At 75.2% G+C, this 922,746-nt stretch carries 856 protein-coding genes, 6 tRNA genes, 3 rRNA genes, 7 pseudogenes and 2 riboswitches (2 of these 874 running past the window's edge); of the genes and pseudogenes, 512 read left to right on the forward strand and 360 right to left on the reverse strand.

Features of this window, described 5'->3' with window-relative positions:
* A protein-coding gene (locus JD79_RS10140) for a purine-nucleoside phosphorylase (protein ID WP_110005408.1) crosses the window boundary here: on the reverse strand, nt 1-551 show its 5' portion. 250 nt of this gene lie to the left of the window's left edge; 551 of the gene's 801 nt are visible here — the first part of the coding sequence; it begins with the start codon at nt 549-551; its stop codon lies off the left edge, out of view.
* 115 nt (nt 552-666) lie between these two features.
* Here JD79_RS10140 and JD79_RS10145 point away from each other — a divergent pair, with 115 nt between their 5' ends.
* Nucleotides 667-2,145: a peptidase M16 family protein gene (locus JD79_RS10145; protein ID WP_110005409.1), complete on the forward strand. Its 1,479-nt coding sequence runs from the start codon at nt 667-669 to the stop codon at nt 2,143-2,145.
* 111 nt (nt 2,146-2,256) lie between these two features.
* Nucleotides 2,257-6,699 carry an nSTAND1 domain-containing NTPase gene (locus JD79_RS10150; protein WP_110005410.1) on the forward strand — a complete coding sequence of 1,481 codons (4,443 nt, stop codon included), beginning with the start codon at nt 2,257-2,259 and terminating at the stop codon, nt 6,697-6,699.
* A gap of 152 nt (nt 6,700-6,851) precedes the next feature.
* Here the strand turns inward: JD79_RS10150 and JD79_RS10155 are convergent, their stop codons facing one another.
* Nucleotides 6,852-7,088: a hypothetical protein gene (locus JD79_RS10155; RefSeq protein ID WP_110005411.1), complete on the reverse strand. Its 237-nt coding sequence runs from the start codon at nt 7,086-7,088 to the stop codon at nt 6,852-6,854.
* A 158-nt stretch (nt 7,089-7,246) separates the two neighbouring features.
* Between JD79_RS10155 and JD79_RS10160 the strand changes: the two genes are divergently transcribed.
* From JD79_RS10160 to JD79_RS10190, 7 genes are all read left to right on the forward strand, one after another.
* The gene (locus JD79_RS10160; RefSeq protein WP_110005412.1) at nt 7,247-8,452 is read left to right on the forward strand and encodes a glutamate--cysteine ligase; all 1,206 of its coding nucleotides are present in this window, start codon (nt 7,247-7,249) and stop codon (nt 8,450-8,452) included.
* Entirely contained in the window at nt 8,449-9,708 is a 1,260-nt protein-coding gene (locus tag JD79_RS10165; RefSeq protein ID WP_110007601.1) for an amidohydrolase, read from the forward strand. The genes JD79_RS10160 and JD79_RS10165 overlap by 4 nt, the downstream gene beginning before the upstream one ends.
* Before the next feature lie 40 nt (nt 9,709-9,748).
* Entirely contained in the window at nt 9,749-11,647 is a 1,899-nt protein-coding gene (locus JD79_RS10170) for a methylmalonyl-CoA mutase subunit beta (RefSeq protein WP_110005413.1), read from the forward strand.
* A complete protein-coding gene (gene scpA / locus JD79_RS10175; RefSeq protein ID WP_110005414.1) occupies nt 11,644-13,851 on the forward strand; it encodes a methylmalonyl-CoA mutase in 2,208 nt (735 codons plus the stop codon). The genes JD79_RS10170 and scpA overlap by 4 nt, the downstream gene beginning before the upstream one ends.
* Nucleotides 13,851-14,846 (forward strand): methylmalonyl Co-A mutase-associated GTPase MeaB, encoded by a 996-nt coding sequence (meaB, locus tag JD79_RS10180; RefSeq protein WP_110005415.1) that lies wholly within the window; start codon nt 13,851-13,853, stop codon nt 14,844-14,846. The genes scpA and meaB (JD79_RS10180) overlap by 1 nt, the downstream gene beginning before the upstream one ends.
* A 9-nt stretch (nt 14,847-14,855) precedes the next feature.
* A complete protein-coding gene (locus tag JD79_RS10185; RefSeq protein WP_110005416.1) occupies nt 14,856-15,332 on the forward strand; it encodes a hypothetical protein in 477 nt (158 codons plus the stop codon).
* Between the two features lie 168 nt (nt 15,333-15,500).
* Nucleotides 15,501-16,400 (forward strand): hypothetical protein, encoded by a 900-nt coding sequence (locus JD79_RS10190; RefSeq protein WP_110005417.1) that lies wholly within the window; start codon nt 15,501-15,503, stop codon nt 16,398-16,400.
* A 96-nt stretch (nt 16,401-16,496) separates the two neighbouring features.
* On the opposite strand, the gene JD79_RS10195 is transcribed toward JD79_RS10190, so the two are convergent.
* Nucleotides 16,497-16,955 (reverse strand): gamma-glutamylcyclotransferase family protein, encoded by a 459-nt coding sequence (locus tag JD79_RS10195; protein WP_110005418.1) that lies wholly within the window; start codon nt 16,953-16,955, stop codon nt 16,497-16,499.
* A 112-nt stretch (nt 16,956-17,067) separates the two neighbouring features.
* On the opposite strand from JD79_RS10195, the gene JD79_RS10200 reads away from it, so the two are divergent.
* The gene (locus tag JD79_RS10200) at nt 17,068-18,474 is read left to right on the forward strand and encodes an NAD(P)H-quinone dehydrogenase (RefSeq protein WP_110005419.1); all 1,407 of its coding nucleotides are present in this window, start codon (nt 17,068-17,070) and stop codon (nt 18,472-18,474) included.
* Nucleotides 18,475-18,746: 272 nt separating this feature from the next.
* Here JD79_RS10200 and JD79_RS24250 read toward each other — a convergent pair whose 3' ends face one another.
* The 3 genes from JD79_RS24250 to JD79_RS22595 all read right to left on the reverse strand — a co-directional run bounded on the left by JD79_RS24250 (nt 18,747) and on the right by JD79_RS22595 (nt 19,643).
* Nucleotides 18,747-18,869: a hypothetical protein gene (locus JD79_RS24250; RefSeq protein ID WP_281270295.1), complete on the reverse strand. Its 123-nt coding sequence runs from the start codon at nt 18,867-18,869 to the stop codon at nt 18,747-18,749.
* Nucleotides 18,870-18,908: 39 nt separating this feature from the next.
* Nucleotides 18,909-19,184, reverse strand: coding sequence for a hypothetical protein (locus JD79_RS23700; protein WP_245899989.1), 276 nt, complete (start codon nt 19,182-19,184; stop codon nt 18,909-18,911).
* A gap of 288 nt (nt 19,185-19,472) precedes the next feature.
* Complete coding sequence (locus JD79_RS22595) at nt 19,473-19,643, reverse strand: hypothetical protein (RefSeq protein ID WP_211307922.1); 171 nt, start codon at nt 19,641-19,643, stop codon at nt 19,473-19,475.
* Nucleotides 19,644-20,392: 749 nt separating this feature from the next.
* Between JD79_RS22595 and JD79_RS10225 the strand changes: the two genes are divergently transcribed.
* A complete protein-coding gene (locus JD79_RS10225) occupies nt 20,393-23,860 on the forward strand; it encodes a S8 family serine peptidase (protein ID WP_110005422.1) in 3,468 nt (1,155 codons plus the stop codon).
* 60 nt (nt 23,861-23,920) lie between these two features.
* On the opposite strand, the gene JD79_RS10230 is transcribed toward JD79_RS10225, so the two are convergent.
* The 5 genes from JD79_RS10230 to JD79_RS10250 all read right to left on the reverse strand — a co-directional run bounded on the left by JD79_RS10230 (nt 23,921) and on the right by JD79_RS10250 (nt 29,563).
* Complete coding sequence (locus JD79_RS10230) at nt 23,921-25,696, reverse strand: acetyl/propionyl/methylcrotonyl-CoA carboxylase subunit alpha (RefSeq protein ID WP_211307923.1); 1,776 nt, start codon at nt 25,694-25,696, stop codon at nt 23,921-23,923.
* A 95-nt stretch (nt 25,697-25,791) separates the two neighbouring features.
* Nucleotides 25,792-27,015 (reverse strand): hypothetical protein, encoded by a 1,224-nt coding sequence (locus tag JD79_RS10235; protein WP_110005423.1) that lies wholly within the window; start codon nt 27,013-27,015, stop codon nt 25,792-25,794.
* A 105-nt stretch (nt 27,016-27,120) separates the two neighbouring features.
* Nucleotides 27,121-27,723, reverse strand: coding sequence for a Maf family protein (locus JD79_RS10240; RefSeq protein ID WP_211307924.1), 603 nt, complete (start codon nt 27,721-27,723; stop codon nt 27,121-27,123).
* A complete protein-coding gene (locus JD79_RS10245) occupies nt 27,720-27,941 on the reverse strand; it encodes an acyl-CoA carboxylase epsilon subunit (RefSeq protein ID WP_110005424.1) in 222 nt (73 codons plus the stop codon). The genes JD79_RS10240 and JD79_RS10245 overlap by 4 nt, the downstream gene beginning before the upstream one ends.
* Entirely contained in the window at nt 27,938-29,563 is a 1,626-nt protein-coding gene (locus JD79_RS10250) for an acyl-CoA carboxylase subunit beta (RefSeq protein WP_110005425.1), read from the reverse strand. The genes JD79_RS10245 and JD79_RS10250 overlap by 4 nt, the downstream gene beginning before the upstream one ends.
* 19 nt (nt 29,564-29,582) lie before the next feature.
* Here JD79_RS10250 and JD79_RS10255 point away from each other — a divergent pair, with 19 nt between their 5' ends.
* The 6 genes from JD79_RS10255 to JD79_RS10280 all read left to right on the forward strand — a co-directional run bounded on the left by JD79_RS10255 (nt 29,583) and on the right by JD79_RS10280 (nt 38,169).
* Nucleotides 29,583-30,410 carry a biotin--[acetyl-CoA-carboxylase] ligase gene (locus JD79_RS10255; protein ID WP_110005426.1) on the forward strand — a complete coding sequence of 276 codons (828 nt, stop codon included), beginning with the start codon at nt 29,583-29,585 and terminating at the stop codon, nt 30,408-30,410.
* A gap of 142 nt (nt 30,411-30,552) precedes the next feature.
* Entirely contained in the window at nt 30,553-31,758 is a 1,206-nt protein-coding gene (locus JD79_RS10260; protein WP_170149170.1) for an acyltransferase family protein, read from the forward strand.
* Nucleotides 31,759-31,788: 30 nt separating this feature from the next.
* A complete protein-coding gene (locus JD79_RS10265; RefSeq protein WP_110005428.1) occupies nt 31,789-32,403 on the forward strand; it encodes a PH domain-containing protein in 615 nt (204 codons plus the stop codon).
* 143 nt (nt 32,404-32,546) lie between these two features.
* Nucleotides 32,547-33,791 carry an acyltransferase family protein gene (locus tag JD79_RS10270; protein ID WP_281270296.1) on the forward strand — a complete coding sequence of 415 codons (1,245 nt, stop codon included), beginning with the start codon at nt 32,547-32,549 and terminating at the stop codon, nt 33,789-33,791.
* A 269-nt stretch (nt 33,792-34,060) separates the two neighbouring features.
* On the forward strand, nt 34,061-35,212 hold the full coding sequence (locus tag JD79_RS10275; RefSeq protein WP_110005430.1) for an exonuclease SbcCD subunit D: 1,152 nt from the start codon (nt 34,061-34,063) through the stop codon (nt 35,210-35,212).
* Nucleotides 35,209-38,169, forward strand: a complete 2,961-nt coding sequence (locus tag JD79_RS10280; protein WP_110005431.1) for an AAA family ATPase — start codon at nt 35,209-35,211, stop codon at nt 38,167-38,169. Before JD79_RS10275 ends, JD79_RS10280 begins: the two co-directional genes overlap by 4 nt.
* Nucleotides 38,170-38,194: 25 nt before the next feature.
* On the opposite strand, the gene JD79_RS10285 is transcribed toward JD79_RS10280, so the two are convergent.
* The gene (locus tag JD79_RS10285; RefSeq protein WP_110005432.1) at nt 38,195-38,734 is read right to left on the reverse strand and encodes a GtrA family protein; all 540 of its coding nucleotides are present in this window, start codon (nt 38,732-38,734) and stop codon (nt 38,195-38,197) included.
* Between the two features lie 743 nt (nt 38,735-39,477).
* Here JD79_RS10285 and JD79_RS10290 point away from each other — a divergent pair.
* The 4 genes from JD79_RS10290 to JD79_RS10305 all read left to right on the forward strand — a co-directional run bounded on the left by JD79_RS10290 (nt 39,478) and on the right by JD79_RS10305 (nt 45,666).
* On the forward strand, nt 39,478-40,680 hold the full coding sequence (locus JD79_RS10290; protein WP_110005433.1) for a 5-(carboxyamino)imidazole ribonucleotide synthase: 1,203 nt from the start codon (nt 39,478-39,480) through the stop codon (nt 40,678-40,680).
* Nucleotide 40,681: 1 nt separating this feature from the next.
* Entirely contained in the window at nt 40,682-41,230 is a 549-nt protein-coding gene (purE, locus tag JD79_RS10295; RefSeq protein ID WP_245899990.1) for a 5-(carboxyamino)imidazole ribonucleotide mutase, read from the forward strand.
* A gap of 9 nt (nt 41,231-41,239) precedes the next feature.
* The gene (locus tag JD79_RS10300; RefSeq protein ID WP_110005434.1) at nt 41,240-42,409 is read left to right on the forward strand and encodes an acyl-CoA dehydrogenase family protein; all 1,170 of its coding nucleotides are present in this window, start codon (nt 41,240-41,242) and stop codon (nt 42,407-42,409) included.
* Nucleotides 42,410-42,579: 170 nt separating this feature from the next.
* The gene (locus JD79_RS10305; RefSeq protein WP_170149172.1) at nt 42,580-45,666 is read left to right on the forward strand and encodes an arabinosyltransferase domain-containing protein; all 3,087 of its coding nucleotides are present in this window, start codon (nt 42,580-42,582) and stop codon (nt 45,664-45,666) included.
* A gap of 105 nt (nt 45,667-45,771) precedes the next feature.
* Here JD79_RS10305 and JD79_RS10310 read toward each other — a convergent pair whose 3' ends face one another.
* From JD79_RS10310 to JD79_RS10325, 4 genes are read right to left on the reverse strand one after another with little or no spacing between them, the layout of a single operon-like run.
* Entirely contained in the window at nt 45,772-46,593 is an 822-nt protein-coding gene (locus JD79_RS10310; RefSeq protein WP_110005436.1) for a DUF1028 domain-containing protein, read from the reverse strand.
* A gap of 19 nt (nt 46,594-46,612) precedes the next feature.
* Entirely contained in the window at nt 46,613-47,281 is a 669-nt protein-coding gene (locus tag JD79_RS10315) for a CoA transferase subunit B (RefSeq protein ID WP_110005437.1), read from the reverse strand.
* Entirely contained in the window at nt 47,278-48,099 is an 822-nt protein-coding gene (locus JD79_RS10320) for a CoA transferase subunit A (protein ID WP_110005438.1), read from the reverse strand. The genes JD79_RS10315 and JD79_RS10320 overlap by 4 nt, the downstream gene beginning before the upstream one ends.
* A 40-nt stretch (nt 48,100-48,139) precedes the next feature.
* A complete protein-coding gene (locus JD79_RS10325; RefSeq protein WP_110005439.1) occupies nt 48,140-48,943 on the reverse strand; it encodes a TIGR03089 family protein in 804 nt (267 codons plus the stop codon).
* Nucleotides 48,944-49,113: 170 nt separating this feature from the next.
* Between JD79_RS10325 and JD79_RS10330 the strand changes: the two genes are divergently transcribed.
* Both JD79_RS10330 and JD79_RS10335 read left to right on the forward strand, forming a co-directional pair.
* Nucleotides 49,114-49,563 carry a phosphatase PAP2 family protein gene (locus JD79_RS10330; RefSeq protein WP_245899991.1) on the forward strand — a complete coding sequence of 150 codons (450 nt, stop codon included), beginning with the start codon at nt 49,114-49,116 and terminating at the stop codon, nt 49,561-49,563.
* Nucleotides 49,560-50,576, forward strand: a complete 1,017-nt coding sequence (locus tag JD79_RS10335; protein WP_110005441.1) for a decaprenyl-phosphate phosphoribosyltransferase — start codon at nt 49,560-49,562, stop codon at nt 50,574-50,576. Before JD79_RS10330 ends, JD79_RS10335 begins: the two co-directional genes overlap by 4 nt.
* A gap of 655 nt (nt 50,577-51,231) precedes the next feature.
* Here the strand turns inward: JD79_RS10335 and JD79_RS10340 are convergent.
* Nucleotides 51,232-52,794, reverse strand: a complete 1,563-nt coding sequence (locus JD79_RS10340) for an LCP family protein (RefSeq protein WP_110005442.1) — start codon at nt 52,792-52,794, stop codon at nt 51,232-51,234.
* Nucleotides 52,795-53,183: 389 nt separating this feature from the next.
* On the opposite strand from JD79_RS10340, the gene JD79_RS10345 reads away from it, so the two are divergent.
* From JD79_RS10345 to glfT1, 5 genes are all read left to right on the forward strand, one after another.
* Entirely contained in the window at nt 53,184-53,801 is a 618-nt protein-coding gene (locus JD79_RS10345) for a hypothetical protein (protein WP_146220420.1), read from the forward strand.
* Nucleotides 53,801-56,839 carry a hypothetical protein gene (locus tag JD79_RS10350; protein ID WP_245900329.1) on the forward strand — a complete coding sequence of 1,013 codons (3,039 nt, stop codon included), beginning with the start codon at nt 53,801-53,803 and terminating at the stop codon, nt 56,837-56,839. Before JD79_RS10345 ends, JD79_RS10350 begins: the two co-directional genes overlap by 1 nt.
* 86 nt (nt 56,840-56,925) lie before the next feature.
* Nucleotides 56,926-57,759, forward strand: a complete 834-nt coding sequence (gene wzm / locus JD79_RS10355) for a galactan export ABC transporter permease subunit Wzm/RfbD (RefSeq protein ID WP_110005445.1) — start codon at nt 56,926-56,928, stop codon at nt 57,757-57,759.
* A 2-nt stretch (nt 57,760-57,761) separates the two neighbouring features.
* Nucleotides 57,762-58,526: a galactan export ABC transporter ATP-binding subunit Wzt/RfbE gene (gene wzt, locus JD79_RS10360; RefSeq protein WP_110007605.1), complete on the forward strand. Its 765-nt coding sequence runs from the start codon at nt 57,762-57,764 to the stop codon at nt 58,524-58,526.
* Nucleotides 58,523-59,455 carry a galactofuranosyltransferase GlfT1 gene (gene glfT1, locus JD79_RS10365; protein ID WP_110005446.1) on the forward strand — a complete coding sequence of 311 codons (933 nt, stop codon included), beginning with the start codon at nt 58,523-58,525 and terminating at the stop codon, nt 59,453-59,455. Before wzt ends, glfT1 begins: the two co-directional genes overlap by 4 nt.
* A 105-nt stretch (nt 59,456-59,560) precedes the next feature.
* On the opposite strand, the gene JD79_RS10370 is transcribed toward glfT1, so the two are convergent.
* Together JD79_RS10370 and glf are read right to left on the reverse strand one after the other, a co-directional pair.
* Nucleotides 59,561-61,510: a glycosyltransferase gene (locus JD79_RS10370; protein ID WP_110005447.1), complete on the reverse strand. Its 1,950-nt coding sequence runs from the start codon at nt 61,508-61,510 to the stop codon at nt 59,561-59,563.
* Nucleotides 61,511-61,517: 7 nt separating this feature from the next.
* Complete coding sequence (gene glf, locus JD79_RS10375) at nt 61,518-62,705, reverse strand: UDP-galactopyranose mutase (protein ID WP_110005448.1); 1,188 nt, start codon at nt 62,703-62,705, stop codon at nt 61,518-61,520.
* Between the two features lie 162 nt (nt 62,706-62,867).
* Here glf and JD79_RS10380 point away from each other — a divergent pair, with 162 nt between their 5' ends.
* Genes JD79_RS10380 through JD79_RS10395 form a run of 4 tightly spaced genes read left to right on the forward strand, consistent with a single transcriptional unit; the run spans nt 62,868 to nt 66,748 of the window.
* A complete protein-coding gene (locus JD79_RS10380; protein WP_110005449.1) occupies nt 62,868-63,797 on the forward strand; it encodes a glycosyltransferase family 2 protein in 930 nt (309 codons plus the stop codon).
* Nucleotides 63,794-64,906: a mannose-1-phosphate guanylyltransferase gene (locus tag JD79_RS10385; protein ID WP_110005450.1), complete on the forward strand. Its 1,113-nt coding sequence runs from the start codon at nt 63,794-63,796 to the stop codon at nt 64,904-64,906. The genes JD79_RS10380 and JD79_RS10385 overlap by 4 nt, the downstream gene beginning before the upstream one ends.
* Before the next feature lie 42 nt (nt 64,907-64,948).
* The gene (locus JD79_RS10390; protein ID WP_110007606.1) at nt 64,949-65,719 is read left to right on the forward strand and encodes an SDR family NAD(P)-dependent oxidoreductase; all 771 of its coding nucleotides are present in this window, start codon (nt 64,949-64,951) and stop codon (nt 65,717-65,719) included.
* Between the two features lie 48 nt (nt 65,720-65,767).
* The gene (locus JD79_RS10395) at nt 65,768-66,748 is read left to right on the forward strand and encodes a DNA-3-methyladenine glycosylase family protein (RefSeq protein ID WP_170149055.1); all 981 of its coding nucleotides are present in this window, start codon (nt 65,768-65,770) and stop codon (nt 66,746-66,748) included.
* Here JD79_RS10395 and rfbA read toward each other — a convergent pair.
* The 3 genes from rfbA to cofD form a co-directional block, all read right to left on the reverse strand.
* The gene (gene rfbA / locus JD79_RS10400; protein WP_110005451.1) at nt 66,745-67,623 is read right to left on the reverse strand and encodes a glucose-1-phosphate thymidylyltransferase RfbA; all 879 of its coding nucleotides are present in this window, start codon (nt 67,621-67,623) and stop codon (nt 66,745-66,747) included. The genes JD79_RS10395 and rfbA overlap by 4 nt on opposite strands.
* 28 nt (nt 67,624-67,651) lie before the next feature.
* Nucleotides 67,652-68,686 (reverse strand): coenzyme F420-0:L-glutamate ligase, encoded by a 1,035-nt coding sequence (locus tag JD79_RS10405; protein ID WP_245899992.1) that lies wholly within the window; start codon nt 68,684-68,686, stop codon nt 67,652-67,654.
* A gap of 70 nt (nt 68,687-68,756) precedes the next feature.
* Nucleotides 68,757-69,707 carry a 2-phospho-L-lactate transferase gene (gene cofD, locus JD79_RS10410; protein WP_110005453.1) on the reverse strand — a complete coding sequence of 317 codons (951 nt, stop codon included), beginning with the start codon at nt 69,705-69,707 and terminating at the stop codon, nt 68,757-68,759.
* A 304-nt stretch (nt 69,708-70,011) separates the two neighbouring features.
* Here cofD and JD79_RS10415 point away from each other — a divergent pair, with 304 nt between their 5' ends.
* Entirely contained in the window at nt 70,012-70,263 is a 252-nt protein-coding gene (locus JD79_RS10415) for a WhiB family transcriptional regulator (protein WP_170149355.1), read from the forward strand.
* 141 nt (nt 70,264-70,404) lie between these two features.
* Complete coding sequence (locus JD79_RS10420; protein ID WP_110005455.1) at nt 70,405-71,301, forward strand: hypothetical protein; 897 nt, start codon at nt 70,405-70,407, stop codon at nt 71,299-71,301.
* Here the strand turns inward: JD79_RS10420 and JD79_RS10425 are convergent.
* On the reverse strand, nt 71,276-72,277 hold the full coding sequence (locus JD79_RS10425) for a hypothetical protein (RefSeq protein WP_110005456.1): 1,002 nt from the start codon (nt 72,275-72,277) through the stop codon (nt 71,276-71,278). The two genes, JD79_RS10420 and JD79_RS10425, sit on opposite strands and share 26 nt — an antisense overlap.
* Before the next feature lie 459 nt (nt 72,278-72,736).
* Here JD79_RS10425 and JD79_RS10430 point away from each other — a divergent pair, with 459 nt between their 5' ends.
* Together JD79_RS10430 and JD79_RS23705 are read left to right on the forward strand one after the other, a co-directional pair.
* On the forward strand, nt 72,737-73,249 hold the full coding sequence (locus tag JD79_RS10430; protein ID WP_110005457.1) for a phosphotransferase: 513 nt from the start codon (nt 72,737-72,739) through the stop codon (nt 73,247-73,249).
* Nucleotides 73,250-73,518: 269 nt separating this feature from the next.
* Nucleotides 73,519-74,166: pseudogene (locus tag JD79_RS23705) on the forward strand (DUF222 domain-containing protein); the annotation flags it as partial.
* A 538-nt stretch (nt 74,167-74,704) separates the two neighbouring features.
* On the opposite strand, the gene JD79_RS10440 reads toward JD79_RS23705, so the two are convergent.
* The gene (locus tag JD79_RS10440; RefSeq protein ID WP_110007608.1) at nt 74,705-75,184 is read right to left on the reverse strand and encodes a metallopeptidase family protein; all 480 of its coding nucleotides are present in this window, start codon (nt 75,182-75,184) and stop codon (nt 74,705-74,707) included.
* A gap of 187 nt (nt 75,185-75,371) precedes the next feature.
* Here JD79_RS10440 and JD79_RS10445 point away from each other — a divergent pair, with 187 nt between their 5' ends.
* The 14 genes and pseudogenes from JD79_RS10445 (at nt 75,372) to hpf (ending at nt 89,352) form a co-directional block, all read left to right on the forward strand.
* Nucleotides 75,372-75,722 carry a DUF3499 domain-containing protein gene (locus tag JD79_RS10445; RefSeq protein WP_110005458.1) on the forward strand — a complete coding sequence of 117 codons (351 nt, stop codon included), beginning with the start codon at nt 75,372-75,374 and terminating at the stop codon, nt 75,720-75,722.
* A gap of 88 nt (nt 75,723-75,810) precedes the next feature.
* Entirely contained in the window at nt 75,811-77,172 is a 1,362-nt protein-coding gene (locus JD79_RS10450; protein WP_110005459.1) for a phosphomannomutase/phosphoglucomutase, read from the forward strand.
* Nucleotides 77,169-77,390, forward strand: coding sequence for a Trm112 family protein (locus JD79_RS10455; protein ID WP_245899993.1), 222 nt, complete (start codon nt 77,169-77,171; stop codon nt 77,388-77,390). Before JD79_RS10450 ends, JD79_RS10455 begins: the two co-directional genes overlap by 4 nt.
* Entirely contained in the window at nt 77,387-78,529 is a 1,143-nt protein-coding gene (locus JD79_RS10460) for an SIS domain-containing protein (protein WP_110005461.1), read from the forward strand. Before JD79_RS10455 ends, JD79_RS10460 begins: the two co-directional genes overlap by 4 nt.
* A gap of 104 nt (nt 78,530-78,633) precedes the next feature.
* Nucleotides 78,634-79,578, forward strand: coding sequence for a DUF808 domain-containing protein (locus JD79_RS10465; protein ID WP_110005462.1), 945 nt, complete (start codon nt 78,634-78,636; stop codon nt 79,576-79,578).
* A 95-nt stretch (nt 79,579-79,673) separates the two neighbouring features.
* Entirely contained in the window at nt 79,674-80,915 is a 1,242-nt protein-coding gene (manA, locus tag JD79_RS10470; RefSeq protein WP_245899994.1) for a mannose-6-phosphate isomerase, class I, read from the forward strand.
* Between the two features lie 8 nt (nt 80,916-80,923).
* Complete coding sequence (locus JD79_RS10475; RefSeq protein WP_110005463.1) at nt 80,924-81,778, forward strand: GmrSD restriction endonuclease domain-containing protein; 855 nt, start codon at nt 80,924-80,926, stop codon at nt 81,776-81,778.
* Between the two features lie 141 nt (nt 81,779-81,919).
* Nucleotides 81,920-82,174, forward strand: a pseudogene (locus JD79_RS24510) (adenosylhomocysteinase); the annotation flags it as partial.
* A gap of 95 nt (nt 82,175-82,269) precedes the next feature.
* A complete protein-coding gene (locus tag JD79_RS10480) occupies nt 82,270-83,418 on the forward strand; it encodes an adenosylhomocysteinase (RefSeq protein ID WP_281270297.1) in 1,149 nt (382 codons plus the stop codon).
* Between the two features lie 168 nt (nt 83,419-83,586).
* The gene (gene mtrA / locus JD79_RS10485; RefSeq protein WP_110005464.1) at nt 83,587-84,294 is read left to right on the forward strand and encodes an MtrAB system response regulator MtrA; all 708 of its coding nucleotides are present in this window, start codon (nt 83,587-83,589) and stop codon (nt 84,292-84,294) included.
* Nucleotides 84,295-84,313: 19 nt separating this feature from the next.
* On the forward strand, nt 84,314-86,035 hold the full coding sequence (gene mtrB / locus JD79_RS10490; protein WP_110005465.1) for an MtrAB system histidine kinase MtrB: 1,722 nt from the start codon (nt 84,314-84,316) through the stop codon (nt 86,033-86,035).
* Entirely contained in the window at nt 86,032-87,744 is a 1,713-nt protein-coding gene (locus JD79_RS10495; RefSeq protein ID WP_110005466.1) for an LpqB family beta-propeller domain-containing protein, read from the forward strand. The genes mtrB and JD79_RS10495 overlap by 4 nt, the downstream gene beginning before the upstream one ends.
* Nucleotides 87,745-87,852: 108 nt before the next feature.
* Nucleotides 87,853-88,629, forward strand: coding sequence for a ComF family protein (locus tag JD79_RS10500; RefSeq protein ID WP_245899995.1), 777 nt, complete (start codon nt 87,853-87,855; stop codon nt 88,627-88,629).
* A 36-nt stretch (nt 88,630-88,665) separates the two neighbouring features.
* Nucleotides 88,666-89,352, forward strand: coding sequence for a ribosome hibernation-promoting factor, HPF/YfiA family (gene hpf, locus JD79_RS10505; RefSeq protein WP_110005467.1), 687 nt, complete (start codon nt 88,666-88,668; stop codon nt 89,350-89,352).
* Between the two features lie 63 nt (nt 89,353-89,415).
* On the opposite strand, the gene JD79_RS10510 is transcribed toward hpf, so the two are convergent.
* Together JD79_RS10510 and JD79_RS10515 are read right to left on the reverse strand one after the other, a co-directional pair.
* Entirely contained in the window at nt 89,416-89,964 is a 549-nt protein-coding gene (locus JD79_RS10510) for a GNAT family N-acetyltransferase (protein WP_110005468.1), read from the reverse strand.
* Nucleotides 89,965-89,974: 10 nt separating this feature from the next.
* Nucleotides 89,975-90,367 carry a pyridoxamine 5'-phosphate oxidase family protein gene (locus JD79_RS10515; RefSeq protein WP_110005469.1) on the reverse strand — a complete coding sequence of 131 codons (393 nt, stop codon included), beginning with the start codon at nt 90,365-90,367 and terminating at the stop codon, nt 89,975-89,977.
* Between the two features lie 43 nt (nt 90,368-90,410).
* On the opposite strand from JD79_RS10515, the gene JD79_RS10520 reads away from it, so the two are divergent.
* Nucleotides 90,411-90,986, forward strand: coding sequence for an SDR family NAD(P)-dependent oxidoreductase (locus JD79_RS10520; protein WP_245899996.1), 576 nt, complete (start codon nt 90,411-90,413; stop codon nt 90,984-90,986).
* 70 nt (nt 90,987-91,056) lie between these two features.
* Nucleotides 91,057-94,167 (forward strand): preprotein translocase subunit SecA, encoded by a 3,111-nt coding sequence (gene secA, locus JD79_RS10525; protein ID WP_110005471.1) that lies wholly within the window; start codon nt 91,057-91,059, stop codon nt 94,165-94,167.
* A gap of 58 nt (nt 94,168-94,225) precedes the next feature.
* Here secA and JD79_RS10530 read toward each other — a convergent pair whose 3' ends face one another.
* Nucleotides 94,226-94,795, reverse strand: a complete 570-nt coding sequence (locus JD79_RS10530; protein ID WP_245899997.1) for an Rv3235 family protein — start codon at nt 94,793-94,795, stop codon at nt 94,226-94,228.
* 80 nt (nt 94,796-94,875) lie between these two features.
* Nucleotides 94,876-95,568: a LysM peptidoglycan-binding domain-containing protein gene (locus JD79_RS10535; RefSeq protein ID WP_110005472.1), complete on the reverse strand. Its 693-nt coding sequence runs from the start codon at nt 95,566-95,568 to the stop codon at nt 94,876-94,878.
* A gap of 85 nt (nt 95,569-95,653) precedes the next feature.
* Here JD79_RS10535 and JD79_RS10540 point away from each other — a divergent pair, with 85 nt between their 5' ends.
* Nucleotides 95,654-96,223, forward strand: coding sequence for a hypothetical protein (locus JD79_RS10540; protein ID WP_110005473.1), 570 nt, complete (start codon nt 95,654-95,656; stop codon nt 96,221-96,223).
* A 2-nt stretch (nt 96,224-96,225) separates the two neighbouring features.
* Here JD79_RS10540 and JD79_RS23715 read toward each other — a convergent pair whose 3' ends face one another.
* On the reverse strand, nt 96,226-96,525 hold the full coding sequence (locus JD79_RS23715) for a helix-turn-helix domain-containing protein (RefSeq protein WP_245899998.1): 300 nt from the start codon (nt 96,523-96,525) through the stop codon (nt 96,226-96,228).
* A 213-nt stretch (nt 96,526-96,738) separates the two neighbouring features.
* Between JD79_RS23715 and JD79_RS10550 the strand changes: the two genes are divergently transcribed.
* The 4 genes from JD79_RS10550 to JD79_RS10565 all read left to right on the forward strand — a co-directional run bounded on the left by JD79_RS10550 (nt 96,739) and on the right by JD79_RS10565 (nt 101,055).
* Nucleotides 96,739-97,701, forward strand: coding sequence for an SAF domain-containing protein (locus tag JD79_RS10550; RefSeq protein WP_110005474.1), 963 nt, complete (start codon nt 96,739-96,741; stop codon nt 97,699-97,701).
* Entirely contained in the window at nt 97,701-98,999 is a 1,299-nt protein-coding gene (locus JD79_RS10555) for a CpaE/TadZ family protein (RefSeq protein ID WP_110005475.1), read from the forward strand. The genes JD79_RS10550 and JD79_RS10555 overlap by 1 nt, the downstream gene beginning before the upstream one ends.
* A 91-nt stretch (nt 99,000-99,090) precedes the next feature.
* On the forward strand, nt 99,091-100,473 hold the full coding sequence (locus JD79_RS10560; protein ID WP_110005476.1) for a WS/DGAT/MGAT family O-acyltransferase: 1,383 nt from the start codon (nt 99,091-99,093) through the stop codon (nt 100,471-100,473).
* Between the two features lie 69 nt (nt 100,474-100,542).
* Nucleotides 100,543-101,055 (forward strand): DUF6912 family protein, encoded by a 513-nt coding sequence (locus tag JD79_RS10565; protein WP_110005477.1) that lies wholly within the window; start codon nt 100,543-100,545, stop codon nt 101,053-101,055.
* A gap of 8 nt (nt 101,056-101,063) precedes the next feature.
* Here JD79_RS10565 and JD79_RS10570 read toward each other — a convergent pair whose 3' ends face one another.
* A complete protein-coding gene (locus tag JD79_RS10570) occupies nt 101,064-105,188 on the reverse strand; it encodes a type VII secretion EssC family protein (protein WP_146220421.1) in 4,125 nt (1,374 codons plus the stop codon).
* A gap of 155 nt (nt 105,189-105,343) precedes the next feature.
* Here JD79_RS10570 and JD79_RS10575 point away from each other — a divergent pair, with 155 nt between their 5' ends.
* Nucleotides 105,344-105,637 (forward strand): WXG100 family type VII secretion target, encoded by a 294-nt coding sequence (locus tag JD79_RS10575; RefSeq protein ID WP_110005479.1) that lies wholly within the window; start codon nt 105,344-105,346, stop codon nt 105,635-105,637.
* Nucleotides 105,638-105,645: 8 nt separating this feature from the next.
* On the opposite strand, the gene JD79_RS10580 is transcribed toward JD79_RS10575, so the two are convergent.
* Together JD79_RS10580 and JD79_RS10585 are read right to left on the reverse strand one after the other, a co-directional pair.
* On the reverse strand, nt 105,646-106,545 hold the full coding sequence (locus tag JD79_RS10580) for an HTTM domain-containing protein (RefSeq protein ID WP_110005480.1): 900 nt from the start codon (nt 106,543-106,545) through the stop codon (nt 105,646-105,648).
* On the reverse strand, nt 106,542-107,030 hold the full coding sequence (locus JD79_RS10585) for a hypothetical protein (RefSeq protein WP_170149173.1): 489 nt from the start codon (nt 107,028-107,030) through the stop codon (nt 106,542-106,544). The genes JD79_RS10580 and JD79_RS10585 overlap by 4 nt, the downstream gene beginning before the upstream one ends.
* Nucleotides 107,031-108,730: 1,700 nt before the next feature.
* Here JD79_RS10585 and JD79_RS10595 point away from each other — a divergent pair.
* Nucleotides 108,731-109,240 carry a MaoC family dehydratase gene (locus JD79_RS10595; protein ID WP_110005483.1) on the forward strand — a complete coding sequence of 170 codons (510 nt, stop codon included), beginning with the start codon at nt 108,731-108,733 and terminating at the stop codon, nt 109,238-109,240.
* A gap of 23 nt (nt 109,241-109,263) precedes the next feature.
* On the opposite strand, the gene JD79_RS10600 is transcribed toward JD79_RS10595, so the two are convergent.
* Nucleotides 109,264-109,692, reverse strand: a complete 429-nt coding sequence (locus JD79_RS10600) for an NUDIX domain-containing protein (protein ID WP_245899999.1) — start codon at nt 109,690-109,692, stop codon at nt 109,264-109,266.
* Between the two features lie 81 nt (nt 109,693-109,773).
* Between JD79_RS10600 and JD79_RS10605 the strand changes: the two genes are divergently transcribed.
* The 5 genes from JD79_RS10605 (at nt 109,774) to JD79_RS10625 (ending at nt 113,108) form a co-directional block, all read left to right on the forward strand.
* The gene (locus JD79_RS10605; RefSeq protein ID WP_110005485.1) at nt 109,774-110,397 is read left to right on the forward strand and encodes a DUF6758 family protein; all 624 of its coding nucleotides are present in this window, start codon (nt 109,774-109,776) and stop codon (nt 110,395-110,397) included.
* 129 nt (nt 110,398-110,526) lie between these two features.
* Nucleotides 110,527-110,685 (forward strand): hypothetical protein, encoded by a 159-nt coding sequence (locus JD79_RS22600; RefSeq protein WP_170149174.1) that lies wholly within the window; start codon nt 110,527-110,529, stop codon nt 110,683-110,685.
* A 6-nt stretch (nt 110,686-110,691) separates the two neighbouring features.
* Nucleotides 110,692-111,318: a PH domain-containing protein gene (locus JD79_RS10615; RefSeq protein WP_110005487.1), complete on the forward strand. Its 627-nt coding sequence runs from the start codon at nt 110,692-110,694 to the stop codon at nt 111,316-111,318.
* Nucleotides 111,319-111,353: 35 nt separating this feature from the next.
* Nucleotides 111,354-112,211: a PHP domain-containing protein gene (locus tag JD79_RS10620; protein WP_110005488.1), complete on the forward strand. Its 858-nt coding sequence runs from the start codon at nt 111,354-111,356 to the stop codon at nt 112,209-112,211.
* A gap of 27 nt (nt 112,212-112,238) precedes the next feature.
* Nucleotides 112,239-113,108, forward strand: coding sequence for a RecB family exonuclease (locus JD79_RS10625; RefSeq protein ID WP_245900000.1), 870 nt, complete (start codon nt 112,239-112,241; stop codon nt 113,106-113,108).
* Here JD79_RS10625 and JD79_RS10630 read toward each other — a convergent pair.
* The 4 genes from JD79_RS10630 to JD79_RS10645 are packed head-to-tail and all read right to left on the reverse strand — an operon-like array spanning nt 113,105 to nt 117,788.
* Nucleotides 113,105-113,974, reverse strand: a complete 870-nt coding sequence (locus JD79_RS10630) for an oxygenase MpaB family protein (RefSeq protein ID WP_110005489.1) — start codon at nt 113,972-113,974, stop codon at nt 113,105-113,107. The two genes, JD79_RS10625 and JD79_RS10630, sit on opposite strands and share 4 nt — an antisense overlap.
* Entirely contained in the window at nt 113,971-114,900 is a 930-nt protein-coding gene (locus tag JD79_RS10635; protein WP_110005490.1) for an alpha/beta fold hydrolase, read from the reverse strand. Before JD79_RS10635 ends, JD79_RS10630 begins: the two co-directional genes overlap by 4 nt.
* Nucleotides 114,901-114,950: 50 nt before the next feature.
* A complete protein-coding gene (locus JD79_RS10640; RefSeq protein ID WP_110005491.1) occupies nt 114,951-116,120 on the reverse strand; it encodes an outer membrane protein assembly factor BamB family protein in 1,170 nt (389 codons plus the stop codon).
* Between the two features lie 54 nt (nt 116,121-116,174).
* Nucleotides 116,175-117,788: a DEAD/DEAH box helicase gene (locus tag JD79_RS10645; RefSeq protein ID WP_211308159.1), complete on the reverse strand. Its 1,614-nt coding sequence runs from the start codon at nt 117,786-117,788 to the stop codon at nt 116,175-116,177.
* A gap of 438 nt (nt 117,789-118,226) precedes the next feature.
* Here JD79_RS10645 and JD79_RS10650 point away from each other — a divergent pair, with 438 nt between their 5' ends.
* The gene (locus JD79_RS10650; RefSeq protein ID WP_110005493.1) at nt 118,227-118,877 is read left to right on the forward strand and encodes a ferritin-like fold-containing protein; all 651 of its coding nucleotides are present in this window, start codon (nt 118,227-118,229) and stop codon (nt 118,875-118,877) included.
* A gap of 59 nt (nt 118,878-118,936) precedes the next feature.
* Here the strand turns inward: JD79_RS10650 and JD79_RS10655 are convergent, their stop codons facing one another.
* Both JD79_RS10655 and JD79_RS10660 read right to left on the reverse strand, forming a co-directional pair.
* On the reverse strand, nt 118,937-119,173 hold the full coding sequence (locus JD79_RS10655; RefSeq protein WP_110005494.1) for a DUF3107 domain-containing protein: 237 nt from the start codon (nt 119,171-119,173) through the stop codon (nt 118,937-118,939).
* Nucleotides 119,174-119,255: 82 nt separating this feature from the next.
* Complete coding sequence (locus tag JD79_RS10660) at nt 119,256-119,906, reverse strand: TetR/AcrR family transcriptional regulator (protein WP_110005495.1); 651 nt, start codon at nt 119,904-119,906, stop codon at nt 119,256-119,258.
* 68 nt (nt 119,907-119,974) lie between these two features.
* Between JD79_RS10660 and JD79_RS10665 the strand changes: the two genes are divergently transcribed.
* From JD79_RS10665 to JD79_RS10705, 9 genes and pseudogenes are all read left to right on the forward strand, one after another.
* Nucleotides 119,975-121,057 carry an alpha/beta fold hydrolase gene (locus JD79_RS10665; protein ID WP_245900001.1) on the forward strand — a complete coding sequence of 361 codons (1,083 nt, stop codon included), beginning with the start codon at nt 119,975-119,977 and terminating at the stop codon, nt 121,055-121,057.
* Nucleotides 121,058-121,418: 361 nt separating this feature from the next.
* Nucleotides 121,419-122,228 (forward strand): DUF3152 domain-containing protein, encoded by an 810-nt coding sequence (locus JD79_RS10670; RefSeq protein WP_245900002.1) that lies wholly within the window; start codon nt 121,419-121,421, stop codon nt 122,226-122,228.
* The gene (locus tag JD79_RS10675; RefSeq protein ID WP_110005496.1) at nt 122,225-123,727 is read left to right on the forward strand and encodes a hypothetical protein; all 1,503 of its coding nucleotides are present in this window, start codon (nt 122,225-122,227) and stop codon (nt 123,725-123,727) included. Before JD79_RS10670 ends, JD79_RS10675 begins: the two co-directional genes overlap by 4 nt.
* 90 nt (nt 123,728-123,817) lie before the next feature.
* On the forward strand, nt 123,818-124,978 hold the full coding sequence (gene moeZ / locus JD79_RS10680) for an adenylyltransferase/sulfurtransferase MoeZ (RefSeq protein ID WP_110005497.1): 1,161 nt from the start codon (nt 123,818-123,820) through the stop codon (nt 124,976-124,978).
* A gap of 128 nt (nt 124,979-125,106) precedes the next feature.
* Nucleotides 125,107-125,697, forward strand: a complete 591-nt coding sequence (locus JD79_RS10685) for a TIGR03086 family metal-binding protein (protein WP_110005498.1) — start codon at nt 125,107-125,109, stop codon at nt 125,695-125,697.
* Between the two features lie 86 nt (nt 125,698-125,783).
* Nucleotides 125,784-126,689, forward strand: a complete 906-nt coding sequence (locus JD79_RS23035; RefSeq protein ID WP_211307925.1) for a hypothetical protein — start codon at nt 125,784-125,786, stop codon at nt 126,687-126,689.
* 50 nt (nt 126,690-126,739) lie between these two features.
* Nucleotides 126,740-127,027 carry an MGMT family protein gene (locus JD79_RS10695; protein WP_110005499.1) on the forward strand — a complete coding sequence of 96 codons (288 nt, stop codon included), beginning with the start codon at nt 126,740-126,742 and terminating at the stop codon, nt 127,025-127,027.
* Nucleotides 127,028-127,277: 250 nt separating this feature from the next.
* Nucleotides 127,278-130,466, forward strand: coding sequence for an ATP-dependent helicase (locus JD79_RS10700; protein ID WP_110005500.1), 3,189 nt, complete (start codon nt 127,278-127,280; stop codon nt 130,464-130,466).
* Between the two features lie 158 nt (nt 130,467-130,624).
* A pseudogene (locus JD79_RS10705) lies at nt 130,625-133,819 on the forward strand (ATP-dependent helicase); the annotation flags it as partial.
* Between the two features lie 189 nt (nt 133,820-134,008).
* Here the strand turns inward: JD79_RS10705 and JD79_RS24515 are convergent.
* Both JD79_RS24515 and JD79_RS10715 read right to left on the reverse strand, forming a co-directional pair.
* Entirely contained in the window at nt 134,009-134,530 is a 522-nt protein-coding gene (locus JD79_RS24515; protein ID WP_425454187.1) for a GNAT family N-acetyltransferase, read from the reverse strand.
* Entirely contained in the window at nt 134,527-135,363 is an 837-nt protein-coding gene (locus JD79_RS10715; protein ID WP_211307926.1) for an alpha/beta fold hydrolase, read from the reverse strand. Before JD79_RS10715 ends, JD79_RS24515 begins: the two co-directional genes overlap by 4 nt.
* 60 nt (nt 135,364-135,423) lie before the next feature.
* Between JD79_RS10715 and JD79_RS10720 the strand changes: the two genes are divergently transcribed.
* The 6 genes from JD79_RS10720 (at nt 135,424) to nudC (ending at nt 143,241) form a co-directional block, all read left to right on the forward strand.
* The gene (locus tag JD79_RS10720; RefSeq protein WP_110005501.1) at nt 135,424-136,827 is read left to right on the forward strand and encodes a M20/M25/M40 family metallo-hydrolase; all 1,404 of its coding nucleotides are present in this window, start codon (nt 135,424-135,426) and stop codon (nt 136,825-136,827) included.
* Entirely contained in the window at nt 136,824-138,449 is a 1,626-nt protein-coding gene (locus JD79_RS10725; RefSeq protein ID WP_211307927.1) for a serine/threonine-protein kinase, read from the forward strand. The genes JD79_RS10720 and JD79_RS10725 overlap by 4 nt, the downstream gene beginning before the upstream one ends.
* 55 nt (nt 138,450-138,504) lie before the next feature.
* Nucleotides 138,505-139,416: a DUF2510 domain-containing protein gene (locus JD79_RS10730; protein ID WP_110005502.1), complete on the forward strand. Its 912-nt coding sequence runs from the start codon at nt 138,505-138,507 to the stop codon at nt 139,414-139,416.
* A gap of 176 nt (nt 139,417-139,592) precedes the next feature.
* The gene (locus tag JD79_RS10735; protein WP_110005503.1) at nt 139,593-140,906 is read left to right on the forward strand and encodes a M16 family metallopeptidase; all 1,314 of its coding nucleotides are present in this window, start codon (nt 139,593-139,595) and stop codon (nt 140,904-140,906) included.
* A complete protein-coding gene (locus JD79_RS10740) occupies nt 140,903-142,282 on the forward strand; it encodes a M16 family metallopeptidase (protein ID WP_110005504.1) in 1,380 nt (459 codons plus the stop codon). Before JD79_RS10735 ends, JD79_RS10740 begins: the two co-directional genes overlap by 4 nt.
* Nucleotides 142,279-143,241, forward strand: a complete 963-nt coding sequence (nudC, locus tag JD79_RS10745) for an NAD(+) diphosphatase (RefSeq protein ID WP_110005505.1) — start codon at nt 142,279-142,281, stop codon at nt 143,239-143,241. Before JD79_RS10740 ends, nudC begins: the two co-directional genes overlap by 4 nt.
* On the opposite strand, the gene JD79_RS10750 is transcribed toward nudC, so the two are convergent.
* The 3 genes from JD79_RS10750 to JD79_RS10760 all read right to left on the reverse strand — a co-directional run bounded on the left by JD79_RS10750 (nt 143,238) and on the right by JD79_RS10760 (nt 144,851).
* On the reverse strand, nt 143,238-143,813 hold the full coding sequence (locus JD79_RS10750; RefSeq protein WP_245900004.1) for a nucleoside/nucleotide kinase family protein: 576 nt from the start codon (nt 143,811-143,813) through the stop codon (nt 143,238-143,240). The genes nudC and JD79_RS10750 overlap by 4 nt on opposite strands.
* Before the next feature lie 71 nt (nt 143,814-143,884).
* Nucleotides 143,885-144,466 (reverse strand): ANTAR domain-containing protein, encoded by a 582-nt coding sequence (locus tag JD79_RS10755; protein WP_245900005.1) that lies wholly within the window; start codon nt 144,464-144,466, stop codon nt 143,885-143,887.
* 121 nt (nt 144,467-144,587) lie between these two features.
* Nucleotides 144,588-144,851, reverse strand: a complete 264-nt coding sequence (locus JD79_RS10760) for a mycoredoxin (protein ID WP_211307928.1) — start codon at nt 144,849-144,851, stop codon at nt 144,588-144,590.
* A gap of 208 nt (nt 144,852-145,059) precedes the next feature.
* Here JD79_RS10760 and JD79_RS10765 point away from each other — a divergent pair, with 208 nt between their 5' ends.
* From JD79_RS10765 to JD79_RS22605, 4 genes are all read left to right on the forward strand, one after another.
* The gene (locus tag JD79_RS10765; protein WP_110005506.1) at nt 145,060-147,090 is read left to right on the forward strand and encodes an ATP-dependent helicase; all 2,031 of its coding nucleotides are present in this window, start codon (nt 145,060-145,062) and stop codon (nt 147,088-147,090) included.
* A 193-nt stretch (nt 147,091-147,283) separates the two neighbouring features.
* Nucleotides 147,284-147,598, forward strand: a complete 315-nt coding sequence (locus tag JD79_RS10770; protein ID WP_110005507.1) for a hypothetical protein — start codon at nt 147,284-147,286, stop codon at nt 147,596-147,598.
* 250 nt (nt 147,599-147,848) lie between these two features.
* Complete coding sequence (locus JD79_RS10775) at nt 147,849-148,091, forward strand: WhiB family transcriptional regulator (protein ID WP_281270298.1); 243 nt, start codon at nt 147,849-147,851, stop codon at nt 148,089-148,091.
* A 113-nt stretch (nt 148,092-148,204) separates the two neighbouring features.
* Complete coding sequence (locus JD79_RS22605) at nt 148,205-148,369, forward strand: hypothetical protein (RefSeq protein WP_170149175.1); 165 nt, start codon at nt 148,205-148,207, stop codon at nt 148,367-148,369.
* Nucleotides 148,370-148,535: 166 nt separating this feature from the next.
* Here the strand turns inward: JD79_RS22605 and JD79_RS10780 are convergent, their stop codons facing one another.
* The 4 genes from JD79_RS10780 to JD79_RS22610 all read right to left on the reverse strand — a co-directional run bounded on the left by JD79_RS10780 (nt 148,536) and on the right by JD79_RS22610 (nt 151,233).
* Nucleotides 148,536-149,858 carry an ABC1 kinase family protein gene (locus JD79_RS10780; RefSeq protein WP_110005508.1) on the reverse strand — a complete coding sequence of 441 codons (1,323 nt, stop codon included), beginning with the start codon at nt 149,856-149,858 and terminating at the stop codon, nt 148,536-148,538.
* 53 nt (nt 149,859-149,911) lie between these two features.
* Nucleotides 149,912-150,334 (reverse strand): hypothetical protein, encoded by a 423-nt coding sequence (locus tag JD79_RS23720; protein ID WP_245900006.1) that lies wholly within the window; start codon nt 150,332-150,334, stop codon nt 149,912-149,914.
* Between the two features lie 110 nt (nt 150,335-150,444).
* Entirely contained in the window at nt 150,445-150,963 is a 519-nt protein-coding gene (locus JD79_RS23725) for a hypothetical protein (protein ID WP_245900007.1), read from the reverse strand.
* A gap of 117 nt (nt 150,964-151,080) precedes the next feature.
* Nucleotides 151,081-151,233 (reverse strand): DUF5679 domain-containing protein, encoded by a 153-nt coding sequence (locus tag JD79_RS22610; RefSeq protein WP_012950213.1) that lies wholly within the window; start codon nt 151,231-151,233, stop codon nt 151,081-151,083.
* 368 nt (nt 151,234-151,601) lie between these two features.
* Here JD79_RS22610 and JD79_RS10790 point away from each other — a divergent pair, with 368 nt between their 5' ends.
* Nucleotides 151,602-152,183 (forward strand): M48 metallopeptidase family protein, encoded by a 582-nt coding sequence (locus tag JD79_RS10790; protein WP_245900008.1) that lies wholly within the window; start codon nt 151,602-151,604, stop codon nt 152,181-152,183.
* Nucleotides 152,184-152,341: 158 nt separating this feature from the next.
* Here JD79_RS10790 and JD79_RS10795 read toward each other — a convergent pair whose 3' ends face one another.
* Nucleotides 152,342-153,724 (reverse strand): zinc-dependent metalloprotease, encoded by a 1,383-nt coding sequence (locus JD79_RS10795; protein ID WP_110005509.1) that lies wholly within the window; start codon nt 153,722-153,724, stop codon nt 152,342-152,344.
* Between the two features lie 106 nt (nt 153,725-153,830).
* Here JD79_RS10795 and JD79_RS10800 point away from each other — a divergent pair, with 106 nt between their 5' ends.
* The 4 genes from JD79_RS10800 (at nt 153,831) to JD79_RS10815 (ending at nt 160,023) form a co-directional block, all read left to right on the forward strand.
* Nucleotides 153,831-154,856, forward strand: a complete 1,026-nt coding sequence (locus tag JD79_RS10800) for a YlbL family protein (RefSeq protein ID WP_110005510.1) — start codon at nt 153,831-153,833, stop codon at nt 154,854-154,856.
* Between the two features lie 226 nt (nt 154,857-155,082).
* Complete coding sequence (locus JD79_RS10805; RefSeq protein ID WP_245900009.1) at nt 155,083-158,082, forward strand: UPF0182 family membrane protein; 3,000 nt, start codon at nt 155,083-155,085, stop codon at nt 158,080-158,082.
* A gap of 149 nt (nt 158,083-158,231) precedes the next feature.
* Entirely contained in the window at nt 158,232-159,863 is a 1,632-nt protein-coding gene (pgi, locus tag JD79_RS10810; RefSeq protein ID WP_110005512.1) for a glucose-6-phosphate isomerase, read from the forward strand.
* Nucleotides 159,864-159,946: 83 nt separating this feature from the next.
* Nucleotides 159,947-160,023 (forward strand) — tRNA-Met (locus tag JD79_RS10815).
* A 46-nt stretch (nt 160,024-160,069) separates the two neighbouring features.
* Here the strand turns inward: JD79_RS10815 and JD79_RS10820 are convergent.
* Nucleotides 160,070-160,840, reverse strand: coding sequence for an aspartate/glutamate racemase family protein (locus JD79_RS10820; RefSeq protein WP_245900010.1), 771 nt, complete (start codon nt 160,838-160,840; stop codon nt 160,070-160,072).
* 85 nt (nt 160,841-160,925) lie between these two features.
* Complete coding sequence (locus JD79_RS10825) at nt 160,926-161,492, reverse strand: hemerythrin domain-containing protein (protein ID WP_110005513.1); 567 nt, start codon at nt 161,490-161,492, stop codon at nt 160,926-160,928.
* A 124-nt stretch (nt 161,493-161,616) separates the two neighbouring features.
* On the opposite strand from JD79_RS10825, the gene JD79_RS10830 reads away from it, so the two are divergent.
* The 4 genes from JD79_RS10830 (at nt 161,617) to JD79_RS10845 (ending at nt 163,635) form a co-directional block, all read left to right on the forward strand.
* Nucleotides 161,617-161,690: transfer RNA gene (locus tag JD79_RS10830), tRNA-Met, on the forward strand.
* Between the two features lie 74 nt (nt 161,691-161,764).
* Complete coding sequence (locus JD79_RS10835; protein WP_146220422.1) at nt 161,765-162,067, forward strand: GNAT family N-acetyltransferase; 303 nt, start codon at nt 161,765-161,767, stop codon at nt 162,065-162,067.
* 93 nt (nt 162,068-162,160) lie between these two features.
* The gene (locus JD79_RS10840) at nt 162,161-163,450 is read left to right on the forward strand and encodes a cytochrome P450 (RefSeq protein ID WP_211307929.1); all 1,290 of its coding nucleotides are present in this window, start codon (nt 162,161-162,163) and stop codon (nt 163,448-163,450) included.
* Nucleotides 163,450-163,635 (forward strand): ferredoxin, encoded by a 186-nt coding sequence (locus JD79_RS10845; protein ID WP_110005515.1) that lies wholly within the window; start codon nt 163,450-163,452, stop codon nt 163,633-163,635. Before JD79_RS10840 ends, JD79_RS10845 begins: the two co-directional genes overlap by 1 nt.
* A 98-nt stretch (nt 163,636-163,733) precedes the next feature.
* On the opposite strand, the gene JD79_RS10850 is transcribed toward JD79_RS10845, so the two are convergent.
* From JD79_RS10850 to JD79_RS22615, 3 genes are all read right to left on the reverse strand, one after another.
* Entirely contained in the window at nt 163,734-164,879 is a 1,146-nt protein-coding gene (locus JD79_RS10850) for a cystathionine gamma-synthase (RefSeq protein WP_110005516.1), read from the reverse strand.
* Nucleotides 164,876-166,258 carry a cystathionine beta-synthase gene (locus JD79_RS10855; RefSeq protein WP_110005517.1) on the reverse strand — a complete coding sequence of 461 codons (1,383 nt, stop codon included), beginning with the start codon at nt 166,256-166,258 and terminating at the stop codon, nt 164,876-164,878. Before JD79_RS10855 ends, JD79_RS10850 begins: the two co-directional genes overlap by 4 nt.
* A gap of 98 nt (nt 166,259-166,356) precedes the next feature.
* Complete coding sequence (locus tag JD79_RS22615) at nt 166,357-166,800, reverse strand: hypothetical protein (RefSeq protein WP_170149177.1); 444 nt, start codon at nt 166,798-166,800, stop codon at nt 166,357-166,359.
* Nucleotides 166,801-167,143: 343 nt separating this feature from the next.
* Between JD79_RS22615 and JD79_RS10865 the strand changes: the two genes are divergently transcribed.
* The 5 genes from JD79_RS10865 to JD79_RS10885 all read left to right on the forward strand — a co-directional run bounded on the left by JD79_RS10865 (nt 167,144) and on the right by JD79_RS10885 (nt 171,091).
* Entirely contained in the window at nt 167,144-168,154 is a 1,011-nt protein-coding gene (locus tag JD79_RS10865) for an aldo/keto reductase (protein ID WP_110005519.1), read from the forward strand.
* Entirely contained in the window at nt 168,151-168,948 is a 798-nt protein-coding gene (locus JD79_RS10870; RefSeq protein WP_245900011.1) for an alpha/beta fold hydrolase, read from the forward strand. The genes JD79_RS10865 and JD79_RS10870 overlap by 4 nt, the downstream gene beginning before the upstream one ends.
* Nucleotides 168,945-169,457 carry an XdhC family protein gene (locus JD79_RS10875; RefSeq protein ID WP_110005520.1) on the forward strand — a complete coding sequence of 171 codons (513 nt, stop codon included), beginning with the start codon at nt 168,945-168,947 and terminating at the stop codon, nt 169,455-169,457. Before JD79_RS10870 ends, JD79_RS10875 begins: the two co-directional genes overlap by 4 nt.
* 2 nt (nt 169,458-169,459) lie before the next feature.
* Nucleotides 169,460-170,803 carry an FGGY family carbohydrate kinase gene (locus JD79_RS10880; RefSeq protein WP_110005521.1) on the forward strand — a complete coding sequence of 448 codons (1,344 nt, stop codon included), beginning with the start codon at nt 169,460-169,462 and terminating at the stop codon, nt 170,801-170,803.
* Nucleotides 170,804-170,896: 93 nt separating this feature from the next.
* Nucleotides 170,897-171,091 (forward strand): hypothetical protein, encoded by a 195-nt coding sequence (locus JD79_RS10885; RefSeq protein ID WP_110005522.1) that lies wholly within the window; start codon nt 170,897-170,899, stop codon nt 171,089-171,091.
* 58 nt (nt 171,092-171,149) lie between these two features.
* Here JD79_RS10885 and JD79_RS10890 read toward each other — a convergent pair whose 3' ends face one another.
* Together JD79_RS10890 and JD79_RS10895 are read right to left on the reverse strand one after the other, a co-directional pair.
* Nucleotides 171,150-171,956: an inositol monophosphatase family protein gene (locus JD79_RS10890; protein WP_110005523.1), complete on the reverse strand. Its 807-nt coding sequence runs from the start codon at nt 171,954-171,956 to the stop codon at nt 171,150-171,152.
* 22 nt (nt 171,957-171,978) lie between these two features.
* On the reverse strand, nt 171,979-172,155 hold the full coding sequence (locus JD79_RS10895) for a DUF2795 domain-containing protein (RefSeq protein ID WP_110005524.1): 177 nt from the start codon (nt 172,153-172,155) through the stop codon (nt 171,979-171,981).
* Between the two features lie 53 nt (nt 172,156-172,208).
* Here JD79_RS10895 and JD79_RS10900 point away from each other — a divergent pair, with 53 nt between their 5' ends.
* Nucleotides 172,209-172,751 carry a DUF2087 domain-containing protein gene (locus tag JD79_RS10900; protein ID WP_110005525.1) on the forward strand — a complete coding sequence of 181 codons (543 nt, stop codon included), beginning with the start codon at nt 172,209-172,211 and terminating at the stop codon, nt 172,749-172,751.
* Between the two features lie 92 nt (nt 172,752-172,843).
* Nucleotides 172,844-173,470, forward strand: a complete 627-nt coding sequence (locus JD79_RS10905) for a hypothetical protein (protein WP_110005526.1) — start codon at nt 172,844-172,846, stop codon at nt 173,468-173,470.
* On the opposite strand, the gene JD79_RS10910 is transcribed toward JD79_RS10905, so the two are convergent.
* The 4 genes from JD79_RS10910 to JD79_RS10925 form a co-directional block, all read right to left on the reverse strand.
* Entirely contained in the window at nt 173,467-173,898 is a 432-nt protein-coding gene (locus JD79_RS10910; RefSeq protein ID WP_110005527.1) for a VOC family protein, read from the reverse strand. The genes JD79_RS10905 and JD79_RS10910 overlap by 4 nt on opposite strands.
* Before the next feature lie 10 nt (nt 173,899-173,908).
* Nucleotides 173,909-174,781, reverse strand: coding sequence for a ribosome small subunit-dependent GTPase A (gene rsgA / locus JD79_RS10915; protein WP_245900012.1), 873 nt, complete (start codon nt 174,779-174,781; stop codon nt 173,909-173,911).
* A gap of 140 nt (nt 174,782-174,921) precedes the next feature.
* Entirely contained in the window at nt 174,922-176,214 is a 1,293-nt protein-coding gene (gene aroA / locus JD79_RS10920; RefSeq protein ID WP_110005528.1) for a 3-phosphoshikimate 1-carboxyvinyltransferase, read from the reverse strand.
* A 54-nt stretch (nt 176,215-176,268) separates the two neighbouring features.
* Nucleotides 176,269-177,732: an NAD-dependent succinate-semialdehyde dehydrogenase gene (locus JD79_RS10925; RefSeq protein WP_110005529.1), complete on the reverse strand. Its 1,464-nt coding sequence runs from the start codon at nt 177,730-177,732 to the stop codon at nt 176,269-176,271.
* A gap of 148 nt (nt 177,733-177,880) precedes the next feature.
* On the opposite strand from JD79_RS10925, the gene JD79_RS10930 reads away from it, so the two are divergent.
* Both JD79_RS10930 and JD79_RS10935 read left to right on the forward strand, forming a co-directional pair.
* Entirely contained in the window at nt 177,881-178,627 is a 747-nt protein-coding gene (locus JD79_RS10930; protein WP_110005530.1) for an SOS response-associated peptidase, read from the forward strand.
* Nucleotides 178,628-178,704: 77 nt separating this feature from the next.
* Nucleotides 178,705-180,186 (forward strand): fused MFS/spermidine synthase, encoded by a 1,482-nt coding sequence (locus JD79_RS10935; RefSeq protein WP_245900013.1) that lies wholly within the window; start codon nt 178,705-178,707, stop codon nt 180,184-180,186.
* Here JD79_RS10935 and ybaK read toward each other — a convergent pair.
* Entirely contained in the window at nt 180,165-180,713 is a 549-nt protein-coding gene (ybaK, locus tag JD79_RS10940; RefSeq protein WP_110005531.1) for a Cys-tRNA(Pro) deacylase, read from the reverse strand. The two genes, JD79_RS10935 and ybaK, sit on opposite strands and share 22 nt — an antisense overlap.
* 220 nt (nt 180,714-180,933) lie before the next feature.
* Between ybaK and JD79_RS10945 the strand changes: the two genes are divergently transcribed.
* Nucleotides 180,934-181,647, forward strand: coding sequence for a sigma-70 family RNA polymerase sigma factor (locus JD79_RS10945; protein ID WP_281270300.1), 714 nt, complete (start codon nt 180,934-180,936; stop codon nt 181,645-181,647).
* A complete protein-coding gene (gene rsrA, locus JD79_RS10950) occupies nt 181,644-181,973 on the forward strand; it encodes a mycothiol system anti-sigma-R factor (protein WP_110005533.1) in 330 nt (109 codons plus the stop codon). The genes JD79_RS10945 and rsrA overlap by 4 nt, the downstream gene beginning before the upstream one ends.
* Nucleotides 181,974-182,160: 187 nt before the next feature.
* On the opposite strand, the gene JD79_RS24520 is transcribed toward rsrA, so the two are convergent.
* Nucleotides 182,161-182,235 carry a 50S ribosomal protein bL37 gene (locus JD79_RS24520; RefSeq protein ID WP_099459150.1) on the reverse strand — a complete coding sequence of 25 codons (75 nt, stop codon included), beginning with the start codon at nt 182,233-182,235 and terminating at the stop codon, nt 182,161-182,163.
* A 262-nt stretch (nt 182,236-182,497) separates the two neighbouring features.
* Here JD79_RS24520 and JD79_RS10960 point away from each other — a divergent pair, with 262 nt between their 5' ends.
* Together JD79_RS10960 and JD79_RS10965 are read left to right on the forward strand one after the other, a co-directional pair.
* Nucleotides 182,498-183,451, forward strand: coding sequence for a biotin carboxylase N-terminal domain-containing protein (locus JD79_RS10960; protein ID WP_245900014.1), 954 nt, complete (start codon nt 182,498-182,500; stop codon nt 183,449-183,451).
* A gap of 63 nt (nt 183,452-183,514) precedes the next feature.
* Complete coding sequence (locus JD79_RS10965; protein ID WP_110005534.1) at nt 183,515-183,739, forward strand: biotin/lipoyl-binding carrier protein; 225 nt, start codon at nt 183,515-183,517, stop codon at nt 183,737-183,739.
* 3 nt (nt 183,740-183,742) lie between these two features.
* Here the strand turns inward: JD79_RS10965 and JD79_RS10970 are convergent, their stop codons facing one another.
* Nucleotides 183,743-184,534: an esterase/lipase family protein gene (locus tag JD79_RS10970; RefSeq protein WP_110005535.1), complete on the reverse strand. Its 792-nt coding sequence runs from the start codon at nt 184,532-184,534 to the stop codon at nt 183,743-183,745.
* 136 nt (nt 184,535-184,670) lie between these two features.
* On the opposite strand from JD79_RS10970, the gene JD79_RS10975 reads away from it, so the two are divergent.
* A complete protein-coding gene (locus tag JD79_RS10975) occupies nt 184,671-186,233 on the forward strand; it encodes a WS/DGAT/MGAT family O-acyltransferase (RefSeq protein ID WP_110005536.1) in 1,563 nt (520 codons plus the stop codon).
* Nucleotides 186,234-186,242: 9 nt separating this feature from the next.
* On the opposite strand, the gene JD79_RS10980 is transcribed toward JD79_RS10975, so the two are convergent.
* Nucleotides 186,243-186,749, reverse strand: coding sequence for a GNAT family N-acetyltransferase (locus tag JD79_RS10980; protein WP_245900015.1), 507 nt, complete (start codon nt 186,747-186,749; stop codon nt 186,243-186,245).
* Nucleotides 186,750-186,792: 43 nt separating this feature from the next.
* Here JD79_RS10980 and JD79_RS10985 point away from each other — a divergent pair, with 43 nt between their 5' ends.
* Nucleotides 186,793-188,292, forward strand: coding sequence for a sensor histidine kinase (locus JD79_RS10985; RefSeq protein WP_110005537.1), 1,500 nt, complete (start codon nt 186,793-186,795; stop codon nt 188,290-188,292).
* Between the two features lie 113 nt (nt 188,293-188,405).
* Here the strand turns inward: JD79_RS10985 and JD79_RS10990 are convergent, their stop codons facing one another.
* The gene (locus tag JD79_RS10990; protein WP_425454175.1) at nt 188,406-188,705 is read right to left on the reverse strand and encodes a WhiB family transcriptional regulator; all 300 of its coding nucleotides are present in this window, start codon (nt 188,703-188,705) and stop codon (nt 188,406-188,408) included.
* A gap of 272 nt (nt 188,706-188,977) precedes the next feature.
* Nucleotides 188,978-190,000 carry a diacylglycerol/lipid kinase family protein gene (locus tag JD79_RS10995; RefSeq protein WP_110005538.1) on the reverse strand — a complete coding sequence of 341 codons (1,023 nt, stop codon included), beginning with the start codon at nt 189,998-190,000 and terminating at the stop codon, nt 188,978-188,980.
* 212 nt (nt 190,001-190,212) lie between these two features.
* Between JD79_RS10995 and JD79_RS11000 the strand changes: the two genes are divergently transcribed.
* The gene (locus tag JD79_RS11000) at nt 190,213-190,554 is read left to right on the forward strand and encodes a hypothetical protein (protein WP_146220423.1); all 342 of its coding nucleotides are present in this window, start codon (nt 190,213-190,215) and stop codon (nt 190,552-190,554) included.
* Here the strand turns inward: JD79_RS11000 and JD79_RS11005 are convergent, their stop codons facing one another.
* The 6 genes from JD79_RS11005 to sodN all read right to left on the reverse strand — a co-directional run bounded on the left by JD79_RS11005 (nt 190,555) and on the right by sodN (nt 194,419).
* Nucleotides 190,555-191,337, reverse strand: coding sequence for an HAD-IIA family hydrolase (locus JD79_RS11005; RefSeq protein ID WP_211307931.1), 783 nt, complete (start codon nt 191,335-191,337; stop codon nt 190,555-190,557).
* A 5-nt stretch (nt 191,338-191,342) separates the two neighbouring features.
* Nucleotides 191,343-191,837, reverse strand: a complete 495-nt coding sequence (locus JD79_RS11010; RefSeq protein ID WP_110005539.1) for a GNAT family N-acetyltransferase — start codon at nt 191,835-191,837, stop codon at nt 191,343-191,345.
* Nucleotides 191,834-192,664, reverse strand: coding sequence for a CDP-diacylglycerol--serine O-phosphatidyltransferase (gene pssA, locus JD79_RS11015; RefSeq protein ID WP_110005540.1), 831 nt, complete (start codon nt 192,662-192,664; stop codon nt 191,834-191,836). The genes JD79_RS11010 and pssA overlap by 4 nt, the downstream gene beginning before the upstream one ends.
* A 10-nt stretch (nt 192,665-192,674) precedes the next feature.
* Nucleotides 192,675-193,352: a phosphatidylserine decarboxylase gene (locus JD79_RS11020; protein ID WP_110007628.1), complete on the reverse strand. Its 678-nt coding sequence runs from the start codon at nt 193,350-193,352 to the stop codon at nt 192,675-192,677.
* A 68-nt stretch (nt 193,353-193,420) separates the two neighbouring features.
* Nucleotides 193,421-193,837 carry a VOC family protein gene (locus JD79_RS11025; protein WP_110005541.1) on the reverse strand — a complete coding sequence of 139 codons (417 nt, stop codon included), beginning with the start codon at nt 193,835-193,837 and terminating at the stop codon, nt 193,421-193,423.
* 177 nt (nt 193,838-194,014) lie between these two features.
* The gene (gene sodN / locus JD79_RS11030) at nt 194,015-194,419 is read right to left on the reverse strand and encodes a superoxide dismutase, Ni (protein ID WP_110005542.1); all 405 of its coding nucleotides are present in this window, start codon (nt 194,417-194,419) and stop codon (nt 194,015-194,017) included.
* A gap of 51 nt (nt 194,420-194,470) precedes the next feature.
* Between sodN and JD79_RS11035 the strand changes: the two genes are divergently transcribed.
* Entirely contained in the window at nt 194,471-194,857 is a 387-nt protein-coding gene (locus JD79_RS11035; protein ID WP_245900016.1) for a S26 family signal peptidase, read from the forward strand.
* On the opposite strand, the gene JD79_RS11040 is transcribed toward JD79_RS11035, so the two are convergent.
* Entirely contained in the window at nt 194,836-195,435 is a 600-nt protein-coding gene (locus JD79_RS11040; RefSeq protein ID WP_110005543.1) for a dTDP-4-dehydrorhamnose 3,5-epimerase family protein, read from the reverse strand. The genes JD79_RS11035 and JD79_RS11040 overlap by 22 nt on opposite strands.
* Nucleotides 195,436-195,528: 93 nt before the next feature.
* Here JD79_RS11040 and JD79_RS11045 point away from each other — a divergent pair, with 93 nt between their 5' ends.
* Nucleotides 195,529-196,722, forward strand: coding sequence for an NAD(P)-dependent malic enzyme (locus JD79_RS11045; RefSeq protein WP_110005544.1), 1,194 nt, complete (start codon nt 195,529-195,531; stop codon nt 196,720-196,722).
* On the opposite strand, the gene JD79_RS23730 is transcribed toward JD79_RS11045, so the two are convergent.
* The 11 genes from JD79_RS23730 to JD79_RS11095 form a co-directional block, all read right to left on the reverse strand.
* Nucleotides 196,712-196,945 carry a hypothetical protein gene (locus tag JD79_RS23730; RefSeq protein WP_245900017.1) on the reverse strand — a complete coding sequence of 78 codons (234 nt, stop codon included), beginning with the start codon at nt 196,943-196,945 and terminating at the stop codon, nt 196,712-196,714. The genes JD79_RS11045 and JD79_RS23730 overlap by 11 nt on opposite strands.
* Entirely contained in the window at nt 196,891-198,159 is a 1,269-nt protein-coding gene (locus JD79_RS11050; RefSeq protein ID WP_245900332.1) for a pyridoxal phosphate-dependent decarboxylase family protein, read from the reverse strand. The genes JD79_RS23730 and JD79_RS11050 overlap by 55 nt, the downstream gene beginning before the upstream one ends.
* Entirely contained in the window at nt 198,159-199,499 is a 1,341-nt protein-coding gene (locus tag JD79_RS11055) for an MFS transporter (RefSeq protein WP_110005545.1), read from the reverse strand. Before JD79_RS11055 ends, JD79_RS11050 begins: the two co-directional genes overlap by 1 nt.
* 33 nt (nt 199,500-199,532) lie before the next feature.
* Entirely contained in the window at nt 199,533-199,934 is a 402-nt protein-coding gene (locus JD79_RS11060; protein WP_110005546.1) for a DUF4362 domain-containing protein, read from the reverse strand.
* A gap of 9 nt (nt 199,935-199,943) precedes the next feature.
* Nucleotides 199,944-200,969, reverse strand: a complete 1,026-nt coding sequence (locus tag JD79_RS11065) for an acyltransferase family protein (RefSeq protein WP_110005547.1) — start codon at nt 200,967-200,969, stop codon at nt 199,944-199,946.
* Nucleotides 200,966-201,772: an alpha/beta hydrolase gene (locus JD79_RS11070; protein WP_110005548.1), complete on the reverse strand. Its 807-nt coding sequence runs from the start codon at nt 201,770-201,772 to the stop codon at nt 200,966-200,968. The genes JD79_RS11065 and JD79_RS11070 overlap by 4 nt, the downstream gene beginning before the upstream one ends.
* Before the next feature lie 75 nt (nt 201,773-201,847).
* Nucleotides 201,848-202,528 (reverse strand): response regulator, encoded by a 681-nt coding sequence (locus tag JD79_RS11075; RefSeq protein ID WP_110005549.1) that lies wholly within the window; start codon nt 202,526-202,528, stop codon nt 201,848-201,850.
* Entirely contained in the window at nt 202,525-203,709 is a 1,185-nt protein-coding gene (locus JD79_RS11080; protein ID WP_146220424.1) for a sensor histidine kinase, read from the reverse strand. Before JD79_RS11080 ends, JD79_RS11075 begins: the two co-directional genes overlap by 4 nt.
* A gap of 105 nt (nt 203,710-203,814) precedes the next feature.
* The gene (locus tag JD79_RS11085) at nt 203,815-204,528 is read right to left on the reverse strand and encodes a metal-dependent hydrolase (protein ID WP_110007630.1); all 714 of its coding nucleotides are present in this window, start codon (nt 204,526-204,528) and stop codon (nt 203,815-203,817) included.
* Nucleotides 204,529-204,679: 151 nt separating this feature from the next.
* Complete coding sequence (locus tag JD79_RS11090; RefSeq protein WP_073421659.1) at nt 204,680-204,865, reverse strand: DUF6104 family protein; 186 nt, start codon at nt 204,863-204,865, stop codon at nt 204,680-204,682.
* A gap of 36 nt (nt 204,866-204,901) precedes the next feature.
* Nucleotides 204,902-208,387, reverse strand: coding sequence for a multifunctional oxoglutarate decarboxylase/oxoglutarate dehydrogenase thiamine pyrophosphate-binding subunit/dihydrolipoyllysine-residue succinyltransferase subunit (locus JD79_RS11095; protein WP_110005551.1), 3,486 nt, complete (start codon nt 208,385-208,387; stop codon nt 204,902-204,904).
* Between the two features lie 60 nt (nt 208,388-208,447).
* Here JD79_RS11095 and JD79_RS23735 point away from each other — a divergent pair, with 60 nt between their 5' ends.
* Nucleotides 208,448-208,639, forward strand: coding sequence for a hypothetical protein (locus JD79_RS23735; protein WP_245900367.1), 192 nt, complete (start codon nt 208,448-208,450; stop codon nt 208,637-208,639).
* A 272-nt stretch (nt 208,640-208,911) separates the two neighbouring features.
* Here JD79_RS23735 and JD79_RS11105 read toward each other — a convergent pair whose 3' ends face one another.
* The 3 genes from JD79_RS11105 to JD79_RS11115 are packed head-to-tail and all read right to left on the reverse strand — an operon-like array spanning nt 208,912 to nt 211,513.
* On the reverse strand, nt 208,912-209,718 hold the full coding sequence (locus JD79_RS11105) for an ankyrin repeat domain-containing protein (RefSeq protein ID WP_110005553.1): 807 nt from the start codon (nt 209,716-209,718) through the stop codon (nt 208,912-208,914).
* A 44-nt stretch (nt 209,719-209,762) separates the two neighbouring features.
* Entirely contained in the window at nt 209,763-210,530 is a 768-nt protein-coding gene (locus tag JD79_RS11110; protein ID WP_110005554.1) for an ABC transporter permease subunit, read from the reverse strand.
* Nucleotides 210,527-211,513: an ABC transporter ATP-binding protein gene (locus JD79_RS11115; RefSeq protein WP_110005555.1), complete on the reverse strand. Its 987-nt coding sequence runs from the start codon at nt 211,511-211,513 to the stop codon at nt 210,527-210,529. The genes JD79_RS11110 and JD79_RS11115 overlap by 4 nt, the downstream gene beginning before the upstream one ends.
* Nucleotides 211,514-211,713: 200 nt before the next feature.
* Here JD79_RS11115 and JD79_RS11120 point away from each other — a divergent pair, with 200 nt between their 5' ends.
* The 3 genes from JD79_RS11120 to JD79_RS11130 all read left to right on the forward strand — a co-directional run bounded on the left by JD79_RS11120 (nt 211,714) and on the right by JD79_RS11130 (nt 215,030).
* Nucleotides 211,714-212,172 carry a universal stress protein gene (locus tag JD79_RS11120; protein WP_110007631.1) on the forward strand — a complete coding sequence of 153 codons (459 nt, stop codon included), beginning with the start codon at nt 211,714-211,716 and terminating at the stop codon, nt 212,170-212,172.
* A gap of 13 nt (nt 212,173-212,185) precedes the next feature.
* Nucleotides 212,186-213,301 (forward strand): adenylate/guanylate cyclase domain-containing protein, encoded by a 1,116-nt coding sequence (locus tag JD79_RS11125; protein WP_245900018.1) that lies wholly within the window; start codon nt 212,186-212,188, stop codon nt 213,299-213,301.
* 85 nt (nt 213,302-213,386) lie between these two features.
* On the forward strand, nt 213,387-215,030 hold the full coding sequence (locus JD79_RS11130; protein ID WP_110005556.1) for an ABC-F family ATP-binding cassette domain-containing protein: 1,644 nt from the start codon (nt 213,387-213,389) through the stop codon (nt 215,028-215,030).
* On the opposite strand, the gene JD79_RS11135 is transcribed toward JD79_RS11130, so the two are convergent.
* The 3 genes from JD79_RS11135 to JD79_RS11145 are packed head-to-tail and all read right to left on the reverse strand — an operon-like array spanning nt 215,023 to nt 217,014.
* Nucleotides 215,023-215,565, reverse strand: coding sequence for a GNAT family N-acetyltransferase (locus JD79_RS11135; protein ID WP_110007633.1), 543 nt, complete (start codon nt 215,563-215,565; stop codon nt 215,023-215,025). The two genes, JD79_RS11130 and JD79_RS11135, sit on opposite strands and share 8 nt — an antisense overlap.
* A 2-nt stretch (nt 215,566-215,567) precedes the next feature.
* Nucleotides 215,568-216,680: a PHA/PHB synthase family protein gene (locus JD79_RS11140; RefSeq protein ID WP_110005557.1), complete on the reverse strand. Its 1,113-nt coding sequence runs from the start codon at nt 216,678-216,680 to the stop codon at nt 215,568-215,570.
* Nucleotides 216,601-217,014: a hypothetical protein gene (locus tag JD79_RS11145; protein ID WP_110005558.1), complete on the reverse strand. Its 414-nt coding sequence runs from the start codon at nt 217,012-217,014 to the stop codon at nt 216,601-216,603. The genes JD79_RS11140 and JD79_RS11145 overlap by 80 nt, the downstream gene beginning before the upstream one ends.
* Nucleotides 217,015-217,137: 123 nt before the next feature.
* Here JD79_RS11145 and JD79_RS11150 point away from each other — a divergent pair, with 123 nt between their 5' ends.
* Nucleotides 217,138-217,908 (forward strand): SDR family NAD(P)-dependent oxidoreductase, encoded by a 771-nt coding sequence (locus JD79_RS11150; protein WP_211307932.1) that lies wholly within the window; start codon nt 217,138-217,140, stop codon nt 217,906-217,908.
* 45 nt (nt 217,909-217,953) lie between these two features.
* On the opposite strand, the gene JD79_RS11155 is transcribed toward JD79_RS11150, so the two are convergent.
* From JD79_RS11155 to JD79_RS11170, 5 genes are all read right to left on the reverse strand, one after another.
* Nucleotides 217,954-218,847, reverse strand: coding sequence for an alpha/beta fold hydrolase (locus JD79_RS11155; RefSeq protein ID WP_110007635.1), 894 nt, complete (start codon nt 218,845-218,847; stop codon nt 217,954-217,956).
* Nucleotides 218,848-219,078: 231 nt separating this feature from the next.
* Nucleotides 219,079-219,252, reverse strand: coding sequence for a hypothetical protein (locus JD79_RS22625; RefSeq protein WP_170149178.1), 174 nt, complete (start codon nt 219,250-219,252; stop codon nt 219,079-219,081).
* A gap of 548 nt (nt 219,253-219,800) precedes the next feature.
* Nucleotides 219,801-219,875, reverse strand: a tRNA-Arg gene (locus JD79_RS11160).
* A 62-nt stretch (nt 219,876-219,937) separates the two neighbouring features.
* Nucleotides 219,938-220,633, reverse strand: a complete 696-nt coding sequence (locus JD79_RS11165) for a DUF305 domain-containing protein (protein WP_110005559.1) — start codon at nt 220,631-220,633, stop codon at nt 219,938-219,940.
* Nucleotides 220,634-220,640: 7 nt separating this feature from the next.
* Entirely contained in the window at nt 220,641-221,528 is an 888-nt protein-coding gene (locus JD79_RS11170; protein WP_110005560.1) for a thioredoxin-like domain-containing protein, read from the reverse strand.
* Between the two features lie 181 nt (nt 221,529-221,709).
* Between JD79_RS11170 and argS the strand changes: the two genes are divergently transcribed.
* The 24 genes from argS to JD79_RS11285 all read left to right on the forward strand — a co-directional run bounded on the left by argS (nt 221,710) and on the right by JD79_RS11285 (nt 244,213).
* Nucleotides 221,710-223,371, forward strand: a complete 1,662-nt coding sequence (argS, locus tag JD79_RS11175) for an arginine--tRNA ligase (RefSeq protein WP_110005561.1) — start codon at nt 221,710-221,712, stop codon at nt 223,369-223,371.
* Nucleotides 223,368-224,858: a diaminopimelate decarboxylase gene (gene lysA, locus JD79_RS11180; protein WP_110005562.1), complete on the forward strand. Its 1,491-nt coding sequence runs from the start codon at nt 223,368-223,370 to the stop codon at nt 224,856-224,858. The genes argS and lysA overlap by 4 nt, the downstream gene beginning before the upstream one ends.
* Entirely contained in the window at nt 224,855-226,147 is a 1,293-nt protein-coding gene (locus JD79_RS11185) for a homoserine dehydrogenase (protein WP_110005563.1), read from the forward strand. Before lysA ends, JD79_RS11185 begins: the two co-directional genes overlap by 4 nt.
* Entirely contained in the window at nt 226,144-227,223 is a 1,080-nt protein-coding gene (gene thrC, locus JD79_RS11190; RefSeq protein ID WP_110005564.1) for a threonine synthase, read from the forward strand. Before JD79_RS11185 ends, thrC begins: the two co-directional genes overlap by 4 nt.
* A gap of 18 nt (nt 227,224-227,241) precedes the next feature.
* Nucleotides 227,242-228,156 carry a homoserine kinase gene (thrB, locus tag JD79_RS11195; RefSeq protein ID WP_245900019.1) on the forward strand — a complete coding sequence of 305 codons (915 nt, stop codon included), beginning with the start codon at nt 227,242-227,244 and terminating at the stop codon, nt 228,154-228,156.
* A 244-nt stretch (nt 228,157-228,400) separates the two neighbouring features.
* A complete protein-coding gene (locus JD79_RS23745; protein WP_245900020.1) occupies nt 228,401-229,069 on the forward strand; it encodes a Rho termination factor N-terminal domain-containing protein in 669 nt (222 codons plus the stop codon).
* Nucleotides 229,070-229,481: 412 nt separating this feature from the next.
* On the forward strand, nt 229,482-230,609 hold the full coding sequence (rho, locus tag JD79_RS23750) for a transcription termination factor Rho (protein ID WP_245900021.1): 1,128 nt from the start codon (nt 229,482-229,484) through the stop codon (nt 230,607-230,609).
* A gap of 135 nt (nt 230,610-230,744) precedes the next feature.
* Nucleotides 230,745-230,969, forward strand: a complete 225-nt coding sequence (rpmE, locus tag JD79_RS11205; RefSeq protein ID WP_110005566.1) for a 50S ribosomal protein L31 — start codon at nt 230,745-230,747, stop codon at nt 230,967-230,969.
* Between the two features lie 109 nt (nt 230,970-231,078).
* A complete protein-coding gene (gene prfA / locus JD79_RS11210; protein WP_110005567.1) occupies nt 231,079-232,155 on the forward strand; it encodes a peptide chain release factor 1 in 1,077 nt (358 codons plus the stop codon).
* 11 nt (nt 232,156-232,166) lie between these two features.
* Nucleotides 232,167-233,015, forward strand: coding sequence for a peptide chain release factor N(5)-glutamine methyltransferase (gene prmC, locus JD79_RS11215; RefSeq protein ID WP_281270348.1), 849 nt, complete (start codon nt 232,167-232,169; stop codon nt 233,013-233,015).
* 6 nt (nt 233,016-233,021) lie between these two features.
* On the forward strand, nt 233,022-233,663 hold the full coding sequence (locus JD79_RS11220; RefSeq protein ID WP_110005569.1) for an L-threonylcarbamoyladenylate synthase: 642 nt from the start codon (nt 233,022-233,024) through the stop codon (nt 233,661-233,663).
* A 161-nt stretch (nt 233,664-233,824) separates the two neighbouring features.
* Complete coding sequence (locus JD79_RS11225) at nt 233,825-235,207, forward strand: glycosyltransferase family 4 protein (protein WP_245900022.1); 1,383 nt, start codon at nt 233,825-233,827, stop codon at nt 235,205-235,207.
* The gene (locus JD79_RS11230) at nt 235,204-235,680 is read left to right on the forward strand and encodes a Cg1360 family ATP-synthase-associated protein (protein ID WP_110005570.1); all 477 of its coding nucleotides are present in this window, start codon (nt 235,204-235,206) and stop codon (nt 235,678-235,680) included. The genes JD79_RS11225 and JD79_RS11230 overlap by 4 nt, the downstream gene beginning before the upstream one ends.
* 13 nt (nt 235,681-235,693) lie before the next feature.
* The gene (locus JD79_RS11235) at nt 235,694-236,020 is read left to right on the forward strand and encodes an AtpZ/AtpI family protein (protein WP_110005571.1); all 327 of its coding nucleotides are present in this window, start codon (nt 235,694-235,696) and stop codon (nt 236,018-236,020) included.
* Nucleotides 236,017-236,847, forward strand: a complete 831-nt coding sequence (atpB, locus tag JD79_RS11240; RefSeq protein WP_110005572.1) for a F0F1 ATP synthase subunit A — start codon at nt 236,017-236,019, stop codon at nt 236,845-236,847. Before JD79_RS11235 ends, atpB begins: the two co-directional genes overlap by 4 nt.
* 94 nt (nt 236,848-236,941) lie before the next feature.
* Nucleotides 236,942-237,169 carry an ATP synthase F0 subunit C gene (gene atpE / locus JD79_RS11245; protein WP_110005573.1) on the forward strand — a complete coding sequence of 76 codons (228 nt, stop codon included), beginning with the start codon at nt 236,942-236,944 and terminating at the stop codon, nt 237,167-237,169.
* Nucleotides 237,170-237,218: 49 nt separating this feature from the next.
* Entirely contained in the window at nt 237,219-237,803 is a 585-nt protein-coding gene (locus tag JD79_RS11250) for a F0F1 ATP synthase subunit B (RefSeq protein ID WP_211307933.1), read from the forward strand.
* Nucleotides 237,803-238,621, forward strand: a complete 819-nt coding sequence (locus tag JD79_RS11255) for a F0F1 ATP synthase subunit delta (RefSeq protein ID WP_110005574.1) — start codon at nt 237,803-237,805, stop codon at nt 238,619-238,621. Before JD79_RS11250 ends, JD79_RS11255 begins: the two co-directional genes overlap by 1 nt.
* A gap of 55 nt (nt 238,622-238,676) precedes the next feature.
* Nucleotides 238,677-240,293 (forward strand): F0F1 ATP synthase subunit alpha, encoded by a 1,617-nt coding sequence (atpA, locus tag JD79_RS11260; RefSeq protein WP_110005575.1) that lies wholly within the window; start codon nt 238,677-238,679, stop codon nt 240,291-240,293.
* Between the two features lies 1 nt (nt 240,294).
* Nucleotides 240,295-241,236 carry a F0F1 ATP synthase subunit gamma gene (locus JD79_RS11265; RefSeq protein WP_110005576.1) on the forward strand — a complete coding sequence of 314 codons (942 nt, stop codon included), beginning with the start codon at nt 240,295-240,297 and terminating at the stop codon, nt 241,234-241,236.
* 61 nt (nt 241,237-241,297) lie between these two features.
* Nucleotides 241,298-242,734 carry a F0F1 ATP synthase subunit beta gene (gene atpD / locus JD79_RS11270; protein ID WP_110005577.1) on the forward strand — a complete coding sequence of 479 codons (1,437 nt, stop codon included), beginning with the start codon at nt 241,298-241,300 and terminating at the stop codon, nt 242,732-242,734.
* Nucleotides 242,735-242,984: 250 nt separating this feature from the next.
* Entirely contained in the window at nt 242,985-243,197 is a 213-nt protein-coding gene (locus JD79_RS11275; RefSeq protein ID WP_110005578.1) for a hypothetical protein, read from the forward strand.
* A gap of 193 nt (nt 243,198-243,390) precedes the next feature.
* Nucleotides 243,391-243,780 (forward strand): F0F1 ATP synthase subunit epsilon, encoded by a 390-nt coding sequence (locus JD79_RS11280; protein WP_110005579.1) that lies wholly within the window; start codon nt 243,391-243,393, stop codon nt 243,778-243,780.
* Nucleotides 243,781-243,811: 31 nt separating this feature from the next.
* Nucleotides 243,812-244,213 carry a DUF2550 domain-containing protein gene (locus tag JD79_RS11285; protein ID WP_110005580.1) on the forward strand — a complete coding sequence of 134 codons (402 nt, stop codon included), beginning with the start codon at nt 243,812-243,814 and terminating at the stop codon, nt 244,211-244,213.
* 3 nt (nt 244,214-244,216) lie between these two features.
* Here the strand turns inward: JD79_RS11285 and JD79_RS11290 are convergent, their stop codons facing one another.
* Entirely contained in the window at nt 244,217-244,819 is a 603-nt protein-coding gene (locus tag JD79_RS11290; protein WP_110005581.1) for a cob(I)yrinic acid a,c-diamide adenosyltransferase, read from the reverse strand.
* A gap of 57 nt (nt 244,820-244,876) precedes the next feature.
* Here JD79_RS11290 and murA point away from each other — a divergent pair, with 57 nt between their 5' ends.
* Entirely contained in the window at nt 244,877-246,157 is a 1,281-nt protein-coding gene (gene murA, locus JD79_RS11295) for a UDP-N-acetylglucosamine 1-carboxyvinyltransferase (protein ID WP_110005582.1), read from the forward strand.
* A gap of 12 nt (nt 246,158-246,169) precedes the next feature.
* Here the strand turns inward: murA and JD79_RS11300 are convergent, their stop codons facing one another.
* Entirely contained in the window at nt 246,170-246,550 is a 381-nt protein-coding gene (locus JD79_RS11300) for a hypothetical protein (RefSeq protein ID WP_245900023.1), read from the reverse strand.
* Nucleotides 246,551-246,626: 76 nt separating this feature from the next.
* On the opposite strand from JD79_RS11300, the gene JD79_RS11305 reads away from it, so the two are divergent.
* A complete protein-coding gene (locus tag JD79_RS11305; RefSeq protein ID WP_110005583.1) occupies nt 246,627-248,666 on the forward strand; it encodes a protein meaA in 2,040 nt (679 codons plus the stop codon).
* Between the two features lie 76 nt (nt 248,667-248,742).
* On the opposite strand, the gene JD79_RS11310 is transcribed toward JD79_RS11305, so the two are convergent.
* Nucleotides 248,743-249,939 carry a sensor domain-containing phosphodiesterase gene (locus tag JD79_RS11310; RefSeq protein ID WP_110005584.1) on the reverse strand — a complete coding sequence of 399 codons (1,197 nt, stop codon included), beginning with the start codon at nt 249,937-249,939 and terminating at the stop codon, nt 248,743-248,745.
* Nucleotides 249,940-249,998: 59 nt separating this feature from the next.
* Nucleotides 249,999-250,724 (reverse strand): YqjF family protein, encoded by a 726-nt coding sequence (locus JD79_RS11315; protein WP_211307934.1) that lies wholly within the window; start codon nt 250,722-250,724, stop codon nt 249,999-250,001.
* Nucleotides 250,725-250,782: 58 nt separating this feature from the next.
* On the opposite strand from JD79_RS11315, the gene JD79_RS11320 reads away from it, so the two are divergent.
* Complete coding sequence (locus JD79_RS11320; protein WP_110005586.1) at nt 250,783-251,556, forward strand: enoyl-CoA hydratase-related protein; 774 nt, start codon at nt 250,783-250,785, stop codon at nt 251,554-251,556.
* 79 nt (nt 251,557-251,635) lie between these two features.
* Here JD79_RS11320 and JD79_RS11325 read toward each other — a convergent pair whose 3' ends face one another.
* Nucleotides 251,636-252,466: a hypothetical protein gene (locus JD79_RS11325; protein ID WP_110005587.1), complete on the reverse strand. Its 831-nt coding sequence runs from the start codon at nt 252,464-252,466 to the stop codon at nt 251,636-251,638.
* A gap of 65 nt (nt 252,467-252,531) precedes the next feature.
* On the opposite strand from JD79_RS11325, the gene nucS reads away from it, so the two are divergent.
* The 3 genes from nucS (at nt 252,532) to JD79_RS11340 (ending at nt 255,456) form a co-directional block, all read left to right on the forward strand.
* On the forward strand, nt 252,532-253,203 hold the full coding sequence (nucS, locus tag JD79_RS11330; protein ID WP_110005588.1) for an endonuclease NucS: 672 nt from the start codon (nt 252,532-252,534) through the stop codon (nt 253,201-253,203).
* A gap of 158 nt (nt 253,204-253,361) precedes the next feature.
* The gene (locus JD79_RS11335) at nt 253,362-255,143 is read left to right on the forward strand and encodes a 3-hydroxyacyl-CoA dehydrogenase family protein (protein WP_110005589.1); all 1,782 of its coding nucleotides are present in this window, start codon (nt 253,362-253,364) and stop codon (nt 255,141-255,143) included.
* A gap of 115 nt (nt 255,144-255,258) precedes the next feature.
* Nucleotides 255,259-255,456, forward strand: coding sequence for a hypothetical protein (locus JD79_RS11340; protein ID WP_245900024.1), 198 nt, complete (start codon nt 255,259-255,261; stop codon nt 255,454-255,456).
* On the opposite strand, the gene JD79_RS11345 is transcribed toward JD79_RS11340, so the two are convergent.
* The 6 genes from JD79_RS11345 to mce form a co-directional block, all read right to left on the reverse strand.
* Complete coding sequence (locus tag JD79_RS11345) at nt 255,453-255,923, reverse strand: class F sortase (RefSeq protein WP_245900025.1); 471 nt, start codon at nt 255,921-255,923, stop codon at nt 255,453-255,455. The genes JD79_RS11340 and JD79_RS11345 overlap by 4 nt on opposite strands.
* A 197-nt stretch (nt 255,924-256,120) precedes the next feature.
* Nucleotides 256,121-256,981 (reverse strand): DUF4397 domain-containing protein, encoded by an 861-nt coding sequence (locus tag JD79_RS11350; protein WP_245900026.1) that lies wholly within the window; start codon nt 256,979-256,981, stop codon nt 256,121-256,123.
* 117 nt (nt 256,982-257,098) lie between these two features.
* Complete coding sequence (locus JD79_RS11355) at nt 257,099-257,914, reverse strand: hypothetical protein (protein WP_146220425.1); 816 nt, start codon at nt 257,912-257,914, stop codon at nt 257,099-257,101.
* A gap of 165 nt (nt 257,915-258,079) precedes the next feature.
* Nucleotides 258,080-259,483 (reverse strand): hypothetical protein, encoded by a 1,404-nt coding sequence (locus JD79_RS11360; RefSeq protein ID WP_110005593.1) that lies wholly within the window; start codon nt 259,481-259,483, stop codon nt 258,080-258,082.
* A gap of 156 nt (nt 259,484-259,639) precedes the next feature.
* Nucleotides 259,640-260,971, reverse strand: a complete 1,332-nt coding sequence (gene ccrA, locus JD79_RS11365) for a crotonyl-CoA carboxylase/reductase (protein WP_110005594.1) — start codon at nt 260,969-260,971, stop codon at nt 259,640-259,642.
* Nucleotides 260,972-261,081: 110 nt separating this feature from the next.
* Complete coding sequence (gene mce / locus JD79_RS11370) at nt 261,082-261,537, reverse strand: methylmalonyl-CoA epimerase (protein ID WP_245900027.1); 456 nt, start codon at nt 261,535-261,537, stop codon at nt 261,082-261,084.
* 220 nt (nt 261,538-261,757) lie between these two features.
* Here mce and JD79_RS11375 point away from each other — a divergent pair, with 220 nt between their 5' ends.
* The 5 genes from JD79_RS11375 (at nt 261,758) to JD79_RS11395 (ending at nt 267,167) form a co-directional block, all read left to right on the forward strand.
* Nucleotides 261,758-262,948, forward strand: a complete 1,191-nt coding sequence (locus JD79_RS11375) for an acetyl-CoA C-acetyltransferase (protein WP_110005596.1) — start codon at nt 261,758-261,760, stop codon at nt 262,946-262,948.
* Nucleotides 262,945-263,970 carry a methylmalonyl Co-A mutase-associated GTPase MeaB gene (gene meaB / locus JD79_RS11380; protein WP_110005597.1) on the forward strand — a complete coding sequence of 342 codons (1,026 nt, stop codon included), beginning with the start codon at nt 262,945-262,947 and terminating at the stop codon, nt 263,968-263,970. Before JD79_RS11375 ends, meaB (JD79_RS11380) begins: the two co-directional genes overlap by 4 nt.
* Nucleotides 263,971-264,024: 54 nt before the next feature.
* Complete coding sequence (locus tag JD79_RS11385; RefSeq protein ID WP_110005598.1) at nt 264,025-265,491, forward strand: phytoene desaturase family protein; 1,467 nt, start codon at nt 264,025-264,027, stop codon at nt 265,489-265,491.
* 127 nt (nt 265,492-265,618) lie between these two features.
* Nucleotides 265,619-266,164, forward strand: a complete 546-nt coding sequence (locus tag JD79_RS11390) for a MarR family winged helix-turn-helix transcriptional regulator (RefSeq protein ID WP_110005599.1) — start codon at nt 265,619-265,621, stop codon at nt 266,162-266,164.
* Nucleotides 266,165-266,198: 34 nt separating this feature from the next.
* Nucleotides 266,199-267,167: a tetratricopeptide repeat protein gene (locus JD79_RS11395; protein ID WP_110005600.1), complete on the forward strand. Its 969-nt coding sequence runs from the start codon at nt 266,199-266,201 to the stop codon at nt 267,165-267,167.
* Here JD79_RS11395 and JD79_RS11400 read toward each other — a convergent pair.
* The 6 genes from JD79_RS11400 to JD79_RS11425 form a co-directional block, all read right to left on the reverse strand.
* On the reverse strand, nt 267,164-268,561 hold the full coding sequence (locus JD79_RS11400; RefSeq protein WP_110005601.1) for a neutral zinc metallopeptidase: 1,398 nt from the start codon (nt 268,559-268,561) through the stop codon (nt 267,164-267,166). The genes JD79_RS11395 and JD79_RS11400 overlap by 4 nt on opposite strands.
* A 76-nt stretch (nt 268,562-268,637) precedes the next feature.
* Nucleotides 268,638-270,005 carry a neutral zinc metallopeptidase gene (locus tag JD79_RS11405; RefSeq protein ID WP_146220426.1) on the reverse strand — a complete coding sequence of 456 codons (1,368 nt, stop codon included), beginning with the start codon at nt 270,003-270,005 and terminating at the stop codon, nt 268,638-268,640.
* Between the two features lie 199 nt (nt 270,006-270,204).
* Entirely contained in the window at nt 270,205-273,114 is a 2,910-nt protein-coding gene (glgB, locus tag JD79_RS11410; RefSeq protein ID WP_110005603.1) for a 1,4-alpha-glucan branching protein GlgB, read from the reverse strand.
* Nucleotides 273,115-273,186: 72 nt separating this feature from the next.
* Nucleotides 273,187-274,575 (reverse strand): maltokinase N-terminal cap-like domain-containing protein, encoded by a 1,389-nt coding sequence (locus JD79_RS11415; RefSeq protein WP_110005604.1) that lies wholly within the window; start codon nt 274,573-274,575, stop codon nt 273,187-273,189.
* Nucleotides 274,572-276,410, reverse strand: coding sequence for a maltose alpha-D-glucosyltransferase (treS, locus tag JD79_RS11420; protein ID WP_245900028.1), 1,839 nt, complete (start codon nt 276,408-276,410; stop codon nt 274,572-274,574). Before treS ends, JD79_RS11415 begins: the two co-directional genes overlap by 4 nt.
* A 58-nt stretch (nt 276,411-276,468) precedes the next feature.
* The gene (locus tag JD79_RS11425) at nt 276,469-278,496 is read right to left on the reverse strand and encodes an alpha-1,4-glucan--maltose-1-phosphate maltosyltransferase (protein ID WP_110005606.1); all 2,028 of its coding nucleotides are present in this window, start codon (nt 278,494-278,496) and stop codon (nt 276,469-276,471) included.
* Between the two features lie 135 nt (nt 278,497-278,631).
* Between JD79_RS11425 and glgP the strand changes: the two genes are divergently transcribed.
* Both glgP and JD79_RS11435 read left to right on the forward strand, forming a co-directional pair.
* Nucleotides 278,632-281,181, forward strand: coding sequence for an alpha-glucan family phosphorylase (glgP, locus tag JD79_RS11430; RefSeq protein ID WP_110005607.1), 2,550 nt, complete (start codon nt 278,632-278,634; stop codon nt 281,179-281,181).
* A 115-nt stretch (nt 281,182-281,296) separates the two neighbouring features.
* Entirely contained in the window at nt 281,297-282,295 is a 999-nt protein-coding gene (locus tag JD79_RS11435; protein ID WP_110005608.1) for an FHA domain-containing protein, read from the forward strand.
* Between the two features lie 168 nt (nt 282,296-282,463).
* On the opposite strand, the gene glgX (JD79_RS11440) is transcribed toward JD79_RS11435, so the two are convergent.
* Nucleotides 282,464-284,605 carry a glycogen debranching protein GlgX gene (gene glgX / locus JD79_RS11440; protein ID WP_110005609.1) on the reverse strand — a complete coding sequence of 714 codons (2,142 nt, stop codon included), beginning with the start codon at nt 284,603-284,605 and terminating at the stop codon, nt 282,464-282,466.
* Between the two features lie 64 nt (nt 284,606-284,669).
* On the opposite strand from glgX (JD79_RS11440), the gene JD79_RS11445 reads away from it, so the two are divergent.
* The 6 genes from JD79_RS11445 to JD79_RS11470 all read left to right on the forward strand — a co-directional run bounded on the left by JD79_RS11445 (nt 284,670) and on the right by JD79_RS11470 (nt 290,523).
* Complete coding sequence (locus JD79_RS11445; protein ID WP_245900029.1) at nt 284,670-285,482, forward strand: ABC transporter ATP-binding protein; 813 nt, start codon at nt 284,670-284,672, stop codon at nt 285,480-285,482.
* A gap of 28 nt (nt 285,483-285,510) precedes the next feature.
* Nucleotides 285,511-286,296 (forward strand): enoyl-CoA hydratase/isomerase family protein, encoded by a 786-nt coding sequence (locus tag JD79_RS11450; RefSeq protein ID WP_110005611.1) that lies wholly within the window; start codon nt 285,511-285,513, stop codon nt 286,294-286,296.
* A gap of 130 nt (nt 286,297-286,426) precedes the next feature.
* Nucleotides 286,427-287,578 (forward strand): ABC transporter substrate-binding protein, encoded by a 1,152-nt coding sequence (locus JD79_RS11455; protein WP_110005612.1) that lies wholly within the window; start codon nt 286,427-286,429, stop codon nt 287,576-287,578.
* An 88-nt stretch (nt 287,579-287,666) separates the two neighbouring features.
* Entirely contained in the window at nt 287,667-288,488 is an 822-nt protein-coding gene (locus JD79_RS11460) for an ABC transporter permease (protein ID WP_245900030.1), read from the forward strand.
* Nucleotides 288,485-289,378: an ABC transporter permease gene (locus tag JD79_RS11465; protein ID WP_245900031.1), complete on the forward strand. Its 894-nt coding sequence runs from the start codon at nt 288,485-288,487 to the stop codon at nt 289,376-289,378. Before JD79_RS11460 ends, JD79_RS11465 begins: the two co-directional genes overlap by 4 nt.
* Complete coding sequence (locus tag JD79_RS11470) at nt 289,375-290,523, forward strand: ABC transporter ATP-binding protein (RefSeq protein WP_110005614.1); 1,149 nt, start codon at nt 289,375-289,377, stop codon at nt 290,521-290,523. The genes JD79_RS11465 and JD79_RS11470 overlap by 4 nt, the downstream gene beginning before the upstream one ends.
* Here JD79_RS11470 and JD79_RS23040 read toward each other — a convergent pair.
* Together JD79_RS23040 and JD79_RS23045 are read right to left on the reverse strand one after the other, a co-directional pair.
* Nucleotides 290,513-291,421, reverse strand: coding sequence for a beta-propeller fold lactonase family protein (locus JD79_RS23040; RefSeq protein WP_211307935.1), 909 nt, complete (start codon nt 291,419-291,421; stop codon nt 290,513-290,515). The two genes, JD79_RS11470 and JD79_RS23040, sit on opposite strands and share 11 nt — an antisense overlap.
* Before the next feature lie 466 nt (nt 291,422-291,887).
* Nucleotides 291,888-292,616 carry a serine/threonine-protein kinase gene (locus JD79_RS23045; RefSeq protein ID WP_211307936.1) on the reverse strand — a complete coding sequence of 243 codons (729 nt, stop codon included), beginning with the start codon at nt 292,614-292,616 and terminating at the stop codon, nt 291,888-291,890.
* Between the two features lie 211 nt (nt 292,617-292,827).
* Here JD79_RS23045 and cds1 point away from each other — a divergent pair, with 211 nt between their 5' ends.
* The 9 genes from cds1 (at nt 292,828) to JD79_RS11525 (ending at nt 303,930) form a co-directional block, all read left to right on the forward strand.
* On the forward strand, nt 292,828-293,946 hold the full coding sequence (gene cds1, locus JD79_RS11485) for an L-cysteine desulfhydrase Cds1 (RefSeq protein WP_110005617.1): 1,119 nt from the start codon (nt 292,828-292,830) through the stop codon (nt 293,944-293,946).
* Between the two features lie 117 nt (nt 293,947-294,063).
* Nucleotides 294,064-294,843, forward strand: coding sequence for an electron transfer flavoprotein subunit beta/FixA family protein (locus tag JD79_RS11490; protein WP_110005618.1), 780 nt, complete (start codon nt 294,064-294,066; stop codon nt 294,841-294,843).
* A 38-nt stretch (nt 294,844-294,881) separates the two neighbouring features.
* Nucleotides 294,882-295,844 carry an electron transfer flavoprotein subunit alpha/FixB family protein gene (locus JD79_RS11495; RefSeq protein WP_110005619.1) on the forward strand — a complete coding sequence of 321 codons (963 nt, stop codon included), beginning with the start codon at nt 294,882-294,884 and terminating at the stop codon, nt 295,842-295,844.
* Nucleotides 295,845-295,960: 116 nt separating this feature from the next.
* Nucleotides 295,961-297,148, forward strand: a complete 1,188-nt coding sequence (locus JD79_RS11500; RefSeq protein ID WP_110005620.1) for a cysteine desulfurase family protein — start codon at nt 295,961-295,963, stop codon at nt 297,146-297,148.
* Nucleotides 297,148-298,215, forward strand: coding sequence for a tRNA 2-thiouridine(34) synthase MnmA (gene mnmA, locus JD79_RS11505; RefSeq protein ID WP_211307937.1), 1,068 nt, complete (start codon nt 297,148-297,150; stop codon nt 298,213-298,215). The genes JD79_RS11500 and mnmA overlap by 1 nt, the downstream gene beginning before the upstream one ends.
* A gap of 162 nt (nt 298,216-298,377) precedes the next feature.
* Nucleotides 298,378-300,189 carry a bifunctional metallophosphatase/5'-nucleotidase gene (locus tag JD79_RS11510; RefSeq protein WP_110005621.1) on the forward strand — a complete coding sequence of 604 codons (1,812 nt, stop codon included), beginning with the start codon at nt 298,378-298,380 and terminating at the stop codon, nt 300,187-300,189.
* Nucleotides 300,190-300,248: 59 nt separating this feature from the next.
* Nucleotides 300,249-301,274, forward strand: coding sequence for a uroporphyrinogen decarboxylase/cobalamine-independent methonine synthase family protein (locus JD79_RS11515; protein WP_110005622.1), 1,026 nt, complete (start codon nt 300,249-300,251; stop codon nt 301,272-301,274).
* Nucleotides 301,275-301,331: 57 nt separating this feature from the next.
* On the forward strand, nt 301,332-303,482 hold the full coding sequence (gene ligA, locus JD79_RS11520) for an NAD-dependent DNA ligase LigA (protein ID WP_110005623.1): 2,151 nt from the start codon (nt 301,332-301,334) through the stop codon (nt 303,480-303,482).
* A 52-nt stretch (nt 303,483-303,534) separates the two neighbouring features.
* Entirely contained in the window at nt 303,535-303,930 is a 396-nt protein-coding gene (locus JD79_RS11525; RefSeq protein WP_110005624.1) for a PPOX class F420-dependent oxidoreductase, read from the forward strand.
* A gap of 131 nt (nt 303,931-304,061) precedes the next feature.
* Here the strand turns inward: JD79_RS11525 and JD79_RS24260 are convergent, their stop codons facing one another.
* Nucleotides 304,062-306,050: an HNH endonuclease signature motif containing protein gene (locus JD79_RS24260; RefSeq protein ID WP_146220427.1), complete on the reverse strand. Its 1,989-nt coding sequence runs from the start codon at nt 306,048-306,050 to the stop codon at nt 304,062-304,064.
* Between the two features lie 61 nt (nt 306,051-306,111).
* A complete protein-coding gene (locus JD79_RS11535; RefSeq protein ID WP_110005626.1) occupies nt 306,112-306,777 on the reverse strand; it encodes an ACT domain-containing protein in 666 nt (221 codons plus the stop codon).
* 186 nt (nt 306,778-306,963) lie between these two features.
* Here JD79_RS11535 and gatC point away from each other — a divergent pair, with 186 nt between their 5' ends.
* Genes gatC through gatB form a run of 4 tightly spaced genes read left to right on the forward strand, consistent with a single transcriptional unit; the run spans nt 306,964 to nt 310,476 of the window.
* Nucleotides 306,964-307,311: an Asp-tRNA(Asn)/Glu-tRNA(Gln) amidotransferase subunit GatC gene (gene gatC, locus JD79_RS11540; protein WP_110005627.1), complete on the forward strand. Its 348-nt coding sequence runs from the start codon at nt 306,964-306,966 to the stop codon at nt 307,309-307,311.
* On the forward strand, nt 307,308-308,801 hold the full coding sequence (gene gatA, locus JD79_RS11545; RefSeq protein WP_110005628.1) for an Asp-tRNA(Asn)/Glu-tRNA(Gln) amidotransferase subunit GatA: 1,494 nt from the start codon (nt 307,308-307,310) through the stop codon (nt 308,799-308,801). Before gatC ends, gatA begins: the two co-directional genes overlap by 4 nt.
* Nucleotides 308,798-308,980: a hypothetical protein gene (locus JD79_RS11550; RefSeq protein ID WP_110005629.1), complete on the forward strand. Its 183-nt coding sequence runs from the start codon at nt 308,798-308,800 to the stop codon at nt 308,978-308,980. The genes gatA and JD79_RS11550 overlap by 4 nt, the downstream gene beginning before the upstream one ends.
* Nucleotides 308,977-310,476, forward strand: coding sequence for an Asp-tRNA(Asn)/Glu-tRNA(Gln) amidotransferase subunit GatB (gatB, locus tag JD79_RS11555; RefSeq protein ID WP_110005630.1), 1,500 nt, complete (start codon nt 308,977-308,979; stop codon nt 310,474-310,476). The genes JD79_RS11550 and gatB overlap by 4 nt, the downstream gene beginning before the upstream one ends.
* A 43-nt stretch (nt 310,477-310,519) precedes the next feature.
* On the opposite strand, the gene JD79_RS11560 is transcribed toward gatB, so the two are convergent.
* Nucleotides 310,520-311,692, reverse strand: a complete 1,173-nt coding sequence (locus JD79_RS11560; protein ID WP_110007641.1) for a PQQ-dependent sugar dehydrogenase — start codon at nt 311,690-311,692, stop codon at nt 310,520-310,522.
* 33 nt (nt 311,693-311,725) lie between these two features.
* Here JD79_RS11560 and JD79_RS11565 point away from each other — a divergent pair, with 33 nt between their 5' ends.
* Complete coding sequence (locus JD79_RS11565; protein WP_245900032.1) at nt 311,726-312,685, forward strand: 2-hydroxyacid dehydrogenase; 960 nt, start codon at nt 311,726-311,728, stop codon at nt 312,683-312,685.
* Between the two features lie 14 nt (nt 312,686-312,699).
* Nucleotides 312,700-313,080: a PH domain-containing protein gene (locus JD79_RS11570; RefSeq protein WP_245900033.1), complete on the forward strand. Its 381-nt coding sequence runs from the start codon at nt 312,700-312,702 to the stop codon at nt 313,078-313,080.
* On the opposite strand, the gene JD79_RS11575 is transcribed toward JD79_RS11570, so the two are convergent.
* Nucleotides 313,062-313,898: a helix-turn-helix transcriptional regulator gene (locus tag JD79_RS11575; RefSeq protein ID WP_110005632.1), complete on the reverse strand. Its 837-nt coding sequence runs from the start codon at nt 313,896-313,898 to the stop codon at nt 313,062-313,064. The two genes, JD79_RS11570 and JD79_RS11575, sit on opposite strands and share 19 nt — an antisense overlap.
* An 83-nt stretch (nt 313,899-313,981) precedes the next feature.
* Here JD79_RS11575 and ilvD point away from each other — a divergent pair, with 83 nt between their 5' ends.
* From ilvD to ilvC, 6 genes are all read left to right on the forward strand, one after another.
* The gene (gene ilvD / locus JD79_RS11580) at nt 313,982-315,685 is read left to right on the forward strand and encodes a dihydroxy-acid dehydratase (protein WP_110005633.1); all 1,704 of its coding nucleotides are present in this window, start codon (nt 313,982-313,984) and stop codon (nt 315,683-315,685) included.
* A 141-nt stretch (nt 315,686-315,826) separates the two neighbouring features.
* Nucleotides 315,827-318,523 carry a putative bifunctional diguanylate cyclase/phosphodiesterase gene (locus tag JD79_RS11585; RefSeq protein ID WP_110005634.1) on the forward strand — a complete coding sequence of 899 codons (2,697 nt, stop codon included), beginning with the start codon at nt 315,827-315,829 and terminating at the stop codon, nt 318,521-318,523.
* Nucleotides 318,516-321,203: a putative bifunctional diguanylate cyclase/phosphodiesterase gene (locus JD79_RS11590; protein WP_110005635.1), complete on the forward strand. Its 2,688-nt coding sequence runs from the start codon at nt 318,516-318,518 to the stop codon at nt 321,201-321,203. Before JD79_RS11585 ends, JD79_RS11590 begins: the two co-directional genes overlap by 8 nt.
* Before the next feature lie 284 nt (nt 321,204-321,487).
* Complete coding sequence (locus JD79_RS11595) at nt 321,488-323,356, forward strand: acetolactate synthase large subunit (RefSeq protein ID WP_110005636.1); 1,869 nt, start codon at nt 321,488-321,490, stop codon at nt 323,354-323,356.
* 10 nt (nt 323,357-323,366) lie between these two features.
* Nucleotides 323,367-323,894, forward strand: a complete 528-nt coding sequence (gene ilvN / locus JD79_RS11600; protein WP_110005637.1) for an acetolactate synthase small subunit — start codon at nt 323,367-323,369, stop codon at nt 323,892-323,894.
* A gap of 63 nt (nt 323,895-323,957) precedes the next feature.
* Nucleotides 323,958-324,986 carry a ketol-acid reductoisomerase gene (ilvC, locus tag JD79_RS11605; RefSeq protein ID WP_110005638.1) on the forward strand — a complete coding sequence of 343 codons (1,029 nt, stop codon included), beginning with the start codon at nt 323,958-323,960 and terminating at the stop codon, nt 324,984-324,986.
* Nucleotides 324,987-325,052: 66 nt separating this feature from the next.
* Here ilvC and JD79_RS11610 read toward each other — a convergent pair whose 3' ends face one another.
* The gene (locus JD79_RS11610) at nt 325,053-325,625 is read right to left on the reverse strand and encodes a hypothetical protein (protein ID WP_110005639.1); all 573 of its coding nucleotides are present in this window, start codon (nt 325,623-325,625) and stop codon (nt 325,053-325,055) included.
* 119 nt (nt 325,626-325,744) lie between these two features.
* Complete coding sequence (locus JD79_RS23050) at nt 325,745-326,569, reverse strand: hypothetical protein (RefSeq protein WP_211307939.1); 825 nt, start codon at nt 326,567-326,569, stop codon at nt 325,745-325,747.
* A gap of 195 nt (nt 326,570-326,764) precedes the next feature.
* Here JD79_RS23050 and serA point away from each other — a divergent pair, with 195 nt between their 5' ends.
* The gene (serA, locus tag JD79_RS11620; RefSeq protein ID WP_110007643.1) at nt 326,765-328,366 is read left to right on the forward strand and encodes a phosphoglycerate dehydrogenase; all 1,602 of its coding nucleotides are present in this window, start codon (nt 326,765-326,767) and stop codon (nt 328,364-328,366) included.
* A gap of 15 nt (nt 328,367-328,381) precedes the next feature.
* Nucleotides 328,382-329,404, forward strand: a complete 1,023-nt coding sequence (locus JD79_RS11625) for a 3-isopropylmalate dehydrogenase (RefSeq protein ID WP_110005640.1) — start codon at nt 328,382-328,384, stop codon at nt 329,402-329,404.
* 46 nt (nt 329,405-329,450) lie between these two features.
* On the opposite strand, the gene JD79_RS11630 is transcribed toward JD79_RS11625, so the two are convergent.
* Complete coding sequence (locus JD79_RS11630; RefSeq protein ID WP_110007644.1) at nt 329,451-330,911, reverse strand: FAD-binding oxidoreductase; 1,461 nt, start codon at nt 330,909-330,911, stop codon at nt 329,451-329,453.
* Nucleotides 330,912-331,236: 325 nt separating this feature from the next.
* Between JD79_RS11630 and cimA the strand changes: the two genes are divergently transcribed.
* Entirely contained in the window at nt 331,237-332,808 is a 1,572-nt protein-coding gene (gene cimA, locus JD79_RS11635; protein WP_110005641.1) for a citramalate synthase, read from the forward strand.
* Nucleotides 332,809-332,856: 48 nt separating this feature from the next.
* On the opposite strand, the gene JD79_RS11640 is transcribed toward cimA, so the two are convergent.
* From JD79_RS11640 to JD79_RS11660, 5 genes are all read right to left on the reverse strand, one after another.
* Nucleotides 332,857-333,252: a hypothetical protein gene (locus JD79_RS11640; RefSeq protein WP_110005642.1), complete on the reverse strand. Its 396-nt coding sequence runs from the start codon at nt 333,250-333,252 to the stop codon at nt 332,857-332,859.
* Nucleotides 333,253-333,336: 84 nt separating this feature from the next.
* Complete coding sequence (locus tag JD79_RS11645; RefSeq protein WP_110005643.1) at nt 333,337-333,990, reverse strand: response regulator; 654 nt, start codon at nt 333,988-333,990, stop codon at nt 333,337-333,339.
* A complete protein-coding gene (locus tag JD79_RS11650; RefSeq protein ID WP_110005644.1) occupies nt 333,987-335,102 on the reverse strand; it encodes a sensor histidine kinase in 1,116 nt (371 codons plus the stop codon). The genes JD79_RS11645 and JD79_RS11650 overlap by 4 nt, the downstream gene beginning before the upstream one ends.
* Before the next feature lie 49 nt (nt 335,103-335,151).
* Nucleotides 335,152-335,481, reverse strand: a complete 330-nt coding sequence (locus JD79_RS11655; RefSeq protein ID WP_110005645.1) for a putative quinol monooxygenase — start codon at nt 335,479-335,481, stop codon at nt 335,152-335,154.
* A gap of 16 nt (nt 335,482-335,497) precedes the next feature.
* Entirely contained in the window at nt 335,498-335,878 is a 381-nt protein-coding gene (locus tag JD79_RS11660) for a VOC family protein (RefSeq protein WP_110005646.1), read from the reverse strand.
* Nucleotides 335,879-335,932: 54 nt separating this feature from the next.
* Between JD79_RS11660 and JD79_RS11665 the strand changes: the two genes are divergently transcribed.
* From JD79_RS11665 to JD79_RS11710, 10 genes are all read left to right on the forward strand, one after another.
* Nucleotides 335,933-336,745: a fumarylacetoacetate hydrolase family protein gene (locus JD79_RS11665; protein WP_110005647.1), complete on the forward strand. Its 813-nt coding sequence runs from the start codon at nt 335,933-335,935 to the stop codon at nt 336,743-336,745.
* Nucleotides 336,742-338,211: a glutamate--tRNA ligase gene (gene gltX / locus JD79_RS11670; RefSeq protein WP_245900034.1), complete on the forward strand. Its 1,470-nt coding sequence runs from the start codon at nt 336,742-336,744 to the stop codon at nt 338,209-338,211. Before JD79_RS11665 ends, gltX begins: the two co-directional genes overlap by 4 nt.
* A 173-nt stretch (nt 338,212-338,384) precedes the next feature.
* Nucleotides 338,385-339,422, forward strand: coding sequence for a CPBP family intramembrane glutamic endopeptidase (locus JD79_RS11675; RefSeq protein ID WP_146220429.1), 1,038 nt, complete (start codon nt 338,385-338,387; stop codon nt 339,420-339,422).
* A 61-nt stretch (nt 339,423-339,483) separates the two neighbouring features.
* Nucleotides 339,484-339,555 (forward strand) — tRNA-Gln (locus JD79_RS11680).
* 72 nt (nt 339,556-339,627) lie between these two features.
* Nucleotides 339,628-339,700 (forward strand) — tRNA-Glu (locus JD79_RS11685).
* A gap of 110 nt (nt 339,701-339,810) precedes the next feature.
* Nucleotides 339,811-339,883: transfer RNA gene (locus JD79_RS11690), tRNA-Glu, on the forward strand.
* Nucleotides 339,884-340,021: 138 nt separating this feature from the next.
* Entirely contained in the window at nt 340,022-341,110 is a 1,089-nt protein-coding gene (gene galT / locus JD79_RS11695) for a galactose-1-phosphate uridylyltransferase (protein WP_110005650.1), read from the forward strand.
* Nucleotides 341,107-342,270: a galactokinase gene (galK, locus tag JD79_RS11700; protein ID WP_211307940.1), complete on the forward strand. Its 1,164-nt coding sequence runs from the start codon at nt 341,107-341,109 to the stop codon at nt 342,268-342,270. Before galT ends, galK begins: the two co-directional genes overlap by 4 nt.
* Nucleotides 342,271-342,292: 22 nt before the next feature.
* Nucleotides 342,293-343,975 (forward strand): sodium:solute symporter family protein, encoded by a 1,683-nt coding sequence (locus JD79_RS11705; protein WP_110005651.1) that lies wholly within the window; start codon nt 342,293-342,295, stop codon nt 343,973-343,975.
* 16 nt (nt 343,976-343,991) lie between these two features.
* Nucleotides 343,992-344,315: a hypothetical protein gene (locus JD79_RS11710; protein WP_110005652.1), complete on the forward strand. Its 324-nt coding sequence runs from the start codon at nt 343,992-343,994 to the stop codon at nt 344,313-344,315.
* A 22-nt stretch (nt 344,316-344,337) separates the two neighbouring features.
* Here JD79_RS11710 and JD79_RS11715 read toward each other — a convergent pair whose 3' ends face one another.
* On the reverse strand, nt 344,338-344,562 hold the full coding sequence (locus tag JD79_RS11715; protein ID WP_110005653.1) for a hypothetical protein: 225 nt from the start codon (nt 344,560-344,562) through the stop codon (nt 344,338-344,340).
* Between the two features lie 177 nt (nt 344,563-344,739).
* Here JD79_RS11715 and JD79_RS11720 point away from each other — a divergent pair, with 177 nt between their 5' ends.
* Both JD79_RS11720 and JD79_RS11725 read left to right on the forward strand, forming a co-directional pair.
* Nucleotides 344,740-345,534: a helix-turn-helix transcriptional regulator gene (locus JD79_RS11720; protein ID WP_110005654.1), complete on the forward strand. Its 795-nt coding sequence runs from the start codon at nt 344,740-344,742 to the stop codon at nt 345,532-345,534.
* 5 nt (nt 345,535-345,539) lie between these two features.
* On the forward strand, nt 345,540-346,316 hold the full coding sequence (locus JD79_RS11725; protein WP_110007646.1) for a helix-turn-helix transcriptional regulator: 777 nt from the start codon (nt 345,540-345,542) through the stop codon (nt 346,314-346,316).
* 10 nt (nt 346,317-346,326) lie between these two features.
* Here the strand turns inward: JD79_RS11725 and JD79_RS11730 are convergent, their stop codons facing one another.
* Complete coding sequence (locus JD79_RS11730; RefSeq protein WP_245900035.1) at nt 346,327-347,004, reverse strand: IclR family transcriptional regulator; 678 nt, start codon at nt 347,002-347,004, stop codon at nt 346,327-346,329.
* Nucleotides 347,005-347,094: 90 nt separating this feature from the next.
* Between JD79_RS11730 and leuC the strand changes: the two genes are divergently transcribed.
* Entirely contained in the window at nt 347,095-348,507 is a 1,413-nt protein-coding gene (leuC, locus tag JD79_RS11735; RefSeq protein ID WP_110005656.1) for a 3-isopropylmalate dehydratase large subunit, read from the forward strand.
* Between the two features lie 5 nt (nt 348,508-348,512).
* Nucleotides 348,513-349,118 (forward strand): 3-isopropylmalate dehydratase small subunit, encoded by a 606-nt coding sequence (leuD, locus tag JD79_RS11740; protein WP_110005657.1) that lies wholly within the window; start codon nt 348,513-348,515, stop codon nt 349,116-349,118.
* A 22-nt stretch (nt 349,119-349,140) separates the two neighbouring features.
* Here leuD and JD79_RS11745 read toward each other — a convergent pair whose 3' ends face one another.
* Genes JD79_RS11745 through cofC form a run of 3 tightly spaced genes read right to left on the reverse strand, consistent with a single transcriptional unit; the run spans nt 349,141 to nt 352,847 of the window.
* A complete protein-coding gene (locus tag JD79_RS11745; protein WP_110005658.1) occupies nt 349,141-350,076 on the reverse strand; it encodes an NUDIX hydrolase in 936 nt (311 codons plus the stop codon).
* A complete protein-coding gene (locus tag JD79_RS11750) occupies nt 350,066-352,165 on the reverse strand; it encodes an RNA degradosome polyphosphate kinase (RefSeq protein WP_245900036.1) in 2,100 nt (699 codons plus the stop codon). The genes JD79_RS11745 and JD79_RS11750 overlap by 11 nt, the downstream gene beginning before the upstream one ends.
* Nucleotides 352,166-352,214: 49 nt before the next feature.
* Complete coding sequence (gene cofC / locus JD79_RS11755) at nt 352,215-352,847, reverse strand: 2-phospho-L-lactate guanylyltransferase (protein ID WP_110005660.1); 633 nt, start codon at nt 352,845-352,847, stop codon at nt 352,215-352,217.
* 112 nt (nt 352,848-352,959) lie between these two features.
* On the opposite strand from cofC, the gene JD79_RS11760 reads away from it, so the two are divergent.
* From JD79_RS11760 to JD79_RS11775, 4 genes are read left to right on the forward strand one after another with little or no spacing between them, the layout of a single operon-like run.
* Nucleotides 352,960-353,748, forward strand: coding sequence for a lysophospholipid acyltransferase family protein (locus JD79_RS11760; protein WP_245900037.1), 789 nt, complete (start codon nt 352,960-352,962; stop codon nt 353,746-353,748).
* Nucleotides 353,745-354,743: an NAD(P)H-dependent glycerol-3-phosphate dehydrogenase gene (locus JD79_RS11765; RefSeq protein WP_110005662.1), complete on the forward strand. Its 999-nt coding sequence runs from the start codon at nt 353,745-353,747 to the stop codon at nt 354,741-354,743. The genes JD79_RS11760 and JD79_RS11765 overlap by 4 nt, the downstream gene beginning before the upstream one ends.
* Nucleotides 354,740-355,909 carry a cystathionine gamma-lyase gene (locus tag JD79_RS11770; protein WP_245900038.1) on the forward strand — a complete coding sequence of 390 codons (1,170 nt, stop codon included), beginning with the start codon at nt 354,740-354,742 and terminating at the stop codon, nt 355,907-355,909. Before JD79_RS11765 ends, JD79_RS11770 begins: the two co-directional genes overlap by 4 nt.
* A 4-nt stretch (nt 355,910-355,913) precedes the next feature.
* The gene (locus JD79_RS11775) at nt 355,914-357,554 is read left to right on the forward strand and encodes a TIGR03767 family metallophosphoesterase (RefSeq protein WP_110005663.1); all 1,641 of its coding nucleotides are present in this window, start codon (nt 355,914-355,916) and stop codon (nt 357,552-357,554) included.
* Nucleotides 357,555-357,616: 62 nt separating this feature from the next.
* On the opposite strand, the gene JD79_RS11780 is transcribed toward JD79_RS11775, so the two are convergent.
* A complete protein-coding gene (locus tag JD79_RS11780) occupies nt 357,617-358,414 on the reverse strand; it encodes a CDP-alcohol phosphatidyltransferase family protein (RefSeq protein ID WP_245900039.1) in 798 nt (265 codons plus the stop codon).
* Nucleotides 358,415-358,523: 109 nt separating this feature from the next.
* On the opposite strand from JD79_RS11780, the gene JD79_RS24265 reads away from it, so the two are divergent.
* The gene (locus tag JD79_RS24265; RefSeq protein ID WP_281270305.1) at nt 358,524-360,314 is read left to right on the forward strand and encodes a D-alanine--D-alanine ligase family protein; all 1,791 of its coding nucleotides are present in this window, start codon (nt 358,524-358,526) and stop codon (nt 360,312-360,314) included.
* 7 nt (nt 360,315-360,321) lie between these two features.
* Here the strand turns inward: JD79_RS24265 and JD79_RS11790 are convergent, their stop codons facing one another.
* Together JD79_RS11790 and JD79_RS11795 are read right to left on the reverse strand one after the other, a co-directional pair.
* The gene (locus JD79_RS11790) at nt 360,322-360,819 is read right to left on the reverse strand and encodes a DUF3515 domain-containing protein (RefSeq protein ID WP_245900040.1); all 498 of its coding nucleotides are present in this window, start codon (nt 360,817-360,819) and stop codon (nt 360,322-360,324) included.
* A 136-nt stretch (nt 360,820-360,955) separates the two neighbouring features.
* Complete coding sequence (locus tag JD79_RS11795) at nt 360,956-361,189, reverse strand: Lrp/AsnC ligand binding domain-containing protein (RefSeq protein WP_110005665.1); 234 nt, start codon at nt 361,187-361,189, stop codon at nt 360,956-360,958.
* A 92-nt stretch (nt 361,190-361,281) separates the two neighbouring features.
* Between JD79_RS11795 and JD79_RS11800 the strand changes: the two genes are divergently transcribed.
* From JD79_RS11800 to JD79_RS11810, 3 genes are read left to right on the forward strand one after another with little or no spacing between them, the layout of a single operon-like run.
* The gene (locus JD79_RS11800) at nt 361,282-362,316 is read left to right on the forward strand and encodes a thiamine-phosphate kinase (RefSeq protein ID WP_245900041.1); all 1,035 of its coding nucleotides are present in this window, start codon (nt 361,282-361,284) and stop codon (nt 362,314-362,316) included.
* Complete coding sequence (locus tag JD79_RS11805; protein WP_110005666.1) at nt 362,300-362,842, forward strand: GNAT family N-acetyltransferase; 543 nt, start codon at nt 362,300-362,302, stop codon at nt 362,840-362,842. Before JD79_RS11800 ends, JD79_RS11805 begins: the two co-directional genes overlap by 17 nt.
* On the forward strand, nt 362,830-363,459 hold the full coding sequence (locus tag JD79_RS11810; protein ID WP_110005667.1) for a cytidylate kinase-like family protein: 630 nt from the start codon (nt 362,830-362,832) through the stop codon (nt 363,457-363,459). The genes JD79_RS11805 and JD79_RS11810 overlap by 13 nt, the downstream gene beginning before the upstream one ends.
* Nucleotides 363,460-363,571: 112 nt before the next feature.
* Here JD79_RS11810 and rpmB read toward each other — a convergent pair whose 3' ends face one another.
* On the reverse strand, nt 363,572-363,763 hold the full coding sequence (gene rpmB, locus JD79_RS11815) for a 50S ribosomal protein L28 (RefSeq protein ID WP_110005668.1): 192 nt from the start codon (nt 363,761-363,763) through the stop codon (nt 363,572-363,574).
* Between the two features lie 162 nt (nt 363,764-363,925).
* On the opposite strand from rpmB, the gene JD79_RS11820 reads away from it, so the two are divergent.
* The 12 genes from JD79_RS11820 (at nt 363,926) to smc (ending at nt 376,385) form a co-directional block, all read left to right on the forward strand.
* Nucleotides 363,926-365,518 (forward strand): DAK2 domain-containing protein, encoded by a 1,593-nt coding sequence (locus JD79_RS11820; protein WP_110005669.1) that lies wholly within the window; start codon nt 363,926-363,928, stop codon nt 365,516-365,518.
* A gap of 2 nt (nt 365,519-365,520) precedes the next feature.
* Nucleotides 365,521-367,716 carry an ATP-dependent DNA helicase RecG gene (gene recG, locus JD79_RS11825; protein WP_110005670.1) on the forward strand — a complete coding sequence of 732 codons (2,196 nt, stop codon included), beginning with the start codon at nt 365,521-365,523 and terminating at the stop codon, nt 367,714-367,716.
* Nucleotides 367,713-368,267, forward strand: a complete 555-nt coding sequence (gene rsmD / locus JD79_RS11830) for a 16S rRNA (guanine(966)-N(2))-methyltransferase RsmD (RefSeq protein ID WP_110005671.1) — start codon at nt 367,713-367,715, stop codon at nt 368,265-368,267. The genes recG and rsmD overlap by 4 nt, the downstream gene beginning before the upstream one ends.
* Nucleotides 368,264-368,743, forward strand: coding sequence for a pantetheine-phosphate adenylyltransferase (gene coaD, locus JD79_RS11835; protein WP_110005672.1), 480 nt, complete (start codon nt 368,264-368,266; stop codon nt 368,741-368,743). Before rsmD ends, coaD begins: the two co-directional genes overlap by 4 nt.
* On the forward strand, nt 368,740-369,429 hold the full coding sequence (locus JD79_RS11840; protein WP_110005673.1) for an ATP synthase subunit B family protein: 690 nt from the start codon (nt 368,740-368,742) through the stop codon (nt 369,427-369,429). The genes coaD and JD79_RS11840 overlap by 4 nt, the downstream gene beginning before the upstream one ends.
* Nucleotides 369,430-369,680: 251 nt before the next feature.
* Nucleotides 369,681-370,229, forward strand: coding sequence for a YceD family protein (locus JD79_RS11845; RefSeq protein WP_245900042.1), 549 nt, complete (start codon nt 369,681-369,683; stop codon nt 370,227-370,229).
* A 2-nt stretch (nt 370,230-370,231) separates the two neighbouring features.
* Nucleotides 370,232-370,411, forward strand: a complete 180-nt coding sequence (gene rpmF / locus JD79_RS11850) for a 50S ribosomal protein L32 (protein WP_073421798.1) — start codon at nt 370,232-370,234, stop codon at nt 370,409-370,411.
* Between the two features lie 25 nt (nt 370,412-370,436).
* Nucleotides 370,437-371,225 carry a ribonuclease III gene (rnc, locus tag JD79_RS11855; RefSeq protein WP_245900043.1) on the forward strand — a complete coding sequence of 263 codons (789 nt, stop codon included), beginning with the start codon at nt 370,437-370,439 and terminating at the stop codon, nt 371,223-371,225.
* Between the two features lie 3 nt (nt 371,226-371,228).
* Nucleotides 371,229-372,131: a bifunctional DNA-formamidopyrimidine glycosylase/DNA-(apurinic or apyrimidinic site) lyase gene (mutM, locus tag JD79_RS11860; protein WP_110005675.1), complete on the forward strand. Its 903-nt coding sequence runs from the start codon at nt 371,229-371,231 to the stop codon at nt 372,129-372,131.
* Entirely contained in the window at nt 372,128-372,400 is a 273-nt protein-coding gene (locus JD79_RS11865) for an acylphosphatase (RefSeq protein ID WP_110005676.1), read from the forward strand. Before mutM ends, JD79_RS11865 begins: the two co-directional genes overlap by 4 nt.
* 198 nt (nt 372,401-372,598) lie before the next feature.
* Nucleotides 372,599-372,742: a hypothetical protein gene (locus JD79_RS11870; protein WP_245900044.1), complete on the forward strand. Its 144-nt coding sequence runs from the start codon at nt 372,599-372,601 to the stop codon at nt 372,740-372,742.
* A gap of 70 nt (nt 372,743-372,812) precedes the next feature.
* Nucleotides 372,813-376,385 (forward strand): chromosome segregation protein SMC, encoded by a 3,573-nt coding sequence (smc, locus tag JD79_RS11875; RefSeq protein WP_110005677.1) that lies wholly within the window; start codon nt 372,813-372,815, stop codon nt 376,383-376,385.
* Nucleotides 376,386-376,440: 55 nt separating this feature from the next.
* Here smc and JD79_RS11880 read toward each other — a convergent pair whose 3' ends face one another.
* Both JD79_RS11880 and JD79_RS11885 read right to left on the reverse strand, forming a co-directional pair.
* The gene (locus JD79_RS11880; protein ID WP_110005678.1) at nt 376,441-377,256 is read right to left on the reverse strand and encodes an endonuclease/exonuclease/phosphatase family protein; all 816 of its coding nucleotides are present in this window, start codon (nt 377,254-377,256) and stop codon (nt 376,441-376,443) included.
* A 21-nt stretch (nt 377,257-377,277) separates the two neighbouring features.
* Nucleotides 377,278-378,963 (reverse strand): alkaline phosphatase D family protein, encoded by a 1,686-nt coding sequence (locus tag JD79_RS11885; RefSeq protein ID WP_110007651.1) that lies wholly within the window; start codon nt 378,961-378,963, stop codon nt 377,278-377,280.
* A gap of 71 nt (nt 378,964-379,034) precedes the next feature.
* Here JD79_RS11885 and ftsY point away from each other — a divergent pair, with 71 nt between their 5' ends.
* On the forward strand, nt 379,035-380,255 hold the full coding sequence (gene ftsY / locus JD79_RS11890; protein WP_110005679.1) for a signal recognition particle-docking protein FtsY: 1,221 nt from the start codon (nt 379,035-379,037) through the stop codon (nt 380,253-380,255).
* 74 nt (nt 380,256-380,329) lie between these two features.
* Here ftsY and JD79_RS11895 read toward each other — a convergent pair whose 3' ends face one another.
* The 4 genes from JD79_RS11895 to JD79_RS11905 are packed head-to-tail and all read right to left on the reverse strand — an operon-like array spanning nt 380,330 to nt 382,896.
* Nucleotides 380,330-381,076, reverse strand: a complete 747-nt coding sequence (locus tag JD79_RS11895) for an energy-coupling factor ABC transporter ATP-binding protein (protein ID WP_110005680.1) — start codon at nt 381,074-381,076, stop codon at nt 380,330-380,332.
* The gene (gene cbiQ, locus JD79_RS11900) at nt 381,073-381,855 is read right to left on the reverse strand and encodes a cobalt ECF transporter T component CbiQ (protein WP_110005681.1); all 783 of its coding nucleotides are present in this window, start codon (nt 381,853-381,855) and stop codon (nt 381,073-381,075) included. The genes JD79_RS11895 and cbiQ overlap by 4 nt, the downstream gene beginning before the upstream one ends.
* Nucleotide 381,856: 1 nt before the next feature.
* Nucleotides 381,857-382,195: a PDGLE domain-containing protein gene (locus JD79_RS23055; RefSeq protein WP_211307942.1), complete on the reverse strand. Its 339-nt coding sequence runs from the start codon at nt 382,193-382,195 to the stop codon at nt 381,857-381,859.
* Nucleotides 382,192-382,896 carry an energy-coupling factor ABC transporter permease gene (locus JD79_RS11905; RefSeq protein WP_211307943.1) on the reverse strand — a complete coding sequence of 235 codons (705 nt, stop codon included), beginning with the start codon at nt 382,894-382,896 and terminating at the stop codon, nt 382,192-382,194. Before JD79_RS11905 ends, JD79_RS23055 begins: the two co-directional genes overlap by 4 nt.
* A gap of 343 nt (nt 382,897-383,239) precedes the next feature.
* Between JD79_RS11905 and JD79_RS11910 the strand changes: the two genes are divergently transcribed.
* The 6 genes from JD79_RS11910 to JD79_RS11935 all read left to right on the forward strand — a co-directional run bounded on the left by JD79_RS11910 (nt 383,240) and on the right by JD79_RS11935 (nt 390,427).
* A complete protein-coding gene (locus tag JD79_RS11910; RefSeq protein WP_110005682.1) occupies nt 383,240-384,574 on the forward strand; it encodes an ammonium transporter in 1,335 nt (444 codons plus the stop codon).
* Entirely contained in the window at nt 384,571-384,909 is a 339-nt protein-coding gene (locus tag JD79_RS11915; protein WP_110005683.1) for a P-II family nitrogen regulator, read from the forward strand. Before JD79_RS11910 ends, JD79_RS11915 begins: the two co-directional genes overlap by 4 nt.
* Before the next feature lie 99 nt (nt 384,910-385,008).
* On the forward strand, nt 385,009-387,393 hold the full coding sequence (locus JD79_RS11920; protein WP_110005684.1) for a [protein-PII] uridylyltransferase: 2,385 nt from the start codon (nt 385,009-385,011) through the stop codon (nt 387,391-387,393).
* Nucleotides 387,394-387,483: 90 nt separating this feature from the next.
* Nucleotides 387,484-387,672 (forward strand): hypothetical protein, encoded by a 189-nt coding sequence (locus JD79_RS11925; RefSeq protein ID WP_110005685.1) that lies wholly within the window; start codon nt 387,484-387,486, stop codon nt 387,670-387,672.
* Between the two features lie 104 nt (nt 387,673-387,776).
* Nucleotides 387,777-389,348: a signal recognition particle protein gene (gene ffh / locus JD79_RS11930; RefSeq protein WP_110005686.1), complete on the forward strand. Its 1,572-nt coding sequence runs from the start codon at nt 387,777-387,779 to the stop codon at nt 389,346-389,348.
* Nucleotides 389,345-390,427, forward strand: coding sequence for an amidohydrolase family protein (locus JD79_RS11935; protein WP_110005687.1), 1,083 nt, complete (start codon nt 389,345-389,347; stop codon nt 390,425-390,427). Before ffh ends, JD79_RS11935 begins: the two co-directional genes overlap by 4 nt.
* Nucleotides 390,428-390,433: 6 nt before the next feature.
* On the opposite strand, the gene JD79_RS11940 is transcribed toward JD79_RS11935, so the two are convergent.
* The gene (locus tag JD79_RS11940; RefSeq protein ID WP_110005688.1) at nt 390,434-391,027 is read right to left on the reverse strand and encodes a hypothetical protein; all 594 of its coding nucleotides are present in this window, start codon (nt 391,025-391,027) and stop codon (nt 390,434-390,436) included.
* A gap of 159 nt (nt 391,028-391,186) precedes the next feature.
* On the opposite strand from JD79_RS11940, the gene JD79_RS11945 reads away from it, so the two are divergent.
* Nucleotides 391,187-392,947, forward strand: a complete 1,761-nt coding sequence (locus JD79_RS11945) for a proline--tRNA ligase (RefSeq protein WP_245900045.1) — start codon at nt 391,187-391,189, stop codon at nt 392,945-392,947.
* On the opposite strand, the gene JD79_RS11950 is transcribed toward JD79_RS11945, so the two are convergent.
* Nucleotides 392,920-393,315 carry a VOC family protein gene (locus JD79_RS11950; RefSeq protein WP_211307944.1) on the reverse strand — a complete coding sequence of 132 codons (396 nt, stop codon included), beginning with the start codon at nt 393,313-393,315 and terminating at the stop codon, nt 392,920-392,922. The two genes, JD79_RS11945 and JD79_RS11950, sit on opposite strands and share 28 nt — an antisense overlap.
* A gap of 158 nt (nt 393,316-393,473) precedes the next feature.
* Between JD79_RS11950 and rpsP the strand changes: the two genes are divergently transcribed.
* The 15 genes from rpsP (at nt 393,474) to whiG (ending at nt 404,863) form a co-directional block, all read left to right on the forward strand.
* On the forward strand, nt 393,474-393,917 hold the full coding sequence (gene rpsP / locus JD79_RS11955; protein ID WP_110005690.1) for a 30S ribosomal protein S16: 444 nt from the start codon (nt 393,474-393,476) through the stop codon (nt 393,915-393,917).
* 3 nt (nt 393,918-393,920) lie between these two features.
* On the forward strand, nt 393,921-394,157 hold the full coding sequence (locus tag JD79_RS11960; RefSeq protein WP_093579987.1) for an RNA-binding protein: 237 nt from the start codon (nt 393,921-393,923) through the stop codon (nt 394,155-394,157).
* A 17-nt stretch (nt 394,158-394,174) separates the two neighbouring features.
* Nucleotides 394,175-394,699, forward strand: coding sequence for a ribosome maturation factor RimM (rimM, locus tag JD79_RS11965; RefSeq protein ID WP_110005691.1), 525 nt, complete (start codon nt 394,175-394,177; stop codon nt 394,697-394,699).
* Nucleotides 394,696-395,433, forward strand: a complete 738-nt coding sequence (trmD, locus tag JD79_RS11970; RefSeq protein WP_110005692.1) for a tRNA (guanosine(37)-N1)-methyltransferase TrmD — start codon at nt 394,696-394,698, stop codon at nt 395,431-395,433. The genes rimM and trmD overlap by 4 nt, the downstream gene beginning before the upstream one ends.
* Before the next feature lie 19 nt (nt 395,434-395,452).
* Nucleotides 395,453-395,938 carry an NUDIX hydrolase gene (locus JD79_RS11975; protein ID WP_245900046.1) on the forward strand — a complete coding sequence of 162 codons (486 nt, stop codon included), beginning with the start codon at nt 395,453-395,455 and terminating at the stop codon, nt 395,936-395,938.
* A gap of 179 nt (nt 395,939-396,117) precedes the next feature.
* Entirely contained in the window at nt 396,118-396,474 is a 357-nt protein-coding gene (gene rplS, locus JD79_RS11980) for a 50S ribosomal protein L19 (RefSeq protein WP_110005693.1), read from the forward strand.
* Between the two features lie 87 nt (nt 396,475-396,561).
* Nucleotides 396,562-397,464 (forward strand): signal peptidase I, encoded by a 903-nt coding sequence (gene lepB, locus JD79_RS11985; protein WP_110005694.1) that lies wholly within the window; start codon nt 396,562-396,564, stop codon nt 397,462-397,464.
* 245 nt (nt 397,465-397,709) lie between these two features.
* The gene (locus JD79_RS11990; RefSeq protein WP_110005695.1) at nt 397,710-398,423 is read left to right on the forward strand and encodes a response regulator transcription factor; all 714 of its coding nucleotides are present in this window, start codon (nt 397,710-397,712) and stop codon (nt 398,421-398,423) included.
* A gap of 237 nt (nt 398,424-398,660) precedes the next feature.
* On the forward strand, nt 398,661-399,401 hold the full coding sequence (locus JD79_RS11995) for a ribonuclease HII (RefSeq protein ID WP_245900047.1): 741 nt from the start codon (nt 398,661-398,663) through the stop codon (nt 399,399-399,401).
* Nucleotides 399,398-399,718 carry a DUF2469 domain-containing protein gene (locus JD79_RS12000; protein WP_110005697.1) on the forward strand — a complete coding sequence of 107 codons (321 nt, stop codon included), beginning with the start codon at nt 399,398-399,400 and terminating at the stop codon, nt 399,716-399,718. The genes JD79_RS11995 and JD79_RS12000 overlap by 4 nt, the downstream gene beginning before the upstream one ends.
* Before the next feature lie 131 nt (nt 399,719-399,849).
* Nucleotides 399,850-400,209: a YraN family protein gene (locus JD79_RS12005; protein WP_110005698.1), complete on the forward strand. Its 360-nt coding sequence runs from the start codon at nt 399,850-399,852 to the stop codon at nt 400,207-400,209.
* Nucleotides 400,206-401,726, forward strand: coding sequence for a YifB family Mg chelatase-like AAA ATPase (locus tag JD79_RS12010; protein WP_110005699.1), 1,521 nt, complete (start codon nt 400,206-400,208; stop codon nt 401,724-401,726). Before JD79_RS12005 ends, JD79_RS12010 begins: the two co-directional genes overlap by 4 nt.
* Nucleotides 401,723-402,967, forward strand: coding sequence for a DNA-processing protein DprA (gene dprA / locus JD79_RS12015; RefSeq protein WP_110005700.1), 1,245 nt, complete (start codon nt 401,723-401,725; stop codon nt 402,965-402,967). Before JD79_RS12010 ends, dprA begins: the two co-directional genes overlap by 4 nt.
* Nucleotides 402,968-403,048: 81 nt before the next feature.
* On the forward strand, nt 403,049-403,984 hold the full coding sequence (locus tag JD79_RS12020; RefSeq protein ID WP_110005701.1) for a tyrosine recombinase XerC: 936 nt from the start codon (nt 403,049-403,051) through the stop codon (nt 403,982-403,984).
* A 75-nt stretch (nt 403,985-404,059) separates the two neighbouring features.
* Nucleotides 404,060-404,863, forward strand: a complete 804-nt coding sequence (gene whiG / locus JD79_RS12025) for an RNA polymerase sigma factor WhiG (RefSeq protein WP_110005702.1) — start codon at nt 404,060-404,062, stop codon at nt 404,861-404,863.
* A 70-nt stretch (nt 404,864-404,933) separates the two neighbouring features.
* Here whiG and JD79_RS12030 read toward each other — a convergent pair whose 3' ends face one another.
* Nucleotides 404,934-405,437: a M23 family metallopeptidase gene (locus tag JD79_RS12030; protein ID WP_110005703.1), complete on the reverse strand. Its 504-nt coding sequence runs from the start codon at nt 405,435-405,437 to the stop codon at nt 404,934-404,936.
* Between the two features lie 302 nt (nt 405,438-405,739).
* Between JD79_RS12030 and rpsB the strand changes: the two genes are divergently transcribed.
* The 5 genes from rpsB (at nt 405,740) to JD79_RS12055 (ending at nt 410,253) form a co-directional block, all read left to right on the forward strand.
* Nucleotides 405,740-406,672 (forward strand): 30S ribosomal protein S2, encoded by a 933-nt coding sequence (gene rpsB / locus JD79_RS12035; RefSeq protein WP_110005704.1) that lies wholly within the window; start codon nt 405,740-405,742, stop codon nt 406,670-406,672.
* Nucleotides 406,673-406,764: 92 nt separating this feature from the next.
* The gene (tsf, locus tag JD79_RS12040; RefSeq protein WP_110005705.1) at nt 406,765-407,580 is read left to right on the forward strand and encodes a translation elongation factor Ts; all 816 of its coding nucleotides are present in this window, start codon (nt 406,765-406,767) and stop codon (nt 407,578-407,580) included.
* Nucleotides 407,581-407,709: 129 nt separating this feature from the next.
* Complete coding sequence (gene pyrH / locus JD79_RS12045; protein WP_110005706.1) at nt 407,710-408,498, forward strand: UMP kinase; 789 nt, start codon at nt 407,710-407,712, stop codon at nt 408,496-408,498.
* Between the two features lie 72 nt (nt 408,499-408,570).
* The gene (gene frr, locus JD79_RS12050; protein WP_110005707.1) at nt 408,571-409,128 is read left to right on the forward strand and encodes a ribosome recycling factor; all 558 of its coding nucleotides are present in this window, start codon (nt 408,571-408,573) and stop codon (nt 409,126-409,128) included.
* Between the two features lie 21 nt (nt 409,129-409,149).
* Nucleotides 409,150-410,253 carry a phosphatidate cytidylyltransferase gene (locus JD79_RS12055; protein WP_110005708.1) on the forward strand — a complete coding sequence of 368 codons (1,104 nt, stop codon included), beginning with the start codon at nt 409,150-409,152 and terminating at the stop codon, nt 410,251-410,253.
* On the opposite strand, the gene JD79_RS12060 is transcribed toward JD79_RS12055, so the two are convergent.
* From JD79_RS12060 to JD79_RS12070, 3 genes are read right to left on the reverse strand one after another with little or no spacing between them, the layout of a single operon-like run.
* The gene (locus JD79_RS12060) at nt 410,217-411,329 is read right to left on the reverse strand and encodes a GNAT family N-acetyltransferase (RefSeq protein WP_211307945.1); all 1,113 of its coding nucleotides are present in this window, start codon (nt 411,327-411,329) and stop codon (nt 410,217-410,219) included. The two genes, JD79_RS12055 and JD79_RS12060, sit on opposite strands and share 37 nt — an antisense overlap.
* Nucleotides 411,326-412,090, reverse strand: a complete 765-nt coding sequence (locus JD79_RS12065; protein WP_211307946.1) for a polyphosphate kinase 2 family protein — start codon at nt 412,088-412,090, stop codon at nt 411,326-411,328. Before JD79_RS12065 ends, JD79_RS12060 begins: the two co-directional genes overlap by 4 nt.
* 32 nt (nt 412,091-412,122) lie before the next feature.
* A complete protein-coding gene (locus JD79_RS12070) occupies nt 412,123-412,767 on the reverse strand; it encodes a TrmH family RNA methyltransferase (protein WP_245900048.1) in 645 nt (214 codons plus the stop codon).
* 343 nt (nt 412,768-413,110) lie between these two features.
* Between JD79_RS12070 and JD79_RS24525 the strand changes: the two genes are divergently transcribed.
* Complete coding sequence (locus JD79_RS24525; RefSeq protein WP_425454188.1) at nt 413,111-413,797, forward strand: pentapeptide repeat-containing protein; 687 nt, start codon at nt 413,111-413,113, stop codon at nt 413,795-413,797.
* A 436-nt stretch (nt 413,798-414,233) separates the two neighbouring features.
* Nucleotides 414,234-415,409, forward strand: coding sequence for a dual-specificity RNA methyltransferase RlmN (gene rlmN, locus JD79_RS12080; RefSeq protein WP_110005711.1), 1,176 nt, complete (start codon nt 414,234-414,236; stop codon nt 415,407-415,409).
* Nucleotides 415,410-415,711: 302 nt separating this feature from the next.
* On the opposite strand, the gene JD79_RS12085 is transcribed toward rlmN, so the two are convergent.
* The 3 genes from JD79_RS12085 to JD79_RS12095 all read right to left on the reverse strand — a co-directional run bounded on the left by JD79_RS12085 (nt 415,712) and on the right by JD79_RS12095 (nt 418,036).
* Nucleotides 415,712-416,032, reverse strand: a complete 321-nt coding sequence (locus tag JD79_RS12085; protein WP_110005712.1) for a DUF2631 domain-containing protein — start codon at nt 416,030-416,032, stop codon at nt 415,712-415,714.
* A gap of 52 nt (nt 416,033-416,084) precedes the next feature.
* Entirely contained in the window at nt 416,085-416,960 is an 876-nt protein-coding gene (locus JD79_RS12090; RefSeq protein WP_245900049.1) for an LCP family protein, read from the reverse strand.
* A gap of 104 nt (nt 416,961-417,064) precedes the next feature.
* Nucleotides 417,065-418,036 carry a hypothetical protein gene (locus tag JD79_RS12095; RefSeq protein WP_110005714.1) on the reverse strand — a complete coding sequence of 324 codons (972 nt, stop codon included), beginning with the start codon at nt 418,034-418,036 and terminating at the stop codon, nt 417,065-417,067.
* Nucleotides 418,037-418,196: 160 nt separating this feature from the next.
* On the opposite strand from JD79_RS12095, the gene dxr reads away from it, so the two are divergent.
* Nucleotides 418,197-419,399, forward strand: coding sequence for a 1-deoxy-D-xylulose-5-phosphate reductoisomerase (gene dxr, locus JD79_RS12100; protein ID WP_110005715.1), 1,203 nt, complete (start codon nt 418,197-418,199; stop codon nt 419,397-419,399).
* Nucleotides 419,400-419,437: 38 nt separating this feature from the next.
* Complete coding sequence (locus JD79_RS12105; RefSeq protein WP_281270351.1) at nt 419,438-420,784, forward strand: M50 family metallopeptidase; 1,347 nt, start codon at nt 419,438-419,440, stop codon at nt 420,782-420,784.
* On the opposite strand, the gene JD79_RS12110 is transcribed toward JD79_RS12105, so the two are convergent.
* The gene (locus JD79_RS12110; RefSeq protein ID WP_110005717.1) at nt 420,771-422,141 is read right to left on the reverse strand and encodes a hypothetical protein; all 1,371 of its coding nucleotides are present in this window, start codon (nt 422,139-422,141) and stop codon (nt 420,771-420,773) included. The genes JD79_RS12105 and JD79_RS12110 overlap by 14 nt on opposite strands.
* Nucleotides 422,142-422,259: 118 nt before the next feature.
* On the opposite strand from JD79_RS12110, the gene ispG reads away from it, so the two are divergent.
* From ispG to JD79_RS12125, 3 genes are read left to right on the forward strand one after another with little or no spacing between them, the layout of a single operon-like run.
* Entirely contained in the window at nt 422,260-423,432 is a 1,173-nt protein-coding gene (gene ispG, locus JD79_RS12115) for a flavodoxin-dependent (E)-4-hydroxy-3-methylbut-2-enyl-diphosphate synthase (protein ID WP_110007655.1), read from the forward strand.
* A 27-nt stretch (nt 423,433-423,459) separates the two neighbouring features.
* Entirely contained in the window at nt 423,460-424,311 is an 852-nt protein-coding gene (locus JD79_RS12120) for a GNAT family N-acetyltransferase (protein WP_110005718.1), read from the forward strand.
* 46 nt (nt 424,312-424,357) lie between these two features.
* Nucleotides 424,358-426,253, forward strand: a complete 1,896-nt coding sequence (locus tag JD79_RS12125) for a penicillin-binding transpeptidase domain-containing protein (RefSeq protein ID WP_110005719.1) — start codon at nt 424,358-424,360, stop codon at nt 426,251-426,253.
* 7 nt (nt 426,254-426,260) lie between these two features.
* On the opposite strand, the gene JD79_RS12130 is transcribed toward JD79_RS12125, so the two are convergent.
* Genes JD79_RS12130 through JD79_RS12140 form a run of 3 tightly spaced genes read right to left on the reverse strand, consistent with a single transcriptional unit; the run spans nt 426,261 to nt 427,927 of the window.
* Nucleotides 426,261-426,848: a carboxymuconolactone decarboxylase family protein gene (locus JD79_RS12130; RefSeq protein ID WP_110005720.1), complete on the reverse strand. Its 588-nt coding sequence runs from the start codon at nt 426,846-426,848 to the stop codon at nt 426,261-426,263.
* Between the two features lie 50 nt (nt 426,849-426,898).
* On the reverse strand, nt 426,899-427,357 hold the full coding sequence (locus tag JD79_RS12135) for a ferritin-like domain-containing protein (RefSeq protein WP_110005721.1): 459 nt from the start codon (nt 427,355-427,357) through the stop codon (nt 426,899-426,901).
* A 60-nt stretch (nt 427,358-427,417) separates the two neighbouring features.
* A complete protein-coding gene (locus tag JD79_RS12140; protein WP_110007656.1) occupies nt 427,418-427,927 on the reverse strand; it encodes a hypothetical protein in 510 nt (169 codons plus the stop codon).
* Between the two features lie 231 nt (nt 427,928-428,158).
* Here JD79_RS12140 and rimP point away from each other — a divergent pair, with 231 nt between their 5' ends.
* From rimP to truB, 11 genes are all read left to right on the forward strand, one after another.
* Nucleotides 428,159-428,830 carry a ribosome maturation factor RimP gene (gene rimP, locus JD79_RS12145; RefSeq protein ID WP_110005722.1) on the forward strand — a complete coding sequence of 224 codons (672 nt, stop codon included), beginning with the start codon at nt 428,159-428,161 and terminating at the stop codon, nt 428,828-428,830.
* Complete coding sequence (gene nusA, locus JD79_RS12150) at nt 428,827-429,960, forward strand: transcription termination factor NusA (protein ID WP_110005723.1); 1,134 nt, start codon at nt 428,827-428,829, stop codon at nt 429,958-429,960. Before rimP ends, nusA begins: the two co-directional genes overlap by 4 nt.
* A 41-nt stretch (nt 429,961-430,001) precedes the next feature.
* Nucleotides 430,002-430,349, forward strand: coding sequence for a YlxR family protein (locus tag JD79_RS12155; protein WP_245900340.1), 348 nt, complete (start codon nt 430,002-430,004; stop codon nt 430,347-430,349).
* A gap of 154 nt (nt 430,350-430,503) precedes the next feature.
* On the forward strand, nt 430,504-431,358 hold the full coding sequence (locus tag JD79_RS23765) for a hypothetical protein (RefSeq protein WP_245900341.1): 855 nt from the start codon (nt 430,504-430,506) through the stop codon (nt 431,356-431,358).
* A 331-nt stretch (nt 431,359-431,689) separates the two neighbouring features.
* Entirely contained in the window at nt 431,690-433,522 is a 1,833-nt protein-coding gene (infB, locus tag JD79_RS12165; protein ID WP_110005725.1) for a translation initiation factor IF-2, read from the forward strand.
* Nucleotides 433,523-433,566: 44 nt separating this feature from the next.
* Entirely contained in the window at nt 433,567-433,860 is a 294-nt protein-coding gene (locus tag JD79_RS12170) for a DUF503 domain-containing protein (protein WP_110005726.1), read from the forward strand.
* A gap of 83 nt (nt 433,861-433,943) precedes the next feature.
* A complete protein-coding gene (rbfA, locus tag JD79_RS12175; RefSeq protein ID WP_110005727.1) occupies nt 433,944-434,426 on the forward strand; it encodes a 30S ribosome-binding factor RbfA in 483 nt (160 codons plus the stop codon).
* Entirely contained in the window at nt 434,423-434,668 is a 246-nt protein-coding gene (locus JD79_RS12180; protein ID WP_110005728.1) for a hypothetical protein, read from the forward strand. Before rbfA ends, JD79_RS12180 begins: the two co-directional genes overlap by 4 nt.
* Before the next feature lie 4 nt (nt 434,669-434,672).
* A complete protein-coding gene (locus JD79_RS12185; RefSeq protein WP_110005729.1) occupies nt 434,673-435,668 on the forward strand; it encodes a DHH family phosphoesterase in 996 nt (331 codons plus the stop codon).
* On the forward strand, nt 435,665-436,969 hold the full coding sequence (locus JD79_RS12190; RefSeq protein ID WP_110005730.1) for an MATE family efflux transporter: 1,305 nt from the start codon (nt 435,665-435,667) through the stop codon (nt 436,967-436,969). The genes JD79_RS12185 and JD79_RS12190 overlap by 4 nt, the downstream gene beginning before the upstream one ends.
* A 54-nt stretch (nt 436,970-437,023) precedes the next feature.
* Entirely contained in the window at nt 437,024-437,944 is a 921-nt protein-coding gene (truB, locus tag JD79_RS12195; protein ID WP_110005731.1) for a tRNA pseudouridine(55) synthase TruB, read from the forward strand.
* A 2-nt stretch (nt 437,945-437,946) separates the two neighbouring features.
* On the opposite strand, the gene JD79_RS12200 is transcribed toward truB, so the two are convergent.
* Nucleotides 437,947-438,627, reverse strand: coding sequence for an HAD family hydrolase (locus tag JD79_RS12200; protein WP_110005732.1), 681 nt, complete (start codon nt 438,625-438,627; stop codon nt 437,947-437,949).
* Between the two features lie 71 nt (nt 438,628-438,698).
* Here JD79_RS12200 and JD79_RS12205 point away from each other — a divergent pair, with 71 nt between their 5' ends.
* The 11 genes from JD79_RS12205 (at nt 438,699) to rrf (ending at nt 452,563) form a co-directional block, all read left to right on the forward strand.
* Nucleotides 438,699-439,022 (forward strand): antibiotic biosynthesis monooxygenase family protein, encoded by a 324-nt coding sequence (locus JD79_RS12205; protein WP_110005733.1) that lies wholly within the window; start codon nt 438,699-438,701, stop codon nt 439,020-439,022.
* Between the two features lie 115 nt (nt 439,023-439,137).
* Nucleotides 439,138-440,277, forward strand: coding sequence for a branched-chain amino acid aminotransferase (locus JD79_RS12210; RefSeq protein WP_211307947.1), 1,140 nt, complete (start codon nt 439,138-439,140; stop codon nt 440,275-440,277).
* Between the two features lie 32 nt (nt 440,278-440,309).
* Nucleotides 440,310-441,278 carry a bifunctional riboflavin kinase/FAD synthetase gene (locus JD79_RS12215; RefSeq protein WP_110005734.1) on the forward strand — a complete coding sequence of 323 codons (969 nt, stop codon included), beginning with the start codon at nt 440,310-440,312 and terminating at the stop codon, nt 441,276-441,278.
* A 127-nt stretch (nt 441,279-441,405) separates the two neighbouring features.
* Nucleotides 441,406-441,675: a 30S ribosomal protein S15 gene (gene rpsO / locus JD79_RS12220; protein WP_075015773.1), complete on the forward strand. Its 270-nt coding sequence runs from the start codon at nt 441,406-441,408 to the stop codon at nt 441,673-441,675.
* 245 nt (nt 441,676-441,920) lie between these two features.
* Nucleotides 441,921-444,209 carry a polyribonucleotide nucleotidyltransferase gene (locus JD79_RS12225; RefSeq protein WP_110005735.1) on the forward strand — a complete coding sequence of 763 codons (2,289 nt, stop codon included), beginning with the start codon at nt 441,921-441,923 and terminating at the stop codon, nt 444,207-444,209.
* Between the two features lie 40 nt (nt 444,210-444,249).
* Nucleotides 444,250-445,590, forward strand: a complete 1,341-nt coding sequence (locus JD79_RS12230; protein WP_110007658.1) for a M16 family metallopeptidase — start codon at nt 444,250-444,252, stop codon at nt 445,588-445,590.
* Between the two features lie 32 nt (nt 445,591-445,622).
* Nucleotides 445,623-446,039: a VanZ family protein gene (locus JD79_RS12235; protein WP_245900050.1), complete on the forward strand. Its 417-nt coding sequence runs from the start codon at nt 445,623-445,625 to the stop codon at nt 446,037-446,039.
* A complete protein-coding gene (dapB, locus tag JD79_RS12240) occupies nt 446,036-446,833 on the forward strand; it encodes a 4-hydroxy-tetrahydrodipicolinate reductase (protein ID WP_211307948.1) in 798 nt (265 codons plus the stop codon). Before JD79_RS12235 ends, dapB begins: the two co-directional genes overlap by 4 nt.
* Before the next feature lie 331 nt (nt 446,834-447,164).
* Nucleotides 447,165-448,684: ribosomal RNA gene (locus JD79_RS12245) — 16S ribosomal RNA — on the forward strand.
* A 475-nt stretch (nt 448,685-449,159) separates the two neighbouring features.
* Nucleotides 449,160-452,305 (forward strand): 23S ribosomal RNA (locus JD79_RS12250).
* A gap of 141 nt (nt 452,306-452,446) precedes the next feature.
* Nucleotides 452,447-452,563: ribosomal RNA gene (gene rrf, locus JD79_RS12255) — 5S ribosomal RNA — on the forward strand.
* Together the 16S, 23S and 5S rRNA genes form the textbook arrangement of a ribosomal RNA operon.
* Nucleotides 452,564-452,638: 75 nt before the next feature.
* Here the strand turns inward: rrf and JD79_RS12260 are convergent.
* Nucleotides 452,639-453,301, reverse strand: coding sequence for a DUF2461 domain-containing protein (locus tag JD79_RS12260; protein WP_110005736.1), 663 nt, complete (start codon nt 453,299-453,301; stop codon nt 452,639-452,641).
* The gene (locus tag JD79_RS12265; RefSeq protein WP_110005737.1) at nt 453,298-453,882 is read right to left on the reverse strand and encodes a GNAT family N-acetyltransferase; all 585 of its coding nucleotides are present in this window, start codon (nt 453,880-453,882) and stop codon (nt 453,298-453,300) included. Before JD79_RS12265 ends, JD79_RS12260 begins: the two co-directional genes overlap by 4 nt.
* A 66-nt stretch (nt 453,883-453,948) precedes the next feature.
* Here JD79_RS12265 and JD79_RS12270 point away from each other — a divergent pair, with 66 nt between their 5' ends.
* From JD79_RS12270 to JD79_RS12295, 6 genes are all read left to right on the forward strand, one after another.
* Nucleotides 453,949-455,181, forward strand: coding sequence for a winged helix-turn-helix domain-containing protein (locus tag JD79_RS12270; RefSeq protein ID WP_110007660.1), 1,233 nt, complete (start codon nt 453,949-453,951; stop codon nt 455,179-455,181).
* A gap of 11 nt (nt 455,182-455,192) precedes the next feature.
* Entirely contained in the window at nt 455,193-456,005 is an 813-nt protein-coding gene (locus JD79_RS12275) for a thymidylate synthase (protein ID WP_110005738.1), read from the forward strand.
* A 50-nt stretch (nt 456,006-456,055) separates the two neighbouring features.
* Nucleotides 456,056-456,580, forward strand: a complete 525-nt coding sequence (locus JD79_RS12280; RefSeq protein WP_110005739.1) for a dihydrofolate reductase — start codon at nt 456,056-456,058, stop codon at nt 456,578-456,580.
* A gap of 10 nt (nt 456,581-456,590) precedes the next feature.
* Nucleotides 456,591-457,487, forward strand: a complete 897-nt coding sequence (gene dapA, locus JD79_RS12285) for a 4-hydroxy-tetrahydrodipicolinate synthase (protein WP_110005740.1) — start codon at nt 456,591-456,593, stop codon at nt 457,485-457,487.
* A 28-nt stretch (nt 457,488-457,515) separates the two neighbouring features.
* Nucleotides 457,516-459,228 carry a ribonuclease J gene (locus JD79_RS12290; protein ID WP_110005741.1) on the forward strand — a complete coding sequence of 571 codons (1,713 nt, stop codon included), beginning with the start codon at nt 457,516-457,518 and terminating at the stop codon, nt 459,226-459,228.
* 76 nt (nt 459,229-459,304) lie between these two features.
* Nucleotides 459,305-460,582 (forward strand): right-handed parallel beta-helix repeat-containing protein, encoded by a 1,278-nt coding sequence (locus JD79_RS12295; RefSeq protein WP_110005742.1) that lies wholly within the window; start codon nt 459,305-459,307, stop codon nt 460,580-460,582.
* A gap of 102 nt (nt 460,583-460,684) precedes the next feature.
* On the opposite strand, the gene JD79_RS23770 is transcribed toward JD79_RS12295, so the two are convergent.
* The 4 genes and pseudogenes from JD79_RS23770 to JD79_RS12310 form a co-directional block, all read right to left on the reverse strand.
* Nucleotides 460,685-461,038 carry a hypothetical protein gene (locus JD79_RS23770; protein WP_245900051.1) on the reverse strand — a complete coding sequence of 118 codons (354 nt, stop codon included), beginning with the start codon at nt 461,036-461,038 and terminating at the stop codon, nt 460,685-460,687.
* 262 nt (nt 461,039-461,300) lie between these two features.
* Nucleotides 461,301-461,378 (reverse strand): annotated as a pseudogene (locus tag JD79_RS24530) (hypothetical protein); the annotation flags it as partial.
* Nucleotides 461,375-461,899 carry a sigma-70 family RNA polymerase sigma factor gene (locus JD79_RS12305; RefSeq protein WP_110005744.1) on the reverse strand — a complete coding sequence of 175 codons (525 nt, stop codon included), beginning with the start codon at nt 461,897-461,899 and terminating at the stop codon, nt 461,375-461,377. The pseudogene JD79_RS24530 and the gene JD79_RS12305, both read right to left, overlap by 4 nt.
* 68 nt (nt 461,900-461,967) lie before the next feature.
* Nucleotides 461,968-463,926, reverse strand: a complete 1,959-nt coding sequence (locus tag JD79_RS12310) for a S9 family peptidase (protein ID WP_110005745.1) — start codon at nt 463,924-463,926, stop codon at nt 461,968-461,970.
* Nucleotides 463,927-464,361: 435 nt separating this feature from the next.
* Between JD79_RS12310 and JD79_RS12320 the strand changes: the two genes are divergently transcribed.
* The 10 genes from JD79_RS12320 to JD79_RS12365 all read left to right on the forward strand — a co-directional run bounded on the left by JD79_RS12320 (nt 464,362) and on the right by JD79_RS12365 (nt 476,972).
* On the forward strand, nt 464,362-466,572 hold the full coding sequence (locus JD79_RS12320) for a DNA translocase FtsK (protein WP_245900052.1): 2,211 nt from the start codon (nt 464,362-464,364) through the stop codon (nt 466,570-466,572).
* Nucleotides 466,573-466,608: 36 nt separating this feature from the next.
* Nucleotides 466,609-468,045 (forward strand): MiaB/RimO family radical SAM methylthiotransferase, encoded by a 1,437-nt coding sequence (locus JD79_RS12325; protein WP_110005748.1) that lies wholly within the window; start codon nt 466,609-466,611, stop codon nt 468,043-468,045.
* A gap of 7 nt (nt 468,046-468,052) precedes the next feature.
* A complete protein-coding gene (pgsA, locus tag JD79_RS12330; protein WP_110005749.1) occupies nt 468,053-468,715 on the forward strand; it encodes a CDP-diacylglycerol--glycerol-3-phosphate 3-phosphatidyltransferase in 663 nt (220 codons plus the stop codon).
* A 167-nt stretch (nt 468,716-468,882) separates the two neighbouring features.
* Nucleotides 468,883-469,314, forward strand: a complete 432-nt coding sequence (locus JD79_RS12335) for a helix-turn-helix domain-containing protein (protein ID WP_110005750.1) — start codon at nt 468,883-468,885, stop codon at nt 469,312-469,314.
* Between the two features lie 146 nt (nt 469,315-469,460).
* Nucleotides 469,461-470,690 (forward strand): DUF4032 domain-containing protein, encoded by a 1,230-nt coding sequence (locus JD79_RS12340; RefSeq protein ID WP_110005751.1) that lies wholly within the window; start codon nt 469,461-469,463, stop codon nt 470,688-470,690.
* A gap of 234 nt (nt 470,691-470,924) precedes the next feature.
* Nucleotides 470,925-472,175: an extracellular solute-binding protein gene (locus JD79_RS12345; RefSeq protein ID WP_245900053.1), complete on the forward strand. Its 1,251-nt coding sequence runs from the start codon at nt 470,925-470,927 to the stop codon at nt 472,173-472,175.
* Nucleotides 472,172-473,134: a carbohydrate ABC transporter permease gene (locus JD79_RS12350; RefSeq protein WP_110005752.1), complete on the forward strand. Its 963-nt coding sequence runs from the start codon at nt 472,172-472,174 to the stop codon at nt 473,132-473,134. Before JD79_RS12345 ends, JD79_RS12350 begins: the two co-directional genes overlap by 4 nt.
* A complete protein-coding gene (locus JD79_RS12355) occupies nt 473,134-473,967 on the forward strand; it encodes a carbohydrate ABC transporter permease (protein WP_110005753.1) in 834 nt (277 codons plus the stop codon). Before JD79_RS12350 ends, JD79_RS12355 begins: the two co-directional genes overlap by 1 nt.
* A gap of 48 nt (nt 473,968-474,015) precedes the next feature.
* On the forward strand, nt 474,016-475,332 hold the full coding sequence (locus JD79_RS12360; protein WP_245900054.1) for an ABC transporter ATP-binding protein: 1,317 nt from the start codon (nt 474,016-474,018) through the stop codon (nt 475,330-475,332).
* A gap of 11 nt (nt 475,333-475,343) precedes the next feature.
* Entirely contained in the window at nt 475,344-476,972 is a 1,629-nt protein-coding gene (locus tag JD79_RS12365; protein ID WP_110005754.1) for a glycoside hydrolase family 13 protein, read from the forward strand.
* Here the strand turns inward: JD79_RS12365 and JD79_RS12370 are convergent.
* Entirely contained in the window at nt 476,969-477,985 is a 1,017-nt protein-coding gene (locus JD79_RS12370; protein ID WP_110005755.1) for a carbohydrate kinase family protein, read from the reverse strand. The two genes, JD79_RS12365 and JD79_RS12370, sit on opposite strands and share 4 nt — an antisense overlap.
* Before the next feature lie 194 nt (nt 477,986-478,179).
* On the opposite strand from JD79_RS12370, the gene JD79_RS12375 reads away from it, so the two are divergent.
* Nucleotides 478,180-479,010, forward strand: coding sequence for a PspA/IM30 family protein (locus tag JD79_RS12375; RefSeq protein WP_110005756.1), 831 nt, complete (start codon nt 478,180-478,182; stop codon nt 479,008-479,010).
* Between the two features lie 75 nt (nt 479,011-479,085).
* Here the strand turns inward: JD79_RS12375 and JD79_RS12380 are convergent, their stop codons facing one another.
* Nucleotides 479,086-479,940, reverse strand: a complete 855-nt coding sequence (locus JD79_RS12380) for a DNA-formamidopyrimidine glycosylase family protein (RefSeq protein WP_110005757.1) — start codon at nt 479,938-479,940, stop codon at nt 479,086-479,088.
* 158 nt (nt 479,941-480,098) lie between these two features.
* Between JD79_RS12380 and JD79_RS12385 the strand changes: the two genes are divergently transcribed.
* The gene (locus JD79_RS12385; protein WP_110005758.1) at nt 480,099-480,683 is read left to right on the forward strand and encodes an antibiotic biosynthesis monooxygenase; all 585 of its coding nucleotides are present in this window, start codon (nt 480,099-480,101) and stop codon (nt 480,681-480,683) included.
* A 75-nt stretch (nt 480,684-480,758) separates the two neighbouring features.
* On the opposite strand, the gene JD79_RS24535 is transcribed toward JD79_RS12385, so the two are convergent.
* Together JD79_RS24535 and JD79_RS12395 are read right to left on the reverse strand one after the other, a co-directional pair.
* Nucleotides 480,759-481,601, reverse strand: a complete 843-nt coding sequence (locus JD79_RS24535; RefSeq protein WP_110005759.1) for a cold shock domain-containing protein — start codon at nt 481,599-481,601, stop codon at nt 480,759-480,761.
* 82 nt (nt 481,602-481,683) lie between these two features.
* The gene (locus tag JD79_RS12395) at nt 481,684-486,297 is read right to left on the reverse strand and encodes an ATP-dependent helicase (RefSeq protein WP_110005760.1); all 4,614 of its coding nucleotides are present in this window, start codon (nt 486,295-486,297) and stop codon (nt 481,684-481,686) included.
* Between the two features lie 102 nt (nt 486,298-486,399).
* Here JD79_RS12395 and JD79_RS12400 point away from each other — a divergent pair, with 102 nt between their 5' ends.
* The 7 genes from JD79_RS12400 (at nt 486,400) to JD79_RS12430 (ending at nt 492,280) form a co-directional block, all read left to right on the forward strand.
* Nucleotides 486,400-487,545 carry an acyl-CoA dehydrogenase family protein gene (locus JD79_RS12400; RefSeq protein ID WP_110007662.1) on the forward strand — a complete coding sequence of 382 codons (1,146 nt, stop codon included), beginning with the start codon at nt 486,400-486,402 and terminating at the stop codon, nt 487,543-487,545.
* A gap of 7 nt (nt 487,546-487,552) precedes the next feature.
* On the forward strand, nt 487,553-488,809 hold the full coding sequence (locus JD79_RS12405) for an MFS transporter (protein WP_110005761.1): 1,257 nt from the start codon (nt 487,553-487,555) through the stop codon (nt 488,807-488,809).
* 173 nt (nt 488,810-488,982) lie between these two features.
* Entirely contained in the window at nt 488,983-489,432 is a 450-nt protein-coding gene (locus JD79_RS12410; protein WP_110005762.1) for a MarR family winged helix-turn-helix transcriptional regulator, read from the forward strand.
* On the forward strand, nt 489,429-490,115 hold the full coding sequence (locus JD79_RS12415; protein ID WP_110005763.1) for a hypothetical protein: 687 nt from the start codon (nt 489,429-489,431) through the stop codon (nt 490,113-490,115). The genes JD79_RS12410 and JD79_RS12415 overlap by 4 nt, the downstream gene beginning before the upstream one ends.
* A gap of 10 nt (nt 490,116-490,125) precedes the next feature.
* Nucleotides 490,126-490,320 carry a DUF3046 domain-containing protein gene (locus JD79_RS12420; RefSeq protein WP_110005764.1) on the forward strand — a complete coding sequence of 65 codons (195 nt, stop codon included), beginning with the start codon at nt 490,126-490,128 and terminating at the stop codon, nt 490,318-490,320.
* Nucleotides 490,321-490,514: 194 nt separating this feature from the next.
* The gene (recA, locus tag JD79_RS12425) at nt 490,515-491,552 is read left to right on the forward strand and encodes a recombinase RecA (RefSeq protein ID WP_110007663.1); all 1,038 of its coding nucleotides are present in this window, start codon (nt 490,515-490,517) and stop codon (nt 491,550-491,552) included.
* A gap of 167 nt (nt 491,553-491,719) precedes the next feature.
* Complete coding sequence (locus tag JD79_RS12430) at nt 491,720-492,280, forward strand: regulatory protein RecX (protein WP_245900055.1); 561 nt, start codon at nt 491,720-491,722, stop codon at nt 492,278-492,280.
* A 78-nt stretch (nt 492,281-492,358) separates the two neighbouring features.
* On the opposite strand, the gene JD79_RS12435 is transcribed toward JD79_RS12430, so the two are convergent.
* The 5 genes from JD79_RS12435 to JD79_RS12455 form a co-directional block, all read right to left on the reverse strand.
* Nucleotides 492,359-492,928, reverse strand: coding sequence for a hypothetical protein (locus JD79_RS12435; RefSeq protein ID WP_211307950.1), 570 nt, complete (start codon nt 492,926-492,928; stop codon nt 492,359-492,361).
* Between the two features lie 134 nt (nt 492,929-493,062).
* On the reverse strand, nt 493,063-493,965 hold the full coding sequence (locus tag JD79_RS12440; protein WP_110005765.1) for an amino acid ABC transporter permease: 903 nt from the start codon (nt 493,963-493,965) through the stop codon (nt 493,063-493,065).
* Nucleotides 493,962-494,612 (reverse strand): amino acid ABC transporter permease, encoded by a 651-nt coding sequence (locus JD79_RS12445; RefSeq protein ID WP_110005766.1) that lies wholly within the window; start codon nt 494,610-494,612, stop codon nt 493,962-493,964. Before JD79_RS12445 ends, JD79_RS12440 begins: the two co-directional genes overlap by 4 nt.
* A gap of 77 nt (nt 494,613-494,689) precedes the next feature.
* The gene (locus tag JD79_RS12450; RefSeq protein WP_110005767.1) at nt 494,690-495,583 is read right to left on the reverse strand and encodes a glutamate ABC transporter substrate-binding protein; all 894 of its coding nucleotides are present in this window, start codon (nt 495,581-495,583) and stop codon (nt 494,690-494,692) included.
* Nucleotides 495,584-495,606: 23 nt separating this feature from the next.
* On the reverse strand, nt 495,607-496,362 hold the full coding sequence (locus JD79_RS12455) for an amino acid ABC transporter ATP-binding protein (protein ID WP_110005768.1): 756 nt from the start codon (nt 496,360-496,362) through the stop codon (nt 495,607-495,609).
* 156 nt (nt 496,363-496,518) lie between these two features.
* Between JD79_RS12455 and miaB the strand changes: the two genes are divergently transcribed.
* Nucleotides 496,519-497,970 (forward strand): tRNA (N6-isopentenyl adenosine(37)-C2)-methylthiotransferase MiaB, encoded by a 1,452-nt coding sequence (gene miaB / locus JD79_RS12460; RefSeq protein ID WP_110005769.1) that lies wholly within the window; start codon nt 496,519-496,521, stop codon nt 497,968-497,970.
* A 58-nt stretch (nt 497,971-498,028) separates the two neighbouring features.
* On the opposite strand, the gene JD79_RS12465 is transcribed toward miaB, so the two are convergent.
* On the reverse strand, nt 498,029-499,570 hold the full coding sequence (locus JD79_RS12465; protein WP_245900056.1) for a DUF349 domain-containing protein: 1,542 nt from the start codon (nt 499,568-499,570) through the stop codon (nt 498,029-498,031).
* Between the two features lie 40 nt (nt 499,571-499,610).
* Between JD79_RS12465 and JD79_RS12470 the strand changes: the two genes are divergently transcribed.
* Genes JD79_RS12470 through dapF form a run of 3 tightly spaced genes read left to right on the forward strand, consistent with a single transcriptional unit; the run spans nt 499,611 to nt 502,107 of the window.
* Nucleotides 499,611-500,306 (forward strand): class III extradiol ring-cleavage dioxygenase family protein, encoded by a 696-nt coding sequence (locus JD79_RS12470; protein WP_110005770.1) that lies wholly within the window; start codon nt 499,611-499,613, stop codon nt 500,304-500,306.
* Complete coding sequence (miaA, locus tag JD79_RS12475; RefSeq protein WP_110005771.1) at nt 500,303-501,223, forward strand: tRNA (adenosine(37)-N6)-dimethylallyltransferase MiaA; 921 nt, start codon at nt 500,303-500,305, stop codon at nt 501,221-501,223. Before JD79_RS12470 ends, miaA begins: the two co-directional genes overlap by 4 nt.
* A complete protein-coding gene (dapF, locus tag JD79_RS12480; RefSeq protein WP_110005772.1) occupies nt 501,220-502,107 on the forward strand; it encodes a diaminopimelate epimerase in 888 nt (295 codons plus the stop codon). The genes miaA and dapF overlap by 4 nt, the downstream gene beginning before the upstream one ends.
* Nucleotides 502,108-502,149: 42 nt before the next feature.
* Here the strand turns inward: dapF and JD79_RS12485 are convergent, their stop codons facing one another.
* The 3 genes from JD79_RS12485 to JD79_RS12495 are packed head-to-tail and all read right to left on the reverse strand — an operon-like array spanning nt 502,150 to nt 503,209.
* On the reverse strand, nt 502,150-502,524 hold the full coding sequence (locus JD79_RS12485) for a nuclear transport factor 2 family protein (protein WP_110005773.1): 375 nt from the start codon (nt 502,522-502,524) through the stop codon (nt 502,150-502,152).
* A complete protein-coding gene (locus JD79_RS12490; protein WP_170149179.1) occupies nt 502,521-502,880 on the reverse strand; it encodes an antibiotic biosynthesis monooxygenase in 360 nt (119 codons plus the stop codon). The genes JD79_RS12485 and JD79_RS12490 overlap by 4 nt, the downstream gene beginning before the upstream one ends.
* Nucleotides 502,877-503,209, reverse strand: a complete 333-nt coding sequence (locus JD79_RS12495) for a hypothetical protein (protein WP_110005775.1) — start codon at nt 503,207-503,209, stop codon at nt 502,877-502,879. The genes JD79_RS12490 and JD79_RS12495 overlap by 4 nt, the downstream gene beginning before the upstream one ends.
* A 78-nt stretch (nt 503,210-503,287) precedes the next feature.
* On the opposite strand from JD79_RS12495, the gene JD79_RS12500 reads away from it, so the two are divergent.
* Complete coding sequence (locus tag JD79_RS12500) at nt 503,288-503,884, forward strand: TetR/AcrR family transcriptional regulator (RefSeq protein WP_110005776.1); 597 nt, start codon at nt 503,288-503,290, stop codon at nt 503,882-503,884.
* A gap of 42 nt (nt 503,885-503,926) precedes the next feature.
* Here the strand turns inward: JD79_RS12500 and JD79_RS12505 are convergent, their stop codons facing one another.
* Entirely contained in the window at nt 503,927-504,130 is a 204-nt protein-coding gene (locus JD79_RS12505) for a hypothetical protein (RefSeq protein WP_110005777.1), read from the reverse strand.
* Between the two features lie 161 nt (nt 504,131-504,291).
* Here JD79_RS12505 and hflX point away from each other — a divergent pair, with 161 nt between their 5' ends.
* The 3 genes from hflX to JD79_RS12520 all read left to right on the forward strand — a co-directional run bounded on the left by hflX (nt 504,292) and on the right by JD79_RS12520 (nt 507,736).
* Nucleotides 504,292-505,794, forward strand: coding sequence for a GTPase HflX (gene hflX, locus JD79_RS12510; protein WP_110007666.1), 1,503 nt, complete (start codon nt 504,292-504,294; stop codon nt 505,792-505,794).
* Nucleotides 505,795-505,905: 111 nt separating this feature from the next.
* Nucleotides 505,906-506,670, forward strand: coding sequence for a phosphatase PAP2 family protein (locus tag JD79_RS12515; RefSeq protein ID WP_245900057.1), 765 nt, complete (start codon nt 505,906-505,908; stop codon nt 506,668-506,670).
* Nucleotides 506,642-507,736, forward strand: a complete 1,095-nt coding sequence (locus tag JD79_RS12520) for a flagellar basal-body rod protein FlgG (RefSeq protein WP_245900058.1) — start codon at nt 506,642-506,644, stop codon at nt 507,734-507,736. The genes JD79_RS12515 and JD79_RS12520 overlap by 29 nt, the downstream gene beginning before the upstream one ends.
* A gap of 38 nt (nt 507,737-507,774) precedes the next feature.
* On the opposite strand, the gene lexA is transcribed toward JD79_RS12520, so the two are convergent.
* Entirely contained in the window at nt 507,775-508,584 is an 810-nt protein-coding gene (gene lexA, locus JD79_RS23060; protein WP_245900059.1) for a transcriptional repressor LexA, read from the reverse strand.
* A gap of 236 nt (nt 508,585-508,820) precedes the next feature.
* Between lexA and JD79_RS12530 the strand changes: the two genes are divergently transcribed.
* From JD79_RS12530 to JD79_RS12545, 4 genes are all read left to right on the forward strand, one after another.
* Nucleotides 508,821-509,441 carry a LysM peptidoglycan-binding domain-containing protein gene (locus tag JD79_RS12530; RefSeq protein ID WP_146220431.1) on the forward strand — a complete coding sequence of 207 codons (621 nt, stop codon included), beginning with the start codon at nt 508,821-508,823 and terminating at the stop codon, nt 509,439-509,441.
* Between the two features lie 118 nt (nt 509,442-509,559).
* Entirely contained in the window at nt 509,560-510,165 is a 606-nt protein-coding gene (locus JD79_RS12535; RefSeq protein WP_146220432.1) for a hypothetical protein, read from the forward strand.
* Nucleotides 510,166-510,661: 496 nt separating this feature from the next.
* A complete protein-coding gene (gene nrdR / locus JD79_RS12540) occupies nt 510,662-511,207 on the forward strand; it encodes a transcriptional regulator NrdR (RefSeq protein WP_110005781.1) in 546 nt (181 codons plus the stop codon).
* Nucleotides 511,208-511,346: 139 nt separating this feature from the next.
* Nucleotides 511,347-514,235, forward strand: coding sequence for a vitamin B12-dependent ribonucleotide reductase (locus JD79_RS12545; RefSeq protein WP_110005782.1), 2,889 nt, complete (start codon nt 511,347-511,349; stop codon nt 514,233-514,235).
* Nucleotides 514,236-514,355: 120 nt separating this feature from the next.
* On the opposite strand, the gene JD79_RS12550 is transcribed toward JD79_RS12545, so the two are convergent.
* Complete coding sequence (locus JD79_RS12550; protein WP_110007668.1) at nt 514,356-514,661, reverse strand: hypothetical protein; 306 nt, start codon at nt 514,659-514,661, stop codon at nt 514,356-514,358.
* A 284-nt stretch (nt 514,662-514,945) separates the two neighbouring features.
* On the opposite strand from JD79_RS12550, the gene JD79_RS12555 reads away from it, so the two are divergent.
* The 4 genes from JD79_RS12555 to JD79_RS12570 all read left to right on the forward strand — a co-directional run bounded on the left by JD79_RS12555 (nt 514,946) and on the right by JD79_RS12570 (nt 519,497).
* Entirely contained in the window at nt 514,946-515,140 is a 195-nt protein-coding gene (locus tag JD79_RS12555; RefSeq protein ID WP_110005783.1) for a hypothetical protein, read from the forward strand.
* Nucleotides 515,141-515,206: 66 nt separating this feature from the next.
* A complete protein-coding gene (locus tag JD79_RS12560; protein ID WP_110005784.1) occupies nt 515,207-516,052 on the forward strand; it encodes an SDR family oxidoreductase in 846 nt (281 codons plus the stop codon).
* 242 nt (nt 516,053-516,294) lie between these two features.
* The gene (locus JD79_RS24270; protein WP_281270308.1) at nt 516,295-518,295 is read left to right on the forward strand and encodes an HNH endonuclease signature motif containing protein; all 2,001 of its coding nucleotides are present in this window, start codon (nt 516,295-516,297) and stop codon (nt 518,293-518,295) included.
* A 224-nt stretch (nt 518,296-518,519) separates the two neighbouring features.
* Nucleotides 518,520-519,497 carry an NAD-dependent epimerase/dehydratase family protein gene (locus JD79_RS12570; protein WP_211307951.1) on the forward strand — a complete coding sequence of 326 codons (978 nt, stop codon included), beginning with the start codon at nt 518,520-518,522 and terminating at the stop codon, nt 519,495-519,497.
* A 6-nt stretch (nt 519,498-519,503) separates the two neighbouring features.
* On the opposite strand, the gene JD79_RS23065 is transcribed toward JD79_RS12570, so the two are convergent.
* Nucleotides 519,504-521,624 carry a phosphotransferase gene (locus JD79_RS23065; RefSeq protein WP_245900060.1) on the reverse strand — a complete coding sequence of 707 codons (2,121 nt, stop codon included), beginning with the start codon at nt 521,622-521,624 and terminating at the stop codon, nt 519,504-519,506.
* A complete protein-coding gene (locus tag JD79_RS23780; RefSeq protein ID WP_245900061.1) occupies nt 521,621-522,046 on the reverse strand; it encodes an SDR family oxidoreductase in 426 nt (141 codons plus the stop codon). The genes JD79_RS23065 and JD79_RS23780 overlap by 4 nt, the downstream gene beginning before the upstream one ends.
* Nucleotides 522,047-522,198: 152 nt before the next feature.
* Here JD79_RS23780 and mgrA point away from each other — a divergent pair, with 152 nt between their 5' ends.
* Nucleotides 522,199-523,230, forward strand: a complete 1,032-nt coding sequence (gene mgrA, locus JD79_RS12585; RefSeq protein ID WP_110005787.1) for an L-glyceraldehyde 3-phosphate reductase — start codon at nt 522,199-522,201, stop codon at nt 523,228-523,230.
* A gap of 3 nt (nt 523,231-523,233) precedes the next feature.
* Here the strand turns inward: mgrA and JD79_RS12590 are convergent, their stop codons facing one another.
* On the reverse strand, nt 523,234-524,157 hold the full coding sequence (locus tag JD79_RS12590; RefSeq protein ID WP_211307953.1) for an alpha/beta hydrolase: 924 nt from the start codon (nt 524,155-524,157) through the stop codon (nt 523,234-523,236).
* 248 nt (nt 524,158-524,405) lie between these two features.
* On the opposite strand from JD79_RS12590, the gene JD79_RS12595 reads away from it, so the two are divergent.
* A complete protein-coding gene (locus JD79_RS12595; protein ID WP_110005788.1) occupies nt 524,406-525,197 on the forward strand; it encodes an SDR family oxidoreductase in 792 nt (263 codons plus the stop codon).
* On the opposite strand, the gene JD79_RS12600 is transcribed toward JD79_RS12595, so the two are convergent.
* On the reverse strand, nt 525,194-525,694 hold the full coding sequence (locus JD79_RS12600) for a MarR family winged helix-turn-helix transcriptional regulator (RefSeq protein WP_245900062.1): 501 nt from the start codon (nt 525,692-525,694) through the stop codon (nt 525,194-525,196). The genes JD79_RS12595 and JD79_RS12600 overlap by 4 nt on opposite strands.
* Nucleotides 525,695-525,782: 88 nt before the next feature.
* On the opposite strand from JD79_RS12600, the gene JD79_RS12605 reads away from it, so the two are divergent.
* Both JD79_RS12605 and JD79_RS12610 read left to right on the forward strand, forming a co-directional pair.
* Nucleotides 525,783-526,460 (forward strand): GTP cyclohydrolase II, encoded by a 678-nt coding sequence (locus JD79_RS12605; RefSeq protein ID WP_110005789.1) that lies wholly within the window; start codon nt 525,783-525,785, stop codon nt 526,458-526,460.
* A gap of 3 nt (nt 526,461-526,463) precedes the next feature.
* A complete protein-coding gene (locus tag JD79_RS12610; protein WP_110005790.1) occupies nt 526,464-527,348 on the forward strand; it encodes a dioxygenase family protein in 885 nt (294 codons plus the stop codon).
* Between the two features lie 4 nt (nt 527,349-527,352).
* Here JD79_RS12610 and JD79_RS12615 read toward each other — a convergent pair whose 3' ends face one another.
* The 7 genes from JD79_RS12615 to JD79_RS12645 form a co-directional block, all read right to left on the reverse strand.
* Nucleotides 527,353-527,748, reverse strand: a complete 396-nt coding sequence (locus JD79_RS12615) for a VOC family protein (protein WP_245900342.1) — start codon at nt 527,746-527,748, stop codon at nt 527,353-527,355.
* Between the two features lie 2 nt (nt 527,749-527,750).
* Complete coding sequence (locus JD79_RS12620) at nt 527,751-528,935, reverse strand: alpha/beta hydrolase family protein (RefSeq protein ID WP_110005792.1); 1,185 nt, start codon at nt 528,933-528,935, stop codon at nt 527,751-527,753.
* A gap of 12 nt (nt 528,936-528,947) precedes the next feature.
* On the reverse strand, nt 528,948-529,712 hold the full coding sequence (locus tag JD79_RS12625) for an SDR family NAD(P)-dependent oxidoreductase (protein ID WP_110005793.1): 765 nt from the start codon (nt 529,710-529,712) through the stop codon (nt 528,948-528,950).
* Nucleotides 529,709-530,704, reverse strand: coding sequence for a fumarylacetoacetate hydrolase family protein (locus tag JD79_RS12630; protein WP_110005794.1), 996 nt, complete (start codon nt 530,702-530,704; stop codon nt 529,709-529,711). Before JD79_RS12630 ends, JD79_RS12625 begins: the two co-directional genes overlap by 4 nt.
* Complete coding sequence (locus JD79_RS12635) at nt 530,704-531,642, reverse strand: VOC family protein (protein WP_110005795.1); 939 nt, start codon at nt 531,640-531,642, stop codon at nt 530,704-530,706. Before JD79_RS12635 ends, JD79_RS12630 begins: the two co-directional genes overlap by 1 nt.
* An 88-nt stretch (nt 531,643-531,730) precedes the next feature.
* Nucleotides 531,731-532,861 carry an FAD-dependent oxidoreductase gene (locus tag JD79_RS12640; protein WP_110005796.1) on the reverse strand — a complete coding sequence of 377 codons (1,131 nt, stop codon included), beginning with the start codon at nt 532,859-532,861 and terminating at the stop codon, nt 531,731-531,733.
* 9 nt (nt 532,862-532,870) lie between these two features.
* The gene (locus tag JD79_RS12645) at nt 532,871-533,926 is read right to left on the reverse strand and encodes a cyclase family protein (RefSeq protein WP_245900063.1); all 1,056 of its coding nucleotides are present in this window, start codon (nt 533,924-533,926) and stop codon (nt 532,871-532,873) included.
* Nucleotides 533,927-534,035: 109 nt separating this feature from the next.
* Between JD79_RS12645 and JD79_RS12650 the strand changes: the two genes are divergently transcribed.
* Together JD79_RS12650 and JD79_RS12655 are read left to right on the forward strand one after the other, a co-directional pair.
* Nucleotides 534,036-534,998, forward strand: coding sequence for a LysR family transcriptional regulator (locus JD79_RS12650; RefSeq protein ID WP_110007672.1), 963 nt, complete (start codon nt 534,036-534,038; stop codon nt 534,996-534,998).
* Nucleotides 534,999-535,091: 93 nt separating this feature from the next.
* A pseudogene (locus tag JD79_RS12655) lies at nt 535,092-535,325 on the forward strand (VOC family protein); the annotation flags it as partial.
* A gap of 3 nt (nt 535,326-535,328) precedes the next feature.
* Here the strand turns inward: JD79_RS12655 and JD79_RS22635 are convergent.
* The 3 genes from JD79_RS22635 to JD79_RS12665 all read right to left on the reverse strand — a co-directional run bounded on the left by JD79_RS22635 (nt 535,329) and on the right by JD79_RS12665 (nt 537,414).
* A complete protein-coding gene (locus tag JD79_RS22635; RefSeq protein WP_170149180.1) occupies nt 535,329-535,484 on the reverse strand; it encodes a hypothetical protein in 156 nt (51 codons plus the stop codon).
* 101 nt (nt 535,485-535,585) lie between these two features.
* Nucleotides 535,586-537,157 (reverse strand): Na+/H+ antiporter, encoded by a 1,572-nt coding sequence (locus JD79_RS12660; RefSeq protein WP_170149181.1) that lies wholly within the window; start codon nt 537,155-537,157, stop codon nt 535,586-535,588.
* Nucleotides 537,157-537,414, reverse strand: coding sequence for a ubiquitin carboxyl-terminal hydrolase 14 (locus JD79_RS12665; RefSeq protein ID WP_110005799.1), 258 nt, complete (start codon nt 537,412-537,414; stop codon nt 537,157-537,159). The genes JD79_RS12660 and JD79_RS12665 overlap by 1 nt, the downstream gene beginning before the upstream one ends.
* A gap of 131 nt (nt 537,415-537,545) precedes the next feature.
* Between JD79_RS12665 and JD79_RS12670 the strand changes: the two genes are divergently transcribed.
* The gene (locus JD79_RS12670) at nt 537,546-538,442 is read left to right on the forward strand and encodes a hypothetical protein (protein WP_110005800.1); all 897 of its coding nucleotides are present in this window, start codon (nt 537,546-537,548) and stop codon (nt 538,440-538,442) included.
* Nucleotides 538,443-538,482: 40 nt separating this feature from the next.
* Here JD79_RS12670 and JD79_RS12675 read toward each other — a convergent pair whose 3' ends face one another.
* The gene (locus tag JD79_RS12675) at nt 538,483-538,983 is read right to left on the reverse strand and encodes a DinB family protein (RefSeq protein ID WP_110005801.1); all 501 of its coding nucleotides are present in this window, start codon (nt 538,981-538,983) and stop codon (nt 538,483-538,485) included.
* A 91-nt stretch (nt 538,984-539,074) separates the two neighbouring features.
* On the opposite strand from JD79_RS12675, the gene JD79_RS12680 reads away from it, so the two are divergent.
* Entirely contained in the window at nt 539,075-540,034 is a 960-nt protein-coding gene (locus JD79_RS12680; RefSeq protein ID WP_110007674.1) for a helix-turn-helix transcriptional regulator, read from the forward strand.
* A 28-nt stretch (nt 540,035-540,062) separates the two neighbouring features.
* Here JD79_RS12680 and JD79_RS24275 read toward each other — a convergent pair whose 3' ends face one another.
* Nucleotides 540,063-542,759 carry a DUF6777 domain-containing protein gene (locus JD79_RS24275; RefSeq protein ID WP_170149182.1) on the reverse strand — a complete coding sequence of 899 codons (2,697 nt, stop codon included), beginning with the start codon at nt 542,757-542,759 and terminating at the stop codon, nt 540,063-540,065.
* 49 nt (nt 542,760-542,808) lie between these two features.
* On the opposite strand from JD79_RS24275, the gene JD79_RS12690 reads away from it, so the two are divergent.
* The gene (locus JD79_RS12690; RefSeq protein ID WP_110005803.1) at nt 542,809-543,615 is read left to right on the forward strand and encodes an SDR family oxidoreductase; all 807 of its coding nucleotides are present in this window, start codon (nt 542,809-542,811) and stop codon (nt 543,613-543,615) included.
* Here the strand turns inward: JD79_RS12690 and JD79_RS22640 are convergent.
* The 4 genes from JD79_RS22640 to JD79_RS12705 form a co-directional block, all read right to left on the reverse strand.
* A complete protein-coding gene (locus JD79_RS22640) occupies nt 543,612-543,785 on the reverse strand; it encodes a hypothetical protein (RefSeq protein WP_170149183.1) in 174 nt (57 codons plus the stop codon). The two genes, JD79_RS12690 and JD79_RS22640, sit on opposite strands and share 4 nt — an antisense overlap.
* A 282-nt stretch (nt 543,786-544,067) precedes the next feature.
* Nucleotides 544,068-544,928, reverse strand: a complete 861-nt coding sequence (locus JD79_RS12695) for an FAD-dependent oxidoreductase (protein WP_110005804.1) — start codon at nt 544,926-544,928, stop codon at nt 544,068-544,070.
* Nucleotides 544,929-545,076: 148 nt separating this feature from the next.
* Entirely contained in the window at nt 545,077-546,024 is a 948-nt protein-coding gene (locus tag JD79_RS12700; protein ID WP_110005805.1) for a GGDEF domain-containing protein, read from the reverse strand.
* An 86-nt stretch (nt 546,025-546,110) separates the two neighbouring features.
* Nucleotides 546,111-547,052 (reverse strand): S1C family serine protease, encoded by a 942-nt coding sequence (locus tag JD79_RS12705; RefSeq protein ID WP_110005806.1) that lies wholly within the window; start codon nt 547,050-547,052, stop codon nt 546,111-546,113.
* Between the two features lie 227 nt (nt 547,053-547,279).
* Here JD79_RS12705 and JD79_RS12710 point away from each other — a divergent pair, with 227 nt between their 5' ends.
* From JD79_RS12710 to JD79_RS12720, 3 genes are read left to right on the forward strand one after another with little or no spacing between them, the layout of a single operon-like run.
* On the forward strand, nt 547,280-548,416 hold the full coding sequence (locus tag JD79_RS12710; protein ID WP_170149184.1) for a carboxylate-amine ligase: 1,137 nt from the start codon (nt 547,280-547,282) through the stop codon (nt 548,414-548,416).
* Nucleotides 548,416-549,687 (forward strand): erythromycin esterase family protein, encoded by a 1,272-nt coding sequence (locus JD79_RS12715; RefSeq protein WP_110005808.1) that lies wholly within the window; start codon nt 548,416-548,418, stop codon nt 549,685-549,687. The genes JD79_RS12710 and JD79_RS12715 overlap by 1 nt, the downstream gene beginning before the upstream one ends.
* Nucleotides 549,687-550,364: an alpha/beta hydrolase gene (locus tag JD79_RS12720; RefSeq protein ID WP_110005809.1), complete on the forward strand. Its 678-nt coding sequence runs from the start codon at nt 549,687-549,689 to the stop codon at nt 550,362-550,364. The genes JD79_RS12715 and JD79_RS12720 overlap by 1 nt, the downstream gene beginning before the upstream one ends.
* A gap of 36 nt (nt 550,365-550,400) precedes the next feature.
* Here JD79_RS12720 and JD79_RS12725 read toward each other — a convergent pair whose 3' ends face one another.
* On the reverse strand, nt 550,401-551,846 hold the full coding sequence (locus JD79_RS12725) for an NAD(P)/FAD-dependent oxidoreductase (RefSeq protein ID WP_110005810.1): 1,446 nt from the start codon (nt 551,844-551,846) through the stop codon (nt 550,401-550,403).
* Nucleotides 551,847-551,975: 129 nt separating this feature from the next.
* On the opposite strand from JD79_RS12725, the gene JD79_RS12730 reads away from it, so the two are divergent.
* The 7 genes from JD79_RS12730 (at nt 551,976) to JD79_RS12760 (ending at nt 560,258) form a co-directional block, all read left to right on the forward strand.
* Nucleotides 551,976-552,665 carry an alpha/beta fold hydrolase gene (locus tag JD79_RS12730; RefSeq protein ID WP_170149185.1) on the forward strand — a complete coding sequence of 230 codons (690 nt, stop codon included), beginning with the start codon at nt 551,976-551,978 and terminating at the stop codon, nt 552,663-552,665.
* 4 nt (nt 552,666-552,669) lie between these two features.
* Nucleotides 552,670-553,836: an ROK family protein gene (locus JD79_RS12735; protein ID WP_110005812.1), complete on the forward strand. Its 1,167-nt coding sequence runs from the start codon at nt 552,670-552,672 to the stop codon at nt 553,834-553,836.
* A 204-nt stretch (nt 553,837-554,040) separates the two neighbouring features.
* Nucleotides 554,041-555,627 (forward strand): sugar ABC transporter ATP-binding protein, encoded by a 1,587-nt coding sequence (locus JD79_RS12740; RefSeq protein ID WP_110005813.1) that lies wholly within the window; start codon nt 554,041-554,043, stop codon nt 555,625-555,627.
* On the forward strand, nt 555,624-556,802 hold the full coding sequence (locus JD79_RS12745; protein WP_110005814.1) for an ABC transporter permease: 1,179 nt from the start codon (nt 555,624-555,626) through the stop codon (nt 556,800-556,802). The genes JD79_RS12740 and JD79_RS12745 overlap by 4 nt, the downstream gene beginning before the upstream one ends.
* Nucleotides 556,803-556,920: 118 nt before the next feature.
* Nucleotides 556,921-557,976 (forward strand): substrate-binding domain-containing protein, encoded by a 1,056-nt coding sequence (locus JD79_RS12750; RefSeq protein WP_110005815.1) that lies wholly within the window; start codon nt 556,921-556,923, stop codon nt 557,974-557,976.
* A gap of 62 nt (nt 557,977-558,038) precedes the next feature.
* Nucleotides 558,039-559,220 carry a Gfo/Idh/MocA family protein gene (locus JD79_RS12755; RefSeq protein WP_110005816.1) on the forward strand — a complete coding sequence of 394 codons (1,182 nt, stop codon included), beginning with the start codon at nt 558,039-558,041 and terminating at the stop codon, nt 559,218-559,220.
* Between the two features lie 30 nt (nt 559,221-559,250).
* Nucleotides 559,251-560,258: a sugar phosphate isomerase/epimerase family protein gene (locus tag JD79_RS12760; protein WP_110005817.1), complete on the forward strand. Its 1,008-nt coding sequence runs from the start codon at nt 559,251-559,253 to the stop codon at nt 560,256-560,258.
* Nucleotides 560,259-560,385: 127 nt separating this feature from the next.
* Here the strand turns inward: JD79_RS12760 and JD79_RS12765 are convergent, their stop codons facing one another.
* Entirely contained in the window at nt 560,386-561,321 is a 936-nt protein-coding gene (locus tag JD79_RS12765; protein ID WP_110005818.1) for an alpha/beta hydrolase family protein, read from the reverse strand.
* Nucleotides 561,318-561,662 carry a hypothetical protein gene (locus tag JD79_RS12770; RefSeq protein ID WP_110005819.1) on the reverse strand — a complete coding sequence of 115 codons (345 nt, stop codon included), beginning with the start codon at nt 561,660-561,662 and terminating at the stop codon, nt 561,318-561,320. Before JD79_RS12770 ends, JD79_RS12765 begins: the two co-directional genes overlap by 4 nt.
* Before the next feature lie 55 nt (nt 561,663-561,717).
* On the opposite strand from JD79_RS12770, the gene JD79_RS12775 reads away from it, so the two are divergent.
* Nucleotides 561,718-562,254 carry a helix-turn-helix domain-containing protein gene (locus JD79_RS12775; RefSeq protein ID WP_211307954.1) on the forward strand — a complete coding sequence of 179 codons (537 nt, stop codon included), beginning with the start codon at nt 561,718-561,720 and terminating at the stop codon, nt 562,252-562,254.
* Nucleotides 562,255-562,339: 85 nt separating this feature from the next.
* Here the strand turns inward: JD79_RS12775 and JD79_RS12780 are convergent, their stop codons facing one another.
* The 3 genes from JD79_RS12780 to JD79_RS12790 all read right to left on the reverse strand — a co-directional run bounded on the left by JD79_RS12780 (nt 562,340) and on the right by JD79_RS12790 (nt 565,831).
* Nucleotides 562,340-562,864, reverse strand: a complete 525-nt coding sequence (locus JD79_RS12780; protein WP_110005820.1) for a hypothetical protein — start codon at nt 562,862-562,864, stop codon at nt 562,340-562,342.
* 73 nt (nt 562,865-562,937) lie between these two features.
* Complete coding sequence (locus JD79_RS12785) at nt 562,938-564,578, reverse strand: DEAD/DEAH box helicase (RefSeq protein WP_245900064.1); 1,641 nt, start codon at nt 564,576-564,578, stop codon at nt 562,938-562,940.
* Between the two features lie 278 nt (nt 564,579-564,856).
* Complete coding sequence (locus JD79_RS12790; protein WP_110005821.1) at nt 564,857-565,831, reverse strand: GlxA family transcriptional regulator; 975 nt, start codon at nt 565,829-565,831, stop codon at nt 564,857-564,859.
* Between the two features lie 189 nt (nt 565,832-566,020).
* Between JD79_RS12790 and JD79_RS12795 the strand changes: the two genes are divergently transcribed.
* Nucleotides 566,021-567,334, forward strand: coding sequence for an MFS transporter (locus JD79_RS12795; RefSeq protein ID WP_245900065.1), 1,314 nt, complete (start codon nt 566,021-566,023; stop codon nt 567,332-567,334).
* Nucleotides 567,335-567,391: 57 nt separating this feature from the next.
* Here JD79_RS12795 and JD79_RS12800 read toward each other — a convergent pair whose 3' ends face one another.
* The 3 genes from JD79_RS12800 to JD79_RS12815 all read right to left on the reverse strand — a co-directional run bounded on the left by JD79_RS12800 (nt 567,392) and on the right by JD79_RS12815 (nt 571,249).
* Nucleotides 567,392-567,754: a nuclear transport factor 2 family protein gene (locus JD79_RS12800; protein WP_110005823.1), complete on the reverse strand. Its 363-nt coding sequence runs from the start codon at nt 567,752-567,754 to the stop codon at nt 567,392-567,394.
* Between the two features lie 346 nt (nt 567,755-568,100).
* Nucleotides 568,101-569,714, reverse strand: coding sequence for a GMC family oxidoreductase (locus JD79_RS12810; protein ID WP_110005825.1), 1,614 nt, complete (start codon nt 569,712-569,714; stop codon nt 568,101-568,103).
* A complete protein-coding gene (locus JD79_RS12815; protein ID WP_110005826.1) occupies nt 569,711-571,249 on the reverse strand; it encodes an aldehyde dehydrogenase family protein in 1,539 nt (512 codons plus the stop codon). The genes JD79_RS12810 and JD79_RS12815 overlap by 4 nt, the downstream gene beginning before the upstream one ends.
* 87 nt (nt 571,250-571,336) lie before the next feature.
* Here JD79_RS12815 and JD79_RS12820 point away from each other — a divergent pair, with 87 nt between their 5' ends.
* The gene (locus tag JD79_RS12820) at nt 571,337-574,339 is read left to right on the forward strand and encodes a sacsin N-terminal ATP-binding-like domain-containing protein (protein ID WP_245900066.1); all 3,003 of its coding nucleotides are present in this window, start codon (nt 571,337-571,339) and stop codon (nt 574,337-574,339) included.
* A 68-nt stretch (nt 574,340-574,407) separates the two neighbouring features.
* On the opposite strand, the gene JD79_RS12825 is transcribed toward JD79_RS12820, so the two are convergent.
* Nucleotides 574,408-574,776, reverse strand: coding sequence for a hypothetical protein (locus JD79_RS12825; protein ID WP_110005828.1), 369 nt, complete (start codon nt 574,774-574,776; stop codon nt 574,408-574,410).
* A 198-nt stretch (nt 574,777-574,974) separates the two neighbouring features.
* Nucleotides 574,975-575,277, reverse strand: a complete 303-nt coding sequence (locus JD79_RS12830) for a hypothetical protein (RefSeq protein WP_110005829.1) — start codon at nt 575,275-575,277, stop codon at nt 574,975-574,977.
* Nucleotides 575,278-575,613: 336 nt separating this feature from the next.
* On the opposite strand from JD79_RS12830, the gene JD79_RS12835 reads away from it, so the two are divergent.
* The 3 genes from JD79_RS12835 (at nt 575,614) to fabG (ending at nt 578,269) form a co-directional block, all read left to right on the forward strand.
* Complete coding sequence (locus tag JD79_RS12835; RefSeq protein ID WP_170149186.1) at nt 575,614-576,003, forward strand: STAS domain-containing protein; 390 nt, start codon at nt 575,614-575,616, stop codon at nt 576,001-576,003.
* A gap of 218 nt (nt 576,004-576,221) precedes the next feature.
* Complete coding sequence (locus JD79_RS12840) at nt 576,222-577,433, forward strand: acetyl-CoA C-acetyltransferase (RefSeq protein ID WP_110005831.1); 1,212 nt, start codon at nt 576,222-576,224, stop codon at nt 577,431-577,433.
* Between the two features lie 74 nt (nt 577,434-577,507).
* Nucleotides 577,508-578,269 (forward strand): 3-oxoacyl-ACP reductase FabG, encoded by a 762-nt coding sequence (gene fabG / locus JD79_RS12845; RefSeq protein ID WP_110005832.1) that lies wholly within the window; start codon nt 577,508-577,510, stop codon nt 578,267-578,269.
* 61 nt (nt 578,270-578,330) lie between these two features.
* Here fabG and JD79_RS12850 read toward each other — a convergent pair whose 3' ends face one another.
* The 3 genes from JD79_RS12850 to JD79_RS12860 form a co-directional block, all read right to left on the reverse strand.
* Nucleotides 578,331-579,167, reverse strand: coding sequence for a DUF1206 domain-containing protein (locus tag JD79_RS12850; protein WP_245900067.1), 837 nt, complete (start codon nt 579,165-579,167; stop codon nt 578,331-578,333).
* A gap of 78 nt (nt 579,168-579,245) precedes the next feature.
* The gene (locus JD79_RS12855; protein WP_110005834.1) at nt 579,246-580,085 is read right to left on the reverse strand and encodes a DUF1206 domain-containing protein; all 840 of its coding nucleotides are present in this window, start codon (nt 580,083-580,085) and stop codon (nt 579,246-579,248) included.
* A gap of 76 nt (nt 580,086-580,161) precedes the next feature.
* A complete protein-coding gene (locus tag JD79_RS12860) occupies nt 580,162-581,004 on the reverse strand; it encodes a DUF1206 domain-containing protein (protein ID WP_110005835.1) in 843 nt (280 codons plus the stop codon).
* Nucleotides 581,005-581,110: 106 nt separating this feature from the next.
* On the opposite strand from JD79_RS12860, the gene JD79_RS12865 reads away from it, so the two are divergent.
* Genes JD79_RS12865 through JD79_RS12880 form a run of 4 tightly spaced genes read left to right on the forward strand, consistent with a single transcriptional unit; the run spans nt 581,111 to nt 584,688 of the window.
* Nucleotides 581,111-581,428 carry a hypothetical protein gene (locus JD79_RS12865; protein WP_146220433.1) on the forward strand — a complete coding sequence of 106 codons (318 nt, stop codon included), beginning with the start codon at nt 581,111-581,113 and terminating at the stop codon, nt 581,426-581,428.
* Entirely contained in the window at nt 581,371-581,736 is a 366-nt protein-coding gene (locus JD79_RS12870) for a hypothetical protein (protein WP_110005837.1), read from the forward strand. Before JD79_RS12865 ends, JD79_RS12870 begins: the two co-directional genes overlap by 58 nt.
* Before the next feature lie 58 nt (nt 581,737-581,794).
* Nucleotides 581,795-583,429 (forward strand): SIR2 family NAD-dependent protein deacylase, encoded by a 1,635-nt coding sequence (locus JD79_RS12875; protein WP_110005838.1) that lies wholly within the window; start codon nt 581,795-581,797, stop codon nt 583,427-583,429.
* 38 nt (nt 583,430-583,467) lie between these two features.
* A complete protein-coding gene (locus JD79_RS12880) occupies nt 583,468-584,688 on the forward strand; it encodes a cytochrome P450 (RefSeq protein ID WP_110005839.1) in 1,221 nt (406 codons plus the stop codon).
* Between the two features lie 78 nt (nt 584,689-584,766).
* Here the strand turns inward: JD79_RS12880 and JD79_RS22215 are convergent, their stop codons facing one another.
* From JD79_RS22215 to JD79_RS12910, 5 genes are all read right to left on the reverse strand, one after another.
* Nucleotides 584,767-585,972: a hypothetical protein gene (locus JD79_RS22215; protein ID WP_146220434.1), complete on the reverse strand. Its 1,206-nt coding sequence runs from the start codon at nt 585,970-585,972 to the stop codon at nt 584,767-584,769.
* Nucleotides 585,969-587,099: a hypothetical protein gene (locus tag JD79_RS22220; RefSeq protein WP_146220435.1), complete on the reverse strand. Its 1,131-nt coding sequence runs from the start codon at nt 587,097-587,099 to the stop codon at nt 585,969-585,971. Before JD79_RS22220 ends, JD79_RS22215 begins: the two co-directional genes overlap by 4 nt.
* 58 nt (nt 587,100-587,157) lie before the next feature.
* Complete coding sequence (locus JD79_RS12900; RefSeq protein ID WP_110005842.1) at nt 587,158-589,470, reverse strand: HelD family protein; 2,313 nt, start codon at nt 589,468-589,470, stop codon at nt 587,158-587,160.
* Between the two features lie 252 nt (nt 589,471-589,722).
* A complete protein-coding gene (locus JD79_RS12905) occupies nt 589,723-590,400 on the reverse strand; it encodes a hypothetical protein (protein WP_110005843.1) in 678 nt (225 codons plus the stop codon).
* 209 nt (nt 590,401-590,609) lie between these two features.
* Nucleotides 590,610-591,542, reverse strand: coding sequence for a hemerythrin domain-containing protein (locus tag JD79_RS12910; protein WP_110005844.1), 933 nt, complete (start codon nt 591,540-591,542; stop codon nt 590,610-590,612).
* A gap of 157 nt (nt 591,543-591,699) precedes the next feature.
* Here JD79_RS12910 and JD79_RS12915 point away from each other — a divergent pair, with 157 nt between their 5' ends.
* The 4 genes from JD79_RS12915 to JD79_RS12930 all read left to right on the forward strand — a co-directional run bounded on the left by JD79_RS12915 (nt 591,700) and on the right by JD79_RS12930 (nt 597,609).
* Nucleotides 591,700-592,497, forward strand: a complete 798-nt coding sequence (locus JD79_RS12915; protein ID WP_245900068.1) for an alpha/beta fold hydrolase — start codon at nt 591,700-591,702, stop codon at nt 592,495-592,497.
* Between the two features lie 7 nt (nt 592,498-592,504).
* Nucleotides 592,505-595,153, forward strand: coding sequence for a SpoIIE family protein phosphatase (locus JD79_RS12920; RefSeq protein ID WP_110005845.1), 2,649 nt, complete (start codon nt 592,505-592,507; stop codon nt 595,151-595,153).
* Between the two features lie 127 nt (nt 595,154-595,280).
* A complete protein-coding gene (locus tag JD79_RS12925) occupies nt 595,281-596,450 on the forward strand; it encodes an acyl-CoA dehydrogenase family protein (protein ID WP_110007678.1) in 1,170 nt (389 codons plus the stop codon).
* A gap of 82 nt (nt 596,451-596,532) precedes the next feature.
* Entirely contained in the window at nt 596,533-597,609 is a 1,077-nt protein-coding gene (locus JD79_RS12930; protein ID WP_110005846.1) for an acyl-CoA dehydrogenase family protein, read from the forward strand.
* A gap of 48 nt (nt 597,610-597,657) precedes the next feature.
* On the opposite strand, the gene JD79_RS12935 is transcribed toward JD79_RS12930, so the two are convergent.
* Nucleotides 597,658-598,278 (reverse strand): hypothetical protein, encoded by a 621-nt coding sequence (locus JD79_RS12935; RefSeq protein ID WP_110005847.1) that lies wholly within the window; start codon nt 598,276-598,278, stop codon nt 597,658-597,660.
* Nucleotides 598,279-598,414: 136 nt separating this feature from the next.
* Here JD79_RS12935 and JD79_RS12940 point away from each other — a divergent pair, with 136 nt between their 5' ends.
* The 7 genes from JD79_RS12940 (at nt 598,415) to JD79_RS23070 (ending at nt 603,793) form a co-directional block, all read left to right on the forward strand.
* Entirely contained in the window at nt 598,415-599,149 is a 735-nt protein-coding gene (locus JD79_RS12940; RefSeq protein WP_110005848.1) for a type 1 glutamine amidotransferase, read from the forward strand.
* Nucleotides 599,150-599,178: 29 nt separating this feature from the next.
* Nucleotides 599,179-599,913: an alanyl-tRNA editing protein gene (locus JD79_RS12945; protein ID WP_110005849.1), complete on the forward strand. Its 735-nt coding sequence runs from the start codon at nt 599,179-599,181 to the stop codon at nt 599,911-599,913.
* Nucleotides 599,914-600,001: 88 nt separating this feature from the next.
* Entirely contained in the window at nt 600,002-602,434 is a 2,433-nt protein-coding gene (locus JD79_RS12950) for a hypothetical protein (protein WP_110005850.1), read from the forward strand.
* Between the two features lie 323 nt (nt 602,435-602,757).
* Nucleotides 602,758-602,922 (forward strand): hypothetical protein, encoded by a 165-nt coding sequence (locus JD79_RS22645; protein WP_170149188.1) that lies wholly within the window; start codon nt 602,758-602,760, stop codon nt 602,920-602,922.
* 49 nt (nt 602,923-602,971) lie between these two features.
* Nucleotides 602,972-603,217: a hypothetical protein gene (locus JD79_RS12955; protein WP_211307956.1), complete on the forward strand. Its 246-nt coding sequence runs from the start codon at nt 602,972-602,974 to the stop codon at nt 603,215-603,217.
* Nucleotides 603,218-603,271: 54 nt separating this feature from the next.
* Nucleotides 603,272-603,499, forward strand: coding sequence for a hypothetical protein (locus tag JD79_RS12960; RefSeq protein WP_110005851.1), 228 nt, complete (start codon nt 603,272-603,274; stop codon nt 603,497-603,499).
* Between the two features lie 51 nt (nt 603,500-603,550).
* Nucleotides 603,551-603,793, forward strand: a complete 243-nt coding sequence (locus JD79_RS23070; protein WP_110005852.1) for a hypothetical protein — start codon at nt 603,551-603,553, stop codon at nt 603,791-603,793.
* 3 nt (nt 603,794-603,796) lie between these two features.
* On the opposite strand, the gene JD79_RS12970 is transcribed toward JD79_RS23070, so the two are convergent.
* The 8 genes from JD79_RS12970 to JD79_RS13005 form a co-directional block, all read right to left on the reverse strand.
* Nucleotides 603,797-604,429 (reverse strand): TMEM175 family protein, encoded by a 633-nt coding sequence (locus JD79_RS12970; RefSeq protein ID WP_110005853.1) that lies wholly within the window; start codon nt 604,427-604,429, stop codon nt 603,797-603,799.
* A gap of 9 nt (nt 604,430-604,438) precedes the next feature.
* Nucleotides 604,439-605,494 (reverse strand): glutathione S-transferase family protein, encoded by a 1,056-nt coding sequence (locus JD79_RS12975; RefSeq protein WP_245900069.1) that lies wholly within the window; start codon nt 605,492-605,494, stop codon nt 604,439-604,441.
* 178 nt (nt 605,495-605,672) lie between these two features.
* A complete protein-coding gene (locus tag JD79_RS12980) occupies nt 605,673-606,092 on the reverse strand; it encodes a DUF1810 domain-containing protein (RefSeq protein WP_110005855.1) in 420 nt (139 codons plus the stop codon).
* Nucleotides 606,093-606,333: 241 nt separating this feature from the next.
* A complete protein-coding gene (locus JD79_RS12985; protein WP_110005856.1) occupies nt 606,334-606,546 on the reverse strand; it encodes a hypothetical protein in 213 nt (70 codons plus the stop codon).
* A gap of 87 nt (nt 606,547-606,633) precedes the next feature.
* Nucleotides 606,634-607,107 carry a class F sortase gene (locus JD79_RS12990; RefSeq protein WP_245900070.1) on the reverse strand — a complete coding sequence of 158 codons (474 nt, stop codon included), beginning with the start codon at nt 607,105-607,107 and terminating at the stop codon, nt 606,634-606,636.
* Nucleotides 607,108-607,346: 239 nt separating this feature from the next.
* Entirely contained in the window at nt 607,347-607,769 is a 423-nt protein-coding gene (locus JD79_RS12995; protein ID WP_170149189.1) for an excalibur calcium-binding domain-containing protein, read from the reverse strand.
* A gap of 336 nt (nt 607,770-608,105) precedes the next feature.
* Entirely contained in the window at nt 608,106-608,774 is a 669-nt protein-coding gene (locus JD79_RS13000; protein WP_110005858.1) for a DUF6308 family protein, read from the reverse strand.
* 28 nt (nt 608,775-608,802) lie between these two features.
* Nucleotides 608,803-609,576, reverse strand: a complete 774-nt coding sequence (locus JD79_RS13005) for a hypothetical protein (protein WP_110005859.1) — start codon at nt 609,574-609,576, stop codon at nt 608,803-608,805.
* A gap of 60 nt (nt 609,577-609,636) precedes the next feature.
* On the opposite strand from JD79_RS13005, the gene JD79_RS13010 reads away from it, so the two are divergent.
* The 3 genes from JD79_RS13010 (at nt 609,637) to JD79_RS13020 (ending at nt 611,970) form a co-directional block, all read left to right on the forward strand.
* Nucleotides 609,637-610,206 carry a TIGR03086 family metal-binding protein gene (locus JD79_RS13010; RefSeq protein WP_110005860.1) on the forward strand — a complete coding sequence of 190 codons (570 nt, stop codon included), beginning with the start codon at nt 609,637-609,639 and terminating at the stop codon, nt 610,204-610,206.
* Between the two features lie 88 nt (nt 610,207-610,294).
* Nucleotides 610,295-611,134, forward strand: a complete 840-nt coding sequence (locus JD79_RS13015) for an SGNH/GDSL hydrolase family protein (RefSeq protein ID WP_110005861.1) — start codon at nt 610,295-610,297, stop codon at nt 611,132-611,134.
* A 38-nt stretch (nt 611,135-611,172) separates the two neighbouring features.
* Nucleotides 611,173-611,970: an SDR family NAD(P)-dependent oxidoreductase gene (locus JD79_RS13020; RefSeq protein WP_110005862.1), complete on the forward strand. Its 798-nt coding sequence runs from the start codon at nt 611,173-611,175 to the stop codon at nt 611,968-611,970.
* Here the strand turns inward: JD79_RS13020 and JD79_RS13025 are convergent.
* Nucleotides 611,967-613,022, reverse strand: coding sequence for an NHL repeat-containing protein (locus JD79_RS13025; protein WP_110005863.1), 1,056 nt, complete (start codon nt 613,020-613,022; stop codon nt 611,967-611,969). The genes JD79_RS13020 and JD79_RS13025 overlap by 4 nt on opposite strands.
* 123 nt (nt 613,023-613,145) lie before the next feature.
* Here JD79_RS13025 and JD79_RS13030 point away from each other — a divergent pair, with 123 nt between their 5' ends.
* A complete protein-coding gene (locus JD79_RS13030) occupies nt 613,146-613,892 on the forward strand; it encodes an enoyl-CoA hydratase-related protein (protein ID WP_245900071.1) in 747 nt (248 codons plus the stop codon).
* 111 nt (nt 613,893-614,003) lie between these two features.
* On the opposite strand, the gene JD79_RS13035 is transcribed toward JD79_RS13030, so the two are convergent.
* Genes JD79_RS13035 through JD79_RS13055 form a run of 5 tightly spaced genes read right to left on the reverse strand, consistent with a single transcriptional unit; the run spans nt 614,004 to nt 619,201 of the window.
* The gene (locus JD79_RS13035; RefSeq protein WP_146220436.1) at nt 614,004-614,288 is read right to left on the reverse strand and encodes a hypothetical protein; all 285 of its coding nucleotides are present in this window, start codon (nt 614,286-614,288) and stop codon (nt 614,004-614,006) included.
* 54 nt (nt 614,289-614,342) lie between these two features.
* Nucleotides 614,343-615,338: a YncE family protein gene (locus JD79_RS13040; protein WP_110005866.1), complete on the reverse strand. Its 996-nt coding sequence runs from the start codon at nt 615,336-615,338 to the stop codon at nt 614,343-614,345.
* Nucleotides 615,339-615,354: 16 nt separating this feature from the next.
* Nucleotides 615,355-616,299 (reverse strand): NAD(P)H-dependent flavin oxidoreductase, encoded by a 945-nt coding sequence (locus tag JD79_RS13045; protein WP_110005867.1) that lies wholly within the window; start codon nt 616,297-616,299, stop codon nt 615,355-615,357.
* Between the two features lie 24 nt (nt 616,300-616,323).
* Complete coding sequence (locus tag JD79_RS13050; RefSeq protein ID WP_110005868.1) at nt 616,324-617,670, reverse strand: ABC1 kinase family protein; 1,347 nt, start codon at nt 617,668-617,670, stop codon at nt 616,324-616,326.
* Complete coding sequence (locus JD79_RS13055; protein WP_110005869.1) at nt 617,657-619,201, reverse strand: acyl-CoA synthetase; 1,545 nt, start codon at nt 619,199-619,201, stop codon at nt 617,657-617,659. Before JD79_RS13055 ends, JD79_RS13050 begins: the two co-directional genes overlap by 14 nt.
* Before the next feature lie 254 nt (nt 619,202-619,455).
* On the opposite strand from JD79_RS13055, the gene JD79_RS13060 reads away from it, so the two are divergent.
* From JD79_RS13060 to JD79_RS13080, 7 genes are all read left to right on the forward strand, one after another.
* On the forward strand, nt 619,456-619,734 hold the full coding sequence (locus JD79_RS13060; RefSeq protein WP_110005870.1) for a zinc ribbon domain-containing protein: 279 nt from the start codon (nt 619,456-619,458) through the stop codon (nt 619,732-619,734).
* A gap of 24 nt (nt 619,735-619,758) precedes the next feature.
* Nucleotides 619,759-621,012, forward strand: a complete 1,254-nt coding sequence (gene fmdA, locus JD79_RS13065; RefSeq protein ID WP_110005871.1) for a formamidase — start codon at nt 619,759-619,761, stop codon at nt 621,010-621,012.
* Nucleotides 621,013-621,081: 69 nt separating this feature from the next.
* On the forward strand, nt 621,082-622,386 hold the full coding sequence (locus JD79_RS13070) for a sensor domain-containing diguanylate cyclase (RefSeq protein WP_110005872.1): 1,305 nt from the start codon (nt 621,082-621,084) through the stop codon (nt 622,384-622,386).
* Between the two features lie 372 nt (nt 622,387-622,758).
* A complete protein-coding gene (locus tag JD79_RS13075) occupies nt 622,759-623,589 on the forward strand; it encodes a ParB/RepB/Spo0J family partition protein (RefSeq protein WP_170149190.1) in 831 nt (276 codons plus the stop codon).
* Nucleotides 623,586-624,254 carry a hypothetical protein gene (locus JD79_RS22230; RefSeq protein WP_146220437.1) on the forward strand — a complete coding sequence of 223 codons (669 nt, stop codon included), beginning with the start codon at nt 623,586-623,588 and terminating at the stop codon, nt 624,252-624,254. Before JD79_RS13075 ends, JD79_RS22230 begins: the two co-directional genes overlap by 4 nt.
* A gap of 285 nt (nt 624,255-624,539) precedes the next feature.
* Nucleotides 624,540-625,259: a hypothetical protein gene (locus tag JD79_RS22235; protein ID WP_146220438.1), complete on the forward strand. Its 720-nt coding sequence runs from the start codon at nt 624,540-624,542 to the stop codon at nt 625,257-625,259.
* 271 nt (nt 625,260-625,530) lie between these two features.
* Nucleotides 625,531-626,967 carry a DNA phosphorothioation-associated putative methyltransferase gene (locus JD79_RS13080; protein ID WP_110005874.1) on the forward strand — a complete coding sequence of 479 codons (1,437 nt, stop codon included), beginning with the start codon at nt 625,531-625,533 and terminating at the stop codon, nt 626,965-626,967.
* Here JD79_RS13080 and dndA read toward each other — a convergent pair.
* Entirely contained in the window at nt 626,964-628,100 is a 1,137-nt protein-coding gene (gene dndA / locus JD79_RS13085) for a cysteine desulfurase DndA (protein WP_110005875.1), read from the reverse strand. The genes JD79_RS13080 and dndA overlap by 4 nt on opposite strands.
* Nucleotides 628,101-628,263: 163 nt before the next feature.
* Here dndA and dndB point away from each other — a divergent pair, with 163 nt between their 5' ends.
* The 5 genes from dndB (at nt 628,264) to JD79_RS13110 (ending at nt 634,935) form a co-directional block, all read left to right on the forward strand.
* Nucleotides 628,264-629,490: a DNA sulfur modification protein DndB gene (gene dndB / locus JD79_RS13090; RefSeq protein ID WP_211307957.1), complete on the forward strand. Its 1,227-nt coding sequence runs from the start codon at nt 628,264-628,266 to the stop codon at nt 629,488-629,490.
* Nucleotides 629,487-631,094, forward strand: a complete 1,608-nt coding sequence (dndC, locus tag JD79_RS13095; RefSeq protein WP_211307958.1) for a DNA phosphorothioation system sulfurtransferase DndC — start codon at nt 629,487-629,489, stop codon at nt 631,092-631,094. Before dndB ends, dndC begins: the two co-directional genes overlap by 4 nt.
* Nucleotides 631,091-633,100, forward strand: coding sequence for a DNA sulfur modification protein DndD (gene dndD, locus JD79_RS13100; RefSeq protein ID WP_110005876.1), 2,010 nt, complete (start codon nt 631,091-631,093; stop codon nt 633,098-633,100). The genes dndC and dndD overlap by 4 nt, the downstream gene beginning before the upstream one ends.
* On the forward strand, nt 633,097-633,546 hold the full coding sequence (gene dndE, locus JD79_RS13105) for a DNA sulfur modification protein DndE (RefSeq protein WP_110005877.1): 450 nt from the start codon (nt 633,097-633,099) through the stop codon (nt 633,544-633,546). Before dndD ends, dndE begins: the two co-directional genes overlap by 4 nt.
* A 102-nt stretch (nt 633,547-633,648) precedes the next feature.
* Nucleotides 633,649-634,935: a DGQHR domain-containing protein gene (locus tag JD79_RS13110; protein ID WP_170149191.1), complete on the forward strand. Its 1,287-nt coding sequence runs from the start codon at nt 633,649-633,651 to the stop codon at nt 634,933-634,935.
* Nucleotides 634,936-634,937: 2 nt separating this feature from the next.
* Here JD79_RS13110 and JD79_RS13115 read toward each other — a convergent pair whose 3' ends face one another.
* Both JD79_RS13115 and JD79_RS13120 read right to left on the reverse strand, forming a co-directional pair.
* Nucleotides 634,938-636,224: a hypothetical protein gene (locus JD79_RS13115; protein ID WP_146220439.1), complete on the reverse strand. Its 1,287-nt coding sequence runs from the start codon at nt 636,222-636,224 to the stop codon at nt 634,938-634,940.
* A 183-nt stretch (nt 636,225-636,407) separates the two neighbouring features.
* Complete coding sequence (locus tag JD79_RS13120) at nt 636,408-637,724, reverse strand: DGQHR domain-containing protein (protein ID WP_146220440.1); 1,317 nt, start codon at nt 637,722-637,724, stop codon at nt 636,408-636,410.
* Between the two features lie 74 nt (nt 637,725-637,798).
* Here JD79_RS13120 and JD79_RS13125 point away from each other — a divergent pair, with 74 nt between their 5' ends.
* On the forward strand, nt 637,799-639,037 hold the full coding sequence (locus JD79_RS13125; protein ID WP_110005881.1) for a DEAD/DEAH box helicase: 1,239 nt from the start codon (nt 637,799-637,801) through the stop codon (nt 639,035-639,037).
* Between the two features lie 137 nt (nt 639,038-639,174).
* Here the strand turns inward: JD79_RS13125 and JD79_RS13130 are convergent, their stop codons facing one another.
* Entirely contained in the window at nt 639,175-640,449 is a 1,275-nt protein-coding gene (locus JD79_RS13130; RefSeq protein WP_110005882.1) for a sigma-70 family RNA polymerase sigma factor, read from the reverse strand.
* 178 nt (nt 640,450-640,627) lie between these two features.
* On the opposite strand from JD79_RS13130, the gene JD79_RS13135 reads away from it, so the two are divergent.
* The 3 genes from JD79_RS13135 (at nt 640,628) to JD79_RS13145 (ending at nt 645,508) form a co-directional block, all read left to right on the forward strand.
* Complete coding sequence (locus JD79_RS13135; RefSeq protein WP_110005883.1) at nt 640,628-642,757, forward strand: DEAD/DEAH box helicase family protein; 2,130 nt, start codon at nt 640,628-640,630, stop codon at nt 642,755-642,757.
* Between the two features lie 182 nt (nt 642,758-642,939).
* Nucleotides 642,940-645,039, forward strand: coding sequence for an AAA family ATPase (locus JD79_RS13140; RefSeq protein WP_110005884.1), 2,100 nt, complete (start codon nt 642,940-642,942; stop codon nt 645,037-645,039).
* Nucleotides 645,032-645,508: a DNA phosphorothioation-associated protein 4 gene (locus tag JD79_RS13145; protein ID WP_170149193.1), complete on the forward strand. Its 477-nt coding sequence runs from the start codon at nt 645,032-645,034 to the stop codon at nt 645,506-645,508. Before JD79_RS13140 ends, JD79_RS13145 begins: the two co-directional genes overlap by 8 nt.
* 135 nt (nt 645,509-645,643) lie before the next feature.
* Here JD79_RS13145 and JD79_RS13150 read toward each other — a convergent pair whose 3' ends face one another.
* From JD79_RS13150 to JD79_RS13160, 4 genes are all read right to left on the reverse strand, one after another.
* Nucleotides 645,644-647,986, reverse strand: coding sequence for a DUF3427 domain-containing protein (locus tag JD79_RS13150; RefSeq protein ID WP_211307959.1), 2,343 nt, complete (start codon nt 647,984-647,986; stop codon nt 645,644-645,646).
* A 2-nt stretch (nt 647,987-647,988) separates the two neighbouring features.
* Nucleotides 647,989-648,747 (reverse strand): phospholipase D-like domain-containing protein, encoded by a 759-nt coding sequence (locus tag JD79_RS23075; protein ID WP_211307960.1) that lies wholly within the window; start codon nt 648,745-648,747, stop codon nt 647,989-647,991.
* A 112-nt stretch (nt 648,748-648,859) separates the two neighbouring features.
* On the reverse strand, nt 648,860-652,099 hold the full coding sequence (locus JD79_RS13155) for a UvrD-helicase domain-containing protein (protein WP_110005886.1): 3,240 nt from the start codon (nt 652,097-652,099) through the stop codon (nt 648,860-648,862).
* Nucleotides 652,096-655,176, reverse strand: coding sequence for a PD-(D/E)XK nuclease family protein (locus JD79_RS13160; RefSeq protein WP_110005887.1), 3,081 nt, complete (start codon nt 655,174-655,176; stop codon nt 652,096-652,098). The genes JD79_RS13155 and JD79_RS13160 overlap by 4 nt, the downstream gene beginning before the upstream one ends.
* A gap of 169 nt (nt 655,177-655,345) precedes the next feature.
* Between JD79_RS13160 and JD79_RS13165 the strand changes: the two genes are divergently transcribed.
* Nucleotides 655,346-656,122: an LEM-3-like GIY-YIG domain-containing protein gene (locus JD79_RS13165; RefSeq protein WP_146220441.1), complete on the forward strand. Its 777-nt coding sequence runs from the start codon at nt 655,346-655,348 to the stop codon at nt 656,120-656,122.
* A gap of 22 nt (nt 656,123-656,144) precedes the next feature.
* Here JD79_RS13165 and JD79_RS13170 read toward each other — a convergent pair whose 3' ends face one another.
* The 5 genes from JD79_RS13170 to JD79_RS13190 all read right to left on the reverse strand — a co-directional run bounded on the left by JD79_RS13170 (nt 656,145) and on the right by JD79_RS13190 (nt 661,170).
* The gene (locus JD79_RS13170; RefSeq protein ID WP_146220442.1) at nt 656,145-656,954 is read right to left on the reverse strand and encodes a hypothetical protein; all 810 of its coding nucleotides are present in this window, start codon (nt 656,952-656,954) and stop codon (nt 656,145-656,147) included.
* Between the two features lie 32 nt (nt 656,955-656,986).
* On the reverse strand, nt 656,987-658,012 hold the full coding sequence (locus JD79_RS23080) for an HD domain-containing protein (protein ID WP_211307961.1): 1,026 nt from the start codon (nt 658,010-658,012) through the stop codon (nt 656,987-656,989).
* A gap of 422 nt (nt 658,013-658,434) precedes the next feature.
* On the reverse strand, nt 658,435-658,899 hold the full coding sequence (locus tag JD79_RS13180; RefSeq protein ID WP_110005890.1) for a hypothetical protein: 465 nt from the start codon (nt 658,897-658,899) through the stop codon (nt 658,435-658,437).
* Complete coding sequence (locus JD79_RS13185) at nt 658,896-660,314, reverse strand: ADP-ribosylglycohydrolase family protein (protein ID WP_110005891.1); 1,419 nt, start codon at nt 660,312-660,314, stop codon at nt 658,896-658,898. The genes JD79_RS13180 and JD79_RS13185 overlap by 4 nt, the downstream gene beginning before the upstream one ends.
* A 1-nt stretch (nt 660,315) precedes the next feature.
* Complete coding sequence (locus JD79_RS13190) at nt 660,316-661,170, reverse strand: ARPP-1 family domain-containing protein (RefSeq protein ID WP_110005892.1); 855 nt, start codon at nt 661,168-661,170, stop codon at nt 660,316-660,318.
* A 183-nt stretch (nt 661,171-661,353) separates the two neighbouring features.
* Between JD79_RS13190 and JD79_RS22655 the strand changes: the two genes are divergently transcribed.
* The 7 genes from JD79_RS22655 to JD79_RS13225 all read left to right on the forward strand — a co-directional run bounded on the left by JD79_RS22655 (nt 661,354) and on the right by JD79_RS13225 (nt 669,959).
* A complete protein-coding gene (locus JD79_RS22655; protein ID WP_170149194.1) occupies nt 661,354-662,571 on the forward strand; it encodes an NUDIX domain-containing protein in 1,218 nt (405 codons plus the stop codon).
* Between the two features lie 88 nt (nt 662,572-662,659).
* Nucleotides 662,660-664,300, forward strand: coding sequence for a nuclease-related domain-containing DEAD/DEAH box helicase (locus tag JD79_RS13200; RefSeq protein WP_110005893.1), 1,641 nt, complete (start codon nt 662,660-662,662; stop codon nt 664,298-664,300).
* Nucleotides 664,301-664,462: 162 nt separating this feature from the next.
* A complete protein-coding gene (locus JD79_RS13205) occupies nt 664,463-665,155 on the forward strand; it encodes a hypothetical protein (RefSeq protein ID WP_211307962.1) in 693 nt (230 codons plus the stop codon).
* 139 nt (nt 665,156-665,294) lie between these two features.
* On the forward strand, nt 665,295-666,572 hold the full coding sequence (locus JD79_RS13210) for a hypothetical protein (RefSeq protein ID WP_110005894.1): 1,278 nt from the start codon (nt 665,295-665,297) through the stop codon (nt 666,570-666,572).
* Nucleotides 666,573-666,899: 327 nt separating this feature from the next.
* Nucleotides 666,900-667,775, forward strand: coding sequence for a hypothetical protein (locus JD79_RS13215; RefSeq protein WP_110005895.1), 876 nt, complete (start codon nt 666,900-666,902; stop codon nt 667,773-667,775).
* Nucleotides 667,772-669,112, forward strand: coding sequence for a DUF4407 domain-containing protein (locus JD79_RS13220; protein WP_110005896.1), 1,341 nt, complete (start codon nt 667,772-667,774; stop codon nt 669,110-669,112). The genes JD79_RS13215 and JD79_RS13220 overlap by 4 nt, the downstream gene beginning before the upstream one ends.
* Before the next feature lie 130 nt (nt 669,113-669,242).
* Nucleotides 669,243-669,959, forward strand: coding sequence for an EcsC family protein (locus JD79_RS13225; protein WP_110005897.1), 717 nt, complete (start codon nt 669,243-669,245; stop codon nt 669,957-669,959).
* Between the two features lie 45 nt (nt 669,960-670,004).
* Here the strand turns inward: JD79_RS13225 and bla are convergent, their stop codons facing one another.
* Together bla and JD79_RS13235 are read right to left on the reverse strand one after the other, a co-directional pair.
* A complete protein-coding gene (gene bla, locus JD79_RS13230; protein WP_110005898.1) occupies nt 670,005-670,922 on the reverse strand; it encodes a class A beta-lactamase in 918 nt (305 codons plus the stop codon).
* Between the two features lie 9 nt (nt 670,923-670,931).
* Nucleotides 670,932-671,453, reverse strand: coding sequence for an HAD domain-containing protein (locus JD79_RS13235; protein WP_110005899.1), 522 nt, complete (start codon nt 671,451-671,453; stop codon nt 670,932-670,934).
* 103 nt (nt 671,454-671,556) lie between these two features.
* Here JD79_RS13235 and JD79_RS13240 point away from each other — a divergent pair, with 103 nt between their 5' ends.
* Complete coding sequence (locus JD79_RS13240) at nt 671,557-672,138, forward strand: TerD family protein (protein WP_110005900.1); 582 nt, start codon at nt 671,557-671,559, stop codon at nt 672,136-672,138.
* 45 nt (nt 672,139-672,183) lie between these two features.
* Here JD79_RS13240 and JD79_RS13245 read toward each other — a convergent pair whose 3' ends face one another.
* The 4 genes from JD79_RS13245 to JD79_RS13260 form a co-directional block, all read right to left on the reverse strand.
* Entirely contained in the window at nt 672,184-673,386 is a 1,203-nt protein-coding gene (locus tag JD79_RS13245; RefSeq protein WP_110005901.1) for a hypothetical protein, read from the reverse strand.
* A gap of 25 nt (nt 673,387-673,411) precedes the next feature.
* Nucleotides 673,412-674,617, reverse strand: a complete 1,206-nt coding sequence (locus JD79_RS13250) for a hypothetical protein (RefSeq protein ID WP_110005902.1) — start codon at nt 674,615-674,617, stop codon at nt 673,412-673,414.
* 134 nt (nt 674,618-674,751) lie between these two features.
* Nucleotides 674,752-675,069 carry a type II toxin-antitoxin system PemK/MazF family toxin gene (locus JD79_RS13255; RefSeq protein ID WP_110005903.1) on the reverse strand — a complete coding sequence of 106 codons (318 nt, stop codon included), beginning with the start codon at nt 675,067-675,069 and terminating at the stop codon, nt 674,752-674,754.
* Entirely contained in the window at nt 675,069-675,305 is a 237-nt protein-coding gene (locus tag JD79_RS13260) for a ribbon-helix-helix domain-containing protein (RefSeq protein ID WP_110007685.1), read from the reverse strand. The genes JD79_RS13255 and JD79_RS13260 overlap by 1 nt, the downstream gene beginning before the upstream one ends.
* Nucleotides 675,306-675,440: 135 nt before the next feature.
* Between JD79_RS13260 and JD79_RS13265 the strand changes: the two genes are divergently transcribed.
* From JD79_RS13265 to JD79_RS24540, 4 genes and pseudogenes are all read left to right on the forward strand, one after another.
* Nucleotides 675,441-676,253 (forward strand): hypothetical protein, encoded by an 813-nt coding sequence (locus JD79_RS13265; protein ID WP_110005904.1) that lies wholly within the window; start codon nt 675,441-675,443, stop codon nt 676,251-676,253.
* Between the two features lie 91 nt (nt 676,254-676,344).
* Nucleotides 676,345-677,904 (forward strand): DUF4407 domain-containing protein, encoded by a 1,560-nt coding sequence (locus JD79_RS13270; protein ID WP_110005905.1) that lies wholly within the window; start codon nt 676,345-676,347, stop codon nt 677,902-677,904.
* 145 nt (nt 677,905-678,049) lie between these two features.
* The gene (locus tag JD79_RS13275) at nt 678,050-678,322 is read left to right on the forward strand and encodes a type II toxin-antitoxin system Phd/YefM family antitoxin (protein ID WP_110005906.1); all 273 of its coding nucleotides are present in this window, start codon (nt 678,050-678,052) and stop codon (nt 678,320-678,322) included.
* A pseudogene (locus tag JD79_RS24540) lies at nt 678,319-678,567 on the forward strand (type II toxin-antitoxin system RelE family toxin); the annotation flags it as partial. The gene JD79_RS13275 and the pseudogene JD79_RS24540, both read left to right, overlap by 4 nt.
* A gap of 99 nt (nt 678,568-678,666) precedes the next feature.
* Here JD79_RS24540 and JD79_RS13285 read toward each other — a convergent pair.
* The 4 genes from JD79_RS13285 to JD79_RS13300 form a co-directional block, all read right to left on the reverse strand.
* A complete protein-coding gene (locus tag JD79_RS13285) occupies nt 678,667-679,152 on the reverse strand; it encodes a DUF732 domain-containing protein (protein WP_110005907.1) in 486 nt (161 codons plus the stop codon).
* A 35-nt stretch (nt 679,153-679,187) separates the two neighbouring features.
* Nucleotides 679,188-679,838, reverse strand: coding sequence for a DUF732 domain-containing protein (locus tag JD79_RS13290; protein WP_110005908.1), 651 nt, complete (start codon nt 679,836-679,838; stop codon nt 679,188-679,190).
* Nucleotides 679,839-679,941: 103 nt separating this feature from the next.
* Nucleotides 679,942-680,682, reverse strand: coding sequence for a DUF732 domain-containing protein (locus JD79_RS13295; RefSeq protein WP_110005909.1), 741 nt, complete (start codon nt 680,680-680,682; stop codon nt 679,942-679,944).
* Between the two features lie 272 nt (nt 680,683-680,954).
* Nucleotides 680,955-682,352 carry an ADP-ribosylglycohydrolase family protein gene (locus JD79_RS13300; RefSeq protein WP_110005910.1) on the reverse strand — a complete coding sequence of 466 codons (1,398 nt, stop codon included), beginning with the start codon at nt 682,350-682,352 and terminating at the stop codon, nt 680,955-680,957.
* 111 nt (nt 682,353-682,463) lie between these two features.
* Here JD79_RS13300 and JD79_RS13305 point away from each other — a divergent pair, with 111 nt between their 5' ends.
* Entirely contained in the window at nt 682,464-685,739 is a 3,276-nt protein-coding gene (locus tag JD79_RS13305; RefSeq protein ID WP_110005911.1) for a TM0106 family RecB-like putative nuclease, read from the forward strand.
* Nucleotides 685,732-686,157 carry a hypothetical protein gene (locus JD79_RS13310; RefSeq protein ID WP_110005912.1) on the forward strand — a complete coding sequence of 142 codons (426 nt, stop codon included), beginning with the start codon at nt 685,732-685,734 and terminating at the stop codon, nt 686,155-686,157. Before JD79_RS13305 ends, JD79_RS13310 begins: the two co-directional genes overlap by 8 nt.
* Nucleotides 686,158-686,330: 173 nt before the next feature.
* On the opposite strand, the gene JD79_RS13315 is transcribed toward JD79_RS13310, so the two are convergent.
* Nucleotides 686,331-686,729, reverse strand: a complete 399-nt coding sequence (locus tag JD79_RS13315; RefSeq protein ID WP_146220443.1) for a hypothetical protein — start codon at nt 686,727-686,729, stop codon at nt 686,331-686,333.
* A 224-nt stretch (nt 686,730-686,953) separates the two neighbouring features.
* Here JD79_RS13315 and JD79_RS22240 point away from each other — a divergent pair, with 224 nt between their 5' ends.
* On the forward strand, nt 686,954-687,337 hold the full coding sequence (locus tag JD79_RS22240; RefSeq protein ID WP_146220444.1) for a hypothetical protein: 384 nt from the start codon (nt 686,954-686,956) through the stop codon (nt 687,335-687,337).
* A gap of 48 nt (nt 687,338-687,385) precedes the next feature.
* Here JD79_RS22240 and JD79_RS13325 read toward each other — a convergent pair whose 3' ends face one another.
* Nucleotides 687,386-688,561 (reverse strand): HNH endonuclease signature motif containing protein, encoded by a 1,176-nt coding sequence (locus tag JD79_RS13325; RefSeq protein WP_110005915.1) that lies wholly within the window; start codon nt 688,559-688,561, stop codon nt 687,386-687,388.
* 110 nt (nt 688,562-688,671) lie between these two features.
* Between JD79_RS13325 and JD79_RS13330 the strand changes: the two genes are divergently transcribed.
* Nucleotides 688,672-689,424 (forward strand): GIY-YIG nuclease family protein, encoded by a 753-nt coding sequence (locus JD79_RS13330; RefSeq protein ID WP_110005916.1) that lies wholly within the window; start codon nt 688,672-688,674, stop codon nt 689,422-689,424.
* 49 nt (nt 689,425-689,473) lie between these two features.
* Here the strand turns inward: JD79_RS13330 and JD79_RS13335 are convergent, their stop codons facing one another.
* Nucleotides 689,474-689,989: a C40 family peptidase gene (locus JD79_RS13335; RefSeq protein ID WP_110005917.1), complete on the reverse strand. Its 516-nt coding sequence runs from the start codon at nt 689,987-689,989 to the stop codon at nt 689,474-689,476.
* A 12-nt stretch (nt 689,990-690,001) separates the two neighbouring features.
* Nucleotides 690,002-690,135: riboswitch (cyclic di-AMP (ydaO/yuaA leader) on the reverse strand.
* 369 nt (nt 690,136-690,504) lie between these two features.
* Between JD79_RS13335 and JD79_RS22660 the strand changes: the two genes are divergently transcribed.
* The 7 genes from JD79_RS22660 (at nt 690,505) to JD79_RS13365 (ending at nt 695,121) form a co-directional block, all read left to right on the forward strand.
* Nucleotides 690,505-690,663 carry a hypothetical protein gene (locus tag JD79_RS22660; RefSeq protein WP_170149195.1) on the forward strand — a complete coding sequence of 53 codons (159 nt, stop codon included), beginning with the start codon at nt 690,505-690,507 and terminating at the stop codon, nt 690,661-690,663.
* A gap of 244 nt (nt 690,664-690,907) precedes the next feature.
* Entirely contained in the window at nt 690,908-691,522 is a 615-nt protein-coding gene (locus JD79_RS13340) for a DUF4352 domain-containing protein (protein WP_211307964.1), read from the forward strand.
* A gap of 527 nt (nt 691,523-692,049) precedes the next feature.
* Entirely contained in the window at nt 692,050-692,373 is a 324-nt protein-coding gene (locus tag JD79_RS13345) for a hypothetical protein (RefSeq protein ID WP_146220445.1), read from the forward strand.
* A gap of 72 nt (nt 692,374-692,445) precedes the next feature.
* Nucleotides 692,446-693,525: a sigma-70 family RNA polymerase sigma factor gene (locus JD79_RS13350; protein WP_110005920.1), complete on the forward strand. Its 1,080-nt coding sequence runs from the start codon at nt 692,446-692,448 to the stop codon at nt 693,523-693,525.
* Nucleotides 693,522-694,436: an STAS domain-containing protein gene (locus JD79_RS13355; RefSeq protein WP_211307965.1), complete on the forward strand. Its 915-nt coding sequence runs from the start codon at nt 693,522-693,524 to the stop codon at nt 694,434-694,436. Before JD79_RS13350 ends, JD79_RS13355 begins: the two co-directional genes overlap by 4 nt.
* A complete protein-coding gene (locus JD79_RS13360) occupies nt 694,433-694,822 on the forward strand; it encodes an STAS domain-containing protein (protein WP_110005921.1) in 390 nt (129 codons plus the stop codon). Before JD79_RS13355 ends, JD79_RS13360 begins: the two co-directional genes overlap by 4 nt.
* Nucleotides 694,819-695,121, forward strand: a complete 303-nt coding sequence (locus JD79_RS13365; protein ID WP_110005922.1) for a phosphatase RsbU N-terminal domain-containing protein — start codon at nt 694,819-694,821, stop codon at nt 695,119-695,121. Before JD79_RS13360 ends, JD79_RS13365 begins: the two co-directional genes overlap by 4 nt.
* Before the next feature lie 23 nt (nt 695,122-695,144).
* Here JD79_RS13365 and JD79_RS13370 read toward each other — a convergent pair whose 3' ends face one another.
* From JD79_RS13370 to JD79_RS13380, 3 genes are all read right to left on the reverse strand, one after another.
* Nucleotides 695,145-696,068 carry a fumarylacetoacetate hydrolase family protein gene (locus tag JD79_RS13370; RefSeq protein ID WP_110005923.1) on the reverse strand — a complete coding sequence of 308 codons (924 nt, stop codon included), beginning with the start codon at nt 696,066-696,068 and terminating at the stop codon, nt 695,145-695,147.
* A 13-nt stretch (nt 696,069-696,081) separates the two neighbouring features.
* Complete coding sequence (locus JD79_RS13375) at nt 696,082-697,011, reverse strand: MBL fold metallo-hydrolase (RefSeq protein WP_211307966.1); 930 nt, start codon at nt 697,009-697,011, stop codon at nt 696,082-696,084.
* A gap of 145 nt (nt 697,012-697,156) precedes the next feature.
* On the reverse strand, nt 697,157-698,320 hold the full coding sequence (locus tag JD79_RS13380) for an RtcB family protein (protein WP_110005924.1): 1,164 nt from the start codon (nt 698,318-698,320) through the stop codon (nt 697,157-697,159).
* A gap of 191 nt (nt 698,321-698,511) precedes the next feature.
* Here JD79_RS13380 and JD79_RS13385 point away from each other — a divergent pair, with 191 nt between their 5' ends.
* Together JD79_RS13385 and JD79_RS13390 are read left to right on the forward strand one after the other, a co-directional pair.
* Nucleotides 698,512-699,483 (forward strand): TIGR03557 family F420-dependent LLM class oxidoreductase, encoded by a 972-nt coding sequence (locus tag JD79_RS13385; protein WP_110005925.1) that lies wholly within the window; start codon nt 698,512-698,514, stop codon nt 699,481-699,483.
* A gap of 92 nt (nt 699,484-699,575) precedes the next feature.
* Complete coding sequence (locus JD79_RS13390; RefSeq protein ID WP_245900072.1) at nt 699,576-700,172, forward strand: HD domain-containing protein; 597 nt, start codon at nt 699,576-699,578, stop codon at nt 700,170-700,172.
* 4 nt (nt 700,173-700,176) lie between these two features.
* On the opposite strand, the gene JD79_RS13395 is transcribed toward JD79_RS13390, so the two are convergent.
* Nucleotides 700,177-700,605: an ATP-binding protein gene (locus JD79_RS13395; RefSeq protein ID WP_110005926.1), complete on the reverse strand. Its 429-nt coding sequence runs from the start codon at nt 700,603-700,605 to the stop codon at nt 700,177-700,179.
* A 69-nt stretch (nt 700,606-700,674) separates the two neighbouring features.
* Here JD79_RS13395 and JD79_RS13400 point away from each other — a divergent pair, with 69 nt between their 5' ends.
* Together JD79_RS13400 and JD79_RS13405 are read left to right on the forward strand one after the other, a co-directional pair.
* Nucleotides 700,675-701,025 (forward strand): STAS domain-containing protein, encoded by a 351-nt coding sequence (locus JD79_RS13400; protein WP_170149197.1) that lies wholly within the window; start codon nt 700,675-700,677, stop codon nt 701,023-701,025.
* An 11-nt stretch (nt 701,026-701,036) separates the two neighbouring features.
* Nucleotides 701,037-703,361, forward strand: coding sequence for a SpoIIE family protein phosphatase (locus JD79_RS13405; RefSeq protein WP_110005927.1), 2,325 nt, complete (start codon nt 701,037-701,039; stop codon nt 703,359-703,361).
* On the opposite strand, the gene ilvA is transcribed toward JD79_RS13405, so the two are convergent.
* From ilvA to JD79_RS23790, 3 genes are all read right to left on the reverse strand, one after another.
* The gene (ilvA, locus tag JD79_RS13410) at nt 703,317-704,609 is read right to left on the reverse strand and encodes a threonine ammonia-lyase IlvA (protein ID WP_245900073.1); all 1,293 of its coding nucleotides are present in this window, start codon (nt 704,607-704,609) and stop codon (nt 703,317-703,319) included. The genes JD79_RS13405 and ilvA overlap by 45 nt on opposite strands.
* Nucleotides 704,610-704,707: 98 nt before the next feature.
* A complete protein-coding gene (locus tag JD79_RS13415; RefSeq protein WP_245900074.1) occupies nt 704,708-709,561 on the reverse strand; it encodes a DUF3320 domain-containing protein in 4,854 nt (1,617 codons plus the stop codon).
* Nucleotides 709,528-710,733, reverse strand: a complete 1,206-nt coding sequence (locus JD79_RS23790; protein ID WP_245900075.1) for a hypothetical protein — start codon at nt 710,731-710,733, stop codon at nt 709,528-709,530. The genes JD79_RS13415 and JD79_RS23790 overlap by 34 nt, the downstream gene beginning before the upstream one ends.
* A 274-nt stretch (nt 710,734-711,007) precedes the next feature.
* On the opposite strand from JD79_RS23790, the gene JD79_RS13420 reads away from it, so the two are divergent.
* The 5 genes from JD79_RS13420 (at nt 711,008) to JD79_RS13435 (ending at nt 714,095) form a co-directional block, all read left to right on the forward strand.
* Nucleotides 711,008-711,376, forward strand: coding sequence for a hypothetical protein (locus JD79_RS13420; protein WP_110005928.1), 369 nt, complete (start codon nt 711,008-711,010; stop codon nt 711,374-711,376).
* A gap of 12 nt (nt 711,377-711,388) precedes the next feature.
* Nucleotides 711,389-711,853, forward strand: a complete 465-nt coding sequence (locus JD79_RS13425) for an NUDIX hydrolase (RefSeq protein ID WP_110005929.1) — start codon at nt 711,389-711,391, stop codon at nt 711,851-711,853.
* A 421-nt stretch (nt 711,854-712,274) separates the two neighbouring features.
* Complete coding sequence (locus JD79_RS22665; protein WP_170149198.1) at nt 712,275-712,418, forward strand: hypothetical protein; 144 nt, start codon at nt 712,275-712,277, stop codon at nt 712,416-712,418.
* A 160-nt stretch (nt 712,419-712,578) separates the two neighbouring features.
* Nucleotides 712,579-713,556: a hypothetical protein gene (locus JD79_RS13430; RefSeq protein ID WP_110005930.1), complete on the forward strand. Its 978-nt coding sequence runs from the start codon at nt 712,579-712,581 to the stop codon at nt 713,554-713,556.
* A gap of 113 nt (nt 713,557-713,669) precedes the next feature.
* Nucleotides 713,670-714,095 carry a hypothetical protein gene (locus JD79_RS13435; RefSeq protein ID WP_110005931.1) on the forward strand — a complete coding sequence of 142 codons (426 nt, stop codon included), beginning with the start codon at nt 713,670-713,672 and terminating at the stop codon, nt 714,093-714,095.
* Between the two features lie 65 nt (nt 714,096-714,160).
* Here the strand turns inward: JD79_RS13435 and JD79_RS13440 are convergent, their stop codons facing one another.
* The gene (locus JD79_RS13440; protein WP_110007691.1) at nt 714,161-714,442 is read right to left on the reverse strand and encodes a DUF427 domain-containing protein; all 282 of its coding nucleotides are present in this window, start codon (nt 714,440-714,442) and stop codon (nt 714,161-714,163) included.
* Between the two features lie 149 nt (nt 714,443-714,591).
* Between JD79_RS13440 and JD79_RS13445 the strand changes: the two genes are divergently transcribed.
* Both JD79_RS13445 and JD79_RS13450 read left to right on the forward strand, forming a co-directional pair.
* Complete coding sequence (locus JD79_RS13445; RefSeq protein ID WP_110005932.1) at nt 714,592-714,831, forward strand: hypothetical protein; 240 nt, start codon at nt 714,592-714,594, stop codon at nt 714,829-714,831.
* Nucleotides 714,832-715,054: 223 nt separating this feature from the next.
* Entirely contained in the window at nt 715,055-715,528 is a 474-nt protein-coding gene (locus JD79_RS13450) for an LppU/SCO3897 family protein (protein WP_110005933.1), read from the forward strand.
* A gap of 65 nt (nt 715,529-715,593) precedes the next feature.
* Here JD79_RS13450 and JD79_RS13455 read toward each other — a convergent pair whose 3' ends face one another.
* Entirely contained in the window at nt 715,594-715,977 is a 384-nt protein-coding gene (locus JD79_RS13455) for a PaaI family thioesterase (protein WP_110005934.1), read from the reverse strand.
* 80 nt (nt 715,978-716,057) lie between these two features.
* Here JD79_RS13455 and JD79_RS13460 point away from each other — a divergent pair, with 80 nt between their 5' ends.
* The gene (locus tag JD79_RS13460; RefSeq protein ID WP_211307967.1) at nt 716,058-716,609 is read left to right on the forward strand and encodes a DM13 domain-containing protein; all 552 of its coding nucleotides are present in this window, start codon (nt 716,058-716,060) and stop codon (nt 716,607-716,609) included.
* Nucleotides 716,610-716,613: 4 nt separating this feature from the next.
* Here the strand turns inward: JD79_RS13460 and JD79_RS13465 are convergent, their stop codons facing one another.
* The 3 genes from JD79_RS13465 to JD79_RS13475 are packed head-to-tail and all read right to left on the reverse strand — an operon-like array spanning nt 716,614 to nt 718,963.
* Nucleotides 716,614-717,060 carry a GNAT family N-acetyltransferase gene (locus tag JD79_RS13465; RefSeq protein ID WP_211307968.1) on the reverse strand — a complete coding sequence of 149 codons (447 nt, stop codon included), beginning with the start codon at nt 717,058-717,060 and terminating at the stop codon, nt 716,614-716,616.
* A 20-nt stretch (nt 717,061-717,080) separates the two neighbouring features.
* Complete coding sequence (locus tag JD79_RS13470) at nt 717,081-717,935, reverse strand: ABC transporter permease (protein ID WP_110005935.1); 855 nt, start codon at nt 717,933-717,935, stop codon at nt 717,081-717,083.
* On the reverse strand, nt 717,932-718,963 hold the full coding sequence (locus JD79_RS13475; protein ID WP_245900076.1) for an ATP-binding cassette domain-containing protein: 1,032 nt from the start codon (nt 718,961-718,963) through the stop codon (nt 717,932-717,934). Before JD79_RS13475 ends, JD79_RS13470 begins: the two co-directional genes overlap by 4 nt.
* A 170-nt stretch (nt 718,964-719,133) precedes the next feature.
* Between JD79_RS13475 and JD79_RS13480 the strand changes: the two genes are divergently transcribed.
* The 6 genes from JD79_RS13480 to JD79_RS13505 all read left to right on the forward strand — a co-directional run bounded on the left by JD79_RS13480 (nt 719,134) and on the right by JD79_RS13505 (nt 725,281).
* The gene (locus JD79_RS13480) at nt 719,134-720,156 is read left to right on the forward strand and encodes an iron ABC transporter substrate-binding protein (protein WP_110005937.1); all 1,023 of its coding nucleotides are present in this window, start codon (nt 719,134-719,136) and stop codon (nt 720,154-720,156) included.
* A 29-nt stretch (nt 720,157-720,185) separates the two neighbouring features.
* Nucleotides 720,186-721,730, forward strand: coding sequence for an ABC transporter permease (locus tag JD79_RS13485; RefSeq protein ID WP_245900077.1), 1,545 nt, complete (start codon nt 720,186-720,188; stop codon nt 721,728-721,730).
* A 4-nt stretch (nt 721,731-721,734) separates the two neighbouring features.
* The gene (locus JD79_RS13490; RefSeq protein ID WP_110005938.1) at nt 721,735-722,799 is read left to right on the forward strand and encodes an ABC transporter ATP-binding protein; all 1,065 of its coding nucleotides are present in this window, start codon (nt 721,735-721,737) and stop codon (nt 722,797-722,799) included.
* A 63-nt stretch (nt 722,800-722,862) separates the two neighbouring features.
* A complete protein-coding gene (locus JD79_RS13495; protein WP_110005939.1) occupies nt 722,863-723,666 on the forward strand; it encodes an aldolase/citrate lyase family protein in 804 nt (267 codons plus the stop codon).
* A complete protein-coding gene (locus JD79_RS13500; RefSeq protein ID WP_110005940.1) occupies nt 723,663-724,520 on the forward strand; it encodes an NAD-dependent epimerase/dehydratase family protein in 858 nt (285 codons plus the stop codon). Before JD79_RS13495 ends, JD79_RS13500 begins: the two co-directional genes overlap by 4 nt.
* Nucleotides 724,517-725,281: a glycosyltransferase gene (locus JD79_RS13505; RefSeq protein ID WP_110007694.1), complete on the forward strand. Its 765-nt coding sequence runs from the start codon at nt 724,517-724,519 to the stop codon at nt 725,279-725,281. The genes JD79_RS13500 and JD79_RS13505 overlap by 4 nt, the downstream gene beginning before the upstream one ends.
* Here JD79_RS13505 and JD79_RS13510 read toward each other — a convergent pair.
* The gene (locus tag JD79_RS13510; protein ID WP_110005941.1) at nt 725,196-726,626 is read right to left on the reverse strand and encodes a glycosyltransferase family 39 protein; all 1,431 of its coding nucleotides are present in this window, start codon (nt 726,624-726,626) and stop codon (nt 725,196-725,198) included. The genes JD79_RS13505 and JD79_RS13510 overlap by 86 nt on opposite strands.
* 328 nt (nt 726,627-726,954) lie before the next feature.
* On the opposite strand from JD79_RS13510, the gene JD79_RS13515 reads away from it, so the two are divergent.
* Complete coding sequence (locus JD79_RS13515) at nt 726,955-728,421, forward strand: HNH endonuclease signature motif containing protein (RefSeq protein WP_146220446.1); 1,467 nt, start codon at nt 726,955-726,957, stop codon at nt 728,419-728,421.
* A 10-nt stretch (nt 728,422-728,431) separates the two neighbouring features.
* On the opposite strand, the gene JD79_RS13520 is transcribed toward JD79_RS13515, so the two are convergent.
* Complete coding sequence (locus JD79_RS13520) at nt 728,432-729,130, reverse strand: DUF6328 family protein (RefSeq protein WP_342767662.1); 699 nt, start codon at nt 729,128-729,130, stop codon at nt 728,432-728,434.
* Here JD79_RS13520 and JD79_RS13525 point away from each other — a divergent pair.
* On the forward strand, nt 729,129-729,356 hold the full coding sequence (locus JD79_RS13525; protein WP_110005943.1) for a hypothetical protein: 228 nt from the start codon (nt 729,129-729,131) through the stop codon (nt 729,354-729,356). The two genes, JD79_RS13520 and JD79_RS13525, sit on opposite strands and share 2 nt — an antisense overlap.
* Nucleotides 729,357-729,363: 7 nt before the next feature.
* On the opposite strand, the gene JD79_RS13530 is transcribed toward JD79_RS13525, so the two are convergent.
* Nucleotides 729,364-729,621 (reverse strand): hypothetical protein, encoded by a 258-nt coding sequence (locus tag JD79_RS13530; RefSeq protein WP_146220447.1) that lies wholly within the window; start codon nt 729,619-729,621, stop codon nt 729,364-729,366.
* Between the two features lie 82 nt (nt 729,622-729,703).
* On the opposite strand from JD79_RS13530, the gene map (JD79_RS13535) reads away from it, so the two are divergent.
* Nucleotides 729,704-730,486 carry a type I methionyl aminopeptidase gene (gene map / locus JD79_RS13535; RefSeq protein WP_245900078.1) on the forward strand — a complete coding sequence of 261 codons (783 nt, stop codon included), beginning with the start codon at nt 729,704-729,706 and terminating at the stop codon, nt 730,484-730,486.
* 7 nt (nt 730,487-730,493) lie between these two features.
* Here the strand turns inward: map (JD79_RS13535) and JD79_RS13540 are convergent, their stop codons facing one another.
* The 4 genes from JD79_RS13540 to JD79_RS13555 all read right to left on the reverse strand — a co-directional run bounded on the left by JD79_RS13540 (nt 730,494) and on the right by JD79_RS13555 (nt 733,439).
* Nucleotides 730,494-731,669: an FUSC family protein gene (locus JD79_RS13540; protein ID WP_170149199.1), complete on the reverse strand. Its 1,176-nt coding sequence runs from the start codon at nt 731,667-731,669 to the stop codon at nt 730,494-730,496.
* 172 nt (nt 731,670-731,841) lie between these two features.
* Nucleotides 731,842-732,387, reverse strand: a complete 546-nt coding sequence (locus JD79_RS13545; protein ID WP_110005947.1) for a hypothetical protein — start codon at nt 732,385-732,387, stop codon at nt 731,842-731,844.
* A 101-nt stretch (nt 732,388-732,488) separates the two neighbouring features.
* Nucleotides 732,489-732,758: a DUF2277 domain-containing protein gene (locus JD79_RS13550; protein ID WP_110005948.1), complete on the reverse strand. Its 270-nt coding sequence runs from the start codon at nt 732,756-732,758 to the stop codon at nt 732,489-732,491.
* Between the two features lie 60 nt (nt 732,759-732,818).
* Entirely contained in the window at nt 732,819-733,439 is a 621-nt protein-coding gene (locus tag JD79_RS13555; protein WP_110005949.1) for a hypothetical protein, read from the reverse strand.
* A gap of 84 nt (nt 733,440-733,523) precedes the next feature.
* Here JD79_RS13555 and JD79_RS13560 point away from each other — a divergent pair, with 84 nt between their 5' ends.
* The 5 genes from JD79_RS13560 (at nt 733,524) to eutC (ending at nt 739,508) form a co-directional block, all read left to right on the forward strand.
* Nucleotides 733,524-733,919, forward strand: coding sequence for a hypothetical protein (locus JD79_RS13560; protein ID WP_110005950.1), 396 nt, complete (start codon nt 733,524-733,526; stop codon nt 733,917-733,919).
* A 37-nt stretch (nt 733,920-733,956) separates the two neighbouring features.
* Complete coding sequence (locus JD79_RS13565; RefSeq protein ID WP_110005951.1) at nt 733,957-734,838, forward strand: SDR family NAD(P)-dependent oxidoreductase; 882 nt, start codon at nt 733,957-733,959, stop codon at nt 734,836-734,838.
* Nucleotides 734,839-734,976: 138 nt separating this feature from the next.
* Nucleotides 734,977-737,304 (forward strand): penicillin acylase family protein, encoded by a 2,328-nt coding sequence (locus JD79_RS13570; RefSeq protein WP_110005952.1) that lies wholly within the window; start codon nt 734,977-734,979, stop codon nt 737,302-737,304.
* A gap of 39 nt (nt 737,305-737,343) precedes the next feature.
* Nucleotides 737,344-738,759 carry an ethanolamine ammonia-lyase subunit EutB gene (locus tag JD79_RS13575; protein ID WP_110005953.1) on the forward strand — a complete coding sequence of 472 codons (1,416 nt, stop codon included), beginning with the start codon at nt 737,344-737,346 and terminating at the stop codon, nt 738,757-738,759.
* On the forward strand, nt 738,756-739,508 hold the full coding sequence (gene eutC / locus JD79_RS13580; protein WP_110005954.1) for an ethanolamine ammonia-lyase subunit EutC: 753 nt from the start codon (nt 738,756-738,758) through the stop codon (nt 739,506-739,508). Before JD79_RS13575 ends, eutC begins: the two co-directional genes overlap by 4 nt.
* Nucleotides 739,509-739,530: 22 nt before the next feature.
* On the opposite strand, the gene JD79_RS13585 is transcribed toward eutC, so the two are convergent.
* Together JD79_RS13585 and JD79_RS13590 are read right to left on the reverse strand one after the other, a co-directional pair.
* Nucleotides 739,531-739,926, reverse strand: a complete 396-nt coding sequence (locus tag JD79_RS13585) for a nuclear transport factor 2 family protein (RefSeq protein WP_110005955.1) — start codon at nt 739,924-739,926, stop codon at nt 739,531-739,533.
* Nucleotides 739,927-740,059: 133 nt separating this feature from the next.
* Nucleotides 740,060-740,296 carry a hypothetical protein gene (locus JD79_RS13590; protein WP_110005956.1) on the reverse strand — a complete coding sequence of 79 codons (237 nt, stop codon included), beginning with the start codon at nt 740,294-740,296 and terminating at the stop codon, nt 740,060-740,062.
* A gap of 19 nt (nt 740,297-740,315) precedes the next feature.
* Between JD79_RS13590 and JD79_RS13595 the strand changes: the two genes are divergently transcribed.
* Nucleotides 740,316-740,960: a hypothetical protein gene (locus tag JD79_RS13595; protein ID WP_245900079.1), complete on the forward strand. Its 645-nt coding sequence runs from the start codon at nt 740,316-740,318 to the stop codon at nt 740,958-740,960.
* A gap of 128 nt (nt 740,961-741,088) precedes the next feature.
* Nucleotides 741,089-741,427: a hypothetical protein gene (locus tag JD79_RS13600; protein ID WP_110005957.1), complete on the forward strand. Its 339-nt coding sequence runs from the start codon at nt 741,089-741,091 to the stop codon at nt 741,425-741,427.
* 202 nt (nt 741,428-741,629) lie between these two features.
* Here JD79_RS13600 and cydC read toward each other — a convergent pair whose 3' ends face one another.
* The 3 genes from cydC to JD79_RS13615 form a co-directional block, all read right to left on the reverse strand.
* Nucleotides 741,630-744,638, reverse strand: coding sequence for a thiol reductant ABC exporter subunit CydC (gene cydC, locus JD79_RS13605; protein ID WP_245900080.1), 3,009 nt, complete (start codon nt 744,636-744,638; stop codon nt 741,630-741,632).
* Nucleotides 744,639-745,014: 376 nt separating this feature from the next.
* Nucleotides 745,015-746,031, reverse strand: a complete 1,017-nt coding sequence (gene cydB, locus JD79_RS13610; RefSeq protein ID WP_110005958.1) for a cytochrome d ubiquinol oxidase subunit II — start codon at nt 746,029-746,031, stop codon at nt 745,015-745,017.
* A gap of 9 nt (nt 746,032-746,040) precedes the next feature.
* Complete coding sequence (locus JD79_RS13615) at nt 746,041-747,606, reverse strand: cytochrome ubiquinol oxidase subunit I (RefSeq protein WP_110005959.1); 1,566 nt, start codon at nt 747,604-747,606, stop codon at nt 746,041-746,043.
* Nucleotides 747,607-747,784: 178 nt separating this feature from the next.
* Between JD79_RS13615 and JD79_RS13620 the strand changes: the two genes are divergently transcribed.
* Complete coding sequence (locus JD79_RS13620) at nt 747,785-748,150, forward strand: BlaI/MecI/CopY family transcriptional regulator (RefSeq protein WP_110005960.1); 366 nt, start codon at nt 747,785-747,787, stop codon at nt 748,148-748,150.
* A gap of 1 nt (nt 748,151) precedes the next feature.
* Nucleotides 748,152-749,081: a M56 family metallopeptidase gene (locus JD79_RS13625; RefSeq protein WP_110007697.1), complete on the forward strand. Its 930-nt coding sequence runs from the start codon at nt 748,152-748,154 to the stop codon at nt 749,079-749,081.
* Between the two features lie 6 nt (nt 749,082-749,087).
* Here the strand turns inward: JD79_RS13625 and JD79_RS13630 are convergent, their stop codons facing one another.
* The 6 genes from JD79_RS13630 to JD79_RS13655 all read right to left on the reverse strand — a co-directional run bounded on the left by JD79_RS13630 (nt 749,088) and on the right by JD79_RS13655 (nt 753,778).
* Nucleotides 749,088-751,310 (reverse strand): heavy metal translocating P-type ATPase, encoded by a 2,223-nt coding sequence (locus JD79_RS13630; protein ID WP_245900081.1) that lies wholly within the window; start codon nt 751,308-751,310, stop codon nt 749,088-749,090.
* A complete protein-coding gene (locus JD79_RS13635; RefSeq protein ID WP_110005961.1) occupies nt 751,307-752,200 on the reverse strand; it encodes a hypothetical protein in 894 nt (297 codons plus the stop codon). Before JD79_RS13635 ends, JD79_RS13630 begins: the two co-directional genes overlap by 4 nt.
* Before the next feature lie 28 nt (nt 752,201-752,228).
* Nucleotides 752,229-752,438 (reverse strand): heavy-metal-associated domain-containing protein, encoded by a 210-nt coding sequence (locus JD79_RS13640; protein WP_110005962.1) that lies wholly within the window; start codon nt 752,436-752,438, stop codon nt 752,229-752,231.
* A 29-nt stretch (nt 752,439-752,467) separates the two neighbouring features.
* Nucleotides 752,468-752,779, reverse strand: coding sequence for a metal-sensitive transcriptional regulator (locus tag JD79_RS13645; protein WP_110005963.1), 312 nt, complete (start codon nt 752,777-752,779; stop codon nt 752,468-752,470).
* 31 nt (nt 752,780-752,810) lie between these two features.
* Nucleotides 752,811-753,182, reverse strand: a complete 372-nt coding sequence (locus JD79_RS13650) for a helix-turn-helix domain-containing protein (RefSeq protein WP_245900082.1) — start codon at nt 753,180-753,182, stop codon at nt 752,811-752,813.
* Between the two features lie 95 nt (nt 753,183-753,277).
* A complete protein-coding gene (locus JD79_RS13655; RefSeq protein ID WP_110005964.1) occupies nt 753,278-753,778 on the reverse strand; it encodes an Hsp20/alpha crystallin family protein in 501 nt (166 codons plus the stop codon).
* 165 nt (nt 753,779-753,943) lie between these two features.
* On the opposite strand from JD79_RS13655, the gene JD79_RS13660 reads away from it, so the two are divergent.
* The 4 genes from JD79_RS13660 to JD79_RS13675 all read left to right on the forward strand — a co-directional run bounded on the left by JD79_RS13660 (nt 753,944) and on the right by JD79_RS13675 (nt 756,738).
* Nucleotides 753,944-754,405 carry an STAS domain-containing protein gene (locus tag JD79_RS13660; protein ID WP_110005965.1) on the forward strand — a complete coding sequence of 154 codons (462 nt, stop codon included), beginning with the start codon at nt 753,944-753,946 and terminating at the stop codon, nt 754,403-754,405.
* Nucleotides 754,406-754,467: 62 nt separating this feature from the next.
* The gene (locus JD79_RS13665) at nt 754,468-755,736 is read left to right on the forward strand and encodes a YibE/F family protein (protein WP_110005966.1); all 1,269 of its coding nucleotides are present in this window, start codon (nt 754,468-754,470) and stop codon (nt 755,734-755,736) included.
* A 107-nt stretch (nt 755,737-755,843) separates the two neighbouring features.
* Nucleotides 755,844-756,419: a class I SAM-dependent methyltransferase gene (locus JD79_RS13670; RefSeq protein ID WP_211307970.1), complete on the forward strand. Its 576-nt coding sequence runs from the start codon at nt 755,844-755,846 to the stop codon at nt 756,417-756,419.
* The gene (locus tag JD79_RS13675) at nt 756,409-756,738 is read left to right on the forward strand and encodes a TraR/DksA family transcriptional regulator (RefSeq protein ID WP_110005967.1); all 330 of its coding nucleotides are present in this window, start codon (nt 756,409-756,411) and stop codon (nt 756,736-756,738) included. The genes JD79_RS13670 and JD79_RS13675 overlap by 11 nt, the downstream gene beginning before the upstream one ends.
* Before the next feature lie 70 nt (nt 756,739-756,808).
* On the opposite strand, the gene JD79_RS13680 is transcribed toward JD79_RS13675, so the two are convergent.
* Genes JD79_RS13680 through JD79_RS13700 form a run of 5 tightly spaced genes read right to left on the reverse strand, consistent with a single transcriptional unit; the run spans nt 756,809 to nt 761,728 of the window.
* On the reverse strand, nt 756,809-757,768 hold the full coding sequence (locus JD79_RS13680; protein ID WP_245900083.1) for a glycosyltransferase family 2 protein: 960 nt from the start codon (nt 757,766-757,768) through the stop codon (nt 756,809-756,811).
* On the reverse strand, nt 757,761-758,651 hold the full coding sequence (locus JD79_RS13685) for a glycosyltransferase family 2 protein (RefSeq protein WP_245900084.1): 891 nt from the start codon (nt 758,649-758,651) through the stop codon (nt 757,761-757,763). The genes JD79_RS13680 and JD79_RS13685 overlap by 8 nt, the downstream gene beginning before the upstream one ends.
* On the reverse strand, nt 758,648-759,682 hold the full coding sequence (locus tag JD79_RS13690) for a prenyltransferase (RefSeq protein ID WP_245900085.1): 1,035 nt from the start codon (nt 759,680-759,682) through the stop codon (nt 758,648-758,650). The genes JD79_RS13685 and JD79_RS13690 overlap by 4 nt, the downstream gene beginning before the upstream one ends.
* Nucleotides 759,683-759,719: 37 nt before the next feature.
* A complete protein-coding gene (locus tag JD79_RS13695; protein ID WP_110005968.1) occupies nt 759,720-760,481 on the reverse strand; it encodes a class I SAM-dependent methyltransferase in 762 nt (253 codons plus the stop codon).
* Nucleotides 760,475-761,728, reverse strand: a complete 1,254-nt coding sequence (locus JD79_RS13700) for a glycosyltransferase family 4 protein (protein WP_110005969.1) — start codon at nt 761,726-761,728, stop codon at nt 760,475-760,477. Before JD79_RS13700 ends, JD79_RS13695 begins: the two co-directional genes overlap by 7 nt.
* Nucleotides 761,729-761,781: 53 nt before the next feature.
* Between JD79_RS13700 and JD79_RS13705 the strand changes: the two genes are divergently transcribed.
* The 3 genes from JD79_RS13705 to JD79_RS13715 all read left to right on the forward strand — a co-directional run bounded on the left by JD79_RS13705 (nt 761,782) and on the right by JD79_RS13715 (nt 764,120).
* Nucleotides 761,782-762,075: a Dabb family protein gene (locus tag JD79_RS13705; protein ID WP_110007703.1), complete on the forward strand. Its 294-nt coding sequence runs from the start codon at nt 761,782-761,784 to the stop codon at nt 762,073-762,075.
* A 53-nt stretch (nt 762,076-762,128) separates the two neighbouring features.
* Entirely contained in the window at nt 762,129-762,887 is a 759-nt protein-coding gene (locus JD79_RS13710) for a hypothetical protein (protein ID WP_170149200.1), read from the forward strand.
* Nucleotides 762,888-763,028: 141 nt separating this feature from the next.
* Nucleotides 763,029-764,120, forward strand: coding sequence for a DUF4192 domain-containing protein (locus JD79_RS13715; protein WP_110005971.1), 1,092 nt, complete (start codon nt 763,029-763,031; stop codon nt 764,118-764,120).
* 3 nt (nt 764,121-764,123) lie between these two features.
* Here the strand turns inward: JD79_RS13715 and JD79_RS13720 are convergent, their stop codons facing one another.
* Nucleotides 764,124-766,217 carry an alpha/beta hydrolase family protein gene (locus JD79_RS13720; RefSeq protein WP_245900086.1) on the reverse strand — a complete coding sequence of 698 codons (2,094 nt, stop codon included), beginning with the start codon at nt 766,215-766,217 and terminating at the stop codon, nt 764,124-764,126.
* Nucleotides 766,218-766,353: 136 nt separating this feature from the next.
* On the reverse strand, nt 766,354-767,061 hold the full coding sequence (locus JD79_RS13725) for an iron-dependent transcriptional repressor DtxR (protein ID WP_110005972.1): 708 nt from the start codon (nt 767,059-767,061) through the stop codon (nt 766,354-766,356).
* A 173-nt stretch (nt 767,062-767,234) separates the two neighbouring features.
* Here JD79_RS13725 and JD79_RS13730 point away from each other — a divergent pair, with 173 nt between their 5' ends.
* Complete coding sequence (locus tag JD79_RS13730) at nt 767,235-768,416, forward strand: acetoin utilization protein AcuC (protein WP_110005973.1); 1,182 nt, start codon at nt 767,235-767,237, stop codon at nt 768,414-768,416.
* A 58-nt stretch (nt 768,417-768,474) separates the two neighbouring features.
* Nucleotides 768,475-771,183 (forward strand): bifunctional acetate--CoA ligase family protein/GNAT family N-acetyltransferase, encoded by a 2,709-nt coding sequence (locus tag JD79_RS13735; protein WP_110005974.1) that lies wholly within the window; start codon nt 768,475-768,477, stop codon nt 771,181-771,183.
* A gap of 13 nt (nt 771,184-771,196) precedes the next feature.
* On the opposite strand, the gene JD79_RS13740 is transcribed toward JD79_RS13735, so the two are convergent.
* The 4 genes from JD79_RS13740 to dtd all read right to left on the reverse strand — a co-directional run bounded on the left by JD79_RS13740 (nt 771,197) and on the right by dtd (nt 774,333).
* Nucleotides 771,197-771,841: a dihydrofolate reductase family protein gene (locus tag JD79_RS13740; protein ID WP_110005975.1), complete on the reverse strand. Its 645-nt coding sequence runs from the start codon at nt 771,839-771,841 to the stop codon at nt 771,197-771,199.
* A gap of 79 nt (nt 771,842-771,920) precedes the next feature.
* Nucleotides 771,921-772,529 carry a TIGR03086 family metal-binding protein gene (locus JD79_RS13745; protein ID WP_110005976.1) on the reverse strand — a complete coding sequence of 203 codons (609 nt, stop codon included), beginning with the start codon at nt 772,527-772,529 and terminating at the stop codon, nt 771,921-771,923.
* 144 nt (nt 772,530-772,673) lie between these two features.
* On the reverse strand, nt 772,674-773,657 hold the full coding sequence (gene sigB / locus JD79_RS13750) for an RNA polymerase sigma factor SigB (RefSeq protein ID WP_110005977.1): 984 nt from the start codon (nt 773,655-773,657) through the stop codon (nt 772,674-772,676).
* 244 nt (nt 773,658-773,901) lie between these two features.
* Nucleotides 773,902-774,333, reverse strand: coding sequence for a D-aminoacyl-tRNA deacylase (gene dtd, locus JD79_RS13755; protein ID WP_110005978.1), 432 nt, complete (start codon nt 774,331-774,333; stop codon nt 773,902-773,904).
* A 166-nt stretch (nt 774,334-774,499) separates the two neighbouring features.
* On the opposite strand from dtd, the gene JD79_RS13760 reads away from it, so the two are divergent.
* Nucleotides 774,500-775,456: a sensor histidine kinase gene (locus tag JD79_RS13760; RefSeq protein ID WP_110005979.1), complete on the forward strand. Its 957-nt coding sequence runs from the start codon at nt 774,500-774,502 to the stop codon at nt 775,454-775,456.
* A 154-nt stretch (nt 775,457-775,610) separates the two neighbouring features.
* Here JD79_RS13760 and JD79_RS13765 read toward each other — a convergent pair whose 3' ends face one another.
* Entirely contained in the window at nt 775,611-776,195 is a 585-nt protein-coding gene (locus JD79_RS13765; RefSeq protein ID WP_110005980.1) for a DUF1349 domain-containing protein, read from the reverse strand.
* Between the two features lie 138 nt (nt 776,196-776,333).
* On the opposite strand from JD79_RS13765, the gene JD79_RS13770 reads away from it, so the two are divergent.
* Together JD79_RS13770 and JD79_RS13775 are read left to right on the forward strand one after the other, a co-directional pair.
* Nucleotides 776,334-776,936, forward strand: coding sequence for an HhH-GPD-type base excision DNA repair protein (locus tag JD79_RS13770; protein ID WP_110005981.1), 603 nt, complete (start codon nt 776,334-776,336; stop codon nt 776,934-776,936).
* Nucleotides 776,937-777,100: 164 nt separating this feature from the next.
* A complete protein-coding gene (locus JD79_RS13775; protein WP_110007705.1) occupies nt 777,101-777,463 on the forward strand; it encodes a DUF3099 domain-containing protein in 363 nt (120 codons plus the stop codon).
* A gap of 17 nt (nt 777,464-777,480) precedes the next feature.
* Here the strand turns inward: JD79_RS13775 and JD79_RS13780 are convergent, their stop codons facing one another.
* Together JD79_RS13780 and JD79_RS13785 are read right to left on the reverse strand one after the other, a co-directional pair.
* Nucleotides 777,481-778,362, reverse strand: a complete 882-nt coding sequence (locus tag JD79_RS13780) for a carbohydrate kinase family protein (RefSeq protein WP_110007707.1) — start codon at nt 778,360-778,362, stop codon at nt 777,481-777,483.
* Nucleotides 778,359-779,312 (reverse strand): pseudouridine-5'-phosphate glycosidase, encoded by a 954-nt coding sequence (locus JD79_RS13785; RefSeq protein WP_211307971.1) that lies wholly within the window; start codon nt 779,310-779,312, stop codon nt 778,359-778,361. The genes JD79_RS13780 and JD79_RS13785 overlap by 4 nt, the downstream gene beginning before the upstream one ends.
* A gap of 101 nt (nt 779,313-779,413) precedes the next feature.
* On the opposite strand from JD79_RS13785, the gene JD79_RS13790 reads away from it, so the two are divergent.
* Nucleotides 779,414-779,644 carry a DUF3039 domain-containing protein gene (locus JD79_RS13790; protein WP_110007708.1) on the forward strand — a complete coding sequence of 77 codons (231 nt, stop codon included), beginning with the start codon at nt 779,414-779,416 and terminating at the stop codon, nt 779,642-779,644.
* 71 nt (nt 779,645-779,715) lie between these two features.
* Here the strand turns inward: JD79_RS13790 and JD79_RS13795 are convergent, their stop codons facing one another.
* From JD79_RS13795 to ppgK, 5 genes are all read right to left on the reverse strand, one after another.
* Nucleotides 779,716-780,789, reverse strand: a complete 1,074-nt coding sequence (locus tag JD79_RS13795) for a YihY/virulence factor BrkB family protein (protein ID WP_245900087.1) — start codon at nt 780,787-780,789, stop codon at nt 779,716-779,718.
* A gap of 82 nt (nt 780,790-780,871) precedes the next feature.
* Nucleotides 780,872-782,590 carry a VanW family protein gene (locus tag JD79_RS13800; RefSeq protein WP_245900088.1) on the reverse strand — a complete coding sequence of 573 codons (1,719 nt, stop codon included), beginning with the start codon at nt 782,588-782,590 and terminating at the stop codon, nt 780,872-780,874.
* Nucleotides 782,591-783,317: 727 nt separating this feature from the next.
* Nucleotides 783,318-783,527, reverse strand: a complete 210-nt coding sequence (locus tag JD79_RS13805) for a DUF7455 domain-containing protein (protein ID WP_199505451.1) — start codon at nt 783,525-783,527, stop codon at nt 783,318-783,320.
* Between the two features lie 470 nt (nt 783,528-783,997).
* A complete protein-coding gene (locus JD79_RS13810) occupies nt 783,998-785,365 on the reverse strand; it encodes an RNA polymerase sigma factor (protein ID WP_110005983.1) in 1,368 nt (455 codons plus the stop codon).
* A gap of 247 nt (nt 785,366-785,612) precedes the next feature.
* Nucleotides 785,613-786,356 carry a polyphosphate--glucose phosphotransferase gene (gene ppgK, locus JD79_RS13815; protein WP_110005984.1) on the reverse strand — a complete coding sequence of 248 codons (744 nt, stop codon included), beginning with the start codon at nt 786,354-786,356 and terminating at the stop codon, nt 785,613-785,615.
* A gap of 59 nt (nt 786,357-786,415) precedes the next feature.
* On the opposite strand from ppgK, the gene JD79_RS13820 reads away from it, so the two are divergent.
* Nucleotides 786,416-787,225 carry an inositol monophosphatase family protein gene (locus tag JD79_RS13820; RefSeq protein ID WP_110005985.1) on the forward strand — a complete coding sequence of 270 codons (810 nt, stop codon included), beginning with the start codon at nt 786,416-786,418 and terminating at the stop codon, nt 787,223-787,225.
* Nucleotides 787,226-787,303: 78 nt separating this feature from the next.
* Here JD79_RS13820 and JD79_RS13825 read toward each other — a convergent pair whose 3' ends face one another.
* Nucleotides 787,304-787,840, reverse strand: a complete 537-nt coding sequence (locus JD79_RS13825; RefSeq protein WP_110005986.1) for a LytR C-terminal domain-containing protein — start codon at nt 787,838-787,840, stop codon at nt 787,304-787,306.
* A 70-nt stretch (nt 787,841-787,910) separates the two neighbouring features.
* Nucleotides 787,911-788,954, reverse strand: a complete 1,044-nt coding sequence (locus JD79_RS13830; protein WP_110005987.1) for a phosphotransferase family protein — start codon at nt 788,952-788,954, stop codon at nt 787,911-787,913.
* Nucleotides 788,955-789,253: 299 nt separating this feature from the next.
* Here JD79_RS13830 and JD79_RS13835 point away from each other — a divergent pair, with 299 nt between their 5' ends.
* The 7 genes from JD79_RS13835 to JD79_RS13865 are packed head-to-tail and all read left to right on the forward strand — an operon-like array spanning nt 789,254 to nt 793,802.
* Nucleotides 789,254-789,556, forward strand: coding sequence for a DUF4193 domain-containing protein (locus JD79_RS13835; RefSeq protein WP_110005988.1), 303 nt, complete (start codon nt 789,254-789,256; stop codon nt 789,554-789,556).
* A 39-nt stretch (nt 789,557-789,595) separates the two neighbouring features.
* Nucleotides 789,596-790,519, forward strand: a complete 924-nt coding sequence (locus JD79_RS13840) for a hypothetical protein (protein WP_110005989.1) — start codon at nt 789,596-789,598, stop codon at nt 790,517-790,519.
* A 51-nt stretch (nt 790,520-790,570) separates the two neighbouring features.
* Nucleotides 790,571-791,026 carry a dUTP diphosphatase gene (gene dut, locus JD79_RS13845; protein ID WP_110005990.1) on the forward strand — a complete coding sequence of 152 codons (456 nt, stop codon included), beginning with the start codon at nt 790,571-790,573 and terminating at the stop codon, nt 791,024-791,026.
* Between the two features lies 1 nt (nt 791,027).
* Nucleotides 791,028-791,747 carry a DUF3710 domain-containing protein gene (locus tag JD79_RS13850; protein WP_110005991.1) on the forward strand — a complete coding sequence of 240 codons (720 nt, stop codon included), beginning with the start codon at nt 791,028-791,030 and terminating at the stop codon, nt 791,745-791,747.
* Nucleotides 791,744-792,553, forward strand: a complete 810-nt coding sequence (locus JD79_RS13855) for an alpha/beta hydrolase family protein (RefSeq protein WP_110005992.1) — start codon at nt 791,744-791,746, stop codon at nt 792,551-792,553. The genes JD79_RS13850 and JD79_RS13855 overlap by 4 nt, the downstream gene beginning before the upstream one ends.
* On the forward strand, nt 792,550-792,927 hold the full coding sequence (locus tag JD79_RS13860; protein ID WP_110005993.1) for an OB-fold nucleic acid binding domain-containing protein: 378 nt from the start codon (nt 792,550-792,552) through the stop codon (nt 792,925-792,927). The genes JD79_RS13855 and JD79_RS13860 overlap by 4 nt, the downstream gene beginning before the upstream one ends.
* Nucleotides 792,924-793,802: a DUF3159 domain-containing protein gene (locus JD79_RS13865; RefSeq protein ID WP_245900089.1), complete on the forward strand. Its 879-nt coding sequence runs from the start codon at nt 792,924-792,926 to the stop codon at nt 793,800-793,802. Before JD79_RS13860 ends, JD79_RS13865 begins: the two co-directional genes overlap by 4 nt.
* 19 nt (nt 793,803-793,821) lie before the next feature.
* Here the strand turns inward: JD79_RS13865 and JD79_RS13870 are convergent, their stop codons facing one another.
* Nucleotides 793,822-794,490: a potassium channel family protein gene (locus tag JD79_RS13870; RefSeq protein ID WP_110005994.1), complete on the reverse strand. Its 669-nt coding sequence runs from the start codon at nt 794,488-794,490 to the stop codon at nt 793,822-793,824.
* Complete coding sequence (locus JD79_RS13875) at nt 794,490-795,158, reverse strand: potassium channel family protein (protein WP_110005995.1); 669 nt, start codon at nt 795,156-795,158, stop codon at nt 794,490-794,492. The genes JD79_RS13870 and JD79_RS13875 overlap by 1 nt, the downstream gene beginning before the upstream one ends.
* Nucleotides 795,159-795,327: 169 nt before the next feature.
* Here JD79_RS13875 and JD79_RS13880 point away from each other — a divergent pair, with 169 nt between their 5' ends.
* From JD79_RS13880 to JD79_RS13895, 4 genes are all read left to right on the forward strand, one after another.
* Nucleotides 795,328-797,370 carry an APC family permease gene (locus JD79_RS13880; protein WP_110005996.1) on the forward strand — a complete coding sequence of 681 codons (2,043 nt, stop codon included), beginning with the start codon at nt 795,328-795,330 and terminating at the stop codon, nt 797,368-797,370.
* Complete coding sequence (locus JD79_RS13885) at nt 797,363-798,700, forward strand: class I SAM-dependent RNA methyltransferase (RefSeq protein ID WP_110005997.1); 1,338 nt, start codon at nt 797,363-797,365, stop codon at nt 798,698-798,700. The genes JD79_RS13880 and JD79_RS13885 overlap by 8 nt, the downstream gene beginning before the upstream one ends.
* A gap of 269 nt (nt 798,701-798,969) precedes the next feature.
* On the forward strand, nt 798,970-799,197 hold the full coding sequence (locus JD79_RS13890) for a DUF4177 domain-containing protein (RefSeq protein WP_110005998.1): 228 nt from the start codon (nt 798,970-798,972) through the stop codon (nt 799,195-799,197).
* Nucleotides 799,198-799,273: 76 nt separating this feature from the next.
* Nucleotides 799,274-799,651, forward strand: a complete 378-nt coding sequence (locus JD79_RS13895; protein WP_110007711.1) for a hypothetical protein — start codon at nt 799,274-799,276, stop codon at nt 799,649-799,651.
* A 44-nt stretch (nt 799,652-799,695) separates the two neighbouring features.
* Here JD79_RS13895 and JD79_RS13900 read toward each other — a convergent pair whose 3' ends face one another.
* On the reverse strand, nt 799,696-800,883 hold the full coding sequence (locus tag JD79_RS13900; protein WP_170149201.1) for an ROK family transcriptional regulator: 1,188 nt from the start codon (nt 800,881-800,883) through the stop codon (nt 799,696-799,698).
* A gap of 216 nt (nt 800,884-801,099) precedes the next feature.
* Between JD79_RS13900 and dxs the strand changes: the two genes are divergently transcribed.
* Nucleotides 801,100-803,019 carry a 1-deoxy-D-xylulose-5-phosphate synthase gene (dxs, locus tag JD79_RS13905; RefSeq protein WP_110006000.1) on the forward strand — a complete coding sequence of 640 codons (1,920 nt, stop codon included), beginning with the start codon at nt 801,100-801,102 and terminating at the stop codon, nt 803,017-803,019.
* Nucleotides 803,016-803,303 carry a thiamine-binding protein gene (locus JD79_RS13910; RefSeq protein ID WP_245900091.1) on the forward strand — a complete coding sequence of 96 codons (288 nt, stop codon included), beginning with the start codon at nt 803,016-803,018 and terminating at the stop codon, nt 803,301-803,303. Before dxs ends, JD79_RS13910 begins: the two co-directional genes overlap by 4 nt.
* A 192-nt stretch (nt 803,304-803,495) precedes the next feature.
* On the opposite strand, the gene JD79_RS13915 is transcribed toward JD79_RS13910, so the two are convergent.
* Together JD79_RS13915 and JD79_RS13920 are read right to left on the reverse strand one after the other, a co-directional pair.
* Nucleotides 803,496-805,580 (reverse strand): 3-hydroxyacyl-CoA dehydrogenase NAD-binding domain-containing protein, encoded by a 2,085-nt coding sequence (locus JD79_RS13915; RefSeq protein WP_110006001.1) that lies wholly within the window; start codon nt 805,578-805,580, stop codon nt 803,496-803,498.
* The gene (locus tag JD79_RS13920) at nt 805,577-806,797 is read right to left on the reverse strand and encodes a thiolase family protein (RefSeq protein ID WP_110006002.1); all 1,221 of its coding nucleotides are present in this window, start codon (nt 806,795-806,797) and stop codon (nt 805,577-805,579) included. Before JD79_RS13920 ends, JD79_RS13915 begins: the two co-directional genes overlap by 4 nt.
* Before the next feature lie 241 nt (nt 806,798-807,038).
* On the opposite strand from JD79_RS13920, the gene JD79_RS13925 reads away from it, so the two are divergent.
* The 3 genes from JD79_RS13925 to JD79_RS13935 all read left to right on the forward strand — a co-directional run bounded on the left by JD79_RS13925 (nt 807,039) and on the right by JD79_RS13935 (nt 810,331).
* Nucleotides 807,039-808,151: a sugar ABC transporter substrate-binding protein gene (locus JD79_RS13925; protein ID WP_110006003.1), complete on the forward strand. Its 1,113-nt coding sequence runs from the start codon at nt 807,039-807,041 to the stop codon at nt 808,149-808,151.
* Nucleotides 808,152-808,234: 83 nt separating this feature from the next.
* Complete coding sequence (locus tag JD79_RS13930) at nt 808,235-809,041, forward strand: ATP-binding cassette domain-containing protein (RefSeq protein ID WP_211307973.1); 807 nt, start codon at nt 808,235-808,237, stop codon at nt 809,039-809,041.
* Between the two features lie 3 nt (nt 809,042-809,044).
* On the forward strand, nt 809,045-810,331 hold the full coding sequence (locus tag JD79_RS13935; protein ID WP_110006004.1) for a sugar ABC transporter permease: 1,287 nt from the start codon (nt 809,045-809,047) through the stop codon (nt 810,329-810,331).
* Between the two features lie 76 nt (nt 810,332-810,407).
* On the opposite strand, the gene JD79_RS13940 is transcribed toward JD79_RS13935, so the two are convergent.
* Entirely contained in the window at nt 810,408-811,814 is a 1,407-nt protein-coding gene (locus JD79_RS13940; RefSeq protein WP_245900092.1) for a ribonuclease D, read from the reverse strand.
* Complete coding sequence (locus JD79_RS13945; RefSeq protein ID WP_245900093.1) at nt 811,768-812,412, reverse strand: DUF3000 domain-containing protein; 645 nt, start codon at nt 812,410-812,412, stop codon at nt 811,768-811,770. Before JD79_RS13945 ends, JD79_RS13940 begins: the two co-directional genes overlap by 47 nt.
* Before the next feature lie 76 nt (nt 812,413-812,488).
* On the opposite strand from JD79_RS13945, the gene hemE reads away from it, so the two are divergent.
* Genes hemE through hemQ form a run of 4 tightly spaced genes read left to right on the forward strand, consistent with a single transcriptional unit; the run spans nt 812,489 to nt 816,120 of the window.
* Nucleotides 812,489-813,544, forward strand: a complete 1,056-nt coding sequence (hemE, locus tag JD79_RS13950) for a uroporphyrinogen decarboxylase (protein ID WP_211307975.1) — start codon at nt 812,489-812,491, stop codon at nt 813,542-813,544.
* Nucleotides 813,541-814,926: a protoporphyrinogen oxidase gene (gene hemG / locus JD79_RS13955; protein ID WP_110006005.1), complete on the forward strand. Its 1,386-nt coding sequence runs from the start codon at nt 813,541-813,543 to the stop codon at nt 814,924-814,926. Before hemE ends, hemG begins: the two co-directional genes overlap by 4 nt.
* 22 nt (nt 814,927-814,948) lie before the next feature.
* A complete protein-coding gene (locus JD79_RS13960; protein WP_110006006.1) occupies nt 814,949-815,407 on the forward strand; it encodes a hypothetical protein in 459 nt (152 codons plus the stop codon).
* Nucleotides 815,404-816,120: a hydrogen peroxide-dependent heme synthase gene (hemQ, locus tag JD79_RS13965; protein WP_110006007.1), complete on the forward strand. Its 717-nt coding sequence runs from the start codon at nt 815,404-815,406 to the stop codon at nt 816,118-816,120. The genes JD79_RS13960 and hemQ overlap by 4 nt, the downstream gene beginning before the upstream one ends.
* Before the next feature lie 62 nt (nt 816,121-816,182).
* On the opposite strand, the gene msrB is transcribed toward hemQ, so the two are convergent.
* The 3 genes from msrB to JD79_RS13980 form a co-directional block, all read right to left on the reverse strand.
* Entirely contained in the window at nt 816,183-816,575 is a 393-nt protein-coding gene (msrB, locus tag JD79_RS13970; protein WP_245900094.1) for a peptide-methionine (R)-S-oxide reductase MsrB, read from the reverse strand.
* A 67-nt stretch (nt 816,576-816,642) separates the two neighbouring features.
* Complete coding sequence (locus tag JD79_RS13975) at nt 816,643-817,296, reverse strand: response regulator transcription factor (protein ID WP_245900095.1); 654 nt, start codon at nt 817,294-817,296, stop codon at nt 816,643-816,645.
* Nucleotides 817,289-819,427, reverse strand: coding sequence for a sensor histidine kinase (locus JD79_RS13980; protein WP_110006009.1), 2,139 nt, complete (start codon nt 819,425-819,427; stop codon nt 817,289-817,291). The genes JD79_RS13975 and JD79_RS13980 overlap by 8 nt, the downstream gene beginning before the upstream one ends.
* Nucleotides 819,428-819,602: 175 nt before the next feature.
* Here JD79_RS13980 and JD79_RS13985 point away from each other — a divergent pair, with 175 nt between their 5' ends.
* Complete coding sequence (locus JD79_RS13985) at nt 819,603-820,253, forward strand: hypothetical protein (RefSeq protein ID WP_110006010.1); 651 nt, start codon at nt 819,603-819,605, stop codon at nt 820,251-820,253.
* A gap of 88 nt (nt 820,254-820,341) precedes the next feature.
* The gene (locus tag JD79_RS13990) at nt 820,342-820,806 is read left to right on the forward strand and encodes a hypothetical protein (RefSeq protein ID WP_110006011.1); all 465 of its coding nucleotides are present in this window, start codon (nt 820,342-820,344) and stop codon (nt 820,804-820,806) included.
* Nucleotides 820,807-820,870: 64 nt separating this feature from the next.
* Here JD79_RS13990 and JD79_RS13995 read toward each other — a convergent pair whose 3' ends face one another.
* From JD79_RS13995 to JD79_RS14025, 6 genes are all read right to left on the reverse strand, one after another.
* The gene (locus JD79_RS13995) at nt 820,871-821,074 is read right to left on the reverse strand and encodes a cold-shock protein (protein ID WP_073420333.1); all 204 of its coding nucleotides are present in this window, start codon (nt 821,072-821,074) and stop codon (nt 820,871-820,873) included.
* Between the two features lie 265 nt (nt 821,075-821,339).
* On the reverse strand, nt 821,340-823,061 hold the full coding sequence (locus tag JD79_RS24545) for an HNH endonuclease family protein (protein WP_425454177.1): 1,722 nt from the start codon (nt 823,059-823,061) through the stop codon (nt 821,340-821,342).
* Nucleotides 823,062-824,271: 1,210 nt separating this feature from the next.
* Entirely contained in the window at nt 824,272-825,474 is a 1,203-nt protein-coding gene (locus tag JD79_RS14015; protein WP_110006014.1) for an alpha/beta hydrolase family protein, read from the reverse strand.
* Nucleotides 825,475-826,020: 546 nt separating this feature from the next.
* A complete protein-coding gene (locus tag JD79_RS22685; RefSeq protein ID WP_170149204.1) occupies nt 826,021-827,085 on the reverse strand; it encodes a hypothetical protein in 1,065 nt (354 codons plus the stop codon).
* Nucleotides 827,004-828,071: an ATP-binding protein gene (locus JD79_RS14020; RefSeq protein ID WP_110006015.1), complete on the reverse strand. Its 1,068-nt coding sequence runs from the start codon at nt 828,069-828,071 to the stop codon at nt 827,004-827,006. The genes JD79_RS22685 and JD79_RS14020 overlap by 82 nt, the downstream gene beginning before the upstream one ends.
* A complete protein-coding gene (locus JD79_RS14025; RefSeq protein ID WP_110006016.1) occupies nt 828,068-828,940 on the reverse strand; it encodes an AfsR/SARP family transcriptional regulator in 873 nt (290 codons plus the stop codon). The genes JD79_RS14020 and JD79_RS14025 overlap by 4 nt, the downstream gene beginning before the upstream one ends.
* Nucleotides 828,941-829,182: 242 nt before the next feature.
* Between JD79_RS14025 and JD79_RS14030 the strand changes: the two genes are divergently transcribed.
* Nucleotides 829,183-830,784: an FAD-binding oxidoreductase gene (locus JD79_RS14030; protein WP_211307977.1), complete on the forward strand. Its 1,602-nt coding sequence runs from the start codon at nt 829,183-829,185 to the stop codon at nt 830,782-830,784.
* A gap of 12 nt (nt 830,785-830,796) precedes the next feature.
* Here the strand turns inward: JD79_RS14030 and JD79_RS14035 are convergent, their stop codons facing one another.
* Complete coding sequence (locus JD79_RS14035; protein WP_245900096.1) at nt 830,797-831,549, reverse strand: hypothetical protein; 753 nt, start codon at nt 831,547-831,549, stop codon at nt 830,797-830,799.
* A gap of 132 nt (nt 831,550-831,681) precedes the next feature.
* On the opposite strand from JD79_RS14035, the gene JD79_RS14040 reads away from it, so the two are divergent.
* Nucleotides 831,682-832,881 carry a cation:proton antiporter gene (locus tag JD79_RS14040; RefSeq protein WP_110006018.1) on the forward strand — a complete coding sequence of 400 codons (1,200 nt, stop codon included), beginning with the start codon at nt 831,682-831,684 and terminating at the stop codon, nt 832,879-832,881.
* 19 nt (nt 832,882-832,900) lie between these two features.
* Nucleotides 832,901-833,758, forward strand: coding sequence for a DMT family transporter (locus JD79_RS14045; protein ID WP_110006019.1), 858 nt, complete (start codon nt 832,901-832,903; stop codon nt 833,756-833,758).
* 3 nt (nt 833,759-833,761) lie between these two features.
* Here the strand turns inward: JD79_RS14045 and JD79_RS14050 are convergent, their stop codons facing one another.
* Genes JD79_RS14050 through JD79_RS22690 form a run of 4 tightly spaced genes read right to left on the reverse strand, consistent with a single transcriptional unit; the run spans nt 833,762 to nt 840,175 of the window.
* Nucleotides 833,762-835,165, reverse strand: coding sequence for an amino acid permease (locus JD79_RS14050; protein ID WP_110006020.1), 1,404 nt, complete (start codon nt 835,163-835,165; stop codon nt 833,762-833,764).
* A complete protein-coding gene (locus JD79_RS14055; protein ID WP_110006021.1) occupies nt 835,162-835,572 on the reverse strand; it encodes a hypothetical protein in 411 nt (136 codons plus the stop codon). The genes JD79_RS14050 and JD79_RS14055 overlap by 4 nt, the downstream gene beginning before the upstream one ends.
* Before the next feature lie 32 nt (nt 835,573-835,604).
* Nucleotides 835,605-838,979 carry a lysine--tRNA ligase gene (lysS, locus tag JD79_RS14060; RefSeq protein ID WP_170149205.1) on the reverse strand — a complete coding sequence of 1,125 codons (3,375 nt, stop codon included), beginning with the start codon at nt 838,977-838,979 and terminating at the stop codon, nt 835,605-835,607.
* Nucleotides 838,976-840,175: an alpha/beta hydrolase family protein gene (locus JD79_RS22690; RefSeq protein WP_170149206.1), complete on the reverse strand. Its 1,200-nt coding sequence runs from the start codon at nt 840,173-840,175 to the stop codon at nt 838,976-838,978. The genes lysS and JD79_RS22690 overlap by 4 nt, the downstream gene beginning before the upstream one ends.
* 1,141 nt (nt 840,176-841,316) lie before the next feature.
* On the opposite strand from JD79_RS22690, the gene JD79_RS22245 reads away from it, so the two are divergent.
* Nucleotides 841,317-841,910 carry a polysaccharide deacetylase family protein gene (locus JD79_RS22245; protein ID WP_146220451.1) on the forward strand — a complete coding sequence of 198 codons (594 nt, stop codon included), beginning with the start codon at nt 841,317-841,319 and terminating at the stop codon, nt 841,908-841,910.
* A 62-nt stretch (nt 841,911-841,972) separates the two neighbouring features.
* Here the strand turns inward: JD79_RS22245 and JD79_RS14070 are convergent, their stop codons facing one another.
* The 7 genes from JD79_RS14070 to JD79_RS14105 all read right to left on the reverse strand — a co-directional run bounded on the left by JD79_RS14070 (nt 841,973) and on the right by JD79_RS14105 (nt 848,231).
* Nucleotides 841,973-843,541, reverse strand: coding sequence for an FAD-dependent oxidoreductase (locus JD79_RS14070; RefSeq protein ID WP_170149207.1), 1,569 nt, complete (start codon nt 843,539-843,541; stop codon nt 841,973-841,975).
* 99 nt (nt 843,542-843,640) lie between these two features.
* Nucleotides 843,641-844,486 carry a carbohydrate ABC transporter permease gene (locus JD79_RS14075; RefSeq protein WP_110006024.1) on the reverse strand — a complete coding sequence of 282 codons (846 nt, stop codon included), beginning with the start codon at nt 844,484-844,486 and terminating at the stop codon, nt 843,641-843,643.
* Nucleotides 844,483-845,472, reverse strand: a complete 990-nt coding sequence (locus tag JD79_RS14080) for a carbohydrate ABC transporter permease (RefSeq protein WP_110006025.1) — start codon at nt 845,470-845,472, stop codon at nt 844,483-844,485. The genes JD79_RS14075 and JD79_RS14080 overlap by 4 nt, the downstream gene beginning before the upstream one ends.
* A 31-nt stretch (nt 845,473-845,503) precedes the next feature.
* On the reverse strand, nt 845,504-846,772 hold the full coding sequence (locus tag JD79_RS14085; RefSeq protein WP_110006026.1) for an ABC transporter substrate-binding protein: 1,269 nt from the start codon (nt 846,770-846,772) through the stop codon (nt 845,504-845,506).
* A gap of 340 nt (nt 846,773-847,112) precedes the next feature.
* Nucleotides 847,113-847,340 (reverse strand): hypothetical protein, encoded by a 228-nt coding sequence (locus JD79_RS14095; protein WP_110006028.1) that lies wholly within the window; start codon nt 847,338-847,340, stop codon nt 847,113-847,115.
* Nucleotides 847,337-847,891, reverse strand: a complete 555-nt coding sequence (locus JD79_RS14100; protein WP_245900097.1) for a DUF6653 family protein — start codon at nt 847,889-847,891, stop codon at nt 847,337-847,339. The genes JD79_RS14095 and JD79_RS14100 overlap by 4 nt, the downstream gene beginning before the upstream one ends.
* 19 nt (nt 847,892-847,910) lie before the next feature.
* Nucleotides 847,911-848,231, reverse strand: a complete 321-nt coding sequence (locus tag JD79_RS14105; protein ID WP_110006029.1) for a YbjQ family protein — start codon at nt 848,229-848,231, stop codon at nt 847,911-847,913.
* A gap of 272 nt (nt 848,232-848,503) precedes the next feature.
* Here JD79_RS14105 and gdhA point away from each other — a divergent pair, with 272 nt between their 5' ends.
* Nucleotides 848,504-849,853 (forward strand): NADP-specific glutamate dehydrogenase, encoded by a 1,350-nt coding sequence (gene gdhA, locus JD79_RS14110; protein WP_110006030.1) that lies wholly within the window; start codon nt 848,504-848,506, stop codon nt 849,851-849,853.
* Between the two features lie 51 nt (nt 849,854-849,904).
* Here gdhA and JD79_RS22695 read toward each other — a convergent pair whose 3' ends face one another.
* From JD79_RS22695 to JD79_RS14135, 5 genes are all read right to left on the reverse strand, one after another.
* Nucleotides 849,905-850,078: a hypothetical protein gene (locus JD79_RS22695; RefSeq protein ID WP_170149208.1), complete on the reverse strand. Its 174-nt coding sequence runs from the start codon at nt 850,076-850,078 to the stop codon at nt 849,905-849,907.
* A complete protein-coding gene (locus JD79_RS14115; protein ID WP_146220452.1) occupies nt 850,075-851,388 on the reverse strand; it encodes a glycerophosphodiester phosphodiesterase in 1,314 nt (437 codons plus the stop codon). Before JD79_RS14115 ends, JD79_RS22695 begins: the two co-directional genes overlap by 4 nt.
* A gap of 185 nt (nt 851,389-851,573) precedes the next feature.
* On the reverse strand, nt 851,574-851,930 hold the full coding sequence (locus JD79_RS14120) for a LamG domain-containing protein (RefSeq protein ID WP_110006032.1): 357 nt from the start codon (nt 851,928-851,930) through the stop codon (nt 851,574-851,576).
* Between the two features lie 265 nt (nt 851,931-852,195).
* The gene (locus JD79_RS14130; RefSeq protein ID WP_110006033.1) at nt 852,196-852,477 is read right to left on the reverse strand and encodes a hypothetical protein; all 282 of its coding nucleotides are present in this window, start codon (nt 852,475-852,477) and stop codon (nt 852,196-852,198) included.
* A 318-nt stretch (nt 852,478-852,795) separates the two neighbouring features.
* Nucleotides 852,796-854,319 carry a WS/DGAT/MGAT family O-acyltransferase gene (locus tag JD79_RS14135; protein WP_342767677.1) on the reverse strand — a complete coding sequence of 508 codons (1,524 nt, stop codon included), beginning with the start codon at nt 854,317-854,319 and terminating at the stop codon, nt 852,796-852,798.
* A 59-nt stretch (nt 854,320-854,378) separates the two neighbouring features.
* Between JD79_RS14135 and JD79_RS14140 the strand changes: the two genes are divergently transcribed.
* On the forward strand, nt 854,379-855,167 hold the full coding sequence (locus JD79_RS14140) for a crotonase/enoyl-CoA hydratase family protein (protein WP_110006035.1): 789 nt from the start codon (nt 854,379-854,381) through the stop codon (nt 855,165-855,167).
* 778 nt (nt 855,168-855,945) lie between these two features.
* Here JD79_RS14140 and JD79_RS14145 read toward each other — a convergent pair.
* From JD79_RS14145 to glgX (JD79_RS14195), 12 genes are all read right to left on the reverse strand, one after another.
* Nucleotides 855,946-856,686 (reverse strand): DUF2510 domain-containing protein, encoded by a 741-nt coding sequence (locus tag JD79_RS14145; RefSeq protein WP_110006036.1) that lies wholly within the window; start codon nt 856,684-856,686, stop codon nt 855,946-855,948.
* A gap of 788 nt (nt 856,687-857,474) precedes the next feature.
* Nucleotides 857,475-857,750, reverse strand: a complete 276-nt coding sequence (locus JD79_RS14150; RefSeq protein ID WP_110006037.1) for a type II toxin-antitoxin system RelE family toxin — start codon at nt 857,748-857,750, stop codon at nt 857,475-857,477.
* Nucleotides 857,747-858,022, reverse strand: coding sequence for a type II toxin-antitoxin system Phd/YefM family antitoxin (locus JD79_RS14155; RefSeq protein ID WP_110007721.1), 276 nt, complete (start codon nt 858,020-858,022; stop codon nt 857,747-857,749). The genes JD79_RS14150 and JD79_RS14155 overlap by 4 nt, the downstream gene beginning before the upstream one ends.
* A gap of 457 nt (nt 858,023-858,479) precedes the next feature.
* Complete coding sequence (locus JD79_RS14160; protein ID WP_110006038.1) at nt 858,480-859,547, reverse strand: DNA polymerase domain-containing protein; 1,068 nt, start codon at nt 859,545-859,547, stop codon at nt 858,480-858,482.
* A gap of 27 nt (nt 859,548-859,574) precedes the next feature.
* Nucleotides 859,575-861,140, reverse strand: coding sequence for an alpha/beta hydrolase (locus JD79_RS14165; RefSeq protein ID WP_110007722.1), 1,566 nt, complete (start codon nt 861,138-861,140; stop codon nt 859,575-859,577).
* Between the two features lie 43 nt (nt 861,141-861,183).
* The gene (locus JD79_RS14170; RefSeq protein WP_110006039.1) at nt 861,184-862,254 is read right to left on the reverse strand and encodes an ATP-dependent DNA ligase; all 1,071 of its coding nucleotides are present in this window, start codon (nt 862,252-862,254) and stop codon (nt 861,184-861,186) included.
* A gap of 193 nt (nt 862,255-862,447) precedes the next feature.
* On the reverse strand, nt 862,448-862,834 hold the full coding sequence (locus tag JD79_RS23815) for a RibD family protein (protein WP_245900098.1): 387 nt from the start codon (nt 862,832-862,834) through the stop codon (nt 862,448-862,450).
* On the reverse strand, nt 862,789-863,202 hold the full coding sequence (locus tag JD79_RS23820; RefSeq protein WP_245900099.1) for a dihydrofolate reductase family protein: 414 nt from the start codon (nt 863,200-863,202) through the stop codon (nt 862,789-862,791). The genes JD79_RS23815 and JD79_RS23820 overlap by 46 nt, the downstream gene beginning before the upstream one ends.
* Nucleotides 863,202-864,956, reverse strand: a complete 1,755-nt coding sequence (gene treZ / locus JD79_RS14180) for a malto-oligosyltrehalose trehalohydrolase (protein WP_110006040.1) — start codon at nt 864,954-864,956, stop codon at nt 863,202-863,204. Before treZ ends, JD79_RS23820 begins: the two co-directional genes overlap by 1 nt.
* A 133-nt stretch (nt 864,957-865,089) precedes the next feature.
* Nucleotides 865,090-865,731 (reverse strand): LysM peptidoglycan-binding domain-containing protein, encoded by a 642-nt coding sequence (locus JD79_RS24280; protein WP_281270314.1) that lies wholly within the window; start codon nt 865,729-865,731, stop codon nt 865,090-865,092.
* Between the two features lie 24 nt (nt 865,732-865,755).
* A riboswitch (cyclic di-AMP (ydaO/yuaA leader) is annotated at nt 865,756-865,884 on the reverse strand.
* 250 nt (nt 865,885-866,134) lie between these two features.
* Nucleotides 866,135-868,474, reverse strand: a complete 2,340-nt coding sequence (gene treY, locus JD79_RS14190; protein WP_245900100.1) for a malto-oligosyltrehalose synthase — start codon at nt 868,472-868,474, stop codon at nt 866,135-866,137.
* On the reverse strand, nt 868,471-870,576 hold the full coding sequence (gene glgX / locus JD79_RS14195) for a glycogen debranching protein GlgX (RefSeq protein ID WP_110006043.1): 2,106 nt from the start codon (nt 870,574-870,576) through the stop codon (nt 868,471-868,473). The genes treY and glgX (JD79_RS14195) overlap by 4 nt, the downstream gene beginning before the upstream one ends.
* A 476-nt stretch (nt 870,577-871,052) precedes the next feature.
* Between glgX (JD79_RS14195) and uvrB the strand changes: the two genes are divergently transcribed.
* Nucleotides 871,053-873,179 (forward strand): excinuclease ABC subunit UvrB, encoded by a 2,127-nt coding sequence (uvrB, locus tag JD79_RS14200; protein ID WP_110006044.1) that lies wholly within the window; start codon nt 871,053-871,055, stop codon nt 873,177-873,179.
* A 10-nt stretch (nt 873,180-873,189) separates the two neighbouring features.
* On the opposite strand, the gene JD79_RS14205 is transcribed toward uvrB, so the two are convergent.
* Nucleotides 873,190-873,492, reverse strand: a complete 303-nt coding sequence (locus JD79_RS14205) for a helix-turn-helix domain-containing protein (RefSeq protein WP_110006045.1) — start codon at nt 873,490-873,492, stop codon at nt 873,190-873,192.
* Nucleotides 873,493-873,555: 63 nt separating this feature from the next.
* On the opposite strand from JD79_RS14205, the gene map (JD79_RS14210) reads away from it, so the two are divergent.
* The 10 genes from map (JD79_RS14210) (at nt 873,556) to JD79_RS14250 (ending at nt 884,754) form a co-directional block, all read left to right on the forward strand.
* Nucleotides 873,556-874,338 (forward strand): type I methionyl aminopeptidase, encoded by a 783-nt coding sequence (gene map, locus JD79_RS14210; RefSeq protein ID WP_110006046.1) that lies wholly within the window; start codon nt 873,556-873,558, stop codon nt 874,336-874,338.
* A 61-nt stretch (nt 874,339-874,399) separates the two neighbouring features.
* Complete coding sequence (locus tag JD79_RS14215; protein ID WP_110006047.1) at nt 874,400-875,965, forward strand: alpha/beta hydrolase domain-containing protein; 1,566 nt, start codon at nt 874,400-874,402, stop codon at nt 875,963-875,965.
* Nucleotides 875,966-876,210: 245 nt separating this feature from the next.
* On the forward strand, nt 876,211-877,317 hold the full coding sequence (locus JD79_RS14220; protein WP_110006048.1) for a TerC family protein: 1,107 nt from the start codon (nt 876,211-876,213) through the stop codon (nt 877,315-877,317).
* A 251-nt stretch (nt 877,318-877,568) separates the two neighbouring features.
* Complete coding sequence (locus JD79_RS14225) at nt 877,569-878,150, forward strand: TerD family protein (RefSeq protein WP_110006049.1); 582 nt, start codon at nt 877,569-877,571, stop codon at nt 878,148-878,150.
* A 118-nt stretch (nt 878,151-878,268) separates the two neighbouring features.
* Nucleotides 878,269-878,913 (forward strand): TerD family protein, encoded by a 645-nt coding sequence (locus JD79_RS14230; RefSeq protein WP_110006050.1) that lies wholly within the window; start codon nt 878,269-878,271, stop codon nt 878,911-878,913.
* A gap of 34 nt (nt 878,914-878,947) precedes the next feature.
* Complete coding sequence (locus JD79_RS14235) at nt 878,948-880,312, forward strand: VWA domain-containing protein (RefSeq protein ID WP_110006051.1); 1,365 nt, start codon at nt 878,948-878,950, stop codon at nt 880,310-880,312.
* Nucleotides 880,313-880,335: 23 nt separating this feature from the next.
* On the forward strand, nt 880,336-881,538 hold the full coding sequence (locus JD79_RS14240) for an HpcH/HpaI aldolase/citrate lyase family protein (RefSeq protein WP_110006052.1): 1,203 nt from the start codon (nt 880,336-880,338) through the stop codon (nt 881,536-881,538).
* Nucleotides 881,535-882,821 (forward strand): phosphoribosyltransferase domain-containing protein, encoded by a 1,287-nt coding sequence (locus tag JD79_RS23085; protein WP_211307978.1) that lies wholly within the window; start codon nt 881,535-881,537, stop codon nt 882,819-882,821. The genes JD79_RS14240 and JD79_RS23085 overlap by 4 nt, the downstream gene beginning before the upstream one ends.
* Nucleotides 882,818-883,945 carry a cysteine protease StiP family protein gene (locus tag JD79_RS23090; protein ID WP_211307979.1) on the forward strand — a complete coding sequence of 376 codons (1,128 nt, stop codon included), beginning with the start codon at nt 882,818-882,820 and terminating at the stop codon, nt 883,943-883,945. The genes JD79_RS23085 and JD79_RS23090 overlap by 4 nt, the downstream gene beginning before the upstream one ends.
* On the forward strand, nt 883,942-884,754 hold the full coding sequence (locus JD79_RS14250; RefSeq protein ID WP_211307980.1) for an HAD family hydrolase: 813 nt from the start codon (nt 883,942-883,944) through the stop codon (nt 884,752-884,754). Before JD79_RS23090 ends, JD79_RS14250 begins: the two co-directional genes overlap by 4 nt.
* Here JD79_RS14250 and JD79_RS14255 read toward each other — a convergent pair.
* Nucleotides 884,751-886,043, reverse strand: a complete 1,293-nt coding sequence (locus JD79_RS14255; protein WP_110006053.1) for a hypothetical protein — start codon at nt 886,041-886,043, stop codon at nt 884,751-884,753. The two genes, JD79_RS14250 and JD79_RS14255, sit on opposite strands and share 4 nt — an antisense overlap.
* A 283-nt stretch (nt 886,044-886,326) precedes the next feature.
* On the opposite strand from JD79_RS14255, the gene JD79_RS14260 reads away from it, so the two are divergent.
* The 6 genes from JD79_RS14260 to JD79_RS14285 all read left to right on the forward strand — a co-directional run bounded on the left by JD79_RS14260 (nt 886,327) and on the right by JD79_RS14285 (nt 891,984).
* Nucleotides 886,327-887,445 (forward strand): DUF475 domain-containing protein, encoded by a 1,119-nt coding sequence (locus JD79_RS14260; protein WP_211307981.1) that lies wholly within the window; start codon nt 886,327-886,329, stop codon nt 887,443-887,445.
* Between the two features lie 150 nt (nt 887,446-887,595).
* Nucleotides 887,596-888,213, forward strand: coding sequence for an AIM24 family protein (locus JD79_RS14265; protein ID WP_110006054.1), 618 nt, complete (start codon nt 887,596-887,598; stop codon nt 888,211-888,213).
* 3 nt (nt 888,214-888,216) lie between these two features.
* Nucleotides 888,217-888,861, forward strand: a complete 645-nt coding sequence (locus tag JD79_RS14270) for an AIM24 family protein (RefSeq protein ID WP_110006055.1) — start codon at nt 888,217-888,219, stop codon at nt 888,859-888,861.
* Between the two features lie 11 nt (nt 888,862-888,872).
* Nucleotides 888,873-889,139 (forward strand): hypothetical protein, encoded by a 267-nt coding sequence (locus tag JD79_RS14275; protein WP_211307982.1) that lies wholly within the window; start codon nt 888,873-888,875, stop codon nt 889,137-889,139.
* Entirely contained in the window at nt 889,124-889,867 is a 744-nt protein-coding gene (locus JD79_RS14280) for an AIM24 family protein (protein ID WP_211307983.1), read from the forward strand. Before JD79_RS14275 ends, JD79_RS14280 begins: the two co-directional genes overlap by 16 nt.
* A 65-nt stretch (nt 889,868-889,932) precedes the next feature.
* Nucleotides 889,933-891,984: a S9 family peptidase gene (locus JD79_RS14285; RefSeq protein WP_146220453.1), complete on the forward strand. Its 2,052-nt coding sequence runs from the start codon at nt 889,933-889,935 to the stop codon at nt 891,982-891,984.
* Between the two features lie 1,875 nt (nt 891,985-893,859).
* On the opposite strand, the gene JD79_RS14295 is transcribed toward JD79_RS14285, so the two are convergent.
* Nucleotides 893,860-895,566, reverse strand: coding sequence for an Hsp70 family protein (locus tag JD79_RS14295; protein WP_110006056.1), 1,707 nt, complete (start codon nt 895,564-895,566; stop codon nt 893,860-893,862).
* A gap of 97 nt (nt 895,567-895,663) precedes the next feature.
* Here JD79_RS14295 and JD79_RS14305 point away from each other — a divergent pair, with 97 nt between their 5' ends.
* Entirely contained in the window at nt 895,664-896,659 is a 996-nt protein-coding gene (locus JD79_RS14305) for a TerD family protein (RefSeq protein ID WP_211307984.1), read from the forward strand.
* A gap of 25 nt (nt 896,660-896,684) precedes the next feature.
* On the opposite strand, the gene JD79_RS14310 is transcribed toward JD79_RS14305, so the two are convergent.
* Nucleotides 896,685-897,344 carry an MBL fold metallo-hydrolase gene (locus JD79_RS14310; RefSeq protein WP_110006057.1) on the reverse strand — a complete coding sequence of 220 codons (660 nt, stop codon included), beginning with the start codon at nt 897,342-897,344 and terminating at the stop codon, nt 896,685-896,687.
* Between the two features lie 47 nt (nt 897,345-897,391).
* On the opposite strand from JD79_RS14310, the pseudogene JD79_RS14315 reads away from it, so the two are divergent.
* The 3 genes and pseudogenes from JD79_RS14315 (at nt 897,392) to JD79_RS14330 (ending at nt 902,783) form a co-directional block, all read left to right on the forward strand.
* A pseudogene (locus JD79_RS14315) lies at nt 897,392-898,821 on the forward strand (amidase).
* 139 nt (nt 898,822-898,960) lie between these two features.
* Nucleotides 898,961-901,858: an excinuclease ABC subunit UvrA gene (uvrA, locus tag JD79_RS14320; protein WP_110006058.1), complete on the forward strand. Its 2,898-nt coding sequence runs from the start codon at nt 898,961-898,963 to the stop codon at nt 901,856-901,858.
* A 667-nt stretch (nt 901,859-902,525) separates the two neighbouring features.
* On the forward strand, nt 902,526-902,783 hold the full coding sequence (locus JD79_RS14330; protein ID WP_146220454.1) for a hypothetical protein: 258 nt from the start codon (nt 902,526-902,528) through the stop codon (nt 902,781-902,783).
* A 275-nt stretch (nt 902,784-903,058) separates the two neighbouring features.
* Here JD79_RS14330 and JD79_RS22700 read toward each other — a convergent pair whose 3' ends face one another.
* A complete protein-coding gene (locus tag JD79_RS22700) occupies nt 903,059-903,214 on the reverse strand; it encodes a hypothetical protein (RefSeq protein WP_170149209.1) in 156 nt (51 codons plus the stop codon).
* 73 nt (nt 903,215-903,287) lie between these two features.
* Between JD79_RS22700 and JD79_RS14335 the strand changes: the two genes are divergently transcribed.
* The 20 genes from JD79_RS14335 to JD79_RS14430 all read left to right on the forward strand — a co-directional run bounded on the left by JD79_RS14335 (nt 903,288) and on the right by JD79_RS14430 (nt 922,188).
* A complete protein-coding gene (locus tag JD79_RS14335; RefSeq protein ID WP_211307985.1) occupies nt 903,288-903,722 on the forward strand; it encodes a helix-turn-helix domain-containing protein in 435 nt (144 codons plus the stop codon).
* Between the two features lie 10 nt (nt 903,723-903,732).
* Complete coding sequence (locus JD79_RS14340) at nt 903,733-904,152, forward strand: VOC family protein (RefSeq protein ID WP_110006060.1); 420 nt, start codon at nt 903,733-903,735, stop codon at nt 904,150-904,152.
* 126 nt (nt 904,153-904,278) lie between these two features.
* Nucleotides 904,279-904,485, forward strand: a complete 207-nt coding sequence (locus JD79_RS14345) for a potassium-transporting ATPase subunit C (protein WP_245900101.1) — start codon at nt 904,279-904,281, stop codon at nt 904,483-904,485.
* A gap of 42 nt (nt 904,486-904,527) precedes the next feature.
* Nucleotides 904,528-905,523 carry a Bug family tripartite tricarboxylate transporter substrate binding protein gene (locus JD79_RS14350; protein ID WP_110006062.1) on the forward strand — a complete coding sequence of 332 codons (996 nt, stop codon included), beginning with the start codon at nt 904,528-904,530 and terminating at the stop codon, nt 905,521-905,523.
* A complete protein-coding gene (locus JD79_RS14355; RefSeq protein ID WP_211307986.1) occupies nt 905,520-906,107 on the forward strand; it encodes a tripartite tricarboxylate transporter TctB family protein in 588 nt (195 codons plus the stop codon). Before JD79_RS14350 ends, JD79_RS14355 begins: the two co-directional genes overlap by 4 nt.
* Nucleotides 906,107-907,690 (forward strand): tripartite tricarboxylate transporter permease, encoded by a 1,584-nt coding sequence (locus JD79_RS14360; protein ID WP_110006063.1) that lies wholly within the window; start codon nt 906,107-906,109, stop codon nt 907,688-907,690. The genes JD79_RS14355 and JD79_RS14360 overlap by 1 nt, the downstream gene beginning before the upstream one ends.
* Nucleotides 907,687-908,100 (forward strand): universal stress protein, encoded by a 414-nt coding sequence (locus JD79_RS14365; protein WP_245900102.1) that lies wholly within the window; start codon nt 907,687-907,689, stop codon nt 908,098-908,100. The genes JD79_RS14360 and JD79_RS14365 overlap by 4 nt, the downstream gene beginning before the upstream one ends.
* 101 nt (nt 908,101-908,201) lie before the next feature.
* Nucleotides 908,202-908,483, forward strand: a complete 282-nt coding sequence (locus JD79_RS14370) for a hypothetical protein (protein ID WP_110006064.1) — start codon at nt 908,202-908,204, stop codon at nt 908,481-908,483.
* An 85-nt stretch (nt 908,484-908,568) separates the two neighbouring features.
* Nucleotides 908,569-909,477 (forward strand): alpha/beta fold hydrolase, encoded by a 909-nt coding sequence (locus JD79_RS14375; RefSeq protein WP_110006065.1) that lies wholly within the window; start codon nt 908,569-908,571, stop codon nt 909,475-909,477.
* Between the two features lie 56 nt (nt 909,478-909,533).
* Complete coding sequence (gene uvrC / locus JD79_RS14380; protein WP_110006066.1) at nt 909,534-911,615, forward strand: excinuclease ABC subunit UvrC; 2,082 nt, start codon at nt 909,534-909,536, stop codon at nt 911,613-911,615.
* On the forward strand, nt 911,612-912,595 hold the full coding sequence (rapZ, locus tag JD79_RS14385; RefSeq protein WP_170149210.1) for an RNase adapter RapZ: 984 nt from the start codon (nt 911,612-911,614) through the stop codon (nt 912,593-912,595). The genes uvrC and rapZ overlap by 4 nt, the downstream gene beginning before the upstream one ends.
* A gap of 41 nt (nt 912,596-912,636) precedes the next feature.
* Nucleotides 912,637-913,569 carry a gluconeogenesis factor YvcK family protein gene (locus JD79_RS14390; RefSeq protein ID WP_245900103.1) on the forward strand — a complete coding sequence of 311 codons (933 nt, stop codon included), beginning with the start codon at nt 912,637-912,639 and terminating at the stop codon, nt 913,567-913,569.
* A gap of 112 nt (nt 913,570-913,681) precedes the next feature.
* A complete protein-coding gene (whiA, locus tag JD79_RS14395; RefSeq protein ID WP_425454189.1) occupies nt 913,682-914,656 on the forward strand; it encodes a DNA-binding protein WhiA in 975 nt (324 codons plus the stop codon).
* Between the two features lie 161 nt (nt 914,657-914,817).
* Entirely contained in the window at nt 914,818-916,491 is a 1,674-nt protein-coding gene (locus JD79_RS14400; protein WP_110006068.1) for a histidine kinase N-terminal 7TM domain-containing diguanylate cyclase, read from the forward strand.
* 112 nt (nt 916,492-916,603) lie between these two features.
* A complete protein-coding gene (gap, locus tag JD79_RS14405) occupies nt 916,604-917,611 on the forward strand; it encodes a type I glyceraldehyde-3-phosphate dehydrogenase (protein WP_110006069.1) in 1,008 nt (335 codons plus the stop codon).
* Complete coding sequence (locus tag JD79_RS14410) at nt 917,611-918,804, forward strand: phosphoglycerate kinase (protein ID WP_110006070.1); 1,194 nt, start codon at nt 917,611-917,613, stop codon at nt 918,802-918,804. The genes gap and JD79_RS14410 overlap by 1 nt, the downstream gene beginning before the upstream one ends.
* A gap of 11 nt (nt 918,805-918,815) precedes the next feature.
* The gene (gene tpiA / locus JD79_RS14415) at nt 918,816-919,625 is read left to right on the forward strand and encodes a triose-phosphate isomerase (protein WP_110006071.1); all 810 of its coding nucleotides are present in this window, start codon (nt 918,816-918,818) and stop codon (nt 919,623-919,625) included.
* An 86-nt stretch (nt 919,626-919,711) separates the two neighbouring features.
* Nucleotides 919,712-921,463, forward strand: coding sequence for an ABC transporter substrate-binding protein (locus JD79_RS14420; RefSeq protein WP_110007733.1), 1,752 nt, complete (start codon nt 919,712-919,714; stop codon nt 921,461-921,463).
* A gap of 35 nt (nt 921,464-921,498) precedes the next feature.
* Nucleotides 921,499-921,732 (forward strand): preprotein translocase subunit SecG, encoded by a 234-nt coding sequence (secG, locus tag JD79_RS14425; protein ID WP_110006072.1) that lies wholly within the window; start codon nt 921,499-921,501, stop codon nt 921,730-921,732.
* Between the two features lie 114 nt (nt 921,733-921,846).
* On the forward strand, nt 921,847-922,188 hold the full coding sequence (locus JD79_RS14430; RefSeq protein ID WP_110006073.1) for an RNA polymerase-binding protein RbpA: 342 nt from the start codon (nt 921,847-921,849) through the stop codon (nt 922,186-922,188).
* Nucleotides 922,189-922,249: 61 nt separating this feature from the next.
* Here JD79_RS14430 and JD79_RS14435 read toward each other — a convergent pair whose 3' ends face one another.
* Nucleotides 922,250-922,746, reverse strand: partial view of a class I SAM-dependent methyltransferase gene (locus JD79_RS14435; protein ID WP_170149211.1) — the 3' portion only. 166 nt of this gene lie beyond the right edge of the window; only the last 497 of its 663 coding nucleotides appear in the window; the start codon falls outside the window, past its right edge; its stop codon occupies nt 922,250-922,252.

A 922,746-nucleotide genomic window follows, 5' to 3' on the forward strand; every position in this document is an offset into this window, starting at 1 on the left:
TGCGGGCCCGGCAGCGCGGCGTAGACGCCCTCGGCCAGGTCGGGCTCGATCGAGCGCGCCAGCTCGCGCAGCCGGGCGGAGTAGAGGTCGGTGAGGTCGACGAACGTCGCCCCGACCAGCGGCGAGCGGGCGGTGAGGTTGAGGTGGTCGCTGATCAGCACCGCCTGGCCGACCCGGTGCTCGGGCGCCAGCCCGCCGGCGGCGTTGGTGAGGACGACGGTGCGCACGCCGGCCGCCGCCGCGGTGCGGATCCCGTGCACGACCGGCTCGACGCCGCGGCCCTCGTAGAGGTGGGTGCGGCCGAGGAAGAGCAGCACCCTGCGGTCGCCGACGCGCACCGAGCGCACCTGCCCGCCGTGGCCGACCGCCGTCGGGGCGGCGAAGCCGGGCAGGTCGCCGATGCCGACGGAGGCCGCGGGCTCGCCGAAGGCGTCGGCGGCGGGCGCCCACCCCGAGCCCATGACGACGGCGACGTCGTGGCCGTTCCCGAGGGCTGCGGTCAGGTCGGCGGCTGCTGCTGCGGCGGTGGCCGCGGGATCGGGTGCGTTCACCCGGCGACGCTAACGCAGCGCGCCGGCGTTCCCCGCCGCTGACCCATCCGTCCCAGCCGTCCCCGGCCGCGTGTCGGCCGGGGACGGCGGCGGTGCGCTCCCCGACCATGGCGCGGTGCAGCGAACGCGGATCGACGGCGTCCCGGTCTTCAGCGCCGGCGGGCGGGAGCGGACGACGGCCGCGCTGGTCTTCGGCGTGGGCCTGCGCGACGAGACGTTCGCGACCATCGAGGTCACGCACCTCGTCGAGCACCTGGCGATGGCCGCGCTGCCGCGCACGCACCTGCGCTGCAACGCCGTCACCGACGTCGACAGCACCGCCTTCTTCGCCACCGGCCGCCCGGCCGCCGTCGGCGCCTTCCTCGAGGGGGTCTGCCGGGCGCTGGCCGACCTGCCCACCGAGCGGATGGCCGCCGAGGTCGGCGTCCTGCAGGCCGAGGGCTGCAGCAGCGGCTCCTCCACGGTCAGCGCGCTGTGGGCGGCCCGCTACGGCCTGGCCGGGCCGGGGCTGACCGTCTCGGCGGGGCCGGGCGCCGAGTACCTGGACGAGGAGACCGTCCGGGCGCACGCGGCCCGCTGGTTCGTGCGCTCCAACGCCGCGCTGTGGTGTCACGGCCCGCTGCCGGAGGGGCTGCGGCTGCCCCTGCCCGACGGGCCGCGCCCGGTGCGCCGGCTGCCGGTGCCGCGCCCGCAGGACGGGCCGGTCTGGACGCACACCGACGCGCCCGGCGTCGGCCTGCTGCTGGCCGGCGACGTCCCCGCCGACGCCGCGCTGGCCCTCGGGGTCGACGTCGTGCAGGAGCGGCTGCGCGAGCGCGCCCGGCACGACCGCGGGCTGTCCTACGCGGTCGACTCCCTGACCCTCGACCTCGCCCCCGCCCGCCGCGAGGTGGCCGTCGTCGTCGACGCCCGGACCGGGCACGACGCCGAGGTGGCCGGGCTGCTCTGGGACGTCTTCGCCGAGCTGTGCTCCACCGGTCCGACGCCGGCGGAGGTCGCGCACGCCGTCGAGGGCCTCGAGGCCGAGCTCGACGACGAGGACGCCGTCGGCGCGGAGCTGGCCGACGCCGCGTACTGCGCGGCCACCGGGCTGCCGTTCCGCCCGGCCGCCGACACCCTCGCCGCCTGGCGCGCGGTCACGCCCGCGCAGGTCACCGCGGCGCTGCGCCGGGCCGAGCCGACCGCCGTCCTCGCCGTCCCCGACACCGCGCCGTGGGACGGGCCGGCCGGGGTCGCCCGCCGTCCGCTGTGCGGCACCCGCCCGGAGCTGCCGGAGGGCACGCTGTTCCGCCCGCCTCTGGTGCGCCGGCTGCTGGACCCGTCGGCGCGGGTGGCGCTGCTCGTCTCCGCCGAGGGCCTCGCGCACGCCGACGCCGACGGCGACGTGCACGGCATCCCCTGGTCGCGGGTCGAGGCCGTGGTCCCCTCCGACGACGGCCGCGGGTTCTCGGTGGTCGGGCGCGACCTGTGCTGCGTGCGCGTGCACCCCGACCTGTACGGCCCCCGGGCGGTCGCGGCCGTGCTGGAGCGGGCACCGGCCGCCGCCCTCCTCCGCCGGCCCGCGAGCGGGGCGCCGGAGTACGCCGCCGTCTGACGTCCTCACGGACGGGTACCGGACCGGTACGGCAGGACGGCGCCGCGCGAGGCGTCCGCGCCCCGCGCCGCTGCCCCGGATCCCGGCCGGGACCCGCCCTACCGTGACCCGGTGCGGATCGCGGTCATCGGACCGTTGGAGGTCCGGGGGGACGACGACGTGCCGGTGCCGGTGCCCGGCGCCAAGGAGCGGCTGCTGCTCGCCGTCCTGGCCGCCGGGGCGCCGGGGACCGTGTCCACCGACCGCATCGCCGACGTGCTCTGGGACGGCACCCCGCCGCCGACCGCCCGCAAGTCGCTGCAGGCGCACGTCGTCCGGCTGCGCAGCGCCCTGGAGCCGGGCCGCCCGCGGGGCTCCCCGGGGCGGTACGTCGCCCGCCGGGGGCCCGGCTACGCGCTGACCGTCGACCGGGCCGACCTCGACGCCCTGCACGCCGGTGACCTGGCCGCCCGCGGCCGGGCGCACCTCCTCGCGGGCGCACCCGCCGAGGCGGTCACCGAGCTCTCGGCCGCCCTGGCGCTGTGGCGCGGGGACCCCTACGCCGACTGGCCCGACGCGGGGTTCGCCGAGGGGGAGCGGCGCCGGCTGGCCGAGGTCCGCACCGGGGCCCTGACCGGGCTGCACGAGGCGCGGCTGGCGCTCGGGCAGCACGCCCTGGTGCTGCCCGAGGTCGAGCGGCTGGTCACCGAGGAGCCGCTGCGCGAGGACTGGTGGCGACTGCTCGTGCTCGCCCTCTACCGGGCCGGACGGCAGGCCGACGCGCTCGCCGCCACCCGCCGGGTCCGGGCGCTGCTGGCCGAGGAGCTGGGCGCCGCGCCCGGACCCGCGCTGCGCGGCATCGAGGCGGCGGTCCTCGCCCAGGACCCGGTCCTCGACCTCCCGGCGCCGCCACCGGCGGCACCGGACGGTCCGCCTCCCGGTGCCGCCCGCTGCCCCTACAAGGGCCTGGCCGCCTACCAGGCCGAGGACGCCCCGCTGTTCCGCGGCCGGGCGCGCCTGGTCGCCGGGCTGGTGGCCCGCCTCGTCGACGCGCCGCTGACCGTCGTGTCCGGTCCCAGCGGTGCCGGGAAGTCCTCGGCCGTCCGGGCCGGCCTCGTCCCCGCGCTCGGCGCCGGGGCACTGCCCGGCAGCTCGGCCTGGCGGCCCGTCGTCGTCACGCCCGGCCGCTGCCCCGTCGACGTCCTCGCCCCGCTCGCGGACGACGACGGGCCGGTGCTGCTGGTCGTCGACCAGGCGGAGGAGCTGTGGGCACCGGGCAGCGACCCGGCCGAGCGCACCGCGTTCCTCGACGCGGTGCTGGGACTGCTCGACGACGGGGTGGCCGCCCGCTGCGTGCTCGTCCTGCGCGGGGACGCGGTCGGCCGGCTGACCGAGCACGCGGGGCTCACGGCCCGGCTCGACGGGCGGGTCGTGCTCGTCCCGGCGTTCACCGACGCGGAGCTGCGGGAGGTCGTGCGGGAACCGGCGACGGCCGTGGGACTGACCGTCGAGCCCTACCTGGTGGAGGCCGTCGTGGCCGACGTCCTGGGCCGGCCCTCGGCCCTCCCGCTGCTGTCCACCGCGCTCGTGGGCACCTGGGAGCGGCGCCGCGACGGGACGCTCACCCTGGCCGGGTACCTGGCCGCCGGGGGCGTCGCCGGAGCCCTCACCCGCACGGCCGAGGCGGCCTGGGCGCAGCTCGACGCCCGCGGGCAGGCGCTGGCCCGCCGCCTGCTGGTGCGCCTGGCCGACGTGGGCGACGGCGGGGCGCTGGTCCGGCGTCCCGTGCCGCGTGCCGAGTTCGACGACGGGGACCCCGCCCGGCGGGAGGTGGTCGAGGTCTTCGTCGCCCGGCGGCTGCTCTCCCTCGACGGCGACCGGCTCGAGGTGGCCCACGAGGCGCTGCTCACCGCCTGGCCGCGGCTGGCGACCTGGCTGGAGGAGGACGCGGCCGGGCGCGCGGTGCGCCGGCGTCTCGGTCCCACCGCGCACGACTGGGACGCCGCCGGGCGCCCGGGCGACGAGCTGTACCGCGGTGCCCGGCTCACCGCCGCGCTGGACTGGGCCGACCGGCCCGACGCCGACCCGACGCCGGTCGAGCGGGCCTTCCTCGAGGCCTCCCGCGCCGCCGCCGACGCGGAGCTCGCGACGGCACACCGCCGCGCCGACCGCGAGGCGGCGGCCCGGCGGCGGACCCGCGGGCTGGCCGTCGGTCTCGCCGCGGTGCTGCTCGTGGCGCTGGTGACGGCGGGGGTGGCGGTCCGGGCACAGCGCGGCGCCGAGGTGCGGGCGGAGGAGGCCCGTCGAGCAGCCCTGGTGGCCGACGCCAACCGGCTGGCGACGCTCTCGACCCAGGCCGGACGGCTGGACCTCTCGCTGCTCCTGGCCGCCCAGGCCGTCCGGCTGGCCGGGACCCCGGACACCGAGGACCGCTTGTTGACCTCACTCGTCGAGCGCCGCCGTGTCGAGCGCGTGCTGCACACCCAGGGCGGACCCGTCGACGGGGTGACGGGCGGGGCGGCGCTGCTGCTGCAGGGGTCCGAGTGGTCGTGGTGGTCGCCGGGTGACCCGGCGCCCCGGGTGGTCCGGCACGGCGGTGACGTCCGGGGCGCGGGTGTCGTAGCCGGCTCGCCGACGGAGGAGCTGGCCGCCGTCGCCGGAGTCGACGAGCTGGGCGCCTGGCTGCGCCTGGTGACCGCGGAGACGGACGAGCGGCTCCTCCCCGACGACGCCCTCGACGGTCTCCCGGTCGGGATGGCCTTCACCCCCGACGGCCGGCGCATCCGCGTCGTCGTGGTGCGGCCGGGACCGGACCCCGCCGGCGGGAGCCGCTGGGGCGTCGTGGAGGTCGACCGGGACGGTGGGTCGGCCAGCGACCTGGCGGTCGGGGGCCCCGTGCCGTCGGGGGCCGACCCCTTCGCCGCGCGCGTCAGCTCCGACGGTGCCGCGGTGGTCACCTGGGCCCCGGGGTCCGGCCCGGCCGGCGAGGTCACGTTCACCGACCTGGCCTCGGCGCGCCAGGTGCCGCTGCAGGTGCCGCGGCGGACGGCGGCGACCGCGGACTTCCGGGCGTTCCCCTCAGGAGCTGCGCAGCTGTGGGCCGACGGGGCGGTCACGCTCTACGACCGGGACGGCGCGGTCCGGCAGCAGGTCGACGCCCACCAGGGCGGGGTGTCCGACGTGCAGCTGTCCCCGGACGGCTCGTGGGCGGTGACCGTGGGTGGTGCGCCCGGCGCGCTCCTGTGGGGCGTGGACCCGGTCACCGGGCTGTGGACGCAGCGCGAGGCGCTGAGCGGGCACCCGGGGGCCGTGACGTGGGCACGGATCGCCCCGGACGGGGACCGGCTGTTCACCGCGGCGCCGGACGACACCGTGGTCGTCTGGGACGTCCGGCCCGACGGGGGGTTCGGGAGCGTGTTCCCCGCGATGGCGGGGTGGTGGGTGGCCGGCCGTCCGGAGGTGGTGGACCCCGGCCGGCTCGCCGTCGTCCCGGTGCGCCGGCAGTCGGTCACGGGCGGCGGCACGGTCCTCGAACCCCCGGTCGACACCCGCGAGGTCGCGGTGGCGTTCCTCGACCCGGCCACGGGAGAGGTGCTCGAGGTCGTGCCCGTGGGGGAGCTGCCGGCCATGCCCGCCTACTCCTCCGTGGCCGGCCGGCCTCCCGTCCCCGTCTTCCCTCCCGTCTCCGTCGCCGTGAGCCCCGACCGGGGCCGTGTCGCCGTGACCAGCGGCCTGGCCGCCACCGTGGTCGACACGCGCACCCGGAGGCCGGGGAGCCCGATCCGGCTCCCGTGGAGGGGAGAGGTGGACGACGACGGGCGACCGCTGCCCGCCGCGGTGGTGTCCTGCGCCGAGTGGGCCCCCGACGGGTCGCACCTCTTCCTCTGCTCAGGAGCAGGCTGGGCCATCGAGGGCGGACCGGGACTCGCGGTCGTGGACGCCGCGACCGGCCGGGTCGAGAGCCGTCCGACGGGGATGAGCGACGCACGCGTGTCGGCCGTCAGCGCCGACGGCCGCCTCCTCGCCGTGGGCAGCGGGAGCCGGGCCGTGGTCCGGATCCTGGACGCAGACACGTTCGAGCTCGTGGACATCACACGGCTCGACGGTCCCGGCCGGATCGAGGACCTGGCGTTCAGCCCGGACGGGGAGCGCCTCGTCGTGGTCGACAGCACCGGCGTCGTCCAGGTCCTGGACACCGGACGTGGCGAGCCCGCGGGGGATCCGGTGCGCGTCGGGGTTCCCGTGCTCCAGGCCGACTGGCTCCCCGACGGGCGGACGGTGGCGGTCTCGGCCCTGGACGGGTCGGTCACCCTGGTCGGTGCCGAGCGCGGGCTGCTGCGCGGACCACCCCTGCCCGTCTCGAGCGGGACGGCGGAGAGCTCCCTGCACCTCCTGACGGCCGGTGACGAGCTCCTCGCCCTCAGCGGGCAGGACCCGGGTCGGCGTTATCCCCTCCGGCCGGAGGACTGGCTCGCCGCCGTCTGCGGGATGGTCGGGCGTGACCTGACCCCGGCCGAGTGGGAGCAGTACCTGCCCGGCCGGGAGTGGCGGCCCACGTGCACCGACCTCCCCTGAGCGGCGGACCGCCACGGGACATCGGGCTGCGCGCCGCCCGGCCTGCGGGGACCGGGGCGGCGAGGTGCGGCAGCACCGCCCACGACGACGACCGGGCGAGGACGCCGGGGGCGAGGGCTCGGCGGCGCGCGGTCGTGGACACGGGTCTCCTCTCACCTGTCGGGATCGGTGCACGCGGGCTGCGACAGGAGGGACAGCTCGTAGGCGTCGGAGAACACGCGCTGGCCGCCGTGACCGAGACCCGGCCACTCGAGGACCCGGCGGTGGAGCTGGCTGCAGGACGGGGTGCGGTCGTCGCCGGCGGGCGGATCGGCGACGGCCGCGGACGGGGCGAGGACGACGAGTCCCGCCGTCAGGGCGCAGAGGGCGGAACGGGTGCGGACGTTCATCGTGGGACCTCCCGGTGCGGTGCCGGGCTGCTCCCGGCGGGGCACCAGCGCACCCGGGGGCGGTTGCGGTGGGGGCCGCGACCGGTTGTGGCCCGGTTGCGGGAGGACGGCGCCGCTCTGAGGGGTGCGGAGCGCGCGATCTCCCTATCCTCGACAGCGTGCAGATCCCGTTCGCCTCCTCGGAGCGCTCCAGCCTGGGTGTGGAGTGGGAGCTGCAACTCGTCGACCGGCAGACACGGGAGCTGACCGCCGGCGCGATCGAGATCCTCGAGGAGATCCGCCCCGACGGCGCCGAGGAGCACCCGAAGGCCAAGCACGAGCTCCTGCAGTCCACCGTCGAGGTCATCACCGGCGTGTGCACCACCGTCGAGGAGGCCACCGCCGACCTCGCGGGCACCGTCGCCGAGGTCGCCGCCGCCGCCGACCGTCACGGCCTCGGGCTGCTGTGCGCGGGCACCCACCCGTTCACCGACTGGCAGACCCAGCTGATCTCGCCCAAGGAGCGCTACCTGCAGCTGGTCGAGCGGATGCAGTGGCTGGCCCGGCGGCTGCAGATCTTCGGCGTCCACGTGCACGTCGGCGTCCGCTCGCCGGACAAGGCGATGCCGATCGTCAACGCGCTCACCCAGTACGTGCCGCACTTCCTGGCGCTGTCGGCGTCCTCGCCGTTCTGGGTCGGCTGCGACACCGGGCTGGCCTCCTCGCGCAGCAAGGTCTTCGAGGCCATGCCGACGGCGGGGCTGCCGACCCAGCTGCCCGACTGGGGCGGCTTCGAGACCTACATGGAGACGCTGATCTCCACGGGTTCCATCGAGAGCGTGCGCGAGGTGTGGTGGGACATCCGCCCGCACCCGGGCTTCGGCACCGTGGAGCTCCGGATCTGCGACGGCCTGCCCACCCTCGAGGAGATCGGCGTCGTGGCCGCCTTCTCGCAGTGCCTGGTCGAGCAGTTCGACACCCAGCTCGACCGCGGGTACACGCTGCCCACACCGCCGAGCTGGATCCTGCGGGAGAACAAGTGGCGGGCGGCCCGCTACGGCCTCGACGCCGACGTCGTCGTGGACGAGAAGGGCACCGTGCGGCCGGTGCGGCAGGCGCTGCTCGACCTCGCCGAGGACCTCACGCCGACGGCCAGGCGGCTGGGCTGCGAGGCGGAGCTCGCCGGGGTGGAGCGGGTGCTCGCCGTCGGCGCCTCCTACCAGCGGCAGCGGGCCGCGGCGCTGGAGTCCGGCGGGGACCTGCGCGCCGTCGTCGACTGCCTGCTGGCCGAGCTGCAGAACGGCCTGCCCACCTCCGGCCCGGCCGCCGGCCCTGACGGTCCCGTCCCCGGCCCGGCGGCGTGTGCCGGCGGGCACGCCGCATGACACGGACTCCCGAGGAGCTGGCCGCCGGGCTCGACGCCTGGGTCGACGAGCACCTCCCCGAGCTCGTCGGTGTCCGCCGCCACCTGCACATGCACCCGGAGCTGGCCTACGCCGAGGTGGAGACGACGGCCTACCTCGAGCAGCGGCTCACCGAGGCCGGGCTCGCGCCGCACCGGCTGCCCAGCGGCACCGGACTGGTGGTGGAGGTCGGGTCCGGGTCGCCGACCGTGGTGCTGCGCGCCGACATCGACGCGCTGCCGCTGGCCGACCTCAAGGACGTCCCGTACGCCTCCACCCGCGAGGGCATGTGCCACGCCTGCGGGCACGACGTGCACACCACCGTCGCGCTCGGCGCGGTGCTGGCGCTGGCCGGCACGGACGACCTGCCCGGCACCGTGCGCTGCGTCTTCCAGCCGGCCGAGGAGACCGTCCCCGGCGGCGCCACGCACGTCCTGGCGGCCGGTGTCCTCGACGGCGCCTCGCGGGCGTTCGCGCTGCACTGCGACCCGGCGATCCCCGTCGGCACGGTCGGGCTGCGCACCGGCTCGATCACCGCGGCCTGCGACCGCATCGACGTCACGCTGACCGGTCCCGGCGGGCACACCGCGCGCCCGCAGCTGACCGTCGACCTGGTCGACGCGCTCGGCCGCCTGGTCACCGGCCTGCCCGGCCTGCTGTCGCGGCAGGTCGACCCCCGCGCGGGGTTCTCCCTGGTGTGGGGCGCGGTCAACGCCGGTGTCGCGGCCAACGCGATCCCGCAGCGGGGCACCCTGCGCGGCACCGTGCGGGTGCTCGACCGCGACGAGTGGAAGCGCGCCGAGGAGCTGCTGCGCCGGCTGGTCGAGCAGGTGGTCGCCCCCACCGGGGCCGACGTCGAGGTCGAGTACGTGCCGGGCGTCCCGCCGGTGGTCAACGACCCGCGGGCGGTGGCGCTGTTCCGCACGGCGGCGATGCAGACGGTGGGCGCCGAGAACGTCCGCCAGTCGCCGCAGAGCATGGGCGGGGAGGACTTCGGCTGGTTCGCCGACGTCCTGCCGATCGCGCTGGCCCGGCTGGGCACGCACGGCGGCGGCCCGCCGCTGGACCTGCACCGCGGCACCTTCGACGTCGACGAGCGGGCCATCGGCGTCGGCGTCCGGCTCATGGTGCGCACCGCGCTGCAGGCGCTGGCCGCCGACGCCGGCGGCTCCGCGCCCGCCGCCGGTGCGCCCGCTGCGGGCCACCCCGCGCGTCCGCGGTCCGGGGAGCGCCGGTAGAACGGTCCTCGACCGAGGATCCGATGCCGGGAGTTCGACGATGAGCGCCACCGACACCGCGACGCCCGGCGAGGACGAGGTCCCCGCCGAGCACGCCGTCCCCGACCAGCTGTCGCTGGCCGGCGGCTTCGCGCCCGCCGACCGCGACCGGTGGCGCGAGCTGGTGGCCGGCGTCCTGCGGAAGGCCGGCCGCGAGGAGCTGCCCGACCCGGTCGAGGACGCCCTGCGCCGCACGGTGGCCACCGGGGTGGACGTCTCGCCGCTCCACACCGCCGACGACGCCGGCGACCTCCCCGCGGCCGTCGGCGTACCCGGCCTGCCGCCCTTCGTGCGCGGCGCCCGCGCGGGTGCCGCCCCCGACAGCGGCGTGCCGGCCGGCTGGGACGTCCGCCAGCGGCACGCGCACCCCGACGTCGCCGGGACCCGGGAGGCGATCGCGGCCGACCTGGAGAACGGCGTCACCTCGCTGTGGCTGCACCTCGGCGAGGGCGCGGTGCCGGTGGGGTCCCTGCCCGACGTGCTCGCCGACGTCTACCTCGACCTCGCGCCGGTCGCGGTCTCCGGCGGGCTGCCGGCCGCCGAGGCGCTGCTCTCCCTCGTCGAGGGCCGCACCGACCTCGCGCCGGGCGGCTCCCTGGGCCTGGACCCGCTGGGCGTGCACGCGGCCTCGGGGGAGGAGCAGGACCTCACCGGGCTGGCCGGCGTCGCACGGCGCGCCCCCGCGGGCTGGCGCACCGTCGTCGTCGACGCGACCGTGTACGCCGACGCGGGCGGCACCGCGGTCGAGGAGCTGGGCTGCTCCCTCGCCGCCGGGGTGGCCTACCTGCGCGCCCTGACCGACGGCGGCCTGTCGGTGGACGAGGCGTTCGCCGCGCTGGAGTTCCGCTACTCCGCGAGCGCCGACCAGTTCACGACCATCGCCGCGCTGCGCGCCGCGCGCCGGCTGTGGGACCGGGTCGGCGAGGTCAGCGGCGCCTCGCCCGACGTGCGCGCGCAGCGCCAGCACGCGGTGACGTCGTCGGTGATGACCACGAGGCGCGACCCGTGGGTGAACATGCTGCGCACCACGGTGGCCTGCTTCGCCGCGGGCGTGGGCGGCGCCGACGTGGTCACGGTGCAGCCCTTCGACGCCGCGCTCGGCCTGCCCGACGCGTTCTCGCGGCGGATCGCGCGCAACACGCAGAGCCTGCTGGTCGAGGAGGGGCACCTCGCCCGCGTCCTCGACCCGGCCGGCGGCTCCTGGTACGTCGAGTCGCTGACCGAGGACCTCGCGCAGGCCGCGTGGGCGTGGTTCACCGAGGTCGAGCGGGCCGGCGGGCTGGCCGCGGCGCTGTCGTCGGGCCTGGTCCGCGACCGGCTGGCCGCCGCCTGGGACGCCCGGGCGGCACGGCTGGCGACGCGCGCCGACGCGATCACCGGGGTCAGCGAGTTCCCGAACCTGGCCGAGAGACTGCCCCAGCGGCAGCCGGCTGCCGAGCTGCACCCCACCGGCGGGCTGCCGCGCGTGCGGGCCGCGCAGGAGTACGAGGCGCTGCGCGACCGCGCCGACGCGGCGGGGGAACGGCCGCAGGTGTACCTGGCGACCCTCGGCTCCGTCGCCCGGCACACCGCGCGGGCGTCCTTCGCCGGCAACCTGTTCCAGGCCGGCGGCGTGGCCACCCCCGCCGGTGACCGCGCCACCGGGTTCGCCGACGCGGGGACGACGGTGGCCTGCATCTGCGGCACCGACGGCGACTACGCGGAGTCGGCGGCCGCGCTGGCCGCGGAGCTGCGGGCGGCCGGCGCGCGGCACGTCTGGCTGGCCGGCAAGCCGTCGCTGGGAGTGGACGGCGTCGACGGGTACGTGTACGCCGGGTGCGACGCGCTCGACGTGCTCCGCACGGTGCACGACCAGTTGGGCCTTCGTGGCGCTATCGGCTCCCGGGAGGAGCGGGCATGAGCGGGATCCCCGACTTCGGCGGCGTCGAGCTGGGCCGCCCGGCCGCACGGACGACGGCCGACGACTGGGCCAAGGCGTTCAAGGAGACGACCGGGCGCGGCGTGGAGGAGGCGACCTGGGAGACCCCCGAGGGCATCGCCGTCCCGCCGCTGGCCACCCCGGCCGACCTGGCGGGGCTGGACTTCCTGCGGACCTACCCCGGCCTGCCGCCCTACCTGCGCGGCCCCTACCCGACGATGTACACCACGCAGCCGTGGACGGTCCGCCAGTACGCGGGCTTCTCCACCGCGGCGGAGTCCAACGCGTTCTACCGGCGCAACCTCGCCGCCGGGCAGAAGGGCCTGTCGGTCGCGTTCGACCTGCCCACCCACCGCGGCTACGACTCCGACCACCCGCGCGTGGTGGGCGACGTCGGCATGGCCGGGGTGGCGATCGACTCGATCCTGGACATGCGGCAGCTCTTCGACGGCATCCCGCTGGACCGGATGAGCGTCTCGATGACCATGAACGGCGCGGTGCTGCCGGTGCTGGCGCTCTACGTCCTCGCGGCCGAGGAGCAGGGGGTGGCGCCGGACCGGCTCACGGGGACCATCCAGAACGACATCCTCAAGGAGTTCATGGTCCGCAACACCTACATCTACCCGCCGAAGCCGTCGATGCAGATCATCAGCGACATCTTCGCCTTCACCTCGGCGCGGATGCCCCGCTTCAACTCGATCTCCATCTCCGGCTACCACATCCAGGAGGCCGGGGCGACGGCCGACCTGGAGCTGGCCTACACGCTCGCCGACGGCGTCGAGTACCTGGCCGCGGGCAGGGCCGCGGGCCTGGACATCGACGCCTTCGCGCCGCGGCTGTCCTTCTTCTGGGCCATCGGCATGAACTTCTTCATGGAGGTCGCCAAGCTCCGCGCCGGCCGGCTGCTGTGGGCCCGGCTGGTGCGGGAGGCCGGCGCGACCGAGGACAAGTCGCTGTCGCTGCGCACCCACTCGCAGACCTCCGGCTGGTCGCTGACCGCGCAGGACGTCTACAACAACGTCGTCCGCACCTGCCTGGAGGCGATGGCCGCCACCCAGGGGCACACCCAGTCGCTGCACACCAACGCCCTCGACGAGGCCCTGGCGCTGCCCACCGACTTCTCCGCCCGGATCGCCCGCAACACCCAGCTGCTGCTGCAGCAGGAGTCGGGCACCACGCGGGTCATCGACCCGTGGGGCGGCTCGGCCTACGTCGAGAAGCTGACCTACGACCTGGCCCGCCGCGCCTGGGCGCACATCCAGGAGGTCGCCGAGCACGGCGGCATGGCGCAGGCCATCGACGACGGCATCCCGAAGCTGCGCATCGAGGAGGCCGCCGCCCGCACCCAGGCGCGCATCGACTCCGGCCGCCAGCCGGTGATCGGCGTCAACAAGTACCGGGTCGAGGCCGACGAGGCGATCGAGGTGCTGCGCGTCGACAACGCCGACGTGCTCGCCCAGCAGAAGGCGCGGCTGGCGGAGCTGCGGGCGTCCCGCGACGCCGGGGCGGTGACCGAGGCCCTGCGCCGGCTCACCGACGCCGCGCGCGCCGCGGCCGAGGGCCGCCGCGGACGCGACCTCGACTCGAACCTGCTCAAGCTCGCCGTCGACGCCGCGCGGGCCAAGGCGACGGTCGGGGAGATCTCCGACGCGCTCGAGGAGGTCTACGGGCGCCACGCCGGGCAGGTGCGCACCATCTCCGGTGTGTACCGCGACGAGGCAGGCAGCTCCGGGCCGGTGGAGGAGACCCGCCGGATGACCGAGGCGTTCGCCGAGGCGGAGGGCCGGCGTCCCCGGATCCTGGTCGCCAAGATGGGGCAGGACGGCCACGACCGCGGGCAGAAGGTCATCGCCACCGCGTTCGCCGACCTCGGCTTCGACGTCGACGTCGGCCCGCTGTTCCAGACGCCCGAGGAGGTCGCCCGGCAGGCGGTCGAGGCCGACGTGCACGTCGTCGGCGTCTCCTCGCTGGCCGCGGGCCACCTCACGCTCGTGCCCGCGCTGCGCGACGCGCTGGCCGAGCTCGGTGCCGACGACGTCCTGGTCGTGGTCGGCGGGGTCATCCCGCCCGACGACGTCCCGGCGCTCAGGGAGATGGGCGCGGCCGCGGTGTTCCCACCCGGCACGGTCATCGCCGAGGCGGCGCAGGAGCTGCTGCGGACGCTGTCACAGCGCCTCGGTCACTGATGCCCGCTCCGGACGTCCCCGCGCTCGTCGAGGGGGTGCTCGCCGGCGACCGCCGGTCGCTCGCCCGGGCGATCACGCTGGTCGAGTCGCGCCGGGCCGACCACCGCGAGCGCGCGCAGGAGCTGCTGGTCGAGCTGCTGCCGCACGCGGGCTCGGCCCGGCGGGTGGGCATCAGCGGCGTGCCGGGCGTGGGCAAGTCGACGTTCATCGACTCACTCGGCGTCGACCTCACCGCGCGGGGTCACCGGGTCGCGGTGCTCGCCGTCGACCCGTCGTCGGCGCGGTCGGGCGGGTCGATCCTCGGCGACAAGACCCGGATGGCGCGCCTGTCGGTGGACCCGAACGCCTTCATCCGTCCCTCGCCCACGTCGGGCACGCTCGGCGGGGTGGCGCAGGCGACGCGCGAGTCGATGGTCGTCGTCGAGGCGGCCGGCCACGACGTCGTGCTGGTGGAGACCGTCGGCGTCGGGCAGTCCGAGGTCACCGTCGCCGAGATGGTCGACTCGTTCCTGTTCCTCACGCTGGCCCGCACCGGGGACCAGCTGCAGGGGATCAAGCGCGGCATCCTCGAGCTCGCCGACGTCATCGCCGTCAACAAGGCCGACGGGCCCGCCGCCGGCGACGCGCGCAAGGCCGCCCGCGAGCTGGCCGGGGCCATCCGGATGCTGCGCGGGCACTCCGAGTGGGACGTGCCGGTGCTCACCTGCGCCGGGCTGACCGGCGAGGGGCTGGCCGAGGTGTGGGCCAGGCTGGTCGAGCACCAGGACCGGGCGCGGGCGTCGGGCGCGTTCGACGAGCGCCGCCGTGCCCAGCAGGTGCGCTGGACCTGGCAGCTGGTGCGCGACGGGCTCGAGCACCGGCTGCGCGCGCACCCGGCGGTCCGGGCGTCGGCGCCGGAGCTGGAGAAGGCGGTGCTGGCCGGCGAGCTGACCCCGGCGCTGGCCGCCGGGCAGCTGCTCGAGACCTTCCTCGGGGACGCCGCGGCGGCTGACTAGCCTCCTCCGGTGCGCATCTCCACCCTCCGTCCCCTGCTGGTCACCGCCGCGACCGCGCTCGTGCTCGCCGGGTGCGGGTCCGACGACGCGACCTCGTCGGCGGCCCCGTCGCCGGGCTCCTCGTCGTCGGGCTCGTCGTCCGCTGCCGAGGAGGCCGAGCCGGTGGTCGAGGGCGACACCTGCGAGCAGCTGCGCGCGGCGGGGGCGACCGGAGCGAGCTTCGGGCCGGTGCAGGCGGCGCTGCCGAAGGACGACCTGGTCGAGACCATCCAGGAGAAGCTGACGCCCCTGCAGCGGTCCGATCCTGCGGCCGACGTCGCCGACGCGTGGGCCACCGCGCAGGCCCACCTCGAGCAGTACCTCGCCGCGGCGCAGGCCGCGCCGGCCGGTGGCACGGTCACCGACGCGGCGCTGTTCAACCCGGGCCAGGAGGTGACCGACGCGCAGGACGCGCTGACCGACTGGTGGTTCGACACCTGCGCCTGAGCCCGGCCGCTCCCTCCCGCGATCACGGCGTGACGGTGGCGACACGCCGTCCATGGTGGGCGTGTCGCCACCCCGGCTCCATGATCGCGGCGGGTCCACAGCCGGCCCGCACTCCACGGACGCCGTCCGGGAGCCTCGTGCGTCGGGCGCGCGACCGAACCTCCTGGCGTGGACTTCGCGCTGTACCGGACCATCGCGCGCCAGGGGGGCGTCTTCACCACCGAGCAGGCCCGTGAGCGCCTGAGCGCCTGGGAGATCCGGCGCCTGGTCGCCTCCGGCAGATGGCGGCGGACCCGCTGGCGCGGCGTCCTGGCCGACGCGGAGCTCCCGGACTCCCTCGGGGTGCAGGTGCTCGCGGCCGCGCTGGTGGTGGGCGCCGACCTGGTCGCCTGCCACTCCACCGCCGCGGCGCTGTGGGGCTTCGACGTCCTCGGCGACGACGTGCTGCACTTCCTCGGCCCGCCGTCCGTGGCGAACCGGAGCCGACCGGGCATCCGGGTGCACCCGTCGGTCCTCGGCACGCAGGACGCCGTCCTCCTCAACGGCGTCTGGTGCACCCCGCCGGCGCGGACGGCCTGCGACGTCGTCCGCGCGACGGCGCCGATCGACGGCCTGGCCACGCTCGACGCCGCCCTGGCCACCAGGGAGTGCACCCGGGCGGAGCTGGCCGCGGAGGTCGAGCGGCAGCGCGGGCTCCGGCAGGTCATCCGGCTGCGGCGCCTCGTCCCGCACGCGAACGGGCTGGCCGAGTCGCCGATGGAGTCGCGGATGCGCTGGCGGTTCATCGACGGCGGACTGCCGGCACCCGACGTCCAGGTGCGCGTCCTCGGCGACGGTCGCAGCTGGTACCTCGACACCGGCTGGCGTGAGCAGCGGGTCGCGGCGGAGTTCGACGGCCACGTCGCACACATGACGCCGGAGCAGTTGCGCGACGACCGGCGGCGGCACGACTGGCTCACGGAGCACCGGTGGACGCTGGTCCACGTCACGGCCGCTGACGTCTACCGCGAGCACCGGCGGATGGTCGCGGAGGTGGCGCGAGCACTGCGGATGCCCGCCCGGCGGTGATCATGGAGTCCGGGTGGCGACACGCCGGACTCGCGGCAGCGTGTCGCCACCGCAGCTCCATGATCGCGGGGGAGGGCAGGGGAGCGAGGCGCCGGGTCAGAAGGCGGAGCGGCAGTCGCGGGCGCGGAGCTCGGCGAGGTAGTCGTCGGGGGCGCCGGCGGCCTCGGCGGCGTCGGCGATCGCGCCCAGGTGCCGCGCCGACGGCAGCCCGCCCTCGAAGGCGTCCAGCGCGTAGACGTAGGCGACGACGTCGCCGCCGAGCGTGTGCACCCGCAGGTTGAGCTTCCGGTAGAGCCCGCGGTCGGCGCCCTCCCAGGCGTCGAGCTCGCCCGCGTCGGCGGGAGTGAGGTCGTAGAGCGCGACGAACACGCCGGGCGCCTCGCGGTCCTCGGCCGGCACGAGGGTGGCCAGCGCACCCTCCCAGCCGAACTCCTCGCCGCCGAAGGCCAGCCGCCAGCCGCGGATCCAGCCGGTGCCGACGTGCGGCGATGCCGGGCAGCGGCGCAGCATCTGCGCGGGGTCCATGTTGGACCCGTAGGCGGCGTAGAGGACCATGGCCGCCCGAGCCTACGGGTGGTGTGGCCGGTACGACCCCGTGAGTCTGCCGACACAGGGCGCCCGGGCTGGGAGGATGGGTCGGCACCCGCACCACGACGCAGGAGACCCCATGACCCGCATCGTCATCATCGGCGGCGGCCCGGCCGGCTACGAGGCCGCGCTCGTGGCCGCCTCGCTCGGCGCGCAGGTCACCGTCGTCGAACGCGACGGCCTCGGCGGGGCCAGCGTCCTCACCGACTGCGTGCCCTCGAAGACCCTCATCGCCGCCGCCGGCACGATGACCTCGGTCCGCGACTCCAGCGTCCTCGGCCTGCGCGGCACCGACCTCGCCACCGTCGGTCTCGACCTCGCAGCGGTGAACGCCCGGGTCAAGGGGCTGGCCGTGGCGCAGTCGGCCGACATCCACGCCCGCCTGGAGGCCGAGGGCGTGCGCCTCGTCCCCGGCCAGGGCCGGCTCGCCGACGACGTCCGTGGACTGGTCGAGCACCGCGTCGAGGTCGTCGACCGTGACGGTGGCGTGCAGGAGACGCTCGAGTGCGACGTCGTCCTCATCGCCACCGGCGCCGACCCCCGCGTGCTGCCGGGCAGCGAGCCCGACGGCGAGCGGATCCTCGACTGGCGCCAGCTCTACGACCTCGGCGAGCTGCCCGAGCACCTCGTCGTCGTCGGGTCGGGCGTGACCGGCGCCGAGTTCGCCTCCGGCTACCTGGAGGCCGGCGTGCCGGTGACGCTGGTGTCCTCGCGCGACCAGGTGCTGCCCGGCGAGGACGCCGACGCCGCCGAGGTCCTCGAGGAGGTCTTCCAGGCCCGCGGCGGCCGGATCGCCGAGCGGGGCCGGGCCGCGAGCGTCACCCGCACCGAGAAGGGCGTGCTGGTCGAGCTCACCGACGGGCGCACCGTCGAGGGCTCGCACGCGCTCATGACGGTGGGCACCGTGCCGAACACCGCCGGGCTCAACCTCGAGGCGTGCGGCGTGGAGCTGCGGGACTCCGGCCACGTCGTCGTCGACCGGGTGTCGCGCACCAACGTGCCCGGCATCTACGCCGCCGGCGACGTCACCGGCGTCTTCCAGCTCGCCAGCGTCGCGGCGATGCAGGGCCGGATCGCGATGTGGCACGCGCTCGGCGAGGCCGTCCAGCCGATCCGGCTCAAGACCGTGGCGGCCAACGTCTTCACCCACCCGGAGATCGCCACGGTCGGCGTCCAGGAGAAGACGCTGCCGGAGAACCACGACCTCGACGTCGTCCGGCTGCCGCTGGCCACCAACGCGCGGGCCAAGATGAGCGACCTGCACGCCGGCTTCGTCAAGCTCTTCGCGCGCCGGGCCACCGGCGTCGTCGTCGGGGGAGTGGTCGTGGCGCCGGGCGCCAGCGAGCTGATCCTGCCGATCGCGCTGGCGGTCACCAAGGGCCTGACGGTCAGCGACCTCGCGCAGACCTTCGCCATCTACCCGTCCATGTCCGGCTCGATCACCGAGGCCGGCCGGAGGCTGATGAGGGCGGACGCGCTCGCCTGACGGGTGTGACGCGCGGGTCCCGCGGGACGGGACCCGCGGGACCCGTGTGACAGGACGGGTCCGGGCTGGTGCACCTGGGACACCGGGCCGCCGATGCCGGGAGGGATGCACGCCTCCCGAGTCCTGTCGCGGTCCCTGTCCCGGGCGCTCGCCCTCACCGGTGCCGTCGTCGCGCTGTGCGCCGGCCCCGCGGCCGTGGCGCACGCCGAGGACGGCACCACCACGGTGGTCGGGGAGCTCGTGCAGGCCTGGCCGGAGACCTCGCTGGAGGGTCAGCACGCGGGGGAGTCGCACGAGGAGCCGCTGACCTTCGTCGAGGGCGCCGACGGCACCTCGGTGCGGGTCCCGACCGGCGCCGTCGCGGGCGTCGACGTCGGCAGCACGGTCGAGGTCACCGTCGGCGGCACCACCGAGGACGCCGCCGCCGCGGACGGCTACGCGCCGGCCCTCGAGGTGCTCGACACGCAGGTCGTGCGCGCCGCGCGGCCGGCCGCCACCGTCCCGGCCGGCTCGGTCACCAACCAGGTCACCGTCGCCATGGTCGCGCCGCAGGGCGGGGTCCCGGACGGGACCGCGCTGGCAGACGTCGTCGACACGGTCAACGACGACGTCGCCGGCTTCTGGTCCGAGCAGACCGGCGGCGCGGTGACCGTCGGCGTGACCGCCGCCGCCGACTGGATGACCACCGCCGCCGGCTGCGCCGACCCCACCGCGCTGTGGGACGAGGTCGCCGCGCGCGTGGGCTTCGAGCCCGGCCCGGGCCGCCACCTGCTGCTCTACGTGAGCAGCCAGCCGCGCGACCTGCCCGGCTGCTCCTACGCGCTCGGCCAGGTCGGCACGGGGACCGCCTCGGGCGGGCGCCTCTACGTCCGCGACGACCTGGCCTCGGTCATCGCCCACGAGCTCGGGCACAACTTCGGCCTGGGCCACTCCAGCGGGCTGCAGTGCGACGGTTCCGTGGAGGGCGGGACCTGCCGCACCGCCGCCTACCGCGACTTCTACGACGTCATGGGCGTCTCCTGGGACCGCATCGGCACGCTGACCGCCGCGCAGGCGCAGCGGCTCGGCGTGCTGCCCGCCGCCGCCACGCAGACCGCCGGGACCGGGACGACGACGGCCACGCTCGCGCCCGTCGGCAGCGCGGCCGGCACCCGCGCGCTGCGGCTCACCGACGCGGCCGGCACCGACTACTGGCTGGAGTACCGCACCGCCGTCGGCCGGGACGCCTGGCTGGCCTCGGACAACCGCTACCGGCTCGACAGCGGCGTGCTGCTGCACCGCGCCGGCGACCTGCCCGACACCTCGCTGCTGCTCGACGGCAGCCCGTCGGCGGCGGGCGGCTGGGAGGACGACCTGCAGACCGCGCTGCGGCCGGGCGTGCCGGTGACCGTCGCCGGCGGCGAGCTCACCGTCACCGTCGACGCCGTCACCCCGGCCGGCGCCGCGGTCACCGTCGTCCGCACGCCCCGGCGGCCGCCGCCCCCGCCCAGGCCCCGGCCGCACCGGCGCCCGCGGTCCTGCCGGCCACCGGCCGCGCCGCGGCCGCGCCGTCGGTCCCCGCCGAGGCGGCCCCGGTCGCCGCGGACGCCGCCCCGGTCGACACCCCCTCGGTCGACGCCGCCCCGGTCGACGCCACCCCGGTCGACGCCACCCCGGTCGACACCACCCCGGTCGACGCCGCCCCGCTCGGGGGCGCCCCGGTCGAGGCCGCCGCCACCGAGCCGGCCGGCAGCGGCTGGACCACCCCGGTGCTGGCCGCGGGCGGCGTCCTGGGTCTGGGCGGGACGGCGCTGGCCACGCGGCGCGTCCTCCCGCGGCTGCGCCGCCGCTGAGCACCCGCTCGCGCGGCCGGCCCCCCGCCGGGTCGGCGCCCGCACCGCGGCTCAACTCCGCACCGGTGGGTGCCGATGTGCGTGCCATGTCGCGCTCCCGTCCCCACCGGTTCGGCGCCGTCCTGACCGGGGCGGCCGTCAGCACGTTGCTCGTCCTCGCCGCCGCACCCGCGCACGCGGCCGACGAGCAGGTGGTGCTCGACGTGCTCAAGGTCGTGGACGGCGAGTACGTCGTCGAGACCGTGTCGGTCGCCGCGAGCACCGCGTCGGCGACCGAGGAGCGCCTGGAGGCGCGGGCCGAGGTCGTCAGCGTCAGCCCGGCCGTCACGTACGAGGTGCAGGGGAGCCCCGACCCGCACTGGGAGGCGGACGACCCGCAGGCGGTGAGTTCCGTCCGGGAGGTCTGGCCGCGGACCAGGGGCGCGGGTCAGGTCGTGGCCGTCCTCGACACCGCGGTCGACACCTCGCACCCCGACCTCGCCGGCGCCTCCGTGCCGGGGACGGACACCACGGGTCTGCCCGCGGACACCCGGGAGTGGCACGGCACCGCGGTGGCCGGGGTCGTCGCCGCGCGGGCCGACGACGGGGAGGGCAGCGCCGGGATGGCGCCGGAGGCCCGGGTCATGCCGGTCCGTGTGTGCGCCGAGAGCAGTGGTTGCGCCTCGGCCGCGGTCGCCCGCGGCATCCTGTGGGCCGCCGACCACGGCGCCGACGTCATCAACATGTCGCTGGGCGGCGCCGGGTACTCCGACGTGACCGCGGTGGCCGTCCGGTACGCGCTGGACAGGGACGTCTCGGTCGTGGCCTCCAGCGGGAACGACGGCCTCGAGGGCAACCCCGTGATGTACCCGGCCGCCAACAGCGGGGTCGTGGCGGTCTCGTCGACGACGCCCGATGGCGCCCCCTCGGACTGGGCGGTGCACGGCTGGCAGGTCGACGTCTCGACCGTCGGCGAGGACGTCCTGGTCCCCGTGCCGGGGGGTGGTCACGTCCGTGCGGACGGTACGTCCTTCTCCGGCCCGGCGGTGGCCGGCGCGGTCGCCCTGCTGCGGGCCGGTCACCCGGGCACCACTCCCGTGCAGGTGCAGGCGGCACTGCAGGCCGGTGCCGACAGCTCCGGGACGTGGGACCGCGGCTACGGTGCCGGCCGCCTCGACGTGCCGGCCGCGTTCGCCGCGGCCGGCCGTGCGGGCGACCCGCCGGCCGCGACGCCGTCCTCGCAGTCGGTCGCCGTGAGCTGGGCACCGGTGCCCGGCGCCACCGGGTACACGCTCCGGGTCGACGGCATCCAGCGGGCCGCGACCGCCGGGACGAGCACGACGGTCAGCGGGCTGGTCGACGGCAACCAGGTCGCCGTCGACGTGCAGCCGAGCAACGGGCAGCGCAGCAGGCCGGTCGTCGTGGACGTCGGCCCCCCGGTGCCTCCGACCCCGGTACTGCACTCGGGGACGTTGAGGTCCTCGCCCGGCGGGGCCGTCCTCGACCTGTCGGCGTCGCTCCCCGGCGCGACCGGGCCCACCTCGGGCAGCTACTGGCTCATCCGGGACGGGGTGACCCTCGGGACGGTCGGCTTCACCCTGTCGGGAACGCCGGCCACCGTCGGCATCACCGTCGGCACGGTGCCGGCGAGCGAGACGCGCTGGCAGGTGCGGCCGGTGACCGGCTACGGCCGCCTCGGTGCCGTGTCCAACGCCGTGGTCGCCGGCAGCGGCCGTCCGGCGCCGCCCGGTGCGGTCAGCGGTCTCACCGGCCGCGTCGACGGGTCGAAGACGCTGCTGACCTGGGACGACCTCGGACCGGCGACCACCTACGAGGTGCGCGCCGGGGGCGCCGTCGTCGCCTCACCGCAGACGGCGGGCGCATCGCTGGCGGCACCGCCCGCCGGCACGTCGCGCGACTACTCCGTCGCCGCGGTCGACGCCTGGGGACAGCCCGGTCCCGCGTCGAGCGTGACGGTCACCTCTCCCGACACCGCGCCCACCACCGTCCCGGGCGCACCCGGCGCGGTGACGGCCGTGGCGGGTGACGGTCGTGCCACGGTGTCGTGGTCGGCGCCGGCGACCGACGGGAGCCCGGTGACCGGCTACACCGTCACGGCCGCCCCGGGCGGCGCGACGGCGCGCACCACCGGCGCGACGTCGGCCACGGTCACCGGCCTGGCCAACGGGACGCCGTACACGTTCACGGTGACGGCGACGAACGCGGCGGGGACCGGGCCGGCCAGCGCCCCCAGCGGGGCAGTGACCCCCTGGGGTGTCGGCGCCGGGCCGATCGGCGCCGCGTGGTCCGCCTCCGGCGGGCGCAACGGCCCGCTCGGTGCCCCGGTGTCCGGAGAGCAGTGCGGACTGGCCGGCGGGGGCTGCTCCCAGCGGTTCGAGCACGGTGCCCTCTACTGGTCCGCGGCCACCGGCGTCCACCGGCTCCGCGGGGCCATCCTCGACCGGTACGAGACCTGGGGCGGCCCCGCCGCGCTCGGCTACCCGACCAGCGACGACACCCCGGACCGGGTGCCGGGGGTCTGGTACTCCAACTTCCAGTACGGCGACGTCGTCTGGTCGGCGGGCACCGGTGCGCAGGTGGTGCGCGGGGCGATCCTGCACCGGTGGTGGGCGGTGGGTGCCTCCGCGGGTGTGCTGGGGCTGCCGGTGAGCAGTGACGCCCCCGTGCCGGGGACCGGCGGGTGGGTGGTGCACTTCCAGGGAGGGTCGATCTGGTGGTCGCCTGCCACCGGTGCCTTCGACGTGCGCGGGGCGATCAACGGCAAGTACCGGGCGGCCGGAGGCCCGGCCTACCTCGGGTTCCCGGTGGCCGGTGAGGGGGTCGACCGGGTGCCGGGGGTCTGGTACTCCAACTTCCAGTACGGGGACGTCGTCTGGTCGGCGGGCACCGGTGCGCAGGTGGTGCGCGGGGCGATCCTGCACCGGTGGTGGGCGGTGGGTGCCTCCGCGGGTGTGCTGGGGCTGCCGGTGAGCAGTGACGCCCCCGTGCCGGGGACCGGCGGGTGGGTGGTGCACTTCCAGGGAGGGTCGATCTGGTGGTCGCCTGCCACCGGTGCCTTCGACGTGCGCGGGGCGATCAACGGCAAGTACCGGGCGGCCGGAGGCCCGGCCTACCTCGGGTTCCCGGTGGCCGGTGAGGGGGTCGACCGGGTGCCGGGGGTCTGGTACTCCAACTTCCAGTACGGCGACGTCGTCTGGTCGGCGGGCACCGGTGCGCAGGTGGTGCGCGGGGCGATCCTCTGGAGCTGGCAGTCCGTGGGGGCCGCAGGCGGTGCACTCGGCCTGCCGGTCACCAGCGACGCCGTCGCGCCCGGTGGCGCGGGGTACCTGGTGACCTTCCAGCGCGGGACGATCTACTGGTCACCGGCCACCGGCGCCCGCCGGGTGAGCGGCGCCCACGACGCCGCCTACCGCGCCCAGGGTGGGACCACCTCCAGCCTCGGCTACCCGGTCCGCGACACGACCGCCGTGCCGGGCGGTGAGCGGACGGACTTCCAGTACGGGGCCGTCCAGACCGACGGCAGCGGGCGGGTCACGATCTCCCGTACCGCGTGACGCGGGAGGGGCCGGCCGGGGCACACCCGCGACGGCCCCTCCCGGGTCCCGCGACGCCGCTCAGGCGGCCGGTGCCTCCGCGGAGTCGGCGATGGTGCAGAGGACCGCGCCGCTGGTCACCGTGGCGCCGACCTCGGCCGACAGGCCGGTCACCGTGCCCGCCTTGTGCGCGGTGATGGGCTGCTCCATCTTCATCGCCTCGAGGACCACGACGAGGTCGCCCGCCTGGACCGAGGCGCCGTCGGTGACGGCGACCTTGACGATCGTGCCCTGCATCGGCGAGGTGAGGGAGTCGCCGGACGCTCCCGAGCCACCGTGCCCGGAGCCCCGCTTGCGCGGCTTGGCCCCGCCACCGGCCGGTGCCGCCCCGCCTCCGGCGGCCAGGCCCGCGGGCAGCGAGACCTCCAGCCGCCGCCCGCCGACCTCGACGACGACGGTCTGCCGCGGCGCCTCCTCCTCGGCGTCGGCCGGGGCGGCGCTGTAGGGCGGGACCTGGTTGTCCCACTCGGTCTCGATCCAGCGGGTGTGCACGGTGAACGGCTCGCTGGTGAAGGCCTCGTCGCGGACGACGGCGCGGTGGAACGGGACGACCGTGGGCATGCCCTCGACCACCAGTTCGTCCAGCGCGCGACGGGCACGCTGCAGCGCCTCCTCGCGGCTGGCGCCGGTGACGATCAGCTTGGCCAGCATCGAGTCGAACGCGCCGGCCACCTCACCGCCGGTCTCGACGCCGGAGTCCCAGCGCACACCGGGGCCCTGGGGGATCTCCAGCCGGGTGACCGGGCCGGGCGCCGGCATGAAGTTGCGGCCGGCGTCCTCGGCGTTGATCCGGAACTCGATGCTGTGCCCGCGCGGCGCCGGGTCCTCGGTGATCTCCAGCGGCAGGCCGTCGGCGATGCGGAACTGCTGGCGGACCAGGTCGATGCCGCTGGTCTCCTCGCTGACCGGGTGCTCCACCTGCAGCCGGGTGTTGACCTCCAGGAAGGAGATCGACCCGTCGACGCCCACGAGGTACTCGACGGTGCCGGCGCCGTGGTAGCCGGCCTCCCTGCAGATGGCCTTGGCCGAGGAGTGGATGCGCGCCCGCTGCTCGTCGGTGAGGAACGGCGCGGGGGCCTCCTCGACGAGCTTCTGGTTGCGCCGCTGCAGCGAGCAGTCGCGGGTGCCGACGACGATCACGTTGCCGTGCGTGTCGGCCAGGACCTGTGCCTCGACGTGCCGCGGCTTGTCGAGGAACCGCTCGACGAAGCACTCGCCGCGGCCGAAGGCGGCGACCGCCTCGCGGACGGCGGACTCGAACAGCTCCGGGATCTCCTCCTCGGTGCGGGCGACCTTCAGGCCGCGCCCGCCACCGCCGAAGGCGGCCTTGATGGCCACCGGCAGGCCGTGCTCGCGGGCGAAGGCGAGCACCTCGTCGGCGCCGCCGACCGGGTCCTTGGTGCCGGGCACCAGCGGCGCGCCGGCCCTGGTGGCGATGTGCCGGGCGGCGACCTTGTCCCCGAGGTCGATGATCGCCTGGGGGGAGGGCCCGATCCAGGTCAGCCCGGCGTCGAGCACCGCCTGTGCGAAGCCGGCGTTCTCCGACAGGAAGCCGTAGCCGGGGTGGACGGCGTCGGCGCCGGAGCGCTTGGCGGCGTCGAGGATCTTGTCGATGACCAGGTAGGAGTCGCCGGGCGTCGTCCCGCCGAGGGCGAAGGCCTCGTCGGCGGCGCGGACGTGCAGCGCATCCCGGTCGGGCTCGGCGTACACGGCCACGCTGGTGAGCCCGGCGTCCCTGCACGCACGGGCCACCCGGACGGCGATCTCGCCGCGGTTGGCGATCAGGACCTTCTGCACCGGCGCACTCCCTCGGATGACGACCCGCCCCGGAGAGTAGCCAGCGCCACCGGTCGGCCCCGCCGCAGGTCGTCCGCGACGGGGCCGCCGACGGGTCAGACGCCGGCCAACTCCGGCTCGGCCACCGTCGTCGCGCGCGCGGGCCGACCACGACCCGCCCGCACCCAGGTGCGCCACGACGGCCACCCGGCCGGCGCCGGCGGCGCCTGGACCTCGGGGACGGCCGGCTCGAACGGGACCTCGGGCTCGACCCGCACGGCCTCGCGCACCGGCGCCACCCCGGGCAGGAGCGCGACGATCGCGTCCATGGCCGCCTCCAGCAGCTCCGCAGGCCCCGGCTCGGGCTCGGGGGCCGGGCCGTCGGTCGTGACCAGCAGGTCGTCGAGGTCGCCGACGACGGAGACGCCCAGCGACCGCACCTCCGCGATCATCCGCTCCGCGTGCGCGGGGACCCACTCGGCGCCGGCCGGCAGCCGGAGCGGGACCGCTGCGGCGCGGTCGGCCAGTACCGGGGCGAGGAGATGGGTGACCCGCGGGCCGTAGACCGGCCAGTCGACGCCGTAGGCGAGCCGCTCGTTGACCCGGCGCAGCAACTCGGCCTCCACGTGCCCCAGGGACCTGTTGCGTGGCCGCGCGCCGCCGGGCAGGACCGCCGGGTCGATGCCGATGACGGAGGCGAAGCGCTGCCAGAGCAGGTCCGGCGCCGAGCCGGGCTGCGGCACCGTCACCACGTGCACCCGGTCGGCCGGCAGGTCCTGCGCTCCCCAGCGGCGCAGCACCGCACCGAGGTCCTGGCGCTGCCAGAACGTCTCGGCGTGGCCCTCGGGGGTCATGCCTCCCGGTCGCATCACGTCGGGACGGTCCGTGCCCGGGCGGACCACCTCCACCAGGTCGCGCAGCGACAGGTGGTGGCGGTGCTTGAGGTCCTCCTGCCAGACCGCAGGCAGCTGCCGGGCCAGGTCCCGTGCGGTCACGACGAGGTGGACCTCGGCGAAGTCGAGGTCGGCGAGAGCGCGTGCCGCCCACTCCTCGGTGAGGTCGCCGAAGAGCTCGTGGGAGATGACCGTCGTCCCCCGGTGCTCGCGCGCCGCCTGCACGAGCCGCGCCCAGGCGCCGTCGACCTCGGGGTCCTGCCAGCCCTGGTACTCCCCGAACTGCAGGTCCTGCGAGGCGAGGAAGTGGGCGTCGGGCCGGTCGCCGGGGTAGAGGACACCGGCGTCGGCCAGCGTCCCGCGGTGGTCCCACATCAGATCCTGGAGGTAGGTCGTCCCGGACTTGGGCGTGCCGATGTGGAGGAGGACCCGAGCGGTGGTGTTCATCCCCGTATGGATAGCGAGTCAGGACCAGCCGTGACGGGACCGTCACAACGTGTCGGCGACGGGGGGCCTCAAGAGTGCTGTCCCGCCTCCGCTGTCACAGGCGCCTCAGCGCCGCCAGAGGTCGGTGATGGCCAGGTCGCGCCGGCCCAGCTGCTCGCGCAGCGCCGTCAGGGACAGCCCGACGACCGCCGCCGGGTCGCCCTCGACCCGCCGGACGAAGGGCGCACCCAGGCCGTCGAGGGTGAAGGCGCCGGCGACGGCCAGTGGCTCGCCGGTGGCGAGGTAGGCCTCGAGCTCGTGGGCCGTCGGGGTGGCGAAGTGCACGACCGTCGAGGTGACGACGACGTCGCGGGCCTCGATCGCCCCGCCGCGCACGTCGAACAGCGCCTGGCCGGTGTGCAGCACGCCCGAGCGGCCGGCCATCCGCCGCCAGCGCTCGCGCGCGTCCTGGGCGTCGGCGGGCTTGCCCATCGCCTGGCCGCGGAACTCCAGCAGCGAGTCGGCGCCGACCACCAGGGCGTCATCCTGCCGCCGCGCGACCGCGGAGGCCTTGGCCGCGGCCAGCAGGGCGACCAGTTCGGCCACCCGCGGCGCCGTCACGGTGGACTCGTCGACGTCGCTGACGACGACCTCGGGCGCCAGGCCGGCCTGGCGCAGCAGCGCCAGCCGGGCCGGCGACGCGGACGCGAGGACCAGCCTCCTGCTCACGCGAAGCGCCCCGAGGCGCGCCAGCCGCCGGGGCCGGGCTGCAGCGGCCGCCGGTGGGTGTCGGCGTTCGCGGCCCACGCGCCCACCGGGACCGGGCGCTTCCGCGGCCGGCGCCGGGAGACCGCGGCGACGACGACGGTCAGCGCGGCGAGCTCCTCGGCGGTGGGCTCGCCGCGGACAACCCGCAGCAGCGGGCGCTGCTCGGTCGGCCCGGTCACAGCGGGATGTTCCCGTGCTTCTTCGGCGGCAGGGTCTGGCGCTTGTTGGCCAGCAGCCGCAGGGCCTTGGTGATCTCGATGCGGGTCTCCGACGGCCGGATGACCTGGTCGACGTAGCCGCGGTCGGCCGCGACGTAGGGGGAGAGCAACGCGTCCTCGTACTCGGTGATGAGCTCCGCGCGACGGGCGTCGGGGTCCGTCGCGTCGGCGAGTTCCCGCCGGTAGAGGATGTTGACCGCGCCCTGGGCGCCCATGACGGCGACCTGGGCGGTCGGCCAGGCCAGGTTCAGGTCGGCCCCGAGGTGCTTGGACCCCATCACGTCGTAGGCGCCGCCGTACGCCTTGCGGGTGATGACGGTGATCTTCGGGACCGTCGCCTCGCCGTAGGCGTAGATCAGCTTGGCGCCGCGGCGGATGATCCCCTCCCACTCCTGCGAGGTGCCGGGGAGGAAGCCGGGCACGTCGACGAAGGTGAGCACCGGGACGTTGAAGGCGTCGCAGGTGCGCACGAAGCGGGCGGCCTTCTCGCTGGCGTCGATGTCCAGCGTGCCGGCGAACTGGGTGGGCTGGTTGGCCACCACGCCCACCGGCCGGCCCTCGACCCGGCCGAAGCCGACGAGGATGTTGGGCGCGAACAGGGCCTGCACCTCGAGGAACTCGCCGTCGTCGAGCACGCTCCCGATGACGGTGTGCATGTCGTAGGGCGTGTTGGCCGAGTCCGGGATCACCGTGTCGAGGGCGTGGTCGTCGTCGGTGACCCCCGTCGGCGTCGCGTCGACCGGGGCGACCTCGACGGCCGGCAGCGGGTCGAGGTTGTTGCTCGGCAGGTAGGACAGCAGCGCCTTGACGTAGTCCAGCGCGTCGGTCTCGTCCTCGGCGAGGTAGTGCGCGACGCCGGACTTGGTGTTGTGCGTGCGCGCGCCGCCGAGTTCCTCGAGGGTGACGTCCTCGCCGGTCACCGTCTTCACGACGTCCGGGCCGGTGATGAACATCTGGCTGGTCTTGTCGACCATGACGACGAAGTCGGTGAGCGCGGGGGAGTAGACGTGCCCGCCGGCCGCGGCGCCCATCACCAGCGAGATCTGCGGGATGACGCCGGAGGCGTGCACGTTGCGCCGGAAGATCTCGCCGTAGAGGCCGAGGGAGACCACGCCCTCCTGGATCCGCGCGCCGCCGCCCTCGTTGATCCCGATGACCGGGCAGCCGTTGCGGATCGCCAGGTCGAGGACCTTGACGATCTTCTCGCCGTAGACCTCGCCGAGGCTGCCGCCGAAGACGGTGACGTCCTGGGAGAAGACGCACACCGGGCGGCCGTCGACCGTCCCGTACCCGGTGACGACGCCGTCGCCGAAGGGGCGCCTGGCGTCCATGCCGAAGTTGCTCGAGCGGTGGCGGGCGAACTCGTCGAGCTCGGTGAACGAGCCGGGGTCCAGCAGCGCCTCGATCCGCTCGCGGGCGGTCATCTTGCCCGCGGCGTGCTGCTTGTCGACGGCACGCTGGGAGCCCGCGTGCACGGCCTCCTCGACCCGCCGCTCGAAGTCCGCCAGCTTGCCGGCGGTCGTGTGGATGTCGATGTCACCGGGGACGTGCTCGCCGGCGCTCTCCAGTTCAGCCGCACTCACGGAGCCGTAGCGTAGGCGAGTGCCCCACACGCCCTCCGGCCGCTGGTCCGACCTCGACCGCCCGCCGCTCGACGCCGCGGCGCTGCAGGCGGCCCTGGTCCGCGACAGCCGGCTCTGGCGCTCGCTGGACGTGGTCCCCGAGGTCGGCTCCACCAACGCCGTCCTGGCGGCCCGGGCCGCCGACGACGTCCCGGAGGGGGCGGTCCTCGTCGCCGAGCACCAGGCCGCCGGCCGCGGCCGGCTCGACCGCACCTGGACCTCCCCGCCGCGCGCCGGGCTCACGGTGTCGGTGCTGCTGCGCCCCGACGTCCCCGCTGCCCGGCGCGGGTGGCTGCCGCTGCTCACCGGCATCGCGCTGGCCGAGGCCGTCGGGGAGGTCGCCGGGGTGCGCAGCTCGCTCAAGTGGCCCAACGACCTGCTCGCCGTCGACGGCGCGAAGCTGGCCGGGATCCTCGCCGAGGCCGCCGGCACCGCGGTCGTCGTCGGGACCGGCCTCAACGTCACCACCCGCGCCGACGAGCTGCCGCCCACCGGGTCGTCACTGACGCTGGTCACCGGTGCTCCGGTCGACCGCGGGCCGGTGCTCCTGGCCTTCCTCCGCGCGCTGGAGCGGCGCTACCTCGCCTGGACCGCCGCGCTCGGTGACCCGGTGTCCACGGGACTGGCCGCCGACTACCTCGCGTGGTGCTCCACGGTGGGCACGGAGGTGACCGTCACGCTGCCCGACGGCTCGACACTCGCCGGCACCGCCACCGGTGTCGACTGGGACGGCCGCCTGGTCCTGCGCACGGAGGGCGGGACCGTGGAACTGGCCAGCGGGGACGTGCAGCACGTCCGTCCCGCCTGACCGCGCGCCGGAGGCGCGCACGGGACCCGTGTGACCGGTGGGGTCCGCCACCCCGTCGCGTCGGCCGAACTCCGGCTCCACCACCGCCCCGGCATCTAGCGTGAACGACCAGTCACGCATGGTGACCAGTCGGGGGCGGGGCATGAGCCAGGAGCAGCGGCGGGCCCGCGGCGAGATCCGCGGGCTCACGGGCCTCCGGGCCGTCGCCGCGCTCTGGGTCGTCGCACACCACTTCTGGCTCTTCGCGCCGGCCGAGCCGTGGCTCCGCCACCTGGAACCGGTGGGACCCCTGCTGCGGAACGGCTGGCTCGGCGTCGACCTCTTCTTCGTGCTCAGCGGCTTCGTCCTCGCCCACAACCACGTCGCGGTGCTCGGCGACCGGCCGGGGATCCGCGCGACCGCCGGCTTCTACTGGGCCCGGCTGAGCCGCATCTGGCCGACGTGGATGGTGGTCCTGACCGCGGTCACCGCCGGGCTGCTCGTCGAGCGACAGGTGCTCGGCGAGCAGCCCGGGTCCCCGCTCGACGCGCCGACCGTGCTGCGTCAGGTGCTCCTGGTCCAGGTGTGGGACCGGCCGGACCACTCCGCCACCGGTCCCGTGGGGCCGGGCTGGTCGCTGAGCGCCGAGTGGCTGGCCTACCTGGCGTTCCCCGTGCTGGCACTCGTGCTGCACCGGCTCCGTCGGTTCCGGCCCACCACGCTGGCGGTCCTGGCCCTGGCGGCGGTCACCCCCTTCGCCTACCGGTGCCTGACGCTCGGCACGCACGACTGGGCGTGGAGTTGGCTGCTGCGGCTGGCCGGTGGCTTCCTCGCCGGTGCGCTGGTGGCGCTGTGCGTCGACCGGCTGCGCGGGCGTGCCACGGTGGCACGGGCGGCCGCTCGTGCCACCTCCGCGGCCTCGGTGCTCACCCTGGTGGCCGTCTGGGAGGCCGATGCGTCCGGCGCCGACCGTGGCGGTGTGGCCGTGCTGCTCTTCCCCGTCCTCGTCGGCGGGCTGGCGCTCAGCGACCGGGGGCCGGCCCGATGGCTGTCGAGGCCGGTGGTGGTCCTCGGCGGACGCATCTCCTTCGCGCTCTACCTCGTGCACATGGGCGTCTTCGAGACCTGCTGGACGCTCCTGGACGTCGTCCCCGTGAGCGGGCCCTCACCGGTGGCCACCCTGCTCTCCCTGGCGGTGGCGGGCCTGCCCCTCCCGGCGGCGTGGGTGCTCTGGCGCCTGGTGGAGGAGCCCGCTCGCCGGCGTCTGCTCCTCCTCGATCCCACCCGCCGGGCCGACCGCCTCGGCACGACGGGACCGCGAGGTGGGGAGCGGTTCGGGGCCGACGCGCCGGTACCGGTGCGCGGCTGAATCCGGGTCGTCCTCGGTCATCCTGGCGGCGTGCCGTACCCAGACAAGCTGCTCGCCGACGACGAGGAGGTCGTCGAGCACCTGCACCCGCACTGGACGACGCTCTTCTGGCCGGTGGTCCGGCTCCTGGTCGTCGTGGGCGCCGGGTCCTACCTCGCCGCCCTCGTCCCCGACGGGCGACAGCAGGGCGTGCTCCGGATGGCGTTGCTCGCCGTCGTGCTGGGGGTGCTCGCCGTCGCCGTCGTCCGGCCGGTGCTGCGCTGGTGGACGACCCACGTCGTCCTCACGACGCACCGGGTGCTCGTCCGCGAGGGCGTGCTGTCCCGCCGCGGCCGCGACGTCGGGCTCTCCCGGATCACCGACGTCTCCTGCCGGCAGACGCTCCCGGAGCGGTTCGTGCGCTCGGGGACGATCGCCGTGGAGTCGGTGGGCGACGGTGGCCCGCTGGTGCTGCGGCGCGTCCCCCGCAGCGACGCCGTGCAGGCGCTCCTCGCCCAGCTGGTCCAGGACGACGCCGAGAGGTGGGCGTACGCGGGCCCCGGCCCCTTCCCCGGCCCCTTCCCCGGCGACCGCCCGGGGCGCACGGACGAGGACACGCCGAGGGGCGGCCGGGCCACTGGCTGGGCCGACCGGCCGCGGCCCTGATCTGCCCGTTCGGCGAGATCTGACGGCAGGCGGCCTGCATCTCGTCGTGTCTTCGGCTCGAGATCACGTTGTGTGGTCCTAGCGTCGACACGTCGTCACCGAACCGGTCCTTCAGGGGACCCGGCGAAGGGGTCCTCGTGCCAGTGCAGTCCCATTCCGCCCCGCGCGGGGAGATCCGTGCACTGACCGGTCTGCGCCTGGTGGCGGCTCTGTGGGTCCTCGTGTACCACCTGCAGGCCGGGATCGGGGCGGCTGCGGGCCGGTACCTCGACCCGGTCATGCCGGTACTGCGGGCCGGCTGGCTCGGCGTGGACCTCTTCTTCGTGCTGAGCGGCTTCGTCATGGCCCTCACCTACCTGGACGACATGGGGCCGCGTTTCGGCCGGCGTGCAACCGGCCGCTTCCTGTGGGCCCGGCTGTGCCGCGTGTGGCCGCTGTGGGTGCTGCTGACGTGCCTGTTCGCCGGCTGGCTGCTGCTCAGCGGCCGCGGTGTGGCCGGCCCTGTCGAGGAACAGCGGGTGGTCACCCCGCTGGCGCTGCTCGAGCAGGTGCTCATGGTGCAGATGTGGCACCGGGACAGCCTGTGGGGCTCGACGTTCGTCCTCGCGGGCTGGTCGTTGTCGGTCGAGTTCCTGGCCTACGTCTGCTTCCCCGTGCTGGTGCTCGTCGTGTGGCGCCTGCGCCGGCTGCCCGTGGTCCTGCTCGCCTCGGGGGCCGTGGGGGTGATGGTGCCGCTGGCGTACCTGTCCTTCAGCACGGGCATGGACAACGACGTCCTCCCCTGGCAGGTGCGCATCGGCGGCGCGTTCGTCAGCGGCATGCTGACCTGCCTCGTGGTGCGCCGCATCGGAGGATCGGCCACCGCCTCGCGCTGGAGCCCCCTGGCGGCCTCCCTGTGCCTGGTCTACGTCGTGTTCGTGTGCTGGTGGTCGGCCACACGGTCCGACCAGCAGCTCGGTGACTACTCGGGTGTGGCCGCACTCTTCTTCCCGGTGCTGGTCGGCGCACTGGCACTGGCGCCGCGCGGCCTGGCGACGCTGCTGTCCAGCGACACCGCCGTGGTCGGCGGACGGATCTCCTTCGCGCTGTACCTGGTGCACGGGTGCGTCTTCGAGATCACCGACGACCTGTTCCAGCGGGTGCCTGCGCTGCAGCCCGGCTCGCCGCTGTGGACGCTCGTCCAGCCCGGCCTGGTCCTGGTGTGCCTGGCGCTGTCCTACGGCCTGTGGCGCGGCGTCGAGGAGCCGGCCCGGCGCTGGTTGCGCCGCGTCGGACCCGGCGGGAGGCGGGCCCCGGCGCGGCCCCCGTCCGACCGGTTCCCGCCGTCGCCGGACCGGCCACCGTCGCGCTGCCCGTCCGGCGGCCGGGGCCGGGTGCGGCCCGCCTGACGGTGTCCGCACCGCGGACCGGAGCGGCCGTCGACCGCCGGGTGGGCGAGCGGCCGCTCGGTCCCGTCCCCCTCCGCCCGCGGGTGCCCGTGGGCGGGGTGCCTGTGCCGGACGGTGCGGTCGCCGTCAGGACCGCCCGGCGGGCGGTCGGGGACCGCTGACCGGTCGTCCCCCGGAGTCCCCGGTGCCCCGTGGTCGCCCGGTGTGACCCGATCGGTCAGGGCGAGCCTGGCCGGTTCTGTCGGACCTCCGACCTACCCTCCGCGCCCATGCGGCTCCTGCACACCTCCGACTGGCACATCGGCCGGTCCCTGCACGGGGCGGACCTGGTCGCCGAGCAGGAGGCGGTGCTGTCCGGCCTGGCCGGCGTCGTGGCCGCCGAGGGGGTCGACGCCGTCGTGGTGGCCGGCGACGTGTACGACCGGGCGGTGCCCTCGGCCGACGCCCAGGCCGTCCTCGACCGGGTGGTCGGCCGCCTGGTCGGCGCCGGCGCCACGGTCGTCCTGACCCCCGGCAACCACGACTCGGCCCGGAGGCTGGGCACCTTCTCCTCGCTGTTGACCAAGGCCGGGCTGCACGTCCGGGCCGAGACCGCGCGGCTGGACGAGCCGGTGCTGCTGGCCGACGCGCACGGGGAGGTGGCCGTCTACGGGCTGCCCTACCTGGAGCCGGAGATCGCCCGCCACGAGCTGGGGGTGACCGACGCGCGCAGCCACGAGGGCGTGCTGCGCGCGGCGATGGACCGGGTGCGTGCCGACCTGTTCCTCCGGCCGGGCGTCCGCTCGGTGGTGATGGCGCACGCCTTCGTCGGCGGCGGCGTGGCGAGCGACAGCGAGCGGGACATCTGCGTCGGCGGGGTCGACGTCGTGCCGGCCTCGGTGTTCGACGGCGTCGACTACGTGGCGCTGGGCCACCTGCACCGCCCGCAGACGCTCAGCGACCGGATGCGCTACAGCGGCTCGCCGCTGGGGTACTCCTTCGGCGAGGCGGGGCAGGCCAAGCAGGTGTGGCTGGTCGACCTCGACGCCGGCGGGCTGGCCGGGGTCCGGTCCGTGCCGCTGCCCGCCCCCCGCCCGCTGACCGTCCTCACCGGCACGCTGGACGACCTGCTCGCCGACCCCGCCCACACCGCAGCCGAGGAGGCCTGGGTGTCCGCCCGGCTCACCGACCCGGTCCGCCCCGCGGACCCGATGCGCGCGCTGCGCGCCCGGTTCGCGCACTGCGTGCACCTGGAGTGGATCGGCGGCAGCGGCGGGGGGGACGGCCGCAGCTACCAGGAGCGGCTGCACGGCCGCGACGACCTCGACGTGGCCGGTGAGTTCGTCGCCCACGTCCGCGGGGGCGTCGGCGTCACCGCCGCCGAGCGCGACCTGCTGGCCCGGGCGCTCGGCGCGGCGGGACGGGAGGAGCTCGCCCGGTGAGGCTGCACACCCTCACGCTGACCGCCTTCGGCCCCTTCGCCGGCACCGAGACCGTCCGGGTCGACGACGTCGCCCGCGACGGGCTGTTCCTCCTCTGGGGCCCCACCGGCGCGGGCAAGACGACGCTGCTGGACGCGGTGGTCTTCGCGCTCTACGGCACCGTCCCGGGCGCCCGGGGTGAGGCCCGACGGCTGCGCAGCGACCACGCCGACGCCGCGACCCGCACCGAGGTCTCCTGCGAGCTCACCCTGGCCGGCGAGCGGCTGCTGGTCGTCCGCCGTCCCGAGCAGACCCGGCCGAAGAAGCGCGGCGCCGGCGAGACCACCGAGCAGGCGAAGCTCACCGTGCAGCGCCGGACCGCCGGGGGCTGGGCGCCGGTGAGCACCCGCATCGACGAGGGCTCGGAGTACCTGCGGGTGCGCCTGGGCCTGACGGCCGAGCAGTTCTGCCAGGTGGTGCTGCTGCCGCAGGGCGACTTCGCGCGCTTCCTGCGCGCCGAGCCCGAGGAGCGCGGCCGGCTGCTGCGCACGCTCTTCGACGTCGACCGCTTCGCCCGCGCCGAGGAGTGGCTGGCCGGCGAGCGGCGGGCCGCGGAGGAGGGTCTGCGCGGCGACCGGCACCGGGTGAGCACGCTGCTGCACCGCGTCGCCCAGATCGCCGACGTCGAGGTGCCCGAGGAGCTCGCGCCCGAGCTGGTCGGCGCCCGCCCCGGGGCCTCGGTCGGTGCCTGGGTGCGTGAGGTCCGGTCCCGGGCGGCCGAGCGGCTGGCCCTCGCCCGCGCCGAGGCGGAGGCCGCCGCCGCCGACAGCGCCCGGGTCGACGCGCAGCTCACCGCCGCACGGGCGCTGGCCGACCGGCACACCCGCCGCGACCGCGCCCGTGCCGGGCTCGAGCGGCTCACCGCCCGCGAGCCGGAGCTGGCCCCGCTGCGGGCGCGTGCCGACGCCGGCCGACGCGCCGAGGTCCTCCGCGACGTCCTGCGGGCCGCCGGGCGCGCCGCGCGGGCCGCCGAGGAGGCCGCCGCCGCCCGGCGGACCGCCGAGGCCGCGTGGGCCGCCGTGGGCGACGGACGCCCGGCCGGTCCCGGTCCGGCCCGGGAGCTGCGCGACGCCGTCGCCGCGGCCCGGACCCTGCTGCCGGAGGCCGACCGCGCCGCGGATCTCGCCGCCGAGGTCACCCGCCTGACCCGGGAGGCCGAGCGGCTGACCGAGCGCGTCGCGCGGGGTGCTCGCGCCGTCGAGGAGGAGCCGGCCCGCGTCACCGCGGCGCAGGAGCGGCTGGACGCCGCCCTGGCGGCGCAGGCCCGGCTGCCCGGCCTCACCGCCGCCGAGCAGACCGCCCGCGCCGCGCTGGAGGCGGCCACCGCCGCGGCCGCGGGGACCGGCCGGCTCGACCGCGCCCGGGCCGCCGCCGACGCCACCCGGCTGGCCTGGATCGGGGCACGCGAGCGGCTGGTCGACGTGCGCGCGGCCCGGCTCGAGGGGATGGCCGCCGAGCTCGCCGCCGGGCTCACCGACGGCGCCGACTGCCCGGTGTGCGGGTCCGCCGAGCACCCGCGCCCGGCGGTGCCGTCCGGCGCCGCGGTCACCGCCGACGACGAGGAGCGCGCCCGCGCCGCCGTCGACGCCGCCGACGAGCGGCGCACCGCTGCCGCCCGGGCGGTGGAGGAGCTCGAGCGGGAGCTCGCCGTGCTCCGCGCACGGGCCGGGAACCTGCCGGGCGCCGAGCTGGCCGACCGGGCGGCGGCCGCCGCCGCGGAGCTCGCCGGCGCGGCGGCCGCGGCCCGCGGGGTGGAGCCCGCCCGCCGTGACCTGGCCGCCGCCGTGCAGCGGCGCGACGCCGCCGGGACCGCCCTGGCCGCCGACCGGGAGGCGCTGCAGCGCGTCACCGCCGAGCGCGCTGCCCGTGCGGAGGCGCACGCGGACCTCGCCGCCCGCCTCGACGCCGCCCGGGGCGCCGACCGCGACCTGCCGGCCCGCATCGCCCGTCTCACCGCCGCGGCGGGCCGCTGCGAGGCCGCCGTGGCCGCCGCCGACGAGGAGCGCCGCGCGCTCGCGGCCGCCGACGAGGCCCGCGAGGCCGCGGGGAAGCGGGCTGCCGAGGCGGGCTTCGCCGACGTCCTCGACGCGGCAGGTGCCCTGCTCGAGGACGGTGAGCTGGCCGCGCTGGACCGGCGGCTGCGCCGGCACGACGAGGACCGCACGGTCCTGGCCGCCACCCTCGCCGCTCCGGAGCTCGCCGACCTCGGGGAGTGCCCTGACGTCGAGGCGGAGCAGCGGCGGTGCGCCGAGCTGACGGAGCGCCGGGAGGAGGCGGTGACCGCCCTCGACCAGGCGCGCCGCTGCGCCGCGGCGCTCGACACGCTCGCCGGCGACGTCGTCTCCGCCGAGGTGGAGCTGGCCGAGCGCCGGGCCCGCGCCGAGCAGGTCTCCGGCCTCGCCGACCTGGTCGGTGGCCGAGGGGCCAACACCCTGCGGATGCGGCTGCAGTCGTTCGTGCTCGCCGCGCGGCTCGAGCAGGTGGCCGAGGTGGCCAGCCGGCGGCTGCGGGAGATGTCCCGCGGGCGCTACACCTTCCTGCACAGCGACGCGATGGGCCGCCACGGCGCCCGTGGCGGCCTGGGTCTCGACGTCCTCGACGAGTACACCGGCGTGCGGCGGCCGACCAAGACCCTCTCCGGTGGCGAGAGCTTCATGGCCTCCCTGGCCCTGGCCCTCGGACTCGCCGACGTGGTCACCGCCGAGGCCGGCGGGGTGCAGATGGACACCCTCTTCGTCGACGAGGGCTTCGGCACCCTGGACGCGCAGGCGCTCGACGCGGTCATGGGCGTGCTCGACGAGCTGCGCCGCGGCGGGCGGACCGTCGGGGTGATCAGCCACCTCGAGGAGCTGCGCACCCGCATCCCGACCCGCCTCGAGGTCGTCGCCGGACGGTCGGGGTCACGCTTGGCCGGTTGAGGCGAACGGCGTGCGGCCACGACCGTCAGGTCTCGGTGGCGGCCGGGTCGGCGCGGGACAGCCGGCGAGCCGCACGGACCCGCGGGCGGACGGGTGCCGGGACCGGCCCGGCGGCCGGGTGCTCCGTCGCAGGCGGGAAGACCCAGCGGCGGTAGGCGAACCAGCGCACCACCGTGCCCAGCCCGATGGAGGCGACGTTGGCCGTCTGCAGCACGAGCGCGTGCTCCTGACCCAGCGGGTGGCGCACCAGCGCGACGACCGCCAGCCCCAGGAGCAGCGTGAGCCCGTTGACCAGTACGAAGGCGAGATACTCCCGCCGGTAGCCGGTGCGCCCGCGGTGGGCGAACGACCAGAACCTGTGCCCGGCGTAGGCCGCGGTGGTGGACACCACCGTGGACACCAGCTTCGCCGTCACAGCGCCGGTGCCCGAGGCGTAGAGGAGCTGGAACAGGCCGACGTCGAGGACGAAGCAGCCCGCGCCGACGGCCCCGAAGGCGCCGAGCTCCTTGAGGAGCAGGTGCCACGTGCTCCCGACACGGCGGCGCAGGGCCGGGAGGAATGGCACGGGGTTCAACTGTACGGACGATCAGGGTGCCGCCGTGCGACGCACGGTCCCGGGGACCGGGGATGTCACGCGCGACGATCGCGCCATGCCTCACCGCTCCTGTTCCTTCCGATGGGACCTGGCGCGGCGGCTCGGCCCGGCCGTGGTGCTCGTGGCGCTGTTCCTGACCGCGTGCACGGCGACACCGGGGGCAGCCGGAGGTGTAGCCGGACGAATAGCAGGACGACGCGATGCCCGGTGGCGCCCTCGTCGTCGTGGGGGACTCCCTCACCGCCGGCTCCGGGGCACCGGACGAGGGCCTGGCGGCGGCAGACGGCTCGTGGGTGCCCGCGGCGCTCGGGGACCCGCTGGTCCTCGGTGGCGGGTGGGCGGTCCCCCGGGGCCACCACTGCGGACATGCGCAGCGGCGTGCGGCAGGCCGACGGCGACGTCCTGGTGGTGATGGCCGGGACCAACGACGTCCTGCAGGGTGCCGACCGGGAGTCCAGCCGGGACGACGTCCTCGCCCTCGCCCGCACACTGCGGATCGACTCCGGCGCATGGCGGCCGAGCAGGGGTGGGCCTTCGTCGATCCGTGGCAGACGGCCCGGCAGGGTGAGGAGTGGGTGCCCGGTGACAGCGCCGACGGCACCCATCCCACCCCGGAGGTGGCCGCCCGGTGGGGGCCGCCCTCCGGTCGGCCGTCCTCGCCCGGGCGGCCGGTGACTGGAGCCCGGCGCGCGGCCACTAGCCTCGGCCGCGCGATGACCTCACTCGACCCGCGTACCGGCCTCCCCGTCGTGGCCATGGTCGGCGGCGGGCAGCTGGCCCGCATGACCCACCAGGCCGCGATCGCGCTCGGCCAGTCGCTGCGGGTGCTGGCCACCGACCCCGGCGAGTCGGCCGCCCTCGTCGCCGCCGACGTGCGGATCGGGGACCACCGCGACCTCGACGCGCTGCGGGCCGTGGCCGAGGGCGCCACCGTGCTGACCTTCGACCACGAGCACGTGCCGAACGAGCACCTGCGCACCCTGGCCGCCGAGGGCGTGCGCGTCGCCCCCGGCCCCCACGCGCTCGTGCACGCCCAGGACAAGCTCGTCCTGCGCCGGGCGCTGGCCGCCGCCGGTGAGCCGCAACCGGCCTGGGCCGAGGTGGCGACCCTGCAGGGCATCACCGACCTCGCGGACTCGGTGGGCTGGCCGGTGGTCGTGAAGACCCCGCGTGGCGGCTACGACGGCCGCGGCGTCTTCGTCGTCGAGGCGGCGGAGGAGGCGGCCTCCCTGCTCGAGGCGCACGGCAGCCTGCTCGTGGAGGAGCGCGTGCCGCTGGTCCGCGAGCTCGCCGTGCTGGTGGCCCGCTCGCCGTTCGGGCAGGTCGCCGTCTGGCCGGTCGTGGAGACGGTGCAGCGCGACGGCATCAACACCGAGGTCCTCGCCCCCGCCCCCGACCTCGACGAGCAGACCGCCGGCGCCGCCCAGGAGCTCGCCGTGCGGATCGCCGACCGGGTCGGCGTCGTCGGCGTCATGGCCGTCGAGCTGTTCCAGACCCCCGGCGGCGTGCTGGTCAACGAGCTCGCCATGCGCCCGCACAACTCCGGGCACTGGACGATCGAGGGTGCCCGCACCAGCCAGTTCGAGCAGCACCTGCGCGCCGTGCTCGACTACCCGCTCGGGTCGACGGCGATGGCCGCGCCGGTCGTCGTCATGGCCAACGTCCTCGGCGGCCGCGCCGCCGAGGCGGGGTGGACCGGCCCGGGGATCGACGAGCGGGTGCACCACCTCATGGCGCACTGGCCCGACGTCAAGCTGCACTGGTACGGCAAGGGCCAGCGCCCCGGCCGCAAGCTCGGGCACGTGACGGCGCTGGGGGAGGACCTCGCCGAGGTGCGCGCCCGGGCCCTCGCCGCCGCCCGCTACCTCGCCGACGGCGACGTCGACCCCGCGTTCGCCTTCCCCGAGGAGCACTGACGTGGACCCACTGGTCGGCACGCCCCTCGTCGGCATCGTCATGGGCAGCGACTCCGACTGGCCCACGATGGAGCCGGCCGCGCGGGCCCTCGCGGAGTTCGGCGTCCCGTACGAGGTGCACGTGCTGTCGGCGCACCGGACGCCGCAGCGGATGCTCGACTACGCCACGGCGGCGGCCGGGCGCGGACTGCGGGTGCTCGTCGCCGGGGCCGGGGGAGCGGCGCACCTGCCGGGCATGCTCGCCGCGGCCACGCCGCTGCCGGTGATCGGCGTCCCCCGCCCGCTGGACCGGCTCGACGGCCTCGACAGCCTGCTGTCGATCGTGCAGATGCCCGCCGGCGTGCCGGTGGCCACGGTGTCGATCGGCGGCGGCCGCAACGCGGGGCTGCTCGCCGTCCGCGTCCTGGCCGCCGGCGACCCGGTGCTGCGGGCCGCGGTCGAGCGCTTCCAGGCCGACCTGGCCGACTCCGTCGTCGCCCGCGACGCGGCGCTGCGCGCCCGACTGGCCGGTGACGGGAGCGACACCTCCGGAACTGCTGGGACGTCCTAGCATCTACCCGTGAGTACGAGCGGGCTGTACCAGCTGACCGAGGAGCACGACGCGATCCGGGCCGCGGTCCGCGACATCGCCGAGCGGGAGATCGCGCCGTACGCGGCCGAGGTCGACGCCGACTCGCGGTTCCCGGTCGAGGCGCAGAAGGCGCTGACGGCGGCCGGGTTCCACGCCACGCACATCCCCGAGAGCTACGGCGGCGAGGGTGCCGACGCGATCGCCACGTGCATCGTCATCGAGGAGGTCGCCCGGGTCGACGTCTCGGCGTCGCTCATCCCGGCGGTCAACAAGCTGGGCTCGATGCCGATCATCCTGTCGGCGTCCGAGGACCTGAAGCAGAGGGTGCTCCCGTCGATCGCCGAGGGCCGGGCGATGATCAGCTACGGGCTCTCCGAGCGGGAGGCCGGCTCCGACGCCGCCGCCATGAAGACCCGCGCCCGCCGCGAGGGCGACAGCTGGGTGCTCGACGGCACCAAGGCCTGGATCACCAACTCCGGCGTCTCGGAGTGGTACACGGTCATGGCCGTCACCGACCCCGAGAAGCGGGCCAACGGCATCTCCGCCTTCGTCGTCCACCGCGACGACCCGGGCTTCGCGGTGGGCCCGAAGGAGCGGAAGATGGGCATCAAGGGCTCGCCCACCTGCGAGCTCTACCTCACCGACTGCACCATCCCGGCCGACCGGGTCATCGGCGAGCCCGGCACCGGCTTCAAGACCGCGCTGCGGACGCTGGACTTCACCCGCCCGACCATCGGCGCGCAGGCCGTGGGCGTCGCCCAGGGCGCGCTCGACGCCGCGGTCGAGTACACCCGCGAGCGCCGGCAGTTCGGCACGGCGGTCAGCGACTTCCAGGGCGTGCAGTTCATGCTCGCCGACATGGCCATGCAGATCGAGGCCGCCCGGCACCTGGTCTACGTGGCCGCCGCCCGCGGCGAGGCCGCCCACGACGGCGGCAAGGCCGACCCCGACCTCGGCCGGCTGTGCGCCGCCGCCAAGGCCTTCGCCTCCGACGTCGCGATGAAGGTCACCACCGACGCCGTCCAGCTCTTCGGTGGGGCCGGCTACACGCAGGACTTCCCGGTCGAGCGGATGATGCGCGACGCCAAGATCACCCAGATCTACGAGGGGACCAACCAGATCCAGCGGATGGTCATCGCCCGCTCGCTGCTCCGCTGACGCCCGGACGGAGCGGCCTCCCACCTCCGGCGTCGCCGTGGTGGGAGGCTGGCCGGGGCCGACCGTGCCCGCACGTGACCGTGTGACACGTGGGGCGGGACTAGTGAGATGTGACGGACCGGCTCGTCGCTCCGACCGATCATGCGCCGGAACGTGTTCACTGGCGTCCCGTGGGAGCACCTTCGGTCATCGAACGGCAGAGACTCGACCCCGGCGACGAGCGCCCTGAGCGGGCAGGCGGCCGGCGCGGGCGGATCGGTACCGAGCTGGCGATCCTCGTCACCGCACTGATCGCGCTCTTCTGCGCTGCGGCCCTGCCGCTGGCGCCGGTGTCGATGAGCATGCCCACGGTGTCCTGGCCGCAGGACCCCACGCAGCCGGTGTCGACCTCGCTGCAGCTGACGGCCGAGCAGCCGCTGGCCGTCGACGTCCGCTTCAGCTGCGCCGCGCTGGACAGCGTGGCCGGCGGCGACGGGCGGCTGCTGTCGACCGTGCTCCCCAACCGCCCCACCGAGGACAACGGTCTCCAGGTCCGCGTCGAGGACGGCTCGGTCCTGGTGCGCAGCAACGGCACCGAGATCTACCGCGGCCCGCTGTCCTCCGGGGCCTGTGAGTACGCGCTGACCATGGACGGGGACTCCACCCGGCTGTCGCTGGACGGCCAGGAGGTCGCGCAGCTCGGCCGCGCGCTGCCCGACGTGGACGTGCTCGCCACCTCCTTCACCGGGCTGCCGGGCGGGTCGGCCGACGACCTGTCGGTGAGCATCCGCGTCGACGACCAGTTCTCGACCAGCCCGACCGCGGTCAAGTGGGTCCTCACCGCGATCCTGCTGGTCTCGGCGATCGCCTGCCTCGTGCTGCTGACGCGCTGGGACCGGCGGCGCCGGGCACTGCGACCGGGCGCGGTACGACCCGACACCGGCCGGCTGCCGTGGTACCGCCACCTGTCGATCGTCGACGCCGGCGTCGTCGCGCTGCTGCTGGTGTGGCTGTTCATCGCCCCGATGACCGACGACGACGGCTACTACGCCGCCATGGCCCGGGCCTCCATGGACAACGGGTACGTCGGCAACTACTACCAGCTCTACAACCAGGGCTACACGCCGTTCACCTGGTTCTACCAACTGCTCGGCTACTGGGACCAGCTCGGGCACGCCCCGGTGCTGCTGCGCATCCCGTCACTCGTCGCCGGGCTGCTGACCTGGGCCGTCGCCCGCGCGCTGCTCAACTCGATCGGCCTGCCCCGGCTCCGGTCCCGGATGCAGCGCTTCACGGCGACCGCCGTGGCCGCGCTGGTCTTCGCCATGGCATGGCTGCCCTACTGCCTCGGTGTGCGGCCGGAGTCGATCGTCGCGCTGCTGGCCGTGCTGGTGTTCGGCGCGGTCGTCGTCGCCCGCCGCCGGGACAGCCTGGCCTGGTTCGCCGTCGCGTTGCTCATCGCCGGCATCGCGGTCACCTGTCACCCCACCGGCCTGGTGGCGCTGACACCCTGGCTGCTGAGCATCCCGCAGATCTGGCGGCTGGTGCGCTCCTCGAGCCTCTGGCGGACCCTCGCCCGCGCCGCCGGCGTCATCGCCCCGGCGGCCCTGGCCGCCATCCCCGGGTTCCTCGACGGCTCGCTCAACGACTTCAAGCGCAGCGGTGAGATCTTCGACGTCAACCCCAACGCCGAGTGGTACGACGAGTGGCTGCGGTACCAGTTCCTGCTCAGCGACGGCCCGATGGGGGCCTACGCGAAGCGCATCACGGTGCTGCTCAGCATCGTCTGCCTCCTCTGGTTCGTGGTGCTCCAGCTCAGCTCCGGCGGCCGCGTGAAGCGGGCGTGGCCCCCGCTCGTCGCGCTCGCCGGCTGGTCCTACGGCCTGTCGCTGCTCATGTTCTGGATCGCGCCCAGCAAGTGGACCCACCACTTCGGCGCGGTGTCCGGCCTGAGCACCGTGTTCGTGACCGCCGTCCTGGTCCACGGGGTGCGGGTGGCGGTGGCCGCCCAGCGTGGCCGCCGGACCATCGCGCCCGGCGTGGTGCTCGCCGCCGTGTCGCTGGTGCTGGCCTTCGCCCTGGCGATGCACGGACCGAACACCTGGGCCTACTCCTGGCTGATGGGGCTGCCGCACACCGTCGTCTCGCCGTTCATCGGCGGGGTGTCGCTGGACAGCCCGGTTGTCTGGCTCGTCGTGCTGCTGCTGACTGCCGCGGTGGTCACCCTGACCACCCGCCGGGACCGGCGCAGCTGGGGCCGGATCGCCGGACGCACCTTCCCGGCCGTGACGGTCGTCTTCCTCGTCGCCGGCTTCGCCTACCTGGTGGGCGGGTTCGGTCTGGCGACGGTGCGCACCTGGGACGGCTACTCGCCGTGGGCCGACACGGTGCAGGACCCGCTGGCCCGCAACTGCGGTGCCCAGCACGCCTTCAGCGCACCGGCCATGGACACCGCCACGGAGCTGCCGGTGGCCTCCAGCGAGGGCGCCACGGCGACCGGTTTCGGCGCGGACGGCTACCACCCGACCTCCCCGCCGCCGGACGCGGCGACGGGTGCACCCACCGTGTGGGGCAGCTACCCGGAGCTGGGTGGCGAGGCCAACCAGGGCGAGATGACCAGCGACTGGTTCACGGTGCCGCCGGCCGAGGACGGTGAGGAGATGCTGGTCCTCGTCTCCGGACGCCTCGGCTTCGACAACGAGCTCGCCGTCGAGTGGGGCACCCGGTCCGGCTCGACCATCAGCCCGGTCGCCGAGCAGTCGGTCGACGACGGCATCGACAGCACCTACTGGCGGCAGATCCGGCTGGTCCCGCCCGCCGGCGAGCGTCCCGACGTCGTCCGCCTGCTGGCCGCCGACGGTGGCTCGGCCCCCGGCGGCTGGCTGGCCGTCAGCGCGCCGCTGCAGGCCCGCGTCGAGTCCCTGGAGCGGACCATCCCGGCCGATGCCACGCTGGCGGTCGCCTGGCAGTTCTCGTTCCTGTTCCCCTGCGCCGACCTCCCGGAGACCGTGTTCGGGATCACCGAGCAGAGCGACTATGTGTTCGCCTCGGGCACGCCGGGCCTCTCGGGTCTGGGGGACAACATCTTCACCCGCGGACGCGGTGGGCTGATGTACCCGACGATCCGGTCCTCGTCGCTGACCAAGCTGGACGCGGTGGCGCCGACGCACCCCGAGCCGACGTCGTTCCAGGCCTACTCGGTGCAGAACCCGTACGTGGACGTCGCGTACACGCTCGACCCCGAGCGGGTCACCCGCTGGGGCTGGGAGAAGCCCTGACCTGCCGGTGATCGACGACCGCGCCCCCCATCGCCCCGTGGCGGTGGGGGGCGCGGTCGTGCGGTCCGGCCCGCCGCGCGAGGCGGAGGAGGGGGAGCTGTCCCGTCAGCCCAGCAGGCGGGAGACCGCCGACAGGCGCGAGTCGCCGGCCATCGAGGCCAGCCAGGCCGACCAGCCGGGCCGCGCGCGCACCGCCTCGAGCGCCTCCCGCGCGGCCGCCCGGTCGCCCCGCCGGGAGGCGGCCAGCGCGGCGTAGAGGTCGCGGGCGCCCTCGGGGGCGAAGAGGGCGAGGGTCTCGTAGTCGCGCTCGTCGTAGGCGCGCTGCAGGTTGCGCAGCATCCGCAACTGGGCGACGGGATCGCCGGAGTCGTCGACCCGCAGGTCCGTCCGCACGCCGTCGTCCTCCTCGGTGGCCGGCTCGCCGCTGACCACGAGCAGCGCCGCGGACTGCCGGCCGCGCAGGTCGCCGCCGGCGTCCTGGCCCGCGCTCAGGGCGGCCAGCAGCCGGTCGGCCAGGCCGCCGCGGGCTGCCTCGTAGGCCTGCGCCATCGCCGGCAGCACCTCCGGCGAGGTGAGCATGTTGCCCTGCACGCTCCAGCCCGCGCCGAGCAGGTGACCGCTGACCGGGAACGAGCCCGGACCGGTGTCCGCGGCGACCGCACCGCCGGCGTCGACCACCGCGATCTGCCGGTCCTGGTCCTCGGCGGCGTGCGCGGCCCGGCGCACCAGCACCGCCGGCGCCGTGCCCTCGGCCAGCCCGGACAGCAGCACGTGCCCCGTGCCCCGTGGGCTGCGGGCCTGCACCGCGACGACGCCGACGCCCGGCCGGGCGCTGGGCACCGCCCGGCCGACGGCGAGGATGCAGGAGGAGACGGCGATGCCCATCTCCCCGGTGTCCGGGTCGTGGGCGACGACCGAGAACGTCACCGGGGGAGCGGTGCCGCGGTCAGACCGTGGCGGGCAGCGCCATGGTCGGGACGTCGGCGGGCACGCTCAGCGGGGCGCCGGTCTTCTCGGCCACCTCGTCGGCGGTCACGCCGGGCGCGACCTCACGCAGCACGAAGCCCTCGGGCGTCACGTCGACGACGGCGAGGTCGGTGACGACCCGGTCGACGCAGGCCTTGCCGGTCAGCGGCAGCGAGCACTCCTCGACCAGCTTCGGCGACCCGTCGCGGGCCACGTGCTCCATCATGATCACCACGCGGCGGGCGCCGTGGACGAGGTCCATCGCCCCGCCCATGCCGTTGACCATCTTCCCGGGGATGAGCCAGTTGGCGAGGTCCCCGCGGGGGTTGACCTGCATCGCGCCGAGGATGGCGAGGTCCAGGTGCTTGCCGCGGATCATCCCGAAGCTCATCGCGGAGTCGAAGAAGCTGGCGCCGGGCAGGATCGTGACGGTCTCCTTGCCGGCGTTGATGAGGTCGGGGTCCTCGTCGCCCTCGTAGGGGTAGGGCCCGACGCCGAGGACGCCGTTCTCCGAGTGCAGGACCACGTGCACGCCGTCGGGCACGTGGTTGGGCACCAGCGTGGGCATGCCGATGCCGAGGTTGACGTAGGCGCCGTCCTCGAGCTCCTGGGCGACGCGGGCGGCGAGCTGGTCGCGGGTGAGGGTCATCGGGCCTGCTCCTCCGTGGCTTCCTCGCCGGCTGCGGCCAGCGGTGCGGCGGACTGCTCGGCAGTGGTCGGCCGTGGGCGCGTGGTGCGCCGCTCGATCTTCTTGCCCTCGGGGCCGACGAGGACCACCCGGTCGACGAAGACCCCGGGCAGGTGCACGTGCTCGGGACGGATCTCGCCGGGCTCGACGAGCTCCTCGACCTCGGCGATCGTGACCCGCCCGGCCATCCCGGCCAGCGGGTTGAAGTTCATGGCCGACTCGTGGAAGACCAGGTTGCCGTGCCGGTCGCCGACCGCGGCGCGGACCAGGCCGAAGTCGGCGGTCAGCGCGGTCTCGAGCACGTACTCGGTGCCGTCGAAGACGCGGGTCTCCTTCGGTGCGCTGGTCTCGACGACGGTGCCGTCGGCGTCGTAGCGCACCGGGATGCCGCCGTCGGCGACCATCGTGCCCACGCCGGTGGGCGTGTAGAAGGCGGGGATGCCGGCCCCGCCGGCGCGCAGCCGCTCGGCCAGCGTGCCCTGCGGCGTGAGCTCGACCTCCAGCTCGCCGGAGAGGTACAGCCGCGCGAGCTCCTTGTTGCCGCCCACGAACGAGCTGATCGTGCGGCGGATCCGGCCGGCGTAGAGCAGCACGCCCAGCGCCTGGTCGTCGACCCCGCAGTTGTTCGAGATCGTCGTCAGCCCGCTGGTGCCCTGCTCGAGCAGCGCGTCGATCAGCGCGATCGGCACGCCGCACAGCCCGAACCCGCCGACGGCGAGCACCGCGCCGTCGCCGACGTCGGACACCGCCTCCCGGGCGCTCGCCACGACCTTGTCCATCCGTCGACCACCGTTTCCCCGGCGCGGCGGTGCACGTCCCTCAGGCGGGACGGCCCAGCTCGCGGAAGCCCTCGATCCGGACGCCGAGCGTAGCGGTGACCCGCTCGGCCGCCGCCCGGCCGCCCAGGGCCGCGGGGTCGGCGTGCCGGCACAGCACGATGGAGGCGCCGGCCGCCAGCGGCGCGAGCAGCCAGGCGACCGGCCCGGCCTCGGCGGCGGCTGTGTCGTCGACGAGCACCCGGTCGCCCTCGGCGATGCCGAGCCGCCCGGCCAGCTCGGTGGCCGCGGCGACCAGCCCGCCGAGGGTGAGCTCGAGGCCGCCGGCGAGCAGGCCGGGCGTGGCCGGGTCCGGCGGTGCGTAGGGGGAGAAGACGTCGCCGTGCCCGCGGACCTCGAGGGCGAAGTCGCGGGCGGGGCCGCGGTAGCCGGTCATGCCGAGGCCCAGCGGGTGCAGCGAGAGTCCCAGCAGGTCGGGCAGGTCCTGCTCCTCCAGCGGGGCCAGCCGGTCCTGGGCGGCCAGGACGACGTCGGCGGCGTCGAGACGGCCGTCGTCCTCGGCGGCGGTGTCGAGCACGGTGGCGCCGCAGCTCCACACCCCGAGCAGCACCGCGGCCGTCTGCCAGTGCACCGGCAGCGCGAGCGCCACGGTGCTGCCCGGGCCGACGTCGAACTCGTCCTGCAGCAGGTTCGCCGTCTTGGCCACCCAGTTGGCCAGGGTGGTGGCCGACAGCTCCACCCGCTCACCGGTCGCGTCGTCGTAGGCGGTGACCAGAGGCGCAGCGGCGTCGCGGCGCAGGGCGGCGGCGAGCAGGTCGGACGGGCTGGTGGGTCGTGTGGGAGGCACGCGACGAGAGTGACACCGTGACGGGACAGTCCGGCTCGCGCCTCCCCCGCGGGCGGTCGGCAGCCCCCTACAGTCGATCCCCGATGACCGCGATCCCCGTGGACAGTCTGGCCCGTCTGGACGCCCACCTCCTCCGTGCCACCCGTCGGCGTCTGGGCGGGACACCTGCCGTGCCCGTCGCCCAGGCCCTGTCCCACTTCGGCGAGCACGCACTGGGCTGGCTGGCCGTGGGCGCTGCCGGCTGGCTCACCGGCCGGCGCCGGGACGAGTGGGCCGCCGGTGCCGCCGGCGTGCTGGCCGCGCACGCCGCCGGTGTCGTCGTGAAGCGCGTCGTGCGCCGCGAGCGCCCCGCCTTCGCCGACATCCCGGCGCTCGTGGGGACGCCGAGCCGGTTGTCCTTCCCCAGCGCGCACAGTTGCTCGACCGCTGCGGCGGCCGTCGGCTTCGGCCCGATGGTCGGCCGTCCCGCCATGAGCGCGGTCACGGGACTCATGCTCGTCTCGCGGGTCCTGCTGGGTGTCCACTATCCGTCCGACGTCGTCACCGGAGCCCTGCTCGGCGCCGGGGTCGGCTCCGTGGTCCGGCGTCGCCTGACCCGTACCGAAGGCTGGAAGGCATGACCGTGACCCTGTCCCCGCACCCGCGCCCGGCCGACGCGTCGCCGGAGCCCTCCGTGCCCGCGGCCGGTGCAGCGGAGTCCCGTCCCGGGCGGCGTCTCGACGACCCGCCGCTGCCGCCGCGGCTGCCCGGCTGGCGCGGCACCTTCGCCTGGGCGCTGGTGCGGTCGGTGCGGCCGCGCCAGTGGGTGAAGAACGTCCTGGTGCTGGCCGCGCCGATGGCAGCCGGTGTGGTGCACCGGCCCGAGGTGCTCGGCCCGACGGCGGTCGCCTTCGTGCTGTTCTGTCTCGCGTCGTCGGCGGTGTACCTCGTCAACGACACGATCGACGTCCTGGAGGACCGGCGGCACCCCCGCAAGCGGTTCCGCCCGATCGCCGCGGGGATCATCCCGCGGTGGCTGGCGGTCGCCCTGGCCGTGGTGCTGTTCGCCGTGGCACTCACTGCCGCCGTCCTGCTGACCCGCCCGGCGCTGGCGGGGGTGCTGGGCGCCTACGTGGTGATCCAGCTCGCGTACTGCCTGTTCCTCAAGAACCAGCCCGTCATCGACCTCGCGGTCGTGGCCTCGGGCTTCCTGCTGCGGGGCATCGCCGGTGGTGTCGCCGCCGGCCTGGCGCTCTCCCAGTGGTTCCTGCTCGTGGCTGCCTTCGGGTCGCTGTTCATGGTCGCCGGCAAGCGGTACTCGGAGCTGGTCGTCCTCGGTGACGCCGCGGCCACCCGCAAGACCCTGCAGGAGTACTCGGCGAGCTACCTGCGCTTCGTCTGGAGCCTCTCGGCCGGCGTCGCCTGCACCGCCTACTGCCTGTGGGCCTTCGAGATGGGGCGGACCCAGGACGGCGACGTCCCGTGGTCGACGATCTCCATCGCGCCGTTCGTGATGGCGTTCCTGCGGTACGCCCGCGACGTCGACAAGGGTGCCGCCGGCGCTCCCGAGGAGATCGTCCTCGGCGACCGCGTCCTGCTCGTGCTCGGTCTGCTCTGGGCCGCGCTCGTCGGGATCGGCATCTACACCCGCTGATCCCCCCGCGGTCCCAGCGCCCCGTCCGGCACCTGCCGGGCGGGGCGCTGTCGTGTCCCCGGGTGCCCGGACCCGCCCCGGCGTCGAGCCGAGCCGGCCTGCCCGGGACGTGACGCCCGGCCACGGCGCCCGTGCGCTCGGCTCGGCTCGCTCGTCGACGAGGACGCCGCCGGCGTCCGAGGAGTGCCCACCGGCGACCGGGTCGCCTGCGTCCGCCGATCCGCGGCGTGTCCTCCGGCACCCCGCCGTGCACCGGTCGGGCCTCGTGGCGGTCGGGCCCGTCCTGGGACCCCGACGGTGGCGTCCCGAGCGTCACGCGTCCGCACGCGGCCGTGCCGACGTCCAACCGGTCGGGCAGGGGCGGCTCGACCGACCGCGGGCAGGACGGCTCCCCGGCGTCCTCGGCCGCCACGTGCGGGCTCGGGACCCACCCGACGGGCCGGCTGGAGGCGTTCCTGCGGGCGCAAGGGCGGGCCCCGGGTGCGGGGCCGCCTGCTCGGGAGGCCGGCCCGGCCGGGTCCCGGCCGGGCCGGCCGCAGGACCCACCGCGGCCCCGGTCCGCACGCCCCGACGGCCGCGCCGGGACGGCTGTGCAGACCCCCGGAGACGACTCGGGCCCCCTCCCGGAGGGGAGGGGGCCCGAGCGCAGGCCAGGTCAGTTGATGCAGCTGGTGTCGGCCGCGGTCCGCGGTGGCTCCGCCGCGGTGTCCGTGGACGGCGCCGGCGGTGTGGTCGCCTGGCCGATGCCGTTGAAGTCCGAGCCCAGGACCAGCTGGACCGTGCCCGTGGCGGGGTCCTCGCTGACCTCGGTGACGGCGCCGGGGATCTGCGTCGCCAGCGTGGCGGCCAGCGCCTCGTCGCCCGCGGCGTGGCGGATCGTCGTCTGCTCGAAGTCGTTGCTCGACGCGTTCCCGGTGCTGGTGACGGTGAAGCCGGCGGCCTCGAGCTGGTCCCTCGCCTCGGCGGCGAGACCGGAGATGCCCGACCCGTTGTAGACCTCCACCGAGACCTCGGACGGCGCGACCGTGGCCGGCGCGGCCGGGGCCTCGGAGGCGGGTGCCTCGGGCTCGGCGGACAGCTCGGCGAAGAAGTCGTGCAGCGTGTCCTCGTCGGCCAGCTCCACGATCGACCGGTCGTTCTCGTCGCGGCCGTCGGGGTCGACGATCGGCACGGTCTGGAACTGGATGCTGTCCGGGGTCACCGACTGCATCTGCTGGGCGAGGTCGAGCAGGTCGAGGTCCCGGTCGATGGTGAGCGACTCGGACGCCGCCTGGATGAGCTCGCGCTGCTTGCCCAGGTCGAGCAGGACGTCCTGCGAGAGCAGCTTGCGCAGGACCCCGCCGATGAAGACCTGCTGGCGGACGATCCGGTCCAGGTCGACGCGGGGGAGACCGTGCCGCTGGCGGACGAACTTCAGCGCGTCGGCCCCGGCGATGGTCTGCGGCCCCGCGGGGAACACCGCGCCCGAGTACCGGGAGTCGTCGACCGCCGCGCAGAGGTTGACCTCGATGCCGCCCACGACGTTGGTGAGGTTGAAGAAGCCGAGCAGGTCGACCTCGGCGTAGTGGTCGATCTGCAGGCCGCTCAGCTGGCTGATCGTCTGCACGAGCAGCTGGGCGCCGCCGGCCTGCTTGTCGGCCTCGGGTGCGGCGTCGTCGACCTCGCTGTAGCCGTAGGCGTAGGCGGCGTTGAGCTTGTCCATGCCGTACCCCGGGATCTCGACGTAGGAGTCGCGGGGGAAGGAGACGAACGAGGCGCGCGACCCGTCGGCCGGGACGTGCACCAGGATCATCGTGTCGGTGTTGACCCCGGAGTCGGTGCCGGCGTTGAGCTCGGCGAGCTGCTCGGGGGTCAGGTCGGCGCGGCTGTCGTTCCCGACCAGCAGCAGGTTCATCGCCTCGGCCGCGTCGCCGGACTCCGAGTTGCCCGCGGTCGGGATCGCGTCGGTCCGGTTGACCGTCGCCTCGGCCACCCGCCCGAGGTACCAGCCCCAGCCGCTCGCACCCAGCAGGAGCACCGACAGGACGGCGGCCACGCTGCGGGCGACGACGGCGGCGCGGCCGGTGCGGCGGCGCGACTCGCGAGGGGCGCGGTGCCCGGCCTCGTCGGCCGGGGCGCCGCGGTTCCGCGAGCGGGCAGGGGCGCCGGCGCGCGGATCCAGTCGTGCCGGGAGCGGCCGGCCCGCGGCGGCGCCGTGCTCGTTGCGGTCTCGACTCACACGGACGAGGTTAGGGGCGGGGTCGACCTCTGCCAGGCCCGCGACACGGCGGAACGCTCCGTCTCGACGCGCCTGCTGCCCGCCTGACACCTCCCGCCCGTCCCCTCCCGTCCGCCACACGGGCCGCACCTGCCACGTCCCGGCGGGGCCCGCTGCGGGCCCCGCGGGCCGACTCCCGGAGACGGGGGGAGGCGCGCGGCGCCCGAGCGGCTCCTCGGGAGGACCACCCGTCTCATTCGTCACGGCAGGTGAGTCGCTGCCCGTCACGGGCGATGGACCCTCAGTAACCTCGCGCGGGAACGACCGCCGGTCGCGCACCAGCGCGAGCGGTGCTGTCCCGGTCTGACGCCGTTCGGCCGGCTCTTCGTCGGTCTCCTGGGAGTACTCCGATGTCTCGATCCTCCGGCCGCTCGTGGCGGCCGTTCGTGCTGACCCTCGGGTTGGTCCTGCTGGCCGGTGCGTGCCTGCTCGTGTACGCGCTGCGCGCGCCCGACGGCACCGACGCCGCAGGGGCGCCGGCAGCGGGGTCGGGAGCCGCCGGCGCCACGGCGACCGACCCTCCCTACGACGGCTCGGCCGACAGCGGAGGCGTGGCCGCTCCCGTCACGGCGACCTCCACGGCGGCGACCTCCACGCCGGCGGCCGGCGCCCCGGACGACGGCGGCGCCGGTGCACCGGGTGGTGGGGACGCCGGCGCGTCCGGGCCCCGCAGCGTCACCGTCTCGACGACCTACAGCGGGTGGGACGAGTCGAGTTCCTCAGTCGTCACCGGCGGCTTCATCGACGGCCTGATCGAACCCGGCGGCACCTGCACCCTCACGCTGAGCCGGGGCGGCGTCGTCGTCGCGGGGACGTCCGAGTCCGTCGCCGACGTCCGGACCACCAGCTGCGGCCAGGTGAGCATCCCGGGTGGGGACCTGGCGGCGGGGAACTGGTCGGCGGTCCTCAGCTACCGCTCGGGCACCGCCGAGGGCGCGTCCCCGGAGTTCACGGTGGTGGTCCCGTGATGCGGCGCCTGCGGCTGGTCCTCGTCGGGCTCTTCGTGTGCGCGGTGGCGGTCGGCATCGGTGCCAGCGCGCCGACCGAGTCCTCCACCGACCTCGAGACGGTGGCCGACCTGAGCCGTTTCAACCCGGGCAACATCATCTCCGACGGGGCCTTCTACGACTCCTCGACGATGTCGGTGCAGTCGATCCAGTCCTTCCTCGAGCGGAACGGCTCGGGGCTGCGGTCCTACCGGATGGACACCTGGAGCCGATCGGGGGACAGCCGGTGCGGCGCCTACGCCGGCGCCGCGCAGGAGACGGCCGCGACGATCGTCTACAAGGTGGGCCAGGCGTGCGGGATCAACCCGCAGGTCCTGCTGGTCATGCTCCAGAAGGAGCAGGGGCTCATCAGCGCGGCCACGCCGACGTACGACCAGCTGCGCAAGGCGATGGGGTACGGGTGCCCTGACACGCCGGCCGGCTGCGACGCCACCTACAACGGCTTCTACAACCAGGTCTACATGGCCGCCCGCCAGTTCAAGAACTACCGGGCCAACCCGACCCGCTACGGCTACGTCGCGGGGCGGACGAACTCGATCGGCTACCAGGTGGCTCCCGCGGACCCCACGCGGTTCAACCACATGGACCGTGACTGCGGCCGCGCCTCGGTCTACATCGAGAACCAGGCCACGGCGGGGCTCTACAACTACACGCCGTACGTGCCGAACAGCGCTGCGCTGGCCGCCGGCTACGGCAAGGGCGATGCCTGCTCCGCCTACGGGAACCGGAACTTCTACAACTACTTCGTCGACTGGTTCGGTTCACCCCAGTCCGCCGGCGCCGCCGCCATCTGGGAGCGGAACGTCGCCCTGAAGGCGGCGGGGGTCGACCTCGGGCCGGCCCTGAACGACGTCTGGTGCGACCAGCCGAACGGCGGGTGCCGTCAGCGGTACACGTACGGCGACATCTACTGGTCGCAGGCGACCGGGGCGCACGCGGTGCGCGGGGCGATCCTGGCCAAGTACTACGCGATGGGCGGACCCGCGTACATGGGCTACCCGGTGGCCGAGGAGGGGCAGGACCGCAACGCGTCGGGGGTGTACTACTCCAACTTCCAGGACGGCGACGTCGTGTGGTCGCAGGCCACCGGTGCGCACGTGGTGCGTGGGGCGATCCTGCGGGCCTGGCAGGCGGTGGGCGCCGCGGGCGGCTACCTGGGTCTGCCCACCGGTGACCACGTCGGCGCGGCCGGCGGCGGCGCGGTGACCGACTTCCAGCGGGGATCGATCTACTGGTCGCAGGCGACCGGGGCGCGCGCGGTGCGCGGGGCGATCCTGGCCAAGTACCGCGAGGCCGGCGGCCCGGCCGCGCTGGGGTACCCGGTCGCGGAGGAGGGGCAGGACCGCAACGCGCCGGGGGTGTACTACTCCAACTTCCAGGACGGCGACGTCGTGTGGTCGCAGGCCACCGGTGCGCACGTGGTGCGTGGGGCGATCCTGCGGGCCTGGCAGGCGGTGGGCGCCGCGGGCGGCTACCTGGGTCTGCCCACCGGTGACCACGTCGGCGCGGCCGGCGGCGGCGCGGTGACCGACTTCCAGCGGGGATCGATCTACTGGTCGCAGGCGACCGGGGCGCGCGCGGTGCGCGGGGCGATCCTGGCCAAGTACCGCGAGGCCGGCGGCCCGGCCGCGCTGGGGTACCCGGTCGCGGAGGAGGGGCAGGACCGCAACGCGCCGGGGGTGTACTACTCCAACTTCCAGGACGGCGACGTCGTGTGGTCGCAGGCCACCGGTGCGCACGTGGTGCGTGGGGCGATCCTGCGGGCCTGGCAGGCGGTGGGCGCCGCGGGCGGCTACCTGGGTCTGCCCACCGGTGACCACGTCGGCGCGGCCGGCGGCGGCGCGGTGACCGACTTCCAGCGGGGATCGATCTACTGGTCGCAGGCGACCGGGGCGCGCGCGGTGCGCGGGGCGATCCTGGCCAAGTACCGCGAGGCCGGCGGCCCGGCCTTCCTCGGCTACCCCGTGGGGGAGGAGGGCCGGGACCGGTTCGCGTCCGGGGTGTACTACTCCAACTTCCAGGGCGGCGACGTGGTCTGGTCGCAGGCCACCGGCGCGCACTTCGTGCGCGGCGGGATCCTCTGGTACTGGCAGAACGTCGGGGCGTCGGGCGGGTTCCTCGGTGCTCCCACGGCGGACGAGCAGGCGCTGCCCGACGGCGGCTACGTCAGCGACTTCCAGGGCGGGTCCATCTACTGGTCGCAGGCGACGTCCATGCGCATCGTGCGCGGACCGGCCCTGGAGCGGTACCGGGAGCTGGGTGGGCCGGCGTCGCTGCTGGGCTACCCCACCCGCGACACCGCCGCTGCCGGTCCCGGGGGCTCGGTCACCGGCTTCCAGGGCGGCGACCTCGCCTGGTCGCAGGCCACCGGCGCGCACTTCGTGCGCGGCGGGATCCTCTGGTCGTGGCAGCAGGCCGGCGGTGCGACCGGGGTGCTGGGCTACCCGACGGCGGACGAGCAGGCGCTGCCCGACGGCGGCTACGTCAGCGACTTCCAGGGCGGGTCCATCTACTGGTCGCAGGCGACGTCCATGCGCACGGTGCGCGGACCGGCCCTGGAGCGGTACCGGGAGCTGGGTGGGCCGGCGTCGCCGCTGGGCTACCCCACCCGCGACACCGCCGCCGTCCCCGGGACGGGTGGCACGGTCACCGGGTTCCGGAACGGCGACATCGCCTGGTCGCAGGCCACGGGAGCCCACGTCCTGCGGGGCGACGTCCTCACGGCGTGGCAGCGCGCCGGGGGCGCGACCGGCGTCCTGGGCCTCCCGACCACCGACGAGACGGTGGCGCCGGGGGGTGCCGGCTCCGTCGTGGACTTCCAGGGCGGGTCGGTCTACTCGTCGGCGGCGACCGGTGCCCACTGGGTGCGGACCGCCGTCAACAGCGCCTACCTGGACGCCGGGGGCACGACGTCGTCCTACGGCTACCCCGTGTCGGACACCTACGCCCACAACGGTCTGCAGCGGGTCGACTTCCAGGGCGGATCGCTGTCCCGGTGACCCCTCCCGTCCCACCCATCCGCCGGAGCGCGGCAGTCTCTCGCGCTCCGGCGGAGCGTGGGGCGCGGCAGGTAGCGTGGCTCGCCGTGGCACTTGCACAACCAGCGGGACGCACGCTCCACGCGGCTGTCGCGGATCTCCGGCGAGGCTGGGAGCAGCGGGCGCTGTGGGGGCACCTGGGCTGGCAGGACATCCGCCAGCGGTACCGGCGCTCGGTCCTCGGCCCCGTCTGGATCACCATCAGCATGGCGGTCACCGCCATCGCGCTCGGGATCCTCTACTCGGGGCTGTTCGACATCCCGCTGGAGCGGCTGCTGCCCCACGTCCTCGTCGGGTTCATCGTCTGGGCCTTCATCAGCGGCTGCATCACCGAGGGCTCGGAGGTGTTCATCGCGAACGAGGGGCTGATCAAGCACCTGCCCGCGCCGCTGTCGGTGCACGTCTACCGCCTGGTGTGGCGGCAGACGCTCTTCTTCGCCCACAACATGGTCGTCTACCTCGTCATGCTGCTGGTCTTCCCGCAGCCGCTGAAGTGGACGGTGGTCTACGCGATCCCGGCCTTCCTGGTCCTCGCCATCAACGGCGCCTGGGTGGCCCTCGCCGTCGGCGTCATCACCGCGCGCTTCCGCGACATCCTGCCGATCACGCAGAGCGTCGTGCAGCTGGCGTTCTTCCTCACGCCGATCGTGTGGATCTACGACGAGCTCGTCAACAGCCCGAACCCCGCGATCGCCGAGCGGGCCCGGCTGGCCGAGTTCAACCCCTTCCTGCACTTCCTGGAGATCATCCGCCGACCCCTGCTGGGCCAGGACCAGCAGATGCGGTACTGGGTGGTCGTCCTCGCCATCACGGTGGTCGGGTGGGCGTTCACGATGCTCGTGCTGCGCCGCTACCGGTCCCGCGTCTCCTACTGGGTGTGAACGTGTCCGAGAGCAGCAACGGTCCGGTCAGCATCGCGACCAAGGACGCATGCGTCGACTTCCCGATCTTCGACGCCAAGAGCCGGTCGCTGAAGAAGACCGTCATGGGTCTCGTGGGCGGCAACATCGACAGCGGCGCCAAGGTGCCGGTCATCGAGGCGCTGCGCGACATCACCGTCAGCCTCGAGCACGGGGCCCGCGTCGGGCTGGTCGGCCACAACGGCGCCGGCAAGTCCACCCTGCTGCGGCTGCTGTCGGGCATCTACGAGCCGACCCGGGGCGTCGCCGAGGTGCGCGGCCGGGTCGCGCCGGTGTTCGACCTCGGCGTCGGCATGGACCCCGAGATCTCCGGCCTCGAGAACATCATGATCCGCGGTCTGTTCCTCGGGATGACCCGCAAGCAGATGGAGCAGCGGGTCGACGACATCGCCGACTTCACCGAGCTGGGGGACTTCCTCCGCATGCCCCTGCGCACCTACTCCACCGGCATGCGGGTGCGTCTCGCGCTCGGCGTGGTGACCAGCATCGACCCGGAGATCCTGCTGCTCGACGAGGGGATCGGCGCGGTGGACGCGGCGTTCCTCGAGAAGTCCAAGCAGCGGCTGGTCTCACTAGTCGAGCGCTCGGGCTTGCTGGTCTTCGCGTCACACTCCGACGAGTTCCTCCGCGAGCTGTGTGACACCGCGATCTGGATGGAGCACGGGCAGATCAAGCAGCAGGGCGAGCTCAACGAGGTGCTGCGCGCCTACAAGGGCCAGACCGCGTGACGGCGACGGCCGCATCGACGGGTGCCGCCGCGACGCCGGGGACGGGGGAGTGCGTCGTCGCCGTCGTCGTCACCCGGCACCGGCGGGAGCTGCTCGCCGAGAGCCTGGCCGCGATCGCCGCGCAGGATCGCCGCGTCGACCACGTCGTCGTCGTGGACAACGGACCCGACCAGTCGGCTGCCGACGTCGTCGCGGCCAGCGGCCTGCCGGCCACCCACCTGCCCAGCTGGCGCAACCTCGGCGGCGCCGGCGGCTTCGCCTACGGCATGCTGCACGCCCTCGCCATGGGCGCGGACTGGGTGTGGTGCGCCGACGACGACGGCCGGCCCGCCGACGAGACGGTGCTCGCCACCCTCCTCGACGCCGCCGAGCGGCACGGGCTGGCCGAGGTCAGCCCCCTGGTCACCGACCTCGCCGACCCCGACCGGCTGGCCTTCCCGCTGCGCCGCGGCCTGACCTGGCGCCGCCGCCGGAGCGACTTCGACGGTCTGGACCTGCTGCCGAACTACGCCTCGCTGTTCAACGGAGCCCTCTTCCGGGCCGAGGCGCTCGACGTCGTCGGCGTCCCGGACTACCGGCTCTTCTTCCGCGGCGACGAGACGGAGATCCACCGCCGCATGCTGCGGGCGGACCTGCGGTTCGGCACCTGCCCGCGGGCGGCCTACCTGCACCCGGAGGGGACGACGGAGTTCGCGCCCATCCTCGGCGGGCGCCTGTCCGCGCAGTACCCGGCCGACGAGGTGAAGCGGTACTTCACCTACCGCAACCGCGGCTACCTCATGGCCCAGCCGGGCATGCGCTGGCTGCGGCCGCTGGAGACGATCCGCTTCGGCTGGTTCTTCCTGGTCTCCCGTCGCGACCGCGCCGGCTGGCGCGAGTGGCTGCGGCTGACCCGCGCCGGCCGGCGTGAGCGCCTCACCCGGCCCTGACCGACCGGTGCCGGGGCCGTCTCGTCCCCTCACCGACACCCAGCACGCCCGCACGCAGAGGGCCCCGCACCGAACGGTGCGGGGCCCTCTGCGTGCGTGCGGACGTCAGCGGGTGGCGTCCCCGGCGAACGTCTTGCCCCAGCTCTCCGCGGAGGTGAGCTCCTCGAGGTGGGCACGGTACTGCTCGGCCAGGGCGGGGAACTCCCGGTAGAGCTTCGCGTGCACCCGGATCGAGTGCCGCAGCATCCTCCAGAAGGTCTGCGGCTCACGGCGGCGGAAGGTGACGCCGCGGCCGTCCGCCGTGCCCACGGTCGCGCTGTCGAGCCGCGACAGCAGGAACCACCGCGCGTCCTGCGCGCTGATGTTCAGGTCCGGCCGGTCGGTCGACTCCGGCTTCGGGGGACGCAGGTTGTGCACCAGCGCCGCCAGCAGCGTGCGGCCGATGGTCCACGGCTTCGTCGGCGGCTTCATGAACTTCTCCGCCTTGACCGCTCCCATCGAGGGCAGGGGCAGGTCCGAGGAGGAGGACACGACCCGGCCGTCGGGGTAGTCGCCCTGGTGCTCCAGCGCGGTGGGCAGCGCCGTCGGGAGGAGCGGGAAGAGACGTTCCGGCCCGGCCAGGAAGTCGTCGTACGCCCGGTGGTGGAGGGCGGCTGTCGCGTACTGCAGCATGATCAGGAACTTCAGGTCGAACTTGAACGTGTCCCTGAGCAGCGTGCCGCCGTGCTTGTACTGGGTGTGCAGGGCCGCCGCGACCAGCCGGTTGCGCGTGTGGAAGTACGCCTGCCACCCGGCCGTGTCGTCCTTGTCGCTCCAGGACAGGTGCCAGACCGCGACGCCGGGCAGTGTCGCCGTCGGGAAGCCGTTCTCGCCGGCGCGGATGCCGTACTCCGCGTCGTCCCACTTGATGAACACCGGCAGCGCGAAGCCGAGCGACTCCAGGGCCTCACGCGGGATGAGGCACATCCACCAACCGGTGTAGTCGACGTCGATCCGGCGGTGCAGCTGCGGCGAGTTGCGCAGGCTGCTCCTGGCGAAGTCGTGCGCGTACTGGGTGTTGGGCGCGGCCCGCCAGAAGAACTTGTCCGGGGCCACGACCTCACCCATGGTGTGCAGCACCGAGCGGTCCTGCAGCGCGAGCATCTGCCCGCCGACGATCATCGGCTTCTTCGTGAAGCGGGCGAAGGCGAAGACCCGGGCGATGCTGTCCGGCTCGATGAGCACGTCGTCGTCGAGCAGCAGGTGGTGGGTGGCGTCGGTCGCCGTCACCATCTCGTACATCGTCCGGGAGAAGCCACCGCTGCCTCCCAGGTTGCCCTGCTCGACCAGCCGGAGCCGACCCTCCAGCCCGGACTCGGCCGCGGCGAACCCCGCGGCGTCGCGGACCTTCTTGTTGCCCTGGTCGGCCACGATGACCGTGGAGATCTGCTCGCGGACCACGTCGTCACCGGCCAGCGCCTGGAGCGCGGCCACGCAGTCGTCCGGACGGTTGAAGGTGCAGATGCCGATGGACAGCCGCGTCTCGCGGGCCGGCGCCTGCGCGGCCGACCACGACGCGTCGCGCACGGTGAGGGGCGCGTCGTCGGCCGTGAGGTCGAACCAGTACCAGCCGCCGTCCTCGAACGGCGTCAGGTCCAGCTCGAACTCCAGCCGGCGGTCCTCGCCGGTCGTGGTCGCGCCGGTGACGTGGATGATGCTGCCGTCGGCCTTGGAGCGGTAGACGTCGATCCGGCCGGGGCCGGAGAGGGTCATCCCGAGGACGACGCTCTTGAGGACCGTCCAGCGGCGCCAGTAGCTCGCCGGGAAGGCGTTGAAGTAGGTCGCGAACGAGACCTCGTTGCCTGCGGCGACCGTGGCGTCGGCTCGCGTGGCGGACTTGGCCCGCTTGGTCGACCTCTCGTCGAGGTAGAGCGACCGGACCTTCAGCGGGTCGCCGGGCCGGGGGAGGATCACCCGCTGCAACAGCGTGATGGCCTTGTCCGGCACGAGGTCCGTGGCGGCCGGCTCGCTCACGCGCTCCGGGGACACGGAGGCGGGCTGCTGTGTCGTCGTCATGGGGGAGTCAGTCCTCCAGGCGGCCGTCGAGCGAGCCGCCCTCGTCGAAGAAGGGGCGGATGCGGTTGTCGAACATGCTCAGCGCCGACCCGATCGCCATGTGCATGTCCAGGTACTTGTAGGTGCCCAGCCGGCCGCCGAAGAGCACGCGCTTCTCCGCGGCCTCGTTCTTGGCCAGCTCGCGGTAGCGCTCGAGCTTCGCGCGGTCCTCGGGGGTGTTGATCGGGTAGTACGGCTCGTCGCCGGTCTCGGCGAAGCGCGAGTACTCCCGCACCACCACGGTCTTGTCGGCCGGGTAGTCGCGCTCGGGGTGGAAGTGCCGGAACTCGTGGATCCGGGTGAAGGGCACGTCCTCGTCGGCGTAGTTCATGACCGAGGTGCCCTGGAAGTCACCGATCGGCAGGACCTCGGTCTCGAAGTCCAGCGTGCGCCAGCCGAGCTCACCGGCCTCGTAGTCGAAGTACTTGTCGATCGGGCCGGTGAAGACCGTCGGCACGTCGGCCGGCAGCTCGTCGCGGACGTCGAAGTAGTCCGTCGACAGCCGCACCTCGATGTTCGGGTGGTCGGCCATCTTCTGCAGCCACGCGGTGTAGCCGTCCTTCGGCAGACCCTCGTGGGTGTCGTTGAAGTACCGGTTGTCGAACGTGTAGCGCACCGGGAGGCGGGCGATGACCGCGGCGGGCAGCTCGGTGGGGTCGGTCTGCCACTGCTTCTTGGTGTAGCCGCGGATGAAGGCCTCGTAGAGAGGCCGGCCGATCAGGGAGATCGCCTTCTCCTCGAGGTTCTGCGCGTCGGCGGTCTCGATCTCGCCGGCCTGCTCGGCCACGAGCGCACGCGCCTCGGAGGGGGAGTAGCTCCTGTCGAAGTACTGGCAGATGGTGGCCAGGTTGATCGGCAGGGAGTACGTCTTGCCGGAGTAGATCGAGTACACCTTGTGCTGGTAGCCGGTGAACTCGGTGAACTGGTTGACGTACCGCCACACCCGCTCGTTGGACGTGTGGAACAGGTGGGCGCCGTACCGGTGGATCTCGATGCCGGTCTCCGGCTCGGGCTCGGAGTAGGCGTTGCCACCGATGTGGTCGCGTCGGTCGAGGACGAGCACGCGCTTGTCCAGCTGGCTGGCCACCCGCTCGGCCACGGTCAGTCCGAAGAAGCCGGAGCCGACGACGACGAGGTCAGGTCTCGCTGAGGTCACGCCTGGCGACTGTACCGGCGGGGACCCTCGGGCTCAGGCCCTCGACGGGTGCGCCCCGGCTTTTCGTGACGGGACCGTCCCCCACGTCCCACGGGTCACACGCGGCCCGCCGCGCCCCCGCCGCCGCGCACCGGCCCCGGGCGGGCCTCCTACAGTCGCACCGTGCCCGGCTCCCCTGACGTCCTCCCGCTGCGCGTGGTGGCGGTGACGTACTCGCCGGGGGAGGCACTCGAGGGCTTCGTCACCTCGCTGGCGGAGGCGACCACCCGGGCGGTCGACGTCGTCCTCGCCGACAACGGCTCGACCGACGGCGTCCCCGAGCAGGTCGCCGCGCGCCATCCGCAGGTGCGTCTGCTGCGCACCGGGGGCAACGTCGGCTACGGCGCCGCCGTCAACGCCGGCCTGGCCGGGGCCCCGGGCCGGTACGCCCTGGTGGCCAACCCCGACGTCCGCTTCGAGCCCGGCGCCGTCGACGAGCTGCTCACCGTCGCCGCCCGGTGGCCCCGGGCCGCCACCGTCGGTCCGGCCATCCGCACCCCGGAGGGCGAGCTCTACCCCTCGGCGCGCGACCTGCCGCGGCTGTCCACCGGCGCGGGGCACGCGCTGCTCGGCTGGGCCTGGCCGGGCAACCCGTGGACGGCGCGCTACCGCCGGGAGCGCGAGGCGCCGCGCGAGCGCACCGCCGGCTGGCTGTCGGGCTCCTGCTTCCTCGTCGACCTCGAGGCGTTCGCCGCGGTCGGCGGCTTCGACCCGGGCTACTTCATGTACTTCGAGGACGTCGACCTCGCCGAGCGGCTCGGCCGCGCCGGCTACCTGCACGTGTACGCGCCGACCGCCGTCGTCGTGCACGAGGGCGGCCACGCCACCCGCCGCGAGCCGCACCGGATGCAGCGGGTGCACCACACCAGCGCGCTGCGCTACCTCTCCGGCCAGTACCCCGGCCGGCGGCACGCGCCGCTGCGCACGGCGCTGCGGGCGGGTCTGGGCGCGCGGATGCTCCTCTCCCACGTCAGCGGGCGGGTGGCCGCCGGAGCCCGCTTCCAGCGCCGCGCCGAGGGCGTCGGGCGGACCGACCGGGAGGCACGGGCATGAGGCACGCGGTGGTCATGGCCGGCGGGTCGGGCACGCGGCTGTGGCCGCTGTCGCGCGCCGCCCGGCCCAAGCAGCTGCTCGACGTCATCCGGGACGACGAGGACGGGGCGGGGGGCGCCGGCGCGCACAGCCTGCTGGCCGAGGCGTTCGCCCGGCTGGAGGCGGTGCTCCCCGCCGAGCGGATCTGGGTGTGCACCGCCGCCCGCTACGGCGCGCAGGTGCAGGCCGCCCTGCCGCGGCTGCGCCCGGACCGGCTGGTGCTCGAGCCGGTCGCCCGCGACACCGCCAACGCCGTCGGGCTGGCCGCGGCGCTGGTGGCCGAGGCCGACCCCGACGCCGAGCTCGCCGTCGTCAGCGCCGACCACGTCATCCGGCCGGTCGAGCGGTTCGCCGCGGCGCTGACCACCGCCTTCGACGCCCTGGCCGCGCGGCCGCGGGCGCTGGTCACCCTCGGCATCCGGCCCACCGCCCCGGCCACCGGCTTCGGCTACGTGCGCCGCGGCGCGGCCACCGGGGTGCCCGGGGTGGCCGAGGCCGCCGCGTTCAAGGAGAAGCCCGACCGCGCCACCGCCGAGGGCTACCTGGCCTCGGGCGAGTACCTGTGGAACTCGGGGATGTTCGTCTGGCGGGCGCGCACCGTGCTCGACGCGCTCGCCGACCACCTGCCCGCCACGGCCGAGGGCCTCGACCGCGTCGTCGCCGCCCCTCCCGGGCCGCAGCGCGACGCCGTCCTCGCCGAGGTGTTCCCCGCGCTGCCGAAGACGAGCGTCGACTACGCCGTCCTCGAGCCCGCGGCCACCGAGCCGGGCCGGGTGCTCGTCGCCGACCTCGACGTCGACTGGCTCGACGTCGGGTCCTGGCCGGCCCTGGCGCAGACCCTGGCCGCGGCCGACGGCAACGCGGTGGGCGGGCTGGCGGTGACCCTCGACAGCGCGGGCAACATCGTCTTCAGCGACGACCCGGAGCACCTGGTGGCCCTGGTCGGCGTCCGGGACAGCGTCGTCGTGGCCACCGCCGACGTCACGATGGTGTGCCCGGTGTCCGACGCCGAGCGGGTCAAGCAGCTGCTGGCCGCCGTCGAGGGCCGGTTCGGCCTGCGCTTCAGCTGACCCGCGGCGATGACGGCCGCCGGGCGTGGTGTGATGCCGCTCATGCAGAACTTCGACGTCGCAGCTGTCGTGTCCGGTGGGGCCTCGGGCCTCGGGGAGGCCACCACCCGCGCGCTCGCCGCGCGCGGTGCCGCGGTGACCGTCCTAGACCTCAACGAGGAGCGCGGCGAGGCGCTGGCCGCCGAGCTGGGCGGGCACACGACGTTCGTCCGCACCGACGTCACCGACGAGGGCCAGGTGGCCGCCGCGGTCGCCGACGCCACGGGCAAGGACCGCCCCCTGCGGATCGCGGTCAACTGCGCCGGCATCGGCTGGGCGCAGCGCACCGTGGGCAGGGGCAACGCCCCGCACGACCTCGACCCCTTCCTGCGCACCGTGATGGTCAACCTGGTCGGCACCTTCAACGTGCTGCGCCTGTCCGCCGCGGCGATGGCCGCCACCGAGCCGGAGGAGGACGGCGAGCGCGGCGTGGTGGTCAACACCGCCTCGATCGCCGCGTACGACGGCCAGATCGGCCAGGTCGCCTACGCCGCCTCCAAGGGCGGCATCGTGGGCATGACGCTGCCGGCGGCCCGCGACCTGTCCGCCGTCGGCGTCCGCGTGTGCACCATCGCGCCGGGGCTCGTCGACACCCCGCTGCTGGGCGGCCTGCCCGAGGAGGCCCGCACGGCCCTGGCCGACGGCATCCCGTTCCCCAAGCGCCTCGGCCGACCCGACGACTTCGCGCAGCTGGCGCTCGGCATCATCGAGCACGGCTACCTCAACGGCGAGGTCATCCGCATGGACGGCGCCCTGCGCATGGCGCCGCGCTGACCCGACCGCCGGCCGACCCGACGGCTCCCTCTTCCCCGGAGACCCCGCGTGACCACTGCACTGCCGGCCCCGACCCCGCCGGCCCCGGCCCCGCCTGCACCGGCCCCGCCCGCTCTCGACGGTGCCGACTTCACCGACTGCTGGCGGCCCGACTGGGTCGTCGACCTCCGGGCGGTGCTGCGGCCGCACCAGCGCAGCGCGGGGGACCCGGCGATGCAGTGGGACGGCGACGCCGTCTGGCGGACGACGACCACCCCCTGCGGCCCGGCCACCGTGCGCATCACCTCCCGCTGCGGCGAGGTGCGGGTGCAGGCGTGGGGGCCGGGTGCGCAGTGGGCGGGGACGGCGGTGCCCGGCTGGCTCGGCGCCGACGACGACCCGGAGGGCTTCGAGCCGGGACACCACCGCCTGGTCGGTGAGATCGCGCGGCGGACGCCGGACCTCCGGCTGAGCCGCACCGGGCGCACGTGGGACGCGCTCGTCCCCGCGGTGCTCGAGCAGAAGGTCACCGTGGTCGAGGCGCACCGCGTCTGGCGGGCGCTGCTGCGGCTGGCCGGTGACCCCGCGCCCGGGCCTGCGCCCGAGGGCATGCGGGTGCTGCCCTCCCCGCGGCGCCTGCGCGAGATCACCGACTGGGAGTGGCACCGCTGCGGCCTCGACGGCGCCCGCCGCCGGGCGCTGCTGCACGTCGCCTCGGTCGCCCACGCCCTCGAGCCCGACGGCGGCTGCGACTCACCGACCCTGCAGCGCCGGCTGCGCACCGTGCCCGGCATCGGCGTGTGGACGGCCGCGGAGGTCGTCCAGCGCACGCTGGGCTGCCCGGACACCGTCAGCTACGGCGACTACCACCTGAAGAACCTGGTGGGCTGGTCACTCGCCGGCCGCAGGACCGACGACGACGGGATGATGGAGCTGCTCGAGCCGTGGCGCGGGCACCGCCAGCGGGTCGTGCGCCTGCTGCACCTCGGCGGGAGCATGCCGCCCCGCCGCGGCCCCCGGACCGCGCCGACCAACTACCGCCGCCTCTAGCGCGCGATCCGGCCGTCCTCCAGCAGGCCGAGCAGGTAGTCGCCGTAGCCGCTCTTGGCCAGCGGCTCGGCCGCGCGGCGCAGGCCGTCGTCGTCGAGCCAGCCCTGCCGCCAGGCGACCTCCTCGATGCAGCCGATCTTGAGGCCCTGCCGCTCCTCGACCACGGACACGAACTCCGTCGCCTGACGCAACGAGGCGAAGGTCCCGGTGTCCAGCCACGCCGTCCCGCGGTCGAGGACGGTGACGGTCAGCCGGCCCTCGCGCAGGTAGTGCTCGTTGACCGCGGTGATCTCGAGCTCCCCCCGGGCGCTGGGCCGGATGCCGCGGGCCACCTCGACCACCGACGACTCGTAGAAGTACAGCCCCGGCACGGCGTAGGAGCTCTTCGGCGCGGCCGGCTTCTCCTCGATGGAGAGGACCTTCCCGGAGCCGTCGAACTCCACGACGCCGTAGTCCTGGGGGTTGGCGACGTGGTAGGCGAACACGTGCCCGCCCTCGGGGTCGGGCAGCCGTCCGAGCGCCGTCCCGAGGCCCGCGCCGTAGAAGATGTTGTCGCCCAGGACCAGGGCCACCGACTCATCACCGACGAAACCGGCGCCGATGAGGAAGGCCTGCGCCAGCCCCTCGGGCCGCTCCTGCACGGCGTACTCGATCCGCATCCCGAGCCGGCCGCCGTCGCCGAGCAGGGCGCGGAAGGCGGCCTGGTCGCCGGGCGTGGTGATGACCAGCACCTCGCGGACGCCGGCCATCATCAGCGTCGAGAGCGGGTAGTACACCATCGGCTTGTCGTAGACCGGCATGAGCTGCTTGCTGACCGCCTGCGTGATGGGGAACAGGCGGCTGCCCGTGCCCCCGGCCAGGATGATCCCCCGCATGGGGCGGACGCTACCGAGACCCGGCTGCTCAGTCCCGCGGCGAGCCGAGCCACAACCTCCCGACGAGTGACGACCCGCCCGGCGTGCCCACCGGCTCCCAGCGGGTCGTCCAGCCCTCCGCGTGCAGCTGGACCACGACGGCGCCGAGCAGCGCCCCCAGGTTGAGCGCCGCCGTCGTGGTGGCCCGCTCGGGCAGGTGCACGTCGACGACGCCGTCGCCCTCGCCGCCGTGCCGCAGCACCACCGGGAACTCCGGCAGCGCGGCGCTCGCCACCCGGAACGCCTCGGCGACGGCCTCGCGGTCGCCGTCGCGGGGGACCAGGTCCGCGGCGGGCCGCCGGCCGGGCACCAGGTCGCGGCTGCCGTAGGGGAACAGGTCGCCGGGGCCCAGCCGCACCAGCGGCCGGGTGCCGGTGTCGTCGTCCGGGACCTCGAGGGCCAGCCCGCGGACGACGGCGACCGGGACGCCGTCGAGCTTGCCCTTGACCAGGTCGGCGGCGGAGGCGACCTCGTCGACGACGGCGACCTGCGTGGTCTCCAGCCGGTTGCCGTGCGCGTCCACGGCTCCGCGGTGGTCGGTGAGCGCCGCGATGCCCGCCGACCCCACCGCGACGTCGGTCAGGCCCTCGCGCCAGGTGCGGCCGAAGGTGTCGCTGACGACCACCGCCACCTCGACGCCCAGCAGCGCCCGCAGCCGCTCGCGCAGCGCCCGGGCCGAGGCGTCGGCGTCGGCGGGGAGCAGCACCAGCGAGTCGCCGGGCACGTTGGAGGCGTCGATGCCGGCCGCGGCGACCACCCAGCCGTGCCGCGTCTCGACGATCTTCAGCGGCCCCCGGCGGGCCACCACGCGGACCGTCTCCTCGTCGATGGCCCGCTGCCGCACGGCCTCGCGGTCGGCGCCCGGCGGCACCGGCACGACCCGGCCCTCGACCTTGGAGACGACCTTGGAGGTCACGACGACGACGTCGCCGTCGGCCAGCCACGGCGCGGCACCCGCGATCGCCGCCGCCAGGTCGTCGCCGGCCGTGAACTCCGGCAGCCCGCGGACGGGGTGGACGTGCACGCCGCTGCTCGGCCCTCCTGCAGGGTCCCGCCGCGAGCTCGCGAGCGGCGGGGGGCGGGAGGGTCCTCTCTCAGACACCGGCGGCGTCCAGGGCGGCCCGGGCCATCGCCGCCGTGGCCTCCGGGGAGCTCATCAGCAGCGGCACCGCGTGCACCTCGACGCCGGGCACCTGCGCGGGGTCGCCGGTGTGCACCAGCCACGCGTCGAGCAGGCCGCCGTCGGACCGCGCGCCGTAGTGCCGGCCGACGCCCTCGGCGCTGACCTCGACGCCGAGCACCGGCAGGCAGCGGTCGGCCATCCCGCGCACGACGGCGCCCTCGACGACGGGGGAGACCCCGACGACGCGGCCGGGGGTGGCCCGCAGCGCGTCGCGCAGGCCGGGCACGCCGAGGATCGTGCCGATCGACACGACCGGGTTGGACGGGGCCAGCACGACGGCGTCGGCGCGGGCCAGCGCCTCGACGACGCCGGGCGCCGGCTGGGCCTGCTCGGCGCCGACCTGCACGAAGGCGTGGGCCTGCGGCTCGGCGCGGTGGCGGACCCACCACTCCTGGAAGTGGACGGCGCTGCGCCGGCCGGTGGCGGGGTCGTCGACGACGACGTGCGTCTCGACCCGCTGGTCGCTCATCGGCAGCACCGTGACCCCCGGCTGCCACCGGTCGGCCAGCGCCGCGGTGACGTCGGAGAGCGGATAGCCGGCGTCGAGCATCCGCGTGCGGACCAGGTGCGTGGCCAGGTCGCGGTCGCCGAGGCCGAACCAGGTGGGCTCGGCGCCGTAGGCGGCCAGCTCCTCCTTGACCGTCCAGGACTCACCCGCCCGGCCCCAGCCGCGCTCGGGGTCGATGCCGCCGCCGAGGGTGTAGACGACGGTGTCCAGGTCGGGGCAGATCCGCAGCCCGTGCATCGTCACGTCGTCGCCGGTGTTGACCACCGCGGTGACCGACGACGGGGGTGCGATCTCCCGCACTCCGGTCAGGAAACGGGCCCCGCCGACACCACCGGCGAGCACGACGATCTCCACGAAAGTCATCGTGCCCCATGGGCACTTGTCCACTGTTCGACGGGCGTGTCGGGGGAGTGCACGAGAAGTGACGAACGAGGTGTGACGGGTGGGGCCCGTGTGGTCAACCGCTTACACCGGGCGAAGTTGACGCTCGGGCAACGACACGCGTGTAATTCCCGCGGTGTGCGGCGCGGAGAACCTCGCGCCGAGGGACGAGAGCGAGAGGGGACGCATCGTCATGGCAGAGGTCTCGTGGCTGAGCGACTACGTCGGCGGGTCGGAGCGGGTCTCCCGTGAGAGCGGGCCGGCCGACCAGGGCCTGATGGGCATGCTCGGCATGGGCCTGACCGACGACGTGCAGTCCTGGCAGGAGCGCGCACTGTGCGCCGAGACCGACCCGGAGGCGTTCTTCCCCGAGAAGGGCGGCTCCACGCGCGAGGCGAAGAAGATCTGCACCGGCTGCGAGGTGAAGGCCGAGTGCCTCGAGTACGCCCTCGCCAACGACGAGCGCTTCGGCATCTGGGGCGGCCTGTCCGAGCGGGAGCGCCGCCGCCTGCGCCGCCGCGCCATCTGAGACGACGGCCCCGCGAGGGGCCGACCGGGACGTCCCGCACACCGGCGTGCGACCCCCCAGTCCACCACCGCAGCCCCCGACGGCACCGCCGTCGGGGGCTGCCGTGTCAGGAGCGCGGCGTCCGTGTGGTCGGATGGCCGGGTGACCGACGGGGACCGGGGCACGCGCACGGCGCTGGGCCGGGCGCGGGTCGCCGCGGAGGTCCGCGCGGCCGTCCCGCTCGCCCGCGACCTCGCCGCCCCCGTGACCGCCGCGGCGCCCTGGCTCACCGCCGTCCTCTCGGTGCAGGCGGCCCGTCCCCGCCCCCGGCGTCTGCCCGCCGCGGTCGTCGTCGGGCCGCCCGGGTCCGGCCGGCTCGACGGGCTGGCCGTCCTGGCGCTGGCCGGCGCCGGACCGGTCGTCACCGCGACCCTGCTCGGCGACGGCCTGCCGGTGCCCGGCGGCCGGCCGCACGCCCGCCTGCTCGCCCGCGACGACGACGCCGCCGACCGGCTGGCCGCGGGCGTGCTCGACCTGCTCACCGGGCTGCGCCGGCCGTGGCGGCTGCGCCTGGCGGGGCTGCCGCTGGGCGACCCGGTGGTGCGCGCGCTGGCGCGGCGGCGTCCCGACGCCCGGGTGGCCACCGCCCGCAGCCTGCTGCTGGTCGACCGCCTCGACGACGCCGGGCCGGTCGAGCGCACCCGTGACCCGCGGGCGCTCGAGCGGGTGCTGCCGGACCTGCTCGCCGCCGAGCCCGGTGCCCGCGCCCGCGACCTGGTCCGCGCCGCGGCCCGGCTGCACGCCGTCCTCGGGCAGGTCGAGGTCGCCACGGTCCGCGCGGGCGGGCGGCTCCGCGCCGGGCTGCTGACGCTCGTCGACGGCGCCGACCGGCTGCCGTGGCGAGGCCGCTCGGACGTCGGCGGGCTGGGGACCGTGCGCGGCGCCCCGCTGGTGGGCGTCACCGTCTCCGGCCGGGGCCGGGCGCTGCGGCCGGTGCTCGACGGGGCGGCGCGGCTCGTCCCGGCCGTGCCGGTCAGCCGGCGACGCGGATCCGGCTGAGCAGCGGGTCGGGCAGCGCCTCGGCCCGCGCGGTGCCGAGGAACAGCGCGCCGCCCGCGGGTGCCTCGCCGTCCTCGGCCGGGCCGGTCGGGGCGACGGTCACGGTCAGGTCGTAGACCCGGCCGGTGTAGGCCGGCGGCGTCCCCGAGGGGCGGGCGTACGTGGGGAAGCGGCCGGTGAGCCGGAGCCCGTCCCCGTCCCGCGTCACCCGGAGCGCGGGGGAGGGCAGGTCGGCGTACTCGGTGCCGGTGGGGGCGCACCCGGCCGCGCGCGGGTCGGCCGGCGCGGTGGTCCCGAGGCAGTTCCAGGTCGGCAGCCGCAGGTGGGCCAGCGCCGTCCCGTCGGTCCCCACGCTGACGCTCACCGACGGGTAGCCGACGGTGACCCCGACCGCGCGCTGCTCGAGCACCAGGCCGCCGAGGGCCAGCCGCGCCGTGACCCCGTCGCGGCCGAGCGGCACCGACCGCGTGGCGAGCAGGCCGGCGCCGCGCTCTCCGGGCAGCGGGTCGTCGGGGACGGGTGGCAGCTCCGGGCGGGCCGTCGTCGGGGCGGCCGGGGGTGCCGACGACGTCGGCGCGCTCGCCGGCGGGGGAGCACCGACCGCCCGCTCCGGCGCGTCGGTGCCCAGCGCGACGCCGGCGAGGACGGCGACCAGGGCCAGCCCCGCGGCGACCAGGACGGCGAGGGTGCGCGGCGCCGGGTCCGGCCCGGCGGAGGCGAGGGCCGCCGGCGGCGGGGCGGCTGCCCGCGGCGGCGGGCCGGGGGTGCCCGGGGGCGCCTCGAGGAAGCCCGGGAGGTCGTCGACGGCCCAGCGCGGGCCGGAGCGAGGCGGCGCAGGTGCCGCCGGGGGCGGCGGAGGTCCGCCGCGCCCGCGGGTGAGCAGCAGCCCCGCGACGACCGCCGCGAGCGCCGGCAGGGCCGCGCCGAGCACGACCCAGGCGGCGAGCGGCGCGGGGGAGTCCATCCGGAGCAGCATCCCAGGGGTCCCCGCGGCCGGGCTCCGTGCGGCACGCCGGGGCTCCTGCCAGGATCCCGGGGTGGTGCAGAGCGGAGCAGGGTCGACCTCGTCGGGGACATCGCCGGCCGCTCGCGAGCGGGTGGTCTCGCTGCTCGCCGAACTCGGGGTGGGCGAGCCGGTCGTCGCCGTGGCCGACCTGTCCGCCCGGCTCGGGGTGGTGCAGGGCGTGCTCGCCGACCGCGTCCTCGACCTCGCGGTGACCGAGAGCGGCCGCGGGCGGCTGCTGGCGGAGCTGCGCGGGCGGCGCTGGGCCGAGGAGCGGCAGGTCGGCGTCCCGGAGGTGGTGGCCGCCGCCGACGACGGCCGCTGGCTGCTCTCCCGCCGCGTCCACCCCGCCCCTCCGGCGGGCCCGCTGGACCGCCGCGGCGGTCGAGGCCGCGGTGCGCATCGCGCCGCTGCCGGCCCGGCCGGCCGGCCGTGGGAGCCGCCGTCGGGCGGGTCGCTGCGCCGGGCCGCGGCGCGCTGCAGGACGGCTCCCGGCTCGTGCGCGCCGGGGTGCGGATCGGTGAGCTGCGGGCGGTGCGGGCGGCCGCGGCGCAGCTGCCGCTGTCCGAGGTCGCGCACGGCGACCTGCGGGCGGCCAACGTCGTCGTCGACACCGGCGACGGGGACGGCGAGGAGCGGCTGGTCGTCCTCGAGTGGTCCGGCGTGCGCGCCGCGCCCCGGCACCGCGACCTGCTGACGCTGTGGGCCACCACCCCGGACCCGCAGGACCGCGCGCAGATCGGCGAGGTGGTGCTCTCCCGGACCGCCGGCTGGGAGGAGCCCGACGTCGGGCTGCTGTGGCACGCCGTCGCCCTCGAGCAGCTGGTCGCCCGGCTGACGCGGGCGGACCGCGGCGACGGCCTGGACACGGCCTTCGCCCGCGCCCGCCTCGACGAGGCGCGTGCGATGGCGCGCGAGCTCGGCAGCCCTGTCGACCGCGACTGACCCTGCGGACCGGCGGATGGACGGCGCCCGCGCACGGTGCGGCCTCCGACGTCCGGGGTCCCGGGGCATCCCCGGGCGTCTGCCCTGGGGAACTGTCGTACCCGGTGCGTGGGTTCGGGGTCGTGCGGGAGGTCGCCGGGTCGCTCGTCGAGCGTGCGCTGGCGGGCTGGCTGGTGGAGCAGCCCGTCCGTGCTCAGCGGCTGCCGGTCGCCCTGCTGACCCGGCAGCAGAAGGCGGCCGAGGTGCAGCGCCTGCAGGCCCGCAGAGCGATGGACGCCGCCTACGAGGCCGAGCTGGTCCTCGGCCTGGCCGACGACTCTCCCGATGACGACGACCCGCCGCCGGGGACGCCTGGGGCGCGGTCGTGGGAGCCTGATCCCGAGCTGCCGGGGGTGTCGGAGTTCTTCCCCGCGGAGCTGGCGGTGGTCCTCAACTGCGGGCGGCTGTCGGCCGGTCAGCTCGCCCACCGCGCGTGGACCTACCGCAGCCACCTGCCGGCGACCTGGGCGGCGATGGCCGCCGGGGAGCTGGACGAGTACCGGGCCATGACCCTGGTCGAGGTGCTGGAGCACACCGACCCGGTCATCGCCCGCCGCGTCGAGAGCCGGCTGCTGCCCGAGGCCGCGCAGCTGACCGTGGGCCGCCTCAAGAAGAAGGCACTGGCGCTCCTCCTGGAGCTGGATGCCGAGGCCGCCGACCGCCGTCATGAGCAGGCCAGGCGCCGCGCGGACGTGCGCGTCTATCCCTCGCCGCAGGAGGGGATGACCACGCTCGCCGCGGACCTGCCCGCGGACGTCGCCGCGGCCTGCCACGCGCTGGTCGACCAACTGGCGCGGCTGCTCGAGGCCGACGGCGACCCCCGCCCGATCGGCGAGCTGCGCACGCTGGTGTTGGCCGATCTGCTGCAGCGCCCGTGGGACGACGGTCGCCCGCCGGTGACCGCGCACCTGCAGGTCGTTGCCACGCTGGCGTCCCTGGCCGGCCGCTCGGAGGAGGCCGGTGAGGTCGACGGCCTGCCGATTCACCGCCGCCCAGTTGCGGGAGCTGCTGCAGCAGCTGGAGGCGCTGGGTGTGCGCCCCCCGGAGGGCGGATCGGTCACCCTCGCGCTGACCGAGGAGGACGGCACGCTGGGGGCGACCAGCACGCTGGAGCAGCTCCGCCGGTTGGCCCGCCGCGGCTGCCGCGACCATCCGGCCGTCGACTGCGCCGACCCGTGCTGCCTGTGCCGCAGCCACCACCGGCTGAAGACCCTCGCCCGCGGCTGGCGCTTCCAGATGAGCCCCATCGGGGTCCTCACCGTGACGACCCCCTCGGGCATCACCCGGACCACCCGGCCACCGGGCACGCGACCACCACCGGCCGAGGACACCGGGCCACCACCCCCGGGCGATCCGGACCACGACCCGCCACCGTTCCGACCGACGTCGGGAGTGCGGGTCGGAGGGCTGAGCCGCTCAGCCCGTGGGGTCGATCTCCTCCGGGTCGCGGCCGAGCAGCACCGCCACCTGGTCGACGACGACGTCACGCACCAGGTCGGCGAGGTCGTCGCGGTCGTGCGCCCGGATCTCCAGCGGCCGCCGGTACACGACGATCCGGGCCGGCACCTCCCGGCCGTCCTCGCGGTGCGGCGGCAGCACGCGCGCCAGCGGCACCGTGCCGTCGTCGAGCACGTCGGGGTCGAGGACGACCTCGTCGGGGTCGGTGTGGTCGACCCAGGGCACGTCCTCGACGGCGAACTCCACCCCGGCGAGCTCCCGCTCCCAGCGGCGCTCGAGGTCCTCGACGACGTCGAGCACGAGGTCGTCGAACTGCTCCGCGCGGCTGCGCGCGAGGGGGACCTCGTCGGGGACGAGACGCCCGCGCAGGCCCCGGCCGTGCCGGTCGCGGCGGGACCGGGCGGGCCGGGAACGGTCGGGGCGGACGGGTCGGCTCATGGCGGGGCGAGCGTACGGCGCCCCCCGGGAGGCGGTCAGCGGAACTCCCGGGGCACGCGGCTCGTCACCCCGGTGACGGGGCACGCGGGGACGTCGGGTTGGATGGGGACCGAGGGACTCCCGCTCGGTGAGTCTGTCGCCGACTCCCGGGGTACGCGGCTACTGTGCCCAGCGTGAGGAACCGGTGGTGAGGCAGTCACGTCGCTGCAGTCGCAGCGGCTGCGCGCAACCGGCGGCGGCGACACTGACCTACGTCTACGCCGAGTCGACCGCTGTCGTCGGTCCGTTGGCCACGTTCTCCGAGCCGCACAGCTACGACCTCTGCGAGTTCCACGCCGAGCGGCTCACCGTGCCCCGTGGCTGGGAGGTCGTCCGGCACGAGATCGACGTCGAGGACTCCGGCCCGACCGGGGACGACCTGCTCGCGCTCGCCGACGCCGTCCGCGAGGCGGCCCGTCCCGAGCCGCCGCGGCCTCCCGCCGACGACGGCCGCGGCACCCGCCGCGGGCACCTCCGCGTCCTGCCCGACCTCGAGTAACGCCCTCCCGGGAGCCGGGTCCCGCGCCCGCCGATAGGGTCGTCCGGACCGGGGGACCGCCCCCGGCCAGTCCAGGCGAGGGTGGGCAGTGACGGACCTGTCGGCGATCATCAAGGCCTACGACGTCCGGGGCGTGGTCCCCGACCAGTGGGACGAGGACGTCGCGCGGCGCATCGGCGCCGCCTTCGCCGAGTTCGTGCACGCCGAGAGCGGCGCCACCGCGGTCGTCACCGCCCACGACATGCGCCCCTCCTCGGTGCCCCTGTCCCGCGCCTTCGCCGAGGGCGTCCTCTCCCGCGGCGTCGACGTCGTCGAGGCGGGGCTGGGCTCCACCGACCTCCTCTACTTCGCCGCCGGCTCGCTCGACGTGCCCGGCGCGATGTTCACCGCGAGCCACAACCCGGCGCAGTACAACGGCATCAAGCTCTGCCGCGCCGGCGCCGCCCCCGTGGGCCAGGAGTCCGGGCTGGTCACCATCCGCGAGTGGGCCGAGCGCGACAGCTACGACCGCGCGCCGGCGCGGGTCGCCGAGGTCGGCCAGCGCGACCTGCTGTCCGCCTACGCCGCCCACCTGCGCTCGCTGGTCGACCTGTCGGGGATCCGCCCGCTGCGGGTCGTCGTCGACGCCGGCAACGGCATGGGCGGGCACACCGTCCCGGTGGTGCTCGACGGCCTCCCGCTCGACGTCGTCCCGCTGTACTTCGAGCTCGACGGCACGTTCCCCAACCACGAGGCCAACCCGCTGGACCCGGCGAACCTGGTCGACCTGCAGGAGGCGGTCCGCCGCGAGGGCGCCGACATCGGCCTGGCCTTCGACGGCGACGCCGACCGCGTGTTCGTCGTCGACGAGCGCGGGGAGCCGGTGAGCCCCTCGGCGATCACCGCCCTGGTCGCCGTCCGCGAGCTGGCCAAGGGCCGGGGGACGACGGTCATCCACAACCTGATCACCTCGCGGGCGGTGCCCGAGATCGTGCGCGAGCACGGCGGGCAGCCGGTGCGCACCCGGGTCGGGCACTCGTTCATCAAGGCCGAGATGGCCCGCACCGACGCCGTCTTCGGCGGTGAGCACTCGGCGCACTACTACTTCCGCGACTTCTGGCGGGCCGACACCGGCATGCTCGCCGCGATGCACGTGCTGGCCGCACTCGGCGAGCAGAGCCGGACGCTGTCGGAGCTGACCGCCGCCTACAGCCGCTACGCCGCCTCCGGGGAGGTCAACTCCACGGTGGCCGACGCCGCCGCGAGCACCGCCGCGGTCCGCGAGGCCTTCGACGCCGAGGGCGCGACGTTCGACGAGCTCGACGGGCTGACCGTCGACCTGCCCGACGGGTCGTGGTTCAACCTGCGGGCCAGCAACACCGAGCCGCTGCTGCGGCTCAACGTCGAGGCGCCCGACCGGGCGCGGATGGAACGGCTCAGGGACCGGGTGCTGGGGATGGTGCGCGCATGACGCAGGGGACGACGTCGGGACCGTTGGGGTTGGACCCGCTGCTGCTGGAGGTCCTCGCCTGCCCCGACACCCACCACAGCCCGCTCACCGTCGACGAGGCCGCCGGCGAGCTGCTGTGCGCGACCTGCGACCGGGCGTTCCCCGTCCGCGACGGCATCCCGGTGCTGCTGCTGGACGAGGCGCGACGGCGCGGCGGGACGGGAACGGCCACGCCGTGACCTCACCCGAGCTGGCCGAGGAGGTCCTCGACGACCTCGACGTGCTGCGCGCCCGTGATCCGCGCGGCCTGCTGCCCGCCGTCGCCGGTGCCGGTGCGCAGGTGCGCGAGACCGCCCGGCTGACCGAGGAGGCGGGGCTGGACCGCGTCACCGGTGGCGGCCGCCCGCGCGGCCTGGTCATCGTCGCCCGGCGGGAGGGTGCGGTGGCGGCGTCGGTGCTGCGCGCGCTCCTCGGCCCGTCGAGCCCGGTCACCGTCGACGTCGTCCCGGGCCCGGACCTGCCGGTGTGGACCGGACCGACCGACATCGCCGTCGTCGCCACCCGGACCGGCGCGGGCCGCTACGCGGTCACCCCGGCCTACGAGGCGGCCCGCCGCGGCGTGACCCTGCTGGGCATCGGTGCCGAGGACGCACCGCTGCGGGCGGCCTGCTCCACCGCGCGGATGCCCTACGTCCCGCTGCCGCGCTCCCGGGTGCGGCACACCACGCTGTGGTCGCTGCTCACCCCGCTGCTGCGGCTGGCCACCGACCTCGGCCTGGTGCGCCCCGAGGCCGCCGACCTCGAGGCGGTCGCCGCGGCCCTCGACGAGGTCGCCGCGGAGTGCGGCCCGGCCCGGGAGTCGTTCACCAACCCGGCCAAGACGCTGGCCCTCGAGCTGCTCGACGCCTTCCCCGTCATCGCCGCCGAGGGCCCGCTGGCCGACACCGCGGCCGCCCGCTTCGCCGACCAGCTCGCCACCCTCGCCGGCCTGCCCACCAGCGGCTTCCGGCTGCCCGACCAGCGGGTGGCCGCCTGTGCCGTCCTGGGCGGCCCGCTGGCGCCGCGCGACGCCGACGACTTCTTCCGCGACCGCGCCGAGGACGAGGGGCGCCGGCTGCGGCTGCTCACCATCCGCGACACCGACGCCGCCCACCACGACGGCGCCGGCGAGCGCGAGCCCCGCTCGGCCAACGAGGCGATGAGCGAGGTGCTGCGCACCGCGGTGGCGGGCAACGTGCCGGTCAGCGGGCTGGCCGAGCACGGCGACCCCGACCGCTACGGCCGGCTGCCCCGCCTCGCCCGCCAGCTGGCGGTCGCCGACTTCAGCGCCGTCTACCTGGCGCTGGCCCTCGACCAGGAGCGGGCCCTGCGACGCTGACCCGGCGGCCGGTGTCCGACCCGCCGGCCCGGGGTACCGCTCCCGGACGCGCCCGACCCGACCGCGCGCACCCACGACTGCTGACCGACCGGAAGGACCTCCCCGTGGCCGGTGGACTCGTAGCCCTCTTCGACGACGTGGCGCTGATCGCCCGCGCCGCAGCCGCCTCCATCGACGACGTCGGGGCCGCCGCCGGGAAGGCGAGCATCAAGGCCGCGGGCGTGGTCGTCGACGACACCGCCGTCACGCCGCAGTACGTGCAGGGCATCAGCGCCGAGCGCGAGATCCCGATCATCCGGCGGATCGCCAAGGGGTCGCTGCGCAACAAGCTGCTGGTCATCCTCCCGGTGATCCTGCTGCTCAGCGAGTTCCTCCCGTGGCTGCTGACGCCGATCCTCATGGTCGGCGGCGCCTACCTCTGTTACGAGGGCGCGGAGAAGGTGTGGCACCGCCTCAAGGGCCACTCCGCCGCCCACGGCTCCGCCGAGGAGCACCCGCCGGACGAGGACTCCCTCGTGCGCGGGGCCGTGCGCACCGACCTCATCCTGTCCGCGGAGATCATGGTCATCTCGCTCAACGAGGTGGCGGAGGAGAGCTTCTGGTCCCGGCTGGCGATCCTCGTCGTCGTCGGCGTGCTGATCACCGTCCTCGTCTACGGCGTCGTCGCCCTCATCGTGAAGATGGACGACGCCGGTCTGCGGCTGTCGCGGTCGGACAAGAAGGGCGTCGCCGGGCTGGGCCGCGGCCTGGTCAAGGGCATGCCGAAGCTGCTCACCGCCCTGACCGTCATCGGTACGGCCGCGATGCTGTGGGTCGGCGGCCACATCCTGCTGGTGGGCAGCGACGAGCTCGGGCTGCACGCCGTGTACGGCCTCGTGCACCACCTGGAGGAGGCGGCCCACGAGGCCACCGGTGCCCTGGGCGGGGTGGTGGGCTGGCTGGTCAACACGGTGGCCAGCGCCATCGTGGGGCTCGTCGTCGGCGCGCTGGTCGTGCTCGTGCTGAGCCTCACGCTGCACCGCCGGAAGGCCGGCGCGCAGGCGCACTGACCCGGCGGCGGTCGCCCCTCCCGCGCGTCCCTGCCACCCCGGCAGGGTGACGACGCGCTCCGCCCCGCCCGTGCCCGCCGGTAGCCTCCGGGGCGATGTGGCAGATGAGCAACGCCGTCCGGCACTACCCCTGGGGCTCCCGGACGGTCATCCCCGACCTCCTCGGTGAACCGGTCCCCGCCGACCGGCCCTACGCCGAGCTGTGGCTGGGCGGCCACCCCGACCAGCCCAGCGTCCTGTCCACCGGCGACCCGCTGGACAAGGCGATCGCGGAGCGCCCCGCCGACCTGCTCGGACCGGACGTGGCCGAGGCCTTCGGCGCGCGGCTGCCCTTCCTCATGAAGGTGCTGGCCGCCGACACGCCGCTGTCGCTGCAGGCGCACCCCACGATGGCGCAGGCCCGGGCCGGCTTCGCCGCCGAGGAGGCCGCCGGCGTCCCCAAGGACGACCCCACGCGGACGTTCAAGGACCCGTGGCACAAGCCGGAGCTGCTGCTGGCGCTGACCACCTTCGAGGCGCTGTGCGGCTTCCGCCCGGTGGAGGAGTCGCTGCACTGCCTGGCCAAGCTGCAGCTGCCCGAGCTCAAGCCCACCATCGCCGCGCTCGCCCGCGGCGGGCTGCAGGCGGCCATCCCCCAGCTGCTGGCGCTGTCGGGCAAGCGGCGCACCCACCTGGTCGAGGTCGTCGCGCAGAGGGCGGCGTCCTTCGTCGCCGCCCACGACCCGGAGTTCATCAACACCTACCGCTGGGCCACGACGCTGGCCGAGGCGTACCCGGGCGACCCCGGCGTCGTCATCTCGCTCATGTGCAACCACCTCAAGCTGGCGCCCGGCGAGGCGGTGTTCCTGCCGGCCGGCAACCTGCACGCCTACCTGTCCGGCGCCGGCGTCGAGGTGATGGCCAGCTCGGACAACGTCCTGCGCGGTGGGCTGACCAGCAAGCACGTCGACCTCGCCGCGCTCATCGAGGTGCTCGACTTCTCCGACGGCAAGGTCCCGGTGCTGCACCCGGTGCTCGGCCCCGGCGGCCTGCGCTACCCGGTGCCCGTCGACGACTTCGACCTCACCCGCTGCCAGCTCGACGAGCTGGCCGGGTCGCTGGGCACCCGCGGCCCGCAGGTCCTGCTGTGCACCGAGGGCGAGGCGGTGCTGGAGTCCGCGGAGGGGGAGGTCCGGCTGCGGAAGGGCCAGTCGGCCTTCGTGCCGGCCGGTGCCCCGGTCAGCGCCCGGGCCCCGCCGTCCTCTACCGGGCCACCACGAACCTGCGCTGACCGAGACCGACCTGCGCTGACCCGGGGCCGCGTGTCGCGGCCGGGGACGGCGCGAGCGCGGACGTAGCGTCGGTCGTGCTCCTCCGCCCGGCTCCGCTGCGTGCCGCGCTGGCCCTGGGCCTCGCGGCCGCGCTGACCGCGGGCTGCGCCGAGCTCCTCGGGGACGCACCCGCCGTCCCGTCCGCCGGCAGCGCGCTGGAGGCGCTGGGCTCCGTGCCGGTCCGCGGCCGCGCGCCGCAGACCGGCTACTCGCGCGAGGAGTTCGGCGACGGGTGGGTCGACACCGACCACAACGGCTGCGACACCCGCAACGACGTCCTCGCGCGGGACCTCACCGGCGAGGTGTTCGAGCCGGGCACCCGCGACTGCGTCGTCGTCAGCGGCACCCTCGCCGACCCCTACTCCGGGCGCACCATCGAGTTCCGCCGCGGCGAGGGGACCAGCGAGGCGGTGCAGATCGACCACGTCGTCGCCCTGTCCGACGCCTGGCAGAAGGGCGCCCGGCAGTGGGACGACGCCCGCCGCACCGAGTTCGCCAACGACCCGCTCAACCTGCTCGCCGTCGACGGTCCGCTCAACCAGTCCAAGGGCGACTCCGACGCCGCCACCTGGCTGCCCCCGGCCCGGTCCTACCGGTGCGCCTACGTCGCCCGCCAGGTCGCGGTCAAGGTGACCTACGGGCTGTGGATGACCCGCGCCGAGCGGGACGCCGTCGCCGCTGTCCTCGGCACCTGCCCGGACCAGCCGCTGCCCTCGCGCGACCCGCTGCGGGCCCCTCAGCTGCCCGTGTCCGTGCCGCCCGCCCCGGCGACGCCCTATCCGGACTGCGCGGCGGCGCGAGCCGCGGGCGCCGCTCCCGTCCGCGAGGGCGACCCGGGCTGGAACCCCGCACTGGACGGCGACGGCGACGGCGTCGGCTGCGAGGGCTGAGCCCCGGGCCGGCCGCCCGGGGTGGACCGTCCGGTTATCCTGGACGACGGCACGAGCCCCGCCGAAGCCTCGGCATGCTCGCTCATCTCAGTGACCCCGAGCCCCCGCCGCCCGCGGCAGGGGCATCGACCCTGGAGCGACATGACCGCCTCTACCGGCACCCGTCCCCTGACCACCCCGCACGGCGAGGCCGACTTCAAGGTCGCCGACCTCTCCCTGGCGCCGTTCGGCCGCAAGGAGATCCAGCTCGCCGAGCACGAGATGCCCGGCCTGATGGCACTGCGCGAGGAGTACGGCGACGAGCAGCCGCTGGCCGGCGCCCGCATCGCCGGCTCGCTGCACATGACCGTGCAGACCGCCGTCCTCATCGAGACCCTCGTCGCGCTCGGCGCCGACGTCCGCTGGGTCTCCTGCAACATCTTCTCCACCCAGGACCACGCCGCCGCGGCGATCGTCGTCGGCCCGAGGGCACCGCCGAGGAGCCCGCCGGCGTGCCGGTCTTCGCCTGGAAGGGCGAGTCCCTCGAGGAGTACTGGTGGTGCACCCAGCGGCTCTTCGAGTTCCGCGACGGGAGCGGCGACGTCGTCGGCCCGAACATGCTGCTCGACGACGGCGGTGACGCCACCCTGCTCGTGCACCTGGGCACCCGGTTCGAGGCCGACGGCGCCGTCCCGGACACCACCGAGGCCGACTCCGAGGAGTACGGCGTCATCCTCGACGTGCTGCGCGGCTCGCTGGCCTCCGACGCCGGCTACTGGACCCGCATCGGCCAGGGCATCCGGGGCGTCACCGAGGAGACGACCACCGGCGTCATGCGCCTCTACGAGCTGGCCCGCGACGGCCGGCTGCTGTTCCCGGCGATCAACGTCAACGACTCGGTGACCAAGAGCAAGTTCGACAACCTCTACGGCTGCCGGCACTCGCTCATCGACGGCATCAACCGCGCCACCGACGTGATGATCGGCGGCAAGGTCGCCGTCGTCTGCGGCTACGGCGACGTCGGCAAGGGGTGCGCGGAGTCGCTGCGCGGCCAGGGCGCCCGGGTCATCGTCACCGAGATCGACCCGATCAACGCCCTGCAGGCGGCGATGCACGGCTACGAGGTGACCACGCTCGACGAGGTCATCGGCAAGGCCGACATCATCATCACCGCCACCGGCAACCGCGACATCATCTCCGCCGAGCAGCTCGGGCAGACCAAGCACCAGGCGATCATCGGGAACATCGGCCACTTCGACAACGAGATCGACGTGGCCGGCCTGGCCCGCACCCCGGGCATCGAGCGGACGACGATCAAGCCGCAGGTCGACGAGTGGCGCTTCGCCGACGGCCACACGATCATCCTGCTCTCCGAGGGCCGGCTGCTGAACCTGGGCAACGCCACCGGGCACCCGAGCTTCGTCATGAGCGCCTCGTTCTCCAACCAGGTGCTCGCCCAGATCGAGCTGTGGCGCAACCGCGCGGCCTACGAGGGCCAGACCCCCACGGTCACCGTGCTGCCCAAGAAGCTCGACGAGCACGTGGCCCGGCTGCACCTCGACGCGCTCGGCGTGAAGCTGACGACCCTCAACAAGGTGCAGGCCGACTACATCGGCGTGCCGGTCGAGGGTCCGTACAAGAGCGAGCACTACCGGTACTGAGAGGACCCCTCTGCAGCTCCCCACCCCTCGCAGGCTCGGGGCGGGGAGCTGCAGAGGGGCCGTTCCAGGCTCTCGCCAGGGCCTGTTCCAGCACGTTCCGATGGCGCCGGACCGGGTCCACCGGTCCGGCGCCACCGTTATCCGCCCGTGACGTCGCAGAATGGTCACGTGCCTCCGACCGCAGCGAACAACGGGCCCAGTCGCGGCCGCGTCCTGGTCGTCGACGACGACGCCGCCCTCGCCGAGATGCTCGGCATCGTGCTGCGGCGCGAGGGCTACGACCCCGCCTTCGTCTCCGACGGCAACCGGGCGCTCTCGGTCTTCCAGCAGACCCGCCCCGACATCGTGCTGCTCGACCTGATGCTGCCCGGCCGCAACGGCCTGCAGATCTGCCAGGACATCCGCAACCAGTCGGCCGTCCCGATCGTCATGCTCACCGCCAAGGGCGACACCATCGACGTCGTCCAGGGGCTCGAGGCCGGTGCCGACGACTACGTCACCAAGCCGTTCAAGCCCGTCGAGCTCGTCGCCCGGGTGCGCGCCCAGCTGCGCCGCGGCGAGACCGGTCAGGCCGAGACGCTGGCGATCGGTGACGTGCAGATCGACGTCCCGGCCCACCAGGTCACCCGCGACGGCACGCCCATCCCGCTCACCCCGCTGGAGTTCGACCTGCTGGTGGCCCTCGCCCGCAAGCCGCGGCAGGTCTTCACCCGCGAGCTGCTGCTCGAGCAGGTGTGGGGCTACCGGCACGCCGCCGACACCCGGCTGGTCAACGTCCACGTGCAGCGGCTGCGCGCCAAGATCGAGCGCGACCCCGAGAAGCCCGAGATCGTGCTGACCGTCCGCGGGGTCGGCTACAAGGCCGGCCCGCCGTGATCGGCGGCGCGAGGCGAGGGTGAGCACCACCCACCCGGCGCCGCCGGCCACCGCGACGGGCGGGACGGGGAGCGCTCCCGCCCCGGCCCGCTCCCGGGCGCGCCCGCGGGACCTGCGCACCGTGCGGCGCGGCCTGCGCCGGCGCGCGGTCCGGGCGCGCATCCGCACCCGCCGGCTCGTCGGCCGGGGGATCTCCGCCTGGCGGAAGTCGCTGCACGTCCGCATCGGCGCGATCACGATGGTCGTGGCCGGCACGGTCGTCGTCATCGTCAGCTTGGTGCTGTTCAGCCAGATCCGCACGCAGCTGCTGTCGGTCAAGGAGCAGGCGGCGATCGACCAGGCGCAGGCCGGCGTCGTCTACGCCCGGTCGGAGGTGGTGGGCATCGCCGCGGGCGACGCCGCCAGCGTGCGGGCCACCCTGGGCCGCACGGTGAACGGGCTGCTCACCCGCGGCGGTTCGGCCGGCGACTTCGACGTCGTCATGGTCTACCGGACGGGCAACACCGAGCGGCCGCCGGCGGTCAGCCGGCCCGGCGTCTACCCGGCGCTGCCCGACGACCTGCGCGCCGGCGTGCAGGGTGGCGGCCAGTACACGCAGTACGCGCTGGTGCCCGACGACGCCGGCGAGCCGCGGCCCACGCTGCTCGTCGGCGCCCCGGTGCCCGGCGACGTCTCCTCGCCCGAGGAGATCGAGCTGTACTACGCCTTCCCCCTCGACCAGGAGGAGGAGACGCTCTCGCTGATCCGCAGCACCGTGGCGATCAGCGGCATCGCGCTCACCCTCTTCGTGGCCGGCATCGGCGTGCTCGTGACCCGGCTGGTGGTGGACCCGGTGCGCCGCGCGGCGGGCACCGCGCAGCGGCTGGCCGACGGGCAGCTCGAGGAGCGGATGACCGTCCGCGGGGAGGACGACCTCGCCCGGCTGGCCACCAGCTTCAACGCGATGGCCGACAGCCTGCAGCGGCAGATCACCCAGCTCGAGGGCCTGTCCCAGCTGCAGCAGCGGTTCACCTCCGACGTCAGCCACGAGCTGCGCACCCCGCTGACGACGGTGCAGATGGCCGCCGACGTGCTGCACGAGTCGCGCGGCGACTTCCCGCCGCACGTCGCGCGCTCGGCCGAGCTGCTGCACGAGGAACTCGACCGCTTCGAGCGGCTGCTGTCGGACCTGCTCGAGATCAGCCGCTACGACGCCGGCGCCGCCGTCCTCGACTGGGCGCCCACCGACCTCGGCTCGCTGGTCGGGCGGGTGGTCGACGGGATGAGCTCGCTGGCCGAGCGGCACGGCTGCGAGCTGCGGGTGACCGGCCCGGCCGACCCGGTGATCGCCGAGGTCGACGCGCGGCGGGTCGAGCGCATCCTGCGCAACCTGGTCGGCAACGCCGTCGAGCACGGCAGCGGCCGGCCGATCGAGATCACCCTGGCGGCCAACCGGACGGCGGCCGCGGTCACCGTCCGCGACCACGGCGTCGGGCTCTCCTCCGCCGAGACGCAGCACGTCTTCGACCGGTTCTGGCGGGCCGACCCGTCGCGGGTGCGCACCGTCGGCGGCAGCGGGCTGGGCCTGTCGATCAGCCTCGAGGACGCCCGGCTGCACGGCGGCTGGCTGCAGGTGTGGGGCCAGCCCGGGCTCGGGGCGCAGTTCCGGTTCACCGTCCCCCTCGTGGCCGGCGCCGACCTCACCAGCTCGCCGCTCCCGCTGCGGCCGACGATCGTGCGCCGTCCCGGGGTGCGCCCGTGAGGCGGCTCCCCGCGGCGCTGGCCGCCCTCCTGCTGGCCCTGCTGACCGCGTGCTCGACCGTGCCCACCGGCTCCGCGCCGCAGGCGATCACCGACGCCGAGGCCCGGCCCACCGGCGACGTCGGGATCGAGCCGCTCGGGCCGCGCGCCGACGCGACGACGGAGGAGATCGTCCGCGGGTTCGTCGACGCCGCCGCGAGCACGGTCAACGGCCACCCCGTCGCCGTCGAGCACCTGACCCCCGAGGCGGGCGCGACCTGGAGCGACGAGGCCGGCATCACCCTCGTGGGCCCGGACTACGCCACGGTGGCCACCGGCACCGGCACGGTCGTCATGACCGGCGACCAGGTCGGCACGGTGGACCCGCGGGGCGTCTTCACGGCCGCCAGCGACACGGTCTTCACCCACGAGTTCACGCTGGCCGAGGTCGACGGCGAGTGGCGGATCACCAACCCGCCCGACGGGCTGGTCATGCTCGTGCCCGACTTCGAGCGCCTCTACGACGACCTCGCCGTCTACTTCGTCGACCCGACGCAGACGCGCGTGGTGCCCGACCCGCGCTACCTGATCTCCGGGGAGGCCCAGCCGACGACGCTGGTGCAGCGGCTGGTCGAGGGTCCCTCGCCGGCCCTGGCCGCCGGCGTCGGCAACGCCCTGGGCGGCGTCACGCTCACCCGGGCGGTCACCGTCTCGGGGTCCACGGTCGTCGTCGACCTCGCCGGTCTCGACGACCTCTCGCCGCAGCAGCTCGGGCAGCTGTCGGCGCAGCTGGTGTTCACCCTCGACCAGGTCGAGGGCACCAACTCGGTGGAGGTCCGCAGCAACGGCGAGCCGGTCACGATCGACGGCGTGCCCACCGCCCAGCGCGCCGACGACTGGGCCTCCTTCAGCCCCGACTCGGTTCCCGCCGACGCCGCCGGCCACTACCTCGACGCCGGCCGGCTGATGACGGTCGACGGGCAGCCGGCACCGGGGCCCGCGGGGTCGGGCGTGTACGGGCTGACGAGCGCGGCGGTCTCGGCCGACCCGCGGACCAGCGCGCTGACGACGATGGCGGGCGTCTCCGTCGCCGGGGGGACCGCGTCCCTGCTGCTCGGCCCCTACGGCGGCGACCTCGCCCCGGTGGTGCCCGCGAGCCGGCTGTCGGTCCCGACGGTCGCGGCGACCCGCCCGGAGTTCTGGGTGGTCCGCGACGAGAGCACCGTCGTCCGGGTGCCCGCCACCGGCTCGCCGCAGCCGGTGAACGCCCCGACGCTGGCCGGCCAGGGCCGGACGACGGCGCTGCAGCTCTCGCCCGACGGCGTCCGCGCCGCCGTGGTGGTCAGCCGGGGGGACGCGGCGGTGCTGCTCGTCGGCACGGTGGTGCGCTCCGACGAGGGGCCGGTGGCCCTGCGCGACCTGCGGGAGGTGGCACCGGCGCTGACCTCGGTCGTGGACGTCGGCTGGCGCACGGCCGGCAGCCTCATGGTGCTGGCCGACGGCGGCGAGGACGCCGTGGTGCCCTACGTCGTGGGGGTCGACGGGTGGGGGTTGTCCACGGTGCCCACCTCCGGCCTGCCCAGCCCGCCGACCGCGCTGGCCGCCGCGCCCGGGCAGCAGGCGCTGGTCAGCGCCGGCGGGACCGTGTGGGAGCTGACCGGCGGCACCTGGGTGACGCTCGTCCGCGGCCAGGCGCCGGTGCCCGGCACCGAGCCCTTCTACCCCGCCTAGCCCTCCTACCCCGCCTGGCCCTTCCACCCAGCCTGGCCCGAGGACCGGGTCCTCCACAGATCCGGCCGCGACCGGCCGCGGCACCCGGGCCTGCCGCACGCTGGGGCGGTGGGCGGACTGGGTGCGGCGCTGGCCGACCTCGTCCTCCCGCGCACCTGCGCCGGTTGCGGCGTCCCCGGGTCCGCGCTGTGCCGGCGCTGCACCGCCGCGCTCGGCTCCCCCCGCGAGGCGACGCCCCGCCGGCCGCCCCGGGCCATGCCGCCCACCGTGGCCGCCGGCGCCTACGCCGGACCGGTGCGCCCGGCGGTCGCCGCCTTCAAGGAGCACGGCCGCGCGGAGCTCGCCGGCCCGCTCGGCGCGGCCCTCGCCCTCGCCGTCGGGGTGCACGCCGTGCTGCTGCCCGGGCGGCCGGTGCTGCTGGTCCCGGTGCCGCCGTCGCGGGCGGCGCTGCGGGCGCGGGGGCGCGACTGCGTGCGGGAACTGGCCACGGCCGCCGTCGCGGACCTGCGCGCGGCCGGGGTCGACGCCGGCTGCGCGCGGCTGCTGACCCGGGCCGGCCGCGTGCGCGACTCCGCGGGACTGTCGGTGGCGCAGCGGCGGGCCAACCTCGCCGGCACCTTCGCCGTCCGCCCGGGGGCGCTGCCCGCCGGGGCGCTGCTCGTGGTGGTCGACGACGTCGTCACCAGCGGCGCCACGCTCACCGAGGCGGCCGCCGTCGTGCGGGCGACACGCCGGGCCGACGACGCGCCGGTGCTCGCCGCGGTGGTCGCCGCCACGCCCCGGCCGGGCACCCCCGCGGCCCCACCTGGGCGGTTCCCGGCCGGGCTGGCGCGGGCCCCGACGAGGCGTCTCGATCGACTGTCCGGTCCACGTGACAGCGACTAGCGTGCCATTGGTCACACCCGACGACCGGGAGGTCCTATGGAGATCGTGGTCCGTGGCCGCAACGTGGAAGTGCCGGATCACTACCGGCAGCACGTCGAGGACAAGGTCGGCCAGCTCGAACGGTTCGACGGCAAGCTGTCCCGCATCGACGTCGAGTTGTTCCACGAGAAGAACCCCCGCCAGTCCGCCAACTGTCAGCGCGTGGAGATCACCCTCCGCGGCAAGGGCCCCGTGGTCCGTGCCGAGGCCAGCGCGCCTGACTTCCACGCCGCGCTCGACCTGGCCTGCGGCAAGCTCGACAACCGGCTGCGGCGGGCCAACGACCGCCGCCGCGTGCACCACGGCCGCCGGACCCCACCCACCGTCCGGGTGTCCGGCACCACCGCTGCGCCGCTGGAGACCCCGGCGCTGGGCATCCCCGACGTCGAGCAGCAGTTCGCCGGGGAACCACTGGTCACCGACCTCGACGAGCACCTGCCCGGCCGCGTGGTGCGAGAGAAGCACCACCCGGCCGTGCCCATGACCGTCGACCAGGCCCTGCACGAGATGGAGCTCGTGGGGCACGACTTCTTCCTCTTCCAGTGCGCCGACACCGGCAAGCCGACCGTCGTCTACCGGCGGCACGCCTTCGACTACGGCCTGATCCGGCTGGTGGAGCCGCCGCTGGGGACCATGGACGCGCACAGCGGGGCGCCGGCCGAGCCCGCCGTCGTCCCGCGCTGACCGCACCGGGGAGGGGCCGCGCCGCACCGGCGCGGCCCCTCCGCCGTGTCCGGGGCCGGGACCTCAGTCGCCGGCGAGCCGGCCGAAGAGGACGGCGTCGCCGCGCGTGCCGTCCCGCCGGGGCAGCGCCGCACGGACGACGCCCTCGCGGGTGAACCCGGCCCGGGCGGCCACCACCTGCGAGGCGCCGTTGTCCACGTCGACCACCAGGTGCACCCGCGGCGCCCCGTGCGCGAACGCCCACCGGGCGAGGCCGTCGGCGATCTCGGTGGCGTAGCCGCGGCGCCGGGCCCACGGCGCCACCGAGTAGCCGATCTCGGGGCCGAGGTGCCGGCCGCCCAACAGCAGCCCGCCGGTGCCGACGAGCCGGCCGCCGTCGTCGGCCACCACCGACAGGCCGGTGCCCTCCGCGCGCTGCCGGACGACGGTGTCCACGAAGGCGCGGGCGTCGGCGAGCGTGTAGGGCACGGGCGCGCCGGTGATCCAGCGCTGCGCCTCGGGGTCCTGGGTGGCCCGGTGCACGGCGTCGACGTCGTCGTCGGTGAACGGCCGCAGGACCAGGCGGGCGGTGCGGACCGTCTCGGTGGTCAGGTCGGTGCCGGAGAGCTCCACGGACCCATGCTCACGCGTTGCCGAGCACCCGGTCGACCGAGATCTCGAGGACCACCCGCGCCGGGTTCTCCCGGGGCGTGCGGTAGCGCTGCGCGTAGCGCGCCTCCGCCTCGGCCACCGAGGCGGCGTCGTCGCGCACCACCGCCGTCCCCTCGAGGGTCAGCCAGCGGCGGCCGTCGACCTGGCAGACCGCGACCCGGGACCGGCCGGCACGGACGTGCCGGGCCTTGGCCGAGCTCCCCGAGGTGATGACGCGGGCGGTGCGCGTCTCCGGGTCGTAGGTGACGCCGACGGGCACCACGTGCGGCGAGCCGTCGGCGCGCAGCGTGGTCAGCGTGGCCAGGTGCCGCTCGCCGAGGAAGGCGAGCACGCCGGGTGCGAGGTCGTGCGGGTCGTGGGCCACGGGGAGGAGGTTAGGTCGCTCGCGCGCCGGGCACCGGCCGCGCGTGGCGCTGGCGGGCGAGCTCGGCGGCGTCCCCGCGCTGGCCGCGGACGCGGTCGACGTCGACTCCGTCGCGACCGCCGTGGACGCCGCCGCCACGGCGCTGGGCGGGCTCGACGCCGTCGTCGTCGCGTGGGACGTGGTGGCCCTCGGCCCGGCGGCCGGCGCCGACGACGCGGTCACCGAGGAGCTGTTCGCCGTCAACACGCCGGCGCCGATGAGCCTGGTCCGCGCCGCGCTGCCGCACCTGGCCGGCGGCGGCGCGGTCGTGCTGCCGTCGGCGGTGGTGGCCGACGCCCCGACGCTGGGCACGGCGGGGTACTCGGCGAGCGAGGCGGCGCTGTCGGCGTGGGCGTCGGTGCTGCGCCGGGAGCTGCACGGGCGGCCGGTGGCCGTGCTCGACGTCCGGCCGCCGCACGTCGACACCGGCCCGGTCGACCGCGCGCCGGCCGGGGCCCCGCCGCGGCTGCCCGCCGGTCACGACCGTGACGAGGTGGTGCGCGCGGTGCTCGACGGGATGCGGCGGGGCGCGCGCGAGGTCGTCGTCGACCCGCGGGCCGGGCGGCTGGTCGTCCGCTGAGCCCCGGCCGTCCGGCGGCGGCCGCGTGCGGCGTCCCCGGGGGAGGGGACACGCCGCCTACGCTGGTGGCGTGGTGTTCTCCAGAATCCTCCGAGCCGGTGAGGGCAAGGTCCTCCGACGACTGGACCGGATCGCCGACGCGATCGAGTCCCTCGAGGACGACGTCTCCCCCCTCACCGACGCCGAGCTCCGGGCGAAGACCGACGAGTTCCGGGAGCGGTACTCCGACGGCGAGACGCTCGACGCGCTCCTGCCGGAGGCCTTCGCCGTCGTCCGCGAGGCGGCCACCCGCACCCTCGGCCAGCGGCACTTCCGGGTGCAGCTCATGGGCGGTGCCGCGCTGCACCTGGGCAACATCGCGGAGATGCGCACCGGTGAGGGCAAGACCCTGACCGGCGTGCTGCCGGCCTACCTCAACGCCCTGAGCGGCGAGGGCGTGCACGTGGTCACGGTCAACGACTACCTGGCCAAGCGCGACGCCGAGTGGATGGGCCGGGTGCACCGCTTCCTCGGCCTGTCGGTCGGCACGATCCTCTCCGGGGAGAAGCCGGCGCACCGCCGCGAGCAGTACGCCGCCGACATCACCTACGGCACGAACAACGAGTTCGGCTTCGACTACCTGCGCGACAACATGGCCTGGAGCAAGGCCGACCTCGTGCAGCGCGGCCACCACTTCGCGATCGTCGACGAGGTCGACTCGATCCTCATCGACGAGGCCCGCACCCCGCTGATCATCAGCGGCCCGGCCGAGTCCGCCGGCAAGTGGTACGTCGAGTTCGCCCGGATCGTGCCGCTGATGAAGCGTGACACGCACTACGAGGTGGAGGAGGCCAAGCGCACGGTCGCCGTCACCGAGGAGGGTGTGGAGTTCGTCGAGGACCAGCTCGGCATCGACAACCTCTACGAGGCGGTCAACACCCCGCTGATCGGCTACCTGAACAACGCGCTGAAGGCCAAGGAGCTCTTCCACCGCGACCAGCAGTACATCGTCAGCAACGGCGAGGTGCTCATCGTCGACGAGTTCACCGGCCGGGTGCTGGCCGGCCGCCGCTACAACGAGGGTATGCACCAGGCCATCGAGGCCAAGGAGAAGGTGCAGATCAAGGACGAGAACCAGACGCTCGCCACGATCACCCTGCAGAACTACTTCCGGCTCTACGACAAGCTCTCCGGGATGACCGGCACCGCCCAGACCGAGGCGGCCGAGCTCTCCCAGACCTACAAGCTGGGCGTCGTCCCGATCCCGACCAACCGGCCGATGGTCCGCGAGGACCGCTCCGACGTCATCTACAAGACGGAGAAGGCCAAGTTCGACGCGGTCATCGACGACATCGCCGAGCGGCACGAGGCCGGGCAGCCGATCCTCGTCGGCACCGCGAGCGTCGAGAAGTCCGAGGTCCTGGCGAAGCTGCTGCTCCGCCGGGGCATCCCGCACGAGGTCCTCAACGCGAAGAACCACGCCCGGGAGGCGGCGATCGTCGCCCAGGCCGGCCGGCTCGGCGCGGTCACGGTGGCCACCAACATGGCCGGCCGCGGCACCGACATCCAGCTCGGCGGCAACCCCGAGTTCATCGCCGACGAGGAGCTGCGCGCCCGCGGCCTGTCGCCGTCGGAGACGCCGGAGGAGTACGAGGCCGCCTGGGACGAGGCGATCGCCGCGGCCAAGGACCAGGTCAGGGCCGAGCACGAGGAGGTCGCCGAGGCCGGCGGGCTGTACGTGCTCGGCACCGAGCGGCACGAGAGCCGCCGGATCGACAACCAGCTGCGCGGCCGGTCGGGCCGGCAGGGCGACCCGGGGGAGTCGCGGTTCTACCTCTCCCTCGGCGACGACCTGATGCGCCGGTTCAACGGCCCGATGCTCGAGTCGATGATGACCACGCTGCGGGTCCCCGACGACCAGCCCATCGAGTCGAAGATGGTCTCCCGGGCCATCCGCTCGGCGCAGACGCAGGTCGAGCAGCAGAACTTCGAGGTCCGCAAGGACGTCCTCAAGTACGACGAGGTGCTCAACCGCCAGCGCACGGTCATCTACGACGAGCGCCGCAAGGTCCTCGACGGCGAGGACCTGCACGAGCAGGTGCAGCACATGCTCGACGACGTCGTCGCCGCCTACGTCGACGGCGCGACCGAGACCGGCTACGCCGAGGACTGGGACCTCGAGGTGCTGTGGACCGGCCTCAAGGCGCTCTACCCGGTCGGCCTGGACCGCACCGAGCTGCTCGACCGGGTGGCCGACGGCGAGCAGGCCGCGCTGACCGCCGAGGTGCTCAAGCAGGAGCTCCTCGACGACGCGCACCGCGCCTACGCCGACCGCGAGACGGCCCTGGGCTCGGAGGTCATGCGCGAGCTCGAGCGGCGCGTGCTGCTCAGCGTGCTCGACCGCAAGTGGCGCGAGCACCTCTACGAGATGGACTACCTGCGGGCCGGCATCCACCTGCGCGCGATGGCCAACCGCGACCCGGTCGTGGAGTACCAGCGCGAGGGCTACGACATGTTCAACGCCATGCTCGACGGCATCAAGGAGGAGTCGGTCGGCTTCCTGTTCAACCTGGAGGTCAAGACCAAGGAGCAGCAGGAGGCCGAGGCGAGGGCCCAGCAGGCCGAGGCCGAGGCCAAGGCGCTGGCCGCCGCGCAGGAGGGGACCGCGCGGGTGCTCGCCCGGCAGCGGGCGCAGGAGGCCGCGGCCCGCCAGGCCGCCGCTGCCGCTCCGGCCCCGGCCGCCGACGCCCCCGCCGCTCCCGCTCCTGCCGCCGCTCCCGCTCCTGCCGCCGCTCCCGCCGTCTCCGCCGACGGCGACGGCCCGGCGCCGGTGTCGACGGCCAAGCCCGCCGGCGGTCCGGGGGCCCGTCCCTCGACCGGCGCCCCGGCCGGGCGGCCGACGGCCCGCAAGACCGGTCCGCGCCACGCGGCGCCCGCCGCGCCCGCCACGGAGCTGGAGACGCCGACCCCGTCGGGTACCGGGCCGCAGCTGGCGGTCAAGGGCCTCGACGAGCCGCGCCGGCCGGCGGAGGACCTGAGCTACTCGGCGCCCTCGCTGGACGCCTCCCCGAAGGAGAGCGGCCCGGCGAAGGCGGCGAAGTCCGCGACGGTCACCGGCACCAAGGAGCCGTCGCGCAACGCCCCGTGCCCCTGCGGCTCGGGCAGGAAGTACAAGGCCTGCCACGGGGCGCCCTCGCGCTGACCCCGCCGCACCGCCCCGGCGCCCCGCCGACCCGCGTGGTCGGCGGGGCGCCGCCGTCTCAGCCGATGGACAGCGCGGTGCAGCGCCACCGGCCGCCGACCCCCTCCAGCCGGGCGGCCACCGCGTGCGCCCGGCCGCTCCGGCGCGCCACCGCGCTGACCTCCGCGACGCCGTCGACCGGTTCGCACACGTGCACCGGCCCGACCAGCAGCGGCGTGGTGCCGGCGGCGCACCACGCGGGCCGCCGTCCCGACACCACCGCGGCGTAGACGCCGGGGGAGGTCAGCCGCTGCACCTGCGTCAGTGGCCGCCTGCCCGCCAGCGCCTCGAGCGCGGTGGTGAACAGCAGCCGGCCGGCGGCGCGGGGATCGGGCAGGTCGTCCCGCAGCGACCAGGCCGGGCCGAAGAGGTCCTGCGACCGGCCGCGCCGCCCCTCCGGGGTGGGGCGGGGACCGGGCCGGTGCGGCGGCCGCGGCGGCGGTGTCGCCGGGTCGACCAGCGCGGCGGCGGGTCCGGTCAGGGGCGGGTGCAGGGCCGGGACGATGCTGAGCCGCAGCGTCCGCAGGGGGATGGCGGGCGCCGGCGTGGACACCGGGTCGGGCACGGCGGGCTCGGGGGACGCGGTCACGGGGGCTCCCGGGGGTCGGGTCGGTGGCGGGGACGACGCGGGCCGGGGGAGCGGCCGGACGGGTGGGGGACGTCGGGGCGTCAGGGCGGCGGGCGCAGGACCTGACCGGGGAGCAGCAGGTCGGGATCGGGGCCGATGACGGCCGCGTTGGCCGACCACCAGCGCCCGACGGCGGCGGCGACCTCGGCGTCGGCCGGCTCGGCGCCGGTGCGGGCGCGCAGGTCGGCGGCGGCGATCGCCCAGAGGCACTCGCCGCGCAGGACGACGTGCTCGCCGGGCGCGGGGGCCGGCCAGTCGGGCAGCGTGGGTGCGGCGTCGGCCGGTGCCGCCACGGACCGGTCCGGGAGTCCCGCCGGCGCCGGCACCGGCGTCTCCGCCGCGACGGTCACGACGGCGGGGGAGGGCGGTCCCGCGGTCGTGCAGCCGGTCAGGGCCGGTGCCGCGGCCAGGCCGACCCCGAGGGCCAGCGCGGCGGCCCGCCGCCCGGACGCGGGGACGACGCGGCGCAGCAGCAGGCCGGCGGCGTCCCCGGCGAGGCCGGGCAGCGCCGACAGTGCGGTGAGCGCCAGGCCGAGAGCTCCCCAGACCCAGACGGCCCACGCGACGGCGGCGACCCCGGCGAGCAGCAGCGCCTCCGGCCCGGCGGTGTCGACGAGGGACTGCAGGTCCCCGCCGGTGCGGAGGACCGCCGCGAGGTCGGGGGTCAGCGCGCGCAGGACCGCGGCCAGGGCGGCCATGACCGCCGTCGTGACGACGAGCCGTCGTACCGACACGTGCCCTCCTCTCGATGACGTCGACGTACTGAAGCAAGCAAACGCAACCAAACGCAAGGGTCCTTGTGGATCTAGGCTCTGCGGCATGCGCTGGCAGCAGCTGTTCGCCGATCTGCAGGGAGAGTTCGAGGAGGCCGAGGCAGCCGAGGAGCGCGCGCAGCTCCCGGCCCGATCCCGGGCGCTGTTCGGGACCCTCCGGCTGGCCGACCGGCTCGGTGGCGCGGTCGGCGGACGGGTCTCCCTGCGCTGCCGCGGCGCGGGGGAGGTGGGCGGCGTGCTGACCGACGTGGGCCCGGACTGGGCGCTCCTCGACGACGGTCGGGGCCGGGAGGTGCTGGTGGCGCTACCGGCCGTCGTCGCCGTGACGGGCCTGGTGCGGACGACCGCGACGGTGGCGCCGGCCTCGGCCGTGCGGGCCGCACTCGACCTGCGCCGCGCGCTGCGCGGACTGGCGCGCGACCGCAGCGCGGTGGCCGTCGTCCTGGACGACGGCGGCGTGCTCAACGGGACGGTCGACCGCGTCGGCGCCGACTTCGTCGAGCTCGCCGAGCACGCCCCCGACGAGTTCCGCAGGGCGGGCTCGGTCCGCGGCGTGCGCGCGGTGGTGCTGTCGGCGGTCGCGGTGGTGCGGACGCTGGCGCCCGGCGCCCCCTGAGGTCAGCGGCTGCGGCGCCGCCCGCGGGACGCGGTGCCGGCGGGCGCGGCCTCCACGGCGGCGTCGTCGTCCGGGGGGACCTCTGCCGGCTCCTCGGGGAGAGACACCGCACCGGCGCGGGCCTCGGCGTACTTCTGCTGGATGAAGCGCTCGAGCTCGTCGACCTCGACGCGCCACTGCCCCCGGCCGCCGATCTGGATGGCGATCAGCTCCCGTCGCCGCACCAGGGCGTAGGCCTGGGACCACGAGACGTTGAGGATCTCGGCGACGTCGTCGAGGGTCAGGAAGCGTGGCGTGGGCATGGGCTCTCCGTCCGGTCCCCGCCAGTGTGTCAGGACGCACTCACCCGCACGCCTCCCGTCCACACCCGAACGTGTGGACAACCGGTGCACGCATCCGTGCCCGTACCGCATCATCTGCGTCCGACCGCGCCTCGCCGCGCCGGTCGGACAGGACGCCCGACGGATCGGCGGGCCGCCGGGGCCGGCCCCCGGCCGGCGGAGGGGAGCACTGCGGTGAGCGCTGCGACGCGCACGGGACCGGTGGCTCCGGCGGGGGAGGCACCGGCCGGTCCGGTCCCGCGGCGGGTGCGTCCCCCGCGGTGGCTGGACCTGCGCCTGGTGCTCGGCGTCCTCCTCGTCCTCGGCTCGGTCCTGCTGGGCGCGCGCGTGCTCGCCGGCGCCGACGCGACGGTGCCGGTGTGGTCGGTGACCGCCGACCTCGCCGCCGGCACCGTGCTCGGCCCCGAGGACCTCGCCGCCGTCGACGTGCGGCTCGGGGAGGCCGCGGGCGCCTACCTCTCCACCGGCACCGATCCCGCGGGCCGCACGCTCGCCCGGGCGGTGCGGGCCGGCGAGCTGCTGCCGCGCACCGTCCTCGAGGAGCCCGGGGACCTGGTGCAGGTGGCGCTGCCCGTGCAGGCCGGCTACGTGCCGCCGGGCCTGGTCCGCGGTGCGGTCGTCGACGTCTACGGCGTCACCGACCCGGCGGGCACCGCCACCGGCGAGGGCGTCGTGCTCGTGGCCGGGGCGGTGCCGGTGCAGGCGGTCAGCGGCCGCGCCGAGGGCGTGCTGTCGACGGCGACCACGACCGTGCAGGTGGTGGTCGCGGTGCCCGCGGCCGACGCGCCGGACGTGCTGGCCGCGATCGGTGGCCGGCCGCTCGTGGTGGTCGTGCACGGCTCGGTCGACCGTGCCGCGCCGACGTCGGCACCGCGGTCCGGAGCCGCGTCCTCCCCCTCCGCTCCCGCCACCACCTCCTCGTCGCCCTCCTCGTCGCCCTCCTCGTCGCCCTCTTCGTCGCCCACCCCGCCACCGCTGCCGGGCACGGCGCCGTCCCCTCCGCCCGTCGAGCCCGTCGTCCCGCCCCTCGTCGTCGACCCGGCGGCCCCGCCCGTCGATCCCGCGACCCCGCCCGTCGATCCCGCGGCCCCGCCCGCCGACCCCGCGGCGGGCGTGCCCGCCGTCCCCGCCGCCTGATGGCGCTGCAGGTCGTCACCGCGGTCACCGGTGCTGCGTGGGAGGCGGCGCTGGTCGGCGCGCTCGACCGCGCCGATCACGGCGTCACCGTCGTGCGGCGGTGCGTCGACGCCTCGGACCTGCTGGCCACCGCGGCCACCGGCACCGCCCAGGCCGCGCTGCTGTCGGCGGACCTGCACCGGCTCGACGGCGACGCCGTCGCCCGGCTCACCGCCGCGGGCGTGGCGGTCGTCGGGCTGGCCGACCCCGCGGACGCGCGTGCCGGTGACCGGCTGCGGGCCCTCGGCGTGCCCACCGTCCTGCCGGCCGACGCCTCCCCCGAGGACGTCGTCCGTGCGCTGCGCGACGCCGTCGACGGCGTCCCCGGAGGCGGGCACGACGTCGCCGACCCACGTGCGGCACTGCCGTCCCCGTCGGCCCCGTCGGCTCCGCCACCCGGGGAGCACCGGCCTCCGCGCGGCCGGGTCGTGGCGGTGTGGGGCCCGACCGGCGCCCCGGGCCGGACGACGGTGGCCGTCGGCCTGGCCGACGAGGCCGCCCGCCTCGGCGTTCCCACCCTGCTCGTCGACGCCGACGTGTACGGGGGTGTGGTCGCGCAGGTGCTGGGGCTGCTCGACGAGTCGCCGGGCCTGGCCGGCGCGGCACGGCAGGCCACGGCGGGGACCCTCGACGAGGCCGCGCTCACCCGGCTGGCCTGGTCGGTCCGCCCGCACCTGGCCGTGCTCACCGGGCTTTCTCGGGCTGACCGCTGGCCGGAGCTGCGGCCCAGCGCGGTCGCCACGGTGCTCACCGAGGCCCGCCGGAGCGCCGACCTCGTCGTCGTCGACTGTGCCTTCAACCTCGAGGAGGACGAGGAGCTGTCCTTCGACACGGCCGCGCCCCGGCGCAACGGCGCCACCGTGACCGTCCTCGAGCAGGCCGACGACGTCCTCTGCGTCAGCGGCGCCGACCCGGTCGCTCTGCAGCGCACCATCCGCGCCCTCGGCTCGCTGCGCGACCTGCTGCCGGAGGTCGAGCCGGCCGTGGTGGTCAACCAGGTGCGCCGCGGGCCGGTGCCCGGCGACCCCCGGGAGGAGATCGCCGGCGCGCTCGAGCGGTTCACCGGACGCCGGGTCCGCAGCTTCCTGCCGGCCGAGCGCCGCGCCACCGACGCCGCGCTCGCCTCCGGGCGGACGCTGGCCGAGGTGGCGCCCGGCTCCCCGCTGCGCACGGCCCTGCGGTCCCTCGCCGCGGAACTGGCGCGGGTGCCCGAGCCGGCCGCCCGTCGCCGGGGCCGCGCGCGCCGCAGGGCGGGATGAGACCCGCAGCAGGGGCGGGCGGTCCCTCCCCGCGCGAGTGCAGGCGCTCCCGCACGCGACGTACCGTGGGCCACCGATCCGGAGGAGGACGATGGCCGAGCGGCTGAGCACCCTGGACGCGTCGTTCCTCTACCTCGAGGAGGCCGGGGCGCCGATGCACGTCTCCGGCGTGCTGGTCCTCGAGCCGGTCGAGGGCGGACTCGACACCCTGGCCGAGCTGGTGGAGGCACGGCTGCCGCTGGTGCCGCGCTACCGGCAGCGGATCGTGCCGGTGCCCGGGCACCTGGCCAACCCGGTGTGGGCCGACGACCCGGACTTCGACGTCGACTACCACGTCCGGCGCTCGGCGGTCCCGCGCCCGGGCACCGAGGCCCAGCTGCTGGACCTGGTGTCCCGGGTCACCTCGCGGCCCCTCGACCGGAGCCGGCCGCTGTGGGAGGTCTACCTCGTCGAGGGGCTGTCCGGCGGCCGGGTCGCGGTGGTCACCAAGACCCACCCGGCGCTGGTCGACGGGCTGGGCGCCGTCGACATCGCGCAGGTCCTGCTCGACTCCTCGCCGGACGCGCCGGTGCCTCCGGCCGACCGGTGGGCTCCCGGCCGCGTGCCGGGCCGGGTGGAGCTGGTCGCCGAGGCGCTGGGCGACTACGTGCAGCGGCCGACGGCGGTGCTGGAGACCGCTCGCTCGGCGGTCGGGGACCTGCGCTCCACCGCCACCCGGGCCCTCGGGGTGGCCGGGGGACTGGTGCGCGCGGCCCGCTCGGCGGTCGTCCCGGCACCGCACGGCCCGCTCAACCGCACCGTCGGCGACCAGCGGCGGGTCGCCGTCGCCCGGGCCGACCTGGAGGACCTCAAGGCCATCCGCAAGGCCCACGGCGGCACGGTCAACGACGTCCTGCTCACCGTGCTCACCGGCGCCCTGCGCGACTGGCTGCTCTCCCGGGGAGAGCCGGTCCTCGGCTCGACCGCCGTCCGGGCGCTGGTGCCGGTGTCGGTGCAGGGGGAGGAACAGGAGGCGCCGGGCAGCAGCGTCGCCGCCTACCTGGTCGACCTGCCCGTGGGGGAGCCCAACCCGTGGGTGCGGCTGGCCCGGCTCAGCTACGCCATGCGCGGGGTGACCCGCTCGGGCCGCTCGGTGCGCGCGGACACGCTGATCGCGCTGACCGGGTTCGCCCCGCCGACGCTGCACGCGCTCGGCGCCCGCGCGGCCCGCGGCCTGTCGCGGCGGATGTTCAACCTCGTCGTCACCAACGTCCCGGGCCCGCAGGTGCCGCTGTACGCCGCCGGGAGCCGGATGCTCGAGGTGTTCCCCGTCGTGCCGCTGGCCGGCGGCCAGGGGCTGGCGGTCGGGATGACCAGCTACGACGGGCACGTCTACGTCGGGCTCAACGCCGACCGGGACGGGGTCGGGGACGTGGACGTGCTGGCCGACCTGGTGGAGCAGGAGGTCGCGGCGCTCGCCGAGTCCGTGCGCTGACCCGGCGGCGGGCTCGGTGCCGGTCGCGCGGGATACGGTCGCCCCTCGCGACGGGAGAGGAGCGGCCGGGTGCGGATCTACCTGCCGGCGACGACGAGCGTCCTGCGGACGCTGGTGGACGAGGGCCGGCTCTCCGGGCCGCACACCGGCTTCGCCGTCACCCCGCAGCTGCGGGAGCACTACGCGCTCAGCGACGCGGCGGCCGACGTCGAGGAGCTCGAGTACGCGGCGCTGCTCGCGGCGGCCCGCGCCAGCCTGCGCCTCGTCGACGTCGACCCCACCGCCGCCCGCCGCCGGGTCGTGCTCGCCGCCGACGTACCGGACACGGCGGTGGACCCGGTCGACGACGCCGACACCGACCCCGGCGCGGTACGGGTGACCGCCGACGTCCCGCTCGCCGACGTCGCCAGCGCCCACGTCGACGGTGCCGAGGCCGAGGACGACGTGCGGGCCGCCGTGGCCGTGGTGCTCGAGGCCGACCTCGGCAGCGAGGAGGCGCAGTTCCTCGTCGACCAGGCCGAGGGGCACGAGCTGGCCTGGTACGCGACGCAGGAGATCGGCCCGGCGCTCGACCTGCTCTGACCGGACGGTCACGGCCCCGCCCGCCGGGCGACCTGCAGCCGCTGCGGGACACCGGCGGTGACCAGCCAGCCCGAGCCCGGCCGGACCGGCACCGGCGTCCGGGGCAGCCGGATCCCGAGCAGGTCGGCGTCCCCGGGACCCGGTGACAGCAGCACCCCGCTGCGGCTGCGGCGCAGCTCGGCGACCGGGCCGCGGAAGGCCGTGCCCAGCTCACCCGCCGTTCCGGCGGCGAGGACGAGGACCTCGCCGTCGCCGCGGTCCCCGGCCGCCAGGGCGGTGGCCACGGGGGAGTCGGCGAGCGCGCCCGCGTCGTCGAGCAGGACCGCACCGGGACGCCCCGCCAGGTCCGCGCACCACGCCCGCCAGCCGGCGACGTCGTCGCCGGGCAGCGCCGGCAGACCACGGCCGGTCGAGCGGCGGGAGCGGGCCAGGCGCAGCACCGGGATGCCGGCCGCGGCGAGCGTCGCGCCGAGGGTCTCCAGGGTGGTGGTCCGGCCGCTGCGCGGCGGGCCGACGACGAGCAGCCCGCCGGCGCGGGCCAGGTCCACGGTGAGCACGTCGGCCTCGTCGCCGCCAGGACCGAGCGGCACCCCGCGCAGCAGGTCGGCCACCCCGGTCCCGGCGGGGAGCGGTGCCGGTGTCGGGTCCGCGGGCAGCTCGGGGATGGTGAGCGGCCCGGTGCCCGGCGCGGCGGCCGGAGCCGTACGCCGCAGCGGCCGGGGCAGGGCGAGCTGGCACTCGCGCGCCTCCTCGCCCAGCAGCGCCCGGCCCGGCGGGCGGGAGCCGGGGACCGCGCGGACCGGGACCCCGGCGACCGCGTAGTCGGCTCGGTCGGGCAGGGGGAGGACCAGGCGGGTCCCCGCCGCCGCGGCCAGCCGCCCGCCGGGGACGGCCCGGTCGGCGGTCAAGACACAGGTCAGGCCGGCTGCGCCGCCGTCGCGGACCAGCCGCAGGAAGTCGGCGGATCCGGAGCCGGGCACTGCCTCGTCGAGCTGGGCCAAGAGCGCGTCCACGCCGTCGACGAGGAGCAGGACCGCCGGGCCGTCCGCGTCCGGTCCGGCCCGCCGCCGGGCCACCTGCTCGGTCAGCCGGGACAGCAGCCGGACGGTGCGCAGCGCGTCCGCCGCCCCCACGACCGTGCCGGTGTGCGCCAGTCCGCCGACCTCCGCGGCCAGGGCGCCACCGCCGTGGTCGAGGACGTGCACGTGCAGCCGTGCGGCCGGCAGCTGCTCGACCGCCTCGGCCAGCACCGTGCGCAGCAGGGTGGTGCGTCCGCTGCCGGGTCCGCCGACGGCCAGCCAGCCACCCCCGCGGGCGAGGTCGAGCAGCAGCGGCTCGCGGGACTGCCGGTCGGGACGGTCGACCAGCCCGAGCAGCAGCCGGGTCGCCGGCCGGTCCTCCCCGGGGGCCAGCCCCACGGCGTCCAGCCGGTCGGGCAGCGGCGGCTGCCACGGCCGGTGTGGCCGGGACAGGCCCGCCGCGTCGGCACGGGCGGTGGTGGCGGCGGTGATGCGGGCCAGGTCGGTCGGACCGGTGCCGGGTCCCGCGACGGCCGGCCCCGACGTCGCCGGCCACGACCAGCGGGTCACCGTCGGGCCCGCCGCCGATGCGTCCGGGCCGAGCGCCACCCGCGCCGCCTGGAAGGACACCGGCACCGCGCCGCCGACGCGGACGTGACCGCGTCCCGGGCGGTCCGCCGGCACGTGTGCGGCGACCGCGCTGCCGAGCACGTCGCGCGAGTCGGCCTCGTCGGTGGTGCGCAGGCACAGCCGCAGGGAGCAGTTGGCCCGGATCTCGGGCGACACGACCCCGCCCGGGCGCTGCGTGGCCAGCACGAGGTGCACGCCGAGGGAGCGGCCGCGCTGCGCGATGCCGACCAGCCCGCTGACGAACTCCGGCAGCTCCTCGGCGAGGCCGGCGAACTCGTCGACGACGATCACCAGCCGGGCGAGCTCGACCGCCGCCGGCAGCGTCGCGACGTCCGGGACGCCGGCCGCCGCCAGCAGCGCCTCGCGGCGGGACAGCTCCGCGGTGAGCGACCGCAGCGCCCGGGCGGTGGCCGCGCCGTCCAGGTCGGTCACCAGCCCCACGGTGTGCGGCAGCGCCACGGCGTCGGCGAAGGCGGCTCCGCCCTTGTAGTCGACCAGCAGGAAGGAGCAGCGGTCCGGTGGGTGGGCCAGGGCGAGCCCGGCCACCAGGGTCTGCAGCAGTTCCGACTTCCCCGACCCGGTCGTGCCGGCCACCAGGGCGTGCGGGCCGTCGCGCACCAGGTCGACCTCGGCGACGCCGTCCGCGGTCACGCCCAGCGGGGCGCGCAGCGACGACCGCGTGCCCGACCACGTCACCGGGACGTCCGTGGCGCCGTCCCCGAGGAGGTCGAGCAGGCGGACCGTGACCGGCAGCCCCGCGGCCTGCCGGGCCGGGGCCAGCGGAGCCAGGTCGCGGGCCAGCCGGGCGGCGACGGCCGTCGGCAGGCGGTCGACGACGACCTCGTCCGGCGCTGCGCCGTCCCCCCGGGCCAGCAGCCCGGTGTCCCCCGTCTCGCCGCCGACCTCGAGCACCGCGCGGACGCAGCCGCCCAGGTCCTCGCCGTGGCGGGCGAGCACCAGCAGGACCACACCCCGGGCGCGGCACGCGCGCAGGAGCTCCCCGAGCGTCGCGTCGACCGTCCGGTCGACGACGAGCACGAGCGCGCCCGCGGCGGGATCGGACGCCGCGCGCCCCTCGGCCAGCCCGGTCAGCCAGGCCGCCAGCGCCGTGTCCGCCGCGGCGGCGGCCGGTCCCGAGGGTGGCCGCACGTGGACGGCTCCGGCCGGCAGGTGCGGCAGCCACCGTGCCCAGGCCCAGTCCGCGCGGCGCTCGGCCGTGGTGAGCACGGCGACGTCGACCTCGCCGGGGGCGGCCAGGCCGGCCAGTTGCGCGAGCAGCGCCCGCGCGACGCCCAGCGCCGGCTCCCGCGGACCGGTCACGCCTAGCCCGCCGGTGCGGCGCAGGTCCACGGTCACCGGCAGGTCGGCCGCCGGCTCGGGCACCCGCCGGCCCTCCTCCACGCGCACCACCCGGGTGGCCCCGGTGCCGGTGCCGAGGCGCACCGTCGCCAGGGTCGGGTCCCCGCCGCGACGCGACCACAGCAGCGTCGTGCCCCGGCGCGCCGCGGCGGCCACGGCCGCGAGGTCGGGCGCCTCCGCCCGGGCCGCCCGCACGTCGGACCGCACGGCCTCGGCCAGCCGGCCGCGGGCCGCCCGCAGCTCCCGCGCGTGGACCTCGGCCGCCTCGCGCCCGGTGCGCGACCCGCTCCACCGGTCCGAGGCCCACGACCCGACCGCCACCAGCGGGCCGAGCAGGGCGAAGAACAGGAAGGTCGGTGTCGCCAGCAGTACGGCCAGCCCCACGCCGGCGACGGCGGGCAGCACGACGGCCACCCAGCCCAGCCGGCGTCGCGGAGGAGGCGCGGGCGGGTCGGGCAGCGGTACCTCCACCTCCGGGCGGTGCCCCGGGGGAGGGGCGCCGGGTCGCACCAGCCGGCGGCCGCCGGGTGCCGGCCGCGAGCCGGCCCGGCCGTCCCGCGGGCCGGTGACGGTCACCGAGCTCGCACCCAGCCGGAGCACCGCGCCGGGCCGCCACTCCTGCGGTGTGCCGACGAGGTCGGCGTCGTCGAGCCGGCTGCCGTTGCTGGACCCGAGGTCGGACACGGTGATCCCGCCGGCACCGACCTCGAGCGCGACGTGCCGGCGGGAGACGCCGGGGTCGGGGAGGGACAGCGTGGCGCCGGCGCCCCGGCCGAGGACGTGGCGGCCGGAGGACAGCGGAACGGTGGTCCCCGCTGCCGGGCCGCCCACGACGTGCAGCTCCAGCGGGCTGGCGGCCTGCTCCCCGGTGCGGGGGACCGGCCGGCCCAGGCCCAGGACCGCGCCGTGCAGGAGCCGGTCGTCGCCCAGCAGCAGGTCCCCGGGCAGCCGGGTGCTGCCCGACCACAGCCCGTCCGGCGTGGCGCCGAGGACGGCGACGAGCTCGGTCAGGACGACGTCCAGCCGGGCGTCGTCGGGAGCGCGGACCTCGACGTCGGCGGCACCCTCTGCACCGACGACGGTCCAGCAGCGGGTCCCGGCGCCGGAGGGGAGGGGAGCGGACACGGGGGCGACGCTCCCGCCCGCGACCGCGGCCCGGGGGACCGCGGCCGCCCGCTGTGGACGGTCGGCGGCGCTGTGGACGCCGGAGCGCTCCCGGCGCGGATCCGGCCTAGCGTCCGCAGCCACCCGGGAGGTGCCCGGGACGGACAGGAGGAGCCATGAAGGTCGACATCGCCACCCTGCAGTCGATGGCCGGACGCTGCCAGACCGAGGCGGCCGAGACCGCCTCCCGGCACACGACGCTGTCGAGCACCGTCACGAGCTCGGTGCTCGACGGCTGGACCGACAGCCAGGCCGCGGTGCAGTTCAGCGCGCTCTACGAGCAGTGGCGGATCTCGGCCCAGGGCGTGAGCGACGCGCTCACCGGGATGGGTGCCCTGCTGTCAGCGGTCGCGGCCTCCTACCAGCAGCACGAGGCGGAGGTGGCCGCGCGCATCGGGGCGCTGGTCTGAGCGCCGGCTCAGCCGGGCGGTCCCGCGGCCAGCGCGGCGGCGCGCGCCGGCTGCAGCCGGCGGCGCGCCGCGGCGAGCGCCTCGGGCACCCGCTCCCAGGGGAGGATCGACAGGATCGCCACGCAGTGCGGCAGGAAGATGATCCGCAGGCCGCCGAACACCATGAGGTGGAAGCCGAGCAGGAAGACCACGAGCGCCACGCGCGCGCGGTCGGACCGGACCAGCAGCATCAGCGGGGCGGCGAACTCGAGGACGAGCATCGCCCACTGCACGGCCACGAGCAGGCCGGGCACGTCGAGCGTCCACTCCGACAGGCCGGTGCCGCGGCGGATCACCGCCCGGGTGATGGTCGAGCCGGTCGCCCAGTCCCACCCGCCGAAGCGCATCTTCGCCCAGGCGGCGAGGAAGTAGGTGAGCATCACGGTCACCATCACCGCCGCCATCGCCCAGCCGGCCGCCTCGGACCGGCGGCGGTCGCGCCACCGCACCCGGCCGATGGTGGGCAGCACCGCGAGCGCGACGAGGTAGGCGATGCGGTCGTGGTCGACCTTGCCGTAGCTCATCGCGATGACCATCCACTCGAGGTACAGCACGAAGACCGCGGTCCCCAGCAGTCGGGGCGCGCGGCCGGTGGCCGCGGCCAGGGCGGCGGCCACCAGTGCCCACTGCACGACGTGGACCACGGTCGACGTCGGGGTGGGCAGGTGCAGCACCCGGGCGATCTCGAGCGGCTGGTACCAGACGGTGGGCACCTCGGCGTGCGCGCGCACCCACGCGGTGGTGAGGAAGACGTCGACCGGCACGAACAGGTAGGCGATGGTGCGGAACACCGCGATCCGCGCCAGCGGGACGGGGCGGGTCCAGAAGCCGCGCAGGCCCCGGAGGGCGGCGACGACCGGGGCGCTCACGAGCCGGCCCCCAGGTCCTGCTCGACGAGGACCCGGTCGGTCCACTCGCCGGTCGGCAGGCCGTCGGCGAGCTCGAAGTGCCGCTGCACCACCTGGACCTCGACGAGGGAGGGGGCGTCCGGATGGCGCCGGGTGTAGGTCTCGGCCAGCGTCACCAGCAGCGTCGGGTCGTCGACCATCCGGGGGAGCTGCCCCTCGAACTCGGCGCGGCGCAGCCCCACCTCGCCGCCGGACAGGCGCACCTCCTCACCCGCGCCGGTCAGGCCGACGACACGGGTGGAGACGACCGGCGCGTTCGCGTCGGCGCGGGTCGAGTACATCTTGAACGGCCCGAACGGGAACGAGGCGTCGGTGCCCCACAGCGTCCCGGCGAGGACGAGCGCCAGGACGGCCAGGCTGGCGGCGAGGCGGGCGCGGCGCCCGCCGGGGGAGAGCACGACGACGTCCGCCTCGGCGGGGTCGCCGGCGCGGGACGGCTGGACCACCCGGGCATCGTAGGATCGGCGGCCGTCCAGATGGGTCACCGACGCCGCGTGGTGGGCAACTGGCCTGCCCGGCCCGGGACGGCCCTGCCTGCGTGCGGCGCCGCGCCCGTCCACCCCACGACGTCGGGAGAGCGCACCTGCTGGCCGGTCGGCACTGACACCGGCGCCTGCCCTGAGTTGTGGTCATGTCACTGTCAGGGGACTGAGCTGCGGTTGTCCATCCCGTGCCTAACCGTTGTCACTTGGTGGCGTTCGACGTCCTGTGCCTCCGACGTGCCGCCCACTGGTGGTGCACACGTCTGCAACCGAGTACGAGCCGAACGGCTTCGTCCGGTGCGCTCACCCCGCCAAGGGACTCGAGCCTCAACCTCAAGCGGCACGATGGCTCCTGCCTGACGAGGTGCTGCAACTCGCGTACGACGAGGCTCGGACCGCCCTCCGCGACTCTCGGCTGCTTCTGCTCATCGGCGCTCGGTTGGTCGCCCTTGCGGCCACAGCACTGCTGGTCGGTCACTGACCAGGGGCTGGTACCACCTCGTTGGCGCTACGTGTCGTGGGTTCCGCTGCTGCGTCACAGCGGGTAACGGCTGTGGACGGCGTTCAGGACCGCCAGATGTCGTTGGTGGTCTACAACGGCTGGCGCCTCGTTCCGCACCTCGAAGAGGCAGTCGTCTTGGGGTGCGTAGAGGATGACTCTGCTGCTCGACGCCAACTCCCGGGCTCCCTCGGGCCCATCCGCAAGGGCAGTTGCCCGAGCGTACGTGTCATTGAGCGCTACATCTGCCATGTCGCCACAGAAGACATTGACGCTCATGCGCTGCCAATTGCACCCACGGAACTCTGGGTCGTTGGCCTCTCCCACGCTGGCGAGAACACTGACTCCGGCGCCCTCCAACTCGCCGCGGAGGAGGTCCGACAGATAGTCGCACGGAGAACCGCCAGGCCACGGGTGCTCCGCGGAGGACTCCACCGCGGTGGTCTCAGGGCTGGTGGAAGAGGGTTCGAGCGCAGTCGTCGGTTGTGCCTGAGGTTCTGGAGACGTGGACGGCGAGCAGGCCGTCGATGTGGCGACCAACCCCAGCAGCAGGAGCTTTCGCGCGCTGCGCGATCGTCTCGCCATCTGATCGGCGCGCACAGTCAACGAAGCCCCCATGGTCTCCTGCAGATCGTTCAGGTGAAGCTCTGCGGTCCCCTGACTATGCCGTCCGCAGGACGGGGCGGCCGATCGCCTCGCTGGAGCGGCGTGGCGGAACTCGGCGCGGAGGGCGAGGCGACGCTCGCCCACCACAGCGGACGCCGAGCATCGGCCGATGACGCGCTGGAGGCGCTCCGGCAGCTCGAGTTGGCTGCAGGCCCGTCCCCTTGGCGCTGACGGCCCGCTGTTCACCACCAGTGCCGAAACGGTGTGCGGCCGCCAGCACTACGGGGCGGCGGTCACGCGAGCCCGCTGCCGGGCCGGGACCACCAGGCATGACCTGCCGCACCACTGTGCGAGTGTGCTGTTGGCGGCCGGTCAGTCGGTGGTGGCGGTCGCCGAACGTCTCGGCCATGAGAACGCCACGCTGGTCCTGAAGACACACGGACACCTCGTGCCGGACTCGGAAGGCCGCACCCGGCGGCCGGTGGACGGGGCGTGGTGCGCCATCACCGTGCCATCGCAGCAGGCAGCAGCGCGCTGGCCTGCAGGAACGGGAGTCAACGTGCAGTTCGGTCGGTACTACGAGGAGTTCGAGGTCGGGGCGGTCTACAAGCACTGGCCCGGCAAGACCGTCACCGAGTACGACGACCACCTGTTCTGCCTCATCACGATGAACCACCACCCGCTGCACCTGGACACGCACTACGCGGCGGAGACCACGGACTTCGGCAGGAACGTCGTCGTCGGCAACTACGTCTACTCGCTGCTGCTCGGCATGAGCGTCCCGGACGTGTCGGGCAAGGCCATCGCCAACCTGGAGATCGAGTCGCTGCGGCACGTGGCGCCGACCTTCCACGGCGACACCGTCTACGGCGAGACCACCGTCCTGGACAAGACGGAGTCGAGGTCGAAGGACGACCGCGGCGTCGTGTACGTCGAGACGATCGGCTACAAGCAGGACGGCACGGTCGTCTGCGTCTTCCGGCGCAAGGTCATGGTGCCCAAGCGCTCGTACGGGGAGGCCCGCGGCGGCGAGCAGCCCGGCCGCCCGGAGCCGAGGCCGCGCTCCTGAGGAGGGGGCGCGCTGCCCGGTCGTCAGGCCGGCAGCGCGCCCCAGCCGCGCAGCGTGGCCACCAGCCCGGGCGTGCACGACAGCCGGTCGAGGTCGGCGGCGTCGGCGAAGGTGACCGCGTCGGCGTCGTCGCCGGCCACGGGCACCGCGGACGGCTCGGCCAGCGTGCAGGCGAAGTCCGCGACGTCGTAGACGACGCCGTCGCCGGGGATGGCGATGCGCCCGACCTCCGCACCGACCCGGACCTCCAGCCCGGTCTCCTCCCGCACCTCCCGCGCGACCGCCGCGGGCAGCGTCTCGCCCGGCTCCACCCGCCCACCCGGCACCGACCACAGCCCGCGCCCGGGGGCGTTGCGACGGCGGACGAGCAGCAGCCGCCCCCGCGCGTCGAGGACCACCGCGCCCACGCAGGCCTGCACCGGCAACGGTCCGCCGGGGGAGTCGGGCGCCACGGCCGCAGGGTACGGTGGCGCGACCCGGCACCGTCCGACTGCGCTTGACGTCGGCCCCGCGTGACAGGACGGTGTCATCCGATGAGCGCCTCCCCGGTCTGTCCCCGCTGCGGCGAGCCACTGGTGGTGCGCCCGGGGGACTCGGCGGTGGCCTGGTGCCACGTGCACGGCGTCGTCACCCCGCTGCACCACACCGCGCTCATCGCGCACGACGCGATCGCCGCCGTCACCGTCGACGCCCGGGTGCCCGCGTGGGTGCCCGACCCCGTGCCGTCGGGCTGGTCGGTCACCGGCCTGGCCTGGGGCGGTGAGCCGGGGGCGCGGGCGATCGTCGTGGGCTGCGCCGGCCCGGCGCCGCTGGGCGGGTCGGCCGAACTGGTGCTCGTGGCCGAGGAGCCGGGCATGGGCGTGGGCTGCGGCTACGCGGGACTGCCCGGGCTCGACCCCGGCGACGTCATCACCGGTCCCTCCTCCGCGGCGGTCGAGGCGGCGGGCCAGCGCGCACCCCTGTGGGCGGTGCCCACCTCCGACGACCGGGCGGCCTTCGTCGGCGAGGCGTACGGCGTGTGGCTGTGGCTGGTCATGTGGCCGATGTCGGCGGGCTGGCTGCTGGCCGAGGAGCTGCGCCTGCTCGACCTGCGCGACCGCCTCTACCCCGACCTCCCGCTCGGCCCGCCCAGCGAGCACCTCCTGCCGGGGGAGTGACCGGTCCGGTTCCGCCCGGCGTGTCCGGCGGACCGGCCCTGGGGCCTGTGTTACCCATGGGACCGGCCTCCGGGCCGACCCGCGCGGGCGTCGTGCCCGCCGGTCCGAGTGCAGCTCCCGGAGGTGGCCGTGAACGTGAAGAAGGTCCTCGTCTGGCTGGCCGTCGCCTTCGTCGTCTTCTACGTCATCCAGAAGCCCGAGGCGTCCGCCGACATGGTGAAGAGCGCCGGTGAGGCACTCGGGAGCGCCGCGTCCTCGATCGCGGCCTTCGTCGGCTCGCTCGTCTAGGCCGGCGTGAGCGGCCCGGCCGGCGGCCGCCCGCCGCGGTGGGCCAAGGACGCCGCCAAGTACCTGCTCCCCGGCGAGCAGGCCGTGGTGGCCACCCGCCGGCACTGGGCGGTGCTGCTGTGGCCGGGGGCGAGGGCCCTGCTCGTCCTCGCCGCCGGCCTGTGGGTGCTCACCCTCGACCCCGACAACCGGTTCGGCGCCGGCCTCGGGCTGCTGGTCGTCGTCGGCGCCCTCGGCTGGTTCGCGCTGCGGGCCGGCGAGTGGTGGATGCGGCACTTCATCGTCACCCGCCGCCGGGTGCTGCTGACCTCCGGCATCGTCGCGCGCACGGTCACCCTGCTGCCGCTGCGCCGGATCACCGACCTGACCTGGAAGGAGACCGTGCCGGGGCAGGTCCTCGGCTACGGCACGTTCCGCTTCGAGTCGGCCGGGTCCCAGCAGGCGCTGTCCCAGATCACCTTCCTGCCGCGCGCGGACCTGCTCTACCGCGAGGTGAGCGAGCTCCTGTTCGGCAGCGACTGGGGCGGAGCGGCGGCCGGCGACGACGAGGGCAACCCGGAGAACGGGCACGCCGCCCCCACCGGGCAGCGGCGCGACACCCAGCCGATCCCGCGGCTGCCCGGCACGACCTGAGCACGCGCCCCGGGCCTGGGGGAGGCTGGCGGTCGATGCGCATCGACCTGCACACCCACTCGTCGGTCTCCGACGGCACCGACGACCCGGCCACCGTCGTGGCCACCGCCCGCGCCGCCGGCCTCGACGTCGTCGCCCTCACCGACCACGACACCACCGACGGGTGGGCGGCCGCCGCCGCGGCCCGGCCGGAGGGGCTGACCGTCGTCCCGGGCATGGAGCTGTCGACCCGCTGGTTCCCCGCCGAGGGGCGGCCGGTCAGCGTGCACCTGCTGGCCTACCTGTTCGACCCCGACTCCCCGGAGCTGGCCGAGGAGCGCCGGCGGCTGCGGGAGGAGCGGCTGACCCGCGGGCAGCGGATCGTCGCCGCGCTCGCCGCGGCCGGCTACCCGGTCGAGTGGCAGCGGATCCTCGACGCCTCCGGCGGCGCGGTGGTGGGCCGCCCGCACGTGGCGCGCGCACTGGTCGAGGCCGGCGTCGTCGAGTCGGTGGACCAGGCCTTCACCACCCTGCTGCACCAGGGCAGCCCCTTCCACGTGACCAAGGCCGACACCGACGTGCTCGAGGGGATCCGCATGGTGCGGGCCGCCGGCGGCGTGCCGGTCTTCGCGCACGGCCTGGCCACCCGGCGCGGCCGGGTGGTCGACGACGACGCGATCGCGGCGATGGCCGGTGCCGGGCTGGTCGGCCTGGAGGTCGACCACCCCGACCACAGCGCGGCCGAGCGCGCGCACCTGCGCGGCCTGGCGGCCGACCTCGGCCTGCTGGTGACCGGGTCCAGCGACTACCACGGCGCCAACAAGGCGACGCCGATCGGCGCGTGCACCACCGACCCGGCGCAGTACGAGGCGCTGGTGGCCGCGTCCACGGGCTGCGTGCCACTGGCCGGCTGAGGCCGTGCCGCCGGTTAGCGTGGTCGCGTGAGGCAGTCCGACGGCGCGCAGCTCGAGATGCCCGGCATGCCGCGCCGGCTCTTCCCCGCGACGCCGAGCAAGCTGGCCACCTTCGCCGACTGCCCGCGCCGCTACCGGTACGCCTACGTCGACCGGCCGACGCCGCCCAAGGGCCCGCCGTGGGCGCACAACTCGGTCGGCTCGGCGGTGCACGCCGCGCTGCGCTCCTGGTGGGACCTGCCGCGCGCCCGCCGCACCGCCGTCGCGGCCCGGCAGCTGCTCTACGGCGTCTGGAGCGCCCACGGGTTCCGCGACGAGGAGCAGGCCGCCCGGTGGCGCGCCACGGCGGCCGGCTGGATCACCGGCTACGTCGAGTCGCTGGACCCCGCGGAGGAGCCGGTCGGGCTGGAGCGGCAGGTCTCGTGCACCACCGAGCGGCTCGCGCTGACCGGCCGGGTGGACCGCATCGACCAGCGCGGCGACGAGCTGGTCGTCGTCGACTACAAGACCGGCCGGGTGCCCAGCACCGACGACGAGGCGCGCGGGTCGGCGGCACTGGCGGCCTACGTGCTCGGCGTGCGGCGCACGCTGCGCCGGCCGTGCAGCCGCGTCGAGCTGCACCACCTGCCCAGCGGGACGGTGGCCTCCTTCGAGCACACCGAGCGGTCGCTGGCCAACCACGTGCGCCGCGCCGAGGACGTCGCCGCCGACATCGCCGTCGCCACGCAGGCGGTCGAGGACGGCGTGCACCCCGACGAGGCGTTCCCCACCGTGACCGGCCGGCAGTGCGGCTGGTGCGACTTCCGGCCCAGCTGCCCCGCCGGCCAGGCGGCGACCCCGCCGCGCGAGACGTGGAGCTTCCTGCCGGCCGACCAGGAGCAGCCGGAGGCCGGTTAGGCGCTCACCGCCACCGCGGACGCCGTCCGCTCGAACCCGGCGCGCCGGACCGGCGAGTGCCGGGCCCGCTCGGGGAGCGCCAGCATCCCGGCGCGGAAGGCCCGCAGTGCCGCCGTCGCCGCCGCGTCGGTGAGCGTCAGGCCGGGCAGCGAGGCGAGCCTGCGCGCCCACGGGGGCAGCGTCGCCACCCCCAGGGAGGCGAGCGAGCCCCACGCCGGACGGGCCGGGGTCAGGAACTGCACCCAGCGCGGCATCGGCGGGACGACGAGGAAGCGCCAGGCGTCGCGGGCGGCCGGGGTCAGGGCCAGCTGCGGCCGGACCCGCTCGAAGTAGTCCGCCAGCTCGGCCACCGACGCCGGGACGTCGGCGCGGTCGACGCCGATCAGCTCGGCGGCGGTCACCTGCTCGGCCACGTACCGGTCGGCCTCGGCGTCGGTGACCACGCCGACCCGGCGGGCGACGTCGAGCAGCGAGTCGACCTCGCAGTTGTGCACCCACAGCAGCAGGTCGGCGTCGTCGACGCGGTAGCTGCGCCCGGTGGTCTCCTCGGTGCCGCCCAGGCGCCGGTGCAGCCCGCGGACCCGCCGGACGGCGCGCACCGCCTCCCGCCGGGTACCGAAGGTCAGCACGTCCACGTACTCGGCGGTGCGCACCAGCCGTTGCCACGGCGACTCGCGGAACGTCGAGTTGCGGGCGACGCCGTCCATGGCGACCGGGTGCAGTGTCTGCAGCAGCAGCGCGCGCAGCCCGCCGACGCTGTAGACCGGGTCGGCGTGCACCTTCCAGGTGACGCTGTCGGGTCCGAAGAAGCCGAGCAGGTCCTCCTCGGCCGACCAGTCGCGGGCCGAGGGCCGGGCACCGGTCACCGGGCGTCGTCCGACGGCTCCGACGTCTGCACCGACGACCAGAACGTCGTCAGCACCTCGAGCGTGCGGGGTGGGTTCTCGACGGCGGGGGAGTGGATCGCCCCGGCGATGACCTCGTGGCGGGCGCCCAGTCGCCGGGCCATCTCCGCCTGCGCGGCCGGCATCCACGCGTCGTCGGCGGCACCGTGGGCGACCAGCACCGGGATCCCGGTGGCGGCCAGCTCGGCGACCCGGTCGGGCTCGGAGGTCATGGCGTCGGCCATGCCGCGCAGCCCGGCCGCGGTGTTGGCGAGGAACCGGCGGGCGTAGAAGGCGCGGGTGGCCTCGGGCACCACCTGGGCGCGCTCGTCGGTCATGGCCAGTTGCTCGAGCGTGGCGTGCACCAGCTCGACGCCGCCCTGCTCGAGCAGCGGGCCGAGGTGCTCGAGCAGGGCGGCGCGCGCCCCCTCGAGCCTCGCGGGACCCGATCCGAGCAGGGTGAGCGACCGGAAGGCGCCGGGGTCGGCCAGGACGGCGGCCCGGGTGACCAGCCCGCCGAAGCTGTGCCCGAGCAGGTGCGGGGTGCCGGTCTCCCCGCGCAGCAGGTGCGCGACGTCGACGACGTCGGCGGCGAGCTCGGCGACCGAGTAGGCGGCCGGGTCGTCGGGGCCGGGGGACTCGTACTGCCCGCGCTGGTCGATCGCGACGACCCGGTACCCCGCGGCGGCCAGCGGCGCGAGCAGCGGGGCGAAGTCCTCCTTGCTGCCCGTGTACCCGGCGACCATCAGCACCGTGCCGCTGGGCCCGTCGCCGCCGGTGTCCAGCGCGGCCAGGGGCCCGGCCCGGCCCGGCAGGGTCCGCGGCGAGGCGTCGTGGTCGGCCAGCTGGCGCAGGTCGTCGGGGGCGATGGCGAGGTCGGGGCTGTCGGAGGTACCGGGCAGGACCATGGTCCCCAGTGAACCCCGCCGTCCGGGACCGCGCCGCCGCGGCCCGGGGGTCAGGACCAGCCGGCCACCCGGTCGGGGAGCGCGTAGACCAGGACCGCCCCGACGACCGCGGCCCGCCCGCCGGGCGCCGGCGCCTCCTCGACCGCCACCCGGGCGGTCTCCGCCCCGGTGGACGGGTCGCGCAGGACCAGGCCGTCGGACTCGGGGACCCACACGCCGACCGACGCTCCCTCGCCCTTGCCCACGGCCGAGGGGGTGGGCAGGCCGAGGGCGGGCACCTGCCACAGCTGAGCTCCGGTGGTGCGGTCGAGTGCCGAGAGGGTGCCGCGCGCCCAGACCAGCGCGACGTCCCCGACGCCGGCCTGCAGGACGGGGTCGCCCTCCGCGCCGCCGTCGGTGGCGGCCGGGAGCGCGAGCTCCTGCAGCTGCGCGCCGTCGTCGGGACGGGAGACCAGCAGGGCGTCGCCGGCGACGACGCCGACGAGCCGGTCGACGCCGGCCAGCCGCACGCCGGTGCCCTCGGAGACGGCCAGGTCGCGGGTCCAGCGGGCCTGGCCGGAGAAGGAGTCGAACAGCCGCAGCGCGACGGCGTCCGTGCCGTCGCAGCGCTGCAGCACCGCGACCCCGGCGCTGCCGACGGCGGTGTCGAGGAGCGTGCACCCCGGTTCGGCGGCCGCCCGCCAGCGGACGTTGTCGCCCACCGGGTCGAGGACGACGATCCCGGTGTCGCTGCTGGCGAGGACCACCTGGTCGGTGCCGGTGATCGTGGCGTCCCCGCGCAGGCTGAGGTTGCGGGTCCAGGCGCGCACGCCGGTGGCGGCGGTGAGCGCCAGCGCCTCGTCGCAGCGGTCCCCGGCACGGAAGACGGCGACCACCAGGCCGTTGCTGGCGCTCAGGCCGCACAGCGCGGCGTCGGCACGCCGGTAGTGCCACGCCTCCTCGCCGGTGGCCGGGTCCAGCGCCGTCACGCCGTCGGCGGCGGGCACGACCACCCGGCCGCCCTCGACGACGCCGGGCGGCAGCGGGACCTCGACGTCGACCGACCAGGCCGGCGCCAGGACCCCGTCAGGAGCGCCCGCGGGGGCCTCCGGCGCGGCCGCGGTGGTGCTGTCGGTGGCCGCGACGCTCGACCCCCGCCACAGCAGGGTGGCGACGACGGCCAGCGCGAGCGTGGCCGCCGTCCAGGCCCACACCCGCAGCGGCGGGGGACGCAGTGTCATGGGGGATGCAGTGTGGTGGGGGGTGCGGCGTCACCAGGAGCCGGCCACCCGGGACTAGGCGGCGGACTCGGAGCCGCCGTCGCCGGAGCCGTCGGAGTCCTCGCGGCCGGAGCCGGCCGGGTCGGACCCGACGGCGGCGCCGGAGCGGCCCCGGCCACCGCGGCGGCGGCGGCGCCGGCGCGGCGCGCCCTCGCCGGGCCCGGCGGTGTCCCCGGCGGTGTCCCCGGCGGGAGCCTCGGGAGCCTCGGTGCCGGCCTCGGCGGGGACGTCGTGCGCAGCGGCGACGGCCTCGGCCGCGGCTCCGCTGCCGCGGGTGCGGCGACGGGGCCGGGAGGACCGGGCCGGGCGCTCGGCGTCGGTGCGGGACTCGGTGGCGGAGTCACCGCGGGCGGACCCGCGGCCGGCGCCCTTCGTCTTCTTGCCGGTCTCGCCGAGGTCCTCGAGCACCTCGGCGTCGAGACCCTCGCGGGTGCGCTGCGCGCGCGGCAGCCGGCCCGTGGCGCCCTCGGGCACGTCGAGGTCGGTGTAGACCCACGGCGAGGTGGAGTAGGTCTCCGGCGGGTCGGCGAACGGCAGGTCGAGCGCCTTGTTGATCAGCTGCCAGCGCGGGATGTCGTCCCAGTCGACCAGCGTGACGGCGACGCCCTCGCGGCCGGCGCGGCCGGTGCGGCCGATCCGGTGCACGTAGGTCTTCTCGTCCTCGGGGCACTGGTAGTTCACGACGTGGCTGACGCCGGTGACGTCGATGCCGCGCGCGGCGACGTCGGTGGCCACCAGGACGTCGACCTTGCCGCTGCGGAAGGCGCGCAGCGCCTGCTCGCGGGCGCCCTGGCCGAGGTCGCCGTGCACGGCGGCGGCGGCGAAGCCGCGGTCGACCAGCTCGTCGGCGACCTTCTGCGCGGTGCGCTTGGTGCGGCAGAACACCATCGCCAGGCCGCGGCCGCGGGCCTGCAGCACGCGGGAGAGCAGCTCGGGCTTGTCCAGGTTGTGCGCCCGGTAGACGAACTGGGTGGTCTGCGGGACGGTCGAGCCCTCGTCGTTGCCGTGCGCCCGGATGTGGGTCGGCTGGGTCATGAACGACCGCGACAGCGTGACGATCGGGCCGGGCATGGTGGCCGAGAACAGCATCGTCTGGCGCTGCGTCGGGACCATCGCGAGGATCCGCTCGATGTCGGGCAGGAAGCCGAGGTCGAGCATCTCGTCGGCCTCGTCGAGGACCAGGACGCGGACCTTGCCCAGGATCAGGTGGCCCTGCTGGGCCAGGTCGAGCAGCCGGCCGGGGGTGCCGACGACGATCTCGACGCCGGCCTGCAGCGCGGCGACCTGCGGCTCGAAGGCTCGGCCGCCGTAGATGGCCTGCACACGGGTGCCGCGCTTGGCGCCGGCCGTGCCGAGATCGCGGGCGACCTGCACGCACAGCTCGCGGGTGGGGACGACGACCAGCGCCTGCGGGACGCCGTCGCCTCCCTCACCCGGCGGGACGACGCGCTGCAGCATCGGGACGCCGAAGCCGAGGGTCTTGCCGGTGCCGGTGCGCGCCTGGCCGATGAGGTCGTGGCCGGCCAGCGCGAGCGGGAGCGTGAGCTCCTGGATGGCGAAGGTGCGGGTGATGCCCGCCTCGGCCAGGGCCGCGACGACGTCGGGGTGGACGTCGAAGTCGCTGAACAGCGGCGCGGTCTCCTCGACCGGCGCGCCGCCGAGCTGCTCGACGGTCTGCTCGACCTGCTCCGGCGCGGGCGCGCCGGTCTCGGCGTGCTCGAGCTCGGGGGTGGTGGGGACGTCCTGGGTGGGGGTGTTCTCGGTGGAGGTCAGTGCTCTCGCCTCTGGTCGGCTGGGGGAGCGGCCAGGGGCGACGGCGTCGTCGCCCGGGCGCTCCGCGGTCGGGTGTCGCGGGATGCGTTTCCAGCGCCGACACGGCCAGCGGACCGGGAGGATCCGGGAGACGCACCCGGTGCCGGTGGGGCTCCTCGGGGCGTCGTCCGACGTTCGTCAGCGCACAGATACCAGCGAACCTGGCGGCCCGCCTGTTCCCATGCTAGCGCGGACAGCGGTTAGCCTCGGTCGCCGCGCGGGCCGCCCGCCCCGACCCCTACCCGGAGGTGGCACGTGACCACGGTCGACACCCGAGCCGTCGTCGACCTGCTCGGCGTGCTGGCCTACGCGGAGCTGACGGCGTTCGACCGGCTCGCCGAGGACGCGCGGATGGCACCCACCCTGGCCGGCCGCGCCGCGCTGGCGCGCATGGCCGCGGCCGAGATGGGCCACCACGACCGGCTGGCGCAGCGGCTGACCGAGCTCGGCGCCGACCCGACCGAGGCGATGAGCCCGTTCGTCGCCGCGCTCGACGCCTTCCACGAGGGCACCCGCCCGCGCACCTGGCTCGAGGGCCTGGTCAAGGCCTACGTCGGCGACGGGCTGGCCGCCGACTTCTACCGGGAGATCGCCGGCTTCCTCGCCGAGCCGGACCGCTCGCTCATCCTCGAGACGCTCGCCGACACCGGGCACGCCGACTTCGCCGTCCGCGAGGTGCGGGCCGCGATCGCCGCGCAGCGGACGCTGGCCGGCCGGCTGGCGCTGTGGGGCCGGCGGCTGGTGGGGGAGGCGATCTCCCAGTCGCAGGCGGTCATCGCCGAGCGCGACGGCCTGGCCCGGCTGATCCTGGGCGGCACCGGCGACCTGACCGGCGTCGTCCGGCTCCAGGACCGCATCACCGCCGCGCACACCGAGCGCATGAAGACCCTCGGCCTCAACCCCTAGCGACGACGACGGGGCGCCCCCGCGCGTGCGGGGACGCCCCGTCGGGGACGTGCCGGGCGTCAGTTGCCCGCGACGAAGCCCACCCGGCGCTGGTCTGCCTGGGCGATCTCGACGTAGGCGATCCGGTCGACCGGGACGAGGACGCGGCGGCCCCGGTCGTCCTCCAGGGTCAACAGCCCGTCCTTCGTGCCACCGGACATGGCGGAGGCCACGGCGGCGGCGATCTCGTCGGGGGTGTTCGGGCTGTCGACGACCAGCTCCCGGGGGGAGTGCTGGACACCGATCTTGACTTCCACTCGGGATGCCTCCTCGGGTTGCACGGCTGCCGACCACGCTAGTCCAGCCGGGGGCACCGGGCCCCGGCGCGCAGCTGCGCCGTCAGCGAACGGAGGGGTCGGCCGGCTCGCCCTCGACCCGAGGGAAGCGCGAGATGCCCCGCCAGGCCAGCGCCGACATCAGCGACACGGCCTCGTCGCGGGACACGGTGCCCTTCTGCGCGAGCCACCACCGGGCGCTGGTCTCGGCCAGGCCGGTCAGCCCGGAGGCGAGCAGGTGCGCCTGCTCCGGGGAGCTGCCGGTGTCGCCCGCGATCACCTCGGCGATCGCCTCGACGCACGCCCGGTTGCCGCGGTCGACCAGCGTGCGGACGTCGTCGTCGTTGCGGAGGTCGGACTCGAAGACGAGGCGGAACGCGCCGCCGTCGGCGTCGACGAAGTCGAAGTAGGCACCCACCGCGCCGTGGACCCGCTGCCGGTTGTCCTCGGTGCCGGCCATCGCCTCGCGGACCCGGTCGGTCAGCTCGGTGACCTGCTGCTCGAGCAGCGCCAGGTAGAGCTCCCGCTTGCCCGGGAAGTGCTGGTAGAGCACGGGCTTGCTGACGCCGGCGCGGTCGGCGATGTCGTCCATGGCAGCGGCGTGGAAGCCGTGGGCGACGAAGACCTCCTGCGCGGCCTGCAGCAGCTGCAGCCGGCGGGCACCACGCGGCAGCCGCGAGGTGCGGCGGACGGGGACCGGGCGCGAGGACTGCATGGCGCCGGGGATGTTACCGGCGGGTCACCCGCCGCACGCGTCCCGGCGGGCTGGCATACCGTCGCCGGGTGCCCGAGGCCCGTCGCGCGCGCACCCGCCGTCTCCCGAAGCCCCCGTCGATCGCCCCGTCGTCCACCGCCCGGACGTCGTCGGCCGCCCTGCCGAGCGCCGACCCGCCGTCGGGCGCCTGGCCCGGCGAGGAGGTGCCCGTCGAGGGCGGCTCCGTCCACGTGCGCACCACGCCCTGGGCGGGGACGCCGGGCGGCCCGCACGAGCGCGCCCTCTACGTCCATGGGCTCGGCGGCGCGTCCACCAACTGGACCGACCTGGCCGCCCTGCTCGCCGTCCGCTGCGCCGGCTGGGCGGTCGACCTGCCGGGCTTCGGCCGCTCCCGGCCGCTGCCCGGGGGGTCCTACTCGATCCGCGGGCACGTGCGGGCGGTCGTCACCGTCCTCGAGCACGTGCGCGACCAGCCCGGGGAGGGCCGGGGGCGTCCGGTGCACCTGCTCGGCAACAGCCTCGGCGGGCTGGTCAGCCTGCTGGTCGCGGCGCGACGGCCGGACCTCGTCGCGTCGCTGACGCTGATCTCGCCCGCCATGCCGGTCTACCGGGTGCCGCAGGCCTTCGGACGTGCCCTGCTGCTGCTCCTGCTGCCCGGCGTCCCCGCGCTCGCCGAGCGCCGGCTGGCCGGCGTGACGCCGGAGCAGTCGGTGCGCGGGATGCTGCAGATGTGCTTCGGCGAGCCCGCCCGGGTGCCGCCGGAGCGGATCGAGGCCGCCGTCGCGGAGACCCGCGAGCGGGCGGCGCAGGAGTGGGCCAACCAGGCGCTGACCCGCAGCATGCGCGGGCTGATCACCTCCTACCTGCGGGTCGGCCGGGCCAACGCCTGGCGGATGGCCCGGTCGCTGCGGATGCCGACCCTCGTGGTGTGGGGCGACCGCGACCGGCTCGTCGACCCCCGGCTGGCCCCGCGGCTGGCCGCCGCCGTGCCCGGCGCGCGGCTGCTGGTCCTCGAGACCGTCGGGCACGTGGCCATGCTCGAGGCGCCGGAGGAGACCGCCCGCGCGGTGCTCGGACTGCTCGAGGACCTCGACGACGACGTGACCGACGGCAGGGCGGGCCTCGACGGGGACGCGGCGCGCGCCGGCTGACGCGCCGACGAGGGGTTCCGCGTGTCGGATGGGGCGCGTGAGAACCTGACCTGGACGTGCGGTGACGCTGCCCACGACACTGCGTGACCGCAGGGACGACGGAACCGGCAGGGGAACCGGCGGCCGCACGGCTGCGGGACCCGACGCGGCGAGGAGGCGGCACCGTGGCAGGTCCCCCGACCGGCCGCCCACCCAGGGCGCCGTCCGGCCGGGAGCCGGCGCGCGGCCTGCCCCCGCTCCCGCCGCTGCCCGCCCGCCCCCGGTGCGGCACCGCCCGCCCGGCCCGCTCGCCACCCGCCCGGAGCCGCCCCACCCGCACGGTCCCGCCGGTCCGCGACGGTCCCGCCGCCGACCGGGGCGGTTGCGCCGGTTCGCGGCCCGCTGGGGCTGGCGCGCCTTCGCGATCCCGCTGCTCACCGTGGCGACCGTGCTGGCTCTCGTCGACCTGCTCGGCCCGGCCGCCGGGTCCCCGGCGCGGGTCGGCGCGACCGCGGGCAGCGCGGCACCGGCTGCCGGCTCCCCGGAGGCGGCAGCCTCCTCGACGAGCACGGCGCCCTCGACGACGGCTCCCCCTCCGGCGCCGGCCGAGGGTGACGCCGGTCCTTCCGAGGTCCCGGGAGCGCCCGCGGCCGGCACGTACGTCGAGCGGGGCGCGGGCAGCGTGTCGGTCGTCCCGGGCTCCTCGGCGGTCTACGGCACCGGTCCGCTGCAGCGCTTCGTCGTCGAGGTCGAGGACGGCATCGGCGTCGACGGCGCGGCCTTCGCCGCCGCCGTCGAGGCCACGCTGGGCGACCCGCGCTCGTGGGGCAGCGGCGGCCGGATGTCCTTCCAGCGCGTCGACGCCACCGACCCGGGCGCCTACGAGTTCCGGGTGAGCCTGGTCAGCCCCGGGAGCATGGAGCGGTACTGCCCGGGCGTGGGCACCGGCGGCTACACCTCCTGCCGCTACGGCGAGCGCGCCGTCATCAACCTGGCCCGCTGGGAGACCGCCGTCCCCGACTACCAGGGCGACGTCGCCACCTACCGCCAGTACGTCGTCAACCACGAGGTCGGGCACGCGCTGGGCAACGGCCACCAGCCCTGCCCCGGCCCCGGGCAGGTCGCGCCGGTGATGCAGCAGCAGACCCTGGGCCTGGAGGGCTGCGTCAAGAACGCCTGGCCCCACCCGTGACCCCTCGCCTCCTCCGGACGCGGTTCTCCGAGATCGCCCGCCAGCGCCCGCGCGCACTGCTGTCACCGTTCGTCGACGTCGACCGCCCCGGTCCGGTCGAGGAGGAGCTCACGGGGCTCGGGACCGGTCCACGGATCCCCTTCTGCGCCGTCGTCCTGGACCTCGACGACCTCGACGCCGACGGCCGGGTGCAGTGCGGGCTGACGGTCCCGGGAGGTCCCGTCCTCGCGCGGCTCGACGGGGCCACGCGACAGCTGGACCTCTCCGTCGCCGGCGTCGTGCTGGCCGCGGCGCCGTTCCCCGAGGTCCCGGCGGGGCTGGCCTGCGTCGTCCAGGAGAACCGCGTGACGGTGCTCGTGAGCGGTGCCGACGGGGAGTGGACGCCTGTGCTCTCGGAGCGCGACGCCGTCATGGCGCGGCTCGACCTGCGCGCCCCGGCGGTGCTCCGCTCCGCGGAGTACTGCGCAGCCGCCCGGGGTGCCCGCGTCCGGCGGACGCGCGCCGGCGTGTCCGGGCCGGCGGGCGTCCGCGACCCCCAGGTGGTGCGCACGGCTGACGGGCGGCCGCTCGTCCGGGACGGTCGGCTGCACGTGACGATGACCAGCGCGGGTCTCGGCTTCTTCGAGCAGGCCTCCTGGGGGGTCTGGGCACTCGACCTGGCCGACCCGACGCGGTGGGAGCAGGTGGCGGCCCTCTACAGCCACCGCGACGGTCTCCTCCTCGGCGACCACGCCGGTCAGCTCGTCGTCGACGAGCTGACCGGCGTGACCACGGTCCTCGTGTCCTCGTGGGGCGACCACACCCCCTCCGCCGGAGTCCACGTGCGGCACGTGTCCACCCGCGAGGACCTGCTCACGGGAGTCCACGTCCTCGAGACCAGCCGCCTGACCGTGCCCACGGACCACAGCGCCTGGGACCCGTCCCTGGCGCGGATCGGCGGGCGGTGGCACCTGGCGTTCACCGAGTGCGTCTCGTTCGGGCCACCGCGCTACGTGTTCCACCCAGCGCTGGCGGTCACCGACTCCGACGACCCGACCGAGGGTCTGACGCTGGTGCGGGCCGACGACGGTCGTGAGCAGACGGAGGGGACCCTGCTGGTCCCGGACGGGGGGCGGTGGCTGGTCCTCGCCAGCGATCGCGACGTCGCCCAGTACCCGGTCTACGACACCCGCCTGCGTCGGGTAGGTGCGCTGCAGGCTCCCTACGGCAGCAACATCCCGCACCCGATGGTCGTCCCCGGTGGGACGGACGGGACCACCCCGTGGCTCGTGACCTTCGACGGCACCCCCTGGCGGGAGGACCTCCTCGGGTACGGCACGCACGGCGACCTGGTCGTGATGGCCGGACGCCCGGAGACACTCCGGGAGACCTGGGAGCGCACCGTGGCCCGGGGCACGACCACGGTGCGCCGTGGCCTGGGAGTCGTGCGTCGCCGGTTGGGGGATGCGCGCCGGCGCACCCGGCCACCTGCCGCCGACCGTGGGCCGGACGGGGGCTGAGGCGGGAACACAGCCGCGTGCCACCCTGTTCAGACCGTCGAACACAGGTCCCGCCGGTCGGGGCCGCTGGTCGAGATCCGAGGAGCAAGCGTGTCCCTGCCACCCCTGGTGGAGCCCGCCGCCGACCTGTCCATCGACGAGGTCCGCCGCTACAGCCGCCACCTGATCATCCCGGACGTCGGGATGGACGGGCAGAAGCGGCTGAAGAACGCCAAGGTGCTCGCCGTCGGGGCCGGTGGCCTCGGCTCGCCGGTGCTCATGTACCTGGCCGCCGCGGGCGTCGGCACGATCGGCATCGTCGAGTTCGACACCGTCGACGAGTCCAACCTGCAGCGGCAGATCATCCACGGGCGGTCCGACGTCGGCCGCTCGAAGGCCGAGAGCGCCCGCGACTCGATCAAGGAGATCAACCCGTACGTCGACGTCCGGCTGCACGAGACGCGCCTGGACAGCGACAACGTGATGGGGATCTTCGAGCAGTACGACCTCATCGTCGACGGCACCGACAACTTCGCCACGCGCTACCTGGTCAACGACGCGTGCGTGCTGCTCGGCAAGCCCTACGTGTGGGGCTCGATCTACCGCTTCGACGGCCAGGTGTCGGTCTTCTGGGCCGAGCACGGGCCGAACTACCGCGACCTCTACCCGGTGCCCCCGCCGCCCGGGATGGTCCCCTCCTGCGCCGAGGGCGGCGTGCTGGGCGTGCTGTGCGCGACCATCGGCGCCATCCAGGCGACCGAGGCGGTCAAGCTCATCACCGGCATCGGCGAGACGCTGCTGGGCCGGCTCATGGTGTACGACGCCCTGGAGATGACCTTCCGCACGATCAAGGTGCGCAAGGACCCCGAGGCCGAGCCGATCACCGGGCTCATCGACTACGAGGCCTTCTGCGGCGTCGTCTCGGTCGAGGCCCAGGAGGCGGCCGCCGGCTCGACGATCACCGTCGACGAGCTCAAGGACATGATGGACGCGGGCAAGGACTTCGAGCTCATCGACGTCCGCGAGCCCAACGAGTACGAGATCGTCTCCATCCCCGGCGCCACGCTCATCCCCAAGGACGAGCTGCTCTCGGGCCGCGCGCTGGCGCAGCTGCCGCAGGACAAGCCGATCGTGCTGCACTGCAAGACCGGCGTCCGCTCGGCCGAGGTGCTCGCCGCGGTCAAGAACGCCGGCTTCCGGGACGCCGTGCACGTGCAGGGCGGCGTGACGGCGTGGGCCACGCGCATCGACAAGACCCTGCCCACGTACTAGGAGGACCTCGTCCCTCCCCACGGCGTGCTCCGCGCCGCGGGCCCGGGGACGAGGCCGTTCCACTCCCTCACCAGGGCCCGGCACCCGTCGCGGGTGCCGGGCCCTCGGTGTCCGTGTTGACTGGCCGCGTGCCCGAGCCGACGCCGTCCCCGACCGAGCTGCTCGAGCTGTTCCAGCGCGCGCAGGCCGCCTTCACCGACCGCGTCGACGCCGTCGAGCCCGGGCAGTGGGACCTCGAGGCGCTGCCCGGCTGGACGGTGGCCGACCTCGTCGCCCACCTCGTCGGCGAGGCCCACTGGGTGCCCGGCCTGCTGGCGGGGGAGTCCCTGGACGACGTCGCGGCGCGGGTCCCGGCCGGCACCGACGTCCTCCTCGGCGAGGACCCGCTCACCGCGTGGGAGACCGTGGCCGACGAGGCGCTGGCCGCCGTCGCCGCGGCCGACCTGCGCTCGGGCACGGTGCACCTGTCCCGCGGCCCGACGCCGGCGTGGGAGTACGTCGACGAGCTGACCGCCGACCTCACGGTGCACTCGTGGGACCTGGCCCGCGCGACCGGCGGCGACGAGGAGCTGGACCCGGCCCTGGTGCGCGCCGCCGAGGGGCTGGCCGGCCGGCTGCCCGGCGACGGCGTCCCCGGCCTGTTCGCGCCGCCGGTCGAGCTGCCCGACGGCGCCTCGCCGCAGCAGCGCCTGCTCGCCCGGCTGGGCCGCCGGGCCTAGCCCCGTGGGGGGGCCCGCGCCGTGGCGGACCCCGCCGGGGGCCTGGCGGTTCGTATCCTGCGACCTCACGTCAGCAGGAGGTCTCCATGAGCCAGCCGCCCCCCGGGCAGTACCCCGGCGGTCCCGGCCAGCCGCCCTACGGCCAGCCGGCCTACGGCCAGCAGCCGGGGCAGTACGGCCAGCCGGGTCAGCCGGGTCAGCCGGGTCAGCCGGGCCAGTACGGCCAGCCGGGCCAGTACGGCCAGCCGGGGCAGCCCGGCCAGTACGGGCAGCCGGGGCCGTACGGCCAGCCGCCGTTCGGACAGCCGGGCGGGCCCGGGCAGCAGCCACCGCGCAAGCGGGGCCCGGTCGTGGCCCTCGTCGCGGGCCTCGTCGCGCTGGTCGTCGCCGCCGCCGTCGTCCTGTTCTTCGTCCTCCGCGACGACGACCCCGCCCCGGCGGCCACGTCGTCGAGCTCGTCGAGCAGTTCCTCGAGCAGCAGCTCGACGTCCCGCCCGTCGTCGAGCCCCCCGTCGTCGACCAGCGCGTCGCCGTCCACGGGCGCGCCGGGCCCCGGCGGGGACCTGCTGGCGATCGTCCCGGCGGACTTCGCGAACTGCACCGAGGCCGAGCTCGCCGGTGACGGCGACATCGCCCACGCGTCCTGCGGCGCGAGCACCACGCAGCCCGGCCCGCAGCAGAGTGAGTTCTTCCAGTACCCCGACCAGGCGACGATGGACTCGGTGTTCACCAACGACGCCTCGGCGCAGGGGCTGTCGGAGGTCCCCGAGGGCCAGGACTGCACCACCACGACCGGCATCGGCTCCTGGAGCGGCGAGACCAGCACCGGCCTGGTCGCGTGCGCCATCGACACCGAGAACGGCGCGGTGGTCATCACCTGGACCGACGACGCGGCGCTCGTCGAGGGCATCGTCGCCGCACCCGGGACCACCCAGGCCGACCTCGCCGGGCTGTACGCCTGGTGGACGGCGCACAGCGACTACCGGCTGTGAGCGCGCGGGCGCCCGGGGAGCCGCGGCCTCCGGGCGCCCGCCCGCCCGCGGTGGACCCCGCGGACGTCGACGAGGCGGTCTACGACGTCGTCGAGTCCATCCCGGCGGGACGGGTGAGCACCTACGGGACCATCGGCCGGCTGGTGGGGGTGGGGCCGCGGCGGGTCGCCCGGGCGCTGTCCGGCGGCGGGGGAGCGGTGCCCTGGTACCGGGTGGTCCGCGCCGACGGGACCTGCGCCGAGCCGGTGCGCGTGCGGCAACTGGAGCTGCTGGCCGGCGAGGGCGTGCCCGTGCGCGACGGCCGGGTGGACCTGGCCGCCGTCGCCTGGCCCGGCTGACCGGGGCGGTGACCCGCCTCGCGGGTGCGGTCCCGGTCACCCCGGCGCGGACGCGCCGGTCGGCGAGGAGCTGCGGCGGCCGGTGCCGGGTACCCCGGCCGGCGACGCCGGGCGGGCCCGCCACCTGCGCGTCCGGACCCGCTGCAGCGGTCCGGGCGCTCGCGTGCACCGGGGCGGCCGCCGCGCCGGGGCTCGCGCCGCTCCCCTGGGGGTGCCCGCCGTTGTCGGCGGATCGTGGTGTCATCGGAGGGTGGCACTCCGGGGGGACGAGTCGGCGCCGGTCTACCGGCTCGTGCAGCCGCACGCCGAGCCGGTCCGGCCGCCGCTGCTGGACCCCACGCAGCAGGCCGTCGTCGACCACGCGGGCGGCCCGCTGCTCGTCCTCGCCGGCCCCGGCACGGGCAAGACGACGACGATCGTCGAGGCGGTCGCCGCCCGCATCGACCGCGGCGTCGACCCCGAGCAGGTCCTCGTCCTGACCTTCAGCCGCAAGGCCGCCGCCGAGCTGCGCACCCGCATCACCGCGCGGGTGGCCCGCACCATCCGCGAGCCGCTGGCGCGCACCTTCCACTCCTACGCCTACGGCGTGCTGCGGCGGGCGGCGCTGCTGCGCGGGGAGGCGCCGCCGCGGCTGCTGACGGCGGCCGAGCAGGACGCGGTCGTCGCCGAGCTGCTGCGCGGCGACCTCGCCGGCGAGAGCGGCGTCCGCTGGCCGGCCGCGCTGCTGCCGGCGCTGTCCACCGCCGGGTTCCGCGGCGAGCTGCGCGAGCTGCTGCTGCGGGCCACCGAGCGCGGCGTCGACCCCGACCTGCTCACCGCCTGGGCCCGGGAGACCGGCAACGAGGCGTGGCTGCACGCCGCCGCCTTCCAGGAGCAGTACGAGGCGGTGACCGCGTTCTCCACCGCCGGCGGCGGCGACGCCTCCGGGTACGACCCCGCCGAGCTGGTGCGGGCCGCGATGGCCGAACTCGAGGACGACCCGGAGCTGCTGCGCCAGGAACGCGCCCGGGCCCGCTGGCTGTTCGTCGACGAGTACCAGGACACCGACCCCGCGCAGGTCGAGCTGCTGGAGCTGCTCGCCGGCGGCGGCGGGGACCTGGTCGTCGTCGGCGACCCCGACCAGGCGATCTACGCCTTCCGCGGCGCCGAGCCGCGCGGCATCGTCGAGTTCCCCGACCGCTTCCGCACCGCCGACGGGCGGCCGGCCCAGCGGCTCTCGCTGGGTGTCAGCCGGCGGTCGGGCCCGGCGCTGCTCGAGGTCAGCCGCCGGGTGGCCGAGGCGCTGCCCGGCCCCTGGGAGCACCGCCGGCTGCAGCCGGCGGAGGGCACCGACGAGGGCCGCGCCGAGGTGCACGTGTTCGGCTCGGCCGCCGTGGAGGCCGCCTACGTCGCCGACACGCTGCGCCGCGCGCACCTGGTCGACGGCGTCCCGTGGTCGGAGATGGCCGTCGTCGTCCGCACCGTGCTCGCCATCGGCCCGCTGCGCCGGGCGCTGACCTCGGCGGGCGTGCCGGTCGAGGTGTCCGCCGACGACCTCCCGCTCGCCGCGCAGCCGGCCGTCGCGCCACTGCTGGCGTCGCTGAGCGCCCTGCTGCCGCAGGCCGGCGCGGAGCCGGGCACCCTCGCCCTGGACGAGGCGGGCGCGGAGGCGCTGCTGGCCTCCCCGCTCGGCGGCGCCACGGTGCTCGACCTGCGCCGGCTGCGCCGGGCGGTGCGCATCGCCCAGGCCCAGCGCGGCGTCGACGCCGACGAGCGGGGCACGCCGCTGGCCGCCGCCCTCGCCGACGAGGCGCTGCTGGAGGAGCTCCCGCCCGCGGTGGCCGGCCCCGCCCGCCGGGTCGCCGCGGTGCTGGCCGCCGGCCGGGTCGCGCTGGCCCGCGACGGCACGGCCGAGGACGTCCTGTGGGCGATGTGGCAGCGCAGCGGGCTGGCCGGCCGGTGGGCCCGCGCCAGCGCCACCGGAGGAGCCGCGGGCGCCGCTGCCGACCGCGACCTCGACGCCGTCGTCGCGCTGTTCGACGCCGCCGCCGGGTTCGTCGACCGGCTGCCCTCGGCCACCGTGGCCGCCTTCGTCGAGCACCTGTCGGCGCAGGAGCTGCCCGGGCTCACCGGGATGGAGCGCGACGGCGCCACCGACGCCGTCCGGCTGCTCACCGCGCACGCGTCCAAGGGCCTGGAGTGGGACGTCGTCTGCGTGGCCGGCGTCCAGGACGGCATCTGGCCCGACCTGCGCGACCGCGGCACGCTGCTGGGCACCGAGCTGCTCGTGGAGCGGGTCGCCGGCATCGACGGCACCTCGGTCGACCGGCGCACCCAGATGCTGGCCGAGGAGCGGCGGCTGTTCTACGTCGCCTGCACCCGCGCCCGGCGCCGGCTCGTGGTCACCGCCGTCGAGGGCGCGCTGGACGGCCCCGACGCCGGGGCGACCGCGTCGCGCTTCCTCGACCTCGTCGTCCCCCCGCCGGACGAGGGGCGCGCCCTGACGCCGCTGCCGCGCTCGCTGCGGCTGCCGGCGCTGGTGGCCGACCTGCGCCGCGCGGTCAGCGACCCGCAGACCGAGCCTGCCCGCCGCTCCGCGGCCGCCGCGGTGCTGCACCGGCTGGCCGCCGAGGGCGTCCCCGGCGCCTCGCCCGAGGACTGGTGGGGCCTGGCGCCGCTGTCCGACGACGCCCCGCTGGTGCCCGGCGACGGTCCGGTGCGGGTGCGCCCCTCGGCCATCGAGACCTTCCAGCGCTGCCCGCTGAAGTGGGTGCTCGGCGCGGTGGGCGCCGAGGCCTCGCCCGACACCACCCGCACGGTCGGCTCCGCGGTGCACGCGGTCGCCCAGCGGGTGGCCGAGGGACTGGCGCCGGCGGAGGCACCGGCCGCGCTGGCCGAGGAGCTCGACGCCCTCGACCTCGGTCCCGGCTGGGCCGACCAGCGGCAGCGGATCGCCGCGCGCGACATGCTCGACCGGTTCCTGGGCTGGCACGCCGCCAACGGCCGCGAGCTGCTCGCCGCCGAGGCCGACTTCGACGTCACGGTGGGCCGGGCGCGCATCCGCGGCCAGGTCGACCGGCTCGAGCGCGACGGCGCCGGCCGGCTGGTCGTCGTCGACCTCAAGACCGGCCGCACGCACGCGAAGGACGTCGACACCCACGGTCAGCTCGCCGCCTACCAGGTCGCCGTGGCCGCCGGCGCGTTCGGCGACCACGGCAGCGCGCCGGGCGGGGCCGCGCTGCTGCAGGTGGGCACCGGGGCGAAGGCCAGGGAGCAGGCGCAGGACGCGCTGCCGCCGGAGGTGCCGGTCGGCGAGACGTGGGCCGGTCAGCTGGTCGCCGAGGTGGGGGAGGGCATGGGCGCGGCCACCTTCGAGGTGCGCACCGGCAGCCACTGCGCGCGGTGCCCGGCGCGGCGCAGCTGCCCGCTGCACGAGCGCGGCCGGCAGGTCACCGCGTGAGTCGACGGACGCCCGCGCCGGTCGAGGACCAGCTCTCCTTCGACGACGACCTGTTCGGCGGCGCGCCCGAGCCCGTGCGCGAGCGGCGGCTGCTCGACCCCGCCGAGGTCGCCGCCCGCTGCGGGCTGTCCTACGCGCCCTCGCCCGAGCAGGCCGGCGTGGTGTCCGCGCCGGCCGACCGGCCGCTGGTCGTCGTCGCCGGGGCCGGGTCGGGCAAGACCGAGACCATGGCCGCCCGCGTGTGCTGGCTGGTGGCCAACGAGCTGGTCGCCCCGGAGGAGATCCTCGGGCTGACCTTCACCCGCAAGGCCGCCAGCGAGCTCAACGAGCGGATCCGGCTGCGGCTGAACGCGCTGGCCCGCCACCCGGAGACCGACGAGCGGCTGCGCGAGCGCCTGGCCGTCGCGTTGCCCACGGTGTCGACCTACCACGGCTACGCGGCGTCACTGGTGGCCGAGCACGGGCTGCGCATCGGCGTCGAGCCCGGCGCCGGCGTGCTGGGCCCGGCCATGTGCTGGGGGCAGGCGGCCGCCGTCGTCACCGGCTGGACCGGCGACATGGACGACGTCCCGCTGACGCCGCTGACCACCACCGAGGACGTGCTGGCGCTGGCCGCCGAGCTCGGCGAGCACGACGTCAGCCCGGCGGCGCTGCGGGCGTGGACCGCCCGCCTCGAGGCGCAGGTCGCCGGCTACCCCGACGCGAAGGGCAAGCGCGGCCCGTACAAGCCGGTGCTCGACCTGCTGGCCCGGCAGCGGGCGCGGGTGGCGCTGCTGCCGCTGGTGGAGGCGTTCGAGGCGCGCAAGCGGGCCGCGGGGGCCATCGACCACTCCGACCAGGTCGCGCACGCCGCCCGGATCGCCGTCTCCGCGCCCGAGGTGGGCCGCCGGGAGCGGGCGCGCTGGCGGATCGTGCTGCTCGACGAGTACCAGGACACCAGCGTCGGCCAGCTGCGGATGCTCGAGGCGCTGTTCGGCCGGGCCGGCGGGCACCCGGTCCTCGCCGTCGGCGACCCGCGCCAGTCGATCTACGGCTGGCGCGGTGCCTCGTCCGGCACGATCGAGCGGTTCGACCGCACCTTCCCGGGCGCCCGCGGCAGGGAGGCGCAGCGGCTGACGCTGGCCACGAGCTGGCGCAACGACGCCGCGGTGCTCGACGTCGCCAACGCCGTCGCCGGCCTGCTGCCCGCGCCGGCCGTCCGGCTGCCCGACCTCACCGCGCGGCCGGGCGCCGGCCGGGGGACCGTCCTCGCCGGCCTGTACCCGACGGTCGCCGAGGAGACCGAGGCGCTCGCCGACCGGCTGGCCGCCTGCTGGCGCGGCGAGGACCCGCTGCTGCCGCCCCGGCCCGACGGCCGCCCGCCGACGACGGCGGTGCTGGTGCGCACGCGCAAGCAGCTGCCCGGTATCGCGGCCGCGCTGCGTGCCCGCGGGCTGCCGGTCACCGTCGTCGGGCTCGGCGGGCTGCTCGAGGTGCCGGAGGTCTCCGACGTCGTCGCCACCCTCACCGTGCTGGTCGACCCCTCCGCCGGCGACGCGCTGGGGCGGCTGCTCACCGGCGCCCGGTGGCGGATCGGCCCCCGCGACCTCGCCGCGCTGGAGGCCCGCGCCCGGGCCCTGGTGCACTCGCGCAGGCCGGCCCGTGACGGCGACGAGGACGACGCGCCCCGCCCCTCCGAGCGCGGCAGCATCGTGGAGGCGCTCGACGACCTCGGCGACCCCGGCGCCTACTCGGCGGTGGCCCACCGGCGGCTGCGGCGCCTGGCCGGTGAGCTGTCGCAGCTGCGCGCGCGGCTGGGGGAGTCCCTGCCCGACCTGGTCGACGAGGTCGCCCGCACCCTGGGCCTGGAGACGGAGCTGGCCAGCGCGCCGGGCGTGAGCCCCGGCGCGGCCCGCGCGCACCTGGACGCGCTGCACTCCGTGGCCGCCGAGTTCACCGAGCTGGCCGAGCTGCCCTCCCTGCCGGCGTTCCTCGGCTACCTGCGCGACGCCGAGGAGCGCGAGCGGGGGCTGGAGCCCGGCGAGGTGGCGGTCGACCCGGAGTCGGTGCAGCTGCTCACCGTGCACTCGGCCAAGGGCCTGGAGTGGGACGTCGTCGCCGTCCCCGGCATGACCGCCGACCAGTTCCCCTCGCGCACCGACACCAGCGACTCGTGGATCAAGGACCCCGGCGCCGTCCCGGTCGACCTGCGCCTCACCGACCGCGAGGAGCTGCCGCGGCTGCGCCTGCCGGTGCCCGGCTCGGGGGACCAGGCGGTCGTGCGCGCCGCGCTCGAGGACTACGTGCAGGAGTGGAAGGACTTCGGCGAGGCCGAGGAGATCCGCCTGGGCTACGTCGCGGTCACCCGCGCCAGGTCCCTGCTGCTGTGCTCGGGCAGCTGGTGGCGGGAGGGCGTGAAGCCCAACGGCCCCTCAGTGCTGCTCGACACCGTCCGCCGGGCGTGCACCGCCGGGGCCGGCGTCGTCGTGGCGTGGGCCGAGCGGCCCGAGGAGGGGGCCCCCAACCCCGCGCTGGAGGACTGGCCGGTGGGCGTGTGGCCGGCCGACCCGCTGTCGGCGCCGCGCCGACGCGCGCTCACCGCCGCCGCCGAGCTGGTCGCCGGTTCCGCTCCGCACCCGCTCGACGCCGCCACCGTGCTCGGCTCCGGCGACCCGGTGGTCGAGGACTGGATCCGCGACGCCGACCTGCTGCTGCGCGAGCGCCGGCGCACCGCCCGCCCGACCGTCGAGGTGCCGCTGCCCAGCCACCTGTCGGTGTCGGAGCTGGTCGCCCTGCGCCGTGACCCGGCCGAGCTGGCCCGCCGGCTGCGCCGGCCGATGCCGGCCGCGCCCGCGCCGCTGGCCCGCCGGGGCACCGCGTTCCACGCCTGGCTGGAGGAGCGCTTCGGCGCCTCGCGGCTCCTCGACCTCGACGAGCTGCCCGGCTCGGGCGACGAGTCCGCACCTCCCGACGGCGCGCTGTCGGCCCTGCAGGAGGCCTTCCTCGCCAGCCCTTGGGCCGACCGCCAGCCGGTCGAGGTCGAGGTGCCGTTCGAGACGCCGCTGGGACCGCTCACCCTGCGGGGCCGCATCGACGCCGTCTTCGCCGACGACGCCGGCGGGTTCGAGGTCGTCGACTGGAAGACCGGCCCGCCGCCCTCGGGCGGGGAGCTCGCCGCGGCCGCCGTGCAGCTGGCCGCCTACCGGCTCGGCTGGTCGCGGCTGGCCGGCGTGCCGGTCGAGCGGGTCAGCGCGGGCTTCCACCACGTCTCGGCCGGCGTCACCGTGCGCCCCGTCGACCTGCTCGACGAGGCCGGCCTGCTGGCGCTGGTCAGCGGCGAGGCCACCGCCGCCACCGCCGCCGACGCCACCGCCACCGCCGCCCCGACGACCTGCCGCTGCCGCCGGAGCCCGACGACGAGCTGCCGCCGCCGCCCGAGGACGACCCTGGACCCGGGTGACGCGGCCGCGCACCGGAGCGCGCGGCCTCGTCACGGGGTGCCCGACCACACCCTGCAGCGCGAGGCCCGGCACCACGCGGCGAGGGCCCGGGCCGCTCGGCGCTCAACCGGAGGCGGGACCGTCCGCGCCGCGCTCGGCCAGGACGGCGCCGAGCTGCAGCACGGGTGCACCGGACGGCGCGCGCAGGGCTCGCTCCTCGGTCAGGCCCAGCTTCCGCGCGACCGCCAGCGACGCCGCGTTCTCCGCGTGCACCACGGCGACCACCCGGGGCACCCCGAGCGCCCGCGCCCGGTCGAGCGCCGTGCGCCCCGCCTCCGTGGCGGTGCCCCGGCCCCAGAACCGCCGGCCCAGCCGCCAGCCCACCTCGGGCACCCCGGTCGGCCCCCACGGCTGCGTCCAGGGCTGGACGCCGGTGAACCCGGCGACCTCGTCGCCGACGAGGACCGAGAACAGGCACAGGCCGGTGCTCCCGGCCAGCTCCTGCTGCCGCTCGACGAACGCCGCGTACCAGGCCCGGTCCCGGACCTCGCCCGTGCCGACGTAGCGCATGACCTCCGCGTCGTCGAAGAGGGCGGCCCAGACGTCGGCGTCCTCGGTGGTGGGGACGCGGAGCCGCACGGTCACGACGACGCGACGCGGTCCAGGATCGCCGTGGCGAGCTGGTCGGGCGCCTGCTCGGGCACCCAGTGGCTGATGCCGGCCAGCTCCACGAAGCGGTAGTCGCCGGTCACGTGCGCCGCGCACCCCTCGGCGGCGATCCGGCCGATGGCCATGTCGGCGTCGCTCCACACGTAGGTGGTGGGCACCGCCACGTCGTCCACCGGCGTCGCCGAGCTCATCGCCCGGTACCAGTTCAGCGCGGCGGTCAGCGCGCCCGGCGCCGACAGCACGGCCACGTACTCGTCGACCGCCTCCGGGTCGACCGCGTCGCCGTACATGCGGCGCAGCCGGCGGGCGTCGTCGGCGAGCAGCACCTCCTCGGCCTTCCCCGCCTGCCAGAACAGCCGGATGTAGGCGGAGCGCTCCTTCTGCTCGGGGTCGCCGCGGAAGGCCGCGGTGAACGCCGCGGGGTGCGGCACCGAGACGGCGGTCAGGGAGCGCACCCGGTCGGGGTGCCAGGCGGCCAGCGCCCACGCGACGTTGGCGCCCCAGTCGTGCCCGACGACGTCGGCGACCGGCACCCCCATCTGCGTCATGAGGTCCGCGGTGACCTGCGCGAGGTTGGTCAGCGCGTAGGCCTCCACCTCCTGCGGCCGGGCACCGGGGGAGTAGCCGAGCTGGTCGACGGCGTAGGTGCGCAGCCCCGCCTCGGTCAGCCGCGGCGTCACCGCCGCCCACGACGCCGAGGTCTCCGGGAAGCCGTGCAGCAGCAGCACCGGCCGCCCGTCCCCGGGGCCGTCGGCGCGCACGTCGAAGGTCAGGTCACCGACGTCGATCCGCAGCAGTTCTCCGGCCATGCCGCCGAACCTAGTGGCCGGGGCGGACCCGGCACCTGCGCGCCGCTACCGTCGGCGCTCGTGACCAGCCCGGAACGCGCCTTCGTGCAGGCCCACCTCGACGACCTCCACGCCGACCTCGACGCCTGGCTGCGCATCCCGTCGATCTCGGCCGACCCCGCGCACGCCGGCGACGTCGCCGCGAGCGCCGAGTGGCTGGCCGGCGCCCTGCGGCGCACCGGGTTCCCCGTCGTCGAGATCTGGCCGACCCCGGGCGCACCCGCCGTCTACGCCGAGTGGCCCAGCGCGGACGACGGTGCGCCGGTCGCGCTGGTCTACGGCCACCACGACGTGCAGCCGGTCGACCCGCCGGAGCTGTGGGAGCACCCGCCGTTCGAGCCGACCCGCGTCGAGACGCCGGACGGGCCGGAGCTGCACGCCCGCGGTGCCATCGACGACAAGGGCAACGTCGCCTTCCACCTGCTCGGCATCCGCGCGCACCTGGCCGCCACCGGCCGGGACACCCCGGCCGTCACGGTGAAGCTGCTCGTCGAGGGCGAGGAGGAGTCCGGCTCGCCGCACTTCGCCGACCTGCTGCGCGAGCGCGCCGACCGGCTGGCCTGCGACGTCGTCGTCGTCAGCGACACCGGCATGGCCGCACCCGACGTGCCCAGCGCCGTTGTCGCCATGCGCGGGCTGGCCGACGCCGAGATCACGCTGCGCGGCCCCGCCGTCGACCTGCACTCGGGCTCCTTCGGCGGCGGCGTGCCCAACCCGCTGCACGCGATGGCGGAGCTGCTCGCCGCCCTGCACGACGAGCAGGGCCGGGTCACCCTGCCCGGCTTCTACGAGAAGGTGCGGCCGCTCACCGACCGCGAGCGTGAGCTCATGGCCCGCGTGCCCCTCGACGAGGCCGCCTGGCTGGCCGGCCCGGCCGCCTCCCGCGCGGCGACGGGGGAGGCGGGCTACAGCACGCTGGAGCGCATCGGCGCCCGGCCGACCGCCGAGGTCAACGGCATGTGGGGCGGCTACACCGGCCCCGGCCACAAGACGATCGTCCCGGCCGAGGCGCACGCCAAGCTCACCTTCCGGCTGGTGGCCGACCAGCGCCCGGAGGACGTCGGCCCGCTGCTGCGCCGGTGGGTCGACGAGCACCTGCCCGAGGGCGTCGTGGCCGAGGTGCACACCCCGCCCGGCGGCGTCGCCCCGTGCGCCAGCGACCTCGACTCCCCGCACGTGGACGCCCTGCTGCGGGCCATCGGGCAGGCCTTCGACACCGCACCCGACGACGTCCTGTTCACCCGCGAGGGCGGCAGCGGCCCCGAGGCCGACCTGGTCGAGGTCCTCGGCGCGCCGCTGGTGTTCCTCGGCGCGGGCCTGCCCACCGACCGCATCCACTCGCCGAACGAGCGGGTGCTGCTGCCGATGCTGTACCGCGGCGCCGAGGCGGCGGCCCACCTGTGGCGGGAGCTGGCGGCCCGGTGACCGTCCCGGAGCCCGGCGGGCGCTTCGGCCCCTACCGCGTCCTCGGCGTGCTCGGCACCGGCGGCATGGGGTCGGTGCTGCGGGCGCACGACGACGAGCACGAGCGCGACGTCGCGCTCAAGGTCCTGCACCAGCAGTGGGCCGCCGACGAGGGCTACCGCGAGCGGTTCCGCCGCGAGGCCCGCATCGCCGCCCGGCTCAACGAGCCCCACGTCGTCCCCATCCACCGCTTCGGCGAGATCGACGGGCAGTTGTTCCTCGACATGCGGCTGGTCGAGGGCGAGGACCTGGCCTCGCTGCTGCGCCGCGCCGGGCGGCTGGCCCCGGCACGCGCCGTCGACGTCGTCGGCCAGGTGGCCCGGGCGCTCGACGCCGCGCACGCCGGCGGCCTGGTGCACCGCGACGTCAAGCCCTCCAACGTGCTGCTGGTCGCCCGCGGGGACGGCGGCGACCTCGCCGGCTCCGCGCCCGGCGAGGACTTCTGCTACCTCGCCGACTTCGGCATCGCCCGCACCTCCGAGGACGCCACCGGGCCGGCGCTCACCGGTACCGGCATGGCGGTCGGCAGCACCGAGTACATGGCGCCCGAGCGCTTCGGCTCGACCCCGCTCGACGCCCGCGTCGACGTCTACTCCCTCGCCTGCGTGCTGTTCGAGGCGCTCACCGGCCGGCGGCTGTTCCCGGGTGCCGACCCGGTGGCGCTCATGGCCGCGCACATGCACTCCCCGCCGCCCCCGCCGTCGTCCCTGGCGCCCGGCGTCCCGCCGGCGCTCGACGCCGTGGTGCTGCGCGGGCTGGCGAAGGACCGCGAGCAGCGCTGGGCCACGGCCGGGGCCATGGCCGCCGCCGCGCGCGCCGCGCTCGCCGAGAGCGGCGTCCCGGTGCCCGGCACCGACGCCGGGACGACGGTGGGCCCGTCGGCCGCGGCCGGGAACGGCCGGGCGGCCACCCGGCAGCAGCAGGCCCCGCCGCGACCGCTCGCGCCGCCCACCACCGTCGGGCCGCGACCGCCGGCCGCGGCAGGCGCGCCGCGCACCGCCCGTCTGCCGTGGGTGCTCGCGGCGCTCGGCGCGCTCCTGTCCCTCGTCCTCGCCGTCGCCCTGGTGGTGGTCGCCGTCCGGTCCGGCGACGCCGGCGACGCCGCAGCCGGCGCCGGGCAGCGGCTCGTGGCCGCCACCCTCCCGGCCGGCGTGGAGTCCGGCGACTGCACCGAGCAGGAGCCCGCCGACGGCGTGCTGCGGGAGGTCACCTGCCCGGCCGACCCCGAGGGCGTGCCCACCGGCAGCACCTACCGGGCCCTGGAGGACGACGGCGCCGCGCAGGCACTGGCCGCCGACATCGAGCGGGAGGGCCTGCAGCCGCTCGAGGACCGCTACGACTGCGGATCGAGCAGCGGCGGCCCGGCCGGCTGGTTCCCGATCGCGGACGGCGACCTCGACGACGACGGCACCGAGGTCGGCCGCGCGGCCTGCTGGGTCGACGGCGACGGCGACGCGGTGCTCGCCTGGGCCTGGGACGACCTGGGCACCTACGGGGTCGCGGAGGTGCGCGGCGGCGGCGACGCGCAGCTGTCGATCCTGCGTGGCTGGTGGGACAGCAGCGCCGACCGCGGCTACAGCTGACCGCCCGCGCCGCGGGATCCCGGATCCGGCGGTTCCCCGTCCTAACCTGACCCCCGTGACCGGACCTGGGCTGACGGCCGCGCCCGCGGGGTGGTACCCCGACCCCGACGGTGCCGCCGGGATGGTGCGCTGGTGGAACGGGGAGAGCTGGTCGGACGTCACGACGCCGGCCGGCCCGGGTGTCGCCGTCCAGGCGTCCCCGGTGGTCGCCCCGCCCCGCCCGCCGGCGCCGTCGACGTGGGGGAGCGACGCCTGGCCGCCCGGCCGGGCCCCGGAGCGCCGCCCGCCCGGCCGCACGGCCTGGTGGATCGGCGGCGCGGTGCTGGCCGTGGTGGCCGTCGTCGTCCTCGCGCTGGTCGTCGGGCTGTCCGGCGGCAGCCCGACCGGCCCGGGAGCGGTCACCGACCCGCCCGTGGCGAGCTCCCCGCCGGCCGGCAGCACCTTCCCGCCGGGCACCGTGCGGATCGTCGACGAGGAGGCGGGCATCTCCTACCCGTTCCTCGGCAACGGCTGGTACGAGTACGACCGCGGCCTGATGCCCGAGACCCGCACCATCGCCGGGCAGTACTTCATCACCCAGGAGCAGACGCCCGACGGCGGGAACTTCATCGCCCAGTGCACGTCGGGACCGGTCGCCGACGGCTACGGCTGGACCGGCCCGGGCAGCGAGCAGGCCACGGTGACCGCGCTGGCCGACAGCGTGCGCGCGGCCTACTACCCGTACCCGAACGAGCGGGAGGTGCTGCGCGACGAGGCCCTGACCGTCGACGGCCACGCCGCGCACCTGGTCGAGTTCCAGCTCACCTGGGACGTCGACGGCTACGACTCCACCGGTGAGCGCGCGGCGCTGCTCGTCGTCGACGTCGGCCGGCCCGACCCCGCGCTGCTCTACGTCTCCATCCCGAACACGCACGCCGAGCTGTACGGGACCATCGACCGCGTCATCGCCGACATCGACGTGCTCTGACACCGTCGGCCCACCGGCCGACACCGCGGCCAGCCTCGTCGCCGAGATCGGCGATCTCGTCGCTTCACGTGCCTCAGAGCGACCAGATCGCCGATCTCGGCGCCACGACCTGAGCCGGAGCTCCTCCGTGGGCGACCGGACGGCGGGGCGTCGTCCCGCGTGGTTAGGGTCGGTGCGTGACAGCAGCGACTGGGGCCGACCTGACACTGCGGCACCCGGTGGAGCGCTTCTCGCTCGACAACGGGCTGCGGGTCGTCCTCGCGCCCGACCGCAGCGTGCCGGTCGTGGCCGTGACCGTCTTCTACGACGTGGGCATGCGCAACGAGCCGGAGGGCCGCACCGGGTTCGCCCACCTCTTCGAGCACGTGATGTTCCAGGGCTCGGCGCACGTGCCGAAGATGGAGCACGCCCGCCTGGTGCAGGCCGCCGGCGGCACGTTCAACGGCTCCACGCACCAGGACTTCACGAACTACTACGAGGCGCTGCCGTCCGAGGCGCTCGAGCGCGCGCTGTTCCTCGAGGCCGACCGGATGGCCGCCCCGGCCATCACCGAGGAGAACCTCCGCAACCAGATCGACGTGGTGAAGGAGGAGATCCGGGTCAACGTGCTCAACCGGCCCTACGGCGCCTTCCCCTGGCTGCAGCTGCCGCAGATCGCGTTCGAGAGCTTCGCCAACACCCACGACGGCTACGGCTCCTTCGTCGACCTGGAGAGCTCCACGGTCGAGGACGCCACGGACTTCTTCTCCCGCTACTACGCGCCGGGCAACGCGGTGCTGTGCATCGGCGGGGACCTCGACGTCGGTGAGACCGAGCGCCTGGTCCGCCACTGGTTCGGCCGGGTCGAGGCCCGCGAGGTCCCGCCGACGCCGAACACCGGCGAGCCCTCGCCCACGACCGTCCGCCGCGACGTCGTCGAGGACCGACTGGCCCCCGCACCCGCCGTCGCCCTGGGCTGGCGGGTGCCCGACCCGGTCGGCGACCTCGACACCTACCTCGGCACCGTGCTGCTGGCCGAGCTGCTCAGCGAGGGCGACGCCTCCCGGCTGGAGCGCCGGCTGGTGCACGACGACCGCCTCGCCGTGGCGCAGAGCAGCTACGTCGGGCTGTTCGGCGACCCCTTCGACGTCCGCGACGCCACGCTGCTCACCACCCAGGTCCACCACCCGGCCGCCGTCGGTGTCGACGACGTGCTCGGCGCCGTGCACGACGAGATCGGCCGGGTGGCCACCGAGGGCGTGAGCGTCGAGGAGCTGGCCCGCGTGCAGGCGCGCACCAGCGCCCAGCTGCTGCGCCAGGCCGACTCCGTGCTGGGCCGCACCCTCGCCTTCGCCGGTGCCGAGCTGGTCCACGGCCGCGCCGAGCTGGCCGGCGAGCTCGCCGCCCGGCTGGCCGCCGTGACCCCCGACGCGGTGCAGGCCGCCGCCAAGGGACTCGATCCCGGCACCGCGGCGGTGCTGGAGCTGCGCGCCACCGGAGGAGCGAGGTGAGCGCCCCCGTGCTCGACCTCGACCTCGTCCCACCGCTGGGTGAGCCGCGGCCGCAGCCGGTCCCGGAGGTGGTGACCACGACGCTGCCCAGCGGGCTGGGCGTCGTCGTGGTCCCGCGTCCCGGCGTCCCGCTGGTGGAGCTCCGGCTGCGCGTCCCGTTCGCCGCGACCTCCCCGCGCGGCGCCCTGCAGCACGTCGCCCGGGCCTCGGTGCTCTCCGGCGCCGTGCTCCTCGGCACCGCGCAGCGCGACGCGATGGGCATCGCCGAGGCGCTGCAGGGCCACGGCGCCGAGCTGTCGGTGGCCGCCGACCCCGACCGGCTGCTGCTGTCCACCACGCTGCTGGCCGAGGGGCTGACGCCGGTCCTCGGCGTCCTGGCCGAGGTGCTCACCTCCGCCGCCTACGCGGGTGACCAGGTCGAGGCCGAGCGCGACCGGGTGGCCGAGCGGATCGCCATCGCCCGCTCGCAGCCCGGCGTCATCGCCCGCAACGCGCTCGCCGCCCGCCGCTACGGCACCCACCCCTACGCCGCCCAGCTGCCCGCACCCGACCTGGTCGGCAAGGTCACCGCCGCCGCGCTGCGCAAGCTGCACCGCGAGCGGCTGCTGCCCGCCGGCAGCACGCTGGTCCTCGTCGGCGACCTCGACGCCGCCGCGGCCACCGACGCCGTCGCCGCCGCGCTCGGCGACTGGACGGGAGAGGGCACCGCCGCCGGCGCCCCGCCCGCGCCGACGCTCGCCCCGGGTCACCTGGAGGTCGTCGACCGGCCGGGCGCGGTGCAGTCCAACATCCGCCTCGGCGGGCCCGCACCGGCCCGCACCGACCCCGACCTGCCCGCCGTCCGGCTGGCCAGCATGGTCTTCGGCGGCTACTTCTCCTCGCGGCTGGTCGAGAACATCCGCGAGCGGCGCGGCTACTCCTACAGCCCGCGCAGCGCCGTCGACCACCTGGCCGCCGCCTCGTCGTTCCTCGTCGAGGCCGACGTCGCCACCGAGGTCACCGGCGCGGCGTTCCTCGAGACCTGGGCCGAGCTCGGCCGGATGGCCCTCGCGCCGGTCACCGAGGCCGAGCTCGACGCCGCCCGCCGCTACGTCCTCGGCAGCATGGCGCTGTCGACGTCCACGCACGCCGGGCTGGCCAGCACGCTGTCGGCGCTCGCCGGGTCGGGGTTGTCCGCGGACTGGCTGGCCGAGCACCAGCGGGCGCTCACCACGGTCACGGTCGACCAGGTGCAGGAGGCCTCGCGCCGCTACCTCGCACCGGCCGCCCTGACCGCCGTCGTCGTGGGTGACGCCGAGGAGGTGACCGACGCGCTGCGGGCCCTCGGCCCGGTCGACGTCACCGCCAGCGCCGCCGCCGCGCCGGACCCCGCGTGAGCGTCCCGCCGGGCGGCAGCACCCCGGCCGACAACCCACCGGAGGCGGTGCGCGGCTTCTGGCCGGCCGGTACCCCCGGCACCACCGGCACCGTGCCGGTGCTGTCCCGCTCGGCCCACGACCGCGACCACCTCGGCCGGTCGCTGGAGGACCCCACCCGCGGACGCCCGGTGCGGGTGCTCACCGTCGACGAGCGCCGCACCGTCCCCGTGCACGAGGGCGAGGCCGGTCCGGTGCTGGTGTGGGACGAGCAGCCGACCCTGCCGCTCGGCGCGGTGTACCTCGGCGAGGCCGACGGGGTGCCCTACGCCGCGGTCCGCGGGGAGCGGGCGCTGACGGTGAACGGCCGGCCGGTGGACCTGTGGACCGGGCTGCGCGAGATCGGCAGCGAGCTGGGCGACCTGGACGCCGGCCTGCTCGCCGAGGCCGTCGGCATCCTCGAGTGGCACGAGCGCGCCCGGTTCAGCCCGCTGTCCGGCGCCGCGACGACGATCGAGCGGGCCGGCTGGGTGCAGCGCGACCCGGTCACCGGGGCCGAGCTGTTCCCCCGCACCGACCCCGCGGTGATCATGCTGGTCCACGACGGCGGCGACCGGTGCGTGCTGGGCCGGCAGGCGGTGTGGCCGCCCGGGCGGTTCTCCATCCTCGCCGGGTTCGTCGAGCCGGGGGAGTCCGCCGAGGGCGCGGTGGCCCGCGAGGTCGCCGAGGAGGTCGGGCTGCAGGTCACCGACGTCCGCTACGTGAGCAGCCAGCCGTGGCCGTTCCCGCAGTCGCTGATGCTCGGCTTCACCGCCCGCCTCGACGGCGACGACACCCTGCGGCTGGACCCGACCGAGATCGAGGAGGCCCGCTGGTGGACCCGCGAGGAGCTCCGCTCGGGCCGCGGTCCCGAGGCGCTGCCGCCGCCGGTGTCGATCGCCCGGCACATCATCGACCGCTGGGTGGCCGGCGAGGTCTAGGCCCAGCGGCCCCGGAGGACGAGTGCCGGGTGCTCGGACCGGTCGGCCAGCACGACGGCGTCGGCGAGCGACACGGGGTCGACCTCGTCGTCGTAGCGGTCGAAGACGGGCAGCTCCCACGCCTGGTCGGCGGGGAAGCGGCGCCGCCGGGCGGCCGGCGCCACGCGCAGGTGCACGACGACGTCGAAGGCCAGCCCGACGCCCTGCAGCAGCGGGCCGGGGACCAGCAGCACCCCGCGCGGCGGCATCGGGCGGTAGGCGGCCCGGGCGGCCCGGTCGCGGGCGACGTCCCACAGGACCGGCAGGTACTCCGCCGGCCCGCCGGGACCCACCCGGTCGAGCACCTCGCGGGCCAGCCCGCCGGCGTCGAGCCAGTCGGTGTACCGGGCGTCGGGATCGGTGCGGCCGTGCTCGAGCCGCACCGACGCCGGGCGGAGGAACCCGTCGGCCGGCACGACGACGGCCGGCCGGCCCAGCGCGGGCAGCCGCTCGGCGATCGCGGTGGCGAGGTCGCCGGGTGCGGCGACGTCGGGACCGTCGACGGCGACCCGCACGGCGGCCGCTCCGGGCACGGGCTCGACGTCGGCGAGGAGGGCGGCCAGCCGGTCGGCCAGCGCGCCCGGGGTCAGCGGCTCGGGACCGCTCAGGGGCGGCCGTCCGCCGGGACGGAGGAGCCCGGCCGGGAGGACCCGCGCTCGACCCGCCGGCCCGGTGGGCGGCGGGGGACCGGCGGCAGCGCCGCGGCCGGCCGGTCGAGCGCGTCGAGGACCTCGCGGGCCAGCTCGTGCACCGGCCGCCCGAGCGACCGGGCCTGACCCCGCAGCGCCTCGAAGGCCGTCCGCGGCGAGGTGGACTCCCGCTCGGCGAGGACGCCGATGGCGCGCTCGGTGGCGACCCGGGAGGCCAGCGCGTGCTCGAGCTGGGTGACGGTCCGCTCGAGGGCGGCGATCCGGGCGTCCCGGGGGTCGCAGGCGACCTCCTCGCCGGCGTTCCCGCGGGCGGCGCGGCGGGTGGCGCGGTCGGGGTCGGCGGGTCCGTCGAGCTCCTCGGCGACGAGGTCGGCCAGCGAGAGGCCCTCGATCAGGTCGCCGACGTCCTCGGCCCGGCCGGGGGAGAGCACGCTCCACCCCCGGCCGGTGCGCGCGAGGACGACGGAGGGACGGTCGACGGGGACCTCCTCCGCGGCCGATCCGGGCGCGGGGAGGGGCACGGCGTCCGAGGTCACGTCAGCGGCTCCCGCGGGTGCTCCGGCCGGTGGCCGGGGGACGGTCGGCGCGCCACGGTCGCGACCCGCCGGGGGACGATGATGCACCGCCGGGGTCCGCGCAGCGTGCACCACCCGCCGGTCAGGCCCCCGGCTGCTGCGCGAGCTGTGCCTTCACCTGGTCGATGCTCGGGTTGGTCAGGGCGCTGCCGTCGGCGAAGACCAGGGTCGGGACGGTGCGGTTGCCCCCGTTGGCCCGCATCACGACGTCGGCCGCGGCGGCGTCGCGCTCGATGTCGACCTCGGCGTAGTCGATGCCCTCGACCTGCATGAGCTTCTTGAGCCGCACGCAGTACCCGCACCAGGTGGTGGTGTACATCGTCACGGCGGCGGGTGCGGCAGTCACTCGGGGTCCTCCCAGGGACAGGTCGGTCGGCACGGGACGGACGACGTCCCGCGGGGAGGCAAACGCCCCGTCCGCGTCCCCTCTTCCCCAGGGGCTGCCGCCGTCCACCGGTGCGGGGTGTCCCCGCCGTCCGTCGCCGGCGGCTGGGACACTCGCGGGTGCGGCCGGCCGGCCGCCGCCAGACCCGCCCCGTGGGAGGACGCACCGCATGCTCCGGACAGCCGACGCGCGCCCCGTGGCCCCGGGGACCCCCGCCGGCGCCGAGGCGGTGCTGGCCGGCCTGGACGAGGAGCAGCGCACCGCCGCGTCGGCGGTCTCCGGCCCGGTGTGCATCCTCGCCGGCGCCGGCACGGGCAAGACCCGCACCATCACCCACCGCATCGCCTACGGCGTGCACACCGGCGCGTTCGTCCCCGAGCAGGTGCTGGCGGTGACCTTCACCGCCCGCGCGGCGGGGGAGCTGCGCACCCGGCTGGCCGGCCTCGGCGTCGGCGGGGTGCAGGCGCGCACCTTCCACGCCGCGGCGATGCGTCAGCTGCGCTACTTCGCCCCCCGGGTGCTCGGCGGGCCGCTGCCGCCCCTGGTGGAGAACAAGCTGCGGGTCGTCGCCTCCGCCGCCACCCGCAACCGGCTGACCACCGACCGCACCAGCCTGCGCGACCTCGCCAGCGAGATCGAGTGGGCCAAGACCACGCTGGCCACCCCCGACGACTACCCGGTCCGCGCCGCGGCCGCCGGGCGCGAGCCGCCCTTCGACGCCGAGACCGTCGCGCGGGTGTACGCCTCCTACGAGTCGGCCAAACAACGCGACGGCGCCCTCGACTTCGAGGACCTGCTGCTGGTCACCGCGTACGCGCTGGAGGAGCACCCCGACGTCGCCCGGCAGGTGCGCGGTCAGTACCGCCACTTCGTCGTCGACGAGTACCAGGACGTCAACCCGCTGCAGCAGCGCCTGCTCGACGCCTGGCTCGGCGGCCGGGCCGACGTCTGCGTCGTCGGCGACCCCAACCAGACGATCTACTCCTTCACCGGGGCCGACCCCGACCACCTGCTCGGCTTCGCCGACCGCTATCCCGACGCCGCGGTGGTGAAGCTGGAGCGGGACTACCGCTCCACGCCGCAGGTCGTCGCGCTGGCCAACAAGCTCATCGGGCAGGCGCCGCCGCGCAAGGGCCTGCCCGGCCTGCGGCTGCTCGGCCAGCGCGCCGAGGGTCCCGCGCCGCGGTTCTTCGAGCACCCCGACGAGCCCACCGAGGCCGCCGCCGTCGCCCAGGCGTGCCGGGCGCTCGTCGAGGCCGGCACGCCGGCGTCGGAGATCGCCGTCCTGTTCCGCATCAACGCCCAGTCGCAGGTCTACGAGTCCGCGCTGGCCGACGTCGGCGTGCCCTACGTGCTCAAGGGCGGCGAGCGGTTCTTCGAGCGGCCCGAGGTCCGCGAGGCCATCGTCCTGCTGCGCGGTGCGGCCGCCGGCGGGAGCGACCCCGGCGCGCTGGTGCCCACGGTGCGCGACGTGCTCGCCTCGACCGGCTGGGTCGAGCACCGCCCGCCGGCCGGGGGGGCGGCGCGCGACCGCTGGCAGTCGCTGGCCGCGCTGGTCGACCTCGCCGTCGACCTGGTGGCCGAGGACCCGACCACCGACCTCCCGCGGTTCGTCGCCCACCTCGCCGAGCGGGCCGACGCCCAGCACGCGCCGACCGTCCAGGGCGTCACGCTGGCGTCGATGCACGCGGCCAAGGGCCTGGAGTGGGACGCCGTCTTCGTCGTCGGCCTGGTCGACGGCGTGCTCCCGATCGCGCAGTCGCTGTCCCGCCCGGAGGCGGTGGAGGAGGAGCGTCGGCTCCTCTACGTCGCGGTGACCCGTGCCCGGGAGCAGCTCACCCTCTCCTGGTCGCTGGCGCGCAACCCCGGGGCCAAGCGCGCCCGTCCGCGCAGCCGCTTCCTCGACGGACTGGTGCCCGGCTCGACGCCCACGGCGCCGCCGCCGCAGCGGAAGGCGAAGAAGGCCAAGGTCGTCCTCGAGGGCGAGGCCGGCGAGATCTTCGAGCGCCTGCGGGCCTGGCGCAGCACGACGGCGCAGGCCGCCTCGGTGCCCGCCTACGTCGTGTTCAGCGACGCGACCCTGCAGGCCATCGCCGAGGCCAAGCCGACGAGCGTCCGCGAGCTGTCCGGCCTGCCGGGCATCGGCGCCCGCAAGCTCGAGATGTACGCCGAGGACGTCCTCGCCACCGTCGGCGGCTGACCCGTCACGGGCCGTGCGGGCCGCACGGCGGCTCCGGCGTGTCCCCCGACACGGGGGAACGCGCCCGTTAAATGCGTTGCGCCTCTCGCGTGACCTTCCCTACTGTCCTGATCGCGCCCGACGGACGACCGCGGGCGCGCCAGACAGAGACCGGCCCGACCGCCGGACTCCGGCCCTGGGAGGAGGGGGAACGATGATCGACGTGCGCTGCGCCTCCGCCCCCGCCGGGGTCTCCGCCTGGGGCGCCCTCCTCGTGCGTCCGGCTGCCGGTGACGCCGTCCTGATGGCCCGCCCGCGCCACGCCGTCGTCCGGTCCACGACGCCGTTCGACCTGACCGGCACGGCCGTTGCTGCGCCCGCCGCTCCGTTCCAGGGGACCGGTCTGCCCATCGCCGGCCAGCCCGTGTTCGGCACCGGCCTCGTCGGCGGCGCCGATGCGCTCACCGAGGACACCACCCACACGCGCCACACCCTCGGGATCCACTCCCCGGGGAGACCGCAGAGCTAACCGCTCCACCGGTCCTCCTCGAGGCCGCGGAACCCGAACCCCGGGATCCGCGGCCTTCGTCTCTCTCCGCGGCACCCCGGCCCCGACCACCCGGTCGGCGGGCCCCCGCCGGCCGCGCAGACGACGAGTACGAGGAGGAGCGGCAGTGCAGCAGACGATCGACCGCCCGACGTCCCACCGCCGACCCGGGCTCCCCCGGACCGGCGGTGCCACCCCCAGGGCACCGCACACCCCCCTGGCCCCCTCACCGGTGCGGCGTCCCCTGCCGTGCCGCGGGACCGACGACCCGGACCTGTGGTTCGCCGAGAGCCCCGCGCTGCTCGAGCAGGCCAAGGTCCTGTGCGGGGAGTGCCCGGTCCGCGACGCCTGCCTGGCCGGCGCCGTGGACCGCGGCGAGCCGTGGGGCGTGTGGGGCGGCGAGATCTTCGAGCGGGGTGTGGTCATCCCGCGCAAGCGCCCGCGGGGCCGTCCCCGCAAGGTCGTCGCGGCGTGACCGCGACGGCAGCGACCCGGACCTCCACCCGGGCCACGACCCGGACGACCGACATCCGACATCGATCCCCATCCGATCGGGCACCGACGCCCGGCGAGCACCGAGGACCAGTCATGCACAGCTACGAGTACGACCTGGCCACCACGCGGCTGCGTGAACTGCGCGCCGAGGCCGACACCGCGGGCCGGGTGCGCCGGCTGCGGGCTGCCCGCCGGTGGGCCCGTCGCGCGGAGTACGCCACCCGGCGTGCCGCGCGCGCCAGCGCCGCCGTCCGCTGAGGACCCCCCACCGCTCGCAGGCTCGCGGTGGGTCCCTGCAGCGGGGCCGATCCGGGGCCGGCTGCGCACCGGCCCCTCCCGGTCGAGGCCGGGCTCCCGACGCTCCCGGTGCGTCGGGAGCCCGGCCTCCTGCCGTCCGGGGCCCCCGGCGGCGCGGCGGACCCGGTCAGGCCTTGAAGCCGGGCAGCCACTCCTCGAGGACGCCGCGGTAGCCGGCGGCGGCGTCGAGCTGGCAGAGCACCCCGATCGAGCCGACCGTCACCCGGTGGATGAGCAGGTAGGCCGGGGGCAGGTTCAGCTGGCGGCCCAGCTTGTTGGCCTCGCTGCGTGGGTCGGCCAGGCGGGCGGCCTGCTCCTGCATCCAGGCGCGGGTGAACCGGAAGCTGGAGCTCTCGATCGGCTCCAGCATCGGCCGGAGGTAGTCGAGCACGGCCTGGGCGTCGACCTGGATCCCGGGCCGGACGAACCCCTCGGCACGCAGGTCGGTCAGCACCTCCTCGGCGCGGCCCTCCAGCGCCCAGCGCACCAGGCGGCCGATCGGCTCGGGCAGCCCGTCGGGGAGCCGTGCGGTGGCGCCGAAGTCGATGACGCCGAGCCGGTCGCCGTCGACGAGCCGGAAGTTGCCCGGGTGCGGGTCGGCGTGCAACAGCCCGGCGCGGGTCGGCGCGGAGAAGTGGAACTGGGCCATCAGGTGGCCGGCGCGGTCGCGCTGCTCGCGGGTGCCGTCGGTGATGACCCGGGAGAGCGGCAGGCCCTCCAGCCACTCCGAGACGATCACCTTCGGCGCGCTGGCCACCACGCGCGGGACGACGATCTCCGGGTCGTCCGCGTAGGCGGCCGAGAACTGCCGCTGCGCGTCGGCCTCCAGCCCGTAGTCGAGCTCCTCGACCACGCGGGCCCGCAGCTCGGCGATGAGCGGCTTGACGTCCATGCCGGGGAACACCGCGGCGAACAGGCGGGCGAAGCGGGCGAGCTGGTTGAGGTCGGCCATCAGCGCGGTGGCCGCACCCGGGTACTGGATCTTGACCGCGACGTCGCGGCCGTCGCGCCAGGTGGCGCGGTGCACCTGGCCGATGCTCGCCGCCGCGGCCGGCTGGTCGTCGAACTCGCGGAACCGGGTGCGCCACGTCCCGCCGAGCTGCTGGGCGAGCACCGCGTGGACGGTGCGCACCGGCATCGGGGGCGCCTCCTCCTGGAGCTTGACCAGCGCCTGCCGGTAGGGCGCGGCCACCTCCTCGGGGACCGCGGCCTCGAACACCGACAGTGTCTGGCCGAGCTTCATCGCGCCGCCCTTGAGCTGACCGAGGACGGCGAAGAGCTGCTCGGCGGTGCGCTGCTGCAGCTCGGCGGTCACGGCGTCGGGCGACTGGCCCGACAGTCGCTTGCCGATGCCGAGGGTGGCGCGGCCCGCCGCACCGAGGGGCAGCGAGGCCAGCCGCGCGGTGCGCGAGATCGAGCCCCTGGGGATCCCCCGTGCGTCGTCGGTCACGCCCCCATTGTCCCCGACGCTGCGCCCGGACCGCTGATGGAGCGTGTCCGCCGTCACCCGGAGGGACGGTCGTCCCCCCTGCACCCGCACGACGCGTGCGGCGGCCAGGGACGCAGCCGCGGCACCAGCCCGGGCGGCCCCAGCTCCACCGACGCCGAGAGCGCCGCCGGGCTGCCGCTGCCGTCGAGGTAGGCCAGGGCCTGCTGCGCCGCGACCAGCGCCGTCGCCCAGCAGGTGAGGGTGGCCCCGCCCGGTGCGTCGGCCGCGGTGAGCTGGGCGGCGAGCACCGGCCAGTGCGGGTGGGCGTCGCGGCGGTGCAGGTCGCCGCAGCGCAGGCAGCTCGTGACCCCGGGGACCACGAGCGGCCCCACGACGCCGGTGTCGCCGCGGACGGCGGCCACCAGGTGCGCGACGCCGGCGTCCTGCAGGCCGGCGGACAGCGGGTCGGAGGCCGCCCAGGGGCGGGCGAGGACCACGAGGTCGGGGGCGGTGCCCGGTGGCAGCGGGCGCAGCTCGGTGAGCGGGCTGGCGCGGCGGACGGCGTCGGCGGCGGCCAGCGCCCGGGGCCGGCCCTCGTCGGAGGCGGTCAGCCCCCGGCGACGGCGTCGCCCGCGGTGGCCACGCCGTCGTCGCGGACGCTGACCCGGCCCACGCCGCTGGCGGCGAGCAGCGCGGCCAGCGGGACGCCGACCCGGGTCGCGCCCTCGACGACCACCGACGCCCGGCGCCGGAGGGACCAGCGCACCGCGCCGTCGGGATCACGGGCGGCGGCCACCTCGGCGGCGGTGCGGGCCGCGGCGGCCGGTCCGGTGTCGGAGGCGAGCAGGTCGGCGGCGTCGAGGTCGACCAGCGCCCCGGTGACCCGCAGGTGGTCCAGCAGGGCGGCGACCGAGCGGGGCTCCAGGCCGGCGCCCGCGGCGTCGGCGAGGACGGCCCCCTGGGTGCGCCGTCCGTCGAGGCCGCGCAGCAGCGCGGTGACCGCGGCCGGGGCCGGGCCCACGAGGACGCCGTCCCCGCCGTCGACCCCGCCGACCTGGACGGCGTCGGCGGAGCGGCGCAGCAGTGGCGTGCCCGGGGGCAGGAGGGGGTGGGCGGTGTCGGACACCCGGGCAGGGTCGCAGCAGCGCGCCCGGTCGCGCCGGCGTCGTCCACAGGCGGGCCCGGGGACGACGACGGCGGCGCCCGCCGTGCGGGACGCCGCCGTCTCGGAGCGGGGAGGCGCTTACGCCTTGCCGAGGATCCGGTTCATCTTGGTGCCGCAGACCGGGCAGGTGCCCTGGGCCATCCGGCGGCCGGACTCGCTGACCTTGACCTCGCCGTCGAAGTCCCGCTTCTCCTTGCACTTCACGCAGTAGCCGTTGTAGCTCTCCGCCACGGTGCCTCCTCCCTCAGCTGCTCGGCTCCCGTCCGGGCGCCGTCCTCCCGAACGCTACCCGGACGGCGGCGTCCGTCCGGCGCGGCCGGGGGAGCCGGAGCGACGCGCTTCCCACAGCCTGTGGACGGGCCTGTGGAGACGGTGGGGACCCGTCGGCGTGTCCCTGTGCGCAGCCGGGGGAGGGGCCGGCGGCCACCCGGGCGTCCCCCACCGGCCATGCGTCCGTCACCTGCGGGGATGCCGTCCGGGCGGCTGTGGACGGACGTCGCCCCGGGGCGGGCGCCGGCTGTCCACCGTCCGTGCGACTCGTACCCGAGCGGGTGGCGCCCGCGGGCGCGTCGGCGGCCGGCGGTGGCTACGGTCCTCCCGTGCCCGGTACGACCCCCGACCCCTCGCGCGGCCCCTTCTCGACGGACGGGCCGGTCGAGGTGCGCCGCAGTGCGCGCCGCCGTCGGACGGTGACGGCCTACCGGGAGTCCGGGCGGACGGTCGTGCTCATCCCGGCGGCGTTCACGCCGGCCGAGGAGCGGCGCTGGGTGGCGCAGATGGTGGCCAAGCTGCAGACCCGCGAGGACCGCCGGAAGAGGTCCCTCGGCGGCGACGAGGAGCTCATGGGCCGGGCACGGGCGCTGTCGGCCGCGCACCTCGGCGGCGTCCCGCAGCCGGCCAGCGTGCGGTGGGTGGACAACCAGCAGCGCCGCTGGGGCTCGTGCACCCCCGCCGACGGCAGCATCCGGCTGTCGAGCCGGCTCCGGTCGATGCCGGAGTACGTCGTCGACTACGTGCTCGTCCACGAGCTGGCGCACCTGATCGAGCCCCGCCACGACGCCCGCTTCTGGGCGCTGGTGGCCGGCTACCCGCGTGCCGAGCGGGCCCGGGGCTTCCTCGAGGGCGTGGAGTCCGTGCGGGCCGACGGCGGCAGCGGGGACGACGGCGACCTCGTCGACTGAACGACCCGCCGGCCCACCGGCCGGCACCGCGACGACACCGTCGGCCCCCGGGCCGGCACCGCGGTCAGGTGCCGTCCCCGACCTGCCTGGAGCCGCTCCCGCCACTCGGTCGCGGGAGCCTCCGGCCCCCACTCCCCGCAGCGCCCCGCAGGGCGTCCTCAGCGGGTCGGGGAGTCGTCGTCCGGCCTGGGGTCGTCCCCGTCGGTGCCGTCGCCGGCGGCGTCGTCGGCGGTGAGTGCGCGCAGCTCGTCGTCGACCCCCTGCCGGGCCACGAAGTCCAGCGGCTCGTCGAGGTCGTCGGACGTGGGCAGCAGGTCCGGGTGCGACCACAGGCGGTCGCGCTCGGCGGTGCCGTACCGCTGCGCCATCGCACCCCAGACGGTGGCGGCGTCGCGCAGCCGGCGCGGGCGCAGCTGCAGGCCGACCAGCGTGGCGAAGGTCTGCTCGGCCGGCCCGCCGGAGGCACGACGGCGACGCATGGTCTCGGCCAGCGCCCCGTGCCCGGGCAGCCGCTCACCCGCGGCCGCGGCCACGACCGCGTCCACCCAGCCCTCGACCAGTGCGAGCAGGGTCTCCAGCCGGCGCAGCGCCATCTGCTGCTCGGGCGTCTCCTCCGGCTCGAGCAGGCCGCTGCCGAGCAGCTCCTGGACGGCCTCGGGGTCGGACGGGTCGAAGCCGCCCTCCATCGAGCCCATGGCGTCGGTGAGGCCGCGCTCGATCGCCTCGCGGTCGATGGTGATGCCGCGGGCGTAGGCGTGGACGGCGTCGTGCAGCTGCTGGCGCAGCCACGGCACGTGCGCGAACAGCCGCAGCGAGGCGGCCTCGCGCAGCGCGAGGAAGAGGCGGACCTCGTCGTCGGGGCGGTCGAGACCCTCGGCGAAGCCGGCCACGTTCTGGGGCACGAGCACCGCCGACCCGGCCGGCGCGAGCGGCAGGCCGACCTCGGTGCCGGTGACCACCTCACCGGCCAGCCGGCCGAGCGCCTGACCGACCTGGGCGCCGAACATCAGGCCGCCCATCTGGCCCATGATCCCGGCCAGCGGGCCGGCCATCGCCATGGCCTCCTGCGGCAGCGCGGCGGTCATCGCGGCCACGACCTTCTCGGCGAGCGGGTCGATGAGCGCGCTCCAGGCCGGCAGTGTCTGCTCGATCCACTCGACCCGCGACCAGGCCAGCGGCCGGTCGGCGCCCGAGGGGAGGTCGGTGACCTGGTCGAGCCACAGGTCGGCCAGGCGCAGCGCCTCGGTGACGGCGGTCCGCTCGGCCTCCGACGTCGGCTGGGTGCCGGTGGCCAGGGAGCTGATCGCACCCTGGCGGGCGAGGTCCCAGTTGACCGGTCCGCCCGACCAGCTCATGAGCTTCTGCAGCTCGGCGAACAGCGGCATCTTGCCCAGGAGGTCCTCCGGGCCGCCACCTCCCGCACCGCCCGGGCCGCCGAAGCCGAACAGCGCCCCGAACCCGAACGGGTCACCCGAGCCCGGCTGGTCCCGGCGCTCCGGGTCGCGGTCGGAAGGCCCGAAGCCGAACGGCACGTCGCTCATGCCCCCACGGTAGACGCGTGATCACGCGGGAGCGGACGGATCGGGGCCGGTCCTGTCCGCTCTCGGCGGACGGGCCGGACAGGGACGCCACCTAAGCTGGCCGGTCGTGACCCGTCGGATCGCCGTCCTCGCCGTCGGTGTGGTGCTGCTGCTGGTCGCCGGGATCCTCGGCGCGGCCCTGCCCGTGCCCTACGTCGCGCAGGTGCCCGGCCCCACCTTCAACACCCTCGGCGACATCGACGGCGACCCGGTCATCACCGTCCGCGGCCGCGACCGCAACGACGTCGACGGCAACCTCAACCTGACCACCGTCGGCGTCGGCCGGGCGGGGCTGAGCCTGGTCGAGGCGGTCCGCGGCTGGTTCGACGACGAGGTCAGCGTCGTGCCCGAGGAGTCGGTCTACCCGCCCGACCAGACCGAGGAGGAGATCGAGCAGGCCAACCGGCAGGCCTTCCTCACCTCCGAGGAGTCGGCCGAGGCGGCGGCACTGGGCGAGCTCGGCTACCCGCTGAAGGTCGTCGTCCGCAGCGTCTCCGGCGACGACTCGCCCTCCGACGGGCTGCTCGAGGAGAACGACGCGATCGAGTCCGTGGACGGGCAGCCGACACCGGACTCCGCCGCGCTGGCCGCCGTCCTCACCGCCATCCCGCCCGGCTCGACCGTGCAGGTGGCCTACACCCGGCTCGGGCAGCCGGGCACCGCCACGGTCACCACGGGCGACGCCCCCGACCGGGAGGGCTCGGTCCTCGGGGTCACGGTCCGCCAGCAGCCCTCGGCGCCCTTCGACGTCGACATCGACGTGGCCGACGTCGGGGGTCCCTCGGCGGGCCTCATGCTCACGCTCGGCATCCTCGACCTCGTCGGCGACACCGACCTGACCGAGGGCGCCGTGGTGGCCGGCAGCGGCACGATCGAGCCCGACGGCACGGTCGGGCCGATCGGCGGGATCCAGCTGAAGATGGTCGCCGCCCAGGAGATCGGCGCCGAGCTCTTCCTCGTCCCGGTCGACAACTGCGCCGACGCCCTCGGGTCGCCGGCGACCGGGCTGACCCTCGCGCGAGTCGGCAGCCTCGGCGACGCCCTGACCGCGCTCGAGGACGTGCGCGAGGGCCGCACCCCCGCCGGCTGCTGACCGTGCGGGCGTACACCCAGGTGCTTGGGGGAAGCTGTCGGCCGGCACGGCGTCCCCGGGGAACCCGGCGCCGCGCCGAGCGTTGGCAAGGGCGTCACCGGATGGTCCTGCGCCCGTGCCGACGCAGTCCGTCCCGCGCACACGTACGACCGCCCGCGGTCGCCCCACCGCGACGGTGCACCCCGGTGCCCGCCGCACCTGCAACTGAAGGAGACCGCTCGTGGCCATGAGGCCCCCCGTGTCCGTGCCGACGCTGTCGCGGCGCGCGAAGGTGGTCATCGGGTCCATCGCCGTGCTGCTGGTGCTGTTCACGGCCATCGGGACACTGACCAACGTCTACGTCGACTACCTCTGGTTCGACGAGACCGGATACACCGAGGTCTTCTGGACCGAGCTCCAGACGCGCGCGCTGCTGTTCGCGGTGGCCGGCGTGGCCACCGGCGGCCTGACCGCGCTGGCGATCTACCTCGCCTACCGCTTCCGCCCGGCGTTCCGCCCGATGTCGCTGGAGCAGCAGAACCTGGAGCGCTACCGGCAGTCGCTGGAGCCGCGCCGCACGCTGGTGCTCAGCGCCGTCGCCGTCGTCGTCGGCCTGTTCGCCGGCTTCACCGCGCAGGGCAGCTGGCAGACGTGGCTGACCTTCCGCCACGCGGTGCCCTTCGGGGACCCCGACCCGGAGTTCGGCCTGGACCTGTCCTTCTTCGTCTTCGAGTACCCCTTCTACCGGCTGCTGCTGAGCTTCGGCTTCGCGATCGTGCTGCTGGCGCTGATCGGCTCGCTGCTCACCCACTACGTGTTCGGTGGGCTGCGGCTGCAGACGCCGGGGCAGAAGCTGACCGGCGCGGCGATGGTGCAGCTGTCGGTGCTGCTCGGCCTGTTCGTGGCCCTCAAGGCCCTGGCCTACTGGTTGGACCGCTACGGGCTGGTCTACTCCGACCGCGGTGAGCTGTTCAGCGGCGCGAGCTACACCGACGTCAACGCGCTGCTGCCGGCCAAGACGATCCTGGTGTTCGCAGCGGCCTTCTGCGCCATCGCGTTCTTCGCCAACGTCGTCGTCCGCAACTTCCGGCTGCCGGCCGCGGCGCTGGTCCTGCTGCTGCTGTCCAGCCTGGTGATCGGCGTCGCCTACCCGGCGATCGTCCAGCAGTTCGTCGTCCGCCCGAGCGCCAACGAGCGCGAGGCCGACTACATCGAGCGGGCCATCGCCTCGACCCGCGCGGCCTACGGCCTCACCGACGTCGAGTACGACGACTTCGCCGAGGAGGCCACCGGCGACGACGTCGACACCGACGCCGCGCTCGCCCAGCTGCGCGCCGACGACGCGACGATCCCGAACGCCCGGCTGCTCGACCCCAACGTGCTCGCCGGCACGTTCACCGCGCGCCAGCAGATCCGCAACGTCTACGGCTTCCCCGAGAAGCTCGACATCGACCGCTACACGATCAACGGCGAGACCCGTGACTACGTCGTCGCCGTCCGGGAGCTCGACAGCAACAGCCTGTCGGAGAACCAGGACACCTGGATCAACCGGCACACCGTCTACACGCACGGCAACGGGTTCGTGGCCGCGCCGGCCAACCAGGTGGTCACCGGCGCCGAGGGCGGCGAGCCGAACTTCACCAGCCGCGACCTGCCCACCACCGGCGACATCGAGGTCGAGCAGGGCCGGATCTACTACGGCGAGCTGATCGGCAACGACAACTACTCGGTCGTCGGTGCGCCCGAGGGTGCCGACGCGCGCGAGTTCGACCGGCCCGAGGACGGCTCCGACGGCGAGGTGAACAACACCTACGACGGCGAGGGTGGCGTCGCGATCGGCAGCTTCTTCCGGCAGCTGACGTTCGCCATCTACTACCGCGAGCGCAACTTCCTGCTCTCGGGAGCGGTCAACGACGCCTCGAAGGTGCTCTACGTGCGCGACCCGCGCGAGCGGGTGGAGAAGGCCGCGCCGTTCCTCGAGGTCGACGGCGACCCGTACCCGGCGGTCATCGACGGGCGGGTCACCTGGATCCTCGACGGCTACACGACGTCGGACGCCTACCCCTACAGCGAGCGGATGGAGCTCGGCGAGGCCACGACCGACGCCCTCACCGGCCAGGGCACGGCCGCCCTGCCCGACGAGCAGTTCAACTACATCCGCAACTCGGTCAAGGCCACCGTCGACGCCTACACCGGCGAGGTGACCCTCTACGAGTGGGACGAGCAGGACCCGGTGCTGCAGGCCTACGAGGCCGCCTTCCCCGGGACCGTGCAGCCCAAGGACGAGATGAGCGAGGAACTCGTCGCCCACGTGCGCTACCCCGAGGACCTGTTCAAGCTGCAGCGCGACATCCTCACGCGCTACCACGTGAGCAACCCCAGCGACTTCTACAGCCAGAACGACCGCTGGGCGGTGCCGTCGGACCCGACGCAGGACACGCAGACCGAGGAGGCGCAGCCGCCGTACTACATCCTCGCCGCACGTCCGAACGAGGAGGGCGCGACGTTCCAGCTCACCAGCGCGCTCAACGCGTTCCGCCGGCAGAACCTCTCGGCGTTCATCTCCGCCTCGAGCGACCCGGAGACCTACGGCAAGATCCAGGTGCTGCGCCTGCCGGGGAACACGCCGTTCCGCGGGCCGCAGCAGGTCCAGCAGTCGTTCAACACCGACGACGAGGTCGCGCAGGACCTGACGCTGTTCAACAGCCGCGACTCCCGGGCGGTGTTCGGCAACCTGCTGACCCTGCCGATCGGCGGCAACGGCCTGCTCTACGTGCAGCCGCTGTACGTGCAGGGGACGGGGGAGAACTCCTTCCCGCTGCTGCGCAAGGTGCTGGTCAACTACGGCGGCCGGGTCGGCTACGCCGACACGCTCTCCGAGGCGCTGGACCAGGTCTTCGGCGCCGGGGCGGGTGACACCGCGACCGACTCCGACGACGCCGGCACCACGCCGGACACCCAGGAGCCGACGCCCACCGAGCCCACGACGCCCACCCAGCCGACGACGCCCACCGAGCCGACGACGCCCACCGAGCCGACGACGCCGCCGGCCGACGGCGGCGGGTCGAACCCGGCGCTGGACCAGGCCGTGGCCGACCTCGACGCCGCCCTCCAGCGGCTGGAGGACGCCCAGCGCAACGGCGACTTCGCGGCGCAGGGCCAGGCGCTGGAGGACCTGCAGCGGGCCGCGGACGCCTACGAGGCAGCCCAGGGTGGGGCCGCGGCACCCGCCACACCCACCGGCTGATCCGGCGGGCACGGCAGTCCGGACCCCGGTCCTCCTCGAGGGCCGGGGTCCGCTGCGTCCGGGGGACTGCCGCTGGAGACGCCCTTCCGTGGCCGGGGAGCCGCCCGTGCGCCAGGGTGGGGACGACGGACGCGTGCGCAGGAGGACAGATGCGGATCAGCCAGACCCCGGAGTGGCAGGCCCTGACCGAGCACCACGGCGAGATCGGGGACCGCTCCCTCCGGGAGCTCTTCGCCGAGGACCCGGAGCGGGGCACGGACCTGGTGGTCGCCGCCGGTGACCTCCGCCTCGACTACTCGAAGAACCGGCTGACCCGCGAGACGGTCCGGCTGCTGGCCGCGCTCGCCGACGCCGCCGGGCTGCGCGAGCGCACCGAGGCGATGTTCCGCGGGGAGCACGTCAACACCACCGAGGACCGCGCGGTCCTGCACGTCGCGCTGCGCGACCCGGCCCCGAGCGGGCTGGTCGTCGACGGGCGCGACGTCAACGCCGAGGTGCACGAGGTGCTGGGCCGCATGGCCTCCTTCGCCGACCGGGTGCGCAGCGGCGAGTGGACCGGGCACACCGGCGAGCGGATCCGGGCGGTGGTCAACATCGGCATCGGCGGCTCCGACCTCGGTCCGGCGATGGCCTACCAGGCGCTGCGCGAGTACTCCGAACGGTCGATCACCTTCCGGTTCGTCTCCAACATCGACCCGACCGACCTCGCCGAGGCCACCCGTGACCTGGACCCGGCCAGCACGCTGTTCATCGTCGCGTCGAAGACGTTCACCACCCAGGAGACCCTCACCAACGCCCGCGAGGCCCGGCGGTGGCTGCTCGAGGGGCTCGGCGGGGACGAGTCCGCGGTCGCGAAGCACTTCGCCGCCGTCTCGACCAACGCGGAGAAGGTCGCCGACTTCGGCATCGACACCGACAACATGTTCGGGTTCTGGGACTGGGTCGGCGGGCGGTACTCGTTCACCTCCGCGATCGGCCTGTCCCTCATGGTCGCCATCGGGCCGGAGCGGTACCGCGAGCTGCTCGACGGGTTCCACACCATGGACGAGCACTTCCGGACGGCGCCGTGGGAGGAGAACCTGCCGGCCCTGCTCGGGCTGATCAGCGTCTGGTACATCGACTTCTTCGGCACCCGCACCCAGGCGGTGCTGCCCTACGCGCAGTACCTGGCCCGCTTCCCGGCCTACCTGCAGCAGCTGTGCATGGAGTCCAACGGCAAGTCGGTGCGCCTGGACGGGTCGCCGGTCGACGTCGCGACGGGCGAGATCGTCTGGGGTGAGCCGGGCACCAACGGCCAGCACGCCTTCTACCAGCTGCTGCACCAGGGCACGGTGCTCGTCCCGGCCGACTTCCTCGCCTTCGCCCAGCCCAACCACGACCTCGACGGGATGCACGACCTGTTCCTGTCCAACTTCCTCGCCCAGCCCCGGGCGCTGGCCTTCGGGCGGACGGCCGAGGAGGTGGCGGCGGACGGCACGGCGCCGGAGGTGGTGCCGCACAAGGTCATGCCCGGCAACCACCCGTCGAACGCGATCGTGGCCCCGAAGCTGACGCCGTCGACACTGGGCCAGCTGGTGGCCGCCTACGAGCACCGGGTCTTCACCCAGGGCGTCGTCTGGGGCATCAACAGCTTCGACCAGTGGGGCGTGGAGCTGGGGAAGGTGATGGCCAGCGAGCTGGCGCCGAAGCTGCAGAGCGAGGGCGCGCCGGACTACGACTCGGACTCCTCGACCAACGCGCTGGTCCGGGTGCTGCGCGAGGGCCGCGGCCGGCCGGCCTAGCCGGCGACGGGGTGGCCGCGCCGGGTCCGGGTCCGCCCCCGGCGGCGCGGTCCCGCGCGGGTGTGTACAGTGGGATCTACCGACGCGGGGTGGAGCAGCTCGGTAGCTCGCTGGGCTCATAACCCAGAGGTCGCAGGTTCGAATCCTGCCCCCGCTACCACACGACGACGGCCCCCACAGCACGCTGTGGGGGCCGTCGTCGTCTGTCAGGGCGCCCCGGCCGGGACGCCGTCGAGCGCGGCCGTGATCGCCGCCTCGACGTGCAGCCTGGTGGTCGGGAAGACCGGGACGGGGCTGTCCGCGGCCCCGATCAGCAGCTCGATCTCGGTGCAGCCGAGGACCACGCCCTGCGCGCCGGCGTCCACGAGCCGCGCGATGACCTGCCGGTACGCCTCGCGGGACTCCTCGCGCACGACGCCGCGGCACAGCTCGTCGTAGATGACGCGGTGCACCTCGGCCCGGTCCGCCGCGCCGGGGACCAGCACGCGCAGGCCGTGCCCGGCCAGCCGGTCGCGGTAGAAGTCCTGCTCCATCGTGAACGCGGTGCCCAGCAGCCCCACCGTGGACAGTCCCGCGGCCCGTACCGCGGCGGCGGTCGCGTCGGCCAGGTGCAGCAGCGGGACGTCCACGGCGGCCTGCACCTGGTCGGCCACGCGGTGCATGGTGTTGGTGCAGAGCACCAGGAGCTCGGCGCCCGCCGCCTCCAGCCGGGCCGCCTCCCCGGCCAGGAGCTGCCCGGCCCGGTCCCACTCGCCGGCCACCTGCAGGTGCTCGATCTCGGCGAAGTCCACGGAGGCGAGCAGCAGGCGTGCCGAGTGCAGCCCGCCGAGGCGCTCGCGGACCAGCTCGTTGGCCAGCCGGTAGTACTCGGCGGTGGACTCCCAGCTCATCCCGCCGAGCATGCCGACCACCCGCTGGCGGACTGCCGGGGTCGTGGTGTCCGGGCGGGTGCCCGCGGTCAGGGGCGGGTGCGGCACGGGGACGTCCTCCAGGGGAGCGGGGAGCCGGCTCGGCGCCGGCGATCATCGGGCCCCGCGGGCCGGAGGTCGAGGGGTCCGGCGCTCAGGTGTTGCGGGAGCGGCCGGTCAGGGCGTCGCGCAGCCGGTCGACCATCCCGACGCCCGGGCCCAGCGTCTTGTGGAACAGCGCGCTGTGCGGGGAGGACGGGTGCGGCCGGGTCGGGGCGGCCTTCTTCGCCGTCTCCACCTTGTGCCCGATCTCCACCAGCTGCTCGCGCGGCAGCCGGGCCCGCAGCTGGGGGAACTGCTCGGTCTCCTCGTCGGAGACGTGGTGGCGCAGCACCCCCTCCAGACGGCCGAGGACCTCGAGGAAGCGGGGGTCGGCCGAGTCGACGCTCTCCAGCTCCTTCATCACCTCGACGAGCTGCTGGTGCTCCTCGATGTCGTCCTGGACGGCGGCCTCGCCGTCGGGCAGGTGCTCGCGCATGGCCGGGTAGACGAACATCTCCTCGGCCACGGAGTGCCGCATCAGCTCCGCGATCACGGTGTCGGCCATGTCGCGTCGCTGGGCGGCGTCGGCGGTCGGGATCCGGCCGACCAGGTCGAGGACCTCGTGGTGGTCGGTGGTCAGGACGTCGACGACGTCGCGGTCGTCGGTGCTCGCGGTCATCGGTCGCTCCCCGGGGTGCGGGTGTCGCCGGGCGCTGCTGCCCGGCGCGGCTGTCCTACCCGCGTGCCCACCCGCCCACCCCCGCGGCCGTCGCCGGGAGGGCGTGTAGAGTGCTCGTCACCGACGCGGGGTGGAGCAGCTCGGTAGCTCGCTGGGCTCATAACCCAGAGGTCACAGGTTCGAATCCTGTCCCCGCTACTGGTACGAGGGCCCCGGAGCAGACGCTCCGGGGCCCTCGTCGTGCCGGTGGAACAGTCCGGCGTCCTCCGCCGTTGGCCGACGTCATGGAGCCGACCGTGCAGGACGCCCCCGAGGCCGAGCGTTACGAGATCCGCGACGGTGACCGCCTGCTGGGGCTGGCCGCCTACGACCGCAGTGGCAGCCGGGTGGTGTTCACCCACACCGAGATCGACCCCGACGCCGAGGGCTCCGGGCTGGGCGGGAAGCTCGTCCGTGCCGCCCTGGACGACGTCCGGTCGCGCGGTGAGCGGGTGGTGCCGCGCTGCTCGTTCGTGCGGGGCTGGATCGAGCGCCACCCCGAGTACGGCGACCTGGTCGACCGCGACGACGCCTGACCCCCTCCGGGACGTGCCCGGGTGTGTTGCTGATCACAGGACGTGGTCTCTAGGTTGACGGTCACTGCTGACCGTTGCCCCAGGAGGTCGTCCGTGAGCGTCGAGGCCCCGATCCCGCCGGCTGAGGTGGACCTGGCGACGGTGGACCTGTCCGACCGGGACTGGTGGGTGCGCCCGCCGGCCGAGCGGCACGCCGCGCTGGACCGGCTGCGCGCGGAGCGGCCCTTCGCCTTCTTCGCCGAGCCCGAGATCCCCGGCATCCCGGCCGGCCCCGGGTACCACGCGGTCACCCGCTACGCCGACCTCGAGGCCATCAGCTCGCAGCCGGCGGTGTTCTGCTCGGGCAGGGGCGCGGTGTCCATGCAGGACGTCCCGGCCGAGCTGCACGAGTTCTACGGCTCCCTGATCAGCATGGACGACCCGCGGCACGCCAAGATCCGCCGGATCGTCTCGAAGACCTTCACCCCGCGGATGCTCGAGCGGACGCTGGACTCGGTGCGCACGGTCGTCGACGACGTCCTGGCGCGGGCCCGGGCGACGGCGGAGGCGAACGACGGCGCCATCGACGTCGTCGCCGACCTCGCCGCGCCCATCCCGCTGCGGGTCATCTGCGACATGATGGGCGTCCCCGAGGCCGACCGGCCGGGCGTGCTGGCCAACTCCACCATCATCCTGTCCGGCGGCGACCCGGAGCTGATCGAGAACGACGACCCGTTCACCGCGTTCCTCACCGCCGGCATGGAGATGGCCGCGCTGATGGAGCGGCTGGCCGGCGAGCGGCTGGCCGACCCGCGCGACGACCTGACCACGGCGCTGGTCCGGTCCGAGGTCGACGGCGAGCGGCTCTCGCACCAGGAGATCGCCTCCTTCTTCATCCTGCTGCTGGTGGCCGGCAACGAGACCACCCGCAACGCCATCTCCCAGGGCCTGCTGACGCTCTCGGAGTGGCCGCAGGAGCGGGCGCGGTGGGCCGCCGACCCGTCCCTCGACCGCACGGGCGTCGAGGAGGTCGTGCGCTGGGTCAGCCCGGTGACCTGGATGCGCCGCACCGCCACGCAGGACGGTGAGATCGGCGGCCACCGCTTCACCGCGGGGGAGAAGTTCCTGCTCTTCTACAACGCCGCCAACCGCGACCCCGCGGTCTTCGCCGACCCGCAGCGCTTCGACGTCGGTCGCGACCCCAACCCGCACGTCGGCTTCGGCTCCCGGGGCCCGCACTTCTGCCTGGGCGCGCACCTGGCCCGCCGCGAGCTGCAGGTCACCTTCCGGGCCGTGTTCGAGCAGCTGCCCGACCTCGAGGTGACCGGCCCGCCGCGCCGGCTGGCGTCGTCGTTCGTCAACGGCCTCAAGCGGCTGCCGGCCCGGCTCGGCGGGACCCGCTGATGCGGGTCACCGCCGACCGCGAGCTGTGCGTGGGGTCGGGCGCCTGCGAGATGCTCGCCCCGGACGTCTTCGAGGTCGACGACGACGGCACCGTGCACGTGCTGCAGGACGAGCCGGACGATCCCGACCCCGTCCGGCAGGCCGCCCAGCAGTGCCCGACCCGCGCGCTGTCCGTGGAGGAGTGACGTGAGGACCCCGTCCTCCCCACCCTCGTGAGCTCAGGGCGGGAGCCCGTCCTCCCCACCCCTCGCGAGCTCGGGGCGGGAGCCTGGACGGGGCCGGGTCAGCGGAGGGCCTGCTCCAGGTCGGCGAGCAGGTCGTCGACGTCCTCGATGCCCACCGAGAGCCGGACCAGGTCGGCCGGCACCTCCAGCGGCGAGCCCGCGGCGCTGGCGTGGGTCATCCGGTGCGGGTGCTCCACCAGCGACTCGACGCCGCCCAGGGACTCGGCCAGCGTGAACAGCGTGAAGCGCTCGCACGCCCGCAGCGCCGCCTCTTCGCCGCCGGCCAGCCGGAACGACAGCATCCCGCCGAAGCCGGACATCTGCTTCGCCGCGATGTCGTGGCCGGGGTGGTCGGGCAGGCCGGGGTAGAGCACCCGCGAGACCGCCGGGTGCGCGAGGAGGTGCTCGGCGATCCGCGCGGCGTTGGCCTGGTGGCGGTCCATCCGCACGCCGAGGGTCTTGATGCCGCGCACCACCAGCCAGTCCGACAGCGGCCCGGAGACCGCGCCCATCGCGTTCTGGTGGTAGGCCAGTTGCTCGGCGAGGTCCCCGTCGCGGACGACGAGCGCCCCGCCGACGACGTCGGAGTGCCCGCCCAGGTACTTCGTCGTGGAGTGCACGACGACGTCGGCGCCCAGGGTCAGGGGCCGCTGCAGGTAGGGCGAGGCGAAGGTGTTGTCGACGACGAGCAGCGCGCCGGCCTCGTGGGCGATCTCGGCGGTGCGCGCGATGTCGGCGATGTTGAGCAGCGGGTTGGTCGGCGTCTCGCACCAGACCACCCGCGTCTCGGGCCGGATCGCCCCCCGCAGGGCGTCGGCGTCGTTGAGGTCGGCCGGCGTGTGCTCCACCCCCCAGCGCGAGGCCACCCGCGAGAGGAGCCGGAACGTGCCGCCGTAGGCGTCCCCGCCGAGGACGACGTGGCTGCCGGGCCGGCAGACGGTGCGCAGCAGCGTGTCCTCGGCGGCCAGCCCGGAGGCGAACGCCAGGCCCGCGGTGCCCTCCTCGAGCGAGGCGAGCAGGTCCTGCAGGGCGGTGCGGGTCGGGTTGCCGCTGCGGGCGTACTCGTAGCCGTCGCGCAGCCCGCCGACGCCGTCCTGCTTGAACGTCGTCGCCAGGTGGAGCGGGACGACGACGTCGCCGGTGGCCGGGTCGGGGTCCTGCCCGGCGTGGATCGCCCGGGTGTCGAAACCGGAGGAGTCGCTCACTTCGCCACCCCCGCGAGGTGGCCGAGGACGTCCTGGCGGGTGACGACGCCGGCGGGCTTGCCGTCGACGTGCACCACGAGGGCGTCGGCCTCGCCGAACTCGGCGACCGCGGCGCTGACCGGCTCACCCGAGCCGATGATCGGCAGCGGCCCGGACATGTGCTTCTCCACCCGGTCGGACAGCGACGCCCGTCCGGCGAACAGGGCGTCGAGCAGGACCTTCTCGTCGACCGACCCGACCACCTCGCCCGCGGTCACCGGCGGCTCGGCGCGGACGACGGGCAGCTGGCTCACCCCGTACTCGCGGAGGATGTCGATGGCGTCGCGGACGGTCTCGTTCGGGTGCGTGTGCACGAGGACCGGCGTGGCGCCGTCCTTGGCCTGCAGGAGCTCGCCCACGGTCTCGCCGGTGGTGACGTCGAGGAAGCCGTAGTCGGCCATCCACTGGTCGTTGAAGATCTTGTTCAGGTAGCCGCGGCCGCCGTCGGGCAGCAGCACCACCACGACGTCGTCCGGGCCGAGCTGCTCGGCCGTGCGCAGCGCGCCGACGACGGCCATGCCGCACGAGCCGCCGACCAGCAGCCCCTCCTCCCGGGCCAGCCGCCGGGTCATCGTGAAGGAGTCGGCGTCGGAGACCGGGACGATGTCGTCGGCGACCGAGCGGTCGTAGGCGTCGGGCCAGAAGTCCTCGCCGACGCCCTCGACCAGGTAGGGCCGGCCGGTGCCGCCGGAGTAGACCGAGCCCTCGGGGTCGACGCCGACCACGCGGACGCGGCCGTCGGAGGCCTCCTTGAGGTAGCGGCCGGTGCCGCTGATCGTGCCGCCGGTGCCGACGCCGGTGACGAAGCAGGTCACCCGGCCCTCGGTCTGCGCCCAGATCTCGGGGCCGGTGGTCTCGTAGTGCGAGCGCGGGTTGGCCGGGTTGGCGTACTGGTCGGGCTTCCAGCCGCCCGGCGTCTCGCGGGCCAGCCGGTCGGAGACCGAGTAGTAGGAGCGCGGGTCGGACGGGTCGACGGCGGTGGGGCAGACGACGACCTCGGCGCCGTAGGCCCGGAGCACGTTGATCTTCTCCTGGCCGACCTTGTCGGGGCAGACGAAGACGCACGAGTAGCCGCGCTGCTGGGCGACCAGCGCCAGGCCGATGCCGGTGTTGCCGCTGGTGGGCTCCACGATCGTGCCGCCGGGCCGCAGCGCGCCGCTGGCCTCCGCGGCGTCGACCATGCGGACGGCGACGCGGTCCTTCACCGAGCCGCCGGGGTTGAGGTACTCGACCTTGGCCAGCACCAGGGGCGCGTCCGGTCCCAGGTCGCGGGTCACCCGCGACAGCCGGACCAGCGGGGTGCCGCCGATCAGGTCGACGACGGACTCGGCGTACTGCACGCGGACCTCCTCGCCGGCGCTCCGGGGTGGGCGCCGTGTTCGCTCATCCCACCACCACCGGTGAGTTCCGGTCGCCCGCCGTCCTGACGGCCCTGCCGTCAGCTGACGGCAGGGCCGCCCTGGGCGCCGGCGGGGGTGTCCGGGAGTGCGTCCGTGGTCCGGGTGCCCGTCGTCGGGGTGCCCGTCGTCGGGGTGCCCGTCGTCGGGGTGCCCGTCGTCGGGGTGCCCGTCGTCAGGGCGTCCGTCGTCGGGGTGCCCGTCGTCAGGGCGTCCGTCGCGCGGACGTCCGAGCCGGTGGCCACCGACGCCGGAACGACCGGCTTGCGGGGCTCGCCGGCCAGCGCCGGGCGCACGTCGACCAGCTGCGCCACCAGCCCGGTGGCTCCCGGGCGCGCGTCGCTGGACGGGACCGGGTTCCGCCGCCGGCCCCGCGAGCGCAGCGCGGTGAGCAGGTCGAGCGCGGCCAGCGCGGAGGCGCCGACGAGCACGTTGCGCAGCTGGCGCTCCCGGGCGCCGCGGCGGTTGGACAGCGCGACCCCCATGGCGGTGAGGTCGACGGCGTCTCCGAGGACCCGGGTCCAGGCCCACCCGGCCGGCCGGCGAGCAGCCCGGCGGCGTGCGCCAGCTCCCGTGCGCCGACGGCGGTGATGACGGGCACGGCGACCGGGGAGTCGTCGACCCCGGCGAACCGGGCGACGCCGGTGGGGGACACCAGCATCGAGGTGCCGAGGCCCAGACTGGCCAGGCCGAGCAGTCGGGCGGTGCCGCGGGCGGGGCGCGAGCTCATGGGTCCTCCCGGAGGGTCGCTGCCGGGGCGGCTACCCGTGCCGGCGGGGCGGAAACGGCCGGTGGCGTGTCCGCTCCCGCCGGGACGAGGATGCGGGCATGACCTCTCCCGCCGCTCCCCGCACGCTCGGCCGGGACGGCCTGACCGTCTCCGCGCTCGGCCTGGGCTGCATGGGCATGAGCCAGATGTACGGCGCCGCCGACCGCGACGAGTCGATCGCCACCGTCCACCGGGCGCTCGACCTCGGCGTGACCTTCCTCGACACCTCCGACGTCTACGGCGACGGGCACAACGAGGAGCTGGTCGGCGAGGCGATCCGCGGCCGGCGCGAGGAGGTGCAGCTCGCGACGAAGTTCTCCCTGCGCCGCAACGACCGCGGGGGCATGGACATCGACGGCCGGCCCGAGAACGTGCGCGCCTGCGCCGAGGCCAGCCTGCGCCGGCTCGGGGTCGACGTCATCGACCTGTACTACCAGCACCGGGTGGACCCGCAGGTGCCGATCGAGGACACCGTCGGCGCGATGGCCGAGCTCGTGCAGCAGGGCACGGTCCGCCACCTCGGGCTGTCGGAGGCCTCGGCCGCCTCGATCCGGCGTGCGGTGACCGTGCACCCGATCGCGGCGCTGCAGAGCGAGTGGTCGCTGTGGACGCGGGACCTGGAGCGGGAGGTGCTGGCCGCCGCCCGCGAGGCCGGGATCGGCATCGTCCCGTTCAGCCCGCTCGGTCGCGGCTTCCTCACCGGCGCCATCACCAGCCCGGACGACTTCGCCGAGGACGACTGGCGGCGTACCCACCCGCGCTTCACCGGCGAGGCGTTCGCGGCCAACCTGCGCCTGGTCGACGCCGTCCGGGACCTGGCGACGGAGAAGGGCTGCACGCCCGGCCAGCTGGCGCTGGCCTGGGTGCTCGCGCAGGGCGACGACGTCGTCCCCATCCCGGGCACCAAGCGGCGGCCCTACCTGGAGGAGAACGCCGGGGCGCTCGCCGTCGAGCTGTCGGCCGCGGACCTGGCCCGCCTCGGTGAGATCGCCCCGCCCGGGGTCGCCGTCGGCGGCCGGTACGCCGACGCCGCCTACGCCTACGGCGACAGCCCCGAGCGCGCCGCGTGACCGCGTCCGTGTCCCTGCCCGCGGCCCACCTGCGGGTGCCCGGTGCCGACGGCGTCGGGGTCGCCGTCCACCGCTGGGGGGAGCCCGGCCACCTCCCGCCGGTCTACCTGCAGCACGGCTTCGTCGCCGACACCCGGCTCAACTGGGTCGGCACCGGGACGGTCGCGGTGCTGCTGGCGGCCGGGCGGGAGGTCGTGGGCGTCGACGCCCGCGGGCACGGCAGGTCGGACAAGCCGCACGACCCGGCCGCCTACGGCGAGCTCCGCATGGCCGACGACCTGCGGCGGGTCGCCGACGCGCTCGGTCACGACTCCTACGACCTGGCCGGCTACTCGATGGGGGCGACGGTCGCGATGCTGGTCGCGGTCGCCGACCGGAGGGTCCGCCGGCTGGTGGTCGCCGGGGCCGGCGCCGCCTTCGTCGAGCGCGGCGGCGCCGAGCGCCACGCCGTCCTGATGGCCGAGCTGGCCGACGCGCTGGAGGCGCCCGACGTCGCCGACGTGCGCACTCCCGCCACCGTTCCCTTCCGCCGGATGGCCGACGCCCTGGCCGCCGACCGGCGGGCCCTCGCCGCGCACGCCCGGGCGGTGCACACCCGGAGCGCCGACCTGGCCGCGATCACCGCGCCCACCCTGGTCCTCGCCGGCGACGCCGACCCACTCGCGGCCCGCCCCGGGACGCTCGCCGCCGCCATCCCGGGTGCCCGGGTGGCCGTCGTCCCGGGCGACCATGCCACCGCGCTCCGGGCGCCGGCCTTCGCCGCGGCGCTCGCCGGCTTCCTGGGGGAGCCGTGACCGACCCCGCCTGCGGTGTCGCGCACGGGGCGGCCGCCGGGGCGCCGGCCGGCCGGGTGCTGGTGGCGGTGTTCGACTCCCCGGTGGCCGCGGTGCTGCTGCGGTGGGCGCCGGAGCTCGGCTACCGCACCGTGCTGCTCGATCCCGATCCCGCCCGCGGGGCCGGCGTCGTCACGCTCGACGACCTCGTCCCGCACCTGGACGGCACGGACCTGTCCGACGCCGACGTCGTGGTCACCGACCACCACCGGCCCGAGCTCGGCGAGGTGCTGCGCGACGTGCTGGCCCGGCCGGTCCGCTGGGTGGGCGTCATGGGCAACCCCCGGCACGAGGGCCCCCACGTGGCGGCGCTGGCCGCGCTCGGGGTGCCGCCGGAGGAGGTGGCCCGGGTGCACCGGCCGATCGGGCTGGACATCGGCTCGCGTTCCCCGGCCGAGATCGCGCTGAGCACGCTGGCCGGGCTGCTGGCCGACCGCAACGGCCGGTCCGGCGCCCCGCACGGCCACTGACGGTGTCCGGCGTCCTGCTCGGCGCGGACCTGGGCACCAGCGGGCTCAAGCTCGTCGCGCTCGGGGAGGACGGCGGCACGGTCGCCGAGACCGAGGCCGGCTACGCGGTGGACAGCCCCCGGGAGGGCTGGGCCGAGTGCGCGGTCGGCACCTGGCGCGCCGCGTTCGACGACGCGCTGGCCCGGCTGCTGCCCGCGCTGGGCGGCCGGCCGGTGGCCGGGCTCGGCCTCTCGGGCCAGATGCACGGCACGGTGCTCGTCGACGACGCGGGCGCGGCCCTCGCGCCCGCGGTGCTGTGGCCCGACCGGCGCGCCGCGGCGGAGGTCGACCGGTGGCGGGCGCTGCCGGCCGGCGACCGGGCCGCGCTGGCCAATCCGCTGGTGCCGGGGATGACCGGGCCGGCGCTGGCCTGGCTGGCCGCACACCGCCCCGACCTGCTCGACCGCGCCGCCGCGGTGCTGCTGCCCAAGGACGCGTTCCGGGCGACCCTGCTGCCCGGCGCCGACCCGCGGGTCACCGACCGCAGCGACGCCTCGGCCACGCTGCTCTGGGACGTCGTCGCCGACGGCTGGTCGGCCGCCGCGCGGGCTGCGGCCGGGGTGCCGGCGGAGCTGCTGCCCGCGGTGCGGCCCTCGGCGGAGGTGACGGGGACCGCGGTGCTCGGCGGCGCCGAGGTGCCGGTCGTCGTCGGCGGCGGGGACACCCCGCTGGCGCTGCTCGCGGCCGGGACGTCCGGCGGGCTGCAGGTCAACCTCGGTACCGGCGCGCAGGTGCTGCGGCCCGGGTGGGTGCCCGCGCCCGCCGATGACCCGCCGGTGCACGGCTACGCCGACGCCGAGGACGGCTGGTACGCCATGGCCGCGCTGCAGAACGGCGGGTCGGCGTGGACCTGGGTGGCCGGCGTGTTCGGCGTGACGTCGGGGGAGCTGCTGGAGCTGGCCGCGACGTCGGCGCCCGGGGCCGGGGGAGCGGTGTTCCGGCCGTTCCTCACCGGTGAGCGCGGCGGGGTGGCCGGCCCCGCCGACCGGGCGGGGTGGAGCGGCCTGGGCGCCGGCACGACCCGCGCCGACCTCGCCCGCGCCGCCGTCGAGGGCGTGCTGTCGGCGGTCGCCGCCGCGGCGGGGCTCCTCGGCGGGGCGCCCCCCGGGCCGGTGGTCCTGACCGGGGGCGGGGGACGTTCGCCGCTGGTGCGGCAGGTGCTCGCCGACCTGTTGGGCCGGCCGGTCGCGTTCCTGCCGCTGCGCAGCGCGTCGGCCGTCGGGGCGGCGGTGCTGGCCGGGCGGGGCGTCGGCCTGGCCGTGGAGCCGCGACGGGCACCGGAGCCGCCGGTGCCGCCGCGGACCTGACCCGCGCGGGCGCGGGGAACGGCGCCCGCGCGGGATCCGTTGTCCCCGGTGACGGACCCAGGACGGGGTCCCCGGCGAGAGGAGGCGCACGAGATGGCGTCGGTGTTCGACAAGGTGGCCCAGTTCGCCCGCAGCGGGAAGGGCCAGCAGGTCCTGAAGCAGGCGTCGGCCAAGGCGCAGCAGGTGGCCAGGGACCCGAAGACGAAGGCGCGGATCGACGACGCCCGCCGCCGGCTCTCCGGTGGCCGCGGCACGGGGACGGGCGGGGGCACCACCCCCACCGTCTGAGCGACGCGCCGAGGACGGCGGCCCTCCCCGCTCTCCGGGGAGGGCCGCCGTCCTCGCGTCAGGCTGCCGGGTCGGGTAGCCGGAGGTGTCCCAGGGCCGCGTCGTGCAGCGCGCCGTTCGTGGCCAGCGCGCTGCCGCCGGCCGGGCCGTCGGCGCCGGTGAGGTCCGTGAAGCGCCCGCCGGCCTCCCGCACGATGACGTCGAGCGCGGCGAGGTCCCACAACGACACCTCGGGCTCGCAGGCCACGTCGACCGCCCCCTCGGCCAGGAGCACGTAGCTCCAGAAGTCGCCGTAGGCGCGGGTGCGCCACACCGACCGGGTCAGGTCGAGGAAGCCGCCGAGCAGGCCACGCTCCTCCCAGCCGGACAGGCTGGAGTAGGACAGGCTGGCGTCGGTCAGGTCGGTGACGCCGGAGACACGGCAGCGGGTGGCCGACTCCAGGCGCCGGCCGGTCCAGGCGCCGACGTCCTTGGCCGCCCACCAGCGCCGGTTGAGCGCCGGCGCGGAGACCAGGCCGACCACTGCCTCGTCGCCGTCGAACAGCGCGATGAGCGTGGCCCACACCGGCACGCCGCGGACGAAGTTCTTCGTCCCGTCGATCGGGTCGAGCACCCAGCGCCGCGGGCCGTGGCCGGTCACGCCGAACTCCTCGCCGAGCACCGCGTCACGCGTGCGGGCACGGGCCAGGGTGATCCGCAGTTGCTCCTCGACGGCGCGGTCGGCGTCGGTGACCGGCGTGAGGTCCGGCTTCGTCTCGACGGTGAGGTCGAGGGCCCGGAAGCGCTCCATGCTGATCGAGTCCGCCTGGTCGGCGAGCACGTGCGCGAGGTGCATGTCCCCCGTGAAGTCCCGGCCCGGTGTCATGGGCACCGAACCTAGCCGGGCGTCAGCCGAAGACGGCGGCACTCACGCCGCTGGGCCCCTCGTACTCCCGGTCGTCGATCTTCTTGAGCGCCTCCAGCACCTCCTCGTCGCTCCCCTTGGCCTGCTCGAGGATCTGCTCCTTGGTCGCCGGGTAGTCCATGCCCTTGAGGGCCTTCTGGATGTCGATGGGGCTCACCATGACGTCCCGCTACCCCCGCCCACGTGCTCCGATGCGCGGATACCGTCGCTCCCGTGGAGGCGGCGACGATCGTGGGGCTGCTGGCCGACCCCACCCGGTTGAGGGTGGTGGCGGCCCTGGCCCTGGGCGCGGGGACGATCGAGGAGGTCGCCGACGCCTCGGGCCTCGCGCTCAAGGACGTGGCCCTGGCCGCCCGCCGCCTCGCCCGCGCCGGGCTGGTGCGCCGCGACGGGCACGTCCTCGAGCTGCTGACCGACCGCTTCGGCGCCGCCGCCCGGGCCGCGGCCGCCTCCGCGCCGCCGCCGGAGCCGCTGTCGGACGACCCGGCCGAGTCCGCGGTCCTCGCCGCGTTCATCCGCGACGGCCGGCTGACCACCATCCCGGCGCAGCGAAGCAAGCGGCGCGTCGTGCTCGAGCACGTGGTGCGGGTGTTCGAGGTCGGCGTCCGCTATCCGGAGCGGGAGGTCAACGCCCTGCTGGGTGTGTGGCACCCCGACACCGCGGCGCTGCGGCGCCACCTGGTCGACGAGGGGCTGCTGTCCCGCGAGGCCGGGCTGTACTGGCGCTCGGGCGGCTGGGTCGACGTCGGCCCGTAGTGCCCGGCCGGACGCTCGTGCTCTGCCCCCGATGTGGACCAGAGCACGACTACTCGCAGGACAGGTGTCCGGCCGGGGCCCACACTGCGCACGTGCCCGACGCCGACGACCTCCGCGCGCTCGCCCGGTCCTCCCCGGACCGGTGGACGACGCTGCGCTTCACCGAGCGCCGCCGACACGGGACCACGTGGTCCGGGCCCGTCCGCGGGTGGCTGCGCCGGCCCGACCTGCTGCGCGTCGAGGACGCCGACGGGCGGCTGCTCGAGGTCGTCCGGGAGGTCGGCGCGGACCACGACCCGATGTGGCAGGACTACCGCTGGGTCGCCGAGCTGCGGCCGCTCGAGCTCGCCGACGGCCTGGACGACGAGCTGGGCCCGCCGCTGGTGGTCGAGGCCGTGCGGGAGGTCGAGCACGCCGGCCGGGCGGCCTGGGAGGCACTCGTCGTCCCGACCGACGCCTACGAGCCGCGGTGCGGGTGCTGCCCGCTGCTGCGCAGCCGCCGGGTCGACGAGCTGGAGTGGGGCAGCGTCCCCGAGGGGACGGAGTACCCCAGCGCGTCGCTCGTCCGGCTCGACCTGCAGACCGGGGTGTGCGTGTGGGCGGAGGCCCTCGACGGCACCTTCGCGGGGGACACCCACGACCTGCGCATCGAGGCGGTCGACGAGCCGATGACCGACGACCTGTTCCGCCGGCCCCGCCGCCAGGGCGCCCTCGGCTAGGACAACCGCACGGTCCCGTCGGGGTCGACCGACCAGCCGGGGTTGTGCCCGATCTCCCAGACGACGCCGTTCGGGTCGCGCACCAGCGCGTGGAAGACGCCACCGAACGCGCCCTCCTCCGGGGCGGTCAGCACCGTGCCGCCCGCGGCCGCCATGCGGTCGGCCAGCGCGCGGACCGCGTCGCGGTCGCCGACGTTGTGCGCCAGCGTCACGCCCGACACCTCCGGCCGCGCCGGGCCGGTGCCGAGGTCCTGGGCGAACTGGGCCGTCTCGAAGAACGCCAGGACCGTCCCCGGCGCGACCTGGAAGAACAGGATCTCCCCGGGCACGTCGAGCAGCGGCGTCCAGCCGAGGCCCTCGACGTAGAACCGCCGGGCGGCGTCGAGGTCGGCGGTGGCCAGGGTGAGGAAGTGGACCTGCGGCTCCACCGGGCGCCTCCTAGTGCGTCGGGCCGGTCTGGCCGACCGCGTCGAGCAGCCGCCGGACACTGGCCAGCCGCTCGGCGCGGCCGGGTGGTCCGCCGGCGGCCCAGGCGTCCAGCGCGCAGTCCGGGTCGTCGGCCGAGTGGCCGCAGCCGGGCGGGCAGTCGACCGCGGCCTCGGCGAGGTCCTCGAACGCGCCCACCACGTCGTCGGCCGTGACGTGCGCCAGCCCGAGCGAGCGGATGCCGGGGGTGTCGACGATCGTGCCCCCGCCGGGCAGGTCGAACAGCACCGCCGACGACGACGTGTGCCGTCCCTTGCCGATCTTGCTCACCACGCCGATGGCCCGGTCGGCGTCGGGCACCAGCCGGTTGACCAGCGTCGACTTGCCCACCCCGGACTGGCCGACGAACACGCTGGTGCGGTCGGTCAGGCGCTCGAGCAGCGGGTCCAGCGGCGTCTCGCGCGACACCGGCACCGCGCCGACGTCGAGCCCGGCGTAGCGGTCCAGCAGCGTCTGGGGGCTGGCCAGGTCGGTCTTGGTGAGGCAGAACAGCGGCTCGAGCCCCCCGGCGTAGGCGGCCACCAGGCACCGGTCGAGGAACCCCAGCGCCGGGTCGGGGTCGGTCACCGAGGTGACGACGACGAGCTGCTCGGCGTTGGCGACGACCACCCGCTCGGTGGGGTCGGTGTCGTCGGCCGTGCGCCGCAGCGACGTCGTCCGGTCCTCGATGACCACGATCCGGGCCAGGGTGTCCGGGCGGCCGGTGGTGTCCCCGACCAGCCGCACCCGGTCCCCGACGACGACGCCGTGCTTCCCGAGCTCGCGGGCGCGCATCGCGGTGACCTCGGCCGGGGCGCCGCCGGCCCCCTCGACCCGCACCGTCATGCGGCCGCGGTCGACGCCGACGACCAGCCCCGGGACGGCGTCGCTGTGCGCCGGGCGGGTGCGGGTGCGCGGCCGCGAGCCGCGCCGGTTGGGCCGGACCCGGACGTCGTCCTCGTCCGACCGGCTGTCGTGCCGGCGGCTCAGGAGGCCACCCCCGCCGCGGCCGAGAGCATCCCGGCCCAGCGCTCGCGGAAGTCCGGCAGCGTCTTGGTGACCGCCTCGGGCCCGGACACCCGGACACCGTCGACGGCCAGGCCGAGGACGGCGGCGGCCATGACCATCCGGTGGTCGGCGTAGGAGTCCAGCAGCGCCGGCCGCAGCGGGCCCGGCTCGATCTCCAGCCCGTCGGGCAGCTGCCGCACCCGGGCACCGACCGCGGTGAGCACCTCGTCGAGGGCCTGCAGCCGGTCGGTCTCGTGGCCGCGCAGGTGCCCGATGCCGGTCAGCCGGGAGGGGCCGTCGGCCAGCGCGCACAGCGCCGCGAGCACCGGCGTCAGCTCCCCGACGTCGCCGAGGTCGGCGACCAGCGGGGCGACGCGGCCGGTGCCGGTGACCTGCAGGCCGTCGGGCGTGCGCTCGACCTCGGCGCCCATGGCGGCCAGCAGGCGGTCGAGCTGCGCGCCCGGCTGGGTGGTGACGGCGGGCCAGTCGGGCACGGTCACCCGGCCGCCGGTGACCAGCGCGGCGGCGAGGAACGGGGCGGCGTTGGACAGGTCGGGCTCGACGACGCGGTCGAGTGCGGCGACCGGCCCGGGCGACACCCGCCACCCCCGGTCGGTGGCGGTGACCTCCACGCCGTGCTCGCGCAGCGCGAGGACGGTCATCTCGACGTGCGGCATCGACGGCACCCCGCCGGTGAGCGTCAGGTCGATCCCGTCGGTGAACCGCGCGGCGGCCAGCAGCAGCCCCGAGACGATCTGCGAGGACTCGCTCGCGTCGACCGTGACCGCTCCGCCGCGCACCGCGCCGGTGCCGGAGACGGTGAACGGCGCCCGGCCGCGACCGCCGTCGTCGACCGGGACGCCGAGGTCGCGCAGGGCCGCGATGAGCCCGGCGTTGGGGCGCTCGCGCAGTCGGGGGTCGCCGTCGAACCGGACCGGGCCGTCGGCCAGCGCGGCCACCGGTGGGAGGAACCGCAGCACGGTGCCGGCGAGCCCGGCGTCGACCTCGGCCGGCCCGCGCAGCTCCCCGGGCGTGACCAGCCAGTCGGGGCTCGCGGAGGGGCCGTCCTCGGCGATGCCGACGCCCAGCGCGCGCAGGCCGGCGGCCATCAGGTCGGTGTCGCGGGCGCGCAGGGGCCGCACGATCCGGCTCGGCCCGTCGGCCAGTGCCGCGAGGACCAGCGCCCGCGCGGTGATCGACTTGGACCCGGGCAGCGGGACGTGCGCCGCCACGGGCGTCGGGCGGTGCGGCGTCGTCCAGACCTGGCTCACGGGTCCATCCTGCCCGTGGCGCCCGGCCCGGAGGACAGCCGCACCGCCCACCGCTCAGCCGCCGACCGGCCGGTCGGCCTTCTTCACCGGCACCGTGCGGACCAGCCGCCGGTTGGCGAACTCGAACATGGCCAGCTCGGAGAGCTCGCGGCCGTAGCCGGAGCGCTTCACACCGCCGAAGGGCAGCTCGGGGGAGGAGCCGGTCGGCTGGTTGATCCACACCATGCCGGCCTCGAGCCGCTCGGCCACCGAGCGGGCGCGGTCGAGGTCGCTGCTCATCACGGTGGCGCCGAGGCCGAAGTCGCTGTCGTTGGCCAGCGCGACCGCCTCGTCGGCGTCCTTCACCTTGTAGACGACGGCCGCGGGGCCGAACAGCTCCTCGCGGAAGGCCCGCATCTCCGGGGTGACGTCGGTGAGGATGGTGGCCTCGACGAAGGCGCCGGGGTGCTCGGGACGCGTGCCGCCGGTGACGACGGTGGCGCCCTTGTCGATCGCGTCCTGGATCTGCGCGTGCAGGTCCTTCGCGGCCCGCTCCGACGACAGCGGGGCCAGCGACGTCGACGGGTCGGACGGGTCGCCGGGGGAGAACGTCGAGAACGCCTGCTTGAGGCCCTCGACGAAGGGCTCGTAGAGCTCCTCGGTGACGATCAGCCGCTTGGAGGCGGTGCAGGCCTGCCCGGTGTTCTGCATCCGGCCCATGGTCGCGGCCTTCACCGTGGCGCCGAGGTCCTCGGCGTCGAGCACGATGAACGGGTCGCTGCCGCCGAGCTCGAGCACCGACTTCTTGAGGTACTTGCCCGCCAGGGCCCCGACGGCGCTGCCGGCCCGCTCGCTGCCGGTGAGGGTCACGCCCTGGATGCGGGGGTCGGCGATGACCTGCTCGACGTCGTCGATCTTCAGGAAGGTGTTGGTGAAGACGCCCTCGGGCGCGCCGGCGTCGGTGAACAGCTGCTCGATGGCCACCGCGCACTGCGGGGTGATCTCGGCGTGCTTGAGGATGACGGTGTTGCCCAGCACGAGGTTCGGGCCGGCCACGCGGACCACCTGGTAGAAGGGGTAGTTCCACGGCTCGATGGCCAGCAGGACGCCGATCGGCCGGGTCTCGACGACCGCCTCGCCCTTGCCCATCAGCGGGGTGATCCGGGTGGGCTCGAGGAAGCCGGGGCCGTTGTCGGCGTAGTACTTGAGGATCATCGAGCAGAGGTAGAGCTCGCCCGTGGCCTCCTCCTGCCGCTTGCCCATCTCGGTGGTGATGAGCCGGGCGAGGTCGTCGCGCCGCTCGTCCATCAGCTCGGCGGCCCGCCGGACGACGGCGGCGCGCTCCTCGACCGGCCGCAGGCGCCACTCCTGGTAGGCGGCGTGGGCGCGCTCGACGATGCCGTCGATGGCCTCGGTCGGCGTGAAGTCGAACTCCTTCTCGACCTGGCCGGTGAAGGGGTTGACCGTCGCGTAGCGCCGCTCGGCGGACTCGCTCGCGGTCTTCGGCTGCTCGTGCGGGGGGTTCTGGGTCGCGGTCACGCGGGTGATCCTCGTCTCTGCTCGTCGTGGTCTCCACCCCGGGCGTACCCCGTGCCCTGCAGCACAGTCGCGCTGTCAGCGGTCCCGCCTAGAGTCGGTCCCGCGGTCCCGACCGGGGCCGGCCCGACAGCAGCCGGGAGGACCAGCCATGTGCGGTCGCTACGCCGCCAGCCGCCGTCCCGAGGACCTCGTCGTCGAGTTCGAGGCGGTCCCCGCCGAGGGCCAGCAGCCGCTGCCGGCCGACTACAACGTGGCGCCGACCAAGGACGTCTACGTGGTCCGCACCAAGCGCGAGCGCGATCCCGAGGGCAGCCCGACCGGCGCCGGGCACCGCGAGCTGCGCGCGGTCCGCTGGGGGCTGGTGCCCTCGTGGGCCAAGGACGTGTCGGTGGGCAACCGGCTGCTCAACGCCCGCGTCGAGTCGCTGACGGAGAAGCCGGCGTTCCGCTCGGCCGCCCGGTCCCGGCGCTGCCTGGTGCCGGCCGACGGCTGGTACGAGTGGCAGAAGAAGCTCGACTCCCCGGGCAAGCAGCCGTTCTTCATCACGCCGGCCGACGGGTCGGTGCTCGCGATGGCCGGGCTCTACGAGGTGTGGGGAAGGGGCGAGGACCGGCTCTACACCTGCACCGTGGTCACCGCGCCCGCCGTCGGGGCGCTCACCGAGATCCACGACCGCATGCCGCTGGTCTTGCCGCGAGAGCGGTGGGCCGACTGGCTCGACCCGGCCCGCGACGACGTCGAGGCGCTGACCGAGCCCACCCCGCCGTCGGTGGTCGAGGCCCTCGAGCTGCGCCCGGTCGCCACCGCGGTCAACAACGTCCGCAACAACGGCGCCGAGCTGGTGACCCGCGTCGAGGGCACCAGCGCCCCGGCCGACCAGCCCGCGCTCTTCTGAGGAGCCGTCCCCTGAGCGAGCGCGCCCCCGTCGTCGCATCCACCGGTGCCGCCACCGGTGCCGCGCTGCCCGGGTGGGTGGCCGCCGGCGTCACCTTCCTGGCCTCCGGCGCCGTGCTGGTGCTCGAGATCGTGGGACTGCGGCTGATCGCGCCCTACGTCGGCATCACGCTGCAGACCAACACCGCCGTCATCGGCTTCGCCCTGGCCGCGATCGCGATCGGCGCGTGGTCCGGGGGCGCGGCCGCGGACCGGCGGGACCCGCGCGCGCTGATCGCGCCGCTGCTGGTCGCCGGCGGCGCGCTGGTGGTCGCCGTCCTGCCGCTGGTGCGCTTCGCCGGCTCCCTCCTCACCGGCGCCGACGCCGGCGCCGTGCTGCTGCTGGCCGCCGTCGCCGTCGTGGTGCCCGCGGCGCTGCTGTCGGCGGTGCCGCCGATGGTGGTCAAGCTGCAGCTGGCGAGCCTGGCCGACACCGGCTCGGTGGTCGGGAGGCTGTCGGGCATCGGCACGCTCGGCGGGATCGCCGCCACCTTCGTCACCGGGTTCCTCCTCATCGCGGTCTTCCCGAGCAGCGGCATCCTCGTGGGCACCGGGCTGGTCACCGCCGTCGCCGGGGCGGCGGTGTGGGTGCTGCTGCGCCGCGCGGGACCGGGCGGCGCGGGCCGGGTCCCCGCCGCGCTGCTGCTGCTCGCCGTCGCGGGGTCGCTGCTGGCCGCCGTGGCGCCGACGCCGTGCCAGGAGGAGACGGCCTACCACTGCGCCCGCGTCGTGGCCGACCCCGAGCGGGACACCGGCCGGGTGCTGGTGCTCGACACCCTGCGGCACAGCTACGTCGACCTCGCCGACCCGACGTACCTGGAGTTCACGTACGTCCGGGCGATCGCCGCGGTCACCGACGTCCTCGCGCCGCCGGGGGAGCCGCTGTCGGCGCTGCACCTGGGCGGCGGCGGCGCGACCGTCCCGCGCTACCTCGCCGAGGTGCGCCCCGGCACCAGGAGCCTGGTGCTGGAGGTCGACCCGGGTGTGGTGGCCATCGACCGCGAGCAGCTGGGCCTGGAGACGTCGGAGGAGCTGCAGGTGCGGGTCGGCGACGCCCGCGTCGGGCTGGCCGCGGAGCCGGCGGGCACCCGCGACCTCGTCGTCGGCGACGCCTTCGGCGGGCTGTCGGTGCCCTGGCAGCTGACCACCGTGGAGGCGCTGCGGCTGGTCGACCGCGCGCTCGCCGACGACGGCGTCTACGTCGCCAACCTCATCGACCACCCGCCGCTGGCCTTCGTCCGCGCGGAGCTGGCCACGATGCGCGCGGTGTGGCCGCACGTGCTGCTGCTCGCCCGCGCCCCGGTGCTGGCCGGGGAGGACGGCGGCAACGTGGTCGCCGTCGCGTCGTCGCGGCCGCTGGACGAGGCACTCCTCGCCGACGCGCTGCTCGCGCAGGACTCGACCTGGCAGGTCGCCTCCGCCGACGAGGTCGCCGCCCTCGCCGGGGACGCGCAGGTCCTCACCGACGACGCCGCACCGGTCGACCAGCTGCTCACGCCCTACGGCGTCCCCGACTCCTGATCGGCCCCTCGCAGGGGCCCGCCGCGAGCCTGCGAGTGGTGGGGGGCGAGGGGTCCTCTCGCGATCGGGGCGGTACGGGCGCGGGTCAGGCGGACCAGGTCGGCCGGCGGCAGTTCCACCTGCAACCCGCGCCGGCCGGCGCTGACCATCACCGTCGCGAAGCCGAGCGCCGAGTCGTCGACGACCGTCGGCAGCGCCTTGCGCTGGCCGAGCGGGCTGATCCCGCCGAGCACGTAGCCGGTGGTGCGCTCGGCGTCGGCGGGGTCGGCCATCACCGCCTTCCGCCCGCCGGCCGCCGCGGCCAGGGCCTTGAGGTCCAGCGTGCCGCTCACCGGGACGACGGCCACGGTCAGCGCGCCGTCGACGCGGGTGACCAGCGTCTTGAACACCTGGCGGGGGTCGGCCCCGAGCGCGGCCACCGCGGCCTCGCCGTGCCCCTGGTCGCCGGGGTGCTCCGGGTCGTAGGGGTGCAGGGTGTGCGCCACCCGTGCCTTCTCCAGGGCCCGCACCGCCGGGGTCGCCGCCACGGCCGGGGACTGTATCGACGGTGTCCCCCCGCCGCCGCCGACTTCCCCGCCCAGGGGAATGACCGCCGCCGGGGCCGCGGTTGTAGGGGCCGTGAGCAGCACCGTCTCGAGCGCCCGCGCGCGCACCCCGCGCCGGCGGCCCCCGGGCCGCCCCGACGCGGCGCGACTAGGATCGACCGACGTGGTGGCCCGCCTCCGGGTACCGCAGAGAGGACGGTCGGTGCCTGAGGAGTCCACGGGCGAGAGCCCCGCCGTCGAGCCCGTCGCGACCGCCGAGCAGGCCGTCGGGGCGCCGGTGGAGGTGCCCGAGGCCCGCGAGGGCGGCAGCCGCACCGAGCTCGCCGAGACCCGCGCCGAGCGCGACGCCCGGTTCGAGCGCGACGCGCTGCCCTACCTCGACCAGCTCTACCCGGCTGCGCTGCGGATGACCCGCAACCCCGCCGACGCCGAGGACCTGGTCCAGGAGACCTTCGTCAAGGCCTACTCCGCGTTCCACCAGTTCGCCGAGGGCACCAACCTCAAGGCCTGGCTGTACCGGATCCTGACGAACACCTACATCAACAGCTACCGCAAGAAGCAGCGCCAGCCGCAGCAGTACCCCACCGACCAGGTGCAGGACTGGCAGCTGTACGCCGCCGAGGAGCACAGCTCCAGCGGGCTGCGCTCGGCCGAGATCGAGGCGCTGGACCACCTGCCGGACTCCGACATCAAGGAGGCCCTGCAGCAGCTGCCCGAGGACTTCCGGCTGGCGGTGTACCTCGCCGACGTCGAGGGCTTCGCGTACAAGGAGATCGCCGAGATCATGGGCACGCCCATCGGCACGGTGATGTCCCGGCTGCACCGCGGCCGGCGGGGCCTGCAGAAGCTGCTGGCCGACTACGCCCGCGAGCGCGGCTTCGTCCGCGCCGGAGCCGGGGAGGAGGGGCGGTCGTGAGCACCGAGCAGGAGCACGCCACCTCGTGCGACGACGTCCTGTCGCACGTCTTCGAGTTCCTCGACCACGAGACCGACGACGCCCGCCGCGCCGTCATCGCCGAGCACCTCGAGGACTGCTCGCCGTGTCTGCGGCAGTTCGGCATCGAGCAGGAGTTCAAGGCGCTGGTCCGCCGCCGCTGCGGCGGTGACCCCACGCCGATGGGCCTGCGCGACCGGATCAAGCTGCAGCTGACCACCGTCTCGTTCGACGAGGACGGCACCCACGTCAGCGTGGAGCAGGTCAGCGTCGAGCAGGTCACCACCGACTGGTCCGACCAGCACTAGCCCACAGGCACGACGGCCCCCACACGACGGCCCCCACACGACGGCCCCCACACGACGGCCCCACGCACGACGGCCCCACACGCCCCACACGACGGCCCCCACACGACGGCCCCACGCACGACGGCGCCCCGCACCCGGTCCCGGGGCGGGGCGCCGCTGCGTCACCCTCGTGTCGCCAGGGCGTCGTTCAGGCGTTGGGGCGCTTGCCGTGGTTGGCCTTGCTCCCCTTGCGGGAGCGCCGCTTGCGTCCACGCTTGGACATCGCTGCCCTCCTCTCGTCGTCGTGGCAGTCGTGCTCGAGGTCGGGTCCAGGGTCCCACAGCGGGGTGGTCCTCCCCCGGCCGGTGGCGTGGGTGTCGGTTCGGGAGGGCACCATGCAGGGGAGACCGGGCCCGCGGGGTCCGGCACGGGGACGGGAGACCGGCGAGCGTGGCCCAGCACGGGATCGAGAGCGTGCTCGTGGCGGGGCGGGGCCCGCGGCGTGCGCGGTGGTCGCGGCCTGCTCCCGGCTCGACGTGAAGTCGGTGGCCGTCTACTCCGAGGCCGAGCGCTCCGCGCGGCACGTGCGCCTGGCCGACGACGCCGTGCTGCTCGGGCCGGCGCCGGCCACCGAGTCCTACCTCGCCGTCGACCGGATCGTGGAGGCCGCCCGCCGCAGCGGAGTCCGCGCCGTCCTGCCGGTGCCTCCGGCGCTGGCCGGCAACGCCGCGCTGGCCGGCGAGGTCGCCGCCGCGGGACTGACCTGGATCGGCCCGCCGGCCGAGGTGCTCGAGCGGCTGGGCGGCGACGGCGTGGAGCCGGCCAGCGAGCACGGCCTGCTCGCCGTCGTCACCGAGGACGGCCTGCGCTTCCCGACGGCGGTCGCCCGCGACCGCGCGGCCGGCATCGCTCGGGTGTCCTGGACGCCCGACCCGGCCGGCGACGTGCCGCCCGGTGCCAAGCGCCTGGCCGAGGTCGGCTGGCGCGGGCTGGTCACCGTCGGCGTCTCCGAGGACGGCGAGCTGGGGGAGGTCGCGGCCGGCTTCTCCCTCGACATGGCCGTGCTCGAGCGGGCGCACCGGGTCGACGCGGTCGACCTCGCGCTCGCCGCCGCGGCGGGACGGCGGACCCCGCGCCGCCGCACGGTCGACGAGCACCCGCCGCGGGCCGCCGTCGCCGTCCAGCTGCGCGCGACGCTGCCGCCGGGGACGGCCGGCCGGGTGTCCGGTGCCCTCCCGTCGGCGGGCCGGCTGCGCGGGACGACCGGGCAGACCGAGGTCGTCGCGGTCAGCGGCTACGACCCCGGTGACCGGCTCGACGGCTGGTACGACGCCCTGCTGGCCACCGTCAGCGCCGGCGCGGCGGACACCGCCACCGCGGCCCGGGCGGCCGCCGCGGCGCTCGCCGGACTCCCCGAGACCGGCGTGCCGCACGACGGCGAGGAGGTCTGCGCGGTGCTGCAGCAGCTGGCCGACGGGGACCCGGCGCCGGGCGGCTGAGCCGCGGCGCGGTGACCGCGCCGCGTGCTTGGATGGGGGTTCGGGTCAGCGAGGAGGTGCCGCGTGGCGGTCGAGGAGATCCACGCCGAGATGGTCTCCAGCGTCTGGAAGGTGCTGGTCGCCCCGGGTAGCGAGGTCACCGCCGGGGACACCCTGGTGATCCTCGAGTCGATGAAGATGGAGATCCCCGTCCTCACCGAGCGCGCCGGCGTCGTGCAGGAGCTGCACGTCGTCGAGGGCGAGGTGCTGCAGGAGGGCGACCTCATCGCCACCGTCGTCGACGGCTGAGCCTCAGGAGGTCCCGGCCAGGGCGGGCAGCCGCTCGCCCAGCAGCCGGTAGACCTCCGGGTGCACGCTCATGCCGACGTGGCTGGAGTCGATCTCGACGTTGTCGGCGGCCGGGTCGAGGCAGGCGCGCCAGTCGACCACCCAGTCGCTGCGCGAGTGCACCGACAGGTACGGGACGTGCGCGGGGAACGGCCGGTCCAGCTCCTCGGCGAGCTCGTCGGCGCAGCTGCCCTGCAGGCAGTCGTCGAGGAACAGGCCCGGCACGCCCGCGGTCCCCAGCGCGGCGACGAGCCGCACCTGGGCGGCGACCAGCGGGTTGATGGCCATGTGGTCGACGTTGGGGCTGCCCAGCGTGACGATCCCGCTGACCCGGTCGGGCCGGCGCATGGCCACGAGCTTCGCGAACATCCCGCCGCGGCTCTGCCCGACGACCGCCGCGGGCCGCCCCGCGCGGTCGGTGAACTCGACCAGACGGCGTTCCAGGCGCTCGACCGCCTTGAGGGTGCAGTCGACGTTGACGCGGATCCGCGACGTGCAGGTCCGGTAGCCCCGGGCCCGCAGCCAGCGCTCGAGCACCGCCAGTGACGGGTCCCCGGCCAGGAAGCCGGGCACGAGCAGGACCGGCAGGCCGCCGCCGTCCGGGACGCCCCGGCCGCGCCACACGGGGGAGCGGAACAGGGCGGCCGCCTCGCGCCACGGCCGCTGCGCGGCGAGCACCGCGGCGACCGGCGACGCGCCGACCCACGGGGGAGCACCCTCGTCCGCTGCACGGTGCAGCGACGTCGTCGTCGTCATGGCCCCGCCTCGTCTCGACCGTCGTCCCGGCGGGCCGGCCTCGGACCGGGACCGCCCCCTGCGCAGCAGTGTGGCCCCTGCCACACTGCCTCCACACCCGGAGGGCGCACGGGAAACGCCTCAGGAGGGCAGGCCGATGAAGCAGCTGTCAGGACTGGACGCGACGTTCCTGCACCTCGAGACCTCCGCGCAGTTCGGCCACGTCTCGAGCCTGTCGATCTACACCCGCCCCGACTCGCCCGACTACCGGCCCTACGACGCCTGGAAGGGTCAGCTGCAGCAACGGCTGCACCTGCTCGAGCCGTTGCGCCGCCGGCTGGTCGAGGTCCCGCTGGGCCTCGACCACCCGTACTGGATCGACGACCCCGCCTTCGACCTCGACTTCCACGTCCGCCACACGGCCGTCCCGCCGCCCGGCACCGACGACCAGCTCGCGGCGCTGGCCGGGCGGCTGGTCTCCCGGCCGCTGGACCGCCGCAAGCCGCTGTGGCTCTCCTACGTCATCGAGGGCCTGGCCGACCGCCGCTTCGCCGTCCTGACGATCGTCCACCACGCCACGATCGACGGCGCCTCCGGCGTCGAGCTCATGACGCTGATGCTCGACGACAGCCCCGAGGGCGCCACCGTGCCGCCCGAGACCGGCCGGTGGACGCCGGAGCGGCCTCCCGGCGACCTCGAGATGCTGGCCCGCGGGACGCTCGGGCTGGCCCGCAAGCCGGCCCGCGGGGTGCTGCTGGCCGCCTGGTCGGCCCGGGAGATCGGCCGGGCCACGCGCAACCCCGTGCTCGTCCGCGCCGCCAACGACGTCCGCCGGAGCCTGCGCGGGCCGCTCGGCACCGTGCTCAACCTCGGCCGCAAGCGGCCCGAGGAGCCCGACCAGCCGCCCGCGGTGCCCAGCGTGCGGCCGCCGCGCACGCCGTTCAACGGGCCGATCACACCGCACCGGAAGCTGGCCATCCGGTCGACGTCGCTCGACGTGGTCAAGCAGGTGAAGTCGGCGCTCGGGGTCACGGTCAACGACGTCGTCATGGCCGCGTGCGCCGGAGGCCTGCGCACCTGGCTCGACCGGCGCGGTGCGCTGCCCTCCGACCCGCTCGTGGCGCTGGTCCCCGTCTCGGTGCGGACCGGGGACGAGACCGACCGCTGGACCAACCGGGTGTCGATGCTCTCGGCCGTCCTGCCCACCGACGAGCCCGACCCCGTCCGGCGCCTGCGGCGGGTGCACGAGTCGATGGCCACCAGCAAGGAGCTCTTCTCGGCGCTGCCCGCCGACCGGCTCACCGACTTCGCCGAGTTCCCGCCGCCGGCCGTCTTCGCGCGGGCGATGCGGCTGAGCGCCCGCCTGCGGCTGGGCTCGCGGCTGAGCCCGGGCAACCTCGTCATCTCCAACGTGCCCGGACCGCGCGCGCCGCTCTACGCTGCGGGCGCCCGGCTCGAGCACTACTTCCCGGTCTCGACGATCGTGGAGGGCCAGGGCCTCAACATCACGGTGCAGAGCTACCTCGACCGCCTCGACTGGGGCCTGGTCTCGTGCGCGGAGCTGCTGCCCGACGTCGACGTGCTGCTCGCCGACATCCTGGACGAGATGGACCGGCTCGCCGCGGCGGCGGGCGTCGAGACGCCGCAGGCCGAGCCGGCCGCTCCCGCGCGGTCCCGTCCGGCGCGGTCGGGCGGCGGCCGGGCGCGCTCCCGGGGCTGACCGCGCCGCTCAGAGCTCCAGCGCGTAGACCAGCAGGTCGATGCCCGGCCGCGGCGCCCAGTCGCGCTCGGGCAGCCGGGTGAACCCGAGCCGGCCGTAGAGCCGGTGCGCGGAGGTCATGACCGGGTCGGTGGAGAGCACCATCCGGCGCTTGCCGGCCGCGCGCGCCCGCTGCAGGCACTCGGTCACCAGCAGCTCCCCGACGCCCTGCCCCCGCACCGCCGGGTCGACGACGAGCATCCGGAACGCGGCCTCCTCCGGGGACTCGGTGATCTCGCCGAAGTCGCCGTCGAGCACCAGCGCGACCGCGCCCACCACCCGGCCGCCCTCCCGCGCGACGATCAGCCGCGAGCGGCCCGCCCGCCCCTCGACGTCGGCCAGCTCCGGCAGGTAGGCGTCGGAGGCCAGCTCCTCGTCGCGGTAGACGCCGACGGTCAGCGCGGCGATGGCCGGGAAGTCGGCGGGGACGGCGTCGTCGACGGTCACGGGCAGGGGAGCGGGGGACGGTGCGGCCACGGGTACCCAGCCTATGCAGGCCCCCGCCATACGCTCGGAGGTGATGAGCACCCTCTCCGAGCGCCTGCACCGCGGTGCGGCGACCGCCCCGTCCCAGGTCGACCACGCCCGCCGGCTGGTCGCCGACTGGCAGCTGCTGGCCGACCTGGCGTTCGCCGACCTGACCCTCTGGGTGCCGCTGCGCACCGGCGCGTGGTGGTGCGTGGCGCAGGTGCGCCCGCTCACCGCGCCGACCAGCCAGCCCGAGGACCTGGTCGGCAGCGAGGTCGACGGCCCGGACGCCGATCCGTTCCGGCAGGCGCACCGCGAGGGCCGGCCGGTGACCGAGGGCGAGCCGGACTGGTCGGGCACCAGCCCCCGGCGGCGCGAGGTCATCCCCGTCCGGCACGACGGCGTCGTCGTCGCGGTCCTGGCCAAGGACACCAACCTCGCGGTGACCCGGTCGCCGTCGACGCTGGAGCTGACCTACCTCGACATCGCCGCCGACCTCTGCCTCATGGTCTCGGCCGGCACCTTCCCGCCCGAGAAGCTGCTCGACGCCGAGATGAGCCCGCGGGTGGGCGACGGGCTGGTGCGCCTGGACGCCGCCGGCCGGGCCGTCTACGCCAGCCCCAACGCCCTGTCGGCCTACCGGCGACTGGGGGTGAACGGCGACCTCGTCGGGGCCGACCTGGCCCGGGTGACCCGCGGCGCCGCGCTCGACGGCGTGGCGGGGGAGGCGGTGGCCGCCGGGATCGCCGCGGCGGTGGCCGGGCGGTTCCCCGACCCGATGGACGTCGAGGCCCCCTCGGCGACGCTGCTGGTGCGGGCGCTGCCGCTGCAGGCGCCCGGCGCGGAGGAGGGGGCGCTGGTGCTGGTCCGCGACGTCACCGACGTCCGGCGCCGGGACCGGGCGCTGCTCACCAAGGACGCGACCATCCGCGAGATCCACCACCGCGTGAAGAACAACCTGCAGACCGTGGCAGCGCTGCTGCGGCTGCAGGCCCGGCGGATGACCGAGCCGGCCGCCCGGGCGGCGCTGGAGGAGTCGGTGCGGCGGGTGGCCTCGATCGCCGTCGTCCACGAGACGCTCGCCGGCAGCCGGGAGGACGTCGTCGACGTCGACGACGTGCTCGACCAGGTGCTGCCGATGCTCGGCGACCTCACCTCGATCGGCCCGGCTGCGCGGACCCGGCGCGTGGGCGGCTTCGGCGAGCTGCCGGCCGCCACCGCCACCCCGCTGGTCATGGCGGTCACCGAGCTGCTGCACAACGCCGCCGAGCACGCGTTCCCGGCCGACGGCCCGCCGGGGTCGATCGAGCTGGTCGCCGAGCGGGACGGCGACGACCTGGTGGTCCGCGTCCGCGACGACGGCCAGGGGCTGCCCGACGGCTTCGACCCGGCGCTCAGCGACGGCCTGGGGCTGCAGATCGTGCGCACCCTGGTGACCAGCGAGCTCGGCGGGTCGCTGCTCACGCGGACCCCGGAGGACCCGCCGGGCCCGGGCCGTCCGGGCACCGAGGTCGTCCTCGACATCCCCGGCGCCGCCCGTCCCCGTCGGTAGCCGGTGACCGGGCGTCGTCCGGTGGGACGACCGTGGAACGGCGTGAGGCCGGTCCCCGAGCGGGGACCGGCCTCACGCCGGTGCTCAGCCGGCTGGTGCCGGCGGGGCGTCCGTCAGGCGCGGACGCGGGTGCGGGACTGACGGCGCTTGAGAGCGCGCCGCTCGTCCTCGGAGAGCCCACCCCAGACGCCGGAGTCCTGACCGGAGCGCAGGGCCCAGTCGAGGCAGGACTCGACGACCGAGCAGCGGCGGCAGACCGCCTTGGCCTGCTCGATCTGTACGGTGGCCGGGCCGGTCGTCCCGATGGGGAAGAAGAGCTCAGGGTCCTCGTCCCGGCAGAGCGCGCGGTGGCGCCAGTCCATGTCGGTGCACTCCTCGGTGTCGACTACATTGCTTGCGGAAATCGCTGACATCGGGCCGCTCGCGCGGGCGCGACACCGGTTGCCCAGCGCCTCGTTCCAGCGACCGCCTACCGCCTTGTTACCGGCAGGTTGCGTTCCTCTCGCGATGTTTTCACCTGAGGACTGCGTGTCAAGCGCGCGGAGGCCCTGGGTCGACCCCGCGTGAGCAAGCTCACCACGGGCGTGCTAGGGCCGCCACTCGGGTGTGCCGTGGTGCTTGACACAGCCTCCCGGGCGTGTCCGGCGGACGCGGGGAGGTCGGCGGAGCGACCGGCACCGGCCGCTCAGGCGACGACGCGGAGCGCCCCCGGCACCGAGCGCACGCGCAGCCCGGTCGCGGTCCCGAGGTGGTCGCCGTCGAGCTGCCAGCCCTGCGGGCGCGACGCCCGCAGCTCCAGCGCGGCCAGGTCGTGGAGGCGGTGCACGCCCCGGCCGCGGGCGTCGGGACGGCGGGCCAGCACCTGCCGCGTGTGGTGCAGCATCCGCAGCACGCCCATCCGGCCCATCGCGAAGACGTCGAGATCGGCGTCGAAGGATGCCTCGGGGCTCGGGTTGACCGGCCGGGTGCCCAGGTAGGTCCACGGGCTCACGTTGGAGACCAGGCAGAGGAACAGCCCGTCGAGGTCGTCGGCGCCCGGGACCGACAGCGTCATCGCCGGGCGCCGGCGCTCCCGGCCGAGGACGAACGCCCGGGTGGCCTCGCGGACGTAGAGCGCGCCGGTCGAGCGGCGCCCCCGCGCCCGCTGCGCCTCGACGCGGGCGATGACGTCGGCGTCGAAGCCCAGGCCCGCGGCGAAGACGAACCAGCGCGGGTCACTCCAGCCGTCGTCGGCCGCGGCCCCCACCTGCGCCACCGTCAGCGCGGTCGCCGGGTCGGTGCCGGCGTCCGGGGGCGCGCTGGTGCCGGTGGCGCTGGCGGTGCCGAGGGAGACCCGGCGGGTGCGGCCCGAGCGCAGCGCGTCGAGGATCTCCCCGGTGGCCTCGACCGGGTCGCGCGAGCGGCCCAGCGCCCGGGAGAAGACGTTGGTGGAGCCGCCGGGGACGACGGCCAGCGTGGGCACGTGCGCGCCGGGGCCGTCGGTCAGCAGGCCGTTGACCACCTCGTTGACGGTGCCGTCGCCCCCGAGCGCGACGACGACGTCGAACCCCTCGGCCAGCGCCTGCCGGCCGAGCTCGCGGGCGTGGCCGCGGTGGGTGGTGTCGGCGAGGTCCACCTTCAGCTCGCTGGCCAGTGCCCCGACCAGGACGTCCCGGACCCGGCCGGTGGTCGTCGTCGCCGCGGGGTTGGCCACCACGAGCGCACGCATGTGGCCAGGCTATCCAGCCGACCGGCTCCTGACCGGCACGGACGGGTCCTGGCGTGACCGGTGACGCGTAGCCTCGCTGGTGTGACGGACGAGGACGGGAGCCGCCGCCCCAGCCGGGCCGAGCGGCTCCTCGGCGGCGCCGCGCAGCCCTCCACCCGCCCGCCCCGGCCCCGCGGCCCGACGCGCCGCCCGCGGTCGTCCGGGCGGCGCTGGTGGCCGCGGTCGAGGCGGCGCTGCTGGTCGGCGGCGCCCTGGTGATCCTCTGGCTGACCGTCACCAGCAACCCCGACAGCGTGGGCCGCGCGCTGGCCGAGGTGGTCTACGTCGGGATCTTCGGCGCCGCCCTGGCCGCGGCCGCCGTCGGCCTGCGGCGGCTGTCGGCGTGGGCGCGCGGGCCGGTCGTCGTCCTGCAGATCCTGCTGGGCCTGTTCGGCTACAGCACCGCGTTCCCCGGCGGTCAGCCGCTGCTGGGCATCCCGCTGATCGTCCTGGCGGTCGCCGAGCTGTACCTGCTGGCCACGCCCGAGGCGCGGCTGGCGTTCTCCGAGCGGTAGCTACACCAGGCCGACGACGTCGGCGATCGAGTCGAGCACCCGGCTCGGCCGGAACGGGAAGCGGGCGACGTCGGCGGCGGTGGTCGAGCCGGTCAGCACCAGGATCGTCTCCAGGCCCGCCTCGATGCCGGCGACGACGTCGGTGTCCATGCGGTCGCCGATCATCACCGTGCTCTCGGAGTGCGCGTCGATGCGGTTCATGGCACTGCGGAACATCATCGGGTTGGGCTTGCCGACGAAGTAGGGCTTGGCGCCGGTGGCCTCGGTGATCATCGCGGCGACCGACCCGGTGGCCGGCAGCGGCCCCTCCGGCGAGGGCCCGGTGACGTCGGGGTTGGTGGCGATGAAGCGCGCGCCGGCGCCGATGAGCCGGATCGCCCGGGTGATGGCCTCGAAGGAGTAGGTGCGGGTCTCGCCCAGGACGACGTAGTCCGGGTCGGTGTCGGTGAGCGTGTACCCGGCCTCGTGGAGCGCCGTCGTCAGGCCCGCCTCGCCGATCACGTACGCGGAGCCGCCGGGCAGCTGGTTGGCGAGGAAGTCCGCCGTCGCCAGGGCCGAGGTCCAGATCGACTCCTCGGGCACCTGCAGGCCCGAGCGGGACAGCCGCGCGGCGAGGTCGCGCGGCGTGAAGATCGAGTTGTTGGTGAGCACGAGGAAGCGCCGGCCGGTGTCGACCAGGCGGGCGAGGAAGTCGGCGGCCCCCGGGAGGGCCAGGCCCTCGTGCACGAGGACGCCGTCCATGTCGGTCAGCCAGCACTCGGCGGGGCCGCGCTCGATGGTCACGGTCGTCAGCCTGCCGTACGGCGCCGGTCGGCCGCGAAGCCGGTCAGGGCCTCGTCGGTGAGCCGGAAGACCGTCCACCCGTCCACGGGCACGGCGCCGGCAGCGCGGTAGAAGGCGATCGAGGGCTCGTTCCAGTCGAGCACCGACCACTCCAGCCGGGCGTAGCCGCGCTCCACGCAGGTGGCGGCCAGCGTGCGCAGCAGCTCCCGGCCGAGCCCCGAGCCGCGGTGCTCCGGCTGGACGTAGAGGTCCTCGAGGTGGATGCCGTGCGTGCCGCGCCAGGTGGAGAAGGTGAGGAACCACAGCGCCGTGCCGACCACGGCGCCGTCGGACCCGAGGGCGACGTGGCCGAACAGCGCGGGGGAGTCGCCGAACAGCGCGGCCGCCAGCTGCTCCCCGGTCAGCCGCACCTCGTGCGCGGCCTGCTCGTACTCCGCCAGCTCGCGCACCAGGCCGACCACCGCCGGGACGTCGTCGGGCCGGATCGGGCGCACGCTCACGTCAGGACCTCCCGGAGGCGGGCCGGCACGAGCCGGGTCAGGGGCGAGAGCAGCGGCACCAGGACCGGTGCCAGCAGGTAGCCGTAGGCCAGCACGCACCCGGTGACCACGGGGACGGTGGCGAAGCCGACGACGAGGGCGATCGCGGCGGCGACGAGCCCGTAGGGGCGCCCGCTCTTCGGGCTGACCAGCGAGCGGAACGACCGGAACCGGACGGTGCTGACCATCAGCAGCGCCGGGACGGCGACGATGAGCAGCACCCACAGCCGGTCGCGGCCCTGCATCTGGTCGCCGAAGGCGAAGACGGAGGCGAGCACGACCCCCGCTGCGCCGGGGCTGGGCATGCCGGTGAAGTACCGCTTGTCCGCCGTGGGGTCGATGGTGGTGTTGAAGCGGGCGAGCCGGATCGCGGCGCAGGCCACCCACAGGAAGCAGACCACCCAGCCCAGCGGGTCCCACTCGTCGCGGCCCTCGGAGAACAGCGTGAACGCCAGCAGGGCGGGGGCCAGGCCGAAGGAGACCAGGTCGGCCAGCGAGTCGAACTGCAGGCCGAAGGAGCTCACCGCCCCGACGAGCCGGGCAACCGCGCCGTCGGTGATGTCGAAGAGCACCGACAGGCCGATGAGCACCGCGGCGAGCGTGTACTGCCCGCGGATCGACACCAGGATGGCGGCGAAGCCGCACAGCATGTTGCCCAGCGTGAAGAGGCTGGGCAGGGTCGCCAGCGCGCGACGGCGGCTGCCGCGCACCGACCCGCGGACGAACTCGACGGTGGCCGTGCGCCGCGTCGGGACCGGCCGCCCCTCACCCGAGGCGGAACTGGGCACCGTGGTCCCCTCAGCCCGCGTCGGGCCAGCGGGCGATGACGGTCTCCCCGCCGCGCACCCGCTGCCCCTTCCGCACCGTCAGCGTGCACTCGGCCGGCAGGAAGACGTCCATGCGCGAGCCGAACTTCATGAGGCCGAAGCGCTCGCCGGTGGCCAGCCGCCGGCCGACACCGGTGCGCGTGACGATCCGGCGCGCGAGCACGCCGACGAGCTGCCGGAAGACGACGGTGCGCTCGCCGTCGCGCAGCCACAGCTCGCTGCGCTCGTTGCGGTGCGCGGACTCCGCGCGGTAGGCGGCCAGGAAGCTGCCCGGGCGGTAGGAGCTCTCGACCACCTCGCCCCGGTAGGGCGAGCGGTTGACGTGCACGTCCACCACGGACAGGAAGACGCTGACCTGCTGCCAGCCGCCCGCGGGGGCCGGCTCCGGGGCCACGCCCTCCTGCGGCTCCCCGGCGACCATCACCATGCCGTCGGCGGGGGAGAGGACAACGTCGGCCGGCGGCTCGACCCGGTCGCAGGCGCGCTCGGGGTCGCGGAAGAACAGCAGCATGTAGGCCGACAGGGCGAGGAACGGCCAGGCGGCGACCCGTGCCCAGCGGCGTCCGGTGCCGGCGCCGGCCGCGGCCAGCAGGGCGGCCGGTGCGAGGGGTCCGGTGATGAAGGGCCACCCGGCCCGGTCGATGCGCATCGAGGTCCGACGGTACCGGGGCCGGCCGGCGCCCCGGCCCACCCGCCGGGAGCGGCCCCGCGGGTCGCCTACACGGCGGGCGTGGCCACGTTGACCAGCCAGCGGATGCCGAACCGGTCGGTCACCTGGCCGAAGACGTCACCCCAGACCTGCTTTCCGAGGGGGACGTCGACCGTCCCGCCGTCGGCGGCCAGCGCCTCGAACCAGCGCGAGAGCGTGTCCCGGTCGTCGCCGGACAGCGACAGCGAGACCTTGTCCGGGCCGCCGGCGTCGGGGTCGTGGCCGTCGGAGGCCATGAGCTCCAGGCCGTGCTCGGTGCGCAGGAAGGCGTGCATGACACCGTCGTCGGGGTACTCGCCACCGCCCCCGCCGACGTCGCCGAAGGTCATGACCTCCAGGTGCCCGCCGAGGACCGAGCGGTAGAGCTCCATCGCCTCGCGCGCGTTGCCGGAGAAGTGCAGGTAGGGGTTGAGCCGGACGGCCATCGGGTCTCCTCGGGTCGGGTGTCGGGGGTCTGACCGGCGGAGGTGCCCGGACTCATCGGTGCCCGGGGACGGCGACGGCCGGTGGGCGGGGAGCCCACCGGCCGCGGTCGTGCTGTGCGGCCTCCGTGCAGGGGCCCGCCGCGAGCGTGCGAGCGGTGGGGGCACGGAGGTCCCCGCTCAGGCGGCGGCCTTGGTCTCCCAGAAGATCCGGTCGATCTCGGCGATGTAGTCGAGCAGCTTCTGGCCCTCGGCGGGGTCCATGCTGCCCTTGCCGCCGGCCGCGCCGGCCTGCTTGGTGGCCTTGTTGAACAGCTCGTGCAGCTGCGGGTACTTCTCGAAGTGCGGGGGCTTGAAGTAGTCGGTCCACAGCACCCACAGGTGGTGCTTGACCAGGTCGGAGCGCTGCTCCTTGATCAGCACGCAGCGCTGCTTGAAGACCTCGTCGTCGCTGCCCTGGTACTTCTGCTGGATGGCCTTCACGGACTCCGCCTCGATGCGGGCCTGGGCCGGGTCGTACACGCCGCACGGGAGGTCGCAGTGCGCGGTTGCCTCCACGGCGGAGAACACGCGGCTGAGCAGCATGTCCCTACCTCCGGATGTCGCGGGATCTGGTCGTCTGCGACCCTACTCTCGGTGATCACCCCCCACACCGGCGAGCGACCCGTCCCGCCGCTGCCGGCTCCGTGGGTCCTCGCGCGGGTCACCGGCCCGTCGATGACGCCGACCGTGCGCCACGGCGACCGGCTCCTGGTGCGCCGGCTGCGACCCGGCCGGGCCCGGGTGGGCGACGTCGTCCTGGCCCGGTTCCCGTCCCGCCCCGACCTGCTCGTGGTCAAGCGCGTGCACCGGGTGCTCGAGGGCGGCACCGTCGACGTCCGCGGGGACAACACGCTGGTCACCGACGACAGCCGCGCCTACGGACCGGCGGTGGCCGTGGGTCGGGTGGTGGCCCGGCTGCGGCCGTGGCCGGGCCGCCTGGGGCCGCCGCCGGACCGCGGTCAGCCGCGGAGCTCGGCGTAGCGGGCGGCGCACTGCTCCATCGTCGGCAGGATCCCCTGCTCGCGGGCCTGCGCCAGCGTGGGCGCGGCCCGGTCCTTGTCCGACAGCCGCACCTCGACGTCGGCCGGCCACGGCAGGTCCAGCTCGGGGTCCAGCGGGGAGACGCCGAACTCCCGGCCGGGCGAGTAGCCCGAGGAGACCAGGTAGGTGACCGACGAGCCCTCCTCGAGGGCGAGGAAGGCGTGGCCGAGCCCCTCGGCGAGGAAGACCGCGCGCGGCTGCGCGGAGTCGAGCAGGACGGCCTCGGAGACGCCGAACGTGGGGGAGCCGACCCGGACGTCGACGACGACGTCGAGCACCCGCCCCGCCGGGCAGTAGACGTACTTGGCCTGCCCCGGGGGCACCAGCGCGAAGTGCACGCCGCGCAGGACGCCGCGCGCCGAGACGCTGTGGTTGGCCTGGGCCAGCGGCAGCGCCCACCCCGTGGCCGAGGCGAGCACGTCGGCCCGGTACCACTCGGTGAAGCGGCCCCGGTCGTCGCCGTGCGGCACCAGGTCGAGGACGTAGCCGTCCGGCACGGCGAGCTCGCGGATCTCCACGGCGGCACGGTAGCGAGGGCGCGGGTGCCCGACCTCGCCCCGAGGGGGTGCACGACGCGGCGACCTGTGTCACAGCACTACCCTCCGGGGTCCATGGGCGCAGAGACGGGTCCCGTCGGCGACGGGCCTGACCGCTTCTCGCAGGACCCCGCCTTCGCGGTCCACGAGGGCGGCAAGCTCGGCGTACGCCCGACCCGCCCGATCGAGACCCGCGAGGACCTCGCGCTCACCTACACGCCGGGCGTCGCCCGCGTGTCCAGCGCGATCGCCGCGGAGCCGGCGCTGGCCCGGCGGTTCACCTGGGCGCCGCGCGTGGTCGCGGTCGTCTCCGACGGCACCGCCGTCCTGGGCCTGGGCGACATCGGCCCGGCCGCGGCGCTGCCGGTGATGGAGGGCAAGGCCTGCCTGTTCAGCGAGTTCGCCGGGCTGTCGTCGGTGCCGGTCGTGCTGTCGACCACCGACGTCGACGCGATCGTCGAGACCGTCGTCGCGATCGCGCCGTCCTTCGGCGGGATCAACCTCGAGGACATCAGCGCGCCGCGCTGCTTCGAGATCGAGGAGCGGCTGCGCGCGCGGCTGGACGTCCCGGTCATGCACGACGACCAGCACGGGACGGCGATCGTCGTCCTCGCCGCGCTGCGCAACGCGGCGCGGGTGACCGGCCGCGGGCTGGGCGACCTGCGGGTCGTCGTCGCCGGGGCCGGCGCGGCGGGCATCGCGTGCACGAAGATCCTGCTCGGGGCGGGCGTCGGTGACATCGCCGTCGCCGACTCCCGCGGGGTCCTGCACGCGGGCCGCGAGGACCTCACCCCGGTCAAGCGCTGGGTCGCCGAGCACACCAACCGGGCCGGATACGCGGGCACGATGACCGGCGCACTCGAGGGCGCCGACGTCTACCTCGGGCTGTCCGGGGGCTCGGTGCCCGAGGCCGCGATCGCCTCGATGGCGCCGGGCTGCATCGTGTTCTCGCTGGCCAACCCCACGCCCGAGGTCGACCCGGAGATGGCGGCGCGGTACGCGGCGGTGGTGGCCACCGGGCGCAGCGACCTGCCCAACCAGATCAACAACGTGCTGGCCTTCCCCGGTGTCTTCCGGGGCGCCATCGACGCCGGCGCCACGGCGATCACCGAGGCGATGAAGCTCGCGGCGGCCGAGGCGATCGCCGGCGTCGTCGGCGAGGACCTCGCGCCGGGCCACGTCGTCCCCAGCCCGCTGGACCGGCGGGTGGCCACCGCGGTCGCCGAGGCCGTGGCCGCCTGCGCCCGCGACGAGGGCGTCACTCGGTGAGCGCCGCCCGACGGGGCCGGTAGACCAGGTCGAGGACGCCGGCCAGCAGCCGCTCGGCGACCGGGCGGGGGAGCGCGGCGACCAGCGCGTGCACCGGCGCCATGCGCTCGGGCAGCCGTCCGCCGCCGACGCCGGCCACCTCCAGCAGCGCGTCGACCTCGGCCACGGTCAGCGCCGCCGGGTCGATCGTCGCGGCCGCCGCGACCAGGCCGGGGTCGGCCACCGGCGGGGCAGCGCCGCGGCGGCGCGGGCCGCGTCGGCGAGGTCGGCGAGGAGGGCGTCGACCCGGCCGGCCGTCGCGCCGGTGACGGTGAGGTGCAGCGTGGCGGGCAGGTCCGCGCCACCGGGCTGGGGATGGGGCGGCTGCGGCTGCAGCAGCCACCCGCGCGCGGTGGCCTCGTCGGCGAGGTTCAGCACGTCGACGCCGTCCGGGCCGTCCTGCGCGAGCGCCACCAGCGTGGCGACCGGCGTGCCCACCACCCGCAGCCCGGCGACGGCCGCCGCGCCCTCGGCCAGCGCGACCGTGGCCGCCCGCGTGGCCCGCGCCAGCTCCGCGTAGCCGTCGCGGCCGAGCCACCGGTGCACCGCCCACGCGGCGGCCATCGGCCCGGCGGGACGCGTGCCGGCCAGCGTCGGGTTGACCACCGGGTACCCCGGCCAGGCCGCGGTGCTGAACCAGTGCCCCTGCCGCAGCTCCGGCTCGGCGGTGAGGAGCACCGAGACGCCCTTGGGCGCGTAGCCGTACTTGTGCAGGTCGACCGACAGCGAGGTCACACCGGGCACCGACAGGTCGAAGGGCTCCGGGACGTCGTCGAGGAACGGCAGCACCCACCCGCCGATGCACGCGTCCACGTGGCAGGGGACGCCCGCGGCGGCGGCGAGCGCGGCCACCTCGCCGACCGGGTCGAGCACGCCGTGCGGGTACGACGGCGCGCTGACCACGACCAGCGCCGTGCGGGCGTCGAGGGCGTCGGCCACCGCCGGGGGCAGCGCGCGGCAGGTGACCGGGTCGACGGCGACGTCGGCCACCTCGAGGTCGAACAGGTGCGCGGCCTTGCGGAACGCGGCGTGCGCGGTGACCGGCAGCACCAGCCGCGGCCGCCCGGTGCCGCCGCGTGCCCGCCACCGCTCGCGGGCCGCGAGTACCGCGAGCAGGCAGCTCTCGGTGCCGCCGCTGGTGACCGTGCCGACCGTGGCCGGGCCGCCGCCCAGCAGGTCGGCCGCGGCGCCCACCAGGTCGTCCTCGATGCGGGCGACGCTGGGGAAGGCGGTCGGGTCCAGCGCGTTGGTCCACTGGAAGGCGGCCTGGGCGGCGGCGGCCAGGGAGTCCACGTCGGCCCGGCCGGAGTCGTAGACGTAGGCCATCGTCGAGCCCCCGTGGGTGGGCACGTCGCCGGCCTGCAGCGCGGTGAGCTCGGCCAGCACCTCCTGCGGCATCACGCGGGGACCTCCTGGGTCGGGGCGGGGACGGGGTCGAGCCGGTAGCGGGCCAGCACCGGCAGGCTGGCCAGCACGAACAGGGCGGGGACGACCGAGAAGCCCAGTCGCACGGCGAGCACCGCGCCGGAGGACTGCACGGCGTCGTCGCCGCTGGAGGACACGTAGCCGGCCGCGCCGAGCAGCAGCCCGAGCAGGCCGGGGCCGACGGCGAGCCCGAGCGTCTCGGCCGCCGTCCACACGCCGGTGAAGACGCCCGCCCGCCGCTTCCCCGACGCGGCCTCGTCGGCGGCGACGACGTCGGGCAGCATCGCCAGCGGGAACATCTGCATGCCCGCGTAGCCCACGCCGACGAGCACGACGAGCGCGACGGCGAACCCGGTGCCGCCGGTGTCCACGTACGCCAGCCCGGCCGCCGCGAAGGCGAACAGCGCCGAGGAGGCCAGCAGGCCGGTGCGCTTGCCGAGCCGCCGGCTGACCCGCAGCCACAGCGGCATGACGAGGACCGCCGGGCCGACCAGCGCGGCGAACAGCAGCGATCCGGCCGCGGGGTCGCCGAGCACCTGCTCGGAGTAGTACGGGACGCCGGCGAGCATGACGCCGATCCCGAGCGCCTGGACGACGAAGCCGGTGAGCAGGACCCGGAACGGCCGGGACCGCCAGGTGAGCGCCAGCGTGGCGCCGAGCCGGCCCTCGCTGGTGGCGCGGGTGAGGGTGGGGGCGTGACGGGTGCCGGCGACCGCGCCGAGCATCCCGCCGGCGAGGAGCAGCGCCACGAACACCGCCATCGCCAGGTGCCCGCCGCGGCCCCCGCCGAAGGCGTCGACCACCGCGGGCGCGCCCGCGCCGGCCAGCAGGATGCCCAGCGCGAGCGCGGCCACCCGCCACGACATGAGCGTGGCCCGCTCGCCCGGGTCGTCGGTGATCTCGGCGGGCTGGGCCACGTAGGGCACCTGGAAGCAGCCGTAGGCGGTTGCCGCGAGCAGGAAGGTGACCGCCACCCACGTCGCCGCCAGCGCCGGTGGCGCCCCCGGGCCGGCGAAGACCAGCACGAACAGCGGCGGCAGCGCCAGCCCGCCGGCCAGCATCCACGGCCGGCGCGGTCCCCAGCGGCCCGTGGTGCGGTCCGAGCGGCTGCCGATCCACGGGTTGAGCAGCACGTCCCAGGCCTTGGGCGCGAAGACGACCAGCCCGGCGAGGCCGGCGGCGATCCCCAGCACGTCGGTCAGGTAGTAGAGCAGCAGCAGGCCGGGCACGGTCCCGAAGGCAGCCGTCCCGATCGATCCGGCGGCGTAGCCGAGGTGGGTGCCCCGGCTGAGGCGGGGCGCGACGGCGGTCACAGCGGGGGACCGTAGCCGCCGCCGGCGCCCGACTCAGCCCAGGACGTCCTCGGTGCAGTCCCCGAGGTCCTCGGGGGAGGTGGCGCGGGGGCAGTCCAGCCGCAGCCAGTCGCCGGTGCCGAAGCGGTCGCGGCTGCCGTCGACGAACACCTCCAGGCCGGGGACGCCGGGCCGGGCGCGGTACCACGAGGTGATCGGGTCCCCCTCGGTGGTCGGCCGGGTGACGGCGAGCTCGGCGCCACCGCCGGCGCGGCCGTCGTCCAGGCACGCGGCCGCCTCCGGGTCCACCCGCCCGCCCTGGCCGAGGTCCTGCTCGGGGCAGGCCGGCAGCGGGTCCCGGCCGGTGAACTCCGCGGGCGGCGGCTCCGGTGCCGTGCCGGCCGCGCCGCACCCGGCGCAGGCGAGCGCCACCAGCAGGACACGCAGCCGGGCCACGGCCGGACGCTAGCGCCGTTCCGCCTGCCGCGGGACCGGCCCGAGCACCCGGGCCAGCACCAGCGCGAGGACGCAGGTCCAGCAGGCCCGGGCCAGCAGCCAGCCGGGGTCGTCCGGGGCGTCGTGCAGGCCCGGCAGGGGCCCGAGCGGCAGGGGCCCCAGCCACAGCAGGACGAACAGCGGCTGGTGCAGCAGGAACACCGGGAGGGCTGCCCGGCCCAGCCGGACCGCGGCGTCGGGCACCGGACCGCCGGCCCGGCGCAGCAGGGGCAGCAGCAGGCCCGCGGCGCCGGCCTGCGCCAGACCGAGGGCCAGCGTCGCGGCCGACGGCGGGTCGAGGTTGGACGCCGCGGCGCCCGGCACCCCGACGGCGGTCGCGGGCAGCCCGGCGACCTGCACCAGCAGCAGCACCGCCGCCGTACCACCGGCGAGGAGTGCGACACAGGTCCCGCGGCCCAGCGGCCGGCGGGCCGTCGCGACGCCGAGCTGCCACGGCACCCACCAGGCGCAGAGGGTGGTCCACACGGTGCCCGGCACGAGCGGGCCGGTCAGCGCGAGCGCGAGGGGCAGGGCCGCGGCCGCCGGGCCGAGGCGGGCGTCGAGCCGCACGAGCAGCGGCGTGGCCAGCGAGAGCACCAGGTACACGCCGAGGAACCACAGCGGCCGCAGCGACAGGACGACGACCGTCCGGACGACGCCCTGCGGGGCCCCGGACACGGCCAGCGCGGTCGCCAGCCCCACCACCCCCGTGACGAGGGCGCCGACCGGGACGGCCAGGCGCCGCAGCCGCGCCGCCCGCGTCGTCCCGCCGGTGCTCCGGGCGGCGGCCCAGCCGGCGAGGAGGAAGAACAGCGCCAGTGTCTGCAGCAGCCAGCTCGCGGGCGCCAGCGCCGGCATCTCCCGCAGCGGGCTGGCCGTGGCCACCCGCCCGTCCACGGCACCGGGGACGCCGGGTGCGGTGACCAGCCAGTGCCCGGCGACGACGCCGGTCACCGCCAGCCCGCGCAGCACGTCGACGCCGCGGTCCCGGGTCACGCCGCGACCGCCCCGGCGCGGCCGGTCGCGACGGCGGCGACGGCGGTCAGGGAGGCCGTGCCGGGCGCGAGGTAGCCGTCGTGCCCCGCGACCCCGTCGACCGGGACCGCGCGCGCGCCGAAGTCCGGATCGGCCGGGTCGGCGCCGTGCCCGAGGTCGCCGACGCGGACGTTCGGGACCCGGCCGATCCAGTCGTCGTCGGCGCGGCCGGCCCAGACGCGGGCACGGGTGCCGAGCCCGGCCACCGAGTCGGCCCGCGCACCGGGGCTGCCCAGCAGGACGAGGTCGTCGGCCGCCAGGTGGCGGGCGGCCAGCGCGGTCACCACCGCGCCGTAGCTGTGCCCGACCACGGTGACGTGCGCGCCGGTCCGCAGGTCGTCGACGAACCGGACCAGCGCGGCCGCCCCGGCGCGGGCGAGCCGCCCGCCGGCGGCGTCGACCCCGAGCCCGTCGGGCGTCCCGTACCCGACCCAGACGACGACGGCGAGGCCGGGACCGCCGGCGCCGGCCAGCGCCTGCGCCCACGCGAACGGCCGGGCGAGCCGGGCCAGGTCGACGTCGGACCCGGGCACGAGGACGGTCACGTGCGCGGCGGTCGCGAGGTCGCCGAGGACGACGACGGCGAGGCCCCGGCCGGCCGGGTCGCAGCCGATCACGGTGCCCTCCCCGAGCCGCGCGGCGAGGTCCGCGGCGCACGTCGCGTCCAGCCGCACCGGTCCCGGCACGGCCGCCTCCGACGGCTGCGCCGCCACCGTCCACAGCGCGCCGAGCAGCAGGAACGCGGCTCCCCAGCGGTTTCTCACGCTGCCCGACGCTAGGCAGGACGGCGCTGCGGATCGTCACACCGGGGAGCCGTCCCGCGGGTGCTACCGGGGTACTCAGGAGCCCGGTGCGACCAGCCCGGTCTCGTACGCCAGTACCACCGCCTGCGCCCGGTCGCGCAGCCCGAGCTTGGTGAGGACGCGGCTCACGTGCGTCTTCACCGTCTGCTCGGCGAGCACCAGGTGCGCGGCGATCTCGGTGTTCGACAGTCCCCGCGCGACCAGCCCCAGCACCTCGGCCTCCCGCTCGGTGAGCGCCGCGAGCACCTGCGGCCGGGTCGGGGCGGGTGTCACCGGGCGGGCGGCGACGAAGTCGGCGATCAGCCGGCGGGTGACGGCAGGCGCGAGCAGCGCGTCCCCGGCCGCGACCACCCGCACCGCGTGCAGCAGTTCCGCGGCGGGCGCGTGCTTGAGCAGGAAGCCGCTCGCCCCGGCGCGCAGCGCGTCGTAGACGTAGTCGTCGAGGTCGAAGGTGGTGAGGACCAGCACCCGCGGGTGCGGCCCGTCCCCGGCCAGCAGCGTCCGCGTCGCCTCCAGCCCGTCGAGCACCGGCATCCGGACGTCCATGAGGACGACGTCGGGGGTGCAGCCGGCGGCGACCAGCTCGGCGTGCGTGCGCAGCGCGGCGGCGCCGTCGCCGGCCGCTCCGACCACCTCGATGTCGGGCTGGGCGCCGAGCAGTGCGGCGAAGCCCTCGCGGACCATCTCCTGGTCGTCGACCAGCACCACCCGGATCACCCGGCGACCTCCGCCAGCGGGAGCTCGGCGAGCACCCGGAACCCGGCGTCGGGCGTGGGGCCCGCGGTGAGCCGGCCGCCGTGCAGCTCGGCCCGCTCCCGCATCCCGGCCAGCCCGGCACCGGCTCCGGCGGTGCCCGGCGCGCGACCCGGGCCGTTGACCACCTCGACCCGCAGGACGCCGTCCGCGCGACCCACCGTCACCCGCACCGGCGCGCCCGGTGCGTGCTGGGCGGCGTTGGACACCGCCTGCTGCACGATCCGGTACACGGTCAGGCCGAGGGTGTCGGGCAGGTCGACGTCCTCGACCGAGACCTCCAGGTCGGTGCCCGCCGCCCGGACGCCGGCGAACAGCTCGCCCAGGTCGGCGGTGCCCGGCTGCGGTGCCCGCTCGGCGGACTGGTCCTCGGTGCGCAGCACCCCCAGCAGCCGCTGCAGCTCGGTGAGCGCCGAGCGCGCGGTGCCGGCCACCTCGGCGAGCTCGGCTCCCGCGCGCTCGTCGAGGGGCGCCAGCCGGTAGGGCGCGGTCTCGCAGCGCACGGCGATCAGCGAGAGGTGGTGGGCGACGACGTCGTGCATCTCCCGGGCGATCCGGGCCCGCTCGGCCAGCGCCCCGCGCGCGGCCTGCGCCTCCGCCGTCCGGGCCTGCTCCGCCTCCAGCGCGCGGCGGGCGTCCCACCGGGCGCCGAGGCTGCCGCCCACGACCAGCGACGCCAGGACACCGACGACGCCGATCGGCAGCGTCAGCCGCAGGTCGACCGGCCACGGGGTGGTCGCGCCGAGCACCGTCACCAGGACCAGCGAGACGACGGCCACGCCGACGCTGACCCGCCGCGCCGAGGCCCACGCCGCGGCGAGCAGCACCGGGCACCAGAGCAGCCACTGCCAGCCCTCCAGGACGGGCGCCGGCGCCGGGGGAGGGGGCAGCACGTACCCGGTGAGGACCAGGCCCAGCAGCGACAGCCGCCAGCCGTCCAGCGGCCGCCGCACCGCGAGGACGAGGCCGACCAGCAGCGGCGCGGCGCACAGGAGGAACAGGCCGCCGCTGACCCGCGGCTCGCCGGAGCCCGACGTCGTCGTCGCGACGACGAACGCGTAGACCACGGCCACCAGCAGCAGCGCGCGGTCCCAGCGCCGCCGGCGGGCCGCCACGGCGGCCGGCCGCTGTCGACGGCGGTCCACAGCGCGGCGGCCACCGCGCGCGGGAGGGCGCGCAGCACCGGCAGCCACCAGCGCGGCGCGGAGCGGACGTCGGTCATCGTCCGCGCACGCTAGCGCCGCCGGGCCCTATCCGAGGCTGAGCAGGTCCTGCAGGTAGGGGTCCAGCGCCTCGCGCGCGCCGGTGTTGGCATAGACGAACCACACCGCGACGCCGAGGAACAGCGGGGCGAGCACCGCCTTCTCCAGCGTCGTCCCGGTGCGCATGGGCGTGAGCGCGATCCGCTTGCGCTTGGCCAGCCACAGCACCGGCAGCGGCACGCCCTGCCTGGTGATGAGGTCCCCGGCGATGTGGGTGAGCACGCCGAGCCCGACCGCGGCCGGCAGCCACGTCGGCTGGGGGGAGTGCGCGAGCAGCAGCCAGGCGCCGCCGAAGGACAGCAGCAGGTTGCCGACGACGGTGTTCTCCGCGCGGCCGGGGATGACGAAGTGCAGCGCCCGCAGCGCCAGGCCGATCGCCAGCGCCATCACCACGAGGCTCGACCAGAACAGGTTGGCCGCCGCGAGCGCCAGCGCCCCGAAGGCCAGCGGCGCGAGGAGCGCGTCGTGGGTGCCCCAGCGGTGCCCGCCGGCCAGCCGGCCGATCGCCCCGGAGGGGACGTCGGTCACCGGGCCCCACATGTCCGAGACCGTGGAGCCGGTGTGGTCGAGGTCGGGCAGCATGGCGAACCCGCCGGCTGCGGCGACCCAGGCGACCTGGGCGACGGTGCCCTCGACGGGCGCCCAGGGGAGGGTCGCCGCGCCCGCCGCGAGGCCGGAGAGGGCGTGTGAGTGACCGAGCACGGACACAGCGTGCCGCCGTCCGCGGCCCGGCCGGTGCAGGCGCACCGGCGGGAGGATCAGGCAGGCTCACCGGGCCGCGTCCTGGCTCACCGTGGGCGGTGAGCCAGGACGCGGCGCGACCAGCTCAGCTGATCGTGCGGTCAGGCGTCAGTCAGTCGTCGTCGACGTCGTCCGTGCCGCCGCGGGCCAGCCAGGTGGCCAGCCGCTCGATCGGCACCTCGAAGTCGGGGTTCTGGTCGACGAAGGCCTGCAGCTGGTCGGCCAGCCAGGCGAGGGTGACCTGCTCCCCGCCCCGCCGGTCGGCCAGCTCCTCCAGCCCGCGATCAGTGAAGTACACGGCCGGAACGTCCTCCCGTGGAGTGCACGTCCGTGCTCAGTCGGCGAAGGCCTGGGCGATGAGCTCCTTCTGCTCGACCTCGTGCACCTTGGCCGAGCCGACCGCCGGGCTGGCCGAGGCCTTCCGGCTGACCCGGCGCAGCGCCCGGCCGTCGAGGTGCTCGGGCAGGTTGCAGGCCATGAACTGCCAGGCGCCCATGTTCGCCGGCTCCTCCTGGACCCAGACGAGGTCTCCGGCGTTCGGGTAGCGGTCGAGCGCCGTGCGGATCTGCTCGGCCGGCAGCGGGTAGAGCTGCTCGACCCGCAGGACGGCGGTGTCGGCGCGGCCCTCGCTCTCCCGCTGGGCGAGCAGGTCGTAGGCGACCTTGCCGCTGCACAGCAGGACCCGGCGCACCGCGGCGTCGTCGAGCGGCTCGCCGCCCACGCCCGGGTCGCCGAGCACCGGGCGGAAGCCCTCGTCGGTGAAGTCCGCGACCGGGCTGACGGCGGCCTTGGCGCGCAGGAGCGACTTCGGCGTGAACACGACCAGCGGCCGGTGCACGTCGGAGAGCGCCTGCCGGCGGAGCAGGTGGAAGTAGTTCCCCGGGGTCGAGCAGTTGGCGACGGTCATGTTGTTCTCCGCCGACAGCTGCAGGAACCGCTCGATGCGGCCGCTGGAGTGGTCCGGGCCCTGGCCCTCGAGGCCGTGCGGCAGGAGCAGCACCACGCCCGAGCGCTGTCCCCACTTGGCCTCGCCGGAGGAGATGAACTCGTCGATGACCATCTGCGCGCCGTTGACGAAGTCGCCGAACTGCGCCTCCCAGAGGACCAGGGCCCGGGGGTTGGCCACCGAGTAGCCGTACTCGAAGCCGAGCGCGGCGTACTCGCTGAGCAGCGAGTCGTAGACGAAGAACTTCGCCTGGTCCCCGGACAGGTGGGCCAGCGGTGTGTACTCGCCGGCGGTCTCCCGGTCGATGAGGACCGCGTGCCGCTGCACGAACGTGCCGCGGCGGGAGTCCTGACCGGCCAGCCGCACCGGGACGCCCTGCATGAGCAGGGACCCGAAGGCGAGCAGCTCGCCCATCGCCCAGTCGATGCCGCCCTCGCTGACCATCGCCGCGCGCCGCTCGAGCATCCGCTTGAGCTTCGGGTGCGCGGTGAAGTCCTGCGGCAGCGAGACGTGCGCGTCGCCGATCGCCTTCATCACCTCGGCCGAGACGGCGGTGGTGACGGGCGAGACCTGCTGCGCCGGCTGGTCCATGACCGGCTGGGGCTTCGGGGTCTCGGTGATGTCGTGCGTCTCGGCGAAGGCCCGCTCGAGCTGCCCGCGGAAGTCCTTCAGCGCCTCCTCGGCCTCCTGCAGCGTGATGTCGCCGCGGCCGACCAGCGCCTCGGTGTAGAGCTTCCGCACCGAGCGCTTGCGGTCGATGATCTCGTACATCAGGGGCTGGGTCATCGACGGGTCGTCGCCCTCGTTGTGCCCGCGGCGGCGGTAGCAGACCAGGTCGATGACGACGTCCTTCTTGAACGCCTGCCGGTACTCGACGGCCAGCCGGGCCACGCGCACGCACGCCTCGGGGTCGTCGCCGTTGACGTGGAAGACCGGCGCGTTGACCATCCGCGCGACGTCGGTCGAGTAGAGGCTCGACCGCGACGAGGCCGGGCTGGTGGTGAAGCCGACCTGGTTGTTCACGACGACGTGCACGGTGCCGCCGGTGCGGTAGCCGCGCAGCTGGGAGAGGTTCAGCGTCTCCTGGACGACCCCCTGGCCGGCGAAGGCCGCGTCGCCGTGCAGCAGGACCGGCAGGACGGTGAAGCCCTGCTCGCCCTTGTCGATCATGTCCTGCTTGGCGCGGACGACGCCCTCGAGGACGGGGTTGACCGTCTCCAGGTGCGAGGGGTTGCTCGCCAGCGAGACGTCGATCTTCGCGCCCGGGCGGAACGGGTTCTCGAAGGTCCCCTCGGCGCCGAGGTGGTACTTGACGTCGCCGGAGCCCTGCACGGTGCCGGGGTCGATGTTGCCCTCGAACTCGCCGAAGATCTTGGCGTAGCTCTTGCCGAGCACGTTGGCCAGCACGTTGAGCCGGCCGCGGTGCGGCATGCCGATCGCGACCTCGTCGAGGCCGTGGTCGGTGCCGGCGATGAGCACCTCGTCGAGGACCGGGATCAGCGACTCGCCACCCTCGAGGCTGAACCGCTTCTGCCCGACGTACTTGGTCTGCAGGAAGTTCTCGAACGCCTCGGCGGCGTTGAGCCGGCCGAGGATGTGCTTCTGCTTCTCCCGGTCGGGCTGCTCGGCCTTGACCTCGACCCGCGACTGGAGCCACTCGCGCTCCTCGGGGTCGGTGATGTGCATGTACTCCACACCGACGGTGCGGCAGTAGGAGTTGCGCAGCACGCCGAGGATGTCGCGCAGGGCCATGACCTTCTCGCCGGCGAAGCCGCCGACGGGGAAGGTGCGGTCGAGGTCCCACAGCGTGAGCCCGTGCTGGAGGATGTCGAGGTCGGGGTGGCTGCGGACCTTGAACTCGAGCGGGTCGGTGTCGGCCAGCAGGTGGCCGTTGCGCCGGTAGGACTCGATGACCTCGATGACCCGGGCTTCCTTGTCGATCTCCCCCTCGCGGCTGACCCGGACGTCGGGCATCCAGCGCACCGGCTCGTAGGGGCAGCGCAGCGACCGGAAGACCTCGTCGTAGAAGCCGTCCTCGCCGAGCAGCAGCGCGTGCAGCCGGCGCAGGAAGTCGCCGGACTCGGCGCCCTGGATGATCCGGTGGTCGTAGGTCGAGGTCAGCGTGATGATCTTGGAGATGCCGAGATCGGTCAGCGCCTCGGGGCTCATCCCCTGGAACTCGGCCGGGTACTCCATGGCCCCGACGCCGATGATCGCGCCCTGGCCGGCGGTCAGCCGCGGCACCGAGTGGACGGTGCCGATCGTGCCGGGGTTGGTGAGGCTGATCGTGGTGCCCTGGAAGTCCTCGAGGGTCAGCTTGCCGGCGCGGGCGCGGCGGATGACGTCCTCGTAGGCGCCCCAGAACTGGGCGAAGTCCATCTGCTCGGCGCCCTTGATCGAGGCGACGACGAGGGAGCGGGAGCCGTCGGCCTTGGGCAGGTCGATGGCCAGGCCGAAGTTGACGTGCTCGGGCTGCACGAGGGTCGGCTTGCCGTCGACCTCGGCGAAGGCCGCGTTCATGTTCGGGAAGTCGTCCAGCGCCCGGACCAGCGCGTAGCCGATCAGGTGGGTGAAGGAGACCTTCCCGCCGCGCGAGCGCTTCAGGTGGTTGTTCAGGACGATGCGGTTGTCGGCCAGCAGCTTGGCCGGCACCGCGCGCACGCTCGTCGCCGTCGGGACGGTGAGCGAGGCGTTCATGTTCTTGACGACGCTCGCGGCGGCACCGCGCAGCGGCGTCCGCTTGGGCCCGTCGGAGGCGGCGGCAGCCGGCGCAGGGGCCGGGGCGGCCGGCTTCGAGGCGGGTGCGGCCGCCGTCTTCTGGTCGGCGCGGTCGGCGGCCCGGTCGACGACGGTCGCCTCGGTGCGCTCGGGCACGCGGGTCGAGCGCGGCGTGGGCTCCGGGGCGCCGGGGGCGACGGCGGGCTGCTCGGGCGGGTGGCCGAGCCCTCGGCGTCGGCGACGGCCGGGCGCTCGGGGGAGGTGGCGGCGGCCACGGGGGCCGGCGTCTTCGGGGCCGCACCGTCGGCCGGTGCGCCGTTGCCCGCCGGCTCGGGGGCGGGGGCGGGGACGGTGGCGGTGGCCTCGTCGCGGTCGTCGCTGGCGGCGACCGGGCTGCCCGGCCGGTAGTCGGCGAAGAACTCGTGCCAGGCCTGGTCCACGCTGGACGGGTCGGCGAGGTACTGCTGGTACATCTCCTCGACCAGCCACTCGTTGGTGCCGAAACCCGCCACCGCGGAGGAGGACGAGGTGGTGGACGGCCGGGATGAGTTGTCGCGTGACACGGGGCGAGTGCCTTCTTCGTCGTCGGTGGACGTCGCTGGACCGGGGTCGGAGTCTACGCCCGTCCGTTTCCCCGGACCCGCGCGGAGCGGGCCGTCCCGGCTCGCGGCCCGGCCGGGTCAGTCGGTGGCGCCGGAGGCGACGAGCAGGTCGACGAGCGCGTCGCGGACACCGGCCTGACCTGCGTCGCGCCGGTGGCGGGCCGCGGCGACCCGGCCGATGTCCAGCGCGCTCGCGCCGTCGGTGGTGGTGGCGTTGACGTCGGCACCGGCGGCCACCAGGAGCCGCACGACCTCGGGCGCGTCGCCGCCCGGGCCGGCCGCGACGGCCTCGTGCAGCGCGGTGCGGCCGGTGTCGGGGTCGCGGCGGCCGACGGTGGCGCCGGCGTCGAGCAGCACCCGCACCAGGTCGGGCCGGCAGGTGCCGGCCGCCGCGGCCAGCGCCCCGCCGTCGGGGTCGGCGCCGCGGTCGAGCAGCAGGCGCACCGCGCGGGCAGCGCCGCCGGCCGCGGCGACGGTGAGCAGGTCCCAGCCGCCGGCGGGGTCGCGCAGCGGCGCGCCGTCGTCGAGCTCGGCGGCGAGCCGGTCGGCGTCGTCGAGGAACGCGGCCGCCGGCGCGTCGACCGCCGCGCCCAGGCCGGTGAGGACGCCGACGAGGTGCGGCGCGTGCTCGACGGCCACGTGCAGCGGCGTCCGGCCCGACCCGGTGCGTGCGCCGAGGTCCGCGCCGGCGTCGACGAGCACGCGGACGACGTCCTCGCGGCCCTGCGCGACGGCGAGGTGCAGGGGCGTCCAGCCGTCGTCCCCGGCGTGCTCGACCGTGCCGGCCAGCAGCCGGGGGGCGTCGGCGACGGCGGCGCGCACGGCGTCGGTGTCGGCGTCGGCCACGAGCCGGCCGAGCCGCGAGGCGGTCATCCGCGTGGTCATGCGGGAGCCCTCCTGGATACGGGGGGAGACGTGCCGGCGTGGGCTCAGCCGACGTCGCGGCGGACGGCGAGGAAGGTGCCGAGCAGCGCCGCGAGCAGACCGTAGCCGAGCAGCAGCAGGCCGCCCTGCCAGGGCTCCAGGAGCTCCGGTGCCTGGAAGTCGGAGGTGATCGCCTGCACCGCCCCGCCGGGCAGCCACTTGTAGGCGCCCTGGACGGCGCCGATCGAGGAGATGATCGGCTCGGCCACGTACAGGTACACCAGCGCGCCGACGATCGCGCCGACCTGGTTGCGCAGCAGCGCGCCGACGCCCACGCCGATGACGGCGAAGACGACGAGCACCAGCCCGGCCGCGGCCAGCGTCCGCAGGTTGTCGGCGTCCAGCGACGGCGCCGCCCCGCGGGCCCCGGCGTAGACCATCACCACCCCGACGACGACGGCGAGCACCAGCAGCGCGAACGGCACGGCCGCGGCGCCGTAGGCGAGCAGCTTGCCGGCGACCACGCGGCCGCGGCGCGGGGTGGTGAGGAAGGTCGGCGTCGCGGTCCGGTGCCGGTACTCCTGGGTCATCCCGATGATGCCGAGGATCAGGAACAGCACGCTGGCGTTCGCCGCGACGGAGAAGACGACCTCCTCGTACTGCGGCGTGCCCACCGCAGGCAGCCCGGGCTGGCCACCGTCCGGCTCGGCGCCGGCCAGGCCGGTGAACAGCGCGGCGAAGCCCCCGGCCATCAGGCAGGCGCCCAGCACCAGGCCGATCCACACGCGCGTGGTGAACAGCTTGGTCCACTCGGCGCGGACGAGCGCGGTCATCGCAGGGCCCCCTCGGCGGTCACGGCGGTCGCGCCCGGCGCGGTCGTGCCCGCGGCGAACTGCTCCTGGCCGGCGGTGAGCCGGAAGTAGAGGTCCTCGAGGCCGGTGGCCTCGGCGCGCAGCTCGTGCAGCTCGATCCCGGCGGCGAACGCGCGCGCGCCGACGGCGGCCGGCGTCGTGCCGGTGGAGGTGACCAGGCCGTCGTCGCTGCGGCTGGCGGGGATGCCGGCCTGCGTGAGCACGGCGGCCAGCCGGTCGGCCTCGGGGCTGCGGGCGAGCACGCTGCCGCCGGAGGCGCCCTCGCGCAGCTCGGCGATCGAGCCCTGCCGCACCAGCCGGCCGGCACCGACGATGACGACGCGGTCGGCGGTCTGCTCCACCTCCGACAGCAGGTGGCTGGAGACCAGGATCGTGCGGCCCTCGTCGTGGGCCAGGTGCCGCAGGAAGCCCCGCAGCCAGAGGATGCCCTCGGGGTCCAGGCCGTTGGCCGGCTCGTCGAGGACCAGCACCGGCGGGTCCCCGAGCAGCGCGGTCGCCAGCGCCAGCCGTTGCCGCATGCCGAGGGAGTAGCCGCCGGCGCGGCGCTTCCCGGCCGCGGTGAGCCCCACGCGGTCGAGCACCTCGTCGGCACGGGTCACCGGCAGGCCCGCGGCGCGGCAGTACACGCGCAGGTGGTCGCGGCCGGAGCGGGCTGGGTGGAAGGCGGTCTCGAGGACGGCGCCGACGGTGCGCACGGGCTCGCGCAGGCCCGCGTAGGGGATCCCGTCGAAGGTGGCGCTGCCGGCGTCGGGGGAGACGAGACCGAGGACCATCCGCAGGGTCGTCGTCTTGCCCGCGCCGTTGGGCCCGAGGAAGCCGGTCACCGAGCCGGGCTCCACGGTGAAGCCGAGGTCGGAGACCGCCCGCACCGTCCCGAACGTCTTGCTCAGACCGGACACCTCGACCCGCACGGGCCCCGCGTGCCCGGCAGTGGCGCTGGTCATCGGTCCTCCTCGCCGTCGGTCCCCGTGCAGCCGCCATCCTGGCCCACGCGGTGTCCTCTGCCGAGGGTCCGGCGCGACGGCGCGCCGCCGGTCGACGCCCGGCAACCCGCCGTCCACCAGCCGTTTCCCCGTCCCCCGTCCGGGGAGCCGGACCGTGACCGGCGGCACAGGCCCGCGGTGCGCTCACTACAGTGCGCGCCGTGAGCGCCTATCGGACGGTGGTGGTCGGGACCGACGGCTCGGAGTCCTCCCTGCGGGCGGTCGCGCGGGCCGGTGCCCTCGCCGGTGCCTGCGGGGCGACGCTCGTGGTGACCTGCGCCTACCTGCCTCCCGAGGTCGACGACCGGGAGCTGTCCCGGGCCCAGGACGTGCTGCGCGACGAGGCCTACCAGGTGGTCGGGTCGCACCCGGCCGAGGACACCGTCCGCCGGGCCGGGGACGCCGCCCGGGCCGCCGGTGCGGGCGAGGTGCGCACCGTCGCCGTCGTCGGCTCGCCGGTGGAGGCGCTGCTCGACGTCGTCCGCCGCGAGGACGCCGACCTGCTCGTCGTGGGCAACCGCGGGCTCACCGGCGTCAAGGGCCGGTTGCTGGGCTCGGTGCCCGCCGACGCCACGCGCCGCTCGGCCTGCGACGTGCTCGTCGTCCACACGACGGGCTGACCCGGGACCCGTCGTGGACCCCGCCGCACCCCCGCCGGGAGACGCCGACCGCGCCGCCGTGCGCGAGGCGCTCGAGCGGCTGCTGCTCGGCGGGCCGCGCCGGCTGACCCGGCTGGAGGTGGCCGCGGCGGCCGGGATGCCGCCGGAGCGCACCCAGCGGCTGTGGCGCGCGCTGGGCTTCCCCGACGTCGCCGACGACGACCCCGCCTTCACCCTCGCCGACGTCGGCGCGCTGGGGACCCTCTCGGCGCTCATCGACTCCGGCTTCGTCGACCCCGACACCGAGGCGTCGATCGCCCGCGCGACCGGGCAGGCGCTGTCCCGGCTGGCCGACTGGCAGACCGACCTGCTCGCCGACACCCTCGTCCGGCAGGCCCGCGAGCACGGCCCCGAGGCCGTGGACCCGGTGGCCGCGGCGGAGGTCCTGCTGCCGCTGCTCACCCGCACGCAGGACTACGTGTGGCGCCGGCACCTCGCGGCCAACCTCGACCGGCTCATGGCGGCCGGGGCGCCCGGGGACCGCCGCGAGCTCGCCGTCGGCTTCGCCGACCTGGTCGGCTACACCACCCGCTCGCGCGGGATGGGCGGGCGCGAGCTCGGCGCGATGGTCGAGGCGTTCGAGGCGACGGCGACCGAGGTCATCGCCCGCTCGCACGGCCGGGTGGTCAAGACCGTCGGCGACGGCGTGCTCTACACCGCGGCCTCGGCCGTCGACGCCGTCGAGATCGGGCTGACCCTGCCGGAGGCCTGGGACGCCCCCGACCGCCCGCCGCTGCGGGTGGGCGCCGCCTACGGCGCGGTGCTGACCCGGCTCGGCGACGTCTACTCGCCGGTGGTCAACCTGGCCAGCCGGCTGACGTCGGTCGCGCACGCCGGGACGGTGCTGGTCGACCGCGAGCTCGCCCGGCGCCTGCGCGGCGTGCCCGGGTACCGGGTGCGGCCGCTGCGGCGGGTGTCGGTGCGCGGCTACGACCACCTGCAGCCGTGGCTGGTGCGCCGGCGGCCCGGGGACGAGGAGGAGGACATCGCGCTGGAGGACATGCTCGACGAGATGGCCGACGAGGTGCTGGCCGCCGAGGACGACGAGCCGGACGACGGGCTCGACGACGGGATCTCGCGCGACGGCTGACGGCCCGCGCGCTACCGTGGCCCCGTGCTGTGAATCCGGAGACGACGTCGACCGCTGACCGTTCCGTCCTCCCGGGAGCACCTCCATGAGCGCCACCCTCGTCGCGCGCGGCCTGGCCGCCGGCCACGGCGCCCGCGTCCTCTTCTCCGACCTCGACCTCGTCGTCGCGCCCGGTGACGTCGTCGGCCTGGTCGGCGTCAACGGCGCCGGCAAGTCCACCCTGCTGCGCACGCTGGCCGGCGAGCTGCCGGCCGGCTCCGGCTCGATCACGCTGAGCCCGCCGACGGCGACCGTCGGCGCCCTGCCGCAGGAGCGCGAGCGGCGCGAGGGCGAGACGGTCGCCGCCGCGCTGGCCCGCCGCACCGGTGTGACCGCCGCCCAGGCCGCGCTCGACGCCGCCACCGCCGACCTGACCGAGGGCCGCCCGGGTGCCGACGACGCCTACGCCGAGGCGCTGGAGCGCTGGCTGGCCCTGGGCGGCGCCGACCTCGACGAGCGGCTGGAGCAGGTGCTGGCCGAGGTCGCGCCCGGCGTGGCGCCGGACGCGGCGATGCCCGCGCTGTCCGGCGGGCAGGCGGCGCGGGTCGGTCTGGCCGCGCTGTTGCTGTCCCGCTACGACCTGCTGCTGCTCGACGAGCCCACCAACGACCTCGACCTCGCCGGCCTCGAGCAGCTGGAGGCCTTCGTCGCCGGCGCCCGCAGCGGCATCGTGCTGGTCAGCCACGACCGGGAGTTCCTCGCCCGCACGGTCACCCGCGTCGTCGAGCTCGACCTCGCCCAGCAGCTGGTCCGCGTCGTCGACGGCGGCTACGAGGCCTACCTGGCCGAGCGCGAGGTGGCCCGCCGGCACGCGCGCGAGGAGTACGAGGAGTTCGCGGAGACGAAGGCCGAGCTGGAGGCCCGCGCCCGGATGCAGCGCAACTGGCTGGCCAAGGGCGTCCGCGACGCGGTCAAGAAGCAGAAGGACCCGGACAAGCACATCAAGGCGCACAACCGGTCGACGGCGGAGAAGCAGGGCGCCAAGGCCAAGCAGACCGAGCGGCGGATCGAGCGGCTGGAGGTGGTCGAGGAGCCCCGCAAGGAGTGGGAGCTGCGGATGACGATCGCCGCCGCGCCGCGGGCCGGGGCCGTCGTCGCCACCCTGCGCGACGCCGTCGTGCGGCGCGGGGACTTCACGCTGGGGCCGGTGAGCCTGCAGGTCGACTGGGGTGACCGGGTGGCGATCACCGGACCGAACGGGTCGGGCAAGACGACCCTGCTCGGCGCGCTGCTGGGCCGGGTGCCGCTGGACGCCGGCGCCTCCTCGCTGGGCCCCGCGGTGCGCCTGGGCGAGGTCGACCAGGCCCGCGGGCTGTTCACCGGCGACCGGCGGCTGCTGGACGCCTTCGGTGCGGAGGTGCCCGACTGGCCCACCGCCGAGGTGCGCACGCTGCTGGCCAAGTTCGGGCTGACCGCCGAGCACGTGCTGCGGACCGCGGCCACGCTCTCGCCGGGGGAGCGCACCCGCGCGGCGCTGGCGCTGCTGCAGGCCCGCGGGGTGAACGTGCTGGTCCTCGACGAGCCGACCAACCACCTCGACCTGCCGGCCATCGAGCAGCTGGAGTCGGCGCTGGCCGCCTACCCGGGCACGCTGCTGCTGGTGACCCACGACCGCCGGATGCTCGAGGCGGTCGCCACCACCCGGCGCATCGCCGTCGACGGCGGGCGGGTGACCGAGACGCTCAGCTGACGTCCTCGCCCAGGGCGTCCGAGAGGCCGACGGTGGCCATGCCGGACCAGGTGTCGTCGACGTGGTGGGCCAGGACCATGAGGTCGCGCAGGTTCCCCTCCCGGTCCCGGACCTGGTCGCGCAGCAGCGCCTCCCCGGTGAAGCCGAGGTCGGTGAACAGGGCCAGCGCCGCACCCTGCTCGGCGACGACCTCCACCACCAGCTTCGCCAGCCCGTCGCCGACCGCCGCCACCAGCGCGTGCCGGGCCAGCTGGCGGCCCAGGCCCGAGCCCCGCCGGGTGGGGGAGACGACCAGGCGCACCTCGCCGACGTGCGCCGACCAGCCGGTCAGCGGCCGCACGGCCACGTAACCGGCGACCTCCTCGCCGTCGAGGGCGACCCAGCGCCGGGCGCCGCCGGAGCCGGTGGCCCAGGAGCGGACGACGTCGGGATCGGTGACGTGCTCCTCGATGAAGGTCAGGTCCCCCTCGGGGAGGCTCTGGAAGAAGCGCACCAGCGCGTCGCTGTGCGCCGTCCCGAGCTCGACGACGTCCACGGTCACCCCTCCTGCCCGGCCGCCCGGCCGGGCGCGCTCTCGTCGCTGCGCTTGCGCAGGAACCCGATGATCTCCGGCACGGTCGTCTTGGCCGCCGTCCGGCCGACGACCAGGCCCATGTGGCCGGCGGAGAGCCGCAGCTCGTGCTTGTCCTCCGAGCCGACCAGGTCGATCAGCGGCGCGGTCGCGTCCGGCGGCACGATGTGGTCCCGGTCGGCGCGCACGGTGAGGAACGGCAGCCGGATGTCGGACAGGTGCACCCGGTCACCGCCCACGGTCAGCCGGTCGGTGATCATCCCGTTGTCCCGCACGAGCATCTGCACCGTCTCGCGCGCGGCGGCGCCGGGGAACGGGATGTGGTCGTCGGACCAGCCGGTCATCGCCTGGTAGGCCGACACGTACTCGTCGTTCCAGAGCCGCTCCCACAGCGTCACGTAGCGGGTGACCTCGGACGTGGGCGTGAGGGTGCGGAAGCCCTGGACGACCACGCGCGGGGGCACGTTGCCGTCCTCGTCGACGACGTCGTCGACCTCCATCCCGCCGCTGCGGAAGACGTCCGACATCGGCCCCATCTTCGTGAAGTCGACGGGGGTGGCCAGCACGCTCAGGCTGCGGACGGGCGCGTCGGGGTGGTGCGCGGCGTAGAGCAGGGAGAGGTCGCCGCCGAAGCAGTAGCCGAAGAGGTTGACCTCGTCGGCGCCGGAGATCTCCCGCACCCGCTCGATCGCCGCCGGGATGTAGTCGTCGACGTAGTCCTCGAGCCGGTTCTGCGCGTCCCGCTCGTCGGGCTCGCCCCAGTCGACCATGTAGACGTCGAACCCCGCGTCGAGCAGTTGCTCGATGAAGCTGTTGCCCGGCGTCAGGTCGAGGATGTAGCTGCGGCTGATCAGGCTGAACACGATGAGCAGCGGCGGCGAGTACCTGACCTTGTCGCTGCGGTAGTGCCACAGCTGGGTGCGGCCCCGCTCCCAGACGACGTCCTTGGGCGTCAGCCCGACGCCGGGGCGGTCGACCCCCGCGACGAGCTTGATGCCGTTACGAGCGCGGAGGGCGTTGCGCTCCACGTCGCGCCGGACGCGGTCGAGGACCGCTTGGGGGCTGGGCACCGTCGGCATCGGGTTCCTCCCGGGGGGCGTCGGCTGTCAGGGGGCGGCGGCGCTCGTTCTCCAGCTGCACGGTCAGCCGCCGGACCTCGCGGTCGAGCGCGCCGAGCTGGGCGCGCAGCCGGGCGAGGTCGGTGCCCGCGGGCAGGTTGACCAGGTGCCAGGCGCGCGCGGACACGCCGCGGGCGGTGTCCTTGGCGAGGTTCTGCGCGCGGCGCAGGAGACCCACGCCGGTGGCGAAGTAGGGCGTGCGGACCAGGCTCTCCGCGTGCGGGGTGACCCGCTTCTCGGCGGCGTCGAACGCCTGCCGCCACAGGGGCGTGCCCGGTGGTGTCTGCGCCGCCATCGACGTACCTCCTCCGCGTGGGACCGGCTGTCCGCCGGGCCTCCCTACCCGCCCGCCCGGTGATCTACCGCACAGCCTGGATACGGTCCGGGGGACGGTACGGGCACGTGAGAGGAGACCACGGTGGCGGACAGGACGATCCTGGACATGTTCCGGCTCGACGGGAAGGTCGCCGTCGTGACGGGCGCGTCCTCGGGACTGGGCGTGGTCTTCGCCCGGGCGCTGGCCGAGGCCGGCGCCGACGTGGCGCTGGGTGCCCGGCGCGAGGAGAAGATGGCCGCCACGAAGGAGGCCGTCGAGGCCACGGGGCGGCGGGCGATCACGGTGCGCACCGACGTCGCAAAGGTCGAGGACTGCCAGGCGCTGGTCGACGCCGCCATGGCCGAGTTCGGCCGGGTCGACGTCCTGGTGAACAACGCCGGCATCGGCACCGCGGCGCCGGCCACCCGCGAGAAGCCCGAGGAGTTCCGCGCGGTCATCGACGTCAACCTCAACGGCTGCTACTGGATGGCCCAGGCGTGCGGGCGGGTGATGAAGCCGGGCAGCTCGATCGTCAACATCTCCAGCGTGCTGGGGCTGACCACCGCGGGGCTGCCGCAGGCCGCGTACGCGGCGAGCAAGGCCGGCCTGATCGGGCTGACCCGCGACCTCGCCCAGCAGTGGACCGGCCGCAAGGGCATCCGGGTCAACGCGCTGGCGCCGGGCTTCTTCGCCTCGGAGATGACCGACCAGTACCCCGAGGGCTACCTCGACCAGCAGATGGGCCGGGTGCTCGTCGGCCGTGCCGGTGACCCGATGGAGCTGGCCGCGGCGCTGGTGTTCCTGGTCAGTGACGCCGGCGGCTACGTCACCGGGACGACGATCCCGGTCGAGGGCGGCATGCTCACCAGCTGACTCCTCCCGGGGCCCCGCGCCGCTCGGCGCGGGGCCCCGGGCGGCTCAGCGGCCGTCGGCGCGGTCGGCCAGCGCGGCGATCCGGTCGACGATCCGCGGCCACACCGCACGCGGCAGGTCGTGGCCCATGCCGTCGACGACCAGCAGCTCGGCGCCGGGGATCGCCGCCGCGGTGGCCCGGCCGCCGGAGACGTTGACCAGCGCGTCCTGCTCGCCGTGCACGACCAGCGTCGGGACGGCGACGCGCGCGAGGTCGGCGGTGCGGTCGGGGCTGGCGAGGATCGCGGCCAGCTGGCGGGCCACGCCGGCGGGGTCGTGGGCGCGGTCGAAGGACAGCCCGGCGCGCTCGCGGAGGGCGGCCTCGTCGAACTCGAAGCCGGGGGAGCCGATCACCCGGTAGGTGTCGACGGCGCGCTGCAGGGCGCTGTCCCGGTCGGTGGCCGGCGGCGCGAGCAGGACGCCCATCGCGGCCTCGGCCGGCGACCCGACCGCCGGGTCGCCCGTCGTCGACATGATCGAGGTGAGGCTGCGCACCCGCTCCGGGTGCCGGATGGCCATCACCTGGGCGATCATCCCGCCCATCGAGGCGCCGACCACGTGCGCGCTCTCGATGCCCAGGGCGTCGAGCAGGCCCACGGTGTCGTCGGCCATGTCGGCGAGGCGGTAGGCGACGCGGGAGTGGTCGCCGCCCATCACGGCGAGCACGTCGGGCGCGCCGGCGTCGTGCAGGTGGGTGGACAGGCCGATGTCACGGTTGTCGAACCGGACGACGAAGTGGCCGCGGTCGGCCAGCATGCGGCAGAAGTCGTCGGGCCAGCCGATCATCTGCGTGGCCAGGCCCATGACCAGCAGCAGCGGCGTGTCCTCCGCCGAGCCGAAGGTCTCATAGGCCAGCTCGACGTCCCCGACGCGGGTGGTCCGTACCCCGGTGTGCTCCATGCCGCGCACGCTAATCCCGCGGTCCTGAGCGGCGGAGGAGGGGCCGCCGGACGGCGCCGCGCGGGCCGCCGGCCGTCCGGCCACGGGCTCCCGCCGGCGGGGGTCCGTGCCGCTGGGCTCCGCCGCCACGTGCGGGCGGAGAGCGGGGAGTGCCGTGGCGGCGGAGGCACCGGAGCCGGAGGGTCTCCGGCGGCTACCGCCCGCACCGGCACCGCTGACCGCGGGCCCGGGTCACCGCTCCCGGGCGCGTCGCAGGGCCCGGGTGCCGAGCACGACCGCGCCGACGGCCAGCAGGACCCCCAGGCCCTGCAGGCCGGGGGAGTCGTCGGCCTCCCCGAGCACGACGCCGGTGATCCCGAGGGCGACGACGACGAGGACCGCGACGGCGACGGCGGCGGCCCTCACGGGGTCTCCTCGGGATGGTCGAGCGGGTCACGAGTCATGCATCGAGTGTCGACCATCATCCATCGACTGTCGATAGGCGCGCCGCGCACGGAGGTCGTCCCGGCAGACCCGCACGGTCGATCCGCGGACCGGGTGTGGACCCCGACCCGTCCGTGGGGCCGGCCGGCTGGGTCCCGCGCGGGCGCCGGACGGCGGAGCGCCCGTGTGCGTCGAGCGCCGCCGAGGGCGTCACCCGGGCAGGACCCACGGAGCGTTCCCGAACGGGGCGCCCGTGCGCTTCCCGCACAGCCGGCAGACCTTGTCGTCCGGACCCAGAGGCTGCTCGCCGTCCGGGTGTCGCTGGACGTAGGCGTGGAACCCGAACCGGCACCGCAGTGGTTTCCGACTCATGTACCGACGCTAGGAGTCGCCGATCCCGCCGGGAAGGGGAGTACGGCCCGGTGTGCCGGACCTGCGCCCCTGGCGCCGGGTGCTGTCGCGGTCGGCGGGTGCACGTGCAGGGAGTGCTGGCCCGCGGGATCCTCGCCGCGCCGACCAGCACTCCCAGGTGGTGCCCCCGGCAGGATTCGAACCTGCGCACCCGCCTCCGGAGGGCGGTGCTCTATCCCCTGAGCTACGGGGGCTCGGGGCAGGGGAGAAGTTACCAGTCCTCCCCGGGCGCCCCGGCGGGCGGGTCGGCTCCGGATCAGGGAGCCGGCAGCGGCGTCCCGCCCCGCGCGGTGAGCATGCCGACCATCGTCGTCACCTCGGCGGTCTGCGTGTCGGCGATGGACGTGGCGAGCGTCCGCACCGCCGACTCGGTGCCGTCGGCCGCCTCGTACCGCGCCATCTCCAGGCCACCCTGGTGGTGGCGGATCATCAGCCGCAGGAACTCGACGTCGAACGCCGTCCCCGTCAGGGAACGGAGGTTCGCCAGCTCCGCCTCGGTGGCCATCCCCGGCATCAGCGCACCGTCGTCACCCGACATCGCGGACGTGTCGTGCCCGCCGTGCCCGCCGCCCATCCACGCCATGTGGTCGCCGCCGGAGCGGGACAGGCCCCACAGGGCCAGCCACCCCTCCATCTGCCCGGCCTGGTTGGTCTGGGTGCTGGAGATGTCGAAGGCCAGCTGCCGGACCTCGGGGTCGGTGCTCCGCTCGAGCGCCAGGTTCGCCATCTCCACGCCCTGCCGGTGGTGCAGCGCCATGTCGCGGGAGAAGCCGGCGTCGACCGAGTCGGCCGTCGGCGTCGCCGCCCGCCCGATGCCCAGCCCCACCGCCAGCCCGCCGCCGAGCACCACCAGCGCGACGGCGATGACGGCGAGCAGCGCGGCCCGCAGGCCGCGCCCGCGCGGGGCGGGCGCCGGGGCCTCCTGCTCCGGGCGGACGGCGGTGGCGGTCATCGCGGGCTCACTCCGTGGGGGTCTCGGTGGAACCGTCGGCGCCCATGGTGGGCGTGGTGGGGGCGTCGGTGGTGGTGGCGCCCGCGCCGCGGCTGCTGTCGCCGACGACGAGCGGGTCGGCCACGAAGGTCGGGTTCTCGCAGCTCGCGCCGATCTCGGGGTAGTGGCCCTCGACCTCGCCGTTGAAGGTCAGGAAGTCGGCGAACTGCTCGATGCGCGGGTCGTCGACGGAGTCGACCTTCAGCTGGTGGTTCCAGGACTGCAGGCTGACGGCGGAGTCCAGGCCGGCGTACGGCGAGAGCAGCCGGCCGGAGACGCCGTCGACCAGCTCGGCGAGCTTCGCGACGTCGTCGCCGGTGACCTCGTCGGGGTCGTAGGCGATCCACACGGCGCCGTGCTCCATCGAGTGGACGGCGTTCTCGTGCCGGACGTCGACGTCGTAGACGGTGCCGGTGCAGTCGGCCCACTCGCCGTCGTGCGGCCCGCCGACCGGGGGCGACTGCTCGTACTCGACCGGGGTGGCCACGTGCTCCTGCCCGGCGGCGTAGTCGAAGCTCTGGATGCCCGAGATCTCGTCGAGGGCGTCGACCCGCTCGGCGTCGGCCGCCCGCACCTGCACCACGGCGTAGGTGATGGCCGCGGCGGCGAACACCACGACGGCGACGGCGGCGGCGATCAGCCCCCACGGCCGCGACTGGGTGACCACCTGCGTCGGCGGGCGGGTGCGGCCGCGGCCGCCGTTGCGCGGAGCCGGGCCACGGCCCGGCGCCGCGCCCCTCGGCGACGCGCCCTTCGACGCCGCCCCCTTCGTCGTCGACACCGGACGTGCGCCGGAACCGGACCGGCTCGACCCGCCCCCGGCGCGGCCGGCATCGGGCTTGCGGTCCTTGGCCACGTGCTTCTCCTCAGTGCTCGTCGAGTGGTGCGTCCGCCGGTCGTGGCGCAGCATGGGTGCGCGCCGGCGCGGCAGGGCTCGCGCCTGCCCCCGCCCGCGAGTCTAGGTCGCCTGCCTGTGCGTCCCCTGGCAAGCGGGGACGGCGGGGAACCGGGTCGCACCCGCTGCGTACGATCACGCGGTGACACCCGAGCAGTTGCGCGACCTCGTCCGGACCGCGGTCGCGGCGGTCGTCGAGCGCGGCACGCTCGCCGTCGCCGTCCCCGACGACGTCCTCGTCGAGCGTCCGAAGAACCCCGAGCACGGCGACTACGCCACCAACGTCGCGCTGCGCCTGGCCAAGCCGGCCGGCATGCCGCCGCGCGCCGTCGCCGACCTGCTGGCCGAGGAGCTGCGGGCGCAGCCGGGCGTGGCGCGGGTCGACGTCGCCGGTCCCGGCTTCCTCAACGTGACCCTCGCCCAGGGCGCGCTCGGGCAGATCGCCGTCCGGGCGGTGACCGCGGGCGAGGGCTACGGCCGCACCGACACCCTGGCCGGGCAGCGCCTCAACCTCGAGTTCGTCTCGGCCAACCCGACCGGCCCGGTGCACATCGGGGGCAGCCGCTGGGCCGCCGTCGGCGACGCGATCGGCCGGCTGCTGCAGGCCGGCGGCGCCGAGGTGACCCGCGAGTACTACATCAACGACGCGGGCGCGCAGATCGACCGGTTCGCCCGCAGCCTCCAGGCCGCCGCGAAGGGCGAGCCGGTGCCCGAGGACGGCTATGGCGGTGCCTACATCGCCGACATCGCCGCGTCCGTCGTGGCGGCCGTGCCCGACGTCCTCGGGCGGGACGACGAAGCCCAGGTGCAGGCCTTCCGGGACACCGGCGTCGCGCTGATGCTCGACGAGATCCGCTCGTCGATGGAGGGCTTCGGCGTCGACTTCGACGTCTGGTTCAGCGAGAAGTCGCTCTACGACACGGGCGCGGTGGACAAGGCGCTGGCCCGGCTGCGCGAGCAGGGGCACGTCTACGAGGCCGACGGCGCGGTGTGGCTGCGCACCACCGACTTCGGCGACGACAAGGACCGCGTGCTGGTCAAGGCCGACGGCGAGACGACCTACTTCGCCTCCGACTGCGCCTACTACCTCGACAAGCGGGCGCGCGGCTTCGACCGGGTCGTGATCATGCTCGGCGCCGACCACTCCGGTTACGTCGGCCGCTACAAGGCGCTGGTGGCCGCCACCGGCGACGACCCCGACACCAACCTCGAGATCCTCGTCGGCCAGCTGGTCAACCTGCTGCGTGACGGCGAGCCGGTCCGGATGAGCAAGCGGGCGGGCACGATCGTGCTGCTGTCCGACCTCACCGACGCGATCGGGGTCGACGCGGCCCGGTACGCCCTCGCACGGGCGTCGGTGGACCAGACGATCGACATCGACGTCGAGCTGTGGAGCCGGAAGACCAACGACAACCCGGTCTTCTACGTCCAGTACGCGCACGCCCGGATCTCCTCCGTGCTGCGCAACGCCGCCGACCTCGGGCTGGCGCTCGGCGAGGCGGGCGACGTCGACGCCAGGCTGCTCGTCCACGACCGCGAGAACGACCTGCTCCGGGCGCTCGGCGAGTTCCCGCGGGTGGTGACCTCGGCCGCCGAGCTGCGGGCGCCGCACCGGGTGGCCCGCTACCTCGAGGAGCTGGCCGGCACCTACCACCGCTTCTACGACGCCTGCCGGGTGCTGCCGCGCGGCGACGAGGAGGCGACCCCGCTGACCACCGCCCGGCTGTGGCTGTGCGCGGCCACCGCGGTGGTGCTGCGCAACGGCCTGGGCGTGCTCGGTGTCTCCGCGCCGGAGCGGATGTGAGGGCGCACCCGGCGGGGCCGCTGCACGGCGCGTTCGCCCCGCCGCCGTCGGCCGGCATGCCGCCGGCCGACCTCGGCGCCCTCGACCCGCAGGTCTGGCCGCGCTCGGCCCGCCGCGTCGACGGCGAGCTGCACCTGGGCGGCAAGCCGGTCACCGAGCTGGCCCGCGCGCACGGCACCCCGCTGTTCGTGCTCGACGAGGGCGACTTCCGCGGCCGCGCGGCCGACTTCGCCACCGCCTTCACCGGCGCCGACGTGCACTACGCCTCCAAGGCGTTCCTCTGCGGCCAGGTGGCCCGCTGGATCGCCGACGACGGCCTGCACCTGGACGCCTGCAGCGGCAACGAGCTCGCCGTCGCGCTGACCGCGGGCTTCCCCGCCGAGCGGATCGCGCTGCACGGCAACAACAAGTCGCTGGTGGAGCTGCAGCTGGCCGTCGACGCCGGCATCGGCCACGTCGTCGTGGACTCCTTCGACGAGATCGACCGGCTGGTGCCGCTGGCCCTGGCGCGGATGGAGGCCGGGGGCAGCCCGGTCCCGGTGCTGATCCGCACCACGGTCGGCATCGAGGCGCACACCCACGAGTTCATCGCCACCGCGCACGAGGACCAGAAGTTCGGCTTCTCGCTGGCCACCGGCGACGCGCTGACCGCCGCCGTCCGGGTCATCCGCGAGCCGTCGCTGCACCTGGCCGGGCTGCACAGCCACATCGGCTCGCAGATCTTCGACACGGCCGGTTTCGAGGCCGCCGCCCACCGGGTGGTCGGCCTCCTCGGCCAGGTGCACCAGGCCACCGGCGAGGTGCTCGAGGAGCTCAACCTCGGCGGCGGCTTCGGCATCGCCTACCTCCCCGACGACGACCCGGTGACCCCCGACGACGTCGCCCGGCGGCTGCGCGCCGTCGTCGCCATGGAGTGCGCCGCGCTCGACCTGCCGGTCCCGCGGCTGGCGATCGAGCCCGGCCGCGCCATCGCCGGGCCCGGCACGGTCACCCTCTACGAGATCGGCACGATCAAGCCGGTCCGGCTCGGCAGCGGCGGGCAGGGCGCGCCGCAGGTGCGCAACTACGTCTCCGTCGACGGGGGGATGAGCGACAACATCCGCACCGCCCTCTACGACGCCGACTACACCTGCGTGCTGGCCAACCGCACCTCCGACGCCCCGCCGGCGCTGTGCCGCGTCGTCGGCAAGCACTGCGAGAGCGGTGACGTGCTGGTCCGCGACCTGTGGCTGCCCTCGGACGTGCAGCCCGGCGACCTGCTCGCCGTCGCCGCCACCGGCGCCTACTGCTGGTCGATGGCCAGCAACTACAACTACCTGCTCAAGCCGCCGGTGGTGGCCGTGCGGGACGGCGTCGCCACCGAGATCGTGCGGCGTCAGACACTGTCGGACGTGTTCGCACTCGACGCGGTCCTCGCCGGCCGCCCGGCGCCGTCCCCGGCGATCGACCAGCCCGCGCCCGAGCACCCCGTGGGAGCGCGGTCGTGACCGCCCCGCTGCGCGTCGCGCTGCTCGGCTGCGGCACCGTCGGCGGCGCCGTGCTCCGCCTGCTCGACGAGCAGGCCGCCGACCTCGCCGCGCGCATCGGCCGCCCGGTGCAGGTCGCCGGGGTCGCCGTCCGCCGGCCCGACCGGCACCCGGAGGTCCCCGCGGACCTGCTCACCACCGATGCGGTGGGCCTGGTCACCCGCGACGACGTCGACCTGGTCGTCGAGGTCATCGGCGGGATCGAGCCGGCCCGCTCGCTGATCCTGGCGGCGGTCGAGGCCGGGAAGTCCGTGGTCAGCGCCAACAAGGCCCTGCTCGCCGAGGACGGCGTCGCGCTGCACGCCGCGGCCGCCAAGGCCGGCGTCGACCTGTACTACGAGGCGTCGGTGGCCGGCGCGATCCCGCTGCTGCGGCCGCTGCGCGAGTCGCTGGCCGGCGACCAGATCCGCCGCGTCGTCGGCATCGTCAACGGCACCACCAACTACATCCTGTCGCGCATGGCCGAGACCGGCGCCGGGTTCAGCGAGGCGCTGGCCGAGGCCACCGAGCTCGGCTACGCGGAGGCCGACCCGACCGCCGACGTCGACGGGTTCGACGCCGCCGCCAAGGCCGCCATCCTCGCGTCGCTGTCCTTCCACACCGCGGTCACCGCCGCCGACGTGCACCGCGAGGGCATCTCCGCCGTCAGCGCCACCGACGTCGCCCGCGCCGCGGAGATCGGCTGCACGGTCAAGCTGCTGGCCATCTGCGAGCGGGTGCCGGGGGAGGAGGGCGACACCGTCGCCGTCCGCGTGCACCCGGCGATGATCCCGACGTCGCACCCGCTGGCCGCCGTGGGCGGGGCGTTCAACGCCGTCTTCGTCGAGGCCGAGGCCGCCGGGCAGCTGATGTTCTACGGCCAGGGCGCCGGGGGTGAGCCCACCGCCAGCGCCGTCCTCGGCGACCTCGTCGCCGTCGCGCGCAACCGGGTGGCCGGTGCCGCCGGTGCCGGGCCCACCGCCTACGCCGAGCTGCCGGCCCGGCCGATCGCCGAGACGCCGACGCGGTACCACGTCAGCCTCGACGTCGCCGACGTCCCGGGCGTGCTCGCGACGGTGGCCACCGCCTTCGCCGAGCACGGGGTGAGCATCGCCACCGTGCGCCAGGACGGCCACGGCGACGCCGCCACGCTGGTCATCGTCACGCACAGCGCCCCCGACGCCGCGCTGTCGTCGACGATCGCCGCGCTGCGGGAGGTCCCCGCCGTCCGCGGGGTCACGAGCGTGCTGAGGGTGGAGGGTCTGTCATGACCGGAACGCTGCGCGGTGCCGTCTCGCCGTTCTGGCCGGGGCTGATCGAGGCCTACCGGTCGCGGCTGCCGGTCACCGACTCGACGCCGGTGGTGACCCTGCACGAGGGCGCCACGCCGCTGGTGCCGGCCGTCGAGCTGTCGCGGCGCACCGGCTGCGAGGTCTTCCTCAAGGTCGAGGGCGCCAACCCGACCGGGTCGTTCAAGGACCGCGGCATGACGATGGCCATCACCAAGGCCGTCGAGGAGGGCGCGCGGGCGGTCATCTGCGCGTCCACCGGCAACACCAGCGCCAGCGCCGCCGCCTACGCCGCGCGCGCCGGGATCGTCTGTGCCGTCCTCGTGCCCACGGGCAAGATCGCGCTGGGCAAGCTCGCGCAGGCGCTCGTGCACGGCGCGAAGCTGCTGCAGGTCGAGGGCAACTTCGACGACTGCCTCGCGCTGGCCAGCAAGCTGTCCATCGACTACCCGGTCAGCCTGGTCAACAGCGTCAACCAGTACCGCATCGAGGGGCAGAAGACCGCCTCCTTCGAGATCGTCGACGTCCTCGGCGACGCCCCCGACGTGCACTGCCTGCCGGTCGGCAACGCCGGCAACATCACCGCCTACTGGCAGGGCTACCGCGAGTACTCCGACGACGGCCCCGCCACGAGGCGGCCGCGGATGTGGGGCTTCCAGGCCGCCGGTGCCGCGCCGATCGTCACGGGCAAGGTGGTCGAGCAGCCGAGCACCATCGCCACGGCCATCCGCATCGGCAACCCGGCGTCGTGGACCAAGGCGCTGACCGCCCGCGACGACTCCGGCGGCCGCATCGACGCCGTCACCGACCGGGAGATCCTGTCGGCCTACCGGCTGCTGGCCCGCAGCGAGGCCGTCTTCGTCGAGCCGGCGTCGGCCGCCTCGGTCGCCGGGCTGCTCAAGGTGGCCGCGGCCGGCGAGCTCGAGCCGGGGCAGCGCGTCGTGTGCACCGTGACCGGCAACGGGCTCAAGGACCCCGACTGGGCCATCTCCGGTGCGCCCGCGCCGGTCACGATCCCCGTCGACGCCGCCGCGGCCGCCGCGCAGCTGGGTCTCTGAGTGGAGGAGTACGCGGCCGTGCGGGTCCGCGTGCCCGCGACCAGTGCCAACCTCGGCCCCGCCTTCGACTGCGCCGGCCTCGCGCTGACGCTGCACGACGTCGTCGAGTTCGCCGTCCGCGACGGCGGCCTCACCGTGGACGTGAGCGGCGTCGGGGCGGGGGAGCTGCCCACCGACGAGTCGCACCTGGTCGTGCGCGCCTTCCGCGCCGCGTGCGAGCAGCTCGGGTGGAGCCCGCCCGGGCTGTGCGTGCGCGCCGTGAACGCCATCCCGCAGGGGCGGGGGATGGGGTCCTCGGCCGCCGCCGTCGTCGCCGGCGTGGTGGGTGCCTGGGCGCTGTGCCCTGGAGTCGAGGCGGTCGACCGCGACGCGGTCCTGCGGCTGGTCAGCGAACTCGAGGGCCACCCCGACAACGTGGCCGCCTGCCTCCTCGGCGGCGCGACGCTGTCGTGGACGACGCCGGAGGGTGCGCGGGCCGACCGGCTGCCGGTCAGCGACGAGGTGGTGCCGGTCGTGCTCGTCCCGGAGGCGACGCTGTCGACCCACCTGGCGCGCACGCTGCTGCCCGCCGACGTGCCGCACGCGGACGCCGCCTTCAACGCCGCCCGCGCGGCCCTGCTGGTGCACGCCCTCGTCGCCGAGCCGTCGCAGTTGCTCGAGGCCACCGAGGACCGGCTGCACCAGCGGCAGCGCGGGGACGCCATGCCGGGGACGATCGCGCTCGTCGACCGGCTGCGCGCCGCGGGTCACGCCGCGGTGGTGTCCGGCGCCGGGCCGAGCGTCCTGGTGCTCGCGCAGCGGGTCTCGGGCGGTCCCGACCCCGTGCGGCAGGTGACCGACCTCACCCCGGAGGGGTGGCGCGTGTACCCCCTGGAGGTGGACTCGGGCGGCGCCCGGGTGACCCGTGTGGCGCCTGGGGTATCGTCTTCGTAACGAGGAACACTCCGCTGGTCAGCGGTGTTGTCCCGGCTGAGTGGTGGATCTAGTCTTCGGGCGTAGCCGCCTCTCGGGCGAGCCTCGCGCGGGGCGTTGCAGACGACCTCTCCTGTCGACGCAGATCCCGCTCCGCACCCACTCGATCCGTTGCTTCCCTCTGTCCCAACCCGCAGGACGGGGGCCGGCGCCGGGTCACCCCCTGCGCCGGTAGGCGCAGGTCACCGCAGGGAAGGACCTGTACGTGAGCGAAACCACCGACCTCGCGACCGCCGGCGCCCCCGAGGGCGCCGCGGGCGAGGCCCCCGCTGCCGCCGGCACGGCGGGCCGGTCCCGCCGCCGCGGCAGCGGGCTGGCCGGCATGCTGCTCCCCGAGCTGCAGCGGCTGGCGGCCGAGCTGGGCATCCCCGGTACCGGCCGCATGCGCAAGGGCGACCTCGTCGCCGCCATCTCCGCCCGTCAGGTCGGCAGCGGCGCCCCGGGCAACGGTGTCCCGGCGCCCAGCGCCCCGGCCGACGCGGCGCCTGCTGCCACCGAGCCGCCCGCTGCCGAGCCGCGCGCTGCCGAGGCGCCCGCCGCCCCCGAGGCGCGCGGCGTCGCCGCGACCGCCGCGCCGCTCGAGGCCCCGATCAGCGGGGGCGCCAACGGCGGTCCGCTGACCGCCACCCCGGACGCCGGCACCGCCCCGTCCCCGACGCCCCGCCGAGGGCGCGCCGCGCCGTCGCCGGGCGGCCAGCCGCCCCGCCGGCGCCCCGTCGGACGCGCGGGTCGCCGACACGCCGTCCGCCGACACGCCGGCTGCCGCCGAGGCGCCGTCCGCCGTCGCGGACGCGCCGTCCGCCCCGCCCGCGGAGCGGACCGAGGGCGACCGCCCCGCCGGGGAGCGCACCGACGGCGAGCGCGCCGAGGGTGAGCGCGCCGAGGGTGAGCGCCCGGCCCGCAACCGGGACCGCAACCGCAACCGCGACGGCCGCGACGGCAACCGGGACGGCGGCGAGCGCGCCGAGCGTGCCCCCCGCGATGGTGAGCGCGGCCAGCGCGACGGCCAGCGCGACGGCCGCGGCCCCGACCGCGGGGACCGCAGCGAGCGCGCCGGCCGGCCGGACCGCACCGAGCGGCCCGACACGCGGCCCGACACCCGGTCCGATGCCCGTCCGGACACGCGCCCCGACACCCGCGGCGACGCCCGCAACGACGAGGACGACGACGACTTCGAGGGCGGCCGCGGCCGCCGCGGGCGCCGGTACCGCGACCGCAACCGCCGCAACGGGCGCGAGCGCTTCGACCAGCCCACCGAGCCCACCGTCAGCGAGGACGACGTCCTGTTGCCGGTCGCCGGCATCATCGACGTCCTGGACAACTACGCGTTCGTCCGGACCTCGGGTTACCTGACCGGCCCCAACGACGTCTACGTCTCGCTGTCGCAGGTGCGCCGGCACGGTCTGCGCCGCGGTGACGCCATCACCGGCGCCGTCCGCCAGCCGCGCGAGGGCGAGCGCAAGGACAAGTACAACGCGCTGGTCCGGCTCGACTCGGTCAACGGCCTGGACCCCGAGCAGGCGCGCAACCGCCCGGAGTTCACCAAGCTGACGCCGCTCTACCCGCAGGAGCGCCTGCGGCTGGAGACCGACGCGCACCAGCTGACCACCCGGGTCATCGACCTGGTCATGCCGATCGGCAAGGGACAGCGCGCCCTCATCGTGTCGCCGCCCAAGGCCGGCAAGACGATGGTGCTGCAGGCGATCGCCAACGCGATCACCACGAACAACCCCGAGTGCCACCTCATGGTCGTCCTCGTCGACGAGCGGCCCGAGGAGGTCACCGACATGCAGCGCTCGGTGAAGGGCGAGGTCATCGCCTCGACCTTCGACCGGCCGCCGTCGGACCACACCACGGTCGCGGAGCTGTCGATCGAGCGCGCCAAGCGCCTGGTCGAGATGGGCCACGACGTCGTCGTCCTGCTGGACTCGATCACCCGCCTCGGCCGGGCGTACAACCTGGCCGCCCCGGCCAGCGGGCGCATCCTGTCCGGCGGTGTCGACTCCACGGCGCTCTACCCGCCCAAGCGCTTCCTCGGCGCCGCCCGCAACATCGAGAACGGCGGCTCGCTGACCATCCTGGCCTCGGCGCTGGTCGAGACCGGCTCGACGATGGACACGGTCATCTTCGAGGAGTTCAAGGGCACGGGTAACGCGGAGATCAAGCTCGACCGCCGGCTGGCGGACAAGCGGGTCTTCCCGGCCGTCGACGTCAACGCGTCGGGCACCCGCAAGGAGGAGATCCTCCTCGCGCCCGACGAGCTGGCCATCGTCATCAAGCTGCGCCGGGTGCTCTCCGCGCTCGAGCCGCAGCAGGCCCTGGAGCTGCTGCTCGACAAGCTGCGCAAGACGCGCAACAACATCGAGTTCCTCATGCAGATCCAGAAGACCACGCTCGGCCCCGAGCGCGACTAGCGCACCGCCGCTCCGCGGGGCTCCGCCGTCAGGGATACTGGTCGGCCGAGCCCCGCGCTGGCGGCCGGAATGACCGGCCGGCCGCCGGCGTTCAGCCAGACAGCACCGAGACGTCCCCGGAAGAGGCCCCGCATCATGAAGCCCGGTATCCACCCCGAGTACCACACCACCACGGTCACCTGTGGGTGTGGGAACACCTTCACCACCCGCAGCACCGCGCCCAGCGGCCAGCTCACCGTCGAGACCTGCTCGGCCTGCCACCCCTTCTACACCGGCAAGCAGCGCATCCTCGACACCGGTGGCCGCGTGGCCCGCTTCGAGAAGCGGTTCGGCAAGCGCGGCGCGACCGCCGCCAAGTAGCACCCCCGACGGCGCCCGTCCCACCTCGCGTGGGACGGGCGCCGTCGTCGTGTCCGGACCCACCCCCGGCAGGAACGGCCGTTCCTGCCGCTCGCGCCAGGAGACAGCGATGACGAGCAGCGACACCGCGCCCGACCGGCTGAGCGGGCTGCTCGAGGAGCACGCCGCGCTCGAGACCGAGCTGGCCGACCCCGCGGTGCACACCGACACCGCCCGCGCCCGCCGGCTGGGCCGCCGCTACGCCCAGCTCGCGCCGGTCGTCGAGACCGCCCGCGCCCTCGACGCCGCCCGGGACGACCTCACGGCCGCCCGCGAGCTCGCCGCCGAGGACCCGTCCTTCGCCGAGGAGGCGCGCGGCCTCGAGACGCAGATCGACGAGCTCACCGACCGGCTGCGCGAGCAACTGCTGCCCAAGGACCCCGACGACGACAAGGACGTCATCCTCGAGATCAAGGCGGGGGAGGGCGGCGCGGAGTCGGCGCTGTTCGCCGGCGACCTGCTGCGCATGTACCTGCGCTACGCCGAGCGCCGCGGCTGGGCGACCGAGGTGCTCGACGCCGTCCCGGCGGAACTGGGCGGCTACAAGGACGTCGCGATCGCGGTGAAGTCGCGCACCGACGAGGGCATCTGGTCGCGGCTGAAGTTCGAGGGCGGCGTGCACCGCGTGCAGCGGGTGCCGGTCACCGAGTCGCAGGGCCGCATCCACACCTCCGCCGTCGGCGTCCTGGTGCTGCCCGAGGCCGAGGACGTCGACGTCACCGTCGACCCGAACGACCTGCGCATCGACGTCTTCCGCTCCAGCGGCCCGGGCGGGCAGAGCGTGAACACCACCGACTCCGCCGTCCGGATCACCCACCTGCCCACCGGCATCGTGGTCAGCTCGCAGAACGAGAAGAGCCAGCTGCAGAACCGCGAGTCGGCGCTGCGCGTGCTGCGCTCCCGGCTGCTGGCCGCCGCCCGCGAGGAGGCCGCGGCCACCGCCAGCGACCAGCGGCGCAGCCAGGTCCGCACCGTCGACCGCAGCGAGCGGGTGCGCACCTACAACTTCCCGGAGAGCCGCATCTCCGACCACCGGGTCGGCTTCAAGGCGCACAACCTCGACCAGGTCCTCGACGGCGAGCTCGACCCGGTCATCGACGCGCTCACCCGCGCGCACACCGCCGAGCTGCTGGCGGCCGGCTCCTGAACCCCCGCACGCTGCTCGCCGACGGCGCCCGCCGCCTGGCCGGCGCCGGCGTCGAGTCACCGCGCGTCGACGCCGAGCTGCTGCTCGCCCACGTGCTCGGGGTCCCGCGCGCGGCCCTGCTCACCCGCGACGACGTCGACGACGCGGCCGCCGCCCGCTTCGCCGCGCTGCTCGACCAGCGCGCCGGACGGGTCCCGCTGCAGCACCTCACCGGCCGGGCGCCGTTCCGTCACCTCGAGCTCGCCGTCGGCCCGGGCGTGTTCGTGCCGCGGCCGGAGACCGAGCAGCTCGTCGAGTGGGCGCTGGCGCGGCTCGCCGGCGTCGACGCGCCGGTCGTCGTCGACCTGGGCGCGGGGTCGGGCGCGATCGCGCTGTCACTCGCCCACGAGCACCCCGGCGCGCGGGTCACCGCCGTCGAGCGCGACCCGCAGGCCCTCGAGTGGACGCGGCACAACGCCGCCCTGCGCGCGGCCGCCGGCGACCGCCCGGTGACGGTGCTCGCCGGGGACATGACCGACCCCGCGCTGCTGCGCGACCTCGACGGCACGGTCGACCTCGTCGTCTCCAACCCGCCCTACGTGCCCGACGGCGCCCGGGTGCCACGGGAGGTCGCCGACCACGACCCGCCGCTCGCGCTGTGGGGCGGCCCCGACGGCCTCGACGTCGTCCGCGGCCTGCTGACGACGGCGGCCCGGCTGCTGCGCCCCGGCGGCGCGCTGGGCATCGAGCACGCCGACCAGCAGGGGAGTGCGCTGCCCGCGCTGGTGCGCGGGACCGGCGAGTTCTCCGACGTCGCCGACCACCCGGACCTCGCCGGGCGCCCCCGCTTCACGACCGCCCGCCGGACCGCGCGAGACTGACCGGCCGTGGCCGACCTCTACGACTGCACCGACCCCGAGCAGCTGGCGGCGGGTCTGGACGCCGCCGCCGCGGCGATCGCCCGCGGCGAGCTGGTGCTCGTCCCCACCGACACCGTCTACGGCGTGGCCGCCGACGCGTTCTCGCCCACGGCGGTCGCCGGGCTGCTGGCGGCGAAGAACCGCGGCCGCGCGATGCCGGTGCCCGTGCTCGTCGGGGAGGCCTCGACGCTGGCCGGCCTGACGATGAGCGTGCCGCGGGTGGCGCAGCGGCTGGCCGAGGCGTTCTGGCCCGGGGGACTCACCCTCGTCATCGAGCACGCGCCGTCGCTGGCCTGGGACCTCGGTGACGCCGAGGGGACCGTCGCCGTCCGCCTCCCCGACGACGACGTCGCCCGCGCCCTGCTGCGCCGCACCGGCCCGCTGGCGGTCAGCAGTGCCAACCGCTCCGGCCGGCCCGCCGCCACCAGCGCGGACGAGGCGACGGCGCAGCTCGGGGAGCACGCCGCGGTGGTCCTCGACGGCGGCCCGCGGGCCGGTTCGACGGCGAGCACGATCGTCGACTGCACCGGCCCGGTGCCGCGGGTGCTGCGGATCGGCGCCGTCCCGGTCGAGCGGCTGCGCGAGGTCGTCCCCGAGACGACCGACTGAAGCGATCACTCGGGTCCCGCTGCCCCGGGGGACTGCGGGATACCGTGGGGGGTGCCGCCAGTCCCGCCCGCCCTGTCGTCTCGCCTCCCGGGAGCACCGCGATGAGCACGCCCGCCGCGCGCCCGGCCGGGACCCGGCGCGGTCCCCACCGGAGCTGAGCCGTGCGCGAGTACGCCGTCGTCCTGCTCACCGCGGGCCTGGTCACCTTCCTGGCCACCCCGGTCGTGCGGATCGCGGCGGTGCGGCTGCGCATGATGGCCGCGCCCCGCGAGCGCGACGTGCACGTCATCCCCACGCCGCGCGGCGGGGGAGTGGCCATGTACCTCGGCGTGGCGGCGGCGGTGATGGTGGCCACCCGGTTGCCGGCCCTGCAGCGCACCTTCGACGACTCGCAGACCGCCGCGGTGCTCGTCGCCGGCGGGCTCATCTGCCTGCTCGGCGTGCTCGACGACAAGTTCGGCCTCGACGCGCTCACCAAGCTCACCGGCCAGATCGCCGCGGCCGGCGTCATGGTGCTGCTCGGCGTCCAGCTGGCGTTCCTCTTCCTGCCGTTCGCCGACATCGGGACCATCTCCTTCGGTCCGGACGTCGGCGTGCCGCTGACCATCCTGCTGACCGTCCTCGTGGTCAACGCGCTCAACTTCATCGACGGCCTCGACGGCCTGGCCGCGGGCGTCTCGGCGATCGCCGCACTGGCGTTCTTCGCCTACAGCTACAACCTCAGCCGCGTCGGCTACGACGAGGTGGCCAGCGCCCCCGCCCTGATCACGGCCGTGCTCGCCGGGGCCTGCCTGGGGTTCCTGCCGCACAACTTCAGCCCGGCGCGGATCTTCATGGGCGACTCCGGGTCGATGCTCGTGGGCCTGATGCTGTCGGCCGCCGCGGTGAGCGCCACCGGCCGCGTCGACGCCCAGTCCTTCGACTCCGCCGCCAGCCTGCTGCCCCTCGCGCTGCCGCTCCTGGTGCCGATCGCGGTGCTCTTCATCCCGTTCGTCGACCTGCTCCTCGCGGTGATCCGGCGGACGCGCCGTGGGCAGTCGCCGTTCTCGCCGGACAAGATGCACCTGCACCACCGGCTGCTGTCCATCGGGCACTCGCACCGCCGGGCGGTGCTGACCATGTACTTCTGGGCGGCTCTCCTGTCCTTCGGCGCGGTGGCCCTCTCGGTCACCGGCGGGACGGTCGAGCTGCTCGTCGTGATCGGGGTGCTGCTCGTCGTGGGTGTCGTCGTCGTCCTGGGCCCGCACGCCCGCCGTGCCGCCCGCGAGGCCCGGGCGGCCGAGATCGCCGCGCAACGCCGGCGCAGCCGGGCCGCCCACCCGACCGCCCGGGCGCACCGCTCGACCAGACACCCGGCGGGCGCCACGTCGTCCACGGGTGCTCCGGCGTCCACGGGTGCTCCGGCGTCCACGGGGGCTCCGGCGTCCACGCCCACCACGGGTGCTCCGGCGTCCACGCTGCCGCCGGCCGCCCCCGTGCCGTCGGCGCCGGCGTCCGGGACCCCCGCCCCGCGCGCGGCCGGCGTCGGCCGGGGACTGCAGTGAGCGCCCCCCGGCCGGCGACGCAGGTCCCCTGGGACCTGTCGTTCCTCAGGGTCGGCGCGCTGGTCACCGCCAGCGTCGCCGTCGTCGCCGCGCTGGTCGCGGGCCTCGTGGCCGGCTGGGCCGACGCCGCGGGCGTCCTGGTCGGAGCCCTCGTGGTGACGGCGTTCTTCGTCGTCTCCGGCGTCGTCATCGCCTGGGCGGGGCGGATCAACGAGACCTTCACGCTGCCGGCGGCGCTGGGCACGTTCTTCGTCAAGGCCGTCGTGCTCTTCGGGATCCTGAACGCCCTGCCGGAGGACGGCTGGCTCGACCGCCTCACGCTGGCCTGGTCGGTGGTCGTCGGCGCCCTGCTGTGGAGCGGCGTCCAGCTGCGGTGGGTGTGGACCCGGCCGCTCTACTACGTGACGCCGCCCGCACCACCCGGTCAGGCGACGGTCCCCCCGGCACCGGGCGGGCCCGCGACACGCGGCTGATAGGGTCCCCGCGATGGCCGAGGACGACCCCACCCGTGGGGAGCCCCGGCCCCGACCTGCGCGACCAGCCTCTCAGGGCAGCGGTGCCGAGACCGGTTACGCCGTCATCGGCACGATGATCTCCGGGATGGCCGTGTGGGGCGGAGCCGGGTGGTTGCTCGACCGGTGGTTGGACACGCGGGTGTTCCTGCCGGTCGGGATCCTCCTGGGCATCTCGGTGGCGATCTACCTGGTCGTCAAACGGTACGGCGGTCTGCCCCCAGCACCGGGGGCACCGGACAACGGCAAGACCCCGGGCGGACGACGGAGCCGGCCCAGGACGCAGAAGGGACAACGGTGACCTCCAGCGCCCTCGCGCTCGTGGACGTGCTCGCCGCCGAGGGCGGTGCTGCCGGAGACGGCTTCCAGGCCCCTGGCCTCGGCGAGTTCTACCCCGAGCCGATCGCCGAGTTCTCCCTGCTGGGCGTCGACTTCGCCATCACCCGCATCACGCTGGGCCTGTGGTTCGCCACGCTCGCGATGCTGGTCTTCATGGTCATGACGGTCCGCAAGCCGCAGATCGTCCCGGGCAAGCTGCAGTTCGTCGGGGAGAGCGGCTACTCGCTGGTCCGCGACGGCATCGCCCGCGACGTCGTCGGGCCCCGGGGCATCCCGTTCGCGCCGTTCCTGGCGTCGCTGTTCTTCTTCATCCTCGCGAACAACTTCATGTCGATCCTGCCGCTGGCGCAGATCTCGCCGATGTCGAAGTTCGCGTTCCCGCTGGTGCTGGCCGCGATCTGCTGGGTGCTCTACATCTACATCGGCATCCGGGAGCAGGGCGCCGGCCGCTACTTCAAGGACATCCTGTTCCTGCCCGGCGTGCCCAAGCCGATGTACATCCTGGTCACGCCCATCGAGATCCTGCAGAACTTCATCGTCCGGCCGTTCACCCTGGCCGTCCGGCTCTTCGCGAACATGTTCGCCGGCCACATGCTGCTGGTGGTCTTCTCGCTCGGCGCGGTGTACCTCTTCAGCCGGGACAACTTCTCGATCATCTTCGGGCCCATCTCGGCGCTCATGGCGATCGTCATGACGTTCTTCGAGCTGCTGGTCATCTTCCTGCAGGCCTACGTCTTCACCGTGCTGATGGGGACCTACCTCAACGGCTCGATCGAGGCCGAGCACTGACGGCCTGACCGTGCACCGCCCGGACCGCACCACCCGCTAGACCCCCGCAAGCCGCCCGGACAACCGGGCGACGACACAGGAGGAACACCCCGTCATGAGTCTTCTGGCTGAGCTGCAGGGCAGCATCGGCTCCGTGGGCTACGGCCTGGCCGCCATCGGCCCGGGCATCGGAGTCGGCATCGTCTGGGCCGCCTACATCCAGGCCACCGCGCGCCAGCCCGAGTCGGCCGGCCTCACCCGGACCTACGCGTTCCTCGGGTTCGCCCTCTCCGAGGCGCTGGCGCTGATCGGCTTCGTCGTCCCCTTCGTCTTCGGCACCTGATCCGGGCCTCCGGCCGCGGGTTCCCGACTGAGACAGGGACACTGAGAGCATGAGAATCCTCGCAGCGGAGGAGGCGCACAACCCGCTCCTCCCGCCCCTCGGCGAGATCATCATCGGGCTGATCGCCTTCGCGATCGTCATGCTGGTCTTCTTCCGGTTCATCGCGCCGCGCTTCGAGCAGGTCTTCCGGGCCCGCCGCGAGGCCATCGAGGGCGGGATCGAGCGGGCGGAGGCCATGCAGGCCGAGGCCAAGGCGGCGCTGGAGCAGTACCGCGCCCAGCTGGCCGAGGCCCGCACCGAGGCCGCGCAGATCCGCGACCAGGCCCGTGCCGAGGGCCAGCAGATCCTCGAGGAGCTGCGGACCCAGGCGCAGGAGGAGTCGGCTCGCATCGTCGCCCGCGGCGAGGAGCAGCTGGCCGCCAACCGGCAGTCGGTCATCAACGAGCTGCGCGGCCAGATCGGCGCGCTCGCCGTCGACCTCGCCGGCCGGGTGGTGGGGGAGTCCCTGGAGGACGAGTCCCGCCGTCGGGGCACCGTCGACCGGTTCCTCGACCAGCTCGACGGGATGGCCGGGGGCGGTGCCTCCGACGGCCGTACCGGCAGCACGGTGTTCGTCCCCGGCGGCGACCGCTGATGGACGCCTCCAGCCGGGCGGCGCTCGCGGCCAGCCGCGAGCGCCTGGCGGAGACCACCAGCGGCGCCGCGGGTCCGGGGCTGCTGGCGCTGGCCGACGAGCTGTTCGCCGTCGCGCGGCTGCTCGACGGGCAGATCTCGCTGCGCCGGGCGTTGTCGGACCCGGCGGGCAAGCCCGCCGACCGGGCCGGCCTCGCCCGCCGCATCCTCGGCACCCGCGTCTCCGCCGCCGCCGTCGACCTCGTCGAGACCGTCGCCCGGCAGCGCTGGTCGCGGCCGCTCGACCTCGTCGAGGCGGTCGAGACGCTCGCCACCGACACCGCACTGGACGCCGCGGAGGCGCGCGGTGAGCTCGAGGGCGTCGAGGACGAGCTGTTCCGCTTCGGCCGGATCGTCGGCGGCGACCCGGAGCTGTCCCGCATCCTCTCCGACGACGCCGCGCCGGCCGAGGGCCGGGCGGCGCTGCTCGACCGGCTGCTGTCGGGCCGGGTCAGCCCCGTCACCGAGCAGCTGGTGCGGAACTCGCTGACCGGCCGGCACGTGGGTAACGCAGAGGTCCGCGTCGAGCGCCTGTCCGAGGCGGCCTCCGCCCGGCGGGGCCGGTCGGTCGCCCACGTGACGACGGCGGTGGCGCTGACCGCGGCGCAGGAGCAGCGGCTGCGCGACGTGCTCGGCCGGATCTACGGGCGGACGATCGGTCTGCAGGTGACCGTCGACCCCGAGGTGCTCGGCGGACTCGTCGTGCGCGTCGGCGACGAGGTCATCGACGGCAGCATCGCCAACCGGCTCGAGGTCGCGGGCCGCCGGCTCGCCGGCTGACGCGACCACCCCCGAACCACAGACTCACCACCCAGCAGGGAAGAGGACGCCCGCCATGGCCGAGCTGACGATCTCCGCAGACGAGATCCGCAGTGCCATCCAGAACTACGTCACCGAGTACTCCCCGGACGTGTCCCGGGAAGAGGTCGGGATCGTCACCGAGGCCGGCGACGGCATCGCCCGGGTCGAGGGCCTGCCCTCGGTCATGACCAACGAGCTGCTCGAGTTCGAGAGCGGCGTCCGCGGCCTGGCCCTGAACCTCGACGTCCGCGAGGTCGGTGTCGTCATCCTCGGTGACTTCGCCGGCATCGAGGAGGGCCAGCAGGTCCGCCGCACCGGGGAGGTCCTGTCGGTCCCGGTCGGTGACGGCTACCTCGGCCGCGTCGTCGACCCGCTGGGCAACCCGATCGACGGTGCCGGCGAGATCGCCACCACCGGCCGTCGGGCGCTGGAGCTGCAGGCGCCCACCGTGGTGCAGCGGCAGTCGGTGCACGAGCCGATGCAGACCGGCATCAAGGCGATCGACGCCATGACCCCGATCGGCCGCGGCCAGCGCCAGCTGGTCATCGGTGACCGGCAGACCGGCAAGACGGCGATCGTCACCGACACGATCATCAACCAGAAGCAGGCCTGGGAGACCGGGGACCCGGCCCAGCAGGTGCGCTGCATCTACGTCGCCGTCGGCCAGAAGGGCTCGACGATCGCGGCGATCCGCGCCGCCCTCGAGGACGCCGGCGCCATGGAGTACACGACGATCGTCGCCGCCCCGGCGTCGGAGTCGGCCGGCTTCAAGTACATCGCCCCCTACACCGGCTCGGCCATCGGCCAGCACTGGATGTACGAGGGCAAGCACGTCCTGATCGTCTTCGACGACCTGTCCAAGCAGGCCGAGGCCTACCGCGCCGTCTCGCTGCTGCTGCGCCGCCCGCCGGGCCGCGAGGCCTACCCCGGCGACGTGTTCTACCTCCACTCCCGCCTGCTGGAGCGCTGCGCCAAGCTCTCCGACGACCTGGGCGCCGGCTCGATGACGGGTCTCCCGCTCATCGAGACCAAGGGCAACGACGTGTCGGCCTACATCCCGACCAACGTCATCTCGATCACCGACGGGCAGATCTTCCTCGAGACCGGTCTGTTCAACTCCGGTGTCCGCCCCGCCATCAACGTCGGCATCTCGGTGTCCCGGGTGGGTGGCTCGGCGCAGATCAAGGCCATGAAGTCGGTGGCCGGCCGGCTGCGGCTGGACCTGGCCCAGTACCGCGAGCTGGAGGCCTTCGCCTCCTTCTCGTCGGACCTCGACGCCTCCAGCCGCGCCACCCTCGACCGCGGCCAGCGCCTCGTCGAGCTGCTCAAGCAGGGGCAGTACCAGCCCTACCCGGTCGAGCGCGAGGTCGTCTCGCTGTGGCTGGGCACCACCGGCAAGCTCGACCGCGTGCCGGTCGGTGACGTGCGGCGCTTCGAGTCGGAGTTCCTCGACCACATCGCGCGGGCCGAGCCCGGCGTCTACGACGAGATCCGCACCTCGCGGACCCTCGGGGACGACGCGGTCAGCAGCCTCGAGCGGGCCGTCGAGGGCTTCTACCGCTCGTTCACTCCCACGGACGGCAGCTCGCTGACCGACGACGACGAGGCGGGCGCCACCGCCCAGGGCGTCTCGACGACGAAGAGCGCCTGACGTGGCCGGTTCCCTCCGCGCGCTGCGGCGCCGGATCCGCTCCACCCAGTCGACGAAGAAGATCTTCTCGGCCCAGGAGCTGATCGCCGGCGCCCGCATCGTGCGTGCCCAGGCCCGGGTGGAGGCCTCCAAGCCCTACGCCCGCGAGATCACCCGCGTGCTCTCCGCGCTCGCGGCGTCGGCGTCCCTGGAGCACCCGCTGCTCAACGAGCGGACCGAGACCCGCCGGGCGGCGGTGCTCGTGGTCACCTCCGACCGCGGGTTCGCCGGCTCGTACAACGTCAACGTCCTGCGGCGGACCGAGGAGCTGCTCGGCACGCTGCGGCAGCAGGGCAAGGAGCCGGTGCTCTACGTCGTCGGGCGCAAGGGGGAGACGTACTACTCCTTCCGCGACCGTCCCGTGGAGCAGACGTTCACCGGGTTCTCCGAGCAGCCGGCCTACTCCGACGCCCAGGAGGTCGGCCGGGCGCTCATCGGCGTCTTCACCCCCGGTGAGGACGCCGACCGCAGCGGCGCCGTGGACGAGGTGCACATCGTCTACACCGAGTTCAAGTCGCTGCTGGCCCAGGTGCCCACCGCCCGTCGGCTCGCGCCGATGGACACCGGCGAGCTCGAGGACCAGACCGAGGACGGGGAGCGGACGGGCACCGGCGACTCCGGCGTCCCGACCTCCTACGAGTTCGAGCCCTCGCCCGAGGCCCTGCTCGACGCGCTGCTGCCGAAGTACGTCACCACCCGCATCTACGCGGCGCTGCTCGAGGCCGCGGCCTCGGAGTCGGCGTCGCGCCGGCGGGCGATGAAGTCGGCGTCGGACAACGCCGAGGAACTGGCGAAGAACCTCTCCCGCCAGGCCAACCAGGCCCGGCAGGCCGAGATCACCCAGGAGATCAGCGAGATCGTCGGCGGTGCCGACGCGCTGGTGTCCGCCGGCGCCGACGACTGACCCCTCCACCCCGCCTCCCCGGCGGGGACACTGGACTCGAGTCCCACCTGAGGAGCAACCCGTGACCGTCACCGAGGACCGTCCGACCACCCAGACGACCGGCCGCGTCGTCCGGGTCACCGGGCCGGTCGTCGACGTCGAGTTCCCGCGCGACGCGATGCCCGACCTGTTCAACGCCCTGCACGTCGACGTGACCCTCGCCGACCTGGGCAAGACGCTGACCCTCGAGGTCGCCCAGCACCTGGGCGACAACGTGGTCCGCACCATCTCCATGGCGCCGACCGACGGCCTGGTCCGCGGCGCCGAGGTCACCGACACCGGCACGCCGATCAACGTCCCGGTCGGCCCGGGCGTCACCGGGCACGTGTTCAACGCGCTCGGCGAGTGCCTGGACAGCCCCGGCTACGGCCGGGACCTGCCGCGCTGGTCGATCCACCGGCACGCGCCGCGCTTCGACCAGCTCGAGGGCCGTACCGAGCTGCTCGAGACCGGCATCAAGGTCATCGACCTGCTGACCCCCTACGTGGCCGGCGGGAAGATCGGCCTGTTCGGCGGGGCCGGCGTGGGCAAGACGGTGCTCATCCAGGAGATGATCCGCCGCGTCGCCCAGGAGTTCGGTGGCGTGTCGGTGTTCGCCGGCGTCGGCGAGCGCACCCGTGAGGGCAACGACCTCATCACCGAGATGACCGAGTCCGGCGTCATCGACTCGACCGCCCTGGTCTTCGGCCAGATGGACGAGCCGCCGGGCACCCGGCTGCGGGTCGCGCTCTCGGCGCTGACGATGGCGGAGTACTTCCGCGACGAGCAGAACCAGGACGTGCTGCTCTTCATCGACAACATCTTCCGGTTCACCCAGGCCGGGTCCGAGGTCTCCACGCTGCTCGGCCGCATGCCGTCGGCCGTGGGTTACCAGCCGACCCTCGCCGACGAGATGGGCGAGCTGCAGGAGCGGATCACCTCGACGCGTGGCCACTCGATCACCTCGCTGCAGGCGATCTACGTGCCCGCCGACGACATCACCGACCCGGCACCGCACACCACCTTCGCCCACCTCGACGCGACGACCGTCCTCTCGCGGCCGATCTCGGAGAAGGGCATCTACCCGGCCGTCGACCCGCTGGACTCCACCAGCCGGATCCTCGACCCGCAGTACGTCGGGCAGGAGCACTACCAGGTCGCGCAGACCGTCAAGCAGATCCTCCAGCGCTACCAGGAGCTGCAGGACATCATCGCGATCCTCGGCATCGACGAGCTCTCCGAGGAGGACAAGGTCACCGTGCAGCGCGCGCGGCGGATCGAGCGGTTCCTCTCGCAGAACATGTTCGTGGCCGAGGCCTTCACCGGTCAGCCCGGCTCCTACGTGCCGCTGTCGGAGACCCTCGAGGCGTTCAAGGCGCTCACCGAGGGCCGCTACGACCACGTGCCGGAGCAGGCCTTCTTCATGTGCGGTGGCCTCGAGGACCTCGAGCGCAACGCGGAGAAGCTCAAGCGCGGCTGAGTTCCACCGGACCGCCACGACGGCCGGGTGCCCCTTCCGGGGCACCCGGCCGTCGTGCGTCCGGGGTGGCGTGTGCGTGGGCGGACGGTGACCCAGTGTCGGGACCGGCCCGGGAGTGCCACCCGGAGGGGTTGACCTCCCCGGTCGGGTGGGCAGTTCCCTTTGCGACGCGCCCTCAAGAGCGGGAGCCTTCCTGCCGATCGAGCAGGTGGCGCCCGGAGGGACCGGACGTGCAGCGCAGGAGACGACGATGGACTGGCTGGATGCGACCAGCACCGACGGCACGGTGACCCGCCTGCCGGCGGGGACCGCCGATCCCGGCTGGACGTGGCCACCGTCGGCGGCGGTGTCCTCCGTGCAGGACATCTCCTACGACACCGAGGACTGGGCGCCGGCGTCCACCGTCCGCCACCCGTGGGTCCGGGTCGGGCGCTGGACGCTGCTGTACCGCCGCGCGGCCTGAGGGACCCTCCTGCCCCACCGCCCGCACGCCCGCGGCGGGACTCCGCACGAGGGCCACGAGCCCGGGCGGGTGAGCGCCGGGCGACCCACGCCGGACACGCCCGGGCGCGCGGCTAGAGTGGAGACGACCGTCGCCGTGCCCGCTTCCCGGCCGGCGTCCCAGCACCGCCCGTCGGTGGATCCGGAGGAGTGTCGTGGCGACCCTGCAGGTCGAGTTGGTGGCCGTCGAGCGGACCATCTGGTCCGGTGAGGCCAGCATGGTCATCGCCCGTACGACCGAGGGCGAGATCGGCGTCCTGCCCAGCCACGCCCCGCTGCTCGGCGAGCTCGCACCCGGCGGTGTCGTCACCATCCGCACGACCGAGGGCCAGGACGTCGTCGCCGCCGCCCACGGGGGCTTCCTGTCGGTGACGCCGCAGGGGGTGTCCATCCTCGCCGAGACGGCGGAGATCGCCTCCGAGATCGACGTCGAGCGGGCCCGCGAGGCCCTGCGCCGCGCCGAGCAGGCCGGGGACGACCCCGAGGCCCTCGCCGCCGCCCGCCGCGCGCAGTCCCGGTTGCGCGCCGCCGGACAGGCCGACTGACCCCACCGGACCGCGCCCGCCCGACGTCCCGGTGACCACCGCCCTCCTCGTCCTCACCGGGGTGCTGGTCGTCGTCCTGGTGGTCGCCTTCCTGATCCGCCGCCGGTTCCTGCTGTCCGGGCTCGGCGCGGTGACCATGTGGCTGCGTCCGGCCGGGCGCTCCCGGTGGGCGGTGGGCGTCGCGTGGTACGGCGGGGACGCGCTGCTGTGGTACCGCGCCGTGTCCCTGTCGGTGCGTCCGCAGCAGCGGCTGTGCCGCACCGAGGTGCACGTCGCGAGCCGGCGGGGCCCGAGCCGCGAGGACGTCGCCCTCCCCGACGACGCCGTCGTCCTCAACTGCGACACCAACCGCGGCCCCACCGAGCTGGCCATGGACCCCTCGACGGTGACCGGCTTCCTGTCCTGGGTGGAGTCCGCCCCACCCGTTCCCTGAGGATCAGCCCCGGGCGGCCCGCTGGGCGTGCACACCGCTGTGCGCCCCGGGCTCCCAGAGCACGTCGCCGTCCGGGTTGGCCTCGCGGGCGAGGATGAACAGCAGGTCCGACAGCCGGTTGAGGTAGCGGGCGGTCTCGGGGTTGGTGCGCTCGCCGTCGGCCTCCAGCAGCGCCCACACGCTGCGCTCGGCGCGCCGGACGACCACCCGCGCCTGGTGCAGCAGCGCGGCGAGCGCCGTCCCGCCGGGCAGCACGAAGCTGGTCAGTGTCGGCAGGGCCTCGTTGTGCTCGTCGCAGGCCGCCTCGAGGCGCTGGGTGTAGGCCGCGGTCACGCGCAGCGGCGGGTGCGGGGGATCGGGCAGCACGGGCGTGGACAGGTCGGCGCCGACGTCGAAGAGGTCGTTCTGCACGCTGCGGACGAGGTCGACCGTCCCGGGGGACGGCGACCCCAGGGCCAGTGCCAGGCCCAGCACGCTGTTGGCCTCGTCGACGTCGGCGTAGGCGACCAGCCGGGGATCGGTCTTGGACACCCGGCTCATGTCGCCGAGGTGGGTCTGCCCGGCGTCCCCGGTCTTCGTGTAGATGCGCGTGAGCCGGACGGTCATGACCGCAGCGTAGGGCGCTGCCCGGAGCGGTCCGCGCCACCGCCGTAGGGTGGCCCGGTGCAGTGCTTCGAGGTGACCGGCGGCACGGCCCTGACCGGACAGGTCCGGGTCACGGGGGCGAAGAACAGCGCGCTCAAGCTCATGGCGGCCGCGCTGCTGGCCGCCGGGCGGACGACGATCGACGAGGTCCCCGACATCCTCGACGTCGCGATCATGAGCGAGGTGCTGCGCCGCCTCGGCTGCGGCGTCACCTACGAGCGCTCCGGGAGGCCCGGCGGCGGGGGACGGGTCGTCGTCGACGTGCCGGAGGACCCCGACACCGAGACCGACTACGACCTGGTGCGCAAGATGCGCGCCTCCATCAGCGTGCTCGGCCCCCTGGTCGCCCGGCGCGGCAGCGCCCGGGTCGCCCTCCCCGGCGGGGACGCGATCGGCTCGCGCGGCCTGGACATGCACATCTCCGGCCTCGAGCGGCTCGGCGCCTCGATCCACAGCGAGCACGGCTTCCTCGTCGCGAGCGCCCCGAAGCTGCGGGGGACGTCGATCTGGCTGGACTTCCCGTCGGTCGGCGCCACCGAGAACCTGCTCATGGCCGCGGTCCTCGCCGAGGGGACGACGGTCATCGACAACGCCGCCCGGGAGCCCGAGATCGTCGACATCTGCTCGATGCTCACCGCGATGGGCGCGCACGTCGACGGCGCCGGCACCTCCACGCTCACCATCGAGGGCGTCGACTCCCTCGCCCCGGTCACCTACTCGACGGTGCCCGACCGCATCGTGGCCGGCACCTGGGCGATCGGCGCGGTGATGACCCGCGGCGACGTCGTGGTCGAGCGGGCCGTGCCCGAGCACCTCGCCGTCCCGCTGGACAAGCTGGTCAGCGCCGGCGCGACCGTCGAGGTGGTCGAGGACGGCATCCGGGTCGCGATGGACGAGCGCCCGCGCGGGGTCGACGTCGTCACGCTGCCCTTCCCCGGGTTCCCCACCGACCTGCAGCCGATGGCGGTCGCCCTGGCCGCGGTGTCGACCGGCACGGCGCTGATCACCGAGAACGTCTTCGAGGGCCGGTTCATGTTCGTCAACGAGCTGGTCCGGCTCGGTGCCGACGTGCGCATCGACGGACACCACGCCGTCGTCCGCGGGCGCGAGCGGCTGTCGTCGGCGCCGGTGCTCGCCACCGACATCCGCGCCGGCGCCGGACTGGTGCTCGCCGGCCTGCTCACCGACGGCGTCACCGAGGTGCAGGACGTGCACCACGTCGACCGCGGCTATCCCGACTTCGTCGACCTGCTGCGCGGCCTCGGCGCCGAGATCCGGCGGATCGAGCGCCCCGACTGAGCGGGGGCCGGGCTACGCCGCCGGGAACGAGGCGGCCAGCTCGCGGGCGCGGGCGGCGTCCTCGGGGAAGACGAGGACGTCGGCGCGGTGGGCCTCGGGGAAGCGGATCGTCGAGCGGATCCCGGCGTCGGAGAGGACCGCGCGCAGCGCCAGCGCGGACTCCCGCCGGGACAGGGTGGCCACGCGGGTGAGCAGGCCGTCGTCGGACGGCGCGGGACGGCCCCGGCGCATCCCGCCGGTGGAGCTGCCGCCGAAGGCCCACCGCATGAACAGCACGAGCAGGACCATGACGACGATCGCGATGACCGGCCCGGCGATGTAGCTGAGACTGCCCGGCTGCAGCATCCCGACCTCCTCGACCAGCGGCGTCCGGGCCGCTCCGGCCGGTCGCACACGATCGAGTGTGCCACCGCCGGAGCCCCCGGACCGGTGCGGCTACTGGCCAGTAGCGCCCCTACACTCCGCTGGCATGCCGTTCCCTTCATCGCCGAAGGACCGCGACCGCCCCTGGGTCATGCGCACCTACGCGGGGCACTCCTCGCCGGCCGAGTCCAACGCGCTCTACCGCCGGAACCTGGCGAAGGGGCAGACCGGCCTGTCGGTCGCGTTCGACCTGCCGACGCAGACCGGCTACGACCCCGACGACGAGCTCGCCGTCGGCGAGGTGGGCAAGGTCGGCGTCCCGGTGACCCACATCGGCGACATGCGGGCGCTCTTCGACGGCATCCCGCTCGACGAGATGAACACGTCGATGACGATCAACGCCACCGCGATGTGGCTGCTCGCGCTCTACCAGGCGGTCGCCGAGGAGCACGGGCACGACGGCGCCACGCTCGCCGGGACGACGCAGAACGACATCATCAAGGAGTACCTGTCGCGCGGGACCTACGTCTTCCCGCCCGGGCCCTCGATGCGGCTCATCACCGACATGGTGGCCTACACCGTCACGGCCATGCCGAAGTGGAACCCGATCAACATCTGCAGCTACCACCTGCAGGAGGCCGGGGCGACGCCGGTGCAGGAGATCGCCTACGCGATGAGCACCGCGATCGCCGTCCTGGACTCCGTGCGCGACTCCGGGCAGGTGCCGCAGGAGCGCTTCGGCGAGGTCGTCGCCCGCATCTCCTTCTTCGTCAACGCGGGCGTCCGCTTCGTCGAGGAGATGTGCAAGATGCGCGCCTTCACCCAGCTCTGGGACGAGCTGACCCAGGAGCGCTACGGCGTGCAGGACCCCAAGCACCGGCGGTTCCGCTACGGCGTGCAGGTCAACTCCCTGGGCCTGACCGAGGCGCAGCCGGAGAACAACGTCCAGCGCATCGTGCTGGAGATGCTCGCGGTCACGCTGTCCAAGGACGCCCGCGCCCGCGCGGTGCAGCTGCCGGCCTGGAACGAGGCGCTGGGGCTGCCCCGGCCGTGGGACCAGCAGTGGTCGCTGCGGCTGCAGCAGGTGCTGGCCTACGAGACCGACCTGCTCGAGTACGACGACCTGTTCACCGGGTCGGTGGTGGTGGAGCGGAAGGTCGCCGAGCTCGTCGAGGGCGCCCGCGCCGAGATCGCCCGGGTGCAGGAGATGGGCGGGGCGGTGGCCGCCGTCGAGTCCGGCTACATGAAGGGCCGGCTCGTCGGCTCGCTCGCCGAGCGGCGCCGCCGGATGGAGAGCGGCGACGACGTCGTCGTCGGCGTGAACCGGTTCGACACCACCGAGCCCAACCCGCTCACCGCCGACCTCGACACCGCGATCATGGTGGTCGACCCCGCCGTGGAGGCCGCGGCGCAGGAGGCCGTGCGGACGTGGCGCGCGCAGCGCGACCCGGAGCCGGTCGAGCGGGCGCTCGCGGCGCTGCGCGAGGCCGCCGGCAGCGACGTCAACCTGATGGAGGCGACGCTGCAGTGCGCCCGCGCGGGGGTGACGACGGGGGAGTGGGCCGGCGTGCTGCGCGAGGTGTTCGGCGAGTACCGGGCCCCCACGGGTGTCGCCGCGGCCGCCGGCAGCGGCGAGGCCGACGAGACGCTGGTGCGGGTGCGCGAGCGGGTGCGCGCCACGGGCGAGGAGCTCGGCGGCAGGCTGCGGTTCCTGGTCGGCAAGCCCGGCCTCGACGGGCACAGCAACGGCGCCGAGCAGATCGCCGTCCGCGCCCGCGACGCCGGGTTCGAGGTGGTCTACCAGGGCATCCGGCTCACGCCCGCGCAGATCGTGTCGGCCGCCGTCGAGGAGGACGTGCACGTGGTCGGGTTGTCGGTGCTGTCCGGTTCCCACCTGCAGGTGGTCCCGGCGGTGCTGCAGGGCCTGCGCGAGGCCGGGCTGGACGACGTCCCCGTGGTGGTCGGCGGGATCATCCCCGACAGCGACGCCCGCCGGCTGCGCGAGCAGGGCGTGGCGCGGGTCTTCACGCCCAAGGACTTCGGGCTCAACGACATCATGGGCCAGGTCGTCGACGTCGTCCGCGAGGCCCACGGCCTCGACGAGGAGGCCAACGGCCTGGACGAGAAGGTGCCGGCGACCGTCTAGCCGGAGGACCCCTGCTCCCCACCCCTCGCAGGCGCGGGGCGGTGCCCGGCAGGGTGCCGGGAGCGGCCGGAGACGGTCAGCCCACGGGCGCCGGGCGGCCGAACAGGTGGCCCTGGCCGTAGCGGACCCCCCGGGCGACGAGGGCGTCCCGCTCGGCCGGGGTCTCGATGCCCTCGGCCACCAGCCGGGCCCCGGTCTCGGCGGCGAAGGCCACCATGGCGGCGGTCATGGCCTGCCGGGCCGGGTCGGTGTCGACCCCGCTCACCAGCGCGATGTCGAGCTTGATGGTGTCCGGGCACAGCCGCAGGATGTGCCGCAGGCTGGCGTAGCCGGCGCCGGCGTCGTCGATGCTCAGCCGGACGCCGGCCGCGCGCAGCGGCTCGAGCGCGGTGAGGACCGGTGCGTAGTCCTCGATCGGCGAGTGCTCGGTGATCTCCACGGTGAGCGCCGTCGAGCGGGCGCCGTCGAGGAGCACCGCGGCCACCTCGGGGGACAGCAGCGCGCCGGGGGACAGGTTGACCGCCAGGCGCAGGCCCCGCGGCAACCGGACGGCGGCCGCCAGCGCCGACCGGACGGCCAGCAGCTCCAGCTCCACCCCCAGGCCCACGGCGGCGGCGTCGGCGAACAGCCCGGCCGGGCCCTCGTCGTGCCCCGGGAAGCGGGACAGGGCCTCGTGGGCGACGACGGTGCCGGTGCGCATGTCCACGACCGGCTGCACGTGCACGGTGACCGCACCCCGGTCGAGGACCTGGCGGACGCGGGTGCGGCGGGCGGCGAGCTCGGCCTCGGCGAGCTCCTCGGCGGCCATCCGGTCACCGATCAGCTCGGCCAGCATCTCCACCGTGCGCACCGAGGAGCCGTCGAGCTGCTCGCCGGCGTCCCGGCTGATGCAGCACAGCATCCCCACCGGGCGCCGGTCCGGGCTGCGCACCGGTGCCCCGACGTAGGAACCGATCCCCAGCTGCCCGGTGACGGCGAGGTCGCGGGTGAGCGGGTTGCGGGCGGCCGCGGTGACCACCGGCGGCAGCTGCCCGGACAGCACCCGCACGCAGAACGACTCCTCCAGCGGCATCGACATGCCCTCCGAGACGCCCATCGCGTCCAGCTCGCCGGTGGCCGAGGCGATCTCCTGGCGGTCCTCGGTGAAGACCGACAACCAGGCGACGTCCATCCCGAGCCGGGCGCGCGCGAGGTCGAGGAGGCCGTGCACCCAGTCGTCGGCGCCGTCGGCGGTCGGCACGCGGGCGGTCGGAGCGGACCGTGGTGCTGCCACGGGCACATCCTCGCGGCTGGCGGCGCCCTTGCCCAGGGGTTGCGGAACGACCGCGTACGTCAGAGGCGGGGGCCGAAGCGGACGTCGACGCCCGGGGAGAACAGCACGCTGTCGGGCGGCCCCCCGAGCCCGGGCAGGCCCGCCGCGGCCAGCAGGTCGCCGTCCCAGGTCAGCAGCTCGGCGGAGTGCAGCGGCCAGGCCGGGTGCTCGTTGGGCCAGTAGCGGGTGCGGCCGCACGCGGTCTGGTGCAGGCCCCAGCGGCCGGTGAGGAAGCGCTCGACCGGGCCGGGATCGGTCAGTCGCGCGCCCACCCGCAGCTCGATGCGGCCGCCGGCGCCGCGCGGCCCGGGCCAGCGCCGGCGGGAGGTGTAGGTCAGCCGGTCGCCGTCGCGGTCGAACCGCATCCGCGACCACAGGTACGGCAGCCCCGCGGCCCGGGCGACGAGCACGGGCAGCAGCCGGTCGGCGTCCAGGGACCGGAACACGACGCCGCGGCGGCCGGAGGCGTCCACGGAGTACAGCCGCACGTTGGTCTCGAGGAACGAGCCGACCCAGGGCAGGCCCGGGGAGCCGAGGACACCGATGCGGCGCATGCGGAAGGGCACGAGACCGACCCAGGTGCGCCCGTCCGGCGTCGTGTCCGGCCGGGTGCCCGGCGGCAGCAGCGGCGCGGCGACGGCGGGGTCGACCGCCCAGTGCACGAAGGCGACGTCGCGCCAGCCCTGGCTGAACAGCGTCCGGCCGGCGGGGCGCGGCGCGGTGTCGGTGACCTCCTCGGCGTCCACCGCTCCAGCGTCCCAGCGACCGTGGCGCCGGGCCGCCGGGCGTGGTGAGGTCGGCTGCATGACCGCAGAGGGTGCACCCCGCGTCGAGCGGGACGGCGACGTCGTCCGCATCACCATGTGCCGCCCGCAGCGGCGCAACGCGCTGTCCCGGGAGCACCTCGGCCAGTTGCTGGCCGCCGTCACCGACGCGGGGGAGAGCGACGCCGCCGGCATCGTCCTCGGTGCGGAGGGGCCGGTGTTCAGCGCCGGGCACGACTTCGCCGACGTCCTCGACGCGCCGGTGCGCGACGTGCGCAGCCTGCTGGCGCTGTGCACCGAGCTGATGCGGACGCTGCAGGAGGTGCCGCAGGTCGTCGTCGCGCGGGTGCACGCGCTGGCCACCGCGGCCGGGTGCCAGCTCGTCGCCTCGTGCGACCTCGCGGTGGCCGCGGAGTCGGCCGGCTTCGCCGCCCCGGGCGGCAAGGGCGGCTGGTTCTGCCACACGCCGATGGTCGCGATCGCCCGCAACGTCGGCCGCAAGCGGGCCATGGAGCTGGCACTCACCGGCGACGTGATCGACGCGCGCACGGCCCTGGACTGGGGGCTGGTCAACCGCGTCGTGCCCGACGGCGAGCTCGACGCCGCCGTCGACGACCTGATGGCCCGGGCCACGCGCGGCTCGCGGGCGAGCAAGGCGTGGGGCAAGCAGACGATGTACGCCCAGCTCGACCGGCCCGAGCGGGACGCCTACGCCGTCGCCGTCGAGGTGATGGCCGGCGCCAGCCAGCTCGACGGCGCCCGCGAGGGCATGCGCTCGTTCCTGGAGAAGCGTCGGCCGGTCTGGACCGACTGAGCAAGGACCCCGTCCTCCCCGTCCTTCGCAGGCTCAGGCCGGGACCCGGGACGGGGCCGGACCGACCGGAGGGAACCCGCTACCCCAGGTCGGCGCAGCCGGACTCGTGGGGGAGGACCGGCCGGAAGGCGATCGACCACCGGGCGCCGTCCGGGGTGACCCACGGCGTCTGCACGCTGGCGGAGGCCGCGGCGGCGAGGACGTCGGCCGCCTGCTGCCCGGTGGCGCTCACGCAGCTGATCCCCGGGCCGACCGGCGTGCCCGGCAGCTCCGGTCCCGGCCAGGCGACGTCGGGCTGCGGCAGCTCGGGGTCGCCGCCGCGGTGGGGCGCGACGACCGCGGCGACCGTCTGCGGCACGTAGGCCTCGGCCGGCGCGGTGAGCCCGGTCAGCTCGTCCTGCAGGGCGCGCAGCCGCCCACGGGCCTCGGCCTGCTCGGCGGGGAGCGTGTCGTCGGGGGTCTCGGCCAGCGCGTACACCTCGCGGACCGCGGTGCCCTCGTCGGTGGTGAGCGTGAAGCGGGTGGTGGGCGCGTCGGCCACCGGCGGCTCGCCGAGGTCGCCGTCCTCGGTCACGCCGGCCTCGACCGCGCGGTCGACCAGGGCGCGCACGGTGGCCTCGTCGACCTGCTGCACCTGCACGCTGGGCAGCGCCGGTGGCGGCCAGATCTCGATCTGCGGGCCCTGGGTCAGCACCCGCCCGTCGCCGTAGACGGTGACCAGCGGGAGCCGGGTGGCCAGCTCCTCCGGTGTGGTGAAGCCGCCGGTGTGGGCGACCTGCAGCACGAGCCCGGAGGGCAGCGGTGCCGCCGGCGACGGGGAGCCCGCGCCGGCCCCGTCCCGCGCGCAGCCGGCCAGGCCCAGCGCGAGGACCAGCACGGCGGCCGCGCGCACCGTCGACGTCGTCGTCACGGTCCTGCGACGCGTGACCGGGCTCGGCGGTTCCCGCCGTGACCCGACCGGTACCGTCGGCGCCCGTGCGCCTGGTCATCGCCCGTTGCTCGGTCGACTACATCGGGCGGCTGACCGCCCACCTGCCCATGGCCGCGCGGCTGCTGCTGGTCAAGGCCGACGGCTCGGTGTCGGTGCACGCCGACGACCGGGCCTACAAGCCGCTGAACTGGATGAGCCCGCCCTGCACGCTGAAGGACGAGCTCGTCGACGGCGCGGGGACCTGGACGGTCACCAACAAGGCCGGTGAGCAGCTGGTCATCACCATCGAGTCGGTCGAGCACGACTCCGCGCACGAGCTCGGCGTCGACCCCGGCCTGCAGAAGGACGGCGTCGAGGCCGAGCTGCAGCGGCTGCTCGCGCTGCACGTGGAGACGTTCGGGCAGGGCTGGCAGCTCGTCCGCCGCGAGTACCCGACGGCGATCGGCCCGGTCGACCTGCTCTGCCGCGACGCCGAGGGCCGCACCGTGGCGGTGGAGATCAAGCGGCGGGGGGAGATCGACGGCGTCGAGCAGCTGACCCGCTACCTCGAGCTGCTCAACCGCGACCCGCTGCTCGCGCCGGTGAAGGGCGTGTTCGCGGCGCAGGAGATCAAGCCGCAGGCGAAGGTGCTCGCACAGGACCGCGGCATCGACTGCGTGACGGTCGACTACGCCGTCCTCAAGGGCACCGACGACCCCTCGCAGCGGCTGTTCTAGCGATCCCGGCCGGGCCGCGGAGGTGCCGGTCCCGGACGTGCCGGTGACCAGGACCGCGACCACCCCGGACCGTGCCGGCGGGCCGGGGGCCAGCGGGAGGACCGTGCCGTCCGGGTGGGAGACTGCGCGGGTCCAACGGGTGCGGAGGAGATGGCAGCGTGGCCAGAGAACTGACCGAGGTCGGCGTGGTGGGCCTGGGCACCATGGGTGCGGGCATCGCCGAGGTGCTGGCCCGCGCGGGCCTGTCGGTGACCGCCGTCGAGATCAGCGAGGACGCGCTGGCCCGGGGGCGCGCCCACGTCGACCAGTCCACGGACAAGGCCGTCTCGCGCGGCAAGCTGGAGCCGGCCGAGCGTGACGCCATCCTCGGGCGGATCCGTTTCAGCACGTCGCTGGAGGACCTGGCCGCGGCCGAGCTGGTCATCGAGGCCGTCCCGGAGCGGATGGAGCTCAAGACCGAGCTCTTCGCGAAGCTGGACAAGATCTGCCCGCCGGACACGATCCTCGCCACCAACACCTCGAGCCTGTCGGTGACGGAGCTGTCGGTGGCCACCGGCCGGCCGAGCAAGGTCATCGGGATGCACTTCTTCAACCCGGCGCCGGTCATGAAGCTGGTGGAGGTCGTGCGGACCGTCGTCACGGAGCCCTCGGTCATCGAGGACGTCGAGGCGCTGGCCGAGCGGCTGGGCAAGGTCGACGTGACCATCGGCGACAAGGCCGGCTTCATCGCCAACGCGCTGCTGTTCGGCTACCTCAACCACGCGGTCTCGATGTACGAGAACCGCTACGCCAGCCGCGAGGACATCGACGCGGCCATGCGGCTGGGCTGCGGCCTGCCGATGGGCCCGCTGGCGCTCATGGACCTCATCGGCATCGACACCGCCTACGAGATCCTCGACACGATGTACAAGCAGTCGCGCAACCGGCTGCACGCGCCCAGCCCGGTCATCAAGCAGATGATGACCGCGGGCCTGCTGGGCCGGAAGTCCGGCCGCGGCTTCTACACCTACGCCACGCCCGGCTCGGCCGAGGTCGTCGCCGACGAGCACACCCCGTCGGCGGGCGGTGCCGCCGAGGGCGCCCGCCCGGTCTCGCTGGTCGGCGTCGTCGGCTCCGGGACGATGGCCACCGGCATCATCGAGGTCGTCGCCAAGGGCGGCTACGACGTGCTGTTCCAGGCCCGCTCGCCGGAGAAGGTCGAGGCGGTCACCGCGGCCCTGCGCAAGTCCCTGGACAAGCAGGTCGCCCGCGGGCGGCTCGACGAGGCCGGCCGCGACGAGGTCCTCGGCCGCGTCCGCGGCACGACGTCGCTGGACGACCTCGCCGACCGCGACCTGGTCATCGAGGCCGTCGTCGAGTCGCTGCCGGTCAAGCAGGCGCTGTTCGCCGCCCTCGGCGAGATCACCAGGCCCGGCGCCGTCCTCGCGACGACGACGTCGAGCCTGCCGGTCATCGAGTGCGCCAAGGCCAGCGAGCGCCCCGCCGACGTGGTCGGACTGCACTTCTTCAACCCCGCGCCGGTCATGAAGCTGGTCGAGGTGGTCAGCACCATCGCCACCGCCCCCGACGTGGCCGCCACCGCGCACGCGGTCTGCGCGCGGCTGGGCAAGCACGCGGTCTCCTGCACCGACCGCGCCGGGTTCATCGTCAACGCGCTGCTGTTCCCCTACCTCAACGACGCGGTGAAGATGCTCGAGGCGCACTACGCGACCGCCGACGACATCGACGCCGCCATGAAGGTCGGCTGCGGGTACCCGATGGGCCCGTTCGAGCTGCTCGACGTCGTCGGACTGGACGTGTCGCTGGCGATCGAGCGGGAGCTCTACACCGAGTTCCGCGAGCCGGGTTTCGCGCCGGCGCCGCTGCTCGAGCACCTGGTCACCGCCGGCTACCTGGGCCGCAAGACCGGCCGCGGGTTCCGGGACTACTCCCGCCGCTGAGGCAGTGCCTCGCCGGGGACGACGCAGCAGCGGGGGGCGGCCGACGGGTCGCCCCCCGCTCCTGCGTCGCGATCCGGTCGAGGAGGCCGCCGACGGCGACTGGGTCGTCCGTCGCGTGACCGGGGCGGCGACCGGCAAGACCTACCGCTGCCCGGGCTGCGACCAGGAGATCCGCCCCGGGACGCCGCACGTGGTCAGCTGGCCGGCCTACGCCCGCGACTCCGACCTCGAGCCCTGGGACACCGACTCCGCCGCGGACCGGCGCCGCCACTGGCACACCGCCTGCTGGTCGGCCCGCGACCGCCGTCGCTAGGCGGCGAGCCGCGCGAAGACGACGACGTTGTCCTCGTAGCTGCGGGCGGCGCGGTCGAAGTCGCCGCCGCAGGTGACCAGCCGCAGCTGCGCGTCCCCTGTCGGCCCGTAGACGGCGTCGGTGGGGAAGGCGTCCTTCGGGTGCCGCTCGACCCGGGTGACGGCGAAGGTCACGGTGCTGCCGTCGGCGCGGTCGACGAGCACCTCGTCGCCGCCGGTGAGCTCGCGCAGGCGGGCGAAGACCGCCGGCCCCCGGGAGGAGTCCACGTGCCCGGCGAGCACGGCCGGGCCGACGTCCCCGGGTGCCGGGCCGCCGGCGTACCAGCCGGCCGTCGCGAAGTCCGCCGGTGCCTCCAGCGCCCCGGTCGCGTCGAGGCCGAGGTCGACCAGGCCGCTGTCGAGCCCGATGGCCGGCACCCGCAGCCGCGCGGGCGGCACCGCGGCGGCGGCCGGCTGCGGGGCGAGCACGACCGGTCCCGGGACGGTCGCCGTCGCGGCGGCCGTCCCGGTGGCGCCCCGAGGGGGAGCGGGAGGCCAGGTCAGGGCGACCGCCGCGACCGCCAGGGCGAGGACGGCGAGGACCGGCCGCAGGACGCCGAGGCGCGTCCAGCGGGGAGCGCGGTGCCGCGACCGGCTCGCTGCAGCGCGGTGGCGGGCCGCCCGCGTCACCGGCGTCGGCGCTCGGCGGCGTGCCGCCCGGGGGCCCGGGCCGCCGTGGTGAGCAGGAACAGCCCGGCGCCGCCGGCGAGCACGACGCCCGCGGCCGCGGTGGCGAGCGGGAGGGACGAGGCGCCCGCCGTGCCGCCCCCGCCGGCCTCGACCCCGCCGGTCGGCACCACGCCGGGGCTCGCGGCGTCCAGCGCGGCCCGGACGGTCAGCCCGCCCCCGGGGCGGTCGAGCACCAGCACGCTGTACACCGAGCCGGCTGCCACCTCCAGGGGCAGGTCGGTGGCCTCGCCACCCTCGGGGGTCACGGTGACCGACGTGGCGCCCGCGGGGACGTCGACGTAGCCCGTGGCGTCGGCGAAGGCGAGGTCGGTGGCGACCGCGGGCCCGCCCGGGACCGCGACGTCGAGGGTCTGCGCACCGGCCGCCGCGGCGATGACCCGCAGCCGCGCGCTGCCCGCCGGCGGCGGGGTCAGGTCGTCCTCGAGCACCGCCAGACCCAGGTCGGCGAAGGGCCCGACACCGGCGACCGTGTGCGCGCTGTCCGCGTCGACCTGCACCGTCGTGGACAGCACCGGCGGGCTGGCCGGGTCGGCGCCGGCTCCGCGCATGCTGATCGCATAGGTACCGGGTGGCACCGGCTGGTACTCCGAGACCGTGCCGTAGCCGACCGCGGGGAACACCTGGGCGGCGGCGGGGTCGGCGACCGAGTCGACGTAGACGTCGACGGCGGGGGTGTCGGGGGACAGGTGCGCCAGCCGGAGCAGGCCGTCCTCGGCCGCGGCGGCCGTCGTCACGGGCAGCCCGGCGACGGCCGCCGTCACGGCCACCACCGTGAGGACCCGGCTCGTCCTGGTCACGCGCGCCTCCGGTGCAGGTCGGACCCGCGGCGGGCGCCGCAGGGTCGTCGGGGGGTCCTCAACGTCTACCTCGTCCGTCCCGCGCCCGCACCCGCACCGGTGCCGCCGGGCGCGCCGTCACCGGGTGGCGCCGCTCACGAGCGCGTCGGGACCGGAGACGTAGCGGAAGGACACCAGCACGCCGGCGTCGGTCACCTCGACGTCGTCGGGGGCGTAGGGCGGCAGCTGCGCCGCCAGCCAGGAGCGCAGCCGCTCGGTGGCCGCGGGATCGCCGGGCACCGGTGCGTCCCCCATCGCGTCGAGGAGGACACGACGGGCCGGGGACGCGCTGCCCTCCTCGCCGGGCAGCGCGGGGAAGGCCGCGATGCCGACGCCGTCGGAGGCTGTCACTGCGGCCAGCAGGGCGAGCAGCCGCGCGTCCACGGTGGCGTCCTGCAGCACGGTCGCGGCCGCGCCGTCGGCCCGGGTGGTCGGGTTGGCCAGCAGCGCCCCGGCCAGCGAGCGCAGCCGGTCCAGCTCCTCGGCCGTCGGCTCGGCGGGCGCCGGGTCGACGACCAGCAGCCGGCTGCCGTCCCCGTACCGGTCGAAGCCGGCGACGACCCGCGCCCGGGGAGGAGCGGTGCCGACGACGGCGAGCAGCGTGCCTGCCGGGACGCCGTCCTCGGCCGGGCGCAGCCGGTCGGCCGGGACGCCGGCGTCGGTGAGCTCCCGCCGGACGGCTGCCGGGGCGGCCACGTCCGTCGTCCCCGGCAGGGCCGCGTCGAGCCACGCGGTCACCGGGCCGCCGTCGACCGGTGACGGCGACGTCACCGACGACGACGTCGCCGTCACCGGGTCCGCCGCCGGCGGGTCGGCGCTCCCGAGGGCGGCCGGGACCAGCCCCGCGCCGCCCACGAGGGCCGCCAGCCCGAGGCCGAGCAGGGACCCGCGCACGGCGGGGCGCCGCGGGCCCGAGGGCCCGGCGCGGTGTCGGTGCCGGGGGACGACCCGTGCGACCGGACGCGCCTCCGGACCGGCGCCATCCGGTCCGGCGTCGTCTGGCACGTGTCCTCCCTACCGCGCCCCGCTCCGCGGCGCGCGGGCAGGACGGGCGGGAGGTCAGCGACGCCCGGGGACCGCCGGCTGGCCGCCGGTGTCGGTGGGGCGGCCGGCGTCCACGGCGGGCTGCACGGCGGTCGGCGGGCCCTCGGGGTCCGCAGCGGCCTCCGACGGCTGCGGCAGGCGCGAGGAGCCCCCCGCGTGCCGGCCCTCATCCTGGCCCACGCTGTGCACCGGCCGGATCTGCTGCGTCTCGGTGGGGTCGGGACCCTCGGGCCGCGACTGCGCGGGCTGCTGCACGGCCGGCTGGGTCGGCGGCGACGCCGGGCGGGTGGGCTGCCGGGCGGCGGCGGCCTCACCGGCGGGCGCGTCCGTGGGGCGCGCGTGCGGCGTGGGGCGCGGCGGCACGGCCTGGCCGCCGGTCTGCGGGCCGACCGCGCGCTGCATCCCGGTCTGCGGGCCCACGGCGGGCTGGACCAGCGTCCGCGGCTCCCCGGAGGGGCGGCCGACGGCCGGCTGCACCGCCGTCGGCGGGTCCTGGCTCTCGCGGCGAGCTGCCGGCTGGTCCTGCGGTGCCGGGGCGGCAGTGGCCGGCTGCTGCGGCGCGGCCGGCGGGCGCGGGGCCTGCTGCGGCTGCTGGGCGGCCGGTTGCTGGGGCTGCGGGCGGTCGGCCAGGTCGGGCAGCGCGGACAGCACGCGGCGGGCCTCGGTGAGCCGGGCGGTGAGCTCGTCGCGCACCCGGCGGACGGCCGCGGCACGGGCCTCGGCGTCCCCGACGACGGCGGCGGCGTGCGCCTCCGCGGCGGCGACCCGCTCCTGCGCGGCCCGCACCGACTGCTGGTCGCGCTCCTCCTCGATGCGGGCGGCCTCGGCGCGGCGGGCCCGCTGCGCGATCTCGAAGTCCTCCTCGATCTTGGCGCGGCGGGCCTGCGACTCGGCGTCGAGCCGGGCGACCTTCTCCTGCGCCTTCGCCACCAGCTCGTCGGCGCGGATCTGCGCCTTGCTGGCGATCTGCTCGGCGTTCTGGCGGGCCTCGGCGAGCATCCGCTCGACCTCGGCCTGGCCGGCCGCGTGGCGCTCGAGCATCGCGCGCTCCTCGGCGGCGGTCTGCTCGCGCAGCGCGCGGGCCTCCTGCTCGGCGGCCGCCCGGATGTCGGCGGCCTCCTCCTCGGCCAGCCGGAGCATGTGCGAGATGCGCTCGCTCATGTTCTCGAACGTGGCCGGGCCCTGGTTGGCGGCCTTGCGGCGCAGCTGGTCGATCTCCGCGTGCATCGACGAGAGCTGGCCGGCGAGATCGGCGGACCGGCCGACCGCCGCGTCCCGGTCGGCCAGCGCCACCCGGATGTCGGCCTCGAGGCGCTCGATGGTCTCGGCCACCTGGTGGCGGTCGTAACCCCGCAGCACCACGTCGAACGAGTGCTGCGCCTCGCGCATCGGCAGCAGGTCGCGGCGGGGATCGGTCATGCGGTCATCCTCGCAGAGTCGGGGGAGGGGCGTCAGCGTGTCGGACGGGGCCGGCCGGTGCCGGACCAGGAGTCCCCGGCCGCGCCCCGTCCCTCAACGAGGCGGTCCCCCCCGGGGTGCCCGGGCGCCGGAGCCGGCGCCCGGGCAGCGGCGTCGCTACACGCCGCGGAAGCGGTTGATCGCGGACAGGTGCTTCTCGCGCTTCTCGGCGTCCTTGACGCCGAGGCCCTCTTCGGGGGCGAGGGTCAGCACGCCGACCTTGCCCTGGTGGAGGTTGTGGTGGACGTCGTAGGCGGCCTGCCCGACGTCCTCCATGGCGTAGGTCTTCGACAGGGTCGGGTGGATCAGGCCCTTGTCGATGAGCCGGTTGGCCTCCCACGCCTCCTTGTAGTTGGCGAAGTGCGACCCGACGATCCGCTTGAGGTTCATCCACAGGTAGCGGTTGTCGTAGGAGTGCATGTAGCCGCTGGTGGAGGCGCAGGTGACGATCGTGCCGCCCTTCTTGGCGACGTAGACGGATGCGCCGAAGGTCTCCCGGCCGGGGTGCTCGAAGACGATGTCGACGTCGTCGCCGCCGGTGAGCTCGCGGATCCGCTTGCCGAAGCGCTGCCACTCCTTCGGGTCCTGGGTCTGCTCGTCCTTCCAGAACCGGTAGCCCTCGGCGGAGCGGTCGATGACCAGCTCGGCGCCCATCGTGCGGACGATGTCGGCCTTCTCGGGGCTGGACACGACGCAGACGGGGATGGCGCCGCCGTTGAGGGCCATCTGGGTCGCGTAGGAGCCCAGGCCGCCGGAGGCGCCCCAGATCAGGACGACGTCGCCCTGCTTCATGCCCGCGCCGTTGCGCGACACCAGCTGCCGGTAGGCGGTGGAGTTGACCAGCCCGGGGGCGGCCGCCTCCTCCCAGGACAGGTGCGCGGGCTTGGGCATCAGCTGGTTGGACTTGACCAGCGCGAGCTCGGCCAAGCCGCCGAAGTTGGTCTCGAAGCCCCAGATCCGCTGCTGCGGGTCCATCATCGTGTCGTCGTGGCCGGCCGGGTCCTCCAGCTCCACCGACAGGCAGTGGGCCACGACCTCGTCGCCGGGCTTCCACCGGTTCACGCCCGGACCCACCTTCAGGACGACGCCGGCCAGGTCCGAGCCCACCACGTGGTAGGGCAGGTCGTGCCGCTTGGTGAGGTCGTTCTGCCGGCCGTAGCGCTCCAGGAACCCGAAGGTGCTGACCGGCTCGAAGATCGACGTCCAGACGGTGTTGTAGTTCACCGACGACGCCATCACGGCCACGATCGCCTCCCCGGGGCCGAGCTCCGGGGTGGGGACCTCCTCCACGTGGAGGGACTTGCGGGGGTCCTTCTCCTTGGCCGGCATGCCGGCGAACATGTCCTGCTCGTCCTTGCGGACGAGGACCGCCCGGTAGGACTCCGGCACCGGCAGCCCGCCGATGTCGGCCAGCTGGTCGGCGAGGATGGCGTCCCTGATCTCGTCCACGTGACACTCCCGGGTCTTCGTCGGCTCGGAGGGCGGAGGGGCGGTGCGGGCGCAGGTTACCGAGCGGTAACCGGCGGGTGGTGCGGTGGTCCGGGGGAGGCCCCGGCCGGTCAGTGCGCGCTGCGGGCGGGCTCGACGAGCTCGACCAGGACGCCGCCGGCGTCCTTGGGGTGCACGAAGTTGACCCGGCTGCCGGAGGTCCCGCGCCTCGGCACGTCGTAGAGCAGGCGCAGGCCGCGCTCGCGGAGGGTGGCGCCGACCGCCTCGACGTCGTCGACGCGGAAGGCGAGCTGCTGCAGGCCCGGGCCCGAGCGGCCGATGAACTTCGCGATCGTGGACTCCGGCGTCAGCGGCGCCAGGAGCTGGATGCGGGTGTCCCCGGAGCCGACGGCGAGCATCGCCTCGCGGACGCCCTGCTCCTCGTTGGTCTCCTCGTGCACCGACCGCACGCCGAAGGCCTGGGCGTAGAAGGCGATCGCCTCGTCGAGGTCGGGCACGGCGATGCCCACGTGGTCGATCGTGGTGAACAGCTCGGCGGGCAGACCCGCGGGCGCGTCAGCGGTCACCGCGTCATCCTGACGCAAGACGTCTGAGACGACTCCTGCGGGTGGCCTTTCTCACAGGCCCGGGAGCCCGTCGCGGCGGCGTCCCACCGGTCGGGCCGTCGACCCGGTTGGAGAACCGATCTATCCTTCCGGCAAGCCCTGTCGCCGTGGCCCGTGCACCTCTCGCGGGTGCGGCCCGACCCGCGGTCGCCAGCGTCGGCGACACGCTCCTGGAGGCAGCATGTCCCGCTCGGTCATCGTCGGTGGCGCCCGGACCCCCATGGGCCGGCTCCTCGGCTCGCTCAAGGACTTCTCGGCCGCCGACCTCGGTGGCATCGCGATCAAGGCGGCGCTGGAGCGCGCGGGCATCACCGGCGACCAGGTCGAGTACGTGATCATGGGGCAGGTGCTGCAGGCCGGGGCCGGGCAGAACCCCGCGCGCCCCGCGGCCGTGGCCGCCGGCATCCCGATGTCCGTGCCGGCGATGACCGTGAACAAGGTCTGCCTCTCGGGCATGAGCGCCATCGCGATGGCCGACCAGCTCATCCGCGCCGGCGAGTTCGACGTCGTCGTGGCCGGCGGTCAGGAGTCGATGACCCAGGCGCCGCACCTGCTGCCCAGCTCCCGCACCGGCACCAAGTACGGGGACGCGAGGCTCGTCGACGCCATGGCGCACGACGGGCTGTCGGACACCTTCGACCAGGTCGCCATGGGCGAGCTGACCGAGCGGGCGAACAGCCGCTACGACCTGACCCGCGAGGAGCAGGACGCCTTCGCCGCCGAGAGCCACCAGAAGGCGGCGCGCGCGGGGAAGAACGGGATCTTCGAGGAGGCGATCACCCCGGTGCTGATCCCGCAGCGCAAGGGTGACCCGATCGAGTTCCGCGACGACGAGGGCGTCCGCCCCGACACCACGGTGGAGACCCTCTCGCGGCTCAAGCCCGCCTTCGCCGAGGACGGCACCATCACCGCGGGCACCGCCTCGCAGATCTCCGACGGCGCCTGCGCGGTCGTCGTGATGTCCGCGGAGAAGGCCGCCGAGCTCGGTCTGACCCCGATCGCCGAGATCGGCGCGCACGGCGTCGTCGCCGGACCGGACGCGACGCTGCAGAGCCAGCCGTCCCGGGCGGTCCAGAAGGCGTGCGAGCGCGAGGGCATCGACCCGGAGGACCTCGACCTCGTCGAGTTCAACGAGGCCTTCGCCGCGGTCGCGATCGTCTCCACCCGCGAGCTCGGCATCGACCCGGAGAAGGTCAACCCCAACGGCGGCGCCATCGCGCTGGGCCACCCGATCGGCATGAGCGGCGCCCGTGTCGTGCTGGACGTGGCGCTGGAGCTGCGCCGCCGCGGTGGCGGCGTCGGTGCCGCCGCGCTGTGCGGCGGTGGCGGCCAGGGGGACGCGCTGATCCTGCACGTGCCCGCCCCCGCGTGAGCGAGTCCCCTCAGGGGACGGCTGTACGGACGCCCGGCCCCGTCGCCCCTCGCGGGCGGCGGGGCCGGCGCGCTGTCGACGTCCCCGACCTGGTCGCCCGCGCCCGCGACGGCGAGGCCCGCGCGGTGGCGCGGCTGATCTCGCTGGTCGAGGACGCGAGCCCGGTGCTGCGCGAGGTGGCCGCCGCGCTGGCCCCGCACACCGGACACGCCCAGGTGCTCGGCCTGACCGGGTCGCCGGGCGTGGGCAAGTCCACGACGACGACGGCGCTCGTGCGCGCCCTGCGTGCCGCCGGCAAGCGCGTCGGCGTGCTCGCCGTCGACCCGTCGTCGCCGTTCTCCGGCGGGGCGCTGCTCGGCGACCGGGTGCGGATGCAGGACCACGCCGGCGACCCCGGGGTCTACATCCGCTCGATGGCCTCCCGCGGGCACCTCGGCGGGCTGGCGTGGGCGACCCCGCAGGCGCTGCGCGTCCTCGACGCCGCCGGCTGCGACGTCGTGCTCGTCGAGACCGTCGGTGTCGGGCAGTCGGAGCTGGAGATCGCCTCCCTCGCCGACACCACGCTGGTGCTCCTCGCGCCGGGCATGGGCGACGGCATCCAGGCGGCGAAGGCCGGGATCCTCGAGGTCGCCGACGTGCTCGTCGTCAACAAGGCCGACCGCGACGGCGCCGACTCCACGGTGCGGGACCTGCGGTACGCGCAGTCCCTGGGCGGGCGGCACGCCGGCGCCGGTGTGTGGAAGCCGCCGATCTGCCGGACGGTCGCCTCCCGCGACGAGGGGGTCGACCGCGTGCTCGAGCGGATCGAGGAGCACCACCGGTGGCTCACCGGGACCGGCGAGGGCGCCCGCCGCCGGGCCGAGCGGGCCGCCCGCGAGATCGAGGCCATCGCGCTGGCCGGACTGCGGGCACGCATGGGCGAGGTGCGGGGCTCAGCGGCGCTGGCCGCGCTGGCCGGCGAGGTGGTGGCGGGGCAGACCGACCCCTACCGCGCGGCGGACCGGCTCCTCGCCTCCCTGTGACCGCGCAGCCCTGACCTCCGCCGGGGAGACTGGCGACGTGGACGGGCTGGGGCAGTGAACGGCAAGCCGGACGCCGTCGTCGTCGGAGCGGGACCCAACGGCCTGGCCGGCGCCCTCCGGCTGGCCGCCGCGGGGCTGCGGGTGCAGGTGGTCGAGGCGGCGGACAAGCCGGGCGGCGGCATGCGCACCGAGGAGCTGATGCGGCCGGGGTACCGGCACGACGTCTGCTCGATCGTGCAGCCGATGGCCGCGGCGGCCCCGTTCTTCCGCGAGTTCGACCTGGCCAGCCGCGGCGTCCGCCTGGTGCAGCCGGAGGTCACCTTCGCGCACCCGCTCGACGGTGGGCGCGCCGCGGTGCAGTACCGGTCGCTGGAGGAGACGGCGGCCGCGCTGGGCCCCGACGGGGACGCCTACCGCCGCCTGTTCGAGCCGCTCGTCGAGCACGGGCAGGACGTCGTCGACTTCTTCCTCATGTCGGCGCTGCGCCGGCCGCCGACGCGCAGCGTGCCGCAGGTCGTGCAGTTCGGGCTCAACGGGCTGCCCAACGTCCGCTGGCTGGCGAACCGGTACTTCGAGACCGAGGGCGCCCGCGCGATGCTCGCCGGGGCCGCCGCGCACGGCATGCTCGACCTCAGCCAGCCGCTCACCTCCGCGCTCGGGATGCTGCTGACGATGCTCGGCCACCACGTCGGCTGGCCGCTGATCGAGGGCGGGTCGCAGAACCTCGCCGACGCCATGGTGACCGCCCTGGAGCAGCAGGGCGGCGAGGTGGTCACCGGGCACCACGTCACCGACCTGCGCGAGTTCGACGGCGTGCCGGCCGTGCTGCTCGACACCGCGCCCGAGGCGTTCGTGACGATGGCCGGCGACCGGCTGAACGAGGGCTACCGCCGGTGGGTGCGGCGGTACAAGCACGGTGCCGGCGTCTTCAAGATCGACTGGATCCTGTCCGAGCCGGTGCCGTGGACCAACCCCGAGGTCCGCCGCGCCGGGACCCTGCACGTCGCCGGGACGCTGGAGGAGACCCTCGCCGGGGAGCGGGCGCCCAACCGGAACGAGATCACCGACCGGCCGTACGTGCTCGCCGTCCAGCCGACCGTGCCCGACCCGACCCGCGCGCCCGACGGCGGCCACGTCTTCTGGGCCTACGTGCACGTGCCCCACGGCTCCGACGTCGACATGACCGCCGCCATCGAGGACCAGGTCGAGCGCTTCGCCCCGGGCTTCAAGGACACGGTCGTCGACCGGGCCACGAAGAACGCCGTGCAGATGGAGGCGTGGAACCCCGCCTACATCGGAGGGGACATCTCCAACGGCCAGGCGACCCTCCGGCAGATGCTCTTCCGCCCGGTGCCCCGCTGGAACACGTACAAGACCCCGGTGCCGGGCGTCTACATGGCCTCGTCGGCCACCCCGCCCGGGCCCGCGGTGCACGGCGCCTGCGGGGACAACGCCGCCCGCGTGGCGCTGCGCGAGGTCTTCGGCGTCCGCGAGGTGCCGCGCCTCCGCCCCGCGGCCTGACCCCGCCCGGTGTCGACCTGCGGTCGTCTCGGCGCGCCGGGGACGACACCAGGCCGGCACGGCGCGTCCGGGTGACCACTCGGTGCGCCGGGCGGGGGTGGGGCGGGTGGCAGGTAGCGTCGGGCGCATGGTCCGGGCGCTGGGGCTGCCGTTCGACCCGATCGAGCGCGCGGGGGAGACCTGGGAGCACCGCTTCGGTCCGGCGTCGGCGATGCGCGCGGCGACGTCGGTGTTCCGCGTGCAGCAGATCCTGCTCGCCCGCTTCGACGAGGTGCTGCGCCCGCACGGGCTGACCTTCGCCCGCTACGAGGTCCTCGTCCTGCTGACCTTCAGCCGTACCGGGCAGCTGCCGCTCAAGGTCATCGGCAGCCGGCTGATGGTGCACCCGACCAGCGTCACCAACGCCATCGACCGGCTCGTGGCCGCCGGGTTCGTCGACCGCCGGCCCAACCCCGCCGACGGCCGCGGCGTCCTGGCCGGGATCACCGACCGCGGGCGCGCGGTGGTCGACGTCGCCACCGAGCAGCTCATGGCGCTCGACTTCGGTCTCGGCGACCTGCCGGAGGCCGAGCGGGCGACGCTGTTCGAGCTCCTCAAGCGCGTCCGCATCGGCGCCGGCGACGTCGCCGACCGTGTCGCCGGCAGGGACCCCGCCCCGTCCGCCGAGGGCTGACACCGCACCCGCCGGCCGGTGGGATCATGGGGGCATGCAGCCCACCCGTCCCGGACGCCCCGACCCGCGCGCGCAGGCCCAGCAGGCACAGCTGGCCGCCTCCCTGGCCGGTGCGGTCGACCTCGCCGCCGTCAAGGCGCGCTCCGAGGCCGCCGCGCGGGCCCAGGCCGCCCCGCCGCCGAGCGCCGCGGCCCCCGCGGGCGCGCCCGGCTCGGCCGTCGTCGACGTCACCGAGGCCACCTTCCAGACCGAGGTCCTGGACCGCTCGTTCCAGGTGCCGGTCGTCCTCGACCTGTGGGCCGAGTGGTGCGGTCCCTGCAAGCAGCTGTCCCCGGTCCTCGAGCGGCTGGCCGCGGAGGGCGGCGGCTCGTGGGTGCTGGCCAAGGTCGACGTCGACGCCAACCCGGCGCTGGCCCAGGGCCTGCGCGTGCAGGGCATCCCGGCGGTCAAGGCCGTCTGGCAGGGCCAGCTGGTCGCCGAGTTCACCGGCGCCATCCCCGAGGAGCAGGCCCGCCAGTTCGTCACCGAGCTGGTGCGCGCCACCACCGGCGGTGCCGTGCCCGAGGCGGGGGAGGGCGAGGACGAGGGCCTCGACGACCCGCGCCTGGACGCCGCGGAGGCGGCGCTGGAGCGCGGTGACCTGGAGGCCGCCGAGGCCGCCTACGCCTCGATCCTCGAGACCGAGCCCGACCACCCGGTCGCCGGGCTCGCGCTGCGCCAGGTGCAGCTGTTCCGCCGCGCCGACGCGGCCGGCCCCGACGCGCTGGCCCGCGCCGACGCCGCCCCCGACGACGTGGCCGCCCAGACCCGCGCCGCGGACTTCCTGCTGGGCACCGGGGACGTCGAGGGCGCCTTCACCCGCCTGGTCGACGTCGTCCGGCGCACCGCCGGCGAGGACCGCGAGCAGGCGCGCAGGCACCTGGTCGAGCTGTTCGGCGTGGTCGGCGACGCCGACCCCCGGGTCGTCGCCGCCCGGCGCCAGCTGATGCTGGCCCTCTACTAGACCCCGACGTCGCAGCTGGCCGCGCCGTTGAGGAAGCCGGCGCGGAACAGGTCCACGAGGCGGAAACCGGTCAGCTCGGTGTCGGCCAGCACGTCGGGGTCGTTGCCGTACTCGAGGAGGAAGAGCACGCTCTCGTCGATGTCCCCGGGGGAGATCGTCACCGACTCCAGCTGCCCGTTGTAGACCTGCGCGGAGTACCAGCCGGTCAGGCACACCGCCGACTGCAGCGCGTCGGTGTCGTCGGTGGACAGGTCGAGCTGGTCGCGGGCCGACAGCGCGTACGGGATCGCCACCCCGGTGACGACGGCGTAGTCGCCGAGCTCGTACACCTGCCGGGCGAAGTCCCCGTCGTAGGCGACCAGCCCCTCGCCCCCGTCCCCGCCGTCGGGGCAGTAGACGAGCGCGACGTCGGACGGGGCGCAGTCGGGCGGGCCGGTGGTGTCCTCCAGCTGCGGCGCGGTGAAGGTGCCGTCGAGCACCTGCTCGAAGGCGCGGGTCCAGAACTCCGGCAGCGAGTTGGCGATGATGCTCTCGGTGTCGGGGAAGGGGGCGTTGCCGCGGTTCTCGAAGTCGGTGTCGCTCGTGAACTCGCCCTGGGTGAAGACGCGGTCGGGGCCGTAGCGGTCGCGGCAGGCCCCCGCGCCGTCGTCGAACCCCTCCTGGAAGGCCGAGACCCGGTCGAAGTAGGAGCCGTGGGCCTGCTGCTCTCCGGTGCCGGTGCCCACCGGGTCGCGCAGCAGGAAGTAGCCGGCCAGCAGCTGGTCGAGGTCACCGGTGTCGATGGAGGAGAACTCGGCGTTGCCGTCGGCCACCCACGCCGTCCACGAGCCGGCCAGGCAGTCGGCCTGCGTCTCGGTGGCGATCGAGGTCTCCGGGTAGCCCACGCGCGCCTGCACGGCGTGGCCGAACTCGTGCGCCATCACCAGCTGCGGCAGCACCTCGCCGTAGCGCGAGGCCAGCTCGCCGAGGAAGGCGCGGTCGTAGCTGATCGAGTCGGAGTTCGGCACGCCGCCCTGCGAGCAGTAGAAGGCGTTGTTCTCCAGGTCCTGCGGGTCGGTGCCGCAGCCGATCCCGTCGGGGTAGAGCGACGGGTCGACGTCGTTCGGGTCGACGCTGAAGAAGCCGCCGGTGAGCGGCTCGAAGGTCTGGCCGAAGACGTCGGGGAAGGCGGCCGACCAGTACGTCTCCAGGTCGGCCAGTGCGTTGCGCGCAAGGGTGTCGATCGGCCCGTCGGTCGCGCCGACGACCGTCAGCGTCCCGGCGTCGACCGACGCCGACGGCGCGCCCCGGGAGCTGGGCTGGCCGATGACGACGTAGGAGCACGCCGACGTCAGCAGGACGCCGAGTGCCAGGAGCGCGGTCAGTGCGCCCCGGGAGCGCGGAGGGGTGTCCATCGCAGGCCCCGTACCCGCGACCGGCCTGCGTGAACGCCGGCGGCGCCCGCCCCGCGCGGGGCGGGCGCCGCCGGGGCTACAGGCCGATCTGGCAGCCGGCGCCGCCGTCGAGGAAGCCGTCGCGGAAGGCGTCGACCATCTCGAAGCCGGAGAGCTCGGTGTTGGGGAAGACGCCCTCCTCCTGGCCGTACGTCAGCAGGAAGACGGCCGCCTCGTCGACGTCGCCGGGCGACAGGGAGCCGACGTCGGCGAAGTCGCCGGTCCAGAACCGGCCCGCGTACCAGCCGGTCAGGCAGACCGCGGAGCTGACCGCGGTGGCGTCGTCGATGGACAGGCCCAGCTGGGCCCGCGCCGCCTGGGCGTAGGCGAGGGAGACGGCGGTGGCCACCGCGAAGTCGCCGATGCCCTCGTAGGCCGGGCCGAGCAGGTCGGTCTCGTCGACGTAGACGGTGCCGTCGGCCTCGCAGTAGCCGAGGTCGCGGTCCTCGGCGCCCATGTCGCCGCAGTCGGGGGCCGTGCCGTCGAAGACCTCGATGGTCGGCTCGGTGAAGTCCGCGCCCAGGCCCGGGAACACCTGGTCGTAGAACAGCGGCAGGCTCTGCGCGGTCAGCCCGGAGATGTCCTCGTACGGGGCGTTGCCCTCGTTGTCGAAGTCGTCCTGGGTGGTGAACTCGGTGGCGGTGAACAGCCGCTGCTCGGTGAAGTCGTCGCGGCAGGTGCCCACGCCGCCCTCGAAGCCGGCGTAGAAGCCCGACAGCCGGTCGAAGCCCGACCCGTGGGCGCGGTCGTCGTCGGGGGCGAGGCCGACGGGGTCGCGCAGGCCGATGAAGCCGAGGACCACCTGGTCGAGCTCGGAGACGCGCAGGGCGATGTGCTCGGCGTTGCCGTCGACCACCCAGCGGGTGAAGGCGCCGGCCAGGCAGTCGGCCTGGGTCTCGACGACGATCGTCGAGTCGGCGAAGCCGAAGCGGCCCTGCATGGCGTGGCCGATCTCGTGCGCCATGACCGCGGGGCCGAGGTAGGGCCCGTTCTCCGCGCTGAGCTGCTCGAGCAGCGCCCGGTCGTAGGCGACGACGTCGCAGTTGGGGTCGTAGTGCGCGTTGTTGGCCACGCCGTCGGGGGGCTCGGGCGCCCGGGCGCAGCCGATGCCGGTGCTCGGGTAGGCGGACTCGTCGATGTCCGTGGAGTCGACGGAGAAGTAGCCACCGCTGATGGGCTGGTACGGCTCGCCGAAGTACTCCGGGTAGGCCTGGCTCCAGAACGCGTCGAGGTCGGCCAGGGCGTTGCGCGCCAGCCGGTCGGTCTCGGTGTCCGCGGCCCCGGTGATCGGGAACTCGTCGGCGGTGACGTCGACCGGCACGCTCGGTCCGCGGGAGGCGGCGCCGACGACGGTGCTCGAGCAACCGGTGAGCAGCACGCTGCCCACCGCTGCCGCGACTGTCACGCGGCGCAGACCATGCCTCATCGGAGCTGGGGTTCCTTCTCTGCCGGGGTCCCTCGGGACCGGTCCGCGCCCCGGGGCGGCGCGGAGCCGGGCCATGATGCACGGGCAGAGGGGGGTGCGGAACAGGTCCGCGCACGGCAGCGGCCGGACCACTCCCCGAGGGGAGCGGCCCGGCCGCGGGGCCGTCAGAGCCGGGGGGTCACCCCTCGTGCAGCAGCCAGAGGGTGCCCAGCGGCGGCGCGGAGACGGTGGCCGAGAACGGCTGGCCGTGCCAGGGCTCCTCCACCGCGTCGATCCCGCCGTAGTTGCCGACGCCGGAGCCGCCGTAGCCCTCGGCGTCGGTGTTGAGCACCTCACGCCAGCGCCCGCCGCGCGGCAGGCCGATCCGGTAGCCGTGGTGCGGGCTGCCGGAGAAGTTGCACACGACGGCGAGCGCCTGCCCCGGCGTCTGCCCGCCGGCCTCGGCGACCACGGCGTCGGCGCCGGACTCGGCGGCCTCGGTCGGGGTCGGGACGTCGGCCACCTTCGGCCGGCCGTAGCGCAGGAAGGTGATGACGTTGCCCGAGGCGTCGTTGGCGTCGATCCACTGGAAGCCGGCCGGGTCGACGTCGAGCGACCACAGCGCCTCGGTCTCGCGGTAGCGCGCGTTGAGGTCGGTGACCAGCTGCAGCACGCCGCGGTGCGCGGGGTCGTCGAGGTGCCACCAGTCCAGCGAGCGGCTCTCGGCCCACTCGGAGTCCTGCGCGAACTCCGAGCCCATGAACAGCAGCTGCTTGCCCGGGTGCGCCCACATGTAGGCCAGGTAGCCGCGGACGCCGGCCAGCTGCTGCCACCGGTCGCCGGGCATCTTCCGCAGCAGCGAGCCCTTGCCGTAGACGACCTCGTCGTGGCTGATCGGCAGCACGTAGTTCTCGGAGTAGGCGTACATCATCGAGAACGTCAGCTGGTTGTGGTGGTAGCTGCGGTGCACCGGCTGGCGGCCCACGTAGGCCAGCGAGTCGTGCATCCAGCCCATGTTCCACTTGAAGCCGAAGCCCAGGCCGCCCAGGTACGTCGGCCGGGTGACGCCGGGCCAGGCGGTCGACTCCTCGGCGATGGTCACCACGCCCGGCACCTCGCGGTAGATCGTGGCGTTGACCTCCTGGAGGAACGACACCGCCTCGAGGTTCTCCCGGCCGCCGTGCACGTTGGGGATCCACTCGCCGTCCTTGCGCGAGTAGTCCAGGTAGAGCATCGAGGCGACGGCGTCGACCCGCAGCCCGTCGACGTGGAACTCCTCGGCCCAGAACAGCGCGTTCGCGACGAGGAAGTTGCGCACCTCGGTGCGGCCGAAGTTGAACACGAACGTGCCCCAGTCCGGCTGCTCGCCGCGGCGGGGGTCGGCGTGCTCGTAGAGGGCGGTGCCGTCGAAGCGGCCCAGTGCCCAGGCGTCCTTGGGGAAGTGCGCCGGCACCCAGTCGACGATGATGCCGAGGCCGGCCTGGTGGGCGCGGTCGACGAGGTGGCGGAAGTCGTCGGGGCTGCCGAAGCGCGACGTCGGCGCGTAGTAGCTGGTGACCTGGTAGCCCCAGGAGCCGCCGAAGGGGTGCTCGGCGACCGGCAGGAACTCCAGGTGGGTGAACCCGGCGCCGACCGCGTAGTCGACCAGCTGCTCGGCCAGCTCGCGGTAGGACAGCCCCTGCCGCCACGAGCCGAGGTGCACCTCGTAGACGCTCATCGGCCGCTCGTGCCAGTTGCCGCCCTCGCGCGCGGCCAGCCACGCGTCGTCGTTCCACTCGTGGGTGGACTCGACGACGACGGAGGCGTTGGCCGGCGGCACCTCGGTGGCGAAGGCCATCGGGTCGGCCTTCTCCCGCCAGACGCCGTCGGCACCGAGGACGTGGAAGCGGTAGCGGGTGCCCGCCGGCACGCCCGGGACGTAGATCTCCCAGACGCCGATCGCGCCGAGCTGGCGCATCGGGTAGGCGCGGGCCTCCCAGTAGTCGAAGTCGCCGGTGACCTTCACGCCCTGGGCGTTGGGTGCCCAGACGGCGAAGGACACGCCCTCGACGGTGCCGCGCGGGGTCCCGTAGCGCCGCACGTGCGCGCCGAGCACGTCCCACAGCCGCTCGTGCCGGCCCTCGCCGATGAGGTACTGGTCGAGTTCGCCGAGCGTGGGCATCCACCGGTAGGGGTCGTCGACGAGGAAGGTGTCCTCGCCGTAGGTGACCTCGATCCGGTAGTCGCCGGGCTGCTGGGGCAGCGTGGCCTCGTAGATCCCGCCCGGGTGCACCTGCCGGGCCTCGTAGCGGGAGTCGTCCTGGTCGACGACGGCGACGGCGGACGCGTCGGGCCGCAGCGTGCGCACCACCCAGCCGTCACCGGCGGCGTGCGCGCCGAGCACCCGGTGCGGATCGCGCGACCAGCCGTCGACGATCGCGCGCAGGTCCTCCTCGGTGACCTCCTCGGGCGCGTCGTGCTCGCCGCCCCCACCGGCGCCGGAGGTCAGGCCGCCCTCGCCGGCCGACGGCGACGGCGCCTCCGGGGCGGCGACGTCGGTGCCGGGTGCCGGGGCGGGGGAGCCTGCCGCCCCGCTCGCCGGCGTCTGCGTGTCCTCGGCGGGCGCCTGCGGGGTCATGGGCTCGGAGGGGTCGGGGTCCGGCGGCTCGGGCTGCGGCGCCGGCGCGCCCGTGGGAGAGCCCGGCTCGGCGATCGGCGCCGGCGCGACGACCGGCGCGGCGGTGCCGCCCTGCTCGGCGACCGCCTCGCCCGCGGGCGGGGGTGCGGTGGCGGCCGTGCGCGTCGCGCGTTTGCGGGTGGCTTTGACCGGCGCCTCGCCGTCGGCGGCCTTCTTCGCGGCCCGCTTCTTGCGGGGCGCGGCCGGCTCGGCGGCACCGTCGCCCTCGACCGCGGCGACGGCGGCCTTCTTGGCGGGGGCCTTCTTCGCCGCGGCCTTCTTCGCCGGTGCGCGCTTGCGTGCCGGGGTGGCGTTCACGATCGGCTCGCTCTCGGCCGCCTCGGCCTGCCTGGCCCGCTCCTCGACCACCCGCTGCAGCTCGTCCTTGCCGGCCGGCGCCTCGGCGGTCTCGGCGGCCGTCCCGCTCCCGGGTGTCGGGTCGCTCGTCGTCATGGTCGCGATGCCGTCCTCTGTCGTCGTCTGCTGCGTCGTCTGCGTCGTCGTCGTGCTGTCCGCGGCGGGCCCTCAGCCGCCCCCGGCGGCCAGCCGGGAGAGCGACTGCAGCGGGATCATCAGCCAGTTCGGCCGGTTGCGCGCCTCGTAGACGCACTCGTAGACCGCCTTGTCCGCCTCGAACGCCCGCAGGAGGGGGGAGTCCCCGCACGGGTCGATGCCGCTCGACGCCGAGTAGCCGGCGCAGAAGGCACCGCGGTTGCGCACTGCCCACTCCTGCGCCCGGTACGCGCGCTGCGGGTCGTCGGGCTGCTCCACGAGCATGTGCCGCGCGGCGTAGTCGAAGCTGCGCAGCATCCCGGCGACGTCGCGCAGCGGGCTGTCGAGCTGCCGGCGCTCGGCCAGCGGCCGGGCCGGCTCGCCCTCGAAGTCGAGGACCACCCAGCCGGTCGCCGTGCGCAGCACCTGGCCGAGGTGGAAGTCGCCGTGCACGCGCTGGCGCACCACCTCCTCGGCGTTGTCGGCCACCCGGGCGTAGACGGCGCGCAGGCCGGTGAGGTGCTCCTCCAGCTGCGGGACGACGGCCAGCGCGGCCTCCAGCCGGTCGGTCATCGCCCGCGCGGTGGCGGCGAACCACTCGCGGTCGGCCGGCTCGGTGTCCAGCACCCGCGCAAGGTCGGCGTGCACCGACGCGGTCGCCGCGCCCAGCCGCTCGCTGTCGGCGGCGAAGTCGCCGCCCACCTCGTCGGCGTGCAGGTCGCCCTCGGCGTAGAGGTCGCGGACGCTGGCCGTGGCCAGCCGCCACCCGTCGCTGGCGCCCCGGACGAAGGTCTGCAGCATCGCCGCGGTGGCGGGCTCCGCGCCGTCGGGGTCGTCGATCTCGATGTGGCCGAGCAGCGGCGCGATGTGCGGGTTCTCGGTCCGGCGCAGCGCCTCGCCGATCTCGACGTCGGGGTTGAGCCCGGGCTCGAGCCGGCGGAACAGCTTGAAGATGGCGTCCTGGCCGTAGACCAGCGAGGTGTTGCTCTGCTCGGTGGAGACGATGTCGCCGGGCACGCCCTCGGGGATGGTCGCGACGCCCGCCGGGTGGAAGTGCATCGGCCCCACGGTGGAGGCGGCCACCAGGTGCACGAGCCACGGCGGCGTGGCGTCGCGGTCGCGCATCGCGTCGTAGCAGTAGTTCTCGCGGTCCTCGCCGTCGGCGCCCTTGGCCGGGACGGCGCCCACGAACGCCGCGGACAGCTCCTCGTCGGGGTGGGCCCGCCACGACAGCGGCACGAGGTAGGTCTCGCCCGCGCCGTCGGCGTAGGTCACCCGGACCCGGTGCACCGACAGGACGGGCTCGGACCGCGAGAGGAAGAAGCCGTCCTCGCTGACGTCGGCCCACTCGCGGCCCTTGCCCCCGAACCAGCGCTGGTGCGGCATCCACTCGCGCAGGACGTCGGTCAGGGCCTTGCTCATGCGGGTCCTCCGGTGCTCGGCGGGACGTCGTCGCCCGTCCTGGTGTCGCTGTCTCCGGGGATCTCCTCGGCCTCGCTGACCAGGCCGGCGGCCAGCAGGGAGTCGGCGACCGGGCTGGTGGCGGCGGTGTCGGGTCCGGCGGGCTCCTCGACCGGCTCCACCGGGCGGGACAGCTCGAACCAGTAGAAGCCGTGGCCGGCGAGGGTGAGCATGTAGGGCAGCACGCCGATCTGCGGGAACTCGACCCGGCCGGTCAGCTCGATCGGCGTGTGGCCCTCGAAGCGGCGCAGGTCGAGCTCCACCGGCTGGGGGAAGCGGGAGAGGTTGTTGACGCACAGCACGACGTCGTCGCCGAACTCGCGGACGAACGACAGCACCGTGGGGTTGCGCGAGCCGATCTCCTCGTAGGTCCCCAGGCCGAAGGTCGGGTGCTCCTTGCGGACGGCGATCATCCGGCGGATCCACTGCAGCATCGAGTTGGTGTTGCGCAGCTGCGACTCGACGTTGGTGGTCTGGTAGCCGTAGACCGGGTCCTGGTTCAGCGGCAGGTACATCCGCTGCGGGTCGGCGGTGGAGAAGCCGCCGTTGCGGTCCGGCGTCCACTGCATCGGGGTGCGGACGCCGTCGCGGTCACCGAGCCAGATGTTGTCGCCCATCCCGATCTCGTCGCCGTAGTACAGGACCGGCGACCCGGGCAGGCTGAACAGCAGCGCGTTGAACAGCTCGAGGGTGTTGAGGTCGTTCTCCAGCAGCGGCGCCAGCCGGCGGCGGATGCCGATGTTGGCCTTCATGCGGGGGTCCTTGGCGTACTCCGCCCACATGTAGTCGCGCTCCTCGTCGGTGACCATCTCGAGGGTCAGCTCGTCGTGGTTGCGCAGGAAGATGCCCCACTGGCAGTTGTCGGGGATCGGCGGCGTCTGCGCCATGATCTCCGAGATCGGGAACCGCTGCTCCCGGCGGGCGGCCATGAACAGGCGCGGCATCACCGGGAAGTGGAAGGCCATCTGGCACTCGTCGCCGTCCTCGCCGAAGTACTCGACGACGTCGGCCGGCCACTGGTTGGCCTCGCACAGCAGCACGCGGTCGGGGTAGTCCGCGTCGACCACCTTGCGGACGTGCTTGAGGAACTCGTGGGTCTTGGGCAGGTTCTCGCCGTTGGTCCCCTCCTCCTCGAACAGGTAGGGGACGGCGTCGAGGCGGAAGCCGTCGATGCCCAGGTCCAGCCAGTAGCGCAGGGCGTCGATGACCGCCTCCTGCACCGCCGGGTTCTCGAAGTTGAGGTCGGGCTGGTGGGAGAAGAAGCGGTGCCAGAAGTACTGCTTGCGCACCGGGTCGAACGTCCAGTTCGAGCTCTCGGTGTCGACGAAGATGATCCGCGCGTCGGCGTAGCCGGTGTCGTCGTCGGCCCACACGTAGAAGTCGCCGTAGGGGCCCTCGGGGTCACTGCGGCTGGCCTGGAACCAGGGGTGCTGGTCCGAGGTGTGGTTCATGACGAAGTCGATGATCACGCGGATGCCCCGCTGGTGGGCGGCGGCCAGGAACTCCTTGAAGTCCTGGATGTCACCGAACTCCGGCAGGACGGCGGTGTAGTCGCTGACGTCGTAGCCGCCGTCGCGCAGGGGCGAGGCGAAGAACGGCGGCAGCCACAGGCAGTCGACGCCGAGCCACTGCAGGTAGTCGAGCTTGTCCATCATCCCGCGCAGGTCGCCGACGCCGTCGGCGTTGCTGTCGGCGAAGCCACGGACCAGGACCTCGTAGAACACGGCGCGCTTGAACCACAGGGGGTCGGTGCCCCGCGGTGGCAGCGCGGAGCCCCCGTCGGGGGAGTGGGGCACGGGGAGCGTCATCGGTGCGGGGAGCCCTCGCGAGTCGTCGGGACGTGGGGAAGAGGGGTCAGCGGACCGGCGGCGGCCAGGTCACCGGCCGGGGGAGGTGGACCGAGAACACGTGCGCCGGCTCCCAGTAGGGGTCGAGCTCGACGTAGTTGAACTGGCCCCAGTCGTAGCGGGCGCCGGTGATCTCGTCGGTGACGGCGAACCGCTCGTGCCAGTCCAGCCCGAGGGTGGGCATGTCCAGCGACGTCGTCCCGATCTGCCGGTTGGCGCTGTCGAGGGCGCAGACGACGAGGACGGCGTCCTGCGAGCCCGGGTCGGTCTTGGAGAAGCAGATCAGGTTCGGGTTGTCGACGGCGTGGAAGCGCAACGTCCGCAGCTGCTGCAGCGCCGGGTGCGCCCGCCGGACCTCGTTGAGCCGGCGCAGGTAGGGCGCGAGGCTGCGGCCGGCCGCCTCGGCGCCGGCCCAGTCGCGCGGCCGCAGCCGGTACTTCTCGCTGTCGAGGTACTCCTCGCTGCCCGGGCGCACCGCCACGTGCTCGTAGAGCTCGTACCCGGAGTAGACGCCCCAGGTCGGGCTCATCATCGCCGCGAGCACCGCGCGGATCTTGAACATCGGCGGCCCGCCGTACTGCAGGCTCGCGTGCAGGATGTCCGGGGTGTTCACGAAGAAGTTCGGCCGCATGTAGTGCGCGTTGGTCGCCAGCTCGCGGCCGTACTCCTCGATCTCCGCCCGCGCGGTCCGCCAGGTGAAGTACGTGTAGGACTGGGTGAACCCGATCCGCGCGAGCTGGTGCATCATCGCCGGCCGGGTGAAGGCCTCGGCGAGGAAGAGCACGTCGGGGTCGGTCTCCTTGACCTTCCAGATCAGCCAGTGCCAGAAGTCCAGCGGCTTGGTGTGCGGGTTGTCGACGCGGAAGATGCGCACCCCGGCGTCCATCCAGACGCGCACCACCCGCAGCACCTCGGCGTAGAGGCCCTCGGGGTCGTTGTCGAAGTTGATCGGGTAGATGTCCTGGTACTTCTTCGGCGGGTTCTCCGCGTAGGCGATCGTCCCGTCGGGCTTGGTGGTGAACCACTCGGGGTGCTCCGCGACCCACGGGTGGTCCGGCGCGGCCTGCAGCGCGAGGTCGAGCGCAACCTCCATGCCCAGGCCCCGGGTGCGGGTCACGAAGGCCCGGAAGTCCTCCATCGTGCCCAGCTGCGGGTGGACGGCGTCGTGGCCGCCCTCGGCGCTGCCGATGGCCCACGGGGAGCCGACGTCGTCGGGGCCGATCTCGTGCGGGTTGCCGCCGGGGAACTGCGCGGTGTTGGGGCCCTTGCGGTTGACCGTGCCGATCGGGTGGACCGGAGGCAGGTAGACGACGTCGAAGCCCATCTCGGCCACCGCGGGCAGCCGGTCGGACGCGGTCCGGAACGTCCCGTGCGTCGGGACGCCGCCCACGACCGGGCCCTCGGAGCGGGGGAAGAACTCGTACCAGGAGCCGTACAGCGCGCGGGGGCGGTCCACCCACACCTCGTACTCCGGCGTCGGCGTGACCAGCTCGCGCACGGGGTGCTCGTCGAGGTACCGCTGCAGCCCCGTGGCCAGCGCGGGCGCCACCCGGTCGTGCAGCGTGCGGGAGGTGTCGCGCAGCGCGGTCACCGCCTCGGTGACCCGGTCGCGCCACTCCGCGTCGGCGTCCGCGGCCACCCGCTCCAGGAGGCGGGCGCCCTCCTCGAGGTCGTTGGCCAGCTCCCCGGGGCCCTGGCCGGCCTCGATCTTCACCTCGACGGCGTGGTGCCAGGTGGCCAGCGGGTCGCTCCACGCCTCGACGCGGAAGGTCCAGCGGCCCTCCCGGTCGGGCACGACGGTGGTGAGCCAGCGGTCGGGCTCCTCGCCGTAGCGGCGCATCCGGTTGAGCGGCCCGCGGGTGCCGTCGGGAGCGGTCCAGACGACGTCGGCCGCGACGGCGTCGTGGCCCTCGCGGAACACGGTGGCGGTGACCGGCAGGTGCTCGCCGACCACGGCACGGGCCGAGAAGGACCCGCAGGACACGACGGGGGCGACATCGGTGATGCCGAGGCGGAGGTCAGCGCGGCGAGTCATCCCGGCAACGCTATCCAGGTCGGGGACCGGTCACACCTCGGCCGCGGGGGCGGTCGGCCCGGTGCCGGGGCCCGCGGCGGCGGGAGCGCGAGCCGCGAGGGGCGGTGAGGTCCTCCCGCTGACTAGTCTCCCCCCGTGCGAGCACTGCGTCGGTTCACCGTCCGTGCGGCCCTCCCCGAGGCCCTCACGCCGCTGTCCCAGCTGGTCATGAACCTCCGCTGGTCGTGGCACGCCGAGACCCGCGACCTGTTCGAGGCGCTGGACCCGGAGCTGTGGCGCGCCTGCGGCAACGACCCGGTCAAGGTCCTCGGCGAGGTGTCGGCCGAGCGGCTGGCCACGCTGTCGAACGACCGCCGGTTCCTGCGCCGGCTGAAGGACGTCGTCGACGACCTCGACGACTACCTGTCCTCCCCGCACTGGTACCAGTCGCTGGGACCGGACGCGCCGGGCAGCATCGCCTACTTCTCCGCCGAGTTCGGCATCACCGAGGTGCTGCCGCAGTACTCCGGGGGCCTGGGCATCCTCGCCGGCGACCACCTCAAGGCCGCCTCCGACCTCGGTGTCCCGCTGATCGGCGTCGGGCTGCTCTACCGGGCCGGCTACTTCGAGCAGGGGCTGTCGGCCGACGGGTGGCAGCTCGAGCACTACCCGGCGCTGGACCCGCACGGCCTGCCGGTCAAGCTGCTGCGCCAGCCCGACGGGTCGGCCGTCGTCATCACCGTGCCGCTGCCCGAGGGCCGCACCCTGCACGCGCACGTGTGGCGGGCCCAGGTGGGCCGGGTCTCGCTGCTGCTGCTCGACAGCGACATCGAGGAGAACGCCCCGGCCGAGCGCGGGGTCACCGACCGGCTCTACGGCGGCGACGAGGACCACCGCCTGCGCCAGGAGATGCTGCTCGGCATCGGCGGCGTCCGGGCGGTGCGCGCCTACTGCCAGCTCACCGGCACCCCGCAGCCGGAGGTCTTCCACGCCAACGAGGGCCACGCCGGCTTCCAGGGCGTCGAGCGGATCCGCGAGCTCACCGAGTCGCACGGGCTGTCCTTCGCCGAGGCGCTGCAGGCGGTCCGCGCCGGCACCGTGTTCACCACGCACACGCCGGTCCCGGCCGGCATCGACCGCTTCCCGCGGGCGCTCATCGAGCGCTACTTCGCCGGCTTCGGCGTCCCGCTGGAGCACCTCATCCCGCTGGGCGGCGAGGACGACCCGTCGAAGTTCAACATGGCGCACATGGGCCTGCGGCTGGGCCAGCGCGCCAACGGCGTGAGCCGGCTGCACGGGCACGTCAGCCGGTCGATGTTCAGCGACCTGTGGCCCGGCTTCGACGAGGGCGACGTCCCGATCAGCTCGATCACCAACGGCGTGCACGCGCCCACCTGGACCGCCCGGGAGCTGGTGGAGCTGGGCACCCAGACCTCCAGCGGCGGCGACCCGTCCGAGGGCTCCTGGCCGGCGTCCTTCGACGGCGTCGACCGCATCCCGGCCCTGGAGCTGTGGAACACCCGCCGGATGCTGCGCGGCCGGCTGGTCGAGGAGGTCCGCCGCCGGCTGCGGGAGACGGCGCTCTCGCGCGGGGCGGCCGAGGCCGAGGTCGGCTGGACCGACTCCGCGTTCGACCCCGACGTCCTCACCATCGGCTTCGCCCGCCGGGTGCCCTCCTACAAGCGGCTGACGCTCATGCTGCGTGACCCCGAGCGGCTGCGGGCGCTGCTGCTCGACCCCGACCGGCCGATCCAGCTGGTCATCGCCGGCAAGAGCCACCCGGCCGACGACGGCGGCAAGCAGCTGATCCAGCAGATGGTGAAGTTCGCCGACGACCCGGCCATCCGGCACCGGATCGCCTTCCTCCCCGGCTACGACATCGGGATGGCGCGCTACCTCTACTGGGGCTGCGACGTCTGGCTGAACAACCCGCTGCGGCCGCTGGAGGCCTGCGGCACCTCGGGCATGAAGGCGGCGCTCAACGGCGGGCTCAACCTCTCCATCCGCGACGGCTGGTGGGACGAGTGGTTCGACGGCCAGAACGGCTGGGCGATCCCGACCGCCGACGGCGTCACCGACCCCGACCGCCGCGACGACGTCGAGGCGCGGGCCATCTACGACCTGCTCTCCACCCAGGTGCTGCCGCGGTTCTACGAGACCGACCGCGACGGCATCCCCACCCGCTGGGTCGAGATGGTGCGGCACACGCTGCGCGGGACCGGCCCGAAGGTGCTGGCCACCCGGATGGTGCGCGACTACGTCGAGCAGCTGTACGTGCCGGCGGCGGGCTCGGCGCGGTCGATGTCCGACGGCGGGTACGCGCCGGCGCGCGACGAGGCGCACTGGCGGGCGCACCTGCTGGAGAACTGGTCGAGCGTGCGGGTCGCGCACGTCGAGGCCACCGGCGCCGGCGACACCCCGGAGATCGGCTCGACCCTCGCGCTGCGCGCGGAGGTGGAGCTGCCGCACCTCACCCCGGGCGACGTCGAGGTGCAGGCGGCCTACGGGCGGGTCGACGACGCCGACGGCCTGCACGAGGTGACCACGGTGCCGATGCGGCACGAGCACACCGAGGGCTCGCGGCACTGGTTCACCGCGACCCTGCCGCTCGAGCGCACCGGCGCCTTCGGCTACACCGTCCGCGTGCTGCCGCACTCCCAGCACCTCGCCGACCCCGCCGAACTCGGGCTCGTGCGCAGCGCCTGAGCCGCCGGGGACCCCACCCGTCACGCCGGTCGCAGCGTCCCCAGGGGGCGCGGCGAACGGCGTGGCGGTGCGGTGGGACCGCACAGCGCGCCCGGCTGTCACTAGGCTGGCGCGCATGCCCGACCGCTGTGAAGTCCTGCCCGGAGACGCCCTCGTGGCCCGTCGCGGCGGGGGACTGCTGTGGGTCGACGCGCCCGGCTCGCCGGCTCTGGTCGCCGCGCTGCACGCCTGCCTGGGTGTGTCCGGCCCCGGCGCCGACCGCGTCCTGGGGGCCGTGGCCGCCCAGGCGGCCGCGCTCGGTGGGGGCTCGGCCTCCTTCGCCCTGGTCCTGACCGACACCTCGGGCGGGTCGGGCACCGGCGTCGCGCTGTGGGCCGGCAAGGGCCAGCCGGCCGTCGACGGCGTCCCGGTCTCCGGCCAGCCGGCCGACGGCTGCAGCCTCGCCACCGGGTTCACGCTCGGGTCCACCCTCTACGTCGGTCCCGGCCAGGCCACGCCGCAGATGCCTCCGGGCGTCGCCTACGACCTCGTCGAGGGCGCGGTCCCCGGTTCGGGTGCGCTGCTGCAGCTGGCCGCCGCCGCGTCCGCCCAGGCCGCCGTCCCGCCGGCCACCCACACGCCGCCCTCGTCGTTCAGCGCCGGCTCGGACGCCGGCTTCGCCGCCGCACCGTCCTACGGCGCGCCCGTGGGGGGCTCGCCCTCCGGCCAGGGCGCGACCCGCCTCGACGACGGCGGCGAGGAGACGGCGTTCTGGAAGCCCGACGCCGCCTCCGCGCCGGTGCTGCGCTTCGACGACGGCCTGGTCGTCACCGTCGACGAGGACCTCGTGCTCGGCCGCCGTCCCGACAGCCACGAGCTGGTGACCGCCGGCAACGCCCGCCCGGTGCCGATCGCCGACACGCAGAACGTGCTGTCCTCGGCGCACGCGGCCATCCAGCGCCAGGGCCGCGAGGTCACGCTGACCGACCTCGGCTCGCTCAACGGCACGCACGTCGCCGGGCCCGAGGCCACCGAGTGGACCCAGCTCGAGCCCGGCGTCGCCCACCCGCTCTCCGACGGCGACCGCCTCCTCCTCGGGTGGACGGTCATCACCTACGAGCAGCCCACCGACTAGGCACGTGGTACACACCGGGCCCGGACCCCCTCGGGGGACCGGGCCCGGTGCCGTCTCGGGGGCGGGCAGCGGCGTCCTGGGGGCGGGCAGTGCCGTCCTGGCTCACCGTGGCGTGTCCCGGCTCAGCGTCGACGGTGAGCCGGGACGCAGCACGATCAGGTCACCTGATCATGCGGGTCGCCGCAGGACGCGCAGCAGCCAGACGGTGCGCGGGGGGACGGACACCGGCCCGGGCGCGACGACGGCCGGCCGCGGCGGCGCCCCCGTCGGGTACTCGGTGCTGAGCGCGAACTCGTAGCCGTCGGCCCACGGCGGCCCCGGCAGCACGACGTCCACCGGCTCGGCCCCGGCGTGCAGCTGCACGAGGTAGGAGTCGTCGACCACCCGGCGGCCGCGCTCGTCGCGGTGCCGGATCCCGCGGCCGTCGAGGTACATCCCGACCGTCTGCAGGCCGGTGTCGAACCACTCCGCCGTGGTCAGCTGGCCGCCGCCGGGGGCGAACCAGGCGACGTCGCGGGTGCCGCCGGTCTCCGGGATCTCGTGGCCCTCGAAGAACGCCTCCTGGCGCAGCACCGGCGCGTCGTGGCGCAGCCGCAGCAGCCGGCGGACGAAGGCCAGCAGGTCGCCGTCGGCACCGTCCCAGTCGATCCAGGAGACCTCGTTGTCCTGGCAGTAGGCGTTGTTGTTGCCGCCCTGGGTCCGCCCGAGCTCGTCGCCGGCGGTGAGCATCGGCACGCCGGTCGACAGCAGCAGCGTGGCCAGCAGGTTGCGCTGCTGGCGGGCGCGCAGGGCCTGCACCTCCGGGTCGTCGCTCGGGCCCTCGACGCCGCAGTTCCAGTTGCGGTTGTGGCTCTCGCCGTCGCGGTTGTCCTCCCCGTTGGCCTCGTTGCGCTTGTGCTCGTAGGTGACCAGGTCGGCCAGCGGGAAGCCGTCGTGCGCGGTGACGAAGTTGACGCTGGCGAACGGGCGGCGGCCGTCGGAGCGGTAGAGGTCGGAGGAGCCGGTGAGCCGGTAGGCCAGGTCCCGGACGCCGACGCGCGCACCGGACCACACGTCGCGCACCGTGTCGCGGTAGCGGCCGTTCCACTCGGTCCACAGCGGCGGGAAGTTGCCCACCTGGTAGCCGCCCTCGCCGATGTCCCACGGCTCGGCGATGAGCTTCACCTGGCTGACCACCGGGTCCTGGTGGACGACGTCGAAGAACGCCGAGAGCCGGTCGACGTCGTGGAAGGACCGGGCCAGCGCGGCGGCGAGGTCGAACCGGAAGCCGTCGACGTGCATCTCGGTGACCCAGTAGCGCAACGAGTCCATGAGCATCGCCAGCACCTGCGGGCGCCGGACGTCGAGGGTGTTCCCGCAGCCGGTGTAGTCGGTGTAGCGGGCCCGGTTCTCCCCGTGCAGCCGGTAGTAGCCGGGGTTGTCGATGCCCTTGAGCGACAGCGAGGGCCCGGTGTGGTCGCCCTCCGCGGTGTGGTTGTAGACGACGTCGAGGACCACCTCGATGCCCGCGGCGTGCAGCGCCTTGACCATCGCCTTGAACTCGGTGACCTGCGCCCCGCCGGAGCCGGCCGAGCTGTAGGCGGCGTGCGGGGCGAAGTAGCCGAGGGTGTTGTAGCCCCAGTAGTTGGTCAGACCCCGGCGCAGCAGGTGCGGCTCGCTGACGAAGTGGTGCACCGGCAGCAGCTCGACGGCGGTGACGCCCAGGGACAGCAGGTGCTCGACGAACGCCGGGTGGGCCAGCCCCGCGTAGGTGCCGCGCAGCGCCGGGGGGACGCCCGGGTGGCGCATGGTCGCGCCCTTCACGTGCACCTCGTAGACGACGGTGTCCGACCACGAGGTGGCGGGCCTGCGGTCGCCGTCCCAGGGGAAGGAGTCGTGGACGACGACGCCGCGCGGCACGAACGGCGCGGAGTCGCGCGGGTCGGCGGGGCCGGTGTCGGGGCCGTCGGCGCGGTACCCGAAGAGCGCGGGGTGCAGCGTCAGGTCGCCGTCGACGGCGCGCGCGTAGGGGTCCAGCAGCAGCTTCTCCGGGTTCCACCGGTGCCCCGCGCCGGGGTCCCAGGGGCCGTGCACGCGGTAGCCGTAGCGCTGGCCGGGGCCGACGCCGGGCAGCCGGCCGTGCCACACCTGGTGGGTGGTCTCCCGCAGGCGGTGCCGGTGCTCGGTCCCGTCGGGGTCGAACAGGCACAGGTCGACCGCGGTGGCCCCGGCCGACCACAGCGCGAAGTTGGTACCGGTGCCGTCCCAGTGCGCTCCCAGGGGAGCGGGGGAGCCCGGCCAGACCTCGACGTCCTCGCTGCTGGTCCTCACCCGGCGATCCTGCCAACAGATGCGCCTGTCGGCCGTCAGGGGAGCGGGTTGGTTGGATGGGGTCGTGTCGAGCAGTCCCGCCGTCAGCGGAGCAGAGCCCGTCGTCCGGATGCGCGGCGTGGACGTCGTCCGCGGGCAGTCGCACCTGCTGCGGGGGGTGGACTGGACGGTCACGCCCGAGCAGCGCTGGGTGGTGCTCGGGCCCAACGGCGCCGGGAAGACGACGCTGCTGCAGCTGGCCGGTGCGCTCATGCACCCGACCCGCGGCGAGGTGGAGCTGCTCGGCGAGACGATGGGCGCGGTCGACGTCTTCGAGCTGCGCCCGCGCATCGGCGTGACCAGCGCGGCGCTGGCGCAGCGGATCGAGCCGGGGGAGCGCACCGGCGACGTCGTCCTCTCCGCCGGGTACGCCGTCGTCGGCCGGGGGCGCGAGCGCTACGACATCCACGACCTCACCCGTGCCGCGCTGCTCATGCAGCAGTGGGGCGTGCAGGCGATCGCGCACCGGCCCTTCGGCACGCTCAGCGAGGGCGAGCGCAAGCGGGTGCAGATCGCCCGGGCGCTCATGCCCGACCCCGAGCTGCTGCTGCTCGACGAGCCCGGCGCCGGGCTGGACCTGGGCGGCCGCGAGGACCTGGTCAGCCGGCTGTCGGACCTCGCCACCTACCTCTACGCCCCGGCACAGGTGCTGGTGACCCACCACGTCGAGGAGATCCCGCCCGGCTACACCCACGCGCTGCTGCTGCGCGAGGGTGCGGTGGTGGCCTCCGGGCCGCTGTCGTCGGTGGTCACCGCCGAGGCGCTGTCGGAGACCTTCGGCCTGCCGCTGGCGCTCGAGCGCACCGCCGGCCGCTACACCGCCCGCCGCCGGGGCTGAGCCCCACCGCGTGGCTAGGGTGCGCTGCATGGCAGCACCCGAGTTCGTGACCCTGTCGGTCGAGGACGGGGTGGGCACCGTCCGCCTCGACCGGCCCAAGATGAACGCCATCGACGAGCAGCTGTACACCGAGGTGCGGGCCGCGGCGCTCGAGGCCACCGAGCGCGAGGACGTCCGCGCCGTGGTGATCTACGGCGGGGAGCGGGTGTTCGCCGCCGGGGCCGACATCAAGGCGATGTCCCGGCTGACCGGCGACTCGATGGTCGCGTGGGGGCGGGAGCTGACGCACAGCTTCACCACCGTGGCGCGCATCCCCAAGCCGGTCATCGCCGCCATCACCGGCTACGCCCTCGGCGGCGGCTACGAGCTCGCCCTGTGCGCCGACTTCCGGATCATGGGCGCCGGGGCGAAGGTCGGCCAGCCCGAGATCCTCCTCGGGGTCATCCCCGGGGCCGGCGGCACGCAGCGGCTGGCCCGGCTGGTCGGCCCGGCCAAGGCCAAGGACCTCGTCTTCACCGGCCGGCACGTCGGTGCCGAGGAGGCCCTCGAGATGGGCCTGGCCGACGCCGTCGTCCCCGACGCCGAGGTGTACTCGACGGCGGTGGCCATGGCACGCAGGTTCGCCGCCGGCCCGCCGCTCGCGCTCGCCGCGGCCAAGCAGGCGATCGACGAGGGTCTCGACGGGCCGATCGAGCAGGGGCTGGCGCTGGAGAGCCGGCTGTTCGCCGGGCTGTTCGACACCGAGGACCAGGCGACCGGGATGCGCTCGTTCCTCGAGAGCGGCCCCGGCAAGGCGACCTTCACCGGGCGCTGACCCGCTCCCGGACCTCCGCGTCGCCCACTGTTCCCGCGACCGTCACCGGATCCGGCCCTCCGGACGGTCCGGTTCTGTCACCATCCGCGCAGAGCCCGTCGGCCATCTGGCCCGCTCCCCTGGAGGACCCGTGCGATCCACCCCCACCCTGAGGACCGCGACCGTGCTGGCGGCCGCGACCCTCGCGCTGACCGCCTGTGGCGGCGGCAGTGACGACAGCGGCTCGGGAGGGGGCGGCGGCTCCGACGCGGCCAGTGCCCGCTCCGCCGAGGACCTCGGCGGCATGGACGCCCTCGTCGAGGCCGCGCAGGCCGAGGGGGAGCTCAACGTCATCGCGCTGCCGCCGGACTGGGCCAACTACGGCGAGATCATCTCCACCTTCGAGGAGGAGTACGGGATCACCGTCAACAGCGCCTCGCCCGACGGCTCCAGCCAGGACGAGCTCAACGCCGTCGAGAGCCAGCGCGGCCAGGACCGCGCGCCGGACGTCCTCGACCTGGGCACCGCCTTCGCCCGCCAGGCGCAGGCCCAGGACTTCCTCGCCCCGTACAAGGTGGAGACCTGGGACGAGATCCCCGAGGGCCAGAAGGACCCCGACGGCCACTGGTACAACGACTACGGCGGCTACATCTCCATCGGCTGCAACGCCACGGTGATCGCCGAGTGCCCGACCAGCTTCGCCGACCTGCTCGACCCGCAGTACGCCGGCCAGGTCGCGCTCAACGGCAACCCGACGCAGGCCGCGGCCGCCTTCTCCGGCGTCTGGGCCGCCTCGCTGGCCAACGGCGGCAGCCTCGACGACATCGGCCCGGGCATCGACTTCTTCGCCCAGGTGAAGGAGGTCGGGAACTTCAACCCGGTCGAGATCACCCCGGCGACGATCCAGAGCGGTGAGACGCCGCTGGCCATCGACTGGGACTACCTCAACGCCGGGCTGACCCCCACGCTGGCCGAGCAGGGCGTCGACTGGCAGGTCAACGTCCCCTCCGACGGCCTGTTCGGCGGCTACTACAGCCAGGCGATCAGCGCCTACGCCCCGCACCCGGCCGCCGCGCGGCTGTGGCAGGAGTTCCTCTACAGCGACCGCGGCCAGAACCTGTACCTCGCCGGCGGCGCCCGCCCGGTCCGGCTGCCCGCGATGCAGGAGGCCGGGACCGCCGACCCCGACGCGCTGGCCGCCCTGCCGCCGGTCGAGGGCACCGCGGACTTCCCGACCCAGGAGCAGGAGACCGCCGCCCAGCAGGTGGTCGCCACCCGGTGGAACCAGGAGATCTCCGGCTGAGCACCGCATCCGCAGCCGCCGCGCCGGCGTCCCGGGGGGACGCCGGCGCGGCGGTCTGCTGCACTCGCTGGGCCCGGTCCTGGGGATCGTGCCCTTCCTGCTCTACGTCGCGGTGTTCCTGCTCCTCCCGGTCGGCGTGCTGGCCGTGGAGGCCTTCCGCGCCGTCGACCCGGTCACCTTCGAGGAGAGCTGGTCGACGGCGAACATCGGCACCGTGACCGGCGGCGCCTACGCCCGGTCCTACGTCGGCAGCCTCCAGCTGTCGGCCATCACCGCCGTGCTGGGCGCGGTCCTCGGCCTGGCCCTCGCCTTCGCCGTCGTGAACACCCGCCGCGGCCGCCTGCTGCGCCGCCTGGTGCTCACCGCGTCCGGCGTGCTCGCCAACTTCGGCGGCGTCCCGCTGGCCTTCGCCTTCCTCGCCACCATCGGCAACGCCGGGGTCGTCACCGCGGTGCTCACCGGCCCGCTGGGCCTCGACGGCTTCCGGCTGGCCTCCATGGCCGGCCTGGCGCTGGTCTACCTGTACTTCCTGGTCCCGCTGATGGTCCTGACGATCATCCCGGCCGTGGAGGCGCTGCGACCGCAGTGGCGGGAGGCCTCCGACGTGCTGGGCGCCAGCGGCTGGCAGTACTGGCGGCACGTGGGCGGCCCGGTGCTGGCTCCGCCCGTGCTGGGCGCCACGATGCTGCTGTTCGCCTCGGCGTTCGCCGCCTACGCCACGGCGCGGGCGCTGGTGGGCAGCAGCCTCCCGCTCGTGACCCTGCAGATCGCCGACTCGCTGTCGAGCAACGTGATCGTCGGCGCGGAGAACCTCGGCAAGGCGCTGGCGCTCGGGATGGTCGTCCTCGTCGGCCTGGTGATGGTCTTCTACACCTGGGTCCAGCGGCGGACGTCGCGGTGGCTGTCGTGAGCGCCACCACGACCGGGCTGTCCACCGCGGCGGTGGCGGGCGCCGGCGGGGTCCAGCCGGAGACGCGGGCCCGTCCGGCCCGCCGGGCCCGCGGCTGGTGGCGCTGGGCGGTCTTCGCCGTCCTCGGCCTGTACTTCCTCGTGCCGCTGGCCGCGTCGGTCTGGTTCACCGTCCGCAGCCGCGACGGCGTCACCGCCGACGCCTACGCGAGCATCCCGTCGGCGGAGGGGTTCGCCGAGAACTTCGGCCGCTCGCTGGCCCTCGGTGCGCTCACCGTGGTGATCGCGCTGCTGCTGACGGTGCCCACCGTGGTGCTCGTGGAGCTGCGGCTGCCGCGGCTGCGGCCGCTGGTGGAGCTGCTCACCCTCGTCCCGCTGCTGCTGCCGCCGATCGCGCTGGTCGTCGGCGTGCGCAGCGTGCTGGCGTGGGCGCCGGAGCACTTCTTCGGGACGCCGCTGGCCGAGGCCTTCTTCGCCCTCCAGGAGCCGGCGCTGCCGTGGATCCTGGTGCTCGTCTACGTCGTCCTCGCGCTGCCGTTCGTCTACCGCGCGCTGGACGCCGGCGTGCGGGGCGCGCAGCTGCGCACGCTCACCGAGGCCGCGCGGGTGCTCGGCGCCTCGTGGCCGCGGGTGATGCTCTCGGTGGTGCTGCCGGTGCTGCGGACGTCGGTGCTCAACGCCGCCTTCCTGACCCTCGCCCTGGTGCTGGGGGAGTTCACCGTGGCCAACATCCTCGGCTTCGAGACCTTCCCCACCTGGATCGTGCGCATCGCCGGCTCGCAGCCGCGGCTGTCGGTCGCCGTCTCCGTGCTCTCCCTGCTCCTGACCTGGGCGCTGCTGCTGCTCATCTCCGCGCTGGACCGCCGGCGCCGCGAGGAGGACCCCGCATGACCGCCGCTCCCGAGCCCGGGACCGTCACCGCCGAGGTGCCCGGCCGGGCGCCGTCCCGCGGCGCCGCGCCCGCCGACCTGCGCGAGCAGGCGCCGGTCGGCGTCCGGCTCGAGGGGCTCACCCGCCGCTACGGCGGGGTGCTCGCCCTCGACGGCCTCGACCTCGACGTCGCCGGCGGCGAGTTCCTCGCCCTGCTCGGGCCGTCGGGCTGCGGCAAGACGACGGCGCTGCGCGCGATCGCCGGCTTCGAGGTCCCCGACGCCGGCCGGGTGTGGTTCGACCGCCGCGACGTCACGTCGCTGCCGCCGAGCAAGCGCGACGTCGGGATGGTGTTCCAGGCCTACAGCCTCTTCCCGAACATGACCGTCGCCGAGAACGTCGCCTTCGGGCTGCGGGTGCGCCGCCGGGACAAGGCCGAGCGCGCCGGGCGGGCCGCCGAGCTGCTGGAGCTCGTCGGGCTCGCCGACCGCGGCCAGCGCTATCCGCACCAGCTCTCCGGCGGTCAGCAGCAGCGGGTCGCGCTGGCCCGCGCCCTGGCCGTGGCGCCGCAGGTGCTGCTGCTCGACGAGCCGCTGTCGGCGCTGGACGCGCAGGTGCGGGTCCAGTTGCGCGACGAGATCCGCCGCATCCAGCTCGAGCTCGGCATCACCACGGTGTTCGTCACGCACGACCAGGCCGAGGCGCTGTCGGTGGCCGACCGGGTCGGCGTCATGCGGGCCGGCCAGCTGGAGCAGGTGGCCTCGCCCGACGACCTCTACGAGCGCCCGGCGACGGCGTTCGTGGCCGGCTTCGTCGGCACGATGAACCGCATCCCCGCCGTCCTCGGCGACGGCGACGTGGAGTTCCTCGGCGTCCGCCGGGAGGTGGTCGGTGCCGTCCCGGCGGCCGGGCCGGCGTTCGCGCTGGTGCGGCCGGAGGCGCTGGAGGTCGAGGCCGACCCGCGCGGTCCGGGCCGGGTGGTGACGCGCACGTTCTCCGGTGCCGTCACGCGGCTGACCGTGGCGCTGCCCGACGGCGTCGAGGTGCAGGCCGACGTCCCCAGCGCCGGCAGCCAGGGCCTCACGCCCGGGACGCCGGTCTCCGTCACCCCCGCCGAGCGCCCCGCCCTGGTCGAGCCGGTCGAGCCGGCCGACCTCACGCCGTGAGCTGGTAGACGACCACGGTGGCGTCGTCCCGGTTGGTCACGTAGGCCCGTTCCCCGTCCGCCGACACCGCCACGCTCGTCGGCGCGTTGCCCGGCGTCGGGTTGGCGGTCACGTCCAGGGTCGCGGCGTCCACCACCGACATCGTGTTCGCGTCGACGTCGGTCGTGTAGAGGTGCCGGCCGTCCGGCGCCCAGGCGACGTCCTGCGGACTGAGGCCCACGCGGCCGGTGTCGACGACGGCGTCGGTCGCGGTGTCGAGCAGGCGGATCTCGCTGCTGCCGAAGGAGACGACGGCGACCCGGCTGCCGTCCGGCGAGATCGCGACGCTGTGCGGGGCGACCCCCGCGGCGACCTCCGCCAGGACCCGGCCGCCGTCACCCAGGTCGAGCACGGAGAGCACGCCGGACTCGTGGTTGGCGGTGTAGCCGCGCCGGCCGTCGGCGGAGACCGCGATCCAGTGCGGGTTCTCCCGCACCGGGTAGGAGCCGACCTGCTCACCGCTGGTCGTGTCGACGACCTCCACGCGCGCCTCGTTGTGCAGCGGGACGTACAGGCGGGTGCCGTCGGGGGAGACCTCCGGGGCGTAGGGACGCAGTCCCACCTCGACCGTCTGCAGCACCTTGCTGGTCGCCGTGTCGACGAAGGCGACGTGGTGCACGGTGTTGGCCTCGTCGTACACGGTGACGTAGGCCCGGCTGCCATCGGGGGAGAAGGTCACGAACTGCGGAGGCCCCGCCTCGATCGGGATCCGGGCGCTGACGCTCAGGGAGTTAAGGTCCAGCACGCTGACGACGCCCTCGGCCCGGTGCGCGATGTAGGCGTAGCGGTCGTTGGGGGCGATCGCCAGGTACCCCGGCGTCGGCGGGACGGGGATCGGGTCCCCCAGTTGCGTCGGCACCGCGAGGCTGGCCGGCGGTGGGGCGCTCGACGAGGGCGGCGCCGCGGTCCCCTCGGGTGGGAGGGTGCCGGCCGGGGAGCCGGGGGCGTGCCGGCGGCGTCCGCCCCTCCGTCCTCGCGGGGCCACAGGAAGGCCCCGAGCCCGGCGGCGACCAGGACGAGCACGAGCGCGCTGACCAGCGCGACCCGCCGGCGCCGGGAGCGCGGGGCGGGTCCCGGGACGTCGGCCGGAGCCCCGGGCAGCTGTTGCGCGGAGCTGTGCGCGCCGTCGCCGGAGCGCACTCCGAGCACGGTCGGCGGGGCGGCCGGCGTCCTCGCCGGTTCGGTGTCCCGGGGCCGCGACGTCGTCCCGGGCGCGGGCGGCGCGGCCGGTGCGCCGCCCGGCTCCAGGGCCGCGCGGGCGGCGTCGATCAGTGCGCGCGGCGTGGAGTAGCGGTCCTCGGGACGCTTGGCCATGCCCCGGGCGATCACCTCGTCCAGAGCCGGGGGCACGCCCCGACCAGCTCGCTGGGCCGGGGCGGGTCCACGTAGAGGTGGGCGTAGAGCAGTGCCGGCAGGTCCTCGCCGCGGAACGGGCGGCGTCCGGTCAGGCACTGGGCCAGGACGCAGGCCAGCGAGTAGACGTCCACCCGCCCGTCGATCGGCTGGTCGGTGAAGCGCTCGGGCGCCATGTAGTCCAGCGTCCCGACCGTCGCGCCGGTGATCGTCAGCGACGTCCGGGTGCTGCCGATCGACCGGGCGATGCCGAAGTCGACCACGTAGACGAAGTCGGTCGGCGTCACCAGGATGTTGCTCGGCTTGACGTCGCGGTGCACCAGGGCGTCGGCGTGCGCCGCCTCCAGGGCGTCGGCGACCTGGGACAGCAGCGCCACCGTCCGGTGGGGCGGCAGCGGTCCCTCGCCCAGCAGGTCGCCGAGGTCGCGGCCGTCGACCAGCCGCATGTCGATGAACAGGCGGCCGTCGATCTCGCCGTAGTCGTGGATCGGGATGACGTGCGGCTCGCGCAGCCGCGCGGCGACGTGCGACTCGCGCCGGAAGCGGCTGGCGAACTCGGGGTCCCCGTTGAGGTTCTCCGGCAGGAGCTTCAGGGCGACCAGGCGCTCCCGGCGGGTGTCCCGGGCGCGCCAGACCTCGCCCATCCCACCGACGCCGAGCACCTCCTCGAGGAGGTAGGGGCCGAACTGTCGCGGACACATGGCGGCTCCTCGGCCGGCCGGGCGGTGGAGGGCGAGCCGGCCGGAAAGACGCGGGTGGCGCGGGGACGGTAAGCAGCGCGGTGTCCGCCTGGCCCGGCCGTCGGTCGCGCGCGTCCCCGGCCGCGGGCCCCGCCGCCGCGCCCCCTCGCAGTGCAGTCCCCCCGCGACACTGCGTGCGTGCCCGGCCCGGGTGGTGGACGAGGATGGCCGGGTGAGCGAGCCCCCGGCCCCCGACGGGGTCACCGACGTCGACCGGTCCGACCGCACCGGGCGGGCGTGGCTGGAGCGCGCCATCGCCGCCGTCGAGGCCGACGCGGTGCGCAGCGCCGACACGCACCTGCTGGTGTACCCGCTGCCACCCGAGTGGGGCGTCGACCTCTACCTCAAGGACGAGTCGACGCACCCGACCGGCAGCCTCAAGCACCGGCTGGCCCGCTCGCTGTTCCTGCACGCCCTGTGCTCGGGCTGGATCGCCGAGGGCAGCACCGTCGTCGAGGCCTCCAGCGGGTCGACGGCGATCAGCGAGGCCTACTTCGCCCGGATGCTCGGCCTGCCCTTCGTCGCGGTCATGCCCGCCTCGACCAGCCCCGAGAAGGTGGCGCTCATCGAGCGCCACGGCGGACGCTGCCACTTCGTGGAGAAGGCGCCGGAGATGTACGACGAGGCGCGCCGGCTGGCCGCCGAGACGGGCGGGCACTACCTCGACCAGTTCACCCACGCCGAGCGGGCCACCGACTGGCGCGGCAACAACACCATCGCCGAGTCGGTGTTCGAGCAGATGGCCCTCGAGCGCCACCCGGTGCCCGAGTGGGTCGTCGTCGGCGCGGGCACCGGCGGCACGAGCGCGACCTTCGGCCGCTACCTGCGCTTCCGGCGGCACCCCACCCGGCTGGCCGTCGTCGACCCGGAGAACTCCGCGTTCTTCCCCGGCTGGGTCGAGGACGAGCCGGCGTGGACCACCGGCCTGCCGTCGCGGATCGAGGGGATCGGCCGGCCGCGGGTGGAGCCGTCGTTCCTGCCGTCGGTGGTCGACCGGATGATCCGCGTGCCCGACGCCGCCTCGCTGGCGGCGGTGCGGCACCTGGAGCGGACGACGGGGCGGCGGGCCGGCGGCTCGACCGGCACGAACCTCTGGGGCGCGTTCAAGCTCGTCGCCGAGATGGTCGCGGCCGGGCGCCGCGGCAGCGTCGTCACCCTGCTCTGCGACGGCGGCGAGCGGTACGCGCACACCTACCACTCCGACGCGTGGGTGGCCCGGTGCGGCCTGGACCTGGAGCCGTGCACCGCCGTCCTGGAGGAGTTCGCCGCCACCGGCCGCTGGACGGCGTGACGGGGCTCACCGGCACCCCGGCTCGGTGCGCCGTTACCCCGCAGTAACCTCCACTATCGGAGCCAGGCGGGCCGCGGCCCGCGTCCCCCATGACCGATCGCGGAGGTAGGTCTGGCGATGAACATCGTCGTTCTGGTCAAGCAGGTCCCCGACTCCGGCACCCAGCGTTCGCTGGACCCGTCGGACAACACCGTCGCCCGCGCCACCGCGGACAACGTCATCAACGAGATCGACGAGTACGCGATCGAGGAGGCGCTGCAGGTCAAGGACGCCCAGGGCGGTGAGGTCACCGTCCTGACCGTCGGCCCCGGCAGCGCCACCGACGCCATCCGTAAGGCCCTGTCGATGGGCGCGGACAAGGCGGTGCACGTCTCCGACGACGCCATCCACGGCTCGTGCGCGATCCAGACCTCGGCGGTCCTCGCCGCGGCGCTGCAGCAGATGCAGTACGACCTCGTGCTCATGGGCGCGACGTCGACCGACGGGCAGATGGGCGTGATGCCGGCGCTGCTGTCCGAGCGGCTGGGCATCCCGCAGGTGTCCGGCGCCCGCAAGCTCACGGTCGCCGACGGCAAGGTGCAGGTCGAGCGGCAGACCGACGGCGGCTACTGGGCCCTGGAGGCCCCGCTGCCGGCGATCGTGTCCACCTGGGACACCATCAACGAGCCGCGCTACCCCTCCTTCAAGGGGATCATGGCCGCCAAGAAGAAGCCGGTCGAGAGCAAGTCGCTGGCCGACCTGGGCGTGGACGCCTCGAGCGTCGGCCTGGCCACCGCCACCAGCCAGGTCGTGGACTTCGCCGGCCGCCCGCCGAAGGGCGAGGGCGTGAAGGTCACCGACGAGGGCAACGGCGCGCAGGAGCTCGTGGGCTTCCTCGCCAGCCAGAAGCTCGTCTGACCCGGCCGCGATCGAAGCGAAGAGGAGAGGCAACAGTCATGGCAGAGGTCCTGGTCCTCGTCGAGCTGAACCCGGCCGACGGCACCGTCCGCAAGGGCACCCTCGAGGCGCTCACCGCCGCGCGGGCGCTCGGTGAGGTCTCGGCGGTCGTCGCCGGCGGCCCCGGTGTCGCCGCCGGCGCCCGCGAGCAGCTGGCCGAGTACGGCGCGGCGAAGGTCTACGTCGCGGAGTCCCCGGAGATCGACGAGTACCTCGTCGCCCCGAAGGCCGAGGTGCTCGCGCAGCTCGTGCAGCAGGCGTCCCCGGCCGCCGTCGTCATCCCGTCGTCGGCGGAGGGCCGCGAGGTCGCCGCCCGCCTGGCGCTGAAGACCGGCAGCGGCTTCCTCACCGACGTCAGCGACATCGCCGCCGACGGCACCGCCACCCAGGTGGTCTTCGCCGGCCAGCAGATCGTCCACTCCAGGGTGACGGCGGGCATCCCGATCTACACGCTGCGCGGCAACTCGATCACCCCCGAGCCGGCCCCGGCCGCGGGCGAGGAGGTCGCGGTGCAGGTCAGCCTGTCCGACGCCGCGAAGCAGACCCGCGTCGTGGACAAGGTCGTCGAGCAGAAGAGCAACCGGCCCGAGCTGACCGAGGCCTCGATCGTCGTCTCCGGCGGCCGCGGTGTGGCCAGCGCCGAGAACTTCTCGATCATCGAGGGCCTGGCCGACTCCCTCGGCGCCGCCGTGGGCGCCTCGCGCGCCGCGGTCGACTCCGGCTTCTACCCGCACAGCTTCCAGGTCGGGCAGACCGGCAAGACCGTCTCGCCGCAGCTCTACATCGCGGTCGGCATCTCCGGCGCCATCCAGCACCGGGCCGGCATGCAGACCAGCAAGACCATCGTGGCCGTCAACAAGGACCCCGAGGCCCCGATCTTCGAGCTGGCCGACTTCGGCGTCGTCGGCGACCTGTTCCAGGTCGTCCCCGCCGCCACCGAGCAGATCGCCGCCCGCAAGTAGAGAAGCACCTCGCCCGACGGGCGCCGATCCCTCCCCGGGGTCGGCGCCCGTCGGCGTGTGAGGGGAGTCCCCGGCGTCCCCCGGTCGGGTCCGTCGTGCGCGACTAACCTGGGCCGGTGACCTACCTCGACCACGCGGCCACCACGCCGGTGCTCCCCGAGGTGCTGGCCGCCATGACCGAGCAGTGGGCCCGGGTCGGCAACGCCTCGTCGTTGCACGCCAGCGGCCGCGCCGCGCGCCGGGCCGCCGAGCAGTCGCGCGAGCGGCTCGCCGAGGCGCTGGGCGCGCGCCCGTCGGAGGTGCTCTTCACCGGCGGCGGTACCGAGAGCGACAACCTCGCGGTCAAGGGGCTGTTCTGGGCGCGGCGGGAGGCCGACTCCCGCCGGCGGCGGCTCGTGGTGAGCCCCGCCGAGCACCACGCGGTCCTCGACAGCGCCGAGTGGCTGGCCAAGCACGAGGGCGCCGAGGTCACGTGGCTGCACCTGGAGCCCACCGGCCGCGTGACCCCCGAGGCGCTCGCCGACGCGCTCGGTGACGGCTCCGACGTCGCCGTGGCCAGCGTGATGTGGGCCAACAACGAGATCGGCACGGTGAGCGACGTCGCCGCGCTGGCCGACGTCGCGCACGCGGTCGGGGTGCCGCTGCACACCGACGCGGTGCAGGCCGTCGGCCAGGTGCAGGTCGGCTTCGCCGCCAGCGGCGTGGACGCGCTCACCATGACCGGGCACAAGCTCGGCGGGCCGATGGGCGCCGGGGTGCTGCTGCTGCGCCGCGACGCCGAGTGCACGCCGCTGCTGCACGGCGGCGGCCAGGAGCGCGACGTGCGGTCGGGGACCCTCGACGTGCCGGCCATCGTCGGCCTCGCCACCGCCGCGGCCACCACCGTCGCCGCCCGCGCCGAGCGGGCCGCCCGGCTGTCGGCCCTGCGCGACCGGCTGGTGGCCGGCGTGCTCGAGCAGGTGCCCGACGCGCAGCTCAACGGCGCCCCGCTCGACGACGTGCTCGCCGGCGGGCCCGGGCGGCTGCCGGGCAACGCGCACCTGTCCTTCCCGGGCGCCGAGGGCGACGCCCTGCTCATGCTGCTCGACGCCCGCGGCATCGAGTGCTCCACCGGCTCGGCCTGCAGCGCCGGCGTCGCGCGACCCAGCCACGTGCTCACCGCCGTCGGCGCCGAGGCCGACCGGGCGCGCAGTTCGCTGCGGTTCAGCCTGGGGTCGACGAGCACCGACGCCGACGTCGACGCCCTGCTGGCCGTGATCGCCCCCGTGGTCGAGCGCGCCCGCCGGGCGGGGAGGGGGCGCTAGTGCGGGTCCTCGCCGCCATGAGCGGGGGAGTGGACTCCGCGGTCGCGGCCGCGCTCGCCGTCGACGCCGGCCACGACGTCACGGGGGTGCACCTCGCGCTCTCGCCGGACCGGCAGACCCTGCGCAGCGGGGCTCGCGGCTGCTGCAGCGTCGAGGACGCCCACGACGCACGGCGGGTCGCCGACGAGCTGGGCATCCCGTTCTACGTCTGGGACCTCGCCGAGCGGTTCACCGACGACGTCGTCGACGACTTCGTGGCCGAGTACGCGGCCGGCCGCACACCCAACCCGTGCCTGCGGTGCAACGAGCGGATCAAGTTCACCGCGGTGCTCGACCGGGCGCTGGCGCTCGGCTTCGACGCCGTCGTCACCGGCCACCACGCGCGGCTGGCCGACGGGCGGCTGCGCCGGTCGGTGGACGCCGCCAAGGACCAGTCCTACGTGCTGGGCGTGCTCACCGCCGAGCAGCTGGCCGGGGCGCGGTTCCCGCTGGGGTCGATGACCAAGGAGCGGGTCCGCGCGATCGCCGCCGAGCGCGGCTTCGCCGTCGCCACCAAGCCCGACTCGCACGACATCTGCTTCATCCCCGACGGCGACACCCGCGGCTTCCTCACCCGGCGCCTCGGCGTGCGGCCGGGGCCGGTCGTCGACGCCGCCACCGGCGCCACGGTCGGCACCCACGAGGGGACGCACGGGTTCACCGTCGGGCAGCGCCGCGGGCTGGGCATCGCCGTCGGTGACCAGCGGCCGCGCTACGTCCTGTCGATCGAGCCGGTCACCCGCACCGTGACCGTGGGGACCGCCGAGCTGGCCGGCGTCGCCCGGGTCCGCACCGCCCCGCCCACCTGGACCGGGCCGGCACCGACACTCCCGCTGCGCGCCGAGGTGCAGCTGCGGGCCCACTCGTCGCCCGTCGCGTGCACGGTGACCGCCGGGGCGGACGGCGGACTGGTCCTCGACCTCGACGAGGCGCAGCGCGGCGTCGCGCCCGGGCAGTCGGCCGTCCTCTACGCGCCCGACCCCGTCCACGGTGACCTGGTGCTCGGACAGGGGACCGTCGCCGGCTGACGGCTGTCACCCAGACGTCATCCGGCGGGCCTGGTGCCGGACCGGTTCGTCACCTAACGTGTCCGGCGAGCCACTCCATGAGCACGGCTATGTACCTCGGCTCACGATCCTCGCTCCCGGCCACCGTCCCGGTGACCCGGCCGCACGTCCCCGGAGGACTCCTTGCGCAGAACGCGCCTCTCCCTCGCCGCCGCCGCCGCGGTGGCGACCACGGCCGGCCTGCTGGCCGTGCCCACCGTGGCCCAGGCAGCACCGAAGGACGTGACCGTCCAGCTGCTGGCCATGAACGACTTCCACGGCCGGATCACCCCGCAGGGCGGCGCCGACGGCTCCCTGGCCACCGCGCCGGGCACCGACGGCCGCTACGGCACCGGCGACGACGTCGTCGTGCCGGTGGGCGGTGCGGCCCAGATCGCCGCCACCGTGCAGCGGCTCGAGGCCACCTTCAAGGACACTACGCAGGGGCCCTCCACGTCGTTCTTCGTCGGGGCCGGTGACCTGGTCAGCGCCTCGCCGTTCGAGTCCAGCGTCTACAAGGACGAGCCGACCATCGAGGCCCTCAACGCCATGGGCCTGGACGTGTCCTCCGTGGGCAACCACGAGTTCGACCGCGGCACCGAGGAGCTGCGCCGCATCTCCGCCGCGACCGACGGCACCTACAGCGACGACGTCACCGCGTGCGAGGGCATCACCCCGGGTGTCGACGGCTGCTTCGGGGAGGGCGAGCACGCCTTCCACGGCGCCGACTTCCCCTACCTGGCCGCGAACGTCATCGACAAGACCACGAACGAGCCGATGCTGCCGCCGTACCAGGTCTTCCGGACCCCGGCCGACCAGCGCGTCGCCCTCATCGGCGTGGTCACCGAGACCACCCCGACCATCGTCTCGCCCGACGGCGTGGCCGACGTCACCTTCATCGACGAGGCCGACGCGATCAACCGCTGGGTGCCGGTGCTGCAGCGTCAGGGCATCCAGGCGATCGGCGTGCTCATCCACGAGGGCGGCACCGTCACCGACCCGAGCGCCGCCGCGACGGCGAACAAGTGCACCGGGCTGACCGGGCCGATCGTCGACATCAACGCCCGCACCTCCGCGGCCGTCGACCTGATCGTCAGCGCGCACAGCCACAACGCCTACAACTGCCGGCTGGACGACCCGAGCGGCACGCCGCGGCTGGTCACCCAGGCCGGCTACTACGGCCGCCTGGTGACCGACATCCGGCTGCCCATCGACCGCAGCACCGGTGACGTGAACCGGACGTCGGCGGCCTACGGCGCCACCAACGTGCCGGTGACCCGCGAGGCGGCCGACCCCGAGGTGCAGTCGATCGTCGACTACTGGAACGCCCGCGCGGCCGACGCCCGCAACGCCGTCGTCGGCTCGGCCACGGCCTTCATCGGCAACTCGGCGTCCAACCAGCGCGGTGTCGAGCAGCCCATCGGCAACCTGGTCGCCGAGGCCCAGCGCGTGGCCCTGCAGCAGGCGCAGTTCGGCCACCCGGTCATCGCCTTCATGAACCCCGGCGGCGTGCGCACGAACATCGAGGCCGGCGAGGTGACCTACGGCGAGCTGTTCGCCGTCCAGCCCTTCGGCAACACCGTCAACGCGGTCACGCTGACCGGCGCGCAGATCGACGACGTGCTGGAGCAGCAGTTCCAGGTCGGCGGCCCGCGCAACACCACGCTGGTCCTCGGCACCTCCGCCGGTTTCAGCTACCGGTACGACCTGAGCCGGCCGTACGGGGACCGCGTGCTCGACGACTCGATCACGCTGAACGGCACGGTGCTGGGGGCGGCCACCGCCTACCGGGTCGCGGCCAACTCGTTCCTCACCGCGGGCGGGGACTCGTTCACCGCCTTCACCGGCGGGACGAACCTGGTCACCGGGCCGGTCGACGTCGACGCGCTGGTCGCCTACTTCCGGACCAGCTCCCCGGTCAGCCCGCCGGCCGCCGACCACGGCCTGCCCGTCTGACCGACCGCACCACCCCGGGCCGGTCCGGCCCCGGCGGCGGCGGGACTACCGTCGCCGCCGTGGCCACCCCGACCGAGCCCGAGACCAGTCCCGACCCGAGGCCGGCCCCCGCAGCGTGGGGGCCGGCCTCGGGCGTCGGGTCGGTGCCCGGCACCGACCCGGCCGAGGCGCTGCGCGTCGTGCTGGGTGAGCTGCCCGGCCTGCCGCACCTGCCCGAGCTGCCCGCCCGCGGGGCCGGCGCCGACCTGATCGGGCGCAGCGCCGCGCTGCTGGTCGACCTCGCCGTCGACCTCACCCCGGCCGGATGGCGCCTCGTGCCGCGCGCCGGCCGGGACCTGCGGCGGGCCCAGGAGTTCCTCGCCCGCGACCTCGACGCCCTGCACGACGTCGCCGAGCGGCACCGCGGCCCGTTCAAGGTGCAGGCGGCGGGGCCGTGGACGCTGGCCGCCGGCCTCGAGCGCGAGCGGGGGGAGCGGGCCGTCGTCGACCCCGGGGCCCGCCGCGACCTCGGGCAGTCGCTCGCCGAGGGCCTCGCCGCGCACGTCGCCGCCGTCGCCGCGCGCGTGCCCGGAGCGCAGGTCGTCGTCCAGCTCGACGAGCCGTCCCTGCCCGCGGTCCTGCAGGGCGCGCTGCCGACGGTGAGCGGGTTCGGTCGGCTGCCCGCCGTCGCCGCGCCCGACGTCGAGGCGGAGCTGGCCGCGGTCGTCGCCGCCGTCCCCGCGCCGGTGGTCGTGCACTGCTGCGCCGACCGGGCACCCCTGGACCTGCTGCGCGCCGCCGGCGCCGCCGGGCTGTCGTTCGACCTGGGGCTGGTCCAGGACCTCGACGCCGTCGGGTCCGCGGTCGACGCAGGCGTCCACCTGCTGCCCGGGGTCGTCCCCGGCACCGACGCGGCGCTGCCGGCGCCGAGGGCCACCGCCTCGCGGTTGCGGGCGTGGTGGCGCGAGCTCGGGTTCCCGGCCGACGACCTGCACGAGGCCGTCACGCTCACCCCGGCCTGCGGGCTGGCCGGCGCGAGCCCGGCCTACGCGCGGGCCGCCATGACCCACGTCAGCGAGGCCGCGAGGTACCTCCTGCCCGAGTGACACCCCGGCAGGGGAACGGCAGGTCCCGCGTCGTAGCCGCCGGATACCGTCGTCGCCGTGAGCACGGACGCGGAAGTCGATGCCCCGCAGGTCGCCGCGGTCGCCGACCGGGAGGACCTGACCGAGGTCCCCGACGGGGCGCGCACCCGACACCGCGACCTGTCCGAGGAGCTGGACCGCTACGCCTTCGCGTACTACGTGCGTGACGAGCCGCTGGTCAGCGACGGGCAGTACGACCAGCTCATGGCCGAGCTCAAGGCCATCGAGGCCCAGCACCCGGCGCTGGTGACCCCGGAGTCGCCGAGCCAGAAGGTCAACGGCGGCTTCACCGCCACGTTCGCGCCCGTGCAGCACCTCGAGCGCATGCAGAGCCTGGACAACGTCTTCGACAGCGACGAGCTGTCCGCGTGGGCCGGCCGGGTGGTCCGCGACGCCGGGTCGGGGGTCGGCTGGCTGTGCGAGCTGAAGGTCGACGGCGTGGCGGTCGCCCTCGTCTACGAGCGGGGCCGGCTGGTCCGCGCGGCCACCCGCGGCGACGGGACGACGGGAGAGGACGTCACGGCCAACGTCCGCACCATGCAGGACGTCCCGCAGCACCTCGCCGGCGACGACGTCCCCGAGCTGCTCGAGGTCCGTGGCGAGATCTACTTCCCGACGGCGGCCTTCGCCGACGTCAACGCCGGGATGGTCGAGCAGGGCAAGCCGCCCTTCGCCAACCCGCGCAACGCCGCCGCGGGCTCGCTGCGGCAGAAGGACCCGCGCATCACCGCCTCCCGGCCGCTGCGGCTGGTGGTGCACGGCCTCGGCGCCCGGCGGGGGTTCGAGGCGGATCGCCAGTCGGAGGCCTACGAGCGGCTGCGCGCCCTCGGCCTGCCGGTCAGCGACCGCTACGCGGTGGTCGACGACCTCGAGGCGGTGTGGGCCTTCATCGAGCGCTACCGGGAGCAGCGGCACTCGGTGGAGCACGAGATCGACGGCGTCGTCGTGAAGGTCGACCAGGTCGCGCTGCAGCGCCGGCTGGGCTCGACCGCGCGGGCGCCGCGCTGGGCGATCGCCTTCAAGTACCCGCCGGAGGAGGCGACCACCAAGCTCCTCGACATCCGGGTCAACGTGGGGCGCACCGGCCGGGTGACGCCGTTCGGCTACATGGAGCCGGTGAAGGTCGCGGGCTCGACCGTGCAGCTCGCCACGCTGCACAACGCCAGCGAGGTCAAGCGCAAGGGCGTGCTCATCGGCGACACCGTCGTCATCCGCAAGGCCGGTGACGTCATCCCCGAGATCCTCGGGCCGGTGGTCGCCGCGCGGACCGGCGACGAGCACGAGTTCGTCATGCCCACGCACTGCCCCGAGTGCGGCACCGAGCTGCGCCACGAGAAGGAGGGCGACGCCGACATCCGCTGCCCGAACGCGCAGTCGTGCCCGGCGCAGCTGCGGGAGCGCGTGTTCCACGTCGCCGGCCGCGGCGCCTTCGACATCGAGGTGCTCGGTTACGAGGCGGCGATCGCGCTGCTGGCCGAGCACCTGCTCGAGGACGAGGGCGACGTCTTCGACCTCACCGAGGAGAAGCTCCGCCGCACCAGCTTCTTCACGAAGAAGGACGGCAGCCTCTCGGCCAACGGGCAGCGGCTGCTGGCCAACCTGCAGACCCGCAAGCAGGTCCCGCTGTGGCGGGTGCTGGTCGCGCTGTCGATCCGGCACGTCGGCCCGACGGCCGCGCAGGCGCTGGCCCGCGACTTCCGGTCCCTCGACCGGATCGCCGAGGCGTCGGAGGATGAGCTGGCCGCCGCCGACGGCGTGGGCCCGACGATCGCCCGTTCCCTGCGTGACTGGTTCGCCGTCGACTGGCACCGCGAGGTCGTGGAGAAGTGGCGCCGGGCCGGGGTGAGCCTCGCCGACGCCGGTGAGGACGCCCCGCCCGGGCCGCTGACCGGCGTCACCGTCGTGGTCACCGGGTCGCTGCGCGACCACAGCCGCGACCAGGCGATCGCCGCGATCCAGGAGCGCGGCGGCAAGGTGACCGGCTCGGTGTCGAAGAAGACCGGCTTCGTGGTGGTCGGCGCCGACCCGGGCAGCAAGTACGACAAGGCCGTGCAGGTGAAGGCGCCCATCCTCGACGACGACGGGCTGCGGGTGCTGCTCGAGGAGGGGCCCGAGGCCGCTCGTGCCGTGGCGACCATCGGTGACGGGAGCGGACCGCCGGCGGAGTGACGCGGGTGGTCGCGGGTAGGGGCGGGGTCCACCCCTCCGGAAGGACCTCCGCGTGTCCCTGCCCGACGCCCTGCTCGACCTGCTGCGCCGTCCCAGCCCCTGCTTCCTCTCGACCCTCATGCCCGACGGCTCGCCGCAGATGACGCAGACCTGGGTGGACACCGACGGGCGCGACGTCCTGATCAACACCGTCCGAGGGCACCAGAAGGTCCGCAACGTCGAGCGCGACCCGCGGGTGGCGCTCAACGTGGCCGATCCCGACGACCCGAGCCGCTACTTCGAGGTGCGCGGCCGCGTCACCGAGGTCACCGAGGACGGCGCCCGCGAGCACATCGACGAGCTGTCCCAGCGCTACATCGGCCGTCCGTACCCGTGGTTCGGCGGCCGGGACCAGGTCCGACTCCTGGTCCGGATCTCCCCGGAGAAGGTGACCTCGCCGCGCGGCTGAGAACCGCCCCGCGGTCAGGCCGGTCTATGCCAGGCGGTGAGCTGCGCGCGACTGTCGTCGACGGTCGTGCCCGGCACCGTGGCCGACGCTCCGGCGGGAGACGGAGGCTCACCGGAGTCGCCGGGGCGATCTCAGTACGGCGGTGGCTCCGTGACCGCGGTGAGGCCGGTGGGTGTGGTGACGGTGAGGGTGCCGTCGGGGGTGAGGGTGTGTCGCCAGCCGGGTGCCTGGTGCTTGCCGCGGTGGTGGCCGGTGCAGTAGCCGGCCAGGTTGGCGGCGGTGGTGGGTCCGGCGGGCCAGGGGACGGCGTGGTCGAGGTCGCCGCCGCGGGGGACGCGGCGGCGGCAGCCGGGGAAGCGGCAGCGGCGGTCGCGGGTGCGGACGTGGCGGTCGAGGGCGGCGCCGGGGCGGTAGCCGTCGGCCCGACCGGGCGGGCCGAGGCCACCGCCCTGGGCGATTGCGCGGCGCAGGGCGGGCAGGTCGGTGAGGGTGAGCAGCGCGCCGGTCAGGGCGTCGGTGAGCACGAGGCGCGGGCGGTCGGCGAGCCCGCCGCCGCCCGTTGCGGCCAGCAGGCCGGTGAGGGCCGCGCGGGCGTGGTCGGTGGCGGCGGCCAGGGCGGTGAGGGCGTCGGGTGCGGTGGTGACCCGCCCGGCGGGGCTGTTCGCCCAGGCGGCCTCGTCGGCGGCATCGGCCCGGGCGGCGGTGGCGACCAGCCGGCGGGCACGACCGAGTGCCTGCTGCGCGGCGAGGACCGCATCGCCGGCCGCGTCGACCGCGCGATCGGCGCGCGCCCACCACTGGTCGGACGCCCCGTCCGGCAGCGGCCCGTCCTGGGGCGGTGGACCGGTCTCGGGCGGTTCCTCGTCGACCGCCCAGCGGGCCTGCAGCTCGGCGGCATCGACCAGGGGCGGCTGCCCGCCGGCCAGCTCCTCGGTCAGCACGCGGCGCACAGTGGCCGTCCACCACCGCGCGAACTCCGGGTCCACCGGCACGGCCGGCCGGACCGGGACCTCGATCGGGCCGAGGCCATGGCTGCCGGCGGGTGCGGCGTCGGTGGGTGCGGTGCTGGTGGGTGCGGTGCTGGTGGGTGCGGTGCTGGTGGGTGCGGTGCTGGTGGGTGCGGTGCTGGTGGGTGCGGTGTCGGTGGGTGCGGTGTCGGCGGTTGCGGTGTCGGCCGGGGTGATGAGTGGGTGGCCGGTCAGCGCAGCCAGCAGCGCGCGGACCGTCTCCGCCGGCACCACCTGCCCGTCGATCTCGCACGGAGCGTCTCCGCCGAGCAACGCTCCCAGCGGCGCGACCACCGACAGGACCACCTGCACCGGCGGGAGGTCGGACTCACCGGGCCGCAGCACCAGGTCCAGCAGGCAGTCGGCCATCCTCTGCCCGCGGGTCCGGATGTCATCTGGATCGGCGGGCAGCGCGTCGGCGTAGGCACCCAGCGCCGCCACCAGCGCCGCCGCCTCCGGGGTGGTCAGCAGCGCCGAGACCACGCTCGTCCCCTCGACCCGGTCCGGCCGGGCGCTGACGCCCCGCTCGCGGACCGCCCGGGCCAGCCGGTCGGCCGCGGCGCGGGCGTCGTGCTTGAGCACCTCCCGGCGGGTCTTGTCTCCCAGCTGCGCCGGGGTGGTCACCCGCCCCGCCGCCCACGCCAGCAGGTCGGTCTCCAGCCGGGTGCGCAGCGCGTCGTCGGCGATCGGGGCGACCCTGTCCAGCAGCGGCCACACGTGCCCGGCGTGCAGCACCCCGGCCTCCAGTGCGTCCAGCGTGGCCGGCAGGCGGTGCACCAGCGTCAGCGAGCGTTCCAGCAGCGCCTGCGCCGCCTCGGCCGACAGCGACAGCGCGACCGCCAGCTCCTGGGTGGCCCACTCGCTCACCGGCCGCAACACCGCAGACCGCCGAGCCCACCGCTCGGCCGACATCGCCCCGGGCTCCCCCTGCGCCCGGTCGGCCGAGGCCGGGCGAGTGGCGGCGAACGCGGCGACCGCCCGGTACCGCCGTGCCGTCTGGCGCGAGATCTCCCGGTCGGCGGCCTGCACCTCGCCCAGCGGCCTCGACGCCCAGCCGACACCCGGAGGCGTGGAGGCCGGCGCGTCGAGCACCGCGGTCGAGGATCCCGTCACATGTTCGATCATACGTTCGAACACGATGTTGCACAACGGCTGGGGATGAAGAACCCCCAGGTCAGGCCGGGGGCAGGTGGGCGACGCCGGCGGCGATGCCGGTGAGGTGGGTCAGCCGCAGCAGCTCCGAGCGGCGGTACACCGGCCCGCCCGAGCGGCCCAGGACGACGGCGGTGCGCGGGTCCCCGAAGGGCGCGGCCATCATCTCCACGGCCATCTCCCGCCAGCGCCCGGGCAGCCAGTCGTCCTCGCTGGGCAGCAGCAGCGGCGAGGACAGCGGCAGCCACGGCAGTGCCATGCCGTCGAAGGCCGGCGCCGCGTCGGAGGCGGCCAGCACCCCGCAGCCGCCGTCGGCGGCCTGCAGCACCGCGGCCCAACCGCTGTGGAAGACCCGCGGCAGCTCACCGGCCAGCAGCTTGACCGCGGTGCCCTCGGCGGCGCGGGCCAGTTCCTCGAGCAGGTCGAGCTCGCGGTGGGTGTCCAGCGGGCCGGCGAAGGGCCGCAGCGTCTCCACCTGCACCCCGGGCACCGCCTGCGCGGCGGTGATGAGGCTGTCGGGCAGCCGGTCGGGCGGCAGGTCCACCACGATGTCGTCGACGGCGACGCCGCCGCCGCGCTCGAGCACGTCGACCGAGACGATGTCGATGCCCGCGGCGCCCAGCGCGGTCGCGACCGCGCCGAGCAGACCGGGGCGGTCGGGCACGACCAGGCGCAGGAGATAGGACACGGTTCCTCCGCGGGCGACGAGGTGCGAGCCGATCTCCGTCGATCGAGTTCCGAGCAGCTTCCCCCATGCGCGGCCCGTGGTCGAGCACCGTGCCCGGTCGGACCGGCCCGCCCCGCGGCCCACGTACAGTGACCGGGTTGCGTCCCTGGCGCCGGCCGGCGCCGACGACAGGAGTCCCGCCCCCGCATGAACACCCCAGCACCGGGCGACGAGCCCACTGCCACCACGGCCGCCCACCCGGCCCTCGGCCGTCAGGACATCGCGCACCTCGCGCGGCTGGCCAGGCTGGCCGTCACCGACGAGGAGCTCGACCGCTTCGCAGGTCAGCTGGGCGCGGTGCTCGACGCGGTGGCCCAGGTGCAGCGCGCCGACGCCGGTGACGTCGTCCCCACGACGCACGCCGTCCCGCTGACCAACGTGCTGCGCGACGACGTCGTCACCCCCAGCCTGCCCCGCGACGTCGTCCTGGCCGGCGCCCCCGCCGCCGACGAGGACCGCTTCCGCGTGCCGCGCATCCTGGGGGAGGAGGAGTGAGCGACCTCACCGCCCTGCCGGTCACCGCGCTGCAGGCCGCGCTGGCCTCCGGCGAGACCTCCGCCGTCGAGGTCACCCGCGCCCACCTCGACCGCATCGCCGCCGTGGACGGCGACCTCGGCGCCTACCTCCACGTCGACGCCGACGCCGCGCTCGCGCGGGCCGGCGAGATCGACGCCTCGGGCACCGCCGGCACCGGCCTGGCCGGCATCCCCGTGGCGCTCAAGGACGTCTTCGTCACCGAGGGCGTGCCCACCACCAGCGGCTCGCGGATCCTCGAGGGGTGGCGCCCGCCGTACTCCGCCACGGTCGCCGGCCGGCTGCACGACGCCGGCACCGTCCTGCTCGGCAAGACCAACATGGACGAGTTCGCGATGGGCTCGTCCACCGAGAACTCCGCGTACCGGGTCACCCGCAACCCGTGGGACCGTGACCGCATCCCCGGCGGGTCCTCGGGCGGGTCGAGCGCCGCGGTCGCCGGCCACCTCGCGCCCTTCGCGCTGGGCACCGACACCGGCGGGTCGATCCGCCAGCCCGCCGCCGTCACCGGCCTGGTCGGGCACAAGCCCACCTACGGCTCGGTGTCGCGCTACGGCCTGATCGCCTTCTCCTCGAGCCTGGACCAGGCCGGCCCGATGGCCCGCACGGTCATGGACGCCGCCCTGCTGCACGAGGCGATCGGCGGCCACGACCCGCGCGACTCGACGTCGATCGACGCCCCGGTGCCCACCGTCGTCGAGGCCGCCCGCCGCGGTGCCGCGGGCGACCTGTCCGGCCTGCGGGTCGGCGTCGTCCGGGAGCTCGGCGGCGAGGGTGCCCGCGACGGCTACGACGCCGGGGTCCTCGAGCGCTTCGCCGAGGCGGTGGCGCTGCTCGAGGCGGCCGGCGCCGAGGTCCGCGAGGTGTCCTGCCCGGCGTTCGACCTGGCCCTGCCGGCGTACTACCTCATCGCCCCCAGCGAGGCGTCGTCGAACCTCGCCCGCTTCGAGGGCATGCGGTTCGGCATCCGGGTCGGCGACGACGGCAGCCGCGACATCGACGAGGTCATGGCGCTCACCCGCGAGCAGGGCTTCGGCCCCGAGGTGAAGCGGCGGATCATCCTCGGCACCTACGCGCTGTCGGCGGGCTACTACGACGCCTACTACGGCCAGGCGCAGAAGGTCCGCACGCTCATCACGCGCGACTTCTCCGCCGCCTTCGACGCCGTCGACGTGCTGGTCAGCCCGACCAGCCCCACGGTGGCCTGGCCCATCGGCGCCCGGGTCGACGACCCGCTGGCCATGTACGCCGCGGACCTGTGCACGCTGCCGGCCAGCCTCGCCGGCGTCCCGGCCATCTCGGTGCCCTGCGGGCTGTCCGAGGGGCTGCCGGTCGGCCTGCAGGTGATGGCCCCGGCGCTGTCCGACGACCGCTGCTACCGGGTCGCCGCCGCGGTCGAGTCCGCGCAGGGCGCACCCCTCGCCGACCGGCTCGCGGAGCGTGCCGCGTGACCGGCGCGCTCAAGGCCGCCTGGGGCCTGGTCGCCTTCGTGGTCCTGGCCGGGCTGGTGCTCTGGCTGGTCACCGACCGGGCCGTCTTCGCCGTCTTCATCGTCCTGGGCGTGCTGACCGGCATCGGTGCCTGGGTCACCGGCCGCAGCACCGCACCCAAGGGAGGCCCCACCCCGTGAGCGAGACCCTCGTCGAGTTCGACGACGTCCTCACCCGCTACGAGCCGGTCATCGGCCTGGAGACCCACGTCGAGCTGGGGACCGAGTCGAAGATGTTCTGCGGCTGCGCGACGACGTTCGGCGCCGAGCCCAACACCCAGACCTGCCCGGTCTGCCTGGGCCTGCCCGGGTCGCTGCCGGTGGCCAACGCCGCGGCCATCGAGTCGACCATCCGGATCGGCCTGGCCCTGGGCTGCCGGATCGCCGGCTGGTCGCGCTTCGCCCGGAAGAACTACTTCTACCCGGACATCCCCAAGGGCTTCCAGACCAGCCAGTACGACGAGCCGCTGTGCACCGCCGGGCACCTCGACGTCGAGGTCGACGGGCAGACCTACCGCGTGGAGATCGAGCGGGTGCACCTCGAGGAGGACACCGGCAAGAACCTGCACGTCGGCGGGGCCACCGGCCGCATCCACGGCGCCGACCACTCGCTGGTCGACTTCAACCGGGCCGGCATCCCCCTCGTCGAGATCGTCACCCGCCCGGTGGCCGGCGCCGGCGCGAAGGCCCCCGAGGTCGCCCGCGCGTACGTCACCGAGCTGCGCGAGATCATCCAGACGCTCGGTGCCTCCGACGTGCGGATGGAGCAGGGCAGCCTGCGCTGCGACGTGAACACCTCCCTCGCCCCGGTCGGCAGCCTGGAGTGGGGCACCCGCACCGAGACGAAGAACGTCAACTCGCTGCGGTCGGTCGAGCGCGCCGTGCGCTACGAGATGCGCCGGCAGGCCGCCGTGCTCGACGCCGGTGGCCGGGTGGTGCAGGAGACGCGGCACTTCCACGAGGACACCGGCAGCACGTCGCCGGGCCGCAGCAAGGAGGAGGCGACCGACTACCGGTACTTCCCCGAGCCCGACCTCGTGCCGCTCGCCCCGGACGCGGAGTGGGTGGAGAAGCTCGCCGCCGGGCTGCCCGAGCTGCCCGCCGCCCGGCGCGGCCGCCTGCAGCAGGAGTGGGGCCTGTCGGGCACCGAGATGACCTGGCTGGTCAACGCCGGGGCGCTCGGGCTGGTCGAGCAGACCGTCGCCGCCGGCGCCACCCCGGCCGACGCCCGCAAGTGGTGGCTCGGCGAGCTCGCCCGGCGGGCCAACGACGCCGGCGTCGAGCTGGCCGACCTCGCCGTCACCCCGGCCCAGGTGGCCGAGCTGACCGCGCTCGTCGCCGAGGGCACGGTCAACGACAAGCTGGCCCGGCAGGCGCTCGACGGCGTGCTGGCCGGCGAGGGCGACCCGCGCGCCGTCGTCGCGGCCCGCGGCCTGGCGGTGATGGGGGAGTCCGACGAGCTCGTCGCCGCCGTCGACGCCGCGATCGTCGGCGCGCCCGACGTCGTCGAGAAGGTGCGCGGCGGCAAGGTGCAGGCGCTCGGCGCGCTGGTCGGGGCGGTCATGAAGACCACCCGCGGCCAGGCCGACGCGGCCACCGTCCGCCGGATGCTCGAGGAGCGCGTCCTCAGCAGCTGAGCCCGGGGCGGGCACCCCGGCCGGGGTGCCCGCCCCGGGCTCGTCAGAGGGGGGAGCTGCCGGTCGACGACGGCGGCAGGATCCGCAGCACCTTGTCGTCGTCCTCGGCGGGCGTGCCGATGCCGTCCTTGTTCGACGTGGTGATCCACAGCCCGCCCTCGCTGTCGAGGACCACCGTGCGCAGCCGGCCGTAGCGCCCGGCGAGCAGCTCGGTCGGGTCCTCGGCCACGCCGCCGTTGCCGTCGACCTGCACGACGGTCACCCGCTGGCCGTCCATCGCGCCGAGGAACACGGTGGTGCCGGCGGCGGCGCAGCCGCCGAGCCCGCCCTCGGCGTTGTCGATCTCCAGCACCGGCGTGATCGTCCCGGCGCCCGCGGCGGGCCAGCCGTGGTCGCTGCCCTGCACCAGCTCGTCGAGCTCGTCGGGCCCGGCGCTGGACTCGTCGACGGCGTAGACCGTGCCCGCCTCGTCGCCGGACGGGCAGAGGGCCGTGACGTCGGAGAAGCCGCTGCTGTACACCGGGCCGGCGCCGCTGACGGGCTGCCCGAAGACGTCGACGTGCAGCACCTTGCCGCCGAGCGAGGCCGGGTCCTGCGCCAGCGCCGGGTCCCCGCTGTCGCCGGTGCCGACGAAGAGCGTGCCGTCGGGGGCGAACGACAGCCCGCCGCCGTTGTGCACCTCCCCGCGGGGGAGCCCGGTGAGCACCGGGTTCGGCGTGCCGCCGATCGGGAAGCGGACGACGCGGTTGTCGGTGGCCGTGGAGACGTAGGCGTAGAAGAGCCCGTCCTCGTCGAACGTCGGCGACAGGGCCAGGCCGAGCAGCCCGCCGTCTCCGGCGGTGTCGATGCCGGGGAGGACCATGAGCTCCTGGGCCGGCGAGCGGTCGGGGAACACCTGCAGCAGCCGGCCGGTCTCGCGCTCGCCCACGACCGCGGTGCCGTCGGGCAGCACGACCAGGCCGGTGGGCACCGTCAGGCCGGTGGCGACGACGTTGGGGTCCCCGCCGGCGGTGCCGGCGCCGGGGTCGGCGGGGTCGCCCGGAGAGGGCGCGGGGGAGGACTCGGTGGGCGGCCCGACCTCGGGCGGCGGGCCCTCGGGCAGCGGCCGGAACGGGCCGGCCGGCTCGTAGCCGTCCTCGCCGCAGGCGGCCAGCAGCAGCGTCAGGGCCACCACGCACCCCGCGGCGGCACCCCGCCGTCCCCGCTGCCGCCTCACCGGGCCCAATGTACGGGCCTAGGGTCGGAGCCCGTGGCTCCCGAGATCCGCGGCACCGACGTCGTCGGCCCCGACGAGACGCTGACCGTCCTCGTCCCCTCCGGGGCGATGGCCGGGGCGGTCGAGGCGCTGTCCCCGCGGGTGCGCGCCCTGCGCGTGGACCCCGACGACGGCCCGCCGTCGGGAGAGGCCGCGCAGGCGCAGGTGTGGGTGCCCGGCGGCGGTGCCGCGAGCCCGACGGAGGAGTTCCTCGGCGCTCTCCCGCGGCTGCGGCTGGTGCAGCTGGTCAGCGCGGGCGCCGAGCGCTTCGTCGGCCGGCTGCCCGGGGGCGTCGCGCTGTGCAACGCCCGCGGCGCGCACACGCCCTCGACGGCCGAGTGGGTGCTGGCCGCGACGCTGGCCGCCCAGCGCGGCCTGCCCGAGCTGGTCCGCGAGCAGGCCGCCGGCCGGTGGGCGCCGCGCACCTACTCCTCGCTGGTGGGCGCGCGGGTGCTCGTCGTCGGCGCGGGGGACATCGGCCGCCGGGTCGGCGCGATGATGGCCCCCTTCGACGTCGACCTGACCTACGTCGCGCGCACCGCCCGCGACGGGGTCCGCGGCACCGACGAGCTGCCGCGGCTGCTGCCGGAGGCCGACGTCGTCGTGGTGATCGTGCCGGTGACCCCCGAGACCACCGGCCTGGTCGACGCCGGCTTCCTCGCGGCGATGCGGGACGGCGCGCTGCTGGTCAACGCCGCCCGCGGGGTCGTCGTCGACACCGACGCGCTGCTCGCCGAGCTGACCGCGGGCCGCCTGCGCGCCGCGCTCGACGTCACCGAGCCCGAGCCGCTGCCCGAGGGCCACCCCCTGTGGTCGGCACCCGGCCTGCTGCTCACCCCGCACGTGGCCGGGGCGGTGCCGGACACCGGCGCCCGGGCCGAGGCCACCGTCGTCGCGCAGGTGCGCCGCATCCTGGCCGGGGAGCCGCTGGCCGACGTCGTCGCCGACTACTGACGGATCATGGCGGCGTGGCATCCCTCGCGCGCATGCGCCTGAGCCGGGTCGCGCTGCTGCCCGTCGTCTTCCTCGCCGTCTGCGTGCTCCCGTTCGCCGCGGCCTCCCCGTGGGCCGCGCTGGTCCTGCTGCTCCCGCTGCTGGCGGCGGTCTGGGTGCTGCGCGTCGGGGTCGACGTCGACGACGACGCCATCACCACCCGCGGCCTGCTGGGGCAGCGCCGGGTGGCCTGGGACGACCTGGCCGGCATCCGCGTGGGCCGCAACGCCCGGCTGCGGCTGGTCACCACCGGCGGGGGCGAGGTGCGGCTGCCGGTGCTGCGCGCCCGCGACCTGCCGCGGCTGGCCGGGTGGTCCGGCGGCCGGATCGACGTGCCTCAGCCCCCGGCGGGCTGACCGGCCAGCCGCAGCAGCCGCCGGGCGGACTCGCTGCCGTCGGCCGCGGTGTAGACGACGAGCTGCAGGCCCGGGGCGTCGGCGGGCGTGAGCTGGTGGTGCTCGAGCAGCAGGCTGCCCACCTCGGGGTGCTCGAAGCGCCGCTCGGCGGAGCTGAAGCGGTCGACGTCGTGGCGGGCCCAGCCGGCGCGGAAGTGCGGGCTGGCCGCCTCGAGCCGGGAGACGAGGCCGACGACGGCCGGGTCGGCCAGCCGGTGGCCCACCTCGGCCCGGAACTGGGTGAGGAACCGCTGGGAGTCGCCGGGCCAGTCGGCGAGCAGCGCGCGGACGGCGGGGTCGGTGAAGACCAGCCAGAGCAGGTTCCGTTCGGCCGCGGGCACCGCGGCCACCCCGGGGTAGAAGCGCTCGTAGGCGCGGTTCCAGCCGGCGATCGACCAGTCGGCGGTGATGGCGTAGGCGGGGGAGGGGCCGAGCGCGTCGAGCAGCCGCTGCACGTGCCCGGGCATCCCGGCGGCCCCGCCGGCCGGCGCGGCGCCCCCGTGCCCGGTCAGCCGCAGCACGTACTCCGACTCCGCCGGTGACATCCGCAGGGTGCGGGCCAGCGCCTCGACGACCTGGCGGGAGGGGCGGATGTCGCGGCCCTGCTCCAGCCACGTGTACCAAGTGGCGCTCACGCCGGAGAGCAGCGCGACCTCCTCCCGGCGCAGGCCCGGAGTCCGCCGCGGGCCGCCCGGCGGCAGGCCGGAGTCGCGGGGGTCGACCTGCGCGCGACGGGAGCGGAGGAACTCGGCGAGCTCCCGGCGGGCGGTGGCGGACACGGCGGCTCCCGGAGGTGGTGGTGTCGGTACCAGTATCAGCCGCCCCTGGGGCGGGGACCGGGGCGCGCCTACCCTCGGCGTCCGTGACGACCGTGGACGACCCCCGCACCACCGCCGACGTCAAGCCCCGCAGCCGCGAGGTGACCGACGGCATCACCAGGGCCCCGGCCCGGGCGATGCTGCGCGCCGTCGGCATGGGCGACGACGACTGGGACAAGCCGCAGATCGGCGTGGCCTCGTCGTGGAACGAGATCACCCCGTGCAACCTCTCGCTGGACCGGCTGGCCAAGCGGGCCAAGGAGGGCGTGCACGCCGCCGGCGGCTTCCCGCTGGAGTTCGGCACCATCTCCGTCTCCGACGGCATCTCGATGGGCCACGAGGGCATGCGCGCCTCGCTGGTGAGCCGCGAGGTCATCGCCGACTCGGTCGAGACGGTCATGTTCGCCGAGCGGCTCGACGGCTCGGTGCTGCTCGCCGGCTGCGACAAGTCCCTGCCCGGCATGCTCATGGCCGCCGCGCGGCTCGACCTCGCCAGCGTCTTCCTCTACTCCGGCTCCACGCTGCCCGGGAGGCTCGGTGACCGCGACGACCTCACGATCATCGACGTCTTCGAGGCCGTCGGCGCCTGCGCCCGCGGGCTGATCACCCAGGACGAGCTGGCCGCCGTCGAGCGCGCCGCCTGCCCGGGCATGGGCTCCTGCGGCGGCATGTACACGGCCAACACCATGGCCAGCGTCGCCGAGGCGCTCGGCATGGCCCTGCCCGGCAGCGCCGCCCCGCCCGCGCCCGACAGCCGCCGCGACGCCTTCGCCGTCGCCTCCGGCGAGGCCGTGGTGAACCTGCTGCGCAAGGGCATCACCGCCCGCCAGATCATGACCAGGGAGGCCTTCGAGAACGCGATCACCGTGGTGATGGCGCTCGGCGGCTCCACGAACGCCGTGCTGCACCTGCTGGCGATCGCCCACGAGGCGCAGGTCGACCTCACGCTCGACGACTTCAACCGGATCGGCGACCGCACCCCGCACCTGGCCGACGTCAAGCCGTTCGGCCGGTTCGTCATGACCGACATCGACCGCGTGGGCGGCGTCCCGGTCGTGCTGCGGGCGCTGCTCGACGCCGGCCTGCTGCACGGCGACACGCTCACCGTGACCGGGAAGACGATGGCCGAGAACCTGGCCGAGATCGCCCCGCCGGACCTCGACGGCACGATCGTGCACGCGATGGAGAACCCCATCCACCGGACCGGCGGCCTGACGATCCTGCGCGGCTCGCTCTCGCCGGAGGGCGCGGTCGTCAAGTCGGCCGGGTTCGACGCCGACGTCTTCGAGGGCACCGCGCGCGTCTTCGACGGCGAGCAGGGCGCCATGGACGCCGTCACCGAGGGCAGGCTGCAGGCCGGCGACGTCGTCGTCATCCGCTACGAGGGCCCCCGGGGCGGGCCGGGCATGCGCGAGATGCTCGCCGTCACCGGCGCCATCAAGGGCGCGGGCCTGGGCAAGGACGTCCTGCTCCTCACCGACGGCCGGTTCTCCGGCGGGACCACGGGACTGTGCGTCGGCCACGTCGCGCCCGAGGCCACCGACGGCGGCCCGATCGCGTTCGTGCAGGACGGCGACCGCATCCGGCTCGACCTCGCCGCCCGCACGCTGGACCTCCTGGTCGACGACGACGAGCTCGCCCGGCGCCGCCAGGACTGGTCGCCGCTGCCCCCGCGCTACACCACCGGGGTCCTCGGCAAGTACGCCAAGCTGGTCGGCTCGGCGGCCCGGGGCGCCATCTGCGGCTGACGGGAGGACCCCGCTGCCCCCCACCACTCGCTCCGCTCGTGGCGGGTCCCTGCAGCGGGGCCGTTCCAGCACCTCACCAGGAAGGGTGACGGCGCTGCCCGGGGGCTGTCGGCGGGGAGCGCCGCTGCCGACACCACGGGTGTGGACAGGCGGATCGGGTGGCTGCTGGCGTGCGCCGTGCCGGCCGTGGCGGCGTGCGCCCTGGCTGCCGTCGAACCCTCGCTGGACGCGGTCGGCGACGCGGTCACGGGCCTGGCCGGGCTGCTCACCTGCCTGGCGCTGCTCGCGCTGAGCCGGTCCGGCGACCCCTCCGCGCCGCCCTGGCGGCTCATGGCCGCCGCGGCGCTCTTCCCGGTCGTCGGGCTGCTCCTCAGCACCGCGGTGGGGCCGGACTCCGCCCTGTCCGGGGTGGTGCTGCGCTGGCTGCCCACGGTCCCCGGCTACGTCCTCGTCGTGGTGGCCCTGCTCGGCATGGTCGAGCGGTCCCGCCTGCGCCGCGCCTGCCGGCGGACCCTGCTCGAGCTCGCCCTCTTCGGCGCCGCCGCGCTCGTCGTCATGCAGCTGCTGCTGGTCGGCCCCGGCAACAGCTGGACGGCGCTGTCGCTCGGCGCCCAGCTCGTGCTCGGCGCCGCCGTCGTGGCCTGCGCGGCCACGATGGCCGCCGGCCTGACCGTCCTCGGCGCCGTCGAGGCGCACCGCCAGCAGATGGCCACCGTGCTGCTCGGCGGGCTCGTCCTGCTCTGCGCCGCCCGCGGGACCGCCACCTCCGCCGCGCTGCTCGGCGCCGCGGACGCCGTCCCCGTGACCCGGGTGGCCGTCGTCCTCGGCCTGGCGCTGCTGGTGGTGGCGCGCCTGCTCGACCCGGGCACCGGTCCCGAGGTCCGCCGCTGCGCCAACGGCGGGCACGCCGACCAGCTGCGCTCGGTGCTGCCGCACCTGGCGCTCGTGGTCGTCGTCGCGCTGGTGGTCGTGCCGCTGGCGCTCGGGACGACGCCGACCTGGGTGACGCTCGCCGGGGCCCTCGGGTGCGTGGCGCTGTCGGCGGCGCACCGCTGGGTCACCGCCCGCGAGGACCACCTCCGCGGGGCGCGGCTGCGCCGCGACGAGGCGTACTTCCGCAACCTGCTGCACTCCGGCCGCGACGCCGTCCTCGTGCTGGACGGGCGCCTGCGCGTGGGCTGGGCCTCGCCCGCCATGGCCGCGCTGCTGGGCACCACGCCGGCCGACCTGACCGGCCGCGACGTGCTCTCCGGTGCCGTCGGCCGGCCGGGCACCCTCGACCCGGGGGACGCCGCCGAGCTGCGCCGCGTCCTCGACACCGGCGCCGACGGCCTGGTGACCCTGCACGCCCGCGACGCCGGCGGCAGCCGCAGCTGTCTCGAGGCCAGCGTCTCCGACCTGCGCTCCGACCCCGCCGTCGGCTCGGTGGTGCTGCACTGCCGCGACGTCACCGAGCGCGTGGCCCGCGAGCGCGCCCTCGAGGAGGTCGCGTTCACCGACGCGCTGACCGGCCTGCCCAACCGGGCCGGCTGGGACGCCGCCCTCGCGCCGGCGACCTCCCGGGCGGGGTCCTCCGTCCTCCTCGTCGAGGTCGCCGGGCTCGAGGAGGTCCGCGAGCACGCCGGGCGCGACGCCGTCGCCACCGTCCTGGTCGAGCTCGGCCGGCGGCTGCGCAGCGCCGTGCGCGCCGACGAGGTGGTCGCCCGGCTCGTCGGGGGGACCTTCGCGGTCCTCGCCGAGGGCGACGCCGACACCGCGGCCCTGCTCGGCGACCGCTGCCTGGCGGTCCTGGAGCAGCCGGTGACCACCCCCGCCGGCGTCTTCGACCTCACCGCGGCCATCGGCGTCGTCGTCGTGGTGCCGGGGACCGACGCCGCCGAGGTCGGCGCCCGCGCCGAGCTCGCGGTCGCGGCCGCCCGCACGTCCGGCTCGGCCCGCGCCACCTGCTGGACGCCGGCGCTCGGTGCCGCCGCCGCCCGCCGGGCCCGCCTGCGGGACGACGTGCCGGGCGCGGCCGACCGCGGCGAGCTGTGGCTGGCGTTCCAGCCGATCGTGTCGATGACCGACAAGCGGGTCGCCGGCGTCGAGGCGCTGCTGCGCTGGCGGCACCCGGAGCTCGGGGAGGTCCCGCCGCGGGAGTTCGTCCCGATCGCCGAGCGGGCCGGGGTCATCGGCGCGCTGCAGCGCTGGGTGCTGCGCGAGGCGACCGCGGCCGTCCTCGTGCTGCCGGCGACCGGCGAGGCGCCCCTGCGCCTGGCCGTCAACGTCTCCGCGGCGCACGTCGCCGACCGGACCCTCGTCGAGGACGTCGCCTCCGCGCTGCGCGCCTCGGGCCTGGCCCCCGAGCGGCTGGTCCTGGAGATCACCGAGGCGACCGTGCTGGCCGAGGGCGACTCCGTCGCCGTCGACATCGAGGCGCTGCGGCTCATGGGCGTGCACGTCGCCCTCGACGACTTCGCCACCGGCTCCTCCTCGCTGGCCCACCTCACCCGGCTGCCGGTCGACGTGCTCAAGCTCGACCGGTCCTTCGTCTCCCGCGTCGACCGCGACCGCCAGAGCCGCGCCCTGTGCGAGGCGGTCCTCACCGTCGGCCGCTCGCTCGGGCTGCAGGTCGTGGCCGAGGGCGTCGAGACGCCGGCCCAGCTCGGCGTGCTGCGCGGCCTGGGCCTCGACCACGCGCAGGGCTTCCTGCTGTCCCGCCCGCTGCCGCTGGCCGACCTCGTGGGCCTGCTGCGCGACGGCGGGGGCCTGCTGTGGCCCGGCCTGGTCGGCTCCTCGGCCGATCCCGTGCCCGCTCCTGCCGACCTCCCCGCCGTCCGGGCCGGCCGCCGTGGCTGAGCGCCGCACGGTGCGCGCCGCCGCGGGGGCGCAGGTCCTGCTCGTCGTCCTCGGGATCGTCACCACCGTCGCGCAGCTGGCCGGGGTGCCGGCGTCGGACCGGCTCGTGCCCGCCGCCCTCGGCGTGGCCTCCGGGACCGCCGCCGTCGTGCTCGCCCGCTGCGCCGCCCGGCTGCCCGGGCGGCCCGGCCGGCCGTGGCGGGCGCTGGCCGGTGCCGGCGCGCTGCTGGCCCTCGGCCAGGCCCTGGCCCTGGCCCGGCCCGGGCGGGACCTGTCCTCCGGCGGCGTCGAGGACCTGCCCGTGCTGCTCGCGGTCCCCGTGGCCGTCTCCGCGGCGGTGCTCCTGCTGCCGCCGCGCGCCTCCCGGCGGGTGGGCACGCGGGTGCTCCTCGACGGCGTGGTCGTCACCGTGGCCGTCGCCCTGCTCGGCTGCGTGCTGCTCGGCGACCTCGTCACCCGGACCGCCGACCCGCAGCAGGGCCTCATCTCGGCCGGCTACCCGCTGGTCGGCGCGGTGCTGTGCGGCGTCGGCCTGGTCACCCTGACCGCCGTCGCCGAGGCCCGCCGCCGGGCCGCGGGCTGGCTGCTCGTCGGCTTCGTCGCGATGGCGCTCGTGGCGCTCGCCGGCGCGCTGGGCCGCACGTCCACCGGGGCCGCGTCCCCGGTCTGGGGCGGAGTCACCGTGCTCGCGTGGCTGGCCATGCTCGGCGCGGGCCTGCGCGGTGCCCTGTGCGACGTCGTCGCGCGAGAGGAGCCGGGCCGCCGCGCGCTGCCCCTGCGCGGCGGCGTGCTCGCCCACGGCGCGGCCACCGCGGCGCTGCTCGCGGTCACCGGCGGCGCGGTCACCGGCCGGTCCCCGTCCGCGGGCGAGGCCGTCGCGGCCGCCGTCCTGGTCGTGCTCACCTCGGCCCGGACGCTGTCCTGGGCCGTGGACGCCGCGGCGCTCACCCGCCGCCTGGAGCGGACCGAAGGCTGGTTCCGCGCCCTGGTGCACAGCGGTGACGCCGTCACGCTGGTCCTCGACGCCGGCGGCCGGGTCACCTCCGCGTCCGGCCCCGTGGCCGACCGGCTGGGCCGCGCCGAGGCCGACCTCCTCGGCGCCGTCCTCGTCGACCTGCTGCACCCCGAGGACCGCGACCTGCTCGACCGCGTCGGCGCCGCCCTCCGGGACGGCACCCCCGACGGCCTGCCCGCGACCGGCCGGCTGCACGCCACCGACGGCACGTGGCGCGACGTCGAGGTCTCCGGCGCGGCCCCGGCCGCCGGCCGCCGTGCCGGCGACGGCCTCGTGCTGCACCTGCGCGACGTCACCGAGCGCCGCGCCGGCCACCGGGAGCTCGAGCGGCTGGCCTACACCGACTCGCTCACCGGCCTGCCCAACCGCGCGCGCTTCATGGCCGCGCTCGACGACGCCCTGGCCGGTGCCGCGCGCGGCCGCCGCTCCTGCGTGCTGCTGGTCGACCTCGACGGCTTCAAGGCGGTCAACGACGTCGCCGGGCACGACGCGGGGGACCGGCTGCTGTGCGAGGTGGCCGACTCGCTGCGCGCCGAGGCCCGCTCCGGCGACCTGGTCGCCCGGCTCGGCGGCGACGAGTTCGCCCTCGTCGTCGACGCCGCCCCGGACGAGGCGCTGGCGCTGGCCGAGCGGCTGGTCACGCGGCTGGACCGCACCCACCGGTACGCCGCACCCGGCGACCCCGAGGGCGCCGGGCCCGTCCTGCGCACGTCGGCGAGCGTCGGCGTCACCGAGGTGGTGCCCGGCGCCGACGCCTCGGCCACCGTCCGCGAGGCCGACCTGGCGCTGCGCACGGTCAAGGCCCAGGGCAAGAACGGCGTCCGGGCCTCGGGGGAGGCCCTCGTGGAGGAGTCCGCCCGGCGCAGCCGGCTGGCCCGCGACCTGCCCGGCGCCATCGCCCGGGGCCAGCTGCGGCTGGTGCACCAGCCGGTCGCCGGCACCGCCGAGCGCCGCATCCTCGGCGTCGAGGCCCTGGTGCGCTGGGACCACCCCGTCCACGGGCCGGTCTCGCCGGAGGAGTTCATCGGCCTGGCCGAGGACGACGGGCTCATCGTGCCGCTGCAGCGGTGGGTGCTGGAGACGGCGACCGCCGAGCACGCGCGGCTGGTGGCCGGCGGCCGCGACCTCAAGCTGGGCGTCAACATCTCGGTGCGCCACCTGCAGGCCCGCTGCCTGGTCGAGGACGTCACCCGCGCGCTCGAGCGCTCCGGCCTGCCCGCCCGGATGCTCATGATCGAGGTGACCGAGAGCGTCCTCATGGACGACGACGAGCGGCTGGTGGCCGAGCTGGCCGAGCTCTCCGCGCTGGGCTGCATCGTCTCCCTCGACGACTTCGGCAAGGGCTACTCGTCGCTGGCCTACCTCGCCCGGCTGCCCGTGCAGGTGCTGAAGATGGACCGGGGCTTCGTCTCCGGCATCGACACCGACCCGCGCGGTGCCGCGCTGGTCGGCAGCGTCGTCGACCTGGGCCGCACGCTGGGCATGGACGTCGTCGCCGAGGGCGTGGAGACGCCGGAGCAGATGGCGCTCCTCACCGCGCTGGGGTGCCGGTTCCTGCAGGGCTGGCTCATCGGCCGCCCGGTGCCCGCCGACGAGCTGGCCGCGGTGGTCGACGGCTTCGACGCCGCGCGGCTCGAGGTGCCCGTGCCGGTCGCCGTCCCATGAACGGGACGACACGGTCCCACGGTGTGGGACGACCTGGTTGACGTCCGCTCGGCCGAGGCGCACAGTGTGCCCGTGCCCTCCGCCTGCCTGCTCCTCGTAGTCGCCTAGCGCGCCGGTCGCCCGACCGACGCGCTACGCCCCTCTGTGCCCGCGGCACGAGGGGTTTTTTGTTGGCACGAGGCCCGGGGCGGGGCCGGCCCGGCGGACCGCCGGGACCCTCCCGCGCCCGGAGCAGACACCGAACCGCACGTCCGCCCGCTCGTCCGGCCCAGGAGACAGCCCGCATGACCACCACCCCGAGCGAGTCCGCCACCCGAGAGGCCGCAGCCGGCCTCGCCGGTGTCGAGACGACGGCCCGCTCCATCGCCGAGTCCGCTCACCTGCCCGCGACCGGCATCACCGGCGCGCAGAGCCTGGTCCGCTCGCTCGAGGCCGTGGGCGTCGAGGTGGTCTTCGGCATCCCGGGCGGGGCGATCCTCCCGGCCTACGACCCGCTGTTCGACTCGCGCGTGCGGCACGTCCTCGTCCGGCACGAGCAGGGCGCCGGGCACGCGGCCACCGGCTACGCACAGGCCACCGGGCGGGTCGGCGTCTGCATGGCCACCTCCGGCCCGGGCGCGACCAACCTGGTGACGCCGCTGGCCGACGCCTACATGGACTCGGTCCCGATCGTGGCCATCACCGGCCAGGTCCCCAGCGGCGCGATCGGCACCGACGCCTTCCAGGAGGCGGACATCCGCGGCATCACGATGCCGATCACCAAGCACAACTTCCTGGTCACCGACGCCGCGGAGATCCCGCAGCGGATCGCCGAGGCCTTCCACCTGGCCGCCACCGGCCGCCCCGGCCCGGTCCTGGTCGACATCCCCAAGGACGTCCTGCAGGCCACCACCGACTTCTCCTGGCCGCCGCGGCTGGACCTGCCCGGCTACAAGCCGACCACCCGCCCGCACGGCAAGCAGGTGCGCGAGGCCGCGGCGATGATCGCCGGCGCCCGCCGCCCGGTCCTCTACGTGGGCGGTGGGGTGCTCAAGGCCGGCGCCACCGAGGAGCTCGCCGAGCTCGCCGCGCTCACCGGCGCGCCCGTCGTCACCACCCTCATGGCCCGCGGCGCCTTCCCGGACAGCTCGCCGCAGCACCTGGGGATGCCCGGCATGCACGGCACCGTCGCCGCGGTGACCGCGCTGCAGAAGGCCGACGTCCTCGTGGCGCTGGGCGCCCGCTTCGACGACCGGGTCACCGGCGAGCTGTCGACCTTCGCGCCCGGCGCGCTGGTCGTGCACGCCGACATCGACCCCGCCGAGATCGGCAAGAACCGCAGGGCCGACGTGCCGATCGTCGGTGACGCCAAGGAGACGATCGCCGAGCTGGTGACCGCCCTGCGCGCCGAGCACGCCGCCGGCCGCACGCCGGACCTCGCCGCCTGGTGGCAGCAGCTCGACGACTGGCGCACGCGCTACCCGCTCGGCTACGAGTGGCCCGAGGACGGCTCGCTGTCGCCGCAGTACGTGATCGAGCGGATCGGTGCCATCGCCGGCCCCGACGCGATCTACACCTCCGGCGTCGGCCAGCACCAGATGTGGGCCGCGCAGTTCATCCGCTACGAGAAGCCGGGCACCTGGCTCAACAGCGGCGGCGCCGGGACCATGGGCTACGCCGTCCCCGCGGCCATGGGCGCGAAGTACGGCTGCCCGGACACCACGGTGTGGGCCATCGACGGCGACGGGTGCTTCCAGATGACCAACCAGGAGCTGGCCACCTGCGCCATCGAGGGCATCCCGGTCAAGGTCGCCGTCATCAACAACGGCAACCTCGGCATGGTCCGGCAGTGGCAGACCCTCTTCTACGAGGGCCGCTACTCGAACACGAGGCTGCAGGCGCGCAACGCCGACGGCACGGCGAAGCCGGTGCGCATCCCCGACTTCGTCGCCCTCGCCGAGGCCCTGGGCTGCGTGGGGCTGCGCTGCGAGTCCAAGGACGACGTCGACGCCGTCATCGAGAAGGCCATGGCGATCACCGACGCCCCGGTGGTCATCGACTTCGTCGTCGGCGCCGACGCCCAGGTGTGGCCGATGGTCGCCGCGGGCTCGAGCAACGACGACATCCTCGCCGCGCGCGACCTGCGCCCGGTCTTCGGCGACAACCAGGTCTGAGGGGACCGAGATGACCCGCCACACCCTGTCGGTCCTGGTCGAGAACAAGTCGGGTGTCCTGGCCCGCGTCTCGGCGCTGTTCAGCCGGCGCGCGTTCAACATCGAGTCGCTGGCCGTCGGGCCGACCGAGAACCCCGACCTCTCGCGCATGACGATCGTCGTCGACGCGGAGTCCGCCCCGCTGGAGCAGGTGACCAAGCAGCTCAACAAGCTGGTCGAGGTCATCAAGATCGTCGAGCTCGACGGCGGCGCGGCGGTGCAGCGCGAGCTGCTGCTGGTGAAGGTGCGCGCGCCGATGGCCGAGCGCACCACCGTGCTGCAGACCGCCGAGCTGTTCCGCGCCCGCGTGGTCGACGTCAACACCGACACCGTGACCCTCGAGGCCACCGGCACCCCGGACAAGTTGCAGGCCCTGCTCGCCGTCCTCGCCCCGCTGGGGATCAAGGAGATGGCGCAGTCGGGCACCGTCGCCCTCGGCCGGGGTCCGCGCTCGATGAGCGGCGCCGGTACCTTGCGCCCGGTCGACCGCAGCGCCTGATCCCGAACCGTCCCGTCCGACCTTTATCGCGATAAAGGCACCACACCAGAGGAGCACCACCGCATGGCCGCCGAGATCTTCTACGACGACGACGCCGACCTGTCGATCATCCAGGGGCGCACCGTCGCCGTCATCGGCTACGGCAGCCAGGGGCACGCGCACGCCCTGTCGCTGCGCGACTCGGGCGTGGACGTCCGCGTCGGCCTGCCCGAGGGCAGCAACAGCCGGGCCAAGGCCGAGGCCGAGGGTCTGCGGGTGGTCACGCCGTCCGAGGCCGCCGCCGAGGCCGACCTGATCATGATCCTGGCGCCCGACCACGTGCAGCGGACGCTCTACACCGAGTCGATCGAGCCCAACCTGCAGGACGGCGACGCGCTGTTCTTCGGCCACGGCTTCAACATCCGGTTCGGCTACATCAAGCCCCCGGCCGGCGTCGACGTCGCCATGGTCGCCCCGAAGGGCCCCGGCCACCTCGTGCGCCGCGAGTTCGAGAACGGCAAGGGCGTGCCCTGCCTGGTCGCCGTCGAGCAGGACGCCAGCGGGCAGGCCCTGCAGCTGGCGCTGTCCTACGCCAAGGCCATCGGCGGCTCGCGGGCCGGCGTCATCAGGACGACCTTCGCCGAGGAGACCGAGACCGACCTGTTCGGCGAGCAGGCCGTGCTCTGCGGCGGCATGTCCGCGCTGGTGACCGCCGGTTTCGAGACCCTCACCGAGGCCGGCTACCAGCCCGAGATCGCCTACTTCGAGTGCCTGCACGAGCTGAAGCTGATCGTCGACCTCATGTACGAGGGCGGCATCGCCAAGCAGCGCTGGTCGGTGTCCGACACCGCCGAGTACGGCGACTACACCTCCGGGCCGCGGGTCATCGACGCCCGCGTCAAGGAGACGATGCAGGACGTGCTGGCCCGCATCAAGGACGGCTCGTGGGCGGCGGAGTTCATCGCCGACCAGGACGCCGGCGCGCCGGACTTCAGGCGCCGCCGCGCCGAGGCCGAGGCGCACCCGATCGAGGAGACCGGCCGCCGGCTGCGCGGCCTGATGAGCTGGGTGTCGGCCTCGGACGACTACACCGGCACCGCCGCCCGCAACTAGCCGCGGACACGGAACGGCCCCCGCTGCCTGCTGGCAGCGGGGGCCGTTCGGTGTCCGTGCGGGAGGTCAGTAGGCCATGCCGCGCGAGGCGTAGTACTGCTTGGCCGGCGGCTGCCGCAGGAGCGCGACGATCGCGATCGGGATGACGAAGCCCAGCAGGCCGGTGAAGGCGAAGCCCCAGCCGCTGATGGCCGACCAGAGCAGGTAGAGCAGCTGCACGCCGATGGAGGCGTAGCTGCCGTAGACCAGCAGCTTGGGCGACTTGCCGGTGAGCGCCTGGATGCCGCCGACGAGCAGCACGATGGCGCTGGCCAGCGACAGCAGGAGCAGCAGCCCGAGGACCGCGTCGAACGCGAAGACCAGGCCCAGGCCGGTGAGCGAGATCAGCCCGCCGAGGGTACCGAGACCGCCGATGACGATGCCGAGGATCGCGGCGACGGTGACGGGGGTCGGCCGCTGGCCGCCCGGGGCGCCGTAGGGCGAGGGGCCGCCGAAGCCTCCGCCGTAGGGCGCCGGGCCGGGGGACTGCTGGCCGTACGGCTGGCCGTAGGGCTGGTGCTGGCCGTGGGGCTGGGAGCCGGGCGCGCCGTAGGGCTGACCGCCCTGCGGGGTGTTCTTGTCGAAGCTGGGGCCGGTCATGCTGTGGTTTCCTCCTGGAGTGGCGGGCGCCCGGTCGGGGACCGGCGGCGGACGTTAGCCGCTGCGAGACGTCCGTGGGGGCCCGCCGGTGTCGGCGGACCCCCACGGGGTGAACGCGGTCAGCGGCCGCGGCGTGCCCGGTGCGCGGCGAAGAACGCGGCCGCCGGCTTCATGGCCAGCAGGACGACGATCGCCAGGGCGCCCAGGAAGAACAGCAGGCTGGTGATGATCCCGCCCGCACCGGCGGTGTCGGCGTCGGACAGGTTGCCGATCAGCCCGAACAGGGTGAACGCCAGCGCGATCGAGCCGCCGACCAGCAGCATCACCCGGCTGCGCCCGGTCAGCGCCCACACCGAGCCCCAGATCATGACGACGGTCCAGACCAGCACGACGAGGCCGATCACCAGGATGACGCCCCCGACGGCGCCGGCGACGGCACCGAAGCCGGGGATCTCGTTGTCCAGGTCGTCACCCGCACCGCTGGCCACCGCGCCGGCGAAGATCAGCAGCAGGCTGAACAGGACGCCGATCGCGCCGAAGACGAAGCCGAGGACGGCGGCCGTCACGACGCCGCCGGGCTTGGCCGGGACGCCGCCCTGCCCGTACGGCTGCCCGTACTGCTGGGCGTAGTCCTGCTGGCCGTAGGGCTGGGCCTGGCCGTACCCCTGCTGGCCGTACCCCTGCTGGCCGTACCCCTGCTGTCCGTACCCCTGCTGGCCGTAGGGCTGGGTCTGGCCGTACCCCTGCTGGTCGTGTCCCTGCTGCCCGTACCCCTGCTGGCCGTACCCCTGCTGTCCGTACCCCTGCTGGCCGTAGGGCTGGGTCTGGCCGTACCCCTGCTGGCCGTGTCCCTGCTGTCCGTGCTGCTGGCCGTACTGCTGGTCCGAGGGCTGCCCCTGGCCGGAGGCCGACGCCCCGCCCTGGTCCTTGCCGAAGTCAGTCATGGTTCTCCCTTGCGGGCGCCTCCTGGTGCGGCGCGTCGCGCGCCAGGATGCGGGCGCGCTCGGGCACGGGCAAGCAGCCCACCCCCACCGGAGCGGGACTGTGACCTCTGGGGCGCGCCGTTCCCGCTCCGTGACCGGCCCGCGAGCAGGGCGGACGGCGGGAACAGCCCGCCCCGTCCCTGCGCTGTGGACCGCGTGACCGAGACCGCGCCCGTCGTCCTGATCGCCGAGGAACTCGCCCCCAGCGTCCTGGAGGTCCTGGGCACCGACGTCGAGATCCGCTCCGTCGACGGCGCCGACCGGTCCGCGCTGCTGCCCGCGCTCGCCGACGCGGCCGCCGTCATGATCCGCAGCGCCACGCGGATCGACGCCGAGGCGCTCGCCGCGGCACCGAACCTCAAGGTCGTCGCCCGCGCCGGCATCGGCCTGGATAACGTCGACGTCGCCGCCGCCACCGAGCGCGGCGTCCTCGTGGTCAACGCCCCGACGTCCAACATCGTCAGCGCCGCCGAGCACGCCGTCGCCCTGCTCCTGGCCGCCGCCCGCCAGATCCCCGCCGCCGACGCGTCGCTGCGCGAGGGCGCCTGGAGGCGGTCGCAGTTCATGGGCGTCGAGGTCACCGACAAGGTGGTCGGCGTCGTCGGCCTGGGCCGCATCGGCCAGCTGGTCGCCCAGCGCCTGGCCGCCTTCGGTACCACCTTGATCGCCTACGACCCCTACATCCAGCCCGGCCGCGCCGCGCAGCTCGGGGTGCGGATGGTGTCGCTGGAGGAGCTGCTCCGCGAGTCGGACTTCATCACCGTCCACCTGCCGAAGACGCCCGAGACCCTCGGCCTGATCGGGGCCGACGAGCTGGCCACCACCAAGCGCGGCGTGATCGTCGTCAACGCCGCCCGGGGAGGGCTGGTCGACGAGGCCGCGCTGGCCGACGCCCTGCGCTCGGGTCAGGTCGGTGCCGCCGGGATCGACGTCTTCGCCACCGAGCCCACCACCGACAGCCCGCTGTTCGGCCTCCCCAACACCGTCGTCACGCCGCACCTGGGCGCCTCGACGACGGAGGCGCAGCACAAGGCCGGCACCGCCGTGGCCCACTCGGTCCGGCTGGCGCTGCAGGGCGAGTTCGTGCCCGACGCGGTCAACGTGCAGGCCGGCGGCGTCGTCGCCGAGGACGTGCGGCCCGGGCTGCCGCTGGCCGAGAAGCTGGGCACGGTGTTCACCGCCGTCGCCGGCGGGCTGGCCCAGTCGGTCACCGTCGACGTGCGCGGCAAGCTCGCCGAGTTCGACGACTCGGTCCTGCAGCTGGCCGTGCTCCGGGGCGTGTTCGCCGACGTCGTCGAGGAGCAGGTCACCTACGTCAACGCGCCGCTGCTCGCCGAGCAGCGCGGCCTGGAGGTGACGCTCACCAGCGACGTCGAGAGCCCCGACTACCGCAACCTGGTCCGGGTCCGCGGCGCCATGGCCGACGGCCGCGAGATCGCCGTCTCGGGCACGCTGTTCGGCAAGAACCAGGTGCCCAAGCTCGTCGAGGTCGACGGCTTCGACATGGACCTCGACCTGTCGGGTCACCTGTTGTTCTTCGTCTACACCGACCGCCCCGGCGTCGTCGGGACGGTCGGCGCGCGGCTGGGGGAGGCCGGCGTGAACATCGCCGGGGCGCAGGTCAGCCGCACCACCCGCGGCGGCGAGGCGCTCATGGCGGTCACCGTCGACAGCCCGGTCGGTGCCGACCTGCTCGCCGACATCGCCGGCCGGATCGGCGCGCGCGAGGCCCGCTCGGCCGACCTCGACCCGCGCTGACCTAGGGTCGTCGCCATGCGCCTGGCTGTGATCGCGGGAGACGGCATCGGCCCCGAGGTGGTCGCCGAGGGCCTCAAGGTCCTCCGCTCCGTCGCCCCCGACCTGGAGACGACGGACTACGACCTGGGCGCCACCCGCTGGCAGCGGACCGGCGAGCTGCTGCCCGACTCGGTGCTCGACGAGCTGCGCGGGCACGACGCGATCCTGCTCGGCGCGATCGGCGACCCGGGCGTGCCGCCGGGCATCCTCGAGCGCGGGCTGCTCCTGCGGCTGCGCTTCGAGCTCGACCACCACGTCAACCTGCGCCCGGCCAAGCTCTACGACGGCGTCCGCAGCCCGCTGGCCGACCCCGGCAGCATCGACATGCTCTGCGTCCGCGAGGGCACCGAGGGGCCCTACGTGGGCAACGGCGGCGTGCTGCGCCGCGACACCCCGCACGAGATCGCCACCGAGGTCAGCCTCAACACCGCCTTCGGGGTGCAGCGCGTCGTCCGCTACGCGTTCGAGCGGGCGCAGGCGCGGCCGCGCCGGCACCTGACGCTGATCCACAAGACCAACGTGCTCACCCACGCCGGGTCGCTGTGGTCGCGGACGGTCGAGGAGGTCGCCGCGGAGTTCCCGGAGGTCACCGTGGCCTACCAGCACGTGGACGCGGCCTCGATGTTCTTCATCACCGACCCGGGCCGCTACGACGTCATCGTCACCGACAACCTCTTCGGCGACATCGTCACCGACGTCGCGGCGGCGGTGACCGGCGGCATCGGCCTGGCCGCCAGCGGCAACCTCGACGCCTCGGGCACCAACCCGAGCATGTTCGAGCCGGTGCACGGCTCGGCGCCCGACATCGCCGGCCAGGGCATCGCCGACCCGACGGCGACGGTGCTGTCGGTGGGCCTGCTGCTCGACCACCTCGGGTCCGCCGACCTCGCCCGCAAGGTCAACGCCGCCGTCGCCTTCGACCTGTCCACCCGCGACCCGCAGGCGCAGGTGCGCACCGCCGAGGTCGGCGACCGCCTGGCCGCCCTCGCCGGCGGCTGAGCGGCGGTCCCGCGCGCCGGCTCCTGCGCCGGGTCCCGCGCAGGCCTCAGCCGGACGACGCCGGGACCTCCGCCGACGCCTCACCCCGGGGCGCCGGGACCGCGGCCGGTGCCGGCGCGGGCGTGATGCTGATGCCGGACCGGAACACGTCGTCCGGGTCCCACAGGGCCTTCAGCGCCGCCAGCCGCCGGTACTTCTCCTCCCCGTAGGAGGCTCGCACCCGCTCCTGTCCGGCGCCGACGTCGAAGTTCAGGTAGGTGCCGCCGTCCGGTGCGAGGGGGCGCAGGGCGTCGTAGAGGTCGCGCGCCCACGCACGCTCGGCGGCGAAGGTCTCCTCGTCCGCCGCCAGCCCCACCATGCTCATCGCCCAGTGCGGCGCGCGCGGGCTGCCGAAGGCGGTGGCGTCGTCGGGGATCTCGCTGAACCGGCCGCGTAGCGGGAAGAGCGGGGCGAAGGAGAGCGGGGACCGCCGGCGGGGCAGCCGGTCGAGGAGCACCCGGATGGCCTCGTCCGACAGGTCGTCGAGGTTCAGCCCCTTGTCGTAGGCCTGGATGCCCCACGGCGCCGTCCCGTCGAGCATCTGCTGCAGCGCCGTGTACGGGATCGGGGTGACCAGCTCGAAGGCCGACCCGCGCCCGAGGAGGGGCTCCACCAGCCCGGCGTGGTCCTCGGGGCTGCCCCAGGTGACCACCATCACCGCGACACCGGGCGCGCCCTGGACCTCGGCCGGGACGAACGGCTCCGGCGGTGCCGAGAGGCCGGCCACGAGGGCGCTGGCGTGCGGGGGGAGCCGGAAGACGTACTCGCGGGCGAAGGCCAGCGGCCCCGCGGCGTCCTCCGCCCGCCAGAAGACCATGCCGAGGTTGGCCACGGGGCTGACCGGGTGCAGCGCGAACACCAGCTCGGTCACCACACCGAAGTTGGTGCCCGCGCCGCGGAGCCCCCAGAACAGGTCGGGCTCGTGCTCCTCCGACGCGGTCACCGTGCGGCCGTCGGCGGTCACCAGGGTCGCGGCCAGGAGGTTGTCGCAGCTGAGGCCCTGCAGCGGGCTCAGCCACCCCATGCCGCCGGTGAGCGTCAGCCCGGCGACGCCGGTGTGGCTGACGGTGCCGCCGACGACCGCGAGCCCGTGGTCGGCCGTGGCCGCGTCCACCGCCGCCCAGGCCGCACCGCCGCCCACGTACGCGCGCCGTGCCTCCGGGTCGACCCGGACCGACGCCATCCGGGACAGGTCGATCGTCAGGCCCCCCTCGGGGACGGCCGCTCCGGCGACGCCGTGGCCACCGCCCCGCACGCCGAGGCGCATGCCCCGCTCCCGCGCGAAGCCGATGGCCGCGGCCACGTCCTCGTTCGTCGTCGGTCGCGCGACGAGCGCCGGCTGGCGGGCGATCTGCCCGTTCCAGAGGAGCTCGGCCCTCGCCCGCGTGAACCCCGCGTCGGCCGGCCGCAGCAGCTCCCCGGCGAAGTGCTCCCGCAACCTGCTGATCGCGTCGTCGTCCAGTGTCATGACGGTGCCCCCCTGGGCCGGGCCCCGCGTGCCCTCGCCTCGCACGGTCGGTCTCACCGGGGTCCGGTACCGCGGGATGGACGGCCACCCAACCGCTCGGGTCCTCGCGGCGTCAACGGTTTCCCCGACCGCCGCCCCACGCACCGCGAGCCGTCACCGTGACCGGGGTGGGGGGACACCGGGGCTACACTCGCCGCGATGCACCTGTCCGGCACGATCATCACCTAGCGCGCGGTCAGCACCCCGACCGCGCGCAGACCTCCCGTTCCCGGGGGGTCTTCTTCGTGTCAGGGGCCTGGTCGCCGCCGAACCCCCGGGAGCACCCGTGGACACCCTCGACTTCCACGTCTTCGACACCACGCTGCGCGACGGCGCCCAGCGCGAGGGGATCAGCTTCTCCGTCGCCGACAAGCTGGCCACGGCGAGGCTGCTCGACGAGATCGGCGTCGGCTACATCGAGGGCGGCTGGCCCGGGGCGCTGCCCAAGGACACCGAGTTCTTCGCGCGCGCCCGCACCGAGCTCAAGCTGCGGCACGCGGTGCTCGTCGCCTTCGGCGCCACCCGCAAGGCCGGCGTCCGCGTCGAGGACGACCCGCAGGTGCGCGCGCTGCTCGACGCCGAGACGCCGGTGGTCTGCCTGGTCGCCAAGTCCGACGTCCGGCACGTGCGGGACGCGCTGCGCACCACGCTGGAGGAGAACCTCGCGATGGTGGCCGACACGGTCGCCTTCCTCGTGGCGCACGGCCGCCGGGTGTTCGTCGACTGCGAGCACTTCTTCGACGGGTACGCCGCCGACCCCGACTACGGCGTGCGGGTGCTGCGCGCCGCGTTCGGTGCCGGCGCCGAGGTCGGCGTCCTGTGCGACACCAACGGCGGCATGCTGCCGATGGGCGTGGGCCGGGTGGTCGCCGACGTCCGCTCGCGGGTCGACGGACGTCTCGGCATCCACTGCCAGGACGACACCGGGTGCGCGGTCGCCAACTCCCTGGCCGCCGTCGAGGCCGGCGTGACCCACGTGCAGGGCACCGCCAACGGCTACGGCGAGCGGGCCGGCAACGCCGACACCTTCGCGCTGGTCGCCAACCTGGTCACCAAGATGGGCCTGCCGGTCGTGCCCGCGGACTGCCTGGCCGAGCTGCAGCGGGTCAGCCACGCGATCGCCGAGCTCGCCAACATCGCCCCCGACGACCACCAGCCCTACGTCGGGACGTCGGCCTTCGCGCACAAGGCCGGCCTGCACGCCAGCGCGATCAAGGTCAGCCCCGAGCTCTACAACCACCTCGACCCGGCCGTCGTCGGCAACGACATGCGCATCCTGGTCACCGAGATGGCCGGCCGCGCCTCGGTCGAGCTCAAGGGCCGCGAGCTCGGCGTCGACCTGGACGGGCACGCCGACGTCGTCGGGGCGGTCGTCGACCGGGTCAAGGGGCTCGAGGCCGACGGCTGGTCGTTCGAGGCCGCCGACGCCTCCTTCGAGCTGCTGCTGCGCTCCTCGCTGCCCGGCGCCCCCGCCCCCCTGTTCGAGCTGGAGAGCTACCGGACGACCGTCGAGCACTGGGGCAACGGCGTCGTCGTGAGCGAGGCGACGGTCAAGATCCACGTCGACGGGGAGCGGATCATCAGCACCGGCGAGGGGAACGGCCCGGTCAACGCCCTGGACAACGCGCTGCGGCAGGCGCTGGTCAGCCGCCACCCGCAGCTGGCCGACGTCTCGCTGGCCGACTACAAGGTCCGCATCCTCGGGTGGAAGGGCGGCACGAGCGCCACGACGCGGGTGCTCATCGACACCACCGACGGCGTGGGGGAGTGGACCACCGTCGGCGTCCACGACAACATCGTCGAGGCCTCCTGGCACGCGCTGGTCGACGCGCTGACCTACGCCGTCCGCCACCGCTGACGCGCCCGTCCCGCTCTCCGCGGGCGGAGGGCGGGACGGGGTGCGGAGTCAGTGGTGGGCGTACTCGTCGAGGCGCCACCACACGGCCAGCGCCATGGCCGGGAGCATGAGCACGTGCCCGGCGGTCATCAGCAGGTCCCCGGACACCGCGCCGGCCCAGTGGGGCACCAGCAGGACGGCGAACGGCACGTACATGGCCGCCGACATCTCGGCGACCGCCGGCCACGAGTGTCCGCGGAACCGCATCCAGGCGGCCATCCCGATCGCCATGTTCGTCGCCATGACCAGGACGTGGACGTCGGTGCGGGCGGTCAGCCCGGGCCAGAGGAGGTCCTCGACCGGGCCGAGGACGACCATCCCCACGAGCATCGCGACCACCATCTCCAGGTAGTGGCGGACAAGGTGCCAGGTGTGCCGGCTGCGGGGCCGCTGTGTCGTCGTCATGGCGGGGAGCGTCGGGCGCCGCGGCGGTCGTGCCCCGTGCCGGAGGTCACGGTCCGGGGTCACGGCCGGGCCGTGACCCCGGCGTCAGAGCAGGTCGAGGGCCCGTGCCCGCAGCGCCGCCTGGGTGCGGTCCCGGGCGCCGAGCTTGCCGAGCACGTTGGTCACGTGGTTCTTGACGGTGCCCTCCGCGAGGAACAGCGCGCCGGCGATCTCCCGGTTGCTGCGCCCGTCGGCCAGGAGCCGGAGGACGTCGAGCTCGCGGTCGGACAGCGGCACGACCAGCGGCTGCGGCCGCTCGCGCGGGGCGTCGTCGAGCTGGGCGAACCGGGCCACCACCTTGGCCGCCACCGACGGCTGCAGCACCGACTCCCCGCGGGCGGCCGAGAGCACGGCCTCGACGAGGCGGTCGGACGAGACGTCCTTGAGCAGGTAGCCCAGCGCGCCGGCCCGCAGCGCGGCGAAGACGTCCTCGTCGTCGTCGAAGGTGGTCAGCGCGAGCACCCGGACGCCGGGCTGCTCGACCCGCAGGCGGCGGGTGGCGCCGATCCCGTCGAGCACCGGCATGTGCAGGTCCATGAGGACGACGTCGGGCCGCAGCGCCGCGGCCCGGTCGAGCGCCTGGTGCCCGTCGCCGGCCTCGCCGACCACCTCGACCTCGGGCCGGGCGCCGAGCAGCGTGACCAGTGCCTCGCGGAACAGCGCCTGGTCGTCGACCACGAGGACCCGGACCGGGCTCACCCGGGCACCTCGACGAGCAGCTCGGTGCCGGCGCCGGGGGAGGACCCGACGGTGAGGCAGCCGCCGACCCGGGCGGCCCGCTCGCGCAGCCCCAGCAGGCCGAAGCCCTCCCCGGCCCCGGCCGCGGCTCCCGGGAGGCCGGTGCCGTCGTCGCGGACGGCCAGCCGGACCGTGCCGTCGTCGCCGTAGGTGAGCACCACCCGCGCGCAGGTCGCCCCGGCGTGCTTGCGGACGTTGGTCAGCCCCTCCTGCGCCGAGCGGAACAGCGACTCCTCGGTCTCCGGCGGGAGCGGGCGCTCGACGCCCCGCACCTCGAGCGTGGCGGGTACGCCCGCGGCGGTCGCCTCCGCGGTGAGCACCTCGAGGGACGGCCGCAGGGGCGGCCGGGTCGCCGGTGCCCGCAGGGCCGCGACCGACCGGCGCACCTCGGCGAGCGCCTCCCCGGCCTGGTGCTGTGCCTTGGCGAGGACGGCGTCGGCCCGGTCGGCGTCGGTCCGCAGCACGGCCCGCGCCGCCTGGACCTGCATCGAGACGACGGCCAGGTGGTGGCCGAGACCGTCGTGGATGTCGCGCGCCAGCCGGTTGCGCTCGCGCGTGGTCGCCAGCTCCTCGGCCTGGGCGGCGTAGCCGCGCAGCAGGTCGTTGGCCTCGGCGAGCTCGGCCCGCGCGCGCTGCGCCTGCTGCAGCAGGGCGGTGACGACGGCGGTGAAGACCGCGGCCCCGAGCAGCCCCAGCGCGTTGCGGGCGAAGTCGGCCCACCCCATGCCCAGGTGCACCAGCGGCACGACCGCCGTCACCGCGGCGGCCGCCGGCAGCGGGAGCAGCAGGACGCACTGGCTGACCAGCACGAGCAGCAGCAGCGTGGCCCCGACGGCGCCGTGCGCCGCGGCGAACAGCAGCACGCCGAGCGGCAGCTGCAGGCACACGTGCGCGGCCGTGAGCCAGTACCGGCGCGGCGCCGGCTGCCGGGGCAGCCACCACAGCGACACCAGCGCGTGCGCGGCGTACGTCGTCCCGAGGGCGACCGCGAGCAGCGGGTGGGGGTCGGCGGTGGCCTCCACGGCGACGGTGAGCAGCGCGAGGCAGGTCATCACCGCCAGGACGCGGGTCACGCGGTCACTGTCCCGCCGCGCCGGTCAGCGGGTCGACGGACGCGCCGTGTCACCTCCGCGGCCGGACCTCGCCCATCGGGCCGAAGCCGTCCACCTCGGGGGTGTCGACGTAGATGATCTGCGGCTGCTCGGCGACCAGGTCCGACATCCAGTCGAAGGCGGCCTTCGCGTGCGGCGTCGCCACGTGCGAGGCGCCGGCGTCGGAGTCCCGGAAGCCCTCGATGCAGACGAAGGTGTTCGGGTCCAGGACGCTGCGCGACCACTCGAAGAAGAGGCTGCCCTCCTCGGCGTTCACCGCGGCGGCGTACTCGTCGGCCTTGGCGCGGAACTCCTCGATCGCGTCGGGCCGGACGGGGAACTTGATGACGATCAGGATCACGGCAACTCCTCGGGGGTCACAACGGGTCGAGTCGGCGGCGCAGCAGGCAGAAGGGGTTGCCCTCGGGGTCGGCGAGCACGTGCCAGCTCTCCTCCCCGGTCTGCCCGACGTCGGCCGGGGTGGCGCCGAGGTCCAGCAGGCGCTGCAGCTCGGCGTCCTGGTCACGGTCGGTGGCGCTGACGTCGACGTGCAGCCGCGGCTTGCCGGGGTCGGGGTCGGCGACCGGCGCGAACACCAGCGTCGGTGCCGCGCCACCGAAACCCGCCTCCGGACCGATCTCGACCGCGCCGTCGTCGTCGCGCCCGAGCACCCGGTAGTCCAGCACCTCGGCCCACCAGGCGGCCAGCGCCTCGGGGTCGCGGCTGTCGATCACGAGTTCGCTGAACCGGGCGGCCACCCGGTCACCGTAGGGCGGGCGGCGGGGACGCGCGGGGTCAGTAGCCTCGACGGCGTGCGCATCGTCCGCTTCGCCTCGCCCTCGGGCATGTCCTTCGGAGTCCTCGACGGCGACGGCCAGGTCGCCCAGATCGAGGGCCACCCGTTCGGGACCATCTCCTTCACCGGCCAGCGCTTCGCGCAGGCCGACGTCCGGCTGCTCTCGCCGATCCTGCCGAGCAAGGTGGTCTGCGTCGGCAAGAACTACGCCGACCACGTCAAGGAGATGAACACCGGCGACGCGCCCGAGCGCCCGCTGCTGTTCCTCAAGCCGTCGACGTCGGTGATCGGCCCGGGCGACGCCATCCGCATCCCCTCGGGCAGCACCAACGTCCACCACGAGGTCGAGCTCGCCGTCGTCATCGGCGCCCGCGGTGCGCGCAACCTGACCCCCGAGCAGGTCCCGGGCAGCGTCTTCGGCTACACGATCGGCAACGACGTCACCGAGCGGGACATGCAGAAGGCCGACGGGCAGTGGACCCGCGCCAAGGGCTTCGACTCCTTCTGCCCGCTGGGCCCGTGGATCGAGACCGACCTGCGCGGCGTGGGCAAGGACCCGGCCGACCTGGAGATCACCTGCACCGTCGACGGCGAGCCGCGGCAGGCCGGGCGCACCAGCCAGCTGCTCTTCGACGTCCCCACGCTGGTCAGCTACATCTCGCAGGTCATGACGCTGCTGCCCGGCGACGTCGTCCTCACCGGCACCCCGGCCGGCGTGGGGCCGATCCGGCCGGGCCAGCGGGTCGAGTGCGCGATCGAGGGGCTGGGCTCGCTGACCAACTCGGTGAGCGGCGCCGACACCGCCTCCACCGCCGGGAGCGCCCGGTGACCGGCGTGCGCACCCGCTTCTGCCCCTCGCCGACGGGCATGGTCCACGTCGGCCTGCTGCGCACCGCGCTGTTCAACTGGGCGCACGCGCGGCACACCGGCGGCGCGTTCGTCGTCCGCATCGAGGACACCGACGCCGCCCGCGACTCCGAGGAGTCCTACCGCCACCTGCTCGACTGCCTGCGCTGGCTGGGCCTGGACTGGGACGAGGGCCCCGAGGTCGGCGGTCCGCACGCGCCGTACCGGCAGTCCGAGCGCGCCGAGGTCTACCGCGACGTCGCCGCGCGGCTGCTCGAGGCCGGGCACGCCTACGAGTCGTTCTCGACCAACGAGGAGGTCGAGGCGCGGCGCCTGGCCGCCGGGCAGGACCCCAAGCTCGGCTACGACAACGCCGACCGGTTCCTCACCGACGCGCAGAGGGCCGCCTTCCGCGCCGAGGGCCGCGACCCGGTGCTGCGACTGCGGATGCCCGACGAGGACCTGGTGTGGACCGACCTGGTCCGCGGCGAGGTCCGCTTCGCCGCCGGCTCGGTGCCCGACTTCGTCCTGGTGCGCGGCAACGGCGCGCCGCTGTACCCCTTCGTCAACCCGGTCGACGACGCGCTGATGGGCATCACCGACGTGCTGCGCGGCGAGGACCTGCTGCCCTCCACGCCCCGCCAGCTCGCCCTCTACGGGGCGCTGCAGGACGTCGGCGTCGCGAGCGGCACCCCGCGCTTCGGCCACCTGCCCTACGTCACCGGGGAGGGCAGCAAGAAGCTGTCCAAGCGCGACCCGCAGTCCAACGTCGACGTGTACCGCGAGCGCGGCTTCCTCCCCGAGGGCTTCGCCAACTACCTGGCGCTGCTGGGCTGGTCGATCGCCGAGGACCGCGACGTGTTCTCGATGGCCGAGATGGTCGAGGCCTTCGACGTCACCCGGGTCAGCGCCAACCCCGCCCGCTTCGACCTGAAGAAGGCCGAGGCGATCAACGCCACCCACGTGCGCGAGCTGCCGGTCGAGGAGTACGTCGCCCGCGTGGTGCCCTTCCTCGCCGGCGCCGGCCTGGTGACCGACCCGCCGTCGGCCGAGCAGGACCGGGTGCTGCGCGCGATCGCGCCGCTGGCGCAGGAGCGCACGGTGGTCCTCTCCGACGCCGTCGGCCTGCTCGGCTTCCTCTTCACCGAGGAGGTCGCCATCGACCCCGCGGCCGCCGCGAAGAACCTGCGGCCCGAGGACGGCGAGGTCCTCGACGCCGCCGCGGGCGCGCTGCGCGACCTGGCCGACTGGAGCGCCGCCGGCATCGAGCAGGCCCTCAAGGCCGCGCTGGTCGACGGGCTGGGCCGCAAGCCGCGGCAGGCCTTCGGGCCGGTGCGGGTCGCCGTCAGCGGTCGCACGGTGTCGCCGCCGCTGTACGAGTCGATCGAGCTGCTCGGCCGCGAGCGCACCCTGGCGCGCTTCGCGGCGGCCCGGGACGCAGCGGGGTGACCCTCCCGCCCTGGGGCGGTCCGCCCCCGGCCGGGCCCGCCGGCTGGGACGGGGAGCCCTACACCGGCCCGCCACCCACCGGTCCCTACGGGGCGCCGCCGATGGTGCCCGGCACGCCGTACCGGCTCGGGGGAGGGCCGTGGGCGCCGGCCGGGGGCGGAGGACCCGGCCCGGTGCCGTGGCCGCTGGGCCCGGTGCCGCTGCCGCCCGGTCCGCACGGCCCGGCCGGACCCGGCCCCCTCCCACCGGGCGTGACGCTGGCCCCGCCGCCCGGCACGCCGCCGCACGACGAGCCGGTGCCCTTCCTGCGCGTCATGCGGGCGCGGGACTGGGCGTGGTGGCGGCCGCTGCTGGGCCTGCTGCTGTTCACCGTCGCCTACGGCGTCGCGGCGTTCGTGGTCGTCCTGCTCGTCGTGCTGACCGGCGTCTCGCCGGACCTCCAGTTGCTCGACCTGGTCGACCCCGGCGTGCTGCTGCTGACCAACCTGTCGCTGATCGTGGCGATCCCCATCGTCTGGCTGGTCTGGGTGGCCGCGCACGGCATGCGGCCGGGCTGGTCGTCGTCGGTGCTGGCCCGGCTGCGCTGGCGGCTGATCGCGCCGTTCACCCTGCGGGCCCTGGCCACGCTCGGCGTGGGCATCGTCGCGTCGGTGGTCCTGGGTTACCTGCTCGGCGACGCCGGGGTCACCGGCCCGGTCGACGACGTCGGCTGGCTGCTGCTGGTCGTGGTCCTCACCACGCCCCTGCAGTCGGCCGCCGAGGAGTACGTCTTCCGCGGTTACCTCAGCCAGACGATCGCCGGCTGGATCCGCAGCCCGCGGGCCGGCGCGGTGACGGCCGCGGTCCTCACCGCCGCGCTGTTCTCGCTGGCCCACGCGCCCGGCGACGTCGTCACGTTCCTGGACCGGTTCGCCTTCGGCCTGGCCGCCTCGGCCGTGGTGTGGATCACCGGTGGCCTGGAGGCGGCGATCGTCCTGCACGCGGTGAACAACGTGCTCGTGTTCCTCCTGGCCGGGTTCCTCGGCGACGAGGTCGCCACCGAGGAGGTGCCGGCCGGCGTCGGGCTGCTGTACCTGCTGCTCACGCTGGCGTCGATGGGGGCCTACGTCGCGCTCGTCGCGGCCTCGCGCCGGCGGCTGCGGACCGAGGTGCTGACGGAGGCCCGCGACCTGCGGGTCCCGGCGGGCGACCCGCGGACCCGGGGGTGGTGACACGTCGCCGTCGGGCGTCGGGTATCGTTCTCCCCGGCGCCGCGAGGTGCCGGCCAAGCCTTGGGGTATGGGGTAATTGGCAGCCCGACGGATTCTGGCTCCGTTAGTCTAGGTTCGAGTCCTGGTACCCCAGCGAGGAAGCACCACCTCCTCAGCACCACCGCACCTCAGCAGCACCGCACCACCGCAGGACCGCACCACCGCACGGCCCGTCGTCTAGCGGCCCAGGACGCCGCCCTCTCACGGCGGTAGCGAGGGTTCGAATCCCTTCGGGGCTACAGCGCAGCGAGAGCCCCCGGTCACCGACCGGGGGCTCTCGCCGTTCCCGGCCCGGACGGCGGACCCCCGTCGGGCCGCCGGTGGTCCCCGTGGCAGAATCGGTGCGTCCGGCCCCGTCGTCTAGCGGTCCAGGACGCCGCCCTCTCACGGCGGTAGCGAGGGTTCGAATCCCTTCGGGGCTACAGCGCCACACCAGCAGGGCCCCCGGCTCCCGGCCGGGGGCCCTGCTGCGTGTCCGGGTCCCCGAGTGGCCCATGATCGCCAGCGGGCATAGCGTTCCCGGGGCCCCTCCCTCGGGCCGGGAACGGAGGCGACGCAGGGTGATCAAGACCTCTCGCCGGCTGGCCGACGGCCGGGAGATCCTCTACTTCGACGCCGACGGCACGCCTGCCCGCACGGCCGAGGACACCCGCGACCTCCCGCCGGTGGGGACCCACTCGCAGCTGCGCTGGGACGCCCTGCTCGGCGAGTGGGTGGTGATCGCCGCCCACCGGCAGACCCGCACCTTCCTGCCGCCGGCCGACCAGTGCCCGCTGGACCCCTCGCGGCCCGGCCGGCCCACGGAGGTCCCGGAGAGCGACTACCAGGTCGTGGTCTTCGAGAACCGCTTCCCGTCCCTGGCCACCGGCGTCGACACCGCCGTGACGCCGACCGCGCCCGGTGCCGCGCTCGCCGAGCTGCGCCCCGGGTTCGGCCGGTGCGAGGTGGTGCTGTTCACCAGCGACCACTCCCAGCACTTCGCCGGGCTGGGCCGCGAGCGCGCCCGCCTGGTCGTCGACGTCTGGGCCGACCGCACCGCCGAGCTGGGCGCCCTCGACGGCGTCGAGCAGGTCTTCTGCTTCGAGAACTCGGGCGAGGAGATCGGGGTGACGCTGTCGCACCCGCACGGGCAGATCTACGCCTATCCGTTCGTGACGCCGCGGGTGGAGCGGGTGCTCGCCTCGGTGCGCCGGCACCGGGAGGCCACCGGCGGGGACCTGTTCGCCGAGGTCGTGGAGTCCGAGCGCACCGGCCCCCGGGTGGTGGCGTCCAACGAGCACTGGGTGGCCTTCGTCCCGGCGGCGGCGCGCTGGCCCTACGAGGTGCAGCTCTTCCCCACCCGCCGGGTGCCCGACCTGCCCGCCCTCGACGACGCCGAGCGGGACGCGCTGGCCGAGGTCTACCTCGACGTCCTCGGCCGCTTCGCACACCGCATGGACACCCCGATGCCCTACATCGCGTCGTGGAACCAGGCGCCGGTGCGCGCCGGTCGCGATGACTGGTGGCTGCACCTGCAGCTGTTCTCGCTGCGCCGCGCGCCGGGCAAGCTGAAGTACCTGGCCGGCTCGGAGTCGGGGATGGGCGCGTTCATCACCGACACCAACCCGGAGGACGTCGCCGAGCAGCTGCGCACCGTGGTGGTCCCGTGAGCGGGGTGCCGAGCGACGGCGAGGCGGCGGCCCGCGCGGCCGACGCCTTCGCGGCCCGCTTCGGAGGCGCACCCGAGGGCGTCTGGGCCGCTCCCGGCCGGGTGAACGTGATCGGCGAGCACACCGACTACAACGGCGGCCACGTCCTGCCGGTCGCCCTGCCGCACACCACGCGCGCCGCGGTCGCCCGCCGCGACGACGGCCGCCTCGTCCTCGTCTCGGCCCAGCACCCGGACGCCGACGCCGACGTCGCCGTCGCCGACCTCGCGCCGGGCACCCCCGGCGGCTGGGCCGGCTACCCGGCCGGCGTCGTCCACGAGCTGCGCGAGCACGTCCCCGGCGGGCTGAGCCTGCTCGTCGACGGCGACGTCCCGGCCGGTGCCGGGCTGTCCTCCTCCGCGGCGCTGGAGTGCGCCGTCGCGCTGGCGCTGCGCGACCTGCTCGGCCTGGACCTCGGCCCGGGCGACCTCGTCGACGTCGCCCGGCGGGCCGAGAACGACTTCGTCGGCGCGCCCACCGGCATCCTCGACCAGTCCGCCTCCGTGCTGTGCACCGCCGGGCACGCGCTGCACCTCGACACCCGCGACCGCAGCAGCGAGCAGGTGCCCCTCGACCTCGAGGCGGCCGGCCTGGCGCTGCTGGTGGTCGACTCGGGCACCACGCACGACCACGCCGCCAGCGGCTACGGCGAGCGGCGCCGGGAGTGCGAGGAGGCCGCCCGCCGCCTCGGCGTCGACCTGCTGTGCGACGTGCCCGGCGTGGACGCGCTCGCGCCGCTCGACGACGGCACCGGGCGCGGCGCGCTGCTGCTGCGCCGGGCCCGTCACGTGGTCAGCGAGGACGCCCGCGTCGAGGAGGTCGTCGGGCTGCTGCGCGCCGGCGGCGACCCGCGCGAGGTCGGCCCCGTGCTCACCGCCGGGCACGCCTCGCTGCGCGACGACTTCGCGGTGTCGGTGCCCGAGCTCGACGCCGTCGTCGAGATGGCGCTGGCCGCCGGTGCCCACGGCGCCCGCATGGTGGGCGGCGGCTTCGGCGGCAGCGCGGTCGCCCTCGTCGACGCCGCGGCCGTGGACGACGTCACCGCCGCCGTCACCGAGCGCGCCGGCGCTCCCCGTTCCTACGTCGTGGTCCCCGCCGCGGGGGCCCGGCGCCTGTCGTGACCCGACCCGAGTGGAGGCCCGAGTGGACGATCTGAGACTGGACGCGTCGTTCGTCGACTACCTGCTGGTGGCCGCCTACTTCGCCGTCGTCCTGCTGATCGGTGCCGCCGCGCGACGGCGGGTGTCCGACAGCCTGGACTTCTTCCTGTCGGGCCGCTCGCTGCCCGCGTGGGTCACCGGCCTGGCGTTCATCTCGGCCAACCTCGGGGCCGTCGAGATCGTCGGCATGTCGGCCAACGGCGCGCAGTTCGGCATGAGCACCATGCACTACTTCTGGATCGGCGCGGTCCCGGCCATGCTGTTCCTGGGCGTGGTGATGATGCCCTTCTACTACGGGTCGAAGGTCCGCAGCGTCCCGGAGTTCATGCGCCGCCGGTTCGGCACCGGCGCCCACCTGGTCAACGCGCTCAGCTTCGCGGTGGCGCAGATCCTCATCGCCGGCATCAACCTCTACCTGCTGGCCACCATCGTCGAGGCGCTGCTGGGCTGGCCGCTGTGGCTGTCGCTGATCGTCGCGGCGGCCGTGGTGCTGAGCTACATCACCCTCGGCGGGCTGTCGGCGGCCATCTACAACGAGGTCCTGCAGTTCTTCGTCATCGTGGCCGCGCTGCTGCCCCTGACGCTCATCGGCCTGCACCGGGTCGGCGGCGTGGGCGGCCTGGTCGACCGGGTCACCGACTCCGGCCGCGGCGAGGAGCTCACCTCCTGGCCGGCCACGGAGCTCTCCGGCATCGGCAGCCCCGTCCTGTCGGTGATCGGCATCGTGTTCGGCCTCGGCTTCGTGCTGTCCTTCGGCTACTGGACGACGAACTTCGTCGAGGTCCAGCGGGCGATGGCGACCAAGTCGATGTCCGCGGCCCGGAGCACGCCGGTCATCGGCGCCTTCCCGAAGATGTTCGTCCCGTTCATCGTCGTGATCCCGGGCATCATCGCCACGGTCCTGGTCCCGGAGGTGGTCGAGGCCCGGGCGGCGTCGGCCACGGACTTCGACTACAACAACTCGATCCTGCTGCTGATCCGCGACACCCTGCCCAACGGGCTGCTCGGCGTCGCCCTGGCGGGCCTGCTGGCGGCGTTCATGGCCGGCATGGCGGCCAACATCTCCGCCTTCAACACCGTCTTCAGCTACGACCTGTGGCAGCAGTACGTGAAGAAGGACCGGCCCGACGGCTACTACCTCGCCGTCGGCCGGTGGGCGACCGTCGGCGCCACCGTGGCCGCCATCGGGACGGCGATCATCGCGTCCGGCTACACGAACCTCATGGACTACCTGCAGACGCTGTTCGGCTTCTTCAACGCCCCGCTGTTCGCCACCTTCATCCTCGGCATGTTCTGGCGGCGGATGACGCCGACGGCGGGCTGGATGGGGCTGGTGTCCGGGACGCTGGCGGCGGTCGCCGTCGCCTTCCTCAGCGAGGACGCGTTCGGGACGGCGTCGCTGGGCGTGCTCCCGATCGGCGGCCAGGGCGCGAGCTTCGTCGCCGCCAGCGCCGCCTTCGTCGTCGACATCGTGGTCAGCGTCGTGGTCAGCCAGGTCACCGCGCCCAAGCCGGTCGCCCAGCTCGCCGGCCTGGTCTACTCCGAGACCCCCAAGGAGCAGCGGACCGACCCCGACGCGCACCGGCTGCCCTGGTACCAGTCGCCGACCAAGCTGGCCGGCATCGCGCTGGTCATGGTCATCGTCCTCAACGTGGTCTTCCGCTGACGTCAGGAGCACGGTCATGAGCAGCAGCACCTCCGGCCCCGCCGGGACGAAGCACGCGGCCGGTGCCTTCGACGTCCGCAACGTCATCGCGGCGCTGATCGGCTTCTACGGCGTCGTGCTCGTCCTGATGGGGATCTTCGGCAACTCCCCGGCCGAGCAGGAAAAGACCGGCGACGTGAACGCCAACCTGTGGGCGGGCCTGGCGATGCTCCTCTTCGCGGCGGCCTTCCTGCTGTGGGTCCGGCTGCGCCCGATCGTCGTCGAGGCCCCGCCGGACCGGCAGGACCCCGAGGACGACGGCAGCGGCACGACGGCCGGCCCGTCCCTGCACCGGAGGTGAGGGCCGGCCGCCGTGCCGGGGGTCAGCAGGTCGGGCGGAGGAACGTCACCGTCATGACGCCACCGCAGCCGCTGCGGTCGTAGGACGAGCCGGGGCCGGTGGGCGTCGTCGTGTCGCTGTCGCCCAGCAGCACGGTGAGGGTGACGGCGGCGGCCGCGGCCAGGGCGACCGTGACGGCGATGACCGCGAGCAGCATGCGGTGGGTGGCGGCCCAGGCGGCGGCCGGGGGACGGACGGCGGTGGTCATCGGGAGCCTCTCCGGGTGCGGCGGCGACCGCCCCTGGGTGGGGGGACCCGGCGGTACGGGCCGGGACCGACGACGTTGCGCCCCGGCCCGGCGCGGCGGAATACGTCGAAGTGCGTATCCCGGAGGTCCCCGCGGCCGTCCTAGCGTCGTCCCACCGGCCGACGGGGGGAGCGGTCCATGGGCACCGGTCACCTGCACGCGCGGGACGCCGACGACCTGCTGGAGCTGCTCCGGGCCGCCCGGTCCGAGGACCCCGGACCCGTGCTGCCGTGGGGGCTGCTCGAGGGGCTGGTGCGCCTGGTGCCCTGCGGCGTCGTCCTGACCTGCCGGCTGCTCGACCACCGCGACTGCCGGACCGTCGTCGTCCAGGGGGCGCTCGCCGACGGGACGCGCGGCGTCGAGCACGCCGACGCGCGGGCGCTGGAGGGCCCGTACGCCCGGCTGCGCTCGCCGGTGACCGGGGGCTCGCGGGGCGTGCGTGCCCTGCGTCGCGCCCTGGCCTCCCCGTTCCCGCGCCCGGTGGACGGGGGAGGGCCGGCGCGCGCCGAGGTCGTGACCGACGTGCCCGGGGAGCTCGTGGTGCCCCTGCGGTCACCGGCCGGTCCGGCGGCGCACCTGCTCCTCCTCCGGACCGACGACGAGCCGTTCCCCGACCGGGACCCCTCGCTGCTGGAGCTGGCCCGCCCGCACCTGGTCGAGGTCTGGGCGGCCGCCGAGCGGCGCCGGGCGGGGATCCCGCGGCTGACCGCGCGCGAGTGGGAGGTGCTCGCGCTCGCCGCGGCCGGGCTGGTGACCGACGAGATCGCCGCGGCCCTGTGCATCGCCGTCGGCACGGCGCGCAAGCACGCCGAGCACATCCGCGAGAAGTGCGGTGCCCACTCCCTGGCCGAGGCGGCCGCCCGGTGCCTGCCCGCCGGGTCGGGGCCGCTGCCCCCGGGGGCCCGGGACGGCCTCGGCCCTCCGGGACGGTGACCGGCGTGGGCACCGGTTCCCTGCGCGAGGGCGACGCCGACGCGCTCGCCGACCTGCTGCGGGCCGCGCGGTGCGAGGACCCGGGGCCGGTGCTGCCCTGGGTGCTGCTCGAGGGACTGCTGCGGCTGGTCCCGTGCGACCTCGGCGTCACCTACCAGGCGCACGACCACCGGCGCCGGCAGAGCCTGCTCGTCCAGGGCGTCATGGACGACGGCACCCGGGGGGTGGAGGAGCCGGGGCCGACGGCTCCCGACGACCGCTTCTGGCACCTGTGGTGGTCCTCGATCTGCAGCTGGCCACAGCGCACCGGGGACCTCGCCAGCGTGATCCACACCGGGGACCTGTACCCGACCGAGCGCGCCCGCCTGGCCGACCCGATGCACGCCGAGGTCCTCACCGACAGCACCGCCGAGCTCATGGTCTCGCTGCCCGCCCCGCCGGGGGAGGCCCGCCGGCTGCTGTTCCAGCGCTGGAGCGGCGGGCCGTTCACCGAGCGGGACCGGCGGCTGCTCGAGCTGGCCCGCCCGCACGTGCAGGAGCTGTTCCTGCTGGCCGAGCGCCGCCGGGCGGAGGTGCCGCGGCTGACCCGCCGGGAGTGGGAGGTGCTGGCGCTGGCCGGGGCCGGCCTGTCCACCGAGGACATCGCGGCCGCCCTGTGGATCTCCCGCGGCACCGTCCGCAAGCACGCCGAGCACATCCGCGAGAGGTGCGGGACGCACACGCTCGCCGAGGCCGCCGCGCGTGCCCTCCCGCACGCGCCGGTGGCCGTGCCGCGCCGGTGACGCCGCGGCCTCAGCCCGCGGCGCGGGCGATGACGGCCGCCGTCTCCAGGACCGCCCCGACCACCTCGGGGCTCGGCCGGCGGCCCAGCCGCTCCACCGGTCCGGAGATCGACACCGCGCCGAGCACCGCGCCGGCCGGGTCGCGCACCGGCGCGGAGAGCGAGGCGACGCCGGGCTCGCGCTCGGCGACGCTGTGCGCCCACCCCCGACGGCGGACGTCGAGCAGGGTGCGGGCGGTGAAGCTGGCCTGCGGCAGCAGCGGGGTGACCTCCTCCGGCGGGGCGAAGGCCAGCAGCGCGTGCGCCGCCGAGCCCGCCGTCATGGGCAGCCGCGCGCCGACCGGCACCGTGTCGCGCAGGCCGTGCGCGCGCTCCGCGACCGCGACGCACACCCGCGAGCCGCCCTCGCGCACGTAGAACTGGGCGCTCTCACCGCTGGCGTCGCGCAGCGTGGCCAGGTGCCGCCCGGCGACCCGGGCGAGGTCGGCGCTGCCGTGGCTGAGCTCGGTCAGCGCCGGCCCGGGTGCCCACGTCCCCGCCGGCGTGCGCCGCAGCAGCCGGTGCCCCTCGAGCGCGACGGCCAGCCGGTGGGCCGTCGCGCGCGGCAGGTCGGTACGGGCGACGAGGTCGGCGAGCGACGCCGGCTCCTGCGCGACGGCGCGCAGGATGGCCACTGCTTTGTCCAGCACGGCGACGGGGTTAGGCTGTCCCACACAGCGATACTCCCATCCCACACAGTGAGAAGCCACCGTGGGATGACCCGAACCGGGAGGGACCCCGTGCCGAAGACCCTGGCGGAGAAGGTCTACGACGCCCACGTCGTGCGCAGCGCCGCGGGCGAGCCGGACCTGCTCTACATCGACCTGCACCTCGTGCACGAGGTCACCAGCCCGCAGGCCTTCGACGGGCTCCGCGCCGCCGGCCGCCGGGTCCGCCGCCCCGACCTGACGATGGCCACCGAGGACCACAACGTCCCGACGCTGGAGGTCCTCAAGCCGATCGCCGACCCGGTCAGCCGCGCGCAGGTCGAGGCGCTGCGCCGGAACGCCGCGGAGTTCGGCATCCGGCTCGCGCCGATGGGCGACCGCGACCAGGGCATCGTGCACGTCATCGGCCCGCAGCTCGGGCTGACCCAGCCCGGGCTGACCATCGTCTGCGGCGACAGCCACACCTCCACCCACGGCGCCTTCGGCGCGCTGGCGTTCGGCATCGGCACCAGCGAGGTCGAGCACGTGCTGGCCACCCAGACGCTGCCGCAGAACCGGCCCAAGCAGATGGCCGTCACCGTCGAGGGCGAGCTCCCCGAGGGCGTCTCGTCCAAGGACGTCATCCTCGCCGTGATCGCGAGGATCGGGACCAACGGCGCCGCGGGGCACGTCATCGAGTACCGCGGCAGCGCCATCGAGGCGCTGTCGATGGAGGCCCGGATGACGATCTGCAACATGTCGATCGAGGCCGGCGCCCGCGCCGGGATGATCGCCCCGGACGAGACGACGTTCGCCTACCTGCAGGGCCGCCCGCACGCCCCGCAGGGCGCCGACTGGGACGCCGCCGTCGAGTACTGGCGCACGCTGCGCACCGACGAGGGCGCCGTCTTCGACACCGAGGTCGTGCTCGACGCCGCCGAGCTCTCGCCGTTCGTCACCTGGGGCACCAACCCCGGCCAGGGCCTGCCGCTGACCGAGCGGGTGCCCGACCCGGCCGACCTCGCCGACGACAACGAGCGCCGCGCCGCCGAGCAGGCGCTGGCCTACATGGGCCTGACGCCGGGCACCCCGCTGCGGGAGATCGAGGTGGACACCGTCTTCCTCGGCTCGTGCACCAACGGCCGGATCGAGGACCTGCGCACCGCCGCCGAGCTGCTGCGCGGCAGGAGGATCGACGCCGGCACGCGGATGCTCGTCGTCCCCGGGTCGATCGGCGTCAAGCTGCAGGCCGAGGCCGAGGGCCTGGACCGCGTCTTCACCGAGGCCGGCGCCGAGTGGCGGGGCGCGGGGTGCTCCATGTGCCTGGGCATGAACCCCGACCAGCTCGCGCCGGGGGAGCGGTCGGCGTCGACGAGCAACCGCAACTTCCAGGGCCGGCAGGGCAAGGGCGGACGCACCCACCTGGTGTCGCCGTCCGTGGCCGCCGCGACCGCCCTCACCGGCCGCCTCACCGCCCCCGCCGACCTCGAGACCGCCGGAGTCTGAGCCCGATGGACGCCTTCACCACCCACACCGGCACGGCCGCCCCGCTGCGCCGCAGCGCCGTCGACACCGACCAGATCATCCCGGCCGAGTACCTCAAGCGGATCACCCGCACCGGCTTCGAGGACGGCCTGTTCGTCGCCTGGCGCACCAACGAGCCGGACTTCGTGCTCAACCAGCCGCAGTACGCCGACGCCACGGTCCTCGTCGCCGGCCCCGACTTCGGCACCGGCTCCTCGCGCGAGCACGCCTGCTGGGCGCTGCTCGACGGCGGGTTCCGCGTGGTCATCAGCTCGCGGTTCGCCGACATCTTCAAGAACAACTCGACCAAGTCCGGCCTGCTCACCGTCGTCCTGCCGCAGGCCGACGTGGAGGCGCTCTGGCAGGCGGTCGAGGCCGACCCCGCGACGCCGGTGACGGTCGACCTGCAGGCCCGCACGGTCACCTACGGCGACACGACCGTGCCGTTCGAGGTCGACGAGTACACCCGCTGGCGGCTGCTCGAGGGCCTCGACGACGTCGGCCTCACCGAGCGGCACCTGGCCGACATCGAGGCCTTCGAGGCCGGGCGCCCCGCCTGGCTGCCCCGGGCCCTCCCGGCGCTGCCCGCCTGAGGTCCGCCCGGCCCCGGCTCCCTCAGCGGGGGGCGTCGGGGTCGGGACCGAGGTCGCGGTAGTAGTCGGCGGCCAGCGCGCCGGGTCGGCCGCCGAGTGCCCACACGCTGCCCTTCGCCGCCGGCGGGTACAGCCGCCCGGCGACCCCCTCCCAGCGGACGCCGAGGCTCATCAGCACCGACGGGATCGCCCCGCCCTGGCTGCAGACCACGGCGACGCCGGGCTGCTCGCGTGGCTCCAGCAGCCGCTCGACCGCGGCGAGGCCGGCCTGCGGATCGGCGGCGAACTCCTCCTCGCCGAGCTCCGGCAGGGAGCGCACCGGCAGGCCGGTGCGCTCCGCCAGCGGCTCGAGGGTCTGCCGGCAGCGCACCCGGTCGGCGCTCAGGAGCTCGCACGGGCCGAACACCGGCAGGACGTCGGCGAGCTGCCGCGCCTGCCGCCAGCCCCGGGTCTCCAGCGGCCGCTCGTCGTCGGGGCCGTCCCAGTCGCTGCGGCTGCCGGCCTTGGCGTGGCGCACCAGCAGCAGCGTCGGCGTCCGGGGGACGTCGTCGCGGAGGAGGTCGGCGACCACCCGACGGTCGTGCTCGTGGGTCATCAGCGCCGCCGCCTCGGCGACCGGCAGCCAGCGCAGCTCGTCGACCTCGTCGTTGGGGACGAACGGCTCCTCGGCACCGACCGCGCGCATGAGCCAGTAGTCCACCTGCTTGGGCCCGGCGGCGACCTCGTAGCGCGTGCGCAGGCTGCGCCGGCCGGCCACGACCCGCAGGCCGGTCTCCTCGGCGACCTCCCGCACGGCGGCGGTCAGCGCGTTCTCCCCGGCGTCGAGCTTGCCCTTGGGCAGCGACCAGTCGTCGTAGCGCGGGCGGTGCACGACCACGGTCTCCAGCCCGCCGCCGGCGGCCGGTCGCCACACCACCCCGCCCGCGGCCGCGACGACGGCCGCCCGCTCAGTCGGCATGCTCGGTGACCAGGCGCATCAGCCGTGCCTGGGAGTCCCGGGTCCCGGTGCGGGTCCAGCGGCCCTCGGGGCCCAGCTCCCAGCAGCGCACGCCGGGCGCCATCGCGTCGTCGAACACGGCCTGCAGCTGGCGCTGCGCGGTGTCGTCGCACACCCGCAGCAGCACCTCCACCCGGCGGTCGAGGTTGCGGTGCATGAGGTCGGCGCTGCCCAGCCAGAACTCCGGCTCGCCGTCGTTGGTGAAGGACATCACCCGCGAGTGCTCGAGGAAGCGGCCCACGATCGAGCGGACCCGGATCGTCTCCGACAGGCCGGGGACGCCGGGCCGCAGCGCGCAGATGCCGCGGATCAACAGCTCCACGGGCACGCCCGCCCGGGAGGCCTCGTACAGCGCGTCGATGACCCGCTCGTCGACCAGCGAGTTCACCTTGAACCGGATGCCCGCGGGCCGGCCCTCGGCGGCGTGCCGCGCCTCCCGGCGGATCTTCTCCACCAGGCCGCTGCGGATGCCGTGGGGCGCCACCATGAGCTGCCGGTAGGCCGTCTGCCGCGAGTAGCCGGTCAGCACGTTGAACAGGTCGGTGAGGTCGGCACCGACCCGCGGGTCGGCGGTGAGGATGCCCAGGTCCTCGTACAGCCGCGCCGTCTTCGGGTTGTAGTTGCCGGTGCCGATGTGCACGTAGCGGCGCAGCACGCCGTTCTCCCGGCGCACCACCAGCGCCGTCTTGCAGTGCGTCTTGAGCCCCACCAGGCCGTAGACGACGTGGCAGCCGGCCCGCTCCAGCGACCGGGCCCAGGTGATGTTGGCCTGCTCGTCGAAGCGCGCCTTGATCTCGACGAGGACGACCACCTGCTTGCCCGCCTCGGCGGCGCTGATCAGCGCGTTGACGATCGGCGAGTCACCCGAGGTCCGGTAGAGCGTCTGCTTGATCGCCAGGACGTGGGGGTCGGCGGCGGCCTGCTCGATGAAGCGCTGCACGCTCGTGGCGAACGAGTGGTACGGGTGGTGGACGAGCACGTCCCCCTCGCGCAGCGTCGCGAAGACGCTCTTGGGCGTCTCGCCCTCGCTCAGGCGCGGGTGGGTGGCCGGGACGAACGGCTCGTCCTTGAGCTCCGGGCGGTCGAGGTCGTAGAGCGCCCACAGCGAGGAGAGGTCCAGCAGCCCGGGCACCGTGACGACGTCCTGCGGGCTCATCTCCAGCTCGGAGACGAGGACGTCGAGGATCTGCGGGTCCATGGTCTCGGTGACCTCGAGCCGCACCGCCGGGCCGAACCGGCGTCGGGCGAGCTCGCGCTCGAGGGCCTGCAGCAGGTCCTCGTCCCGGTCCTCCTCCACCTCGAGGTCGGCGTTGCGGGTCACCCGGAACAGGTGGTGGTCGAGGACGTCGAGGCCCGGGAACAGCTGCGGCAGGTGAGCGGCGATGAGGTCCTCGAGCGGCAGGAACGTCGCCTCGGAGTCCACCGCCCCCACGGGCACGAACCGCGGCACGTTGTTGGGCACCTTGAGCCGGGCGAAGCGCGGGCCACCGGTCTCCGGGTCGCGGACGACGACGGCGAGGTTGAGCGACAGGCCGCTGATGTAGGGGAACGGGTGCGCCGGGTCCACGGCCAGCGGCGTGAGCACCGGGAAGACCTGGTCGCGGAAGTACTCGCGCAGCCGCCGCGTCTGGGTCTCGGCGAGGTCCTCCCAGTGCACGATCCGGATGGCCTCGGCCTCCAGCCGCGGCGTGACGTCCTGCTGGAAGCAGACCGCGTGCCGGTGCACGAGCTCCTGGGTGCGCTCGGTGACCCGGGCCAGCTGCTCCCGGATCGTCAGCCCGTCGGGGGAGCGGACGGTGAGCCCGGTGCTCTGCCGCCGCTTCAGCCCGGCGATGCGCACCATGTAGAACTCGTCGAGGTTGCCGGCGAAGATCGCCAGGAACTTCGCCCGCTCCAGCAGCGGCAGCGACGTGTCCTCGGCCAGCTCCAGCACCCGCGCGTTGAAGTCCAGCCACGACAGCTCCCGGTTGAGGAAACGGTCCGCCGGCAGCGCGGGCGGTTCCTCGGGGGGGCGTGCGGGGACCTCGGGCGACGTCGTCTCGGCTGCCACCGCCACATCGTGCCCCACCGAGGTGAACGGCGAGAGCGCGCCGGAGCGCTCAGGCGGCCGGCCGCGGCAGTCGCGGCAGCAGCGCCGCCGTCGCGGCGCCGACGCCCAGGTGCACGGCGGCGGCGAGGTCGGCGGGGGTGTCGACGTCGCGGCGCAGTCCCGGCCAGCCGCCGGCCAGCGGCACCGCGCCCGCCGCGGCGTGCGCGGCGGCCGAACCCCGCCCGAACCGCGGGTCCAGCGGCACGCCCGACGCGGTCAGCAGCGTCGTCCCCGTGCCCGCGGCGTCGGCGACGAAGCAGCGCGGCGCGGTGGCGGCGGCCAGCGCGGCGGCGAGTTCGTCGGACCGCAGCGCCGGCAGGTCCGAGGACAGGGCGGCGACGGCGTCGCCGCCGCTGGCCCGGGCGCCGTGGGCCAGCGCCGGGTTCAGGCCGCGGTCGGGCTCGTCCGGGACGGTGCGCGCGCCGAGCGCCCGGACGGTGGCGGCCGCGCGCTCGTCGTCGGTCACCACGACGACGTCGGCCACCGCGGCGCAGTCCCGGGCCGCGGCGACGGTGTCGGCCAGCAGCGCGAGCACGAGGTCGGCGTGCACCCCGGGACCACCGCCGGTCAGCGGCACCAGGCGGGTCTTGGCCGCGCCGAGCCGCTTCGCCGGGACGACCAGGGACCACCGCACGGCGTCCATGTGAGCACACGGCGGCGTCCGCGCGCCGACGCCGGCGACCCCCCGGTGCGCACGCCGACCCGGGGGAGGGTCGATCATGTGCCGATCGTCACGACCGAGCGGAGGGGTGCCGGTGACCGAGGAGCAGTCCTCCCGGAGCGCGGCGGAGGAGCGGCGCGCGCTGCACGTGCGCGGGCGGCTGCCGTGGTCGCTGAAGCTGGCGGTGGTGGTCATCTACCCGACCGCCTCGCTGCTGTTCCGGCTCCGCTACCGCCACGGCGACCGGCTGCCGCGCACCGGCCCGGTGCTGCTCGTCGCCAACCACGTCTCGGTGCTCGACCCGCTGGCCTGCGCGCGCCTGGTCTACGACAACGGGCGGATCCCGCACTTCCTCGCCAAGGAGGCGGTGTTCAGGGGCCTGGCGGGGAAGATCCTCCGGCACGCCGGGCAGATCCCGGTGGCCCGCGGCTCGGCGGAGGCCCGCGGCTCGCTGGCCGCCGCGGCGGCCGACCTCGAGGCGGGCAACGTCGTCGTGATCTACCCCGAGGGCTCGGTGACCCGCGATCCCGACTGGTGGCCCATGCAGGCCCGCACCGGCGTCGCGCGGCTGGCGCTGACCACCGACGCCGTCGTGCTGCCGGTGGCCCAGTGGGGTCCCCAGCGGGTGCACGACTACCACACCAAGAAGCTGCACCTGCGGTTCCGGACGCCCACCGAGTACTCCCTCGGCGAGCCGGTCGACCTCTCGGCGCTGCGGGCGCAGGTGCGGGCCGGGCGGGCGCTCACCCCCGACGTGCTGCGGGAGACCACCGACCTGATCATGGGCCGCGTGCGCGACCTGCTGTCCGAGGTGCGGGGCGAGCCCGCGCCGCCGGCCTTCGCCCCCCGTCCGGGGCGGTCCCTGCCGGGGGACGCCGCGTGAGCGCCCGCGCCGCCGTCCTCGGGGCCGGCTCCTGGGGCACCACCTTCGCCAAGGTCCTCGCCGACGCCGGCTGCACGGTGTCCCTGCACGCCCGCCGGCCCGAGCTCGCGACGGCGATCGCCGAGTCGGGGGAGAACGCCGAGTACCTGCCCGGGGTGGCGCTGCCCGGCGCGCTGACGGCGACCCCCGACGCCGCGGAGGCCCTCGACGGCGCCGAGGTCGTCGTCCTCGCCGTCCCCTCGCAGTCGCTGCGGGCCAACCTGCTCGAGTGGACGCCGCTGCTGCCCGCCGACGCGACCCTGCTGTCGCTGATGAAGGGCGTCGAGCTCGGCACGACCAAGCGGATGAGCGAGGTCATCCGCGAGGTCACCGGCGCCGGGGCCGACCGGGTGGCCGCGCTGTCGGGCCCGAACCTCGCCCGCGAGATCGCCGAGGAGCAGCCGGCGGCCACCGTCATCGCCTGCGCGGACCCCGACCGCGCCGCCGCGCTGCAGGCCGCCTGCCTCACGCCCTACTTCCGGCCCTACACCAACTCCGACCTGGTCGGCTGCGAGCTCGGCGGCGCGGTGAAGAACGTCATCGCGCTGGCCTGCGGCATCGCCGAGGGCATGGGTTTCGGTGACAACACCCGCGCGTCGCTGATCACCCGCGGCCTGGCCGAGACCACCCGCCTGGGCGTGGCGCTGGGTGCCGAGCCCGCGACCTTCGCCGGACTGGCCGGGCTCGGCGACCTCGTGGCCACCTGCAGCTCCCCGCTGTCGCGGAACCGGACCTTCGGGGAGAAGCTGGGTCGCGGCCTGTCACTGGAGGAGGTGCAGGCCACCACCCGGCAGACCGCCGAGGGGGTCAAGAGCTGCCGGCCCGTGCTGGACCTGGCCCGCGCCCACGGCGTCGACGTGCCGCTCACCGAGGCGGTCGTGCGCGTCTGCCACGAGGGCGTGCCGGCCGGTGCGGTGCTGAAGGAGATCATGAGTCGCGAGGCCAAGCCCGAGTGAGCGACGGCACCACCGGCGGATCCGGAGCGACGTTGCCGGGGGAGTGGGGCGACGGCACCCGGTCGGTCCACGCGGGCGACGCCCCGCCGGTGCCGGGCACCCCGCTGCGCCCCTCGCCGGTCTTCGCGGCTCCCTTCCACCTCGGCGACCAGCCGCCGCGCGCGGGCGGCGCCGACGCCTACGCCCGCACCGAGCACCCGACGTCGCGCGCCTTCGAGACCGCGGTCGGCGAGCTCGACGGCGGCCGGTGCCTGTCCTTCGCCACCGGCATGGCGGCGATCACCGCGGCGGTGCTGGCGCTGGTGTCGGCCGGCGACCGCCTGGTGCTGCCCGCCGACGGCTACTACACGACGCGGCTGCTGGCGCGCGACGAGCTCGAGCGGCTCGGCGTGCGGGTCGAGTACGTGCCGACCGTCGAGATCGCCGACGTCGCCGCCCGCGGGGACCTCGACGGCGCGCGGATGGTCTTCCTCGAGACGCCCAGCAACCCCCAGCTCGACGTCTGCGACGTCGCCGCGGTGGCCCGCGCGACGCGCGCCGCCGGGGCGCTGCTCGCCGTCGACAACACCACCGCCACCCCGCTGGGGCAGCGACCCCTGGCGCTGGGCGCCGACCTCACCGTGGGCGCCGACACCAAGGCGCTGACCGGGCACAGCGACCTGCTGCTCGGCCACGTCAGCACCACCTCCGACGAGGTGTTCGACCGGGTGAAGGGCTGGCGCGACCACACCGGCAGCACCCCCGGCGCCTTCGACGCGTGGCTCGGGCACCGCTCGATGAGCACGCTGGACCTGCGGCTGGCCCGCCAGGGCGAGACGGCCGCGGCCGTGGCGGCGGTGCTCGCCGGGCACCCGGCGGTGACCGGCGTGCGCTGGCCGTGGCTGCCCTCGGACCCCTCGCACGCCCTGGCGACCCGGCAGATGCTGCGGCCGCTCGGCCTGGTCTCCGCCGAGCTCGCCGACGAGACGGCGGTGTCGCGGTTCCTGGCCGCGAGCCGGCTGTGGACCGCGGCCACCAGCTTCGGCGGCGTGCACAGCACCGTGGACCGGCGGGCGCAGTGGGGCGGGGACGCCGTCCCCGCCGGGTTCCTGCGCTTCTCCTGCGGCATCGAGGACACCGGCGACGTCGTCGCCGACCTCACCACGGCGCTCGACGCCGCCGCCTGACCGCGTGAGCCGCACGACCCTCGACCGTGTCCTCGCGGCGGGCCCGGTGCTGCACCGCGGCCGGGACAGCGACTACCGGGCGCTGGCCTGGGCCGGCGGGGAGCCGCACCGGGTGCGCCGCGAGCTGGTCGGGCCCACCTGGGAGCCGCCGCGGCGGGGCGCGCGGGAGATCGCCTGCCTGGCGCACGTCACCGACCTGCAGCTGGCCGACGTCTGCTCGCCGGCCCGCTTCGAGTTCTTCCACCGCTTCGAGGCCGATCCGCGCATGAGCGCGCTGGTGCCCATGCACCGGCCGCAGGAGGCGCTGACCGCGCACGCCGTCGACGCCCTGGTGCGCACCCTCAACGGCCTGGCCGGCGGACCGCGGACGGGGCGGCCGCTGCAGGTCGTCGTGACCACCGGCGACGCGATCGACAACGCGCAGTGGAACGAGCTGGAGCTCTACCTGGCCGTGCTGCGCGGGGGAGTGGTCTCCCCGGGTGCCGGGCTGACCGCCTACGACGGCGTGCAGGCCTCCGGCTGGCCGCACGACCTGTTCTGGCGGCCCGACGACGACGGCGGCCTGCACCACCAGCGCTTCGGCTTCCCCGCCCGGCCGGGGCTGCTGGAGGCGGCGTTCGCGGCCTTCGCCGCCGAGGGACTGCGGGTGCCCTGGCTGGGCTGCCACGGCAACCACGAGGCGCTCATCCAGGGCGTCGGCGTCCCCACGCCGGCGCTGACCGCGCTGCTCGGCTCCGGGCGCAAGCCGGTCGACGTCGACCCCGCCCTGCCGCTGGACGACGCCCTGCGGCTGTTCACGCACTCGTCCGAGGTCTTCACCACCGCGACCTCGCGGACGGTGACCTCGGTGGCCGACCGCCGGTTCATCGACCGCCGGTCCTTCGTGGCGGCGCACCTGGCCGACGGCGGGGAGCCCACCGGGCACGGGTTCACCGAGGAGAACCTGCGCGAGGGCACCGCCTACTACGCGTGGGACGGGCTGCCGGGCGTCCGGGTCGTCTGCCTGGACACCACGCGGGTCACCGGCGGCACCGCGGGCTCGGTCGACGCGGAGCAGGCGCGGTGGCTGGAGGAGCGGCTGCGCGAGGTGTCGTCGTCGGCGCCCGGTCCCGACGGCGGGCGGGTCGCCACCGGCAACGCCGACCGGCTGGTGGTGCTCTTGTCGCACCACGGGTCGAGCACGCTCACCCGCGCCGACGCCCTCGGTCGCCGGCCGACGCCCGGGGACGACGCGCTGGGTGCCCCCGAGCTGCTGGCCCTGCTGCACCGCTGGCCGAACGTCGTCCTGTGGCTCAACGGGCACACGCACGTCAGCGAGGTGCGGCCCTGGGCGCACCCGGACGAGCCCGGCCGCGGCCTGTGGGAGGTGACGACCTGCGCCGTCGTCGACTGGCCCGGGCAGGCCCGGCTGGTGGAGCTGCTCGACAACGGCGACGGCACGCTGTCGATGGTCTGCACGATGGTCGACCACGACAGCCCCGCCCGGCCGCCGGCCGCCGGGGACCCGGCCGCGCGTGACCCCGCCGCGCTGGCCGCCCTGCACCGCGAGCTCGCGGCCAACGTGCCGTGGGCGGGGCTCGGGTCGGGCCTGGCCGGCACCCCCGCCGACCGCAACGTCGAGCTGGTGCTGCGCGCGCCCTGCTGAGCCGGCCCTCCTGCAGGGGCCCGCCCCGAGCGTGCGAGGGGCGGGGGCGGGAGGGTCCTCCGTCAGGCGGTGCGGGCGGCGCGGCGGCGGCGGTGGGCGGCGCGGGCGGTGAGCCAGCCGCTGAAGGCCAGGTAGTACACGACGTAGGCGAAGGACAGCACCACCACGACCCAGTGCGGGTCGGGGTACTGCAGCAGCAGCACGGCGTAGGTCACCAGCCAGACGACGGTGAGCGAGATGCTGACCTGCCACAGCGCCTCGGTCCGCGACGGGTACAGGTAGCGCACCGGCACGAAGACCAGCACCGAGCACACGACCAGCACGACGGCGACGACGACCTGCGAGAGGTCCAGCACCACCGCGTAGAAGGCGACGACGTTCCAGTAGCTCGGGAAGCCGAGGAAGGTGTGGTCGTCGGTCTTCGCGTCCACGCGGCAGAACTGGTAGCTCGAGGCCAGCAGCGGCAGCGCGGCGAGCAGCCAGCCGACCCACGAGTGCGACAGCGCGCCGGTGGTCCACAGCAGGACGACGGGCGCGAAGACGTAGGTCAGGTAGTCGACGATGTTGTCCAGCAGCGCGCCGTCGAACCAGGGGATCGTCTCCTTGACCCGCGCGCGGCGGGCCAGCATCCCGTCGGTGCCGTCGATCCACAGCGCCGCCAGCCCGAGCCACAGCGCGGTGACGGCCTCGCCCTCGAACGCGGCGAGCACCACGAGCAGCGCCAGCACCGAGCCGAGCGCGGTGTAGGCGTGCACCGCCGCACCGGCCAGCCGCAGGGCGAGCGGGAACCGGCGCGCCGGGGCGCCCCCGTGCTCGTCGTGCCCCTGGTGCGCCGTCGTCGCCGGAGGTCGGGGGTCCACCGGAGGGGCCGCGTTCTCCCGCATCGCGGACGAGGTTCCCACACCCGGCGGGTGTCAGCCCCGCGGGAGACGCGGGACGCGCGAGGGGCGTCGACTAGGGTCGGCCGCGATGAGCGGGACAGGCAGGGTGCGCGTCGCGGTCGTGTTCGGAGGGCGCAGCGCGGAGCACGCCATCTCCTGCGTCTCCGCCGGGAGCGTGATGGCCGCGCTGGACCCGGAGCGCTACGAGGTGGTCCCGGTGGGCATCACGCGCGACGGCCGCTGGGTGCTCGCCGACGCGGGACAGCGGCTGGCCATCGACGCCGGCCGGCTGCCCGAGGTGACCGGCGGGACCGCGGTGTCCCTGGTCGGCGACCCCGCCGGGCGCGGCCTGGCCGTCCTCGACGCCGCGGCCGCGATCGGCCCCGCGCTCACCGAGGTCGACGTCGTCTTCCCGGTGCTGCACGGCGCCTACGGCGAGGACGGCACCATCCAGGGCCTGCTGGAGATGAGCGGCCTGCCCTACGTGGGCTCGGGGGTCTTCGCCAGCGCCGCCTCGATGGACAAGGAGTTCACCAAGAAGCTCCTGGCCGCCGCGGGGCTGCCGCAGGGCGACCACGTGGTCCTCCGCGACGCCGAGGGCGCGCTGACGGCCGACCCCGACGCGCTGTCGGCCGCCGACCGCGAGCGGCTCGGGCTGCCGGTGTTCGTCAAGCCCTCGCGCGCCGGGTCCAGCATCGGCATCACCAAGGTGACCGACTGGGCGCAGCTGCCGAAGGCGGTGGCCACCGCGGCCGCCGTCGACCCGAAGGTCGTCGTCGAGGCCTCCGTGCCCGGCCGGGAGATCGAGTGCGGGGTGCTGGCCGGCCGCGACGGCGGGCCGCCCGAGGCCAGCCTGCCCGCCGAGATCCGGCTCAAGCCGGGCACCGACTGGTACGACTTCGACGCCAAGTACCTCGACGACGCCGTCGAGTTCGACGTCCCCGCCGACCTCACGCCCGAGCAGACGCGCCTGGTGCAGGAGGCCTCCCGCCGCGCCTACCTCGCGATGGACTGCGAGGGGCTGGCGCGGGTCGACTTCTTCCTCGGCGCCGGGCCCGACGGCCGCGAGCGGCTCGTGGTCAACGAGGTCAACACGATGCCGGGCTTCACGCCGATCTCGATGTTCCCGCGGATGTGGGCGGCCAGCGGGGTGTCCTACGCCGAGCTGGTGGACCGGCTGGTCGCCTCGGCGCTGGCGCGCGCGGGCCGGCCGGGGGACCAGCGGACCCCCGGTGACCCCGGGCCGCGGCGCGGCCGTGCTCGCCGGGCTGCTCGCGCTCGTGCCCGCCACCGGCTGCACGCCCACCAGCGCCACCCCGGCGGGGGAGCCGCGGCACCCGCCACCCCGGAGACGGTGGAGGACCTCGGGGAGCTGCTGCTCGAGGAGGTGCCCTCGGGGCTGCCGCGGATCCCCGACGCCGACCTGCAGCCGCCCGCCGGCGCGAAGACCGTCGACGACGTCGCCACGTACGCCGACGACCCCGCGCGCGAGCGCATGGTGCTGCGGGAGTACGGCTACCGGCACGGCTGGGAGCGCTTCTGGGGGTCGACGACGGGGCCGCTCACCAGCGTCTTCCTCGACCAGTTCGACGACACGGCCGGTGCGGCGACCTACGCGCGGGACCTGGCCGGCAACGACGCCGAGGTCTACGACGGCGTGCTGCGGCACGACCCGTCGTCGCTGCCCGACGGCTGCAGCCTGCTCACCGTGGCCGGCGCCGACCCCGCGACGGGGCTGTCCGGCCCGGCGGCCTTCGCCTGGTGCGCGCACGGGGTGTTCAGCGTCGGCGTGACCGCCGTGGCCGACGACGAGCAGGCCGCCGCCGACGAGGTGCACGACGCCGTGCGGGCCCAGCTCGACCGGCTGCCGGCGGCCTGAGCCGGCCTCAGCGCGGCGGGAGGGTGTCGCCGATGACGCCGCTGAGCACGGTGACCGGGGCGCTGTCGACGTCGGGCGGCAGCGTCACCTGCACGTAGGCGGCGCGGTCGACCGCGGTCCAGGTGGTGGCCTCCTCGGACTGCTCGACGAACCAGGTGACCTGGTCGATCTGCAGCAGGCCCTCGCCGGCGACCAGGCCGGCCGGCTGCGGCACCCCGCACACCAGCACGACCGCCGGCTCGCCCCAGGCGGCGGCGTAGGGCGTGTCCGAGTCGACGAGCCGCGCCGGCTCCCCGGTCAGGTCGAGGGGGAGGGCCGCCATGAGCGCCGGGCAGGTCGCGTCGGCCTCGGGCGTCGGCGCGGGGACCTCGACCGGCAGCACCGGCAGGTCCTCCGCGCGCTGCGGCGCCGACGTGCCGCTGACGTCCGCCGCCGGGGCCGCGTCGTCGTCGTCGCTGCCGCCGCGGACGTTGACCAGGACGACCAGGACGACCAGGACCGGCACGACGACCGCCGTCGCGACCAGCGCGAGCCGGCGCAGCGGGTCGGGACGCCGGGCGGGCGCCGGAGCGGCCGCCGGGTCCTCGGCGGGGGTGTCCTCGGCGGGGGTGTCCTCGGCGGGGGTGTCCTCGCTCAGCGGCTCAGATGTTGACGACGGGGCAGGTCAGCGTGCGCGTGATGCCGTCGACCGACTGCACGCGGGCGACCACCAGGCGGCCCAGCTCGTCGACCGACTGCGCCTCGGCGGTGACGATGACGTCGTAGGGGCCGGTGACGTCCTCCGCCTTGGTCACGCCGGCGATCTCACTGATCGTCGACGCCACCTGGGCGGCCTTGCCGACCTCGGTCTGGATCAGGATGTAGGCGTGGACCACGGGACGACCTTCCTCGGGCGACGCAGCCGGCGGCGCTCCGCCGCCGGCAGCCGGACTGGAGCGCAACCTACCGCAGTGACCCGGTGTGCCCGGTGACACGGCCCCGGCCCCTGGGCCCCCGCGACGACCTCGCCGACAGCGTGCGGGTCGTCGGCGAGTTCGGCGTCATCGCCCGGGTGCTCGCCCGCTCAGGGGCAGCACGGGTGGCCGAGGTCGGCCCCGGTGACGACGCCGCGGTGCTGCGCGTGCCCGACGGCCGGGTCGTGGCCACCACCGACGTCCTCGTCGAGGGGCGGCACTTCCGCCGCGACTGGTCCTCGGCCGAGGACGTCGGGCACAAGGCGGCCGCCGCGAACCTGGCCGACGTCGCCGCGATGGGCGGGGTGGCCACCGCGCTGCTCGTCGGGCTGGCCTGCCCCGCCGACACGCCCACCTCCTGGCTGGAGGGCGTGGCCGCCGGCATGGCCGCCGAGTGCGCGCCGCTGGGAGCCGCGGTCGTCGGCGGTGACACGGTGGCCTCGGCGCCCGACAGCGGGTCGGTGGTCCTGTCGGTGACGGCGCTCGGCGACCTCGGCGGGCGCGCGCCGGTCCTGCGCTCCGGGGCGCGGCCGGGCGACGTCGTCGCCGTCGCGGGGCGGCTGGGCTGGTCGGCGTGCGGGCTGGCGGTGCTGCGCCGCGGGTTCAGCAGCCCGCTGGCCGCCGTCGCCGCGCACCGCCGGCCCACCCCGCCGTACGCGGCCGGCCCGGCCGCGGCCGAGGCGGGGGCCACCGCGATGTGCGACGTCAGCGACGGGCTGCTCGCCGACGCCGGGCACCTCGCCACCGACAGCGGCGTCGTCCTGGACCTCGACCGGGCCACGCTGGTGCGTGCGACCCTGGAACCGCCGGGTCCGCTGCAGCAGGTGGCGGCGGCCCTCGGCGCCGATCCGCTGGCCTGGGTGCTCACCGGCGGCGAGGACCACGCCCTGCTGGCGACCTTCCCGCCGTCGGCGACACTGCCGGACGGCTGGGTGGCCATCGGGCGGGTCGAGGAGGGGGAGCCGGGGGTGTCCGTGAGCGGGGAGCCGGCGGCCGACGTCGCGGTCGCGGTCGGGGCGGGGAGGACCGGGCATGTCCACTTCGGCTGACGTGCGGCTGCGCGACGGGTCGGTCGCCCGCCTGCGTGCGGTGCCCTACGACGACCCGGTCGCCCGCGACCTCGTGGCCCGCGTGCAGCAGGAGTACGTCGACCGCTACGGCGGCCCCGACGAGGCGGCCGTCGACCCGGCCGAGTTCGTGCCCCCGGCGGGGGTGTTCCTCGTCGCCGAGGTCGGCGGCGAGCCGGCCGGGTGCGGCGCGTGGCGGCGGCACGGCGAGGGCGACGACCCCACCGTGGCGGAGGTCAAGCGGGTGTACGTGGCCCCCGCCTTCCGGCGGCGCGGGCTGGCGCAGGTGGTGGTCGCCGCGCTCGAGGAGTCCGCCCGCCGCGCGGGGTACCGCTCGGTCGTGCTCAACTCCGGCGACCGGCAGCCCGAGGCGCTCGCGCTCTACGAGGGCCTCGGGTACACGCCCGTGCCGGGCTACGGGATCTACGCCGGGGGCGCGGGAGCGGTGTTCCTGGGCAGGGAGCTCGGTGGCGACGTCGACGAGGAGGAGCGGCCGTGGGCGTCGTGACGATCTCCGCGTCCTACGGCGCGGGCGGCCCGGAGGTCGGGCCGGCCGTCGCCGAGCGGCTGGGCCTGGCCTTCCACGACCGCGCGATCCCGGCGCAGGTGGCCGGCCGGCTCGGCGTCTCCCAGGACGACGCCGAGGCCAACGACGAGCGCGTGGTCCGCGGCCTGTGGCGGCTGGTCGCCTCGCTGGGCGCCATGCCCGACCCCGTCGGCGGCGTCGTCCCCACCACGGACCAGCCCGACGAGCGTGCCTACCGCGAGCACACCGAGCGGGTCCTGCGCGAGATCGCCGACGGCGCGGGCGGGGTCGTCCTCGGCCGGGGCGGGGCCATGGTGCTGCGCGACCGGCCCGACGCCCTGCACGTCCGCCTCGACGGCCCGCGCGAGGCCCGGCTGCGCGCGGCGGTGCACCGCTACGGGCGCCCGGAGGACGAGCTGCGGCGCGAGCTGGAGGCCAACGACACCACCCGCGAGAGCTACGTCCGGCACTTCTACCGGACCGACCCGGCGGCGGCCCGGCACTACCACCTGGTCGTCGACGGGACGGCGCTGCCGCTGGAGACCGTGGTGGACCTGGTGGTGACCGCGGCGCGGGCGCGGGGGATCGGCGCGGCCTGAGCGGGGCGGACCTCGCCCGGCGCACGCGAAGGACCCCGGGGGTCGTCGACCTCCGGGGTCCGCCCGGCCGGGGCCGGGGCGTGCTCAGGGGCGGGGGCGCCGCCCGTGCGCATCAGGCGCGAGCGACCTTGCCCGCGCGGATGCACGAGGTGCAGGCGTTGATGCGCTTGCGGTTGCCGGGGGCGACGAGCGCCCGCACCGACTGGATGTTCGGGTTCCAACGGCGCGGCGTGCGGCGGTGCGAGTGCGACACCGACATACCGAAACCGGGCCCCTTGCCACAGACATCGCACACGGCAGCCACGGTGGATCACTCCCAGGAGAATCGTTTGCAGACGGCGGCGCACGGACGGCCACCGGAAGACCGTCGACCAGTCTAACCGTTCGCCGGGACGACCGTCGCCGAGGTCGCCGGGGCCGGTTTCCCGCGCCCGGCCCCGTCGGATCCCGCAGGTACCCTCCGGCCGTGCTGCAGGCGCTCGACGACGCCGCGGTCGGCCAGTGGTGCCGTGCCGCGGTCACGGCGCTGTCCGGAGCCCGCAGCCGTCTCGACGACCTCAACGTGTTCCCCGTGCCCGACGGCGACACCGGCACCAACCTGCTGCTCACCGCGCAGGCCGCCGTCGCCGCCCTCGACGCGGCCGACGGCGAGCCGGCCTGGACCGCGCTGACCCGCGGCGCCGTCCTCGGGGCGCGGGGCAACAGCGGCACAATCCTCGCCCAGCTCCTGCGCGGCCTGTCCGACCAGCTCGCCGGCCGGGAGCCCGCCGACGGCCCCGACCTCGCCGCGGCGCTGCAGAAGGCCGCCGACACCGCCTACTCCGCGGTCGCCGACCCGGAGGAGGGGACGCTGCTCACCGTCGCCCGCGCCGGTGGCGAGGCCGCCGTCACCGCCGTCGCCGACGGGCGCACCGCCCTGGCCGACGTCGTCACCGCCGCGGCCGACGGCGCGCGCACCGCGCTGGAGGCCACGCCCGGCCAGCTCGACGTGCTGCGCACCGCCGGGGTGGTCGACGCCGGCGGCGCCGGCCTCTGCGTGGTCCTCGACGCCCTGGTGGCCACCGTCACCGGCGTCGAGCCGGCGCGGTCACCGCTCGTGCCGCGCCGGACCCGGCCGGCCGACCCCGCGGCCGTTCCGCACCAGCCCCCGCCCGGGCCGGGCAGCGAGGTGCAGTACCTGCTCGCCGACGCCGACGAGGCCTCCGTCGCCGTCCTGCACACCCGGCTGGCCGCCCTCGGCGACAGCCTGGTGGTGGTCGGCGTCGACACCCCGTCCGGCCGGCAGTGGAACGTGCACGTGCACACCAACGACGTCGGCGGCGCCATCGAGGCCGGTATCGAGGCCGGCCGGCCGCACTCGATCGCGGTGACCCCGCTGGCACCGGTCCGTCCGCCCGCGCCGGTGCCCGGGCTGCGCGCCGTCGTCGCGGTGGTCCCGGGCGACGGGCTGGCGCAGCTGTTCTCCGGCGAGGGCGTGCGGGTGGTGCCGTGCGGTCCGGGGGGCGTCGACGAGGACGAGCTGCTGGCCGAGGTCGTCGCCTCGGGCGCGGGTGACGTCGTCGTGCTGCCCAACGACCCCGCGCTGACGCCGGTGGCCGCCCGCGCCGCCGACCGCGCCCGCGAGGCCGGCCGCGACGTCGCCGTCGTCCCCACCCGCTCCCCGGTGCAGGGGCTGGCCGCCATCGCCGTCGCCGACCCCACCCGCCGCTTCGGCGACGACGTCATCGCGATGGCCGAGGCCGCCGCCGCGACCCGCTGGGCCGAGGTCACCGTCGCCGCCTCCGACGCCCTCACCAGCGCCGGCCCGTGCCGCGCGGGCGACGCCCTCGGCGCGGCGGAGGGCGACGTCGTGGTGGTGGGGCGCGACCTCGCGGCGGTGGCGTGCGAGCTGCTCGACCGGCTGCTGTCGGCCGGCGGGGAGATGGCCACCCTCGTCGTCGGCCCCGACCCCGCGCTCGGCGACACGGTCTGCGCGCACCTGTCCGGTGCGCACCCGACGGTCGAGGTCGTCCGGTACGACGCCGGTGCGGTGATCCCGCTGCAGGTGGGGGTGGAGTAGGCGTGGCGGTGACCCTGGACACCGACCTGGCGCGCGTGCTGGGCGCCAAGACGGCCAAGGCGATGGCCGAGTCCCTCGAGCTGCACACCGTCCGCGACCTGCTGCGCCACTACCCGCGGCGCTACGCCACGCGCGGGGAGATGACCCGGCTCGACGACCTGCAGGTCGGCGACCGCGTGACCGTGCTCGCGCAGGTCCGCCGGGTGGTCAGCCGGAAGATGCGCAGCCGGCCCGGCACGCTCACCGAGGTCACCGTCGGCGACGGCGCCGGCGAGATGCAGCTGGTGTTCTTCAACCGGCGGCACGGCCAGCTCCAGCAGGGTGCCTGGGGGCTGTTCGCCGGCACGGTCGGCCAGTACCGCAACAGCAAGCAGTTCGCCCACCCGGACTTCCACCTCATCACCGGTGACGACGACGAGGACTGGGCCCGCGCGCTCATCCCGATCTACCCGGCGAGCAAGGACGTCTCCAGCTGGGTGATCCAGAAGTCGGTCCGCCTGCTGCTCGACGCCTCCGGCGGCTTCGGCTTCGTCACCGACCCGCTCCCGGCGGACCTGCGCACCCGCCACGGCCTGCTCAGCCTCCCCGCCGCCCTCCTCGACATCCACCGGCCCACGACCGCCGACGACGTGGAGCGCGCCGGGGAGCGGCTGAAGTGGGACGAGGCGCTCACCCTGCAGCTGGTGCTCGCCGCCCGCCGCCGCGCCGCCGCCCTGGAACCCGGCACCGCCCGCCCACGGGGGAGCGGCGGCCTGCTCGACGCCGTCGACGCCGCGCTGCCCTTCGCCCTCACCGAGGGGCAGCGGGCCGTGGGGGAGGAGCTCGCCGCGGAGCTGGCCCGCGACTCCCCCATGCACCGGCTGCTGCAGGGCGAGGTCGGCTCGGGCAAGACCGTCGTCGCGCTGCGGGCCATGGCCCAGGTCGTCGACGCCGGCGGGCAGGCCGCGCTGCTCGCGCCCACCGAGGTCCTGGCCGCGCAGCACGCCCGGAGCATCTCGGCGATGCTCGGTCCGCTCGCCCGCGCCGGGGAGCTCGACGGCGACCCCGCGGGCACCAAGGTCGTGCTGCTCACCGGCTCGCTCAAGGCCGCCGCCCGCCGGGCCGCGCGCGCCGCGGTGGCCGACGGCAGCGCCGGCATCGTCGTCGGCACCCACGCGCTGCTGCAGGAGGGCGTCGACTTCGCCGACCTCGGCCTGGTCGTCGTCGACGAGCAGCACCGCTTCGGCGTCGAGCAGCGCGACGCCCTGCGCGCGAAGGGCACCCGCCCGCCGCACGTGCTGGTGATGACCGCCACGCCGATCCCGCGCACGGTCGCGATGACCGTCTACGGCGACCTGGAGACCTCGGTGCTGCGCCAGCTGCCCAGCGGCCGCGGCGGCGTGGCCAGCTCGGTGGTCCCGGTCAGCGACAAGCCCGCGTGGCTCGACCGTGCCTGGGAGCGGTTGCGCGAGGAGGTCGGCGCCGGCCGGCAGGCCTACGTCGTCTGCCCGCGGATCGGCGACGACGACACCGGCAGCGCGGAGACCGACGCCCCCGAGGACGCCGACGGGGCCCCGCAGAAGGGCGGGGGCGAGGACGACCGGCGCCCGCCGCTGGCCGTCCTGGACGTCGCCGAGGCGCTGCGCGAGGGCCCGCTGGCCGGGCTGCGCATCGACGTCCTGCACGGCCGGCTCACGCCCGAGGACAAGGAGGCGCGCATGCGCGCCTTCGCCTCCGGCGAGACGCAGGTCCTCGTCGCCACGACGGTCGTCGAGGTCGGCGTCGACGTGCCCAACGCCACCGTGATGGTCGTCATGGACGCCGACCGCTTCGGCGTCAGCCAGCTGCACCAGCTGCGCGGCCGGGTCGCCCGCGGCGCGCACCGGGGCCTGTGCCTGCTGGTCACCGAGGCCCGCGAGACGACGGCGACCGGGCAGCGGCTGGCCGCGGTCGCCGGCACCTCCGACGGCTTCGAGCTGGCCCGCCTGGACCTCGAGACCCGCCGCGAGGGCGACGTCCTCGGCGCCGCCCAGTCCGGCAGGCGCTCGACGCTGCGGCTGCTGTCCCTGCTGGAGGACGAGGAGCTCATCGCCGCGGCCCGCGCGGAGGCGACCGAGCTGCTGGCCACCGGCGGCGGCCTGGCCGACCACCCGGGCCTCGCCGCCGAGGTGGCCGCGCTCGCCACCGACGAGCGCGCCGACTACCTCGAGAAGGCGTGACGCGCCTGATCTCCGGCGTCGCCGGGGGACGGCGGCTGAAGGTGCCGCCCAGCGGCGTGCGGCCCACCGGCGACCGGGCCCGCGAGGGCCTGTTCAACAGCCTCGGCACCCTGCTCGACCTCGACGGCGCCCGCGTCCTCGACCTCTACGCCGGCTCGGGGGCGCTGGGCCTCGAGGCGCTCTCCCGCGGCGCGGCGGAGGTCGTGCTCGTCGAGAACGGCCCGCGGGTGCTGCCGGTGCTGCGCGCCAACGTCGCCGCCGTCGGCCTGCCCGGCGCGCGCGTGGTCGCCGGGTCGGTGCCCACGGTCGTCGGCGGCGCGCCGCCGGCCCGCTTCGACCTCGTGCTCGCCGACCCGCCGTACGCCGTGCCCGCCGAGGACGTGACCGGCGTGCTCACCGCGCTGGTCACGGGCGGGTGGCTCGCCCGGGACGCGGTCGTCGTCGTCGAGCGGTCCTCCCGCGACGAGCCCTTCGCGTGGCCGACACCCCTCACCGGGATCCGCGACCGCCGTTACGGAGAGGCCCTGCTCCGGTACGGTCGCCTCCCGTGAGGCGAGCGGTGTGTCCCGGGTCCTTCGACCCGGTCACCAACGGCCACGTCGACGTCATCGCCCGCGCCGCCGCGCTCTACGACGAGCTCGTGGTCGCCGTGCTGGTCAACCCCGGCAAGGCCGGGCTGTTCGCCGTCGACGAGCGCATGGAGCTGCTGCGCGAGGCGGTCGCCGACCTGCCCAACGTCGTCGTCGACAGCTTCAGCGGCCTGCTGGTCGACTACTGCCGCAGCCACGACGTCCCGGTGGTGGTCAAGGGCCTGCGGGCGGTCGGCGACTTCGAGTACGAGCTGCAGATGGCGCAGATGAACCGCGAGCTGGCCGGCGTCGAGACGCTGTTCGTGCCCACGGCCCCGCAGGTCGGCCACCTGTCCTCCAGCCTGGTCAAGCAGATCGCGACCTTCGGCGGCGACGTCTCCCGGCTGGTGCCCAAGGGCGTCCTCGACCGGCTCCTGGCCAAGCGGGCGGAGCCGTGACCGAGGTCGTCTACCGGCTGTACGAGACCGTCGACGAGCTGAGCCGGGTCATCGAGAACGCCCGCAGCGTGCCCATGTCGGGCTCGTGCATGGTGCCGCGCGACCACCTGCTCGACCTGCTCGACGACCTGCGCGAGAACCTGCCCGACGAGGTGCACGCCGCCGGCGCGATCGTCGAGCAGCGCACCGAGATCCTCGAGCAGGCGCAGGCCGAGGCCGAGCAGCTCACCGGCCGCACCCGCGAGGAGGCCGACCGGCTGGTCGCCGCCGCGCGCCGCCAGCGCGAGGAGGTCCTCGGCACCGCCCGCCGGCAGCGCGACGAGATCCTCGCCCGCGCCCAGGCCGAGGCCGAGGGCCTGCTCGCCCAGGCCGAGGCGGAGGCCGACCGGCTGGTCGCCGACGCGCAGGCCCACCACGAGGCGGTGCTCGCCGACGCGCAGGCGCGGCAGGCGGAGCTGCTCGCGGCCGCGCAGGCCGAGCACGAGCGGCTGGTCACCGAGACCGAGGTCTACCGCGGCGCGGTGAGCCGCTCCGACGAGCTCGGCGCGCAGACCGTCGCCGAGGTCAACCGGATGCGCGCCGAGGTCGACGAGTACGTCGACACCCGGCTGGCCGACTTCGGCACCACGCTGGAGCGGATGCTGCGCTCGGTCGAGAAGGCACGCGAGACGCTCAGGGACCCCTAGGAGAACCCCGCTGCCCCCCACGCCTCGCCGACGCTCGGCGCGGGACCCCGCAGCGCGGCCGCCTCCGGTCCCTCACCGGGACGGACGGCCACTGGCGCGGATCGGGTAGTCTCGGTTGCTGGTCCGCCGGTGACCTCCCCGGACCGGATCCCCTCCCACTGACGACCGCGAGTACCGACATGCCTGCCGCACCGCACCGCTCAGGCGCCGCGTCCCCGGACGCCCGGCGTCCCGCCGCCAACCCCTGGGCCGTGGAACTCCGCGAGCTCGGCCGCCGCGCCGGCTCGATGCAGGAGCTCGACCGCACCCTGCCCGCGCCCGCGGGCTGGCGGCTCGAGCTCATCGGCGTCCCCGAGGGCGCGCCCGTGCACCTGCGGCTGCGCCTGGAGTCGGTCATGGAGGGCGTGCTCGTCTCCGGGAACGTCGACGTGCCCGTCGAGGGCCAGTGCGCGCGCTGCCTGGACCCGGTCGAGGACACCCTCGAGCTCGACGTCCAGGAGCTCTACGCCTACCCGGGCAGCACCACCGAGGCCACCAGCGAGGAGGACGAGGTCCGCCTCGTCGAGGGCGAGCGCATCGACCTCGAGCCGATGGTCCGCGACACCGTCGTCCTCGCCCTGCCCCTCTCGCCCACCTGCTCCGAGGACTGTGCCGGCCTGTGCTCCGGCTGTGGCCAGCGCCTCGACGACCTGCCGGCCGACCACTCCCACGAGCTGGTCGACCCCCGCTGGGCCGGCCTCGCCGGCCGTTTCACCACCGGAGCGGTCGACGACCGTCCGGGCGACCCTGAGGAGAACTGACCGTGGCCGTCCCGAAGCGGAAGATGTCCCGCGCCAACACCCGCGCCCGCCGGTCGCAGTGGAAGGCGAGCGCCCCCACGCTCTCGCCCTGCCCGAACCGCGCCTGCGGCCAGCTCAAGCCGCCGCACCAGGCCTGCCCGAACTGCGGCCAGCACGCCGGCCGTCAGGTCCTGTCGGTCTGACCCGGCACTGACCGGGACACCTGGGGTGGGCAGCGACGCCCGCACGCCGGTCATCCCCGACGGCGGGTCGCCGGCGGGGCAGGCCCACGCCGACCGCGCGGCCGCCTGGCTGCTCGACGCCCTCGGCGTCGAGCTGCCCGGCGGCCTGCTGGCGCTGGCGCTGACCCACCGCTCGTACGCCTACGAGAACGGCGGCCTGCCCACCAACGAGCGCCTGGAGTTCCTGGGCGACGCGGTCCTCGGCCTGGTCGTCACCGACGAGCTCTACCGCAGCCAGCCCGGCCTCCCCGAGGGCCGGCTGGCGAAGCTGCGCGCCTCGGTGGTGAACATGACCTCGCTCGCCGGCGTCGCCCGGCGGCTGGGCGCCGGGGGCCTCGGTCCGCACCTGCTGCTGGGCCGCGGCGAGGAGACCACCGGCGGCCGGGAGAAGGACTCGATCCTCGCCGACGCGCTCGAGGCCCTGATCGGCGCGGTGCACCTGGGCCGGGGCCTCGACACCGCCGGCGCGATCGTGCACCGCCTGTTCGACCCGCTGCTGGTGGAGTCCGCGACCCGCGGTGCCGGCCTGGACTGGAAGACCAGCCTGCAGGAGCTCGGCGCCGCCCGCGGCCTCGGCGCCCCCGTCTACGACGTCACCGACGAGGGCCCGCCGCACGCCAAGACCTTCACCGCCGCCGTCTCGCTGGCCGGCGTCGTGCGCGGCCGCGGCCGCGGGCGCACGAAGAAGGCCGCCGAGCAGGAGGCCGCCGAGGCCGCGTGGCGCGCCGTCTCCGCCGACGGGCCGTCCGCCGCCCGGACCCCCGCCGGGGACTGAGCCGTGCCCGAGCTGCCCGAGGTCGAGGTGGTGCGGCGCGGCCTGGAGCGCTGGGTCGCCGGGCGCACGGTGGCCGCCGTCGAGGTGCACCACCCCCGCGCGGTCCGCCGGCACCTCGAGGGCGCCGAGCACTTCGTCGCCGCGCTCACCGGCCGCACGGTCACCGCCGCGCACCGCCGCGGCAAGTACCTGTGGCTGCCGCTGGCCGAGGCCGACGGCGCGCCCGCCGGCCGGGCGCTGGTCGCCCACCTCGGCATGAGCGGGCAGCTGCTGGTGGAGAAGCCGTCCCAGCCCGACGAGGTCCACCTGCGGGCCCGGTTCACCTTCACCGACGGCGGCCGCGAGCTGCGCTTCGTCGACCAGCGGACGTTCGGCGGGCTGGCCGTGGAGGAGTGCGCCGGGGGCGGCGGGGTGGGCGAGGACGTGGCGGAGCGCATCCCGCAGCGCCTGGCGCACATCGCCATCGACCCGCTGGACCCCTCCTTCGACGAGGCGGGCTTCACCGCGGCGCTGCGCCGGCGCAGGACCGAGGTCAAGCGGGCGCTGCTGGACCAGACGCTGGTCGGCGGCGTCGGCAACATCTACGCCGACGAGTCGCTGTGGCGCGCCCGCCTGCACGGCGCCCGGCCCACCGACAAGCTGACCCGCGCCCAGGTCGCCGACCTGCTCGACGGCGTGCGCAGCGTGCTCGGCGAGGCGCTGGCGCAGGGCGGCACCTCGTTCGACTCCCTGTACGTCGACGTCAACGGCCAGAGCGGCTACTTCTCCCGGTTCCTCGCCGTCTACGGCCAGGAGGACCGGCCCTGCCCGCGCTGCGGCACGCCGGTCGTCCGGGAGTCGTTCACGAACCGGTCGAGCTACAGCTGCCCGACGTGCCAGCCCCGCCCGCGGATCCGCAGGTCGTGAGCGCCCTGCGGGTGCGCGTGCTGGTCTCCGGGCACGTGCAGGGCGTCGGCTACCGGTGGTTCGTGCGCGGTCTGGCGGAGGGCGCCGGGCTGGCGGGGTGGGCCCGCAACCTGCCCGACGGCCGGGTCGAGGTCGAGCTCGAGGGGCCCGGCGACGACGTCCGCGCCGTCGTGGCGGCGCTCGACGGGCCGGGCGCTCCGGGCCGGGTGACCGGCGTGGCGCAGGAGGACCGTCCGGTACAGGGGGGCCGCGGCTTCACCACCGCGTGACGAAGGCGACATCCCCCCGACACGGCGACGCCCTGCTCCTGCCGTTGACCAGCGTGTCCGGGGGTGTCACCCTGGGGACACCGAGCCCGCGCCGACCGACCTCTCGGGGCGGCGGGCACCCCCTCTCGCTGTCGAAAGGCCGTTTTCGCCATGGCCAAGGCCCTCTTCGGTTCCGTCGTATCGCCCGCGGAGCTCCGCGTGATGGACGAGAACGCGGCGCTGCGCGCCAAGGTGCGCCGCCTGGAGCAGGAGCTGACCGAGCTGCGCGCCCAGCGGGACGCCGTCATCGCCCACGAGCTGCTCAGCCTGACCCGCGACAAGGCCGAGCCCGCGCTGGCGTAAGCGCCCCGCCGGTCCTCTGCGCACCGACCGTCCCGGCCCTCTGCGCCGCCGGGACTAGGCTGCCGCTCTCGTGCACCTGTCGAGCCTGACGCTCAAGGGCTTCAAGTCCTTCGCGTCCCCGACGACGCTCCGCCTGGAGCCGGGCATCACCGCCGTCGTCGGCCCCAACGGCTCGGGCAAGTCCAACGTCGTCGACGCCATCGCCTGGGTCCTGGGCGAGCAGGGCGCCAAGTCGCTGCGCGGCGGCAAGATGGAGGACGTCATCTTCGCCGGCACCGCCGGCCGCCCGGCGCTGGGCCGGGCCGAGGTGACCCTCACCATCGACAACGCCGACGGCGCGCTGCCGATCGACTACACCGAGGTCTCGGTCACCCGCCGGATGTACCGCTCCGGCGAGAGCGAGTACGAGATCAACGGCGACAAGGTCCGCCTGCTCGACGTCCAGGAGCTGCTCAGCGACGCCGGCATCGGCCGCGAGATGCACGTCATCGTCGGCCAGGGCCAGCTCGACGCCGTCCTGTCCGGCCGTCCCGAGGACCGCCGCGCCTTCGTCGAGGAGGCCGCCGGCGTCCTCAAGCACCGCAAGCGCAAGGAGAAGGCGCTCCGCAAGCTCGAGGCGATGCAGGCCAACCTCGACCGGCTGGCCGACCTGACCGCGGAGCTGCGCCGCCAGCTCAAGCCGCTGGGCCGCCAGGCCGAGGTGGCCCGCCGCGCCGCCGGCGTGCAGGCCGACCTGCGCGACGCCCGCCTCCGGCTGCTCGCCGACGACCTGGTCGGGCTGCGCGACGCGCTGGCCAAGGACGTCGCCGACGAGACCGCCGCCCGCGAGCGGCGGGCCGCCGTCGAGGCCGAGCTGGCCGGGGTGTCGCGGCGGGAGAGCGCGCTGGAGTCGGCCCTGGCCGCCGACGCGCCGCGGCTGGGGACCGCGCAGGACACCTGGTACCGGCTGTCGGCGCTGACCGAGCGCTTCCGCGGCATCGCCCAGCTCGCCGCCGAGCGGCACCGGCACCTCCTCGCCGCCGCCCCCGCCGCGACCGGTGGCCGCGACCCGGAGCAGCTCGAGGCCGAGGCCGACCGGGTCGCCGCCACCGAGGCCGAGCTCGCCGCCGGGCTGGAGGCCGAGCGCGGCCGGCTGGCCACCGCCGTCGCCGCGCGTGCCGAGCTGGACGGGGCGCTGGCCGCCGAGGAACGCGCCTGGGTGGCCGCCACCCGCGCGCTGGCCGACCGTCGCGAGGGGCTGGCCCGGCTGTCGGGGAAGGTCGCCGCCGGGCGCTCCCGGGCCGCCGCCGGGCAGGCCGAGGCCGAGCGCCTCGGCCAGGCCGCCGCGGAGGCCGCCGCGCGGGCCGAGGCCGCCGAGGCGCGGCTGGCGGGGCGGCGGGCCACCGTGGCCGACGCCGACGACGAGGACGCCGCGCTGGTCACCGCCCACACCGACGCCGTCGCCGCGCACGCCGCGGCCGCGCGCACGGTCACCGAGCTCGCCGACGCCGAGCGGGCGGCCGAGCGCGACCGCGCCTCCTGGGCCGCCCGCCGCGACGCGCTGGCCCTCGGGCTGACCCCGGCCGACGGGGCGGCCGCCGTCCTCGCCTCCGGCCTGCCCGGGGTGGCCGGGCCGGTCGCCGACCGGATCACCGTCGCGCCGGGCGCCGAGGTGCCGCTGGCCGCGGCGCTGGAGGGGCTGGCCGAGGCGGTCGTCGTCACCGGGGTGGCGGAGGCCGCCGCCGTGCTGGCGCGGCTGCGCGACACCGACGCCGGCCGCGCGGGCCTGCTGGTCACCGGCGGCCCGCCGCCGCTGCCGCGCGAGGGCTGGCCGGTGCTGCCCGAGCGCCTGTCCTGGGCGCTGGACCTCGTCGAGGCGCCCGAGGAGCTGCGTCCCGCACTGGCCCGCGCGCTCGACCGGGTCGCGGTCGTCCCGACGCTCGAGGCGGCCCGCGCGCTGGTCGCCACCCACCCGCGGGTGCGCGCGGTGACCGCCGACGGCGACCTCGTCGGCGCCGACCGGGCCACGGGTGGCGCGACCAACGCCCCCTCCGGCCTGGAGGTGCGCGCCCGCGTGGACGAGGCCGAGCGCGAGCTCGACGCCGCCAGCGCCCGCGCCGCCGACCTCGCCGACCGGCTCGCCGCCGCCCGCGAGACCGCCCGCGCGCGCTCGGCCGACGTCGAGACCGCGCTGGCCGCCCGGCAGGCCGCCGACCGCAGCCGCTCGAAGCTGGCCACCGAGCTCGCCGAGCTCGGTGCCGCGGCCCGCTCGGCCGCCGCCGAGGCCGAGCGCACGGCCGCCGCCTCGCGCCGGGCGGAGCGGGCGCTGGAGGAGTCGCAGGCGGCCCTGGCCGAGCTGGAGGCCCGGCTGGCCGAGGCCGAGGCCGCGCCCGTCGAGCAGGAGCCCGACGCCGGGCAACGCGACCGGCTGCGGCTGGAGGTCGCCGCGGCCCGGCAGGCCGAGACCGAGGCCCGGCTGGCGGTGCGCACGGCGGAGGAGCGGGCCCGCGCGCTGTCCGGGCGGGCCGAGGCGCTGCGCCGCCAGGCCCGGCAGGAGCGCGCCGCGCGGGAGCGTGCGGAGGCCGCCCGGCTGGCCCGCCGCCGGGGCGCGGAGGTCGCCGCCCGGGTGCGCGCCGGCGCCGAGGAGGCGCTGACCGCGCTGGCCGGGTCGCGGGAGCGGGCCGCCGCCGAGCGCGACGAGCTGGCCCGGCAGCGCACCGCCCGCGAGGCCGAGCTGCTCGACGTCCGCACCCGGGTCCGCGCGGCGACCGCCGAGCTCGAGCGCCTCACCGACGAGGTGCACCGCGACGAGGTCGCCCGCGCCGAGCAGCGGCTGCGCATCGAGGCGCTGGAGGAGCGGGCGGCCGAGGAGTTCGGCGTCGACCTGCCCACGCTCGTGGCCGAGTACGGGCCGGCCGCGCCGGTGCCGCCCACACCGGCGCAGCTGGCCGCCGCCGAGGCCGCGGGGGAGCCCGAGCCCGCCCCGGAGCCCTACGACCGCGCCGCGCAGGAGCGCCGCGCGGCCCGGGCCGAGCGCGACCTCGCCACGCTCGGCAAGGTCAACCCGCTGGCGCTGGAGGAGTTCGCGGCGCTGGAGGAGCGGCACACCTTCCTCGCCACCCAGCTGGAGGACCTCCGGGCCACCCGGCGGGACCTGCTCACCGTCGTCCGCGAGGTCGACGGGCGCATCCACGACGTCTTCGCGGCCGCGTTCGCCGACGTCGCGCGCGAGTTCGAGGGCGTCTTCGCCACGCTGTTCCCGGGCGGCCAGGGGCGGCTGGTCCTCACCGACCCCGAGGACATGCTCACCACCGGCGTGGAGATCGAGGCCCGCCCACCGGGCAAGAAGGTCAAGCGGCTGTCGCTGCTGTCCGGCGGCGAGCGCTCGCTCACCGCCGTCGCCCTGCTGGTGGCGATCTTCCGGGCGCGGCCCTCGCCGTTCTACGTGCTCGACGAGGTCGAGGCGGCCCTCGACGACGTCAACCTCGGCCGGCTGCTCACCCTCGTCGAGCAGCTCCGGGCGACGTCGCAGCTGATCGTCATCACCCACCAGAAGCGGACGATGGAGATCGCCGACGCGCTCTACGGCGTGAGCATGCGCGGTGACGGCATCACCGGCGTCATCAGCCAGCGCCTGCGCGAGCCCGAGACGGCCCGGGCATAGGAGGCGATCCCCACGTCCTGGGCCCAGGACGTGGGGATCGCTCCCCAGGCCTCGCTCAGACGCCCGAGGGGACCAGCAGGTCGACGGCGAGCGGGAGGTGGTCCGACGCGCCGGCGCCGTCGAGCACGCGCGCACCGGCCACGCCGATGCCCCCGGTCACCCACACCTGGTCGATGCGCACGTGCGGGGCACGCGCCGGGTGCGTGAGGCCCTCGTCGCGCTGCCAGAACCGCCAGCGGGCCTGGTCCTCCCGCTCGGGAGCCAGCTCCCAGGCGTCGGCGAAGCCCTCGCGCAGCGCGGCGAGCTCCGGGGCGTCGGGCGCGGCGTTCAGGTCGCCGACCACCACGCCGGTCGCCATCGGGTCCTCGAACAGCCCGCGCAGCAGGGCGACCTGCTCGGCGCGCTCGGCCGCCGACCGGGTGGTCAGGTGGGTGGTGGTCACCCACAGCGCGCCGCCGTCGAGCTCGACCAGGGTGCGCAGCGCGCTGCGCGGCTCCCCGCTGCCGGGCAGCGGGTGCACGTCGCTGACGAGGATCGGCAGCCGGGACAGCAGCGCGTTGCCGTACTGGCGGCGCGGTTCGTCCCCGGGGCGCGCCTGGTCGATGGCGGGGCCCCAGGCCAGCTGCATGTCCAGCGCGCGCGAGAGCAGCAGCGCCTGGTCGACGTCCTCGCTGCGGTCGCCGAAGTGCCGGTCGACCTCCTGCAGGCAGATGACGTCGGCGTCGGCGGCCGCGAGCACCTTCGCCAGGCGGGGGAGGTCGTGCCGGCGGTCGTCGCCCACGCCGTGGTGGGTGTTGAAGGTGACCAGGCGCACCGGGATCGGCGGCTGGTCGGGACCGGGGGCCGGCTTGAGGCCGTGGGGATCGGTCACCCCGTCAGCCTGTCATCCCCGTCAGCGCGCCACCGCCACCGGGACGGGATCGGCCAGCGGCAGGTCGAGCACCTGCTGCAGGCACTCCTCGCCCTCGGCCCGGTGGTCGCTGACGTGCAGCACGAACCGCGCCTCCCGCCCGTCGAGGACCAGCTCGCCCACCTGGTTGCCGAAGAACGGCCCGGCCGCCTTGGCCCACTCGACCGACGGCGGGCGCACCCGCGCCGCCCGGGCGATCGCCCCGGTGAACCGCCGCGCCCACCGGCTCCAGCCGATGCGGAAGCCGACCCGGATCGGGTGCGGCGCCTGGTTGTGCAGCGGCGAGACGGTGAGCTGGTGCACCCGCCCGGACAGCCCGCCGGGGGAGACCACCTCGGCGGCGTAGGCGTGGTGGACGTCGCCGGAGAGCACCAGCGCCGTCGCGGGCGCCCGGCCGTGCTCTCCGCGGGCCACGGCCAGCAGCGCGGCGCCCAGCCGGTCGAAGGAGGCGCCGAAGGCCGCCCAGTGCTCGAGGTCGGCGGCCTGCCGCAGCTTCTCTGCCGCCCGCCCCAGGAGCCGGCCCTCGTGCCGGACGGCCAGCGCCTCGTCCCACCGCTCGATCGAGTCGATGGCGTGGGGGAGCAGCCAGGGCAGCGACGTGCCCACCAGCAGGTGGCTCACGCCGTCCTCGACCGCCTGGCGCATCTGGTCCTCGACCCAGGCGAACTCCAGGTCGTCGACCATCCGGCGGCCCTGCTCCTCGAGCACCCGCCCGGCGCGGCTGTCGACCATCAGCAGCCGCGCGTCGCCCCAGTGCCGGACGTAGCTCCAGCGCACCGAGTGCGGGTCGCGGTCGGCGGCCAGCGCCATCTCCCGCAGCAGCGGCGCGGCGTCGGCCCCCTCGGGCAGCGCGCGCACGGCCTGCCACGTCGCGTGCTCCGCGAGCTCGGCGGGGGAGAGGTTGCCCAGGTGCTGGTAGACCCAGTAGCTCGCCAGCCCGCCGGCGATCCGGTCCTCCCACCAGTCGGTCGCGGTCACCTCGCGGCGCCAGGCCGCCGAGGTGTTCCAGTCGTCGATCATCTCGTGGTCGTCGAACACCATCGACGACGGGATCGTCGACAGCAGCCAGCGCACCTGCGGATCGCTCCACGACTCGGCGTAGAGGCGGGTGTACTCGTCGAAGTCGCGGGTCTGCCCGTCCTCGGGGACCGGTTCGCCCCGGCGCAGGCCCAGCCACGTGCGCGTCGCCGTGGTCAGCTCGTCGGCGTAGACCTGGTCGCCGAGCATCACCAGCGCGTCGGGCCACCGGTCCTCCGGCAGCGTCGCCACCCGCTCGGCGTAGGCGTCGAGCGCGTCGGGCGGGATGCCCTCGTCGAGGTCGACGGTGCTCGGTGCCGCGTAGCGGCAGGAGCCGAAGGCCAGCCGGAAGGGGCCCGGCCGGCCGGGGGTGCGGATCCGGCTCGGCGGGAACGGCGAGCTCTCCTCGGGCCACACCCGCACGCCGTCGAGGCGCACCTCGTAGGGCGTCGTGCTGCCCGGCTCCAGCCCCTCGACCACGACGAGGGCGTAGTGGTGCCCGCCCGCACGGAAGGTGCGCACGGTCCGTCCGAGGACGTCGACGGTGCACGGGCGGTCGGTCTCCACCCACACGGTGGCCGACACGGGGTCAACGTGCCGCAGGAGCGGACCGATCAGGAGGGTCGGGGTGTCCCCCTCGGGCAGCGGCATGCCGTCAGCCTGGCCCACGCACCCGGCTTCCGCCCAGAGTCCCCTGTGCGCGGGCTGGGAAGATGACGGCCATGGAGTTCGTGCTGATCGCGATCGCGATCGTCCTCGTGGCCCTGGTCCTCGGGGTGAGCCTGCTGGTCGGCCGCGGCCGCCGCACCACCCGCCTGGACGACGACGCGGTCTCGGGCACGACGCTCACCCGTCCGCGCCCGCCGGCCGCCCCGCCGACCGAGGACCGGCCCGCGGGCGCCACCGCGTCGGGCCAGGGGCTGGCGCCCGTCGAGCCGGTCTCGCCGGAGGCGCCACCCGTCGTCGAGCTGCCGCCGGCCGAGCCCGAGCCGGGCCTGGCGTTCGAGACGCCGCCGCCGTCGGCCGGCCGGCTGGTGCGGCTGCGCTCCCGGCTGGCCCGCTCGCAGTCCTCGCTGGGCCGCGGCCTGCTGACCGTGCTCGCCCGCGAGCGGCTGACCGAGGACGACTGGGAGGAGGTCGAGGAGACGCTCCTGGCCGCCGACGTCGGCGTCGCGGCGACCACGCAGATCGTCGAGCGGCTGCGCACCCAGTCGATGGTGCTGGCCACCGCCACGCCCGCGGACCTGCGCGCGCTGCTGGTGCGCGAGCTCACCGCCGTCCTCGGTCCCGACCTCGACCGCCGCCTGGGCACCGACCGGCGCGAGGGCCGCCCCGGGGTCGTCCTCGTCGTCGGCGTCAACGGCGCGGGCAAGACGACGACGGTCGGCAAGATCGCCCGCGTCCTCGTCGGCGACGGGAAGAGCGTCGTCCTCGGTGCCGCCGACACGTTCCGCGCCGCGGCCGCCGACCAGCTCGAGACCTGGGGCGAGCGGGTGGGCGTGCTCACCGTGCGCGGCCGCGAGGGCGCCGACCCCGCGTCCGTCGCGTTCGAGGCGGTGCGCACCGGCGTGGAGGCCGAGGTCGACACCGTCGTCGTCGACACCGCCGGGCGGCTGCACACCAAGTCCGGCCTCATGGACGAGCTGGGCAAGATCAAACGGGTCGTGGAGAAGCAGAGCCCGGTCACCGAGGTGCTGCTCGTCCTCGACGCCACCACCGGCCAGAACGGCATCGTGCAGGCGCGGGTGTTCACCTCCGCCGTCGACGTCACCGGTGTGGTGCTGACCAAGCTCGACGGCACGGCCAAGGGCGGGATCGTCGTCTCCGTGCAGCGGGAGCTCGGCATCCCGGTGAAGCTGATCGGCCTGGGGGAGGGCGCCGACGACCTCGCGCCGTTCGAGCCGGAGACCTTCGCGGAGGGCCTGGTCGGCGGCGCCGACTAGCGGGAGGACCTCTCCTCCCACCCCCCGCACGCCGGGCGGTGCCCGGGAGGGGCCCGGAGGACGCCGACGGAGGCTCAGACCCGGGTGGGGTCGAAGCCGAAGGGGAGCTCGAGCCGGTGGGCGGCGAGCAGGTCGGCGTCGGCGAGCAGGTCGCGGGTCGGCCCGTCGGCCACCACCACGCCGCCGTCGAGGACCACCGAGCGCGGGCACAGCTGCAGGGCGTAGGGCAGGTCGTGGGTGACCATGAGCATGGTCACCGGCAGGCCCGTGAGGACCTCGGCCAGCTCGCGCCGGCCGGCCGGGTCGAGGTTGGACGACGGCTCGTCGAGCACCAGCACCTCGGGGTGCATCGACAGCACCGTGGCGACGGCGACCCGGCGGCGCTGGCCGAAGGACAGGTGGTGCGGCGGCCGGTCGGCGGACCCGGCCATGCCGACCTGCTCCAGCGCCGCGGCCACCCGGACGGCGACCTCGGGCTCGGGCAGGCCGAGGTTGCGCGGCCCGAACGCCACGTCCTCGCCCACGGTGGGCATGAAGAGCTGGTCGTCGGGGTCCTGGAAGACGATCCCCACCCGCCGGCGCACCTCGGCGAGGTTCCGCTTCTCCACCGGCAGCCCGCCGACGCTGACCCGGCCGCGCCCACCGGAGAGGATCCCGTTGAGGTGGAGCACCAGCGTCGTCTTGCCCGCGCCGTTGGGACCCAGCAGCGCCACCCGTTCCCCGGGCACCAGCCGCAGGTCCACGCCGAACAGCGCCTGGTGACCGTCGGGGTAGGCGAAGGCCAGGTCCTCGACGAGCAGGGCTGCGGGAGCGGCGGTCACCCCAGCAGCATCCCCGCCGCGAGCACCGCGGCGGCGGTCAGGGGGAGGCTCAGCGCGACCAGCCACGCCTGCACGGGCACCGCGGCGGCCGGGCCGGCCGGCATCGCGCCGCCGTACCCCCGCGACAGCATCGCCAGGTGCACGCGCTCGCCGCGCTCGTAGGACCGCACGAACAGCGCACCGGCGCCGGTGGCCACGACGCGCAGCGCCCCGGGTCCGCGGCCGCGGAACCCGCGGGACTCCCGCGCCACCCGCATCCGCCGCAGCTCACCGCCGACGACGTCGGCGTAGCGGACCATGAACGACAGGATCTGCACGAGCAGCGCCGGCAGCCGCAGCCGCTGCAGCCCGCGCACCAGTTCCCGCGCCTCGGTGGTGGCGGCGAGCACCGTGGCGGCGAGCACCGACAGCGTCGCCTTGGCCAGCAGCCCGCCGCCGGCGGCGAGCCCGCTCTCCGAGAGCGACAGGCCCAGCACCTCGACCCGCGGCCCGCGCGAGACGACCGGCAACAGCAGCGCGAAGACCAGGAACGGCACCTCGACGACCAACCCGCGGGCCAGCCGCCCGGCCGGCACCCGCGCGACGGCGGCCGCCCCCAGGACGAGGACGGCGTACCCCGCGTAGGCGGCCGGCGCCCAGGCCGCGTGCACCGGGGTGGCGACGACGACGAGCGCGAACCCCAGCACGGCGACCAGCTTCAGGTGCGGCTCCAGCCGGTGCACCACGCTGCCGCCGGCGACGTAGGCCGCGCCCAGCGGGCCGCCGTGCCCGGCGCCCACGTCAGTCCCCGGCGGGCCGGGCCGCGGCGGCGTCCTGCGCCGAACGGCCGGTCCGGCGGCGCAGCGCCAGGGTGAGGCCGCCGGCCAGCACGAGGGTCACCGCGACGCCGGCCACGCCGGCGAGCCCGCCGGAGAGCCGGCCGTCGTCCACGCCGGAGACGGCGTAGTCGGCCAGCGGCGAGTCCGCGGTGGCGCTGTCGCGGGCGGTGTCGGCGAAGCCGGTCTCGCCCGCGGCCCACTCCAGGCCGTCGGGGGAGGAGCTCGCGTAGGAGCTGACGAACCCGGCGACGACCAGGGTGACCAGCAGGCCGGCCAGCCACAGGCCGCGACGGCGGCTCATCGCACGACCTCCTCGGCGCGCAGACCCGGGCGGGTGGCCAGGTCGGCCGGGCGGTGCAGGTGCGCGGCGCCGTGGACCAGGTCGGGCCGGACCGACAGCACCGCGGCCAGCACGGCGACGGTGATGACCGCCTCGCCGATCCCGATCAGCACGTGGACGCCGCCCATCGCCGCGGCCACCGCGCCGAGCGGCACGTCGGCGACCCCGCCGGCGGCGAACAGCGCGACGAACACCAGCGCGGCCGCCGGCACCGAGACGAACGCCCCGGCCCCGGCCGCGGCCAGCAGCCCGCCCCGGGTGCGCGGCAGCACCGACAGCAGCAGCCGGGACACCCCGTAGCCGACGCCGACGGCGACCAGGCCCATCAGCGTCACGTTCGTGCCGAGCGCGGTGATCCCGCCGTCGGCGAAGAGCACCGCCTGGACCACGAGGACGACGGTCGTGCACAGCACCGCCGTCCAGGGGCCGACCAGGACCGCGGTCAGCGCGCCGCCGATCAGGTGACCGCTCGTGCCGGCGCCGACCGGGAAGTTGACCATCTGCACCGCGAAGACGAACGCGGCGGTGAGGCCCGCCAGGGGAGCGGTGCGCTCGTCGAGCTCGCGGCGGGCGCCGCGCAGGGCGAGGGCCACCGTCCCGGCGGCGACCACGCCGGTGGCCACGGACGTCGGGGCGTCCAGGAATCCGTCGGGGACGTGCACACGGGCCTCCACGGGGGTGCGGGCGACCGGGTGCCGCCCGCGGGAACCTTATTGCACACGATTTGCAACTGCACGGGCCTCGCAGCGACGACGCCCGGCGGGGAGTGACGGCGGACACGCCCACGCCGCCGGCAACACGGCCGTCACACGCCTCCGGGACACGCGGCGCGGAGTTCACCGCGCCGAAACAGGTGGACGACGTCCCCGGAAACACCCGCCCGGCACCGTGAACGCCGCGTCGCCGCCAGGGACGGAGGCGACCGCGACCCGTCCGACCCCGGCCCGCCGGGGCCCGTTCCCCTCGTTGCGGCCCTCGGCCCACGACCCACCTCAGGAGGTTGCCGTGGTCAACACCGGCGACACCGCCTGGATCCTCGTCAGCGCCGCGCTCGTGATGCTGATGACCCCAGGCCTGGCGCTCTTCTACGGCGGCATGGTCCGCGCGAAGAGCGTCCTCAACATGATGATGATGAGCTTCGGAGCCCTCGCGCTGATCACGGTGCTCTGGGTGCTCTACGGCTACTCCGTCGCCTTCGGCAACGACGTCGGCGCCGGCCTGCTCGGCGACCCGGGCGAGTTCTTCGGGCTCGCGGGCCTGATGGAGGACACGACCAGCGAGGCGGGCGGCCTGCCGTCGATGGCCTTCGTCGGCTTCCAGGCGGTCTTCGCCATCATCACCGTGGCGCTGATCTCCGGCGCCATCGCCGACCGCGCCAAGTTCGGCTCCTGGATGGTCTTCGCGGGCCTCTGGGCCACGGTCGTCTACTTCCCGGTCGCCCACTGGGTGTTCGACTTCGACACCGACGCCGGCCACGTGGGCGGCTGGATCGCCAACGACCTCGCCGCGATCGACTTCGCCGGCGGTACCGCGGTGCACATCAACGCCGGTGCCGCGGGCCTCGCGCTCGCGCTGGTGCTCGGCAGGCGCCGCGGCTTCGGCCGCGAGGCGATGCGGCCGCACAACCTCCCGCTGGTCATGCTCGGCGCCGGCCTGCTGTGGTTCGGCTGGTTCGGCTTCAACGCCGGCTCGGCGCTGGCCGCCAACAACACCGCCGCCGTCGCCTGGGTCAACACCCTGGCCGCGACCGCCGCGGCGATCCTCGGCTGGCTGCTCACCGAGAAGGTGCGCGACGGGCACGCCACCTCGCTGGGTGCCGCCTCGGGCGCGGTCGCCGGCCTGGTCGCCATCACCCCGGCCTGCTCGGCGGTCTCGCCGATCGGCGCGATCGTCCTGGGCGTCATCGCCGGTGCCCTCTGCGCCCTGGCCGTCGGCCTGAAGTACCGCCTCGGCTACGACGACTCCCTCGACGTCGTCGGCGTGCACCTCGTCGGCGGCCTCTGGGGCACCATCGCCATCGGGTTCCTGGCCGACCCCGACGCCCCGGCCGGCGTGGAGAGCCTCTTCTTCGGGGGCAGCGTCGACCAGCTCTGGCGGCAGGCCGTCGGCGCGGTCGCCGTCCTGGTCTTCTCCTTCGTCCTTACGCTGGTCATCGGGTTCGCGATCCAGAAGACGATCGGCTTCCGGATCACCGAGGAGGACGAGGTCGCCGGGATCGACACCGTCGCGCACGCCGAGTCCGCCTACGACTTCGCCTCGCTCGGCAGCAGCGGCTCCACCGCCCCACTGGCCGGCCAGGCGCGTGCCGAGGCCCGCAACACCGAGAGGACCCTGGCATGAAGCTCGTCACCGCGATCATCAAGCCCTTCAAGCTCGACGACGTGAAGAACGCCCTCGAGCTGATCGGGATCACCGGGCTCACCGTCAGCGAGGTGCAGGGTTTCGGCCGCCAGCGCGGCCACACCGAGGTCTACCGCGGCGCGGAGTACCAGGTCGACTTCGTGCCGAAGGTCCGCATCGAGGTCGTCGTCGGCGAGATCGACGCCGCCCGCGTGGTGGACGCCGTCGTCGAGTCGGCCTCCACCGGCCAGATCGGTGACGGGAAGGTCTGGGTCACCACGATCGACGAGATCGTGCGGGTCCGCACCGGCGAGCGCGGCGAGGACGCGCTCTGAACCGGACCTGACCGGAGATCGACCGTCGGCCGGGGTGGTGGGAGGCCCCCACCGCCCCGGCCGACGCCGTCCTGCCCGCCACCACCCAGGGGGGATCCCGTGCCCGACCTCAGGAGCCTGCCCGACCTGCCCCGCGCCGAGCGGGTGCGGCTGCTCGACGCCTGGCTGGGCGGCCTGCTGGCCGACGCCGTCGCCGGGACGCCCCCGCCCCGGCAGTCGCGCGGCGCGACCCCGCCGCGGACGGGCACCGACGGCATCGCGCTCGTGGCCGTCGGCAGCCTCGGCCGGCGGGAGCCCCCGCCGCACGGGGACCTCGACCTCGTGCTCGTCCACGACGGCCGCCCGGAGGTGGCCGCCCTCGCCGACGCCATCTGGTACCCGATCTGGGACGCCGGAGCGCGGCTGGACCACTCGGTGCGGACGGTGTCCGAGGCGGTGTCGGTGGCCTCGACCGACGTGAAGGCCGGCCTCGGCCTGCTCGACGCCCGGCTGGTCGCCGGCGACGCCGGCCTCGCCGCGTCCCTGCGCACCGCCACCCTGGCCAGCTGGCGGCAGGCGGCGTCGAGGCTGCTGCCGCAGCTGCGCGACCTGCGCCGCGGCCGGGCCCGCCAGGTCGGCGAGCTGGCCTTCCTCCTCGAGCCCGACCTCAAGGAGGCCTACGGCGGCCTGCGCGAGGGGCAGGTGCTGCGCGCGGTGGCCGCCGCCCAGCTGGTCGACGAGCCCTCCGCGGAGGTCGGGGCGGCCTACTCCTTCCTGCTCGACGTCCGCGACGAGCTCCGGCGCCGCTCGGGCCGCTCCACCGACGTCCTCGTCCGGCAGGAGCAGCGCCCGGTCGCCGCCGCGCTGGGCCTGGTGACCGACGGCGCCGCCGACGAGGACCTGCTGCTGCGCGAGGTGAGCCTCGCGGGGCGCCGGCTGGCCTTCGTCGCCGACGACACCTGGCGGCGGGTGGAGGCCGCGCTGGTCCGCCGCCCGCGGGCCCGCTACCGCCGGGTGCGGCGGGAGCCGCTGGCCGAGGGCGTGGTGCGCCAGGGCGACGAGGTGGTGCTCGCCCGCGACGCGCGCCCGGCCGCCGACCCCGGGCTGGTCCTGCGCGGCGCCGCGGCGGCCGCCCGCGAGGACCTGCTGCTCTCGCCCTACACGCTCAAGGTGCTCGCCGTGCACTCCCCGCCAGTGCCCGAGCCCTGGCCGGCCGAGGTCCGCTGGTCGTTCCTGCGGCTGCTGGCCAGCGGCCGGTCGGCGGTGCCGGTGCTGGAGCAGCTCGACCAGGAGGGGCTGCTGTCGCGGCTGCTGCCGGAGTGGGACCGGGTGCGGTCGCTGCCGCAGCGCCACCCGTGGCACCGGTTCACCGTCGACCGGCACCTCGTCGAGGCCGCCGCGGCCGCCGCCGAGCTCACCCGCGACGTCGACCGTCCCGACCTGCTGCTCGTCGCGGCACTCCTGCACGACGTCGGCAAGGGCTGGCCCGGCGACCACAGCGTCGTGGGGGAACCCATCGCCGCCGACGTCGCCGCGCGCATGGGCTTCGCCCCGGCCGACGTCGCCGTCCTCGGCACCCTGGTGCGCCACCACCTGCTGCTGCCCGACACCGCCACGCGCCGCGACATCGACGACCCCGCGACGATCGAGCGGGTCGCGGACACCATCGGCCGCGACGCGCAGGTGCTGCAGCTGCTGCACGCGCTCGCCCAGGCCGACGGCGCGGCCACCAGCGTCTCGGCGTGGTCGCCGTGGAAGGCGCACCTGGTGGCTCACCTGGTGGCGCGCGTGCAGGCGCACCTGGGCGGGACGCCGGTGGCCGAGCCCGACCCCGTCCTGCACCCCACCGAGCCGTCGGCGACCCAGGCGGCCGAGGACGGGGCGGTGACCGTGGGGGTGGAGGACGTCGCCGACGGCCAGCAGGTCACCATCGGCGCCCCCGACGCGCCCGGCCTCTTCAGCCGGCTGGCCGGGGTCCTCGCGCTCAACCAGCTCGACGTCCGCGCCGCGAAGGTGAACGTCACCGGCCGCCGGGCGACCGCGGTGTTCGCCGTGCGGCCCCGCTTCGGCCGCGCCCCGCAGCCGACCATCCTCGTCGACGCCGTCCGCGCGGCCCTGGAGGGGACGCTGCCGCTGGCCGAGCGGCTGCGGCAGCGCGAGGCCGACTACCGGCAGGACGCCGCCCGCTCGGCGCCCCCCCGGATTTCCTGGCACGACTCGGAGGTCAGCGGGGAGGCGACCAGCATCGTGGAGGTGCGCGCCGGGGACCGGGCCGGGCTGCTGTACCGGCTGACGGCCGCGCTCGCCGCCGAGGGGCTCGACGTCACCTCCGCGCGGATCGAGACGCTCGGGGCCGACGCCGCGGACTACTTCTACGTGTGCAACCCGGCGGGCTGCCCGATCGACGCCGAGCAGCGGGCCCGCGTCGAGGCCGCCCTCGCGGCCGCCACGCGCGGCGCCGTCCCCGACCCGGCGCACAGCGGCCGGACCGACACGCCGGGCTGAGCTGTCCGGGACTGTCGGTGCCCCGTGCGACCGTCGGGCTGACGCGGGACGGACCGGTCCCGCGACCGACGACGCCGAGGGGGAGCGCCCGTGACCGCCCAGACGTGGCCCTGTCCGACCTGTGGTGAGGACCGCCTGTTCGAGCAGCCGCCCTGCGCCGACGGGCACACCGACGACGACGGCGAGTGCCCCGAGTGGGCGTGCACCGACTGCGGCGGCGCGTTCCTGCTCGGCGGCCTGGAGACCGTGGTCGCGGCGGCGGTGCGGCGCGCGGCCTGAGCGGCGCGCACGGCCGGGGGCGCCCACCCGGCTGGATACCCTGGGGTCAGGTGGCGCGGCCCGTCCGGGTCCATGAACGCGCCCGTGACTGCTGAGGACTGCTCGTGTTCGAGACACTCTCCGACCGCCTCGACAAGGTCTTCGCCGGCCTGCGCGGCAAGGGCCGGCTGACCGACGCCGACATCGACGCCACCGCGCGCGAGATCCGCATCGCGCTGCTCGAGGCCGACGTCGCCCTGCCGGTGGTGCGCGCCTTCATCGCCGCGCTCAAGGAGCGGGCCCGCGGTGCCACGGTCTCGCAGGCGCTCAACCCCGCCCAGCAGGTCATCAAGATCGTCAACGAGGAGCTCGTCGAGATCCTCGGCGGCGAGACCCGCCGGATCCGCTACGCCAAGCAGTCGCCCACGGTGATCATGCTGGCCGGCCTCCAGGGCGCCGGTAAGACCACGCTGGCCGGCAAGCTCGGCCGCTGGCTGAAGAGCCAGGGCCACACGCCGCTGCTGGTGGCCTGCGACCTGCAGCGCCCCAACGCGGTCAACCAGCTCTCGATCGTCGCCCAGCAGGCCGGCGTCGACGTCTACGCGCCCGAGCCGGGCAACGGCGTCGGCGACCCGATCCGGGTGGCGGCCGACTCCATCGAGCACGCCCGCCGCACGATGCACGACGTCGTCGTCGTCGACACCGCCGGCCGGCTGGGCATCGACGCCGAGCTGATGGCGCAGGCCGCCGGCATCCGCGACGTCGTGCGGCCCGACGAGACGCTGTTCGTCGTCGACGCGATGATCGGCCAGGACGCCGTCACGACCGCCGAGGCCTTCCGCGACGGCGTCGGCTTCTCCGGTGTCGTGCTCACCAAGCTCGACGGCGACGCCCGCGGTGGTGCCGCGCTCTCGGTGCGGTACGTGACCGGGCAGCCGATCATGTTCGCCTCCACCGGCGAGAAGCTCACCGACTTCGACGTCTTCCACCCCGAGCGGATGGCCTCGCGCATCCTCGGCATGGGCGACGTGCTCACCCTCATCGAGCAGGCCGAGCAGGCCTTCGACGCCGACCAGGCCGAGAAGATGGCCGGCAAGCTCGTCAGCCGCGAGGGCTTCACGCTCGAGGACTTCCTCGAGCAGATGATGGCCATCCGCAAGATGGGCCCGATCGCCAACCTGCTCGGCATGCTGCCCGGCGCGGGCGCGATGAAGGAGCAGCTCAAGCAGGTCGACGACCGCGACCTCGACCGCACCGCGGCGATCATCCGCTCGATGACGCCGCAGGAGCGCGTCGACTCCAAGATCATCAACGCCTCGCGCCGGGTGCGCATCGCCAACGGCTCGGGCGTGACCGTCACCGAGGTCAACCAGCTGCTGGAGCGCTTCGCGCAGGCCCAGAAGATGATGGGCCAGATGGCCGGCAGCATGGGCCTGCCCGGCATGGGCCCGATGTCGAAGAAGGCCCGCGGCCGGCAGATGCAGGCCCAGTCGGCGAAGGGCAAGAAGGGGAAGAAGGGCGGGAAGGGCAAGGCCCCCGCCCGCCGGCCGATGGGCGCCCCCGGCCTGCCGCCGGGTGCCGGGTTCCCCGGCGGCGGCCTCCCGGGCGGGTTGCCCGCGCTGCCCCCGGGCCAGGCGCTGCCGGACCTCAGCAAGCTCGACTTCAGCAAGTTCGGGGACGAGCGGCCCGGGCGGTGAGGGCGCCGGACCTCCACCTCTCCGGGGTCGTCCTCCCCGAGGGCGAGCACCGCGACCTGTGGGTCCGCGACGGCCGGGTGACGTTCGACCCGGTGCCCGGGGCGGAGACCGTGTCCCGCGGCGGGTGGCTGCTGCCCGGCCTGGTCGACGCCCACTGCCACGTCGGCATCGGCCGCGGCGGGGTGCCCGTGGCGGACGTCGCCGGGCTGCGCGAGCAGGCGCTGGCCGAGCGCGACGCCGGCGTGCTCGCGCTGCGCGACTGCGGCTCGCCGGTGGACACCCGGGCCCTCGACGACGAGCCGGACCTGCCGCGGATCGTCCGGGCCGGCCGGCACCTCGCCCGCACCCGCCGCTACATCCCGGGGCTGGCCGTCGAGCTGGAGCCCGCGGACCTCGTCGCCGAGGTGCGGGTGCAGGCCCGGCGCGGCGACGGGTGGGTCAAGCTCGTCGGCGACTGGATCGACCGCTCGGCGGGCGACCTCGCCCCGGAGTGGCCGGCCGGCGTCGTGGCCGAGGCGATCGCCGCGGCCCACGAGGAGGGCGCGCGGGTCACCGCGCACACCTTCGGCACCGACGCGCTGCCCGCCCTCGTCCGCGCCGGCATCGACTGCATCGAGCACGGCACCGGGCTCACCGAGGACCTCGTCGGCGAGATGGCCGCGCGCGGCACGGCCGTCGTCCCGACCCTGGTCAACGTGGAGAACTTCCCCGGCTTCGCGGCGGCGGGGGAGCGCAGGTTCCCCGCCTACGCGAGCACGATGCGCCGGCTGTACGCGCAGTCGGGCGCCGTCGTCCGGGCGGCGTACGAGGCCGGCGTGCCGGTGTTCGCCGGCACCGACGCCGGCGGCGGGATCGAGCACGGCCGCATCGCCGACGAGGTGCGCGCGCTGTGCCGGGCCGGGCTGCCGGCCGAGGCGGCGCTGGCCGCCGCGTCCTGGTCCGCGCGCAGCTGGCTGGGGCTGCCCGGCATCGAGGAGGGGGCGCCGGCCGACCTCGTGGTGTACGAGGCCGACCCGCGCGCCGACCTCGACACGCTGACCGGCCCGGTCCTCACCGTGCTGCGCGGCCGGGTCGTCTGACGCCGCTCAGACGCTGACGCCGGCGCTCGTGCACGCGGCGCCGAAGTCGGTGACCGGCTGGGTCAGCGACTCGAACGCCGTGAACGTGTCGGTGCCCGACTGCAGCTGGTCGATCACCTCGTCGGTGGCCGCCGAGACGTCGTCGGCGGCGGCGAGCAGCGGCGCGCTCGCGTCCTGGTGGCCGGCGGGGGCGTCGCGCAGCGCCTCGAGCAGCGGGACGACGTCGGCCGGGTCGACCTGGCCGTTCTCGTCCACGGAGATCAGCGACAGGGCGGCGTAGCCGTACCAGCCGACGACCGCCTGGCACAGGCCCAGGTCGCCGGGGACGCCGGCGCCGGGGACGGGCAGGTCGTCGTCGCCGGTGGTCCCGGTCCCGGGCGAGGTCCCGGGCGAGGTCCCCGGCGCGGTCTCGGGCGCGGGGCTGGGGGCTGTGTCGGTGTCGCCGGCCTCCTCGACCGGCGGGGCGGCCGGGTCGGTCGAGGTCTCCTGGCCCTGCGGTACCGGGGTGGCCGTGCCGCTCACCGGTGACGAGCACGCGGAGAGGGCCGCACCGGCGGAGACGGCGAGGAGGAGGGTGGCCAGTCGGCGGGGCGTGCGCACGGGGGAGCTCCAGGGGTCTCTCGGCCGGGTCGAGCCCGCCGGACGGCGGCTCGCTGGGGACGACGGTCGCGGCCCGTGCTTGCGACGCCCTTGCGAACCGCTGACCGCGCGGCACAACCCGCTCGCGCGCCCTGGGAGACTCCGTCCGTGCTGTTGCGGATGTCCTCCCTGTTCCTGCGCACCCTGCGCGACGACCCGGCCGACGCCGAGGTGCCCAGCCACCGCCTCCTCGTGCGCGGCGGCTACATCCGGCGGGCCGCGCCGGGCGGGTTCACCTGGCTGCCGCTGGGCTACCGCGTCTTCCGCAACGTCGAGCGCGTCGTCCGCGAGGAGATGGACCGGATGGGCGCCCAGGAGGTGCACTTCCCGGCTCTCCTGCCGCGCGAGCCCTACGAGGCGACGAACCGCTGGACCGAGTACGGCCCCAACCTCTTCCGGCTGCAGGACCGCCGGGGCGCGGACTTCCTCCTCGGCCCCACGCACGAGGAGATGTTCACGCTCCTGGTGAAGGACCTGTACTCGTCGTACAAGGACCTGCCGCTGTCGCTGTACCAGATCCAGACCAAGTACCGGGACGAGGCGCGGCCACGGGCCGGGCTGTTCCGCGGCCGTGAGTTCACGATGAAGGACAGCTACTCCTTCGACGTCGACGACGCCGGCCTGGACGCCTCCTACGCCGCGCACCGCGCCGCCTACATCCGGATCTTCGACCGGCTGGGCCTGGAGTACGTGATCGTCTCGGCGATGTCCGGGGCGATGGGCGGCTCGAAGAGCGAGGAGTTCCTGCACCCCACCGAGATCGGCGAGGACACCTTCGTGCGCTCGGCCGGCGGTTACGCGGCCAACGTGGAGGCGGTCGCCACCGTCGTCCCCGAGCCGGTCCCGCTCGACGGGCTGCCCGAGGCGCACGTCGAGGACACCCCCGACACCCCGACCATCGAGACGCTGGTCGCCGTGGCCCGGGAGCTGTTCCCCGACGCCGGGTACACGGCGGCCTCGACGCTGAAGAACGTCGTCGTCACGCTGGTGCACCCCGACGGCGCGCGCGAGCCGCTCGTCGTCGGGATCCCCGGCGACCGCGAGGTCGACGCCAAGCGGCTCGAGGCGCAGGTCGCGCCGGCCGAGGTGGAGCCGTTCACCGACTTCGACGCGCACCCCGCGCTGGTCAAGGGCTACATCGGACCGCAGGTGCTCGGGAAGGACAGCCCGTCGGGCGTCCGCTACCTCGTCGACCCCCGCGTCGTCCCCGGCACCCGGTGGGTCACCGGCGCCAACGAGCCCGGCAGGCACGTGTTCGACCTGGTGGCCGGCCGCGACTTCTCCTGGGACGGCACCGTCGAGGCGGCCGAGGTGCTGCCCGGCGACCCCGCGCCCGACGGCTCCGGCCCCCTGGAGCTGGCCCGCGGCGTCGAGATCGGGCACATCTTCCAGCTCGGCCGCAAGTACGCCGACGCGCTGGGCCTGCAGGTGCTCGACGAGAACGGCAGGCTCGTCACGGTCACGATGGGCTCCTACGGCATCGGCGTCTCCCGCGCGGTGGCCGCCATCGCCGAGTCCACGCACGACGAGCTGGGCCTGGTGTGGCCGCGCGAGATCGCCCCGGCCGACGTGCACCTGGTCGCCACCGGCAAGGACGCCGCGGTGTTCGAGGCCGCCGAGCGGCTGTCCGACGAGCTGGTCGGCGCCGGCCTGACCGTCCTGTACGACGACCGGCCGAAGGTGTCGCCGGGCGTGAAGTTCAAGGACGCCGAGCTGCTCGGGATGCCGACGATCGTCACCGTCGGCCGCGGGCTGGCGCAGGGCGTCGTCGAGGTGCGCGACCGGGCGACGGGGGAGCGGGCGGAGGTCCCGGTGGCCGACGCCGCGGCCGCCGTCCTGGCCGCCGTCCGGGGTCAGTCGGCGACGAGCTCGACCTCGTAGCCGTCGGCGTCCTCGAGGTAGGCGGCCCGGTGGTCCGGGCCGCCGGCGAACGGGTGGCGGTCGGCGAACAGCAGCCGCCACCCGTGCTCCGGTGCCGCGGCCACCAGGGCGTCGAGGTCGGCGGGGGTGCCGGCCCGGAACGCGAGGTGGTTGAGGCCCGGCCGGCGGCGCTCGTGCGTGTCCGCGGACAGGTCGGGCGAGCGCTCGACGACGACGTAGACCCCGCCGAGCCGCCAGGACCGGCCGTGCTCCCAGGACTGGTACGGCCGCGCGCCGAGTGCGGTCAGCAGCCAGCCCCAGGACCGCTCGGCCCGGTCGAGGTCGGGCACCCACAGCTCGACGTGGTGGAGCAGACCCCGGCTGGTCACTGCACGCCTCCCGGCATCTGGCATCATGGTCGGTCGAACACGGCGGTGCGCGGCCCTCTCACCGACGCCGGCCGTGTCCCTGGCTCCGCCCCGGCGTAACCCCACGCGTCCGTCCGGCGAGCACCGACGAACAGCGTTCGAGGAGAATCCGAGCCACCGTGGCCACCAAGATCAAGCTCATGCGTCTGGGCAAGATGCGTGCTCCGTACTACCGCATCGTCGTCGCCGACTCGCGCACCAAGCGCGAGGGCCGCGTCATCGAGACGATCGGCAAGTACCACCCGAAGGAGGACCCCTCCTTCATCGAGGTCGACACCGAGCGCGCGCAGTACTGGCTCGGCGTGGGCGCCCAGCCCACCGAGCCGGTCGCGGCCATCCTCCGCGTCACCGGCGACTGGCAGAAGTTCAAGGGCGAGCCGGCCCCGCCGCCCATGAAGGTCGCCGCCCCCAAGCCCGACCGCAAGGCCCTCTACGAGGAGGCCGTCCGCGGCAACGGCGACGAGCCGGCCGCCGGCGCCACCACCCCGAAGAAGAAGGCCGCCCCCAAGGCCGAGGACGCCGCTCCCGCGGACGCCGCGGCCGAGACGCCCGCCGCCGAGTAAGCCGTGCTCGAAGAGGCGCTCGAGCACCTGGTCAAGGGCATCGTCGACCACCCGCGCGACGTCACCGTCGACATGGTCGGCGGCCGTCGCGGCAAGACGCTCGAGGTGCGGGTCCACCCCGACGACCTCGGCAAGGTGATCGGCCGCGGCGGGCGCACCGCCAAGGCGCTGCGCACCGTCATGACCGGCGTCGGCGGCCGCGGCCTGCGGGTCGACGTCGTCGACACCGACGGGCGCTGAGCCCTCGCGTCCCGGACGTGGGACCCACTCCTGACGACACCGTGGTGGTCGGCCGCATCGGCCGGCCCCACGGTGTCCGTGGTGAGGCGACGATCGAGGTCCGCACCGACGACCCCGACGGCCGGTTCGTCCCCGGCGCCGTCCTGCGCACCGACCCGGCCGACCGCGGTCCGCTGACCGTCGCCGGCGCCCGCTGGCACCGCGAGGTGCTGCTGCTGGCCTTCGAGGGCTACGACTCCCGCGAGGAGGTCGAGGCCCTCCGCGACACCCTGCTCGAGGTCCCGGTCGCCGACCTGCCGGCGCTCGAGGACCCCGACGACTACTACGACCACCAGCTCCACGGCCTGGCCGTCCGGCTGCCCGACGGCACGCCGCTGGGCGAGGTGCGCGCCGTCCGCCACGAGGGCGCCGACCTGCTGGTCGTGGCACGGGTCGACGGCGGTGAGCTGCTCGTGCCGTTCGTCTCGGCGATCGTGCCGACCGTCGACGTCGCCGGTGGCGTCGTGGTCGTCGACCCGCCGGAGGGGCTGCTCGACCTGTGACCTTCCGCGTCGACGTCGTCACGATCTTCCCCGAGTACCTCGCCCCGCTGCGCCAGTCCCTGCTGGGGAGGGCCGCCGAGCGCGGCCTGGTGGCCATCGGCGTGCACGACCTGCGGCAGTGGACCGACGACGTCCACCGCACCGTCGACGACGCCCCCTACGGCGGCGGTCCCGGCATGGTGATGCGCCCCGAGCCGTGGGCACGGGCGCTGGAGGCCGTGCGCCCGCCCGGCACGCGGCTGGTCGTGCCGACGCCGGCCGGTCGCCCGTTCACCCAGGCCGTCGCCGCCGAGTGGTCCGCCGAGCCCGGCCTGGTTTTCGCCTGCGGCCGCTACGAGGGCATCGACCAGCGCGTGGCCGAGTGGGCCACGGGGGCCGGGCCGGTGTCGGAGGTCTCGATCGGCGACTACGTGCTCGCCGGCGGGGAGTCCGCGGTGCTGGTCATGGTCGAGGCCGTCACCCGGCTGCTGCCCGGCGTCGTGGGCAACCGGGAGTCGGTGGAGTTCGACTCGCACGCCGACGGGCTGCTCGAGGGGCCGTCCTACACCCGGCCGGCGTCGTGGCGCGGGCTCGACGTGCCGCCGGTGCTGCTCTCCGGCGACCACGCGGCCATCGCCCGGTGGCGGCGCGCGGAGTCCCTGCGGCGCACCGCGACCCGGCGTCCGGACCTGCTGGCCGCGCTGCCGGAGGACGTGCTCTCCCCGGCCGACCGGGCGGCCCTCGACGGTGCCTGACCGTGCGGTGGACCGGGCCGTGGTCCGGCCGACCGCGCGGGTGGTCGTGCTCGACCCCGACGGCCGGGTGCTCCTGCTCGGCGCCCGGCTGACCGACCCCGCGGTCCCGCCCGGAGACGTGCTGTTCTGGTACACGCCCGGCGGGGGGGTGGAGGACGGCGAGACCGTCCGCCAGGCCGCGGCCCGGGAGCTGGCCGAGGAGATCGGCCTGGTCGTCGACCCGGCGGCGCTGGAGGGCCCCGTCTGGCTGCGCCGGCACGTGGGCCCCTTCGCCGGCGTCGACGTCGACTCGCGGGAGACCTTCTTCGTCCTGCGCGACGTCGTCCACGAGGTCGACGCGACCGGCCGCACCGAGCTGGAGCTGCTGGGGGAGGAGCCGCACCGCTGGTGGACGACGGCGGAGATCGCCGCCGCGGACGTCGGGTTCGCGCCGCGCGAGCTCGCCGACGTCCTGCCCGAGCTGCTCGCCGGACCGTGGCGCCGGCCACCCCGCGTCGTCGACTGACGCCCGCCCACCGGGGCCGCACTCGGCAGGCCCGCGCGGATGTGGCACAGTAGAGAGTCGCTGCAGACCGGAGGCGCCCGCCCACGGGTCCCCGGAGTCGCAGCCCCCTGGTCCGGAGCGCGGGGTGTCCCGCTGCCCGGACCGACGACGAGCCACTGCTGAGACCGAGGAATGCCGCGATGAACACCCTGGACGTACTCGACGCCGACTCGCTGCGCGACGACATCCCCGAGTTCCGCCCCGGGGACACCGTCAAGGTGCACGTCCGCGTCGTCGAGGGCAACCGCTCGCGCATCCAGGTCTTCCAGGGCGTCGTCATCCGGCGCCAGGGCGGCGGGATCCGCGAGACCTTCACCGTCCGCAAGGTCAGCTTCGGCGTGGGCGTGGAGCGCACCTTCCCGGTGCACACCCCAGTCGTCGAGAAGATCGACGTCGTGACCCGCGGCGACGTCCGCCGCGCCAAGCTGTACTACCTGCGCGAGCTGCGCGGCAAGGCCGCCAAGATCAAGGAGCGCCGCGAGACCGTCGCGCGCTGACCGCGCCCGGCTCTCCCCGGTCGACTCCTGGCCGGGACGACCCGGCCTGACCACGGCGGGTCCTCCGCGGCCGTACGCTGACTCCCGATGAGCAGCGACCGGTCCGGAGGGCCCGCCGACGTCGTCCCGGGGGACGACCCCACGCCCGAGGAGCCGGCCACCGGACGACACCGCGCCTGGCGGCGGCCGAAGGGCGCCCCGGAGAAGAAGAGCTCGCTGCTGCGCGAGCTGCCCGTGCTGCTGCTCGTGGCCTTCGTGCTCGCGCTCCTGGTCAAGACGTTCCTCGCCCAGGCGTTCTTCATCCCCTCGGGGTCGATGGAGCAGACGCTGCACGGCTGCACCGGCTGCACCGGTGACCGGGTGCTGGTCAACAAGATCCCGTACTGGTTCGGCGAGCCGGAGCCCGGCGACATCGTGGTGTTCGAGGGGCCGGACACGTGGACGCCCGAGGTCGAGGTGTCCGAGCCGTCGAACTGGTTCACCGGCGCCCTCCTGTGGCTCGGCCGCGCCGTCGGTGTCGCACCGCCCAGCGAGGACGACTACGTCAAGCGGGTCATCGCCACCGGCGGTCAGACGGTGCAGTGCTGCGACGCCGAGGGCCGGGTGACCGTCGACGGGCAGCCGCTCGACGAGCCCTACATCTTCGAGAACACCCCGCTGGAGAACCGCGCCTTCGACCCGGTGGTCGTGCCCGAGGGCCGGCTGTGGGTGATGGGCGACCACCGGTCGGCGTCGGCCGACTCCCGGTCGCACGTCGGCGACCGCTACAGCGGCACCATCGCCGTCGACGACGTCATCGGCAAGGCCGCGCTCATCGTCTGGCCGGTCTCGCGTTTCGGCACCCTCGACGACCCGGACATCCAGGGCACCGAGGCGGCCGGCGTCTCCGGCACGGTCGGTCAGTACCTGCCGCTGGGCGCGGGCCTGGTCGGCGCGCTGCCGGTCGCGGCGTGGAACCGCAGCCGCCGTCTGCGCCCGCCACCGGGCTGACCACCCCCGCCCGCCGACGGCGCCGTCCCTCCCCGAGGGGCGGCGCCGTCGTCGTTCCCGCGCCATTCCATGAAATGGCGTCCCCATGTCGACATCCCGGAGCCGGTTACCACTCGGTGTTTTCCCTGTGACCGGGGCAACCAATAGGCGGTACAGAAAAAATCCCCAGGAAGTGTTCAAGGTGTGCGCCATTCATCCCGATGGAGTAGTCGAGAGCCACCCGGTCCACCGAAATGGAGAAAGTCGTGTCCGCACCCCTGGCGAGCGCTACCCGAGGCGTCACCCGCGTGCTCCTCCTCGCCGACGCCCCCGTCCTGCGGCGCGGCCTGGTCAGCATGGTCAACGAGACCGCCGGCATGCAGTCGGTCGGTACCCCCGGCGAGCTGCGCCGCGCCCTGACCCTCGTCGAGACCGCCCGGCCCGACGCCGTGGTCGTCGAGATGGGCGCCGGTCGCGCCGCCACCCTCAACGTCGTCCGCGACCTGCGCCGCCGCTTCCCGCGGGTGGCCGTCGTCGCCCTGGCCACCTCCGAGGACCCCGCCGTGGTCAACGAGGCGGTCGCCGCCGGTGTCCGCGGCTACCTGATGCTCAACACCTCGCCGACCCTGCTCGGCTGGGCGATCCTGGCCGCCCGCGCCGGCCGCACCGTCGTCGACCCGCAGATCCGCCGCGTCGAGCCCGCCGCCGCCCCGGCCGGCAAGCCGCTCACCCCCGAGGTGCCGCTGACCCGCCGCGAGCAGGACGTGCTCGACGAGCTGCTGCAGGGTCAGTCCAACCGGCAGATCGGCCGCAACCTGTTCATCAGCGAGGACACCGTCAAGTCCCACGTCAAGGCCATCCTGCGCAAGCTGGGTGCCCGCGACCGGGCGCACGCGGTCTCCCTCGTGCTCTCCTCGCGCGGTTCGGCCTCCTGCACCTGCGGTGCCCACGCCGCCGCCCCGGCCCCTGCGGAGGTCTGAGGGAGGCCCCCCTGCCGGACCGTCCGCCTCCTCGGCGGTCCGGCCCGCGGGCTCGGGCCCGCACCGGTCCACGGGCCGGTCCCCTCTGACCCCGGGGACCGGCCCGTGGTCGTTCCGCCGCCCGTCCGGCGCCCTGCCCGGCCCCCGGCTCGACGTCCCCGCCGGCCCGTCGGTGGGGCGTCGTACTGTCGGACGGCGATGGCCGGACGTCTTCCCCCCGCCCACCGGGCCGCCGCTGTGCCGGCGGTCCGGACCCGTCGTCCCGACGTCGCCGGCGGCGACGCGCTGTGGGACATGGAACGGTCGCTGCGCCGGCGCGGCTTCGCCTCCGTGGCCGGTGCCGACGAGGCCGGGCGGGGTGCCTGCGCCGGACCGCTGGTGGCCGCCGCCTGCGTGCTGCCCGCCGGACGGCGTGGCCGCGTCCCCGGGCTCGCCGACTCCAAGCTGCTCACCGCCGCCGCGCGCGACCGGGTCCACGACGAGGTCGTCGAGCGCGCGGTGGCCTGGTCGGTGGTGGTGATCCCGGTGCCCGAGCTCGACGCCCGCGGCATGCACGTCACCAACCTCGAGGCGCTGCGCCGCGCGGTGACCGCGCTGGACCCGCCGGCCGACTACGTCCTCACCGACGGCTTCCCGGTGCCCGGACTGGGCGTGCCCAGCCTCGCGGTGTGGAAGGGCGACCGCGTCGCCGCCTGCGTGGCCGCCGCCTCGGTGCTGGCCAAGGTCACCCGCGACCGCATCATGATGGACCTGCACGAGCGCTTCCCCGAGTACGACTTCGCCGTGCACAAGGGCTACACGACCGAGGCGCACGGCGCCGCCCTCGAGCGTCACGGGCCCTGTCCCGAGCACCGGTCGCGGTTCGTCAACGTCGTCCGCGCACGCGATGCACACGCCGTCCGGGAGCTCCAGCTCACCGGTCCCGGCGGCATGGTCGATGATGGGGGCATGCGCACCGTCTCCGGAGAGCCGCGATGAGCACCGAGGACCTGGAGAAGTACGAGACCGAGATGGAGCTGCAGCTCTATCGCGAGTACCGGGACATCGTCCGGCAGTTCACCTACGTGGTGGAGACCGAGCGGCGCTTCTACCTGGCCAACTCCGTCGACCTGCAGGTCCGCGAGGCCGGCGGTGAGGTGTTCTTCGAGCTCAAGCTCTCCGACGCCTGGGTCTGGGACATGTACCGGCCGGCGCGCTTCGTCCGCAACGTCCGCGTGCTGACGTTCAAGGACGTCAACGTCGAGGAACTCGACAAGCCCGACCTCGAGCTGCCCGACGGGCCCCGGCTCAGCTGATCCGCACCGCACGCCCGGGAGGCTGACCGCTCCGGCCGACGCGGGCGTCCGCGCCGTCCACAACCCGCGTCGCCGTCCACAGACCGCCGTCCCGGGCGGTCGCGGGTCCCGTCCCGCGTCACGGTCGGCGGGTGTCCACGACCACCGAACTCGGCAGCCGCGGGGAGACCATCGCCGCGGTCTACCTGACAGACGCCGGACTGTCCGTCCTCGACCGCAACTGGCGCTGCCGCGACGGCGAGCTCGACATCGTCGCCCGCGAGGGGACGGCGATCGTCTTCTGCGAGGTCAAGACCCGCCGGGCGACCGGCTTCGGCCATCCCGTGGAGGCGGTGACCCCGGTCAAGCAGCGGCGGCTGCGCCTGCTGGCCCAGCGGTGGCTGTCCGCCCACGACGAGCACGCGCCCGACCTGCGCTTCGACGTCGTCGGCGTCCTCGTGCGGCCGGCCGCCCCGGCGCTGGTGACCCACCTGCGCGGGGCGTTCTCGTGACGCTGGCCCGCACGTGGTCGGTCGGCCTCGCCGGGGTGTCCGGGGAGATGGTCGAGGTCGAGGTGGACATGTCCGCGGGCGTCCCCGGGGTGGTGCTGGTCGGCCTGCCCGACGCCGTGGTGCGCCAGTCGGTCGACCGCGTGCGCGCCGCCGTCGTGAACACCGGGGCGTCGTGGCCGATGCGCCGGATCACCATCGGCCTGTCGCCGGCCGCCATGCCCAAGCAGGGGAGCGGTTTCGACCTCGCGCTGGCCGCCGCCGTGCTCGCCGCGGCCGGCACGCTGCCGGCCGACAGTGCCGACGGGCTGGTCCTCCTCGGCGAGCTGGGGCTCGACGGCTCCGTCCGCGCGGTCCGCGGTGTCCTGCCGGCGGTGCTGGCGGCCGCCAGGGCCGGGCACGCCACCGTCGTGGTCCCAGCGGGCAACGCGGAGGAGGCGGCCCTGGTCGACGGCGTCGAGGTGCTCGCCGCGCGCACGCTCGGCGACCTCGTCGGCCACCTGTCCGGCCGCCACCGGCTCCCGGCCCACCGGCGCGGTCCGCTGCCCCCGCCGGCGCCGGCGCCCGACCTCGGTGACGTGGTGGGCCAGGTCGCGGGCCGGCGCGCGGTCGAGGTGGCCGCGGCCGGTGGCCACCACCTGTTCCTGACCGGACCGCCCGGCGCGGGCAAGACGATGCTCGCCGAGCGGCTGCCCGGGCTGCTGCCGGTGCTCGACGAGCGGGCCGCGCTCGAGGTCACCGCCATCCACTCGGTGGCCGGCACCCTGCCGCCGGGCGCGCCGCTGCTGAGCCGGCCGCCCTTCGAGGCGCCGCACCACACGGCCACCATGGCCGCCCTGGTCGGGGGCGGCTCCGGCGCCATCCGCCCCGGCGCGCTGTGCCGCGCCCACCGCGGGGTGCTCTTCCTCGACGAGGCGCCCGAGTTCCCCCGGGCGACGCTGGACACGTTGCGCCAGCCCCTCGAGCGCGGGCAGGTCACGATCAGCCGGGCCGCCGGCTCGGCGACCTTCCCGTGCCGCGCCCAGCTGGTGCTGGCGGCCAACCCGTGCCCGTGCGCGAGCGCGGCCGGCGACGCCGCGTGCACCTGCAGCCCGCTGGAGCGGCGCCGCTACCGGTCGCGGCTGTCCGGCCCGCTGCTCGACCGCATCGACCTGCGGGTCGAGCTCCCGCCGGTCACCCGCGCCGCCTGGATGGGTGCCGGCGCGGCGCCGGAGCCCACCGCCGCGGTGGCGGCGCGGGTGTCCGCCGCACGAGGGGCCGCGGCCGCCCGGCTGGCCGGCACCGGGCTGCTGGTGAACAGCCAGGTGCCGGGCCGGCTGCTGCGTGAGCGCTGGCCGGTCCCGCGCCCGGCGCTGGCGCTTGCCGAGCGGGCGCTGGACCGCGGCCTGCTGTCGGTCCGCGGCCTGGACCGGGTGTTGCGGGTGTCCTGGACGCTGGCCGACCTGGCCGGCCGGACGGTCCCGGACGGCGACGACGTCGCCGAGGCGCTGGGCATGCGGCTGCAGCGGGTGGCCGCGTGACCGCGCCGACCCTCGACGAGGACCTCGAGGACGCCCTCGCCGGTCCCGCCGCCGTCGGGGGCTCCGCCGCGCCGGCCCTGCGGCGGGCCCGGGCCTGGCTCACCCGTGCCACGGAGCCGGGGTCGGTCGACCTGTGGCGGTGGATCGACGATGTCGGACCGGTCGCCGCGGTGCGCGCGCTGCGGGCCGGGACGGCGCCGGAGCAGGCCCGCGCCCTCGTCGGTGCGCGCGCCGGGGAGGACGCCAGCCTCGCCGACCTGCGCCGGGCCGACCGCTGCGGCGCCCGCCTGGTGGTACCCGAGGACGACGAGTGGCCCGCACTGGCACTGCACCCGCTGACCGTCGCCGCGCACACCGGCGACGACCCGGGACAGCGCGACCGGACCACCGCCCTCGTGCCGCCGGTGGGGCTGTGGGTGCGCGGGGACCCGCCGCTTCAGGCGACGGTCGACCGCTCGGTGGCCGTCGTCGGGGCGCGGGCGTCCACGGCCTACGGCGAGCACGTGGCCGCCGACCTCGGCGCGCAGCTCGGGGAGCGGGGCTGGACGGTCGTCTCGGGCGGCGCCCACGGCATCGACGTCGCCGCCCACCGCGGTGCGCTGGCCGCCGGGGCCCCCACCGTGGTGGTCCTCGCCTGCGGCGTCGACCGGTCGTACCCGGCTGCCCACTCGGCGGTGTTCGCGCGCATCGTCGACGCCGGGGGTCTGCTGGTGAGCGAGTGGCCGCCCGGCGCCGCGCCGCACCGGCACCGCTTCCTCGTCCGCAACCGGATCATCGCCGGGCTGACCCGGGGGACCGTGGTGGTGGAGGCCGCGGCGCGCTCGGGCGCCCAGGCCACCGCCCGGCGGGCGAGCGGGCTGGGCAAGCAGGTGCTGGTGGTCCCCGGTCCGGTCACCAGCGCGATGTCGGTCGGCTGCCACGAGCTGCTGCGGGAGCCCGAGGGAGGCGCCCGGCTGGTCGGCAACGCCGCGCAGGTCATCGAGGCGGTCGGCAGCCTCGGCGACGACCTGGTGGCCCCGGCGGAGCGGCCCGCGTCCCCGCGCGACGGCCTGTCCGACGTCGCGCGCCGGGTGCTCGACGCCTGCCCGGTGCGGACCGGCGTCAGCGCCGAGCGGCTCGCGGCGGTCGCCGGGTGCGACCCGCTGGAGGCCGTGCGCGTCCTGCCGGCGCTGGAGCTGGCCGACCTGGTGCAGTGGACCGGCACGGGCTGGCGGCTGGCGCCGCCGCGGGAGCGGGGCTGACGCCGGGCGGTGCATCCGTGGCGGGCAACCGATCGGCGCGGCGCCTTGACCGGCGGTCGGCGCCGTCGGACGGTTCGCACCGTGACCGCCCGCACCGCCGACGCCCGCGCCGCGCTGCCGCCCGCGCTGGCCGCCGCGCTCGAGGGCTACGAGCGGGCGCTGCTCGACGAGCGGGACCTGTCCGCGCACACCGTCCGCGGCTACGTCACCGACGCCGTCTGGCTGCTCGACCACCTCGCCCGCCGCGGCGGCACGCAGGTCGACGCGCTGGACCTCGGCGTCCTGCGCAGCTGGCTGGCCCAGGGCCGCACCCGGGGCGCCAGCCGCGCGACGACGGCCCGCCGCGCCGCGGCCGCGCGGTCGTTCACCGCCTGGCTGCGCCGCTCGGGGCACACCCCGGAGGACGTCGGCCAGCGGCTGGTCAGCCCCAGGGCGCACCGGACGCTGCCCGACGTGCTCGCCCCCGACCAGGCGCGCGCCGTCGTCGAGTCCACCGCCGGCGCCGAGGAGCCGGTGGGCCTGCGCGACGCCGTCGTCCTCGAGCTGCTCTACGCCAGCGGCATCCGGGTCAGCGAGCTGGTCGGCCTCGACGTCGACGACGTCGACCGCGGCCGGCGGCTGCTGCGCGTCCTGGGGAAGGGCCGCAAGGAGCGCAGCGTCCCCTACGGCGCCCCGGCCGAGCACGCGCTCGACGCCTGGCTGACCCGCGGCCGCCCGGCGCTGGCCACCTCCGACTCCGGGCCGGCGCTGCTGCTGGGCGCCCGCGGCCGGCGGCTGGACGCGCGCGAGGCGCGCCGGACGGTGCACGCCGCGGTGGCCCGCGCACCCGGCGCCCCCGACGTCGGCCCGCACGGGTTGCGGCACTCCGCGGCCACCCACGTCCTCGAGGGCGGCGCCGACCTGAGGTCCGTCCAGGAGCTGCTCGGCCACGCTAGCCTCGCGACGACGCAGATCTACACGCACGTGACCGTCGAGCGGCTGCGTGCGGTGCACGCGCAGGCGCACCCGCGGGCCTGAGCCCACCGCCACCCGATCCAGACAGTCAGAGGGGTCCCGCGGGACCCGAGCCACCACGAAGCGGGGAGAGCCGACGTGCCCGAGGCGACCATCCACCGGATCGGCGGCGAGTCCGAGGAGGACGCCGACGCCGCGCTGGCCGAGCTCTGGGCGCAGTACGTCGCCGACCGGGCGCCCGGGCTGCGCGACCGGCTGATCCTCCACTACGCGCCCCTGGTGAAGTACGTCGCCGGCCGGGTCGGCAGCGGCCTGCCGGCGCACGTGGAGCAGGCCGACCTGGTCTCCTACGGCACGTTCGGGCTCATCGACGCGATCACCCGCTACCAGCCCTCGCGCGAGGTCAAGTTCGAGAGCTACGCGATGGCCCGCATCCGCGGCGCGATCATCGACGAGCTGCGCAGCACCGACTGGATCCCGCGGTCGGTCCGCATGCGCGCCCGGCAGTTCGAGCGGACGGTCGCCGCGCTGGAGAGCCGGCTCCGCCGCAGCCCCACCGACGAGGAGATCGCCGCGGCGATGGAGATGGACGTCGAGGAGGTGCGCAAGTTCCTCGGCCAGCTCTCCCTGGTCAACGTGGTCGCCCTCGACGAGCTGCTCACCGACGACGACGGCGGCGCCCCCCGGCTGGTCGACACGCTGCAGGACGCCAACGCCCTCGACCCGCAGGCGATGGCCGAGCACGGCGAGGCCCGCCAGCTGCTCGCCCGCGCCGTCGAGCAGCTGCCCGAGCGGGAGAAGGTCGTCGTCAGCCTCTACTACTTCGAGGGCCTCACCCTGGCCGACATCGGCCGCGTCCTCGGCGTCACCGAGAGCCGGATCTGCCAGCTGCACACCAAGGCGGTCCTGCACCTGCGCACCAAGCTCGCCGACATCGCCTGAGCCCGGGGGCGGGCGTCCTCGAGCCAGACCGTTCCCGACCGTCGAGCACGTCACCGAGGTGCTCACGGCCTCACCCGAGCGGTAGCAGGCGGACCCGCGGCGGGCGCAGCAGCGACAGCGGGTCGAGGTAGACCTCGCCGCGGCGCAGGCCCCAGTGCAGGCACGCGGTGGCCGGGCACCCCTCGTGCCCGGCCAGCAGCCACCCGAGCGGAGCGCCGCGGGCCACCGCCTGCCCGGCCGCGACGACGGCGTCAACCGGCTCGTACGTCGTCCGCAGCCCGCCGGCGTGGTCGACGCTGACCACCGGCCGCCCCGCCACCATCCCGGCGAACACGACGACGCCGTCACCGGCGGCCGCCACGACGGCGCCGGGGACGCCGGCCAGGTCGGCGCCGCGGTGCCCGGGGCCGTAGGGCGAGGGCGGGGGAGCGAACGGCCGGGTGACCTCCGGCGGATCGCCCAGCGGCGACGTCCACGGCACGGCGGCCGGGACGGCCGGCTCGGCGACGGCGGGGGCGGGCGCGAGCACGGCGGCGCAGGCCAGCAGGATGACGAGCAGCAGGCGGGCGGGCACGCTCCCGAGCCTCGCCGTCCCCTCCTCGCCGGCCGTCCCGCGCGGCCGGCCTGTGGACCGGCCCGGCGGCGGGGGAGGAGCACCCCGGGCACCGCGTATGCTGTCCGGTGCGACCCGTCTGCACGGGTCGACTCCGCGCGTCCTCCTCCCGCCCCAGCGGCGGGGCAGCCCCACCTCGGTCCCGGTCCTGCCGGGTCGGTGGCGCCGCGGGACGCCAGGGCGGGACACCACCCGGTGCCCGCGTCAACCGAGGAGCGCGGCCGCCGTGCGGTCGCGCGTGAGCACGAGAGGCTGCGCCCCCCATGGCAGTCGTCAGCATGAAGCAGCTGCTCGACAGCGGCGTCCACTTCGGGCACCAGACCCGTCGCTGGAACCCGAAGATGAAGCGCTTCATCTTCACCGAGCGCAACGGCATCTACATCATCGACCTGCAGCAGACGCTCGGGTACATCGACCAGGCCTACGAGTTCGTCAAGCAGACCGTGGCCCACGGCGGCTCGATCCTGTTCGTCGGCACCAAGCGCCAGGCGCAGGAGGTCGTGGCCGAGCAGGCCCAGCGCGTCGGCATGCCCTACGTCAACCAGCGCTGGCTGGGCGGCATGCTCACCAACTTCCAGACCGTGCACAAGCGGCTCCAGCGGCTCAAGGAGCTCGAGGACATGGAGCAGACCGGCGTGCTGGTCAGCCTGTCCAAGAAGGAGCAGCTGGTCCTCAGCCGCGAGAAGGCCAAGCTCGAGCGCAGCCTCGGCGGTATCCGCGACATGCAGAAGGTGCCCAGCGCCGTCTGGATCGTGGACACCAAGAAGGAGCACATCGCCGTCGGTGAGGCGCGGAAGCTGAACATCCCGGTCGTCGCGATCCTCGACACCAACTGCGACCCCGACGAGGTCGACTACAAGATCCCGGGCAACGACGACGCCATCCGCAGCGCCGCCCTGCTGACCCGCGTGATCGCCGACGCCGTCGCCGAGGGCCTCATGGCGCGCTCGGCCGCCCAGGCCAACGCCGGCCGCGAGGACGGCGGCGAGCCGGTCATCGGCGACGCCGAGCCGCTGCCGGACTGGGAGCGCGAGCTGCTGACCGGCCAGGCCGACGGTGCCCCCGCCGAGGCCACCCCGCTGCCGGAGACCCCGGTCGCCCCGCCCGCCGTGACCGCCGAGGAGATCGCGCCGGTCGAGGGCGTGCCCGCCACCGGCGACACCGCCACCGGCACCCAGGGCGCCCAGAACGGCTGACCCGACGGCGCCGCCGTCCTGGTCCCGTCGGGCCCGGGCGGCGGCGCCGCGGCACGTCCGCACCACCCACTCCAGACCCGTGAGGAAGTGACATGCCCGCCTTCACCGCTGCCGACGTCAAGCGCCTCCGCGACGCCACCGGCGCCGGCATGATGGACGCCAAGAAGGCCCTGACCGAGGCCGACGGCGAGTACGACAAGGCCATCGAGCTGCTGCGCATCAAGGGCGCCAAGGACGTCGGCAAGCGCCTCGAGCGCTCCACGACCAACGGCATCGTCGTCAGCAAGCACGGCGCCCTGCTCGAGCTCGACTGCGAGACCGACTTCGTCGCCAAGAACGCCGACTTCGTCGCGCTCGCCGAGCGCCTGATCGAGATCGTCCTCGAGCAGTCGCCGAAGGACCTCGACACGCTGCTGGCCACCGAGGTCGACGGCCAGACCGTCGCCAAGCTCATCGAGGCCGAGTCCGCCCGCATCGGCGAGAAGCTCGTCCTCTCCCGCTTCGCCACCTTCGAGGGCCCGACGGCGGTCTACCTGCACAAGCGGGCCACCGACCTGCCCCCGGCCATCGGGGTCGCCGTCCAGTACCAGGGCGGCGACGAGGAGGCCGCGCGCTCGCTGGCGATGCACATCGCCGCCGCGCGCCCGCGCTACCTGTCCCGCGAGGAGGTCCCGGCCGAGGCGGTCGAGACCGAGCGCCGCGTGGCCGAGCAGACCGCCAAGGAGGAGGGCAAGCCCGAGCAGGCGATCGTCAAGATCGTCGAGGGCCGGGTCAACGCCTACTACAAGGACTTCGTCCTGCTCGAGCAGCCGTCGATCACCGAGCCCAAGCGCACGGTGAAGCAGATCGTCGACGAGGCCGGCCTGACCGTGCAGCGGTTCGCCCGCTTCGAGGTCGGCCAGGCCTGAGGCAGCACCGCACCGCGCACCGGCCCCGTCCCGACCAGGGACGGGGCCGGTGGCGTCCGTGGGCCCGGCTGCCGCGCCGGGCGCCGTTTGGCAGGATCAGGGGAACGACGTCGAGCGAGGGATGAGCAGTTGACCGAGACCGCCACGACGCAGACCCCGGCCGCAGCGCACCCACCGCTCTCGGCCCCCAGCGCCTTCCAGCCCGCCGACGGCGACGGCTACCAGCGGGTGCTGCTCAAGCTGTCCGGTGAGGCCTTCGGTGGCGGCAGCGTCGGCGTCGACGGCGGCGTCGTGCACAGCATCGCCGAGCAGCTCGCCGGGGTCGTGCACGGCGGCACGCAGGTCGCCGTCGTCGTCGGCGGGGGCAACTTCTTCCGCGGCGCCGAGCTGGCCGAGGCGGGGATGGACCGCCGGCACGCCGACTACATGGGCATGCTCGGCACGGTCATGAACGCCCTGGCCCTGCAGGCGTTCTGCGAGCAGGTGGGCCTGGAGACCCGGGTGCAGACCGCGATCACCATGGGGCAGGTCGCCGAGCCCTACATCCCGCGCAAGGCCGTGCGGCACATGGAGAAGGGCCGGCTGGTCATCTTCGGCGCCGGTGCCGGCATGCCGTACTTCTCCACCGACACCGTCGCCGCCCAGCGGGCCCTGGAGATCGGCTGCCAGGTGCTGCTCATGGCCAAGAACGGCGTCGACGGCGTCTACGACGACGACCCGCGCACCAACCCCGCCGCGACCATGTACGACGACCTCGAGTACGCCACGGTGCTCGCCGACCAGCTCAAGGTCGCCGACGCCACCGCGATCAGCCTCTGCATGGACAACCGGATGCCGATCGTGGTGTTCAACCTGCTGCGCGACGGCAACATCGCCCGTGCCGCGGCGGGTGAGAGGATCGGCACGCTGATCAGCTGAGCGCGCGCCCGCACGCGCGCGCCGCACCGCAAGACGACGGCGGGGACGATCCCGCTGCAGGAGGAGAGACCCGTGATCGACGACACCCTGCTCGACGCCGAGGAGCGGATGGACAAGGCCCTGTCGGTCGCGCGGGAGGACCTCGGCTCGGTGCGCACCGGCCGCGCCGCTCCCTCGATGTTCAACAAGGTCCTGGTCGACTACTACGGCGCCCCCACCCCCGTGCCGCAGATGTCCTCGATCACGGTGCCCGAGGCGCGCATGGCGGTCATCAAGCCCTACGACATCAGCCAGCTCTCGGCGATCGAGAAGGCCATCCGCGACAGCGACCTCGGCGTCAACCCGACCAACGACGGCCAGATCATCCGCGTCGTCTTCCCGCAGCTGACCGAGGAGCGCCGCCGCGACCTCGTGAAGATGGCCCGGTCGAAGGGCGAGGACGCCAAGGTCGCCATCCGCAACGTCCGCCGCCGGGCGAAGGAGGAGCTCGACCGCATCGCGAAGGACGGCGAGGCGGGCGAGGACGACGTGCGCCGCGCGGAGAAGGAGCTCGACGACCTCACCGCCCAGCACGTCTCGGGCATCGACGAGGCCGTGAAGAACAAGGAGTCCGAGCTCCTCGAGGTCTGAGCCGCTCGCCCGACCCCAGCCATGACCTCCCGTCCCGACGCCGCCGGGGCCGGCCCGTCCGGGGACGCCGACACCGGGCCGATCCCGGTCGTCCGGCGTCCCGCGCCGCCGCCGCCGCCGCCGTCGTCGCACACCGCCTCCGGGCCCGCACCGGTGCGGCCGGTGGCGCCCCCGACCAGCCCGATCGCCGTCCCGGGCACCCAGGAGATCGCCGTCCCGACGGCGGCCAGGGAGCCCGGGAGCGGGCACGCCGGACCGGACATCGGGCCGGTTCCCGGGCCGGATCCCGAACCGGACCTCGTCCCGCCCTCCAGCAGCCGGGCCGGGCGGAACCTGGTCGCCGCGATCGGCGTGGGCCTGGGTCTCGGCGCGGTCATCATCGCCTCGCTGGTCGTCTACCGGCCGGCGTTCCTGCTGGTCATCGGCGTGGCCATCCTGATCGGCGTCGTCGAGCTGGTCCGCGCGCTGGAGTCCGGCGGCGCGCGGGCGCCGCTGCCGCCGGTGCTGGTCGGCACCGTCGCGATGCTCGCCCTGGCCTGGACCCGCGGCCCCGACGGCCTCGTCGTGGGCTTCCTGCTGACCGTCGTCGCGGTGCTGCTCTGGCGGCTCGGGGACGGTCCGGACGACTACCTCCGCGACGCCTCCGCCGGGGTCCTGGTCGCCCTCTACGTGCCGCTGCTGGCCGGGTTCGCGGTCCTGCTGCTCGTCCCCGACGACGGCGCCGCGCGGGTGCTGGCCTTCATCGCCACCGTGGTGGGCAACGACGTCGGCGGCTACACCGCGGGCGTGCTGTTCGGCCGGCACCCCATGGCGCCGACCGTGAGCCCGAAGAAGTCGTGGGAGGGGATGGCCGGGTCGGTCGTGGCCTGCGTGCTCGTCGCCACGCCGATCGTCGTCCTCGCCCTCGACGGACCGTGGTGGGGCGGCGTCCTCGTCGGCGTCGCGCTGGCGGTCACGGCCACGGTGGGCGACCTGGGGGAGTCGCTGATCAAGCGCGACCTCGGCATCAAGGACATGGGCACGCTGCTGCCCGGCCACGGCGGGATCATGGACCGGCTCGACAGCCTGCTGCCGTCGGCGGCGGTGGCCTACCTGCTGCTGTCCTGGGTCGCGCCCCCGCTCTGAGCCCGCAGCACCTCCCAGGTCGAGCCGACCGTTCGGAAGCCGCGCCGGGCGTACCAGTGCCGCGGCCAGTCGCGGGCGTCGGCCTCGAGGACGAGCAGGTCGCAGCCGGCGTCCGCGGCGAGCTCCACCAGCCGGGCGAGGACGGCGTCGGCGTGGCCCCGCCCGCGGGCGGCCGGCTCGGTCATCACCGACTCGACCACCGCCGTCGCGCCGTCGACCCGCAGCTGCCCGGCCGCCACCACGCGGCCGTCCTCGCGCGCGGCCACGTCGGAGACCGCGACGACGGCGTCGTTGCGGTGCTCGCGGCCCACCAGCTGGCGCACCACCTCGTCGAGGTCGGGCAGCCCCGCCAGGCCGCTGCGCCACCCCGCCTCCCACAGCGCGTGCACCTCGCTCTGCGCGACGACCTCCGCGCGCTCCGCGCCCGGCAGCGGGGGATGGGGAGGGCGGGCCATGACGAGCAGCTCGTCGGCCTCCCACCCGGCCGCGGCCAGCTCGGCGGCGACCGCGCCGGCGCCGGCCCAGCGCAGCGTGGCAGGCAGGTCCTGCCCGTCGACGACGCCGGCGGCGGCCCGGGCCACCGTGCCGGCGTCCACCGGGCCGTCCAGCAGCAGCCGGTTGTCGTCCCGGGAGTGCGGGAAGCGCCCGTCGAGGACGGCCACGCCGCCGGGGACGTCGCGGACCTCGGGCGCCCGGCGCGTCCGCAGCGACAGCTGGTGGGCCAGCGCCCGGCCCAGCGCGTCGCCGGGTGCGGGCAGCACCGGCGGGACGGGCGGCCGGTAGGGCACGACGGCGACCACGGCAGCGGTCGGCAGCGGCCCGTACAGGTGCGGGAAGCGCATGCCCGCCGGGTCGCCGGGGACGCCGGGCTCCTCGACCACCGGGTCGGTCAGCCGCGCCGGGTCGACGACGAGCAGCACCAGGTCGCGCCGGCCCGGGAACAGCCGCCGGGCCGGGAGGGAGACCTGGTCGGGGGAGGAGAGGTGCACGAAGGGCGCACCGGCCGGCGGCAGCGCCCCGGCCGACAGCGCCATCCGCCAGTCCGCCGGCGTGCAGAGGTGGACGAGGACGCTCACTCCGGGGGGACGGCGTCGGGATCGATCCCGCGAGCGGCCAGGGCGGACTCGATCGCCTCGCACACGGTGCGCACGACGGTCACCCGCGCCGTCCGCTTGTCGTCCCCGGCGACCAGCGTCCACCGACCGGCCGGGGAGTCGGTGCGCGCGAGCATCTCCTCGACGGCGGCCTCGTACGCCTCGCGCTTCTCCCGGTTGCGCCAGTCCTCGTCGGTCAGCTTCCACGCGCGGTAGGGGTCGGCGGCGCGCGACTCGAAGCGGCGCAGCTGCTCCTCGGGTGAGACGTGCAGCCAGAACTTGACCAGCACCATGCCCTCGGCGGCGAGGGTGGTCTCCAGGTCCACGATCTCGCCGTAGGCCCGCTGCCACGCCTCCTCGGACGCGAAGCCCTCGACCCGCTCGACCAGCACCCGGCCGTACCAGGTGCGGTCGAGCACGGCCATGCCGCCCCAGCCGGGCAGCACCGGCCAGAACCGCCAGAGGAAGTGGTGGCGCTTCTCGGTGGACGTCGGGGCGGCGAACTGGGCCACCCGGACGTGGCGGGGGTCGAGCTCGTCGACCAGCCGCTTGATCGCGCCGCCCTTGCCGGAGGCGTCCCAGCCCTCGAACAGCACGCAGACCGGTGGACCGAGGGGCGTCCCCAGCTGGCCCCCGAGGAAGAGCCGCAGGTGCACCAGCCGCTGCTGGGCCGCGGCCAGCTGGTCCTTCGCCTCGCGCTTGCCCAGTCGCTGGGTCAGGTCCACGTCGTCGAGTCGTCCCACCCCGGTGAGCCTGGCGCACCGGCTCCCGGCTGTCAGCCCGAAGCGGTGAGGTCGGCGTGCTGCCGGACCCAGGCGTGCATGGCGATGCCCGCCGCGACGCCGGCGTTGATGGACCGGGTCGAGCCGAACTGGGCGATGGACAGGACGTCACCGGCGACCTCCCGGGCCTCCGCCGTCAGCCCGCTGCCCTCCTGGCCGAACAGGAGCACGCAGGCCCGCGGGAGGGCGGCGGTCTCCAGGGGCCGGGCGCCGGGCAGGTTGTCGACGGCGAGCACCGGCAGTCCCCGCTCGCGCGCCCAGGCGCCGAGCGCGGCCGCGTCGGGGTGGTGCCGCACGGACAGGTACCTGTCGGTCACCATGGCGCCGCGGCGGTTCCACCGCTTCTTCCCGACGACGTGCACCTCGGCGGCGAGGAAGGCGTTGGCCGTGCGCACGACGGTCCCGATGTTCAGGTCGTGGCGCCAGTTCTCGATGGCGACGTGGAAGGCGTGCCGGCGCGGGTCGAGGTCGGCGACGATCGCCTCGACCGTCCAGTAGCGGTACCGGTCGACGACGTTGCGCCGGTCGCCGGCGGCGAGCAGCTCGGGGTCGTAGCGCCGGTCCTCCGGCCACGGCCCCTCCCACGGCCCCACCCCGACCGTGTCGAGCGGGAGGGGGTCCCGTTCCGTCTCCGCCACGAGGCCGACGCTAACGGGCCGCCCGCCGCCGCCCGGCCGCGCCTCCGGCGCGCGCCCGGATCCGTCCGGCACGATGGCCACTCCACGGGGTGAGTGAAACATGACGGTGAGTGACTGCGAGGTGGGATGACGGCGCACCAGGACGACGAGCCGCGCGACGACCTCGGCGGGGTCGCGATCCCGGTCCACCCGGTGGGGGCGGCGGAGGACGCGCCACCGCCACCGGACGTGTGGCGGGACTGGCTGCCCGAGTGGGTCAACCAGCCGGAGCCCCTGCCCGAGCCCGCGCCGGAGTCCCTGCCGCAGCCGGCGGCCGAGGTCGTGGTGCTCGCGCCCGCGGACGGTGACCCGGCGGACGACGGCCCGGGAGCCGGGACCGACGAGGCGCCCGGCGACAACGGGGCTCCCGGGGCCGTCGCTGTCGAGGACGTCGCTGTCGGGGACGTCGCTGTCGGGGACGTCGCTGTCGGGGACGTCGCTGTCGGGGACGTCGCCGTCGGGGACGTCGCCGTCGAGGACGCCCGTCCCGGCGACGGCGCGCAGGAGGAGCCCGCCCTCGAGGACGACGTGCCGGAGGCTGCCGGGGAGGACGACCCGGCAGGTGCCGGCGCACCCCTCCCGGTCCCCGGCTGGGACGTGGTCCCCGAGGCCGGCGCGCCGGAGACGGTGCTCGCCGCCGCCGGCCCGGGCGCCGTCGAGGTCGTGCGGCCGCAGGTCGTCGTCGGCCCCCGCGTGCGGCCGCGGCGCCGGCTGGGCCTCACGCTGGTGGCGGTGCTGGTGGCCGTCGGCGCGGTGGCGGGCGCGGCTCTGGCGGCGGGCTCGTCGTCCGGTGCGGTCCCGACCGCGGCCGTGCAGTCCTCGCCCACGGCGGGCCCCTCGCCCTCCCGCACCGCGACGCCTCCCCGGCCGCCCGTGGCCGTCGCCGTCCCCGCCCCGACGACCACGCCCGTGCCGCAGCCGGTCGAGCCCACGCAGGAGGTCGTCGACGACCCCGTCCCGGTGCCCGTCCGCGCTCCGTCGTCACCGGTGACCCCACCGGCGACGGTCCCGCAGCCGGTGCCGGAGGTCGTCGTCCCGCCGGCGCCGGACGCTCTCCCGGCCGCCCCGCCCGTCGCGCAGCCGGTCGAACCCGTGGTCCCCGACGGGACCACCGTGGACCCGGTCGTGGTCCTCCCGCCGCCCGTGACGCCGACGGAGGACCCCGTCGTGGAGGAGCTCCCGACGCCCGGCCCGCCGCCGACCACCACGGCACCGGAGACGACGACGCCGCCGACCACGCCCTCCGAGACGACCGACGAGCCCCCGACGGGCACGGAGGACGGCGAGGCGACCGTTCCGCCGACGCCCACGCCGACGCCCACGGCGGCACCGGAGACGACGACGGCCGGCGACCGGAGGCCCTGAGCGAGCGACCTCACCCGCAGCGCGGCCCACGCGCCGCGCACGGGTGGGACCATGGAGACGCCATGACTGTCCTGCCGCTCGTCCTCGACGCCCCCCGCCGGGGCAAGCCGCCGCGCCACCTCGCCGACCTGACCCGCGAGGAGGCGCGCGCCGCCGTCTCCGGGATCGGGCAGCCGGCCTTCCGCGCCGACCAGCTCGCCCGGCACTTCTTCCGGGGCACCACCGACCCGGCGCAGATGACCGACGTGCCGGCCGCGGTGCGCGAGACGCTGACCGACGCGCTGCTGCCGGGGCTGCTCACGCCGGTCCGCCACCAGTCGGCCGACGGCGGGCGCACCCGCAAGACCCTGTGGCGGCTGCACGACGGCGCGCTGGTCGAGAGCGTGCTCATGCGCTATCCCGACCGCGCCACCGTGTGCATCTCCAGCCAGGCCGGCTGCGGGATGGCCTGCCCGTTCTGCGCCACCGGGCAGCAGGGGCTGACCCGCAACCTCTCCGCGGCCGAGATCATCGGGCAGGCGGTCGCGGCCGCCGCGGCGATGGCCTCCGGCGAGATCCCCGGCGGCCCGGGCCGGCTGTCCAACGTGGTCTTCATGGGCATGGGCGAGCCGCTGGCCAACTACGCGCGCGTGCGCCGGACCCTCGACGCGCTGCTGTCCCCCGCCCCCTGGGGTCTCGGCCTGTCGCAGCGGTCGGTCACCGTCTCCACGGTGGGCCTGGTGCCGGCCATCAGGCGGCTCACCGAGGAGGGCCTCAACGTCACCCTCGCGGTGAGCCTGCACGCCCCCGACGACGAGCTGCGCGACACCCTCGTGCCCATCAACACCCGGCACAAGGTGGCCGAGGTCGTCGACGCCGCCGACGCCTACGCCGCCCGCACCGGCCGCCGGTACTCGGTGGAGTACGCGCTGATCCGCGACGTCAACGACCAGCCCGAGCGTGCCGACCTGCTCGGCCGGCTGCTCGCGTCGCGGCTCGCGCACGTCAACCTCATCCCGCTCAACCCGACGCCGGGCAGCCCCTGGGACGCCAGCCCGCTGCCCGCGCAGCGGGAGTTCGTGGCCCGCCTGCGCGCCCACGGCGTGCCGACGACGGTCCGCGACACCCGTGGCCAGGACATCGACGGCGCCTGCGGCCAGCTCGCCGCCGCCGACCGTGCCGACGGCGTCCCGACGGTCGCCACGCCCACCCCCGCGCTCGAGGCCCCGGTGGCACTGGGGGCCGAGGCGGACGCGTGACGTCCGAGCCGCCGGCCGCCGAGGCGCACAGCCACGCCGACGTCTCCGGCGGCTGGCTGCGCGGCGGTCGTCGGCGCCGTGGACGGCCGGGTGACCGACACGGCGCTGGGGAGCCCTCACCGCGGACGGCGGCGGGCTGGGCCGGGTGGTGGCCGGCGCGCTGTCCTCGCGCTCCGCGCCGCGGCCGTGGTGGTCCGCGGGTCTGCGCCAGCTGCTCGTCGGTGCGGTCGCGGCCGGGGGCGACCTACGCGGTCGGCGCGGCCATCGGCGTCACCGCTGCCTGAGCCGCCACCCCCGGCGTCCTACGGGCGCCAGGCGGTGCGCTTGCGGTGCAGGTCCCACAGCAGGAGGACGACGAGCCCCCCGGCGATGGCGAAGAGGAACACGTCCTCCATGCGGCCCTCGTGGTTGCCCCACGTGTAGGACAGCATCACCAGCACGGTGAGCCAGCCGGCGATCTGCGGGGCCTTCCGCATGCGGAGGTGCCACCCCCAGTCCTCGGGGCGCTCCTCCTCGATCGGGTGCTCCCCGGCGCGGACCACGCCCTCCTCGCGGTTGGGCTGGTTGACGCGCGTGGTCAGCGGGTTGTGCTGGCGGACCCCGGGGCCGTGCTGCTCGCTCACGCCCCCATCCTGCCAGCCCGGCCCGCGGGCCACCGGTCGAGGTGGCGGCGCGTCACCCGTCGCAGGACAGGCCCGCCGTGGCGAGGCCGACCGAGGTGTCCGCGGTGGGGTGGCGGGCGAGCGCCGATCCCGTCGGCGGTCCCGCCGGGAGGACGGTGACGGGGCCGAGGTCGGCCCACGCGAGCTCCGCCAGGTCGGCGAGGGACGTGCCGGGGTCCACGGCGAGGGCGCCGGAGGCCGCCCAGGCCACGGCCTGGAGTCGGTCCGGGCGCACGGAGGACCCGCGCACCTGCTCGACGAGGGCGGTGAGGACCGTGCCGGCGGCGCCGGCTCGGCCGTCCGGGTCCACCGGCGCGGCCGCCCAGGCCCCGCCCACCCGGTGCTCGGGGTGACGGGACCGGACGAGGGCCAGCGCGGTCGCGCCGTCGACGTGCTGGGGGCCGGACCGCTCCAGCAGCAGGCCGGCCGGCTCGTCGCGCACGGGCTGGGGGACGTCCACGTCGAGACCGCCGGCGGCGTCGACCACGGCGGCGAAACCGGCCAGGTCCACCGTGACCAGGTGGTCGGTGGGGATCCCGAGCCCGCACAGCGCGTCGACCGTCGCCTGCGCTCCCTCCAGCCAGGTCAGGGCCAGCCGGCCCACCCGGTCGCCGGTCGGCACGACCAGGTCGCGCGGGACCGCCAGGACCGTCGTCCCCGCGTCCGTCTGGTGGACGACCAGGACGACGTCGGCCCGGCTCCCGGGCACGGCCTCCGGGGTGCCGAAGTGCCCGGGGTCGGCGCCCCCGGGCAGGTCGGTGCGCGAGTCCAGGCCGACCAGGACCCAGGTGCGGCCGTCGGAGTCGTCGGCGCCCAGGTGGACGGTGACCTCGCCGATGCGGGCGGAGAGGACGGCCGCGTCGGTCCCGGCGACGGCGAGCAGCAGCACCAGGACGGCGAGGGTGACACGGGGCCACCGCCGCCTCCCGGGACGTGGCCGACGCCGGTCAGGCGGGGCCTGACCGGCGTCGGTGTCGCTCGACGTCGTCACGCTCAGGACCGCGGGGCCTCCGGGGACCGGCGACGGGCGAGGAGGACCAGGCCGCCGCCCACCGCGAGGACACCGGCGCCCAGGCCCAGCGGCAGGCCGATGCTGGCGCCGGTGTAGGCCAGCTCCGGCGAGGTGCCGGCCGCCGCGGCGGTCACGGTGAACGACTCCTGGAAGTAGGTGCCCGCGTCCCCGTCGTAGGTGAAGGTGTGCGTTCCCCCCGGGGTCCCGGCAGGCAGGGTGAAGGTCGCGGTGACCACGCCCTGCGCGTCGGCGGTGAAGACGCCGGCGGTCCACGGGTCGGAGTGCAGGGTGACGGTCACCTCCTCGAACGGCCGGAAGCCGCGGAGGACCTTGACGACGCGCTGCCCCGGGACGGCGCGGTCACCGGTGGCCACGCCGGTGTCCGGGCTGCTCACCCCGGGGGTGTTGGCGGAGGTGCCGCGGATCGTCCCGACCGGCGGGGCCGCGGGCACGGACGACGGCGCGGACGAGGGCGCGGACGAGGGCGCGGACGAGGGCGCGGACGAGGGCGCGGACGACGGGAGCGGGGCGGTGCTGCCGGCGGCCGAGATGGTGACGGTGACCGGCGGGTAGGTCTGGTCGCCGGTGTACCGGTCGCACCCGACGACCATCTGGTAGGTGCCGGGGGTGACGTCGACGTGCGTCGTGAGGGTGAGGGTCCACGTGCCGTCCGGGTTCGCCATCGTCCAGCCACCCTGCTCGGCGCTCTCGAACCAGCTGGAGTACCTGCCGGCGTAGTGGACGTCGGCGACCGGGTAGGGGGCGCCCGCCGGGGGCAGGCAGCCGGAGCCGGAGATCACGATGTGCTCGCCGACCTCGATGGTCGCATCGGCGACCGTGGGCGTCGGGAGACCGGCGGCCAGGGCCGACGGCGCCGTGACCAGGCCGGCGGCGGCAGCGCCGGCGGCGAGCCCTGCGACGGCGCAGAGGCGGAGCGGGGACACGCGGGACATGGGCCCTCCGGGGGCATCGGGGCCCGGTGTCCCCGGGCCGTCGCGACCCACATCGGCACGCTGTCGTTCCGCTGTAGCCCAGATGATCATCTCGGGTCAGGAGTGGCGCCCGGGGCTGCCGGTGCGTACGTGGCGGAGGGCGGGTTGGCAGGATCGCGGCATGAGCGAGCCGCGCGAGGTCACCGTGCTGGGCTCCACCGGCTCGATCGGCCGGCAGGCGATCGCCGTCGCCGAGCAGAACCCCGGCCGGCTGCGGATCACCGCGCTGGCCGCCGGAGGGGGCGACGTCGCCCGGCTGGCCGAGCAGGCGCTGACCCTCGGCGTGCGCACGGTGGCGGTCGCCCGCGCGACCGCGGCCCAGGACCTGCAGCTGGCCTTCTACGCGGCGGCCTCGCAGCGCGGCTGGGCCAAGGGGGAGTACGCGCTGCCGGAGATCCTCGCCGGCCCCCGTGCTGCCGAGGAGCTGGCCGCCCGCCGCACCGACGTCGTCCTCAACGGGATCACCGGCTCCATCGGGCTGGGCCCGACGCTGGCCGCGCTGCGGGCCGGCAACGTCGTCGCCCTGGCCAACAAGGAGTCCCTGGTCGCCGGCGGGGACCTGGTCACCGCCGCGGCCGCGCCCGGCCAGCTCGTGCCGGTGGACTCCGAGCACTCGGCCCTGGCGCAGTGCCTGCGCGGCGGGCGCAGGAGCGAGGTGGCCCGGCTGGTCCTCACCGCCAGCGGCGGCCCGTTCCGCGGGCGCGCCGCGGCCGACCTCGCCGACGTCACGGTCGAGCAGGCGCTGGCGCACCCCACCTGGGACATGGGCCCGGTGGTCACGATCAACTCCGCCACCCTGGTCAACAAGGGCCTGGAGCTCATCGAGGCGCACCTGCTCTTCGGCGTGCCCTACGCCGACATCGACGTCGTGGTGCACCCGCAGTCGATCGTGCACTCGATGGTCACCTTCACCGACGGCGCGACGATCGCCCAGGCCAGCCCGCCCGACATGCGGCTGCCCATCGCGCTCGCGCTGGCCTGGCCCGACCGGCTGCCGCACGTGCAGCCGGCCCTGGACTGGTCGACGGCGAGCACCTGGGAGTTCGCGCCGCTGGACTCCGGGGCCTTCCCGGCGGTGCGGCTCGCCCGCGCGGCGGGTGAGGCCGGCGGCGTCGTCCCGGCGCTGTACAACGCGGCCAACGAGGAGGCGGTCGCGGCCTTCCTCGCCGGGCGGCTGCGTTTCCCGGACGTCGTCGGTCTCGTCGCGCGTACCCTCGACGACGCGCCGGACCTCGGCGCGCCCACCTGCGTGGACGACGTGCTGGCCGCCGAGCGCTGGGCCCGGCAGCACGCCCGCGCCGCCCTTGCCGGAGGTCCCAGCTGAGCACCCTGCTGACCGTCCTCGGGATCGTCGCGTTCGCGATCGGCCTGCTGTTCAGCATCGGCTTCCACGAGTTCGGCCACTTCTACTGGGCGCGGAAGTTCGGCATGCGGGTCCCGCAGTTCATGGTCGGCTTCGGGCCCACCCTGTTCTCCCGCCGCCGCGGCGAGACCGAGTACGGCATCAAGGCCATCCCGCTCGGCGGCTACATCCGCATCGTCGGCATGATCCCGCCGGCCGAGGAGGGCGAGAGCAGGCGCGCCACCCGCATGCGGACGTTCATCGCCGAGGTGCGCGGCCAGGCCCTCGACGACGTCCGGCCCAGCGACGCCGGCCGCGTCTTCTACGCCAAGCCCTGGTGGCAGCGCGTGATCGTCATGTTCGCCGGGCCGTTCCACAACCTGGTGCTCGCGGTCGTCTTCTTCGGCATCACGCTGACGGCGATCGGCACCAACGTCGTCACCACCCAGCTCGACACCGTGCCGGCGTGCGTCGTCCCGGCGGGCGCGGAGAGCATCGCCGTCGCCGCGGAGCAGGACCGCGACGTCTGCGGCATCCCGATCGTCACCAGCGGCGCCGACGCCGGGCAGCTGTGCGAGGCGGGCACCGCGAACTGCGCCGAGCCGGTGCCCAGCCCCGCCGCGGAGGCCGGCCTGCGGCCGGGCGACACGATCGTCGCCGTCGACGGGCAGCAGGTCGACCCCACCGCCTACGACAGCTGGACGACGGTGCAGCAGGCGATCCGCGGCTCGGCGGACCAGCCGCTGTCGCTCACCGTCGAGCGCGACGGCGACCGGCGCGAGCTGACCGTCACGCCGATCGAGAACGTCGTCGCCACCGACGACGGCGAGGGCACGATGACCGCCGGCTACCTCGGGGTCAGCCCGGTGTTCGGGTTCGCCCGCCAGTCGGTGACCGAGCTGCCCGGCTACTTCGGCATGGTCGTGTCCCAGTCGGTGCAGCGGCTGCTGGAGATCCCCGAGCGGGTGCCGCAGCTGTTCCGCGCCGCCTTCCTCGGCGAGGAACGCGACGTCGACGGGCCGATCGGCGTGGTCGGGGTGGGCCGCATCTCCGGCGAGGTGTTCGCCATCCAGGAGTTCAGCGGCGCGGAGAAGCTGAGCTTCTTCCTCAGCCTGCTGGCCAGCGTGAACATGGTGCTGTTCCTGTTCAACCTGCTGCCGGTCTACCCGCTCGACGGCGGGCACGTGGCCGGGGCGCTGTACGAGAAGGCGCGCTCGGTGGTCGCCCGCTGGCGCGGCCGCCCCGACCCCGGCCCGTTCGACATCGCCCGGCTGATGCCGGTCGCCTACGTGGTCGCCGGGTTGTTCATCGCGCTGTCGGGGCTCCTGCTCGTCGCCGACGTCGTCAACCCGATCACCCTGCGGTGAACGGCTCGGGCTCCGCCGGCCGGCCGGCCGGGGCCACGACAGGCAGGCCCGCCCAGCGCCGGGCGACGCCGAGCACCTCGCCCGGCTCGCCGCTGTAGGCCCAGGGGAACTCGTCGAGCGCCCGGCCGATCGCCTCGAGGTGCGGCCGGGCGGCGTCCGCGTCGTCGGCGAGCCAGAACGCGTAGGCCACCACGTTGTGCGCGAAGAGCCGGGCACCCGGCTGCGGTGCACCGTCCGGACCGGCCAGCCACCGCGCCACGCACGCACGGAGCTCGGTGCGAGTCGCGCCCGACGCCATGTGCCGGGCCGCGGCGGCCGGGCCACCCCGGCCGGTCTCCAGCTCCAGGTGGTGCTCGACGTGCGCCATCACCGGCAGCAGGCAGACCGCGGAGCCGTCCGGTGCGTCGGCCGCCAGTTCCCGGGCGGTCCCGAACATGGCCTTCGTCGAGCCCATCCACTTCTCGCACAGCGTCTGCAGGACGGCGAAGGAGCCCTGCACGTGGTGCGGGGCGCGGTCGAACAGGCCCTGCACCCGCCGCTCGAACTCCTCCTGCGGGACCTGCTGACCGCGGGCCATCTGCACGAGCGTGGCCCAGGGCGACGGGTCCTCCGGCGCCAGCTCGACGGCCCGCTCGGCGAGCCGCTCCGCCTGGTCGAGGCCGGTGGCGAACACGCGGAGCTGCTGCTCGCCCGTCTGGTCGGCGTAGGCGGCGCCGCGGGCGGCCCAGGCGCGCTGCAGCGCGAGCTCCGCGCGGACGGCGTGTACCACCGGGTCGGCGGGGCGGGCGGCGAACCACTCCTCGACCCACTGCGAGTCGTGCACCGACTCCTGCGCGAGCACCCGGGTCCGCTCGTACCGCACGTCCGCGTCGCCGGTCGCGCCCAGCAGGGCGGCCGCCTGCTGCCACTCGCCGCGGCGGGCGGCCTGCAGCGCGTGCGCCAGGTCGACGTCGTCACCGACCGGGTCCGGAGCGATGACCTCGTGCGGGGGGAGCTCACCCTCGACCGCGGTGCGGCCGCCGACCACGAAGGTGAGGTACCGGGCGAAGCGCGCGCCGGTCAGCACCAGGACACCGCCGGCGCCGGCGAAACCGGCCTGCACCGGCAGGGCGGTGGTCTCGACCAGTGGCGCGACGACGGCGTACACGAGACCCCAGACGGCGACCAGCGCGGCGGGATAGGCCACGACCAGGCTGATCGCGCGGACCCCGGTGGGGTTGAGGAGGAACGGCGCGTCCGTGCGGATGCCGGCCAGGCGGCCCAGCCGGCTGCCCGCCAGCACGGACATGAAGAGGAAGAGCAGCACGACGACGACGGCGGTGGACGCCACGTTCACGCCGGTGGGGTCGAGGGTCACGCGGCGGACGGTAGGTCGGGATCCCCGCCGCACCGCAGAGCCGCGCCCGGCGGCGCACGTCGGGCGTCACTCCCGTGACAGCAGCACCGTGCCCCGGGGAACGGGGATACTCGTGTCCATGGCCATCCCCGTCGCTCTCGGCATGCCCGCAGTCGGTGCCTCGGTGCCCCCGCCCGTCCTGGCACCGCGCCGGAAGACGCGGCAGCTGGACGTCGGCGGCGTGGGCGTCGGCAGCGACTTCCCGGTCAGCGTGCAGTCGATGACGACCACCAAGACCGCCGACGTCAACGCCACGCTCCAGCAGATCGCCGAGCTCACCGCCTCGGGCTGCCAGATCGTGCGGGTCGCCGTCCCCGACACCGACGACGCCGAGGCGCTGCCCGTCATCGCGAGGAAGTCGCAGATCCCGGTCATCGCCGACATCCACTTCCAGCCGCGCTACGTCTTCGCCGCGATCGACGCCGGCTGCGCGGCGGTCCGGGTCAACCCCGGCAACATCAAGAAGTTCGACGACAAGGTCGGCGAGATCGCCCGGGCGGCCAAGGGCGCCGGCATCCCGATCCGCATCGGCGTCAACGCCGGGTCGCTGGACAAGCGGCTGCTCGCCAAGTACGGCAAGGCCACCCCCGAGGCGCTGGTCGAGTCGGCGCTGTGGGAGTGCTCGCTGTTCGAGGAGCACGACTTCCGCGACATCAAGATCTCGGTCAAGCACAACGACCCGGTGGTCATGGTGCGCGCCTACGAGCTGCTGGCCGCGCAGTGCGACTACCCGCTGCACCTCGGCGTCACCGAGGCCGGTCCCGCCTTCCAGGGCACGATCAAGTCCGCCGTCGCCTTCGGCGCGCTGCTGTCCCAGGGCATCGGCGACACCATCCGCGTCTCCCTCTCCGCCCCGCCGGTCGAGGAGGTCAAGGTCGGCACCCAGATCCTGGAGTCGCTGAACCTGCGCCAGCGCGGCCTGGAGATCGTCAGCTGCCCCTCGTGCGGACGCGCGCAGGTCGACGTCTACAAGCTGGCCAACGAGGTGACCGCCGGCCTCGACGGGCTCGAGGTGCCGCTGCGGGTCGCGGTCATGGGCTGCGTCGTCAACGGTCCCGGCGAGGCCCGCGAGGCCGACCTGGGCGTGGCCTCGGGCAACGGCAAGGGCCAGATCTTCGTCAAGGGCGAGGTCGTCAAGACCGTGCCCGAGTCGCTGATCGTCGAGACCCTCATCGAGGAGGCCATGCGCCTCGCCGGCGAGCACACCGCCGACGACGTCCCCTCCGGCCCGCCCGTCGTCACCGTCGGCTGACCCGGCGCTCTCCACCCCGGCTCCGACGTGCTCCGCTCGCCGACCGCCCGCGTCCTCGACGAGACCGACGAGCCGGCCGTGCGCCGGCTGCTGGCCGCCGACCCCGTCGCGGCCTGCGTGCTCGCCGGGCGGATCGAGGCGGCCGGCACCGCGCCGGCCTCCCTCGGTGCGCCGCTGTGGGGGATGGGCAGCGGCCGCGGCCTGGACGCGGTCTGCCTGGCCGGGGCGAACCTCATCCCGTTCGCCGTCCCCGGCGCGGAGCGGGCCGCGGCGGTCGCGTTCGCCGAGCGGGCCCGCCGGGCCGGTCGCCGCTGCTCGACCATCGTGGGGCCGGCCGCGGCGGTCGAGCCGCTGTGGGAGCTCCTCGAGCCGTCCTGGGGCCCGGCCCGCGACCACCGTCCCCGGCAGCCGCTGATGGCCATCGAGGGTCCGCCGGCGGTCGCCCCGGAGCCCCGGGTGCGGCCGGTGCGGCCACGGGAGGTCGACGTGCTGCTGCCCGCGGCGGTGGCCATGTTCACCGAGGAGGTCGGCGTCAGCCCGCTGCGGGTCGACGGCGGCGCCGGCTACCGGGCGCGGGTCGAGGACCTCGTGCGCGCCGGGCAGTCGCTGGCCTGGATCGAGGACGGCCGCGTGCTGTTCAAGGCCGAGATCGGGGCGGTCTCGCGCGCCGCCTGCCAGGTGCAGGGCGTGTGGACCGCGCCCGAGTGGCGCGGGCGCGGCATCGGCGCCGCCGGGATGGCCGCCGTCGTGGAGTACGCGCGGACCACCATCGCCCCGGTGGTCAGCCTCTACGTCAACGACTACAACGCCGCGGCGCGCGCGGTCTACACCCGGGTCGGGTTCCGTGAGGTCGGCCGCTACGCCAGCGTCCTCTTCTGAGCCGCCTACCCGGGATCGTCGTCCCGGTCTGACAGGGTGTCCCGACGTGGCAGCACGACGCACGGCGGTCCTCGGCACGGTCCTGACCCTCCTCTCCGCACCCGCCCTCGCGGCGTGCTCCGGCAGTTCCGAGGACGACGTCCGCGCCGCCGCCCAGTCCTTCCTCGACGACTGGTCGGGCGGGGACCCCGACGCCGCGGCCGCCGCGACCACCGATCCCGACGCGGCCACGGCGCTGCTCGAGCAGACCGCCACCGACCTGCCCGGGGCGACGCTGCGCGCCGAGCTGGGCGACGTCACCGTCGAGGACGGCACCGCCACCGCCGCGTGGACCGCCACCTGGGACCTCGCCGCCGCCCCCGACTGGACCTACGACGCCACGCTGGAGCTGCGCGAGGGGGAGGACGCCTGGCAGGTGGTCGCCGAGCCGACCGCCGTGCACCCGGAGCTGGGGGAGGGCCAGCACCTGCTCCTGACCCGGTCGCTGCCCGAGCGCGCCGCCGTCACCGACGCCGCCGGCACCCCGCTGTTCACGCCCACCGAGGTCGTCGACGTCGGCGTCGACACCGGCCGGGTCACCGACCTGCCCGCGCTCGCCGCCGCCCTCTCGGCGGCCACCGGAGTCGCGGCCGAGGAGATCACCGCCGACGTCCAGGCCGCGCCGGCCGGCCAGTTCGTGCCGGTCATCACGCTGCGCCGTCCCGACTTCGAGGCCATCCGCGCGCAGGTGTTCGACCTGCCCGGCGCCGTCTTCCCCACCGAGACGCGGCTGCTCGCGCCGTCCGCCCGGTTCGCCTCCGCGCTGCTCGGCCGGGTCGGGGCGGCCACCGCCGAGGTGATCGAGGAGACGACCACCGACGGCGTGGCCGCCTACGCCGCCGGCGACCAGCTCGGCCTGTCGGGCCTGCAGCGCTCCTTCCAGGAGCAGCTCACCGGCACGCCCGGGTTCACCGTCTCGGTGGTCAGCGCCGACGAGTCCACCGGCGACGCCGGACAGCAGGTCGCCGCCGTCGAGCCGGTCGCCGGGCAGCCGGTGCGGACGCCCCTGGTCCGCGCGGTGCAGGACGCCGCCGACGGCGCCGTCGCCACCCAGCCCCTGCCCACCCACCTCGTCGTCGTCCGGCCCGGCACCGGCGAGATCCTGGCCGTCTCCTCCAACGAGGCCGCCGCGGCCGGCAACGCGCTGACCGGCCAGTACCCGCCGGGCTCGAGCATGAAGACGATCACGGCGACGGCGCTGCTCGCCACCGGCCAGCTCACCCCGGACACCCCGGTCGCCTGCCCGGGGACCACGGTCGTCGAGGGGCGCGAGTTCGAGAACCAGGACCAGTTCGACCTCGGCACCGTGCCCTTCACCGAGGCCTTCGCCGAGTCCTGCAACACCACCTTCATCCAGGCCGGCCTCCAGCTGCCCGACGACGCCCTCGCCGCGGCGGCCGCCTCGTACGGGGTGGGCAGCGACTGGCAGCTGCCGGTCGACGTGTTCAGCGGCAGCGTCCCGGCCGACTCCACCGGCACGACCAAGGCCGCCAACGCGATCGGCCAGGGGCAGGTGCTCATGAGCCCGGTCCAGCTCGCCCTGGTGGCGGCGGGCATCGCCAGTGGCACCCCGGCCGCCCCGGTCGAGGTGGTCGGGAGCGACCCCGCCGGGCCCGCGCCGGCCGGACCGGGCCAGGCCGTCCTCGACCAGCTGCGGCCGCTGATGCGGCAGGTCGTCCTCACCGGCACCGCCGAGGAGCTGGCCGACCGCGGCGAGGTCTACGGCAAGACGGGGACCGCCGAGTTCGGCAGCAACACGCCGCCGGACGCGCACGGGTGGTTCATGGGCTACCAGCTCGGCGGCCCGCAGGGCGACGTCGCCTTCGCGGTGCTCGTCGAGGGCGGGCAGTCCAGCAGCGCCGCCGTCGCCGTCACCGACGCCTTCCTCGGCGCCGTCGCCTGACCGGCGCTCAGGTCGCGGCGATGGGGCGGCCGACGGTGAGGGCGTCCCGGACGGCCGGGTCCAGCGAGGAGTAGGCGGCGTCGGGTCGGGCGCCCACGGCGTCGAGCACGGTGCTGAAGAAGCAGCGGGCCGCAGCGGCCAGGACGACGTCGAGGACCTCGGCGTCGTCCAGGCCCGACCCGCGCAGCTCGGCGAGGTCGTCCTCGGTCATGTCGGCCGCCCCCGAGGCGACCCTGTCGGCGAGCCTCATGACCGCCCGGTCCACCTCGCTCAGGGGCGCCCTCGCGGGGTCGGTGGCGGCCTCCACCACGGCCTCCGGGCCGTCGAACTGCTCGGCGAGGACCCGGCCGTGGGCCAGCGAGCAGTAGCTCGACCGCAGCCGGAGGGCGGCGGCCAGGGTGGCCAGCTCGTAGCGGCGGGGGTCCATCGAGGACCGGATCGCGCCGATCAGGGCGCGCCACGCCTCCAGCACCGGGGGCCGGGTGGCGAAGACGCGCGTGTAGGTGGCGACGTACCCGAGGGTCTCCCGGTCACGGTCGTAGGCGGCCGCCACCTCGGGCGACGCGTCGTCCTGCGGGGTCGAGATCCACGTCATCGCGCGACGGTAGGGCCCCGGCCGGCACCCCGGAGGTCCCGCCGTCGCGCTCAGCCGGCGGGCAGGCCCGGGAGGGCCGTCGTGACCGGCGTGCGGCCGGCCGCGGTGCGCCAGGCGACCGCGCGCTCCTCGGCGGCACCCAGGGAGTCGACCGCGAGCTGCCGCACCTCGCCGTCCGCGGCGGCGTCGAGCAGCGCCACCCAGGCCGCCGAGACGCCCTCCTCGAGCACGACCGCCAGGGCCGCGGCGTCGACCTCGGACAGGACCGGGAAGGGCAGCCGGTAGCCGGCCTCGGCCGGCACCGGGTCGGCGTCGCGGGCGTCGAGGAGCTCGGCGAGCCGGTCGCGGGAGTCGCGGTGGGCCTGCTCGCCGTCCTCGGCCGGCGCCCGGCCCCCGGGCGGCAGCGCCGCGCCGACGACGCCGTAGCCCCACACGGCGGCGTGCTCGGCGGCGAGGACGCCGTCCAGGGCAGCGTCCTCCCTGCTCCCGGTCGTCCCGTCGTCAGCCACGCCCCGCCTCTCTCTCGCAGGAACCCGTGCCGGAACTCACGCCACGGCTCACGCCACGACTCACGCCAGGGCCGCCGCGTGCCCGCGCAGCCCCGCCGCCAGCGCCCCCAGCAGCGCCGCGCCGGCGCCCGACGCCCCGACGCAGGCGGCCGCATGCGCGGTCGAGGCGGCGCTCACCTGGTCGCGCAGCCAGGCGCGCAGGTCCCCTCCGGCCGGTGGCCCGGGTGGGACCGACGACGACGGGGCGGACGACGACGCGGCGGACGACGACGCGGCGGTCGCTCCGGGTGCGGCCGCGCGCAGCCGGTCCAGCTGTTCCTGCGCCTGGCCGGCGAGGTCGGCGACCGACTGCCCGAAGGCGGCGTCGGCGACGACCACGGCGCCGTACGCGGCCACCACCGCCTCCTGGACGGGCACCTGGGCGGCCAGCGCGTCCTCCTGCGCCGCCGTGTCCTGCTCCGCCTGCCCGGACCCACCCGACGTGCACCCGGCCAGCAGCAGCGCCAGCCCGGCGCCCCCGGCGAGCAGGCGACGGCGGGGGAAACCGGCGGGAGCGGGGGAGGGGGACATCACCGCCAGTCTCCCAGGAGCCCCCCGGTCCGCCCGGGAGGGACCGGGCGCGTCGGTGCGGTGGGCGTCCCCCGCCCGAGCGCCCGGGGCCGAGCGCCCGGGGGAGCGGTAGCCTGACGGCTCCCCGGGTACGCCGCGGCCGGAGCCGCGCGAGCCCGCGCCACCGGGCGCGGCCCCGGGCGGTGCGGTCCGCCGAGCACGAGCTCCGACCGGTTGCAGAGGAGGGAGCCCGTGTCCGCGAGGTCACGGCAGGACGACCCGGCCGCCACTCGGCTGGCGGGGTGGATCGAGCCCGTGGTCGGTGGTGCCGGCTACGACCTCGAGGAGCTGGTGGTCACGCCCGCCGGCCGGCGCAGCGTCGTCCGCGTGGTCGTCGACCGCGACCAGGGCGTCTCGCTCGACGACGTCGCCGAGGTCAGCCGGGCCATCTCGGCGGTGCTCGACGAGAACGACGGCGAGCTCGGCCGCGCCCCCTACGTGCTCGAGGTGACCAGCCCCGGCGTGGACCGGCCGCTCACCGAGCCCCGGCACTGGCGGCGCAACACCGGTCGGCTGGTGACCGTGACCGTCGGCCCGGCCGGGAGGACCGAGTCGGTCACGGGCCGGGTCACCGCCGTCGACGAGCAGGGCGTGACCCTCGCGGTCGAGCCGAAGGCCAAGCCGGGCGCGCGCAAGCGCCCGCCGACGCCCCGGCAGGTGCCCTGGGCCGAGCTCGGGTCCGGCCGGGTGCAGGTCGAGTTCGCCCGCCCCGGCAAGGACGACCCCGCGCCGGGCGGTCCCGACGGCGACCTGCGGGACGACGACCTGCGGGACGACGACCTGCGGGACGACGACCTGGACGACGGCGACGTGGACGACGACCCACCGGACGACGAGGGCGACGACGACGGAGGAGGACAGTGAACATCGACGTGACCGCCCTCAAGGCGGTCGAGCGGGAGAAGGGCATCCCCGCCGACACGGTCATCGAGGCCATCGAGACGGCGCTGGTGACCGCCTACCGCCACGCCGACGGCGCGGCCAAGCACGTGCGGGTGCACGTCGACCGCAAGAGCGGCGAGGTCGCGGTGCTGGCCCAGGAACTCGGCGCCGACGGCGAGGTCGTGCGCGAGTGGGACGACACCCCGGGTGACTTCGGCCGGATCGCGGCCAGCACCGCCAAGCAGGTCATCGTGCAGCGGCTGCGCGACGCCGAGCACGAGCAGACCTTCGGTGAGTACGCGGGCAAGGAGGGCGACATCGTCAGCGGCGTCGTCCAGGCCGACGCCCGCCGCAACGCGCAGGGCTCGGTGCTGGTCGACATCGGCAAGGTCGAGGCGGTCCTGCCCGCGGCCGAGCAGGTGCCCGGCGAGCGGTACCCGCACGGCAGCCGGCTGCGTGCCTACGTGGTGTCGGTCGCCCGCACCCACCGCGGCCCGCAGGTCACCGTCTCGCGCACCCACCCGAACCTGGTGCGCAAGCTGTTCGCCCTCGAGGTCCCCGAGATCGCCGACGGCAGCGTCGAGATCGTCGCGGTCGCACGCGAGGCCGGGCACCGCTCGAAGATCGCCGTCCGCACGTCGGTGCCCGGGCTCAACGCCAAGGGTGCCTGCATCGGGCCGATGGGCCAGCGGGTGCGCAACGTCATGAGCGAGCTGCACGGCGAGAAGATCGACATCGTCGACTGGTCGGACGACCCGGCGACCTTCGTGGCCTCCGCCCTCAGCCCCGCCCGGGTGAACAGCGCGACGCTGGTCGACCCGAAGGCCAAGGCGGTGCGGGTCGTCGTCCCGGACTTCCAGCTGTCGCTGGCCATCGGCAAGGAGGGGCAGAACGCCCGCCTGGCCGCCCGGCTCACCGGCTGCCGCATCGACATCCGCAGCGACGCGCAGCCCGACGACGCCAGCCCCTCGCCGGGCGTCGGCCGGCCGCCGCTGCGCTCGGGCCCGCCCCCGGTCCGCGCCGGTGCCCCGGGTGGGCGGCCGTCCCCCGGCGGGGGTGCCCTGCGCCCCGGTCCCCGGCGCCCGGAACAACGAGGTCCCTCAGCGCGCTAGAGTGACGGGTGGCCGAAACGTCGATCCCGGTGCGCACCTGTGTGGGCTGCCGGAACCGCGCTCCGGTCACCGACCTGCTGCGTGTCGTCCTCCGGTCCGGGACCCTCGTGCCCGATCCCCGGCGGAGGCTCCCCGGCCGGGGCGCGTCCCTGCACCCCACTCCGGAGTGCCTGCACGCAGCGGAGCGACGCCGGGCCTTCCCCCGCGCGCTGCGCCTACCGGGCGGCGCCGCGGTGGAGGCCGGTCCGCTCCGGGCCCACGTCCTCGGCGCCGACGCGCCGGGTGGGACCCCGGGGCGGGCGACCGCGAACGAACGACAGACCGCACTTCCCACAGACGGACCGGCACCCCGCCGGTCCGCACGTCGAGAGCAGGACGTCGTCGGATGAGCACGCCGTGAAGTCCCCACGATGACAAGCCAGACCATGCACCACTGACGACGAGGTCGCGCGGGCGAGCCGCCGGCCTCACCAGAGGAGATCCGTGCCAGGCAAAGCCCGCGTCCACGAACTCGCCAAGGAGTTCGGGGTCGACAGCAAGACCGTGCTCGCCAAGCTCAAGGAGCAGGGCGAGTTCGTGAAGTCCGCCTCCTCGACCGTCGAGGCCCCCGTGGCCCGGCGGCTCCGGGAGGCCCTCGGCGCGTCCACCGGCGGCACCGGCAACGGTGGCGGCAACGGGAGCGGCGCCCCCGCGGCCCGTCCCGCCGCCCCGTCCGCGCCCCGTCCGTCCGCGCCGGCGCCCGCGCCGGCTCCGGCCGCGCGCGCTCCGCAGGCCCCGGCCGCCCCGCCGGCGCCGTCGGCCGGCGTCCCGTCCGGTCCGCGCCCCGGCGCGCCGCGTCCGGGCGCTCCGGTGCCCGGTCCGCGCCCGGTCCAGCAGCCCGCCGCGCCCCAGGCTCCGGCGGCCAGTGCGCCGGTGCCCCAGGCTCCGGCGCCCCAGGCGCCGGCGGCCAGTGCGCCGACCCAGCAGCCGAGCGCGCCGCAGGGTCCGCGTCCGGTCTCGCCCGGCGCTCCGCGTCCGGGTGCGCCCGCGCCGCGTCCTGCCGGTGGCCCCGTCCCCGGTGCGGCGCGTCCCGGCGCCCCGCGTCCGGCGGCGCCCGGCGCGCCCCGTCCCGGTGGCGCCGCTCCCGGTGCCCCGGTGCCGGCCCGCGTCCCGGTCCCCGTCCGGCTCCGCGGCCGGGCAACAACCCCTTCAGCAGCGCCCCGCGTCCGGGTCCCGCGGCCGGTGGCCCGCGTCCGGGTCCCGCGGCCGGTGGCCCGCGCCCCGGTCCTGCGGCCGGCGGTCCCCGTCCGGCGCCCGGCGCCGGCGGTCCCCGTCCGGCGCCCGGCGCCGGTGGTCCCCGTCCCGGTGGCCCGCGTCCCGCGGCCGGTCCGGGTGGTCCCCGGCCGAACCCGGGCATGATGCCGCAGCGCCCCTCGCCGGGCATGATGCCGCCGCGTCCGGCCGGTGCCGGGCGTCCCGGTGGCGGCCCCGGCGGGCCCGGTGGCCGTGGCCGCCCGGGTGGTCCCGGTGGTGGCGGTGGTGGCGGCGGCTTCCGTCCCGGTGGCGGTGGTCCCGGTGGCGGTGGCGGCGGCGCCCCGCGGGCGGCGGCTTCCGCAGCGGCGGCGGTGGCCGCGGTCGCGGTCGCGGTGGCTCCGGTGCGGGTACCGCGGGTGCCTTCGGGCGTCCCGGCGGCCGCGGTCCGGTCCGCGGGCGCAAGAGCAAGAAGCAGCGGCGTCAGGAGTTCGACTCCATGGCGGCGCCCAGCATGGGCGGCGTCAGCCTGCCGCGTGGCCACGGGCAGACCGTCCGGCTGCCCCGCGGCGCCTCGCTGACCGACCTCGCCGAGAAGATCGGCGCCCAGCCGTCCGCGCTGGTCACCGCCCTGTTCCACCTGGGCGAGATGGTCACCGCGACGCAGTCGGTCAACGACGAGACGCTGCAGCTGCTCGGTGCCGAGATCGAGTGGGACATCCAGGTCGTCAGCCCCGAGGACGAGGACCGCGAGCTCCTCGAGACCTTCGACCTCACCTTCGGCGACGAGGGCGACGAGGAGGACTGGGTGGCCCGCCCGCCGGTCGTCACCGTCATGGGTCACGTCGACCACGGCAAGACGAAGCTGCTCGACGCCATCCGCAACAGCAACGTGGTGGCACGCGAGGCCGGTGGCATCACCCAGCACATCGGCGCCTACCAGATCGTCACCGAGCTGGAGGACAACGAGCGTCCGATCACCTTCATCGACACCCCGGGTCACGAGTCGTTCACCGCGATGCGTGCCCGAGGCGCGAAGGTCACCGACATCGTCGTGCTGGTCGTGGCGGCCGACGACGGTGTCATGCCGCAGACGGTCGAGGCGCTCAACCACGCCCAGGCCGCCGAGGTGCCGATCGTGGTCGCGGTCAACAAGATCGACAAGGAGGGGGCCAACCCCGCCAAGATCCGTCAGCAGCTCACCGAGTACGGGCTCGTGGCCGAGGAGTACGGCGGCGACACGATGTTCGTCGACGTCTCGGCGACCACCCGCCAGGGTCTCGACGAGCTGCTCACGGCGATCCTGCTGACCGCCGACGCCTCGCTGGACCTGCGCGCCAACGCCGAGCAGGACCCGCAGGGCGTCGTCATCGAGGGCAAGCTGGACAAGGGCCGCGGCCCCGTCGCGACCGTCCTCGTCCAGCGCGGAACGCTCCGCCAGGGCGACTCGATCGTGGCCGGCGACGCCTACGGCCGCGTGCGGTCGCTGCTGGACGAGCACGGCAACAAGCTCAAGGAGGCCCTGCCGGCCCGCCCCGTGCAGGTCGTCGGGCTCACCTCCGTGCCGCGTGCCGGTGACACCTTCCTCGTCGTCGAGGAGGACCGCGTCGCCCGGCAGATCGCCGACCGTCGTCAGGCCCGCATCCGCAACGCGCAGAACGCCTCCATGCGCAAGCGGATCAGCCTCGAGGACCTCGACGCGGCGCTCAAGGAGAACCGCCAGCTCAACCTGATCATCAAGGGCGACAACTCGGGCACCGTCGAGGCGCTCGAGGAGGCCCTGATGAAGATCGAGGTGAGCGACGACATCTCGCTGCGGGTCATCCACCGCGGCGTCGGCGGCATCACCAAGAGCGACATCGACCTGGCGCTGGCCGACGACGTCATCGTCCTGGGCTTCAACGTCCGGGCCGAGGGTCAGGCCACCGAGCTCGCCAACCGCGAGGGCGTCGACGTCCGGTACTACTCGGTCATCTACCAGGCGATCGAGGAGATCGAGGCGGCCCTCAAGGGCATGCTCAAGCCGGAGTACGAGGAGGTCGCGCTCGGCTCGGCGGAGGTCCGCGAGGTCTTCCGCGTGCCGCGCATCGGCAACGTCGCGGGCTCCATCGTGCGCAGCGGGACGATCACCCGGAACTCGAAGGCCCGGCTGGTCCGCGACGGGGTCGTCATCGCCGACAACCTCACCGTCGAGTCGCTGCGTCGCTTCAAGGACGACGTGACCGAGGTCCGCGACGGCTACGAGTGCGGTATCGGGCTCGGGTCGTTCAACGACATCAAGGTCGAGGACGTCATCGAGACGTTCGAGATGCGCGAGAAGCCGCGCGCGTAAGGCACGGCAGGACGTCGCCCGACAGCAGGGAGTAAGGAGCACCCGTGTTCACGGGGGCGCTGACCGCCGACCTGCTGCTGGGCGACGTCCACTCGCTCAAGGGCAAGCGCGCCGTGGTCCGGCCGATCGTGGCCGAGCTGCGGCGTCGCTTCGCCGTCGCCGCGGCCGAGGTCGGCGACCTCGACCTGCACCGCCGCGTGCAGGTCGGGGTCGCCACGGTCGCGGGCGACGCCGGCCAGGTGACCGACGTCCTCGACGCCTGCGAGCGGTTGCTGGCCGAGCGGCCGGAGGTGACGCTGCTGTCGACGCACCGGCAGCTGTTCTCCGGCGAAGACTGAGGACCCCCACCGCGGGTGGGCCGCTGCCCGTCCGCACCGTCCACCCGGCGTCCCCGGACGCCCCGACTCCCCGGAGGTCTGCCGTGGCCGACCCCGCCCGCGCCCGCAAGCTCGCGGTGCGCATCCGCCAGATCGTGTCCGCCGCGATCGAGTCGCAGGTCAAGGACCCGCGGCTGGGCATGGTCACCGTGACCGACGCCCGGGTCACCAGCGACCTGCGCGAGGCCACCGTCTTCTACACCGTCTACGGCGACGCCACCGCGGCCGCCGACTCCGCCAAGGCGCTGGCCAGCGCCACCGGCGTGCTGCGCTCGACCGTCGGCCGGCAGACCGGCATCAAGTTCGTGCCGACGCTGACCTTCGTCGCCGACGCCGTCCCGGACACCGCCCGCGAGCTCGACGAGGCCCTCGAGCGCGTCCGCTCCGCCGACGCCGAGCTGGCCCGGCTGCGCGAGCACGCCACCTACGCCGGCGACGCCGACCCCTACCGGCACCCGGAGGCGGACGACGAGGCCGGTGCCGAGGAGCCCGACGACGCCCCGACCCGGACCAGGAGCGCCTCGTGAGCGAGAACGACCCGGACCCGTACCTGCCCGACGAGGGCCAGGGCCGCTCGGAGCTCGGCGGGCGGGCCGAGCCCAACGCCGGCGACCCGACCGAGGGGGGCCGGACGGGCCAGATCGGCGCGGTGCCCTCCATCGCGGAGGACGAGCCCGACGACGGCGGCCCGCCGCTGCCGCCCGGTGGCGGGCTGGTCACCGAGGACCGCAACGCGCCTCCGGTGGCCGATCCCGGCCCCGACGCCTGACCCGGTGGGCGCGCCGACCGCCGGGGTGCCCGTGCGCACCCCGGCCGCCGTGCTGGCCGCGGCCGCCGACGCCGGGGCCACCGTGGTCCTCAGCGGGCACGTGCAGCCCGACGCCGACGCCCTGGGCAGCACGCTGGCCCTCGCGGAGGGACTGCGCCGCCGCGGCGCCCGGGTGACCGCCACGTTCCCCGGCCGCCCGGTGCTGCCGGAGTCGCTGGGCTGGCTGCCCGGCGTCGAGGGCCTGGTGCCGTCCACCGCGGTGCCCGCGTCCCCCGACGTCTTCGTCAGCCTCGACGCCGCCTCGCCCGGCCGGCTGGGGGAGCTGGCCGCCGTGCTCGGGGACGCCGGCACCTCGGTCGTGGTCGACCACCACGCGAGCAACCCCGGCTTCGGCGACGTCCGGCTGGTCGACCCCGGCGCCCCCGCGACCGTCGTCCTGGTGGCCGGCCTGCTCGACGAGCTCGGCGTCGACCTCGACACCGACCTGGCCACGCTGCTCTACGCGGGCCTGACCGCCGACACCGGCTCCTTCCGCTTCAGCAGCACCCGGCCCGCCACGCACGTGCTCGCCGCGCGGCTGCTGTCCACCGGCATCGACCACGCGGCCATCAGCCGGCGGCTGTTCGACACCGCGCCGTTCGGCTGGCTGCGCCTGCTCTCGGCGGTGACCGGCCGCGCGGTCCTCGAGCCCGGCGTCGGCGCGGGCCTGGTGTGGACCTGGTCGAGCACCGCCGAGGCCGCGCAGCACGGACTGCCCGGCGAGCAGCTCGAGGCCCTGGTCGACGTCGTCCGGGCGACCGCCGAGGCCGACGTCGCCTGCGTGCTCAAGGGCCAGGACGACGGCACGTGGTCGGTGTCGCTGCGCTCCCGCGGCGGCACCGACGTCGTGCGGGTCGCCGTGGCCCTCGGCGGTGGCGGGCACCGGGCCGCGGCCGGGTTCACCTCGCACCTCGACCGCGAGGCGACCCTGGCCGCCCTCCGGGCCCTGCTCGAGAGGTGACGGGCCGACCGCCCGGGGTCCTCGCGCTGGCTGCGCCGGCGCTGGTGGTGCTGGCGGCCGAGCCGCTGTACCTGCTCGTCGACACCGCCGTCGTCGGCAACCTCGGCACCGCCGCGCTCGGCGGCCTGGCCGTCGGCGGCGGGCTGCTGGCGTGGGCCGCGGCGCTGCTCAACTTCCTCGCCTACGGCACCACCGCCCGCGCCGCCCGCCGCGCCGGAGCGGGGGACCGTGCCGGTGCGGTCGCCGAGGGCGTGCAGGCCACCTGGCTGGCGCTGCTGCTCGGCGCCGCCGTCGTCGTGCTGTTCCAGGTCCTGGCCGGCCCGCTGACCCGCGCGCTGGCCGGCGGCCCCGGCGAGGTGGCCGCGGCGGGGGAGCAGTGGCTGCGGATCGCCGGCTGCGGTGCGCCGCTGCTCCTGGTGTCGCTGGCCGGCAACGGGTGGCTGCGCGGCGTCCAGGACCTGCGCCGGCCGGTGCGCTTCGTGCTCGCCGGCAGCCTGCTGAGCCTCGTCCTGTGCCCGCTGCTGGTGCACCCGGCCGGTCTCGGGCTGCCGGGCTCCGCCGTCGCCAACCTCGCCGGCCAGTCGCTGACGGCGGCGCTGTTCGTGCGGGCGCTGCTGCGCGAGGGCGCGGGCTGGCGCCTCCGGCCGGCCGCCGTCCGGGCCCAGCTGGTCCTCGGCCGCGACCTGCTGCTGCGCGCGACCGTGCTGCAGCTGGCCTTCCTCGTCGCCGCGGGGGTCGCCGCCCGCGCCGGGCAGGCACAGCTCGGCGCCCACCAGATCGCGCTGCAGCTGTTCCTCTTCCTCGCCCTCGTCCTCGACGCCTACGCCATCGCCGCGCAGACCCTCGTCGGCCACGCCCTCGGCGCCGGCCGGCCCGACGACGCCCGCGCCACCGCCCGGCGGGTCGGCCTGTGGGGCCTGGGCACCGGCGTGGTGGTCGCGGTGCTCCTGCTGGCCGCCCGCGACCTGCTGGTCCCGCTGTTCACCGACGACCCCGCGGTCCGCGCCCAGGCGGAGCTCGTCTGGTGGTTCCTCGCCGGGTTCCAGCCGCTGGCCGGCGTCGTCTTCGCCCTCGACGGCGTGCTCATGGGCGCCGGCGACGTCGGCTACCTGCGGACCGTCACCGTCGGTGCCGCACTCGTCGGGTTCCTCCCGCTGTCGCTGCTGTCCGGCCCGCTGGGCTGGGGCCTGGCCGGCGTCTGGACCGGGCTGACGGCGTTCATCGCGCTGCGGCTGGTCGCGGTCCTGGTGCGGGTGGCGGGGGACAGGTGGCTCGGCGCACCTGCGACGGTGGGGACGTGAGCCCACCCCACGACGACGCTCCGCCATCGCTCCCCGTCCCCGCGGGGGCCCGGAATGAGCCGCCGCCGCGCCGCCGACGCCGACGTGACCCCGGGGGTCCTGCTGGTCGACAAGCCCGGCGGGATGACCTCGCACGACGTCGTCGCCCGGGCCCGGCGGGTGCTGTCGGTCCGCCGGGTCGGGCACGCGGGCACCCTCGACCCGATGGCGACCGGGCTGCTCGTGCTCGGCGTCGGGACGGCGACCCGGCTGCTGGGCCACCTCGGCGGCTCGGACAAGGTCTACGAGGCCACCGTCCGGCTCGGGCAGACGACGGTCACCGACGACCGCGAGGGCGAGGTCCTCACCACCACCCCGGCCGGCGGCCTGGACGAGGACGCCGTGCGCGCGGCGCTCGCCGCCCAGACCGGCCCGCTGCTGCAGGTGCCCTCCTCGGTCAGCGCGGTCAAGGTCGGTGGCCGCCGCTCCTACGACCGTGTCCGGGCCGGTGAGGAGGTCGTCCTCGAGCCCCGCGCGGTCACCGTGCACCGCATCGACGTGCACCGGGTCACCCGGCCGACGCCCGACCTGGTCGACGTCGAGGTCACCGTCGCCTGCACCGCGGGCACCTACGTGCGTGCCATCGCCCGCGACGCCGGAGCGGCCCTCGGCGTCGGCGGGCACCTGACCGCGCTGCGCCGCACCGCGTCGGGGCCGTTCACCACCGCGCAGGCCGCCCCCGTCGAGGAGGCCGCGGCCGCGCTCGCCGCCGGAGGGGGAGCGGGGGTGCTCGGCCTGACCGAGGCGGCCACCGCGATCTACCCGGAGCGGCGGCTGTCCGAGGAGGAGGCCCGCGCCGTCGGGTACGGCCAGCGCGTCCCGGCCACCGGGCGGCCCGGCCTCACCGCCGCCGTCGACCCCGCGGGCCGGCTGGTCGCGCTCCTCGAGGACGCCGGGTCCGGCGCCCGGGTCGCGGTGGGCTTCCCGCCCGGCTGAGCTCAGCCGCCGGCTACCTTCCCGACGAGCGAGTCGTCGAGCGAGGCGAGCAGGTCGGCGGGGTCGTCGTACACCTCGTCGGCCCCGGCCTCGAGCAGCTCGGCGCGCGAGATGCCCCCGCAGGTCAGCGCGATGACGGGCAGGCCGGCGTCGCGCGCCGCCTGCACGTCCCAGATCGTGTCGCCCACGGCCACCGTCCGGTCGTGGTCGAGCCCGTGCGCGTCGACGGCGGTCTGCAGCAGGTCCGGCGCCGGCTTGGCCGACTCGACGTCGGCCGAGCAGGTGGCCCCGTCGACGACGTCCTCGCCACCGATCGCCGGCACCATCCACTCCAGGTCGGACTCCTTGCCGCTGGTGGCCAGCACCACGGCCAGGCCGCGCTCCCGGCAGGCGGCCAGCAGCTCGTCCACGCGCGGGAAGGGCGTGACCAGCTCACGCAGCGGCTCGTAGCGCCGGGTCTTGGCATCCGAGACCGCCTCGGTGTCTCCGGCGTCGTCGCCGAGCAGGTGGGTGACGAGCTCCTCGCTGGCGATGCCGATCGACCGGTGGCAGTCGGCCATGGAGACCTCCGGGTGCCCGGTGTCGCGGAAGGCCTGCCACCAGGCGAGGACCTGCAGGTAGTTGGTGTCCAGCAGGGTGCCGTCGACGTCGAACAGGACGCCGGGACGGGGGGCCTCGGTCATCGGGCCATCCTCGCGGGGCGCGGCGGACCCCGCAGGGGTTGACGGTCGTCCCGGCCGGGAAGGGGGCTCCCATGAGCGTCGTGAAGATCAACGCGATCGTGGTGCCGCCGCACGCGCAGGAGCGCTTCGAGGAGCGCTTCCGCGGCCGGGGCGGAGCGGTCGAGAAGACCCCGGGCTTCGAGTGGTTCGAGCTGCTGCGCCCGGTCGAGGGCACCGACCAGTACCTCGTCTACACCCGGTGGGAGAGCGAGGAGGCCTACCGCAGCTGGGAGGGCGGCCAGGACTTCGCGCGCGCCCACGGCGGTGGCGGCGACGAGCTCGCCCCGGCCGCCAGCGACTCGCACCACCTGTGGTCCTACGAGGTGGTGGAGAGCTCCGCGCCCGACCGGCCCTGAGCCTGCGCCGGGTCCGGCGGCGGTCGGCTCCCGGCCTGCGCCGGACCCGGCGCTACTGTGGTCGCCGGGCCGGTCGTCCGCCGGTCCGCGCCCCGAGCTCGCCCAGGTGGGAGACATGACCGACACGCTCGCCGACAGCCGCACCTCCTCCCGGGTCTTCACCGAGGGCGTGCCGGTGACCGTGGAGGGCGTGTCCCGCCGACCGGCCGCCGAGCGCGAGGCCGTGCTGGCCGACCCCGGCTTCGGCCGGCACTTCACCGACTCGATGTTCGTGGCCCGTTACGAGGCCGGCCGCGGCTGGTACGACGCGCGGCTGACGCAGTACGCGCCGCTGCAGGTCGACCCCGCCACCGCCGCGCTGCACTACGCCCAGTCGATCTTCGAGGGGCTCAAGGCCTACGCCCAGCCCGACGGCAGCGTGGCCACGTTCCGGCCCGAGGCCAACGCCGCCCGCTTCGCCCGCGGCGCGCGCCGGCTGGCCATGCCGCCGGTGCCCGAGGAGGCGTTCATCGCCGCCGTCGACGCGCTCGTCGACGCCGACCGCGACTGGGTGCCCACCGGGCCCGACCAGACCCTCTACGTCCGGCCCTACCAGCTGGCCACCGAGCCGTTCCTCGGCGTGCGGCCGGCGCAGGAGTACCTGTTCCTCGTCATCGCCAGCCCGGCCGGGGCGTACTTCCCGCGCGGCGTGCACCCGGTGTCGGTCTACCTCTCCGAGGACTACATCCGCGCCGCGCCCGGCGGGACCGGCGACGTCAAGTGCGCCGGCAACTACGCCGCCAGCCTGCTGGCCCAGGAGCAGGCCATCGCCGCCGGCTGCGACCAGGTGGTCTGGCTCGACGCGGTGGAGAAGCGCTTCGTCGAGGAGATGGGCGGGATGAACCTGTTCTTCGTCCTCGGCTCCGGCGACGACGCCGAGCTGGTCACCCCCGAGCTCACCGGCACGCTGCTGCCCGGCATCACCCGCGACTCGCTCATCGAGGTCGCCCGCGAGCGCGGCATGCGGGTCACCGAGCGCCGGTTCAGCGTCGACGAGTGGCGCTCCGGCGTGGCCGACGGCACGGTCACCGAGACCTTCGCCTGCGGCACCGCCGCGGTCATCACCCCGGTCGGGGAGGTCAAGGCGCGCACCGGCGACTTCACCGTCGGCGACGGCACCCCCGGCCCGGTCACCATGGGCCTGCGCGAGCACCTGCTCGACATCCAGCACGGCCGGGTGCCCGACACCCGCGGCTGGCTGCACCGGGTCGCCTGAGCGACCCGGGGGACGACACGGGGAGCGGACGCGTGCAGCGCTGGCGCGGGCAGGCCCAGACGCCGGCCGACCTCGGCCGGACCGTGGTCACGGTGGGCATGTACGACGGCGTCCACCGCGGCCACCAGTCGCTCATCGGCACCGCCGTCGCCCGCGCGCGGGCGCTGGGCCGGCCGTGCGTCCTGGTCACCTTCGACCCCCACCCCACCGAGGTCGTCCGGCCGGGCTCGCACCCGGCGATCCTCACCTCGCTGGACCGCAAGGCCGAGCTGGTCGCCGGGCTCGGGGTGGACGGCATGTGCGTGCTGCCGTTCACCCCCGAGTTCAGCCGGCTGACCCCGGAGGAGTTCGCCCACGGCGTGCTCGTCGAGCACCTGCACGCCTCGATGGTCGTCGTCGGCGAGAACTTCACCTACGGGCACAAGGCCGCCGGCACGGTGACCACGCTCACCCAGGAGGGCCGCCGGTTCGGCTTCGCCGTCGAGGGCGTCCCGCTGGCCGGTGACGCCTCCGCCGACGGCGAGGTCACCATCTCCTCGACCTACATCCGCGCCTGCGTCGCCGCCGGGGACATGGAGAGCGCGGCGCGGGCGCTGGGCCGGCCGCACCGGGTCGACGGCGTCGTCGTGCGCGGCGACCGGCGCGGCCGCGAGCTGGGCTACCCGACGGCGAACGTCGAGTGCCCGCCCTTCACCGCGATCCCCGCCGACGGCGTCTACGCCGGCTCGCTGGTCACCCGCGACCCCGCCGGCCGCACCCTCGACAGCCGGCCCGCCGCGGTCTCGGTGGGCACCAACCCCACCTTCCAGGGCTCGCGGCGCACCGTCGAGGCGTTCGTCCTCGACTGGTCCGGCGACCTCTACGGCGAGCACGTCGGCGTCGAGTTCGCCTCCCGGCTGCGCCCGATGACCGCCTTCGCCGGCGTCGACGAGCTGGTCACGGCCATGGCCGACGACGTCACCCGCACCCGCACCGTGCTGGGCCTGCCCCCCGCCGGGTGATCACCGCCGCGGCCGTCCCGGACCGCGCTGGTAGTGTCGTCGGCGCCGTGTATCGCGCGGCGATGTGTGCCACCTGCCCCCGTGAGTCAGACCGGGGGCCACACGTGACCTGGCCCGGAGGCCCTCCATGGCGCTCGACAGCGCGACGAAGCAGCAGATCATGACCGACTACGCGACGGTCGAGAAGGACACGGGCTCGCCCGAGGTCCAGGTCGCGATGCTCACCCGTCGGATCAGTGACCTGACGGAGCACCTCAAGCAGCACAAGCACGACCACCACAGCCGGCGGGGCCTGCTCCTGCTGGTCGGCCGCCGCCGGCGGCTGCTGAACTACCTGGCCAAGACGGACATCAACCGCTACCGCTCGCTGATCGAGCGGCTCGGTCTGCGCCGCTGACCCCAGAGGGGACCGTCCCGCCGGGACGGTCCCCTCTCTCGTGGGGCACCCGCTCCGCGAGAACACGGCGCCGCGCCGCGCACCCCGACGCTGGTCGGTCCTCGGTGGTGGCTCCCGGGCATGCCTCCTCCCCGGAGGGGGAACGATCCCCGTGGGCTTCGATCGAAGACCGGTCATCCCGGAGCAGTCCGGCGCGGGACGCCACGAAGAGGACGTCGCCGCATGCGACGTAGGAAGAGGACACAGTGTCCGCACCCACCACCCAGGGCAGCATCGCTGCCGAGTACGACCCCGAGGACGGGGTCACCACCGCCACCGCGGTCATCGACAACGGCAGCCACGGCAGCCGCAGCATCACCTTCGAGACCGGGCGGCTGGCCAAGCAGGCCGCCGGCTCGGTCGTCGTCAGCATGGGCGACACCATGCTCCTGTCGGCCACCACGGCCAGCCGGCAGCCGAAGGAGCACTTCGACTTCTTCCCGCTGACGGTCGACGTCGAGGAGCGGATGTACGCCGCCGGGCGCATCCCGGGCTCGTTCTTCCGCCGCGAGGGCCGTCCGGGCGAGGACGCCATCCTCACCTGCCGCCTGATCGACCGGCCGCTGCGCCCGACCTTCGCCAAGGGCCTGCGCAACGAGGTCCAGGTCGTCATCACCGTCCTGTCCCTGGACCCCGGGCACCTCTACGACGTGCTCGCCATCAACGGTGCGTCGGCCTCCACCCAGCTGTCGGGCCTGCCGTTCTCCGGCCCCGTCGGCGGCACCCGCGTCGCGCTGGTCAACGGCCAGTGGATCGGCTTTCCCACCCACGCCGAGCTCGAGGACGCCGTCTTCGACATGGTCGTGGCCGGGCGCCTCCTGCCCGACGGCGACGTCGCGATCATGATGGTCGAGGCCGAGGCCACCGAGAAGACGATCGAGCTCGTCCGCGGCGGCGCCACCGCGCCGACCGAGGAGGTCGTCGCCCAGGGCCTCGAGGCCGCCAAGCCCTTCATCCGGCAGCTGTGCGAGGCCCAGGCCGCGCTCGCGGAGAAGGCCGCCAAGCCGGTCGCCGACTTCCCCCGCTTCCTCGACTACTCCGACGACGTCTACGCCGCCGTGGAGTCCGCCGCTCTCGACCGCCTGACGCAGGCGCAGGCGATCGCCGGCAAGCAGGAGCGCAACGACGCCACCGACGCGCTCAAGGACGAGGTCGTCGCCTCGCTGGCCGAGCAGTTCGCCGGCCGCGAGAAGGAGGTGTCGGCCGCCTTCCGCGCCCTCACCAAGAAGGTCGTCCGGCAGCGCATCCTGCGTGACAAGGTCCGCATCGACGGCCGTGGCCTGACCGACATCCGGCCGCTGTCGGCCGAGGTCGAGGTCCTCCCGCGGGTGCACGGCTCGGCGCTGTTCGAGCGCGGCGAGACCCAGATCCTGGGCGTCACCACGCTGAACATGCTCCGCATGGAGCAGCAGCTCGACACGCTCTCGCCGGTGACCCGCAAGCGGTACATGCACAACTACAACTTCCCGCCGTACTCCACCGGGGAGACCGGGCGCGTGGGCTCGCCCAAGCGCCGCGAGATCGGCCACGGCGCGCTCGCCGAGCGGGCGCTGCTCCCCGTGCTGCCCGACCGCGAGGAGTTCCCCTACGCGATCCGGCAGGTCTCCGAGGCCCTGGGTTCCAACGGCTCGACGTCGATGGGCTCGGTCTGCGCCTCCACCCTGTCGCTGCTCAACGCCGGTGTGCCGCTGCGCGCGCCGGTCGCCGGCATCGCGATGGGTCTGGTGTCCGACGAGGTCGACGGCAAGACGCAGTACGTGGCGCTGACCGACATCCTCGGTGCCGAGGACGCCTTCGGTGACATGGACTTCAAGGTCGCCGGCACCAAGGACTTCGTCACGGCCCTGCAGCTGGACACCAAGCTCGACGGGATCCCGTCCGACGTGCTCGCCCAGGCGCTGACCCAGGCCCGCGCCGCCCGCCTGCACATCCTCGACGTGATGAACGAGGCCATCGACGCCCCGGACGAGATGAGCCCGTACGCCCCGCGCGTGACCACGGTGCGCATCCCGGTCGACAAGATCGGCGCGGTCATCGGCCCCAAGGGCCAGATGATCAACTCGATCCAGGACGAGACCGGCGCCGACATCACCATCGAGGACGACGGCACCATCTACGTCGGCGCCTCCGACGGCCCCTCGGCCCAGGCGGCGGTCGACCGCATCAACGCGATCGCCAACCCGCAGATGCCGAAGGTCGGGGAGCGCTTCCTCGGCACCGTCGTCAAGACGACCCCGTTCGGCGCCTTCGTCTCGCTGCTGCCGGGCAAGGACGGCCTGGTCCACATCAGCAAGCTCGGTGGCGGCAAGCGCATCGGCAAGGTCGAGGACGTCGTCAACGTCGGTGACAAGCTGCAGGTCGAGATCACCGACATCGACGCCCGCGGCAAGATCAGCCTCGTCCCGGTGGCCGCCGAGGGCGCCGGCGAGGGGGACGGTGCCCCCGCCGGCGACGCCGCGGCCCCGGCCGACGCCGCTGCTCCCGCGGAGGCCTGACACGGTCGCCGACCCGACTCCGACCGGGGCCGGGGCTGGCGTGGGGTCCACCGACCTCACGTCCGCCCCGGCCCCGGTCGGTGTCACCCGAGTCATCGACGTCGACGAGGTCGGCGGCCGTGTGGAGCGCACGGTGCTGCCCGGCGGCCTGCGCGTGCTCACCGAGACGATGCCCGGCGTCCTCTCGGCCACCCTCGGCATCTGGGTGGGCGTGGGCTCGCGGGACGAGGGCGACCGGGTCGCCGGCGCCTCGCACTTCCTCGAGCACCTCCTGTTCAAGGGCACCCGCAGCCGCGGTGCGCTGGAGATCGCGACGGCCATGGACGCCGTCGGCGGTGAGATGAACGCCTTCACCGCCAAGGAGCACACCTGCTACTACGCCAACGTGCTCGCCAGCGACCTCCCGCTGGCGGTCACGCTGCTCGGGGACCTGGTGACCGAGGCGCTCAACACCGCCGAGGACCTGGAGTCCGAGCGGACGGTGGTGCTCGAGGAGATCGCCATGCGCGACGACGAGCCCTCCGACCTGGTGCACGACCTGTTCGCCGAGACCCTCTTCGGTGGCACGCCGCTCGGGCGCTCGGTGCTCGGCACCGTGGAGTCCATCGAGGGGCTCACCCGCGACGACGTCGACGGCTGGTACCGCTCCCGCTACGCCGTCCCCTCGATGGTGGTCACCGCCGCCGGGCGGGTGGACCACCAGCAGGTGGTCGACCTGGTGACGGCGGTCTTCGGCGAGCGGCTCTCCGGCCCCGTGTCCCCGGCTCCGCTGCGCCGCGGGGCGGACCTCGACCTCGACGGCCCCGCCTCCCCGACCGGGCTGGTCCACCGGAAGACCGAGCAGACCCACCTGCTGCTCGGCAGCCTGGGCCTGAGCCGCTTCGACGAGCGGCGCTACGCCGCCGCGGTCCTGGAGACGGCGGTCGGCGGCGGGATGAGCTCGCGGCTGTTCCAGGAGATCCGGGAGAAGCGCGGGCTGGTCTACAGCGTGGGGTCCGCGTTGACCTCCTACGCGGGTACCGGCGCCTTCTCCGTGTACGCCGGCTGCGCCAAGAAGCGGGTGCCCGAGGTGTTGCGCCTCGTCCGCGAGGAGCTGGCCAGGGTGGCCGCCGAGGGGCTGACGCCGGAGGAGGTGGCCCGCGGCCGGGGACAGCTGCGCGGCGGGACGGTGCTCGGCCTCGAGGACACCGGTTCGCGGATGAGCCGGCTGGGCAAGAGCGAGCTGTCGCACGGGGAGTACGTGCCGGTGCGCGAGGTGCTCGACCGGATCGCCGCCGTGGACGAGGACCAGGTGCGCGCGGTCGCCGCCGACCTGCTGGGCCGGGAGACCTGCCTGGCCGTCGTCGGCCCCTACCGCGCGTCCGACCTCGACCGGCTCTGACCCATCCCGGACCACCGGACCCACGGAGACCGATGACCCTCCCGCGTACGCACCCGGCGCTCCGCGTGCACGGCGCCCTGTCCCGCGGGGCGTTCGCGGTGACGGTGCTCGTCTCGCTCGCCGTGCTGTTCGCGCCGGCCTCCGACGTGCCCGTCGCGCCTCCCGGCGTGGACAAGGTCGTGCACCTGGTGCTGTTCGCCGCCCTCGCCGTCGCCGGGCGGTGGGCCGGCACGCGACCGGGGCCGCTGGCGGTGCTGCTGCTCGCCTACGGCGCGGTCAGCGAGGTGGTGCAGGCCCTCTCGGCGCTGCAGCGCTCGGGCTCGGTCCTCGACTGGCTGGCCGACGTCGCCGGGGTGGGCCTCGGCCTCCTGCTGTGGGCGGTGGGGGAGCGTCGCTCCACCCGGGCCGTCTTGCGTCGGGACGAGCCGCCCGGAAGCCTGGCCCGGTGACCACGAGCGCCCCCGGACCCGACCAGCAGACGACCGTCGGCGAGCCGCCCCGCATCTCCGTCGGCGTGCTCGGAGCACGGGGTCGGATGGGCACCGAGGTGGTCCGGGCGGTCAACGCCGCCGAGGACCTGGAGCTCGTCGCGATGGTCGACGAGGGCGACTGGCTGTTCAACGTGGCCGACGCCGGCGCGCAGGTGGTCGTGGACTTCACCCGCCCGGACGTCGTCATGGACAACATCCGCTTCTGCATCGACCAGAACATCTCGTGCGTCGTGGGGACGACGGGCTTCGACGAGCAGCGGCTGGCCACGGTCGCGGAGTGGCTCGAGCCCAAGCCCGAGCTGGGCGTCGTCATCGCGCCCAACTTCGGCATCGGCGCGGTGTTGCTCATGCGCTTCGCCCAGGAGGCCGCGCGCTTCTTCCCCTCCACCGAGATCGTGGAGCTGCACCACCCGCACAAGGTGGACGCACCCTCCGGCACCGCCGTCCGCACCGCCCGGCTGGTGGCCGCCGCCCGCCGGGCCGCCGGGCTGTCGCCGTCGCCGGACGCCACGACCGACTCGCTGCCCGGCGCCCGGGGTGCCGACGTCGAGGGGATCGCCGTGCACGCCGTCCGGCTGACCGGTCTCGTCGCGCACCAGGAGGTCCTCATGGGGTCGGCAGGGGAGACGCTGACCCTGCGGCACGACTCCTACGACCGTGCGTCCTTCATGCCCGGCGTGCTCCTCGCCGTGCGGGAGATCGGGCGCCGGCCCGGGCTCACCGTGGGCATCGAGTCCCTCCTGGGGCTCTGACCGCCCTCTCGGGGGTGTGACCCAGACCCCGCGTGCACGACCCCTGGGAGTCGTGTATGGTTCTCTTCGCGCCGGACGGAGCCCGCGAGGGCCACGGAGGAGCACCCCAGCGGTGCAGGACTCCGGGAGACGGCGTAAGGTAGGACAAGCAGCCACCGAGGAAGCCCGAGAGGGTCGAATGGGTGTGCGTCCGCTCCTTGAGAACTCAACAGCGTGCCGAAAGTCAGTGCCAAGTTTTACCCCGTCCCGGGGCCCTGTGGGTTTCGGGTGGGTTCCTTTGGTTGATTGATCGAGATCTGTCAGGTCTCGGTTCTCGGCCTGGTTTCAAGCATCTACGGAGAGTTTGATCCTGGCTCAGGACGAACGCTGGCGGCGTGCTTAACACATGCAAGTCGAACGGTGAACCTCTTCGGAGGGGATCAGTGGCGAACGGGTGAGTAACACGTGGGCAACCTGCCCCCGGCTCTGGGATAACTCCAAGAAATTGGGGCTAATACCGGATGGTCACCGCGCACCGCATGGTGGGTGGTGGAAAGGGTTTCCGGCTGGGGATGGGCCCGCGGCCTATCAGCTTGTTGGTGGGGTAGTGGCCTACCAAGGCGACGACGGGTAGCCGGCCTGAGAGGGTGACCGGCCACACTGGGACTGAGACACGGCCCAGACTCCTACGGGAGGCAGCAGTGGGGAATATTGCGCAATGGGCGGAAGCCTGACGCAGCGACGCCGCGTGGGGGATGACGGCCTTCGGGTTGTAAACCTCTTTCAGCAGGGACGAAGCGCAAGTGACGGTACCTGCAGAAGAAGCACCGGCCAACTACGTGCCAGCAGCCGCGGTAATACGTAGGGTGCAAGCGTTGTCCGGAATTATTGGGCGTAAAGAGCTCGTAGGCGGTTCGTCGCGTCGGCTGTGAAAACCCGGAGCTCAACTCCGGGCCTGCAGTCGATACGGGCGGACTTGAGTTCGGCAGGGGAGACTGGAATTCCTGGTGTAGCGGTGAAATGCGCAGATATCAGGAGGAACACCGGTGGCGAAGGCGGGTCTCTGGGCCGATACTGACGCTGAGGAGCGAAAGCGTGGGGAGCGAACAGGATTAGATACCCTGGTAGTCCACGCCGTAAACGTTGGGCGCTAGGTGTGGGGGCCATTCCACGGTCTCCGTGCCGCAGCTAACGCATTAAGCGCCCCGCCTGGGGAGTACGGCCGCAAGGCTAAAACTCAAAGGAATTGACGGGGGCCCGCACAAGCGGCGGAGCATGTTGCTTAATTCGATGCAACGCGAAGAACCTTACCTAGGCTTGACATGCACGGAAATCTCGCAGAGATGCGGGGTGCCTTTGGCGTCGTGCACAGGTGGTGCATGGTTGTCGTCAGCTCGTGTCGTGAGATGTTGGGTTAAGTCCCGCAACGAGCGCAACCCTCGTTCCATGTTGCCAGCACGTGATGGTGGGGACTCATGGGAGACTGCCGGGGTCAACTCGGAGGAAGGTGGGGATGACGTCAAATCATCATGCCCCTTATGTCTAGGGCTGCAAACATGCTACAATGGCCGGTACAAAGGGCTGCGATACCGTGAGGTGGAGCGAATCCCAAAAAGCCGGTCTCAGTTCGGATTGGGGTCTGCAACTCGACCCCATGAAGTTGGAGTCGCTAGTAATCGCAGATCAGCAACGCTGCGGTGAATACGTTCCCGGGCCTTGTACACACCGCCCGTCACGTCACGAAAGTCGGTAACGCCCGAAGCCGGTGGCCCAACCCCTCGTGGGAGGGAGCCGTCGAAGGCGGGATCGGCGATTGGGACGAAGTCGTAACAAGGTAGCCGTACCGGAAGGTGCGGCTGGATCACCTCCTTTCTAAGGAGCACTGGCCGCCACACCGTGTGTGGTGGTCCAGAGCTGTGCTCGGGCCGTGATGGTCGCCCACTTCCGGGTGGCCACAGTGTGTTCGTGACAGTGCTCGAGGGTGGAACGCTGACCAGTTCGGCCGCCGGTCTGGTTGCCGGCTCGTAGTACGGCCTCGGTTCTTCTTCGGAAGGGCGGGGTGGGGAAGTGAGCCGGTGGGGATGGGTGGTCGTAGGCACGCTGTTGGGTCCTGAGGGAGCGGGCCCTGTCATCGCCGCCGGCGTCGCCGGTGGGGGGTGGTGGGTCTGGTTCGCCTCGTCCGGGGCTTTCCTGATCTCACATCGTCGTGCGCGCGGAGTGTTCCGTGTGGTCGCGGGCTGGTGGGGTGGTGCGGGAAGGTGACTGGTTGGTCGTTGAGAACTGCACAGTGGACGCGAGCATCTTTTATCTCTGTTTTTTGCAGGGTTGCTTGTAGGAATTGTTGTGTGGCCAAGATGTTGAGGGCACACGGTGGATGCCTGGGCACCAGGAGCCGATGAAGGACGTGGGAGGCTGCGATAAGCCTCGGGGAGCTGCCAACCGAGCGTTGATCCGAGGGTGTCCGAATGGGGAAACCCCGCACCAGTCATGTGGTGTGACCCGCGCCTGAACACATAGGGCGTGTGGAGGGAACGTGGGGAAGTGAAACATCTCAGTACCCACAGGAAGAGAAAACAACCGTGATTCCGTGAGTAGTGGCGAGCGAAAGCGGATGAGGCTAAACCGTTTCCATGTGATACCCGGCAGGGGTTGTGGAAGCGGGGTCGTGGGACCGTGCGTGCTGTTTCTGCCGGAGCAGCGGGGAGTCAGAAAAGACCGTGGTTAGTGGAAGGCCTCTGGAAGGGGTCGCCGGAGAGGGTGAGAGCCCCGTACACGAAAACCTGGTCTCTCCTTGTTCACGTGTTCCCAAGTAGCACCGAGCCCGTGGAATTCGGTGTGAATCTGGCGGGACCACCCGCTAAGCCTGAATACTTCCTGGTGACCGATAGCGGACGAGTACCGTGAGGGAAAGGTGAAAAGTACCCCGGGAGGGGAGTGAAATAGTTCCTGAAACCGTGTGCCTACAAGCCGTCAGAGCCGTGAATCGCGCCTCGTGCGCGGCGGTGATGGCGTGCCTTTTGAAGAATGAGCCTGCGAGTTAGCGGTACGTGGCGAGGTTAACCCGTGGGGGGTAGCCGTAGCGAGAGCGAGTCCGAACAGGGCGTGGTAGTCGCGTGCTCTAGACCCGAAGCCGGGTGATCTACCCATGGCCAGGTTGAAGCGCGGGTAAGACCGCGTGGAGGACCGAACCCACCAGGGTTGAAAACCTGGGGGATGAGCTGTGGGTAGGGGTGAAAGGCCAATCAAACCCGGTGATAGCTGGTTCTCCCCGAAATGCATTTAGGTGCAGCGTCGCGTGTTTCTTGCCGGAGGTAGAGCACTGGATGGCCGATGGGCCCCACAAGGTTACTGACGTCAACCAAACTCCGAATGCCGGTAAGTGAGAGCGCGGCAGTGAGACTGCGGGCGATAAGGTTCGTAGTCGAGAGGGAAACAGCCCAGATCATCGGCTAAGGCCCCTAAGCGTGTGCTAAGTGGAAAAGGATGTGGGATCGCAGAGACAACCAGGAGGTTGGCTTAGAAGCAGCCACCCTTGAAAGAGTGCGTAATAGCTCACTGGTCAAGTGGTTCCGCGCCGACAATGTAGCGGGGCTCAAGCACACCGCCGAAGCCGTGGCACTCACACATGTAGCCCGCCGGTTCTCCACTCGTGGAGGCCGGCCAGGTGTGTGGGTGGGTAGGGGAGCGTCGTGTGGCGGGTGAAGCGGCGGAGGAATCCAGCCGTGGACGCCACGCGAGTGAGAATGCAGGCATGAGTAGCGAGAGGGGAGTGAGAAACTCCCCCGCCGGAAGACCAAGGGTTCCTGGGCCAGGCTAATCCGCCCAGGGTGAGTCGGGACCTAAGGCGAGGCCGACAGGCGTAGTCGATGGACAACGGGTTGATATTCCCGTACCCGCGAAGGAACGCCCATGCTGAACCCAGCGATGCTGACCCACCGAAACCGCTCGTCGCCCTTCGGGGTGTCGGGTGGGAGTAGCTGGGGACCCGAACTGGTAGTAGGCAAGCGATGGGGTGACGCAGGAAGGTAGTCGGGCCGGTGAGTGGTAGTACCGGTGCAAGGGTGTGGCCCGTGGCGTAGGCAAATCCGCGCCGCATGCAGGGTGAGGCCTGACGCATAGCCGAATGAGGCGAATCCGATGATCCTATGCTGCCGAGAAAAGCCTCTAGCGAGTTCCGAGCGGCCCGTACCCCAAACCAACTCAGGTGGTCAGGTAGAGAATACCAAGGCGATCGAGCGAACTGTGGTTAAGGAACTCGGCAAAATGCCCCCGTAACTTCGGGAGAAGGGGGACCCTCGCCCGTGAACCGCCTCGCGCGGGGCAGCGGAGGGGGGTCGCAGAGACCAGTGAGAAGCGACTGTTTACTAAAAACACAGGTCCGTGCGAAGTCGTAAGACGATGTATACGGACTGACGCCTGCCCGGTGCTGGAACGTTAAGGGGACGGGTTAGTGCACCTCGTGTGCGCGAAGCTCAGAACTCAAGCGCCAGTAAACGGCGGTGGTAACTATAACCATCCTAAGGTAGCGAAATTCCTTGTCGGGTAAGTTCCGACCTGCACGAATGGCGTAACGACTTCTCAGCTGTCTCAACCACAGGCTCGGCGAAATTGCACTACGAGTAAAGATGCTCGTTACGCGCGGCAGGACGGAAAGACCCCGGGACCTTCACTACAGCTTGATATTGGTGTTCGGTTCGGCTTGTGTAGGATAGGTGGGAGACTGGGAAGCCGGCACGCCAGTGTCGGTGGAGTCGCCGTTGAAATACCACTCTGGTCGAATTGGATGTCTAACCTCGGTCCGTGATCCGGATCAGGAACAGTGTCAGGTGGGTAGTTTAACTGGGGCGGTTGCCTCCCAAAATGTAACGGAGGCGCCCAAAGGTTCCCTCAGCCTGGTTGGCAATCAGGTGTCGAGTGCAAGTGCACAAGGGAGCTTGACTGTGAGACTGACGGGTCGAGCAGGAGCGAAAGCTGGGACTAGTGACCCGGCACCGGCATGTGGAAGCGGTGTCGCTCAACGGATAAAAGGTACCCCGGGGATAACAGGCTGATCTTCCCCAAGAGTCCATATCGACGGGATGGTTTGGCACCTCGATGTCGGCTCGTCGCATCCTGGGGCTGGAGTAGGTCCCAAGGGTTGGGCTGTTCGCCCATTAAAGCGGTACGCGAGCTGGGTTTAGAACGTCGTGAGACAGTTCGGTCCCTATCCGCCGTGCGCGTAAGAGACTTGAGAAGAGCTGTCCCTAGTACGAGAGGACCGGGACGGACGAACCTCTGGTGTGCCAGTTGTACCGCCAGGTGCACTGCTGGTTGGCTACGTTCGGCAGGGATAACCGCTGAAAGCATCTAAGCGGGAAGCTCGCTTCGAGATGAGGTCTCTCACCGGGTCAACCGGGTAAGGCCCCCGCCCAGACCAGCGGGTTGATAGGCCGGAAGTGGAAGCACCGTGAGGTGTGGAGCTGACCGGTACTAACAGGCCGAGGGCTTGACCACACACCCCACCTCTTGGTGGGGGGCCTGTCGAGCAAGAAGAGGTGTTCTCGCGTCCACTGTGCGGTTCTGAACGCACCAACCCGTATCGACTCGATGTCGATCGACTCGATGTCGATTCCGGGGTTGTCGTGTTCACAGTGTTACGGCGGTCATGGCGAGAGGGAAACGCCCGGTCCCATTCCGAACCCGGAAGCTAAGCCTCTCAGCGCCGATGGTACTGCCCTGGAGACGGGGTGGGAGAGTAGGACGCCGCCGGACAACCATTCCCAGAAGGGCCTCCACCACCGGTGGGGGCCCTTCTGCGTTCCCCGTCTCCGGGACACGGACGGCGGGTCAGCGTCGGCGGACCTCCTTGGCCGTCGCGCCCACGTTGTCGGCGAGCCAGGCGTTGAGCGCGGACAGGTCCCGCCAGGCGGTCCGGACGCGGTCGAGGGCCTCGGCGCCGTGCAGCCAGTCGGCGGGGTCGAACAGTCGGCCGGCGTGCAACGAGCGGTGACGCAACAGGTCGGCACGTCCGTCGTCGACGGCGTGACCCCTGGGGACGCGGGTGAGGCGGTCGCCGTCGATGCTCCACCCCGCTGCGGCGAGGCGGTCCACCTCGGTGCGCAGCCGGGGGCCCTGGACGTCGTCGGCCACCGCGCGCCGGAAGCGTTCCACCTGGTCGGACTCCAGCCGCCAGGCGCCGCCGGCGACGCGCAGGCCCTCGGCGGAGATCTCGACGTACCAGGCCCCGGCGCCGCGTCCCTCCTGCTGGGCGACCGCGCCCTGGTGGGTCTTGTAAGGCGTCTTGTCGTTGCTGAAGCGGACGTCCCGGTAGGGGCGGAACAGCTTGGGCGGACCGAACTCCGCGGCCAGCTCGTCGACGAGCGCCTGCATCGGCGCCCGGACACATGTGTCGTAGACGCCGCGGTGGCGGGTCCAGTAGGTCTTGGAGTTGTCAGCCTCGAGGCCCTCGTAGAAGACGAGGCCCTCGTCGGGGAAGCCCAGGAACGTCATCCCTCTCCTCCCAGCAGCGTGTGCCAGCGGACCTCGCGCAGGAGCGCGCCGTCGGCGTCGAGGGTCCGTGCCCAGCCGTCCCGGGCCCAGCCGGCCGACTCGAGGAAACGGGCGGTGACCCGGTCACCCTCGGCCACCCAGGCACTCAACCGCGCCGTCCCGTTGCCGGCCGCCAGGTCGGCCACCGCGGCGAGCAGCCGGCTGCCGTGGCCGCGCCGCCCCCACCGGGGCTCGACCAGCAGCACGGCGAGCTCCGTCGTGGGCCCGGCGGGATCGGCCTGCTCGTCCGGTGCGAGCTCCGGCGGCCCGTAGGCGGCGAAACCGACGACGCGGCCACCGTCCAGGGCCACCAGCACGCCGTGCGCCGGCGTCGGCGGGCCGGTGACGGCCGCCGACCACGCCGCCTCGGCCTCGGTGGCGTCCCAGGCATCGAGCGCTGAGGCGGGGAGGACGTCGCGGTAGGCGATCCGCCACGTCTCTCCCTGCACGCGGGCGATCTCGGGGGCGTCGCCCGCGACCGCGGGACGCACCGACACCTCGGCGGTGCCGGTCAGGCGCGGGAACGCGGGGCCGGGGTCCACGCGGGGCAGCCTAGGTCGGCGGGGAGGGCAGGCGGACCGTCGGCGGTGCACGGCAGGATCGGGACCGTGCCCGCACCCGTCGCCGACCGGCTCCCCGCTGCCCTCGCGCGGCGCATCGCCCTGGCCGCGCAGGGCTTCGCCGACCCGCGGCCGACCGGCGTCGTCGACAGCCGGCAGCTGCGGCGGATGACCGACCGGCTCGCCGTCGTCCAGATCGACTCCGTCAACGTGCTCTCCCGCTCGCACTACCTGCCGGCGTTCAGCCGGCTCGGCGCCTACCGGCGGGCCGTCCTCGACGACTTCACCGCCCGCCGGCACGAGCTGTTCGAGTTCTGGGCGCACGAGGCGTCGTTCCTGCCCGTCCGGCTGCACCCGTACCTGCGGTGGCGCATGGCCGCCGCCGAGGAGCAGGCGTGGGGGTCGATGGTGCGCATCCAGCGGGAGCGGCCCGGCTACGTGGCCGAGGTGCTCGACCGCGTGCGCGAGGCCGGTCCGGTCCGGGCCAGCGAGCTCGGTGAGGCCCGTCCCGACCGGCCCGGGTCGATGTGGAACTGGCACGCCGGCAAGGTCGCGCTCGAGTGGCTCTTCTACACCGGCGTGCTCACCGCCCGGGCACGGACGACGTCGTTCGAGCGGGTCTACGACCTCACCGAACGGGTCCTGCCCGCCGCCGTCCTGCGCACGCCGACGCCCGATCCCGACGACGCCGTCCGCGAGCTCGTCCGCACCGCCGCGCGGGCGCTCGGGGTGGCCACCGAGCGCGACCTGCGCGACTACTTCCGGCTGCGGCCCGCCCAGGCCCGCCAGGCCGTCGAGGAGCTGGCCGACGCCGGCGAGCTGCTCCCCGTCGAGGTGGCCGGGTGGGGCGCACCGGCCTGGCTGGACCCGGCCGCACGCCGGCCGCGGTGGATCCGCGCCCGCGCGCTGCTGTCGCCCTTCGACTCGCTGGTGTGGGAGCGGCCGCGGGTCGAGCGCATCTTCGGCTTCCGCTACCGGCTGGAGATCTACACGCCCGCCGCACAGCGGGTGCACGGCTACTACGTGCTGCCCTTCCTGCTCGGCGACCGCCTGGTGGCCCGGGTCGACCTCAAGGCCGACCGGCAGGCCGGCGTCCTCCGCGTCCAGGCCGCGCACGCCGAGGACGGCGTCGACCGCGCCGAGGTCTGCGCCGCGCTGGCCGACGAGTTGCGCCTGATGGCCGGCTGGCTGGAGCTCGACGAGGTGGCCGTCGCCGAGCGGGGGGACCTCGCGGCCGACCTCACCCGCTCGCTGCCCGCCCCGCGCGCCGTCGTCGCCTAGGCTGGCCCGCCGTGGGGAGCACCGGAACGGTCGACACGCAGTACGAGGACCTCCTGCGGCGGATCCTGGAGACGGGGACGCCGAAGTCCGACCGCACGGGCACCGGCACCGTGAGCACCTTCGGCGAGCGCCTGCGCTACGACCTGTCGGCGTCGTTCCCGCTGGTGACGACGAAGAAGGTGCACTTCCGCTCGGTCGCCGTCGAACTGCTGTGGTTCCTCCGCGGCGACGGCAACGTCCGCTGGCTGCAGGAGCGCGGCGTCAGCATCTGGGACGAGTGGGCCGACGCGAACGGCGACCTCGGGCCGGTCTACGGCGTCCAGTGGCGCTCCTGGCCGGCGCCCGACGGGGGGACCATCGACCAGCTCCAGGGCGTCCTCGACACGCTGCGCACCGACCCCGACTCCCGGCGCATGGTGGTGTCGGCGTGGAACGTCGCCGCGCTGCCGGAGATGGCGCTGGCTCCCTGCCACGCGCTGTTCCAGTTCGCCGTCCACGACGGCCGGCTGTCCTGCCAGCTCTACCAGCGCAGCGCCGACATGTTCCTCGGCGTCCCGTTCAACATCGCCGGCTACGCGCTGCTCACCCGGATGGTCGCCGCCCAGGTGGGCCTGCAGCCGGGGGAGTTCATCTGGGTCGGCGGGGACTGCCACGTCTACAGCAACCACGTGGCGCAGGTCCGCGAGCAGCTCACCCGCGAGGTCCGGCCGTTCCCGGCGCTGGAGATCGCGCCGGCGCCGTCGCTGTTCGACCACGCCTTCGAGGACTTCACGCTGCACGGCTACGACCCGCACCCGGCCATCCGGGCCGCCGTCGCGGTGTGACGGTGCGCAGCACCCGGCGCCGGTGTGACGCTGCGCAGGACCCGGCGCCGATGGGCACGGCCCTCGTCTGGGCGCAGGCGCACGACCGCGTGATCGGCGCCGGCGGCACCCTGCCGTGGCACCTCCCCGAGGACCTGCGGCTGTTCAGGCAGCTCACCGGCGGCGGGACCGTGGTCATGGGGCGGCGCACCTGGGAGTCCCTGCCGCAGCGCAACCGGCCCCTGCCCGGGCGCGTCAACGTCGTCCTCACCACCGACCCGGCCTGGTCGGCCGACGGCGCGCAGCGGGCCGGCTCGGTCGACGACGTCCTCGCCGCGCACCCCGACTGCTGGGTGATCGGGGGCGCGGCCGTGTACGCCGCGTTCCTCCCGCACGCCGGCCGGCTGGTCGTCACCGACGTCGACCTGGCCGTCGACGGCGACACCCGCGCGCCCGTCCTCGACGCCGGGTGGCGGCGGGTCACCCGCACCCCGGACCACGGCTGGGCCACCTCGGCCACCGGCCTGCGCTACGCCGTCTCGGATTACCGGCGGGAGCGCGCTGCCGGGCCGGGGGCGCGCGCGGACGGTCGGTAGATTCGACCGCATGACCACCGACCCCGCCCGGCCCTTCGGGCGCGTGCTGACGGCGATGGTGACCCCGTTCGCCGAGGACGGCTCGATCGACCTCGCGGGGGCCCAGGAGCTGGCCGCGCACCTGGTGGACCGGCAGGCCCACGACGGCCTCGTCGTGCTCGGCACGACCGGTGAGGCGCCGACGCTCGGCGACGGCGAGCAGTCCGCGGTCCTCGAGGCGGTCCTCGACGCGGTGGGCGACCGTGCGGTCGTCGTCGCCGGGGTCGGCACGAACGACACCGCGCACACCATCGACAACGCCCGCCGGGCCGAGCGGCTCGGCGCGCACGGGCTGCTGGTCGTGACGCCGTACTACAACAAGCCGCCCCAGGCCGGGCTGCTGCGCCACTTCACCTCGGTCGCCGACTCCACCGACCTGCCGGTCATGCTCTACGACATCCCGCCGCGCTCGGTCGTGCCGATCGAGGTCGAGACGCTGGTCCGCGCCGCCGAGCACCCGCGCATCGTGGCGGTGAAGGACGCCAAGGGCGACTTCGGTGCGCTGGCCTGGACGCTGGCCCGCACCGACCTCGCCTACTACTGCGGCGAGGACATGATCAACCTGCCGATGCTGGCGTCCGGAGCCGTCGGCGTGGTGAGCGTGGTGGGCCACCTGGTCGGCCCCCGGCTGGCCGAGCTCATCGCCGCCGTCGAGTCCGGCGACCTCGCCAAGGCGCGCGAGGTCAACGAGAGCCTGCTGCCGGTCTACACCGGCATCTTCCGCACCCAGGGCGTCATCCTGGCGAAGGCGGCGCTGCGCGAGATGGGGCTGCCGGCAGGCCCCGTGCGCCCACCGCTGGTCGACGCCACGCCCGAGCAGATCGCGCAGCTGCGCACCGACCTCGCCGACGGAGGCATCTCCCTGTGAGCCCTGCGAGTCCCGTGAGCCCGACCCCGTGACCGTCAGCACCGCCGGCACCGCCGGCCAGCCGCACCTGGACCTCAAGACGCCCCCGCCGCTGCCCGCCGGCGGCCTGCGGGTGATGGCCCTGGGCGGCCTCGGTGAGATCGGCCGCAACATGGCCGTCCTCGAGTTCGACGGCAAGCTGCTGGTCATCGACTGCGGCGTGCTCTTCCCCGAGGCCGAGCAGCCCGGCGTCGACCTGATCCTCCCCGACTTCGGGGTCATCGAGCACCGCCTCGACGACGTCGCCGCCGTCGTCCTCACCCACGGGCACGAGGACCACATCGGCGCGATCCCCTACCTGCTGCGGCTGCGCGGGGACATCCCGCTGGTCGGGTCGCGGTTCACCCTGGCGCTGGTGGCGGCCAAGCTGCGCGAGCACCGGCTGGTCCCGACGCTGGTCGAGGTGGCCGCCGGCGACGACCACGTCGCCGGGCCGTTCCACTGCGAGTTCATCTCGGTGAACCACTCGATCCCCGACGCGCTCGCCGTCGCCGTCCACACGCCCGCGGGCGTGCTGGTGCACACCGGCGACTTCAAGATGGACCAGCTCCCGCTCGACGGCGTCCTCACCGACCTGGGCGCCTTCGCCCGGCTCGGCCTCGAGGGCATCGACCTGCTGCTGGCCGACTCCACCAACGCCGAGGTCCCCGGCTTCGTCGTCCCCGAGCGCAACATCGGGCCGGTGCTGGAGGACGTCTTCCGCCGCGCCACCCAGCGCCTGATCGTCTCCAGCTTCGCCAGCCACGTGCACCGCATCCAGCAGGTGCTCGACGCCGCCGAGACACACGGCCGCAAGGTCGCCCTCGTCGGCCGCTCGATGGTGCGCAACATGGGCGTCGCCCAGGACCTCGGCCTGCTGCGGGTGGCGCCGGGGCTGATGGTCAAGCTCGACGAGGCCACGGCGATGCCGCCGGAGCAGGTGGTGCTGATCAGCACCGGCTCGCAGGGGGAGCCGCTGTCCGCGCTCGGGCGCATGGCCCGCGGCGAGCACCACCAGGTCACCATCGAGGCCGGCGACACGATCGTGCTGGCGTCCTCGCTCGTGCCCGGCAACGAGACCGCCGTCTACAAGGTCATCAACGGGCTGGCGCGGCTGGGTGCCACCGTGGTGCACAAGGAGACGGCGATGGTGCACGTCTCCGGGCACGCGCCGGCCGGTGAGCTGCGCACCCTGCTCAACGTGGCCAAGCCCCGCTACCTCATGCCCGTGCACGGCGAGTGGCGGCACCTGCGCGCACACGCCGCGCTGGCCGAGCAGACCGGCATGGCCGCCGACCGGGTGCTGCTCGCCGAGGACGGCGTGGTCGTGGACCTCGTCGACGGCAAGGCCACGATCACCGGGTCGGTGCCGGTGGGCAACGTCTACGTCGACGGGCTCAACGTCGGCGACGTCGGCGAGGAGTCGCTGCAGGAGCGGCGGATCCTCGGCGACGAGGGGTTCGTGGCGCTCACCGTGGTGATCGAGCCCTCGACCGGCACGATCGTGCGCCCGGTGCACCTGTCCACCCGCGGCTTCTCCGACGACCCGGCCGCCTTCGACGAGGTGCTGCACCTGGTCGAGGACAACCTCAAGCGCGACCTCGCCGACGGGCAGCGCGACGCCCACCGGCTGTCGCAGTCGATCCGCCGGACCGTCGGCAAGTGGGTGTCCGACACCCATCGCCGCCGCCCGATGATCATCCCGACCGTCCTGGAGGTCTGAACGCGGCGGGCGCCACCGCCGTACCCCCTCCTGCGCGGCACCCGACTGGCGGGTGCCGCCTCCCGAGGGGACTCCCATGCGACCCACGACCCTGCGCGCCGGCACCGCGGCCGGCGCGTCGGCCTTCGCCCTGCTCCTGCTCGCCGCGACCCCGGCCGCGGCCGGCGGACCGGGCGGCTCCGGCACTGCCACCCGAGGCGGCGGGACCGCCGTCACCGGCACGGCGGACTCCGGCGCCGGCTCGCTGCGCGCCGCCGTCCAGGCGGCCAACGCCGCCGGCTCGGGCACCGTCGTGCTGTCCGACCGCCTGTACCGGCTGGCCCTGGCCGGCACCGACGACACCGCGGCGGCCGGGGACCTCGACGTCACCGGCCGCCTGCTGGTCGAGGGCCGGGGCGCCACCATCGACGCGGCAGGCCTGGACCGGGTGTTCGACGTCCGGCCGGGCGGCTCGCTGACCCTGCGGGACGTCACCGTCACCGGCGGCCGGGCCGCCGGCACCCCGGGCGCCACCGGCGGGGCCTCCGGCGGCGGCGTCCTCAACGCGGGCACGCTGGTCGTCGAGCGCAGCACGATCACCGCCAACAGCGCTCCGCGCGCCGGTGGGGGCATCGAGGCGATCGCGGGCTCGACGACGACCGTCACGCGCTCCACGCTGTCGCACAACAGCACCGGCCCCACGCCCGGCAACGGCGGCGGCCTGCACCTCACCGGCACCGGCACGGTGCACGTCGAGCGCAGCACGGTCACCGGCAACACCGCGGCCTCCGAGGGCGGCGGCCTCTGGAACTCGGCCACCGGCACCATGACGGTCAGCCGCAGCACCATCAGCGGCAACACCGCCGCCGGCGCCGCGGCCGACAACGGCGGCGGCGGCCTGTTCACCGACGGCGGCTCGCTCACCGTCGACCGCAGCGAGGTCCGCGGCAACTCCGCCACCGGCGCGGCGGGATCCGGCGGCGGCCTGTTCACCAACGCGGGCTCCCTCACCGTCACCCGCACCGTCGTCGACCGCAACGACGCCCGGCGGGCCGGCGGCGGCATCGAGGCACTCGGCGGGACGACGACGCTCGACCGCACCGCGCTCACCGGCAACACCACCGGCGCGGCACCGGGCAACGGCGGCGGCCTGCACCTCACCGGCGCGGGCACCGTCCGCATCGACCGCGGCACGGTCACCGGCAACCGTGCGGCCACCGAGGGCGGCGGGCTGTGGAACTCCGAGCCCGGGACGATGACCGTCACCCGCACCCGGATCAGCGGCAACAGCGCCCCGGTCGGCCCAGACGTGTTCCAGGACGGCGCCGGCACCGGCTCCACCGTCGACGGGCAGCGGGTCCCCGGCGAGGCCTGACCTGCACAGCACCTGATCCGCACAGCACCTGATCCGCACAGCACCTGATCCGCACCGCACAGGGGGGCGCCGGCCACGGGGAGGCGCCCCCCTGTCGTGCGCTCAGAAGTCCGACCGGGCCACCACGTCGCCGTCGTCGTCGACGACCTCGAAGCCGACGGCGTCGGCCCGCAGCACCGCGGAGCTGAGGTTGCACCGCAGCTCCGCGCCGCCGATGCCGAGGAACTCCCCGGCCGGCACCTCGCGGCCGTCGTCGTCGGTGACCGCCACCCGGTACACCTCGCCGTCGGCGAAGCCGCTGCCGGTGAGCCGGACCTCCACGCCCCAGGTGTGCGGGACGAGGTCCGCGCGCGCCTCGACGCCGGGATCGAGCGCCTGTACCGCCACGGGCTCCAGCGGCGGGGGATCGGGCACCGGCCGGGCCAGCCAGCCGACCGCCGCGCCGGCGGCGGCCACGCCGACGACCGCGGCGGCGGCGAGGACCGGGCGGAGGGGCCGGCGGCGGGGAGGGGGTGGCGCGGTGCCGGGGCGCGCCGCCCCGCTCCTCCGCGGCGATCCGGGCGAGCACCGCGGCTCCCAGGCCCGGGGGCGGGGTGGGTGTCTCGTCGAGCACGTCGGGGTCGACCGCGGACAGGCGCGCGGCCAGCGGGGCCAGCTCGGCCAGCTCGGCGCGGCAGGCGGGGCAGCCGTCCAGGTGCGCCTGCAGCCGGTCCCGGTCGGCGGTCTCCAGGTGGCCCAGCGCGAACGCACCGAGCAGCTCGCGCAGCTCCCGGTGGTCCCCGTCGGCGCGGCTCACGGCTCCACCCCCATCTCGTCGAGGGCCAGGCGCAGTGCCTTGAGCCCGTAGAACACCCGGCTGCGCAGCGTCCCGACCGGGACGCCGAGCTCGGCGGCCACCTCGCCGTAGGGGCGACCGCGCAGGTGCGTCTGCACGATCGCCGTGCGGTGCTCGGCGCTGATCCGCCGCAGCGCCTCCTCGACCACCCAGGCGTCCACCAGCCGGTCGTCGGCGGCCGCCTCGGCCGGCGTCGCCGGCTCGTCGGTCAGCTCGCGCTGCCACGGCCGGACGGCGAACCGGCGCGCCTCGTCGACGACGACGTTGCGCGCGATGGCGAACAGCCAGGTGCGCAGGCTGGCCAGCTGCGGATCGTAGGAGCCCGAGGCGCGCCAGGCCCGCAGGAACACCTCCTGGACGACGTCCTGCGCCGCCCCGCCGTCGCCGAGCTGGCGCAGCGCGAAGCGGTAGAGCTCCGCGCCGTGCGCGGCGTAGGCCGCCCGCACGTCCAGCGGCGCCGGTCCCGGTGACCGCCGTCCCATCCGCACCTCCGAGCCGGGGTCCCCGTCCGGGAGGACGTACGGCCGCGGGGCCGCCGCGGTTCACCCTGTCAGCGCACGACCTCGATCGGGGCGATCCCCTCCTCGGCCGGGAGGTCGAAGCCCCACACCTGCGCGTAGAAGGACAGCTCGCCGTCGAGGGCGGCCCGGATGTTCTCCGCGCGCCGGAAGCCGTGCTGCTCGCCCTCGAACAGCAGGTAGGCGTGCGGGACGCCCCGCTCCCGCAGCGCCGCCACCAAGACCTCCGCCTGCTCCGGCGGGACGACGCGGTCCTCGGCGCCCTGGAACACCGCCAGCGGGGTGTCGAGGGCGGAGACGCGGGTGATGGGGGAGCGCTGCGCGTAGACCTCGGCCCCGGCGGGCCACGGCGCCACCAGCCCGTCGAGGTAGCGGGACTCGAACTTGTGCGTGTCCGCGGCCAGCGCGCCGAGGTCGGCCACACCGAAGTGGCTGGCGCCGGCGGTGAAGACGCCGGGCCGCAGGGTGAGCGCGGCCAGCGTCGTGTAGCCGCCGGCCGAGCCACCCCGGATCGCCATGCGCGCGGGGTCCACCCGGCCGGCGTCGGCCAGGTACCGGGCGCAGGCGACCACGTCGTCGAGGTCGACGACGCCCCAGCGGCCCTGCAGCGCGTCGCGGTACCGGCGGCCGTGGCCGGTGGAGCCGCGGTAGTCGACGTGCGCGACGCAGAAGCCGCGCGAGGTGAAGTACTGGATCTCCAGGTCGAGCCCGCGGGCGTGGGCCGAGGTCGGGCCGCCGTGCACCATGACGACCAGCGGCGGCCGGTCGCCCTCGGGGGCGGAGACCTCCGGGTTGGTGGGTGGGTAGACGACGGCGTGCGCCTCGGCGATGCCGGTGCCGCGCTCCTCGGTCGGGAAGGTCACGTCCTCGGGCACGGAGAACCAGGCCGGGTCGAGCCCGAGGTCGCGCGCGGGTCGCAGGACGTGGGCCCGGCCGGTGAGGTCCGCGCGCAGGACCACCGGCTCGCGCGCGGGGCTCCCGGCCGCGCACACGACACCGTCGCCGGCCGCGGTCAGGTACCGGAGGGCCGTCCAGCCGGGCAGCCGCACCTCCGACGTCGACCCGTCCGGTCCGAGCACGACCAGCCGGTCACCGCCGTCGCCGCCTGCGGCGGCCACCACCCGGCCGCCGGGCAGCAGCGCAAAGCGCCGGGCGCCGAAGACCCACTGCGGGCCGGCGATCTCGGTGCCGGTGTCGAGCACCAGCTCGGCCTCCCCGCCGGGGCGCCACCGCCACAGCGCCCACACGTCGGTGCGGTCGCAGCAGAACCACAGGGCGCCGTCGGCGTCCCAGGTCGGCTGCACCGCGGACTCGCCCGCGCCGCCGGCCACGACCGTGTCGGTGCCGTCGGCGGCGCGGACCACCAGCTGCGCGGCGTCCCACGGCATGGCCGGGTGGTCCCACTGCAGCCACGCCAGCTCCCCGCCGGGCCCGGGCCGCGGGTCGGAGACGAAGTCCGGGCCGCTCACCAGCACCTCGGCGGTGCCGTCGGGAGCCAGCCGCACGACCTCGTTGACGACGTCGGCCGCGGCACCGGAGGCGGCGTGCGTCTCCCGGACGGCGAGCAGCGACCCGTCCGCGGTGGGGGTGAGGTCGGCGTACCGGACGCCTGCCGGCAGCTCCGGCTCCGGGGTGACGGCGACCGGGCCGTCGTCGCCGGGGGACAGCCGGTACAGCCGCTGGTCGTCGAAGTGCGTGAACCACAGCGTGCCGCCGGCGACCGCCCACGCCGCCCCGCCGTACTCGTGCACGCGGGTGCGGGCGTTCCACGGCGGCGGGAGGACGTCGGTGACCGTGCCGTCGGCCGACCGCCGCACCAGCGCCGACCGGCCGCCCTCACCGGGCCGTGACTCCGACCACCAGACGTCCGGGTGGCCGGGGGAGCCGGCATCGACGGCGACCTCGCCCAGCCGGGCGGCGGCGCGGACGACGAGTGCGGAGGTGACGGGGGTCGGCCAGCTGCCGTACGGGACGGGGGAGGAGGGCGGCATGCAGGGACCGTAGGCCGGGGACACGACGCCGCGCCTGCCTGGGAGGACGCTGCGTGACGGCTACCGTCGACGCATGCCTGCCCGCACCACGCCCTCGCGCCGGCCGGCCGGCTCGGCCCCCAAGGGCCGGTCCGGGTCGACGGCGGCCGGCAAGCGGCCGGCCCCGCGCACCCCCGCCCGCAACGGCAACCGCAAGGCCCCGCCCGCAAGCCGGCCCCGAAGCAGGGCGCGGGCGCTGCCGCCGGTGCCTGGCGGGCCGCCGCCGGCGCCTGGTCGCTGGTCGCCCGCGGCGCCGGGGGACTGGCCCGCTCGGTCGCCCGCCCGGAGGAGGCCGAGCCGCTCGCCCCGGAGCACCGCCGCGACGGTGCCGGCCTCGCCGTCCTCGGCCTCGCCGTCGTCCTCGGCGCCGCCGCGTGGTTCGACGGCATCGGCCCCGTGGGCGCCGGCCTGGCCGACGGGGTCCGCTGGGTGGTCGGCTCCCTGCTGGTCGTGCTGCCCGCGCTGCTGTTCCTCGTCGCCCTGCGCCTGCTGCGCCGCGCCCCGCGCCCCGAGGCCCGCGGCCGGCTGGCCATCGGCTGGGTGTGCGCCACCCTCGCTGCGCTCGGCATCGCCTCGGTCGTCGGCACGCCCGCCGACCCCATGGACGGCAGGCCCGGCTCGGGCGGCCTCGTCGGCTGGGCGGTCGGCACGCCGCTGACCGCGGGTCTCGGGGCCGTCGTCGCCGTCGTGCTGCTGTCTCTGCTCGCCGTCTTCGCCGTGCTCGTGCTGACCGCGACGCCGCTGCACCAGGTGCCCGAGCGGCTGCGGGGCCTCGTCGACCGGGTCACCGGCAACGACGGCGAGTGGGACGAGGACGGCTACGACTCGGACGGCTACGACGAGCACGACGAGCACGACGAGCCGGAGGAGGAGCCGGTCCGGCCGCGCCGGTCCAGGCGCGCGGCGCTGTCCGAGGCGCTGTCGGAGGACCAGCCGGACCTGACCGCCACCGGCCCGATCGACCACGTCCCGGCCGCCGACGTCCGCTCGGCCGTGCACGTCGAGCCCCCGGCGCCCCCGGCGCCCGCCCGCCGCGCGCCGGTCGTGGACCGCACGGCGCCGCCGGAGGACCTGGAGCCGGTCACCGAGCCCGAGCAGCTGCGCATCGAGCCGGTCGAGGGCGAGTACACGCTGCCGTCGGTGTCGCTGCTGCGGCCGGGAACGCCGCCGCGCAAGGAGTCGCAGGCCAACAACGCGGTGGTCGACGCCATCCGCGGGGTGCTGGAGCAGTTCTCCATCGACGCGGACGTCACGGGGTACACCCGCGGGCCGACGGTCACCCGCTACGAGGTCGAGCTCGGCAACGCGGTCAAGGTCGAGAAGATCACCGCGCTGACGCGCAACCTGGCCTACGCCGTCGCCAACGACAACATCCGCATCCTCGCGCCGATCCCGGGCAAGTCCGCGGTGGGCATAGAGGTGCCCAACGCCGACCGGGAGACGGTCAGCCTCGGTGACGTCATGCGCTCGCAGACGGCCAAGCAGGACCCGCACCCCATGGTGGTCGGGCTCGGCAAGGACATCGAGGGCGGCTTCGTCACCGCCAACCTGGCGAAGATGCCCCACCTGCTGGTCGCCGGCGCCACCGGCGCCGGCAAGTCCTCGTGCATCAACTCGCTGCTGACGTCTCTGCTGCTGCGGGCCGCGCCGGAGCAGCTGCGGATGATCCTGGTCGACCCGAAGATGGTCGAGCTCACGCCCTACGACGGCATCCCGCACCTCATCACGCCGATCATCACCGACCCGAAGAAGGCCGCCACCGCGCTGGCCTGGCTGGTCGAGGAGATGGAGCAGCGCTACCAGGACATGCGGGCGACCGGGGTGCGGCACATCGACGACTTCAACCGCAAGGTCGAGCGCGGCGAGATCACCGCCCCGCCCGGCAGCGAGCGGGTCTACCGCCCCTATCCCTACATCCTCGCGATCGTCGACGAGCTGGCCGACCTGATGATGGTGGCCCCGCGCGACGTCGAGGAGTCGATCGTCCGGATCACCCAGAAGGCCCGCGCCGCCGGCATCCACCTGGTCCTGGCGACCCAGCGGCCCTCGGTCGACGTGGTCACCGGCCTGATCAAGGCCAACGTGCCCTCGCGGCTGGCGTTCTCGACCTCCAGCCTCACTGACAGCCGGGTCATCCTCGACCAGCCCGGCGCGGAGAAGCTGATCGGCATGGGCGACGCCCTCTTCATGCCGATCGGCGCCGGCAAGCCGCAGCGGCTGCAGGGCGCCTACGTGTCCGACGCCGAGATCGAGGCCGTCGTCGAGTTCACCAAGCGGCAGGCCGAGCCGGAGTACCGCGAGGAGGTCTTCAGCGCCGCCGCGGCCGGCGAGAAGAAGGAGGTCGACGAGGACATCGGCGGTGACCTCGACCTGCTGTGCCAGGCGGTCGAGCTCGTCGTCACCAGCCAGTTCGGCTCGACGTCGATGCTGCAGCGCAAGCTGCGGGTCGGCTTCGCGAAGGCCGGGCGGCTCATGGACCTCATGGAGACCCGCGGCGTCGTGGGCCCGTCCGAGGGCTCCAAGGCCCGCGACGTGCTCGTCAAGCCCGACGAGCTGGAGTCGGTCCTGTTCACGCTGCGTGGCGGCACGCTGCCCGCCGGCGAGTAGCAGGACCCCGTCGCGGACGGCGCCTACGATGGACGGGTGACAGCCCCGCTCAGCCCTGCCCGGACGGTGGCGGTGGTGACCCTCGGCTGCGCGCGCAACGAGGTCGACTCCGAGGAACTGGCCGGCCGGCTGGCCGCCGACGGCTACCGGCTGGTCGAGGACCCCGAGGGCGCCGACGCCGTCCTGGTCAACACCTGCGGGTTCATCGAGTCGGCGAAGAAGGACTCGGTCGACGCCATCCTCGCGGCCACCGACAGCGGTGCCGAGGTCGTCGCCGTCGGGTGCATGGCCGAGCGGTACGGGTCCGAGCTGGCCGGCGCGCTGCCCGAGGCCACCGTCCTCGGCTTCGACGACTACGCCGCGATCGGCGACCGGCTCGACGACGTCCTCACCGGCCGGCCGCTGGTCCCGCACTCCCCGCGCGACCGCCGCACGCTCCTGCCGATCAGCCCGGTCGCCCGCACCGCCGCCGTGACCGCCGAGGAGGCGCCCGCCATCCCGGGCCACGGGTGGGTGCAGCGCCGCCGCCTGGCCTCGGGCCCGTCCGCCGCGCTCAAGCTCGCCTCCGGCTGCGACCGGCGCTGCGCCTTCTGCGCCATCCCCACCTTCCGCGGCTCGTTCGTCTCCCGGCCGCCGGCCGAGGTGCTCACCGAGGCGCGGTGGCTGGCCGGGCAGGGCGTCACCGAGCTGGTGCTGGTCAGCGAGAACTCCACCTCCTACGGCAAGGACCTCGGCGACCTGCGCTCGCTGGAGCGGCTGCTGCCGCAGCTGGCCGCCGTCGAGGGGATCGTCCGGGTGCGGGTGGCCTACCTGCAGCCGGCCGAGCTGCGCCCCGGCCTGCTCGAGGTCATCGCCGCCACCGAGGGCGTGGCGCCCTACTTCGACCTGTCCTTCCAGCACTCCTCGCCGGGGCTCCTGCGCCGGATGCGCCGCTTCGGCGGCACCGACGACTTCCTCGCGCTGATCGGGCGCGCGCGCTCGCTCGCGCCCACGGCGGGCTTCCGCACCAACGTCATCCTCGGCTTCCCGGGGGAGACCGAGGACGACGTCGCCGAGCTCGAGCGCTTCCTCACCGAGGGCCGCCTCGACGCCGTCGGGGTGTTCGGCTACTCCGACGAGGAGGGCACCGAGGCGGTGCGCATGCCGGGCAAGCTCGACCAGGCCGAGATCGACGCGCGGGTCCGCCGGATCACCGACCTGGTCGAGGAGCTCACCGCCCAGCGCGCCGAGGACCGCGTCGGCGACCGCGTGGAGGTGCTCCTCACCGAGGACCTCTCGGCGGAGCAGGGCCCGGGCGCCTGGGCCGGCCACGCCGCGCACCAGGACCCCGACGCCGACGGCACCACCACGGTCACCGGGGTGCCCGGCGACGCCCGGCCCGGGCAGCTGCTGGCGGCCGAGGTGGTCGGCACCGAGGGCATCGACCTGGTGGCGGCCGCCCTCGAGCCCGCCGCCCTCCCGGCCGGGCGGTGAGCGACCGGTGAGCGCCGTCGTGCCCGACCCGGCGGCGACCCCACCCCAGTCGGCCAAGCTGGTCAACCTGCCCAACGCCCTCACCGTGCTGCGGCTCGCGGTGGTGCCGGTGTTCGCCGTCCTGCTGCTGTCCGACGGCGGGATGGACGACGACCGCCGGATCTGGGCGACGGTGTTCTTCGGCCTGGCGATCATCACCGACCGCTACGACGGGCTCATCGCGCGGCGCACCGGCCAGGTGACGGAGTTCGGCAAGCTGGCCGACCCGATCGCGGACAAGGCGCTCACCGGCACCGCGCTGGTCGGCCTCTCGGTGCTCGCGCTGCTGCCCTGGTGGGTGACGCTGGCGATCATCGTCCGCGAGGTCGGCGTCACCCTGCTGCGGTTCTGGGTGATCCGGCACGGCGTCATCGCCGCCAGCCGCGGGGGCAAGGCCAAGACCGTGGTCCAGGCGCTGGCCATCGGCCTCTACATCCTGCCGCTGGGCGGGGTGCTGGCCAGTGCCCGGTGGTGGGTCATGGCCGCCGCGCTGGTCCTCACGCTCGTGACCGGCCTCGACTACGTCTACCGGGCCCTGACGCTGCGCCGCACCAGCGCCCGGGCCATGCGCGCCGCCGCGGCGCGCCGCGCCGCCGGCCCGGCCGGCTCCCGCACCGACACCGCGGCCTAGCGCCCGCAGGACCGCCCGCGCGACGGGAACGCCGAGGCCGGTGCGGGTGTTACGCCATGAGCGGACGCGGCCCTGCCGGCTCGGTGCCGGACAGGGGCGCCGCGTACCGTGGGCGCACGGCACCTGCGGGTGCCGCCGCTCTTCCCTCAGCCAGACAGGAGACGGCCATGACGCTGCTGCGCACCCAGCTCGGGGAGACCCTGCGCGGTCACCGGCTGCGGCAGCGGCGCACGCTGCGCGACGTCTCCGGTGCCGCCCGGGTCAGCCTGGGCTACCTCTCCGAGGTCGAGCGCGGGCAGAAGGAGGCCTCCTCCGAGCTGCTCGCCTCCATCTGTGACGCCCTCGACGTCGAGCTGGCCGACCTGCTCGCCGAGGTGAGCTCCGGCCTGCGCGGCCCCGACGGCCGCGTCCGCCAGCTCGCCGCCGCCGGCGGTGCCGCGGCCCCGGTCGAGGCGCCGTCCGCCGACGCCGCGTCCGCCGAGGAGACCGCCGTCCCGGCCGAGACGGCCACCCCCGTCGCCGAGCCGGCGCTCGCGCTGGTCGGCGCCACCACCCGCGCCGCCCACCGCGCGGGCAGCGCCGTCTCGCTGGCCGCCTAGTCCTCCTGCGGCGCCCTCCTGCGGCGTCCTCCCGGCGCCCGACGCGCCGCCGGGCGGCGGGCACGGGCCCGGCGGTCGTGGCAGGGTGGGCCCCAGGGGGACCACTCAGCCGCGGGTGGTTGCAGCGGCCACCGACGGAGGTCGCCGTGCGGTACCTGTTCCGCCCGCCGGGCACGGACGGCGCGAGCCTGCTCGCCCTGCCCTGGCACCAGCCGCTCGAGGAGTGGGACCCGGACCTGCTGCTCGAGGTGCCCCAGCGCGGCATCTCGCGGCACGTCGTGCGGTTCGTCGCCGAGCAGGGCAGGGTCTTCGCGCTCAAGGAGATCGCCGAGTCGCTGGCCCGGCACGAGTACGCGCTGCTGGGCGAGTTCGAGGCGGAGGGCCTCCCGGCGGTCTCGGTCCTGGGCATCTGCGTCGACCGGCCCGGCGGGCAGGACGCCATCCTGGTCACCCGCTACCTCGAGTACTCGATGTCCTACCGCTACCTGTTCTCGCGGCCGAGCGCCCGGCAGTCGGTGGACCAGCTCATGGACACCCTGGTCGTGCTGCTCGTGCGGCTGCACCTGGCCGGGGTGTTCTGGGGTGACTGCTCGCTGTCGAACACCCTCTTCCGCCTCGACGCCGGCGCGCTGGCCGCCCACCTGGTGGACGCCGAGACCGCCGAGCGGCACCCGACGCTGAGCCGGGGCCAGCGGCACTACGACCTGGACCTCGCCCGCGAGCGCGTGGGCGCCGAGCTGCTCGACCTGCAGTTCGGGGACCTGCTGCCCGAGGGCGTCGACCCCATCGAGGTGGCCGACAGCCTGCCGGTGCGCTACGCGCGGCTGTGGGAGGAGGTCACCCGCGAGGAGCTCTTCCGCGCCGACGAGCAGCGCTACCGGGTGGCCGAGCGGCTGCGGCGGCTCAACGACCTCGGCTTCGACGTCGGCGAGGTCGAGCTGGTGACCTCCGACGAGGGCGCCCGCCTGCGGGTCGAGACCCGGGTGTCCTCGCCCGGCCAGCACCGCCGGGAGCTCATGCGGCTCACCGGCCTGGAGGTGCAGGAGAACCAGGCGCGGCGGCTGCTCAACGACCTGCGCACCTTCCGGGCCTGGATGGAGCAGAAGACGGGTGCGCCGGTCTCCGAGGCGGTGGCCGGCGCGCGCTGGCTGGCCGAGGTCTACCAGCCGGTCATCGACGCCATCCCGCCGGAGCTGGCCGGCCGGCTCGCGCCGGCCGAGGTGTTCCACGAGGTGCTCGAGCACCGGTGGTTCCTGTCGGAGCGGGAGGGCCGCGACGTCGGGACGACCCAGGCGGCGCGGTCGTACTTCAGCACCGTCCTGCCGAGCACCCCGCCGGAGCTCACCACACCCTCGGTGATCGCCAGGCGTCCCTGAGCGGACCGCGCGCCGGACCGTCGGTCACGGCCGGGACACACCCGGGTTGCGGACACCTGTGAGGTGGGCCACGGTACGGATCGCGGTGATCGTCGGTGCTCGCCGAAACGGAGGCGATAGGTCTTGTCCATCGCAACAGAAGGACCCCCCGAGGGAGCCGGAGGACGTCCTCCGCGACGGGCCCGGCGGAGACGGTCACGGCGTGCTGTCGGGGGCGCGGCCACCGCGTTCGTCGTGGCGTCCACGCTGGCCGCCTGCGGCGGCGGCGGATCGGACTCCGCCACCCCGGTGCTGAACTGGTACATCAACCCCGACTCGGGCGGGCAGGCGGCCATCGCCGAACGCTGCTCGGAGGAGTCGGGTGGTGCGTACACGATCCAGGTGTCCCAGCTGCCGCGTGAGTCGTCCGCCCAGCGGGAGCAGCTGGTGCGCCGCCTGGCGGCCGAGGACTCCTCGATCGACATCATGAGCCTCGACGTGGTGTTCCCCCCGGAGCTGGCCCAGGCGGGTTTCCTCGCGCCCGTGCCCGAGGACATCGCGCAGGAGGTCAGCGAGGGCGTGCTCGAGGGCGCGCTCCAGTCGGCGACCTGGGAAGACGAGCTGGTCACCATCCCCTTCTGGGCCAACACCCAGCTGCTCTGGTACCGCAAGTCGGTGGCCGAGGCCGCCGGGCTCGACATGACCCAGCCGGTCACGTGGGACCAGCTCGTGGAGGCCGCCGAGAGCCAGGGCGTGCTGCTGAGCGCGCAGGGCAGGCGTGCCGAGTCGCTCATGGTGTGGTTCAACGCGCTGATCGAGTCGGCCGGCGGGTCCATCATCGAGGAGAACTCCGACAACCCGGAGGACGTCCAGTGGGGGCTGTCCTCGCCGGAGTCCGACCGTGCCGCTGAGGTGATGGCCACCGTCGCCAACTCCAGCGCCGTGGGTGCGGGCTTCACGACGTCCAGCGAGGACACCAGCGCGACGGAGTTCGAGAGCGACGCCGGCGGGTTCATGGTCAACTGGCCGTTCGTCTACGCCCGGGCGCAGGCGGCCGTGGAGGCCGGCACCCTGGACGCGTCCGTGCCCGAGGACTACGGATGGGCGCTGTACCCCCGTGTCGACGCGGACTCGCCGGCTGCGCCCCCGCTGGGCGGGATCGACCTCGGGGTCTCCGCCTTCAGTGCGCACCCCGACCTCGCCTACGACGCGACCGCCTGCATCGTCAGCGACGAGAACCAGGCCGAGTACATGATCACCAACGGCAACCCGGCCTCCTCGGCAGCCGTCTACGACGACCCGGAGGTCCAGGAGGCCTACCCCATGGCCGACACCATCCGGGAGTCGCTGGAGGCGGCGGCCTCTCGTCCGCAGACCCCCTACTACAGCGAGGTCCTCGGGTCCCTCCTCCGCGAGTACCACCCGCCGGGCGCGGTGGACGACCAGACCGGTGAGCGGGCTCAGGAACTCATGCAGGCCGTCCTGTCAGGAGAGCAGCTGCTATGAGCCAGACGACGCTCCCCCCGGTCGAGAAGACGCAACCGGTCTCCGCCCCGGGCGGAACCATCTCCGACCGGTCCAAGGCGGAACGCAAGCTCGGCTGGATGCTGGCCGGCCCGGCGTTCCTCGTGATGCTCCTCGTCACCGCCTACCCGATCCTGCAGGCGGTCTACTACTCGCTGTTCAACTACCGGCTGACCGACCCGGAGAACCGGTCGTTCAACGGGCTGTCGAACTACTGGGTGATCCTCACCGACCAGCTGTGGTGGACGTCGGTGGCCATCACGCTGCTGATCACGGTCGTCACCGTCGCCGTGGAGCTGGTCCTCGGGTTCGCCCTGGCGCTGGTCATGGCCAAGGCGCTCTCGTCGATCCGTCCGGTCGTCCGGGCCTCGATCCTGATCCCGTACGCCGTCATCACGGTCGTGTCCGCCTTCGCCTGGCAGTTCGCCTTCCGGATCGACACCGGCTTCGTGAACAACTGGTTCACCTGGCTGCCGGGGGTCAGCGACACCACCGACTGGTTCGGTGGCACCGGCACCTCGCTGTTCGTCATCTGCCTGGCCGAGATCTGGAAGACCACGCCGTTCATCTCGCTGCTCCTGCTCGCCGGCCTGGCGCAGGTGCCCGAGGTGCTGCAGGAGGCGGCGAAGGTCGACGGCGCCACGCGGTGGCAGCGGATGTGGAAGGTGACCATCCCGAACATGAAGGCCGCGATCATGGTGGCCCTGCTGTTCCGGACCCTCGACGCTTTCCGCGTCTTCGACAGCATCTACATCATGACCGCGGGGGCCAACAACACCGAGTCGGTGTCCTTCCTCGCGTACCGGCAGACGATCGCGCGGGTGGAGATCGGCCTCGGGTCGGCGGTGTCGGTCCTGCTGTTCCTGGCCGTCGTGCTGATCGCCTTCCTGTTCATCAAGGGCTTCAAGATCGACCTCGCACAGGCGAGAGGAGAGCGCTGATGTCGACGAGGTCGAAGGTCTGGTGGGTGGTCGGGGGCGTCCTGATCATCATCTACTGCCTGTTCCCGATCGCCTGGATCATCTCGCTGTCGCTCAAGGCGCCGTCGGACATCGCCAACGGCCAGTTCCTGCCGAGCGACCCGTCGTGGACGAACTACTCGACGGTCCTGACCGGCGCGGCGAGTGACCTGTTCCTGCCGGCGCTGCGCAACAGCTTCGGGATCTGCCTGATCGCCACCGCGATCTCGTGCATCCTGTCGATGTTCGCGGCCTACGCGATCGCCCGGCTGGATTTCCCCGGCAAGAAGCTGATCCTGTCGGTGGCGCTCGGGGTGGCGATCTTCCCGGTGATCTCGATCGTGACGCCGCTGTTCAACCTGTGGCGGCAGATCGGGCTCTACGACACCTGGCCCGGGCTGATCATCCCGTACCTGTCCCTGACGCTGCCGATCTCCATCTGGACGATGTCGGCGTTCTTCCGGGAGATCCCCTGGGAGATGGAGCAGGCCGCGCAGGTCGACGGCGCGACGACGTGGCAGGCCTTCCGCAAGGTCATCGTCCCGCTGGCCGCCCCGGGCGTCTTCACGACGGCGATCATCGCCTTCTTCATCGCCTGGAACGACTTCGCCTACGGCATCTCGCTGACGTCGACGGACGCATCCCGCCCCGTCCCGGCCGCGCTGGGTCTGTTCTCCGGTGCCTCGCAGTTCGAGGACCCGACGGGGGCCATCGCCGCGGCCGCGGTGATCGTCACCATCCCCGTCGTCGTCCTGGTCCTGCTCTTCCAGCGGCGCATCGTCGCCGGCCTCACCAACGGCGCGGTCAAGGGCTGACCCGGCCGTGCTCCCCACTCCGCTCACGTCCAGAGGGGACGAGATCTGATGGCCTCCATCGAGATGCGCAACATCGTCAAGCAGTACGGCGACGGCTACCCGGCCGTCAACGACGTCAGCCTCGACATCGCCGACGGCGAGTTCATGATCCTGGTCGGCCCGTCCGGCTGCGGGAAGTCCACCCTGCTGCGGATGATCGTCGGGCTGGAGGACATCACCAGCGGCGACATGGTCATCGGCGGCAAGCGGGTCAACGACCTCGCCCCGCGCGAGCGCAACCTGTCGATGGTCTTCCAGAACTACGCGCTCTACCCGCACATGACGGTGTTCGAGAACATCGCCTTCCCGCTGCGGCTGTCCAAGACGCCCGACGACGAGGTCCGCCGCCGCGTCATGGAAGCCTCCGACGTCCTCGAGCTCAAGGAGCACCTGGAGCGCAAGCCGGCCAACCTCTCCGGTGGCCAGCGCCAGCGGGTGGCCATGGGCCGGGCGATCGTGCGGCAGGCCGAGGCGTTCCTCTTCGACGAGCCGCTGTCCAACCTCGACGCCAAGCTGCGCGGACAGATGCGCACCGAGATCTCCCGCCTGCAGCGCCGGCTCGGCATCACCACCGTCTACGTCACCCACGACCAGACCGAGGCGATGACCCTCGGCGACCGGGTCTGCGTCCTGCGCAAGGGCAAGATCCAGCAGGTCGCCTCGCCGCGCGAGCTGTACGAGCAGCCGGTCAACCTGTTCGTCGCCGGGTTCATCGGCTCGCCGCCGATGAACTTCCTGCCCGCCACGCTGGAGGGCACCACCCTGCAGACGCCGTTCGGGCCGGTCACCCTCGACGAGCAGCGGGCCGCGGCCGTCCGCGGCCGGGACCTGCTGCTGGTGGGCATCCGCCCGGAGTACTTCGAGGACGCGTCGCTGGTCGACGAGGCCAAGCGGCCGGTCGGGTCGGTGTTCCGCGCCCGGGTCGACGTCACCGAGTGGCTCGGGGACTCGCAGTACGCCTACATCCCCTACGAGGCGCCGGAGGCGATCACCGCCCAGCTGCGCGACCTGTCCCGGGAGCTGGACTCCGAGGAGCTGCGCACCCAGGCGATCGTGTCCATCGACTCCACGAGCCGGATCCGCGAGGGCCGGGAGGCGGAGTTCTGGCTCGACAGCCGGAAGATCCACGTCTTCGACCCGCAGACCGGCGAGAACCTCACCCGTGACGCGGAGGCCGGCGCCCGGCTGACGCAGATGGCCACCGAGGACCGGGTGGAGCAGGTCGAGCACGCGCAGGCCACCGGGCAGACCGTCGGCTCCAGCATGATGGGCGGCTCGTCCGGGACGTCCGGACCGTCCGGGGCGCACCGCTCCGGCGCCGCGTAAGGGCTCCGTCCGTGGACCACCGCCGTCCGTGGTGGCGGACGGCGGTGGTCTACGAGGTCTACCTGCGCAGCTTCGCCGACGGCACGGGGGACGGGCTCGGCGACGTCCCCGGCCTGCGCAGCCGGCTGCCGTACCTGGCCGACCTGGGTGTCGACGCGCTGTGGGTCACGCCCTGGTACCCCTCGCCGATGGCCGACGGCGGCTACGACGTCGTCGACCACCGCGACGTCGACCCGCGCTTCGGGACCCTCGCCGACGTCGACGCGCTCCTGGTCGACGCCCACGCGCTGGGGCTGCGCGTCGTGGTCGACCTGGTCGCCAACCACACCTCGGCCGAGCACCCGTGGTTCCGGGCGGCACTGGCCGCGGGCCCCGGGGCGCCCGAGCGGTCGCGGTACTTCTTCCGCGACGGTCGGGCGGGCGGCAGCGCGCCGCCCAACGACTGGATCAGCGCCTTCGGCGGCCCGGCCTGGACGCGGGTGACCGGACCCGGCGGCCCGGAGCAGTGGTACCTGCACCTGTTCGCCCCGGAGCAGCCCGACCTGGACTGGACCTCCCCGGAGGTGCGGGAGGAGTTCGACGGGATCGTGCGCTCCTGGCTCGACCGCGGGGTCGACGGGATCCGCGTCGACGCCGCCCCGGCCCTGGCGAAGATCCCCGGCCTGCCCGACGCGGGGCACCCGCCCGGTGCCTCGTTCGCGAGCAGCGAGTGGGTCGGCAACCCGCACTGGGACGTCGACGAGGTGCACGAGGTCTTCCGGCGCTGGCGCCGGATCGGCGACAGCTACGACGGCGACCGGCTGTTCGTCTCCGAGGCCGTCGTCAACGGCCCGGAACGGCTGGCCCGCTACGTCCGCCCCGACGAGCTGCACACCACCTTCAACTTCGACTACCTCAAGGCCCCGTGGGACGCGCGGGCGCTGCGGAGGGTGGTCGACGGGACGCTGGCCGCGCTGGCCCCGGTCGGTGCCCCGGCCACCTGGGTGCTGTCCAGCCACGACGAGACCCGGCACGTCACCCGGTTCGGCCGGGCGCACAGCGGCGCCGCGGTCATGGGGTTCGACGACGCCGCGCCGGCCGACCTCGCCCTGGGACTGCGCCGCGCCCGCGCCGCTGCACTGCTCACGCTGGCGCTGCCGGGCGGGGCCTACCTGTACCAGGGGGAGGAGCTCGGCCTGCCCGAGGTCGAGGACCTGCCCGCCGACGCGCTGCAGGACCCGACGTGGGAGCGGTCCGGGCACACGGCACGCGGGCGGGACGGCTGCCGCGTGCCGCTGCCGTGGTCCGGGAACGCGCCGCCGTTCGGGTTCGCCCCGGACGGCGTGACGCCGTGGCTGCCGCAGCCCGCGTCGTGGGCGTCGCTGACCGCGGCGGCGCAGGACGCGGACCCGGCGTCGACGCTGTCGCTGTACCGGGCCGCGCTGCGGCTGCGCCGGCAGCTGCTGTCGGAGGAGCCGCTCAGCTGGCTCGACCTGGGCGGGGACGTCCTGGCCTTCGACCGGGGTGCGGCGCTGCGCTGCGTCGTCAACCTGTCCGCCCGGCCGGTCCCGCTGGCCGGGCTGGGGCGGCCGCTGCTCACCAGCGAGGCGGCCGGGGACGCGCTGGCGCCGGACGCCGCCGCCTGGCTGGCGCCCGGCTAGCCCCGCTGCTGCTTGGCGGCGGCCAGGTCGGCGGCGGTCGGCGGGTCCGCGCCCACCCGGGTGCAGTTGAGCGCGGCGACGAGCGCGGCGTCGTCGACCACGGCGAGCAGGTCGCCGTCGGAGAGGGCCTCCAGCGCGGCGCGGGTGGTGACCCCGGCGGCGAGCAACCCCGCGAACAGGCCGGCGGCGAGCGAGTCACCGGCGCCGACGGTGTCGGCCACGGTCACCCGCGGCGGCTCCCGGTGCAGCAGGGGACGGCCGGGACGGGCGATCCGCAGCGGCGCCCCGCCGTCGGTGAGCAGCACCAGCGCCGGCCCGCGCGCGGCCCAGCGCCGGGCGGCGCCGTCGAGGTCGGCGGTGTCCGGTTCGAGCCAGGCGAGGTCCTCGGCACTGACCTTGACGAGGTCGGCGACGGCGACCAGCCGGTCCAGCCGGCTGCGCACCCCGTCGGGGTCGTTCCCGAGCGCGGCACCGACCGGGCCCCCGGCGAGCATGGGGCGCAGGTTGGGGTCGACGCTCACCAGCGCCGTGCCGGCCAGCCGCTCGGCCAGCCGCGCGATCGCGTCACTGCCCGGCGGGGTCCACGAGGAGATCGAGCCGACGTGCAGCACCGCCGTGGCGGGAGGCAGCACGGCGGCCAGCTCCTCGTCGGTCCACTGCCAGTCGGCGGCGCCCTGGACGTGGAAGCCGTAGTCCGGCGACCCGTCCGGCCCCAGCCCCACGACGGCGAGGCTCACCGGCTCGGTCGCCGGCACGAAGCCGCGGGTGTCGACGCCGGAGAGCTCGGCGTGCCGCCGCAGTGCCGAGGCGAGCGGGCCGCTGCCCAGGCGGGCGAGCAGCGCCACCGGGGCGCCCAGCCGGCCGGCGGCGACGGCGACGTTGAGCGCGTTGCCGCCCGGCCGCGCGACGTACTGCGGCGCGGTGCCCTCCGGCCCGGCGTCGGCACCGGGGACGGGGAGCAGGTCGACGACGAGCTCGCCGAGGACGGTGAGCGTGGGGACGGCGCTGTCCATCGGACGACCCTAGCCCGGACGGCCGGGGCGCTCCGGGCATCCCCGGACGGGGGACGCCGGGCGGACGGGGGACGTCCCTGTTGGCCGGGACACCGGTCCTGCTGGGACGATGGCGGGGAGGACCGCCGCCGGGAGGTGGTGGTCGGTCGGCCAGGATGCGGCGCGGGACGCGCGCCGGAGCAGGAGGAGCCACCATGCCCAACCCGATCGTCAAGCTCTGGCGGTACCTGACCGCGTCGGCCAACGCGCAGATCGACCAGCGGGCGGACCCGAAGATCCAGATCCAGCAGGCGATCGAGGCCGAGCAGCAGCGGCACCAGGCGCTGGCCAACCAGGCCGCCGCGGTCCTCGGCAACCAGCGGCAGCTGGAGATGCGGCTCAACCGGCAGCTCGGCGAGGTGGAGAAGCTGCAGGCCTCCGCCCGCCAGGCGCTGGTGCTCTCCGACCAGTCCCGCGGCCGGGGCGACGCGGCCAAGGCCGCCGAGTACGAGCAGGCCGCGCAGGCCTTCGCCACCCAGCTGGTGGCCGCCGAGCAGGCTATGGAGGACCTCAAGCGCAGTCACGACGAGGCGCTGCAGGCCGCCGAGCAGGCGCGCGGTGCCGTCGAGCAGAGCCGGATGCGGCTGCAGACCACGCTGGCCGAGCGCACCAAGCTGATGAGCCAGCTCGAGCAGGCCAAGATGCAGGAGCACGTGGCCGCCTCGATGCGCCAGGTCAACGAGCTGTCGGCGCCGGGCAACACGCCGAGCCTGGCGGAGGTCCGCGACAAGATCGAGGCGCGCTACGCCAACGCCCTCGGACAGGCCGAGCTCGCCCAGACCTCGGTCGAGGGCCGCATGCTCGAGGTGCAGAAGGCGACCCTCGACGTCGCCGGTGCCTCCCGGCTGGAGCAGATCCGCGCCGGCATGGGCGGGCAGACCGCCGTCGAGGGGGGCACCGGTGCCGCCGGCGCGATCGGCCCGGGGACGTCGTCGCCGTCGTTCGAGAAGACCGAGCAGGCGGCGCACCGCCCCGAGAACGCCTGACCCCTCACCGCGGGCCCGGTTCCCACGGGGACCGGGCCCGCGGTGTCTCAGTGGCGGTGTCTCAGTGGCGGTGTCTCAGGTGGCGCTGGTCAGCGGCTGCGGGTGGTCGGGCTCGCCCGTGCGGGCCAGCGGGTCGACGGGCGCGTCGGTGGCCTGGCAGGTCGGGCACCAGTAGGTGATCCGCTCCTGCAGGTCCGGGCCCTGGTCGCCGCGCAGGATCGGGGTGCTGCACCGGTAGCAGGGCTTGTCCTTGCGGCCGTAGACCCAGTGGTCGCGTCCGCGGCGCAGGTCACCGGTGGTGCTCTGCTCGGGGCGGTCGCGGTTGGCCAGCATGAGCGCGCGGGTCCGCTCGACCAGCCCGGGGAGGTCCTCGACGTCGGCCACCCGCATCCACGGGTGCACGCGGCAGACGAACAACCCCTCGACCTTGTAGAGGTTGCCCGGTCCGCACAGGTTGCGCTGGTCGAGGATCGCGACGCCGATCTGCTCGTCGGGGTGCGACCGCAGCCGGCGCAGCGCCTCGTCGAGGTCCCAGTCCGGGCCGAGGACGTCGGGACCGAGGTGGCCGACGACGGAACCCTCGTCCTCGGTGCGGACCATCGCGACGTCGTGCAGCCGGTAGCCGACGCAGTCCCACTGGTCGGTCGCGAGGATCGCCCGGATCGAGAACGCCGGCCCGCCGCGCCACCGGGTGCCCGTGCGGTAGATGTGCCAGCTGCCGTCCATCCGGTAGTGGGTGCGCAGCGTCCAGCCGTCGGTGAACCGGGTGAGCATGTGCTTGCCGCGGGGGACGACCTCGCCGACCGTGCGGCCCCGGAGGTCGGTCGCGGCCAGCTGCGGCACCCGGAGCTCGCCGCGGCGCAGCGTCTGGCCGGCCAGCGCGGTGTTCATCCGCTTGGCCGCCAGCCAGACGGTGTCTCCCTCGGGCACGTCCCCATTGTCCTCGGTGACCGTGTCCACGGCCCCCTGGCCGGGTCCGCCGCGAGCACGCGAACGGTGGGGGGCAGGGGTCCTCCGACTGCTCGGAGGCGAGGGACGTCACGCCCGGGGGCGGGAAGCACGCCGGGCGCCGCGGCGCTGCAGGACCCGTGCAGCGCCGTCCCGCCTCCGCCAGCACCACCCCCGCGCACCTGACCGCGGCCGGTGAGCCGGTGACCGTGACCGTCGCCCGCGACGTGCGGCCCGAGCAGCGCGAGGCGTTCGAGCGCTGGGCCGACGAGATCCTCGGTCTGGCCGCCGGCTTCGCGGGCAACCTGGGCACGAGCCTGCTGCGGCCGGGCCCCGGGTCGACCCGCTACCACCTGGTCTACCGCTTCGCCGACGGCGAGTCGCTGGCCCGCTGGGAGCGCTCGACCGAGCGGCAGGAGGCACTGTCACGCGTCGAGCACCTCTCCGACGGCGCCGACTACGCCCGCGTCGCCGGGCTGGACAGCTTCTTCACCGCACTGACCCCGCCGCGGCCGGGTCCACGCTGGCGGCTGACCGTGCTGACGATCGCCGTCGTCTTCGCGATCACGCTGGCCTTCCAGCTGCTCGTGGCCCCGCACGTGGCGTCCTGGCCGCTGCCGGCCCGGCTGCTGCTGTCGGCGACGATCGTCGTGGTGCTGCTCGGGCAGGTCGTCATGCCGCGGCTGTCGCGCTGGCTCGCGCCCTGGCTGCGCGGCCGGCGCTGAGGCCCCCGACCCGGAGCCGGGCCGCGGTGCGCCTGCGGGCCCCCCGCGAGGAGCGGACGGCCCGCGGCCGCTGACTCAGTCCAGCGGGCGGACGCCGCTGGCGCTGGTGCCGCGCGCGCCGGAGGTGCGGGTGAAGGCGACCCGCTGGCCCTCCTCGAGCTCGCGGAACCCGCCGTCGTCGGCGATCTCGGAGAAGTGCACGAAGACGTCGTCGCCGCCGTCGTCGGGGGTGATGAACCCGAAGCCCTTGTCCGCGTTGAACCACTGCACGGTGCCCTGGGCGTCACCGCCGGCGTCCCCGCCGGAGTCCCCGCGGGGCGCGCGGGCGGGGCGCTGGTCGCGGCCGCCACGGTCGTCGCGCCGGTCGTCGCGCCGGTCGTCACGGCGCTCGCGGGGGGCGGGGCGGTCGGCGCCGCGGCGCGGCAGCGAGGGCAGCAGGCGCACCGCGTCCGCCTGCAGCCCGCGCGGACCCTCCACCAGCTCGAACTCGACCCGGTCGCCCTCCTCGAGGTCGCCGCCGCGGGTCACCGCGGAGACGTGCACGAAGACGTCCTCGGGGACGATGAAGCCGAAGCCGCGGTCGGCGTCGTAGCGGGCCACGGTGCCCTGCACGACCAGGCCGCGCGGAGCGCGCGCGCCCCGGCTCCGGTCGTCGCGCCCGCCCCGGTCGTCCCGCCCGCCGCGGTCGTCGCGGCCGCCCCGCGGGGCGCCGCCCACCGGGCGCACCCGGTCGGCCTGCGGGCCGCGCGGGCCCTCGGTGGCGTCGAAGTCGACGCTCTGGCCCTCCTGGAGGGTCCGGAAGCCACCGGTGTCCTCGATGGCCGAGAAGTGCACGAAGACGTCGTCCCCGCCGTCCTGGGGCTCGATGAACCCGAAGCCCTTGTCCGCGTCGAACCAGCGGACCGTTCCGGCTGCCATGTCAGTTCCCTCAATCCCTCGTCACTGCGACGTTCCACGGTACGCGGGACCCCGGCGCCCCCGGCCGGTCGGCCGCAGGGGCTCATCCCCGCAGGCGCAGCCCGCGCGGGGTGGCGGCGAAGCCGGCCGCCTGCAGCGCGGACGACAGCGGGGTGTCCTCGTGCACCGAGGCGCCGTCGGCCTTCTGCACCACCATCCGGCCCAGTGCCCCCGCGGCGACGGCGCCCGACAGCGCGGTGGCCGCCTCCTTGAGCGTGGTCTCGTCCTCGGTCCACGACAGCAGCGACTTGCCGCCGCGCTCGACGTAGAGCACCAGCTCGCCGTCGACCAGCACCACCAGGGCACCGGCCTTGCGCCCGGCGCGGTGACCGGTGGCCCGCCGGCTCCCGGTGCCCTCGCCGACGTCGACGGCCACCTGCGCTGCCGACGACCCCGCGGGGTCGCCGTCGCCGGCGCCGCCGCGGTCGGGCCAGGGGAGGGCGGCGCCGTAGACGTTGGCCGGGTCGGTGGCCGCGAGCACCACCGCGCCCTCGGGCGCCCGGTCGGGGGTGGCGAAGGCGCGCAGCCGGTCGACCGAGCCGACCGTGCCGAACTGCGCGGCGCCCAGCGTCTCGACGAAGTAGCCCCGGCGCGCCCGGTTGTTCTCCTCGAACGCCCGCAGCACCGGGTAGACGGCGGAGAAGCCACCGGGCACCTGCTCGGCCATGACCGCGCCGCGGGTGAGCACGCCGTGCCGCTCCAGCAGGGCCTCGGCGCGCGCGGTGGTGCGCCGGGTCGGGTTGGCCTCGCGCTCGGGCAGCCGGGACCAGCGGCCGGCCACCGTGGGCGGGCCGGTGCGGGTGGGCATCGCCGGGCGCCCGAGCCGGGCGCGCCCGTAGCGCGGACGGTCGACGCGGGCCCGCGGCGGCGCCGGTGCCCGCTTGTGCGTGCCGCCGCCGGCCAGCCGCGTCCGCAGCGGGGCGAGCGTGTCGTTGGTGAGCAGGCCGGCCCACACCAGGTCCCAGACGACGTCGGCCAGCGCGGCGTCGTCGGTGGCGCCCACGAGGTCGGACAGCCCGCGGAAGAACACCGCCTGCCCGGCGCCGAGCTGCTCGAGCACGGCGAACGCGACGCCGCCCTCCTCCGGCAGCTCGACCGGGTCGGGCAGCAGCAGCGGCGCGAGGTCGGCGGGCACCAGGCTCACCCAGCCGTCGCCTCCGGGCAGCCCGCCGGCGCCGGCCCACAGCACCTCGCCGGCGCTGGTCAGCTCGTCGAGCATCGCGGGGCGGTAGTCGCGCACCCGGGAGGGCAGCACCAGCGACTCCAGGGCGCTGGCGGGCACCAGCGCGCCGGCGAGCTGTTCCACGACCGCCAGGACGCCGTCGACCCCGCGCATCCGGCTGCCCACCGACTGCCAGGACGGGGTGAACCGGGCCAGCGTGCCGATCGGGACCGGCTCGACCTCCTGCCGCAGCCTGGCCAGGCTGCGGCGGCGGACCGACCGCAGCACCTCGGCGTCGCACCACTCCTGGCCGGTGCCGCCGGGACGGAACTCCCCGGTGACCAGCCGGCCGGTGCCCACCAGCCGCTGCAGCGTCGAGGTGACGACGGCGACGCCGAGGCCGAGCCGTGCGGCGACCTCGCCCGGCTGGAAGGGGCCGTGCGTGCGGGCGTAGCGGCCGACCAGGTCGCCCAGCGGATCGGCGACCGGCTCGGTGAACGCCTCGGGCACCCCGACCGGCAGGGCGGTGCCGAGGGCGTCGCGCAGCCGGCCGGCGTCCTCGATGGCGACGTGGCGCTCCTCGCCGGCGATCCGCACGACGATGGCCCGCCGGGAGGCGACCAGCTCCTCGAGCCAGGCCGCCGGCACGCCGCGCAGCGCCGCCTCGGCGGGGGTGAGGTCACCCAGGCCGCGCAGCAGGTCCGAGGCGCCGTCGACGTCGCGGGGGTGCCGCTCGGCCGGCAGCCGCTGCAGCTCCCGCTCGACCTCGCCGAGCGCCTCGGCGTCGAGCAGCTCGCGCAGCTCCGAGCGGCCGAGCAGCTCGGCGAGCAGCCCGGTGTCCAGTGCGAGCGCCTGCGCCCGCCGCTCGGCCAGCGGGGCGTCGCCCTCGTAGAGGAACTGGCCGACGTAGCCGAACAGCAGCGACTGGGCGAACGGCGAGGCGGCCTGGGTCTGCACGTCGACCACGCGCACGCGGCGGGAGCGCACGTCGCGCATCAGCTCGACCAGGCCGGGGACGTCGTACACGTCCTGCAGCACCTCGCGCGCGGCCTCGAGCGTGATGGGGAACGCGGAGAAGTCGCTGGCCACGCTGAGCAGCTGGGCGGCGCGCTGGCGCTGCTGCCACAGCGGCGTGCGGCGGCGCGGGTCGCGGCGGGGGAGCAGCAGCGCGCGGGCGGCGCACTCGCGGAACCGGCTGGCGAACAGCGCGGAGCTGCCGACCTCGGCGGTCACCTCGCGCTCGACGTCGTCGGGGTCGAGGACGGCGAGGTCGGCCTCGGGCGGCTCGCCGGTCGTGTCGGGCAGCCGCAGCACGATGCCGTCGTCGGAGTGCATCGAGGCGACGTCGACGCCGTGGCGCTCGCGCAGCCGCGCGGCGAGGACCAGCGCCCACGGGGCGTTGACCTGCGCGCCGAAGGGGGAGTGCACGACCAGCCGCCAGTCGCCGAGCTCGTCGCGGAACCGCTCGACCAGCAGCGTCCGGTCGTCGGGGAGGTGGCCGGTGGCCGCCTTCTGCTCAGCGAGGTAGGCGAGCAGGTTGGCCGCGCCCCAGTCGTCGAGCCCGGCGGCCTGCGCGCGCTCGCGCCCCTTCTCCGGCGTCGCGGAGCCGACCTCGCGCAGGAAGGCGCCGAGCGCCCGGCCCAGCTCCAGCGGCCGGCCCGGGGCGTCGCCGTGCCAGAAGGGCATCTTCCCGGGCTGGCCGGGAGCGGGGGAGACCAGCACGCGGTCGTGGGTGATCTCCTCGATCCGCCACGACGACGACCCGAGCAGGAAGACGTCGCCCACCCGCGACTCGTAGACCATCTCCTCGTCGAGCTCGCCGACCCGGCGCCCGCCCGCTCCCTCGCCGCCGACGAGGAAGACGCCGAACAGCCCGCGGTCGGGGATGGTGCCGCCGCTGGTGACCGCCAGCCGTTGGGCGCCGCTGCGGGCGGTGAGGGTGTCGGTGACGCGGTCCCAGGTCAGCCGCGGCCGCAGCTCGGCGAACGCGTCGGAGGGGTAGCGGCCGGCGAGCATGTCGAGGACGGCGTGCAGCGCGGAGTCGGGCAGGCCGGAGAACGGCGCCGACCGGCGGACCAGCGCGCCGACCTCCTCGACCGTGCGCGGGCCCTCGGAGACGATCGCCACGATCTGCTGGGCGAGCACGTCGAGCGGGTTGCGCAGGTAGCGGATGGACTCGATGGCGCCGGCCTTCATCCGCTCGGCCACCAGCGCGCACTGCACGAGGTCGCCGCGGTACTTGGGGAACAGCACGCCGCGGCTGACGGCGCCCACCTGGTGCCCGGCGCGGCCGACCCGCTGCAGGCCCGCGGCCACGGTGGGCGGCGCCTCGACCTGGACGACGAGGTCGACCGACCCCATGTCGATGCCGAGCTCGAGTGACGACGTCGCCACCACCGCCGGCAGCCGGCCGGACTTCAGCGCCTCCTCGACGACGGCGCGCTGCTCGCGGGAGACCGACCCGTGGTGGGCGGCGGCGACCGGCTGCCACCCCTCGGGCGTGCCCCCGCCGGAGCCGGCCTGGGCCATGAGCGCCGCGGCGTTCGTGCCCGGGGGCACGACCTCGCCGGTGGTGCGCTCGTAGGACATCTCGTTGAGCCGGCTGGTCAGCCGCTCGGCCAGCCGGCGTGAGTTGGCGAACACGATCGTGCTGCGGTGTTCCTCGACCAGGTCGAGCACCCGCTCCTCGACCGCCGGCCAGATCGACGTCCGCGGCTGGTCGCCGGCCGCCGACCCCTCCAGCTCGCCGGTGGGCTGGCCGAGCGCGCTCATGTCCTCGACCGGCACGACGACGGAGAGGTCCCACTGCTTGACCGACGTCGGCTGCACGACCTGCACCGGCCGGCCACCGGCGAGGAAGGTGGCGACCTCCTCGATGGGGCGCACCGTGGCCGACAGGCCGATCCGCTGCGCGGGCCGCTCGAGCAGCTCGTCGAGCCGGTCGAGGGAGACCGCCATGTGCGCGCCGCGCTTGCTGTCGGCGACGGCGTGCACCTCGTCGACGATCACCGTCTCCACGCCGCGCAGCGCCTCCCGCGCGGAGCTGGTCAGCATCAGGAACAGCGACTCGGGGGTGGTGATGAGGATGTCGGTGGGCCGGCGGGTGAACGCCCGCCGCTCGTCGGCCGGGGTGTCGCCGGAGCGGATGCCGACGGTGGTCTCCGGCCGCGGCAGGCCCAGCCGCATCGCCGCCTGCCCGATGCCGGCCAGCGGCGCGCGCAGGTTGCGCTCGACGTCGACGGCCAGGGCCTTGAGCGGGGAGACGTAGAGGACGCGGCAGCGGCGGCTCTCGTCAAGCGGCGGGGTGCTGGCCAGCCGGTCGAGCGACCACAGGAAGGCCGCCAGCGTCTTGCCCGACCCGGTGGGGGCGACGACGAGCGCGTGCTCGCCGCTGCTGATCGCCTGCCAGGCGCCCTCCTGCGCGGCCGTGGGCTCGGCGAAGGCGCCGGTGAACCACGCCCGCGTGGGCGCGGAGAACCGGTCGAGAGCGGGCACGTGTCCAGTGTCCCCGGGGGTACGACAGTCCGCTGGCCTGCGCGTACGCCCAGGGCGGACGGGTCCCCCGTCCCGGTGGTGGCGTGGGGCACACTGCCGGGCATGCGTCACTCGCTCTACGAGGCCGAGCACGAGGACCTCCGCCAGACCGTCCGCACCTGGCTGGAGAAGAACGTCGCCCCGTTCCACGGCCAGTGGGAGCGCGAGGGCGTCGTCCCGCGCGACGTGTGGCTCTCCGGCGGCGAGCAGGGCCTGCTCGGCTTCGACATCGACGAGCGCTTCGGCGGCGGCGGGGTCCGCGACTTCCGCTACAACGCCGTCCTCGACGAGGAGGTCACCCGGGTCGGCGCCAGCGGCCTGGGCTTCGGCCTGCACAACGACGTCGTCGCGCCCTACCTGCGCGACCTGTGCACCGAGGAGCAGGCGGCGCGCTGGCTGCCCGGCTTCTGCCGCGGCGAGCTGGTCACCGCCATCGCCATGACCGAGCCGGGCACCGGCAGCGACCTGCAGTCGATCCGCACCACCGCGCGCCGCGACGGCGACTCGTGGGTGCTCAGCGGCGCCAAGACCTTCATCACCAACGGCATCAACGCCGACCTGGTCGTCGTGGTGGCGCGCACCGACCCCGACGCCCCCGGCTCGCGCGGCACCAGCCTGCTCGTCGTCGAGCGCGGCATGCCCGGCTTCACCCGCGGCCGCAACCTCGACAAGGTCGGCCTCAAGGCCCAGGACACCGCCGAGCTGTTCTTCGACGAGGTCCGCGTGCCCGCGGAGAACCTGCTCGGCACGGAGAACCGCGGCTTCGCCCACCTCATGGAGAACCTGCCGCAGGAGCGGCTGTCGATCGCGGTGGGCGCGGTGGCCGCCTGCGAGACGGTGCTCGCCCAGACCCGGGAGTACGTGCAGGGCCGGACCGCCTTCGGCCGGCCGGTGGGCAGCTTCCAGAACAGCCGGTTCGTCCTGGCGGAGCTGCACACGGAGACGACGATCGCGCGGACCTTCGTCGACGAGTGCGTGCGCCAGCTGGGCACCGGGGAGCTGACCGCCGTCGACGCGGCCATGGCCAAGTACTGGACGAGCGAGCTGCAGAACAAGGTGGCCGACCGCTGCCTGCAGCTGCACGGCGGCTACGGCTACATGGACGAGTACCCGGTGTCGAAGGCGTGGCGCGACGCCCGCGTGCAGTCGATCTACGGCGGCACCAACGAGATCATGCGCGAGATCATCGGCCGCTCGCTCGGCCTGTGAGGGTGTCGTGACGACGGAGGTCCCGGCCGCGCTCGACGTCGAGCGGGTCCAGCGGCGCACGGTCGGCGTGCTGTCGGCCGCCGTCGCCCTCGGCGGCCTGGGCGTCACCGTCGGGATCACCGTCGGCGGGCTGCTGGCGCGCGAGGTCGCCGGCAGCGACGCCGCGGCCGGGCTCGGGCAGACGGCGGGTGTGCTCGGCGCCGCGGTCCTCGCCGTCCCACTCGCGCGGGTGTCCGACCGCGCCGGGCGGCGGGCCGGGCTCGCCGCCGGGTACGCGGTCGCGGTCGCCGGTGCCGCCCTCACCGTCGTCGCCGCGGCGCTGTCGTCCCTGCCGCTGCTGCTGGCCGGGCTGTTCGCGTTCGGGGCCTCCACGGCCTGCGGCCTGCAGGCGCGCTACGCGGCCGCCGACCTCGCCGCGCCCGAGCGGCGCGGCCGGGCCCTGTCGCTGGTGGTCTGGGCGACGACGGTCGGCTCGGTGCTGGGCCCCAACCTCGCCGCGCCGGGCGCGGACCTCGGACGGGCGCTCGGCCTGCCCGCGCTCGGCGGCGGCTTCGCCGTGTCCGCCGCGGTGTTCGCCGTCGTCGTCGCCGGCCTGTGGCTCGCGCTGCGCCCGGACCCCCTGCTGCTGGCCCGGCGGCTGCGCGACGGCGCCGGGCCGGCGCCCGCCCGCCCGCGCCGGGCGACCCGGCAGGCCCTCGCCGCGGTGTGGGCCGACCCCGGCGGCCGCCTGGGCGTGGTCGCCGTCGTGGTCTCGCACGCGGTGATGGTCGGCGTGATGGTCATGACGCCGGTGCACATGGGGCACGCCGGCGGGCACGACGACGGGACGACGCTGCGGCTGGTCGGCCTGGTCATCAGCGTCCACGTCGCCGGCATGTACCTGTTCAGCCCGCTGGTCGGCCTGCTCGCCGACCGCGTCGGCCGGCGCGCGACGGTCGCGCTCGGCGGCGTGCTGCTCCTCGCCGCCGCGGCCACCGCGGGCACCGCGCCACCGGAGGCCGCCTGGCGGCTGGGCGCCGGCCTGCTGCTGCTCGGGCTCGGCTGGTCGTGCGGCCTGATCGCGGGCTCCACGCTGGTCACCGAGTCGGTGCCCGCGGACGTGCGGCCCACCGCGCAGGGCGGCACCGACCTGCTGATGGGCCTGGGAGCGGCCGTCGCGGGCGCCGTCGGCGGGCCGCTGCTGGCCCTCGGGGGCTTCGGCCTGGTGGCCGGGGTGTCGGCGGTCCTGGTGGTCCCGCTCGCCCTGGTGTGGGCCCGGCGCTGACGGCTCAGTGGCCGCGCATGTTGCGCCACAGGAGCACGAGGGTGACCAGCATGCACAGCGCGATGCCGATCTCGAGGACGACGTCCCAGGTCGCCGAGCCCGTGGTGGGGAACACGCCGCCAGCCTAGGCCGTCCTGTACCGTGAAGGCCCTTCACGGTGTAGGGGGTTCACGATGGCGGACGCGCGCGTCGCGGCGCTCGACCGGGTCCTCGAGGTCACCGTCCTGCTCGGCCGGGACATGACGACGTCGCTGGCGGCCGTGGGGCTCACCGTCGCCCGTACGACGCTGCTGTGGCGGCTGCGCGAGACGGGCCCGAGCACGCAGAGCGCCCTCGCCCGGGCCCTCGGCGTCAGTGCCCGCAACGTCACCGGACTGGTCGACGGGCTGGCCGAGGCGGGCCTGGTCACCCGCGAGCCGCACCCCACCGACCGCAGGGCCACCCTCGTTACCCCGACCGCCCGCGCCGAGCGGCTGCTCGCCGGGATGGCTGCGGGGCAGACCGAGCTCGCCGAGCAGCTGTTCGGCGGGCTGTCACCGGAGCGGCTGCACGGGCTGGTGTCCGGGCTCGACGAGGTCCTCGAGCGGCTGCGCACCCTGGTCCCGGGGGGAGCGGCGTCGTGACCGTGGCCGGCCTGCTGCGGAAGGCGCTGGCCTTCGAGATCGGGACGTGGCGCAGCCTGTGGCGCTGGGTGCGGCGCCGCCCGGACGTGCCGGCCGGTGCCGACGCCTTCCCCTACGCCTCGGCCGTCACGCCGGTGCTCTGGACGTTCGTCGTGCTGTCGGCCGTGGAGATCCCGCTGGTCGACTGGCTGCTGCCGTGGCGGTCCCTGCGGATCGCGCTGCTCGTCCTGGGGGTCTACGGCCTGCTGTGGATGGTCGGCCTCCTGGCGTCGATGAGGGTGTACCCGCACACCGTCGGCGACGGCGGCCTGCGGGTGCGGTCGGGGACCACGGTCGACGTCCGGGTGCCGTGGGAGGAGATCGCCGCGGTGCGGGCGCGGCGGCGCAGCGTCGAGGGCTCGCGCACGGTCGTCGTCGAGGAGTCGGGAGAGCACCGCGCCGTGTCGGTGACGGTCCTGTCGTCGACGCAGGTCGACGTCGAGCTGCGGTCGCCGCTGGTGCTGCCGCTCGCGCGCACCGGCGGGCGGCCCGTGACGGAGCTGCGGCTGGCCGCCGACGACCCGGCCGCGCTCGTCCGCCGGCTGCGGGCCGGGGTCGCCGACCACGCGGCCCGGGACGGTGCGGCCCGGGACGGTGCGGCCCGGGACGACACGGCCGCTCGCGCCGACGGGGACGCGCGCTAGCGTCGGGCCCGTGCGCCTGCAGGAGTTCTGGTCCCGGTTGGAGGCCCAGTTCGGGTCGATGCGGGCGCAGAGCGTGGCGCGCGACCACGTGTTCGCCGTCCTCGGCGGCCGTTCCGCCGTCGAGGCGATCGACGCGGGCGTGCCGGTGCGCCGCGTGTGGCTGGCGATCTGCGAGGAGTACGACGTGCCGCCGAAGGACCGCTGAGCCGGCCGTCGCCGGGCGGCGCGGCGTGTCGCTCGACTCGAACACGTGTTCGCCCTACAGTGGCACCCGCGTCCACAGGGGGGTCGTCCCTCCACAGGTCGAGTCGGTCACCGGAAAGTGTCAGACCCCCGGCCTAGCGTCGCCTCCGACACCGCATCGACTCCACGACACGCGACTTCCCGAAGGTGAGCACCATGGCAACGCTCGACCGCGACAAGGCCCTCGACATGGCCCTCGCCCAGATCGACAAGCAGTTCGGCAAGGGCTCGGTCATGCGGCTGGGCGACAACCCGGCCCAGGCGATGAAGGTCATCCCGACCGGTTCCATCGCCCTCGACATCGCGCTCGGCATCGGCGGCCTGCCCCGTGGCCGCGTCATCGAGGTCTACGGCCCGGAGGCCTCCGGTAAGACCACCGTCGCCCTGCACGCGGTGGCCAACGCCCAGGCCATGGGCGGCATCGCGGCCTTCATCGACGCCGAGCACGCGCTCGACCCCGAGTACGCCCGGGCCATCGGCGTCGACACCGACGCCCTGCTGGTCAGCCAGCCCGACACCGGTGAGCAGGCCCTCGAGATCGCCGACATGCTGATCCGCTCCGGCGCGCTCGACATCATCGTCATCGACTCCGTGGCGGCCCTCGTGCCCCGCGCCGAGATCGAGGGCGAGATGGGTGACAGCCACGTCGGTCTGCAGGCCCGCCTGATGAGCCAGGCGCTGCGCAAGATCACCGGTGCGCTGAACAACTCCGGCACCACCGCGATCTTCATCAACCAGCTGCGCGAGAAGGTGGGCATCGTCTACGGCTCGCCCGAGGTCACCACCGGTGGTCGTGCGCTGAAGTTCTACTCCTCGGTGCGCCTCGACGTCCGCCGGATCGAGACCCTCAAGCAGGGCACCGAGGCGGTCGGCAGCCGGGTCCGCGTCAAGGTGGTCAAGAACAAGGTCGCGGCTCCGTTCAAGCAGGCCGAGCTCGACCTGCTGTGGGGCCACGGCTTCAGCCGCGAGGGCGGCCTCATCGACGCCGGCGTCGAGCACGGCTTCATCCGCAAGTCCGGTGCCTGGTACACGTACGAGGGCGACCAGCTCGGCCAGGGCAAGGAGAACGTCCGCACCTTCCTGCGGGACAACCCCGACCTCGCCGACGAGATCGAGAAGAAGGTCAAGGAGAAGCTGGGCGTCGGCGCCACCCTCGACGCGCCCGTCGCGGCCGCCGACCCGGTCGACTTCTGAGCGACCTCGTGACCGGCCGGCCGGCTTCGGGCCCGGAGTGGGCCGACCCCGAGCAGTCCGACCGACCCGCCGGCCGGCGTGGCCGCGGTCCCCGTGACCGCGCCGGCCGCTCCCGGCGGCGGGCCGGGCCGTCCCCTGACCCGGACGGCCCGCCCGCCGCCGACCCGGTGGCCGGCCCCGGTGGTCCCCGCGACGGTGCCGCCGACGACCAGGGCGATCCGGAGTCGGTCGCCCGCGCCATCTGCCTGCGGGCCCTGACCGGCTCGGCCAAGACGCGTTCGCAACTGGCCGACCTGCTGGAGCGGCGCGGGGTCCCCGAGGACGCCGCGTCCGCCGTCCTCGACCGGTTCGGCGAGGTCGGCCTCATCGACGACGCCGCCTTCGCGCGTGCCTGGGTGACCTCGCGGCAGGCCGGCCGCGGCCTGGCCCGCCGGGCGCTGCGGGCGGAGCTGCGGGCGAAGGGCGTCGACGGCGAGGACGCCGAGCAGGCTCTCGCCCAGGTCGACGACGAGGACGAGCGCGCCTCCGCGCGGCACCTCGTCGAGCGCCGCCTCCCGGCGCTGCGGCGGGTGGACCGGGTCACCGCCACCCGCCGCCTCGTGGGGATGCTGGCCCGCAAGGGCTACAACGGCGGCCTGGCCGGCGCGGTGGTCCGCGAGGTCCTCGAGGAGACCGGCTTCGGCGACGACGACTCCGACCTCACCGCCTGGGGCGGCGAGGAGGACTGAGCTCGGCCCGCGCACGCCGGCCCGTGGCCGGCGTGCCTGCCGCCGTCCCGGGAGTGCGACGTCGGCCGAGCCGGGTGCTCAGCCCGCCAGCGGAGCGGCCAGCTGGGCGGGCATCGCCTGGGTCGCGAGTCCCTCGGCGCGCACGCCATCGGAGGGCACGGCGCGCACGCCATCGGAGGGCACGGTCCGGGTGGGCACCGCCTGCAGCGGCATGGCCTGGGTGGGCAGACCGGCGGACGCGGGCCGTCCGGTCCACGCGGTGAGGTCCACGGCGACGCCGGCGGGCGCCTCGTCGTCGGCGACCAGCCACTCGCCCTCGCCCTCGATCCGGGCGGCCAGCCACTGCTGGATCTGCTGCTCGAAGGTGCGGTCGGGCACCACCGCAGGCCGGCTGACCGGGCCGAGGAAGGTCAGGTCGCGCTCGCCGCCGTCGGCATGCCGCAGCACGACCCGGCAGCGCGCCCGGCGGTGCCGCGCCGGCGGAACGGCCTCGCGGACGACGGCGGACCCCGCACCGGCGGCGACGGCGAACTGCGGTGCGGCCGCGCGCAGGCGGTTCACGAAGTCCTGGGCGACGTCGACCTGACCGTCGGGCAGGCGCACCATCGACGGCAGTGGCGGCACGACGGGGCGGAGAGCGGTGTCCACGTCAGCCCTCTCGGCAGCCCGGCCGCCCGGCCTGACCACCCGCGGGGTGCGCGCGGGCGGCGGGACGGGCGGGACTCGCCGTGACCGTCCCGTGTCCCTGCGGTGGACGGCGGGACGGCGACGGGGCGGCGGGGTCAGGCCTTCGTGACCGTCCCGCCGCCCCCACCCATCTGCACGTCGGCCGGCAGCTCGACGTCGTCGACCGCCGCTGCCTTGGCGCTGCGGCGCGTGCGCTTCTCCACGTACTTGGCCAGCTGCGAGAGCAGCACGTTGACGATGATGTAGATCAGCCCGGCGGCCACGTAGAGCTGGAAGGTGTACCGGTTGCCGAAGCTGAAGTTGAAGAACTCGACCAGGCTGCGCGCGGTCCGCAGCAGCTCCAGGTAGCTGACGATGAAGCCCAGCGAGGAGTCCTTGAGCAGGACGACCAGCTGGGCCACCAGGACCGGCAGCATCCGGCGCACCGCCTGCGGCAGCAGGACCAGCGTCATGACCTGTGTCTTGCGCATGCCGAGGGCGAAGGCCGCCTCGCGCTGCCCGCGGTCGACCGACAGGATCCCGGCCCGGAAGATCTCGGCCAGGACCGCCATGTTGTAGAGCGTCAGGCCCAGCACCAGCGCGCGGAACGCGGTCATCGGGACGCCGACGGTCGGCAGGAACAGCAGGCAGAACAGGATCAGGATCAGCAGCGGCACGGCGCGGAAGAACTCGATGAGGACGCCGACCGGGATGCGCACCCAGCGGTGGTCGGAGAGCCGGCCGACGGCGAGCAGCGCGCCGAGGAGGGTGGCCAGCACCATGCCGACCGCGGCCACGCTGAGGGTGTTGAGCAGGCCCTCGCCGAGCGCCTGCGGCACGCCGGACGCCGGGTCGAAGAGCACCGCCCACCGGTCGCCCTCGAGCTGGCCGTTGGCGTAGAGGCGGTAGAGCGCCAGTCCCACGAGGGCGACGATGACGAGGGCACCGACCACGGTGCCGATGCGCTGCCGACGGCGGGCGCGGGGCCCCGGCAGGTCGAACAGGACGGTGCTGCTCATCGGACGATCGCCACCCGGTTCTCGACCACCCGGATCAGCCAGGCGGAGGGCAGTGTGATGACGAGGTAGCCGGCGACGACCGCGGCGAACACGCTCAGCAGCTGGTCGGCGTTGGCGTTGGCGAGGCGCTGCAGCGCGGCGGTCAGGTCGGTGACGGCGAAGCCGGCGGCGATCGAGGTGTTCTTCGCCAGCGCGATCCACACGTTGCCCAGCGGCGGGACGACCGTCCGGAAGGCCTGGGGGAGGACGACCTGGCGCAGGGACTGCCCGAAGGTCAGCCCCAGCGCGCGGGCCGCCTCGGCCTGCCCGGGCGGGACGGCGTTGATGCCCGACCGCAGCGCCTCGCAGACGAACGCCGCGGTGTAGAGCGACAGGGCAGCCACGGCGGTGATGAACCGGCTCGGGAACTGCAGGTCGATCTGCACGATGCCGAAGGCGAGGAAGAAGAACACCACCGTCAGCGGGGTGTTGCGGAAGACCTCGACGTAGAAGGTGGCCAGCCCGCGCAGCGGCGGAACGGGACTCACCCGCATGCCGGCGAGCACGGTGCCGAGCACCAGCGCGCACACGCCGCTGACGACCGCCAGGGAGAGCGTCGTCAGGAACGCGCTCCACAACAGGTCGGAGTTGTCGCTGAGGAACTGCACCGCGCCCTCGATCAGTCAGGGGCGCGACGCCGCCGGGCGGAGCCCGCCCGGCGGCGTCACGGCCGGTCGAGTGGGGATCAGTACCGGTCGACCGTCGGGGGCTCGGGAGCCTCCTCGCCGGTGATCGAACCGGCGGTGCGGTCCCACGCGTCGGCCCAGCGGCCGTCCTCGAACGCCTCCTCGAGCACGTCGTTGATGAAGTTCCGGAAGTCGGTGTCACCGAGCTCCAGGCCGATGCCGTACGGCTCCTCGGTGAACGGGTTGCCCACGAGCTCGAAGGCGCCGTCGCTGCCGGCCACCAGGCCCGTGAGGATGACGTTGTCGGTGGTGACCGCCTGGACGTTGCCGTTGCGCAGGTCGTCGGCGCACTTGGAGTAGACGTCGTAGGTCGTCAGCTGCGCCTCCGGGTAGTTGTCCCGGATGTTCTGCGCGGGGGTCGAGCCCTCGACGGAGCAGACCGTCTTGCCGGCCAGGTCGTCGGGACCCTCGATGCCCTCGGGGTTGCCCTCGGCCACCATGATGTCCTGGCCGGCGATGTAGTACGGGCCGGCGAAGTCGACGACCTGCTTGCGCGCGTCGTTGATCGTGTAGGTCGCCACGACCATGTCGACCTGGCCGTTCTGGATGAACGGCTCCCGGTTGGCCGACACCGTCTCGGTCCAGGTGATGCCGCCCTCGTCGATGCCGAGCTCGGCCGCCACGAGCTTGGCGATCTCGACGTCGAAGCCCTCGGGGTCCCCGGTCTGCGGGTTCAGCAGGCCGAAGCCGGGCTGGTCGTACTTGGTGCCGATCGTGATCGCGCCGGCCTCGCTCAGCTCGGCCATCGTCGACCCCGCGGGGAAGTCGACGTCCTCGGCGACGGTCGGGGCGCTCGAGGACTCCTCGGCCGCCTGGTTGCCGGCCTCGCTGGAGCAGGCGGCCAGGGTCAGGCCGAGGGCGGCGAAGGCCGCGATCCTGCGGGTGCTGCGCATGGGTGTGTCCTCCCGTGGGTGGGTCAGTGGTTGAGGATCTTGGAGAGGAAGTCGCGGGCCCGGTCCGAGCGCGGGTTGGTGAAGAACGTCTCCGGGTCGGCTGCCTCGACGATCCGGCCGCCGTCCATGAACACGACCCGGTTGGCCGCCCGGCGGGCGAAGCCCATCTCGTGGGTGACGACGATCATCGTCATGCCGTCACGGGCGAGCGAGATCATGACGTCGAGGACCTCGTTGATCATCTCGGGGTCGAGGGCCGACGTCGGCTCGTCGAAGAGCATGACCTTGGGGTCCATGGCGAGCGCACGGGCGATGGCCACGCGCTGCTGCTGACCGCCGGAGAGCTGCGCGGGGTACTTGTCGGCCTGCGCGCCGACGCCCACGCGGTCGAGCAGCTCGCGCGCCCGCTTCTCGGCGTCGGCCTTCGACTGCCGCCGCACCTTGGTCGGGCCGAGCGTGACGTTCTCGAGGATCGTCTTGTGCGCGAAGAGGTTGAAGCTCTGGAAGACCATCCCGACGTCGCTGCGCAGCCGGGCCAGCTGCTTGCCCTCCTCGGGCAGCCGCTGCCCGTCGATCGAGATCTCGCCCTTCTCGATGGACTCGAGCCGGTTGATCGTGCGGCAGAGCGTCGACTTGCCCGACCCGGACGGGCCGATCACGACGACGACCTCGCCGCGGTCGATCGAGAGGTCGATGTCCTGCAGGACGTGGAGGTCGCCGAACCACTTGTTGACGCCGGTCAGCTGGACGAGAGGTCCTCCGGCTAGCTGGCTGGTCACCCGTTGGACCCTAGGGCCGCGTGGGGACGGCGAGGTCCCGGAGGCATCACGAACCAGTAACGAAGGCGGTCACGGCCCGTCACCGCGCCGGCCGGGCTCCGGAAGGAGGGCGGTCACGGCCCGTCGGGAGAGCCGCGCCGTACCCTCGTCAGCGCCATGGGTACACAGGTCGACAGCCCGCAGCGCACCTACCGTGTGCGCACCTACGGGTGCCAGATGAACGTCCACGACTCCGAGCGCCTGTCCGGGCTGCTGGAGGCCGCCGGCTTCGCCGCCGCGCCGGAGGGGGAGGACGCCGACGTCGTCGTCCTGAACACCTGCGCGGTGCGGGAGAACGCCGACAACCGCCTCTACGGCAACCTCGGCCACCTGCGCCCGGTGAAGGACGCGCACCCGGGCATGCAGATCGCCGTCGGCGGGTGCCTGGCGCAGAAGGACCGCGGCGAGATCGTGAACCGGGCGCCGTGGGTCGACGTCGTCTTCGGGACGCACAACGTCGGCTCGCTGCCGGCGCTGCTGGAGCGGGCGCGGCACAACGCCGAGGCGCAGGTGGAGATCGCCGAGGCGCTCGAGGTGTTCCCGTCGACGCTGCCGGCGAAGCGGGACTCGGCCTACGCCGGCTGGGTCTCCATCAGCGTCGGGTGCAACAACACGTGCACGTTCTGCATCGTCCCGGCGCTGCGCGGCAAGGAGAAGGACCGCCGGCCGGGCGAGATCCTCGCCGAGGTGCAGGCGCTGGTCGACCAGGGCGTGCTCGAGGTGACCCTGCTGGGGCAGAACGTCAACGCCTACGGGGTGGAGTTCCGCGACCGGGGCGCGTTCGCCGACCTGCTGCGCGCGACCGGCCGCATCGAGGGCCTGGAGCGGGTCCGCTTCACCAGCCCGCACCCGCGGGAGTTCACCGACGACGTCGTCGAGGCGATGGCCGAGACCCCGGCGGTCTGCCACCAGCTGCACATGCCGCTGCAGAGCGGGTCGGACGAGGTGCTGCGCCGGATGCGCCGCGGCTACCGGCAGGAGCGCTACCTCGGGATCATCGACCGCGTCCGCGCCGCGATGCCCGACGCCGCCATCACCACCGACGTCATCGTCGGCTTCCCGGGCGAGACCGAGGCCGACTTCGAGCAGACCCTCGAGGTGGTGCGGCGGGCGCGCTTCGCCAGCGCCTTCACCTTCCAGTACTCCAAGCGCCCCGGGACGCCGGCCGCCGAGATGGACGGCCAGCTGCCCAAGGAGGTCGTGCAGGAGCGCTACCTGCGGCTGACCGCGCTGCAGGAGGAGATCAGCTGGGCGGAGAACCGCGCGCAGGTCGGCCGCACGGTCGAGCTGCTGGCCGCGGCGGGGGAGGGCAGCAAGGACGCCCGCACCGGCCGGATGAGCGGCCGCGCCCGCGACGGCCGGCTGGTGCACTTCGCCGGAGGCGCGGGCGTGCGGCCCGGCGACGTCGTCGAGACCGTCGTGACCGCCGCCGCGCCGCACCACCTGGTCGCCGACGGCCCGCTGCTGTCGCACCGGCGCACCCGGGCCGGGGACGCGCACGAGGCCGGCACCCGGCCGACCACGCCCGGCGTGCTGCTCGGCATGCCGCGCGTCGGCGCCCCCGTCTAGACCCCGCACGGCGGAGAGGCCCGCCCGGTGGTCCGGGCGGGCCCCTGTCATGCGTCGGCTACCGGCGGGAGGCGGTCTTCTCGGCCTCGGCGAGCCACTCGCGCCGGGTCTCGAGGTTGGCCCGGGCCTCCTCGATGCGACGGGCGTTGCCGGCCGCCTCGGCCTTGGCCAGCTGCTCCTCGGCCTTGGTGACCGCGGCCCGCATCGAGGCGACCATCGGGTTCTCCGGCGCGGTGCGCACCCGGCCCGCGTCGGAGGCCCCGCGCACCTTCTGCTCGACGGCCTGCATGCGGTCCTCGAGTGAGCGCATCGCCCCGCGCGGCACGTGGCCGATCGCGTCGTAGCGCTCCTGGATCCGGCGCAGCGCGGCCTGGGCGCCGCGCAGGTCGGTGGAGGGGTCCAGCTTCTCGGCCTCGGCCAGCAGCTCCTCCTTCGCCTGCTGGTTGGCCAGCTGCTCGGAGTTGCGCACCTTGTCCGACTCGGCGCGCGCGGTGAAGAAGACGTCCTGCGCGGCGCGGAACTGCTTCCACAGGTCGTCGTCGCCGTCGCGGCCGGTGCGCGGCACGGCCTTCCAGCGGTCCATGAGCGAGCGCATGGCGGCGCTCGTGGGGCCCCAGTCGGTCGACGTCGCCAGCCGCTGCGCCTCGGCGATGAGCTCCTGCTTGGCCGCGCGCGCCTCGCCCTTCTGGGCGTCGAGGGCGGCGAAGTGTGCCCCGCGGCGGCGGCCGAAGGCGTCGCGGGCGGCGGCGAAGCGCGTCCACAGCGCCTCGTCGGTCTTGCGGTCGATGCCGCGGATCGTCTTCCACTCCTCGACGATGGCCTTGAGCCGGTCGCCGGCGGCCTTCCACGACGTCGACTCCGCGGCGATCTGCTCGGCCTCGGCGGCCAGCGCCTCCTTGCGGGCGATCTGCGCGGCCCGCGCGGCGGCCTTCTCCGCGCGCGACTCGGCGGCCGCGGAGTCGGCGGTGCCCACCATCGCGCGGGCGCGCGCTGCCAGGCCGTCGAGGTCGCCGACGGCGGTGGCGGCAGGGATCGTCTCGGCCAGCGCCTGCGCCTTGGCCTTGAGCTCGTTGGGGTTGCCGGTGTGCGCCTTCAGCCGCGCCTCGAGCAGCGAGACCTCGGTGGCCAGGTCGTCGTAGCGGCGGGCGAAGTGCGCCAGCCCCGCGGCGGGGTCCCCGGCCTGCCAGGAGCCGACCGCCCGCTCGCCGTCGGCCGTGCGCACGTAGACGGTGCCGTCCTCGTCCACCCGCCCCCACTGCGCGGGGTCCGACACCGCCTCGGCGACCGGCGCGGGCGCCGACTCCGCCGGGGCGACGGCGCCGGGAGTGACGGACTCCGGGACGACGGCCTCCCCGGGCGCGGCTCCCTCGGGCGCGGCTCCCTCGGGCGCGGCTCCTTCCGGCGCGGCTCCCTCCGGCGCAGCGGCTCCCGGTGCGGCCTCCTCAGGGGTGCTCCCGGTGGCCGTCGGGTCGGTCAGCGCTGCCGCCGCGGGGGTGGGCGCGGCGGGCGTCCCGGCCTCCGGGGTGACCGCGTCGGGACCGGTCGTCTCGGGCGGGGGGACCTGCTGCGACCCGTCTCCGGGGTTCTCCGTGCTCGACACGCACCGCAGTGTCCCACGCCGCATCGGCGACACTGCTGCGGTGAGCAGCCCGCCCGCCGGACCGGCCTCGGTCGCCTTCTGCCCGTGCCCGCCGCTGCTGCTCCCCGAGGTCGCCGGCCGGGCCGCCGCGGACACCGCCGCGCTGCGCGCCGCGTGCGCCGCGGCCGTCGACGCCCTCGTCGCCGGCCGGCCCGATGCCGTGGTGCTCGTGGGTCCCGGTGCGCGGGGGCGGTACAGGCCCGGCGACGGCGGGGACTTCCGCGGCTTCGGCGTGGACCTCGCCGTGCCGCTGGACGGCGCCGCGCGTCCCGACGGGCGGCGCCTGCCGCTGTCGCTGACCGTCGGGGCGTGGCTGCTCGACCGCGCCGGGTACGCCGGCCCCCGGGTCGGTGCCGCGCCGGAGGAGGTCGCCGCCGCCGTCGCGGACCTGCCCGGCCGCACCGGCCTGCTCGTCATGGGGGACGGCTCGGCCCGGCGCAGCGAGAAGGCGCCCGGCCACCTCGACCCGGCGGCCGGGCCCTTCGACGCCGCCGTGGCCGCCGCGCTCGCCCGAGGCGACGCCGCTGCCCTCGCCGCGCTCGACCCGGCGGAGGGGGAGCGGCTGCTCGCCGCCGGCGTCCCGGCCTGGCGGGCGGCCGGCGCGCTGCTCGCCGGCCGTGACGTCGACGCCGCCCTGCTGCTCGACGCCGCACCGTTCGGCGTCGGGTACCTGGTCGCCTCCTGGACAGCGGCGTGACGCTGCCGCCCGTCGTCGCGGTCGTGGGCCCGACCGCCACCGGGAAGACGGCGCTGGCGGTCACGCTGGCGCAGCGGCTGGGCGGCGAGGTGGTCAACGCCGACTCCATGCAGCTCTACCGGGGCATGGACATCGGCACCGCCAAGCCCGACGCCGCCGAGCGGCAGGGCGTGCCGCACCACCTCCTCGACGTCTGGCCGGTGCGGCAGGCGGCGTCGGTGGCGGAGTACGCGCGGATGGCCCGCGGGGAGATCGACCGGCTGCGGACGGCGGGCGTGCTGCCGCTGCTGGTCGGCGGCTCGGGGCTGTACGTGCGCGCCGTCCTCGACGACCTCGACATCCCGGGCACCGACCCCGCCGTGCGCGCCCGCCTGCAGGCCGAGCTGGACGACGTCGGCCCCGCCGCGCTGCACGCCCGGCTGGCCGCCGTCGACCCGGATGCCGCCGCGGCCGTCCTCCCCAGCAACGGCCGGCGGATCGTGCGCGCGCTGGAGGTCGTCGAGATCACCGGCCGCCCGTTCCGTGCGACGCTGCCCGACCCGCGGCCGCACTACCCGGCGGTGGTCGTCGGCCTGGACCGCGAGCCGGGAGAACTCGACGCCCGGGTGGCCGAGCGGGTCGACCGGATGTGGGCCGCCGGGTTCGTCGCCGAGGTCGAGGCACTGGTCGACGAGGGGCTGCGCGAGGGCCCCACGGCCTCCCGGGCGCTCGGCTACGCGCAGGTGCTCGCCCAGCTCGACGGCGACCTCACGCCCGGCGAGGCGAGGGAACGGACGGTCGCCACCACCCGCCGGTTCGTCCGGCGCCAGCGCTCCTGGTTCCGCCGCGACCCGGCGACGACCTGGTTCGACGCCGCGCGCCCCGACCTCGCCGACGCCGTCGGGGCGCTGGTCGCCGGCCGTACGATCGGGCGGTGAGCGACCGGTTCCTCCTCGGGCACGGCACCGAGAACGACTTCGTCGTCCTCCCCGACCCCGACGGGGACCGCTGGCCCGAGGACCGCCTCGACGCCGCCCTGGTCCAGCGGCTGTGCGAGCGCCGCTCCGGGCTCGGTGGCGACGGCGTCCTGCGGGTGGTGCGCAGCAGGCACGTGCCCGACGCCCCCGCCGTCCTCGGCGAGCACCTCGAGGCCTGCGAGTGGTTCATGGACCACCGCAACGCCGACGGCTCCCACGCGGAGATGTGCGGCAACGGCATCCGGCTGTTCCTGCACGTGCTGGTCACCGAGGGCCTGCTCGACCGCGCCGCCTGCGCCGACGGGGTGCTCGTGGGCACCCGCGGCGGGCCGCGGCGGGTGGGCGCCGGCCCCGACGGCAACTACTGGGTCGACATGGGCCCGGCCCGGCCGTTCGGCCGCGGCGAGGCCACCGTCGCCGGGCAGGCGTTCCCCGGGCAGGCGGTGTCCATGGGCAACCCGCACCTGGTCTGCCTCACCGACGCCGACCTCGACGCCCTCGACCTCACCCGGCAGCCGGGCTTCGACCCGGGCCTGTTCCCCGAGGGCGTCAACGTGGAGTTCGTGCGGGTGCTCGCCGCCGGCACGGAGGGCGCCGACGCGCACGTGCGGCTCCGCGTGCACGAGCGCGGGGTGGGGGAGACCCGCTCCTGCGGCACCGGCGCCTGCGCGACGGCCTACGCCGCGCTGGCGGCCGGGTCCGAGGAGCCGCAGCGCGGGACCGTCGTCGTCGACGTCCCCGGCGGGCGGCTGACGGTCGACGTGTCCCCGGAGACGACGGTGCTGCGCGGCCCTGCCGTCGTCGTGGCGGCGGGCGAGCTCACGCGGGGATGGCTCGGAGTCTGACCTCCGGCGGCCGCCGGTCCGGAGGCACCGCCACGCCGGCCGCTACGACGCCGCCGGGGCGTCGTCGAAGAATCCGGTCAGCCGCCGGATCCGACCCGCGTCGTCGAACTGGACGACGTCGAGGCCGGTGAGCACGGTGGCGCCGGAGGCGTCGGTGATCCGCCAGTGGAACAGCGCGCTGTCGTGGTGGCGCGTGGGCTCGCCGGTCACCTCGACGCGCCCGCCGGCCAGCGAGGCCTGCGTCGCCGCGATGTGCGCGGCGAGCGCCTCCCGCCCGGTGACGAGGTCGAGCGGGTCGCAGTAGACCCCGTCGGGGGCCCACGCCCGGGCCAGCAGTGCCCGGCGGTCCTGCTCGTCGGTGGCCAGCCAGGCCGCGCCGTACGCGGCGACGGGGTCGTGCTGCTCGCTGACGGTCATCGGATCTCCTCCAGGTGGACGGCGGTGCCGGTCAGGCCGGCGAGGGGGTCGGTGCCGGCGAGGGTCCCGGTGCTGGCGAGGACGGCGCACCGCAGGAAGCCGGTGCTCTCGAGCATCGGCTGCGCCTCGTGCCGGGCGACCGTCGCGGCGTGGTGAGGCCGGTGGTAGGCCCACGTCACGGCGTCGCGCAGGGTGCGCCACGCCGAGAAGGTCAGGACGGCGCCGTCCTCGGGCGCCTGGACGAGTGCGGCGCGGGACCCGGGTGCGTCGCGCACCTGCTCACCGAGGGAGGCGAACCGCTCGAGGAACTCGCCGGTGCGGCCCGCGTCGGCGGCCAGTCCCGCGAGCGTGATCACGGCGGCCGCACCGGCCACCTTGCCGCGCCGCGGGAGCCGGTCGAAGGGCCGCGCGCCGCCGGACAGCACGGCGTCCCCCGGTAGGACACCGGCTGCAGGACGACGTGCCAGGCGCCGCGCACCGACCCGTCCGGCAGGGGAGCCGCCGCCAGCGCGGCGGCCGGGTCCTCCCAGGTGCCGAGCACCGACCACCAGGAGCCCACCGCCTCGGGCAGCTCGGCCCGGCCGGGCCCCGCGACGCCGGCCTGGCTGAAGGCCGCGCCGTCGGGGCGCCAGGGACACGCCGCCGCGGGAGCGGCCAGCTCCAGTGCGGTCCAGGACACGAACACCGCACACCTCCTCGGATGTGAACGGCGCCAACATAACAGCCGTGTGAACGGTGTCAACATGCATGGCAGGATGGCGGGGTGGCCGCGCGGACGACCTATCACCACGGCGACCTGAAGGCCGCCCTCGTCGCGGCCGCTGTGGCGGCGGCGCGTGACGGCGGAGAGGCGGCCGTGGGCCTCAACAGGCTCGCCGCCGGTCTCGGCGTGTCCGCCTCCGCCGCCTACCGGCACTTCCCGGAGGGGCTGGAGGACCTGCTGGTCGCCGTCGGGGACGTCGCCCGGCGCCGGCTCGCCGAGCGTCTGGCGTCGCGGATCTCCGAGGTGGCGCCGTCCCGGGACGCCGCGACCGACGCGCGCCGCCGGTTCCGGGCCTCGGGCCGGGCCTACGTCGAGTACGTCCTGGAGGAGCCCGGCCTGTTCCAGGTGGCGAACCGGCACGACCGGGGGCGGCTGCCCGAGACCGATCCGTTCGGCGTCCTCGAGGACTGCATCGCCGACCTGGTCCGCGCCGGCGTGCTCGAGGAGGTCCGGCGGCCGGACGCCGCGACCGCGGCCTGGGCGGCGGTCCACGGGCTGGCGGTGCTCCTGACCGAGGGCCCGCTGCGCCGGCTGCCCCCGGAGCGCCGCGAGCGCGCCGTCGAGCGCACCCTCGACATGGTGGAGGCAGGGCTCTAGCGCAGCCGGGGTGCTGGCGACGGCCCCCCGCCCGGAGGAGTGCTAGGGGTTGTCGGGGGTGTCGGCGCGGGTCTCCGGCTCGTCGGTCGGCGCCTCGGGCTTGTCACCCGGGCCCACGTTGCCGGTGCCGCGCGGCTTCCCCGCCCCGGTGTCCTGGTCGGCGCCGCCGAAGAGGTTGCGCGGCACCTCGAGGCCGGCGGGGTCGCGGCCGGGGTCGTCGGTGCCGGCGTCGCTGCTGGTGCTCACGGAGGGCCTCCTCGGGGTGGGCGTCGTCACCTGTCCCCGCAGCCCTACCCGCCGCCCGGCGGGATGCACCTGACCCGTTCCGGTGTTGCACCGGCCGTATGACGACTGCAGAGACGACAACCCAGGTGACCGGGAACGGCGTGCGTGTCACGCTGGACCCGATGACGACCGCACAGAACCGCGCCGTGCTCGCCGACGCGCAGGACCGGGCCGAGCGCGCGGAGGGGGCTCCCCGGTCCGTCGCGGAGGCCCTGCGTCCCGCTCCGGCCGGCCAGTGGGACGGGTCCGACGACACCACCGGCTCCTACGACCTCGAGGCCCGTGGCGCACTGCGCCGCGTGGCGGGGCTGTCCACCGAGCTCGCCGACATCAGCGAGGTCGAGTACCGGCAGCTGCGCCTCGAGCGGGTCGTGCTCGTCGGCGTGTGGACCGAGGGCACCCAGGCCGACGCCGACCGCTCGCTGGCCGAGCTCGCCGCGCTGGCCGAGACCGCCGGCTCCGAGGTCCTCGAGGCGGTGAGCCAGCGGCGCGACAAGCCCGACGCCGGCACCTACGTGGGCTCCGGCAAGGCCGCCGAGATCCGCGACATCGTGGCGTCCACCGGCGCCGACACCGTGATCTGCGACGGCGAGCTGACCCCGGGCCAGCTCAACGCGCTGGAGAAGATCCTCAAGGTCAAGGTGGTCGACCGGACCGCGCTGATCCTCGACATCTTCGCCCAGCACGCCACCAGCCGGGAGGGCAAGGCGCAGGTCGAGCTCGCCCAGATGCAGTACATGCTCCCGCGCCTGCGCGGGTGGGGTGAGTCGCTGTCCCGGCAGGCCGGTGGCCGTGTCGCCGGCGGTGGCGGCATCGGTACCCGCGGTCCCGGTGAGACCAAGATCGAGACCGACCGCCGGCGGATCCGGTCGCGGGTCAGCAAGCTGCGCCGCGAGATCGCCGGCATGGCGACCGCGCGGGCCACGCAGCGCTCGGGCCGCGACCGCAACTCCGTCCCGAGCGTGGCGATCGCCGGGTACACCAACGCCGGCAAGTCCAGCCTGCTCAACCGGCTGACCGGCGCGGGCGTGCTGGTGGAGAACGCGCTGTTCGCCACCCTCGACCCGACGGTGCGCCGGGCGCAGTCGCCCGACGGCCGCGAGTACACGCTCACCGACACCGTCGGCTTCGTGCGGCACCTGCCGCACCAGCTGGTCGACGCCTTCCGCTCGACGCTGGAGGAGGTGGCCGGCGCCGACCTGCTGCTGCACGTCGTCGACGGCGCCGACCCCGACCCGCTGGGCCAGATCGACGCGGTGCACGTGGTGCTGCGCGAGATCGACGCGGCGGCGGTGCCCGAGCTGATCGTCGTCAACAAGGTCGACGCCATGACCGAGGACGACGTGCTCACCCTGCGCCAGGCGCTGCCGGGCGCGGTGTGGGTCTCGGCCCGCACCGGTGAGGGCATCGAGCGGCTGCGGGAGATCGTCGCCGCCCGGCTGCCCCACCCGGACGTCGAGGTCGAGGTCCTCGTGCCCTACGACCGCGGCGACCTGGTGGCCCGCGTCCACCGCGACGGCGAGGTCCTGAGCGAGCAGCACGACGCGACGGGCACCCGGCTCACCGCCCGCGTCGACGGCGGCCTGGCCGCCGTGCTCGAGCGGTTCGCCGTCCCCGTCGGCTGACCCCCCGTCCCCGCACCCGCCCGGGTGCCCGGCTCCGCGCCGGGTGCCCGGGCGGCTCGCCGTCTGGGCCGTGCAGGTCACGGAGGGGTCACGGCCCGGTACCGTGACCGGGTGAGCAGCGGCCGTGTGAGCAGCGCCGCTGTGCGGCGCAGCCCCGGCGCGCCGTCCGGGGAGCCGGAGGAGGCCGGAGACCGGCCGGAGCCGGTCGTGAGCCCCGGCCGCCCGTCGTGGTGGCTGCTGCTCGCCGCGCTCGTCGTCACCGCCGGCGTGACCGCCGACCTGCTCAGCCGCGGCGTGCTCGAGCGGCTGGACCTCGAGGTCTCCGAGGTGGTCAGCGCGTGGGACCTGCGCGACTCCCCGGCCTACTGGCCGGTCTGGGCGGTCACCCAGATCGGCGGCCGCGGCACCATCCTCATCGTGCTCGCGGCCCTGGTCGGCTGGCTGTGCGTGCGGCGGCGGACGGTGGCGCCGCTGCTGCGGGTGCTCACCGCGCTGGCGCTGCTCACGGTGGTCGTCTACGCGTTCAAGTTCGGCACCGGGCGCACCGCGCCCGCCTATCCGGGCTCCTTCTTCCACCGCGACGGCGCCAGCTATCCCTCCGGGCACGTCGCCAACGCCGTGCTCATGTGGGGCGTGGCGCGCTGGCAGGCGGTCGAGTACCGGATGGGGCCGCGGGTGCAGCGCACGCTGTGGTGGCTCAGCGTCGCCGGCCCCGTGGCGACCGGGATCGCGATGGTGTCCCTGGACTTCCACTGGGTCACCGACGCCGTCGTGGGAGCGACCGTCGGGGTGCTGCTGCTGGGCGTGGTTCACGCACTCGACGCGCTCGTGGTGTCACGCTGGGCGAGTGCCCGAGCCGGCCGCCCGTCCGCGTAGCGCCGCCGCGCACACCCGCCGGACACCGGCGCTGCTGCTGACACTGGGCCTGACGGCCCTGCCCGCCCTCTCCCTCGGAGCAGCGCCCGCCGCCGCCGAGGAGCCGGCCGCCCCGTCCGTGCGCTGCCAGGTCACCGACCCGCGGCTGAGCGAGCTGTCCGGGCTGGTCGACGTCGGCGACCGGATGCTGGCGATGGTCGACGGCGGGGACGAGGTCGCCGTGTACGTGCTCGACGGCGGGTGCCGGGTCGTCGACGTGACCACCGCCGCGCTGGACCCCTACGACCCCGAGGACCTCGGCGTCGGGGCCGACGGGACGGTGTGGTTCGCCGACACCGGCGACAACAACACCACCCGCGCCACGGTCGCGCTGATCGCGCTGCGCCCCGACGGCGGCGCCGCGCTGTACCGGTTGACCTATCCCGACGGCCCGCACGACGCCGAGGCGCTGCTGCTCGCTCCCGACGGCACCCCCTACGTGGTGACCAAGGAGGTGCTCGGCGCCAGCCACGTCTACCGGCCCGCCGCACCGCTGGCCGACGGCGGCACCGTGCCGCTGACCGACGTCGGCACCGTCGCCCTCACCCTGACCGGCACGCCGGGCGGACCGGTCGGCCGGGCCGGGCAGCTGCTCGTGACCGGCGGGGCGGTGGCGCGCGACGGCAGCCGGATCGCGCTGCGCACCTACACCGACGCCTACGTCTGGCCCCTGACCGGCTCCGACGTCCCGGGCGCGCTGGCCACCGAGCCCGTGCGGATCGCCCTGCCCGACGCACCGCAGGGCGAGGCGGTCTCCTTCACCGCCGACGGCGGCGCGCTGCTGGTGGCGGGGGAGGGGGTGCCCGGTGACGTCACCCTGGTGCCGATCCCGGCTTCCCCGGCCCCGGCTCCTCCCAGCGGGAACGCCGCAGCCGACCCGTCCCTGTCGGCGCTCCTCGACGACGGCGCCACGGGACCCTCACCGGTGACCGCCGGGGTGGCCGCCGCCCTCGTCGCCACGCTCCTGGTGTGGATCGGCGGGCGCATCCGCCGCCGCCGCTCGGGCGGCCCTCCCGCCGGCGCCTGACCGGCAGCGGCGGGAGGACCTCCGGTCGGACCGGCCCCTCAGACCCGCCGGAGGACGGTGACGACGCGGCCGAGGACGGTGGCCTCGTCGCCGGGGATCGGCTCGTAGGCCGGGTTGTGCGGCAGCAGCCAGACGTGCCCGTCCCGGCGCTTGTACGTCTTCACCGTGGCCTCGCCGTCGAGCATCGCGGCCACGATCTCGCCGTTCTCGGCGGTGGGCTGCTGGCGCACGACCACCCAGTCGCCGTCGCAGATGGCCGCGTCGACCATCGAGTCACCGGCGACGCGCAGCATGAACAGCGTGCCCTCGCCGACGAGCTCGCGCGGCAGCGGGAACACGTCCTCGACCGCCTGCTCGGCGAGCACCGGCCCACCGGCGGCGATGCGCCCGACCAGCGGCACGTAGGTCGGGGCGGCGGTGCCGTCGGGCGCCGCGGCGGCCGGTGCCGCGGTCTCGGCCGTGGCGTCCCCGGGGAGCCGGACGTCGAGGGCCCGCGGGCGGTTGGGGTCGCGCCGCAGCCAGCCCTTCTTCTGCAGCACGGAGAGCTGGTGGGCCACCGAGGACGCCGACGACAGGCCGACCGCCTCGCCGATCTCGCGCACCGAGGGCGGGTAGCCGCGCCGCTCGATCGAGTCGCGGATGACCTCGAGGACCCGGCGCTGCCGCTGGGTCAGGCCGTCGCCGGCCTCCCCGCGGTCGGGGAAGGTGCGGACCGCGGCCGCGCCGTCCCCGCCCGCGACGTCCGTGCCCGCGACGTCCGTGCCGACGGTGCCGCCGGCCGCGGTGGTCGTCCGCCGCGTCGCCGTCCCGCCGCGCGTGCCCTGGCCGGTCCCGCTCGTGCCCGCCACGTCTCCTCCTCGCCGGCCGCGTCCCGCGGCCGTCCGTCGACCGCCCGGCCCAGGGGCCGGTCGGCGGGCGGTGCGCCCGCACGGACCGTAGCGCGTGGACCCCGCAGGTTCAAACGTGTGTTCGAAGGACACGCCGCGCCGACTCGATCCCGTCGTCGCCGTGCGGTAGACATCCGCACACACGTTCGGAGTCGAACGCGTGTTCGATGCGGTGGGTCAGTCGAGGAGGAGCGGTCATGGGCGGCGTGCGACAGGCAGTGCTGGACTTCGACGCGGCGGTCCGGGTCCCGTGGCGGCCGTTGCTCGGGGACGACGGTGCCCGCGGCGGTGCCCGGCCGGCCGGCCGTCCGGCGCAGGCCGCTCCCCGGGCGGCGGTGCCCGGCTCGGGCCTGCGGGTCACCGGGCACCTGCGGCCCGTCCCCGACCTGCCGGCTCCGGGGGCGGCGCGGGTCGCGGGTCCGTCGACCGAGGCCCCGCGCGCCCGCCGGGACCCGGCCCGCCCGGGTGGCCGGCCGGCGCGCTCGGGCCCGGTCCGCGGGGACGCCCGCGTCCGCTGCGCGACCGCCCCCGCGCCGGTGCGGCTGACCCGCCGCGGCCGCCGCCTGGTGGTCGCGCTCGTGCTGGCGGCGGGTGTCGGCGGCGCGGCCCTGGGCCGGGAGTTCCTCGCGCCCGACCCCGGGCTGCACCTCGCGGGGGAGAGCAGCGTCGTCGTCGAGCAGGGGGACACCGTCTGGTCGATCGCCGGCGAGGTGGCCGGCCCCGGTCAGGACGTGCGGGCCGTGGTGGACGCGATCCAGGAGCTCAACGGCCTGGAGGGGTCCGCGCTGGTCGCGGGCCAGGTCCTGCGCGTGCCGTAGGCGGCCCCGCCGGAGGCGTCATGCCTGAGAAGTGACGAGACGACGTCGGTGAGTTCGTCAACCATCCGGGCCCGGTCGTTCACCGGCCGCGGTCGCGAGGGCACTTACGGTCAGGAGCGTGTCAGCAGCCGTGAACAGCAGCGCACCGGTGTCCTTCCGGTCCCCGCAGGACGTCGAGGTGGTCGTGGACGGCGCCTGGGTGCCGGGCGCCATGCTCGGCTGGCGCGTCGACGCGACCGGCGGCTGCCAGGCGCTCGTCCGGCTGCGGGGCGCGCACGGCCAGGAGGCCTGGACCGACCTCGCCGCCGTCCGGCTGCCCGAGCGGCACCTGTCCCTGGCTCCCGCGCCCGCGGGCGCCCCCGGGACGGTGGTCACGGCCGCGGTGGGCCATCCCGCCGTCACGCCGGGTGTCCGCGCTCCCCGTCGCGCCCGTCGACACGGCGGCGACGTCACCGCCGAGCAGCCCGCCGTCCGTCCGGGCGCCGCCGGGCGTCACCGCGCGCCCGCCGGCTCCGGACGGCACCGGGCGGCCACGGCCGAGATGCCCGTCGTCACCTGCGCCGCCCCCGCGGCTGCCGTGACCGCCGACGGGGTCGCCGACCTGGCCGCCGGCGCGACCGTGGACACCGCGAGCGAGCCGGACCTGCTGACCCGGCCGATCCGGCTCGGCGACCTGGTCCCGCACCCGCGCGGCGGCCGTCCCGCGGTCCGTCCTCCGGCCTGATCCGGCGCCCGGCACCCGTCCGGGTCCCGCCACCGGCGGCCGTCGCCTTCCCCGGGTCCGTCCCGGCTCACCACCCCGTCCCCGCCGGCCGGCCGTGCGGCCGCGCCGACGGGTCCGTGGCTCTCCCGGATACACCCGCGCGACCGTCGTCGCGCGCCGACACGCGAGACCTCCCGGCGTGTCGTGTGACAGGTGGGGAACGTGGTCGCGCCTGGTCACCAGCGGGTCACGAGCGCGTCTCGACGGAACAGACACGCGGATCGTCGTCTTGCAGATGTAGTGGAGCGCGGCCTACTGTCCCCCTACATCTAGTAGTTGCACCGGTGGAACCCATCCACAGGCCGTCCTCAGGACCTCCACGGGGAGTCCACCGGATGTCCCCAGGGAGGTCCACAGGACACCGGCAGCCGGGGAGCCCGGGAGGGCCCGCCGGCACCAGCCGCCCGCGGCCGGGGGACCGGTCCGGACGAGGAACCCGCGGAGGAGGTGAACCGCAGTGCGCTGCCCGTTCTGCCACAACCCCGACAGCCGGGTGATCGACTCGCGCGAGGCCGACGAGGGAGCCACCACCCGTCGTCGCCGCTCGTGCCCGGCCTGCGGCCGCCGCTTCACCACCGTGGAGGAGGCGGTGCTCGCCGTCGTCAAGCGCAGCGGGGTGAGCGAGCCGTTCAACCGCGCCAAGGTCGTCGCCGGCGTGCGGCGGGCCTGCCAGGGCCGCCCGGTCGACGAGGACCAGCTCCAGCAGCTCGCCCAGCAGGTGGAGGACGCCGTGCGCGCCAGCGGTGTGGCCGAGGTCCCCAGCAACGAGGTGGGCCTGGCCATCCTGCAGCCGCTGCGGGAGCTCGACGAGGTGGCCTACCTCCGCTTCGCCAGCGTCTACCGCGCCTTCACCTCGGTCGAGGACTTCGAGAAGGAGATCACCGAGCTCCGGGCCCGTCACCACCGTGGCGGGACGCCGCCGCTGCCCGGGATGCAGATCGAGCCGCCGGGGCCCCGCCGCCGGGGACCCGCCCGCAGTCCCGCACCCGCCCGCGACGGCTGACCGCCGTCCCTCGACCCCGCCGGCAGCGTCGCCGGCCGCGCACCACCCGCCGCACCGCCAGAGAACGTCAGTACCGCCCGCTAGAAACAGGTCGGCTCTCTTCCCCAGCCGCCTGGACCACTTCACCGAGGGAGAGCTCGTGACCGAGATCGAGGACCGCCCGGCAGGCCGCACGCGTCGGGCCGCCAAGGCGCCGACCAGGGGGAAGGGCCTGAAGGTCAAGCGCGTCTACACCACCGCGGGCGTCCACCCGTACGACGAGGTGACGTGGGAGCGCCGCGACGTCGTCATGACCAACTGGCGTGACGGCTCGATCAACTTCGAGCAGCGCGGCGTCGAGTTCCCCGCCGAGTGGAGCATCAACGCCACCAACATCGTCACCACGAAGTACTTCCGCGGCGCCGTCGGCACCCCGCAGCGGGAGACCAGCCTGCGCCAGCTCATCGACCGGGTGGTGCTCACCTACGGCGCCGCCGGCCGCGAGCACGGCTACTTCGCCAGCGAGGGCGACGCCGAGGTCTTCGAGCACGAGCTGACCTGGATGCTGCTGCACCAGGTGTTCAGCTTCAACAGCCCCGTGTGGTTCAACGTCGGCACGAGCGCGCCCCAGCAGGTCAGCGCCTGCTTCATCCTCGCCGTCGACGACACGATGGACTCGATCCTCAACTGGTACCGGGAGGAGGGGCTGATCTTCAAGGGCGGCTCCGGCGCCGGCCTGAACCTCTCCCGCATCCGCTCCTCCAAGGAGCTGCTCTCCTCCGGCGGCACCGCCTCCGGCCCGGTCAGCTTCATGCGCGGCGCCGACGCCTCCGCCGGCACCATCAAGTCCGGTGGTGCCACCCGCCGCGCGGCCAAGATGGTCGTCCTCGACATCGACCACCCCGACATCGAGGAGTTCATCGAGACCAAGGCGCGCGAGGAGGACAAGATCCGCGCGCTGCGCGACGCCGGGTACGACATGGACCTCGGCGGCAAGGACATCACCAGCGTCCAGTACCAGAACGCCAACAACTCCGTCCGCGTCTCCGACGAGTTCATGCGTGCGGTCGAGGACGGCACCGGCTTCGCCCTGCGCGGGCGTCTCGACGGCTCGGTGATCGAGACCGTCGACGCCAAGGAGCTGTTCCGCAAGGTCACCCAGGCCGCGTGGGAGTGCGCCGACCCCGGCATCCAGTACGACGACACGATCAACGACTGGCACACCAACCCCGAGACGGGCCGGATCAACGCGTCCAACCCCTGCTCGGAGTACATGAGCCTGGACAACAGCTCGTGCAACCTGGCGTCCCTGAACCTCATGAAGTTCCTCCAGGACGACGGGACCTTCGACGCCCGGACCTTCGTCAAGGCCGTCGAGCTGGTCATCACGGCGATGGACATCTCCATCTGCTTCGCCGACTTCCCGACCGACCCGATCGGTGAGACCACCCGCGCCTACCGGCAGCTGGGCATCGGCTACGCCAACCTCGGCGCCCTGCTGATGGCCACCGGCCACGCCTACGACTCGCGCGGTGGCCAGACGCTGGCCGCGGCCATCACCTCGCTGATGACCGGCACCGCCTACCGCCGCTCGGCCGAGCTGGCCGGCATCGTCGGCGCCTACGACGGCTTTGCCCGCAACGCCGACGCGCACGCCCGCGTCATGCGCAAGCACGCCGCGGCCAACGACGCGATCCGCCCGGTCGGCGCCGACGACGCCGACGTGCTGCGCGCCGCCACCGCCCAGTGGCAGGAGTGCCTCGAGATCGGCGGGGAGTTCGGCTGGCGCAACGCCCAGGCCTCCGTGCTGGCCCCCACCGGCACCATCGGCTTCATGATGGACTGCGACACGACCGGCATCGAGCCGGACTTCTCGCTGGTCAAGTACAAGAAGCTGGTCGGCGGCGGGTCCATGCAGATCGTCAACCAGACGGTCCCGCGGGCGCTGAAGAGCCTCGGCTACCAGGACGAGCAGGTCGAGGCGATCGTCGAGTTCATCTCCGAGCACGGCCACGTCGTCGACGCGCCGAGCCTGCGCCCGGAGCACTACGAGGTGTTCGACTGCGCCATGGGCGAGCGGGCCATCTCCCCGATGGGCCACGTCCGCATGATGGCCGCGGTGCAGCCGTTCATCTCCGGTGCGATCAGCAAGACGGTCAACATGCCGGAGACGGCGACCGTCGAGGACGTCGAGAACATCTACTTCCAGGGCTGGAAGCTCGGCCTCAAGGCGCTGGCGATCTACCGCGACAACTGCAAGGTCGGCCAGCCGCTGTCCGACGCCAAGGCGAAGAAGGCGGACGTGAAGGTCGAGGTGGAGGCCGCCGCGCCGGTCGCCACCACGTCGCACCCGGTCCGCCGCCGGCTGCCCAAGAAGCGGCAGAGCATGACGACGTCGTTCAGCGTCGCCGGTGCCGAGGGCTACATGACCGCCGGGATGTACGAGGACGGCAGCCTCGGCGAGGTGTTCCTCAAGCTGGGCAAGCAGGGCTCGACCCTGGCCGGTGTCATGGACGCCTTCTCGATCGGCATCTCGATCGCGCTGCAGCACGGTGTGCCGCTGGAGACCTACATCCAGAAGTTCACCAACATGCGCTTCGAGCCGGCCGGCATGACCGACGACCCGGACATCCGGATCGCCCAGTCGGTGATGGACTACATCTTCCGTCGCCTGGCCCTCGACCACCTGCCGGTCGACACCCGCGCCACCCTCGGCATCTTCAGCGCCGAGGAGCGGGCCGCGCAGGTGTCGGGCAGCTACGGCGGCTCGGCGTCGACCGCCGAGGTCGTCGAGGAGGATGAGGTCGACGTCGAGGCGCTGCGCAGCTCGGTGCCGACCGAGGCCGGCACCAAGGGCACGGCGCCGGAGACGGTCACCCCCGGGGGCCCGAAGTCGGTCAAGGAGGCCCACTCCTCGGCCGAGCTGCTCGAGCTGGTCACCGGGACCGCCACCGACGCGCCGCTGTGCATGACCTGCGGCACGAAGATGCGCCCGGCCGGCAGCTGCTACGTCTGCGAGGGCTGCGGCTCCACCAGCGGCTGCAGCTGAGGCCGCGGTCGGGGACGGTGCACCGCCCCGGCCGGTGACTCCGTCCGTGACGTGACCGAGGGGCGGGACCCATCCGGGTCCCGCCCCTCGGCGCGCTCGCGGTCGAGGTCGCGAGCGACCTCAGGGCAGCCGCGCGAGCAGAGCCCGGGCGAACGCCTCGGCCGCCGGCTCGGCCGGCCCGTGTGCGGCCGCGGCGCGCAGCCAGGAGGCCAGGGGCGCGGCCAGCGTCGGGGAGAAGGTGGCGATCCACGCACCGGTCCCGGCCCGCGCCTCGGCCACGTGCTCGGTGCTCCCGTCGTGGAGGTGCGCGACCACCTCGGGGCGGCTCGCCAGCAGCCCGCTGGTCCGCCAGTCGCCGGAGGTGGTCCGCGCGGCGAGCGCGTCCAGCCGGCCGGCCACCGTCCGCAGCAGCTGCTCGGTGTCCACGACCGGATGGTCCCCCGACCGTGCGGGCCGCGTCCCGGAGGTCGACACGGCCCGCGGGTCGACCCAGGCGGGAGCCCACCGACCCGCGACGATCCCCGAGCGCTCGCTGACCTCGAACACGTCGTCGACCGCGTCGACGCCGACGAGGTCGTCGAGGACGTCCTCGAGCCCTGGCGTGCCCAGGGGCAGCGCCGGAGGCCGCCCCGGGCTGCGGAAGGGTGACGGCGTGCCCCGTCGGGGCGACGTCCCTGGTGCCGGACGGCGCAGCCCCGCACCCTGGCTCCGTGCCTCGCCGCGCCGCCGCTCCGACCTGCCCGCACTGCCCCGACGCCCCCGCCGGTGTCCCGTACGTCCTCGGGCTCCCCTCGGCGGAGGCGTTCGAGGCCGCGGAGCGCGGGGAGGTCGTCCTGGGCGGTTGCGTCCTGTCCGAGCCGGTGCCGGCGTGGGCGTGCCCGCGGTGCGAGGCGTCGCTGGGCTGAGAGCGGGAAGAACGGGCGGGTCCCGGACGTCCCAGGACGTGCCGTCCCCGACCCGAGGAGCCCCGTTTGAGTCAGGTCCCGATCGCCGTCACCGGAGCCACCGGGCAGGTCGGGGGCCGCGTCGCCCGCCGGCTCGCCGCCGCCGGCGTCCCGCTGCGGCTGCTGGTCCGCGACCCCTCGCGCGCGCCGCGGCTGCCCGGCGCCGCCGCCGTCGTGGCGCCGTACGGGGACGGGGACGCCGTCCGCCGGGCGCTGGAGGGCACCGGCACGGTGTTCATGGTGTCGGCGTCGGAGTCGGCCGACCGGGTCGGGCAGCACCGCGGCTTCGTCGACGCCGCCGCGGCCGCGGGCGTCGAACACCTCGTGTACCTCTCCTTCCAGGGAGCCGCGCCGGACGCCACCTTCACGCTGGCCCGCGACCACTGGGCCACCGAGGAGCACGTCCGCGCCCGCGGCCTGGTCCACACGTTCCTGCGCGACTCCCTCTACGCCGACTTCCTCCCCGGCCTGGTGGGGGAGGACGGCGTGATCCGCGGCCCGGCCGGGGAGGGGCGGGTGGCGGCTGTCGCCCAGGACGACGTCGCCGACGCCGCCGTCGCCGTCCTCCGCGACCCCGCGGCGCACGCCGGTCGCACCCACGACCTCACCGGTCCCCGGGCGCTGACCCTCACCGAGGTCGCCGACACGATCACCGCCGTCACCGGCCGGGCGGTGCGCTACCACCCGGAGACGGTGGCGGAGGCGTTCGCGTCGCGCGCCTCCTACGGCGCGCCGGACTGGCAGGTCGAGGCCTGGGTGTCCACGTACACCGCCATCGCCGCGGGTGAGATGGCAGACGTCAGCACCGCCGTCGAGGACCTGACCGGCCGCCCGGCCACCCCGTTCGAGCAGCTGCTGCGCACGGCGGCATGAGCCTGCGCACGCGCGCGGTCGCCGGCTTCCTGCGGCCGACCGCCGAGCCGCGCACGGCCACCGCCGAGCGCGCGCGGCACCGGTGCTCGCTCCGGCGGACTGACGGCGGGTGCCGACGACGCGTGGTGGGCAGGGGGTGTGGTCCGTGCTGCACCCCGCCGGGGAGCCGCTACGCCGTTGACCTGGGGTTTCTCCGTCCACAGTGCTTGAGCGACAGGCTCGTCGAACGTATGATCGAGTGCATGGAGGACGTCCTGACCGCCCCGGCCCTGGCGCCGCCGGTCGGGATGGCGTCGGGGCCGCTGGGCGCGGTGCAGGCCGCCGCGCGGGAGATCGCCCGCCAGACGGCGGTGCAGGCGCGGGCGGTCGCGGCCTTCGCCGCCACCCGGCCGGCCTCGGCCGACCGCGCGCAGGGCGAGCCCGGGGCGATGTCGCCGGAGCGGTGGGCGCGGCGGGCAGGGATGCTGCGGCCGGTGAGCGAGTGGGCGGCGCAGGAGCTGGCGGTCGCCCTGTCGATCTCCACCGAGGCAGCTGAGTCGCTGCTGGAGCGCTCCCTGACGCTGGTGCACCGGCTGCCGCTGGTCCTCGACGCCCTCGAGGACGGGGCGATCCATCCCGGGCACCTGTGGTGCCTGCTCGAGCACGTCGCTCCGATCGCCGACGACGCGCTGCGTGCCTCGCTGGAGCGGGATCTGCTGGCGTGGATGGCCGGGCGGGTGGCCACGCCGGCGCAGGTGGGGGACAAGGTCCGCCGCGAGGTCCTCAAGCGCGACGCCCGCTCGGCTGCCGACCGGCTGGCGCGGGCCATCCGGCAGCGCGGGGTCTCGGCGCGGCCGGACCGGGTCGAGGGGATGAGCGTGGTGACCGCGCTGCTGACCGCGCCGGAGGCCGCAGCGCTGGTGGCGGCGCTGGATGCCTACGCCGACGCGCTGCCCGCCGACCCCGGCGATGCCCGCAGTCGCGGGGAGAAGATGGCCGACTGCCTGCTGGATCTGGTGCTGCGCCCCGGTGAGTCCGACCTCCCGCCGGTGCAGGTGGCGCTGTCGGTGGTCGCGCCGCTGGGGGCGCTGCTCGGCGGGGACCAGCCGTGCGAGGTCGAGGGACTGGTCGTGCCGGCGGAGATGGTCCGGGCACTGCTGGCCGCGCTGACCGGCCACCCGTTCGCCGCCGCGTCCGACACCGCCGCGTCCGACACCGCCGCGTCCGACACCGCCGCGTCCGACACCGCCGCGACCTCCACCGCCACGACCTCCACCGCCACGACCTCCACCGCCACGACCTCCACCGACACCGCCACGACCTCCACCGGTAGTGGCGGAGGAGGCCGGGGCGCCGCCGTCGACGGCTCCCCGGCCAGCGATGAGGTGCTGCTCGGCGTCACCGCCGCGGAGGCGGCGCGATACGAGGCCGAGGCCGGAGAACTGGCGGCCTGGTGGGCCGAGGTGGAACGTCGGGTGCTGGCGGGGGAGTTCGACGCCGAGCCGCCACCGCAGTTCGTCGACGAGGACGGACCACCCGACCTCCCGACACGGCCTGGTCCCGCACCACCTCTCGGTCCAGCCGGTCCCGCGGATGGCTGGTGGGCGCGTGCCGACCGTGCGGTCGAACTCGCCGGCGATGCGGTCCTGACTGCGCGGCAGGAACTGAGCCGCGCCCGCCGTCTCGTGACCACCGCCGCCCGGGCCGATGCCGCCGACGAGGCCGCCTGGGCGAACAGCCCCGCCGGGCGGGTCACCACCGCACCCGACGCGCTCACCGCCCTGACGGCCGCCACCGACCACGCCCGCGCGGCTCTCACCGGCCTGCTGGCCGCAACGGGCGGCGGCGGGCTGGCCGACCGCCCGCGGCTGGTGCTCACCGACGCCCTGACCGGCGCGCTGCTCACCCTCACCGACCTGCCGGGTCTGCGCCGCGCCGCCGCCCAGGGCGGTGGCCTCGGCCCGCCCGGTCCGACCGACGGCTACCGCCCCGGCGCCGCCCTCGATCGGCACGTCCGCACCCGCGACCGCCGCTGCCGCTTCCCCGGCTGCCGCCGCCGCGTCCCCCGCGGCGGCGACCTCGACCACGCCGTCCCCTGGCCCACCGGACCCACCACCGCGGCCAACCTGGTCGGCTACTGCACCGGCCACCACCGCGGCAAGCACCAGGCATCCGGCTGGCGACACACCCTCGCCCCCGACGGCGCCCTCACCGTCACCACACCCACCGGACTCACCGCCGCCACCACCCCACCGCCCTGCTGAGCCGGCGGCCTCGGCGAGATGGGGCGGGAATGCGCGGGCGCACGGGGTGTTGCAAGAGGTGCCGGTCCGGTCCATGCCCCCGGGCCTCACCACCTGCCGCTGCGAGCGGCCACTCGCCGAGAGGCGGCTGTCGGGCCGGCGCGACGTGCAGCGCCCGGTCCCCAGGACCGGGCGCTGCCTCGTCCCGGGACCGGGACGGCGGAGGCCCGTGCCAGGGTGGCCGGGTGCGCGTTGTCGTCACCGGCAGCTCCGGTCACCTGGGCGAGGCCCTGGTCCGCGTGCTGCGCGCCGCCGGCGACGACGTCGTCGGGGTGGACCTGCTGCCCTCGCCGTGGACCGACCTCGTCGCCTCGGTCACCGACCGCGCCGCGGTCCGCGACGCCCTGGCCGGCGCCCACGCCGTCGTGCACACCGCCACGCTGCACAAGCCGCACGTCGGCACGCACAGCAGGCAGGACTTCGTCGACACCAACGTCACCGGCACCCTCGCCGTCCTCGAGGAGGCGGTGACGGCGGGCGTCGGCCGGGTGGTGGTCACCAGCACGACGAGCGCGTTCGGCCGCGCGCTGACCCCCGCTCCCGGTGAGCCGGCCGCGTGGATCACCGAGGCCGTGCCGCCGCGGGTGCGCAACGTCTACGGCGCCACGAAGGTCGCCGCCGAGGACCTCTGCGAGCTCGTCGCCCGGGACACCGGCCTGCCCGTCGTCGTCCTGCGCACCTCCCGCTTCTTCCCCGAGGGCGACGACGCCGACGACGTCCGCGCCGCCTTCGCCGACGACAACGTCAAGGTGAACGAGCTGCTGTACCGGCGCGTGGACCTCGCCGACGTCGTCTCCGCCCACCGCGCCGCGCTCGACCGCGCGCCCGCGCTCGGCTTCGGCCGCTACGTCGTCAGCGCCACCACGCCGTTCGGCCGGAGCGACCTCGCCCAGTTGCGCACCGATGCCCCCGCCGTCGTCGCGCGGCTCTTCCCCGACGCGCCCGCGCTGTACGAGCGGTTGGGCTGGCGGCTGTTCCCGTCGATCGACCGCGTGTACGTCAACGACGCCGCCCGCGCCGACCTCGGCTGGACCCCGGAGTACGGCTTCCGCACCGCCCTGGACCTGCTGGCCGCGGGGCGCCCGCCGCGCAGCGACCTGGCGACGGCCGTGGGCGCGAAGGGCTACCACGCCGTCCCGACCGGCCCCTACACCGTCCGCTGACCCCGCTCAGCGGCCCGGTGGCTCCAGCACCGCCACGTCGTCCTCGTGCAGACCGGAGACGACGACGGTCCCGTCGCGCTCGGCCACCGCCGTGACGAAGCCGTACCCGGCGTCGGTCGCCCGCAGGTCGTGCACCCGCCGGCCGTCGGCGGGGTCGAAGGCCATCACCCACGCGATCGGCGTCGCCTCCGGCCGCACCCGCTCCGGCACGTTCCACAGCAGCAGCCGCAGCACGCCCGGCAGGGGCAGCAGCCGGTCGAGCAGCGCGTTGCGCGGCGCGGCGATCGCCACCCACAGCAACCCGTCCGAGCCCAGCGAGGCGTTGTCGGGGAAGCCCGGGAGGTTGTCGACCAGCGGCTCGGTGGTGCCCGCGCCCGGCCCAGTGAGCCGGTGCCGCAGCACCCGGTAGCGGGAGGTCTCGGCCAGCAGCAGGGACGAGCCGTCGGGTGTGCGCACCAGGCCGTTGGCGAAGCCGAGGCCCGACAGCACCGTCGTCACCGTGCCGTCGGGGTCGCGGCGCACCAGCCGCCCGGTGGCCGAGTGCTCGAAGAAGTCGCCGAGGTGGTGCTCGACGTCCCACCGGCTGGTCGACGTCGTGAACCACACGGTGCCGTCGGGCGCGGCGACGACGTTGCTGGCGAAGGTCACCGGCTCCCCGTCCACCTCCGTCACCAGCACCTCGACGGCGCCGTCGGGACCCATCCGCAGCAGCCCGCGGTCGTGGTCGCAGACCAGCACGCTGCCGTCGGCGCACGGCTCCACGCCCAGCGGCCGGCCGCCGGTGCGCCCCACGACCGTGCGGGCTCCGGTGACCGGGTCGAGGCGGACCACGCTGCCGTCGCGCAGGCCGGTGACCACGAGGCCGGCGTCGTCGACGAGCACGTCCTCGGGGCCGGAGTCGCCGGTCGGCAGCCGGCGGGCGATGCGCAGCGGCGCGGTCGGGCCGGGGTCGTCGAGCGCGGGCGGGGTCCACCGCCGCGGCCGGATCCGGCGCCGGGTGAGCAGCGGGCTGCCGACCTGGGCGGCGGCGCGGTCGGGGGTGAGCCGGCCGGCCCGGCGGACGACCTGCCGGCAGCGCCGCTCCAGCAGCCGCACCGCCAGGCCGAACGAGCGGAACGCGGGGTTGGTCGTCTGCCCCGCCCGGTAGCGCGCCCACACCTGCTGGGCGATGACCGCGACGCGGAACAGGCCGAACACCTCGTACCAGGCCCACTCGGCGTTCGTGACCCGCTGGCCGGTGCGCGCGCTGTAGTGGGCCACCACCTGCTCGCGGGTCATCATCCCGGGCAGCGTCGTGGGCTGACGGCTCAAGCGGCGCATCAGCGGGCCGTCGTCGGCCTGGATCCAGTACCCGAGCGCGCCGGCGAGGTCCATCAGCGGGTCGCCGACGGTGGCCATCTCCCAGTCGAGCAGCGCGACCGGGCGGGTCGGGTCGGCGGGGTCGAGGACGACGTTGTCGAACCGGAAGTCGTTGTGCACCAGCGTGTGCGGCCGGTCGGCGGGCTGGTGCTCGGCGAGCCACGCGGTGACGCGCGCGAAGGACGGGACGTCGCGGGTGCGGGCCCGCCGGTAGCGCTGCGTCCAGCCCTCCACCTGGCGGCGCACGTAGCCGGGGCCGCGGTCGAGGTCGGCGAGCCCGGCGGCCCGCACGTCGACCGCGTGCAGGTCGACCAGCAGGTCGACGACGTTGCGGCACAGGTCGGCCACCTGCTCGCGGGTCAGGTCGACCCCGGGCGGCAGGTCGCGGCGGGGGATCGGCCCCTCGACCCGGCGGACGACGGAGAAGGGCGTGCCGACGACCGTGGTGTCCTCGCACAGCGCCACGGTGCGCGGCACGTGCGGGAGCACCCGGCCCAGCGCCTCCTGGACGCGGTACTCGCGGGCGACGTCGTGCGCGGTGCCGGTGTGCTCGCCCCGCGGCGGGCGGCGCAGCACCAGGTCGCCGTCGGGGTAGCGCAGCAGGTAGGTGAGGTTGGAGACGCCGCCGGAGAACTGGCGCACCTCCGGGACCCCCGTGAGGTCGACGCCGGCCCGCGCCGGGTCGGCGTGCCCGGCGAGCCAGGCGGCCACGGCGGCGACGTCGAAGGCGTCCTCCGCGCGGACGGGGCGTGCGTCGGGGGAGCTCACGACAGCCGCCGCACGACCGGGAGCGGCAGCACGCGCACCCCGACGCCGATCGGCACCCACGGCCGGGCCGGCAGGTGCGCCTCCGCCTCGCGCGCCTCGGTCGCCGCGACCACCGCCCGCACGCCGGTCCCGGTGTCGACCGTGCCGCGGGGGCGCTCGGACCGCCGTCCCCCGGCGAGCGGGGCGACGCCGGCCTCGCCCCGTTGCTGCCGGCGGAACACCTCCAGCGCGGCCTCGCACTGCGCCAGCGCGCCGACGGAGTCGGTCATCGCCGTCCCGCGGTCGGCGGCGGGGTCGGTGACGTCGAGGGCCGCCGTCTCCGCGCCCGGCCCGGAACTCGCCCCGGTCACGACGACGACGCCTGTGCTCGTGCGGTCCTCCTGCCGGGGGGAGGGCGAGCGGGAGCCGGGGGAGGAGGGCACCCACGCACGCTAGATCCGGGTGGTCCCGACCCGGTGCCCGGGGGCACCCGCGCCCGGGCCCGCACGGCGGAGGAGCGGACCCGGGCGAGCCCGGACCGGCCACGACGGAGCCTCCCGGTTCGGGCGCCGGGAGGGCGGGCAGGATCGGGCCCATGACCTACGCCGCTGCGGAGAACCGCTACGACTCGATGACCTACCGCCGCACAGGCCGCAGCGGCCTGGACCTCCCGGTGATCAGCCTGGGGCTGTGGCACAACTTCGGCGACGACGTCCCGCTGGACCGCCAGCGGGCCATCCTCCGCCGGGCCTTCGACCTGGGCATCACCCACTTCGACCTGGCCAACAACTACGGCCCGCCCTACGGCAGCGCCGAGACCAACTTCGGCCGGCACCTGCGCGACGACTTCCGCCCGTACCGCGACGAGCTGGTCCTCTCGACCAAGGCCGGCTGGGACATGTGGCCGGGCCCCTACGGCCAGGGCGGCGGCTCGCGCAAGTACGTGCTGGCCAGCCTCGACCAGTCGCTGGCGCGGATGGGCCTGGACTACGTCGACGTCTTCTACTCCCACCGGCCGGACCCGACGACGCCGCTCGAGGAGACGATGGGCGCGCTGGACACCGCCGTCCGGTCGGGCAAGGCGCTCTACGCCGGCATCTCGTCGTACTCGCCGCAGGACACCGCGCGGGCGGCGGCGATCCTGGCCGACCTCGGCACGCCGCTGCTGATCCACCAGCCGAGCTACTCGATGCTCAACCGCTGGATCGAGACCGAGGGGCTGCTCGACACCCTCGCCGACGTCGGTGCCGGCTGCATCGCGTTCTCGCCCCTGGCGCAGGGCATGCTCACCGACAAGTACCTGGGCGGGATCCCCGAGGGCTCGCGGGCCAGCCAGGGCAAGTCGCTCTCGCCGGACCTGCTCACCGACCAGGCGCTGACGCACGTGCGCGCGCTCGGGGAGCTGGCCGCCGAGCGCGGGCAGTCGCTGGCGCAGATGGCGCTGGCCTGGGGCCTGCGCGACGAGCGGGTCACCAGCGTGCTGATCGGCGCCAGCAGCGTGCGCCAGCTGGAGCAGAACGTCGGCGCGCTCGACCGGCTCGACTTCAGCGACGAGGAGCTGACCCGCATCGACGGGCACGCCGTCGACGCCGGCATCGACCTGTGGGCCGGCGCCCGCACCGCCTGAGGCTCACCGGCCGCCGAGCGCTCCGCCCAGCGCTCCGCCCAGCGCCGCGGCCAGTGCCGCGGTGCGGGCGCGGAGGAACTCCCGGGAGACCGGCGCCCACGGCTCGGCTAGGTCGAACGCGTGGTAGCCGCCCGGCACGACGAGCAGGGTGCACGGCACTCCGGCCTCCTGCAGCCGCCGGGCGTAGGCGACGTCCTCGTCGTGGAACAGGTCGTTCGTCCCGACGCCGATCCAGGCCGGCGGGAGGCCGCCGAGGTCCTCGGCGCGGGCCGGTGCCGCCTCAGGGGGCACCGGCCCGCCGTCGAGAGGACCCAGGTAGGACCGCCAGGCGAAGCGGTTGCTCGCGCTGTTCCACAGGCGCAGGTGGCGCTGGTCGACGTCGGTCCGGCCGGCCGTCCGGTCGTCGAGCATCGGGTAGCTGAGCAGCTGCAGGACCGGGCGGACCCCGCCGCGCTCGCGGGTCAGCAGTGCCAGGCCGGCGGCCAGCCCGCCGCCGGCACTGGCGCCGCCGACCGCGATGCGGTCCGGGTCGACGTCGGGCCGCGCGGCGAGCCAGCGCAGCGCCGTGTGACAGTCCTCCAGGGGGGCGGGGAACGGGTGTTCCGGCGCCAGCCGGTACTCGACGGACGCGACGACGGCGCCGAGCCGGCGGGACCAGCGGCGGCAGAACCAGTCGTCCTGGGCGGCGCTGCCGATCACCGTCCCGCCCGCGTGCATCCACAGCACCGCGGGGGAGGGCCCGTCCGACGACGGCCGGAACAGCCGGACGGAGACGTCGGCGTCGATCCGCACGACCTCCACGCCGGGCCGGGGGACCCGGTCGGCGAGCCGGGTCGCCAGCCGCATGGGTCGCAGGCTGCGCGGGCCGACCAGGGCCCGGGGGAGGACGCGCGCCAGGCGCAGGTCGGGGTGGAAGGGATCGGACACCGGCGTCCTCCTGGTGGTCGTGCGTCGGAGACGAGCATCCCGCTGCCGCCCGCCGTCCGGGGCCTCGGCCGCTCCCGGGCCGTCGATGGCGGCCTGCTCGCCTGCTCGTCCCGGGTGGAGGTCGACGACGTGTGGGCGACCCGCCGGATCGAGGCGACCGCGGCCTCCGCAGGCGGCGAGCGGCGGCTGGTGCTGACCGCCCGCGACGACGGCCTGCGGGCTGAGGGCGGACCGGGTAGGACACGGGCATGGAACTCCAGGACGCCGTCGTCGTCGTCACCGGGGCCGGGAGCGGCATCGGCGCCGCGCTGGCCCGCCGCTGCGCCGCCGAGGGCGCGTCCGCCGTCGTGGTCAGCGACCGGGACGGCGACGCCGCGCAGCGGGTCGCCGGCGAGATCGGCGGGACCGCCGACAGCACCGACGTCACCGACGAGGCCGCCGTCGCGGCGCTGGTCGGGCGGACGCTGGACGCGCACGGGCGGGTCGACCTGTTCTGCTCCAACGCCGGCGTCTTCTCCGGCGGCGGGGTGGAGACGCCGACCGACGTGTGGCAGCAGGTCTTCGCCGTCAACGTGCTCGCCCACGTGTACGCGGCCCGGGCGGTGCTGCCGTCGATGCTCGAGCGGGGCCGCGGGTACCTGCTCAACGTGGCCTCGGCGGCCGGCCTGCTCACGACGCCCGGCGACGCCCCGTACACCGTGACCAAGCACGGCGCGGTCGCGTTCGCCGAGTGGCTGGCGGTCACCTACGGCGACCGCGGCATCGGCGTCAGCGCCGTCTGCCCGCTCGGGGTGGCCACGCCGCTGCTGCTCGACCCGCTCGAGTCGGGCGAGGCCGCGGCGGCCGCGGTGGTGGCGTCGGGGCAGGTGATCGCGCCCGAGGACGTGGCGCAGGCGGTGGTCGAGGGGCTCGCCGACGAGCGGTTCCTGATCCTGCCGCACCCGGAGGTGGCCACCTACTGGGCGCAGAAGGCCGCCGACCCCGGCCGCTGGATCGCCGGCGTCCGGAAGCTCGTGCGCAACGCCTCCCGGGACCGCTAGCCGCGCCGGCGGGCCGCGGCCTCGATGCCCACGGCCACCCGGCCCTCGGGGTCGAGGCGCTCCAGGACCGCCCCGGCGATCGACTCGAGCTGGGACACCTGCTCGGGGGTCAGGGCGTCGAAGACGTGCTCGCGCACGGTGGCCAGGTGGCCGGGCGCGGTCTGTCGCACCTTCGCCCAGCCGTCCTCGGTGAGCCGGGCGTTGGTGGCCCGCCCGTCGGACGGGCAGGGGGCACGCTCGACCAGGCCGCGCTCCTCGAGCCGGCGCACGACGTGGGACAGCCGGGGGAGCGTGGCGTTGGTGCGGGTGGCCAGCTCCGTCATCCGCAGGGTGCGCCCCGGCGCCTCCGACAGCATGGCCAGCACGTGGTAGTCGAAGTGGGTCAGCGCGGCGTCGCGACGCAGCTGGCCGTCGAGGACGCCGGGCAGCAGCTCCACGACGGCGACCAGACGCAGCCACGCCGCCATCTCGTCGTCGGTCAGCCACCGGGGTTCCACGGCGACATCGTCCCATCCATGTACTTGTAGCTTCAACTTCTGGCGACTAGGGTCATCGGTTGTAGCTACAAGGAACCCGGAGGCCGGCATGACCCTCACCCTCGGCGCGGACCTCGTGTCCCCGGTCCCCGGGGCGGCGGTGCGCACCCGCGTGACCGTGCCGCTGCGCTTCCCCGACGGGTACGCGACGACGGCCGAGGTGGTCACCTTCGACGGGCTCGCCGACGGCCGCGAGCACCTGCTGCTCGGGCTCGGCGACTGGCGCGGCGCGCTGGCCCGCTCGGCGGCCGGCGGCGAGGCGCCGCTGGTGCGACCGCACAGCGAGTGCCTGACCGGCGACGTCTTCGGCTCCGAGCGCTGCGACTGCGGCCCGCAGCTGCGCGAGGCGGCCGAGCGCATCACCGCGGCCGGTGGCTTCCTGCTCTACCTGCGCCAGGAGGGCCGCGGCATCGGCCTGTACGCCAAGCTCGACGCCTACGCGCTGCAGGACGCCGGTCTCGACACCTACGAGGCCAACCTCGCGCTGGGCCACGGCGAGGACGAGCGCGACTACACGGCCGCCGCGCAGATGCTGCAGGCGGTGGGCGCCGACCGGGTCCGGCTGCTGTCGAACAACCCCGACAAGGCCGTGCAGCTCGAGCTGCACGGCGTCGGGGTGACCGAGCGGGTGCCCACCGGCGTCCACCTGTCGGCGGCCAACGCCCGCTACCTCGCGGTCAAGCGCGACCACACCGCGCACACCCTCGACCTGTCGCTGGCGGGCTGACCGGTGCCCACCACCACCGCGGCGGCCGACGCCCTGATCGACCCCCGGCACCCCTTCGCCGCGCACCTCGCGCACGTCGCCGGGCTCGGGGAGCACCGGTCCTGGACGCCCGACGACGGCCCGCTGCCCGCGCTCTACCTCAGCCACGGCGCCCCGCCGCTGTTCGAGGACGCGCCCTGGATGCGCGAGCTGGCCGCCTGGGCCCGCGCGCTGCCCCGGCCGCGGTCGGTGCTCATCGTGAGCGCGCACTGGGAGTCGGACTCCCTGGGCGTCACCAGCACCGTGCCGGCCGAGCTGGTCTACGACTTCGGCGGCTTCGACCCCATGTACTCGCGCATGCGCTACGACACCCCGGAGGCGACCGGCCTGGCCCGACAGCTGCGCGCCGTCCTGCCGGAGACCGCGCACGTGTTCGAGCACCGCGGCCGCGGGCTCGACCACGGCGCGTGGGTGCCGCTCAAGGTCATGTACCCGGAGGCCGACGTCCCGGTGCTGCAGCTGAGCCTGCCCACGCACGACACGGCCACCCTGCTCGCGCTGGGGGAGCGCCTGCGGCCGCTGCGCGAGCAGGGCGTCCTGGTGATCGGCTCCGGGTTCATGACCCACGGCCTGCCGTACCTCACCCGCGAGATGCTCGGCGGCGCCGTCCCGGGCTGGTCGGCGGACTTCGACGCCTGGGCCGCCGACGCGCTCGGCCGCGGCGACGTCGAGGAGCTGGCGCGCTTCCGGCTGCGCGCACCCGGGCTGCGCTACGCCCACCCCACGGTCGAGCACTTCACGCCGCTGTTCGTCACCCTGGGCGCGGCGACCGACCCGGCCGCCGGCGTCACCACCGCGATCGACGGCTTCTTCATCGGCCTCGCGCGCCGCTCGTTCCAGGTGGCCTGAGCCGTCAGTTGACGACGTGCAGCTGGTCGATCCAGACGACCTCCCAGACGTTGCCGTCCGGGTCGGCGAAGCTGCCGGTGTAGCGGGCGTCCTCCGCGCGCGGGGGCAGTCCCGGCCGGCCCCCGGCGGCGGCCGCACGGGCCAGCAGGTCGTCGACCTCCGCGCGGCCGTCCGCGGTGAGCGCGTGCACGACGGTCGGCGCCTGGGCGGGATCCCCGGCCTCGCCGGGCAGCAGCGCGGCGAACCGCTCGCGGGTCTGCAGCGAGAGCACCTGCTCGTCGCCGAGCACCACAGCGGCCTCGCCCTCGTCGGAGGAGGTCTCCTCGACGCGGAAGCCGAGCGCCTCGTAGAACGCCCGCGCCGCCGCGAGGTCGCGCACCGGCAGCTTGACGAACAGCATGCTCACGACGTCGCCCGGCCCAGCTCGGCGAAGGTGTCGGCCACCCAGTCGGCGATGAAGGTGCTCACGTACGGCAGGTGGTCCAGGCCGATGTGCTCGGTCGCGCCCTCCTCGGGCGTGAACACCCGCAGCTCGCGCTTGGGGGAGTTGACCGCCTGCTCGTACGAGCGGTGCGCCATCTCCAGCGGGATCTGCCGGTCGTTGGCGCCGTGCGCGACGAGGAACGGCACGGTGATCCGCTCGACGACGCCCTCCAGGTTGACGGCGTCGGCGAAGTCGAGGAACCCGTCGAGGTCGTTCTCGTCCCCCTCCTGGCCCCACACCCACAGCACGTGCTCCCAGTAGTGCGGCACCGGCCGCTCGCCCTCGCGCTGCCGGCGACGGCGCTGCACCGCACCCCAGTCGTGGTTGGCGCCCCAGGCCACGCAGAGCGCGAACCGCTTCTCGAACGCCGCGGCGCGCGGGGCGTAGTACCCGCCGAGCGACCAGCCGGCGATGCCGATCCGGGAGGCGTCGACGTCGTCGCGCGCGGACAGGAAGTCCACCGCGGCCGCGCCCCACGCCTCGGTGTCGATGCGCGCGGTCAGCCCCTGCAGCCGCAGCGCCTCACCGGTGCCGGGCTGGTCGAGCATCAGGCAGGAGACGCCGCGGGCGGCCAGCTCCTCCCAGTGGTTCGAGGCGTACATGTGCTCCTTGGTGGAGTCCAGCCCGTTGACCAGCACGAGCACCGGCACCGGGCCGTCGTCGGCGGCCGGCGCCGAGGAGAAGTAGGCCGGCAGCGTCGTCCCCTCGTAGGGCACCTCCACCCGGGACACCCGCGGGCTGTGCGTCTCGAACGCCTTCTGCGCGATCTCGAGCATCCGCCGGTAGGTGGGCACCCGGTGGGGGTCGGAGTGGGCGAGCATCCGCTCGGCCTGCGCCAGGTAGTTGCTGGCGCGGAACCACAGCTGCCCGGCGGTGCGGACGTGCCCGGCCTTCTCCGCCTCCTCGGCCTGGCCGACGAGCTGGTCGGTCAGGGCGGTCCAGGCACGCAGGAAGTCCGGCGTCCCGGCGTCCTCGCCGGCGTTCGCGGCGTCCTTGATCGGCCGGCAGGCGCGGTCGACCTCGTCGATGAGCCCGCCGGAGTTCAGCGTGGCGACCACGCTGAGGTTCCAGGTGTAGGGGCCGGTGGGGAAGTACTCGAACACGGGCGGTTCCTCTCAGGATGCGGCCGGCGCCGCGGCGGACACGGCGTCGCTGATCGACTTCACGCCGCCGTGGGCGGTCATCCCGCCGTCGACGGGGATCTCGGCGCCGGTGACGAAGGAGGCGCCGTCGCCGAGGAGGAAGGCCACCAGCGGCGCCACCTCGTCGACGGTGCCGGTGCGGCCCAGCGGGGTCTCGGCGACGTTGGCGTCGCGGAACGCCGGCGCCGCCGAGGCGGTCATCGGCGTCTCGATGTAGCCGGGGTGCACGGTGTTGACCCGGATGCCGCGCGGCCCGAGCTCCAGGCACGCGGCCTTCGCCAGGCCGCGCAGCGCCCACTTCGACGCGGTGTAGGCCACCGGGTAGTGACCGGTCAGGGCCGCCACGGAGCCGACGACGACGACCGAGCCGCCGTCGGTCATCAACGGGGTGAGCGCCTGGATGCCGAGCAGCGTGCCGGTCACGTTGACCTCGGTGACCCGCGCGAGGTCGGCCGGGTCGAGGTCGCCGAGGCGCGCCCGCCAGGTGATCCCGGCGTTGGCGACCAGCCCGTGGACCCGGCCGTGCCGCTCGCGCAGGTCGGCGGCCAGCGCGGCCCAGCCGGCGGCGTCGGTGACGTCCAGGCGCCGGTAGGACGCCCCGCCGAGGTCCTCGGCCGGCTCCGGCTGCACGTCGGTGGCGACCACCGTCGCGCCCTCGGCGGCGAGCAGGCGCGCCTCCGCGGCGCCCTGCCCCTGGGCCGCGCCGGTGACGACGACGACCCGGCCGGACAGGCTCACGCCGGGCGCTTGCGGGTGCGTGGCCGGGGACGGGCGGCCCGGACCGGCGGCAGCTCGACACCGTCCACCACGCGGTTGCGGATGGTGCCGATGCCCTCGACGGTCATCTCGACGACGTCACCGGGCCGCAGCGGACCCGGGGCCGCGTCGCCGCGCCGGCCCCAGAGCTCCGCGAGGCAGCCGCCGTTGCCGCAGGTGCCCGAGCCGAGCACGTCGCCGGCGCGGACCTCGGTGCCGCGGGAGGCGTAGGCGATGAGCTCCTCGAACGGCCAGCCCATGTTGGACAGCAGGTCCTGGCCGATCTCGGTGCCGTTGACGCTCACCCGCATGTCCAGGGCGAGGAAGCCCTCGTCGTCGCGGTACGGCTCGAGCTCGTCGGCGGTCACCAGCCAGGGGCCGAGGGTGGTGGCGGAGTCCTTGCCCTTGGCCGGGCCGAGGTTGACCCGCATCTCGCGGGCCTGCAGGTCCCGCGCCGACCAGTCGTTGAGCACCGTGTACCCGAAGACGTGGTCGCGGGCGGCCTCCGGGCTCAGCGAGGCGCCGTCAGAACCCTCCACGGCGCCCACCACCACGGCGACCTCGAGCTCGAAGTCGAAGCGCTGCGAGCCCGGCGGCACCGCGACGTCGTCGTGCGCGCCGACGAGCGCGTAGGGGTTGGTGAAGTAGAAGGTCGGCGCCTGGTACCACTCGTCGACCACGCCGGCGACGCCGTCGATCGCCTTGCGGACGCCCTCGACGTGCTCCTCGAAGGCGACGAAGTCGCGCACCGTCGGCGCCTCCAGCGGCGGCAGCAGCCGCACCGACCCCACGGGCACCGCCGGTCCGCGCAGCGCCTCCGCACCCGCCTCGAGCGCGGCGGGCAGCCCCGCCCGGACGAGGTCGAGCACCGTCGTCCGGGCGGGGAGCTCGTGCAGCCCGGCAGTGCCGTCGGGGAGGTCGCTGACGACGCCGGCGCGGACCTGGCCGTCCGCCTCCCAGGTGGCGAACCGCATCAGACCGGCGGGGCCACGAACAGGCCCTTGTCGGGGTCGTTGAACGACTTCTTGGCCACGAACTCGTTCATGGCGTTGGCCGTGCCCCACTGGTCGGAGACCTCGGGGTTGGAGAAGTCGTAGACGTGCGGGTGCCAGGTGTCCTCGTCGAGGACCTCGAGCTCGGTCGTGTACTCGATCGTGTTGCCGTGCGGGTCGAGGAAGTAGCTGAAGGTGTTGTTGCCGGCCAGGTGCCGGCCCGGGCCCCAGACCTTCTCCACGCCCTGGCGCAGCAGCCGGCCGGTGCCGCGCATGTACTCGTCGATGCCGCGCAGCTCGAAGCTCGCGTGGTGCAGCGAGGGGTGCGGACCGCGGGCGACCGCCATGCTGTGGTGCCAGGCGTTGGTCCGCATGAACCACATCATCGAGCCCATCCGCGGGTGCATCAGGGTGTCCGACAGGGCGAAGGCCAGGTGCTTCTCGTAGAAGGCGACCGTGCCCTCGGGGTCGGCGGAGTTGATGACCACGTGCGAGAGGCGGACGGGGATCGACTCGCCCTCCTCGATGGTCCGGTGCCGGCGGACCTCGACGTCGGAGCTGACCTCGATCGTGCGGCCCTCGTTGTCGAAGAACCGGAAGCCGTAGCCGCCGCCGGGGGTCTGCAGGTCGCGCGGCTCGTGCACCAACTGCACGCCGTCGGCGGCCAGCTGCCCCGCCAGGGTGTCGACGTCGGCGGCGTCCTTCGCCCCGAAGCTGATCAGGTCGATCCGCTTGTCGGCCGACTCGCGCAACCGCACGATGTACTGCTCCGGCGACCCCTCGGCGGCCAGGAAGGCCAGCCCGGAGTCGGTGTGCTCGGTCTTCAGGCCCCAGGTGCCGGAGTAGAAGTCGAGCTGCTTGGCGAAGTCGGGCACGGCGAGGTCGACGTGCCGCAGGTGGGTGATCAGGCGCTGGGTCATGGTGGTTCTCCAGGTGTTCCGGTCAGGGCGGCCCTCCTGCAGGGCCCCGCCGCGAGCGTGCGAGCGGTGGGGGCAGGAGGGTCCTCTCTCAGGCGGGCTGGGAGACGAGCTGGGCGATGGAGCGCATGAGCCCCGGGATGTCGCCCTGCACGTGCTCGAGCTGCCACTGGGCGAGCTGGTTGGAGGCGTCGACGACGGTCCGCGCGCGCTCGAACCGGCGGGCGTGGAAGGCGTCCCACAGGTCCTGGTCGAGCGCGTCGCGGGTGAGCAGCAGGTCGGTGAGGACGGCGGCGTCCTCCAGTGCCATCGCCCCGCCCTGCGCGATGGTCGGCGGGCAGGTGTGCGCGGCGTCGCCGATCAGGACGACGCGGCCGCGGTTCCACGGCGCCGGCAGCACGTGCGTCTCGAACCAGGTGTAGTTCACCCGGGACGGGTCGGTGAGCTGCTCGCGGATCTCGTCCCACGGCCCGTGGTAGGCCGCGGCGAGCTCCTTCATCGTGGCCAGCTGCTCCTCGGGGGTGAGTGTGGAGCGGTCCTGCGCCGGCTCGACGATGTAGGCGTAGAGGGAGTCCTCGCTGGTCGGGCAGTAGCCGGCGATGAACGAGGGCCCGCCGTAGTACAGGTCGGTGCGCGTGACGCTGGCCGGCCGCGGGCCGAACGCGCGCCAGATGCCCATGCCGACCGGCTTGGTCTCCAGCTCCACGCCGATGGCCCGGCGGGTCCAGGAGCGCAGCCCGTCGGCGCCGACGACGAGGTCGTAGCGGCCGGTCGAGCCGTCGGCGAAGGTCACGTCCACGCCGGTGGCGTCCTGCGCGAGGGCGGTGTGCGTCGTCCCGCAGCGCACCTTGACGCCGACCTCGGCGGCGCGGTCGGTGAGGATCCGGGCGAGCTCCGGGCGCGGCATTCCCATGACGGCCGGCAGGTCCGGGCCGCCGGTGCGGGCGTCGGGGACCTCCGCGACGACGGTCCCGTTCGGGTCGGGCGCCCGGATGCCGGTGACGTCGAAGGCGTAGCCGGCGGCCTGCAGCTGCTCCCAGACGCCGAGGGTGCGCAGCTCGCGCAGCGCGTTGCCCTGCAGGGTGATCCCGGAGCCGAGGGCCGCGGTGTCGGGCTTGATCTCGACCAGGTCGACGGCGACGCCGGCCTCGGCCAGGCGGATGGCGGTGGCGGAACCGGCGAGGCCGGCCCCGACCACGAGCACGCTGTTGACGGCGGGCACGGCGGCCTCCTACTTGACGGCGATCGGGTTGACCGGGGCGCCGACGGCGCCGGTCACGGGCAGGGGAGCGGCGGCGAGGAAGAACTCCCAGACGCCGTCGGCCGCGCAGTCGGCGGCCAGCGCGTCGAGGTCCCACAGCTCGCCGAGGAACAGGCCGATGTTGGGGATGCAGACCTGGTGCAACGGCTGGAAGGCGACGTCGAACTCGTTGGGCCGCACCTCGAAGCCCCAGGTGTCGGTGGCGACGCCGGCGATCTCGGTGGCGTGCAGCCAGTCGGCGGTGGTGAAGCTCAGGCCGGGGGCGGGGCCGCCGGCGTAGTCGCCCCAGCCCTGACCGGCGGCCACCGAGCGGCGGGCGCGGGTGAGCTGGCCGGTGCGCACCAGCAGCAGGTCGCCGCGGCCCACCCGGGCGGTGTCGCCCTGCGCGGCGATGGTGGCCTCGAGGTGGGCGGGGGTGATGGCGAAGCCGTCGGGCAGCTCGCCGTCGGTGCCCAGCGCCCGGCCGACGTCGAGCAGCACGCCCCGGCCGGCGATCCGGTCGGCGGCGGTCTCGATGCCGGTGACGGCGTCGCCGAGGCTGGTGACGACGTCGCCGGCGCGGCGGCCGTTCCAGGCGTTGCCGTGGTCGAAGATGTGCCCGAGGCCGTCCCACTGGGTGGAGGCCTGCAGCGGCATGGCGATCACGTCGTCGGCGCCGCCGATGCCGTGCGGGAAGCCCTGCACGCCGCGCTCGGCGTCGGTGCCGGTGTCGAGCATCGTGTGCACCGGGTTGGTGCGCCGGCGCCAGCCCTTCTGCGGGCCGTCGGCGTCGAAGCGCTGCGACAGCGAGAAGCTCGCGCCGCGGCGGACGAGCCGGGCACCCTCGGCACGCTTGGCGTCGTCGAGGAAGTTGAGCGTGCCGAGCACGTCGTCGGCACCCCAGCGGCCCCAGTTCGAGCAGCGCTTCGCGGCCGCGGCGATGGCCCCCTCGGGGTCGCCGCGGTCGAGCTCGGCGGGGTCGGTCCAGGTGCGGTCGGGCACGGTGCGGTCGGGCACGGTGCGGTCGGGCACGGTGGGGTCGGGCACGGTCGCGTCTCCTTCGTCGTGACGCGGACCACGGTCCGGCACACCCCCGCGGGTGGGGAAGACGAGATCTCTGATGGTGGGCATCGACGGCGCCGATACCGTCGGGACCGTGAACCTCGCGAGCCTGGACCTCAACCTGCTCGTGTCCCTCGACGCCCTGCTCCAGCAGCGCAGCGTCACGCGCGCCGCGGCGCAGATGGGGCTGTCGCAGCCGGCGCTGTCGGCGTCGCTGGCGCGGCTGCGCCGGCACTTCGGCGACGAGCTGCTCACCCGGGTCGGCAACGACTACCGGCTCACCCCGCTGGCCGTGCAGCTGCGCGAGCTGGTGCGGGTGGCGCTGTCCGGCGTCGAGCGGGTGTTCACGGCGCAGCCGGGGTTCGACCCGACGTCGTCGACCCGCGAGTTCTCCGTGCTGGTCAGCGACTACGTGGTCGTCGTCCTCGGCGACACCATCGCCGGCCTGCTCGCCGAGGAGGCGCCGCACACCCGGCTCCGGCTGACCCCGCACTCGCCGGCGATGGTCGACACCGCCCACCAGGTGCTGCTGTCGGCCGACCTGCTGCTGCTGCCGCACGGGTTCGTCACCGACCTCTCCCACCGCGACCTCTACCGGGACGAGTGGGTGTGCGTGGTCGCCGCCGACAACCCGGTGGCCGAGCGCGGGCTGACGGTGGAGGACCTCGAGGAGCTGCCGTGGGTGGCCACCTACCACGGGCAGACCGCGTCGACGCCGGCCGCGCGCCAGATGCGCCAGCTCGGCATCGAGCCGCGCGTTCAGGTGGTCAACGAGAGCTTCCTGACCGTGCCCGCGCTGGTCGCCGGCAGCGGCCGGATCTCCCTGCTGCAGCGCCGGCTGGTCGACCTGCTGCCGCTGGGGTCGGGCATCCGCGCGCTGCCGCCGCCGTTCGAGGCCGGCCCGCTGGTCGAGGCGATGTGGTGGCACCCGGTCTACGACGACGACCCCGAGCACCGCTACCTGCGCGACGTCGTCTCGCGGGCCGCGGAGCTCGCCGTCTCCCCGGGCGCGCGGGAGGGCATCGACCTGGTCGATACCGCTCCCCGGGAGACGTGATCCCCGCTCCGGCAGGGACCGTCGTGTCCCACCCCTGGACCGGCGGTCGCCGGTTCCGCTGGACCGGGGGCCCGGTCCCGCACCAGGAGGTCCCCGTGGACGTCACCGTCGTCTCCGTCCCCGTCAGCGACCAGGACGCCGCCGGGCTCGCTGCACGGCCTGGTGTTCGAGGTCGACGACGTCGACGCGGAGTACGCGCGGCTCGCCGGTGCGGGCGTGCCCTTCGAGGGGCGGCTGCACACCGAGGCGTGGGGCCGGCAGGCGGTGTTCGCCGACCCCGACGGCAACCGGTTCGTCCTCAGCAGCCGGTCCCGCGTGGCCGGCTGAGGGTCAGCGGCGGATGCCCCTGCGGGCACCGATCGCGGCGGTGACGAGGAAGGCGGCCAGGCCGACGACGACCAGCCAGAACAGGCCCTCCACCACCCATCCGATGACGGTCACGACGATCCAGACGACCAGCAGCAGGCCGAGCAGACGCAGCAGCACGGGGACCTCCGGACGTCGCGGGACAGTGCGGCCAGCCTAGGGCCGAGCGGGTGCGCCGAGGCCGCGTTCCGGCCCCCGGGACGCGGCGTCGGCGCACCCGCTCACTCGCGCAGCAGCGTGACCTCCTCCAGGTCCATCTCGTGCTGGACCCGCCGGAACACCTCGTCGTCGATGCGCCGCTGGTCGCGGTACCGCACGAACACCTCGCGCTCGGCCTCGAGCATCGCGCGGCGCAGCCGCCGGTAGACCGCGCTCGGCGTCTCGCCGCCCCCGGCGATCGGCCCGCCGAGCCGCTCCCACGCCGCGTTGGTACGCGCCTCCATGCGCTGGCGCAGCTCGGCCACGGTGGCGGCGTGCAGCGGGTCGCCGTCGTCGAGGTCGTCGAGCCGGGCGACGGCGGCCCGGCCGGCGTCGTTCTGCGCCTGCGCCTCGGCGAGGGCGTCGGCGGCCTCCTCCGAGCCCTGCACGCCGAGCCGCCGGATCAGGGTGGGCAGCGTCAGCCCGTGCAGCAGCAGCGTGCCGACCGTGACCACGAACGTCAGGAAGACGACCTCGTCGCGGCCGGGGAAGGGGTCACCGGACATCGTGGTCAGCGGGATGCCTGCCGCCGCGGCCAGCGAGACCACCCCGCGCATCCCCGCCCAGGAGACGACCGCGGCGTGCCGCCACGACGGCGACGTCCAGTCCGGCCGGCGGCGGGCGAGCGGGCGCAGGTAGGTGGTGGGGAAGACGAACGCCACCCGGGCGAGGAGCGCCACGAGCACCAGCAGCAGGCCGACCGCCGTCAGCGTGCCCACCGCCGGGCCGACGCCGCGGACCACCGCGGTCAGCTGCAGGCCGATGAGCGCGAACACCGTCGCCTCGAGCACGGTGTCGGCCGCCTGCCACACCGCGCGGTCCTGGATCCGGGCCACCGGGTGCGCGGCCGGGGAGCGGTGCCCCAGGTAGAGGCCGGCCAGCACCACGGCGAGGACGCCGGAGGCGTGCACCTCCTCGGCGACGACGAAGCCGACGAAGGGCACCAGCAGCCCGAGGGCGCTCTCCAGGACGCCGTCGTGCAGCAGCCGCCGCAGGCGGTGCACCAGCCAGCCCAGCGCCCAGCCGATCGCCGCGCCGCCGACGGCGGCGAGCACGAAGACGCCGAGCCCCTCCGCGATGCCGTACCCGGCCCCCGCGGCGACGGCCACCGCGACCCGGTAGGCCGTCAGCGCCGTCGCGTCGTTGACCAGGCTCTCCCCGCCCAGGATGGTCATCACCTTGCGCGGCAGGCCGAGCTGGCGGCCCACGGCGGTGGCCGCGACGGCGTCCGGCGGGGCGACGACGGCGCCGAGCACCAGCGCCGACACCAGCGGCAGGCCGGGCACGAGCCACCAGGCGGCCAGGCCGACGGCGACCGTCGTCAGCAGCACCGCCCCGACGGCGAGCATGCCGATCGGCCGCAGGTTGGCCCGCAGCCGCAGGTAGGAGCTGTCCAGCGCCGCCGAGTACAGCAGCGGAGGCAGGACCAGCGTGAGGATCAGCTCGGGGTCCAGCGCGTAGTCCGGGACGCCGGGCACGGCCGACACGGCCAGCCCCACCAGGACCAGCAGCAGGGGCGGGGAGACCCCCAGCCGCCGGGCCAGCGCGCTGACGGCGAAGGACCCGGCGAGCAGGGCGACGAGCGGCAGCTCCATCAGACCAGCGCCTGGTCCACGTAGCACCAGCGCCAGTCCTCGCCCGGCTCGACCGACCGCATGATCGGGTGCCCGTCGGCCCCGGCGTGCGCGGAGGCGTGCCGGTTGGGGGAGGAGTCGCAGCACGCCACGTGCCCGCAGGACAGGCACATCCGCAGGTGCACCCACCGGCTGCCGATGGCCAGGCAGTCGGTGCAGCCCTCGGTCGAGTCCGCCGTCACGTCCTGGATCTGGTCCAGGTGCCCGCAGGTCGTCATCGCGGTCCCCCTTCGTCGCACTCGTTCACCGGGAGTCGACCACCCGCGTGACGGGGGCGGCAACGTCCTCCGGCCGGTGCGGTCTTCCCGTGGCAGGGTCGGCGGCGAGCGCGCGAGCGGGAGGAGGTGCCGTGGACCTCGAGGAGGTCGCCGGGCAGCTGTACGCCCTGCCGCCCGAGGGCTTCGTCGCCGCCCGCACCGAGGCGGCGCGCCGGGCCCGCGCCGCGGGGGACCGCGCGCTCGCCCGGGAGATCGGCGCGCTCGGCAAGCCCTCGACCGCGGCCTGGGCCTGCAACGCGCTGGTGCAGGAGGCGCCCGACGAGATCGCCGGTCTCGTCGAGCTCGGCGACCTGCTGCGCGAGGCCCAGCAGACGCTGGCCGGCGACGAGCTGCGGCAGCTGGGCACCCAGCGCTCCCGGCTGCTCTCGGCGCTCACCCGCCAGGCCCGGGCGGTCGCCGCGCGGCGGGGTCACCCGCTCAGCGACGCCGTCGCCGACCAGGTGGAGGAGACGCTGCGGGCCGCGCTGGCCGACCCGGACGCCGGCGAGGCGCTGCTGGCCGGCCGGCTCACCGCGCCGCTGTCCACCCGCGGCCTGGGGTTCGGCAGCCGCCCCGACCTGCGGGTGGTGCCGCCGCCGCGTCCCGGGCGCACGGCCCCGGCCCCCCGGCCCGGGACACCGGGCGGGAGGAGGCCGCCCGCCGCGCGGCGGAGGAGCGGCGGCGCGCCGCGCAGGAGCGCCGGGAGCGCGAGCTCGCCGTCGCGCGCGAGGAGGCCGGCGAGGCGCTCCGGGCCGCCGCGGAGGCGGAGGAGGCCGCCCGGGTCGCCGCCGAGCGCGCCGGACGGGCCGCCCACCGGTCGGAGGAGCTCGCCGCCCGCGCCGAGGAACTGGCCGCCGAGCTCGAGCGCGTGCGCGCGCAGGCCGCGACCGCGGAGGCGGAGGCCGCCCGGGCCGCCCGGCGCTCGTCGGCGGCCGACCGGGCGGCGGAGCGGGCGGCCGACGACCGCGACCGCGCCGCCGCCCGCGTGACCGAGCTCGAGCAGGCGCCGCTGGAGACCTGACCGGCCGCTCAGCCCATCGTCTTCTGGCCGTCGAGCGACTCCCGCAGGATGTCGGCGTGCCCGGCGTGCTGGGCGGTCTCCGCGACGACGTGCAGGAACACCCGGCGGGCCGAGCGCACCGCGCCCGGGGTGAACCACGGGGCCTCGGGCAGCGGGTGGGCGGTGTCGAGGTCGACGGTGCGGACCAGCTCGTCGGTGCGGGCGGCGACGTCGTCGTAGTGCTCGAGGACCGACTCCAGCGTCTCGCCGGGCCGCAGCGCCCACTGCTCGCCCCACTCCTCCGGCGACTGCTCCAGCGCCGCGGTCCCGCGGACCACGAAGTCGGCCCACGACGCCTCGGTCGCGGCCACGTGCTTGACGATGCCGGCGAGCGTGAGCTCGCTCGCGGTGGTGCGCCGGGTGGCCTGCTCGGTGGCCAGCCCCTGCACGGTGACGCGCAGGAAGTTCCGGTGCGCGGCGAGCGTCTCGAGCAGGTCGGCGCGCTCGGCGGTCAGGGTGGGAGCGGTCACGGTGTCCTCCGGGGGTCGTTCGGGCTGGTGAGGACCATGCTCCCGGGCGAAGCGGACAGATCCTGACCGCTGTGTCGGTCAGGATGTGACCGTGAGCGATCCCGGTGCCCGGACCCTGCGTCTGCTGTCGCTGCTGCAGGCACGCCGCCACTGGTCCGGCGCCGACCTCGCCGATCGGCTCGGCGTCTCGGTGCGGACGCTGCGGCGCGACGTCGACCGGCTGCGGGGGCTCGGCTACCCGGTGGAGGCCTCCCGCGGCCTCGACGGCGGGTACGCCCTCGCGCCGGGGGCCGCGCTGCCGCCGCTGGTCCTCGACGACGACGAGGCGGTGGCGCTCGCCCTCGGGCTGCAGTCCGCGGCCGGGTCGGCGGTGGCGGGCATGGCGGAGACCTCGGTGCGGGCGCTGGCCAAGGTCGTGCAGGTGATGCCCGCGCGGCTGCGGCGGCGGGTCGAGGCGCTGCGCGGCGCGACCGTCTCCGGCTGGGGCCCGGTGACGGCCGCGACCGCCGTCGACCCCGCCGTCCTGACGACCGTGGCGCTGGCCTGCCGCGACGCCGAGCGGACCGCCTTCGGCTACACCCCGCCCGGCCGGGAGCGCACCGAGCGCACCGTGGAGCCGCACCGGCTGGTGGCGCTGGGCCGCCGCTGGTACCTCGTCGGCTGGGACCTCGACCGCGGCGACTGGCGGGTGTTCCGCCTCGACCGGCTCGACTCCCCGCGCGGTACCGGCGCCGTCTTCGCGCCGCGCCGGTTCCCGGCCGACGACGCCGCGGCGTACGTGCGGGAGCGGGTCGGGGGTGCGTGGGGCCGGCTCGTGGTGGACGCGGTGGTGGCCGCGCCCGCGCAGCGGGTGCGCGACCGGATCGGCCCGTGGGCCACGGTGACCGGCGACGGAGCCGGCTGCCGGGTGCGGATCGAGGCCGACGACCTGGACTGGGCGGCCGCGGCGCTCGGCCTGACCGGGGCACCGTTCTCGGTGCTGAGCCCGCCGGAGCTCAAGGACCACCTGCGCGACCTCGCCGCCCGGTACGCGGCCGCCGGCTCGCCCTGAGCGTCCGGGAGCCCCGCGCGGCCGCGGGTCACGGGATGGCCGTCTCCTCGGGAGGGAGCTGGTCGACGGGCGCGTCCTCGACCGGCGCGTCCTCGACCGGCGCCTCCTGCTCCGTGGGCTCCTCGACCGGCTGCTCCTCGACCGTCTGCTCGTCGACCGGTGCCTCCGGGGCCGGGTCCTCCGGAAGGGGGGCCTCCTGCGCCGGGGCTCCCGGGGCGGGCTCCTCCGGAGGCGGCGCTTCCTGGGGCGGTGCCTCTTCCGCCGGTGCCTCTTCCGCCGGTGCCTCCTCTGCCGGTGCCTCCTCCGCCGGTGCCTCGCCGGCGGTCCCGTCGTCGGGGGGCGCGCCGTCGGGCTCCGGGACGTCCGGGCTCGGCGGGTCCTGGTCCGGGGGGCCGCTCGTCCCCGACCCCGGGTCGGGCGTGCTCGTCCCCCCGGGCTCCCCCTCGGCCTCCTGCGGCGCGGTCCCGGCGTCGGTCGGGGGCTCCTCGGTACCGGCCGGCCCGTCCGCCGGGGGCGGATCCGGAGCGGCCGGTCCGGTCTGTCCGGGATCGGTGGCCGGCGGGACGGCGGACGGGGTGCCGCTGCCCGGCGGGGTCGTGCCCCGCTCGCTGCCGAACGCGCGGGCACGCTCCGCCAGTCCGGGGTCGACCGGCCGGTCGGCGTCACCCGAGGTGCCCACGGGCCGCGCCTCGACGGCGCCGGTCGCCTCGTCGACGACGACGAGCGCGGACACGGGCGCCGGGCTGCGCTCGACCACCACGACCGTGGCCGGCGCGAACCCCGGCCACGGGTCGCCCCGGTAGTCGGGGGAGGGCCGGGACGCGGGCGGCGCGAGCGGGTTGCCGCACGCACAGCGGACCTGCGGGACGCCCGAGTCGTCGACCAGCACCGCGGTCCCGGCCTGCAGCACCGACTGGAAGGGGACCGCCCGGCCGTCGGAGAACCCGTGGTTGGTGACGGCCGTGTCGAATCGCAGGACGACGGGGGTCAGCGACGCGAGGTGGTCGCCGATCGCGTCCGTGGCGACGTCCTGCACGCCGGCCCACGCCGCGGCCCGGTCGGGGTGCCCGGTCAGGTACGCGGTCATGGCCGCGACGTCGCAGACCTCCTCCCCGCTGCCGCCGTAGAGGCCGGGTTGGTCGCCCGCCACCGGGCCGCCGGCGGCCGGGGTCGTCTCGCCGGCGGTGTCCTCGCCGGCGGTGTCCTCGCCGGCGGTGTCCTCGCCGGCGGTGTCCTCGCCGGCGGTGTCCTCGCCGGCGGTGTCCTCGCCGGCGGTGTCCTCGCCGGCGGTGTCCCCGTCCGGGGTGGCCGGCTCCGTCCCCGTGCCGTCCGTCCCCGTGCCGTCCGTCCCGGTGCCGTCCGTTCCCGTGCCGTCCGTTCCCGTGCCGTTCGTCCCCGTGCCGTCCGTTCCCGTGCCGTCCGTCCCCGTGCCGTCCGTCCCCGTGCCGTCCGTTCCCGTGCCGTCCGTTCCCGTGCCGGACCCGCCGGTCGCCGGCGCGGGATCGGCGGCCTCCGGCGGCACCTGCCCCGGCATCGGGACGAAGGGGTCCTCGCCGGGGGCGTCGACGGGCTCGAGGTCGACCGGGGTCGCCACCGTCGCGTCGGAGGCGTCCGACGTCAGCTGTGTCGCGGCCACCCCACCCGCCGTGGCCAGGGCGAGCCCACCTGCCACCAGGGCGGCCACCAGTCTCCGGCGGCGCCCGGACCGCGCCCCCGTCGCCGGCAGGCGGTGCCGCCCGGTGTCGGACGCACCCGCTGCGCCCGCGACCGCCCCCGACCCACCCGCACCGCCGGACGGCGGTGCCGGTGGCGCCGAGCGGAGCGGAACGGTGTCCGGCGCCGGCACGAGCGCCGCGCGGGCGGCCCGCGCCAGTTCCCCGGCGCTCCGGTACCGCCGGCCGGGGTCCTGGGCCGTGCCCCGCGCCACGACGTCGTCGAGCGGGTGCGGGACGGAGCCGACCACCGCGGAGGGACGCGGCGGCTCGCCGCGCAGGGGCGGTCGCCCGGTGAGCACCTCGTACAGCAGGCAGGCCAGCGCGTGGACGTCGACGAGGTGGTCGGCGGGCCGGCCGGCCAGGGTCTCGGGAGCGACGTAGCGGGGGCCGCCGCCGGCCCCGGCGAGACCGAAACCGGTCAGGTGGCAGTCCGGTCGGGTGCTGTGCCCGGAGAGCAGCACGTCGGCCGGCGAGACGTCGCCGTGCACGAGACCGGCGGCGTGCGCGGCGTCGAGCGCGGCCGCGACCTGGCCCACCACGTCGAGGGCCCGGTCCACCGGGAGCGGCCCCTCGGCGGCGAGCACCGCGGACAGGGCCCGCCCGTCGACCAGCTGCCCGTCCACGTACAGCCGGCCGTCGATCTCGCCGGCCCCGTGGACGGCGGCGACGTGCTCCTCCTCGACCTGCGCGGCGCGCGCGCAGTCGGCGAGGAACCGGGAACGGAACCGCGCGTCGCCGGTGAGTGCGGGCAGCAGGATCCGCAGGGCGACGGTCCGGTGGCGGGCGGTGTCCCAGGCGCGGTGGACCTCGCCCGTGCGCCCGCGGCCGAGCAGCTCGTCCAGCTCGTAGGGGCCGAAGGTCTGGAGGGGCAGGAGCGCCTCCCCGTGGGAGCAGGGGCCGACGGGTGGCTGCGTCGGCTCCTCGAGTGTTCGCGCCGATCCGGCGGCCTGCGCGGCCCGTTCCGCGACGCGCGGGACGGCACACCGGTCGGTCGCGACCGGATCGCGCACGGTGAGGCGCCACCCGGCGCAGCCCGGTGCCCGACCCCAGCATGGGGGCATGACGGAGTCAGCGGGCCGCGTCGCGGTCGTCACCGGGTCGGAGTCGGGGATCGGGCGGGCGGTGGCCGTGGCCCTCGCGCAGCAGGGGTGCGACGTCGGCATCACCTGGTACCGCGACGAGGCACACGCCCGGGCGACGGCGGAGGAGGTGCGGGCCGCGGGACGGCGCGCGGAGGTGCGGCACGTCGACCTCACGCGGTTGCCGCAGGCGGCCGACGTCGTCGACGAGCTGGCCGAGGCGCTCGGCGGCGTCGACGTCCTCGTCAACGACGCCGGCACCGGGCACTCCACGCCGATCCTGGACACCGACTACGAGACCTGGCGCGAGGTGCTGGCCACCGACCTCGACGCGGCGTTCCTCTGCCTGCAGCGCGCCGCCCGCCGGATGGTCGACGCCGGGCGCGGCGGGCGGATCGTGAACGTCACCAGCGTCCACGAGCACCAGCCGCGGGTGGGCGCGGCCGCCTACTGCGCGGCCAAGGGCGGGCTCGGGCTGCTCACCCGCGTGGCGGCGATCGAGCTGGCCGAGCACGGCATCACCGTCAACGCCGTCGCGCCGGGGGAGATCGCCACGCCCATGACCGGCCAGGAGGACGAGGACCCGACCGCGGCCGGCCACGAGCGGCCGGGCGTGCCGGTCGGACGGCCCGGCAGCGCGCACGAGGTCGCCGCCGTCGTCGCCTTCCTCGCCTCACCGGAGGCGTCCTACGTGACCGGCTCCTCCTACGCCGTCGACGGCGGCATGCTGCAGATGGGCCCGATGGCCGGCTCGCACATGACCGGCGACGACTGGCGCCGCCCCTAGCCGAGCAGCTCCAGGAGGCGGGCGCGGTCGGGGCCGGGCACCCGCGGCTCGGGTGCCGGCGCTGCCGCGGCCACCCGCTCCCGCACCCCCGGCCGCGCGAGCAGCTCGGCCAGCGGCGCCATGCACAACCGGTACTCGAGCATCGCCCGGAAGAGGTCGGCGTCCTGCATCGCGGCCAGCGAGGAAGGCCCCGAGTCCCGGCGGCGGGGGAGGCGGGGGCAGGCCCTCGCGGGCGGCGGCCATGACGGCCAACCGGGACCGGTCCTCGACCCGCTGCTCGGAGACGAGGGGCCCGACGGTGGCCTCGGTCTCCTCGTCCCACGCCAGGGCCAGCTCGGCCGGCCGGTCGCGGTGCGCGGCGACCACCCGGCGCAGCAGCGCGGCGTGCACCAGGCCCACCGACAGCCCGCGGCCGGCCGAGGGGTTGGAGCAGGCCCAGGCATCGCCGACGGTCAGCAGCCCGGTGACCACCGGACGGCCGTCGACCACGAGGCGCCGGGAGCAGTCGAGCCCGCCGGCCATCGGCAGGACGGCGCCGGTGGGCCGGCCGTCGAGCCAGTGCGCGTGAAGACGGTCACCGACCAGGTGTCGTTGTCGCCGTCGAGGGTGAGCACCGAGATGCTGCCCAGCGGGCACAGCGGCGGGCCGATGCCCACCGGCCGCCGCGGTCCGGTGAGGTAGCGCGTGTAGTAGACGAACCCCGAGTCCTGCGACCGCACGGCCGGCGGGCGGGCGCCCAGGTCCGCCAGCCAGCCCGTCGAGGGGGTGCGCCGGCCGGTCGCGTCGACGACGGGGTCGGCGCGCACGTCCTCGCCCGTCGTCGTCCGGACCCCGGCCGCGTGCGGCACGCCCTCGCGCGCCGACGGGCCGGGCAGCAGCCCGGCCACCCGGACCCCGCGCCGGACGGCGAGCCGCGGCGTGTCCTCGGCCGCGGCGGCCACGACCGACTCGACCACCGGCCGGCGTCCGGTGAGGCCGCGCAGCCGCTCGTCCCCCGGCCGCGGTGCGCGGTCGGTCAGCGTGGGCGGCATGGTGGTCAGCCGGTCCACCTCCACGCACCCGGCGTCCACGAGCCGGCCCGTCAGCCCCGGCAGCTCCTCGTCCGCGACGGCGCGAAACCGGGGGAAGACGGTGTGCGGCTGCCGGAACTGGGCGACGCCGGTCCGGCGCCAGCCGTCCCAGGCCTCGGCCGGGGTGGTCGGAGCGCCGTCGGGATCGGCCTCGAGGACGGTGACCTCGTGCCCGTCGCGCGCCAGCACCATCCCGGCGCCGAGCCCCACCACGCCGCCGCCGCACACCACCACCGAGGCCATCCCGCCTCCTCGCCCCGCACCGGCCCCCGTGGTGCCGCGCAGCCTCCTCCCGGCCCGGCGGGGCGGGGCCGGTGCCGCCCCGGGCGGCGCACGGGCACCGGGCGCGTCACCACGCAGCGGCGAGGGGACGTGACCCAGGGGCCGCAGGTCAGTCGACCGGTGTCGGGCGCCCGGAGCGGCGGGCGGACTTCTCCCGGTAGAGGGCGGCATCGGCCCGGGCGAGGACCGCGTCGAGGTCCTCGCCGGGGCGGGCGGTCGCCGTCCCCGCCGACCACGGGGAGATCGAGACGGCCTGCAGGCGCTCCAGCAGCTCGGCGCAGCGCCCGGCGTCGGTGCCGGGCAGGCAGAGCACGAACTCGTCCCCGCCCAGGCGGCCGAGCAGGTCGGAGCGGCGCAGCTCGGCGCTCCACTGCGTGGCGAGCGAGCGCAGCAGCGCGTCGCCGGCGGAGTGGCCGGCGGTGTCGTTGACCGCCTTGAAGCCGTCGAGGTCGAGCACCGCGAGGGTGAGCGGCTCCCCGGTGCGCGAGGCCAGCGCGAGCAGCCCGGTCGCCTCGGCCTCCCAGGCCCGGCGGTTGGCCACCCCGGTCAGCGGATCGGTGCCGGCAGCGTGCCGCAGCGTGCCGGACTGCCGGATCTGCGCCTCGGTCAGGACGGCGGCGGTGACGACGGCGGCCAGCCACGAGGAGAGGAAGCCGCCGGGCGCCGCGGCGAGCGCTCCCGCGGTGACGACGGCGACCCCGCCGGCGACCTGCAGGCGGGCGGCGGCCGGCGGCAGCACGTGGCCGGCGAGCACCCCGAGCGCCACCAGCACCGGGCCGAGGCCGACGACGCCGACCGCGGTGACCGAGCGCCAGGCGAGCACCGCGGTGAGCACCGACAGCAGGGCGAGCGCGGCGTGCACCAGGACCATGGGCGCGCGGTCGCGCAGGTGCCACAGCGTCGCGCACCCGAGGGCGCCGACGGCAGCGAGCGCCGTGAGCAGCACGACCGGCGTCCGGGGGTGCATCGGCCAGAGCGCACCGGCCGCGCACATGGCGGCGGCGCAGCCGTACAGCAACGCGAGCAGGCCCAGCCCGCCCCTGCGGTCCCCGTGCACCGGTGGCTCCCTCCGTCGCGGACGACATCGTCACCCATCCGGACGGTCCTGAGCGCGACGAGCGTCGTCCCCCTCGGAGGGAGGGATCAGCCGGTGAGCTCGGTGGGCACCGCGATGACGTCGACCATCGCCCCGAGCCGGTACACCGTGACCGGCAGCGGCCGCCCGATCGCCTCGGTGAAGAGCAGCCGCTGCAGGCTCTGCGCCTCCGCCACGGGCGCGCGCCCCGCCTCGAGCACCAGGTCCCCGGCGCGCAGCCCGGCCCGGTCGGCGGGGGACCCCGCGACGACGTCGACCACGCGCAGCCCCCGCCGCCGGCCGGTGCGCTCGGCCAGTGCCGCGGGCAGCGGCGCGGGGCTGCTCACCAGGCCCAGGTAGGCGCGCCGCACCCGCCCGTCGCGGACCAGCGCGTCGACGATGCGGCGGGTGGTGGCGTTGACCGGCACGGCCAGCCCGAGCCCCCACCCGGCCACGGCGGTGTTGATGCCGACCACCCGGCTGGCCGAGTCGGCGAGCGCGCCGCCGGAGTTGCCGGGGTTGAGCGCCGCGTCGGTCTGGATGACGTCCTCGACCACCCGGGCGGTGCGCCCGTCCCGGGTGGGCAGCGAGCGGCCCAGGCCGCTGACCACGCCGGCGGTCACCGACCCGGCCAGCCCCAGCGGGTTGCCGACGGCGACGACGAGCTGGCCGACCCGCAGCTGCGCGGCGTCGCCGAGGGCGGCCGGCTCCGGTGCGCCGGTGGTCGCGCGGACGACGGCGAGGTCGGAGAGCGGGTCGGTGCCGACCACCTCGACGGGTGCCTCGCTGCCGTCGGCGAACACCGCGCGGCCGGCGCGCGCCCGCCCGACGACGTGCGCGTTGGTGAGCATCAGCCCGTCGCCGGGGACGACGACCGCGGAGCCGGCGCCGGAGCGGCCGTCGGGGCCGGTCACCTGCAGGGCGGCGACGTGCGGGGTGAGGTCGGCGGCCACCGCGGTGACCACCCGGCTGTAGGCGTCCAGGGCGGCGTCGGTGTCCGGTCGGGTCACGGCGCACCTCCTCGTGTGATTACACCGTTGCACCGCCCAGTGGACGCCCCGCCGCACACCGCCGCCACCCTCTCCGTCACGCCGTGGGCGAACGGGGTGCCCGGCGGAGACTCGTGCTCTGCCCCCAGGTGGGGGCAGAGCACGAGCGTGCTGGTCAGCAGGTGCGCCGCGGAACCGGCGCCCGTAGCGTCGGCCTGCCCGGCGACCGGCCGGTACCGAGGAGGGGCGTGCGCATCGACGGCCTGCAGACGGAGGGCGCCGTGGTCGGGCGCACCCTGGGCGTCGAGGAGGAGTTCCACCTCGTCGACCCGGACACCCTGGAGATGACCCCCGGCCCCCGCGCGTCCGCCGCCGCGCTCGCCGGTGACGCCGGGCAGCGCGTGCACCCGGAGATCGCCACCACGCAGCTGGAGATCGCCACCGGCGTGTGCACGTCGCTGGAGCAGGTGCGCGCCGAGCTGGTCGCCGCCCGCCGCGAGGCCGCCGCCGCGGCCGAGCGGGACGGGCTCCTGCTGCTGCCAGCCTCGACGCACCCGTGGAACTCGTGGCACACCATGCCGGTCACCCCCGGCGAGCGCTACGAGGCCATGGTCACCCGGTGGGCGGGCCTGGCGCGGCAGCAGGACATCTGCGGCTGCCACGTGCACGTCGGCATCCCGGATCTCGACACCGCGGTCGCCGTGCTCGACCGCACCCGCCCCTACGTCCCGGTCCTGCTGGCGATGACCTGCAGCTCGCCGTTCCACGACGGCGTCGACACCGGCTACGAGTCCTGGCGCACCCTCTGGTGGACGCGGTTCCCGCACGCCGGTGCGCCCGAGCCGCTCGGCGACGCCGACGGCTACCGCCGGGTCCTCGCGGGGCTGGTCGCCTCCGGCGTGGTGGAGGACGGCTCGCACCTCTACTGGGACGTCCGCCCCTCGGCCCGGCTGCCGACCCTCGAGTTCCGGCTGGCCGACGTCTGCACCACCCTCGACGACGCCGTCCTGCACGCCGGCCTCGTCCGCTCGCTGGTGCGGGTCCTGGCCGCCCGGGCGCAGCGCGGCGAGCCGGTGCCGGAACTGCGGCCGGAGCTGCTGCGCGCGGCGCGCTGGCGGGCGGCCCGTTCCGGGCTCACCGGCCCGCTGTTCGACCCGCTGCGCGGCGAGCTGGTCGGCGCCCGCGAGGCGGTGGGCGCGCTGCTGGCCGAGCTGGAGGAGGACCTCACCGCAGCGGGGGAGTGGGACGAGGTGACCGCCCGCGTGCAGGACCTGCTCGGGCGGGGTACCTCGGCGGCGCGGCAGCGGAGCACCTGGCTGCGCACGGGCGACCGCCGGGCGGTCGCCGAGTGGGTCGTCCGCGAGGGGGCGGCCGGGAGGACCTGATGAGCGGCTCGGGGGAACGGGCACGCCCGCTGCGCGACGACGCCGACCTCGACCCGCTGCTCGAGCGGATCGGGGACGCGCGTCTGGTCGCGATCGGCGAGGCGAGCCACGGCACGCACGAGTACTACGCCTGGCGAGCGGCACTGACCCGCCGCCTGGTCGAGGAGCGCGGCTTCGGGCTGGTCGCCGTCGAGGGGGACTGGCCCGACTGCGCCCGCGTCGACCGCAGCGTGCGGCTGCGGCCCGGTGGGGCCGAGGACCCGCGGTCGGCCCTCGACGCCATCGCCCGCTGGCCCACCTGGATGTGGGCCAACGACGACGTCGTCGACTCCCTCCGCCGGCTGCGCCGCTGGAACGCCGGCCGTCCCGACGCCGACCGGGTGCGCTTCGCCGGCCTCGACGTCTACAGCCTCTGGGACTCGATGCACGAGCTCCTGGCCTGGCTCGAGGAGCACGAGCCCGACTCCGCCGGGGCGGCCCGGCAGGCGCTGCGCTGCTTCGAGCCGTTCGGCGAGGACGGCGCCGAGTACGCCTTCGCCCAGCGGTTCGCCCCGGCGGCCTGCGAGGAGACCGTCGTCGACCTGCTCCGCCGGCTGTGCGAGGAGCGCGGCGGCGACGACGACCCGGACGACCGCTTCGCCGCGCAGCAGAACGCCGCCGTCGTCGTCGGTGCGGAGCGCTACTACCGGGCGATGGTGGAGGGCTCGGCGGCGTCGTGGAACGTCCGTGACGTCCACATGGCCGACACCCTCGACCGGCTCGTGGCACACAGCGGCGCCAAGGCGGTGGTCTGGGCGCACAACACCCACGTCGGTGACGCCCGGGCCACCGACATGGCCGGCGCCGGCATGACCAACCTCGGCCAGCTGCTGCGCGAGCGGCACGGCACCGACGACGTCGTCCTCGTCGGGTTCGCCGGCCACCGGGGCGGGGTGATCGCCGGACGGGAGTGGGGAGCGCAGATGGAGCGGATGACGGTGCCGCCGGCCCGCGAGGGCAGCCTGGAGGACCTCCTGCACCGCGAGGTCGGCCACGACGCGCTGGTCGTCGTCCCGCGCGGGACCCGCCCCGGATGGCTCGACACGCGCCTCGGGCACCGGGCGATCGGCGTCGTCTACCGGCCCGAGCGCGAGCGGTGGGGGAACTACGTGCCCACGGTCGTCGGCGAGCGGTACGACGCGCTGCTGTACCTGGAGGAGACGACGCCGCTGCGGCCGCTGCACCTCGAGCGGCCCGACGAGCACGTGCCGCCGATGGCGCACGCCGTCTGATGGCGCTGCCCGCGGCCGCTGCCGGCCGCCTCGGGTCCCGGCCGGGTCCGCAGCCCGCCGGCGCGCCGCTCCCGGCGGGCACGACGGGGCTGGACCTGGGCGGCCCGGAGGCGCTGGTCGCGGTGCCCGGGGGCGACGCCGGCCCCCGGCCGCTGCTGGTGTTCTGCCACGGCGCGGGCGGGACGGCGCACCAGTCGCTGGCCGCCGTAGGGGACGTCGCCCTCGCCCGCGGGGTCGCCGTCCTCGCGACCTCTTCGGCCGCCGCCACCTGGGACCTGCTGACCGGCGGGCTCGGGCGCGACGTCGCCGTCCTCGACGCCGCGCTCGAGCAGGTGGCGTCGGGTGCGGCGGTCTCCCGGGTCGCGCTCGGCGGCTTCTCCGACGGCGCCTCCTACGCGCTGTCGCTCGGGCTGGCCAACGGCGACCTGTTCGAGGCGCTGCTGGCCTTCTCGCCGGGCTTCGTCGCCCCGCCCGGCCGCACCGGCCGGCCGCGCGTCTGGATAGCCCACGGCACCGGCGACCGGGTGCTGCCGGTGGACCGCTGCGGCCGCCGGGTGTCGCGGGACCTGGCCGCGGCCGGGTACGACGTCACCTACGACGAGTTCGACGGCGGTCACGTGGTGACCCCCGGCCTGGTCACCGCCGCGCTCGACACGTGGCTCGGCCCGCCCGGCTGAGGCCGGACGGGCCGAGGGGTCGGGCGCGCGGGGCCGCTAGGCGGTGCGGCGGCCGACGAAGTCGTGCTGCTGCTCGGGGTTGACCTCGTCCGGGTCGTCCTCGTGGTCCTTCGGGCCGCCGGTCTTGGAGGCCTCGAAGCCGGGGCCGAGCTTCTCCAGCGCGAGGCGGCCGTACACCTGCTGCTGGGTGGCCACCCGCTGCGAGCGGCCGCGGCCGAGGAAGCTGACCATCCAGTGCAGCACCGTGGTGACCCGGCTCTTGAAGCCGATGATGTAGAAGAGGTGCACCACCAGCCAGATCACCCAGGCGATGAAGCCCTCGAACTTCAGCCCCTTGATGTCGGCCACGGCGGAGAACCGCGAGATCGTGGCCATGTTGCCCTTGTCGCGGTACCGGAAGGGGCCCTTGGGCTGCTTGCCGGCCAGCCGCCGCTGGATCTGCTCGGCGGCGTAGCGCCCGCCCTGGATCGCCACCTGGGCGACGCCGGGGTACTTGTCGGGGTGGTTGGCCATGTCCCCGACGACGTGGATCTCGGGGTGCCCCGGCAGCGTGAGGTCCGGCTGCACCGAGATCCGGCCGGCGCGGTCGACCTCGGCACCGGTCCTGTCACCCAGCAGCCGCCCCAGCGGGGAGGCCTGCACGCCGGCGGCCCAGACCTTGGTGGCCGCGGGGATGCGGCGCTGCTGGCCGTCGGAGTCCTTGACGGTCAGGCCGTCGGGGTCGAGGTCGGTGACCAGCGCGCCCAGCTGCACCTCCACGCCCATCTCGTTGAGGTGGCGGCGGGCCTTCTCGCCCAGTTTCGGGCCGAACGGCGGTAGCACCTGCGGCGCACCGTCGAGCAGGATGATCCGGGCCTTCTCCGGGTCGATGTTGCGGAAGTCGCGGCGCAGGGTGCGGTGCGCGAGCTCGGCGATCTGCCCGGCCATCTCCACCCCCGTGGGGCCGGCGCCGACGACGACGAAGGTCATCAGCCGGTCGACCTCGGCGGGGTCGGTGGCCAGCTCGGCGAGCTCGAAGGCGCCGAAGATGCGCCCGCGCAGCTCCAGGGCGTCGTCGATGCTCTTCATGCCGGGGGCGAACTCGGCGAAGCGGTCGTTGCCGAAGTAGGACTGCCCGGCACCGGCGGCGACGACGAGCTCGTCGTAGGGGTGCACCGTGGTGCGGCCCAGCACCGTCGAGGTGACCGTGCGGGCGTCCACGTCGACGTCGACGACCTCGCCGAGGACCACGCGCGCGTTCTTCTGGTGCCGCAGCACCTCGCGGGTGGCCGGGGCGATCTCGCCCTCCGACAGGATGCCGGTGGCCACCTGGTAGAGCAGCGGCTGGAACAGGTGGTGGCCGGTCTTGGCGACGACGGTGACGTCCACGTCGGCGCGGCGCAGGGCCTTCGCGGCGAACAGGCCACCGAAGCCGGAACCGACGATCACCACCCGCGGCCGGCCGGTCGGGGAGCTGGCGGTGGGCGCAGGTGATGTCGTCATGATGACTGATCCTCTCCCGTCGGGGACTCCGCTGTCGCCCGGCGGGCCGGTCCGGGACGTGAGACCCGTCACGGCCGCCGTCCGCCGATGGACTCGCGGTGTCCGATCCTGCCCGGTACAACCGGGCCGGTGCCCGTCGTCATCCCCCGGCTCGTGCTCGTCCCGGGCCTGGGGCTGGACGCGCGCTCGTCCAGGCGGCTGCGCCGGCGGGTGGCCGCCGACGTGGTGCTCCTACCCGGGATGGGGCGGTCTGCACCTGTGCCGTCCCTCGACGACCTCGCCGCGCGGCTGCGTGCCCGGCTCGGGCCCGGTCCCGTCGTGCTGGCCGGTCACTCGCAGGGCTGCCAGGTGGTGGCCGCGGCGGCCGTCGACCCGCGCGTGGCCGGCGTCGTCCTGCTCGGGCCGACGACCGACCCGCGGCTGCGCGCGCCGTCCCGGCTGGCCGGGTGGTGGCTGCAGACGGCGGTGCGCGAGCCGTGGTGGCAGGTGCCGCTGGTCCTGGTCCAGTGGCTGACGACCGGGCCGCGGGCGATGCGGGACCTGTGGCGGGTCGCCGCCCCGGACCGCATCGACGCCCGGCTGCGCGCCGTCGGCGTCCCGGTGACCGTCGTCCGCGGCACCCGGGACCGGCTCTGCCGCGCGGAGTGGGCCGCCGCCGTGGCCGCCGCGGCGCGGGGCGGGAGGGTGGTCGAGGTGCCCGGCGCGGCGCACATGACCGTGCAGACCCACCCGGACGCCGTCGCCGCGGTGCTGCGGGCGGCCGTCACCCGAGGGGCGGTCGCGGAGGAGGGGGGAAGCGCCTCCGGCGTGTCACCATGACGGCATGACCTCCACCTCCGCCTCGGCCGGCGCACTGCTGCACCACGTGCGCACCGGCCGCGCGCGGAGCCGCGCCGAGCTCGTGGCGCTGACCGGCGCCTCGCGCAACACCGTCAGCGCCCGCGTGGACGAGCTCATCGCCGCGGGCCTGCTGCAGGAGGGCGGCCGCGGCGGCAGCACCGGGGGGCGCCCGCCGACCCTGCTGCGGTTCAACAGCGGCGCCGGCTGCGTGCTCGCCGTCGACCTCGGCGTCACCAGTGCCGACGTCGCGGTCACCGACCTGTCGGCGCAGATCCTCTCCACCGTCGGGCACCCGATCGACATCGCCGACGGCCCCGACGTGGTGCTCGCCGAGGTCGACCGGCTGGCGCAGAAGGCGCTCGCCGACGCGGGGCTGACCCCGGCCGACGTCTGCGCCGTCGGGGTGGGCGTGCCCGGGCCGGTGGAGTTCTCGACCGGCCGGCCGTCGCACCCGCCGATCATGCCGGGCTGGCACGACCACCCGATCCCGAGCGCCTTCCGCCGCTACGGCTGCCCGGTCTTCGTCGACAACGACGTCAACGTGATGGCGCTCGGTGAGATGGGCGTCGGCGGGTCGGCGCAGGACGTGCTGGTGGTCAAGGTGGGCACCGGCATCGGCTGCGGGGTCATCGTCGACGGCGAGGTCTACCGCGGCGCGCAGGGCAGCGCGGGGGACATCGGGCACATCCACGTGCCGACGCCGGACGGCCGCACCGTGCTGTGCCGCTGCGGCAACGAGAACTGCCTCGAGGCGCTGGCCGGCGGCGGGGCCCTGCTGCGCGACGCCCTCGAGGCCGGGCTGCCGGTGTCGAGCACCCGCGAGGTCATCGAGCTGGCCGCGCAGGGGAACGGCCCGGCGCTGGAGCTCGTCCGGCGGGCCGGCCGCACGATCGGCACGGTGCTGGCGGCGCTGGTCAACTTCTTCAACCCGCACCGGATCGTGATGACCGGCGGGGTCGCCCAGGCCGGCGCGCCGCTGCTGGCCGGCATCCGCGAGGCGGTCTACGGCCGCTCCATGCCGCTGGCCGCGCGCGCACTGGAGATCACCGTCAGCGACGCCCCGGACCTCTCCGGCCGGGTGGGCGCCGCGCTCATGGCCATCCAGGGCTACCTCGACGAGGACTCGGTCCACCAGGCCCTCGCCCGCTGAGGCTCCTCGCCCGCTGAGGCTCCCCGCCGCGGACGCGGTCCGGAGGACCGCGCCGGGGGCCGTTTCCGCCGCCCGACGGCCGCCGCGGCCAGGTCTCGGTTCGGTGACACCGCTCACGGTGTCTTGACCTCCTGTGACTCCGTTCATATGGTCACGCCTGCACAGACTAATGGTCAGCGTTGAGCAGAAGTCCGGAGTGAGGCCATGCGACCCACAGAGCCGCCTCTGCTGGAGATGCACGGGATCGTCAAGACCTTCCCGGGTGTCCGGGCACTCGGCGGTGTCGACCTCGACGTCCGCCCCGGGGAGGTGCACTGTCTCCTCGGCCAGAACGGCGCCGGCAAGTCGACCCTGATCAAGGTCCTGGCCGGTGCCCACCAGCCCGACGAGGGCACCATCACCTGGCGCGGGGAGCAGGTCCGGCTCTCCGACCCGCAGGCCGCGCTGTCGCTGGGGATCGCGACGATCTACCAGGAGCTCGACCTCGTCTCCGGCCTGACCGTGGCCGACAACGTCTTCCTGGGCCGCGAGCGCTCCCGCTTCGGGCTCACCTTCCCCGGCGAGATCAACCGGCGGGCATCCGCGCTGCTGACCCGGCTCGGTCACCCCGAGATCCGGCCGGGTGCGGAGCTGGGCTCCCTGTCGGCGGCCTCGCAGCAGATGGTCAGCATCGCGCGGGCGCTGTCGCAGGACGCGCGGCTGATCATCATGGACGAGCCCTCCGCCGTCCTCGACAACGAGGAGGTGCAGCGCCTCTTCACCGTCATCCGCGACCTCACCGCCGAGGGCGTCGCGGTCGTCTACATCTCCCACCGGCTCGAGGAGATCCGCGAGATCGGCGACCGCATCACCGTCCTCAAGGACGGCCGGACGGTCGCCACGGGGCTCCCGGCCCGGGAGACGCCGACCCGCGACGTCATCACGCTGATGACCGGCCGCACCATCGAGTACGTCTTCCCCGAGCGTCGCCAGCCGCTGTCCGGCGGCCCCGAGCCGCTGCTCGAGGTCGAGGACCTCGGCCTGCACGGCACCTTCGCCGGGGTGTCCTTCGCCGTCCGTCCGGGCGAGATCGTCGGGCTGGCCGGCCTCGTCGGCTCGGGCCGCTCGGAGATCCTCGAGACCGTCTACGGCGCGCGCCGGGCGACCTCGGGCCGGGTCCGCGTCGCCGGCCGGCGGTTGCGCCCGGGTGACGTCGGCGCCGCGGTCGCCGCCGGGGTGGGGCTCGCGCCCGAGGAGCGCAAGAGCCAGGCGCTGCTGCTCGGTGAGTCCGTGGCCCGCAACATCACGATCTCCAGCCTGGCCCGGTTCGCCAAGGGCGGGCTGCTGTCCGGTGCCGCCGAGCGGGCCGCCGCGCGCGAGCAGGTCCGCTCCCTCGACGTGCGGCCCGCCGACGAGACCCGCGAGGTGCGCACCCTCTCCGGCGGCAACCAGCAGAAGGTCGTCCTGGCCCGCTGGCTGCTGCGCGACTGCAAGGTCCTGCTGCTCGACGAGCCCACCCGCGGCGTCGACGTCGGCGCCCGCTCGGAGATCTACGCCCTCGTGCGGGACCTCGCCGACCGCGGCGTCGCCGTCGTCGTCGTCTCCAGCGAGATCCCCGAGGTGCTGGGACTGGCCGACCGCGTCCTCGTGATCGCGGAGGGGCGGGTGCTGGCCCAGGAACCGGCCGACGCGCTCGACGAGCACCGGGTGCTCGACCTGGTGATGCAGGGGACGACCACGCACGGCGTCGGCCCGGTACTGCACGACACGACGCGCCTGGACAAGGCGCAGCACGAAGGGACCGTGGCATGAGCAGCAGCACCAGCGGCGGCAGCACCACGCTGACCGCCGGGACGGGGAAGTCCGACGCCGGCCGTCAGGGGGGCTCCGGCGGCAGCTTCATGGCCGGGCCGGTGGGCCGCAACCTCGGCCTGGTCATCGCGCTCGTGATCCTGTGCGCCGTCGGCATCTACACCGCCGGCGACCGGTTCGCCGACGTCGACAACATCCTGACCATCCTGCGGCTGGCCTCGGTCATCGGCGTGGTCAGCGTCGGCATGACCTTCGTGATCATCGGCGGCGGCATCGACCTGTCGGTGGGGGCGCTGGCCGCGCTGGCGTCGGTGTGGGCCACCACCCTGGCCACCCAGCAGCTGGCCGAGGACATCCACTGGATCGTCATGGTGTTCACCGCGCTGGTGGTCGGCGCGGTGGCCGGCCTGGTCAACGGCGTGGTCATCGCCTACGGCAAGCTCGCCGCCTTCATCGCGACGCTGGCGATGCTCGCCGCCGCCCGCGGCCTGGCCGAGATCATCGCCAACCGCCGCACCCAGATCGTCCAGGACAGCGACTTCCTCAACTTCTTCTCCGGGGACGTCCTCGGCATCCCGACGCTGGTCCTGATCTTCGCGCTGGTCGCCGTCGCCGGGTGGGTGCTGCTCAACCGCACCACCTTCGGCCGGCGCACCTTCGCCGTCGGTGGCAACGCCGAGGCCGCGCGGCTGGCCGGCATCCGGGTGCAGCGGCACACGGTCAAGCTCTACGTGCTCTCGGGCATCACCTGCGGCATCGCGGCCGTGATGATCATGGCCCGGACGACGACCGGCAGCTCCACCCACGGGACCCTCTGGGAGCTCGACGCCATCGCCGCGGTGGTCATCGGCGGGACCCTGCTCATCGGCGGGCGCGGGACGATCGTCGGCACCGTCCTCGGCGTCCTGATCTTCACCACGCTGGGCAACGTCTTCACGCTCAACAACCTGTCGAGCTCGGCCCAGGCCGTCGCCCGCGGCGTGATCATCATCCTCGCCGTCATGCTGCAGCAGCGCCTGGCCACCGGCGGCTTCAGCTTCCGCCGGCCCTCCGCCGGAGGATCGTCCGGCGGCCCGGCCGTGACCGGCTCGCCCTCCGGCTCGGTGTCCGGCGGGACCACCACCGAGGGCGGCCCGGGCGGCACCCGCCCGGCCCCGACCGGCAAGACGCTCTAGCCGCACCCGGACAGCCCGGCGCGCGACCCCGCGCGCCGGCGGCACCACCCACCGGACCTCCCGTCCGGTGGCGACCCACCCCGGCTCCCGCACAGGGGGCGAGACCCGAGGAGAGCACATGTCTGCAACGAGGCAGCGCCCGTTCCGCCGTCTGCCGTACGCCACGGTCGCCCTGCTCAGCGCAGGCGTGCTCGTGGCCGGCTGCACCAGCAACACCCCGGAGGAGTCCGGCGGCGGAGGCGGTGGCAACCAGGCCGCCAGCGCCAACGACGAGCCCGGCGAGACCGTCACCATCGGCTTCTCCGCGCCCGCGGCCGACCACGGCTGGATGGCCGGCATCACCGAGGCGGCCCGCGCGGAGGCCGAGAGCTACGAGGACGTCGAGCTCGTCGTCGCCGAGGGCACCAACGACGTCAGCACCCAGATCAGCCAGGTCGAGACGTTCATCAACGACGGCGTCGACGCCATCGTGCTGCTGCCCTTCGACGGTGCCGCGATGACCCCGGTCGCGCTGCAGGCGATGGAGGCCGGCATCCCGGTCATCAACGTCGACCGCCAGTTCGACAGCCCGTTCGCCGCCCGCGCCACCGTCCTCGGCGACAACTACGGCATGGGCGTCTCGGCCGGCACCTACGTCTGCGAGCAGCTCGGGGACAACCCGGACGCCGTCGTCGCCGAGATCGCCGGCATCGACTCGCTGCCGCTGACCCAGGAGCGCAGCCAGGGCTTCGCCGACGCGCTGGCCGACTGCGGGCTGAACGTCGACAACCGCGTGGCCGCCGACTTCACCGTCGAGGGCGGCGAGGAGGCGGCGGCGAACCTGCTGCAGGCGGCGCCGCAGATCGACGCGATCTGGAACCACGACGACGACCAGGGCGTCGGCGTCCTCGCCGCGATCCAGAACGCCGGCCGCGACGAGTTCTTCATGGTCGGCGGTGCCGGCTCGGCCAACGCCATGCGGGCGATCCAGGAGGGCAACTCGGTCCTGCAGGCGACGGTCGTCTACCCGTCGACCCAGGGCGCGGACGGCATCGCGCTGGCCCGCCTGGTCGCGCAGGACAAGAGCCTGTCCGACGTCGCCTCGCCGGAGGTCCCGCGGCAGATCGTGCTGAACGCGCCGGTCGTCACCGCGGACAACGTCGACCAGTACATCGACAGCGCCTTCGAGTCCTGATCCGCCGGGGCGGGGCCGCCGGTCCGCCGGCGGCCCCGTCCCACTCCCCGAGGAGATCCGAGATGACCTCTCCCGACCGGCCGACCCTCGGGGTGGGCCTGATCGGCCACGCCTTCATGGGCGCGGCGCACTCGCACGCCTGGCGCACCGCCCCGCACTTCTTCGACCTCCCGCTGCGCCCCGAGCTCCGGGTGCTGGCCGGCCGCGACGCCGCCCGCGTGGCCGAGGCCGCCGGCAAGCTCGGCTGGGCCGGGACCGAGACCGACTGGCGCCGCCTCGTCGAGCGCGACGACGTGGACCTCGTCGACGTCTGCACGCCCGGTGACACCCACGCCGAGATCGCCATCGCGGCGCTCGAGGCCGGCAAGCACGTGCTGTGCGAGAAGCCGCTGGCCAACTCCGTCGCCGAGGCCGAGGCGATGACCGAGGCCGCCACCCGGGCCGCGGGCCGCGGGATCCGGTCGATGGTGGGCTTCACCTACCGCCGCGTCCCGGCGATCGGCCTGGCCCGCACGCTCGTCGCCGAGGGCCGCCTCGGCCGGATCCGGCACGTGCGCGCGGCCTACCTGCAGGACTGGATCGCCGACCCGTCGGCGCCGATGTCGTGGCGGCTGGAGAAGGACAAGGCCGGCTCGGGCGCGCTGGGCGACATCGGTGCGCACGTCGTCGACCTGACGCAGTACATCACCGGCGAGACGGTCACGGGGGTGAGCGCGCTGCTGGAGACCTTCGTCAAGGAGCGCCCGCTGCCGGCCGCCGCCGGGTCGCTGTCCGGCGTCGCCGGCGAGGGCATGGGGCAGGTGACCGTCGACGACACGGCGGTGTTCCTGGGCCGCTTCTCCGGCGGGGCGGTGGCCACCTTCGAGGCCACCCGATTCGCGCTGGGCCGCAAGAACGGCATCCGGATCGAGATCAACGGGTCGGAGGGCAGCCTGGCGTTCGACTTCGAGGACATGAACGTCCTGGAGTTCTTCGACGGCTCCGACCCCGCCGAGCGCGCCGGCTTCCGCCGCATCATCGTCACCGAGCCCGAGCACCCCTACGTCGCCGCGTGGTGGCCGGCCGGCCACGGCCTCGGCTACGAGCACGGGTTCACCCACCAGGTCGTCGACCTGGTCACCGCGATCGCCAAGGACGAGGACCCGACGCCGTCGTTCGCCGACGGACTGCAGGTCCAGCGCGTCCTGGACGCCGTCGAGCGCAGCGCCGCCGCCGACTCCACGTGGACGCCCGTCTCCGCCTGACCCCCGTCTGAAGCCAGCAGGAGGAACCGCATGCCCCGCCCCGTCACCCTGTTCACCGGCCAGTGGGCCGACCTGCCCTTCGAGGAGGTGTGCCGGCTGGCCTCCGAGTGGGGGTACGACGGCCTGGAGATCGCCTGCTGGGGTGACCACCTCGACGTCGTGCGCGCCGCGGAGGACGACTCCTACGTCGCCGACCGCAAGGCGCTGCTGGAGAAGTACGGCCTGTCCGTCTTCGCCATCTCCAACCACCTCAACGGCCAGGCCGTCTGCGACGACCCGATCGACGAGCGCCACCGCGGCATGGTCCACCCGCGCGTCTGGGGCGACGGCGACCCCGAGGGCGTGCGGCAGCGCGCCGCCGAGGAGATGAAGGCGACCGCCCGCGCCGCGGCGAAGCTGGGCGTGAAGACGGTCGTCGGGTTCACCGGGTCGAAGATCTGGAAGACCGTGGCGATGTTCCCGCCGGTGCCCGAGTCGATGGTCGAGGACGGCTACCGCGACTTCGCCGACCGGTGGAACCCGATCCTCGACGTCTTCGACGAGGTCGGCGTCCGGTTCGCCCACGAGGTGCACCCCTCGGAGATCGCCTACGACTACTGGACGACCGTCCGCACCATGGAGGCGATCGGGCACCGCGAGGCGTTCGGGCTCAACTGGGACCCGTCGCACTTCGTGTGGCAGGACCTCGACCCGGTGTCGTTCATCTGGGACTTCAAGGACCGGATCTACCACGTCGACTGCAAGGACGCGAAGAAGCAGGTGGGCAACGGCCGCAACGGCCGGATGGGCTCGCACCTGCCCTGGGCCGACCCGCGGCGCGGCTGGGACTTCGTCTCCACCGGCCACGGCGACGTCCCGTGGGAGGCCTGCTTCCGGATGCTCAACACCATCGGCTACGACGGGCCGATCTCGGTGGAGTGGGAGGACGCCGGCATGGACCGCCTCGTCGGCGCCCCCGAGGCGCTGGCCTTCGTCCGCCGGCTGGCCTTCGACCCGCCGGCGGCCGCGTTCGACGCCGCGTTCGCCAGCGGCAACTGACGAAGGACCCCTCTGCCCCCCCGCCGCTCGCACGCTCGCGACGGGACCCTGCAGAGGAGCCACCTCGCCGTCGGGGTGGGGGGCTGCGGAGGGCCGGGCGCGGACGCGCGCCCGGCCCTCCGTGCGCTCAGGCGGCGGTGCGGTCCGCCCCGGTCACCGCGCGGCACCACCGGACGACGACGCCGAGCACCTCGGCGTCCACCGGCCGGCGCAGCTCGCCGCGGTAGGCGCGCAGCGACGCCGGCCCCGGCTGGCGGCGCAGCGTGTGGGTGAGGTCGGGGACGAGCAGCGTCTCCACCGGCCCGGCGACCGTCGCCGCGATGCCGGCCAGGTCCTCCGGGCGGACCTGCAGGTCCTTGGCCCCGGTGACGGCCAGGACGGGCACCGTCAGGCGGGCGAGGTCGGCGCGCGGGTCGTGCGCCAGGAACTCGCGGTGCCAGCGTGCGTTCACGCGCGCCCCGCCGATGCGGGCGACGTCGGTGGTGGTCGCGCGGATCCGCTCGTGGTTGGCGGCCACCTTCGACTCCAGGTCGGTGCGCAGCAGCCGCAGCAGGCCGCGCACCGGCGCGGGCAGGGTGGGTCCGATCTGCCGGGCCTGCCAGCGCAGCAGCTCGTCCCCCGGGGTCGCCGAGCCGGCCAGCAGCACCACGCCCGCCACCGGGACGCCGCGCGCGGCCGCCATCGCGGCGAGCAGCGCGCCCTCGCTGTGGCCGGCGAGCACGATCCGGCCGGCGTCCACCTCATCCCGGGCGGCCAGGGCGTCCCGCGCGCGGACCAGGTCGTCGGCGTTGTCGGACAGGCCGGCCCGCCGCCAGTCGCCGGGGGTGCCGCCGACGCCGCGCTTGTCGTAGCGCAGCGAGGCGAGCCCTCCCTCCGCCAGGGCGGCGGCCAGCTCCCGCGTGACGCCGAAGCGCATCCCGCGGTGGTCGGAGTCGCGGTCCAGCGGCCCGGAGCCCGGGGCGAGCAGCACCGCGGGGACCGGGCCGGGGGTGTCCGGGAGGGTGAGCGTGCCGGCCAGCGGGGGGTCGCCGGGCACGGTCACCGGCACCTCGCGGGCGCTCACCGGCCGGCGCCCGAGACCGCCGCCACGACGGCCGGCGCGTCGTCCACGGTGACCAGGACGCTGTCGTAGCGCTGTCCGGCGAGCTCCAGGCGGACGGCCGGGCCCCGGCGGACGCTGAGGTAGGTCCTCGTCCCGCGCCGGCGCCACGTGCCGATCCGGCGGCTGGGCAGGCCGAGCCCGGGCGCCCGGAGCCCGCGCACCGCGGACAGGCCCTCCGGGACGACCTCGGCCGAGCGCACCGCGGACAGCGGGACCTCGAGGTCGCGGAGCAGGCCGAGGACCTTCTCGGCCCGGGTGAGGGAGATGCGGAGGGTGCCCTGTGTCGTCTGGATCGTCGCCATGCCATCATCGTTCTCGTCAGCGAGACCATTGTCAACACTGAGAGAGGTCGATGGCGTGGCGTCTGCGGACCTGCTCCTGCACCCCGTGCGCCTGCGCGTCGTCCAGGCGCTGCTGGGGGACCGGGCCCTGACCACCGGGGACCTGCACGCCGAGCTGCCCGACGTCCCGCTCGCCACGCTGTACCGCCACGTCGGGGTGCTCGCCGAGGCGGGGCTGCTGGAGGTGGTGGGGGAGCGCCGGGTCCGCGGCAGCACCGAGCGCACCTACCGGCTCGTGACCGCGGCCGCCTCGGTCGGGCCGGAGGAGGCGGCGGGGATGACGCCCGAGCAGCACCGGCGGGCCTTCGGCACGTTCGTCGCCGCCCTGCTGGCCGACTTCGACCGCTGGGTGGACGCCGGTGCCGCCGTCCCGGGCGGGCTGGACGCCGCCCGGGACGGGGTGGGCTACCGGATGACCGGCCTGTGGCTGGACGACGCGGAGTTCGCCGCCCTGGTCGGCGACCTGCGGCAGGTGCTGCGCGACCGCCTGGCCAACGAGCCGGGCGGGGAGCGCCGCCGTCGCCTGGTCGGGACGGTGTTCCTGCCGGGGTGATCCAGGGAGCGGGACTCCGTACTGGTCCTCGGCCCCCTCCCGGGTCCCATCCCGAGCGTGCGAGGGGTGGGGAGGAGGGGGTCCGTCAGGCGGCGGCGCGGGCGGCCCGCCGCTCGGCCTTGAGCTCGGCGCGGGAGACCCGCTTGTTGGCCTTGGCCAGGGTCTTGGCGGCCTTCTGCACCCGCTTGGAGCCGCGGTCCACGGTGCCGCGGGTGAGCAGGCCGACGCCGATCCCGAGCAGCCACACGTCCTTGGCGACGGACAGGCCCTGCTCGGTCGGGGCCAGGCTGCCCTCCTTGCGCATGCCGGGCGTGCGCAGGTAGAGGCCGAGCAGGCCGCCGGCGAAGCCGGTCAGCACGGCGCCGGCCAGCGCGGTGGGCACGAACGGCGTCAACAGCGCGGCGCCGACGGCGATCTCCGCGGTCGACAGCGCCTGCACGAACTGCTTGGGCTCGACGTCCTTGAGGAACGGATAGGTGCCACTGGCGAAGCCGTGCAGCCCCGCCGCGGTCTGGTCGTCGGCGGCACGCTTGCCCAGCCCGCTGTTGAGGATGAACGCGCCGGCCGAGATCCGCGGACCGATCTCGGACAGGGTGATGGGCAGGGCCATCGGGCACCTCGCAGGGTCGTCGGGGACGGTCGGGAGGACTGTTCCCGACCGTCCCCGCGACGACACCCCGGGGTCAGCGGCCTCCGCGCCGGCTGCGCCCGCTGAACGACGACGCCGAGTGCGTCCCGGCCCGCGCGGCCAGCTCGGCCCGGGTGCGCGCCGGGCCCGCGGTGCGGGCGGACCCGCCCGCGCGCGCGGTGCTGCGGCCGCCGGACGGCGCGGACACCGTCGTCGCGGCCGCCGAGCCGCCGGAGCCGCCGCGACGGCGCCGTCCGCCGCCACCCTGGACCTGCGGCTGGGGCGCGGGCGCCGGGGCCGGCTCGACGTACGGCGCGGCCGGGCCGGTCAGCGCGGAGACCTGCTCCGCGCCGGGACGGACCTGGCTCACGACCGGCGTGATCCCGGCCTGGCGGGTCAGCGTGCGCACCTCGCCGTTCTGGTCCGGGGTGGACAGCGTGACCACCGTGCCGCCGGCACCGGCGCGGGCGGTGCGGCCGGAGCGGTGCAGGTAGGCCTTGTGCTCCGTCGGCGGGTCGACGTGCACGACCAGCGCGACGTCGTCGACGTGGATGCCGCGGGCGGCGATGTCGGTCGCGCACAGCACGCGGGTGCTGCCGTTGCTGAACGCCTCGAGGTTGCGCTCGCGGGCGTTCTGGCTGAGGTTGCCGTGCAGGTCGACGGCGGGGATGCCCGACGCGGTGAGCTGCTTGGCGAGCTTCTTGGCCTGGTGCTTGGTGCGGGTGAACAGCACGCTGCGGCCGAGACCCGAGGCGAGCTGGCGCACGACCTCGGGCTTGTCGGCGGCCGACACCTGGAACACGTGGTGGGTCATCGTCGACACCGGGGCGACGGCCGGGTCGACCGAGTGCGTCACCGGCCGGTGCAGGTAGCGCTTCACGAGCACGTCGACGCCGTTGTCCAGCGTGGCGGAGAACAGCAGCCGCTGGCCGCCCTGCGGCGTGCGGTCCAGGAGCCGCTTGACGCCGGGGAGGAAGCCGAGGTCGGCCATGTGGTCGGCCTCGTCGAGCACGGTCACCTCGACGGCGGACAGGTCGGCGTGGCCCTGGCCGATGAGGTCCTCGAGCCGGCCGGGGCAGGCGACGACGACGTCGACGCCGGCGGCCAGCGCCTGCACCTGCGGGTTCTGCCCGACGCCGCCGAAGACGGTGGTGCAGCGCAGGCCGAGGGCCGTGGCCAGCGGCTCGACGGTCGCCATGACCTGGTTGGCGAGCTCGCGGGTCGGCACGAGCACCAGGGCGCGCGGCCGGCGCGGCTGGCGGCGGGTGGTGGAGGCGGCCAGCCGGGAGACCAGCGGCAGGGCGAAGGCGATGGTCTTGCCCGAGCCGGTGCGGCCGCGGCCGAGCACGTCGCGGCCGGCCAGCGAGTCGGGCAGCGTCGCGACCTGGATGGGGAACGGTGCGGTGATGCCGCTGGCGGTGAGGACCTCGACCAGCGGTGCGGGGACGCCGAGCTCGGCGAAGGTGGTGTCGGTGGGCAGCACGGTGGGGGCGTCGCCGGCGGGGATCTCGACCGCGGGGGCGGGAGCGGTGTCCGTCGTCGTGACGGGAGCCGTGGCGGGGGTCGTGGCGGGGGTCGTGGCGGGGGTCGTGGCGGGGGTCGCCGCGGCGGTGCCCGTCCCGCGGCCGCGGCCGCGGCCGCCGCGGCGGCGCGGCCGCGAGGTGCCGGCGGGGGAGGGGGTGTTCGGGGAGGTCATCGGTTCCTCGGGCGTTTCGGGTCGCCGTCGTCGGTCACCGTGCGCAGGCGCTGGCCCTCGCAGGAGGGCGGAGCGCGCCGGCGGCGACGTCGGACAGCCGGGCGCGCCTCCGTGGCGCTGCACCAGCCCGACGTCGAGTCCTGCAGCTCCGGATGAGCGAGGGCAACGCCGGTATGCCCCACTCAACCAGACGCGGACGCCGATCCTGCCGTGCGCGGGAGGAGTCGCGCGTCACACCTCCCCCCTCCGGGTGGGTCTCCGTGGCGCTGACGGCTCCCTCAGGCGCCGCGGTAGGTGCGCCGGTAGGCGCCGGGCGCCACCCCGATCGCGGCGCGCAGGTGCTGGCGCAGCGACGCCGGGGTGCCGAAACCGGCGTCGGCGGCGACCCGGTCGATCGAGGCGTCGGTGGACTCGAGCAGCCGGCGGGCCAGCGCGATCCGCTGCTGGGCCAGCCAGCGCAGCGGCGACAGGCCGGTCTCCTCGCGGAAGCGGCGGGTGAACGTGCGCACGCTCATCCGCGCGTGCGCGGCCAGACCGGCGAGCGTGAGCGGCTCGGTCAGGTGCTCGAGCGCCCAGGCCCGGGTGGCCGCGGTCCCGGCGTCCCCGGCGTCGGGCAGCGGCCGCTCGACGAACTGCGACTGCCCGCCCTCCCGCCACGGCGCGACGACGTTGCGCCGCGCCACCCGGTTGGCCACCTCGCTGCCGTGGTCGCGCCGGACCAGGTGCAGCAGCAGGTCGATGCCCGCGGCGTTCCCGGCGCTGGTGAGCACGTCGCCGTCGTCGACGAAGAGCACGTCGGGGTCGAGCCGCACCGCGGGGAACAGCCGGCCGAAGGCGGCGGCGTGCATCCAGTGCGTCGTCGCGGGCCGGCCGTCGAGCAGGCCGGCGGCGGCGAGGACGAAGGCGCCGGTGCAGATCGACAGCATCCGGGCGTGCCCGGCGGCGTCACGCAGCGCGGCCGACAGCTCCCCGGCCACCCGTCCCTCGGTCATCGCCGGACCGCCCTGGACCCCGGGGACGACGACGGTCGACGCGGTCTCCAGCAGCGTGGCGTCGTGCTCGGGCGTGATCGAGTAGCCGGCCGAGGTGCGCACCGGGCCGCCGTCGAGGGTGGCCACGCGCACCCGGTAGAGCGGGCGCTCGTCGGCGTCGACCGCACCGCCGAGCAGCCGGTGCGGCAGGCCGAGCTCGAAGGCGATGGTGCCCGGCAGGGCGAGGACGGCGACCTCGTGCCGGGCCGGGTGTCCTGTCACGGCCTCGGGCCCCGTGTCGTGGCCGGACCCGGGTCCCGTGTCGTGGCCGGACCCGGGTCTCGTGTCATGGCCGGACCCGGGTCTCGTGTCGTGGCCGGACCCGGGTCCCGTGTCATGGCCGGATCCTTGCACGTGTTGGCCGTCGGGCCACTGTCGTCCCGGGGTCGGCGTCGGTCATGCTCTGCAGCCGTGACGACGCGGACGGCCCGGATCCACCCCGCCTGGTGGGTGGCCGCGGTGACCTTCCTGGCGCTCGTGGGCGCCGCGGCCTTCCGGGCGGTGCCCGGCGTGCTGATCGACCCGCTGCGCGCGGAGTTCGGCTGGTCGGTGTCGACGATCTCGGCGGCCGTCGCGGTCAACATGGCGCTCTACGGGCTGACCGCGCCGTTTGCCGCGGCGCTGATGGAGCGGTTCGGCATCCGGCGGGTCGTCGTCTGCGCGCTGCTGCTCACCGCCCTCGGCAGCGGCCTGACCGTCCTCATGACGGCGAGCTGGCAGCTGGTGCTGCTCTGGGGCTTCGCCGTCGGGCTGGGCACGGGGTCGATGGCGCTGTCGCTGGTGGCCACGGTGACCGGCCGCTGGTTCGTCGCCCGCCGGGGGCTGGTCAGCGGGATCCTCACCGCCGGCGGGGCGACCGGTCAGCTGGTGTTCCTGCCCGTCGTCGCCGCGGTCGCGCAGACCGGCGGCGGGTGGCGGGCGGCGTCGCTGGGGACGACGGCGGCCGCGCTCGCCGTCGTCCCGCTGGTGGCGTGGCTGCTGCGCGACCGCCCGCGCGACGTCGGCGCCGTCCCCTACGGCGGGACCGCCGCCGACGACGTGGACCCGGTGCGCACCGGCGCCGCCCGCAACGCCCTGCGGGGGCTGGCGGAGGCAGCGCGGTCGCGGCCGTTCTGGCTGCTGGCCGGCGGGTTCTTCATCTGCGGGCTGTCGACGAACGGGCTGGTCCAGCCGCACTTCATCCCGGCGGCGCACGATCACGGCATGCCGGTGACGACGGCGGCGACGCTGCTCGCCGTCGTCGGGGTCTTCGACATCGCCGGGACGGTGTTCTCCGGCTGGCTGACCGACCGCGTCGACCCGCGCGTCCTGCTGCTGGCCTACTACGGGCTGCGCGGGCTCTCGCTGTTCGCGCTGCCGACCCTCTTCGGGCCCGACCTGCACGTCAGCATGGTCGCGTTCATCGTCTTCTACGGCCTGGACTGGGTGGCCACGGTGCCGCCGACGCTGGCGCTCGTCCGCGAGCACTTCGGTGCGCGGGCTCCCGTCGTCTTCGGGTGGGTGTTCGCCTCGCACCAGCTCGGCTCGGCGTTCGCCGCGTTCGGCGGCGGGGTCATCCGCGACGTCACCGGCTCCTACGACCTGGCCTGGTTCCTCGCCGGCGGCCTGTGCCTCGCGGCGGCGGCGATGTCGCTGTCGATCCGCCGTCGCCCCGTCCCCCCGGCGGTCCCGCCCGCCGTGCCCACCGAGCCGACCACCGCCTCCGCCGCCACCACCCACGGCTGACGGAGCCCTCGTAGCGCTTCGGCCCCCGGGCCGGCCCGGCGAGGGGCCTCCGGAGCGCTATGGGCTCCCCGGTCGGTCCAGGTGCTCGAGCGTCAGGCGCACGGTCTGCAGCCGGATCTCGCCGTCGCGGATCACGAAGGTGTCGACGCCGTCGAGCACGCGGGCCTTCTCCGCCACCGCGGTCCACTCGATGAACAGCACGTCGTCCTCGAAGACCCGCGTCGGGATGTCCCACACCGCGTCCGGGAGCTCGCCGAGCAGCGCCGCGAACAGCCCCCGCACGCCGTCGCGGCCGCGCACGACCTGCTCGGGGGTGATGAGCACGGCGTCCGCGGCGTAGTCCGCGGCGATGGCGTCGACGTCCCCGGCGCCGATCGCGGCGACGTGGTGCTCGAAGACCTCTTGGGGCGTGCGCGCCATGGCTCCTCCTCGTCACTGTCGGGACAGGAGCACGAGGATGCTCCGGACCGCGGAGCACGGACAGCCCCTCGCGCGCCCCTGACGCGCGGCCAGTCGCGCCGGCGCGGCTATCGCCGGCCCGCCCAGGGCGGGTACGCCGATCCGGGACTGCCGGTCGGCCACCGGCTGCGCTGCCACGGCGTCGCACTCCTCCTCCCGCCGGGAGCCGCGGTCGGCGGGCACTCCGCAGCCACCTGGTACGGAGCCCCGTTCGCGGCGACGGACGACCATGGTGGCCTCGCGGCACCTCACGGCGGACGCCCTCGTGGCGGTGTCCGACCGCGGCGCCGGCCGGTCGGGGATCTCGTCAGGCGGTGGCCACCAGGGCGGGGTCGACGGTGCGGCCGGCGAGGAGGTCGGCGGCGCGCTCCGCGATCATGATCGTCGGCGCGTTCGTGTTGCCGCGGACCAGCGTCGGCATCACCGAGGCGTCCACCACCCGCAGGCCCTCGAGCCCGTGCACCCGCAGCTGCGGGTCGACGACGGAGTCGCCGTCGGTGCCCATCCGGCACGAGGACACCGGGTGGTACAGCGACTCGAGGGTGTCCCGCACCGACTGCCGGAGCTCCTCGCGCGTCCGCACGGGCCCGCCCGGCGACCACTCCCCGGCCAGCACCGACGCCAGCGGCCCCACCGAGGCGACCTCGCGCGCCTTCTCCACGCCGGTGACCAGCGCGTCGAGGTCGCGCTCGTCGGTGAGGTAGCCGGCGTCGATGGCCGGCGCCCACGTCGGGTCGGCCGAGCGCAGCCGCACCGACCCGCGCGAGTGCACGTGCACCAGGACGGCGGCCGCGGTGAAGGCGTCGACGTCGGGGTCGACCTCCGCCTGCCGCCAGAACTTGACCGGCAGGAAGTGGTACTGCAGGTCGGGGGAGTCGAGGTCCGGGCGCGAGCGGGTGAACAGCCCCGCCTCGGCCAGGTTCGACGACAGCGGCCCGCGGCGGGCGCCGAACCAGCGCGCGTACCCCGACGGCGACTCCGCCCGCAGCAGCGACCTCCCCGACCGCACGTTCCAGATCACCGGCACGAGCGGGTGGTCCTGCAGCCCGCCGCCGACGCCGGGCAGGTCGTGGACGACGTCGACGCCGACCTCGCGCAGGTGGGCGGCGGGCCCGATGCCCGAGAGCATGAGCAGCTGCGGGGAGTTCACCGCGCCGCCGCTGAGCACGACCTCGCCGGCGGCGTGCGCGGTGTGCGTCTGCCCGCCGCGCCGGTACTCCACGCCGGTGGCGCGCCCGCCCGACAGCAGGACCCGGGTGGTGAGCGCGCCGGTGAGCACGGTGAGGTTGGGCCGGCCCAGCGCGGGGCGCAGGTAGGCGTCGGCGGCCGACCAGCGGCGGCCGCGCTTCTGCGTCACCTGGTACTGCCCCACGCCCTCCTGGGTGGCGCCGTTGAAGTCGTCGTTGCGCGGGTGGCCGGCCGCGAGCGCCGACCCGACGACCGCGCGGGTCCACGCGTGCGGCGAGCGCAGGTCCTCCACCCGCAGCGGCCCGCCGACGCCGTGGAAGCGGTCGGCGCCGCGCGCGTTGTCCTCCATCCGGCGGAACACCGGCAGCACCGACTCGTAGGACCACGACGGGTCGCCGGTCAGCGACGCCCACTCGTCGTAGTCGGCCGCCGCGCCGCGGATGTAGATCATCGCGTTGATCGAGGAGGACCCGCCGAGCAGCTTGCCGCGCGGCCAGAACAGCCCGCGCCCGCCGAGGCCCGGCTGCGGCTCGGTCGTGTAGTTCCAGTCCCGGCGGGTGCGCCAGACCTTGTACATGGCGGCCGGGATCCGGACCTCGAGGACGTCGTCGGAGCCGCCGGCCTCCAGCAGCAGCACCCGCACCGACGGGTCCTCGGTCAGCCGGGCGGCCAGCGCGCAGCCGGCCGAGCCGGCCCCGACGACGACGACGTCGTACTCGTCCGGAGTGCTCACCGGTGCCGCCCGTGCACCATGCCCATCACCCGCGCCACCGCGTCGGCCGCGGCCGGGGGGCGGGTGAACGACATGAGGTCCACCGGCAGGGCGAAGCGCTGGCGGGTGATCGCCTTGGCGCGGGTGAACTCCTTGAGCCCGTCCTCGCCGTGGATCCGGCCGAAGCCGCTCTCGCCCACGCCGCCGAAGGGCAGCGAGGGCACCCCGGCGAAGGTCAGCACCGAGTTCACGCTGGTCATGCCGCTGCGCATCCGGCGGGCGAGGTCCATGGCGCGCGCCCTCGAGCGGGAGAACACCGCGCCGGCCAGCCCGTAGGACGTCGCGTTGGTCCGCTCCAGCGCCTCCTCGGCGTCGGCGACCCGGGTGATGGTGAGCGTCGGCCCGAAGGTCTCCTCGCGCACCGCGGAGGAGGACTCGGGGACGTCGAGCAGCACGGTCGGCGCGATGAACCCGCCGTCGACGGTGCCCCCGAGGACCGCCCGGCCGCCGGAGGAGGTGGCGTCCTCGAGGTGCCGCCGCACGACGTCGGTCTGCGCGGCCATCGTCATCGGGCCGTAGGCGGCCTCGTCGTCGGAACCGGGTCGCAACCCGCGCACCCGCTCGGTGACCTCGGCGACGAACCGGTCGTAGACCGGCGCGGTGGCGTACACGCGCTCGATGCCGATGCAGGTCTGCCCGGCGTTGCTCATCGAGCCCCAGACGGCGGCGTCGGCCGCGGCGGCCACGTCGGCGTCGTCGTCGACGATCATCGCGTCCTTGCCGCCGAGCTCCATGAGCACCGGGGTGAGCGTCTCGGCGCAGGCGGCCATGACCTTGCGGCCGGTGGGCGCCGAGCCGGTGAAGGCGAGCTTGCCCACGCCGGCGCGGCACAGCGCGGCGCCGGTCTCGCCGAACCCGGTGACGACCTGGAAGGCGTCGGCGACGTCGGGGACGGCGGCCCGCCACGCGGCGGCCAGCCACGCACCGACGGCGGGCGTGTACTCCGAGGGCTTGAACACGACGGCGTTGCCGGCGGCCAGCGCGTAGCCGATCGAGCCCATCGGCGTGAACACCGGGTAGTTCCACGGGCCGATCACGCCGACGACGCCGAGCGGCTGGTACTCCAGGTAGGCGGCGTGGTTGGCCGCGAGCACGCCGGCGCGCACGCGGCGCTCGCCCAGCGTCTTCCGCGCGTGCGCCCCGGCCCAGGCGAGGTGCTCGATGGCCAGGGTGATCTCGAGGATCGCGTCGGCGTGCGGCTTGCCGTTCTCCCGGTGCACCAGGTCGGCGAGCTCGTGCAGGCGGCGGGCCAGGTAGCCGCGGAAGGCGGCCAGCCGCTGCCGGCGGCCGTCGTGGCCGAGCTCGGCCCAGCGCTGCGCGGCCGGGCGGGCCCGCTCGACGGTCGCCTGCACCGCGGCGGCGTCGTGCACGGGGAAGACGCCGACGACGGCACCGGAGGCCGGGTTCGTCGACTCGAAGGTCTCGGTGGTGGCGTGCCGGTCGACCGTGCCGGCGGCGGCGTCGGTGACCGTGTCCATCTGCTCGACGAGCGACATGTGGCGCAGGTTACCCGGCAAGTTACCGGCGCGTAGCTCCGGTCGGGGACCCGTCCGGGGGACCCGCGCGCTGCCATGCTGACCCCCGTGGCCGACCCCTTCGACACCGCGGGCCTGCGCCGCCGCGTGCTGGCGGCGTGGGCCGACTCCCCGGCGCGCTTCCGCGAGGACGCCAACGCGGAGGAGGACCTGGTCCGCGGCGGCTACCGCGACCGGCTGCTGGTCGAGCTGGCGCAGAACGCCGCCGACGCCGCGGTGCGCGCCGGCGTGCCCGGCCGGCTGCGGCTGGAGCTGGTCACGGTCGGGAGCGGGCCCGGCGGCGGGGGAGAGGTGCTGCACGCCGCGAACACCGGCGCGCCGCTGGACGCCGACGGGGTCACCGGGCTGGCCACGCTGCGCGCCTCGGCCAAGCGCGACGAGGTCGCGACCGTCGGCCGCTTCGGGGTCGGGTTCGCCGCCGTCCTCGCCGTCAGTGACGAACCCGCCGTCCACTCCACCACCGGCGGCGTGCGGTTCAGCGCCGCGCACACCCGCGCCGAGGTGGCCGACGTCCCGGAGCTCGCCGCCGAGCTGGGCCGCCGCGACGGCGCGGTCCCGGTGCTGCGGCTGCCGTGGCCGGCCGACGGCCCCCCGCCCGAGGGGTACGCCACCGAGGTCGTGCTGCCGCTGCGCGCCGGCTCGCGGGCCGCCGTCCGCGCCGCGCTCGAGCAGCTGGAGGCCGAGCTGCTGCTGGCGCTGCCCGGGCTGGCCGAGGTCGAGGTCGTCGTCGACGGGACCGCGCGCCTGCTCGGCTGCACGGCCGAGCCGCCGCTGGCCCGCGTCCGCGACGGCGACCGCACCACCACCTGGCGGCTGGCCACCCGCAGCGGCGAGCTGCCGGCCGGCCTGCTCGCCGACCGCCCGGTCGAGGAGCGCGCCCGCCGCGGCTACACGGTGACCTGGGCGGTCCCCCTCGACGACGACGGCCGCCTGGTGCCGCCGGCCGGGCGCCAGGTGCTGCACGCGCCCACCCCCAGCGACGAGCCGCTGTCGCTGCCGGCGCGCCTGATCGCCCCGTTCCCGCTCGGGCCCGACCGCCGGCACGTCGCCCCGGGCTCGGTCACCGACGCGCTGGTCGCCGTCGCCGCGGACACCTACGCCGACCTGGTTCCCGCGCTCGCCGGTGACCCCGCGGTGCTGGCGCTGGTGCCGCGGATCGGCCTGGCCGCCGCCGAGCTCGACGCGGCGCTCGGCTCGGCGGTCCTCGACCGGCTGCGCGCCGTGCCGTGGCTGCCGGTGGCCGACGACCCCGGCGCCCGGCAGCCCCCCGGCCGCGCCGCGGTGCTCGACGACGACCGCGAGGAGCCGGTCGAGGTCCTGGCCGGCGTCCTGCCGGGGCTGCTGCCGGCCGGCTGGTCCCGGCGCGACGGCGCCCCCGCGCTCGCCGCCCTGGGCGTGCGGCGGCTCGGCCCGGCCGCGGTGGTCGAGGCGGTCGCCGGGATCAGCCGGCCGCCGCAGTGGTGGGCGCGGCTCTACGCCGCGCTCGACGGCGCCGACCGCGAGGAGCTCGGCGCCCTGCCGGTGCCGCTGGCCGACGGGCGCACCGCCTCCGGCCCGGCCGGCGTGCTCCTGCCCGCCGACGACCTCCCGGTGGGGCACCTGGGCCCGCTGCACCTGCGGGTCGCGGAGCCCGCCGCCGTGGCGACCCCGGCCGCGCGGCGACTGCTGGAGCGGCTGGGCGCGCGCCCGGCGACCGCCGCCGTGGTGCTCGCCGACCCCGCCGTGCAGTCCGCGGTGGAGGCGTCGGTGGACGCCGTGGAGGAGGGCTGGGACGACGGCAAGCCGGCCGCGCTGGCGCAGGCCGTGCTCGCGCTGGTCGCCGCCGCCGGCACCACGCCCGGCGAGCTGCCGTGGCTGGCCGAGCTCGCCCTGCCCGACGCCGACGGCGCCTGGGCGCCGGCGGGGGAGCTGCTGCTGCCGGGGGCGCCGCTGGCCGGGGTGCTCGAGGACGGCGCCCTCGGGACGCTCGACCCGGACTTCGCCGCGGAGCACGACCCCGCCACCCTGCGCGCGGCCGGGGTGCTGGCCGACTTCGCGCTGGTGCGCGCCGAGGACCCCGACGACCTCGACGTCGACGCCGCCGACGCGTGGGCCGACGCCGTCGTCGACCGGCTGCCTCCCGGCGCGCCGCCGCCGTCGTGGCCGCCGCTGACCGCCGTCCGGGACCTGGAGCTGGTCGCCGACTGGGCCGGCGCGCTGCCCCTGCTGGCCGCGCTCCCCGACGAGGCGTGGGCCGACGTCGTCCTCGACGGCGTGCCGGTGCCCGGCTACCTGCGCTGGTGGCTCGGCACCCACCCGGTGCTCGGCGGCCGCCGCCCCGACCGGCTGTGCGCGCCGGGCAGCCGGGAGCTGCAGGGGTTGTACGACGTCGCGGCCGGCCCGGAGGAGGTGCTCGAGCGGCTGCGCCTCCCGGCCACCGTCGACGACGTCCTCGCCGACGCCGACACCGCGCTCGACCTGCTCGAGCGCCTGGGCGACCCCGCCCGCGCGGTGCCGGCGCCGGTGCTGCGCACCGTGTACGCCCGCCTCGCGACGGCGCTCGACGGGATCGACGTCGACCCGCCGGCGCGCGTGCGGGTGGCGCCGGACCGGGTCGCCGACCCCGCGCGCGAGACCGTCGTCGTGCTGGACGCACCGTGGCTGCTGCCGCTGGCCGACGCGCTGCTCGTGCCGGCCGGGGGCGCGCCCGGACCGGTGGCCGACCTGCTCGACCTGCCGCTGGCCGGCGAGCGGGTGCGGGCGGAGGTCACGAGCACGCCGGTGCGCCGGCAGCCGTGGGCCGCGGTGCCCGGCGCCGACCTCGCCGCCGCCCGCCTCGGGGTGCCGGAGCTGACGGGGGAGGTCGCCGTCCACGAGCCGCTGCTGGCCGGCGGCCGGGCGGTGCCGTGGTGGCCCGGCGAGGCGGTCGACTGCGTGGACGGGAGCCCGGGCGCGCTCGGCCGGGCGCTGGCGTGGCGGGCCGGCGCCTGGCCGCTGCGCCAGGCGCTGGCCGAGGCGTTCGCCGAGCCCGCCCGCTCGGTCGACCTCGCCGCGGAGGACGCGGTCCAGTGACCTTCCCGGGTGGCTCCTCTGCAGGGTCCCGCCGCGAGCGTGCGAGCGGTGGGGGCAGAGGGGTCCTCCTAGTGCCAGCGGGGAGCGGCCAGGGCGCCGGGCGCGTGCCCGTGCGCCGAGGTCCGCCCGCCGCCCCGGCGGACGGACGTGCCGCCCGCCGTCGGCGCGGCCGCGGTCGACCGCCAGCAGGAGTACAGCGACGACCACTGCTCCGCCGTGAGCGAGCCGGCGCGGGCGGTCGGCGCCAGACCGGCGGTCCGCAGCCAGCGGACCCCGGCCACACCGGGGAGCTGGGCCCGCAGGACCGGGCCGAGCGCCGCCCCGGGGGAGGCGAGCACGGACGAGGCCAGCCGCTCGAAGGCGGCGGCGTCCGGTGCGGGGAGGGCGTCGCGCGCGGCGGCGGCCGCGGCGGGCAGGGAACGGACGGGACGTGACACGGGGGCCTCCGGAGGGAGGTCGGACCGGCCGCGGGCAGCCGGCAGCCAGGGAGGGGCGCGCCCGGGTGGGCGGACGGGAGCGGGGAGGAACTCGACCCGCGGGCGTCCCGGTCGGGGACGCGGACGTCGCAGCGAGGCGGACGGCTCAGGAGCGCATGCGGTGACGGTAGGGCGCCCGGGCGCGCCCCGTCGAGCGGATTACCGCTGCTCGTCGGCGGCGCGGGTGGCGCGGCGCGCCTGGTGGGCCTCCCAGCGCTCGCGGTCGCGGGCACGGGAGCCGGCGGTGCGCTCCCAGCGGGCCTTCCGCCGGCGGGCGCGCAGCATCTCGCGCTCCTCGAAGGAGGAGTGCGCGTCCCAGTCCCGGGCCATGACGAGGACCAGCAGCAGGACGGCGCCGAAGATGACCATCCCCAGGCTGACGATGACGTCGGGGATGGCGAGGAACGCCACGACCGAGACCGCCGCCCAGACCGCGAACGCCAGCACCAGTCGCGTGTTCACGCCGACCAGTATCCCCGCCTCCGGGAGCGGGCCGGCGGGGCGACGAGGGAGGCGGGAGAGGGCCGCGCCACGTCCGGTCGCCGTCGCCCGGCCCCTCGTGCCGCGGGGCCACCGGCGGTGGTGTGCCTGCTCACGCGCCCGGTCGGGGGCGGGCGACACGCCGGGACGGCACGGGGGACACCCCGGCGGGGACCTTGCGTCCCACCTGCACCGGGCCTAACGTCCGGGTTGCGGTTCAACCATCAGCCGTGCATCCCAATGCCGGACTCCGCGCCGTGGTGTGGCCTCCCAGCCGCTGTCCTCCGCACGGGTTCGCTCTCCACAGAGGAGCGCACCGTGACCACTCTCTCCCAGGGCCCACCCGCCACCCCTGGTCCCCTCGACGACCTGCTCACCGTCGACACCGTGATCCTGGACGACGTCGTCCGCCTCGTGCTGTCCGGTGAGGTCGACTGCGCCACCGCGCCGATGCTGCGCCGCGCGCTCGACACCGCCTTCGCCTCCGGCCCGCGCGAGGTGACCGTCGACCTCGTGGCCGTGACCTTCCTCGACTCCGCCGGCCTGTCCGCCCTGGCCGTCGCCCACCGCACCGCCGCCGCCCAGGACACCGGCCTGCGCGTCCTCGTCGGCACCCGCGCCGTCAGCCGGGCGCTGCAGGTCACCGGGCTGTGGGACCTGCTGGGCGTCGAGCAGGTCGAACCCCGAGCGGGCGCCGGCGCCGCCTGACGGCACCGCCGGCGCCGTCCGGCTCCGCGGCGATCTCCTCGTCCGATCGGCCGAGCAGCCCGGCGACCTCCGCCGGGGACGCCGCCGCGACCCGCTGCGCACGGTCGTGGACCGGAGCGCGGGCGTCCGGGGCCGTCATCGCCCGTCCGGGGGCGGGGGAGCACACTCCCTGACGAGCCGCCCGGACGCGGGCGGGACCACGAGCCGAGGAGGACGCCGTGCGTGACGCGGTCATCTGTGAGCCGCTGCGGACCCCGGTCGGGGGCTTCGGGGGCTCCCTGCGGGACGTCCCGGTGCAGGACCTGGCCTCGACCGTCGTCAAGGCGCTCCTGGAGCGCACCGGCCTGCCGCCGGAGTCGGTCGACGACGTCGTCCTCGGCCACTGCTACCCGACGATGGAGGCGCCGGCGATCGGCCGCGTCGCCGCGCTGGACGCCGGCCTCCCGGTGACCGCCGCGGGCATCCAGGTCGACCGCCGCTGCGGCTCGGGCCTGCAGGCCGTGCTCTACGCGGCGATGCAGGTGCAGACCGGCTCGGCCGAGGTGGTCCTGGCCGGCGGCGCGGAGTCGATGAGCAACGCGCCGTTCTACTCGACCGCCATGCGCTGGGGCGTCAAGGCCGGCCCGGGTGTGCTGCTGCAGGACGGCCTGGCGCGCGGCCGGGTCACCGCCGGCGGGGTCCACCACCCGGTGCCCGGCGGCATGCTCGAGACCGCCGAGAACCTGCGCCGGGAGTACGGGATCGGGCGCGAGGAGCAGGACGAGTACTCCGTCCGCAGCCACCGGCGCGCCGCCGCCGCCACCGAGGCGGGCCGCTTCGCCGACGAGATCGTCCCGGTGACGATCAGGGGCCGCAAGGGCGACACCGTCGTCGAGCGCGACGAGCACATCCGCCCCGACTCGAACGTCGAGACGCTGGCGAAGCTGCGCCCGATCATGGGCAGGGACGACCCCGAGGCCACGGTCACCGCCGGCAACGCCAGCGGCCAGAACGACGGCGCCGCGGTCTGCGTCGTCACCTCGCCGGAGAAGGCGGCCGAGCTCGGGCTGCGCCCGCTGGCCCGGATCGTGTCGTGGGCGGTGGCCGGCGTCCCGCCGAAGACCATGGGCATCGGCCCGGTCCCGGCGACGGCCAAGGCGCTCGACCTCGCCGGCCTCAAGCTGGCCGACATCGACCTCATCGAGCTCAACGAGGCCTTCGCCAGCCAGGTCCTCGCCGTGACCCGCGAGTGGGGCTTCACCGAGGCCGACTTCGACCGGATGAACGTCAACGGCTCGGGGATCTCGCTGGGCCACCCGGTCGGCGCCACCGGCGGGCGCATCCTCGCCACGCTGACCCGCGAGATGGACCGCCGCGGCGCCCGCTACGGCCTGGAGACGATGTGCATCGGCGGCGGGCAGGGCCTGGCCGCCGTCCTCGAGCGGGTGTGACACCCCGCCCGGCGCGTCCGGGGGCTGCCCGGCATGATCGGCCGGCAGCCCCCGACCCCGAGGAGAGCCTCCCCATGAGCGAGTCCACCGCCCGCGTCGCGATCGTCACGGGCGCCGCCCGCGGCATCGGTGCGGCCACCGCGCTCCGCCTGGCCGCCGACGGCTTCGCCGTCGCGGTCGTCGACCTCGACGAGTCCTCGACCGCGGGCACGGTGCAGGCGATCGAGGCCGCGGGCGGTCGTGCGCTCGGGGTGGGCGCCGACGTCGGCGACCCCGAGCAGGTGCAGGCCGCCGTCGACCGGGTCGCCGCGGAGCTGGGCCCGCCGGTCGTGCTGGTCAACAACGCGGGCGTCACCCGCGACAACATGCTGTTCAAGATGACCGACGCCGACTGGGACCTGGTCATGCACGTGCACCTGCGCGGCTCGTTCCTCATGACCCGCGCCTGCCAGAAGTACATGGTCGACGCGACGTGGGGCCGCGTGGTGAACCTGTCGTCGACGTCGGCGCTGGGCAACCGCGGGCAGGCCAACTACGCCACCGCCAAGGCCGGGCTGCAGGGCTTCACCAAGACGCTGGCCATCGAGCTGGGCAAGTTCGGCGTCACCGCCAACGCGATCGCGCCGGGCTTCATCCAGACCGAGATGACGAAGGCGACCGCCGAGCGGATCGGCCGGGACTGGGAGGAGTACGTGGCCGAGCGCGCCGCGGCGATCCCGGTGGCCCGCGCCGGCGTCCCCGAGGACATCGCGCACACCGTCTCGTTCTTCGTCAGCGAGGGCGCGGGCTTCGTCTCCGGCCAGGTCGTCTACGTGGCCGGCGGCCCCCGGAACTGAGGAAGGACCCCCGTGCCCCCCACGCCTCGCAGGCTCGGCGCGGGACCCTGCACGGGGGCCACTAGGACGACGGGTCCCGGTCGGGGTAGCGGGCGCGGGCCAGGGCGTAGACGCCGAACGCGGCGAACCCCACCGCGACGACGGTGAGCAGCGCCGGGCCCGCCCCCGTGCGGCCGATCGCGGTCATCGCGCCGTCGAGACCGGTGGCGGTGGAGACGTCGGCCGTCGTCGCCGCCCGCCACAGCAGCACCCCGACGACGCCGAACGCCACGCCCTTGGCCACGTACCCGATCCGGCCGACGGCCTCGATGAGCGGCTCCCACCGGTCGGGCGCGGCGGGCAGGTCGACGTCGCGCATGAAGCCGCCGGTGGCGCCGCGCCACACCGAGTAGGCGCCCACCGCGAGGACGCCGGTGGCGGCCACCGCCACCGCGACCGCGCCGCCGGGCACCTCGAGCGTCTCCCCGGTCAGCTCGCGCAGCCGCTCGTCGGCCTCGTACTCCGCGCCGACGCCGAACAGCAGCGCGGTGACCCCGAGGACGGCGTAGACGGCGGCCTTGGCCAGGCACTTGGCGCAGACGACGGCGGTGCGGGTGCGGTGCTCGGCGTCGAGCAGCCCGCGCCACCACAGCAGCACCTCGCCGGCCTGCCACAGCGCCAGCGCGAGCAGCCCCAGGGCGATCGCCCACAGCAGCACCGACCCGCCGGGAGTGCCGGCGACGGTCTCCAGCGCGCCGGTCTGGTCGGCGTCGGTGCCGCCGGCGCCGCGGGACACCCGCCAGGTGAGCCAGCCGATGAGCAGGTGCACCAGGCCGTAGGCGACCAGGCCGACCCGCGCGGCGGCGGCCAGCACGGGGTGGTCGGTGACCTCCCGGGCGGCCGCGACCGCCCGGTGCACCGGGTCGAAGCGGGCCCCTGGCCCCCTCCCGGGGCCCGCCCCCAGCCTGCGAGGGGTGGGGAGGAGGGGGTCCTCCATTCAGGTGCGCTCGGGGTAGCGCGCCCGGACGAAGCAGAAGGCGCCGAACGCGGCGATGCCGAGGGCGACCAGGGTCAGCAGGATCTTGCCGAAGGGGGCGTCGAGGACGGTCCGCATGGCGCCGTCGAGGCCCGAGGCCTTGGCGGGGTCGAAGGTGACCGCCGCCCAGACGAACAGCGCGCCGACCACCCCGAGGGCCACGCCCTTGGCCGGGTAGCCGACCTGGCCCAGTCGGGTCACGGTGCGCTCGGCGGACGGCGGGGCGGAGGCGAGGTCGATCTCCTTGAGGAAGCTCTTCTTGGCGCCCTTGAGCACGTGGTGGACGCCGACGCCGATGACGACCAGGCCGACGAGCCCGACCAGCCAGCGCCCGCCGGGCCAGCCGAAGACGCCGGCCGCGGTCTGCTGCTGCTGCGCCGAGCTCGACTCGCCGCTGCCGGTGGCGAAGCGGAACGCGGTGAACGCCAGCGCCGCGTAGACCACCGTCTTGGCCACGGCCTTGACCGACTTCTTGACCGCCCGCTTGCGGGCCTCGCCGGTGGCCGACCAGCCCGACCGCCAGCGCAGCACCTCGGCGATCTGCCACAGCGCGAGGGCGATGAGCCCGATGGCCAGCACCCACAGCAGCGGCTTGCCGACCGGCGAGGCGGCCAGCGTGCCCATGGCGCCGGACTGGTCGGCAGCCTGCCCGCCGCCGCCCCAGGCCAGCTGCAGCGCGAGCCACGCGATGAGCAGGTGCACCACGCCGTAGGCGATCAGCCCGACGCGCGCGAGGTTCTCGAGGGCGTCGCTGTTCCCGGCCCGGCCGGCCGCGCCCATCGCCGTTCCCGGACCACTCATGGAAGGCATCCTCCTGGCTCTCCCTGGTGCGACGGACCAGCGTGGCACACGGGCGGCCCGTGCGCCGGGTCGGCGATCACCCCACGGGTGCGCGGGCCCGGGCCAGGAGGTACCCGGCGAAGGCGGCCAGCCCGGTGGCGACGACGGTGAGCAGCGCGGGCCCGAGCGGTCCGGTGGCCAGCGTGCGCAGGGCGCCGTCGAGGCCGGTGGCGCTGTCGGCGTCGACCGTGGCCGCGGCCCAGGCCACCACCGCGCCCACCAGCACCAGCGCGACGCCCTTGAGCACGAACCCGACCTGGCCCGACCGGTGCACCAGCGTGCGCAGCGCGGGGGAGACCTCACCCAGGTCGATCTCGTCCAGGAAGTCCGACCGCCAGCCCTTGCGCACGTGGTAGACCCCGATGCCGACGACGACCAGGGCGACGGCGACGACGAGCGCCTGGCCGCCGGGCCAGGCCAGCACCCCGCGCACGGTCTCCTGCTCCTCGCGCCGTCCCGACCGCAGGCCGAGCGCGGCCCGGGCGGCGGAGACGGCGAGGAAGCCGTAGAGCACCGCCGTGCCGACCGTCTTGACCACCTGCACGAGGGCCTGCCGGCGCTGCGGTCCCGGCTCCGGCACCGTCCGGTGGTGGCGCAGCACCTCGGCGGCCTGCCACAGGCACAGCCCGGCCATGGCGGCGGCGAGGACCCAGAGCAGGCCGTCGCCGAAGGGGGACTCGGCGAGCACGTCGAGCGCGCCCGCCTGGTCGGCCGAGCGCCCGGCGGTGCGGGCCCGGCCCGGGCCCCAGGCCAGCTGCAGCGCCAGCCAGGCGACCAGCAGGTGGATCAGCGCGTAGCCGAACAGCCCGGCCCGGGCGGTGTGCCGCAGCGCCGGGCTGCGGGCAGCGCGCTGGGCCAGCGGCGCCCCGTCGTCGGTCACGCTTCCCCGTTCGTCCCGGCCGCGCCCCGCGCCGCGGCCGGAGGCGAGCGTCGCACGCACCGGACCGGTCCGCCGGGCGCGCCCGCGGATGCGGGACACTGGCGCCGTGGCGAACGCGACGACGGCAGCACCCGCGCCCCTCCGCACCGAGCGGGAGACCGCGCGCCGGGCGTGGCCGCTGCGCGCCGCCCTCGGCGTCCTGTTGGTCGTGCTCGCGGTGGTCGCCGTCGTGACCGGCGACCTCGGCGCCCGGCTGCTCCTCGGCGGGCTCGGCCTGCTCGCCGCCGCGCGCGGGAGCGGGCTGCTGCGGTCGGGCTCCGTGCCGCCCGGCGCGGCCGCCGTCGCCGGGGGCTGGCCGCGGTCGCCGTGGCGGTCACGTCGGCCGCCGCCACCGGCTGGGTCCTGCTGGCCGGGGTGCCGCTGACCCTGCTGGCCGGCGCGGCCGTCGCGCTCGCCCGCGGGGGTGCCGCCCGCCGCGCCGGCGCGGCCCTGCTGGTGTGGACGGCGCTGGTCGGCGCCCTGCTCGCCGGCACGCTGGCCGTCCAGGGCGCCGACCGCGCCGCCGCCGTCGCCGCGGTGGTCGCCGCGCTGGCCACCGGCCTGGCGGCGGTGCCGCTGCTCGTCGCCGCCGCCGGCCTGCGCGCGGTCGCCTCGGCTCCCGAGCCGCCCCGGGCCGCCGGCTGCGCGGGCTGCGCCTGCGCGGGCGGCGGCTGCGGCATCCCGCGCGCCTAGCGGCCCCACCGGCCCGAGGACGCCGTTCCGCCGGGGAGGCGGTGGGTAGGGGAGCGGCGTGAGTGGACACGTGTTCGTCGTCGGAGCCGACCTCACCCGCCTGTCCTGCGACGACGTGCTCGTGCCCACCGGCCGCACCCTGCGGATCGCGCGGAGCTGGCGGGCGCTGCTGCCCGACGACCTGGTGACCGACGAGGATGCCGAGGGCGTGTGCGTCGACCTGGCCTGGAACGGCGACGAGCGCGTGCTCGAGGTCCCCGGCCCCGGTGCGCGGCAGGCCTGGCTGCTCGACACGGTCGACGACCGCGGGCGCGGGCTCGGCTGGCTGCTCGACGGCGCCCGCGAGGCGCTGGCCGCCGTCGCCCGCCGCGAGGTGGCCGAGCCGGTGCACGGCCGGGCGCGGCGGCTGGTGGGCCTGCCGGCGCTGGGCACCGGCTGGGGCGGCGCGGCCGGGCGGCGCGGCGACCTGCTGCAGCAGCTGCTGCCGGTGCTGCGCGAGGCCGCCGACGAGCACGGCTTCGACGTCGCGCTGGTGCTGCGCGGGCCCAGCGACCTGGCCGCCGCCCAGCGCATCCGCCGCGAGGACACCGCCGGCTGGGACCTCCCCGAGCCGCTGCGCGTGCTGGCCGAGCAGCTGGGGGAGCGGGCCCGGCGCGGCCAGCTCGCGCTGTTCATCGGCGCCGGGGTCAGCGCCGCGGCCGGGCTGCCCACGTGGGAGCAGCTGCTCGACGAGCTGGCCGGGCACTCGGGCCTCGACGACGACCTGCGCGAGGGGCTGTCCCGGCTGCCGCCGCAGGACTCCGCGGCGCTGCTGGCCCGCGAGCTCGGCCGGGAGCGGCTCGAGGCCTTCGTGCAGGAGCGCTTCGGCCCCGGCCCGTACGCGCTCGCGCACGCGCTCATCGCCGACCTGCCGGTGCAGGAGTTCGTGACCACCAACTACGACCCGCTGGTCGAGCTCGCCGCCGCCGACATCGGCCGCGACCTGTCGGTGCTGCCCTACGACGAGGCCCGGCCCGGTCGCCCGTGGCTGCTCAAGCTGCACGGCGACGCCGCGCACCCCGAGAGCGTCGTCCTCACGCGGGAGGAGTACCTGCAGCTGGGTGACTCGCGGGCCGCGCTGGCCGGCGTCCTGCACTCGCTGCTGCTCACCCGGCACGTGCTCTTCGTGGGCACCTCGATGCTCGACGACGACCTCATCCGCATCGCCCACCAGGTGCGCAGCGCCGTGCAGGGGTCCGACCGGGGACCGCGGCGGCCGTCGGGCACCGTGCTCGCGCTGCAGGAGGACGCCGCGCGCAGCCGGCTGTGGGAGCAGGACGTGGAGACGGTGGCGATGGCCCGGGGCGACACGCCCCCGGCGGAGGCCGCGCGCCGGCTGGAGGTGCTGCTGGACCTCATCGGCTGCCTGTCCACCCCGCCCACCGGCTACCTCCTCGACCCGGCCTACCGCGGCATGCTCTCGGCCGGGGAGCGGGCCCTGGCCGAGGCGCTGCAGGCGGTGTCGGACGTGATGCCCGAGGGCGCGGGGACGCCGTCGGCGGCCGGGGAGGTCGCCGCGCTGCTGCGCCGGCTGGGTGCCGGGCGCTCGGCCGGCCGCCGCGACGGCGGCCCGGACGGCACCTCCGGCGAGCAGCCCGCCGACGCCGCGACCGAGCCGCGCGACGACCGGCTGCAGTCCCAGCGACCGGGCTGAGCGGTTGGCGCCTCCCCACGAGGGGAAGGGCCGGACCCATGCGTCTCGAGAACTCCCTCGCCCTGCTGAGCAAGGGCTACGCCTGGCTGCCCGACCTGCGCCGCGCACACGGCAGGCAGGCGGTCGGCACGCGGCTCGGCGGGCTGCCCGCGGTGGGCATCCAGGGACCCGAGGCGGCGCGCTTCCTCTACGACGAGGACCACGTGCACCGCGCGCACGCCATCCCGGAACCGGTGCAGGGCACCCTGTTCGGCAAGGGCGCCGTGCACACCCTCGACGGCGAGGCGCACCGGGTGCGCAAGGCGATGTTCGTGGCGGTGCTCATGGACGGCGCCGGGATCGACGCCCTCACCGCCGGGGCCACCGCCGCCTGGGACGACGCCGCGCGCGGGTGGGCGACCCGTCCGGAGTTCGTGGTGTTCGACGAGTCGGCGCGGGTGATCGCCGGCGCCGTCACCCGGTGGGCCGGCATCCCGCTCGACGACGCCGAGGTGCCGCGCCTCGCGCGGGACCTCGTCGCGATGGTCGACGGGTTCGCCACCGGCGGGCCGCGGCACTGGCGCGCCCGCCGTGCCCGCGGCCGGCGCGAGGACTGGCTGGCGGCGATCGTGCGCGACGTCCGCTCGGGCGCGCTGGCGACGCCGCCGGGCTCGGTGCTCGAGACGGTCGTCCGGCACCGGGACGCCGACGGCCAGCACCTCGACCCCCGCCTGGCCGCCGTCGAGCTGCTCAACGTCATCCGCCCGACCACCGCCTGCGCCTGGTTCATGGCCTTCTCCGGGCACGCGCTGGCCCGCTGGCCGGAGTACCGGAAGCGGCTGGCCGACGCCGACCCGGCGTTCGCCGAGGCCTGGGCGCACGAGGTGCGGCGGTTCTACCCCTTCGCGCCGTTCATCGGCGGCCGGGCGCCGCAGCGGCTGGAGTTCGGCGGGCAGCCGATCCCGAGGAACGCGATGGTGCTCCTCGACATCTTCGGCCAGAACCACGACCCGGACCTGTGGGAGGACCCCTACGCGTTCCGGCCCGAGCGCTTCCTCGGCCGCGCGATCGGGGAGTTCGACCTCGTCCCCCAGGGCGGCGGCGACCCGCGCACCAACCACCGCTGCCCGGGCGAGCAGATCACCGTCGCGCTGCTCGCCGCACTGGCGCCGCGGCTGGCGGCGCTCGAGGCGGACCCCGCACCGGACCAGGACCTCACCATCGCGCTGCACCGGATCCCGGCCCGCCCGGCCAGCGGCGTGGTGATGCGGCCGCACTGACCTCCTCCCGCGCGCGCTCGTGCTCTGCCCCTCCATCGGGGGCAGAGCACGAGTTCCCGCCGGAGGACCCGCCGGCCGTCAGCGGGGGTCGAGCCACCAGAGCACGGCCTCGTCGCCGCACCGCGCGGCGACGGCGAGGGTGCCGGAGTCGCCGGCCAGGAGCCGACCGACCAGCTCGTCGCACAGCTCCAGCGGTGTCCCGGCCTCGCCGGTGCGGGCATCGACGGCCAGCACCGACGCCGCGGCCGCCTCCCGCTGCAGCGTCACCCACAGCGTCGTGCCGTCGAGGGCGACCTCGGTGACCGGCGTGCCGGCGAAGGTGCCGTCGGCGGTGAGCACCTCGGGCGCCGTCGCGTCCGGGCCGACGGCGACCACGTGCTCGCGGTCGACGCGGTCGGCGTCGGCGCCGCGCACCACCGCGTAGACGGTGCCGTCACCGGCGACCACCGCGTCCACGGCGAGGGAGCGCACGAACCCGGGTGCGAGGTCGACCGGTGCGCGCAGCGGCGCGAGGTCGGGTCCGACGGTGACCATCAGCGTGCGCGACGGCGCGAACTGCTCCGCGCCGGGTGCCGTGACGGTCAGGACGACCCGCGAGCCGTCCGGGGCCACCGCCAGGTCCACGACCTCGGCGGGCGACGTCCCCGGGTCGACGGCGACCTCGGCCGATGCCCGCACGTCCCCGGTGTCGGGGTCGACCGCGAGCAGCACGGGCGCGCCCCCGCCGCGGGACACGGCGACGTACAGGACGCCGTCGGGACCCGGGGCGGCCGCCGAGCCGGTCAGCGACACGTCCGCGGGCACCGCGACGGGCAGGGGAGCGCCGGGCGTCCCGGTGTCCGGGTCGAGGACCTGCAGGCCGTAGCCGATCGGCCCGGTGCCCGGCCAGACGAGCCCGGCCACGACCGCCCGGCCCTGCCGGCCGAAGGCGGTGTCGGGACTCGAGCCCGGTGCGAGCTCGGCCGACGCCTGCACGGTCGTGCCGTCGGACCCGACGACGGCGAGGGCGGCGCCCGGGGCGCTGTCGTCGCCCGCCGTCGCGTCGGCCCCGGCGAGCACGACCAGCGTGGTCCCGTCGGGGCCGGCGAAGACGCCGCGCACGTCGGTGTGGTCCCCGGCCGGTCCGCTGCCGGGCACGGTGACGGGGGTCCGCGCCCGCTCGGTCACCGGCGGGTCGGACGGCGGGTCGGACGGCGGGGCGGCCGCGGTCCCGGACGAGCAGGCGGTCAGCGCGAGCAGGGCCGCGGCGGCCAGCGGCGCCAGGAGCCGGCGGCGCGCGCTCACCGGGGCTCCAGCAGCCACAGCACGGCCCCGCCGTCGCAGTCCGCGGTCACCGCGACGCGGCCGTCGTCGCCGGCCGCCACCGCGCCGGACCCGTCGTCGCACAGGTACAGCGGGTCGCTGACCACCCCGGTCGCCCCGTCGACGGAGCTCAGCGACGTGCCCCGGGCCGTGCCGCCGGACAGCCACACCGTCCCGTCCGCGACGGCGACGTCGTCGGCGGCGACCCGCAGGGTCGCGAGCGGCGTCGCGGTCTCCTCGCCGGCCGCGACGGTGAACAGCGACTCGACCACCTGCCCGTCCCCGGGGCGGCCGTACGCCGGCGCGTACACGGTGCCGTCGGGGTCGACGGCCACCGCCCCGGCCGTCGAGGAGGGCCAGTCCGGGGCCAGCACCACCGGGACCCGCACCGGCGCGAGGTCGGTGCCCACGGTGACCACGACCGCGTGCCCGTCGAGGACCTGCGCGACGACGGCGACCGTGCCGGCGTCCGGTGCCGTCGCCACGTCGGCCACCACGACCTGGTCGTCGACGGCGGCCGCGGAGCCGAGGTCGAGCGGAGCGGAGGCACGGACCGCGCCGGTGCCCGGGTCGACCGCGAGCAGCACCGGGCCGGCGTCCATGCGGGACACCGCGACGTAGAGGACGCCGTCGGACCCGAGCACCGCGGAGCTGCCGGAGAGCGTGGCGCCCTCGGGCAGCGCGACCGGCAGGCTGGCGGTGACCGCGCCGGTGCCGGGGTCGACCACCTGCAGCGCGTAGGCGACCGGCCCGGCGCCGGGCCACACGGTCCCGGCCACGACCGCCGACCCCTCCCAGCCGAACGCGGTGTCGGGGTCGGTCCCGGCGGTGAGCTGGGCGGAGACCCGGACCGCGGCGTCGTCGGGGTCGACGACGGCCAGCGTCGCGGGAGCCTCCGGCAGGACGTTGCCGACGGTGACCAGGAGGGTGCCGTCCGGACCGGGGTGCACCGCCCGCGCCTCGGCGTACTCGGCGTCCGCGGCGTCGCCGAGAGCGGGGACGGCGATCCGCGCGGCCTCCTGCACCGGCGGGGCGGCGGTGCAGGAGGCCGTGGCGAGGACGACGGCGGGCAGCAGGGCGAGCGGGGTCAGCAGGCGGGATCGGGACACGCCACCCAGCCTCCGGAGCCCGCTTGCGCCGCACTGCCGCGCCGGTTGCGGCCGGTCGCTAGACGACCGCAGGCGCCAGCCGGTCGAGCACCGCGGGCAGCGGGCCGGGGGAGAGCACGGTGAGCCGCTGGGTGGCCCGGGTGAGCGCGACGTAGAGGTCGTTGAGCCCGCGCACGCCCTCGTCGAGCACGCCCTGCGGATCGGCGACCACCACCGAGTCGAACTCCAGGCCCTTGGCCTCGCCCGGGACGAGCACGACCGGCCCCAGCGAGGAGTCCGCGCCCGGCCCGGACTGCACGTCCGGGCGCAGCGCCCCCAGCGCCGCGACCACGCCAGCCAGCCGCGACGGCGGCACCAGCACCGCCGTCGTCCCCTCCGCGGCGGCCAGGTCCGCCGCGACCTCCGCCACCCGCGCGGCCAGCTCCGCCTCGCCGGTGACCTCGGCTCCCGGCGGCGTGCCACCGGTGCGCACCGACCGCGGGGGCGTGAGCCCGGTGCCGGTCGCGGCGAGCACGTCGGCGGCCACCTCCATGACCTCCGCCGGCGTCCGGTAGTTGACCGTCAGCTCCTCCAGGCGCCACGCGTCGCCCACGTGCGGGCGCAGGACGGCGTCCCAGCGCTGCGCGCCGGCCAGGCTGCCGGTCTGCGCCACGTCGCCGACGACGGTCATCGACCGCGTCGGGCACCGGCGCACGAGCAGCCGCCAGGCCATCGGGGACAGCTCCTGCGCCTCGTCGACGACGACGTGCCCGAAGGTCCAGGTGCGGTCGGCGGCGGCCCGCTCGGCGGTGGTGCGCAGGTCCAGCTCGCGCTGCCGGTCGGCGAGGTCCTCGGCCGAGAGCAGGTCGCCGGCGCTGAGCACCTCGGCCTCCAGGTGCTCGTCCTCGAGGTCCACCGACCGCGAGCCGTGCAGCACGTCGAGGGTCTCCTGCGCGCGGCGCAGCGCCCGCTGCCGGTCCCGGTCGGCGCGGGCCCGCTGCGCGCTGTCGTCGAAGCCGAGCAGCTCCTCGGCCTCCTCCAGCAGCGGCACGTCGGCCGGGGTCCACTCCGACCCGCGGGGGCGGTGCAGCAGCGCCCGGTCGGCGTCGGACCAGCCCGGGGTGGCCGCGGCGATGCGGTCCGGGTCGGCGAACAGGTCCGTCAGCAGCCGCTCCGGGGTGAGCACCGGCCAGAGCTCCGCCAGCAGCGAGCGCACGCCGCGGTCCTCGCTCACCTCCCGGCGCAGGGCCGCGACGTCCTCCCGGTCCAGCAGCTCGGCGCCGGCCTGCACGTCGCGGCCGAGCCGGTCGGCGTAGCGCTTCGTGAGCGTGTCGACGACCCGCCGCACGAAGAACGGCCGGGCCAGGTTGTGCAGCGGGTCGGCGCGGCGCGCGGCCGCCTGGGCGCGCGTGACGTCGATGGGCCGCAGCCGCAGGCGGAACCCGTCGACCTCGACCTCGCGCGGCGCCGCGGGCACCACCTGGCGGGCGGCGATCGCGGTGCGCAGCACCTCGACCATCTCCAGCCGGCCCTTGACCGCCGCGGTCTCCGGGGACTCCTCGCCGCGGGCGTCCAGGCCGGGGCGCAGCTGGCCGAGGCCGGACAGCAGCACGCCGGTCTCACCGAGGGAGGGCAGGACGTCGGCGATGTAGCGCAGGAAGGTCGGCGTGGGGCCGACGACGAGCAGGCCGCGGCGGGCCAGCCGCTCCCGGTGGGTGTAGAGCAGGTACGCCGCGCGGTGCAGCGCGACCGCGGTCTTGCCGGTGCCCGGGCCGCCCTGGACGACGAGCACGCCGGCGGCGTCGCTGCGGATGATCCGGTCCTGCTCGGCCTGGATCGTGCGCACGATGTCGGTCATGCGCCCGGTGCGCGACGCGTCCAGCGCCGACAGCAGCGCGGCCTCGCCGGTGAGCCCCGACCCGGCCACGCCGGTGGTCAGCACCTCGTCGTCGAGGCGGACGACGGTGCGCCCGCGGGTGCGGATGTGCCGGCGCCGGACGATGCCCAGCGGGTGCACCGGCGTGGCCACGTAGAACGGGCGCGCGGCCGGGGCCCGCCAGTCGACCAGCGCGGGGTCCTGCGCGGGGTCGTCCCCGGGCAGGCCGATGCGGCCGACGTAGAGCGACCCGCCGTCGTCGGCGCGGTCGATGCGGCCCACGCACAGGCCGGCCTCGGCGGCGTCGAAGGCCACCATCCGCTCGCCGTGGAAGCGGACGGTGGCGTCGCGCTCCTGCAGCGCCTGCGGGTCGACGGCGGGCCAGGAGATCGCCTGGCGCCAGCGGCGCTCGGCCAGCTCACGGGCGGCGTCCAGGCGGGTGTAGAGGTCGGTGACGTACTCCTGCTCGCGGGCCAGTTCGGGGTCGGGGACGACGTCGGACGGGGTGGCCGGCAATGCACTTCCCTCTGCTAGAATGGTCGCCAGTTCGGTTCCGGTGCCATTTCGTGCGCCATTCCTGGCGCACGCGGCAATCGACCATCCTGCGCCTTTTCCCCCCGTCCTGTCACGTCCCGCCCGCGTGTCGGGGAGAGGTCTGCGCCACCGGGCCCCGTGCGGGGCCGCCGGCGCCGGGGACGAGGAGGGCGAGGGTGCCCCCGTCCGCCCGACCGGCGCCGGCTCCACGACCCACCGGACTCGTCTGCTGGCTCAGAACAGGTCGGCCAGCGCGTCGATGGCGTCGGTCACCGCGTCGTCGCCGGCGCTGTTGCCCGTGATCTGCAGCGGGCCGGCGTCCGGGGACTCGATGCCGGTGTCGTCGGACCCGTGGCCGCTGGTCAGGCCGTAGCCGTACTCGACGGAGAGCTCCCAGTAGGACCAGCCCTCGGCCTCGGCGAAGACGTAGGTCACCGACGCGTAGGCGTAGGAGGTCGGCGCCATCGCCTCGGAGTAGTCGGCGTACCCGTCGTCGTCGACGTCGTAGGCCGCCGCGTCCACGTAGCCGTCGTAGTCGGTGTCGGCACCCCACACGTCGGGCAGCGCGTTGCCGGTCGTGTCGACGCCGACCTCCTCGACGTAGCCGTCCTCGTCGCTGTCGAAGGCGAAGGTGTCGGCCCAGCCGTCGAGGTCGGTGTCGACGGCGACCTGCTCGACGTAGCCGTTCTCGTCCCAGTCGACGGCCCAGGTGTCCTCGTACCGGTCGCCGCTGTCGTCGAAGGCGTAGAGGTCGATCCAGCCGTTCGCGTCGGTGTCGTAGGCGTTGTGGTCGTAGCCGCCGGCCGACGCCGGGCCGGCGGTGGCGAGCACGGCGGCGACCGCGGTCGCGGGGACGGCGGTCCGCAGCAGGGCGCGGGTCAGGCGGGTGCGGGGCTGAGCAGTGCGGGTCATGGCAGTGTCTCCTCGGTCGGGAGCCGGGGTCCGGCTCGCTGCGAGGACGCTCGCGCGCACCGCATGTGCGGGACTGCAGGCGGACTGGGGCGCCTCCTTGCAGCGGCGTCCCAGTGCCCTGCCAGTGGGCCGTGGCGGGATGGCGGAGGAGCCCGGGGAGACCGGAGCGTCCCGCAACCCGCAGGACACCTCCCCGTCATCCCGGCTGCCTACCGTCGGGGGCTCCCGGACGACAGGGGAGTACCCATGAGCACGACCACGACCGAGCGCCCGACCGAGCGCACCACCGAGCGGGCGACCTGGACCTGCCCCAACTGCCACGGCAGCACGACCACGGCCAAGAAGCGCTGCCGCGACTGCGGCACGTCCCGCTGGTAGCGGACCCGGGAGCGGGCCCGTCGTCGCGTCCGCTCCCCGGCTCCGCCGCTACCGCGCGGGCGGAGCCCCCGCAGCCGGACCACCGCCGCGCGGTGACGGGACCGGCCGAACAGCCGCCACACCAGCCGGGTCCCCCGGTCCAGCCCCGACAGCAGCCGCGCCCGCTCCTCTGGCCCGGCGTCCTCGAGGGCGAGCCCCAGCACCGTCAGCTGCTCCCGGCCGCTGAGCGCCGGCCGCACGGCCCGGGTGATCGCCGTCCACTCGCGGGCGGGCAGGTGCGCCTCCAGCAGCGGCAGCAGGTCCCGCTCCTCGGCGGCGGTCTGCGCGTCCACGGCGGCCGCGAGGTCGAGGCACGTGAGGGCGAAGGCGTCGCGGGCCGGCGGGGTGCCGGCCACCGCCCACTGCCGCGCGGCGGTGGACAGGTCGCGCAGCCGGTTGTCGACCGCGGCGCAGCGCGCGGTCCAGTCGGCGACGAGGTCGCGGGCGGGCCCGGCGAGGTCGGCGGGCAGCACGCGCAGCAGGGCCGGCCACAGCAGGTCGCGCTCCGTGGCGTGGTGGCCCAGCAGCACCCGGCCGACCAGGTCGGCGTGCCGGGTGAGCGCGGCCGAGCGCGCGGGGTCGTCGGCCGGTGCCCAGGTCGACAGCTCGGCCAGCAGCCGCAGCTCGCGGCGGACCAGCCGGTGCAGCACGCGCTCGGAGTCGCCGGCCCGGGTGGCGGCGGGGCGCAGGGTGGCAGGACGCGGCGGTGCGGTCGCGGCGGTCATGGGGCACCTCGATGCGGCTGGGCGGGAGGCCGGAACGGGATCGGTCGCTCCGGACGAGGGCAGGGTAGGAGCCCGCCGGGCGGCGCGACAGGGGCCGGTGCGCGATCGGGGACGACCGGCCGGGGACAGGCACCCGATCGTCCGTTACGGTCGCGGGGTGAGCGTGATCACGCGGAACTGCGTGCGCGTGAGTGGGCCCGAGACCGCCCGGCCCATGGTCTTCGCCCACGGTTTCGGCTGCGACCAGACGATGTGGCGGGCCGTGGCGCCGCGCTTCGCCGCCGATCACCGGGTGGTCACCTTCGACCACGTCGGCGCGGGCGGGTCGGACCTCTCGGCCTACGACCCGGCGCGGCACGGCTCGCTGCGCGGCTACGCCGACGACCTCGTCGAGGTCGTCCGTGAGCTCGACCTGACCGACGTCGTCCTGGTGGGCCACTCGGTGAGCTCGATGATCGGCGTGCTGGCGGTGCTGAGTGCGCCGGAGCGCTTCGGCGCCCTGGTGATGGTGGGGCCCAGCCCCCGCTACGTCGACGACGAGGGCTACACCGGCGGCTTCAGCCGGGCCGACGTCGCCGCGCTCCTGGACTCCCTCGACAGCAACCCGGCGCAGTGGTCCGCGGCGCTCGCCCCGGTGGTCGCCGGCCCGGCCAACCCCGGGGTGGCCGCGGAGCTGGCCGAGAGCTTCTGCCGCACCGACCCGCGGATCGCCCGCGACTTCGCGCGGGTCACCTTCCTCTCCGACAACCGCGCCGACCTCCCGGAGGTCCGCGTCCCGACCCTGGTCCTGCAGTGCACCGACGACGCCATCGCGCCGGAGACGGTCGGCCGCTACGTCCACTCCCGGGTCCCCGGCAGCGTGTTCCGACGGCTGGCGGCCACCGGGCACTGCCCGCACCTGTCGGCGCCCGAGGAGACGACCGCGGCGATCCGGGCCTTCCTGCGCGCTCCCTGATCCGGCCGTGACAGACCCCCCAGCCCCCCGGGACCGGCTCGAGCAGCCGGATGAGCTCGCCCGGCTGCTGGTGGAGGACCCCGCCGACCTCTACGAGAACGCGCCCTGCGGGTACCTGTCGCTGGTGCCCGACGGGCGGGTCGTCAAGGTCAACCGGACGTTCTGCGACTGGACCGGCCTGACGCCCCGCGCCGTCGTCGGCCTGCGCCTGCCCGACCTCCTCAGCCCCGGCAGCCGGGTGTTCTACGAGACCCACCTGGCGCCGCTGCTGCGCCTGCAGGGGGCGGTGCGGGAGGCGGCCCTCGACGTCGTCCGCGCCGACGGCTCGGTGCTGCCGTGCCTGGTCAACGCCATCGAGGTCCGCGACGACGCCGGCCGGCCGCTCCTGGTGCGCACCACCGTCTTCGAGGCGACCTCGCGCCGGCGCTACGAGCGGGCGCTGCTGTCGGCGCAGCGGGCCGCCACGGAGGCCGAGCGGCGGGCGCGGACGCTGCAGCAGGTGGTCTCCGAGCTGGCCGCGGCCGCCTCGCCGGAGCAGGTCGCCGAGGTCGTCGTCCGCCGTGCCCGGGCCGCGGTCGACGCGAGCGGCGCCGCGCTGTGGCTGGCCGCCCCCCGGCCCGACCACGTCTCCGGGCAGGGGCCGGTGCCGGTGGTCCTGGCCGCCAGTGACGGGCTGGCGCCCGCGCTGCTCACCGAGCTGACCGCGGCCGCGGGGGGCGGGGCGGACCTCGTGCGCACCGGCGGGGTGCGCACGGTGCCGGTCGGGCCGGCGCTGGCCGCGGCCTGGCCGGAGCTCGCCGAGGCGCTGGTCGGGGCCGGGCAGGACGCGGTCGTCGTCGTCCCGGTGTCGGCCGCCGACGACCGGCACCTCGGGGCCCTCGTGCTCGTCCTCGGCGTGGTCGGCGACAGCGAGCTGATCAGCCTGGCCGAGCCGGGCACCCGCGGCTCCCTGCCGGAGGCCGACGCGGAGCTGCTCGCCACCCTCGGCCGGCAGGCCGGGCAGGCGCTGGAGCGGGTCCGGCTGCACCAGGAGACCGCCCGCCAGGCGACCCGCTCGGCGTTCCTGCTCGACGCCGCCCGGCTCATGGCCGCCGGGCACGGGGTCGCCGAGACGATCGGGGAGCTCGCCGAGCTGGCGGTCAGCCGCCTGGCCGACATGTGCGTCATCGACCTGATGACCGAGAGCGGGCTAGTGCAGCCGGTGGTCGCGCACGCCGACCCGGCGCGCCGCGCCCTGATCGAGGAGCTGCGCGACGTCCACCTGCCCCGCCGGGACGGCTCCCACCCGAGCGTCCGGGCGATGGTCGAGCACCGCACGGTGTGGCTGCGCGGCGTCGACGAGGCCGAGCTCGCCCGCTTCACCACCAGCCCGCGGCACCTGGCGGTCAGCCGGGCGCTGGAGCTCACCGACCTCATCTGCGTGCCGCTGGTGCTGGAGAACCGGCCGCTCGGCGTGATCTCGCTGGGCGCCGACGCGCGCCACGGCCTGTTCACCGAGGCCGACGTCGAGACCGCCGAGCAGCTGGCCCTGCAGATGTCGCAGGGCATGGACGTCGCGCAGCGCCACGAGCTGGAGTGGCGGACCTCCCACACCCTGCAGGCCAGCCTGCTGCCGCCCGCGCCGCCGGAGGTGCCGGGCTACACCCTCGCCGTGCGCTACCTGCCGGCCAGCCGCGGCGCCGACGTCGGCGGCGACTTCCACGACGTCGTCCCGCTGCCCGGCGGGGACGTGGCGCTGGCCGTCGGCGACGTCGTCGGCCACGACGTGACGGCCGCGGCGACGATGGGCCAGCTGCGCAGCGTGCACCGCGCGCTGCTGGTGGACCGGCCCGGGCCGGCGGCGCTGGTCGACCGGTTGCACGGCAGCTGGCCGCTGCTCGGGCTGCCGCGCATGGCCACCGCGCTGTTCGCCAGGCTCGACCCCTCGACGGGCGACCTGCGGATCGCCTCGGCCGGCCACCTGCCGCCGCTGCTGGTCGCCGACGGGCGTGCCCAGCTGCTCGACGTCGTGCCCGGGCGGCTGCTCGGCGCACCGCCGGGCCCGGCGCCGGAGTGGTCGGGCCGGCTGGACCCGGGCGCGACGCTGGTCTTCTACACCGACGGCCTCGTCGAGAGCCGCACCGCCGACCTCGACGCGGGACTCGAGCGCCTGCGCGCCGTGGCGGTCGAGGGCGGGACCACCGACCCGGGCGCCCTGTGCGACCGGCTGCTCGACGCGCTGGCCGGCCCCCGGCGCGCGGACGACGTCGCCCTGCTCGTGCTCACCCGGGCGGCCGCCGACCGTCTGGCGGGTCCCGGGCGGGGAGCGGACCATCGCAGCCACCGCCCCGTCACCGGGGCCGGGTGCGAGGAGGCGGCCGTGGACCAGGCGCGCAGTGACCTGACCGACGCCCTCGAGGGGGCCAGCGGGGACGTCAGCGTCTCCGGGGACGCGATGCGGTGGTCACCCGAGCGGGTCGAGGCGCCGGCCCTCCCGGTCGCCTTCACCGGTCTCGACGTCGCCGCCGGGCTCGGCTCGGTGCTGGGGCTGGACCCGACCGCGGTGCGCCGGCTGGTCACCGGCGCGGTGGACCGGCTGACCACGGTGGCCGGCGACGTCGCCGACGGGCTGCGGCTGCTCGCCCGCGACGCCTTCCCCGGCGGCGACGACCGCTGAGCTCCTCGCCTGAGGACGCCGGGCCGCCGAGTGGGGCACCCGACACCCCCGCGCGCGGGTGGGACACGGCGGTGACCTGTACAACCGACGGTGACAACTGCCACGCCGACGTGGGGACGTGTCCGTCATGAGCAGCAACCAGTTGACCCTGGCACCCGCGCCGCCGTCCGAGGCCGCGGAGCGGGTCCGCCTCGAGGTCCGGGAGTTCCTCGCCCAGGAGCTCGCCGCCGGGACCTTCACCACGCACGTGGACACCTGGCTGTCCGGCGTGGACCCGGAGTTCTCGCGGAAGCTCGGTGCCCACGGCTGGCTGGGCATGACCTGGCCCAAGGAGTACGGCGGGCACGAGCGCACGGCGCAGGAGCGCTACGCCGTCACCGAGGAGCTGCTGGCCGCCGGCGCCCCGGTGGCCGCGCACTGGATCGCCGACCGGCAGTCGGGGCCGAACCTGCTGCGCTACGGCACCGAGGCGCAGCGCAAGGAGATCCTGCCGCGCATCGCCGCGGGGGAGTGCTACTTCGTGATCGGGATGAGCGAGCCCGACTCGGGCTCCGACCTCGCCTCGATCCGCACCCGCGGGGTGCGCAACGCCGACGGCGACTTCGTCGTCAACGGCGCCAAGATCTGGACGTCGAACGCGCACCACTCCCACTACGGGATCGTGCTCGTGCGCACCGGGCCGCCCGGTGAGGGCCCGCGCGGCAAGCACCAGGGGCTCACCCAGCTGCTGGTCGACCTGTCGCTGCCGGGCATCAGCGTCAACCCGATCCGCATCCTCGACGGCGGCCACCACTTCAACGAGGTCGTGTTCACCGACGTCGTCGTCCCCGGCGACATGCTGCTGGGCACCGAGGGCGCCGGCTGGCACCAGGTGACCGCCGAGCTGGCGTTCGAGCGCTCCGGGCCCGAGCGGTTCCTCTCCACCTGGCCGCTGCTCGCCGAGTTCGGCCGCCGCGCCGCCGCCACCGGCGACCCCGCGCAGCTGGCGGTCCTCGGCCGGCTCTCCTCGCGGGCGCTGGCGCTGCGCCAGCTGTCGCTGCGGATCGCGGCGGCGCTCGACCGCGGCGAGCTACCCGACATCCCGGCCGCGCTGGTCAAGGACATGGGGACGACGTTCGAGCAGGACGTCGTCGACGAGGTGCGCCGGGTGGTCGACGTCCCGGCGTCGCTGGACAGCCCCGACCCGCTGGGCCGGGCGCTGGCCGAGGCACAGCTGCACGCGCCGGGCTACACGCTGCGCGGCGGCACCAACGAGATCCTCAAGGGGATCGTGGCGCGAGGACTGGGCCTGCGATGACCACAGCGAGTGAGCATCGCAGGGAGCGCCAGCGACCGAGGAGCGGAGCGAGCGCGGTGTCGAGCAAGGGAGCGGAGCGCTGATGGCATCCGACCAGGACCTGGTGGTCGAGACCGTCCGGGACATCCTCAGCGGCTTCGAGCCGTTCGTCCTCACGCCCGAGCGGCCGTGGGACGAGGGCCTGTGGTCGGCGCTGGCCGAGGCCGGGCTGACCGGCGTCGGGCTGCCCGAGGAGGCCGGCGGCTCCGGCGGCGAGCTCGCCGACGCCGTCGCGATCGTGCGCACGCTGGCCTCCGGCGCCGCCGCGGTGCCCGTGGCCGAGCAGCTGCTCGTGGCCGGGCCCGCGCTGGTGGCCGCCGACCTCGACCTGCCCTCGCCCGAGGAGCCGCTCACCGTGGCGGTCGAGGGCACGGTGGCCGCCGAGCCCTCCGACGACGGCGACGGCCCCGGCCGCTTCGTGCTCACCGGCACCGCCACCGACGTGCCGTGGGCGGGCGTGGCGCGGCACGTCGCGGTGCTGGCCACCCCGCCGGCGGGGATCGAGGGCGCGGTGCTCGCCGTCGTCGACGCCTCGGGCCTGACGGCGTCGTCGGCGGTGAACCTGGCCGGTGAGCCGCGCGGCTCCCTCGTGCTCGACGGCGTCGGTGTCCCCGGTGCGCTGCTGACGCCCGCGCGAGCCGCCACCCTGCGGGCGCGCTACGCGCTGACCCGCGCGGTGCAGATCTCGGCCGCGCTCGAGCAGGTGCTGGCGTGGACCGTGCAGTACGCCGGCGAGCGGCAGCAGTTCGGCCGGCCGCTGGGGAAGTTCCAGGCGATCCAGATGGAGCTGGCGCAGATGGCCGGCGAGGTCACCAGCACCGCCGCGCTGGTCGACGCCGCGGTCCAGGCCCTCGGCCGCGGCGAGGACACCGTCGTGCTGGCTGCGGCCGCCGCCAAGGTGCGCGCGGGGGAGGCCGTCGAGCGGGTGGCCAAGCTCGCCCACCAGGTGCACGGCGCGATCGGCTTCACGCAGGAGTACCGGCTGCACCACCTGACCCGGCGCTGCTGGTCGTGGCGCGACGAGGCCGGCACCGAGCTGGCCTGGTCGCGGACCCTCGGCGCCGCGCTGGTCGCCGCGGGCCCCGACGACGTCTGGCCCGCCTTCACCGCCGTCGTGTGAGTGCGCCTGTCCGCCTCCCGCGCGCGGGAGGCGGACAGGCGCGGGTCCTCACACGGTCTCCGGCGCCCGCAGGTGGGCGAGCACGAGGTCGAACTCGGCGGCGTCGGTGATCTCGATCTTCATGGACCGGGCGAAGTCGTCCCGGGTGGCCCGGGCGTGCACGCGGCCGCGGTCCATGTCCTCGCGGTCCTCGAAGGTCACCGCGGAGGCGGCGCGGCCGCCCTCCCGGTCGATCATGAGGCTCACGCTGCAGAAGCCGGGGTAGTCCTCCATCCGCGGCACCAGGACGCTGCGGTAGGCGTCGAGCACGCGGTCGATGCCGGCGGGGTCGGTGCGCCACCAGGTCACCCGGGTGCAGGCGCCCGACGGCGCCTCCGACCGGCGGTGCATGACCGCGATCTCCCACTCCTGCACCTCCGCGGGGCCGCCCATGACCTCCGCGGCCTGCTCGCGCAGCCCGCGCACCCGGTCGGCGCTGGCCCGCATCGACTCGACGTCGTTCCACGACGAGGTGACGACGCTCCGGCCGGTGTCGCGGTCGGTGAGCATCGACAGGCCGGCACACCCGCGCATCTGCGTGAGCGCGGGCATGACCTCGTCGCAGACGAACGCGATCCCGTCGTCGACCTTGTCCGGGGTGCCGGCGACGGAGGTCGAGCGTGCGTACATGGCCGCTCCTCTCAGGGGCGGCGTGCCCGTGCGGCACCGCCGCGGGCGACAGCCTGCTCGCGTCGGCGCTCCCTGGGAAGGGGGCGCCCGGCGCGGGACGTCCGGGACGGTCGGTGAGTCTGCCGATACTGGGCGCATGCAGACCGCGCTCGTCCTGGTCCACGACGCCGACCCGTCCCGCGGGCACCGCCTCGTCGGCGCCCTGCGGCCGGCGCTGCAGGCCCAGGGGCTGGCGGTCGTCGTGGGGACGACGGTCGGGCCCTCGCCGCTGCTGACCGACCTGCCCGATCCCGCCACGCTGGGCACGCTCGTGGTCATGGGCTCCGGCGCGGCGGCCTACGACGACACCGTGCCGTGGCTGGGCGCCGAGCTCGCCTACCTGCGGCGGGCGGTCGACGCCGGGACGCCGGTGCTCGGCGTCTGCTTCGGCGGGCAGGCGCTGTCGCGGGTGCTCGGCGGCGAGGTGTCGCCGGCGCCGGAGGGCGAGCACGGTTTCCTCGACGTCGAGACCGCCGACCCCGCGCTGGTGCCCGCCGGCCCGTGGTTCGAGTACCACGGCGACCGGTTCACCGTGCCGCCGGGCGCGGTGGAGGTGGCCCGGACCGCCCGCGCCGTCCAGGCGTTCGTGTCCGGCCCGCACCTGGGGGTGCAGTTCCACCCGGAGATCGACCCCGGCGCCTTCTCCGCGTGGGAGGAGACCTGGGAGCTGACCGGCCCACCGCCGCCGGAGGCCGCCGCGAAGGTGCCGGGGCTGCGCCGGGAGATCGCCGAGCGGGAGTCCGGGGCCGCTGCGGCCTGTGCCCGGCTGGTCGAGGCGTTCCTCGCCCGGGCCGCCCGCGTGCGTCCGGCGGAGGAGGAGACGGCGGCCTGAGCCCGGGGCGTTCGGCAGGATGCGTGTCCGTGAGCGCTGACCGGCACGGGCACACCCACCGCCTCGACCTCGCCGACGCCACGGTGCGGGAGTGGGACGCGACCGTCGTCGCGGCCGACCCCGAGCAGGGCATCGTGCTCGACCGCTCGGCCTTCTACCCGGGCGGCGGAGGGCAGCCCCCGGACGAGGGCGTGCTGCTGTGGGGCGGTGTCCGGACCCGGATCGCCGGCACGCGCAGGGGTGACGAGCTCTACCTCGTCCCGGTCGAGGGGGACCCCCTGCCGCCGCCGGGGACCGCCGTCCGCGGTGCCCTGGACGACGAGCGGCGGACCGCACTGATGCGCACCCACTCGGGGCTGCACGTGCTCACCGGCGTCGTCCTGCGCGACTTCGGCGCCAAGGTCACCGGCGGCAACATGGAGCCGCTGACCGCGCGGATGGACTTCGACCTCGCCGAGGTGCCGGGCGACTTCAAGGACCGGGTGGCCGAGGCGGTGAACGCCGAGATCGCCGCCGACCGCCGGATCGAGGTGCGCACGCTGCCCCGCGAGGAGGCGTACGCCATCCCCGACCTCATCCGGACGGCCACCGACCTGCTGCCGCCCGACATCGAGCAGGTCCGCATCGTCGACATCGTCGGGCTGGACCTGCAGGCCGACGGCGGCACGCACGTGGCCTCGACGGCGATGGTCGGCCGCGTCGAGGTGGTCAAGATGGAGAACAAGGGGCGCGGGTTCCGCCGGCTGCGGGTGCGCATCGTCTGAGCCGGCGGCGCGACCCCATGATCGACGAGCGTTCCGATTAGGGCCGTTCTAGTCTTCCTGCGTGCGGAGGAGACCTTCTTCGCGGGGGGTGGATGGCAGCGCGGTCGCTGCTGCCTGGCCCCGGAAGGTCCTCCTCCTGGCCTGGCTGGCGGCCGGTCTGTATGCACTCCTCCTCCTGGTCTCCGGTACGGCTCGTGCCGCCGACGATCCGCTGGCTCCCGCCGGCTCCCTGCTGGGCGGAGCGGCCGAGGACGTCGTCGAGACGGTCGACGGGGTCGCCCCTGCGCCGGTCGTGGACGACGCCGCCGCGACCCCCGAGCCGGTCGTCGAGACCGTGGCCGAGCCGGTCGAGACGGTGACCGAGCCGGTGGTCGAGACGGTGACCGAGCCCGTGGCTCCGGTGGCCGAGACCGTGGTCGAGACGGTGACCGAGCCCGTGGCGCCGGTGGTCGAGACCGTGGTCGAGACGGTGACCGAGCCCGTGGCGCCGGTGGCCGAGTCGGTGGCGCCCGTGGTCGAGACGGTGACCGAGCCCGTGGCGCCGGTGGCCGAGACGATCGCCGAGCCGGTCGTGAACGCTCCCGTGGAGACGGTCGAGCCGGTGGTCGAGACGGTGACCGAGCCGGTGGCGCCCGTGGTCGAGCCGGTGACCGAGCCCGTGGCGCCGGTGGCCGAGACCGTGGCCGAGCCGGTCGTCGAGACGGTGGTCGAGCCGGTGGCGCCGGTGGTGGAGACCGTGGTCGAGACGGTGGCCGAGCCGGTCGAACCGGTGGTGGAGACCGTGGTCGAGCCGGTGACCGAGACCGTGACTGAGCCAGTTGTGCCGGTCGTGGAGACCGTAATCGAGCCGGTCGTGCCGGTGGTCGAGACGGTCGTGGACGTTCCAGGAGAGGCGGCCGAGCCGGTCGTCGAGACCGTGGTCGAGCCGGTCGTGCCGGTGGTGGGAACCGTCGTCGAGCCGGTGCCGCCGGTCGTGGAGCGCGTGCTGCCTCCGGTCGTGGAGCGCGTCGGGCCTCCCGTCGGGCGCGTGCTGCCTCCGGTCGTGGAGCGCGTCGGGCCTCCCGTGGAGCGCGTGCTGCCTCCGGTGGTGCCGGTCGTCGAGCACGTGCTGCCCCCGGTGGTGGACACAGTCGTCCCGGTGGTCGATGCGGTCGTGCCGCCGGTCGTGGAGCAGGTGCTCCCTCCGGTGGTGGCGCCGGTGGTGCCCGTGGTCGAGCAGGTCGTGCCGCCGGTCGTCGAGCACGTCGTGCCGCCGGTCGTGGAGCAGGTGCTGCTTCCGGTGGTGGAGCAGGTGCTGCCTCCGGTGGTGGCGCCGGTGGTGCCCGTGGTCGAGCAGGTGTTGCCGCCGGTCGTCGAGCACGTCGTGCCGCCGGTGGTGGAGCAGGTGCTGCCTCCGGTGGTGGCGCCGGTGGTGCCCGTGGTCGAGCACGTCGTGCCGCCGGTCGTGGAGCAGGTGCTGCCTCCGGTGGTGGCTCCGGTGGTCCCGGTCGTCGAGCCCGTGCTGCCCCCGGTGGTGGACACAGTCGTCCCGGTCGTCGATGCGGTCGTGCCGCCGGTCGTCGAGCCCGTGCTGCCGCCGGTGGTGGCACCGGTGGTGCCGGTCGTCGAGCACGTACTGCCCCCGGTCGTCGATGCGGTGGTGCAGCCGGTCCTCGAGCCGGTTCTGCCGGTGATCGAGAACGTCGTCCACCCGGTCGTGCCCGTCGTCGAGGTCGTCGTCCCGCCCGTCGTCCCGCCCGTCGTCCCGGTGATCGACACCGTGGTGGTGCCGGTCGTGGACCAGGTCCTGCCGCCTGTCGTCACGCCGGTCGTCGAGCAGGTCCTGCCTCCGGTCGCGGTGCCGGTGGTCGAGGTCGTGGCCCCGGTCGTCGAGCCCGTCGTCCCGGTCGAGGTCGTCGTCGAGCCGGCCGAGGTCGTGGCCCCGGTCGTCGAGCCGGTCGAGGTCGTCGCCACGCCGGCGGCACCGGTCGTCGAGGTCCCGGCGGTCGGCGGCACGGGCGACCCGGCGATCACGACGACCTCCAGCGTCGCCGTCGCCGAGCCGTCAACCGCCGAGCCGTCCACCGCCGAGCCGTCCACCGCCGCGCCGGCAACCGCCGCGCCGTCCTCCGTCGCGCCGGTCACCGCCGTCGTCCCGACCGCCAGCGCGACCGCCGCGGTGACCGAGGTGCCGCTCTCCGTCGCCCTGATGCAGACCGGCCATCTCGCCCAGTGGCTGACCTCCACGGCCGGAGCCGTCGTCCCGGTCAGCAGCACCGTGTCGCGCGAGCACACCACCGCCTCGGAGCCCGTCGCGCCGCCGCTCGGCACCGACCTCCCGACCGAGCCCACGTCCCCGCCGGAGCCCAAGCCGATCGCGCCGTCCGCGCCCACGATGTCGTCCTCGATGTCGCTGACCGCGATGGCCGCCATCTGCCCGGCCTGGGCGCCCCCCTCCGCCGTCTCCTCCGTCGAGGCGCCGGCGTCGGCTCCGGCCGTCGCCTCCGCCGTCCTGCGCGACCCCTCCTTCTCTCCCGACTGACCTCCTCGCCAGGCGCGCACCTGCCGCCGGTCCGAGGTCGGGGTCTCTCCCGCACCGCATCGCCGGCTGTGCGCTGCCTTCCCGGGCGTGACCCCGACCTGGCTCCCGCTGGGTCCGGGCCACCGGGCGGGGAGGTATCGGGGCTGGGGGTTCCGTGTACGGCCGTTCGCGGTTGCGGCACCCCTGACCTCCCCGCCCAGCTCTCAGGACGACGGGGGCGGTGGCAGCACCGCCGCCCCCGCCCCCGTCGACCGCTCTGACGCGACATCCGGACGACGCCCTGCAGCCATGCGCCCGACACGTCGATGTGCTGTCATGACGTCATGACGACCCCGCGCGTGCTGCGTCCGCTGCCCGACCGCGCCACCGTCGTCGACGTGCACGGCTCCCGGTTCCTCCTCGAGTGGTTGGACCGGGACACCCTGGCCGATGCCGCGGAGACGGCGCGGCGCCACGACGACCTGCCGGGGGAGCGCGCCGCGAGCTGAGCCGCGCGAAGGCCTGTCGCACGGGCGCGCCGTCGGGCACAGTGCGCGCGTGATCGTCACCGTGGTCGTCGTCGCCTTCGTCGTGCTGGTCCTGGCCGCTGCCACTGCGGCGCAGCGTGCTGCCCGGAGGACTCCCGGTCGCCACTCCGCCGGTGACGGTTCCGGCGCGAGCTGGTACGGCGACGGGAGCTCCTACGACGGCGGGCACCACGGCCACGGCCACTCCGACGGCGGCGGCTGGGGCGGCGACGGCGGCGGTGGGGGCGATGGCGGCGGCGGTGGCGGCGGCGACTGATCCCGCGCGCCGACCCGTACCGGCGGAGGCCGCGGTCGGGCACGGTCCCCGTCCGTGGCCGCGCTCTCCCTCGTCGCGCTCGTCGTCCTGGTGCTCTACCTGGTGCTGTCCTGGCAGGGGCCGCAGCCGGGTGCCGGCCATCCGGACGCGTTCGACCCCGGCCACGCCGGCTACGGCCCCTGGCACGGCGCGACCGCCCCGGGCGGCTCCGAGGTCTGGGCCGACAGCATCGACTCCGGGAGCCTCTCCGACGGTGGGAGCGCCGGCGGGCGCCCGGACTGAGACCGCCGCGCGCCTCTGGCGCGACGGGCTCCGTCGCGGGACAGTTCCGCCATGACGACGGTCGTGGTGATCGCGGTGGTGGCGGCGCTGGTGCTCATGGCCTACGGCATGCAGCGGTTCCGGAGGGGCACGGCCGGGGACGCGTACGGCGCGATCCCGGGGCGCCCGGCGCACCACGTCGGCTACGTCGCCGGGAGCGGTTACGCGGCCGGCGGCTTCGACGGCGGGGGTCTCGGCGGCGGTTTCGACGGCGGAGGTGGCGGCGGCGGCGACGGTGGCGGGGGCGGCTGCTGACGCTCAGTCCCGCAGGCGGCGCGTGACCAGCCGCCCGTAGAGCACCGGCACGGCCGCCCACAGCACGAACGCCCACCGGCCGACCAGCGGGAACAGCGGCACCGAGACGAGGAACCCGAGCGCGCCGCCGGCCGCGTCGTTCCACGGCCGGGCGGTGATCGACGGCGGCGTCCCCGGCGCGAACAGTCCCTCGCGCACGGCCAGCGACACCATGGCCGCGAACACCAGCTGCAGCAGCGCCTGGGCCACCGCGAACATCCCGAACCGCACGACGTCGAGGTCGCCCTCGGTCAGGACGCGGGTGAGGAACGGCGTCAGGACGATCAGCAGCAGCCAGGCCAGACTCAGCGTCACCAGCCGCGGCCGGACCCCGACCAGCCACCGGAACACCTGGTGGTGCCCCGTCCAGTGCGCGGCCACGACGAGGAACCCGATGAGGAAGGCCAGGTAGTCGTACTGGTGGTCGTCCAGTGAGCGGAGCACGGCCGACGCCGTCCCGCCCTCCGGCACCGGCAGGTCCAGCGCCAGCAGCGTGATGGCGATGGCGACGACGGCGTCGGAGAAGAACGTCAGTCGCTGGGCGGCCTCGAGGTCGACCTGGGCGGCGTCCGCGTCGAGCGGGTCGCCGTCGGCCATGCCGGGAGGCTAGTGGCGTTCGGCGTCCGGCCGGTGCCCGATGCCGCCGGGGCCGTGCGCGGCCGGCACCTCCTCGCCGGCGGCCACCGGGCCGGGCGGGGTGCCGTCGCCGAAGGGCGAGCCGCCGAGCTCCTCGCGGCCGTGCGGGGTCAGCCAGGTGCGGGTGTCCGGGCCCATCGGGATCACCTGCGTCGGGTTGATGTCGGCGTGGACGACGTAGTAGTGCTCCTTGATCTGCGGGAAGTCGGTGGTGTCGCCGAACCCGGGCGTCTGGAACAGGTCACGCGCGTAGGCCCACAGCACCGGCATCTCACTGAGCTTCTGCCGGTTGGCCTTGAAGTGGCCGTGGTAGACGGCGTCGAACCGGGCCAGCGTGGTGAACAGGCGGACGTCGGCCTCGGTGATCGTGTCGCCCATGAGGAAACGCCGGGTGGCCAGGCGCTCCTCGAGCCAGTCCAGCGCCGTCCACAGCCGGTCGTAGGCCTTGTCGTAGGCGGCCTGGTCGCCGGCGAACCCGCACCGGTACACGCCGTTGTTGACCTCGGTGTAGACGCGCGTCATCACCTCGTCCATCTCGTCCCGCAGGTGCTCGGGGTAGAGGTCGGGGGCGCCGTCACGGTGGTGCGCCGTCCACTGCGTGGAGAAGTCCAGCGTCATCTGCACGAAGTCGTTGGTGACGACGGCCTTCGTCGGGACGTCGACCATCGCCGGCACGGTGATCCCCCGCGGGTACTCCGGGTCGCGGGCGAGGAACGCCTCCTGCAGCCGCTCGTAGCCCAGCACGGGGTCACGGCCACCGGGGTCGAGGTCGAAGGTCCAGCTGCGCTCGTCGTGCGTGGGCCCGCAGATGCCCATCGAGAAGGCCGGCTCGAGGCCCAGCAGGCGGCGCACGATCGCCGCGCGGTTGGCCCACGGGCAGGCGCGGGCGATGACCAGCCGGTAGCGGCCGGGCTCGACCGGCCACGGGCTCGAGCCGTCGGAGGTGATCCGGTCGGTGATGTAGTTCGTGTCGCGGCTGTACTCCTGGCCGCTGGTGACGTAACCGGATCCCGTGTCGTCGCTCACGGGTCGAGCCTCGCCGACGGCGGCTCCCCGCGCCCGGTGGACCGCCGCGGTCCGCAACTCCCCGCACAGCCGTGCCCCGGGTCCCCAGGGGTCCCGCGGCGCGAGCGGGGTGGGAGGTGCCCTGCGCTCGCTCGTGCTCTGCCCCCCCATCGGGGGCAGAGCACGAGTTCGCGCGGGACTACAACCGCGCCGTCGTCGCCTCGTCCTCCTGCCCGCCGAAGTACTGCTCCAGGACGGCGCGGAACGCCGGCTGCGACGGGTCGGCGTGCGCGAACAGCGTCATCGACGAGTGCAGCTTCTGGGCGTCCACCGCCCCGAGCACCGCCGCGGCATCGCGGCCGGGCAGCGACGTCAGTGCCTCCGCGCACTCCACCAGCCGCGGGCCGAGCACCGGGTGGGCGAGGTAGGCGCGCGCCTCGTCGAGCCCGGAGACGGCGAAGCGCTGCGCCGTCGCGCTGCGGCCGAGCCCGGCGACCTGCGGGAAGACGAACCACATCCAGTGGCTGGTCTTGCGCCCCGCGCGCAGCTCGGACAGGGCCTGCGCGTAGGTGTCGGTCTGCGCGTCGACGAAGCGGTGCAGCTCGTGGGGGTCGGTCATGCGGGGTCTCCCGAGGTCGTGTCGGCCGGGTCGTCGCCGGTCCCGGTTCCCTGGCGCAGGTCCAGCGCGGACGGTGCCGCGGCGGGGGACCTCGGTGCGGTCCGGGTCGACGCCGCAGTCTCCGGCCGCGGGCGGGATGCCGGGCATCGGGCGGGCGGTGGATCGCGCGGTGCCGGTCACCGTCCGCCCGTGCCCGGTGTGTGCCGGCCCGACACCCGGGTGGCCGCGCCGGCGCCGGGACTCAGCCGGCCTTCGCCGCCTGGGTCAGCGCGCGGGCGCCCGCCCGGAGCGACGCCGCGCGGGTCGAGGCGGGCGCTGGCACGGACCGCAGCCGCCGCACCGGCCGCGGCGGGAGGTTGTCCCGGCACCACCGCTCGCAGTCGGCCAGCAGGTGGCCGGTGGACAGCGGGCCGGGTGCTCCCCGGACGGACGCGAGCCGGGTGCGGGGGAGCATGCGGTCCTCTCTGCAGGGGCGTGGGTGCGCCCGTTCTCCTCCGCTATCGGCAGGCCGAGAACGACCTGGGACGGATGCAGCCCGGCGTCAGGAGCTCCAGTCGGTGAGCCGGGCGAAGACGACGACGTTGTCGAGGTAGTCGCCCGACTCAGGGTCGAAGGCTCCGCCGCAGGTGATCAATCGCAGGCCGGCATGGGCGATGTCCCCGTACACCTCGTCGGTCGGGAACTCGTCCTTCGGGTGCTCCTCGACACGGTCGACGGTGAAGACCGCGGAGGTCCCGTCGGCCCGGTCGACGACGACCTCGTCACCGGGCACGAGCTCGTCGATGCCGGAGAAGGCCCCGGGCTGTCCGGCCCAGTCGACGTGCGCGGCCAGGACGGCCGGGCCGAGTTCACCGGGTGTCGGCGACCGGTCGTACCAGCCGGCCGGATAGGCGCCCGGCGGGACCTCCATCGACCCATCGCGCATCAGGCCGAGGTCCATGAGCCGCGACGTCATGTCGAGCGCGGGGATCGAGACGCGCGTCGGCTCAGACGCCGGCAGCACGAGCTGGGGCATCCCGGCGGAGTCGGGGAGGACCGGCAGGTCGAGGTCCAGGACCCGTCCACCCGGACGCGCGGACGACGCCTCGGACACGGTGACCGGCGCGGACGAGACCCGGTGCGTGCCCCCCGCTCCCTGCTGGGCCGAGAGGCCCATCGTCAGAGCACCGACCACCAACAGCGCAACGGCCGCTCCCGCCCAGGCCTCGGAGGCCTCGGCGGGAGCGGCCGCTGCGCGGTGCGGCACTGCGGGGGTCAGGCCCGGGTGCGGGCGGTGCGGCGCGCGGCGACCGCGGCCCCACCAGCGGCGACGAACACGACGCCACCGAGGACGAACGGCAGGCTGCTGCCCTCGTCGGACGAGCTGCCGTCACCAGCGGCGACGGCACCGGCCGGACGGGTGGAGACCTGACCGACGGTGGCCGGGGCGGTGCTGGTGCCAGCGGGCCCGGGGGTCACGCTGGCGGCCGGCGCGTAGGCGTAGCTCTCGCAGGCGATGCCGTCGTTGTCGTCGTCGAGGCGCTCGGGGTCGCCGGGGACGGCGTCGAACGCGGCCTGAGCCTCCGCCTGAGAGGTGAAGTCGGGGCAGTCGCGGTCGGCCGCGGAGGCGGTGCCGCCCAGGACCACGGAGAAGCCGGCCGCCAGGACGGCGGCAGCGACGGTGCTGCGGATGCGCATGATCACTCCTAGTGAGGTGCGGGTCACTCAGGAGATTAAGGAGACGGTGCGGTCTCGCCCGGGATCGACGACAGGCGTGACCTGACGAACTCAGGCGCGCGAGTTGTCAACGCGTCGACCCGACGAGCCGTCCCTCACCGCGGTGACGTCGAGCGGAGGTCCGCAGCGACCTGCCCGCAGGGTCGACGATCAGCGCTCGGTGCGGTCGACTTCTCGGCCGGCGACGACGTCGTCGACCCGGACGCCTGCGTCCGGCCGTGCGCTCACCGGCGTCGCGTTCCGGGCGTCGCGCGGGTCCGGTCCCGTCGACGTCCGCGACCGCTGTACCCGGGGGAGTCACAGTCCGGCGCAGTTCGCCTCCCTGTGCTCACGGTGGTGGCGCATCCAGGTGATGACGTCGAGCGTCCGCAGGTCCGTGACGCCGGCGGGCACCCCGGCCGCTTCCCGCGCCGCCGCGAGGCGCTTCCCCAGCACCCCGTCGTCCTCCGCGAAGAGCCCGACCAGCCAGAGCCACAACCCGTCGGGACGGCCGTAGGCGCACCGCGTCACCCGGTCGTAGACGGGGATCAGCCGTGGCCGCTTGCGTGCCAGCAGCTTGTTGGTGATCACCCAGCCCATGCCGTGCGGCTCCTCGAGGAGGTCCCAGGCGACGTCGGCGTGCGAGGCCGTCCCGAGGAGTTCCGGAGCGCGCGGATCGCTGATCGGCACGTCGGTCGGGATCTCCGCGAGGTGGCCGGCGACGTCCAGGCCGAGGTCGCCCTCGAGCAGCGCCAGCGCGACGTCCCCGGGCACGTCGACCTCGAGCATGGTGATCGCAACGAGGTCCTCGTGGGTGATGCGGTTGGCGGTGTCGGGGCGGTCGCCGCCACCGGCGAGGAACTCGAACCGGCTCCCCGAGTACGTGGGCACCCGTCGAGGCGAGCGACCCGGTTCGTAGTACGCGCGCAGGTCCTGCACCGCGCGGGGGTCGTCGACGAGGGTCAGCAGGTCATCGAGCGAGAGCACGCGCGCGAGCCTGCCGCACGTGGTGAGCTCAGGCCGGCAGCAGCGCCTCGAGGCCCTGCTCGGAGTCGGCGGCCAGCGCCCGGCCGACGGCGACCGCGTGCGTCATCCGCAGCGACCCGGACAGCCACAGCAGGACGTCGTGCAGCCGCAGCCGGGTGAGGGAGCGGCCGAGCAGCGTCGCCGTCGCCGTCTCGAGCACCGCGAACGCCCCGGCGTTGGCGACCAGCTCCCGGTGGACGACCGCCTCGGGCCCGCTGTCGCCCTCGTGCAGGTGGCCCCACAGCTGGCGCCGCGTGACGCCGTCGAGCAGCGGCACCAGCGCCGGGTGCCGGTGGTGCAGCGCCGCGACGACGTGCCGCGCGTCCGGTCCCTCGGCCAGCGACCGCAGCGCCGCGCCCACGGTGCCGGGCTCGGCGAGCACGGAGAACTCGTCGTCGGGCAGCTCCCAGAAGGCCCGGCCGCCGGCGTGCTCGAGCGCCGATGCCGTCAGCGGCCAGACCGCGGCCAGGCGCGCGCGGACGGCCGACCACGCCGCCGGGTCGAGCCGGCCGTGCAGGCCCTCGGCGAGCAGGACGTCGCGGTCGGTGGGGCCGTCGGCCGACTCGGGCGGCTGGCCGTCGAAGCGGTCGAGGGGATAGGCCAGCACCTGCACCCACCGGCCCTGCGGCACGCTGGGGGAGCGGAAGAACAGCGGCCGGCGGCCGCGCGCGTACCCGAGGACGGCGGCCAGCGCGGTGGCCAGCGGGATCGGGTCGGGCCCCGCGCTCGGGAGCACGAGGGCAGCGGCGTGCGGTCCCCCCATCACGCCTCCCATTCAACTCCGTCGCCGCTCACTCCTGGCGGCGACGACGGTCCTCCCTCCATGACGACCGACCTGGGACGAGCGGCCGCCGCCACCGCGACGGTGGTCGCCGGCATCCGCGACGAGCAGCTGACCGACCCCACCCCCTGCGAGGGCACCCCGGTGGCGGGCCTCCTCGCCCACCTCGCGGGGCTGGCCTACGCCTTCCGCATGGCCGGCGAGAGGACACCGGTCGACGGCCAGGCCTCCACGGACGCCGGGATGCTGCCCGCCGACTGGCGCACCCGCATCCCCGCGGAGCTCGACGCGCTGGCCGCCGCCTGGCGCGACCCGGAGGCGCACGAGGGCCTCACCGCGGCCGGCGGAGTGGAGATGCCGGGGGAGGTGGCCGCCGTCGTCGCGCTCGACGAGGTGGTCGTGCACGGCTGGGACCTCGCCGTCGCCACCGGGCAGCCCTACGACGTCGACCCGGCCGACGCCGACGCCTGCCGCGCGTTCGCCGACTCCTTCGGCGACGACCGCCCGCCGGGCCTGTACGGCCCGCGCGTGCCGGTGCCCGAGGACGCGCCCGCGCTCGACCGGCTGCTCGGCGCCACCGGCCGCGACCCCGGGTGGAAGCCGCCGGCCTGAGCGACGGCGTGCGGTCCTTCGGCCGTGTTCGCCGCAGTGCCCCGCGAGTTGGCTGCGGGCGTCCACTCCGGCGAGCGCGGGAGGCGTCATGCGCAAGGGACTGCTGGTCGGGATCGCAGCCCTGATCCCTCTCGTCGTGGTCGCCCCGGCGTCTGCGGAGCCGGACCCGCTCGGGACGCCCGTGTACCTGGCGCTGGGGGACTCCGTGGCCGCCGGCGTGGGCGCCGTGCCGACCGCACCCGGTTATCCGACGGTGCTCGAGGACCTGCTCGACGGCGGGTACAACCCGGCTGCCGACAGAGCGACACCGAACGCCCCCGGGGACTTCGAGCTCGTGAACATGGCAGTGCCGGGCGCGACGACCACGACCCTGCTCCGCCAGCAGCTGCCCGCGGCCCTGGAACTGATCGCGGAACGCAACGGCGATCGCGATCCGCACAACGACGTCGAGGTCGTCACGGTGACCATCGGCGGCAACGACGTGTTCGGTCCCGCGGTCCAGTACTGCGTGGCCGACCCGACGCCGACGGAGTGCCAGCCGACCGTGGACGAGGCCCTGGCCGGCGTGGAGCAGCGGCTCACCGAGCTCCTCCAGCAGGTGGTGGCGGCTGCGGGGCGCGACACGGAGGTCGTCGTGACGACGTACTACAACCCCATCGGCTCCTGCTTCCTGACCGGGGTCAACCCCGCAGCACCGCTGATCGCGGACGCCGTCCTGGAGGGCGGCACCGTCCCGGGCGTGCTGTCGCTGTCGGCGGGTCTCAACGACGTGATCCGCCGGGTCGCCGGGGACAACGGCGCCCAGGTGACCGACCTCTACGGCGCACTCGAGCCGGCCGACTACGTCGGTGGGCGCGACTGCCTGCACCCGGATCCCTCCGGCCACCAGGTGATCGCTCAGGAGGTCTACGCGACGCTGGCCCGCTGAGGTCGCGTGACCGGCGATGGCGGGGCATCGTCCACGGCGTGCGCCCCGTCGACGAGCAGACCGTGCTGATCACCGGCGCCACCGACGGCCTCGGCCGCGCGCTGGCCCTCGACCTCGCCGGCCGCGGCATGACCGTGCTCGCCCACGGGCGGAGCGAGGAGTGGCTGCGGGCGCTGCTGCCCGAGCTCGGGCCGGCGGCGCGGTTGTACCGGGCCGACCTGTCGTCGCTGGCGGAGGTCCGCGCGATGGCCGAGGCGGTGGAGGCCGACGTCGACCGGCTCGACGTGCTGGTCAGCAACGCCGGCATCGGCCGCGACGTGCCGGGCGGGCCGGAGCGGCAGGAGAGCGCCGACGGCCTCGAGCTGCGGTTCGCCGTCAACTACCTGGCCGGCTACCTCCTGACCCGGGAGCTGCTCCCGCTGCTCAGGGCGGCCGGGGAGGCGCGGATCGTCAACGTCTCCTCGGCGGCGCAGATGCCGATCGACTTCGACGACGTCCAGCTCACGCGGGGCTACAGCGGCACCCGCGCCTACAGCCAGAGCAAGCTCGCGCAGATCCTGTCGACCGTCGACCTCGCGGAGGAGCTGCAGGGCACCGGCGTCACGGCCAACGCGCTGCACCCGGCCACGTTCATGCCGACGAAGATCGTCGCCACCCCCACGTCGACGATCCAGGAGGGCGTCGAGGCGACCGCGCGGCTCGTCGTCGACCCGTCGCTGGCCGGCGTGACCGGGCGCTACTTCGACGGCCTGCGCGAGAGCCGCGCCCACGAGCAGGCGTACGAGCCATCAGCGCGACAGAGCCTCAGGAGGCTGTCGGAGGAGCTCGTCGGCTAACGGACGACGAAGGCGGTGGTGGAGGCGGCCTCGCTGCTGATGCACGAGCCGATCACCGTGAGCCGGTCGCCGCTGAGCGCCACCCGGCCGAAGGTGGCCTGACCCTCGCAGAGCCGCGCGTCGGCGAGCTGCTCGCCGCCGGCCAGGTCGAGGGTGATGACGCCGGACTCGACCTCGAAGCCGGCCACCGGCAGGTAGGCCACCCGCCCGTCGGGGGAGACGGCGAGGTCGGCGGGGGTGCGGTCGGTGCCGGGGACGGCGTGGCTCGCGGTGACCTCCCCGTCCTTGACCACGACCACGCGGAACGGGTCGTCGCCGGAGCCGGCCGTGAGCGTGGCGACGGCGGTGCCGTCGTCGGCCAGGCGCAGCGCGGACGGGATGCTGGCCGGCCGGTCGGGGGCGAGCTCGACGAGCTCGGGCTCCCGCAGGTCCTCGTCCCAGGTGCCCAGGACGGCGACGTCGGCCAGGTCGGGCGCGCGGGCGTCGCTGAGCAGCGCGACCGGCCCGTCGGGGCCCGCCTCGAGCGCCGCCACGGTGAGCCCCTCGCCGAGGTCCGTCTCGGCGGTGGTCTCCCCGGTCCGCGGGTCGAGGCCGACCAGCCGGTCGGCGGTGGCGGCGTACAGCCGGCGGCCGTCGGGAGAGAGGGCGGCGGCGGCGAGCTCCTCGAGGACCACCTCGGTGACCGTGGGATCGCCGTCCGCGGGGAGGCTGGTGATCCGGTCGGGACCGACGACGAGCGCGGTGCCGTCGGGCGTGACGAGCAGCTCCGTGCCGACCCCGTCGATCCGCCGGACCTCGCCCAGCCCGTCGGCGGTGAGCGGCGCGAGGTGGCCGACCGCGGGATCGGCGGTGTCGGCGAGGAGGACCAGCGCGCCGTCGTCGGTGGGCTCGAGGCCGACGACGTCGACGCCACCGGGCGCGACGGCGTCGAGGTCCACGGTGACCTGCAGCTCGCTGAACTCCCGGGGCGGCGGCGGCTCCTCGTCGCCGCGGGTGCACCCCGCAGCCGACATCGCGACGAAGGCCACGAGGGCGGCGCGGCGGGCGGGCATGCGGGCTCCGGGGGTCGGTGCGGCGAGTGTGGAGCCGGGGCGCGCGGGGCGGCAACCGCGCGCCGTGGTCTGATGCCTGCGGATGGTCCCCGGGCCCGCGGGCCCCGATCCGGAGGTGCGCTCGTGGCTGACGCCGAGGTCCTGCTCGAGGTCGACGGCGGCGTGGCGGTGGTGACGCTCAACGCCCCCGACCGCCGCAACGCGCTGACGCCGGCGATGGCGTCGGAGCTGATCGACGTCTTCGACCAGGTGGACGCCCAGCCCGAGGTCGGCGCGCTGGTGGTCCGGGCCGTGGGCAAGTCGTTCTGCGCGGGCGGCGACGTCGCGACGCTGACCAACGCCGGCAAGGACCCGGCCGCTCCCGAGAACTACGACGGCATGGGCCGGATCTACGACTCCTTCTACCGGCTGGGCCAGGTGAAGGTGCCGACCATCGCGGCGGTGCGCGGGTCCGCGGTGGGCGCCGGGATGAACATGCTGCTGGCCGCCGACCTGCGGATCGTGGCCAACGACGCCCGGCTGCTGGCCGGCTTCCTCAAGCGCGGCCTGCACCCGGGCGGCGGGCACTTCGTCATCCTGTCGCGGCTGATCGGCCGCGAGGCCGCCGCGGCGATGGCGCTGTTCGGCGAGGAGATCAACGGTCCCAAGGCCGTGGAGCTCGGCCTGGCGTGGGAGTCGGTGGACGAGTCCGCCGTCGAGGACCGCGCGCTGGAGCTGGCCCGCCGCGTGGCCGCCGACCCCGAGCTCGCCCGCGTGGCCGTGGGCAACTTCCGCCGGGAGGTCGTCAACGGCGCGGTGAGCTGGGAGGTCGCCACCCAGTTCGAGCGCCCCGCGCAGATGTGGTCGATGCGCCGGTCCGCGAAGGACTGACCCGCAGGCGCCCCGGTGACGGCGACGGACCGGTCGTGCTGCGGCTCCAGCGCTCGACCGTCCCGTGGGTCGCGGCGTCGCGGTCCTCGGGGCGCCGGCCGTACCGCACCGTCACCGGGGACCGCCCGTCGACCGCGCGACCTCGCCGAGGAGGACCTGCGCCTCCACGAGCGGCTCGACGCGCCCGCCGAGCAGGCCGCTGACCAGCCGCAGGTCGGGCCGGTCGGGCAGGTCGCCGATCGGCAGGAGGACGGGGGACTGCCGGCCGTCGGGGCCGATCCAGGACAGCCGGAGGCTGCGGGCGTCGAAGACCAGCGGCTGCAGCAGGCTCGCCCAGCGACGGGTGAGCGCGAGCGGGGAGCGGACGGGGACGTCGGCGACAGCGGGTGTGGTCACGCGGCACACCGTGGCAGCGCCGGAGGACGGGCCCGGGAGTCGTCCACAGGCCGGTCACCCGATGAGGAAGGCGGTGGTCGAGGGGCCGTCGGCGTCGATGCACGAGCCCACGACGGCGAGGGTGCGGCCGTCCGCGGAGGGCGCCATCGCCCCGAAGGCGCCCGCCCCGCCGCACAGCCCGACGGTCCCGGTCCGCTCACCGGTCGCCAGGTCGACCGCCGTCAGCTCCGCCGGGTGGTACGAGGCGGACAGCACCACGTGGGCCGTGCTGCCGGTCGGGTCGACGGCGAGGTCGAGGGCGGTGTCGTCGGTGCCCTCCAGGTCCACCCCCGTCGCCACCCGGTCGTCGACCACGGTGACCAGCCGCCCGGCGTCCCGTGCCTCGTTCACGTAGGCGGCGGCGACGACGGTGCCGTCGGCGGTCACCTGCAGGGCGGTCGGCGTACCGCCCTCGGCGACGATCTCGACCGGGTCGCCGTCCGGACGGAGGTCGGGGGTGAGGCGGACGAGGTCGACGCCGCCCCCGGCACGGGTGGCGAGCGCGGCGAGCCCGCCGTCCGGCGCCCGGGCGAGGTGCGTGACCGGACCGGGCGCGACGGCGGTGGCCCGGACCTCACCGGTGCCGGCGTCGACGGCCGCCAGCCGGGTGCCGCGGGCGAGGTGGAGGACGTCGCCGTGGAGGAGGACGGCGTCCGGCGGCCCGTCCAGGGGGAGCGGCAGGACGGCGCCCCCGACCCGCGTCAGCGCGGTGCCGACGACGAGCGGCGTGCCGTCGTCGGTGATCACGAGCTCGCTGCCCGGGTCGACGGCGGGAACGGTGGTGGGGGCGCCGCCCGCCAGCGGGACCAGCCAGCCCTCGGCGGCGCCGACCAGGGCGACGGGGAGGCCGTCGGGACTCGGCGCGAGGTCGTGGACGACGACGTCCGTGCCGACGGCGGCGTCGAGGTCCACGGTGGTCACGACCGGGTCGAGCAGGGGAGGGGCGTGGTCCCCGCCGGTGCAGGCGGCCGTGAGCAGGACGGCCAGTGTGACCGCGGCGATGCGCGACACGTCCGGAGCTCCCAGGTCAGGGACGGTCGAGGGCCGCCACCAGCTCGGCGACGACCCCGGCGGCCGGCCGCACGTCGGTCACCGCGCCGACGCCGGCGCCCGCGTACATCGCCATCGCGTCGAGGTGCCCCTCGGTGCCGGTCACGGGTGGGAGGCCGGACCCGCGCGGCACCGGGACCCGGGTGGGACCCGTGGTGGCGACGACGTCGTCGTCCAGCTCCGCGAGCCGGTCCACCGCGGCGCGCAGCACCCGGGCCCGCGGGCTGGTGGCGCAGAGCGGGCAGACGGCGAACGCGTCGGTGACGACGGTGCTGTCGCCGGCGGCGTCGACGACCGCCTGCTTGTACGCCGGGGAGGCGCCGGACTCGGTCGTCGCGAGGAGGCGCGTGCCGATCCGGGCACCGGCCGCGCCGGCCGCCACGACCTCGGCGAACGAGCGCCCGTCGGCGATGCCGCCGGCCGCGAGGACGGGCACCTCGACCGCGTCGAGCACCTCGCGCAGCAGGGGGAGGAGCGGCTCGGAGCCCCGGACGTGGCCGCCGGCCTCGATGCCCTGCACCGTGACGACGTCGCAGCCGGCGTCCACCGCCGCGCGCGCCTCCGCCACCGACCCGACCTGCCAGTTGACCAGCGCACCGGCCCGGTGGGCGGCGTCCACGAGCCGCGGCGAGGGGTCGAACCAGAAGAAGTCGACGAGCCGCACCCGCGCGGCGACGTCGGCGACCAGCGGCTCGCCGACGTCGGGGGTGACGACGTTGGCGGCCAGCACGCCGGACGTGCGCCGGCGCACCCCGTCCAGGCGCCGGAGCAGGACCTCCGGCGCCAGGCCGAGCGCGCTGACCGTGCCGACACCGCCCGCCTCGGCCACCGCCACGACCAGGTCCGGCGAGGACACCGCGCCCATCGGCGCCTGCTGGACGGGGACGGAACAGCCGACCAGCGTGGTGAACGGCGTCTCCACGGCCGGCCTCCTCTCGGCGCGGGATCAGGCCTGCGGGGCGGTGACCTGGGCGTCGTAGCCGGGCAGCCACCGGCGGATCTCGGCGTCGACGGCGACCGTGGCGCCCAGCGAGCAGAGGACGCCGGTCATCCCGACGGCCACGCGCTGCAGCAGCAGGTGGCGCGGCGGGACGGTGAGCCGGCGCTGGGTGCGGGAGGCGGCGCTGAACGGGTCGGAGGCGAGCCGCGTCTGCTCCTGCAGCCATGCCCGGCCGAACGTGTAGGTGGGGCTGCGCAGCGGCTGCAGGTAGCGGTCGAGCAGCGCCATCAGGGCATCCTGGGTCACCTGGCCCGGCTGCAGGATCCCGGCGGAGGCGGCGATCCGGTGCAGTGCGGCGGCGTCGCCGTCCCTGCCCGCGGCGAGCAGCGGACCCAGGCGGGCGGGCCAGCCGTCCGGCAGGGCCTCGGTGGCGCCGAAGTCGAGGACGCCGAGCCGGCCGTCGGGCAGCAGCCGGAAGTTGCCCGGGTGCGGATCGCCGTGCAGCCGGCGGGCGCGCACGGGCGCGGAGGCGAACAGCCGCACGAGCAGCCGCCCGGCGCGGTCCCGGTCGTCCTGGCTGCCGTCGGCGATGACCCGCGAGAGGGGAGTCCCCTCGATCCAGCCGGTGACCAGCACGCGGTCCTCAGTGGCGAGCACCTCGGGGACGGCGATGTCGGGGTCGTCGCGGTAGGCGTCGGCGAACGCCATCTGGGTGTCGGCCTCGAGGACGTAGTCGACCTCCTCGACCAGCCGCGCGCGCAGCTCCGCGAGCAGCTGCCGCGCGTCGAGGCCGGGCATGGCCGCCTGCATCACCGGGGCCGCCGTCTGCAGCATCCCGAAGTCGGCGACGAGCGCGTCGCCGGCGCCCGGGTACTGGATCTTCACGGCCACCGGGGTGCCGTTCGACCAGGTGGCGCGGTGCACCTGGCCGACGCTGGCCGCCGCGACCGGCCGGTCGTCGAAGTCGCGGAGGAGCCGCCGCCAGTTCCTGCCGAGGGCCGTCTCGAGCTGCTGGTGCACCATCGCCGTCGGCATGGCCGGTGCCGCGTCCTGCAACCGGACGAGCGCCTCGCGGTAGGGGCCGGCCAGCTGCTCGGGCAGCGCGGCCTCCATCGCCGACATCGCCTGGCCGACCTTCATGGCGCCGCCCTTGAGCTGGCCGAGGGTGGCGAACAGCTGCTCGGCGGTGCGCTGCTGCACCTGGGCGGCGACCGCCTCGGCGGGCCGGCCGCCGAGGCGCTTGCCGATCCCGACGGCGGTGCGGCCGGCGAACGCCGCGGGCAGCGCGGCGAGCCGGGCGGTGCGGGCGAGGCGGCTGCTCGTCGGCCGGCCGTCCCCGTCAGTGGACGGCACGGTCCTGCCCGGCCCAGTGGGGCTCGCGCAGCTCGCGCTTGAGCACCTTGCCGGCCGCGGACAGGGGCAGCCCGTCGACGACCTCCATCGACCTCGGCGTCTTGTAGCCGGCGAGCCGGTCGGCGCAGAACGCGCGCAGCTCCTCCAGGGTGATCGTGGCGCCGGAGGCCGAGACGACGACGGCGTGCACGCGCTCGCCCCAGGTCTCGTCGGGGACGCCGATGACCGCGCAGGTGGCCACCGCCGGGTGCTGTGCCAGGACGCTCTCCACCTCGACCGAGTACACGTTCTCCCCGCCGGAGATGATCATGTCCTTGAGGCGGTCGGTGAGCGAGACGTAGCCCTGCTCGTCCATCCAGCCGGCGTCGCCGGTGTGCATCCAGCCGCCGCGAAGCGCCTCGGCGGTGGCCTCGGGCCGGTCCCAGTAGCCGAGCATCACGTTGCCGCCGCGGACGACGATCTCACCGACCTCCCCGCGCGGGAGCTCGGCGTCGTCCGGGCCGACGACGCGCACCTCGGTGCACGGCGCGGCGCGGCCGACCGAGCGCCGGTGCGCCGGGTCCTCGTGGTCCTCGGGCGTCAGCAGGGTCGCGAGGGGGGCCAGCTCGGTCATCCCGTAGGCCTGGACGAAGCGGGCGTTGGGGAAGCCCTTCACCGCGCGGCTCAGCAGCGCGTCGGACATGGGGGAGGCGCCGTAGAGCACCCGCCGGAGGGTGGTCAGGTCGACGTCGTCCACCTGCGGGGAGTCGACCGTCAGCTGGATCATCGTGGGCACCAGCAGGACGTCGGTGATGCCGTGCTCCTGGACGCTGGTCAGCACGGCGACCGGGTCGAACGCCGGGATCATCACCTGGGTGCCGCCGACGATGCCCCCGGTGACCCAGGCGGAGAAGTCGGCGAGGTGGAACATCGGTGCGGCGTGCAGGTAGACGCGGTCGGTCGGCGTCGGCACACCGGCGAGGTAGCCCATGGACGACGTCAGCAGGTTGTCGTGGCTGAGCATCACGCCCTTGGACCGGCCCGTGGTGCCGCCGGTGTAGAAGACGCCGGCGAGCTGGTCGCCGCCGCGGCGGGCGTCCTCGACCGGTTCGTGCGTGCCGACCAGCTCCTCGAAGGCCAGCATCCCGTCGGGGGTGGGGCCGTCTCCGGCGTGGACGACGTGGGTCAGGCCGTCGTGTGCCGACCGGATGCCGTCGACGCAGCCTGCGAGGGCGTCGTCGACGACCAGCACCCGCGCGCCGACCTCGGCGAGCGACTCGGCGATCTCCGGGACGCTCCAGCGGAAGTTGACCGGGACGACGACGCCGCCGGCCCACAGCGTCGCCCCCAGGAACTCCGAGTAGCGGTCGGAGTTGAGCGACAGGATCGCGGCGCGCTCGCCGTCGTGGATGCCCAGCTCCTGCAGGGCGGCCGCGAGCCGGGCGATGCGGTCGACGGACTCGGCGTGCGTGCGGGTGCGGCCGGCGCAGACGGTGGCGACCTCGTCGGGGCGCTGCTGGACGTGGCGGTGCAGACCCTGGGTGACGTACACGGCGCCGACCTCCCGTCGCGGTGGGGTCCGGAGCGTCGCGCCGGCGCATCAGCGGTGCCAGAGGCGGACGGCCCTGCGGGCGTCCCCAGGGGCTGACGCCGCGGCGTCACCCGCCGGTGCCACCGGGTGAGCACGCGCAGGTCGGGGGACGGGCCGCGGGCCGTCCGGTTGATCCGCTGTCCTGCGTCCCCCGAGGCTCCCGGGCGGGAGCCGCGGCGACGCGGCCCGCATGGCTCGGAGGAGGAGGGGCCGCCGTGGCCGTCTACCAGTACCGGTGCGCCGAGCACGGCGTGCTGGAGGTCGCCCGCCCCATCGGCACCGCGGCCGGCTCCGAGCCCTGCCCCGACTGCGCCACTCCCGCGCCCCGCGTCTTCACCGCTCCGCGCCTGTCCCTCGGCTCGGCCCGCAACCGGGCGCTGATCGACCGCACCGCGCGCACGGCCGACCAGCCCGCGGTGGTCTCCGCGCCGCCGTCCCGCCGCCCGCCGGCCCGAGCTCCGAACCCGGCGCTCGCCCGCCTGCCCCGTCCCTGAACCGACTCCGCCCGGAGGTCCGCCGTGCCCGAGGTCGTCTTCCCGCTCGACTCCAGCAGGTCGTTCACCGACCAGGAGCTGGTCGGCCACAACCGCTGGCACCCCGACATCCCGCCGGCGGTCACCGTGCGCCCGGGCGACGTCTTCCGGGTGCACTGCCGCGAGTGGTTCGACGGCGCCATCCACAACGACGACTCGGCCGACGACGTCCGCGATGCGCCGCTGTCCCGGGTGCACGCGCTGTCCGGGCCGATCGCGGTGGAGGGAGCCGAGCCCGGGGACCTGCTGCTCGTCGACATCGTCGACCTGGGCCCGATCCCGCAGGAGGACTCCGGCCCGCTGGCCGGCCAGGGCTGGGGCTACACCGGCATCTTCGCGAGGACGAACGGCGGCGGGTTCCTCACCGACCAGTTCCCCGACGCCTACAAGGCGATCTGGGACTTCCGCGGGCAGACGGCGACGTCGCGGCACGTGCCGGGGGTGTCCTACACCGGGATCAGCCATCCCGGGCTGATGGGCACCGCGCCGTCGGCGGACCTGCTGGCGCGCTGGAACCGGCGGGAGGCCGCGCTGATCGCCACCGACCCGGACCGCAACCCGCCGCTGGCCCTGCCGCCACTGCCGGACGACGCGATCCTGGGCTCCCTGTCCGGCGAGGCGTTCGACCGGGCCGCGGCGGAGGCCGCGCGGACGGCGCCGCCGCGGGAGAACGGCGGCAACCAGGACATCAAGAACTTCACCCGCGGCAGCCGGGTGTTCTACCCGGTGTTCGTGGCGGGGGCGAACCTGTCGGTGGGCGACCTGCACTTCTCCCAGGGCGACGGCGAGATCACCTTCTGCGGCGCCATCGAGATGGGCGGCTTCATCGACCTGCACGTCGACCTGCTCAAGGGCGGCATGCAGACCTACGGGGTGGCGGAGAACGCGATCTTCCTGCCCGGCAACGTCGAGCCCCGCTACGACCGGTGGCTCGCCTTCTCGGGCACCTCGGTGACGCTGGACGACGAGCAGCACTACCTCGACTCCGACCTGGCCTACCAGCGAGCCTGCCTGCACGCGATCGACTACCTGACCAAGTTCGGCTACAGCCCCGAGCAGGCGTACCTCCTGCTCGGCTCGGCGCCGATCGAGGGCCGGCTGTCCGGCGTCGTGGACATCCCCAACTCGTGCGCGACCGTCTACATCCCCACCGGGATCTTCGACTTCGACGTCGAGCCGTCGGCCTCGGGGCCGGTGCGCATCGACCCGGGGATGGGTGCGCCGAGGTCGTCGGCCTGAGCGGACCGGGCACGTCGCCGTGCCGCTCCGTGTTCCGGAAGTGACGCTCGGCAGCTAGCGTCGCCGCGCGTGAGCGCCGCCGTCCCGACGCCCCACCTGCCCGAGTCCGCCCTCCCCAGCCCGCGGTCCGCCGTCGCCGATCCGGACCGCCTGGCCGCGATCGCCAGCTACCGGCTGGGCGGTCACGCGGGCATCGCCGACCTCGACGCCGTCGTCGCGTACATGGCGCGGACGGTGGAGGCGCCGATCGCGATGATCAACCTGGTCGGCCCGGACGAGCAGTGCTACCCGGCCGAGCAGGGCGCGGGCGCGCCGTACTCGCACGTGCCCGACGAGCTGTCGTTCTGCGCGTACGTGGTGGCGCTGCGGGCGCCGCTGCAGGTGGCCGACGCGCTCGACCACCCGGTGTTCCGCGACAACCCGGCCGTGGCGGCCGGCGCGATCCGCTCCTACCTCGGGGTGCCGCTGATCGACGAGGACGGCTTCGTCCTCGGCTCGCTCGGCGTCTTCGACGACGAGCCGCGGGCGTTCTCGCGGGCGGAGGAGGGACTGCTGGAGAACCAGGTGCGACTGGTGCGCAGCGTGCTGTCGCTGCGGCGGCAGGTGGCCGCGCACTGCTGGGACAAGGGGCTGCTGGCGGCGCAGGGCCGGACGCTGGAGGCGGTGGCGGCCGGGCTGCCGCTGGAGTCGGTGCTCGAGACGCTGACCTCGTCGACGGCCGCGCTGGCCGTGGACCCGGACGCGGACCAGTCGGTGCGGCTGCGGCAGACGGTGGACCGGCTGACCGCGGTGGCCACCAAGGCCGACGGGTGGAAGCAGGCGCTGCTGCGGTCGGCCCGGCAGGACCCGCTGACCGGGCTGGCCAACCGCAGCCACCTGCTCGACACCGGCCGCGCGGCGCTGGCCGTCGGGGGAGCGGTGCTGTTCGTGGACGTCGACCGGTTCAAGGAGGTCAACGACCGCGGCGGGCACGCGGTCGGGGACCAGCTGCTCGTCCGGCTCGCCGACCGGCTGCGCCGGCACGTGGAGAAGGAGCTCCCGGGAGCGGTGGTCGGCCGGCTGGGTGGGGACGAGTTCGTGGCGGTGCTGCCCGGGGTGGACGCTGCTGCGGCGGAGGTGATCGGGCACGGGCTGGCTGCTGTGCTAGTGGACGAGGTCGAGGTGGGACGGCGGACCGTGCGGGTCTCGGCCTCCATCGGGCTGGCGATAGCCGCGCCCGGGACGACGCTCGACGAGGTCCTCTCGCTGGCGGACCGGGCGATGTACGGCGCCAAAGAGCGGGGGCGTGGCGTGTTGCATGTGCTCCGGCGCACCGGTCAGCCAGCGCAGGTAGAACGTCAAGCCTCGGCGGGTGGCGGATCACGCAGAGCTTGAAAACACCGCTGCCGATGACCCCATGGCGGTTGCCCTGCAATGCAGCCGAGAGGACATCAGCGTCAGCCGGACGATAGGACTGCCGCCGCAGCAACTGGCAGTCCCGCCTGCTGACCCGCAGCTCACCAGGATGGGTGAAGTTAAGCTGTGTGAATCCGGTCTAAGACTCGTCAGCTGCGAGATTTGATCCCATGTGAGCAGCCGCCGACGGGTCGCATGCACTGGTAGAGCTGATGCAACTGAGTCGCAAGTAAACCGCACGGGTGTACCGGAGGCGCTGATGTCAGCCCTCGCCAAACCCCTCAGCTAGGGTATCGCCGTCGAGCGTTGTCCAATTCGGACTGCCCCATCCCATTAGAAGGGAAATGCGTCGTGACCGACGAACGTTACGAGCCCGAGCTGCCGATCGACGAGATTGTCATCGGCAAGGGTCAGGTGCGTCTCAAAATTGACCAGATGAAGCTCGATGAATTGGCAGCAAGTATTGCCGTTCAGGGACTACTCGAGCCGATCATTGTTTGTCAGCTTGAGGGTGAATCGGGACGTTACGAGGTGATCGCAGGACAGCGGCGGTACCTCGCCTGCCGGCAGCTCGGACACTCGTACATCAAAGCGGTCATCAGACCTCAAGTCGAGGACATTACCGACCGCAAGGCCTTGTCTTTGACGGAGAATCTCGTTCGTACTGATCCTGATCGCGCTGACACGATTGACGCTTGCACGGAGCTTTACCAGAAGTACGGATCGGTGAAGGATGTCGCCTCTAGGACGGGCTTGCCCGAGAGGCTCGTGAGGGAGTATGTGAAGGTTGCGCGTCTCATCCCTCAGCTGCAAGAGCTTGTTAAGACGGAGGGGCTGGACATCAAGACCGCTCTCCGGGCGCAAGATGCGGCAGCCGCTGGAAAGGATCGCCCCGATGCCACGGAGGCGGTGGAGATTGCGCGTCAGCTAGGTGGAATGAGCGGCGCTCAGCAGGAGGCCCTAGTCAAGCGGCGTGAGGACAACCCCGACTTGGCGGTGGATGAACTGGTTGAATCAGCACGCACGGGGGCCAGGGTTGTGCAGATTCTGGTCAAGATGTCGGGTGCTGGCCACTCGGCGTTGAAGGAGTATGCAAAGTCGGAGGGCACAAGCCTCGATGATGCGGCCAGGACCTTGATTGAAGAGGGGCTGACTTCTAAGGGCTTCGAGGCCGAGGAGTGAACTTCTCACTCCGAGACCTGATCCTTTCTGTAGGAACTCGGCGCGGCGATCGTCCACTGTCCCCGCTTGAGGTAGCCGAGGCGCTGGCTGCCCACTCGAACGAGGTCGGATGGCAGCAGGCGCTGAACGATATATCGCTTGAAAAGTCCACCGCGCAACGCTTCCTAACTTTACGTTCTCTTGATAAGGACGTGGCGGAACTCGTCGATTGGGGGCGGAGGCCTGGGGCGGTTTCCTTCTCCGTAGCCGCGGAGATAGCTCGAGTTATCCCTGAGGATCAAAGAATTCTGGCGCGGGCGGCCTTGGAGCACTCGTTGACGAAGGAGGAAGTTCGCCAGGTCGTGCAGTTAATGAAGCGCCGCGGTGACTCGGTTGATTCTGCGGTAGCGGCGACTCTCCAGATGCGCCCAAGTGTCGTAAACGTACATGTCACCTTGGGTGCGGTGTCGGGCCCCGTCGCCAGCGGTCAACTGGAGGTAATGACACAGCGGCAGCGGGATGAACTGCTTGCAAGAGTGCTTGCGAAGGTCGGCATACGGACCCAAGGGGGCAAGCTCACAACGAGAGCGTTCTCCATAGTGTCTGATATGGCTATACCTGACAATGAGGTTGAGCGAATCGAGCGTCTCGTCAATGACGCGCTAGCAGTCTCAGCTAAGGATTAGGCGCAAATGAGTACTTGGCGAAGCCTCGTAGATGCTTCAGGGGCCGTTTCCCTGGGAGAGCATGTTGTGGCGGACGGGCATCGAAGGCATTGCGGCGTGCGTGTTCAGACCCATCTCCACCTCGATCATATGTCTCGCTTCTCAACAAGCAAGGGCGTTCATGAGCTTGTGATGCACCCTGCGACGAGAGATCTGCTCACTCTGGAGGGTCATCCTGACCTCAATTGGCGCGCAAATGTGTGGACGCCTTGGTACGAGGAGGCCGTCACCCTCGGAGAAGTCAAAGTGGAACTCCTGGACGCGGGACATATGCTCGGCTCCGCGCAGGTGGTCGCCACATATTCAGACGGTTATCGAGTAGGGTACAGCGGCGATTTCTCGTGGCCTCTTTCTTCCGTTGCTCAAGTCGACGAGTTGGTCGTCGACGCGGCGTATGGGAGCGATAAGGCAGTGCGTCGCTTCAGTCGCGATAAGGCTGAGTCCGACTTCCTTGAGCTTGTCACTGAGCGCCTGCTGCGAGGGCCGGTCGTCGTGAAGGCGCATCGGGGTACGTTGCATCGGGCGGCCATTCTACTTTTCGGCTCTGTGCGCAATCCGATAGTAGTGTCAGAAAAGGTTGCACAAGAGTTGCAGGTATACGCAGGATATGGACTCGCGACTGATGTGTGTACTGAGCCTAACGTCTCAAGCGGGGCTTATGTCAAGTTAATTGGTCATCGCGAGGCCATTGAATCGCAAGTCGTAGGGCGTGCGACCGTCGTCACGTTGACTGGCTTTCGGATGCGATCGGAGCCGATTCAGTACATTTCCGACCGAGGATATAACGTCTGCTTGAGTGATCACGCGGACTATGAGGAGACGCTCCTTTATGTTGAGCGATCCGGGGCCAAGCGGATCCGTGTAGACAATACGCGACACGGAAATGGCGTGGAATTGGCCCTTGGAATATCGGAACGTCTCGGCCTTGAGGTGCGGTACGACATCGCAGAAGAGGATCCCTACTAGACGAAGCCAGCAAAGCGACCACCCCTAGGCTCAAAGTGCTCAGTTCGGGTGGACGATTTCGAGCGTGGCCCTCTAGCAACTCTAAAGCAAATAGTGAGATTAGGTCGAGTGGTGGTCCAAGGGTTACGCGGCCACTTGGGATGTCTGCAGCGTTTCGGTCAGCGTCACCTGGCGCCAAATCTCCACGGGCCGTGGCTTCGGGATATGCGTAGCGGAGAGTTGAAGACTTCAAGAAGCTGGAAGGCGGTGGTTGAACCCCTAGGCTTCCTGTATGGAAGCGGAGTTTCCAAAGGTACTTCGGCACCGCACCGCCATCGCGCGGGCAGCCCTGTCCATGCCCGTGCGGCAGGCGCTGCAGGACGGCGTCGTCCGGCCTGACACGTCTGTCCTCGACTTCGGCAGCGGCCGAGGTGGGGACGTCGCACGACTACGCGCCATGGGTGTCGAGGCACGGGGATGGGACCCGTACTTCGACCCCGATGTGGCAGCGACGCCAAGCAACGCTGTCCTCTTGGTGTACGTCCTCAATGTCATCGAGGACGACGCAGAGCGGACGGAGACACTCCGGCGCGCGTGGACGCTGGCTGACCAGGTGCTCGTCGTCAGCACGAGGCTGTCGTGGGAGAGGCGCAAGGTCACTGGGGTCCCTCTGGCAGATGGGACCATGACCAGCCGGCGCACATTCCAACGACTCTTCAGCCCAGGAGAGCTCCGCGCGCTGGTGGAGCGCACCACCAAGGCGGGCACCGCTGCCGGTGCGCCCGGGGTGGTCTATGCGTTCAAGAGCGAGACAGAGCGCCTGCGCTTCTTGGCCCGCCGCACTACGGGGGTCGTCGAATGGCTGGGCGGCGAGGACGAGACCTCCGCTCTGGCCGCCGTCATCGACTACTTCGAACGCCGAGGGCGGTTGCCAGCCGTAGAGGAGTATCCAGAGCACCTGCTGCCCTTGTTGCGGCACGTGCGGCAGGCCGAGCTTCGGCGCATGGTCGTCGAGGGGGCTGCAGCTGAACGGGTGGAGCTTGGCCGTGCGAGGACGCTCCTCGACACGTTGCTCTTCCTCGGGGTTTCCGTCTTCTCGGGAAGGCCGAGGATGAACGACTTACCGCTTGGGGTTCAGCTCGACGTGCGCGCCTGTTTCAGCAGTTACAGGGAAGCCTGTGCCAGAGCTGACCGGCTGCTGCTGAAGTTGCGGGATGACAGCTACGTGCGGGGCGCCATGCGGAACAGCGTGGGGAAGCTGACTCCCACGGCTCTGTACGTCCATCGGCGGGCGGTCGAGCGGATGCCCGTGGTCCTGCGCCTGTACGAGCACTGTGGGGCAGTCGCGGCCGGCCGGCCGGAGGGCTGGGACGTCCTCAAGCTCAACCACAGCGGACGGCAGGTGGCTTGGTCGTCCTACCCGACGTTCGACTCGGAGCCGCATCCGCGCTTGGCGTGGTCGTACGCGGTGTCCATGTCCACCCTTGACGCCCAGTTCTCCTCCTACGAGGAGCGAGAGAATCGCCCCCTGCTGCACCGGAAGGAGGAGTTCTTGGCGTATGACGATGAGGCGGCGCCCAAGTACCGCCGGCTGACCGCCCAGGAGGTCAGGGCGGGTCTCTACGAGCGCCCCGAGATCATCGGGTTGGAGCGGGGCTGGCAAGCGGAGCTGGCCCGGTGCGGCGTCGAGTTGCGGGGGCACCGCCTCGTCAAGTCGCGTGCTGACTAGGAGCCGCGGAGGCCGTTGACCCGGCGCGCGGCCTCCGCCCAGTCCACCGGCTCGGCGTCATGTGCCCAGGAAAGCCGAACCGCGCCGCGCACGCGTGACTCCGGGAGGTTCATCGCAGTCAGAACATGGCTCGGCTGGTAGCTGGCCGAGGTGCACGCGCTGCCGTTCGACACCGCGACGAGGTCCCGCCACGCGAGCATCACGGCTTCACCGTCGGCGCCGGGGAATGAGACGTTGAGGATGTGGGGGAGCGTTCGCTCCGGGTCCCCGTTCAGCTGGGGCTCCGTCGGCTCGAGCGCTTCGAGGACTGCAGCACGCATCGTCTCGCTGGACTGGCGCCGCTGCTCCCGTTCGTCATGGGCGAGCTGCGCTGCGAGTCCAAAGCCGGCGACGAGAGGAACTGGCAGCGTCCCCGGACGCAACCCCCGCTCCTGGCCGCCGCCGTACGCCAGTGGCTCCAGTGGGGGCCGCCGCCAGCCGCGGCGACGCGTCACCAGGGCACCGACCCCCTTCGGGCCGAACACCTTGTGTGCGCTGAGCGAGATCAAGTCGATGCGGGAGTCGGCCAGCTCGTCGTCCAGCTTGCCGAAGGTTTGAGCTGCGTCGACGTGCAGGTATGCCTCTCGTTGAGCCAACCCGCGGCTGATCTCCGCGATTGGCTGCACTGCCCCTGTCTCGTTGTTCGCGTGCATGACGGACACCAGCAACGTGTCGTCGCGGACGGCCGCCAGGAGGCGCGGGGCATCGACGATGCCGTTCTTCTGAGGGGGGATGAACTCGACCTCGAACCCGGCCTTCGCCAGGTGAGCAGCGGGCTCGAGGATGGCCTTGTGCTCGATGGCCGTGGTCACCACGTGTCGTCGACCGGTGGACTCGCCATGAGCACGCAGACCCAGAAGCGCCAGGTTGTCGGCCTCTGTCGCGCCCGAGGTGAAGACGACCTCCTCCGGTGCTGCGCCGACGCACTCCGCGACCCGGCGTCGCGCCGTCGACACCTCCGAGAGAGCGGCCGCACCGTACTCGTGGGTGCGACTGCCCGCGTTGCCGAACTCCTCGGTCATCAACCGCAGCACGGTCTCGGCCACGCGGGGGTCGACGGGGGTGGTCGCGCTCACGTCCCAGTAGGCCGGCATGGACTCCTCCTCGAGCTGTGGACAACGGAGATGCACCTCCGCGGCAGGCGCATGCTAGCGGCGACAAGCGACACGTTACGTCAAGTTTTTGACGTAGGACCGTCAGCGGCTTAACGTCTCCGAGCGGTAGGGGAGCCGCCAGCAGGGGAGGAGCGGCAAGAGCATGGCAGGCAGTTCGGACACTCTCGCGCAGGGCGCCGACCGCGGGTCGGCGCCGTCTCTCGTGGCAAAAGAGATGAACCCGGAGGTCGCCGAACGCGGGGAGTCGGGCTACGAGTACGTCTTGCCCGCGATCCGTGGAGTTCAGGCGGGGACGACCTTCTTCGTCACGATGATCCCGCTCCGCGTGATCGCCAAGCTGTTCGTCTTCGACGGGGACGAGCTGGCCCCTGAACTGCGTGCCCAACGCAGCCTGAACAAAGGGCGGCTCCCGGAGATGGTGCGGTACATGGTCGAGAACCCGACCAGCTACACCTTCTCGGCCCTGACGGCGAGCATCGACGGGACGGTCCGGTTCGACGCGGTCGGCGACGGGCCGCAGACGAGCTTGCTGGGCAACCTCCGCATCCCGATGGAGTCCCGGTTCGTCATCAACGACGGCCAACACCGGCATGCCGCCATCAAGGAGGCGCTCCAGCAACTCCCCTCGCTCGGCCAGGAGATGATCGCTGTCGTCTTCTATCTGGACGTCGGTCTACAGCGGTGTCAGCAGATGTTCGCCGACTTGAACCGGCACGCCGTCCGCCCCTCCAAGTCGATCGGTGTGCTCTACGACCACAGGGACTCGCATGCCAGCCTGTCGCGGCTACTGGTTCTGCGCTGTCCGGCCTTCCGCGGCTTCGTCGAGATGGAGAGTTCCAGCCTGGCCAAGGCCTCGCGCAAGCTCTTCACCCTGTCGGCCATCCACGGAGCCACGCGGACTCTGCTCGAGGGACTCGGGGACATGGAGCAGGAACAGGCCTTTTCGCTGGCTGACCAGTGGTGGCGTGCGGTCGACGAGCAGCTCCCGGAGTGGCAGGGCGTACGGAACCGGGAGATGAGATCACCGGAGGTGCGCGCGGACTTCATCCACACCCACGGCATCACGCTGGCCGCACTGGCGCGTGTGGGCAACACGATGCTCCGCGAGAACCGAGACGTGGAGGCGTGGCAGTCCACACTCGCCTCCTTGAGGACCCTGGACTGGAGCCGTCAGAACCCCCTGTGGGAGGGCCGCGCTCTGGTCGGAGGCCGCGTCGTCAAGGGGCAGACCAACGTCCTTCTCACAACCGCTGCGATTCGTCAGCACCTCGGTATGGACTTGCCGCCAGATGAACGACGGGCGGAGGCCGCCCTGGCGAGCGCAAACACGAAGACCAAGTCCGACACGGCAGTGAGGAGCGACCGTTGAGCACCAGCCCCGAGACCACGACAGCCGGCGTGGAGACCGGCCGGGGGAGGACCGTCGCGGTCAGCCTGAGCCGGCGCTCGGCATTCGTGGACGGGATGCGTGCGGCCGTCGACGCACTCGTGGACGAGACCGCCCGGCTGTACCTCGAGGACGACGTGCCGTGGGTCGTCGGCTACTCCGGCGGCAAGGACTCGACGGCAGTGTTGCAGCTCGTGTGGCTGGCCATCTCACAGATTCCGGCTGAGCAGCGCCACAAGACGGTGCACGTCATCACCACCGACACGCTGGTCGAGAACCCCATCGTTGCGGCGTGGGTGAGTCGGAGTCTGGATGTGCTGGGTGAGACGGCGGAGGCTCAGGGCCTCCCGATCGAACCGCACCGTCTGACCCCCGCTGTCGAGGACAGCTTCTGGGTCAACCTCATCGGGCGGGGATACCCGGCTCCGCGACCCAAGTTCCGCTGGTGCACGGAGCGCCTGAAGATCAAGCCAAGCAACACCTTCATCCGGTCCGTTGTCCGGAGTCACGGCGAGGCCATCCTGGTGCTGGGTGTCCGCAAGGCGGAGTCCCAGGCCCGGGCGAAGACGATGGCTGCTGCCGCCGCTGCAGGGCGGGTCCGTGATCGGCTCTCGCCGAATGTCAGCCTCCCCAACTCCCTCGTCTACTCGCCCATCGAGGACTGGACCAACGACGACGTCTGGACCTTCCTCATGCAGGTGGACAACCCGTGGGGCTACTCGAATCGCGATCTGCTGACCCTGTATCAGGGGGCCAGTTCGGACGGGGAGTGCCCCCTGGTCGTCGACTCCACGACCCCGTCCTGCGGTTCGAGCCGCTTCGGCTGCTGGACCTGCACGCTGGTCGACCAGGACAAGTCCATGACGGCCATGATCACGAACGACGCGGACAAGGAGTGGATGAGTCCGCTGCTCGAGCTCCGCAATGCGCTCGACCTCGGTGACGACCGTAACCTCCGGGATTTCCGCAGGATGAACGGCAGCGTGCAGCTCTATGGGCCTGACCAGCAGCCGATTCACGACCAGCAGCCGATCCACGGCCCCTACCTTCAGTCAGCGAGGCATGACTGGCTGCGGCGGTTGCTCGCGGCCCAGACCGAGATCCGGCAGTACGGGCCGGAGAACGTGCGGGACATCGAGCTGATCACCATGGCCGAGCTCGAGGAGATCCGGCGGATCTGGGTCGTCGACAAGCACGAGTTCGAGGACGCCCTTCCTCGCATCTACGAGCAGGCCACGGGGCAGCCCTACACCGGTCCAGAACTGAGTGAGCGGCTCGCTCTCGGCCGCACCGAGGTCGAGATCCTCGCTGAGCTCTGTGGCGACGATCGCCTGCACTTCGAGATGGTGCGCGAGCTCCTCGACGTCGAGCAGCGCCACAGGCTCAAGGTGCGACGCAGTGGCCTGTTCGGTGCGCTCGAGTCCGCGCTGAGCAAGGGGTTCTACGACGACGCCGAGGACGCTGCTGCTCGCGCGCGGCGCCGCAAGGCGGTGCTGGCCGGGGAGGTCGACGCCCTCGATCCGCTTGATGTCGCGGACGGCTGGGTTCAGCGCAGCGACGAGCACACTGATGGAGCAGCGGAGTGATCCTCGACGAGCTGGTACTCAACGACTTCGGCGCCTTTGCAGGTCGCCACGTCCTGTCCCTGACACCGCAGGGTGATCGACCTGTCGTCCTGATCGGAGCGCTCAACGGCACCGGTAAGACCACGGTGCTCGAAGCACTGCAGCTGGCGCTGTTCGGTGCCCTCGCTCCCCAGGGGAGCCGCCGTGGGATGAGTTATGAGTCCTACCTGCGGGCAGCGATTAATGACCAGCAGGACCCGTCCGTCGGAGCCGCGGTCGAGCTCGCTTTTCGGGCGCACATGGACGGAGCCTTCCGGCTGCTCCGCGTTCGTCGATCCTGGTGGTCGGCCCGTAATGACAAGATCCGCGAGGATGTCCACGTCGAGGTGGACGGCTTGCCGAATGCCGCCCTCTCGGAGCGGTGGATGGAACACGTCGAGGCGTTCGTGCCTCGAGGCGTCGCTCACCTCTTCTTCTTCGACGGTGAGCAGATCGAGGCCTTCGCGGATCTCGAGGTCAGCCGCGGACTGCTCGAGACGGCCATCGGTGGCCTCCTGGGGTTGAACCTGGTCGACCGCCTGGTGGCCGACCTCGAGGTGCTCGAGCGCCGCAAGAAGACGGACGCCGTCAAGGACGAGGAGGACGAGCGCTATCTCCACAGCCTCGAGGCCGCACTCGGAGTGACTCGCCGCCGTGAGCAGGACGCGCGCCAGGCCGTGGACCAGGCGGCGCAGCGCTACGCCCGGGCTGTAGAGCGCAAGGCTGCAGCTGAGGACCGCTTCCAACGGGAGGGTGGTCGCTCACATGAGGTTCGTGCGGAGATCGAGGCGCGGGTTCAGGACGCACGAGTGGCCCGGGGGCTCACCGAGTCCCGCCTCGTCGATGCAATGGCCGACCTGACGCCACTGCTCTTGGTCCCGGACCTCGTTCGGGCCACGACTGATCGCGCCGTTGCGGTGCGACGTCAGAACGAGGACCGGCGGTTGGTCGAGGTCTTGACGCGGCGCGACGAGGAACTCCTTGCCCTCATACGCCGGCTCGCCGAGGAAGGGGGGCTCGCTTCGGAGGCGATGAAGCCTGTCGAGGAGTTGCTCAGTGGGGACCGAGACCGGCGGTCCGAGACGCGAGTTGAGGCGGTCTTCGACGCGACTCCCGAGACCACCGATCTCCTCCAGGGACTCGTCAACGGGGGGCTCGATCAACTAGGAGGTTCGCTGCGCCAGTTGCTCGCAGCCCATGAAGATGCAGTAGACGCCGTCGACCGTGCTGACGTGGAGCTGGCCTCCGTCCCCCATGCTGATGCTCTGCATGACCTGATCCTGGAGCGGGAGCGCGCTACGGAGGAGGAGCGGGAGGCCGGTGCGGCGCTGGCGTCCACGCGGGATGCCCATGACGCCGTTGAGGCCGAGCTCGCCAAGGCTCTGCGGAAGCAGGAGATCGAGCTGGAGCGCGTCGCTCGGGAGCGTCTGGCGGCCGAAGATGGGGAGCGACTCCTCCGTCACTCGGAGAAGGCTCGCGCGACCCTCAGGCAACTGCGTGAGCTGGCAACGGCGCGTCATGCGCAGCAGATCCAGGCCCACGTGCTGGAGGCAGCTCGGAGCCTGCTGCGCAAGGACAGGTTGCTCAGCAGTGTCGAGATCGACCCCTCAAACCACCAGCTCACCCTCCTCGACACAGCAGACAGAGAGATCGTCCCGTCCAAGTTGTCCGCTGGCGAAAGGCAGATGATCGCGGTGAGTCTGCTGTGGGGCCTCGCGAAGGCCGCGGGACGGCCACTCCCCGTCATCATCGACACACCGCTCGGCCGCTTGGACCGCAGCCATCGCAAGACCTTCGTGGAGAACTACCTGCCCAATGCGTCGCACCAGGTGATCGTCCTGTCCACCGATGCTGAAGTCGACGGGGAAGCGATCCAGCGCCTTGGTTCGGCCGTGAGCCACACCATCCACCTCGTGCACGACCCGAGGACCCGCAGCTCCCGGATCGAGACCGGGTACGTCACCGAGCTGACGGGGGACGTGGCGTGAAGCCGCAAGAGGCTACGGCGCAGCTGCACTCCGTAGCGCCGGCTCCGCCGGCCACGGTTCGTCTCTCCAAGCAGACCCGAGAGCAGATCGCCACGCTGAAGCGACGTACCGGCATCCGGCACATGAACGTGCTCTGCCGGTGGGCGCTCTGCCGATCGCTGTCCGAGCCATCGCCCCCATCGATCCTCCCGTCAGATACTGCAACGGAGATCGAGTGGGATGTCTTCGCCGGCGTGGGCGGACAATTGTGGTGGAACCTGGTGCTCGAGGGCGCATCAAGCCGTGGGGTGAAGCCGTCTTCCGGGGAGGCCGAGGCCCTGTTCCGCGCCCACATCGCTCGCGGCATGTCATATCTCGTCGGGGACCCGGCAATCAAGGACGTCACAAGCCTCACTCGAATGGCATTGCGCACCTCGAGTGACGGGGAGCCTGCCTCGGTTGGGTAGGTCCTGTCTCGAAATCCCCGTCTGAAGGAAGCGACACGCTACATTCTGTTGTCATCGCTCACTTGGTCATCAGTCATGCGCACACGGAGAATGGCAGGTGTCGTGAGGTACGTCTTCCCGGCAGTTCGCGGCCGGATGGGCTCGACCGAGTACTACCAGGCGAGTGTCACCGCTCGGGACCTCGCGTCGGTGGCCATCACCGCCGGGGAGCTGCCGAGCTGGGGTCAGTGGACGCTCATGGAGCGCTTCCAGCGGGACTTGGCGACCAAGCGCATCCAGGCGGAAATCGTCCCGTACCTCGTGCGGACACGGGACCGCTTCTTCGGTTCTCTCATCGTGCTGGTCTTCGAGCCTGACGTCTTCGAGTTCACCTCCCTGCGGGAACAGGGCTTCGAGCCGCCGGCCGCGTACGGGGATCTAGCCGACCGTTCGGGCGCCCTCGTCGTGTCCGGAGGTTCCCTGGTGGCGCTCGATGGACAGCACCGCCTCGTGGCGCTACGAGAGGTGGTCAAGGACGGTTCATCCGCGCGGGGCCCCTATCGAGACGGCGTCGCATCAGACGAATTGTGCGTGGTCTTCATCAAGCACGAAAGCCTCGAGAAGACACGGCGGATTTTCAACAAGGTCAATCGGCACGCGCGTCCGACCGGCCCCTCGGACAACATCATCACCAACGAGGACGACGGGTACTGCATCGTCGCCCGGTGGCTGGTCGAGCCTGACATCCCCGAGGGGTCACGCCAGGGCAAGCCGCCCTTGGCGGTGCAAGACCCCCGGGGTGAGTCTCTCGTGCAATGGCGCAGCGCGCAGCTGCAGCAGACGGACAATCACCTCACGACACTGCAGGCCATCCACGACACCGTCATCGCCGTGATGGATGCCCATGGGGTACGCAACTTCGACGAGAAGCACACTGTCAACAGGCCGAGCGATGAGAAATTGCTCGAGGCCTATGAGTGGGCTGCAGAGTGGTGGCACTACGCACTCGAGTGTGTGCCGGCGTACGAGAAGGCTCTAGCGGCACCGTGGCGGATCTCCGAGTGGCGCCAGTACCGCAGTCCGAATTCCCTGCTGTTTCGTCCCGTTGCGCAAGTGGCCCTGTTCCGGGCTGTCGAGATCTTGCATCGGAGGGGTCTGCATCCGCGAGAGGCGTTCGAGCGGCTGGCCGGTCTGACATGGCAGGCCAGCCACCCTCAGTGGGTGGACACGATCGTGAGGTCGAACGGCCGGATGATCGCGACGGGCGGAGCGATTAACCTCACCGCTCGCCTAGCGGCGTACCAGGCCGCACCGGAGCTGTGTCCCTCTCATGCACGGGACCAGTTGCGCCGGGACTATGCGACGGAACGGGGCTGGCCTGGGCGGGGTCCGATGGAGGACCTTCCCTGAGGTTAGTCAGGTAAGGGGAGGTGTCGGCCGAAGTAGCCGACGTAAACCATGCCGCTCTGCTGGCTGTCGTCGACGTAGTGGATCCGCGGCGCCAAGCCGCCGCGTCGCTGCACCTTGATGTGGGCCTCCATGAAAGCCGTACCGCTCGAGTTGACTGCAGTCGGCACCGGGAACATGCGGGCACTGCGAGTGGTCGGGTCGTTTCGGGTGGAGTCGCTCTCGCCTATCGCGACCCAAGAGGGGTTGATCGTCAGCGAGCCAGGCGGTGGATCGGCGCAGAATCGGTAGAAGTTGAGATTGTGCTTACCTGCACTCTTCTGTGCTGCATAGTCGTTCAGCGCCTGCAAGGCGGCCCATGCCTTGCCCGCCCAGACCATGGCCGCCGCGTGATCGTCGAGTAGCTGCGTCGGCCCGCGATCTGCCGGAACCTTGATGTGGGCAAGCTCGTCCCGAGCGCGCTCCAGGACCTCCGTACAGGAAGTGGGCGGCTCATCTGGTTCTTCGATCAGCGGCGGGACGGAGCCGAAGTCCCCGAAGTCCGCCAGCCGCTGCTCGAGATAGCGGATCCGCCGAGCGCGATCATCCGCCTCTCGCAGGGCTTCGAGAAGGTCGAGTGTCAGGTCATCACAGGTGATGCGCAGCTCCGCAGCCTGACGCCGGGCCAGCTCGCGTTCGCTCTCGAGGGACTGTGCCTCCTCGAGAAGCACGTCCTCGTCCGTCCCGCCCGGGGAGTTCGGCATCCCGGGGAGCGCCAAGGCGGTCCGCAACATGGAGGAAGGCGGCTGGGCCGCGATTTCGTCAAGGCAGGCCCGGTGCACCCGAAGGAGGGCAGCGTCGGGTTGGCGGTTGACGACGGTCGGTGGCAGGTGCAGAGGGACGTGACCAGTGCGAACCACGAGGACGCTTCCCGGAGCAACACCGGCCAAGTCGGCGTCCTCGTGGTGCTGGCCAGCTATCGCGCTCATGGTGAGCCCCTCGACAGCAGCCATCGTCAGCAGTCGCTTCCTGAGCCGACGTTCGAACCGGCTCTCGACATCGTCCGCCGCGCGAGCGACGAAGACGGTGGGACGAGCGTCGAACTCGACCGCACTCGATCGTTCGGTCAGGTCGAGGCGCTCCTGAAGCGCCGTCTCGAACGCCGACACGCTGGCGCCCGGCGGAGAGATCGCCGCCGAACGTTCCGTCGATGCCTCGACCCACAGGTGTGAGCCGTCCGGGCAGTCGATCGCTGTGATGGTGCAGACCGTGGACGCGCCGCCTCCCGCGGTCGGCTCCAATCGGAAGCGCACAGCGGTGCCAACGCTGGAGTGCCCTCGGTGACGGGTGAGGATGAAGTCCCCTAGGTCCGTCTGTCCCAAAGGCGGGTCTGCTTCCCGGTCGCGAGGCAGCCAGGCCTTCCTCACGGCAGCGGCCACGGTGTCCGTCACAGGGTGGGCGAACGACGCGCCCCATCCGTACGTCAGAGCCATGGCTCAGTCGATGCCGGGTGCCGGCAGCTCTTCCGGGATCTCCTCCTCCGGTAGGTCCTCGACGTCGCTGAAGGGGTCCCGTCCCCGGGCCTTGTTCCAGCGCTCGTACAAGTCGGACTTCTCCTCCTCGCTCGTCCACTCGGGAGCGACGAGATAGGCGAGGAGGTCAGCGGCGAGATCCACCGCCTCCTTGCGCGCGATCATCCGGCCAGCGGCATTGACGATCGTGTCCCGCCAATAGGAATCGGGAGATGCCTTCCACGACAGGCGACCCGCGCGCTCGAGTGCCTTCTCCCGGCTCAGCTCCCCGCGAGAGCGATCCATGGCCCTGATCAATCCCCGAACCAGGGCCATCTGGCCGACCGGTCGCAGCAGCAGTGACCACTTGTGTGTGGAGTCCGCTCTGGTGACCGGGACGGAGCTGGGGTTGTGCAGGGCTGTCCGGAAGACCTCGAGCGTCAGGATCGCGGACCACCAGCCGGCAGCGACGTCGAACGCCTTGTCCAGGACGTCGTCCGGAGGTGCCACGGGGTCTTCCTTCTCGCTGAACCCGCTGTACCCCGAGTAGGACAGGATGTCCGTCACTGTCTCGTAGACGGTGCTGAGCGTCGTCAACAGGTCGCTCTGGCGGGACAGTGTCGTGCTTCGCCAGGTCACGAGGTCACGCTGGTCTCCGCCGACCTCTCCGATGGGGGCCAAGGGCCCTTCATGAGCTTGGTCGAGCAGCCGTCGGGAGACGATCGCGTAGCCGTCGTCCTCGCTGGTGATGATGTTGTCGCTGCGGCCTGTTGGCTTTGCGTGCCTGTTCACCTTGTTGAAAATCCGACGGGTCTTCGTCGGGCTCTCCATCTCGATGACCAGGACACAGACCTCGTCGTCCCCGACGACGCTCGAGTAGGGCCCGAGCTGCTGACCGGTGGTGATCACCTGCCGAAACGCGACGAGGCGGTGTTGACCGTCGAGGGCGACGAGTTCGCCCTTCTTGAGCGTCAGAAAGCCCATGTTGCCGACGTCGTAGGCGGCCGGGAGATTGACGTTCAGGTCCGAGAGTCCCTCGAATGTGACCGCTCCCTGAGGGACCAGGACGATGAAGGAGCCAAAGAAGCGGTCCTCGTGCTTCGCGAGGTAAGGAACAATCGTCTCGCGCACGCGGGTCTCGTTGACCTCGCGCTGGATGCGCTCGTCCAAGGACGCGCTGGCCCAGCTGTCCGTCTCTCGCGCGGGGCGTACCGACGTCGTCAGTTCGCGCGCCGTCATGGTGATCTCGTAGTAGGTGGTGGACCCCATCCGCCCACGGAGACAGGGACGCGTGACCGACATGAGCACTCCTACTCGCGAGTTATGACAGCGGGAGCCTAAGCGGCGTTCGAGACGGCTCAGGGCAGGATCGCGGCATGTCTCACTCCGACGGGCTGCGGGTCTGGCAACGGGAGGCACTCGCTGCCTGGGAGGTGGCCGGACGGCGGGGCATCATCGCGGCCGCGACCGGGACGGGTAAGACGCGACTGGCTCTCGCGGCGGCGGCAGAGACGCTCGAATACGGTAGGACCGTGGTGGTCATACCTCGTATCGCCCTGGTGGAGCAGTGGGTCCGCGCCCTACGAAGCGCCGGTGTCCCGCACCACCGCATCGGGACGTTGGCCACCGGACATGCGGCACCACGCGTGACGGATACCGCGCTGGTGTGTGTCATGGACTCCGCTCGTGAAGCGGTCCCTCACCTGGGGGCGCACTGGAGCGCTAGCGGGCTGCCCACGATGCTCATCATCGATGAATGTCACTGGGCGGGTAGCCAGCGCAATGCGGACATCTTCACCGCGCCGTATGACCGGCGTCTCGGTCTTTCAGCAACTCCTGAACGACTCGATGACGGCCTCGAAGACGTTCTCATTCCGAGCATCGGAGACATCGTCTACAGGTATCCGCTACGTGCTGCTCTGGATGACCGGCTGCTCGCTGACCTACTCGCCGTCAACGTGTACGTCGACCTCGACGCGGACGAGCAGCGCGAATACGACCGCTTGACTCAACGCATGTCTCTTCGATCCAGTGGGGGAGCGGGGGTGCCGTCGTCGCTCGACATGGCTCGGCGTCGGCTCGTCAGCCGTGCCAGGGCCCGCCGCTTCGTGGTGCATCGGCTCAGCAACTTGGGACTCTTCGACGATCGGCGGGCTCTTGTCTTCCACGAGCGCATTGAGGATGCGGAGGAAACCTTTCGGGTGCTGCACGAGCGAGGACACCGGACCGTCCTGGAGCACTCCAAGCTTCCGCCCGCGCGGCGCGCTCGCGCCGTCCGCGCCTTCAAGAGCGGTGGAGCTGACGCCCTCGTAACGGTCCGAACGATGGATGAGGGCGTCGATATACCTGATGCGGACCTGGGGGTGATCGTCTCCGGGGGACTGCAGCAGCGACAGCGCATCCAACGCATTGGCAGGCTTCTCAGAGCGGGAGGCACCGATGCGCTCTGCGTCACGGCTCTCGCTCGTGCTACCACGGAGGAGCACCAGGTGGGCTCATCTGACGAGGACCTGCTCGGGCCGTTCCGGGTCCGTCATCATCTGATCGGTGACCTTGCCCCGAACTGGAGACCGGGGGACGCGTCGACCTACAAGCCGAACTCAAGTGCGGTGTGAAGAGGAGACCTTGACGACTGCAACGGGCACGCCGCGCAGGGGGTGCCCGCCATTCGAGAGTCCCGGCAGAAGGCTCGAATCGCAGGAGTGGTCGGGATGACGCTTGGCGGTGTCGACGATCGACCAATCCCCGGTAGTCACTGCCGCACATTCCTGACCAGCTTACTCGGCTTCGACTTGCGAGGGCGCCCGGGACGCCGTGGCATCCCGTTAGCTACGTCGAAGTCCATCGCTAGCTGTTCCGGTGGAGCTGCGAGTGCTCGGCCCCCAGGTTGGGGCTCGCTACGCAGGTCCAGCCGCAGGATCCGGTCGCCGCGCAATCTACTAAGAGCTTTGCTCTCGATTTGGCGGATCCGTTCTCTGGTGAGACCAAACCTCGTGCCAATCTCGTCGAGAGTGCGCGGGTCGTCGCCGTCGAATCCATGCCGAAATCTCAATACCGCGGCTTCCCGAGGGCTCAGCCGCCCCAACGCCCGAGACAGCGCATCTACGTCGGCGCCGACTTCAGATGCCTCTTCGACGCTCTGCTGATCGTCGGAAACCAGTAGGAGCCCCAGCGGCACCTCGCGGCCATCGATGTCACTCCAGTGCTCAGCCCAGCCGGACGGCGCATGGTTGAGAGGTGCGTCGAGTGAGAGGACGGGACGATTGATCTCGAGCAGTCGCTTCACCTCCGCCTCGTCCATCTGCGTCACACTTGCCAGCTCGTCGATCGTCGGATGGACTCCGCTGGCCCACAGGCGTCGTTGTTCCCTCAGGACGACGTTGAGCTTTTCCACCACATGAACCGGCAGGCGCACTAACCGAAGCTGGTCAGCCATTGCTCGCGTGATCGCCTGACGAATCCACCACGTAGCGTAGGTCGAGAACTTGAATCCCTTGGAGTGATCGAACTTCTGCACCGCTCGCACGAGCCCGAGGTTTCCCTCGTTGATCAGATCGAGCAGAGGCATACCCCGACCGCTGTAGCGCCGGGCGAGCGACACGACCAAGCGGAGGTTGGAGTTGACCATGCGCTCGAAGGCTTCGTCACCGCATGTGACGAGCTGCTTGAGCAACCGGGCATCCCGGGGGGCTAGGCGGACGCTTTGAAGTCGTTCGCGGGCAAGGACGCCGACCTCGATCTCAGTGGCGAGCGAGCGCTCCTCCTCCGCTGTGAGGAGGGCGTAGCGGCTGATGTCTCGCAAGTAGTCCTTGAACGAGTCGCTGCCTCGTCCGCCCGAGAGTTGGGGAAGGGCCTCCCCAGCATCCTCGTCGTCTTCCGGCTCGTTCTCCGTTGGCTCGTCAGGCCGCTCGAGTAGGGGTATCACCTCACCGGAAGCAGCGTCGCCCAGGCCTAGACCCAGGAGTAAAGCGTCGAGGAGCCCCTCCGGTGCGAGTCCCGTGGCGGAGGCCGCTCCGACGTCGGACATGCCTGATCCTGGCGTCACCAAGCCAGCCGCACCCGTTCGAGCATGCTGAGGTCTCCCCGCTACATCCGTCCGCCGATGTGCCGATGAGGTTAAGTGACCCAACCGACAAGAAGCTGGCTTCTGCGGGGGTGTCCCCCCATCCAACGACGAGTGAGGTTGAAGTGACAGGAGGTGGCGGATGAGCCTCGAGGAGCTGCCGCTCCTGCGTCGGTACCGCACCGGCCGAAATGATCTAGTCCGGGACTTCTATGTCCCGTGCCTGTCAGAGGCGCGCAGCTATCGACGGGCGGTTGGCTACTTCACCTCTGGTGCGCTCGCGCTCGCTGCTCAGGGCTTGAGTCGCCTGGTCGAACGCGGCGGCGTCGTAGAACTCGTTGCATCGCCTCACCTTCAAGTCGAGGACATCGACGCTCTCCGGCGTGGGGTTCATGCTCGAAGCGATGTTGTCGAACGTGCACTCCTGCGACAGCTGGTCGAGACTCCGTTGGCAGCCCAACGCCGCCGTCTCGAGTTGATGGCGTGGCTACTCGCGGAGGGCCACCTGGACATCAAGATCGCCGTCATGTCCGGCCGTCACCACGGGATTTTCCACGAGAAGATCGGCATCTTGAGTGACGGTACAAGTGCGGTTGCATTTACGGGATCAGCGAATGAGACGGAAGCGGCTCATGTCGGGAACTTCGAGTCGTTCAGTGTCTATAGGAGTTGGGATTCCGGTGAACGGCCTTGGGTAACAGAGATTGATCGGGACTTTAACGACCTCTGGCATAACGCCACTCCGGGGCTGGAGGTCATTGACTTGCCTGAGGCCCTGAATGCGGCGATCATCCGGGTTGCTCCAGCCGATGGCTACGCGCCGCTTCCAGACCTCGAGGATACGGAACGGGCTGCAACAAATTCGGAGCGGCATCCCATGGGATTGCCGATGGCGCCAGCGCATCTACAGGTCAGGGACTATCAGCGGCAGGCCATCCGCGCTTGGTTCGATGCAAGTGGTCGAGGCATCTTTGAGATGGCCACTGGAACCGGCAAGACCATCACGGCGCTCACACTCCTGCAGCAACTTCGCCGCGGCCTGCATGAACGTGCCAATCTGCCTCTAGTGGTGCTTGTCGTATGTCCGTTCGTCAACCTCGTCGCTCAGTGGACGCGTGAGCTGAGCGCCTTCGGCGTCCGTCCCATCGTGGCGAGCGAGAGTAGCAACTCGTGGAAGCAGCCCCTGAGAGACGTTCTCGCGGGGGTTCGACTGGGAGCCATGGACTTCGCGGCAGTTGTGACGACGAACAGCACCCTGGCCGGACGGGCCTTTCAGGGGCTGGTTGACCAGTTCCCGAAGCACACGCTCGTCATCGCTGACGAAGTACACAATCTCGGCACGGAGCGGCTCGCCGCGGCATTGCCGAGAGCGCCATATCGATTAGGGCTCAGCGCTACGCCCGACCGGTGGATGGACGACGAAGGTAGTCAACGGATAAGGGACTACTTCGGACAATCAGTCTTCCAGCTCCCTCTGCAGGAGGCGATCGCTCAGGGGTATCTGTGCCCCTACGAATACCGTCCCCTGATAATCAATCTCCAGGACGACGAACGGGAGCGCTACCTGGAGCTGTCATTGAAGATCGCTCGCCTAGCTGCCGTCAACGGCGGAGAGCTCGCTCCAGCGAATAGCGGAGGGGCTCTTCAGCTGCTGCTGTTCCAACGATCACGGTTACTAGGTGCGGCCAGGAACAAGCTTGCAGCAGCGCTAAGGGCCGCGGGGCAGCACAGGTCGGAAGGAGGCCTCGTCGTGTACTGCTCGGATGCTGCGGACCTCGGTGGGGCCGAGGGAGACTCCACCAAGCAGATCGACCAGATCGTCAGCGGGCTGTGCCTGCCGCCCCTCTCCATCGCCGCTGCTCGCTACACCTACAACGAGCCGCCGCGGGTGAGGGCGGACCTGGAACGCCGATTCGCGGATGGGGTTCTCGACGCATTGGTTGCGATCCGCTGCCTCGATGAAGGTGTTGACATTCCGAGCATGCGAACAGCGATCATCATGGCCTCCACCACCAACCCCAGGCAGTTCGTCCAGCGGCGAGGCCGCGTCTTGCGCCGCTTTCCCGGGAAGGACAAAGCGACCATCTACGACCTCGTCGTGATTCCAGGAGACCCGGCGGAGCTGCCGCCCGACGTCTTCAATGTCGAGCGTCGGATCTTCCGGAGAGAACTGATGCGAGTCGTCGAGTTCGCGCGACACGCCGAGAACTCAACGGAGGTCCTGCACGACCTGCTCGAGTTGCGAGCGGCCTGGAATTGTCTCGACATCTAGGGAGGGAACATGTCAGACGCGTCATCTACGGCTGAAGAGGTTGCGCGCATATTCAAGTCGCTCGACGTGGACGCGCAGCGAGTGCTCCAGGTGGTCATCAGGATCGAGCATGAGCACTTGCACTTAGGGCGACCGCACGGCATCGCGGGCGAACTGCAGAGCGCAATCGAGAGGGCAATCCAGTGAGGCTCATTGAACTGCGGATGCGCAACTTTCGTCAATTCGAGGGCCAGCACGTCCTGGCGTTAGCGCCGGATGGGTCCCGGAATGTAACCGTAGTGTACGGAGCCAATGGTGCTGGCAAGACCACATTGCTCAACGCCTTCACCTGGTGTCTCTATGGTGAACTCAGTCGCGACTTCATGTACCCGGACCGCCTGCTGAGTGACTCCTTGTGGAACGGAATGCCTGTCGGGCAGACCGAATCGGCTGTGGTGGGCCTCGACTTCGAGCATGAAGGTGACCACTTCACCCTCACTCGAACAGCTCGAGTCGCGAAGATCAGCAGCGATGCGGTGCAGAAGCCGGTGGTGCAGGCTCATCTCGTTCGACGTTCCATCGACGGGGCGATCGACGTGAACAACCCGAACGACTTCGTGGATACGGTGCTACCCAAGCGGTTGCACCATTTCTTCTTCCTCAACGGCGAGCGCTTCGAGCACCTACTCAGTGCGGACGCGTTTGTGGACATCGAGACCGCCATCAAGACGATCCTCGGTATCGAGATCATCGAGCGAGGGGTGGCTCATCTCAAGGATGTTGAAAAGCGTCTGAGCGCTGCCTACCGAAAGTTGGGCAACGCGCAAGAGGCGCAGATCCTGAACCGCCTGGAGGACGCGCAGGGGCGCTTGGAGCGGGTGCAGGAGCAGCAGCGGACGAACGAGATGAAGGCTCGGCATGCGGGCGAGGAGATCTCACGTCTTGACGAGCGATTGCGTGAACTCGAGGGGTCGCGGCGCCTTCAACAGGATCGGGACAGGCTGACTGCTCAGTACACCGCAGATGAGGAGAGGCGTAAATCTGCTCTGGCGCGCAGGCTGGATCTGATCGGACAGCGTGGCTTCCTCCCCTTCGTGGCGGAGGCAGGGGAGCACGTGTGCGCCAAGTACCAGGAGATGCGCGAGAAGCGCGAGATTCCACGGCCTGTGAAGACGCAGTTCATCGACGACATCCTCGAACACGGCGAATGCGTGTGTGGAACAGACGTCAGCGCGGACGGTCCGGCACGAAGGAAGCTGGAGTCGTGGCGGTCGAAGGCCGGCAAGCCCGAACTGGAGGAGGCCTGGACTGCGCTTGGGGCAAAGGTTGCCGAGTGGCCGCTATTCCACCTACCGGAGCTCCGTAAACAGCTGGACGACATGGATGCCGAGGTTGCCCGACGAACGGCATCGATGAGCTCCGTGCGTCAGGAGCTCAGTGAGTTGTCCCGCAAGCTCGGTGAGGCGGACGAGGAGGACATCCGAGGCCTTGAGGCCCGTCGGGCACACGCTGGTCGGGACCGCGATGAGCTGTTGAAGCAAGCAGGGGAGCTCAAGCGCGATCTCAAGGCAGCTGAGTCGGACCTCCAAAAGGCGCAGGTGGATCTACGAATGGCGGAGGCCGCCAACAAGGAAGCGGCCATAGCTCAACGTCGGGTGCTGGCGACGGAAGACGTCAGGCGCGCCCTCGAGACGATGCGCGGGCTGAGGACCCGTGACGTGCGTGAGGAGCTGGATTCACGCATCAAGAGCGTGTTCTCCCAGGTGGTCAAGAAGCGTCAGGTCCCGCAACTCTCCGAGTCGTTCGAGCTCCTCCTCCAGGAGGAAGTCAACGGACAATGGGTGCCGAAGGCGATGAGCACAGGTGAGGCTCAGGTGCTCACCTTGTCGTTTGTGGGCGGATTGGCTGACCAGGCTCGCGCCACGTACGCGACCCGCAAAGCGGCACAGGCCAATCCACTCGTCAGCGCGTCTGGCGGCATCTTCCCCTTCGTCGCCGATGCCATCTTCGGAACACTCGATGAGAGCTTTCGCCGGGAGGTGACTCGTCTCCTCCCGAACCTGGCACCACAGGTGGTGCTGTTCCTATCCAAGGCCCAGTCGGCAGGCGAAGTCCGGGCACAGCTGGAGGAGAGGGTTGGCGCAGTCGGGTTGATCACGTCTGTCATGTCCCGCTCTGACGTCCAAGGCGAATCGATCACCTTGGATGGACGGGAGTACCCGTACGTGTCGGTGGACCGAGGTGCTGTCGCTGACACCTCCTCGCTCACCATGGTCAAGGCTCCGGAGAGCGTCCATGTCTGACATCGGTGGGACCTCGGTGCGACGAGCCGCCGACAAGGCGGAACTACTCGACACGCTGCTCAGAAGCAAGGACGGAGGAGCTTTCGGCACGTACCGCGACGCACTCGTCTTCGCCGCAGCTGTGGGCTGGCGACACCGTCGCAAGCAGCCGGTCGAAGGCAACGCCGGCCCCATCGATTGGGGCACCATGATCAACAGATTCGGAACCGAGCAATTAGTTGACGTACTGGCCTTCGAGGACTCCGGCGATGTGGACATCCTCGCCCCCAGCCGATTGCCGGAACGCGTGAGGACATTCGAGTCCTACGCGAACGGGGGACTCGAGGTCATCAGCGAGCTGATGGGTGTGAAGGCTCTTTCGGGTGCCGAAGCTGTGTACGAGCTGTTGCGGGAGGCGCTGGACGACCACCATGTGGATGCGACCGATGGGCCAGACCTGAGGGACCTAGGCAGGGCGCTCGGTTTGTAGTCTCAGGTCGAGTTCGTCGGGCGGTCACATGTCGAGCCATGTGGCCGCCCGACGCACGTACGTCGCTGCGACGAAGGGCTTCGGCGCCACCCGTGCGGAAGGCACATTGCGGAGCTGGCTGACGACCAGTGGTGGTCACGCCACCTTGGCAGCGTGGAAGACGTCGGCCGGCAGGGCGTGGTCCAGCTGCCACAGGATGCGCATGGGGCGCTCGCCGGTGTGGGACACGTAGGTCATCGGCCCGGCGTACAGGTAGGGCGGCGTGCCGAGCGTCCCGTCCGCCGTCTTGGACTCGCGGACGAACAGGTGCACCGACGTGCCCATCTCCCGATGAGTGATGTAACGCTGCCCTGTCGTGGACCGCTCCGCCGTCGCGTTCTGCGACTCCCACTGGAAGAGCGTCGGCGTGATGGCGTGGTCGGCGTACATCGTGGTGGGGGAGAAGTGCGCCTCCGTCTTCTGCAGCGTTACGAAGAAGACGTCGGCGCGATCGCCCGGCACCCAGCGCACGCCGGAGCCCCAGGTGCCGTTGAGGTCCTCGAGCCCAAAGGCCGCCAGTGCCTCGTCGCGGCTGTAGCGCGCATGGAGGTGCAGCGGTCTGTCGCCGGCCTCGCTCAGCGGGCGAGCCACCCGGTGGATCCGTTCGTGCAGGACGTCGCTCAGGTCGACGAGTTCATCGGCGCGGCCCCGGTTGGCGAGCAGTCGAGCGAGCGAGGTCTCCATGCTGCTGAACGGCGTCCGCGAGCCGAACAGCGAGAAGTGCAGCATCGCGGCCAGCCGCCGCAGTCGCGCGCTGGCCTGGGCGGCGTCCGGCCGCGTGGTCGACTGGAAGAACCGCAACCGCTCGAGGTCGTCGACGTGCAGCATGCGGCCGAGCGCCCCACCGAGCGCGGCGTCGTCCGGGCCGGGAGTGTCCTCGACCCAGCCGGCGGCGCGCTGCAGGTCCAGCCAGCTGCGACCGTTGCCGCGGTAGAGGTCCTCGAGCTCAACGCCCGTCTCCTCGAGGAAGTCAGCCAGCGACGGCGACTTCTCCCGCTTCGCCTCGCTGACCAGCCCCTTCCACGACACGCTCAGCGACTGCTTGATGTTGTCGAGGACGATCCGCTGCGCCACACGGTCGAGCTCGATGTGGCACCCCGTCGGGAGAGTGGGGAAGCCCTGCTCGACGTCCCGCTGCACGCCTCGTCGCGAGCTGCCGGTCAGCGCGCGGAAGCGCAGGTCGAAGCGGAACTGCTTGTGCTGGGCGCCGATGAAGTCCAGGACGGTCAGGCAGGCCTTGTCCTCGGCCAGGCGCAGGCCGCGACCCAACTGCTGAAGGAACACCGTGGCGCTCTCCGTGGGGCGGAGGAAGAGCACGGTGTCGACAGTCGGGATGTCGAGGCCCTCGTTGAACAGGTCGACGGCGAAGAGGACGTTGACCGTCCGGTCGCGTAGCGCGGCCAGAGCCGCCGCCCGATCTTCTCGAGACGACGTCGACGTCACCGCGAGGCTCGGGATGCCGGCCCGGGTGAACCGGTCGGCCATGTACTGCGCGTGCTGGACGCTCACGCAGAACCCGAGGGCGCGCATCCGGCCGGGGTCCTCCACCTTGTCCTTCACCGCCTGCAGCACCAGCCGGACGCGGTGGTCGTCGCCGGTGTAGACGTTAGTCAGCTCGGTGGTGTCGTAACCGCGGCCGCGCTTCCACCGCAGTTGGTCAAGCGCGACGTCGTCGTGAATGCCGAAGTACTGGAACGGAGCGAGGAGGTTCTGCTCGAGTGCCTCCCACAGCCGCAGCTCGACGGCGGTGCGTCCGTCGAACCAGGTGCGGACGTCGGCGCCGTCTGTGCGCTCGGGCGTCGCCGTCAGCCCAAGTAGGACGGTCGGCTTGAGGTGCTCGAGCAGCCGCCGATAGGTGGCCGCCTCCGCGTGGTGGAACTCGTCGACGATGACTACGTCGAAATGCGTGGGATCGAGCTCGTCGAGGTTGAGCTGGTTGAGCGACTGGACGGAACCGAACACGTGCCGCCACTCGCCGGGCCGTTGGCCGCCCACGAACAGCTCGCCGAAGTCCCCCTGGCGCAGGACGTGCCGGAACGTCGACAGGCTCTGGGTCAGCAGCTCCTCGCGGTGGGCGACGAACAGGAGGCGATCGACCATGCCGCTGTCGCGCAGGCGCCGGTAGTCCAGCGCGGAGACGACCGTCTTGCCGGTTCCGGTCGCCATCACGACGAGGTTGCGCCAGCGGTTGTGGACGGTCCGCTCGGCGTCGAGTGCCTCGAGGATCTCCTGCTGGTAGCCGAACGGGCGGACGTCGAGGGTCGTGATCTCGATGGGGAGATCCGACGGGCCACCGCGCTCCGCGGCCAGTGCCTCGCGGAGCCGGTCGCCGTCGCGGTGCGGCTCGTAGGTCTCGAACGACGGGTCGAGCCAGTAGCTGTCGAAGGTCTCGGCGAACGTGGTGAGCAGGTGCGCCTGCTCGACGTTGGACAGCCGCACGTTCACTCGAGGCCGTCGGTCAGGGCGGTGCGGGAGAGGTTCGACGAGCCGACGTACGCCGTCGACAGCCCGGTGGCGCGGCGGAAGAGCCAGGCCTTGGCGTGCAGCCGGGTCGTCCGAGTCTCATAGGAGACCTTCACCTCGGCGCCCAGCTCGACCAGGCGGTCGAGGGCGCGCTGGTCGGTGGCGCCCATGTACGTGGTGGTGATGACGCGCAGCCGGCCGCCGCGCTCGCGCAGCTGGGTGAGCTGCTTCTCGATGACCCGCAGACCCTGCCACTTGATGAAGGCGCACAACAGGTCGACGGAGTCCGCGGAGGCCAGCTCGCGGGCGACCTCGAAGCCGATGCGCGGCTGACCGCGACCGTTGACCAGCAGGGCGCTGGTGGACATCGGGACGGCCGGTCGCTCCGGGAAGGTCGCCGGGCCGGGCGTGGGGGAGGGCTGGGCGACGGCCAGGAGCGTCCGCGGTGGCTCGACGACGGCGTCCTCGGGGGCGGCCGCGTCCGGAGCCAGTGCGGTGATGGCCTTGACCATGTCGTTGGCCAACGCGACCTGGCGGCCGACCGCGGCCCGGTCGCTGCCGCCGGCGATGCGCAGGGCTCGCGATGCCAGCTCGGTGATGTGGCGGGTCAGCGCCTCGTGCGCGTCGACGGGGTCGAGCTCACCGAGGGAGACGAGGTCGGCGTCCGTCCCGGCCAGTCGACCGTGCAGTTCATTCGTCAGCAGGTGCTCGTAGACGCCGGGCGTCAGGTCTCCCACGGACGCACGGTAACCGGAACGGGACCGTCAGCTGGTTAAGCCACCGGTGAGGACGTCACGTCTCACCGCATCAACCAATGTGGCCGCGCTCAACCCCAAGAGTCGTCGCCGGCTACACCACGACGGCTGTCCGGGGGTGTAGGAAGGCGATCCGCGTACCAACGCGGGTGGACGCGACCGCGTCCTCGATCATGGACGCGTAGGCCTTGAGCTGGGGGCGGTAGTACTGGGCGCGCGCGGCGATGGCCTCGGCCGGTATGGCGTCGGTCTTGTAGTCGACCACCACCAGCGAGCCGTCGTCCTCGCGGTAGACGAGGTCGACGTAGCCCTCGAGCACCGTCCCGTCGTCCTGCACCGTGCCGACGTACATCTCCCGCCAGTGCTCCCGCACGGCTGCGCGCTGGACGACGTCCGTGGACAGCGCTGAATGCACCAGCGCCGTCACCACGTCGGCGTGACTCTCGACGCCCTCGGCGACGCACTGGGCGGCCACCGCGTCCTCGAGCCCGGTACCGGTGGCCAGGTCGACCGACTGCAGCACCCCGTGGACTGCCCGCCCGATCGCCGTCCCGTACCGGCCCTTCGACCACGCCGGCAGCTCGACGTTGACCGGTCCCTTGGCGCGACCCGGCGGTTCCGCCTCCGCTGCGAGGGCGACCTCCGGCTCCGTTCCCTCGAGCCCCGACGCCGACACGGCCGACGTGAGCGCACTGGCCACCCGGACCTCGTTGAGCCCGGCGAGCCACTCCTCGTAGTCCTGCGGCGTCCTGGGCGCTGAGGCCGGGACGCGCACGCGGTGGCCGTCGAGCAATTGAGCGACCGACCATGTCCCCGCTCCCTCGACCGCTCGCCCCTCGTTGGTGAGGAGGCGTGCGGCCGACTGGGTCTTGTAGCCGTCGCACCGGTGCAGCGACACGACCAGGTGGTCGCGTGCCCGGGTCGCCGCCACGTACAGCAGACGGCGCCGCTCCCGGTCGTCCATCTGCTCGTCCACCGGCGCCGCGGCGGCGAAGTCACCGGTCGTCACGTCCTTGCGGAGCGACACCGCGTATCCGCCCGCGGCCGGCCACAGCACCCGGACGCCAGAACCGCGCCGCGGCGCCGCCGTCATGCCGCTCATGACGACGATCGGGAACTCGAGGCCCTTGGCCGCGTGGATCGTCATCACCCGCACCGCGCTGGCGTCAGTCTCGGGCAGCGCCGCCTCGACCACGCGCGAGGACTCCTCGCCCTGCTGCGCGGCCCAGGTCAGGTAGGCGCGCAGCCCGCCGTGCTCCGACTCCGACCACGCCCGCGCCTGGTCGACGACGAAGCGGAGCCGGCGCCACTGGTCGCGGGCGCGCGGCCCGGGCGCTGCCACCTCGAGCATCCGCCGGTCCGTGACCAGCGCGGTGAGCACCTCGCTGGGCGCCATCCACCGGGATCGGTGGTGCAGCCGACGCAGGTAGCTCAGCGCCCGCGCCACGGGGTGGTCCGCGCGGGCGGCGTCCTCGGGGGCCAGCAGGTGGAACGACCCGCCGTCGCGCTTCCAGGTCCACAGGTCGTCGTCGCCGCAGCCGAACAGCGGCGAGCGCAGTGCGGTCACGAGGGCGAAGGCGTCACTCGGGTCGGCGACGGCGCGGGTGGCCGCCAGCAGGTCACGGACCTCCTGCGCCTCGTACACCAGGGAGCTCGCCTCGGCCCGGTACGGGATGCCGGTGGCGTCGAGGGCGTCCTCGAGCGCCTCCAGCGACGTCCGCGACGGCACCAGGACCGCGACGTCGTCGAGCCGGGCGGCGCGCCACTCGCCGCTGGTCGAGTCCTTGACCGGCCACTGCTCGGCGATCGCCCGCTGGATGCTCCCGGCGACGTCCGCTGCCTCGCGCCTCCTCAGCTCCTGGGCCGAGACCTTGCCGGGGTGCTCCTCGGCGCCGAGGACCACGACCGCCGGCGCCTCGCCCTGCGGCTCGCGGTGGGCGTCGAGTGGGGTGTAGGCCGGCTGCGCGTCCTCCTCGGCGGTGATCAGTCGGCCGAAGACGGCGTTGACCCACGAGACGACGGGCTCGACCGTCCGGAAGTTGGTCGTCAGGTCGACCCGGCCGCGGAGCACCTCCTGCGCCCGCAGGTACATCGCGATGTCGGCGCGCCGGAACCGGTAGATCGACTGCTTGGGGTCGCCGACGACGAACAGCGAGCCCGGCGGGACGACGACGTCCTCCCAGCGGTCCTCCACGGCCCCGGCGCCACCGGCGATCCGCACCGCGAGCTCAATCTGGATCGGGTCGGTGTCCTGGAACTCGTCGAGCAGCAGCCGCTGGTAGCGGGACCCGAGTGCCGCCCGGACGTCCGCATCGCGGCGGAGGAGGTCCCGGGAGAGGACGAGCAGGTCGTGGAACTCCAGCCGCCCCTCGGCGCGCCGGCGGTCGGCGGCCTCGATGACCCCGGCGGCGATCCACCGGCTCAGCAGCCGCAGAGTCACCTCCACGACCTCGGTGACCAGCTCGGCGGCGTCCGCGAGCAGCTCCTTACAGCCGTCCTTCAGCTCGGTGAAGGCCACTTTGCCGCCCCAGTTGCCGGCCTGCCCGAAGCTGAGCTTGAGGCCGGCGGCCTCCCGGAGGATTTCGAGCCGCGCCTCGAACGTGGCGGCCGTCCCCAACCGCTCGCCCCAGGCGCCGAGGCCCCGCAGGTGGGGGAGGAACTTGTCGGCGTCGTCGGCGCACTCGTCGGCCCGAGCGGCCAGCTCGGCGGCGCGGGCGACCATGTCCTCGAGACCGCGCAGCTCGGCGGGTGAGGGAGCGTCTCCAGCGAGCACGCGCTCCTGGACGAGGTCCCAGTCGGCCGTGAAGAGCTTCGCCAGCGACCGCAGGTGGTCGAGTGTCACCCCGGCGGCCATCGCCAGTAGCAGCGGCTCGGCGACGGTGTCGTCGTCGAGCAGGCGGCGACGCTGCTCGGCCCACCGTTCCTCGAAGGCCACGGCCGAGCTGAGCTCGTCGGCGACCTCGATGAGCGGCGGGAGCCCGGCCTCGATCGGATGCTCGCCGAGGATCCGCTGGGCGAAGGAGTGCAGGGTGCCGATCGCCGCGCCGTCGAGGTCGTCGAGCGCCTGCTCGGCCCGCTCGCGCTCATCGCCTTTCCGCACGGCCCGCTCCAAGGCGGCGCGGAGCCGGTCACGGAGCTCGGCGCCGGCCTTCTCGGTGAACGTCACCGCGGCGATCGCCCCCATGGAGACGCCGTCGTGCAAGACGAGCTGCGTGATCCGGTCAACCAGGCTCTTGGTCTTGCCCGATCCGGCGCCGGCCTCGACGAAGAGCGTCCGGTCGGTGTCCTCGCGGATGGCGCGGCGCGCCTCGTCGTCCGGCAGGGGAGTGCTCACGCGTCGGCTCCGTCGTCGGTGGAAGGCAGCGGTTTAACCAGGGCGACCAGCGCACTGAGCCGGGGGTCGTGTCGGATGCTCTCCCAGCGCGCGCGGCCCGTGCCGTAGCCGATGCCATCGGAGTTGCAGTACCGGCACTGGACGTACGTGACGTCGGCGTCCCTGGGCGGCCGGGCGGGGAAGAGCCCGGACCGGATGCCGGAGACGATCGTCTGCACCGTCTCGGCGTAGAGCTGCTCGACGTCGTCGCTGAGGGGGACGGCCATCCGGTCCTTGTGCCGGCCGACGAACCAGTACGCGGCCTCGACGACGGTGTCCTCGTCGCCGTGCGCTGCGCGGGCGGCGTGTGCGTAGACGGGGAGCTGCAGCTTGCTGCCGCCCAACAGGGGGTCGTCCGGGCCGAGGCCGGTGAATCTCTTGCTGCTCCCGCTCTTGATGTCGGTGACGAAGAGCGTGCCGTCCTCGCCGACGTCCACCTTGTCGGCCGAGCCGCGCATGAGCACGGTCCTGCCGTCCGGCAGCCGGATCGCCACGGGCGCGGTCCCGTCGACGCCAAAGTGCAGCTCGCTGGTGACCACGCGCGCCCGGTGCTCGGCGCGCCAGACGTCGTCCGCGGCGAGCATCGCCTGCAGGTCCGCCTGGATGCGGGCCAGCGTGCGCTGCCACAGCCGCGGGTGGCCGGTCCGCCCCTCGGCGGTGAAGCGTTCGGCCAGGTCGGCGGCGATCCCGGCGAGCCGCTGGCGCTGCTCGTCGCTCCACGGCTCGCCGTGGCCGGGCAGCCGGCCCTCGTACTCCTTGACGAGGCCGTCGAACGCCTCGTGCATGAGCGTGCCGAGGTCTGCCGGGCTGATGTCGAGGAGGTCCTCGGGCTGCTCGACCGGCTCGATGCGCAGCAGCCGGCGGATGAAGTAGGAGTGCGGGCAGTCGACGTACTGCTCCAGGGCCGTCGGCGCGACCGACCGGACGCCGTCGGCGAAGTCCGGGAGGCCGTCGGCCACGTGCGTCAGGTCGCCGTCGAAGCGGGTGAACCGGCCACTGCCCCGGTTGGTGAGGACGTCCTGCGCGGCGTCGACGACGGCGTCGTCGAGCACCACGCCGGCCGAGGCCGCCTGGGTGCGCCACTCCTGCTCGCAGGCGGGGCTCCCCGTCGACAGCAGCGAGCCGGCGAAGGACGGCGACGTCGTGAGCCCGTCGATCCGGGTGGACTCCCACTCGGTGGCCGCCAACCCCGGCTCGCCCGACAGGACGCGCAGCGAGGGCAGCAGCCACCGACTGGGCAGGTGCCGGCCCTTGGTCCGGAGGTCGCCGCGCGGGAAGGAGGCGACCACCTCGGGCGCGGCGGCGAAGGCGGCGAGCAGGTGACGGCGGCTGCTGTCGACGCGTTCGCGCGATCCGAGGAGTTGGCCGGCGGATGCCTCGCGGGCCCGCTCAGGGAGCAGGGGGTCCTCCCGCAGTCGGCCGGGGAAGACGCCCTCAGCCAGGCCGACCACGAAGACGGCATCGAGGTCGAGCCCGACGGCCGCGGACACGGGTGCGACGAGGACGCCGTCGCCGAAGCGCCCCGCCCGGGGAAGGGCGCCCTCGAGCTCGCTGCCGAGCGTCTCGCGCAGAGCAGTGAGACCGGCCGCAGTGCCGAAGCCGTCGAGCGGCTCGAGGCCGCGCAGCGACCGCTCGAGCGCGGCGGCGGCGTACTGCTCCTCCCGGGGCAGCGCCGTCAACTCGTCGGGCTCGCCGATGAGCGCGTGGAGAAGCTCGAGTGCCCAGCCGCTGAGGTCACGCCAGCTGACGAGCCGAAAACCCCGGTGCAGTTCGCCGCGGAGGTGTGCCGCGAAGGCCCGCAGCGCCTCGGCGTCGGCGATGTGCGCGCTGATGCCGTCGAGGACACCGGGAGGCGCGTCGCCGGCTCGCGCGGCGACGAGACGGTGCCGCTCGTCCTCGATGTAGCGCCTCAGCCGCTCGTCCCAGTCGGTGCCCTGCACGACGCCGGCCGAGCGGGAGATGCGCTCCCAGCGGGACACGGGGACGCGTGTCCCTCCCGGTGTCCGCATCGGTGCTGCCGCCAGGGCCCGGAAGAGGTCGGCACGGGGGACCTCGTCCTTGGCCAGGTCCAGCAGTTCGAGGAACGCCCGGGCGATGGAGCGCTCGTGCACGGGGCGAGTGCCCGGGCCGTTCACCGTGATCCCCGCGGCAGCGAGGTGCTCGTGGAGCAGGCGGGCGTAGGGGTCGGCGGCGGTGTACAGGACGGCGACCCGGTGGGCCCTTGTGGTCCGCAGCTTGCCGACGACCTCGCGGACGACGCAGCGCACCTCGTCGTCGGCGTCCGAGGCGGTCAGCACGCGGCTGGCCACGGGGGCCTGAGGTGCTGCCGGGGCCGCGACGCCGATGCGGTCGAGTGAGCGGTGCACGGCGGCGTCCGCCTTGTCGTCGCCGGTCAAAGCGACGACGGTGTGCAGCGGAGCGGACCCGGCCAGCGCCCGGATGAACTCCGCCTCGGACCGGGTCAGGGACTGGGGGAGGTACAGGACGACGGCTCCCGCCTCGGCGGCCCGTTCCGGTCGCTCGAGACAGATGCGGGCGGCAGTGCGGAGGAGGTCGGTCTCGTCGTACCAGGACGGGGCGAGGGCAGCGCGCACGTCGCGGTGCAGCCGGACCAGGTCGGGTCCGAGGGAGAAGGACCGGGCGACGGCGTCGAGGCCGTCGTCGTCGAGGTCACGCAGTTCCTGGCCGGCGCGGACGAGCGCCTGCACGGTGGCCGGGTGGTCCGCCACGGGCGCGAAGACGCCGCCGTCCTTCAACGCCATTCGCCAGGCTGCGGCCACGACCGGCGCGGTGGCCGGCCGACGCGGGTGGAGCGCCGGTGCGGCGAGGCGCTCGGCGAGCCGGACGGCGGTGGTGGGGAAGAGAGCGGCGATGCCGCGGTGGTGCTCGTCGAGTCCCTGTGCCACGAAGCGGCGGGCGACGATCCCGGCGATGTTGTTGGGCATCAGCACGGTGACCGGGGCGAGTGGATCGCCCGCCTTTAAGTCCCGGACGACGTCCCGGAGCTCCTCGAGCGCAGCGCGGCCGTACGCGGTCATTCATCCCCCGTGGTGTGAGACCGCGCGGGACCGTAACAACGCTCAAGGGACCTGAGGGGCACTTCGGCCACGGTCACCCGGAAGCGTCATGCTCAGGTGACACGTCCGTCCCGTGGCTCCCGCCCGTGGCATCGTCCGGCGTCGTCACTGTGTCGAGGAGGCAGGGTCGGTGTCACAGGTGTCCGGTCAGTTCTCGCCGTACGTGTCAGAGCAGCTGCAGTCGTATGTCTACGTTCTGCGCGACCCACGGGACGACGTCGTCTTCTACGTGGGTAAGGGCGTCGACAACCGCGTGTTCGACCATGCGCATGCAGCGCTGGCCGAGGACGCAGAGACGCAGGTGTCGCTCAAGCTCGACCGCATCCGGGCCATCCACCACGAGGGCCTGACGGTGCGGACGGAGATCCTCCGCTTCGGGATGACGAGCCGCGAGGCGTACGAGGTCGAGGCCGTGGCGATCCAGCTCCTCGACGCCCAGCCCCGTGCCGAGTTGACCAACATCGTCTCCGGTCATCACGTCGAGGCGCGTGGATGGATGTCCACTGCGGACGCCGTCTCCGTCTTCGAGGCGCCCCCCGCGCCTGACATCACCGAGCCGGTCCTGCTGATCAGGCCCACGCAGCTCTGGTATCCCGGTATGAGCGACGAGGACCTCTTCGAGGTCACCCACGGCTGGTGGGTGCTCAACCCCAACCGTGCCGCGTCGGCAGATTACGTCCTCAGCGTCTCGCGCGGAGTCGTCCGTGCGATCTACCGCCCTGAGAGGTGGCGCGCACAGCAGCTGGGCGATCGCGGCTACACCGACGGGGCCGGGAAGGCGCGCTGGGGCTTCCTCGGATCACCGACGTCGGTCCACGGCGACTTCGCGAACGGCGTCCTCGGCACCGACGTGACGCGCTACTTCGCGAAGGGTGCTCAGAACTCGGTGCGATACCTGAACTGCTGAGCTTGCGCAGGCACCGAGTTCACTAGAAGACCGAGCAGCCGAGAATGTGGTGCTGATGCCTGCCGGCGAACCACCTTCCGGTCTTCCTCGAGCGTCGATAGGTCCCCAGATACCCGAGCGGCTTCACGGTGACGTGCACCTGCCATGACCGTCCGTCAGGTCGTGACGGCAAGCCGGCGCCCAGGCGCGCGAGCGTTCCGTACCACCCGCAATAGGTGTCGAGGACGAGATGCGCGTCTCGATCGGTGCCGGTCGGTAAGTCGTGGACCAGTCGACCGAGCTGCGGGTGGCCCCCGTCTGCGGCCTCGATACCCAGAAGGTGCTCGAGGACGTGGCCGAGGTGCAGTGCATCCCCGCCGTCCAGCATCGAGCGCCACTCGGGTCGGGCCCGCACCGCAGTGACCACCGGCGTGGCGACTGCGCCCGTTCCCGTTCGCTCATGAATTAGCCGGCTGTACTTGTCGAGGGAGTGGGAGGTCTGAGCCCACGAAACCAGCGCGAGCGCGTCGTCACCCCACCACCGGTCGAGAACCGACAACTGCGGAGTGTCCGTGGGACGCCCAGCGGCGATCCACCGCTGTACGCCGAGGTCCGGTCGTACCCAGCCGAGCATGCCCCAGGTGAGCGTCGTCAACGGTGCCCAGAAGGCAATCGGATCGATGGGGACTCCGTCCGATCGCGTTCCTGACTTCCAGGGGGCTGTGGGAGGAGACCACGGCCCGCGCGGGTCGTTCACAGCCTGGACCAGTGTCGGCAGGGCCCATGTCCACGGGCCGCTGTCACCGATCAACTGTTCCGAGACAGGATCTGGCCTCCAGATCGAATCGCTCATCCCCACACCTCGGCTCGTCTGATCTGCAGCGGTCAGGCGGCGGATCGCAAGTCGTCAACTGCCCGCTGGAGTGCCGCGGCGATCGAGGAGTCCGGTAGCCGCTCCACAACCGCCCGCTCGACGCTCGTGTAATACCAGAGCAGCTCCTCGCGGCTCGCGTTGAACGTCGACCAGAAGGCCTGCCCGTACCGGCGGACGTCCGCGGCGATGCAGAGCCCGTTGTGCGTCTTGTCCGCTGCGGTCACCAGCAGGGCGTCGAGGGGCTTGTCGCCCAGCCCGGAGACGTATGCCTCCTTCCGCTCCCGCCATGTCCCGCTACGGTTGCCGTCGGCGTCCAGCCCGTCCGAGCACGCCCGCACGATGTCCGCGACATCGTCGCCGAAGCGCAACCGGATTTCGGCCAGGACCTCCCCGCCGGTGCCGGCCGGCGCGTCCTCGACGGCGTCGTGCAGCAGCCCGGCGATCGCCTGGTCCTCGCTGCCGCCGTGCTCGAGCACCAACGCGCTGACGCTCATCAGGTGCGTCAGGTAGGGCACCTGTGAGCCCTTGCGCAGCTGCTTCCGGTGGTGCTCCGCCGCATACGCGAAGGCGTCGTCGTAGCGGGTCGACAGCGGGCCGCTGCCCACCGTCTTGCGGTCCTCGAGCGTCGTCATCCGTCCTGTCCTCTCATGATGGCGGCGACGGGCGCCTCGACCGTCGCCCGTTCCGTCGTCGTCCGCGAGGCCGCCCGGGCGGCGGCCCCACTGGTTGTCGGGGTCGTCGCCCCTGGCGCCCCATCCCGAGGCCAGCGGCCAGTAGCGCACGACCCGCACCTCGCCCGCGTCCCGCGCGCGGGTGACCGTCGCCGAGTCCTCCGCACCGAGCCGCAGCTCGAGCGTCTCCGTGTCGGCCGACCGGGTTAGCGAGCTGCCCACCACACCTGGAACGGCGCCCAGCACGGCCAGGAGCAGCTCATCGGAGCCCACCCCCTCCCCGCTCGCGTCGATCCAGCGCAGGCGGACGTGCGTCGTCTCCCCGCGCTGCTCCTGCCCGCGGACCCGGTACTGCCCGCCTGTCATCAGCTCCTCCTCGACCTTCACCCTGGACGCCGTCCACGCGGGGACGGCGGGAAGCCGGCGATGCCGCGGGCCCGCAGTCCGACCCGGGCGTTCCACCCGTCGGCGTCCGAGTCGGCCGCGTTCACCGCGCGGAGCAGCGCGATGCTTGCAGGCAGATCGGTGAGCGACGCCCGCGCCTGCTTCTCCTGAGCACTGATGGACGGAGCGGAGGAGTAATGCCGGACGCCGGTCAGGACCCGCGGCACCCCGGAGTCGCGACGACCCGCCGCCCCGACCGCCCTGCCACATCTCGCAGGCGACGGCTAAGTCCCCGGCGGCGACGGACGCCTGCTCCGCAGGACGGGCCAGCGCCACCGCGTCCGACTGCGCTGAACGGAGGACCCGGACGGCGCGGTCGCGGACCGCGGCGATGTCCACGGCGGTCATCCGCACACCGGGCACGCGCCGCTCGGGAGGAGCGCCATCCAGTGCGACGGGCAGGTCGCGACCGGCTGGGCGACCTTCTTCGCCGAGCCGGTGCCGACACTCGATCGCGGACCGGCGGCGCGCCAGGCGACCGCCTCCCGGGCGACGGACAGGGCGGCGTCTGGCGCGCCGGCCAGGGCCTCGGCCGTGAGGTGCAGGTAGGTGGTCGCCGGTGTCTTCGGGTGGACGGTCGCCTCGGGCAGCCGCGCCGCGACCGCGGCCGCCTCGTCGGGCTCGACGGCGATCGACACCCACGTCCTGTGCAGGTAGACCGCCACGGCGCCCTCCATGGAGGGGCGGAGGCTGACGTACTGCTCCTGCCGGTCGGACTCGACGGCCGTCTCCGCGGCCAGCGTGGTCGCGAGCGTCCTGATCGCCGGCGCCGGGGCCAGGTCGTCGAGGTGCTCCTCCAGCGTGCTCACACGTCCTCCTCGTCGATACGGCGGTCCGCCAGCCGGTGCAGCGCGGCCGTGAAGCTGTGGTTCCACGTGCCGAGGTGCGGCCAGCGGTCACGGACGAACGCGGTGGCCTCCTCGACGTCCATCCCCTTCTGGCGGACGAGCCAGGCACGCAGGACGAGGCCGGTGCGCGACGCCCCGCCGTGGCAGTGGACGAGCACGCGGTGGCCCTCCTCCCGCAGCGCAGCCATGTCGTCGAGGACGTCGGCCAGCACGTCGTCCAGACCCGGGTTGTCGTCGTTGTCGGCCAGGTAGACCATCCGGCTCACGCGGTGCGGGAACGGCTCGCCGAGCCGGCAGAGCGAGACGACGGCGAAGTCCTCCTCGCTGTACCGGGCACCGTCGAGGTCGGCGGCCCAGATGCCGTCCACGACCTCGACCGGACCGAGCCGCTCGGTGGCGCCCGGGTCGTACGCGCGCAGTGGGCCGCCGTCGAGCGCGGCGGCGAGCTGCTGGAGGTCGGCCAGCCGCCACACCGTCCCGCCGTGCCCCGGCACGGTGCCGTGCACGACCGTCGACCAGCGCGCGGGGATGCCACCCATCCCGTACACGGCCCCGGCCAGACCGCCGGCGACGCAGGCGACGGTGTCGGTGTCCCCGCCGAGGTCGATGACCAGCCGCATGACCTCGGCGAAGTCCGTGCCGTGTCGCAGGGCCCACAGGGCCTGGCCGAGCGTCGGCCAGACGGCGCCGTTGGCCTCGGTCGCCTTCCTCGGCGTCCAGTCCTCCGCGAGGACGGCGGCCCACTTGTCGCGGTACCGGACGTCGACCAGTTCGAGGGCCTCGGGGACGGCGGCCAGCGGGTCGCCGCCGTCGAGCGCCACGCGCATCAGCTCGTGGAAGACGGCGCAGCCCTCGCCGGCGGCCGGGTCGCCGTGCGTCAGCGCCGAGATGCGTCGTGCGGCGTCCACGGTGGCCTCGGTGCCGGAGCGGGAGAACCAGATGGCGGCCGGCGTCGTCCGCATGAGCGAGCCGTTGCCGGCCGCTCGTCCGGTGCGGTGGAAGTGCGCCGTCGCGGCCTCGTCCCACGGCAGGCCGGACCGGAGGACGGCGCTCGTCTGGACGCCGACGTCCGGCGGGCCGGCCGCCACCCACCGGCGGAACCGGTCGAAGACGTCGGCCTCGTCGAGGCCGCCCTCGTCGACCAGGGACGTCGCGACGAGCAGCGCCATCTGGGTGTCGTCGGTGAACTCGCCCGGCTCCCAGCCGAGGGGACCGCCACCGCACATCTCCGTCTCGGCGCCGCGCCGGGGAGTGGGGAAGCGCGTGGAGAAGGCGAGGGGCCGGCCGAACTCGAACGGCGCGCCCAGAGCGTCGCCGACGGCCGAGCCGACGAGGGCGCCGGCGACGCGGTGCCGGCGGGACAGGGAAGTGGTCATCTCAGGCCTCCAGGACGAGAGCGGTCAGGGCGACGGTGCGGCCGTTCCAGTGCAGGGCGTCGACGCGCACCCGCGACCCGCCCTGCAGCCGGCGGCCCAGGCCAGGGGTGGCGACCTCGGTCAGCGGTGTCCGCTCGACCCGTTCGGCGAGGCCCCGCGCGTGCGCAGCGGGCATCCGGGTGGGCGGCGCCCCGAGGGCGTCGAGCGCCGCAGCCTGCAACAGGGCGTCCCAGTTGTCGAGGAGGGTCGTCCTGCTGTCGTAGAGGTGCAGCGCCGCCGGGCGCCCGCCGATGCCGATGACGACGCCCCGCTGGCCGGCCAGAGGACGGAGGCCGGTGACGAGCTCGCGCGTCGCGGACTCCACCCGGTCGATCCGCTCCGGCAGGGACCCGGTGGCCGAGGGGCCGGCGACGGCCTCGTAGCGGCGGACCTGCGCCCAGACCTCGTCCTGAGCGTGGTCCCGTAGGGTCGCCGCGTGCACGGCCAACGGTGCGCGGCGGCCGCGCCGCTGGTGCCTCGAGAGGTGCGTGTGCCAGCGGTGGGCCTCGACGCACCGGCTGGACGCCGCGATCGTCTGCCCTGCGGGGACCAGCAGCGTCTCGGTGAGGACGCGGTGCTGGGCGCCGCCCTCCATGAGCTCGCCGTCCGCGAGCAGCACCGGCCGGTGGCCACGGTTGTGGATCAGCAGCCGGTCCACCGTGGGCGTGGGCAGCTCGGACACCTCGACCGACGCGTCCGCGCCGCTTCCGTAGCCGCGGGGTGTGGACGGGAAGTCGCTGAACAGCGGCGCGATGGAGAGCGCGCCGCGCCTCTCGACCTGACCGCAGTGCAGACGCGTGTCTAGCAGAGTCGTCATCTCATCCTCCAGTAGCTCAGAACTGCGGAAAGTCGGGTGGGCGGTGCGCTCACGGGTCGAACGCTAGCGAGGGGGTCTGATAATTTGCTCAGAAGTGCGCTGACTCGACCTGGCGGTTGTCCGGCGGTGGTGGTGCAGGCTCACCGTACACGACTCAGCTCAGAACAGCGTAGTGTCGGACCCATGGTCGATGAGGAGCGCGCCGTGTACCGCGACAGCTCGGGTCGGACCCTCGAGGACTACCCGCGCCCGTCGGTCGCCGTCGACACCGCCGTCCTCACCGTCGACCGTGTCGACGGTCGACTCGAGGTGCTGCAGCACCACCGCGACGACGACGGCGAGTGGGCGCTCCCCGGCACGTTCCTCCACCGAGGGGAGACGTTGGAGCAGGCGGTCCGGCGGTCACTGGCCGCCAAGGTCGGGCTCGCCGAGGGCGCTCTCCGTGGAGTGCACATCCAGCAGTTGCGCGTCTTCGACGAGCCGGCACGCGACCCCCGCGGCTGGGTCCTGTCGGTGGCACACCTCGCCGTCGTCCCGCGGAGCCGGCTGGAGCCGGTCCTGGCCGACGGTCGGGTCCGCCTGCAACCGGTCGACGACGTGCGCGGGCTGACCTTCGTGGACCACCCGGCGATCGTCCGCGCCGCCGTCGACCACGTCCGCCGGCAGTACGCGGTGCGGCCCGACCCCGCCCGCCTGCTCGGGGACGACTTCTCGATCAAGGAGCTCTACGACCTGCACGCCGCGGTCGCGGGTCCGGTGGATCCCGGTACGCAGCGGCCGTCCATCGACACCTTCCGCCGCTACATGACCCAGGGTGGCCTGATCACCAGGACCGAGGGAACGACGGAGGGCCGTGGGGTGATGGGAGCGCCCGCCCAGCTCTACCGGCGGGCCGGGGACGTCGCGTCCGAGATCGCGCTCGTCGGAGTGCGGCCCACCCGCCCCACCCGGACGCCGTCCCGCTGGCTGGCGCCGTCACCGGAGGAGTGGGGTCTCCTGCTGGACAAGCACTCCGTGCGGCCTGCCCTGCGCACCCTCCTCGCGAAGCTGGCGGCCCGCACCCGCCTGGTGGCCACCGACCGCCCCAGCTACGTGACGCTGCACCCCGCGGAGGACCGGCCGGTGGCGGCCTACGTCCACGCCCACCGCATCTCGATCGTCCTTGACCCCGCGGACGCCCGGACCTTCGGCGCGGAGGACGCGGCGGTCCGGGTCGAGCAGGTCTCGGCGCGGTCGTGGCACGTGCACGTGCCTGACGCGGCTCTGGGGGAGAAGGCGACCCGTCGGCGGGCCCGGTCCTACCTGCACCGTGCGCTCGACCGCTCGGCCGCCGGCACCGCGAAGGGCAGCGGCGGGTCCGGAGCAGGGGGACGTGCACGAGCCGGCTGGGATCCCCGGTGACGTCAGATCGCGACACCGGTCACGCCTTCCCCGCCGTGTCAGTCGTTGCTGTCACGCTCCGTCCGGAGACGACTTCACGGAGGTGCACATGACGGCGCGGGTCTTCCCGGCCGAGCCGGTGTTCGAGTCACACGCGGAGCGGGAGTTCGCCGAGGCGCTGCGGACCCAGCTGCCCGACGACGCCGTCATGGTCTGCGGCCAGCGCTTCAGTGACCGGCGGGAGGACCGCGAGGCCGACATCATCGTCGCCTGGCCGGGTTTCGGCATCGCCGTCATCGAGGTCAAGGGCGGCAGCGTCTACCTGCAGGGCGGCGAGTGGCGGCAGTCCGGCGGCGGGCTGGACAAGCAGATCCGCCCGGTCGAGCAGGCGATGCGCTGCAAGCACCTGCTGCGGAACTATCTGCGGCAGGACCGGCGGTGGCGGGCCGGCGATCCGCGGATGGTCCACCTCGTGGCGCTGCCTGCGACCGTCGTCCCTGACGACTTCTCCGCTCCTGATGCGCCGCGCTGGATGGTCCTCGACCGCACCGACCTCCCGCACGCCGCCGCCCGGGTCGCTTCCGCCCTGCGCCAGTACGAGACGGACATCGAGCCGCCGACGGCGGGCGACGTCGAGGTGCTGGTCGACTGCCTGGCCGGTGTCGGCATCCCGCAGCAGGACCTCCTCGCCCAGTTGCACGAGCGCGAGGCCGAGTGCGACCTGCTCACCCGGGACCAGGCTCGCGTGCTGGACATGCTGGAGGGCAACCGGCGGGTCGAGATCCGCGGCGGCGCCGGTTCGGGCAAGACGTGGCTCGCGCTGGAGAAGGCCCGGCGGCTCGCCCTGGCCGGGGAGCGGGTCGCGGTCATGTGCTACTCGCGCGGGCTCGCTGAGTTCCTCCGCCGGCGGGTGGCCACCTGGCGACCGAGGGAGCGCCCGGCCTACGTCGGCACCTTCCACGGCCTCGGCATCGACTGGGGCGTGCCCCCGGGGACCGACGACGACAGCGGCTACTGGGAGCATCGCCTCCCCGGGCAGATGGTCACCCTCGCCCGGGCGCTGCCCGAGGGCGAGCGCTTCGACGCCGTCGTCATCGACGAGGCGCAGGACTTCGCCGAGAGCTGGTGGCCGGCCGTCGTCGCGACGCTGCGCTCGCCGGAGGACGGCCAGCTCTACGTGTTCGCCGACGAGGGGCAGCGGGTCTTCGCCCGGCAGGGCCGGCCGACCGTGGCGCTGACGCCGATCAGCCTCAGCGAGAACCTGCGGAACACCAAGCAGATCGCCGGGACCTTCGGCAGCCTGACGCCGACCCAGATGCGCAACCGCGGCGGCAACGGCGTGCCGGTGCGGTTCGTCCCGTGCGCAGCGGAGGACGCCGTCGGTGCTGCCGACGACGCCGCCGACGCGCTGCTCCAGGAGGGCTGGCCGCACGAGGCTGTCGCGCTGCTGACGACCTATCACCGGCACCCGGTGCAGGTCGAGCGCCAAGGGGACGGGCAGGACGCCTACTGGAAGACCTTCTGGGAGGGCGACGACCTGTTCTACGGGCACGTCCTCGGGTTCAAGGGGCTGGAGCGGCCAGCCGTCGTCCTCGCCGTCAACGGCTTCCGCGACGAGGCGCGGGCGCGCGAGATGCTCTACGTGGGCTTGTCCCGGGCCCGCGACCTGCTGGTCGTCTGCGGTGACCTCGAGCTGATCCGCCGCGTCGGCGGTGAGGCCGTCGTCCGCCGGCTCACGTCGGGTTCCTGACAGGAACAGGTGAGCCGCCGAGGTCGCAGCCTCACCTCAGTGCCCCCGGTGCCTCCATGGGGTAACGGCCTGTCCGTCCCGTTGACGCAACTGCCGATGAACCTCGTAGCAGCGTCACCGGATGGGCCGGGAGCCGCCGACGCACTACGGAAGGTTCTATCGATGTCCGTCAAGCCCGCCTCGGTCGAGGCCCCGGGCGTCCGAAGGCCGATGCGTCCTCGCGTTGTGCGTCTGGTGGACATCGGTCTCGACCCGGCGTTCGACGCTTCCATGTCCTTCGTGCAGGCAACCCTGCAGAACATCAACACCGGCGCCGCGAGCCCCATCGTCGAGGTCGAATTCGTGCGCTCACGGGACCTGCGCACCGTGGGCATGGCCTTGACCGCGGAGGCCCACGTCCTGCATGTCATGGCGCATGGCGGTGCGTACGGCGACGACGGTCCGACGTTCTCCAGCAGCGACCAACGGACGTCGTTCTCCCTGGGCCAGTTGACCGACGACGCCGCCGGACAAGGGCGCGGTGTCCGGACCTCCACCGTCTTCGCTGATGGCTGTAAGACGGCCACGGGCGTCTGGCAGCGAGCCTTTGAACACGTTCTGCAAGGGCCGATCACCTACATCGGGACGACGAGCAGCATCGGCTGGCACGAGGCCACTGTCTTCGGCGCGATGTTCTACGGGGTCCTGTATCGGAACAAGGGCAAGGGGGTCGACCCGGCGGCGGCGAGCATGGCCGCAGCCCGGGGAGCTGCGCAGGCCTACACCGACCTCCTCGGGAAAAGGTGCCCCTACAAGGCCATCACCCTCGAGCCGAGCGCGTGGGCTCGAGAGAACGTCCGTCCGACCAACATCTGACACCGCGCCGATGTGCTCCCGAACCGAGTGACGGCGGCGCATCACCGTCCTGCGCGCGAGGTTCACCGTCGGCGCCCGCCTCGGGATGTCCCCGGGCCAGCGACGCATCCCTGACCGTATGAGAAACAAGAGGCCACCCATGTCATCAGAGATCAACGTCGCCGAGTTGCTGGACGAGGTGCCGGGTGTCTCGGCTATCGATGCATCGGCTGACCGGCGGAACTCCGTCAACAACACCGTCGTGCGGTGCGTCTACGACGGCAGACGTGCCGTCGCCGTGGGGACGAGCACCAAGAACCAGATCGACGGCCTGCTCGACCTCGTCGATCTCCATCTTCACAGCGCCGCCGTCGTCGGGGACACGGCCGTGGCCTCGGACGAGGTCGTACTGCTGCTTGTCCAGGACGACTGGGACACCGAGGCCGAGGGGGCCCTGCGGACGCTTGCGGCGCAGCTGCAGGCATCGTTCTCCGTCAGGCTCAAGCGGCTGAACAGCCGAGGTGAGGTCCTGCCCATCAGCGCGAGCGGGCTCGACGACATGGGGGACCACGAGAAGTACCGGTACACGGAGTGGCGCCGCTACCTCCTGGACCTCGGCGAGCAGCCGCCGACGCTGGTCAACCGCCTCCTCGCGGCTGTCCCGCGTGAGGAATTCCGTGCTTATCCGATGCTGACCAGGACGAATTGGTGGTCGCTCCGTCTCGAGGGGCTGGAAGTCGCTCAGATCGGTCCCCGACAGGGGCGGCTCGACGTCGGTCGGGACTACGAGGGGAGGAGCGGCCCGGAGCGCACCACCTGGCTCTCGACCGTGCCCGTAGGGTCGCTGGAGGTCACGGACGAGGACGCTTCCGTCGCCCGAGCCGCCGCCGCGATCAACGCCTTCGCCGACGCCTGGAACGAGGTGCTGGCCGACCAGCCCGCCAAGCAGAAGGAGCACACCCTCGAGGCGAGGGTCCTGCGAGGTCTGGTACCCGTGCACGCTTCGACCGGTCGGCTAGAGCTCCTGCAGCCCGTGGGCGACCAGCGGGTCAACTGGGGGAGTCAGTTTCCCACGCGTTGGGGTCGGACGACCTCGAATGCCGGCCGCTACCTCGATGCGCTCCTCCGGGACGGCGCGACTCCGTGGGCGCTCGAGCTCAAGACCGAGGGGTCGGCCGGGGTGGCTGGCTATTACCGGCATGCCGTCGGTCAGGCCGTTCTCTATCGCCACTTCATCCGGCAAGCGGTCCATCTGGCGCCGTGGTTCAACCGGTTCGGCCTCGACCAGACCGCTTGTCGTGCTGCCGTCGTGGTCCCTGAGTACCGAGCTGAGACTGCAGGGTGGGGTGAGCGTCTGAAGCGCGTGTGCGAGGTCTTCGACGTGGAACTGATCACGGTCCCGGAGCGCTTCGCCCGCGCGGGGGCGTTCACCGCGTGACCTCCCAGACGCGTCGCTGAGCAGAAGGGCTGGGCGCCATCCGGACGTGCCAGAGGCCGTTCCACCCTGCGATCGCGACGGTGGGACAGCCTCGTCGGCGTCTCGGACGGTGTGTCGCGACCTTCGTGGCGTCGGGCTGCCGCGGTCCGATTCCGTGAGGTCACTCGCACTTCTTGAGCAACGGGCACCGCGTCTGACCCGAACGGGTGAGCGCACCCTGCCTTCCGTCGGTCCCGCCCGGTACGACTTCCGAGGACTCCGATCCGATCGAGTTCCGTTGGTCCGAGGGTGTGCTGACAGCGGGGACGTCCCGCAGGCGGGGGAGACGTGTTCCGGGAGCCGCTGCGCCGTGATCCGCTCGTCGTCGGCTGGGCGGCGGTCATGCTCCTGGCCGGCTTCGTCGCGCTCAGCAACAACACCGAGTGGAGCGGCTCGCTCGAGGCCGAACGCGTCGCCGGCTTCCTCAAGGACCTCGCCGAGGCCTTCCTCTGGTCCTTCTTCCTCCTCCTGCTCCTCGCCTGGCTGCGCGCCAGGGCGTGGCGGGACACCGGCGGCGCCCGCGGCCCCGGGGGCGGACCGCGGCCGCCCGAGCGGCCGGCGTCGTCGCTGCCGTGGACCGACCGCTGGATCCGAGACTGGCGGGAGGAGGCCGCGCACGGCAGGGCGGCGACCGAGGCGGAGCCGCGGCTGCTCGCCTGCCGGCACGGCCTCGCAGCCGATGCGGGCGCCTCCGACACGCAGGTGCCCGTCCTGCGCGCCCTCTCGGTCAGCCACACGATCGTCCGCCCGGGCTCGGCCGTCCTCGTCACCTGGTGCTTCGAGCACGCCCGCGACGTCGTCGTCGACGGCCGCGGCGGTCACCCGACCTGCGGTGAGGCGCTCGTCCACGTGCAGGCCAGCCGCCGCATCGAGGTCACCGGCCGCAACCGCTTCTCCACGACGCCCGCGGCCACGCCCGTCGTCGCCGCGGTGGCCGTCCCGCAGCTCGACCTGCCCACCGTCACCGCGCCTCCGCCGGTGTCCCTGCACGCCGACGTCGCCGCCACCGTCGGCGCCCCCTCGCCCGTCACCCAGCGGCTCGACGCCTTCTGGGCCACCCAGGACGCGCTGCACCCGCGGATCGAGGTGTCGCCGCGGCTCGTCGGCGTGCCCAACTCCTTGGTCGACAGCCTGCGCCGCGCCACCCGGAAGGACGCCCGGTGAAGCTCCTCAGCCGTGCCGCTCTCAGCGAGCACCTGCTCACCGTCGCCGGCGCCAACCGCGAGGTCCTGCGCGAGGCGCCGAAGGAGCGCGGCAAGCAGGTCGCGATGGGCGCGGTGCTGCTCACCACGGCCGGCCTAGCGGTGGTGTCGGCGAGCTACGCGCTCCGCATCGCCCTGCACCTGTGGGTGCCGGTCGCCATCCTGGGCGGTCTCGTGTGGGGCCTCGTCATCCTCAACCTCGACCGCTGGCTGGTCGTCTCCTCGCCGCGCCTGAAGAGCAAGCTCGGCACGCTGGCCATGGCGGTGCCGCGCGTGGTGCTCGCCGTCCTCATCGGCGCCGTCGTCTCGACGCCTCTGACGCTCGCCGTCTTCAGCGCCGAGATCGGCACCGAGGTCCGGGTCATGGCCGCCGAGGCCGAGGACGAGTTCAACCAGCGCATGCAGGACGACAGCCGCACCGCCGAGCTCGAGGCGGAGCAGGCGCGGATCGCCGAGCTGGAGGCCGACCTCGCCGACGGCGTCACCCAGGACGACGTCAACGAGGCCCCCGCCGTCGTGGACGTGCAGCGCCGGCTCGACGAGGTGACCGCGCGGTACGAGGCCGCGGAGGCGGCCTACAACGCCGAGATCGACGGCACCGGTGGTACCGGCGATCAGGGCTTCGGGCCGGCCACCGACGCCCGCCGGGCCGACCGCGACCGGCTCCGCGCCGAGCGCGACGACCTGGCCCGGCAGCTCGAGGCCCTGAAGGCGGAGACATACGACCAACTCCTGGCCGAGGAGGCGCAGAAGACGATCGACCAGGAGAACGAGCTCGCCGACCTGCGCGCCGACGTCACCTCCCTCCAGCAGCGGCTCGACGCCGAGGCGGCGGCGCACGAGGCGGCCGTCGACGACAGCGATGGCATCCTCGCCCGGCTGACCGCGATGTCCCGCCTCGAGGAGGGCAACCCGACCCTGGGAACGGCGCACCGGCTGTTGTTCTGGTTCATGACGGCGCTCGAGTGCCTGCCGATCCTGTTCAAGACGATGCTCGCGCTCGGCCCGCCGTCCCTCTACGAGCGCCTGCTCGCGCTGGGCGACGAGAAGGTGGAGGAACGGGTCAAGCTGCGCATGCAGACCGAGTACGAGGAGGCCGAGGTGCTGGCGAGGTCGGCGCTGGGCGCAGCCGAGGCGCGGGCGGCGCGCATGCTGGAGGCGGAGTCGCGGGCCACCGGGATGGTCCTCGACGCCCAGCTCGAGGTGACCCGTCAGGGCGTCGAGCGCTGGCGCGACGAGCAGTTCGGTGACACGCGCCGGTCGAACGGCCACGGAACGGATCTCGTCAAGCACCTGTGACGGGTCCGCACGGAGGTGCGCCTGGGGCCGGCTGGCCTGCAGGGGCGCACCTTCCGTGTCGAGCCGCTGGCGGGCCGGATCTGCTGGCTAGCCTCCCCGCGACCCGCAACCCGTCGTCGAGGAGCAGCGCATGACCGAGAACCCTGAGACCGCCCGGAACGCGAGCCTCGTGAAGGCGGGACAGGAGCTGGTCGAGCGTCTGCTGACCGTCGGCATCGACGGCTTCGGACCCTTCAAGCACGCGGAGGAGTCGGCTCGCGAGGCGCTGAAGGGCAGGAGTGCCGACGAGGCCGTCCGGGCGCTGGTGCGCAACCACGTCTCGATGGCGGCCGCTCAGGGCTTCGTCACCAACCTCGGCGGGGTCGTCACACTCCCGGTCACCCTGCCGGTGAACGTGGGGGCCTCCTACCTCGTCCAGACCCACCTCGCCGCCTCCATCGCCGCCGTCCACGGGCACGACCTGCGCAGCGAGCGGCTGAGGTCGGCCGTCCTGCTCTGCCTCCTGGGCAACGCGGGGACCGAGGTGCTGAAGAAGGCCGGGGTCACCGTCGGCCAGAAGCTGAGCGTGACCTTGATCGAGCGGATCCCCGTCACCCTGATCCGCGAGATCAACAGGAAGGTCGGCTTCGCGCTCGTCGCCAAGTTCGGGACCAAGCGCGCCGTGCTGCCCCTCGTGAAGGCCGTCCCCGTCGTCGGTGGCGTCATCGGCGGGGGCTTCGACGCAGTGGCCACCCGGGCGGTGGGGGCGTTCGCCGAGAAGACGTTCCGCCCGGCGGGGCAGGACACGGGCGACAGCACGGACCTGAGCGGCTCCGCTGCCCGTGCGGCGGACGTCGTCCCGGCCTGACTCCGACGGACCGGCCTGGGCAGGCGCCTCTCGCGGAGGCGTCGGTCAGGCCATCGCCGCGGCCACGACGCGGGCAGCCTCGGCGATCAGCGCGTCGTCGTGCTCGGCGTCCGGCTCGTCCCGGCTCGACATCACGGCCAGCACGAGAGGTGCGCGGCCGGGCGGGGTGAGCACGGCGACGTCGTTGCGGGCGCCGTACGCGCCGGTGCCCGTCTTGTCACCGACCTCCCAGTCACCGGGGACGCCGGCGCGGATGAGCGCGTCCCCGGTGGTGTTGCGGCGCAGCCAGTCGGCCAGCAGCGCGCGGTCGTCCTCGGCGGCGCCGTCCACCGCGTAGAAGCGGAGCGAACCGGCCAGCGCGCGGGGCGTCGTCGTGTCCCGGGGATCGCCGGGGACGGCGCTGTTAAGAGCCGGCTCGGTGCGCGCGACCTCGGTGACGTCGTCGCCGATGCCCTCGAGTGCCGCGTCGAGCCCGGCCGGACCACCGAGCTCGCGCAGCAGCAGGTTGAGTGCGGTGTTGTCGCTGAACCGCACCGCGGCGTCGCACAGCTCGGCGAGTGTCATGGCACCCCCGACGCGGCCCTCCGTCACCGGCGAGTACGCCGCGGCCAGGTCGCCGGCGTTGATCGGCACGCCGCGCTCCAGGTCCGCGGGCGAGGTCCGCGCCAGCAACGCCCCGGCGGCCAGCGCCTTGATCGTGCTGGCGTAGGCGAACCGCTCGTCGGCCCGGTGCTCCAGCGTCCGGCCGGAGCCGGTGTCGACGGCGAAGACGCCGAGCCGCGCGTCGAACCGCTCCTCCAGCGCGGCGAAGGCCCCGGCCACGTCAGCGGCGGGTGTGCTCGTCGCGGCCGGGGTCGACGTCGGTGCCGGTGTAGGCGCGGCTTGCGGCGAGCTGCAGGCGGCCACGGCGAGGAGGACGCCCGCCAGACCAGCCCACCGTCGGGCACGGGTGGGCAGCGGCACGCCGACGTCCTACCCGAGCCAGGCCTCGACCGCGCCGAGCTGGGAGTGGGTGAGCCCGACGGCCAGGTCCGGCGCGACCACCAGCACGTGCGGGTTCGCGGCCAGCCAGTCGCCGGTGTCGTCGGCCTGCTCGGCGAGGTCGTCGTCGATCCACACGATCCGCCGGTCCGGCTCCGCCGCGGCGACCTCCTGCGCGACGGCCAGCTTCCACCAGCCGGACGCGCCGTCGAGCGACCCGAGGAAGCCGGTCGGCGCGGAGTCGGCACGGGCGTGCGTCTTCAGCCCCCGCGGCAGGCCCATCGGCTCGGCCAGCAGCCGGTCGGCGTCGGTGGTCCAGGTGGTCAGCCACTGGATCTCCACCCGGCCCGACTCGTGCAGCTCCCGCAGGCGCGCGGTGATCGTCGGGTCCCACGACAGCCGGAAGCCGTTGAACGTGCCCTGCCGCCAGCCCTCGGGCAGCTGCCGGCGTGGCGAGTTCAGCACGCCGTCGACGTCGAGCAGCAGGATCGGACGGTCCCCGGTCGCACCCATGGCCGGTTCCTACCCCCGGAAGCCAGGACCAGGGCCGTGGTGATCCGAGCCGGCATGGGGCAGCATCGGCGCCCGCTGCACGAGACCACCAGGAGGAGCAAGCATGTCCGTCGTCCTCACCAAGGGCGGGAACGTCTCGCTGTCCAAGGAGGCCCCCGGCCTCCGCGCCGTCGACGTCGGCCTCGGCTGGGACGTCGCCACCTTCTCGGCCGCCGAGTACGACCTCGACGCCTCGGCGATCATGGTCGACGCCCACGGCAGGGTGACCCCGGGCGACGAGGGCTTCGTCTTCTTCAACAACCTGCGCAGCCCCGACGGCTCGGTCGTGCACACCGGCGACAACCTGACCGGTGAGGGCGAGGGCGACGACGAGGTCATCCAGGTCGACCTCGGCGCCGTACCGCCGTTCGTGCAGAAGATCGTCTTCGCGGTGTCCATCTACGACGCCGACAACCGCCGGCAGAACTTCGGCGGCGTCCGCAACGCCTTCATCCGCGTCGTCGACCAGGTCACCAACCGGGAGATCACCCGCTTCGACCTCACCGAGGACGCCTCCATGGAGACCGCGATGGTCTTCGGCGAGCTCTACCGCCGCGACGCCGACTGGAAGTTCCGCGCCGTCGGCCAGGGCTACGCCTCGGGGCTGCGCGGCATCGCCCAGGACTTCGGCGTCAACGTCGCCTGAGCCCACGGGTGCCCCGGCCGCCAGCGCGGCCGGAGCACCGGCGTCTCAGCCGACGAGGACGACGAGGTCGGCGTGGTCGTCGACCTCCAGGCACGCCGCGCCGGCGGCCAGCGTCCGGCCGTCCGCGGACAGCGCCGGCGCGGTGGCGCTCCCGGTCGCGCACAGCGGGACGTCGGCCACGACCGCGCCGGTCGCCAGGTCCACCGTGGCCACGCCCGCACCGCCGCCGGGCCACGAGTGGGACAGGTACACGTGGCCCCCGCCCGGCTCGGGGACGAGACCGTGCGCCGTCCCGGCGAGGACCGTGCTCGCCTCCACGGCGCCGTCCCGCACGGTCACCAGCCGCGCCTCGCCGGTCTCGTACCCGCCGTCGAGCACGGAGGCCAGTACGGTCCCGTCCGCCAGGACCGCCACCGCGAAGCCGATGCCCGGCTCCCGCTCGAGCACGTCGACCGGCTCGCCGACCGGCTGCAGGTCCTCGTCGTAGCGGACCACGAGCACGTCCTCCCCGCCGCCCGCGGCGTCGCGGTCGACCGTCACCAGCGCGACCAGCCCGCCGTCCGGGTGCGGGGCGATCTCCACGTCGGACGCGTAGCCCGGGTCGTCCACCCCCAGCGGCGCGCTCGCCACGATCTCCCCGCTGGCGACGTCGATCCGCACCACGCGGCTGGTGAAGCGCCCGTCGACGTACCACTGCAGGACGCCGTGCAGCGTCTCGCCGTCGGGGGAGAGGACGGCGCTGATCGCGTCCGGGGTGTCCAGTTCGGGGTCGGCCTCCACGGGCACGACCTCCGGCTCGTCGGCGCCGGGTGCGAGCACCGCGAGGACGAGGTCCTGGCCGTAGGGGTCCTCGCGCCGGCGTGGGTCACCGGGCTCGATCAGGACGACGCCGGTCGTGACCACCGTGCCGTCGGGCGCGACCTGCACGTCGTCGGCGGCGGCGAAGGGCCCGCCCTCGGTGGCGGCGCCCGCGGGAAGACCGCCGCCGTCGCCGGGCACGAGCTCCAGCAGCACGCTGGAGTGCTCGAGGGGGTCCGCGCTGGTGAGAAGGACGACGAACCCGCCGTCGGGGGTGGCGGCGACGTCCTGGGCCTCCAGCCCGTGTCCCAGCTCGGCGTCGGCGTCCACCCGCCCGACCTCCTGGGTGAGCGGGCCGGCCGCCGTCGGGGCGATCCTCCCGACGACGGTGGACGAGCAGCCGGCCAGCAGGAGGGCGGAGCCGAGCAGCGCGGCGGTGCGGGTGCGCACGGGGGACTCCTGTCGTGGAGGTGGGTCAGCCGAGGAGGAAGGCCAGCTCGTGCGTGTCGTCGTCGCCGTGGCAGGCGGCGGTGGCGGCCAGCGTCCGGCCGTCGGCGGCGAGGGCGAGCGGGTCGGGGGAGCCGTCGGCGCAGGTGGGGACGTCGGCGACGGTCCCGCCGGTGGCCAGGTCGACCGTGGCGACGCCGGAGCCGGCACCGGGCCGCCCGTGCGCCAGGTACACGTGCTGCCCGCCCGGCTCGACGGCGAGGTCGACCCCCGTGCCCGGCAGGACCGTGGTGGCCTGCACCGCGCCGTCCCGGACGGTGACCAGCCGCGGCTCGCCGGTGTCCCACTCGCCGGCCACGACGGAGACGACGACGGCGCCGTCGGGCAGCACGGCGAGCGCGTAGCCGGTGCTCTCCTCCTCGTCGACCACCTCGACCGGGTCGCCGAGCGGCTGCAGGCCGGCGTCGTACTGCACGAGCACGGCGCCGTCGACGTCGCCCTCGGGGTCCCGGTCGGTGGTCACGAGCGCGGCGAGGCCGCCGTCCGGGCGCAGCGCGACGTCGTAGGCGATGGCCGTCCCCGGTGTCTCGACGCCCAGCGGCGCGCTCGCGGTGACCTCGCCGGTGGCGACGTCGACGGCGGCCAGCCGGTTGACCGTGTCGCCGTCGACGGGCCAGCGCAGGCTCGCGTACAGCGTGCCGCCGTCGGGGGAGAGGACGCCGGTGCCGAGGTCGGGGGTGCCCAGCTCGGGGTCGGCGGCGATGCGGCGGAGGTCGGGCTCGTCGCTGCCCGGCTCGAGGACGATCAATGCCAGGTCCTGCTCGCGGCCCTCGCCGCTGGTGTCCGCGGGGACGACGGGCGCGAGGGCGACCACCGTGCCGTCCGAGGCGACGTGCACCTCGCCGAGGTCGACGGCCGGCGGACCCTCGGTCACCTCGCCGACGGCCAGTTCGCCGTCGCCGGGGACGAGCTCGACGAACACGCTGCGGTGGTTGCTGGCGAGGTCGCCGGTGAGCAGGACGACGAAGCCGCCGTCGGGGGTGGCGGCGACGTCGGCGAGGCGGACGTGGCCGTCGACCTCCGCGTCGACCTCGACCTGCGCGAGGAGCTCGGCAAGCGGCCCGGCGCCGGCCGGGCCGGCGTGCTCGGCGGTGCCGACGACGGAGGACGAGCAGCCGGCCGCGAGGACGGCGGTACCGAGCAGCGCGGCGGCGCCGATCCGGGGCGAGCGCATGGTCCGGACTCCTGGGGTGCGGTGGGCTGGTGCCCGCACCCTGTTCGCCCGTCCTTGCGGAGGCCTTGTCGCTCGCCTGCACCCGCTTCACCGCGCGGCAGCGCGATCCGGGGAGATGCAGCCGCACGTGGGGCTCAGAGAGGGCCGAGCAGGTCCTCGAGGTCGAAGGCGGCGTGCACGGCGGCGGTGAGCGCGGTCTCCTGCTCCGGCCTCAACCGCCCGATCTGACGACCCAGAGCCGTTGCCGGCACGGTGACGATGTCGTCGCAGCTCACGACACTCGGGTGGTCGAGGCCGTTCCCGGGCCCGACGGGCACCTCGGTCGACAGCCCGCGGATCCTGCTGGTGATCGGGGCGACGGTGACCCGTGACAGGTGCGGACGTACCAACTCTCGGGTCAGCACGAGGACGGGACGGGTCTCGTCGAGCTGGGCGAGGTGGATCGGCCGCATCAGTCGAGGTCGTCGAGCGGTGTCCGGGCGGCGAGCTCGGCCAGTGTGTCCAGGTCGTCGGCCTCGGAGTCCGCAGCCAGGATGGCTGCATCCCGGGCCGCGATCTCGCGGCGCTGCTGACGCCGGAGCGCCTGACTGACCACGGCGGCGCGGGACGGCGCCCGGCCGTCAGCCACCAGCTGGTCGATGAACGCCACGAGCTCCTCAGGGAGGCGGACGGCGATCTGAGTGCTCACGGGGTTCATGGTACCGAATTGGGATGCGCGGTGATACCACTCATCTGTCGCAACGGACGACGGCTCTTCTCCGAGCCGTTGGGCGACCGCCCCAGGGCATTCGAACGGGGCGAGGCGGTTCCGTAGCGTCAGGGCGTGCAGACGCCCGACCCGGACCTCCTGGCCCTCGTCGACCGCCACCGCCACCACATCGAGCGCGGGGCGACGGTGGTGGTCGTCCGGGGGCACGAGGTCCACCTCGGCGACATCGAGGCACGGAGCGTCCTCTTCCGCCGCGACGACGGGCTCTACCAGGTCGACCGCTCCAGTCGGGGGGAGCGGTGGTTCGAGATGGAGGCGCAGGACCTCACTGAGGTGGAGCTCCTGGTCGTCGAGCGCTTCTGCTCCTCGGTGCACCGGCACCCCGACGCCTGGCGCTTCGACGTCGTGCGGCGTGGGGACGGCCGCGTCGAGGTCCGCCAGGACGGCCGCCTGCGAGCTGCCTTCGCGGACCTGCACGGCGCCCGCGCCTTCTCCGGTTTCGCCGCCCTGACGCCGGCGGAGCTGCTCGTCACCCCGCCGCGGGTCGGCTGGACGGGGTGGGTGCCGCCGGTCGACCAGGAGACGCGCGGCCTCCTCGACCGGCTGCGGGACGTCCGCCCGCTGGCCGTCGACGAGGACCGCTGCGAGGTGCGCCTGGACGAACGCCGGATGGGCGCTCGCCTCACCCGGGTCGGCGGCGTGTGGCACGTGTGGGAGGGCAACGACTACTCCGTCCCGGATCCGCCGACCCTCGTGACGCCGTCGGCTGCCGTTCTCCAGCGGTACCTGCTCATCCGCTTCTCCGGCGACCCGACTCTCGGGAAGCCCCTCGGGGAGCTGGTCCGCGACGGCGTCGTGGTCGCCCGTGGCGTCGGCGTCACCAGCGCCCTGGTCCGCGCCGTCGGGGACGGCGTGGGGCGGGTGTGACGACCGGGTCCTGACCGACGGCCCGGCTGCCGATGCGTCAGGGGAGCGGCGGACGAACCACGACCCCCGGCGCTCGGGGAGTGCAACGCACATGGCTGGACGACGACGACTCCAGGACCGTCTCGCGGTCCTCGGTGGCGCGCGGCCCGACCTGCTCGAGGCCGCGCCCGGCGCGCGCCCGCGCTTCGCCGCGCTCGGCGGCGTCCTGCTGAGCACCGGCGGCCTCGCCGTCGCCTCGGCGTCGTTCGCGCTGCACATGGCCCTCGGCGTCTGGGGGCCGTTCGCGCTGGTGCTCGGGCTCGGCTGGGGCGCCGTCGTGGTCAACCTCGACCGGATGCTGCTCGTCGGCATGGCGCACGACGCCTCGCTCAAGCGCAACCTCGCCCTCGCCGTCCCGCGCGTGGGCTTGGCGCTGATCCTGGGCGTCGTCGTCGCCACGCCCCTGACGCTGCAGGTGTTCCACAAGGAGATCGACGCCGAGATCACGGTCATGCAGGCCGAGGCCGCGGACGCGTACCGGCAGTCGCTGGAGTCCGACGCGCGCTTCGCCGGCCTCGCCGAGCTGCAGGAGCGGGTGACGCGGGGGCAGGACGTCGTCGCCACCGGCGGGCAGAGCGACCCCGCGCTGGCCGCCGTGCAGGCCGACGTCACCGCCACGCAGGCCGCCTACGACGCCGCCCTGGCCACCCAGCGCGACCTCGAGGCGCGCGCCCAGTGCGAGCTCGACGGCACCTGCGGCACCGGCGACGCCGGCACCGGGGAGGCCTACCTGCAGGCCCGCGCCGCCGCGGACGCGCAGGCCGCCGTCGTCGCCTCGGCCCGGACGGCGCTCGACGACGCGCAGGAGACGGCGTCCGACGCCGAGTCGCGCAGCGCCGACCTCGCCGCCGCGTCGCTGGCCACCGACCAGGCCGAGCTGACCCGGCTGACCGCCGAGCTCGACCGGCTGCAGGCCGCGTTCGACGCCACGAACGAGGGCTCCGGCGGCATCCTGCTGCGGCTGGAGGCGCTCGACCGGCTCAGCGACAGCAACGCCACGCTGGCGGTCGCCAAGTCCATGCTGTCGCTGCTGTTCATGTGCGTGGAGATCCTGCCGGTGCTCATGAAGGTGCTGCTCAACTTCGGCCCGCCGACCGCCTACGACAAGCTCGCGGCGCTCCGCGACGGCGGCGACGTCGAGATCGAGGAGCTGCAGCAGCAGTCGCGGCGCACCGTGGCCGAGGCGAAGGAGGAGCTGCTGGTCATGGCCGAGCAGGAGCGCCTCGACCGGCAGAAGGCCGCCATCCGCGCCCGCCACCTCGCCGCGCTGGCGCAGGCCCAGGTCGAGGCCGAGGAGGCCGCCCGCCCGGCGCCGCAGCCGGCCCCGCGCCGGTCGAGGAGCCCGCCCGACAGCTCTGGGACACCGGCCCGATCCGGCTGGCCCGCTCGGCCGCGCGGACCATCCGCCCGTCCCGCCGGCCGGGCAACCGGGTTCCGACCGGCGTCTGACGCCGACCGGCACCACGCACCGAGGCGTGCACTTCCGCGGAAGTGCACGCCTCGGTGCGTCATCGGGCGGCGGTCGACGTCCGGCCTGGCCGGCGGTGTGCGCTCAGGGCGCGTTCCGGGCCGAGGACACGCCGGGAGTGCACATCATCGAGGGGCCGCCTGAGACGGAGTGCGCTCAAGCCGGGTTCTGCTGTGCGGAACGCGGCCTCTGCGCACACCGTCCAGTGCACTCCCGCCGAAGCGGAGCAGCCGAGAGTTCCTCATCGCGCCGGGCCGCTTCTAGCCAGAACTCTGGCTAGAGTGGTCGCGTGACGACCATTCCGCTCAGCGAGGCCAAGGACAAGCTGTCGGCGCTGGTCGAGGCCGCCGAGAAGACGCACGAGATCGTCACGATCACCCGCCACGGACGGGAGGCCGCCGTCCTCATGGCGAAGGAGGATCTCGACTCGCTGCACGAGACCCTGTTCTGGCTCTCGCAGCTCGGCGTCCGCGAGGACGTCGAGGAGGCGCGCGCCGAGGACGAGCGCGACGAGACCTCCTCCGGTGAGGAGCTGAGAGCCGAGTTCGGCCTGGACGGGTGACCGCACCGTTCGAGCTGCGGGTCTCCTCGGCGGCTCGGCGTCAGCTCGGACGCCTGGCTCCGAAGGTGGCGGCAGCCGTGGTCGAGTTCCTCACGGGGGTCCTGTCTCAGAACCCCCTGCGCCTGAGCAGGCCGTTGAACGGGGACCTCGCCGGGCTGCGCAGTGCGCGGCGGGGCGACTACCGCGTCCTCCTCGAGGTCGACGAGGACCGTCGCCGCGTCCTCGTGGTGCGCGTCGCCCACCGGTCCGACGTCTACCGCCCGCCGGCGCCGTCCGGGCGGAGTGACGCCCGGTCCCCGGCCGCACGCCCGAGCCGCTCCCGGACGCGAGCCGCACGAGCTCCGTCAGAGCCCGGCGCCGTACTGCGGGCAGTAGGCCCCGACCGCGGCGCCCACGATGGTCCCGGCGTCGCTCGCCGTCACCAACCCGGACGAGAGGACCATGACGCCGGCGTCGTCCACGTCGCCCTGTCCGGTGGAGACGTAGGCGCAGACGAGCCGCCCGACCTCGATGACCTCGTCCTCGTCGTCACCCGGGGCGAGCAGCCCGGCGGCGGACAGGGTGCCGAGGTACCGGGCATCGGCCTCCGGGCTGACGTCCATGACCTGTTCACCGGGCCGGGGCAGGGCCCTGGTCGCCGTCGTGGTGGCGGTGGAGGGCTCCGCAGGCCGGGACCCGTCAGGTGCACCTGTGCTGGTCGCCGCGGCCGTCGGCGGCGGCGCGGCCACCGTGTCCTCGCCTCGCAGCACGACGAGCGTCACGGCGACCGCGGACGCGAACACGGCCATCGCGAGCGCGGTCACCACGACGGCGGTCCGCCTCGACAGCATCCTCGGGGTCCCGTGCACCGTTGCCGTCCGCGAGCTCAGTCGAGGGAGTGCTGAGGGCACAGGGAGACGATCGCGGCGCTGGTGACCTCGGAGGACTGCCGCGAGGTCATGCCGGAGGAGACGCCGATGCTGACGATGCGGGCCAGCGTCTGGTCGCCGTTGCCGTAGGTGTCGAGGTAGTCGCAGGTGACGTCGCCGATCTCGACGAGAGTCGCGTCGTCCACCGTCCTGAACGCGAGGTCGGTGCTGCGGAGGAGCCGCAGGTACTCGTCGTAGTCCGAGGTGTCCGGTGCGGCCGCCTCATCGGCCTGGCCCCGGGCTGCCTCCGCCTCCCGGGCCCGATCGGACGCAGCGGCCGCCGCCGCCTCCGCCTCGGTGGCCTCGACGCCGAGGTTGTCGACCCCCCGCTGGGCGTCGCGCAGGTCGGTGGCCTGCTGCTCGTCCTCGGCGCGCTCTGCGGCAGCCAGGTCGGACGCGGTCGAGCGCGAGTCGAGCAGGAGCGCGGTGAGGACCCCGACCCCCATCACCAGGACGGCGGTCACGACGGCGAGCGCGACGACCAGGCCGGTGCGCCGGCGCACGGGCGCGGGCGGTACCGGGACGAACGGCGTGCCGTCGCCCACGGTCTGCCAGGGGCCGGGCCCGACCTGCGGCGGTACGGGTGCTCCGGGGAAGGGCTGGGACATGGTGTCTCCGGTTCGAGGACGCAGCGGGACGGTCCGGGCCACGCTGGAGGGAGTCGCGGTGTGAGGCAGGGCCGACACCCGCCGTCGGCGGGAGCCGGTGGGGTCAGGAGCCGTACTCGGGACAGAGGATCTGGGTGGCGGCGGTGACCAGGAGGATCGCGTCGTCGACGGCGTACGTCGCGGTGGCCCGGTCGAAGGCGTCCGAGAGGTCCGCGGGGGTCCCGGCCGTGGAGTCGAGGTAGCTGCAGACGTCGCGTCCCCGCTGCAGCAACTGGGCGTCGGTCGCGCTCGTCATGGTCTCGGTGGCACGGAGGGCGTCGACGAAGGTCTGCGCGTCCGCCGCGGCGGCGTCCGCGTCCGCCTGCTCGCGAGCGGCGGACGCGTCCTCGGCGGCGCGCTGGGCGGCCTCGGCCGTGGCGATGCGGCGCTCGGCGGCGGCTGCACCCGCCTCGGCGTCGCTGATCCGCTCCTCCAGCTGACCGCGCTCGTCCCGGACGGCCTGCAGTTCCTCCGCCTGCTGGCGGTCCTCGGCAGCCTCCGCCGCGGCGAGTGCGTCCGCCTCACCCCGGGCGCTGACCACCAGCGCGGTCAGGACGCCGGCCGCAGCCAGCAGCAGGACGACGGCGGCCGACAGGGCGACGACGAGGCGGTTGCGCCCCCTGTCCCGTGCCGCGCCGTCCGCCGGGGCGGGCTCCGGCACCGCGAACACCGCGGTCCCGGTCCGCTCGCCGTAGGCGACGGCGTCCTCGGAGCCGGGGGGAAGCGCCGGCACCCCGCCCTCGCCCGCCGCGAGGTGTGAGGGCGGGGCGGCCGGGATCGGGGACTCCGAGGTGGGCTGGGACATCGCTGCCCTTCCGAACGGGACGCGGCGACACCGCGACGTGGTCTCGTCATGGGGTCCGCAGCGCGTCCACGCACACGTGGACAGCAGGGGGCGGCGTGCCGACCGGCGCGTCGTCCCCTTCCCGTCCTCCTCGGACCCGCTGTCGCGCCGGGAACAGCGCGGGCAGCAGTGTGTCAGCGGTCGACGACGGAAACGGGCCGGTACCGATCTCGAACGAGTCACGACTCGTCACCCCCGACCCACGAGGGCCGACGCGTCCTGAGCGCCCGGCGTCAGCCTCCGGCCAGGCGCTCCAGTGCCGCGGTGAAGCTGGCGTTCCACAGGCCGAGGTGGGGCCAGCGCTCGGCGACGTGCGCCGTCGCCTGCTCGACCGACATCCCCTGCTCGCGCACCAGCCAGCCGCGCAGCACCAGGCCGGTCCGCGAGGCGCCGCCGTGGCAGTGCACGAGCACGCGATGCCCCTCCGCGTGCAGCGCGGACAGGTCGTCGAGGACGTCGGTGAGCATGACGTCGAGGTCGACGTTGTACTCGTTGTCCGCGATGTAGGCCATCCGGTGGTTCGTGTGCGGGAACGGCTCGCCGAGCCGGCACAGCGAGATGACGGCGAAGTCCTCGTCCGAGTACCGCGCGCCGTCGAGGTTGCCCGCCCAGATCCCCGGCAGGACCTCCACCGGGCCGATCCGCGGGATGACACCGGGGTCGTACGACGGCACCGGCTTGCCGTCCAGCGCCGCCGCGAGCTGCTGCAGGTCGGCCAGCCGCCAGACGCGGTCGCCGTGCCCGGGGATCCGCCCGTGCACCGCCGAGGACCACCGCATCGGGATGCCGCCCATCCCGTACACCGCCCCGGCCAGGCCGCCGGCCACGCAGGCGACCGTGTCGGTGTCGCCGCCGAGGTCGAGCACCAGGCGCAGCACCTCGGCGAAGTCGCGCCCGTGCCGCAGCGCCCACAGCGCCTGCCCGAGCGTCGGCCACACCGCGCCGTTCGACTCGGTCGCGATCGAGGGCTCCCAGTCGGGAGCCAGCACGGTCGCCCACCGGTCGCGGTGCTCCTCGGTCACCAGCGCCACGGCGGTGGGGACGGCGGCCAGCGGGTCGCCGCCGTCGAGCGCCACCCGCACCAGCTCGTGGAAGACGGCGCAGCCCTCGCCGGCCGACGGATCGCCGTGCGTGAGCGCCGAGATCCGCCGGGCGGCGTCCACCGTCGCGTCCGTCCCGGACCGCGAGAACCAGATGGCCGCCGGCGTCGTCCGCATCAGCGACCCGTTGCCCGCCGCGTGCCCCGACCGCGCGAAGTGCTCGGCGGCCGCGCGGTCCCACGGCAGTCCCGACGACAGCACCGCCCGCGTCTGGTTGCCGATGTCCGGCGGGTCGGCGTCGGCCCACTGGCGGAAGCGGTCGAAGACGTCGCCCTCGTCGAGCCGGCCCCGCTCGACCAGCGACCCGGCCACCAGCAGCGCCATCTGCGTGTCGTCGGTGAACTCGCCCGGCTCCCACCCCAGGGGGCCGCCGCCGCACATCTCGGTGGCGGCCCCCCGGGCCGGGACGGGGAAGCGGGCCGAGAACGCCCCGGGCGGGCCGAACTCGAACGGTGCCCCGAGCGCGTCTCCTACGGCCGAGCCGACGAGCGCCCCCGCCACCCGGTGGGACCGGTGCAGTCCAGCAGTCACGGGCGCCAGTCTGCGCGACGCCCCTCAAGCAGCCATCAGCGCTACAAAGGCCCTCCTCCTCCGGCGCGGAAGGCGCCGATCACGGTCGGCGCGTGAGACCGTCCCGTCTCGATGTACCGCACCGACGGCTCCCTGGTCCTGAGCCCCACCGACCTGACCCGCCACCAGGCCTGCCCGCACGTGACGACGCTCGACCTGGCCGTCGCCGACGGCCGGTTGACGCCGCTCGCCGAGGGCCCGACCGACCACGCGGCGCTCATCGCCGACCTCGGCACCGAGCACGAGATGCGCTACCTCGACGCGCTCGAGGCCGAGGGCCGCACCGTCGTCCGCATCCCGGCGCGGTTCGACGCCGCGGGCCGCCGCGAGGCCGAGGCGCTGACGCTGCAGGCCATGCGCGACGGCGTCGACGTCATCTCGCAGGCCTCGTTCTTCGACGGCGTCTGGGGCGGCGCGGCCGACTTCCTGCTCAGGGTCGGCACCCCGTCGCAGCTGGGCGACTGGTCCTACGAGGTCGCCGACGCCAAGCTCGCCCGCCGCGTCAAGGTGCCCGCGCTGCTGCAGATGGCCACCTATGCCGAGCGCCTCGCCGTCCTCCAGGGCCGCTCCCCCGACCGCGTCTGCGTGGTCACCGGCGACGGCGTGACCAACCCGTGGCGGCTGGTCGACGTCGCCGCCTACGCCCGCCGCGCCCGACGCAACCTGACTGCGTTCGTCGCCGACCCGCCGGTCACCGAGCCGGTCCCGACGTCGTACTGCAACCAGTGCACGTGGAAGCCGCGCTGCGACGCCGAGCTGCTGGCCGCCGACGACCTCAGCCTGGTCGCCGGCATGCGCCGCGACACCCGCGAGGCCCTGCGCGCCGCCGGCATCGCCACCCTCGAGCAGCTCGCGCAGGCGGACCCCGGGACGCTCAGGGCCGCCCGCATCGGCGCGGCCACCCGCACCCGGCTGCAGGAGCAGGCGCGCCAGCAGCTCGACGAGCGCCGCACCGGCGTCCCGAGCCGCACGCTGCTGCCGCCGTCGGGACCCACCGGCCTGCTCCGGCTCCCCGAGCCCAGCCATGGCGACCTCTACCTCGACTTCGAGGGCGATCCGCACTCCGCCGACGGCGCGGGCCTGGAGTACCTCGCCGGCATCGGGGACCGGCAGGGGCGCTTCACCGCACTGTGGGCGCACGACCCCGCCGCCGAGAGGCAGATGGTCGCCGACCTGATCGACCTGGTCATGGCCGCGTGGGAGGCCGACCGGGACATGCACGTCTACCACTACGCCGCCTACGAGGTCAGCGCACTCAAGCGGCTCACCGGCCGATATGGCGTCCGGGAGGCCGAGCTCGACCAGCTGCTGCGCGCCGAGCGGTTCGTCGACCTGTATCCCGTGGTCAAGCAGTCGATGCGGATCAGCAAGGGCTCGTACTCGATCAAGAAGGTCGAGGCGTTCTACGGCCGGCAGCACACCGGCGACGTCGCCGACGCGATGAGCAGCGTCATCGCCTACGAGCAGTGGCTCGCCGACCGCGACCCGAAGCGCCTCGAGGCGATCGAGCTCTACAACAAGGACGACGTCGACTCCACCCGCGAGCTGCACGACTGGCTGGAGACGCAGCGCGAGGAGCTGGTGCGCCAGTACGGCGACCAGCCGCGCCCGCTGCTGCCCGAGGCCACCGGCCCGGCGCCGCGGTCGGAGGCGGAGGTCGAGGAGCTGGCCCTGGTCGAGCGGCTGCAGGAGGCTGGGCACGGCCTGCTCGGCGACCTCGTGCAGTGGCACCGCCGCGAGGCCCGCCCCGGCTGGTGGGAGTTCTTCGCCCGCGCCGACCTCGACGACGCCGCGCTCGTCGAGGACGGCACCGCCCTCGGCCAGCTGTCCCCGCCGGTCGAGATCGGCCAGGAGAAGCGCTCCAAGCTCTACGAGTACCGGTTCCCGCCACAGGACACGAAGCTCTCGGCGGGGTCCACGGCCGTCGACGTCGACCAGCGGGTCAGCGTGGGCACCGTCGTCGCGCTGGACGCCGTCGCGGGGCGGGTCGTCGTCAAGACGGCGAAGCCGGCCGTCGCCGCGCGCGGCCTCGGGCCGAGCGGTCCGCTGGACGACAAGGGCATGCGCGCCGCCATCGCCGCGACCGCCGACGACGTCCTCGCCGGCCGGGACTGCCTCGGGCAGGCGCTGCTCGAGCGGCGGGTGCCCGCGGACTGCCGGCGGCTGCCGGGGGAGGAGGCCGGCGACGCCGTCGTCCGGCTGGGGCTGCGGCTCGACGGCGAGGTGCTCGCCGTGCAGGGCCCGCCCGGCAGCGGCAAGACGCGCGCCGCCTCGCACCTGATCCGCGCGCTGCTCGACGCCGGCAAGAAGGTCGGCGTCACGGCCACCTCGCACGCCGTCATCGGCAACGTGCTGTCGGCCGTCGGCCGGCCGGCGCTGCAGAAGTGCGAGGAGAAGCAGGCCTGCGGAGCGCCGGGCGTGGAGTGGTCGAAGGACGGCAAGGAGGTCGCCTCCCGCCTGCTCGACGGCGACGTGTCGCTGGTCGGCGGGACGGCGTGGTTCTGGACGCAGCCGGACCTGGCCGAGGCCGTCGACGTGCTGGTGGTCGACGAGGCGGGGCAGTTCTCGCTGGCCAACGCGGTGGCGGTGGCGCGGTCGGCGCGGTCGCTGGTGCTGCTCGGCGACCCGCAGCAGCTCGCCCAGCCGACGCAGGGCGTGCACCCGGGGGAGTCCGGGCTGTCGGCGCTGGAGCACCTGCTCGAGGGGCACCCGACGGTGCCGCTCGGGCGCGGGATCTTCCTCGACAAGACCTACCGGATGCACCCGGCGCTGACCGCGTTCGTGTCCGACCTGGCGTACGAGGGCCGGCTGGAGTCGGCGGCGCTGCGCGAGCGGATCACCGTGCGGCCGGGCGGGCTGGTGTCGGGCTCGGGGCTCGCGGTGCGGGAGGTCCGGCACACGGTGCCGTCGTCGGCGTCCTCGGCGGAGGAGGCGGCCGAGGTGGCCGCCGTCTGGCGGTCGCTGCAGGGCGTCGGCTGGGTGGACGCCGAGGGCGCCGAGCGGCCGATCGGTCCCGACGACGTCCTGGTCGTGGCGCCGTACAACAACCAGGTGGCGCTGATCCGCTCGCTGCTGCCCGACGGCGCGCGGGTGGGCACCGTCGACCGGTTCCAGGGCCAGGAGGCGCCGGTGGTCGTCTACTCCACGACGTCGACGTCGGCCGAGGAGGCGCCGCGCGGGGTGTCGTTCCTGTACGACCTCAACCGGCTGAACGTGGCGGTGTCGCGGGCCAAGGCGCTGGCAGTGGTGGTGATGAGCCCGCTGCTGCTCGACGCCGCCGTGCGGACGCCGGAGCAGCTGCGCCAGGTCAACGCGATGTGCCGGCTGGCCGAGATGGCCGGTGTCTGACACCGCGGAGCTCGCGGCGCTGGTCGGGGTGGCGCCCGACGTGCTCGTGCGGGCGCTGGGCGACGCCTGGACGGAGGTCCGCGGGCCCGAGCACGAGCGGTGGTTCGTGAGCGGCCGGCCGGCGCAGGTGGCGGTCGGCTGGGACGGGTTCGGCTTCACGCTGGCCCGTCCCGAGCCGCGGTGGGCAGGCCCCGCGGAGCTCGTGTGGGAGTTCGTGGCCGACCGCCGGTTCTCCTCCGACGAGGTGCTCTACGAGCGAGCGGCCCTCGCCGAGGCGGCCGAGGAGGTCGCCCGCAAGCGGCGCCGCACCTTCCGCTGGTGCCCGGTGTGCCGGCAGGTCAACGCCCGCGAGCGCGTCCACGACAACACCGGCCTCTGCATGGCCTGCGCCGAGCGCTACCTCGGTGTCCAGCACTAGGACGAGAGGAGCCGTTGGAGCCGTCGTGCCGGCTCACCGCGTTGTCGCGATGACGGACGTGACGCTCTCACCTTCCGATCCCGCCCGACATCCCTGATCTATATGTGGAAGGCAGGTGTCCACCGTGGCCAATGACGGCATCTTCCTGCGGTCCGCCGACGGCTTGAATGTCCTCAGAGCCCTGGGCGCAATTGCTCAAGCAGTTCGTCCACGGACTTCCCGTCCGCCTCGGCTGTTGCTGCCGGAGAGTCCTGGAGACTGGCCAAAGGCCAGTACTTCACTGCGTTGGCGGCATAGTCGAGCATCTGGCCGACGACCTCACGGCGGATGCGCGTATCGGACGATCGCTTGACTTCCACCAGCACCGGCACGCCCTCGCCGTCGACGAAGAGATGGTCGAGGCTGAACGTGCCGCCGCCGTCCTGAGCACTTGGCACCCCCATCTCTCGACGGATGAGCAGCAGGCGCCCCGACCCGGCAGAGTTCTGGCGCGCTGTCGAGACCAACCTAAAGGCCGGGCGGATCCGGATGCTGTTCGTCGCGGACGCCCTTCCCGCAGAGTTGGTGCGCATCATTGATTTCCTCAACGAGCAGATGAGTCCCGCGGAGGTTCTTGGCGTCGAGCTTCAGCAGTTCGTTGGAGACGGGCATACGGTCTATGTCCCGCGAGTCGTGGGTCGAACCAGTGGTGCTGTGGCCTCGAAGGGGGGGCGCCGCGCAGAGCGGCCAGTTGTGGGACCGGAACTCGTTCCTCGACGCAGCCGCAGCACGCTGCTCACCCGCTGAGGTGTCTCTGATGCGTCGCCTGATCGAGGACGTCGAAGGCCGTGGCCTGAAGATCAACCCCGGTCGGGGTGCCACTCCTGGCCTCTCGGGTTGGTATTCAGTAGCAGGTCAGCCCACTGGAGTCTGGGTGCTCAATGCAAACAATGAGAGCCCGAAGACACGGTCCTATGTCGTGCTGTATCTCGCGGACCTACTCCCGAGGGTGGGTGCCGACAGGCTCGAACGTGCTGCTCGGATCCTCGAGACGTTGCCGTCCATGGCCGGCAAGATCGGGCTTGCGCGGCAGAGCCAGTGGAAGAAGTACCCGTCGCTCTACCTAGCTGACATCGCCGGTAAGCCCACGGAGGAGAGGGTCCTCTTCGACGCATTGAACGAGCTCACAGCGGACGTGTGACTCCGTCGGGAGGCCAGGTCGACAACGAGGCGGGTGCTGGCCAGGACGTCAAGCGACCGGGGCCAGTAGCGGTGCCGGGGTGGTGATCTCCGACCCGTCGGGTCGCCAGGTGTGCCATCGGCCGTCGGGTTGTCGTTCGACGCGGAAGCCGTGGTGGACCTTGGTGTGGTGGCGTTCGCACAACAGTGCTGAGTTCTCGAGGCTGGTCTCGCCGCCGTCGATCCAGTGGACCAGGTGGTGGACGTCGCACCACCAGGTCGGTGCTCGGCAGCCGGCGAAGACGCAGCCGCCGTCGCGGAGCTCGGTGGCCCGGCGCAGGTGGCGGTCGGCGAGGCGGTGCGCGCGGCCGAGGTCGAGTGGGGCGCGGTCGGGGCCGAAGACGACGCGGGAGACGGCGCCGTCGCAGGCCAGCCAGCGGGCGCGGGCGGCGGAGAGCACGGTGCCCGAGCCCAGGGTGGCGGTGCCCTGGCCGGTGGCGGGGTCGGCGAGGTCGGCGAGGTCGATGCGGACCGCGACGTGGGGCTTGACCGTCCGCAGCGTCGGCAGGCTGCCGGCGGCCAGCGCGTTGTCGGCCAGTTGCACGAGGGCGTCACCGAGGCGCTGGGCGCGGGTCCGCTCGTCGCCGGCCGGGCGGTCGGCCTGGGTGAAGGACTCCAGGGCGACGGTGAACTTCTCCCCGCCGACGGCGTCCAGGCAGCCGTGGAGGGTGCGGGACCCGTCGGCGTGGGTGACCACCGTCAGCGAGCGGCCCTCGGTGGGGTCGGGTTCGGGGCCGTCGGGGTCGAGGTCGTCGCAGTAGCGCTGCACCACCGTCACCAGGTCGGTGTGCGGCTGCTCGACCGCGATCCCGGTGAAGACGGCGTCGATCACTGCCAGGTCCACGCCTTGCTCCGCGGCGGCGGCCAGCCGTGCCGGTGTGACCGCGCGTGCGGTGACCGCGACCTGCTCGGCGGACACCAGGCCGGCGTCGTGCGCCTCGGCGAGGGCGGGCAGGTGCGCCAGCGCCCGCCCGTTGCGCACCAGCCGCGACGCCTCGGAACCCGAGAGCCGGCAGTGCCCGCGCAGCCAGGAGGTCATCGACCGCTGCCCGTCCCGCTCGGGCGCCTGCGACAGCTCCGCCGCCCGCACCCGGCGGGCCAGGGCGGCGTCGATCCGGTTGCGCTCGGCGACCAGCGCGGCGACGCCGTCGAGGACGTCACCGCTCCCTGGATCACCCGAACACATGTACGAATTGTACGCCACCGCAGTGGTCCCCTCAACCTGAAACCGCAGGTCAAAGCGCTAATCGGTCAGGAGCAGAAGCTGTCGACGACCTCGTGGGTAGGGCGACCGGGATGGAACTCGACGACGCCACGGCCCTGAGGGCGGCGCTGCACGGCCACGTGCCACGGGCGGTCCGCACGCACTGGGTCGACGTCGACGGCGTCCGCTGGCCGCTGCGACAGGTGGTGACCCTTGCGGTCGCTGGCGACCGGAGCCGCGTCACCACCCGGGCTGCCCACCGGGCCCTGCGAGAGCTGGGCTTCCGGACGAGCGAGCGGACGGAGAGCTGGCGGAGCGAGGTCCCCAGCGTCACCCCGCTCCTCGACGCGCTGAACGCCGCGACGCCCGCAGACTTCCTCGCCGCCGGCCGAGCCGCGAGCAACGAGCCGGGGCTCTACAGCTGGTGGGCCGACGACCAGGGCGCGGCCGACCTGACCCGGGGTCTCGGGCACGAGGTGGTGCCGGGCCTCGTCTACGCGGGCCGCGCCGGGGGCATCCGGCCGAGCGGCGTGCGGTCGAGCAACACGCTGTGGGGCCGCATCGCCACGATGCACCTCGGTGGCCGCCGGCAGTTCTCCACCTTCCGGCTCACGCTGAGCGCCTGCCTGTCCCCGGAGGGCGGTCCGGCCGTCGACGGGCAGGAGCTGACCGGCTGGATGCACCGGCACCTGCGGGTCGCGGTCCTCCCGCTGCCGATCGAGTCGGTGGCGCCGGGGGAGGAGCGGCTGCTCGAGCTCGCCGACCCGCCCCTCAACCTCCGCGACGTCCCGAGGACCGACCTGCGCCGCGCGCTCACCCGCCGTCGGAAGGCCCTGCCCACCTGACACGGCGGCGCCCCGGCCACGAGGGCCGGGGCGCCGTCGAGAGCGTGCGTCAGGCGACGCGGCGTGCGCCCGCGTAGCTCGGCATCGAGTCCAGGTTGACCACGGCCACCGGCTTGCCGGCGGTCGAGGCGTGCACCATCTGGCCGTTGCCGATGTACATGCCCACGTGCGACACGGGGCTGTAGAAGAACACCAGGTCGCCCGGCTTGAGGTCGGCCTTCGCCACCGGGGTGCCGAACGTCGACTGGGCCTTCGAGGTGCGCGGGATCGTGATGCCCGCGGCCTTGTAGGCGTAGCTGGTCAGCCCGGAGCAGTCGAACGTGTTCGGGCCGGCGGCGCCGTACACGTACATGTCACCGCGCTGGGCCAGGGCGGTGTCGACGGCGATCTGGGCCGCGCCGTTGGGAGCAGGCGCTGGGGCGGCGGCCACGGTCGCGGTGGTGCCGACGCCCCCTGCAGCAGCGGAGGCGGGGAGGGGCGAGAGGGCGATGCCGGCCCCGGCGATGGCGGCGACGGCGACACCGCGGAACGAGCGACGAGCGAGGGACGTGCGAGTGGTCGTCATCGACGACGGTTCTCCTGTTCTCCACGGCCGCCTACCGGGTTAGCTGACGGGTTCGGACGGGGGAGTCGCCCGGCGCGACGGATCGCGCTCCACCCCAGGACTGCGGTGGGTCCCCGGCCCGGGTACCGGCTGGGTGCCGGCATCCGGTTCGGCGTGTCCGGCGGGTGTCACGCGGGTGGTGACGAGGGCCCCGGCCGGTCCGCGACGACGGTAGGGAGCGGTTGCGGGCCCCTCCACCGGACCGAGGCCGCGCCACGCCCGGGCCCGGCCTCCCGACTTGACGCCGGCCGCGGATCCGACACGCCACCGTCACCACCACGGACGGCGGCGCAGCACCCGGCCGGCGGCCGCCCGGGCGGCACGGACACGCCGGGCCCGACGAGAAAGGACGAGACGGTGCGCCCGCACTCCGGGTCAGCGGCCCGCCACGCCCGCGGAGGTCGCCGGGATCTCGACGGTTGGCCCGCCCGTTGTCGGGGCACCCGTTGGAGCAGTCGAGAGGAGGGAGCACCCCCATGGGCATGTTGAGGAACGTGATCGCCTCGGGCGTCGCCGCGAAGGTCGTCCAGGAGCTCCGGAAGCCGCAGAACCAGGCGAAGATCAAGCAGTTCATCCGGGACTACCAGGCCAAGAACAAGGGTGGCGGCACGCGACCGACCGGTCGCGGGTACTGACCCCGCACGCTCGACCGCGGCCCCCGTCCCTTCCGGGACGGGGGCCGCGGTGCGTCCCCGGCTTCGTGACCTCCGTTTCCGCCGCTGCGCATGAGACACCTGTGAGTGCTGAGGACGACTCCGTACCGATATGGGTCGTTCCGGGACGCGGCCGTGTCACTGTCCCGTGTGTCACGCCCGGTGGCGGTGCAGCAGACATGTGCAGCGACCCCCGCTTCTCGGGCTCTCACCCCCGGGGGATCCGATGACCTACTCTCCGCCGCTCCCGCAGCAGCCCGTGCCTGCTCCTGCCCCGAAGAAGCCGTTCTACAAGAAGGCCTGGTTCCTCGTCCTCGCCGCGATCGTCGTCATCATCATCGGCGTCAACGCGAACAAGGGCGGCGGTGCCGACACCGGTTCAGCCGAGGCTCCGGGCGACAACGGCGCGGCCAGCGCCGACTCCGGGGACGCCACCGAGGCCAGCGCCGTCGGCATCGGTCAGCCGGCGGCCGACGGCGACTTCCAGTTCGTCGTCAACGGCGTCGACTGCTCGCAGACCGAGCTCGGCGACGAGTACCTCAGCACGCAAGCGCAGGGGCAGTTCTGCATCGTCGACGTGACGGTGAGCAACATCGGCAGTGAGGCGCAGGGCTTCTTCGGTGAGAACGCCACCCTGCTCAACGCCGAGGGCCAGGAGTTCAGCGCCGACAGCGAGGCTGCCTTCTACCTGCAGGACTCGTCCTCGCTCTACGAGGAGATCAACCCCGGCAACACGCTCAACAGCAAGGTCGTCTTCGACGTCCCGGCCGGCATGACCCCCAGCGGCATCGAGCTGCACGACTCCGCGTTCTCCGGTGGCGTGACCGTCGCCCTGCAGTAAGCAGCGCTCAACCACAGGGGGTTCCGCCGACCGGCGGGACCCCCTGTGTCGTCTTCGAGCCATGATGTGGCCGGGCTCGCGAGCCCGGATCGGGGTGCAGTCGAGTTCCGTCCAGCAACACCCCGACCGGGGCGGACACGACCCGGTTCCCGGTGACGACGATGCTCCGGCGGACGGGGCGCGTGCACGGCGGGATGGTCCCGCCGTTCACGCGAACCGGTGCCGTCCCCGCCGGGGGCACGGGTGTGGGGGCGGCACCGGCCCACGGACAGGAGAGGCGCCGGCGCGCTCCGCATGACGGGAGCGGGGACGCCGGCGACGGCGCCGGGCCCGCGGCGGGCCGGGGCCGGGGCCGCGCGGGCGCCGGACCTCCGCGTCATGGACCGGGGCGGCCCGCGTCAGCGCCCGTCCGGACACCGTGCGTGACCGCCGACCCGTCGACGGCGGCGTCCCGGCGCGCCGCGTCATCCCGGCCCGGGGACGGCGTCGTCACCGGTGCAGGGGGATCGAGGGAGGCGAGCAGCGCCATGACGACGAGCAGCGCCACGACGACGAGCGGGACGACGAGCGGGACGACCGGCGGGGCAGGCGCGGAGCGGGCGGCCGCCCCCGGGGTCCCGGCTCCCCGGGGGTCGCAGGAGCGGCTCCAGCACGTGGAGGAACTCCGCCGGGCGGCGACCCACCTGGCGGCGGCACAGTTCCTCGAGAGCCGCGCCGACCGTTCGGCCAGCCCCGTGCTGGCGGGCCTGCTGCGCGACCGGGCCCGCGAGCGCCGCCGCAGGGGCGAGCGCATCCTCGTGCGGCTCGGGGTGCGGCCCGTGCGGGGCGGGCCGCCCGGGCAGCGGTGCTGAGCAGGCGGTTCCCCGCCGGGAGCGGGAGCGGAAGGGGAGGCGGAGCCGGGACGCGCGGCGTAGCTTTCCGCCATGGCCGCCGCGGGGCGGGCCGGCCCGGCCCAGGACGGGCCGTCGCCCGCCGAGATCACGGCGCTGATCCCGCTCGTCCGGCGGATCGTCGCCGCCCGGGTCCCCGACCACGCGACCGCGGACGACCTGGTGCAGGAGACGCTGACCCGGGTGCTCGCCGCGTCCGGGCGCGTCGAGCCGGGGATGCTCGAGCCCTACGCCATCGTGACGGCCCGCAACGTCGTCGCCTCCCTCTGGCGGGACCAGGACCGCCAGCGGCGCAACCAGCACCGCGTCGTCGACCTCCGCCCGCCGGAGGCGCCGGACGAGGACGTCCTCGTGCAGGAGGACCGCGAGGCGGTCACCGCGGCCCTGACCCGGCTGAGCGACCGGGAGCGCGCGACGCTGCTCGCCCACGAGGTGTCCGGGCAGGACACCCGGTCGCTCGCGGCGGAGCTGGGGTCCACGGCGGGCGCGGTGGCCGCCCAGCTCAACCGGACCCGCGCGCGGCTGCGGGTGGAGTACCTGCTCGTCCTCGAGAACACCGAGCCCCCGACCGACCGGTGCCGGCCGGTGCTGCTGGCCCTCTCCAGCGGCGACCGCCGCCGGCAGCGCGAGGTCGACGCCGCCCGCCACCTGCTCGAGTGCGACCTCTGCGCTCGGCTCAGCGAGCCGCTCGTGGGGCGGGGCCGGAACCGGGACGCCGACGTCCGCGTGCCCGTGCAGTCCGACGCCGACGTCGTGGCCGCCCGCTCGGCCGCCCGCGAGGCCGCGACCGGGATCGGCTTCCCCCCGACCGACCTGACCGCGATCGCCACCGCCGTGTCCGAGGTGACCCGCAACATCGTCAAGTTCGCCGACTCCGGCGAGGTCGTCATCGAGGTCCTGGAGGAGCCGCGGCCGGGGATCCGCATCGTCGCGCGCGACGTCGGTCCCGGCATCCCCGACGTCGACCGCGCCCTGCGCGACGGCTACAGCACCTACGACGGGCTGGGCCTGGGACTGCCCGGCGCCCGCCGGCTGATGGACGAGTTCGCGATCGTGTCCGAGGTGGGCCGCGGCACCACCGTGACCATGACGAAGTGGTGGGGAGAGCGATGACCGGCACGCAGGACGACGGCAACCGTGGAGGAGCCCGGGCCGAGTCCCCGCGGACGCTGGGCCCCGACGAGATGGCCCTGCTCCCCGAGCTCGTCGCGCACCTGCGCGAGCACCGCACGAAGCTGCGCCAGGAGTGGGCGTCCCGGATCCGCGAGGAGAACCTGCTGCAGGCCATGACCAGCCAGGAGATGTCGGCCGAGACGACCTCCGTGTACGACAACTACGTCGAGGTGCTCGAGACCGGCAGCGTGGCGGCGCTGCAGCAGTACGCCCGCGACCTCTCCGAGCGGATCATCCCGCGCGGCGTGGAGACCCACGAGGTCGTCGGCATCGTGCTGCTGCTGCGCGACGTGCTCGCCCGCTCGCTGTTCGAGAAGTACCAGCGCGACTTCGGCATGCTCAACCGGGTCCTGGACGCCTACGAGCCGGCCGCCAACCGCATCGCCAACACCGTCGCGGTCAGCTTCGTCGACGAGCGCGAGCGGGTCATCCGGCAGCAGCAGGACTCCATCCGGGAGCTGTCGACGCCGGTGCTCCCCGTCCGCGAGCGGCTGCTGATCCTGCCGATCATCGGGATCCTCGACAGCGAGCGCGCCCGGCAGCTGACCGTCCAGCTGCTCGGCGGCATCCGCACCCACCGGGCCAAGGTCGTCGTCATCGACATCACCGGCGTGCCCGGGATGGACGAGACGGTGGCCAACCACCTGGTCCAGACCGTCGACGCGTCCCGGCTGATGGGGGCCAGCGTCATCATCACCGGGCTCTCGCCGGACATCGCCCAGACCCTGGTCACCATCGGCGTCGACCTGAGCAAGATGGCGACGATCGGCGACCTGCAGGGCGGCCTGGAGGAGGCCGAGCGGATGCTGGGCTACGCGCCGGCCCGTCCCGAGGGAGCGCCGGCGCCATGACCGCCGGGCCACGGCTGTTCTCGATCCTGCGGCAGGGCGCCATCCTGATCGCCTCGATACACACCGCCCTGGACGACTCACAGCTGGAGCGGTTCCGGGCGGACCTGGTCGACCGGATCGGCCGGGACCGCGCCAAGGGCGTCATCATCGACGTCGCGGCCCTCGACGTCGTCGACTCCTTCGCCACCCGCACCCTGCGCGGCATCGCCGACATGGCGCGGCTGCGGGGCGCGCAGACGGTGATCGTCGGCTTCCAGCCCGACGTCGCGTTCGTCATCGTCCAGCTCGGCATGGACACCGGGTCCCTGGTGACGGCGCTGGACCTGGAGGAGGGACTCACCCACCTCGCCGCGGTGACCGGCGCGTCGATCGGCCCGGCGCGGTGACCACGATCGCGGACCTCCACCGTGACCACCGGGCGGCGTTCCTGCGCCACCTCGGCCGCCGCGAGGAGTCCGCGCTCGCCGCCGGCTACCAGCTGGGGCGCTCCGCGCTCGCTGCGGACATCAGCCTCCTGGAGGTGGTCCGCGTGCACCACGACGTCCTGCTGGAGGTGCTGCGCGACACCCCTCCCGACGAGGTGCCGGCGGTGGCCGAGGCGGCGTCGGACTTCCTGCTCGAGCTGGTCGCCAGCTACGACATGTCGCAGCGGCGTTCCCCCGGCGGCCGCGGCCGCCCCGGCTGACCGCCCCGCCTCGGGGCAGGACCTCAGGACCCGGAGGCGGCCGGGCCGAGCGGGACGGGCTCGGGACCGGCGACGATCGGCGCGGTCACCGTGCCGATCCCCTCGACCGTCACCGAGACCTCCGCGCCCGGGCGCAGCCACGGGTGCCGGTCCTCACCGTGCAGCGACCGCAGCTCCAGCAGGCAGCCGGTGCCGACCGTGCCGCTGCCGACGACGTCGCCGGGCCGCAGCTCGGTGCCGCGCGAGGCGTAGGCCAGCATCTGGCCGAACGACCAGCGGATGTCGGCCCAGCTGCCGCCGCCCTGCTCGACGCCGTCGACCGCGGCCGCCATGCGCAGCGCGTACCCGGCGCCGGAGCGGTGGGGCTCCAGCTCGTCGGGCGTCACCAGCACCGGGCCGAGCGTCGTCGCGCCGTCCTTGCCCTTCGCCGGGCCCAGGCCGACCTGCGACTCCACCCGCTGCACGTCGCGGGCGCTCCAGTCGACGAACACCGTGTACCCGGCGATCGCCGCCTCGGCCTGCTCCGGCGTCAGGTCCGACCCGCCCCGGCCGACGACCGCGGCGACCTCCACCTCGTAGTCGAACGCCGCCGAGCCGGGGGAGACCGGCACCGGCTCGCCCGTCCCGCGCACCGCCGCCGGGTTGGTGAAGTAGAAGACCGGCTGCTGGAACCACACCGGGGACACCTCCCGGCCGAACGCGGCGGCGGCGTTGCGCGCGTGCTGCTCGAAGGACAGGAAGTCGCGCACCGACGGCGGGCGCGGCACCGGCGCGCGCAGCACCAGCCCGGCCTCCGCCACCACCTCGGCCGGCGCGCGCTCCGCGGCCGCGGCGAGGTCGGGCAGCAGGTCGAGCAGCGGCGCGTCGACACCGTGCACCTGCCCGTCGCGCAGCAGCCCGGCCCGCTCGGCGCCGTCGGACGGCGAGACGTAGGTGACCCAGCGCATCAGCTCTCCTCCCTCACGCCCGGCAGCCGATGGGGCCGCCGTGGAACGCCACCATGTCCGGCCAGATCCCCGTCAGCGGCAGCCGCTCGCCGAGCGGCCGCCCGTCGAGCTCGGCGTACGCGCGGTGCAGGTTCCCCACGAGCCGCTCGGACTCCTGCCACCCGGCGTACCGGTTGTCCGCGTGCCGCCGCGCCGTCTCCAGCGGCGACCAGCCGGCCGCGTGCCCCTCGCGCGCGGTCGCGTCGACGAAGGCCGCGTAGCCGGCCAGGTCGTCGAGCAGCCGGGTCACCTCCCCGCCGCGGCACACCGGGCCGTGCCCGGGCACCAGCACCTCCGGCTCCAGCGCCCGCAGCGCGGCGAGCGCCCGCGGGTAGCCGGCCACGCTGCCCTCGGCGAGGAACGGCTGACCGCCGGCGAAGGCGACGTCCCCGGCGAAGGCCACCCGCTCGGCCGGCAGCCACACGACGACGTCGCCGCGGGTGTGCGCCGGCCCCACCGCGTGCAGCTCCACCGCGCGCTCGCCGAGGTGCAGCGTCAGCGCGCCGGTGAACGTCACGTCGGGCGGGCGCACCTCCAGGTGCCCGTAGTCGGGACCGGTGAGCACCTGCGCGGCGAGCAGCCCGGCGGCGAGCTGGTCCTCCCGCGCGTGCACGTGCCCCACCACCGGCGTGCCCGCCGGGACCAGCCAGTTGCCGAAGGTGTGGTCGCCGTGGTGGTGGGTGTTCACCAGCGCCCGCAGCCGGCCCGGCGCCACCGACCCGACGGCGGCCAGCAGCGCGCGGTTGCGGGCCTCGGTTGAGGTGGTGTCCACCATGACCCCCGCGCCGTCGTCGCCGGTGACGACGCCGGTGTTGTTGATCATCCAGCTGCCGTCCGGCTGCACGTAGGCGAAGACCCCGGGTGCCACCTGCTCGAGCGCCGCCGCCTCGATCGCCGTCGTCACCGGGTCACTGTGCTGCACCGCCCGCCCGGCGGGGAAGCGGCCGGCGTGCTCGTGCTCTGCCCACGACGGCGGGGCAGAGCACGAGCGTGGCCGCCTGCAGGGTCCCGCCGCGAGCTCGCGAGTGGTGGGGGCAGGGGGTCCTTCGTCAGTCGCCCTTGACGTTCACCACCTGGCGCAGCGTGTGCCGCACCTCCACCAGGTCGGCGGCGTCGGCCATGACGACGTCGATGCTCTTGTAGGCATCGGGGTGCTCGTCGAGGAACGCGTCCGAGCGGCCCCACGCGATGCCCTGCATGCGCCGGTCGAGGTCGGCCCGGCTGAACCGCTTCCGCGCGGCCGACCGGGAGAACGCCCGCCCGGCACCGTGCGGCGCCGAGGTCAGCGACGCGGCGTCGCCCTTCCCGACGACGACGTAGGACGCGGCGCCCATCGAGCCCGGGATGAGCCCCCACTGGCCGGCGCGCGCCGCGATCGCGCCCTTGCGCGACAGCCACACCTCGCGGCCGTCGTGCGTCTCGCGCTCCGTGTAGTTGTGGTGGCACTGCACCACCTGCGCCCGGTGCACCTCCTCGGTGAGGAACCGGGAGACCTGGCCGGCGACGCGGTCCATCATCTCCTCGCGGTTGAGCGCGGCGAACCGCTGCGCCCAGCGCAGCGCCTCGATGTAGGCGTCGAACTCCGGCTCGCCCTCCTCGAGGTAGGCGAGGTCGCGGTCGGGCACCTCGACGCCGCGCGCCCGGGTGCGCTCCTGCGCGATCCGGATGTGCGTGGACGCGAGCTTGTTGCCGACGCCGCGCGAGCCCGAGTGCAGGAACAGCCACACCCGGTCGGCCTCGTCGAGGGACACCTCGATGAAGTGGTTGCCCGAGCCCAGCGAGCCCAGCTGCTGCGGCCAGTTCGGCGCGGCGCCGTCGGCCTGGGCCGCGCCCGGCAGGCCGCGCAGCTCCTCGACGCGCGCGGCCGCCGTGTCGCGCACCTTCCTGTTGTAGCGGCCGGCCGACAGCGGGATCGCCCGCGAGATCTGCTCGTGCAGCGTGGACAGGTTCCGGCCGCGGACGTCGTCACCGGTGAACTGGGTGCGCACGGCCATCATCCCGCAGCCGATGTCCACCCCCACCGCGGCCGGGATGATCGCGCCGTCGGTGGGGATGACCGAGCCGACGGTCGCGCCGAGACCCAGGTGCGCGTCGGGCATGAGCGCCACGTGCGGGTGGATGAACGGGAGCGAGGCGGTGCGCTCGGCCTGCTCGCGGGTCGCGTCCTCGAGGATCGACGCCCAGCTGAGCAGGCGCTCGCTGATCTTCTCCATGGTCCTGTCCGTCTCAGGGGGCAGAGACGGCCGTCTCTGCCGGTCGGGCCGGGGCAGTCGACGCGCTCGGCTCGCGCGGCGCCACCGCACTACCCGCCCGCCGCCGCGGGGACCCCGGCGTGCCGTTTCCGTTCCGCGGCTCCCGGGCAGCCCTGGTGGAACCGCCGGATCCTGGAGTGAGGACGCACGCGATGCAGGTCGGACTGAAGCTCGCCACCGAGGCCTTCCCGCCGGAGGAGATCGTCCGGCAGACGGTCCGGGCGGAGGAGGCGGGCTTCGACTTCGTCGAGCTCAGCGACCACTACCACCCGTGGCTGGAGGCCCAGGGTCACAGCGGGTTCACCTGGTCGATGCTCGGCGCGATGGCCGCGAGGACCGAGCGGATCGGCCTGGTCACCGGCGTGACCTGCCCGATGATCCGGTACCACCCCGCGATCATCGCCCAGGCCGCGGCGACGGTGCAGATCCTCTCCGGCGGCCGCTTCACGCTCGGCATCGGCGCCGGCGAGCGGCTCAACGAGCACGTCGTCGGCACCGGCTGGCCGGCCGTGCACGTGCGGCACGAGATGCTGCGCGAGGCGCTGCAGATCATCCGGCAGCTGTGGCAGGGCGGCTACCAGACCTTCGAGGGCAAGCACCTGCAGCTCGAGGACGCCCGCGTCTTCGACCTGCCCGAGCAGCTGCCGGTCATCGCCGTGGCCAGCGGCGGGCACAACGCCTCCGAGCTCGCCGCCGAGTACGGCGACGGGCTGTTCGCCACCGAGCCGCGCGAGGACCTCGTCACCGCCTTCCGCGACGCGGGCGGCTCCGGCCCGCTCTACGCCGAGGTGCCGATGGCCTGGGCGACCGACGAGGAGGCCGCCGTGCAGGAGGCGCTGGAGACCAGCCGCTGGGCGGTCACCGGCTGGAAGGTGATGAGCGAGCTGCCCAACCCGGTCAACTTCGACGCCGCCAGCCAGACGGTGAAGCCCGACGACATCCGCGCGCAGTTCTCCTGCGGGCCCGACCCGGAGAAGCACCTGCAGCAGGTGCAGCCCTACGTCGACGCCGGGTTCGACCACATCGTGCTGCAGAACGCCGGGCCCGACCCCGACGGCTTCATCGACGCCTGCACCGGCGCCGACGGGCTCGTCGCGCGGGTGAAGGCGCTCTCCCCGTCCTGATCGGCGTCGTCCCTGCCGGGTTCCGCAACGGACCTGCCAGGACGCGCGGGGAGTGGGGGAGGCGGTCACGGACGGCGGCAGACTCCCCGTCCGTGACCGCCTCCCTGCCCGCGCTGCCCGACACCGCCGCCTGCCGCCTGGCCGCCGAGGTGGTGGCCGAGTTCAGCTCCCCGGCCCTGGTGCACCACTGCGTGCGCTCCTACCTGTGGGCCGCCGACCACGCCGACCGGCACGGCATCGCCTTCGACGCGGAGCTGCTGTTCGTGGCGGCGATGGTCCACGACCTCGGCCTGACGCCGGTCTTCGACAGCGCCACGCTGCCGTTCGAGGACGCCGGCGGCGCGGTCGGCTGGGTCTTCGCCGCGGGCGCGGGCTGGCCGGTCGAGCGCCGCCGGCGGGTGGCGGAGATCGTCGTCGCCCACATGGCGCCGGAGGTCGACGTCGCCGCCGACCCCGAGGGCCACCTGCTGGAGCTGGCCACCGGACTGGACATCTCCGGGCGCGACCCGGACGCCTGGCCCGCGGACCTGCGCGCCGAGGTCCTCACCCGGTACCCGCGGCTGGGGCTGATCGAGGAGTTCGTCGCCTGCTTCACCGACCAGGCCCGCCGCAAGCCCGACTCCCTCGCGGGCCGGTTCACCGCAGCCGGCTTCGCCGACCGGGCGCGCGCCAACCCGCTGGACGCCTGAGGCGTCAGCCGCGGTCGAGCAGGCGCAGCGAGGGGCGGGTGGTCAGCCGCTTCTCCAGGCGGACGCGGTGCCGGCCGTCGGGGTCGCGGCGGAAGTCCAGCCGGTCGACCAGCGCCTGCATGAGGGTCAGCCCCGCGCCGCGCTCGCCGTCGACCCCCGGCCGGGTGACCGCCTCGTCGGGGTCGAAGCCGGCGCCGTCGTCGACCACGGTGATCCGGCACAGCCCGCTGTCGATCTCCACCGACACCTGGTACTCGCCGTCGTCGCCGGCGTGCTGCACGACGTTCGCGCAGGCCTCGGTGAGCGCCAGCGTCGTCTCCTCGACGACCGCGCGCTCGATGCGCAGGTGCTCCAGCGCCTGCCGGCACAGGCCACGGACGAACGGCACGCTGCCGACGTCGACGGGGAGCCGGACGGTGAACGAGATGTCCATGCCCGACCCCCTCCCGTGACGCCGCGTTACGCTCCTCGGGTCCGTTCCGAGCGCCGAGGGAGCCCGATCGTGCAGTTCGCCGTCGACCGAGTGGCGGTGCACGGACGGCCGGGGCTGAGGGTACGCGGCGAACTGGACATCGCGACGGTGGTGCAGCTGGCCTCCTGCGTCGAGGCCGAGCTGTCGGCGTCACCCCGCGCGCTGGTCGTCGACCTGACCGAGACCACCTTCATGGACTCCTCCGGCGCCCGCCAGCTCGCCCGCACCGCGCGGGACGCCGCGGCCGCCGGCACGGCGCTGCAGGTGGTGTGCCCGCGGGACAACGCGCCGGTCCGGCTGGTCATCGACCTGCTCGAGCTGCAGCGCCTCGTGCCCGTGGTGGAGTCGGCGACCCTGAGCGACGGGGAGGTCGGGTCGTAGGGTCGGCCGCGATGCCCCAGCTCCCGACGACGCAGCTCCCGACGACGCAGCTCCCGACGACGCGGACCGCACCCCCGCCGTCCCCGGCTCCCGATCCGCTCCGCCGGCTGGTCGACGACGAGGCCCTCGCCCGGTGCGCGGACGAGCCGATCGCCGTACCCGGCGCCGTCCAGCCGCACGGCGCGCTGCTCGCCGTCACCGAGCACGACCTCGCCGTCGTCGTCGCCTCGGCCAACGCCGCCGACGTCCTCGGGAGCGTGCCCGCCACGCTCGCCGGGCTGCTCACCCCGGCCGAGCTCGACCGGCTGCGCGCGGCGCTGGCCGCCGACCTCGCCGAGGCCGGGCCGCTGCGGGTCGCGCCCGGCGGCACCGAGCTGGACCTGGTGCTCTCCCGCAGCGGCGGCCTGCTGGTGACCGAGTGGGAGCCGGTGGCCGGCGCGGGCTCGGCGGGCGCGGCCTGGCACCGGCGGCTGCCGACCGTGCTCCAGCGGCTGTCGGCGCCCACCACGCTCGAGGGGCTGACCGCCGTCCTGGCCCGCGAGGTCCGCGCGCTGACCGGGTTCGACCGGGTGATGGTCTACCGCTTCGACGCCGAGTGGAACGGCGAGGTGGTCGCGGAGGACCGGCGCGAGGACCTCGAGCCGTTCCTCGGCCTGCACTACCCGGCCGGCGACATCCCCGCCCAGGCCCGCGCGCTCTACGCCACCCAGTGGATGCGGCTCATCCCCGACGCCACGTACACGCGGGTCCCGCTCGAGCCGCCGCTGGTCCCCGGCACCGGCCGGCCGCTGGACCTGTCCGGCGCGATGCTGCGCAGCGTCTCGCCGGTGCACCTGGAGTACCTGGCCAACATGGGCGTCACCGCGTCGATGTCGGTCTCGCTGATCGACCGCGGCCGGCTCTGGGGGCTGGTCTCCTGCCACGGCTACAGCGGCCCGCACCGCCCGTCCGCCGCCGACCGCACCGCCGCGGAGTTCCTCGGCCGCACCGCCTCGCTGCTGCTGCACACCACCGTCGGGGCCGCCGAGCGCGACGGGATGGTCGCCGTCGCGCAGCGGGAGGCCGCGCTGGTCGCCGCGATCGGCCGCACGCCGCGCACGCCCGCCGCGGCGCTCGTCGACGGCGACCTCACCGTGCTGGACCTGCTGCCCGCCGCCGGCGCCGCGGTCCGCCTCGACGGCCGGCTGCACCTGCTCGGCGCCACCCCGCCGGCCGACCGGGTCACGGCGGTCGTCCCCGCGGTGCTGCGAGCCGGCGGCGTCACCGACCGGCTGACCCTGGCGGTACCCGGCTTCGACGACGTCGCCGGCGACGCGAGCGGCGTGCTCGCGGTCGAGGTCGGCGGCGGGCGCGGGGACTTCCTCGCCTGGTTCCGCCCCGAGACGCCGCGCGAGGTCAGCTGGGGCGGGGACCCGCACACGTCGAAGGTCACCGACGGCCGGCTCTCGCCGCGGCGCTCCTTCGCCCGCTGGACCGAGACCGTCCGCGGCACCGCGCGCCCGTGGCGCGACCACGAGGTGGCCGCCGCCCGCGCCCTGGCCGGCCACCTGGGCGAGGCGGTGCTCGCCCGCGCCGGCGAGGACGACCGGCTCGCCGCCGCCCTGCAGCGGACCCTGCTGCTCGAGCGGCTGCCCACCGTCCCCGGCGTCGCGCTCGGCGCGCGGTACCGGCCGAGCGAGGCCGACGTCGTCGGCGGCGACTGGTACGACCTGGTGCCGCTGCCCAGCGGCCGGCTCGCCGTGGTGCTCGGCGACGCCGCCGGGCACGGGCTGACCGCCGCCTCGGTCACCGCGCAGCTGCGGCACGCCCTGCGCGCGGCGCTGCTGCGCGACGAGGGCCCGGCCGCGGCGCTGGCCGAGCTCAACCGGCTCGTCGCCGCGCTGCTGCCCGGCGAGATGGCCACCGCCGTCGTCGTGCAGCTGGACCCGGTCAGCGGCGAGGTGGCGCTGGCCAGCGCCGGGCACCTGCCGGCCGTGCACGCCGGCGACGGCACCGCCCGGCTGGTCACCGACGGCCGCGGACCGGCGCTCGGCCTGCTCGACGACGCCGGCTACCCGCAGGCCACGCTGCGGCTCGGGTCCGGCGACCGGCTGCTGCTCTACAGCGACGGCCTGGTCGAGCGGCGCGACCGGCCGCTGCCGGACGGGCTGGAGGCCGTGCGCGCGGTGGTGGCCGAGAGGGCCGGCACGCCGCAGGAGGTCGTGGACGCGGTGGTCGAGGCGCTCGACCCGGCCGGCACCGACGACGTCACCGTGGTCGGGCTGGCGCGCGTCCGACCGGGGGCCCCGCCGTCAGCCGTGAGCACCGCCGCGGACGAGGTAGCGGTAGGCCGGTGAGCCGGGGTCGAGGTGCTGGATGCGCAGCGGGCTCGCCGCGGTGCGCTCCAGCAGGCCGGGCAGGCTCGCGGCGCTGCCGAGCTCGATCCCGGTGAGCGCGGCGCCGGTCTCGCGGTTGTCCCGCTTCACGTACTCGAACAGCACGATGTCGTCGTCCGGGCCGAGCACGTCGTCGAGGAAGCGGCGCAGCGCGCCGGGCTCCTGCGGGAACTCGACGAGGAAGTAGTGCTTGAGCCCCTGGTGCACCAGGGAGCGCTCGATGACCTCGGCGTAGCGGCTGACGTCGTTGTTGCCGCCCGAGAGCAGGCAGACCACCGTCGAGCCGGGCTCGACCCGCACGGTGCCGCCGGTGAGCGCCGCGGTCGCCAGCGCGCCGGCGGGCTCGGCGATGATCCCGTCGACCTGGTACAGCTCGAGCATCTCGGTGCAGATCTGGCCCTCGGGCACGGCCACCACCTCGGCGCCCGAGTCGCGCACCAGCGGCAGGGTGACCGCGCCGGCCCGGCGGACGGCGGCGCCGTCGACGAACGTGTCGATCGCCGGCAGGTCCACCGGGTGCCCCGCCGCCAGTGCCGCGGCCGTGCTCGCCGCCCCGGCGGGCTCCACGCCGACCAGCCGGGTGCCGGGGCTGGCCTGCGACAACCAGGTGCCGCAGCCGGCGAGCAACCCGCCGCCGCCCAGCGGGAGGACGACGACGTCGGGTGTGCGGCCGCCGAGCTGCTCGAGCACCTCGACGGCGACGGTGGCCTGCCCGACGACGACCGGCCAGGCGTCGAAGGCGGGCACGAGCGTGGCGCCGCTGCTGCCGGCGTGCACGGCGGCCGCGGCCGCGGCGTCGTCGTAGGTGTCGCCGGTGACGACGAGCTCGACCATGTCCCCGCCGAGCGCCTGGATGCGGGCGCGCTTCTGGCGGGGCGTCGTCCCGGGGACGAAGACCGCCCCGCGCACCCCGAGCGCCCGGCACGCGTACGCGACGCCCTGGCCGTGGTTGCCGGCGCTCGCGCAGACGACCCCGGCCGCGCGGGCGGCGTCCTCGAGGCGGCTGATCGTGTTGTAGGCGCCGCGGACCTTGTACGAGCGGCCGACCTGCAGGTCCTCGCGCTTGAGCCACACGTCGGCGCCGGTGAGGTCGGACAGCCGCTGGTTGCGCTGCAGCGGCGTGCGCTCGGCGACCCCGGCCAGCCGGCCCACGGCGTCCCGCACGTCAGCGGCGAACGAGGTCAGGTCCGGCGTCACGGCGGTGCTCACGGTGCTCCATCCTCCCTGCCGCCGGAGGTGCTCCCGCGGGCAGTCGTGCTCTGCCCCCGACCGGGGGGCAGAGCACGACCGAGCGCGGAAGGGGTCGGTCAGGCGGTGAGCCGGCCGTCGTCGGCGACGGTGACGCGGCCGGCGGCGGTGACCCGGGCCAGCGCCTGGGCCAGCAGCGGGGCCAGCGAGGGCGTGCGCCGGCGGTAGCCGAACACCTCGGCGGTGCGCAGGAACAGCTCGTCCTGGGTCAGCGGCCCGCCCGCGCGGCAGAGGGCGACCATCGCGTTGCCGACCTCCGGCACGGGCACCTGCTCCAGCGGGCGGACGGTGCTCGCGGCCTGGCGGCGGTAGGCGGTCCAGGTGTCCCGGTCCAGCGTCTCGGGCCAGACGACCTCGCCGTCGACGAGGCCGTCCGGCAGCAGCGCCAGCAGCGCGTCGCGCCGGGCCTCGCCCACCCGGGTGAGCCCGAAGGCGCCGGCGGCGAGGCGGACCAGGCGGTCGCGGTGCACGGGTCCCTCCGCCCTGAGCCCGGCGGTCAGCACCCGCCTGACCAGGCGGGCGTTGCGCGGGTCGGCGAGGGCGTCGAGGACCTTGCGGTCACCGGCGGGCCTGGGCGCCCACGGGCGGAACCGCAGCTCCGCCGCCGGCTCCCCGGGGAGGTCGGGGACGACGGTCAGCGGCACCGGGGTCACCGGCGTCGTCACCACCGGGGCGTCCACGGGCTGGTGCCGCGGCACCGGCAGCGCGGTGACGGCGGCCGACACCATCGACCGCAGCGTCGGCAGCCCCCGGGGAGCGTCCGGCTCCTCGACGACGACCGGCTGCTCGACGACGTCCGGCTCCTCGACGACGTCCGGCTCCTCGCCCGGCTCGTCGGCGGGGGGCTCCGGGACGACGGCGGGGGTGGCGTCCTCGACGGTCGGCGCGGGCGCCGGGGGGGAGGAGACCAGCGCGGGCACGGCGGCCACCGCGGCGGTCAGGCGGTCGAGCACGGCGTCGCGGTCGCGCAGCCACGAGGGCAGCCACACCCGTTCCACCACCGGCCAGCCGAGCATGCCGGAGAGCACCTCGACGGGGAGCCCGTCGCGGTCGCCGACGGTGCGCCGCCGCGCCCAGTCCGGACCGTCGAGCAGCACCGCCATCACCGGCGTCGCCGGCTCGTCGGCGCGGGCGACGGACAGGTCGACGCGGAACTCCGAGAGGCCGACGTCGGTGCGCACGGCCAGCCCCCGGGCGCGCAGCGCCGCGGCGATCTCCTCGCGGTGGCGGTCCGGAACGGTGGAGCGCCGCGCCTCGCGGGGCAGCGCGTCGGTGCCGAGGGCGGCGAGGTCGAGGTAGGCACGCAGGTGCTTGATGCCCAGCGACGACGTCTGCTCGGCCCGCAGCGCCGACGGGTCGAAGGAGGAGAAGACGACGACCTGCCTGCGGGCGCGGGTGATCGCCACGTTGAGCCGGCGCTCGCCGCCCACCCGGTTGAGCGGGCCGAAGTTCAGCGGCAGCACGCCGCGGTCGTCGGCGCTGAAGCCGGTGGAGAACAGCACGACGTCGCGCTCGTCGCCCTGCACGTTCTCGAGGTTCTTGACGAACAGGCCCTCGCCGTCGGTGCGGTCCAGCGCCTCGGCGAGCCGCTCGTCGCCGGCGTCACGCAGCAGCGACTCGATGTAGGCCCGCTGCTGGGCGTTGAAGGTCACCACGCCGATCGAGGGCACCGTCTCCGGGGAGGCGTCGAACCGGCGGCGGACCTCGGCGACGACGGCCTTGGCCTCCAGCGGGTTGGTCCGCAGCAGCCGGCCGGCGCCGGAGCGGTGGAAGGTGCCCTGCACCCGCACCAGCGAGATGCCGCGGCCGTCGACGTCGGCCGAGGGCCGCCCGTGCGTGGGTGCCGGGAACGACGACAGCCGGTTCTCGTAGTAGTGCGCGTTGCTGAAGGCGATCAGCGACTCGTCCTGGCTGCGGTAGTGCCACGACAGCCAGTGCCGCGGCACCCGCGCCTGCACGCACTCGCTGAGGATCGACTCCTCGTCCTCGACGGCGGTGCCGAGCAGCTCGGCGAGCTCGTCGTCGACGGCGGTGGCCGGCTCGGCGAACGACGTCGGCGGCATCTGCTCGCTGTCGCCGACCACGACGGCGGCCCGCGCCCGGCCCAGCGCGCCGACGGCGTCGGCCACCCGGATCTGCGAGGCCTCGTCGAAGACGACGAGGTCGAACTGGCCGGCCTTCGCGGGGAAGAAGCGCGCCACCGAGTCGGGGCTGACCAGCACGCACGGCATGACCGCCGTCACCAGGTCGCCGTACTGGGCCAGCAGCGCCCGCACGCCCAGGCCCTTGCGGGGGCGGTTCAGCTCGCGCTGCAGCGCGCCGAGCCGGTCCCCGCCGTCCGGGTCGCCGGCGTCCTCGAGCCGGCGCCCGGCCAGCACCGACGCCGGCAGCGCCGCGGTCAGGTGGCGGCGGACCGCGCGGGACGCGGCGGTGAAGCGGGTGATCGCCCGCCCGTGCGCGGCCTCGTCGAAGCCGTCCAGGCCGGTGGCGGCGCGCCGCTCGGCGGTGGAGGCGGCGGCCAGGCCGTGCTCGAAGGCGCGCGGGGCGTCCTCGGCGGGCAGCCGCCCGGAGACCAGCGCGGCGCGGGCGTCGGTCAGGCCGGCGGCGCGCAACGGCTCGAGGGTGTCGAGGAACTCCGCCCAGCGGCGCAGCGAGGTGAGCCCGCCGTGCTCGACGCCGCGCTCGGGGCGGGTCAGCGCCCAGCGCAGCACCACGCCGTCGTCGCCGCACCAGGCAGCCAGCGCGGCCGGGGTGCTGCGGCAGACGTGCAGCAGCTCGTCGAGCCCGTCGCGCAGCCGCGCGACCGCCCGCGCGGCACCGGCGTCCGGTCCCGGCCCGGCGACGACGTAGCGGCGCAGCGCGACGGCGAACTCGCGCGCGCTGTCGACGACGGCGCCGGCGCGGCGCAGCCAGGCGACCTGCCCGTCGAGCAGCGTGGGCTGCAGCAGCGGGTTCCAGTCCCCGGGCACCGACAGGCCGGGGATGACCGAGGCGCGGGCGGCCAGGGCGGCGGCGGCGGTCTGCAGCCGCCACAGCGAGGCGGTGAGCTCCGCGACGTCGCGCAGCCTGACCGTCACCCCGGGGCGCAGCACCGGCGCCAGCTGCGCCCGCACCGCGCGCAGCCCCTGCCGGCGGGCCCACCAGCGGGCGGCCTGCGCGGTCTGCGCGGCGACGTAGAGATCGGCCAGCGGCAGCGCGAGCGCCTCCGGGGTCGCCAGCTCCAGGCCGGGGTGGACGGTGGCGGCGAAGGCCGCGGCCTCGCCGAGCACCGTCGTCGTCGCGGTGGTCCAGCGCTCGGTGGGCACCTCGTCGAGGACGTCGAGGCCGACGGCGGGACCGGACAGCAGGTGGGCGAGGTCGCCGAGGTCGCCGGGGCTGCGCACCTCGCGCAGCGCCCGCGCCAGGTGCTCCTCGGACGGCAGGGCGCGCATCGCGGCGTCGACCTCGGCCGCGGCCGACCGGGCGGCGGGCAGGTCCACCCGCGCGGTGTCGACGAACGCCCACGGGTGCCGCGGGGAGGGGCGGACCAGGTCGGCGACGTCGGGCAGCAGCGCGAGCGCGCGGCGCACGTCGGCGAGCGTCTCGGCGGGAGCGGCGGCGGCGAAGGTCTGCGGCACCGGCAGCTGCGGGACGTCGTCGCCGAGGGCGAGCTGCGCGGTCCGCGCGGAGTAGTAGGACAGGCCCGCGGCGTTGACGGAGTGCAGCCGGTCGGCGTAGCGGGCCAGCGTGCGGCGGGCGGCGCGCAGGTCGTCGCCGTCGGCGGCCAGGCCCTGCTCGTCGACGGCCACCGCGTGGTCCAGCGCCGCGCGCACCCGGGCGCGCACCTCGGCGGCGCGGGCGCCGCGGTCGTGCAGGTCGAGGGCGAACGGGCCCATGCCGACCGCCTCGAGCCGCCGGGCGACGACGTCGAGCGCGGCCCGCTTCTCGGCCACGAACAGCACCTTCCTGCCGTCGGCGACCGCGCGGGTCAGCAGGTTGGTGATGGTCTGCGACTTGCCGGTGCCGGGCGGGCCCTCGAGCACGAAGGTGCGGCCGGCGACGCCCTCGGCCACGGCACGCAGCTGCGAGGCGTCGGCCGGGACGGGGCAGCGGGCGGCCAGCTCGTCGAGGTCGACGTCGGCGGCTGCGGCGGGCACCGGGTCGGCGAAGGCCTCGGTGGGGGCGTGCACGAGGTGGGACACCAGCGGGTTGGCGGTGAGCTCGGCCCAGTGCTCGTCGAGGTCGCGCCACAGCCGGTACTTGGCGAACTGCAGGACGGCGAGGTCGGCGGTGGCCTCGACGCGGAAGGGCAGCCCGGCGTCGGCGAGGGCCTGGCGGACCGCGGTGAGCGCGGTGTCGACGTCGGTGCTCTCGCCGTCCAGCCCGGGCACGGTCAGCCCGTGCACCTGGCGCAGCTTCTCCAGCAGGCACCAGTTGGGGCTGACGGCGGCGGCGTCGTCGGCGGTCAGGCGGTAGGCGCCGGTGCGGCCGGCGGGGGAGAGGACGACGGGGAGCAGCACCAGCGGCGAGCGCAGCGGCCGGCCGTCGAGCTCCCAGGCGAGGCTGCCGATCGCCACGTACAGGTTGTTGGCGCCGGTCTCCTCGCGGACGGTGCGCGCGCGGTGCGCCAGGCCGCGCAGGCGCGGGAGGTAGCCGCCCTCGCTGACGTCGGCGTGCACCGCCCGGCGGTCGACCAGCGTCTCGCCCAGCAGCCCGACCGGCAGCTCGCGGGCCGACCGCAGCCCGCGCTCGACCTGGACGGCCGCCAGCCGGTCGCCGGGCAGCAGGGTGACCGCGACGTCGCCGGTGAGCAGGTCTGCGAGCGAGGCGAGGTAGGCGTCGGGGACGACCAGCGGCAGGCCGGCGCCCTCGGTGTAGTTGATCAGCCGGTTGCGCAGGCTCAGGTCGAGCAGGCTGTTCTTCCACTGCTGCACGCGCGGCGGCACACCGGGGCGGCTGCCGGGGACGGGGCGGCGTGCCGGCCGGACGGGCGGGCGGCGGGGTCGGAGTCGGTGGGGCGGTACTCGACGACCTGCACCGAGCCGTCCGGCCCGCGGGTGCGCGCGGGCAGCGGCAGGATGCCGTCGCGCCGGGCGCGGTGGACGTCGGTCACGCCGACCACCCGCTCCAGCGCGCCGGGCAACCAGGCGTCGTAGGCGGCGCGGTGCAGCCGCTCGGCGTCGGGCTCCTCGGCCGCCCTGCTGGTGAGCAGCGTCGTCTCCACCAGCCGCACCAGGCCGAGGTCGACGAGGTTGACCAGCGGCGCGACGTCGGTGGTGGCCGCGCTCTCCGCGCCGCGCTCCTCGCGCCAGTAGCCGAGGAACGCGTGGCCGTCGGCCACCCACAGCAGCGGGCGGACGCCGGCGGCCTCGAGCGCGGCGGCCAGCACGACGACGGTGTCCAGGCAGGTGCCCACCCGGCCGTCGAGGACGTCGCCGGGGGTGCGGACCTTCTGACCGATGTCGGCCCAGCTGGCCGGGGGCTCGCTGTAGCGGATGCCGCGGGCCCGCATCGCCGCGGCGATCGCGGCGACGATCTCGTCGACCCGCTCGGGACCGGCCTGGTAGCCCTGCACCGACGGGTCGTCGGTCCGCTCCTCGAGCAGCGCGGCGGCCTCCGCCAGCAGCGCGGTCACCGCCGGGTGGTTGGGCAGGACGTGCGCGGCGAGCATCTCCAGCGCCAGCGGCACCGGGGTGGCCAGCCACTGGCCGGCGGCGAGCACCTGCACCGGGAGGGCGGTGCCGGCCACGTCCACGCCGTCGACGGCGACGTCGATCTCGATCGAGCCGGGCCGCTGCTCCTCGATCTGCAGCATCGCGGCGGGGTCCATGACCAGGCCGACGTCGCTGAGCACCGTGGTCGCGCCGGCGTCGAGGTCGACCAGCAGCTCGACCGGGCTGCCGATGGGACCCTCGGCGTCCTGCACCCCGAGGCGCACGGAGGCACCGCGGACGGCCGCGCCGTGGTTGGTGAACGCCAGCCGCGACACGACGGGCACGCGGTTGTGCGCGAGGGCGTAGGAGAGCACCGGCGTGCTGGTGGCCGAGATCGCCACGGCCGCCCGGACACCGTCGTGCGGAAGCGGGCGGACGTCCGTGGTGCTCATGCCGTCCTGTCTACCGGTCCGGACGGACCGGTCCGGTCATCCGCGTGGAGCGTCTGGGGCGGGTGTGACGGGAGCGCCGAGACGTTGCCGGGCGGGTCCGCGGCGGCGGGTCGCCGGCCGATGCGGTGCGTACGTTCGGCCCGGTGCGCACCGCGACCGAGCCGCCGTCCGACGTCCCCGACGGCGACCTGGACACGGAGCGGATGCCCCTCCGCTCGCGGCACCGGGCCGCGCGCCCGGGGCCCGCCGGCGCCTGTGGGTCCTGGGAGCGCTGGTGCTGCTGGCGGCCGTCGGCGGCCTGGCGGTGCTGGTCGCGCCGGCGGTGCGGGGTCCCGTCGGAGGTGCCGCGCCGGCCCTCCCGCCGGCGGCCGGGGCGCCCGACCCGGTGGCGCGGCCGGCGTCCCCGCACCCGGCCACGTCGGCCGCGCCGTCGTCGCCGGCACCGGTCCCCGCCGAGCCCGAGCCGGTGGCCGAGGTGCCGGTCGTCGTCCCCCCGGCGGGCCCGGTCCCGACGACCCGGCCGGCTCCCTCGCCCGCGGCCGCGCCGACCCCCGCGGCGCCCGAGCCTCCCGTGGCGTGTGGCGAGCGGCCCGGCCGCGGGCACGGGCGCGGGCACGGCGACCGGGAGCCGCGCTGCCCGTGACAGGCTGACCCGGTGCCGAGACGGAGCGCGGGGGTGCTGCTGTACCGGCGCGGCCCCGGCGGCGGGCTGGAGGTCCTGCTCGGACACATGGGCGGGCCGTTCTGGGCCCGCAGGGACGACGGCGCCTGGTCGGTCCCGAAGGGCGAGTACGGCGACGGCGAGGAGCCGCTCGCGGTCGCGCGGCGGGAGTTCGAGGAGGAGCTGGGCAGTCCCGTGCCGGCGTCCGACCTGGTCCCGCTCGGCGAGCTGCGGGCCGGGGCCAAGGTGCTCACCGTGTGGGCCGCCGAGGGCGACCTCGACGCGGCCGCCACCGTGAGCAACACCTTCTCGCTCGAGTGGCCGCCGCGGTCCGGGCGGGTCCAGGAGTTCCCCGAGATCGACCGCGCCGCCTGGCTCGGCGTCGACGAGGCGCGCAGCAAGCTGGTGGAGGGCCAGGTCCCGTTCCTCGACCGGCTCCTGGCGCTCCTCGGCGCCTGACCCGCACCCGTCGTCGACCTGCTGCTGCCTCGGCGGTCCGGAGACGACAGCAGGTCGACGTCCGGCGCCCGTACGGCGGGCAGGGGAACGCGGTGGGTCGATCGCGTGACGTCTCGTCCCACCGGCGCGCTGCACCTCGCGCCGCGTCCGCGCGGGTGTCACCCTCGGCGGCCACCGACCCCGGGAGGTCCCCGTGAGCACCGCCCACCGCTGTTCCGCCGAGTCCTGCGCCTGCGCGCCGTCGTCCCGCCCGGTGGCGAGGACCGTGGTGCGCCGCCGTCCGCGGTGGTCCGCCGGGCCGGCGCAGGTGACGGATCGCTGACGAGACGTCACACCCGTCCCACCCGCGACCGCGACGTCGCAGGTGGGTGGCAGGGTCTGCCTCCCGAGTCCTGACGGACTCCCGAGCGAGGAGACCCGCGTGCTGTGTGAGACCTGCGCCGCCGAGACCCACCCGGGCCCGGTGTGCGCCCGCTGCGCCACGCTGGCGCAGCTGACCCAGCCGGTGCTGCGGCTGGAGACCCGCCGCCGGCCGCCGGTGCCCCCGGCGGCTCCGCGGGGCTGAGTCCGGCGCCGTGCCGACCCGTCGGGACGTCGACGGGTCGACGGGCCGACACGGCGTGACCGACCTCACTGCTAGCAATCCGCTTGCAGGAGTTAGCAGCGGCACCGGGCGGGGCATCCAGAGGACGTCAGGTCATCCCCGATCCCTGGAGTCCCCCATCGTGACCGACACCACCCACGCCAAGATCGTCAACCAGCTCCGCGCGCTCGTGCTGCTCACCCAGACCGAGGAGCAGATCGCCCGCACGCGCGTCTCCCAGGCCCGGACCGACGCGGTCCGCCGGGAGCTGACGCAGAACGCCGACAACGCCATGGAGCGCACGCGCCTCATCACCGCCGAGCTCCGCGAGCTCGGTGGGGTGCCCGACGTCGTCACCCCGGCGATCGGCCGGCTCTCCGCCGTGCTCAAGGCCACCTTCGAGCAGGCCGAGCCGATCGAGGAGGCCCTCCTGCAGGACCTCACGCTCGAGCACCAGCTGCTCGACCGCGCCACCTACCTGAAGGTGCTGGGCCAGCGGGCCGGGCTGGCCAAGGTCGAGCGCCTCGCCGAGGGCCTCATCCGGGCGCACGAGGCCACCGTCGAGTGGCTGACCGTCGTCCTGGCCGAGGAGGCGCTGGGCGGCCCCGCCGCGCTGCAGCCCACCCCGTTCCAGACGGTCGCCGGTGTGGCCGCGCGTGCCGCCAACGCCCCGTACCGCTTCGTCGCCAACCGGGTGAACGAGGCGCTGGACACCGCCCAGCAGCGGCGCCAGCGGGTCGGCGAGGAGATCGGCCAGGTCGCCGACCGCGCCGGCACCCTCACCGACGCCGTCCGCGAGACCCTGACGGTCGGCCGCAGCGCCGCCCTCCGCCGGGCCGAGCGCATCGCCCGCCGCGAGGGCAACCGCGAGGCCGCGAACACCGCCAAGGCCGCCCGCGAGGAGCTCGGCGACGTCTCCGCCGACGAGCTGCCCATCAAGGGCTTCGACTCCCTGTCGACGTCGGACGCCGCCAAGGCCGCCAAGGCGCTGCGCGACCCGCACGACATCCGCGTGGTCATCCGCTACGAGGAGACCCACAAGAACCGGGCGAGCGTCATCAGCGCCGCCCAGGTCGCCCTCGCCGAGGTCGCCAAGGAGGCCGTGGGCGTCGACAAGTGACGTCTGCACTCTCCGGAGGGCCCGCACCCACCCTGGGTGCGGGCCCTCCGCATGCCGGGGAGATCACGCCGCGACGGGTCGCCGCCGTCTCGTCCCTCGGGGATGGTGGAGGCATGCAGATCACTCCGCAGGCCCTGGAGCAGGAGTTCTCCCTCCAGACGGCCGCCACCCGCCTGGACTTCCTGAGCCGGCGGGACTCCGGGGCGACGACCCTCAACACCGTCGCCGACCGCGACGACGACGACTGGAGCTCGCTGCTGCAGGACAGCACGTCCCTCGACGTGCCGGAGTCCCTCGAGCTGCTCGCGCTGGGCGAGGTCATCTCCCGCAAGGCCCACGACAGCCAGCTGGTCGGCTTCCGCGCCGCCCTGCGCGGCGGGGCGACCTGGGAGCAGATCGCCGCCGCGCTCGACGTGACGCCGGACGAGGCCTGGGCGGCCTTCCACCGCTCCATCGAGCGGCAGGAGCGGACCGCCGCCCTCGCGCCCGACGAGGCGGCCTCCGCCCGCGAGCTGGCCGGCGCCCGTCCCGGCGCCTGAGCGAGGCCCCCTGCAGGGTCCCGCGACTCGCGAGCTCGCGGCGGGACCCTGCAAGGGGGGCGTCGTCAGCGGACCTCGACGCCCCGCCAGAAGGCGACCCGGCCGGCGATCTCCCTGGCCGCGTCCTTGGGCTCGGGGTAGTACCAGGCCGCGTCGGGGTTGACCTGCCCGTCGACCTCGAGGGAGAGGTAGGACGCCTCGCCCTTCCACGGGCAGGTGGTGTGCGTCGAGGACGGGCGCAGCACGTCCTCGCGCACCGACGCACGCGGGAAGTAGGCGTTGCCCTCGACGGTGACGATGTCGTCGGACTCGGCGATGACGGTCCCGTTCCAGGTGGCTGTGGTCATGAGGTGATCGTCCTCCGCGGCGGTGCCCGACGGCACCCTGTCGTGTGCCATCCGACCGTCCCCCACAGGCGTACCGACGGGACGGCTGGGCATGACTCGGGGGAGCGCCGAGCGCGCCGTCCGGCCCGCCGAACCCGAGGAGTCCCGCCGTGTCCCAGGCTGCCCGTCCACCCGACCCCGACGACCCGCGGCGCGGGATGCGGGTGCGGCCCCAGCGCGGCCGCGCCATGTTCTTCGGCACCTTCGTCGGCCTGATCGTCCTGGTCTTCGCGATCATCCTGCTGGTCAGCCAGTGCGCCAACAGCGACGGCGACCAGGGCGGCGACGACAACGCCACCGGTCTCCCCGTGGTCGTCGAGCAGCCCGGCTCCGCCCTGCTCGCCACCTGACCCGCGAGGGGGACGCCGCGGCGCGTCCTCCTGACCTGCACGGACGTCGTGTGTGAAGGTGCCCGCCGGACCGGATGCCGCCCTGGCGCCGGTCGGAGCACCGAGGAGCACGACATGACCGAACCGGGACAGCCCGGCACCCAGCCGCCGGCCGGGGGCCCGCAGCCCGGCCAGCCCGTCCCGTCGCAGGGCGCGCCGTACCCCGGGGCCGGCCCGCGGGCGCGTGGCAGCCGCCGGCCGGGGCCCGCCGCAGGGCGGCCACCCCGGCGGCTGGGGCCAGCCCCAGCCCGGCCAGCCCGGGTTCGGCCAGCCCCAGCCCGGCCAGCCCTTCGGTCAGCCCGGCTCGTTCGGTGGGCCGGCCCCGGCGCCGGCCAAGCCCGGGAAGGGCCGGAAGATCGGCAGCGTCGTGGCGGCGGTCGCCGTCGCGGGCGGCGTCGCCGCGTTCCGGTTCATCGACTTCGGCGCCCCCGAGGTCGGCGACTGCATCACCTCCGAGGGCACCTCGTACGAGACCGTCGGCTGCGACGACTCCGGGGCCGAGGCCCGCATCGTCGGGGTCATCGACGAGAAGGTGACGGAGAGCGAGTTCTACGAGTCCAGCTACCAGCCCTGCGGCGACTTCCCCACCACCACGCAGGTGCTGTGGAGCGGGGAGACCGGCGGCGAGGGCACCGTCTACTGCGCCGAGGACGTCTGACCGCGCCCCGACGCGTCACGAGCGCCCCGCCGGCACCGCCGGCGGGGCGCTCGTGCGTCGAGGGGCTAGCGCTCGAGGAGGGCGAAGGTGGCCACGGCGTGCGCGATGCCCTTGCCCTCCTGCTCGACGTCGGCCTCGCAGATGGTCAGGTGCTCCCCGCGGGTGCGCACCCGCCCGCGCACCTCGAGCCGGCCGGGCGTCCCGGGGCGCAGGTAGGTGACGGTGAGCTGGCTGGTGGCGGGCACCTCGCCGTCGCCGGTGGTGGTGCGCACGGCCTGTCCCATCACGGTGTCGACCAGGGTGGCGACGACGCCGCCGTGCAGGGTGCCCGCCGGGTTGAGGTGCTCGTCGCGGACCTCGAACCCCAGCGTCGCCTCGCCGTCGCCGGTGTCCTCGACCGTCACCCCGAGCCGCCCGGCGAACCCGCCGGGGACCGCGTCGTCTGCCATGCGGCGGCGGTACCCGGCCTCGCACTCCCCACGCCCGGGAAGCCCCACGGACGGCGGGACCGCCGTTATGGTCCGCCGCCGTGGCGAGGCGACGGAGGACGTGGATCTGGTCGGCGGCGGCGGTCGTGGTGGCGGCGCTGGCCGCCGTCACGCTGGTCTGGTTCCAGCCGCAGAAGCTCTTCTACGACGAGCGGGTCGACGAGGGCCTGCCCTCGGCCGCGGCGGAGGAGACCCCGGCCGGCGACGGCGGGGGAGCGGTCATCACCGTGGCGCCCTCCGGCCCGGTCGACCTCGCCAGCGGCGCGTTCGTCTCCCGCGAGCACGAGACCGTGGGCACCGCGCGGGTGGTCCGCCTGCCCGACGGGCAGGTCGTCGTCCGGCTCGAGGGCTTCGAGACCTCCAACGGCCCGGCGCTCTACGTCTACCTGTCGCAGAACCCGGCCACCGGCGAGGAGGCGGCCTTCGACGAGCAGTTCGTCGACCTCGGCCCGCTCAAGGGCAACGTCGGCGACCAGAACTACGTCGTGCCCGAGGGCGTCGACGCCACCGGCTACACCAGCGTCGTCATCTGGTGCGACCGCTTCGACGCCGCCTTCGGTGCCGCCGACCTCGGCCCCGCCGCCATGGCCTGACCCCTCAGGCGGGCTCGCGGCGCATCGGCACGTGCGGGATGCCGTCCTCGACGTAGCCGGGGCCGCTGAGCCGGAAGCCGAAGCGCTCGTACCAGCCCTGCAGGTGCGCCTGGGCGCCGAGCGTGATCGCCCGGCCCTCGCAGAGCCGGATCCCCTCCTCCATCAGCCGGGCGGCCAGGCCGCGGCCGCGCGCGCTCGCCGCGGTGGCCACGCGGCCGATCGCGCGGGTCTCGCCGTCGTCGAGGACCCGGATGGTGGCGAGGACCTCGCCGTCCTCCTCGAACCACAGGTGCAGCGTCGCCGGCTCCGGATCGCGGCCGTCGAGCTCGGGATAGGGGCACTGCTGCTCGACCACGAAGACGTCGACCCGCAGCCGGCAGAGGGCGTAGACCTCGAACGGGGTCAGGTCGGCGAAGGGGGCCGTGCGCAGGGTCGGCTGGTCGGCGGTCACGGCTGTCGTTGTAGCCGACGTCAGTTCCGCGTGCGGTAGCGGCGCACGGTCAGCGGGCCGAGGACGGCGACCAGCGCGGCCGCCCAGACCAGCACGAGGACGACGTCGGAGCCGGCGACCTCGCCGTGCACCAGCCCGCGCACCGCGCTGACCAGGGAGCTGACCGGGTTCACCTCGACGGCGGCCTGTAGCCAGCCGGGCATCGTGGCGGGATCGACGAAGATGTTGCTGCCGAAGGTCAGCGGCGTGATCACCAGCATGCTCCAGCCCATCACCGCGTTCGGCGTGCGCACCACGAGCGCCAGGTAGGTCCAGATCCAGCCGAGCGCGAAGGCGAACACCAGCAGCAGGGCCACCGCGGCGAGGACGCCGGCCGGCCCGCCCTCCGGCCGGAACCCCAGCGCGAGGCCCAGCCCCAGCACCACGGCCGAGGCGAGGGCGAACCGGACGACGTCGCCGAGCAGGGCGCCGACCAGCGCGCTGGGCCGCCAGACCGGCAGCGAGCGGATGCGGTCGAAGACGCCCTTCTCGATGTCGGTGTTGAGCGCCACCCCGGTGTACATCGTGATCATGAGGATGCTCTGCACGAGGATGCCCGGGAGGAAGAACTGCAGGTAGCGGTCGACCGAGCCGGCCAGCGCGCCGCCGAACAGGTACGTGAAGATCAGCGTCAGCATCACCGGGAAGACGGTGACGTCGAACAGCTGCTCCGGGACGTACTTGATCCGCAGCAGCGTCCGCCAGCCGAAGGTCGCCGACGCCGCCAGCGGGCCCTGCGGCCTCGGGCGGTCGGCCGACCCGAGGGCCGCGAGGACCGCGGCGGTGTCCGGCGCGGTGGCCTCGGCGGTGGCGGGCGCGGTCGAGGTGGCGGTCATCGCGGGTCCTCCGGAGCGGGGGTGCCGGTGCTGTCGGCGGGCCGGCCGGTCAGGGCGAGGAAGACCTCGTCGAGGCTCGGCTGCCCGAGGGCGAACTGCGCCAGCGGGATGCCGGCGGTCTCCAGGGCGGTGAGCGCCCGGGCCGCTGGGGCGGCGTCCCGCACCGAGGCCGTGAGGGCCGCGGGGTCGGCGTCCGCGGTGACCGGGACGGCCAGGACGCGCTCGAGCAGCGCGCGGGCGGTGCCGCGGTCCTCCGGGTCGGCCACCCGCACGTGCAGCGTGCCCGAGCCCACCGACGCCTTGAGCTGCCCGGGCGTGCCCTCGGCGATCACCCGGCCGGCGTCGATGACGGAGATGCGGTCGGCGAGCTGGTCGGCCTCGTCGAGGTACTGGGTGGTCAGCAGCACCGTCGTCCCGCCGCGGACGAGCGCGCGGACGACGTCCCACACCTGGTTGCGGCTGCGGGGGTCCAGGCCGGTGGTCGGCTCGTCGAGGAAGACCAGGTCGGGCCGGACGACGATGCCGGCGGCGATGTCGATGCGCCGTCGCATCCCGCCGGAGTAGTGCTTCACCTGCTTGCCGGCCGCCTCGGTGAGGCCGAAGGCGGCCAGCAGCTGGTCGGTGCGCTGGCGCGCGGCGGCCCGCGAGTAGCCCAGCAGCCGGGCGAGCAGCAGCAGGTTCTCCGCGCCGCTGAGCATCTCGTCCAGGGAGGCGAACTGGCCGGTCAGGCTGACCCGGCCGCGGACGGCGTCGGCGTCGGTGACGACGTCGTGGCCGAAGACCCGCGCCGATCCGCCGTCGGGCGGGAGCAGGGTGGCCAGCATCCGGATCGTGGTCGTCTTGCCCGCCCCGTTGGGGCCGAGGAAGCCGTGCACGCCGCCCCGGGGGATCTGCAGGTCGACGCCGGCCACGGCGGTCGTGGCGCCGAAGCGCTTGACCAGGCCGACGGCCTCGATCGCCAGGACCCCGCTGTCGCCGCCGGTCGCCTGTCCACCGGCCGGCGCCGCGTCGCCGACGTACGCCGTCACGTGCCCCACCCCCTGCCTCCGAGTCGGGTGCCCGCACGGTGCCGCACGGGTCCGACAGTCCGGACCGGCCGAGGGGAGGGGAGTCATCGGTCCCGCGCCGCGACGCGTCTGTTTAGGTGTGCCTACCCTGGGCTGCTGCCGGACAGCCGTCGACGTCTGTGGGAGGACCCGTGACCAGGCCCGGGCGGGCGACCGCCGTTGTTGTCTCCGCCGTCTGTCTGTCCGGCGCGCTGGCCGCCTGCGGCAGCGCCGGGGCGTCCGGCTCGGAGGCGCTCACCGTGTACAGCGCGCAGCACGAGAGCCTGGTGCGCACGATGCTCGAGGGCTTCACCGAGGAGACGGGCATCGAGGTGGAGTTCCGCGACGGCAACGACGCCGAGCTCGCCAACCAGATCGTGCAGGAGGGTGAGGCCTCGCCGGCCGACGTCTTCCTCACCGAGAACAGCCCGTCGATCGCCGTGCTCGACCGCGAGGGGCTGCTGGCTCCACTGGACGAGTCGACGCTCGGCCAGGTCGGTGAGCAGTTCCGGCCCTCGTCGGGGACCTGGACCGGCTTCGCCGCCCGCTCGACCGTGCTGGTGTACGACCCGGCCGCGCTGTCGGAGGACGAGCTGCCGGCGTCGATCCTGGAGCTGGCCGACCCGGCGTGGGAGGGCCGCATCGGCATCGCCGCCGGTGGCGCGGACTTCCAGGCGATCGTCGCGGCGGTCCTGGCGCTGCACGGCGAGGACGCCACGCGGGCCTGGCTCGAGGGGCTGGAGCGCAACGCCGGCGTCTACCAGAGCAACACCGCGGTGATGGTGGCCGCCGACGAGGGCGAGATCGACGCCGGCGTCATGTACCACTACTACTGGTACCGCGACCAGGCCGAGGGCGGCCTCAAGGGCGACGACGCCCGGCTGCACTTCTTCGGCGGGCAGGACGCGGGGGCCTTCCTCAGCGTCTCCGGCGCCGGGGTCCTCCGGTCGTCCGACCGGCCCGAGGACGCACAGCGGCTCGTCGCCTGGCTGACCGGGCGGGAGGCGCAGGAGCGGCTGGCCGAGAGCACCGCCCTCGAGTACGCCGTCGGCACCGGCGTCGCCTCGGCCGGGGCACTGCCCCCGCTCGACGGGCTGGGGGCGCCGGCCGTCGACCCCGGCTCCCTCGACCAGGACCGGGTCACCGAGCTCATGCAGGAGGTGGGGTTGCTCTGAGCGTCGCCCCCTCCGCCCGCCCCGGTCCCGTGACCCCGGCCGCGCGGGGCCGGCGCGCGCCCGCGGCGCGCCGCTCCCCGGTGACGGTGCTGCTGGCCGTCGCCGTCGCGGCCCTCGCGCTGCTGCCCCTGGTGCACATCGCGGTGGCCGCGGTCGACGTCGGCTGGAGCGGGGTCGCGGAGCTGGTGTTCCGGCGGCGGGTGGCCGACCTCCTGGGCAACACCCTCCGGCTGGTCGCCGGTGCCGTGGCCGTGTGCACGGTGCTGGGCGTGGGCGCGGCCTGGCTCGTGGAGCGCACCGCCCTGCCCGGCCGCCGGGGATGGCACGTGCTGCTCGTCGCGCCGCTGGCGCTGCCGGCCTTCGTCAGCAGCTCGGCGTGGATCTCCCTGCTGCCCGGGCTGGACACCTACGGCGGCGCCCTGCTCGTGGTGTCGCTGGCCTACGCGCCGTTCGTGTACCTGCCCGCGGTCGCCGCCTTCCGCGGCCTGGACCCGGCGCTGGAGGAGACCGCCCGGGGCCTGGGCCTGTCGAGCTGGGCGGTGTTCCGGCGGGTGCAGCTGCCCCAGCTCCGGGTGGCCGTGCTCGGCGGTGCACTGCTGGTCGCCCTGCACGTGCTCGCCGAGTTCGGCGCCCTGGCGATGCTGCGCTACCCGACCTTCACCACGGCCGTCTACGACCAGTACCGGGCCACGTTCAACGGCGCGGCCGCCACCATGCTGGCCGGGGTCCTGGTGCTGCTGTGCCTGGTGCTGCTCCTGGCCGAGATCCGGCTGCGGGGCGCCCGCGGCTACGCCCGCACCGGGGCCGGCGCCGCCCGCCAGCCGCGCCCCGTCCGCCTCGGGGTGCTCACCGGTCCCGCCCTGCTGGCCCTCGCCACGGTGGTCGGGCTGGCGCTGCTCGTGCCGGTGGGCGCGCTGGTGTCCTGGTTCGCGACCGGCACCTCGGCGCGGGTCGACTGGGCGGTCCTGGCCGCCACCACCGGGACGACGCTCGCCCTCGCCGCCGGGGCCGCGGCGGTCACCACCGCGCTGGCCCTGCCGACGGGCTGGCTCGCCGTCCGCCGCCGGGGACCGCTGGCCACCCTGCTCGAGCGCACCACCTACCTGGGCAGCGCGGTACCGGCGATCGTCGTGGCCCTCGCGCTCGTGACGGTCAGCATCCGGTTGCTGCCGGGCCTCTACCAGACCGTCCCGGTGCTGCTGGCCGCCTACGCCGTCCTTTTCCTGCCCCGGGCGATCGTGACGGTGCGCGCGGCGGTCGAGCAGTCGCCACCGGTGCACGACGACGTCGCGGCCTCCCTCGGCGTCCCGGCGCCGGCGCGGCTGTGGCGGGTGACCCTGCCGCTGCTGGCCCCCGGGATCGGGGCGGGGCGGCGCTGGTGTTCCTGGCGGTGGTCACCGAGCTCACCGCCACGCTGCTGCTCGCGCCGACCGGCACCGAGACCCTGGCGACGGCGTTCTGGTCGGCCAGCAGCGCCCTGGAGTACGGCGCCGCCGCGCCCTACGCCGTCGTCATGGTCCTGCTCTCGGCACCGGCCACGGTGCTCCTCTCCCGCGACGTCCGACGAGGTCTGACCACATGAGCGCGCTGACCGTCACCGGCCTGGCGAGGTCCTACGGCCGCACCCCGGTGCTCACCGGGGTGGACCTGCACGTCCCCAGCGGGACGACGACCGCGCTGCTCGGCCCCTCCGGCTGCGGGAAGACGACGCTGCTGCGCATCGTGGCCGGCTTCGACGACCCCGACGCCGGGACGGTCGAGCTCGGCGGCCGGGTGGTGGCCGGCGCCGGCCGCGGGGTGCCCGCCCGCCGGCGCGGCATCGGGTTCGTCCCCCAGGAGGGCGGGCTGTTCCCGCACCTGAGCGTGGCCGGCAACGTCGCCTTCGGCCTGCCCCGCCGGCTGCGCCGCGACCGCGCGCGGATCGCCGGGCTGCTCGCGTTGGTGGGCCTCGACGTGGCGCTCGCCGACCGCGCTCCGCACCAGCTCTCCGGCGGCCAGCAGCAGCGGGTCGCGCTGGCGCGCGCGCTGGCCCCCGAGCCGTCGCTGGTGCTGCTCGACGAGCCGTTCTCCTCCCTCGACGCCGCGTTGCGGGAGGACACCCGCCGCGCCGTCGTGGAGGCACTGCGGACCACCGGCGCGACCGCCGTCCTCGTCACGCACGACCAGGCCGAGGCGCTGTCGACCGCCGACCAGGTCGCGGTCATGCGCGGTGGCACCCTCGCCCAGCTCGCCGACCCGCGGACGCTGTACCGCGAGCCCCGGGACCTGGACGTGGCGGCCTTCGTCGGGGAGGCCGTGGTCCTCGACGGGGTGGCCGCCGCGGGCCGGGTGACCTCCGAGCTGGGGGAGCTGACCCTGGGCAGGCCCTGCCCGGACGGGCCCGTCCGGGTGCTGCTGCGCCCCGAGCAGCTGCGGCTGGCCGGCGGTCCCGGCGTCCCCGCGCGCGTGTGCGGGATCGACTTCTACGGGCACGACGCCCGGGTCGAGCTGCAGCTGTCCTCGGGACTGCGGGTCAGCGCGCGCGCCGAGGGCGCGGACCTGCCGGTCCCCGGGTCGCAGGTGACCGTCGCCGTCCGGGGCGCGGCGGTGCCGTTCCCGGCCGTCCCGTCGGGAGGCCGCCCGGAGGTGCCGGCACCCGCCTGATGCCGCGGCCCCGGGGGGACCTGGGCGCCGGCCGTGGGTTAGGTGTGCCTAAGCTCACGACCCGTGGACCTCCTCCTCTTCTCCGTGGACCCCGTCTGGGGGCGCGACGTGGTCGCGGCCGGCGCGGCCGGGATCGTCGTCGACTGGGAGCGCCGCGGGAAGCACCGCCGGCAGGCCGGCGAGGGCACCCAGATCAACGCCGACACCCTCGAGGACCTCGTCCGCATGCGCGCGGCCACCGACGGCCGGCTGCTGTGCCGGGTCAACGCCGCCGGTCCCTGGACCGCGCGCGAGGTCGCCGAGGCCGTCGCGGCGGGGGCCGACGAGGTCCTGCTGCCGATGGTGCGCACGCCCGAGGAGGTCGACCGCACGCTGGACCTGGTCGCCGGCCGCTGCGGGCTGGGCATCCTCGTGGAGACGCAGGACGCCGTCGACCGGGTCGCCGAGCTCGCCCGGCGGCCGCTGTCGCGCATCTACGTCGGGCTCAACGACCTGCGCATCGACCGGCGGTCGCAGGAGCTGTTCCGGCCGCTGGTCGACGGGACCGTCGACGCCGTGCGCGCCGCCGTGGGGACGCGCTTCGGCGTCGGCGGGCTGACCCTGCCCGGCGGCGGGTTCCCCGTGCCGGGGATGCTGCTGGCCGCGGAGCTGGTCCGGCTGCGCACCGACTTCACCTTCCTCCGCCGCTCGTTCACCGCGGACATGGCCGGGCGCGACCCCGCCGTCGAGGTGCCGCGGCTGCTCGCGGCGCTGGCCGACCTGTCCGACGCCGACGCCGCCACCGCAGCGGAGCGGCGTGCCGGCTTCGTGGCGGCGGTGGAGGGGACGGCGGCCGTCGACGGGCTGCGGGTCGCCCAGCCGGCGTGAGCGGCCGGGCGCTGGTCACCGGCGCCGGCGGGTTCGTCGGCGGCCACCTGGTGGCGCGGCTGCGGGCCGACGGCTGGGACGTGACCGGCCTGACCCGTGCCGACGTCGACCTCGCCGACCCCGTCGCCGCCGCGGCCGCCGTGCGGGCCGCGGACCCCGACGTCGTCTTCTCCCTGGCGGCCGGCCGTGCCAAGGCGACCGCGGCGGAGCGCGCCGCCACGGTGGCGGTCAACACCAGCCCGTGGCTGGTCGACGCCCTGCCCGGGCGCTGCCGCGCGGTGGTCCGTCTCGGGTCGTCCACCGAGTACGCCGCCGGCCCGCGACCGCTGGACGAGGACGCCCCGCTGCGCCCCCGCGGCTTCTTCGGCGCGACCAAGGCGGCCGGGTCCCTGCTGCTGCAGGCGGCCGCCGCCGAGCGGGGCGTGCGGGCCACGGTGCTGCGCGCGTTCCAGGTCTACGGGCCCGGCGACCACCCGACCCGGCTGGTGCCGGTCGTGCTCGCCGCCGCGCGCACCGGCGCGACGGTGCCCCTCCCGGCCGGGGTCAGCCGGCGCGACTGGGTGTGGGTCGGGGACGTCGTCGACGCCTGCGTGCGGGCCGCGCTGGCCGACTCCCTGCCCTCCGGCAGCGTGCTCAACGTCGGCACCGGCGTGCAGACCGGCGTGGCCGAGCTCGTCGCCGTCGCCGAACGGGTCACCGGCCGGCCGATCGCCACCGCGCCCGGTACCCATCCCGGCCGGCACTGGGACACCGCCGACTGGGTGTGCGACCCCCGCGCGGCGCGGTCCCTGCTCGGGTGGGAGCCGACCGTCGGCCTCGAGGAGGGGCTGGCGCGCACGTGGGCGGCGCGGTGAGCGGTCCCCGCGTCGCCGTGGTCGTCCCCGTGTACGGCAACGAGGGGACGCTGCGGCCGCTGGCGGCGCGGCTGGCGGCGGCGCTCGCGGGCCGGGACTGGCGGCTGCGGCTGGTGGTCGACGCCTCGCCCGACGGCAGCCTCGCGGTCGCGCGCGAGCTCGCGGCGGCCGATCCGCGGGTGGCCGTCACCGCCCTGGAGGTCAACGTCGGCCAGCACCGGGCGCTGGCCACCGGGCTGCACGTGGAGGACGCCGACGTCTGGGTGTGCCTGGACGCCGACCTGCAGGACCCGCCGGAGGCGGTGCCGGCCCTCCTCGACCGGCTGGCCCGGGGCGACGCCGGCGCGGTCTTCGCCGGCCGCCGGGGGCGGTACGAGTCGCCGCTGCGGCGGCTGACCGGTGACGCGCACCGGCGGGTGGCCGCCCGCCTCACCGGCCTGCCGCCCGACGCCGGTGCCTTCCTCGCCCTCGGGCCCGCGGTGCGCGACGCCGTCGTGGCGGCCGTGCTGGCCGGGTCCGCGCCCAGCGTCGTGCTCGCCGCCGGCCTGGCCGGCACCCCGCTGGCCAGCGTGCCGGTCGAGCGGGACCGCCGGCCGGAGGGGACGTCGGCGTGGACCGGCCGGGCCCGGCTGCGCCAGTCGCTGCGGTCGCTGGCCTGGGCGGCGGGGCGCCGGGTCAGCGGGTCCAGAGCTGGACGACGAGGTCGGTCTTCGTCGCCGGGAGGTCCCAGGTCCGGGTCAGGGACAGGCCGGCGTCCCTGAGGACCGCGTCGTCGTCGGTGGGCACCGGCTCCCCGTCGATGAGGCGGCGGACCAGCCAGACGCGGTCGGCGTCGGCGGGGGCGTCGTCGGGTGGGAGGACGACGTCCGGGCGCAGCCGCGGGCCCAGCGTCCGGACGAAGTGGTCGAGCCCGAGCGCCGCGCGCTGGTCGGCCGCCACCACCGGCTCACCGGGGCGCTGCTCCTCCAGCAGGAGGGCGACGGCGTCGTCGGAGCGCTCCCGCGGCTCCCGGACCGCCAGCGGCGCGCTCGCCAGGAGGGACAGGCCGACCAGCGCGGCGGCCACCGGCGTCCGCGCGCCCCGGGGCAGCGCCGTCGCACCCGCCGCGGCCAGGACGCCGAGCCCGAGCAGCCCGGCCAGCAGGTAGCGGGGCAGGTACACCGGCCGGACGGTCTCGGCGGCCAGCAGGAGGAGCAGCGGGACGAGCACCCAGCAGACGCCGACCACGCGCACCCCGGCGCCGCGCAGCGCGCCGACCACGGCGAGCCCGACGGTCAGGTACAGCAGCGGCGTGCGACCCCCGGCCCAGGCCTCCACGGCGAGGTCGGCGAGCGTGCCGCCGGTGTCGCGCAGGTGCTCGGCGTTGCGCGAGCCGGTGCCGTTGAGCAGGTTGACGCCGATCAGCGCCGCCACCGGCAGGGCGGCGAGAGCGCCGACGACCACCACCCGGACGGCCGCCCGGCCGCGGAGAAGGAGCGCCGCGACGACGAACGCGGCCAGCACCGTGACGGCGTACCAGTGCATCAGGCCCATCCCGGCGCCGGCGAGGCCGAACAGCAGCAGCCCGCGCCCGTCCTGCAGCCAGCGGGCCAGGCCCAGCAGCGCCCCGCCGGTGGCCAGGACGGCGAGTCCGTAGCTGCGGGCCTCCACGGCCTGCTCGAGCAGCAGCGGGGCGGTCGCCAGGACGAGGCCGGCCAGGACGCCGGTCGCCCGGCCCGCCAGCCGGGTCACCGCCCGCGACACCAGCGCCAGCCCCCCGGCGGTGGCCAGCACCGAGGACACCCGCAGGGCGGTGTCGCCCCCTAGGCCCGGCAGCGAGACCCACAGGTGCACGACGAGGTAGTAGGGCGCGTTGTAGGAGGGCGGGACGTCGGCGAGGTAGCTGGTGACGCCCTCGCCGGTGGCGATCGCCCGCAGGATGTCGGCGAGCGGACGGCGGGCGACCTCGGCGGTGAACGCCTCGTCGAACCAGAGCCCGTGGCCGGGGGCGAGCAGCCCCGCGCAGAGCAGCACCAGCAGCGCCGAGGGGAGCAGCTCCACCGGGGACCAGCGCCGCGGGCGGTCCGTCGGCGCCGGGGCGTCCGCCGCCGTCGTCGTCGTCGCCACGGGACCGCAGCGTAGGCGGCCCGCTTCCGCCGGCAGAGCCGGCGCGACACCCGGCACGAGTTGGTCACCGTGCCCCCACCGCTCGCGGACTTGCGGCGGGCACCTGCCGAATGCCGACCGCGCGTGGTGGACGGCGAACCTCACAGCGCCGGTCGGTGAGCCATCGGCCGCCGTGCAGGGGCCCGCCGCCAGCGTGCGAGCGGTGGGGGGCACGGTGGTCCTTACCGACGTCGCGGACGCCGTCTGTGCCGCCCTCGGACGGGACGTCCCACCGCATCCGCCCAGGTCAGTGCCTGTTTCTGTCGTACCCCCGCTCTAGGTTCGTGGTGTGTCCGGGAGCGGTATGGGATCGGTGGCCGACGCGCCGTCGTCCGTGCCGCGGCTGGACGAGGCGCCGCGGCTGGATGAGGCGTTGGCGGTCGGGTCCTGGTCGGTGGCGGAGCAGGCTGCGGAGTTGGAGCGGCTGCAGGCGCACCGGTCGGCGATCGCGGCGTTCGAGTGCCGGCTCATCGCCGGGCTGGCCGGCGCCCGTGCCGACTTCTTCGACACCTCGATCGAGCGGGGCGGTGAGCGCCCGGCGTCGTGGTCGGAGGGCGGGCTGGCCGGGGTCGGTGAGTTCTTCGTCGACGAGCTGGCCCAGGTGCTGCGGTGCTCGGTCACCGAGGCATCCGTCCGTGCCGAGCTGGCCCTGGTGCTGACCCGCCACCTGCAGGCCACCTGGGCGGCGCTCGCCGACGGGCGCATCGACTGGCCGCGGGCGCGGGCGATGGCGGCGGAGGTGTCCGAGCCGGTGCGCCGCGGTGACCGGACGGCCGTCGTCGCCGCCGTGGAGGCCCTCGTGCTGCCCCGGGCGATGGACCTCGGCGTGCGGGCGCTGCGGACGGCGGTGCACCGCGAACTCGTGCGCCTCGACGAGGGCGCGGCCGACCGGCGACGGAAGGAGGCCCGCGACTGCGCCGACGTGACCGTCCGGCCGCTGCCGGACGGCATGTCCGAGCTGATCACGCTCCTGCCGCACGAGACCGCGGTGGCGATCCGCGAGACCGCTGACGTCTCCGCCCGCATGGCGAAGGAGGCAGGGGACGCACGCCCGATCGGCGTCATCCGCGCGGAGGTCCTCGCCGACCTGGTGCTGCGTCCCTGGGACGACTCGCGGCCACCGGTCACGGCCCACCTGACGGTGCTCTCTCCCCTGTCTGCTCTGGAGGGCCGCCGCGGTGGTGGACCGGCGGAGGTCGACGGCCAGCCGATCACCTCTGCTCACTTGCGCGAGCTCCTCGGCCGGCTGGACGCCCTGTGCCCGGGTGGGCTGCAGGTCCCCCGTGGCGGCAGCGTCGACGCCGCCTTGACGGACCCGGTCAGCGGCCGCCTGCGCGCCGTCGTGCCCATCGAGGAGCTCCGCCGCCTCGCCGGACGCGGTTGCCCCGACCACCCCTCGGGCGCCTGCGGCTGCCCGGTGCTCGACCGGCCGGTCGTCGCCGACGGCTACCGGCCCAGGCGCGCCCAGTACCGGTTCGTCACCACCCGCGACCGCACCTGCCGGATGCCCGGCTGCTGCATCCGGGCGGGGCACGCCGACCTCGACCATGTCCTCCCGCACCCCGAGGGCGCCACTGACTGCACCAACCTGTGCTGCCTGTGCCGCCGGCACCACCGCCTCAAGACCCACGGCCGTGGCTGGCAGTTCGCCATGGACGCCGACGGGGTGCTCACCGTCACCACACCCACCGGCACGACCCGCGTGACGAGACCACCGGGCCTCCGCGAGCCGTCGGCGGACGCACCGCCGTTCTGACTTCCCGGCGTCAGGGGTCGGTGCGGGCGCCGCGGGCGCGCTGCAGGGCCGGACTGCCGATCCACAGCCAGCCGAGCAGCACCGCGACGACACCGCCGGTGACCAGGGCCAGGGGGAGGGTGAAGAGGAAGTCGACCACCAGCACCACCGCGGCCACGATCGCGACGGCCAGCACGCACAGCCCCAGGAAGGCCAGGCGGTTGCTGCGCCGCAGCAGGTCCTCCTTGTCGTGCTGCCGGAACAGCGCGCGGTGCTGCGCGGCCGGCGCGATGAGCAGGGCGGTGGCGGCGACCGCGGCGACGAGGGTCACGAAGTAGACGTCGCGCTGGAAGTCGGTGGCCCGCTCCGTCGCCTGCTGGAACGGCACCACCAGCAGGAAGGCGAAGAGGAACTGCACGCCCGGCAGCGCGATCCGCAGCTCGTTGAGCAGCTCCATGAGCTCCCGGTCGATGCGCTCGGCGTGGGTCTCGTCGCGGTCGTCCGCTCCGCGACGGTCCTCCCCGGCCCTCCGGTGTCGGGGTCCCGGATCCGGCCGCGCATCCCGTCGTGCCCGCTGACCAGAGCCCGTCGTCGCCATGTCCGTGGGTCTCCCCTCCAGCTCCGGCCGTCCCCCGGCGCCCCGCGACCCCCGGCCGTTCAGCGGCCGTATACCCGGCGGCCACCTGGTGATCACCTGGGAACCGTCCGGTACCGGGTAGGGGAGGGGCATGTCGATGTGGGAGCCGATGACGCCGAACCGCCACCGCCCGGACGACGAGATCGCCGCCGCGGACCCCGGTGCCGGCGCGCCACCGCCGGCCGCGGGCTTCGGCGTGGAGGGCGAGGAGCCGGACCGTCCCGAGCAGGCCGAGGCCCCGCCGGTCGCGCCCGGCGCTCCCGACACCGTCTTCCGCACGCCGGACCCCGCCGACGTCCGGCGCGAGCGCGGCGCCTGAGGACCGGTCAGATCAGCGGGCTGGGCGCCGTCCCGGGGCCCTCGTCGGGCTGGTCGGCCTCGCGCAGGTCGTGCGCCATGCGCACCCGGGCGGCGGGGTACACGTCGACGGCGCCGTCGGCGTCCTCGAGGTAGCACCATCCGTCGGCGAACAGCACGTGGCAGTCCTCGTACACCTCGCGCGCCGTCGGGAGGCCGCCCGGCTCGGCGATCTCGATGCGACCGGCTCTGTGCCACTGCCCGGGCCTGATCCTGCGGAAGTCCATGGCGGCCACCGTGGCACCGGCTGCGGGTGTCCGGCCAGTCCGCGGCGGCCCGGGTGGTCGGGCGTCTCGTACCGTCGACGGCGTGGACCTGACCGTTCTCCCGCCGCGCACCGCCGACGAACTCGACGCCATGCGCGCCGCCGGGCGCGTGGTGGCGCAGACGCTGGCGGCGGTGCGGGCGGCGGCGGTCCCCGGGGTGAAGCTGCGCGAGCTCGACGACCTCGCGAGGACGACGATGTACGAGGCGGGCGCGACCTCGTCGTTCCTCGGCTACAAGCCGTCCTGGGCGCCGACGGCCTACAACGGCGTCCTCTGCCTGTCCCCGAACGAGGTCGTCGTGCACGGCCGGCCGAGCGGCCAGCGGCTCAAGGACGGCGACCTGCTCAGCGTCGACTGCGGCGCGGTCGTCGACGGCTGGAACGGCGACGCCGCGTTCTCCGTGCTGGTGGGGGAGCACCCCTCCGACGCGGACGCCCGGCTCGTCACCGCGACCGAGGAGGCGCTCGCCGCCGGCGTCGCCGCCGCGGTGCCGGGCGCGACGCTGCTCGACGTCGCCCGCGCCGTCGACGCCGTCGCCCGCCGGTACGGCTACGCGCACCTGCCCGACCACGGCGGGCACGGCATCGGCCGGTCGATGCACGAACCGCCGTTCGTGCCCAACCAGCCGCTGGCCGGGCTGGACCGCGTGCGCCTGCACACCGGCAGCACGCTCGCGATCGAGCCGATGCTCCTGGCCGGCGGCGAGCGCTACCGGCACAAGAGGGACGGCTGGGCGGTGGTCACCGCCGACGGCAGCCGCGCCGCCCACGTCGAGCACACCGTGGCGGTCACCGACGACGGGCCGGTCGTCCTCACCGCCGCCTGAGCCGGCCTCACCGGCGCCGGCGCCGGGTCACCGCCCGCCGCAGCGCGCGCCGCTGCGCCCCGGCCAGCGGCGGCGGCGCCCACGACGTCGACGGCGGGTGCAGCGCGGTGCCCAGCTCCACGCGCAGCAGGTCCACCGTGTCGAGGAGGCTGCCGTGCTGCGACCAGCCGGCCGGGTCGGTGCGGGGGTCGACGAGCAGGGCGTCGGCGAGCCGGCCGCGCAGCTCGAGCAGCGTCCCCAGCCGGTCGGCGTCGGAGGGCGGCGTGGTCCCGGCGGCCACCGTCGCGGCGTCGTGCAGGGTGGTGGCGACGGCGCGCAGCACGTCGGCCAGCGCCTCCCGCGCGGGCCGCGACCACGCCTGGCCGGCGTCGTCCTCGGGCAGGAAGTAGGTGCGGTCGAGCAGCACGCGGGTGAGCGTGCGCAGGCTGACGTGGACGCGCTCGAGGGCGTTGAGCGTGTTGCGCAGCCGGGGCTGGGCCTCGCGGGCCACCCGCCCGCGGGGGTTGAGCCGGGCGCTCTCCTCGGTGCGGGCCAGGCGGCGGTCGGCCCGGGCCACCTCCGTTCCCAGCCCGCGGGCGCGCTCGAGCAGGGAGTCGGCGACGCGGCGCGACCACGTGCCGCCCAGTGCGCTCGCCACGTCCTCGCAGAAGCCGGCCATGCGCTCGGCCAGCTCCGCGATCGCCTCGCTGGCCGGCTGGACGTACAGCGGTGGCGCGACGAGCAGGTTCACCAGGACACCGACGCCCGCGCCGATCAGCGTCTCGGTGATCCGGCCCAGCGCCGCGTTCTCCGCTCCGCCCACGGCCAGCACGAGCATCGCGCTGATCGGGACCTCGGCCAGGTGGGGCCCGAGCCGCAGCAGCCGCCCGACCACCAGCGAGATCCCGACGACGAGGCCGAGGCTCCACCAGGTGAGCCCGACGACGGAGGCGAACAGCACCGCGATGAGGACCCCCGCGGTGACGCTCGCGACCCGCTCCCAGCCGGTGGCCAGCGTCTCGTACAGCGTGAGCTGCACGACCAGCAGCGCGGTCAGCGGGGCGAGGATCGGCGAGCTGGTGGTGTCCAGCCAGGTGGCGATCTGGAAGGCCACCACCGCGGCCAGCACGGTCTTGGCGGTGCGCAGGCCGGGGGTGCGCCCACGCCGCACCAGCCGGGCGACCAGCGAACGCGGTCCGGCCACGGGTGCAGTGTCCCCGCCGAGCGGCCCCCGACGCGCGCCGGCCGCCGTCCGCGGGTGCGGACGGCGGCCGGGGAGTGCGGGGCCGGCCGAGGCCGGACTGCGGGTGTCGGTCCGGGACACGGTCCCCCAGGGAGCCCGGTCCGGCCGTCCCCGGGCCGGCGGCCCGGGGGCGTCAGCGGCGGGAGACGCCCTTGATGACCTCGCTGGCCCGCTGCTGCTCACCGGCGTAGGAGCTGACGACGACGAGCGCGCCGGTCAGGGCCGGGATGACCCACTGCAGCGAGTCGAGCTGCTCCTGGGCGGCGGCGATCTCGGCCTTGGTGCGCTTCGTGGGCTTCGTGCCCGAGCGCGACGAGGGGTTGGCCGCGCCGCTGCCGGTGCCGTTCACGACCTGCCCCAGCGAGCGGCTGTAGGCGGTGACGCCGAGGGCGGCGGCCGTGAGCAGGGTCTTGAGCGCGGACATGCCGGCCACGCCCTCCTGCTGGGCGACCCGGCCGCGGTTGCCGATGAGCTGGCCGACGCTGCCCACGAGGTGGGCGCCGATCGCCACGGCGTTGACCGGCGTCCACCGGTTCCAGCCGACGTTGGCGACCTTCCCGGTGTCCTTGCCGGCCTCGCCGGCGGCGGGGTTCAGGGCCACGGCGTTGGCGAGCGTGCCGCCGAACCAGGCGGACAGGCCGAGGTCGTGCAGGGCGCGGGACACGGTGTTGCGGGCCATCGGATCTCTCCTGGGGGAAGTGGACGGGAGCCCGCCACCTACCCGCTCAACCCGAGGCCATGCCCGGCACCAGCAAGAGGATCGCGCGCAACGGGCCGCCCTCAGCGGGCGAAACGCAGCGCCGACCGGGCCCGGGCCTTCTCCGCCTCGACCTCGCGGTCCTTCGGCGGCGCCGTCGTCACCAGGGCGTCGAGCAGCCGCGCGGAGGCGGCGGCCACCTCGGCGACGGCGCGGTCGAAGGCCTCGGCGTTGGCCCGCGACGGGTGCGTCGCGCCGCTGATCTTGCGCACGTACTGCAGCGCCGCGGCCCGGACCTCGTCCTCGGTGGCCGGCGGCTCGAAGTTCGACAGGGGGCGGATGTTCCGGCACATGCGCCGCAGCGTATTGCCGCGGTACGACCGCGGGGGCCCGGGAACGGCCCCCGCGGACGGTCAGAAGCCGGCGCGGTCGACCCTGCGGTGGTACCGGGTGCCGAGCTTGCCGCCGAGCAGGGCGCCGGCCAGCGTGGCCACCAGGATCGCGGCGAGCGTGACGATCCCGGCGGTGGTCGCCGTGCCCTCGTCGATCGGGATGCGCGGCAGGTCCAGCTGCCGGAGGACGTTGTACTGCGCGCCGAGCACGGTGCCCACGACGGCCAGCACGACGACGACGAGCAGGCCGACCAGCCACACCGCCAGCCCCTGCCGGATGCCGTCGAAGCGGGCCATCCGGCCGGCCACGTAGCCGCCGGCGAGGTAGGCGAGGAACAGCACGACCAGCACGGCGATCGCGCCGCCGAGCCCGATGCCGGCGGCCTGGTCGGTGGCCTCCCCGACGGTGTCGACGCCCTGGGCCAGCCCGAGGCCGACGCCGGCCGCCGAGACCAGCGCGATCAGGACCACCGCCAGCCCGTTGGCCGACAGCCACCCGAAGAACGCCGCGCCCCACTTGATCCCGCCGAAGCCGTCGCGCTGGGCTGCGATCGCGTCGCGGCCCGGGCCGCGGGTGACGTGCGACCCCTCCGCCGGAACGGTCGTGTCGGGGTGGCGGTGGGTGCGGTCGCTGCTCGGCATGGGGCCTCCTCGTCGCTGGGTGCTGGTCGGGCGGGTACCCGCTCCTCGCACGACCATGGACGGGGTCACCCGGGAGGAGGACGCGTGACGGTCCTGCTCGTCGACGCCGCCAACGTCGTGGGCGCCCGCCCGGACGGCTGGTGGCGCGACCGGGCGGGGGCCACGGCCCGGCTGCTGGACCGCCTGGCCGCGCCTCTGACGGACGACGACGTGCCCGGCCTCGACGAGGTGGTGGTCGTCGTCGAGGGCGCGGCGCGCGACGTGCCGGCCCCGGACGGCGTCCGGCTGGTGCGCGCCCCCGGCAGCGGCGACGACGCGCTGGTCGCCGAGGCCGCGGCCCTCGCCGCCGCCGGCCGGGCGGTGCTCGCGGTGACCGCCGACCGCGGCCTGCGCGGGCGGCTGCCCGCGCAGGCCCAGGTGCGGGGGCCGGGCTGGCTGCTCGGGGTGCTCGATCGCATGGCGGGCAACCGACCGGGGTAGGCGGGGAGCGACCCCGAGACCGAGGAGCCGTCCCCGCATGCCACAGACCGTGCTGATCACCGGTGCCTCCAGCGGCATCGGCCGTGCCACCGCCCGCCTGTTCGCCCGGCGCGGGGCGGTGCTCGTGCTGCTCGCGCGGGGCCGTGAGGCGCTGGAGGAGACCGCGGCCGAGGTCCGGGCGGAGGGCGCGGCCGACGTCGTCGTCTGCCCGGCCGACGTGCTCGACGAGGACGCGCTGCGCACCGCCGTCGAGGGGACCGTGCAGCGCTTCGGCAGCCTCGACGTCGTCGTCCACGCGGCGCAGGTGGTCGCCTACGGGCGGATCGAGGAGGTGCCCAGGGAGGTGTTCGAGCGCGTGGTCGACACCGCGCTGCACGGCACGGCCAACCTCGCCCGCGTCGTCCTGCCGCAGTTCCGCCGCCAGGGCGAGGGCCACCTGGTGGTCGTGAGCTCGCTGCTGGCCTCGGTGGCCACGCCGCTCATGGGCAGCTACATCAGCGCCAAGTGGGGCCAGCTCGGCCTGATCCGGGTGCTGCAGCAGGAGACCCGCGACGTCCCCGGCATCCACGTCTCGGCGGTGGCGCCCGGTGGCGTCAACACCCCGATCTACTCGCAGGCCGGCAGCTACATCGGCCTCAAGGGCCGCCCGCCGATCCCGATCTACTCGCCGGAGCGGGTGGCCCGTTCGGTCGTCGCGCGCCTGGACCGGCCCCGGCGGCTGGTGCAGTCCGGCTTCGCCAACCCGGTCGTGATCCTCGGCTTCCGGTTGTTCCCGGCGGTCTACGACGCCCTGGTCGGGCCGCTGCTGCGGGTGTTCGCCCTCGCCGACGACCAGCGGACGCCGCCGACCGAGGGCAACGTCTTCGAGTCGAGGCCGGCCGGCAACGCCGAGAAGGGGCGCTGGCACGGCATCCCCTGAGTCCGCGGTGTGAGCGGCCGTGGCCGCCGGCGCGGGGTGTCGACGTCCGCAGCGCTGGCGGCCGGTCGCCGGGGGCGCCATCGTCGTCGCGGCGGTGGCCGTCAGGGCGCGGCCGGCCGGCAGGGGAGGAGCGGCACCGTGACCGACCGGGAGTACGACGCCGAGTTCGACGTCGAGGGGCTCGCCGACGACGTCGAGATCCTCGTCGACGTCTGGGGCGTACCGCACCTCTACGCCGGATCGCGCGACGACGTCCACCTCGCGCAGGGCTTCAACGCCGCCCGCGACCGGCTCTTCCAGATCGACCTGTGGCGGCGGCGCGGCAACGGACTGCTCAGCGAGGTCCTCGGGGATGCCTTCGTCGAGCAGGACCGGGCCAACCGGCTGTTCCGCTACCGCGGGGACGTGCGCGCCGAGTGGCTCGCCTACGGCACCTCGACGCGGGCGGTGGTCACCGCCTTCACCCGCGGGGTCAACGCCTACGTCCGCTGGGTCCTCGACCACCCCGAGCACCTGCCGCCGGAGTTCCGCGTCCACGGGTACTTGCCGGCGGAGTGGGCTCCGGAGGACGTCGTGCGGTTCCGGACGCACGGGCTCTTCGCCAACGTGGAACAGGAGCTGGCCCGGGCACTGACCCTGCGGGACGCCGGAGCCGCGGTCGAGGAGGTGCGGCACGCACGGGAGCCGGCCGACCCGCTGGTGCTCCCCGAGGGCACCGACCTCGGGCGGCTCGCCGACGAGGTGCTGCGGGTGTACCGGCTGGCGTTCTCCCCGGTCGACCTCAGCGGCCGGCCGGCGCCGGGCGACTGGCGCGAGTCGCTGGCCGGCAGCAACAACTGGGTGGTGGCCGGCTCCCGGACGGCGACCGGTCGGCCCCTCCTGGCCAACGACCCGCACCGCGCCGTCGGGCTGCCCTCGCTGCGCTACCTCGCCCACCTCGACGCCCCGGGCATGAGCGTGATCGGGGCCGGCGAGCCGGGCCTGCCGGGCATCTCGATCGGCCACAACGGCGCGGTCGCGTTCGGGCTCACCATCTGGCCGGCCGACGCCGAGGACCTCTACGTCTACGAGCTCGACCCCGCCGACCCGGGCCGCTACCGCTACCGCGACGGGTACGAGGCGTTCACCCGCGAGACCGACTCCGTCGCCGTGGCGGGCTCCGACCCGGTCGAGGTCGAGCTGCTGTACACGAGGCACGGCCCGGTGGTGCACCACGACCCGGCCCGCGGCACCGCCGTCGCCGTCCGCGCGGTGTGGCTCGAGCCGGGGATGTCGCCGTACCTGGCCAGCCTCGAGTACCAGACGGCGGCCGACGCCGACGCCTTCGTCGAGGCGCTGTCGCGCTGGGGCGCCCCCGGCGTCAACCAGGTCTACGCCACCGTGGCGGGCGACATCGGCTGGCAGGCGTGTGCGCTCGTGCCGCGGCGGGACGGCTGGGACGGCTCCCTGCCCGTGCCCGGCGACGGCCGCTACGAGTGGAACGGCTTCGCGCTGGCCGAGGAGCTGCCCGGGGTCCGCAACCCCGACGCCGGCTGGTTCGCCACCGCCAACCAGGAGAACCTGCCCCCCGACCGGGACCCCCGCCTGGCGATCACCCACGACTGGTACTCCCCGGCGCGCTACGAGCGGCTCTCGGACTGGCTGGCGGCGAACGACGCGGTGAGCGTCGAGGACAGCCTGCGCATGCAGTGGGACGCGGTGAGCGTGCACGCCCGCGCGGTCTGCCGGGCGCTCGCACCGGTCGACGGGCAGGCGGTGCGCGACCGCGACGTCCTCGACCGGCTGCGGGCCTGGGACGGCGAGGAGGGGGTCGACTCGTTCGAGGCCCTCGTCTTCGAGGTGTGGCTGCGCCGGCACCTGCGGCCCTGGCTCCTGGAGGAGCTGCTCGACCGCGAGGGCGTCGCACCGGAGCAGCGGGCGACCGCCCGGCGGACCGTGCTGCGGGACGAGTCCACGGAGTCCGACCTGCGCGGTGACCTCCGGATGCTCGCCGCGTACGGGTCCTCCGGCGACCGGCTCACCGCCGGCGTCGACGCCACGCTGCGGGCCGCGCTGGAGGAGCTGGAGACCCTGGTCGGCCCCGACCGGTCGGCCTGGACCTGGGGACGGCTGCACCACACCCGGCTGGTGAACACCGCGCTCGCCGGTGCCGAGGGGATCCCGGCCGGGTGGCGGGAGGTCGGCCCGGTGCCGCGTGCCGGGAGCGGTGACACGGTCGGGATGGCGGGCTACGGTCCGGACTTCCGGCAGACGCACGGCTCGACCTTCCGCATGGTGCTCGACGTGGGTGAGTGGGACAGCAGCCGGGCGGTCAACGCGCCCGGGCAGTCCGGGGACCCGCGCTCGCCGCACTACGCCGACCTGTTCGAGTCGTGGGCGGCGGGCGGGAGCTTCCCGCTCGTCTACAGCCGGGAGGCGGTGGAGGCCAACGTCGGCACCCGGATCCGCCTGCGCGCCCCGCGGTGATCCGGGCGGTGCGCGACCCGAGGAGACGGGAGGCAGGCGATGACCGTCCGCCGCGCGACGCTGGCCGGGCACACGTACGAGTTCCCGACCCTCGTGGAGCTCATGGCCAGGGCGACGCCGCTGCGCTCCGGTGACGTGCTCGCCGGCTGCGCCGCGGAGTCGGCCGCCGAGCGGGTGGCCGCCCAGACCGTGCTGGCCGACCTGCCGCTGGCCACCTTCCTCGACGAGCAGGTGGTCGGCTACGACGAGGACGACGTCACCCGCCTGGTGCTCGACACCCACGACGCGCGGGCCTTCGCGCCGGTCGCCTCGCTGACGGTGGGGGAGTTCCGCGACCGGCTGCTCGCGTGGGCGGCGGCCGGCGACGAGGCGTCGATCAGCGCGCTGGCGCCGGGGCTGACGCCGGAGATGGTCGCGGCGACGTCGAAGCTCATGCGCACCGCCGACCTGGTCGCCGTCGGCCGGCGGGCGCGGGTGGTCACCGGGCTGCGCAGCACGCTCGGCCTGCCCGGGACGCTGGCCTCGCGCCTGCAGCCCAACCACCCCACCGACGACCCGGTCGGTGTCACCGCCTCCATCCTCGACGGCCTGCTGCACGGCTCCGGCGACGCCGTCATCGGCATCAACCCGGCCACCGACTCACCGGCCCGCACGGTGGCGCTGCTCGAGCTCGTCGACGCCGTCGTCAGCCGCTACGCGATCCCCACCCAGTCGTGCGTGCTCGCCCACGTGACGACGACGCTGCGGGCCCTCGAGCAGGGCGCCCCGGTGGACCTCGTCTTCCAGTCGGTGGCCGGCACCCAGGAGGCCAACCGCGGCTTCGGCGTCACCCTGGACCTGCTCGCCGAGGCCCGCGCCGGCGCGCTGGCGCTGGGCCGCGGCACGGTGGGCGAGGACGTCACCTACTTCGAGACCGGGCAGGGCTCGGCGCTGTCGGCCGGCGCGCACCTCGGCGTCGGCGGGCGGCCGGTGGACCAGCAGACGCTCGAGGCGCGCGCCTACGGGGTGGCCCGGCACTTCCGCCCGCTGCTGGTCAACACCGTCGTCGGGTTCATCGGGCCCGAGTACCTCTACGACGGCAAGCAGGTCCTGCGCGCCGGGCTCGAGGACCACTTCTGCGGCAAGCTGCTCGGCCTGCCCATGGGTGTGGACGTCTGCTACACCAACCACGCCGAGGTCGACGGCGACGACACCGACGCCCTGATGCTGCTGCTCGGCGCGGCCGGCTGCTCGTTCGTCATCGCCGTCCCCGGCTCGGACGACGTGATGCTGCACTACCAGTCGCTGTCGTTCTCCGACGTCCTCACCACCCGCTCGGTGCTCGGGCTGCGGCCGGCGCCGGAGTTCGAGGCCTGGCTGGCCCGGATGGACCTGCTCGGCGACGACGGCCGGGTGCGCGAGCTCCCCGCCGACGCACCCGCGGCGAGGGCCCTCCTCGCGGCGGCGACGCCGTGACCGGCCCGGACCGCCGTCCGCGCGCGGAAGGCGACGACCCGTGGGCGGTGCTGCGGTCGGCCACGCGGGCACGCGTGGCGCTCGGGCGGGCCGGGGACGCGCTGCCCACGGCCCGCGAGCTGGAGTTCCGGGCCGCGCACGCCGCCGCCCGCGACGCCGTCCACTCGCCCCTGGACGCCGACCGGCTGCGCGCCGACCTCGGCGGCGAGGTGCTGGTCGTCGCCTCCGCCGCGACCGACCGGGCCACCTACCTGCAGCGCCCCGACCTCGGCCGGCAGCTCGCCGGGGGGACGACGCTGCCCGCGACCGGCGCCGACCTCGCGGTCGTGCTGGCCGACGGGCTCTCGCCGCGGGCGGTGCACGCGCACGGGCCGGGGCTCGCGGCCGCGCTGCTCGAGCGGCTGCCCGGCTGGTCGGTGGCGCCGCTGGTGGTCGCCACGCAGGCGCGGGTGGCGCTGGGCGACGCCGTCGGGGCGGCCCTGGGCGTGCGCGCGGTGGTGGTGCTGATCGGCGAGCGGCCGGGGCTGTCGTCGGCGGACTCCCTCGGCGTCTACCTCACCTGGGACCCGCGGCCGGGGCGGGTGGACTCCGAGCGCAACTGCGTCTCCAACGTCCGCCCGCCGCACGGGCTGTCCTACGCGCAGGCCGCCGACACCGTCGCCGCGCTGCTGGGTGCCGCCCGCGAGCTGGGCGCCTCGGGCGTGGCCCTGAAGGACGAGGGGCCGGTGCTCCCGCCCGGCGCGGGCTGAGCGGGAGCACCGGGCCGGCCGCTCAGGCGAGGAACCGCTCCACGAGCGGCTGCTCGGTCGGCGCGTTCCAGAACTCGGCCAGCTTCCCGTCCCCGTCGAAGCGGACGACCTGGGCGACGAGCGTGTCGAGGTGCCGGTCCCCGCGGTGGGCGGTGAACCGCACCAGGGCGGTGCCGTGCTCGTCGTCGGCACACAGGAGGACCGGGTCGGCGCGGAAGCTGTTCTCCGTCATCTCCATGAGGCGGCCGAACATCGCGAAGACCGCCTGCGGTCCCTCGTAGTCGCCGGAGATCGGCGTGTTCCCCGGTTCGTGCCAGCGGATGTCGGGGCGCCACTGCTCGGTCAGCGTGGCCAGGTCCGACTTGGCGAAGGCCTCGTAGCCCTCGCGCATGCGGACGACGTTGGGGTGGTCGGACACGGTGCGGTCCCTCCCGAGGACGGATCCCCCGTGGATGGCCCGAGCAGTGTCGACCCGGCGGGGGAGCGGGAGGGGCGGCCGGCGCGCGGCCCGGTGTGGCGGTCGCCGTCCGTTCCCGCGGGGGTGTCCCGCGTCAGCGGCGCCGGCGCAGCCGCGACCGGAGGCCCTGCCGGACCGGCCCGGGGGGCTCCTCACCGGGCCCCGGGACGGCGGCCGCGGCGGCGTGCCGCTGGTGCAGCCGGGCGCGGACGTCGTCGGGCGTGTAGGCGCGCCGCTGCCGCTCGCCGCGGACCAGCACCGCTCCGGTGGCCGCCACGCCGGCCAGCCCGGCCAGGCCGAGCAGCTTCCAGACCCGCTCCGGTACCCGCACGGTCGCCTACCGTAGCCGCGTGATCGCGCCGCGGACCCTCGCCCTGGACGACGCGGTCGAGCTGACCCGCACCGGCGACGTCTGGGTGTTCCGCGGCGCCTCGCTGGCCGACCGCGCGATCCGGGCGGTGACCAACGCGCCGGTCAACCACGTGGGCATGGCCGTCGTCCTCGAGGACCTGCCGCCGCTGCTCTGGCACGCCGAGCTGGGCCGCTCGCTGCCCGACGCCTGGACCGGCGAGCACCAGCGCGGCGGCCAGCTGCACGACCTGCGCGACGCCGTGGTCACCTGGCGGCAGCGCTACGGGCAGCGCGCGTGGCTGCGCCAGCTGGTCGGCCCGGCCGACGACGGCGGGGTGACCCCGGCGATGGAGGACGCCGTCCTGCGCACCGTCGCCCGGTTCGACGGCCGGCCCTTCCCGACGACCCGCGGGCTGGTGCGCGGCTGGCTCACCGGGCGGCTGCGGCGCGGCACCGCCGCCGAGACGGTGTTCTGCGCGGAGCTGGTGGCGGCCACGTACACCGCGATGGGCCTGCTGCCGGCCGATCGGCCGCGCAACTGGTACGACCCGGGCAGCTTCTGGTCCGGCGACGACCTGCGGCTGCTGCAGGGCGCCACGCTCGGCCCGGAGGTCCCGGTCGACGTCCCCGCGGCCGGTCACTGACCCGCCCGGCGGGCACTCGTGCTCTGCCCCTGGTGGCGGGGCAGAGCACGAGCCTGCGCGGACCGGGACTGTCGTACCCCGGCGGTAGACAGGTCGCAGAGCACGGGGATCCGCCCAGGAGGCCGGACATGTCCACTCTCGCGATCCACCCCACCGCCACCGCCGCCGTCACCACCGCCGCCGTCACCACCGCCGTGGCGCACCGCCCGACGACCGGCCTGGTGAGGGACCTCCTCGCCGTCGCCTGGGAGCCCGGTGCCGCTCCGCCGCGCGAGGTCCGCGTCCGCCCGGAGCTGGCCGACCGGCTGTGTGCGCAGCTCGGCTGGGACGGGACCGCGCACCGCCTGCTCGGCGAGCCGGCCGGCGTGCCGCTGGTCGTCGACCCGCAGCTGCCGCGCAGCCCCGGCTTCGAGGTGCGCCGGGTCCCGCCCGGCGCCCGGGCCCACCCGCTCGCTCCGACCGCCTGAACTCCCCCCGCGCGGCGGAGCGGGTTCCCCCGCGCGGGGGAGCTGCCCGGGCGCCCGCGCTCCGAGGCTGGACGCCGTCCGCCCTGGGAGCCGCCCGGGCAGCACCCGGGAGTCCCCGTGTCCGTCACCGCGTCCCTGGTGCTGGGGGCCGAGACGGTGCGCAGCCACGTCGCGGCGGTGCCGGCCGACCGGTCGGGCCTCGTCAGGTGGCGCTGAGGGCGCCGGTCCGCGTCCCGAGCCGGACGACCGTGTCACCGGGCTGCTCGAGCGCGTCGTCGTGGGTCACGCAGACGACCACCCGGCCGGCCAGCGCGGCCCGCAGGTCCCGCACCAGGGCGGCGGCGGTCGGCGGGTCGAGGTGCGCGGTCGGCTCGTCGAGGAGGACGACGTCGCGGTCGGCCAGGAGCGCGCGGGCGGCGGCGAGCCGGCGCCGCTCGCCGCCGGACAGCGCGGTGCCGCCCGCGCCGACGGGGGTGTCCAGGCCCTCGGGCAGCCCGGCCAGCAGCGGGCCCAGGCCGGCCGCGGCGAGGGCCGCCGTCATCCGCGCCTCGCCGTCGGGACCGGTCAGCGCGCCGCGCGGCGCGGCCAGCGCCAGGTTGGCGCCGATGGTCGAGGCGAACACGTGCGCGTCCTGCGGCAGCCAGGCGGTGCGGGCACGGACCGCCTCGCCGGTCAGCCGGGCGGTGTCGGTGCCGCCGAGGGCGTAGCGGCCGGCCCGCGGCCGCAGGGCGGCCAGCAGCACCGCGAGGAACGTCGACTTGCCGGCGCCGGACGGGCCGCGGACCACCAGCCAGCCGTCGCCGGCGGCCGCCTGCGCGGTCAGGCCGCGCAGCACGTCGGGGCCACCGGGCCAGCCGGCGGTCACGCCGGTGACGGCGAGGTCGCGCACCGCCGCGGGCGCGGGGAGCGGGTCGGCCGGGTCGGCGGGCACCGGGGCGGTGAGGACGGCGCCGAGCCGGGCGCGGGCGTCGGCCAGGGCACCGCGGCGCTGCAGCGCGGAGACCAGGCCGCCCAGCGGCTCGGCCAGCGCGAGCGGGGCGAGGCCGAGCACCGCCACCTCCGGGCCGCCGAGGCCGGTGGCCGCGCCGACCGCGGTGGCGACGACGGCGGCCAGGCCGGTGCCGAGCACGACCAGGCCGGTGCCGAGCGCGCCGGCCCGGGCGCCCGTGGCGGCGACGGCGGAGCGGCGGCCGGCGACGTCGGCGAGGTCGGCGGCGGTGGCCGCGGCCAGGCCGTGGGCGCGCAGGTCGGCGGCGCCGTCGAGGGCCGTGGTGACGTCGCGCAGCGCCGACACCCGCAGCGTGGCCTCGGTGCGGGCGGCGCCGGCGTCGACCCGGCGGTGCACGAGGAGCACCAGCGCGGCGGTGACCGCGAGGACGGCCGCTGCGGCGCCGCCGGCGGCGGGGGACAGCAGCGCCAGGGCGGCCACGGTCAGCGCCGGGACGGTGGCCGCGACCACCGCGGGCGGCACCACGCGCACCGAGAGGTCCTGCACCAGGCCGACGTCGCCCACCACGCGGGCCAGCGCGCTGCCCGGTGTGCGGTCCGCGGCCACGCCCTGCGCGGCCAGGGCCCGCCAGACGCGCACCCGCAGCTCGGCGGCCGTGCGCAGTGCGGCGTCGTGCGCGGCGAGCCGCTCGACCCAGCGCAGCGCGGCACGGCCCAGGCCGAAGGCGCGCACGCCGACGATGGCGACCATCAGCGTGAGGATCGGCGGCATCTCCGCGGCCCGGACGATCAGCCAGCCGCTCACCGCGGTGAGCGCCACGCCCGCGCCGGCCGAGGCGGTGCCGGCCGCGACCGCGCGGACCAGGGCGCGCCGCGGCCAGCCGAGCCCGGTCGCCGTGGCGGTGGGGGCCTGCCCGCCCGCGCCGAGATCGGCGGTCTCGTCGCCATGGGGCGCCGGAGCCGCCGAGATTGGCGGTCTCGGTGGGGAGGACGCGGGGACGGCGCTCCCGGGCAGCGTCACCGTGCGATCGGCCGGCGCCGCCAGGGCCGGGTCGTGGGTGACGAGCAGGACCGTGACCGTGCCGCGCAGCGAGGCCAGGACGGCCGCGACGCGGGCGGCCGAGGCCCCGTCGAGGTGGGCGGTCGGCTCGTCGAGCAGCACCAGCCGGGCGCCGCGGCGCACGCGCACCAGCGCCCGCGCCACCGCGACCCGCTGCAGCTCGCCGGGGGACAGCGTGGTGCAGGAGCGTCCGGCCAGCGCCTCGGCGCCGACCCGCTGCAGCGCCTCGACGACGAACGCCTCGGCCACGACGGCGTCCACCCCGGGCGACGCCGCGGCGTGCCGGCGCAGCTCGTCGGCCACCGTGGGCGCCGTCGTCCGCGGGTGCTGCGGCACCAGCGCGACGCCGCCGGCGGGGACGCCGGTGACGGTGCCGGCGACGTCGGCGGCCGGGTCGAGCGTCCCGGTGAGCGCCGCCAGCAGCGTCGACTTGCCGGACCCGCTGGCGCCGCGCAGCACCACCAGCTCGCCGGGGCGCAGCGCCAGGTCGGTCGGGGGCAGCGCCGGGAGCGTGCGGCCCGGGTGGCGCACGGTGAGGCCGCGGACGGCGACCTCGGCGCCGCGCGGGTCGTCGCGGTCGTCGGCACCGGCGGGGACGGGGAGCGGCGCGGCGAGCACCGCGCGGGCCTCGGCGGCGGCGAGGGTGGCGGCCTCGCCGGCGTGGTGGGCGGTGCCCAGGGCGCGCAGCGGGGCGAACGCCTCGGGCGCGAGCAGCAGCGCGGTGAGGCCGACGGCGAGGCCGAGGTCACCGTGCACCAGCCGCAGGCCGACGGTGACCGCGACCAGCGCCACCGACAGCGTGGCGATCAGCTCGAGCACCAGCGCGGAGAGGAAGGCCAGCCGCAGGGTGGCCAGCGTGCGGCGGCGGGTGGCCTCGCCCAGCTCGGCGAGCGCGGCGACCTGGTCGGCGGCGCGGCCCAGGCCGACCAGCACGGGCAGGCCGCGGACCAGCTCGGCGACGTGCGCGGCCAGCCGGTCCAGCGCCCGGGCGGCGCCGGTGGTGCCGTCGCGGGTGGCCAGCCCGACCAGCGCCAGGAAGAGCGGGACCAGCGGCAGGGTGACCGCGACCAGGCCGGCCGAGAGCAGGTCGGTGGCGGCCAGCACGACCAGCAGCACCGGCGGGACGACGAGCGTCTGCGCCAGCGCCGGCAGGTAGGTGGCCAGCGCGGGCGCGAGGTCGGCCAGCCGGGTGGTGGCCAGCACCGCGGCCGGTGCCGGGCCGCCCGCGGCGGCGACGGCGGCGGGGACGCGGCGAGCCGGCCGAGCAGGGCGCGGCGCAGGCCGTCCTCGGCGCGGCGGGCGTCTCGGGCGGCGGCCCGCTCGCCGAGGGTGCCGGCGACCGCGCGCAGCACCGCCCCGCCGGCGGCGAGCGCGAGCGGGGGGAGCACCCCGCCGTCGGCCGTGCCCGCCGCCCGCGCGACGGCGTGCGCCAGCCCGGCGGCGAGCAGCACCAGCCCCGCCGTCGAGCCCAGGGCGGCCGCCGCGGCCCGGGCCAGCGCAGCGGGCACGCCCGGCACCCCGGCCAGCGGCGCGAGCGGCCCGCGGGCCCGTGGAGCGGCAGGAACGGCCATCCCCGCGGTCACGCGGCCACCTGCGCGGCGTCGTCGTGCGACGGCTCGGCGGTGAGGCGCCGGCGGAACACCCAGTAGGTCCAGGCCTGGTAGGCGAGCACCACCGGCAGGCCGACGGCGGCCACCCAGGTCATGACGGTGAGCGTGTAGTCGCTGACCGAGGCCTGCGCGATCGTGACGTCGAACGCCGGGTCGATCGTCGAGGGGACGACCACCGGGAACGCCGACCCGAACAGCGCGGCCGCCGAGGCGAGCAGCACGGTGGCCCAGCCGGCGAAGGCCTGGCCCTCGCGGTCGAGGCGCACCCGGGTCCAGGTGACGACGACGGCGAGCGCGGCGACCAGCCACAGCACCGCGGTGACCGCCGTGCCCGAGCGCAGCTGCACCAGCCCGGCCCACGCCAGCAGCGGCAGCGCGGCCACCGGCGACCAGCGCAGCGCGAACGCCCGCGCCCGCAGCCGCACCGGGCCGTCGGTCTTGAGCGCCAGGAACAGCGCGCCGTGCACCAGCGAGAAGCCGACCACCGCCGCCGCGCCGAGCAGCGAGGACCAGCCCAGGCCGGCGAACGCGCCGCCGACGCGGGTGCCGTCGCCGTCGACGGGCAGGCCGAGCGTGGTGGCGCCCAGCGCCGCGCCGACGCCGGCCGCCGCCACCAGCGAGCCGCCGGTGATGACGCGGGTCCAGGTGGCGTCCCACCGTGGGTCGTGGGAGCTGTGCCGCCACTCGAAGGCCACCGCCCGCACGATCAGGCCGAGCAGCACCAGCACGAACGGCAGGTACAGCGCCGGCAGCCAGGTGGCGTACCAGCCGGGGAAGGCCGCGAACACCGCGCCGGCGGCGGTGATCAGCCACACCTCGTTGCCGTCCCACACCGGGCCGATGGTGCGGAGCATGAGGTGCCGGTCCGCCGTCCGCCGGCCGAGCACCGGCAGCAGCGCCGCGACGCCGAAGTCGAAGCCCTCCAGCAGCAGGAAGCCGGTCCACAGCACCGCGACGGCGGCGAACCACAGGGTCTGCAGGTCCATGGGGGGCTCCTAGTAGGCGAAGGAGAGGACGTCGTCGTCGGACCGGTCGTCGCCGGGACGCGGGTCGTCGTCGTCGGATCCGTCGTCCCGGCGCGAGCCGCCCACCGCCGGCGGGGTCGGCGTCGTGTCGCCGGTGGTGACGCCGCCGCGGACCAGGCGGACGAGGAGGAACAGCTCCACCACCGCCAGCGCGCCGTAGAGCAGGCCGAGACTGACCAGCGAGGTCCACACCTCGGCGGCGGTGATGCCGGGGGAGACGGCCTGGGCGGTGAAGTAGTACACCTGCTCGCCGACCGGGACGTCGGGGTTCGGGTAGACGACGAAGGGCTGGCGGCCCATCTCGGTGAAGATCCACCCGGTCGCGTTGGCCACGAACGGCGCGCCGACGGCCAGCAGCGACCCGTACACGCCGATCCGCGACGTCGGCACCCGGCCGCGGCGGGTCGACCAGAGCGCGTAGGCCGCGACCCCGGCCGAGACCGCGCCCATGCCGATCATGAGCCGGAAGCTCCAGTAGGTCACCGCCAGCACCGGCGTGTAGTCGATGGCCTGGCCGGCGCGGTCGCCGAAGGACGGGTCGTCGGGGTAGGTGGCGCCGTAGACCTCGGAGTACTCCTCCTGCAGATCGTCGACGCCGGGGACGGCGGTCGAGAAGTCGCTGTGCGCGAGGAAGGAGAGCAGCCCCGGGACCGTGTAGCTGTGCACGTCGTCGCACTCGTTGGAGCCGAGCTTGCCCCAGGCGAAGACCGAGAACGGCGCCGGCGCCTCGGTCTCGCACAGCGCCTCGGCCGAGCTCATCTTGAGCGGCTGCTGCTGGTACATGAGCTTGCCCTGCCAGTCGCCGGTGACGGCGACGAGCACGAACGCGGCCAGCGAGACGAAGCCGCCGAGGCGGACCGAGCGGCGCCAGACGGCGGAGTCGACGTCGGTGGTCGGGCGCTGCGCCAGCGTCCGCCGGCGCAGCTGGTACAGGCCGACGCCGACGAGCAGGGCGCCGGCGACCACGAGCGCCGCGACGATCGCGTGGCTGAAGGCGGCCAGGGCCGTGTTGTTGGTCAGGACGGCGAGGAAGTCGACCTGCAGCGGGCGGCCGTCGTCGCCGACGGTGACGCCGACCGGGTGCTGCATCCACGAGTTGGCCGCGATGATGAAGTACGCGCTCACGATGGAGCCGACGACGGCGGCCCACAGCGCGGCCAGGTGCAGCTTCTTCGGGATGCGGCCCCAGCCGAAGATCCACAGGCCGAGGAAGGTCGACTCGAGGAAGAAGGCGAGCAGCGCCTCCATCGCCAGCAGCGAGCCGAACACGTCGCCGACGAAGCGCGAGTACTCGCTCCAGGCCAGGCCGAACTGGAACTCCTGCACCAGGCCGGTGGCCACGCCGAGGACGAAGTTGACCAGGTACACCCGGCCCCAGAAGCGGGTCATCCGCAGCCACTCGGGCTTGCCGCTGCGCACCCACATGGTGTGCATGACCGCGACCAGGATCCCCAGGCCGATGGTCAGCGGGACCATGAGGAAGTGGTAGACGGTCGTGATGCCGAACTGCCAGCGGGCGATGTCCAGGACGTCCACGGCGACTGCTCCTCACCTGCCGGCGCGACCGGCCGACGACTCCTTTCTACGCCTCGTAGAACATCTTCTCTACGTCTCGTAGAACGCGTTGGGTGAGGTGTGCGACAGCGTCCGTGCACTCCCTCCGGCGCCCGTTCTACGCTGTGTAGAGGACGACCGTCGACCGGGAGGAGCAGCCGTGGCGTCGCTGGGGGACCTGGAGCGCACCGTCATGGACGTGCTGTGGGCGGCCGACGGGCCCGTGGCCGCCACCGAGCTGCGCGACGCCCTGGCCGACCGCGACCTCGCGCTGACCACCGTGCACACCGTGCTGTCCCGGCTGGAGGGCAAGGGCTTCGTCGAGCACGACGACGCCCGGCCGCGCCGCTTCCGCCCGCGCGCCAGCCGTGCCGAGCACGCCGCCGAGCTGATGCACGAGGTCCTCGGCCAGGCCGGCGACCGGCAGGCGGTGCTTGCCCGCTTCGTCGGCGGCGTCGACCCCGAGGAGGCCCGCCTCCTGCGGCAGCTGCTGGACGGGAGTGCACCGGACGCCCGCACCCGCTGACGTGCTGCCCGCGACCGCCGCGGCGCTGGCGGTCCTCGCGGCGCTGCTCGCCTGGCCGGTGCCGGCGCTGCTCGGGCGCGCCCGCTGGCCGCGGCGCGACCCGCTGGTCGCGCTGGTCTGCTGGCAGGCGATCGGGCTGGCCGGCGGCCTGTCGATCATCGGCGCGCTGCTGGTGCACGGTCTGGCGCCGTGGGGTCACTCGCTGCCCGAGGCCGGCTGGGCGGTGCTCACCGGGCACCCGGCCCGCGATCCCGTCCGCGGCGACCACTGGGTCACCCTGACGCTGGCCGCGGTCCTCGCCGCCGAGCTGCTCGGCGTCCTCGCGCTGTCGTGGGTGCGCACCGCCCGCACCCGCCGCCGGCACCGGGAGCTGCTCGAGCTCGTCGTCCAGCCCTCGGCCGCCGTCCCGGACGCCCGGCTGCTCGAGCACCCCGCGCCGGTGGCGTTCTGCATCCCCGGCGCCCGCCCGCTGCTGGTGCTGTCCTCGGGCATGGTCGCCGAGCTCGACGACGGGCAGCTGGCCGCCGTCGTGGCGCACGAGCGGGCGCACCTGGCCGAGCACCACCACCTGTACCTGCTGCCGTTCGTGGCGTGGGAGGCGGCGCTGCCGGTGCTGCCCGCGGCCGCCCGGGCGCACGCGGCGGTGCGCGAGCTGGTGGAGATGCGCGCCGACGACCGCGCCCTGGCCTCGCTCGCGGTGCCCGATCCGCGCCGGACCCTCGCGCAGGCGATCGTCGTCGCCGCCGGGGGAGCGGGCGGCGGCGTGCCCGACGGCGCGCTGGCCGTGGGCGGCAGCGCGGTCGGCGCCCGCGTCGTCCGGCTGCTCGACCCGCCACCGCCGCTGCCCGCGCCGGCCAGGGCCGCCGCCCTGCTGACCGCCGGGCTGCTCCTGCTCGTCCCGACCGTCCTGCTCCTGGCCCCGGCCCTGTAGGGAGCGCTAGACGGGCCGCTCGTTGCCGGGCAGGGGGGCGAACCGGCGCAGGCGCAGGCTGTTGGTGACGACGAACACCGAGCTGAACGCCATCGCGGCGCCGGCGATCATCGGGTTCAGCAGCCCGGCCATCGCCAGCGGCAGCGCGGCGACGTTGTAGGCGAACGCCCAGAACAGGTTGCCCTTGATCACCGCGAGCGTGCGGCGGGCCAGCCGGACGGCATCGGCGGCGGCGCGCAGGTCCCCGCGCACGAGGGTGAGGTCACTTGCCTGGATGGCGACGTCGGTGCCGGTGCCCATCGCCAGCCCCAGGTCGGCCTGGGCGAGCGCGGCCGCGTCGTTGACGCCGTCGCCGACCATCGCCACCGTCCGGCCCTCGGCCTGCAGCCGCCGGACGACGTCGACCTTCTCCCGCGGCAGCACCTCGGCCACGACGTCCTCGATCCCGACCTCCGCCGCGACCGCGGAGGCGGCGGCGGCCGAGTCGCCGGTCAGCAGCACCGGCCGCAGCCCCAGGTCGCGCAGCTGCCGCACGGCGGCTGCCGACGTCGGCTTCACCGTGTCGGCGACGACGAGCACGCCGCGCACCGCGCCGTCCCAGCCGACGGCGACCGCGGTGCGCCCGGAGGCGTCGGCGTCGGCGACCGCCGCGGCCAGCTCCGCGGGCAGCGCGCCCACCAGCGACGGCCGGCCGACCACGGCCGGCACGCCCTCGACGGTGCCGCGCACCCCCAGCCCGGCCTCGCTGCGGAACCCGGTGACGGCCGGCAGCTCCCCGCAGCGCTCGCGGGCGGCGGCGGCCACGGCCGCGGCGATCGGGTGCTCCGAGGCGTCCTCGAGCGCGCCCGCGCGGCGCAGCACCTCGCCGGGGTCCTCGCCGTCGGCGGCGGTGACCCCGGTCAGGCCCATCCGGCCGCTGGTGACCGTGCCGGTCTTGTCGAGGACGACGGTGTCCACCCGCCGCGTGGACTCCAGGACCTCCGGGCCGCGCACCAGGATGCCGAGCTGCGCGCCGCGGCCCGTGCCGACCATGAGCGCGGTCGGCGTGGCCAGCCCGAGCGCGCACGGACAGGCGATGATCAGCACCGCGACGGCGGCCGGGAACGCCCCGGCGATGCCCGCGCCGGTGCCGATCCAGAAGCCCAGGGTCGCCAGGGCGAGGCCGAGCACGACCGGCACGAAGACGGCCGACACCCGGTCGGCCAGCCGCTGCACCTGCGCCTTGCCGTTCTGTGCCTCCTCGACCAGCCGTGCCATCTGCGCCAGCTGGGTGTCGGCGCCGACGCGCGTGGCGCGCACGACGAGCCGGCCGCCGGCGTTGACGGTCGCACCGACGACGGCGTCACCGGGGCCGACCTCCACGGGCACCGACTCCCCGGTGAGCACCGAGGCGTCGACCGCCGAGGAGCCCTCGACGACCTCGCCGTCGGTGGCCACCCGCTCGCCGGGGCGGACGACGAAGAGGTCGCCGACGTGCAGCTGCGCGACCGGCACGCGGACCTCGGTGCCGCCGCGCAGGACCGACACCTCGCGGGCACCCAGCTCCAGCAGCGCCCGCAGCGCCGACCCCGCCCGCCGCTTGGCGCGCGCCTCGGCGTACCGGCCGGCCAGCAGGAACGTCGTCACGCCGGCGGCGGCCTCGAGGTAGACGTCGCCGCTGCCGTCGCCGCGGGAGACCGCGAAGGAGAAGGGGTGCGTCATGCCCGGCTCCCCGGCGGTGCCGAGGAACAGCGCGTACAGCGACCACAGGAACGCGGCGGCGGTGCCGAGCGAGACGAGGGTGTCCATGGTGGCCGCGCCGTGCCGCAGGTTGGTCCAGGCGGCGCGGTGGAACGGCCAGCCGCCCCAGACGACGACCGGCGCGGCCAGCGTGAGCGACAGCCACTGCCAGTACTCGAACTGCCACGCCGGGACCATGCCGAGCACGACCACCGGCACGCTGAGCGCCGCCGAGACCAGCAGCCGGTGTCGCAGACCGGCGTCCGGATCGGCCTCGGGGACGTCGTCCTCGGCTGGCGGCACGGGCAGCGCGGCGGTGTAGCCGGCCTTCTCGACGGTGGCCACGAGGTCCTCGGGGACGACGCCGTCGCCGAAGCTCACGCGGGCCTTCTCGGTCGCGTAGTTGACCGTGGCGGTGACGCCGTCGAGCCGGTTGAGCTTCTTCTCGATGCGGGCCGCGCACGACGCGCAGGTCATGCCGCCGATCGACAGTTCGACCTGCGTTGTCACGAGGCGCTCCGGGCGGTGAGGGGAAAGGCGGCGGTGTGGACGACGTCGCCGTGGCGGAAGTCGAGGAACAGGCGGTGGTCGCCGGCCGCGGGCACCCGCACGGCGAAGCGGACCTCCGGGCCGGACCCGCCGGTCGGGTGCACGTGCAGGTAGCCGAGGTCGCCGGCGCGCAGCGCGACCAGGTGGCCGCGCGCCCCGAGGTACGGCTGCAGGTCGGGGACCGGGACGCCGTCGCGGGTCACGGTGAGGACGACCTCGGATTCCTCGCCGGCCACCAGGTCGCCGTCGAGGGTGACCGTGTAGCCGTCGACCTCCGCGGTCGCCGACGGCGCGGCCGGCGCGACCGGCTCCCACGCGCCGCCGACGGCGAGGTCGGCGCCGAGCACGAGGTCGTGCCCGAGGTCGGTCGGGGTGGCGTCGGCCAGCACCCGCCACGGGCCGGGCTGCAGCGCCACCGTCGCCGTCCAGGTGCCGTCGGGCGCGAGGACGGGGTGGAGGTGCTGGTAGCCGGTGAGGTCGCGCCGGACGACGACCAGGTGCAGGTCCTGCTCGTGCACGGTCTCGTAGGCGGTCACGGGTGCGCCGTCGGGCCCGAGCACGCGGAAGGACAGCGGGACGGCGGCGCCGGCGGGCAGCGCGTCGTCGGCCAGGTCGAGGGAGTGGCCCTCGGCGGAGACGGCGAGCCCGGCGGGGAGGCCGGGGACCGCCGTGTGGTCCTCGCCGCCGTGGTCCTCGCCGCCGTGGTCCTCGCCGCCGTGGTCCTCGCCGCCGTGGTCCCCGGCGGCAGCCGGCTGCCCGACCGGGCCGGCGAGCGCCCCGGCGCCCCAGCCCGCGCCCAGGACGGCGGCGGCGCCCACGAGCGTGGCCGCGACCCGGGTGGCGGTGCGCACTGTCGTCCTCCCTCGCAGGCCGGCCGCGTCAGCGGCCGGCGACCTCGTAGCCGGCCTCCTCGACGGCGGCGCGCACGGCGTCGTCGTCGAGGGGGGCGTCGCTGGTGACGGTCAGCCCGCCACTGGGCAGGTCCACACGGACGTCGGTGACGCCGGGCAGGCCGCTGACCTCCTCGGTGACCGCGGTGACGCAGTGCGAGCAGGTCATGCCGGTGACGGTGTACGTGGCGGTGCTCATGGCGGGGTCCTCCGGAACGGGGGTGGGGGTCAGGAACGGACGAGGCGGGCGATGGCGGCGGAGGCCTCGCGGACCTTCGCGTCGGCCTCCGGGCCGCCGCTGGCGACGGCCTCGGCGACGCAGTGCGACAGGTGCTCCTCGAGCAGGCTCAGCGCGACCGACTGCAGGGCCGACGTCATCGCCGAGACCTGGGTGAGGATGTCGATGCAGTACTTCTCGTCCTCGACCATGCGCTGCAGCCCGCGGGCCTGGCCCTCGATGCGGCGCAGTCGCTTCAGGTGGTCGTCCTTGCGATGGAGATAGCCGTGGACGTGGCCGGGAGCGCTCTCGGGATCGGTCACACCGCCACTGTACCCCTACCCCCCAGGGGTGTCAGGCGGGCTGAGGGTCCCCGTCCTGCCCGGAGCGCAGCCGGTCGACGGCGTCGCGCAGCCGCGCGGTGGTGGCGCGCTCGTCGGCGAGCTCGTCCTGCAGGCCGAGGATGACCTCGGCGGAGGCGAGCGTGTGGCCCTCGTCGAGCAGGCCGCGCAGGCGAGCGGCGAGGACGAGCTGGTGGCGCGAGTAGCGGCGGTGGCCGCCGGGGGAGCGGTGCGGCTGGAGGACGCCGGAGCCGTCGAGGCTGCGCAGGAAGGCGGCCTGCACGCCGAGCAGGGCGGCGGCCTGGCTCATGGTCAGCGCGGGGAAGTCGGGGTCGTCGAGTCGCCGGAGGGCGTCGACCGGCTCGGGGGTGCCGTCGGTCGTCACGGGGTCCACCTCCTCGCCGGGACGGTCTGCAGATGCGGCGCGGGGCCGGGCCGTACCGGCCCGGCCCCGCGTGCGGTCGCCGATCGGCTCGCCGATCAGCTCTCGACGGCCTTGGTCTCGCCCTGGGCGGACGACGACTCGCCCTCGATGGTGCGGCTCTCCACCGCGGCCGGCACATCGGCGCGGGTCACGGTGATCTTGCGGGCCCGGGCCTTCTCCGCCACGGGGATGCTCACGGTGAGCACGCCGTCGTGGTAGCTCGCCTCGAGCCGGTCGGTGTCGAGGCTGCGGCCCAGCACCAGCTGCCGGGTGTAGGCGCCGTAGGGGCGCTCGGCGACGGCCCACTCGGCGCCCTCGAGCTGCGGGACCGAGCGCTCGGCGCTGACGGTGAGGGTCGTGCCCTCGACCGACAGGTCGATCGACCCCGGGTCCACGCCCGGCAGGTCGAAGTGGGCCACGAACTTGTCGCCCACGCGGTAGGCGTCCATCGGCATGCCCGACAGCTGCCGGGCGGTGCCGGTGCGGCCGGTGAGCTGGTCCAGCGCGCGGAAGGCGGCGTTCGTGGCGGCGAACGGGTCGTACGCGGTCAGCATCATGACTGGTGAACCTCCTGGGAGATCCGGTGTGGAGTTCGCTGCCCGAGGTCACAACCTCTAGTGGCAACTGGAGATTACCTCGGTTGCGCACCCTTGTAAACATCCTGCGGCCGAACTTGTTCCCGGGCAGGCATGGACGGGCGGCAACGCGGGCAGACCCCGGACATGGACGCGCACCGAGGAACCGGTGGACCGGCCGAACCCGACACCGGGGCGCACGAGGGGGAGCCGCGGGTCGACGTCGGCCTCGACGGTGACGTCAGCTCCCTCACCGTCACCGGCGAGCTGACCGAGGCCGCGCGCCGGCCCCTGGTCCGCGCCGTCACCGACCAGATGCTGTCGGTGCCCACCCTGTCGCGGGTGGAGCTGCACCTGGGCGGGGTGTCCTACATGAACTCCGCCGGCATGGCCGTGCTGGTGCAGCTGCAGCGGATGACCTCGCCGCGCGCGGTGACCGTCGCGCTGGTCGACCCGCCGCCCGCCGTCGCCCGGCCGCTGCAGCTCACCGGGCTGTGGCGCCGCTTCGAGGTGGTGGAGGAGGGCGCCGGGCCGGCCGACGCCGGTGGCGCCCCGACGTCCGGCGCGCAGTCGCGGCGCCCCGACGGCCCCGACGGCCGCAGCGCCTGACCACAGCGCCTGACCGCGGTGTCGGGCGGGAGCGGGGTGGCAGCTGCTCCTAGCCTGGCCGGGTGCCGCCCCACACCCACAGCCACGGGCCCGACCCCGACGCCCCGCCCCCGAGCCCGGAGACGCTGACCCGGCGACGCCGCGCGGTCCGGCTGATGCTCCTGCTCCTGGTGCCCGTGGGCCTGGCCACGGTCGTCGGACTCGTCGTGCTCTGGCCCGGCAGCGAGCCCACCCGGGCCGAGCAGGTCGCCGCGACCTTCCTGCCGGCGGGCACCAGCTACGCCGACGCCCGCGTGGTCTCGGTGCAGACGCTGCCGTGCGGCGGTGAGGGCACCGCCCAGGCGACCTGCGCGACCGCCGTCGTCGAGGTGCTCGAGGGCGAGGGCGCGGGGGACTACCAGCAGGTGGACCTGTCGGCCGAGGTCGTGGCCAACGGCGTGGCCGACGGCGACACGATCGTCCTCACCCGCGACCCCGGCGCCGAGGGCGGGCCGGACTACCAGTTCTCCGACTTCGAGCGCACCACCCCGATGGTCGTGCTCGCCGTGGCCTTCGCCGTCGTCGTCGGGGCGGTGGCCCGGCTGCGCGGGCTCGCGGCGCTGGTCGGCCTGGCCTTCGCGTTCGTCGTCCTGCTGCAGTTCGTGCTGCCCGCGCTGCTCGCCGGGTCCTCGCCGACGCTGGTCAGCCTGGTCGGGTCGGCGGCGATCATGTTCGTCGTCCTCTACCTGGCGCACGGCCTGTCGGCCCGCACGACGACCGCGCTGGTGGGCACCCTGTTCGGCCTGTCGCTGGTGACCGTGCTCGGCTCCGTCGCGGTCGGCGTCGCGAAGCTGACCGGCCTGACCAGCGAGGAGACCGTGCAGCTCGGGACCTACGACCCGACGCTGGACTTCTCCGGCCTCGTCATAGCCGGGGTCGTCGTCGCCGGGCTCGGTGTGCTCAACGACGTCACCATCACGCAGGCCTCGGCGATCTGGCAGCTGCACGAGGTGGACCCGGCGATGGGGTGGCGCGAGCTCTACCGCCGCGGCATGACCGTGGGCCGCGACCACATCGCCTCGACCGTCTACACGATCGTCTTCGCCTACGCCGGGGCCGCGCTGCCGCTGCTGCTGCTCTTCGAGGTCTACACGCGGCCGGCCGGCATCACGCTGACCAGCACGGTGGTGTCCGAGGAGGTCATCCGGATCCTGGTCGGCGCGATCGCCCTGGTGCTCGCGGTCCCGGTGACGACGGCGGTCGGCGCGTTCTTCGCCACCGCCGCCGGGACGGCGGCCGGCGGCGCCCCGGAGCGGGGCCTGTCGTCGCTCCGTGCGAGATTCGCCCGGTGAACACGAGCGCTTCCCGGCCCCGTCCGGAGGCTCGCGCCGAGCTCGCGAGGCGGGAGGGGGACGGGGTCCTTCGACTGCTGGCCGCCGCCCGGTCCGCCCCCGGCTTCATGCCCGACGACGAGGGCCATGCCCTCTACGAGGCCGCCCGCGCGGTCGGCGTGCCGGGCCCGCTGCTGGAGATCGGCTCCTGGATGGGCAAGTCGGCGCTGTACCTCGCCGCCGCGGCGCGCGAGACCGGCCGGCAGGTGGTCACCGTCGACCACCACCGCGGCTCCGAGGAGCACCAGCCCGGCTGGGAGTACCACGACCCGTCGCTGGTCGACCCCGCCGTCGGGCTGCTGGACACCCTGCCGCGGTTCCGCCGCACGATCGCCGACGCCGGTGCCGAGGACGTCGTCGTCGCCGTCGTCACGCGGTCGGAGGTGCTCGCGCCGCTGTGGTCGACGCCGCTGGCGCTGCTGTTCCTCGACGGCAGCCACACCGAGGAGTCCGCCCGCCGCGACCAGGACGCCTGGGTGGCCAAGCTCGCGGTCGGCGGCACGCTGGCCATCCACGACGTCTTCCCCGACCCCGCCGACGGCGGCCAGGCACCGTTCGGCGTGTACCGGCGGGTGCTGGCATCGGGCGCGTTCACCGAGCTGCCCGGCACCGGGTCGCTGCGGCTGCTGCGCCGTGGACGCTGACCGGCTCGGGGCCGAGCGCGCGGCCGCGCAGGCCCAGATCGAGGCGCTGACCCGCGAGTTCGACGCCATCGTCGCCGCGTCGCAGGCGTCGAACGCCGACGACGAGCACGACCCGGAGGGCGCGACGATCGCCTTCGAACGCCAGCAGGTGGCCGCGCTGCTCGACCAGGCCCGCCGCCGGCTGGCCGACGTCGACGCCGCCGTGACCGCCGTCGAGGCCGGCACCTACGGCCGCTGCGAGTCCTGCGGCCGGCCGATCGCCCCCGAGCGCCTCGACGCCCGCCCGACCGCCCGCACCTGCATCACCTGCGCGACCTGAGGAAGGACCCCGCCCCCTCACCCCTCGCGAGCTCGGGGCGAGCCTCCGGGCGGGGCCGGATGAGGTTCCCTCAGCTGACGTAGCGGCGGGCGGTGGAGCGGCGCTGGACGGCGTCGAGCGCGGCGAACCGGGCCTCGGCGTGGGCGGGGAGCACCCGCCGCTCGCGCAGCACCCACGGGATCCCGCGGGCGGCGGCCCCGAGCCCCTGCGCGGTGACCCGGTCGCGCGGGAGGGTGGCGAGCAGGTGCAGCGTGCGGCGCAGCGCGGGGCGCAGCGGCCGCCGCAGCCACGTCGTCCAGAGGGTGTTGCGGATGCCGTCGCGCCGGCGGCGGTGCGAGTCGCGGGCCTTCGACGCCTGGTGGTGCACGGTGAGCGCGGGCAGGTAGCACAGCTCCCAGCCGGCCGCGGCGAGGTCGCCGGCCATCAGCTCCTCCTCACCGCCCAGCCACAGCCGCTCGCAGAACCCGCCGACGGCGAGGAACGCCTCCCGGCGGACCACGCTCGCGCCGGCGAGGAACGAGCCCAGCGCCGGCCCGGGCAGCCAGTCGGCGCCGGGGACGGGGGAGTCGCGCAGCTCCGGCACGATCGGGTCCTCGCGGCCGCCGGGCTCGACGAGGATCCGCGCGGTCACCACGGCCAGCCGCGGGTGCGCGTCGAGGACGTCGGCCGCCGTCCGCAGCGAGCCCGGGTCCCACCACGTGTCGTCGTCGCAGAAGGCCACGTAGGGCGTGGCGAGGCGGTCGATGCCCACGTTGCGGCCGATCGCGCCCAGGTTCTCCGGGCTGGCCACCAGCTCCACCGTGGGGAAGCGCTCGCGGACCGCCTCCGCCGTCCCGTCGGTGGAGCCGTTGTCGACCACCACGACGTGCGGCCGCTCGGGCAGCTCCAGCAGCCGCGCCAGCGCCACCAGCACCTCGTCGCGCCGCTGGTGGGTGATGACGACGACGGCGACCCGCCCATCGGGGTGGCCCTCCTGCAGGGTCCCGCCGCGAGCCTGCGAGTGGTGGGGGGCAGGAGGGTCCTCACTCACCGGGCGGCCCCCGCGAGCAGCCGCAGGTCGGCCAGCACGTGCCCGGGCAGCCGCCGCCGGCGGCGCAGCGCGGCGGGCAGGTCCGGCAGTGCCCGCCGCAGCCCGCGGCGCTCCGGCGCGCCGGCCCGCAACGCCGCGGCGACCGTCCGGGCGACGTCGCGCGCCGGCAGCCGCATGACCGCGGTGAGCACCCGCGACCGCCAGATCGCCGCGCGCCGGGCCGCGGGTCGTGCCGGCGGAGGGAGGGGTGGTGGTGCACGGTCACCGCGTCGACGTAGGCGATGTCCCAGCCCGCGGCGGCGAGGTCGAGGGACAGCCGCTCCTCCTCGCCGGGGAAGCGCACCACGGGGTCGAACCCGCCGACGGCGAGGAACGCGTCGCGGCGCACCATCGCCGCGCAGCCGAGGAAGCCGAGCAGCCGGGGGCCGGGCAGGTGCGGCGGGGTGCCGAGCGGGCTGGTGGCCAGCTCCGCGCACAGCGGGTCGAGCCGCTCCTCGGGGCCCACGAGGACGCGCGCGTTGAGCACCGCCAGCCGCGGGTGGGCGCGCATGACCGCCGCCGCGCGCGCGAGGTCGCCGGGCGCCCACCAGGAGTCGTCGTCGGCGAAGGCGACGAACTCCGTGCCGGCGTGCCCGGCGCCGATCGTGCGGGCGCGGGCGCCGGCGTTCTCCACCAGCGGCAGGACCGTCACCTGCGGCAGCGCGGCCCGGACGGCCTCGACGGTGCCGTCGGTCGAGCCGTTGTCCACCAGCACGACGGGTGCCTCGTGGCGGGGGAGCGTGGCCAGCAGGTCCTCGCGCCGGTCGCGGCTCATCACGACGACCGTGACGCCGTCGGCGGACGCGTGCCGGGACGGAGCCGTCGCGGGGGAGGTGGTGGTCACCGCTGCACCCTGCCCGTGATCGGCGGGAGGGAACCGCTGTCGGCGGTCCCCGGCGCGGGCAGCGCGGCGGGGTCGGCGAACAGCCCGGCGGCCGGCGTCGCGCCGGAGAGGGCGTCGGCGGCGAGCACCACCGCGGCCGCCGTCCAGGTGGTCCGCTCGACCGGCCAGCGGGCGTCGTCGGGGTAGACGAAGCCGGTCCAGTACGAGCCGTCGCCGTGCCGCAGGTGCTGCATCGCCGCCACCTGCTCCACCGCGGCGTCGCGCTGCCCGGCGACGACGAGCGCCAGCGCCAGCTCGCAGGTCTCCGCGCCGGTCACCCAGGGACGGTCGGCGACGCACCGCGCCCCGAGCCCGGGGACGACGAAGCGGTCCCAGTCGGCGCCCAGGCGCGTGCGGGCGGCCTCGCCGGTGACCGCGCCGGCGAGGACGGGGTAGTACCAGTCCATCGACCAGCGGGACCGGTCGGCGAAGGCCCCGGGGTCGGTCCGCAGCGCCGTCCCGAGGCCGGTGACGGCCAGCTCCCAGTCCGGCTGCGTCTGCCCCGCCAGCCCGGCCAGCGCGATGCCGCAGCGCAGCGCCTGGAACAGGCTCGCGTTGCCGGTGAGCAGCGCGGTGTCGTCGGGCGTGCCGTCGGGGCGCAGCGCCCAGCTGACCGCGCCGGTGGCCAGCTGCATGTCCACGACGAGGTCCAGGCCGCGGCGCACGGCCGGCCACAGCTCGGTGACCAGCCGCTCGTCCCCGCTGGCCAGCCAGGTGTGCCACGTGCCGACGGCGAGGTAGCCGGCGTGGTTGCTCTCGACGGCGGGCTGGGTCTCGACGCCGTCGCGGTACTCGGCGGCCCAGGAGCCGTCGGCGCGCTGCCGGGCGGCCAGCCAGCGGTAGGCGGCCGCCGCCCGCGCGTGCTCCCCGCCGACGTCGAGGGCCATGGCCGCCTCGACCGAGTCCCACGGGTCGAGCTGCCCGCCGCGGAACCACGGCAGCGACCCGTCGGCGCCCTGCTCGCCGGCGATGGCGGCCACCGTGCGCCGCACGGCCGCCCCGTCGAGGACGCCGGGCAGCTCGGGCAGCTCAGCGCGCGGCAGCGGTCTTCTCCCGCGCCGGGGCGGCCGCCGCCTGCGCGACGGCGGGCTTGTCCGCGTAGACGACCAGGCTCTTGCCGAACAGCGGGTCGAACACCTTCTCGGCCACCCGGGTGAGCAGCGGCCGCCTCGTGAGGTCCCAGACCAGCAGCCGGTGGTAGGCGCGGACGACGGCGGCGTCGCGGTCCACCCCGACGGCGCACTTGAGCCACCAGAACGGCGCGTGCAGCGCGTGCGCGTGGTGCTGCCGCCCGGGCACCAGGCCGGCGACGGCGAGCCGGGCGCGCAGCACGTCGCCGCGGTAGATGCGGACGTGGCCGCCCTCGTTGGCGTGGTAGGCGTCCGACAGCGCCCAGCAGATCCGCTCGGGGCCGTACCGGGGCACGGTGACGACGGCCCTCCCGCCCGGCTTGAGCACCCGGGCGATCTCGGCCATCGCGGTGCCGTCGTCGGGGATGTGCTCGAGCACCTCGGAGGCCATGACCCGGTCGACGCTGGCGTCGGGGAACGGCAGGTGCCGCAGGTCGCCGCGCAGCACCTCGAAGCGGGCACCGGCCGGGGCCTCGCCGGCCGCGGCGATCGCGCCGAGCCACTCCTTCGTGGTCGCCACCTCCGGCACGCCCCAGTCGACGGCGACGACGTGCGCGCCGCGGCGGTAGGCCTCGAAGGCGTGCCGGCCCTCGCCGCAGCCGAGGTCCAGCACGGTCATGCCGGGGCGCAGGTCGAGCAGGTCGTAGTCGACGGTCAGCACTGCGCGCCCTTCCGTGCCAGCACCTCGGTGTACCAGTCCGCCGTCCGCTCGGCCGTCGACCGCCAGGTGTAGGAGGCGAGCACCCGGCGGCGCCCGGCCCGGCCCAGCTGCTCCTGCAGCGAGGGCTTCTCCAGCACCAGGCGCAGCCCGGCGGTGAGCTCGTCGACGTCGCCGGCGCGCACGCGCAGGCCCGCCTGGGTGCCGACCACCTCCGGCAGTGCCCCGGCGTCGGTGGTCACCAGCGGCGTCCCGCAGGCCATGGCCTCGACCGCGGGCAGCGAGAAGCCCTCGTACAGCGAGGGGATGGCCGCCACGGTGGCCGTCTGCAGGAGCCGCACGAGGTCGGCCTCGGGCAGCGGGCCGGTGAAGCGGACGGCGTCGCGCAGGCCGAGGCGGTCCAGCGCCGCCTCCGCCGGCCCGCCGGGCCGCGCCGTGCCGACGACGGTGAGCCGCACCGGCCGCTCGGTGCGCAGCTTGGCGACGGCCTCCAGCAGGTGCACCAGCCCCTTGAGCGGCACGTCGGCGCTGGTGGTGACGACGATCGAGTCGGCGTCGCGCGGCTGCCCGGCCGGCGGCGGGGTGAAGACGCCGGGGTCGATGCCGACCGGGATGACCTCGACGCCGGAGGCGGGCACGCCCAGGTGGGTCTCGATGTCGCGCCGGGAGTTCTCCGACACGGTGGTGACCGCGTCCAGGCGGGGGGCGACCCGGGCCTGCATGGCGGTGAAGCCGTACCAGCGGTGCAGGGTCAGCCGGCGGCGCAGCGTGGGCGCCGCGGCCAGTTCGAGCCGCCGGTCGATGGCGACCGGGTGGTGCACGGTGGCCACGGTCGGGACGCCCGCGCGGAGCAACCGCAGCAGCCCGTAGCCGAGGGACTGGTTGTCGTGCACGACGTCGAACTCCGACGCCCGGGGCAGCAGCAGGCGGGCGGCGCGCAGCGTGAAGGTCAGCGGCTCGGGGAAGCCTGCGGTGCACATCGCGGCCCACTCGGCGACGTCGATCCAGTCGCGGAACTCCGAGGGCCGCGGCGTCCGGAACGGATCGGGCTCGCGGTAGAGGTCGAGGCTGGGCACCGGGGTGAGCGGGACGCCCTCGTCGAGCTCGGGATAGGGCTGGCCGCTGAACACCTCGACGGAGTGGCCGAGCGCGGTCAGCTCCCGCGACAGCGCCCGGACGTAGACGCCCTGCCCGCCCCCGTGCGGCTTGCTCCGGTACGACAGCAGTGCGATCCGCAGCCGTCGTCCCATGCGCCGGACCCTACCGACCCCGTCCGGTCCGCCCGCCTGACAGGGTGGTGGGCGTGATCCGACACGTCGTGCACTTCACCTGGTCCGACGCCGCCGACGACGCCCGGCGGGCGCGGACCGTGGCCGCGCTGCGGGCGCTGCCCGAGCAGGTGTCCGGTTCACTGGCGTTCACCGTCGCCCCCGACGCCGGGCTGGTGGAGGGCAACGCGGACACGGTCCTCGTGGCCGACTTCCCCGACGCCGAGGCCTTCCGCCGCTACGCCACCGACCCCGTGCACCTCGAGGTCATCGCCGAGCACGTCCGCCCGTTCCTGGCCGCGCGCAGCGCCGTCCAGTACGAGCTGTGACCCGATCGGGGGGCCGGGTTGCGCTGCGGTCCCGCCCTGGTCAGCGTCCGACCGTGATCATCCGCCGCCCCGTCCTCGCCGTCGCCGCGGGCCTGCTCGCCGTCCCCCTGTTCGCCGCCTGCGGTGGGGAGGACGTCGAGGGCACGGCCTCGCCGGCCTCCTCCTCGGCGTCCTCGTCCTCGTCCTCGTCGTCCTCCTCGGCGTCGCCGTCGTCGTCCGGTACCGACCTGACGCCCGGCCTGCTGCCCGCCGACGCGTTCGGGGCCGGCGCGCAGGTGACCCCGGTGACCGAGGCGCAGCTCGCGCAGGGGGCGGCGCTGGCCGGCGGCTCCGCCGCCGACCTGCAGGTCATCCCGCCGGAGTGCCAGGCGGCGGTGCAGGGCACCCAGCCGTCCTTCGACGAGTACGACGACGTCGCCGCCCAGGTCGCCGTCGCGGGGACGACGACCACGGTGCAGGCGCTGGCCTCCGGCGGTCCCGCGGAGGACGCGCTGGCCGGCTTCGGCGACCGGCTCGACGGCTGCTCGCAGGTGCAGGTCAGTTCCCCGGAGGCCGGCACCGCGACCGTCTCCCTGCAGGAGATCGACGTCCCCGACCTCGGCGACGGCTCGGCGGCCATCGGCGTCACGACGACGGCGACCGGACCCGACGGGCAGCAGGTGACCGTGCCCGCGCTGCTGGGGGTCGTGCAGGACGGCGAGCGGGTGGTGATCCTGCTGCGCACCGACACCTCCGGCGGGCGGCCGGACCCGACGGCGTTCGCCGACCTGCTCGAGCAGGCCCACGAGACCCAGGCCGAGGCCCTGGACTGAGGAGGGACCCCGTCCTCCCCGCGAGCTCGGGACGGTGCCCTGGACGGGGCCATCCACCGGACGCCGTCCACAGGGGCGCCCCGGTCCACAGGCTCCCTGCCCGGCGCCACGGGAGCCTCGTCCGGCCCCAGGGTCGGCCGGGTGGACGACTCCCCGATCCCCGTCATCCGGCTCGGCGACACCGGCGAGGTCGCCGCCGCCCTGCCGCACCTGCTCGGCTTCCACCCGGCCGAGTCCGTCGTGCTCGTCAGCCTCCGCGGGGCGGGCGGCAGCCGCGTCGGCCTGACGGTGCGCGCCGACCTGCCCCCGCCCGCCGCGGCTCGGTCGCTGGCGCACACGCTCGCCGGCAAGGTGGTGACCGACGAGCCGGAGGCCGTCCTGCTGGCCGTCGTCTCCGAGACCTGCGACACCGCGGGCACCCCGGTGCTGTCCGGCACCGGCTCCCTGACTCCGGCGCCGGAACTGCCGCACCGCGACCTGGTGCACGAGGTCGTGCTCGCGCTCGACGCCCGGGACGTCCCGGTGCGCGAGGCACTGCTGGTGCGGGCGGGCCGCTGGTGGGACTACGACTGCCCGTACCCGTGCTGCGAGCCCGGCGCGGGGACGCCGTTGCCCGGCGGGGCCAGCCCGCTGGCCGCCGCGGCGGTGGCGGGCGGGGCGGTCCTCGCCGCCGGCCGGGGTGCGCTGGCCGCGCGGATCACCCCGTCCGACGACGACCCCGGCGCCGCGGCGATGGCGGCCGCCTGCCTGTCCGCCGGTCGGGAGCACGCCGCGCGGCTCCGGTCGCCGGGACGGGCGGCGGTCGCCGCGGAGGCCGGCGCCGCGGTCGCCGCGGCCGTGGCCGACTGCCGGCCGGGTCCCGCCACGGCGGCCACCCGGCTGGCCGACGCCCGGGTGGCCCGGGTGCTGTGGGGGCTCACGCTGACGGAGGTGCGCGACCGCGCGCTCGGTCTGGCGCTCGGCGAGGACGCCGCGGCCGCCGAGGTGCTGTGGACCGAGTGCACCCGCCGCGCGCCGGTGCCGCTGGAGGGGCCGCCGGCCACCCTGCTCGCGGTCAGCGCCTGGCTGCGGGGCGACGGCGCCATGGCCAACGTGGCGCTGGACCGGGCGCTGGCCGCCGATCCCGGCGCCACCCTGCCCCGGCTGCTGGCCGACGGCCTGGCCGCCTGCCTGCCGCCGTCGGCGCTGCGCGCGCTGATCGGCAGCACGCTCGAGCAGGGCGCCGCCGGGTGAGCCTCACACCAGCTCCGGCCGCTGCCACCCCTCCCCGAGGACGTGCTCGGCCAGGAAGGCGATCACCGTCTCGTACCAGACCGTCGCGTTGCCCGGGGTCAGCACCCAGTGGTTCTCGTCGGGGAAGTACAGGAACCGCGAGGGGACGCCGCGCTTCTGCAGGTCGTACCAGAGCCGCAGCGCCTCCCCGATCGGCACGCGGTAGTCCTTGTCCCCGTGGATCACCAGCATCGGCGTGCGGATGGCGTCGGCGAACCGGTGCGGTGAGTTCTGCTCGTACCGCTTGGGGGTGGTCAGCGGGTCGCCCCACTCCTTCTCCCAGTAGTAGGCGGCGTCGGTGGTGCCCACGAACGAGTCGAGGTCCCACAGGCTCGCGTGGGTGACGATCGCGCGGAAGCGGTCGGTCTGGGTGGCCACCCAGTTGGCCATGTAGCCGCCGAAGGAGCCGCCCATCGCCGCGGTGCGCTCGGCGTCGACGTCGGGACGCTCGAGCGCGGCGTCGACGGCGGTCATGAGGTCGGTGTAGGGCGCACCACCCCACTCGCCCCAGCCCCGGCGGACGAAGTCCTGGCCGAAACCCTGCGACAGCGCCGGGTTGGGCAGCAGCACGGCGTAGCCGCGGGCCGCCAGCACCCACGGGCACCAGCGCCAGGACCAGGAGTTCCAGCTCATCAGCGGCCCGCCGTGGATCCACAGCACCAGCGGGGCCGGTGCGTCGGCGCCGGCGCCCTCCGGCAGGACCAGCCAGGACTGCACCTCCGCGCCGTCGGCGGCGGTCGCGCGCACCTCGTGCAGGGTGCCCGGCAGCGGCCCGAGGGCGCCCGGGGACGGCAGCGGCGCGGGGTGCTGGCCGGTCGCCCGCGGGTCCAGGCGCACCGGCGCGGGCGGCTCGTCGTAGGCCGAGCGCAGCGCGAACAGGGCACGGCCGTCGCGGGCCACCCGCAGGTCGCTGTAGGCGCCGTCGGCGGTCAGCCGGACCGGTCCGCCGCCGGAGAGCTCCACGCGGAACAGCGCGTGCCGGCCGTCCTCGTCGGCCAGGAAGTACACGGCGTCGCCCTCGGCGCTGAACTGCGGGGCGCTCGGCCAGCGGTCGAAGCCGGCGGTGAGGTCACGGGTCTCGGCGGAGGCCACGTCGACCAGCAGGAGCGTGTAGTCCGGCGGCTCGGCGTAGGTCGTCAGCGTCTCGCGCACGCACACCACCGAGGCGCCGTCGGGGGAGAAGGCGCCGGAGTACACGTCGGCCAGCGGGTCGTCGACCAGCACCCGGCTCTCCCCGGTCGCGGTCTCGACCAGGACCAGCCGGTCGCGGCGGCCGGCCGGACCGTCGGGCACGGAGTCCACGCGCAGCAGCAGCCGGCCGTCGGGGGAGAGGACGGCCGACTCGCCGGAGCCGGTGGGCGGGGCGGCGTCGGGTGTCAGGTCGCGCAGGGCGACCGGCTCGGGCCGTCCGCCGGCGGGGTCCTCGGCGGGGAGGGCGCCGGCCCAGAACAGGTGCGGCGCCGCCGGCCCGAGGTCGGAGTCCCAGTGGCGGACCGGATACGCCTCGTGCAGGACCGCCGACACCCCAGCGTCGCTGCGCGCCTTGCGGCGCTGCTCGTCCTCGGCCGCGTCGGCGGCCCCGGGCATGGCCGAGGCGACGACGACCACGTCGCCGCTGTCGGCGGCGACGGCGAACCCGCCCACGCCGCCGGGACGGGTGACCACCGGCCGCGCCTCGCCGCCGCCGGACGGCAGCGCCCACAGCGCCGGCTTCGGCTCGCCGCCGTCCGCGCCGGCACCGGGATCGGGGCGGGCCGAGACGAACAGCAGCGTGCCGTCGGGAGCGAAGGCCGGCGCCGACTCACCGGGCGCGCTGCGGGTCAGGCGGCGCGGCGGCCGCTGCCCCTCGGGATCGACGTCCCACAGCGCCGAGACCCACTTCTTCCGCTCGGCGTCGAGGGTCTGCACCGACACCGCGAGGCGGCCGTCGGGAGCCAGGGCGAGCCCGCTCACCCGCGGGATCGCGACGAAGTCGGCCAGCCGCGCGAACGGGTGCGCCGGATCGGGGCCGGGAGCGGTCTCGGGCCGGCTGTCGGACACGGCGTCGGGCTGGCTCACCGGGGCTCCTCGCGACGGGGACGGGACGGTGCCGCCCACCGTAACGAGCAGCGCCCGGTCTCCCGCCGGAGCGGGAACCGGGCGCCGGGGCCCGCGCCGAGCCCGCGAGGCGTGGACGGGCAGCGGGGTCCTTGCGTCAGAGCTGGGCGGCGGCCTCGACCGGGGTGAGGTCCTCGTCCAGCGCCGAGACGAACAGGTGCTGGGCCACGCCCGGCGGGACCGGGTGGCCGTCGAGGGTGACCGTGCCGTTCACCGACTGCGCCACCATCGTGGCGCCGGGACGGATCCCCTGGTCGGCGAGCGCGCGCAGCAGCGTGGCGTCCTCCTGCAGCTGCTCGCTGATCCGCCGCACGGTCACCCGCCGGCCCTCGGCGGTCGCCGTGGTGGACAGCAGGGTCAGCGCGTCGAGGACCGCCGAGGTCTCCCCGCCGAGCGCGTCGAGGCCCGGGATGGGGTTGCCGAAGGGGGAGACCGTGGGGTTGCCGAGCAGGGACAGCAGCTTGCGCTCGACCGCCTCGCTCATCACGTGCTCCCAGCGGCAGGCCTCCTCGTGGACGTCGGCGTAGTCGAGGCCGATGACGTCCACGAGCAGGCACTCGGCCAGCCGGTGCTTGCGCATGACGGCGGTGGCGAGCGCCCGCCCGGTCTCCGACAGTTGCAGGTGCCGGTCGCCCTCGACGGTCAGCAGACCGTCGCGCTCCATGCGCGCCACGGTCTGGCTCACCGTCGGGCCGCTCTGGTGCAGCCGCTCGGCGATGCGCGCCCGCAGCGGGACGATGCCCTCCTCCTCCAGCTCGAAGATCGTGCGGAGGTACATCTCGGTGGTGTCGATGAGGTCGTTCACTGGCACTCCTCCGTGTCGCTCCCGATCCTACGGCGCGCGGGCGACCGGACCGGGTCCCCCGGAGGGCCCGCCGGGGGCCGGCGTTCCCGGGCGCGGCGCCCGGCGGAGCGCGGCGGTAGCGTCCGGGCGGGGCGCGTCGGGGCACCAGCGGCGACGGCGACAGGGGAGGGCTCGTGAGCGACTCGGTGGCCGTGGTCTGGGACGAGGCGCTGCTCGGCTACACGATGGGCGGCGAGCACCCCCTGCACCCGGTGCGGCTGGACCTCACCATGCGCCTGGCCGACGGCCTGGGCGTGCTCGCCCCGGGCCGGGTCGAGGTGGTCCGCCCGACGCCGGCCGGGGACGACCTGCTCACCCTCGTGCACGACCCCGCCTACCTCGAGGCGGTGCGGCGGGCCCCGGCGCACCCCGACGAGGCGTACGGGCTGGGCACCGCCGACAACCCGGTGTTCGAGGGCATGTACGAGGCCGCCGCGCTGATCACCGGCGGCAGCGTGCTGGCCGCCGAGCTGGTGCACACCGGGCGCGCGCAGCACGCGGTCAACATCTCCGGCGGCCTGCACCACGCCATGCGTGACCGCGCCTCGGGCTTCTGCGTGTTCAACGACGCCGCGATCGCCATCGCCTGGCTGCTGGGTCAGGGATACGAGCGGATCGCCTACGTCGACCTCGACGTCCACCACGGCGACGGCGTCCAGGCGGCGTTCTACGACGACCCGCGGGTGCTCACCGTGAGCGTCCACCAGACCCCGCTGACGCTGTTCCCCGGCACCGGTTTCCCCGAGGAGACCGGCGACCCGGAGAAGGCGCTGGGCAGCGCGGTCAACCTCGCCCTGCCCAACGGCACCGACGACTCCGGCTGGCTGCGCGCCTTCACCGCCGTCGTCCCCAGCGTGGTGCGCGCCTTCGCCCCGCAGATCCTGGTCACCCAGTGCGGCTGCGACGCCCACCACGAGGACCCGCTCGCCGACCTCGCGCTCACCGTCGACGGCCAGCGGGCCAGCTACCGCGCGGTGCACGACCTCGCGCACGAGGTGTGCGACGGCCGGTGGATCGCCCTCGGCGGCGGCGGGTACGGGCTGGTGCGCTGCGTGCCGCGGGCCTGGACGCACCTGCTCGCCGAGGCGTCCGGGGAGCGGCTGGACCCGGCGACGGCGATCCCGCAGTCGTGGCGCGACGACGTCGTCGCCCGGGGACTGAAGGCCCGGCCGCCCACGCACATGACCGAGGGCGGCTACACCGGCTTCTCGGCGTGGGACCCCTACACCGAGTCCCGCGTGGACCGGGCGGTGTCGCGCACCCGCAAGGCGTCCTTCCCCTACTTCGGCCTCGACCCGGACGACCCCCGTGACTGAGGAAGGACCCCGTCCTCCTCACCACTCGCAGGCTCGCGGCGAGCCTCCGGACGGGGCCGTGGGCGCTGCGGCGGGGCCGGCCGCGGCGCCTCCCGACGAGGAGGCGCCGCAGCCGCCCGCGCACTGGCAGGCCGACATCGTCGCCGCCGACGGCGGCACCGTGCACCTGCGCCCGATCTGCCCCGAGGACGCCGAGGGGCTCACCGGGCTGATGGAGCGCAGCTCCGACCAGACCCGCTACTACCGGTTCTTCGGGCCGATGAAGCGGCTGTCGGACAGGGACCTGCACCGGTTCACCCACGTCGACCACACCGACCGGGTGGCCTTCGTGCTGCTGCTCGGCGAGCAGCTGATCGGCGTCGGCCGCTACGACCGCTACCCCGGCACCACCGACGCCGAGGTCGCCTTCCTCGTCGAGGACGCCCACCAGGGCCGCGGCCTGGGCTCGGTGCTGCTCGAGCACCTGGCCGCCGCGGCCCGCGAGCGCGGGATCACCAACTTCGTCGCCGAGGTGCTCACCCAGAACGGCCGGATGGTCCGGGTCTTCCTCGACGCCGGCTACCAGGCCACGCGCTCCTACGAGGAGGGCGTGGTCCACCTGACCTTCCCGATCGCGCCCACCGAGACGTCGCTGGCGGTGGCCTACGAGCGCGAGCAGCGCAGCGAGTCCCGCTCGATCGCCCGGCTGCTCACGCCGCGCTCGGTCGCGGTGGTCGGCGCCAGCAACGACGAGGCGAAGATCGGCAACCTCGTGCTGCGCAACCTGCTCGACCACGGCTTCGAGGGCCCGGTGTACCCGGTCAACCCCGGCGCCCGGCACGTCCGCGGCGTCCCCGCGTACGCCTCCATCGAGGCCATCCCCGACGACGTGGACCTGGCGGTGGTCGCCGTGCCCGCCGACGAGGTCGCGGGCGTGGTCGAGGCCTGCCGGCGCAAGCGGGTGCGCGGCCTCGTGGTCATCTCCGGTGGCTTCGGCGAGACCGGTCCCGCCGGCCGCGAGGCCGAGCGGCGGCTGGTGGCCTCCGCCCGCGCGTCGGGCATGCGGGTCGTCGGCCCCAACTGCCTGGGCATCGTCAACACCGACCCGGCCATCCGACTCGACGCCAGCCTCGCCCCGCGGGTGCCGGCGCGCGGGCGGGTCGGCTTCTTCGCCCAGTCCGGGGCGCTCGGCGTCGCGCTGCTGGAGCGGGCGCGCAGCCGCAACATCGGGCTGTCCAGCTTCGTCTCGGCCGGCAACCGCGCCGACGTCAGCGGCAACGACCTGCTGCAGTACTGGGCCACCGACCCCGGCACCGAGGTCGTGCTGCTGCACCTGGAGAGCTTCGGCAACCCGCGCAAGTTCGCCCGGCTGGCCCGCACGGTGGCGCGCACCAAGCCGGTGGTGGCGGTGAAGAGCGGCCGGCACGGCGGGCTCACCCCGGGCCTGGCCGGCACGTCGGTGGCGGTGCCCGAGCAGTCGGTGGCGGCGCTGTTCGCCTCGGCGGGGGTCATCCGCGTGGAGACCGTCGCCCAGCTCTTCGAGGTCGGCCTGCTCCTCGCCCACCAGCCGCTGCCCGACGGTGACCGCGTCGCCGTCGTCGGGAACTCCACGGCCATGGGGGTCCTCGTCGCCGACGCCGTCCTCGACCAGGGGCTCGCCCTGGCGCACGAGGCGCCGGTCGACATCGGCACCAACGGCAGCCCGGAGGCCTTCCGCGCCGCGCTGCAGGCCGCGGTCGACGACGACGGCGTGGACTCCGTCGTGGCGGTGTTCCTGCCGCCGCTGGTGCGCACGCCGCCCGACGAGTTCGGGCGGGTGCTGCGCGAGGTGGCCGCCGGCTCGGCCAAACCCGTGGTGGCGACGTTCCTCTCCGCGGAGGGCGTCCCGCCGGAGCTCACCGTGCCCGACGACGCCGGCATGCCCGCCCGCGGCTCGGTGCCGTCCTACTCGACGCCGGAGCGGGCGGTGATCGCGCTGGCGCGCGTCACCGAGTACGCCCGGTGGCGCCGGCGGCCGATGGGCACGGTGCCCGAGCTGGCCGGCGTCGACGCCGCCCGCGCCCGGTCGGTGGTGCTCGGGGCGATGGCGGAGTCGCCCGCCGGCCGCCCGCTCACCGACGACGAGACCCTCGAGCTGCTGGCCGCCTACGGGGTGCCGCTGCTGGGCACGCGGACGGCGACCACCGCGGACGAGGCCGTCGCGGCGGCCGACGCGGTCGGCTACCCGGTGGTGCTGAAGTCCACGGCGCCGTGGCTGCGGCACCGCACCGACCTCGGCGGCGTGCGGCTCGACCTGCCCGACGCCGCGGCCGTCCGTGCCGCCTTCGCCGCCATCCCGGCCGGCGACCCGGTGATCGTCCAGGAGATGGCCGCGCCCGGCGTGGCCACCGTGGTGGAGGTCGTCGACGACCCCTCGTTCGGCGCGCTGGTCAGCTTCGGCGTCGGGGGAGTGGCCACCGAGCTGCTCGGCGACCGCGCCTACCGCACCCTCCCGCTCACCGACCTCGACGCCGCCGAGCTGGTGCGGGCTCCGCGGGCGTGGCCGCTGCTCGACGGGTGGCGCGGGGCCGAGCGGGTCGACGTCGCGGCGCTGGAGGACCTGCTGCTGCGGGTGGCCCGCCTCGCCGACGACCTGCCCGAGGTGCTCGGCCTGTCGCTGTCGCCGGTGATCGTGGGCCCGGTGAACCCCTGGCACGGCGGCCGCTCGCTGGTGGTCGCCGGCGCCACCGTCCGCGTCGGGCCGCCGACCGCCCGCGTCCAGCCGGGTCCCCGCCGCATGCGCGACTGACGGGCCTCTCGGCTCAGCGCCGCCAGAACAGGTGGTGGGTGACGCCGCTCGGGCTCGGGACGACCTCCCGGTGGAAGCGGTCGAGCAGCTCGTCGGGCGACGTCCAGAGCCGCGAGCCGGCGCCCAGCTCGACCGGGGCGACGGCCACGTGCAGCGTGTCGACGAGGTCGGCGTCGAGGAACTGCCGGATCACCGTCGCGCCGCCCCCCAGCCGGACGTCGGCGTCACCGGCCGCCGCGCGGGCCTGCTCCAGCACCGTGGCCGGGTCGGCGTCGACGAAGGAGAACGTGGTGTCCGACAGCGTGAACGACGGCCGCGGGTGGTGGGTCATCACGAGGACCGGCGTGTGGAACGGCGGTTCGTCGCCCCACCAGCCGCGCCACTCGTGGTCCTGCCAGGGACCGCGGTGGGGCGAGAACTTGTTCCGGCCCATGATCTCGGCGCCGATGCCGTGCGAGAAGTCGCGCGTGAAGTAGTCGTCCAGGCCGCGGCTGCCGCCCGGCCCCGACCGGTTCGGGAAGCTGGCCGTGGCGACGGCCCAGGCCATCAACGCCATGGGGTCGGCGTGCCCGAACGGCCGCTCCAGGCTCTGGCCCTCGCCCGCGCCGTACCCGTCGCTCGAGACGGTGAAGTTCTGCACCCTCAACAGCTGACCCACGGTCCCTCCCGGTGTCGACGACGGGCTGACCGCCGCCGGCGCCGGAACTCATCGGTGCGGGCCGGAGCGGAGGCGCAGGTCAGGGACGGCGGCCGGTGAAGGCGAGCAGCCTCGTCAGGGCGTCGGCGCCGTCGGGGACGGGCACCCGCGGGCCGTAGTGGCCGCTGCCGCGCAGGGCGGCGTCCCAGGGCTCGATGCCGGCGAGGAACGCCGCCGCCTCCTGCTGGTCGAGCGTCTCGTCCTGGCCGGTGGCGCGGGCGAGGTCCCACGCGTGCACCAGGAGGTCCATCAGGCCGGTCATCGCGACGAGGGCCTCGAGCGTCATGTCCCCGGCGCGGGTGCTGGTCGGCCGGCCGGCGAGGTCGGGATCGGCGAGCAGGGCGGAGATCGCCGCATCGGTGGCCCGCCAGGCGGCGGCCGGGTCCTCGTCGACCGGGGGGATCGCGGGCACCGGCAGGTCGACGGCGGGGAAGTAGAGCGCCGGCATCCACTCGGCCAGGTGCCGGACGACGTCGCGCGCCACCCAGCCCTCGCACGGCGCCGGGTCGTCCCACCGGCCGGCCGGGACGCCGTCGACCCGCCGTCCCACCTCGTCGGCCAGGTGCCGCCACCGCTGCGCCGTCGTCTGCCGGGTCGTCGTCTGCCGGGTCGTCGTCTGCCGGGTCGTCGTCTGCCGGGTCGTCGTCATCACCATCTCCTCAACCGATCGGTTGAAAACGAGCCTGGCCCGGCCGGGCGGCCCTGTCAACGCCGGGAGCCGGCTCCCCGTGGGGGGAGCCGGCTCTCAGGTGACGCCCCCGGGCGGGGGCAGAGGGGGCAGAGGTGTCCTGGCTCAGGCCAGGTAGTCGCGCAGGGCGTCGGCGCGCTGCGGGTCGCGCAGCTTGGCCATCGTCTCCCGCTCGATCTGGCGCACCCGCTCGCGGGAGAGACCGAACTGCTTGCCGATCTGCTCGAGCGTGCGGGGCTGCCCGCCGTCGAGGCCGAAGCGCAGCACGACCACGTCGCGCTCGCGCTCCTCCAGCGTGGAGAGGACGGTGCGCACGTCGCCCTTCATCATCTGGAAGGCCACGGCGTCCTCGGCGACCGCGGCGTCGGCGTCCTCGATGAAGTCACCGAGACGGGACTCCTCGTCGGCACCGACGGTCTGGTCGAGGCTGACCAGGTCGCGGCTGTACTCGAGGAGCTCGGTGACCCGCTCGGGCGTCATGTCGAGCTCGAGGCCGAGCTCCTCGGCGGTGGGCTCGCGCTCGAGCTCCTGGTGCACCCGCCGGCGGGTCCGCACGACCTTGTTGACCTGCTCGGCCAGGTGCACGGGCAGCCGGATGGTGCGGCCGGAGTCGGCCATCGCGCGGGTGATCGCCTGGCGGATCCACCACGTCGCGTAGGTCGAGAACTTGAAGCCCTTGGTGTAGTCGAACTTCTCGACTGCGCGGATGAGGCCGACGTTGCCCTCCTGGATGAGGTCCAGGAACGTCATGCCGTGGCCGGTGTAGCGCTTGGCCACCGAGACGACGAGGCGCAGGTTGGCCTCGAGCAGGTGCCGCTTGGCGGCCTTGCCGTCGGCGGCCAGCGCCTTGTAGTCGCGCTGCAGGGCCGGGGTGAGCTGCCGCTCGGTGAGCAGCCGCTCGGCGTACAGACCGGCCTCGATGCGCTTGGCCAGCTCGACCTCCTGCTCGGCGGTCAGCAGGGCGGTCTTGCCGATGGTGTTGAGGTACACGCGCACCAGGTCGGTCGACACCAGGCCACTGGTGTCCGGCTCGCGGCGCGGCGAGCGGACCTCGAGGGCGTCACTGGGGGAAGACTGGAGGAGCGTCACGGGATGTCTTCGTCCTTGCCTGGAGTTCGGATGCATGCGCCGGCCTCGTAGCCGGTGGGACACCCGCGTCTTGGGGGTGGGGCTCCGCTGTCCGGGCGGTGCCCCGCGGTTCGTCCGTTGTGGTCCGTTGTGTTACGCCCCGTACAACGGTCCCGACGGGGCCAGGTGTTCCGCACGACCCGGGTTCACAGTGAACGCACAGGTGGTGTGTTCGGTCACCACACGTACCCGGCTCGCCGCGGGATCAGACCTCCAGCAGCAAGGTCATCGGCCCCTCGTTGACCGAGGACACCAGCATCCGCGCTCCGAACACCCCCGTGGCCACCGTGCTCCCGTGCCGCCGCAGTTCCTCCACGACGGCCGTGACCAGCGGTTCGGCGACCTCCCCGGGCGCGGCGGCGTCCCACGACGGCCGTCGGCCCCTCCGCGTGTCGGCGAGGAGTGTGAACTGGCTCACCACGAGCACCGGCAGGCCCAGGTCGCCCACCGACCGGGCGCCGTCCTCGGTGGGGAACACCCGCAGCCCGTGGACCTTCCGCGCGAGCGCACGGGCCCGGTCGGCGTCGTCGTCCCGGCCGACGCCGACCAGCGCGAGCAGGCCCGCGCCGATCTCCCCGACGACGGCGCCGTCCACGGTCACCGAGGCCGACGTCACCCTGCTCACCACCGCGCGCACCGGTCCATCCTGCGGCAGGGTCGCCGGACCGCCCGGCGTCCTCCGGGCCCTGCGGGTACCGGGTGGTCCGGTTCCGGAGTTACGGTGGTACGGCCGGCCGCCCGGGCGCCGGCTCACCGGTGACCATCTCGGGGGACCCACGTTGCACTCGGACCAGAGCTCCGCGGTGGACGCCGACCCCGGGACGCACCCGGACAGCGACCTCGCGCACGACGCCTTGGTCTACGACACCCCCGAGCAGGTCGCCGAGGTCGCCGCGCCGTGGCTGCTCGAGGGCCTGGCCGCGGGGGACACCGCGGTCATCGCCACGGGTCCCGCGACCGCCGGCCCCCTGCGCGAGGCCGTCGGTGAGGACCCGCGCGTGCTCGTGGTCGAGCGGCACGCGCTCTACCGGTCCCGCACCCCCACGGCGATCACCGCGTTCCGCCGCCTGGCCACCGAGCACGCCGTCCCCGGCCGGCAGGTGCGCGTCGTCGGCGAGGTGGACTTCGGCGCCACCGTCGCGGACTGGCGGGAGTGGCAGGCCTACGAGTCGGTCATCAACGCCGCCCTCGGACCCTCTCCGCTGTGGGGGCTGTGCGTCTTCAGCGCCGACCTGCCCGAACCCCTCCTGGCGACCGCGCGGCACACCCACCCGGGTCTGGTCACCGCGGACGGGTGGGCGCCCAACCGCGACTACGTCGACCCCGCCACCTACCTGCGCACCCTCCGGGTCCCGGACGAGCCGCTGGAGGCCACCCCGCCGGCGCTGGCCGACGACGCCATCGCCGACTACACCGGTCTGCGGCACGCCGTCCGTGCGCTCCTGGAGACCGTCGACGGCCCCCGCGACGTGCTGGAGGACTTCCTCATGGCCGTCGACGAGATGGCCTCCAACGCCGTCCGGCACGGCACCCCGCCGGCCGGGCTGCGGCTGTGGACCGCGCCGGGGCGCCTGGTCTGCACCGTGCGCGACTCCGGGCGGAGCTGGGACGACCCCTTCGCCGGGTACGGGCCGGCCCACGGCGAGGACCTGTCGCACGGCGGCATGGGCCTGTGGCTGGCCCGCCAGCTGTGCGACCACGTCGTCCTCTGCCGCGACGGGACCGGCGTGACCGTGCGGCTGTCCACCGGCTGGACCTGACGGCCTGAGCCGACCGCCGGGCCGAGCCGACGGCCGGGCCGCCGACGTGCTCGGCCGCGACCCGCTCGCCCTCGTCCCCCGGGATGCTGGTCGACCAGCACGTGCACCGACGGAGCGGCCGACCGCTTCGTCGGTGGCGTGGTGACGGTCGAGCTCAGTGGAGGGCCGCGTCGGCCGGGCCGGTGGCCCACCGACGGAAGCGCATGACCAGGCCGGCTCGGGTGGGTGCAGCGCAGTACGGGCCCGCCGTGACGGGGACGCCGGCCGGGAAGGGGGCGACGCGGACCAGGCGGAAGGGCTCGTCGTCGACCCGCGCGCGCACGGTCACCGCATCCCCGGTCCGGCTCGCGCGGACGGTCACCTGGCGCCCGGCCCACTCCTGCACCGGCGCCACCGACCAGTCGGAGCGGCCCAGGGTGACGACGGCGCCGACCTGGAGGGCGCGGTCGGAGACCTCGACGCCGGCCTTGAGCCACGTCTCCGCGTCGGTCCGCAGCACGAGCCCCGCCTGGTCGAACTGCTGGTCGAAGGTCGCGTCGAAGGAGACCTCGACCGCGCCCGGATCGGCCAGTGGGGCGAGCAGTGCGTGCGCGTCGTCGTGCACGAAGCCGTAGGCGGTGTGCCGCCAGGCGTCGCTGCCCTCGGCCGCGGTGACGAGCAGGTCCGGCCCCTCCTCCGACACGGCGACCGGCGGAGCGGTCCACGTCCCGCCGGACCAGGGCATCGACTCCGTCGTCATGGCGCCACGCTAGGTCGCGCGCAGCGGTGCGGCCCAGGGGACGGGCTGATCGCAGGAGCACGCCACGGGGCGTCGGGCCGACCGCGCTCCCTGCCGGCGGACGGTCGCCCCCGATCGGACTGCGGCACCATCTCCGGTGTGCCGACCCTCCGCCTGGCCCAGGACGCCGCCGCCGACGAGCTGCTGAGCCGGGACCCGCTCGCGCTCCTCCTGGGCATGCTCTTCGACCAGCAGTTCCCGATGGAGCGGGCCTTCGCCGGCCCCCGGCTGCTCGCCGACCGGCTGGGGGTGGACACCCTGACGGCCGCCGGGATCGCCGACGCCGATCCCGACCGGCTGCTCGCCTGCTTCCAGGGACCGCCGGCCGTGCACCGCTACCCCGGCTCGATGGCCGCCCGGACCCAGGCGCTGTGCCGGCTGCTCGTGGAGCGTCACGACGGCCGCGCCGACGCGCTGTGGTCCGACGCCCCGGACGGCGCCACGCTGCTGCGGCGCATCGGCGAGCTGCCCGGGTTCGGGGCGCAGAAGGCGAAGATCCTCGTCGCACTGCTCGGCAAGCAGTACGGCGTCACCCCGCCCGGGTGGCGGGAGGCGGCCGGCTCCTACGGCGAGGAGGGGTCCCGGCGCTCGGTCGCCGACATCACCGGGCCGGACTCGCTGGCCGAGGTCAGGGCCGCCAAGCAGGAGGCGAAGAAGGCCGCGAAGGAGGCCTCCGGGGGAGCCGCGGCGGCCCGCCCGTAGCGGCCCCGGATCGTCCGCGGAGGTGCCTGCACGGCCTCTCCCGCGGTGGCACCATGGGAGCCGGACCGGGGGGAGATCCGGGGCCCGGCCAGCAGGGACCGGGTCCTGGCCACCACAGGCGACACCGTGCCGTCGGTGCCCCGGGCCAGCGGAGGGATGTGTCCGTGGCCTCGAGCCAGCAGTCCGCACGACCCCGCCGGTCGGAGCCGGTGCTGATCACCCAGGCCGAGCCCAGCCTGGCCGAGCAGCACGCCGCCCGGAAGAAGCGGTACGTGATGACCATGGCCGTCCGCGGCGTCAGTCTGGTGCTGGCCACCGTCTTCTACCAGACCGTGTGGCTGATGATCATCTTCGCGGTCCTGGGCACGGTGCTGCCCTGGATCGCCGTCGTCATGGCCAACGACCGGCCGCCGAAGAAGAAGCTCGACACGCACCGCTACCTCGCGCCCCGCCCCGACCACATCCTCGACGACCCCGCCCGCCGGCGGCGGGCCATCGAGGGCGGCGGCACCGTCATCGACGGCTGAACCCCACGGCGCGGCCGTCAGCGCGCGCCCGGGCGGCCGACCACGCCCGCGGCCCGGGCCAGTCCCGCGTCCAGCGCGGCGGCCGGGTCGCCGTGCGGATCGGCCAGCCACACCGCCAGCAGGCCGGCGGTGAAGGCGTCCCCCGCGCCGGTGGTGTCGACGACGCGAGCCGGGTGCGCCGGGCGGTGCACCAGCGTCGTGCCCGCCGCCCAGAGCGCGCCCTCGGCCCCGAGGGTGACCGCCACCGCCCCGTGCCGGGCGGCCAGCGCCCGTGCGGCGTCAGCGGCGTCGGCGCACCCCGACAGCAGCCGTGCCTCGTCGCGGTTGGGCAGCAGCAGACCGACGCCCGTGGTGTCCGCGAGCCACCGCTCCACCCCGTAGGCGGTGAGCGGCCCGGTCGACGCCGGGTCCAGCGAGGTCGTGCACCCCGCCGCGGCGGCCGCGGCCAGCGCCGCCAGTCCCGCCGCGCGGGGGCGCTCGTCGAGCAGCGTGTAGCCCGACAGGTGCAGGTGCCCGCCGGGAGCCGGGGGAGGGACGTCGGCGGGGCGCAGGTCGAGGTTGGCGCCGCGGTCGGCGAGCATGCTCCGCCGCCCGCCGGGCTCCACCAGGCTGATGATCGTGCCGCTGGCGGCCCCGGCCACCGTCCGCACCGTCAGGGCCACGCCGGCCGCCGCGAGCTCGGCGAGCAGGCCCGCGCCGGCCGGGTCGTCGCCGACGCAGCCGGCCAGCGTGACCGGTACACCGAGGGTGGCCAGGTGCGCGGCGACGTTGGCGCCCGCCCCGCCTCCGCGGGTGCGGATGGTGGCCGGCCGGTCGGAGTCCGGCGCCGGCTCCCCGGAGAGGACGGCGACGACGTCGGTGGCCAGGTCGCCGACGACGACGACCGGTCGGGTGCTCAGCGGGCCGCCGCGGCCAGCGCGGCCGCGATCCGCCCGGCCAGCTCGGCGTTGCGCAGCACGAGCCGGACGTTGACGGCCAGCGTCGCGCCGTCGCTGGCGCGGTGCAGGTGGTCGAGGACGAACGGCGTGACCGCCTTGCCGCGCACGCCGGCGGCCTCGGCGGCGCCCAGCGCGTCGGCGATCACCCGGTCGTGCAGCGCCGGGTCGAGCTGCTCGTCGGCCGGCAGCGGGTTGGCGACGACGACCGCGCCGGGGGCGAGCTCCCGCCGCGCGGCGAGCACCGCGGCCGCCTGCTCCGGCGACTCGACCGACCAGTCGAGCTGCGCACCGCCGTCGGCGACGTAGAAGCCGGGGAAGGTGCGGGTCCGGTAGCCGACGACGGTGACCGAGAGGCTCTCCAGCCGCTCCAGCGTCGCCGGGACGTCGAGGATGGACTTCACGCCCGCGCACACGACCGCCAGCGAGGTCCGCGAGAGCGCGGTGAGGTCGGCGGACTCGTCGAAGGTCTCGGCCGACTGGCGGTGCACGCCGCCGAGGCCGCCGGTGGCGAACAGGCCGATGCCCGCCGCCTCGGCCAGCAGCGCGGTGCTGGAGACCGTCGTGGCGCCGGACAGCCCGAGCGCGGCGGCCACCGGCAGGTCGCGGACACCGAGCTTGGCCAGGTCGGGGTCGGCGCACACCCGGTCGACCTGCGCTGCGGTCAGGCCCACGTGCGGCACGCCGTCGAGGACGGCGATCGTGGCGGGCACCGCGCCGCCGGCCCGGACGGCCGCCTCGACGTCGTCGGCGGCGGCGCGGTTGTCCGGCCGCGGCAGGCCGTGGGCGAGCAGGGTGCTCTCCAGGGCGACGACGGGCGCGCCGGCGTCGAGCGCCTCGGCGACCTCGGGGGAGAGGGTCAGGGGCGGGGCGGCGGCGGAACGGGGCTCGGTGCGGGGAGCTTCGGGAGGCACCCTGCCATCATGGGGGCGGGGCGGTCGTGCCCGGCGCCCACCTCCGGCAGGAGGCACGCCGGGTCGCCCGCCGGGATCCGTCGCCCAGCCTGGGAGAGACCGTGAGCAACTCCGACCTCCTCGAGAAGCCCGACGTCCGCGACTCGGACACCGGCAACGCCAACGAGGTCTTCCACTACGTCCGCAAGAACAAGATCGCCGAGAGCGCCGTCATGGGCACGCTGGTCGAGGCGCTGTGCGGCGAGGTGTTCCCCGTGACCAAGTCGCCGAAGCCCGGCAGCCCGGTGTGCCCGGCGTGCAAGGAGGTCTACGAGCAGCTCCGCAAGGAGTAGGACCCCCTCGCCGCCACCCTTCGCCCGCTCGGGGCTGGTCCCTGCGAGGGGTCCGTTCCAGCACGTCACCGTCACCGGAGGCCGAGGCGCTTGGCCTCGGCCTCCAGCTCGGCGGCGCGGCGGCGCTGGGCCCGGCGGGTGTGCCGGCGCGGGGGCGCGGGCCAGCGCTCCTGGATGGTCGCGTTGAGCTCGGCGCCGAGCAGCAGGGCCATGCCGAAGAAGAACAGGAACAGCAGGGCCGCGATGGGGGTGGCCAGCGCGCCGTAGGGCAGCGCGGCGACCAGGATGTCGGACACGTACAGCCGCAGCACCGTGGCCGCCACCAGGAAGAAGGCGACGGCGAGCAGCGTGCCCGGCAGGTGCCGCCGCCAGGGCAGCCGCCGCGGCAGGATCACGTGGTAGAAGCTCGTCAGCGCCAGCAGCAGGCCCACGAGCACCAGCGGCCAGTAGACGGCGTTGATGAGCACGGTCGCCGTCTCCTGCCAGTGCTGCGGCAGCAGGGCGACCAGCACCCCGCGCCCGAGCACCAGCAGCGGGAGCATGAGCACCGCGAGCACCAGGCCGACGACGAACAGCCACAGCGCCATCAGGCGGGTGGCGATGGGCCCGCGCACGTCGCGCTGGTCGTAGGCGATGACGATCGTGTTCATGAACGTCGCGGTCGCCGACGACCCGGCCCACAGCGTGATCAGGAAGCCCAGGCTGACGACGTCGAGCCGGCCCGAGGTCAGGATGTCGCTGAGCGTCGGCCGGACCAGCGAGTCGACGACGTCGGCGGTGAGGACCTCGCTGGACGCGTCGACCAGCGTGTCCTCGATGGTCTGCACCGACCCGGCGCCGATCCAGCTGCCCAGGTAGCCCAGCGACCCGAGCAGGGCGATGAGCAGCGGCGGCACCGAGAGGATCTGCCAGAACGCCGCCTCGCCGGACAGCCCGAGGATGCGGTCGTGCCAGGCCTTGCCCACCGTGCGGCCGAGGACCTGTGCCGGCACCCGGACGACGGCGGGCCAGTGGTCGAGGCGGCCCGGCGCGGGGAGGTCGGCGCGGGTGGCGCCGCCGTCGGCCGGCAGCGGGGCGGCCGCGGGGACGGGTGCGTCCTCCGCGGTCCCGGTGCGGGACCGCCCGCCGGCCCGCACGGTGCTCACCCGGTCAGTGTGCACGCCCGGCGCCCGCCTCCGCCGCCGACGCGGGAGGTGCGGGTGCCGCAGCCCCCGATCGGGGCGCCGCTCAGGCCGTCGGCTCGGCCGGCGGGGTGCCGCCGTCCGGAGCGGGCGGGACCGGCTCCGCGGCCGGCGGGGCGACGCAGCGGATGACCGCCTCGGCCGCGTAGGTGGTCTCGAAGGTCTCCCGCCGGATCTCCGCGCCGCTCTGCAGGTCGCGGAAGACCCGGGTCACGGTGACGTCGAAGCCCTGCACCCCCGACTGCGGGATGCAGTCGCCGTCGTCGACCCGCTCCTGGACCGCGGGCGCGCGGTAGTTGGTCCGCGGTCCCTCGATGGCCTGGATCTCGTAGCGCTTGGTCCCGTAGAAGGTGACCGTGATCGACCCGCCGGAGGCGCCCGGCGTCCACTGGGTGTCCACGTAGATGCCGGTGTCGGTGTCGTTGCGCCACTGCAGGTCGATCTGGCCCTCGTACACGGTGGCCTCGCGGCCGGCCGGGTAGCGGCTGATGTAGAAGCTGTGCGGCTTGTGGTAGACGTCCTCGAGGCCGGCGAAGAAGACGGCGTTGAACATCGTGGTGGCGAACTGGCTGATCCCGCCGCCGACCGCCGTGGACAGCTCACCGCCGCTGATGACGTTGGCCGGCACGTAGCCCTGCGCGGTGCCGCGGGGGCCGGTGTAGGTGTTCAGGCTGAACGTCTCGCCGGGGAGCACCAGCGCGCCGTCGACCTCCTCGGCCACCACGCGGATGTTCGTGCCGCTGGCGTTGTTGGTCGTCGTCGTCGTGAAGGAGCTGACCTGCTCGCGGATGCCGAGCGCCTCGGCCTCCTCCGTGGTCAGCTCTGCCGGCACCGGGCCGAGCTCGGCGGTGACCGTGCGGGGCGCGGCGTCGGGCAGCACCTCGAGCAGCTGGCCGGCCAGCGCCGCGGGGTCCACGCCGGTGCCGTCGACCGACGGGACGACCCGCACGCCGCCGCCCACGACCTCGAAGCGCGCGTCCTCGGCGGGCGTGCCGAAGGCGGAGAACTCCTCGGCCATCGCCGTCTGCAGGGCGGCCGGGTCGACCGCGACGGCGAGCTCCCCGCTGTCCTGCGGGGTGAAGGTCAGCGAGGCGGCGATCGCCTCGACCGGGATCTCGACCGAGGTGGCGCCGTCCTGGCTGGTCACCGTGACCGGCGCGGCGAGCGCCGGGGTGACGGTCTCGTCGAGGACCCGCTGCGCCTCCTCGGCGTGCACCCGCACCGGGTCGACGTCGACGGGGAGCTCGATCGGCGTCGACGGGTCCCCACCGGTGGCGAGGGCCTCGGTGATCGCCGTCGCGGCGCCCTCGCGGTCCAGCGTCCGCCCGTCGACGGGCTCGACCAGGCTCGGCGTGGTGCCCTCGAGGGTGATGCCGGCCTCGACCGGCGCCCGGTCCACCTGGGTGGCGATCGTGTCGACCTGGGCGGCCAGCGAGGTGTCCTCCCCGGTCATGACCGGGGCGACCTCGCGGTCGCTGAACAGCGACACCAGGCGGGTCCACGGGGCGAGCGGCTGGTCGTCGGCGGCGTCGACGGTCGCGTCGACGTCGAGCGCGATGCCCGCGGCGGCGGGGGAGAGGGTGGTCCGGACGTCGTCGGCGACGACGACGTGGTCGGCCGCGACCCGCGGGGCCAGGTCCCGCTCGAGCACGTCGGCGGCGGCCGCGGGCGACAGGCCGCCGATCTCGACGCCGGCGACCACGGTGTGCCGCGGGACGTCGCCGCCGGCCACGAGCAGGTCGACGCCGTAGGCCGCGCCGAGCACCGCGAGCAGGCCGACGGGGGCGAGGACGGCGGGACGGCGCCAGGCCGGCCGGCGCGGACCCGGGACGGAGCCGCCGGGCCCGCCGTCGCCGGGACGGCCCGCCGGCGGGACGGGCGGCGCGGGCGGCTGGGCGGCGGGGGCCGGGGAGCCGGAGGGGCGTCCGCGGGCACCGCGGCGCCGTCCAGGGCCACGGTGTCCGAGGCGTCCGTCGCGGCGGGGGCGTCGGTGCCCGGGCCGGTCCCGACCGGCTGGGTGGTCTGCGTGCCGGACGGGCCGCCGCCCAGCGACACGGTGTCGTGCACCGGGTCGGGCGCCGGCGCGCCGGCCGACCCGGCGGGGGCCTCGACGCCGGACTCGGCCGGGGGCTCCTCGGGGCCTCGACAGGAGCCTGGTCAGGGGCCTGGCCGGGGGCCTTGTCAGGGGCCTGGGCCGCGGCGGCCGGCGGAAGAGGCGCGTCGGGACCGACGGGCCCGCGGTCGCGGGGGACCGGGCGGGTGTCGTCGGAGAAGCCGCCGGCTCCGGGATCCCCGGACGGAGCGGCGGTCGTGGGAGCAGGCTGCTGCGGCATCGGGGTTTCCTCGGGTCGCCGTCGACCGGGGGTCCCCGGGACAGACGGAGCCGCCGGGTCCCCGACCGCGTCAGGCGGACCAGGGACGCCGGCGGCGGCGTCGGGTGAGGGCTTCATCGCGGATCGCGACGATACTGCCCTCTCTCGGAGTGGGGAGGCTTACTCGCCGTCCGTCGCGATGATGTCGACGGCGATGTCACGGAGCTTGGTGTCGTACTCGCGAGCGTGGTGCCCGCAGAACACGAGGTCGCTGCCACTGGCGAGCACGACACGCACCTTGGCCAGCGCGCCGCACCGGTCGCAGTGGAAGGGCACGACCAGGTCGTCGGCGGCGGGGGTCGTCGTCAGCGTCTGGGTCATCTGGGTCATCACTCGCTCTCTACCGCACGGACCCGCGGCTGCGGATCGGCCTCCTGCACAGCGCCAGGATGGACCCCTGTGTTCCCGTGCCTCCCGTCACTGCGATCGACTCGCCGGGTCTGGTGAGCCGGTGACCGCTGGGACTGGTGGTGGTGGGTTCAGCAGGGACGTCACTGGGGTGGTGCCGGTTGTCTGGTGGGACGGGTACTTCTCCGGGCGCCGGCTGGGTTCCGGCTGTGGGTCCGCTGCTGTCTCGACGTCGCCCACGCTACGCCGTCTACCCGGCCGGTGCTGCGGTACACCGCCCGGTCCGCCCCGCCGGGTGAGATCGTGACCATCCCGCAACGCGGCCGGCACCCCACACCGACGACGGCCCCCGACCCGTGTGGGTCGGGGGCCGTCTCGCGACGTGCGGGAACCGCCTCCTCGCTGGGGCCCGGCCCGAGCGGAGCGAGGGTCCGGGGCGAGGAGGTCCTCCCTCAGTCGAGGTAGTCGCGCAGCACCTGGGAGCGGCTGGGGTGGCGCAGCTTCGACATGGTCTTGCTCTCGATCTGCCGGATCCGCTCGCGGGTGACCCCGTAGACCTGGCCGATCTCGTCGAGGGTGCGCGGCTGGCCGTCGGTGAGGCCGAAGCGCAGCCGGACGACGCCGGCCTCCCGCTCCGAGAGCGTCTGCAGCACGCTGGTCAGCTGGTCCTGCATGAGCGTGAAGCTGACCGCGTCGACGGCCACGACCGCCTCGGAGTCCTCGATGAAGTCACCGAGCTGGCTGTCGCCCTCGTCGCCGATGGTCTGGTCGAGGCTGATGGGCTCCCGGGCGTACTGCTGGATCTCCAGCACCTTGTCCGGGGTGATGTCCATCTCCTTGGCCAGCTCCTCCGGGGTGGGCTCGCGCCCGAGGTCCTGGAGCAGCTCGCGCTGGATGCGGCCGAGCTTGTTGATGACCTCGACCATGTGCACCGGGATGCGGATGGTGCGGGCCTGGTCGGCCATGGCCCGGGTGATGGCCTGCCGGATCCACCAGGTGGCGTACGTGGAGAACTTGTAGCCCTTGGTGTAGTCGAACTTCTCGACCGCGCGGATCAGGCCGAGGTTGCCCTCCTGGATGAGGTCCAGGAACGCCATGCCGCGGCCGGTGTAGCGCTTGGCCAGGGAGACCACCAGGCGGAGGTTGGCCTCCAGCAGGTGGTTCTTGGCGCGCTCGCCGTCGCGGACGATCCAGTTGAGGTCGCGGCGCATCTGCGGGGAGAGCTTCTGGCCCTCCTCCTCGACCTGGCGCAGCCGCTCGGCGGCGTAGAGGCCCGCCTCGATGCGCTTGGCCAGGTCCACCTCCTCCTCGGCGTTGAGGAGGGCGACCTTGCCGATCTGCTTGAGGTAGGCGCGGACGGAGTCGGCCGAGGCGGTGAGCTCGGCGTCCTTGCGGGCCTGCCGCAGCGCCTCGGACTCCTCCTCGTCGTCCCACTCGAAGTCGCCGCCCTCGGCGGTGACCTCCTCGGCGGCGGGCGCCTCGGCCTCGGCGCCGTCGGGACCGGCGACGACGGTCTCGTCGATGGTGAGGCCCTCGGCGCCGGCGTCGACCACGGCGACGGCGGAGTCCTCGGTGGCCACGGCGGTCAGCACCGTGCCCTCACCGGCACCGGGCGAGGGGCTGATGCTGGGCTTGCGGGCGCCCCCGGCCTTCGGGGCGGCCTTGGCGGGAGCCTTCTTCCGCGCGGTCTTCGCGGCGGGCGCCTCGTCCGCGACCCCGACGGGGGCGCTGGTCCGGGAGGCCCGGGTGCCGGCTGCGACCGTCTTCGAGCGGAGGGTGCTCGATGCGGCGGCGTCCGGCGCTGGCTTGTCGGCGGGCACTCAGGTTCCTTCCCGTGCTGGGTGCGTTCCCCGGGAGTGGATCGGCTCCCGGGCAGCGGCCCCGGTCGTCGGCCACGCGGCGGGGAGGCCCCAGGGTCCGGCGCGGTGTTTCACCGCGAGGAGCACGGGGGATGACTCCCGGCTGGGTGGTGGCGGGCTGGGGCTCCTCCATTGTAGCGACGAGAGCCGGTGTGACCACCGCCTCGAACCGTCCGGGATCGCCCGGAAGGGCTGCTCGGCCCCCGGGTCAGGGCTCGAACCGCTCCGCGGCGGCCAGCGCGGCGCCGACGATGCCCGCGTCGTTCTGCAGCTGCGCGGGCACGACGGGCGTCCGCGTGGTCAGCAGCGGCACCCACTTGTGCGCCTTCTTGCTCACCCCGCCGCCCACGATGATCAGGTCGGGCCACAGCCCGGCCTCGAGGACGTCGAGGTAGCGGTCCACCCGTGCCGCCCACTCGGGGTAGGACAGGTCCTCCCGCTCGCGGGCCGCCGCCGACGCGCGCCGCTCGCCGTCCTCGCCGTCGACCTGGATGTGGCCGAACTCCGTGTTGGGCACCAGGCGGCCGTCGTAGAACAGCGCGCTGCCGATGCCGGTGCCGAAGGTCAGCATGAGGACGACGCCGTCCTGGCCGCGGCCGGCGCCGTAGCGCATCTCGGCCAGCCCCGCGGCGTCGGCGTCGTTGAGCGTCTCGACCGTGCCGGGCACCAGCGCCGTGAGGCCGGCGTCGACGTCGGTGCCGATCCAGCCCTGGTCCATGTTCGCCGCGGTGTGCGCGACGCCCCGCTTCATGACCCCGGGATAGGTGACGCCGATCCGGCCTGTCCAGCCGAAGGACGACACGATCCCGGCGACCACCTCGTAGACGGCCTCCGGTGTCGACGGCTGTGGCGTCTCCACCCGTACCCGCTCACCGAGCAGGACACCGGCCTCGAGGTCGACCGGACACCCCTTGATGCCGCTGCCGCCGATGTCCACACCGAACCCCTGCACGCGGTCACCCTAGTGACCGGGACCGCACCTGCACGCGCGACTCGGGCAGGATCCCCCGGGTGAGTGCCCCGCCGTCCCCCGCCCAGCTGCTCGACCTCGCCGTCGCGACCGCCCGTGAGGCGGCCGTCCTCGTCGCCCGCGAGCGCGGCTCGGCCGCGGCCGCCGTCGACGTCAAGAGCAGTCCCACCGACGTGGTGACCGCCGTCGACACCGCCACGGAGCGGCTGATCACCGGCCGGCTGCTCGCCGCGCGCCCCGACGACGGCCTGCTCGGCGAGGAGGGGGCCGCCCGCGAGGGGACCAGCGGCGTGCGCTGGGTGGTCGACCCCATCGACGGCACCGTCAACTTCCTCTACGGGCTGCGCGGCTACGCCGTCTCGATCGCGGCCGAGGTCGACGGCGCGACCGTGGCCGGTGCGGTGCTCGACGTGCCGACCGGTGAGCTGTTCACCGCGACGGCCGGCGGCGGGGCCTTCCTCAGCACACCGGCCCGGCCCGAGCCCGTGCGGCTGACCGGCAACCGGCCGGTGTCGCTGGAGCAGACGCTCGTGGCCACCGGGTTCGGCTACCGGGTCGAGCAGCGGCGGGCGCAGGGTGCCGTCGTCGCGCAGCTGCTGACCGAGGTCCGCGACATCCGCCGCCAGGGCTGCGCGTCGCTGGACCTGTGCTCCGCGGCCGCCGGGCGCGTGGACGCCTACTACGAGCTCGACCTCAAGCCCTGGGACCACGCTGCCGGTGCGCTGGTGGCCGCCGAGGCCGGCCTGGTGGTCACCGGGCTGCCCGGCCGGCCCTTCGCCGAGCCGATGGCGGTGGCCGTCCCCGAGACGGTCGCCGAGCCCCTCCTGGCGCTCCTCGACCGCCTCCACTGAGGGAGGACCCCCTCGCCCCCGCTCGCGGGCTCGCGGCGGGGCCCTGCGAGGGGGCCGTCCCACCACGTCACCGACGCGTCAGCAGGCCGCCTCGGCGCTCGCGATCGGGCTGAGGGTGGCGGCGACGTCCTCGGGGGAGGCCAGCCCGGGGAAGTCCGGGCCGATCACCAGGTCGACGCGGGCGTCGGCGCGGGTGTCCTGGAAGGCGCCCGCGCCGGGGAGGAACAGCGCGAGGTAGCGCGCCGCGTCGCTGCCGCGCGCGCCGTGCCGGATCTCGCCGGGCCCGGCCACCTCGCGGTCGGTGGGGTCGTTGGCGACCTCGTCGACGACGAAGCCGCGCTGCGTCAGCTGGTCGGCGACCTCCTGGGCCTTGCCCGCGAGGTCGGAGGCGTTGTAGACGCGCACGGTCACCGTGCTGGGGTCCAGTGACGGCGGTGCCGCCGCGGCGGTCTCGCAGGCGGCCTGGGCGGCGTCCTCGCGGACGCCGGCGTCGTCGAGGACCTTCCACCAGACGCCGAGCGCGGCGAGGGCCAGCACGAGCAGGAAGACCAGCGGGGGCACCGGCCGGCGGTCCCGCCGGGGGCGGGCCGGGGGACTGTCGGTGCTGGTGCTCACGGTCGTCCTCCTCGACGGCGCCCCGGGCGGGTGCGGCGGCTCGCGCGGAGTCTAGGTCCGGCCGGCGGCCTCAGAGGTCACCGTCCTCCAGCGCGGCGCGTCCGAGCTCGACGCACGGGTCGATGCGGTCGGCGTAGCCGGAGGTGTCCTTGCCGGCCATCGCGCCGGCCGCCGAGCGGGCGACGATGCCGGCGACGATCGCGGCGAACTTGAAGAAGGCGAACCCGACGTACCAGTTGAGGTCGGAGAGGTCCACACCGCTGCGGCCGGCGTAGTGCTCGGCGATCTCCCGGCGGGTCGGGAAGCCGGGCAGCGTCGTCACCGGGCTGAGGACCGGCCGGGTCTCGCCGGCCTCGGGCCAGTAGACGAACAGCATGCCGATGTCGGTGAGCGGGTCGCCGAGCGTCGACATCTCCCAGTCGAGGACGGCGCGGATGCCGCCGGGGCGCTCGGGGTCGAGCAGGCAGTTGTCCAGCCGGTAGTCGCCGTGGACGACGCCGGTCCGCTGGGTCGCCGGAACGGTCTCGGCGAGCCGGGCGGCGAGGGCGTCCATCTGCGGGCGGTCGCGGTCGCGGGTGGCGTCCCACTGCTTGGTCCAGCGGCGCACCTGCCGCGCCAGGAAGCCCTCCGGCCGCCCGAAGTCGCCCAGCCCCACCGCCTCGGGGTCGACGGCGTGCAGGTCGGAGAGGACGTCGATGAGCCCGTCGCCGATCCGGCGCCGCTGCTCGGGGGTGTCGGCGTAGCCGGCCGGGAGCTCGTCGACCACGTGCAGGCCGACGACCCGCTCCATCACGTAGAAGGGCGCGCCGAGCACCTCGGTGTCGGTGCACAGGTGCAGCGTCCGCGGCACCGGGACCGGCGTCGGCCCGAGCGCGCTGATGACCCGGTGCTCGCGGGCCATGTCGTGCGCGGTGGCCAGCACCGCGCCCGTGGGCGGCCGGCGCAGGATCACCGCGTCGTCGGCGCTGCCGCCGGCCGGCGTCACCACGTAGGTGAGGTTGGACATGCCCGCCGCGATGAGCTCGACGCTCACCTCCCGCCAGCGTCCGTCGCCGAGGACGGAGGCGAGATACGGACCGACGACGGCGGGGTCAGCTCCCACGGGACTCGACACGGGCGGCAGGGTAACCTCCGGCACTCCGCTCCCCGACCGGCCCGACCCGGGTGCCCCGCACGGGTCGAGGAACGGCCCCCAGTGTCCCGCCTCCGGAGGCGGGCACAAACCGGGGCCACACGGCGTTGGGGGGCTGCCGGTCCCGTACCGAGCCGACCACCGGGTCGGCCGCAGGCGGGTCCGACCGTGACCAGCGGCCGCCCCCGGGCGGCCGGTCAGGACGACGACGGCCCCCGCCGCCGTCGGACGAGGCGGGCGCACTGCGCGCCCGCGAGAACCCCGGAGGAGGGGCACACCCCATGGCCACCGACTACGACGCCCCGCGCCGCAACGAGGCCGACGAGCTCGGCGAGGACTCCCTCGAGGAGCTCAAGGCCCGTCGCGCGGAGGCCCAGTCGGCCTCGGTCGACGTCGACGAGACCGACTTCAACGAGAGCCTCGAGCTCCCCGGCGCGGACCTGTCCAACGAGGAGCTGACCGTCCGCGTGCTGCCGAAGCAGGAGGACGAGTTCACCTGCTCGCGGTGCTTCCTCGTGCAGCACCGCAGCCGGCTCGCCGCCACCCGCGGCGACCAGCTCTACTGCCGCGACTGCGCGGCGTGAGGTAACGACCCAGCAGGCAGGACCCGAGGGGAGCAGCCGATGACCGAGCCGACGCAGCGCATCGGCGCGCCTCGGGACGTCCCGCCGCCACGGCCGGTGCAGCCGGCCGCGCCGGGGCCGGACCGGTCGGGGGACGGTCCGGCCTGGCTCGTCGACGACAGCGGCCTGGGCCGCGCCGCCCGCGCCGTCGCCGACGCGGTGTCCGGGCTGCTCGGCGGCGGCGCCGACGAGACGCCCACCGCCGGGCAGGCCGATCCCGGCCGGTCCGCCGGCGGCGTGCTGCGCGACGTCCTGGGCGCGGTGGCCTCCGCCGCGTCCTCGGCGGCGACCGGCGGCCGCGGCGAGTCCCGGCCCCCGGCCGGCGACGACCGGTCGGGCCGCAGCCCGGTCGGGGTCCTCGGCGACCTGCTCGCCGCCGCCGCCCCGCGCCTGCCCATCCGCGACGCCGCCCGGCTGCGCGCCGCGCATCCCGGCAGGTCGGACGAGGAGATCGCCGACGCCCTCGTGACCCGCGCCTCCCGGCTCACCGCCGCGGTGGGGGCGGCGACCGGCGGCCTGGCGGCGGCGCAGTGGTTCGCCACGCCGACGCTGGTGGCGCTGCCCCTGGAGCTGGGCGCCGAGACGGTGATCACCGCCGCCGTCGAGGTGGTGCTGCTCGGCGAGCTGCACGAGCTGTACGGCCGGCCCGCCGCGGGGACCCCGGCCGAGCGGGCCGCCGCCTACCTGTCCAGCTGGACCCAGCAGCGAGCCGTCCAGGGAGACGAGCGGCAGGGCCTGGGCAGCGTCCTCGGCACCGCCGGCTTCCGTGCGCTGCGCCGCCGTCTCTCCCGCCGCATCGCCCGCAGCGCGCCGTCCGCGGCGCCCCTGCTCATCGGTGCCGCGCTCGGCGGCCGGGGCAATCTCAAGGCCACCGAGACACTCGCCCGGCGGGTCCGGACGGACCTGCGGCGCGGCCTGACCTGAGCCCGGCGGCCGGTCCGCCGACCGGCCCCGGCCGCGGTTAGGGTCGCCGTCGTGTCCGACCCCCTCGAGGTCCCCGTCCGGTTGACCGCGGCGGGGGCCGCGCCCCCGCGCTACGCCCTCCCCGGCGACGCGGGAGCCGACCTCACCCTCACCGAGGACGTGCGGCTGGCGCCGTTCGAGCGTGCGCTCGTGGGCACCGGGGTGGCCGTGGCCATCCCCGAGGGCTACGCCGGGTTCGTCCACCCGCGGTCGGGCCTGGCCGCCCGGCACGGGTTGAGCCTGGTCAACGCCCCCGGCACCATCGACGCCGGCTACCGCGGGGAGATCAAGGTGAACCTGGTCAACCTCGACCCGACCACCCCCCTGACGCTGCGCCGCGGCGACCGGGTCGCCCAGCTGGTCGTGCAGCCGGTCGTGCAGGCCCGCTTCGTGCCCGTCGACGAGCTGCCCGGCAGCGTCCGCGGCGAGGGCGGGCACGGGTCCACCGGCGCGGGACAGGAGGCCTGAGATGCCCTTCGGACGACGGCGCAACCGGATCGACCGCACCCTGCGCGAGCGCGGCGTCCCGCCCGAGCCGCAGCACCGGGAACGCGACGTCGAGGAGACCACCGGTCCCTACGACGAGTCCGACGTCCCCGACGACGGCACCCCCCGCGTCGACCTCGGCGCCCTGCGACTGCCGGCGCTGGCGGGCACCGAGCTGCGGGTCGACCTCAACCAGCAGCAGAAGGTCATCGGCGCGACGCTGCGCTACGGCGACTCGGTGCTGCAGCTGTCCGCCTTCGCGGCCCCCCGCGCGGCCGGCATCTGGGACGACGTCCGCGCCGAGCTGGCGAGGAGCGCGTCGGGGCAGGGCGGCCGGCTGCAGGAGGTGGACGGCCCCTTCGGCCCGGAGCTCTCCGGCACGGTCGTGGTGACGCCCCCGGCCCAGCCCGGCGGCCCTCCTCCGAAGCCGGTGCGGCGGGCCGCCCGGTTCCTCGGTGTCGACGGACCGCGCTGGTTCCTCCGCGGGATGATCAGCGGCCCGGCCGCCGAGTCCCCCGAGGCCGCCGCCGTCCTCGAGGACGTCTTCCGGCGGGTGGTCGTCGTCCGGGGGACCCAGCCGATGCCGGTGCGGGAGCAGCTGCCGCTGACCCTGCCGCCGCAGGCCGCCGAGCAGCTCGCCCGCCAGCAGCAGGCCGGCCAGCAGCAGGGGCGTCCCGCGACGCCGCCCGGGCCGACGGCGTGACCCCTGCGGTCGTCGCCTACGGCCCGCACCCCGACCAGTTCCTCGAGCTCAGCCTGCCGGACCGCACGGACCCGGCACCCGTCGTCGTCGTGCTGCACGGCGGGTTCTGGCGCGCGGCGTACGGCATCGAGCTGGCCCGCCCGCTGGCCGCCGACCTCGCCGCCGCGGGGTACGCCGCCGTCGCCGTGGAGTACCGGCGCGTGGGCACCGGCGGAGGCTGGCCCGCCACCCTCGAGGACGTCGCCGCCGCCCTCGACGCGCTGCCCGGCCTCGGGCGGGCGGGGCAGGACGGAGCCGCGCGGCTCGACCTCGGCGACGTCACGGTCGTCGGCCACTCCGCCGGCGGGCACCTCGCGGCGTGGGCCGCCGGGCGCGGGCGGCTGCCGGCCGGCGCTCCCGGCGCCGCGCCGCGGGTGCGGGTCACCGCGGCGGTGCTGCAGGCCGGCGTCCTCGACCTGCGGCGCGCCGCGGAGCAGCGGCTGGGGTCGGACGCCGTCCAGGAGTTCCTCGGCGGGGAGCCCGGCGAGGTGCCCGGCCGCTACGCCGTCGCCGACCCGGTCGGCCTGCTGCCCACCGGCGCCGACGTCCTGTGCGTGCACGGCGCCCACGACGACGTCGTCCCGCTCGAGCAGTCGCAGCGGTACGCCGCGGCGGCGGCGGACGCCGGGGACCGGGTGACGGTGCGCACCTTCCCGGGCGGCCACCGGGGGCCCATCGACGTGGCGGGGGAGGCGTGGGCCGTCGTCCGCACGTGGCTGGAGGAACACCCCGTCGCCCGCGGGACCGGCACTACGCTGGAACCGTGACACAGACCCGTCCCGGCGGCTGGCTCGCGCGCACGCTGCAGCGGCTCACCGCCGACGACTCCGCCATCGACGCGCAGGAGCTGCGCGAGGAGGCCGACCGCGCCGGCTGCGAGCCGGTCAGCGCCTGCCGCAAGGGTGCCGTGGTGACCGTGACCGGCCGGCTCAAGTCGGTGGTCTACACCCCGCGCGAGACGGTCCCGACCCTCGAGGCCGAGCTGTTCGACGGTTCCGGCTCGGTCACCCTCGTCTGGCTCGGCCGGCGGCGGATCCCGGGCATCGAGCCCGGCCGGACGCTGACCGCCCGCGGCCGGTTCGCCCAGTTCGACGGCCGCAAGGTCATCTACAACCCCTGGTACGAGCTGAGCGCGGGGTGATCCCGGCGGCCGACGACGACGGCCGGCGCGATCCGGGGGGACGTGACGCGGGGGAGACAGCACCGCAGCAGGAGCACGGCACCACCTCCGACGGCGCCGGGGACGGCGGTCGCGGGCTGACGCTCGACCGGCACCTGGTCCTCGAGCAGCTCGGCGGCTGGCGCGGCATGGTCGACGCCACGCTGCCCACGGTGGCCTTCATCGTCGCCAACTCCATCGGCGGCCTGCGCACCGGCATCTGGGCGGCGATCGGCGCAGCCGTCCTCGTCCTGCTGTTCCGGCTGGTGCGGCGGGAGAGCCCGCAGCAAGCGTTCAGCGGCCTGTTCGGCGTGGCGGTGGCGGTGGCCATCGCGGCCGCCTCGGGGCAGGCCCGCAACTACTACGTGCCCGGGATCATCCGCAACGCCGTGATCGGCGTGGTCCTGCTGGGGTCGGTGCCGCTGCGCTGGCCGCTGGTCGGCGTCCTCGCGGAGTTCCTCGCGCCCAGCCACCTCGGGTCGATGGCCGCGCACACGGTGCCCGGCCTGCGCCGCCGGGTCGACAGCGCGCGCGCCCGGCTGCACCACCAGCCGCCACCGGACCCCGTGCAGGCGGCGCCGGGCGAGCGCCCGGCCGACCCCGAGCCCGAGCGGCACTGGCGCGACGACCCGCGGGTGGTGCGCGCCTACGGCTGGCTGACCGTCGTGTGGGCGCTGACGTTCCTGCTGCGCGTGGCGGTGCAGACGCCGCTCTACCTCGCCGACGAGGACGACCTGCTCGGCGTCGCCTCGCTCGTGCTCGGCCTCCCGGTGACCGCGGCGGCCCTGGCGCTGACGCTGTGGGTGGTCTCCCGCCTGCACCGCCACCGCGTGGCCACGGAGGCCGACGGCGAGTGAGGCCCCGTCCAGGGGCCGGTCAGCGCAGGGACACGGGGGAGAGGACCTGCTGCAGCTGCTCCTCGACGTCGGCGTGCGTGACGAACAGCAGCTCGTCGCCGATCTCGAGCGGCTCGTCGGGGGTCGGCGTGATGACCCGGTCGCCGCGCAGCAGCGCCGTCAGGACGGTCTCCCGCGGCAGCGGCACCTCGCGCAGCGGCCGGCCGGCCCACGGGGTGTCCTCGGCGAGGGTGATCTCGACCAGGTTGGCCGCACCCTTGCGGAAGCTCATCAGCCGGACGACGTCGCCGACGGTCACCGCCTCCTCGACCAGCGCGGCGAGGACCCGTGGCGTGGAGACGGCGACGTCGACGCCCCACGCCTCGGTGTAGAGCCACTCGTTGCGCGGGTCCTTGACCCGGGCGACGACGCGGGCGACGGCGAACTCGGTCTTGGCCAGCAGCGAGACCACCAGGTTGGCCTTGTCGTCGCCGGTGGCCGCCACGACGACGTCGCAGGTGGCCAGCTGGGCCTCCTCGAGCGAGGAGACCTCGCACGCGTCGGCCTGCACCCACTCCGCGCCCGGCACCGAGCGGGTGCGCACCTTGCGGCCGTCCTTCTCGATGAGCATCACGGTGTGCCCGTTGCTGAGCAGCTCCCCGGCGATGGAGCGGCCGACCGCTCCGGCGCCCACGATGGCGACGCGCATCAGGCCCTGCCTCCCTCGGGCTGCTGCTCGACCGCGTGGTGGACCCGGTCGGAGATCTCGTCGGTCGCCGCGACGACGAGCTGGTCGCCGTCCTGCAGCACGGTGGCGGAGGTGGGCAGGAGCGCCTCGCCGAAGCGGACCAGCCACGCGGCCCGCGCGCCGGAGGCGGCCTCGAGCTCGGCGAGCTTGCGGCCCACCCACCCGTCGGTGACGGTCACGCGCATCAGCAGCACCCGGCCGGTGGGCTCCCGCCAGATCTCGCTGACCTTGACCGACAGCAGCTCGCGCAGCAGCCGGTTCACCGTCCACGGGACGGTGGCCACGCTGGGGATGCCCATGCGCTCGAACACCTCGGCGCGCTTGGAGTCGTAGATCCGGGCGACGACGTGCTGGACGCCGAAGGTCTCCCGGGCGACGCGGGCGCTGATGATGTTGGAGTTGTCGCCGCTGCTGACGGCGGCGAAGGCCCCGGCGGAGTCGATGCCGGCGTCGAGCAGGGTCTGCCGGTCGAAACCCAGGCCGGTCACCTGCCGGCCGCCGAAGTCGGGGCCCAGCCGGCGGAAGGCCTCGGGGTCCTGGTCGATCACCGCGACGCTGTGACCGATCTGCTCCAGCCGCCGCGCGATGGCCGAGCCGACGCGGCCGCAGCCCATGACGACCACGTGCACGTGTCGCTCCCGGATGCCTCGCACGGGCGCCGTCCGCCCGCGGTCCAGGGCGCGAAGCTACACCCGGAGGCCGGGGATCCGGGGACGCGTCCCGGATCACACGACCCCTCCGAGCGGGCGGGCCGCGGCAGGCGGCACCGGGTGCCCCCGCGTCCGTACCATCGCCGCCGTGCCCAAGCTGTCCGACCTCGGACAACTCCCCAAACGGCTCGTGCTGGGCCGCCCGGTCCGCAGCGACCGCGTGGGGGAGTCCCTGCTCCCGAAGTCCCTGGCCCTGCCGATCTTCGCCAGCGACCCGCTCTCCTCGGTGGCCTACGCCACGCAGGAGATCCTGATCGTCCTGACGCTGGCCGGCACCGCCTTCCTCTTCCTCGCGCCGTGGCTCGCCGTCGTCGTCGTCCTGCTGCTGGCGACCGTCGTCCTCTCCTACCGGCAGGTCGTGCACGCCTACCCCTCGGGGGGCGGTGACTACGAGGTCGCGATGAAGAACCACGGGCAGTTCGCCGGGCTCACCGTCGCCAGCGCCCTGCTGGTCGACTACGTGCTCACCGTCGCCGTCTCGGTCTCGGCCGGCACCGACAACATCATCTCGGCGTTCCCCACGCTCAACGAGCACCGTGTGCTCATCGCCATCGGCCTGGTCGCGCTGCTGGCGGCGACCAACCTGCGCGGCGTCCGGGAGTCGGGCAAGACCTTCGCCGTCCCGACCTACCTGTTCGTCGCCGGGATCATGGTCATGATCGTCACCGGGCTGGTCCGCGACTTCCTCACCGACTCCCCGGTGGTCGCCGAGAGCGCCGGCTGGTCCGTCACGCCCGAGGCGGGGTACGACGACCTGGGCGGCGTCGCGCTGGTGTTCTTCGCGCTGCGCGCCTTCGCGTCCGGCTGCACCGCGCTCACCGGCGTCGAGGCGATCGCCAACGGCGTCCCGGCCTTCCGGCCGCCCAAGTCGCGCAACGCCGCGACGACGCTGGCGCTCATGGGCGGCATCGCCGCCACGATGTTCGCCGGGGTCACCGCGCTGGCCCTCCTCGGCGACGTCCGCTACGCGGAGAACACCTGCGACCTGATCGGGTTCCCCGGCAACTGCGAGACCGACCCGCAGCGCACGGTCATCGCGCAGCTGGCCGCGGCCACCTTCGGCGGGGACACCTCGGTCGGGTTCTTCTACATCCAGGCGGCCACCGCGCTGGTGCTCGTGCTCGCGGCCAACACCGCCTTCAACGGCTTCCCGCTGCTGGGCTCGGTGCTCGCGCAGGACCGCTTCCTGCCCCGCCAGCTGCACACCCGCGGTGACAAGCTCGTCTACAGCAACGGCATCCTGCTGCTGGCCGGCTTCGCGGCGCTGCTGATCCTCGCCTTCCAGGCCGATCCCAACCGGCTGATCCAGATGTACATCGTCGGCGTCTTCACCAGCTTCTCGATCGGCCAGTGGGGCATGGTCCGGCACTGGAACCGCGAGATCCGGCTCTCCGACGACGCGGCCGCCAAGCGGGCGATGCGCCGCTCGCAGGTCATCAACACCATCGGCGGCAGCCTCACCACGGCGGTGCTGGTGGTCATCGTGATCACCAAGTTCACCCGCGGCGCCTACCTGGTCATCCTGGTGATGCCGGTCCTGTTCCTGCTCATGAAGGCCATCAACAGGCACTACTCGCACGTGGCCGAGCAGCTCGTGCCCGACCAGGACGCCCGGCTGCTGCCGAGCAGGGTGCACGCCATCGTGCTGGTGTCGAAGGTGCACAAGCCGACGCTGCGCGCGCTCGCCTTCGCCCGGGCCACGCGTCCCGACGTCCTCACCGCGCTCACGGTCAACGTCGACGAGAACGACACCCGCGGGCTGCAGGCCGACTGGGAGCGCTACGACATCCCCGTGCCGCTCACCGTGCTGGAGTCGCCGTACCGGGAGATCACCCGGCCGGTCGTCGACTACGTCAAGGCGATCCGCCGGCAGAGCCCCCGCGAGCTGGTCATCGTCTTCGTGCCGCAGTACGTCGTCGGGCACTGGTGGGAGAACGTGCTGCACAACCAGAGCGCGCTGCGGCTGCGCGCCCGGCTGCAGTTCCAGCCCGGCGTCATGATCACCACGGTGCCGTGGCAGCTGGAGAGCTCGGTCGGCCGGGGCGAGGACGACCGCCGGGACGGCCCCATGCCCGGCGACCTGCGCCGCGGCCTCACCGACGACCAGGTCGAGGCCACCCCGTATGGCTGAAGGACCACCCTCCCCCCCACGCCCCGCACGCTCGGCGCGGGGTCCTGGAGGGCGGCCGGGGAAGGGCCTCGGGTGGACCGGCCGGGAGTTCGAGGTGACGGTCGGCCCGGTCGCCCACGGCGGTCACTGCGTCGCCCGGCACGAGGGGCGCGTCGTCTTCGTCCGCCACACCCTGCCCGGCGAGCGGGTCGTCGTCCGGGTCACCGAGGACCGCCAGCCCGGCTACTGCCGCGCCGACGCCGTCGAGGTGCTCGAGGCCTCGCCCGACCGGATCGAGCGGCCCTGCCCGTACAGCGGGCCGGGGCGCTGCGGGGGCTGCGACTGGCAGCACGTGTCCTGGGAGGGGCAGCGGCGCCTGAAGGCCGACGTGGTCCGCGAGCAGCTCACCCGGCTGGGCGGGCTGGACGCCGGCGACCCGCTGCTGGCCGGCCTCGACGTCGAGCCGCTGCCCGGCGGGCCGCTGCGCTGGCGGTCGCGGGCGCGCTTCGCCGTCGACCGGACCGGCGCGCCCGGGCTGCGGCGGCACCGCTCGCACGACGTCGTCCTGCTCGACGACTGCCCGATCACCGTCGAGCCCGCGGCGCAGGCGGTGCTGGCTCGGCGCTGGCCGGGCGCCGGCGCGGTCGACGTCGCCGTCGACTCGGCCGGCACGGTGACCACCACCCGCCTGGACCGCCGCGGCGTGCCGACGTCGACCCGGGTGCTGCGGGCCGGCGAGGACGTGCCGGGCGAGACCCGGCGGCGGGCCGGGCGCCGGGCGGCCGGACGCGACTGGGAGGTCGAGGGCACCGGCTTCTGGCAGGTGCACGAGTCGGCCGCCGACGCGCTCGTGGCCGCCGTCACCGCTGCGGCGGGTGTGCGACCGGGGGAGTCGGTGCTCGACCTCTACGCCGGCGCCGGCCTGTTCGGCGGCGCGCTGGCGCCGGCGGCGGGGGAGTCCGGCCGGGTGGTGTGCGTGGAGGCCGACGCCGAGGCGTGCGCCGCGGCCGAGGCCAACCTCGCCGGGCTGCCGCAGGCCGAGGTCTGGCAGGGCGAGGTGGACGCCGAGGGGCTCACCGGCCTGCTCGAGGAGCTCGGCGGCAGCCCCGACGTCGTGGTGCTCGACCCGCCGCGGGCGGGCGCGGGCCCGGCGGTCAGCCGGGTGCTGGCCGGCACCGGCGCGCGTGCCGTCGTCTACGTCGCCTGCGACCCGGCGTCCCTGGGCCGCGACGTCGCCGCGTTCGCCGCCGCCGGGTACCGCCTGGCCGCGCTGCGCGCCTTCGACGCCTTCCCCATGACCGCGCACGTCGAGTGCGTGGCCCTGCTGGTGCCGGGCGACGCGGGACGGTGAGGCGGGTCCTGGCGGGCCACCTGGCCGCGCCGGCGCCGGCCGTCTGCGACGCCCGCGACCGGCGCGTGGGCGTCGCCGACGTCGTCGTCTGACCCGAGGCCGGCGGCTCCACCGGCCACGAGGCCGGTCAGGGAGGGGGGCGGCCACGGCCACCGACCGCCCCGAGCACCAGGGCGCGGCGTCCGGCACCCGATGCGGGCCCGCCCTGCGACCGGCGGGGCCGCGGGCTGGCCGCGACCGGACCGGGACCGCCCCGATACGGTCTGGCGGTGACCTCCTGGGAGTACGCCTCGGTCATCACGGCCAACGACGCGGAGTCGCAGCGCGCGGGGGTGAGCGTCAAGCTCCCCAACGGCAAGCTCGAACGGCAGCAGGGGGACACCAGCTCGGTGCTCAACCGGCTCGGCGCCGAGGGCTGGGAGCTGGTCAGCTACCACTCCAGCGGTGCCGGCACCTGGGGCTTCGAGCAGTTCTGGCTCAAGCGCCAGATGTCCTAGGCGCGCGCTCCCCGGTGATCACGACCGGGTGACGCCGGCGCGCGCCGGGTCGAACACGCGTTCGACCTGCGGCAGGATGCTCCCCGTGGCTGCGAGCGTCCCCCCGGGCTGGCCGGAGCAGGTGCGGCCGGTGGGCGCTCCCGACTGGGAGCACACCGCGGTCGCCTGGCTGTTCGACCTCGTCCCGCCCGACTACCGCGCCCACGCGGTGCTGCGCCGCTATCCCGTGCTGCTGGCCCGGCTCGCCGGCGACCACGTCGCCGCCGGGCTCGAGGCGGCCCGCGCGGGGTGGCGCACGGTGCGCGTCGACCTGGCCGACCACCTGCCGCCGGACGCCATCGAGGCCGCCGTCGCCGCCTACGAGCGGGAGGGGGCGCGGCTGGCCGCGGCCGCGCGGGGCGTCGAGGTGGTGGCCGGAGCCCTGCGCGGCGAGGTCTGGGTGCCCCGGCTGTAGGGGCACCCGGGGGCCCGGCCGTCGTCCACGGGCCCCCGGGGTCCTCAGCCGGTCAGCCGGTCGGCCTCCCGGAGCGCGACCGCCAGGGCGCCGAGCACCTCCGCGCGGGCGCCGAGCGAGCCGGGGACGACGGTGAGCTGCTCGGCCGCGGCGGGGATGGCGGACTGCCCGAGCGCCCGGCGGAGCGGGTCGACCAGCAGGTCGCCGGCGGTGCCGAGCTCGCCGCCGACGACGATGCGGTCGGGGTTGAGCACGTTGACCAGGCCGCCGAGCACCTGGCCCACCGACGTGCCGGCGTCGGCGATCAGCCGCCGGCAGGCCTGGTCGCCCTCCAGCGCGCCGGCCACCAGCGAGCGCAGGTCGGCCAGGTGCGGAGCGGCGGTGCGGATGGCCTGCAGGAGTGCGGCGCCGCCGGCGGTCAGCTCCAGGCAGCCGCGGTTGCCGCAGCGGCACAGCGCGCCGGCCGGGTCCAGGCTGACGTGCCCCATCTCGCCGGCGGTGCCGGAGACGCCGCGCAGCAGGTCGCCGTCCAGGACGATCGCCCCGCCGACGCCGGTCGCCATCTTCAGGTAGATGGTGGCGCGCGAGCCGCGGCCGGCGCCCCAGCGGACCTCCGCGACGGCCCCGAGGTTGGCGTCGTTCTCCACGATGACCGGGACGCCGAGCCGCTCCTGCAGCGCGGGCGCCGGCGTCCGCCCCGACCAGGTGGGGAGGATGTTCGACCGCGCGACGGTGCCGCGGGCGCTGGCGGCCCGGCCGACGACGGGGGTGGGCAGGCCCACGACCGCGCCGACGACGTCCTCGGTGCAGGCCCCCACGCGCCGCAGCTCGGCGCGCACCTGGGAGGCCACGGTGTCCAGGACCGCGTCGGAGTCGAGGTCGGCGACCGGCAGCGTGGTGGTCTCCTCGCCGACGATCTCGTGCGAGAGGTCGGCGACGGCGACCCGGACGTGCGTGCGCCCGATATCGACGCCGACGACGACGCCCGCGCGGCGGGTGAGGTGCACCAGCCGCGCGGGGCGGCCCCCGGTCTCCACCGCGCCGGTCTCCTCCGACGGCGCGACCAGGCCGCGGTCGACGAGGTCGGACACGTACCCGGAGACCGTCGCGCGGGACAGGCCGGTGCGCTCGACCAGCTGGGCGCGGGTCGAGGGGCCGCTGACCCGCAGCTCCTGGACCAGCCGTCGCGAGGGGCCCGTGAGGTCGGGCAGCCACGGCTGGCGGGGGTCCATGGCGGGCATCGTGGGAGCCCGCCCGCGTTCTGTCAATCACCGACAGAAGTGCACAGCCCCGACCCGGTGAACGCCCCGCACAGCGTCCAGAGGTGACGGAACGTCCCCCCGCGAGTGCAGTCGGTTCGGACGGAGGTCCCGCCGTTCCGCGACTACAGTTGACCGGCGGCCTCCCGGGCCGTGCCCCGCCGCCGACAGAGAGGACACCGCCGCGCCGTGTCGCTCCTGCGCTCGCTCCGCGACCCCGCCGACCTGAGGGCGCTGCCCCCCGAGCAGCTGCCCGCGCTGGCCGCGGAGATCCGGGACGCGCTGGTCACCAGCGTGGCCCGCACCGGTGGCCACCTCGGCCCCAACCTCGGCACGGTCGAGCTCACCATCGCCCTGCACCGGGTGTTCGAGTCCCCGCGCGAGCCGATCGTCTTCGACACCGGCCACCAGGCCTACGTGCACAAGATGCTCACCGGCCGCGTCGAGGGCTTCGAGCGGCTGCGCCAGCGGGGCGGGCTGTCGGGCTACCCGAGCCGCACCGAGAGCGAGCACGACTGGGTCGAGAACAGCCACGCCTCGACGTCGCTGTCCTACGCCGACGGCCTGGCCAAGGCCTTCGCCGTCCGCGGCGAGCGCCGGCCCGTGGTGGCCGTGATCGGCGACGGCGCGCTCACCGGCGGCATGGCCTGGGAGGCGCTGAACAACATCGCCGCCGCGCAGGACCGCCCCGTGGTCATCGTCGTCAACGACAACGGGCGCTCCTACTCCCCGACGATCGGCGGTGTCGCCGACGCGCTGGCCGGCCTGCGGCTGCGGCCGGGCTACGAGCAGGCGCTGCTGGCCATCCGTCAGGCCCTGCACAAGGCGCCGGTCGTGGGCTCGGCGCTCTACGACGCGCTGCACGGCCTGAAGAAGGGCGTCAAGGACGTCCTGGCGCCGCAGGGCATGTTCGAGGACCTCGGCCTCAAGTACGTCGGCCCCGTCGACGGGCACGACGTCGAGGTCATGGAGTCGGCGCTGCGCCGGGCGCGCTCGTTCGGCCGGCCGGTCATCGTGCACGCCGTCACCACCAAGGGCTTCGGCTACGCGCCGGCCGAGACCGACCAGATCGACGCCTGGCACGCCACCGGCGTCTTCGACCCCGACAGCGGCGTGGGGCCGGCCGTCGCCCGCGACTGGACGACGGCCTTCTCCGACGAGCTGGTGCGCATCGGCGCCGAGCGCAGCGACGTCGTCGCGGTCACCGCGGCGATGCTGCACCCCACCGGGCTGGCCGCCTTCGCCGAGCGCTTCCCCGAGCGGACCTACGACGTCGGCATCGCCGAGCAGCACGCGCTCACCAGCGCCGCCGGCATGGCGATGGCCGGGCTGCACCCGGTGGTCGCCGTCTACTCGACGTTCCTCAACCGGGCCTTCGACCAGCTGCTCATGGACGTCGCGCTGCACCGCCAGCCGGTCACCGTCGTCCTCGACCGGGCCGGGGTCACCGGCAGCGACGGCGCCTCCCACAACGGCATGTGGGACATGTCGATCTGCTCGGTGGTCCCGGGGCTGCAGCTCGCCGCGCCGCGCGACGAGCCGACCCTGCGCGAGGCGCTGCGCGAGGCGGTCGCGGTGACCGACGGGCCGACCGTCGTCCGCTTCCCCAAGGGGCCGCCCCCGCTCGACATCCCGGCGCTGGAGCGGCGCGGCCGGGTCGACGTGCTGCGCCGCGGCGAGCGTCAGGAGGTCCTGCTGGTCGCCGTCGGCTCGATGGTGCCGACGTGCCTGGCCGCCGCCGAGCGGGCCGCCGACCACGGCATCGACGTCACCGTCGTCGACCCGCGGTGGGTGCTGCCGGTCGCCGACGAGCTGGTGGAGACGGCCGCCGCGCACCGGCTGGTGGTCACGGTCGAGGACGGCGGGCGCGCCGGTGGCGTCGGGAGCCACCTCTCGCAGGCGCTGCAGGACGGGCAGCACGACGTCCCGGTGCGCGCCCTGGGCCTGCCGCAGGCGTTCCTCGAGCACGGCAGCCGCGGACAGGTGCTCGCCGACTGCGGCCTGACCGAGCAGGACGTCGCCCGGAGGATCGCCGAGTGGACCGCCGTCCTCACCGAGCGCGCCGAGCGTCAGGTGGACGCCGAGCGGGTGGACGGCGCCCAGCAGTGAGCTGGGTGATCGCCGAGATCCAGGTGGCGCCCTCGCCCGCGGGGACGCCGGACGACCCGCACGCGCACGTGGAGGCCGCCGTCCGGGTGATCGGGGACTCCGGGCTGCGGTACGAGGTCGGCGCGCTCGGGACGACGCTGGAGGGTGACGCCGACGCCGTGTGGGCCACCCTGCGGGCCGCGCACGAGGCGATGCTCGCGGCAGGTGCCGCCAGCGGCCTGTCCCACGTGAAGGTCGCCTCGGTCGACCGCACGATGGACAGCCTGACGCACAAGTTCCGCTGAGGCGCTCGCACGATCAGGTGACCTGGTCGTGCTGCGTCCTGGCTCGGCGTCGGCGGTGAGCCAGGACGCGCCACGCCGAGCCAGGACGGCTCCTGAGACGGCGGACGGCCCGGGCCCCCCGCGGGGACCCGGGCCGTCGTCCTGCGCACTCCCGCGGACGTGCACCGGGCACGTCCGCGGGAGTGCTCCGGATCAGGCGGGCAGCGAGGCCACGCCCCGCGGCAGGAACCGCTCGCCGGTGACCGCCTCGGAGACCCCGGCGCGGTCGAGGTAGGCGGAGATGCCGCCCAGCCAGAACGGCCAGCCGGCGCCCAGCACCATGCACAGGTCGATGTCCTGCACGGCCTGGACGACGCCCTCGTCGAGCATCAGCCGGATCTCCTCGGCGAGCGCCCGGACCGCGCGCTCGCGCACCTGCTCCTCGGTCTGCGGGGAGTCGCCGGCGTCGATGCCCTCGAGCTCGGGGTCGACGACGCCCGGCTCGGAGTAGACGCTGGTCTTGCCCAGCTCGACCATCCTCCTCAGCCCCTCACCGACGGCGAACCGGTCGGGGAAGGCCTCGTGCATCCGCTCGGCCACGTGCAGGGCGACCGGCGGGCCGACCAGCGTGAGCAGCTCGAACGGCGACATCGGCAGGCCCAGCGGGTCCAGCGCCCGGTCGGCGACGGCCACCGGCGTGCCCTGCTCGACGGCCGAGGTGACCTCGCCGAGGAAGCGGGTGAGCAGCCGGTTGACGACGAACGCCGGGGCGTCGGCCACGAGCACGCAGGACTTCTTCAGCGCCCTGCCGACGGCGAAGGCGGTGGCCAGCGCGGCGTCGTCGGTCTGCTCGGCGCGCACGACCTCCAGCAGCGGCAGGACCGCCACCGGGTTGAAGGAGTGCAGGCCGACGACCCGCTCGGGGTGCTCGAGCTTGGAGGCCATCTCGGTCACCGACAGCGCGGAGGTGTTGGTGGCCAGCACGCACTCGGGGGAGACGACGGCCTCCACCTCGGCGAACACCTGCTGCTTCACCGACATCTCCTCGAAGACGGCCTCGATGACGAGGTCGGCGTCGGCGAAGGCGGCCTTGTCCAGCGCGCCGGTGACCAGTCCCTTGAGCCGGTTGAGCCGGTCGGCCGAGAGCCGGCCACGGGCGGCGAGCTTCTCCAGCTCCCCGTGCACGTAGCCGACGCCCTTGTCCACGCGCGCCTGGTCGACGTCGGTGAGGACCACCGGCACCTCCAGCCGCCGCACGAACAGCAGCGCCAGCTGCGAGGCCATCAGTCCGGCGCCGACGACGCCGACCTTGGTGACCTTGCGGGCCAGCGACCTGTCCGGGGCGCCGGCCGGGCGCTTGGCGCGCTTGTTGACCAGGTCGAAGGAGTAGAGGCTGGCCCGCAGCTCGTCGCTCATCAGCAGCTCGGCGAGCGCCCGGTCCTCGGCGGCGGTGCCGGCGGTGAACGCCTCGCCGTCGGCGCCGTTGCGCGCCAGGTCGAGCAGCTCGACGGCGCGCAGGGCGCCGGGGGAGGCGTTGCGCGTGCGGGCGGCCACGATGCCGCGCGCCCGCTCGATCGCGGCGTCCCACCCGGACCGGTCGACCTCGGCGCGGGTCACCGTCACGTCGCCGTTGAGGACCGCGGCGGCCCACTCCAGCGACCGCTCGAGGAAGTCGGCCGGCTCGAACAGCGCGTCGGCGATCCCCAGCTCCGCCGCCCTCGGGCCGGGGGTGACCTTGTTCTGCGCCAGCGCGTTCTCGACGATCACGGTGACCGCCGTGTCGATCCCGACCAGGTCCGGCAGCAGCTGCGTGCCACCCCAGCCGGGCACCAGGCCGAGGAAGACCTCGGGGAAGGCGACGACGGCGGTGCTCGCGATCGTGCGGTACGAGCAGTGCAGCGCCAGCTCCAGGCCGCCGCCGAGGGCTGCGCCGTTGACGAACGCGAACGTCGGCACGGACGCGTCCTTGAGCCGCCGGAACACCCGGTGGCCGGTCTCGGCGATCTCCCGCGCCTGCTCGGCGGAGGTGATCGACGGGACGCCGGAGAGGTCGGCGCCCACGGCGAAGACGAACGGCTTCCCGGTGACCGCGACGGCCGCGGGGGCGGGCGTGTGCGCCGCGATCTCGTCGAGCGCGGCGTCCAGTGACGCCAGCCCGCCGGGGCCGAAGGTGGACGGGCGCGTGTGGTCGTGCCCGTTGTCCAGCGTGACCAGGGCGATCTCCCCGGCCAGGCCGGGGAGGCGCACGTACCGCACCTTGGCGGCGGTGACGACCTCGTTCTCCACGGCGGTGCTCACTTCGTGCCCTCCCAGTTCGGGTTCTCCCAGATCACGCTGGCGCCCATGCCCAGGCCCACGCACATGGCGGTCAGGCCGTAGCGGACGTCGGGCCGCTCGGCGAACTGCCGCGACAGCTGGGTCATGAGGCGGACGCCGGAGGAGGCCAGCGGGTGGCCGACGGCGATGGCGCCGCCCCAGGGGTTGACCCGCTCGTCGTCGTCGGCGATGCCGAAGTGGTCGAGGAAGGCCAGCACCTGGACGGCGAAGGCCTCGTTGAGCTCGAACAGGCCGATGTCGGAGATCGACAGGCCGGTGCGGGCCAGCGCCCTCTCGGTGGAGGGCACCGGGCCCACGCCCATGACCTCGGGCCCGACGCCGGCGAAGCCGTAACCCACCAGCCGCATGCCGGCGGTCAGGCCCAGCTCCTCGGCGGTCTCCTCGGCGGCCAGGATGCAGCCGGTGGCGCCGTCGTTGAGACCCGCGGCGTTGCCGGCCGTCACGCTCCCGTGCGGGCGGAACGGCGTCCTGAGCGTGGCCAGGCCCTCCAGGGTGGTGCCGGGCCGGGGCGGCTCGTCGGCGGTGGCCAGGCCCCAGCCGTGCTCGGCGCTGCGGGTGGCAACGGTGACCAGCTCCGGGCCGATCTGCCCGTTGGCGACGGCCTCGGCGTACTTCTGCTGGCTGGCGAGGGCGAACGCGTCGGCGCGCTCCCGGGTCAGGTGCGGGAAGCGGTCGTGCAGGTTCTCGGCCGTGGAGCCCATGACCAGCGCCGAGCCGTCGACGATCTGCTCGCTGAAGAACCGGGGGTTGGGGTCGGCGCCCTCGCCCATCGGGTGGCGGCCCATGTGCTCGACGCCGCCGGCGATGGCGACGTCGTAGGCGCCGAAGGCGATGCCGGAGGCGGTGGTGGTGACGGCGGTCATCGCGCCGGCGCACATGCGGTCGATCGCGTAGCCGGGGACCGACTCCGGCAGCCCGGCCAGCAGCGCGGCCGTGCGGCCGATGGTCAGCCCCTGGTCACCGACCTGGGTGGTCGCGGCGATGGCGACCTCGTCGACCCGCTCGGCCGGCAGCGCCGGGTTGCGGCGCAGCAGCTCGCGGATCACCCGCACGACCAGGTCGTCGGCGCGCGTCTCGGCGTACACGCCCTTGGGGCCGGCCTTGCCGAAGGGAGTTCGCACGCCGTCGACGAAGACGACCTCGCGCAGCGAGCGAGGCCGCCGCTCTCCAGATGTCACTCGTACCTCCGCAGCAGGGGGAGCGGTCCCCGGGCACGGGGACGGCGGAGGAGAAGTTACCCGCCGGTAACCGCTGGACCAAGCGCGACCCGACCCCTCGGGGCGGCCCCGGCGGTCCCGTCCACCCCCGAAGGGTCACGGTCCGGCAACGCCACCGACCCGGGCTTGCAACCGATGTGACAGGGAGCGCATATTGGCCGCCGCACTTCTGCAGATTCCCGACGGAATGGTGGACCCATCCATGGCGCGACGGCGCACCACGATGACGGCCCTGGCGGCCGCCCTGGTCTTCAGCCTTGCTGCCTGTGGCAGCGACAGCGGCAGCGACACCGGCAGCGGTGGTGGCGGCGGCGGTGGCGGCGGCGGCGAGTCCGCCGGCAAGGTCGGCGTCATCCTCCCCGACACCGAGTCCTCGGTGCGGTGGGAGAACTTCGACCGCCCCTACCTCGAGGCGGCCTTCGAGGAGGCCGGTGTCGAGTACGACATCCAGAACGCCGAGGGCGACGCCCAGCGGCAGGCGACCATCGCCGAGCAGATGATCACCGAGGGCGCCACCGTCCTCGCGATCGTCAACCTCGACTCGGCCTCGGGCGCGCAGATCCAGGAGCAGGCCGCCAACGAGGGCGTCCAGACGATCGACTACGACCGGCTCACCCTGGGTGGCTCGGCCGAGTACTACGTCTCCTTCGACAACACCGAGGTGGGCCGGCTCCAGGGCGCGGGCCTGCAGCAGTGCCTCGAGGCCAACGGCGTCACCCAGGGGAACATCGCGTTCCTCAACGGCTCGCCGGACGACAACAACGCGACGCTGTTCTCGTCGGGCGCCCACGAGGTCCTCGACCCGCTGACGCAGTACACGCAGGTCGCCGAGCAGGCCGTCCCCGAGTGGGACAACCAGGAGGCCGCGACGATCTTCGAGCAGATGTACACCCAGAACAACGGCAACATCCAGGGCGTGCTCGCGGCCAACGACGGTCTGGCCAACTCGGTGATCCAGATCCTCGGGCGCAACAACGCCGCCGGCGCGAACAACGTGACCGGTCAGGACGCCAGCGTCGAGGGCCTGCAGAACATCCTCAACGGCGACCAGTGCATGACGGTCTACAAGTCGGTCCGCGACGAGGCGAACGCGCTCGCCGAGCTGGCCGTCGCGCTGCTCAACGGCGAGGAGGGCGAGACCACCGGCACCGTCGAGGACCCCGAGGGTGGCCGCGAGGTCCCGTCGGTCCTGCTGACGCCGGTCTCGATCTTCCGCGACAACGTCAAGGACGTCGTCGACGACGAGTTCGTGACCGCCGAGGAGCTCTGCACCGGCGACTTCGCCGCCGCGTGCCAGGAACTCGGCATCTCGTAGTTCACAGCAGCCGCCGGGGCGTCCATCATGGGCGCCCCGGCGGCTGCTGCCGTAGCCCCGCCAGCTCGACCGAGAGGCCCGGTGTGTCCGCACCCACCGACCGTCCCCAGGACGGCACCCCCACCCTGGAACTCCGTGGCGTCAACAAGAGCTTCGGTGCCATACAGGTGCTGCACGACGTCCACCTGAAGGTCTACCCCGGCCAGGTCACCGCGCTGGTCGGCGACAACGGCGCGGGCAAGAGCACGCTCATCAAGTCCATCGCCGGGATCCACCCCATCGACTCCGGCGACGTGCTCTTCGAGGGCCGGCCGGTCACGGTCAGCGGCCCGCGCGACTCCGCGGCGCTCGGCATCGAGGTCGTCTACCAGGACCTGGCCCTGGCCGACAACCTCGACGTCGTCCAGAACATGTTCCTCGGGCGCGAGCGCAAGACCGGCTTCGTGCTGGACGAGACGTCCATGGAGCAGGCCGCTCGGGACACCCTCGCCAAGCTCTCCGTCCGGACCCTGAAGTCGGTGCGCCAGCTCGTCTCCAGCCTCTCCGGCGGTCAGCGCCAGACGGTCGCCATCGCCAAGGCCGTGCTGTGGGAGTCCAAGCTGGTCATCCTCGACGAGCCGACCGCCGCCCTCGGTGTGGCACAGACCCGGCAGGTGCTCGACCTGGTCCGGCGGCTGGCCGACACCGGCCACGCGGTGGTCTTCATCAGTCACAACATGGTCGACGTCTTCGAGGTGGCCGACCGGGTCGCGGCCCTGTACCTGGGCCGGATGGCGGCGGACATCCCCATCTCGCAGGTCGACCGTCCCCAGGTCATCGAGCTCATCACGGCGGGCCGGTCGGGCAACCTCGGCATCGCACCCGCCGAGGCCGCGGCTGTGGAGGTCTGATCCATGTCCAGCACTCTGTCCGCCCCCACCAGCGCGCAGGAGCCGGGCGGCGCGCCGTCGGGCTTCGAGGCCGACCGCAGCGCCGACTCCTTCGGCGCGAGCGTCCGGGCCTACGTCGACCGCGTCCGGGGCGGTGACCTGGGGGCGCTGCCGGCCATCCTGGGCATCGTCGCCCTCGGGCTGCTGTTCTTCGCGCTGCGGCCCGAGACGTTCCTGACCCCGCGGAACATGGCCAACCTGGCCGACCAGGCGGCGCCGATCATCATCCTGGCGATGGGGCTGGTCTTCATCCTGCTGCTGGGTGAGATCGACCTGTCCGCGGGTGTCGTCAGCGGCGTCTGCGCCGCGGTCATGGCCAAGCTGCTCGCCGATGCGGGCGCACCGTGGTACGTCTCGGTGGCGGCCGCCATCGTCACCGGCGTGGTCATCGGCCTGTTCACCGGCAGCCTCGTCGGCGTGATCGGCATCCCGTCGTTCGTCGTCACACTCGCGCTCTTCCTGGGCTGGCAGGGCTTCACCCTGCGGCTCATCGGCGAGGGCGGCACGGTGCCGGTGCGCGACCCGGTGATCTCGGCCATCAGCGACAAGAACGTGCCGGTCGCTCTCGGCTGGGTCCTGGCCCTGGTGGTCATCGCCGTCTACGCGGCGCTGCAGCTCAACCGGTTCCGGGTCCAGCGGTCCAAGGGCCTCGCGCACGCCCCGCTCGCCGTGGTGCTCGTGCGGATCGGCGTGATCGCCGCCGTCGTCGTCCTGGTCACGGCGGTGCTGAGCGTCGACCGTGCCCCGGCCGTCGGCGTGGTGCTCGCCGGGATCCCGTACGCCATCCCGCTCGTGATCCTCCTGCTGCTGGTGCTGACCTTCGTGCTCGGCCGCACGAGCTTCGGCCGGCACGTCTACGCGGTGGGCGGCAACGCCGAGGCGGCCCGGCGGGCCGGCATCAACGTCACCCGGATCCGGGTGGCCGTGTTCGTCATCGGCTCGACGCTGGCGGCGATCAGCGGCATCGTCGCGGCGGCCCGCCTGGGCTCGGTCGCGCCGGGGTCCGGCGGCGGCAACACGCTGCTGTACGCGGTCGGTGCGGCGGTCATCGGTGGCACCAGCCTCTTCGGTGGCCGGGGCCGGGTGCGCGACGCCGTCCTGGGCGGCCTGGTCGTGGCGATCATCGCCAACGGGCTCGGCCTGCTCGGCACGGAGGCGTACCTCAACTTCATCATCACCGGCGGGGTGCTCCTGCTGGCGGCCAGCGTCGACGCGCTGGCCCGTCGCCGGGCTGCGGCCACGGGCCACTAGGAGGCCCCCGCTGCAGGAGGTCCCCGAGGGGCGGTCCCGGCTCAGGCCGGGGCCGCCCCCTCGTGCGTGCGGGGGCTCAGGCGCGGGTGAGCGCGTCGGCGAGCAGCCCGCAGGTCAGCTCGACCTGCCACTCGCGGGCGCCGCCGGCGCGCAGCGCCGCGGCGACGGTCCCGGCGTCGCGCGGCTCGGGCGGGGTCCACATCAGCCGGCGCACCAGGTCGGGGGAGAGCAGGTTCTCCACCGGGACGTCGTGCTCGGCCGACAGCTGGGCCAGCCCCGTGCGGGCGGCCTGGAGCCGGGTGGCCGCGGCCGGGTCGCGGTCGGCCCAGCGGTTGACCGGTGGCGGCCCGTCGCCCGGGCGGCTGTGCGGCGGCAGCTCGGAGTCCGGCAGCGCCCGGCCGCGGGTCAGCGCGCCGAACCAGGTGCCCACCAGCCGCCGGTTGGCCCGGCCGCGGAACACCGGCAGCTCCAGCAGTGCCGCCTCGGTCTGCGGATCGGCCTGGACGGCGGCCACCATCGCCGCGTCGGGCAGCACCCGGCCGGGGGCGACGTCGCGCCGGCGGGCGAGGTCGTCACGCGCCTGCCACAGCGAGCGGAGCATCCCGAGCTGGCGCCGGTTGCGCAGCCCGTGCACGCCGGAGGTCCGGCGCCAGGGGTCCTGCCGAGGCGGCGGGGCGCCGGCGGCGAGCACCGCGGCGAACTCCTGCCGTGCCCACTCGGTCTTGCCCTGCTCGTCGAGCAGGGCGGCCAGCGCGTCGCGCAGGTCGACGAGGACCTCGACGTCGAGGGCGGCGTAGACCAGCCACTCCTCCGGCAGCGGCCGGGTGCTCCAGTCGGCGGCCGAGTGGCCCTTGACCAGCGAGTAGCCCAGCAGCGACTCGACGACGGCGGCCAGGCCCACCCGCGGCAGGCCGGCCAGGCGCGCGGCCAGCTCGGTGTCGAAGATCCGCGCGGGCACCATGCCGATCTCGGCGAGGCAGGGCAGGTCCTGGCTGGCCGCGTGCAGCACCCACTCGGCGTCGGCGATCGCGGCCTGGACGACGGACAGGTCGCCCAGCGGGATGGGGTCGACCAGCCCCGTGCCGGCGCCGGCGCGGCGCAGCTGCACGAGGTACGCGCGCTGGCCGTACCGGTAACCGGAGGCGCGCTCGGCGTCGACGGCGACCGGACCGGTCCCGGCGCGCAGCGCGTCGGCGTAGGCGGCGAGCGCCTCGGGGGTCTCGACGACCGGCGGCAGTCCGTCGCGCGGGGCCAGCAGGGGGATCGCTTCGGGAGCGTCCGGCTCGCGGTCGTCGTCCCGGGCAGCGGCGGGCAGGGGCTCGGTGCTCAGTTGCCGTCCACCTTCTCGCCCGTCCCGTCCCGTCCGCGCGTGCGCCGCACGGCTGTCCCCTCGATCGTAGAGACCGCGGCGCGTGCGCCCGGCGAGGGGGAGGGAGTCAGGACGGCTCGGGTGCCGTGCCGGCCGGGCCGAGGAGGGCGACACCGGGCGGCGGCAGCCCGGCGGCGTTGGCGAGGACCTCGAGCCAGGCGTCGAGGTGGCGGCCGAGCGCGGTGTCCTCGGCGGTCCACGACGCGCGGAGCTCGACGTCGACGGAGTGCTCGGGGCCGGCGAGGTCGCCGAAGCGGGTGGAGGCCGTGCGGGTGACCGTGCCGCCGAGCGCGTGCCAGGCCGCGCCGCACTCGCCGAGGGCGTCGGTCAGCCAGCTCCACGCGACCTCGGAGAACATCGCGTCGTCGACCATGTGCTCGTCGGTGCTCGCCGACAGGTACCCCACGCAGCGGGTGGTGCCGTCCCAGGCCTCGTGGCCGGCGGGGTCGTGCAGGACGATGAACCGGGCCACGGCGAGCTCGACCTCGTCGTCGCCCTCGCCCTCGGACACCCGCGCGGCGAGCGCGTGGGCGAAGGGCGCCAGGCGTTGCGGTGCGGGGATGTCCTCGAGGACGATCTCGGGGCGGGCCCGGACCGCGGCGAGGGACTCCAGGGCCGCGACGAAGTCGGCCGGCCGGTCGTCCCCGGGGCCGCCGGAGCCCGCGCGCGCACCGGCCCCGTCCCGGGGTCCGGCCAGACTGCGTGGCTCCACGCTCGCAGGGTAGGTGCCACGGGCCCGGTCTGTCTCGGACGCGCCGCTGCTCAGGGGTCTGGGAGGATCGGCCGTCGTGAGCACCGCACCCGCCGTTCCGCCGTCCCCCGCCGACTCGGACCTCGTGCGGGCCGCGCGGGGCCTGCCGGTGCAGCGGACGCCGGTGTGGTTCATGCGGCAGGCCGGCCGGTCGCTGCCGGAGTACCGCGCGCTGCGCGCCGGGACCGCCATGCTCGAGGCCTGCCAGGACCCCGACCTGGTCACCGAGATCACCCTGCAGCCGGTCCGCCGGCACGGCGTGGACGCCGCGATCCTCTTCTCCGACATCGTCCTGCCGCTGGTGGTCGCCGGGGTCGACATCGAGATCAAGCCGGGTGTGGGCCCGGTCGTGGCGAACCCGGTGCGCACGGTCGCCGACGTCGACGCGCTGCCCGACCTCGAGCCCGACCGGCTGGACTTCCTCGCGACGGCGGTGCGGCGGCTGGTCGCCGAGCTCGGGCCGACGCCGCTGATCGGCTTCGCCGGCGCGCCGTTCACCCTCGCCACCTACCTGATCGAGGGCGGCCCCTCCAAGGAGCACGCCCGCACCAAGGCCTTCATGTACGCCGAGCCGGAGGCCTGGAGCCGCCTGCTGACCCGGCTGGCGGTCTCGGCGGCCACCTTCCTGCGCGTCCAGATCGACTCCGGCGCCTCGGCGGTGCAGCTGTTCGACTCCTGGGCCGGCGTGCTGTCGGCCGTCGACTACGGCACCCGCGTGCTGCCGCACTCGCGGGCGGTCTTCGACGGGCTCGGGGACCGGGACGTGCCGCGGGTGCACTTCGGCGTCGGCACCGGCGAGTTGCTCGCGCTGATCGGCGACGCCGGGGCCGACGTCGTCGGCGTCGACTGGCGGGTGCCGCTGGACGAGGCGGCCCGGCGGGTGGGGCCGCAGCGGTCGCTGCAGGGCAACCTCGACCCCGCCGTCCTGCTGGCCGACCGGGCCACCGTCGACCGCGAGGTCCGCCGCGTCGTCGAGCAGGGCCGCGCCGCCCGCGGGCACGTGTTCAACCTGGGCCACGGCGTGCTGCCCGAGACCGACCCGGGTGTGCTCACGCACGTGGTGGAGCTGGTGCACGAGCTGTCCGCGCGATGACGTCCCCCGCCCGCACGACCCGCGTCGTCGTCGTCGGCGCGGGGATCGCCGGGCTGACGGCCGCCTTCGAGTGGTCCCGGCGGCGGCCCGGCGACGAGGTCGTCGTCGTCGAGGCCGGCGGGCGGATCGGCGGCAAGATCGACCGGGTCGAGCTCGCCGGCACCTGGTACGACACCGGCCCCGAGGCGGTGCTGGCCCGCGTGCCGGAGGCGGTGGAGCTGGTCGAGGCGCTCGGCCTGGGCGACCGGCTGGTGGCGCCGCGGACCACGCAGGCCGCGATCGTGCTGCCCGACGGCCGCCACCCGCTGCCGCCCGGGACGGTGCAGGGGGTGCCGACGTCGGCCGACGGGCTGGCCGGCGTGCTCACCCCCGACGGTGTCGCGCGGGTGCGGGCCGAGGCCGACCTGCCGCCGCTGCGCCTCGACGGTGACGTCTCCGTGGGCGCGCTGCTGCGGTCCCGCCTCGGGGACGAGGTGGTCGACCGGCTCGTCGAGCCGCTGCTCGGCGGGGTCTACGCCGGCCGCCCGGACGACCTCTCGCTGGCCGCCACCATGCCGGCGCTGGCCGCCCACCTCGCCGGCGCCGACTCGGTGCTCGCCGCCGCCGTGGCCGCCCGCGACGCCGGGGCGCGCAGCCGCGGCGACGTCGACGGGCCGGTGTTCGTGACCGTCGCCGACGGCCTCGGCTCGCTGCCGCAGGCGCTGGTGGCGGCGTCGGGCGCGGAGGTGCGGCTGCGCACGCCGGCGCACGCGATCCGCTGGGCGCACGGGCGGCTCGAGGTCGCGGTGGGGCCGACCGCCGCCCCCGAGGTGCTGGAGGCCGACGCCGTCGTCGTCACCGCGCCGGCCGGCAAGTCCGCGCGGCTGCTGGCGGGAGTGGCCCCGGACGCCGTCGAGCCGTTGCGGGGCATCCCGTACGCCTCGATGGCCGTCGTCGCGACGGCCTTCCCGTCCCAGCCGGTCGACGCCGGGTCGGGCCTGCTGGTCCCGCCGGTGACCGGGCGGCTGGTCAAGGGCGTGACGGTGTCGTCGTCGAAGTGGCCGCACCTGTCCGGCGACGGCCTGCTGCGGGTGCGCGCGTCCGTGGGGCGCTACGGCGACGAGTCGCAACTGCAGCGCGACGACGACGACCTGACCGCCGCGGTGGTCGCCGACGTCGCCGACCTGCTCGGCCTCGAGCGCCGCGAGCCGCTGGAGGCCCACCTCGTGCGCTGGGGCGGCGGGCTGCCGCAGTACCTCGTCGGCCATCCGCAGCGGGTGGTCGCGATCCGCGACGCCGTCGGCGCCGTGCCGGGGCTCGCGGTGGCCGGGGCGGCCTACGACGGCGTCGGCGTGCCGGCCTGCATCCGCGGCGCGCGCCGCGCGGTCGAGGCGCTGGCCTGACACCGCCTGGGAGGCTGGCGCCGTGACCGCCTCCCTCCTCCTGCGCGCCGCCCTGCTCGGGACCGCCGCCGGGGGCCGCAGCTCCCTCGGCCTCGCCGCCCCCGCGCTCACCGCTCCCGCGCGGCTGCCGGTGCGCCTGGCCGCGCTCGCCGCCGTCGCGGGGGAGGTCGTCGCCGACAAGCTGCCGGGCACCCCGTCCCGCACCGTCCCGCCGAGCGCCGCGTTCCGGCTGGCCTCCGGTGCCGGCGGCGGCGCGCTGCTCGCCCGGCGGGGGCACGCCGGGGTCGTGCTGCCCGTCCTGGCCGGGGCGGCCGGTGCCGCGGCGGGCACGCTCGGCGGCGCGCGGTGGCGGGCCCGGGCGGGGGAGCGGGTGCCGGACTGGCAGGCCGCACTGGCCGAGGACGCCGTCGTCCTCGCGCTGGCCACGCTCGCCTGCCTGCCCGGACGGCGCGGCCGGGGGCGCGGGACAATGGGGGCATGAGCGAGCAGACCGAGACCAAGAGCGTCGGCAAGCGGGCGAACGAGCTCAACTCCCTGATCCGCTACACGATGTGGTCGGTGTTCCGGCTCACGCGGCCGCTGGCCGACGACCAGCGCACCGCGGCCGCCGACGAGGTCGCGGGCCTGTTCGAGGAGCTGGCCGGCAAGGGCGTCGTCGTCCGCGGGACCTACGACGTCGCCGCGCTGCGCGCCGATGCCGACGTGATGGTCTGGTGGCACGCCGAGACGCCCGAGGCGCTGCAGGAGGCCTACACCCGGCTGCGCCGCACCCAGCTCGGCCGCTCGCTGGACCCGGTGTGGTCGCAGATGGCGCTGCACCGGCCGGCGGAGTTCAACCGCAGCCACATCCCGGCGTTCCTCGCGGAGGAGGAGCCGCGGCGCTACGTCTGCGTCTACCCGTTCGTGCGGTCCTACGAGTGGTACCTGCTGCCCGACGAGGAGCGGCGGGACATGCTCAAGGAGCACGGCATGCAGGCCCGGCCCTACCCCGACGTGCGGGCCAACACGGTGGCCTCCTTCGGCCTCGGTGACTACGAGTGGATGCTCGCCTTCGAGGCCGACGAGCTGCACCGCATCGTCGACCTCATGCGCGACCTGCGGGCCAGCCGCGCCCGCCGGCACGTCCGCGAGGAGGTGCCGTTCTACACCGGCGTCCGCAAGCCCGTCGCCGAGCTGGTCCGCGACCTCGCCTGAGCGAGGGCCCCGTCCTCCCCGCCCCTCGCGAGTCCGGGGCGGGACCGGGACGGGGCCGACGCTCAGCCCTCGGCGGGCTGCAGGCGGATGCTCACCGAGTTGATGCAGTAGCGGTCGCCGGTCGGCGTCTGCGGGGCGTCCTCGAAGACGTGGCCGAGGTGGCTGTGGCAGGTGCCGCACAGGACCTCGACGCGCAGCATGCCGAGGCTGCGGTCCTCGCGGAGCACCACGTGGTCCTGCGCGGACGGCTCGTAGAAGGACGGCCAGCCGCAGTGCGAGTCGAACTTGGTCTCCGAGCGGAACAGCTCGGCGCCGCAGGCCCGGCAGGTGTAGACGCCGACGGTCTTCGTGTCGACGTACTCACCGGTCCACGGCCGCTCGGTGCCGGCCTGGCGCAGCACCGCGTACTCCTGCGGGGACAGCTGGGCGCGCCACTCCGCGTCGCTCTTGGTCACCTTCGGCTGGGAAGCGGACGTCGTCATGCCAGGGGCAACGGGCGGCGCCACGGCGGGATTCCCCGCGTCAGCGGCCCAGACCGGCCTCGCGCGCCCGCACGATCGCCTGCGCACGGTCGGTGACCTGCAGCTTGGTCAGCACGTTGGACACCACGTTGCGCACCGTCTTCGGCGACAGGTACAGCGCCGCGGCGATCTGCGGGTTGGACCGCCCGGCCGCCACCAGGTCGAGCACCTCGCGCTCGCGGGCGGTCAGCTGCGGGAAGGCGGTCTCCGGACCGGCCGGACCCGCGGTGAAGAACTCCGCGATCCGCCGGGCCAGCGCGGCACCGAACACCGCCCCGCCCGAGGCGACCGTGGTGATCGCCCGGACCACCTCCTCCTGGTCGGCGCCCTTGAGCAGGTAGCCCCGGGCACCGGCCCGGACGGCGGCGAACACGGTGCCGTCGTCCTCGCTCATGGTCAGCACCACCACCCCCACCGACGGCGTCTCGACGGCGATCCGCCGGGTCGCCTCGATGCCGTCGAGCACCGGCATCTGCACGTCCATGACGACGACGTCGGGCAGCTGGTCGCGGACCACCTCGACCGCCGCCGCGCCGTCGGCCGCGGTGCCGACCACCTCCAGGCCCGGCACCGAGCCGAGCAGCAGCGCCAGCCCGTCCCGGTACACCGGGTGGTCGTCGGCGACGACGATCCGCAGCGGCTCGTCCTCAGTCACGCGGTTCCCCTCCCTCGACGGGCAGCACCGCCCGCACCTGCGTCCCGCCCTCCGCCGGGCAGCTGACCGTGCAGCGCCCGCCGAGCTCGGCGGCCCGCTCGCGCAGCGACACCAGCCCGACGCCTGCCGCGCGGTCGGGCGGGATGCCCACGCCGTCGTCGGCCACCGTCACCTCCAGGGCGCCGTCGGCGTCGCGGGCCAGCCGCACCCGCACCCGCGTGGCCGACGCGTGCCGCGCCGCGTTGGCCAGCGCCTCCGACGCGATCCGGTAGGCCGCCACCTCCACGGCCGCGGGCAGGTCGGCGAGCCCCTCGGCCTCGACGGTCACCGGCACCGCCGGCGCCAGCAGCCGCTCGGCCTGCTGGCGCACCGCACCGGCCAGCCCGAGGTCGTCGAGCGCGGGCGGGCGCAGGTCGTGCACCAGCCGGCGCACGTCGGCCAGCGCGGCGGCGACGTCGTCGCGCGCCTGGCGCAGCAGCGCGTCGGCGTCGTCGGGGCGGCTCGCGGCCAGGTTGCGCGCGGTGTCGATGCGCAGCACCACCGCGCCGAGCGAGGGGCCGAGCCCGTCGTGCAGGTCGCGGCGCAGTCGGCGGCGCTCCTCCTCGCGGGCGGTGACCAGCTGCTCGCGGCTGGCCTGCAGCTGGGCGGCCAGCGACCCGGCGCGGGCGGCCGCCGCGGCCTGCCGGACGACGTCGGCGAGCAACCGCTCGTCGCGGGGAACCAGGTGCGCGCGGACGCCGGAGCGGGGGAGCACCAGCCGGCCGACCTCCTCGCCGCGGTAGGCGATCGGCAGGGACTGCACGGCGCCGGGGCGGGTGCCGTGCTCGGCGAGCAGCCGGCCGCCGTCGGCGGAGTCCACCTCGACGCCCACGTAGGGGGTGCGGAACGCCTCGGCGATGCCGGCCGCGACCGCCATGAGCTGCTCCTCGGCGCCGTCGGAGCGCTCGAGCCGCTCGGCCAGGCCGGAGACGACGCGGTAGGGGTCCTCCCGCTCGCCGAGGACCCACCGGCGGACCAGCCGCCACAGCGGCGCGCGCAGCGGGACGTACACGCCGGCCACCAGCAGCAGGGTCAGCAGGGTCGCGTCGCGCCCGCCGAGGGCGTCGCCGAGCAGGGCGCCGGCCGCGCCGAGCACCAGCAGGTCGAGCAGCACCACGCCGACGGCGAGGCCGCCGTACACGAGGGTGCCGCCGAGGAGCCGGTCGATGTCCACCGCGCGCGGCCGCAGGACGCCGACGGCGACCGCGGCACCGGTGAGCGTGACCGCGACGGACAGCGCGACCGAGGCCTCGTCCCCGGGGACGAAGAGGACGGTGAGCATGACGAGGAGGTCGACGACGGCCGCCCAGAGCAGCCAGCGCATCCGCCGCCGGTCCTCGCCGTCGGCCCGCCGGTACCGGACGACGACGGCGGCGACGGGGACGACCACGCCCAGGAGCGCGAGGGGGAACGCCAGCCGCAGGAGTGGGAGCGCGATCGACTCGGGCAGCGGCAGGCTGGTGGGATCCAGGTCGAGCGAGCGGTAGACGGCCGGGGTCTCGGTGCCGGCGCGCGCGTCCGCGATCCGGGACGGCACGACCAGCAGCAGCGTCGGCAGGAGCGCGGTCATCGCCAGGCTGAGCACGCCGGCCGGCCGCCAGCGCCCGGACGGCAGCCGCCCGTGGGGGTACAGCAGGAGGAGGAGGGGCAGCTCGAGCAGCAGCCAGGCGCCGAACCGGTTCACGAACCAGAACGCGGCCGTGGCCCCCGCCAGCGGCGGGTCGTCCTGCACGGCGAAGGTCAGCCACGACTGTGCGAGGCCGTCGAGGGCCCACAGCAGGCCGGTGCCACCGACCACCCAGGAGACGGCGTTGCGCGGGGCGCGGCGCAGGAGCAGGGCGGCGGGGACGGCGAGCCCGGCACCGGGCAGGGCGACGGTCCAGCCGGGCGTCGTCTGCGCGGCGTCGCGGGCGGCGCCCGGCGTCACCCCGTCGAGGACGGCCGCCCCGACCGCGGCGGCCACGGTGACCGCGACGAGCAGCCACCCGGCCACGCGCAGCGCGGGTGCGGCACCCGCGGCCCGCTCGCGCGGCGCGGGAGGACCGGCCTCCGGCGCCGTCGTGGGCCCGGTCACCGGGGCCTGGGTCTGCACGCGGGCGATCCTCGCCGACCTCCGTCCCGGCCGTCACGAGGCCGGTGTCCCGTGTCGCCCGGGACGGCGACCGGGACCGCATCCGTGGCGCTGCGCCCTGGCTGCCCGGGACGCGTCCCCGAGACGGTTCCTCCACCGGCGCACAGGGCGCCGCCACCACGACCAGGGAGACGAGATGTCCCTCAGCACCACCCCCGCGCCGGCCCGCACCGACGCCGCCGGGCTCCGGCCCGCCGGTCCGGCACCCCGTCCCGTCGCGTCCACCCGCTCGGTCCGCCGCGCCGGCATCGCGGTCGCCACCGGCTCGGCCGCCTGGGCGGCGGCGACCCTCGCCTTCGGCATCGACCCCGTCATCGGGTGGCAGGACCTCGTCTACGAGCTGACCGCGCTGCTGTTCCAGTTCGGCCTCGTCGCCCTGGTCTCCGTGCAGCTGACCACCGGGGCGATCGGGACCGGCCGGCTCGCCCGGACCCTCCTGCACGTGGAGCACGTGCTGCTCGGTCTGGCGATCGTCTCGACGGGGACCTCGGCGTTCCTGCCGCAGTACGAGGAGGAGGCCTGGTACCTGGCCCTCGACGCCTTCTGGCCCCTGTCGATGGTGGGCATGTTCCTCATCGGCATCCGCATCGCGATCGCGGGCCGCTGGACCGGGGCTGCCCGGTGGTGGCCGCTGGGCGCCGAGAGCTGGGCGCCGATCAACATCCCGGTCGCGCAGATCGCGCCGGCCGCCGTCCCCTACACCGCCGCCGGCCACCTGCTGGTCGGCTACGTCGCCCTCGGGATCGTCCTCGCCACCCGGCCGCACCTGACCGGGGCGCGCGACTAGCGGGCACCGGTCCCGCGCCGACGGCGCCCCGCCACCCCGTGACCCCGGGTGGCGGGGCGCCGCCGTGCGCACGGGGAGACTGGACGGCGTGACACCGCCCGACGCGCCCCTGGCCGACACCTGGTTCTCCCGCGACCTGCCCGTGCTGCGGGCCGTCGCCCGGCTGGTGGACGAGCCGAAGCACGGCGGGGCGCCGTACCTGCTCGGCTCCGTCGTCCCGGGCAGCGGCCTGCCCAAGGAGCAGGTGATCGCCGCGGCGAAGGCGCTCGCCGCGGCGGGCTACATCGAGCCGCTGACCAACCACGCCGGCGACATCGTGCGGATCACCGGCATCTCCGCCGAGGCGCGGCGGCTGGCGGGGCTGTGGCCGACCCCGCAGGGGGAGTGGGAGCGGCTGCTGGAGCAGGCGCAGGTCCGGGCCGAGCGGGCGCCGACGGACGTCGAGCGCGACCGCTGGCGGGCCTTCGCCGACGCCGCGCGGGCGGTGGGCCCGGACGCGGGGGCGCTGCTCATGCAGGCGCTGGTCGGCGGGTACGTGCCCCGGGCGCGCTGACCGGGCCCCCGACGACAGCGCCCCGCCCGGAGGACCGGACGGGGGCGCTGTGCTGATCAGGAGATCAGAGCGGGGTGACGTTGGCCGCCTGCGGGCCCTTCTGGCCCTGCTCGACGTCGAACGAGATCCGCTGGCCTTCGTCGAGCGAGCGGTACCCGCTGGTCTGGATGGCCGAGTAGTGGACGAACACGTCAGGTCCGCCACCGTCCGGGGTGGCGAAGCCGAACCCCTTCTCCGCGTTGAACCACTTGACAGTTCCTTCGGGCATTGCTCGCTCCTAGCTGCGATGGTGCATCGGGGTCCTGCCAGAGCGCAGGGCCTTCCCGACGCGAGGAACCCTAGCCGTCCGGAGCGCTCTTGCCGACCCCAGGGCCCCCGCGCGGCGCGTTCCGACCTGCGTTCCTCACGCTGAGCGACCTCCGGGAGCCGCCGCTGCGCCGTCCGGGGGACCGCCGTCCGCCCGGACCGGGGCCCGCGGTGGTGGTCTTGCGGCGATCGTGCGGTTGCCCTCAGCCGGCGCTGCGGCGCGACGGTCAGTGTCGTCGTCGCCGGGACGGACCCCGGCCCGCCGACCCCGAGGAGCCCGTCATGGAGACCCCCGCGCGCCCGCTCGTGCTCGTCGAGCTGGGCGACCTCGACACCGCCGACCTCGACGCCGTGCTGCGCGCCGAGCTCGACGAGCCGGCCGCCGCCGAGGTCCCGGACGCCGTGGCGGACGGGCCGGCCGCCGACGAGCTGGCCGCCCTCCTGGCCGACGTCCTGCGCTCCACCGGCACCGCCGCGGCCCTGGCGCACCGCCTCGGCGCGCACGCCGCCCTGCTCGCCGACTGAGTCGGCTCCGGCCCGCCGGTCCTGGCCCCCGCACCACGGGGGCGCGGGGTCCAGGACCCGGCGGTCACGACTCGCAGCCGACCCCGTCGCCGTCCCGGTCGAACTTCGGGTCCCAGCCCGGGTCGCCGGCGTGGATCGGTGCCGCCCCGGCCGCCCTGACCGCGGTGCAGTTGGCGTACGCCGGCCCGCCCACGGGCGCGGGCACGGGGGCCGGGACGGGAACAGGTGCGGGAGCAGGGCCGGCGCGGGTGCCGGGACGGGCACGGGGACCGGCGCGGGCGCTGCGTGCTCGGCACGGGGGCCGCCGTGGTCGGCCGGCCGGTCGTCGGTGGAGCGGTCGTCGGCGCGGCGGTGCTGGGCGCCGCGGTGCTGGGCGCGGCGGTGGCGGGCGCGGTGGTGGTCGGCGCGGCGGTCCGCGCCACGGGGGCGACCACGCCGCCGGGCAGCGGCTCGCCCGGGCAGGTGCTCAGCACGGTGGCGATCGCGTTGCGCTCGGCCTGCGTCGTCCAGAGCCCGTAGATGACCTTCACCGCGACCTGCCGGGCCACGTAGGCGCAGCGGTACCCGCGGGCCGGCGGCAGCCAGGTGGCGGCGTCGCCGTCGCCCTTCTGCAGGTTGAGCGGACCGTCGACGGCGAGCAGGTTGAGCGGGTCGTTGGCGAACTGCGTGCGGCGGGCCGTGTCCCACTGCTGGGCGCCCTTCTGCCAGGCGTCCGACAGCGCGACGACGTGGTCGATCTGGACGTCGTCGCTGGTGGTCTGACCGCGCCGGAAGGCGATCGTGGCGCCGGAGTAGGGGTCGGCGAGCGTCCCGGTGAGGACGACGCATCCGCGCGTGGCGGGCTTGAACGTCTCGCCGGTGAGGTCCCGGGCGAGGACGTCGTTGCGGGTGTCGCAGCCGTTGCGGTCGGTGTCGACCCAGCCGGCGCCGAACAGGTCGCGGTCGTAGCCGGTGCGCGGGGCACGGCCCTGCACGGGGACGGCGGCCAGCGCCGCGAGCGCGGTGGCGGGCGCGGCGGTCCCCACGGCGGCGTCGGCGGCGGTGTCGGAGAGCAGCCCCGTGGCGGGGTCGACCGGGGCGACGGCGGACTCGCTGGTCTCCGCCTGCTCCAGCGCGTCCTCGGCGGCGGCGACCTGCGCCTCCGCGGCGGCGCTCCGCTCGGCGGCCGACGACGTGCCGGTGGCGGCCGCCGACGTGCTCGCGGGCGCCGAGGTGGCGGTGGGCTCGGTCCGCGGCGCGGTGACGCCGCCGACGACGACCGCCGCGAGGCCCGCGGCGAGGACGGCACCGCCCACGCCGCGCGAGGCGACGAACGCCCACCGCGCCCGGCCGGCGACGACCGCGCCGAGGCCGACGAGGAGGGCCGCGACCCCGAGCGCGAGCAGCCCGCCGGGGAGCCCGGAGGTGACGACCCCCGCGACCACGCAGAGCAGGACGACCGCCGCGACGGCCCCCAGGACCAGCCGCTGCCGGCCGCTCCCGACCGGCGCCGGTGCGGGAGGCAGGGGAGCGGGGACCGGAGGCAGGGGGGCGGGTGCCGCAGGCAGGGGAGCGGGGCCGGTGCCGGGACCGCGGCCGGGACCGCGGCCGGCGGGACCGCTCCGTGACGCGCGTCGTCGGTGAAGGCGACGAGGACCTCGACCGGGTCGGTCCCGGCGAACGGGAACTGCACGTCGACGCGCGTCTCCACCGCGCCGGGCAGCGCGGCGGCGAACGCGCGGTCGCCCCTCGCGCTCGACGTCAGCTTCGCGGCGTCGACGTAGAGGGTGACCGTGCGGCCGGCGGGCGTCGTCGACACCAGGCGGAGGTAGGTGGCACTGCTGCCCTCGCGCGGGGGGACGACGTCGAAGCCGAGCGCCGCGGCCTTCGACACCACGGCGCGCATCGGCGTCTCCGGCGAGCGCTGCCGGTGGTGGCGCAGGATCGCCTGGACGGCAGGGTCGGACAACGACGACATGAGCGGTCTCCCCGTGTGCTCCGGTGCACCGATCCGCCATGGTGCGGTACGGGAACGTCGACGTACAGGAACACCAGGGACCGGCGGGGCACGTGGGAGGCCCGGTGCGCACGGGCCGAGCGGCCGCGGGGACGGGACCTCCGGCTGCCCCGGCCGCACGGAGAGCGACAGTCCGCACCACCGACCGCAGGAGGCACCGTGACCGACCCCCCCCCGTCCCTCACCACCGAGGAGGAGTGGCGGGAGTCCCAGGTCCTCCACGTCCTCCAGGTCCTCCCGCGGACCCGGCACCTCGACCGCATCCGGAACTCCACGGGCCGGCTGCCGGCTCTCGTGGTCGCCGGGGTCCTCACCGGCCTCGTCGCCGCCGTCGTCGCCGCGCCCTCGTACTCCCCGGCGGGAGCGGAGCAGGGCCCTCCACCGAGGACCGCGCCGGCCAGTTCCCAGCAGCACGGCGACCAACGCCCCGCGAGCCCGTTGCCGGTACCGGGACCGCCCGCGGCCGTGACGGCGTGCCCCGGCTCGGTGGCGCAGCCGGTCCGGCGCACCCGCGGATGGGCGACGACGTGGTCGAGCAGCCGGAGACCCTGGGCGCCGGGCACGCCGAGCACCCGGTCGACGCCCTGCCCGGCCGGCCGGTCGCCGAGGTGGTCGCCGGCGGTGTACGGCGCCGGCGCTCACGCGGGCACCTGCTCGTCGAGCCAGTCGAACACGCGCTCGCCGCGCAGGCCGGCGGCCGTGGGCTCGCAGTGGGAGTCGGCGCCCTCCTCGGCGGTGAAGCGCACGAGCGTGACCGGGCAGGTCAGCTTCGCCGCCAGCTGCGCGGACTGCCCGGGCCAGAACTGCTCGTGCTCGGGGTCGGTGACCAGCAGCGGGCAGCGGATCGCCGCGGCCTGCTCGTCGGTGAGGGTGTAGGCGCGGGCGGCGGTGAAGAAGTCGAACGGCGAGGTCACGCCGTAGGGCCGCATCCGCCACTGCAGCATGGTCCGGGTGGCCGGCGACAGCTTGAGGGCCCAGCGCATCTCGGTGTCGAACCGGTCGCGGTCGCCGGCGTCCAGCATCCGCACGAGGCGGTGCGGCAGCTGGGCGAGCATCGTGGTGGAGACGTCGACGACCCCGGGGTCGGCGACCGCCGCGGCCACCCGGTGCTCGGCGGCCAGCGCCCGCGGCACCCAGTAGCCGCCCTGGCTCACGCCCATGACGGCGATGCGGGCCGGGTCGACGTCGGCCCGGGCCACGAGGGCGTCGACCACCGGGGTGAGCACGTGCTCCCAGTCGGGCCGGAACGGGATGCCCTGCCGCAGGAGCGCGGCGTTCTGGCCGGGGCCGTCGTAGGTCATGGCGTTCCAGCCGCGGGACAGCGCGTCGGCGATCCCACGGGTCCAGGCGCCGACCACCGAGCCGTCACTGCCGTTCGTGTAGACGAGGGTGCGGCGCGGCTCGTCCGCCGGACCGGAGCGGAAGAGGTAGCCGGGCAGGGTGGTCCCCTCGTAGGGGACGAGGAGGCGCTCGACCGCCACGTCCCCGACGGCGTCGGTGAGGTCGACGAAGCGGTCCCACGCGTCGCGGTGCCGCTCCCACAGGGCCGCGAAGTCCCCGGTGGCGTCGGCCTGGTCGGTCGCCTCGGACCAGTAGCCGGAGGCCCGCAGCCAGCGGGCCGCCGCGGTGCGGCGGTGCCCGGCGTCCTCGGCGGCCCGCGCCTGACCGGCGAGCCGCTCGGCGGTGGCGCTCCACTGCCGCACCCAGGCCCGCCGGTCGCCGTTCGGGATCCGGTCGACGGTGGTCAGCACCTCGCCCACGTCGGCGGCGCGGGACCAGGTGGCGCCGAGGACGCCCTCGACGGCGAACTGGAGGTCGGGGTCCTTGAAGAAGGCGTGCACGTCGGTCTCCGATCGGCAGGGGAGGACCGCACCGTCGCCGCGCCGGCTCCAACCCGGCTCCAATCCCGGGCCGGGCCGGGGGAGGGGCCCGCGTCCGCGGCTGGCGCGGCAGCGGAGCCGGGAGGGCGACGGTGGCCGCACCGCCCGCCAGGGGCGGTCCACCCGAGGAGACGACCCGTGGACGCCTCCGTGCAGGACCTCGTCGCCGTGCTGCGGCGCGACGGGCAGCGCCCGGTCCTGCGGCACGACCGCTGCCGGGCTGTTGGCCGCCCTGTCCCGCCACGCCCGCGCGCTGCGGTCCCTGGGGACCGGACCCGGCGACCCGGTCGCACTGTTCGCCCCGGCTCGACCCGCGGCTGCTGGTCGGGTTCCCGGAGACGGCCGGCCTGCTGCCGGACGACGTCGCGGCGCCGGTGGCGGCGGCGGGCCCGGTCACGGTGACCGCGCGCGTTCGCTGGTCGGCGACCGGGAGCCGCTCACCGTGCAGGGCAGAGCCCGACCGGGCGGGAATCCGCGCCGCGGCCGCCCTCGCAGCCTGGGGTGCGGTCAGGCGGGCGTGGGGAGGGCGTGGGGCGGGTCGACGACGTCGGCCAGGGTGAGCCGGGCGCCCTCGGCGCGCGCCCGCTCCGCGGCGCCCGGGTCGAGCGCGGCCGTGACGTCGCGCAGGACGTCCGGCGTCGCCTCGAAGGCAGGCCAGCGCAGCCCGTTGCGCAGCGCCTGCGTGCGGGCCGCCGCGAACAGCCGGACCGCCTCCCGCGGCCGGCCGGCCATCGCCGTGGCGACGCCCCGCAGCTCGAAGGCGACCGGCCCGTCGGAGGTGCCCAGCACCAGGCGGTGGCCGATCATCCGGTCGGACCAGGACAGGGCCGTCGCCGCGTTCCCGGAGCGGATGGCGGCGACGACGGCCATCCCGGCCACCAGCAGCGCGACGTGCACGTTGCCCAGCGCCAGCGCCCGGTCGTGCAGCGCGGTCAGCCGCGCGGTGGGGAGCGCGCCGGCGCCGCTGTCCACCAGGGCGGCGCAGGTCTCGGCGAGCAGGTCCAGGTCCGCGTCCCCGCCGGCCGCCCGCGCCGCCGCCGTCACGGCGCCGGCCACGGCCCGCGCCGGCTCCAGCGACCCCGCCACCACCAGGGAGTGGGCCAGCAGCGTCTGCACCTCGGCCACGGTGCGCGACAGCGCGTCCCCCGTGCGGTCGAGCAGCCGCGAGGCGGCGGTGAGGTGCACGACGGCGAGGTCGTCCTGGCCGCCGGAGGAGAGGTGGTGGGCGAGGGTGAGCCGCACCAGCGCCGCCGACACCGGGTCGGCCAGGTGCTCGGCCTCCAGCGCCCGCTCGGCCCACGTGCGGCCCTCGATGGTCTTGCTGCGGAAGTACCAGAACGTGCCGAGCCGGCCGGCGAGGCGCACCCCCTCGGCCGAGGGCGCCTCCACGAGCAGGTTCTGCAGCGTGGCGCGCAGCGTGGGCAGGTCGTCGTCGAGGGCGTCGAACCACGCGCTCTCCGCCACGCGGCCCAGCGGCGGCTTGGCGTGGGTCAGCGCGGTCGTCCACTCGTCGCGGCGGCGGCGCAGCGCGGGGGTGTCCGGGCCGGCCGCGTGCGCCGCGTGACCGCGCACGGTGGCGAGCTGGGCGAAGCGCGAGGGGCCGCCGGGCCGCGCCGGTCCGAGCGGGACCAGCAGCGAGTGGTGCACCAGGCGGGCGACCAGGTCCGCGGTGACCGTGCCGGCCGGGGCCCGGTGTCGGGACCGCCGAGGACGGCGCCGGCGGCGGCCACGGTGAACGGCCCGGGCAGCACCGAGGCGGCGCGGTGCAGCTCCGCCTCGTCGGCGGGCAGCAGTGCGTAGCTCTGCTCGATGGCGGCGCGCACCGTCCGGTGGTGGTCGCTGCCACGCCCGGACCGCGCCAGCGAGCTGGGGTCGGCGGTGACCTGGTGGGCGATCTCGTCCAGGCTGAACGCCCGGGCGCGGGCCGCCGCGAGCTCCAGGGCCAGGGGCACGCCGTCGACGGCCGAGGCGATCCGCACCACCGCGCTGAGCAGGCCCAGGTCCTCCCGGTCGGCGCCGGCGGCGGCGAGCCGGTCCAGCAGCAGGGCGACCGCGGGGGAGGCGGTGACGTCGTCGTCGCCCTCGGGGAGGGCCAGCGGGCCGAGCCGGTGCAGCCGCTCGCCGCCGACCTCGAGCGGCGCGCGGCTGGTGGCCAGCACGGTGAGCGGGGGAGCGCCGGAGAGCCAGTCGTCGACCAGGTCGGCCACCGGGTCCAGGACCTGCTCGCAGTTGTCGAGCACGAGCAGCGCGCGCCGGTCGCGCAGGTGGGCGCGCAACGCCTCGGCGGGCCGGTCGGTGTCGGCCGGGGCGAAGCCCAGCGCCGACACCACGGTGGACAGGACGGTGACGGCGTCCCCGGCCGCGGTGAGGTCGACGAACCACACGCCGTCCGGGAACCGGTCGGCGACCGTGCGCGCGACCTCGATGGCCAGGCGGGTCTTCCCGCACCCGGCCGCGCCGACCAGGCTGACCAGCCGGGACCGGGTCACCAGGCCGGCGAGCTCCGCCAGCTCCGGCCCGCGCCCCACCAGCGACGAGGTGCGGTGGGGGAGGTTCACCGGTCGCGGCGCGGCTCCCCCGTCCGGGGCGGCCCGCCGCGGGCCGGGACCGGCGGCGCGGGCCGGGCGGGCGCCGGGCCGGCCAGCGTCGGGTCCTCGGCGAGCATCCGGCCGTGCAGCTCGCGCAGCTCCGGCCCCGGCTCCAGCCCCAGCTCGTCGCGCAGGACCGCGCGGACCTGCTGGTAGCTGCGCAGCGCCTCCTCGGGCCGGCCCAGGCGGTGCTGGGCCAGCATGCGCAGGCTCCACAGCCGCTCGCGCAGCGGCGCCTCCGCCACGGCGGCGCCCACCTCGAGCAGCGCCCGCTCCGGGGCGCCGTCGGCCAGCAGCGCCTCGGCCAGCAGCTCGCGCAGCTGGTCGCGCAGCTCCTCCAGCCGGGCGACGGCGGCGGTCGCCCACGGCTCGTCGGCCACCGTCGGGTAGGGCCGCCCCCGCCAGAGCGCCAGCGCCTGCTCCGCGGCCCGGCCGGCCTCGTGCGGACGGTCGGCGGCCAGCAGCGACCGGGCCTCGCCGGCGAGCGCGGCGAACCGCCGCGAGTCGACGGTCGCGGGGTCGGCGACCAGCCGGTAGCCGCCCGGCTCGCGCACCAGCACCCCCGAGGGGGCGCCCGGCCGCCGGTCGGGCTCGAGCGCCTTGCGCAGCCGCCAGATGTGCGAGTCCAGCGTCGACGGCGAGCGGGCCGGGGAGTCCGCGCCCCACGTGGCCTCGGTGAGCGCGTCGACGCTGACCTGCCGGCCCGCGTTGACCAGCAGCAGCGACAGCGCCGCGGAGAGACGGGCGCCGCCGAGGGCGACCGGCGTCCCGGCGCGGCGGACCTCGAGCGGGCCGAGGTCCCGGAAGGACAGCACGTCGGCAGTGGCGTCGCCCTGCACGAAGGACCCCCTCGCGTGCCACCCCCGTGCCCGCGGCGACGGGTCCGCCCCCGCTCCGGCGCAGGGCGCGCGACCGCCGTCGATTTCGCTGCAGCGTCGGACCACTGCGTACCGCATCCGGCGCCGTCCCGGTAGGGGTCCGGACGCCGTCGCGCCCTCGGGGTTGGAGCGGGCTTGGAGCGACCGGCCGCAGGGTCCCCGGACCGGCCGCCCACCGGGGCGGCCCGAGTCCAGGGGGGCCCGTGACGAGCGTGCGAGAGACCAGTGGGGACACCGGCGGGCGAGGCGGACGGCGCGGGCGGCTGTCCCGGCGCGGCTTCCTCGTCGGGTCCGGGACGGCGGCGGCCGGCATCGCGGTCGGGACGGTCGCCGCGCCGCCCGTTCCGGCCGCTGCCCGTCCGCCGCACGGGACGGGCGGCAGCCCGGTCCCCGCGGCGGAGGTGGGTCCCGGCGACCCGCGCTACCCGGCGCTGGTGACGGGGTTCAACCAGCGCTTCACCGGCACGCCCGCGGCGGTGGTCGTGGTGACCACCGCCGACCAGTGCCTGGCGGCGGTCCGTGCCGCGGTCGCCGCCGGCCGGCGGATCACGGTGCGGGCCGGCGGCCACTGCTACGAGGACTTCGTGACCGACAACCCCGGCGGCGTGGTCCTCGACGTCTCGGGGATGCGGGCGGTCACCGAGACCCCCGACGGCGGCATCCGGCTGGAGAGCGGGTGCACCAACTGGGACGTGTACGAGCTGCTGTACAAGAGCCACGGGGTGACGCTGCCCGCGGGCTCCTGCTACTCGGTGGGCCTGGGCGGCCACGTCGTCGGCGGGGGCTACGGGCTGATGTCCCGCGAGCACGGCCTGACCGTCGACCACCTGTCCGCCGTCGACGTGGTGGTCGTCGACGCCGACCGGTCGGTGCGGCTGGTGACCGCGCGCCGGGGCGACCCGCGCACGGAGGACCTGTTCTGGGCGCACACCGGCGGCGGGGGCGGCACCTTCGGCGTCGTCGTCGCCTACACGTTCCGCGACCTGCCCGCTCCGCCGCCGATCGTCCAGCTGGCGACCACCACCTGGCAGTGGAACGCCCTCGACGCGGCGTCCTTCGCCACCCTGCTGCGCGACTACGGCGGCTGGCTGGCCGCCAACAGCGCGCCCGACAGCCCCGGCCGCCGGCTGTTCGGGCTGCTCAAGCTCTCGCACGTCTCCGCCGGCACGGTCACGCTGGTCACCCAGGCCTCCGGCGAGGACCCCGCCCTGCTCGACGCGTTCCTCCGCGCGCTCGACGACGGCATGCCCGCGGCCGCGCTGCCCACCACCACGCGGCGCACGATGCCGTGGCTGCAGGCGACCCAGACGCTCAACGGCTCGGGCCCCAACCAGCGGGGCAAGTACAAGTCGGCCTACATGCGCCGGCCGTTCCCCGACCGGCACGTCGCGGCCCTGCACGCCGCCCTGACCGACCCGTCCTACGACAACCCGCAGGCGCTGGTGCAGGTGGACACCTACGGCGGGCGGATCAACGCCGTCCCGAGCGGCGACACGGCGGTGTCGCAGCGGTCGTCGATCATGAAGCTGCAGTACCAGACGTACTGGACCGACCCCGCCGAGGACGAGCTGCACCTCGGCTGGATCCGCCGCTGCTACGCCTCGGTGTACGCCGACACCGGCGGGGAGCCGGCGCGCGACGACGTCACCGACGGCTGCTACGTCAACTACCCCGACGTCGACCTCAGGAACTGGCCGACCCTCTACTTCGGGCGGAACTACCGCCGCCTGCAGGAGGTCAAGGGCCGGTGGGACCCCACCGACCAGTTCCACCACGCCCAGTCGGTCCGCCCGCCGGGCCGCTGAGCGGGCGCCCCGTCACCGGGCCGCGGTGGTGGAGGTGGTGGCGGCGGTGGCGGGCCGGGGGACGGCGGCGAACAGGTCGACCAGCGCGTCCCAGCGGGTGCGGCGGCCCGGGGGGAAGCGGCGCAGCGCGCGCTCCCCGCGGGGGCTGCCCGGCGGGTACCGGCGCCGGGCCCACGGGGACGCCGGCCGGGCCAGCCGCACCGCGGCGACGAGCGCGACCAGCGGCACGAACACGCCCACGACGCCGAGGACGACGCGCCCCTTGAGCACGGCGACCAGCGCGAACGCCAGGTTGGCGGCGAGGGTGAGGGCGAGCGCGGCCTCGCTGTCGGTGGCGTCGGCGTCGAAGGGGTTGGCCCCGACCAGCAGCAGGACCCCGACCACCAGCGCGATCAGCACCGCGTCCACCGAGCTGCGGCCCTCGCGCGACCAGTACACGTCCTCCAGGTGCAGCCACAGCGCGAACTCGTCGAGGGTCAGCGCCGCACCGACCCCGAACAGGACGGCGAGCAGGGCACCGAACGCGCCGGCCGGGCGCCAGGCGAACTCGGCCGTGCCGGTGCCCAGCAGCAGGAAGATCCCGTACACCTCGTGGTGCACGTGCACCCCGCCGACGCTCGCGTCCCGGAACGGCCCCCGGCCGGTGCGGATGGCGTGCGTGACGAAGCGGGTGACGAGGAAGGCCACGAGGAAGCCGAGGACCAGCCAGGCGACCAGTTCGCGGCGCCCGCTGAGCACCGGCAGCAGTTCCGGGTCCAGGTCCACGCCGCCTCCCGCCGGGTCAGGGACTCCCGCGATCGTGCCGTCGCCGGAGCCGCCGTGGGGACCGCGCACGCGTGCCTTCCCCTGCGCCGCGCGGGCCGGGAGGATCGGCGCTCCGGCCGAGGGGAGAACCGGGTGGACGACGTCGTGTCGATCGACACGCTGGCCGCGGTCGCTGCCGTCTCCCTGGTCGCCGCCGTCGTCGTCGGGTTGTTCCCGCGCCTGCCCGTGCCGCAGGTGGTGCTGCTGCTCGCCGGCGGCATGCTGCTCGGCCCGGACGTGCTCGGCGTCGGGGCGGCGCAGGACGTGCGGGTGCTCGCCGACGTCGGGCTCGGGTTCGTCTTCCTCCTGGCCGGCTACGAGCTCGACCTCCGGCTGTTCCGCGAGGACGCCGGCCGGCGCGCGCTGGCCGCCTGGTTCGTCTCCCTGGGGCTGGCACTGGGCGTGGTGGGGGCCCTGGCCGCCACCGGCGTGGTGCGGGCCTACCTGCCGGTGGCGCTCGGGCTGACCACCACCGCGCTGGGCACGCTGCTGCCGGTGCTGCGCGAGAAGGGCCTGCTGGGCGGCCGGCTCGGGCGGTACCTGCTGGCCACCGGCGGGGTCGGCGAGCTGTTCCCCGTCCTCGCCATCGCGGTGTTCCTGGGCACGCAGGGCCGCGTCGCCGCCCTCGTCTCGCTGGCCGCGGTGGCCGTGCTCGCCGTCGCCCTCGGCCTGCTGCGGCGCGGGGTCCGGGAGGGCGGCCGGCTCGCCGCCGTGGCCGCGGCGGGGCAGGACGAGACCGCGCAGATCACCCTGCGCGGCACGGTGCTGCTCCTGGTCGCGCTCATCGCGGTCACCGACCAGTTCCACCTCGACGCCGTGCTCGGCGCCTTCCTCGCCGGCGTGGTCCTGCGGCGGTGGGTCGGTGCGGCCGCGCCCCGGCTGGAGGCGAAGCTCGACGCGGTGGGGTACGGCTTCTTCGTCCCGGTCTTCTTCGTCTCCTCCGGGATGGCGCTGGACCTGGCCTCGATCGCGGAGGCACCGCTGCGGCTGGTGCTCTTCTTCGCGCTGATGCTCGCCGTCCGCGGCGGGCCGGCCCTGCTGGTCTACCGCCGCGTGCTCCCGGCGCGGCAGCGGGTCCAGGCCGCGCTGGTGAGCGCGACGGCGCTGCCCGTGCTGGTGGCCCTCGCCGAGATCGGCCTGCGCAGCGGCACGATGCTGCCCGAGAACGCCGCCGCGCTGGTCGGGGCGGGCGTGCTGACCGTGCTGCTGTTCCCCGCGCTGACCGTGGCCCTCGACCGGCGGCCGGCCGAGGTGCCCGTCCCGGCCGCGGGAGGCCCGGCGGGCACCGGGTGAGCGAGCGGCGACCCCGGCGGTGACGGTGGCCGCCGCCGGGCTGGCGCTCCTGGCCGCGGGCCTGTTCGCGCTGGCGTCGGCGGTCCAGCAGCGCACCGCCGCGGCGGTGCCGGGGGGACCGGGCGGCGGCCTGCGCCTCGTCGGGACCCTGGCCCGGTCACCGCGGTGGTGGGCCGGCACGCTGGCCGACACCGGCGGCTACGTGGCCCAGGCCGCCGCCCTCGGTCTGGGGTCGCTGCTGCTGGTGCAGCCGCTCCTGGTCACGACCGTGCTCTTCGCGCTGCCGCTGGGCGCCCGGTGGGCCGGCCGGCGGCTCGGCCGGGGCGACTGGCTGTGGGCCGCCGTCCTCGTCCTGGCGCTGGCGGCCTTCGTCGTCACGGGCGAGCCCACCGCCGGGGCGGACGCGGCCGGCTGGCGCGACTGGCTGCCGGCGTGGGCCGTCCTCGGAGCGGCCGTCGGGGCCTGCCTGCTCGGCGCGGCGCTGCGGCGGGGAACGCCCCGCGCGGTCCTGCTGGCCCTCACCACGGGGGTGGCCTACGGACTGGCCGCGGCGCTCACCAAGGGGGTGGTGGACGCACTCGGCGACGGCGTGGTCGCGGTGCTCACCTCCTGGAGCACCTGGCTGCTGGCCGCGGCCCTCCTCGGCGGCACCCTGGTGCAGCAGGCCGCGTTCCAGGCCGGGCCGCTGGGGGCCTCGCTGCCCGCGGCGACGGTCGGGGAACCGGTGGTCGGCGCGGCGCTCGGCATCGCCGTGCTCGGCGAGCGGCTGCGGGCGGGCGGGGCCGAGTGGGTCCTCGTCTCGGTGCTGGTCGCCGCCATGGTCGCGGCCACGGTCGCGCTGGCCCGCTCCTCGGCGGCCGCCGGGGCGGCGCCGTAGGGCTCAGCCGACCGGGGCCGGGGCGCGGCGGCGGGCCAGCAGCGCGAACACGAACGGCGGCAGGGACAGCACCACGGTCGCCAGCGCCAGCAGGGCCACGTAGACCACCGTGTCGCCGGTGGCCAGCTGGCTCGGCGGCACGAACCCGAGCAGGAAGGAGGCCGCGCAGCCCAGCAGTCCCACGCCGCCGACCAGCCACACGCCGGGCAGCCCGCCGGGGATCCGGTAGGGCCGGGGGACGTCGGGGCGGGTGTGCCGCAGCCGGATGACGCTGGCGAACACCAGCGCGTACATCGCCACGACCACCTGGGCGGTGACCGCCGAGAGCATCCAGTACGACGTGCTGACGCTCGGCACGACGACGAACAGCAGCGCGAACAGCGTGCCCGCCACGCCCTGCACCACCAGCAGCGCCACCGGGACGTCGTTGCGGTTGGTCCGCCCGAACCGCCCCGGGGCCAGTCCCTCCCGGGCCCCGACCGCGACGCCCTTCGCCGGCCCCAGCACCCACGGCGTGAGGTGCGCGACGCCGCCGAGGACGACGAGGACCGCCAGCGGGGGCAGCAGCCAGCTCACCGACAGCGTGTCGAGCACGCTGGCGAACAGCTCCATCGTCCCCGACACCAGGCTGATCTCGTGCCTCGGCAGCACGAAGGCCATGAACAGCGAGCCGAGGACCGAGGAGGTGACGGTGACCGCGACGGCCAGGGCGATCGCCCGCGGGACGGTGCGGCCGGGGTCGCGGGTCTCCCGCGCGTGGAACCCGGCCATCTCCATGCCGGTGAACAGCAGGATGACCCCGCCGAGGAACGCCAGGTCGCCCAGCGAGACGTCGGGGACCAGGGCGCCGGCCGAGAAGGGGATCTGCGAGGGGTCGCCCCGCAGGAGGAAGGCCGCCCCCAGGGCGACGACGAGCAGCGCCGGCAGGAGAGAGCCCGCGACGGTCCCCACGGCGCCGATGACCGCCGACGTGCGCACGCCGCGCAGCGCCGCGGCCGTGGTGCCCCAGAACACCACGAGCATGACGACGACGAGGTAGGACTTGTCGTCGGCCAGCGACGGGTCGATGGCGTAGGCCGACGACGCGGCGATGAACGACAGCACGGTGGGGAACCAGGCGACGTTCTCGGCGTAGTCGCACCACACCGCGAGGAAGCCGGTGCGCCCGCCGAAGGCCTCCTTCACCCAGGCGTAGACGCCGCCGTCGCGCGGGAAGGCGGTGCCGAGCTCGGCGGCGGCCATCGAGACGGGCACGAGGAACACCGCGATCGACAGCGCGAACAGCGCCAGCATCGACCAGCCGTACTCGGCCATGACCGGCAGGTTCCGCGCGCTCACGATCGACGCGACGTTGACCATCGCCAGCGCCAGCACGCCCAGGCGGGCGGTGCGCGCGGGCCGGCTCACCGGGCGCCCTCGCCGATCAGCGCCACGCGCAGCCGCCGTCGCGGCTCCTCGTCGCCCGGGCCCCGCAGCAGCACGGTGGCGTCGGCCAGGGTGAGCACCCAGCCGCTGCCGCGCGGGCGGCTCAGCGACTCGAACCGCCGGGCGGCCGCGTCCCGGTCCCCCGCGGAGGCGAACCGGTCCACGACGACGGTGACCGCGTCGCCCGGGCAGGACGCGGCCAGCGTGTAGGCGCGCCCGCCCAGGCTGCCGCCGGGCAGGTCGCGCGCGACGTCGGCGGCGTCGCAGGTCCGCAACCCGGCCGCCGCCACCGCCCGCTCGACCGCCTCGAGGGACCCCGGCCCGAACGTCGCCCGGTCCCGGCCGGCCCACTGGGCGACGGCGAGCGCGGCCAGCAGCGCCGCGAGCACGACCCCCGTCCCGAGGACCGTGCCCGTCCGCCTCACGCCGCCGCCCGGCCCGCGGGGTCGGAGGGGGACGGGACCCCGCCCACGGCGCGCGGCACCAGCAGCGGCCCGAGGCCGGGGACGGCCAGGAAGCCCTCGGCGCCGGCGTAGCGCAGCCCCACCCGCGGGAGGTCCGCGCGCCGGCGGACGGCGAGGACGCGGGGGAGCCACTCCGGGTCGAACCGCTCGTTGAAGTCCCGCAGCGAGCGGATCTGGAAGAACGGGTTGAGCACGCCGACCGCCCAGCGGGCCGCGCGCTGCGCCGGGGTGAACGGCACGTCGTCGGCGAACAGCCGGCCCCACATGGCGAAGTTCATCGACAGCCGCGCCACGCCGCGGGCGCCCAGCGCGGCGGCGGTCTGCGCGATGAGGAACTCGGTCATCCCGTTCGGGGCGTCCGGGTCGTGCCGCATGAGGTCCAGCGTGTAGCCGAAGGACGGGCCGTACGCGGGCACCAGCCGCAGGAACCCGCCGGGCACGCCGCGCTCGTCGAGCGCCACGCAGAGCAGGAACTGCGGGTCCGCGCCCGCGCCGCGCACGTCCTGCGACAGCGTCATCGTGAACCCGCGCTCGGGTGCCTTGCCCCGCCAGCGCGCGCTGATCGCGTTCAGCTGCTCGACCAGCGCCGGCGGCGCGTCGGCCTCGGCGAGCAGCCGGAACCGGTGGGTGCGGCCCACCCGCCGCACGGCGGCCCGCAGCCTCTTGTGGGCGGGACCCTCGAGCAGCGGCCTGCGGCAGTCGATGACCGCCTCGTCGCCGAGGTAGACCGAGGTGAACCCGCGCGAGGCGTACAGCGGCATGCTGGCCTCCCGGACCGCGAGCAGCGCCGGCGTCCAGGCGCGCTCGTCGCACAGGGCGAGGAACTCGTCGAGGACCCGCACCACCGACTCGCGGGCCCCCACGGGGTCGCCGGACACCAGCGCGTACCCGCCGAGGTAGGTGTAGGCGAGGAACGCCTCGCCGTCGCTGGAGAAGAAGAAGCTCTTGTCGTCCCGCAGCGAGAAGTAGGCCAGCGTGTCCCAGCCGTAGGTGTGCACGAGGCGGGAGGCGTGCTCCCAGTCGTCCTCGGTGTGCGGGCGGCGGGCCGCCAGCGGCCGCAGCAGCAGGACGGCCAGGACGACGAGCCCGACGACGCCGAGGGCCAGCAGCGCGGCGGGGAGGAAGCGGGCGAGGAAGGCCGACCGGTAGGTGTAGGGCCCGTCGACCCCGACCAGGCCGCCGAGCACCGTCTCCAGCGCGCCGACCGGGGTCGGTGCCGGCTCGACCCGGGAGCGCTCGGCCCACAGCGTGGTCAGGCCGAACAGCAGGACGCCGCCCAGGTACAGCGGCAGGACGTGCAGCAGCCGCAGCAGCGACGGCGGGTCGCCGGGCGCGCGGAACGCCGAGCGGGCCGATCCCAGCGCGACGAGCATCGCCACGCACAGGGCCACCGCGACCGGGTGCGGCCCCTTGACCGCGTGCGCGACCGCCCCGACCGCGAAGAGCGCCACCGCCAGCTGCCAGGCGCGGTGCTCGCGCCGGGCCAGCTGCCGGGCGAGCAGCAGGAGCAGCAGCCCGACGACGACCGAGGTCACCGCGCCCGCGACGGGCACCGCCAGCGGGTCGACGTCGACCGCTCCGCCGCCGATGCGGTCGTGCACCACCGGCAGGCGGACGGCGAGCTGCAGGACGCCGCACAGCGCGGTCAGCGCCGCCAGCACCCGGACGGTGCCCGGCCGCACCCGGGCGCGGGGCGGCGGCGCGGGGACGGGGTGCGCCGAGGGCGCGAGGTCGGGCAGCGCGGTCACCGGGGCGCCGTCGCCCGGGACCGGTGTGGGGGTGGCCGGCGGCCGGGCCGCACCGCGGGGACCGCCGCCGGGCGGCGGCCCCGACTCCGGCCGCAGGGTCGGGAAGAGGATGACCTCGCGGATGGAGTCGACGCCGGCCAGCAGCACGACCAGGCGGTCGATGCCGATGCCCAGGCCGCCGGTGCAGGGCATGCCGCGCTCGAGCGCCCGCACGTAGTCCAGGTCGACGTCGCCGGCCTCGGGGTCCCCGTGCTCCTTGGCGCGCGCCTCGGCCTCGAAGGCGGCCAGCTGCTCGACGGCGTCGTTCTGCTCGGAGTAGGCGTTGCACAGCTCGAAGCCGGCGACGATCAGCTCGAAGCGCTCGACGTAGGCGGGGTCGTCGCGGTGGGTGCGGGCCAGCGGCGAGACCTCGCGCGGGTGGTCGACGCAGAAGACCGGGCCGACGATCGAGTGCTGGACGCGCTCGTCGTAGACCTCCTTCATCAGGCGGCCGGGCCCCCAGCCGGCCTCGTACGGGACGCCGAGCCGGTCGAGCACGGCGCGGGCCTCCCCGACGGGCATCGCGGGGTGCATGGCCGCGCCGGTGACCTCGGCGATCATGTCGGCGAAGCGCCGGCGGGGCCACGGGGTGGCGCCGAGGTCGATGGCGTGGCCGCCGTGGTGGACGGTCAGGTCGTCGCCGAGGGCGGCCCGGGCGGCGGCGGTCACCACGGCCTCGGTGAGGTCCATCATGTCGGTGTAGTCGGCGAAGGCCTGGTAGGCCTCGAGCAGCGTGAACTCGGGGTTGTGCCGGGTGTCGATGCCCTCGTTGCGGAACACCCGGCCGATCTCGAAGACGCGCTCCATGCCGCCGACGATCAGCCGCTTGAGGTGCAGCTCGAGCGCGATCCGCAGGTAGAGGTCCAGGTCGAGCGCGTTGTGGTGGGTGACGAACGGCCGGGCGCTGGCGCCGCCCTGGATGCTCTGCAGCACCGGGCCCTCGACCTCGGTGAAGCCGCGGTCCTCCAGGTGCCGGCGGATCGCGCGCACGGCGGTGTGCCGGATGCGGAAGACCTCGCGGGTCCGCTCGTTGGCCGCCAGGTCGGTGTAGCGCTGCCGGTAGCGGGTCTCGACGTCGGGGAGCCCGCGGTGCGCGTCCGGCGGCGGGAGCAGCGCCTTGCCGAGGACGGCGAAGTCCTCCACGCACACCGACAGCTCGCCGCGCCGGGTGGTGACGACCGTGCCCTCGGCGCCGAGCCAGTCACCGCGGTCGACGTCGTCGAACTCGGCGTGCCGGGCCGCGCCGAGCACCGAGCTGTCGACGAAGAGCTGGACGGTGCCGGTGCGGTCGCGCAGCGTGGCGAAGGTCAGGTGACCCTGCCGGCGGACCCGCTCCAGCCGGCCGGCGACGTGCGCGCGGTCGGTCGTCCGCGAGTCCGGGGGCAGCCCGGCGTGCCGGCTGTGCAGCTCCGCGGCGCTGGCGTCGGTCGGGTAGCGGTAGGGGAGCGCCCTGCGCTCCTGCAGTGCCTGCAGCTTCCGCAGGCGCTGGGCGCGCTGGTCGTCCCGCCCGGCGGCCTCGGCCGGCCCCTGCCCCTGCCCGCTCACCGGGACCCGCTGCCGGCCGGCACCGGGGCCGCCGACAGCAGCCGGTGCAGCCGCGGGTGGACCGCGCCCGCCCAGACCTGCTGCCCGAGTCCCGCGCAGTGCCCGGAGGCCCCCTGCGCGGCGGTGAGGCGGACCAGCTCGGCGGGGACGGTCAGGGCGTCGACCAGGGTCCGGCCGCCTCCGCCGGCGAAGTCCCCCTCGGCCTCGACGACGACGACCGGGCAGCTGATCCGGTCGGCGACGTCGAGCATCGAGTACCGGCGCAGCTCCCGGAGGTAGTCGCCGACGTCGTCGAGGCCGTGCGCGGCCATCCGGGCGCCGAAGAACTCGCGGCGTCGCGCGCTGGCCCGCACCTGCGCCCGCGCGACCGGCGCGGCGAGGAGGCCGGCCAGGCCGCCGGGGACGCGGGCGCCCATGTCCGGCTGGGCCGGGTCGCAGACGAGCGCGGCGAGGCGGTGCTCGAACGCGGCCGCCCGCGGCGCCAGGTAGCCCGCGAAGGAGCGCCCCACCAGGACGACGGCGCCGGGATCGACCTCCGGGCGGGTCAGCAGCCAGTCGAGCACCGGCGTGAGGACGGCCTCGAAGTCCGGCCGGAGCACCAGCCCCTGCTCGATGAGCGCCGCGCCCTGACCCGGCCCCTCGAAGGTCAGCGCGTTGTAGCCGCGCTCCAGGGCCGGGGGGACGTCGGCCCAGCCGTACTCGGCGGTGGAGTCGTAGCCGCAGGGGAGCACGACCGTCGGGCGGGGCGTCCCCGAGGCGTCCGGCGCGAACAGCCAGCCCGGGAGCGTGGTGCCCTCGTAGGGGATCGCCACCCGCTCGGCGGGGGAGTCCATCAGCGCGGCCGCGGCCGCGAACTCGGCCACGTGGCGGCGGTGCCCCTCGCGCAGCCGGGGGTCGCCGAGGTCGGAGCGCAGGTAGTACCAGCTCTGCCGGTGGTACTCGCTGGCCCGCAGGTGGGCGGCGCGGGCGCTGACCCGGTCGCCGGCCGCCGTCGCCGCGGCCGCCGCCTCCTCGGCCCCGGCGGCCGCGGACGCCCACGCGGCGTGCCAGCGGTCGCGGTCGGGCCGGTCCACCCGGGCGGCCGCGGCCATCGCCTCGCCCAGGTCGGCGGCGGAGACCACGGCCATCGACAGCGTCCGGACCAGCTGGCCGTCGAGGTCCTCGTCGGAGAAGTGCAGTCGCGCGGGCCGGGCCATCGTGTCCTCCCTGGTGCGGGCCGGGTGTCGCGACCGGGACTGTGCCGACCCCGCCTCCAACGCGACTCCAACGCCGCCGGGCGTTGGAGCGGGATTGGAGCGGCCCGTCGGAGGGTGCCGCCGACGCACCCGCCCCACCCGGAGGACCCGTGAGGAACGCGCCCCCGGCCCGGTCCGTCGCCCTGACCCTCGGGCTGCTCGTGCTGGCCGCCTGCGGCATGGACGCCTCGGACCGCTCCGGCGGCGCGGCGGTCGTGGGCGTGGTCGACGCCGGCATGGTCGACACCGGCATGGTCGACGCCGGCATGGTCGACGCCGCCGGGGACACCGGCGGCCCCCCGGACGTCCCGCCGCCGGTCCTCCCGCCGGCGGCGGTGGGCGCCGCGCCGCCGGTGCCGGACCCGGCCTCGGTCGCCGGCCTCGTCCTCTCCCGGGAGGACACCCGGACGCCCGAGGACGAGCGCCGGCTCACGACCGCGCCGGTGCCCGGGCTCGTCGCGCTGGACGGGGTGCTGCGCGGGATGGTCGACGCCGAGGTCAGGCGCTACGAGGCCGGGCTCGCCCCGGGGCAGTGGCACCAGCTGACCGTCGGCAGCACGCCCGTCCTCGCCGCCGGCGACGTCCTCGGGATCCGGGTGGCCACCAGCGTCCGCACCGGCGGCCTCCCGGCGGCGACCACCGCGCGCACCGTCTACGCCGACGTCGCGACGGGGGAGACCTGGACGTCGACCGACCTGGTCGCCGACCCCGCCGCGCTCTTCGGGTGGTTCACCGGCGCGGTCGAGCGCGCCGGCCTCGGTCACGCGCTGCTCGGGCGCTCCGCGGTCCTGGCCGACCTGCGCTTCGCCCGGGACGGCGCGCTGTCGCTGGTGGTCGGCGGGGGCGACGGCAGGGCCGAGCCGTTCGGCGACGTCGCCGTCCGGGTCGATCCCCTCGCCGCCGACGGCGTCCTCAGCGACGCCGGCCGGCGGGTGCGCGCGGCGGCGACGGCAGCCGCGCCGTTCCGCGGGGTCCCCCGGCACCCCCCACACCGCCCGAGCCCCGCCGCCGCCGGAGCCCCGTCGCCGCCCGAGCCCCGCCGCCGTCCGAGCCTCCGCCGCCGCCGGAGCCGCCCTCTCCGGCCGGCGAGGTCGACTGCACCGTGCTGCGGTGCATCGCGCTCACGTTCGACGACGGCCCCGGCCCCCACACCGCGGAGCTCCTCGACGACCTGCGCGCCCAGGACGTCCGCGCCACGTTCTTCGTCGTCGGGCGGAACGCGGCCGCACACCCGGACGTGGTCCGTCGGATGGTCGCCGACGGCCACGCCGTCGGCAACCACACCTGGAGCCATCCCCGCCTGCCCGACGTCGGCCCGGCCGCCGTGGGCACCGAGCTCGACCGGGCCACCGCGGTCCTGGCCGGCCTGGGGGTGACGACGTCGCTGGTGCGGCCGCCGTACGGCGCCACCGACGCGACCGTCGCCGCGGTGGCGGCCGACCGCGGCCACGCGCAGGTCCTCTGGGACGTCGACACCCGCGACTGGTGGAACCGCGACGTCACGATCACCACCGAGCGGGTCCTGGCCGGCGCGCACCGCGGCGCGATCGTGCTGATGCACGACATCCACCCGACGACGGTCCAGGCGGTGCCTGGGATCGTCGACGCGCTGCAGGACGCCGGCTACACGCTGGTCACCGTGCCGCAGCTCCTGGGACCCGACGTCGTGCCGGGCGCGACGTACGTCTCCGGCTGACCGGCGACGGGCCGCTCAGGCCGGCTGCCGCTCGACGTGCAGCAGGCCGGTCAGGTACTCGGTCACGGCGCGGTCGTCGGCGCCGGCCGACAGGTAGCCGAGGTAGCCGTCGGGCCGGACGAGGGCGAGGCCGGCGTCGCCGATGCCGTAGCGCCGGGCCACCGCTCCCGCGGGGTCGACGAGGGCGTCCGCGGGCGCGCCCGCAGCGGTGGCGACCACGGGGACGACCGTGCCGAGCGGATCGAGGGCGCCGCGCAGCCGCTCGACCAGCGCGGGTCGGAGGCGGTCGTCAGCAGCAGGCAGCCCGGGCGGCGGAGCAGGTCCCCGATCCACGCCTCGGCGCCGTCGGCCGTCGTGAGCCCGGGGACGTCGGGGGCGTGGTCGCCGGGGGAGGCCTGCCGCCTGCCGCCGGCCAGGCCGGTGACGGCCGGGCTCCGCCGGTAGGCGATGGTCGTCTCGGTCATCGCCGCCACGAGCCGGCCGCTCAGCGCCGGGACGTGCCCGAGGACGGTCAGCGCGAGGTCGCGCGCGTGCGCGACGGGCCCGGAGGCGGTCATCGCGTTCGTGAGGGCGTTCGTCTGCCGCACGACCGCGGCCCCGACGGGGTGCCGCTCGGCCTGGTAGGTGTCGAGCAGCGCGGGCGCGGCCCGGCCGGTGCTCACCAGGGCGAGCTTCCAGGCCAGGTTCACCGCGTCCTGGATCCCGGTGTTCATCCCCTGACCGGCCGCCGGGCTGTGGACGTGCGCGGCGTCCCCGGCCAGCAGCACCCGGCCGGAGCGGTACTGCGGGACCTGCCCGTGGTGCACCTCGAAGTACGTGAGCCACCGCGGGTCGCCGATCCGCCACCGCCCGCCCATCCGCTCGTCGACCAGCCGCTGGGTCTGCTCGAGCGACGGCTGCGCGCCGGGCTCCGGGGTGTCGACGAGGAACAGCAGCCGCGTGCGCCCGCCGGGCATGGGGAAGGCGCCGCCGAGGCCGTCCGGGTGCAGGAACATCCGGATGGTGTCCGCGGAGAGCGCGCTGTCCGCGGCCACGTCGGCGAACAGGAAGTGCTGGCCCCGGAACACGCCCTCGAGGCGGGCGCCGACGGCCGCCCGGACCCGGCTGTGGCCGCCGTCGGTGCCCACGACCCAGCCGTAGCGCTGCCGCGTGGTCCCGGCCGGGGAGGTCAGCGTGACGGTGACCCCGTCGTCGTCCTGGACCAGGCCGTCGAAGGACGTGCCCCGCTCGACGCGGATGCCGAGGTCGGTGGCCAGCCCGGTGAGGACCGCCTCGGTCTCCGGTTGGGCCAGGTCGAGGATGCGGGGGTGGCGGGAGTCCACGTGCGCGGTGGTCTCGCGCAGCCGCAGGGTGGCCTCCCGCCCGCTGCGCACCTCCAGGGCGGTGACCGCCAGGCCCTCGGCCGCGATCCGGTCGAGCACTCCCATGGCGGCCAGGTGCTCCTGGGTGCGCGGGTGGATGACGACGGCGCGCGACTGCGTGGTCGGTCCGGGGAGCGCGTCGACGAGCCGGACGCGGGCGCCCTGGCGGACCAGCTCGCACGCCGCGGTCAGGCCCACCGGCCCGGCCCCGACGACCAGCACGGTCCGGGCCTCGTCGGCGGTCTCGGGAGTGGTCGTCGGCTCGGTCACGGGGGTCCTCCTCGGGGCGGGGTACCGGACCACCGTGACCGGGTCGGGTCCAACGACGCTCCAAGCTCCCGCCCGGACGGCGTCGCCGCCGCCGGGGACTCAGCCCTTGACCGCCCCGGACAGGAACCCCTGGGTGACCTGGCGCTGCAGGACCACGTAGAGCACGACCACCGGCAGGATCGTGATCAGCGTGCCGGCCGCGAGCGGGCCGATGTCGACCGAGCGCCCGCCGATGAACAGGTACAGGCCCAGGGTCAGCGGGCGGTAGCCACCGCCGGGCATGTACAGCAGCGGCACCAGGAAGTTGTTCCACTGCTGCAGGAAGGTGAACACGGCCAGCGCGCCCATGCCGGAGGTCACCAGCGGCACCATGATCCGCAGGAACAGCTGCCACTCACCGGCGCCGTCCATCCGGGCGGCCTGCTCCAGCTCGCTCGGCAGGTCGGAGAAGAACGCCCGCATGAACCAGGCGCCGAAGGACAGCTGCGTGGTGGCCAGCACCAGGTTGACCCCGATCAGGCTGTCCAGCAGGCCCATCGACCGCATCTGGAAGTACAGCGGGACCATGTAGGCGAAGAACGGCACCAGCAGCCCGAAGACCACCACGTAGAACGCCAGGGTGCGGCCGGGGAACGGCAGCCGGGCGAACGCGTAGCCCGCCATGGTCGACAGGACGACGACGATCAGCGTGCTGGGGACGCTGAGCAGGATGCTGTTGAGCAGGTAGGCGTCGAAGTCACCGACCGTCCAGGCGGTCTCGAGGTTCTCCAGGGAGAAGGAGCTGAACAGGCCGAACGGGTTCGACCGCACGTCCTGGCTGCTCTTCAGGGTCGTGGACACCACGAGGACCACCGGGAACACCGAGACCAGGGCGAGCAGCCCGAGCGCCAGGTGGCGCCCGATCCCCGTCCGGCCCTGCGCGTGTGACCGCCTCGAGCGGCTCACGCGCCGCGCTCCTCGATCGAGACCCGCCGCTGCAGCCGGTCGAGCCACACCGCCACCGGCACGGCGAGCGCCGTCACCACCAGGGCGAGGGTCGTGCCGTAGCTGATCCGGCTGAGCTCGAACGCATTGCTGTAGGCGTAGGTGCCGAGGACCTCCGTGGCGTTCGCCGGACCCCCTCCGGTCATCACGAAGACGATGTCGAAGACGGCGAAGCCGCCGATCAGCGTGAGCGCGGTGACCATGAGGAACACCGGCAGGATCTGCGGCAGCACCACGTGCCGCAGCCGCTGCAGGTAGCCCGCGCCGTCGAGCATCGCCGCCTCGACCTGCTCGTTGTCGACGTTGCGCAGCGCCGACAGGATGATCACGAAGACGAAGCCGGTGGCGGTCCAGATGGCGGTGCCGAGCACCGCGTAGAGGGCGGTGCCCGGGTCGCCCAGCCAGCCCCGCGTCAGCCCGTCGAGCCCCACCGCCTCGAGCCCGCGGTTGAGCCAGCCGCGGGTCGGCGCGTAGATCCAGCCCCAGACGACGCCGACCGCGACCTGCGGCAGCACGTAGGGCAGGAAGAAGACGACGCGGTAGAAGGTCGACCCGCGCCGCACCCCCCACAGCAGCAGGGCGAGCCCGAGGCCGATGACGAGGGGCCCGACGGTCCCCAGGACGATCCAGATGAGGTTGTGCCACGCGGCCGCCCACATCTGCCGGTCCTGGGCCAGCTCGGTGAGGTTGCCCAGTCCCACCCAGGGGGGCGTGGTGTCCAGGCCGTCGAAGTCGACGAAGACGTAGTAGACGGAGTTGAGCACCGGGAAGACGAGGAAGACCAGCATGAGCACCACCGCCGGCGCCACCAGCAGCACGCCGAGGCGCGCCTGCTGCCGGCGGGTGACGGCGGAGACCCCGGCCCGTCCGGGGCGCCGCCCCCGCCGGCGTGACCTCCCCGGCGAGGGCAGCGTCGCCGTCGCGGTGGGTGCCGGTGCCGCGGTCACGCCGGCACCCGGGTGCCGGGGACGCCGCGGCTCACTGCTGCGACGCCGCCTGCATGGCGGCCGCCACCTCGGCCGGTGTCGACTGGCCGGTGAGCACCGCCTGCACGCCGTCGAACATCGCCTCGTTGAAGGCCTCGGGCATGAGGACGTCGATGTTGTAGCCGAGCTGGCCGCCGCCCTCGGAGAGCGCGGAGACGTCCTCGAGCACCTGGGCCAGCAGCGGGTCGACGTCGAGTCCCTCGGTGTCGATGGGCCGCGGCGGGATGGTCTGCAGGTTCTCCACCGACCACTGGCCGTGCTCCTCGGAGGCGAAGAAGTCCAGGAGCGCGACGGCGCCCTCGGGGTCGTCGGTGTTGGCGGCGATCATGGGCCCCGAGCCCAGCCCGGCGGCGAACACCCCCTCACCACCCGGCGCCGGGAAGGGCACGTACCCGGACTCGAAGTCGGCACCGACGGCCAGGTCGTTGATGAACCAGCTGCCGGTGGGGATCATCGCGGCCTCACCGGAGAGGTACTGCGCCGTCATGGTGTCGTAGTCGACCGACACCGGTGACTCCCCGAGCCAGCCGTTGGCGTTGGCCTCCTGCCAGAAGGTCAGCGCGTCGACGACCTCGGGGGAGTCCCAGGACCGCTCGCCGGCGAACAGCGCCTCCATGCCGTCGGCGCCCACGGCGCTCGACAGCGCCATGCTGAGCAGGTGGCTGCCCGGCCAGGCGTCCTGGTCACCGAAGGCCATCGGGACGACGCCGGCCTCGGTGAGGGTCCGGCACACGGCGCGGAGGTCGTCCAGGGTCCGCGGCGGGTCGATGCCGAGGTCCGCGAAGACGTCGGCGTTGTAGAAGAGCCCGACGGTCTCCATCTCACCGGGGATGCCGTACACCCTCCCGCCGTAGGTGACCCGCTCCTTGGCGAAGTCGTAGACCTCCCAGCCGTTCTCCTCGTAGGCGTCCGTGAGGTCGTAGAGCAGTCCTGCCTCGGCCAGGGCCCCGGCGAAAGCCGGCCCCGAACCGAAGCTGATGACGTCGGGGCCCTCCTCGGAGCGCAGCCGGGTCTGCAGGACGGTCCGCATGGTGTCGACGTCGAGCTGCTGCACCTCGACCTCGATGCCCGAGGACTCGGTGAAGTCGGCCAGGTGGTCCTCGAGCCGACTGAGCGACTCGGCGTCCTCGAGCTGCTCGATCAGGTACACCAGCGTGTTCTCCCCACCCCCACCGCCGTCGTCGGACGCCGACTGTCCGGTGCAGGCCGTCACCAGCAGGCACACGGCGGAACCCAGCAGGACCTTCGGGGAGATGCGCACGGGTGGGGCCCCCTCGACGACGTCGTCCGGAACCGCGCGGGGCGCGGGCGGGCATCGTCCGTCGGGGTGAGACGCGACGTCAAGGAACCACTCCGTCCGCTACGCGTCGCCCGTGACCGGCCCCCCGCACGGCCGGTCGTCCCGGCGCCGGGCCGAGCCGCGGGGACCACCGGCAGGACGAGGCCGCCGAGGGTGCCCGACGCCGCGCCGGCCGCGGCGGCTGCGCAGGTCCCAGCCGGCCGGGCCCCGGAGGCGCCCGTCGCGATCGGCGCCTGGACGCGGGAGGGGACGGACCCGAGCACGAGCGCCGGTCCGGCGAGGGTGGGCACGCCGGTCGCGGTCAGCCCCAGCCGGCAGGTCCACCGGTGGGGCTGACCGCCGGCACCGTCAGCGCCGTGCCGACCGACCCGACGAGGTCGTCGGGTCGGTCGGCACGAGCGACACGCAGGACCCGCCTGCGTCCGGCCTGGACGGCGCCGGAGGCCAGCAGGAGGACGTCGGCGGCCGTCCCGGTGAGCCCGGCAGCGCGGGCCCACGGACGCGCCCGCGCCGGGTCCGGGCCGGTCACCGCTGCGACGTCCCCGGTCCCGCGGGGCCGCCGGGCGCCCCGGCCGGCACGACGTCGTCGTGGAGGATGGCCATCCGGTCGAGGAACCAGACCTTCCCGGACATCTGGACCGCCAGTCCGAACAGGACCATCCACCCGTTCCGCACGGCCAGGCCCCTCACCACGAACGGCACGCCCAGTGTGCTGAGCGCTGCCAGCACGTTCGGCGCGACCCGGTGCCGCGCGGGGACGGGGACCTGCCGCCGCTGCGCCCAGTGCGTCTCGCCCAGCACCGACCTCGACGCCCAGTGGTCCAGCGAGCGCGGTGGCGGGAACGCCCGGGGGTCGACCGCGGTCCAGGCACACACCGCGGCCACCGGGACGAGTGACCACCACCCGATCCGGGTCCGGCTCCAGATCGCGACGGCGAGCAGGGGCGGGATCGGGATCCGCGTGTAGACGCTCCACGGGTTGGCGTGGCGCTGCCACGCGTCCCCCTCGAGCCCGAACGCCCTGGCCATCCTGGTGTCCATCGCCATGCCGGGTGCCTCCTCGCCTGCCTGCCCGATCACGCCGCGGTCCCGGCGCCGGTCAGAGCCGGGCGAGCCGGCACGCGGTGCCGTACGCGCAGACCTCGCTCCAGGTGCCGCCCATCTCCGTCGTGTCGAAGCGCATCGCCAGGACGGCGTCGGCACCCGCGGCCTCGGCCGCGGCGGTCAGCCGCCCGAGCGCCTCCTGCCGGCTCTCCTCCAGGTTCTTCGTGAGGCCCTTGAGCTCGCCTCCGGTCAGCGACTTCATCGCCGCACCGATCTGGGCACCCGCGTGACGGGAGCGGACGGTCAACCCGAAGACCTCCCCCAGCACCACCTCGACCCGGTGGCCCGGCACGTCGTTCGTCGTCGTGATGAGCACGCGATCACGCTCCCTGGACGTCTTCCTGCGTCGTGACGCAGCGCAGCCTCCGCCGGGTGGACGGGCGGGACCAGCGGGTCAGCCCTGCCCCGGGACCGGGGTTGCCCCTGTACCCGCGGGCGCGGCCGGTCGGGAGCGGTCGTCGGGGATCCGACGTCCCGTGCGCCGCGGCCGCCGGCGGGGCTCCCGCACCGAGGGAGGCCGCGAGCGCGCGGCATCATGGCTCCCGTCGAGGATCCGGACGGGTCCGGTCGAGGAGTGGAGGGACAGCCGTGGCCGAGAGCCTCCCGCCGGTGGTCGAGCGCATCCACGAGGAGGTGCTGCGCCGCAACCCCGCGGAACCGGAGTTCCACCAGGCGGTCCGTGAGGTCCTCGAGTCTCTGGCCGTGGTGCTCAACCGGCACAGCGAGTACACCGAGATGAAGACGGTCGAGCGCATCTGCGAGCCCGAGCGGCAGGTCATCTTCCGGGTGCCCTGGCAGGACGACTCCGGTGAGGTGCAGATCAACCGGGGCTTCCGCGTCGAGTTCAACTCCGCGCTCGGCCCCTACAAGGGCGGGCTGCGCTTCCACCCGTCGGTCAACCTCGGCATCGTCAAGTTCCTCGGCTTCGAGCAGGTGTTCAAGAACGCGCTCACCGGCATGCCGATCGGCGGCGGCAAGGGCGGCTCGGACTTCGACCCCAAGGGCCGCTCCGACGCCGAGGTCATGCGCTTCTGCCAGTCGTTCATGACCGAGCTCTACCGGCACCTCGGCGAGTACACCGACGTGCCGGCCGGCGACATCGGCGTGGGCGCCCGCGAGATCGGCTACCTGTTCGGCCAGTACAAGCGGATCACCAACCGTTACGAGTCCGGCGTCATCACCGGCAAGGGCCTGGGCTGGGGCGGCGCGCTCGTCCGCACCGAGGCCACCGGTTACGGGGCCGCCTTCTTCGCCGAGGCGATGATGGAGACGGCCGGGGAGTCCTTCGACGGCAAGCGCGTGACCGTCAGCGGCTCGGGCAACGTCGCCGTCTACGCGATCGAGAAGGTGCACCAGCTCGGCGGCACCGTGGTCGCCTGCTCGGACTCCAGCGGCTACGTCGTCGACGAGAAGGGCATCGACCTCGAGGTCCTCAAGCAGGTCAAGGAGGTCGAGCGGGCGCGCGTCGGCGAGTACGCCGAGCGCGTCGCGTCGGCGTCGTTCGTGGCCGACGGCGACATCTGGGACGTGCCCTGCGACGTCGCGATCCCCAGCGCGACGCAGAACGAGCTGGACGGCGAGGGGGCCGCCAGCCTGGCCCGCGCGGGCTGCCGCTACGTCGTCGAGGGGGCCAACATGCCGGCCACCCCGGACGCGGTGCGGGTGTTCCGCGAGGCGGGGGTCGCGTTCGCGCCGGGCAAGGCCGCCAACGCGGGGGGAGTGGCCACCTCCGCGCTGGAGATGCAGCAGAACGCCTCGCGCGACAGGTGGTCCTTCGAGCACACCGAGGCCCGGCTGGAGGAGATCATGCGCGGCATCCACGAGCGGTGCCACGCCACCGCAGACGAGTACGGCTCCCCGGGCGACCTGGTCCTCGGCGCGAACGTCGCGGGCTTCCTGCAGGTGGCCGAGGCCGTCCACGCGCACGGCCTGGTCTGAGGGCCCGGGCCGGACGCGGCAGGGCCCAGCGCGACCCGAGCCTCTCCGGGCTCAGGCGGTGCGGTCGGCCCGGGCGGAGACGACGGCCTGCTCGCGGTCGGGGAACGGCCCCGCCGTGCGGCCGTCGGCGCGGCGTGTCCAGCGGTAGCCGTCCGGGGCCTCCTCGATGAGGTAGCCCTCCGGGTCGGCCGGCCCGTGACCGGGCCGTTCGTACGGATCGGTCACGAGACCTCCACGTGCCGGAAGCGGACCTCGGCGCGTGCGCTGCCGAGGTGGACGACGGGCACGGGCCGGTGGGTGGCGTCCGCGACGGTCAGGACCCTCCCGGCGGTGCCCGCCCGCACCGCGAGGTCCGAGCCGGTGACGGTGATCCGGAGCGGGGCGTAGCTGCCCGTCCGGACCCCTGCCGGCGAGGACGCCAGGAGCGTGGGGACCCCGTCGGTGACCCGGTGGACCTCCAGGTCGCCGTCGGCACGGAGGAGGACGAGGTAGCCGTCGACCCCGGGCGACGGGCCGTCCGGCGGCCGGTACGGGTGGTCGTCGGTGGTCAGCAGGACCGACCCCCAGTACGTGCGGCGGTCGGTGCGGCGGTCGAGGGGGAGGTCGAGGCGCAGGTCGAGGCGCAGCGTGAACGCGGCCGGGTCCGGTGGGGTCAGGAAGCCCATCAGCGTGGAGGTGGCGGTGTCGGAGACGTCGGGGCTCCACGAGCCGTCGGCGGAGAACCGGCCGCGGCCGGTGTCCGGCTGCATCCCCGGCAGCCAGACCCGGCGGGCGAACAGGTCCGACGTCCGGCCCGCGTCCCCCGCGACGTAGACCGGGTCGTCGGAGAAGACCGCGTCCACGCCGCAGGCGACGACGGCGTCCCGCTCGGAGCGGCGGTCGACGGTGTAGCAGGCCACCTCGATCCCGGCCGCGTGCGCCCGGGCGCAGACCTCCGGGGTGACGAGGGCGGCGTCCAGGCCGATCCAGCCGATACCCTCGGCGGCGGCCCGGGCCACGTCGGTGCTCCCGAGCCAGACGACGTCCCATCCCCGCGAGCGCGCCAGCCGGCAGTCGGCCAGCGAGTAGGACTGCAGCAGCACGGACGCCGGGTCGATGCCGTGCCGGTCGAGGGCCTCGGTCATGGGACCCATGGCGTCGCTGCCCTTGGCCTCGGCGCAGAGCAGGACGCGGTTGCCGAACTCGGCGAGCACCTCGTCGAACAGCGGGGGGCGGAGCCCGTCGGGCCAGCCGCCGCCGAGGGTGACCGCGGCGTCGATGTCGAGCCGCTTCCACGACTCCGCCGTGTGGTCCGCGACGTTGCCGCTGGAGGTGGTCATCCGGTCCACGGTGCCGTCGTGCATGACGCCGAGGGCGCCGTCGGCCAGTGTGTGCACGTCCTGCTCGATGACCGGCAGGCCCTGGTCCACCGCCATCCGGTAGCCCTCCATCGTGTGCTCGGGCACCTGCAGGGACCCGCCGCGGTGGGCGATGACGAACGGGCGGCGCAGGTCGGCGAAGGCCACGCGACGGCCCTGCCCGCGCTCCTCAGGCACCCGGACCGGCCTCGTCGAGCCGCACCGGGACCGCCCCGTCCGGTGGCGGCCCGCCTGCCGCCGCGCCGCGCCTCACGCGGAGGTCCCGGAACCGGATCCGGCCGGGCCGCCCGTGGACCTGGGGCGCGAGGGACCCGCTGCGCCGCGGGCGCTGGTGTGGTCGTCGACCGGTACCCCGTTGAGGATCACCGCGATCCTGGCCCCGACGTCTCGACGAGGCAGGTGTCCCACTGCCCCGGCGGGCGGACCGGGCACCCCGTGACGGCCTGCTGCCCGTGGACGGCGCCGGTCGCGTGGACGCCCGGACCCAGGGGAGTCCCCGTGGCGAGGTCGTCGACCTCGATCTCGTGTCCCTGCCGGTCGGCCTCCTCCAGCGGGCTCGGCGCCGCCGGTCCGGGCGTGCGGACGTGGACCCCGGAGTCGTCGCCCGCGGCCCGCTCGCGCCACTCGATCCAGGACGAGGCGTCGGCGAACTGTCCCCCGACGTGGTGGTGGACGCCGTAGCCCTCCTCGGTCTCCAGCAACGACCCCAGGTGCTCCACGGTGGGGGAGCTCCCCGGACGGCCGACCCTCGCCCCGTCCACACAGACGCCGTTCACGGGTTCCCGGTCCAGGACGGGTACCGGGCGCCGGGGTCCGAGCCCGGGGTGCCCGACGTGGTGACCACGTCGCGGACGCCGAGCGGACCGGCGAGCTCGTTGGTGCGGCGCAGGTCGTCGGCGTGCTCCGGCCTGATGCCGGGCAGCGGTTTGAGCGGGTTGCCGGCTCCAGGTCACCGCAGGTCGCCGTCGGCAGGTCCGGCGCGCCTCAGAACGCCGCGAGCGCCTCTGCCGTCAACGTCCCTGAGCCATCGACCGTGACGTGCCAGACCCTCACGTCCTTGCCCCCGAGGTGGTCCTTCTCGTGGAAGACGACCTTGTCGTCCAGTTTGCGACCGTGGCCCCGCACCAGGAGGTGCTGGTCCTTGAAGGCGACGGTGAACTCCGCGTCGTCGATGAACGCGTCCAGCGTCGTCAGCGAGCCGTCCGCGACGGACGTCACGCGGTAGGGAACGCCGGAGATGACGGTCTGCCTGATGTCACCGGTCATGGGATGCCCTCGTCTCGGGTCGACTGTCCGACCGTGGTCGGAGCGCCCAGCCTGTCGCTGATCACCTCCGCTGTCCATGGGCGCCGTGGACGGCGTGCCGTGCGCCGGCTCGTCGGAGTCGCACCCATCACCCGGTGGTGGACACCGGGTTCCTGAGTGCCCCGTCGCACGGACGGGGCCCGCAGGACCCCGGGAGGAGGCGGGGTGCCGGTACGCGTCGTGGCGCGTTCGACCACGGTGGAGGCGGCGTGGTCGTCCCGGTAGCCGGGCCTCCGGCTGCGGCCGGTGGTGCGGCTCCTCGCTGGTGTGTGCTGCCCGTCAGGACTCCAGGGCGAGTGCCTGCTCGAGCTCGGCCACGGCCTCGCCGGTGTAGACGGCGAGTTTCTGGAGGTGGGGGACGGTGTCGCGGCAGCCGGTGAACCCGATGTGCATCTGGCCTGCGTAGCTGAACAACGTGATGTTCAGGGCGAGACCGTGGCTCACGATCGAGGCCGGGTACATCGCCACCACGCGGGCCCCGGCGAAGTAGAGCGGCTCGGGCGGCCCGGGCACGTTGGAGACGACCACGTTGAAGAGGACCCGCGGCGTGCCGAGCCCGGTGATGGCGCCGAGCGTCTGGAGTCCGACGGGCGCCATGAGCGTCTGGCTGTAGGCCGTGATGGCCTCCGGGGTCATCCCCACGAACTGGTTCTTGGCCTCGGTCGTCGATGCGTGGACCGCCCGCAGCCGCTCTACCGGGTCGGCGACGTCGGTTGCCATCGAGGCCAGCAGGGCGCCGACGGCGTTGCCGCCGCCCGGGTCGTCCTCGGGACGGATGTTCACCGGGACGAACGCGACCAGAGGGGCATCCGGCAGCTCGCCCAGCTCGAGCAGGTATCTCCGGATGCCTCCGCCGCAGGCTGCCAGGGCGATGTCGTTGAGCTTGGTCCCGCTGGCCCCGGCCAGACGCTTGAGTCGCGCCAGCGGGTACTGCTGCGTGGCGAAGCGACGGTTGCGGGTGATCCGCTCGTTGAACGGGGTGTTGGGTGCCTGGAAGGTGCCGACCAGCGGGCCGCGGTTCCACGTGAGCCTGGTGAGCGCGCGGGTCAGCGGGCCGAGCGCACGGGCAGCCTGGCCGGCGGAGCGGAGCAGGCCCGCCGGGTCCGCCCACGAGGCGGCGAGGTCGTCCGAGGCGGCCGAGGTCTTGAGCGGGACGTCGTAGAACAGGCGCGACTGCGCGCTGTCCGGGTCGGTGGTGAAGGCGCGCTCATGGGCCTTCGTGAGCGTGTAGCCGTCCACGAGGGAGTGGTGCACCTTCACGAACAGCGCGAAGCCGCCGTCCTCGAGCCCCTCGATGACGTGCAGCTCCCACAGGGGTTTGGACAGGTCGAGGGGGCTGGCGTGCAGCCGGGCGACGAGGGTGCCGAGCTCGCGCTCGTCGCCGGGGGCGGGCACGGCGGTGCGGCGTACGTGGTAGTCGAGGTCGAACTTCTCGTCCTCGACCCACGCGTGCAGGGGGTTGTACTGGAACCAGGGCGTGGCGAGCCTGAGATTCCAGGGGCTGACGACCGACGGTGCGGCTCGGAGCCGCTCGTGGATCCCGCGCAGGTACTCGGGCGGCGCGTCCTCGGGCGGCTGCAAGCGGATCAGGGTGCCGACGTGTTGCGGTGCCTCCCGCGTCTCGGCATAGAGGAAACCCGCGTCCGCGGGGCTGAGAGGTCGTGGGCGTGCCATGGGGAGCTCCTTCCACCCGCCTGGACGGCAGGCGTGTGTACGGATCGTCGTCCCGCTCCCCGAGCGACGGCTACACCGGAGCGGGGACGGTGGGCGGCCACCCCTCCGTCCGGGATGGCCGGGGTGCATCCTCCGTGCATCGATCACGGCCGACGTGGGTGGAGCTGCACGGCGGCGGAGGAGGGGTCATGGACGACGCACACCGGCGGGTGAGCTGGGAGGTGACCGACGGGGTCGCCCACGTCCGACTGGACCGCCCGGAGAAGCTGAACGCGCTGGACTCGCCGATGTTCGAGGCGCTGGTCGCCGCGGGGTCGGAGCTGGTCGACCGCGAGGACGTCGGTGCTGTCGTCCTCAGCGGTGAGGGGCGGGCCTTCTGCGCCGGCCTCGACTTCGGCGAGTTCGCCGCCATGCGTGACCGGCAGGGACCGCGGGCCGACGCCATGAGGCCCGCGCTGGGTGCGGCGCGGGCCCGCGGGCAGCAGGCCGCGCACGTGTGGTCGCTCGTCCCGGCGCCGGTGCTGGCGGCGGTGCACGGGGTCGCGTTCGGCGGTGGCCTGCAGATCGCTCTGGGTGCCGACATCCGGATCGTCGTTCCGGACGCGCGGCTGTCGGTCATGGAGATCCGGTGGGGCATCGTCCCGGACATGACCGGCACGCAGGTCCTGCCCGAGTTGGTGGGGCGTGATGTGGCGAAGGAACTGGCGCTGACCGGCCGTGAGGTGACGGGCGAGGAGGCCGTGGCGTTGGGGCTGGCGACCCGCCAGGCTGCCGATCCCCTCACGGCGGCGCTCGCGCTCGCCCGCGAGATCGCGGGCCACAGCCGACGTGCGACGCGCCACGTCAAGCGGCTCATGGACCTCGCCGGGCGGGTGGACCTCGAGGAGGGCTTCCAGGCCGAGCAGGACGCCATGCGGGAGCTGGTCGGCTCCCCGGAGCAGGTCGCGGTGGTGGAGCGGAGACTCGCCGGTCGGTGACCGTCCCGGCGCCGGTCATCGGACGTGGATCGCGACGTCGCGTCCCGGCCGATCCCCGGGGCCGGGACACCGGTGGCCGTCGTGCGCGCCGGGGTCAGGCCTTCTCGTCGGCCGGACGCCTGGCGCGGGACGGCTGCACCCGCATCGGCTCGCCCGGCATCTTCGGGGAGCGAAACCCGAATGCGCTGTTCAGAGCGGCAGAACCGCAGGTCGCGCACAAGCGAAAGGGGTAAGTTATCAGGCGAGTCTCATGCCCGGAGCCGTCAAATGCCACTACCCGTGCCACCGTGACCACCGAGCACGGTAGTCGTGTCCGCTGCCGCGCTTAGGGACAACAGATCCCCAACGGGCATGCAGGAAGGGATACGCCGCTCCGTCCCCGCGTGGCCGGTCATGCACGGTTCCGGAGGACCGTCACCGCCTGGGGGTGACTGATCGCAGGAGTCGGTGGGATCAGCCCGCCTACTACGGCTCGTCCTGGTCTGGCCGGTTCGGGCGGTCGTTCGCGTCTCGACCGGCGGTGCGTCCTGCGCCGCCTCTACCGCCTGCACCCACGAGACGCATTAAGTGTGCCTGGCGAGCGTGCCCCCGCTCGCCAGGCCTTCCCGTTCGGCGACAGCTTGCCGTCGGGATCCGACCTGGCGCTCGAGGCGGTTCAACATTGCGCGCCTCGCCAGCGCTGTCCGCGCGCTGGGATCAGCAACCGGCATCCGCAAGGAGTCCGTGCCGGTCTCGTAGTCGCCCGTTGAAGCGTTGCCGCGCCCCTGGTCCTGCGACCCTACGGCGCCCCGAGGCCGTACGTGTAGGAGCCCGTCGACCAGTTCATCGTCGCGTTGTAGGTATATCCGCTCATCGTTCCGTCGCCGTTGTCCCTATGGGCGGCGAAGCACTCGAAGACGGTCGTCTGCTGCGTCAGGTCATCGGTCGACCCGCCACCGACAGGAGAGCACGTCACCTCGATGATCGGGCCATCGATGAGCCCGTCGGCCGCGTGATCCTCGGCCATCGCCTTGACGCTTGCCTCGATCTCCGGGATGGACGCGAGCCTCGAGGCGCGCTCCGCCTCATCCGCCCGCTCTTGGGCGGCTGCAGCCGCGGATGCAGCTGCGGCTTCTTGTCGGGCCTGCTCCTCGCTCGCTTCGGCGGCGGACTGTTCAGCCGCTGCCTGCGCTGCTGCTTCAGCCTGCCGCTCGTTGTCCGCGATCTTCCACGCGATTCCGCCACCGATCAGACCGAGGAGAAGCACCGCCGCACCGACGATCAGAAACCACTTCGTGCGCTGCGACTTCTTCCGCCCTGAGCCGTTTTGCTGGCTTCCGGGACTCAATAACATTGCGTCGGCGGGAGGAGGCAACGAGAGCCACTGCTCGCCATCCCAGTACCGCTGTTCTCCAGAAGGAGTGGGGTACCAGCCAGCACTCGGAGCCGCACCGCCCGTCGCGTGGCCGATGGCCGACGTGCCACTTGTCACTGCGGAGGAGTTCTGCTCCGGAGTGCCGCCGGGAGGTGCTGCGTTCATGCAGCGGACCCTTACATGTGCCTACGATGCGCGGTAGTCCGCCACGCCCGATGTGGGCACACGAGACGACCTCAAGTGCAGCACCCCCCCGCCGAGTGGATGGCTCCACCGCGTATCAACCGACGGCCTTATGGCCTGCGCACCACCCGTCGGAGCAGCACGGTCAGTCGGGTGTCCAGGATGGACGGCTCGGCGCTCTCAGCCAGCTCGGCCAGCCATGCAAAGGCGGCGTGCCGGGTGAGCTCGTCGAGCACCGGCTCGCGGCCGTGGTCGGCACGCCAGCGGCCGAGGCGCGGGACGGATTGGCTGTAGAGCTGGATCGTCCGCGGGGGCTTGGTGGCGGCTGCCTTGGCGCCTCAAGGAACCACTGGAGGAGCACGCGAGCAGCACTGGAGGACGAGGGTTGTTCGTCGAGTGCGCGGTGCGCTTTACTCGCGGTGAACGCCGAATCACTCGTTTGCGCTGGCAGGCCGCCTGGCGCGGCTGGGCTGGACGCGCATCGGCTCTCCCGGCATCTTCGGGGAGCAAAACCCGAGAGCGCTGTTCAGAGCGGCAACACCGCAGGTCGCAGATGAGCGAAAGTGGGTGGGTTATCGGGCGAGTTGCCGCGCCCGGAGGTCGCGCAGATGCCCATCCCGTGCCCTTCCAGTCCGCATCCTCGCCCCGCTGTCGAGTCGGCCATTCATCCGTCCGGTACGGGCGTGGAGACAGGGCACTGGCCACAGACTTCCCCGCGTCCGAGGAGAAGCGGTGCTTCCGCACACGTGGTACCGGCAGTGAGGTGCCGGTCAGCCGTAGACGTCGGCGCGGTGCGAGATGCGCACGACCCTGACGAGGACCTCGTCGTCGTGGATCGAGTAGATGACGCGGTACTGACCCCGTCGCGCGGACCAGTAGCCCTCGAGATCGAAGCGCAGCGGCTTCCCCACGCGGTACGGGTCCGTAGCCAGCGGCCCGAAGAGGAAGTCGACGACCGCGACAGCCACCGGCTCGGGGAGGTCTCGCTCGATGGCACGCTTGGCCGCGGCCGAGAGGACGACGGTGTGGCGACGAGGGCCGGTCACCGCCGGCGAGCCGCGAGTGCGGCCCGCACCTCGGCCTCGCCGTAGACCTCACCGGCGGCCATCGCTTCCTCCGCCTGCCTGATCTCCGATCGCGCTCGGGAATCGGAGAGGATCTCCAAGGTCTCCACCAGGGACTCGTAGTCCTCGACGGCGAGGATGACCGCGACCGGGCTGCCGTTCTTGGTGACGGTGACGCGTTCGTGTGTGCCGGCGACCTCGTCGATCACCTGGCTGAAGTGCGCCTTGACTGCCGCCAGCGACTGGGTCGTCATGACCTTAATTGTGGTCAGCTGGCCAGCTGTGGTCAAGACGCTCGGCAGGGGGTCGCCGGGAATGCGGTCGGGGGAGAACTTCGCAGCAGCCATAGGAGGATCCCTCCGCCCACCTCAGGCTGGATGCTGCGGCGGGGGCGATGAGACAGGTGAACGGCGGAGCGGTGACATGAGGTGGCCGGCACCCTGGGACGACGGAGCCTCGGCGGTCGTCGGGCCAGCCCGCCACGCGACGACGGCGTACCGGGCAGCCCGTCGTGCACCGGCTCGCGGCCGAGGGTCGGTCAGCCAGCGGGAGCAGCAGCGGACGCTCCAGCTGTCGAGCTCGATGGTCCACGGTGTACCGGAAGTGGTCCCAGGCGCCCGGAAAGGCGACCGGAGGAGTACGTCAGATCCACTGGAGGACGTGGGTTGTCCGTCGAGTGGTGGCTGCGCTTCCCTGGCGTCGAGCGCTGACTTATCCCTCCGCGCTGGTCGGACGCCTGGCCCTGCTCGGTTGGACCCGCATGGGCTCTCCCGGCATCTTCGGGTAGTCGGGCGGATAGGGCAGGTCGCCCAACCCGTCGTCCCTGGCCTGGCGCTCGGCGAGCTCCAGCAGCGGCTCGATGCCGAAGGCGTGCCCGGCCAGGCCGGCGTGCTTGTCACCGACCTTCCGGAACCGTGCCGGCATGGTCAGCACGTCGAAGTCGAACGGCGAGACGTCGGGCAGCTCGTCCCAGTCCAGCGGCGCGGAGACGGGGGCGTGCGGCTTGGGCCGGATGGAGTAGGCCGAGGCGATCGTGCGGTCCCGGGCCATCTGGTTGTAGTCGATGAAGATCTTCTCGCCGCGCTCCTCCTTCCACCAGGACATCGTCACGCGGTCGGGGATCCGCCGCTCGAGCTCGCGGCCGAAGGCGATCACCGCCCGGCGCACCTCGGGGAAGGTCCAGCGCGGCTGGATCGGTACGTACACGTGCACGCCGCGTCCGCCGGAGGTCTTCGGCCAGCCCTCCATGCCGAGCTCGTGCAGCAGCTCGCGCACGTGCGGGGCCACCCAGACGGCGTCGGAGAAGTCGGTGCCCGGCTGCGGGTCGAGGTCGATGCGGATCTGGTCGGGCTGCTCGACGTCGCCCTTCGACACCGGCCACGGGTGGAAGGTCAGCGTGCCCAGGTTGGCGCACCACGCGACGACGGCGACCGAGTCCGGCGCGATCTCGTCGGCGGTCCGGCCGCTGGGGAAGGTGATGTGCGCGGTGGGCACCCAGTCGGGGGCGTTCTTGGGCACCCGCTTCTGGTAGAAGGCGTCGCCGGTGTTGTCCATCCGGGTCGACAGCCGGGCGCCCTCGAAGACCCCGCCGGGCCAGCGCTCGAGCGTCGTCGGCCGGTCCCGCAGGGCGAACAGGATCCCCTCGCCGACGGCGACGAAGTACTCGACGACGTCGATCTTGCGGATCCCGCGCTCGGCGAAGTACGGCTTCTCCGGGTTGGAGACCCGCACCTCCTGCCCGTCGACGGTCAGGACGACGGCGTCCTTGCTGCTGGCCACCCGTCAGCTCCCCGGGTCAGGGGCGGCTCAGGCCGGGCACGTCAGCCCGTCCTGCGGCGCCGTGAGGTCGATGAGGTAGGCGTCGACCGCCGCGGTGACGCAGTCGGTCTTCGGGTAGGCGGTGTGCTCCTGGCCCTGCCAGACGAGCAGCGTGCCGGCGGTCAGGTCCTCGGCCATGTCCTCGGCGCCGGGCAGCGGCGTCACCGGGTCCCCCGTGGTGCCGACGACGAGGATCGGCGCGCTGCCGTCGGCGTCGCGCTCGGGCAGCGGCGTGCGCTCGGCGTCCCACACCCCGCAGGTGTAGAGGCTGGCGGCCGCGTAGGCGCCGAACAGCGGGTAGCGCTGGTTCCAGTCCTGCGCCAGCTGCAGCACCTCCTCCTCGGAGTACGTCACGTCCTCGGCGGTGTCGGCGCAGTTGATCGCGATGTTGGCGTCGAGCTGGTTGGTGTACGAGCCGTCCGCGAGCCGGCCCCGGTAGGCGTCGGCGAGGGCGAACAGGCCCGCGGCGTCGCCGGTGCTGGCGGCGGCCAGCGACTGCGACAGCTGCGGCCACGACCCGCTGTCGTAGAGGGCCGCCGCGACCGCGGTGAGGATGACCCCCGGCGTCGCGGTGCGGGTCTCGCCGGGCGTGCTGCTGGCGATCGGCGCGGCCGCGGCCGCCCCCATGAGGTCCTGCACGAACCGGCGCGGGTCCGCACCGATCGGGCACCCCGACACCAGGCTCGTGCAGTTCGCGGCGAAGGCGTCGAAGCCGGCCTCCAGGCCCGCCGCCTGTGCCTCCGCGTCGGCCTGCGGGTCGGCGTCGGGGTCGACCGCGGCGTCGAGCACCATCGCGCGCACGTTCTCCGGGAACAGCTCGGCGTAGGTGGAGCCCAGCGTGGTGCCGTAGGAGTAGCCGAGGAAGGTCAGCTGCTCGTCGCCCAGCGACTCGCGCAGCAGGTCCATGTCCCGCGCGGTGTCGACGGTGCTGAACGTGCCCAGCGCGTCCCCGTACTCCTCGGCGCAGGCGTCGGCGATCTCGTCGGTCAGCCCGAGGACCTCGTCCATCTGCTCCTGGGTGGTCGGCCGCGGCTCGGCGGCGAGGAGCCGGTCCTTGAGGTCGGCGGGGATGCACTCGACCGGCGTCGACAGACCGACGCCGCGCGGGTCGAAGCCCACCAGGTCGAAGCGGCGCAGGACGTCCTCGGGCAGCGAGAGCGCCAGGCTCAGCGCGGCGTCGGCTCCCGAGGCGCCCGGGCCGCCCGGGTTGACCAGCAGCGAGCCGATCCGGTCGGCCTGCCCGGCCAGCGTCGCGCGGATGAGGAACAGCGGCAGCGTGGCGCCGTCGGCCTCGTCGTGGTCGATCGGCACCTCGGTGCGGCCGCACTCGAAGGCGAGGTCGCGCTCACTGCCCGGTGTGCCGGCGATGAGCTCGGTGATCTCCGCGTCGCAGTCGGTCCAGGTGATCGGGGCGGCCTCCGGTTCGGCCGGCGTCGTCGTCGCGGACGACGGGGAGGAGTCCGCCGGCGACGACTCGTCGGTGAACGAGCTACAGCCGGTGACCGCCAGGAGCAGTCCGGTCGAGGCGGCGAGCAGGCCGCGGCGCGAACGCATGATCACCACCGTAGGAGGCGCGCGCCGGCCGCGCAGGCGCCGCTCATCCCGCCAGCACCTCGGCCAGGTCGTAGCGCACCGGGACCTCCAGCTGGTCGTAGGTGCAGCTCTGCGGCTCCCGGTCGGGCCGCCAGCGGAGGAACTGGCCGGTGTGCCGCAGCCGCCGGCCCTCCAGCTGGTCGTACTTGATCTCCACCACGAGCTCGGGCCGCAGCGGCACCCAGGAGAGGTCCTTCTTGGCGTTCCAGCGGCTCTGCGCGCCGGGCATCCGGTGCTCGCCGTCCTCCTGCACCTGCGCGTTCGCCCAGTCCTGCCACGGGTGCCCGTCGAGGGCGTCGGCGCGGTAGGGCGCCAGCTCCTCGACCAGCTCCGCACGCCGCGCCATCGGGAACGACGCCGCGACCCCGATGTGCTGCAGGCCGCCGTCGTCGTAGAGGCCGAGCAGCAGCGACCCGACGATCGGCCCGCTCTTGTGCCAGCGGAACCCGGCGACCACGCAGTCGGCGGTGCGCACGTGCTTGACCTTGGTCATCAGCCGCTGGTCGGGGCCGTAGGGCAGGTCGGGGGCCTTGGCGACGACGCCGTCGAGCCCGGCGCCCTCGAACTCCTCGAACCAGCGCTGCGCGGTCCGCGCGTCCCGCGTGACCGCGGTGACGTGCACCCGCTCGTGCTCTCCGCCGAGCACCTCGCGCAGCCGCGCCCGCCGCCGCTCGAACGGCGTCTCCAGCAGCGCCTCGTCGCCGACGGCCAGCAGGTCGAACGCGACGAAGTGCGCCGGCGTCTGCTCGGCGAGCAGGTTCACGCGGGACTCCGCCGGGTGGATGCGCTGCAGCAGCGACTCGAAGTGCAGCCGGTCGCCCTGCGGCACCACGATCTCGCCGTCGACGACGCAGCGCTCCGGCAGCGCCTCCTTGACCGCGGCCACCACCTCGGGGAAGTAGCGGGTCAGCGGGCGCTCGTTGCGGCTGCCCAGCTCCACCTCGTCGCCGTCGCGGAAGACGATGCAGCGGAAGCCGTCCCACTTGGGCTCGTAGAACAGGCCGTCGCCGGTGGGCAGCCTCGTGGTGGCCTTCGCCAGCATCGGCTTGACCGGTGGCAGCACGGGCAGGTCCATGCCGTCCAGTCAAGCAGCAGGCGCCGATCCGCAGCGGCCGAACGCGCCCCTGCCGCGACGCCCGCCCGGATCGGGTGACCGGACCCGTCCCCGGCGCGGCCCGCCGGGCGGGAACCCGTCCCACGGCGGCACCCGCACCGGCCCGGACCACCGTGGACGCGTGGTGATCACGAGGACCCGCCGCGCTCGGCGCTCAGCTCGGCCCGACGGCGTAGCGGGTGAAGAGGACGCCGTCCTCCTCGAGCACCTGGACCAGCCGCGGGCGGACGACGTCGCGCAGCGCCCGGTCCAGCAGCCGCGCCTGCCCGCCGACGAGGGCGGGGGAGACGGTGAGGTCGAGCTCGTCGACGACGCCCGCGTCCAGTGCCGCCGTCAGCAGCGACGGGCCGCCCTCGCACAGCACCTGCCCCAGCCCGCGCCCGGCGAGGACGTCCACCGCCAGCGGCAGGTCCACGTCGGCGTCCCCGCACACCAGGACCTCGACGCCGGCGTCGGCCAGCGCGGCGCGGCGACCGGGGTCGGCGGCGGCACAGGTCACCAGCAGCGTCGGCGCCTGCGCGAGCCGGTCGCCGGGCGCCATCGACGCCCGCCGCGACACCACCGCGACCGGCAGCTCGGGGCGCGCCCCAGCTCGGCGCGCCGCCGCCCCACCGCGGAGTCCGCGGTCACCGGCCGGTAGCCCTCGCCGGCCGCCGTCCCGTGCCCGACCAGGACGACGTCGGCCAGCGCGCGCAGCGTCGTGAACACCCGCCGGTCGCCGGGCGAGCCGAGCCCCGCGCTGACGCCGTCCACCGTGACCGCGCCGTCGAGCGAGGCGACGAAGTCGACGCGGAAGGAGCGCCCGGGCGGCAGCCGGTAGGCCTCCGCCAGGTCGTCGTCGGTCAGGTCACCGTCGGTCAGGTCACCGTCGGTCAGGTCGCCGACCGGCGACGGGTGCAGCCGGCGCATCAGGTGGTGACGACGGCCGCGCTCTCGGCCGGCACGGTCACCGAGGTCCCGGACAGCGACGGCTCGTCCTCGGCGGTCGCGAACAGCACCCCGGTGGCGGGCCGGTCCAGCTCGACCTCCTGCTCCTCCCCGGACAGGTTGGCCACCACCCGCAGCGAGCCACGGTGCACCACGAGCACGCGGTCCTCGTCGTCCCAGCCGACCTCGACCGCGGACAGGTCGGGGTCGACCAGGTCCGGCTGCTCCCGGCGCAGGGCCATCAGCCGCCGGTGGACGGCGAGCAGCCCCGCGTGCGGCTCCCGCTCCACCTCCGACCAGTCCAGCTTCGACCGGCGGAAGGTCTCCGGGTCCTGCGGGTCGGGCACCTCGTCGGCGTCCCAGCCGTGCTCGGCGAACTCCGCCTTGCGCCCCACCGCCGTCGCGCGGCCGATCTCGGGGTCGGTGTGGCTGGTGAAGAACTGCCACGGCGTCGAGGCACCCCACTCCTCGCCCATGAACAGCATCGGCGTGAACGGGCTGGTCAGCACGAGGGTCGCGCCGACGCTGAGCAGGCCGGGGGAGAGGGTCGCCGAGACGCGGTCGCCGACGGCGCGGTTGCCGATCTGGTCGTGGTCCTGCAGGTAGCCGAGGAACTTCCACCCCGGCAGCCGCCCGGTGTCGACCGGCCGCCCGTGGTGCCGCCGCCGGAAGCTCGACCACGACCCGTCGTGGAAGTAGGCCCCGGTGAGGGTCTTGGCCACCCCCGAGAGCCCGGCCTCGGCGAAGTCGGCGTAGTAGCCGGAGGCCTCGCCGGTGAGCGTCGCGAAGACCGCGTGGTGGAAGTCGTCGCTCCACTGCGCGTGGATGCCCGTGCCGTTGGCCTCGCGGGGGGTCACCAGGTGCGGGTCGTTGAGGTCGCTCTCGGCGACGAGCGTCAGCGGCCGGCCCTCGGCGACCGACAGCCGGTCGACCTCCTGGGCCATCTCCTCCAGCACGTGGGTCGCCCGCTCGTCGACCAGCGCGTGCACGGCGTCGAGCCGCAGCCCGTCGACGTGCATGTCGCGCAGCCACATGAGCGCGTTGTCGAGGATGTACCGGCGGACCTCGTCGGAGTCCGGGCCGGACAGGTTGATCGAGGAGCCCCACGGGTTCGGCCCGCCCTCGCTGAAGACGGGCATGAAGAGCGGGAGGTAGTTCCCCGACGGGCCGAGGTGGTTGTAGACGACGTCCTGGATCACCCCGAGGCCGCGCTGGTGACAGGCGTCGACGAAGCGCTGGTAGGCGGCGGGCCCGCCGTAGCTCTCCTGCACCGTGTACCAGAGGACGCCGTCGTAGCCCCAGTTGTGCGTGCCGTCGAAGCCGTTGACCGGCAGCAGCTCGACGAACGCGACGCCGAGGTCGGCGAGGTGGCCGAGCCGGTCGATCGCGGCGTCGAGGGTGCCCTCGGGCGTGAACGTGCCGACGTGCATCTCGTAGACGACGCCGCCGGCCAGCGGGCGCCCGGTCCAGGCGCCGTCGCCCCACGAGTACGCGGCCGGGTCGAACCGGCGGGAGAGACCGTGCACGCCGTCGGGCTGCCGCCGCGAGCGCGGGTCCGGGCGCGGGGTGTCGTCGTCGCCGAGCAGGTAGCCGTAGTCGGCCTCGGGGGAGGCCTCGACCTCGGCGCGCCACCAGCCGTCGTCGTCGCGGCGCATGTCGTGCACCGCGCCGTCGACCTGCAGGCGCACGCGCTCGGGCACGGGCGCCCAGACGGCGAACTCGACGGGTGCGGACATGCGGGGGCCTCCAGGGGTGTGCGGGGTGACCGCACCGTCTTGCCCCCAGCAGGCCCGGTCAACCGTGACGGCGGACCGGAGCCGGTAGACCCCGGTGGTGGCCGGGGAGGCGTGCTCCCCGGCCACCGTGGAGTCACGGCAGGTGCAGGACCTGCCCGACGAAGATCCGGTTGGGGTTGCGGACCTCGTCGCGGTTGGCCGCCCACAGGGCGCGCCAGCCGCCCTCGACGCCCTCGGCCCGGGCGATCTTGCGGAGGGTCTCCCCGCGCCGGACCGTGTGGGTGTCGCCGGACGCCTCGGCAGCCGCCGGGGCGGCGGCCGGAGCCGGGGCCGGGGCGGGAGCCGGGCCGGGCCGGAGCCGGGGCGGGAGCCGGGCGGGAGCCGGGGCGGGAGCCGGGGCGCCGGCCTCGGGTGCGGACGGGTCCAGCGCCTTGCCGCAGGTCGGCCAGGCCCCGGGGCCCTGCATGTCCAGCAGCACCTCGGCCGCCGCGATCTGCTGGGCCTTGGTGGCCAGGTCCGGCCGCGCCGCGTACTGGGTGCCGCCGGCCGCGGCCCACGAGGACAGGGAGAACTGCAGGCCGCCGTAGTAGCCGTTGCCGGTGTTGATCGACCAGTTGCCGCTGGACTCGCACTGGGCGACGGCGTCCCAGTCGTTGGGGGCGGCGGCCGAGGCCGGGGCGGCGAGCACCCCGACGGAGAGGGCGGCCGCGCCGGCGGTGAGGACCGTCCGGCGGACCAGGCGGGACGCGCGCTGCTGGCGGCCGGCCGCGGGCATGGGAGAGGAGGACGTGCGCATGACGGATCTCCGATCCGCCGCCTACGAGGTGAGCTGTCGGGTTCGGAGCGATCGGTGCCCCGGCCGCACGCGTGCGGCTTCACCCCGAGACGTCTGCACCCGGCCCCCGTGTCGCGGCGGCAGACGCCGAAGTGGTTCCCCCATCCCCGTCCTGGCTGTGCTGGGAGGTACGGAGCCCGGTGGACGGGGTTCGGCGGGCCGGCTCCGGCGTCCGCCGGCTTGTCGCGCGGACGCCGGGACAACGTAACGGCCGGGTCACGAGACGTCTCCTCCAGCCCCGGGAGTCGACTCCCGCCCCACCGCCCGCGGCGGACGGTCCCGGGAGGAACGCCTGGTCACACCGCCGCGGAGGAGTGCCCCCCGCGGCGGTGTGACCTCCGTCTCACTCGCGGACGAGCAGCGCCACGGGCAGCCGGGACAGCAGGTCGCCGACGGGCAGGCCCCCGACGTCGGAGACCACCCGCGTGCCGGTGAGCAGGTCCCGCCAGGCGCCGGTGGGCAGCGCGAGCGCCGTGTCGCCCCACCCGGTCGCGGCCAGCGCGACCGGCAGGCGGGTCGCGACCGTCACCGCGCCGCCCCGGTCGAACGCGACGACCGAGCCGGCGGCGGACCCGGTGGCCTCGACCGGCGCGTACCCGGTGAACAGCTCCGGGGAGTCCCGGCGCAGCCGCAGCGCCCGCGAGACGACGAGCAGCTTCGCCGCGCCCGTCTCGTCGACGTCCGGCACCCAGCCCCCGTCGAGGCGGGCCAGCAGCGCCCGGCGCTCGTCGTAGTCGACGGGGCGGCGGTTGTCGGGGTCGACCAGCGAGCGGTCCTCGAGCTCGGTGCCCTGGTAGACGTCGGGGACGCCGGGCATCGTCAGCTGCACCAGCTTCTGCGCCAGCGCGTTGGACCGGCCGGCGGGGCCGATCCGCGCGACGAACTGCTCGATCTCGGCGTTCGTCGTCGCGTCGTCGAAGGCGGCGTCGACCATCGCGTGCAGCTCGGTCTCGAACGCCTCGTCGACGTCGGTCCACGTCGTCGACAGGCCGGCCTCGCGGGCGGCCTTCTCGGCGTAGGCGTGCGCCCGCTCGCGCGACAGCGGCCAGGCGCCCACCAGGTTCTGCCACACCAGGTGCGCCAGCGGCCGGTCGGCCAGCGGGTGGCGGGACAGCCAGCCGCGGACCAGTCCGGCCCACTCGGTCGGCACCTCGGCGAGCACGGCCAGGCGCGCCCGGGTGTCCTCGCTGCGCTTGGTGTCGTGCGTGGTGAGCGTCGTCATCGACGCCGGCTTGCGCTCCAGCCGCCGGGTCTGCGCCTCGTGGAACTCCTCGACCGTGGAGCCGAAGCGCGCCGGGTCGCCGCCGACCTCGTTGAGGACCACGAACCGCGCCCACCGGTAGTACGCGCTGTCCTCGACGCCCTTGGCCATCACCGGGCCGCTGGTCTGCTCGAAGCGGGTGGCCGCCTCGGTGCCGGCCTGCGCCAGCACCGGGTGCAGCGCGTCGACGGCGGCGACCAGGTCGGGCCGGCGGTCGCGGACCTCGGACACCGCGGTGTCGAGGTGCTCGCGGCCGTCGGGCAGGTAGCTGCGGTAGACGTCGAAGGTGGCCAGCAGCTCGGCCAGCGCCTCGGTCTGCCGCTCCCGGTCGACGCCGGGCAGGTCGCCGATCACCCGTACCAGCCGGGCGACCTCCGAGCCGAGGATCCCGTCGGTGACCTCGCGCTTGCAGTCGTGGACCAGCTGCGCGTAGTCGACCGGCCGCCCCGACAGCTCGGTGTCCAGCGCGGTGAGCGCCGCCTCGCCGGCCGGGTCGACCAGCACGTCGTCGACCTCGGCCAGCGCGTCGTAGCCGGTGGTGCCGGCGCACCGCCAGCTGCCGGGCAGGTCCTCGCCGGGCTCGAGGATCTTCTCGACGACCGTCCACCGGCCGCCGGAGGCCTCGGCCAGCCGGTCGAGGTAGCCCTTCGGGTCGGCGAGGCCGTCGGGGTGGTCGATCCGCAGCCCGTCGACGGCGCCCTGCTCCACCAGCCGCAGCACCAGCTCGTGGGTGGCGTCGAAGACCGCGGGGTCCTCCACCCGGAGCCCGGCGAGGGTGTTGATCGCGAAGAACCTCCGGTAGTTGAGGTCGGCGTCGGCGCGTCGCCAGTCGACCAGCTCGTAGTGCTGCCGGTCGTGCACCTCCTGCGGCGTCCCCTGCCCGGTGCCGGGGGCGAGGGGGAAGCGGTTGTCGTAGTACCGCAGCTCGCCGTCCACGACCTCGAGCTTCTCGACGTCGTCGGCCGACCCGAGCACCGGGATGCGGATCCGGCCGCCGCCGAAGTCCCAGTCGACGTCGAACGCCGAGGCGTGCGCGCTCTCGCGGCCGTGCTGCAGCACGTCCCACCACCAGGGCGCCTCGGTCGGGTCGGCCACGCCCATGTGGTTGGGGACCAGGTCGAGGACCAGGCCCAGGCCGTGCTGGTGCAGCGCGGCGACGAACCGGTCGAGGCCCTCCTGCCCGCCGCGCGACTCGTCGACGTGCGCGTGGTCGACGGTGTCGTAGCCGTGCGTGCTGCCCGCCGCCGAGCGCAGCAGGGGAGAGGAGTAGGCGTGGCTGACGCCGAGGTCGGCCAGGTAGCCGGCCACGGCGGCGGCGTCGTCGAGGGGGAAGTCGGCGGTCACCTGCAGCCGGTAGGTGGCCGACGGCGTCGCCCGCCGCCGCTCCCGGCTGTCGCGCGGCCCGCTCACGGGCCCGCTCACGGGGCCGCCTGCAGCACGACGGTGGCGCGGGCGGCGACCGAGAGCGTGTCGCCGGCCTTCAGCTGCACCGGCTCGACCTCGCCCATCTCCGCGGTGTCGACGACGACCGTCCAGCCCTCGGCGTACTCGCCGGTGGGCAGGGTGAAGTCGATGGGCTCGTGGTGGGCGTTGAAGGCCAGGTAGAAGCAGTCGTCGAGGACGTCCTCGCCGCGCTCGTCGGTCTCCCGGATGCCGTGGCCGTTGAGGTACACCGCCAGCGACTTGGCGAACCCGGCGTCCCAGTCCTCGTCGGCCATGACCTCGCCGGCGGGGGTGAACCAGGCGATGTCCTGGACCGGGTCGCCCTCCTCGCGGCGGACCGGCCGGCCGTGGAAGAACCGGCGACGGCGGAACGTCGGGTGCTCGGTGCGCAGCCGGGTGACCAGCTTCGTGAACTCCAGCAGGCCCTCGTCGACGGACTCCCAGTCGATCCAGGTCAGCTCGGAGTCCTGGCAGTAGCCGTTGTTGTTGCCGCCCTGGGAGCGGCCGAGCTCGTCACCGTGCAGCAGCATGGGCACGCCCTGGCTGAGCATGAGGGTGGTGATGAAGTTGCGCCGCTGCCGGGCGCGCAGCTCGAGGACCTCGGGGTCGTCGGTCTCGCCCTCGACGCCGCAGTTCCAGCTGCGGTTGTGGCTCTCGCCGTCGTTGTTGCCCTCGCCGTTGGCCTCGTTGTGCTTCTCGTTGTAGGAGACGAGGTCGTTGAGGGTGAACCCGTCGTGCGCGGTGACGAAGTTGATGCTCGCCACCGGGCGGCGCCCGGAGTGCTTGTAGAGGTCGGCCGAGCCGGTGATGCGGCTGGCGAACTCGCCGATGGTGGCGTCCTCGCCGCGCCAGAAGTCGCGGACGGTGTCGCGGTACTTGCCGTTCCACTCGGTCCACAGCGCGGGGAAGTTGCCCACCTGGTAGCCGCCGTCGCCGATGTCCCACGGCTCGGCGATCAGCTTGACCTGGCTGACGATCGGGTCCTGGTGCACCAGGTCGAAGAACGCCGACAGCCGGTCCACCTCGTGGAACTGGCGGGCCAGCGTCGAGGCCAGGTCGAAGCGGAAGCCGTCGACGTGCATCTCGGTGACCCAGTACCGCAGCGAGTCCATGATCAGCTGCAGGGCCTGCGGGGTGCGGACGTTGAGCGAGTTCCCGGTGCCCGTGGTGTCCATGTAGTACTGCTCGTCGCCCTCGACCAGCCGGTAGTACGTCCGGTTGTCGATGCCCTTGAACGACAGCGTCGGGCCCATGTGGTTGCCCTCGGCCGTGTGGTTGTAGACGACGTCGAGGATGACCTCGATGCCCGCCTCGTGCAGGGCCCGGACCATGCCCTTGAACTCCTGCACCTGCTGGCCGTCGGTCTGCTGCGCGTACTCGTTGTGCGGCGCGAAGAAGCCGATCGTGTTGTAGCCCCAGTAGTTGCGCAGGCCCTTCTGCAGCAGCGTGTCGTCCTGCACGAACTGGTGCACCGGCATGAGCTCGATCGCCGTGATCCCCAGCGACTGCAGGTGCTCGATCACGGCCGGGTGCGCGATGCCGGCGTAGGTCCCGCGCAGCTCCTCGGGGATCCGCGGGTGGGTCATCGTCAGGCCCTTGACGTGGGCCTCGTAGATGACCGTCTTGTTGTAGGGCGTCCGCGGCGGGCGGTCCACGCCCCAGTCGAAGTACGGGTTGACGACGACGGACTTCGGCATGTGCGGCGCGGAGTCGTCGTCGTTGCGCTCACCGCTGCCGAACCGGTAGCCGAAACAGGCCTCGTCCCAGTCGATCGAGCCGTCGACCGCCTTGGCGTAGGGGTCGAGCAGCAGCTTGTTGGGGTTGCAGCGCTGCCCGTTCTCCGGGTCGTAGGGGCCGTGCACGCGGAACCCGTAGCGCTGGCCGGGCTGGATGCCGGGCAGGAAGGCGTGCCACACGTACCCGTCCATCTCCGGCAGCCGGATGCGCTCCTCGTTGCCCTCGGCGTCGAACAGGCAGAGCTCCACCTTCTCGGCGACCTCGCTGAAGAGGGCGAAGTTGGTCCCGGTGCCGTCGTAGGTGGCTCCGAGCGGATAGGCGGAGCCGGGCCACACCTGGGTCATGGACGTCTTTCCTCCTGCGTGGGCGCCCTGCGGGGGTCCAGGGCGCGGTGGCCCCCCGCCACGGCCGTCGGAGGGGGGTCGGGGCACACGGTGCCCGCCGGTCCCTTGCCCGATCCCGGCGGCTCCACACCTGACGCGGCGCACATCACGGAGCGGGCGCCGGAGGCCCCCGGAGACGACGACGCCCTCCGCGGCGGGGCCGTGGAGGGCGTCGTGCGCAGGTCCGGTGCGTCCGGCGGGGCGCCGGTCGCACCTGGTACCGAGCCGCGGGGCGCCGGGGTCCGACCTCGTCCGGGCATCCCGGGTGGCACTGGTCCCCGGCGCGGCACCGCGCCTGCGAGAGGGCACGCTAGCGGGTCCCCGGCGCGCGCACGAGCACGACGCCGTGGCGACCGCAAGCCACCCGTCCCGCGTGCCCCTGGGTGCCCGCCCGTCACACGCGGCGTTCTGTCACCGGACGGTCGTACCGTCGTCCCGTGCGCGCGACCACCGACATCCGGCCCACCCAGGGGCGCTTCCGCGTCGTCAGCGAGTTCGAGCCCTCGGGTGACCAGCCCACGGCGATCAAGGCCCTCGCCGAGCGCGTGAACGCGGGGGAGACGGACTCGGTGCTCCTCGGCGCCACCGGCACCGGGAAGTCGGCCACCACCGCCTGGCTCATCGAGCAGGTGCAGCGGCCCACGCTGGTCATGGCGCCGAACAAGACGCTGGCCGCCCAGCTGGCCAACGAGTTCCGCGAGCTGCTGCCGGACAACGCCGTCGAGTACTTCGTCTCGTACTACGACTACTACCAGCCCGAGGCCTACGTCCCGCAGACCGACACCTACATCGAGAAGGACTCGTCGGTGAACGACGAGGTGGAGCGGCTGCGGCACTCGGCCACCCAGGCACTGCTCACCCGGCGCGACGTCGTCGTGGTCGCCACCGTCTCCTGCATCTACGGCCTGGGCACGCCGCAGGAGTACGTCGACCGCGCGCTGAAGATCTCGGTGGGGGAGGAGCGCGACCGGGACTCGCTGCTGCGCACCCTCGTCGAGGAGCAGTACACCCGCAACGACCTCTCCTTCACCCGCGGCACGTTCCGGGTGCGCGGGGACACGATCGAGGTCTTCCCGGTCTACGAGGAGCTCGCCGTCCGGATCGAGATGTTCGGCGACGAGGTGGAACGGCTGTACTACCTGCACCCGCTGACCGGCGAGGTCGTCCGCGAGGTCGAGGAGCTGTTCGTCTTCCCGGCCACCCACTACGTCGCCGGCCCGGAGCGGATGGAGCGGGCGATCGGCTCCATCGAGGCCGAGCTCGAGCAGCGGCTGGCCGAGCTCGAGCGGCAGGGCAAGCTGCTGGAGGCCCAGCGGCTGCGCATGCGCACCACCTACGACATCGAGATGATGCGCCAGGTCGGCTTCTGCTCCGGCATCGAGAACTACTCGCGGCACATCGACGGCCGTGCTCCCGGCTCCGCCGGCGCCTGTCTCATCGACTACTTCCCGGACGACTTCCTGCTCGTCATCGACGAGTCGCACGTGACCGTCCCGCAGATCGGCGGCATGTACGAGGGCGACATGAGCCGCAAGCGGACGCTGGTCGAGCACGGCTTCCGGCTGCCCTCGGCGATGGACAACCGACCGCTGAAGTGGGAGGAGTTCACCGACCGTATCGGCCAGACCGTCTACCTGTCGGCCACGCCGGGCCCCTACGAGCTGGGCCGGGTGCAGGGCGACGTCGTCGAGCAGGTCATCCGCCCCACCGGCCTGGTCGACCCGGAGGTCGTGGTCAAGCCGACCAAGGGCCAGATCGACGACCTGGTGCACGAGATCCGCGTCCGCATCGAGAAGGACGAGCGGATCCTGGTCACCACGCTGACCAAGAAGATGGCCGAGGACCTCACCGACTACCTGCTCGAGCTGGGCATCAAGGTCCGCTACCTGCACTCCGAGGTCGACACCCTGCGCCGGGTGGAGCTGCTGCGCGAGCTGCGGCAGGGCGAGTACGACGTGCTGGTGGGCATCAACCTGCTGCGCGAGGGCCTCGACCTGCCCGAGGTGTCGCTGGTGGCGATCCTCGACGCCGACAAGGAGGGCTTCCTCCGCTCCGGCACGTCACTGATCCAGACGATCGGGCGCGCGGCGCGCAACGTGTCGGGCGAGGTGCACATGTACGCCGACACGGTCACGCCGTCGATGGCGCACGCGATCGAGGAGACCAACCGGCGCCGCGAGAAGCAGGTCGCCTACAACCGGGAGCGCGGCATCGACCCGCAGCCGCTGCGCAAGAAGATCGTCGACATCCTCGACGGCATCTACCGCGAGGCGGAGGACTCCGAGAGCGCCGAGCTGATCGGGGGCTCCGGCCGGCAGCAGTCCCGCGGCAAGGCACCGGTGCCCGGGCTGTCGTCGAAGAAGGCCGCGGGCGCCAAGGGCAAGGCCGGCGCCATCGACGTGCAGGGCCTGCCGCGCGCCGAGCTGGCCGACCTCATCACCCAGATGAACGACCAGATGCTGGCCGCGGCGCGGGAGCTGCAGTTCGAGGTGGCCGCCCGCCTGCGCGACGAGCTCGCCGAGCTCAAGAAGGAGCTGCGGCAGCTCGACGCCGCGCACGCCTAGCAGAACCGGCCTACGAGACCAGCCGCTCACCGCCCTCGCGGGCCGGTCGGGCGGGGCCGGCTCCGCCGTCCGGCGGGTTGGCCTCGGCCCACAGTGCGTCGAGGGAGAGGCCGAGGACGTCGGCGATCGCGGCGATGGTCGGGAAGGCGGGGGTGGCCACGCGCCCGGACTCGATCTTCCGGAGCGTCTCCGGCGAGACCCCTGCCTCCAGCGCGGTGTGCAGCATCGACCTGTCCCCGCGGGCACGCCGCAGGAGGGCGCCGAGGCGCTGTCCGCGTTCGACCTCGGCGCGGGTGAGCGGCAGCCTGACCACGACCCGATAGTAATACCGGGATATCCTTACCGGGATAGGAATCGGGCACGGAGAGGATGCCGGATGATCGAGGTCTTCGACCCGACGGAGCTGCCCCGGGCCCGGCAGGCCGGTGCCCTGGTCGCCGGCATCCTGCAGACGCTGCGGAGCCGCTGCGAGGTGGGGACCAACCTGCTCGAGATCGACCGGTGGGCCCAGGCCATGATCACCGAGGCGGGTGCGCAGTCCTGCTACGTGGACTACGCGCCGTCCTTCGGCCGCGGGCCGTTCGGTCACTTCATCTGCACGTCGGTCAACGACGCCGTGCTCCACGGGCTGCCCCACGACCGCGCCCTCGCCGACGGCGACCTGCTGACGCTCGACCTCGCCGTCTCCCTGGACGGCATCGTCGCGGACTCCGCCGTCAGCTTCGTCGTGGGCGCGGCGTCCCCGGAGAGCCTCGCGCTGATCCGGGCGACCGAGCGCGCGCTGAGCGCGGGGATCGCCGCGGCCCGCCCCGGCGCCCGCCTCGGGGACGTCTCCTCCGCCATCGGCACGGTCCTCGGCGAGGCGGGGTACCGGGTCAACACCGAGTTCGGCGGTCACGGCGTCGGCTCGACCATGCACCAGGACCCGCACGTCCCGAACGCCGGGCGGCCCGGTCGCGGGTACCGGCTGCGCCCCGGCCTCCTGCTCGCCCTGGAGCCGTGGGTCATGGCCGACACCGACGAACTCGTCACGGACGCCGACGGCTGGACGCTGCGCAGCGCGACGGGCTGCCGGACCGCCCACAGCGAGCACACGATCGCCATCACCGACGACGGGGCCGAGGTCCTCACCCTGCCGGCACCGGCGCCCGCCGTGTGACACACGTCGCGGGTTCGTTACGTTCGGGGCCTCCCCGCCCCCGGACGAAGGAGTCCTGCGCGTGTCCCTCCTGCGATCCCCCGGACTGCGCCGCGGTCTCGTCGCCGCCACCCTCGCCGCCACCCTCGCCGCGCTCTCGCTGAGCACCGCGGCGCCCGCGCTCGCCGGGCCCGGCGGGAACGGCCGGTCCGCGCCGCTCGCCTCGGCGATCACCGCGGTCGCGGCCACCAGCGCGCCGATCACCGTCGGCGGCGAGGCGTGGACCCGGACGACCGGCACCGTCTCCGGCGTGGTCGACCCGCGCGAGCAGGTCGCCGGGCTGGCGGGCCTCGCACGCGACGCCCGCGGCCTGGTGCCGTGGACGAGCGAGTTCGAGCTCATCGCGCCCGCCGACCCCCGCGGCAGCGACGTCGTCCTCGTCGAGGCGGAGAACCGCGGCCGCCCCGCGGTCCTCCCGTCGCTGATGGGCTTCCCGGTCACCGGCGACACCACCCCCGACGGCGCCGTCTACCCCGCCGGCCTCGGCAACGGCTGGCTCGCCGGCCAGGACCTGTCCTACGCGCGGGTGCAGTGGGAGACCGCCATCTCCGCCGGTGTGCCCGCCTCGGCCCAGGGCGTCGGCGAGGTGATCGTGCGCGACTTCGGCCGGCTCCTGCGGGGCGCCGCACCGCGGCCGTCCGGCCCGGCGCTACCGGTCTACCGCGCCGCGGTGCTGGCCGGCATCAGCCAGAGCGCCTGGTTCGTCGACACCCTCGTCGCCGAGGGCTTCAACGTCGACGACCGCACCGGCCGGGGGGTCTTCGACGCCGCGATCGCCGTCTCCGGCGCCGGCAACTGGCTGGCGATCAACCAGCTCGCCGGCGGCGCGGCACAGCGGCCCTACGTGCTCGAGGACGGCGTCCCGCTCACCCACGACCAGATCCTCACCCGGCGGAAGAGCGACCCGCTGTTCGTCGACGTCGCCACCTACACCGACTACCACCGGCTGCGCGCCAGCGTCACCGCCGAGGCTGAGCGCCCCCGCGGCGTCGTCCGCTACGACTGGCCGGCCCCGCACGCCGGCGTCGCCGCCTACCCCGACACCGTCGTCTTCGGGGCGCTGCAGTGCAACGGCGGGGTCCCCGTCCCGCGCAACCCGATCTCCTACACCCCGTACCTGCGCACGATCGTCGCCGACGTCGTCGCGGTCGTGCGCCACCCGGGCCAGGGCGACCGGCGGCTCCTCCCGCCGTCGGCGACGTTCGCGCTGCAGCCGGCGCCGGCGGGGGACCGGGCGTCGTTCAACGACCTGCCCGGTGTCGCCCTGCAGGTCCCGCGGACCGACCCGGTCACCGCGCAGCCGCTGGGCGGGGTGCGCTTCCCCGACGCCGTCGTCCCGCTCGGCCGGCCGGTCCCGGTGGCACTGTCGCCGGTCGGCACGACGTCGATCACCGACGTCTGCGGCAACTGGGGCGGGTGGCAGCCGTTCTCCGCGGCGGAGCTCGCCCAGCGCTACGGCTCGGTCGACGGGTACCTCGCGCAGTACGCCGCCGCGGTCGACGCCCAGGTCCGCGACGGCCACCTCGACGAGAGCGAGCGGGCCGGGATGCTGGCCGCCGCCCGGACCGCCTACCTGGCCGCGCGCTAGCCGCCGCGCAGGTCCCGCACGCGAGCGAGGGGCGCCCGGGAACCCGGGCGCCCCTCGTGCGTTCCCCTCTGTGACTCCGCCGGGACCGGTCAGCCGTGCCCGCGGAACCGTGGAGGGGAGTATCCCGCTCGCGGTGGCGTCGTCAACACGGGTGGAGACACCCCGGCGCCATCGGCCGGTCGCTGAAGGCGCCGGTGGGAGAGACCTCCGGTGCTGACAGCTGCCAGTCGACCGGAGGTACTCGCATGGACGTCCCCTTCTGGGTGTGGGCGATCACCGTCGCCGCCATCATGGCCATGATCGTCTTCGACTTCGTCGGTCACGTGCGCACACCGCACGCGCCGTCGCTGCGCGAGGCGGCGACCTGGTCGGCGGTCTACGTCGCCGTCGCCGTCCTCTTCGGCATCGGCGTCTGGCTCTTCGCCGGCGGTCAGTACGGCGGGGAGTACTTCGCCGGCTACATCACCGAGAAGAGCCTGTCGGTCGACAACCTCTTCGTCTTCGTGCTGATCATGGCCAGCTTCGCGGTGCCCCGGGAGCTGCAGCAGAAGGTGCTGCTGTTCGGCATCGCCTTCGCGCTCGTCCTGCGCACCGTCTTCATCCTCCTCGGCGCCGCGGCGATCGAGAACTTCAGCTGGGTCTTCTACCTGTTCGGCGCGTTCCTCATCTACACCGCGATCGCGCAGGCCCGCGCCGGCGGCGGGGAGGACGAGGAGTTCACCGAGAACGCCTTCCTCCGGCTGACCCGCCGGATCATCCCGACGACCGACGAGTACCACGGCGACCGGATGACCACGAAGCTCGCCGGCAAGCGCTACATCACCCCGCTGGCCATCGCGCTGGTCGCCATCGGCAGCGCCGACATCCTCTTCGCCGTCGACTCGATCCCGGCCATCTTCGGGCTGACCGAGGAGACGTTCCTCGTCTTCGCCGCCAACGCGTTCTCCCTGCTGGGCCTGCGACAGCTCTTCTTCCTCATCGACGGCCTGCTCGACCGGCTGGTCTACCTGCACTACGGCCTGGCGGTGATCCTCGGCTTCATCGGGATCAAGCTGCTCATCCACGCGCTGCACGAGAACGAGCTGCCCTTCGTCAACGGCGGCGAGCACGTCACGTTCGTGCCGGAGATCCCGACCTGGCTGTCGCTGTCGGTCATCGTCGTCACCCTGTTCGTCACCACGGTGGCGAGCCTGGCCCGCAGCCGGCGCGACGCCCGCGAGGCCGCCGCAGCGGGGGACGCCGGTGCGCCGGTCGCCGGGCCGGCCGCCCACCAGCCGCTCACCGCGTCCCAGCCGGAGCACGGGGCCCCCGCCGCGACGCGCGCCGAGCGGCCCGACAGCGGCTCCCGGTGACGCGGAGGTGACCAGCGGGCGGACGCCCGGCCACTCGTGCCGGTGAGCCTGTTGCTCCCGGTGATCGTGCGGCACGATCCTCGACACGTCCGCTCCGCTGGGTGCCCGACCGGCACCCCGCGCAGCGGTGCCGGGGGAACCGCGCCGGGCGCCCGCGCCCGCGCCGTCCCCCTGGCGGCGCCGGCCCGTCCGGTGTCCAGCGCAGCGGCGACCGCCGCTGCGCCCCCGACAGTGACATGGGAGTCCAACTGATGGGTGTCAGCCTCTCCAAGGGCGGGAACGTCTCGCTGACCAAGGAGGCGCCGGGCCTAACCGCGGTGAACGTCGGCCTCGGCTGGGACGTCAACACGTTCGCCGGTGGTGACTTCGACCTCGACGCCTCGGCGATCATGCTCGACGCCGGTGGCAAGGTCACCCCCGACGACTCGGGCTTCATCTTCTTCAACAACCTGCGCAGCCCCGACGGCTCCGTCGTCCACGTCGGTGACAACCTCACCGGCCAGGGCGAGGGCGACGACGAGGTCATCCAGGTCAACCTGGCCGGCGTCCCCCCGACGGTCGACAAGATCGTGTTCCCGGTGTCGATCTACGACGCCGACAACCGCAAGCAGAACTTCGGCGCGGTGCGCAACGCGTTCATCCGCATCGTCAACCAGGCGAACGGCCAGGAGGTCGCCCGCTACGACCTCACCGAGGACGCCTCGGTCGAGACCGCCATGGTCTTCGGGGAGCTCTACCGCAACGGCGCGGACTGGAAGTTCCGCGCCGTGGGCCAGGGCTACGCCTCCGGCCTGCGCGGCATCGCCCAGGACTTCGGCGTCAACGTCGGCTGATCCCCGCCGGACCCGGACGCGCACCCGCGTCCGGGCCCGGCGCCCCCCGGCGGACGGGACGTCCCGTCCGCCGCTCCCGCCTGCCCGCACCAGCCCCCGAGAAGCCGGAGATCCCGCCATGGTCGACTACACCCGCCCGAGCTCCCCGCCCCCCGGCGGTGGCCCCGTCAGCACGAGCAAGGTGACGCTCACCAAGAGCGCGCCGTCGGTCTCGCTCACCAAGGGCCGCGGCGCCGGTGGGCAGATGCGGGTGAACCTCAACTGGGAGTCCGGTCGGCGCGGGCTGTTCTCCAAGGGGTCGGCCGTCGACCTCGACCTGGGCTGCCTGTGGGAGACCGCCGACGGCAGCAAGGGCGTCGTGCAGGCGCTGGGCAACGCCTTCGGCGCGCTCGACCGCCCGCCCTACGTGCTCCTCGACGGCGACGACCGCTCGGGGGCGAAGTCCGGCGGCGAGAACCTGCTGGTCAACCTCGACCACCTCGACCAGATCCGCCGCGTGCTGGTCTTCGCCTACATCTACGAGGGCGCGCCCAACTGGGCCGCAGCCAACGGCGTCGTCACGCTGTACCCGCAGGGGGCCGCGCCGATCGAGGTGCGCCTCGACGAGCACGCGCAGGGCGCCCGCTCCTGCGCCATCGCGCTGCTGACCAACCAGGGCGGCTCGCTGACGGTGCAGCGCGAGATCCGGTACCTGCCCGGGGTCCAGCGCGACCTCGACGGCGCCTACGGCTGGGGCCTCAACTGGACGAGCGGGCGCAAGTGACCGCCCCCGCGCTCCCCGCCTGAACGGCCGCGCAGTGGTCCACGTCCTCACCCGGGGCGGCAACGTCGGCCTCGCCCAGGCCGGCCTGACCGGCCCCGTCGTCGTCACGCTCACCTGGACGCCGGCTCCCGGCGTCGACGCCGACCTCTCGGCGTTCCTCACCACCGCCGCGGGGAAGGTCCGCAGCGACGCCGACTTCGTCTTCTACAACCAGCCCAGCGGCGCCGGCGGAGCGGTGCGCCACCTCGGCAAGACCGCCCGCGGCGGCGCGACCGTCGACCAGGTCCGCATCGACCCCGCCGCGCTGCCCGCCGACGTCGAGAAGGTCGTCATCGGCGCCTCCCTCGACGGCGCGGGCACCTTCGGCGCGCTGTCCGGGCTCGCCGTCGAGGTGGGTCCCGACGGGGGCGGGGCGGCGATCCGCTGCGAGCTCGCCGCCGGTGCCGAGACCGCGCTCGTCTTCGCCGAGGTCTACCGGCGCGGCCCGGAGTGGAAGGTGCGCGCCGTCGGGCAGGGTTTCACGAACGGCCTGGCCGGCATGGCCACCGACGTGGGCGTGAGCGTGGACGACGAGCCCGCGCCCGCCGCGCCGCCCCAGCCCCGGCCCGCGGCCCAGGCCCGGCCCGCGGCCGCGCCGGTGAGCATGGAGAAGCGCCGCCTCGTCGACCTCGAGAAGAAGCTCGCGACCTCCGCGCCGCAGATGCTCAGCCTGGTCAAGACCGCCGGTGTCAGCCTGGAGAAGCGCGGCCTGGGCGAGCACACCGCCCGCGTGGCGCTGGTCCTCGACATCTCCGGGTCGATGGCCGCGCTCTACCGCGCCGGCGCCGTGCAGCGGCTGGCCGAGCGGGTCCTCGCCCTGGGGTTGCGCTTCGACGACGACGGCGTCGTCGACGTGTTCCTCTTCGGCAAGGACGTGCACCGCCCCGAGCCCGGACTGCGCCTGGAGGGCCACCAGCAGTACATCGCCGACCTCGCGCGGCAGTACCCGCTGGAGTACGACACCCGCTACGGCGCGGCGATGGCCGCCGTCCGGCAGGCCTACTTCGGCGACAGCCGCGAGCGCGTGGAGCCCCAGCCGGCGCAGGTGCCGGTCTACGTCATGTTCCTGACCGACGGCGCCCCGAGCGACAAGGCCGTGGCGACCAGGCAGATCAGGTCGGCCTCGTTCGAGCCGGTGTTCTGGCAGTTCATGGGCATCGGCCCGGAGCGGCAGTTCAGCTACCTGCAGCGACTCGACGACCTCGAGGGCCGTTACACCGACAACGCCGACTTCTTCGCCGTCTCCCAGGACGACCTGATGGGCCGCCGGCCCATCAGCGACGACGCGCTGTTCGACCGGCTCATGACCGAGTACCCCGGCTGGCTCCGGCGGGCGCGCGCCCAGGGCCTGCTCCGGTGAGTCCCCAGCAGGAGGGAACGACCGTGCGCCACTTCTCGTACCTGACCGACGACGAGCGCGAGCGGCTGTTCGCCGTCCCGCCCGGGGAGGTCGGCCCGGCGACGTCGCGCGGCATGCTCGCCCTCGCCCTCGGCGCGACCCTCTACAGCCCCGGCACCCGCCCGGCGCTGGACGCCGACGCCGCCCGCGCGGCCACCGTCGGGGCCACCAGTGTGGTCTGGTGCCTGGAGGACGCCATCCCGCACGCGGCGGTCCCCGACGCCGAGGTCAACGTCGTCGCGGCGCTGCAGCGCATCTCCGCGCGCGCGGCCGCCGGGGAGCAGCCGGCGCTGCCGCTGCTGTTCGTCCGGGTGCGCTCCGCCGAGCAGATCCGCTCGATCGCGGTGGCCGCCGGGCCGGCGCTCGCCTGGCTCACCGGCTTCAGCCTGCCCAAGGCCACCGGCGCCACGCTCGCGCCGATGCTGGAGGCCATCGCCGAGGTGGGCTCGGCGACCGGGCAGCCGCTGTACGGCATGCCGATCCTGGAGACGGCCGACCTCGCCTGGCGGGAGACCCGCGCCGACGCGCTGGCCGACCTCGCCGCGGTGGTCGACGCACACCGGGAGTCGGTGCTGTGCCTGCGGGTGGGCGGCACCGACCTGTCGGGGCTGTTCGGCCTGCGGCGGGACCGCGACACCACGATCTGGGACGTCGCCGTCGTACGCGACTGCCTCGCCGACGTGGTCAACCGGTTCACCCGCGGCGGCGACCAGGTGGTCACCGGCGCGGTGTGGGAGCACATCCCCGGCCCCCGGCTCTTCAAGCCGCAGCTGCGCTCGACGCCGTTCAGCGACCAGCGCGAGGGCGGGCTGCGGCAGCGGATGATCGCCGGCGACCTCGACGGGCTGATCCGCGAGGTGACGCTGGACAAGGCCAACGGCCTGCTCGGCAAGACCGTCATCCACCCGGCGCACGTCTCGGTGGTCAACGCGCTGCTCACCGTCTCGCGCTCGGAGTACGACGACGCGCTCGAGATCCTCACGGCCCGCGGCCGGGGCGGCATCGCGGTGTCCACGAACGGCCGGATGAACGAGATCGGTCCGCACGCGCTGTGGGCGGAGCTGATCAGCCGCCGCGCCGCCGTCTTCGGCGTCGTCGCCGACGAGGCCGCGCTGGTCGACCTGCTCTCCACCGGGCAGCGCCGGCTGGCCGACGTCTTCGCCGGCGGGGAGGCGCAGCGCGCGTGACCGCGACCGTCTCCGGTGCCGTCGACCTCGGCGGCACCGTCTCCGGCCTGCTCGAGGTCGACGTCGCCTCGCGCGACCGGTTCGCGCAGCTGTGCGGGCTGGCGCTGCGGGACAACCCGCGCCGCGCCCACCTGGTCGTCTCGCGCGTGCTGGGCAAGCACGTGCCGGTCGCGCCGGGCGCCGTCCTCGGCGCCGGGGCCGCGGTGGGCGAGGCCGTCGCCGCGATCCTGGGCGGCATCCCCGGCGACGAGGCGCCCGGCCTGGTGATCGGCTACTGCGAGACGGCGACCGGCCTCGGGCACGCCGCCGCCGACCGGCTCGGTGCCGCCTACCTGCACACCACCCGGCGGCTGCACCCCGGCGTGCCGGTGGCCGCGGCCTTCGAGGAGGAGCACTCGCACGCCGTGGCGCACGCGCTGCAGCCGGCCGGCGCGGTGCGGCTCGACGCGCCGGGACCGCTGGTCCTGGTCGACGACGAGCTCACCAGCGGCCGCACGGCGCTCAACACCGTCGCCGAGCTGCACGCCCGCTGGCCGCGGGAGCGCTACGTCGTCGCCACGCTGCTCGACGCGCGCACCCCGGCCGCCCGGGCGGCGTTCGCCGAGCGCGCGGACGCGCTGGGCGTGCGGGTCGACGTCGCCGCGGTGCTCGCCACGGAGCTGACGCTGCCGGCCGGCGTCCTCGACCGGGCCGCGGCCGCCCGCGCCGCGCTGCCCGCCGCCGCGCCGCCGCCCTCCGGCGCGCCGGGGTCCGTGGTGGCGCACGAGGGCCTGTGGCCCGCCGGGGTCCCCACCACCGCCCGGCACGGCCTGACCCCGGCCGGGAGCGCCCGCCTCGCCGGCGCCGCCGACGCCGTCGCCGCCTCCCTCGCGCCGGCCCTGGCCGGCAGCCGCGGGGTCCTCGTACTCGGCACCGAGGAGCTCATGCACGCGCCCACCGTCGTCGGCGCGCGCCTGGCCGGGCGGCTGCCCGGTGTCCCCGTCACCACCCAGTCGACCACCCGGAGCCCCGTGCACGCCGCCGACGACCCCGGCTACGCCCTGCGCCGCAGCCTGGCCTTCCCCGCGCCCGACGACCCCGCCCGTGTCTCGCGCGTGCACAACCTCGCCGACCCCGCCGCCCTCCCGGCGACCGGCCCCTGGTCGGACCTGCGCGCCGACGACGTCGTCGTCGTGGTGGACGCCCCCGCCGCCGACGCCGCACCGATGGCCGAGGCGCTGCGGCCCTTCGCCGCCCGCGCGGTGCACCTGGTGACCGTGCCGGTCGCGGAGCCGGTCGCGTGACCGCGCTCGGTGCCCGCCTGGCCCCCGCCGTCCCCGGCCGGTTCGGCTCCTACGCGCCCGAGGAGGTGACCTGGCTGCTCACCGACCTGTCGTCGGTCGCGCTCGAGCGCGGCACCGAGGACCGCGAGGAGGCCATCCAGTCGGGCACCCACTACTCGGAGATGCTGCCGGTCGAGTACCAGCCCGACGAGGACTACCTGGCGCTGTTCACCGCCGCGCTCGAGCAGTCCGCCGGCCGGCTCGCCGACGCCGTCGCCCGCGTCGGCGAGCTGGTGTGGGACGCCGCGGCCGCGCACGGGCAGACGCCGGTCCTGGTGTCGCTGGCCCGCGCCGGGACGCCGATCGGCGTGCTGCTGCGCCGCTGGTTCCTCGCCTCGCGCGGCGTGGCCGTGCCGCACTACACCGTCTCGATCATCCGCGGCCGCGGCATCGACGAGGTGGCGCTGGCGCACGTGCTGGACCGCCACCCGGCCGCGGCGCTGCGCTTCGTCGACGGGTGGACCGGCAAGGGCGCCATCCAGCGTCAGCTCACCGAGGCCGTCGCCGCCTGGACCGCCGCGCACCCGGACGACGCCGCCCTCGACGACCGGCTCGCCGTCCTCGCCGACCCCGGCGTCTGCACCGACCTCCACGGCACCCGCGACGACTTCCTCATCCCCAGCGCCTGCCTCAACAGCACGGTGTCCGGGCTGGTGTCCCGCACGGTCCTGCGGGAGGACCTCATCGGCCCGGGCATGTTCCACGGCGCGAAGTACTACGCCGAGCTCGCCGGCGCCGACGTCTCCGCGCTGTTCGTCGACACCGTCGCCGCCGCGTTCCCCGCCGTCCCCCCTGCCGACGACGTCCCCGCCGGCGAGCGGCGCCCGACGTGGGAGGGGTGGGCGGCGGTCGAGCGGATCGCCGCGGAGTTCGGCATCGCCGACGTCAACCTGGTCAAGCCGGGGGTGGGGGAGACGACGCGGGTGCTGCTGCGCCGGGTGCCCTGGCAGGTGCTGGTGCGGCCCGACCGCGCCGAGGACCTCCGCCACGTCGCCGCGCTCGCGCGGGCCCGCGGCGTGCCGCTGGTCGAGGTCCCCGACCTGCCGTACTCCTGCGTCGGGCTCATCCGGCCGGTGGGCCGGTGACCGCGGTCCTGGCGACGACGCCGCTCGCCGCCGTCGACCTCGACCGCACCCTCATCTACTCCGCCGCCGCGGCCGGGGGCGCGGAGGGCCTGCAGGTCGTGGAGCACCTCGACGGCGCGCCGCTGTCGCACGCCACCCCCGCGTCGTGGCGGCTGCTGGCCGAGCTGGCCGGGCGGGCGCTGGTCGTGCCGGTGACCACCCGCACCGTGGCGCAGTACGAGCGGGTCCGGCTGCCCGTCGTCCCCCGATACGCGCTGTGCGCCAACGGCGGCGTGCTGCTCGCCGACGGTGTCCGCGACCCCGACTGGGACGACTGGGCGGCGGCGACCGCGGCGCAGGCCGCTCCGCTGCCGGAGCTGCTCGCGCTGCTCGAGGCCGTGGCGGGCGAGCCGTGGGTGCGCACCGTCCGTGCCGCCGAGGGGCTCTTCTGCTACCTCGTCGCGCACGCGCGGGAGGCGATCCCGGCCGGCTGGCTGGCCGACACCGGCGCAGCCGTCACCGCCGCCGGGGCCACGCTGTCGGTGCAGGGCCGCAAGGTCTACGTCGTGCCGGCCGGGCTGTCGAAGGCCGCGGGACTGCTGCGGCTGCGCCGGCAGCTGACGGGGGAGGGGCCCGCGCCGCGGCTGCTGTGCGCCGGCGACAGCCTGCTCGACGCCCCGATGCTGCTCGCCGCCGACGACGCCGTCCGCCCCGCGCACGGCGAGCTGCACGAGCAGGGCTGGACCGGCGCGCGGGTCGCGGTCACCGCCGCCAGCGGCGCGGCCGCCGGTGAGGAGATCGTGCGCTGGCTGCTCGACCGCGTCGGCTAGTCGGCCCGCGCGGTCCGCACCAGCCGGTCGAGGGCGTCCTCGATCGCCTGCGCCTCGCGCAGCACCGCGCCCCAGTCGGGACGGCGGCCCCGCGCCGCCTCCTCCAGCGGGGGCAGCCGACGGGCGAGGTCCTCGAACGTGCGGCGGAAGCGCCGCGCGCGGTCCTCGGGCAGCCCGGCCAGGAACCGCCGGGCGTCGACGACGGCGCGCTGCACCTCGGTGAGCAGCGACCCGGGGTCCGCGGCGACGGCGTCCAGCCGCTCGAGCCGGCCGGTCGCGGAGCGCACCTCCTCGTCGACCCGGCCGGCCGCCGCCCGCACGCGGGCCAGGTGCGTCGCGGCCGCGGGGACGTCGAGCACCGGCGCGTCCAGGGCCGCCTGCAGCGCGGTCAGCGCCTCGTCGGCCTCGGCCAGCGCCTCGGCCGCCCGCTGCGGAGCGCGCTCGACGTCGGCCCACGCCGACAGCGGGTACCGGCGTCGCAGCTCGCTCATCACCGGCGTCAGCCGCTCGTGCCGGGTGCCCAGCGCCTCCCGGCGGGTGCGTACCGAGGCCGCGCCCCGGCGCACCTCGGCGGCCCGCTCCGGCAGCGCCCGCGCCCGCTCGGCGGCGGCCTCCGCGGCGTGCCGGCCCCGCTCGGCCGCGTCCAGCGCGGGCCCGGCCCGGCGGGCGGCCAGCTCGCCGGCGGCGCCGGCGGCGAGGCGGTCGGCGTCGGCCAGGGCGGCGTCGAGGCCCGGGTCGGCCAGCCCCGCGGCGGCCGCCGCGTCGAGCGCGGCGCGGGCCGCGGCGGTCGTCTCCCGCGCGGCGGACACCGAGCGGGCGGCCATCGCCCGGGCCCGCGCGGCGGCCGCGAGCACCTCGCCGTACTGCTCGCGGAAGCGCACCACCTGGCCGTGCACCTCGCGCAGCGCGGTGGCCGCCGCACCCAGCGCGGTGGCCGCCGCCCGCGCGCGGCCGGGGTCGGCGTCCGCCGCCGCGTCGTGGTTGGAAAGCGCCTGCAGATAGTGTCCAATCACCGTGTCGGCGTGGGTCGAGAGATCCCGCCAGTCACGGGTCAACGAGTCGGGGGCGGAGATGCGGTGCTGAGCCCCTCTCCCGCCCACCCGCCCGCGGTCCCGTCCGCCCGGGCTGCCGCCGGCCTCCTCGGCCGCGGCCACCGCGTCCGGCAGGTCGGCCAGCGCGGCGTCCAGCTCCAGCATCGCCGCGGCGGCGGCCTCGCGCGCCGCGGTGGCCTCCCGCCGGGGCGCCTCACGGTCGCGGCGCCACCACGGGGTGCCGACCGGTCCGCTCACGGCCGCCTCCCGTCGCGGTGGCCCGCGTCCGGCGGGGCGGTCCGGCGCCTCCGCGGCCCGGCGGCCTGTGGATACCACGCCGGGGCGCCCTCCGTGGGAGCGGGCGGTCGGTGCCGCCCCGACCGCTGAGCCCGTCCCGCCCGTCGCCCGTCCGGGCCACGGCGGGAACGTCTGCCCTGCCGGATCCGTTGGACGCTCGGCCCGCCTCCCGGCCGATCCGGCTCGGTCCTCTGTGCCGTATTCGTCGCCGCCTCGTCCGTCAGGCGTCGGAAAGGAAAACCTGATGCTCCGCTACTTCGGCTTCTCCGTCGGTCTGACGGTGGCCGCGCTCGTCACCGCCGTGTTCTTCGGCGGACCGGCCGCCCTGCTGGCCGTGGCCGTCCTCGGCGTCCTCGAGGTCTGTCTCTCCTTCGACAACGCCGTGGTCAACGCCAAGGTGCTGCGCCGGATGAGCCCGCTCTGGCGGAAGCTGTTCCTCTACGTCGGCATCTTCATCGCCGTGTTCGGCATGCGGCTGCTGCTGCCGATCGTGCTGGTCTCGGTGACCGCCCAGCTGTCGATCCCCGAGGTCTGGGACCTCGCGCTGACCGACCAGGAGGCCTACGGCGAGAACGTCGAGGCCGCGGCCGAGGCCATCTACACCTTCGGCGGCATCTTCCTGCTGATGATCTTCCTGAACTTCCTCTTCGACGAGGAGCGCGAGATCCACTGGCTGTCCTGGCTGGAGAAGCCGCTGGCCAAGGCCGGCAAGCTGCCCTACCTCGCGATCGTCATCACCTTGGCCGTCATCTACGTCGGCTCGCAGATCGCCGACCCGGAGAAGTACGCCACGGTGCTCGTCTCCGGCCTGGCCGGCCTGTTCACCTACCTGCTGATCGGCGGCCTCAACGAGCTGATGGAGGCCCCGGAGACCGACGACGAGGACGACGTCACCGCGACCGGGCAGTCGACCACGGGCGGCAACGCGGCCGGGACGGCGACCAAGGCCGTGGCCGGCGCCGGTGCCGCCGCGTTCCTCTACCTCGAGGTGCTCGACGCGTCGTTCTCCTTCGACGGCGTCATCGGCGCGTTCGCCATCAGCAGCGACATCTTCATCATCGCGCTGGGCCTGGGCATCGGCGCCTTCTGGGTCCGGTCGCTGACCATCTACATGGTCGACAAGGGCACGCTCGACGAGTACCGCTACCTCGAGCACGGCGCGATGTGGGCGATCGGCTTCCTGGCCGCGATCATGATCCTGGAGCTGCGGTTCCACATCAGCGAGTACGTCACCGGCCTCACCGGCCTGCTCTTCATCGTCGCCGCGGTGATCAGCAGCGTGATCGCCACCCGGCGTGAGCGGGCGCACGAGCCCGCGCCGGTCGAGAGCGAGCGCGACGAGGTCACCGCCGGCCGCCGCTGACGAGCCGGTCCGGCCGACGGTCCGACGGCCCCGGGGCACCCGCCCGGGGCCGTCGGCGCGTCCGGGGGAGGCCGCGGCGGGGCACCTACCGCAGGCCGGGGGCGCCGGATACGGTCCGGCCGGTCCCGTCCCCTGCACCGAGAGGCATCCGTGGCACAGCTCACCGCCCAGAAACGCGTCCTGCACGCCGACCTGCACGGGGACCGCATCCGGGCCGCCAGCGGCTCGATGGTCGCCTACGAGGGCAACGTCGACTTCAAGAACTCCGGGATGGGCGGGGGCGGCGGCATGCGCGCCGCGCTCAAGCGTGCCGTCGCCGGCGAGAGCATCTCGCTCATGGACTGCACGGGGCACGGCCGGGTGTACCTCGCCAAGGAGGCGATGGACGTCCTCGTCGTCGACCTCGGCGGCGACACGCTCACCGTGGAGAGCGAGCACATCCTCGCCCACACCGAGCACCTGCGCCTCGACGTGCAGTTCTCCGGCCTGCGCGGCGTCACCAGCGGCCAGGGGCTGGCCACCACGACGGTGACCGGCCAGGGCCAGGTGGCCATCGTGTCCGAGGGGCCGGTCATGGCCCTCGAGGTCGCGCCCGGCCAGGACCTCGTCGTCGACCCCGACGCCTACGTCGGGTCCCGCGGCCAGCTGTCGATGAACCTCGTCAGCGGCGTGTCCTGGAAGTCCCTCGTGGGCGAGGGCTCCGGCGAGCCCTTCTCCCTCCGCTTCACCGGGCACGGCCTGGTGCTCGTCCAGTCCTCGGAGCGCTGAGCGGTGTCGTTCGAGACGGTCAACAGCAAGGTCGTGCGCGCGCACGTCGGCCCGGCCAGCCCCGTGCTGGCCCGCCGCGGGGCGATGCTCGGCTACTCCGGCCAGGTCACCTTCCGCCCGGTGCACGGCCAGGGCCGCGGCATCGGCGGGATGGTCGGCGCGGCGATGTCGGGCGAGTCCAACCCGATGATGGCCACCGAGGGCACCGGCCAGGTCCTCTACGGCTACAAGGGCCTGCACGTCACCGTCCTGGAGCTCGACGGCAACGCCCCGCTCGTGTGCGAGGCCGACCGGCTGCTGGTCCACGACGCGAACCTGCAGACCAGCGTGCAGTTCCTCGGCTCCGGCGGCGTGAAGTCGGCGATCTCCGGCGCCATGACCGGGCAGGGGCTGTTCACCACCAACGTGCACGGCCGCGGCTCGGTGGCGCTGCTGTCGCACGGCGGCGCCTTCCCGTTGCAGCTCAACGGCACGCAGGTCGGCGTCGACCCGCAGGCCTACGTCGGGCACGTCGGCCAGCTCTCGGTCGACCTGGCGGCGAAGGTCGGCTTCCGCGACGTGGTCGGCCGGGGTTCCGGCGAGGCCTTCCAGTTGAAGATCAGCGGGTCCGGCACGGTGTACGTGCAGGCCAGCGAGCAGAAGTTCTGAGGACGGCGACGATGACCTACCCGCCGAACAACCCCTACGGCGGCGGCAACCCCTACGGCCAGCCGCAGCCCGGGTACGGCCAGCCCCAGCCCGGCTACGGCCAGCCCCAGCCCGGCTACGGGCAGCCGCAGCCCGGGTACGGGCAGCCGCAGCCCGGGTACGGGCAGCCCCAGCCCGGGTACGGCCAGCCGCAGCCGCCGTACGGCGGCCCCCCGCAGCCGCCGTACGGCGGCCCCCGCAGCCGTCGGCCCCGCCGGCCGGCGTGCCGACGACGCTGAACGTCCAGTCGCTGCCCGACGACGACAACGTCAACCCCTACGTCTTCTGCATCGCGCTCAACGGCGAGTGGTTCATGAGCAAGGGCGCGATGCTGGCGTACTACGGCAACGTCCAGTTCGACGCCGTCACCGAGTACTCGTCGGTGCAGGCCTGGGTGGCCGCCAAGTTCTCCAGCCCGGTCTACGTCCAGGACTGGGTGGTCGCCCGGGGGCACGGCAAGGTGCTCATCGGCGACCGCGGCTTCGACCTCAACGCCTACGACCTCGACGACGGCAACCTGACGATCAAGGCGAACAACCTCTGCGCGTTCTCCCCGGCGCTGGAGCTCAAGCAGTCGATCGTGCCCGGGTTCGTCACGCTCATCGGCACGGGCAAGTTCATCGCCTCGTCCAACGGGCCGGTGATCTTCGTCGAGCCGCCGTTCCGTGCCGACCCGGACGCGCTGCTCGGCTGGGCCGACTGCCCCTCGCCGTCGGTGCACCACGACGCGCAGTGGATGACGCAGAGCATGCTCGGCGCCCTCTCCGGGGCGCTGGGCCGCGCCTCGGGCGAGGAGCGGCAGTACGACTTCACCGGGACGGGCACGATCCTGCTGCAGTCCTCCGAGGTGGCCCGCGAGGACCCGGCGGTGCTGCGGCTGGTGGAGTCGCAGACCCAGCTGCTCACCAACGCCCAGGCCGGCAGCCTCGGCCAGCGGCTGGTCGCCCGCGCCCAGCAGCAGTCCTGACCGTCGCCCGGCCGGGCCCGTCACGGGACCCGGCCGGGTGACGACTGCACTACGCTGGGTATCTCATGCGGCCCGCCGACCTCGCCCTGCTCCGGACCCCCGGGGTGCCGGCGGTCTCGCCGGACGGGCGCATGGCGGTGGTCGCCGTCGGCCGGCCCGACCTCGACGCCGACTGCTACCGCGGGCAGCTGTGGGCCGTGCCCACCGACGGCTCGGCGCCGGCCCGCCCGCTGACCTCCGGCGCCCGCGACTCCGCCCCGGCCTTCTCCCCGGACGGCCGCTGGCTGGCCTACCTGTCGGCCGCCGACGGCGGGCACCCGCAGCTGCACGTGCTGCCCACCGCGGGCGGGGCGCCCCGCCGGCTCACCGACGCCCCGCTGGGGGCCGGCGCTCCGGTGTGGTCACCGGACTCCCGCCGGCTGGCCTTCGTGGCCCGCGTCCCGGAGGCCGGCCGCTACGGCACGGCCGAGGGGGTGCCGCCGGAGGCCGAGCCGCCGCGGCTGGTCACCCGGCTGCGGCACCGCGTCGACGACGTCGGGTACACCGCCGACCGGCCCAGCTGCGTGTTCGTCCTCGACCTGCCCGCCGACCCGTTCGACGACACCGCCGAGCTCCCGCAGGCGCGCCAGGTGACCGACGGCCGTGGCGAGGACACCGACGTCGCCTGGTCGCCCGACGGCCGGACGCTGGCCTTCGTCTCCGCCCGGCACGCCCGTGCCGACCGCGACCTGGTGCGCGACGTCTGGCTGGTGCCGGTGACCGGGGGCGAGCCGCGGCGGGTCACCCGCGGCCGCGGCGAGTGCCGGCTGCCGGCGTTCGACCCGGCCGGTGCGGCCCTCTACGTCACGGCCCGTCCCGACCTCGGCCCCGACGGCCTCGACGTCGCCGCGCGGGGCCTGACCCTGTGCCGGGTGCCGGTCGCCGGCGGCCCGCTGCAGCCGGTGCTCGACCCGCGGGAGCACCACCGCGGCGACGACACCCCGGCGACGGTGCTGGCCGGGGGAGCGGCGCTGGTCGGCGTCGAGCGGCGCGGGTCGGTGGCGCTGCTGCGGGTGCCCCTCGACGGCGGCACGCCCGAGACGCTGGTCGACGGGCCGTTCACGGTGCGCGGGTTCGGCACCGGCGGCGGGGTCGTCGTCGCCACCGTCGCGCACGACCGGTCGGCGGGGGAGCTGGTGGCCCTGACGCCCGGGCGGCGGCGGCTGCTCACCGGCTTCGGGTCCGCGCTCGGGGCCACCGGACGGCTGCACCGCAGCACCGAGCGCACCGCCGTCGCGCCCGACGGCACGCGGGTGCACGGCTGGGTCACCGTGCCCGAGGGCCCCGGCCCCCACCCGGTGCTGCTGACCGTGCACGGCGGGCCGTTCACCCAGTACGGCTGGTCGCTGCTCGACGAGACGCAGGTGTACGTGTCGGCCGGCTACGCCGTGGTGCAGTGCAACCCGCGCGGGTCGTCGGGCTACGGGGAGGAGCACGCCCGCGCCGTCGTCGGTGCGTGGGGCGAGCGGGACGCCGACGACGTCCTGGCCTTCCTCGACGCCGCGCTCGCCGACCCCGCGCTCGACGCCGACCGGGTGGGCGTCCACGGCGGCTCCTACGGCGGCTTCCTCACCGCGCTGCTGCTCACCCGCACCGACCGCTTCGCCGCCGCCGTCGTGGAACGGGCGGTGACCGACCCGGTCTCCTTCGCGGGCTCCAGCGACATCGGCTGGTGGTACGCCGCCGCCTACATGGGGCCCGACCCGGTGAGCCCCCTGGCGGAGGCGGCGAGGATCCGGACGCCCACCCTCGTCGTGCACTCCGAGCAGGACGAGCGCTGCCCGGTCGAGCAGGGCCGCCGGCTGTTCGTGGCGCTGCAGCAGCGCGGCGTGCCCAGTGCGCTGCTGCTCTTCCCGGGTGAGGGCCACGAGCTGTCCCGTTCCGGCCGCCCCCGGCACCGGCTGGCCCGCTTCGAGCACCTGCTCGCGTGGTGGGACCGCTGGCTGCCCGTCGAGGTTCAGGCGAGCCGCAGCCGCGCGCCCTCGGCGGACACCACGAGCCGCCCGTCCATCCGCGTGCAGGGGAAGACCGCCACGTGGCCGGAGCCGGGCACCGGCAGCCCGCCGTCGATCTCGTAGCGGGAGTTGGTCACCTTGCGGCGGGTGGCGGCCGGGTCGTCGGGGCCCGCGGGCGGCGCGTCGGGCCGCAGCAGGACGACGACCTCGGTGCAGCCCGCGGGCCAGGTCCAGCGCAGCCGGTCGCCGGCGAGGGCCAGGCCGGTGACCGGCGGCAGGGCCGCGGCCCCGGGAGGTGCCGCCGTGGGGGGTGCGGCCGCGGGGGAGGCGACCTCCGGGGAGGCGACGCCCAGCCGGGAGGCGACCACGACGTAGCCGGCGACCGGGCCGTGGCCGCCGTCCTCCAGCGCCGTGGTGGCGGTCGACCCGATCACCTGGCGGGTGCCGTCGGGCCGCACGCGCAGCACCCGGTACTCGACCGGGCCGGGGGAGGCCGACGCCGTCCAGCGCACCTCGCGGGCGCCGCCGGGAGCCGGGGCGACGACGACGCCGGTGGCCGGCGCGACGCCCAGCGCGGCGAGCTGCGCCTGCGCGGCGGGGTGGTCGGCGACCGCGCGGAGGGCGGCGAGCAGCGCGACCTCGCGCTCGCGTCCGGACGCCGGCGCCGCGACCACGGCGGCGTCGGCAGCGGCCAGCGCGGCACGGGAGGCGGCGAGGAGCTCCGCGGCGTCCTCGCCGGCCGGGCCGGGCACGTCCGCGGCCTCGGCGGCCAGCCGCTCGAGCGTGGCGGCGGCCGCGGCGTGCCGGCGCGCGGCCAGCAGCGGCGCGACCGTCCGCCACGACCCCTCCGCGCGGGCGGCGGCCTCGGCGGCCTCGTCCTGGACGGCGCGGATCGGCGGGTGCACGCCCCCGGCCGCGGCCAGCGCGGCGGCCGCGTGCCGGGCGGCGGCGCGCGGCCGCCCGGCACGCATCGCGGCGCGGGCGGCGGACACCTCGGCGGACCAGTCGGGCGTCCCGCCCGGGCGCACGGCGGGCGGGGGAGGGGACGGCGCGACCGGGGAGCCGGCCTCGCCGGCCAGCGCGGCGACCACGGCGGAGGCCCGCTGCGGGTCCAGACCGGCCGCCATCGCCTCCTGCACGAGGACGTCCGCGTCGGCGGGGGTGAGCCGGTCCTCGACGAGCACGGCGGCGGCGACCCGCGGGCGCAGGGCCTCGCGGACGTCGTCGGCCAGCGCGTCGAGGTACGCGCCCGGGTCGCCGTCGACCAGGAGCGCGCCGACGGCGGCCAGCAGGTCGTCGACCAGGGCCCGCCGCCGGTCGGGTCGGCGCTGGCGGTTGAGGACCAGCAGCGCGTCGCGGCGGCGTCGCACGGTGTCGCGGTCCGCCGTCGGTGGGAGCTCGAGGAACGCGTGCAGGCTCGGCACGCGGGCGCCCTCGATCCGGCCGAGCTCCTCCAGGCCGCCGCGGACCTGCCGCAGGACGGCGTCGCCGGTGCCCGGTCCGGAGCCGAGCTGCCGGTGCCGCCGGAGGCGCTCGGCGAAGGCGGCGTCGTCGATGCCCGCGGCGGCGGCCAGCCCGCGCAGGCCCTCGACCTTGTCGGCCGGCACCCCGCCGAAGCGCTCGGCCAGCCGCTCCAGGGCGGCGTCGAGCTCGGCGTACCGGGCGGCCTCCCGCCGGCTGCGCTCGGCACGGGTCTGCTCGGCCAGCCGGGCGCGGCCGTCGGCGGTGCGCAGCTGGGCGGCCAGCGCGTCGTGCGTCTGCAGCAGCGCCGTCACCAGCCCCCGGTACTTGGGGTGGTCGCGCTGCTTCTGCCAGAAGCCCCACACGTCGTCGACCCGGCGGGCCACCTCGTCGTCGGGGAGGGGCACGTCCAGCGGGAGGTCGTAGACCTCGAAGGGATCGGAGGCGTCGGGGCCGCCGCGGGCCTCGATCGCGGCGAGGACCCGCTTGCGGTAGGCGTTGCCGTCGAAGGGAGGCAGCACGGGAGGCAGCACGCGCTCAGTCCTGCCGGCGGCGGATCCGGCCCACCTGTGCGCGCTCGCGGGCGACGTCGGCCTGGCTGAGCGCCGCTCCGGTCTCGACGCGCACGGTGAGCGGCCGGTCGGCGAGCCCCTCGTGCAGCGCGGTGAGCTCGAGGATGCCGTCGAAGCCCATGCGCAGCACGACCTGGATCTCGGTGCCGGCCGGGTGACCGGGCGGGATGTCCTCGATGGAGGCCTCGGCGAGCAGCTTGGCGTCCTCGGGCCGGGTGGACTCCGTGCCGCCGCCCTGCTCGACGACGCGGATGGTCACCCGCCGCTGGTCGTCGTGCACGGTGCCGAAGGAGCGGCGCACGGCCACCGGCAGCCGGTCGTTGCGGTGCACGAGGAAGACCGTCGCCGGCTCGCCGAACCGGTCGAGCGCCAGGACGCCGAAGCCGCGGGAGACGGTGTTGAGGACCTCGATCTCCACCGTCCGCCGCACCTGCGCGGCCGAGAGCCCGAAGGCGTCGCCCAGGCGGGCGCAGGCGGCGTTGACGTCGGCGGGGGCGGCGTACTCCAGCGGCATGCCGGAGCGCAGCTGTCCGCGGGTGACCAGGTCGGCGGTGAGCAGGCGCTCCAGCTGCTTCTTGCGCCCGTACACCGCGGCGCCCTTGGCGACGGCGAGGTCGGGGTCGTGCACCTCGGCGCGCACGCCCAGCTCGGCGGTGAGCCGCTGCGCGACGGCGGGCATCCGGGTCGAGCCGCCGACCAGCAGCACCCGGTCGATGCGGTCGACGCCGCGGGCGCGGGCCGCGGCCACCGCCGCGCGGGTCAGCGCCATCGTGCGGTCGACCAGGCCCGCGGTGAGCCGCTCGAACTCCGCGCGGGTCACCGGCACGTCGACCCGGCGGCCGTCGTGCTCGACCGGCACGACGACGGAGTCGCGGACGCTCAGCTCGCGCTTGGCCCGCTCGGCGGCGAGCACCAGGGCCTGGCCGCCGGCGCCGTCGTCGAGGGGGTCCTCGGCGTCGGGGTGCGCGGCGAGGAAGGCGCGGGAGAGGTGGACGGCGAGCCTCTCGTCCCAGTCGGCGCCGCCGAGCTCGTGGTCGCCGTCGGTGGCGACCACGGCCAGCCGCCGGTCGGCCAGCTCCACGACCGCGACGTCGACGGTGCCGCCGCCGAGGTCGTAGACGAGCGCGACCTCCTCGAGGTGGTCCGACGGGCCGCCGCCGTCGAGGCGGGCGAAGCCGTAGGACAGCGCGGCCGCCGTCGGCTCGTTGATGACGTCGAGGACGGTCAGGCCGGCGTACTCGCCGGCCAGCCGGGTGGCCCGCCGCTCCTCGTCGCCGAAGTAGGCGGGCACGGTGATGACGACGTCGCGCACCGGGCCGGCGGTGGAGAAGGAGGTCTCGCTGACCAGCGCGCTGAGGACCAGGCTGCTCACCGCTGGCGCCGACCAGGACCGGCCGTGGCTGACGAACCGCCAGGTGCTGTCGCCCATGCGCCGCTTGACCAGCGTGCAGACGTCGTCGGGCCGGGCGCGGGCCAGGACGCGGGCGCGCTCGCCGGTGACGTAGTCGTCGGGGCCGACGAAGAGCACCACGCTGGGCAGCGTGGGCGCGCCGTCGAGGAGGGGGACGACGCGGGCGGTGCCGTCGTCGTCGACCTGCGCCAGGCAGCTGTAGGTGGTGCCGAGGTCGATCCCGTGGACGGTGGGGGAGGGCGAGGGGGCACCGGCCGGCATGGGCCGGAGGGTAGCGGCGCCCCCTAGTCTCGGGGTGACGTGTCCGCCGCTCAGAGCGCAGGTCCGCCCCCGCGGGGAACCTGCCGGGAGGCCCTCCTTGGTCGACTACACGAAGCGCCAGAAGTCCCCGCCGCCGCAGCCGGAGACCCCACCGGCGCCGCCGCAGCCGCCGCCGCACCAGCCCCCGCCGCCACACCAGGGGCCGCCGCACCAGCCGCCCCCGACGCAGCCGTACGGGCAGCCCCCGTACCCGCCGCCGTACCCGCCGCCGGGCCAGCCGTACGGACAGCCTCCGTACCCGCCGCCGGGCCAGCCGTACGGGCAGCCTCCGTACCCGCCGCCGGGCCAGCCGTACGGCCAGCCGCCCCCGCCGCCGCAGCAGGACCCGTACGGGCAGCAGCAGTACGGGCAGCAGCAGTACGGGCAGCAGCCGCCGGCCCAGCCGGGCGGCGCGAACACGGGCAAGGTGTCGCTGACGAAGGCGGCGCCGTCGGTCTCGCTGACCAAGACGGCCGGCACCTCCGGCGTCCTGCGGGTCAACCTCAACTGGAACTCGAGGCCCGGCGGGGGCGGGGGCGGTGGCTTCCTCAAGCGGCTCGCCTCGGCCGCCGGCTCCGGGGCGATCGACCTGGACCTGGGCTGCCTCTACGAGTACGCCGACGGGTCCAAGGGCGTCATCCAGGCCCTGGGCAACGCCTTCCGCGGGCAGCACACCCTGGGCAACGGCCAGTCGATCGTCTGGCTGGACGGGGACGACCGGTCCGGTTCCAACAGCGGTGGCGAGAACCTGATGGTCGACCTGCAGCACACCGCGCTGATCCGCCGGGTCCTCGTGTTCGCGCTCATCTACGAGGGCGTGCCGAACTGGGGTCAGGCCGACGCCGTCGTCACGATGTTCCCGGCGAACGGGCCGCAGATCGAGGTGCGCCTCGACGAGCACGACCCCCGCGCCCGGATCTGCGCGATCGCGATGATCGAGAACCAGGGCGGCCAGCTCGTCGTCAACCGCGAGGTGCGCTACGTGCACGGCGGGCAGGACGTCCTGGACCGCCAGTACGGCTGGGGCATGGACTGGACGCCCGGCCGCAAGTGAGCCGCTGAGCCGGCGCGCCCGGGGCTCACCAGCCCCGGGCGCGCCACTCCGGCAGCGACGGGCGCTCGGCCCCCAGCGTCGTGTCCCTGCCGTGCCCCGGGTACACCCACGTCTCGTCGGGGAGGACGGCGAACAGCCGCTGCTCGACGTCGCCGAGGAGGCTGGCGAACCGCTCCGGGTCCTGCTGGGTGTTGCCCACGCCGCCGGGGAAGAGGCTGTCGCCGGTGAAGACGTGGGTGCCGGAGTCGCCCTCCCCGCGCCACACCAGCGCGATGCTGCCCGGCGTGTGCCCGCGCAGGTGCACCACCTCGAGCGCCTGCTCGCCGACGGCGACCGTGTCGCCGTGCGCCACGGTCCGGTCCACCGGGACGGGCAGGTCGCCGGCGTCGGCGGCGTGCGCCACCGTCCGCGCCCCGGTCGCCGCGACGACGTCGGGCAGCGCGCGGTGGTGGTCCCAGTGCCCGTGCGTGGTGACGACGGTGCGCAGGTCGGCGTCGCCGATCAGGGTCCGCAGGGTCCCGGGCTCCGCGGCGGCGTCGACGAGCAGCGCCTGCCCGGTGGCGGTGCAGCGCAGCAGGTAGGCGTTGTTGGCCATCTCGCTGACCGCGACCTTGCTGATGGTCAGGCCGGGCAGCTCCCGCACGTCGGCCGGGCCGCCCACCTCGACGTCGCCGGTGTAGCTCATCGGGCCTCCGTTCGAGAAGTGTCGGCGACCGCGGATACGGTCGCCCCATGGACGCTAGCGGAGCTCCGGGCGGCGCCCGGCTCGTCGGCCTGCCCGCCTCCGTCATCGCCGCGGGCGTGCGCTCCGGGCAGCTGTCCGCCGTCGACGTGGTGCGCGCCCACCTCGTCCACCTCGCCGACGCCGAGCCCCGGATCGGCGCGTTCCGCGTGGTCCGCGCGGAGGCGGCGCTCGCCGAGGCGGTCGCGGTCGACGCCCACCCGCGCCGGGGCACGCTGCCCCTGGCCGGCGTCCCGGTCGCGGTGAAGGACAACGTCGCGGTGGCCGGCGAGGTGGCCACCGACGGCTGCGCCGCCACCTCCGCCGGCCCGGCCGCCGCCGACCACGAGGTCGTCGCCCGGCTGCGCGCCGCGGGCGCCGTCGTCGTCGGGATCACCCGCGTCCCCGAGCTGTGCCTCTACGCCGCCACCGACGGCCCGGGCACGGTCACCCGCAACCCGTGGGACACCGCCCGCTCGCCGGCCGGCAGCTCCGGGGCGCCGCCGCCGCGGTCGCCGCGGGCGTCGTCCCGCTGGCGCACGGCAACGACGGCATGGGCTCGCTGCGGCTGCCCGCCGCGGCGTGCGGCCTGGTGACGCTCAAGCCCGGCCGTGGCGTGCTGCCCGGCGGGATCGGCGCCGACGACTGGTCGGGCATGGCCGTCAACGGGGTCCTCGCCACCACGGTCGACGACGTCGCGCTGGGCACGGCCGTCCTGGCGGGGGAGACCTCGGCGCTCGACTGGACGGGGCCGTCCGACCCGGGCCGGCCGCTGCGGATCGCCGTCGCGCGGCGCTCCCCGGTGCCCGGCGCACGCCCCGACGGGCCCGCGCGGGCGGCGGTCGAGCGGACGGCCCGGCTGCTGCGCGGCGCCGGCCACGTCGTCGTCGAGAAGGACCCGGTGATCCCGCCCGGGGCCGCGCTGGGCGGCATCGCCCGCTGGCTGGCCGGCGCAGAGGACGACGCCGCCTTCCTCGGCCTCGACCGCGCGGCCCTGCAGCCGCGCAGCCGCACGCACGCCCGGCTGGGCCGGCTGGTGCGGCGGGCCGGGCTGGTGCGGCCGCGGACGGCCGAGCGGTTCCGCGAGCGGACGGCGGCGTTCTTCGCCGACGACGACCTCGACGTGCTGCTGACGCCGATCACCAACGGCCCGCCGCTGCCGGCGCGGCCCTGGCACGAGCGCGGGTTCCTGGCCAACGTCACGGCCAACTCCCGCTGGGCGCCGTGGGCCGCGCCGTGGAACCTGGCCGGTGTCCCGGCGGTCGTGCTGCCTGCGGGGACGCGCCCCGAGGGGCACCCGCTGGCGGTCCAGCTCGTGGGCCCCCCGGGCAGCGAGACGCGACTACTCTGGCTGGCCGGAGAGCTGGAACGCCGCGCGCCCTGGCGCCGTCACGCGCCGGTCTTCGACCCCGCCGGAGTGCCGTCCCCGGCTCCCGTCTGAGCACCCGCACCAGGCGGCAACGTCGTCGTCGTCACGGATTGCGCGCGGGCCGTGACGGCGTTGCCCGTATCGACATCTCGACACCACCACCGTGGGCCCCGGCACGACCGGCCGGCCCGGCTGACCGACAGGGATCACATTGGACCGTCTCGTCGTCCGCGGCGCCCGTGAGCACAACCTCAAGGACGTCCACATCGACCTGCCCCGCGACGCCCTGATCGTCTTCACGGGACTGTCGGGCTCGGGCAAGTCGAGCCTGGCGTTCGACACGATCTTCGCCGAGGGCCAGCGGCGCTACGTCGAGTCGCTGTCGGCCTACGCCCGGCAGTTCCTCGGGCAGATGGACAAGCCCGACGTCGACTTCATCGAGGGCCTGTCGCCCGCGGTGTCGATCGACCAGAAGTCGACCAACCGCAACCCGCGCTCGACCGTCGGCACGATCACCGAGGTCTACGACTACCTCCGGCTGCTCTACGCCCGCGCGGGTCAGCCGCACTGCCCCAACTGCGGCAAGCCGATCTCCCGGCAGACGCCGCAGCAGATCGTCGACCAGGTGCTGACGATGGAGGAGGGCACCCGGTTCCAGGTGCTCGCCCCGGTCGTGCGGGCGCGCAAGGGCGAGTACGTCGACCTGTTCAGCTCGCTGCAGACCCAGGGCTTCTCGCGCGTCCGGGTCGACGGCACGGTGCACCCGCTCACCGAGCCGCCGAAGCTCAAGAAGCAGGAGAAGCACACGATCGAGGTCATCGTCGACCGGCTGACGGTGAAGGAGAGCGCCAAGCGCCGCCTCACCGACTCCGTCGAGACGGCGCTCGGCCTCGCCGGCGGCCTCGTCGTCCTCGACTTCGTCGACCTGCCCGAGGACGACCCCGAGCGCGAGCGGACCTTCTCCGAGCACCTCGCCTGCGTCGACGACGGCCTGTCGTTCGAGGCGCTCGAGCCGCGCAGCTTCTCGTTCAACTCGCCGTTCGGCGCGTGCCCCGAGTGCACCGGCATCGGCACCCGCAAGGAGGTCGACCCCGACCTCGTCGTGCCCGACCCGGAAAAGAGCCTGGCCGACGGCGCGATCGCCCCGTGGGCCGGCTCGATGAGCAACGAGTACTTCCAGCGGCTGCTCTCCGGCCTGGCCGACCAGCTCGGCTTCTCCATGGACACCGCGTGGGAGAAGCTCCCGGCGAAGGTGCAGAAGGCCGTGCTGCACGGCTCGCCCGACCAGGTGCACGTCCGCTACAAGAACCGCTACGGCCGCGAGCGCAGCTACTACGCCGCCTTCGAGGGCGTGCTGCCCTTCCTCGAGCGCCGCCACGAGGACACCGACAGCGACTACATGCGGGACAAGTACGAGGGCTACATGCGTGACGTGCCCTGTCCCGTCTGCCACGGCACCCGGCTCAAGCCGGAGATCCTCGCGGTCAAGCTCAACAGCCGCTCGATCGCCGAGGTCACCGGCCTGTCGATCGGCGAGGCCGCCGACTGGCTGGGGTCGCTGGAGCTGGGCGACCGCGAGCGGGCGATCGCGGACCGGGTGCTCAAGGAGATCCAGGCCCGGCTGTCCTTCCTGGTCGACGTCGGCCTGGACTACCTGTCCCTCGACCGCCCGGCGGCGACGCTGGCCGGTGGCGAGGCGCAGCGCATCCGGCTGGCCACGCAGATCGGCTCCGGGCTGGTGGGCGTCCTGTACGTCCTCGACGAGCCCTCGATCGGGCTCCACCAGCGGGACAACACCCGGCTGATCGAGACGCTGGTCCGGCTGCGCGACATGGGCAACACGCTCATCGTCGTCGAGCACGACGAGGACACGATCAAGACCGCCGACTGGGTGGTCGACATCGGCCCCGGCGCCGGCGAGCACGGCGGCGAGGTGATCGTCAGCGGCACGGTCGAGGACCTGCTGGCCAGCGAGCGGTCGCTGACCGGGCAGTACCTGTCCGGCCGGATGGAGATCACCGTACCGAAGGTGCGGCGGCAGCCGCAGCCGGGCCGCGAGCTGGTGGTCAAGGGCGCTCGTGAGCACAACCTCAAGGGCGTCGACGTGACCTTCCCGCTGGGTCTGCTCGTCGGCGTCACCGGGGTCTCCGGGTCCGGCAAGTCCAGCCTGGTCAACGACATCCTCTACACGGTGCTGGCCAACCAGCTGAACCGTGCGCGGATGGTCCCGGGCCGGCACCGGACGGTCACCGGGCTCGAGCACCTGGACAAGGTCGTGCACGTCGACCAGTCGCCTATCGGGCGGACGCCGCGGTCCAACCCGGCCACCTACACCGGCGTGTGGGACCAGGTCCGCAAGCTGTTCGCGCAGACGTCGGAGGCGAAGATCCGCGGCTACCAGCCGGGGCGGTTCTCCTTCAACGTCAAGGGCGGCCGCTGCGAGGCGTGCTCCGGCGACGGCACGCTGAAGATCGAGATGAACTTCCTGCCGGACGTCTACGTCCCGTGCGAGGTGTGCAAGGGCGCCCGGTTCAACCGGGAGACGCTCGAGGTGCACTACAAGGGCAAGACGGTGGCCCAGGTCCTCGACATGCCGATCGAGGAGGCCGCGGACTTCTTCGCCGCGATCCCCGGGATCGCCCGGTACCTGCGCACGCTGACCGACGTCGGCCTGGGCTACGTGCGGCTGGGCCAGCCGGCGACGACGCTGTCGGGCGGTGAGGCGCAGCGGGTGAAGCTGGCCAGTGAGCTGCAGAAGCGGTCCAACGGCCGCAGCGTGTACGTCCTCGACGAGCCGACCACCGGCCTGCACTTCGAGGACATCCGCAAGCTGCTGCTCGTGCTGCAGGGGCTGGTCGACAAGGGCAACTCGGTGATCGTCATCGAGCACAACCTCGACGTCATCAAGAGCGCCGACTGGCTTATCGACATGGGTCCCGAGGGCGGGTTCCGGGGCGGCACGGTCGTCGCCGAGGGGCCGCCGGAGTTCGTCGCGTCGGTCCCGGAGTCGCACACCGGCCGGTACCTGGTTCCACTGCTCGACCCGAAGGCGATCGAGGCGGCGGCTGCAGAGCCGAAGAAGCGGGCGACGCGCAAGCGCGCCAGCTGACCGGAGCGGAACGGGTGCGCGTCGGCGAGGCGGTGCCGGCCGACGCGCACCCGGAGCTCTCCGACCGGGACGGCGCCGCCTGGCTGCCGATCGGCCGCGCCGCCGCTGCGGGACGGTGGGCGGAGCTGATGCCCGGTCGCGGTGCCGAGGGTGCCCGGTGCGAGCACGGCCCATGCGGGCCGCCACCCAGCCACCCTGCGAGGTGCCGAGGACGAGGGCCTCGCGGATGCCGAGCGGCTCGAGGACCTGCAGGTCCGCGACGGCCGAGTCCCAGTAGGTGAACCGCCCGTACCCGGCGCGGGTCTCGCCGTGCCCGTAGGGCTCGAGGGCCAGCAGGTTGGCGGTGGCGGCGAGGTCCTCGTCGGCGAACTGCGGCCGGTGGAGGTCGGCGGACGTGCTGAAGGAGTCGACCATGACCAGGGTGGGGAGCGCGGCGTCGTAGGGCCTGCCGAAGCGGTAGCCGATGGTCGAGGTGCCGAGGTGGGGCACCGTGGTCGTCTCTGTCTCGCCCATGGTCGCTCCGGGTCCGCTGCCGGCCGGGTACGCCGTGGCGGTGCGCCCGCGATCGTGGCCGTGCGCCCGGACCGATCGACGTCCCCGGGTCCCGGGCCGGTGGAGGAACGGCACGGCTGGTTGGCGGATGGTGAGGCGGGGCACACTGGGGGGCGTGATTACTGACCGAACAGTCAGCGCGGTCGGCACCCTGCTCCTCTCCGGCCGGCCGCGCTCCCGCTGGCCCCGTCGCATGCACCCCGACGCCGTCGCCGACGCCCTGCACGCCGTCGAGGCGCACCGCAGCGCCGACGAGCTGACGGGCGAGCCCGAGGTGGCGCTGTGCGGCGTCATCGTCGCCGTCCTCGACGAGCCGTGGCCGGAGACGGACACGGGCGGCGAGTGCCCGAGGTGCCGCGCCCTCACGGGGTGAAGCGGTGGCCATCCCCGGCTCGGTGCGCAGGTACCGCGGGTGCGCCGGGTCCGGCTCGAGCTCTGCGGCGCAGCTGGTCGAGGTGGACACGCAGGTGGTGGGTCTCGCGCTCGGAGGCCGGCCCCACGCCGACTGCGGCAGCTGCCGCTGGCCGACCAGCCGGCCGGGGGAGCGCGCCAGCTCGGCGAGCAGCGCCCACTTGGGTGGCACCAGCCGCACGGGGACGCCGTCGACGGTGACCTGGCGGGCGGCGAGGTCCACGGTGGAGGAGCCGGTCACGACCACCGGCTCGCCGGTCCGCCCGGCTTCCGGCGCAGCAGCGCCCGCAGCTCGCCCATGTCGAACGGCTCGGTCGCGTGGTCGTCGGCGCCGGCTCCGAGCGCGCCGACCTCGTCCGAGCTGTCGGTGCGCGCCGTGAGCACGGCGTCCATGATCACCCCTGATCGGGGCGGGGCGGCGGCCCGTCGCGCCAGGATCGCGTCACGACCCTGCGATGCTCCCGTCGTGAGCCGGGCCAGCGAGGACTCCAACCGGCGCATGCTGCGGGCCCGCGACGAGATGGACCGCTCCTACGCCGAGCCGCTCGACGTGCCGGCGCTGGCGCGCGTCGCGCACGTGTCCGAGGCCCACTTCATCCGCACCTTCCGGGCCACCTTCGGCGAGACGCCGCACCGTTACCTGCAGCGCCGCCGCGTCGAGCGGGCGATGTTCCTGCTGCGCAGCACCGACCGCACGGTCACCGACGTGTGCATGGCCGTCGGCTTCTCCAGCCTCGGCACGTTCAGCCGCGTGTTCGCCGACGTCGTGGGGGAGCCGCCGAGCGTCTACCGGAGGCGCGGCCCGCTCGCGCCCGTGCCCAGCTGCTTCGGCATGCGCTGGCTGCGCCCCAGCGAGAAGACAGCAGTTCCGGAGAAGCCCGGCGACGACGCCGCCTCCTAGCGTTCTCCGCATGTTGACCTCGATCTCGATCACCTCCCTCTACGTGCTGGACCAGGACCAGGCGCTGGACTTCTACGTCGGCAAGCTGGGCTTCGAGGTCCAGACCGACCAGCAGTTCGGGCCGATGCGCTTCCTGACCGTCGCCCTGCCCTCGGACCCCGGCCACGCCGTTCTCCTCGAGCGGCCCGCGCCGCCGTCGGTGGGCCCGGAGGTCGCCGACCAGGTGCGCGACCTGGTCACCAAGGGCGCCGGCGGCGGGCACCTGTTCCTCACCACCGACGACGCGCACAAGACGCACGCGGAGCTCAAGGAGAAGGGCGTCGACCTGCCCGAGGAGCCGGTCGTGCAGCCCTACGGCATCGACTTCGGCCTCCGCGACCCGTTCGGCAACTCCGTCCGCATCGCGCAGATGACCCCGCCGCCGGCCTGACGGTGCCTCCCGGCCGGGCCCGGCAGGACCGCGTCGAGGTCCGCGGGCCCGGCCGTCGAGGAGCCGTCGAGACGCCCGGTCCCACGCCGGTGCGCTCCTGACGTCGCCGCCCGGCTGGTGTACCCGGTGACGGGCCCGGACCCCGACGGCTCGCCGGCGCACGCCGCGATCCGGGTCCGGCGCGTGGCCGGGGCCCGCGGGGTGGACCCGGACGCGGTGCGGGCCCTGGTCGACGACGCCACCTCCGGCCGCGACCTGGGCTCCATCGGGGCCCCGCACGTGCGGGTGCCCGGCCTCGACCTCGCGCTGGACCGCGGGTTCGGCCGGGTCTAGCGTCGGGTGTGACCACCGTCACGGTCGAGGGGAGGCCCGCGGGTGCCGCTCAGCCGCAGGTCGTTCCTCGCCGGGGCGCTGGCCGCGCCGGCGCTGGCGACCGCTGCAGGGGCCCTGGCCGGGTGTGCCGGGACGGTCGTGCAGCCGGGCGACCTCTCGCGCCTGCGGCTCATGGCCCCGGCCAGCCCCGGCGGCGGCTGGGACACCACCGCCCGCGTCTTCCAGCGCGTCGTCCAGACCAGCGGCCTGGCCCGCAACGTGCAGGTGTTCAACGTCGAGGGCGCCGGCGGCACCATCGGCCTGGGCCAGCTCGCCCGGGAGACCGACGACGCGCTGCTCATGATGATGGGCCTGGTCATGGTGGGCGCCGTCGACACCAACGACTCGGCCACCCGGCTCTCCGACGTCACCCCGATCGCCCGGCTGATCGGCGAGACCGAGCTCATCGTGGCCCCGGCCGACGCGCCGTACTCCGACATCGCGGGCTTCGTCGAGGTCTGGGCCGCCGATCCGGCGGGCACCCCGATCGCGGGCGGGTCGGCCGGCGGCACCGACCAGATCCTCGCCGGGCTGCTGGCCCAGGCCGCCGGCATCGACCCCGGGGAGGTCAACTACATCGCCTACTCCGGCGGCGGGGAGTCGCTCGCGGCCCTGCTCGGCAACCAGGTCGCCGCCGGGATCTCCGGCACCGCCGACTACGGCGAGCAGGTGCGCACCGGCGACCTCGTCGGCCTGGCCGTCTCGACGGCGGAGCGCTCCGACCAGGTGCCCGACGTCCCGACGCTGATCGAGTCCGGGTTCGACGTCGAGGTGGACAACTGGCGCGGCCTGATGGCGCGGCCGGGCATGTCCGACCAGGCGCGCGAGGACCTCACCGCGCTCGTCGTCGACGTGCACGACAGCGACGAGTGGGCGGAGGCGGTGGAGGCCAACGGCTGGTCGGACCTGCTGCTGGCCGGTGAGGAGTACGGCGAGTTCCTCGTCGAGGAGGAGCAGCGGGTCCTGGCGATCCTGCGCGAGATCGGGCTGGTGCAGTGAGCGGCGGGTCGCCCGACCCCGACGTCTCCACGCGGGACGCCACCGGGTCGCACGCCGCGGCCGGTCCCCGCCCGCCCGCGCCGCCGCGCACCGGCGTCAGCCGCGGCGAGCTCGCGATGGTCGTGCTGCTCGGCGCGCTGGGCCTCTACCTGCTGCTCGACGCCGCCAACATCGCCGTCCCGGGCTCGGCGAACACCATCGGCCCGCGCTTCTTCCCGTACCTCATCGGCGGCGTCGTGGTGGCCACCGCGCTGGCGCTCGGCTTCCGCGTGCTCCGGGGCGACCGCGGGCCCGCCGACGAGAGCGAGGACGTCGACCCCGACGCCCCGACGTCGTGGGCCGCCGTCGGGATCATCGCGGTCGCCTTCCTCGGCCACGCGCTGCTGATCAACGTCGTCGGCTGGCCGCTCGCGGTGACGCTGATGTTCGCGCTGGTCGCCTGGGCCCTCGGCGCCCGCGGGGTGGTGCGCCCGCTGCTGGCCGGCGGCGTGCTGTCGGTGGTCGTGTGGATCGTGTTCGTCAAGGGCCTCGGCGTCGCCCTGCCCGGCGGCGTCCTCCTCGAGCTCGCCACGAGCTGGTTCTGATGGGCGCGCTGTCGGACCTCCTCGGCGGCTTCGCCGACGCGCTCACCCCGGTCAACCTGCTGTTCGCGCTGCTCGGCGTGCTGCTGGGCACCGCCGTCGGCGTGCTGCCCGGCATCGGCCCGGCGATGACCGTCGCGCTGCTGCTGCCGGTCACGTACGCCCTGGAGCCGACGACGGCGTTCATCATGTTCGCCGGCATCTACTACGGCGGCATGTACGGCGGCTCGACGACGTCGATCCTGCTCAACACGCCCGGCGAGTCCAGCTCGATCATGACCGCGCTCGAGGGCAACCAGATGGCCAAGGCCGGCCGCGGCGCCGCCGCGCTGGCCACCGCGGCGATCGGCTCCTTCGTCGCCGGCACGATCGCCACGCTGCTGCTCGCGCTGGTCGCGCCGACCGTCGTCGACCTGGCGATCGGGATCACGCCCGCCGACTACTTCGCCCTCGCCGTCCTGGCGTTCGTCGCCGTCGCCACCGTGCTCGGCGCCTCGCCGCTGCGCGGGCTGGCCTCCCTCGGCGTCGGCCTGTACCTCGGGCTGGTCGGCACCGACGTGCTCACCGGGCAGGAGCGGTTCACCCTCGGCATCCCGCAGCTGTCCGACGGGATCGACGTCGTCGTGGTGGCCGTGGCGCTGTTCGCGGTGGGGGAGGCGCTGTACGTGGCCTCCCGGCTGCGGCGCGGGCCGGTGCAGGTGATGGCGGCGTCGGGGCCCTGGTTCACCCGGCGGGACCTGCGCCGCTCGGTCGGCCCCTGGCTGCGCGGGACGGCGCTGGGCTTCCCGCTCGGCGCGCTGCCGGCGGGCGGCGCCGAGATCCCCACGTTCCTGTCCTACGCGGCGGAGCGGAAGCTCACCAAGCACCCGGAGGAGTTCGGCCGGGGCGCCATCGAGGGCGTCGCCGGGCCGGAGGCGGCCAACAACGCCGCGGCCGCCGGCGTGCTCGTCCCGCTGCTCACCCTCGGCCTGCCCACCTCGGCCACCGCGGCGATCATCCTCGCGGCGTTCCAGGGCTACGGCATCCAGCCCGGCCCGACGCTGCTGTCCACCGAGTCCTCGCTGGTCTGGACGCTCATCGCCGCGCTGCTCATCGGCAACCTCATGCTGCTGGTGCTCAACCTGCCGCTGGCGCGGGTGTGGGTGCAGCTGCTGCGGGTGCCGCGGCCCTACCTCTACGCCGGGATCCTGCTGTTCGCCTCGCTCGGCTGCTACGCGGTCAACGCCGACCCCCTGGACCTGCTCCTCCTGCTGGTCATCGGCCTGCTCGGGTTCGCGATGCGCCGCTACGGCTGGCCGGTGGCGCCGGCCGTCATCGGGCTGATCCTCGGCCCGGTCGCCGAGACCAACCTGCGGCGGGCCCTGGCGATCAGCAGCGGCGACCTCGGCGTGCTGGTCGACACCTGGTTCAGCCGCGTCGTGCTCGCGCTGGCGCTGCTCGCCCTGGTGCTGCCCGTCGTGCTCCGCGCGGTGCGCGGGCGGCGGTCGACGCCGCAGGAGCTGCAGGCGGGCGAGGGGCTCAGGCACCCGGAGCACGGGCACCGCGAGACGGTCGGTGCCCCGCCCGGGGACGAGGAGGAGCGGTGAGCCGGCAGCCGGTGGTCGTCGTCGGGCACGTGCCCACCCCGCGCGGGCGCGCCGCCCTCGAGCACGGCGTGGCCGAGGCGCACCGCCGCGGCGCCCGGCTGGTGGTGGTCAACAGCAGCCGGGGTGACGCGCTGGTCGACGAGGAGTACCTGCAGGGCGACCCGCTGCGCCGGCTGGAGGACGAGCTCACCGTGTCCGGGCTGCCCTTCGAGCTTCGCCGCCCGATCGGCCGCGACGTCGCCGAGGAGCTCGCGGACGCCGTCTCCGAGACCGGTGCCGAGCTGCTCGTCATCGGCCTGCGCCGGCGGTCCGCGGTGGGGAAGCTGCTCATGGGCAGCGCCGCGCAGCGGATCCTGCTGACCGTCGAGTGCCCGATCCTCACGGTGAAGGGGCCGCCCCGCCCTCCGTGAGCGGCCCACTTGAGTCCGGGGCGTCACTGCGCTTATCGTCTCTGTGACGGACGTCACGCCGTCGGTTCGGCGTGGCCGGGTCCTCGATGGAGGAGACGCCCATGAGCGCGCTCACGCCCGACTGCGATCCCGACCTGTCCAACTGCGGATCACCGGTGACCGGCCCGCGGATCCGGTCGACCGTGGTCCTGGCCGCGCTCGTCACGGTGGCCGCCCTCACCACCACCGGTGAGCTCGCCGTCCCCGGTGCCGTGGCGTTCCTGGCCGGCGGGGTCGGGCTGGTCGCCGCGCTCGTGCTGGGCGCCCGCACCGTCCGCCTGGGGCAGCGCGCCGTCGCCGCGGTGCACCTGCCCGCCCTGCACCGCTCGCACCCGGTGGGCTGACCCCGCGCCGCGGCCGTCCGGCTGCGGGAGCGGGTGCAGGACGGCAGGCTGACCTCCGACGACGACGTCCCAGGAGGCCAGCCCCATGACCGACCCCACGTTCACCACCGCGTCCCACGGTGCCCGCCTGGCCGAGCGCCGCTGGGCCCCGGACGGGGAGGTGCGCGCGACCGTCCAGGTGGTGCACGGGCTGTCCGAGCACGCCGGCCGCTACGGGCGGCTGGCCGCGGCCCTGACCGCCCGCGGGTTCGCGGTGGCCGCGCTCGACCAGCGCGGGCACGGGCTGACCGCGGAGTCCACGGGCGCCGGCCGATTCGGCGACGGCGCGGGCAGCGACGACGTCCTCGACGACGTCCGCGACCTCGGGCGGCGGCTGGCCGACGAGCACCCCGGCGTCCCGCGGTTCCTGCTCGGCCACTCCCTGGGCTCGGCGGTGGCCCTGGCCTCGGCCGAGCGCGACGGCGCCGGCCTGGCCGGGCTGGTGCTCTCGGGGCCGATCGGCGTCGCCCCGCACATGGCCGCCGCGGTGCCGCAGCTGGAGGCCGCCGTCGCCGGCGGGATGGGCGACCAGCCGATGGACGCCCTCAGCACCTTCAACGCCCCCTTCGAGCCCGCCCGCACGCCGCACGACTGGCTCTCCCGAGACGAGGCCGAGGTCGACGACTACCTGGCCGACCCGCTGTGCGGCGACGACTTCCCGCCCACGTACGGCTACGCCGCCGGGATGTTCGCCCTCGTCGCGGGCTGCGCGACGCGCGAGGCCGTGGCGGACCTGCCCGCCGGGCTGCCGGTGCTGCTGCTGTCCGGGCAGCGCGACCCCGTGGGCGGCGAGGACGCCGCGCAGGTCACCGCGCTGGCCGGGCTGCTCCGCGAGCGCGGCCTGCCGGTCGAGCAGCACGTGTACCCCGACGCCCGGCACGAGGTCTTCAACGAGACCAACCGCGACGAGGTGACCGCCGACCTGCTGTCGTGGCTGGAGGCGCGCCTGACCTGAACCACACCGGTGGAGTTCCCCGGCGGACCGTCGGCGGTCCCACCTACTGTGGTGGCGTGCCCGACCCGTCCACGTACCGCCCGGCGGTCGGGAGCATCCCCGAGAGCCCGGGCGTCTACAAGTTCCGTGACCCGAACGGCCGGGTCGTCTACGTCGGCAAGGCCAAGAGCCTGCGCCAGCGGCTGAACAGCTACTTCGCCGACGTCGCCGGTCTGCACCCGCGCACCCGCCAGATGGTGACGACGGCGGCGAGCGTGGAGTGGACCGTCGTCGGCACCGAGGTCGAGGCCCTCCAGCTCGAGTACAACTGGATCAAGGAGTTCGACCCGCGGTTCAACGTCCGCTACCGCGACGACAAGAGCTACCCGTCGCTGGCCGTGACGCTCAACGAGGAGTACCCGCGGCTGCAGGTGATGCGCGGGCCGAAGAAGAAGGGCGTCCGCTACTTCGGGCCCTACGCGCACGCCTGGGCGATCCGCGAGACCCTCGACACGCTCACCCGCGTCTTCCCCGCGCGCACCTGCTCCAACGGCGTCTTCAAGCGCGCCGGGCAGATCGGCCGGCCCTGCCTGCTCGGTTACATCGGCAAGTGCGCCGCGCCGTGCGTCGGCCGGGTCAGCGCCGACGAGCACCGGGCGATCGTCGAGGACTTCTGCGACTTCATGGCCGGCCGCACCGACCTGATGGTCAAGCGGCTGGAGCGGGAGATGGCCGAGGCCGCCGAGGCGATGGAGTACGAGAAGGCCGCCCGGCTGCGCGACGACCTCGGCGCCCTCCGGCGGGCCATGGAGAAGCAGGCCGTCGTCCTCGGCGACGGCACCGACGCCGACGTCGTCGCCTTCGCCCAGGACGAGCTCGAGGCCGCCGTCCAGGTGTTCCACGTGCGCGGCGGCCGGGTCCGCGGCCAGCGCGGCTGGATCATCGACAAGGTCGAGGAGGTCACCACCGGCGAGCTGGTGGAGCAGTTCCTCCTGCAGGTCTACGGCGGCGTCGACGAGGCCACCGGCGCCACCGAGGCCGGCGAGGCGGTGCCCAAGGAGGTGCTCGTCCCCGAGCTCCCCGACGACGCCGACGTCTACGAGGAGCTGCTCAGCGAGCTGCGCGGCTCCCGGGTGTCGCTGCGGGTCCCGCAGCGCGGCGACAAGCGGAACCTCATGGAGACCGTCGAGCGCAACGCCAAGGAGTCCTTCGCCCGGCACCGGGTCAAGCGCTCCAGCGACCTCACCGCCCGCTCGCTGGCGCTGTCGGAGCTGCAGGAGGCCCTCGAGCTGCCCGAGGCGCCGCTGCGCATCGAGTGCATCGACATCAGCCACGTGCAGCAGACCAACGTCGTCGCCTCGATGGTCGTGTTCGAGGACGGCCTGGCCAAGAAGTCGGACTACCGGCGCTTCTCCGTGCACGAGGGCACCGACGACACCGCGGCCATGGCCGAGGTCGTCCGCCGCCGCTTCGCCCGCCACCTCAAGGAGGAGGCCGACCGGCGCGACGAGCAGGGCATCGCCGCCGAGGAGGGCCGCCCGCGCCGGTTCGCCTACCCGCCCAACCTGCTCGTCGTCGACGGCGGCGCCCCGCAGGTGGCGGCGGCGGCGCGCTCGCTGGAGGAGCTCGGGGTCGTCGACGTCGCCGTCTGCGGGCTGGCCAAGCGGATGGAGGAGGTGTGGCTGCCGGGCGAGAGCGACCCGGTGATCCTGCCGCGCACCTCCGAGGCGCTGTACCTGCTGCAGCGGGTGCGCGACGAGGCCCACCGGTTCGCCATCACCTACCACCGGCAGAAGCGTTCGGTCAGCATGCTGGTCTCCCTGTTGGACGACGTCCCCGGTCTCGGGGAGACGCGGCGGAAGGCGCTGATGAAGCAGTTCGGGTCCCTCAAGCGGCTGCGCGCGGCCTCCGTCGAGGAGCTCGTGGCCGTGCCCGGCATCGGCCGGCGGACCGCCGAGGCGGTGCTGGCCGCGGTCGCCGAGCCCGCGGGCGGGGGCGCGCCGGAGCGGCCGGCGCCCGACGTCCCGGTCGAGGGCACGGTCGACGTCCCGGTCGAGGGCACGGTGGAGTCCACGACGGCCCCGAGCGGGCCGGCCGAGCGGGGCACGCCCCGCGCCGCGGCCGGGGACACCGCCGAGGTCGGCCGGGTCGCCTCGTGAGCGAGGAGCAGCTGACCGGCGAGGGGACCGCGGCGCCGACCCACGAGACGGCCGCCCCCGAGGGACAGCTCGGGCCGCAGGCCGACGTCCCCGCCGGGCTCGACGGCGCGAGCACCGAGACCCCGCCGGTCGAGGTCGTCGTCGTCACCGGCCTCTCGGGCGCCGGCAAGAACAGCGCCGGGCGGGTGCTGGAGGACCTCGGCTGGTACGTGGTCGACAACCTGCCGCCGGCCCTGCTGACGCCCATGGTCGAGCTCGGCGCCCGCGGTGACGTCCGGCGGTTCGCCGCCGTCGTCGACGTCCGCAGCCGGGCGTTCTCCAGCGACCTGCAGGAGGCCATCCGGGTGCTCGCCGAGGCCGGGCACAAGCCGCGGGTGGTCTTCGTGCACGCCCGCGACGAGGTGCTCGTGCGGCGCTACGAGTCCAACCGGCGCGAGCACCCGCTGCAGGGCTCGGGCCGCATCCTCGACGGCATCACCGCCGAGCGGGCCCTGCTCACCGGGATCGCCGGCGAGGCCGACCTGTGGGTCGACACCAGCGACCTGAACGTGCACCAGCTGCGCGCGACCCTGGAGAACGCCTTCGCCCGGGAGGGCCGCACCCCGCCGCTGACGGCGACCGTGCTGAGCTTCGGCTTCAAGTACGGGCTGCCCCTGGACGCCGACCTCGTCGTCGACGCGCGGTTCCTGCCCAACCCGCACTGGCTGCCGGAGCTGCGCCCGCACACGGGGCAGGACCCCGACGTGCGCGACTACGTGCTGGGGCAGGAGGCCGCCGGGCCCTTCCTCGACCGCTACACCGAGGTGCTGCGGCTGCTGATCCCCGGCTACCGGCGCGAGGGCAAGCGCTACCTGACGCTCGCGGTCGGCTGCACCGGCGGCAAGCACCGCAGCGTCGCCATCGCCGAGGAGTTCACCCGGCGGCTGGCCGCCGAGGGCATCGACACGGTCGCGCGCCACCGCGACCTGGGCCGCGAGTAGTGGGCGGCACGGCCGCTCCGGGGTCAGGGGCTCCTCCGCGCGTGGTCGCCCTCGGCGGCGGGCACGGCCTGGCCGCCGCGCTGGGCGCCTGGCGGCGGCTCACCCCCGAGCTGACCGCCGTCGTCACCGTGGCCGACGACGGCGGCTCCTCCGGGCGCATCCGCCGGGAGATGCCGGTCCTCCCGCCCGGTGACCTCCGCATGGCCCTGGCGGCGCTCGCCGGCGACGACCCCGGCCGGCAGGAGATGGCCCGGCTGCTGCAGCACCGGCTCGGCGGCACCGGCGTCCTCGCCGGGCACCCGGTCGGCAACCTCCTCCTCACCGGGCTGGTGGAGCTGCACGGCGGCGACACCGTCCGTGCCCTCGACGCCGTCTGCGGGCTCGTCGGCGCGTGCGGCCGGGTGCTGCCCATGGCCGACGTGCCGCTGGACCTCGTCGCCCGCGTGGAGACCGTCGACCCCGACGACCCCGCGCGCACCCGCACCATCCGCGGGCAGGTCGCGATCGCCTCCACGCCCGGCCGGGTCCGCGACATCCTCGTGTCGCCGCCGGACCCGCCCGTGCACCCCGACGTCCTCGCCGCGATCGCCGCCGCAGACGTCGTCTCGCTGGGCCCGGGGTCCTGGTACACCTCGGTGCTGCCGCACCTGCTGGTGCCGCGGCTGCGCGCCGCGCTGGCCGCCACGAGCGCCCGCGTCGTCGTGGTGCTCAACCTGGAGCCGCAGCCGGGCGAGACGGACGGGTTCTCCCCGGAGGAGCACCTGCGGGTGCTGCAGGCGCATCTGGGCGGTGTGGCGCTGCACACCGTGGTCGCGGATGCGGAATCGGTGGTTGACCGCTGTGGTCTCCTGTCAGCGGTGCGCGAGTGCGGCGCCGAGCTGGTCCTGGCTCCGGTCGCCGCGCCCGACGGCTCACCACGCCACGACCCCGCGCGGCTCTCGGCCGCGCTGGCCCCGGTGGTCGGGGCGCGGTGAGGGGGAACGGTCCCAGCCGGCGCACCGGGGACGGTGGTGCGCGGACGGTACGAGGGGGAGAGGTGACGCCGAGGATGGCGCCGCAGCAGAGCAGGGGGTGGTCGTCGTGGCGATGACCGCCATGGTCAAGGACGAGCTGTCCCGGGTGGAGTGCACGCGGACCTCCGAGCGCAAGGCCGAGGTCACCGCGCTGCTGCGCTTCTCCGGGGGCCTGCACATCGTGGGCGGCCGGGTCGTGATCGAGGCCGAGCTGGACACCGGCTCGGTCGCGCGCCGGCTGCGCCGGGACATCAGCGAGGTCTACGGCTACACCAGCGGGGTCAGCGTGCTCGCCGGCGGCAACATCCGCCGCGGCGTGCGCTACCTGGTCCGCATCGCCAAGCACGGCGAGGGCCTGGCCCGGCAGACCGGGCTGGTCGACCAGCGCGGCCGCCCGGTGCGCGGGCTGCCGCCGTCGGTGGTCTCCGGCAGCATCAACGACGCCGAGGCCGCCTGGCGGGGCGCCTTCCTCGCGCACGGCTCGCTCACCGAGCCCGGCCGGTCCTCCTCGCTGGAGGTGACCTGCCCGGGCCCCGAGGCGGCCATGGCGCTGGTCGGCGCGGCGCGCCGGCTCGGCATCGCCGCCAAGGCGCGCGAGGTCCGCGGCGCCGACCGCGTGGTCGTCCGCGACGGCGACGCGATCAGTGCCCTGCTGACGCGCATGGGCGCGCACGACGCGGTCCTGGCCTGGGAGGAGCGGCGGATGCGCCGCGAGGTCCGGGCCACCGCCAACCGGCTGGCCAACTTCGACGACGCCAACCTGCGCCGCTCGGCCCGCGCCGCGGTGGCGGCCAGCGCCCGCGTGGAGCGGGCCCTGGAGATCCTCGCCGGCGACGCCCCCGAGCACCTGCTGGTCGCCGGGCGGCTGCGCCTCGAGCACGGCCAGGCCTCGCTGGAGGAGCTCGGCCAGCGCGCCGACCCGCCGATGACCAAGGACGCCGTCGCCGGCCGCATACGGCGCCTCCTGGCCATGGCCGACAAGCGCGCCAAGGACCTCGGCATCCCCGACACCGAGTCGGTCGTCACCGAGGACATGCTCGCCCAGTAGCGGGCCGGTCCTCGCCGTCGCCGGGGCGCCCTCCTCCCGGGGAGGGCGCCCCGGTGCCGTCTCACCCCTTGGGGGCGCCCGGCTCCAGGTCGGACGACCGGGGGCCGAATGTCCCGGCAGCGGCGGGTGCGACGAGCCCGCCGGGACGACGGGAGCCCGGGATGACGCCACAGCTGTGGGCGGCGGTGTTCGCCGGCGCGACGCTGGTCGCCGTCTGCACCGGGGTCCTCGCCTGGCGACGGCGCGACCGCACCCCCGCGGCCACCGCTCTCGCGGCCACCATGTCCGGCGTCGCCGTCTGGTCGGCCGCCGACGTCGCCGTCTACGCGGTCGCCACCGACCTCGTGCGCCGGGTCTACGTCCCGCTGCTGCTCGCCTCCGTCGGCCTGGTGGTCATCGGCACCTACGTCCTCGCCCGCACCGTCTCCGACCCCTCCTGGCGTCCCGCCCCGCGGCGGACGGCGCTGCTGCTGGTCGAGCCGGTCGTCATGGTCGTGCTGGCGGTGCTGCCGGCGACCCGCGACCAGGTCATGTCCGGGATGGCCGCCGCTCCGGACGGGGGCGAGGCGACGGTGACCTTCGGGCCGCTGTTCCTGGCCCACACCGGCTACTCCTACGTCCTCGTGGGCGTGGCCTACACCCACCTGGCGCGCCGCTGGATGCGGTCGGGAGGCGTCTTCCGGCGCCAGATCGGCATCCTGCTGGCCTCGGCGGCGCTGTCGACCGCCGGCAACGTCGTCGCGGTGTCCTCGCAGCTCGACGGGCGCGGCACCGACGTCACCCCGCTGTTCTTCCTGCTCACCGGCCTCGTCGACTCGTGGGCCATCTTCCGCGGCGGGCTGCTGCGGCTGGTCCCCGTCGCCCGCGAGCAGGTCGTCGACACCGTCCCCGACGCCGTGCTCGTCGTCGACCCCGACGGCGTCCTCATCGACTGCAACCCCGCCGCCACCCGGATGCTGCACCGCCTGCGCCCCGACCTCGACGGCGACCCGGTCGGCCGCCCGCTCACCGCGGTCGCCGGCCCGCAGGCGGTCGCCGTCCTCGGCACCACCGAGCGGCTCGACGGCCACCGCGTCGCCGAGGTGCGGCCCGGGGTCTGGCTGGACGTGCGGGACTCCGCCGTCTCCGACCCCCGCGGCCGCGCGCTCGGCCGGATCCTCGTCGTCCGCGACGTCAGCGAGCAGCAGGAGCGGCAGGTCGCCGTCGAGCGGCTCAACCGGCAGCTCGCCGAGCAGGTCGAGGTCATCGAGCGGCTGCGCGCCGTCCTCGCCGAGGAGGCCGTCCGCGACCCGCTGACCGGGCTGCACAACCGCCGGTACCTGGACCGGGCGCTGGAGGCGGACCTGGCCCGCCGCCCGCGCACCGGGCAGCTGTCCCTGCTCGTCGTCGACGTCGACCACTTCAAGGGCGTCAACGACCGCTTCGGCCACGCCGCCGGTGACCGGGTGCTCACCGCCGTCGCCGGCGCCCTCTCCGGTGCCGTCCGCGACGGCGACACGGCCGCGCGTCTCGGCGGCGAGGAGTTCGTGGTCGTGCTGCCCGGCGCCGGTCGCGAGCAGGCGCTCGTCCGCGCCGAGCAGGTCCGCCGTGAGGTCGCCGCCGGCCGGCACCTCCTCGACGGCGAGACCGTGGGCGTCACCGTCAGCGTCGGCGTCGCGGTCTGCCCGGCCGACGGCACCTCGGCGGCCGCGCTGCTGGAGGCCGCCGACCGCGCGCTGTACACGGCCAAGGCCACCGGACGCGACCGCGTGGTCGCCGCCGAACCGGCGCCGCGGCCCGCCGTCCCCGCACCCGCGCCGCCGGGCGACCTGCAGGAGCTCGTCCCCGGGGTCTGACCGCGCCCCGGGACGCCCGCCGCCGCGGCCGATAGGGTCGTCCCCGATCGAGGCCGCGCGCCGCGCGGCCGACGGGGCGACGGGCGTCGCCGGGACACATGGAGGTCAGCTCGTGACCGTACGCGTGGGCATCAACGGGTTCGGCCGGATCGGCCGCAACTTCTGGCGGGCCGCCGCGGCCAGTGGCAAGGACATCGAGATCGTGGCGGTCAACGACCTGACCAGCCCGGAGGTCCTGGCCCACCTGCTCAAGTACGACAGCATCCTGGGCGTGCTCAGCGAGGACGTCGCGGCCTCCGACGGCGGCATCGACATCGCCGGGAAGACCATGAAGGTGCTCTCCGAGCGGGACCCGGCCGCGCTGCCGTGGGGCGACCTCGGCGTCGACGTCGTCGTGGAGTCCACCGGCTTCTTCACCAAGGCCGACGACGCGCGCAAGCACGTGGACAAGGGCGGCGCCAAGAAGGTCGTCATCTCCGCGCCGGCCACCGGCGACGACCTCACCATCGTCATGGGCGTCAACCACGACCAGTACGACGGCTCGCAGACGATCATCAGCAACGCGTCCTGCACCACCAACTGCCTGGCCCCGCTGGCCAAGGTGCTCAACGACGCCTTCGGCATCGAGCGCGGCCTGATGACGACGATCCACGCCTACACCGCCGACCAGAACCTGCAGGACGGCCCGCACAAGGACCTCCGCCGCGCCCGCGCCGCCGCGCTCAACATCGTCCCGACCTCGACCGGCGCGGCCAAGGCGATCGGCCTGGTCCTGCCGGAGCTGAAGGGCAAGCTCGACGGCTACGCCATGCGCGTGCCCGTCCCCACCGGCTCGGCCACCGACCTCACCGTCCAGCTGACCCGCGAGGCCTCGGCCGACGACGTCGACGCCGCCTACCGCGCCGCCGCCGAGTCCGGCCCCCTCGCCGGGATCCTCACCTACACCTCGGCGCCGATCGTCTCCTCCGACATCGTCACCGACCCGGCCTCGTGCATCTACGACGCGAAGCTGACCAAGGTCTTCGGCCCGATGGTCAAGGTCCTGGGCTGGTACGACAACGAGTGGGGCTACTCCAACCGGCTGGTCGACTCCGTCGAGCTCGTCGGCGCCTCCCTCTGATGCGGTCCCTCGACGACCTGCTCGCCGAGGGGGTGTCGGGCCGGCGCGTGCTCCTGCGCGCCGACCTGAACGTCCCCCTCGACAAGCAGACCGGGGCGATCACCGACGACGGCCGGATCCGCGCCAGCCTGCCCACGCTGCAGGCCCTGCGCGACGCCGGCGCCCGCGTCGTCGTGGCCGCGCACCTGGGCCGGCCGAAGGGCGCGCCCGACCCGCGGTACTCCCTCGCCCCGGTCGCGGCGCGGCTCGGCGAGCTGCTCGGCACCGACGTCCCGCTGGCCTCCGACGTCGCCGGCGAGGACGCGCGGGGGAAGGCCGCGGCCCTCGGCGACGGCGACGTCCTGCTGCTGGAGAACGTCCGCTTCGAGGCCGCCGAGACGTCCAAGGACGACGCCGAGCGCGGCGAGCTCGCCGACCGGCTGGCCGCGCTCGCCGACGTCTACGTCGACGACGCGTTCGGCGCCGTGCACCGGAAGCACGCCTCGGTGTACGACGTCGCCCGGCGGCTCCCGCACGCGGCCGGCCGGCTGGTGGCCACCGAGCTCGACGTGCTCACCCGGCTGACCAGCGACCCCGACCGGCCCTACGTCGTGGTGCTCGGCGGGTCGAAGGTCAGCGACAAGCTCGCCGTCATCGAGGCGCTGCTGCCCAAGGTCGACCGGCTGCTGGTCGGCGGGGGCATGTGCTTCACCTTCCTGGCCGCGCAGGGCCACGGCGTCGGGACGTCGCTGCTCGAGGCCGACCAGGTCGACACCTGCCGCCGGCTGCTGGCCGAGGCGGGGGAGCGGATCGTGCTGCCGCTCGACGTCGTCTGCGCGCCGGAGTTCAGCGCCGACACCGAGACCACCGTCGTCCCCGTCGAGCAGATCCCCGGCGACCAGATGGGCCTCGACGTCGGCCCGCGCACGGTCGAGGCCTTCGGTGGCGAGCTGGCCGGGGCGCGCACGGTGTTCTGGAACGGCCCGATGGGCGTCTTCGAGCTCGGCCCCTTCCAGGCCGGCACCCGCGGCGTCGCCGAGGCCGTGGCCGCCGTCGACGGGCTGTCGGTGGTCGGCGGGGGCGACTCCGCCGCCGCGGTCCGCCAGCTCGGCCTCGACGAGGCCTCCTACGGGCACATCAGCACCGGCGGCGGCGCGTCGCTGGAGTACCTCGAGGGCCGGGAGCTGCCGGGCCTCGCGGTGCTGGCGGACTGAGGGGAGCAGCGATGGCACGCAGCCAGCCGCGTCCTCCGCGCACCGGCCGCCGGCCGCTGATCGCGGGCAACTGGAAGATGCACATGACGCACCTGGAGGCCATCGGCCTGGTGCAGAAGCTCGTCTTCAGCCTCACCGAGAAGGACCTCGACGACGCCGAGGTGGTGGTCCTGCCGCCGTTCACCGCGCTGCGCAGCGTGCAGACGCTGGTGACCGGCGACAAGCTGCCCGTCGGCTACGGCGCGCAGGACCTGTCGGCGCACGACTCCGGCGCCTACACCGGCGAGGTCAGCGGTGCGATGCTCGCCGCGCTGGCCTGCGGCCACGTCGTCGTCGGCCACTCCGAGCGGCGCGCGCTGCACGGCGAGGACGACGCCACGGTGGCGGCCAAGGTGCAGGCGGCCCTGCGGCACGGCCTCACGCCGATCCTGTGCGTGGGCGAGGGCCTCGACGTGCGCCGCGCCGGGCAGCACGTGGCGCACTGCACCGACCAGCTCGACGCCGCGCTGGAGGGGCTGTCGGCCGAGCAGGTCGACGGCGTCGTGCTCGCCTACGAGCCGGTCTGGGCGATCGGCACCGGCGAGGTGGCCACCCCCGAGGACGCCCAGGAGGTCTGTGGCGCACTCCGGTCGCGCCTCGACGGGCGTTTCGGCCCGGAGACGGCCGCGGTGGTCCGTATCCTCTACGGCGGGTCGGTGAAGGCCGCCAACACGGCCGGGATCCTGGCCGGGCCGGACGTCGACGGTGCACTCGTCGGGGGCGCGAGCCTCGACGCCGACGAGTTCGCGCAGATCTGTCGGATCGCCGCAGGGGGCAGCTAGCCCCGCCGCGGCCGAACGGGGGTGGGTGGGTGGGCAGCACGCTGCAGCGACCCACCCGCTCCCGGTCCTCGCGGCTGCCCGGATGGATGACGGGCGTGCCCGGGCGCGTCCTCGGGCTCGTCCTGGTGGTCCTGCTCGTCGTCGCCGTGGCGGTCAGCTGCAGCGGGGGCGGCGACGGCGAGTCGGGCGTCCCGGTGCTCGGGGACGGCCCCGACGCCGGGGTCGACGGCGTCCGCGCGCCCTCCGACGCGGCCGGCGGCACGCTGCGCGTGGTGACCAGCGAGGTCGACAGCCTCGACCCGCAGCGGTCCTACCAGCCGGGCGTCTGGAACCTCATGCGGCTCTACACCCGCACCCTGGTCACCTACGCCAGCGAGCCCGGGCGCACCGGCGAGCTCGTGCCCGACCTCGCCACCGACACCGGCACCACGCCCGACGGCGGGCTGACCTGGACGTTCACCCTGAAGCAGGGCGTCTCGTTCGAGGGCGGGGCGCCGATCACCTCCCGCGACGTCAAGTACGGCATCGAGCGGTCCTTCGCCTCCGACGTCGTCGTCGGCGGGCCCACCTACGTCGTGGACCTGCTCGACGACCCCGACAACCCCTACGCCGGGCCGTACCAGGACGAGGCGCCGGACAAGCTCGGCCTGGCGGCGATCGAGACGCCCGACGACCTCACGGTCACCTTCCGCCTGCGGTCGGCGCAGCCGGACTTCCCCTACGTGCTGGCGCTGCCCTCGAGCAGCCCGGTGCCCGCCGGCGAGGACACCGGCGCCGCCTACGGCGGCGACCCGGTGTCCTCGGGCCCCTACGCGATCACCACCGTCGACGCCGCGACCGGCATCGTGCTCGACCGGAACCCGCAGTGGGACCAGGCCACCGACGAGGTCCGCACGGCGCTGCCGGACCGGATCGTGGTCCGCACCGGCCTGTCCAACCTCGAGCGGGACCAGGCGCTGCTGGCGGGCTCGGCCGACGTCGACATCTCGGGCACCGGCCTGCACGCGGCGACGGAGTCCCGGCTCGCGGAGGGCGCCGGCGGGGACGTGCCGCTGGCCGACCGGGTCGACGACCTCACCACCGGCGCCGTCCGGCTGCTCGCGCTGCCCACCGACGTCGCGCCGATGACCAGCCCGGACTGCCGCGCCGCGGTGGCCGCCGCCATCGACCGCCGCGCCGTCCAGGAGACCGTGGGCGGGGCCGACGACGCCGTGCGGACCTCGCAGCTGTGGCCGCGGTCGCTGGACGGCGGCCCCGAGGACCCCGACCCGGGTCCCGACCCCGACGCCGCCCGGGCCGCGCTGGAGGCGTGCGGGCAGCCGGAGGGCTTCAGCACCGTGCTGGCCGTCCCGGACGCGTCGGCCAGCGTCGCCGTCGCGGAGGAGGTCCGCGACCAGCTCGCCGAGGTCGGGATCACCGTGGAGGTGCGGCCACTGCCGGCGACGACCTTCTACGCGACCGATGTCGGGAGCCCCGACAACGTCGCCCGCAACGGCTTCGGCATCGTGCTGGCCACCTGGACCGCCGACTTCCCGACGCCGGGCTCGTTCCTCGTGCCGCTGGTCGACGGGCGCTCGATCAGCCTGGTCGGCAACACCGACTACGCCCGGCTGGGCGACCCGGCGGTCTCCGCCCTCGTCGACACCGCCCGCGCGGCCACCGACCCGGAGGCCGCGCGCGGCGCCTGGCGGGAGGTCGCGACCGCGGCCGGCGCCACGGGTGCCTACGTGCCGCTGGTGGAGACCCGCGTGCAGCTGCTGGCGGGCCAGCGGCTGCACAACGGGCTGGTCATGGCGCCCTACGCCGGCCACGACCTGGCCACCGCGGGCGTGCGCTGACCGGGACGCCCCGGCGCTCCGGTTAGTCTGGGTCCGTGTTCGAAATCGTCCTCAACGTGCTGCTGGTCCTCACCAGCGTGATGCTGGTGGTGCTGATCCTGCTGCACCGCGGGAAGGGCGGCGGCCTGTCCTCGATGTTCGGCGGCGCGGTCTCCTCGCAGCTGTCCGGGTCCTCCGTCGTCGAGAAGAACCTCAACCGGCTCACGGTCATCGTCGGGTTCGTCTGGGCGGTGTGCATCGTGGCCCTGGGCATCCTGCTCAAGGTCTGAGGCCGTCGCGCCCCGGGTCGGCGCGAAATCGTGATCGAGGGAACACCCTCCAGGCCATAGACTGCCCGGGCGGTGCGGTCTGCACCGTGCAGGTCCGTCCAGGAGGGGGCGCTCGTGGCTGGTGGCAACGCGATCCGGGGGACCCGGGTCGGCGCGGGTCCGATGGGTGAGGCCGAGCGCGGGGAGGCAGCGCCGCGACACCGGGTCGGGTACTGGTGCAGCTCGGGGCACGAGACGCGGGTGGCCTTCGCCACCGACGCGGAGATCCCCGAGTCCTGGGACTGCCCGCGCTGCGGGCTCCCGGCCGGCCAGGACCCGCAGGCGCCGCCGCCGGCGCCGCGGACCGAGCCGTACAAGACGCACCTCGCCTACGTACGCGAGCGGCGCAGCGACGCCGACGGCGACGCGCTCCTCGAGGAGGCCCTGGCCAAGCTGCGGGCCCGCCGCGGGGCCTGAACCCCCAGGCGGTCGGGTCGCGGGTCCGCCGCGCGTGAGCGCTGCGGCGGACCCGCGACCGTCACCCTCCGGCCGCGCCGTCGGCCGGCTTGACGGCGATGAGTGCGTAGTGGGCGTAGGGCAGTCTCGTCCGCGGCACCGCCACCTGCACCCGGGCACCGAGGCGGGTGAGCATGGCGTGGTAGCTGGACGCCGGTAGGTAGGTCAGCGGGGGACCGGCGACGACGCGGTCGTGGAGGTGGTTCCACCAGCACTTCCACCGTGGTCGCACGTCGAGGTCCTTCATCACGAGTGCCCCGCCCGGGCGGACCACCTGCCACAGGCGCTGCAGGAGTGGCTCCTGCTCCCCAGCGGGCAGGTGGTGGAGCAGGTCGGACAGGAAGACGTTGTCGTAGGACTCGTCGGGTAGTTCCTGGGTCGCGTCGGCGGTGGAGAAGCTGATGTTCGGCAGGCCGCGCACGGTCGACCGGGCGACCGCGATCCGTCGCTCGTTGAAGTCGCTGGCGGCGAACTCCAGCTTCGGGTGGGTGGCCGCCATCACCGTCTCGAGGGTCCCGT

The organism is Geodermatophilus normandii (genome assembly GCF_003182485.1).
GTDB classification, from domain to species: Bacteria; Actinomycetota; Actinomycetes; order Mycobacteriales; family Geodermatophilaceae; genus Geodermatophilus; species Geodermatophilus normandii.

Excerpts from the sequence above, each read along its gene's own strand:
- JD79_RS10155 (WP_110005411.1), bottom strand. The coding sequence starts at position 7,088 with ATGAACGTCCGCACCCGTTCCGCCCTCTGCGCCCTGACGGCGGGACTC.
- JD79_RS10165 (WP_110007601.1), top strand. The coding sequence starts at position 8,449 with ATGACACGGACTCCCGAGGAGCTGGCCGCCGGGCTCGACGCCTGGGTC.
- JD79_RS10170 (WP_110005413.1), top strand. The coding sequence starts at position 9,749 with ATGAGCGCCACCGACACCGCGACGCCCGGCGAGGACGAGGTCCCCGCC.
- scpA (WP_110005414.1), top strand. The coding sequence starts at position 11,644 with ATGAGCGGGATCCCCGACTTCGGCGGCGTCGAGCTGGGCCGCCCGGCC.
- meaB (WP_110005415.1), top strand. The coding sequence starts at position 13,851 with ATGCCCGCTCCGGACGTCCCCGCGCTCGTCGAGGGGGTGCTCGCCGGC.
- JD79_RS10195 (WP_110005418.1), bottom strand. The coding sequence starts at position 16,955 with ATGGTCCTCTACGCCGCCTACGGGTCCAACATGGACCCCGCGCAGATG.
- JD79_RS10200 (WP_110005419.1), top strand. The coding sequence starts at position 17,068 with ATGACCCGCATCGTCATCATCGGCGGCGGCCCGGCCGGCTACGAGGCC.
- JD79_RS10225 (WP_110005422.1), top strand. The coding sequence starts at position 20,393 with ATGTCGCGCTCCCGTCCCCACCGGTTCGGCGCCGTCCTGACCGGGGCG.
- JD79_RS10235 (WP_110005423.1), bottom strand. The coding sequence starts at position 27,015 with ATGAACACCACCGCTCGGGTCCTCCTCCACATCGGCACGCCCAAGTCC.
- JD79_RS10260 (WP_170149170.1), top strand. The coding sequence starts at position 30,553 with ATGAGCCAGGAGCAGCGGCGGGCCCGCGGCGAGATCCGCGGGCTCACG.
- JD79_RS10275 (WP_110005430.1), top strand. The coding sequence starts at position 34,061 with ATGCGGCTCCTGCACACCTCCGACTGGCACATCGGCCGGTCCCTGCAC.
- JD79_RS10290 (WP_110005433.1), top strand. The coding sequence starts at position 39,478 with ATGACCTCACTCGACCCGCGTACCGGCCTCCCCGTCGTGGCCATGGTC.
- JD79_RS10315 (WP_110005437.1), bottom strand. The coding sequence starts at position 47,281 with ATGACCCTCACCCGCGACCAGCTCGCCGCCCGCGTCGCCCAGGAGCTC.
- JD79_RS10320 (WP_110005438.1), bottom strand. The coding sequence starts at position 48,099 with ATGGACAAGGTCGTGGCGAGCGCCCGGGAGGCGGTGTCCGACGTCGGC.
- JD79_RS10335 (WP_110005441.1), top strand. The coding sequence starts at position 49,560 with ATGACCGTGACCCTGTCCCCGCACCCGCGCCCGGCCGACGCGTCGCCG.
- JD79_RS10345 (WP_146220420.1), top strand. The coding sequence starts at position 53,184 with ATGTCTCGATCCTCCGGCCGCTCGTGGCGGCCGTTCGTGCTGACCCTC.
- JD79_RS10350 (WP_245900329.1), top strand. The coding sequence starts at position 53,801 with ATGCGGCGCCTGCGGCTGGTCCTCGTCGGGCTCTTCGTGTGCGCGGTG.
- JD79_RS10370 (WP_110005447.1), bottom strand. The coding sequence starts at position 61,510 with ATGACGACGACACAGCAGCCCGCCTCCGTGTCCCCGGAGCGCGTGAGC.
- JD79_RS10385 (WP_110005450.1), top strand. The coding sequence starts at position 63,794 with ATGAGGCACGCGGTGGTCATGGCCGGCGGGTCGGGCACGCGGCTGTGG.
- JD79_RS10390 (WP_110007606.1), top strand. The coding sequence starts at position 64,949 with ATGCAGAACTTCGACGTCGCAGCTGTCGTGTCCGGTGGGGCCTCGGGC.
- rfbA (WP_110005451.1), bottom strand. The coding sequence starts at position 67,623 with ATGCGGGGGATCATCCTGGCCGGGGGCACGGGCAGCCGCCTGTTCCCC.
- JD79_RS10415 (WP_170149355.1), top strand. The coding sequence starts at position 70,012 with ATGGGCATGCTCGGCATGGGCCTGACCGACGACGTGCAGTCCTGGCAG.
- JD79_RS10425 (WP_110005456.1), bottom strand. The coding sequence starts at position 72,277 with ATGCTGCTCCGGATGGACTCCCCCGCGCCGCTCGCCGCCTGGGTCGTG.
- JD79_RS10440 (WP_110007608.1), bottom strand. The coding sequence starts at position 75,184 with ATGAGCCGACCCGTCCGCCCCGACCGTTCCCGGCCCGCCCGGTCCCGC.
- JD79_RS10455 (WP_245899993.1), top strand. The coding sequence starts at position 77,169 with ATGACGCAGGGGACGACGTCGGGACCGTTGGGGTTGGACCCGCTGCTG.
- manA (WP_245899994.1), top strand. The coding sequence starts at position 79,674 with ATGTGGCAGATGAGCAACGCCGTCCGGCACTACCCCTGGGGCTCCCGG.
- hpf (WP_110005467.1), top strand. The coding sequence starts at position 88,666 with ATGGAGATCGTGGTCCGTGGCCGCAACGTGGAAGTGCCGGATCACTAC.
- JD79_RS10540 (WP_110005473.1), top strand. The coding sequence starts at position 95,654 with ATGCGCTGGCAGCAGCTGTTCGCCGATCTGCAGGGAGAGTTCGAGGAG.
- JD79_RS23715 (WP_245899998.1), bottom strand. The coding sequence starts at position 96,525 with ATGCCCACGCCACGCTTCCTGACCCTCGACGACGTCGCCGAGATCCTC.
- JD79_RS10555 (WP_110005475.1), top strand. The coding sequence starts at position 97,701 with ATGGCGCTGCAGGTCGTCACCGCGGTCACCGGTGCTGCGTGGGAGGCG.
- JD79_RS10560 (WP_110005476.1), top strand. The coding sequence starts at position 99,091 with ATGGCCGAGCGGCTGAGCACCCTGGACGCGTCGTTCCTCTACCTCGAG.
- JD79_RS10575 (WP_110005479.1), top strand. The coding sequence starts at position 105,344 with ATGAAGGTCGACATCGCCACCCTGCAGTCGATGGCCGGACGCTGCCAG.
- JD79_RS10605 (WP_110005485.1), top strand. The coding sequence starts at position 109,774 with ATGAGCGCCTCCCCGGTCTGTCCCCGCTGCGGCGAGCCACTGGTGGTG.
- JD79_RS10620 (WP_110005488.1), top strand. The coding sequence starts at position 111,354 with ATGCGCATCGACCTGCACACCCACTCGTCGGTCTCCGACGGCACCGAC.
- JD79_RS10635 (WP_110005490.1), bottom strand. The coding sequence starts at position 114,900 with ATGGTCCTGCCCGGTACCTCCGACAGCCCCGACCTCGCCATCGCCCCC.
- JD79_RS10640 (WP_110005491.1), bottom strand. The coding sequence starts at position 116,120 with ATGACACTGCGTCCCCCGCCGCTGCGGGTGTGGGCCTGGACGGCGGCC.
- JD79_RS10660 (WP_110005495.1), bottom strand. The coding sequence starts at position 119,906 with ATGCAGTCCTCGCGCCCGGTCCCCGTCCGCCGCACCTCGCGGCTGCCG.
- JD79_RS23035 (WP_211307925.1), top strand. The coding sequence starts at position 125,784 with ATGAGCCAGCCGCCCCCCGGGCAGTACCCCGGCGGTCCCGGCCAGCCG.
- JD79_RS10715 (WP_211307926.1), bottom strand. The coding sequence starts at position 135,363 with ATGGCCGGAGAACTGCTGCGGATCGACGTCGGTGACCTGACCTTCGAC.
- JD79_RS10765 (WP_110005506.1), top strand. The coding sequence starts at position 145,060 with ATGCTCCGGACAGCCGACGCGCGCCCCGTGGCCCCGGGGACCCCCGCC.
- JD79_RS10770 (WP_110005507.1), top strand. The coding sequence starts at position 147,284 with ATGATCGACGTGCGCTGCGCCTCCGCCCCCGCCGGGGTCTCCGCCTGG.
- JD79_RS22605 (WP_170149175.1), top strand. The coding sequence starts at position 148,205 with ATGCACAGCTACGAGTACGACCTGGCCACCACGCGGCTGCGTGAACTG.
- JD79_RS10795 (WP_110005509.1), bottom strand. The coding sequence starts at position 153,724 with ATGAGCGACGTGCCGTTCGGCTTCGGGCCTTCCGACCGCGACCCGGAG.
- JD79_RS10805 (WP_245900009.1), top strand. The coding sequence starts at position 155,083 with ATGAGGCCCCCCGTGTCCGTGCCGACGCTGTCGCGGCGCGCGAAGGTG.
- pgi (WP_110005512.1), top strand. The coding sequence starts at position 158,232 with ATGCGGATCAGCCAGACCCCGGAGTGGCAGGCCCTGACCGAGCACCAC.
- JD79_RS10825 (WP_110005513.1), bottom strand. The coding sequence starts at position 161,492 with ATGACCGCGAGCACCGACGACCGCGACGTCGTCGACGTCCTGACCACC.
- JD79_RS10845 (WP_110005515.1), top strand. The coding sequence starts at position 163,450 with ATGCGGGTCACCGCCGACCGCGAGCTGTGCGTGGGGTCGGGCGCCTGC.
- JD79_RS22615 (WP_170149177.1), bottom strand. The coding sequence starts at position 166,800 with ATGGGGGTCGCGCTGTCCAACCGCCGCGGCGCCCGGGAGCGCCAGCTG.
- JD79_RS10865 (WP_110005519.1), top strand. The coding sequence starts at position 167,144 with ATGACCTCTCCCGCCGCTCCCCGCACGCTCGGCCGGGACGGCCTGACC.
- JD79_RS10885 (WP_110005522.1), top strand. The coding sequence starts at position 170,897 with ATGGCGTCGGTGTTCGACAAGGTGGCCCAGTTCGCCCGCAGCGGGAAG.
- JD79_RS10890 (WP_110005523.1), bottom strand. The coding sequence starts at position 171,956 with ATGACACCGGGCCGGGACTTCACGGGGGACATGCACCTCGCGCACGTG.
- JD79_RS10895 (WP_110005524.1), bottom strand. The coding sequence starts at position 172,155 with ATGGTGAGCCCCATCGACATCCAGAAGGCCCTCAAGGGCATGGACTAC.
- rsgA (WP_245900012.1), bottom strand. The coding sequence starts at position 174,781 with ATGACGGTGCGGGTCGAGGGGGCCGGCGGCGCCCCGGCCGAGGTCACC.
- JD79_RS10930 (WP_110005530.1), top strand. The coding sequence starts at position 177,881 with ATGTGCGGTCGCTACGCCGCCAGCCGCCGTCCCGAGGACCTCGTCGTC.
- JD79_RS10970 (WP_110005535.1), bottom strand. The coding sequence starts at position 184,534 with ATGACGACGACGACGTCGCTGCACCGTGCAGCGGACGAGGGTGCTCCC.
- JD79_RS10975 (WP_110005536.1), top strand. The coding sequence starts at position 184,671 with ATGAAGCAGCTGTCAGGACTGGACGCGACGTTCCTGCACCTCGAGACC.
- JD79_RS10985 (WP_110005537.1), top strand. The coding sequence starts at position 186,793 with ATGAGCACCCTCTCCGAGCGCCTGCACCGCGGTGCGGCGACCGCCCCG.
- JD79_RS10990 (WP_425454175.1), bottom strand. The coding sequence starts at position 188,705 with ATGTCAGCGATTTCCGCAAGCAATGTAGTCGACACCGAGGAGTGCACC.
- JD79_RS10995 (WP_110005538.1), bottom strand. The coding sequence starts at position 190,000 with ATGCGTGCGCTCGTGGTGGCCAACCCCGCGGCGACGACGACCACCGGC.
- JD79_RS11020 (WP_110007628.1), bottom strand. The coding sequence starts at position 193,352 with ATGCGCATCGACCGGGCCGGGTGGCCCTTCATCACCGGACCCCTCGCA.
- JD79_RS11025 (WP_110005541.1), bottom strand. The coding sequence starts at position 193,837 with ATGGCCGTCCGGCTCAACCCCTACCTGCACTTCTCCGGCAACGCGCGC.
- sodN (WP_110005542.1), bottom strand. The coding sequence starts at position 194,419 with ATGCTGCTCAGCCGCGTGTTCTCCGCCGTGGAGGCAACCGCGCACTGC.
- JD79_RS11045 (WP_110005544.1), top strand. The coding sequence starts at position 195,529 with ATGGGCGCAGAGACGGGTCCCGTCGGCGACGGGCCTGACCGCTTCTCG.
- JD79_RS11050 (WP_245900332.1), bottom strand. The coding sequence starts at position 198,159 with ATGCCGCAGGAGGTGCTGGCCGAGCTCACCGCGCTGCAGGCCGGCGAC.
- JD79_RS11105 (WP_110005553.1), bottom strand. The coding sequence starts at position 209,718 with ATGACCACGCGGATGACCGCCTCGCGGCTCGGCCGGCTCGTGGCCGAC.
- JD79_RS11110 (WP_110005554.1), bottom strand. The coding sequence starts at position 210,530 with ATGACCGCGCTCGTCCGCGCCGAGTGGACCAAGCTGTTCACCACGCGC.
- JD79_RS11115 (WP_110005555.1), bottom strand. The coding sequence starts at position 211,513 with ATGACCAGCGCCACTGCCGGGCACGCGGGGCCCGTGCGGGTCGAGGTG.
- JD79_RS11130 (WP_110005556.1), top strand. The coding sequence starts at position 213,387 with ATGAGCGCCACCCTCGTCGCGCGCGGCCTGGCCGCCGGCCACGGCGCC.
- JD79_RS11140 (WP_110005557.1), bottom strand. The coding sequence starts at position 216,680 with ATGCCGACGGTGCCCAGCCCCCAAGCGGTCCTCGACCGCGTCCGGCGC.
- JD79_RS11145 (WP_110005558.1), bottom strand. The coding sequence starts at position 217,014 with ATGGCGGCGCAGACACCACCGGGCACGCCCCTGTGGCGGCAGGCGTTC.
- JD79_RS11155 (WP_110007635.1), bottom strand. The coding sequence starts at position 218,847 with ATGGAGCACACCGGGGTACGGACCACCCGCGTCGGGGACGTCGAGCTG.
- JD79_RS11165 (WP_110005559.1), bottom strand. The coding sequence starts at position 220,633 with ATGACCGCCACCGCCGTCCGCCCGGAGCAGGAGGCCCCGGCGCCCGCC.
- thrC (WP_110005564.1), top strand. The coding sequence starts at position 226,144 with ATGACCGGAACGCTGCGCGGTGCCGTCTCGCCGTTCTGGCCGGGGCTG.
- rpmE (WP_110005566.1), top strand. The coding sequence starts at position 230,745 with ATGAAGCCCGGTATCCACCCCGAGTACCACACCACCACGGTCACCTGT.
- prfA (WP_110005567.1), top strand. The coding sequence starts at position 231,079 with ATGACGAGCAGCGACACCGCGCCCGACCGGCTGAGCGGGCTGCTCGAG.
- JD79_RS11235 (WP_110005571.1), top strand. The coding sequence starts at position 235,694 with ATGGCCGAGGACGACCCCACCCGTGGGGAGCCCCGGCCCCGACCTGCG.
- atpE (WP_110005573.1), top strand. The coding sequence starts at position 236,942 with ATGAGTCTTCTGGCTGAGCTGCAGGGCAGCATCGGCTCCGTGGGCTAC.
- JD79_RS11250 (WP_211307933.1), top strand. The coding sequence starts at position 237,219 with ATGAGAATCCTCGCAGCGGAGGAGGCGCACAACCCGCTCCTCCCGCCC.
- JD79_RS11255 (WP_110005574.1), top strand. The coding sequence starts at position 237,803 with ATGGACGCCTCCAGCCGGGCGGCGCTCGCGGCCAGCCGCGAGCGCCTG.
- atpA (WP_110005575.1), top strand. The coding sequence starts at position 238,677 with ATGGCCGAGCTGACGATCTCCGCAGACGAGATCCGCAGTGCCATCCAG.
- JD79_RS11275 (WP_110005578.1), top strand. The coding sequence starts at position 242,985 with ATGGACTGGCTGGATGCGACCAGCACCGACGGCACGGTGACCCGCCTG.
- JD79_RS11290 (WP_110005581.1), bottom strand. The coding sequence starts at position 244,819 with ATGACCGTCCGGCTCACGCGCATCTACACGAAGACCGGGGACGCCGGG.
- JD79_RS11305 (WP_110005583.1), top strand. The coding sequence starts at position 246,627 with ATGCCGTTCCCTTCATCGCCGAAGGACCGCGACCGCCCCTGGGTCATG.
- JD79_RS11320 (WP_110005586.1), top strand. The coding sequence starts at position 250,783 with ATGACCGCAGAGGGTGCACCCCGCGTCGAGCGGGACGGCGACGTCGTC.
- JD79_RS11360 (WP_110005593.1), bottom strand. The coding sequence starts at position 259,483 with ATGACCGATCCCCGCCGCGACCTGCTGCCGATGCGCGAGGCGCAGCAC.
- JD79_RS11375 (WP_110005596.1), top strand. The coding sequence starts at position 261,758 with ATGTCCCGCTCGGTCATCGTCGGTGGCGCCCGGACCCCCATGGGCCGG.
- JD79_RS11390 (WP_110005599.1), top strand. The coding sequence starts at position 265,619 with ATGGTCCGGGCGCTGGGGCTGCCGTTCGACCCGATCGAGCGCGCGGGG.
- JD79_RS11395 (WP_110005600.1), top strand. The coding sequence starts at position 266,199 with ATGCAGCCCACCCGTCCCGGACGCCCCGACCCGCGCGCGCAGGCCCAG.
- JD79_RS11400 (WP_110005601.1), bottom strand. The coding sequence starts at position 268,561 with ATGGACACCCCTCCGCGCTCCCGGGGCGCACTGACCGCGCTCCTGGCA.
- glgB (WP_110005603.1), bottom strand. The coding sequence starts at position 273,114 with ATGACGACGAGCGACCCGACACCCGGGAGCGGGACGGCCGCCGAGACC.
- JD79_RS11415 (WP_110005604.1), bottom strand. The coding sequence starts at position 274,575 with ATGAGCAAGGCCCTGACCGACGTCCTGCGCGAGTGGATGCCGCACCAG.
- JD79_RS11425 (WP_110005606.1), bottom strand. The coding sequence starts at position 278,496 with ATGACTCGCCGCGCTGACCTCCGCCTCGGCATCACCGATGTCGCCCCC.
- JD79_RS11435 (WP_110005608.1), top strand. The coding sequence starts at position 281,297 with ATGCCCGACCGCTGTGAAGTCCTGCCCGGAGACGCCCTCGTGGCCCGT.
- JD79_RS11450 (WP_110005611.1), top strand. The coding sequence starts at position 285,511 with ATGGCAGCACCCGAGTTCGTGACCCTGTCGGTCGAGGACGGGGTGGGC.
- JD79_RS11470 (WP_110005614.1), top strand. The coding sequence starts at position 289,375 with ATGACCGCCGCTCCCGAGCCCGGGACCGTCACCGCCGAGGTGCCCGGC.
- JD79_RS23045 (WP_211307936.1), bottom strand. The coding sequence starts at position 292,616 with ATGTGTCCGCGACAGTTCGGCCCCTACCTCCTCGAGGAGGTGCTCGGC.
- JD79_RS11490 (WP_110005618.1), top strand. The coding sequence starts at position 294,064 with ATGAACATCGTCGTTCTGGTCAAGCAGGTCCCCGACTCCGGCACCCAG.
- JD79_RS11495 (WP_110005619.1), top strand. The coding sequence starts at position 294,882 with ATGGCAGAGGTCCTGGTCCTCGTCGAGCTGAACCCGGCCGACGGCACC.
- gatC (WP_110005627.1), top strand. The coding sequence starts at position 306,964 with ATGAACACCCCAGCACCGGGCGACGAGCCCACTGCCACCACGGCCGCC.
- JD79_RS11595 (WP_110005636.1), top strand. The coding sequence starts at position 321,488 with ATGACCACCACCCCGAGCGAGTCCGCCACCCGAGAGGCCGCAGCCGGC.
- ilvN (WP_110005637.1), top strand. The coding sequence starts at position 323,367 with ATGACCCGCCACACCCTGTCGGTCCTGGTCGAGAACAAGTCGGGTGTC.
- ilvC (WP_110005638.1), top strand. The coding sequence starts at position 323,958 with ATGGCCGCCGAGATCTTCTACGACGACGACGCCGACCTGTCGATCATC.
- JD79_RS11610 (WP_110005639.1), bottom strand. The coding sequence starts at position 325,625 with ATGACCGGCCCCAGCTTCGACAAGAACACCCCGCAGGGCGGTCAGCCC.
- JD79_RS23050 (WP_211307939.1), bottom strand. The coding sequence starts at position 326,569 with ATGACTGACTTCGGCAAGGACCAGGGCGGGGCGTCGGCCTCCGGCCAG.
- JD79_RS11625 (WP_110005640.1), top strand. The coding sequence starts at position 328,382 with ATGCGCCTGGCTGTGATCGCGGGAGACGGCATCGGCCCCGAGGTGGTC.
- JD79_RS11630 (WP_110007644.1), bottom strand. The coding sequence starts at position 330,911 with ATGACACTGGACGACGACGCGATCAGCAGGTTGCGGGAGCACTTCGCC.
- JD79_RS11640 (WP_110005642.1), bottom strand. The coding sequence starts at position 333,252 with ATGACGACGACACAGCGGCCCCGCAGCCGGCACACCTGGCACCTTGTC.
- JD79_RS11710 (WP_110005652.1), top strand. The coding sequence starts at position 343,992 with ATGAGCAGCAGCACCTCCGGCCCCGCCGGGACGAAGCACGCGGCCGGT.
- JD79_RS11715 (WP_110005653.1), bottom strand. The coding sequence starts at position 344,562 with ATGACCACCGCCGTCCGTCCCCCGGCCGCCGCCTGGGCCGCCACCCAC.
- JD79_RS11720 (WP_110005654.1), top strand. The coding sequence starts at position 344,740 with ATGGGCACCGGTCACCTGCACGCGCGGGACGCCGACGACCTGCTGGAG.
- leuD (WP_110005657.1), top strand. The coding sequence starts at position 348,513 with ATGGACGCCTTCACCACCCACACCGGCACGGCCGCCCCGCTGCGCCGC.
- JD79_RS11745 (WP_110005658.1), bottom strand. The coding sequence starts at position 350,076 with ATGCCGACTGAGCGGGCGGCCGTCGTCGCGGCCGCGGGCGGGGTGGTG.
- cofC (WP_110005660.1), bottom strand. The coding sequence starts at position 352,847 with ATGGACGCCGTGCGGTGGTCCCTGGTCGTCCCGGCGAAGCGGCTCGGC.
- JD79_RS24265 (WP_281270305.1), top strand. The coding sequence starts at position 358,524 with ATGAGCGGGACAGGCAGGGTGCGCGTCGCGGTCGTGTTCGGAGGGCGC.
- JD79_RS11805 (WP_110005666.1), top strand. The coding sequence starts at position 362,300 with ATGTCCACTTCGGCTGACGTGCGGCTGCGCGACGGGTCGGTCGCCCGC.
- JD79_RS11885 (WP_110007651.1), bottom strand. The coding sequence starts at position 378,963 with ATGCCGCTGCCCGAGGGGGACACCCCGACCCTCCTGATCGGTCCGCTC.
- ftsY (WP_110005679.1), top strand. The coding sequence starts at position 379,035 with ATGGAGTTCGTGCTGATCGCGATCGCGATCGTCCTCGTGGCCCTGGTC.
- JD79_RS23055 (WP_211307942.1), bottom strand. The coding sequence starts at position 382,195 with ATGAGCCGCCGTCGCGGCCTGTGGCTGGCCGGCCTGCTGGTCACCCTG.
- JD79_RS11915 (WP_110005683.1), top strand. The coding sequence starts at position 384,571 with ATGAAGCTCGTCACCGCGATCATCAAGCCCTTCAAGCTCGACGACGTG.
- JD79_RS11945 (WP_245900045.1), top strand. The coding sequence starts at position 391,187 with ATGTCCTCCCTGTTCCTGCGCACCCTGCGCGACGACCCGGCCGACGCC.
- rplS (WP_110005693.1), top strand. The coding sequence starts at position 396,118 with ATGAACACCCTGGACGTACTCGACGCCGACTCGCTGCGCGACGACATC.
- lepB (WP_110005694.1), top strand. The coding sequence starts at position 396,562 with ATGAGCAGCGACCGGTCCGGAGGGCCCGCCGACGTCGTCCCGGGGGAC.
- JD79_RS12000 (WP_110005697.1), top strand. The coding sequence starts at position 399,398 with ATGAGCACCGAGGACCTGGAGAAGTACGAGACCGAGATGGAGCTGCAG.
- rpsB (WP_110005704.1), top strand. The coding sequence starts at position 405,740 with ATGGCAGTCGTCAGCATGAAGCAGCTGCTCGACAGCGGCGTCCACTTC.
- tsf (WP_110005705.1), top strand. The coding sequence starts at position 406,765 with ATGCCCGCCTTCACCGCTGCCGACGTCAAGCGCCTCCGCGACGCCACC.
- JD79_RS12055 (WP_110005708.1), top strand. The coding sequence starts at position 409,150 with ATGACCTCCCGTCCCGACGCCGCCGGGGCCGGCCCGTCCGGGGACGCC.
- rlmN (WP_110005711.1), top strand. The coding sequence starts at position 414,234 with ATGACTGTCCTGCCGCTCGTCCTCGACGCCCCCCGCCGGGGCAAGCCG.
- JD79_RS12095 (WP_110005714.1), bottom strand. The coding sequence starts at position 418,036 with ATGTCCCGCGTGTCCCCGCTCCGCCTCTGCGCCGTCGCAGGGCTCGCC.
- dxr (WP_110005715.1), top strand. The coding sequence starts at position 418,197 with ATGAGCGAGCCGCGCGAGGTCACCGTGCTGGGCTCCACCGGCTCGATC.
- ispG (WP_110007655.1), top strand. The coding sequence starts at position 422,260 with ATGGCCATCCCCGTCGCTCTCGGCATGCCCGCAGTCGGTGCCTCGGTG.
- JD79_RS12130 (WP_110005720.1), bottom strand. The coding sequence starts at position 426,848 with ATGACGTGGATCTCGACCCCGCAGGACGACGCGTCGCCCGAGGTGGCG.
- JD79_RS12140 (WP_110007656.1), bottom strand. The coding sequence starts at position 427,927 with ATGTCCCCCTCCCCCGCTCCCGCCGGTTTCCCCCGCCGTCGCCTGCTC.
- infB (WP_110005725.1), top strand. The coding sequence starts at position 431,690 with ATGGCGGCGCCCAGCATGGGCGGCGTCAGCCTGCCGCGTGGCCACGGG.
- truB (WP_110005731.1), top strand. The coding sequence starts at position 437,024 with ATGAGCCGCCGCCGCGCCGCCGACGCCGACGTGACCCCGGGGGTCCTG.
- JD79_RS12200 (WP_110005732.1), bottom strand. The coding sequence starts at position 438,627 with ATGACCGAGGCCCCCCGTCCCGGCGTCCTGTTCGACGTCGACGGCACC.
- JD79_RS12205 (WP_110005733.1), top strand. The coding sequence starts at position 438,699 with ATGAGCGTCGTGAAGATCAACGCGATCGTGGTGCCGCCGCACGCGCAG.
- JD79_RS12210 (WP_211307947.1), top strand. The coding sequence starts at position 439,138 with ATGACCGACACGCTCGCCGACAGCCGCACCTCCTCCCGGGTCTTCACC.
- rpsO (WP_075015773.1), top strand. The coding sequence starts at position 441,406 with ATGGCGCTCGACAGCGCGACGAAGCAGCAGATCATGACCGACTACGCG.
- JD79_RS12235 (WP_245900050.1), top strand. The coding sequence starts at position 445,623 with ATGACCCTCCCGCGTACGCACCCGGCGCTCCGCGTGCACGGCGCCCTG.
- JD79_RS12260 (WP_110005736.1), bottom strand. The coding sequence starts at position 453,301 with ATGACGTTCCTGGGCTTCCCCGACGAGGGCCTCGTCTTCTACGAGGGC.
- JD79_RS12280 (WP_110005739.1), top strand. The coding sequence starts at position 456,056 with ATGGGCACGGCCCTCGTCTGGGCGCAGGCGCACGACCGCGTGATCGGC.
- dapA (WP_110005740.1), top strand. The coding sequence starts at position 456,591 with ATGACCACCGACCCCGCCCGGCCCTTCGGGCGCGTGCTGACGGCGATG.
- JD79_RS12295 (WP_110005742.1), top strand. The coding sequence starts at position 459,305 with ATGCGACCCACGACCCTGCGCGCCGGCACCGCGGCCGGCGCGTCGGCC.
- JD79_RS12305 (WP_110005744.1), bottom strand. The coding sequence starts at position 461,899 with ATGGGACGGCGGTCACCGGGACCGGCGCCGCTGGACGTGCGGGCGGCC.
- JD79_RS12310 (WP_110005745.1), bottom strand. The coding sequence starts at position 463,926 with ATGCCGCCCTCCTCCCCCGTCCCGTACGGCAGCTGGCCGACCCCCGTC.
- JD79_RS12335 (WP_110005750.1), top strand. The coding sequence starts at position 468,883 with ATGACGCTGCTGCGCACCCAGCTCGGGGAGACCCTGCGCGGTCACCGG.
- JD79_RS12350 (WP_110005752.1), top strand. The coding sequence starts at position 472,172 with ATGAGCCAGACGACGCTCCCCCCGGTCGAGAAGACGCAACCGGTCTCC.
- JD79_RS12355 (WP_110005753.1), top strand. The coding sequence starts at position 473,134 with ATGTCGACGAGGTCGAAGGTCTGGTGGGTGGTCGGGGGCGTCCTGATC.
- JD79_RS12360 (WP_245900054.1), top strand. The coding sequence starts at position 474,016 with ATGGCCTCCATCGAGATGCGCAACATCGTCAAGCAGTACGGCGACGGC.
- JD79_RS12370 (WP_110005755.1), bottom strand. The coding sequence starts at position 477,985 with ATGGACAGCGCCGTCCCCACGCTCACCGTCCTCGGCGAGCTCGTCGTC.
- JD79_RS12375 (WP_110005756.1), top strand. The coding sequence starts at position 478,180 with ATGCCCAACCCGATCGTCAAGCTCTGGCGGTACCTGACCGCGTCGGCC.
- JD79_RS24535 (WP_110005759.1), bottom strand. The coding sequence starts at position 481,601 with ATGGCAGCCGGAACGGTCCGCTGGTTCGACGCGGACAAGGGCTTCGGG.
- JD79_RS12400 (WP_110007662.1), top strand. The coding sequence starts at position 486,400 with ATGCGTCACTCGCTCTACGAGGCCGAGCACGAGGACCTCCGCCAGACC.
- JD79_RS12410 (WP_110005762.1), top strand. The coding sequence starts at position 488,983 with ATGGCGGACGCGCGCGTCGCGGCGCTCGACCGGGTCCTCGAGGTCACC.
- recA (WP_110007663.1), top strand. The coding sequence starts at position 490,515 with ATGGCAACGCTCGACCGCGACAAGGCCCTCGACATGGCCCTCGCCCAG.
- JD79_RS12440 (WP_110005765.1), bottom strand. The coding sequence starts at position 493,965 with ATGAGCAGCACCGTCCTGTTCGACCTGCCGGGGCCCCGCGCCCGCCGT.
- JD79_RS12450 (WP_110005767.1), bottom strand. The coding sequence starts at position 495,583 with ATGCGCAGCACCCGCAGGATCGCGGCCTTCGCCGCCCTCGGCCTGACC.
- miaB (WP_110005769.1), top strand. The coding sequence starts at position 496,519 with ATGGGTACACAGGTCGACAGCCCGCAGCGCACCTACCGTGTGCGCACC.
- JD79_RS12485 (WP_110005773.1), bottom strand. The coding sequence starts at position 502,524 with ATGACCGTCAGCGAGCAGCACGACCCCGTCGCCGCGTACGGCGCGGCC.
- hflX (WP_110007666.1), top strand. The coding sequence starts at position 504,292 with ATGACGACCGCACAGAACCGCGCCGTGCTCGCCGACGCGCAGGACCGG.
- JD79_RS12530 (WP_146220431.1), top strand. The coding sequence starts at position 508,821 with ATGGGCGGCGTGCGACAGGCAGTGCTGGACTTCGACGCGGCGGTCCGG.
- JD79_RS24270 (WP_281270308.1), top strand. The coding sequence starts at position 516,295 with ATGGAGGACGTCCTGACCGCCCCGGCCCTGGCGCCGCCGGTCGGGATG.
- mgrA (WP_110005787.1), top strand. The coding sequence starts at position 522,199 with ATGACCTACGCCGCTGCGGAGAACCGCTACGACTCGATGACCTACCGC.
- JD79_RS12595 (WP_110005788.1), top strand. The coding sequence starts at position 524,406 with ATGGAACTCCAGGACGCCGTCGTCGTCGTCACCGGGGCCGGGAGCGGC.
- JD79_RS12605 (WP_110005789.1), top strand. The coding sequence starts at position 525,783 with ATGACCCTCACCCTCGGCGCGGACCTCGTGTCCCCGGTCCCCGGGGCG.
- JD79_RS12615 (WP_245900342.1), bottom strand. The coding sequence starts at position 527,748 with ATGCTGTTCGTCAAGCTGCCGGTGCGCGACCTCGCGGCGGCGCGGGCG.
- JD79_RS12630 (WP_110005794.1), bottom strand. The coding sequence starts at position 530,704 with ATGCGGTTCGCCACCTGGGAGGCGGACGGCCAGGTCCGCGCCGGCGTC.
- JD79_RS12635 (WP_110005795.1), bottom strand. The coding sequence starts at position 531,642 with ATGACCCAGCGCCTGATCACCCACCTGCGGCACGTCGACCTCGCCGTG.
- JD79_RS12660 (WP_170149181.1), bottom strand. The coding sequence starts at position 537,157 with ATGGAGCTGCCGCTCGTCGCCCTGCTCGCCGGGTCCTTCGCCGTCAGC.
- JD79_RS12665 (WP_110005799.1), bottom strand. The coding sequence starts at position 537,414 with ATGACGACCTGCGGGCACCTGGACCAGATCCAGGACGTGACGGCGGAC.
- JD79_RS12690 (WP_110005803.1), top strand. The coding sequence starts at position 542,809 with ATGACGGAGTCAGCGGGCCGCGTCGCGGTCGTCACCGGGTCGGAGTCG.
- JD79_RS22640 (WP_170149183.1), bottom strand. The coding sequence starts at position 543,785 with ATGCAGGACGCCGACCTCTTCCGGGCGATGCTCGAGTACCGGTTGTGC.
- JD79_RS12695 (WP_110005804.1), bottom strand. The coding sequence starts at position 544,928 with ATGGCCTCGGTGGTGGTGTGCGGCGGCGGCGTGGTGGGGCTCGGCGCC.
- JD79_RS12715 (WP_110005808.1), top strand. The coding sequence starts at position 548,416 with ATGAGCGGCTCGGGGGAACGGGCACGCCCGCTGCGCGACGACGCCGAC.
- JD79_RS12720 (WP_110005809.1), top strand. The coding sequence starts at position 549,687 with ATGGCGCTGCCCGCGGCCGCTGCCGGCCGCCTCGGGTCCCGGCCGGGT.
- JD79_RS12725 (WP_110005810.1), bottom strand. The coding sequence starts at position 551,846 with ATGACGACATCACCTGCGCCCACCGCCAGCTCCCCGACCGGCCGGCCG.
- JD79_RS12735 (WP_110005812.1), top strand. The coding sequence starts at position 552,670 with ATGACCTCCACCTCCGCCTCGGCCGGCGCACTGCTGCACCACGTGCGC.
- JD79_RS12740 (WP_110005813.1), top strand. The coding sequence starts at position 554,041 with ATGCGACCCACAGAGCCGCCTCTGCTGGAGATGCACGGGATCGTCAAG.
- JD79_RS12745 (WP_110005814.1), top strand. The coding sequence starts at position 555,624 with ATGAGCAGCAGCACCAGCGGCGGCAGCACCACGCTGACCGCCGGGACG.
- JD79_RS12750 (WP_110005815.1), top strand. The coding sequence starts at position 556,921 with ATGTCTGCAACGAGGCAGCGCCCGTTCCGCCGTCTGCCGTACGCCACG.
- JD79_RS12755 (WP_110005816.1), top strand. The coding sequence starts at position 558,039 with ATGACCTCTCCCGACCGGCCGACCCTCGGGGTGGGCCTGATCGGCCAC.
- JD79_RS12760 (WP_110005817.1), top strand. The coding sequence starts at position 559,251 with ATGCCCCGCCCCGTCACCCTGTTCACCGGCCAGTGGGCCGACCTGCCC.
- JD79_RS12770 (WP_110005819.1), bottom strand. The coding sequence starts at position 561,662 with ATGGCGACGATCCAGACGACACAGGGCACCCTCCGCATCTCCCTCACC.
- JD79_RS12780 (WP_110005820.1), bottom strand. The coding sequence starts at position 562,864 with ATGGCCCTGCCCATCACCCTGTCCGAGATCGGTCCGCGGATCTCGGCC.
- JD79_RS12785 (WP_245900064.1), bottom strand. The coding sequence starts at position 564,578 with ATGACCTCCCCGAACACCCCCTCCCCCGCCGGCACCTCGCGGCCGCGC.
- JD79_RS12800 (WP_110005823.1), bottom strand. The coding sequence starts at position 567,754 with ATGGCGCGCACGCCCCAAGAGGTCTTCGAGCACCACGTCGCCGCGATC.
- JD79_RS12815 (WP_110005826.1), bottom strand. The coding sequence starts at position 571,249 with ATGTCGCTCGTCGAGCAGATGGACACGGTCACCGACGCCGCCGCCGGC.
- fabG (WP_110005832.1), top strand. The coding sequence starts at position 577,508 with ATGAGCGAGTCCACCGCCCGCGTCGCGATCGTCACGGGCGCCGCCCGC.
- JD79_RS12855 (WP_110005834.1), bottom strand. The coding sequence starts at position 580,085 with ATGAGTGGTCCGGGAACGGCGATGGGCGCGGCCGGCCGGGCCGGGAAC.
- JD79_RS12880 (WP_110005839.1), top strand. The coding sequence starts at position 583,468 with ATGCGTCTCGAGAACTCCCTCGCCCTGCTGAGCAAGGGCTACGCCTGG.
- JD79_RS12905 (WP_110005843.1), bottom strand. The coding sequence starts at position 590,400 with ATGACCCGCACTGCTCAGCCCCGCACCCGCCTGACCCGCGCCCTGCTG.
- JD79_RS12910 (WP_110005844.1), bottom strand. The coding sequence starts at position 591,542 with ATGACCGCCGCGACCGCACCGCCGCGTCCTGCCACCCTGCGCCCCGCC.
- JD79_RS12925 (WP_110007678.1), top strand. The coding sequence starts at position 595,281 with ATGAGCAGCAACCAGTTGACCCTGGCACCCGCGCCGCCGTCCGAGGCC.
- JD79_RS12930 (WP_110005846.1), top strand. The coding sequence starts at position 596,533 with ATGGCATCCGACCAGGACCTGGTGGTCGAGACCGTCCGGGACATCCTC.
- JD79_RS12935 (WP_110005847.1), bottom strand. The coding sequence starts at position 598,278 with ATGTACGCACGCTCGACCTCCGTCGCCGGCACCCCGGACAAGGTCGAC.
- JD79_RS12940 (WP_110005848.1), top strand. The coding sequence starts at position 598,415 with ATGCAGACCGCGCTCGTCCTGGTCCACGACGCCGACCCGTCCCGCGGG.
- JD79_RS22645 (WP_170149188.1), top strand. The coding sequence starts at position 602,758 with ATGACGACCCCGCGCGTGCTGCGTCCGCTGCCCGACCGCGCCACCGTC.
- JD79_RS23070 (WP_110005852.1), top strand. The coding sequence starts at position 603,551 with ATGACGACGGTCGTGGTGATCGCGGTGGTGGCGGCGCTGGTGCTCATG.
- JD79_RS12970 (WP_110005853.1), bottom strand. The coding sequence starts at position 604,429 with ATGGCCGACGGCGACCCGCTCGACGCGGACGCCGCCCAGGTCGACCTC.
- JD79_RS12980 (WP_110005855.1), bottom strand. The coding sequence starts at position 606,092 with ATGACCGACCCCCACGAGCTGCACCGCTTCGTCGACGCGCAGACCGAC.
- JD79_RS12985 (WP_110005856.1), bottom strand. The coding sequence starts at position 606,546 with ATGCTCCCCCGCACCCGGCTCGCGTCCGTCCGGGGAGCACCCGGCCCG.
- JD79_RS12990 (WP_245900070.1), bottom strand. The coding sequence starts at position 607,107 with ATGCCCCAGCTCGTGCTGCCGGCGTCTGAGCCGACGCGCGTCTCGATC.
- JD79_RS12995 (WP_170149189.1), bottom strand. The coding sequence starts at position 607,769 with ATGCGCATCCGCAGCACCGTCGCTGCCGCCGTCCTGGCGGCCGGCTTC.
- JD79_RS13005 (WP_110005859.1), bottom strand. The coding sequence starts at position 609,576 with ATGGGGGGACCGCACGCCGCTGCCCTCGTGCTCCCGAGCGCGGGGCCC.
- JD79_RS13010 (WP_110005860.1), top strand. The coding sequence starts at position 609,637 with ATGACGACCGACCTGGGACGAGCGGCCGCCGCCACCGCGACGGTGGTC.
- JD79_RS13015 (WP_110005861.1), top strand. The coding sequence starts at position 610,295 with ATGCGCAAGGGACTGCTGGTCGGGATCGCAGCCCTGATCCCTCTCGTC.
- JD79_RS13025 (WP_110005863.1), bottom strand. The coding sequence starts at position 613,022 with ATGCCCGCCCGCCGCGCCGCCCTCGTGGCCTTCGTCGCGATGTCGGCT.
- JD79_RS13080 (WP_110005874.1), top strand. The coding sequence starts at position 625,531 with ATGGAAGCGGAGTTTCCAAAGGTACTTCGGCACCGCACCGCCATCGCG.
- dndA (WP_110005875.1), bottom strand. The coding sequence starts at position 628,100 with ATGCCGGCCTACTGGGACGTGAGCGCGACCACCCCCGTCGACCCCCGC.
- dndB (WP_211307957.1), top strand. The coding sequence starts at position 628,264 with ATGGCAGGCAGTTCGGACACTCTCGCGCAGGGCGCCGACCGCGGGTCG.
- JD79_RS13120 (WP_146220440.1), bottom strand. The coding sequence starts at position 637,724 with ATGTCGGTCACGCGTCCCTGTCTCCGTGGGCGGATGGGGTCCACCACC.
- JD79_RS13125 (WP_110005881.1), top strand. The coding sequence starts at position 637,799 with ATGTCTCACTCCGACGGGCTGCGGGTCTGGCAACGGGAGGCACTCGCT.
- JD79_RS13130 (WP_110005882.1), bottom strand. The coding sequence starts at position 640,449 with ATGTCCGACGTCGGAGCGGCCTCCGCCACGGGACTCGCACCGGAGGGG.
- JD79_RS13135 (WP_110005883.1), top strand. The coding sequence starts at position 640,628 with ATGAGCCTCGAGGAGCTGCCGCTCCTGCGTCGGTACCGCACCGGCCGA.
- JD79_RS13145 (WP_170149193.1), top strand. The coding sequence starts at position 645,032 with ATGTCTGACATCGGTGGGACCTCGGTGCGACGAGCCGCCGACAAGGCG.
- JD79_RS13160 (WP_110005887.1), bottom strand. The coding sequence starts at position 655,176 with ATGACCGCGTACGGCCGCGCTGCGCTCGAGGAGCTCCGGGACGTCGTC.
- JD79_RS13170 (WP_146220442.1), bottom strand. The coding sequence starts at position 656,954 with ATGAGCGATTCGATCTGGAGGCCAGATCCTGTCTCGGAACAGTTGATC.
- JD79_RS23080 (WP_211307961.1), bottom strand. The coding sequence starts at position 658,012 with ATGACAGGCGGGCAGTACCGGGTCCGCGGGCAGGAGCAGCGCGGGGAG.
- JD79_RS13185 (WP_110005891.1), bottom strand. The coding sequence starts at position 660,314 with ATGACCACTTCCCTGTCCCGCCGGCACCGCGTCGCCGGCGCCCTCGTC.
- JD79_RS13190 (WP_110005892.1), bottom strand. The coding sequence starts at position 661,170 with ATGACGACTCTGCTAGACACGCGTCTGCACTGCGGTCAGGTCGAGAGG.
- JD79_RS22655 (WP_170149194.1), top strand. The coding sequence starts at position 661,354 with ATGGTCGATGAGGAGCGCGCCGTGTACCGCGACAGCTCGGGTCGGACC.
- JD79_RS13200 (WP_110005893.1), top strand. The coding sequence starts at position 662,660 with ATGACGGCGCGGGTCTTCCCGGCCGAGCCGGTGTTCGAGTCACACGCG.
- JD79_RS13205 (WP_211307962.1), top strand. The coding sequence starts at position 664,463 with ATGTCCGTCAAGCCCGCCTCGGTCGAGGCCCCGGGCGTCCGAAGGCCG.
- JD79_RS13210 (WP_110005894.1), top strand. The coding sequence starts at position 665,295 with ATGTCATCAGAGATCAACGTCGCCGAGTTGCTGGACGAGGTGCCGGGT.
- JD79_RS13225 (WP_110005897.1), top strand. The coding sequence starts at position 669,243 with ATGACCGAGAACCCTGAGACCGCCCGGAACGCGAGCCTCGTGAAGGCG.
- JD79_RS13235 (WP_110005899.1), bottom strand. The coding sequence starts at position 671,453 with ATGGGTGCGACCGGGGACCGTCCGATCCTGCTGCTCGACGTCGACGGC.
- JD79_RS13240 (WP_110005900.1), top strand. The coding sequence starts at position 671,557 with ATGTCCGTCGTCCTCACCAAGGGCGGGAACGTCTCGCTGTCCAAGGAG.
- JD79_RS13250 (WP_110005902.1), bottom strand. The coding sequence starts at position 674,617 with ATGCGCTCGCCCCGGATCGGCGCCGCCGCGCTGCTCGGTACCGCCGTC.
- JD79_RS13255 (WP_110005903.1), bottom strand. The coding sequence starts at position 675,069 with ATGCGGCCGATCCACCTCGCCCAGCTCGACGAGACCCGTCCCGTCCTC.
- JD79_RS13270 (WP_110005905.1), top strand. The coding sequence starts at position 676,345 with ATGGCTGGACGACGACGACTCCAGGACCGTCTCGCGGTCCTCGGTGGC.
- JD79_RS13285 (WP_110005907.1), bottom strand. The coding sequence starts at position 679,152 with ATGCTGTCGAGGCGGACCGCCGTCGTGGTGACCGCGCTCGCGATGGCC.
- JD79_RS13290 (WP_110005908.1), bottom strand. The coding sequence starts at position 679,838 with ATGTCCCAGCCCTTCCCCGGAGCACCCGTACCGCCGCAGGTCGGGCCC.
- JD79_RS13295 (WP_110005909.1), bottom strand. The coding sequence starts at position 680,682 with ATGTCCCAGCCCACCTCGGAGTCCCCGATCCCGGCCGCCCCGCCCTCA.
- JD79_RS13305 (WP_110005911.1), top strand. The coding sequence starts at position 682,464 with ATGTACCGCACCGACGGCTCCCTGGTCCTGAGCCCCACCGACCTGACC.
- JD79_RS13315 (WP_146220443.1), bottom strand. The coding sequence starts at position 686,729 with ATGCGCACCAACTCTGCGGGAAGGGCGTCCGCGACGAACAGCATCCGG.
- JD79_RS22240 (WP_146220444.1), top strand. The coding sequence starts at position 686,954 with ATGCGTCGCCTGATCGAGGACGTCGAAGGCCGTGGCCTGAAGATCAAC.
- JD79_RS13325 (WP_110005915.1), bottom strand. The coding sequence starts at position 688,561 with ATGTGTTCGGGTGATCCAGGGAGCGGTGACGTCCTCGACGGCGTCGCC.
- JD79_RS13330 (WP_110005916.1), top strand. The coding sequence starts at position 688,672 with ATGGAACTCGACGACGCCACGGCCCTGAGGGCGGCGCTGCACGGCCAC.
- JD79_RS13335 (WP_110005917.1), bottom strand. The coding sequence starts at position 689,989 with ATGACGACCACTCGCACGTCCCTCGCTCGTCGCTCGTTCCGCGGTGTC.
- JD79_RS22660 (WP_170149195.1), top strand. The coding sequence starts at position 690,505 with ATGGGCATGTTGAGGAACGTGATCGCCTCGGGCGTCGCCGCGAAGGTC.
- JD79_RS13340 (WP_211307964.1), top strand. The coding sequence starts at position 690,908 with ATGACCTACTCTCCGCCGCTCCCGCAGCAGCCCGTGCCTGCTCCTGCC.
- JD79_RS13345 (WP_146220445.1), top strand. The coding sequence starts at position 692,050 with ATGACGACGAGCAGCGCCACGACGACGAGCGGGACGACGAGCGGGACG.
- JD79_RS13350 (WP_110005920.1), top strand. The coding sequence starts at position 692,446 with ATGGCCGCCGCGGGGCGGGCCGGCCCGGCCCAGGACGGGCCGTCGCCC.
- JD79_RS13355 (WP_211307965.1), top strand. The coding sequence starts at position 693,522 with ATGACCGGCACGCAGGACGACGGCAACCGTGGAGGAGCCCGGGCCGAG.
- JD79_RS13360 (WP_110005921.1), top strand. The coding sequence starts at position 694,433 with ATGACCGCCGGGCCACGGCTGTTCTCGATCCTGCGGCAGGGCGCCATC.
- JD79_RS13370 (WP_110005923.1), bottom strand. The coding sequence starts at position 696,068 with ATGCGCTGGGTCACCTACGTCTCGCCGTCCGACGGCGCCGAGCGGGCC.
- JD79_RS13380 (WP_110005924.1), bottom strand. The coding sequence starts at position 698,320 with ATGGAGAAGATCAGCGAGCGCCTGCTCAGCTGGGCGTCGATCCTCGAG.
- JD79_RS13385 (WP_110005925.1), top strand. The coding sequence starts at position 698,512 with ATGCAGGTCGGACTGAAGCTCGCCACCGAGGCCTTCCCGCCGGAGGAG.
- JD79_RS13395 (WP_110005926.1), bottom strand. The coding sequence starts at position 700,605 with ATGGACATCTCGTTCACCGTCCGGCTCCCCGTCGACGTCGGCAGCGTG.
- JD79_RS13405 (WP_110005927.1), top strand. The coding sequence starts at position 701,037 with ATGCCCCAGCTCCCGACGACGCAGCTCCCGACGACGCAGCTCCCGACG.
- JD79_RS23790 (WP_245900075.1), bottom strand. The coding sequence starts at position 710,733 with ATGAGCACCACGGACGTCCGCCCGCTTCCGCACGACGGTGTCCGGGCG.
- JD79_RS13435 (WP_110005931.1), top strand. The coding sequence starts at position 713,670 with ATGCAGATCACTCCGCAGGCCCTGGAGCAGGAGTTCTCCCTCCAGACG.
- JD79_RS13440 (WP_110007691.1), bottom strand. The coding sequence starts at position 714,442 with ATGACCACAGCCACCTGGAACGGGACCGTCATCGCCGAGTCCGACGAC.
- JD79_RS13455 (WP_110005934.1), bottom strand. The coding sequence starts at position 715,977 with ATGGCAGACGACGCGGTCCCCGGCGGGTTCGCCGGGCGGCTCGGGGTG.
- JD79_RS13470 (WP_110005935.1), bottom strand. The coding sequence starts at position 717,935 with ATGACCGCCACCTCGACCGCGCCCGCCACCGCCGAGGCCACCGCGCCG.
- JD79_RS13490 (WP_110005938.1), top strand. The coding sequence starts at position 721,735 with ATGAGCGCGCTGACCGTCACCGGCCTGGCGAGGTCCTACGGCCGCACC.
- JD79_RS13525 (WP_110005943.1), top strand. The coding sequence starts at position 729,129 with ATGTCGATGTGGGAGCCGATGACGCCGAACCGCCACCGCCCGGACGAC.
- JD79_RS13520 (WP_342767662.1), bottom strand. The coding sequence starts at position 729,130 with ATGCCCCTCCCCTACCCGGTACCGGACGGTTCCCAGGTGATCACCAGG.
- JD79_RS13530 (WP_146220447.1), bottom strand. The coding sequence starts at position 729,621 with ATGGACTTCCGCAGGATCAGGCCCGGGCAGTGGCACAGAGCCGGTCGC.
- JD79_RS13545 (WP_110005947.1), bottom strand. The coding sequence starts at position 732,387 with ATGGCCCGCAACACCGTGTCCCGCGCCCTGCACGACCTCGGCCTGTCC.
- JD79_RS13550 (WP_110005948.1), bottom strand. The coding sequence starts at position 732,758 with ATGTGCCGGAACATCCGCCCCCTGTCGAACTTCGAGCCGCCGGCCACC.
- JD79_RS13555 (WP_110005949.1), bottom strand. The coding sequence starts at position 733,439 with ATGCCGAGCAGCGACCGCACCCACCGCCACCCCGACACGACCGTTCCG.
- JD79_RS13565 (WP_110005951.1), top strand. The coding sequence starts at position 733,957 with ATGCCACAGACCGTGCTGATCACCGGTGCCTCCAGCGGCATCGGCCGT.
- JD79_RS13575 (WP_110005953.1), top strand. The coding sequence starts at position 737,344 with ATGACCGTCCGCCGCGCGACGCTGGCCGGGCACACGTACGAGTTCCCG.
- JD79_RS13600 (WP_110005957.1), top strand. The coding sequence starts at position 741,089 with ATGTCCACTCTCGCGATCCACCCCACCGCCACCGCCGCCGTCACCACC.
- cydB (WP_110005958.1), bottom strand. The coding sequence starts at position 746,031 with ATGGACCTGCAGACCCTGTGGTTCGCCGCCGTCGCGGTGCTGTGGACC.
- JD79_RS13640 (WP_110005962.1), bottom strand. The coding sequence starts at position 752,438 with ATGAGCACCGCCACGTACACCGTCACCGGCATGACCTGCTCGCACTGC.
- JD79_RS13655 (WP_110005964.1), bottom strand. The coding sequence starts at position 753,778 with ATGATGCTGACCGCGTACGACCCGTTCGCCGCCACGAACGCCGCCTTC.
- JD79_RS13660 (WP_110005965.1), top strand. The coding sequence starts at position 753,944 with ATGGACGCGCACCGAGGAACCGGTGGACCGGCCGAACCCGACACCGGG.
- JD79_RS13670 (WP_211307970.1), top strand. The coding sequence starts at position 755,844 with ATGCCCGACGACGAGGGCCATGCCCTCTACGAGGCCGCCCGCGCGGTC.
- JD79_RS13700 (WP_110005969.1), bottom strand. The coding sequence starts at position 761,728 with ATGGGACGACGGCTGCGGATCGCACTGCTGTCGTACCGGAGCAAGCCG.
- JD79_RS13745 (WP_110005976.1), bottom strand. The coding sequence starts at position 772,529 with ATGACGACGACCCGGCAGACGACGACCCGGCAGACGACGACCCGGCAG.
- JD79_RS13765 (WP_110005980.1), bottom strand. The coding sequence starts at position 776,195 with ATGACGACGGAGTCGATGCCCTGGTCCGGCGGGACGTGGACCGCTCCG.
- JD79_RS13805 (WP_199505451.1), bottom strand. The coding sequence starts at position 783,527 with ATGACCCAGATGACCCAGACGCTGACGACGACCCCCGCCGCCGACGAC.
- JD79_RS13835 (WP_110005988.1), top strand. The coding sequence starts at position 789,254 with ATGGCCACCGACTACGACGCCCCGCGCCGCAACGAGGCCGACGAGCTC.
- JD79_RS13840 (WP_110005989.1), top strand. The coding sequence starts at position 789,596 with ATGACCGAGCCGACGCAGCGCATCGGCGCGCCTCGGGACGTCCCGCCG.
- JD79_RS13850 (WP_110005991.1), top strand. The coding sequence starts at position 791,028 with ATGCCCTTCGGACGACGGCGCAACCGGATCGACCGCACCCTGCGCGAG.
- JD79_RS13870 (WP_110005994.1), bottom strand. The coding sequence starts at position 794,490 with ATGCGCGTCGCCATCGTGGGCGCCGGAGCGGTCGGCCGCTCCATCGCC.
- JD79_RS13885 (WP_110005997.1), top strand. The coding sequence starts at position 797,363 with ATGGCTGAAGGACCACCCTCCCCCCCACGCCCCGCACGCTCGGCGCGG.
- JD79_RS13895 (WP_110007711.1), top strand. The coding sequence starts at position 799,274 with ATGCTCCCCGTGGCTGCGAGCGTCCCCCCGGGCTGGCCGGAGCAGGTG.
- JD79_RS13900 (WP_170149201.1), bottom strand. The coding sequence starts at position 800,883 with ATGGACCCCCGCCAGCCGTGGCTGCCCGACCTCACGGGCCCCTCGCGA.
- JD79_RS13925 (WP_110006003.1), top strand. The coding sequence starts at position 807,039 with ATGGCGCGACGGCGCACCACGATGACGGCCCTGGCGGCCGCCCTGGTC.
- JD79_RS13935 (WP_110006004.1), top strand. The coding sequence starts at position 809,045 with ATGTCCAGCACTCTGTCCGCCCCCACCAGCGCGCAGGAGCCGGGCGGC.
- hemG (WP_110006005.1), top strand. The coding sequence starts at position 813,541 with ATGACGTCCCCCGCCCGCACGACCCGCGTCGTCGTCGTCGGCGCGGGG.
- hemQ (WP_110006007.1), top strand. The coding sequence starts at position 815,404 with ATGAGCGAGCAGACCGAGACCAAGAGCGTCGGCAAGCGGGCGAACGAG.
- JD79_RS13985 (WP_110006010.1), top strand. The coding sequence starts at position 819,603 with ATGTCCCTCAGCACCACCCCCGCGCCGGCCCGCACCGACGCCGCCGGG.
- JD79_RS13995 (WP_073420333.1), bottom strand. The coding sequence starts at position 821,074 with ATGCCCGAAGGAACTGTCAAGTGGTTCAACGCGGAGAAGGGGTTCGGC.
- JD79_RS22690 (WP_170149206.1), bottom strand. The coding sequence starts at position 840,175 with ATGGCCCGGCCCGCGCGACTGCACTTCTCCGACGAGGACCTCGACGGC.
- JD79_RS14130 (WP_110006033.1), bottom strand. The coding sequence starts at position 852,477 with ATGACCGGTGACATCAGGCAGACCGTCATCTCCGGCGTTCCCTACCGC.
- JD79_RS14135 (WP_342767677.1), bottom strand. The coding sequence starts at position 854,319 with ATGCACCCCGGCCATCCCGGACGGAGGGGTGGCCGCCCACCGTCCCCG.
- JD79_RS14140 (WP_110006035.1), top strand. The coding sequence starts at position 854,379 with ATGGACGACGCACACCGGCGGGTGAGCTGGGAGGTGACCGACGGGGTC.
- JD79_RS14145 (WP_110006036.1), bottom strand. The coding sequence starts at position 856,686 with ATGAACGCAGCACCTCCCGGCGGCACTCCGGAGCAGAACTCCTCCGCA.
- JD79_RS14155 (WP_110007721.1), bottom strand. The coding sequence starts at position 858,022 with ATGACGACCCAGTCGCTGGCGGCAGTCAAGGCGCACTTCAGCCAGGTG.
- JD79_RS14165 (WP_110007722.1), bottom strand. The coding sequence starts at position 861,140 with ATGCGTTCGCGCCGCGGCCTGCTCGCCGCCTCGACCGGACTGCTCCTG.
- JD79_RS14170 (WP_110006039.1), bottom strand. The coding sequence starts at position 862,254 with ATGGACCTGCCCGTGCTGCCACCGGTCAAGCCGATGCTGGCGAAGGCC.
- JD79_RS23815 (WP_245900098.1), bottom strand. The coding sequence starts at position 862,834 with ATGGCGCCCGGCGACCGGCTCGCGCAGGCGCCGACGCTGCTGGTGACC.
- JD79_RS23820 (WP_245900099.1), bottom strand. The coding sequence starts at position 863,202 with ATGCGCCGGCTGCACCCGTCGCCGGTCGGCGACCTGACCGACGGTGAC.
- treZ (WP_110006040.1), bottom strand. The coding sequence starts at position 864,956 with ATGTCCGCACCCGTCGAGTTCGCCGTCTGGGCGCCCGTGCCCGAGCGC.
- JD79_RS24280 (WP_281270314.1), bottom strand. The coding sequence starts at position 865,731 with ATGCCCGCGGCCGGCCGCCAGCAGCGCGCGTCCCGCCTGGTCCGCCGG.
- glgX (WP_110006043.1), bottom strand. The coding sequence starts at position 870,576 with ATGACCCAGGTGTGGCCCGGCTCCGCCTATCCGCTCGGAGCCACCTAC.
- map (WP_110006046.1), top strand. The coding sequence starts at position 873,556 with ATGATCGAGGTCTTCGACCCGACGGAGCTGCCCCGGGCCCGGCAGGCC.
- JD79_RS14220 (WP_110006048.1), top strand. The coding sequence starts at position 876,211 with ATGGACGTCCCCTTCTGGGTGTGGGCGATCACCGTCGCCGCCATCATG.
- JD79_RS14225 (WP_110006049.1), top strand. The coding sequence starts at position 877,569 with ATGGGTGTCAGCCTCTCCAAGGGCGGGAACGTCTCGCTGACCAAGGAG.
- JD79_RS14230 (WP_110006050.1), top strand. The coding sequence starts at position 878,269 with ATGGTCGACTACACCCGCCCGAGCTCCCCGCCCCCCGGCGGTGGCCCC.
- JD79_RS14260 (WP_211307981.1), top strand. The coding sequence starts at position 886,327 with ATGCTCCGCTACTTCGGCTTCTCCGTCGGTCTGACGGTGGCCGCGCTC.
- JD79_RS14275 (WP_211307982.1), top strand. The coding sequence starts at position 888,873 with ATGACCTACCCGCCGAACAACCCCTACGGCGGCGGCAACCCCTACGGC.
- JD79_RS14285 (WP_146220453.1), top strand. The coding sequence starts at position 889,933 with ATGCGGCCCGCCGACCTCGCCCTGCTCCGGACCCCCGGGGTGCCGGCG.
- JD79_RS14295 (WP_110006056.1), bottom strand. The coding sequence starts at position 895,566 with ATGCCGGCCGGTGCCCCCTCGCCCTCCCCCACCGTCCACGGGATCGAC.
- JD79_RS14310 (WP_110006057.1), bottom strand. The coding sequence starts at position 897,344 with ATGAGCTACACCGGCGACGTCGAGGTGGGCGGCCCGGCCGACGTGCGG.
- JD79_RS22700 (WP_170149209.1), bottom strand. The coding sequence starts at position 903,214 with ATGGACGCCGTGCTCACGGCGCGCACCGACAGCTCGGACGAGGTCGGC.
- JD79_RS14340 (WP_110006060.1), top strand. The coding sequence starts at position 903,733 with ATGTTGACCTCGATCTCGATCACCTCCCTCTACGTGCTGGACCAGGAC.
- JD79_RS14360 (WP_110006063.1), top strand. The coding sequence starts at position 906,107 with ATGGGCGCGCTGTCGGACCTCCTCGGCGGCTTCGCCGACGCGCTCACC.
- JD79_RS14370 (WP_110006064.1), top strand. The coding sequence starts at position 908,202 with ATGAGCGCGCTCACGCCCGACTGCGATCCCGACCTGTCCAACTGCGGA.
- JD79_RS14375 (WP_110006065.1), top strand. The coding sequence starts at position 908,569 with ATGACCGACCCCACGTTCACCACCGCGTCCCACGGTGCCCGCCTGGCC.
- whiA (WP_425454189.1), top strand. The coding sequence starts at position 913,682 with ATGACCGCCATGGTCAAGGACGAGCTGTCCCGGGTGGAGTGCACGCGG.
- JD79_RS14400 (WP_110006068.1), top strand. The coding sequence starts at position 914,818 with ATGACGCCACAGCTGTGGGCGGCGGTGTTCGCCGGCGCGACGCTGGTC.
- JD79_RS14410 (WP_110006070.1), top strand. The coding sequence starts at position 917,611 with ATGCGGTCCCTCGACGACCTGCTCGCCGAGGGGGTGTCGGGCCGGCGC.
- tpiA (WP_110006071.1), top strand. The coding sequence starts at position 918,816 with ATGGCACGCAGCCAGCCGCGTCCTCCGCGCACCGGCCGCCGGCCGCTG.
- JD79_RS14420 (WP_110007733.1), top strand. The coding sequence starts at position 919,712 with ATGACGGGCGTGCCCGGGCGCGTCCTCGGGCTCGTCCTGGTGGTCCTG.